At 72.4% G+C, this 772,498-nt stretch carries 668 protein-coding genes, 8 tRNA genes, 7 pseudogenes and 2 riboswitches (2 of these 685 running past the window's edge); of the genes and pseudogenes, 256 read left to right on the top strand and 427 right to left on the bottom strand.

Annotated features, from left to right (window positions below; genetic code table 11):
- Together MQV74_RS29675 and dapA are read right to left on the bottom strand one after the other, a co-directional pair.
- A protein-coding gene (locus MQV74_RS29675; protein WP_138962147.1) for a ribonuclease J crosses the window boundary here: on the bottom strand, positions 1–865 show its 5' portion. Its footprint begins 821 nt before the window's first position; only the first 865 of its 1,686 coding nucleotides appear in the window; it begins with the start codon at positions 863–865; the stop codon falls past the left edge of the window.
- Between the two features lie 129 nt (positions 866–994).
- Entirely contained in the window at positions 995–1,894 is a 900-nt protein-coding gene (dapA, locus tag MQV74_RS29670; protein ID WP_242724452.1) for a 4-hydroxy-tetrahydrodipicolinate synthase, read from the bottom strand.
- 427 nt (positions 1,895–2,321) lie between these two features.
- Here dapA and MQV74_RS29665 point away from each other — a divergent pair, with 427 nt between their 5' ends.
- Both MQV74_RS29665 and MQV74_RS29660 read left to right on the top strand, forming a co-directional pair.
- Positions 2,322–2,561, top strand: a complete 240-nt coding sequence (locus MQV74_RS29665; RefSeq protein WP_242724450.1) for a hypothetical protein — start codon at positions 2,322–2,324, stop codon at positions 2,559–2,561.
- 144 nt (positions 2,562–2,705) lie between these two features.
- The gene (locus MQV74_RS29660; protein ID WP_242724448.1) at positions 2,706–3,266 is read left to right on the top strand and encodes a PH domain-containing protein; all 561 of its coding nucleotides are present in this window, start codon (positions 2,706–2,708) and stop codon (positions 3,264–3,266) included.
- Positions 3,267–3,298: 32 nt separating this feature from the next.
- Here the strand turns inward: MQV74_RS29660 and MQV74_RS29655 are convergent, their stop codons facing one another.
- From MQV74_RS29655 to MQV74_RS29630, 6 genes are all read right to left on the bottom strand, one after another.
- Positions 3,299–3,751 carry a tetratricopeptide repeat protein gene (locus MQV74_RS29655; protein WP_138962143.1) on the bottom strand — a complete coding sequence of 151 codons (453 nt, stop codon included), beginning with the start codon at positions 3,749–3,751 and terminating at the stop codon, positions 3,299–3,301.
- 14 nt (positions 3,752–3,765) lie between these two features.
- Positions 3,766–4,518: a 4-hydroxy-tetrahydrodipicolinate reductase gene (gene dapB, locus MQV74_RS29650; protein ID WP_242724446.1), complete on the bottom strand. Its 753-nt coding sequence runs from the start codon at positions 4,516–4,518 to the stop codon at positions 3,766–3,768.
- 60 nt (positions 4,519–4,578) lie between these two features.
- Positions 4,579–5,958: a M16 family metallopeptidase gene (locus MQV74_RS29645; RefSeq protein ID WP_242724442.1), complete on the bottom strand. Its 1,380-nt coding sequence runs from the start codon at positions 5,956–5,958 to the stop codon at positions 4,579–4,581.
- Positions 5,955–8,183: a polyribonucleotide nucleotidyltransferase gene (locus tag MQV74_RS29640; protein ID WP_242724441.1), complete on the bottom strand. Its 2,229-nt coding sequence runs from the start codon at positions 8,181–8,183 to the stop codon at positions 5,955–5,957. Before MQV74_RS29640 ends, MQV74_RS29645 begins: the two co-directional genes overlap by 4 nt.
- Before the next feature lie 384 nt (positions 8,184–8,567).
- The gene (gene rpsO, locus MQV74_RS29635; protein WP_055568703.1) at positions 8,568–8,855 is read right to left on the bottom strand and encodes a 30S ribosomal protein S15; all 288 of its coding nucleotides are present in this window, start codon (positions 8,853–8,855) and stop codon (positions 8,568–8,570) included.
- A 291-nt stretch (positions 8,856–9,146) separates the two neighbouring features.
- Positions 9,147–10,790, bottom strand: coding sequence for an outer membrane protein assembly factor BamB family protein (locus MQV74_RS29630; protein ID WP_242724439.1), 1,644 nt, complete (start codon positions 10,788–10,790; stop codon positions 9,147–9,149).
- 208 nt (positions 10,791–10,998) lie between these two features.
- On the opposite strand from MQV74_RS29630, the gene MQV74_RS29625 reads away from it, so the two are divergent.
- From MQV74_RS29625 to MQV74_RS29590, 9 genes and pseudogenes are all read left to right on the top strand, one after another.
- Positions 10,999–11,844 (top strand): hypothetical protein, encoded by an 846-nt coding sequence (locus tag MQV74_RS29625; protein ID WP_242724437.1) that lies wholly within the window; start codon positions 10,999–11,001, stop codon positions 11,842–11,844.
- A gap of 111 nt (positions 11,845–11,955) precedes the next feature.
- On the top strand, positions 11,956–12,264 hold the full coding sequence (locus tag MQV74_RS29620) for a DUF397 domain-containing protein (protein WP_242724433.1): 309 nt from the start codon (positions 11,956–11,958) through the stop codon (positions 12,262–12,264).
- A 373-nt stretch (positions 12,265–12,637) separates the two neighbouring features.
- Positions 12,638–12,766, top strand: a pseudogene (locus tag MQV74_RS41530) (SCO5717 family growth-regulating ATPase); the annotation flags it as partial.
- 210 nt (positions 12,767–12,976) lie between these two features.
- Positions 12,977–15,739 carry a nucleotide-binding protein gene (locus MQV74_RS29615; RefSeq protein WP_441349359.1) on the top strand — a complete coding sequence of 921 codons (2,763 nt, stop codon included), beginning with the start codon at positions 12,977–12,979 and terminating at the stop codon, positions 15,737–15,739.
- Between the two features lie 377 nt (positions 15,740–16,116).
- Positions 16,117–17,973, top strand: a complete 1,857-nt coding sequence (locus MQV74_RS29610; protein ID WP_242724429.1) for an ABC transporter substrate-binding protein — start codon at positions 16,117–16,119, stop codon at positions 17,971–17,973.
- A gap of 41 nt (positions 17,974–18,014) precedes the next feature.
- Positions 18,015–19,109 carry an ABC transporter permease gene (locus tag MQV74_RS29605; RefSeq protein WP_242724428.1) on the top strand — a complete coding sequence of 365 codons (1,095 nt, stop codon included), beginning with the start codon at positions 18,015–18,017 and terminating at the stop codon, positions 19,107–19,109.
- On the top strand, positions 19,106–20,032 hold the full coding sequence (locus MQV74_RS29600) for an ABC transporter permease (RefSeq protein WP_242724426.1): 927 nt from the start codon (positions 19,106–19,108) through the stop codon (positions 20,030–20,032). Before MQV74_RS29605 ends, MQV74_RS29600 begins: the two co-directional genes overlap by 4 nt.
- Before the next feature lie 38 nt (positions 20,033–20,070).
- On the top strand, positions 20,071–21,105 hold the full coding sequence (locus tag MQV74_RS29595) for an ABC transporter ATP-binding protein (RefSeq protein WP_242729221.1): 1,035 nt from the start codon (positions 20,071–20,073) through the stop codon (positions 21,103–21,105).
- A 55-nt stretch (positions 21,106–21,160) separates the two neighbouring features.
- Positions 21,161–22,204 carry an ABC transporter ATP-binding protein gene (locus MQV74_RS29590; RefSeq protein ID WP_242724425.1) on the top strand — a complete coding sequence of 348 codons (1,044 nt, stop codon included), beginning with the start codon at positions 21,161–21,163 and terminating at the stop codon, positions 22,202–22,204.
- 24 nt (positions 22,205–22,228) lie between these two features.
- Here MQV74_RS29590 and MQV74_RS29585 read toward each other — a convergent pair whose 3' ends face one another.
- From MQV74_RS29585 to rimP, 9 genes are all read right to left on the bottom strand, one after another.
- Complete coding sequence (locus MQV74_RS29585; protein WP_242724422.1) at positions 22,229–23,188, bottom strand: bifunctional riboflavin kinase/FAD synthetase; 960 nt, start codon at positions 23,186–23,188, stop codon at positions 22,229–22,231.
- Positions 23,189–23,329: 141 nt separating this feature from the next.
- Positions 23,330–26,851 carry a trypsin-like peptidase domain-containing protein gene (locus tag MQV74_RS29580; protein ID WP_242724420.1) on the bottom strand — a complete coding sequence of 1,174 codons (3,522 nt, stop codon included), beginning with the start codon at positions 26,849–26,851 and terminating at the stop codon, positions 23,330–23,332.
- 295 nt (positions 26,852–27,146) lie between these two features.
- A complete protein-coding gene (gene truB, locus MQV74_RS29575; protein ID WP_242724418.1) occupies positions 27,147–28,055 on the bottom strand; it encodes a tRNA pseudouridine(55) synthase TruB in 909 nt (302 codons plus the stop codon).
- The gene (gene rbfA, locus MQV74_RS29570; protein WP_138962129.1) at positions 28,052–28,507 is read right to left on the bottom strand and encodes a 30S ribosome-binding factor RbfA; all 456 of its coding nucleotides are present in this window, start codon (positions 28,505–28,507) and stop codon (positions 28,052–28,054) included. The genes truB and rbfA overlap by 4 nt, the downstream gene beginning before the upstream one ends.
- A gap of 47 nt (positions 28,508–28,554) precedes the next feature.
- Complete coding sequence (locus MQV74_RS29565) at positions 28,555–28,851, bottom strand: DUF503 domain-containing protein (protein ID WP_138962128.1); 297 nt, start codon at positions 28,849–28,851, stop codon at positions 28,555–28,557.
- Between the two features lie 218 nt (positions 28,852–29,069).
- Entirely contained in the window at positions 29,070–32,177 is a 3,108-nt protein-coding gene (gene infB, locus MQV74_RS41220; RefSeq protein WP_242724414.1) for a translation initiation factor IF-2, read from the bottom strand.
- A 147-nt stretch (positions 32,178–32,324) separates the two neighbouring features.
- Positions 32,325–32,624: a YlxR family protein gene (locus MQV74_RS29555; protein ID WP_138962126.1), complete on the bottom strand. Its 300-nt coding sequence runs from the start codon at positions 32,622–32,624 to the stop codon at positions 32,325–32,327.
- 141 nt (positions 32,625–32,765) lie between these two features.
- Positions 32,766–33,764 (bottom strand): transcription termination factor NusA, encoded by a 999-nt coding sequence (nusA, locus tag MQV74_RS29550; protein ID WP_138962125.1) that lies wholly within the window; start codon positions 33,762–33,764, stop codon positions 32,766–32,768.
- Positions 33,765–33,766: 2 nt separating this feature from the next.
- Positions 33,767–34,276, bottom strand: coding sequence for a ribosome maturation factor RimP (gene rimP, locus MQV74_RS29545; RefSeq protein ID WP_242724412.1), 510 nt, complete (start codon positions 34,274–34,276; stop codon positions 33,767–33,769).
- A gap of 274 nt (positions 34,277–34,550) precedes the next feature.
- Between rimP and MQV74_RS29540 the strand changes: the two genes are divergently transcribed.
- From MQV74_RS29540 to MQV74_RS29530, 3 genes are all read left to right on the top strand, one after another.
- On the top strand, positions 34,551–35,084 hold the full coding sequence (locus tag MQV74_RS29540; protein WP_242724410.1) for a hypothetical protein: 534 nt from the start codon (positions 34,551–34,553) through the stop codon (positions 35,082–35,084).
- Positions 35,081–35,545, top strand: coding sequence for a ferritin-like domain-containing protein (locus MQV74_RS29535; RefSeq protein ID WP_242724408.1), 465 nt, complete (start codon positions 35,081–35,083; stop codon positions 35,543–35,545). The genes MQV74_RS29540 and MQV74_RS29535 overlap by 4 nt, the downstream gene beginning before the upstream one ends.
- A gap of 63 nt (positions 35,546–35,608) precedes the next feature.
- Positions 35,609–36,511, top strand: coding sequence for an aminoglycoside phosphotransferase family protein (locus MQV74_RS29530; RefSeq protein ID WP_242724407.1), 903 nt, complete (start codon positions 35,609–35,611; stop codon positions 36,509–36,511).
- An 86-nt stretch (positions 36,512–36,597) separates the two neighbouring features.
- Here MQV74_RS29530 and MQV74_RS29525 read toward each other — a convergent pair whose 3' ends face one another.
- From MQV74_RS29525 to MQV74_RS29475, 11 genes are all read right to left on the bottom strand, one after another.
- On the bottom strand, positions 36,598–38,292 hold the full coding sequence (locus MQV74_RS29525) for a proline--tRNA ligase (RefSeq protein ID WP_242724406.1): 1,695 nt from the start codon (positions 38,290–38,292) through the stop codon (positions 36,598–36,600).
- Between the two features lie 154 nt (positions 38,293–38,446).
- A complete protein-coding gene (locus MQV74_RS29520) occupies positions 38,447–38,995 on the bottom strand; it encodes a GNAT family N-acetyltransferase (RefSeq protein ID WP_242724405.1) in 549 nt (182 codons plus the stop codon).
- A 40-nt stretch (positions 38,996–39,035) separates the two neighbouring features.
- Positions 39,036–39,884: a GNAT family N-acetyltransferase gene (locus tag MQV74_RS29515; RefSeq protein ID WP_242724404.1), complete on the bottom strand. Its 849-nt coding sequence runs from the start codon at positions 39,882–39,884 to the stop codon at positions 39,036–39,038.
- A gap of 103 nt (positions 39,885–39,987) precedes the next feature.
- The gene (locus tag MQV74_RS29510; protein WP_242724402.1) at positions 39,988–41,772 is read right to left on the bottom strand and encodes an alpha-L-fucosidase; all 1,785 of its coding nucleotides are present in this window, start codon (positions 41,770–41,772) and stop codon (positions 39,988–39,990) included.
- A 937-nt stretch (positions 41,773–42,709) separates the two neighbouring features.
- Entirely contained in the window at positions 42,710–43,864 is a 1,155-nt protein-coding gene (gene ispG, locus MQV74_RS29505; protein WP_242724401.1) for a flavodoxin-dependent (E)-4-hydroxy-3-methylbut-2-enyl-diphosphate synthase, read from the bottom strand.
- A 219-nt stretch (positions 43,865–44,083) separates the two neighbouring features.
- A complete protein-coding gene (locus MQV74_RS29500) occupies positions 44,084–45,385 on the bottom strand; it encodes a M50 family metallopeptidase (RefSeq protein WP_242724400.1) in 1,302 nt (433 codons plus the stop codon).
- Positions 45,382–46,647 (bottom strand): 1-deoxy-D-xylulose-5-phosphate reductoisomerase, encoded by a 1,266-nt coding sequence (gene dxr, locus MQV74_RS29495; protein WP_242724399.1) that lies wholly within the window; start codon positions 46,645–46,647, stop codon positions 45,382–45,384. Before dxr ends, MQV74_RS29500 begins: the two co-directional genes overlap by 4 nt.
- Before the next feature lie 60 nt (positions 46,648–46,707).
- Complete coding sequence (locus MQV74_RS29490; protein WP_242724398.1) at positions 46,708–48,666, bottom strand: acyl-CoA dehydrogenase family protein; 1,959 nt, start codon at positions 48,664–48,666, stop codon at positions 46,708–46,710.
- Between the two features lie 206 nt (positions 48,667–48,872).
- Positions 48,873–50,318: an aldehyde dehydrogenase family protein gene (locus MQV74_RS29485; protein WP_242724396.1), complete on the bottom strand. Its 1,446-nt coding sequence runs from the start codon at positions 50,316–50,318 to the stop codon at positions 48,873–48,875.
- Between the two features lie 214 nt (positions 50,319–50,532).
- A complete protein-coding gene (locus tag MQV74_RS29480) occupies positions 50,533–52,107 on the bottom strand; it encodes a PucR family transcriptional regulator (protein WP_242724394.1) in 1,575 nt (524 codons plus the stop codon).
- 240 nt (positions 52,108–52,347) lie between these two features.
- Positions 52,348–54,489 carry an ATP-binding protein gene (locus MQV74_RS29475; protein ID WP_242724392.1) on the bottom strand — a complete coding sequence of 714 codons (2,142 nt, stop codon included), beginning with the start codon at positions 54,487–54,489 and terminating at the stop codon, positions 52,348–52,350.
- A 296-nt stretch (positions 54,490–54,785) separates the two neighbouring features.
- On the opposite strand from MQV74_RS29475, the gene gabT reads away from it, so the two are divergent.
- A complete protein-coding gene (gabT, locus tag MQV74_RS29470) occupies positions 54,786–56,120 on the top strand; it encodes a 4-aminobutyrate--2-oxoglutarate transaminase (protein WP_242724390.1) in 1,335 nt (444 codons plus the stop codon).
- 481 nt (positions 56,121–56,601) lie between these two features.
- Positions 56,602–57,201: a phosphatase PAP2 family protein gene (locus tag MQV74_RS29465; protein ID WP_308402327.1), complete on the top strand. Its 600-nt coding sequence runs from the start codon at positions 56,602–56,604 to the stop codon at positions 57,199–57,201.
- Here MQV74_RS29465 and MQV74_RS29460 read toward each other — a convergent pair.
- From MQV74_RS29460 to MQV74_RS29425, 8 genes are all read right to left on the bottom strand, one after another.
- Positions 57,155–58,300, bottom strand: coding sequence for a chitinase (locus MQV74_RS29460; protein WP_374120713.1), 1,146 nt, complete (start codon positions 58,298–58,300; stop codon positions 57,155–57,157). The two genes, MQV74_RS29465 and MQV74_RS29460, sit on opposite strands and share 47 nt — an antisense overlap.
- 96 nt (positions 58,301–58,396) lie before the next feature.
- Positions 58,397–58,924 carry a hypothetical protein gene (locus MQV74_RS29455; RefSeq protein ID WP_242724386.1) on the bottom strand — a complete coding sequence of 176 codons (528 nt, stop codon included), beginning with the start codon at positions 58,922–58,924 and terminating at the stop codon, positions 58,397–58,399.
- Between the two features lie 191 nt (positions 58,925–59,115).
- Positions 59,116–60,534 (bottom strand): NAD(P)/FAD-dependent oxidoreductase, encoded by a 1,419-nt coding sequence (locus MQV74_RS29450; RefSeq protein ID WP_242724378.1) that lies wholly within the window; start codon positions 60,532–60,534, stop codon positions 59,116–59,118.
- A 76-nt stretch (positions 60,535–60,610) separates the two neighbouring features.
- Positions 60,611–61,423: an ABC transporter permease gene (locus MQV74_RS29445; RefSeq protein WP_242724376.1), complete on the bottom strand. Its 813-nt coding sequence runs from the start codon at positions 61,421–61,423 to the stop codon at positions 60,611–60,613.
- Positions 61,423–62,349, bottom strand: coding sequence for an ABC transporter permease (locus MQV74_RS29440; protein WP_242724374.1), 927 nt, complete (start codon positions 62,347–62,349; stop codon positions 61,423–61,425). The genes MQV74_RS29445 and MQV74_RS29440 overlap by 1 nt, the downstream gene beginning before the upstream one ends.
- A complete protein-coding gene (locus tag MQV74_RS29435) occupies positions 62,346–63,491 on the bottom strand; it encodes an ABC transporter ATP-binding protein (RefSeq protein ID WP_242724373.1) in 1,146 nt (381 codons plus the stop codon). The genes MQV74_RS29440 and MQV74_RS29435 overlap by 4 nt, the downstream gene beginning before the upstream one ends.
- A 97-nt stretch (positions 63,492–63,588) precedes the next feature.
- On the bottom strand, positions 63,589–64,833 hold the full coding sequence (locus MQV74_RS29430) for an ABC transporter substrate-binding protein (protein WP_242724372.1): 1,245 nt from the start codon (positions 64,831–64,833) through the stop codon (positions 63,589–63,591).
- An 87-nt stretch (positions 64,834–64,920) separates the two neighbouring features.
- Entirely contained in the window at positions 64,921–66,447 is a 1,527-nt protein-coding gene (locus MQV74_RS29425) for a gamma-aminobutyraldehyde dehydrogenase (protein ID WP_242724371.1), read from the bottom strand.
- 206 nt (positions 66,448–66,653) lie between these two features.
- Between MQV74_RS29425 and MQV74_RS29420 the strand changes: the two genes are divergently transcribed.
- The 4 genes from MQV74_RS29420 to MQV74_RS29405 all read left to right on the top strand — a co-directional run bounded on the left by MQV74_RS29420 (position 66,654) and on the right by MQV74_RS29405 (position 70,017).
- Positions 66,654–67,265, top strand: coding sequence for an NADAR family protein (locus MQV74_RS29420; protein ID WP_242724370.1), 612 nt, complete (start codon positions 66,654–66,656; stop codon positions 67,263–67,265).
- Positions 67,266–67,432: 167 nt separating this feature from the next.
- Positions 67,433–68,482: an adenosine deaminase gene (locus MQV74_RS29415; RefSeq protein WP_242724369.1), complete on the top strand. Its 1,050-nt coding sequence runs from the start codon at positions 67,433–67,435 to the stop codon at positions 68,480–68,482.
- Between the two features lie 33 nt (positions 68,483–68,515).
- Positions 68,516–69,229 (top strand): glycerophosphodiester phosphodiesterase, encoded by a 714-nt coding sequence (locus tag MQV74_RS29410; RefSeq protein ID WP_242724360.1) that lies wholly within the window; start codon positions 68,516–68,518, stop codon positions 69,227–69,229.
- Positions 69,226–70,017, top strand: coding sequence for an SAM-dependent methyltransferase (locus MQV74_RS29405; protein ID WP_242724356.1), 792 nt, complete (start codon positions 69,226–69,228; stop codon positions 70,015–70,017). The genes MQV74_RS29410 and MQV74_RS29405 overlap by 4 nt, the downstream gene beginning before the upstream one ends.
- Positions 70,018–70,032: 15 nt before the next feature.
- Here MQV74_RS29405 and MQV74_RS29400 read toward each other — a convergent pair whose 3' ends face one another.
- Positions 70,033–70,674, bottom strand: a complete 642-nt coding sequence (locus MQV74_RS29400) for an NADPH-dependent F420 reductase (protein ID WP_242724353.1) — start codon at positions 70,672–70,674, stop codon at positions 70,033–70,035.
- Between the two features lie 50 nt (positions 70,675–70,724).
- On the opposite strand from MQV74_RS29400, the pseudogene MQV74_RS29395 reads away from it, so the two are divergent.
- Positions 70,725–70,874 (top strand): annotated as a pseudogene (locus MQV74_RS29395) (winged helix-turn-helix transcriptional regulator); the annotation flags it as partial.
- 91 nt (positions 70,875–70,965) lie between these two features.
- On the opposite strand, the gene MQV74_RS29390 reads toward MQV74_RS29395, so the two are convergent.
- Positions 70,966–71,712: an SDR family NAD(P)-dependent oxidoreductase gene (locus MQV74_RS29390; RefSeq protein ID WP_242724350.1), complete on the bottom strand. Its 747-nt coding sequence runs from the start codon at positions 71,710–71,712 to the stop codon at positions 70,966–70,968.
- A gap of 153 nt (positions 71,713–71,865) precedes the next feature.
- Between MQV74_RS29390 and MQV74_RS29385 the strand changes: the two genes are divergently transcribed.
- Entirely contained in the window at positions 71,866–72,477 is a 612-nt protein-coding gene (locus MQV74_RS29385; protein WP_242724342.1) for a TetR/AcrR family transcriptional regulator, read from the top strand.
- A gap of 24 nt (positions 72,478–72,501) precedes the next feature.
- Here the strand turns inward: MQV74_RS29385 and MQV74_RS29380 are convergent, their stop codons facing one another.
- Both MQV74_RS29380 and MQV74_RS29375 read right to left on the bottom strand, forming a co-directional pair.
- The gene (locus MQV74_RS29380) at positions 72,502–73,674 is read right to left on the bottom strand and encodes an ABC transporter substrate-binding protein (RefSeq protein ID WP_242724340.1); all 1,173 of its coding nucleotides are present in this window, start codon (positions 73,672–73,674) and stop codon (positions 72,502–72,504) included.
- Between the two features lie 102 nt (positions 73,675–73,776).
- The gene (locus tag MQV74_RS29375; protein WP_242724337.1) at positions 73,777–75,213 is read right to left on the bottom strand and encodes a gamma-aminobutyraldehyde dehydrogenase; all 1,437 of its coding nucleotides are present in this window, start codon (positions 75,211–75,213) and stop codon (positions 73,777–73,779) included.
- A 176-nt stretch (positions 75,214–75,389) separates the two neighbouring features.
- Here MQV74_RS29375 and MQV74_RS29370 point away from each other — a divergent pair, with 176 nt between their 5' ends.
- The 6 genes and pseudogenes from MQV74_RS29370 (at position 75,390) to MQV74_RS29340 (ending at position 81,337) form a co-directional block, all read left to right on the top strand.
- A complete protein-coding gene (locus MQV74_RS29370) occupies positions 75,390–75,926 on the top strand; it encodes an Lrp/AsnC family transcriptional regulator (protein WP_374120712.1) in 537 nt (178 codons plus the stop codon).
- Complete coding sequence (locus tag MQV74_RS29365) at positions 75,911–77,290, top strand: aspartate aminotransferase family protein (protein ID WP_242724317.1); 1,380 nt, start codon at positions 75,911–75,913, stop codon at positions 77,288–77,290. Before MQV74_RS29370 ends, MQV74_RS29365 begins: the two co-directional genes overlap by 16 nt.
- Before the next feature lie 171 nt (positions 77,291–77,461).
- Positions 77,462–78,196, top strand: a pseudogene (locus MQV74_RS29360) (ABC transporter ATP-binding protein); the annotation flags it as partial.
- A gap of 233 nt (positions 78,197–78,429) precedes the next feature.
- Positions 78,430–79,587, top strand: a complete 1,158-nt coding sequence (locus MQV74_RS29350) for a hypothetical protein (RefSeq protein WP_242724314.1) — start codon at positions 78,430–78,432, stop codon at positions 79,585–79,587.
- A 182-nt stretch (positions 79,588–79,769) separates the two neighbouring features.
- On the top strand, positions 79,770–80,174 hold the full coding sequence (locus MQV74_RS29345; RefSeq protein ID WP_242724311.1) for a VOC family protein: 405 nt from the start codon (positions 79,770–79,772) through the stop codon (positions 80,172–80,174).
- 38 nt (positions 80,175–80,212) lie between these two features.
- Positions 80,213–81,337, top strand: a complete 1,125-nt coding sequence (locus MQV74_RS29340) for an LOG family protein (RefSeq protein WP_242724309.1) — start codon at positions 80,213–80,215, stop codon at positions 81,335–81,337.
- Between the two features lie 135 nt (positions 81,338–81,472).
- Here MQV74_RS29340 and MQV74_RS29335 read toward each other — a convergent pair whose 3' ends face one another.
- The 10 genes from MQV74_RS29335 to rpsB form a co-directional block, all read right to left on the bottom strand.
- Complete coding sequence (locus MQV74_RS29335; RefSeq protein ID WP_242724306.1) at positions 81,473–82,252, bottom strand: maleylpyruvate isomerase family mycothiol-dependent enzyme; 780 nt, start codon at positions 82,250–82,252, stop codon at positions 81,473–81,475.
- 9 nt (positions 82,253–82,261) lie between these two features.
- A complete protein-coding gene (locus MQV74_RS29330) occupies positions 82,262–83,350 on the bottom strand; it encodes an ABC transporter ATP-binding protein (RefSeq protein WP_242724303.1) in 1,089 nt (362 codons plus the stop codon).
- Positions 83,350–85,047, bottom strand: coding sequence for an ABC transporter permease (locus MQV74_RS29325; RefSeq protein ID WP_374120802.1), 1,698 nt, complete (start codon positions 85,045–85,047; stop codon positions 83,350–83,352). Before MQV74_RS29325 ends, MQV74_RS29330 begins: the two co-directional genes overlap by 1 nt.
- The gene (locus MQV74_RS29320; RefSeq protein WP_242724297.1) at positions 85,023–86,111 is read right to left on the bottom strand and encodes a thiamine ABC transporter substrate-binding protein; all 1,089 of its coding nucleotides are present in this window, start codon (positions 86,109–86,111) and stop codon (positions 85,023–85,025) included. Before MQV74_RS29320 ends, MQV74_RS29325 begins: the two co-directional genes overlap by 25 nt.
- Positions 86,112–86,336: 225 nt before the next feature.
- Positions 86,337–87,443 (bottom strand): 23S rRNA (adenine(2503)-C(2))-methyltransferase RlmN, encoded by a 1,107-nt coding sequence (gene rlmN / locus MQV74_RS29315; protein WP_030675873.1) that lies wholly within the window; start codon positions 87,441–87,443, stop codon positions 86,337–86,339.
- A gap of 102 nt (positions 87,444–87,545) precedes the next feature.
- The gene (locus tag MQV74_RS29310; protein WP_242724295.1) at positions 87,546–88,688 is read right to left on the bottom strand and encodes a phosphatidate cytidylyltransferase; all 1,143 of its coding nucleotides are present in this window, start codon (positions 88,686–88,688) and stop codon (positions 87,546–87,548) included.
- Positions 88,689–88,745: 57 nt separating this feature from the next.
- Positions 88,746–89,303 carry a ribosome recycling factor gene (gene frr, locus MQV74_RS29305; protein WP_138962079.1) on the bottom strand — a complete coding sequence of 186 codons (558 nt, stop codon included), beginning with the start codon at positions 89,301–89,303 and terminating at the stop codon, positions 88,746–88,748.
- Positions 89,304–89,488: 185 nt separating this feature from the next.
- Complete coding sequence (pyrH, locus tag MQV74_RS29300; protein ID WP_374120711.1) at positions 89,489–90,283, bottom strand: UMP kinase; 795 nt, start codon at positions 90,281–90,283, stop codon at positions 89,489–89,491.
- Positions 90,284–90,481: 198 nt separating this feature from the next.
- On the bottom strand, positions 90,482–91,318 hold the full coding sequence (tsf, locus tag MQV74_RS29295; protein ID WP_242724273.1) for a translation elongation factor Ts: 837 nt from the start codon (positions 91,316–91,318) through the stop codon (positions 90,482–90,484).
- Positions 91,319–91,416: 98 nt separating this feature from the next.
- Entirely contained in the window at positions 91,417–92,316 is a 900-nt protein-coding gene (gene rpsB / locus MQV74_RS29290) for a 30S ribosomal protein S2 (RefSeq protein WP_242724263.1), read from the bottom strand.
- A gap of 269 nt (positions 92,317–92,585) precedes the next feature.
- Here rpsB and MQV74_RS29285 point away from each other — a divergent pair, with 269 nt between their 5' ends.
- On the top strand, positions 92,586–93,344 hold the full coding sequence (locus MQV74_RS29285; protein ID WP_374120710.1) for a murein hydrolase activator EnvC family protein: 759 nt from the start codon (positions 92,586–92,588) through the stop codon (positions 93,342–93,344).
- On the opposite strand, the gene MQV74_RS29280 is transcribed toward MQV74_RS29285, so the two are convergent.
- From MQV74_RS29280 to proS, 18 genes are all read right to left on the bottom strand, one after another.
- A complete protein-coding gene (locus MQV74_RS29280) occupies positions 93,298–93,855 on the bottom strand; it encodes a TetR/AcrR family transcriptional regulator (RefSeq protein WP_242729219.1) in 558 nt (185 codons plus the stop codon). The genes MQV74_RS29285 and MQV74_RS29280 overlap by 47 nt on opposite strands.
- 174 nt (positions 93,856–94,029) lie before the next feature.
- Positions 94,030–94,875 (bottom strand): RNA polymerase sigma factor WhiG, encoded by an 846-nt coding sequence (gene whiG / locus MQV74_RS29275; protein WP_138962076.1) that lies wholly within the window; start codon positions 94,873–94,875, stop codon positions 94,030–94,032.
- Positions 94,876–95,186: 311 nt separating this feature from the next.
- Entirely contained in the window at positions 95,187–96,368 is a 1,182-nt protein-coding gene (gene dprA / locus MQV74_RS29270) for a DNA-processing protein DprA (RefSeq protein WP_242729218.1), read from the bottom strand.
- Between the two features lie 191 nt (positions 96,369–96,559).
- On the bottom strand, positions 96,560–98,185 hold the full coding sequence (locus MQV74_RS29265) for a YifB family Mg chelatase-like AAA ATPase (protein ID WP_242724257.1): 1,626 nt from the start codon (positions 98,183–98,185) through the stop codon (positions 96,560–96,562).
- Positions 98,185–98,547 (bottom strand): YraN family protein, encoded by a 363-nt coding sequence (locus tag MQV74_RS29260; RefSeq protein ID WP_242724256.1) that lies wholly within the window; start codon positions 98,545–98,547, stop codon positions 98,185–98,187. The genes MQV74_RS29265 and MQV74_RS29260 overlap by 1 nt, the downstream gene beginning before the upstream one ends.
- A gap of 230 nt (positions 98,548–98,777) precedes the next feature.
- Positions 98,778–99,086 (bottom strand): DUF2469 domain-containing protein, encoded by a 309-nt coding sequence (locus MQV74_RS29255; RefSeq protein ID WP_003965949.1) that lies wholly within the window; start codon positions 99,084–99,086, stop codon positions 98,778–98,780.
- A 55-nt stretch (positions 99,087–99,141) separates the two neighbouring features.
- On the bottom strand, positions 99,142–99,651 hold the full coding sequence (locus tag MQV74_RS29250) for an NUDIX hydrolase (RefSeq protein WP_242724253.1): 510 nt from the start codon (positions 99,649–99,651) through the stop codon (positions 99,142–99,144).
- Entirely contained in the window at positions 99,641–100,387 is a 747-nt protein-coding gene (lepB, locus tag MQV74_RS29245; RefSeq protein ID WP_242724249.1) for a signal peptidase I, read from the bottom strand. Before lepB (MQV74_RS29245) ends, MQV74_RS29250 begins: the two co-directional genes overlap by 11 nt.
- A gap of 167 nt (positions 100,388–100,554) precedes the next feature.
- Positions 100,555–101,571, bottom strand: a complete 1,017-nt coding sequence (gene lepB / locus MQV74_RS29240) for a signal peptidase I (RefSeq protein WP_242724247.1) — start codon at positions 101,569–101,571, stop codon at positions 100,555–100,557.
- Complete coding sequence (lepB, locus tag MQV74_RS29235) at positions 101,456–102,538, bottom strand: signal peptidase I (RefSeq protein ID WP_242724241.1); 1,083 nt, start codon at positions 102,536–102,538, stop codon at positions 101,456–101,458. The genes lepB (MQV74_RS29240) and lepB (MQV74_RS29235) overlap by 116 nt, the downstream gene beginning before the upstream one ends.
- Positions 102,531–103,253 carry a signal peptidase I gene (lepB, locus tag MQV74_RS29230; protein ID WP_242724239.1) on the bottom strand — a complete coding sequence of 241 codons (723 nt, stop codon included), beginning with the start codon at positions 103,251–103,253 and terminating at the stop codon, positions 102,531–102,533. The genes lepB (MQV74_RS29235) and lepB (MQV74_RS29230) overlap by 8 nt, the downstream gene beginning before the upstream one ends.
- Before the next feature lie 45 nt (positions 103,254–103,298).
- Positions 103,299–103,649: a 50S ribosomal protein L19 gene (gene rplS, locus MQV74_RS29225; RefSeq protein WP_138962067.1), complete on the bottom strand. Its 351-nt coding sequence runs from the start codon at positions 103,647–103,649 to the stop codon at positions 103,299–103,301.
- A 179-nt stretch (positions 103,650–103,828) separates the two neighbouring features.
- The gene (gene trmD, locus MQV74_RS29220; protein ID WP_242724237.1) at positions 103,829–104,650 is read right to left on the bottom strand and encodes a tRNA (guanosine(37)-N1)-methyltransferase TrmD; all 822 of its coding nucleotides are present in this window, start codon (positions 104,648–104,650) and stop codon (positions 103,829–103,831) included.
- A complete protein-coding gene (gene rimM / locus MQV74_RS29215) occupies positions 104,650–105,273 on the bottom strand; it encodes a ribosome maturation factor RimM (RefSeq protein WP_242724229.1) in 624 nt (207 codons plus the stop codon). The genes trmD and rimM overlap by 1 nt, the downstream gene beginning before the upstream one ends.
- A 109-nt stretch (positions 105,274–105,382) precedes the next feature.
- Positions 105,383–105,622, bottom strand: a complete 240-nt coding sequence (locus tag MQV74_RS29210; RefSeq protein ID WP_138962065.1) for an RNA-binding protein — start codon at positions 105,620–105,622, stop codon at positions 105,383–105,385.
- A gap of 2 nt (positions 105,623–105,624) precedes the next feature.
- Positions 105,625–106,053 (bottom strand): 30S ribosomal protein S16, encoded by a 429-nt coding sequence (gene rpsP, locus MQV74_RS29205; protein ID WP_242724226.1) that lies wholly within the window; start codon positions 106,051–106,053, stop codon positions 105,625–105,627.
- A 370-nt stretch (positions 106,054–106,423) separates the two neighbouring features.
- Positions 106,424–107,056 carry a hypothetical protein gene (locus MQV74_RS29200; RefSeq protein ID WP_138962063.1) on the bottom strand — a complete coding sequence of 211 codons (633 nt, stop codon included), beginning with the start codon at positions 107,054–107,056 and terminating at the stop codon, positions 106,424–106,426.
- A 244-nt stretch (positions 107,057–107,300) separates the two neighbouring features.
- Positions 107,301–108,716 carry a proline--tRNA ligase gene (gene proS / locus MQV74_RS29195; protein ID WP_242724224.1) on the bottom strand — a complete coding sequence of 472 codons (1,416 nt, stop codon included), beginning with the start codon at positions 108,714–108,716 and terminating at the stop codon, positions 107,301–107,303.
- 214 nt (positions 108,717–108,930) lie between these two features.
- Here proS and MQV74_RS29190 point away from each other — a divergent pair, with 214 nt between their 5' ends.
- Positions 108,931–109,785 carry a class I SAM-dependent methyltransferase gene (locus MQV74_RS29190; RefSeq protein ID WP_242724221.1) on the top strand — a complete coding sequence of 285 codons (855 nt, stop codon included), beginning with the start codon at positions 108,931–108,933 and terminating at the stop codon, positions 109,783–109,785.
- A gap of 200 nt (positions 109,786–109,985) precedes the next feature.
- On the opposite strand, the gene ftsH is transcribed toward MQV74_RS29190, so the two are convergent.
- The 6 genes from ftsH to nsdA form a co-directional block, all read right to left on the bottom strand.
- Positions 109,986–111,917, bottom strand: a complete 1,932-nt coding sequence (gene ftsH, locus MQV74_RS29185) for an ATP-dependent zinc metalloprotease FtsH (protein WP_242724218.1) — start codon at positions 111,915–111,917, stop codon at positions 109,986–109,988.
- Between the two features lie 189 nt (positions 111,918–112,106).
- The gene (ffh, locus tag MQV74_RS29180) at positions 112,107–113,666 is read right to left on the bottom strand and encodes a signal recognition particle protein (protein WP_242724215.1); all 1,560 of its coding nucleotides are present in this window, start codon (positions 113,664–113,666) and stop codon (positions 112,107–112,109) included.
- 153 nt (positions 113,667–113,819) lie between these two features.
- Positions 113,820–116,270, bottom strand: a complete 2,451-nt coding sequence (locus MQV74_RS29175) for a [protein-PII] uridylyltransferase (RefSeq protein ID WP_242724213.1) — start codon at positions 116,268–116,270, stop codon at positions 113,820–113,822.
- An 86-nt stretch (positions 116,271–116,356) separates the two neighbouring features.
- Positions 116,357–116,695, bottom strand: coding sequence for a P-II family nitrogen regulator (locus tag MQV74_RS29170; protein WP_138962057.1), 339 nt, complete (start codon positions 116,693–116,695; stop codon positions 116,357–116,359).
- Positions 116,692–118,065 (bottom strand): ammonium transporter, encoded by a 1,374-nt coding sequence (locus MQV74_RS29165; protein ID WP_242724212.1) that lies wholly within the window; start codon positions 118,063–118,065, stop codon positions 116,692–116,694. Before MQV74_RS29165 ends, MQV74_RS29170 begins: the two co-directional genes overlap by 4 nt.
- A gap of 414 nt (positions 118,066–118,479) precedes the next feature.
- Complete coding sequence (nsdA, locus tag MQV74_RS29160) at positions 118,480–119,964, bottom strand: transcriptional repressor NsdA (RefSeq protein WP_242724210.1); 1,485 nt, start codon at positions 119,962–119,964, stop codon at positions 118,480–118,482.
- A gap of 509 nt (positions 119,965–120,473) precedes the next feature.
- Here nsdA and MQV74_RS29155 point away from each other — a divergent pair.
- Positions 120,474–121,256, top strand: coding sequence for a bifunctional DNA primase/polymerase (locus MQV74_RS29155; RefSeq protein ID WP_242724208.1), 783 nt, complete (start codon positions 120,474–120,476; stop codon positions 121,254–121,256).
- Between the two features lie 192 nt (positions 121,257–121,448).
- Here MQV74_RS29155 and ftsY read toward each other — a convergent pair whose 3' ends face one another.
- Positions 121,449–122,678, bottom strand: coding sequence for a signal recognition particle-docking protein FtsY (ftsY, locus tag MQV74_RS29150; protein ID WP_242724206.1), 1,230 nt, complete (start codon positions 122,676–122,678; stop codon positions 121,449–121,451).
- A 204-nt stretch (positions 122,679–122,882) separates the two neighbouring features.
- Here ftsY and MQV74_RS29145 point away from each other — a divergent pair, with 204 nt between their 5' ends.
- Together MQV74_RS29145 and MQV74_RS29140 are read left to right on the top strand one after the other, a co-directional pair.
- Entirely contained in the window at positions 122,883–124,343 is a 1,461-nt protein-coding gene (locus MQV74_RS29145) for a purine-cytosine permease family protein (protein ID WP_242724204.1), read from the top strand.
- 134 nt (positions 124,344–124,477) lie between these two features.
- Positions 124,478–125,506 carry an LLM class flavin-dependent oxidoreductase gene (locus tag MQV74_RS29140; protein ID WP_242724203.1) on the top strand — a complete coding sequence of 343 codons (1,029 nt, stop codon included), beginning with the start codon at positions 124,478–124,480 and terminating at the stop codon, positions 125,504–125,506.
- On the opposite strand, the gene MQV74_RS29135 is transcribed toward MQV74_RS29140, so the two are convergent.
- From MQV74_RS29135 to MQV74_RS29120, 4 genes are all read right to left on the bottom strand, one after another.
- The gene (locus tag MQV74_RS29135) at positions 125,503–126,930 is read right to left on the bottom strand and encodes a sugar porter family MFS transporter (protein WP_138962051.1); all 1,428 of its coding nucleotides are present in this window, start codon (positions 126,928–126,930) and stop codon (positions 125,503–125,505) included. The genes MQV74_RS29140 and MQV74_RS29135 overlap by 4 nt on opposite strands.
- Before the next feature lie 218 nt (positions 126,931–127,148).
- Complete coding sequence (smc, locus tag MQV74_RS29130; protein WP_242729217.1) at positions 127,149–130,709, bottom strand: chromosome segregation protein SMC; 3,561 nt, start codon at positions 130,707–130,709, stop codon at positions 127,149–127,151.
- Between the two features lie 394 nt (positions 130,710–131,103).
- A complete protein-coding gene (locus tag MQV74_RS29125) occupies positions 131,104–131,307 on the bottom strand; it encodes a hypothetical protein (protein WP_242724201.1) in 204 nt (67 codons plus the stop codon).
- A 394-nt stretch (positions 131,308–131,701) separates the two neighbouring features.
- On the bottom strand, positions 131,702–131,983 hold the full coding sequence (locus MQV74_RS29120) for an acylphosphatase (protein ID WP_242724198.1): 282 nt from the start codon (positions 131,981–131,983) through the stop codon (positions 131,702–131,704).
- 160 nt (positions 131,984–132,143) lie between these two features.
- Here MQV74_RS29120 and MQV74_RS29115 point away from each other — a divergent pair, with 160 nt between their 5' ends.
- Positions 132,144–133,157: a CAP domain-containing protein gene (locus tag MQV74_RS29115; protein WP_242724197.1), complete on the top strand. Its 1,014-nt coding sequence runs from the start codon at positions 132,144–132,146 to the stop codon at positions 133,155–133,157.
- Positions 133,158–133,224: 67 nt separating this feature from the next.
- Here the strand turns inward: MQV74_RS29115 and MQV74_RS29110 are convergent, their stop codons facing one another.
- Positions 133,225–133,815 carry a flavodoxin family protein gene (locus MQV74_RS29110; RefSeq protein ID WP_242724194.1) on the bottom strand — a complete coding sequence of 197 codons (591 nt, stop codon included), beginning with the start codon at positions 133,813–133,815 and terminating at the stop codon, positions 133,225–133,227.
- A 132-nt stretch (positions 133,816–133,947) separates the two neighbouring features.
- Between MQV74_RS29110 and MQV74_RS29105 the strand changes: the two genes are divergently transcribed.
- On the top strand, positions 133,948–134,361 hold the full coding sequence (locus tag MQV74_RS29105) for a winged helix-turn-helix transcriptional regulator (protein ID WP_242724191.1): 414 nt from the start codon (positions 133,948–133,950) through the stop codon (positions 134,359–134,361).
- Here MQV74_RS29105 and mutM read toward each other — a convergent pair.
- From mutM to MQV74_RS29060, 9 genes are all read right to left on the bottom strand, one after another.
- Positions 134,328–135,194 (bottom strand): bifunctional DNA-formamidopyrimidine glycosylase/DNA-(apurinic or apyrimidinic site) lyase, encoded by an 867-nt coding sequence (mutM, locus tag MQV74_RS29100; RefSeq protein ID WP_242724189.1) that lies wholly within the window; start codon positions 135,192–135,194, stop codon positions 134,328–134,330. The two genes, MQV74_RS29105 and mutM, sit on opposite strands and share 34 nt — an antisense overlap.
- A 132-nt stretch (positions 135,195–135,326) precedes the next feature.
- Positions 135,327–136,154 carry a ribonuclease III gene (gene rnc, locus MQV74_RS29095; protein ID WP_242724188.1) on the bottom strand — a complete coding sequence of 276 codons (828 nt, stop codon included), beginning with the start codon at positions 136,152–136,154 and terminating at the stop codon, positions 135,327–135,329.
- Between the two features lie 7 nt (positions 136,155–136,161).
- Entirely contained in the window at positions 136,162–136,335 is a 174-nt protein-coding gene (gene rpmF / locus MQV74_RS29090; protein ID WP_030676011.1) for a 50S ribosomal protein L32, read from the bottom strand.
- 2 nt (positions 136,336–136,337) lie between these two features.
- The gene (locus MQV74_RS29085; RefSeq protein ID WP_242724178.1) at positions 136,338–137,027 is read right to left on the bottom strand and encodes a YceD family protein; all 690 of its coding nucleotides are present in this window, start codon (positions 137,025–137,027) and stop codon (positions 136,338–136,340) included.
- Between the two features lie 150 nt (positions 137,028–137,177).
- On the bottom strand, positions 137,178–138,287 hold the full coding sequence (locus MQV74_RS29080; protein WP_242724175.1) for a cell division initiation protein: 1,110 nt from the start codon (positions 138,285–138,287) through the stop codon (positions 137,178–137,180).
- Positions 138,288–138,347: 60 nt separating this feature from the next.
- Positions 138,348–138,827 carry a pantetheine-phosphate adenylyltransferase gene (coaD, locus tag MQV74_RS29075; RefSeq protein ID WP_212767913.1) on the bottom strand — a complete coding sequence of 160 codons (480 nt, stop codon included), beginning with the start codon at positions 138,825–138,827 and terminating at the stop codon, positions 138,348–138,350.
- Positions 138,828–138,853: 26 nt separating this feature from the next.
- Positions 138,854–139,447: a 16S rRNA (guanine(966)-N(2))-methyltransferase RsmD gene (gene rsmD / locus MQV74_RS29070; protein WP_242724173.1), complete on the bottom strand. Its 594-nt coding sequence runs from the start codon at positions 139,445–139,447 to the stop codon at positions 138,854–138,856.
- 156 nt (positions 139,448–139,603) lie between these two features.
- Positions 139,604–141,823, bottom strand: a complete 2,220-nt coding sequence (recG, locus tag MQV74_RS29065) for an ATP-dependent DNA helicase RecG (protein ID WP_242724165.1) — start codon at positions 141,821–141,823, stop codon at positions 139,604–139,606.
- 116 nt (positions 141,824–141,939) lie between these two features.
- A complete protein-coding gene (locus MQV74_RS29060; protein ID WP_242724160.1) occupies positions 141,940–143,676 on the bottom strand; it encodes a DAK2 domain-containing protein in 1,737 nt (578 codons plus the stop codon).
- A gap of 258 nt (positions 143,677–143,934) precedes the next feature.
- Here MQV74_RS29060 and rpmB point away from each other — a divergent pair, with 258 nt between their 5' ends.
- The 3 genes from rpmB to MQV74_RS29045 all read left to right on the top strand — a co-directional run bounded on the left by rpmB (position 143,935) and on the right by MQV74_RS29045 (position 148,676).
- Positions 143,935–144,120: a 50S ribosomal protein L28 gene (gene rpmB / locus MQV74_RS29055; protein WP_030195073.1), complete on the top strand. Its 186-nt coding sequence runs from the start codon at positions 143,935–143,937 to the stop codon at positions 144,118–144,120.
- Positions 144,121–144,289: 169 nt separating this feature from the next.
- Positions 144,290–147,340 carry a BTAD domain-containing putative transcriptional regulator gene (locus tag MQV74_RS29050; protein ID WP_242724153.1) on the top strand — a complete coding sequence of 1,017 codons (3,051 nt, stop codon included), beginning with the start codon at positions 144,290–144,292 and terminating at the stop codon, positions 147,338–147,340.
- Between the two features lie 115 nt (positions 147,341–147,455).
- Positions 147,456–148,676 carry an FAD-dependent monooxygenase gene (locus MQV74_RS29045; protein WP_242724150.1) on the top strand — a complete coding sequence of 407 codons (1,221 nt, stop codon included), beginning with the start codon at positions 147,456–147,458 and terminating at the stop codon, positions 148,674–148,676.
- A gap of 10 nt (positions 148,677–148,686) precedes the next feature.
- On the opposite strand, the gene thiD is transcribed toward MQV74_RS29045, so the two are convergent.
- A complete protein-coding gene (gene thiD, locus MQV74_RS29040; protein WP_242724148.1) occupies positions 148,687–149,562 on the bottom strand; it encodes a bifunctional hydroxymethylpyrimidine kinase/phosphomethylpyrimidine kinase in 876 nt (291 codons plus the stop codon).
- The gene (locus MQV74_RS29035; protein ID WP_138962034.1) at positions 149,562–150,530 is read right to left on the bottom strand and encodes a thiamine-phosphate kinase; all 969 of its coding nucleotides are present in this window, start codon (positions 150,528–150,530) and stop codon (positions 149,562–149,564) included. The genes thiD and MQV74_RS29035 overlap by 1 nt, the downstream gene beginning before the upstream one ends.
- A gap of 206 nt (positions 150,531–150,736) precedes the next feature.
- Between MQV74_RS29035 and MQV74_RS29030 the strand changes: the two genes are divergently transcribed.
- On the top strand, positions 150,737–150,970 hold the full coding sequence (locus tag MQV74_RS29030; protein WP_016642988.1) for an Lrp/AsnC family transcriptional regulator: 234 nt from the start codon (positions 150,737–150,739) through the stop codon (positions 150,968–150,970).
- Positions 150,971–150,990: 20 nt separating this feature from the next.
- Complete coding sequence (locus MQV74_RS29025; RefSeq protein WP_242724145.1) at positions 150,991–151,476, top strand: DUF3515 domain-containing protein; 486 nt, start codon at positions 150,991–150,993, stop codon at positions 151,474–151,476.
- 72 nt (positions 151,477–151,548) lie between these two features.
- Here the strand turns inward: MQV74_RS29025 and MQV74_RS29020 are convergent, their stop codons facing one another.
- From MQV74_RS29020 to MQV74_RS29010, 3 genes are all read right to left on the bottom strand, one after another.
- The gene (locus MQV74_RS29020) at positions 151,549–152,727 is read right to left on the bottom strand and encodes a D-alanine--D-alanine ligase family protein (protein WP_242724143.1); all 1,179 of its coding nucleotides are present in this window, start codon (positions 152,725–152,727) and stop codon (positions 151,549–151,551) included.
- A 172-nt stretch (positions 152,728–152,899) separates the two neighbouring features.
- Positions 152,900–153,907, bottom strand: a complete 1,008-nt coding sequence (locus MQV74_RS29015) for an NAD(P)H-dependent glycerol-3-phosphate dehydrogenase (protein WP_242724136.1) — start codon at positions 153,905–153,907, stop codon at positions 152,900–152,902.
- Entirely contained in the window at positions 153,904–154,713 is an 810-nt protein-coding gene (locus tag MQV74_RS29010; RefSeq protein WP_242724130.1) for a lysophospholipid acyltransferase family protein, read from the bottom strand. Before MQV74_RS29010 ends, MQV74_RS29015 begins: the two co-directional genes overlap by 4 nt.
- A 208-nt stretch (positions 154,714–154,921) precedes the next feature.
- Here MQV74_RS29010 and cofC point away from each other — a divergent pair, with 208 nt between their 5' ends.
- Positions 154,922–155,557, top strand: coding sequence for a 2-phospho-L-lactate guanylyltransferase (cofC, locus tag MQV74_RS29005; RefSeq protein ID WP_242724116.1), 636 nt, complete (start codon positions 154,922–154,924; stop codon positions 155,555–155,557).
- Positions 155,558–155,571: 14 nt separating this feature from the next.
- Positions 155,572–155,775, top strand: coding sequence for a hypothetical protein (locus MQV74_RS29000; RefSeq protein WP_242724107.1), 204 nt, complete (start codon positions 155,572–155,574; stop codon positions 155,773–155,775).
- A gap of 107 nt (positions 155,776–155,882) precedes the next feature.
- On the opposite strand, the gene MQV74_RS28995 is transcribed toward MQV74_RS29000, so the two are convergent.
- The 4 genes from MQV74_RS28995 to leuC all read right to left on the bottom strand — a co-directional run bounded on the left by MQV74_RS28995 (position 155,883) and on the right by leuC (position 159,284).
- On the bottom strand, positions 155,883–156,590 hold the full coding sequence (locus MQV74_RS28995; protein ID WP_242724105.1) for an HU family DNA-binding protein: 708 nt from the start codon (positions 156,588–156,590) through the stop codon (positions 155,883–155,885).
- A gap of 162 nt (positions 156,591–156,752) precedes the next feature.
- Positions 156,753–156,989 (bottom strand): hypothetical protein, encoded by a 237-nt coding sequence (locus tag MQV74_RS28990; protein ID WP_138962026.1) that lies wholly within the window; start codon positions 156,987–156,989, stop codon positions 156,753–156,755.
- Positions 156,990–157,259: 270 nt separating this feature from the next.
- On the bottom strand, positions 157,260–157,853 hold the full coding sequence (gene leuD / locus MQV74_RS28985) for a 3-isopropylmalate dehydratase small subunit (protein ID WP_242724103.1): 594 nt from the start codon (positions 157,851–157,853) through the stop codon (positions 157,260–157,262).
- 6 nt (positions 157,854–157,859) lie between these two features.
- Positions 157,860–159,284: a 3-isopropylmalate dehydratase large subunit gene (gene leuC, locus MQV74_RS28980; RefSeq protein WP_242724101.1), complete on the bottom strand. Its 1,425-nt coding sequence runs from the start codon at positions 159,282–159,284 to the stop codon at positions 157,860–157,862.
- Positions 159,285–159,471: 187 nt separating this feature from the next.
- On the opposite strand from leuC, the gene ndgR reads away from it, so the two are divergent.
- Complete coding sequence (gene ndgR / locus MQV74_RS28975; RefSeq protein ID WP_138962023.1) at positions 159,472–160,188, top strand: IclR family transcriptional regulator NdgR; 717 nt, start codon at positions 159,472–159,474, stop codon at positions 160,186–160,188.
- 120 nt (positions 160,189–160,308) lie between these two features.
- On the opposite strand, the gene MQV74_RS28970 is transcribed toward ndgR, so the two are convergent.
- Positions 160,309–160,809, bottom strand: coding sequence for a DUF4188 domain-containing protein (locus tag MQV74_RS28970; protein ID WP_242724098.1), 501 nt, complete (start codon positions 160,807–160,809; stop codon positions 160,309–160,311).
- Positions 160,810–160,895: 86 nt separating this feature from the next.
- On the opposite strand from MQV74_RS28970, the gene MQV74_RS28965 reads away from it, so the two are divergent.
- Positions 160,896–161,540 (top strand): MerR family transcriptional regulator, encoded by a 645-nt coding sequence (locus MQV74_RS28965; RefSeq protein ID WP_242724096.1) that lies wholly within the window; start codon positions 160,896–160,898, stop codon positions 161,538–161,540.
- 90 nt (positions 161,541–161,630) lie between these two features.
- Here the strand turns inward: MQV74_RS28965 and MQV74_RS28960 are convergent.
- The 9 genes from MQV74_RS28960 to MQV74_RS28920 form a co-directional block, all read right to left on the bottom strand.
- Positions 161,631–161,703: transfer RNA gene (locus MQV74_RS28960), tRNA-Glu, on the bottom strand.
- A gap of 37 nt (positions 161,704–161,740) precedes the next feature.
- Positions 161,741–161,812, bottom strand: a tRNA-Gln gene (locus MQV74_RS28955).
- A 21-nt stretch (positions 161,813–161,833) separates the two neighbouring features.
- Positions 161,834–161,906, bottom strand: a tRNA-Glu gene (locus MQV74_RS28950).
- 62 nt (positions 161,907–161,968) lie between these two features.
- Positions 161,969–162,041 (bottom strand) — tRNA-Glu (locus MQV74_RS28945).
- A gap of 21 nt (positions 162,042–162,062) precedes the next feature.
- Positions 162,063–162,134: transfer RNA gene (locus MQV74_RS28940), tRNA-Gln, on the bottom strand.
- An 87-nt stretch (positions 162,135–162,221) separates the two neighbouring features.
- Positions 162,222–162,983 carry an HAD family hydrolase gene (locus MQV74_RS28935; protein ID WP_242724095.1) on the bottom strand — a complete coding sequence of 254 codons (762 nt, stop codon included), beginning with the start codon at positions 162,981–162,983 and terminating at the stop codon, positions 162,222–162,224.
- Positions 162,984–163,110: 127 nt separating this feature from the next.
- Complete coding sequence (gltX, locus tag MQV74_RS28930) at positions 163,111–164,589, bottom strand: glutamate--tRNA ligase (RefSeq protein ID WP_242724093.1); 1,479 nt, start codon at positions 164,587–164,589, stop codon at positions 163,111–163,113.
- Complete coding sequence (locus tag MQV74_RS28925; protein ID WP_138962018.1) at positions 164,582–165,358, bottom strand: fumarylacetoacetate hydrolase family protein; 777 nt, start codon at positions 165,356–165,358, stop codon at positions 164,582–164,584. The genes gltX and MQV74_RS28925 overlap by 8 nt, the downstream gene beginning before the upstream one ends.
- A gap of 156 nt (positions 165,359–165,514) precedes the next feature.
- Positions 165,515–165,685: a hypothetical protein gene (locus MQV74_RS28920; RefSeq protein ID WP_242724090.1), complete on the bottom strand. Its 171-nt coding sequence runs from the start codon at positions 165,683–165,685 to the stop codon at positions 165,515–165,517.
- 571 nt (positions 165,686–166,256) lie between these two features.
- Between MQV74_RS28920 and MQV74_RS28915 the strand changes: the two genes are divergently transcribed.
- From MQV74_RS28915 to MQV74_RS28880, 8 genes are all read left to right on the top strand, one after another.
- Positions 166,257–170,234 (top strand): sensor histidine kinase, encoded by a 3,978-nt coding sequence (locus tag MQV74_RS28915; protein WP_242724088.1) that lies wholly within the window; start codon positions 166,257–166,259, stop codon positions 170,232–170,234.
- Positions 170,235–170,243: 9 nt separating this feature from the next.
- On the top strand, positions 170,244–170,657 hold the full coding sequence (locus MQV74_RS28910; protein ID WP_030676095.1) for a roadblock/LC7 domain-containing protein: 414 nt from the start codon (positions 170,244–170,246) through the stop codon (positions 170,655–170,657).
- Between the two features lie 158 nt (positions 170,658–170,815).
- The gene (locus MQV74_RS28905) at positions 170,816–171,220 is read left to right on the top strand and encodes a DUF742 domain-containing protein (RefSeq protein WP_030676098.1); all 405 of its coding nucleotides are present in this window, start codon (positions 170,816–170,818) and stop codon (positions 171,218–171,220) included.
- Complete coding sequence (locus tag MQV74_RS28900; RefSeq protein ID WP_030676100.1) at positions 171,201–171,803, top strand: GTP-binding protein; 603 nt, start codon at positions 171,201–171,203, stop codon at positions 171,801–171,803. The genes MQV74_RS28905 and MQV74_RS28900 overlap by 20 nt, the downstream gene beginning before the upstream one ends.
- Before the next feature lie 341 nt (positions 171,804–172,144).
- Entirely contained in the window at positions 172,145–175,432 is a 3,288-nt protein-coding gene (locus MQV74_RS28895; protein ID WP_242724085.1) for a nitrate- and nitrite sensing domain-containing protein, read from the top strand.
- A 10-nt stretch (positions 175,433–175,442) separates the two neighbouring features.
- The gene (locus MQV74_RS28890; protein ID WP_030676106.1) at positions 175,443–175,856 is read left to right on the top strand and encodes a roadblock/LC7 domain-containing protein; all 414 of its coding nucleotides are present in this window, start codon (positions 175,443–175,445) and stop codon (positions 175,854–175,856) included.
- Between the two features lie 62 nt (positions 175,857–175,918).
- Positions 175,919–176,587 (top strand): DUF742 domain-containing protein, encoded by a 669-nt coding sequence (locus tag MQV74_RS28885; protein WP_242724083.1) that lies wholly within the window; start codon positions 175,919–175,921, stop codon positions 176,585–176,587.
- Positions 176,568–177,152, top strand: a complete 585-nt coding sequence (locus MQV74_RS28880; protein ID WP_030361923.1) for a GTP-binding protein — start codon at positions 176,568–176,570, stop codon at positions 177,150–177,152. The genes MQV74_RS28885 and MQV74_RS28880 overlap by 20 nt, the downstream gene beginning before the upstream one ends.
- Positions 177,153–177,238: 86 nt before the next feature.
- Here the strand turns inward: MQV74_RS28880 and MQV74_RS28875 are convergent, their stop codons facing one another.
- The 4 genes from MQV74_RS28875 to MQV74_RS28860 form a co-directional block, all read right to left on the bottom strand.
- Entirely contained in the window at positions 177,239–177,436 is a 198-nt protein-coding gene (locus MQV74_RS28875) for an acyl-CoA carboxylase subunit epsilon (RefSeq protein ID WP_242724081.1), read from the bottom strand.
- Between the two features lie 44 nt (positions 177,437–177,480).
- Positions 177,481–179,073, bottom strand: a complete 1,593-nt coding sequence (locus MQV74_RS28870; protein WP_242724077.1) for an acyl-CoA carboxylase subunit beta — start codon at positions 179,071–179,073, stop codon at positions 177,481–177,483.
- Positions 179,074–179,414: 341 nt separating this feature from the next.
- Positions 179,415–180,254 (bottom strand): DUF4097 family beta strand repeat-containing protein, encoded by an 840-nt coding sequence (locus MQV74_RS28865; RefSeq protein ID WP_242724075.1) that lies wholly within the window; start codon positions 180,252–180,254, stop codon positions 179,415–179,417.
- Positions 180,255–180,399: 145 nt separating this feature from the next.
- The gene (locus MQV74_RS28860; RefSeq protein ID WP_242724074.1) at positions 180,400–180,927 is read right to left on the bottom strand and encodes a toxin-antitoxin system HicB family antitoxin; all 528 of its coding nucleotides are present in this window, start codon (positions 180,925–180,927) and stop codon (positions 180,400–180,402) included.
- Positions 180,928–181,277: 350 nt separating this feature from the next.
- On the opposite strand from MQV74_RS28860, the gene MQV74_RS28855 reads away from it, so the two are divergent.
- Positions 181,278–181,889, top strand: a complete 612-nt coding sequence (locus tag MQV74_RS28855; protein WP_242724073.1) for a YceI family protein — start codon at positions 181,278–181,280, stop codon at positions 181,887–181,889.
- 82 nt (positions 181,890–181,971) lie between these two features.
- On the opposite strand, the gene MQV74_RS28850 is transcribed toward MQV74_RS28855, so the two are convergent.
- From MQV74_RS28850 to ureA, 9 genes are all read right to left on the bottom strand, one after another.
- The gene (locus MQV74_RS28850; RefSeq protein ID WP_242724072.1) at positions 181,972–183,300 is read right to left on the bottom strand and encodes a hypothetical protein; all 1,329 of its coding nucleotides are present in this window, start codon (positions 183,298–183,300) and stop codon (positions 181,972–181,974) included.
- A gap of 42 nt (positions 183,301–183,342) precedes the next feature.
- The gene (gene cimA, locus MQV74_RS28845) at positions 183,343–184,950 is read right to left on the bottom strand and encodes a citramalate synthase (RefSeq protein WP_242724069.1); all 1,608 of its coding nucleotides are present in this window, start codon (positions 184,948–184,950) and stop codon (positions 183,343–183,345) included.
- A 308-nt stretch (positions 184,951–185,258) separates the two neighbouring features.
- The gene (locus MQV74_RS28840) at positions 185,259–186,512 is read right to left on the bottom strand and encodes a TolB family protein (RefSeq protein ID WP_242724067.1); all 1,254 of its coding nucleotides are present in this window, start codon (positions 186,510–186,512) and stop codon (positions 185,259–185,261) included.
- Between the two features lie 168 nt (positions 186,513–186,680).
- Positions 186,681–187,775 (bottom strand): hypothetical protein, encoded by a 1,095-nt coding sequence (locus MQV74_RS28835; protein ID WP_242724065.1) that lies wholly within the window; start codon positions 187,773–187,775, stop codon positions 186,681–186,683.
- A 386-nt stretch (positions 187,776–188,161) separates the two neighbouring features.
- Positions 188,162–189,430 carry a TolB family protein gene (locus MQV74_RS28830; protein ID WP_242724063.1) on the bottom strand — a complete coding sequence of 423 codons (1,269 nt, stop codon included), beginning with the start codon at positions 189,428–189,430 and terminating at the stop codon, positions 188,162–188,164.
- A 116-nt stretch (positions 189,431–189,546) separates the two neighbouring features.
- Positions 189,547–190,104: a TetR/AcrR family transcriptional regulator gene (locus tag MQV74_RS28825; RefSeq protein ID WP_242729216.1), complete on the bottom strand. Its 558-nt coding sequence runs from the start codon at positions 190,102–190,104 to the stop codon at positions 189,547–189,549.
- Positions 190,105–190,191: 87 nt separating this feature from the next.
- Positions 190,192–191,217 (bottom strand): agmatine deiminase family protein, encoded by a 1,026-nt coding sequence (locus tag MQV74_RS28820; RefSeq protein WP_242724061.1) that lies wholly within the window; start codon positions 191,215–191,217, stop codon positions 190,192–190,194.
- A 24-nt stretch (positions 191,218–191,241) separates the two neighbouring features.
- Positions 191,242–192,930, bottom strand: coding sequence for an urease subunit alpha (locus MQV74_RS28815; protein ID WP_242724059.1), 1,689 nt, complete (start codon positions 192,928–192,930; stop codon positions 191,242–191,244).
- On the bottom strand, positions 192,927–193,622 hold the full coding sequence (gene ureA, locus MQV74_RS28810; RefSeq protein ID WP_242724057.1) for an urease subunit gamma: 696 nt from the start codon (positions 193,620–193,622) through the stop codon (positions 192,927–192,929). Before ureA ends, MQV74_RS28815 begins: the two co-directional genes overlap by 4 nt.
- Before the next feature lie 221 nt (positions 193,623–193,843).
- Between ureA and MQV74_RS28805 the strand changes: the two genes are divergently transcribed.
- The gene (locus tag MQV74_RS28805; protein ID WP_242724055.1) at positions 193,844–195,298 is read left to right on the top strand and encodes a cytosine permease; all 1,455 of its coding nucleotides are present in this window, start codon (positions 193,844–193,846) and stop codon (positions 195,296–195,298) included.
- A gap of 9 nt (positions 195,299–195,307) precedes the next feature.
- On the opposite strand, the gene MQV74_RS28800 is transcribed toward MQV74_RS28805, so the two are convergent.
- The gene (locus MQV74_RS28800) at positions 195,308–196,240 is read right to left on the bottom strand and encodes a zinc-binding dehydrogenase (RefSeq protein WP_242724054.1); all 933 of its coding nucleotides are present in this window, start codon (positions 196,238–196,240) and stop codon (positions 195,308–195,310) included.
- A 99-nt stretch (positions 196,241–196,339) separates the two neighbouring features.
- On the opposite strand from MQV74_RS28800, the gene MQV74_RS28795 reads away from it, so the two are divergent.
- The gene (locus MQV74_RS28795; protein WP_242724053.1) at positions 196,340–197,002 is read left to right on the top strand and encodes a TetR/AcrR family transcriptional regulator; all 663 of its coding nucleotides are present in this window, start codon (positions 196,340–196,342) and stop codon (positions 197,000–197,002) included.
- Positions 197,003–197,084: 82 nt separating this feature from the next.
- Here the strand turns inward: MQV74_RS28795 and MQV74_RS28790 are convergent, their stop codons facing one another.
- Together MQV74_RS28790 and MQV74_RS28785 are read right to left on the bottom strand one after the other, a co-directional pair.
- Positions 197,085–198,173, bottom strand: coding sequence for a branched-chain amino acid aminotransferase (locus MQV74_RS28790; protein WP_242724052.1), 1,089 nt, complete (start codon positions 198,171–198,173; stop codon positions 197,085–197,087).
- A gap of 281 nt (positions 198,174–198,454) precedes the next feature.
- The gene (locus MQV74_RS28785; protein ID WP_242724050.1) at positions 198,455–199,495 is read right to left on the bottom strand and encodes a 3-isopropylmalate dehydrogenase; all 1,041 of its coding nucleotides are present in this window, start codon (positions 199,493–199,495) and stop codon (positions 198,455–198,457) included.
- Positions 199,496–199,646: 151 nt separating this feature from the next.
- Between MQV74_RS28785 and MQV74_RS28780 the strand changes: the two genes are divergently transcribed.
- Positions 199,647–201,236 (top strand): purple acid phosphatase family protein, encoded by a 1,590-nt coding sequence (locus MQV74_RS28780; protein WP_242724047.1) that lies wholly within the window; start codon positions 199,647–199,649, stop codon positions 201,234–201,236.
- Between the two features lie 11 nt (positions 201,237–201,247).
- On the opposite strand, the gene MQV74_RS40895 is transcribed toward MQV74_RS28780, so the two are convergent.
- Positions 201,248–201,376, bottom strand: coding sequence for a hypothetical protein (locus MQV74_RS40895; protein ID WP_278194243.1), 129 nt, complete (start codon positions 201,374–201,376; stop codon positions 201,248–201,250).
- A gap of 187 nt (positions 201,377–201,563) precedes the next feature.
- Complete coding sequence (locus MQV74_RS28775) at positions 201,564–202,487, bottom strand: LysR family transcriptional regulator (protein ID WP_242724045.1); 924 nt, start codon at positions 202,485–202,487, stop codon at positions 201,564–201,566.
- 131 nt (positions 202,488–202,618) lie between these two features.
- Here MQV74_RS28775 and MQV74_RS28770 point away from each other — a divergent pair, with 131 nt between their 5' ends.
- Complete coding sequence (locus MQV74_RS28770) at positions 202,619–203,626, top strand: NADP-dependent oxidoreductase (RefSeq protein ID WP_242724043.1); 1,008 nt, start codon at positions 202,619–202,621, stop codon at positions 203,624–203,626.
- A gap of 48 nt (positions 203,627–203,674) precedes the next feature.
- Here MQV74_RS28770 and MQV74_RS28765 read toward each other — a convergent pair whose 3' ends face one another.
- Positions 203,675–204,235, bottom strand: coding sequence for a GNAT family N-acetyltransferase (locus MQV74_RS28765; protein ID WP_374120709.1), 561 nt, complete (start codon positions 204,233–204,235; stop codon positions 203,675–203,677).
- A gap of 52 nt (positions 204,236–204,287) precedes the next feature.
- Here MQV74_RS28765 and MQV74_RS28760 point away from each other — a divergent pair, with 52 nt between their 5' ends.
- The 4 genes from MQV74_RS28760 to MQV74_RS28745 all read left to right on the top strand — a co-directional run bounded on the left by MQV74_RS28760 (position 204,288) and on the right by MQV74_RS28745 (position 207,816).
- Positions 204,288–204,881, top strand: coding sequence for a CDP-alcohol phosphatidyltransferase family protein (locus tag MQV74_RS28760; protein WP_242724039.1), 594 nt, complete (start codon positions 204,288–204,290; stop codon positions 204,879–204,881).
- Entirely contained in the window at positions 204,878–205,741 is an 864-nt protein-coding gene (locus tag MQV74_RS28755; RefSeq protein ID WP_242724037.1) for a phosphatidate cytidylyltransferase, read from the top strand. Before MQV74_RS28760 ends, MQV74_RS28755 begins: the two co-directional genes overlap by 4 nt.
- 89 nt (positions 205,742–205,830) lie before the next feature.
- Positions 205,831–207,000, top strand: coding sequence for a lysophospholipid acyltransferase family protein (locus MQV74_RS28750; protein ID WP_308402387.1), 1,170 nt, complete (start codon positions 205,831–205,833; stop codon positions 206,998–207,000).
- A gap of 84 nt (positions 207,001–207,084) precedes the next feature.
- Positions 207,085–207,816, top strand: a complete 732-nt coding sequence (locus MQV74_RS28745) for a nitroreductase family protein (protein ID WP_242724033.1) — start codon at positions 207,085–207,087, stop codon at positions 207,814–207,816.
- Here MQV74_RS28745 and MQV74_RS28740 read toward each other — a convergent pair.
- On the bottom strand, positions 207,795–208,922 hold the full coding sequence (locus tag MQV74_RS28740) for an alkene reductase (protein ID WP_242724030.1): 1,128 nt from the start codon (positions 208,920–208,922) through the stop codon (positions 207,795–207,797). The genes MQV74_RS28745 and MQV74_RS28740 overlap by 22 nt on opposite strands.
- 203 nt (positions 208,923–209,125) lie before the next feature.
- On the opposite strand from MQV74_RS28740, the gene MQV74_RS28735 reads away from it, so the two are divergent.
- On the top strand, positions 209,126–210,001 hold the full coding sequence (locus MQV74_RS28735; RefSeq protein ID WP_242724027.1) for an alpha/beta fold hydrolase: 876 nt from the start codon (positions 209,126–209,128) through the stop codon (positions 209,999–210,001).
- A gap of 90 nt (positions 210,002–210,091) precedes the next feature.
- Here the strand turns inward: MQV74_RS28735 and pruA are convergent, their stop codons facing one another.
- Positions 210,092–211,723: an L-glutamate gamma-semialdehyde dehydrogenase gene (pruA, locus tag MQV74_RS28730; protein WP_242724026.1), complete on the bottom strand. Its 1,632-nt coding sequence runs from the start codon at positions 211,721–211,723 to the stop codon at positions 210,092–210,094.
- A gap of 54 nt (positions 211,724–211,777) precedes the next feature.
- Complete coding sequence (locus tag MQV74_RS28725; RefSeq protein WP_242724020.1) at positions 211,778–212,704, bottom strand: proline dehydrogenase family protein; 927 nt, start codon at positions 212,702–212,704, stop codon at positions 211,778–211,780.
- A 259-nt stretch (positions 212,705–212,963) separates the two neighbouring features.
- Here MQV74_RS28725 and MQV74_RS28720 point away from each other — a divergent pair, with 259 nt between their 5' ends.
- Positions 212,964–214,133, top strand: coding sequence for a PucR family transcriptional regulator (locus tag MQV74_RS28720; RefSeq protein WP_242724018.1), 1,170 nt, complete (start codon positions 212,964–212,966; stop codon positions 214,131–214,133).
- On the opposite strand, the gene MQV74_RS28715 is transcribed toward MQV74_RS28720, so the two are convergent.
- Positions 214,119–214,715 (bottom strand): TetR/AcrR family transcriptional regulator, encoded by a 597-nt coding sequence (locus MQV74_RS28715; RefSeq protein WP_242724016.1) that lies wholly within the window; start codon positions 214,713–214,715, stop codon positions 214,119–214,121. The two genes, MQV74_RS28720 and MQV74_RS28715, sit on opposite strands and share 15 nt — an antisense overlap.
- A gap of 97 nt (positions 214,716–214,812) precedes the next feature.
- Here MQV74_RS28715 and MQV74_RS28710 point away from each other — a divergent pair, with 97 nt between their 5' ends.
- Positions 214,813–216,315 carry an MFS transporter gene (locus MQV74_RS28710; protein WP_242724015.1) on the top strand — a complete coding sequence of 501 codons (1,503 nt, stop codon included), beginning with the start codon at positions 214,813–214,815 and terminating at the stop codon, positions 216,313–216,315.
- Between the two features lie 101 nt (positions 216,316–216,416).
- Here MQV74_RS28710 and serA read toward each other — a convergent pair whose 3' ends face one another.
- The 6 genes from serA to MQV74_RS28680 all read right to left on the bottom strand — a co-directional run bounded on the left by serA (position 216,417) and on the right by MQV74_RS28680 (position 226,893).
- Positions 216,417–218,021 carry a phosphoglycerate dehydrogenase gene (serA, locus tag MQV74_RS28705; protein ID WP_242724014.1) on the bottom strand — a complete coding sequence of 535 codons (1,605 nt, stop codon included), beginning with the start codon at positions 218,019–218,021 and terminating at the stop codon, positions 216,417–216,419.
- Positions 218,022–218,326: 305 nt separating this feature from the next.
- Positions 218,327–219,325 (bottom strand): ketol-acid reductoisomerase, encoded by a 999-nt coding sequence (gene ilvC / locus MQV74_RS28700; protein WP_242724009.1) that lies wholly within the window; start codon positions 219,323–219,325, stop codon positions 218,327–218,329.
- 86 nt (positions 219,326–219,411) lie between these two features.
- Complete coding sequence (gene ilvN / locus MQV74_RS28695) at positions 219,412–219,936, bottom strand: acetolactate synthase small subunit (protein ID WP_242724007.1); 525 nt, start codon at positions 219,934–219,936, stop codon at positions 219,412–219,414.
- Between the two features lie 45 nt (positions 219,937–219,981).
- Positions 219,982–221,844: an acetolactate synthase large subunit gene (locus tag MQV74_RS28690; RefSeq protein ID WP_172382208.1), complete on the bottom strand. Its 1,863-nt coding sequence runs from the start codon at positions 221,842–221,844 to the stop codon at positions 219,982–219,984.
- Positions 221,845–222,108: 264 nt separating this feature from the next.
- Complete coding sequence (locus MQV74_RS28685; RefSeq protein WP_242729215.1) at positions 222,109–225,174, bottom strand: putative bifunctional diguanylate cyclase/phosphodiesterase; 3,066 nt, start codon at positions 225,172–225,174, stop codon at positions 222,109–222,111.
- A 768-nt stretch (positions 225,175–225,942) separates the two neighbouring features.
- On the bottom strand, positions 225,943–226,893 hold the full coding sequence (locus MQV74_RS28680) for a 2-hydroxyacid dehydrogenase (protein WP_242724004.1): 951 nt from the start codon (positions 226,891–226,893) through the stop codon (positions 225,943–225,945).
- Between the two features lie 126 nt (positions 226,894–227,019).
- Between MQV74_RS28680 and MQV74_RS28675 the strand changes: the two genes are divergently transcribed.
- Entirely contained in the window at positions 227,020–228,012 is a 993-nt protein-coding gene (locus MQV74_RS28675) for an aldo/keto reductase (RefSeq protein WP_242724002.1), read from the top strand.
- Between the two features lie 410 nt (positions 228,013–228,422).
- A complete protein-coding gene (locus MQV74_RS28670) occupies positions 228,423–229,565 on the top strand; it encodes a PQQ-dependent sugar dehydrogenase (RefSeq protein ID WP_242724000.1) in 1,143 nt (380 codons plus the stop codon).
- 113 nt (positions 229,566–229,678) lie between these two features.
- On the opposite strand, the gene MQV74_RS28665 is transcribed toward MQV74_RS28670, so the two are convergent.
- The 11 genes from MQV74_RS28665 to gatC form a co-directional block, all read right to left on the bottom strand.
- Positions 229,679–229,999: a DUF6191 domain-containing protein gene (locus MQV74_RS28665; RefSeq protein WP_242723998.1), complete on the bottom strand. Its 321-nt coding sequence runs from the start codon at positions 229,997–229,999 to the stop codon at positions 229,679–229,681.
- A gap of 73 nt (positions 230,000–230,072) precedes the next feature.
- On the bottom strand, positions 230,073–233,153 hold the full coding sequence (locus MQV74_RS28660; RefSeq protein ID WP_242723997.1) for a helix-turn-helix transcriptional regulator: 3,081 nt from the start codon (positions 233,151–233,153) through the stop codon (positions 230,073–230,075).
- Between the two features lie 70 nt (positions 233,154–233,223).
- Positions 233,224–233,421 (bottom strand): hypothetical protein, encoded by a 198-nt coding sequence (locus MQV74_RS28655; RefSeq protein WP_242723995.1) that lies wholly within the window; start codon positions 233,419–233,421, stop codon positions 233,224–233,226.
- Positions 233,422–233,575: 154 nt separating this feature from the next.
- Complete coding sequence (locus MQV74_RS28650) at positions 233,576–234,184, bottom strand: hypothetical protein (protein ID WP_242723992.1); 609 nt, start codon at positions 234,182–234,184, stop codon at positions 233,576–233,578.
- A 35-nt stretch (positions 234,185–234,219) separates the two neighbouring features.
- Positions 234,220–234,777 (bottom strand): GNAT family N-acetyltransferase, encoded by a 558-nt coding sequence (locus MQV74_RS28645; protein WP_242723990.1) that lies wholly within the window; start codon positions 234,775–234,777, stop codon positions 234,220–234,222.
- A 26-nt stretch (positions 234,778–234,803) separates the two neighbouring features.
- The gene (locus MQV74_RS28640) at positions 234,804–237,023 is read right to left on the bottom strand and encodes an MMPL family transporter (protein WP_242723989.1); all 2,220 of its coding nucleotides are present in this window, start codon (positions 237,021–237,023) and stop codon (positions 234,804–234,806) included.
- A gap of 324 nt (positions 237,024–237,347) precedes the next feature.
- A complete protein-coding gene (locus tag MQV74_RS28635) occupies positions 237,348–239,432 on the bottom strand; it encodes a phosphocholine-specific phospholipase C (RefSeq protein WP_374120801.1) in 2,085 nt (694 codons plus the stop codon).
- Between the two features lie 225 nt (positions 239,433–239,657).
- Complete coding sequence (gene gatB / locus MQV74_RS28630; protein ID WP_308402325.1) at positions 239,658–241,175, bottom strand: Asp-tRNA(Asn)/Glu-tRNA(Gln) amidotransferase subunit GatB; 1,518 nt, start codon at positions 241,173–241,175, stop codon at positions 239,658–239,660.
- Between the two features lie 18 nt (positions 241,176–241,193).
- Complete coding sequence (locus tag MQV74_RS28625; protein ID WP_030676354.1) at positions 241,194–241,439, bottom strand: membrane protein; 246 nt, start codon at positions 241,437–241,439, stop codon at positions 241,194–241,196.
- Positions 241,436–242,929, bottom strand: coding sequence for an Asp-tRNA(Asn)/Glu-tRNA(Gln) amidotransferase subunit GatA (gene gatA, locus MQV74_RS28620; RefSeq protein ID WP_242723985.1), 1,494 nt, complete (start codon positions 242,927–242,929; stop codon positions 241,436–241,438). Before gatA ends, MQV74_RS28625 begins: the two co-directional genes overlap by 4 nt.
- Positions 242,930–242,935: 6 nt before the next feature.
- Entirely contained in the window at positions 242,936–243,232 is a 297-nt protein-coding gene (gene gatC / locus MQV74_RS28615; protein ID WP_016642027.1) for an Asp-tRNA(Asn)/Glu-tRNA(Gln) amidotransferase subunit GatC, read from the bottom strand.
- A gap of 425 nt (positions 243,233–243,657) precedes the next feature.
- Here gatC and MQV74_RS28610 point away from each other — a divergent pair, with 425 nt between their 5' ends.
- On the top strand, positions 243,658–244,995 hold the full coding sequence (locus MQV74_RS28610) for a glycosyltransferase 87 family protein (protein WP_242723983.1): 1,338 nt from the start codon (positions 243,658–243,660) through the stop codon (positions 244,993–244,995).
- Between the two features lie 21 nt (positions 244,996–245,016).
- Here MQV74_RS28610 and MQV74_RS28605 read toward each other — a convergent pair whose 3' ends face one another.
- The 5 genes from MQV74_RS28605 to MQV74_RS28585 all read right to left on the bottom strand — a co-directional run bounded on the left by MQV74_RS28605 (position 245,017) and on the right by MQV74_RS28585 (position 252,725).
- A complete protein-coding gene (locus tag MQV74_RS28605) occupies positions 245,017–247,098 on the bottom strand; it encodes a putative bifunctional diguanylate cyclase/phosphodiesterase (protein WP_138967117.1) in 2,082 nt (693 codons plus the stop codon).
- A gap of 979 nt (positions 247,099–248,077) precedes the next feature.
- A complete protein-coding gene (gene ligA / locus MQV74_RS28600) occupies positions 248,078–250,261 on the bottom strand; it encodes an NAD-dependent DNA ligase LigA (RefSeq protein WP_242723979.1) in 2,184 nt (727 codons plus the stop codon).
- Positions 250,262–250,302: 41 nt separating this feature from the next.
- Entirely contained in the window at positions 250,303–251,319 is a 1,017-nt protein-coding gene (locus tag MQV74_RS28595) for a methionine synthase (protein WP_308402324.1), read from the bottom strand.
- Positions 251,320–251,327: 8 nt separating this feature from the next.
- Positions 251,328–252,017 carry an SDR family oxidoreductase gene (locus tag MQV74_RS28590; protein ID WP_242723973.1) on the bottom strand — a complete coding sequence of 230 codons (690 nt, stop codon included), beginning with the start codon at positions 252,015–252,017 and terminating at the stop codon, positions 251,328–251,330.
- A 168-nt stretch (positions 252,018–252,185) separates the two neighbouring features.
- A complete protein-coding gene (locus MQV74_RS28585) occupies positions 252,186–252,725 on the bottom strand; it encodes a TIGR00730 family Rossman fold protein (protein WP_242723970.1) in 540 nt (179 codons plus the stop codon).
- A gap of 113 nt (positions 252,726–252,838) precedes the next feature.
- Between MQV74_RS28585 and MQV74_RS28580 the strand changes: the two genes are divergently transcribed.
- Positions 252,839–253,180 carry a DUF427 domain-containing protein gene (locus tag MQV74_RS28580; RefSeq protein WP_242723965.1) on the top strand — a complete coding sequence of 114 codons (342 nt, stop codon included), beginning with the start codon at positions 252,839–252,841 and terminating at the stop codon, positions 253,178–253,180.
- Here MQV74_RS28580 and MQV74_RS28575 read toward each other — a convergent pair.
- Positions 253,147–254,166 (bottom strand): GlxA family transcriptional regulator, encoded by a 1,020-nt coding sequence (locus tag MQV74_RS28575; RefSeq protein WP_242723964.1) that lies wholly within the window; start codon positions 254,164–254,166, stop codon positions 253,147–253,149. The genes MQV74_RS28580 and MQV74_RS28575 overlap by 34 nt on opposite strands.
- Positions 254,167–254,282: 116 nt before the next feature.
- On the opposite strand from MQV74_RS28575, the gene MQV74_RS28570 reads away from it, so the two are divergent.
- Complete coding sequence (locus tag MQV74_RS28570; protein WP_242723961.1) at positions 254,283–255,263, top strand: NADP-dependent oxidoreductase; 981 nt, start codon at positions 254,283–254,285, stop codon at positions 255,261–255,263.
- A gap of 68 nt (positions 255,264–255,331) precedes the next feature.
- Here the strand turns inward: MQV74_RS28570 and MQV74_RS28565 are convergent, their stop codons facing one another.
- The 3 genes from MQV74_RS28565 to mnmA all read right to left on the bottom strand — a co-directional run bounded on the left by MQV74_RS28565 (position 255,332) and on the right by mnmA (position 258,022).
- Positions 255,332–256,060: a hypothetical protein gene (locus tag MQV74_RS28565; RefSeq protein WP_242723959.1), complete on the bottom strand. Its 729-nt coding sequence runs from the start codon at positions 256,058–256,060 to the stop codon at positions 255,332–255,334.
- Positions 256,054–256,788, bottom strand: coding sequence for a hypothetical protein (locus tag MQV74_RS28560; RefSeq protein WP_242723958.1), 735 nt, complete (start codon positions 256,786–256,788; stop codon positions 256,054–256,056). The genes MQV74_RS28565 and MQV74_RS28560 overlap by 7 nt, the downstream gene beginning before the upstream one ends.
- A gap of 97 nt (positions 256,789–256,885) precedes the next feature.
- Positions 256,886–258,022: a tRNA 2-thiouridine(34) synthase MnmA gene (gene mnmA / locus MQV74_RS28555; protein WP_242723957.1), complete on the bottom strand. Its 1,137-nt coding sequence runs from the start codon at positions 258,020–258,022 to the stop codon at positions 256,886–256,888.
- A 61-nt stretch (positions 258,023–258,083) separates the two neighbouring features.
- Here mnmA and MQV74_RS28550 point away from each other — a divergent pair, with 61 nt between their 5' ends.
- The gene (locus tag MQV74_RS28550) at positions 258,084–258,827 is read left to right on the top strand and encodes an N-acetylmuramoyl-L-alanine amidase (protein ID WP_242723956.1); all 744 of its coding nucleotides are present in this window, start codon (positions 258,084–258,086) and stop codon (positions 258,825–258,827) included.
- On the opposite strand, the gene MQV74_RS28545 is transcribed toward MQV74_RS28550, so the two are convergent.
- From MQV74_RS28545 to MQV74_RS28535, 3 genes are all read right to left on the bottom strand, one after another.
- Positions 258,824–259,993 carry a cysteine desulfurase family protein gene (locus MQV74_RS28545; RefSeq protein WP_242723954.1) on the bottom strand — a complete coding sequence of 390 codons (1,170 nt, stop codon included), beginning with the start codon at positions 259,991–259,993 and terminating at the stop codon, positions 258,824–258,826. The genes MQV74_RS28550 and MQV74_RS28545 overlap by 4 nt on opposite strands.
- An 85-nt stretch (positions 259,994–260,078) precedes the next feature.
- The gene (locus MQV74_RS28540; RefSeq protein WP_242729212.1) at positions 260,079–260,297 is read right to left on the bottom strand and encodes a DUF4190 domain-containing protein; all 219 of its coding nucleotides are present in this window, start codon (positions 260,295–260,297) and stop codon (positions 260,079–260,081) included.
- Positions 260,298–260,500: 203 nt separating this feature from the next.
- Positions 260,501–260,653 carry a hypothetical protein gene (locus tag MQV74_RS28535; RefSeq protein WP_242723952.1) on the bottom strand — a complete coding sequence of 51 codons (153 nt, stop codon included), beginning with the start codon at positions 260,651–260,653 and terminating at the stop codon, positions 260,501–260,503.
- A gap of 109 nt (positions 260,654–260,762) precedes the next feature.
- Between MQV74_RS28535 and MQV74_RS28530 the strand changes: the two genes are divergently transcribed.
- Both MQV74_RS28530 and MQV74_RS28525 read left to right on the top strand, forming a co-directional pair.
- Positions 260,763–261,443 (top strand): TetR family transcriptional regulator, encoded by a 681-nt coding sequence (locus MQV74_RS28530; RefSeq protein ID WP_242723948.1) that lies wholly within the window; start codon positions 260,763–260,765, stop codon positions 261,441–261,443.
- A gap of 22 nt (positions 261,444–261,465) precedes the next feature.
- On the top strand, positions 261,466–262,332 hold the full coding sequence (locus tag MQV74_RS28525; protein ID WP_242723947.1) for an alpha/beta fold hydrolase: 867 nt from the start codon (positions 261,466–261,468) through the stop codon (positions 262,330–262,332).
- Here the strand turns inward: MQV74_RS28525 and MQV74_RS28520 are convergent.
- Positions 262,326–263,294: a helix-turn-helix transcriptional regulator gene (locus tag MQV74_RS28520; RefSeq protein ID WP_242723945.1), complete on the bottom strand. Its 969-nt coding sequence runs from the start codon at positions 263,292–263,294 to the stop codon at positions 262,326–262,328. The genes MQV74_RS28525 and MQV74_RS28520 overlap by 7 nt on opposite strands.
- Before the next feature lie 192 nt (positions 263,295–263,486).
- Here MQV74_RS28520 and MQV74_RS28515 point away from each other — a divergent pair, with 192 nt between their 5' ends.
- The 3 genes from MQV74_RS28515 to MQV74_RS28505 all read left to right on the top strand — a co-directional run bounded on the left by MQV74_RS28515 (position 263,487) and on the right by MQV74_RS28505 (position 266,119).
- On the top strand, positions 263,487–264,392 hold the full coding sequence (locus tag MQV74_RS28515; RefSeq protein WP_030676292.1) for a LysR family transcriptional regulator: 906 nt from the start codon (positions 263,487–263,489) through the stop codon (positions 264,390–264,392).
- Between the two features lie 105 nt (positions 264,393–264,497).
- A complete protein-coding gene (locus tag MQV74_RS28510) occupies positions 264,498–265,073 on the top strand; it encodes a cysteine dioxygenase family protein (RefSeq protein WP_242723941.1) in 576 nt (191 codons plus the stop codon).
- Positions 265,073–266,119 carry a YeiH family protein gene (locus MQV74_RS28505; protein WP_242723940.1) on the top strand — a complete coding sequence of 349 codons (1,047 nt, stop codon included), beginning with the start codon at positions 265,073–265,075 and terminating at the stop codon, positions 266,117–266,119. The genes MQV74_RS28510 and MQV74_RS28505 overlap by 1 nt, the downstream gene beginning before the upstream one ends.
- Positions 266,120–266,142: 23 nt before the next feature.
- Here the strand turns inward: MQV74_RS28505 and MQV74_RS28500 are convergent, their stop codons facing one another.
- The 10 genes from MQV74_RS28500 to MQV74_RS28455 form a co-directional block, all read right to left on the bottom strand.
- On the bottom strand, positions 266,143–267,003 hold the full coding sequence (locus tag MQV74_RS28500) for a thioesterase family protein (RefSeq protein WP_242723939.1): 861 nt from the start codon (positions 267,001–267,003) through the stop codon (positions 266,143–266,145).
- An 88-nt stretch (positions 267,004–267,091) separates the two neighbouring features.
- Positions 267,092–267,754, bottom strand: coding sequence for a trimeric intracellular cation channel family protein (locus MQV74_RS28495; protein ID WP_242723937.1), 663 nt, complete (start codon positions 267,752–267,754; stop codon positions 267,092–267,094).
- Positions 267,755–267,967: 213 nt separating this feature from the next.
- Entirely contained in the window at positions 267,968–269,323 is a 1,356-nt protein-coding gene (locus tag MQV74_RS28490) for a dipeptide ABC transporter ATP-binding protein (protein WP_242729211.1), read from the bottom strand.
- Positions 269,324–269,379: 56 nt separating this feature from the next.
- On the bottom strand, positions 269,380–270,477 hold the full coding sequence (locus MQV74_RS28485) for an ABC transporter ATP-binding protein (RefSeq protein WP_242723936.1): 1,098 nt from the start codon (positions 270,475–270,477) through the stop codon (positions 269,380–269,382).
- Entirely contained in the window at positions 270,474–271,475 is a 1,002-nt protein-coding gene (locus MQV74_RS28480) for an ABC transporter permease (RefSeq protein WP_138961940.1), read from the bottom strand. Before MQV74_RS28480 ends, MQV74_RS28485 begins: the two co-directional genes overlap by 4 nt.
- Before the next feature lie 162 nt (positions 271,476–271,637).
- The gene (locus MQV74_RS28475; protein WP_242723935.1) at positions 271,638–273,410 is read right to left on the bottom strand and encodes an ABC transporter substrate-binding protein; all 1,773 of its coding nucleotides are present in this window, start codon (positions 273,408–273,410) and stop codon (positions 271,638–271,640) included.
- Between the two features lie 100 nt (positions 273,411–273,510).
- Positions 273,511–274,515, bottom strand: a complete 1,005-nt coding sequence (locus tag MQV74_RS28470; RefSeq protein WP_138961938.1) for an ABC transporter permease — start codon at positions 274,513–274,515, stop codon at positions 273,511–273,513.
- 391 nt (positions 274,516–274,906) lie between these two features.
- Entirely contained in the window at positions 274,907–275,683 is a 777-nt protein-coding gene (locus tag MQV74_RS28465; RefSeq protein WP_242723934.1) for an enhanced serine sensitivity protein SseB C-terminal domain-containing protein, read from the bottom strand.
- Positions 275,684–275,907: 224 nt separating this feature from the next.
- On the bottom strand, positions 275,908–276,693 hold the full coding sequence (locus MQV74_RS28460; RefSeq protein ID WP_242723933.1) for an enhanced serine sensitivity protein SseB: 786 nt from the start codon (positions 276,691–276,693) through the stop codon (positions 275,908–275,910).
- 70 nt (positions 276,694–276,763) lie between these two features.
- Positions 276,764–277,528, bottom strand: coding sequence for an AAA family ATPase (locus MQV74_RS28455; protein ID WP_242723932.1), 765 nt, complete (start codon positions 277,526–277,528; stop codon positions 276,764–276,766).
- A 134-nt stretch (positions 277,529–277,662) separates the two neighbouring features.
- Positions 277,663–277,765: riboswitch (glycine riboswitch) on the top strand.
- A 175-nt stretch (positions 277,766–277,940) separates the two neighbouring features.
- Here MQV74_RS28455 and gcvT point away from each other — a divergent pair.
- The 4 genes from gcvT (at position 277,941) to MQV74_RS28435 (ending at position 282,459) form a co-directional block, all read left to right on the top strand.
- Positions 277,941–279,074, top strand: coding sequence for a glycine cleavage system aminomethyltransferase GcvT (gcvT, locus tag MQV74_RS28450; protein WP_242723929.1), 1,134 nt, complete (start codon positions 277,941–277,943; stop codon positions 279,072–279,074).
- A 154-nt stretch (positions 279,075–279,228) separates the two neighbouring features.
- A complete protein-coding gene (gcvH, locus tag MQV74_RS28445; RefSeq protein WP_242723927.1) occupies positions 279,229–279,606 on the top strand; it encodes a glycine cleavage system protein GcvH in 378 nt (125 codons plus the stop codon).
- Positions 279,607–279,631: 25 nt separating this feature from the next.
- On the top strand, positions 279,632–280,894 hold the full coding sequence (gene glyA / locus MQV74_RS28440) for a serine hydroxymethyltransferase (RefSeq protein WP_242723925.1): 1,263 nt from the start codon (positions 279,632–279,634) through the stop codon (positions 280,892–280,894).
- Positions 280,895–281,088: 194 nt separating this feature from the next.
- Entirely contained in the window at positions 281,089–282,459 is a 1,371-nt protein-coding gene (locus MQV74_RS28435) for an L-serine ammonia-lyase (RefSeq protein WP_242723922.1), read from the top strand.
- A 20-nt stretch (positions 282,460–282,479) separates the two neighbouring features.
- Here the strand turns inward: MQV74_RS28435 and MQV74_RS28430 are convergent, their stop codons facing one another.
- Complete coding sequence (locus tag MQV74_RS28430) at positions 282,480–283,355, bottom strand: phosphatidylinositol-specific phospholipase C (RefSeq protein ID WP_242723921.1); 876 nt, start codon at positions 283,353–283,355, stop codon at positions 282,480–282,482.
- 183 nt (positions 283,356–283,538) lie between these two features.
- On the opposite strand from MQV74_RS28430, the gene MQV74_RS28425 reads away from it, so the two are divergent.
- Positions 283,539–284,090: a glycoside hydrolase family 25 protein gene (locus tag MQV74_RS28425; protein WP_242723920.1), complete on the top strand. Its 552-nt coding sequence runs from the start codon at positions 283,539–283,541 to the stop codon at positions 284,088–284,090.
- Between the two features lie 147 nt (positions 284,091–284,237).
- Here MQV74_RS28425 and MQV74_RS28420 read toward each other — a convergent pair.
- A pseudogene (locus MQV74_RS28420) lies at positions 284,238–284,888 on the bottom strand (GNAT family N-acetyltransferase); the annotation flags it as partial.
- A gap of 81 nt (positions 284,889–284,969) precedes the next feature.
- Between MQV74_RS28420 and MQV74_RS28415 the strand changes: the two are divergent.
- The gene (locus MQV74_RS28415) at positions 284,970–285,185 is read left to right on the top strand and encodes an EF-hand domain-containing protein (RefSeq protein WP_242723917.1); all 216 of its coding nucleotides are present in this window, start codon (positions 284,970–284,972) and stop codon (positions 285,183–285,185) included.
- A 232-nt stretch (positions 285,186–285,417) separates the two neighbouring features.
- Here the strand turns inward: MQV74_RS28415 and leuA are convergent, their stop codons facing one another.
- Positions 285,418–287,163 carry a 2-isopropylmalate synthase gene (gene leuA, locus MQV74_RS28410; RefSeq protein ID WP_242729210.1) on the bottom strand — a complete coding sequence of 582 codons (1,746 nt, stop codon included), beginning with the start codon at positions 287,161–287,163 and terminating at the stop codon, positions 285,418–285,420.
- 115 nt (positions 287,164–287,278) lie between these two features.
- On the opposite strand from leuA, the gene MQV74_RS28405 reads away from it, so the two are divergent.
- Positions 287,279–287,980 carry a FadR/GntR family transcriptional regulator gene (locus MQV74_RS28405; RefSeq protein WP_242729209.1) on the top strand — a complete coding sequence of 234 codons (702 nt, stop codon included), beginning with the start codon at positions 287,279–287,281 and terminating at the stop codon, positions 287,978–287,980.
- On the opposite strand, the gene MQV74_RS28400 is transcribed toward MQV74_RS28405, so the two are convergent.
- The 6 genes from MQV74_RS28400 to MQV74_RS28375 form a co-directional block, all read right to left on the bottom strand.
- Positions 287,977–289,164, bottom strand: a complete 1,188-nt coding sequence (locus MQV74_RS28400) for a YncE family protein (RefSeq protein ID WP_242723916.1) — start codon at positions 289,162–289,164, stop codon at positions 287,977–287,979. The genes MQV74_RS28405 and MQV74_RS28400 overlap by 4 nt on opposite strands.
- Positions 289,164–289,925, bottom strand: coding sequence for a polysaccharide deacetylase family protein (locus MQV74_RS28395; protein ID WP_278194241.1), 762 nt, complete (start codon positions 289,923–289,925; stop codon positions 289,164–289,166). Before MQV74_RS28395 ends, MQV74_RS28400 begins: the two co-directional genes overlap by 1 nt.
- Before the next feature lie 367 nt (positions 289,926–290,292).
- The gene (locus tag MQV74_RS28390) at positions 290,293–290,796 is read right to left on the bottom strand and encodes an ATP-binding protein (protein WP_144321045.1); all 504 of its coding nucleotides are present in this window, start codon (positions 290,794–290,796) and stop codon (positions 290,293–290,295) included.
- 264 nt (positions 290,797–291,060) lie between these two features.
- On the bottom strand, positions 291,061–291,831 hold the full coding sequence (locus tag MQV74_RS28385) for an enoyl-CoA hydratase/isomerase family protein (RefSeq protein ID WP_242723913.1): 771 nt from the start codon (positions 291,829–291,831) through the stop codon (positions 291,061–291,063).
- Between the two features lie 89 nt (positions 291,832–291,920).
- Positions 291,921–293,162 carry a L,D-transpeptidase gene (locus MQV74_RS28380; protein ID WP_242723912.1) on the bottom strand — a complete coding sequence of 414 codons (1,242 nt, stop codon included), beginning with the start codon at positions 293,160–293,162 and terminating at the stop codon, positions 291,921–291,923.
- 177 nt (positions 293,163–293,339) lie between these two features.
- A complete protein-coding gene (locus MQV74_RS28375) occupies positions 293,340–294,563 on the bottom strand; it encodes a L,D-transpeptidase (protein ID WP_242723910.1) in 1,224 nt (407 codons plus the stop codon).
- A 208-nt stretch (positions 294,564–294,771) separates the two neighbouring features.
- Here MQV74_RS28375 and glgX point away from each other — a divergent pair, with 208 nt between their 5' ends.
- From glgX to MQV74_RS28335, 7 genes are all read left to right on the top strand, one after another.
- Entirely contained in the window at positions 294,772–297,102 is a 2,331-nt protein-coding gene (gene glgX / locus MQV74_RS28370) for a glycogen debranching protein GlgX (RefSeq protein WP_374120708.1), read from the top strand.
- Positions 297,103–297,163: 61 nt separating this feature from the next.
- The gene (locus tag MQV74_RS28365) at positions 297,164–298,117 is read left to right on the top strand and encodes a LysR family transcriptional regulator (protein WP_242723906.1); all 954 of its coding nucleotides are present in this window, start codon (positions 297,164–297,166) and stop codon (positions 298,115–298,117) included.
- A 197-nt stretch (positions 298,118–298,314) separates the two neighbouring features.
- The gene (locus tag MQV74_RS28360; RefSeq protein ID WP_242723903.1) at positions 298,315–299,700 is read left to right on the top strand and encodes a carbohydrate-binding protein; all 1,386 of its coding nucleotides are present in this window, start codon (positions 298,315–298,317) and stop codon (positions 299,698–299,700) included.
- Between the two features lie 428 nt (positions 299,701–300,128).
- Positions 300,129–301,901 (top strand): ABC transporter ATP-binding protein, encoded by a 1,773-nt coding sequence (locus MQV74_RS28350; protein WP_242723901.1) that lies wholly within the window; start codon positions 300,129–300,131, stop codon positions 301,899–301,901.
- Positions 301,874–303,712, top strand: a complete 1,839-nt coding sequence (locus tag MQV74_RS28345; RefSeq protein WP_441349345.1) for an ABC transporter ATP-binding protein — start codon at positions 301,874–301,876, stop codon at positions 303,710–303,712. The genes MQV74_RS28350 and MQV74_RS28345 overlap by 28 nt, the downstream gene beginning before the upstream one ends.
- A 408-nt stretch (positions 303,713–304,120) precedes the next feature.
- Positions 304,121–305,800, top strand: a complete 1,680-nt coding sequence (locus MQV74_RS28340; protein WP_242723882.1) for a M4 family metallopeptidase — start codon at positions 304,121–304,123, stop codon at positions 305,798–305,800.
- A gap of 287 nt (positions 305,801–306,087) precedes the next feature.
- On the top strand, positions 306,088–307,728 hold the full coding sequence (locus tag MQV74_RS28335) for a M4 family metallopeptidase (RefSeq protein WP_242723879.1): 1,641 nt from the start codon (positions 306,088–306,090) through the stop codon (positions 307,726–307,728).
- A gap of 61 nt (positions 307,729–307,789) precedes the next feature.
- Here MQV74_RS28335 and glgP read toward each other — a convergent pair whose 3' ends face one another.
- From glgP to MQV74_RS28310, 5 genes are all read right to left on the bottom strand, one after another.
- A complete protein-coding gene (gene glgP, locus MQV74_RS28330) occupies positions 307,790–310,432 on the bottom strand; it encodes an alpha-glucan family phosphorylase (protein ID WP_242723864.1) in 2,643 nt (880 codons plus the stop codon).
- A 124-nt stretch (positions 310,433–310,556) separates the two neighbouring features.
- Complete coding sequence (locus MQV74_RS28325; protein WP_242723860.1) at positions 310,557–312,950, bottom strand: protein kinase domain-containing protein; 2,394 nt, start codon at positions 312,948–312,950, stop codon at positions 310,557–310,559.
- Between the two features lie 71 nt (positions 312,951–313,021).
- Complete coding sequence (locus tag MQV74_RS28320; RefSeq protein ID WP_242723822.1) at positions 313,022–315,748, bottom strand: protein kinase domain-containing protein; 2,727 nt, start codon at positions 315,746–315,748, stop codon at positions 313,022–313,024.
- Between the two features lie 139 nt (positions 315,749–315,887).
- Positions 315,888–316,403: a hemerythrin domain-containing protein gene (locus MQV74_RS28315; protein ID WP_242723819.1), complete on the bottom strand. Its 516-nt coding sequence runs from the start codon at positions 316,401–316,403 to the stop codon at positions 315,888–315,890.
- Positions 316,404–316,812: 409 nt separating this feature from the next.
- The gene (locus MQV74_RS28310) at positions 316,813–317,307 is read right to left on the bottom strand and encodes a nuclear transport factor 2 family protein (protein ID WP_242723814.1); all 495 of its coding nucleotides are present in this window, start codon (positions 317,305–317,307) and stop codon (positions 316,813–316,815) included.
- Positions 317,308–317,937: 630 nt separating this feature from the next.
- Between MQV74_RS28310 and MQV74_RS28305 the strand changes: the two genes are divergently transcribed.
- From MQV74_RS28305 to glgB, 6 genes and pseudogenes are all read left to right on the top strand, one after another.
- On the top strand, positions 317,938–319,134 hold the full coding sequence (locus MQV74_RS28305; RefSeq protein WP_242723811.1) for a S8 family peptidase: 1,197 nt from the start codon (positions 317,938–317,940) through the stop codon (positions 319,132–319,134).
- A 309-nt stretch (positions 319,135–319,443) separates the two neighbouring features.
- Positions 319,444–320,613: a S8 family peptidase gene (locus MQV74_RS28300; RefSeq protein WP_242723797.1), complete on the top strand. Its 1,170-nt coding sequence runs from the start codon at positions 319,444–319,446 to the stop codon at positions 320,611–320,613.
- Positions 320,614–320,913: 300 nt separating this feature from the next.
- Positions 320,914–322,952: pseudogene (locus MQV74_RS28295) on the top strand (alpha-1,4-glucan--maltose-1-phosphate maltosyltransferase); the annotation flags it as partial.
- A 1-nt stretch (position 322,953) separates the two neighbouring features.
- A complete protein-coding gene (treS, locus tag MQV74_RS28290) occupies positions 322,954–324,681 on the top strand; it encodes a maltose alpha-D-glucosyltransferase (RefSeq protein ID WP_242723793.1) in 1,728 nt (575 codons plus the stop codon).
- 145 nt (positions 324,682–324,826) lie between these two features.
- Positions 324,827–326,257, top strand: a complete 1,431-nt coding sequence (locus MQV74_RS28285; RefSeq protein ID WP_242723778.1) for a maltokinase N-terminal cap-like domain-containing protein — start codon at positions 324,827–324,829, stop codon at positions 326,255–326,257.
- Positions 326,258–326,307: 50 nt separating this feature from the next.
- Complete coding sequence (glgB, locus tag MQV74_RS28280; RefSeq protein WP_242723768.1) at positions 326,308–328,746, top strand: 1,4-alpha-glucan branching enzyme; 2,439 nt, start codon at positions 326,308–326,310, stop codon at positions 328,744–328,746.
- Positions 328,747–328,843: 97 nt separating this feature from the next.
- On the opposite strand, the gene MQV74_RS28275 is transcribed toward glgB, so the two are convergent.
- From MQV74_RS28275 to MQV74_RS28245, 7 genes are all read right to left on the bottom strand, one after another.
- A complete protein-coding gene (locus MQV74_RS28275; RefSeq protein ID WP_242723762.1) occupies positions 328,844–331,096 on the bottom strand; it encodes a HelD family protein in 2,253 nt (750 codons plus the stop codon).
- Positions 331,097–331,284: 188 nt separating this feature from the next.
- Positions 331,285–331,629, bottom strand: coding sequence for a thioredoxin family protein (locus MQV74_RS28270; RefSeq protein WP_278194239.1), 345 nt, complete (start codon positions 331,627–331,629; stop codon positions 331,285–331,287).
- Positions 331,626–332,063, bottom strand: coding sequence for a MerR family transcriptional regulator (locus tag MQV74_RS28265; protein ID WP_242723732.1), 438 nt, complete (start codon positions 332,061–332,063; stop codon positions 331,626–331,628). Before MQV74_RS28265 ends, MQV74_RS28270 begins: the two co-directional genes overlap by 4 nt.
- A 57-nt stretch (positions 332,064–332,120) precedes the next feature.
- Positions 332,121–333,005 (bottom strand): NAD(P)-dependent oxidoreductase, encoded by an 885-nt coding sequence (locus tag MQV74_RS28260; RefSeq protein ID WP_242723730.1) that lies wholly within the window; start codon positions 333,003–333,005, stop codon positions 332,121–332,123.
- Between the two features lie 86 nt (positions 333,006–333,091).
- Positions 333,092–334,741, bottom strand: coding sequence for an AAA family ATPase (locus MQV74_RS28255; RefSeq protein WP_242723727.1), 1,650 nt, complete (start codon positions 334,739–334,741; stop codon positions 333,092–333,094).
- 91 nt (positions 334,742–334,832) lie between these two features.
- Complete coding sequence (locus tag MQV74_RS28250; RefSeq protein ID WP_242723714.1) at positions 334,833–337,250, bottom strand: NACHT domain-containing protein; 2,418 nt, start codon at positions 337,248–337,250, stop codon at positions 334,833–334,835.
- Positions 337,251–337,317: 67 nt separating this feature from the next.
- A complete protein-coding gene (locus tag MQV74_RS28245; protein ID WP_242723711.1) occupies positions 337,318–339,009 on the bottom strand; it encodes an MFS transporter in 1,692 nt (563 codons plus the stop codon).
- 151 nt (positions 339,010–339,160) lie between these two features.
- On the opposite strand from MQV74_RS28245, the gene MQV74_RS28240 reads away from it, so the two are divergent.
- A complete protein-coding gene (locus tag MQV74_RS28240; protein ID WP_242723708.1) occupies positions 339,161–339,826 on the top strand; it encodes a TetR/AcrR family transcriptional regulator in 666 nt (221 codons plus the stop codon).
- A gap of 108 nt (positions 339,827–339,934) precedes the next feature.
- On the opposite strand, the gene MQV74_RS28235 is transcribed toward MQV74_RS28240, so the two are convergent.
- Positions 339,935–340,378, bottom strand: a complete 444-nt coding sequence (locus MQV74_RS28235) for an ATP-binding protein (RefSeq protein WP_242723696.1) — start codon at positions 340,376–340,378, stop codon at positions 339,935–339,937.
- A 177-nt stretch (positions 340,379–340,555) separates the two neighbouring features.
- Here MQV74_RS28235 and MQV74_RS28230 point away from each other — a divergent pair, with 177 nt between their 5' ends.
- Positions 340,556–341,437 carry a helix-turn-helix domain-containing protein gene (locus MQV74_RS28230; protein ID WP_242723694.1) on the top strand — a complete coding sequence of 294 codons (882 nt, stop codon included), beginning with the start codon at positions 340,556–340,558 and terminating at the stop codon, positions 341,435–341,437.
- Positions 341,438–341,441: 4 nt separating this feature from the next.
- On the top strand, positions 341,442–341,636 hold the full coding sequence (locus MQV74_RS28225) for a DUF397 domain-containing protein (protein ID WP_242723669.1): 195 nt from the start codon (positions 341,442–341,444) through the stop codon (positions 341,634–341,636).
- Here MQV74_RS28225 and MQV74_RS28220 read toward each other — a convergent pair.
- Positions 341,607–341,831, bottom strand: coding sequence for a hypothetical protein (locus tag MQV74_RS28220; protein WP_242723653.1), 225 nt, complete (start codon positions 341,829–341,831; stop codon positions 341,607–341,609). The two genes, MQV74_RS28225 and MQV74_RS28220, sit on opposite strands and share 30 nt — an antisense overlap.
- A 95-nt stretch (positions 341,832–341,926) precedes the next feature.
- A complete protein-coding gene (locus MQV74_RS28215) occupies positions 341,927–343,366 on the bottom strand; it encodes a cation:dicarboxylate symporter family transporter (RefSeq protein WP_374120707.1) in 1,440 nt (479 codons plus the stop codon).
- A 206-nt stretch (positions 343,367–343,572) separates the two neighbouring features.
- Here MQV74_RS28215 and MQV74_RS28210 point away from each other — a divergent pair, with 206 nt between their 5' ends.
- The 6 genes from MQV74_RS28210 to MQV74_RS28185 all read left to right on the top strand — a co-directional run bounded on the left by MQV74_RS28210 (position 343,573) and on the right by MQV74_RS28185 (position 350,040).
- Positions 343,573–345,276, top strand: a complete 1,704-nt coding sequence (locus MQV74_RS28210) for a sensor histidine kinase (RefSeq protein ID WP_242723650.1) — start codon at positions 343,573–343,575, stop codon at positions 345,274–345,276.
- Positions 345,273–345,968, top strand: a complete 696-nt coding sequence (locus MQV74_RS28205; RefSeq protein ID WP_242723633.1) for a response regulator — start codon at positions 345,273–345,275, stop codon at positions 345,966–345,968. Before MQV74_RS28210 ends, MQV74_RS28205 begins: the two co-directional genes overlap by 4 nt.
- Positions 345,969–346,101: 133 nt before the next feature.
- A complete protein-coding gene (locus MQV74_RS28200) occupies positions 346,102–347,466 on the top strand; it encodes an extracellular solute-binding protein (RefSeq protein WP_242723631.1) in 1,365 nt (454 codons plus the stop codon).
- 98 nt (positions 347,467–347,564) lie between these two features.
- Complete coding sequence (locus tag MQV74_RS28195) at positions 347,565–348,371, top strand: carbohydrate ABC transporter permease (RefSeq protein ID WP_242729205.1); 807 nt, start codon at positions 347,565–347,567, stop codon at positions 348,369–348,371.
- Positions 348,371–349,201, top strand: coding sequence for a carbohydrate ABC transporter permease (locus MQV74_RS28190; RefSeq protein ID WP_242723550.1), 831 nt, complete (start codon positions 348,371–348,373; stop codon positions 349,199–349,201). Before MQV74_RS28195 ends, MQV74_RS28190 begins: the two co-directional genes overlap by 1 nt.
- A gap of 212 nt (positions 349,202–349,413) precedes the next feature.
- Positions 349,414–350,040: a helix-turn-helix domain-containing protein gene (locus tag MQV74_RS28185; protein ID WP_374120799.1), complete on the top strand. Its 627-nt coding sequence runs from the start codon at positions 349,414–349,416 to the stop codon at positions 350,038–350,040.
- Positions 350,041–350,135: 95 nt separating this feature from the next.
- Here MQV74_RS28185 and MQV74_RS28180 read toward each other — a convergent pair whose 3' ends face one another.
- Positions 350,136–351,161, bottom strand: a complete 1,026-nt coding sequence (locus tag MQV74_RS28180) for an ATP-dependent 6-phosphofructokinase (RefSeq protein WP_138961886.1) — start codon at positions 351,159–351,161, stop codon at positions 350,136–350,138.
- 199 nt (positions 351,162–351,360) lie between these two features.
- Here MQV74_RS28180 and pta point away from each other — a divergent pair, with 199 nt between their 5' ends.
- The 3 genes from pta (at position 351,361) to pyk (ending at position 356,173) form a co-directional block, all read left to right on the top strand.
- Positions 351,361–353,460 carry a phosphate acetyltransferase gene (gene pta / locus MQV74_RS28175; protein WP_242723510.1) on the top strand — a complete coding sequence of 700 codons (2,100 nt, stop codon included), beginning with the start codon at positions 351,361–351,363 and terminating at the stop codon, positions 353,458–353,460.
- On the top strand, positions 353,457–354,668 hold the full coding sequence (locus MQV74_RS28170) for an acetate kinase (protein ID WP_242723507.1): 1,212 nt from the start codon (positions 353,457–353,459) through the stop codon (positions 354,666–354,668). Before pta ends, MQV74_RS28170 begins: the two co-directional genes overlap by 4 nt.
- A 74-nt stretch (positions 354,669–354,742) precedes the next feature.
- Positions 354,743–356,173 carry a pyruvate kinase gene (gene pyk / locus MQV74_RS28165; protein ID WP_172382285.1) on the top strand — a complete coding sequence of 477 codons (1,431 nt, stop codon included), beginning with the start codon at positions 354,743–354,745 and terminating at the stop codon, positions 356,171–356,173.
- A 64-nt stretch (positions 356,174–356,237) separates the two neighbouring features.
- Here pyk and MQV74_RS28160 read toward each other — a convergent pair whose 3' ends face one another.
- The 4 genes from MQV74_RS28160 to MQV74_RS28145 form a co-directional block, all read right to left on the bottom strand.
- Complete coding sequence (locus tag MQV74_RS28160) at positions 356,238–357,578, bottom strand: hypothetical protein (protein ID WP_242723504.1); 1,341 nt, start codon at positions 357,576–357,578, stop codon at positions 356,238–356,240.
- Positions 357,579–357,657: 79 nt separating this feature from the next.
- Complete coding sequence (locus tag MQV74_RS28155; protein ID WP_242723480.1) at positions 357,658–358,233, bottom strand: DUF6114 domain-containing protein; 576 nt, start codon at positions 358,231–358,233, stop codon at positions 357,658–357,660.
- 209 nt (positions 358,234–358,442) lie between these two features.
- A complete protein-coding gene (locus MQV74_RS28150) occupies positions 358,443–359,069 on the bottom strand; it encodes a DUF6230 family protein (RefSeq protein ID WP_242723465.1) in 627 nt (208 codons plus the stop codon).
- Positions 359,070–359,773: 704 nt separating this feature from the next.
- Entirely contained in the window at positions 359,774–360,742 is a 969-nt protein-coding gene (locus MQV74_RS28145; RefSeq protein WP_242723439.1) for a tetratricopeptide repeat protein, read from the bottom strand.
- Positions 360,743–361,133: 391 nt separating this feature from the next.
- Here MQV74_RS28145 and MQV74_RS28140 point away from each other — a divergent pair, with 391 nt between their 5' ends.
- Positions 361,134–361,778: a TetR/AcrR family transcriptional regulator gene (locus MQV74_RS28140; protein WP_242723436.1), complete on the top strand. Its 645-nt coding sequence runs from the start codon at positions 361,134–361,136 to the stop codon at positions 361,776–361,778.
- Between the two features lie 167 nt (positions 361,779–361,945).
- Here MQV74_RS28140 and MQV74_RS28135 read toward each other — a convergent pair whose 3' ends face one another.
- Positions 361,946–362,953: a GDP-mannose 4,6-dehydratase gene (locus tag MQV74_RS28135; protein WP_374120706.1), complete on the bottom strand. Its 1,008-nt coding sequence runs from the start codon at positions 362,951–362,953 to the stop codon at positions 361,946–361,948.
- Positions 362,950–364,155, bottom strand: a complete 1,206-nt coding sequence (locus MQV74_RS28130) for a UDP-N-acetylglucosamine--N-acetylmuramyl-(pentapeptide) pyrophosphoryl-undecaprenol N-acetylglucosamine transferase (protein ID WP_242723424.1) — start codon at positions 364,153–364,155, stop codon at positions 362,950–362,952. The genes MQV74_RS28135 and MQV74_RS28130 overlap by 4 nt, the downstream gene beginning before the upstream one ends.
- Positions 364,156–364,219: 64 nt before the next feature.
- Here MQV74_RS28130 and MQV74_RS28125 point away from each other — a divergent pair, with 64 nt between their 5' ends.
- The 3 genes from MQV74_RS28125 (at position 364,220) to MQV74_RS28115 (ending at position 366,920) form a co-directional block, all read left to right on the top strand.
- Positions 364,220–364,972 (top strand): response regulator transcription factor, encoded by a 753-nt coding sequence (locus tag MQV74_RS28125; RefSeq protein ID WP_242723420.1) that lies wholly within the window; start codon positions 364,220–364,222, stop codon positions 364,970–364,972.
- Positions 364,969–366,381 carry a sensor histidine kinase gene (locus MQV74_RS28120; RefSeq protein ID WP_242723417.1) on the top strand — a complete coding sequence of 471 codons (1,413 nt, stop codon included), beginning with the start codon at positions 364,969–364,971 and terminating at the stop codon, positions 366,379–366,381. The genes MQV74_RS28125 and MQV74_RS28120 overlap by 4 nt, the downstream gene beginning before the upstream one ends.
- Positions 366,382–366,566: 185 nt before the next feature.
- Positions 366,567–366,920 (top strand): hypothetical protein, encoded by a 354-nt coding sequence (locus MQV74_RS28115; RefSeq protein WP_242723404.1) that lies wholly within the window; start codon positions 366,567–366,569, stop codon positions 366,918–366,920.
- A 75-nt stretch (positions 366,921–366,995) separates the two neighbouring features.
- On the opposite strand, the gene MQV74_RS28110 is transcribed toward MQV74_RS28115, so the two are convergent.
- The 3 genes from MQV74_RS28110 to MQV74_RS28100 are packed head-to-tail and all read right to left on the bottom strand — an operon-like array spanning position 366,996 to position 368,252.
- Positions 366,996–367,205: a DUF397 domain-containing protein gene (locus MQV74_RS28110; protein WP_242723390.1), complete on the bottom strand. Its 210-nt coding sequence runs from the start codon at positions 367,203–367,205 to the stop codon at positions 366,996–366,998.
- Between the two features lie 10 nt (positions 367,206–367,215).
- Positions 367,216–367,425, bottom strand: coding sequence for a DUF397 domain-containing protein (locus MQV74_RS28105; RefSeq protein WP_242723387.1), 210 nt, complete (start codon positions 367,423–367,425; stop codon positions 367,216–367,218).
- Entirely contained in the window at positions 367,422–368,252 is an 831-nt protein-coding gene (locus MQV74_RS28100; RefSeq protein ID WP_242723385.1) for a helix-turn-helix domain-containing protein, read from the bottom strand. The genes MQV74_RS28105 and MQV74_RS28100 overlap by 4 nt, the downstream gene beginning before the upstream one ends.
- A 93-nt stretch (positions 368,253–368,345) precedes the next feature.
- Here MQV74_RS28100 and MQV74_RS28095 point away from each other — a divergent pair, with 93 nt between their 5' ends.
- Positions 368,346–368,567 (top strand): hypothetical protein, encoded by a 222-nt coding sequence (locus tag MQV74_RS28095; RefSeq protein ID WP_242723382.1) that lies wholly within the window; start codon positions 368,346–368,348, stop codon positions 368,565–368,567.
- Positions 368,564–368,881: a hypothetical protein gene (locus MQV74_RS28090; RefSeq protein WP_242723361.1), complete on the top strand. Its 318-nt coding sequence runs from the start codon at positions 368,564–368,566 to the stop codon at positions 368,879–368,881. Before MQV74_RS28095 ends, MQV74_RS28090 begins: the two co-directional genes overlap by 4 nt.
- Here MQV74_RS28090 and MQV74_RS28085 read toward each other — a convergent pair.
- The 4 genes from MQV74_RS28085 to MQV74_RS28070 form a co-directional block, all read right to left on the bottom strand.
- Positions 368,878–370,578 (bottom strand): acyl-CoA mutase large subunit family protein, encoded by a 1,701-nt coding sequence (locus tag MQV74_RS28085; RefSeq protein ID WP_242723358.1) that lies wholly within the window; start codon positions 370,576–370,578, stop codon positions 368,878–368,880. The genes MQV74_RS28090 and MQV74_RS28085 overlap by 4 nt on opposite strands.
- A gap of 72 nt (positions 370,579–370,650) precedes the next feature.
- Positions 370,651–370,983 carry a DUF3817 domain-containing protein gene (locus MQV74_RS28080; RefSeq protein WP_171075864.1) on the bottom strand — a complete coding sequence of 111 codons (333 nt, stop codon included), beginning with the start codon at positions 370,981–370,983 and terminating at the stop codon, positions 370,651–370,653.
- Positions 370,984–371,049: 66 nt separating this feature from the next.
- Complete coding sequence (locus tag MQV74_RS28075) at positions 371,050–371,559, bottom strand: MarR family winged helix-turn-helix transcriptional regulator (RefSeq protein WP_138961873.1); 510 nt, start codon at positions 371,557–371,559, stop codon at positions 371,050–371,052.
- Positions 371,560–371,603: 44 nt separating this feature from the next.
- Complete coding sequence (locus tag MQV74_RS28070) at positions 371,604–372,902, bottom strand: MFS transporter (protein ID WP_242723355.1); 1,299 nt, start codon at positions 372,900–372,902, stop codon at positions 371,604–371,606.
- An 80-nt stretch (positions 372,903–372,982) separates the two neighbouring features.
- On the opposite strand from MQV74_RS28070, the gene MQV74_RS28065 reads away from it, so the two are divergent.
- The 3 genes from MQV74_RS28065 (at position 372,983) to MQV74_RS28055 (ending at position 375,939) form a co-directional block, all read left to right on the top strand.
- Positions 372,983–373,963 (top strand): ArsR/SmtB family transcription factor, encoded by a 981-nt coding sequence (locus MQV74_RS28065; RefSeq protein ID WP_242723352.1) that lies wholly within the window; start codon positions 372,983–372,985, stop codon positions 373,961–373,963.
- A 133-nt stretch (positions 373,964–374,096) separates the two neighbouring features.
- The gene (locus MQV74_RS28060; protein WP_242723328.1) at positions 374,097–375,131 is read left to right on the top strand and encodes a glycoside hydrolase family 6 protein; all 1,035 of its coding nucleotides are present in this window, start codon (positions 374,097–374,099) and stop codon (positions 375,129–375,131) included.
- Between the two features lie 55 nt (positions 375,132–375,186).
- Positions 375,187–375,939, top strand: coding sequence for a 2-phosphosulfolactate phosphatase (locus MQV74_RS28055; RefSeq protein ID WP_242723316.1), 753 nt, complete (start codon positions 375,187–375,189; stop codon positions 375,937–375,939).
- 18 nt (positions 375,940–375,957) lie between these two features.
- Here MQV74_RS28055 and MQV74_RS28050 read toward each other — a convergent pair whose 3' ends face one another.
- From MQV74_RS28050 to MQV74_RS28020, 7 genes are all read right to left on the bottom strand, one after another.
- Entirely contained in the window at positions 375,958–377,937 is a 1,980-nt protein-coding gene (locus MQV74_RS28050) for a kelch motif-containing protein (protein ID WP_242723304.1), read from the bottom strand.
- Positions 377,938–377,941: 4 nt separating this feature from the next.
- Complete coding sequence (locus MQV74_RS28045) at positions 377,942–379,717, bottom strand: glycosyltransferase family 2 protein (RefSeq protein ID WP_242723277.1); 1,776 nt, start codon at positions 379,715–379,717, stop codon at positions 377,942–377,944.
- Between the two features lie 280 nt (positions 379,718–379,997).
- Positions 379,998–380,627, bottom strand: coding sequence for a TetR/AcrR family transcriptional regulator (locus MQV74_RS28040; RefSeq protein ID WP_242723274.1), 630 nt, complete (start codon positions 380,625–380,627; stop codon positions 379,998–380,000).
- Positions 380,624–381,304, bottom strand: a complete 681-nt coding sequence (locus MQV74_RS28035) for a DUF4166 domain-containing protein (protein ID WP_242723258.1) — start codon at positions 381,302–381,304, stop codon at positions 380,624–380,626. The genes MQV74_RS28040 and MQV74_RS28035 overlap by 4 nt, the downstream gene beginning before the upstream one ends.
- A complete protein-coding gene (locus MQV74_RS28030) occupies positions 381,301–382,023 on the bottom strand; it encodes a hypothetical protein (RefSeq protein WP_242723255.1) in 723 nt (240 codons plus the stop codon). Before MQV74_RS28030 ends, MQV74_RS28035 begins: the two co-directional genes overlap by 4 nt.
- A gap of 183 nt (positions 382,024–382,206) precedes the next feature.
- The gene (locus tag MQV74_RS28025) at positions 382,207–382,503 is read right to left on the bottom strand and encodes an MTH1187 family thiamine-binding protein (protein ID WP_138961865.1); all 297 of its coding nucleotides are present in this window, start codon (positions 382,501–382,503) and stop codon (positions 382,207–382,209) included.
- On the bottom strand, positions 382,500–382,844 hold the full coding sequence (locus MQV74_RS28020; RefSeq protein WP_242723243.1) for a DUF3817 domain-containing protein: 345 nt from the start codon (positions 382,842–382,844) through the stop codon (positions 382,500–382,502). The genes MQV74_RS28025 and MQV74_RS28020 overlap by 4 nt, the downstream gene beginning before the upstream one ends.
- Positions 382,845–382,989: 145 nt before the next feature.
- Here MQV74_RS28020 and MQV74_RS28015 point away from each other — a divergent pair, with 145 nt between their 5' ends.
- The 4 genes from MQV74_RS28015 to MQV74_RS28000 all read left to right on the top strand — a co-directional run bounded on the left by MQV74_RS28015 (position 382,990) and on the right by MQV74_RS28000 (position 385,699).
- A complete protein-coding gene (locus MQV74_RS28015) occupies positions 382,990–383,628 on the top strand; it encodes an AIM24 family protein (RefSeq protein WP_242723229.1) in 639 nt (212 codons plus the stop codon).
- Between the two features lies 1 nt (position 383,629).
- Positions 383,630–384,280, top strand: a complete 651-nt coding sequence (locus MQV74_RS28010; RefSeq protein WP_242723226.1) for an AIM24 family protein — start codon at positions 383,630–383,632, stop codon at positions 384,278–384,280.
- Entirely contained in the window at positions 384,277–385,104 is an 828-nt protein-coding gene (locus MQV74_RS28005) for an AIM24 family protein (protein ID WP_242723223.1), read from the top strand. Before MQV74_RS28010 ends, MQV74_RS28005 begins: the two co-directional genes overlap by 4 nt.
- A 118-nt stretch (positions 385,105–385,222) precedes the next feature.
- Complete coding sequence (locus MQV74_RS28000) at positions 385,223–385,699, top strand: MarR family winged helix-turn-helix transcriptional regulator (RefSeq protein WP_138961861.1); 477 nt, start codon at positions 385,223–385,225, stop codon at positions 385,697–385,699.
- A 50-nt stretch (positions 385,700–385,749) separates the two neighbouring features.
- Here MQV74_RS28000 and MQV74_RS27995 read toward each other — a convergent pair whose 3' ends face one another.
- Both MQV74_RS27995 and MQV74_RS27990 read right to left on the bottom strand, forming a co-directional pair.
- Positions 385,750–387,354: a sensor histidine kinase gene (locus MQV74_RS27995; protein ID WP_242723220.1), complete on the bottom strand. Its 1,605-nt coding sequence runs from the start codon at positions 387,352–387,354 to the stop codon at positions 385,750–385,752.
- Positions 387,351–388,025, bottom strand: a complete 675-nt coding sequence (locus MQV74_RS27990; RefSeq protein WP_242723218.1) for a response regulator transcription factor — start codon at positions 388,023–388,025, stop codon at positions 387,351–387,353. The genes MQV74_RS27995 and MQV74_RS27990 overlap by 4 nt, the downstream gene beginning before the upstream one ends.
- Before the next feature lie 138 nt (positions 388,026–388,163).
- On the opposite strand from MQV74_RS27990, the gene MQV74_RS27985 reads away from it, so the two are divergent.
- On the top strand, positions 388,164–388,862 hold the full coding sequence (locus tag MQV74_RS27985) for a PepSY domain-containing protein (RefSeq protein WP_242723215.1): 699 nt from the start codon (positions 388,164–388,166) through the stop codon (positions 388,860–388,862).
- Between the two features lie 89 nt (positions 388,863–388,951).
- Here the strand turns inward: MQV74_RS27985 and meaB are convergent, their stop codons facing one another.
- Both meaB and MQV74_RS27975 read right to left on the bottom strand, forming a co-directional pair.
- Positions 388,952–389,908 (bottom strand): methylmalonyl Co-A mutase-associated GTPase MeaB, encoded by a 957-nt coding sequence (gene meaB / locus MQV74_RS27980; RefSeq protein ID WP_242723199.1) that lies wholly within the window; start codon positions 389,906–389,908, stop codon positions 388,952–388,954.
- A gap of 86 nt (positions 389,909–389,994) precedes the next feature.
- Positions 389,995–391,197: an acetyl-CoA C-acetyltransferase gene (locus MQV74_RS27975; protein ID WP_242723182.1), complete on the bottom strand. Its 1,203-nt coding sequence runs from the start codon at positions 391,195–391,197 to the stop codon at positions 389,995–389,997.
- A 148-nt stretch (positions 391,198–391,345) separates the two neighbouring features.
- Here MQV74_RS27975 and mce point away from each other — a divergent pair, with 148 nt between their 5' ends.
- From mce to MQV74_RS27940, 7 genes are all read left to right on the top strand, one after another.
- Positions 391,346–391,786, top strand: coding sequence for a methylmalonyl-CoA epimerase (gene mce / locus MQV74_RS27970; RefSeq protein WP_242723174.1), 441 nt, complete (start codon positions 391,346–391,348; stop codon positions 391,784–391,786).
- A gap of 249 nt (positions 391,787–392,035) precedes the next feature.
- Positions 392,036–396,019 carry a polarized growth protein Scy gene (gene scy / locus MQV74_RS27965; protein ID WP_242723172.1) on the top strand — a complete coding sequence of 1,328 codons (3,984 nt, stop codon included), beginning with the start codon at positions 392,036–392,038 and terminating at the stop codon, positions 396,017–396,019.
- Positions 396,020–396,202: 183 nt separating this feature from the next.
- Positions 396,203–397,138, top strand: coding sequence for a cellulose-binding protein (locus MQV74_RS27960; protein ID WP_030688363.1), 936 nt, complete (start codon positions 396,203–396,205; stop codon positions 397,136–397,138).
- Between the two features lie 123 nt (positions 397,139–397,261).
- Entirely contained in the window at positions 397,262–398,239 is a 978-nt protein-coding gene (locus tag MQV74_RS27955) for an ABC transporter ATP-binding protein (protein ID WP_242729203.1), read from the top strand.
- Between the two features lie 6 nt (positions 398,240–398,245).
- Entirely contained in the window at positions 398,246–399,016 is a 771-nt protein-coding gene (locus MQV74_RS27950) for an ABC transporter permease (protein ID WP_242723170.1), read from the top strand.
- A 148-nt stretch (positions 399,017–399,164) separates the two neighbouring features.
- Entirely contained in the window at positions 399,165–400,337 is a 1,173-nt protein-coding gene (locus tag MQV74_RS27945; RefSeq protein WP_242723168.1) for an ABC transporter ATP-binding protein, read from the top strand.
- Positions 400,338–400,525: 188 nt separating this feature from the next.
- Entirely contained in the window at positions 400,526–401,377 is an 852-nt protein-coding gene (locus tag MQV74_RS27940; protein WP_374120798.1) for an ABC transporter permease, read from the top strand.
- Positions 401,378–401,539: 162 nt separating this feature from the next.
- On the opposite strand, the gene MQV74_RS27935 is transcribed toward MQV74_RS27940, so the two are convergent.
- Positions 401,540–401,872, bottom strand: coding sequence for an ATP/GTP-binding protein (locus tag MQV74_RS27935; protein ID WP_242723159.1), 333 nt, complete (start codon positions 401,870–401,872; stop codon positions 401,540–401,542).
- Between the two features lie 212 nt (positions 401,873–402,084).
- Between MQV74_RS27935 and MQV74_RS27930 the strand changes: the two genes are divergently transcribed.
- Positions 402,085–403,134: an LLM class flavin-dependent oxidoreductase gene (locus MQV74_RS27930; protein ID WP_242723157.1), complete on the top strand. Its 1,050-nt coding sequence runs from the start codon at positions 402,085–402,087 to the stop codon at positions 403,132–403,134.
- Positions 403,135–403,444: 310 nt separating this feature from the next.
- Here MQV74_RS27930 and MQV74_RS27925 read toward each other — a convergent pair whose 3' ends face one another.
- A complete protein-coding gene (locus MQV74_RS27925) occupies positions 403,445–403,837 on the bottom strand; it encodes an SCO5389 family protein (RefSeq protein ID WP_030685118.1) in 393 nt (130 codons plus the stop codon).
- Between the two features lie 255 nt (positions 403,838–404,092).
- Here MQV74_RS27925 and nucS point away from each other — a divergent pair, with 255 nt between their 5' ends.
- Positions 404,093–404,764 carry an endonuclease NucS gene (gene nucS, locus MQV74_RS27920; protein WP_242723144.1) on the top strand — a complete coding sequence of 224 codons (672 nt, stop codon included), beginning with the start codon at positions 404,093–404,095 and terminating at the stop codon, positions 404,762–404,764.
- A 63-nt stretch (positions 404,765–404,827) separates the two neighbouring features.
- Here the strand turns inward: nucS and MQV74_RS27915 are convergent, their stop codons facing one another.
- The 4 genes from MQV74_RS27915 to MQV74_RS27900 all read right to left on the bottom strand — a co-directional run bounded on the left by MQV74_RS27915 (position 404,828) and on the right by MQV74_RS27900 (position 409,984).
- Entirely contained in the window at positions 404,828–407,536 is a 2,709-nt protein-coding gene (locus MQV74_RS27915) for an ATP-binding protein (protein ID WP_242723142.1), read from the bottom strand.
- A gap of 296 nt (positions 407,537–407,832) precedes the next feature.
- Positions 407,833–408,156: an STAS domain-containing protein gene (locus MQV74_RS27910; RefSeq protein WP_030361223.1), complete on the bottom strand. Its 324-nt coding sequence runs from the start codon at positions 408,154–408,156 to the stop codon at positions 407,833–407,835.
- A 172-nt stretch (positions 408,157–408,328) separates the two neighbouring features.
- The gene (locus MQV74_RS27905) at positions 408,329–409,177 is read right to left on the bottom strand and encodes a 3-hydroxyacyl-CoA dehydrogenase family protein (RefSeq protein WP_242723135.1); all 849 of its coding nucleotides are present in this window, start codon (positions 409,175–409,177) and stop codon (positions 408,329–408,331) included.
- 171 nt (positions 409,178–409,348) lie between these two features.
- Positions 409,349–409,984 carry a TetR/AcrR family transcriptional regulator gene (locus tag MQV74_RS27900; RefSeq protein WP_242723133.1) on the bottom strand — a complete coding sequence of 212 codons (636 nt, stop codon included), beginning with the start codon at positions 409,982–409,984 and terminating at the stop codon, positions 409,349–409,351.
- A gap of 84 nt (positions 409,985–410,068) precedes the next feature.
- Between MQV74_RS27900 and MQV74_RS27895 the strand changes: the two genes are divergently transcribed.
- From MQV74_RS27895 to MQV74_RS27885, 3 genes are all read left to right on the top strand, one after another.
- The gene (locus tag MQV74_RS27895) at positions 410,069–410,851 is read left to right on the top strand and encodes an ABC transporter ATP-binding protein (protein WP_242723131.1); all 783 of its coding nucleotides are present in this window, start codon (positions 410,069–410,071) and stop codon (positions 410,849–410,851) included.
- 72 nt (positions 410,852–410,923) lie between these two features.
- Positions 410,924–411,673, top strand: a complete 750-nt coding sequence (locus MQV74_RS27890; RefSeq protein ID WP_242723129.1) for an ABC transporter permease — start codon at positions 410,924–410,926, stop codon at positions 411,671–411,673.
- Between the two features lie 40 nt (positions 411,674–411,713).
- Positions 411,714–412,286, top strand: coding sequence for a cob(I)yrinic acid a,c-diamide adenosyltransferase (locus MQV74_RS27885; RefSeq protein ID WP_242723121.1), 573 nt, complete (start codon positions 411,714–411,716; stop codon positions 412,284–412,286).
- A gap of 30 nt (positions 412,287–412,316) precedes the next feature.
- On the opposite strand, the gene MQV74_RS27880 is transcribed toward MQV74_RS27885, so the two are convergent.
- Positions 412,317–412,895 carry a hypothetical protein gene (locus tag MQV74_RS27880; RefSeq protein WP_242723111.1) on the bottom strand — a complete coding sequence of 193 codons (579 nt, stop codon included), beginning with the start codon at positions 412,893–412,895 and terminating at the stop codon, positions 412,317–412,319.
- 170 nt (positions 412,896–413,065) lie between these two features.
- Here MQV74_RS27880 and MQV74_RS27875 point away from each other — a divergent pair, with 170 nt between their 5' ends.
- The 3 genes from MQV74_RS27875 to MQV74_RS27865 all read left to right on the top strand — a co-directional run bounded on the left by MQV74_RS27875 (position 413,066) and on the right by MQV74_RS27865 (position 416,982).
- On the top strand, positions 413,066–414,265 hold the full coding sequence (locus tag MQV74_RS27875; RefSeq protein ID WP_242723109.1) for a sensor histidine kinase: 1,200 nt from the start codon (positions 413,066–413,068) through the stop codon (positions 414,263–414,265).
- The gene (locus MQV74_RS27870; protein ID WP_242723094.1) at positions 414,262–414,909 is read left to right on the top strand and encodes a response regulator; all 648 of its coding nucleotides are present in this window, start codon (positions 414,262–414,264) and stop codon (positions 414,907–414,909) included. The genes MQV74_RS27875 and MQV74_RS27870 overlap by 4 nt, the downstream gene beginning before the upstream one ends.
- A 213-nt stretch (positions 414,910–415,122) precedes the next feature.
- The gene (locus tag MQV74_RS27865; protein WP_242723092.1) at positions 415,123–416,982 is read left to right on the top strand and encodes a glycoside hydrolase family 18 chitinase; all 1,860 of its coding nucleotides are present in this window, start codon (positions 415,123–415,125) and stop codon (positions 416,980–416,982) included.
- Positions 416,983–417,114: 132 nt separating this feature from the next.
- Here MQV74_RS27865 and MQV74_RS27855 read toward each other — a convergent pair whose 3' ends face one another.
- Positions 417,115–419,430, bottom strand: a complete 2,316-nt coding sequence (locus MQV74_RS27855) for an MMPL family transporter (protein WP_308402323.1) — start codon at positions 419,428–419,430, stop codon at positions 417,115–417,117.
- 243 nt (positions 419,431–419,673) lie between these two features.
- Between MQV74_RS27855 and MQV74_RS27850 the strand changes: the two genes are divergently transcribed.
- Together MQV74_RS27850 and MQV74_RS27845 are read left to right on the top strand one after the other, a co-directional pair.
- The gene (locus MQV74_RS27850) at positions 419,674–420,858 is read left to right on the top strand and encodes a sensor histidine kinase (protein ID WP_242723090.1); all 1,185 of its coding nucleotides are present in this window, start codon (positions 419,674–419,676) and stop codon (positions 420,856–420,858) included.
- On the top strand, positions 420,855–421,526 hold the full coding sequence (locus MQV74_RS27845) for a response regulator (RefSeq protein ID WP_242723082.1): 672 nt from the start codon (positions 420,855–420,857) through the stop codon (positions 421,524–421,526). The genes MQV74_RS27850 and MQV74_RS27845 overlap by 4 nt, the downstream gene beginning before the upstream one ends.
- Before the next feature lie 63 nt (positions 421,527–421,589).
- Here the strand turns inward: MQV74_RS27845 and MQV74_RS27840 are convergent, their stop codons facing one another.
- From MQV74_RS27840 to MQV74_RS27715, 26 genes are all read right to left on the bottom strand, one after another.
- Positions 421,590–422,048, bottom strand: coding sequence for a DUF2550 domain-containing protein (locus tag MQV74_RS27840; protein WP_138961836.1), 459 nt, complete (start codon positions 422,046–422,048; stop codon positions 421,590–421,592).
- A gap of 159 nt (positions 422,049–422,207) precedes the next feature.
- Complete coding sequence (locus MQV74_RS27835; RefSeq protein WP_242723080.1) at positions 422,208–422,582, bottom strand: F0F1 ATP synthase subunit epsilon; 375 nt, start codon at positions 422,580–422,582, stop codon at positions 422,208–422,210.
- Between the two features lie 131 nt (positions 422,583–422,713).
- Complete coding sequence (atpD, locus tag MQV74_RS27830) at positions 422,714–424,150, bottom strand: F0F1 ATP synthase subunit beta (RefSeq protein ID WP_242723078.1); 1,437 nt, start codon at positions 424,148–424,150, stop codon at positions 422,714–422,716.
- A complete protein-coding gene (locus MQV74_RS27825; protein ID WP_242723076.1) occupies positions 424,150–425,067 on the bottom strand; it encodes a F0F1 ATP synthase subunit gamma in 918 nt (305 codons plus the stop codon). Before MQV74_RS27825 ends, atpD begins: the two co-directional genes overlap by 1 nt.
- Before the next feature lie 20 nt (positions 425,068–425,087).
- Positions 425,088–426,680, bottom strand: a complete 1,593-nt coding sequence (atpA, locus tag MQV74_RS27820) for a F0F1 ATP synthase subunit alpha (protein ID WP_242723074.1) — start codon at positions 426,678–426,680, stop codon at positions 425,088–425,090.
- Positions 426,681–426,804: 124 nt separating this feature from the next.
- Positions 426,805–427,626 carry a F0F1 ATP synthase subunit delta gene (locus tag MQV74_RS27815; RefSeq protein WP_242723072.1) on the bottom strand — a complete coding sequence of 274 codons (822 nt, stop codon included), beginning with the start codon at positions 427,624–427,626 and terminating at the stop codon, positions 426,805–426,807.
- Positions 427,623–428,180 (bottom strand): F0F1 ATP synthase subunit B, encoded by a 558-nt coding sequence (locus MQV74_RS27810; protein WP_030685168.1) that lies wholly within the window; start codon positions 428,178–428,180, stop codon positions 427,623–427,625. The genes MQV74_RS27815 and MQV74_RS27810 overlap by 4 nt, the downstream gene beginning before the upstream one ends.
- 36 nt (positions 428,181–428,216) lie before the next feature.
- Positions 428,217–428,453: an ATP synthase F0 subunit C gene (gene atpE, locus MQV74_RS27805; protein WP_030685170.1), complete on the bottom strand. Its 237-nt coding sequence runs from the start codon at positions 428,451–428,453 to the stop codon at positions 428,217–428,219.
- 77 nt (positions 428,454–428,530) lie between these two features.
- Entirely contained in the window at positions 428,531–429,301 is a 771-nt protein-coding gene (gene atpB / locus MQV74_RS27800) for a F0F1 ATP synthase subunit A (RefSeq protein ID WP_172383826.1), read from the bottom strand.
- 276 nt (positions 429,302–429,577) lie between these two features.
- Positions 429,578–430,039 (bottom strand): hypothetical protein, encoded by a 462-nt coding sequence (locus tag MQV74_RS27795; RefSeq protein WP_138961829.1) that lies wholly within the window; start codon positions 430,037–430,039, stop codon positions 429,578–429,580.
- A gap of 261 nt (positions 430,040–430,300) precedes the next feature.
- Complete coding sequence (locus tag MQV74_RS27790) at positions 430,301–431,671, bottom strand: MraY family glycosyltransferase (RefSeq protein ID WP_242723070.1); 1,371 nt, start codon at positions 431,669–431,671, stop codon at positions 430,301–430,303.
- Positions 431,672–431,773: 102 nt separating this feature from the next.
- Complete coding sequence (gene glyA / locus MQV74_RS27785) at positions 431,774–433,048, bottom strand: serine hydroxymethyltransferase (protein ID WP_242723061.1); 1,275 nt, start codon at positions 433,046–433,048, stop codon at positions 431,774–431,776.
- Positions 433,049–433,121: 73 nt separating this feature from the next.
- A complete protein-coding gene (locus tag MQV74_RS27780; protein WP_278194238.1) occupies positions 433,122–433,820 on the bottom strand; it encodes an arsenate reductase/protein-tyrosine-phosphatase family protein in 699 nt (232 codons plus the stop codon).
- Positions 433,817–434,464 carry an L-threonylcarbamoyladenylate synthase gene (locus MQV74_RS27775; protein ID WP_138961826.1) on the bottom strand — a complete coding sequence of 216 codons (648 nt, stop codon included), beginning with the start codon at positions 434,462–434,464 and terminating at the stop codon, positions 433,817–433,819. The genes MQV74_RS27780 and MQV74_RS27775 overlap by 4 nt, the downstream gene beginning before the upstream one ends.
- Positions 434,465–434,571: 107 nt before the next feature.
- Positions 434,572–435,417 carry a peptide chain release factor N(5)-glutamine methyltransferase gene (prmC, locus tag MQV74_RS27770; protein ID WP_172383823.1) on the bottom strand — a complete coding sequence of 282 codons (846 nt, stop codon included), beginning with the start codon at positions 435,415–435,417 and terminating at the stop codon, positions 434,572–434,574.
- A 39-nt stretch (positions 435,418–435,456) separates the two neighbouring features.
- Positions 435,457–436,533 carry a peptide chain release factor 1 gene (prfA, locus tag MQV74_RS27765; protein ID WP_242723059.1) on the bottom strand — a complete coding sequence of 359 codons (1,077 nt, stop codon included), beginning with the start codon at positions 436,531–436,533 and terminating at the stop codon, positions 435,457–435,459.
- A 135-nt stretch (positions 436,534–436,668) separates the two neighbouring features.
- Complete coding sequence (gene rpmE / locus MQV74_RS27760; RefSeq protein WP_242723057.1) at positions 436,669–436,893, bottom strand: 50S ribosomal protein L31; 225 nt, start codon at positions 436,891–436,893, stop codon at positions 436,669–436,671.
- 171 nt (positions 436,894–437,064) lie between these two features.
- Positions 437,065–438,189, bottom strand: a complete 1,125-nt coding sequence (locus tag MQV74_RS27755; RefSeq protein ID WP_242723055.1) for an LCP family protein — start codon at positions 438,187–438,189, stop codon at positions 437,065–437,067.
- Positions 438,190–438,524: 335 nt separating this feature from the next.
- Entirely contained in the window at positions 438,525–440,570 is a 2,046-nt protein-coding gene (gene rho / locus MQV74_RS27750) for a transcription termination factor Rho (protein ID WP_242723053.1), read from the bottom strand.
- Between the two features lie 387 nt (positions 440,571–440,957).
- The gene (thrB, locus tag MQV74_RS27745) at positions 440,958–441,875 is read right to left on the bottom strand and encodes a homoserine kinase (RefSeq protein ID WP_138961820.1); all 918 of its coding nucleotides are present in this window, start codon (positions 441,873–441,875) and stop codon (positions 440,958–440,960) included.
- Between the two features lie 311 nt (positions 441,876–442,186).
- Complete coding sequence (gene thrC / locus MQV74_RS27740) at positions 442,187–443,245, bottom strand: threonine synthase (RefSeq protein WP_242723051.1); 1,059 nt, start codon at positions 443,243–443,245, stop codon at positions 442,187–442,189.
- 6 nt (positions 443,246–443,251) lie between these two features.
- Positions 443,252–444,541: a homoserine dehydrogenase gene (locus MQV74_RS27735; protein ID WP_242729200.1), complete on the bottom strand. Its 1,290-nt coding sequence runs from the start codon at positions 444,539–444,541 to the stop codon at positions 443,252–443,254.
- 141 nt (positions 444,542–444,682) lie between these two features.
- Positions 444,683–446,074 (bottom strand): diaminopimelate decarboxylase, encoded by a 1,392-nt coding sequence (gene lysA, locus MQV74_RS27730; protein WP_242723049.1) that lies wholly within the window; start codon positions 446,072–446,074, stop codon positions 444,683–444,685.
- Between the two features lie 22 nt (positions 446,075–446,096).
- The gene (gene nrtL, locus MQV74_RS27725; RefSeq protein WP_242723048.1) at positions 446,097–447,185 is read right to left on the bottom strand and encodes an ArgS-related anticodon-binding protein NrtL; all 1,089 of its coding nucleotides are present in this window, start codon (positions 447,183–447,185) and stop codon (positions 446,097–446,099) included.
- A gap of 184 nt (positions 447,186–447,369) precedes the next feature.
- A complete protein-coding gene (locus MQV74_RS27720) occupies positions 447,370–447,879 on the bottom strand; it encodes a response regulator (RefSeq protein WP_242723046.1) in 510 nt (169 codons plus the stop codon).
- A 36-nt stretch (positions 447,880–447,915) separates the two neighbouring features.
- The gene (locus MQV74_RS27715) at positions 447,916–448,563 is read right to left on the bottom strand and encodes a TetR/AcrR family transcriptional regulator (RefSeq protein ID WP_278195159.1); all 648 of its coding nucleotides are present in this window, start codon (positions 448,561–448,563) and stop codon (positions 447,916–447,918) included.
- A 596-nt stretch (positions 448,564–449,159) separates the two neighbouring features.
- Between MQV74_RS27715 and MQV74_RS27710 the strand changes: the two genes are divergently transcribed.
- Both MQV74_RS27710 and pcaB read left to right on the top strand, forming a co-directional pair.
- Positions 449,160–450,146: an isopenicillin N synthase family dioxygenase gene (locus tag MQV74_RS27710; protein WP_242723042.1), complete on the top strand. Its 987-nt coding sequence runs from the start codon at positions 449,160–449,162 to the stop codon at positions 450,144–450,146.
- A 186-nt stretch (positions 450,147–450,332) separates the two neighbouring features.
- Entirely contained in the window at positions 450,333–451,751 is a 1,419-nt protein-coding gene (pcaB, locus tag MQV74_RS27705; protein WP_242723040.1) for a 3-carboxy-cis,cis-muconate cycloisomerase, read from the top strand.
- 136 nt (positions 451,752–451,887) lie between these two features.
- Here the strand turns inward: pcaB and MQV74_RS27700 are convergent.
- Positions 451,888–451,959: transfer RNA gene (locus tag MQV74_RS27700), tRNA-Arg, on the bottom strand.
- Between the two features lie 114 nt (positions 451,960–452,073).
- Positions 452,074–452,892: an SAM-dependent methyltransferase gene (locus MQV74_RS27695; RefSeq protein WP_242723037.1), complete on the bottom strand. Its 819-nt coding sequence runs from the start codon at positions 452,890–452,892 to the stop codon at positions 452,074–452,076.
- Between the two features lie 257 nt (positions 452,893–453,149).
- On the opposite strand from MQV74_RS27695, the gene MQV74_RS27690 reads away from it, so the two are divergent.
- Complete coding sequence (locus MQV74_RS27690) at positions 453,150–453,944, top strand: class I SAM-dependent methyltransferase family protein (RefSeq protein WP_242723035.1); 795 nt, start codon at positions 453,150–453,152, stop codon at positions 453,942–453,944.
- A 35-nt stretch (positions 453,945–453,979) separates the two neighbouring features.
- Here the strand turns inward: MQV74_RS27690 and ku are convergent, their stop codons facing one another.
- The gene (gene ku, locus MQV74_RS27685) at positions 453,980–455,080 is read right to left on the bottom strand and encodes a non-homologous end joining protein Ku (RefSeq protein WP_242723033.1); all 1,101 of its coding nucleotides are present in this window, start codon (positions 455,078–455,080) and stop codon (positions 453,980–453,982) included.
- A 50-nt stretch (positions 455,081–455,130) separates the two neighbouring features.
- Between ku and ligD the strand changes: the two genes are divergently transcribed.
- Entirely contained in the window at positions 455,131–456,030 is a 900-nt protein-coding gene (ligD, locus tag MQV74_RS27680) for a non-homologous end-joining DNA ligase (RefSeq protein ID WP_242723006.1), read from the top strand.
- A 209-nt stretch (positions 456,031–456,239) separates the two neighbouring features.
- Here the strand turns inward: ligD and MQV74_RS27675 are convergent, their stop codons facing one another.
- Positions 456,240–457,043: a nuclease-related domain-containing protein gene (locus MQV74_RS27675; protein WP_242723003.1), complete on the bottom strand. Its 804-nt coding sequence runs from the start codon at positions 457,041–457,043 to the stop codon at positions 456,240–456,242.
- Positions 457,044–457,320: 277 nt separating this feature from the next.
- Here MQV74_RS27675 and MQV74_RS27670 point away from each other — a divergent pair, with 277 nt between their 5' ends.
- The 7 genes from MQV74_RS27670 (at position 457,321) to MQV74_RS27640 (ending at position 463,798) form a co-directional block, all read left to right on the top strand.
- Positions 457,321–457,599, top strand: coding sequence for a hypothetical protein (locus MQV74_RS27670; RefSeq protein ID WP_242723000.1), 279 nt, complete (start codon positions 457,321–457,323; stop codon positions 457,597–457,599).
- 51 nt (positions 457,600–457,650) lie between these two features.
- Positions 457,651–458,298 carry a class F sortase gene (locus MQV74_RS27665; protein ID WP_242722997.1) on the top strand — a complete coding sequence of 216 codons (648 nt, stop codon included), beginning with the start codon at positions 457,651–457,653 and terminating at the stop codon, positions 458,296–458,298.
- Between the two features lie 57 nt (positions 458,299–458,355).
- Positions 458,356–459,141 carry a hypothetical protein gene (locus MQV74_RS27660; protein ID WP_242722994.1) on the top strand — a complete coding sequence of 262 codons (786 nt, stop codon included), beginning with the start codon at positions 458,356–458,358 and terminating at the stop codon, positions 459,139–459,141.
- Positions 459,138–460,463 carry an ATP-binding protein gene (locus MQV74_RS27655; protein WP_242722991.1) on the top strand — a complete coding sequence of 442 codons (1,326 nt, stop codon included), beginning with the start codon at positions 459,138–459,140 and terminating at the stop codon, positions 460,461–460,463. Before MQV74_RS27660 ends, MQV74_RS27655 begins: the two co-directional genes overlap by 4 nt.
- Positions 460,464–460,572: 109 nt before the next feature.
- Positions 460,573–460,929: an SH3 domain-containing protein gene (locus MQV74_RS27650; protein WP_242722988.1), complete on the top strand. Its 357-nt coding sequence runs from the start codon at positions 460,573–460,575 to the stop codon at positions 460,927–460,929.
- A 62-nt stretch (positions 460,930–460,991) separates the two neighbouring features.
- Positions 460,992–462,344 carry an FtsW/RodA/SpoVE family cell cycle protein gene (locus MQV74_RS27645; RefSeq protein WP_242722973.1) on the top strand — a complete coding sequence of 451 codons (1,353 nt, stop codon included), beginning with the start codon at positions 460,992–460,994 and terminating at the stop codon, positions 462,342–462,344.
- The gene (locus MQV74_RS27640; protein ID WP_242722970.1) at positions 462,341–463,798 is read left to right on the top strand and encodes a penicillin-binding transpeptidase domain-containing protein; all 1,458 of its coding nucleotides are present in this window, start codon (positions 462,341–462,343) and stop codon (positions 463,796–463,798) included. Before MQV74_RS27645 ends, MQV74_RS27640 begins: the two co-directional genes overlap by 4 nt.
- 105 nt (positions 463,799–463,903) lie before the next feature.
- On the opposite strand, the gene MQV74_RS27635 is transcribed toward MQV74_RS27640, so the two are convergent.
- From MQV74_RS27635 to MQV74_RS27620, 4 genes are all read right to left on the bottom strand, one after another.
- Complete coding sequence (locus tag MQV74_RS27635; RefSeq protein ID WP_242722967.1) at positions 463,904–465,061, bottom strand: C40 family peptidase; 1,158 nt, start codon at positions 465,059–465,061, stop codon at positions 463,904–463,906.
- A 239-nt stretch (positions 465,062–465,300) separates the two neighbouring features.
- Positions 465,301–465,603, bottom strand: coding sequence for a hypothetical protein (locus tag MQV74_RS27630; protein ID WP_242722964.1), 303 nt, complete (start codon positions 465,601–465,603; stop codon positions 465,301–465,303).
- Positions 465,604–465,640: 37 nt separating this feature from the next.
- A complete protein-coding gene (locus MQV74_RS27625; protein ID WP_242722959.1) occupies positions 465,641–466,360 on the bottom strand; it encodes a TetR/AcrR family transcriptional regulator in 720 nt (239 codons plus the stop codon).
- 137 nt (positions 466,361–466,497) lie between these two features.
- Positions 466,498–467,436: an AurF N-oxygenase family protein gene (locus MQV74_RS27620; RefSeq protein ID WP_242722955.1), complete on the bottom strand. Its 939-nt coding sequence runs from the start codon at positions 467,434–467,436 to the stop codon at positions 466,498–466,500.
- A gap of 138 nt (positions 467,437–467,574) precedes the next feature.
- On the opposite strand from MQV74_RS27620, the pseudogene MQV74_RS27615 reads away from it, so the two are divergent.
- Positions 467,575–467,718, top strand: a pseudogene (locus tag MQV74_RS27615) (aminobenzoate oxygenase); the annotation flags it as partial.
- 65 nt (positions 467,719–467,783) lie between these two features.
- Here the strand turns inward: MQV74_RS27615 and MQV74_RS27610 are convergent.
- From MQV74_RS27610 to MQV74_RS27590, 5 genes are all read right to left on the bottom strand, one after another.
- Positions 467,784–469,019 carry a styrene monooxygenase/indole monooxygenase family protein gene (locus MQV74_RS27610; protein WP_242722953.1) on the bottom strand — a complete coding sequence of 412 codons (1,236 nt, stop codon included), beginning with the start codon at positions 469,017–469,019 and terminating at the stop codon, positions 467,784–467,786.
- A gap of 61 nt (positions 469,020–469,080) precedes the next feature.
- Positions 469,081–469,713, bottom strand: a complete 633-nt coding sequence (locus tag MQV74_RS27605) for a GTP-binding protein (RefSeq protein ID WP_242722950.1) — start codon at positions 469,711–469,713, stop codon at positions 469,081–469,083.
- The gene (locus tag MQV74_RS27600; protein ID WP_242722947.1) at positions 469,694–470,116 is read right to left on the bottom strand and encodes a DUF742 domain-containing protein; all 423 of its coding nucleotides are present in this window, start codon (positions 470,114–470,116) and stop codon (positions 469,694–469,696) included. Before MQV74_RS27600 ends, MQV74_RS27605 begins: the two co-directional genes overlap by 20 nt.
- Entirely contained in the window at positions 470,116–470,682 is a 567-nt protein-coding gene (locus MQV74_RS27595) for a roadblock/LC7 domain-containing protein (RefSeq protein WP_242722944.1), read from the bottom strand. Before MQV74_RS27595 ends, MQV74_RS27600 begins: the two co-directional genes overlap by 1 nt.
- An 8-nt stretch (positions 470,683–470,690) precedes the next feature.
- Positions 470,691–473,639 (bottom strand): sensor histidine kinase, encoded by a 2,949-nt coding sequence (locus tag MQV74_RS27590; protein ID WP_374120797.1) that lies wholly within the window; start codon positions 473,637–473,639, stop codon positions 470,691–470,693.
- A gap of 1,085 nt (positions 473,640–474,724) precedes the next feature.
- Here MQV74_RS27590 and MQV74_RS27585 point away from each other — a divergent pair.
- A complete protein-coding gene (locus MQV74_RS27585; RefSeq protein ID WP_242722941.1) occupies positions 474,725–475,570 on the top strand; it encodes a hypothetical protein in 846 nt (281 codons plus the stop codon).
- A 170-nt stretch (positions 475,571–475,740) separates the two neighbouring features.
- Here the strand turns inward: MQV74_RS27585 and MQV74_RS27580 are convergent, their stop codons facing one another.
- Complete coding sequence (locus MQV74_RS27580) at positions 475,741–476,235, bottom strand: MarR family winged helix-turn-helix transcriptional regulator (RefSeq protein WP_242722937.1); 495 nt, start codon at positions 476,233–476,235, stop codon at positions 475,741–475,743.
- 316 nt (positions 476,236–476,551) lie between these two features.
- Here MQV74_RS27580 and MQV74_RS27575 point away from each other — a divergent pair, with 316 nt between their 5' ends.
- Positions 476,552–477,391: a lysozyme gene (locus MQV74_RS27575; protein ID WP_242722934.1), complete on the top strand. Its 840-nt coding sequence runs from the start codon at positions 476,552–476,554 to the stop codon at positions 477,389–477,391.
- Between the two features lie 84 nt (positions 477,392–477,475).
- Here MQV74_RS27575 and lon read toward each other — a convergent pair whose 3' ends face one another.
- Positions 477,476–479,893, bottom strand: a complete 2,418-nt coding sequence (lon, locus tag MQV74_RS27570; protein ID WP_242722931.1) for an endopeptidase La — start codon at positions 479,891–479,893, stop codon at positions 477,476–477,478.
- A gap of 284 nt (positions 479,894–480,177) precedes the next feature.
- Between lon and MQV74_RS27565 the strand changes: the two genes are divergently transcribed.
- Complete coding sequence (locus tag MQV74_RS27565; RefSeq protein ID WP_242722905.1) at positions 480,178–480,843, top strand: GNAT family N-acetyltransferase; 666 nt, start codon at positions 480,178–480,180, stop codon at positions 480,841–480,843.
- Between the two features lie 456 nt (positions 480,844–481,299).
- On the opposite strand, the gene MQV74_RS27560 is transcribed toward MQV74_RS27565, so the two are convergent.
- The 3 genes from MQV74_RS27560 to MQV74_RS27550 form a co-directional block, all read right to left on the bottom strand.
- Positions 481,300–481,950 (bottom strand): DUF1048 domain-containing protein, encoded by a 651-nt coding sequence (locus MQV74_RS27560; RefSeq protein WP_242722902.1) that lies wholly within the window; start codon positions 481,948–481,950, stop codon positions 481,300–481,302.
- Positions 481,951–481,989: 39 nt separating this feature from the next.
- On the bottom strand, positions 481,990–482,340 hold the full coding sequence (locus tag MQV74_RS27555) for a PadR family transcriptional regulator (RefSeq protein WP_242722899.1): 351 nt from the start codon (positions 482,338–482,340) through the stop codon (positions 481,990–481,992).
- Between the two features lie 408 nt (positions 482,341–482,748).
- Positions 482,749–483,405 (bottom strand): rhomboid-like protein, encoded by a 657-nt coding sequence (locus tag MQV74_RS27550; RefSeq protein WP_374120796.1) that lies wholly within the window; start codon positions 483,403–483,405, stop codon positions 482,749–482,751.
- 791 nt (positions 483,406–484,196) lie between these two features.
- On the opposite strand from MQV74_RS27550, the gene MQV74_RS27545 reads away from it, so the two are divergent.
- The 6 genes from MQV74_RS27545 (at position 484,197) to erm (ending at position 492,588) form a co-directional block, all read left to right on the top strand.
- Positions 484,197–484,946, top strand: coding sequence for a spermidine synthase (locus MQV74_RS27545; protein WP_242722896.1), 750 nt, complete (start codon positions 484,197–484,199; stop codon positions 484,944–484,946).
- Between the two features lie 66 nt (positions 484,947–485,012).
- Positions 485,013–485,753: a response regulator transcription factor gene (locus MQV74_RS27540; protein WP_016641312.1), complete on the top strand. Its 741-nt coding sequence runs from the start codon at positions 485,013–485,015 to the stop codon at positions 485,751–485,753.
- A 167-nt stretch (positions 485,754–485,920) separates the two neighbouring features.
- Positions 485,921–486,991 carry a HAMP domain-containing sensor histidine kinase gene (locus MQV74_RS27535; protein ID WP_242729198.1) on the top strand — a complete coding sequence of 357 codons (1,071 nt, stop codon included), beginning with the start codon at positions 485,921–485,923 and terminating at the stop codon, positions 486,989–486,991.
- Between the two features lie 277 nt (positions 486,992–487,268).
- Positions 487,269–491,057: a multifunctional oxoglutarate decarboxylase/oxoglutarate dehydrogenase thiamine pyrophosphate-binding subunit/dihydrolipoyllysine-residue succinyltransferase subunit gene (locus MQV74_RS27530; protein ID WP_242722893.1), complete on the top strand. Its 3,789-nt coding sequence runs from the start codon at positions 487,269–487,271 to the stop codon at positions 491,055–491,057.
- Positions 491,058–491,176: 119 nt separating this feature from the next.
- The gene (locus MQV74_RS27525) at positions 491,177–491,359 is read left to right on the top strand and encodes a DUF6104 family protein (RefSeq protein ID WP_003961784.1); all 183 of its coding nucleotides are present in this window, start codon (positions 491,177–491,179) and stop codon (positions 491,357–491,359) included.
- A gap of 425 nt (positions 491,360–491,784) precedes the next feature.
- Positions 491,785–492,588: a 23S ribosomal RNA methyltransferase Erm gene (gene erm, locus MQV74_RS27520; RefSeq protein WP_242722876.1), complete on the top strand. Its 804-nt coding sequence runs from the start codon at positions 491,785–491,787 to the stop codon at positions 492,586–492,588.
- Here the strand turns inward: erm and MQV74_RS27515 are convergent.
- Complete coding sequence (locus MQV74_RS27515) at positions 492,562–493,491, bottom strand: TIGR03620 family F420-dependent LLM class oxidoreductase (RefSeq protein ID WP_242722874.1); 930 nt, start codon at positions 493,489–493,491, stop codon at positions 492,562–492,564. The two genes, erm and MQV74_RS27515, sit on opposite strands and share 27 nt — an antisense overlap.
- Before the next feature lie 104 nt (positions 493,492–493,595).
- Here MQV74_RS27515 and MQV74_RS27510 point away from each other — a divergent pair, with 104 nt between their 5' ends.
- Complete coding sequence (locus tag MQV74_RS27510) at positions 493,596–494,222, top strand: TetR/AcrR family transcriptional regulator (protein WP_242722872.1); 627 nt, start codon at positions 493,596–493,598, stop codon at positions 494,220–494,222.
- Positions 494,223–494,271: 49 nt separating this feature from the next.
- Here MQV74_RS27510 and MQV74_RS27505 read toward each other — a convergent pair whose 3' ends face one another.
- Positions 494,272–495,123 (bottom strand): hypothetical protein, encoded by an 852-nt coding sequence (locus MQV74_RS27505; protein ID WP_242722871.1) that lies wholly within the window; start codon positions 495,121–495,123, stop codon positions 494,272–494,274.
- A gap of 207 nt (positions 495,124–495,330) precedes the next feature.
- Here MQV74_RS27505 and MQV74_RS27500 point away from each other — a divergent pair, with 207 nt between their 5' ends.
- Positions 495,331–496,296 (top strand): DUF4097 family beta strand repeat-containing protein, encoded by a 966-nt coding sequence (locus tag MQV74_RS27500; protein WP_242722869.1) that lies wholly within the window; start codon positions 495,331–495,333, stop codon positions 496,294–496,296.
- A gap of 1 nt (position 496,297) precedes the next feature.
- Complete coding sequence (locus tag MQV74_RS27495; protein ID WP_242722867.1) at positions 496,298–497,521, top strand: PadR family transcriptional regulator; 1,224 nt, start codon at positions 496,298–496,300, stop codon at positions 497,519–497,521.
- Positions 497,522–497,898: 377 nt separating this feature from the next.
- Here the strand turns inward: MQV74_RS27495 and MQV74_RS27490 are convergent, their stop codons facing one another.
- The 4 genes from MQV74_RS27490 to MQV74_RS27475 all read right to left on the bottom strand — a co-directional run bounded on the left by MQV74_RS27490 (position 497,899) and on the right by MQV74_RS27475 (position 501,292).
- Positions 497,899–498,453, bottom strand: a complete 555-nt coding sequence (locus MQV74_RS27490) for a Clp protease N-terminal domain-containing protein (protein WP_242722864.1) — start codon at positions 498,451–498,453, stop codon at positions 497,899–497,901.
- On the bottom strand, positions 498,453–498,662 hold the full coding sequence (locus tag MQV74_RS27485) for a helix-turn-helix domain-containing protein (protein ID WP_030687611.1): 210 nt from the start codon (positions 498,660–498,662) through the stop codon (positions 498,453–498,455). Before MQV74_RS27485 ends, MQV74_RS27490 begins: the two co-directional genes overlap by 1 nt.
- A gap of 82 nt (positions 498,663–498,744) precedes the next feature.
- On the bottom strand, positions 498,745–499,707 hold the full coding sequence (locus MQV74_RS27480) for a zinc-binding dehydrogenase (RefSeq protein ID WP_138961753.1): 963 nt from the start codon (positions 499,705–499,707) through the stop codon (positions 498,745–498,747).
- Positions 499,708–500,071: 364 nt separating this feature from the next.
- Positions 500,072–501,292 carry an NAD(P)-dependent malic enzyme gene (locus MQV74_RS27475; protein ID WP_242722849.1) on the bottom strand — a complete coding sequence of 407 codons (1,221 nt, stop codon included), beginning with the start codon at positions 501,290–501,292 and terminating at the stop codon, positions 500,072–500,074.
- Between the two features lie 586 nt (positions 501,293–501,878).
- Here MQV74_RS27475 and MQV74_RS27470 point away from each other — a divergent pair.
- The 3 genes from MQV74_RS27470 (at position 501,879) to MQV74_RS27460 (ending at position 504,892) form a co-directional block, all read left to right on the top strand.
- Complete coding sequence (locus MQV74_RS27470) at positions 501,879–502,844, top strand: ABC transporter substrate-binding protein (protein WP_242722846.1); 966 nt, start codon at positions 501,879–501,881, stop codon at positions 502,842–502,844.
- Positions 502,845–503,186: 342 nt separating this feature from the next.
- Positions 503,187–504,131 carry an amino acid ABC transporter permease gene (locus MQV74_RS27465; protein WP_242722843.1) on the top strand — a complete coding sequence of 315 codons (945 nt, stop codon included), beginning with the start codon at positions 503,187–503,189 and terminating at the stop codon, positions 504,129–504,131.
- Entirely contained in the window at positions 504,131–504,892 is a 762-nt protein-coding gene (locus tag MQV74_RS27460) for an amino acid ABC transporter ATP-binding protein (RefSeq protein WP_278194235.1), read from the top strand. Before MQV74_RS27465 ends, MQV74_RS27460 begins: the two co-directional genes overlap by 1 nt.
- A 136-nt stretch (positions 504,893–505,028) precedes the next feature.
- On the opposite strand, the gene MQV74_RS27455 is transcribed toward MQV74_RS27460, so the two are convergent.
- A complete protein-coding gene (locus MQV74_RS27455) occupies positions 505,029–505,802 on the bottom strand; it encodes a class I SAM-dependent methyltransferase (RefSeq protein ID WP_242722840.1) in 774 nt (257 codons plus the stop codon).
- Between the two features lie 117 nt (positions 505,803–505,919).
- Here MQV74_RS27455 and MQV74_RS27450 point away from each other — a divergent pair, with 117 nt between their 5' ends.
- Positions 505,920–506,549 (top strand): CGNR zinc finger domain-containing protein, encoded by a 630-nt coding sequence (locus MQV74_RS27450; RefSeq protein ID WP_242722837.1) that lies wholly within the window; start codon positions 505,920–505,922, stop codon positions 506,547–506,549.
- Here the strand turns inward: MQV74_RS27450 and sodX are convergent.
- Entirely contained in the window at positions 506,453–506,914 is a 462-nt protein-coding gene (gene sodX, locus MQV74_RS27445) for a nickel-type superoxide dismutase maturation protease (RefSeq protein ID WP_138961747.1), read from the bottom strand. The two genes, MQV74_RS27450 and sodX, sit on opposite strands and share 97 nt — an antisense overlap.
- Positions 506,915–507,057: 143 nt before the next feature.
- Here sodX and sodN point away from each other — a divergent pair, with 143 nt between their 5' ends.
- Together sodN and MQV74_RS27435 are read left to right on the top strand one after the other, a co-directional pair.
- Entirely contained in the window at positions 507,058–507,453 is a 396-nt protein-coding gene (gene sodN / locus MQV74_RS27440; RefSeq protein WP_138961746.1) for a superoxide dismutase, Ni, read from the top strand.
- Between the two features lie 330 nt (positions 507,454–507,783).
- On the top strand, positions 507,784–509,787 hold the full coding sequence (locus MQV74_RS27435) for an elongation factor G (protein WP_242729196.1): 2,004 nt from the start codon (positions 507,784–507,786) through the stop codon (positions 509,785–509,787).
- A gap of 32 nt (positions 509,788–509,819) precedes the next feature.
- Here the strand turns inward: MQV74_RS27435 and MQV74_RS27430 are convergent, their stop codons facing one another.
- From MQV74_RS27430 to MQV74_RS27420, 3 genes are all read right to left on the bottom strand, one after another.
- Entirely contained in the window at positions 509,820–510,746 is a 927-nt protein-coding gene (locus MQV74_RS27430) for a sigma-70 family RNA polymerase sigma factor (protein ID WP_242722834.1), read from the bottom strand.
- Positions 510,747–511,032: 286 nt separating this feature from the next.
- Positions 511,033–511,695 (bottom strand): HAD-IA family hydrolase, encoded by a 663-nt coding sequence (locus tag MQV74_RS27425; RefSeq protein WP_374120705.1) that lies wholly within the window; start codon positions 511,693–511,695, stop codon positions 511,033–511,035.
- A 103-nt stretch (positions 511,696–511,798) separates the two neighbouring features.
- Positions 511,799–512,848 (bottom strand): EamA family transporter, encoded by a 1,050-nt coding sequence (locus MQV74_RS27420; protein WP_242722831.1) that lies wholly within the window; start codon positions 512,846–512,848, stop codon positions 511,799–511,801.
- A gap of 25 nt (positions 512,849–512,873) precedes the next feature.
- Between MQV74_RS27420 and MQV74_RS27415 the strand changes: the two genes are divergently transcribed.
- A complete protein-coding gene (locus MQV74_RS27415; protein WP_242722828.1) occupies positions 512,874–513,554 on the top strand; it encodes a CGNR zinc finger domain-containing protein in 681 nt (226 codons plus the stop codon).
- Positions 513,555–513,561: 7 nt separating this feature from the next.
- On the opposite strand, the gene MQV74_RS27410 is transcribed toward MQV74_RS27415, so the two are convergent.
- The 5 genes and pseudogenes from MQV74_RS27410 to MQV74_RS27390 all read right to left on the bottom strand — a co-directional run bounded on the left by MQV74_RS27410 (position 513,562) and on the right by MQV74_RS27390 (position 519,168).
- On the bottom strand, positions 513,562–514,536 hold the full coding sequence (locus MQV74_RS27410) for a hypothetical protein (protein WP_242722824.1): 975 nt from the start codon (positions 514,534–514,536) through the stop codon (positions 513,562–513,564).
- A 516-nt stretch (positions 514,537–515,052) separates the two neighbouring features.
- Positions 515,053–515,634: pseudogene (locus tag MQV74_RS27405) on the bottom strand (dihydrofolate reductase family protein); the annotation flags it as partial.
- 138 nt (positions 515,635–515,772) lie between these two features.
- A complete protein-coding gene (locus MQV74_RS27400; protein WP_242722821.1) occupies positions 515,773–516,378 on the bottom strand; it encodes a GNAT family N-acetyltransferase in 606 nt (201 codons plus the stop codon).
- Between the two features lie 177 nt (positions 516,379–516,555).
- On the bottom strand, positions 516,556–517,632 hold the full coding sequence (locus MQV74_RS27395) for a family 2 encapsulin nanocompartment cargo protein polyprenyl transferase (protein WP_242722818.1): 1,077 nt from the start codon (positions 517,630–517,632) through the stop codon (positions 516,556–516,558).
- 129 nt (positions 517,633–517,761) lie between these two features.
- Positions 517,762–519,168 carry a family 2B encapsulin nanocompartment shell protein gene (locus tag MQV74_RS27390; protein WP_242722815.1) on the bottom strand — a complete coding sequence of 469 codons (1,407 nt, stop codon included), beginning with the start codon at positions 519,166–519,168 and terminating at the stop codon, positions 517,762–517,764.
- A gap of 230 nt (positions 519,169–519,398) precedes the next feature.
- Between MQV74_RS27390 and MQV74_RS27385 the strand changes: the two genes are divergently transcribed.
- From MQV74_RS27385 to MQV74_RS27370, 4 genes are all read left to right on the top strand, one after another.
- The gene (locus MQV74_RS27385) at positions 519,399–521,996 is read left to right on the top strand and encodes a phosphatidylglycerol lysyltransferase domain-containing protein (RefSeq protein ID WP_242722812.1); all 2,598 of its coding nucleotides are present in this window, start codon (positions 519,399–519,401) and stop codon (positions 521,994–521,996) included.
- Between the two features lie 84 nt (positions 521,997–522,080).
- Positions 522,081–522,314, top strand: coding sequence for a hypothetical protein (locus MQV74_RS27380; protein ID WP_242722809.1), 234 nt, complete (start codon positions 522,081–522,083; stop codon positions 522,312–522,314).
- Positions 522,315–522,476: 162 nt separating this feature from the next.
- Positions 522,477–523,067, top strand: a complete 591-nt coding sequence (locus tag MQV74_RS27375; RefSeq protein WP_242722806.1) for an N-acetylmuramoyl-L-alanine amidase — start codon at positions 522,477–522,479, stop codon at positions 523,065–523,067.
- A gap of 31 nt (positions 523,068–523,098) precedes the next feature.
- Positions 523,099–524,034 carry a 1-aminocyclopropane-1-carboxylate deaminase/D-cysteine desulfhydrase gene (locus MQV74_RS27370; protein WP_242722792.1) on the top strand — a complete coding sequence of 312 codons (936 nt, stop codon included), beginning with the start codon at positions 523,099–523,101 and terminating at the stop codon, positions 524,032–524,034.
- Here the strand turns inward: MQV74_RS27370 and MQV74_RS27365 are convergent.
- Positions 524,013–525,611: a Na+/H+ antiporter gene (locus tag MQV74_RS27365; protein ID WP_242722789.1), complete on the bottom strand. Its 1,599-nt coding sequence runs from the start codon at positions 525,609–525,611 to the stop codon at positions 524,013–524,015. The two genes, MQV74_RS27370 and MQV74_RS27365, sit on opposite strands and share 22 nt — an antisense overlap.
- A gap of 45 nt (positions 525,612–525,656) precedes the next feature.
- On the opposite strand from MQV74_RS27365, the gene MQV74_RS27360 reads away from it, so the two are divergent.
- From MQV74_RS27360 to MQV74_RS27350, 3 genes are all read left to right on the top strand, one after another.
- Positions 525,657–525,917 (top strand): UBP-type zinc finger domain-containing protein, encoded by a 261-nt coding sequence (locus tag MQV74_RS27360; protein ID WP_242722787.1) that lies wholly within the window; start codon positions 525,657–525,659, stop codon positions 525,915–525,917.
- A 244-nt stretch (positions 525,918–526,161) separates the two neighbouring features.
- Entirely contained in the window at positions 526,162–526,575 is a 414-nt protein-coding gene (locus MQV74_RS27355) for an anti-sigma regulatory factor (RefSeq protein ID WP_138961726.1), read from the top strand.
- On the top strand, positions 526,572–527,753 hold the full coding sequence (locus tag MQV74_RS27350; RefSeq protein WP_374120704.1) for an RNA polymerase sigma factor SigF: 1,182 nt from the start codon (positions 526,572–526,574) through the stop codon (positions 527,751–527,753). The genes MQV74_RS27355 and MQV74_RS27350 overlap by 4 nt, the downstream gene beginning before the upstream one ends.
- A gap of 69 nt (positions 527,754–527,822) precedes the next feature.
- On the opposite strand, the gene MQV74_RS27345 is transcribed toward MQV74_RS27350, so the two are convergent.
- The gene (locus MQV74_RS27345) at positions 527,823–528,275 is read right to left on the bottom strand and encodes a hypothetical protein (protein ID WP_138961724.1); all 453 of its coding nucleotides are present in this window, start codon (positions 528,273–528,275) and stop codon (positions 527,823–527,825) included.
- A gap of 104 nt (positions 528,276–528,379) precedes the next feature.
- Here MQV74_RS27345 and MQV74_RS27340 point away from each other — a divergent pair, with 104 nt between their 5' ends.
- Complete coding sequence (locus MQV74_RS27340) at positions 528,380–529,348, top strand: diacylglycerol/lipid kinase family protein (protein ID WP_242722784.1); 969 nt, start codon at positions 528,380–528,382, stop codon at positions 529,346–529,348.
- A gap of 320 nt (positions 529,349–529,668) precedes the next feature.
- Positions 529,669–529,926 (top strand): WhiB family transcriptional regulator, encoded by a 258-nt coding sequence (locus tag MQV74_RS27335; protein WP_003992873.1) that lies wholly within the window; start codon positions 529,669–529,671, stop codon positions 529,924–529,926.
- Positions 529,927–530,176: 250 nt separating this feature from the next.
- Here MQV74_RS27335 and MQV74_RS27330 read toward each other — a convergent pair whose 3' ends face one another.
- Together MQV74_RS27330 and MQV74_RS27325 are read right to left on the bottom strand one after the other, a co-directional pair.
- Complete coding sequence (locus tag MQV74_RS27330; protein ID WP_242729193.1) at positions 530,177–531,643, bottom strand: PAS domain-containing sensor histidine kinase; 1,467 nt, start codon at positions 531,641–531,643, stop codon at positions 530,177–530,179.
- A 438-nt stretch (positions 531,644–532,081) separates the two neighbouring features.
- Positions 532,082–532,699: a TetR/AcrR family transcriptional regulator gene (locus tag MQV74_RS27325; RefSeq protein ID WP_242722781.1), complete on the bottom strand. Its 618-nt coding sequence runs from the start codon at positions 532,697–532,699 to the stop codon at positions 532,082–532,084.
- 95 nt (positions 532,700–532,794) lie between these two features.
- Between MQV74_RS27325 and MQV74_RS27320 the strand changes: the two genes are divergently transcribed.
- Positions 532,795–533,661, top strand: a complete 867-nt coding sequence (locus tag MQV74_RS27320) for an SDR family oxidoreductase (RefSeq protein ID WP_242722778.1) — start codon at positions 532,795–532,797, stop codon at positions 533,659–533,661.
- A gap of 72 nt (positions 533,662–533,733) precedes the next feature.
- Here MQV74_RS27320 and MQV74_RS27315 read toward each other — a convergent pair whose 3' ends face one another.
- Entirely contained in the window at positions 533,734–534,804 is a 1,071-nt protein-coding gene (locus tag MQV74_RS27315; protein WP_242722775.1) for an SIS domain-containing protein, read from the bottom strand.
- 494 nt (positions 534,805–535,298) lie between these two features.
- On the opposite strand from MQV74_RS27315, the gene nagB reads away from it, so the two are divergent.
- Positions 535,299–536,084 (top strand): glucosamine-6-phosphate deaminase, encoded by a 786-nt coding sequence (nagB, locus tag MQV74_RS27310; RefSeq protein WP_242722772.1) that lies wholly within the window; start codon positions 535,299–535,301, stop codon positions 536,082–536,084.
- Positions 536,085–536,173: 89 nt separating this feature from the next.
- On the opposite strand, the gene MQV74_RS27305 is transcribed toward nagB, so the two are convergent.
- From MQV74_RS27305 to MQV74_RS27290, 4 genes are all read right to left on the bottom strand, one after another.
- A complete protein-coding gene (locus tag MQV74_RS27305) occupies positions 536,174–537,667 on the bottom strand; it encodes a glycoside hydrolase family 3 protein (RefSeq protein ID WP_242722769.1) in 1,494 nt (497 codons plus the stop codon).
- 9 nt (positions 537,668–537,676) lie between these two features.
- Complete coding sequence (locus tag MQV74_RS27300; protein ID WP_242722766.1) at positions 537,677–538,507, bottom strand: carbohydrate ABC transporter permease; 831 nt, start codon at positions 538,505–538,507, stop codon at positions 537,677–537,679.
- Entirely contained in the window at positions 538,504–539,484 is a 981-nt protein-coding gene (locus MQV74_RS27295) for a carbohydrate ABC transporter permease (protein WP_242722763.1), read from the bottom strand. Before MQV74_RS27295 ends, MQV74_RS27300 begins: the two co-directional genes overlap by 4 nt.
- A gap of 106 nt (positions 539,485–539,590) precedes the next feature.
- On the bottom strand, positions 539,591–540,865 hold the full coding sequence (locus tag MQV74_RS27290; protein WP_242722760.1) for an extracellular solute-binding protein: 1,275 nt from the start codon (positions 540,863–540,865) through the stop codon (positions 539,591–539,593).
- A gap of 343 nt (positions 540,866–541,208) precedes the next feature.
- On the opposite strand from MQV74_RS27290, the gene MQV74_RS27285 reads away from it, so the two are divergent.
- The 8 genes from MQV74_RS27285 (at position 541,209) to MQV74_RS27250 (ending at position 551,400) form a co-directional block, all read left to right on the top strand.
- Positions 541,209–542,042: a GntR family transcriptional regulator gene (locus MQV74_RS27285; protein WP_242722756.1), complete on the top strand. Its 834-nt coding sequence runs from the start codon at positions 541,209–541,211 to the stop codon at positions 542,040–542,042.
- Between the two features lie 265 nt (positions 542,043–542,307).
- Complete coding sequence (locus MQV74_RS27280; RefSeq protein WP_242722753.1) at positions 542,308–544,449, top strand: carbon starvation CstA family protein; 2,142 nt, start codon at positions 542,308–542,310, stop codon at positions 544,447–544,449.
- A complete protein-coding gene (locus MQV74_RS27275) occupies positions 544,446–544,646 on the top strand; it encodes a YbdD/YjiX family protein (RefSeq protein WP_030683345.1) in 201 nt (66 codons plus the stop codon). The genes MQV74_RS27280 and MQV74_RS27275 overlap by 4 nt, the downstream gene beginning before the upstream one ends.
- A gap of 120 nt (positions 544,647–544,766) precedes the next feature.
- Positions 544,767–545,054, top strand: a complete 288-nt coding sequence (locus MQV74_RS27270; RefSeq protein ID WP_242722750.1) for a DUF3311 domain-containing protein — start codon at positions 544,767–544,769, stop codon at positions 545,052–545,054.
- A complete protein-coding gene (mctP, locus tag MQV74_RS27265; protein ID WP_242722747.1) occupies positions 545,051–546,670 on the top strand; it encodes a monocarboxylate uptake permease MctP in 1,620 nt (539 codons plus the stop codon). Before MQV74_RS27270 ends, mctP begins: the two co-directional genes overlap by 4 nt.
- A 68-nt stretch (positions 546,671–546,738) precedes the next feature.
- Positions 546,739–547,374: a hypothetical protein gene (locus tag MQV74_RS27260; protein WP_242722744.1), complete on the top strand. Its 636-nt coding sequence runs from the start codon at positions 546,739–546,741 to the stop codon at positions 547,372–547,374.
- Positions 547,375–547,706: 332 nt separating this feature from the next.
- Positions 547,707–547,805, top strand: a riboswitch (adenosylcobalamin-variant (AdoCbl-variant) riboswitch).
- Between the two features lie 146 nt (positions 547,806–547,951).
- Entirely contained in the window at positions 547,952–550,363 is a 2,412-nt protein-coding gene (locus MQV74_RS27255; protein ID WP_242722741.1) for a ribonucleoside-diphosphate reductase subunit alpha, read from the top strand.
- Complete coding sequence (locus MQV74_RS27250) at positions 550,363–551,400, top strand: ribonucleotide-diphosphate reductase subunit beta (RefSeq protein WP_242722738.1); 1,038 nt, start codon at positions 550,363–550,365, stop codon at positions 551,398–551,400. The genes MQV74_RS27255 and MQV74_RS27250 overlap by 1 nt, the downstream gene beginning before the upstream one ends.
- On the opposite strand, the gene MQV74_RS27245 is transcribed toward MQV74_RS27250, so the two are convergent.
- On the bottom strand, positions 551,313–551,543 hold the full coding sequence (locus tag MQV74_RS27245; protein ID WP_138961705.1) for a hypothetical protein: 231 nt from the start codon (positions 551,541–551,543) through the stop codon (positions 551,313–551,315). The two genes, MQV74_RS27250 and MQV74_RS27245, sit on opposite strands and share 88 nt — an antisense overlap.
- Before the next feature lie 93 nt (positions 551,544–551,636).
- Here MQV74_RS27245 and MQV74_RS27240 point away from each other — a divergent pair, with 93 nt between their 5' ends.
- On the top strand, positions 551,637–552,608 hold the full coding sequence (locus MQV74_RS27240) for a GlxA family transcriptional regulator (protein WP_242722735.1): 972 nt from the start codon (positions 551,637–551,639) through the stop codon (positions 552,606–552,608).
- Between the two features lie 53 nt (positions 552,609–552,661).
- Here the strand turns inward: MQV74_RS27240 and MQV74_RS27235 are convergent, their stop codons facing one another.
- From MQV74_RS27235 to MQV74_RS27190, 10 genes are all read right to left on the bottom strand, one after another.
- Positions 552,662–554,041 carry a bifunctional albaflavenone monooxygenase/terpene synthase gene (locus MQV74_RS27235; protein WP_242722732.1) on the bottom strand — a complete coding sequence of 460 codons (1,380 nt, stop codon included), beginning with the start codon at positions 554,039–554,041 and terminating at the stop codon, positions 552,662–552,664.
- Positions 554,038–555,150 (bottom strand): terpene synthase family protein, encoded by a 1,113-nt coding sequence (locus MQV74_RS27230; RefSeq protein WP_242722729.1) that lies wholly within the window; start codon positions 555,148–555,150, stop codon positions 554,038–554,040. The genes MQV74_RS27235 and MQV74_RS27230 overlap by 4 nt, the downstream gene beginning before the upstream one ends.
- A gap of 427 nt (positions 555,151–555,577) precedes the next feature.
- Complete coding sequence (def, locus tag MQV74_RS27225; RefSeq protein ID WP_242722726.1) at positions 555,578–556,228, bottom strand: peptide deformylase; 651 nt, start codon at positions 556,226–556,228, stop codon at positions 555,578–555,580.
- Positions 556,229–556,324: 96 nt separating this feature from the next.
- Entirely contained in the window at positions 556,325–557,305 is a 981-nt protein-coding gene (locus tag MQV74_RS27220; RefSeq protein WP_138961700.1) for a tetratricopeptide repeat protein, read from the bottom strand.
- Between the two features lie 271 nt (positions 557,306–557,576).
- A complete protein-coding gene (locus MQV74_RS27215; RefSeq protein ID WP_242722722.1) occupies positions 557,577–558,833 on the bottom strand; it encodes an HD-GYP domain-containing protein in 1,257 nt (418 codons plus the stop codon).
- Positions 558,830–560,281, bottom strand: a complete 1,452-nt coding sequence (locus MQV74_RS27210) for an HD-GYP domain-containing protein (protein ID WP_242722708.1) — start codon at positions 560,279–560,281, stop codon at positions 558,830–558,832. The genes MQV74_RS27215 and MQV74_RS27210 overlap by 4 nt, the downstream gene beginning before the upstream one ends.
- A gap of 217 nt (positions 560,282–560,498) precedes the next feature.
- Positions 560,499–560,798, bottom strand: coding sequence for a mycothiol system anti-sigma-R factor (gene rsrA, locus MQV74_RS27205; protein WP_030683322.1), 300 nt, complete (start codon positions 560,796–560,798; stop codon positions 560,499–560,501).
- A complete protein-coding gene (locus tag MQV74_RS27200) occupies positions 560,795–561,478 on the bottom strand; it encodes a sigma-70 family RNA polymerase sigma factor (protein WP_242722705.1) in 684 nt (227 codons plus the stop codon). Before MQV74_RS27200 ends, rsrA begins: the two co-directional genes overlap by 4 nt.
- A gap of 221 nt (positions 561,479–561,699) precedes the next feature.
- Positions 561,700–562,407, bottom strand: coding sequence for an alpha/beta hydrolase family protein (locus MQV74_RS27195; protein WP_242722702.1), 708 nt, complete (start codon positions 562,405–562,407; stop codon positions 561,700–561,702).
- A gap of 1 nt (position 562,408) precedes the next feature.
- Positions 562,409–563,224: an SOS response-associated peptidase gene (locus MQV74_RS27190; RefSeq protein ID WP_242722678.1), complete on the bottom strand. Its 816-nt coding sequence runs from the start codon at positions 563,222–563,224 to the stop codon at positions 562,409–562,411.
- A 49-nt stretch (positions 563,225–563,273) separates the two neighbouring features.
- Here MQV74_RS27190 and MQV74_RS27185 point away from each other — a divergent pair, with 49 nt between their 5' ends.
- From MQV74_RS27185 to MQV74_RS27170, 4 genes are all read left to right on the top strand, one after another.
- Positions 563,274–563,996, top strand: a complete 723-nt coding sequence (locus MQV74_RS27185; protein ID WP_242722675.1) for a M50 family metallopeptidase — start codon at positions 563,274–563,276, stop codon at positions 563,994–563,996.
- 214 nt (positions 563,997–564,210) lie between these two features.
- A complete protein-coding gene (aroA, locus tag MQV74_RS27180) occupies positions 564,211–565,551 on the top strand; it encodes a 3-phosphoshikimate 1-carboxyvinyltransferase (RefSeq protein ID WP_138961693.1) in 1,341 nt (446 codons plus the stop codon).
- Positions 565,552–565,567: 16 nt separating this feature from the next.
- Positions 565,568–566,578 (top strand): ribosome small subunit-dependent GTPase A, encoded by a 1,011-nt coding sequence (gene rsgA / locus MQV74_RS27175; protein ID WP_242722671.1) that lies wholly within the window; start codon positions 565,568–565,570, stop codon positions 566,576–566,578.
- 170 nt (positions 566,579–566,748) lie between these two features.
- Complete coding sequence (locus tag MQV74_RS27170; protein ID WP_242722668.1) at positions 566,749–567,072, top strand: DMT family transporter; 324 nt, start codon at positions 566,749–566,751, stop codon at positions 567,070–567,072.
- On the opposite strand, the gene MQV74_RS27165 is transcribed toward MQV74_RS27170, so the two are convergent.
- Positions 567,038–567,667, bottom strand: a complete 630-nt coding sequence (locus MQV74_RS27165; RefSeq protein WP_242722665.1) for a TetR/AcrR family transcriptional regulator — start codon at positions 567,665–567,667, stop codon at positions 567,038–567,040. The two genes, MQV74_RS27170 and MQV74_RS27165, sit on opposite strands and share 35 nt — an antisense overlap.
- 146 nt (positions 567,668–567,813) lie before the next feature.
- Here MQV74_RS27165 and hisN point away from each other — a divergent pair, with 146 nt between their 5' ends.
- Both hisN and MQV74_RS27155 read left to right on the top strand, forming a co-directional pair.
- Positions 567,814–568,611 carry a histidinol-phosphatase gene (hisN, locus tag MQV74_RS27160; protein WP_242722662.1) on the top strand — a complete coding sequence of 266 codons (798 nt, stop codon included), beginning with the start codon at positions 567,814–567,816 and terminating at the stop codon, positions 568,609–568,611.
- Positions 568,612–568,953: 342 nt separating this feature from the next.
- Complete coding sequence (locus MQV74_RS27155; RefSeq protein ID WP_242722620.1) at positions 568,954–569,367, top strand: CBS domain-containing protein; 414 nt, start codon at positions 568,954–568,956, stop codon at positions 569,365–569,367.
- Between the two features lie 100 nt (positions 569,368–569,467).
- Here the strand turns inward: MQV74_RS27155 and MQV74_RS27150 are convergent, their stop codons facing one another.
- The gene (locus MQV74_RS27150) at positions 569,468–570,919 is read right to left on the bottom strand and encodes a catalase (RefSeq protein WP_242722608.1); all 1,452 of its coding nucleotides are present in this window, start codon (positions 570,917–570,919) and stop codon (positions 569,468–569,470) included.
- Between the two features lie 143 nt (positions 570,920–571,062).
- On the opposite strand from MQV74_RS27150, the gene MQV74_RS27145 reads away from it, so the two are divergent.
- Positions 571,063–571,482 carry a Fur family transcriptional regulator gene (locus MQV74_RS27145; protein ID WP_242722605.1) on the top strand — a complete coding sequence of 140 codons (420 nt, stop codon included), beginning with the start codon at positions 571,063–571,065 and terminating at the stop codon, positions 571,480–571,482.
- A gap of 124 nt (positions 571,483–571,606) precedes the next feature.
- On the opposite strand, the gene MQV74_RS27140 is transcribed toward MQV74_RS27145, so the two are convergent.
- From MQV74_RS27140 to MQV74_RS27125, 4 genes are all read right to left on the bottom strand, one after another.
- Positions 571,607–571,680, bottom strand: a tRNA-Met gene (locus tag MQV74_RS27140).
- Between the two features lie 77 nt (positions 571,681–571,757).
- Positions 571,758–573,569: a tetratricopeptide repeat protein gene (locus MQV74_RS27135; RefSeq protein WP_242722602.1), complete on the bottom strand. Its 1,812-nt coding sequence runs from the start codon at positions 573,567–573,569 to the stop codon at positions 571,758–571,760.
- A 249-nt stretch (positions 573,570–573,818) separates the two neighbouring features.
- A tRNA-Met gene (locus MQV74_RS27130) sits at positions 573,819–573,892 on the bottom strand.
- Between the two features lie 80 nt (positions 573,893–573,972).
- Positions 573,973–576,912, bottom strand: coding sequence for a UPF0182 family membrane protein (locus MQV74_RS27125; protein WP_242729187.1), 2,940 nt, complete (start codon positions 576,910–576,912; stop codon positions 573,973–573,975).
- Between the two features lie 147 nt (positions 576,913–577,059).
- Between MQV74_RS27125 and MQV74_RS27120 the strand changes: the two genes are divergently transcribed.
- The gene (locus tag MQV74_RS27120) at positions 577,060–577,617 is read left to right on the top strand and encodes a PPA1309 family protein (protein ID WP_242722599.1); all 558 of its coding nucleotides are present in this window, start codon (positions 577,060–577,062) and stop codon (positions 577,615–577,617) included.
- 80 nt (positions 577,618–577,697) lie between these two features.
- Here the strand turns inward: MQV74_RS27120 and MQV74_RS27115 are convergent, their stop codons facing one another.
- The 4 genes from MQV74_RS27115 to MQV74_RS27100 all read right to left on the bottom strand — a co-directional run bounded on the left by MQV74_RS27115 (position 577,698) and on the right by MQV74_RS27100 (position 580,979).
- Complete coding sequence (locus MQV74_RS27115) at positions 577,698–578,792, bottom strand: YlbL family protein (RefSeq protein ID WP_242722596.1); 1,095 nt, start codon at positions 578,790–578,792, stop codon at positions 577,698–577,700.
- 107 nt (positions 578,793–578,899) lie between these two features.
- On the bottom strand, positions 578,900–579,079 hold the full coding sequence (locus MQV74_RS27110) for a hypothetical protein (RefSeq protein WP_030683279.1): 180 nt from the start codon (positions 579,077–579,079) through the stop codon (positions 578,900–578,902).
- Positions 579,080–579,251: 172 nt separating this feature from the next.
- Entirely contained in the window at positions 579,252–579,716 is a 465-nt protein-coding gene (locus MQV74_RS27105; protein ID WP_242722593.1) for a molybdenum cofactor biosynthesis protein MoaE, read from the bottom strand.
- A gap of 150 nt (positions 579,717–579,866) precedes the next feature.
- The gene (locus MQV74_RS27100) at positions 579,867–580,979 is read right to left on the bottom strand and encodes an SDR family oxidoreductase (RefSeq protein WP_172386510.1); all 1,113 of its coding nucleotides are present in this window, start codon (positions 580,977–580,979) and stop codon (positions 579,867–579,869) included.
- 190 nt (positions 580,980–581,169) lie between these two features.
- On the opposite strand from MQV74_RS27100, the gene MQV74_RS27095 reads away from it, so the two are divergent.
- Positions 581,170–582,633, top strand: coding sequence for a zinc-dependent metalloprotease (locus tag MQV74_RS27095; protein ID WP_172386509.1), 1,464 nt, complete (start codon positions 581,170–581,172; stop codon positions 582,631–582,633).
- The gene (locus MQV74_RS27090; RefSeq protein ID WP_242722577.1) at positions 582,630–583,160 is read left to right on the top strand and encodes an NUDIX hydrolase; all 531 of its coding nucleotides are present in this window, start codon (positions 582,630–582,632) and stop codon (positions 583,158–583,160) included. The genes MQV74_RS27095 and MQV74_RS27090 overlap by 4 nt, the downstream gene beginning before the upstream one ends.
- Positions 583,161–583,312: 152 nt before the next feature.
- Here MQV74_RS27090 and MQV74_RS27085 read toward each other — a convergent pair whose 3' ends face one another.
- The 4 genes from MQV74_RS27085 to MQV74_RS27070 form a co-directional block, all read right to left on the bottom strand.
- Positions 583,313–584,068 carry an AIM24 family protein gene (locus MQV74_RS27085; protein ID WP_242722574.1) on the bottom strand — a complete coding sequence of 252 codons (756 nt, stop codon included), beginning with the start codon at positions 584,066–584,068 and terminating at the stop codon, positions 583,313–583,315.
- Positions 584,069–584,082: 14 nt separating this feature from the next.
- Positions 584,083–584,766: an AIM24 family protein gene (locus MQV74_RS27080; protein ID WP_172386507.1), complete on the bottom strand. Its 684-nt coding sequence runs from the start codon at positions 584,764–584,766 to the stop codon at positions 584,083–584,085.
- 11 nt (positions 584,767–584,777) lie between these two features.
- Positions 584,778–586,541 carry a TerD family protein gene (locus tag MQV74_RS27075; RefSeq protein ID WP_242722572.1) on the bottom strand — a complete coding sequence of 588 codons (1,764 nt, stop codon included), beginning with the start codon at positions 586,539–586,541 and terminating at the stop codon, positions 584,778–584,780.
- Between the two features lie 141 nt (positions 586,542–586,682).
- Positions 586,683–587,276 (bottom strand): M48 metallopeptidase family protein, encoded by a 594-nt coding sequence (locus MQV74_RS27070; protein ID WP_242722569.1) that lies wholly within the window; start codon positions 587,274–587,276, stop codon positions 586,683–586,685.
- Between the two features lie 321 nt (positions 587,277–587,597).
- Between MQV74_RS27070 and MQV74_RS27065 the strand changes: the two genes are divergently transcribed.
- Both MQV74_RS27065 and MQV74_RS27060 read left to right on the top strand, forming a co-directional pair.
- Positions 587,598–588,743 carry a ThiF family adenylyltransferase gene (locus tag MQV74_RS27065; protein WP_242722566.1) on the top strand — a complete coding sequence of 382 codons (1,146 nt, stop codon included), beginning with the start codon at positions 587,598–587,600 and terminating at the stop codon, positions 588,741–588,743.
- 33 nt (positions 588,744–588,776) lie between these two features.
- Positions 588,777–590,174 carry an ABC1 kinase family protein gene (locus tag MQV74_RS27060; protein WP_242722563.1) on the top strand — a complete coding sequence of 466 codons (1,398 nt, stop codon included), beginning with the start codon at positions 588,777–588,779 and terminating at the stop codon, positions 590,172–590,174.
- A gap of 65 nt (positions 590,175–590,239) precedes the next feature.
- Here the strand turns inward: MQV74_RS27060 and MQV74_RS27055 are convergent, their stop codons facing one another.
- The 5 genes from MQV74_RS27055 to MQV74_RS27035 all read right to left on the bottom strand — a co-directional run bounded on the left by MQV74_RS27055 (position 590,240) and on the right by MQV74_RS27035 (position 594,128).
- Entirely contained in the window at positions 590,240–590,431 is a 192-nt protein-coding gene (locus MQV74_RS27055) for a hypothetical protein (protein ID WP_242722560.1), read from the bottom strand.
- 140 nt (positions 590,432–590,571) lie between these two features.
- Positions 590,572–590,895 (bottom strand): hypothetical protein, encoded by a 324-nt coding sequence (locus MQV74_RS27050; RefSeq protein ID WP_242722557.1) that lies wholly within the window; start codon positions 590,893–590,895, stop codon positions 590,572–590,574.
- Complete coding sequence (locus MQV74_RS27045; RefSeq protein WP_030359819.1) at positions 590,892–591,260, bottom strand: WhiB family transcriptional regulator; 369 nt, start codon at positions 591,258–591,260, stop codon at positions 590,892–590,894. The genes MQV74_RS27050 and MQV74_RS27045 overlap by 4 nt, the downstream gene beginning before the upstream one ends.
- Before the next feature lie 167 nt (positions 591,261–591,427).
- Positions 591,428–591,757: a hypothetical protein gene (locus MQV74_RS27040; RefSeq protein ID WP_138961670.1), complete on the bottom strand. Its 330-nt coding sequence runs from the start codon at positions 591,755–591,757 to the stop codon at positions 591,428–591,430.
- A 163-nt stretch (positions 591,758–591,920) separates the two neighbouring features.
- Positions 591,921–594,128, bottom strand: a complete 2,208-nt coding sequence (locus tag MQV74_RS27035) for an ATP-dependent DNA helicase UvrD2 (protein ID WP_242722554.1) — start codon at positions 594,126–594,128, stop codon at positions 591,921–591,923.
- Between the two features lie 306 nt (positions 594,129–594,434).
- Between MQV74_RS27035 and MQV74_RS27030 the strand changes: the two genes are divergently transcribed.
- Positions 594,435–594,674, top strand: a complete 240-nt coding sequence (locus MQV74_RS27030; RefSeq protein WP_138961668.1) for a mycoredoxin — start codon at positions 594,435–594,437, stop codon at positions 594,672–594,674.
- A gap of 17 nt (positions 594,675–594,691) precedes the next feature.
- On the opposite strand, the gene nudC is transcribed toward MQV74_RS27030, so the two are convergent.
- The 7 genes from nudC to MQV74_RS41405 all read right to left on the bottom strand — a co-directional run bounded on the left by nudC (position 594,692) and on the right by MQV74_RS41405 (position 606,401).
- The gene (nudC, locus tag MQV74_RS27025; protein ID WP_242722551.1) at positions 594,692–595,639 is read right to left on the bottom strand and encodes an NAD(+) diphosphatase; all 948 of its coding nucleotides are present in this window, start codon (positions 595,637–595,639) and stop codon (positions 594,692–594,694) included.
- A gap of 60 nt (positions 595,640–595,699) precedes the next feature.
- Positions 595,700–597,121: a dipeptidase gene (locus MQV74_RS27020; protein ID WP_242722548.1), complete on the bottom strand. Its 1,422-nt coding sequence runs from the start codon at positions 597,119–597,121 to the stop codon at positions 595,700–595,702.
- 10 nt (positions 597,122–597,131) lie between these two features.
- A complete protein-coding gene (locus MQV74_RS27015) occupies positions 597,132–600,941 on the bottom strand; it encodes a UvrD-helicase domain-containing protein (RefSeq protein WP_242722545.1) in 3,810 nt (1,269 codons plus the stop codon).
- 75 nt (positions 600,942–601,016) lie between these two features.
- Positions 601,017–601,712, bottom strand: a complete 696-nt coding sequence (locus tag MQV74_RS27010) for a hypothetical protein (RefSeq protein WP_242722542.1) — start codon at positions 601,710–601,712, stop codon at positions 601,017–601,019.
- A gap of 181 nt (positions 601,713–601,893) precedes the next feature.
- A complete protein-coding gene (locus MQV74_RS27005; RefSeq protein ID WP_242722539.1) occupies positions 601,894–605,436 on the bottom strand; it encodes an ATP-dependent helicase in 3,543 nt (1,180 codons plus the stop codon).
- A gap of 171 nt (positions 605,437–605,607) precedes the next feature.
- Positions 605,608–606,003, bottom strand: a complete 396-nt coding sequence (locus MQV74_RS27000) for an MGMT family protein (protein ID WP_278194228.1) — start codon at positions 606,001–606,003, stop codon at positions 605,608–605,610.
- Between the two features lie 251 nt (positions 606,004–606,254).
- Positions 606,255–606,401 (bottom strand): hypothetical protein, encoded by a 147-nt coding sequence (locus MQV74_RS41405; protein ID WP_374120703.1) that lies wholly within the window; start codon positions 606,399–606,401, stop codon positions 606,255–606,257.
- A gap of 234 nt (positions 606,402–606,635) precedes the next feature.
- Here MQV74_RS41405 and MQV74_RS26995 point away from each other — a divergent pair, with 234 nt between their 5' ends.
- The 3 genes from MQV74_RS26995 (at position 606,636) to MQV74_RS26985 (ending at position 612,526) form a co-directional block, all read left to right on the top strand.
- Entirely contained in the window at positions 606,636–609,164 is a 2,529-nt protein-coding gene (locus MQV74_RS26995) for a lysylphosphatidylglycerol synthase transmembrane domain-containing protein (protein ID WP_374120795.1), read from the top strand.
- 99 nt (positions 609,165–609,263) lie between these two features.
- A complete protein-coding gene (locus MQV74_RS26990) occupies positions 609,264–610,853 on the top strand; it encodes an alpha/beta hydrolase (protein ID WP_242722533.1) in 1,590 nt (529 codons plus the stop codon).
- An 86-nt stretch (positions 610,854–610,939) separates the two neighbouring features.
- On the top strand, positions 610,940–612,526 hold the full coding sequence (locus tag MQV74_RS26985; RefSeq protein WP_242722530.1) for an alpha/beta hydrolase: 1,587 nt from the start codon (positions 610,940–610,942) through the stop codon (positions 612,524–612,526).
- A gap of 70 nt (positions 612,527–612,596) precedes the next feature.
- Here the strand turns inward: MQV74_RS26985 and moeZ are convergent, their stop codons facing one another.
- The 12 genes from moeZ to MQV74_RS26930 all read right to left on the bottom strand — a co-directional run bounded on the left by moeZ (position 612,597) and on the right by MQV74_RS26930 (position 627,362).
- Entirely contained in the window at positions 612,597–613,775 is a 1,179-nt protein-coding gene (moeZ, locus tag MQV74_RS26980; RefSeq protein ID WP_138961660.1) for an adenylyltransferase/sulfurtransferase MoeZ, read from the bottom strand.
- 63 nt (positions 613,776–613,838) lie between these two features.
- The gene (locus MQV74_RS26975; RefSeq protein WP_242722527.1) at positions 613,839–614,651 is read right to left on the bottom strand and encodes a spherulation-specific family 4 protein; all 813 of its coding nucleotides are present in this window, start codon (positions 614,649–614,651) and stop codon (positions 613,839–613,841) included.
- Entirely contained in the window at positions 614,639–615,589 is a 951-nt protein-coding gene (locus MQV74_RS26970; protein WP_242722525.1) for an NAD-dependent epimerase/dehydratase family protein, read from the bottom strand. The genes MQV74_RS26975 and MQV74_RS26970 overlap by 13 nt, the downstream gene beginning before the upstream one ends.
- A gap of 336 nt (positions 615,590–615,925) precedes the next feature.
- Complete coding sequence (locus MQV74_RS26965) at positions 615,926–617,209, bottom strand: hypothetical protein (protein ID WP_242722523.1); 1,284 nt, start codon at positions 617,207–617,209, stop codon at positions 615,926–615,928.
- Positions 617,206–618,978, bottom strand: a complete 1,773-nt coding sequence (locus tag MQV74_RS26960) for a glycosyltransferase (RefSeq protein WP_242722521.1) — start codon at positions 618,976–618,978, stop codon at positions 617,206–617,208. The genes MQV74_RS26965 and MQV74_RS26960 overlap by 4 nt, the downstream gene beginning before the upstream one ends.
- 235 nt (positions 618,979–619,213) lie before the next feature.
- The gene (locus MQV74_RS26955) at positions 619,214–620,851 is read right to left on the bottom strand and encodes a dipeptide ABC transporter ATP-binding protein (protein ID WP_242722506.1); all 1,638 of its coding nucleotides are present in this window, start codon (positions 620,849–620,851) and stop codon (positions 619,214–619,216) included.
- Positions 620,848–621,855 (bottom strand): ABC transporter permease, encoded by a 1,008-nt coding sequence (locus MQV74_RS26950; RefSeq protein WP_242722503.1) that lies wholly within the window; start codon positions 621,853–621,855, stop codon positions 620,848–620,850. The genes MQV74_RS26955 and MQV74_RS26950 overlap by 4 nt, the downstream gene beginning before the upstream one ends.
- On the bottom strand, positions 621,852–622,856 hold the full coding sequence (locus tag MQV74_RS26945; protein WP_242722500.1) for an ABC transporter permease: 1,005 nt from the start codon (positions 622,854–622,856) through the stop codon (positions 621,852–621,854). The genes MQV74_RS26950 and MQV74_RS26945 overlap by 4 nt, the downstream gene beginning before the upstream one ends.
- Positions 622,857–622,876: 20 nt before the next feature.
- Complete coding sequence (locus tag MQV74_RS26940) at positions 622,877–624,601, bottom strand: ABC transporter substrate-binding protein (RefSeq protein WP_242722497.1); 1,725 nt, start codon at positions 624,599–624,601, stop codon at positions 622,877–622,879.
- Between the two features lie 202 nt (positions 624,602–624,803).
- Positions 624,804–624,896: an Ms4533A family Cys-rich leader peptide gene (locus MQV74_RS41400; protein ID WP_311775232.1), complete on the bottom strand. Its 93-nt coding sequence runs from the start codon at positions 624,894–624,896 to the stop codon at positions 624,804–624,806.
- A gap of 67 nt (positions 624,897–624,963) precedes the next feature.
- Positions 624,964–626,316, bottom strand: coding sequence for a DUF3152 domain-containing protein (locus tag MQV74_RS26935; RefSeq protein WP_242722495.1), 1,353 nt, complete (start codon positions 626,314–626,316; stop codon positions 624,964–624,966).
- 8 nt (positions 626,317–626,324) lie between these two features.
- Positions 626,325–627,362 (bottom strand): alpha/beta fold hydrolase, encoded by a 1,038-nt coding sequence (locus MQV74_RS26930; protein ID WP_242722492.1) that lies wholly within the window; start codon positions 627,360–627,362, stop codon positions 626,325–626,327.
- Between the two features lie 403 nt (positions 627,363–627,765).
- On the opposite strand from MQV74_RS26930, the gene MQV74_RS26925 reads away from it, so the two are divergent.
- From MQV74_RS26925 to MQV74_RS26910, 4 genes are all read left to right on the top strand, one after another.
- The gene (locus tag MQV74_RS26925; protein ID WP_242722489.1) at positions 627,766–627,984 is read left to right on the top strand and encodes a hypothetical protein; all 219 of its coding nucleotides are present in this window, start codon (positions 627,766–627,768) and stop codon (positions 627,982–627,984) included.
- A gap of 167 nt (positions 627,985–628,151) precedes the next feature.
- The gene (locus MQV74_RS26920) at positions 628,152–628,793 is read left to right on the top strand and encodes a TetR/AcrR family transcriptional regulator (protein WP_138961649.1); all 642 of its coding nucleotides are present in this window, start codon (positions 628,152–628,154) and stop codon (positions 628,791–628,793) included.
- A gap of 160 nt (positions 628,794–628,953) precedes the next feature.
- Positions 628,954–629,181, top strand: coding sequence for a DUF3107 domain-containing protein (locus MQV74_RS26915; RefSeq protein ID WP_242722486.1), 228 nt, complete (start codon positions 628,954–628,956; stop codon positions 629,179–629,181).
- A gap of 247 nt (positions 629,182–629,428) precedes the next feature.
- Positions 629,429–629,698 (top strand): hypothetical protein, encoded by a 270-nt coding sequence (locus MQV74_RS26910; RefSeq protein WP_242722484.1) that lies wholly within the window; start codon positions 629,429–629,431, stop codon positions 629,696–629,698.
- A gap of 66 nt (positions 629,699–629,764) precedes the next feature.
- Here the strand turns inward: MQV74_RS26910 and MQV74_RS26905 are convergent, their stop codons facing one another.
- Entirely contained in the window at positions 629,765–630,538 is a 774-nt protein-coding gene (locus tag MQV74_RS26905) for a ferritin-like fold-containing protein (protein WP_242722481.1), read from the bottom strand.
- Positions 630,539–630,959: 421 nt separating this feature from the next.
- Here MQV74_RS26905 and MQV74_RS26900 point away from each other — a divergent pair, with 421 nt between their 5' ends.
- Both MQV74_RS26900 and MQV74_RS26895 read left to right on the top strand, forming a co-directional pair.
- The gene (locus MQV74_RS26900) at positions 630,960–632,516 is read left to right on the top strand and encodes a DEAD/DEAH box helicase (RefSeq protein ID WP_374120794.1); all 1,557 of its coding nucleotides are present in this window, start codon (positions 630,960–630,962) and stop codon (positions 632,514–632,516) included.
- A 99-nt stretch (positions 632,517–632,615) separates the two neighbouring features.
- Positions 632,616–633,491: an alpha/beta fold hydrolase gene (locus MQV74_RS26895; RefSeq protein ID WP_242722478.1), complete on the top strand. Its 876-nt coding sequence runs from the start codon at positions 632,616–632,618 to the stop codon at positions 633,489–633,491.
- A gap of 10 nt (positions 633,492–633,501) precedes the next feature.
- Here MQV74_RS26895 and MQV74_RS26890 read toward each other — a convergent pair whose 3' ends face one another.
- Positions 633,502–634,416, bottom strand: a complete 915-nt coding sequence (locus MQV74_RS26890) for an NYN domain-containing protein (RefSeq protein ID WP_242722475.1) — start codon at positions 634,414–634,416, stop codon at positions 633,502–633,504.
- Between the two features lie 214 nt (positions 634,417–634,630).
- Here MQV74_RS26890 and MQV74_RS26885 point away from each other — a divergent pair, with 214 nt between their 5' ends.
- On the top strand, positions 634,631–634,783 hold the full coding sequence (locus MQV74_RS26885; protein ID WP_138961645.1) for a hypothetical protein: 153 nt from the start codon (positions 634,631–634,633) through the stop codon (positions 634,781–634,783).
- A gap of 103 nt (positions 634,784–634,886) precedes the next feature.
- Here the strand turns inward: MQV74_RS26885 and MQV74_RS26880 are convergent, their stop codons facing one another.
- The 4 genes from MQV74_RS26880 to MQV74_RS26865 form a co-directional block, all read right to left on the bottom strand.
- Entirely contained in the window at positions 634,887–635,489 is a 603-nt protein-coding gene (locus tag MQV74_RS26880; RefSeq protein ID WP_172386485.1) for a MarC family protein, read from the bottom strand.
- Positions 635,490–635,600: 111 nt separating this feature from the next.
- The gene (locus tag MQV74_RS26875) at positions 635,601–636,476 is read right to left on the bottom strand and encodes a PHP domain-containing protein (RefSeq protein ID WP_242722472.1); all 876 of its coding nucleotides are present in this window, start codon (positions 636,474–636,476) and stop codon (positions 635,601–635,603) included.
- Between the two features lie 205 nt (positions 636,477–636,681).
- The gene (locus MQV74_RS26870; protein WP_242722469.1) at positions 636,682–637,323 is read right to left on the bottom strand and encodes a DUF6758 family protein; all 642 of its coding nucleotides are present in this window, start codon (positions 637,321–637,323) and stop codon (positions 636,682–636,684) included.
- 287 nt (positions 637,324–637,610) lie between these two features.
- Positions 637,611–638,201 (bottom strand): suppressor of fused domain protein, encoded by a 591-nt coding sequence (locus MQV74_RS26865; RefSeq protein WP_242722466.1) that lies wholly within the window; start codon positions 638,199–638,201, stop codon positions 637,611–637,613.
- 503 nt (positions 638,202–638,704) lie between these two features.
- On the opposite strand from MQV74_RS26865, the gene MQV74_RS26860 reads away from it, so the two are divergent.
- Entirely contained in the window at positions 638,705–639,820 is a 1,116-nt protein-coding gene (locus tag MQV74_RS26860; protein ID WP_242722463.1) for a magnesium and cobalt transport protein CorA, read from the top strand.
- A 40-nt stretch (positions 639,821–639,860) separates the two neighbouring features.
- Positions 639,861–640,376, top strand: coding sequence for a hypothetical protein (locus MQV74_RS26855; RefSeq protein WP_242722460.1), 516 nt, complete (start codon positions 639,861–639,863; stop codon positions 640,374–640,376).
- A 7-nt stretch (positions 640,377–640,383) separates the two neighbouring features.
- Here MQV74_RS26855 and MQV74_RS26850 read toward each other — a convergent pair whose 3' ends face one another.
- Positions 640,384–641,145, bottom strand: coding sequence for a hypothetical protein (locus MQV74_RS26850; protein ID WP_242722457.1), 762 nt, complete (start codon positions 641,143–641,145; stop codon positions 640,384–640,386).
- A gap of 238 nt (positions 641,146–641,383) precedes the next feature.
- Between MQV74_RS26850 and MQV74_RS26845 the strand changes: the two genes are divergently transcribed.
- The 3 genes from MQV74_RS26845 to MQV74_RS26835 are packed head-to-tail and all read left to right on the top strand — an operon-like array spanning position 641,384 to position 644,422.
- Positions 641,384–642,658, top strand: a complete 1,275-nt coding sequence (locus MQV74_RS26845) for a magnesium transporter MgtE N-terminal domain-containing protein (RefSeq protein ID WP_138961637.1) — start codon at positions 641,384–641,386, stop codon at positions 642,656–642,658.
- Entirely contained in the window at positions 642,648–643,244 is a 597-nt protein-coding gene (locus MQV74_RS26840; RefSeq protein ID WP_242722454.1) for a DUF1003 domain-containing protein, read from the top strand. The genes MQV74_RS26845 and MQV74_RS26840 overlap by 11 nt, the downstream gene beginning before the upstream one ends.
- 44 nt (positions 643,245–643,288) lie before the next feature.
- Complete coding sequence (locus MQV74_RS26835; RefSeq protein WP_242722451.1) at positions 643,289–644,422, top strand: Mrp/NBP35 family ATP-binding protein; 1,134 nt, start codon at positions 643,289–643,291, stop codon at positions 644,420–644,422.
- 161 nt (positions 644,423–644,583) lie between these two features.
- Here MQV74_RS26835 and MQV74_RS26830 read toward each other — a convergent pair whose 3' ends face one another.
- From MQV74_RS26830 to sigE, 5 genes are all read right to left on the bottom strand, one after another.
- Positions 644,584–645,258 carry a hypothetical protein gene (locus MQV74_RS26830; protein ID WP_242722448.1) on the bottom strand — a complete coding sequence of 225 codons (675 nt, stop codon included), beginning with the start codon at positions 645,256–645,258 and terminating at the stop codon, positions 644,584–644,586.
- 207 nt (positions 645,259–645,465) lie between these two features.
- Positions 645,466–645,936 (bottom strand): sec-independent translocase, encoded by a 471-nt coding sequence (locus MQV74_RS26825; RefSeq protein WP_242722445.1) that lies wholly within the window; start codon positions 645,934–645,936, stop codon positions 645,466–645,468.
- Between the two features lie 119 nt (positions 645,937–646,055).
- Positions 646,056–647,687, bottom strand: a complete 1,632-nt coding sequence (locus MQV74_RS26820; protein ID WP_374120702.1) for a S1C family serine protease — start codon at positions 647,685–647,687, stop codon at positions 646,056–646,058.
- A gap of 405 nt (positions 647,688–648,092) precedes the next feature.
- Positions 648,093–649,082 carry an anti-sigma factor family protein gene (locus MQV74_RS26815; RefSeq protein ID WP_242722442.1) on the bottom strand — a complete coding sequence of 330 codons (990 nt, stop codon included), beginning with the start codon at positions 649,080–649,082 and terminating at the stop codon, positions 648,093–648,095.
- Positions 649,079–649,843 (bottom strand): RNA polymerase sigma factor SigE, encoded by a 765-nt coding sequence (gene sigE / locus MQV74_RS26810; RefSeq protein WP_171075849.1) that lies wholly within the window; start codon positions 649,841–649,843, stop codon positions 649,079–649,081. Before sigE ends, MQV74_RS26815 begins: the two co-directional genes overlap by 4 nt.
- 160 nt (positions 649,844–650,003) lie before the next feature.
- Between sigE and MQV74_RS26805 the strand changes: the two genes are divergently transcribed.
- Positions 650,004–650,702: an O-methyltransferase gene (locus tag MQV74_RS26805; protein ID WP_138961630.1), complete on the top strand. Its 699-nt coding sequence runs from the start codon at positions 650,004–650,006 to the stop codon at positions 650,700–650,702.
- Positions 650,703–650,856: 154 nt separating this feature from the next.
- Here the strand turns inward: MQV74_RS26805 and MQV74_RS26800 are convergent, their stop codons facing one another.
- Positions 650,857–651,024 carry a DUF3117 domain-containing protein gene (locus MQV74_RS26800; protein WP_003966491.1) on the bottom strand — a complete coding sequence of 56 codons (168 nt, stop codon included), beginning with the start codon at positions 651,022–651,024 and terminating at the stop codon, positions 650,857–650,859.
- Positions 651,025–651,366: 342 nt separating this feature from the next.
- Here MQV74_RS26800 and MQV74_RS26795 point away from each other — a divergent pair, with 342 nt between their 5' ends.
- Positions 651,367–652,167: an enoyl-CoA hydratase/isomerase family protein gene (locus MQV74_RS26795; protein WP_242722439.1), complete on the top strand. Its 801-nt coding sequence runs from the start codon at positions 651,367–651,369 to the stop codon at positions 652,165–652,167.
- Here the strand turns inward: MQV74_RS26795 and MQV74_RS26790 are convergent.
- Together MQV74_RS26790 and MQV74_RS26785 are read right to left on the bottom strand one after the other, a co-directional pair.
- Positions 652,164–652,757, bottom strand: a complete 594-nt coding sequence (locus MQV74_RS26790) for a DNA-3-methyladenine glycosylase I (RefSeq protein ID WP_242722436.1) — start codon at positions 652,755–652,757, stop codon at positions 652,164–652,166. The two genes, MQV74_RS26795 and MQV74_RS26790, sit on opposite strands and share 4 nt — an antisense overlap.
- Positions 652,754–653,203: a DivIVA domain-containing protein gene (locus MQV74_RS26785; RefSeq protein ID WP_242722434.1), complete on the bottom strand. Its 450-nt coding sequence runs from the start codon at positions 653,201–653,203 to the stop codon at positions 652,754–652,756. Before MQV74_RS26785 ends, MQV74_RS26790 begins: the two co-directional genes overlap by 4 nt.
- A gap of 160 nt (positions 653,204–653,363) precedes the next feature.
- Here MQV74_RS26785 and folP point away from each other — a divergent pair, with 160 nt between their 5' ends.
- A complete protein-coding gene (gene folP / locus MQV74_RS26780; RefSeq protein WP_242722431.1) occupies positions 653,364–654,224 on the top strand; it encodes a dihydropteroate synthase in 861 nt (286 codons plus the stop codon).
- Positions 654,225–654,289: 65 nt separating this feature from the next.
- Here folP and MQV74_RS26775 read toward each other — a convergent pair whose 3' ends face one another.
- Positions 654,290–655,042, bottom strand: a complete 753-nt coding sequence (locus tag MQV74_RS26775; protein ID WP_242722428.1) for a TIGR00730 family Rossman fold protein — start codon at positions 655,040–655,042, stop codon at positions 654,290–654,292.
- Positions 655,043–655,170: 128 nt separating this feature from the next.
- A complete protein-coding gene (gene dapE, locus MQV74_RS26770; RefSeq protein WP_242722425.1) occupies positions 655,171–656,262 on the bottom strand; it encodes a succinyl-diaminopimelate desuccinylase in 1,092 nt (363 codons plus the stop codon).
- A gap of 126 nt (positions 656,263–656,388) precedes the next feature.
- On the opposite strand from dapE, the gene MQV74_RS26765 reads away from it, so the two are divergent.
- Complete coding sequence (locus MQV74_RS26765) at positions 656,389–657,294, top strand: heavy metal transporter (protein WP_242722422.1); 906 nt, start codon at positions 656,389–656,391, stop codon at positions 657,292–657,294.
- A gap of 300 nt (positions 657,295–657,594) precedes the next feature.
- The gene (locus MQV74_RS26760) at positions 657,595–657,993 is read left to right on the top strand and encodes an ATP-binding protein (RefSeq protein ID WP_138961622.1); all 399 of its coding nucleotides are present in this window, start codon (positions 657,595–657,597) and stop codon (positions 657,991–657,993) included.
- A gap of 89 nt (positions 657,994–658,082) precedes the next feature.
- Here the strand turns inward: MQV74_RS26760 and MQV74_RS26755 are convergent, their stop codons facing one another.
- Together MQV74_RS26755 and fdxA are read right to left on the bottom strand one after the other, a co-directional pair.
- Positions 658,083–659,177: a bifunctional succinyldiaminopimelate transaminase/glutamate-prephenate aminotransferase gene (locus tag MQV74_RS26755; protein WP_242722419.1), complete on the bottom strand. Its 1,095-nt coding sequence runs from the start codon at positions 659,175–659,177 to the stop codon at positions 658,083–658,085.
- 98 nt (positions 659,178–659,275) lie between these two features.
- Entirely contained in the window at positions 659,276–659,596 is a 321-nt protein-coding gene (fdxA, locus tag MQV74_RS26750; RefSeq protein WP_138961620.1) for a ferredoxin, read from the bottom strand.
- A gap of 143 nt (positions 659,597–659,739) precedes the next feature.
- On the opposite strand from fdxA, the gene MQV74_RS26745 reads away from it, so the two are divergent.
- The 3 genes from MQV74_RS26745 (at position 659,740) to MQV74_RS26735 (ending at position 662,817) form a co-directional block, all read left to right on the top strand.
- Entirely contained in the window at positions 659,740–660,750 is a 1,011-nt protein-coding gene (locus MQV74_RS26745) for a GNAT family N-acetyltransferase (RefSeq protein ID WP_242722416.1), read from the top strand.
- Between the two features lie 252 nt (positions 660,751–661,002).
- Positions 661,003–661,857, top strand: a complete 855-nt coding sequence (locus tag MQV74_RS26740; RefSeq protein ID WP_242722413.1) for a transglutaminase-like domain-containing protein — start codon at positions 661,003–661,005, stop codon at positions 661,855–661,857.
- An 81-nt stretch (positions 661,858–661,938) separates the two neighbouring features.
- Positions 661,939–662,817 (top strand): transglutaminase-like domain-containing protein, encoded by an 879-nt coding sequence (locus MQV74_RS26735; protein ID WP_242722410.1) that lies wholly within the window; start codon positions 661,939–661,941, stop codon positions 662,815–662,817.
- An 18-nt stretch (positions 662,818–662,835) separates the two neighbouring features.
- Here MQV74_RS26735 and MQV74_RS26730 read toward each other — a convergent pair whose 3' ends face one another.
- From MQV74_RS26730 to MQV74_RS26695, 8 genes are all read right to left on the bottom strand, one after another.
- Complete coding sequence (locus MQV74_RS26730; protein ID WP_242722407.1) at positions 662,836–663,498, bottom strand: response regulator transcription factor; 663 nt, start codon at positions 663,496–663,498, stop codon at positions 662,836–662,838.
- Positions 663,495–664,736 carry a sensor histidine kinase gene (locus tag MQV74_RS26725; protein WP_374120701.1) on the bottom strand — a complete coding sequence of 414 codons (1,242 nt, stop codon included), beginning with the start codon at positions 664,734–664,736 and terminating at the stop codon, positions 663,495–663,497. Before MQV74_RS26725 ends, MQV74_RS26730 begins: the two co-directional genes overlap by 4 nt.
- The gene (locus MQV74_RS26720) at positions 664,733–665,458 is read right to left on the bottom strand and encodes an ABC transporter permease (protein ID WP_242729175.1); all 726 of its coding nucleotides are present in this window, start codon (positions 665,456–665,458) and stop codon (positions 664,733–664,735) included. The genes MQV74_RS26725 and MQV74_RS26720 overlap by 4 nt, the downstream gene beginning before the upstream one ends.
- Before the next feature lie 203 nt (positions 665,459–665,661).
- Positions 665,662–666,621: an ABC transporter ATP-binding protein gene (locus MQV74_RS26715; protein WP_242722404.1), complete on the bottom strand. Its 960-nt coding sequence runs from the start codon at positions 666,619–666,621 to the stop codon at positions 665,662–665,664.
- A gap of 173 nt (positions 666,622–666,794) precedes the next feature.
- Complete coding sequence (locus MQV74_RS26710) at positions 666,795–668,879, bottom strand: hypothetical protein (RefSeq protein ID WP_242722389.1); 2,085 nt, start codon at positions 668,877–668,879, stop codon at positions 666,795–666,797.
- A gap of 140 nt (positions 668,880–669,019) precedes the next feature.
- Entirely contained in the window at positions 669,020–669,415 is a 396-nt protein-coding gene (locus MQV74_RS26705) for a DUF6113 family protein (protein ID WP_242729173.1), read from the bottom strand.
- Positions 669,416–669,516: 101 nt separating this feature from the next.
- Positions 669,517–670,425 carry an N-acetyl-1-D-myo-inositol-2-amino-2-deoxy-alpha-D-glucopyranoside deacetylase gene (gene mshB, locus MQV74_RS26700; RefSeq protein ID WP_242722386.1) on the bottom strand — a complete coding sequence of 303 codons (909 nt, stop codon included), beginning with the start codon at positions 670,423–670,425 and terminating at the stop codon, positions 669,517–669,519.
- 104 nt (positions 670,426–670,529) lie between these two features.
- Positions 670,530–670,724, bottom strand: coding sequence for a hypothetical protein (locus MQV74_RS26695; RefSeq protein ID WP_138961611.1), 195 nt, complete (start codon positions 670,722–670,724; stop codon positions 670,530–670,532).
- Positions 670,725–670,893: 169 nt separating this feature from the next.
- On the opposite strand from MQV74_RS26695, the gene MQV74_RS26690 reads away from it, so the two are divergent.
- Positions 670,894–673,134 (top strand): S9 family peptidase, encoded by a 2,241-nt coding sequence (locus tag MQV74_RS26690; RefSeq protein WP_242722372.1) that lies wholly within the window; start codon positions 670,894–670,896, stop codon positions 673,132–673,134.
- A gap of 194 nt (positions 673,135–673,328) precedes the next feature.
- Here the strand turns inward: MQV74_RS26690 and MQV74_RS26685 are convergent, their stop codons facing one another.
- The 5 genes from MQV74_RS26685 to MQV74_RS26665 form a co-directional block, all read right to left on the bottom strand.
- Positions 673,329–674,351, bottom strand: a complete 1,023-nt coding sequence (locus MQV74_RS26685; RefSeq protein ID WP_242722369.1) for an ABC transporter ATP-binding protein — start codon at positions 674,349–674,351, stop codon at positions 673,329–673,331.
- Positions 674,344–675,396 carry an ABC transporter ATP-binding protein gene (locus tag MQV74_RS26680; RefSeq protein WP_242722366.1) on the bottom strand — a complete coding sequence of 351 codons (1,053 nt, stop codon included), beginning with the start codon at positions 675,394–675,396 and terminating at the stop codon, positions 674,344–674,346. The genes MQV74_RS26685 and MQV74_RS26680 overlap by 8 nt, the downstream gene beginning before the upstream one ends.
- 5 nt (positions 675,397–675,401) lie before the next feature.
- On the bottom strand, positions 675,402–676,367 hold the full coding sequence (locus MQV74_RS26675) for an ABC transporter permease (protein WP_242722363.1): 966 nt from the start codon (positions 676,365–676,367) through the stop codon (positions 675,402–675,404).
- Positions 676,360–677,283, bottom strand: coding sequence for an ABC transporter permease (locus MQV74_RS26670; RefSeq protein ID WP_242722360.1), 924 nt, complete (start codon positions 677,281–677,283; stop codon positions 676,360–676,362). The genes MQV74_RS26675 and MQV74_RS26670 overlap by 8 nt, the downstream gene beginning before the upstream one ends.
- Before the next feature lie 70 nt (positions 677,284–677,353).
- Positions 677,354–678,976: a peptide ABC transporter substrate-binding protein gene (locus MQV74_RS26665; RefSeq protein WP_242722357.1), complete on the bottom strand. Its 1,623-nt coding sequence runs from the start codon at positions 678,974–678,976 to the stop codon at positions 677,354–677,356.
- Positions 678,977–679,131: 155 nt separating this feature from the next.
- Here MQV74_RS26665 and MQV74_RS26660 point away from each other — a divergent pair, with 155 nt between their 5' ends.
- Positions 679,132–679,710 carry a Uma2 family endonuclease gene (locus tag MQV74_RS26660; protein WP_242722354.1) on the top strand — a complete coding sequence of 193 codons (579 nt, stop codon included), beginning with the start codon at positions 679,132–679,134 and terminating at the stop codon, positions 679,708–679,710.
- 114 nt (positions 679,711–679,824) lie between these two features.
- On the opposite strand, the gene MQV74_RS26655 is transcribed toward MQV74_RS26660, so the two are convergent.
- From MQV74_RS26655 to MQV74_RS26625, 7 genes are all read right to left on the bottom strand, one after another.
- Positions 679,825–680,979 carry an ABC transporter ATP-binding protein gene (locus MQV74_RS26655; protein ID WP_242722351.1) on the bottom strand — a complete coding sequence of 385 codons (1,155 nt, stop codon included), beginning with the start codon at positions 680,977–680,979 and terminating at the stop codon, positions 679,825–679,827.
- The gene (locus MQV74_RS26650; RefSeq protein WP_242722348.1) at positions 680,972–682,024 is read right to left on the bottom strand and encodes an ABC transporter ATP-binding protein; all 1,053 of its coding nucleotides are present in this window, start codon (positions 682,022–682,024) and stop codon (positions 680,972–680,974) included. Before MQV74_RS26650 ends, MQV74_RS26655 begins: the two co-directional genes overlap by 8 nt.
- Positions 682,025–682,035: 11 nt before the next feature.
- Positions 682,036–682,998 (bottom strand): ABC transporter permease, encoded by a 963-nt coding sequence (locus tag MQV74_RS26645; protein WP_242722345.1) that lies wholly within the window; start codon positions 682,996–682,998, stop codon positions 682,036–682,038.
- Entirely contained in the window at positions 682,991–683,917 is a 927-nt protein-coding gene (locus MQV74_RS26640; protein WP_242722342.1) for an ABC transporter permease, read from the bottom strand. The genes MQV74_RS26645 and MQV74_RS26640 overlap by 8 nt, the downstream gene beginning before the upstream one ends.
- An 80-nt stretch (positions 683,918–683,997) precedes the next feature.
- Entirely contained in the window at positions 683,998–685,629 is a 1,632-nt protein-coding gene (locus MQV74_RS26635; protein ID WP_242722339.1) for a peptide ABC transporter substrate-binding protein, read from the bottom strand.
- Between the two features lie 495 nt (positions 685,630–686,124).
- Positions 686,125–688,032: a translational GTPase TypA gene (gene typA / locus MQV74_RS26630; RefSeq protein WP_242722336.1), complete on the bottom strand. Its 1,908-nt coding sequence runs from the start codon at positions 688,030–688,032 to the stop codon at positions 686,125–686,127.
- 143 nt (positions 688,033–688,175) lie between these two features.
- Positions 688,176–690,503 carry an ABC transporter family substrate-binding protein gene (locus MQV74_RS26625; protein ID WP_242722333.1) on the bottom strand — a complete coding sequence of 776 codons (2,328 nt, stop codon included), beginning with the start codon at positions 690,501–690,503 and terminating at the stop codon, positions 688,176–688,178.
- 870 nt (positions 690,504–691,373) lie between these two features.
- Here MQV74_RS26625 and MQV74_RS26620 point away from each other — a divergent pair.
- The 5 genes from MQV74_RS26620 (at position 691,374) to MQV74_RS26600 (ending at position 696,849) form a co-directional block, all read left to right on the top strand.
- On the top strand, positions 691,374–691,700 hold the full coding sequence (locus MQV74_RS26620) for a hypothetical protein (protein WP_242722330.1): 327 nt from the start codon (positions 691,374–691,376) through the stop codon (positions 691,698–691,700).
- 77 nt (positions 691,701–691,777) lie between these two features.
- Entirely contained in the window at positions 691,778–692,611 is an 834-nt protein-coding gene (locus MQV74_RS26615) for a hypothetical protein (RefSeq protein ID WP_242722327.1), read from the top strand.
- Positions 692,612–692,645: 34 nt separating this feature from the next.
- Entirely contained in the window at positions 692,646–694,574 is a 1,929-nt protein-coding gene (locus tag MQV74_RS26610) for a fumarate reductase/succinate dehydrogenase flavoprotein subunit (RefSeq protein WP_242722324.1), read from the top strand.
- A complete protein-coding gene (locus MQV74_RS26605) occupies positions 694,571–695,359 on the top strand; it encodes a succinate dehydrogenase/fumarate reductase iron-sulfur subunit (RefSeq protein WP_242722321.1) in 789 nt (262 codons plus the stop codon). The genes MQV74_RS26610 and MQV74_RS26605 overlap by 4 nt, the downstream gene beginning before the upstream one ends.
- A 224-nt stretch (positions 695,360–695,583) precedes the next feature.
- Positions 695,584–696,849, top strand: coding sequence for an alpha/beta hydrolase family protein (locus MQV74_RS26600; protein WP_242722318.1), 1,266 nt, complete (start codon positions 695,584–695,586; stop codon positions 696,847–696,849).
- Positions 696,850–696,860: 11 nt separating this feature from the next.
- On the opposite strand, the gene MQV74_RS26595 is transcribed toward MQV74_RS26600, so the two are convergent.
- The gene (locus MQV74_RS26595) at positions 696,861–697,538 is read right to left on the bottom strand and encodes an SMI1/KNR4 family protein (RefSeq protein WP_242722315.1); all 678 of its coding nucleotides are present in this window, start codon (positions 697,536–697,538) and stop codon (positions 696,861–696,863) included.
- Positions 697,539–697,784: 246 nt separating this feature from the next.
- Between MQV74_RS26595 and MQV74_RS26590 the strand changes: the two genes are divergently transcribed.
- Positions 697,785–699,818: a TPM domain-containing protein gene (locus MQV74_RS26590; protein ID WP_242729171.1), complete on the top strand. Its 2,034-nt coding sequence runs from the start codon at positions 697,785–697,787 to the stop codon at positions 699,816–699,818.
- Positions 699,819–699,983: 165 nt separating this feature from the next.
- Positions 699,984–700,697, top strand: coding sequence for a PspA/IM30 family protein (locus MQV74_RS26585; protein ID WP_242722312.1), 714 nt, complete (start codon positions 699,984–699,986; stop codon positions 700,695–700,697).
- A 203-nt stretch (positions 700,698–700,900) separates the two neighbouring features.
- Here MQV74_RS26585 and MQV74_RS26580 read toward each other — a convergent pair whose 3' ends face one another.
- From MQV74_RS26580 to MQV74_RS26545, 8 genes are all read right to left on the bottom strand, one after another.
- Entirely contained in the window at positions 700,901–703,999 is a 3,099-nt protein-coding gene (locus tag MQV74_RS26580) for a SpoIIE family protein phosphatase (protein WP_374120698.1), read from the bottom strand.
- Positions 704,000–704,141: 142 nt separating this feature from the next.
- Complete coding sequence (locus tag MQV74_RS26575; RefSeq protein WP_242722306.1) at positions 704,142–704,594, bottom strand: ATP-binding protein; 453 nt, start codon at positions 704,592–704,594, stop codon at positions 704,142–704,144.
- 215 nt (positions 704,595–704,809) lie between these two features.
- Positions 704,810–705,214, bottom strand: coding sequence for a (deoxy)nucleoside triphosphate pyrophosphohydrolase (locus tag MQV74_RS26570; RefSeq protein WP_242722303.1), 405 nt, complete (start codon positions 705,212–705,214; stop codon positions 704,810–704,812).
- 24 nt (positions 705,215–705,238) lie between these two features.
- The gene (locus tag MQV74_RS26565; protein ID WP_030687960.1) at positions 705,239–705,421 is read right to left on the bottom strand and encodes an SPOR domain-containing protein; all 183 of its coding nucleotides are present in this window, start codon (positions 705,419–705,421) and stop codon (positions 705,239–705,241) included.
- A 428-nt stretch (positions 705,422–705,849) separates the two neighbouring features.
- Entirely contained in the window at positions 705,850–706,602 is a 753-nt protein-coding gene (locus tag MQV74_RS26560) for a GntR family transcriptional regulator (protein ID WP_138961590.1), read from the bottom strand.
- Between the two features lie 146 nt (positions 706,603–706,748).
- Positions 706,749–708,005, bottom strand: coding sequence for an alpha/beta hydrolase (locus MQV74_RS26555; RefSeq protein ID WP_242722300.1), 1,257 nt, complete (start codon positions 708,003–708,005; stop codon positions 706,749–706,751).
- A gap of 224 nt (positions 708,006–708,229) precedes the next feature.
- Positions 708,230–709,813: a S8 family peptidase gene (locus MQV74_RS26550; protein ID WP_242722297.1), complete on the bottom strand. Its 1,584-nt coding sequence runs from the start codon at positions 709,811–709,813 to the stop codon at positions 708,230–708,232.
- Positions 709,814–710,070: 257 nt separating this feature from the next.
- Complete coding sequence (locus tag MQV74_RS26545) at positions 710,071–710,577, bottom strand: MarR family winged helix-turn-helix transcriptional regulator (RefSeq protein WP_242722294.1); 507 nt, start codon at positions 710,575–710,577, stop codon at positions 710,071–710,073.
- 165 nt (positions 710,578–710,742) lie between these two features.
- Between MQV74_RS26545 and MQV74_RS26540 the strand changes: the two genes are divergently transcribed.
- Both MQV74_RS26540 and MQV74_RS26535 read left to right on the top strand, forming a co-directional pair.
- Positions 710,743–711,399 carry a malonic semialdehyde reductase gene (locus MQV74_RS26540; RefSeq protein WP_242722291.1) on the top strand — a complete coding sequence of 219 codons (657 nt, stop codon included), beginning with the start codon at positions 710,743–710,745 and terminating at the stop codon, positions 711,397–711,399.
- Between the two features lie 392 nt (positions 711,400–711,791).
- Positions 711,792–713,027 (top strand): MFS transporter, encoded by a 1,236-nt coding sequence (locus MQV74_RS26535; protein ID WP_242722286.1) that lies wholly within the window; start codon positions 711,792–711,794, stop codon positions 713,025–713,027.
- 54 nt (positions 713,028–713,081) lie between these two features.
- Here MQV74_RS26535 and MQV74_RS26530 read toward each other — a convergent pair whose 3' ends face one another.
- Positions 713,082–714,500 (bottom strand): amidase, encoded by a 1,419-nt coding sequence (locus tag MQV74_RS26530; RefSeq protein ID WP_242722283.1) that lies wholly within the window; start codon positions 714,498–714,500, stop codon positions 713,082–713,084.
- A 447-nt stretch (positions 714,501–714,947) separates the two neighbouring features.
- Between MQV74_RS26530 and MQV74_RS26525 the strand changes: the two genes are divergently transcribed.
- Complete coding sequence (locus tag MQV74_RS26525; protein WP_242722281.1) at positions 714,948–715,505, top strand: hypothetical protein; 558 nt, start codon at positions 714,948–714,950, stop codon at positions 715,503–715,505.
- 24 nt (positions 715,506–715,529) lie between these two features.
- Here the strand turns inward: MQV74_RS26525 and MQV74_RS40890 are convergent, their stop codons facing one another.
- Together MQV74_RS40890 and ychF are read right to left on the bottom strand one after the other, a co-directional pair.
- Complete coding sequence (locus tag MQV74_RS40890) at positions 715,530–715,655, bottom strand: hypothetical protein (protein ID WP_278194223.1); 126 nt, start codon at positions 715,653–715,655, stop codon at positions 715,530–715,532.
- A 17-nt stretch (positions 715,656–715,672) separates the two neighbouring features.
- Positions 715,673–716,761, bottom strand: coding sequence for a redox-regulated ATPase YchF (gene ychF, locus MQV74_RS26520; protein WP_242722278.1), 1,089 nt, complete (start codon positions 716,759–716,761; stop codon positions 715,673–715,675).
- 297 nt (positions 716,762–717,058) lie between these two features.
- On the opposite strand from ychF, the gene MQV74_RS26515 reads away from it, so the two are divergent.
- Positions 717,059–717,724, top strand: a complete 666-nt coding sequence (locus MQV74_RS26515; protein ID WP_242722263.1) for a DUF6542 domain-containing protein — start codon at positions 717,059–717,061, stop codon at positions 717,722–717,724.
- A gap of 60 nt (positions 717,725–717,784) precedes the next feature.
- On the opposite strand, the gene ppgK is transcribed toward MQV74_RS26515, so the two are convergent.
- Together ppgK and MQV74_RS26505 are read right to left on the bottom strand one after the other, a co-directional pair.
- Entirely contained in the window at positions 717,785–718,534 is a 750-nt protein-coding gene (ppgK, locus tag MQV74_RS26510) for a polyphosphate--glucose phosphotransferase (RefSeq protein WP_242722260.1), read from the bottom strand.
- A gap of 40 nt (positions 718,535–718,574) precedes the next feature.
- The gene (locus tag MQV74_RS26505) at positions 718,575–719,561 is read right to left on the bottom strand and encodes a 4-hydroxy-3-methylbut-2-enyl diphosphate reductase (RefSeq protein WP_242722257.1); all 987 of its coding nucleotides are present in this window, start codon (positions 719,559–719,561) and stop codon (positions 718,575–718,577) included.
- A 97-nt stretch (positions 719,562–719,658) separates the two neighbouring features.
- Here MQV74_RS26505 and MQV74_RS26500 point away from each other — a divergent pair, with 97 nt between their 5' ends.
- The 4 genes from MQV74_RS26500 to MQV74_RS26485 all read left to right on the top strand — a co-directional run bounded on the left by MQV74_RS26500 (position 719,659) and on the right by MQV74_RS26485 (position 723,623).
- Complete coding sequence (locus MQV74_RS26500; protein WP_242722254.1) at positions 719,659–721,086, top strand: APC family permease; 1,428 nt, start codon at positions 719,659–719,661, stop codon at positions 721,084–721,086.
- A gap of 149 nt (positions 721,087–721,235) precedes the next feature.
- Positions 721,236–722,444 (top strand): exodeoxyribonuclease VII large subunit, encoded by a 1,209-nt coding sequence (gene xseA, locus MQV74_RS26495; protein WP_242722199.1) that lies wholly within the window; start codon positions 721,236–721,238, stop codon positions 722,442–722,444.
- A gap of 9 nt (positions 722,445–722,453) precedes the next feature.
- Positions 722,454–722,678 carry an exodeoxyribonuclease VII small subunit gene (locus MQV74_RS26490; RefSeq protein ID WP_138961577.1) on the top strand — a complete coding sequence of 75 codons (225 nt, stop codon included), beginning with the start codon at positions 722,454–722,456 and terminating at the stop codon, positions 722,676–722,678.
- A 354-nt stretch (positions 722,679–723,032) separates the two neighbouring features.
- A complete protein-coding gene (locus MQV74_RS26485) occupies positions 723,033–723,623 on the top strand; it encodes a malonic semialdehyde reductase (protein ID WP_242722180.1) in 591 nt (196 codons plus the stop codon).
- 112 nt (positions 723,624–723,735) lie between these two features.
- On the opposite strand, the gene MQV74_RS26480 is transcribed toward MQV74_RS26485, so the two are convergent.
- Positions 723,736–724,284, bottom strand: a complete 549-nt coding sequence (locus MQV74_RS26480; protein ID WP_242722177.1) for a DUF4245 domain-containing protein — start codon at positions 724,282–724,284, stop codon at positions 723,736–723,738.
- A gap of 213 nt (positions 724,285–724,497) precedes the next feature.
- On the opposite strand from MQV74_RS26480, the gene glpX reads away from it, so the two are divergent.
- Positions 724,498–725,532: a class II fructose-bisphosphatase gene (gene glpX / locus MQV74_RS26475; RefSeq protein ID WP_242722174.1), complete on the top strand. Its 1,035-nt coding sequence runs from the start codon at positions 724,498–724,500 to the stop codon at positions 725,530–725,532.
- Between the two features lie 138 nt (positions 725,533–725,670).
- Here the strand turns inward: glpX and MQV74_RS26470 are convergent, their stop codons facing one another.
- Positions 725,671–726,087: a WhiB family transcriptional regulator gene (locus MQV74_RS26470; protein WP_374120697.1), complete on the bottom strand. Its 417-nt coding sequence runs from the start codon at positions 726,085–726,087 to the stop codon at positions 725,671–725,673.
- A gap of 181 nt (positions 726,088–726,268) precedes the next feature.
- Entirely contained in the window at positions 726,269–726,958 is a 690-nt protein-coding gene (locus MQV74_RS26465; RefSeq protein ID WP_242722155.1) for a DUF1707 SHOCT-like domain-containing protein, read from the bottom strand.
- 186 nt (positions 726,959–727,144) lie between these two features.
- Here MQV74_RS26465 and MQV74_RS26460 point away from each other — a divergent pair, with 186 nt between their 5' ends.
- Positions 727,145–728,809, top strand: a complete 1,665-nt coding sequence (locus MQV74_RS26460) for a fumarate hydratase (RefSeq protein WP_242722152.1) — start codon at positions 727,145–727,147, stop codon at positions 728,807–728,809.
- Positions 728,810–728,968: 159 nt separating this feature from the next.
- Here MQV74_RS26460 and MQV74_RS26455 read toward each other — a convergent pair whose 3' ends face one another.
- On the bottom strand, positions 728,969–730,522 hold the full coding sequence (locus MQV74_RS26455) for a ricin-type beta-trefoil lectin domain protein (protein ID WP_242722149.1): 1,554 nt from the start codon (positions 730,520–730,522) through the stop codon (positions 728,969–728,971).
- A gap of 152 nt (positions 730,523–730,674) precedes the next feature.
- On the opposite strand from MQV74_RS26455, the gene MQV74_RS26450 reads away from it, so the two are divergent.
- The 5 genes from MQV74_RS26450 (at position 730,675) to MQV74_RS26430 (ending at position 737,385) form a co-directional block, all read left to right on the top strand.
- Complete coding sequence (locus MQV74_RS26450; protein WP_242722146.1) at positions 730,675–732,087, top strand: class II fumarate hydratase; 1,413 nt, start codon at positions 730,675–730,677, stop codon at positions 732,085–732,087.
- Between the two features lie 44 nt (positions 732,088–732,131).
- Positions 732,132–732,818 carry a cytidylyl-2-hydroxypropylphosphonate hydrolase gene (fomD, locus tag MQV74_RS26445; protein ID WP_242722142.1) on the top strand — a complete coding sequence of 229 codons (687 nt, stop codon included), beginning with the start codon at positions 732,132–732,134 and terminating at the stop codon, positions 732,816–732,818.
- 116 nt (positions 732,819–732,934) lie between these two features.
- Positions 732,935–733,612, top strand: coding sequence for a class I SAM-dependent DNA methyltransferase (locus tag MQV74_RS26440; RefSeq protein WP_374120696.1), 678 nt, complete (start codon positions 732,935–732,937; stop codon positions 733,610–733,612).
- 56 nt (positions 733,613–733,668) lie between these two features.
- The gene (locus MQV74_RS26435) at positions 733,669–735,741 is read left to right on the top strand and encodes a SpoIIE family protein phosphatase (RefSeq protein ID WP_374120695.1); all 2,073 of its coding nucleotides are present in this window, start codon (positions 733,669–733,671) and stop codon (positions 735,739–735,741) included.
- A 171-nt stretch (positions 735,742–735,912) separates the two neighbouring features.
- Entirely contained in the window at positions 735,913–737,385 is a 1,473-nt protein-coding gene (locus MQV74_RS26430; protein WP_242722138.1) for a catalase, read from the top strand.
- Positions 737,386–737,464: 79 nt separating this feature from the next.
- Here MQV74_RS26430 and MQV74_RS26425 read toward each other — a convergent pair whose 3' ends face one another.
- The gene (locus MQV74_RS26425) at positions 737,465–739,924 is read right to left on the bottom strand and encodes a transglycosylase domain-containing protein (protein ID WP_242722135.1); all 2,460 of its coding nucleotides are present in this window, start codon (positions 739,922–739,924) and stop codon (positions 737,465–737,467) included.
- Between the two features lie 333 nt (positions 739,925–740,257).
- Between MQV74_RS26425 and MQV74_RS26420 the strand changes: the two genes are divergently transcribed.
- The 3 genes from MQV74_RS26420 to MQV74_RS26410 are packed head-to-tail and all read left to right on the top strand — an operon-like array spanning position 740,258 to position 743,909.
- On the top strand, positions 740,258–740,785 hold the full coding sequence (locus tag MQV74_RS26420) for a PadR family transcriptional regulator (RefSeq protein WP_030668264.1): 528 nt from the start codon (positions 740,258–740,260) through the stop codon (positions 740,783–740,785).
- Positions 740,782–741,468, top strand: coding sequence for an ABC transporter ATP-binding protein (locus MQV74_RS26415; RefSeq protein ID WP_242722120.1), 687 nt, complete (start codon positions 740,782–740,784; stop codon positions 741,466–741,468). The genes MQV74_RS26420 and MQV74_RS26415 overlap by 4 nt, the downstream gene beginning before the upstream one ends.
- The gene (locus tag MQV74_RS26410; RefSeq protein ID WP_374120694.1) at positions 741,465–743,909 is read left to right on the top strand and encodes an FtsX-like permease family protein; all 2,445 of its coding nucleotides are present in this window, start codon (positions 741,465–741,467) and stop codon (positions 743,907–743,909) included. Before MQV74_RS26415 ends, MQV74_RS26410 begins: the two co-directional genes overlap by 4 nt.
- Before the next feature lie 157 nt (positions 743,910–744,066).
- Here the strand turns inward: MQV74_RS26410 and MQV74_RS26405 are convergent, their stop codons facing one another.
- Positions 744,067–745,005 carry a LysR substrate-binding domain-containing protein gene (locus tag MQV74_RS26405; RefSeq protein ID WP_242722117.1) on the bottom strand — a complete coding sequence of 313 codons (939 nt, stop codon included), beginning with the start codon at positions 745,003–745,005 and terminating at the stop codon, positions 744,067–744,069.
- Between the two features lie 127 nt (positions 745,006–745,132).
- On the opposite strand from MQV74_RS26405, the gene MQV74_RS26400 reads away from it, so the two are divergent.
- A complete protein-coding gene (locus MQV74_RS26400) occupies positions 745,133–745,687 on the top strand; it encodes a peroxiredoxin (protein WP_138961561.1) in 555 nt (184 codons plus the stop codon).
- Positions 745,688–745,689: 2 nt separating this feature from the next.
- Entirely contained in the window at positions 745,690–746,220 is a 531-nt protein-coding gene (locus tag MQV74_RS26395; RefSeq protein WP_172383470.1) for an alkyl hydroperoxide reductase, read from the top strand.
- A 197-nt stretch (positions 746,221–746,417) separates the two neighbouring features.
- Here the strand turns inward: MQV74_RS26395 and MQV74_RS26390 are convergent, their stop codons facing one another.
- The 4 genes from MQV74_RS26390 to MQV74_RS26375 all read right to left on the bottom strand — a co-directional run bounded on the left by MQV74_RS26390 (position 746,418) and on the right by MQV74_RS26375 (position 751,801).
- On the bottom strand, positions 746,418–748,070 hold the full coding sequence (locus MQV74_RS26390) for an AI-2E family transporter (protein ID WP_374120693.1): 1,653 nt from the start codon (positions 748,068–748,070) through the stop codon (positions 746,418–746,420).
- A gap of 134 nt (positions 748,071–748,204) precedes the next feature.
- Positions 748,205–748,963, bottom strand: coding sequence for a transglycosylase SLT domain-containing protein (locus tag MQV74_RS26385; RefSeq protein WP_242722114.1), 759 nt, complete (start codon positions 748,961–748,963; stop codon positions 748,205–748,207).
- 456 nt (positions 748,964–749,419) lie between these two features.
- A complete protein-coding gene (locus tag MQV74_RS26380; RefSeq protein ID WP_242722111.1) occupies positions 749,420–750,742 on the bottom strand; it encodes a PhoH family protein in 1,323 nt (440 codons plus the stop codon).
- A gap of 297 nt (positions 750,743–751,039) precedes the next feature.
- Positions 751,040–751,801, bottom strand: a complete 762-nt coding sequence (locus MQV74_RS26375; protein ID WP_138961556.1) for an isoprenyl transferase — start codon at positions 751,799–751,801, stop codon at positions 751,040–751,042.
- A 579-nt stretch (positions 751,802–752,380) separates the two neighbouring features.
- Between MQV74_RS26375 and mgrA the strand changes: the two genes are divergently transcribed.
- Both mgrA and MQV74_RS26365 read left to right on the top strand, forming a co-directional pair.
- Positions 752,381–753,418, top strand: a complete 1,038-nt coding sequence (mgrA, locus tag MQV74_RS26370) for an L-glyceraldehyde 3-phosphate reductase (protein WP_242722108.1) — start codon at positions 752,381–752,383, stop codon at positions 753,416–753,418.
- Between the two features lie 323 nt (positions 753,419–753,741).
- Complete coding sequence (locus tag MQV74_RS26365) at positions 753,742–754,104, top strand: DUF192 domain-containing protein (protein ID WP_242722105.1); 363 nt, start codon at positions 753,742–753,744, stop codon at positions 754,102–754,104.
- Positions 754,105–754,357: 253 nt separating this feature from the next.
- Here the strand turns inward: MQV74_RS26365 and MQV74_RS26360 are convergent, their stop codons facing one another.
- From MQV74_RS26360 to MQV74_RS26275, 18 genes are all read right to left on the bottom strand, one after another.
- Positions 754,358–754,732, bottom strand: a complete 375-nt coding sequence (locus MQV74_RS26360) for a winged helix-turn-helix transcriptional regulator (RefSeq protein WP_242722102.1) — start codon at positions 754,730–754,732, stop codon at positions 754,358–754,360.
- Positions 754,733–754,801: 69 nt separating this feature from the next.
- On the bottom strand, positions 754,802–755,590 hold the full coding sequence (locus MQV74_RS26355) for a class I SAM-dependent methyltransferase (RefSeq protein ID WP_242722099.1): 789 nt from the start codon (positions 755,588–755,590) through the stop codon (positions 754,802–754,804).
- A gap of 39 nt (positions 755,591–755,629) precedes the next feature.
- Positions 755,630–757,048: a DUF6177 family protein gene (locus tag MQV74_RS26350; RefSeq protein WP_242722096.1), complete on the bottom strand. Its 1,419-nt coding sequence runs from the start codon at positions 757,046–757,048 to the stop codon at positions 755,630–755,632.
- Positions 757,045–761,139 (bottom strand): type VII secretion protein EccCb, encoded by a 4,095-nt coding sequence (eccCb, locus tag MQV74_RS26345; protein WP_242722093.1) that lies wholly within the window; start codon positions 761,137–761,139, stop codon positions 757,045–757,047. The genes MQV74_RS26350 and eccCb overlap by 4 nt, the downstream gene beginning before the upstream one ends.
- A gap of 27 nt (positions 761,140–761,166) precedes the next feature.
- Positions 761,167–762,366: a hypothetical protein gene (locus tag MQV74_RS26340; RefSeq protein WP_242722090.1), complete on the bottom strand. Its 1,200-nt coding sequence runs from the start codon at positions 762,364–762,366 to the stop codon at positions 761,167–761,169.
- Positions 762,367–762,379: 13 nt separating this feature from the next.
- Positions 762,380–763,696, bottom strand: a complete 1,317-nt coding sequence (gene eccD, locus MQV74_RS26335) for a type VII secretion integral membrane protein EccD (RefSeq protein ID WP_374120692.1) — start codon at positions 763,694–763,696, stop codon at positions 762,380–762,382.
- 67 nt (positions 763,697–763,763) lie between these two features.
- Positions 763,764–764,057 (bottom strand): hypothetical protein, encoded by a 294-nt coding sequence (locus MQV74_RS26330; protein ID WP_242722083.1) that lies wholly within the window; start codon positions 764,055–764,057, stop codon positions 763,764–763,766.
- 283 nt (positions 764,058–764,340) lie between these two features.
- On the bottom strand, positions 764,341–764,724 hold the full coding sequence (locus MQV74_RS26325; protein ID WP_242722080.1) for a toxin-antitoxin system YwqK family antitoxin: 384 nt from the start codon (positions 764,722–764,724) through the stop codon (positions 764,341–764,343).
- Positions 764,721–767,102, bottom strand: coding sequence for a YwqJ-related putative deaminase (locus MQV74_RS41215; RefSeq protein ID WP_242722077.1), 2,382 nt, complete (start codon positions 767,100–767,102; stop codon positions 764,721–764,723). The genes MQV74_RS26325 and MQV74_RS41215 overlap by 4 nt, the downstream gene beginning before the upstream one ends.
- Positions 767,099–767,512 carry a DUF6507 family protein gene (locus tag MQV74_RS26315; protein WP_242722074.1) on the bottom strand — a complete coding sequence of 138 codons (414 nt, stop codon included), beginning with the start codon at positions 767,510–767,512 and terminating at the stop codon, positions 767,099–767,101. Before MQV74_RS26315 ends, MQV74_RS41215 begins: the two co-directional genes overlap by 4 nt.
- Positions 767,513–767,562: 50 nt before the next feature.
- A complete protein-coding gene (locus tag MQV74_RS26310) occupies positions 767,563–767,874 on the bottom strand; it encodes a pore-forming ESAT-6 family protein (RefSeq protein WP_242722071.1) in 312 nt (103 codons plus the stop codon).
- Between the two features lie 82 nt (positions 767,875–767,956).
- Positions 767,957–768,286 carry a hypothetical protein gene (locus tag MQV74_RS26305; RefSeq protein ID WP_242722068.1) on the bottom strand — a complete coding sequence of 110 codons (330 nt, stop codon included), beginning with the start codon at positions 768,284–768,286 and terminating at the stop codon, positions 767,957–767,959.
- 300 nt (positions 768,287–768,586) lie between these two features.
- Entirely contained in the window at positions 768,587–769,186 is a 600-nt protein-coding gene (locus tag MQV74_RS26300; protein ID WP_242722065.1) for a GNAT family N-acetyltransferase, read from the bottom strand.
- Between the two features lie 139 nt (positions 769,187–769,325).
- Positions 769,326–769,943: an OmpA family protein gene (locus MQV74_RS26295; protein WP_242722062.1), complete on the bottom strand. Its 618-nt coding sequence runs from the start codon at positions 769,941–769,943 to the stop codon at positions 769,326–769,328.
- A 2-nt stretch (positions 769,944–769,945) separates the two neighbouring features.
- Positions 769,946–770,539 (bottom strand): hypothetical protein, encoded by a 594-nt coding sequence (locus tag MQV74_RS26290; protein WP_242722059.1) that lies wholly within the window; start codon positions 770,537–770,539, stop codon positions 769,946–769,948.
- Positions 770,540–770,571: 32 nt separating this feature from the next.
- A complete protein-coding gene (locus MQV74_RS26285) occupies positions 770,572–771,153 on the bottom strand; it encodes a pilus assembly protein TadG-related protein (protein WP_278195127.1) in 582 nt (193 codons plus the stop codon).
- 35 nt (positions 771,154–771,188) lie between these two features.
- Complete coding sequence (locus tag MQV74_RS26280; RefSeq protein WP_374120793.1) at positions 771,189–771,383, bottom strand: hypothetical protein; 195 nt, start codon at positions 771,381–771,383, stop codon at positions 771,189–771,191.
- Between the two features lie 275 nt (positions 771,384–771,658).
- A protein-coding gene (locus MQV74_RS26275; protein ID WP_242722056.1) for a DUF5936 domain-containing protein crosses the window boundary here: on the bottom strand, positions 771,659–772,498 show its 3' portion. Its footprint extends 51 nt past the window's final position; 840 of the gene's 891 nt are visible here — the last part of the coding sequence; the start codon falls outside the window, past its right edge; it ends in the stop codon at positions 771,659–771,661.

Below are 772,498 nucleotides of genomic sequence, written 5' to 3'. Positions count from 1 at the left end.
CCAGGCCCGGCGGTACCCGCAGATAGCCGAGGTCACGGGCGATGCCCATGTTCCGGACCATCGAGCGGCCGACGAAGGCGACCCGGCGGCCGTACTCGTGCGCCGCGTCCAGAATCTGCTGGATGCGGTGGACGTGGCTGGCGAAGCTCGCCACGATGATGCGCTTGCGGGCACCCGCGAAGACCTGCCGCAGGACGTTCGAGATCTCCCGCTCGGGCGGGACGAAGCCCGGGACCTCGGCGTTCGTCGAGTCGGAGAGGAGGAGGTCGATGCCCTCCTCGCTCAGTCGCGCGAACGCGTGCAGGTCCGTCAGGCGCCGGTCCAGCGGCAGCTGGTCCATCTTGAAGTCGCCCGTGTGCACGACCATGCCCGCGGGCGTGCGGATCGCGACCGCGAGGGCGTCCGGGATGGAGTGGTTGACCGCGACGAACTCGCAGTCGAAGGGGCCGAGACGCTCCCGGTCGCCCTCGGCGACCTCGAGCGTGTACGGGCGGATGCGGTGCTCCTGGAGCTTCGCCTCGATCAGGGCGAGGGTCAGCTTGGAGCCGATCAGCGGGATGTCCGGCTTCTCGCGCAGGAGGAAGGGGACACCGCCGATGTGGTCCTCGTGGCCATGCGTGAGGACGATGCCCTCGATGTCGTCGAGGCGGTCACGGATGGACGTGAAGTCCGGCAGGATCAGGTCGATTCCGGGCTGCTCCTCCTCGGGGAAGAGCACTCCGCAGTCGACGATCAGCAGACGCCCGTCGTACTCGAAGACCGTCATGTTCCGGCCGATCTCGCCGAGGCCGCCGAGCGGGGTGACCCGCAGACCGCCCTTCGGGAGCTTCGGCGGAGCGCCGAGTTCAGGATGCGGATGACTCAAAAGACTCTCCTCACCACGCGCGCCACGTACCTCCGGGGCACGTGGCGCGCGTGACGTTCGTGCAGTAGCAGTTGTGGGTGCAGGCACCTGGCCTGCGATGTGTTGCGTATTGAGTTGTGAAGTCTGTGTTTAGAGCTGTACCCCGCCGGCCGCAAGATCGATCTTGAGCTGGGCCGTCTCCTCCGGCGAGAGCTCCACGAGCGGCAGCCGCAGCGGTCCCGCGGGGCGTCCCTGCAGGGCGAGCGCCGCCTTGCTGGTGATCACTCCCTGCGTACGGAACATGCCCGTGAAGACCGGAAGGAGCTTCTGGTGGATCTCCGTGGCCTTCTGCACGTCGCCGTTGAGGTACGCCTCCAGCAGGGCGCGCAGCTCGGGCGTGACCACGTGGCCGACCACGGAGACGAAGCCGCACGCGCCGACCGAGAGGAGCGGCAGGTTGAGCATGTCGTCACCGGAGTACCAGGCGAGACCGGAGCGGGCGATCGCCCAGCCGGCTCGGCCGAGGTCACCCTTGGCGTCCTTGTTGGCGACGATACGCGGGTGCTCGGCGAGACGCACGATCGTCTCGGTGTTGATCGGTACGCCGCTGCGTCCCGGGATGTCGTACAGCATCACCGGCAGCTCGGTGGCGTCGGCGATCGCGGTGAAGTGCCGGTAGAGGCCTTCCTGCGGGGGCTTGTTGTAGTACGGGGTGACCGTCAGCAGGCCGTGGGCACCGGCGGCCTGGGCGGCGCGGGCCAGCTCGATGCTGTGGCGGGTGTCGTTGGTGCCGACGCCGGCGACGACGTGGGCGCGGTCGCCGACCGCTTCGAGGACGGCCCGTACGAGCTCGTTTTTCTCCGCGTCGCTGGTGGTCGGGGACTCGCCGGTGGTGCCGTTGACGATCAGGCCGTCGTTGCCTGCGTCCACCAGGTGGGCGGCGAGCTGCTGCGCGCCGTCGAGGTCGAGTGCGCCGTCCGCCCTGAAGGGCGTGACCATGGCGGTGAGGACCCGCCCGAAGGGGGTCTGCGGAGTCGAGGTCGGAGCCATGGGTAACACGCTACTCGCTGCTCAGCGCGGGGTCGCCCCTCGGGGGATGTGCTGGGTCTGACACTCAGGGAGCCCGGCACTGCCTGCTCGGGGGTTCAAGCAGTGCCGGGTCCGTTTGATCAGGCTAGATGAACTTCTAGAAAAGCCGCAATACGGACACTTCCGTCGGCTCATCCGTACATCTGTGCCGTGCCGGGCCGGATGTGCCCCGGTGCGGCGGCCGGGACGGCCGGGAGCGCGGCCGTCGAACTCGGCGTGCGTCGCGGGACGGTGACCGCTCCGGGGCGCAGTCCCGGCAATCGGCCGTGTGGTGATCCCTCATGACAATCTTCGGCGAATTTGCCGAAACTGGGCACCTTTTGGTCGATTCGAGCGTCTGTGTAGGTGACAGAGTTCCGTTCGAGACTCGTGAGGAGAAGCGCGCCCCATGTTCCGTCGGCGAGAGCCCGTCCCGTTCGCCTTCATCGCCGAAGCCGACAAGTTCCGCAGCAATGTCACTCCCCCACCCCGTGAGCGCGCCACGGCCGGTCAGCTCGTGGGCCGTACGCTCATCGGGCTCACCGTGGTCGCCGGTCTCGTGGGCTCCGTGCTCTTCGGCATGCCCGCGATGTCCGCCGACCAGTCGCCCGCCAAGACCCAGCAGTCCGAGGCCTCCGACGGCCGCTGACGGCCGCGTACGACACGGACGGGCGCCGAGGCACCCCCTTGGCCCCGTCGGGCACCCCCTTGGGCCCCCAACGCTGGTAGCAGGGGACACGGCTCGATAGCCTCACCGGGCACAACCCGTGCGTGGAGTGAGTGAGGACCAGCCGTGCCCCTGCCTTTCCTGACCGCGGACCGCGCTTTCGACGACGCGGGCAAGGACGCCGCGCTCCCGTTCGACGACCGCGACCACTGGCGGCGGCCCTACCGCCCGGGTCCCTGGCGCGTGGCCGCCGCCGCGGTCCTGCTGCTCCTCGCCTCGTTCGTCCTCGTGGCCGCCGTGATCATCGCCTTCGCGGGCGCCCTGCCGGGCGCGGGCATCTGCGTGGGCGTGGCCGTCCTCGTCATCTGCGCCGCCGTCCGGCTGCTGCGCGTGGGCACCTGGGTCAGCGCGCACGGCCTGCGGCACGTGACCTTCTTCCGCACCCGGACCGTGCCGTGGGCGCGGATCGCCTCCGTGCGCACCATTCAGCAGCCCGTGCGGTGGCTCGGCCTGCCCCGCACGGTGCAGGGACAGGCGCTGACGCTCGTCCGCCTCGACCGGCCCGCGGGCGAGCGGGCGACGCTGCTCACCGACCGCGGGGCGGACTTCCTCGCGCGCCGCACCGCCTTCGACCGGGCCGCCGACACCATCGAGGTGTGGGCCGACGAATACGGCCGTACGGCCTAGCCCGCGCGCGTACGGCATCCGGGCGCGGGCCCTCAGACGCTCAGCGGCCTGCCCTCGTGCAGGGCGATGGCCCGCTGCATGGCCTTGCGCGCGCGGGGGGTGTCCCGGGCGTCGTGGTAGGCGATGGCGAGGCGGAACCAGCAGCGCCAGTCGTCCGGGGTGTCCTCCGTCTCGGCCTTGCGCCGGGCGAAGACCTCGTCGGCCGAGTCGCGGTCGATGCGCCCGCTGGGCGTGCGCCTCAACTCGTCGACGGGCAGGCCGCCTTCGGCCTCCAGCTCGGCCGCGAGCCGGTTGGCCCGCTGGACGAAGCGCGTGTTCTGCCACAGGAACCACACGCCGATGACCGGCAGGACGAGCACCGCGACCCCGAAGGTCACGGTGAGCACGGTGCCGTGCTGTATGAGCAGCACGCCACGGCTGCCGACCAGGACGAAGTAGACGACCAGGACGGCGGCCGTGACGGCGTAGGTGATCTTTGCGCGCATGGCTTCGGCTCGGCTCAGTCCAGATCCAGGAAGTGTTCCAGGCCGAAGGTGAGGCCCGGAGTCTCCACCACCCGGCGGGCGCCCAGGAGGATGCCCGGCATGAAGCTGCTGTGGTGCAGCGAGTCGTGGCGGATCGTGAGGGTCTCGCCCTCGCCGCCGAGCAGGACCTCCTGGTGGGCGAGGAGGCCGTTCAGCCGCACCGCGTGCACGCGGACGCCGTCGACGTCCGCGCCGCGGGCGCCCTCGAGGGCGGTCTCCGTGGCGTCCGGCTGCGGGGCGCTGCCCGCCGCCCGGCGCGCCTCGGCGATGAGCTGGGCGGTGCGCGTGGCGGTCCCGCTGGGGGCGTCGGCCTTGTGCGGGTGGTGCAGCTCGACGACCTCGACGGAGTCGAAGTAGGGCGCCGCGAGCTGCGCGAACCTCATGGTGAGGACCGCGCCGATGGAGAAGTTCGGCGCGATCAGGACGCCGGTGCCCGGGGCGGCGTCCAGCCAGGTGCGCAGCTGCGCGAGGCGCTCGTCGGTCCAGCCCGTCGTACCGACGACGGCGTGGATGCCGTGCCGGACGCAGAAGTCGAGGTTGCCCATCACAGAACCGGGCGTGGTCAGCTCGACCGCGACCTGGGCGCCGGCCTCGACCAGCGCCTCCAGCTTGTCGCCGCGGCCGAGGGCCGCCACCAGTTCCATGTCGTCGGCCGCCTCGACGGCTCGTACGGCCTCGGAGCCGATCCGGCCCTTGGCGCCGATGACCGCCACGCGCAGCTTGCTCATCTGCCTGTTTCCTTAACCGAGTTATGAGTCGGACGGGGTCTTGGTCCGGGAGTCCCGGGCCTAGGCCACCGCTTCGTGCAGGCGGGCGGCCTGCTTGTCCTTCAGCGGGCCTATCGCGGAGAGCGACGGGCGCTGCCCCAGGATGTCGCGGGCCACCTCGCGCACCTCGTCCGGGGTGACCTCCGCGATCCTGGCCAGCATGTCGTCGACCGACATCTGCTCGCCCCAGCACAGCTCGCTCTTGCCGATGCGGTTCATGATCGCGCCGGTGTCCTCGAGGCCGAGGACCGTGGAGCCCGCCAGCTGGCCTATCGCCCGCCTGATCTCGTCGTCCGTCAGACCGTGCTCGGCGACGTGGTCGAGCTCGTCCCGGCAGATCTTGAGGACGTCGTGGACCTGGCTGGGGCGGCAGCCCGCGTACACGCCGAACAGTCCGGCGTCGGCGAACGCCGAGGTGTACGAGTACACGCTGTAGGCCAGGCCCCGCTTCTCGCGGACCTCCTGGAACAGGCGCGAGGACATGCCGCCGCCGAGCGCGGTGTTCAGCACGCCCATGGCCCAGCGGCGCTCGTCGGTGCGGGCCAGGCCCGGCATGCCGAGGATGACGTGGGCCTGCTCGGTCTTGCGGTCGATGACCTCGACCTGGCCCGTGGTGCGTACGCGGCGCACGCCCGCGCGCGGGGCGATGGGCGTGGCGTCGGTGCGCGTGAGGGCGCCCGCCTTGTCGAACGCGGCGCGGACCTGGCGGACGACCTTCTGGTGGTCCACGTTGCCCGCGGCGGCGACGACCAGGTGGGTGGGGTCGTAGTGCCGCTTGTAGAAGCGGCGGATGCGGTCCGCGGTGAGGGCGTTGATCGTGTCGACCGTGCCGAGGACCGGGCGGCCCAGGGGGGTGTCACCGAGCATCGTGTGCGCGAACAGGTCGTGCACGCAGTCGCCCGGGTCGTCCTCCGTCATCGCGATCTCTTCGAGGATGACGCCGCGCTCGGCGTCGACGTCCTCCTGGCGGATCTGCGAGCCGGTGAGCATGTCGCAGACCACGTCGATGGCCAGCGGCAGGTCGGTGTCGAGCACGCGCGCGTAGTAGCACGTGTACTCCTTGGCCGTGAAGGCGTTCATCTCCCCGCCGACGGCGTCGATCGCGGAGGAGATGTCCAGGGCGCTGCGCTTCCTGGTGCCCTTGAAGAGGAGGTGCTCCAGGTAGTGCGTCGCGCCGTTCAGGGACGGCGTCTCGTCGCGGGAGCCCACGTGGGCCCAGATGCCGAAGGTGGCCGAGCGGACCGACGGGAGGGTCTCGGTGACGACGCGCAGCCCTCCGGGGAGGGTGGTCTTACGGACCGTGCCGATGCCGTTGCTGCCCTTGATCAAGGTTTGGGTACGGGCGACGGCCCGCGCCTCCGAGGAGGTGCGGGCCGTCGCCTTGGAGCTACGGGACGTCACTTGGCGGCGTCGTCCTTCGTGTCCTCGGCCTTGTCGGCGTCGTCCTCGCCCTCGATCACGGGGATCAGGGAGAGCTTGCCGCGGGAGTCGATCTCGGCGATCTCGACCTGGACCTTCTGGCCCACGCCGAGGACGTCCTCGACGTTCTCCACGCGCTTGCCGCCGGCGAGCTTGCGGATCTGCGAGATGTGCAGCAGACCGTCCTTGCCCGGGAGCAGCGACACGAACGCGCCGAAGGTCGTCGTCTTCACGACGGTGCCCAGGTAGCGCTCGCCGACCTCCGGCATGGTCGGGTTGGCGATGCCGTTGATCGTGGCGCGGGCGGCCTCGGCGGCCGGGCCGTCGGCGGCACCGATGTAGATGGTGCCGTCGTCCTCGATCGTGATGTCGGCGCCGGTGTCCTCCTGGATCTGGTTGATCATCTTGCCCTTCGGGCCGATGACCTCACCGATCTTGTCCACCGGGATCTTGACGGTGATGATCCGCGGCGCGTTCGGGGACATCTCGTCCGGAACGTCGATCGCTTCCATCATCACGTCGAGGATGTGCAGGCGGGCGTCGCGGGCCTGCTTCAGGGCGGCGGCCAGGACGGAGGCCGGGATGCCGTCCAGCTTGGTGTCGAGCTGGAGGGCGGTCACGAACTCCTTGGTGCCGGCGACCTTGAAGTCCATGTCGCCGAAGGCGTCCTCCGCACCGAGGATGTCGGTGAGGGTGACGTAGTGCGTCTCGCCGTCGATCTCCTGGGAGATCAGACCCATGGCGATGCCGGCGACGGGGGCCTTCAGGGGCACACCGGCGTTCAGCAGCGACATGGTGGAGGCGCAGACGGAGCCCATGGACGTCGAGCCGTTGGACCCGAGGGCCTCGGAGACCTGACGGATCGCGTAGGGGAACTCCTCGCGCGTCGGGAGCACCGGCGTGAGGGCGCGCTCGGCGAGGGCGCCGTGGCCGATCTCGCGGCGCTTGGGGGAGCCGACGCGGCCGGTCTCGCCGGTGGAGTACGGCGGGAAGTTGTAGTTGTGCATGTAGCGCTTGCGCGTCACCGGGGAAAGCGTGTCGAGCTGCTGCTCCATCCGGAGCATGTTCAGCGTCGTCACGCCCAGGATCTGGGTCTCGCCGCGCTCGAACAGGGCGGAGCCGTGCACGCGCGGGATGGCCTCGACCTCGGCGGCCAGGGTGCGGATGTCGGTGACACCGCGGCCGTCGATGCGCTTCTTCTCCTTGATGACGCGCTCACGGACCAGGGACTTGGTCAGCGAGCGGTACGCGGCGGAGATCTCCTTCTCGCGGCCCTCGAACTCCGGGAGCAGCTTCTCGCCGGCCAGCGCCTTGACGCGGTCCAGCTCGGTCTCGCGCTCCTGCTTGCCCGCGATGGTCAGCGCCTGGGCGAGCTCGGGCTTGACGGCGGCCGTGAGGGCCTCGAGCACGTCGTCCTCGTAGTCGAGGAAGATCGGGAACTCACCGGTGGGCTTGGCGGCCTTGGCGGCGAGGTCCGACTGGGCCTTGCAGAGGACCTTGATGAAGGGCTTCGCGGCCTCGAGGCCGGCGGCCACGACCTCTTCGGTCGGCGCCTCGGCGCCGCCCTTGACGAGCTCGATGGTCTTCTCGGTGGCCTCGGCCTCGACCATCATGATCGCGACGTCGCCGTCCTCGAGGACGCGACCGGCGACGACCATGTCGAAGACGGCGTCCTCGAGCTCGGTGTGCGTCGGGAAGGCGACCCACTGGCCCTTGATGAGCGCCACGCGCGTGCCGCCGATCGGGCCCGAGAAGGGCAGGCCGGCGAGCTGCGTGGAGCAGGAGGCGGCGTTGATCGCGACCACGTCGTACAGGTGGTCGGGGTTGAGCGCCATGATCGTCTCGACGACCTGGATCTCGTTGCGCAGGCCCTTCTTGAAGGACGGGCGCAGCGGGCGGTCGATGAGGCGGCAGGTGAGGATGGCGTCCTCGGAGGGACGGCCCTCACGACGGAAGAAGGAACCGGGGATCTTCCCGGCCGCGTACATCCGCTCCTCGACGTCCACCGTCAGGGGGAAGAAGTCGAGCTGGTCCTTGGGCTTCTTGGACGCGGTGGTGGCCGAGAGGACCATCGTGTCGTCGTCCAGGTAGGCGACGGCGGAGCCGGCGGCCTGACGGGCCAGGCGGCCCGTCTCGAAGCGGATGGTGCGGGTGCCGAAGGTGCCGTTGTCGATGACGGCTTCGGCGTAGTGGGTCTCGTTCTCCACTAGCGGTTTCTCCGTTACGTATCGTCTTTTCACCCCTGGGCCCGTGTGGCCCGGGGTCCGCCCCTGCCCGTGTGGCGTGGGAGCGGTGCGGAGAAGCGCGCCGTGGGTGCGGGCCGGTCTTCGATCGAAGCCCCCGGGGACTCGTACTCGCGTATCCCGGAGACCACTACCGAGGACCGGCGGCGGCTGGGTGCGCCTCTCCTTATGTGGTTGTGCCCGTGGTCGTGCGGTGAGGCCCGCGCGGGCGCGCCGGGCCCCGCTTGCACGTCCGGGGCTGTGTCGGACGTCACCAGACTACAAAGCGTCGGTGACACCGCGCACGTACAGCAAAGGGAGCGGCCCCCTTCGAGTGCTTCGAGTGGGAACCGCTCCCTTCACGGCGTCTTACTTGGCGCCCGCCGCACCGCGGCGGATGCCGAGGCGCTCGACCAGGGCGCGGAAGCGCTGGATGTCCTTCTTGGCCAGGTACTGAAGCAGGCGGCGACGCTGGCCGACCAGGATCAGCAGACCACGACGGGAGTGGTGGTCGTGCTTGTGCGTCTTCAGGTGCTCGGTCAGGTCCGAGATGCGGCGGGAGAGCAGCGCGACCTGGACCTCGGGGGAGCCGGTGTCGCCCTCCTTCTGGCCGAACTCGGTCATGATCTGCTTCTTCGTGGCGGCGTCGAGCGACACGCGAACTCCTTGTGATGTCTTTGTTCGCCTCCGAGCGCCCCTGGTCTTCTTCTCAGGGGTGCTTCCGGTACTCGGGAGGCAGGGGGTCCACCCGGGAGAGGTGGGGTCCGCCTTGCGGCGGGATGCCGCGTCGCGCGGTCCACCGGCCGGGGGCCTGGGGATGTGCGCAGACAAGCGAGCGTTACACAGCGTACCAGCCTGGGCGTGTCGGCTCTCCGCGACCGGCGTGGGGGCGGTCCGGGGCCGGTCCCATGATGCGCTGCCGGGGGTCGCGCGCCAGGTTTCCGCCGGTCACGCCCCCTCGACGCCCAGGGCGCCGTAGGCCGCGCCCTCCCCGTCCTCGCCCCGCTCGGCGCGCAGCTCCTTGGGGGCGATGAAGACCCGGCCGCCCTCGACGAGCACGTCGGTCTCCCCCGGCTTCACGGGTCCGGCGGCATCCGGGACGCTGAACAGCAGGAACGGGGTCTCCCTGCCCGATTCCGGGTCCAGGCTCACGACGGCGTCCGGGGCGACTCCGTCGGCACTCCCCCGGAAGGCGAGGAGCTTGCCGCCGCTGAGCTCCAGCGGGTACATCGCACCGCGGCCCCGCGAGTCGAACCTGCGGACGACCTTGCCCGTCGCCAGATCGAACGAGACGATCCGGTTCACCTCGGGGTCCTTGGGCTTGGTCGCGAGGAACAGCCGGTCGCGCTCCGCCACGATCGCGTCGCAGGTCTCCACGGTCCCGAAGCGGGCCGTGAAGCAGTCGTCGATGTAGCGGCCCTCCGGCATGTCGACCGTGGACCGGTAGGCGCCGAGGTCGTCGAGGGCGAGCAGCTTGTCCACGCCGGAGCCCCTGACCGCGACGGCCACCACGGCGGGCTCGGACGACACGAGGTGCACGCTCTGCACGCCGCTGGCCACGTTGTACGTCCACAGCGGCTTGCCCGTCCGCGGGTCGAGGCGCTGGACGCGGTACGTACGGTCGGCGTCGGCGCCGCACCGGTGCAGGGCGAGCAGGACGTTCCCGCCGGCCAGGCCCGCGTTCTCGCACACCGAGGGGCGCGTGTTCCGCCAGAGCGGCCTCCCGGCCTTCATGTCGTACGCGACGGAGCCCCGGCCCCAGGCGACGGTGACCGTCCCGCGGGTCAGGGTCACGTTCGTGCTCGTCGGGGAGGCGTCCTCGGCGTCGGGGAGCGCGGCCTGCCAGAGCTTCTTGCCGGTGTCGAGGTCGACGAGGGCGAGCCGGGTGCACGGGCCCGGGGCGGGGGTGTCGGCGCGGTCCTTCTTGCCCTTGCCCTTCTTCTTGCCCTTGCCCTTCCCCTTGTCGTCGCTCTTCTTCTTGTCGTCCTTCTTGCTCCCCTTCTTCTTGTTCTTGCTCCCCTTCTTGTCGTCGTTCTTGCCGTCCTTCTTCTTGTCCTTGCCGTCGCTCTTCTTGTCGTCGTCCTCGGCGGGCTTCGGGGGCTCCTGGAAGAGGACGGCCGTGCGGCCGTCCGCGGTGACGTGCCGGGTGGTGCCGCAGACGGGTCCGCCCAGGTCGGTCGACCACACCTCCTTGGACGTCCCGAGCTCGAAGCCCTTGAGGGTGCCGCCCACGCCGCGCACGAGGGTCTTGTCCGTCGCCCAGGTGCCGGGGGCGCGCACGGAGGCGTCCCTGCCGAACCGCTTCTCGAACCCCTTCTCCCGGTAGTCGACGGCCAGGTGGCCCACGGGGGAGCTCGGGGCCGTCTCGACGGTGTTCCTGATGTCGTCCGGCGCCTGCTGGACGGCCTTCGCTCCCTGGTTCCCCGCCTCGCCGTCGTCGGCCGCGGCCCAGACCATCCAGCCGCCCGCGCACAGCACGAGGGCCAGGAGCCCGGCCAGGCCCGCGAGCAGGCGCGTGCGGCGCTGTTTGCGCGCGTTGTCCACGGCCAGGACGGACTGGGTGAACTGGGAACGGGGTGGGCCTTGGCTCACGCTGGGGCGCCTTTCTCCGGGTCGACCAAGAGGCGGGATGACACTGGGGCGCCGCACGTCAACTGGTCAGCGCCGAAGGCAGAGTACGGAAGGGCCGCGCGGCTCCGTACGCCGGTGTCCTCCTGCCGACCTCCCGCCGGTGGGGCGAGGGCCGTGGATACCTCCGGACTGGCGGGTTCCAGCACGGGCGTTGGGTACGTTGCCCACCATGTCCATACCGCCGCAGCAGCAGCCCGGCCCGCAGCAGCCGAATCCGTACCAGCAGAACCCCTACCTCCAGCAGCCGCCGGGCCCGGTGCCCCCGAGCCCCTACGCGCAGCCCCCGGCCCCGGCGGGGCAGCCGCCCGCGTTCCCGCCCCAGGGGCCGCCACCCGCGGCGAAGAGACCCGTGCCCCCTTGGGTGTGGGGCCTCGGCGGCGCGGTGGTCGCGTCGGCGGTCTGGGCGGGCGTGCTGTTCGCGGGCGGCACGCTCGGGGGCGGTGACGACGAGGCCGACCTCGCCGGGTACCACGTCCAGAAGAACCTCTGCGACGCCGTCACCATCGACGCCTTCAAGGAGCGCTACGAGTCGCGGCTCGGCAGCGATCCGAACAGCCACTACGCGTCCCGGCAGCAGGGCCTCGACGTCAACAACTGCAACTGGAGCCTCAAGGACAAGAACGCGAGCGCGAGCGACTACAGCAGCGTCTTCGTCAACAGCACGGCGCAGTGGCACAAGAAGAGCGAGCCGGAGGGGGAGTTCGCCTCCCTCTACAAGGGGTTCGAGGACCGGTCGCAAGGGGCGTACGCGTACGAGACGAAGTCCGTCGACGGCTTCGGGGACGAGGCCTTCCTCGTCGTGGAGAAGCGGTCCTCGACGGGCAGCAAGACGGGGCCCAAGGAGTTCGGCGGCATGACGCTGGCCGTGCGGGACGGCTGGTTCACCTTCGAGCTCCAGTGGAGTTGGTACGGGAGCAGTACGAGCGGCAGCTCCAAGGCGCCCTCCGAGCAGGAGGTCGAGAAGATGATCAAGTCGGACGCCCGGGACGCCCTGGCCGCGCTCAAGAAGTCGTGACCCCGCGGGCGGCCGCGCGGCCGTGACCGGTCGTATGCGCTCCGCGGGCGTCGGCCGCCAAGTAGGGTGTGCGCACAGCGCGTTCGTACGTCGGGAAGGGGCCGTTCCGCCATGGCCGAGGCACAGGACGAGGAAGTCAGGGCACGCAAGGAGCGCGAGAAGAACGAGCTCTACGCTCTCGACATCTCCGGAGTCGAATGGAAGAGCGCCCCCGGCACCGAGGCGCACGAGGAGCGGGTGGAGATCGCCCAGCTGCCGGACGGCGCGGTGGCGATGCGGTCGTCCCTCGCGCCCGAGACCGTGCTGCGGTACACGAAGGCCGAGTGGGACGCCTTCGTACTGGGCGCGCGGGACGGGGAGTTCGACCTGGAGCCCGCCCCGCACAACGGTGGCATGCCCGCGGCCGAGCCGACGGAGTGACGCGCGGGCCCGGCCGAGCGGCCGGGTGCGCCAGGAGCCCGCAGAGGGCGGAAGCGGTGAGTGCCGCTTCCGCCCTCTCGCCTTGTCCACAGGGGCTTTTCATGGCGTTTGGCGGTGTGCGACCGGTTTGCTCGTGATGGTGGGGAGTCGTTGACCCTCCTTGAGTGAGACGTGGCGTGAAGGACGTCGTTCCGGGGGCGGACTGGCCTGCCGTGCTCGTGCTGTTGGTGATTAGGCTGGGACGGGGCGCGACGTCAGAACCCGCGAGCGGGGCACACGCGTCCGTCCCACGGGGAGAGCCAGGCGGATCGGACGACAGGAACGGTCGCCCCCCATCACGGCATGAGCGTGCTCGAGCACACCAGGAGGCATTGTGAACAGCGATCGGGACAAGATCCGCGGCGGCTGGGACACACCCGTCGACGATCAGTCCGACGCGGAGTCCGCTGCCGAGACGACGGGCGAGTTCACCATCGACTACGCCCCGCCCGCCTGGTACACGCAGAACGCCTCCGACAGCAGCCAGGACACGTCGGCCGCGCCGCCGGTGTCCACGCCTCCTCCCTCTGGGGGTGAGGCGGTGGGGGCGGTCGGCTCCGACGCTGGTTCCGTTTCTGGTGCTGGTACGAGTGCTGGTCCTGGCGCTGGGGCTGGTGCTGGTGATTCCGGTGGTACGCCCGTCCCTGCGCCTGCGCCTGCTCCCATGACGGCCGTGCCCAAACTTCCCGTCGGCAGCGGTTTCCAGCGGGACTGGACCGTGCCGCCGCCTCCCACGACTCCGCCCGTCTCCGGCGGGGCCTCGGACTGGAGCGGGGCTGTCGCCGGTGCGGGTGCCGAGGGTGGCGACCTGGAGAGCGGGGCGACCATGCGGTTCTCCGCTGCCGCGCTGAAGCGGGAGATGGCCGAGCAGGGTGCCGCCCGGGCCGAGGACCGGGCCGCCGGTGAGGCAGAGGGCGCTGGAGCGACCGAGGCGGAGGGCGGTGCCGAAGGCGCGGCCGAGGTCGGGGAGCCTTCGGCTGCGGAGGGTGCAGGCGCGGAGGAGGTGGCCGCGGAGGGTGTGGTGCCGTCCGGCGACGCGACCGCCGGGGAGACGGCCGCAGAAGAGGCGGCCTCCGGCGGCTCGGGCTCCAGGGATGGGGCGTCCGAGGAGGTGGCTTCCGCTGGCACGAGGTCCGACGCCGCTGCTTCCCAGGGCTCGGCTTCCCTCGGCACGGTGCGCGGCGCTGCCGCTCCCCAGGCCCCAGCCCCCCTCGACACGGCCCCCGACGCTACGCCCCACGCCACGACCCGCCTCGGCACAGTGCCCGACACTGCCGCCCCCCAGGCCCCAGCCCCCCTCGACACGGCCCCCGACGCTACGCCCCACGCCACGACCCGCCTCGGCACGGTGCCCGACACTGCCGCCCCCCAGGCCCCAGCCCCCCTCGACACGGCCCCCGACGCAACGCCCCACGCCACGACCCGCCTCGGCACAGTGTCCGACGCCGCTCCTCATGCCACGGCTTCCGATGACTCCGTCAGCGGTGCGGCTCAGGCCGGGGCCGCCGGTGAGGCCGGGGGCGGGGAGAGCGCTGCCCCCGCGGCTGCCGTGGACGCGTTCCCCTCCGCCCCGCCGGTCGACGCGCCGTCCACCGAGGCTCCCCTCGACGCCCCGCCCTCCTTCGGCGCGGTCGCCGACACTCCGGCGCCCACCGGCCTGCCCGTCAACCTGCCGCCGCCCACCGGGGCCCCGATCGTCGCTCCGCCGCCCACGGGCGGGCCCGCCGCACCGGTCGAGGCCGTCATTCCCCCGGCGGCGCCGGAAGCCGTGCCTGCCGCCCCGGCCGAGGCCGTCGCTCCCCCGGCGGCGCCGGAAGCCGTGCCCGACGCCGCGCCGCCCGCGTGGAGTCCGCCGCCCGCGCCGCAGGGCGGGCTGCCGCCGCTGCCGCCCGCGTTCCAGCCCGCCGCACCGGCGGCCGCGCCGCAGTGGCCCGCGCAGCACCAGGTCGCGCCCGGTGGCGAGGCGCAGCCCCCGGCCGCGCCGCAGGCCCAGGCCCAGCCGCCCGTCGAGCCCCAGGCCCCCGCGCCCGTACCGCAGGCCTGGAACGCGCCCGCCGGGCCGGTCGCGCCCGCGCCTCAGGGCGGGTACGGCTTCCCCGCCCCGGCCGCGCCCGAGGCCGCCGCCGCACCGCAGCAGGCCTACGCCCATCCGGCCCCCGTGCCCCAGCAGGCCCAGCCGCCGCAGGCCGCCCCGCAGCCGCTCCCGCCCGCGCAGCCCCTGCCTCCCGTCCAGGCCGCGCAGGCACAGCAGCCCCAGCCGCAGGCCCCCGTCGACCCGCGGACCGGAACCGCCTGGCCGCAGCCCGTGCGGCACGATCAGCGCGAGCGCACCAACCCGGGGGCGCCGCTCGGGTACACCGCGGCCGTGGAGCTGTCCTCCGACCGGCTGCTCAACAACAAGAAGCAGAGGACCAAGAGCAGCCGCCCCGTCGGCGGCTCCCGGTTCCGGCTCGGCGGCAAGAAGGAGGAGGCCGAGCGGCAGCGCAAGCTGGAGCTGATCCGCACCCCGGTGCTCTCCTGCTACCGCATCGCCGTCATCAGCCTCAAGGGCGGCGTCGGCAAGACGACCACGACGACCGCGCTCGGCTCCACCCTCGCCAGCGAGCGGCAGGACAAGATCCTCGCCATCGACGCCAACCCGGACGCCGGCACGCTCGGGCGGCGCGTGCGGCGCGAGACCGGGGCGACCATCCGCGACCTCGTCCAGGCCATCCCGTACCTCAACTCGTACATGGACATCCGGCGCTTCACCTCGCAGGCGTCGTCCGGCCTGGAGATCATCGCCAACGACGTCGACCCCGCCGTGTCCACGACCTTCAACGACGAGGACTACCGGCGCGCCATCGACGTCCTCGGCAAGCAGTACCCGATCATCCTGACCGACTCGGGCACGGGGCTCCTCTACAGCGCGATGCGCGGGGTGCTCGACCTCGCCGACCAGCTCATCATCATCTCCACGCCGTCCGTGGACGGGGCGTCCAGCGCCTCCACGACGCTGGACTGGCTCTCCGCGCACGGGTACGCGGACCTGGTGCAGCGGTCCATCACGGTCATCTCCGGGGTGCGCGAGACCGGCAAGATGATCAAGGTGGAGGACATCGTGTCGCACTTCGAGACGCGCTGCCGGGGGGTGGTCGTGGTGCCCTTCGACGAGCACCTCGCCGCCGGGGCCGAAGTCGATCTCGACATGATGCGGCCGAAGGTGCGGGAGGCGTATTTCACGCTGGCCGCGATGGTGGGTGAGGACTTCACCCGGGCGCAGCAGGCACAGGGGCTGTGGACCTCGGACGGGAATCCGCCGCCGCGGGTGGCTCCGCCACTGCCGGGGCAGCAGGGGTATCCCGCGCCGGGGGCCCAGCCGTACGGGGGCGCCCCCGGGGGCTACCCCCAGCAGCCCCAGCCGGGGTCTGGGCCGGTGGCTCCGCCTCAGCAGTAGCTCTCGTTCCACCCCCTTCGGGCCCGTGCCGTCATTCGGTGCGGGCCCGCCCCATTTGGGCGCATGCCCAGTGGAACGGTGGCGCCGCATCAAGGCTGTGCCCACCCGTTCCGCCCTCGGGGCGAACCAGCTGCCCACAGCGGTACCACCCCCTGGCCTGGAAGGCTTCAGTGGTCTTGACCAATGCGGATGAAATCCCGGTCAACTCGTTATTTCCGCAGGCCACATGGGGTTCACCGGCCGTTGACGCGTGCAGACTGGCGCTGGTAGACACACAGCATCCAGCGGGCCCCTCCTTGATCGACCCCATGTGCACCAGTCGTACTCAGTCGTAACCAGCCATCCCTGCGCGAGCGATGACGCGAGGTCACCGACCCATGGACACACGAGATCAGCACGGCAGAACCAGCACGAGCCGCTCCCGGCTCCTCGTCGCGGGCGGCGCCCTCGCCGCCCTCGGCCTCACGGCCGGGCTCGCGACGCCGCTCAACCCGGCTCCGCAGCAGGCCCACGCCAAGGGCGGCAAGAAGACGCTCACCGTCGCGGTCGCGCAGAGCGTGGACTCGCTCAGCCCGTTCCTGGCCCAGCGGCTGCTCAGCACCAGCATCCACCGGCTGACGTACGAGTACCTGACGAACTACGACCCGAAGGACAACCACACCGTCCCGGGGTTCGCCACCGAGTGGAAGCCGTCGGCGGACAAGCTCACGTGGACGTACACCATCCGGTCCGACTCGAAGTGGTCGGACGGGAAGAAGGCGACCGCCGAGGACGCCGCCTGGACGTTCAACAAGATCATGTCCAAGGAGGGCACGGCCACCGCCAACTCCAACTTCGTCACCAACTTCAAGAAGGTGACGGCACCCTCCCCCACCCGGCTCGTCATCGAGCTGAAGAAGCCGCAGTCGACGATGGCGGCGCTCGACGTCCCCATCGTGCCCAAGCACGTCTGGGAGAAGGTCGACGACCTCTCCAAGTTCAACAACGACAAGGACTTCCCCGTCGTCGGGAACGGCCCCTTCGTCCTCTCCGACTTCAAGGTCGACCGGTACGTGCGGCTGAAGGCCAACAAGGACTTCTGGCGCGGGGCGCCGAAGTTCGACGAGCTGGTCTTCAAGACGTACAAGGACCAGGACGCTGCCGTCGCCGCGCTCAAGAAGGGCGAGGTGTCCTTCGTCGCCGGGCAGCCCGCGCTCACGCCCGCCCAGGCCAACGGCCTCAAGGGCGAGGCCGACATCAAGGTGAACAACGGCCCCGGGCGGCGCTTCTTCGCCATCGCCACCAATCCGGGGGCGCGGACCCGGGACGGGAAGAAGTTCGGCGACGGCCATCCCGCGCTGCTCGACAAGCGGGTGCGGCAGGCGCTGTTCCTGTCCGTCGACCGCAAGACGATCGTGGACAAGGTCTTCCAGGGCAACGCCGTCGAGGGCGCCGGATACATTCCGCCGCGCTTCTCCGAGTACGCCTGGCAGCCGTCCGCGGACCAGAAGCTCGCGTACGACCCGAAGCGGGCCGCGTCCCTCCTCGACAAGGCCGGGTACAAGAAGAACGGCGACGGCAAGCGCGTCGGCAAGGACGGCAAGCCCCTCGACTTCCGCATCCTCTGCCACGCCACCGACCCCAACGACAAGGCCGTCGGGAAGTACCTCAAGGAGTGGTGGGGCGACCTCGGCATCGGGCTCAAGGTGAACTGCCTCGACGACGTCTCCGTTCCCTGGTACGCCGGTGAGTACGACCTCGCCTTCGACGGCTGGTCGGTGAATCCGGACCCGGACTTCGTCCTCGGCATCCACACCTGCGCCGCGCTCCCCGAGAAGGCGAAGGAGAGCGCCGCCACCGACAACTTCATCTGCGACAAGAAGTTCGACGCACTGTACGAGAAGCAGCTCGCGGAGTACGACCCGGCCAAGCGCGCGGCGATCGTCCGGCAGATGCAGTCCTGGCTGTACGACTCGGGCTACATGAACGTGATGGCGTACCCGAACGCCGTCGAGGCCTACCGCACCGACCAGATCAAGTCCGTCACCACCATGCCGGAGGCCGCGGGCAACATTTACGGCCAGGACGGCTATTGGAGTTGGTGGTCGGCGACCCCGGCGAGTGGGGACGGCAATTCCGATGGGGGCGGCTCCACCGGTGTCATCATCGGTATCGCCGTCGCCGCGGCCGTGGTCGTGGGCGGCGGAGCCCTGATCGCCCTGCGCCGCCGCTCGACCGCAGAGGACCGCGAGTAACGGATGACGAAGAACCCCGCGCCCCACACAGCGAGCACCGCATGACCGCGGCAGACAACAGCGCGGCGGCGCTCCTCGCCGCCGAGGCAGAGGACGCGGCGTCCGGCGGTCCCGCCACACCGGCCGGCCGCCGGAGCCGCGGCCCCCGGGCCCGCAACACCACCGCCTATCTGACGTACGTCGCGGGCAAGCTCGGCGGCGCGCTCGTCTCGATGTTCGCCGTGCTCGTCACGAGCTTCTTCCTCTTCCGGCTCATCCCGGGCGACCCGGTGAAGCAGATGACCGGCGGGCGCCGCGTGTCGAGCGAGCAACTGGCCGCGATGCGAGCCGAGTTCGGCCTCGACGACCCGGTGTGGAAGCAGTTCACCGACTACTGCGGCAACGTCCTGACCGGGGACTTCGGCACGTCGTACCAGTTCCACGCCCCGGTCATGGACAAGATCACCGAGGCGCTCGGGCCGACGCTGTGGCTCACCGGGACGGCGTACGTCCTCTACACGCTCCTCGGCATCTGGCTCGGCACCCGCGCGGCGTGGCGCAACGGCCGCCTCGGGGACCGGTTCCACACCGGACTCGCCCTGACGCTGTACTCGGTGCCGTCGTTCTGGCTCGGCCTGCTGCTCATCATCACCTTCTCGGTGGGCGCGGGGCCGCTGCCCGGCCTCTTCCCGACCGGCGGCATGGAGAGCGGCGACGAGACCGGCGTCGCGTACGTGGTGGACGTGGCGCACCACATGATCCTGCCGGTGCTCACGCTCGTCGCCGTCGGGTACGCGCAGACGCTGCTCGTCATGCGCTCCTCGCTGCTCGACGAGATGGGCAGCGACTATCTGACGACCGCCCGCGCCAAGGGGCTCAGGGACGACCTGGTGCGCCGCCGCCACGCCGTGCCGAACGCGCTCCTGCCGACGGTCACGCTGATGTTCGTGAACCTGGGCACGGTGGTGGCGGGCGCGATCCTCGTCGAGACCGTCTTCTCCTGGCCGGGGCTCGGCAGCCTCTTCTACCAGGCGCTGAGCGTGCCCGACCTGCCCCTGGTGCAGGGCCTGTTCTTCGTCTTCGCCACCGCGGTGATCCTCATGAACACGGTCGCCGACGTGGTCTATCCGCTGCTCGACCCGAGGGTGGGACGATGACGACCGAGACCAGCGCCGCGCCGGCCCCGGCGCCCCACCCCCGGGCCCTCGCCCGGGCGCGCCGACGGCACTCCGCGGCCCGCTTCTGGCGCGAGTACCGCACGCACCGGGCGGGGCTCTTCGGCCTCGCCGTGCTCGTCCTGATCTCTCTCGCCGCGGTCTTCGCGCCGCTGCTCGTCGGCTCGGACGCGGACAGCGTCACCCGGGCCCCGGGCGACGCCATGGAGTCACCCAACGGCGAATTCCCGCTCGGCACCGACCAGTTCGGGCGCGACCTGCTCGCGCTCCTGGTGTACGGGGCGCGGATCTCCCTCACCATCGGGCTGCTCGCCGCGTTCCTCTCCGTGGCCATCGGCACGGTCGTGGGCATCACGGCGGGGCACTACCGCGGCTGGTACGGGACGGTCCTGATGCGCGTCACCGACTGGTTCCTCGTGATGCCCACGCTGGTGCTCGCGATCGCCCTGGCCGTCGTGATGTCCGGCTCCCTGAGCACGATCATCCTGGCCATCGGCGTCACGACCTGGCCCACGACGGCGCGTCTGGTGCGCGCGCAGACCCTGGCGGTCGAGTCCCGCCCCTACATCGAGCGGGCCCGCGCCCTCGGCGGCGGGCACACCCACATCATGCTCCGTCACGTGCTGCCGAACGTCATGCCGCTGGTGCTCGCGCAGACGACCCTCGTCATCTCGGGCGCCATCCTCACCGAGGCCACGCTCGCCTTCCTCGGCCTCGGCGACCCGACCGCGGTCTCCTGGGGCGGGCTGCTCCAGGACGCCCGCGAGGCGGGTGCCGTCAGCGCGGGCGACTGGTGGTACCTGGCGCCGCCCGGCATCGCGATCGCCGTGGTCGCGCTCGCGTTCACGCTGTGCGGGCGGGCCGTGGAGTCCGTGCTCAACCCCAGGCTGGGGGTGTCCCGTTGACCGCCGAACCAGAGGCATCCGTGACCACCGCGCACACCGTGACCGACCCCCCGGCCGCGGCCGGGCAGGACGCCGGGCAGCCCCTGCTCGACGTCAGGAACCTCGAAGTGACGTACGCGTCCGGGGCCGCCGCCGTGCGCGGGGTCGACCTGACCGTGGGCGCCGGGCAGAAGCTGGGCGTCGCGGGCGAGTCCGGCTGCGGCAAGTCCACGCTCGCCCTGGCCCTGCTGCGGCTGCTTCCGGCGGGGACGCGGGTGTCCGGGCAGGTGCTCCTCGACGGCGAGGACGTGCTCACCATGAAGTGGGGCCGGGTGCGCGCGGTCCGCTGGGCGGGCGCCTCCGTGGTCTTCCAGGGCGCCATGCACTCGCTGAACGCGGTGCACCGCATCGGCGATCAGATCGCCGAGCCGATCCTGCTGCACCGGAAGGCGACCCCCGCGGGCGCCAAGAAGAAGGCCCGTGAGCTGCTCGAACACGTGGGCCTTCCGGGCGCACGCGCGGACGCCTATCCGCACGAGCTGTCCGGCGGCCAGCGCCAGCGCGTGATGATCGCCATGGCGCTCGCCTGCGATCCGCGCCTGATCATCGCGGACGAGCCGACGACCGCCCTCGACGTGATGATCCAGGCGCAGATCCTGCGCCTGATCGAACAGCTCGTGGCCGAGCAGGACCTCGGCCTGATCATGATCAGCCACGATCTGGCGGTGCTCGCCGACACCTGCGACCGGCTCGCGGTGATGTACGCGGGCCGCGTCGTCGAGGAGGGCCCGGCCCGGGACGTGTACGAGCGGGCGCAGCACCCCTACGGCAAGGCCCTCTCGGCGGCCTTCCCGCGCGTCGGGGACCCCGGCTCGCGGTTCGCGCCGCGCGGCCTGCCCGGCGACCCGCCGGACCCCTCGGCGCTCCCGCCGGGCTGTACGTTCCATCCGCGCTGCCCGGTGGCCCTCGACTCCTGCGCCGATCAGGACCAGGCCCTCCGCGCCGCGGGCCCGGCCCACCGGGCCGCCTGTGTGCACGTGGGCTCCCAGGTCCCCGCCCAGCAGGCCCCCGCGGCCGTGGACGGGGCGCCGTGACCGGGCCGCGTACCCCGATCCGCCCGCCCTGGCCCCCGGCCGCGAGGAGACGCGCATGACCACCCACTCCCCCGCCACGCCGCCCGTGCCGTCGGCGGCAGCGGCGCCGCTGCTCGCGGCCGACGACCTGCACATCACGTTTCCCGGGCGGCACGGCGCGGATCCGGCGCGGGCCGTGGACGGCGTGGACCTCCACATCAGGCCGGGCGAGATCGTCGCGCTCGTCGGCGAGTCCGGCTGCGGCAAGACGACCCTCGCGCGCTCGCTGCTCGGCCTCGTGCCGCCCACCTCGGGCCGGGTCACGTTCGGCGGCAAGCCGCTCGGCCACCGCTCCCGCGCCCTGAAGGCGTACCGCAAGCGCGTCCAGCTGGTGCTCCAGGACCCGAGCGGGTCGCTCAACCCGCGGCACACGGTGTACGAAGCGGTCGCCGAGGGCCTGCGCATCCACCGGTACGCGGGGGACGAGCGGGCGGCCGTCGCCGAGGCCCTGTCACGGGCGGGGCTGCGCCCGCCGGAGCGGTTCTTCCTGCGCTACCCGCACGAGCTGTCCGGCGGCCAGCGCCAGCGCGTCGTCATCGCGGGCGCGCTGGTCCTGGAGCCCGAACTCATCGTCGCGGACGAGCCGGTGGCCTCCCTCGACGCGTCCGTGCGCGGCGAGATCCTCGCCCTGCTGCTCCGGCTGCGGGACGAGCTCGGCCTCTCCGCGCTCGTCGTGACCCACGACCTGGGCCTGGCGTGGAACATCGCCGACCGGGTGGCGGTGATGTACCTGGGCCGCATCGTCGAGACGGGCGCCGTGGAAGAGGTCCTGACGGCACCTCAGCACCCGTACACGAAGGCCCTGTTGTCGGTGCTGCCGGAGGCGGAGGGCGAGCCCGTGGTGCTCACCGGCGAGCCCCCGGACCCGTCCCGCGTCCCGTCGGGCTGCCGCTTCCACGTCCGCTGCCAGGTCCTCGCCGGCGGCGAGGCGGAGCGGGCGGGGGTGGCCCGGGACTGCCGTACGAAGGACCTGCCGGTCCTGTCAGGCGGGGGCGGCCCCCAAGTGGCCTGTCACTGGGCGACGGCGGCGCGGAACCCGGACAGCCCGTCCGACGACTGAGGACGGGCCGAGGGGCGTTCGGCCTCAGCCCCGGTCGGCCTCGTAGCCCTCGACGAGCGCCCGGGCCTGCTTGACGTCGTCACCGATGGCGACCAGCAGCGCCTCAATGGACTCGAACTTGGCCTGTCCCCGCACGAAGGCCAGGAAGTCCACGGCCACGTGCAGCCCGTACAAATCGAGGCCCACGCGGTCAATGGCGTAGGCCTCGACCGTGCGCTCCGTGCCGTCGAACTGCGGGTTCGTGCCGACGGAGATGGCCGCGGGCATGGCCTCTCCCTGCGCGTGCAGCCAGCCCGCGTACACGCCGTCGGCGGGGATCGCGGTGTGCGGCAGCGTCTCCACGTTGGCCGTGGGGAAGCCGAGCTCGCGGCCGCGCTGGGCGCCGCGGACGACCACGCCTTCCACGCGGTGCGGGCGGCCGAGGATCTCGTGGGCACCCGCGAGGTCGCCCTCGGCGATGAGGCGCCGGGTGAGCGTCGACGAGAACGGCTCGCCGCCGCCCGCCTCGCCGCTCACGTACAAGTCGACGACCTCGACCTCGTAGTCGTACGTCTCGCCGAGCTCGGCGAGGACCTCCACGTTGCCCGCGGCGCGGTGTCCGAAGCGGAAGTTGGGGCCTTCGACGACGGCCTTGGCGTGCAGCTTGTCGACGAGGACCTTCACCACGAAGTCGGCGGGCGACAGCTTCGAGAACTCGGTCGTGAACGGCAGGATGAGGACGGCGTCCACCCCGAGGCCGGCCATCAGCTCGGCGCGCCGGTGGTGGGGGGCGAGCAGCGGCGGGTGGCTGCCGGGGCGCACGACCTCGCTGGGGTGCGGGTCGAAGGTGACGACCACGGCGGGCACGCCGAGCTCGCGCGCGCGGGCCACCGCGCGGCCGATGATGAGCTGGTGACCGCGGTGCACGCCGTCGTAGGAACCAATGGTGACGACGCTGCGCCCCCAGTCCTGGGGAATGTCCTCCAAGCCACGCCAGCGCTGCACTGTCTTCGCTCCTCGCCGAACCCGTGTACGTCCCGTACGTGTGTACGTTCCCTTGCCGATTGCGCAGGTCTAAGAGTGCCATGCCGACACGGTGTCGCTCGCATCGGCCGGGGTGGTGGTGCTCACGCCGACTTGGGGAGCTCACGCCGACACGGGGACGGCGTCCGCGACCCCCTCCACGGTGCGGCGGGCGCTCGGGCCGATGAGGGCCGCCCAGTCCTGCGGGGCGTCCGCCATCCAGCGGGCGAGGCGCCCGGCGAACCCCGGCGCGCACCGCGCCAGGTCCACCAGGACGCGGTCGAAGCGGATCGCGCCCTCCGGCGTGCGGCCGAGCAGCAGGCCCGCGCGCTGCACCAGGTGCCGGTCCCGCTCGGCGTCGCCGCCGCGCTCGCCGACCGCGCGCAGCACGGCCTCGACGACGTCCGGGTCCCGCTCCTGGGCGAGCAGCAGGTCGAGCAGCTCGGCGCGCAGCGGCCGCGAGGCCTGGCCGCCGGGCGCCGCGAGGACCGGGGCGAGGGCGCGGCGCACCTCCGCGGCGCCGCTCCGCAGCAGCGCGGTGACCGTCGGGAACAGCACGGCCCGCACGCCGGGGCCCCGGTCGAGGAGCCGGTCGACGTAGGCGGCCACGGCCTCCGCGGACTCCGGGCACTGCTCCGCGTGGTCGCGCACCAGGGCGGCGACGCGGCGCGCCAGGGCGGGCGAGGTCACTCCCGCGAGGTCGCGCAGCAGGTCTCCGGCCGCCGTGCCGGGGCCGTGGAGACGGGCGCGGAACGCCGCGAGCACCGGATCGGGGTCGGTGGTCAGGGCCGCCGCCAGGGCGCTCCCCGGCAGCCACGGGTCGCCCGCCGCGAACGCCTTCAGGGCGGTGGGCAGATGCCGGGCGCGGGTCTGCGGGTCCCGTACGAGCAGGGCGAGCGCGGCGCCGTGCAGGGAGGCGTCCCCCGGGCGGGCGAGCAGCGCGTAGGCCGCGTACCGCAGCAGGGTGCGGTCGGCGTCGCCGGTGGCGTGCCGGGCGGTGCGCAGGCCCCAGACCACGGCGGCCACGCGGCGCGCCGCCCGGTCGTCGCGCGCCCAGCGGTCGACGGCGCGGCACACCGCCGAGGGCTCGTCCTCGGCGAGCGCGCCGAGGAGTTCGTCGGCGCGCGTGTGCGCGCAGTCGGCCAGGGCTTCGGTGAGGTCGTCGATGGCGCGGTGCCGGTGGGTGTGCAGCAGGGCCTGCGCGGCGGAGGCGACAGTGGCGTCCGGGGTGGCCCGCAGCGGGCTCTCGTCGGTGAACCAGCGCGTCAGGTGGCGCTGGACGGCGCCGGGGTCGGCGGCGAGGTGCTCGGCCACGGCGTCGAGGACGCGGTTCGCCGTGCCGGGCGGGCCGTCGTGGGGCACGACGGCCCGCAGGAGGTCGTAGCGGGTGGCGTCGGGCAGGGGCAGGGTCATCCAGAAGGCCGGGGGGAACCGCCGGTGCGCGGCGATCTCGCGGAGCACGTCCAGATAGGGGCTGGCGTCGGGGACGCGCAGGAGGACCTCGCCCAGGAGGTGCCTGGCCCACCAGGCGGCGTCCTGGGAGCTCTCCGGTGGCGCGGCGCCGCGGGCCGCCGTCGCGCCGAGCGCCTCGACGGCGGCGGCAAGGCGCGCCAGGCACACGGCCAGTTCCCCCGCGCCCCACTGCCGCTCGACGAGCAGCAGCGCTTCGAGCACGGGGCCGATCCGGTGCCGGGGCACCGGCAGGGAGCGGGTGGCGGGGGCCGGGCCCTCGGCGTGGCGGAACACCAGGGACGTCAGGGCGCCCTCCACGTCCAGATGGGTGCCCTGGAGCCAGTCGGCGACCTCTTCGTGCGCGAAGCGGTACCCGGTGCCCGCGGGGACCATGAGGCCTTCCGCGAGGACCGCGGAGGCCCAGCCGGTGCAGCCGTCGGGCCCCGGCAGGGCGCCCCACGGGAAGACCTCCTCGAACGCGGCCCGGTCGAGCTCCCCCTGCCCGGGCCCGAGGCACCGCCGCGCCGCCTCGTGGATCTGGCCCGCCACGCGCGCGGCGAGCCGGCGCACGGCCGTCCCGCGCAGCCCGTTCGCCGCGGCGAGGCGGACGGCGACGCGCAGGCTCATCAGGTCCAGATGGGCGGCGAGGATCTCCTCCCGGCCCGGCCGTCCGGGGGGCTCGCCGGGCAGCGCGGCCCGCACCTCGGAGAGCAGCCGCAGCGCGAGGGGGTGCCGGGCGTCGGCGGCGGCGAGGGCCGCGTCCGGGATGCCGTACCGCGCGCGGGCCCGGCGCGCCTGCGGCTCCGGCAGGTCCCCGAGCCGTACGCAGCCGGGCAGCGCGTCCCCGAGGGCGCCGGGGACGCCCGGGCCGGGGGCGCCCTCCGCCCCGGTGTGCAGCAGGGCGGCGGGGAAGTGCTCCCCGGCCCGCTCCCAGTACTCCGCGCGGCAGGCGACGACGAGCCGCGCCCCGGTGTCCCGCAGCCACCCGGCGGTGCCCGTGCTCCACTCGGCGAGGCGGTGGGCGAGGACGGGCGGCATCTCCTCGGGCCCGTCGAGCAGCAGGAGCAGGGGCCGTCCTGCGTCCCGGACGAGGCGTGCGACGCGGCCCGCGGAGATGTCCCCGAGCCCCTCGCCCGCCGCGCGGTTCTCGTCCGAGGCGGCGGTGATGCGCCCGGCCCGCTCCAGGGCGCGCCCCACCGCGTCGGCCACCGAGGTGTCGGCGTCGCGCAGGTCGGCGCCGCGCAGCCACAGGGTGGGCGCGGGCGCGCCGCCCCGGGCGCGGCGGGCGGCGAGCGCGGCCAGTTCCGTGGTCCGTCCGGTGCCGGGGTCGCCGACGAGCCCGAGGACGCGCGCGGGACCGCTGGTGAAGGCGGTGAACTCCCGTGCCGTGTCGGGCCGTTCGACCGGCTCGGGCCCGGGTGCGGCAGGGCTGTCGGAGCCCACGGACGTGGCGGTCAGCTGGAGCGCGCCCGCGAGGTTCAGATCGGGTCCGTAGGCGGGCACGGTGGCCGCGTTGCGGGCGAGGAGCTCGGCGAGGGGGCCGTCCGGGTCGGCGGCGGCCGCCTCCCGCAGCGGCACCGCGAAACCGGCGGCGCGGTGCGGGGCGTGCAGGGCGGTGGCGAGGACGGCGAGGACCGCGCCGGACGCGGCGTCCACGACGGGCCCGCCCGCGGCCCCGCCGCCGAGGCGCAGGGCGTCGGCGCCGTCCGTGCCGATGGCGAGCTCCATGGCGGCGTCCAGGACGTGGAAGCGGTCGGTCGCCGCATAGGTCACCGAGGCGGAGTCCAGGACCCGCGCCTGCCGCCAGCCGCCCGCGGCGATCCGTACGTACGCGCCCACCGGCACGGCCTCGCGCACGGTGACGGGCAGCGGCTTGAGGCCGAGGCCCTCGGTGCGCACCAGCGCGAGGTCGGCCCCGGGAAGGGCCGTCACGGCGTCGGCGGCCACGACGCAGGTGCGCTCGCCCGCCGCGTGCAGCACGATCCGGGCGAGGCCGTCGACGGCTTCGTGGCTGGTGATCACGGTGCCGAGCTCGTCGGCGGCGAACCCGGCGCCGCGCGGGCGCCCCGCCAGGTCGCAGATCCGCACCAGGGACCACCGGGGGCCGCCCCCCTCGACCGGCTCCGCGACCGCCCCGCTCCGGCCCCGGGCCCGGTCCCCGCCGCCCCGGGCCCGCGGGCCACGTCCCGCCATGCGCGCACCTCCCCGACCGCTTCCCGACCCCCGTTCCTCCGACCGTAGGTCGGCGGTGATCAGCGGGACAGAACGCGAGCCGAACGCGCCCCCTTCCGCTCCCGTGGTTCACTCCGAGCGCCTGCTCATAGGGGTGAAAGGCCGGGCGGGCGTGGATAGACCTTCCTTGGGGGGGATTGTGGAGCGGCGGACAGTCGTCCGCCGCTCCACAGCGCGCAAAGCCAAGTGCCGTCAGGCCCAGCGGACTTGAGCAGTGCTCAAAGCACTGCTCCCCGACAGACCCGAGCGACGGCCGTCAGACGAACACGGCGAGGCTCTTGGCCTTGCCGCGCGACTCCTCGGCCAGAACCACGAACTGCCCCTCGGGATCGAAGACGGCCACGGCCCCCGCACCCGCGTACTCCTCGGGCATCTCGATCCGCACGCCGTTGACGAGCAGCCGCGCCCGCTTGGCGTCCACGTCCCAGCGCGGGAAGGCCGCACCGGCCGCGTCCGCGACCGGCATCACCGTCAGCTCCTCCTGGAGCTGGTCGAGGGTCCGCGCCGAGTCCAGCTTGTACGGACCCACGCGGGTGCGGCGCAGCGCCGTGAGGTGCCCGCCGACGCCGAGGTCCGCGCCGATGTCCCGGGCGAGCGCCCGGATGTACGTACCGGAGGAGCAGACCACGGACACGACCAGGTCGAGCACGGGCGTGCGGTCCTCGGCGACCGCGTCGCGGACGTCGTACACCTGGAAGGAGGACACCGTCACCGGCCGGGCCGGGATCTCGAAGTCCTCGCCCTCGCGCGCCCGCTTGTACGAGCGCTTGCCGTCGATCTTGATGGCGCTGACCTTCGACGGCACCTGCATGATGTCGCCGGTGAGCTTGGCGACGGCCGCGTCGACGGCGTCCCGCTCGATGCCGGAGGCGTCCGTCGAGGACGTGATCTCGCCCTCGGCGTCGTCCGTGACGCTGGACTGGCCGAGCCGGATCGTGCCCAGGTACTCCTTCTCCGTCAGCGCCAGATGGCCGAGGAGCTTGGTGGCGCGCTCGACGCCGAGCACGAGGACGCCCGTGGCCATCGGGTCGAGGGTGCCCGCGTGGCCGACGCGGCGGGTCTTGGCGATGCCCCGCATCTTGGCGACCACGTCGTGCGAAGTGAAGCCGGACGGCTTGTCGACGATGACAAGTCCGTCCGGCGTAGTGGTGGTGCGCTTGGTCATGAGGCGGCGTCGCCGTCCGTTTCCTCGTCCTCGCCGGGCTTGCGGTACGGGTCCGCCTCACCGGCGAAATCGGCGCCCGCGGAGGCCTCGCGGACCTTCGCGTCCGAGGCGCGTGCCCGGTCGAGGAGGTCCTCGATGGCCCGCGCGTTGTCGGGCAGCGCGTCCGCCACGAAGGTCAGCGTCGGCGTGAACTTCACACCCGCCGCGCGCCCGACCTCGGAGCGGAGGACGCCCTTGGCGCTCTCCAGGCCCGCGGCCGCGGCCGCGCGCTCCTCGTCGTCGCCGTAGACCGTGTAGAAGACGGTCGCCTCCCGCAGGTCACCGGTGACCCGGGTGTCCGTGATGGTGACATGCGTGCCGAGCCGCGGGTCCTTGATCCCGCGCTGCAGCTTCTGGGCCACCACCTCTCGGATGAGGTCCGCCAGCCTCTTCGCCCGCGCGTTGTCGGCCACTGCTCCGTCTCCTTCTGTGCTGTGCTCGTCGCTGGTCGTTCAGGGAGTCATTCGTCGTCGTCACCGTGGAACCGCCGCCGTACCGACAGCAGCTCCACTTCGGGCCGGGCGGCGACGAGCCGTTCACACCGGTCCAGTACCTCGGTGAGGTGCGCCGCGTCCCCGGAGACCAGCGCGATGCCGATCTCACTCCTGCGGTGCAGTTCCTGATGGCCCACCTCGGCCGCGCTCACCGCGTACTTCCGCTGGAGTTCCGCCACGATCGGGCGGACGAGGGAGCGTTTCTCCTTCAGCGAATGTACGTCGCCGAGGAGCAGGTCGAAGGACAGAGTCCCCACAAACATGTGTGCCCGGATAACCCGCCGGTGCGGGATCGCGCCCTGCGCACGGTCGGCAGGGTCACCAGAACCGTACAACGAGCGGCGGTCCGGCTCGACGGGATTTCGCCCCCGCCGCAGGGGAACAGCCCGTCCGGCGTTTGAGGACGAGGCGCGAAGCGCCGAAAAGGGGTCGGGGGTCGCGCCGGGGCCAAGCCCCGGCGCAACCCCCGACCCTGCGAACGCTAAGCCCGCGGCTTCTCGCGCATCTCGTACGTCGCGATGACGTCGTCGACCTTGATGTCGTTGAAGTTGCCGAGGTTGATACCGCCCTCGAACCCTTCGCGGATCTCGGTGACGTCGTCCTTGAAGCGACGCAGACCGACGATGTTGAGCTCCTCCGCGATGACCTTGCCATCGCGCAGCAGTCGCGCCTTGGTGTTCCGCTTGACCTCGCCGGAGCGGATGAGCACACCCGCGATGTTGCCCAGCTTGGACGAGCGGAAGACCTCGCGGATCTCCGCCGTGCCGAGCTCGACCTCTTCGTACTCCGGCTTGAGCATGCCCTTGAGGGCCGCCTCGATCTCCTCGATGGCCTGGTAGATCACCGAGTAGTAGCGGACGTCGACGCCCTCGCGCTCCGCCATCTGCGCGGCACGGCCGGCCGCGCGGACGTTGAAGCCGATGACGATGGCGTCGGAGCCCATGGCCAGGTCGATGTCCGACTCGGTGACCGCACCCACGCCGCGGTGCAGCACGCGGATGTCGACCTCCTCGCCGACGTCCAGCTGGAGCAGGGAGGACTCCAGGGCCTCGACGGAACCAGAAGCGTCACCCTTGATGATGAGGTTGAGCTGCTGGATCTCGCCGGCCTTGAGCACCTTGTCCAGGTCCTCGAGCGAGACGCGGCGGACGCGCTTGGCGAACGCGGCGTTGCGCTCGCGGGCGGCGCGCTTCTCGGCGATCTGACGGGCCGTACGGTCCTCGTCGACCACCAGGAAGTTGTCGCCCGCGCCCGGGACGTTGGTGAGACCGAGGACGAGGACCGGGGTCGACGGACCCGCCTCTTCCACGTTCTCGCCCTTGTCGTCGAGCATCGCGCGGACACGGCCGTAGGCGTCACCGGCGACCATCGTGTCGCCGACGCGGAGGGTACCGCGCTGGACGAGGACGGTCGCGACGGCGCCGCGGCCCTTGTCCAGGTGGGCCTCGATCGCGATGCCCTGCGCGTCCTGCTCCGGGTTGGCCCGCAGGTCGAGCGAGGCGTCCGCGGTCAGGACCACGGCCTCGAGCAGGGAGTCGATGTGCAGACCCTGCTTGGCGGAGATGTCGACGAACATCGTGTCGCCGCCGTACTCCTCGGCCACCAGACCGAACTCGGTGAGCTGACCGCGCACCTTGGTCGGGTCGGCGCCCTCGACGTCGATCTTGTTGACCGCGACCACGATCGGCACGTCGGCCGCCTTGGCGTGGTTCAGCGCCTCGATCGTCTGGGGCATCACACCGTCGTTGGCCGCGACCACGAGGATCGCGATGTCGGTGGACTTCGCACCACGGGCACGCATGGCGGTGAACGCCTCGTGACCCGGGGTGTCGATGAAGGTGATCGCGCGCTCTTCGCCGTTGACCTCGGTCGCGACCTGGTAGGCACCGATGTGCTGGGTGATGCCACCGGCCTCGCCCGCGACGACGTTCGTCTTGCGGATGGCGTCGAGCAGGCGGGTCTTACCGTGGTCGACGTGACCCATGACGGTCACGACCGGCGGACGGGACATGAGCGCCTCTTCGCCGCCCTCGTCCTCGCCGAACTCGATGGAGAACGACTCGAGCAGCTCGCGGTCCTCCTCCTCGGGGCTGACGATCTGAACCGTGTAGTTCATCTCGTCGCCGAGGAGCTGCAGCGTCTCGTCGGAGACGGACTGCGTGGCCGTGACCATCTCGCCGAGGTTCATCATCACCGCGACGAGCGACGCCGGGTTGGCGTTGATCTTCTCGGCGAAGTCGGTGAGGGAGGCACCGCGCGACAGGCGAACGGTCTCGCCGTTGCCGCGAGGCAGCATCACGCCGCCGACCGACGGGGCCTGCATGGCCTCGTACTCCTGGCGCCTCTGCCGCTTCGACTTGCGACCGCGACGCGCGGGACCGCCGGGACGGCCGAAGGCGCCCTGCGTGCCACCACGGCCACCGGGACCACCCGGACGGCCACCGAAGCCGGGACGGCCGCCGAAGCCACCGCCGCCACCACCGGGACCACCCGGACGACCGCCGCCGCCACCGGGACCACCGGGACGACCGGCGAAGCCGCCGCCGCCACCACCGGGACCGCCGGGACGACCGGCGAAGCCGGGACGACCGCCGCCGCCACCGCCCGGACGGCCACCGCCGCCGGGACCGCGGCCGCCACCGGGGCCACCGCCGGGACGCGGGCCCGCAGCGGGACGCTGCGGCATCATGCCCGGGTTCGGACGGTTGCCGCCGGGGCCGCCGCCGGGACGCGGGGCCTGCGGACGGGGCATGCCGCCCGGGGTCGGGCGGGGACCGCCCTGGCCCTGCGGACGGGGAGCGCCGCCGGGACCGCCCTGGCCCTGCGGGCGCGGGGCGCCGCCGGGACCGCCCTGGCCGCCGCCGGGACGCGGGGCGCCGCCGGGACGGGGCGCCTGCGGGCGCGCCATGCCGGTGGAGCCGCCGGACGTGAAGGGGTTGTTGCCCGGACGCGGACCCGCGGGACGGGCACCGCCCGGACGCGGGGCGCCACCCTGGCCGCCGGGGCGCGGAGCGCCCTGACGGTCGCCGCCACGCTGACCCTGGCCGGGCGCCGGACGGGCGCCACCGGGCTTGGGGGCACCGGGACGGGCGCCACCGGGGCGCGGCGCGGCCGGAGCGCCGGAGGACGCGGCGGCCGGGCTCGGCGACGGCGGCGCGGTGAACTCGGGCGCGGCCGGAGCCGGAGCGGCCGGAGCCGCGGGCGCGGCGGGAGCCGCAGGCGCCGGCTTCGGCGCGGGCGGCTTCGGGCCCGGCGTCGGACGCGGACCCGGGGTCGCCGGGCCGGCCGGCGCGGGCTTGGCCGGGCTCTCCGCGGCCGCCGGACGCGGCGCGGGCTTGGGCGCGGCCGGACCCGGACGGGCGGCCTGCGCGGGGGACGGTGCCGCGGGCTTCGCGGCGGACTTGCGCGGGGCGGGCTTGCCGGAGCCGTTGCCCTGCTGCAGTGCGTCAGTCAGTTTGCGTACTACGGGCGCCTCGATCGTCGAGGACGCCGAACGTACGAATTCACCGAGTTCCTGGAGCTTGGCCATGACGACCTTGCTCTCAACTCCGAACTCCTTGGCGAGTTCGTATACCCGGACCTTAGCCACTTCGCTCCTTTTAGGTCCGGGTTACCGCCGGACCGTCGCTACTTCATGGGCGTACTCATCGCGTACTCATCGAGTGCTCATCGCAATCTCGACCTACTTCCAACTCGCGAGGTACCAGGACCGCACAGGGGCTCCGCGCGGCACGTCTTACGGTGTTGCCTGCTCGGCAACGGTCTCGGCCGCCTCGAGATTCCCGCGCAGCTCCGCCGTGTCGAGCGGTCCCTGGAGCCGGAAGGCCCGCGGGAACGCCCGGCGGCGGACCGCCAGGTCGAGACAGACCAGGGCGGGGTGTACATACGCACCCCGGCCGGGCAGCGTACCGCGTGGATCGGGGACACAGGTGCCCTCGATCGCCACGATCCGCAGCAGCTCGTCCTTGGCCGCTCGCTCCCGGCACCCCACACAGGTGCGCTCAGGGCATGCGCGGGCTTGCGTCCGGCCAGACACGCTTAAGTCTACCTCCCCGTACCGACCTCACCCCTTTGGGGCAAGAATCGAACGGCTGTTGTCTTGATCAGTAACGTGACCAGGGCGAGGGGGGCTCGCGCAACCGGATTTCCGGACCCGCGCGATCCTCCTTCGGGAAGGTCAGTTCCCGCCGTCCTGGCCCGGCTGCTCGGTGTCCGGACGGATGTCGATCCGCCAGCCGGTGAGCCGGGCGGCGAGGCGGGCGTTCTGGCCCTCCTTGCCGATGGCCAGCGACAGCTGGTAGTCCGGGACCGTCACCCGGGCGGAGCGGCCGGACAGGTCGACGATCTCGACCTTGCTGACCCGGGCCGGGGACAGCGCGTGCGCGACCATCTCCCCCGGGTCCTCCGACCAGTCGACGATGTCGATCTTCTCGCCGTTGAGCTCGCCCATCACATTGCGCACGCGGCTGCCCATCGGGCCGATGCAGGCGCCCTTGGCGTTGAGCCCGGAGCGGGTCGAGCGGACCGCGATCTTGGTGCGGTGCCCGGCCTCGCGCGCGATGGCGGCGATCTCCACGGAGCCGTCGGCGATCTCGGGGACCTCGAGCGCGAACAGCTTCTTGACCAGGTTCGGGTGCGTGCGCGAGAGCGTCACGGACGGGCCGCGCACGCCCTTGGCCACCCGGACGACATAGCTGCGCAGGCGCATGCCGTGCGGGTACTCCTCGCCCGGCACCTGCTCCTGCGCGGGCAGGATGGCCTCGAGCTTGCCGATGTCCACGAGCACGTTCTTGGGGTCGCGCCCCTGCTGCACCACACCGGTGACGATGTCACCCTCGCGCCCGGCGTACTCGCCGAGCGTCGCGTCGTCCTCCGCGTCGCGCAGCCGCTGCAGGATGACCTGCTTGGCGGTGGTGGCGGCGATCCGGCCGAAGTCGGACGGGGTGTCGTCGAACTCGCGGGCCTCCTGGCCCTCCTCGATGTCCTCCGGGTCCTCCTTCGCCCAGACCGTCACGTGCCCGGTCTCCCGGTCGAGCTTCACGCGCGCGTGGCGGCGGCTTCCCTCGGTGCGGTGGTAGGCGATGAGGAGGGCCGACTCGATCGCCTCGACCAGCAGGTCGAAGGAGATCTCCTTCTCCCGCACCAGGCCCCGCAGGGCACTCATGTCGATGTCCACGGCTACGCCTCCTCCTCTTCCTTCATGTTCTTGTCGTCCTTGCGGTTGAACTCGACTTCCACGCGCGCCTTGACGATGTCGCCGAAGGCCAGCCTGCGGGCGGTGGGCTTGCGCCCCTTCACGCCGGGCACCTCCAGGTCGACACCCTCGTCGTCCACCCCGATGACGCGCGCGACCAGCTCGGCGCCGTCGGCGGTCTGGATGCGGGCGAGGCGCCCGACGGCGCGCTCGTAGTGGCGCTGCTCCTTGAGCGGGCGCTCGGCGCCCGGGGAACCGACCTCCAGGGTGTACTCACCCTCGCCCATCGCGTCGGTCTCGTCGAGCTTCGCGGAGAGCGCACGGCTCACATCCGCGATGCGGTCCAGATCCACGCCGTCCTCGGAGTCGACGACGACTCGCAGCACCCGCTTGCGTCCGACCGAGGCCACTTCGATCTCTTCGAGATCCAGGTCCTGGGAGCTGACGAGCGGTTCCAGCAGTTCCCGCAGCCTCTCGCTCTGGGTGGTGCTCATCCGGGTGACTCCTCGGCCGCGTGTGCTGTTGTGGGATCGTCGCGTGTCTGGTCAAAGGGTATCCGGTCCGGGAGGGTGTTGCCGTCCACCGGGCCGGGTGCCCGCCCTCCGACTCCGTACGCGCGTACGAGACCGAGCCGGTCACGCGTGCGAGGAGGGCGCGCAGGTACGGTGATCACCGGGCCTCGGCCCGTTCTGTGCCGCCGCCACCGTTCGCCGTCCGAGGGACGCCCTGCCCCGCGCCCTCCCGGCCCGCCTCCCGAGGACGCCCGCCGTGCCGTCGTATCCCACCCTCTCGCGGTCCCGACCCGGGCCGCGCCGCAGAAGTCTGCTCGCCGGGACCGCCGGCGCCGTGCTGCTCACCGGCTGTTCGGACGCCGGGTCCGGCGAGGGCGACGGGCGCTCCGCCGACGCCGAGCGGCTGCGCGCCCGGGCGGCCCGCGACAGCGCCGCGCTGCTGGACCGCTACGACGCCGTGATCGCGGCCCACGCCCCCCTGTCCGCCCGGCTGCGGCCGCTGCGGGAGGAGGTGGCCCGGCACGCGAAGGCCTTCGGGGACGGCGGGCCGACACCCACCCCGGCCGCCACCCGGGCCCCGGAGCCGCCCGTGCCCGGCGACCGCAAGGACGCCCTGCGCCTGCTCGCGACGGCCGAGCGCGAGCTGGCCCGGCGGCGCGGCAAGCAGCTCCTGGACGCGCCGGGCGAGCTGGCCCGGCTGCTCGCGTCCGTCGCCGCGGCGGGCGCGGCACACGCGTACCTGCTGACGGAGAAGGGCGCCGAAGGCAACGGCGAGGGGGACGACAAGTGAGCGCGCGCAAGGACGAGTTGGCGGCGGTACAGGCGGCGCTGCGCGCCGAGCACGCGGCCGTGTACGGCTACGGGGTCGTCGGCGGCCGCGTCGGCGACGCCCGCCGGGCCGAGGCCCGCACCGCCTATGACGCGCACCGGGCGCGCCGCGACGAGCTGCGCCGCGCGGTGCGCGGGCTCGACGGCGACCCGGAGCCGTCGGCGGCCGCGTACGCGCTGCCGTTCCCGGTGCCGGACGCGGCGGCCGCCGTCCGGCTCGCGGCCGCCCTGGAGGAGCGGCTCGCCGGGGTGTACGCCGATCTGGTGCGGGCCGCCGAGGGGGACGCGCGGGCCGTCGCGGCCGAGGCGCTGCGGGAGGCGGCGGTCCGGGCGGCGCGCTGGCGCGGCGGGAGCGTAGCCTTCCCTGGGCTCGCCGAGCGGGCCGGCGGGTCCGGGGACCCGTCCGCGGCACCGCGGGCGTGATCCCGCCACCGCACACGCACCCCAGCGCCGCTGGGACCCGGCTGGGAAAGGAACACCTCGCGCATGGCTTTCGAACCGCCGCCGCGCCTCGTCCGCGCGCTCGGCGAGACGCCGGGCGACGCGGACACCGACGTCTGGCTGCGGAACCTCCCCGCGCGCACCGATGAGGCCGTCGCCGGGCTCGGCCTGACCGTCGAGCGGGTGCAGGTGCCCGGGGGCCGCAGCAGCCTCGTCGTGCTCGTGCGGCGGGCCGACGGGACCCCCGCCGTCCTGAAGCTGGTGCCGCCGCGCTCGCGGCCCGCCGGCGAGCGGGCCGCGCTCGCCCACTGGGCCGGGCTCGGGGCGGTGCGGCTGCTCGGCGCCGAGGCGGCGGCCGACGGCGCCCTGCTGCTCGAACGGCTCCAGCGGGACGTCTCCGTACGCTCCCTGCCCGAGGCCAAGTCCATGCTGGAGGCCGCGGGGACGCTGCGGCGGCTGTGGGTGGAGCCGCCCGCCGGGCACCGCTTCGAGACGGTCGCCGAGCGCACGGGGCGGCAGGCCGAGGCGATGCGGGCCCATCCGGACCCGGACGTGGCCCCGCTGGTGGACGCGGCCCTCACGGCGCGCGCGGAGCTGCTCGCGGACGCGCCGGAGGAGCGGCTGCTGCACGGCACCTTCCGGCAGAGCAAGGTGCTCGCGGCCGAGCGGGTGCCGTGGCTGGCCGTGGGGCCCGATCCGGTGGTGGGCGAGTGCGCGTTCGACCTGGCGCGGCTCGTGCGGGACCGGGTCGAGGACCTGATCGCGACCCCGTCCGGGGCGGCGGTGACGCGGCGGCGCGTCAAGCGGCTCGCCGAGTCCCTCGACGTGGACCAGGAGCGGCTGCGGGGATGGACGCTCTTCCGGGCCGTGGAGTCGGGCGTCCGGGCCCTGCGCGTGGGCCGCGCCCAGGACGCGGAGCTGCTCCTGGAGTTCGCGGACTGGCTGTAGCGCTCGCGGGGCGCACGACAACGCCGGACGGGCCGGAAGGTGCCGCTTCGCGGCAGTCTCCGGCCCGTCCGGCGTTCGCAGGCCCGTTACGCCGTGAGGCGGGCGATCGCGTCGGCGACGGAGAGCTCCTCGCGCTCGCCGGTGCGGCGGTCCTTGAGTTCCAGGACGCCCTCGGCGGAGCGGCGGCCCGCGACGAGGATCTTCGGGACGCCGATGAGCTCCGCGTCGGTGAACTTGACGCCGGGAGAGACCCCGGCGCGGTCGTCCACGATGACCCGCACCCCGGCGGCGTTCAGCTGCTCGGCGACGTCGAGCGCGAGCTCGGTCTGGACGGCCTTGCCCGCGGCCACGACGTGGACGTCGGCGGGCGCGATCTCCTTGGACCAGCACAGGCCCTGCTCGTCGGCGGTCTGCTCGACCAGCGCGGCGACGGCGCGCGAGACGCCGATGCCGTACGAGCCCATGGTCACGCGCACGGGCTTGCCGTTCTGGCCGAGCACGTCGAGCTGGAAGGTGTCGGCGTACTTGCGGCCGAGCTGGAAGATGTGGCCGATCTCGATGGCCCGGTCGAGCTTGAGCCCGGCGCCGCAGGCGGGGCAGGGGTCGCCCTCCTGGACCACGACGACGTCCAGGTACTGGTCGACCTCGAAGTCACGGCCGCAGACCACGTTCTTCGCGTGCGTGTCGGGCTTGTTGGCGCCGGTGATCCACGCCGTGCCGGGCGCGACGCGCGGGTCGGCGAGGTAGCGGACCTTCTCCAGGCCCTGCGGGCCGATGTAGCCGCGGACGAGGTCGTCGCGGCCCTCGAAGTCCTCGGCGGTGACCAGCTCGACCTCGGCGGGCGCGAGGTGCTCGGCGAGCTTGCCGAGGTCGACCTCGCGGTCGCCGGGCACGCCGACGGCGACGATCTCGCCGTCGACCTTGACGAGCAGGTTCTTGAGCGTCGCGGAGGCCGGGACGCCCAGGTGCTGGGCGAGGGTCTCGATCGTCGGCGTGTCGGGGGTGTCGAGGTCCTCGGCGGCGGGGTGCCCGGCGCCCTCGACCGACGTCAGGGCGAAGGTCACGGCCTCCGTGTTGGCCGCGTAGTCGCACGCCGGGCAGTCGACGAAGGTGTCCTCGCCGGCCGGGGCCGGGGCCAGGAACTCCTCCGACGCCGAGCCGCCCATCGCGCCGGAGACCGCGGAGACGATGCGGTAGTCGAGGCCGAGGCGCTCGAAGATGCGCTGGTAGGCGGCGCGGTGCAGGGCGTAGGCCTCGGCGAGGCCCTCGTCGCTGGTGTCGAAGGAGTACGAGTCCTTCATCTGGAACTCGCGGCCGCGCAGCACGCCCGCGCGCGGGCGTGCCTCGTCGCGGTACTTCGTCTGGATCTGGTAGAGGATCACCGGCAGGTCCTTGTAGGACGCGCACTGGTCCTTGACGACCTGGGTGAAGATCTCCTCGTGGGTGGGGCCGAGCAGATACTCGGAGCCCTTGCGGTCCTTGAGGCGGAACAGCAGGTCGCCGTACTCCTCGTAGCGGCCGCTCGCCTCGTACGGCTCCTTGGGCAGCAGGGCGGGCAGGAGGACCTCCTGGCCGCCGATGGCGTCCATCTCCTCGCGGACGACCCGGGCGACGTTCTCGTAGACCTTCTTGCCGAGCGGCAGCCAGGTCCAGATGCCGGCGGCGGTGCGGCGTACGTAACCGGCGCGGACCAGCAGCTTGTGGTTGAGCGTCTCGGCGTCCGCCGGGTCGTCGCGCAGTGTCTTGACCATCAACCGGGACATGCGCTGGACCTGGGCCATGATGAACTCCTGCGTTCTTCTGACGGGGGCGTCCGGTGCCGTGAATCGGCCTTCGGCCTCGTCCTCAAGCGCCGGACGGGCTGAATCCCCCCTGGCTGCTACCTAAAGATGATGGGCGCAGGTTATCCGGGGCACGGGCGCGGGCGGAAATCGGTCAGTGGGCCGATCGGCGCGCGAGCGGCAGCGGGGCGCCCATCACGGCGTACGGCTTGGGGGCGCTGGGGAACTGCACCTGGCGGGCCAGGTCCGTGTAGCCGAGGGAGCGGTACAGGCCCCGGGCCGGGCTCTCGGCGTCGATCGCGGAGAGGATCGAGCGGGGCTCGGTGGCGGTGTCCGTGATGCCGGTGATCAGGGTGCGGCCGATGCCCTGGTTCTGGTAGCCGGGCCGCACGTGCAGCTCGGTGATCACGAAGGAGTGGTCGAGCCAGCCGTCGGTGCGCCGGGCCCGCAGATAGGGCTCGACGACGGTGGACCACCAGTGGGCGCGGTCGTTGGGCATGCCGTAGACGAAGCCGACGAGCCGGCCGTCGCGGGTGGTGGCGCCGAGGGCCCGTGCGCCCGGGTAGGTGAGGTGCCGGAGCACGATCTGCCGCCGTACGGCCACCTCGTCGTCGCCGAGCCCGAAGGCGAGTGCCTGCACGCGCAGTGCCTCGTCCACCCGCGCGGCCAGGTCGAGGGGGCCGATCACGACGTCGTCAGTCATGCGGGAACCCTACTTCGCTGCCGTACGGGGCCGCGCTCGGTCAGAACAGCACGCTCATGAACGCGCCGACTTCCTCGAAGCCGACTTTGCGGTACGTCGCCCGGGCCGGGGTGTTGTAGTCGTTGACGTACAGGCTGACGACGGGGGCCACGTCCGCGAGGGCGTAGCGCAGGACGGCGGCCATGGCGGGGGCGGCGAGGCCGCGGCCGCGGTACTCGGGGGCCACCCACACGCCCTGCACCTGGCAGGCCCGGGGTGTCGCGGCGCCGATCTCGGCCTTGAACACGACCCGGCCGTCCCGGTCGACGCGGGCGAAGGAGCGGCCGGAGCCGACGAGTTCGGCGACCCGGGCCTGGTAGAGCAGGCCGCCGTCCCCGGCGAGCGGCGAGACGCCGACCTCTTCGGTGAACATCGCGACGCACGCCGGCATGATCGTCTCCATCTCGTCCTTGCGGACGCGACGGACGTACGGGTCGGGCGTGACGTCGTCGGGGAGCCGGTCGGTGACCATGAGCGGCTGCTGGGCGCGGACCTCGCGGGCGGGCCCCCAGGACGGTTCGAGGAGGCGCCACAGCCGGGCGGTGGGCTCGGCGGGGCCGACGATGGAGGAGCAGCGGCGGCCGGTCCTGCGGGCCCGGTCGGCGAAGGCGCGCACGGCGCGCGGGGTGGCGCAGATCGGCACGAGGTTGGCGCCCGCGTAGCAGAGGGACTCCAGCATGCCGTCGGCGTACCAGCCCCACATCTCACCGCCGAGGCGCCACGGGTCGAGGCCCGCGGCCTGCACCCGGGCCGCGACGAAGGCATTGGCGACCGGCTCGCGGTCGAGCACGGCGAGTGCGGCGTCCAGGTCACTCGGTTCGAGGACCCTGGTGGTGGTCTGGGTCAACACGGCGGGGCCTCACCATACGGTCTGCTGATCTCCGCACTGTACCTGGCGAGGTTCCGTGCCGCCGCCCGGTCGCCGGGGGCGGCCGGGCGGCGGGGCCCTTCGGTCAGCGGCGCCGCACGTGGTCGTGGCCGACCTGGATCTCGTCGATCTTGAGTCGCCGGTAGAAGTTCGGGGCGCCCGGAGCGCTCCAGGTGGTGGCCACGTCCAGCTTCAGATAGCGGGTCCGCAGTGCGTCGCCGAGGTCGACGAAGCGGATGCCCCGCGCGCTCTCCAGCTCGCCCGCGGCGACCCGGCGCCAGCGCTCGCCGTCGTCGCTGGCGGACACCGTGTAGTCCTTGATGCGGGCGGAGTCCTCGGGCCTGCCGAAGGTGGAGCGATTGTGGGTGGGAGACCACTCGCGCTGGTTGACGCCGAGGTACGCGGCCTTCTTGACGCGGCCGAGATCGAGCGTGAAGGAGGCGGGCAGGGCGCCTCCGTTGTCCGTGTACGTGGTGAAGTCGCCGTCGGTGAGCTGCGGTTGGCTCGCCTTGACGGAGCCGGTGGGGTACACGCCGTAGCGCTGCGGGGCCGTCTCGACCTTGAAGACGGTGTCGTAGGCGTCCCAGTCGTCGATCGAGCGGATGGTGAGGCTGCCGTCCCGCTGGCCGAACGGCAGGCGCTCGCCAGTGCGCAGGTCGGTGACCTCGGTGACGCGGTGGCCGTTGTCGCGGAGCGCGACCCGGTCGCCGCCGGTGGGCCGGGTGGTGACGTGGACGTACTGCGTGGCGGGCCGGGCGCGGCTGACGGTGACGTAGCCGTACGCGCCGTCGTTCCAGGCGCCGGGCTGCATGCCGCCGTGGGCGTAGCCGCCGCCGTCGACGCCGTGCAGGGACTCGCGGATCGGTGGCAGGTAGCCCTTCATGAAGTCGGTGAACTTCCGCTGCTGGGGCGGGAAGCGGCCGTCGACCATGGCTTGGAGGTCCATGAGGGACTTGATGGAGCTGCCCGCGTTGGCGACGTACCGGCCGACGTTGAGGCCCGTGTCGACGGGGCGGTCCTGGCCGTCGTACCACCAGGCGCCGGTGCTCGGCACCTTGTAGCAGGACTCGGTCAGGCGCGGCATGGGCGTCCAGATCGCCGACGGCTGGTCGTAGGGCGGGGTCATGCCGGTCTTCTGCTCGTGGGACACCATGTCCATGATCGGGGTGTCCTCGTTGTTGTTGCTCAGGGTCAGGTCCGGGCGTCGCTCGCGGATCTGCTCGTAGAGCTCGTGCTGCTCCCAGTACTCGTTGTCGTTGTCGATCCAGAAGCCCGACAGCTTCGGGTAGCCGTCCATGACCTCGAAGAAGTTGTCGTAGCTGAACTCGCCGAAGCCGGGGCGCGTGGTGAGGTCGACGTCGCGGCCCTTGTGGGCGGAGTACGCGGCCGAGTCGAGGGTCTCGACGCCCTGCTCGTCGTGCCACTTGGGGTCGTCGGTCATGTAGAGGATGGTGCGGACACCCTTCGCCGCGCCCGCCGCGATCAGTTCACCGAGGAAGTCGCGCCGCGTGGAGCAGGAGCCGGGGATCTTCGAGGGCCAGGGGCGGGCGTAGCCGAGGCGGGAGTGGAAGGTGGCGAGGACGAGGTAGCTCGCCCCCAGTTTCCTGGCCTCGTCCACCCAGTAGTCGGGCGTCCAGCCGCCGTCGGTGACGGCCTTCTCCCAGGCCGCGCAGTCGTCGTGCCGGGGGCTCGTGAACATGCCCCAGTGCAGGAAGAGCCCGGCGGTGGCGTCCCGCAGCGGCTGCTGGCGGGGCGGGTCGGCGACGGTGTCCCCCGGCCGGGCGGTGGAGCTGCCGCTCCCGGCGAACAGCAGCCCGCCGACGAGGGACAGGACGGCGGCCCACAGGGGCAGGGCGCCACGGCGTCTCATGGATGCACCTCGGTTCCGTGGTTCCGTTGACGAAGCGGCTGGGCGCCTCAGCACGGGGTCGCCCGGGCTGTCCGGTTGCCCGGGCCGCCCCCGCCTCATCGGATGAATCACCACCAGGGCTCTACGACGTTGCTGGGGTTCGGCCCGGCCACGTGCGAGGACACCGAGATGGGGGCACCTCCCCGACCGAGTCGCCCGAACAAGGTCCTGCGATACATCGGAGCTGTCAAGACAGTGCGCCCGGGGAATCACGAAGGCGCAGCTCAGACGCGACTCGGCCCCGGGGGCCGGGCCTACGGCCGCGCTGGGGCGGGGCTCGGCCGGGGGCTGCGCCGGGCGTGGGCCTGGCTGCCGCCTGCCGGGGGGCCGCCCGGCCGGGCCCTGTCTTGACGGCAGGGCGGCACCTGGCGCTGTGCCCACCCGTCCCGCCCTGCGGGACGATTGCCCACAGCGGGGCGGGCCGCGTTCCGCGCTACGGGAGGGCCCACCCGCCCGCCCCCACCCGGGCCGTGCGGGGGAAGCACCCACCGGGAGCGGAGCCGGGAAGCGCGAAGCGTCGGGGCCGGGCCCACGAAGCAGGGGTGTTACGGGTGGGCGGGCGGGAAAATCCGCCGCGGTAGCGGCGGGCACGACACGGACGGACAGCGCAACGCGTCGGGGCCGGGCTCGCGCAGCACGGGCGTCACGGGTGGGCGGGCGGGAGAAAACCCGCCGCGGTAGCGGCGGGCACGACACGGACGGACAGCGCAACGCGTCGGGGCCGGGCTCGCGCAGCACGGGCGTCACGGGTGGGCGGGCGGGAGACAACCCACCGCGGTAGCGGTGGGCGGCGGCACCCGCAGGAAGCGCAACGCGTCGGGCCCGGGCCCACGAAGCCCGGAAGGTACGGGTGGGCGGGAAGACCGGACCTGCGCCCCGCCGCCGCCGAGGCCCCGCCTCAGCTGATCGTGACCTCCGGCTCGCCCGAAGCGACCCCGTCCTTCTCCATCTGCTCCGCGATCTTCATCGCCTCTTCGATCAGCGTCTCCACGATCTTCGACTCGGGCACCGTCTTGATGACCTCACCCTTCACGAAGATCTGCCCCTTGCCATTGCCGGACGCCACCCCGAGATCAGCCTCACGCGCCTCACCCGGACCATTGACGACACAGCCCATCACCGCCACCCGCAGCGGCACCTCCATGCCCTCAAGCCCCGCGGTCACCTCGTCCGCCAGCTTGTACACATCCACCTGCGCCCGCCCGCACGACGGACACGACACGATCTCCAGACGCCGCTGCCGCAGGTTCAACGACTCCAGGATCTGGATGCCCACCTTGACCTCCTCCGCCGGAGGAGCCGACAGCGAAACCCGGATCGTGTCCCCGATCCCCTCCGACAACAGCGCACCGAACGCCACCGCCGACTTGATCGTGCCCTGGAACGCCGGACCCGCCTCCGTCACACCCAGATGCAGCGGATAGTCACACGCCGCAGCCAGCTGCCGGTAAGCGTTGACCATCACCACCGGATCGTTGTGCTTCACCGAGATCTTGATGTCCCGGAAACCGTGCTCCTCGAACAGCGAGGCCTCCCACAGCGCCGACTCCACCAACGCCTCCGGCGTGGCCTTGCCGTACTTCGCCAGCAGACGCTGGTCCAAAGAGCCCGCGTTCACCCCGATGCGGATCGGCGTACCGGCCTCGCCCGCGGCCTTCGCGATCTCCTTGACCTTGTCGTCGAACTGCTTGATGTTCCCCGGGTTCACCCGCACCGCCGCACACCCCGCGTCGATCGCCGCGAACACGTACTTCGGCTGGAAGTGAATGTCCGCGATCACCGGAATCTGGGACTTCCGCGCGATCACCGCCAACGCGTCCGCGTCATCCTGCGTAGGACACGCCACCCGCACGATCTGACAACCGGACGCCGTCAGCTCCGCGATCTGCTGAAGCGTCGCCCCGATGTCCGACGTACGCGTCGTCGTCATCGACTGCACCGACACCGGAGCGTCCCCGCCCACGGCCACCGAGCCGACCTGGATCTTGCGGCTGACCCTGCGGTCGGCCAGCTTGGTCGGAACGGACGGGATTCCGAGAGAAACGGCAGTCATCTGGCGTGCATCCCCAAGTGTGGATCAAGGTCCCGAGTTCGGCGGGCTCCGGGCTTCGCGGCATCGCGCTGCAACATCGCTTGTTCGCGGGTTCGAGATTACGGCACCCCACAGGCCCCAAGCACATCCCGCCCCGATGTCCACCCGTTGGCGGGCCGTACCGCACATACGAAGGCGGCCGGGCACACACGGTGCCCGGCCGCCTCAAACTCCGTACGGTCAGGAAATTCTGACCGGATTCACCACATCGGCGATCAGGACCAGAATGGTGAAGCAGATGAAGATCCCCGCCACCACATAGGCGACCGGCATCAGCTTCGCCACGTCGAACGGGCCGGGGTCCGGTCGCCGCAGGACCTTCGCCGCGTTCCGGCGCAGCGACTCCCACACCGCACCCGCGATGTGGCCGCCGTCCAGGGGCAGCAGCGGCAGCATGTTGAACAGGAACAGCGAGAGGTTGAAGCCGGCCAGCAGGAACAGCATCAGCGCGATCTGGTTCTGCGGCGGGATGTCCAGGGTGAACACCTCGCCGCCGACCCGGGCCGCGCCCACCACGCCCATCGGGGAGTCCTGCCCCCGCTCCCCGTCGCCGAAGGCCGCGTCCCACAGGTCCGGGATCTTGGAGGGCAGGGCGACGATCGACTCGACGCCGTTCTCCATCATGTTGCCCATGCGGTCGACGGACTCGCCGAAGGACTGCTGGACGATCCCGGAGGCGGGCGTGAAGCCGAGGAATCCGGCGTACACGTACTTGCCCTCGACGTAGCCGCCGTCGCCGTCCGTCTTGCTGACCTGGTTCTTGATCAGGTTGGCGTGCAGGTCGACGCGCTTGCCGTCCCGCTCGACGGTGATGGTGGCGGGGCCGATGGTCTCGCGGATCCGCGACTGGAGCGCGGACCAGTCGTCCACGTCCTTGCCCTGGAAGGCGACGATCTTGTCGCCCGCCTTGAGGCCCGCGGCCTTGGCGGGGGCGGGCTTGTCGCCCTTCTCGCACGTGGCGCGGTCCTGGCCGGCCTCGATGACGCAGTCGGAGACCTTGCCGACCGAGGTGGTCTGGGTGCTGATGCCGAAGGTCATCATCACGCCGAGGAAGATCACCACGGCCAGGATCAGGTTCATGAACGGCCCGGCGAACATGACGATCACGCGCTTCCACGGCTTGCGCGTGTAGAAGAGCCGGGACTCGTCACCGGGCTTGAGCTCCTCGAACGCCGCCGAGCGGGCGTCCTCGATCATGCCGCGCCAGGGCGAGGTGGACCGCGCCTCCAGCCTCCCGTCGGGTCCCGGCGGGAACATGCCGATCATGCGGATGTAGCCGCCGAGCGGGATGGCCTTGATGCCGTACTCGGTGTCGCCCTTCTTGCGGGAGAAGATCGTCGGGCCGAAGCCGACCATGTACTGCGGTACGCGGATGCCGAACATCTTCGCGGTCGACAGATGGCCGAGCTCGTGCCAGGCGATCGAGAAGAGCAGCCCGATCACGAAGACGACTATGCCGAGGATCATCATCAAGGTCGTCATGCACGAGCCTCCGCGGTCGTCTGGGTCGAAGCCGTCAGTTCCCGGGCCCGGGCCCGGGCCCAGGTCTCCGCTTCGAGGACGTCCGCCACGGTCAGCGAGGTTCCCGTCCGCGGCGTGCCGTGCTCGGCGACGACCCGGGTGACGGTCTCCATGATGCCGTTGAACGGCAGCGTGCCCGCCAGGAAGGCGTCCACGCACTCCTCGTTGGCGGCATTGAACACCGCCGGGGCCGTGCCCGCGAGCTCCCCGACGTGCCGGGCGAGCCCCACCGACGGGAACGCCTCGGTGTCCAGCGGGAAGAACTCCCAGGTGGAGGCCTTCGTCCAGTCAAACGCGGGCGCCGCGTCCGGCACCCGCTCGGGCCAGCCGACGCCGATCGCGATGGGCCCGCGCATGTCCGGCGGGGTCGCCTGGGCGAGCGTGGAGCCGTCGGTGAACTCGACCATGGAGTGCACGTACGACTGAGGGTGTACGACGACCTCGATGCGGTCGAAGGGGATGTCGTAGAGGAGGTGGGCCTCGATCACCTCCAGGCCCTTGTTCACCAGGGTCGCCGAGTTCACCGTGATCACCGGGCCCATCGCCCAGGTCGGGTGCGCGAGCGCCTCCTCGGGCGTGACGTCGGCGAGCTCGGCCTTCGTCCGGCCGCGGAAGGGGCCGCCGGACGCGGTGACGACGAGCTTGCGGACGTCGGCGCGGGTGCCCGCGGCGAGGGCCTGGAAGAGCGCGGCGTGCTCGGAGTCGACCGGGATGATCTGGCCGGGCTTGGCGAGCGCCTTGACCAGCGGGCCGCCGACGATCAGCGACTCCTTGTTGGCGAGCGCCAGCGTGCGGCCCGCCTCCAGGGCGGCGAGCGTGGGCGCGAGGCCGATGGAGCCGGTGATGCCGTTGAGGACCGTGTGGCAGGGCGAGGCGGCGAGCTGGGTGGCCGCGTCCGGGCCCGCCAGGATCTCGGGCAGCGGCTCCCCGGCCCCGTACTCCTCGCGCAGCGCCTCGCGGAGCGCGGGCACGACGTCCTCGCGGGCGACCGCGACGGCCCGCACCCGCAGGCGCCTGGCCTGCTCGGCGAGCAGCGCGACCCGGCCGCCCGCGGCGGACAGGGCCGTGACCCGGAAGCGGTCGGGATTGCGCAGCACGAGGTCGATCGCCTGCGTGCCGATCGACCCCGTGGAGCCGAGGACGACGATCTCCCGCGGCCCGGCGGCGGTGCCGGGGTCGAAGACGCGGTGCGGGTCGGCGAGGGGTGCGGGGCTTTCGCTCATGCCCACCATTGTGGCGTGTGCCCTCGCCGGGAGGTCCCAGGCCCGCCCCTTCCCCCGGCCTCAGCGGATCGGGCGGTGGACGTTCTCCCTCCGGCTCGCCCCGGGCGTCGCGTCGGCGATCCACGGACCGTCGTCGCTGGGGTCGATCACGCCCTGCTCCAGCCAGGTGTACGTACCGGCGAGCACGCCCTTGACGACCTTGCGGTCCAGGTCGTCGGTGTTGGTCCACAGACGCCCGAACAGCTCGTCGACGCGGATGCGGGACTGGCGGCAGAACGCGTCGGCCAGCTGGTACGCCTCGCGGCCGTGGTCCTCGGTGGTGCGCAGGAGGTCGGCGCGCACGCACGCCGCGCTCATCGCGAACAGCTCCGCGCCGATGTCGACGATCCGGCCGAGGAAGCCCTGCTTGGTCTCCATCCGGCCCTGCCAGCGCGACATCCCGTAGAACGTGGAGCGGGCCAGGCGCCGGGCCGCGCGCTCGACGTAGCGGAGGTGCCCGGACAGGTCGGGGTGCCCGGCCGGGGCGAAGTCGGCGTACGCGCGCGGGAGCTGGCCGGGTCCGGCGACGAGCCTGGGCAGCCAGCGGGCGTAGAAGGCCCCGGCCGCGGCTGTGGCCCTGGCCTTGTCGGACAGGGTCTTGTCCGGGTCGATCAGGTCGCCCGCCACCTTCAGATGGGCGTCGACGGCCTCGCGGGCGATCAGCAGGTGCATGATCTCCGTGGAGCCCTCGAAGATGCGGTTGATGCGCAGGTCGCGCAGGATCTGCTCGGCCGGTACGGCCCGCTCGCCGCGGGCCTTGAGGGACGCGGCGGTCTCGAAGCCGCGGCCGCCGCGGATCTGCACCAGCTCGTCGGCCATGAGGCAGGCCATCTCGGAGCCGTACAGCTTGGCGAGGGCGGCCTCGATGCGGATGTCGTTGCGGTCCTCGTCGGCCATCTGCGAGGACAGGTCGAGTACGGCTTCGAGGGCGAAGGTCGTGGCCGCGATGAAGGAGATCTTCGCGCCGACGGCCTCGTGGTGCGCGACGGGCTTGCCCCACTGCTCGCGGGCGCCCGTCCACTCGCGGGCGATCTTCAGGCACCACTTTCCCGCGCCCACGCACATCGCGGGCAGCGAGAGGCGCCCGGTGTTGAGGGTGGTCAGGGCGATCTTCAGGCCCGCGCCCTCCGGGCCGATGCGGTTCGCGGCGGGGACGCGGACCCGGTGGAAGCGGGTGACGCCGTTCTCCAGGCCGCGCAGGCCCATGAAGGCGTTGCGGTTCTCGACCGTGATCCCCTCGGACGCCGCCTCGACGACGAACGCGGTGATGCCGCCCTTGTGCCCCTCGGACCGGGGCACGCGCGCCATGACCACGAGGAGGTCCGCGACGACGCCGTTGGTCGTCCACAGCTTCACGCCGTCCAGGACGTAGTCGTCGCCGTCGGGCACGGCGGCCGTCGCGAGCCGCGCCGGGTCGGAGCCGACGTCCGGCTCGGTGAGCAGGAACGCGGAGATGTCGGTGCGGGCGCAGCGCGGCAGGAACGCGTCCTTCTGCTCCTGGGTGCCGAAGATCTTCAGCGGCTGCGGGACGCCGATCGACTGGTGCGCGGACAGCAGGGCGCCGAGCGCGGGGCAGACGGAGCCGACGAGCGCGAGGGCCTTGTTGTAGTACACCTGCGTCAGACCGAGGCCGCCGTACTTCGTGTCGATCTTCATGCCGAGCGCGCCGAGCTCCTTGAGGCCGTTGACGACCTCGTCCGGGATGAGCGCGTCCCGCTCGATGCGCTCCCCGTCGATCTCCGTCTCGCAGAAGTCGCGCAGCTTGGCCAGGAACTCCTCGCCGCGCTGGGCGTCCTGGGTGGCGGGCAGCGGGTGCGGGTGGATCAGGTCGAGGCGGAAGCGGCCGAGGAAGAGCTCCTTGGCGAAGCTGGGTTTGCGCCAGTCCTGCTCACGGGCTGCCTCGGCGACCTGGCGGGCCTCGCGTTCGGTGACCGAGGGCTTCGACGCGGGAGACGGGGGTGGGGTGGTTGGTGCGGTCATGAGGCTCACCTCGCCGCGAGTCGGGATCGTGGACCGATCATGAATCGGCGTAGAACCGGACGATGGTTACTCACCGGTGCTACTCGATCGTTGGTACCCGATTCCGCCCGTCCTCACCAGCCCTCGCGCAGCGAATGCACGGATACGGCCGGAGCCCCCCGCCGTGTGCGGGGGGGGCTCCGGCCGTATCCGTGTCGGTCGGTGCGCTACAGCGCCAGACCGGTGAGGACCAGGACGCGCTCGTACGTGTAGTCGTCCATGGCGTAGCGGACGCCCTCGCGGCCGACGCCGGACTGCTTCACGCCGCCGTACGGCATCTGGTCCGCGCGGTAGGAGGGGGCGTCGCCGATGACGACGCCGCCGACCTCCAGGGCGCGGTGGGCGCGGAAGGCCGTCTGGAGGTCGTGCGTGAACACGCCCGCCTGGAGGCCGTACTTGGAGTTGTTCACGGCGTCGAAGGCGGCCTGCTCGCCGTCCACCTTCGTGATCGTGAGCACCGGTCCGAAGACCTCCTCGTGAGCGAGGGTGACGTCGCCCGGCACGTCGGCGAGGACGGTCGGCGCGTACGTGGCGCCGTCGCGCTTGCCGCCGGTGAGCAGCGTGGCACCCGCCCGGACGGCCTCGTCGACCCAGGACTCCACCCGCTTGGCCGCGTCCTCGCTGACCAGCGGGCCGACGTCGGTCTTCGGGTCGGACGGGTCGCCGGTCACCTGGGCCTCGACGGCCTCGACGACCTTGGCCACGAGCCGGTCGTGGACGGCGGCGTCGGCGATGACCCGCTGCACGGAGATGCAGGACTGGCCGCCCTGGTAGTTGGAGAAGGTCGCGATGCGGCTCGCGGCCCAGTCCAGGTCCTCCTCGGCGGAGAAGTCGCCGAGCACGACCGCCGCGCCGTTGCCGCCGAGCTCCAGGGTGCAGTGCTTGCGCGGCACCGAGTCCATGATCTGGTAGCCGACCTTGTCGGAGCCCGTGAAGGAGATGACCGGGAGGCGCTCGTCCTGGACGAGGGCGGGCATCTTGTCGTTGGCGACCGGCAGCACCGACCAGGAGCCCGCGGGCAGGTCCGTCTCGGCGAGCAGCTCGCCGAGGATCAGACCGCTGAGCGGGGTCGCGGGGGCGGGCTTGAGGATGATCGGCGTACCGACCGCGATCGCCGGGGCGACCTTGTGGGCGCACAGGTTCAGCGGGAAGTTGAACGGCGCGATGCCGAGGACGACGCCCTTCGGGAAGCGGCGGGTGAGCGCGAGGCGGCCCTGGCCGCCCTGGTCGGTGTCCAGGCGCTGGGCCTCGCCGCCGTTGAAGCGGCGGGCCTCCTCGGCGGCGAAGCGGAACACCGAGATGGCGCGGCCGACCTCGCCGCGGGCCCACTTGACCGGCTTGCCGTTCTCGGCGGAGATCAGCTGCGCGATCTCCTCGGTGCGCTCGACGAGGCGCTCCGACACGTGGGCGAGGGCGGCGGCGCGGACGTGGGCCGGGGTGGCGGCGAACTCGTCGCGGACCGCGTAGGCCGCGGCGACGGCCTCCTCCACCTGGGCGTCGGTCGGGACGGCCGCCTTGCCGACGAGTCGCCCGTCCCACGGCGAGGTGACGTCGAGCGTGGTCTCACCGGTGGCCTGGCGACCGGCGACCCAGAAGGCGTGAATGGAAGTCATACGAATCCCGGCCCTTCGCGGAGGTTCGTCTTCAGCAGTACGGGGTCCACCGTAGGGGTGGAGGTTTCGACGGGGGCTTGTCCGAGTCGGCGTAGTGACGGCTGCCCGCGCACCGGATTGTCAGGGCTGCCCTCGCGGGGCGCCCCAGACCCGCCCCTTCCCGAACAAGGGGGCTGCGCCCCCTTGGACCCCCGCTCGTCGGCGCTGCGCAGGGCTAGTCCGCCGGTGTCGTCGCCTTCAGGGACAGCCACAGTTCCATCCGGACGTCCGGGTCGTCCAGGGAGCGGCCGAGGATCTCCTCGACCCGCCGCATGCGGTAGCGCAGCGTGTGCCGGTGCACGCCGAGGTCCGCGGCCGCCGCGTCCCACTGCCCGTGCCGCGACAGCCACGCCCGCAGCGAGGCGACCAGGTCCCCGCGCCCCGTCGCGTCGTGCTCGCGCAGCGCCCGCAGGAGCCCGTCCGCGAACGCCCGTACCGCCTCGTCCGCGAGCAGCGGAAGGACCGACCCCGCGGCCAGCTCCTCGTGCTCGACGAGGGCCTTGCCGCGCCGCCGCGCCACGGAGAGGGCCTGCTCGGCCTGTTTGTAGGCGGGGGCGGCCGCGACGGTCCCGGCGGGCGCGGAGAGCCCCATCAGGAGCCCGGGCCCGTCGGCCGGCTCGGGGCGCCCGACCTCGACCCGCGCCACGTGCTCGACGGCGGCGCGCTGCGCGGCCCCGCCGTCGGCGACGAGCAGCACGAGCCGCTCGCCGTACGGCACGACGAGGAGCGCCTCGCCGAAGCGCGCGGCCGCCGACTCGACGGCGTCGACGAGCCCCGCGGACCAGGCGCCCTCCTCCTCGGCGGCCGGGGGCGTCGCGGACTCGGCCACCACGAGCCGGAAGGGCGCGTCGAGCAGCTCGCCGTACAGGTCACCGGCGACGGCCAGCGCGTGGTCCGGCTCCCCGGCGAGCAGCATGCGCAGGACGGCGGAGCCGACGCGGGCCTCGGCGGCGTGCAGGGAGCGGGAGCGCTCGGTGGTGAGGGTGAGCAGGGCGATCGCGGAGTGCACGGCGTAGCGCTCGGCGGTGCCGAGGGTCGAGGCCGTGCCGACGGCGAGCGCGGCGCGCGGCCGCCGCCCGGTGCCGAGGGAGTGCAGTTCGACCCGGTCCTCGGCCCCGGCCACGACGAGGCTCGCGGGGGCGGTGCGCTCGCGCAGGCGCTCGACGTCCGGGGTGAGCCGGGCGGCGCGGCGGGCGGCCCACTCGGGCGCGGTGGCGACGACGGCCCCGGAGGCGTCGTACAGCGCGGCCCAGCCGTCGACCTGTCCGGCGAGCGCGCCGAGCAGCCCGTCGGGGCCGTCCCCGAGGGCCTGCCGGGTCAGCTCGCGCTGGGCGGCGAAGCCCGCGGTGACGGCGCGGTACTGGTCGGCGGCGATGGCGGCCGACACGGCCTTGCTGATGGCCAGGAAGGGGGTGCGGCGGGGCACCTCGATGAGCGGCAGGTCCTCCGCGGTGGCCGCGTCGACGAGGGCCTCGGGGATGTCGGGGTAGTTCACGCCGACGGCGAAGCCGAGGCCGACGACGCCGGCGCCCGCGAGCCGCTTCACGTACCGCCGCATCGCCTCGGGGTTCTCCGCGTCCAGCTGGAGGGCGGTGACGAGGAGCAGTTCGCCGCCCTCCATGTACGGCACGGGGTCGGCGAGCTCGCTGACGTGGGCCCAGCGCACGGGGGTGTCCAGGCGGTCCTCGCCGGCGCGCACGGTGAGCTTGAGCGCGGAGTGCTGGACGAGCGAGGCGAGCGTGGGGGGCATGGGACCTTCAGGTCGTACGACGGCGGGGGCGGGCGCCGGGGCGGCGGACCGCGTGCGGGTGGTGGGGCGGCGGTCGCGGCGGCGGACGGCGGTCACGTGGGCGCCCGGCGAGCGCACCGTGCGGCACGTGATCTCTTGGCCGCCGCGTATGACGGCTACCGTCGATTCTGCCTCACCGTACGGTCGCCACGGGCGCCCTGCCGGGTATATCCCCCGCCGAAACCCGGGGGCTCCGGCCCGTCAGCTCCGCAGGTCCACGAGGAGCGGCGGCGCGTGCTCCCCCCGTACGTCCGTCAGCGAAAGGACCGCGTGCCCCGGCGGCACCGCGTGGGCCAGCTCGGAGGCGGACCAGCGCTCGCGCTCGACCTGGCGGACGGTGACCGCGCGGGCGGTCGGCGCGCGTCCGGTGATCACGCGGCGCAGCACGTGCAGGACCTTGCCCGCGGGGGTCTCGGCGATGATCTGCCGGTCGGTGACGTCCCGTGCCTCGGTCCACTCCTTGCCCCAGACCTCCGCGAAGTCCTGCCCGTCCCAGGGGGTGAGCCCGGACAGGGCCATGCGGCAGCCGATGGCGCCGAGCAGCGGCGTGCGCAGCGGGCGCGGCACGTCGTCGAGGGTCCGCAGGGTCATGACGACCCCCGCGTTGGCCGACCTGAGCCGCTGGACGCGGCGGACCGCCTCGGGGGTGACCGTGCCGGTGGCGTCGTCGAGGACGAGGCAGGCGAAGAGCGAGCGGTCCTCGCGGGCGGCGGCGCTGGACGTGAACTGGGCGAGGACGAGCCGGGCGAGGATCCGCGAGGCGTCGGCGTGGCCGCGCTCGGGCAGGTCGATGCGGACCCGCACCGGGTGGTCGAGGGCGCGCAGCGAGAACGGGGTGCTCCGGCCCGAGGTGTCGAAGAAGGCGGCGAACGCGGGCCGGTCGAGCAGGGCGAGCCGGTCCGCGAGGGTGGCGCCGATGTCGCCCGGGTGCCCCGACTGCCGCGCGCGGGCGTCGAGGTCGCGCAGCATGACCTCGTGCCCGAGCTCCAGGAGCGCCTTGCGGAGGGCGTCGAGCGGCTCGGGGACGCCGTCGAGCAGGGCGCGCAGCTCGGGCACGGAGGGGAAGCGGCCGTTGACGGCCTGATACGGGCCGAGGAGCTGGGCGAGGACGGTCGTGGAGCGGCGGGTGTCGGCGCCCAGGTGCGGGTCGACGAGGTCGCCGACGAGCGCCTCGGCGAGCACGGCCGCGGCCTCGTCCGGGTCGGTGGCGCCGCCGTACAGGTCGAGGTCGTACTCGGACTCGGGCTGGCCGATGCGGACGACCACGTCGTAGTCGTCGCCGGGGCCGAGCCCCGCGCCCGCCGCGCCGACCACCACGACGGCGGCGCGCCCGGCGAGCGCCTGGAGACACAGGCCCTCGGCGATCGGCCAGACCACGCTGCCGGTCTTGCCGGAGCCCGCGGGGCCGACGGCGAGCAGCGAGGTGCCGATCAGCCCGGGGCCGACGGCGAGGCCCGCGCCCCGGTAGGCGTACGGGTTGCGCGGGTCGTCCACCGTGGTGCCGAGCCGCACCTGCGCGGTGGCGAGGTCGTGCCGGGCGGCCCGCGCGGGCAGGTCCCGGTCCCCGGAGGGGTGCGGGCAGGCGGCGGCGCCGTCGCGCACGACGGCGTCGGTGAACGCGGCGAGGGAGTTGTTCCCCGAGCGCACGGAGCGCCAGGCGCGGGCGATGCGGGCGGCGTCGATGTCCCGCATCAGCCCCGCGCGGGCGTCGGCGGCGAGCCGGTCGGCGGCGGCCCCCGCGCCTCCGGCCCGCAGCTTCGGCCACTGGGCGGGGTCCTCCTCGGGCGCGGGCTCGGCCTCCACCGGCGCCTTGGTGCGCAGGCGCGGGGCGACGAAACGGCGCCAGATCTCGTCCCAGCGGCCCACCTTGCCGACGCCGATCATGATGGCGAGCACGACGAGGAGGGTGTAGCCGTCCCAGACGAGGAGATTGACGAACTTGCTGTCGCTGTACCGCCAGGAATCCGGTGTGAAGAGCTCAAGCGGAACGATCCACCAGCTGCCCAGGTAGTTGTTGTTGAGCAGCGACCAGATCAGCCAGCCCACGAGGAACGCGATCCCCGCGCCCGTCAGGAGCTGCCGGGTCGGGATGACCTCGGGCTCCTGCTCGGGCCGGGACGTGTGCCCGAACCGCCAGATGCCGGGCGCCGCCTTCGGCCGGGGCGTGCGCAGCCAGGCGAGGAACTCCTCGCCCCGGGGCTGCGGCGGCGCGCCCGGCGCCCGCGCGGGCCGGGGCGGCGCGGCGGGAGCCGCCTCCCCCGTGGCGCCGCCGCGCGGCGGCGCCACGCGCGGCACCGGAGTGGCGTGCGTGCCGCGAGCGTCGTACGTGCCGTCGGAAGTCATGGCCCTTGCCCCCTGACCTGCCCTGTCATGGCCCTGTGTGCTGGTGCGCGGCTCAATCTAGTGCCCGTGTGCCGCCGTTGGGCCGCGCGCACGCCGATCACACCACGGGCCGGGCCCCGCGACGCCCGCCGCATGGCTATGTCCACCACGGACAACCGCCACGCCGAACCCCTCCCCCGTGGAGCATGCCCGCCGCCACCGCCCGCCCCTAACCTGCGGAGAAAGACCAAGAATGCGTCCGGAAAGCCGCTGTGCCCCGAGGACGTCCGCACGACCCACCACCCCCAGGAGCTCTCATGACCGCTATTCCCCAGGAGCGCCGCGTCGTCACCGCCATTCCCGGGCCGAAGTCCCAGGAGCTGCAGGCCCGCCGCACGGCCGTGGTGGCCGGTGGCGTGGGCTCGGTGCTGCCCGTGTTCACGGCCCGCGCGGGCGGCGGCATCATCGAGGACGTCGACGGCAACCGCCTGATCGACTTCGGCTCCGGCATCGCGGTGACCAGCGTCGGCGCCTCCGCCGAAGCCGTCGTGCGCCGCGCCTCCGCGCAGCTGGCGGACTTCACCCACACCTGTTTCATGGTCACCCCGTACGAGGGCTACGTGGCGGTGGCCGAGGCCCTCGCCGAGCTCACCCCGGGTGACCACGCCAAGAAGTCGGCCCTGTTCAACAGCGGCGCCGAGGCCGTCGAGAACGCCGTCAAGATCGCCCGCGCGTACACCAAGCGCCAGGCCGTCGTCGTCTTCGACCACGGCTACCACGGCCGCACGAACCTCACGATGGCCCTGACGGCGAAGAACATGCCGTACAAGCACGGCTTCGGCCCGTTCGCGCCCGAGGTCTACCGCGTGCCGGTGGCGTACGGCTACCGCTGGCCGACCGGTGCCGAGAACGCCGGGCCCGAGGCCGCCAAGCAGGCCATCGACATGATCAACAAGCAGGTCGGCGCCGACAACGTCGCCGCGATCATCATCGAGCCGGTGCTCGGCGAGGGCGGCTTCATCGAGCCCGCCAAGGGCTTCCTGCCGGAGATCGTGAAGTTCGCGGGCGACAACGGCATCGTCTTCGTCGCGGACGAGATCCAGTCCGGCTTCTGCCGCACCGGCCAGTGGTTCGCCTGCGAGGACGAGGGCATCGTCCCGGACCTGATCACGACGGCCAAGGGCATCGCGGGCGGCCTGCCGCTCGCCGCCGTCACCGGCCGCGCCGAGATCATGGACGCCGCGCACGCGGGCGGCCTCGGCGGCACCTACGGCGGCAACCCGGTGGCCTGCGCCGGCGCGCTCGGCGCCATCGAGACGATGAAGGAGCTCGACCTCAACGCCAAGGCGAAGGAGATCGAGTCCGTCATGAAGGCCCGGCTCTCCGCCATGGCCGAGAAGTTCGACATCATCGGCGACATCCGCGGCCGGGGCGCGATGATCGCGATCGAGCTGGTCAAGGACCGCGCGACGAAGGAGCCGAACCCGGAGGCGACCGGCGCCCTCGCCAAGGCCTGCCACGCCGAGGGCCTCCTCGTCCTGACCTGCGGCACCTACGGCAACGTCCTGCGCTTCCTGCCGCCGCTGGTGATCGGCGAGGACCTCCTGAACGAGGGTCTGGACATCATCGAGGCCGCGTTCGCGACGGTCTGACCGCCCCGGCGCGCACCCGCGCGCGCCGCGCCTGTCTGGACCTCTGGCGCCGGGGCCGTCCCACCGTGGGGGCGGCCCCGGTGCCGTTCGGGGCGCACCTCCTGACATGTGCGGATCTCGCCCGGTACACCGCTCGTGACCTGGGGTGACGGTCAGGGCCTGTGAAGAAGGTGTGGGAGCCCCATGGCGGGACGTGCTTCCGGCTGTCGGCCCCCGAGCTACTGACGTACGGTTTCTGCAGATGAGAGAAACACCCCGTTCACGGGAGACCGTGGGCGACACCAGGTCGGAGCCTCCCCAGCCCCGCCCTGGGCGTGCCTTCGCGCACACACCTGGAGCCATGCGCTCCGGAACTCCTCACCGATCGGATGGCCGCCCGCCCCAAACCCCCCGGGGCGCGCGGCAGCCCGGTCCTCTCGGCCGCCCCGGAACTACCCCCCCTGTTCCGGGGCGGCCGACCCTTTCCCTGCTCCTCCTCGCGGTGAGCGGCCTTCTCTTCGCCCTCCTCACCTGGCAGATCGCCACCGAAGGCCCCGTGCGCCGGCTCGACGAACGCCTCGGCCGCGCCCTCTCCGGCGCCCTGCTCCCCCGTCCCGTCGCCGAACTCTTCGCCGACCTGGGCAATGTCGCGGTCGCGCTGCCGGTGCTCGCCGCCGCCCTCGGGTACGCGGCGTGGCGCGGTTTCCGTGCCGGGGTGCGGCGCTGGTGGCTCGCGCCCCTGGTCGCGGCGCTCGCCATGGCCGCGGTGCCCGCTCTGGTCGTACCTCTGAAGGCCGCGGTCGACCGCGGCGCCCCGCCGGGCATGGACGGCACCGGCTACTACCCCTCCGGGCACACGGCGACCGCCACCGTCGCCTACGGCGCCGCCGCCCTGCTGCTCCTGCCCTTCCTGCGCGCCCCCCGCACCCTGACCGCGGTCTGCGTCCTGCTGAACCTGGCCGTGGGACTCGGCCTGGTCGTCCGCGGCTACCACTGGCCCGCGGACGTCCTGGCGAGCTGGCTGCTGTGCGGGGGGCTGCTCGGGGTCGTGTCGCTCAGCCGAAGTACGCGTCGAAGTTCTTCGAGAACTGCCAGTTGTTGAAGCGGTCCCAGTTGATGGACCAGGTCATCAGGCCGCGCAGCGCGGGCCACTTGCCGTGGGGCTTGTAGGAGCCGCAGTTGGTGTTCTTGGTGAGGCAGTCGAGGGCCTTGTTGACCTCGCCGGGCGGGACGTGGCCGTTGCCCGCCTGCGGGGACGCGGGCATGCCGATGGCGATCTTCTCCGGAGGCAGGGGAGGGAAGACGTTGGCCGTGTTGCCCTTGACCGGGAAGCCGGTGAGGAGCATGTCGGTCATGGCGATGTGGAAGTCGGCGCCGCCCATCTGGTGGTACTGGTTGTCGAGGCCCATGATCGGGCCGGAGTTGTAGTCCTGGACGTGCAGCAGGGTGAGGTCGTCGCGCAGGGCGTGGATGACCGGCAGATAGGAGCCCGCGCGCGGGTCGCCGCCCCACTGGCCGGGGCCGTAGAACTGGTAGCCGAGCTGCACGAAGAAGGTCTCGGGCGCCATGGTGAGGGTGAAGCCGGGGCCGTACTTGGCCTTCAGGGTCTTCACGGCGGAGATCAGGTTGACGATCACCGGGGTCTTGGGGTTCTTGAAGTCGCTGTCGCCCGCGTTGAGGGAGAGGGAGTGGCCCTCGAAGTCGATGTCCAGGCCGTCGAGTCCGTACTCGTCGATGATCGCCGACACGGAGGCGACGAACGTGTCGCGGGCCCGGGTGGTGGTGAGCTGGACCTGGCCGTTCTGCCCGCCGATGGAGATCAGGACCTTCTTGCCCTGGGCCTGCTTGGCCTTGACGGCGGCCTTGAACTCGTCCTTCGTCTCGACGTTCGGGCACTCGGTCTTGGGACAGAGGCCGAAGCGGATGTCGCCGGAGGTCGAGGAGGTCGGCTCCCCGAAGGCCAGGTCGATGATGTCCCAGCTGTCCGGGGTGTCGGCGAGGCGCGTATAGCCGGAGCCGTTGGCGAAGCTGGTGTGGAGGTAGCCGACGAGGGTGTGCGCGGGGAGGGCGTTGCTCTCCGCTGCCGCCTGCGGACTCTGGACCGCGAGCAGCCCGGCGACCGCGAGCACGAGCGCCCCCAAGGGGCGCGGGGAACTGCGCGACCAGCCACGACGGACCCGCGGGCGAGAAACGAGTGCCACAACTGCCTCCATGGGTGGGGGTGTTGGAGAGCAGGACACACTCAAGTTGGTCCAGACCAATGCTCTTGTCAAGTCCCTGTCACTCACCGGATGGGGTCACTCGGAGTCCGGCCCGTCCGGGGGGCGCGGCCCGTCCGGGTCGCCGGGTGCGCCCCAGGCGTCCCGTTCGGCCCGCGCGTCCCGCGCGATGTGCGCCGCGGCCTCGTGCATCGCGAGCTCCAGGAGCGCCGGATCGACCAGCGTGCCCGAGCCGTCCGGCGGGATCAGCCAGCGCACGGCACCCGTGGAACGCCCCGGGAAGGGCACGACGATCCAGGTGCCGCGGCCCGCGCCGCGCACCCCCGTGCCCACCCAGCGGGCCACCGTGCCCGGGGGCACGAAGAAACCCATCCGGGCGTCGCCGAAGTCGGCGAGCACCGGTCCCGGGCGGTCGACGACCCGCGTCAGCACGTCCAGCGTGGGATAGCCGAGCTCACCCGGCAGGATCAGTACGTCCCAGAGCCTGCCCGCCGGGAGCAGCGCGACCCCGAGGGGGTTGCGCTCCCACTCCCAGCGGCAGGCCTCCGGATCCGGTGCCACCGACACCAGCCACTCCACCGCCGATTTAGCGCCCGAACCGTTCATGGTCGGACCTCCCTGTCTTCGTGTGCCGTACGAATGCCTGACACGAGGGAGAGGGCTTCGGGGGCCGGGCGTTACGCGGATTCAGCTACTGACTGGTAGTGAAGCGTGTCACAGCACGGCGAGGGCGTACGCCGGTGGACAACGGCGGGCGGATGTCCACCCGCGCGCCGTCCGGGCGGCGGTGCGCGGGGTCAGCTGTCGAAGCCGAGCCCGAGCTTGTCCATCGTCCTGAGCCAGGCGTTGCGCCTGCCCCCGTTGGCGTCCGCGCGGGCCAGGGCCCACTTGGTCAGGGCCACCCCCGTCCAGGCGAACGGCTCGGGCGGGAACGGCAGCGGCTTGGAGCGGACCATCTCCAACTCGGTCCGCTCGGTGCGCTCGCCCGCGAGGAGGTCCAGCATCACGTCGGCGCCGAAGCGCGTGGCGCCGACGCCGAGGCCCGTGTATCCGGCGGCGTACGCGACCCGGCCGCCGTGCGCCGTGCCGAAGAACGCCGAGAAGCGCGAGCACGTGTCGATCGCCCCGCCCCACGCGTGGGTGAACCGCACCCCCTCCAGCTGCGGGAAGCAGGTGAAGAAGTGCCCGGCGAGCTTCGCGTACGTCTCGGGGCGGTGGTCGTACTCGGCGCGCACCTTGCCGCCGAAGGGGTAGATCGCGTCGTATCCGCCCCACAGGACGCGGTTGTCGGCGGACAGCCGGAAGTAGTGGAACTGGTTGGCCGCGTCGCCGAGGCCCTGGCGGTTCTTCCAGCCGATGGCGGCCAGCTGGTCCGGTGTGAGCGGCTCGGTCATGAGCGCGTAGTCGTACACCGGGACCGTGTACGCGCGCACCCGCTTGACCAGGGACGGGAAGACGTTCGTGCCGAGTGCGACATGGCGGGCGAAGACCCTGCCGTACGGGGTGCGGATCGCCATGCCCGCGCCGGCGGGGGCCAGGTCGAGGGCGGGCGTGTGCTCGTAGACGCGCACGCCGAGCTCGCGGCAGACGCGCTTGAGGCCCCAGGCGAGCTTCGCCGGGTGCAGCATGGCGACGCCGTCGCGGTCCCAGAAGCCGCCGAGGAAGGTCGGTGAGTCGACCTGGGAGCGCAGCTCGTCCGCGTCCAGCATCTCGGCGGAGCCGGTGAGGCCGCGCGCTGCCATCTCCTCGTACATCTCGTGGAGTTCGGCGAGCTGGTGCGGCTGGGTCGCGACGTCGATCTCGCCGGTGCGCTCGAAGTCGCAGTCGATGCCGTACCGCTCGACGGCCGCCTCGATCTCGTCGAGGTTGCGGGCGCCGAGCTCCTCGAGCCTGGCGATCTCGTCCGGCCAGCGGGCCAGGCCGTTGGGCACGCCGTGGGTGAGGGACGCGGCGCAGAAGCCGCCGTTGCGCCCGGAGGCGGCCCAGCCGATCTCGCGGCCCTCGACGAGGACGACGTCACGGCCGGGGTCGCGCTCCTTGGCGATCAGGGCGGTCCACAGACCGCTGTAGCCGCCGCCGACGACGAGCAGGTCGGCCCGCTCGTCGCCGACGAGCGCGGGTTCGGGTTCGGGTCGGTCCGGACCGTCCAGCCAGTACGGGGCCGGCTTGGCCTCGGCGAGGGACTTCGTCCAACGGTTCATGGCTGCAGGGGCCATGATTTCCACTCCCTTGAGAAACGCGTAGAGCTGCACAGAGCTGGTGGGAACCGCACGGGCACCGCTTTCCCTCAGGTCAGCGCGCCCGCTTCGTGCGGCGCTTTCCGATCAGCATTCCTGCCAGTACGAGAACGACGGCGATGAGGAACATCGCCGTGCCGATCACATTGATCTGAACGGGCGTACCCCGCTGCGCGGATCCCCAGACGAACATGGGGAAGGTCACAGTCGATCCGGCGTTGAAGTTCGTGATGATGAAATCGTCGAAGGACAGGGCGAAGGCGAGCAGCGCGCCCGCCGCGATGCCCGGCGCCGCGATCGGCAGCGTGACCCGCAGGAAGGTCTGCACGGGCCCGGCGTAGAGGTCCTGCGCGGCCTGTTCCAGGCGCGGGTCCATGGACATCACGCGCGCCTTCACCGCGGTCACCACGAAGCTCAGGCAGAACATGATGTGGGCTATCAGCACGGTCCAGAAGCCGAGCTGCGCGCCCATGTTCAGGAACAGCGTGAGCAGCGAGGCAGCCATGACGACCTCGGGCATCGCCATCGGCAGGAAGATCAGCGAGCTCACGGCGCCACGCGCCCGGAAGCGGTAGCGCACGAGCGCGAAGGCGATCATCGTGCCGAGCACGGTGGCGCCGAGGGTCGCCCAGAAAGCGATCTGCAGGCTGAGGGAGAGCGAGCCGCACATGTCGGCGACGCCGCACGGGTCCTGCCAGGCGTCCGTCGAGAACTCCTGCCAGGAGTAGTTGAAGCGGCCTTTCGGCTTGTTGAAGGAGAAGACCGTGACGACGACGTTGGGCAGCAGGAGATAGCCGAGCGTGAGGAGACCGCAGATGACGACGAGGTTCCGGCGCAGCAGCCGGCCGAATGCGACGAACGGGCCCATCAGACCAGATCCTCCGTTCCCGACTTGCGGATGTAGAACGTCACCATGATCAGAATGGCGGCCATCAGGATGAAGGAAAGGGCAGCCGCCGTCGGGTAATCCAGAATGCGCAGGAACTGCGTCTGGATGACGTTTCCGACCATGCGCGTATCGGTGGAGCCGAGCAGATCGGCGTTCACGTAGTCACCGGCGGACGGAATGAAGGTGAGCAGCGTCCCGGAGACGACACCCGGCATCGACAGCGGAAAGGTGACCTTGCGGAACGTCGTGGACGGCCGCGCGTAGAGGTCGCCCGCGGCCTCGTGGAGCCGGGGGTCGATGCGCTCCAGGGACGTGTAGAGCGGCAGGATCATGAACGGCAGGAAGTTGTACGTGAGTCCGCAGACCACCGCGAGCGGGGTGGCGAGGACGCGGTCGCCGTCGGTGACACCGAGCCAGCTGGTGACGTCCAGGACGTGCAGCGTGTTCAGGGCGCCGACGAGGGGCCCGCCGTCGGCGAGGATCGTCTTCCAGGCGAGCGTGCGGATGAGGAAGCTCGTGAAGAACGGCGCGATGACGAGCACCAGGATCAGATTGCGCCAGCGGCCCGCGCGGAACGCGATGAGGTACGCCAGCGGATAGCCGAGCAGCAGGCACAGGACCGTGGCGGCGCCCGCGTACAGGACCGAGCGCAGGAACTGCGGCCAGTAGTCGCCGAGCGCGTCCCAGTAGGTGGCGAAGTGCCAGGTGACCTTGTAGCCCTCTTCGAGGGAGCCGGTCTGCACGGACGTCGAGGCCTGGTAGACCAGCGGCAGGGCGAAGAAGACGATCAGCCACAGGATGCCGGGGAGCAGCAGCCAGTAGGGCACGAGGCGGCCGCGTCTGCGGGGCCGCGCGGGGGCGGGGGCCGGGGCGTCCTCGACGGGCGCCTTGACGGGGGCCGTCACGCGTCCTCCTCGACCTTCTCGACGCCCGCGTCGACGTCCTGCTCCGCGTCCAGGCCGAAGGTGTGGGCCGGGTTCCAGTGCAGGACGACGTCGGTGCCCGGGGTCAGCCGGGTGTCGCGCTCGATGTTCTGCGCGTACACCTCGAAGGCGGCACAGACCGGGCTTTCGATGACGTACTGCGTCGAGACTCCGATGAAACTGGAGGCGACGACGCGGCCGGTGATGCGGTTGCGGCCGTCGGGGACGGTGCCCGCGTCATCGGCGTGGCTGAGGGAGATCTTCTCGGGGCGGACCCCGACGAGGACCTTGCCGCCGGTGTTCGTCGCGGCGCCGCAGCGCGCCCTGGGCAGCAGCAGTTTGCCGTCGCCCGCCCTGAGGACCACGTCGTCGCCGCTGACCGAGTCGACCTCGGCCGCGATGAAGTTGGAGGTGCCGAGGAAGTTGGCGACGAAGGTGGTGCGCGGGTTCTCGTACAGCTCGGCGGGGGCGCCCTGCTGCTCGACGCGGCCGCCGTTCATCACGGCGACGGTGTCGGCCATCGTCATGGCCTCCTCCTGGTCGTGCGTGACGTGCACGAAGGTGATGCCGACCTCGGTCTGGATGCGCTTGAGCTCCAGCTGCATCTGGCGGCGCAGCTTCAGGTCGAGGGCGCCGAGCGGCTCGTCGAGGAGCAGCACCTTGGGGTGGTTGATGAGCGCGCGGGCCACCGCGACGCGCTGCTGCTGGCCACCGGAGAGCTGGTGCGGCTTCTTGCGGGCCTGCTCGCCGAGCTGGACGAGGTCGAGCATGTCGCCGACCTGCTTCTTCACCGACTTGATGCCGCGCCGGCGCAGGCCGAAGGCGACGTTCTCGAAGATGTCGAGGTGCGGGAAGAGCGCGTACGACTGGAAGACCGTGTTCACGGGCCGCTTGTAGGGCGGCAGCGCGGTGACGTCCTGCTCGCCCAGGCACACCGTGCCGCTGCTCGGCTCCTCCAGGCCCGCGATCATGCGGAGCGTGGTGGTCTTGCCGCAGCCGGACGCGCCGAGCAGGGCGTAGAACGAGCCCTGGGGCACGGTGAGGTCGAGCGGGTGGACGGCGGTGAAGGAGCCGTAGGTCTTGCTGATCCCGGTCAGGCGGACGTCGCCGCTGGCTTCGGTCATGAGTTCTTCCCAGGGGTGGTGAGCGGGTCGGGACGGCGGGGCCGTTGCGGGGCCCAGGGGGCCGTGGGCGAGTCCGGGGCGGGCCCGAGGGGCGGACTCAGGAGCCCGTGAGCCGGGCGAACTTCTCCTCGTACGCCGTCTCTTCCTTCGGCGTGAGCGCCCGGAAGGCATGGGACTTCGCCGCCATCTCCTTGTCGGGCAGGATCAGCGGGTTCCGGGCCGCCTTCGGGTCGATCTTGGCGAGCTCGTCGCGGACGCCGTCGACCGGGCACACGTAGTTGATGAACGCGGCGAGCCGGGCCGCGGGCTCCGGCTCGTAGTAGTAGTCGATGAGCCGCTCGGCGTTGCGCTTGTAGCGCGCCTTGTTGGGGACGAGGAGGTTGTCCGTGGAGACGATGTAGCCGCTGTCGGGGATGGCGAACTCGATGTCGGGGTTGGCCAGTTTGAGCTGGACGACGTCACCGGCCCAGGCCACGCACGCGGCGATGTCGCCCTTGTCGAGGTCGGCGGTGTAGTCGTTGCCGGTGAAGCGGCGGATCTGCCGTTTGTCGACGGCCTTCTGGAGGCGGGCGATCGCCGCGTCGTAGTCGTCGTCCTTGAAGGCGGCCGGATCCTTGCCCATGTCGAGCAGGGTCATGCCAACGGTGTCGCGCATCTCGGAGAGGAACCCGACGCGGCCCTTGAGCTTCGGCTCGTCCAGGAGCTGCGAGACGGAGGTGATCTCCTTCCCGTCGGTCGCCTTCTTGTTGTACGCGATGACGGCGGAGATGCCGGTCCAGGGGTAGGAGTACGCGCGTCCGGGGTCCCAGTCGGGCGAGCGGAACTGGGCGGACAGATTGGCGTAGGCGTGCGGCAGCTGGGCCGCGTCGAGCTTCTGCACCCAGCCGAAGCGGATCAGGCGGGCCGCGAGCCAGTCGGTGACGCAGATGAGGTCGCGGCCCGTGTCCTGGCCGGCGGCGAGCTGCGGCTTGACCTTGCCGAAGAACTCGTTGTTGTCGTTGATGTCCTCGGTGTACTTGACCGTGATGCCGGTGCGCTTGGTGAACGCGTCGAGGGTGGGCCGCCGCTTGTCGTCGTCCACGTCCATGTACTCGGTCCAGTTGGAGAAGTTCACGCGCTTCTCCTTCGCCGAGCGGTCCTCGGCGGCGATGCCGCCCGTGCCCTTGCCCGCGGCCGGGATGCCGCAGGCGCTCAGGGCGCCGAGCCCGCCCGCGGCGAGGGCGGCGCCGCCCGAGGCGCGAAGGAGGGAGCGGCGGGTGAGCGCGGCCCGGCCGCTGGTCAGGCCGCGCCGCAGGGCGGCCCGCTGGGCCGGGGAGAGGCTGTCCGGCTCGTACTGCTCCATGCGCTGGTCTGCCCTTTCGGGAGGGTCCCTTGCGGGAGGGTTGAGGGCGGGCGCCGCCCGGTCTCGCGGCGCCCCGGCCCGTGCTGGCTATCGGTCCCCGAAGATCGTGCGGTGCCAGTCCTTCCTGGCGACCGCGGTGTTGTCGAACATGACGTGCTTGATCTGCGTGTACTCCTCGAAGGAGTAGGCGGACATGTCCTTGCCGTAGCCGGAGGCCTTGTAGCCGCCGTGCGGCATCTCGCTGAGGATCGGGATGTGGTCGTTCACCCAGACGCACCCGGCCTTGATCTCGCGCGTGGCGCGGCCAGCGCGGAACACGTCGTGGGTCCAGGCGGACGCGGCGAGCCCGTAGGGCGTGTCGTTGGCGAGGCGGATGCCCTCGTCGTCGCTGTCGAAGGGCAGCACGACGAGGACGGGCCCGAAGATCTCCGCCTGGACGGCCTCGCTGTCCTGCGCGGCGCCGGTGATCAGCGTGGGCTTGTAGTAGGCGCCGGGGTGCTCGGGGGCCTCGCCGCCGGTGACCACGCGCGCGTAGCCGCGGGCCCGCTCCACGAAACCGGCGACGCGGTCGCGGTGGGCGTGCGAGATCAGCGGGCCCAGGTCGGTGGAGGGGTCGCAGGGGTCACCGAGCCGCACGGTCGCCATCAGGTCGGCGACCCCGGCGACGAAGGCCTCGTACAGCGGCCGCTGGACGTAGGCGCGGGTGGCGGCCGTGCAGTCCTGGCCGCTGTTGATCAGGGCGCCCGCGACGGCGCCGTGCACGGCGGACTCCAGGTCGGCGTCGTCGAACACGACGAAGGGCGCCTTGCCGCCGAGCTCCAGGTGGAGGCGCTTGACGGTGGTGGTGGCGACCTCCGCGACCCGCTTGCCGACGGCCGTGGAGCCGGTGAAGGAGGTCATGGCCACGTCCGGGTGGCCCACGAGCTGCTCACCGGCGTCGCGGCCCGCCCCGGTGACGACGTTGACCACCCCGTCCGGGATCCCGGCGGCGGTCGCCGCCCGCGCGAACATCAGCGAGGTCAGCGGCGTCAGCTCGGAGGGCTTGAGGACGATGGTGTTCCCGGCGGCGATGGCGGGGAGCACCTTCCAGGCGGCCATCTGGAGGGGGTAGTTCCAGGGCGCGATGGACCCCACCACGCCGATGGCCTCGCGGCGCACGTAGGAGGTGTGGTCGCCGCCGTCGTACTCCCCCGCGGACTGGCCCTGGAGGTGGCGGGCCGCGCCCGCGAAGAAGGCGGTGTTGTCGACGGTGCCCGGGACGTCGAACTCGCGGCTCAGCTTGATCGGCTTGCCGCACTGGAGGGTCTCCGCCCGGGCGAGGTCCTCGGCGCGGGCGGACAGCTCGGCGGCGAAGCGGTGCATCGCGTCGGAGCGCTCGCCGGGGCTCGTGCCCGCCCAGCCGGGGAACGCGGCGCGCGCGGCGGCCACGGCCGCGTCCACGTCCTCGGCGCCCGCCAGCTCGTAGCCGAGCACCTCCTCGCCCGTGGCCGGGTCCACGATCGCGTGGTGCCGTCCCGAGGTGCCGTGGGTGAGCCGCCCCGCGATGTACTGCGCGCCGTCCGCGAAGTGCTCCCGTGCCGGAAAGAACTCATCGCGCGCCTGGAATGTGTGCATGCCGCTCTCCTCCGCCGCCCGGCCTCAATGAGGGGGGTGGCGTCGTTCCAGATCGATTTGAGTGCCGATCCTGACAGAGGGTCGATAGTCCAACAAGTGATTCCGTAGTTGCCTTTTGGTTAAGCGACGGAATCTGTCGACCAGGTGTCGAGTCCCCCCGGAAAAGCCCGGACGTAATGTCCGTGGCGCGTGCCAGGGTGGCGTGCATGAGCGAGAACACGGGGGCGGACACGCGGTCCGGCAGGCCTTCGGCCACGCGTACCGGCACGGACGACATCAGGTCGGTGGCCGATCTGACCGCCGCGGTGCGGGCGGGACGCCGGGTGAAGTACGTGTACTTCTGGGGGCACACCCCGCGGCGCGACGGCGCCCTCGGCGCGAGCTGCTTCAGCCAGTGGTGGCCCTCGCCCTTCACCGCCGACGGGGTCGCGTACGCGACGGCGGAGCACTGGATGATGGCCGCCAAGGCCCGTCTTTTCGGCGACGGGGAGGCCGAGCGCGCGGCGCTCGCCGCCCGTACGCCCGCCGAGGCGAAGCGGGCGGGCCGGCTCGTGCGCGGCTTCGACCGGGCCGTGTGGGAGCGGGAGCGGTTCGCCGTCGTGACCGAGGGCAGCGAGCGGAAGTTCGCCTCCGACGCCGCGCTCCGGGCGTATCTGGTCGGCACCGGCGACCGCGTCCTGGTCGAGGCCAGCCCCGTCGACCCCGTCTGGGGCATCGGCCTGGCCGCCGACGACCCCCGGGCCGAGGACCCGGCCGCATGGCGCGGCACGAACCTGCTGGGCTTCGCCCTGATGGCCGCGCGGGCGCGCCTGCGCTGAGCGTGAGCGGTGCCCGCCGCCACCACGACGGGACTTTCCCGCCCACCCGTCACGCCCCGGCTCGACGGCCCGGCCCCGCCCCCGCGCCGCCGAGCGCGTGTCTACGATGACCCGGACCCCACGCGGGTCACCCGATCAGCCGATCAGCCTTGTTCCGGGGAGGAACCATGACCGAGACGACGACCACAGCCCGAGCTGAGAGCTTCATCGCGGGCCTGCCGAAGGCGGAGCTGCACGTCCACCACGTCGGCTCGGCCTCCCCCCGGATCGTCTCCGCGCTCGCCGCCCGCCACCCCGACTCCAAGGTGCCGGCGGACCCCGAGGCCCTCGCCGACTACTTCACGTTCACGGACTTCGCGCACTTCGTCGAGGTGTACCTGTCCGTCGTCGACCTCATCCGCACCCCCGAGGACGTCCACCTCCTCACCTACGAGGTGGCCCGCGAGCTCGCCCGGCAGAACGTGCGCTACGCCGAGCTGACCATCACCCCGTTCTCCTCCACCCGCCGCGGCATCGACGAGCGCGCCTTCATGGCCGCCATCGAGGAGGCCCGCAAGACGGCCGAGGCGGAGCTGAACGTCGTCCTGCGCTGGTGCTTCGACATCCCCGGCGAGGCGGGCCTCGTCTCGGCCGAGGAGACCGTGCGCCTCGCCACCACCGACGGCATCCGCCCCGAGGGCCTGGTCTCCTTCGGCCTCGGCGGCCCGGAGATCGGCGTGCCGCGCCCGCAGTTCAAGCCGTACTTCGACCGGGCCATCGCCGCGGGCCTGCGCTCCGTGCCGCACGCGGGCGAGACCACGGGCCCCGAGACGGTCTGGGACGCCCTGACGCATCTGCGCGCCGAGCGCATCGGCCACGGCACCAGCTCCGCCCGGGACCCCGAGCTGCTCGCGCACCTCGCGGAGCACCGCATCCCGCTGGAGGTCTGCCCGACGTCGAACATAGCGACGCGCGCGGTCACCACGCTCGACGAGCACCCCCTGAAGCAGTTCGTGGACGCCGGGGTCATCGTGACGATCAACTCCGACGACCCGCCGATGTTCGGCACGGACCTCAACACGGAGTACGGCGTCGCCGCCCGCCTCCTCGACCTCGACGAGCGCGGCATCGCGGCCCTCGCGAAGAACGCCGTGGAGGTGTCCTTCCTCGACGAGGCGGGCAAGCGCCGCATCAGCGAGGAGATCGACGCGTACACCGAGACGTGGCTGTCGCGCTGATCCCCGCACCACCCCCCGGGCCACAATGAACCCATGCGCACCCTGACTGCCGTGGCCCACCGAGGCGATCCCTACCGCGTCCGCGAGAACACCCTGCCGTCCCTGCGGTCGGCGTTCGACCGGGGCGCGGACGCGGTGGAGATCGACGTCCGCCTGACCGCCGACGGCGTCCCCGTGCTGCTGCACGACGACGCCCTCGACCGGCTGTGGGAGCACGACCGGCCCCTGGCCGTGCTCTCCGCCGCCGAGGTCCGGGGCGTCACCGGGGGCGGCGTACCCACGCTGGAGGAAGCGCTCAAGGAGACCGCGGGGCACCGCGTCCTCGTGGACCTTCCCGACCCGGCGCCGGACACGGTCCGCACGGTCGTCGGCGTCATCGGCGAGTGCGGCGCGGCGGACCGCGTGTACTACTGCGCGGGGCCCGCCGCGATGCTCGCGGTGCGGGCCGCGGACCCGGCGGCGGAGATCTCGCTGACGTGGAAGTCGCTCGCGCCGCCGCGCCCCGCCCTGCTCGCCGCGGTCACTCCGCGCTGGCTCAACTACCGCTTCGGCCTGGTGAGTCGGGAACTCGTCGACCACGTCCACGGGCAGGGCTACCTGATCTCCGCCTGGACTGCCGACACCCGTCGCACCATGCGTAAGCTCGTGTCCCACGGAGTGGACTCGATCACCACGAACCGCATGGACGCGCTCGCCACCGTGCTGGGGCGACGGAGCCAGGGGACGGGGAAGGAACCGCAGGCGTGACGGCAGACAGCACCGGCAGGATCCGCACGGACATCGCGCACAACGCCCGGGTGTGGAACTACTGGCTGGGCGGCAAGGACAACTACCAGGTGGACCGGGCGGTCGGCGAGCAGGTCACCGAGATGTTCCCCGGCATCGGCGAAGTGGCCCGCGCGGACCGGGCGTTCCTCGGCCGGGCGGTCGCCCACCTCGTGGGCGACCGGGGCGTCCGCCAGCTCCTCGACATCGGCACCGGCCTGCCCACCGGCGAGAACACCCACGAGGTCGCGCAGCGCCTGGCCCCGGACGCGCGCATCGTGTACGTCGACAACGACCCGATCGTGCTGACCCACGCCCACGCGCTGCTCACCAGCTCGCCCGAGGGCGTGACCACGTACATCGACCAGGACGCCCGCAACGCGCGCGAGATCGTCGCGGCCGCCGCCGCCACGCTCGACCTGACCCGCCCGATCGCCGTGCTGCTGCTCGGCATCCTCAACTTCATCCCGGACACGGACGACACGCGCCGGATCGTACGGACCCTCATGGACGCGGTGCCGTCGGGCAGTTACCTCGTCCTGACCCACCCCACCCTGGACGCCGACGTCGGCGGGGCGGGCAACCAGGCCGCGATGGACTTCTGGAACGAGAACGCCACACCGCCGATCACCGGCCGCACCCGCGCCGAGTTCCAGGCCTACTTCGAAGGTCTCGACCTCCTCGACCCGGGCATCGAGGCCTGCTCCCGCTGGCGCTGCCCCGAGGCCCCCGCGGTCCCCCAGTACGGCGCGGTGGCCCGCAAACCGTAGCCCGCCCCGGCCGCGTCAGCCCCCGGCCCGGCCGAACGGCGGCACGATCGCCCGCGCGTCCACGCCGCCGCCCACCCACAGCCCGATGAGCAGCGCCGCCGTCGACTCCACGAGCCCGGCCCGTCCGAGCCCGCCGGCGTCGTACGGCTCGCACCCGAGGTCGCGCACCAACTGCCGTACGACGTCCAGCGCTTCGGTGTCGTCGCCGCACACCGGCACCGCGAGCCGCTGCCCGTCGAAGACCGGCGGGGTCAGCCGCCAGACGCCCTCGTGGCACAGGTTGAACGCCTTGACCACGCGGGCATCGGGCGCGGCGGCCGCGAGCCGCTCGGCGGCGGCCGGGCCCCGCCCCGTGAGCAGGGTGAAGCCCTCCCCCACCGGGTTGCAGCAGTCCACGAGCACCCGCCCGCGCAAGGCGTCGGCGAGCCCGGTCACCACCTCCTCGCCCACCCCGTACGGCAGCGCGAACAGCACGGCCCCGTCGCCGAACTCCGCCGCGTCCCGCAGCGATCCGTGCCCGGCCGCCCCGATCCGCGCCGCGAGCCCGGCCGCCCGCGCCGCGTCCCGCCCGCCCACGAACACCTCGTGCCCCGCCCGCGCCCACTGCCCGCCGAGCGCGTCCGCCATGTTCCCCGTGCCGAGTACGCCGATCCGCATGTCTGCTCCTCCCCGTCGTCACGCCCCTGACCGGGGCACGGCACGACAGCAGGTCGTACCCCGGTTCCCTACCGCACGTGGAGTACGGCCTCACCGCCCTGGGCCGCACCCTGCTCCCGCCCATCGAGGCGTTCGGCGCCTGGGCCTTCGCCCACGGCGACGAGGTCCTGGCGGCCCAGGACCGGGCGGAGGCCTCGTAGCGGGGGGGCAGCGCCCCGAAGGGGCGCGGGGAACTGCGCGCCCAGCCCCCACGGGCCAGCAGACGAAAACCCGCCCGATCCAGCGAAGCGCCTACGCGTTGGTGCCGCCGTCCACCGTGAAGTCCGCCCCCGTGATCGACCGGCCCCCCGGCCCCACCAGGTGCGCCACCGTGGCCGCGATGTCGTCGGCCGCCGCGTAGCGGCCGAGGGCGGACAGGCCGCGCTGGAAGTCGGCGCTCTGGCCGTCGGCCGGGTTCATGTCGGTGTCCGTGGAGCCGGGGTTGACGAGGTTGACGGTGATCCCGCGCGGGCCGAGCTCGCGGGCGAGGGCCTTGGTGAAGCCGGTCAGGGCGGACTTGCTCATGGAGTAGAGGACGATGCCGGGGAACGGCGCGCGGCCCACGAGGTTGCTGCCGATGCTCACGATCCGCCCGCCCTCCGGCAGGTGCGCGAGCGCGGCCTGGGCACCGAGGAAGGCCGCGCGGGCGTGGATGGCCAGGGTACGGTCCAGCTCGTCCAGGGTGACCTCCGCCAACGGCCCGCTCGGGAAGACCCCCGCGTTGTTCACGAGGATGTCGAGGCGGCCGAGCTCGCGCGCCGCCCGCTCCACCGCCCCGGTGACCGCCGCCGCGTCCGCCGCGTCGGCCTGGACGGCCACCGCCCGCCGCCCGAGCGCCTCCACCTCGGCGACGACGGCCTCGGCCTTCGCCTTCCCCGCGGCGCTCACATAGGTGAACGCCACGTCGGCGCCGTCCCGCGCGAGCCGCTTGACGATCGCCGCCCCGATGCCCCGGCTGCCGCCCGTGACCAGCGCGGCCTTGCCCTGGAGGTCCGTCATTTTCTGCCCCGCATCCCTCGTGCACGAGGGCGGCACACATGGTCGCGCACCGCCCGCCGATTTCTGTGTCGATCGGCACAGAAACTTTCACACGGGCGTTCCACCACGTCAAGGCCTATATTTGTCAGTCACTACAGAAATGAGGTGGGGAGCGTGGCGGGACGCGGACGGCCCCGGGGCTTCGACCGGGAGACGGCCCTTCGCCGGGCCATGGAGGTGTTCTGGGAGCACGGGTACGAGGCGACGTCGATGACCGACCTCACCTCGGCCATGGGCATCGCCTCGCCCAGCCTGTACGCCGCGTTCGGCTCCAAGGAGCGGCTGTTCCAGGAGGCCGTGGAGCTGTACAGCACCACGGAGGGCTCGGCCATGGCGCGCGCGTTCGCCGAGGTCCCCACCGCGCGCGGCGCCGTCGAGGCAGTCCTGCGCGAGAACGCGCGCCTGTACACCGTCCCGGGCAGACCGGCCGGCTGCATGATCGTCCTTGCCGCCACCAACTGCTCACCGGCGAACGCCCCGGTGCGCGACCACCTGGCGACCTGGCGCAGGAGCGGCGCCGAGATGATGGCCGAGCGCCTGCGCCGCGGCGTCGAGGAGGGTGAACTCCCCGCCGCCACCGACACCGAGGCCGTGGCCGCCTTCTACACCACGGTCGTCCAGGGCATGTCCGTCCAGGCCCGCGACGGCGCGTCCCGCGCGACCCTGGACAAGACGGTGGACCGGGCGATGGCGGCCTGGGACGCGGTGCTCACGCCCGCCGCGTAGCCCACCCGGCCGCGGGGCGCCGGGCTACAACCCCACGAGGGAGTTCCACCGGCGGGCGAACTCCGTGCGTTCGTCGGACGTGATGTCCCGGGCGATGGCGAGGCGTCGGCGCATCGCGTCGTCGGGGAAGACCAGCGGGTCCTCGGCGAGGGCGGCCAGGTCCTTGTCCTTGGAGGAGGCCAGGACGTCGCGGGCGGCGGGCACGGGGCAGACGTAGTTGACCCAGGCGGCGAGCTCGGCCGCGACCTCGGGGTCGTAGTAGTGGTCGATCAGGCGCTCGGCGTTGGCCTTGTGACGGGCGAGGTTGGGGATCATCAGGGACTCGGCCCACAGCTCGGCGCCCTCCTCGGGGACGACGAACGCGATGTCGGGGTCGTCGGCCTGGAGCTGGATCACGTCGCCGCTGTAGGCCTGGCAGGCGAGGACGTCACCACTGGCGAGGTCCTTGATGTAGTCGTTGCCGGTGAAGCGGCGGACGTGGTGGCCGCGCACGCGCTTCTCCAGGCGGTCGCACATGCGGTGGAAGTCGTCCCCGGTCCACGTCCCGATGTCGACGCCGTCGCCCTGCATGAGCAGCGCGAACGCCTCGTCGAGCCCGGACAGGAGCGTCACCCGGCCCTTCAGGTCGTCGGCCCACAGGTCCGACACGTGCCGGATCTCGCGGCCGAGCCGCCGCTTGTTGTACGCGATGCCGGTGATGCCGGACTGCCAGGGCACGGAGTACCGGCGCCCCTCGTCGAAGTGCGGCGTGCGCAGGATCGGGTCGAGGTGCTCGGCCACGTTGGGCTGCCGGGACCGGTCCATCTCCTGCACCCAGCCCAGGCGCACGAAGCGCGCGCACATCCAGTCGCTGATGACGACGAGGTCCCTGCCGGTCTCCTGATGGTTCATCAGGGAGGGGCTGATCTTGCCGAAGAACTCGTCGTTGTCGTTGATCTCCTCGGTGTAGCGGACGTCGATGCCGGTCCGCTTCTCGAAGGCGTCGAGGGTGGGGCGCCTGGTCTTGTCCTCGTCGTCGGTGTCGATGTACAGGGGCCAGTTGGCGAACGTCAGCTTCTTCTCCCGGCCGGAGAGGTCCTTCGCGGCGCGGTCCGAGGCGTCGACGTACGCGGCGGGCACCCCGCAGCCCGCGAGGGCGCCGAGGACCCCGGCCGCGCCGATGCCCTTGAGGAACGTACGACGTGCGGCAACTGTCATGCCCCCACCCTCACTTCACGCACGAGGGGCGGGCAATGGACAAGGTGTCCACCGCCCGCCCCGAAGACGACTCAGAACGTCAGCCCCGCGCGGGGCCCGACGTCAGTCGAGCGACGTCATGACGTGCTTGACGCGGGTGTAGTCGTCGAAGCCGTAGGCGGAGAGGTCCTTGCCGTAGCCGGACTTCTTGAAGCCGCCGTGCGGCATCTCGGCGACCAGCGGGATGTGCGTGTTGATCCAGACGCAGCCGAAGTCGAGGACCTTGGACATGCGCATCGCGCGGGCGTGGTCCTTGGTCCACACCGAGGACGCCAGGGCGTACTCCACGCCGTTGGCGTAGGCGACGGCCTGGGCCTCGTCGGTGAAGGACTGGACGGTGATGACCGGGCCGAAGACCTCCTTCTGGATGATCTCGTCGTCCTGCTTGAGCCCGGAGACGACGGTCGGCGCGTAGAAGTAGCCCTTCTCGCCGACCCGGTGGCCGCCCGCCTCGACCTTGGCGTGCGCGGGCAGCCGGTCGATGAAGCCGGAGACCTGCGCCAGCTGGTTGGCGTTGTTCAGCGGGCCGTACAGCACGTCCTCGTCGTCGGGCAGGCCGGTCTTGGTGTCGGCGGCGGCCTTGGCGAGCGCGGTGACGAACTCGTCGTGGATGGACTCGTGGACGAGCACCCGGGTCGCGGCCGTACAGTCCTGGCCCGCGTTGAAGAAGCCCGCCACCGAGATGTCCTCGACGGCCTTGGCCAGGTCGGTGTCCTCGAAGACCACGACGGGCGCCTTGCCGCCGAGCTCCAGGTGGACGCGCTTGAGGTCCTTGGCGGCCGACTCGGCCACCTGCATGCCCGCGCGCACCGAGCCGGTGATGGAGGCCATCGCCGGGGTCGGGTGCTCGACCATCATGCGGCCGGTGTCGCGGTCGCCCGTGACCACGTTGAAGACGCCGGGCGGCACGACGGAGCCGATGATCTCGGCCATCAGGACGGTCGACGCCGGGGTGGTGTCCGAGGGCTTGAGGACGACCGTGTTGCCCGCGGCGAGCGCCGGGGCGAACTTCCACACAGCCATCATCATCGGGTAGTTCCACGGCGCGACCTGCGCGCAGACGCCGACCGGCTCGCGGCGGACGATGGAGGTCAGACCCTCCATGTACTCACCGGCGGCGCGGCCCTCCAGCATCCGGGCCGCGCCCGCGAAGAAGCGGATCTGGTCGACCATCGGCGGGATCTCTTCGGAGCGGGTGAGGCCGATCGGCTTGCCCGTGTTCTCGACCTCGGCGGCGATGAGTTCCTCGGCGCGCTCCTCGAAGGCGTCCGCGATCTTCAGCAGCGCCTTCTGCCGCTCGGCGGGCACGAGGTCGCGCCAGGCCGGGAAGGCGTCGGCGGCGGCCTTCATGGCCGCGTCGACGTCGGCCTGGCCGGACAGCGGCGCCACGGCGTACGCCTCACCGGTCGCCGGGTTGATCACCTCGGTGGTCCGTCCGTCGGCCGCGTCCCGGAATTCTCCGTTGATGTAGTTGCGCAGACGGCGCAGCTCGGTGCTCACTTCCGGCCCTCCAGTCAGTGTCCAGTGGATGAGACACCCACCCTAGTCCGTACACCGACGCTTTCAACATACCCAGCAGCCCAGGACTGCGAAATCCGCAAGACAGGAGTCACACAGCAACGAATTTCATTGATCCGGCCTTGCGTAACTGACGAGACCTCGTGCACAGTGAAGTCGTGGCCAGTCGAAGCACAGACCCCAGCAGCCCTCGCGAGGGGGCGACCACCCGCACCACCACCGGTGGCGGCCGCGGCCAGAGCGGAACACCCTCGGTCGACGCCGTCTCCCTGGCGATCATCGAACAGCTCCAGGAGGACGGCCGCAGGCCGTACGCCGCCATCGGCAAGGCCGTCGGCCTGTCCGAGGCGGCCGTGCGCCAGCGCGTCCAGAAGCTCCTGGACCAGGGCGTGATGCAGATCGTCGCCGTGACGGACCCGCTCACCGTGGGCTTCCGCCGCCAGGCGATGGTCGGGATCGACGTCGAGGGCGACGTGGACCCGGTCGCCGACGCCGTCGCCGCGATGCCGGAGGCGGAGTACGTGGTGATGACCGCGGGCTCGCACGACCTGCTCGTGGAAATCGTCTGCGAGGACGACGACCACCTGCTGGAGGTCATCAACAAGCGGATCCGCGCGCTCCCCGGCGTGCGCTCGACCGAGAGCTTCGTCTACCTCAAGCTGAAGAAGCAGACCTACATGTGGGGAACCCGATAGCCGTGAGCAAGGACCTCAGCAAAACCGCGTACGACCACCTGTGGATGCACTTCACGCGCATGTCGTCGTACGAGAACACGCCCGTGCCCACCATCGTGCGCGGTGAGGGCACCTACATCTACGACGACCAGGGCAAGAAGTACCTCGACGGTCTCGCGGGCCTGTTCGTGGTCCAGGCCGGGCACGGCCGCCGCGAGCTGGCCGAGGTCGCCGCCAAGCAGGCGGCCGACCTCGCCTTCTTCCCCATCTGGTCGTACGCCCACCCGAGCGCCGTCGAACTGGCCGAGCGCCTGGCCCACTACGCCCCGGGCGACCTGAACAAGGTCTTCTTCACCACCGGCGGCGGCGAGGCCGTCGAGACCGCCTGGAAGCTGGCGAAGCAGTACCACAAGCTCACCGGCAACCACACGAAGTACAAGGTCATCTCCCGCGCGGTCGCCTATCACGGCACTCCGCAGGGCGCCCTGTCCATCACCGGCCTGCCCGCCCTGAAGGCCCCCTTCGAGCCGCTCGTCCCGGGCGCGCACAAGGTGCCGAACACCAACATCTACCGCGCCCCGATCCACGGCGACGACCCGGAGGCCTTCGGCCGCTGGGCCGCCGACCAGATCGAGCAGGAGATCCTCTTCGAAGGCCCCGAGACCGTCGCCGCGGTCTTCCTGGAGCCGGTGCAGAACGCGGGCGGCTGCTTCCCGCCCCCGCCCGGCTACTTCCAGCGCGTGCGCGAGATCTGCGACAAGTACGACGTGCTGCTGGTCTCCGACGAGGTCATCTGCGCCTTCGGCCGCCTCGGCACGATGTTCGCCTGCGACAAGTTCGGCTACGTCCCCGACATCATCACCTGCGCCAAGGGCATGACCTCGGGCTACTCCCCGATCGGCGCGGCCATCGTCTCCGACCGCATCGCCGAGCCGTTCTACAAGGGCGACAACACCTTCCTGCACGGCTACACCTTCGGCGGCCACCCGGTCTCCGCGGCCGTCGGCCTCGCCAACCTCGACCTCTTCGAGCGCGAGGGCCTCAACCAGCACGTGCTCGACAACGAGGGCGCGTTCCTGACCACCCTCCAGAAGCTGCACGACCTGCCGATCGTCGGCGACGTCCGCGGCAACGGCTTCTTCTACGGCATCGAGCTGGTCAAGGACAAGGCCACCAAGGAGTCCTTCACGGACGAGGAGTCCGAGCGCGTGCTCTACGGCTTCGTCTCCAAGAAGCTCTTCGAGTACGGCCTGTACTGCCGCGCCGACGACCGCGGTGACCCCGTCATCCAGCTGTCGCCGCCGCTGATCTCGGACCAGTCCACGTTCGACGAGATCGAGGGCATCGTCCGCCAGGTCCTGACGGAGGCCTGGACCAAGATCTGACCCGGCACGACACCGGCCCGGGCGCACCCATCCGAGTGAGATGGGTGCGCCCGGGCCGCGTCCTTGTCCGGGGTCCCACCCTCACTACCTAGCGTGCCCAGTGACCGATCGGCCCAGCCTTCGTTCCCCCGTACGGGGGAGGCAATCTGATCTGAACCGAGGTGTACGCCCATGGTGGCCCCGCCGGACAACGACGTGCTGTGGGCTCGTGCCCTGCACGTCACGCTCAACGGCACTCCCGCACTCACCGGCGTCTCGCTCGGTGTCCGCGAGGGCGAGATCCTCGCCGTCGGCGGCCCGCGCGGCAGCGGCAAGACGACGCTCCTGCGCTGTCTGTCCGGCCAACTGCCGCCGCAGCGGGGCGAGGTCTGGTTCAACTCCACGCCCGTGCACACCATGGGCCCGCTGGTCCGCGAACGGCTGCGCCGCGACCGGTTCGGCTGGATCGACCCCGAGCCCTCGCTCGTCCCCGAGCTGACCGGCTGGGAGAACGCCGCGCTCGCGCTGCTCCTGCGCGGCGCCCCGCACCGCACCGCCAAGCGCGCGGCCCTGGAGTGGCTGGAGCGCCTCGACGCGGGCGACTGCGCCCGCAAGCGGCCGCACGCCCTCACCCGCGCCGAGTGCCAGCGCGTGGCCGTCGCCCGCGCCCTCGCCGCGGCCCCCGCCGTCCTCTTCGCGGACGAGCCCACCGCGCCGCTGCACAGCGCCGACCGCGCGCACGTCCTGCGCACCCTGACGACGGCCGCCCGCTCGCACGGCATCACCGTCGTCCTCGCCACCCACGACGCGGAGGTCGCCGCCCTCGCCGACCGCACGGTCGCCCTCCTCGACGGCCGACGCGTGCACACCCTGCGCCTGCCCGGCGACGAGCACCAGCCCGCCGCCGCTGCCGAGGGCGCCGGGGCCGGGGCGGCGCGCGGGGCCGCGGAGGGACCTGGCGGCTCCGGCGGGCCCGGCGCCTCGGGCGGGCCCGGCGCCTCAGCAGGCGGGCCCGGCGCCTCAGCAGGCGGGCCCGGCACCTCAGGCGGGCCGGGCGCCTCCGCGGACGGGGCCAAAGCCGCCGACCGGCCCGGTGCCGCCGCCGGTGGGCCAGGGGCCTCCGGGCGGCCCGGCGGATCCGACACGGAAGGCCGGGCCGCGTGCTCGCTCTCCGTCTAGCGCGCGGCGCCCACCCCCTGGTCCTGCTGCGCCGCCTGCTCGTCGCCGCCGCGGCGGCCGGGACCGGATTCCTGCTCCTGTGCGCCCTCGGCCACGCCCTGGGCCACCCCGGCTCCGGCGGCGCCGCGGCGCGCCTGGCCTGGTGCGCGCTGCCGCTCGCCGCCACCGGGTACTTCGCCGTCGCCGTGGCCCGTACCGACCCCGGCACCAAGCCGCGCCCCGGGCTCTCCTCGGTCGGCCTCGGCCCCGGGCGGCTGATGGTCATCTCGGCCATGACCACGGCGGTGGCCTGCACCCTCGGGTCCATGGTGGCGCTGCTGTTCTTCCTGCACCTGCGCGGTGACCTCACCGGCCTGCCGTTCGACGGCGCCGCCGCCGAACTCCTCGCCGCCGACCGGCCGTTGCCGCTCGCCGCCGCGCTCACCCTGCTCGCCCTCGCCCCGCTCGGCGCCTCCTGCGCGGTCGCGCTCACGCTGCGCCCGCGGCGCACGAAGCCCGGAGCGGAGCCGCCCGACCCCGACGCGCCGCCCCCGGCACCGGGCGGCCTGCCGTGGGGCGTGGCCCTGCTCGCGGCCGGGCTCGCCGTCGAGACGTACGCGAGCGGCGCCGACGCGGCACCGGGCCTGCGCATGCCCGGCGGCATCGACGGCAGCCCGGCCGGGGTGCTCACCGGGTGGGCGCTCACCGCGATCGGCCTCGCGCTCGCCGGGCCCGGCCTCACCCATCTGTGCGGACGCGTGCTCCAGGCGGTGCGGCCCGGGGCGCTCCGGCTGCTCGCGGGGCGCGTCCTGATGCGGGAGGCGCGGCGGATCGGCCAGCCCCTCGGCGTGGTGTGCGCGGTGGCCTCGGGCGCGTACGCGCTCACCACCCTGCACGCAGCGGGCGGCCGCGCGGACATCGGCCCGCTCACCACCCTCGGCGCGCTCCTTGTCGCGGGCTGCACGGTGCTCACTCTGGTCACCGCGGCGGCCGAGGCCCGCCGCGCCCGCGCCTCGACCCGGGCGGCGCTGGTCCGCCTCGGAGCGCCCGCGTCCCTGCTCCGGGGCTCCGCGGCCCTGCGCGCGGGCGTACTCGCGGCCGCGTTCGGCCCTCTGACCTGGCTGGTGGCACAGCTGTCGGCGATGCCGCTGACCGCTTGAGACACCGCCCCCCGAGGTCCTCCGACCCCGGGGAAAGGGCGGGCCGGGGGTGCTCACGCGAGGGCCCGTCCCGCCCGCTCGAAAAAACTTCCGCACCACCGATGAGTTCTCGCCCGGCCCCCCGTCTACCCCTCCGTAAGGCAGACCGCACCCACGCACCCCACCCGAGCGGGAGACACCTCATGCACCAGCAGATGATCTTCGTGAACCTGGCCGTGTCCGACGTCGACGCCTCCAAGAAGTTCTTCACGGAGCTCGGCTACACGATCAACCCCCAGTTCACGACGGACGACTGCGCCTACGTGGTGATCAGCGAAACCATCGGCGTGATGCTGCTCGGCACGGCGCGCTACCAGGACTTCACCACCAAGCAGATCGCGGACTCCACGAAGACCAGCGAGGTCCTGCTCTGTCTCAGCGCCCAGAGCCGCGCCGAGGTCGACGAGGTGGTCGACAAGGCCGTCGCGGCGGGCGGCACCGCGGGCCGCACCCAGGACTACGGCACCATGTACGGCCGCAGCTTCGACGACCTCGACGGCCACACCTGGGAAATCATGTGGATGGACCCGGCCCAGGTCGAGGGCTGACCCCACCGTCCCCGCTGCCGGGTGCCTAGCATGGGCGGATGCTCACCTCCGCAGCATCCGCCCCGCACCCCGGCGACCGCGAGATCGAGACGCTCGCCGCGTTCGACGAGGTCATCGCGGCACACGGCTCACTGGCCGGATACCGCGTCCAGGCAGTCGATCTGACGGACCGTACGGACGCGTTGCTGGCCGTGGACACCACGGACGCCGTCTTCCTGGGCTGCCCCATGCACGAGGAAGCGGCGGCGCGGGTCCGCGCCTCCGGCGCCCTGGTCTTCCCACCCGTGCCGGGGCTGCCCTTCGACCCCTACCTCGCCCGCCTCTACACACCGGGCGACTTGTTCGCGGGCCTCGCCGACGGCGGGTACGACGCGACGCCGGACGCCCGCGCGTACGCCTGGTTCCAGCGGACCAAGGCCGACGGCGACGTCTTCGCCTCGATGCTGCGGGCGGTCCACGACGACTCCGTCTCCGACGCGCTCGACGAACTCCTGCACGGCGCACGGGTCGTGGGCGTCATGGGCGGCCACGCGATGGGCCGCGGCACGGACGCGTACGCGGGCGCGGCCCGGCTCGGCCGCTCCCTCGCACGGGCCGGTCTCACGGTGGCGACGGGCGGCGGGCCCGGCGCGATGGAGGCCGCGAACCTCGGCGCGTACGCCGCCCCGTACGACGACACCATGCTCGACGAAGCCCTCGAACTCCTCGCCAAGGCACCGTCGTTCACTCCGTCGGTGACCGAGTGGGCCAAGGCCGCGTTCACCGTGCGCGAGCGGTGGCCGGACGGTGGGGCGTCTGTTGGCATCCCCACCTGGTTCTACGGCCACGAGCCGCCGAACGCGTTCGCCGCGCACCTCGCGAAGTACTTCGCCAACGCCACGCGCGAGGACGGGCTGCTCGCCCGCTCGAACGCGGGCGTCGTCTTCCTGCCCGGCGCCGCCGGCACGGTCCAGGAGATCTTCGACAACGCGACCCCCAACTACTACGAGTCCCGCGGCGAGCCCACCCCCATGATCCTGGTCGACCGCGCCCACTGGACCACCCGCCTCCCGGCCTGGCCCCTCCTCCAGGCCTTGGCGTCCGACCGCCCGATGGCGGGACGGATCGCACTGGTGGAAGACGCGGAGGCAGCGGCAGCGGCACTGGTGTCACTCGCACGTTGACGTTCCGCTGTGGGCAATCGTCCGCAGGGCGAGGGGGGCATCCCCTGCTCGAGCGAAGCCGAGAGCTTGGGGAAGGGTGGGCACAGCCCCCAGGTGCCGCCCAGCCGTTCAACAGGGCCTCAGCACAGCCGAGGCTCAGCCGAACGACGCCTTCGCCAGCCAGAACTCCAGCAACCCCCGGTCCCCAAGCACCTCGACCCGCCCGGAATCCAGCCCCCGCCGCCGATAGAACGCGAGCAGCACCTCGGTCAGAGGCCCCCGCAGTACGACATCCGCCCCAGCGCCCCCGCGCGTCCACGTGACCCCGTCCGGCCCGAGCGTAATGAGCCACTCAACCCCGGCGTCCAGCGCGCGCAGCCCCAGTGTCCGCCCCTCCCCCACCAGCTCCGCAGCCCGCGGATCCGCCTTCGCCAGCTGCACGAACCGCACGATGTCCAGCCACTCGTCGATGGCGTCGGCGGCCACGTCGGGCGCCACCTCGTACGGGGCGCCCACGGCGATCGCCGCGTCCGCCCGGTGGATCGCCACCTCGTGCGTCATGCGCCGCGCCCAGAACCCGGCGGTGGCCTCCCCCGCCCAGGACCACACGGGCGTATCGGCCTCGGCGCCCCGCAGCGTCGCGTCGAACATCTCCGCCGTCTCGGCCAGCCACGCGTCGAGCGCGGCCACGCCCCCGGCCTCGGGCCCGCCGAAACCGGGCACCCGCGCGTCGGGGATGTTCTCCGTGGCCCGGGTCCGCACGTGCAGCTCGACCAGGCGCACGGCACCGCCCGTGTGCCGTACGAGCCGGTCGAGGGTCCAGTCGGGGCAGGTGGGGACGGTCACCGACAGATCGGCGCCGTCCAGTGTCGTCCGCAGGCTCTCCAGCTGGGCGGCGACCTGGTCGCGGTAACGCTCGTACGGAAGGCTGGCCATGGGCCGAGCCTAGGCCGTCGCTCCCCGCCGCAGCACGACGATTTCCTCCACCGCGAAGCGCACGCCCACGCGTGCGCCCGGCTCCGGCGCGTCGCGCAGTCCGCACGCGGCCTCCAGACGGGGCGCGCCCTCGCCGTCGACCGGCTCCAGGCGCACGGCGACGTGCGTGCCCCGGAACGTCCGCCCCGTCACCACGCATGCGAGCCCGTCGTCCGCCCCCACGAGCCGCACTCCGGCGGGGCGTACGAGCAGTCGGCAGGGGCCGTCCGCCGTGCCGTCCGGCACGGGCACCTTGCCCCACACGGTCGCGGCGGCCGGTCCCGTGACCGTCGCGTCGACCACGTTGTCGAAGCCGAGGAAGCGTGCCACGAACTCGTCGGCGGGCCTGCGCCACACCTCAAGAGGCGTACCGGACTGGGCGATCCGGCCGTCCCGCATCACCACGACCCGGTCGGCGAGCGCGAACGCCTCGCCCTGGTCGTGCGTGACCGCGAGCACCGTCGTCCCCAACTCCTTGAACAGCTCCCGGAGTTCGGCGACCAGGCGCTCCCGGAGCGACCGGTCGAGCTGGCCGAGCGGCTCGTCGAGCATCAGCAGGTGCGGCCGGGGCGCGAGCGCCCGCGCGAGCGCGACCCGCTGCTGCTCGCCGCCCGACAGCGAGGCGACCGCCCGCTTCTGCGCCCCCGGCAGGCCCACCAGATCGAGGAGTTCCGCCACGCGCAGCGCCTGCTCGGCGCGCGGTACGCCGCGCATGCGCAGGCCGAAGGCCACGTTGCCCGCCACGTCGCGCTGCGGGAAGAGCTGGTGGTCCTGGAACATCAGGCCGACGCCCCGCTTGTGCGCGGGCACCCCGGTCTGGTCGCGGCCGCCGAGCACGACCCGTCCGGAGTCGAGCGCCTGGAGCCCGGCGACCGCCCGCAGCAGGGTGGACTTGCCGCTGCCGCTCGGCCCGAGCACGCACACGATCTCGTGCTCGGCGACGCCGAGGTCGACTCCATCGAGCGCGGTGTGCGCGGCCCGCGCGCCGAAGCGCACGGTGGCCTCGTCGAGCCTTAGCAGCGCGCCCGGCGCACGCCCCGCGGAGGCCGTGGCGGTCATCAGAACTCTCCCGTCGTACGGTCCGTGCGCAGCCGCTCCAGGAGCAGGAGCGACACCGCGCACACCACCATGAGAATCGTCGAAAGGGCCATGGCCTGCCCGTAGTTGAGGTCACCGGGGCGACCGAACAGGGTGGCCACCGCGACCGGCAGGGTCGGGTTGTCCGGCCGCGCGATGAACACCGTCGCGCCGAACTCGCCGAGCGACACCGCGAAGGCGAACCCGGCCGCGATGAGGAGCGCCCGGCGCACCAGCGGCAGGTCGACCTCCCGCCAGGCCCGCAGCGGCGAGGCCCCGAGCACGGCCGCCGCCTCGCGCAGCCGCTCGTCCACGGCGCGCAGCACGGGCAGCATCGTGCGGACCACGAACGGCACGCCCACCAGGGCCTGGGCGAGCGGCACCAGGAACCAGGACGCCCGCAGGTCGAGCGGCGGCTCGTCCAGGGCGATGAGGAAGCCGAAGCCGACCGTCACCGCGGACACGCCGAGCGGCAGCATCAGGAGCGCGTCGAAGCCGCGCACGAGGCGGCCCGCGCGCCGGGTCAGCGCGGTGGCCGCGAGCCCGCCGACGACCAGGGCGATGACGGTGGCCACGGCCGCGTACGTCAGGGAGTTCCCGATCGCCTCGACGGGCGGCACCAGGAAGGCCCCGCCCTCCGTCGAGGTCAGCTGCCGGTAGTACGCGAAGCCGTATCCCTGCGGGCCGTCGAGGGACCGCTGCACCAGGACGCCGAGCGGCAGCACGATCAGCACGGCCACGGTGAGCAGGACGAAGCCGAGCAGCCCCCACTGCCCGGCCCCGCGCGGCCTGCGCGCCGTCGTCGCGGCGTCCACGAGGCGGAGCGTGCTCTCGCGCCGGCGCACGGTCCAGGCGTGCACGGCCAGGACCCCGCCCACCGCCGCGAACTGCACGAGGGTGAGGACGGCGGCCGTCGGCAGGTCGAGCAGGTTGGCCGTCTGCCGGTAGATCTCCACTTCGAGCGTCGCGTACGTGGGTCCGCCGAGGATCTGCACGACACCGAAGGACGTGAACGTGAACAGGAAGACCATCAGCGCGGCGGCCGCCACGGCGGGCGCGAGCGCGGGCAGCGTCACCGTCCGCCACGCGCGCGTGCGCGAGGCCCCGAGCATCCGCGCGGCCTCCTCCTGGCGCGGGTCGAGCTGGGCCCACAGCCCGCCGACGGTGCGCACGACCACGGCGTAGTTGAAGAAGACGTGGGCGAGCAGGATCGCCCACACCGTGGTGTCCAGACGGACGCCCCACAGCTCGTCGAAGAGCCCGCCGCGCCCGATCAGCGCGAGGAAGGCGGTGCCCACGACGACGGTCGGAAGCACGAACGGCACGGTGACGACGGCCCGCAGCACCTGTTTGCCCCGGAAGTCGAAGCGCGCGAAGACATACGCGCCGGGGAGCGCGAACAGCAGGGTGAGCGCCGTCGACGCGAGCGCCTGCCAGGTGGTGAACCACAGCACGTGCTGGATGTCGGACTGCCCGAGCACGTCCGCGATCCGCCCGAACTGCCAGGCGCCGTCCACCTTCAGGCCGCGCGCGACGATCGCGGCGACCGGATAGGCGAAGAAGACGGCGAAGAACACGACGGGCAGGGCCATGAGCCCGAGCCGCGCCGCGCCTCCCCGCGAGGGCCGCCGGCCCGTGCGGGCCGGGGCCTTCGCTACTTCAGTACGAGCGAGGTCCACGACTTGACCCACGGCTCACGGTTGTCGGCGATCTTCTTGGGGGCCATGGTCCGGGGGTCGGCGACCTCGACGCCGTGCTCCTGGAAGAGCTTCGGCACCCGCGCACCCTCCCGCACGGGGTTCACGAACATCTGCAGCGGCATGTCGTCCTGGAACTCCTTGCCGGAGAGGAAGTCGAGCAGGGCCTTGCCGCCCTTGGCGTTCTCGGCGTTGCTGAGCAGGCCCGCGTACTCGATCTGCCGGAAGCAGGTGCCGGTCGCGACGCCGGTCGGGGCCTGCTTCGGCTGCGGCTTGGCGTACAGGACCTCGACGGGCGGCGAGGAGGCGTACGACACGACGAGCGGCCGGTCGCCCTTGGCCTTGCGGCCGCCCGCGGAGCCGGAGAACTCCTGGTTGTAGGCCTGGTCCCAGCCGTCGACGACCTTGACGCCGTTGTCCTTGAGCTTCTTCCAGTAGCCCTGCCAGCCGTCGTCGCCGTACGCGGCCGCGGTGCCGAGCAGGAAGCCGAGGCCGGGCGAGGACGTGGAGGCGTTCTCGGTGACCAGGAGGTTCTTGTACGCGGGCTTGACCAGGTCGGCGAAGGTCTTCGGCGGCGCGAGCTTCTTGTCGGCGAAGTACTTCTTGTCGTAGTTCACGCAGATGTCGCCGCTGTCGACGGGCGTCACGCGGCGCTCGCCCTTCGCGAGCCGGTACTCCGGCTTCACCAGGCCCGCGTCCTTGGCCTCGTACGGCTGGAAGAGGCCGTTGTCGAGGGCGCGCGAGAGCAGGGTGTTGTCGACGCCGAAGAAGACGTCGCCCTGGGGGTTGCCCTTGGTGAGGATCGCCTTGTTGACGGCCTGGCCCGCGTCGCCGTCCTTGAGGACGCGGACCTTGTACCCGGAACGCTTCTCGAAGTCCTTCAGGACGTCCTTGGAGACGTTGAAGGAGCCGTGGCTGACCAGCGTGACGTCCTTGGACCCCTGCGAGGAGCCGCCGGAGCCGCTGCCGGAGCCGCACGCGGAGACGGCGACGAGCCCGAGGCCCACCGCGACCGCGGTGAGTGTGGCCTTCTTGGTGGTGCTCACGTGAGTTCATTCCTCCTGGAGTGACCAGGAGAAGACGCGGCCCTGCCCGCGAACCGGGCGGTTCGCGGGCAGGGCGCAACAGCTTGAGTGGTGACCGAACTTCCTACCCGGAATGACCCGGGCGAGGTTCAGAGGGTCTGCGGCCGGCCTGTGTCAGGTGCCGCACTCTCAGCGCTGTGGCGCTCCCCTGTCGGAATATGCAGATGTTCCGGCCAGCGTACCGCGCTAGCGTTCGGCTGCCGCGAGCTGTCCACAGGCGCCGTCGATCTCCTGACCTCGGGTGTCGCGGACGGTCACGGGCACGCCGTGGGCGGCGATGGCCTCGACGAAGGCCTTCTCGTCCTCGGGGCGCGAGGCCGTCCACTTCGAGCCCGGCGTGGGGTTCAGCGGGATCAGGTTGACGTGCACCGGCTTGCCCTTGAGGAGGCGGCCGAGGCGGTCACCGCGCCAGGCGTGGTCGTTGATGTCGCGGATCAGGGCGTACTCGATGGAGAGCCGCCGCCCGGACTTCGCCGCGTACTCCCAGCCCGCGTCCAGGACCTCGCGGACCTTCCACCGGGTGTTCACCGGGACGAGGGTGTCGCGCAGCTCGTCGTCGGGCGCGTGCAGGGAGATCGCCAGGCGGCACTTGAAGCCCTCGTCGGCGAACCGGTGGATGGCGGGCACCAGGCCGACCGTCGAGACGGTGATGCCGCGCTGGGACAGGCCCACGCCGTCGGGCTCGGGGTCGGTGAGGCGGCGGATCGCGCCGACCACCCGGTTGTAGTTGGCCAGCGGCTCGCCCATGCCCATGAAGACGATGTTGCTCAGCCGCGCGGGGCCGCCCGGGATCTCGCCGTCGCGCAGGGCCCGCATGCCGTCCACGATCTGGTGCACGATCTCGGCCGTGGACAGGTTCCGGTCGAGGCCGGCCTGGCCCGTGGCGCAGAACGGGCAGTTCATGCCGCAGCCCGCCTGGGAGCTGATGCACATCGTCACCCGGTCGGGGTACCGCATGAGCACGGACTCGACGAGCGTGCCGTCGAAGAGGCGCCACAGGGTCTTGCGCGTGGTGTCGTCGTCACAGCTGATGTGCCGCACGACGCTCATCAGCTCGGGAAGCAGCGCCTCCTGCAGCTTGCCGCGGGCCCCGGCCGGGATGTCCGTCCACTGCTCGGGGTCGTGCGCGTACCGCGCGAAGTAGTGCTGCGAGAGCTGCTTGGCGCGGAACGGCTTCTCGCCGATGGTGGCGACGGCCTCCTTGCGCTCGGCGGGCGTGAGGTCGGCGAGATGCCGCGGCGGCTTCTTGGCTCCGCGCGGCGCGACGAAAGTGAGTTCTCCGGGCTTGGGCATGATGACTCCATTGTCCCAGAGATACGACAAGGGGCCCGCCGCCTGTGGACAACGGGCCCCTCACCTACGAATCAGCAGGTCAGCCGCTTTCGACTACCGAGGTCACCCGGACCCGACGAACACCACCAGCAGCAGCCACACCACCGGGGCCGTCGGCAGCAAGGAGTCGAGCCGGTCCATGATGCCGCCGTGGCCCGGCAGCAGCGTGCCCATGTCCTTGATGCCGAGGTCCCGCTTGATCATGGACTCGCCGAGGTCGCCGAGCGTCGCGCTCGCGGCCACCGCGAGGCCGATCAGGAGACCCTGCCACCACGTGCCGTCGTCGATCATGAAGTGCATGCACAGCGCGCCCGCCGCCATGGCGAAGGCCACTGCGCCGAGCAGGCCCTCCCGGGTCTTTCCGGGGCTGATGCGCGGCGCCAGCTTGTGCTTGCCGAACCGCCAGCCGACCGCGTACGCCCCGGTGTCGCTGACCACGGTCAGGATCAGGAAGGTGAGCACGCGTTGCGGGCCGTCGTCCGCGGTGAGCATCAGCGCCACGAAGGTGGCGAGGAAGGGCACGTAGAAGGCCGCGAAGACGCCCGCGGTGACGTCCTTGAGATAGCCATCCGGCGGCTCCGTCATACGCCAGACGAGTACCGCGAGCGCGGTCAGCGCCATCGCCACCCAGGCGCCCTCGGCACCGCGCACGTACCCGGCGACGACCATCGCCGCACCGCCCACGGCCAGCGGCACCAGCGGCGCCTTGATGGCCTTGCGCTCCTGCAGACGGGAGGTGAGCTCCCACAGTCCGACCACGACGGCGACCGCTATGACGCCGACGAAGACGGCCTTCTTGAAGAACAGCGACGCGAGGATGACGGCACCGAGGCCCACCCCGACCCCTATGGCCGCCCCGAGGTCGCGCCCCGCGCTCTTCTTCTGCGGTGCTGGGGCGGGCTGTGGTGCGCCGGTCATGGGCTCCTGCGGCTTCTGCGCGGGGTTCGAAGAGTGCGCCGCGTGCGCTGCGTGCGCGGTCTCGTCACGGAACAGGGGGCCGCTCGACTGAGCAGCCCCCCGGTCGTCGTCCTGGTGTCCGCCGCTCGCGGCTACGTCGGGAACGATGGGCATGGGCTGAGTCTCTGACGGATTCAGCGCGTGCGCATCGTGTGCGGGACCCACCGGGGCAGCACCCTGGACCGGTCCCTGGTCGGGCGCCCCCCAGTACCCGGCTCTGGACGGCGCCCCCCAGGAAGTGTCGTTCACGGAATCGGATTCCTCAGACCTAGATCAGACGTCGCTCGACTCGGCAGACCCCACGGGTCAGACCTCGAGCAGCTCGGATTCCTTGTGCTTGAGCAGCTCGTCGACCTGGGCGACGTACTTGGCGGTGAGGTCGTCGAGTTCCTTCTCGGCACGACGGCCCTCGTCCTCGCCGATGTCGCCGTCCTTGATCGCCTTGTCGAAGGCCTCCTTGGCCTTGCGACGGATCGAACGGATCGAGATCTTGGAGTCCTCGGCCTTGGTCTTGGCGACCTTGATGTACTCCTTGCGGCGGTCCTGGGTGAGCTCGGGGAACGTCACCCGGATGATGTTGCCGTCGTTGCTCGGGTTGACGCCGAGGTCGGAGTCGCGGATCGCCTGCTCGATGTTGCGCAGCGCGGTCTTGTCGAACGGCGTCACGACCGCCATGCGCGGCTCGGGCACCGAGAACGAGGCGAGCTGGTTGATCGGCGTCAGCGCGCCGTAGTAGTCGGCCACGATCTTGTTGAACATCGCCGGGTGCGCACGGCCCGTGCGGATCGCGGCGAAGTCCTCCTTGGCGACCACGACGGCCTTCTCCATCTTCTCCTCGGCCTCGAGGAGGGTCTCTTCGATCACCACTTGCTCCTGCGTGTCTTGAGTGGGCCCGGCTTCCATGGATCGGCCGGCTGCGTCGCGTCTCTTTCCTGCACGGTGTCCGACCGGCAGGGCTTTGTCCATCCCTCAGAGGCGCCTCGGAGCCCCGTGGAACCCCGGGGAGCCCCCGGAGCCCGGTGGGACCGTACGGGACGGACGTCCTCGGCTCAGGCCCGGGAGTCCTGGTCGCCGACGAGCGTGCCGATCTTCTCACCCTTGACCGCCCGCGCGATATTGCCCTCGGCGAGCAGCTCGAAGACCAGGATGGGCAGCTTGTTGTCCCGGCACAGCGTGATGGCGGTGGCGTCGGCGACCTTCAGGTCGCGGGTGATGACCTCGCCGTAGCCGAGGGAGTCGAACTTCACCGCGTCCGGGTTCTTCTTGGGGTCGGAGTCGTAGACCCCGTCGACGCCGTTCTTGCCCATGAGCAGGGCCTCGGCGTCGATCTCCAGAGCACGCTGGGCGGCGGTGGTGTCGGTGGAGAAGTACGGCATGCCCATGCCGGCGCCGAAGATCACGACGCGGCCCTTCTCCAGGTGGCGCACGGCGCGCAGCGGGATGTACGGCTCGGCGACCTGGCCCATGGTGATGGCGGTCTGGACGCGGCAGTCGATGCCTTCCTTCTCCAGGAAGTCCTGGAGGGCGAGGCAGTTCATGACCGTGCCGAGCATGCCCATGTAGTCGGAGCGGGCCCGGTCCATGCCGCGCTGCTGGAGCTCGGCGCCGCGGAAGAAGTTGCCACCGCCGATGACGATGGCGATCTGCGCGCCGTCCCGCACGACGGCCGCGATCTCGCGGGCGATGTTGTGCACCACGTCGGGGTCGACGCCGAGGCCGCCGCCCCCGGCGAACGCCTCACCGGAGAGCTTCAGCAGGAAGCGCCCGGCCACTTTGCCGTCGTCAGTCTTGGTGTCGGCCTTGGTCATGGAGTTCTCCTTGTGGTGCACATACGAAGAGGCCATTGCCGGTGGGGTGGTGTTCATCCCATGCTCGGCAATGGCCTCCTCGTCAGATCTTGCGGTCGTCCGTCGCGTACGAGGCGCACCGTCGCTCTCGGTACGGCCCTCGCGGTACGACGTCACGGCCGTCGCGCGCGCCGCTGCGCACGCGGGCGACCGCGGTAGACCCTAGCGGGGTCTACCGGCGATCGTGGTGCGGACTCAGATGCCGACCTTGATGCGCGAGAAGCGCTTCAGGGTGACACCGGCCTCCTGCAGGACCTTCTCGACGGACTTCTTGTTGTCGAGGGCGTAGGGCTGGCCCAGGAGGGTGGCGTCCTTGAAGAAGCCGTTGACGCGACCCTCAACGATCTTCGGGAGCGCGGCCTCCGGCTTGCCCTCGGCGCGGGTGGTCTCCTCGGCGACGCGACGCTCGGACTCGACGACCTCGGCCGGAACGTCCTCACGGGTGAGGTACTTCGGCGCGAAGGCGGCGATGTGCTGGGCGATGCCCCGGGCGACGTCGGCGTTCGGCTTGTCCAGCTCGACGAGGACACCGATCTGCGGGGGCAGGTCGGGCATCGTGCGGTGCATGTACGCCGAGACGAAGCCGTCGGAGAACTGCGCGAAGCGGTCCAGGACGATCTTCTCGCCGAGGTTGGCGTTGGCCTCGTCGACGAACGCCTGGACGGTCTTGCCGGCCTCGATCTCGGAGGCGAGCAGCGCCTCGATGTCGGCCGGGTTCGTCTTGGCGACGTGCGCGGCGATCGCGGCGGCGACGGCCTGGAACTTCTCGCCCTTGGCGACGAAGTCCGTCTCGCACTTCAGCTCGACGATGACACCGGTGGAGTTGTCGTCGGCGATCAGGGAGACGATCGCGCCGTTCTCGGCGGAGCGGCCCTCGCGCTTGGCGACGCCCTTCTGGCCCTTGATGCGCAGCGCCTCGACGGCCTTGTCGACGTTGCCGTCGGCCTCGTCGAGCGCCTTCTTGCAGTCCATCATGCCGGCGCCGGTGAGCTCGCGGAGCTTCTTGACGTCAGCGGCGGTGTAGTTCGCCATGATTCTCTGAAGTCTTTCTCGAAGTCGAAGATCTACGGGTGAACGGCGGGGGCCGCGCTCGTGGCGCGGGCCCCCGCCGTCAGCATCCGATGCTGAGGTCAGGCCTGCTCGGCGGCGTCCGCGGCCGGAGCCTCGGCAGCCTTCTCCTCGGCCTTGGGGGCCTCGGCGGCCTCCTCAGCCTTGGGGGCCTCGGTGTCAGCGGCCTTCTCGTCGGCCTTCTTCTCGCCCTCGAGCAGGTCGCGCTCCCACTCGGCGAGCGGCTCGCCCGCGGCCTTCTCGCCCGGCTTCGAGTCGCCGGTGGCCACGCCGGAGCGGGCGATGAGGCCCTCGGCGACGGCGTCGGCGATCACGCGGGTGAGCAGGGTGACGGAGCGGATCGCGTCGTCGTTGCCCGGGATCTTGTAGTCGACCTCGTCGGGGTCGCAGTTGGTGTCGAGGATCGCGACGACCGGGATGTTCAGCTTCCGGGCCTCGCCAACCGCGATGTGCTCCTTCTTGGTGTCCACGATCCAGACGGCGCTGGGCACCTTCTGCATCTCGCGGATACCGCCGAGGGTCTTCTCCAGCTTGGCCTTCTCGCGGGAGAGGACCAGCAGCTCCTTCTTGGTGAGGCCGGAGGCGGCCACGTCCTCGAAGTCGATGGCCTCAAGCTCCTTGAGGCGCTGCAGGCGCTTGTAGACGGTCGAGAAGTTGGTGAGCATGCCGCCCAGCCAGCGCTGGTTGACGTAGGGCATGCCGACGCGGGTGGCCTGCTCGGCGATGGCCTCCTGCGCCTGCTTCTTCGTACCCACGAACATGACCGTGCCGCCGTGGGCGACGGTCTCCTTGACGAACTCGTAGGCGCGGTCGATGTACGACAGCGACTGGAGCAGGTCGATGATGTAGATGCCGTTGCGCTCCGTGAAGATGAAGCGCTTCATCTTCGGGTTCCAACGACGGGTCTGGTGACCGAAGTGGACGCCGCTTTCCAGCAGCTCCCGCATCGTGACGACGGCCATGGCCGTACTCCTTGGTTTTCTCGGTTGTGTCCTGACGCCCTGCCGCGCGCCGTGCCACGCACTCGCGTGCGGGACCGAAAGGCGCTGACACCGGCGGCTCGGAGAGCCCGGTGCCGGGGCGTGCGAAGTCGACCCGGTGACCCGGATCGCCACATGAAGTGTACGGGACCCGCGAGGTGCCGGGTGACGCCGCTGTCCACAACCGGCTGGTAGTCCACAGTTCCCGGCCAAGATCCCTGCGGATCGCGGCGGCGCGGGACGGTTCTGGCATGTCACGTCTGCGACGCTTCCTGACCTCGGCCGTGCTCGTGCTCCTCGCCGCGCTGCCGCCCCCGGGCGCCCTGGCGGCCACCGACCCGGTGCCCGCCGCGGGCGGCGCCTGGCCGGTGGGCGCACGCCCCTGGATCGTCCGGGGCTGGGAGCCCCCGGCGACGGCGTACGGCCCCGGCCACCGGGGCGTGGACCTGGCCGCGCCCCCGGGCTCCCCCGTGCGGGCGGTGGCGCCGGGGCGGGTCGCCTACGCGGGCCGGGTGGCGGGCCGGGGCGTGCTCACGGTCGAGCTCGCGGACACGGGGGATCCGCCGCTGCGCACGACCTACGAGCCGGTACGGGCGTCGGTGCGCAAGGGTGCCGAGGTCTCCACCGGCGACCTCCTGGGCACGATCGAGGCCTCGGCCCGCTCCCACTGCCCCTTGGCCTGCCTGCACTGGGGCCTGCGCCGGGCCGAGGCGTATCTGAACCCCTTGGGCCTGCTGCCGCCGTGGCTGCTGGGCGGAGGGCCGTCACGCCTGCTGCCGCTGACGGGCACCGGGGCGCAGCCGCCGGTGTGGCCGTCCTGGCTGTGGGCGGCCGTGCCCCAGGGCGAGGGGCGTCTTCCCCGGCCGGGCGAGGCCGCGGTTCCGGGAAGGGGCGGGCACGGCCCACCGCCGCCGGGCGCCGCTGAGGCCAGGCCGGGTCTCGGCCGCCCGTCGGGCCCGGGGCTCAGCCCCGCACGCCCCGCAGGGCCATGGCCACCGCCGCCTCCGTGATGGCCTCGGGCTCCTCGGCCACACCGAGCTCGATGCGCCGCACCGCCGCGTCCACGACGCCCTGGAGCAGCATGGCCGCGAGCCGGGGCTCCTGATGCCCGAGGGCGTCGAGCGCCTCCACGATCATGGCCACCAGGCCCCCGTGCGCGGCCCGGATCTTCTCCCGCGCCCCGGCGTCCAGCTCGCTCGCGGAGATCGCGACCACGGCCCGGTGCCGCCGGTCCCCGACCAGCGCGAGCTGCTGGCGCACATAGGCCTCGACCTGCCCCTCGGGCGTCCCGGCCCGCTCCATCGCCGCCGAGACCTCCGCCGCCCAGACCGGGAAGTCGACCTCGCAGAGCTCTTCGACGACGGCCGCGCGGGAGCGGAAGTACTCGTAGACGGACGAGCGCGCGAGTCCCGTGCGCTCGGCCAGCGCGGGGAACGTCAGCGCCTCCGTCCCGCCCTCGGACAGCAGGGTGCGCGCGGCGTCCAGCAGGGCGCCGCGCTGCATCGACCGGTGCTCGGCCACAGAGGCCGCTCGAATCCTTGGCACGCCTCCACTTTACGGACGCGCCCCGCGCCAGGGGAGGCCGCCAGGCAGGCACTCTTCCTGGCCGCGAGGGCGCGGCGAGGCACACCCGAGGCGCGGACGGAGCGAGGGAGCGGTGGACAGCGCCGCCCAGGAAGGGACGATTCAGCTCGCTCAGCGACCGAAACTGGCCAGCTTCGCCCGCAACTGGAGGACCGACTTGGTATGGATCTGACTGACCCGGCTCTCGGTGACCCCGAGCACATTGCCGATCTCGGCCAGCGTGAGGCCCTCGTAGTAGTACAGCGTGACCACGGTCTTCTCGCGCTCCGGCAGCGTGTTGATGGCACGGGCGAGCAGCCGCCGCAGCTCGCGGTCCTCGGCGACCTCGACCGGGTTGTCGGCGGCGGTGTCCTCCAGGGTGTCCATGAGGCTCAGCCGGTCGCCGCCCTCGCCGCCGACGTGCAGCAGCTCCTCCAGGGCGACGACGTTGGCCAGCGACAACTGGCTGAACACCGCGTGCAGTTCTTCCACCTGGATGCCCATCTCGGCGGCCACCTCGCCCTCCGAGGGCGTGCGCCTGAGCCGGGCCTCCAGGGTCGCGTAGGCCCGCTCCACATTGCGCGCCTTCTGCCGCACCGACCGGGGGATCCAGTCGAGCGCCCGCAGCTCGTCGATCATGGCTCCGCGGATGCGGGTGATCGCGTACGTCTCGAACTTGATCGACCGCTCGATGTCGAACTTCTCGATCGCGTCGATGAGCCCGAAGACGCCGGAGGAGACGAAGTCGGCCTGCTCCACGTTGGACGGAAGGCCCACGCTGACGCGGCCCGCGACGTATTTCACGAGGGGTGAGTAGTGCAGGATCAGCTGCTCGCGCAGCCGCCCGTCGCCCGTCGACTTGTACGACCGCCACAGCTCGTCCAGCGACGAGGGCGCGGGAGGCCGCCGCTCCTGCTCGCCGCTACGGGCGGCTGGGGGAATGGCCGCCCGGTCGGACCCGGAGGTGTGCTGGGGCATGCGTCGCCTTGAGCCGTTCTGCCGTGGACCTGAGGGGTTGTCGGAACTGGTTCGGGTGGGGGTTTGCGTGAAGTGAATGAGGTTGTCCGTCTGATTGCCTGTCTGCACCGGATTCGTCGTGAGCGTAGCGTGACTGAAGTGTCGCGGTGAGCGAAGAGTATGGGATCGCGCGTACGCAGATACGTTCCGCTTTACGTCCGAGCGGTCTGCCGCCGTCGCTCTGCGTAATGGATCTAAGGCGCCAACTGCACCGTTTCCCAAGGCCGTCAGGTGGACGCCGCACCGTCATCCATCCGGCGGAATACGCACAGTCACGTATCACCCCCCTCGGGAAAGACCGACAGAAACGCCTGGCGTGTCAACTGCCAGTCGTCGCCCTGTCGTTCGACGAACCCCAGCGAGCGAAGTTCGTACAACCTGGCGACCGCGTCGTCCGCACTGGTGCCCGCACCCCGCGCCACGTCGGAGACCGCTGCCGCGCCGCGGGCGGGCAGTGCCGCGAGGACCCGGGCCGCACCGGGGGCGAGCAGGTCACGCGGCACGACGGGGCCGCGCCGCCGCGGGGCGAGCTCACCCATGTCCCCCACCAGCTCGGCGACTTCGGCGGCGTCGGTGACCAGGATCGCGTCCCCGCGCAGGAGTTCATGGACGCCCGCCGACAAGCCGCTGGTGGCGGGCCCCGGCACGCCCATCGTGAACCGCCCGAGGTCCCGCGCGGCCCGCGCCGTGACGAGCGCGCCGCTGCGATAGGCGGCCTCCACGACGACGGTGCCGCGGGTGAGGGCCGCGATCACCCGGTTCCGCAGGACGAATCTGCTGGGCGTCGGATGGTCGCCCGGCGGCAACTCCCCCACGACGAGGCCCTGTTCCGCGATCCTGCCGATCAACTGGGTGTGGCCGCGCGGATAGGGCCGGTCGACCCCGCACGCGAGCACCGCCACGGTGGCGCCGCCCGCACCCAGGGCTCCCCGATGGGCGGCGCCGTCCACGCCGTACGCACCGCCGGACACCACCACCCAGCCGCGCTCGGCGAGTCCCGCGCCGAGGCTCGCCGCCATGTGCGCTCCGTACTCCGTGCAGGCCCGCGCCCCCACGAGGGCCACCGAGCGCAGCGCCCAGATCCGCAGCGAGGGCCGCCCCCGCACCCAGAGCCCGACGGGCCGCGCGTCCCCCAGGTCGTCGAGCTGCGCCGGCCACTCCGCGTCCGCGGGCGCCACGAACCGCGCCCCTGCCGCGGCCGCTACCTCCAGGTCCCGCGCCGGCCGCACCCGCCCGGCGCGCGCCCGCAGCCCCTCCCAGCGCCGGGCGCTCACCCCGGGCAGCATCTCCTCGCCCTCCTCAAGGCGTCCCAGCACCGCCGCGGCGCCCCACTCGCGCAGCCACCACCCGCCCACGGGATCCCCCGGCTCGAGGACCCGTGTCAGGGCGACCCGGGCGAGCCACTCCTCGTCCGGCACGGGGCCCGGGCCCGGGGAAGGACCCTTGTCCGGCACAGGGCCCGGGCCCGGATCCGGGAAGGGACCCTTGTCCGGCACAGAGCCCGGGTCCGGGGAGGGGCCTGTGCCCGGGAGGGCGCCCCGGTGCGGGTCAGGCCCCGCAGGTGGCTCCCCCGGTCCCGCCGGGCCCGAGGGCGGGCCCGTCTCCACCCTCGGGACGGCCTCCCGACCGCTGCCCCGCTCCGCGCTCACGTCCGGGCCCCGACCACCATGGGCGCCCCGCGCGGCACCCCCGTGCGCAGCTGCAGCGCCAGGCCCACGTCGCCCTCGTCCGGGCGGTCGTGGCCCGCCAGGTCCGCGATGGTCCAGGCGACCCGCAGGACCCGGTCCAGGCCGCGCGCGGTCAGCAGGCCCCGCTCCAGGCTGTGCTCCGCCTCGGTCAGCGCGCCCGGCAGCGCGTGCCAGCGGGTGCGCAGCTCATGGCCGGGCACGTCGCTGTTCGTGCGCCACGGTGTGTCCTTAAACCGCTCGGCCGCCCGCTCACGGGCCGCTCGTACCCGCTCGGCCACCACGCGCGTGGTCTCGCCCCGTGCTCCCTGCGCCGTCAGCTCGGCGCGTGTCACGGGCTCCACCTCGACCCGCAGGTCGACCCGGTCGAGGAGCGGCCCGGAGAGCCGGGCCTGATAGCGGCGGACGCTGCTGGGCGAGCAGTCGCAGGCGTCACCGGTCAGGCTGAACCGGCCGCACGGGCACGGGTTCGCCGCGAGGAGCATGAGGAACCTCGACGGCAGCCGCACGACCCCGGCGCTCCGGGCGATCACGACGTGCCCGGACTCCAGCGGCTGCCGCAGGGCGTCGAGCGCGTGGGTGCTGAACTCCGGCGCCTCGTCCAGGAACAAGACGCCGCGGTGGGCCAGGGAGACCGCTCCGGGGCGGGCGATGCCCCGGCCACCGCCGACGAGGGACTGCATGGTCGAGGAGTGGTGCGGCGCGCAGAACGGGGGGATGTCCACGAGGGGCTTGCCCGGCGGCAGCATGCCCGCGACCGAGTGGACCGCCGTCACCTCCAGGGACTCCGCCCTGGTCAGCCTGGGCATGATGGTCGGCAGCCGCTCGGCGAGCATCGTCTTGCCCGCGCCCGGTGATCCGTGGAGGAAGACGTGGTGCCCGCCCGCGGCCGCCACCTCCATCGCCGTGCGCGCCGACAACTGGCCCACCACGTCCGCCAGGTCGTGCGCGTGGTCGTGGCCCTGCGCACCGACGCCGCCCACGTCCACACCGAGTCCGGCGCCCGGCAGGCTGAGCCCGGCCATCAGCCGGTCCGGTCGCCCGGAGTCGTCCGGCGCCTCGTCCGGCACGGGCTCGTCGGTGAGCACCGCGATCAGCTGGCGCAGGCTGCGCACGCCGAGGACGGAGACGCCGGGCACGAGCGCGGCCTCCGCCGCCGTGCACTCGGGGACGACCACCTGCTCGTACCCCGCGTCGGCGGCGGCGAGGACGGCGGGCAGTACGCCGCGCACCGGGCGCACCCGGCCGTCGAGGCCCAGTTCGCCGATCATCACGATGTCGGCGAGGACCCGTGGGTCGATGCGCTCCGATGCGCCGAGGACCGCGCAGGCCACCGCCAGGTCGAAGCCGCTGCCGCCCTTGGGCACGGACGCGGGGCTCAGGCCCACCGTGAGCTTCTTCTGGGGCCATTCGCCGCCCGAGTTGACGACGGCTGCCCTGACCCGGTCACGGCTCTCCGTGAGGCTCTTGTCGGGGAGTCCCACCAGCGTGAACGCCGCGACGCCCGGCTCCAGATCGGCCTGCACCTCGACGACGACGCCCTCCACCCCGACGAGGGCCACCGAGCACGTACGCGCGAATCCCATCAGGACACCCCCCGCACGTGCTCCACCACGGGTGCGCCGCGCTCGGGCAGCAGGACGCCGACCAGGTCGATCCGCACGCCGCCCGGTGGGGCTCCGCCGTGCTCCTGGACCCAGCGCTCGGCGAGCCCGCGAAGGCGCTCGGCCTTGGCGGGTGTCACCGCCGCCATCGGATGCTCGAAGGACACCGCCCTGCGGGTCTTCACCTCGCAGACCACCAGCACGTCGCCGTCGCGGGCGACGATGTCGATCTCTCCGGTCCTGCCTCCGCGCCAGTTGCGCTCCAGGACCTTCATTCCGGCTTCGGCGAGCCGCCGGGCGGCCAGTTGTTCGCCGTACTTGCCGAGTGCGCCTCGTGCGTTCATGTCGGCACCACCTCCGACATCAACGGTCGCGAGACGGGCCGCACGTTGTGGATCTTGGTGTGCTACCGACGGGTTGTGGACAACTTCGTCACCCACAAGGGGAGCCGCCCCCACAGAGGCGCACCAAGGGGGCAGCACCTACAGAGGGCCACACCAAGGGGGCAGCACACGCAGAGAGCCGAGCGCACCGGGCACCGTCACCGGCCACCCCGCCTCGCCCCGCCCCGGCATCAGCCGCCCGGCAGCTCCAGATCGCTCTTGTTGAGCTCCTCGATATTCACGTCCTTGAACGTGAGCACCCGTACCTGCTTGACGAAGCGGGCGGGTCTATACATGTCCCATACCCAGGCGTCCGCCATGGAGACCTCGAAGAACACCTCGCCCTGGACCGAGTGCACCTGCATCTCGTAGTCGTTCGTGAGGTAGAAACGCCGCTCGGTCTCGATCACGTATTTGAACAGACCGACGACATCTCGGTACTCCCGGTAGAGCTTCAGCTCCATCTCGGTCTCGTACTTCTCGAGGTCCTCGGCGCTCATGGCATGTTCCCCTTCAGCCGTGCGTCCCCCTATTGTGCGCCAGCCCCGGAGGCCTCTACACGATTTCCGTGTCCAGGGTCTCGGGCCGTTGCGGAGGACCCTCGTCGAGCAGCTTGCGCAGCAGCTCGGCGAGCCTGGTCGGATACACCGTCTCATGCGCCCGGGCCAGTTCCGGGCACGTCCACCAACGCGCTCCGGCGACGCTGCTCCGCTCCAGGTCGGTCAGGCCCGTCGCCCGGATCGCCGTCTGGGAGGTACGTCCCAGGTAGTACCACTCGTCCTGGTCCCAGCGCCGTCCGGCGAACGGGAAGGAGCACACGCGCCGCCACAGCACCGGGCCGAGCTCGACGTCCGTGATGCCGGTCTCCTCGGCGAGCTCCCGCAGCGCGGCCTGCTCGCGCGTCTCGTCGCCCTCCAGGCCGCCGCCCGGCGTGAACCACCAGTCGTCCGCCCGGTCGCCCGGCTCATGGCCGTGCAGCAGCAGGATCCGGTCCCGCTCGTCGAGCAGCACGACCCGGGCCACCTTCCGCAGCGGCCGCCCGGCCACCGCGTCCTCAGCCGACACCGGCGGTCTCCGTGACCCCGCTGCGGCCCCGGCCGCCCCGGCTCACCAGACGGGCGACGGGCCCGTACGCGGCCCCGCCGAGCACCAGCGCGGCACCGGCCACGACCGCCCCCACGAGGAGCCGCAGCGGGCCGGGCTCGGACGTGCCGCCCGGCAGGGCGTCGAAGCCGGTGGGGCGGTCGAGCATGCCGTCCAGCGGCCAGGCGACGGCGTCCACGCGGCCCTTCACGGCGCTGCGGGGCACGGAGCCGTTGCCGGCCTCCTCCAGGTGGGCGGTGGAGTCCAGGGAGCCGTTGCGCTCGTCGCCTAGCAGGAAGAGGCGCCCCTTGGGGACGGTGGTGGACGGTATGGCGCTGTCCATGCCCCGGGAGAGATACGGTTCTGCGATCTGCTTGCCGTTGACGGTCAACTTGCCGTCCGTGCAGCAGGCGACCTTGTCGCCGCCGATCCCGACGACCCGCTTGACCATGGGCAGGTTGCCCCAGGACTTCTGCCGGAAGACGACGACGTCACCACGGCGCACGTCGTCCCCGTCGATCCGCTGGGCGAGCACCCGGTCGCCCGCGCCGATGGTCGGCGTCATGGAGCCGGTGGGCACGGTGTACGGCTGGTAGAGGACGGCGCCCCAGACGAAGCCGCCGAGGAAGAGGACACAGCCGAGGGCCACGGCGACTCCCGACAGCACGCTGCCGAGCCGTCCGTGGCCCTCGTCCGTACGACGTGTCCTGCTGCTCATCCCAGTGCTCCCCCGGCTCGGAGACGGCCCCGCCGCCCCGCCCCGGGGGCGGACCGGCGTACGGGGCCGACGGGCGCGCTGACGGGACCGGACCACGGAAGATCGGCGATCTGGGACGGCAGACTACCCGGCGGTACCTCCGCCAGAAACCCTGGTGCCGCCGGGGATCAGGCGGAGCGGGCCGTGCGGCGGCGGCGCCACAGCACGAGCGGCACGGCGCCCGCGAGGCCGAGGGCGGCGGGTGCCGCGCTCATCGCCTGGCTGATGCCGGGCTGGTCGAAGGTGTCCGGGACCGGCAGCGTTCCCCAGCGGGTGGGGGGCCAGGCGATGACGAAGGCGCGGCCGACGACGTTGTCGACGGGGACGGCGCCGCCGCCGGGCTGGTTCTGGTGGTAGCGGGAGTCCAGCGAGTTCTGCCGGTGGTCACCCATGACCCAGATTTTGCCCTTGGGCACCGTGATCTTGAACTGGCCGCCCTGGTCGTCGTCGGTGCAGGGGGTGTTGCCGGGGTAGACGTACGGCTCGTTCAACGCCTTGCCGTTGACCTTCAGGGGGCCGGTGCCCTTGCACTCCACGGTGTCGCCGCCGACGCCGATGACGCGCTTGATGAGGTCCTTCTCGTCGGCGGACGGCATCAGGCCGATCCAGCCGAGCACCCGCTGCACGGCGTTCGGGTCGGGCGTGGGCTCGCCGTCCAGCCAGTGGCCGGGGTCCTTGAAGACGACGACCTCGCCGCGCTCGGGCTCGGAGCCGAACCACGGCGTCAGCTTGTCGACCAGGACCCGGTCGCCCTGCTGGAGCGTGTTCTGCATCGAGTCCGAGGGGATCGAGAAGGCCTGGACCAGGAAGGTCTTGATGATCAGGGCCAGGACCAGCGCGATGCCGATGAGGAGCGGCAGCTCCTTCCAGAAGGACTTGTGCTTCTTGCCCTTCGCCGGCTCGGGCGGCTTCGGCGGCTCGGCACCCGCCGCACCGGGCTGCTGCTCCGGCGTCCCGGGTGCGGCACCGGGGGGCGGGCCGGGCGTACCGGGCTCGCCCGGCGCTCCGGCGTTCCCCGGGGCCGGGGTGTCAGGAGCGGCGTTCACGCCGCCTGCCGGTGGCGCGGGCGCGGGCTCCCCGGAGTGCCGCGGCCGCTCCTCGGGCCCATCGTGTCCGGATCGTGCGCCGACCGCCACATCCCCCACATCCACTCCTCAGTCCGTGCCGCTGCCTGCCCCGTACGCGACGCAGGCCCACCACTCCCATAACGAGCGGGAGTTCCGCAGGGGTCGGGAGCCCGGTCATTCCATTGCGATCGCCGGGGGCCACCCTATGCGACGCACCTGTGGCCGTGTCCGACCCGTCGGGCGCGTCGGGCACCGACGCGTACGTATCGGGTTCCTCCAGTTTGCGCCAGTGGCCGAACGGCCAGGCGATGACGAGCGCGCGGCCGACGACCTCGTCCTCGGAGACGGTGCCGCTGAACTTCTCGTTGCGGTGGAAGCGGGAGTCGGCGGAGTCCGCGCGGTGGTCGCCCATGACGAACAGGCGCCCCTTGGGGACCTTCACTTTGAAGGCGAAGTCGGACGGTTTGTTGCCCGGGTGCAGATACGGCTCGTCGAGCGGGACGTCGTTGACGGTGACCTTGTCGTTCTTGTCACAGCACTTCACGGTGTCGCCGCCGACGCCCACGACGCGCTTGATCAGGTCGCGCTCGTCGTCGGACGGGAGCAGGCCGATGAAGGACAGGCCCTGTTTGACCTGCTTGACCACCACGGGGTCGTCCTGCTTCTTGCCCCGCTCCTCCTCCAGCCAGTTGCCGGGGTCCTTGAAGACGACGACGTCGCCGCGCTCGGGCTTGTTGCCGAACCACGGGGTGAGCTTGTCGACCAGGACGCGGTCCCCGACGCGGATCGTCTGCTCCATGGAGCCCGAGGGGATCACGAAGGCCTGCACCAGGAAGGTCTTGAGGACCAGCGCTATGAGCAGGGCGACGCCTATGAGGAGTGGTATCTCCTTGATCGCGGAGCGCTGTCTGCGGCGCTTGACCTTCTTGGCCAGTTTGCGCCGCTCGGCCCGGCCGGGCAGCACGGGGCCGCTGGTCGGGCGGGTGCCGGTGGGCAGGCCGGTGTCGTCCTGCTGGGGGGACTTCGCCCGGCCGCGGCTACCCATGGGCGCCGCCGGGTGCGGGCACGCGCGCGTACACGTCGGGGCGCTTCAGCGAGGTCCAGCGGCCGAGCGGCCAGGCGATCCAGTCGGCTCTGCCGATGACGTCGTCCACGGGGATCATGCCGCCGCCCGGGGACCCCAGGTGGTCGCGGGAGTCGCTGGAGTCGCTGCGGTGGTCGCCGAGGACGAAGATCCTGCCGTCGGGCACGACGACGTCGAAGGCCACCGTGGAGGGCTTGTCCCCCGGGAAGAGATAGGGCTCGTCGACCGGCTGGCCGTTCACCTTGATCCTCCCCCGCTTGTCGCAGCAGACCACCCGGTCACCGCCGACGCCCGCGACCCGCTTCACGTAGTCGGCGTCTCCGAAGTAGCCGCTGCCGTCGAAGACGACCGCGTCACCGCGCTGTGGCCCGGATCCGAAACGGTACGCCAACTTGTTGACGAGTATCCGGTCGCCGACCCGGAACGTGGGCTCCATGGAGCCGCTCGGGATCTCGTAGGGCTGCACCACGAAGGTGGTGACGAGCAGCAGGACGGCCACGCTGAACAGCGCGCCCAGGGTGAGGCGGCCGCCGGGCAGCCAGGCCACGAAGGACGCGAAAGCGGAGCGCGACCGCTCCTCCGTGCCCTCCGTGTCCGGTTCGCCCGCGCTCGCGGGGGTGGACTCGGGGGGTGTGGAGGAGCGGTCGCGCTCCGCGTCCTGTGCTTCGGTGTCCATCGGGGCCAGATGTTATCCGGCCCCGCTGTGGACCCGCGCCAGAGCTCAGCTCTCGCGCTTCTCCTTGATCTTCGCGGCCTTGCCGCGCAGGTCGCGCAGGTAGTACAGCTTGGCGCGACGCACGTCACCGCGGGTGAGGAGCTCGATCTTCTCGACGATCGGGGTGTGCACCGGGAAGGTGCGCTCGACGCCGACGGAGAAGGAGACCTTGCGGACCGTGAAGGTCTCGCGGACACCGGCGCCCTGGCGGCGGATGACTACGCCCTTGAACTGCTGCACACGGGAGCGGTTGCCCTCGATGACGCGGACGTGGACGTTGACGGTGTCACCCGGGCGGAAGGCCGGGATGTCGCTGCGCAGCGACGCGGAGTCGACGGAGTCGAGCAGGTGAGACATGATCGTCTGCTTCCTCGCTGATGCCACAGGTCATCAGCGGTATGTCGGGATGAGATTCGGGGTGCTTCCGTACGCGCGGGCGTTTCCGGGGAAACTCGCGGCACGAAGGCCGCTGGACGCGTCGGGCGGGCGTCGTGTCCCCCTGTGGCAGGGGCGCACGCTGGACGCACAGCAGCTGCTTATTCTTCCACGTCCTGGGCCTTGCGCCAAAATCGGCCGCCGGGCTCGGGCTCCCAGCCCAGGATGGAGAGCATCTCCCGGTCCTTCTTGTCGAAGGCGGAGGCATCGCAGCGCTCGATCAGGTCGGGCCGGTGGGCGGTGGTGCGGCGCAGCGCCTCGTCCCTGCGCCAGCGCGCGATCTTGCCGTGGTGGCCGCTGAGCAGGACGTCCGGGATGCCGCGGCCGCGCCACTCGGGGGGCTTGGTGTAGACGGGGCCCTCCAGGAGGTTGGCCATGGCCCCGGGGGCGAAGGAGTCGTCGCGGTGGGACTCGGCGTTGCCGAGCACGCCTGGCAGGAGCCGGGCCACGGCCTCGGTGACGACCAGGACGGCGGCTTCGCCGCCCGCGAGGACGTAGTCGCCGATGGAGACCTCGTAGACGGGCATCCGGGTCGCGTACTCGTCGATGACGCGGCGGTCGATGCCTTCGTAGCGCGCGGGCGTGAAGACCAGCCAGGGGCGCTCGGACAGCTCGACGGCGAGTTCCTGGGTGAAGGGGCGCCCGCTGGGCGTCGGGACGACCAGGGCGGGCTGTGAGCGGCCCGCCTCGTAGCCGTCGGCGAGGGCCTGGTCGAGGGCGTCGCCCCAGGGCTCGGTCTTCATGACCATGCCGGGGCCGCCGCCGTAGGGGGTGTCGTCGACCGTGTTGTGCCGGTCGTACGTCCACTCCCTGAGGTCGTGCACGTGCACGTCGAGGCTGCCGCGCGCGCGTGCCTTGCCGACGAGCGAGACGTTCAGGGGTTCCAGGTACTCGGGGAAGATCGTGACGACGTCGAGCCGCATCAGGCGTCGCCCTCGCTCCGGGTGTCCCGCACGGCCGCGGAGCGGTCCTGCGCATCCCCCTCAGAGGTGTCCCCCGGGGCGCTCTCGGCGTCCCTGCTGGAGGCGATCTCGGCGCGGTCGTCGATGAGGCCGGGCGGCGGGTCGATGACGGCCCGCTGCTCCTCCAGGTCGATCTCGGTGACGATGGACTCGACGAACGGGATCATCACCTCGCTGCCGTCGGGCCGCTCGACGATGAAGAGGTCCTGCGAGGGCAGGTGCGAGATCTCCGTGATCCGGCCGACCTCGGTGCCGTCCGTGGTGACGACGTCGAGGTCCATGAGCTGGTGGTCGTAGAACTCGTCCTCGTCCTCGGGCAGCTCTTCCGGGTCGACCTCGGCGATGAGGAGGGTGTTGCGCAGCGCCTCGGCGCCGGTGCGGTCGCTGACGCCCGCGAAGCGCAGCAGCAGCCGGCCGCTGTGCACCCGGCCGGTCTCGATGGTCAGCGGTCCCCGGGCGGCGGGGTCGGTGGCGAGCACGGCGCCGGGGCCGAGCCGCAGCTCCGGCTCGTCGGTGCGCACCTCGACGGTGACCTCGCCCTTGATGCCGTGGGCGCGGCCGATCCGCGCGACTACGAGCTGCACTGGTGTCTCTCCTGTCCCTACCTGCGACTGGGGCCGGGGCCCGGAACGAGCTCGGGCCGGGGAGGGCTCTGAAGCCCTCCCCGGCCCGAGCCGGTGCTACGTGCGGTTATCAGCGAACCTGATCCACGTCGACGAGGTCGACGCGGACACCACGGCCGCCGATGGCACCCACGACGGTGCGCAGGGCGCGTGCGGTGCGGCCGTTGCGGCCGATCACCTTGCCCAGGTCGTCCGGGTGGACCCGGACTTCGAGGACGCGCCCGCGGCGCAGGTTGCGCGAGGCGACCCGCACGTCGTCGGGGTTGTCGACGATGCCCTTCACGAGGTGCTCGAGAGCCTCCTCGAGCATGCTCAGGCCTCGGTCGACTCGGCGGAGTCGGCCTTGGCCTCGTCCGCCTTCTTGTCGGCCTTCTTGGCCTTCTGGGTGATGGCCTCACCCTTGGGCTCGTCCTCGGCGCTGACGGCCTCGAAGGACGGGCGCGCGGACTTGACCTCGGGCTGCAGCAGCGGCGCCGGGGCGGGCTCGCCCTTGAACTTCTGCCAGTCGCCGGTCTTCTTCAGGATGGCGAGAACGGGCTCGGTCGGCTGGGCGCCGACGGAGAGCCAGTACGCCACGCGGTCGGCGTTGACCTCGATGCGCGACGGGTTCTGCACCGGGTGGTACAGACCGATCTCCTCGATGGCCCGGCCGTCACGGCGGGTACGGGAGTCGGCGACGACGATGCGGTAGTGAGGCGAACGGATCTTGCCCAGACGCTTCAGCTTGATCTTGACTGCCACGGGAGTGGGTTCTCCTGGTTTGACGTGGGTGGGCACAACGAGATGCCGCGTGGGGTTGCGGTACCCGAGTGGCCCGATGGACGCGTCAGCCGGAGGAGAGAGGGGTCCTGTGCGGCTGTCGAGTACAGCTAGCCATTGTGCCACACGCCGGCATGGGCGCCCCCAGCCGACCGTGCCCCCGCCCTCGCCGGCCGGGGTGGGCCTTTCATCGCGCTGGCGCGATGATCCTCAAACGCCGGACGGGGCTGTTTCCAGCCCGTCCGGCGTTTGGGGACGAGGCCGAAGGCCGATTCGGGTGCCTCACGGGCAGGGGCACCCCCGGGGTACGGGGCCCACCCCGAGGGAAGGAGACCACCCCCTGCGCAGGGGGTCACCCCGCGCCCACGCCCACCACTTCCGGGATGCGGAAGGGCTTCCCGCAGCCGCCGCACATGATGGGGGCCTGGGCGAGCACCGACGGCACGACGCGGACGTTGCGCCCGCAGTCGCAGACGGCCTTCACGCGCACTCCGCCCCCGGAGGAGCCGTGCCGGGCGGCCGGGCCGCGGAAGGTGCGGGTGGTGTCCGCCGTGGTCGCGGCCGTGTGCGCCTTGAGGGCGCGCTGGAGCCGGTCCATCGTCGGGCGGTAGCGCTTCTTCGCCTCGGGGTTGAGCGTGACCAGGGAGAAGCCGCTGCTCGGATGCGGCTCCTCGGGATGGTCGAGGCCCATCTCCTCGGCGATCGCGAGGAATCTGCGGTTGTGGTAGCGGCCCGCGCGTGAAGTGTCGCGCACACCGCGGGCTGCGGCGATGCCGTGGACTGCTTCATGCAGCAGTCGCTCGAAGGAGAGCTCGGCGCCACAGGCGGACGACGACTCTCCGATCAGGGATTCGGGCGCGGCTAGGTCCGGCAGCTCGGGGTGGTGCCGCTGAATATCGGCCCACGCCTGTGCCAGCTCTGCGGCGAGAACAGGTGGTGTCGTGCTCACGTCGTGACAACGAGCCGAGGTGCCTCCGGGTTCCATTCCGGGGCATCTCAAATATTTTGCACTTACCCGTCAGTTGCCGTTGATGCGTCCGGACGAGGGCGGGTGCGCTGATCTGCGGAGAAGCCTCGCAGCTCGCATCAAGCCGGTACGTAGCGGCGCGTACGCCCCGGCGCTCGGGTCAACTCCGCGCGCCGGGGCGCCTGTTGCGCAGGACGCAAAGCGTCGCCCAGGAGAAGCCCCCGCAGGCGCCCTGAAGGCAGCCCGACCGGAACCCCAAGTCTCAATAGGCGCGCGCTACGAGGGCGACGTTACCGGGTGTCTCATCGGCGTCCGGCACCGCCCCGTCCCCCGTGACCAGACACCGTACGGTCACGCCGCGCTCGGCGAGCCGGGCCTCGCCGTCGGGGCCGAGCGCGGACCACGGAACGCGCGCCCAGCCGCCCGCCGACGCCACCTCCACGGCCTCGTCCACGCCGGTCACCTCGCTCGTACGGGACTCGCGGCGCTCCCGGGCCCGGGCCAGGAGCAGTTCCTGGTCCTCCTCCAGGACGGTGGGCAGCAGCGCGGCGAGGGCGTCGAGGGCCACGGGCTGCTTGCCGCCCGCGATGCGGCGCACGAGCATCGCGGTGCCGTTCGCCAGATCGCGCGGGCCGACCTCCACACGCACCGGCACCCCCTTGAGCTCCCAGTCGACCGCGCGGCGCCCGAACGGCACGTCCGTACGGTCGTCGACCTGGACGCGCACACCCGCCGCCGTCAACCGCTGGCCGACCTCACGGACCTTCGCGAGGACGGCCTCGTCGTCCTTCACGGCGAGCACGACGGCCTGCACGGGTGCGAGGCTCGGCGGCACGCACAGCCCGTCGTCGTCGCCGTGCATCATCACCAGGGCGCCCACCAGACGCGTCGTGGCGCCCCAGGAGGTCTGCCAGACGACATCCTGCGTGCCCTCCTTGGACAGGTACTGGGTCTGGAAGGCACGCGCGAAGTTCTGGCCCAGTTCGTGGCTGGTGCCGAGCTGGAGGGCCTTGCCGTCGCCCATCATCCCTTCGAGCGTGAGGGTGTTGATCGCCCCGGCGAAGCGCTCCTTGGCGGTCTTGCGGCCGAGCACGAAGTCCATCGCGAGGACGTCCCGCATGAAGGCCCCGTAGACGTCCCGGTGGATCCGGGCGGCGAAGTCCCGCGCGTCCTCGTACGTCGCGTGGGCGGTGTGCCCCTCCTGCCACAGGAACTCCGAGGTGCGCAGGAACAGCCGGGGGCGCAGCTCCCAGCGGACCACGTTGGCCCACTGGTTGATCAGCAGGGGCAGGTCGCGGTAGCTCTGCACCCACTTGGAGAAGTACTCGTTGACGATGGTCTCCGAGGTGGGCCGGACCACCACCGGCTCCTCCAGCTCCTTGCCGCCGCCGTGCGTGACGACGGCGAGCTCCGGGGCGAAGCCCTCGACGTGCTCGGCCTCCCGCGTCAGATACGACTGCGGGATGAGCAGCGGGAAGTACGCGTTCTGCGCGCCGACGCCCTTGATGCGCGCGTCCAGGTCCTGCTGCATCCGCTCCCACAGGCCGTAGCCGTACGGGCGGATGACCATGGTGCCGCGCACCGGGCCGTTGTCGGCCAGCTCCGCCTTGCTGATCAGGTCCTGGTACCAGCGGGGGAAGTCGTCCCCGCGGGGCGTGAGTACGGGTGCCTTTGCCATGGCGCGCATGGTACGTCCGAGCCGCCTGAAGGGTCCGGAATTATCGCTCCGCAGGGGCGCACGACGGGGGCACACAAGCATTGCCTGACAACCCCTGGACGCCACGGCGGAAGCGGAGTTCTCTGGCATACGGGGGAGAGCGAACGCACGTCTTGGGGGCGGACGCATCGTAAGGAATCAGCTGGACAACTCTCGGCGGATTGGGGCGCTTTCGATGACACCTACGCTCGTGCACCCACACCTCCCGCGCGCGGGTGCACCCCCACGTGTGGACCGGTGCGCACGCGCGCGTGACTGGGCGGAGATCCAGGAGAGGATGCTGGTCCCCCTCGTGGACGCGGTGTACCGACGACTCGAAGTGGGCGCGGGCACCCGCCTGCTCGACCTGGGCTGCGGCTCCGGGCTCGCCCTGCTGATGGCCGCCTCGCGCGGCGCGTCGGTGACCGGCGTCGAGCCATCGGCGCCCGAACGGCTCGCCCTGGCCCGCGAACGCCTCACGCCCGAGGGGCCGTTCGCCGCGCACGCCGGCACACGCCTCCTCCAGGGCTCCCCCGGGGACGCCGCCGCGCCGGACGTGCCCGCGTACACCCTGGTGACCGCGTTCCAGCCGATCGGGTGCACGGCGGGCGACGCCGACGACCTGTCGGCCCTGCTCGACGTCGCGGCGCCGCTCGCCGAGCGCGGCGCGCCGGTGGTCCTGGTGGGCTGGGGCCCGCCGGAGCGCTGCACGACCTCGTCGGTGCTGCGGGTGGCGACGAAGCTCGCCGACCCCCTGCGCGGTTCCGTCGGCTGGCGCGCCGCCTGCCGGGACGACCTGGAGGACGTCGCGCAGCGCGCGGGCCTCAGGCCCGACGGCTCGGGCCGCGTGGCCTGCCCCTTCGGCTACGCAGACATGGACAGCGCCGTCCGCGGACTCCTGTCCACGGGGCTGTTCGACGCGGCGGTCGGCGCGACGGACCAGGCGCAGGTCGACAAGGAGCTGACCGAGGCCCTCCACCCGCACCGGCGCCGCGACGGCACGATATGGATGCCGAACGTCTTCCGCTACCTCATCGCCCGAACGCCATAACCGTCATCTCCGTAGACATAGCCGTCATCCCCGTAGACCACGACTCGCCTCCGTGGACCACGACCTGTCTCCGTGGGCCACGACCCGTCTCCGTGGACCACGACCCGTCTCCGTAGGCCACGACCCGTCCTCGTACACCACGACCCGTATCTCCGTAGACCACGACTGGCCCGCACACCATCGCGGCTGCCCTCGCGGCCTCAACCGTCCTTCGTGAGGCGGGTGATCCCGGCCACCCGGTAGGCGTCCGCCTCCTCCAGGGTCTCGTTCTCCAGCAGGGCCTCGGCCAGGGCGTCCAATTGGCCGCGGTGGTCCCTCAGTTGACGGCAGGCACTCTCGTAGCACTCGTCCACGATGCGGCGCATCTCGCCGTCGATGGTGTCGAGGGTCTCCGGAGCGGCGGCGAGACCGTACGCCTGCTGGGCGTCGTTCGGCAGGGCGGAGAGCCGGCCGACGCGCTCGCTCATGCCCCAGCGGGCGACCATCCCGCGCGCGATGTTGGTGACCTGCTCCAGGTCGTTCTCGGCGCCCGTGGTGATGACCCCGTAGACGACGTGTTCGGCCGCCATGCCGCCGAGCGCGCCGATGATGCGGCCGCGCAGGTACTCCTCCGTGTACGCGTACTTGTCGGAGTCCGGAGTGGAGAGCGTGACGCCGAGGGCACGGCCGCGCGGCACGATGGTGATCTTGCGGACGGGGTCGGCGCCCGGCTGCAACATGCCGAGCAGGGCGTGCCCGCTCTCGTGGTAGGCCGTGCGGCGCCGCTCCTCGTCCGGCATGACCAGCGGCCGCTCGGCACCCAGCTGGACCTTCTCCAGGGCCTCGGAGAGGTCGGCCTGGGTGACGGCGGACTGCTTGCGCTTCACCGCGAGGAGAGCCGCCTCGTTGGCGAGGTTCGCCAGGTCCGCGCCGGTCATCCCCGGCGTGGTGCGGGCCACCTGGGCCAGGTCGACGCCGTCCGCCAGCGGGATCGCCCGCGTATGGATCTTGAGGATGGCCTCGCGGCCGCCCCGGTCGGGCGGCGAGACGTTCACGATCCGGTCGAAACGGCCGGGGCGGGTCAGGGCCGGGTCGAGGATGTCGGCCCGGTTCGTGGCCGCGATGACGATGACGCCCTCCGAGCCGGAGAAGCCGTCCATCTCGGTCAGGATCTGGTTGAGCGTCTGCTCGCGCTCGTCGTGGCCGCCCATGCCGCTGCCGCCGCCGCGCGCCCGCCCGATGGTGTCGATCTCGTCGATGAAGATGATCGCGGGCGCGACCTTGCGGGCCTCCGCGAACAGCTCGCGCACCCGCGAGGCGCCGACGCCCACGATCATCTCGATGAACTCGGAGGCCGACGCCGAGAAGAACGGCACCCCCGCCTCCCCCGCCACCGCCCGCGCGAGCAGCGTCTTGCCCGTGCCCGGCGGCCCGGCGAGCAACACGCCGCCGGGCATCCGGGCGCCCATCTTCCGGTACTCGTCGGGGTTGCGCAGGAAGTCGACGACGTCGTTCAGCTCGCCCTCGACCTCGTCGATGCCCGCGACGTCCTCGAACGTGGTGCGCTTCTTGCCCGGCTCCAGCTCCACCGGCTTCGGCGGCTGCTTGCGCCCGAGCATCCCGCCCGCACCCCCCATGCCGGACGCCATCCGCCGCGCGATGAAGATCCACAGCACCACCAGGAGCAGCATCGGCGCCAGCGAGATCAGCAGGTTCGACAGGAAGCTGCGCTCCTGCACCACCGGCTCGGCCGTCACCGTGACCTTGTTCTTGGTCAGGTCCTGCCACAGCTCGTCGTCCGCGAACGCGGGCCGCTGGGTCGTGAACTTCGTGTAGTTCCCGTCGCCGTCCGGGTCCTTCTGCTCCTTCTTGAGCTGCCCCTGGATCGCGTCGCCCTTGGAGTAGATCTTCGACACGTTGCCGTCGTCGACCTGCTTGCTGAATTCGGTGTACGAGATGGTCGGCTCGTCGCCGTCGTTGAAGAAGGAGAGGACGAGGTTGGCGATCAGGTACACGATCAGGGCCGTGAGGATGAGCCCGCCCCAGCCGCCCGGCATCTTCCGCTTGGGCGGCGGCGCGGGCGGCGGCTCCGGAGCGCCCTCGGAGCGCCAGGGCTGCTCGGGCTTCTGGCGCGGCGGCACGGGGTTGCTCATAAGCGGACGTTACGTCACAAAACAGCCACCGGCACCCGCGCCGTACGACGTCTGGGGCGCCCCCTCACACGAGGAAGCGCCCCAGATGTCGTACGCAATGAGCCACCCCGGGAGAACGGTCCCGGTCCGGCGAACCGCGGGCTCGCCCGGCGGCGACCAGGAACCGGTCCCCGCGCGGGCCGCCCGGACTCAGCCCATGAACTTCTTGAACTCGTCCGGCAGCTCGAAGTCCTTGCCGCCCTGCCCGGCCGGCAGGCCGAACGCGCCGCCCGCGGCGGCCTCCTCGGCCGCGGCCCGGCGCGCGGCGGCCTCGTCCTCCTGCTGCTTGCGCTTCATCGGGTTGCCCGAGCGCTGCTTGCCCTTGGCCTGCTTCTGCTTCTTCTTCTGCCGACCGGGGCCGCCGCCCATGCCCGGCATCCCGGGCATCCCCGGCATGCCGCCGCCCTGAGCCATGCGGGACATCATCTTGCGGGCCTCGAAGAACCGCTCGACCAGGCCCTTCACCGCGCTGACCTCGACGCCGGAGCCCTTGGCGATACGGGCGCGGCGCGAGCCGTTGATGATCGTCGGGTCCTGGCGCTCGCCCGGCGTCATCGACTTGATGATCGCGGCCGTGCGGTCGACGTCCCGCTCGTCCAGGTTGTTGATCTGGTCCTTGATCTGCCCCATGCCGGGCAGCATGCCGAGCAGCTTGCTGATGCTGCCCATCTTCCTGACCTGCTCCATCTGCGCCAGGAAGTCGTCGAGCGTGAAGTCCTGGCCCTTCTTGGAGGCCAGCTTCGAGGCCATCTTCTCGGCCTCTTGCTGCGAGAAGGTCTGCTCGGCCTTCTCGATCAGCGTGAGCATGTCGCCCATGCCGAGGATCCGGGACGCCATGCGGTCCGGGTGGAACGCGTCGAAGTCGTCCAGCTTCTCGCCGTTCGACGCGAACATGATCTGACGGCCGGTGACGTGCGCGATCGACAGGGCCGCACCACCACGGGCGTCGCCGTCGAGCTTGGAGAGCACCACGCCGTCGAAGCCGACGCCGTCGCGGAAGGCCTCGGCCGTGTTGACCGCGTCCTGACCGATCATGGCGTCGACGACGAACAGGACCTCGTCCGGGCTGACCGCGTCGCGGATGTCCGCGGCCTGCTGCATCAGCTCCTGGTCGATGCCGAGGCGACCGGCGGTGTCGACGATGACGACGTCGTGCACCTTGGTCTTCGCGTACTCGATGGAGTCCTTGGCGACCTGCACCGGGTCGCCCACGCCGTTGCCCGGCTGCGGGGCGTACACGGCGACGCCCGCGCGCTCGGCGACGACGCTCAGCTGGTTCACGGCGTTCGGACGCTGGAGGTCACAGGCCACGAGCAGCGGCGAGTGGCCCTGCGACTTCAGCCAGTGGCCGAGCTTTCCGGCGAGCGTGGTCTTACCGGCACCCTGGAGACCGGCGAGCATGATGACCGTCGGACCCTGCTTGGCGAACCGCAGGCGGCGGGTCTCGCCGCCGAGGATCGCGACCAGTTCCTCGTTGACGATCTTGATGACCTGCTGGGCGGGATTCAGGGCCTGCGAGACCTCGGCCCCGACCGCGCGCTCCTTGACCTGCTTGATGAAGGCACGGACGACGGGCAGCGCCACGTCGGCTTCCAGCAGGGCGATACGGATCTCGCGCGCCGTGACGTCGATGTCCGCCTCGGACAGCCTGCCCTTGCCCCGAAGGGTTTTGAAGGTGGCTGCGAGGCGATCGGAGAGAGTATCGAACACGGCGGAGTCGGTCCTCAGGGTCGGCGATGGTAAGCGTTGCACCCCAGGGTATCGGGCCCGGCAAGCCACGCGTCCCTGCCTGCCATCACTCGACGGACGCAGTGCCGTCGGGCGACGGACGCAGGCGGAGCCCGGAGCGGCACAAGGACCCCCTCAGCCCCGCAGCGCCCCCTCCACCCTCCGCGCCACCTCGACCGCCCGCTCCCCCGCCAGCGGCCCCCCGTCGGCCCCGGTCACGTAGAACGCGTCCACCGCGTTCGACCCGAGCGTCGACACGTGCGCGCTGCGCACCCGCACCCCGGCCGCCTCCAGGGCCAGCCCGATCCGGTGCAGCAGCCCAGGCGCGTCCTGGGCCCGGACCTCGATGACGGTGGCGCGCCGCGAGCCCGCCGACGCGACGGTGACGTGCGGCGGCGGGGCGGGCACCCCGCGCCGCCGGGGGTAGGCCGCGTCCCGTTCGGCGAGGCGCCCCGCGATGTCCAGGGAGCCGTCGAGGGCCCGTACGAGGTCGGCGCGGAGCCGGGCGGCCTGCGGCAGGGAGCCGTACTCGGCGGCCACCCGCCAGTCGAGCAGCAGCACCGAGCCCCCGACCTCCGCGGGCAGTTCCAGGACGCGCAGCTCGGCCGTGCGGACGGTCAGGCGGTGGGTGGCGAGCACCCCGGCGGCGGCCGCGAGGATCCCCGGCCGCTCCGGCACAGCGATGAGCAGCTCGACGCCGAGGCCTTCGGCGGGCCCGTCGGGGTCCGGCTCGGCCCGGGAGCGCAGCGACAGGACGGGCCCGCCGGTGCGGAACGCCTCCAGGGCGAGCCGCTCCTGCTCGGCCGACGCGGGCGGCTCGGCGCGCTGGAGCGGCTCGTTCCCGGCCAGGACCGCGTCGGCGCGGCGGACGAGGTCCGCGACCAGGGAGCCGCGCCAGGAGGACCAGGCGGCGGGCCCGGTGGCCAGGGCGTCGGCCTCGGTGAGCGCGTGCAGCAGCTCCAGGGTGCCCCGGGTGCCGACGGCCTCGGCCACCGTCTTCACGGTGGCGGGGTCGTCGAGGTCGCGCCGGGTCGCGGTCTCGACGAGCAGCAGATGGTGGCGGACGAGGCGGGCGAGCACGGCGGCGTCGCCCTTCCCGAAGCCGATGCGGGTCGCCACGTCACGGGCGATGATCTCCCCGGCGACGGAGTGGTCGCCGGGCCAGCCCTTGCCGATGTCGTGCAGGAGCCCGGCCATGAGCAGCAGGTCGGGCCGCCCCACGCGGCGGGTGAGCGCGGAGGCCCGTACGGCGGTCTCGACGAGGTGGCGGTCCACGGTCCAGGTGTGCACGGCGTTGCGCTGCGGCCTGCACCGCACCCGCTCCCAGTCCGGCAGGAGCCGGGTGATCAGGCCTTCCGCCTCCAGGGCCTCCCACACCTGGACGGTGGGGCGGCCGGCGCCGAGCAGGGTGACGAGCTGTTCGCGGGCCTCCGCGGGCCAGGGCGTCGGCAGCGGCCGGGCCGTGGCGGCGAGGCGGCGCACGGCGTGCAGGGAGAGCGGCAGTCCCGCCTGGGCGGCGGCCGCGGCGGCGCGCAGCGGGAGCACGGGGTCGCGCTCGGGGCGCGCGGCCCGGGCAAGGACGACCTCGCCGTCCTGCTCCACGACGCCCTCGGCGAGCGGTGAGCGCTCGGCCGCGGTGGTCCTCGCGCCGCCGAGCAGGCCGCGCAGCCGCGGCCGGGCCGCGCGTGACCTCAGGACGCGGGAGACCTCGCGCCAGGTGACGTCACCCGCGTAGGCGATGGTGCGGGCGGCCTCGTAGACCTGGCGCAGCAGCGTGTCGGCGTCGAGGAGGCCCAGTTCGGCGGCGACCTGGTCCTGCTCCTGGAGGGCGAGCCGGTCGGTGGCGCGGCCGGTGGTCAGATGCAGTGCGTCGCGTACGTCGAGCAGGGTGCGGCGCGCCGCGTCGAGGCCTTCGCGGGGCGCGTCGGCGAGCCAGGAGGCGGCGACGGCGCGCAGGGCGGTGGTGTCCCTCAGGCCGCCGCGCGCCTCCTTCAGGTCGGGTTCGAGGAGGTGGCTCAACTCGCCCTGGCGCTCGGCCCGTTCGTCGCACAGCTCGCGCAGCTCGGGGAGCCGCTTGGGCGCCTGGTTGCGCCAGTCGGCGAGGATCGTGGCGCGCAGGGCCGTGGTGAGGCCGAGGTCTCCCGCGACGTGCCGGGCGTCGAGGAGGCCGAGCTGGACCTTGAGGTCGTCGGCGGCCGTCCTGCGGGCCTCGGCGGGGGTGCGGACGGAGTGGTCGAGGGAGAGCCCGAGGTCCCAGACCGGGTACCAGATGCGGTCGGCGAGGGCCGCGAGGGCGCCGGGCTCGGCGCTGCCGTCGTGCAGGAGCAGCAGGTCGAGGTCGCTGCGCGGGGACAGTTCGCCGCGGCCGTAGCCGCCGACGGCGACGAGGGCGGCCCCGCGCGGCGCCGCGAGGTCGGCGGTGCCCGCGGCGAGGAGGCCGCCGAGCCAGCCGTCGGTCAGCTCGGCGAGCGCCGAACGGCGCGGCGGCCCGGACCGCGCCTCCTGGTGCAGGAGGCGCAGCCGGGCCGCCGCGTAACCGCTGGGTCCGGAGTCTTCGGTCTCGGGTCGTACGTCCACACTCGTCACCCGGCGGCTCCTGTTCTCCACGGTGTCCAGGGCGGTTACGGCACGGTCTCCACGGGCGCCGCCGACGAACGGCGCCCGTGGGGGGGTTACAGCGCGTCGGGGCCGCGTTCGCCGGTCCGGACGCGGACGGCGGTCTCGACGGGCAGCGTCCACACCTTGCCGTCGCCGATCTTGCCGGTGCGGGCGGCCTTCACGATGACGTCGACGAGCTGCTCGGCGTCGCCGTCCTCGACGAGGACCTCGATGCGGATCTTGGGGACGAGGTCGACGGTGTACTCCGCGCCGCGGTAGACCTCGGTGTGTCCGCGCTGGCGTCCGTAGCCGCTGGCCTCGGTGACGGTCAGGCCCTGGACGCCGAAGGCCTGGAGGGCTTCCTTGATCTCGTCGAGCCGGTGCGGCTTGACCACCGCGGTGATGAGCTTCATGCGTCCACCTTCTTGTTCTTCGGCTCCGCCGCGGAGGAGGCGGCGGTCTGCGACACCGGGCCCGGCACGGCGGCCGTGGTGCGCGGCGCCGTGCCGCCGCCCGCGCCGCTGAAGTCGTACGCCGTCTCGGCGTGCTGGACCTGGTCGATGCCGCTGACCTCCTCGTCCTCGCTGACGCGCATGCCGATCGTCTTGTCGATGAGGAGGGCGAGCACGGCGGAGGCGAGGAAGGAGTACGCGAGGACGGCGCCGACCCCCGCGGCCTGCTTGCCGAGCTGGTCGAGGTTACCGCCGTAGAAGAGGCCCTTGGCGTCGGACTGGCCGCCGCCGGTGGCGAAGAGGCCGACGAGGAGGGAGCCCGTGATGCCGCCGACGAGGTGGACGCCGACGACGTCGAGGGAGTCGTCGAAGCCGAACCTGAACTTCAGGCCGACGGCCATGGCGCACAGCAGTCCGGCCACGGCGCCGATGGCGATGGCGCCGAGCGGGGAGCAGGAACCGCCGGAAGGAGTGATGGCGACGAGGCCCGCGACGGCGCCGGAGGCGGCGCCGAGCGTGGTGAACGCGCCGTGCCGCAGCTTCTCGTAGACGAGCCAGGCGAGCATGGCGGCGGCGGTGGCGACCTGGGTGTTGAGGAACATCAGGGCGCCGACGCCGTCGTCGTTGCCGAGCCAGGACCCGGCGTTGAAGCCGAACCAGCCGAACCACAGCAGACCTGCGCCGAGCATCACGAGCGGCAGGCTGTGCGGGCGCATGGGGTCCTTCTTGAAGCCGACGCGCTTGCCGATGACGAGGATGACGCCGAGGGCCGCGGCGCCCGCGTTGATGTGCACGGCGGTGCCGCCCGCGAAGTCGATCACGCCGAGTTCGAAGGCCCAGCCGCCGGTGCCCCACACCCAGTGGGCGACGGGGAAGTACACGATCGTGGCCCACAGCGTGACGAACAGGGCCCAGGCGGTGAACTTCACGCGGTCCGCGAGGGCGCCGCTGATCAGGGCGGGCGTGATGATCGCGAACATGAGCTGGAAGACCGCGAAGACGTAGACGGGGACGGTGTAGCCGTCCCAGAGCTCGGTGAGGCCGATTCCGCTGAGCCCGACGTAGTCGGAGTCCCAGGCGATGAGGCTGCCGTGGTCGGTGCCGAAGGCGAGGGAGAAGCCGTAGAGCACCCACAGGAGGGTGACGATCCCCAGGCTGATGAAGCTCATCATCAGCATGTTCAGGGTGCTCTTGACGCGGACCATGCCTCCGTAGAAGAAGGCGAGACCCGGCGTCATGAGCATCACCAGGGCGGAGCAGATGAGCATGAACCCGGTGTTGGCGGCAGACAGCTCCGGGGCGTCTGCGGCAAGCCGGATGCCTGGGGGCATCGCAGTCTCCTCGTCGTCGGATGCGGCCCGTGCGGTCCGGCCCCTGCGGGGCGAGGACGGTGGACCGGTGATGCGGCACGAGGTTGGCGCAGCGCGGTTTCGGCCAGTGCCGCTCGATGTTTCACGGCAGTGACGAAGAGGTCGGGCGTGTTACGCGTGAATGAACTGCACGCCGGAACCGGGGGACGGAACGTACCCTCCCCGAACCCCAGCCATCAAGGGAGCAGCCCCCACGGCGAGCACCCCGGTCCGCGAGAGCGGCGCCGGTTCGGGCGCGAAAGCAGCCCGGCCGCGGCGCCATCCGGATGACCTGGCATGGGGGAGCCGAGTCGGGCTGTTCGGGATGGGCTGCCGCGGCCGGAGTCCTGGGGCGTCGGGCCGGGGGCCCTGGAGGGTCGGCGGGTCCTCGGACCGTCAGACGGCCTCCGCGGTTTCCGGCATCTCCTGGGCGAGCTGCTCGGTGAAGTGGACGACCTCCGGGACGTCGCCGAAGTCCCGCACGGCGTTGGCGACGGTCTTGCGCAGCCGGGTGTTGACCCGCTCGGAGCGGACCTTCTTGGCGATGTCCAGGGTGTCCCTGGCGAGGAGCATGCTCTGCTCCGGCTCCTTCTGGAGCAGGTGGACGGTGGCCATGCCGATCAGGTTCAGCGCGTACGACCGCTGGTGTTCGGGGTCCTTGCCGAAGAGCTCGACGGCGCGCTCCATGACGGGCTCGGAGAGGGAGGCGTAGGTCGGGCTGCGGCCCGCGACGTAGGCGAGGTCGCGGAAGGAGTGGGCGTTCTCGCCGTTGAGCTCGGCTTCGGAGAAGAAGCGGATCCAGTCCGGCTCGGGCTCGTCCCAGTCGTCGGCGTCGGTGAAGGTGTCCTCGGCCATGCGCACCGCCCGTTTACAGCGGCCCGGTTGGCCCATTCCGGCATACGCGCGGGCCTCCATCGCATACAGCATCGCCTGGGTGCGCGGGCTCGCGCAGTCGCGGCTGCCGTACTGGGCGAGGTGGATGAGCTCCAGGGCGTCGTCGGGGCGGCCGAGGTGGATCATCTGGCGGCTCATGCTGGAGAGGATGTACGAGCCCAGCGGCTTCTCGCCCGCTTCCTTGGCGGCGTGCAGGGCGAGGACGAAGTACTTCTGGGCGGTCGGCTGGAGCCCCACGTCATAGCTCATCCAGCCGGCGAGCTCGGCCAGTTCGCCGGCGACCTTGAACAGGCGCTTGGCGGTGGACTCGGGCTGGGGCTCCTGGAGCAGGTCGGTCACCTCGTGCAGCTGGCCGACGACGGCTTTGCGGCGCAGGCCGCCGCCGCACTGGGCGTCCCACTGGCGGAACATCACCGTGGTGGACTCCAGGAGGTCCATCTCCGGCTTGGAGAGACGGCCCGGGCGCCTGCCGGGGTACTGCTGGGGCTCGGGCTCCGCCACCACCTGGGCGGTGGAGGGGCCCGGCACCAGCCAGCGCTGCATGGGCTCGATCAGGGCGGGGCCCGCGGACAGGGCGAGCGAGGTGCCGAGGAAACCGCGCCGGGCGAGCATCAGGTCGCTGCGGCTGAACTCGCTGATGAGCGCGACCGTCTGCGGCCCGGTCCAGGGCAGGTCGACGCCGGAGACGGAGGGCGACTGGTGGGCGGCGCGCAGGCCGAGGTCCTCGACGGCGACGACGCAGCCGAAGCGCTCCGAGAACAGCTCGGAGAGGATGCGCGGAATGGGCTCGCGCGGATTCTCCCCGTCCAGCCAGCGCCGGACGCGGGAGGTGTCCGTGGAGATGTGATGAGCGCCCAACTGCCTGGCTCTGCGGTTCACTTGGCGCGCCAGCTCGCCCTTCGACCAGCCGCTGCGCACGAACCAGGAGCTGAGCATCTCGTTCGGGCGCTTCTCGGCGTTCGCACCGCCACCGCTACTGCCGCCCACTGGAACGCCCCCATCCCTCAAGACACTTGTACGCGGTCCTCGGTCAAGCCCTAACAGAATGCCGCGTGCCGCGGCCGCCCGTCCGGAGAATGTCACCCATCGAACGGGAAGCCGACTTGCCTCCGGCATACCCGCGAGCGCGCACTGCTCCCGACTCCATGCACTGAAAGTAATCCTACGATCACCCCTCCGGCGAGGGCGATCCCGGAAACGCCACCATTCGCCACCCCTTCGAATGAACTCCCGGACCGCCGCACGCGATTCACTTGACACAGAACAACCGAGAGTCGGCGGAACGGAGCACACAGGGGCGCGGGCCGCGGGGCACACCACCCCCGAATCCCCCGAGCGCCGCGAGCACGTGGCGGCGGAAGTCGGCGAAAGTCAGCGAAAGTCGGCTTGAGACGTCCAAACAGCGACGCCGGGCGACTCCCAAGACAGCTCAAGACAGAGAGTCACGATCTGATTCCGCCACGTAACCACGGCGCACTCGACCCGTTGGAGGGGGCATGGGCTTCACGATCGGCGGCATCCGGGGGACCAAAGAGCCCCGTTCCGGTGACCGCGGAACAAAGGATTCGGGACTCCCGGAGGCGAAGGACACGGGCGGCAATGACCGGGGCGCGGGCGACCGCGAGCCCGGCCGCGCGAAGGAGCCCAAGGAGCCGCGCGCCGCGTCGCGGCGGCGGGGCCGCGCCGCGTCCGACTGCACGGCGGTGGCGGAGTACACCGGCCTGTGGGGCTGGGCCGTGGTGCCCGGGGCGCGCGCCCAGGACGGCCGCTGCTCCTGCGGCGCCGCCGGGTGTCCGGCCCCCGGCGCACACCCCCTCGACTTCGCGCCGGAGGTTCCGGCGGGCGCCACGCTCGACGAAGTGACCGACGCCTGGGGGCAGTTCCCCGGGGCGGCCGTGATGCTGCCGGTGGGGCGCGCCTTCGACGTCATCGAGGTCGCGGAGACCGCCGGGCGCCGGGCCCTGGTGCGCCTGGAGCGGATGGGCCTGCCGCTCGGTCCGGTGGCGGCCACGCCCGACGGCCGCACGCACTTCCTGGTCGCGCCCGGCGCCGCCGCCGAACTCCCCCAGCTGCTCTACCGCATGGGCTGGGACGACGCGGCCCTCGACCTGCACGGCATCGGCCTCGGCGGCCACATCACCGCGCCGCCCTCCGACCGCGGCGGGCTCGGTCCGGTCCGCTGGCTGCGCGCCCCCGACCCGGACTCGGCGACGAGCCCCCCGCACGCCCGGCTCGTGCTCGGCACGCTGGCGTACGTGGCCCACCGCTCCCCGGCGTAAGTCCGCGGGACCGCATGCGGAAGGGCCCCGCTCCCCGGCTGCACCCCGGGAAGCGGGGCCCTTCCTCGCGTACGCGTGCGTCTACGGCAGTGTCCCGGGGGCGCCCCAAGGGGGCGCGGGGAACTGCGCGCCCAGCCACGACGCGGTCACAGATGGACGACGACACGGCGCGGCACCCGCCATGCGGAGCGCTCAGTCGCCGATGAGGGCATCGACGAACGCCTCGGGCTCGAAGGGCGCGAGGTCGTCCGCGCCCTCGCCCAGGCCCACCAGCTTGACCGGCACGCCCAGCTCGCGCTGGACGGCGACGACGATGCCGCCCTTGGCGGTGCCGTCGAGCTTGGTGAGGACGATGCCGGTGATGTCGACGACCTCGGCGAAGACCCGGGCCTGCACCAGGCCGTTCTGGCCGGTGGTGGCGTCCAGGACGAGCAGCACTTCGTCGAGCGGGGCGTGCTTCTCGACGACGCGCTTGACCTTGCCGAGCTCGTCCATCAGGCCGGTCTTGGTGTGCAGACGGCCCGCGGTGTCGATGAGCACGACGTCGGCGCCCTCGGCGATGCCCTCCTTGACGGCGTCGAAGGCGATGGAGGCCGGGTCGCCGCCCTCGGGTCCGCGCACGGTGCGGGCGCCGACGCGGTCGCCCCACGTCTGGAGCTGGTCGGCGGCGGCGGCGCGGAAGGTGTCGGCGGCGCCGAGGACGACCGAGCGGCCGTCTGCGACGAGGACGCGGGCGAGCTTGCCGGTGGTGGTGGTCTTGCCGGTGCCGTTCACGCCGACGACCATCACGATGCCCGGGGTCTCCAGGCCGGACTCGGTCTTCACGGCGCGGTCGAAGTCCGTGCCGACGAGCTGCAGGAGCTCCTCGCGCAGCAGGGTGCGCAGCTCCTGCGGGGTGCGGGTGCCGAGCACCTTCACGCGCTCGCGCAGCCGCTCGACGAGCTCCTGGGTGGGGGCGACGCCGACGTCGGCGGTGAGGAGCGTGTCCTCGATCTCCTCCCAGGTGTCCTCGTCGAGGTGCTCGCGGGAGAGCAGGGTCAGCAGGCCCTTGCCGAGCGCGTTCTGCGAGCGGGACAGGCGGGCGCGCAGCCGCACCAGGCGGCCCGCGGTGGGCTCCGGGGTCTCGATCTCCGGGGCTTCGGGGGCCTCGGGAGCCGGGGGCTCCTCGACCACGACGGGGGCGGACGCCGACGGCTCGGCGACCGGCAGGTCCACCTCCTCGATGGTGCGGCGCGGCTCGTCGCGCGGCGTCTCGGCCTCGTCGCCGACGTGCGGCTCGGCGGGGGGTGCGGTGATGGTGGGCGTGCTCGACGGGGCCTGGGACGGCGGCAGCTGCTTCTTCTTGCGGCTGCCGACGACGAGCCCGCCGATCGCGCCGACCACGACCACGGCGATGACTACAGCGAGGATGACGATTTCCATAACCCACCCAGTATCAGTCATGGCCCGCCAACGGGCCCCCCTTGTGGCTTCCTCCAAAAGACATAGGCCACTAGCCGGGATTACTCGGACTAAAGTACGATGGAAGAGGCTGCGTCAACGCGCGTAGAGTCCCATCCGAAGAAAACCCCCACCGGCTGCGACAACGTCGACGCAGGCCGAGCGAGAGGCACGGAACTCCCCCTCATGAGCACCACCGCCGAAACCGCCGAACACGAAGGCGCCCTGGAGACCAGGGGTCTGGAGCCGGTCCCCGACTCCGAACGCCACGGCAGGACCCGCGAGCTGTTCCCCACCTGGGTCGCCGCCAACATCAGCGTGCTGCTGCTCACCATGGGCGCGGGCCTCATCGTCTCGAACGGGCTGAACTTCTGGCAGGTCCTGATCGTCGCCCTCGTCTCGCCCGTCCTGAGTTACGGCCTGGTGGGCCTGGTCTCCATCGCGGGCAAGCGCGGCGGCTCGCCGGGCATGACGCTCTCGCGCGCGGTCTTCGGCCAGCGCGGCAACCTCTTCCCCGGCGCGCTGATCTGGGTCGCCCGCTGGGGCTGGGAGACGATCAACGCGGTCACGGGCGCGTACGCGATCCTCACCGTGCTCGACATCTGCTTCGGCGTGAAAGCGAACACGGCCCTGAAGGTCATCACCCTGCTCGCCTTCGTCGCCGCCACGTTCCTCATCTCGGGCCTCGGCCGCAAGGTGCTGCACGTGTGCAGCCAGTGGTCGACGTACCTCTTCGGCGCGTTCAGCGTCCTGGTGCTCGTCTACCTCCTGAAGAACACCGACTGGTCGCAGGTCTTCGACAAGCCCGCGGGCTCCACCGCGATGATGATCGCGGGCATCGGCACCATCGCCGCGGGCGGCATCAGCTGGGTCCCCACCGGCCCGGACTTCACCCGCTACCTGCCGCGCACGGCGCCGAGCAAGCCGCTGGTCGGCCACGCCGTCGGCGGTGCCGCGATCGTCGTCGTGCCGATGGTCCTGATGGGCGCCGTCATGGCCGTCTCCACACCGAGCCTGTCCTCCGCGCAGGACCCGGTCGCCTTCCTCGGCGACCTGCTGCCGACGTGGATCGCCGTGCCGTACCTGATCATGGCCCTGATCGGCATGCTCCTGATCAACTCGATGTCGATGTACTCGGCCGGCTTCACCGCGATGACCCTCGGCATCAAGGTCCCGCGCGCGTGGGCCGTCAGTGTGAACGCGATCATCAGCCTGATCTTCGGCTACCTCCTGATGAACGTGGCGACGAGCTTCATGGGCTCGTTCATCTCCTTCCTCACGCTGCTCGCCGTCGCCTTCTCCGCCTGGATCGGGGTCTTCGGCATCGACATGCTGCGCCGCAAGACGTACGACGGCGAAGGCCTGATGGACACCACGCGCACCAGCGTCTACTGGTACAAGGCGGGCTTCGCCTGGCAGGCGATGACCTCCTGGGCCGTCGCGCTCCTCGTGGGTCTGCTCTTCACCAAGGTCGACTGGTTCAGCGGCCCGCTCGCCACCTCCTGGGTCGGCCGCAACGGCCTGGGCTGGCTCGTGACGATCCTAGTCGCCGGGGCGCTGTACGCGCTCCTGCCGCGCCAGCCGCTCCCCGAGCGCGACGCGCAGGCCCCGGCCGCCGAGGCCGAGCCGGTCTCCGCCAAGGCGTGAGCCCGACGGGCCACCCGGGGCAGCGGCCCGACCGCTGTACGCCCCTGTTCATCTGACACTACGTCAGCTAGCGTCCCCCTTCGCCGCCCACAGCCCGCCACTGAGGCGGGCTCCGGTGAAGGGGGACGTTGCGCATGCCCGTCACAGTCGTCCGCTTCAACCTCGTCGACCCGGCGTCGCGGGAGCTCGGCGCGCGCTACCGGGCCGCCGTGGAGATGGCCGCCTACGCCGATGCCCGCGGGGTCACCACGGTCCAGACCGAGGAACACCACGGCGCGGCCGACAACTGGCTGCCCTCGCCCTTCGCCTTCGCGGGCGCGGTGTTCGGCGCCACCCGGCGCGTCCTCGTCACCGTCTCGGCCGCCATCGGCCCCCTGTACGACCCGCTGCGGCTCGCCGAGGACATCGCCGTGCTCGACCTGCTCAGCGGCGGCCGCCTGGTCACGGTGGCGGGCATCGGCTACCGGCCCGAGGAGTACGCGGCCCTCGGCGTCGACTTCGCGCGGCGCGGCGCGCTCCAGGACGAGCTCCTGGAGACCCTGCTGCGGGCCTGGACCGGCGAGGAGTTCACCTTCCGCGGGCGCAGGGTCCGCGTCACGCCGCGCCCCGGCACCCGGCCCCATCCGCTGCTCCTGGTGGGCGGCTCCTCGCGGGCGGCGGCGCGCCGCGCGGCCCGGCTCGGCCTGCCCTTCTTCCCGAGCGCGCACCTGCCGGAGCTCGACGCGTACTACCGGCACAAGCTCACGGAGTACGGCACCGAGGGCTGGACCACGATGCCCGCGGCGAAGACCCCGCTGCTGCACCTCGCCGAGGACCCGGACCGCGCCTGGGCGACGTACGGCGAGCACTTCCTGCACGAGGCGCGCGCCTACGCGTCCTGGCAGTCGGGCGGCGTCCGCTCGGTCGTGCGGTCGACGGCCACGACGGTCGGGGAGCTGCGCGCGGAGGGCGTGTACCGCATCCTCACGCCGGACGAGTGCGTGGCGCTCGCGGCGGGCGGCGCGCCGAGCCTCGTGCTGCATCCGCTGGTCGGCGGGATGCCGGTGGACGAGGGCTGGCGCGGCCTGCGCCTGTTCGGCGAACGCGTACTGCCCCGGCTCGAGGACGTCGGGTCCATGAGCCGGGGCAGCCTTCCGCAGGAGGAGGGGGCAGCGGGGTCTTAGCCCATCTCCTCCAGGGTCTTGCCCTTCGTCTCCTTGACGAACTTCAGGACGAAGGGGATCGAGAGGGCCGCGAAGGCGCCGTAGATGATGTACGAGCCGCTCAGGGACCATTCGGACATGCTCGGGAAGGTCTTGGTGATGGCGAAGTTGGCCAGCCACTGGGCGGAGGCGGCCACGCCGAGACCGGCGGCGCGGATGCGGTTGGGGAAGATCTCGCCGAGGAGCACCCAGACCACCACGCCCCAGGAGAAGGCGAAGAAGAGCACGAAGGCGTTGGCGGCGATGATCGCGACCAGGCCCTGCGCGTGCGGCAGCGAGACGTCGTCACCGGAGCCGCTGCGGTACGAGAACGCCCACGCCATCGTGAACAGGGCCGCCGCCATGCCGGCGGAGCCGATCAGGGCCAGCGGCTTGCGGCCGATGCGGTCGACCAGGACCATCGCGATCACCGTACCGACGATGTTCACGATCGAGGTCTCGAAGGAGTACAGGAACGAGCTGGACGGGTCCTTGCCGATCGACTGCCACAGCTGGTTCGAGTAGTAGAAGATCACGTTGATGCCGACGAGCTGCTGGAAGACCGAGAGCCCGATGCCGATCCAGATGATCGGCAGGAAGCCGCCCCGGCCGCCGAGCAGGTCCTTGAACGTGGACTTGTGCTCGCTGCGCATGCCCATGTTGATCTGCGCGATGCGCTGGTCCAGGTTGACGTCCTTGCCCTCGACGTCGGCGAGCACCTTGCGGGCCTCGGCGTCGCGGCCCACGGAGATCAAGAAGCGCGGCGACTCGGGGATCGCGAGGGACAGCAGGCCGTAGAGGACGGCAGGGACGACCATGACGCCGAGCATCCACTGCCAGGCCTCCAGGCCCGCGAGCTTGCCGCGCTGGTCGCCGTCGGCCATGTTCAGGATGCCCCAGTTGACCAGCTGCGACACGGCGATGCCGATGACGATGGCGGCCTGCTGGAAGGAGGCGAGACGGCCCCGATAGGCGGGCGGCGCGACCTCGGCGATGTAGGCCGGGCCGATCACGGAGGCCATGCCGATGCCGATGCCGCCGATGAGGCGCCACACGGTCAGGTCCCAGGCGGCGAAGGGCAGGGCCGAGCCGATGGCGCTGGCCGCGAACAGGACCGCGGCGATCTGCATGACGCGGATGCGGCCGATGCGGTCCGCGACCCGGCCGGCGACGGCGGCGCCGACGGCACAGCCGAGCAGTGCGGTCGCGATGATCCAGCCGAGCAGGTTGGCGTCCACGTCGAACCGGTGCTGAATGGCCACCGTGGCGCCGTTGATCACGGAACTGTCGTAACCGAAGAGGAATCCGCCCATCGCGGCTGCCGCCGTGATGAAGATGACATGGCCGAGATGGTCCGGGTGGGCCTCCCGGGCCCGTGGTGTCGGCGGCTGCGCTGTGCTGGTCACGTGTACTCCTCGGGCCACCGGCGTCGCTGCCGGGGTGGGGGCGAGCTCTTCAAGTGGCGCACAACTTCACGCCGCCCACCACCTGAAGGTAAGAACAACGTTGCAGACACTATGCCTTCAAGTTTCGAAGTCAATAGCTCATGGAGAACCAGTCGATCCAGCACTGGTCACAGTTTGACTTCAAGAGTTGAAGAAGAATGAAGTTGATCAAGAAAGGCTCAGCGGAGCCGCTGGCTGATCACCTTGGAGACGCCGTCGCCCTGCATCGAGACGCCGTACAGCGCGTCGGCGACCTCCATCGTGCGCTTCTGGTGCGTGATCACGATGAGCTGCGAGGCCTCCTGGAGCTCCTGCATGATGCGGATGAGCCGCTGGAGGTTGGTGTCGTCGAGCGCCGCCTCGACCTCGTCCATCACGTAGAACGGGCTGGGCCGCGCCTTGAAGATCGACACCAGGAGCGCCACCGCCGTCAGCGACCGCTCGCCGCCGGACAGCAGCGAGAGCCGCTTGACCTTCTTGCCGGGCGGACGGGCCTCGACGTCGACACCCGTGGCGAGCATGTTGTCGGGATCGGTCAGGATCAGCCGTCCCTCACCGCCCGGGAAGAGCCTGCTGAAGACGCCCTCGAACTCCCGGGCCGTGTCCCGGTAGGCCTCGGTGAAGACCTGCTCGACGCGCTCGTCGACCTCCTTCACCACCTGGAGGAGGTCGGCGCGGGTCTTCTTCAGGTCCTCCAGCTGCTCGGCGAGGAACTTGTGACGCTCCTCCAAAGCCGCGAATTCCTCAAGAGCGAGCGGATTGACCTTCCCCAGCTGCTGGTACGCCCGTTCGGCTGACTTCAGCCGCTTCTCCTGCTCGCCGCGGACGTACGGCCGCGGCTGGTTGCGCGGATGTCCGGGGTCCTCCGGCAGCTCCTCGCCCTCGGCGGGGGGCGAGGGCGGCACGAGCTGATCGGGCCCGTAGCCGGCCACGAGCCCCGCCGGTTCCACACCGAGCTCCTCCAGCGCCTTGGTCTCCAGCTGCTCGATCCGCAGCCGCTTCTCCGCGCCGAGTACCTCGCCCCGGTGAACCGAATCCGTCAGTTTGTCGAGCTCCGTCTTGAGGTCGCGCCCCTGGTTCCGCGCGGCGGCGAGGTCCCGCTCGCGCGCCTCCCTGGCCCGCTCGGCCGCCGCCCGCTCCTGATCGGCCCGGACCAGGGAGACCTCGACGTGCGCGAGCAGCTGCCGGGCGCCGGACGCGACGGCCCCGGCGACCGCCGCCTCGTGCCGCAGCCTGGCCCGGTGCCGCTCCGCACGCGCGCGTGCCTCGCGCTCGGCGCGGGCGGCCCGGTCGAGCGATTCGGCCCGCCCGGCGAGCCCCTTCACCCGCTCCTCGTGCGTACGGACCTGGAGGCGGGCCTCCATCTCGGTCTGACGGGCGTTGGCGCCGTCGGCCGCGAGGCGGTCCCGCACTCCGGTGTCCGGCTCCTCGTCCGCGGGCATCTCCTCGGCCACGGCCAGCCGCTCGGCCAGCTCCTCGGCCTCCCACCGCGCCTTCTCCAGGGCCTCCTGCGCCTTGGCGGCGGCCGCGGCGGACCGCTCGGCCTCACCGGCGGCGCCGCGCGCCTGGCCCGCGAGGCTGCCGAGCCGCTGCGCCACGGCGGACTTCTCCCGGTCGGCGGTGCGCCGCCGCTCGCCCAGCTCCTCGACGAGCGCGGCGCACTCCCGGCGCCGCTCGTCGGCGGCCCGCTGCTCCCGCGTCAACTCCTCGCACCGCACGCCGAGTTCGTCCAGCTCGGCGGCGGCCTCGGCCACCGAGGCCTGCACCTCGAGGAGGCTGGGCGCGCCCGCGGAGCCGCCCTGCGCGAAGTGCGCCCCGAGCAGGTCGCCCTCGGCGGTGACCGCGGTCAGCTCCGGGTGCGCGTACACCAGGTCCTCGGCGTCTTCGAGGGTGCCGACGACGACGATGCCGCGCAGCAGCCGCCGCACGGCGGGCAGCAGTTCGGCGGGGCCGCGCACGAGGTCGGCGGCGCGGGGCGGCCCGTCCCCCGCGGCCTCGGGGGCGGGCCCCTCGGTGTCGGCGGCCCCCGCGAGCAGCAGCGCGGCCCGGCCCGCGTCCTGCTTGCGCAGCAGGCGGATCGCTTCTGCAGCGGACGCCGGTGTCGTGACGGCGATGGCGTCGGCGGCCGCGCCGAACGCGGCCGCCACCGGCACCTCGAAGCCCGGCGCGACGGAGAGGAGTTCGGCCGCGGGGCCGAGCAGGCCCGCGAGCCGGTCCCGCGCGGCGAGCAGCGCGCCCGAGCCGTCCTTGCGGCGGAGCCCGAGCGCGAGCGCCTCGTGCCGGGCGGCGACGGCGGCCCGCTTCCGCTCGGCGGCGGTGGTCGCTTCCCGGGCCGCCGTCAGCGCGGCCTCGGCGTCGGCGAGGGCCCGGCGGGCCTCCTCGTGCCGCTCACCGAGCTCGGCGTCGCCCGCGTCGAGCCCGTCGACCTCGGCCTTGAGCTGCTCGTACTCCTCCTGCGCTGCGGTGGCCCGCTCCTGGGCCTCGTCGCGCGCCAGGGCGAGCCGGTCGATCTCGGCCTGGGCGGAAGCGGCCCGCGAGCGTGCCGCGTTGACCTGGCCGCCGAGCCGCGCGAGGCCTTCGCGCCGGTCGGCGATGGCCCGGGCCACGTCCTTCAGGCGCCGCTCCTCGGCGGCCAGGTCCCGCTCCAGGTCCGCCCGGTGCCCGACGGTGTCGTCGAGGGCGTGCTGCGCGGCCTCCAGGGCGGCCGCCAGCTCGGCCTCCTGCTCGCGGATGCGGGCGGCCTCGCGCTCCAGGTCCTCCGGGTCGCGGCCGCGCCGTTCCTCCGCGGGCGCGGAGGTGGCGCTGGTGACCCGGGCGTCGGCGAGCGATACGGTGCCGCGCACCCGCTCGGCCAGCTGCGACAGCTCGTACCAGGTCTGCTGGGCGCGCTGGAGGCGCGGCGTGAGCCGGCGGACCTCGTCCTCCAGCCGGGCCTCGCGCGTCAGGGCCGCCTTCAGCTCCGCCTCCGCGGCGTCCCTGCGGGCCTTGAGCGCGGCCTCGTCGGCGACCTCCGTGTTCAGGGCCTGGCGCAGGCCGACCAGGTCGTCGGCGAGCAGCCGGAGCCGGGCGTCGCGCAGATCCGCCTGGATGACGGCGGCGCGGCGCGCGACCGCGGCCTGCCGCCCGAGCGGCTTGAGCTGGCGGCGCAGCTCGTCGGTGAGGTCCTGCACCCGCGCGAGGTTGGCCTGCATCGCGTCCAGCTTCCGCAGCGCCTTCTCCTTGCGCTTGCGGTGCTTGAGGACGCCCGCGGCCTCCTCGATGAAGGCCCTGCGGCCCATGGGGTCGGCGTGCAGCACCGAGTCGAGTTGGCCCTGGCCGACGATGACGTGCATCTCGCGGCCGATGCCGGAGTCGGAGAGCAGCTCCTGGATGTCGAGCAGCCGGCAGGTGTCGCCGTTGATCTGGTACTCGCTGCCGCCGTTGCGGAACATGATCCGCGTGATCGTGACCTCGGCGTACTCGATGGGCAGCGCGCCGTCGGAGTTGTCGATGGTGAGGGAGACCTCGGCGCGGCCCAGCGGCGGGCGGCCGGTGGTGCCCGCGAAGATCACGTCCTCCATCTTGCCGCCGCGCAGCGACTTGGCGCCCTGCTCCCCCATGACCCAGCTCAGCGCGTCCACGACGTTGGACTTGCCGGAGCCGTTGGGTCCGACGACGCAGGTGATGCCCGGCTCGAACTTCAGTGTCGTGGCGGACGCGAAGGACTTGAAGCCGCGCAGGGTGAGGGCCTTGAGGTGCACGCCGCTGGACTCTACCTTTCGCCGGGAGTTCACCGAGGGAACGTACGAACCGTTTCACGGAGGAAGGTGCAGGGCACATCAGAGTTAAGAAATGGCCTCGCACCGGGGCAGGGACAGCCAAGTTCTGGTCACGGCTTGACCGTTCGGCGTCCCGCTCCCGGTCCCCCGCACGCACGGCGCGCCCAGTACGACACGGCGGACGACAAAAGAAGAAGGGACGCCGAAGCGTCCCTTGCAGATCTCTTGAAGCAGAGCTCTTGGGTCAAGCGGTTGATACGGGCATCTAGACCACGTCGCACCGGGCGCGCGGCCGCTCCGGCATTCCCGCGTGCGTGGCGATGCGCGGGAGTACGTCACGGGGACGCACGAGGTGCCGGGCCCGGGGTGGCGTGGGTCAGGTGAGCGCAGGCTCCGCCTGGGGTACGTCGATGCTCTCCAGGAGCGATTCGTGAGAAGCGGCGACCGTCAGCGCGTCGTTCTCCGCCTGAATCCTGACCAGCTCGGATTCCAGGTCCTGGACGCGCTGCTGGAGCCGTCGCATCTCGGCGAGAAGTCGCGGGTCGCTGCCGCCGACGTAACCGAGAAGCGCCTTTGCCATGATGGATGGTCCTCCACACTGAGTGACCGACCGAATCGGTGTGGGTCGTGAGGGAATCGCACCCGCGGTGCCTGGCACTCTTCTGTTCTTGCTGGGTCTTACTTGGCCGTTCTCACATGCCAAACAGCGAGGATGCGCGGGGCTTCCAGCGTCTCACCAAAAAGTTTGACGGTCAACACGATCACACCCCGTATTGACGGGCATCCCGGGGGCACACGGCGGTCGAATCCGCTGCGGCGCCTCTCCTTCGGGGCCCTGGGGGTGTGGAGATCATCCTTACCCGCGGAGCCTGTCACGGCAAGGGCTCGTTGGCAATCACCAGGCCTTTTTTGCCCCAGGGGGCCGTCGCGCCCCCAGCAGGACCGGCGTGCGCCGGCTCCCCCAGGGCGCGGCGTCAGCGAATCGCGAACGAGTCGTAACCGCCCCGCGGCGTGTCCCAGATCTCAGTCACACCGTCGACCCGGCCGGGAGTGTCGCCCCTCTCGAGCCAGTCCAGGAGCGCCTCGCACCCGGCGCGGGAGCCCTCGGCGACCACTTGTACGCGGCCGTCGTCGAGATTGAGAGCAAAACCACTCAGGCCGCCGATCTCCAGGGCCCTGGCCCGCGTGAACCAGCGGAATCCCACGCCTTGCACACGGCCGCGCACCCAGGCGGTGAGCCGGACTTCTTCGTTCATGAGGTGCACGCTAACCGGCCAATTGCACAGGGAGCACTTCGCCCCCTTGTGCCATCGCGTACAGTCGCGACTCGACGCGCCTCACCCGTACGGGCGAGTCACGTGGACCGTCAGGACGACGCCGGGGCACATGACCGGGCGTCTCGACGAAAGGCCAGACATGGGACGCCACCGACGCTCCGCCGCCGGCCGCGCCGCCACCGGCCGCGCCGATCACGCGAACCCGTCCGACTTCACCGAAAGCCCTGCTTCCCCCGATACCCCGGTGGGGCCGTTCCACACCCCCGGCCCCGACGCCACCTCGGGCACCGGGCCCCGGCCGCGCTCGCGCCGCCGCAAGGCCCGCGCGGCCACGCCGGTGCGCACCGGGCTCCTCGGGGTCTCCGCCGCCGTCGCCATGGGTGCCGTCGCGGTCGCCTCGGGGCTGCTGCCCGGCGGGGACACCTACACCTTCGGCGGGAGCGACGGCGCGGGCGCCATGAGCTCCGCCAGCTCCCCCTCCGGCCTGGACCCGCAGGGCGGCGACTCCGGCGCCGCCGAGCGCGGCCCGACGCCGACGCCCGGCACGGGCCGCGCCGAGGCCCCGGCCCCGACGCCCGCGCCGACCAGCGACAAGCCGTCCGCGAAGCCGTCGCAGAAGCCCACGGCCGAGCCGTCCAGGGGCGAGGAGCGCGGCGACACCGACCGGGCCGACCGCGACGAGGCCCCGGACGAGAAGACGAAGAAGCCCGCCCCGCCGCGCGCCGACGAGCCGAAGCCCACCCCGCCCGCACCCCGGCCCGAGCCGTCCACCGGGGACAGCTCCGCCGAGGCCCAGGTGCTCGCGCTGGTCAACGAGGAGCGCGCCAAGGTGGGCTGCCGCCCCGTGAGCGCGGACGGCAGGCTGGCCGCGCTGGCCGAGGGGTTCAGCGCGGACATGGCCGAGCGCGGCTTCTTCGCGCACACCGACCCGGACGGCGCGACCCCGTGGGACCGCGCCGAGAAGGCCGGGATCAAGGACCTCGGCGGGGAGAACATCGCCCGCGGCCAGGCCGACGCCCAGGCCGTGATGGACGCCTGGATGAACAGCCCGGGCCACCGGGCGAACATCCTCAACTGCGACTACAAGACCCTCGGCGTCGGCGCGCACTTCGCGCCGGGCGGCCCGTGGTGGACGCAGGACTTCGGCTTCTGAGCACCCGCGCCCCTCGTGGCCCGGGCCGCTGTGCCCCGGGCGGGCGGAGGCCCTGACGGGCGGAGGCTCAGGCCGCGACGGCCGCGCGGCCCGCGACGAAGGCGCGCGTGGTCTCCGTGACGCGGCGGCCGAGGTGCTCGGCCGTGGCGATGTCCGCCTTGTGCACGGCCTCCGGGCCCTCGTCCGAGTTCGTCTGGGCGGCGGCGCCCGAGAAGAAGCCGAGGCGGTTGAGGTCGTTCTCGGAGCCCGTGGAGGAGTTCCAGCCCGGGAACAGGCCGAGGTTCACCCAGTGCATGCCCTGCTGCGCGGCGAGCGTCTGGAAGTACTGGAGCGTGTGCAGCTTGTCACCGCTCTTGGACGCCGAGTTGGTGAAGCCCGCGGCGATCTTGTCCTGCCAGGCGCGGGTGAACCAGCGCTTGGAGGAGGCCTCCGCGAAGACGTGGAAGGCGCCCGACGCGGTGCCCATGTAGGTGGGCGAGCCGAAGACGATCGCGTCGGCGGCGTCCAGGAGCTCCCACTGGGCCTCGGTGATCTCGTCGACCTTGATCAGGTGCACGGTGGCACCGGCGTCGGCGGCACCGGCGCGCACGGCCTCGGCGACGACAGCGGTGTGGCCGAAGCCGGAGTGGTAGGCGATGGCGACGACGGGGCTGGTCATGGGGGTGCTCCTCGGGTGGGTGCGTTCGGGGACGACGGCGGCACCCAGGTGCTCACCGCTGCACCAAGGAAAGCACTAACTTCTAGTTAGCGCAATCTTCTGGCAAGCGCTGCATCCGAGTACGCTTGTGGTATGGACTCCACCGCACCCGCCGAGAAGGCCTCCGATCCGGATCTGGCGTACGACGTGTTCGCCCGGAACTGTCCCTCGCGGACCACGCTCGAACACGTGACGGGACGCTGGGGCGCGCTGACGCTCGGCGCGCTGCACGACAGCACGTTCCGGTTCAACGAACTGCGCCGCCGCGTCGACGGCGTGAGCGAGAAGATGCTGTCGCAGACGCTGCACGCCCTGGAGCGGGACGGCCTGGTGCACCGCGAGGCACAGCCCACCAACCCGCCGCGCGTGGACTACCGGCTCACCCCGCTCGGACGGCAGATTTCCGAGCGCCTGCTCGCGCTCATCCACTTCGTGGAGGGCGCCCAGGACGCCGTCGGCGAGGCCCAGCGGGCCTATGACAGCCGCGACGGCCTGGGCGGACGCTGACAGCGCGGGCAGAAGTAGCTGGAGCGGTTCATCCACGGCCGTCGGCGCATGAGCGTGCCGCACCGGCGGCACGGCTCGCCCTCGCGGCCGTAGGCGTCCAGGGACCGGTCGAAGTACCCCGACTCCCCGTTCACGTTCACATAGAGGCTGTCGAAGCTGGTGCCGCCGACGGCGAGCGCCGCGTTCATCACGTCCCGTACGTGGCCGAGGAGTTCCCACGTGCGCGGGCGGGTGAAGGTGGCGGTGGGGCGCTCGTAGTGCAGCCTGGCGCGCCAGAGCGCCTCGTCCGCGTAGATGTTGCCGACGCCGCTGATCAGCGACTGGTTCAGGAGCGCGCGCTTGATGGTCGTACGGCTGCGGCGCAGCGCCTCGTGGAAGACGTCGGCGTCGAACTGCTCGTCCAGCGGGTCGCGGGCGATGTGCGCGATGACGTCGGGCAGCCCGTCCGGGGCGGTGTCGTGCAGCGAGAGGCCGCCGAAGGTGCGCTGGTCGACGAAGCGCAGCTCCGTGCCCACGTCGTCGGCGAAGCGGACCCGGATCCTCAAGTGCTTCTCGTCCGGGGCCTCCCGGGTCTTCACGAGCAGCTGCCCGCTCATGCCCAGATGCGCGAGGACGGCACTGCCGGTGTCCTCGACGGGGAGCCAGAGATATTTGCCCCGGCGGCTCGGGGCGCCGATGCGCTGCCCCTTCAGGCGGTGCGCGAAGTCGTCAGCGCCCGCGATGTGCCGCCGGACGGCACGCGGGTGCAGCACCTCTACGTCGGCGACGGTCCGGTGCGCCACCCAGCGCGCGAGGCCCCGCCGCACGACCTCTACCTCGGGCAGCTCGGGCACGGCTCTCCTCGGGTGGGACGCGCTGATGGTTTTGGCAGCGTACCGCGCGGGCGCGGGGCCGCCGCCGCGGGATCCCACGACAGAGCGCACCCCCGCGGGACCGAGTCCTGCGGGGGTGCGCTGAGCCTGTGGTCAGGCGGTCGCGGCGCCCGGGGACGACGAGCCGTCGTCCTCGTCCGGCTTGCCGCTCTCGGCGGCCTTGGCACGCTCGTCCGCGGCCGAGCGGATCGCACGCCACGCGGATTCCGCGGCCTGCTGCTCCGCTTCCTTCTTGCTGCGGCCGGTGCCGGTGCCGTACGAGACGCCTCCGACGCGGGCGGCAGCAGTGAAGGTCTTCTCGTGATCCGGTCCGCTCTCCGAGACGAGGTACTCGGGCACGCCGAGGCTCTCCATCGCGGTGAGCTCCTGGAGGCTGGTCTTCCAGTCCAGGCCGGCTCCGAGGTTCGAGGACTTCTCGATCAGCGGGTCGAAGAGCCGGTGCACCAGCTCGCTCGCCGCGTCGAGGCCCTGATCCAGATAGACCGCGCCGATCACCGCTTCCAGGGTGTCGGCGAGGATGGAGGCCTTGTCCCGGCCGCCCGTGCCCTCTTCGCCCCGGCCGAGCCGGATGAAGGAGCCCAGGTCGAGCCCGCGGCCCACCTCCGCAAGCGCACGCGAGTTGACCACCGCGGCCCGCAACTTGGCCAGCTGGCCTTCGGGCAGGTCGGGGTGGGTGCGGTACAGCGTGTCCGTGACGACGAGGCCGAGCACGGAGTCCCCGAGGAACTCCAGACGCTCGTTCGTCGGCAGACCGCCGTTCTCGTACGCGTACGAGCGGTGGGTCAGCGCGCGCACCAGAAGGGCGGACTCGAGTCGGTACCCGAGCCGCCCTTCCAGAAGCGTGTGGGACGAGGCCGCGTTGTTGCTGTCTGCCATCTTGGCGTCTTCCGCCTTCTTAGGGCTAGACACAGCGCCTCTCACCAGCCGCTCAGACCTCGAGGACCTGGCGCTTGTTGTAGGTGCCGCAGCTCGGGCACGCGATGTGCTGCTGCTTCGGCTCCTGGCAACGCTCACACGAAACCAGGGGGGTGACCGCAGCCTTCCACTGCGACCGGCGGTGGCGCGTGTTGCTGCGCGACATCTTCCGCTTCGGAACAGCCACGGCTACTTCTCCTGCTTCTCGTCGGCGTGCGCTGATCGAGGCGCGCCGCCGCTCATCTCGTCCTTCTCGCCGCCCTTGATGGAATCGGCGAGTCCCTGCAGTGCCGCCCAACGGATGTCGACGGCATCGTGGTGGTGGTCCGGGTCGTCCGTGAGCCGCGCTCCGCATGCGGAGCACAGACCCTCACAGTCTTCCTGGCACACCGGCTGCATCGGCAGTGCGAGCACCACCGCATCACGCAGCACGGGCTCGAGGTCGAACATGCCGTCCTCGATGAAGAGCCTGTCCTCGTCTTCCTCGGCGTCGTCGGCCGGTTCCGCTGCGCGGCCCCGGTCGTCGGCGTCAGGGTACGAGAACATCTCCTGGAAGTCCGCGTCGAGCTCCAGCTCGAGCGGCTCCAGACACCTTACGCACTCCCCCTTGGCCGATGCACGGGCGGTGCCTGTGACAAGCACCCCTTCCATGACCGACTCCAGGCGGATCTCCAGCTCCACCGGAGCGCCCTCGGGCACTCCGACGACACCCTCGACACCGAACGGCGCCGGAGCACCGGGAGCGTCGATGGTGCGGGTCAGCCGCTGCATGGCACCGGGACGCCGACCCAGCTCGTGCGTGTCGAACACGAGGGGGTTGCGGTGGTCGAGGCGCGTACTCAGGGCTTTTCCTGCTTTCGAGATCCAGGGATGGGGCAAGGGGGCCACCACGCGGACGCCTCGGAACCGAGGCCTGAGCGGGCAGCGCTGATCGCGGACATAGCGCGACCGAAGAGCCAGGATACTGGACCATTCGCTCTCGGCCCAATCCGGCCCCGGCGAACCGGCCGGACCCGGGCGCGACGGGCCCTAGCGCCCCTGCTCGTACTGGCGCAGCTGCTCCGCGCTGATCATGGTGGTGTCGAAGAGGCTGGTCTCGTCGAGCACCGCGGGGGCCTGGCCCTGCTGGCCGTAGCCCTGCGCCTGCTGCGGGGCGTACTCCTGCCGCTGGTACGCGTACGGGTCCTGCGGATAGCCGTACGGATCCTGCTGGCCGTACGGCTGCTGGTAGGCGTACGGGTCCTGCCCGCCGTACTGGTCCTGGCGACCGTACTGACCCTGCTGGTCGTACGCGTACGGATCGGGCTGGTGGTCGGGGCGCGGCGGGGCGTACGGCTCCTGGGCGGGGACGCGGGGTGCGGAAGGGGCGCCCGAGGCCGCCGGTGCGCTCCCTGTGCGCGGGGGCTCGGGGGTCTCGGCGAGGTCCGCGAGGTAGTCGGCGTCGGAGGTGTGGCCCGTGCGCCCGGCGCGCTCGGCGTCGGCGTGCGCGCCGAGCTCGCTCAGCTCGTCGGCGGGGGCGCGGCCCTGGAGCTTCTGGCGGCCCCGGCCGACGGCCTCCAGGGTCTTGGCGAGGACCGCCTCGAAGGCGCCGAGCTTGGCGTCCACGTACGCGTCGGCGTCGCGGCGCAGCGTCTCCGGGTCGTGGCTGCGCTCGGGGGCGTCCTCGTCCGCGAAGCCGTGCTCGTCCAGGCCGGGGCCCGTGCCGAGCAGCTTCTCGCGGCCGCGGCCGACGGAGCCGAGGGTCTTGGTGAGGACGACCTCGAAGTTGGCGAGCTTGGAGTCCACGTAGTCGTCGGCCTCGGCGCGGATTTCCTCGGCGTCCCGGCGGGCCTCGGTGACGATGCGGTCGGCCTCGCCCTGGGAGCGGCGCGCGACCTCCGTGTCGGAGATCAGCGAGCCGCGCTCCGCGTGCGCGGACTCGATGATCCGGTCCGCCTCCTGCCGGGCCCGCTCGACGAGCTGCTCGCGGCCGCCGATCAGCTCCTGGGCCTGGGCGAGGGAGCCCGGCAGGGCCTGGCGCACCTCCTCCAGCAACGACAGGAGCTGCGCGCGGTTGACCACGCAGGAGGCCGACATGGGCATGGACTTGGCGCTGCCGACCGCCTCGGCGATCTCGTCGATCTTCTTCTGCACGTCCACCGCGGGCTCGCCACTCTCTACAGCTTGATGGGAGACGGACGGGACGACTGTAGCCGCTGATCAGCCCTTGGCGAGGCGCTTGTTGAGGGCTTCGAGCACGACCGGGGGAACGAGGTGCGCGATGTCCCCGCCCCAGGACGCGACCTCCTTGACGAGCGAGGAGGAGAGGAAGCTGTAGGCCGGGTTGGTGGGCACGAACAGCGTCTCGACGCCGGAGAGGCCGTTGTTCATCTGGGCCATCTGCAGCTCGTAGTCGAAGTCGCTGACCGCGCGCAGGCCCTTGACGATGGCCGGGATGTCACGCTCCTTGCAGAAGTCCACCAACAGGCCGTGGAACGACTCCACTTCCACGTTGCCGAACTCGCGGGTGACCTGACGGATCAGGTCGATGCGCTCCTCGATCTCGAAGAGGCCCTTCTTCGACATATTGATCATCACCGCGACGTGCACGACGTCGTACAGCTTGGAGGCGCGGGCGATGATGTCCAGGTGTCCATTGGTGATGGGGTCGAACGACCCCGGACAGACGGCGCGGCGCAACGGAAGTCCCTCGCTCTCCGGTCGGGTCATGGCGCGATTTCTTGTTCGTCGCACGTAGAGGCGGCGCGACCGTACCAAAACGTGCCTTCGCCGTAGCGACGGGACCTCAGCCCCTCGAAGCCGTCCGGCCAGTCGAAGACTCCGCCTCTCGTACTGCGTTCAACGGTGACGAGCGCGTCGTCCGCGAGCCAGCTTCCCGAGCGGAGTGTGAGCAGGATCTCCCGGAGATCGTCATCTCCCACGGCGTAGGGGGGGTCGAGGAACACCAGGTCATAGGGGGCGGTAGGGGTGCTTTCCCGGATGACTTGAGCGGCTTTGCCTGCTCGGACGTCGGCGCCGGGCAGGCCGATCGCCCGGACGTTCTCCCGGATCGTGCGCACCGCGCGGGCGTCGGTCTCGACGAGCAGGGCGTGCGCGGAGCCCCGGGACAGCGCCTCCAGGCCGACGGCGCCGGAGCCCGCGTAGAGGTCGAGGACGCGGGTGCCGTCGAGCGTGCCCAGGAGGGCCTGCCAGGTCGAGAACAGGCCTTCGCGGGCGCGGTCCGACGTGGGCCGGGTGCCGTTGCCCGGCGGAACGGAAAGGCGGCGCCCGCCGGCCGTACCGGCGATCACGCGGGTCATCTGGGTCTCTGCGTCCTTCGGCTGCGAGGGGAGCCCGGGGCGGGGCCCGGGAGCGGGCCCCGGAGCCGCTGGCGGGCTCCGCGGCGGAGCCCGGGGCGGGCCCTGTCCGGGGGCCCCGGGGTGGGGCCTGCCTTCACGATAGGTCGTATCGGCGCGTCACCCCTTGTCGAGGTACTGCTCGCGCTTCTCGTCCAGGAGGGCGTCGAGGGTCATGCGGAGCTCGGGCAGGTGCTCCAGGTCGGGGTCGCGGGAGACCACGGCGGTCGCCTCCTCGCGGGCCGCCGCGATGATCTCCTCGTCGTCGATGACGGCGAGCATCCGCAGCGACGACCGGACGCCGGACTGCGCCTGGCCGAGCACGTCGCCCTCCCGGCGCTGCTCCAGGTCGATGCGGGAGAGCTCGAAGCCGTCCAGGGTCGCCGCCACCGCGTTCAGCCGGGCGCGGGCCGGGGCGGCCTCCGGCATGTCGGTGACGAGCAGGCACAGGCCGGGGGCGGAGCCCCGGCCGACGCGGCCGCGGAGCTGGTGCAGCTGGGAGACGCCGAAGCGGTCGGCGTCCATGATCACCATCGCCGTCGCGTTCGGCACGTTCACCCCCACCTCGATCACCGTGGTGGCGACCAGGACGTGGGTCTCGCCCGCGGCGAAGCGGCGCATCACCGCGTCCTTGTCGTCGGGCTGCATGCGGCCGTGCAGGACCTCGACCCGCAGGCCCTGCAACGGGCCGCGGGCGAGCTGCTCCGCCACGTCGAGGACGGCGAGCGGCGGCCTCTTCTCGGCCTCCGCCGCCTCGTCCTCCGCGGACTTCTTCTTGCCCTTCTTCGCGCCCGCTTCCTTCTCGTCCTCGTCGTCGCCGATGCGGGGGCAGACCACGTACGCCTGGTGGCCGTTCTCCACCTCCTCGCGGACGCGCTCCCACGCACGGGCGAGGAAGTGCGGCTTGTCCTGCGCCGGGACGACATGGCTGGAGATCGGCGAGCGCCCGGCGGGCAGCTGGTCGAGCACGGAGGTCTCCAGGTCGCCGAAGACCGTCATCGCGACCGTGCGCGGGATGGGCGTGGCCGTCATCACCAGCAGGTGCGGGGGCTGCTTGCCCTTGCCGCGCAGGGCGTCGCGCTGCTCCACGCCGAAGCGGTGCTGCTCGTCGACCACGACCAGGCCCAGGTCGTGGAACTGCACCTTGTCCTCGATCAGCGCGTGCGTCCCGATGACGATCCCGGCCTCGCCGGTGACGAGGTCGAGCAGCGCCTGCCGCCGCGCGGCCGCGCCCATCGACCCGGTGAGCAGCGTGACCTTGGTGGCGTGCTCACAGCCCCCGAGCATGCCGCCCTCGGCCAGCTCCCCCAGCATCTCGGTGACCGACCGGTGGTGCTGCTGCGCGAGCACCTCCGTCGGCGCGAGCATCGCGGCCTGTCCCCCGGCGTCCACGACGGCGAGCATGGCGCGCAGGGCGACCATCGTCTTCCCCGAACCGACCTCTCCTTGAAGGAGGCGGTGCATCGGGTGTTCCGTGGCGAGGTCGGTGAAGATCTCGGTGGTGACGCGGCGCTGGCCGTCCGTGAGCTCGAAGGGGAGCTTGGCGTCGAAGGCGTCCAGGAGGCCGTCAGGGCGGGGGGTGCGGGCGACGGCGGGCAGCTGGGAGTCCGCGAAGCGGCGGCGGGCCAGGGCGACCTGGAGGACGAAGGCCTCGTCCCACTTCAGGCGGTCGCGGGCCGTCGCGACGTCCGCCTTCGCGTGCGGGCGGTGGATCTTGAGGAGGGCCTCGGGGAGCGGGATGAGGCCGCGGCCCTCGCGCAGGGCCGGCGGCAGCGGGTCCAGGGCCTCCCGGGCGCTCGGCAGCACCGCGTCGATCGACTTGGCGATCTTCCACGACTCCAGCTTCGCGGTGGCCGGGTAGATCGGGATGAGCGCGCCCGCCCAGGAGTCCACCGCCTCGGCGGCGGACTCGCCGTCGGCCCGCAGCAGCTCGTACGCGGGGTGGGCGAGCTGCATCTTGTGGTTGAAGACGGAGACCTTGCCCGCGAACATCGCGCGCGTGCCGGGGAGCAGGTCCTTGTGCGGCTTGTGGATGCCACGGCCGAAGAAGACCAGCTGGAGCTGGCCGCTGCCGTCCGTGATCGTCACCTCCAGGCGCTGGCCGCGCCCCGCGTTGAACTTCAGGACGCGGGCGCTCGCCACCTGGGCCACGACCGTGACGTGCTCGTCCAGCGGGAGGTCGGAGAGGCGGGTGAGCTCGCCCCGCTCGGCGTAGCGGCGGGGGTAGTGGTGCAGGAGGTCGCCCACCGTGTGCAGGTCGAGGTGCTCGGCCATGACCTTGGCGGTGGCTTGGCCGAGGGCGTTCTTCAGCGGTTCTTGGAGCGCGTGCACGAGATCCATTGCACACCACGCCACTGACATTCCGGGGCCGGGCCCGCAAACCCGGGCCCCGGTCGGCCCCGAGCCCCTCATCGCCGTGGGGCGGCCCCGAGCCCCTCATCGGCGGGGCCCCGGGGCTACTCCACGCCGATGAGGAGGAGGGCCGACTGCGGGCCGCCCCGGTACAGGACCGTGTCCACGGCCAGGTGGCCGTCGCGCACGTGCTTCTGGAGGCGCTCGGCCACGTCGTCCGGGACCTCCTCGCCCAGGACCAGCGTGACCATCTCGCCGCCCGCCGCCAGCATCCGGTCGAGGACGACCTCGGCCGTGGCCGGGACCTCCGCCCCGATGACCGCGACGTCGCCGTCGATGAGGCCGAGGACATCCCCGGCCTGGCAGATGCCCGCGGTCGTCCACGACTGGCGCTCGGCGACGGCCAGTTCCGCGTACCGGGTGGCACCGGCCGCCGCCGTCATCGCGACGACGTCCTCGTCGAAGCGCCGGTCCGGCTCGTGCACGGCGAGCGCCGCGATGCCCTGCACCGGGGAGCGGGTCGGGATCAGGGCGACGCGCACGCCTTCGGAGCGGGCCTGTTCGGCGGCCGCCGCCGCGGTGTGCCGCAGCTCGGCGTCGTTGGGCAGCAGCACCACCTCGCGCGCGTGGGCGCGGCGGACCGCCTGGACCAGCTCGCCGCTCGCGGGCGGCTCCCCCGCGCGCGCGGGCACGGTGGTCGCGCCCGCCTCCGCGTACAGGCCTCCCAGGCCCTGGCCGCGGACGACGGCCACGATGCCGCGCTGGGCACGCTCGCGCGGCGGCTGCGCGGCACGGACGGCGTGGGCGTCACCGAGGCCGAAGTGCGTGATGCGGATGCGGTACGGCCTGCCCGCCTCGACCCCCGCCTCGACGGCCGCGCCCGCGTCGTCCACGTGCACGTGGACGTTCCACAGCCCGTCGCCGCCGACAACGACGAGGGAGTCGCCGAGCGCGTCGAGCCGCGTCCGGAGCCGGGCGACGGCGTCGTCGTCCGCCTCCAGGAGGTAGATCACCTCGAAGGCGGGACCGGCGCCGGAGCCGACGCCTTCGGCGCACTCGGCGGCGGCCGGAGAAGCCGTGCCCTTGTCTACGCCCTCTACGCGCGCGTGGCCGTCCGTGCGCGGCCCGCCGTTGGCGGAGGTCCAGGTGTTCCAGGCGGCCGGGTTCCGGGCGCCCACGCGCTCCCCCGACAGGGCCCCGACGAGGGCTCCGAGCACCGCCACGAGCCCCCGGCCCCCGGCGTCCACGACGCCCGCGCGGCCGAGCACCGCCAGCTGGTCCGGCGTCGCGGCCAGGGCCGCGCGGGCGCCGTCGTAGGCCGCGCGGGCCACCGCGCCGCAGTCGTCCGCAGGCCGCCCGGCCCCGGCCGCCTCCGCCGCCGCCCTGGCGACCGTCAAAACCGTCCCCTCCACGGGGTGGGCGACCGCCTCGTACGCGGACTGGGCCGCGCGCCGCAGTGCCAGCGCCAGGCGCTCCCCGTCCGCGTGAGGTGCGTCACCCGTGGGGCCCGGCGCGCTCTCGTCGTCGGCCAGCACCTGCGCCATGCCCCGCAGCAGCTGCGCGAGGATCGTGCCCGAGTTGCCGCGGGCCCCGATCAGGGCCCCGTGCGCCAGTGCGCGCACGGCCTCGGCCCGGGTGGGCCCGGCGGGCTCCAGGCCCGTGAAGACGGCGTCGACCGCCCGGGTCGCCGACTCCATGGTCAAGTAGAGGTTGGTCCCGGTGTCCGCGTCCGCGACCGGATAGACGTTGATCGCGTCGATCTCCTCGCGGGCCTGCCCCAGCGCGTCCAGAGCCAGTGCGCTCCAGGCGCGGATCGCGACCGCGTCGAGGTTCTGCGGCAACTGTCGCCTCCTGGAGAGCGTCCGGAACGGCCGGTTCGGCGGGATGAGACGCAGCGTAGACCCGGTGCGGGAGGGGAGCGCGGGGCGGGCCCCGGGCGAGACATGGTAGTTTCGTTGTACCGAAGCAGTCGTTGTATGCTGCTCCGGTTGCCCGATACACATCGGGACATTCCCCTGGCACCGCCACCCAGATCATTCGCTCTGATCCCGGCATGCCGGGTTTAACCGTAAGTGCATCTGAAGTCTTTGGAGTGACCCGTGGCTGCCAACTGCGACGTCTGCGGCAAGGGGCCGGGCTTCGGCAACAACATCTCGCACTCGCACCGCCGTACGCCCCGTCGCTGGAACCCGAACATCCAGCGCGTGCGTGCCGTGGTCGGCGGGACGCCGAAGCGGCTCAATGCCTGCACCTCGTGCATCAAGGCCGGCAAGGTCTCGCGCTGACGCTAGTTCTGCGCGGCCACCTGGCCGGTTACCGGAAGGCCGGTCCCCTCGGGGGCCGGCTTTTTCGCGTGCCCGCACCACCACTGTGCGTACGTGCGCCCGTACCCTCCGCCCACGTCCTGTCGCCCCGCGCCCTCCTGGCCCTCCGCCGCCTGCCAAAATCCCGCCTATGCGGTTCGGCATCCTCGGCCCCCTCGACGCCCGCACCCCCGACGGCGACCCCGTCGACCCCGGCGGCCCGCGTCCCAGGGCCCTGCTCACCCTGCTCCTCCTGGACACGGGCCACACCGTGTCGGTGGAGCGCCTGACCGACGGCCTGTACGGCGAGCGGCCGCCCTCCGGCGCCGCGAACGCCCTCCAGTCCCAGGTGTCGCGACTCCGCAAGCGGCTGGGCGTGGACATCCGGGCGGGCGCCGGCGGCTACCGGCTCCTGGTCGACCCCGACGACGTCGACGCCCACCGCTTCGAGCGCCTCGCGCGCGTGGGCCGCGACGCCCTGGCCGCCGGGGATCCCGCGCGGGCCGCCGCGCTGCTGCGCGAGGCCCTCGGTCTGTGGCGGGGCTCGGCGCTCACCGACCTGCCCGGCGCACACGCATCCGGTACGCGCCTGGAAGAGCTGCGGCTGGCCGCCGTACAGGACCGGATCGACGCCGACCTGGCGACCGGCGGCGGCCCCGGCCTCGTACCGGAGCTGCGGGAGCTGCTCGCGGACCGGCCGCTGAGCGAGCGGCTGTACGGGCAGCTGATGCGGGCCCTGTCCGCGGACGGCAGGGCGGCCGAGGCGCTCGCGGTCTTCGAGGAGGCGCGCGGCGTCCTCGCGCGGGAGCTGGGCGCCGATCCGTCGGCGGACCTCGCCGCGCTCCACCGGGAGCTGCTGCGGGGCGCGGAGCCGTCGCGGCGGCCGAGCGTCCCGGCGCAGCTGACGCCGCTCGTGGGCCGCGCCGGGGAACTGGCCCGCATCCGCGATCTGCTCGCGGGGTCCCGCCTGGTGACGCTCACCGGACCGGGCGGCGCGGGCAAGACGCGGCTCGCGGTGGAGGCCGCCCGGGAGCGCGAGGACGCCGGGCCCGACAGCGTGTGTTTCGTGGAGCTGGCCCCGCTCGCCGACGGGTCGCGGGTGACGTGCGCCACGCTCGGCGCCCTCGGGGTGCGCGACGGCTTCCACGCGCGCGGGGGCGACGCGATGGAGCGGCTCGTGGCCGCCCTGGAGGGCCGCGAGCTGCTGCTGGTCCTGGACAACTGCGAGCACGTGGTCGACGACGCCGCCCGCGCCGTCGGGCTGCTGCTCGGCGCCTGCCCGGGCGTGCGGGTCCTGGCCACGAGCCAGGAGGCCCTCGGGATCACCGGCGAGGCGCTGTGCCAGGTGCCGCCGCTGGCCGCCGGACCCGCGGCCCGGCTGTTCCTGGAACGGGCCGCCGCCGTACGCCCGGACTTCGCACCGGCCGCGCCCGGCCAGGGGCACCCGCGGGCCGGCCTGATCGACTCCGTCTGCGCCGCCCTCGACGGGCTGCCGCTCGCCATCGAGCTGGCCGCGGCCCGGCTGCGCACCCTCACGCTCGACGAGCTGGCCGCGCGCCTGGACGACCGGTTCCGGCTCCTGTCGCGCGGGGACCGCACGAAGGCGCCGCGGCACCGGACGCTGCACGCGGTCGTCGAGTGGAGCTGGGAGCTGCTGGACGACGAGGAGCGGCAGCTCGCGCGGCGTCTGACGGTGTTCCCGGCCGGGGCGACGCTCGACGCGGTCGACGCGGTGTGCGGGGTGCCCCACTCCGAGGACCCGCTGGCCTCCCTGACGGAGAAGTCGTTCATCGAGGCGACCGGCGGGCGGTACCGGATGCTGGAGACCATCCGCGCGTACTGCGCCCGGCGGCTCGCCGAAGCGGGCGAGGAGGAGGCGCTGCGGGCCGCGCACGCCGCGTACTTCCTGCGGTTCGCGGAGGAGGGCGCGCCGCGCCTGCACGGCGGGGAGCAGGTGGTGTGGCTGGACCGCCTCGCCGCGGACCACGGCAACCTCGAAGCCGCGCTGCGCCACCTCGTGCGTACCGATCCGCGCGCGGGCCTTCGGCTGACGGCCGCCCTGTCCTGGTACTGGCGGCTGCGCGGGCCGTACGGGCAGCGGGTGCCGCCGGCGGCGCGGCTGCTCGCGGCCGTGGGTGACGTCGTACCGGACGGACTGGCGGAGGAGTACGCCCTGTGCCTGCTCGACACGCTCACGGGCGAGGGTGCGGACCCGGCGGAACCGGAGCGCCTCGCGCGCGTGGACGACATCCTGGCCTCGCTGCGGGAGCCGCTGCGGCGGCCCTTCCTGATCGTGCTCTGGTCGCTCGCGGGCGGGCCGCGGCGGGCGGCGGAGGACCGGGTCCGGGCGCAGCTCGGCCCGCACCCCTGGGGGCGGGCCCTGCTGGACTTCGGGCGCGGCTTCCAGAAGCAGTTGGCGGGCCGCCTCGGCGCCTCGGAGGCCGCCTTCGCGCGGGCTCTCGCGGCCTTCCGGGACACCGGTGACCGCTGGGGCATGGCCAACTGCCTGGACCCACTGGCGATGTACGCCGACTGGCGCGGCGAGCGGGAGCGCGCCCTCGCCCTGCTCGACGAAGGGCTCGTCCACGTACGGGAGCTCGCGGCCCCGGAGGAGACCGCCGACATGCTGCGCCAGCGCGCCACGGTCCTGCTGCACGACGGCGCCCTGGAGGAGGCCGCCGAGCACTTCCGGCTCTCCGGGGACCTCGCCGGCGCCGCCGGGGTGCGCGACAAGGTGGCGGCCTCACTGCGGGGCCTGGGGGACGTGGCCCGGCTGCGCGGTGAGCTCACGCGCGCGCGTGAGCTCTACGAAGAGGCTCTGGAGGCGTGCGCCGCGAACTGGTTCAGCGCGGCCGAGGCGGCACGGATCCTCGTCGGCCTCGGCCGCGCCGCGCTCGCCGAGTCCCGTGCGGACGAGGCCGCCGAGTGGTTCGAGCGGGCCCGCGTCCTCGCCCTGGGCAGCGCCGGAACCGGCTTCGACGAGCGGGCCGACGTCGCCGAGGCGCTTGCGGTCACCGCGGCGGGCCCCGAGGAGGCAGCCCGGCTCCTGGGCGCGGCCGCCGGTGTGCGGGGCACGCTGATCGCGGGCGACCCCGACGTGACCCCCGTAGAGCGCGAAGTGCGGGCACGGCTGTCCCCGGAGACGTACGAGAAGGCCTTCGAGCTGGGGCGGCGGGAGCCGACTGCGGCGCTGACGAGGTAACCGCCCGCCCCGGGCCAGTGGTCCGGGATGAGGCGGTCAGCCACGGCAAGCTCCTGGTAAGCCCCCGTCGGCCGATGGTCAGCCACCGGTAAGGCACCCCCTCGAAGCTCCTGCCATGACGAACACAGCACACTCCCCCGGGCCCCTCTCCCGCCTCTCCGTCCTCGTCTCCGGCGCGAGCGTGGCGGGCATGGCGCTCGCACTCCGGCTGGCCCGCTACGGCGCCCGCGTCACCGTCGTGGAGAAGGCGCCCGCGCTGCGCGGGGGCAGTTTCACGGTCGGCTTCCGGGGCCGCGCGCACCGCACCGTCCTGGAGCGCATGGGCATCTGGGACGACGTGCGCCGCCACCGGACGCACATGGGCCGCCGGACGGTCGTCGACGCCGACGACAAGGAGAAGGCGGATCTGCCCGCGTTCCTGATGAGCGGGGACGTGGAGATATACCGCGGCGCCCTCTTACAGATCGTGTACGAGCGGACGAAGGACCATGTCGAGTACGTCTTCGGGGACTCCGTCGCGCACCTCCAGGAGGACTTCGACGGCATCGACGTGACCTTCGACCGGGGTGCGCCGCGCCGCTTCGGCCTCCTCGTCGGCGCGGACGGCCTGCACTCCCCCACCCGCCGTCTCGTCTTCGGCGACGAGTCGCGCCATCTGTGTCACCTCGGGTACTACGCGGCGGGGTTCGCCATGCCCAACGTGCTGGGCCTGCACTGCTCGTCGCGGATCTGCAGCGTGCCCGGCCGCACGGTCGGCATCAGCAACCGCGACGGCAGCCCGGTGCGGGGCGACGCGTTCCTGCTGTTCCAGTCGCAGCAGCTCGCCTACGACCGCGACGACGTGGCGGGCCAGAAGGCGCTCCTCGCCGAGACGTTCGCGGACCTGCCCTGGAAGCACACGCGGCACGCCCTCGACGCCCTGGAGGACGCCGACGAGCTGTACTTCGACGCGATCGCCCGGATCCACGTCGACCGGCTGTCCCAGGGGCGCGTCGTGCTCCTGGGAGACGCCGGGCACGGCGCGACGACGGGTGGCACGGGCGCGGGGACGGCCCTGGTGTGCGCGTACGTCCTCGCGGGCGAGCTGGCGGCCGCGCACGGGAACCACGCCAGGGCCTTCGCGGCGTACGAGGCGGAGGTCCACGGCCGCACGAAGGGCGGTCAGAGGGTTTCGGGCAACCCGGGCCCGTTCCTCGCGCCGCCCACCGAGAACAGGATCCGCACCCGCAACCTGGCCTACCGGATGCTCGGCTCTCGCTTCCTCGCGGGCTTCTTCGAGCGCCTCACGGAGAGGGCCGCCGACGCGATCGAGCTCAAGGAGTACCCATCGGCATAGGAGACCCCGCCTACGACGAGCCCCGGTCCTCCGTGGTGAGCGGGCCGGTGCGGAAGCGCCAGCCGTGATCCACGGGGCCGATGCCGTCGCCGAGCGCGAACCCGGCGGCGATCGCCCCGGTGACGTACTCCTTGGCGGCCCGCGCGGCCTCGGGCACGGAGCGGCCCTGGGCGAGGTGGGCCGCGATGGCGCTGGCGAGGGTGCAGCCGGTGCCGTGCGTGTGGCGGTTGTCATGGCGCGCGGACCGCAGCCAGTGCTCCTCGGAGCCGTCGGTGAGCAGGTCCACGGCGTCCTGGCCGCCGGTCAGATGGCCGCCCTTGACGACCACCCACCGGGGCCCGTACGCGAGGAGGGCCGCGGCGGCCCGCCGCATGTCGTCCTCGGACTCGACGCGCAGGCCCGTGAGTTGCGCCACTTCGTCCAGGTTCGGCGTGGCGACCGTGGCGACGGGGAGCAGCTTCGTGCGCACGGAGTCCAGGGCGGAGGCGGCGAGCAGCGCGTCGCCGTGCTTGGAGACGCCGACGGGGTCGACGACGGCCGGGGCGTCGGTGCCCGCGAGCAACTCGGCGACCGCCTCGACCAGTTCGGCCGAGGCCAGCATGCCGGTCTTCACGGCCTGGACGCCGATGTCGTCGACGACGCTGCGGTACTGGGCGCGCACCGCCTCGACCGGCAGCTCCCAGGCTCCCTGGACGCCCAGGGAGTTCTGCGCGGTCACGGCGGTGAGCACGCTCATGCCGTGGGTGCCGAGCGCGAGCATGGTCTTCAGGTCGGCCTGGATCCCGGCCCCGCCGCCGGAGTCGGAGCCCGCGACGGTCAGCACCCGGGGCGGCGCGAGGCCCGGCCGCCCCGGCGACTCCCCCCGGGGCTCGCTCTGCGGCTCCATCAGTCGTGGCCCCCGTTGTCCCCGAAGTGGTCCCAGCCCTTGCTGGTCCACGGTGCGCCGTCCACGGTCACCTGCGGCATCGCCGAGGGGTTGAGGACCTCGCCGATGACCTTCCAGCGGGCGGGCAGCTTCACGTCGGAGGGGAACGTGGCGACGATCGCGTGGTCCTCGCCGCCGTTGAGCACCCACTGGAGCGGGTCGATGCCGACCGCCTGGGCGATGTCGTTCATCTGCGAGGGCACGTCCACGTCGCCGGAGCGGACGTCGATGCGCACCTTGCTGGCCTCGGCGATGTGGCCGAGGTCGGCGATCAGGCCGTCACTGACGTCCGTCATGGCGGTGGCGCCGAGCCCGGCGGCCGCGGGGCCCGCGTGGTACGGCGGTTCGGGCCTGCGGTGGGCCTCCACGAAGGCGCGCGGCGAGCGGAAGCCACGGGAGAGCACCGCGTGGCCCGCGGCGGACCAGCCGAGCCAGCCCGTGACGGCGACCGTGTCGCCGGGCTGCGCGCCCGCGCGCGTGACGGGTTCGTGGTTGCGCAGATCGCCGAGGGCCGTGATCGAGACGGTGATGGTGTCGCCGCGCACGACGTCGCCGCCGACCACGGCGGCGCCCGCCACCTGGCACTCGTCGCGCAGGCCGTCCATGAGCTCGGTGGGCCAGCTCGCGGGGAGTTCGGCGGGGACGACGAGGCCGAGCAGGATCGCGGTCGGCACGGCGCCCATGGCGGCGATGTCCGCGAGGTTCTGGGCGGCGGCCTTGCGGCCCACGTCGTACGCCGTGGACCAGTCGCGGCGGAAGTGCCGGCCCTCCAGGAGGATGTCGGTGCTCGCCACGACCCTGCGGTCCGGGGCGGCCACGACCGCGGCGTCGTCACCGGGGCCGAGGCGTACGGCCGGAGTGGAGGTGAGCCGCGAGGTGAGCTCCTTGATGAGCCCGAACTCCCCCAACTCGCCGACGGTGCCCTTCATGCGCGTGCTGCTCCTTCTGCCGCGGTCCGCTTGCGGTCGCGAGCCGTCCCTGTCGTCGGTACGGTCGACGTGACCGTCAACCTCTGTTGTCCGTCCGCCGTGATGTGCGCGGCGCGGCTCCCCCGGGTCTCCCCGTGACGAGCGGCGACGCGGTACCGTGGCGTCCCTTCTCCCCACATGATCCTCGTGGCCGCCCTGGAGGTTCCGTGGTACAGGCGTACATCCTGATCCAGACCGAGGTCGGCAAGGCGTCGACCGTCGCCGAGCTGATCGGCAAGATCCCGGGAGTGATCCAGGCCGAGGACGTGACCGGTCCCTACGATGTCATCGTGCGCGCCCAGGCGGACACGGTCGACGAACTCGGCCGCATGGTGGTCGCCAAGGTCCAGCAAGTGGACGGCATCACCCGCACCCTGACCTGCCCGGTCGTGCACTTGTAGCCCCCGTCTACCCTTGGCCGGTGAACGTTTCCCGCCGGCTCCGCCGCCCGCTCGGGCTGCCCGCCCTCGCACTGCTGATCGCATGCGCGGGCTGCTCCTCAACGGACGACGGGGGGACGGCCGCGGTTCCCTCGCCGGGCGCCGGGGTCACCGAGCTGTGCCGGAACTTGGACGAGCGACTGCCGCGCGCGGTGGACGGGCTCGACCGGCGTGACCCGAAGCCCGCGTCGCCGCTCACCGCGGGGTGGGGGGACCCGGCGATCATACTGCGCTGCGGGGTGCCGCGACCGGCGAAGATGAACGATCCCGAAGCCGACGGCGTGACCGTGAACGGCGTGGGCTGGCTGCTCGAGAAGCGGACGGACGGTTCGTTCCGCTTCACCACGACGCTGCGCAAGGCCTACGTCGAGGTGACCATCCCCGAGCAGCGGACGGGGGACGGCGTGAGCCCGCTCACGGACTTCGCCGTCCCCGTCAAGAAGTCGATCCCCGAGGGAATCGCGTAGCGAGGGCGCCCCGGTACGGGCACGGGCCCGGTACCGGAGCGCCCCGAAAGGGAGTCGCTCCTCTGCCGCGCGCTAGCGCAACCCCGTGGAGCGGCGCAGCGCCGCCTGGATCAGGCGGTCGACGAGCTCCGCGTAGGCGACGCCACTCTTCTCCCACATCTGCGGGTACATGGAGATCGGCGTGAAGCCGGGCATCGTGTTGATCTCGTTGATCACGAACCGGCCGTCCTCGGTGAGGAAGAAGTCGGCGCGCACCAGGCCCTCGCAGGAGGTGGCCTCGAAGGCCTCGACCGCGAGCCGCTGGACCTCCGCGGTCTCCTCGGGCGTCAGCGGGGCGGGCACGATGCCGGGCGTCGAGTCGATGTACTTCGCCTCGAAGTCGTAGTAGTCGTGCGTCTGGACCGGCGGGATCTCGGCGGGCACGCTGGCGCGCGGGCCGTCCTCGAACTCCAGGACGCCGCACTCGATCTCGCGGCCGCGGAGCAGCGCCTCCACGATGATCTTCGGGTCGTGGCGCTGGGCCTCCGCGATCGCCTCGTCGAGGCCTTCGAAGGACTCGACCTTGGTGATGCCGATCGAGGAGCCCGCGCGCGCGGGCTTGATGAACAGGGGCCAGCCGTGCTCGCCCGCGAAGTCCGCGATCCGCGCCCGGGCGGCCTTCTCGTCGCTCTCCCACTCGCGCGGCCGGATCACCAGGTACGGGCCGACGGGCAGGCCGAAGGAGGTGAAGACGCGCTTCATGTACTCCTTGTCCTGGCCCACGGCCGAGGCGAGCACGCCCGCGCCCACGTAGGGCACGCCGGACAGTTCGAGCAGGCCCTGGAGGGTGCCGTCCTCGCCGTAGGGGCCGTGCAGCATCGGGAAGACGACGTCCACCTCGCCGAGCGCCTTGGGCACGGAGCCGGGCTCGCTGTAGACGACCTCGCGGTTGCCGGGGTCCAGCGGAAGGACGACGCCGCCGTCGGCGGACTCGGCCAGGTCGGCGACGTTGGGCACCTTGCGGTCGGTGATGGCCATCCGCTCGGGCTCGTCGGCGGTCAGCGCCCAGCGGCCGTCCGTCGTGATGCCGATGGGGAGCACGTCGTACTTGCTGCGGTCGATGGCACGCAGGACGGCACCGGCGGTGACGACGGAGATGCCGTGCTCGGAGCTGCGGCCGCCGAACACGACGGCGACGCGCGGCTTCCGGGTCGGCTCGGCGCCCGGCTCGGGGCTCCGCTGAGGGCTCTGGGGGAGGTTCTCGCTGCTCATATCGCGTTGAGCGTACCCGCTGCCCCAGGCAACGTCAGCGCGCCGCCCACGAGCAGCGCCCCATAGGGCGCGGGCGGTCTCGACGTGCGGCTCCGCCGTGTGGGCGCGTCCGGCCCGAGGCGGCCCGGCGGCGGAAACGGACCGCGGGACCGGCGCCGCTCAGGCACAGCGCTCAGCGTTCCGGTTTGGCGCTGCGCGCCATCAGCTCCTTGAGCGCGACCATCGGCGGGGTGCCCTCGTGCACGATGCCCACGACGGTCTCCGTGATGGGCATGTCGACGCCGTGCCTGCGGGCCAGGTCGAGCACGGACTCGCAGGACTTGACGCCCTCGGCGGTCTGCTTGGTGACCGCGATGGTCTCCTCCAGGGTCATGCCCTTGCCGAGGTTGGTGCCGAAGGTGTGGTTGCGCGACAGGGGCGAGGAGCAGGTGGCCACCAGGTCGCCGAGGCCCGCGAGCCCGGCGAAGGTCAGCGGGTCCGCACCCATCGCGAGGCCGAGCCGGGTGGTCTCGGCGAGCCCGCGCGTGATGAGGGAGCCCTTGGTGTTGTCGCCGAGCCCCATGCCGTCGGCGATGCCCACGGCGAGACCGATGACGTTCTTCACGGCGCCGCCGAGCTCGCAGCCGACCACGTCGGTGTTGGTGTACGGCCGGAAGTACGGGGTGTGGCAGGCGGCCTGGAGCCGCTGGGCCACGGCTTCGTCGCGGCAGGCGACGACGGACGCGGCGGGCTGCCGGGCGGCGATCTCACGGGCGAGGTTCGGCCCCGTCACGACCGCGACGCGCTCGGCGGCGGCCTTGGTGACGTCCTCGATGACCTCGCTCATCCGCATGGCCGAGCCGAGTTCGACGCCCTTCATCAGGGAGACGAGGACGGTGTCGGGCGCGAGCAGCGGCGTCCAGGCGGCGAGGTTGTCGCGCAGCGTCTGCGAGGGCACGGCGAGCACGGTGAAGTCCGCGCCTTCGGCGGCCTCGGCGGGGTCGGTGGTGGCGCGCAGGTTCCGCGGCAGTTCGACGCCGGGGAGGTAGTCCGGGTTCGTGCGGGTGGAGTTGACCGCGTCGGCGAGTCCGGCGCGGCGGCCCCACAGGGTGACGTCGCAGCCCGCGTCGGCGAGGACCATGCCGAAGGCCGTCCCCCACGAGCCGGAGCCGAAGACGGCGGCCTTCAGGGATCGGGTCACTTGCTCTCCTCCGCGCTGCCCTGCTGTGAACTGCCCTGCTCCGTAAGGCCGCTGGGGCCCTGCCCGGTGTCGGCGCCCTGGGCCTTGCGCCGCTGCGCGATCCGCGCCTCGCGCGGGTCGTAGCGCTTCGGCGGGGCCTTCTCGCCGCGCAGCTCCTCCAGGAGGGCCGTGATGTCCGTCATGATGGCCTCCGTGGCCTCCTTCAGGAGGTCGGGGGTCATCTCCTTGTCGTAGAAGCGCGCCAGGTCCACCGGCTCGCCGACAAGGACCTGGTGCGTCTTGCGCGGCAGCAGCCTGGGCTTCTTGGCGTACGGCGGCAGGACGTGGTTGGCGCCCCACTGGGCGATGGGGACGACCGGGCGCTTCGTCTGGAGGGCCACGCGTGCGACACCGGTCTTGCCCGTCATGGGCCACAGGTCCGGGTCGCGGGTGAGGGTGCCTTCAGGGTAGAAGGCGACGCATTCGCCGCGCTCGACGGCGTCGATCGCGGCCCGGAAGGCGCTGAGCGCGTTGGTGGTCTCGCGGTAGACCGGGATCTGGCCCGTGCCGCGCATGACCGCGCCGACGAACCCCTTCTTGAAGAGGCCGTGCTTGGCGAGGAAACGCGGGACCCGCCCGGTGTTGTACTGAAAGTGGGCGTAGACCAACGGGTCCAGATACGAATTGTGGTTCACGGCGGTGATAAATCCGCCGTCGGCCGGGATGTTCTGCATTCCCCGCCAGTCCCGCTTGAACAGAACCAGCAGCGGCGGTTTACAGATCACGGCCGCCAGGCGGTACCAGAAGCCGATTCTGCGGCGGGACACTCGGACACCTTCCTCCATGAGCCTGGTCGGCCGCACAAGTGTCGCTCCAGGCTGCCGTCCTGTCGAGAACACCGTACGCCCACCCGTCCGCGGCCACCGCCTCCACGCCGCTCCGGCACCTCGCTGACCGGCCATTTCGTCGACCCCGGCCCCTGGCGCCGCGCTCCCGGCAGGCCACAATGGGCGCGACGCGAAGGACGGAGCGCCCGTGCACTGGACCCTGGTGATACCGCTCAAACCCCTGGCACGGGCCAAGAGCAGGCTCGCTCCCGCCGCGGGCGAGGGGCTGCGGCCCGCGCTCGCCCTGGCCTTCGCCGAGGACACGGTGGCGGCCGCGCTCGCCAGCGCCGCGGTCAGGGATGTGGTGGTCGTCACTGATGACGTCCGGGCGGGCCGTGAACTGGCCGCACTCGGCGCCCGCATCGCCCCCGACACTCCGGGAACGGGCCTGAACGCCGCCCTCGACCACGGCATCGCGGTGGTCCGCGCGGCCCGGCCCGATGCCCCCGTGGCGGCCCTGAACGCCGATCTGCCCGCCCTGCGCCCCGCCGAATTGACCCGCGCCCTCGACCGTGCCGCCGCTTTTCCCCGCGCGTTTCTCCCCGATGCCGCGGGAATCGGCACCACGCTCCTGTCCGCATCCCCCGGCACGGAATTGCGGCCCCTTTTCGGCCCGGATTCCCGGGCCCGGCACACGGCGTCGGGGGCCGTGGAACTGGCGCTCGCCGACGTGGATTCCGTACGCCAGGACGTGGACACCGGCGACGACCTGCGGGTCGCGCTCGCACTCGGCGTGGGCCCGCGCACGGCCGCGGCGGCGGCCGGGCTGCTCATCCCGGACTGAGTACGCTTCTGCTCATGCAGGCCACCGCGTACACGTACGACTCCGACACCCGCACCGGCAGCGTGCTGCTCGACGACGGCACTCCGGTGCCCTTCGACGCCCCGGCCTTCGACGCGGGCGGGCTGCGCCTGCTGCGCGCGGGGCAGCGGGTGCGGATCGAGGTGACCGGCGAGGGCGAGGCCCGCCGGATCACGCTGGTCACGCTCCAGACGTTCTGAGCCGCGGCCCGAAACGCCGCACTTCGTATACGTTCACCGCTGCGCACGCGCCGCGGGCCGGGCTCCCCAGCGGGAGCCCGGCCCGGCGCGTGAGTACCCCAGTGCCCTTAGCGCTTGCGGGCAGTGGTCTTCTTGGCGGTGGTCTTGCGCGCCGTGGACTTCTTGGCGGGCGCCTTCTTGGCCGTGGCCTTCTTGGCGGGGGCCTTCTTCGCCGCGGCCTTCTTGGCGGTGGTGGCCTTCTTGGCCGGGGCCGCCTTCTTCGCAGCCGTGGCGGCCTTCTTCGCCGGGGCCGCCTTCTTGGCGGTGGTGGCCTTCTTCGTGGCCGTCGCCTTCTTGGCCGTCGTGGCCTTCTTGGCCGTGGTGGCCTTCTTCGCGGCCGTCGCCTTCTTGGCCGTGGTGGTCTTCTTCGCCGCCGTGGCCTTCTTGGCGGTGGTGGCCTTCTTCGCGGCGGCCTTCTTGACCGTCGTACGGGTGGAAGTGCCACCCGAGAGGCTGCCCTTCGGCGCCTTCTTGACCGCGACGTCGTTCTTCGGGAGCTTCTTCGAGCCGCTCACCAGGTCCTTGAAGCCCTGACCCGCGCGGAAGCGCGGCACCGAGGTCTTCTTGACCCGCACGCGCTCCCCGGTCTGCGGGTTGCGGGCGTACCGGGCCGGGCGGTCGACCTTCTCGAACGAGCCGAAGCCGGTGACCGAAACCCGGTCTCCGCCGACCACGGCACGGACGATGGCGTCCAGAACCGCGTCCACGGCGTCGGCGGCCTGCTGACGGCCACCGACCTTGTCGGCAATCGCTTCTACGAGCTGCGCCTTGTTCACGTCTTCCCCTTCGGAGACATTGCCTGAAGCGAATGCGCCAGGCTTTTTCGCACGTTAGGCAGATATATACCGCAAATCAAACACGAAACGGGCTAATCACCCTTGTGCCGCAACGTTCTGGACTCTCGAGGAGTTCCTCGAAGGTCCGTTGAGGCTTGACGATCAGTCGTCTTCGGGGATTCGGCCCTCGTCGCCCTCGTCGAGGTACGCCATCAATCGCTCCAGACGCCTTGCCGCATCGGCGAGATCGTGTTTGGCCGCGGCCGTAATGACCAGCAGCTTCCGGGTCAGCGCCATCCGTACGCCCTCCGGGACTTGCAGTGCGCGCACTCGGGAGTGCGCTTCCTTCAGCCGGTCCGCGACGAGTCCGTAGAGCTCGAGTTGGTCGTCGCGTCCCATGCACCGATTGTGCCATCTGGGGCGAGTTGTCGCCTCCGCAGGGGGTAACTACCCCCGCCCGGCGCCTTCCTGAGGATACCCGCACCCACAGTGTGCAAGGGGATTTCCAGCCTCTTCTTCCCTTGGCTTCAAGGCAGTTGAGACCACCCGTTCAGGTCATCGGGGGTCAAAGGGGACCGGAAAGGGGCTGGACACGGATGTACCCCCAACCGTCCACGATTGGGGGTACATCGGTGGGTCGCGGCCCGCGCGGCCGCCGGCGAGGGGGCGTCAGACCCGCGCGGTGCTCGGCTTGTGGGTGGGGCGGAGGGCTTCGTAGGCCGCGATGTCCGCCTCGTTCTGGAGCGTGATGCTGATGTCGTCCAGGCCGTTGAGCAGGCGCCAGCGGGCGTTCTCGTCGAGCTCGAAGTCCGCCGTGACCCCGGGGGCCCGAACCTGGCGATCCCGCAGGTCAACGGTGATCTCGACCGCTGGATCCGCCTCCGTCAGGGCCCACAGGGCGTCCACGGTCTCCTGCTCCAGGACCACCGTGAGCAGCCCGTTCTTGAGCGAGTTGCCCCGGAAGATGTCGGCGAAGCGGGAGGAGATGACGGTCTTGAAGCCGTAGTTCTGGAGCGCCCAGACGGCGTGCTCGCGGGAGGATCCGGTGCCGAAGTCGGGGCCCGCGACCAGGACGGTGGCTCCCTGGCGCTCCGGCAGGTTGAGGACGAAGTCCTCACTCTTGCGCCAGGCCTCGAAGAGCCCGTCCTCGAAGCCGTCGCGGGTGACCTTCTTCAGCCAGTGGGCGGGGATGATCTGGTCGGTGTCCACATTGCTGCGGCGCAGCGGGACGGCCCGGCCGGTGTGGGTGGTGAAGGCTTCCATGGCTGATCAGACTCCGGCGGTCGCGGGGGTGTCGGTGAGGTCGGCGGGCGCGGCCAGGCGGCCGGTCACCGCGGTGGCGGCGGCCACCTGGGGCGACACCAGGTGGGTGCGGCCGCCCTTGCCCTGCCTGCCCTCGAAGTTGCGGTTGGAGGTGGAGGCGGAGCGCTCGCCGGGCGCGAGTTGGTCGGGGTTCATGCCCAGGCACATCGAGCAGCCCGCGTGCCGCCATTCGGCGCCCGCCGCGGTGAAGACCTTGTCCAGGCCCTCGTCGACGGCCTGCAGGGCGACCCGCACCGAGCCGGGCACGACCAGCATCCGTACGCCGTCGGCGACTTTGCGCCCCTCGATCACGGCGGCCGCCGAGCGCAGGTCCTCGATGCGCCCGTTGGTGCAGGAGCCTACGAAGACGGTGTCGACCTCGATGTCCCGCAGCCGCTGCCCGGCGCTCAACCCCATGTACTCCAGGGCCTTTTCGGCGGCGAGGCGCTCCGAAGCGTCCTCGTACGAAGCCGGGTCGGGGACGCTCGCGGACAGCGGCAGGCCCTGGCCCGGGTTGGTGCCCCAGGTGACGAACGGCGCCAGGGAGGCGGCGTCGACGCGGACCTCGGCGTCGAAGACGGCGTCGTCGTCGCTCCGCAGGGTCTTCCAGTACGCCACGGCGGCGTCCCAGTCCTCGCCCTGCGGGGCGTGGGCGCGGCCCTGGATGTAGGCGAAGGTCGTCTCGTCCGGGGCGATCATGCCGGCGCGGGCGCCCGCCTCGATGGACATGTTGCAGATGGTCATGCGGGCTTCCATCGACAGTTTCTCGATGGCGGAGCCGCGGTACTCGATGACGTAGCCCTGGCCGCCGCCGGTGCCGATCTTCGCGATGATGGCGAGGATGAGGTCCTTGGCCGTGACGCCCTCGGGCAGTTCGCCGTCGACGGTGATGGCCATCGTCTTGGGGCGCGCCATCGGCAGGGTCTGGGTGGCGAGCACGTGCTCGACCTGGGAGGTGCCGATGCCGAACGCGAGGGCGCCGAAGGCGCCGTGGGTGGAGGTGTGGGAGTCGCCGCAGACCACCGTGGTGCCGGGCTGGGTCAGGCCCAGCTGCGGTCCCACCACGTGGACGACGCCCTGCTCGACGTCGCCCAGCGGGTGCAGGCGCACCCCGAACTCGGCGCAGTTCTTGCGCAGGGTCTCCAGCTGGGCGCGCGAGACCGGGTCCGCGATGGGCTTGTCGATGTCGAGGGTGGGGGTGTTGTGGTCCTCGGTCGCGATGGTGAGGTCGAGCCGCCGCACCTTGCGGCCCGCCTGCCGCAGCCCGTCGAAGGCCTGGGGGCTGGTCACCTCGTGCAGCAGGTGCAGATCGATGAAGAGGAGGTCGGGCTCGCCTTCGGCGCGCCGGACGACGTGGTCGTCCCAGACCTTCTCCGCGAGTGTCCTACCCATCGCTTTCCCTCCGACCGGCGTCGTGCGCCGGCCCAACTAGAGAATGAGTTCGCCGCCGCCGGCCCCCTCTTCACGCATGCCGGACGTCGGTCGCGTATCCGTTGGTCGGCGGATCGCTCCTCCAGGGTGGCGGGTTCCTGGGAATTTTGAACTTGCGTTTCACAGAGTGAGACGCGAGTATCGTTTCATGGACAACTCTAGCGGCGTAGGCGTCCTGGACAAGGCAGCCCTTGTCCTGGGCGCTCTGGAGTCCGGTCCGGCCACCCTCGCGGGACTGGTCGCGGCCACCGGACTCGCACGACCCACGGCGCACCGGCTCGCCGTGGCTCTGGAACACCACCGGATGGTGGCGCGGGACATGCAGGGCCGGTTCATCCTCGGTCCGCGCCTGGCCGAGCTGGCCGCGGCGGCGGGCGAGGACCGGCTGCTCGCCACGGCGGGCCCGGTGCTCACGCATCTGCGCGACGTCACGGGCGAGAGCGCCCAGCTGTATCGCCGCCAGGGCGACATGCGCATCTGCGTGGCGGCGGCCGAGCGCCTCTCGGGCCTCAGGGACACCGTCCCGGTCGGCTCGACGCTCACCATGAAGGCGGGCTCGTCCGCGCAGATCCTGATGGCCTGGGAGGAGCCGGAGCGGCTGCACCGGGGCCTGCAGGGCGCGCGCTTCACGGCGACGGCCCTGTCCGGGGTGCGCCGCAGGGGCTGGGCCCAGTCGATCGGCGAGCGGGAGCCGGGCGTCGCCTCGGTGTCCGCGCCCGTGCGGGGCCCTTCGAACCGCGTGGTGGCCGCGGTCTCCGTCTCGGGCCCCATCGAGCGCCTGACCCGGCACCCGGGCCGCATGCACGCCCAGGCCGTCATCGACGCGGCCGGCCGCCTCTCCGAGGCCCTGCGCCGCACGAACTGAGCCGCGCGCGACCGTCGTACGACCTCAGGGAGAGGGCCCGCCCCAACGCCGCGGCGGGCCCTCTCCCCTTTTCCTGACGTCGTCAGCCGTTCAGCACTCCGTCAGCTCTTCCGCACGCCGTCAGCCCGACCGGTACGCGAGCCGGTCCTTCGCCTGCCGCCCGCGCCGCTCCACCGGGACCTGCCCGTGCGCCGCCGCGAGGCCGAAGGCGGGCATGTCCATATAGATCGCCTCGTACGCGCCCTCCGGCACGATGTACGTCTCGTGCCACAGGCCCACATGCCGGCGCGCCTTTCCCGCCCGCTCCTTGCGGTTGGCGATCGCCCAGGCCCTGTGGTGGAACATCCGCGGCGAGTGCGCGTACGCGTACAGCTGCTCCTTGGACTCCCAGTACTGGACGACGTAGTACGTCCGGGGCGACGCCGTGAGCAGGACGTGTCGCAGCAGCCCCTGGCTCTTGTCCCGGCCCAGCTCGCGCAGCATGCGGACCATCGCGAGGAACACGGGGCCCCAGTGGTGCACGGCCCAGAAGTGGTTGACGCGCATGCCGATCAGGAGGACCACCACCTCCCCCCGGGCATCAGCGGTGGTGCGTCCCGCGGTGACGGACCTGCCCGGCATGGCTCCCCCTGAGACCTGTTGGCGAGCGGCACTATCCGACCGGCTCATGCTTGGATAGTGCCACTACCCGATGGGAGGCGCAAGAGATGCGGCTGGCCGAGCTGAGCGAGCGCAGCGGTGTGTCCACCGCGACGATCAAGTACTACCTGCGCGAGGGCCTGTTGCCGCCCGGCCGTCAGGTCAACACGACGACGGCGGACTACGACGACGGGCATCTGCGCAGGCTGCGCCTGGTGCGGGCGCTCATCCAGGTGGGCCGGGTGCCGGTGGCGACCGCCAAGGAGGTCCTCGGGCACGTCGACGACGACTCCCTGGGGCGCACGATCCGCATGGGCGCGGCCCTGTGGGCGCTGCCGCAGGGCCCGGAGCCGGACGAGGCCGACCCGACCGTGACCGGGGCGCGCGCCGAGGTGGACCTGCTGCTGCGGCGGCTCGGCTGGGAGACCTCGCGGGAGCTCGCCGAGCTCTCCCCCGTGCACCGTTCCCTGGTCGCGGCGGTGGCGACGCTGAACCGCCTCGGTTACGCCTGGGACGCCGAACGCATGGCGCCGTACGCGGAGTTGATGCACGCGGCGGCGAAGCTGGATCTCGACTTCCTGGAGACGCACGGCTCGGAGGCGGAGCGGGTCGAGACGGCGGTGGCGGCGGCGGTCCTGTGCGAGCCGGTCCTGCGGGCGCTGCACCGGCTCGCGCAGGAGGAGGAGTCGGCGCGGCGGTACGGCATCGAGTAGGGCGGAGGGGCCGGGCGGAGCCGGGCTCCGGCCCTCGCGCCCCGGACACGCCGAAGGGCCCCCACCGTGGTGGAGGCCCTTCGGTCTCTGTACCCCCGACCGGATTCGAACCGGCGCTACCGCCTTGAGAGGGCGGCGTGCTAGGCCGCTACACAACGGGGGCGAGGATCTTGCAGACGTTGAACCGCCGCAGATCCGAGCTGGTCTACCAGGACTCGAACCTAGACTAACTGAACCAGAATCAGTCGTGCTGCCAATTACACCATAGACCAATGATGGTTTAGACCAGTTTGTACCCCCGACCGGATTCGAACCGGCGCTACCGCCTTGAGAGGGCGGCGTGCTAGGCCGCTACACAACGGGGGCCCTAGCGATCCTGCATCAAGGTCGGTGGGAGCTACCCATACCGTCCTCGCGGGAAGGATCTGTACCCCCGACCGGATTCGAACCGGCGCTACTGCCTTGAGAGGGCAGCGTGCTAGGCCGCTACACAACGGGGGCTTTGCAGATGAGCTCTGCGAGCTGGCCTACCTGGACTCGAACCAAGACTAACTGAACCAGAATCAGTCGTGCTGCCAATTACACCATAGGCCACTGGAACGCAACCCCCGGGAGGGGTTCTGTTCCGGTTGCGCTTTCCTGCCGGACCTTTCGGCCCTCTCGGGCGGCGCAGGAAGAACATTACCCGAAGGTGGACGGCGCTCCAAAACGGGTATCCGAGCGCAGCAGCGCGGGGAGCTCCGTGAGGCTCGTGATGCGGTGGACTCCCGACGGGCCGTCCCCCCGCGCGCCGTTGCGGTCGAGCCAGATGCCGAGCAGGCCCGCGTCGCGGGCGCCGCGCGCGTCGATGTCCGGCTCGTCGCCGACGTAGGCGATCTCCCCGGGGGCGAGGGCGAGCGCCTCGCACACCGCCCGGAAGGCCTCCGGGGCCGGTTTGGCGACGCCGAGGTCGGCGGCGCACAGGACGGTCTCGAAGCGGTCGCGCACGCCGAGCGCGCTGAGCTTGTACTCCTGCACGGAGAGCGCCGAGTTGGACAGGACCGCGTGGCGGTAGTCCCCGGCGAGGGCGTCCAGGGTGGGCACGGTGTCCGGGAAGAGGGCCCAGGCGGCCTCGTAGTGCCCCAGGTAGCGGCCGAACCAGGCGTCGGCCTCCGTGTCGTCGAGGGCGGCGCCGAGGAACTCGCGGACGCGGTCCCTGCGCTGCGCGTAGTACTCCACCTCGCCGGCGCCGAAGCGGGCCCAGTGCCGGTCCGTGACCTCCTTCCACAGGGCCAGGGCGCGATCGGCGCTGTCGTACCGGGCGAGGAGGCCCTCGGCGGCGAGGTGGGCCCGCATGCCCGCCAGATCGGCGGACGCGTAGTCGAAGAGGGTGTCGTCGACGTCCCAGACGACGGCCCTGACCGGTCCGGCGGCGCGCTGCGGCCCAACGGCGTTGATCGGCATGTTCCGAACGTACGCGAAAGGGCCCGGAAGCCGTGATGGCTTCCGGGCCCTTTCGTCCGGACCGTACGGGCCGTGCGCGCGGGCCGGCACGCGCCGTGCGCGCGCCGGTGCGCGGGATCACACGGCGTTACGCGCCGAGCTTCGCCAGCGCCGCGTCGATGCGGGCCAGGGCGCGGTCCTTGCCGAGGATCTCCAGGGACTCGAAGAGGGGCAGACCGACCGTGCGGCCGGTGACGGCGACGCGGACGGGGGCCTGGGCCTTGCCGAGCTTGAGGCCGTGCTCCTCACCGGCGGCCAGGACGGCCTCCTTGAGGGCCTCGGGGGACGACCAGTCGGCCGCCTCCAGCTTGGCGCGGGCGGTGCTCAGGAGCGCGTCGGAGCCCTCCTTCATGGCCTTGGTCCAGGAGGCCTCGTCGAAGACCGGCTCCGGCAGGAACAGGAAGTCGACGTTGTCCGTGATCTCCGAGAGGACCTTGAGCCGGGTCTGGGCGTGCGGGGCGATCGCCTCCCAGACGGCCGCGTCGAAGTCCTCGGGCGCCCAGGGGGCGTGCGGGGCGCGCAGCCACGGCTCGCAGGCCGCGGCGAACGCCTTCACGTCCAGCATGCGGATGTGGTCGGCGTTGATGGCCTCGGCCTTCTTCAGGTCGAAGCGGGCCGGGTTGGAGTTCACGTCGGCGAGGTCGAACTTCGCGACCATCTCGTCGATCGAGAAGACGTCCTGGTCGGCGGAGAAGGACCAGCCGAGCAGGGAGAGGTAGTTGAGCAGGCCCTCGGGCAGGAAGCCGCGCTCGCGGTAGAGGTTCAGGCTCGCCTGCGGGTCGCGCTTGGAGAGCTTCTTGTTGCCCTCGCCCATGACGTACGGCAGGTGGCCGAACTGCGGGATGGTCTTGGCGACGCCCAGCTCGATCAGCGCCTTGTAGAGCGCGATCTGGCGCGGCGTCGAGGAGAGCAGGTCCTCGCCGCGCAGGACGTGGGTGATCTCCATCAGGGCGTCGTCGACCGGATTGACCAGCGTGTACAGCGGGGCGCCGTTCGCGCGGACGATGCCGTAGTCGGTGACGTTCTCGGCCTGGACGGTGATCTCGCCGCGGACCAGGTCGGTGAAGGTGGTGGCCTCGTCCGGCATCCGGAAGCGGACGATGTGGCTGCGGCCCTCGGCCTCGTACGCCTGCTTCTGCTCGGCGCCGAGGTCGCGGCAGTGGCCGTCGTAGCCGGACGGCTTGCCCGCGGCGCGGGCGGCCTCGCGGCGGGCGTCCAGCTCCTCGGTGGTGCAGTAGCACGGGTAGGCGTGCCCGGCGGCGAGGAGCTTCTCGGCGACGTCCCGGTAGGTGTCCATGCGCTGCGACTGTCGGTACGGCGCGTGCGGGCCGCCGACCTCGGGGCCCTCGTCCCAGTCGAAGCCCAGCCAGCGCATGGAGTCCAGGAGCTGCTCGTACGACTCCTCGGAGTCGCGGGCGGCGTCCGTGTCCTCGATGCGGAAGACCAGGGTGCCCTCGTTGTGCCGGGCGTAGGCCCAGTTGAACAGGGCGGTGCGGACCAGGCCCACGTGCGGGTTGCCGGTCGGGGAGGGACAGAAACGTACGCGTACGTTCGTCGCGTTAGCCACGCTTGATCACCTTGTTGGTGAGAGTGCCGATGCCTTCGATGGTGACGGCGACCTCGTCGCCGACGTTGAGGGGGCCAACCCCCTCGGGGGTGCCGGTGAGGATGACGTCGCCGGGCAGCAGCGTCATGGCCTCGGAGATGTTCACGACCAGGTCCTCGATGGAGTGCACCATCTCGGAGGTGCGGCCGAGCTGGCGCTGCTGGCCGTTGACCGTGCACTGGATCGTGAGGTCGCTCGGGTCGAGCTCCGTCTCCACCCAGGGGCCGAGCGGGCAGGACGTGTCGAAGCCCTTGGCCCGGGCCCACTGCTTCTCGCGCTTCTGCACGTCGCGGGCGGTGACGTCGTTGGCACAGGTGTAGCCGAAGACGACGTCCTTGACGCGCTCGCGCGGGACCTCGCGGCACATGCGGCCGATGACGACGGCCAGCTCCGCCTCGTGGTGCAGTTCCTCGGAGAACGGCGGGTACTGGATGGCGTCGCCGGACCCGATCATCGAGGTGGCGGGCTTGAAGAAGGCGAACGGGGCCTCCGGCACCTCGTGGCCGAGCTCCTTGGCGTGCGCCGCGTAGTTCCGCCCGAAGGCCACGATCTTGTGGCCGATGACGGGGGCGAGGAGCCGGACCTTGCTGAGCGGGACCTTGACGCCGCTCAGCTCGAAGTCGCCGTACGGGCTGCCCTTGATGATGTCGACGACGAGCTCGTCCGGCTTGTCGCCCTCGACCGCGCCGAAGGCGACGTTTCCGTCGATGGAGAACCTGGCGATACGCACGTGGACGGTGCCCTTTGCTTGTGCGGGTGATCTGGGTGGGCCCAGTCTATGGGGCTTCGCCCCGCTTCCCCTTTTCGCCGCTTCGCGGCTCGTCCTCGATCGCCGGACGGGCTGCGTTCATGCCGGACGAGCTGTCCCTTCCGGAGGGCCGTACGGCTACGGGGCTTCCATGAGGATGGTGCGCTTCGGGTTGGCCGTCTGGGTGGGCAGGTCCACGGAGTGCTCCGGCCGCTCGGGGGCCGTCTGCAGGGCTTCGGCGTCCTCGAGGTGCGCGAGGGTGGTGCGGCGCGGGTTGGCTATGTTGCGGAACATCATCGTGGACTTCATCTGCTGTTCTGGCCCTGTCGATCGGGGCGCCGCCGAGTGGACGCCGATTGTCGGATTCCCCATCCCTGTAAAGCGTCAGGCTAAACATGCAATTCCCGCGCAATGTCGAGAAGAGGCCATGATCTTCGTGTGAGTTTGCTCACGAGGGCATGGATAAATGGGTCAATTCCGGCTGCCCATACGGCCCTTGAAATCGGACATTGCCCCCCTGAAGCTCTCATTCCGCTCCTGATCATGAAGACTGGGACACCGACTCCGGCCTCGCGGCTCGTACGGGAAAATCCGATTTGGGCGGATTGAGTTTCTACGTCTCGTGACGCGGTCCTCACGTGCTGTCACGGGGAGGCCGGCCTGGACCACGGGCCTTGTTGGAGATCCTGCACTGTGCTGGAATTCCCGGGACCGCCGCGGGATCGAACCGGCGCACAGGGGCGCAACGCAGCGCCGAGGGCGGCGGGAAGGGGGAGCAGCGCCGGTCTCACGACCACCATGGGGTGCCTGACGCCCCGAGACGCCGACACCGTCCCGCCGTCCACGCGGCAGGACGCCTGGTCCAGAGGTTGCGACGCTAGTGCAGGGACGTTTCAAGAGGGATGGCAGCGCTGCGGCGGAGCCGGAGCGCGGCGGAAGTGACCGCGGCTCCTCGGCCCAGCACGCCCAGAACCCCGCATCGGTACAGTCCGGCGACGGCCCCGGAGCCGCGCGTACGGGCGCGCCGGGCGGCGGTGCGCCCGCGGACGGGACAAAGGCGAAGGGCTCCAAGACACCCCCCGGTCCCGGCCCTCGAATAGCCCTGCGCAACTGGCGCATCTCGACCCGTCTGGTCTCGCTCCTCGCGCTCCCCGTCATCACGGCGACCTCGCTGGGCGCCCTGCGCATCAACTCGTCGATGGACGAGATCCAGCAGCTCGACAACATGAAGCTGCTGACCGATCTGACGGAGGACGCCACCCGCCTCGCCGTCGCGCTCCAGGAGGAGCGCGACCAGTCGGCGGGCCCGCTCTCGCACGGCGCCAGCGACACGGACTTCACCGTCAAGAGCGTGCGGGAGAAGACGGACCGCGCCTACAAGAACTTCCTGTCGGGCACCCAGAACGTCGACGACAGCGACGGCGACAAGGGCTTCCTCGGCATCCGGCAGAACACGGTCCAGATCACCCGGCAGCTGCAGAAGATCAAGGACGTCCGCCGGGACGCCTACCAGAAGAAGGTCCCGTCCTCGCAGACGGTCGACGGCTACAGCCAGCTGATCCAGCAGCTCCTCGCGCTCTCCGAGGACATGGCGCAGGCGACCAGCAACCCGGACATGATCCAGCGCACCCGCGCCCTGGCGGCCTTCTCCTCCGCCAAGGAGTTCGCGTCCGTCCAGCGGGCCGTCATCGCGGCCGCGCTCCCGGCGAACAACCGCGAGTTCGGCAAGCTCTCCGACCTCGACCGCCGCTACGCCCTCACCGCGCTGGAGAAGGAGACGGACGAACTCCAGTCCTTCAACCGGATCTACGTCGGCAACGGCGCGAAGCTGCTCGCCCCCATCAGCCGCGGCAACCAGACGATCCAGGGCGCCGACGCCTACGCCCAGCGCGTGCTCGAACAGCCGGACGGCATCAAGCTCCGCGGCAAGCGCTCCTACAAGGACTGGGTGGACGCCGACTCCACCAAGATCTCGGAGATGGGCAAGATCGAGCTGACGCTGCTCGACGAGATGGAGCAGAAGGCCCGCTCGCTGCGGAACGAGTCCGAGCAGCAGGCGATCCTCAACGGTGCGCTCATCCTGCTGGTGCTCGGCGTCTCGCTCGTCGGCGCCTTCGTCGTGGCCCGGTCCATGATCCGCTCGCTGCGCCGGCTCCAGGACACCGCCACCAAGGTCGCCCAGGACCGCCTGCCCGAGCTGGTCAAGCAGCTCTCCGAGTCCGACCCGCAGGACGTCGACACGTCCGTGGAGTCCGTCGGTGTGCACTCCCGGGACGAGATCGGCCAGGTGGCCGCGGCCTTCGACGACGTGCACCGCGAGGCCGTCCGCCTCGCCGCCGAGCAGGCCCTCCTGCGGGGCAACGTCAACGCGATGTTCACCAACCTCTCGCGCCGCTCCCAGGGCCTCATCCAGCGCCAGCTCTCGCTCATCTCCGAGCTGGAGTCCCGCGAGGCCGACCCGGACCAGCTGTCCTCGCTGTTCAAGCTCGACCACCTCGCGACCCGCATGCGCCGTAACGGCGAGAACCTCCTCGTGCTCGCCGGTGAGGAGCCCGGCCGCCGCTGGACGCGGCCCGTGCCGCTCGTCGACGTCCTCCGTGCCGCCGCCTCCGAGGTGGAGCAGTACGAGCGCATCGAGCTGTCCTCGGTGCCCGCCACCGACGTCGCGGGCCGCGTGGTCAACGACCTCGTGCACCTCCTCGCCGAGCTCCTTGAGAACGCGACCTCGTTCTCCTCGCCGCAGACCAAGGTCAAGGTGACCGGTCACGCGCTGCCCGACGGCCGCGTGCTCATCGAGATCCACGACACCGGCATCGGCCTCTCCCCCGAGGACCTCGCCGCGATCAACGAGCGGCTCGCGTCGCCGCCCACCGTGGACGTCTCCGTCTCCCGCCGCATGGGTCTGTTCGTGGTCGGCCGCCTCTCGCAGCGCCACGGCATCCGCATCCAGCTGCGGCCCTCGGACTCCGGCGGCACGACCGCGCTCGTCATGCTCCCCGTCGACGTCGCCCAGGGCGGCAAGAAGGGCCCGGGCCAGCCCGGCGCCCCGGCGCCGACCGGCGGTCCCGCCGCGGCCCAGGCCGCCGCGGGTGCCGCCGCCGCGCGCCGCGGTGGCGGTGTGGCGGCCGGTCTGAGCGGCGCGGCCCGCGCCCGCCAGAACAACCAGGTCGGCCCCGCCGCCGGTGCCCAGCGCGGCCAGGTCGCGGGCTCGGGCCCGCGGGCGGCGCTGCCCTCGCGCGGCAACGGCCAGGGCGCGCCCTCGGCCGGGTCCCCGGTGGCGCCGGGCGGCCTCGCGGGCGGTCCCGGTGCCTTCGGCCAGGGCCAGGGCGGCGGCCGCTCCGGGGCGGGCAGCATGCCGCAGCCTCCGGTGCCCCAGCAGCGTACGAACGACGCGGGTCAGGCCGCCGGGTCCGGCTCGGGCGCGGGCTCCGGCCCGGGTGAGCGGGACCGCAGGCCGCAGCTGCCGCCGCGCGGCGGACCGCGGGCCGAGCTGCCCGGCGGCAGCCCGCAGCAGCCCCGTGTGCCCAGCTGGAGCGACGAGAACGCGCAGCCGCAGGTCTCGCGCGAGCCCTTCGACGCTCCGCGCGGCCACGAGGAGCCCGAGTCCACCGGCCAGTTCGCACACCCCGCGGGCCTCGCCGACGACCTCCAGGGTCCTGGCTCGACCGCGCAGTTCGACCGCCCCGACTTCGACGGACCGCCGCCGGGCACGCAGGGCGACGCCCCGAGCGGCGCCACCGGCGAGTTCGTGCGCTCCGACGTCTTCGGCGGCCCCGCGGGCCAGGCCCCGCAGGCGCCCCAGACTCCGCAGGCGGGCCAGTCGCCGCACGCCACCGGTGAGTTCTCGGTGCCGCGGCCGCCCGCGCCCCGCCGCGAGCAGGCCCCGCGCGCCGATCTGGACCAGGGCGGGCAGCAGGCGCAGCGCCCCCAGGCCCAGCTTCCGCAGGCGCCCGAGCCGCAGCAGACCGAGCCGGAGGCCCTGCCGCCCGCGTCCGGTCCGCTGGACGGCCGTACGCCGCTGTACGACACGCTGGAGACCAACTGGTTCTCGCAGCAGGCGCAGGCGCAGGCCGAACAGCAGCAGCGGGCCCAGCAGGAACGTGCCGAGCAGGAGCGCCAGGCCCGTGCCGAGCAGGAGCGCCAGCAGGCCGAGCGCACCCGCCCGGCCGAGCAGGGCCACCGCCCCGAGCTGCCGCAGCGCGGCCAGGAGCCGGGGGGCCACCGCCCGGACGCCGGTGCGCCGCAGGCCCAGCAGTCCCAGCAGCTTCCGCAGCGCGGGGCCCGGCTCCCCCGCAGGGAGCCGCAGCTCCCGCAGCGCGAGCCGCAGCGGCCGCTCGACGGCACGCGTCCCCAGGGCGCCCGCCCGCAGGGCGCGCGTGCGCCGCAGCAGTCCCCCGGGACCCCGCCGCCCGCCCAGCGTCCGGGCGGCTTCCAGGCCCCGGGCCCGCAGGGGCAGCAGCACGCCCAGCCCGGCCAGAGCGGTAGCGGTCAGGGCGCCCCCCAGAACCAGCAGAACCAGCAGAACGCGCAGAACCAGCAGCACCCGAACAGCACCACCGGCAACACCGCTTGGCGCGCCACGCCGAACGACGAGCTGGGCCGCCAGGCCGAGCGCGTCCGGCAGCCCTCCGCGGGCGGCGTCACCACCTCCGGCCTCCCGCGCCGCGTGCCACGGGCGAACCTCGTGGCGGGCACCGCACAGCAGGCGCAGGACAGCTCGGGTCCGCAGGTCTCGCGCGCGCCCGACGACGTGCGCGGCCGGCTGACCAATCTCCGTCGGGGCATTCAGCAGGGTCGCCAGGCCGGTACCGGCCAGACCGGCAGTTTCCCTCGCCCCACTCACCAGCAGGAGCGTTAGTTGAGTCCGATGAGCCAGGCGGCACAGAACCTGAACTGGTTGATCACCAACTTCGTGGAGAACACCCCCGGGGTGTCCCACACGGTCGTGGTCTCCGCCGACGGCCTGCTTCTCGCGATGTCCGAGGGCTTCCCGCGCGACCGCGCCGACCAGCTCGCGGCCGTCGCCTCCGGCCTGACCTCCCTCACCGCCGGGGCCTCCCGGATCTTCGAGGGCGGGGCGGTCACGCAGACCGTCGTGGAGATGGAGCGCGGCTTCCTGTTCCTCATGTCCATCTCCGACGGCTCGTCCCTGGCGGTGCTCGCGCACCCGGAGTGCGACATCGGCCTCGTCGGGTACGAGATGGCGCTGCTCGTCGACCGTGCGGGCACCGTCCTCACCCCGGACCTGCGCGCCGAGCTCCAGGGCAGCCTGCTGCACTAGCCGGCGCGCGGGCCCGGCCCGCCGCAGCCCCCGGCCACCCCACAGGCCGGGGACGTCCGATCCGTACGCAACCACCCACCGTCCGGCCGCCACTCATGCCCCCACCAGGCTGACGTCAGACGGAACGCAGACGAACTGCTGTCCCGCCCGGAGGATCCATGAACCCGCCCACCGCCTCTCATGACCCGTACGGCGCCCAAGCCGGATACGGCTACGAGGGTGACCAGCCGCTGGTGCGCCCGTACGCGATGACCGGTGGCCGGACCAGGCCCCGCTACCAGCTCGCGATCGAGGCGCTGGTCAGCACCACGGCGGACCCGGCCCAGCTGATGGGGCTGCTCCCCGAGCACCAGCGGATCTGCCACCTGTGCCGTGAGGTCAAGTCGGTGGCCGAGGTGTCCGCGCTGCTCTCGATGCCCCTCGGCGTCGCCCGCATCCTGGTGGCCGACCTGGCCGAGGCCGGGCTCGTCGCGATCCACCAGCCCGGCGGTGACGAGAACACCGGTGGCCAGCCAGACGTGACTCTGCTCGAAAGGGTGCTCAGTGGACTTCGCAAGCTCTAGCGCGGGCGGCTTCGCGGACTCCGCCGCCGCAGGCCGGTCCACCACGTCGGCCAAGATCGTGGTGGCGGGCGGCTTCGGCGTGGGCAAGACCACGTTCGTCGGCGCGGTCTCGGAGATCAATCCGCTGCGCACCGAAGCGGTGATGACGTCCGCGTCAGCGGGTATTGACGACCTCACGCATACCGGTGACAAGACCACCACCACGGTGGCGATGGATTTCGGCCGCATCACCCTTGACCAGGATCTGATCCTGTATCTGTTCGGCACCCCGGGCCAGGACCGCTTCTGGTTCATGTGGGACGACCTGGTGCGCGGCGCGATCGGTGCCATCGTCCTGGTCGACACCCGGCGCCTGGCCGACTGTTTTCCCGCTGTGGACTACTTCGAGAACTCCGGACTGCCGTTCGTCATCGCCCTCAACGGCTTCGACGGCCAGCAGCCCTACACCCCGGACGAGGTCCGCGAAGCGCTGCAGCTCGGCCCGGACGCCCCCATCATCACGACGGATGCCCGACAGCGTGCGGAAGCAAAGAGTGGCCTGATCACGCTGGTCGAGCACGCGCTCATGGCACGACTCAAGTAGGCGGGATCATACGGAAGTTGCCGTAAATCGCACGGAACGATCTGTGTCCTTTGACACGGACGGCTGCCGTGTTCATAACGTTTCGACAGAGAATTCCGCCGACGCGGCCACACATCGCGGTCGGCCGGTATCACTGTGCTCACAAGAGCCCCGCCTTTTGGCGGGGCTCGCTCTTTATGACCGATTTATCTGAGGCTTGCACCACTCGGATCGCTTCGCTCCTACTGTTTGGAGGAGCACCACCTGACGTGCTGGAATGCGCTGAACTGCCCAGTAGCACGGGCCTTTGGAGACGACAGCGGCACCAGCGCGGGAGCCGCCGCCGAGAGGTTGTTGGTCGAGTGAGGCGAAGCAAGACGAGCCCCGCACCCCCGGAACGGGACACGCGGGGCAACTTCACCCCGCCCCCGCGAGCGGCGACGCCGTCGCCGTCCGCGGACGTACCCGGTGGCGAGCCACAGGCCGCCTCCGGCGGGCGGCTCTCGCCCCGGAACTGGCGCGTACCGACCCGCCTCAACGCGATCCTCCTCATACCCGTGCTCGTGGGTCTCGTCATGGGCGGCTTCCAGGTCAAGGGCGCCATCGACACCTGGGACGAGGCCCGCGACGCCGAGGCCACGGCCCGTCTGGTGCGCGCTTCGCTGGACTACGGCAACCGCCTCATCGAGGAGCGCGACGTCTCCGCCGCGCCCCTGCTGGGCGGCAAGAAGAACGACCCGGACGTGGCCAAGGCCCGCAAGGCCACCGACCGGGCCGCCGCCGTCTTCGCCGACGCCGCCGAGGACATGCCGAAGAAGGAGGGCCTGGAGCGCCGGCTCGCGACCTTCAAGAAGGTCGAGCCCAAGCTGGAGGGCCTGCGCCAGGCCGCGTACACCAGCAAGCTGCCCGGTGTGCGGACCGAAGAGGGCTACGTCGCCATCCAGCACCCGCTGATGGAGTTCGCCAACGAACTCGGCCTCGGCACCGGCAACATCACCTCCTACGGCCGCACCGTCTACGCGGTGTCCCTGGCCAAGGCCGCGCTCTCGCTGCAGCGCTCCATCGGCACCCACCTGCTGGAGAAGCCGGGCCCGACCCAGGGCGACTTCACCAAGCAGAAGGTCTCCTTCTCCTCGTACGCCTACCTCGAGCGCATCGCCATCGAGGAGTACACCGGCGGCGGCACGCCCTCGGACGTGCGGAAGCTGGAGGAGGCCAGGAAGCGGCTGATCGCCGACGCCGCGAAGCAGGCCGAGCAGAGCGCCGCCGAGGCGCGCGCCGCGGGCAAGAAGTACGTCCCGCCGCCGCAGGGCGAGAAGATGCTCGAACTCATCCTGAGCATGCCGGACACCCGGCCGAGCTCCCGGGTCGCCCTCGCGGGCAAGGGCGTCGACAGCAAGGTGCTGTGGGCGGCCACCACCGCCAAGTTCGGCGCGTACCGCACCATCGAGGCGGACCTCACCGACAAGGCCGTGAACGAGGCCTCCGGCATCGCCGACGACGCCAAGACCGACGCCTTCATCACCGGTGCCGCGGTCGTCGTCGCCCTGCTCGCCGCCTTCGTCCTCGCCGGGCTCATGGCCCGCCAGATGAGCCGCTCGATGCGCTCCCTGCGCACGGCCGCCTTCGGCATCGCCGAGCAGCGCCTGCCGATGCTGGTCGACCAGCTCTCGCGCACCGACCCGGGCCGCGTGGACACCCGCGTCCAGCCGATCCCGATCACCACCACGGACGAGATCGGCGAGGTCGCCCGCGCCTTCGACCAGGTGCACCGCGAGGCCGTCCGGCTCGCCTCCGAGCAGGCCCTGCTCCGCGGCAACATCAACGCGATCTTCACCAACCTCTCGCGCCGCAACCAGTCGCTGATCGAGGGCCAGCTGACCCTCATCACCGACCTGGAGAACAACGAGGCCGACCCGGACCAGCTGGAGAGCCTCTTCCGCCTGGACCACCTGGCGACCCGTATGCGGCGCAACGGCGAGAACCTCCTCGTCCTGTCCGGCGAGGAGCCGGGCCGCCGCTGGGACCAGCCGGTACCGCTCGTGGACGTGCTGCGCGCCGCCTCCTCCGAGGTGGAGCAGTACGAGCGCATCGAGCTGTCGGGCGTCCCGGAGGCCGAGATCCACGGCCTGGCCGTGACCGACCTCGTGCACCTGCTCGCCGAGCTCCTGGAGAACGCCACCACGTTCTCCTCGCCGCAGACCAAGGTCAGGGTCACCGCGACCCGTCTCCCCGACGGCCGCGTGATGGTCGAGATCCACGACAAGGGCATCGGCCTGACCGCCGAGGACTTCGCGGACATCAACCACCGGCTCGCCAACCCGCCGACCGTGGACGCCGCGATCTCGCAGCGCATGGGCCTGTTCGTGGTCGGCCGCCTGTCGGACCGGCACGGCATCCGGGTCCAGCTGCGCCCCTCGGGCGAGCAGGCGGGCACCACCTCGCTCGTCATGCTCCCGGAGATCATCACGCACGGTGGCGGCGGCGAACTCCACCCGCAGGACAACGAGTTCACGGTCTCCTCGATCATCCCCGAGCAGCAGGCACAGGCGGCCGAGCCGCTGCGCACGGCCGCCGAGCTGGGCTTCGACGACACCGCCTACCACGGCGAGGGCGCCGAGGGGCAGGGCGGCCAGCTCGACCCGGTCGGCCGTTCCCTGCTCCGCGAGGAGCGCCGCGCGGCCCTGGAGGCACAGGCCCAGTCCGGCCGCCCGCCGTACCCCGAAGAGACACAAGGTGGCCAGGAGGCGTACGAGCAGCCCCAGGCGTACCAGGACCAGGGCGCGTACGAGACGCCCCGGACCGGTTACGAGGAGCAGTACGACCCCCAGCAGGCGTACGACGGCGCGCAGGCGTCCGGCTACGACCAGGGTCAGGGCGGCTACGACACCGGCTACGACGGACAGCCGACGTACGACCAGGGCCCGTCCGCGCAACCCGCACAGGCCGGGTACGACGACGCGTACTACACGACGCAGGACGGCTACCCGGACGGCGCGTATGCGGAGCCCGGCCAGGGCGGCCACGAGGCCGTCGCGGGTGGCAAGGAGGAGCCCTTCGCCACCTACCCAGCCCGTTCCCACCAGGACGACTGGCCGCTGCGTGACAGCTACCAGGAGCCCTACCAGGGCGCGTACGCTCCCGAAGCGGAATCGGCTCCGGCGGCTGCCGCGGCCGAGCCCGAGCACGTAGGCTTCGACCGTCCGGGACCTGCCCAGACGCCCCCCTCGGCCGGTCACGAGCTGACCGGCGCGGGCCTGCCGCGCCGGGGCAGCACCGCGGCGAACGGCAACGGAAGCGCCCCCGCCGCGCAGGACGAGGAGGGCCGCGAGGGCGAGAGCCCGAACGGTGAGCCGGACAGCTGGCGCACGGCCAACGACGAGCGCTGGCACCGCGCCGAGCAGCTGCGGGAGCCCAAGGCGGGCGGGGTCACCCCGTCCGGTCTTCCGCGGCGGGTGCCCAAGGCCAACCTGGTCGAGGGCACGGCCGAGCAGACCCCGCAGGGCGGCCCCCAGGTCTCCCGCGACCCCGAGGAAGTACGCGGCAGGCTGAGCAACCTGCGCCGCGGCGTCCAGCGGGGCCGCAGCGCGGGCAGTGACACGAATGGCCAGGGCTTCAGCCCTGATAGCACCTACAACCAGGAGCGTTAGTGTGAGCCCGATGAGCCAGGCGGCGCAGAACCTGAACTGGTTGATCACCAACTTCGTGGAGAACACCCCCGGGGTGTCCCACACCGTGGTGGTCTCCGCCGACGGACTCCTTCTGGCGATGTCCGAAGGTTTCCCGCGCGACCGAGCCGATCAGCTCGCCGCGGTCGCGTCGGGTCTCACCTCCCTCACGGCCGGGGCCTCCCGGATCTTCGAGGGCGGCTCGGTGACCCAGACCGTTGTGGAGATGGAGCGAGGATTTCTCTTCATCATGTCCATCTCCGACGGGTCCTCCCTTGCCGTACTCGCCCACCCAGAAGCGGACATCGGCCTCATTGGGTACGAGATGGCACTTCTCGTCGACCGCGCCGGGACCGTCCTCACTCCGGACCTGCGCGCGGAGCTTCAGGGGAGCTTGCTCAACTAACAGACAGACGGTGCGTATTCGCGTCCCGGGGCCGTAAGGTTTCGGGACGCGGCTCCACAGCGATGGCGCCGGGCACAGTTTCGGAGGAGGAGTACGTGGCTGCAACACCCCCAGACGGTTCGTCTTCGGCCAACTGGCCTTCGGGCCGTGGCCAGGGCCAGGGTGACGGTTCGCAGAACCGGTACGACTTCCCCTCCGCGCCCAGCCACCGCCGCAAGCCGCAGTACCGGCAGCCCGGCCCGTACGGCCAGCCCGCTCCGGGCGCGTACGAACAGCCGGGGCCGTACCAGCAGCCCGCCCCGGGCGCGTACGACCAGCAGCGGCCGTACGCGCCGCGCATCCAGCCCGCGCCGTCGCAGCGCCGCTCCCCGGAGCCGGCGCCCGTGGCCAGCAACCCGCTGGTGCGTCCGTACGCCATGACCGGCGGCCGCACCAGGCCGCGGTACCAGCTCGCCATCGAGGCGCTGGTGCACACCACCGCACAACCGCATCAGTTGCAGGGCCAGTTGCCCGAGCATCAGCGCATCTGCAACCTGTGCCGCGAGATCAAGTCGGTCGCCGAGATCTCGGCACTGCTCTCCATCCCCCTCGGCGTAGCCCGGATCCTCGTCGCCGACCTGGCGGAGGCCGGTCTCGTCGCCATCCATCAGCCCGGCGGGGACGAGTCCGCCGGCGGTCAGCCAGACGTGACACTGCTCGAAAGGGTGCTCAGTGGACTTCGCAAGCTCTAGCGGAGGAGCAACAGCCCGCTCCACCACCAGCGCGAAAATCGTGGTGGCGGGCGGCTTCGGTGTGGGCAAGACCACATTCGTCGGGGCCGTCTCGGAGATCAACCCGCTGCGCACCGAAGCCGTGATGACGTCCGCGTCGGCAGGCATCGACGACCTGACGCACACCGGCGACAAGACGACCACGACGGTCGCCATGGACTTCGGCCGCATCACGCTCGACCAGGATCTGATCCTGTATCTCTTCGGCACCCCGGGCCAGGACCGCTTCTGGTTCATGTGGGACGACCTGGTGCGCGGCGCCATCGGAGCGGTCGTCCTGGTCGACACGAGGCGGCTCGCCGACTGCTTCCCCGCCGTCGACTACTTCGAGAACTCCGGGCTGCCCTTCGTCATCGCCCTCAACGGCTTCGACGGGCACCAGCCGTACACCCCGGACGAGGTCCGCGAGGCCCTGCAGATCGGCCCGGACACTCCCATCATCACCACGGACGCGCGCCACCGCGCCGACGCGAAGTCCGCGCTGATCACCCTGGTCGAGCACGCCCTGATGGCCCGTCTCCGCTAGGCCCCCGCACTGACGCCCGTGGGCCCCGTACTCGAACGAGTACGGGGCCCACGGGCTTCTGTGTTCCAAAAGGCGAGCGGCGGGGCTCAGCCCTGCCAGCTGTGCGGGGCGCGGAAGCCCGGCGTGCGCTCCAGGCGGCGCCACCCGGCCTTGTCGCGGCCGAAGCCCACGGAGGGCACCGCGGCAGCCTTGCCGGCGGCCCGGGCCAGCAGGATCGCCGTGAGGGCGGCGACCTCTTCGGGCTCGGCGTGGCCCTTCTCGACGCGGATGTCGGGAGTAGTCATGTGCGGCGTTCTCCTTGTGGGAAAGCGAAGGGGGCGGCGCGGCGCTACTGCGGCGGATTGCCGTGCTTGCGCGACGGCAGATCGGCGTGCTTGTTGCGCAGCATCGCGAGCGAGTTGATCAGCACGGACCGGGTCTCGGCCGGGTCGATCACGTCGTCGACGAGCCCGCGCTCGGCGGCGTAGTACGGGTGCATCAGCTCGGCCTTGTACTCCTTGACCATGCGGGCGCGCATGGCCTCGGGGTCCTCGGCGGCGGCGATCTGGCGGCGGAAGATGACGTTGGCCGCGCCCTCGGCGCCCATGACCGCGATCTCGTTCGTCGGCCAGGCGTAGGTGAGGTCGGCGCCGATGGACTGGCTGTCCATCACGATGTACGCGCCGCCGTACGCCTTGCGCAGGATGAGGGAGATGCGGGGCACGGTCGCGTTGCAGTACGCGTACAGGAGCTTCGCGCCGTGGCGGATGATGCCGCCGTGCTCCTGGTCGACGCCGGGCAGGAAGCCGGGCACGTCGAGCAGGGTGACGATCGGGATGTTGAAGGCGTCGCACATCTGGACGAAGCGCGCGGCCTTTTCGGAGGCCTCGATGTCGAGGACGCCCGCGAGGGTCTGCGGCTGGTTGGCCACGATGCCGACGACCTGGCCGTCGAGGCGGGCCAGGGCACAGATGATGTTGCGCGCCCAGCGCTCGTGGACCTCCAGGTAGTCGCCGTCGTCGACGAGCTCCTCGATGACCTTCGTCATGTCGTACGGCCGGTTCCCGTCGGCGGGGACGAGGTCGAGCAGCACGTCGGAGCGGCGGTCGGCCGGGTCGTCGCAGGCGGCGACGGGCGGGTTCTCGCGGTTGTTCTGCGGGAGCATCGCGATGAGGTAGCGCACCTCGGCGAGGCAGGTCTCCTCGTCGTCGTACGCGAAGTGGCAGACGCCGGAGGTCTCGGCGTGCACGTCGGCGCCGCCCAGGCCGTTCTGGGAGATCTCCTCGCCGGTCACCGCGCGGACCACGTCGGGCCCGGTGATGAACATCTGCGAGGTGTCGCGGACCATGAAGACGAAGTCGGTGAGGGCGGGGCTGTACGCCGCGCCGCCCGCGCACGGGCCGAGCATCACGCTGATCTGCGGGATGACGCCGGAGGCCTTGGTGTTGCGCTGGAAGATGCCGCCGTAGCCCGCGAGGGCGGAGACGCCCTCCTGGATGCGGGCGCCCGCGCCGTCGTTGAGGGAGACCAGCGGCGCGCCCGCCGCGATGGCCATGTCCATGATCTTGTGGATCTTCGTGGCGTGCGCCTCGCCGAGGGCGCCACCGAAGATCCGGAAGTCGTGGGCGTACACGAAGACCGTGCGGCCCTCGACGGTGCCCCAGCCGGTGATGACGCCGTCGGTGTAGGGCTTCTTCGTCTCCAGGCCGAAGCCGGTCGCCCGGTGCCGGCGCAGCTGCTCGACCTCCTGGAACGAACCCTCGTCGAGGAGAAGCGCGATCCGCTCGCGTGCCGTCAGCTTGCCCTTGGCGTGCTGGGCCTCGGTCGCCTTCTCGCTCGGTCCCGCCAGGGCCTGCGCGCGGATCCCGGCCAATTCGGCCACTCGGCCCCGCGCGTCGGTGGGCTCACCCGCTGAAGATCCAGCTTCGTCCAAAACGGTCATGCTCTCGACCTTACGAAGTACACGCGCGAAAACGGACCGTCGGCTCTGAACAGTCTCGGGACCGTTTTCCTGGCACCCCCGGACAGAAGTTCTGTGCGGTGCAGGCGAAGCCACTGTTCAGGGCCCCATCCGGCTGTAGGGATTCCACAAGGCCACCAATGAGACTCGGATCACATTTCAGCCCCGGAATGAGTGATTCCGGGCGGAGCCCTCACGTCCGGCGCGGGGTGGCACGGGCGGCCGGAGCAGGGCGGAATTAGCAGGGGCCGACAATTCCCCACCGCGATTCCAGCCAGCGAGGGGCGGGCCGGGCGGCCCGGCCCCGGGCCGCCCCGCGGGCCTCAGGCGCGGTGGATCACGATGTCGCCGAGGCCCGTGCGCGCGCGCACCTTCACCGTCTCCCCGGAGTCGCCCGGGCCCGCCGACGAGCCGAGCGACTGGCGCACGGAGCCGTACTTGGTCTGGACGTCGAGCCAGGCGGCGGTGCCCTCGCTGATGCCGATGTCGACCCGGCCGGTGCCGGTCTCCAGGACGGCGGTGCCGCGCGTCACCTCGCCGATCTCGATGGCGCCGGTCGCGGTCCTCGCGGTGACGTCGGCGCGGGCGCGGGCCACGACGATGGCCCCGTTGGCGGAGCGGACCCGCAGCTCGCCGGCGACCTCGCCGATCTCGGTCGATCCGTTGGAGTTCTTGACGACGGCCGCGCCGCCGATCGTGCCGAGCCGCACCTCGCCGGAGGCCGTGGTGACGTCGGCCGGGCCGTCCGTCCGGTCCACGTAGACCCGGCCGTGTCCGGTGTCGAGGCGCACCGAGGCCGCCCGGACGACCCGGATCTCGCCCATGGACGTCTTGACCTCGCACTCGCCGAGGCGGCCCTCGACGGTGCAGTCGGCCATGGAGGTGGTGACGTGCACGTGCGAGCCCTCGGGCAGCACGACCTCCACGTCGACCGAGGAGCCCCTGCCGAAGAGGGAGCGCTCCTTGGGGCCCTTCACCAGGAGCCTGCCGGTGGCGTACTCCACCCGGGTCCGCTCGGCGGCGCGGACGTCGGCGGCGCGCGTCTCGCTGGTCGGGCGCACGTCGACGACGGTCTCGGCGCGGTCGCCCGCGATGATCCGCACCGTCCCGCTCTCGATGGTCACTGAGGCGTTGATGGGCTTGGCGGTGTCGAAGGTTGGCATGGCTGTCCTCGTCGTCGTGGTCCCGGTCCTGCTCATGGTGGAGTCCGCCGCCGTACGGGAGCGCCCCCGCGGGGGCGCCGCGCCGTCCCGGCGGAGCGCCTGGGGCCTGTCCGACGGGTCGGTGCGGCGGCCCGTCGGACAGGCCCTAGCGGGCCCAGCCGGTGAAGCTGTTCCCCACGCCCTCGCCGCGGGCGGGGGGCTGCGGGCTCTCGCTGGGCCGGAGGGCCTCGGCGACGGTGCGGACCAGCCAGGCGTTGACCGACAGGCTCTCGGCGGCGGCGGCCTCCTCGGCCTGGGACTTGAGGTGCATCGGCAGCCGGAGGTTGATGCGGGCGGTGCCGCCCTCCTCGGCCTCGGGCGCGGGCGCGGGGGCGGGGGCGGAGCGCGTCACGGGCGCCTCCATGACCGGCGCCTCGAACGCGTCGGCCAGGGGCGGCGGCGTCACCACGAAGTCCGGGTCACCCCCGCGCAGGCGCACGTCGACCGAGCCGGGGGCGAGGTCTCGGGTAACCTCGTCCATGGCCGCGGACAGCACGTTCAGCAACGTGAGCCGGGTGGCCGACTCGAGCGGGGCGATCAGACGCTCGGCGACCGCGCGAGCCTCCTCACCACCGGCCTCGGCGGCGACCGCGAGCTCCTGACGGAGTTGGTCGACATACGGCGTGAGATTCATGGCGTCACTATGGCACCACAATGGCGCCATGGCAAGTTCCTAGCGCACCCCGCACCCCGGATTCCCGCACCCTCAGCAGGTCGGGCCGCCCCTTTCGCCATCACCGCCCCTCTCGCCCCAGCGCGACGAACGCCCCGCCGGCCCCGCCGGGCGCCACCCCCTTCCCCTTCCGTGGCGCCACACATGGCACCACTCCCCCACGCGCCCACACCTGGCGTAATCAAGCCACCACGCAACGATCACGGTTGAACATTGAACCGATCAGCGCTAGAGTCAATGTTGTTGAACATTAAACCGCTCATGGTTGCGTCTCCCCCGTGGTCCGCAGCCCGCCCCCCAAGGAGCACGTCATGGGACTCTTCGGCCGCAAGAACGACAACGCCACGCCCGCCGCCGCGCCCGCCGCCGTCAGCCCTGAACTCGCCGCGGTGACCGGCGACTACGAGCTGGACCCGGCGCACAGCAGCATCGGCTTCGTCGCCCGGCACGCGATGGTCACGAACGTCAAGGGTTCCTTCCTCGACTTCAGCGGCTCGCTGCACCTCGACGGCAGTGACCCGGCCGAGTCGACTGCCGCCATCGACGTGACGATGGACAGCATCGACACCGGCAACGCGGACCGCGACGGGCACCTCAAGAGCGCGGACTTCTTCAAGACCGAGGAGTTTCCGCAGATGACCTTCCGCTCCACCAAGGCCGAGGCGCTCGGCGGCGACGACTACCGCGTCACCGGCGACCTGACCATCCTCGGCACCACCCGGCCGCTCACCATCGACCTGGAGTTCAACGGCGCGGCCACCGACCCGTTCGGCAACCAGCGTGTCGGCTTCGAGGGCAAGGCCGAGCTGCTGCGCTCGGAGTGGGGCCTGACGTGGAACGCGGCCCTGGAGACGGGCGGCGTGCTGGTCTCCGACAAGATCAAGCTCACCTTCGACATCTCGGCGATCAAGAGCGCCTCGTAAGGCCCCGTGCGAGGCGGGCGGGCGGCCTTCGCCGCCCCCGCCGCCTGGAACCCGCCGCCCAGAACCCGCCGCCCCCGCCGTCCTAGAACCCGCCGCCGAAGTCCCCGCCCCCGCCGAAGTCTCCGCCGCCCCCGAAATCCCCGCCGCCGAAGTCGCCCGCGTCGAAGTCCGCGCCCGTGACGTCGCCGCCGTCGGCCGCCGGGATGCCCGCCGACGCGGCGTACGCCGGGGACGACAGGGCCGAGCCGAGCAGGGTGCCGACGAGGAGGCCGGGGAGCAGGCCGCCGCCGAAGTAGCCGCCCGCCCAGGGGCCGTAGGCCGGGCCCGCCTCCCAGTAGGGGCGGCGGTCGCCGGTGTCGGTGGTGACCGTGCGGGTCATGGGCTCCTCGCCGTCGGCGAGGCGCACCGCGTCGGCCGCGCACACCGGCACCTCGCGGGGCGCACCGCCCGCGGGGGTCCACTCGGCGTCCTTCACGGAGGGGCCGTGCCGGGGGTCGAAGAAGCACGGCGGCCGCCGCTCGGGCAGCGTGCGGCCCTCGCGGCGCGCGGCGAGCAGGGCGAGCGAGAAGCGGCCGTCCTCCAGGGCCTGGGTGACCGCCCTGACCTGCTCGGGCCGCTCGGCCGCTGCCATGAAGGACTTCGCCTTCTCGTACGCGTCCAGCGCCCGCTCGTAGTCGGCGCGCATGGCGTCGTCGGCGCCGGCCTCCGCGGGGTGGAAGTCGAGCCGGTCCAGCTCCTCGCCGAAGGCGGTGATGTCCTCGTCGACGACGACGCGCAGCTTCTCCAGGGCCGCGCGCTCCTCCTCGGCGCGCTTGCGGCGGCGGCTGCGGGCCACCGCGTAGGCGCCCGCCCCGCCCGCGACGACCACCGCGCCGACGCCGATCAGCGCCCCGACGGGCGCGCCGTCGTCGTCGCCCGTGGCGCCCCAGGAGGCGGGCGCGCTGCCCGACGTCTGGGTGACGGCCCGGTCCACGAAGTCGTTGAGCTGCTGTTTCACGGGCTCGCCCCGGACGAGCGTGGTCAGGTTCCGCACGGCGTTGCCCGCCAGGGCCGCGCTGTCGGCCCTGGCGTCGAAGGCGTCGCCGAGGCGGATCGCGTACACGCCCGTGACTCCCGTCGCCGTCCGCAGGTTCCGGAACAGGTCCTGCTTCGGGAACGACTCCGGGAGCACGGCGACGAAGACCGGCTTGTCGGCCTTCTTGATCTTGTCGGCGAGGGCGTCGGCGTCGGCGCGGGAGAGCTGGGACGCCGCCGCCCCGTCGACGTACACCGGGTTCTCGCGCAAGGCGTCGGCCACCGTCGTGACGTCCGTGGCGGCCCGGGCCGCGGGCGCGAGCGTGGCGCCCAGGGCCAGGAGCAGTCCGGACAGGATGACGGTCAGCCGCGACGCCGCCTGCCTGGTGGGCCTCATACTTCACGCTAACCCAGGCCGGGCGCGAACGTGCCCCCTCGGCTACTCGACGGGCTCGACCCCGGCTCTGAGCAGGCCGTACGTCACCGCGTCCTCCAGCGCCTGCCAGGACGCGGCGATCACGTTGTCCGCGACGCCGACGGTCGACCACTCGCCGTCGCCGTCCGTGGTGGAGATGAGCACGCGGGTGGTGGAGGACGTGCCGTGCTTGCCCTCCAGGATGCGGACCTTGTAGTCCACCAGCTCCAGCTTGGCCAGCTCCGGGTACATCCGCTCCAGGCCGACGCGCAGGGCACGGTCGAGGGCGTTGACGGGGCCGTTGCCCTCCGCCGTCGCCACGATGCGCTCGCCCTTGGCCCACACCTTCACGGTGGCCTCGTTGGCGTGCGAGCCGTCGGGCCGGTCCTCGACGATCGCGCGCCAGGACTCGGTGCGGAAGTAGCGCCGCGCGCGCCCCTCGGCCTCCGCCCGCAGCAGCAGTTCGAAGGAGGCGTCGGCCGCCTCGTACGTGTAGCCCTTGAGCTCGCGCTCCTTGACGCGCTCCACGACGCGGCCGACCAGTTCGCGGTCGCCGCCGAGGTCGACGCCCAGCTCCCTGCCCTTGAGCTCGATGGAGGCGCGGCCCGCCATGTCGGAGACCAGCATGCGGATGCGGTTGCCGACGAGCTCGGGGTCGATGTGCTGGTAGAGGTCCGGGTCGACCTTGATCGCGGAGGCGTGCAGGCCCGCCTTGTGCGCGAAGGCCGAGACGCCGACGTAGGGCTGGTGGGTGGCCGGGGTGAGGTTCACGACCTCGGCGATGGCGTGCGAGACCCGGGTCATCTCGCGCAACGCGCCCTCGGGCAGGACCTGTTTGCCGTACTTCAGCTCCAGGGCGGCGACGACCGGGAAGAGGTTGGCGTTGCCGACGCGCTCGCCGTAGCCGTTGGCGGTGCACTGGACGTGGGTGGCGCCCGCGTCGACGGCGGCGAGGGTGTTGGCGACCGCGCAGCCGGTGTCGTCCTGGGCGTGGATGCCGAGCCGGGCGCCGGTGTCGGCGAGGACGGTGGCGACGACGGCCTGCACCTGGGCGGGGAGCATGCCGCCGTTGGTGTCGCACAGGACCACGACGTCCGCGCCCGCCTCGTGCGCGGCCCGCACGACCGCCTTCGCGTACTCGGGGTTGGCGCGGTAGCCGTCGAAGAAGTGCTCGCAGTCGACGAAGACGCGACGGCCCTGCTCGCGCAGGTGGGAGACGGTGTCGCGGACCATCTCCACGTTCTCGTCGAGCGTGGTGCGCAGGGCGAGTTCGACGTGCCGGTCGTGTGCCTTGGCGACCAGCGTGATCACTGGGGCGCCAGCGTCGAGGAGCGCCTTGACCTGCGGGTCCTCGGCGGCTCTGGCGCCCGCGCGACGGGTGGCGCCGAAGGCGACGAGCTGCGCGTTCTTGAAGGTGATCTCTTCCTTGGCGCGGGCGAAGAACTCGGTGTCGCGCGGGTTGGCGCCGGGCCAGCCGCCCTCGATGAAGCCCACGCCGAAGTCGTCCAGATGCCGGGCGATGGTCAGCTTGTCCGCGACGGTCAGATTGATGCCCTCGCGCTGCGCGCCGTCGCGCAGCGTGGTGTCGAACACGTGGAACGAATCGTCGGGGCTGCTGGTTTCCGTCGTCATCTCTCTGGCTCCTGTGTCGGATCTCGGTCTACCGGATGACCGGCTCCACCACCCTCATGATCCCCCGCGCCCTGTTCCTCCGGCTGGGGTGGGCCGGAAAACGAAAAGACCCCTCGCGGGTGCGAGAGGTCTGCGCGCGGGTCGAGGACGGTGCCGCCCCGTACGGTCGTACGGGCGCGGTCACTGCGGACCGGCGCGCCTGCTGCCCATAATCACGGCGGTAAGCACGGGGCCAGCCTGCCACACGCCGTGCCGTGCCTGAACGGTCGTCTCACCATGCGGGCGACCGTTCGGGCGCGGCGCCGCCGTCAGCCGAGGTAGCGCACGAACGCGTCGTAGCCGTCGTTCGTGTCGCCCCGCAGCAGGCCCGCGTCCGCCGACAGGAAGGCGACGCGCTTGCCGTTCGCCGAGATCGCGCCCGGGGCCGCCTTGGCCGACGCGGTGCCGCCGGTGGCGTCGGGGGTGACGAGGGCGGTCCTGCCGGTCTTCAGGTCCCGCAGGTGGACGGGCCATTCGGTGCCGTACTGGCTGCCGGGCTCCTTCACCTCCGTCGTGTAGGTGAGGCGGCGGCCGTCGGCACTGATGGCGGGGGCGCGGGTGTAGGCCGCGCCGGGGCCGCCCTGGGTGCCGTGGACGCGCTGGTTCCTTCCGGTCGCGAGGTCGTGGACGAAGACGTTCCAGGCCTTGTCGTCGTCGTTCGGCACGAGGTGGGTGTCGCGGGACTCGAAGACGACCTTGCGGCCGTCACCGCTGAGGGACGGTTCGAGGGACTCCTTCTCCGTCGTGGAGCCGTCGTGGGAGCGGTCGACCTGCGTCAGGCGCCCGGTGGTGCGGTCGCGCAGCCAGACGTCGCTCCAGTCGTCGCCCCGCGGGCCGTTGGTGTAGTTGTGCGCGTAGACCACCTTGCGGCCGTCGTCGCTGACCGTCGGGGTGTGCGCGGAGCGCGGCTCCCAGCCGGGGTTGGGGTGGCTGATCCGCTCCGTGGTCTTCTTCTCGCGGTCGCGCAGGAACACGACCTGGCCGTCGGAGCCCTCGCGCTGCCGGGTGTCGAAGACGGCGTAGCGGGCGTCCGGGGTGAGGGCGACGGTGCCCGCGCCCTTGCCGTCGAAGCCGTTCGGCAGCTCCACGTCGAGGCGCTGGAACTTCTTCGTCCTGCGGTCGTAGAGGCGGACGTCGGACGCGCCGTAGTCGTCGGCCGGGGCGGTGATGACGGCGACGTAGCGGCCGTCGCCGCTGAGCGCGGGGCTGCGCAGCTGGCGGCCCGGGAGGGCGACGCGCTCCGTCCGCCCCGTGGCGAGCGTGCGGACGAACACGTCGGAGCGGCCGCCCGTGTCCCCGGCCACCAGGTCGCTCGCCTCCGAGTCGAAGGCGACGACCTTGCCGTCGCGGCTGATCACCGCGGCCGAGGCGGCCGCGTTGCCCGCCGTGCCGCCGGGCGTGACGCTCACGCCGACCGTGCGGGGCGCGGCGGGCGCCGCGGAGGCCGCGGGCAGGGCGGTCGCCGTGACCGCCGCGACGACGGCCGCGGCGGCCAGGGCGGCGCGCTGGGTGCTGTGGCGCATGGTTCGGTTCCCCCGTGTGGTGAGTGGTGCGGATCCGGCAGGCCTTGCCGCCGGTGTCGGTAAGGACTGCCGTACGGGCACTGATGGTTGCCGACACGACTGTTCGCCCCGGGGGCGCGCGGGGGCACGTCCGACACGCCGTTCACGTCCCCCTCACCGGATCGGGCGTCAGCGGACGCGGCGCACGAACACGTCGGACGTGCCGTTGGTGTCACCCGGCACCAGGTCGGAGGCCGTCGACGTGAAGACGGCCGCGCGGCCGCCGGAGGTCACGGTGACCGCACCGGCGCGGGTCTCGCCCGGGGCGAGCGCCGTGCGGCGGCCCGTGCGGACGTCGAGCAGGACGAGCCGCCCGCCGCCGGTGCCCTCCTGGGGGAGGACGGCGTACCGCGCGTCCCTGCTCGCGGACCGCGCGGGCGCGTCGGCGACCTGCCGGGCCGTGCCCCCGCGCACGTCGTACGCGTACGTCCTGCCTTCGGCGGCGAACAGGACGCGGCGGCCGTCCCCGCTGATCCGGACGAACTCCGCGTCGCTGTCCCCGAGTCCCCCGTCGGCCCGCGCGGTGGTGCCGGTGGCGCGGTCCTCGACGAAGACGTCGCCGCCCTCGGGCCCGGAGCCCCTCTTCTGGTAGGCCACGAACCTGCCGTCCGCGCTGAGCGAGGCGGCGCCGAAGCGGGTGGTGGTGGCGTCGCCCTCGATCCGTTCGGCGGTGCCGGTGGCCATGTCCCGTACGTACACGTACCGGTCGGTCACGAAGCGGTCGTCGCCGGAGGTGTAGAGGACGTACCGGCCGTCGGGCGTGATGTCCTGGATCCGGGCGGCCGACGCCACGGGGGTGCTCTCGCCCGTCGTCAGGTCGTCGACGCGGGCCGACGGGCCTTTGGTGCCCTCGGTGTAGCCGACGTAGCGGCCGTCGCCGCTGAGCACGGGCGGGCCCCAGTCGAATCCGCCGCCGTTCGCGATCCGGGTGAGCCTGCCGGTGCGCCGGTCCTTCACGGCGAGGCACACGTACGTCTGCTGCTCGCAGCCCGGGAACTCCGGGGACAGCGACGTCTTCGTGGAGAACGCCACGTACCGTCCGTCGTCGCTGATGGCCGCGTGCTGCGACGCCCGCTCCAGCTGCGCCCCGTCGCTCGCCGTGCTCACGCGCTCGGTGAGCGGCCCGCCCGGCCGTGCGTCGGCCGACGCTGCCGACGGCGTGGTCGCGCCGAGGGCGGCGGCGAGTGCCACCGCCGCCAGGCCGCGTGTGGTGCGTGGGCGCATGGTGCGTTCCCCTCGGGTCGGTCGGGTCATCGGGTGTGGCGTACGAAGACGTCGGCCTCGCCGTTGGTGTCGCCCGGGACGAGGTCGGGCGCCGCCGAACCGAACGCGACCGCGCGGCCCCTGGCGGCGAGCTGTAGAGGTGGCCGCCGCCGAGGTCGATGCCGGTCAGGGCGCCGGTGGCCAGGTCCTTGACCTTCAGGCAGGGCAGGAAGGGCGGCGCTCAGCAGGGTCGTCGTGGGGCGGTGTCTCACCGGGTTCTCCCAAGCGGTCTTGTGGAAGCGCGGTGCGGTTCGGCAGCGCCCCGAAGGGGCGCGGGGAACTGCGCGACCAGCCACGACGGTCCCGCAGGCGGTTGACGGCCCGTCGCGGCAATTCCAGCGAAGCGCTCAGCGCGGCGTGCGGACGAACACGTCCGGGACGCCGTTGGTGTCGCCCGGCACGAAGTTCTCGTCGTCGAAGCCGGTGAAGACGACGGTCCGTGCGCGGGCGTCCATGCGGGCGTCCACGGCGTTGGCGGGCCTGCCGTCCTTGTCCGGTGACGCCAGGGCGTCGGCGCCCGTGCGCAGGTCGCGGACGAACTCGGCGTCGTCGGTGGTGAGGACCGGCCAGGTGTCGAGCAGCAGCTTCGAGCCGTGGGCGGAGACCCCGTCGACGGACAGCACGCCCTGGGGGCCGGGCAGGACCGCGTCGACGCGGGTGACCTTGCCGGTGCGCAGGTCGCGGACGAACGGGTTGACGCTGTCGTTGGGGTCCGTGCCCGGGACGAGGTTGGAGGCGCCGGAGGTGAAGGCGAGCGTGGTGCCGTCCGCGCTGAGCAGCGGGCCGGTGGCGGCGCCGTCCGCGGGGCTGCCGTCGTGGGTGGTGTCGGCCTGGGTCTCGCCGCCGGTGTCGCGGTCGTGGACGTAGACGTCGGACCAGTCGCCGCGCGGCGGGGTGCCGCGCACGGCCTGGTAGGCCACCCTCCGGCCGTCGGCACTGATCGTCGGGGCGCGGAAGCCGCGGAACTCCTCGTCCCCGTCGACGGGGAAGCTGACGCGCTCGGTGCGCTGTGCGCGCAGGTCGCGCACGTAGACGGCCTGGGCCCCGGTGGTGGTGAAGTCGGTGTCGTCGACGGTGAAGGCGACGGTGCGGCCGTCGGCGGAGAGCGCGGGCGCGTAGCCGTTCTCGAACGGCATCGGCAGGTCGACGTCGGCGCGCTCGGTCGTGCCCGTACGCAGGTCACGGACGACCACGGCGGTCGTCTCGCCGTCCTGCGCGGTGTAGGCGAGGTAGCGGCCGTCTCCGCTGAGGGCCGGTGCGGCGAGCTCGCCGCCGGGGTCCGCGATCCGCTGGGTCCTGCCGTGGCGCAGGTCCCGTACGAACAGGTCCGCCCGGTCGTTGGTGTCGCCGCGCACGAGGTTGCTCGCCTGCGAGGTGAAGGCGGCGACGCGGCCGTCGGCGCTCACGACCGGGGTGGCGGAGGGGCCGTTCGCCGCGCCTCCGTCGACGGCGGCGCTGAGCAGGCGCGTGCTCCCGGCGGACCCCGCCGGTGCCGACGGTGCCGGTGCGGCGACGGCCGCGGGCAGGGCCGCGGCCGCGAGCAGGAGGGCCAGGGCGCTCCCGCAGGCCGCGCGTCCGGCCGCGCAGCGTCTCTTCTTCCGCCGGTCTGTGGCCATGCGTTCCCCCCGGAAGGCAGGGGCCCCCGGCCCGGTGCCAAGGGCCCATCGGGGATGCAAGCGCACGCCGGGCGCGGGGGTCAATCAGCCGTAACGCGTACAACCTGGACGGGGCGTCAAGCGTCCGCGACCGGCCCCGCGCCCAGCGTCTGCTCGGTGAACTCCCGCGCGTGGTCGAGAACTTGGGGCCGGTCCGTGCCGCGCAGGCCGATCGCCAGATGGATGCTCAGGCCGTCGAGGAGCGCCCGCAGGCGGGTGGCGACCCGGTCGGGGTCGACGGCGCGGAACTCGCCGCGCGAGACGCCCTCGGCGAGCAGCGCCACGAGGTCGCGGTGCCAGGCGCCCTCGATGGCGGCCTGCCGGTCGCGGCCGCCCGCGTCGGCGTTGAGCGAGCGGTTCCACACCTCCAGCCAGAGCGTCCAGTGCGGATCGCGGTGGCCCTGGGGCACGTACAGGTCGACGTAGGCGTCCAGGCGCGCGCGGGCCGGGACGTCCTGGGCGAGCAGCTGCCGCCGCCGGGCGCCGAGCCGTCCCTCGCTCCACTCCAGGGTGCGCAGCAGCAGTTCGTCCTTGGAGCCGAAGTAGTAGAGGAGGTGGCCGCTGCTCATGCCGACCTCGCGGCCGAGCGCGGCCATGGTGAGCTTCTCCAGGCCGCGCTCGGCGATCATCTCCATGGCCGCGGCGAGGACGTCCTCGCGCGGGGGCGCGTTCCTGCGCGCGCTGCGCGAGGGGCTCGCTCCGTCCACGTGGTGCTCCTGCCGCTAGATCCTTGGCTGCTGCTGGGTGACGCAGTGAATGCCGCCGCCTCCGGCAAAGATCGTACGGGCGTCGACGAGCGTGACCGTGCGGCGCGGGAAGAGGCGGCGGAAGATGCCTGCGGCGAGCTCGTCGCGCGGGTCGTCGAAGCCGCACAGGACGACGCCGTCGTTGCACAGGTAGTGGTTGATATACGAGTAGTCGACCCAGCCCTCGTCGTCGGCGAGGACGGTGGGCGCGGGCACCTCGACGACCTCCAGGGCGCGGCCGCGGGCGTCGGTCCGCCCGCGCAGCAGGCCCGCGACCTCCTTGCTGACCTCGAAGTCGGGGTGGGCCGGGTCCTGCTGGCTGTGCACGAGGACGACGCCGGGCGCGGCGAAGGCGGCGACGATGTCCACGTGGCCGAGGGTGCCGAAGCCGTGGCCGGGGTAGTCGGCGGTGAGGCCGCGCGGCAGCCAGAGGGCCTTGGTGGTGCCGAGGCGGGCGTGGACCTCGGCCTCGACCTGCTCCCTGGTCCAGCCGGGGTTGCGCTCGGGGCCGAGCTGCACGGTCTCGGTGAGCAGGACGGTGCCCTCGCCGTCGACGTGGATGCCGCCGCCCTCGTTGACGAGCGGGGAGGCGTGCACGGGGGTGCCCGCGAGGTCCGCGACGTGCCGGGCGATCTTCGCGTCGTGCTCCCAGGCGGCCCACTCCTGGGCGCCCCAGCCGTTGAACACCCAGTCGACGGCGGCGAGGCCGCCGGTGGCGGTGTCGCGCACGAAGGTGGGGCCGATGTCCCGCATCCAGGCGTCGTCGAGCTCCCGCTCGACGAGGTCCACGTCCGGGCCGAGGAGCGCGCGGGCGGACGCGCTCTGGCCGGGGCCGCACACCAGGGTGACGGGCTCGAAGCGGCGTACGGCGCGGGCGACGGCGGCCCAGGCCCGGCGTGCCGCGTCCAGGTCCGCGGGGTCCTGGAAGGTGGTGTTGGGCCCGGGCCAGGCCATCCAGGTGCGGTCGTGCGGGGCCCACTCCGGGGGCATGTACAGCGTCATAGGGGGTCCTTGGCGGTGGGGGGCTCAGAGGAAGTACAGGCGGTTGAGGGAGACCGAGTCGGCGGGCTCGGAGCGCAGCGGGTCGCCGTCGAGGGTGACGAGGCCGGTGCGCTGGTCCACGTCGACGGCGCCCGTACGGGAGTTCAGGCGCAGGTCGGCGGGGCCGATGCCGCGGGTGCCGCGCACGGCGACGCGGCGGCGGCGCGTGGGCATGAGGTCGTTGCCCTGGTCCACCGCGGCCTGGGCGACGAAGGCGACGGAGAGGTCGGCGGCGGTCGCGCCGTACGCCCCGAACTGCGGGCCGAGGACGAGGGGTTCGCAGGTGTCGGTCGCGGCGTTCGGGTCGCCGACGACGCCGTAGGCGGGGAATCCGGCCTTCAGCACGAGCTGCGGCTTGGCGCCGAAGAACTCGGGCCGCCACAGCACGACGTCGGCGAGCTTGCCGGTCTCGATCGAGCCGACCTCGTGGGCGAGGCCGTGCGCGATGGCGGGGTTGAGGGTGAGCTTGGCGATGTAGCGCAGGACGCGCGCGTTGTCGTCGCCGGGGCCGTCGCCTTCCATGGGGCCGAGCTCGGCCTTCATCTTCCCGGCCATGGCGAAGGTGCGGCGCACGGTCTCGCCCGCGCGGCCCATGCCCTGGGCGTCGGACGAGGTGATGCCGATGGCGCCGAGGTCGTGCAGGACGTCCTCGGCCCCCATGGTTCCGGCGCGGATGCGGTCACGGGCCATGGCGGCGTCGCCGGGCAGGTCGGTCTTCAGGTCGTGGACGGAGACGATCATCCCGTAGTGCTCGGCCACGGCGTCGCGGCCGAAGGGCAGGGTGGGGTTGGTGGAGGACCCGATGACGTTCGGCACCCCCGCCATCTTCAGGACGTTCGGTACGTGGCCGCCGCCGCACCCCTCGATGTGGAAGGCGTGGATGGTGCGCCCCTGAAGGACCTTGAGGGTGTCCTCGACCGACAGGCACTCGTTCAGGCCGTCGCTGTGCAGGGCGACCTGGACGTCGTGCTCCTCGGCGACGCGCAGCGCGGTGTCGAGGGCGCGGGTGTGGGCGCCCATGTCCTCGTGCACCTTGAAGCCGGACGCCCCGCCCTCGGCGAGCGCCTCCACCAGCGGCGCCGGGTCCGAGGACGAACCCCGGGCCAGGAAGCCGATGTTGACGGGCCAGGCGTCGAAGGCGTTGAAGGCGTGCCGCAGCGCCCACGGCGAGTTGACGCCCACGCCCCACACCGGCCCGAACTCCTGGCCGATGACCGTGGTGACGCCGGACGCGAGGGAGGCCTCCATGATGCGCGGCGAAAGGAGGTGGACGTGGGTGTCCACGGCCCCGGCGGTGGCGATGAGCCCCTCGCCGGACACGATGGACGTACCGGTGCCGACGACGACGTCCACGCCGTCGAGGGTGTCGGGGTTCCCGGCCCGGCCGATCGCGGCGATCCGGCCCTCCCGGATCCCGATGGACACCTTCCTGATGCCCTGGACCGCGTCGATGACGAGGACGTTGCTGATCACGACGTCGCACGTGTCGCGGACGGCGGCGGCCTTGAGGTGCAGTCCGTCGCGGGCGGTCTTGCCGAATCCGGCGAGGAACTCGTCGCCGTACCGCTGCGCGTCGGACTCGACGCGGACGGTCAGGCCGGAGTCGCCGAGCCGGACCCGGTCCCCGGCGCGGGGGCCGTGCGTGGCGGCGTACGCGTACGGGTCGATGCTCATGCGGTCGCTCCCAGGTAGCCGCAGGCGGCGGCCCGGCGCAGGGCCTCCTGCTTCGCGCCCGGCGCGTCGAGGGCGCCGTCGACCAGGCCGGCGAAGCCGATCGCGACGCGGTCGCCGCCGATCGGCAGGAGCCCGACCTCGACGCGCTCGCCGGGCCCGAAGCGCACGGAGGACCCGGCCGGGACGGCGAGCCGCATGCCGTACGCGGCGGCGCGGTCGAAGTCGAGCCGGGGGTTGGCCTCGAAGAAGTGGAAGTGCGAGGTCACCGAGACGGGGACGGTGGCGGTGTTGCGCACGGAGAGCTCCACGACCGGCGCGGGGTCGGCGTGCGCGGGCCCCGGAAGCAGGGCCCCCGGCGCCCGGTCGCCCGCGCCCTCGCCGTCCCCTTCGCCGTCGATCGGCCGGGACACCACGGCGAGCCGGGAGCCGTCGTCGAAGACGGCCTCCACGTGCACCTCGGTCACCACGTCCGCGACGCCGGGGAGCACGTCGTCCGGGCCGAGCACGGCCCTGGCCCGCTCGACGGCCTCGGCGAGCCGGGCGCCGTCGCGTGCCGCCTCGCACACGGTGTCGGCGATGAGCGCGGTCGCCTCGGGCACGTTGAGCCGCAGCCCGCGCGCCCTGCGGGCCCGGGCGAGTTCGGCCGCGCCGAAGAGCAGCAGCCGGTCGCGTTCGGTCGGGGTCAGTCGCACGCCGCACACCTCACTTCCGGGTGGCACCCGCGCCCCGCATGGGCGCGAGCACATTTGAACGCCACTCTAAGCAAAGATTTGAGAACGCGGAAGCACGACCCATTGACCTCGCTGTGCGGCATACCCCACATTGAACGCCACTCAAATACACCGCCCACCCATCCGTTCTCGTCGAGGCCTCCGTCGAGCCCTCCGTCGAGCGACAGCGTCAGGGGCCCTTCATGCCGATCGAACAGCGCGGAGTCGACACCGTCCCCGAGGAGGAACGCACCAGCGGCCCCCAGGACGTGGTCACGATCCTGCTCGGCTCCAACCTCTGCCTCGGGGTGATCGTCTTCGGCTGGCTGCCGGTGTCGTTCGGCCTCGACTGGTGGCAGTCCGTGACGGCGGTGGTCGCGGGCACGCTCGTCGGCACCGCCCTGACCGCGCCCCTCGCCCTGGTCTCGCTGCGCACCGGCACGAACCTGTCCACATCCTCCGGCGCCCAGTTCGGCGTCCGGGGCCGGCTCGTCGGCTCGGTGGTCGGCCTGCTGCTCTCGCTCGGCTACACCGCGCTGACCCTGTGGATCGGCGGCGACGTGATGGTGGGCACCCTGCACCGGCTGTGCGGGCTGCCCGCCGGCGGGCTCACCTACACCGTCGTCTACGCGCTGCTCGCGGCGGCCACGGTCGGCGGGGCCGTGTACGGCTACCAGGTGCTGCTGCGCCTGTCGCGCGTGCTCGCCGTCGGCATGACCGCGCTCCTCGCCCTCGGCGTCGCGGCCTACGCACCCGACTTCACCACGGCCGCGGTGCCCGCAGCGGGCGGCTACGCGCTCGGCTCCTTCTGGCCGACCTGGACCCTCGCCCTGGTCGCCGCGGGCCTGTCCGGACCGATCGCCTTCATCACCCTGCTCGGCGACTACACCCGGTACGTGTCCCCCGCCCGGCACTCCTCGGGACCGGTCCTGCGGGCGACCTGCCTGGGCCTGGTCGCGGGGCTCCTGGTCCCGCAGCTCTTCGGCACCTTCACCGCGTACGCGGCGCGGGCGGCGCTCGACTACGCCGGGCCGCTGGTCGCCGCGGCGCCCGGCTGGTACCTGGTCCCGCTGCTGCTCGCCGCCTGTGCCGGGTCCGTCGGCAACGCGGGCCTGATGCTGTACTCGATGGGGCTCGACCTGGACGCGATCGTGCCGCGGGCGTCACGGGCGCGGGCCACGTACGCCGTGGCGGCCCTCGCCACGGGGTGCGTGTTCGCCGGGCACTTCGCCTGGGCCGCGCAGGACGCGATGACGTCGTTCGTCCTGCTGCTCACGGCCATCGGGACGCCCTGGGCCGTCATCACGCTCATCGGCTTCGCGCGCTGTCGCGGCGTGTACGACCCGGACGCCCTCCAGGTCTTCAACCGCCGCGCGCGGGGCGGGATCTACTGGTTCCGGGGCGGCTGGCACCCGGGGGCCACGGCCGCGTGGGCGCTCGGCGCGACGGTGGGCCTGCTCTCGGTGTCCCTGCCCTCCTACGAAGGGCCGCTGCTGGCCCTGACGGGCGGGGTCGACGTGAGCTTCCTGCTGTCGGGGGTGGTGGGAGGCGCCGCCTACGCGGTGTGCCCCCGGCCCGCCCCTTCCCGGACCGAGGGGACTCCCCACACCCTCGCGGATCAGCCCGCGGCCTCGCCCTCGAACGCCGGACGGGCCTGAGGATCAGGCTCACGCCAGGTCCAGGACCGCCTTGCCGTGCAGGCGCCGCTCGCGCAGGTCCTCCGCCGCCCGGGCCGCCTCGGTCCAGGGGCCCCGCCACGCCACCCCGGCGTCGAGCGCGCCGGAGGCCACGCGGTCGGCCAGCCAGGCCAGGTCCCGCCCCAGCGGGGCGCCGCCGCCCAGCAGGAAGAAGCTGACGACCGCCCGGTCGTGCCGCCCCAGGTTTCCGTACAGCGCCCCGTACGGGAAGTGCTCGCCGTCGCCGCCCGCGTGCCCCACGGACACCAGCGTCCCCCCGGCCGCCAGCGTGCCGTACGCGGCGACCAGCTGCCGCCCGCCCACCAGGTCCACCACGCCGTCCACGTCAGGACCGGCGTCGGCGGGGTCGGCGAGGACCTCGTGCGCGCCGAGCTCCCGCAGCCGCTCCCCGTGCGCCCGCGGGTTCCCCGTCGTGGCCACGACGTGCGCGCCGCCCTGCCGGGCGAGCTGCACCGCGTACCGCCCGACGCCGCCCGACGCCCCGGTGACCAGGACGCGCCGCCCGAGCAGGGGCCCAATCCGGTGCAGGGCCCGCAGCGCGCTGGCCCCGGCGACGGGCACCGTGCTGACGGCGCCGAGGTCCGCGCCCTCGGGCACGACGCCGAGCAACCCGGTGTCCACCGCCCGCAGTTCGGCCCATCCCCCGGCCTCCCCCACCGTCACCACCGAGGTGCCCGCCGCGGGCCCCGAGCCGTCGGCGGCCGCCCGCTCCACGTACCCGGCCGCGTCCCAGCCGGGCACGGCGCCCGGCTCCGCGCCGGGCACGACCTCGGTGACCTCTCCGTAGTTCAGGGAGGTCGCGGTCACCCGGACCAGGGCCTGGTGGGCGGCGGGCTCGGGGTCGGGGGCGGTACCGAGACGCAGCCCGGCGGGGGCGGAAGGGTCGACGAGCAGAGCGCGCACGAGGGCACCTCTTTCCAGTACGGGAGTGCGACGCGGCCATAGTGCCACTGAGTGGCATAAGCCATCAAGGGGCATTGGCTACCCGACTACACTCCCGTCATGGACACCGCCCGGGCCGACGCCCCCCTCTCCCTGCGCGAGCGCAAGAAGCTCCGCACCCGGCAGGCGCTCGTCGACACGGCCCTGGAGCTGTTCACGGAGCGCGGCTTCGACCACGTCACGCTCGACGAGCTGTGCGAGGCCGTCGAGGTGTCCAAGCGGACCTTCTTCCGCACCTTCACCAGCAAGGAGGACGTGGCGACGGCACCGCTCCACGATCTGTGGACGGTGTTCCTCGACGAGCTGGACGGGGCCGGGCCCGACGGCGGTCCGCTGAGCGAGCTCCTGCGCGACGCGCTGCTCGCCGCCCTCGGCCGGATGCCCGGCGAACCGTGGGCGCACCGCGCGCTGCTCAGCCGCCGTCTCGCCGCCCACAACCCGTCGATGGACGCCCACGGCCTCGCCTTCTGCGACCGCACCGGGCGGGCCGCCCTGGACCTGGTCGTCCGCCGGTTCGACCTCGGCGGCGCCGGGCACGAGCCGGACCTGCTCCGCGCGCACCTGGCCATCGACCTGCTGGTGGCCGCCTGGCACCGCGGCCTGGAGGCCTGGACGGCCGAGCCGGGCACGCCCGACCGCGCCGGTCTCGCCGCCGCCTTCCGCCGCGCCTGGGCGGCCCTGCCCGAGAGCCTGACGCTCACCGCGGGCCCCAAGTCGGCCTAGGCCGGGAGCCCGGACGCACCGAGGGCCGGACCCGGCAGGGGTGCCGGGTCCGGCCCTCGGGGCGGACGGGTCAGGGGGAGGCTCAGCCCAGGCGGTGCATCCAGCCGTGCTGGTCCTCGCGCACGCCGCGCTGGATGTCGAGCAGCGCCTCGCGGAGCCTCATGGTGACCTCACCGGGCCGGCCCTCGCTCTGCGTCCACTCGCCGCGCTGCGCCTTGACGGTGCCGACGGGCGTGATCACGGCGGCCGTGCCGCAGGCGAAGACCTCCGTGAGCGTGCCGTTCTCCGTGTCGGCCTGCCACTGGTCGATGGAGACGCGGGCCTCCTCGGAGGTGTAGCCGAGGTCGCGGGCGACACTCAGGAGGGAGTCGCGGGTGATGCCCTCCAGGATGGAGCCGGAGAGCGCCGGGGTCACGATCTTGTCCCCGTACACGAAGTACAGGTTCATGCCGCCCAGTTCCTCGACCCACTTGTGCTCGACGGCGTCGAGGTAGGCGACCTGGTCGCAGCCCTTCGCGGCGGCCTCGGCCTGGGCGAGCAGCGACGCGGCGTAGTTGCCGCCGGTCTTGGCGTCGCCCATGCCGCCGGGGACGGCGCGCACGCGGTCCTCGGAGAGCCAGATGGAGACGGGCTTGACGCCGCCGGGGAAGTAGGCGCCCGCCGGGGAGGCGATGACCACGAAGAGGTACTCGTTGGCGGGCTTCACGCCGAGGCCCACCTCGGTCGCGATCATGAAGGGGCGCAGATAGAGGGACTCCTCGCCGCCGTGGCCCGGCACCCAGTCGATGTCCTGGCGCACGAGGGCGTCGCAGGCCTCGATGAAGGTCTCGACGGGCAGCTCCGGCATGGCGAGGCGGCGCGCGGAGGACTGGAAGCGGCGGGCGTTGGCCTCGGGGCGGAACAGGGCGACCGAGCCGTCGGGCTGGCGGTAGGCCTTCATGCCCTCGAAGATCTCCTGCGCGTAGTGCAGGACGTTCGTCGCCGGGTCGAGCGAGAGCGGGCCGTAGGGCACCAGCTGGCCGTCGTGCCAGCCGCGGCCCTCGGTCCAGCGGATCGTCACCATGTGGTCGGTGAAGTGGCGGCCGAACCCGGGGTTGGCAAGCACCGCCTCGCGCTCCGCGGCCTGGGCCGGGGTCGAGGAGGGCTTCAGCTCGATCGTGGGCGTCGTCATGGTTGCGTGTCCTTCACCGGTTTCGTGTGTGACGGACCGCGCTCACTCAAGCCGTACGCGCGTGGTGCTCACGTCGTACGGGTGTGCGCCACTTCGCGGCCCCACGTCCGATTATCGCTCGTGGGGTTCCGTGGACGAAACGGCGGGATCTGCGGCCCCTGGGATCCGATGGTGACACCCGGCGCCCGGTTACGAGAAGCCGCCGGGTGTCCACGGGGACCCGGCGGCTTCAAGGGAGCCTCACGGAGGCCTGGGGGAAGGGCGGACGCCCTGCCGACGGATCAGCCCGCCACCCGTACGGCGAGCGCGTCGCCGATCTCGTCGGTGCTGCGGGCGGAGGTCCCGCGGGCGCCGAGGTCGGCGGAGACGGCCTCCTCGACCCGGGCCGCCTCGGCCTCGTACCCGAGGTGGCGCAGGAGCAGGGCGACGGAGAGCACGGTGGCGCTGGGGTCGGCCTTGCCCTGGCCCGCGATGTCGGGCGCCGAGCCGTGCACCGGCTCGAACATCGAAGGGAAGGCGCGGGCGGGGTTGATGTTGCCGGAGGCGGCGACGCCGATGCCGCCGGAGACGGCCGCGGCGAGGTCGGTGATGATGTCGCCGAAGAGGTTGTCGGTGACGATCACGTCGAAGCGCTCGGGCTGGGTGACGAGGTAGATCGTCGCCGCGTCCACGTGCATGTACTCGGTGGTGACGTCCGGGAACTCGGCGGCCACCCGGTTGAAGACGTTCGTCCACAGGTGACCGGCGAAGGCCAGCACGTTGTTCTTGTGGATCAGCGCGAGCTTCTTGCGCGGCCGGGCCTGGGCGCGGGCGAAGGCGTCGCGCACCACGCGCTCCACGCCGAAGGCCGTGTTGACGGACACCTCGGTGGCGACCTCGTGCTCGGTGCCCTGGCGGATGGTGCCGCCGTTGCCCGTGTAGGGGCCCTCGGTGCCTTCGCGGACGACGACGAAGTCGATCTCGGGCTGCCCGGCGAGCGGGGTGGCGACGCCCGGCAGGAGCTTGCTCGGGCGCAGGTTCACATGGTGGTCGAAGGCGAAGCGGAGCTTGAGCAGGAAGCCGCGCTCCAGGACGCCGGAGGGGACGGACGGGTCGCCGATGGCGCCGAGCAGGATCGCGTCGTGCTGCTTCAGGCCGGCGAGGTCGGCGTCGGTGAGGGTCTCCCCGGTGGCGTGGTAGCGCCGGGCACCGAAGTCGTACTCCTTGGTCTCCAGCTTCACATCCTGCGGGAGGACGGCGTTGAGGACCTTGAGCCCCTGGGCCACGACTTCCGGGCCGATCCCATCTCCGGGGATCACTGCGAGATTGATGCTGCGAGACATGTCGGCACCCTACCGTTCGTCCCATCCAATGACACGGCACGTCCGGGATGTGGACACCCCGGGTCCCTCCGCACGTGCGCCACCACACGGACATGCTCTCTTCACCCGCGGGTCGGGCGGGAGTTGGGCGTCGCTGGGAAGTTCCCAGGTCATGGACACCCCCAACGTCGGCATTCCCGAGCCGCTCGCGCGGCGGCTGAGCATGGCCGAGCAGCACGCGTACCTGCGCGGAAAGCTCTCCCGGCGCAAGGTGCTCGCCGGTTCCTTCGCGACCGCGGGCGCCGCGGGCGGCCTCGGTCTGCTCGCGGGCAGTTCGGGCAGCGCGTACGCGGGGCGCCCGGCGGGGGCGCAGCCGCTCGCGGCGCCGCCCGCGCCGGTGCGGGTGGACGGCAGACACGTCGCGCCCTTCGGCCGCCACCTGGCCTTCGGGGCCGAGCCGAGGACGCAGATGCGGATCTCCTGGCAGGTGCCGTTCGCCGTCGGGAACCCGTACGTGCGCGTGGGCCTGAAGCCCTGGGAGCTCGACCGCAAGATCCCCGCGGAGGTGCGGGACCTGCGCACGCCCTCGCTGTCGAAGAAGCTGCCCGAGGTCGAGCAGTACTACCTGCACGCGGCGCTCGACCGCCTCGAACCGGGCACCACGTACTACTACGGCGTCGGCCACGACGGCTTCGACCCGGCATCGCCGGGGCACGCCGGCACGGTCGGCACGTTCCGCACCGCCCCGGCGCGGCCGGAGAGCTTCGTCTTCACGGCCTTCGGCGACCAGGGCGTGAGCTATCACGCCCTGGCCAACGACCAGTTGATCCTGGGGCAGAACCCGTCGTTCCATCTGCACGCCGGGGACATCTGCTACGCGGACACCACCGGGCACGGCAAGGACACGGACACGTACGACGCCCGCGTCTGGGACACCTTCCTCGCACAGACGGAGTCGGTGGCGAAGTCCGTGCCGTGGATGGTGACGACCGGCAACCACGACATGGAGGCCTGGTACACGCCGAACGGCTACGGCGGCCAGTCGGCCCGCTGGTCGCTGCCCGAGAACGGCTTCGACCCCAAGGGTGCGCCCGGCGTCTACTCCTTCCACTACGGCAACGTCGGCGTGGTGGCGCTCGACGCCAACGACGTGTCGTACGAGATACCCGCCAACAAGGGCTATTCGGACGGCAGGCAGACCGCGTGGCTCGACCGGCGCCTGGGCGAGCTGCGCGCACACGACGACGTCGACTTCGTCGTCGTCTTCTTCCACCACTGCGCGTACTCGACGGCGACGCACGGCTCCGACGGCGGGGTGCGCGACGCCTGGCTGCCGCTGTTCACCAAGCACCAGGTGGACCTGGTCGTCAACGGCCACAACCACGTGTACGAACGGACCGACGCCATCAGGGGCGGCGAGGTCGGCAGGCCCGTGCCCATCGGCGCGACGACGGATCCGACGCGCGACGGCATCGTGTACGTCACCGCGGGCGGCGCGGGCAAGGACCTCTACAGCTTCCCGGCCGGGGTGAAGGACAGCTACGAGGGCCACGTGAAGGACCGGGACGCGGTCCCCACCTTCCACTGGACGAAGCTGCGGCTGCCCGACCCCGACACGGTGGAGTGGTCACGCGTGCGCTACACCGGCTTCTCGTTCCTCGCGGTGGAGGTGACGGCCGGGGCGCGACCGAGGCTGACGGTCTCCGCGCTCGCCGAGAGCGGCGAGCGCGTCGACCACTTCGAGATCGAGCGCGGGAGGTAGCGCGGGGCGGCTCAGTGCCCGGTGGCGCCGCCGTTGTCCCTGCGGTCGAGGGCCCGCTGGAGGGCGGCGGCGGCGTTCTTGCGCTCGGCGTCGCTGGTGCGGAGGCTGCGGCGGACTCGTCGGACGGTCGTCTCGGCCATGGGTGTTCGACTCCTTCGGTCCAGGCATCCGGAGAACGGGGGATGCGCAGGGTTACGAGACGCCGGAAAGGGCGGGGAGCGGGGCCGCAGGGTTCGCCTGCGCGGGGCCGGGCTCACATCCGCCGTTCGCTTGATCGAGCGAGACGTTCGGCTCCTACAAAGCTAAGACAGCTTCCGCTTTCTGTCTCTACAAATACTCGGGCTTCCTACTATTTGAGACGGCCGCCTCCGCGGCGACCGCTCTCAGCTCCCGGATCAGCGCTCTGACCACGTGCGTCGCGGCCAGTTCGGGCGTGGTGACGTAGCCCACGGAGCGGGTCGGGCGGCCCGGCCCGAGGTCGGTGACCGTCACGCTCGGCGGCGCTCCCGTCAGCGACAGGGCGGGCATGACCGCCATGGCGTGCCCGGCGCTCACCATCGCGAGGACCGCGCCGTCGTCCTCGGTCCGCGTGGTGGCCCGCGGCAGCCAGTCCTGCCGCGCCCACCAGTCGCGGGTGTACGAGGTGCAGTTCTCCGCCCAGTCCACGAGCGGCAGCGAGCGCGGGTCCGGATGCCCGGCCGGGTGCACGAACGCGTAGGGCTCCTCCACGAGGACGTCGCCGACGAGCCCCCGCGGCACCGGCGAGGTCGTGCCGAGGGTGGCGATGCCGAGGTCCGCGCGGCCGTCGGCGACCTCACCGGCGGTGCCGCGCCCCAGCTCCCGCACGACGCGGACCTCGGGCTCGACGCCGGGGTGGCGGGCGCGCAGGCCCGCGAGCGCGGCCGGGAGCAGATGCAGGGCGGCGCTGCGGAACGCGGCGACGCGCAGCGGCCCGGTGACGGCGTCCCGGCCCTCGTCGGCGGCGCCGCGCGCCTCGGCGGCGAGGGTCTCCAGGAGCCGCAGCACGCGCCGGGCATGGGCGACGGCGCGCTCGCCCGCCGGGGTCGGCGCGGCGCCCCCGCGGCCGCGTTCGAAGAGCACGGCGCCGATCTTCTTCTCCGTGCCGCGCACCGAGTGCGAGACGGCCGACTGGGTCAGGCCGAGGGCCGCGGCGGCGCCGGAGAAGCTGCGGGCCTGCTCGACGGCCACGATGATCCGCAGCTCGTGCGGGGCGAGGTCATGTCCGGCCATCGGTTCCCACTCGTCCTTCCGGCCCGCGAGGGGCGTTTCACCTGCGGCTATGAGGAGCTCTCATGGCGCGTCGCGTTCCATGAGCCGAACCCTCTGCCGCGCGCCCGCATTCCCGCCGTACGTTTCCGCACATGACCAGCGACACGGCCCTGACCGTCCACCAGACCGCCCGCCCGCACGGCTTCCCCACCCCCGCGCACTTCGCGTTCGTGGAGTCGGCGCCGCCCGGGCCCGTGCCCGGCTCGGCGCTCGTGGAGAACCTCTACTGGTCGGTGGATCCGTACCACCGCGAGATGATGGACGGCGACTTCGCGCTCGACGCGCCGCTGGAGGGCCGCACCCTCGGGCGGGTGATCGCCTCGCGCGAGCCGTCCCTGCCGGAGGGAGCGATCGTCTTCCACCGCAAGGGCTGGCGCACGCACGCGGTGGTCACGCCGCAGGAGGCCCGCGTCCTGCCGGACTTCGACGGGGTGCCGCTCTCCGCGCATCTGAGCATCCTGGGCGGCACCGGTCTGACCGCGTACGTGGGCCTGACCCGGATCACGCCGGTGCGCGCGGGCGACGACCTGTTCGTGTCGGCCGCGGCGGGCGGCGTCGGCACGGCCACCGGGCGGCTCGCACGGCTCCTCGGCGCGGGCCGGATCGTCGGCAGCGCGGGCTCGGCGGCGAAGGTCGCCTACCTCAAGGAGCACGTCGGCTACGACGAGGCCTTCGACTACCACGACGGCCCCGCCGCGGAACTGCTCGCGAAGGCGGCGCCCGACGGCGTGGACCTCTACGTCGACAACGTCGGCGGCGAGCAGCTGGAGGCGGCGATCGAGGGCCTGCGCGACCGCGGCCGCATCCTGCGCGTCGGCACGGTCGCGCAGTACAACAGCACCCGGGCCCTGGCCGCGCCCCGCAACCTCTCCGAGATCGTGGAGAAGAGCCTGCGCATGGAGGGCTTCCTCGTGCGCGACTACTACGACGTGCAGGAGGAGTTGTACGAGTTCGTCGTCCCCCGGCTGCGCGACGGCCGGATCGGCCTCGACGAGACGGTGGTGGACGGCTTCGACCGGATCGTCGACGCCTTCCTGGGGATGCTGCGGGGCGACAACGTGGGGAAGATGATCGTGCGGGCCACGGGGGCACCGGCCTAGCCGGGCCCTGCGGGCCGGCGGGGCGTGCGGACCGGCGGGGCGTGCGCCCTAGAAGACGTCTCCGTCGCGCCAGTCGATGAGCAGCGCGTGCGCCGGGTCGAGGTCCGCGCCCCAGATCATGGGCGCGTCCTCGTCGGGCATCTCCTCCACGCCCCGCGGGCCGAGGGTGCCGACCAGACCGGTCCAGGTCTGCCAGCCGTGCGCGCGGTACAGCTTCTCGCCCTCCTCGGACGGCGAGAGCACGCCCAGGTCGTAGGCCCGCTCGACGACGTCCTCCAGGGCGCCCATGACCTGCCCGCCGAGCCCCTGCCGCTGGCTGTCCGGGCGGGTGGCGACGGCTTCCACATAACCCACGCGCAGCGAACGGCCGTTGTGCAGGACGCGCCGCTGGACGACGGAGCCGTGCGCGAGCAGCTCCCCCTCGGCGTCGTGGACGAGGGCGTGCACACCGCCGAGGCCGTGGTCCCAGTCCTCGTCGGAGAAGTCCCCGTCGAAGGCGCGGTCCATGAGGGCACGGGCGGCCGCGAGCTCGGTGGGCGTGAGGTCGGCGGTGTGCGCCGTGCGCAGGGTGGTCACAGTGGTCACGCGCTCACGGTACTCAGGCGGCATCTGAGTACGCATCCCGATTTGCGCGAGCCCGGGCGGCGGCAGAGTCGACGGCATGAACGGTTCCTCCGGCCTCGGCCTGTACGCCCTCAAGCCCTGGTACGCCCGCAAGTTGTCGGGCGTGCGCGGCGCGCTGGCCCGCCGCGCGGTCTCGCCGGACGCGCTGACGGCGGCGGGCGTGGTGTGCGCCGCGGGCGCGGCAGCGGCCCTCGCGTGGCTGCCCGCGCCGCTGGCCGCGCTCCCGGTGGCGGCGCTGCTCGCGGCCCGCCTGGCGTGCGCGAACCTGGACGGCGCGCTCGCCCGGGACACCGGCCGTACGACGCGCCGCGGCGCCCTGCTCAACGAACTCGGCGACAGGGCCGCTGACTTGGTGATGCTCGCGGGCTTCCTGCCCCTGGCGCCGCTGTGGCTGGTGGCGACGGCTGCCCTGGCCGCGACGCTCCCGTCCTGGGTGTCCCTCGCGGGCGCGGCGGCGGGCGCCGGGCGCCTGAACGGCGGCCCGGTGGGCAAGACGGAGCGCTGCGCCCTCGTCGTGGTGGCCGCCGCGTCCGCCTGGGCGACACCCGTGCTCGTGGTGATCGCCGCGGGCTCCGTGCTGACAGCGGCCGTCCGGTGCGGGCGCCTGTGGGGGGAGTTGGGCACCCGATGAGCGTCGCGTTCCTGGCGGGCGAGACGGCCGCGCGGGCCGTGCCGGTGGTGGCCGGGGCGCTCGGCGCGGGCGGCGTCGCCGTCGCCGCGCTGCCGTCCCGGCTGCGGATGCGGGCCGAGCTGCGCAGGCGCTGGCGGACCTGGGCGCTCGCGGCGCCGCTGTTCCTCGGCGCGCTCTGGGCGGGCAGGGCGGGCGCGTTCGCCCTGGCGGCCGGGCTCGGCGCGGTCGCCGTGGCGGAGTACGCCCGCATGGCCCACCTGGCGCGCGGCGAGCGGGCGGTGCTCGGCGTCGCGGCGGTCCTGCTCCCGGCGGCGGCGTGGCTGGCGCCCGGCGCCCTCGACCTCCGCGCGGCCGCGGCCCTGCTGATCGTGTCGGCCCTGCCCGCGCTCCTGACAGGGGACACCGAGCACGGCTTCACGCGGGCGTGCCGCACGCTCTTCGGCGTGCTCTGGATCCCGGTCTCGCTGACCGGACTGGTCCTCCTGGACGGCACGGCGGTGGCGGTGGGCGTGGCGGTGGCCTTCGGCGACGTCGGCGCGTGGTGCGCGGGCACGGCCCTGGGCCGCGCGGGCCCGCTGGCCCGCCCCCTCTCCCCGCTGTCCCCCCGCAAGACGTGGGCCGGTGTCCTGGGCACCGCGGCGGCGACGGCCCTGGCCCTGGCGGCGGTCGGCGCCCTCACGGTCACGCTGTGGGCGGCGGTCCTGGCGGGCTGCGTCCTGGGCGACCTCCTGGAGTCCATGGTGAAGCGCGAGGCGGGCGTCAAGGACGCGGGCACCTGGCTCCCCGGCTTCGGCGGCCTCCTGGACCGCGTGGACTCCTTGCTCCTGGCCCTGCTCCTGACGATGGCGGTGGGACTGTGAAGTCGAGGAGCGGGCTCAGCAAGCCCGTCCGGCGTTCGAGGACGAGGCCGAAGGCCGATGAACGGGCGCCCGGGGGCACCGGCCCCCGCATCGGGAGGGGGCGGGCCTGGGGCGCCCCCGCGAGGGCTGCCCTGTGGCGCACCCTCCTCACCCTCACCGGCGGCATCACCCGCAAGGGCACCCTGCCGGAGGGCGGCTGCGTGGTCGTGGCCAACCACTCCTCGCACGCCGACACCGCGGCCCTGCTCGCGGCCCTCGACGCGCGCCACTCCCCCACCATCGCCGCGGCCGCCGACTACTGGTTCGCCTCGCCCTGGCGGCGCCGCGTCTGCGCCCGCCTGGCCGCGGGCTTTCCCGTGCGCCGCACGGGCGGCGGCATGGAGGACCTGCTTGCCAGGGCGGACGCGCTGCGCGCGGGCCACGCGGTGGCGCTGTTCCCGGAGGGCACCCGCGCCCGCCGGGGCGAGCTCGGCACGTTCCACAAGGGAGCCCTGGTCCTGGCCAGGGAGGCGGACGTGCCGGTCGTCCCCGTGGGCATCGCGGGCACGGACCGCCTGCTCCCGAAGCACGGCAGGCTGCGCCCGTCCCTGGTGCGCGTGACGATCGGCGAGCCGCTGCCGCCGACGGTGACGGCCGAGGAGGCGCGCGCGGCGGTGGCCGAGCTGCAGCGGCGCACGGCCGCCGAGCCGCTGCGGGACTCCCGCGTCCGTGCGCGGGTCGCGGCGGCGGTCGGCTCCCGCTGGGGCCTGCCGCTGGCGTTCGCGTGGGCGTGCGCGGAGGCGCTGAGCTGGCCGCTGATGCCGGAGCTGTTCCTCGCGATCGCGTGCGTGGCCCTGCCCCGCAGGTCCCTGAAGCTGGCCCTGACGGCGCTGGGCGGCAGCCTCACCGGCGGCCTCCTCGCCCTGCAACTGGCCGCGTCCGGCGTGCAGGTGCCGCACCCCCTCACCACCGACCGGATGCGCGCGGAAGTACGCCAGGAGCTGGCGGCCGAGGGCGCGGCGGCGGTCCGCCACCAGCCGTGGAACGGCGTCCCGTTCAAGGTGTACGCGGCCGAGGCGGGCCGCGCGGAAGTCTCGGCCCCCGACTGGCTGGCCCGGGCGGCGCTCTCGCGCGGCTCGCGCACCCTCACCGTGGGCCTGGGCTTCGGCGCCTTCGGCTTCCTCGCGCATCGGCTCCGCCGCCACTACGGCGCCTATCTGGCCCTGCTGGGCGGCGGGTTCGCGACGGGCCTCGGCCTGATCGTGGCGGGCTGGAGCTGACGGCCCCCGTCGGACGGGCACGACGGACACATTGCGTTGGTACGCACCATGGCGCGCCGCGGCCCCCGGTCCCAGAATCTAGGCATGCCTGATACCGAACAGCACGAGCCGGAGACCGGACACCCCGCCGAGCGCTGGACGCCCATCCACGGGCAGTCGTACCGCTCCGTGCCGTACCGTCCCGCCCGCATGCCCGCGGCCGAATCCCTCACGCACGCGGCCGAGTTGAGGCAGCGGATGCAGCAGCGGCGCACGGTGCGGCAGTTCTCGTCGGACCCGGTGCCGCCGCAGGTCGTCCGGGACGCCGTCGCGTGCGCGGCGACCGCGCCGTCGGGCGCGCACCAGCAGCCGTGGACGTTCGTCCTCGTCCAGGACCCCGAGGTGCGCCGCCGCATCCGCGAGGCCGCCGAGCACGAGGAGCGGATCTCGTACGACGGGCGGCTCGGCGAGGAGTGGCTGGCCGCGCTGCGCCCGCTGGGCACCGACGAGGTGAAGCCGCACCTGACGGACGCGCCCGCCCTGATCGTCGTGTTCCAGCAGCGCTACTGGCTGGGCGAGGACGGCACCAAGCACAAGCACTACTACGTCGACGAGTCGGTCGGCATCGCGGTCGGCATGCTCCTCTCCGCGCTGCACCTGTCGGGGCTGGCCGCGCTCATCCACACGCCGAGCCCCATGCGGTTCCTGTCCGAGGTGCTCGGGCGGCCGGAGAACGAGAAGGCGTTCGCGGTGATACCCGTCGGCTACCCGGCGCCGGACTGCCAGGTGCCGGATCTGGTGCGCAAGTCCCTCGATCAGGTGCTCGTGGAGGTCTGAAGCACGCGGGCCTCCCCCGCTTCCGGGGCGCCCAGGAAGGGGTAGTCGGTGTACCCCTCGGGGCCGCTCGTGTACAGGTGCGCCGCGTCGAAGTCGTTCAGCGGCGCGCCCACGGCGAAGCGGTGCGGCAGGTCCGGGGTGGTGAGGAACGCCCTGCCGTAGGAGACGAGGTCGGCGCGGCCGTCGGCGATGACGGCCTCGCCCGCCTCCTTCGTCGTCGGGTCGCCGTTCTCGCCGACGTTGGCGATGAGGGTGCCGCTCCAGTGCGGGCGCAGCTCGGCCAGGGCCGGGTAGCGGTCGTTGTCGGTGAGGTGCAGATAGGCGAGGCCGAGGCCGTCGAGCTCGTCGAGGAGGGCGCGGTAGACGGGCCCGGGGTCGGCCTCCTCCATGCCGAACTGCGGGTTGCCCGGGGAGAGCCGCAGGCCGAGCCGCTCGGCTCCGATGGCGTCGGCGACCGCGCGGACCACCTCCACCGCGAACCGGATGCGGTTCTCGACCGATCCCCTGCCGTACGCGTCGTCGCGGAGGTTGGTGTTGTCCGCGAGGAACTGGTGGATCAAGTAGCTGTTGGCGCCGTGCAGTTCGACGCCGTCGAAGCCCGCTGCGACGGCGTTGCGGGCGGCGGCCACGTGGTCGTCGACGGCGGTGCGGATGTCGTCGGGGGTCATCACGCGCGGGGTCACCGGCTCGGCCTTGCCGCCGTCGCGCACGTGCACCAGCTCGGGCGAGACCACGGCCGACGGGGCGGCGGGCGCGTCGCCGTCGATGCGGGACAGCGGGTGGCCGTGCCGGCCGCCGTGCATGAGCTGGGCGTAGATCCGCCCGCCCGCGGCGTGCACGGCGTCGGTGACCCGCCGCCAGCCCGCGACGTGGGCCGCCGTCTCCAGGCCGGGGATGCGCCAGCCGCTCTGGCCGCGGCTGCTGGGCCAGATGCCCTCGGTGACGATGAGCCCGGCGCTCGCCCGCTGGGCGTAGTAGTCGGCGACGATCGGCTGCGGAGTGCCGTCCTCCTCGCCGCGGAAGCGGGTCATGGGGGCCATGACCATGCGGTTGGGCAGGTGGCCGAAGGGGGCGGAGTACGGGGTGAGAAGCGTGTGCTGCGTCATGCCGGAACGGTAGAAGCTGACACAGGTGTCAGATTCAAGTCCGGTTTCAAGTCCGGTTTCATGCCCGGCTTCACATCCGGCTTCACGTGCGGGTGCGAGCCCCACCTTCCATCTAACTCTTAAAACTCTCTTGACTGGTTAGAGGTGCGCGTGGTCCACTCGTCTCGCGCCAACCACCAAAGACTTCATGAGGGGTTAGAGGGATGAGTACCCAGGTCCACTACCGCACCACCACCGTCCGCGGGCACGAGGTCTTCTACCGCGAGGCGGGGCCCGCCGACGCCCCCGTGCTGCTCCTGCTGCACGGCTTCCCGTCCAGCTCGCACATGTTCCGGGACCTCATCCCGCGGCTCGCCCACCGCTACCGCGTCATCGCCCCCGACCACATCGGCTTCGGGCGCTCGGCGGCGCCCGCCGCCGACGCCTTCCCGTACACCTTCGCCGAACTGGCCGACGTCACCGCCGAGTTCACCGAGCGGATCGGCCTGACCCGGTTCGCGCTGTACGTCCAGGACTACGGCGCGCCGATCGGCCTGCGCCTCGCGCTCGCCCACCCCGGGCGGGTCACGGCGATCGTCACGCAGAACGGCAACGCGTACGAGGAGGGCCTCGGCGCCGAGGCCTGGGCGCCGGTGTTCGCGTACATCGAGGATCCGAACGAGGAGACAGCCGCGGCCGTGCGGGAGATCCGCTCCCCCGAGGGCATCAAGTGGCAGTACACGCACGGCGTTCCCGAGCGCTACCGCGACCTGATCAGCCCGGACGCGTGGGAGCGCGACACCGCGGACATGGCGCGCGCGGGCCAGGACGCCGTCCAGCTCGCCCTGATGGGCGACTACGGCAGCAACATCGCGCTGTACCCGGACTTCCAGGCGTACTTCCGCGAGAGCGGGGTGCCGGTGCTCGCGGTGTGGGGCGCGCACGACGAGATCTTCGTGCGCGACGGCGCCACCGCCTTCCAGCGGGACCTGCCCGACGCCGAGGTGCACCTGCTGCCCGCGGGGCACTTCGCCCTGGAGACGCACGCCGGGCAGATCGCCGGGCTGATCGAGGACTTCCTCGGCCGCCGGGCGCGCTGAGCGGGGCGGGGTGGGGCGGGTGCGGGTACGACACCGCCCCCGGCTGGGGTGGGGCCCGAGCCGGGGGCGGTGATCAAGAGGGGGCCGAGGTCAGCCCATGTGCGGGTAGCCGTAGTCGGTCGGCGCGACCAGGGTCTCCTTGATGGCGCGGGTCAGGGTCCAGCGCATCAGGTTCTGCGGGGCGCCCGCCTTGTCGTTGGTGCCGGAGGCACGGCCGCCGCCGAAGGGCTGCTGGCCGACGACGGCGCCGGTCGACTTGTCGTTGATGTAGAAGTTGCCCGCGGCGTAGCGGAGCTTCTCCATCGTGTACGCGGCCGCGGCGCGGTCCTTGGAGATGACCGAGCCGGTGAGCGCGTAGGCCGACACCGACTCCATCTGGGTCAGCATCTCGTCGTACTTCTCGTCGTCGTAGACGTACACGGCCAGGAACGGGCCGAAGTACTCGTCCTTGAAGACCTCGTTGGCCGGGTCGGTGCACTCGACGACGGTCGGGCGCACGAAGTAGCCCTCGGAGTCGTCGTAGCTGCCGCCCGCGACGATCGTGCAGGTCTCGTCGGCCTTGGCCCGGTCGATCGCCGCCTTGTTCTTGGCGAACGCGCGGTCGTCGATGACGGCGCCGATGAAGTTCGACAGATCGGTGACGTCACCCATCTTGATGCCGTCGACCTCGGCCGCGAACTCCTCCTTGAACCCGTCGTTCCAGATGGAGGCCGGGATGTAGGCGCGCGAGGTGGCCGAGCACTTCTGGCCCTGGAACTCGAAGGAGCCGCGGGTCAGCGCGGTCTTCAGGACGGCGCGGTCGGCGCTGGGGTGCGCCACCACGAAGTCCTTGCCGCCCGTCTCGCCCACGATGCGCGGGTAGGAGCGGTACTTCTCGATGTTCGTGCCGACCGTCTTCCACAGGTGCTGGAAGGTGCGGGTCGAGCCGGTGAAGTGGATGCCCGCCAGGTCCGGGTGGTGCAGGGCCACCTCGGAGACGGCGATGCCGTCGCCGGTCACCAGGTTGATGACGCCCTTGGGCAGGCCCGCCTCCTCCAGGAGCTGCATGAGCAGCACGGCGGCGTGCGTCTGCGTCGGGGACGGCTTCCACACGACCACGTTGCCCATCAGGGCCGGGGCGGTCGGCAGGTTGCCCGCGATGGCCGTGAAGTTGAACGGCGTGATCGCGTAGACGAAGCCCTCCAGCGGGCGGTGGTCCAGACGGTTCCACACGCCGGTGGAGTTCGCCGGGGGCTGCTCGGCGAGCAGGTCACGGGCGTACTTCACGTTGAAGCGCCAGAAGTCGACGAGCTCGCAGGGGGTGTCGATCTCGGCCTGCTGGGCGGTCTTGGACTGGCCGAGCATGGTGGAGGCGGCCAGCGTCTCGCGCCACGTCGTGGACAGCAGCTCGGCGGCGCGCAGGATGATCGCGGCGCGGTCGTCGAAGGACATGGCGCGCCAGGCCGGGGCGGCGGCCAGCGCGGCGTCGACGGCGTCCTGCGCGTCCTGCTGCGTGGCGCCGCGGCCGGTGCCGATGACGGCCTTGTGGTTGTGCGGCTGGACGACCTGGAAGGGCTCGCCGCCGCCGAGGCGCTTCACACCGCCGATGGTCATCGGCAGCTCGATCGGGTTCTCGGACAGCTCCTTGAGCTTGACCTCGAGCCGGGCGCGCTCCGGGGAACCCGGGGCGTAGCCGTGTACCGGCTCGTTGACCGGGGCGGGGACCTGGGTCACAGCGTCCATGAGTTCCTTGGCTCCTTTGTGTGCGGGGGCTCTGTACGGGAGGGTGCGGGCGGCTCAGCCCTTGGTGAGGATGGAACGGCCGAAGAACAGCAGGTTCGCCGGCTTCTCCGCGAGGCGGCGCATGAAGTAGCCGTACCAGTCGGTGCCGTAGGCGGTGTAGACGCGCATCCGGTGGCCCTCCGCCGCGAGCCGCAGGTGCTCCTCGCTGCGGATGCCGTACAGCATCTGGAATTCGTACTCGTCCAGTTTGCGCCCGGCGCGCCGGGCCAGCTCCTGGGTGATGGCTATCAGCCGCGGGTCGTGGGACCCGATCATCGGGTACCCCTTGCCGTTCATCAGGATCTTCAGGATGCGGACGTACGCCTTGTCGATCTCCGCCTTGTCCTGGTACGCGACCTCGACGGGCTCCTTGTACGCCCCCTTCACGATGCGCACGCGGCTGCCGTTCTCGGCCAGGCGGCGGGCGTCGTCCTCGGTGCGGAAGAGGTACGCCTGGATGACGCAGCCGGTCTGCGGGAAGTCCTTCCGCAGCTCCTCGTGGATGGCGAACATCGAGTCGAGCGTCGTGTGGTCCTCGGCGTCGAGGGTCACGGTGGTGCCGATGGCGGCGGCGGCCTCGACGACCGGGCGGACGTTGGCGAGGGCCAGCTCGTGGCCGCCCTCCAGCGCTTGGCCGAACATGGAGAGCTTCACGGACATCTCGGCCTTCTCGCCGAAGCCGAGGTCCTTGAGGCGGTCGATGAGCTCCAGGTAGGCGTCGCGCGCGGCGTGGGACTGCTCGACGGTGGTGATGTCCTCACCGACGACGTCCAGCGTGACCTCCAGGCCCTTGCCGACGGCGTCCTCGACGATCGGGACGACCTGGTCGACGGTCTCGCCGGCGATGAAGCGGTCGACGACCTGCTTGGTGCCCGGCGCCGCCGACACAAGACGGCGCATCTTGTCACTGCGCGACGCGGCAAGGATCACGGGAGCCAGCACGGGGCACCTCCACGGGAGTACGAACGAAGCCGCACCGACGTCATTTTTGCGACAAAACTGGTACGGCACGGAGAACCACCGTGAAACCTAAGGATCCCTCCGATCCTGTGCCATCGACACCTGTCACGCATCCGTGGGCTGGATCTCAGACAGATGTCTGAGCCGGGCCCCGGACTGCGCGAGAATGGCTTCCGAAAGCATTGACGGCGAGGGATCCGGGTAGGCGCGACAGCCCGCACGGAGCGAAGGAAGGGCACGGGTGAAGGGCGACTATCAGGAACTGGTCGACGAGATCTCGGCCCTCCTCGGCGCGCCCGCGACCCTGGAGAACCGCGACTTCGAGCTGATCGCCTTCGGCGCGCACGACGGCGGCGACGGCTTCGAGGCGGCCGACCTCGACCCGGTCCGCACCCGCTCGATCCTCACCCGCCGCTCCACGGCGGCGGTCCGCACCTGGTTCGAGAGCTTCGGCATCACGCGCGCCACCGCGCCGGTCCGCATCCCGCCGACCCCGGAGGCGGGCGTGCACCGCGGCCGCATCTGCCTTCCGGTACGCCACCGGGGTTACGCCCTCGGCTATGTGTGGCTGCTCGACGACGAGCCCGGTCCCTCGGACGCGCGGCTCGGCGCCGCCATGGAGGTGGCCGCCCGCATCGGCGCGCTGCTCGCCGACGAGGCCCAGGCGGGCGCCGACCTGACCCGCGAGTTCCGGTCGGTCCTGACGGCGGAGCGCGGCTGGCAGCGGGACATGGCGGTGGCCGCGCTGCGCACGGCGCTCGGGCCGCGCGGCGAGGGCCTGCACGCGGTGGTGTGCGTGGCGCCCTGGCCCGCGGCGGGCCCCGAGGACGCGCCCGCGCTGCGGACCGTGCCGGGGGCGACGGCCCTGTGCACGGTGCCGTGGCTCACGGCGGGCGCCGTGGGGCAGTCGCTCGCCGTGATGGTGCGGCTGCGCTCGGCGGACGCCCTGACCCCCGCGATCACGACGGCCTCCCGGCTCGCGGAGGCCGCGGGCGGCGGCGCGACGGCCGGGGTCGCGGGCGCCCGGCACGGCCTTGAGGACCTGGGCGCGGCCTGGGCGGAGGCCTCGGCGGCGGCCCGCGCGGCGCTCGCCGAGCCGCGCTTCGGGCCGCTCGCCCGCTGGTCGGACATCGGCCCCTACCGCCTGCTCACCGCGCTGCCCGCGGAGGCCGCGCAGGACGCGGTGGCCCGCGCGCTGCTGACCCCCGCGCACCGCGAACTGGCCCGCACCGCCGAGGTGTTCCTCGACTGCGCGGGCCAGGCGGGCCGCGCGGCGGCGGAGCTGGGCATCCACCGCCAGACGCTCTACTACCGGCTCTCGCGCGTGGAGCAGCTCACGAAGCTGGACCTGGACGAGGGCGAGGACCGGCTGCTCCTGCACATGACCCTGAAGGCGTCACGGCTGCGGTAGCCGCTCGGCCCCGGCGGCCCTCGCCGCGATCCGCCGCAGCCCCTCAGCGAGCTGGGCGGCCGTGGTGGCCGAGCCCGGGTCGAAGAGCCACTGGACCATGAGGCCGTTGAGCAGCGTGGTGTAGAGCCGCCCCTCGGCGTCCACGACGTCCTGCGGCAGGGCGTCCTCGTCGAGGTCGAGGAAGAGCGCGGCGAGGCCCGCGCGCCCCTGCTCCTGGGCCTTGACCATGATGTCCCGCACCCCGGCGAGCCGCTCGCCCTGCGTGACGAACTCCAGGGTCAGCATCCAGATCCCGCGTGCCTGCGGGAACGACTGGACGACGTTCCCCCACACCTTCTCGAACCGCTCGATCGAGCCGCCCGCCCCGGCGTCCTCCGGCGGCGCCCCGAAGCCGTCGCCGAGCTCCTCGATGAGCGAGATGTAGGCCTCGGCGAGCAGCGCGTCCTTCGAGCCGTAGTGATAGCCGATCGACGCGAGATTCGTGCCCGACTCCTTGACGACGTCGCGGGCCGTCGTGCGCACGAAGCCCTTCTCCAGCAGGCAGCGCCTGGCCCCTGCGAGCAGATCCTCACGGTGTCCCATGCGCGCACCCTACGTCCGCCCCAGACGACCGTACAAGACAAGCGTCTTATACATTCGTTCTAGACAAGCGTCTAAGACGCCCGTACAGTCCTGCCCCATGACCACGACAACCACGCCGCCGCCCTCCCCCGCCGCCGAGCGCGCGGGCCGCAGGGAATGGACCGCCCTGGCCGTCCTGATGCTGCCGCTGCTGCTCGTGTCGATGGACGTGTCGGTCCTCTACTTCGCGGTCCCCGCGATGAACGCCGACCTGGAGCCCAGCGGCACCCAGCAGCTGTGGATCTTCGACATCTACGCGTTCGTGCTCGCGGGCCTGCTGATGACCATGGGCTCGCTCGGCGACCGCATCGGCCGCCGCAAGCTCCTGCTGATGGGGGCGGCCGCCTTCGGCGCGGCGTCCCTCGCCGCCGCCCACGCCACCTCGCCCGGCATGCTCATCGCCGCCCGCGCGGCCCTCGGCATCGGCGGCGCGACCCTGATGCCGTCCACGATGGCGCTCGTCCGCACGATGTTCCGCGACCCCGAGCAGCGCGCCAAGGCGATCGGCATCTGGTCCGGCGTCATGGTCGGCGGGGTCGCCCTCGGCTCGGTCCTCAGCGGCGTCCTGGTCGAGTTCTTCTGGTGGGGCTCGGTGTTCCTGGTCAACCTGCCCGCGATGGTGCTGCTCCTGCTCCTCGCGCCCGCCCTCATCCCCGAGTCGAAGGACCCGCGCCCGGGCCGCTTCGACTTCGCCGGCGTGCCGCTCTCGATGGCCGCGGTGCTGCCCCTCGTCTACGGCCTCAAGGAGCTGCCGTCGGAAGGCGTGCGGTGGCCGTACGTCGCGTCGCTCGCGGTCGGCGCCCTCTTCGCCGTGCTCTTCGTACGCCGTCAGCTCACGGCGTCCGCGCCGCTGATCTCCCCCGCCCTGTTCCGCGGCGGCCGGGGCTTCGGCGCCGCCGTCGCGCTGAACCTCATCTCGTCCTTCGCGATGCTGGGCTCGGCGTACTTCACGACGCAGTACCTCCAGTCGGTGCTCGGCAAGAGCGCCCTGGAGGCCGCCCTGTGGGCGCTGCTCCCCTCGGTCCTCATCGGCTTCGCCGCGCCCCTCGCCACGGCGGCGGTGCGCGGGGGCGTGGCCAGGGCCCGGGTCGTCGCGGGCGGCTTCGTCCTCTCCGCCTGCGGCTACGGCCTGCTGTTCCTCGCCGGTACGGACGCGATGTGGACGGTGCTCGCCGGGGCCGGGGTGCTCGCCTGCGGGGCGGTGGTCGTGGGCTCCCAGCTGACGGACCTGGCGCTCGGCGCGGCCCCCGCGGAGAAGGCGGGCGCGGCCTCCTCCCTCCTGGAGACGGGCCAGGAGTTCGGCGGCGCCCTCGGGATGGCGGTCCTGGGCTCCATCGGCTCGGCGGTGTTCCGCCACGAGATGCCGGACACGGCTCCGGGCGCGGCCCGCGAGACCCTGGGCGGCGCGGTGGCGGTCGCCTCGGACCTGCCGCCCGCGGCGGCGGACGCCCTGACCGAGGCGGCCCGCGCCGCCTTCACCAGCGGCATGCACATCGCGGCCGCGGCGGGTGCCCTCGTCCTGCTCGCGGCGGCGGCCCTGGCGGCGAAGGCGCTGCGCTGAGCGGAGCACAGGCGAACGCCGGACGGGCTGGAGGAGTTCCAGCCCGTCCGGCGTTTGAGGACGAGGCCGCAGGCCGATCACCCGCGGCGGGCCATGCGGCCCTAGTCGGCCAAATTCACCGAACGGGCCGACGTGGCGCCGATCTCGGCGGCGACCTCCGCGAGCACTGCGGGCGGCACGGTGTCGTCCACGGTGAGGACGGCCAGCGCCTCCCCGCCCACGTCAGCGCGGGCGACCTGCATCCCGGCGATGTTGATCCCGGCCTCCCCGAGGACGCGCCCGACGGTGCCCACGACACCCGGCCGGTCCGCGTACCGCAGCACGGCCATGTGGTCGGCGAGCGCCAGGTCCACGTCGTACTCGCCGACCGCGACGATCTTCTGGTGGTTCTTGGGACCGGCGAGCGTGCCGGACACCGCGACCTCCTCGCCGTCGCCGAGCGTGCCGCGCACGGTGACCACGTTCCGGTGGTCCGGCGACTCGGAGGAGGTGGTGAGCCGCACCTCGACGCCGCGCTCCTGGGCGAACAGCGGCGCGTTCACGTACGAGACGGTCTCGTCGACCACGTCCTCGAACACGCCCTTGAGGGCGGACAGTTCGAGCACCTTCACGTCGTGCTGGGTGATCTCGCCGTACACCTCGACGTCGAGCCGCACCGCGACCTCGCCCGCGAGGGCGGTGAAGATCCGGCCGAGCTTCTCCGCGAGGGGCAGGCCGGGGCGCACGTCCTCGGCGATGACACCGCCCTGGACGTTGACCGCGTCGGGGACCAACTCGCCCGCGAGCGCGAGGCGTACGGACTTGGCGACCGAGATGCCCGCCTTCTCCTGGGCCTCGTCGGTGGACGCGCCGAGGTGCGGGGTGCACACGACCTGGTCGAGCTCGAACAGCGGGGAGTCGGTGCACGGCTCCTTCGCGTACACGTCGAGGCCCGCGCCCGCGACGCGGCCCTCCTTGAGCGCCGAGTACAGCGCCTCCTCGTCGACGATGCCGCCGCGGGCGGCGTTGACGATGCGCACCGCGGGCTTGACCTTGTGCAGCGCCTCGTCACCGATGAGACCCACGGTCTCGGGCGTCTTCGGCAGGTGCACGGTGATGAAGTCGGAGACTTCGAGCAGCTCGTCGAGCGAGAGCACCTTCACGCCCATCTGCGCGGCGCGCGCGGGCTGCACGTACGGGTCGTAGGCGACGACCTTCATGCCGAACGCGGACATCCGCTGGGCCACGAGCGCGCCGATGCGGCCGAGGCCGACGACGCCGAGGGTCTTCTCGGCCAGCTCGACACCGGTGTACTTGGAGCGCTTCCACTCGCCGTTCTTCAGTGCCGTGTTGGCCTGCGGGATGTTGCGGGCGGTGGCGAGGATCAGACCGCAGGCCAGCTCGGCGGCGGTCACGATGTTCGAGGTGGGCGCGTTCACCACCATGACGCCGGCCTTGGTGGCGGCGGAGACGTCGACGTTGTCGAGGCCGACGCCCGCGCGGGCGACGACCCGCAGCTTGCGGGCGGCGGCGATGGCCTCGGCGTCGACCTTGGTCGCGGAGCGGACCAGGATGGCGTCGACGTCGGCGATGGCGGGCAGCAGTTCCGCGCGGTCCGCGCCGTTGCAGCGCCGGATCTCGAAGTCCGGGCCCAGGGCTTCGACGGTCGCGGGCGACAGCTCTTCAGCGATGAGTACGACCGGTTTGCCGTTGGCAGCAGTGCTCACGTGAGTCCTCACAAGTCCAATGCGGACGGCCGTCCCGACGGCCGCAGGCGGTGGAGGTGGCTCCGCGTGGAAGACGCACGACGCTGTGGGCCTGACGCGAATGTGGTTTGCAGTGTAGTGGCGGGTGCGGGGGCCTTATGCGCCTGACTGGAAGGATCACCCGGACGAGGCTGGACACCGAGGACAACCACGGAGGGCAAGATTCAGCCCCTCCGGCGATTGAGGAGCGGGGTCCGGGGCGGAGCCCCGTGTCCTCACGCCTGCGGGGGCCGGGGCGATGCGCCCCGGCCCCTCAGGCATACGCCCTACTCGTCGTCGTTGACCCAGGACATGAGCTTGCGCAGCTCCTTGCCGGTGGTCTCCAGGAGGTGGTCCTGGTCCTGCTGCTTGTACTCGTTGTACTTCTTCAGGCCGCCGTGGTACTCGTCCATCCACTGCCGGGCGAACGTGCCGTCCTGGATCTCGGCGAGGACCTTCTTCATCTCGGCCTTGGTGGCGTCCGTGATGATGCGCGGGCCCGTGACGTAGTCGCCCCACTCGGCGGTCTCGGAGACCGACCAGCGCATCTTCTCCAGGCCGCCCTCGTACATGAGGTCGACGATCAGCTTCAGCTCGTGCAGGCACTCGAAGTAGGCGATCTCCGGCTGGTAGCCCGCCTCGACGAGGGTCTCGAAGCCCGCCTTGACCAGCGCGGCGGTGCCGCCGCAGAGCACGGCCTGCTCACCGAACAGGTCGGTCTCGGTCTCCTCGGTGAAGGTCGTCTTGATGACGCCCGCGCGGGTGCCACCGATGCCCTTGGCGTACGACAGGGCGAGCTCGAAGCCCTTGCCGGTGGCGTCCTGCTCGACGGCCGCGATGCACGGGACGCCGCGGCCCTCCTCGTACTGACGGCGCACCAGGTGGCCCGGGCCCTTGGGGGCGACCATGCAGACGTCGACGCCCGCCGGGGGCTTGATGAAGCCGAAGCGGATGTTCAGGCCGTGGCCGAAGAACAGCGCGTCGCCCTCCTTGAGGTGCGGGGCGATGGACTCCTCGTAGACCTGGGCCTGGATGGGGTCCGGGACCAGGACCATGATGACGTCGGCCTCTTCGGAGGCCTCGGCGGGCGTGACCACGCGCAGGCCCTGCTCCTCGGCCTTGGCCTTCGACTTGGAGCCCTCGTGCAGACCGACCCGGACGTCCACACCGGAGTCGCGCAGCGAAAGGGCGTGGGCGTGTCCCTGGCTGCCGTAACCGATGACCGCGACCTTGCGGCCCTGGATGATGGACAGGTCGGCGTCGGCGTCGTAGAACAGCTCGGCCACTGGGAAACTCCTCTGTGTGCTGATGTTGCGTCCCACCGTACGGCGGGCTCGGACAGGAAGGTCGGGGGGTTCCGGAATGCGGAACGTCAGGCGGTGCGGTCGAGGGCACGCAGGCTGCGGTCCGTGATCGAGCGCGAGCCGCGGCCGATCGCGATGGTGCCGGACTGCACCAGCTCCTTGATGCCGAAGGGTTCGAGCATCTTGAGCATGGCCTCCAGCTTGTCGCTCGACCCGGTGGCCTCGATGGTCACGGCCTCGGGCGAGACGTCCACGGTCTTGGCGCGGAACAGCTGGACGATCTCGACGATCTGGGAGCGGGTCTCGTTGTCGGCGCGCACCTTCACGAGGACGAGTTCGCGCTGAACGGCCGAGCCCGGCTCCAGTTCGACGATCTTCAGGACGTTCACCAGCTTGTTGAGCTGCTTCGTGACCTGTTCGAGCGGCAGGTCCTCGACGTTCACGACAATGGTGATGCGTGAGATGTCGGGGTGCTCGGTGACGCCGACGGCAAGGGAGTCGATGTTGAAGCCGCGGCGGGAAAAGAGGGCGGCGATCCTGGCCAGGATGCCGGGGGTGTTCTCCACCAGGACGGAGAGCGTGTGCTTCGACATGGGAGTCATGGTTCTCGTGCCTCTGCCTCGGGTTCCGTTGAGCCGTCAGTCGTCTTCGCCGTCGCCGAAGTCGGGGCGCACGCCCCGGGCGGCCATGACCTCGTCGTTCGAGGTGCCCGCCGCGACCATCGGCCAGACCTGGGCGTCCTCGTGGACGATGAAGTCGATGACGACGGGCCGGTCGTTGATGGCGTTGGCCTCTTCGATGGCCTTGTCGAGGTCGGCCGGGTCCTCACAGCGGATCGCGTAGCAGCCCATCGCCTCGGACAGCTTGACGAAGTCCGGGACGCGGGTGCCGGCGCTCGGCTGCTTGCCGTCCGCGTCCGGTCCGCTGTGCAGGACGGTGTTGGAGTAGCGCTGGTTGTAGAACAGCGTCTGCCACTGGCGGACCATCCCGAGGGCGCCGTTGTTGATGATGGCGACCTTGATCGGGATGTTGTTCAGGGCGCAGGTGGTGAGTTCCTGGTTGGTCATCTGGAAGCAGCCGTCGCCGTCGATCGCCCAGACGGTCTTGTCGGGGCGGCCCGCCTTGGCGCCCATCGCGGCCGGGACGGCGTAGCCCATCGTCCCGGCGCCGCCGGAGTTGAGCCAGGTCGCGGGCTGCTCGTACTGGATGAAGTGCGCGGCCCACATCTGGTGCTGGCCGACGCCCGCGGCGAAGACCGTGCCCTCGGGGGCCAGCTGGCCGATGCGCTCGATGACCTGCTGCGGCGAGAGCTGGCCGTTGTCGGGGTGGTCGTAGCCGAGCGGGTAGGTCTCGCGCCAGCGGTTCAGATCGGCCCACCAGGCGGTGTAGTCGCCGGTGTGGCCCGCGGTGTGCTCGGCCTGCAGGGCCTGGACGAGGTCGGCGATGACCTCGCGGGCGTCGCCGACGATCGGCACGTCGGCGGCGCGGTTCTTGCCGATCTCGGCCGGGTCGATGTCGGCGTGCACGACCTTCGCGTGCGGCGCGAAGCTGTCCAGCTTGCCGGTGACGCGGTCGTCGAAGCGGGCACCGAGGGCGACGATCAGGTCGGCCTTCTGCAGCGCGGTGACGGCGGTGACCGCACCGTGCATGCCCGGCATCCCCACGTGCAGCGGGTGGCTGTCGGGGAACGCGCCGAGCGCCATCAGGGTGGTGGTGACGGGCGCGCCGGTGAGCTCGGCGAGGACCTTCAGCTCGGCGGTGGCGCCGGCCTTGATGACGCCGCCGCCGACGTACAGGACGGGGCGCTTCGCGGCGGTGATGAGCTTGGCCGCCTCGCGGATCTGCTTGGCGTGCGGCTTGGTCACCGGGCGGTAGCCGGGCAGCTCCTGCTGCGGCGGCCAGGAGAACGTGGTGCGCGCCTGGAGGGCGTCCTTGGCGATGTCGACGAGGACGGGGCCCGGGCGGCCCGTGGAGGCGATGTGGAAGGCCTCCGCGATCGTGCGCGGGATGTCCTCGGCCTTGGTGACCAGGAAGTTGTGCTTGGTGATCGGCATGGTGATGCCGACGATGTCCGCTTCCTGGAAGGCGTCGGTGCCGATGGCCTTGGAGGAGACCTGCCCGGTGATGGCGACGAGCGGCACCGAGTCCATGTGGGCGTCGGCGATGGGCGTGACCAGGTTGGTGGCACCGGGGCCGGAGGTGGCCATGCAGACGCCGACCCTGCCGGTGGCCTGGGCGTAGCCGGTGGCCGCGTGGCCCGCGCCCTGCTCGTGGCGGACGAGGATGTGACGGACGCGCGTGGAGTCCATCATCGGGTCGTACGCCGGGAGGATCGCGCCTCCGGGAATGCCGAATACGGTGTCGGCCCCGACTTCCTCGAGCGAACGGATCAGGGACTGCGCACCCGTGACGTGCTCGACGGGCGCGGACTGCTGCTGTCCAGAGGATCGGGGCCGCGGCTGCGGATGGCTGGCCCCGGTGGCCTGCTCGGTCATCGGCATTCTCTTCTCGATGCTGAGGGTTTTCGCTGAGGTTCCGCCCCGACGTCGGGCGGAGATTTAGCGGGGTTTTTGCCTGGGTTTGGCAGTGCTGGTGCAACAAAAAACCCCTCGTGCCGTGGGGCAAGCGAGGGGAGCGCGCCGGGTGCGGTCGCTGGGTTTCTCCGGTGTCAGGAACCGGACTTCCCAGCTTCAGCCGACGCGCTTTCCAAGTACGAGAATTCGGGTGCGCATGGCACTGACCCTCCCCCCGGCGCGCCACACCTGTCAAGTAGGTGGGACGGGCGTCTCAGCATGTGAGCGGCCGAACGGGGTGGTCCCCGCCACCGCCCCGGCCGCGTAGGCCGCGCCCGCGCCGCCGAAGGCGGCCGGGGGCGCCACGCCGCCCACGCACACCGGCTCCACGGGGCCGCGCGGCACCGGGTACTCCCCCATGGCGAGCGCCCGGCGCAGCCGGTACTCGTCGAGCGGGCCGGAGAACGCCATGCCCTGGCCGTGGGTGCAGCCCATCGCGCGCAGCGCCACGACCTGCTCGGGGTGGTCCACGCCGTCGGCGACGGAGTCGAGGCCGAGGTCGGTGGCGATGCGCAGGAGACCGGCCGTGATCTTGTGCAGGCGGGCGGACTCCACGACGCCCTCGACGAGCCCGCGGTCCAGCTTCAGCACGTCGACGGGGAGGCGCCGCAGGGCCGTGATCGCCGCGCAGCCGCTGCCGAAGCCGTCGAGCGCCACGCGGACGCCGAGCCGCCGCAGGGAGGTGAGGCGGCGCTCCAGCTCGTCCAGGGAGACCCGCGGGTCGCTGTCCGCGAGCTCGATGACGAGCGCGCCGGAGGGCAGCCCGTGCCGGGTGAGCAGGGCCTCCAGGGAGCCGAGCGGCAGGGAGCGGTCGACCAGACGGCGCGCGCCGATCCGCACGGAGACCGGCATCGCGTGCCCGGCGATGCCGCGCTCCGCGGCCTGCTCGACGGCCTCCTGGAGCAGCCAGCGGCCCAGCTCGGCGGTGCGGTCGCCGTCCTCGGCGGTGCGCAGGAACTCGGCGGGCGTGAACAGGATGCCCTGGGCCGAGCGCCACCGCGCCTGGGCGGCGACCGAGGTGATCCGGCCGCTGTCGAGGGCCACCACGGGCTGGTGCAGGAGCGCGAACTCGCCCTCGTGCAGCGCGCTGCGCAGGCGCGTGGCGAGCTCGGCCTTGCGGGCGACGTCGGCCTGCATCTGGGGGGCGTACAGCTCCACGCGGCCCTTGCCCGCGGCCTTCGCGCGGTACATCGCCAGGTCGGCGTTGCGCAGCAGCTCGCCCGCGCCGACGCCCGGCTCGGCGAAGGCGACGCCGATGGACGCGGCGACCCGGACATCGTTGCCGCCGATGTCGTAGGGCTGCGAGAGTCTGAGCCGCAGCCGGTCGGCGAGCTCCATGATGTGCTTCTCGCGGGCGGCCTGGTCGCGGGTGCCGTCGCCGACGATGAGGGCGGCGAACTCGTCGCCGCCGAGGCGCGAGGCGGTGTCCGACGCGCGGACGGCTTCCTGGAGGCGCTGGGCGGCCATCACGAGGAGTTCGTCGCCCGCCTGGTGGCCGATGGTGTCGTTGACGGCCTTGAAGCCGTCGAGGTCGATGAAGAGCACGGCCGTGCCTCGGTCGGTGACTCTGCGACCGCCGAGCGCTTGCGCGACTCGGCGGGTGAAAAGAGCCCGGTTGGGCAGGTCGGTGAGCGGATCGTGCTCGGCGTTGTGCTGCAACTGCGCCTGGAGGCGCACCCTTTCGGTCACGTCCCGGCTGTTGAAGATGAGACCGCCGTGGTGGCGGTTGACGGTGGACTCCACGTTCAGCCATTCACCGCTGCCGGACTTGAAGCGGCATTCGATCCGCGTCGTGGGCTCCTCCACGGGGTTGGCGGCGAGGAAGCGGCGCACCTCGTGGACCACGCGGCCGAGGTCCTCGGGGTGCATGAGCGTGGCCAGCTCCGAGCCGACGAGGTCGTCGGCCTCGCGGCCGTAGACCCCGGCGGCGGCCGGGCTGACGTAGCGCAGGATGCCGCTCGGGGCGGCGATCATGATGACGTCGCTGGACCCCTGCACCAGGGAGCGGAAGTGGTTCTCCTTCTGGGCCAGTTCCTGGGTCAGCGTGATGTTGTCGAGCAGCATGATGCCCTGGCGCACGACGAGCGCGAGGACGACGGTGCCCGCGGTGAAGAGCACGACCTCGTCGACGCTGCGCCCGTTCAGGACGTTGTAGAGGATCCCGAGCGTGCAGACCGCGGCGGCCAGGTACGGCGTGAGGGCGGCGAGCGAACCGGCGATGGGCCGCGTCGTCGCGTACCGTCCGTCGTCGCCCCGCTCGTGGTCGCGGGGATCGCGCCCCTCATGGGGAGCGAGCCCGCCCCGCGGATCGCGCACGTCCCGCGGATCGCGTACGTCGTGGAAGTCGCGGGCGCCCCGCACGTCGTGGAAGTCGCGGACTCCTCGTACGTCGTGCACGCCCGCGATGCGCGTCCTGCCGTACGGGCGGTGGGCCGCGCGCGGGGGCTCCGGGTCGACGCGTCCCGGCCGGGGTGTCGCCCACGGGGCGTACGCGAGGAGCAGGGAGCCCGCGAACCAGCCCGCGTCGAGCAGTTGGCCGGAGCGGTAACTGGCGTGCAGCAGCGGCGAGGTGAACAGGGCGTCGCACATCACGGTCAGCGCGAGGGCCCCGATGGCGGTGTTCACGGCGGTGCGGTTCGCCGACGAGCGCCTGAAGTGCAGCGCCAGGACCATGCTGACGAGGGCGATGTCCAGGAGCGGATACGCGAGCGACAGCGCGGCGTGCGCGACGCCGGGCCCGTCGAACTGCGCGGTGTGCGCGAGGGCGAGGCTCCAGGAGAGCGTGAGCAGCGAGCCGCCGATGAGCCACGCGTCGAGCCCGAGGCACACCCATCCGGCCTTGGTGACCGGGCGCTTGGCGAGCACGAGCAGCCCGATGATGGCGGGCGGCGCGAAGCAGAGGAAGAACAGGTCCGCGAAGCCGCGCTCGGGCACGGGCTGCCGCAGGACGACCTCGTGCCATCCCCACACCGCGTTTCCGCAGGCCGCCATCGCGGAGGAGAGCGCGAACAGCAGCCACGCGGGTCGAAAGCGGCTGCGCCGGGTGCGGGAGTAGAAGAAGCAGGACACGGCGGCGGCCGCCGCGGCGGCGCTGAGGCCGAAGTCGCCCATGATGAGCGCGAGCCGGTCCGAGCCCCAGCCGAGGGCGGACCCGGTCGCATAGCCGCCGCAGACCAGCAGCAGGAAGACCTGGGAGAGCAGGCCCGTGCCGCCGCTCGGCGCCGGGCGGCGGGCCATGGGCGCGCCCGGCGAGGCCATGGGGGCGCCGAGGCCGCCCTCCAGGACGGACGCGGAGGCCGTCTGCCCGCTCACCGGGCCACCCCGCTGCGCGCGCCGGTGCCACGGCCACGGGGGCCGCGCCCACGCGCCGCGCGCGGGAGGCCCTTCGCGGCACCACGGGTTCCACCCGGCGCCGGGGCGGAGCAGCCCGGTCCCGTCGACGGGACAGGCGGGGTACAGGGGCCCTGCCGCTGTCCGCCGGAGGGCGCCGGATCCGTGGACCGGCGGCCGCTCGTCCGCCCTGATGGCTGCCATGCGCCGACCTCCGACCGCTGTGGACGGCGCCTGGCGGCGCGGTGCGGGTGCCGGTGCCGCCGGGCGCGGTGCCGACGGCCGCGAGCCGGTGTACGCGAGAGTCGCGGGCGGTGGTCCCGCCGCTTCGGATCGTTCGCCCATAGGCCGTGCATCGCCCGTCGCCCCCCTCGCAGTCTCGGTACTCGATCCCCGGCGCCGAACGGTGCACGGCGCAGCCCCTGTCGGGACGATACACCAGCCTCGTCACTCAGGGACAGGTCTGCTCTACGCTGCGTGACTACGCTCGTCAATATGGACACGCGGCGCACACGAGTGAGTGCGGAGCGTGCATAGAAGGCGCAACGCCGGTTCCAGGCGGTCACGGTGCGCCGGATATCGACCGATCCTGACCGACTTGTGAAGCCGCCGCAGGCCGGAGGGCCGCGCTCCAAAGCCCTGAATATTGGGATTGCGACGGGTTACGACACCCTTGGGCTCACGAGGTCATCGGGGTCACGAGGTCGTCAGAACGACGTGGGACAGCGGCTCCCCGGTGACGTACCGCCGCAGCTGGGCGGTCAACAGGCGCCGGGCGCGCGGCGCGAACGCGGACGACGAACCGCCCACGTGCGGGCTGATCAGCACCCCCGGACTCCGCCACAGCGGGTGACCCGCGGGCAGCGGCTCGGGGTCGGTGACGTCCAGGGCCGCGGTGAGGCGGCCGCTCTCCAGCTCGGGGAGCAGGGCCTTGGTGTCGACCACCGGGCCGCGGGCCACGTTCACGAGCAGCGCGCCGTCCTTCATCCGTGCCAGGAAGTCGGCGTCCACCAGGCCGCGGGTGGCCTCCGTGAGGGGCGTGGACAGCACCACGACGTCCGCTTCGGGAAGCAGTCGGGGCAGTTCGCCGAGCGAGTGCACCAAACCGCGCGCCGTGGTGCGCTCGGTGCGCGCGACGCGCGCCACCCGCGCACACTCAAACGGCGCGAGCCGGTCCTCGATCGCGGAGCCGATCGACCCGTAGCCGACGATGAGAACGGACTTGTCGGCGAGCGCCGGATAGAACCCCGAGCGCCACTCCTGTGTCCGCTGCCCCTCCACGAACCGCGGAACACCCCGCAGGGAGGCGAGGATCAGGGTCAGCGCGAGCTCGGCCGTGCTGGCCTCGTGCACGCCGCGCGCGTTGCACAGCTGGACACCGGGCCGCAGGAACCTCAGACCGGGCTCCAGGGCGTCGATGCCCGCCGTCAGCGTCTGTACGACCCGAAGCGATGCCATGGCGGCCATCGGGGGCACCACGATGTCGGTGCTCTTCATGTACGGCACTACGTAGAACGCGCAGTCGGCCGGATCGGCGGGGTAGTCCGGACCGCCGTCCCAGTAGCGGTACGTCAGACCGGCCTCGGACGCGGCGGGCAGACCCTCGACGTCGGTCTCTTCGAACGGCAGCCATACGTCAGTTGTCATGGTCAGGAGGCTAATGCGAACAGGGCGCACGCCGCGTGCCGGGACGCAGAGGTTACGTTTGGTGCCGCCCAGACGGAAGATCGCAGACAGTCGAGGGATCGCGGGACAGCGGGAGGGTTCGACCAGGTGGAGCGCAGGACGATCGGCGCCGGGGCGCTCGGGGTGGGCGCCGTCGGACTCGGCTGCATGCCGATGAGCTGGGCGTACTCCGGCTCGCGACAGCGCGGTGACGCCTCGATGCGGACCGTGCACGCGGCGCTCGACCACGGCACGACGCTCCTCGACACCGCTGACATGTACGGCCCGTTCACCAACGAACTGCTCGTCGGCCGGGTCCTCAAGGAGCGGCGCGGCGAGGCCTTCGTGTCGACGAAGTGCGGGCTGCTCGTGGGCGACCAGCACATCGTCGCCAACGGCCGCCCCGGCTATGTGAAGCGCGCCTGCGACGCGTCGCTGCGACGGCTCCAGACCGACACCATCGACCTCTACCAGCTGCACCGCGCCGACCCCGAGGTGCCGATCGAGGAGACCTGGGGCGCGATGGCCGACCTGGTCACGGCCGGGAAGGTGCGGGCGCTCGGCCTGTGCGCGGTCGGGGCGCGGGCCCGGCGGCGGTCCGGCGCGGGGATGCACGACACCACGATCCGCCAGCTCGAACGGGTCCAGCAGGTCTTCCCCGTGACCGCGGTGGAGGCCGAGCTGTCGCTGTGGTCGCCCGAGGCCCTCGACGCGCTGCTCCCGTGGTGCGCGGTGCGGGGCGTGGGCTTCCTGGCCGCGATGCCGCTGGGCAACGGCTTCCTCACGGGCACGCTGACGCCGGGTCAGGGCTTCGAGCGGGACGACCTGCGCGCCCGGCACCCGCGCTTCACCGCCGAGATGATGGCCGCCAACCAGCCCCTGGTGGTGGGCCTGCGCCGGGTCGCGGCCCGCCACGACGCGACGCCCGCGCAGGCGGCCCTCGCGTGGGTCCTCGCGCAGGGCGCCCAGGTGGTGCCCATCCCCGGCGCGAAACGGGACCGCTGGGCCCGGGAGAACGCGGGGGCCGCGCGACTCCGCCTCTCGCCCCGGGACCTGGCCGACCTGGCAGCCCTCCCCCCGGCCCAGGGCTCCTGGGACTGAGCCCACCTGGCCCCTGCCGGGGGCTCTTCCCCAAGCCCGCCCCTTCCCGAAACCGGGGGCTGCCGCCGTTGGCCACGCCGCCTGATCGGCGCTCCGCGCCTCGTCCTCAAACGCCGGACGGGCTGGATGACTGCCGGTGCGCACCGGATCTCGTCTGCGGGCCGGACTGATCCGCGGTCCGCAGACGAGACGCGGCCCGCACCGGGAACTTTCAGCCCGTCCGGCGTTTGAGGACGAGCGCGCAGCGCGATGAGCGGGGTCCAGGGGCGGCCAGCCCCTGGTTTCGGGAAGGGGCGGGCTCGGGGAGCCCCCGGCAGGGTCGTGGGAACCCGTGGGGCTCGGGCGGTGTATGAACAGGAGAAGCGCCGCGCCGAAGGGATCCCACCGTGCCGAGTCCTCAACGTTTCGCCGTGACAGCCACCTTGGCCACCACCCTCCTCCTGGCCACCGCATGCTCGTCGGACGACGACGGCACCCCGGACGGCGGCAAGCGCACCGACCCCAGCGCCTCCCGGTCGCACGACGGCGCGACACCACCGCCCGAGAAGGGCTCGGCCGAGGTCACCAAGACCCTGGCCACGGGCCTGAAGTCCCCATGGGGCCTTGCCGCGCTCCCCGGCGGCGACCTGCTCGTCTCGTCGCGCGACGAGGGCACGATCACCCACGTCGACGGCACCTCCGGCAAGAAGACCGAGGTCGGCACGGTGCCCGGCGTGGACCCCGGCGGCGAGGGCGGCCTCATGGGCCTCGCCCTCTCCCCGACCTACGCCTCGGACCACTTCGTGTACGCGTACTTCACGACGGCCTCCGACAACCGCGTGGCCCGGATGCTGTACGACGAGGCGAAGCCCGCCGGCCAGCGCCTGGGAGCCCCCGACACGATCTTCAAGGGCATCCCCAAGGGCATGATCCACAACGGCGGCCGGATCGCCTTCGGCCCCGACAAACTGTTGTACGTGGGCACGGGAGAGACGGGCGACACCGGCCTCGCCCAGGACAAGAAGTCCCTCGGCGGCAAGATCCTCCGCCTGACCCCGGAGGGCGAGCCGGCCCCGGGCAACCCCTTCGAGAACTCCCCGGTGTTCTCGTACGGCCACCGGAACGTGCAGGGTCTCGCCTGGGACGAGCGGAAGCGCCTGTGGGCCTCGGAGTTCGGCCAGGACACCTGGGACGAGCTGAACGAGATCAAGGCGGGGGACAACTACGGCTGGCCCGAGGTGGAGGGCAAGGGCGACGAAGTCGACGAAGGCCCCGGGGGCTTCCACGCCCCGGTGGCCCAGTGGAAGACGTCCGAGGCCTCCCCCAGCGGCGTTGCCTATGCCGAGGGCTCGGTCTGGATGGCAGGGCTGCGCGGCCAGCGGCTGTGGCGTATCCCGGTGCGCGGGGCGGACGGGGAGCCGAAGACGGAGGCGTTCCTCACCGAGGAGCACGGCAGACTGCGCACGGTGCTCGCGGCGGGCGGCGACAAGCTCTGGCTGGTGACGAGCGAGACGGATTCACGGGGCACCCCGGAGAAGGGGGACGACAAGATCCTGGAGGTGCGGGTGAAGTAGCGGGGGAAGGCGCAGCCAGGACCGGAGGCGAACCGGAGGCACGCCCGGGCGGCAAGCGAAACCGGGGCCCGAGCCGGAGCTGAGCCGCAGCGGAGCCGGAGCCGGGCTCGGGCTCAGGCGGCGGGCGGGGCCTCGTCGGGGGCCGGATCCGAGGCTGGGGCGCGCGCAGGGGCCGGGGCCGAAGCGGGGGGCGGAGCCGAAGCCGGGGGCGGAGCCGAAGCCTGGGGCGGAGCGGTGCTGGAATCGGGGTCCGGGCGGGGCTCCTCCGTACCCTGTGGGGGCACGCGGACGACCACCTTGCCGGAGGACAGGTCTATGGGCCCCCGGCCCGGGTCCCCGTCGTCCACGTCGACGCGCGACAGCTCAAGGCGCTTCTTCTCGTCGTCGGTGTGTTTGCGCCCGGGAGCGAAGAGCTGCTCGAACACGTTGAACACGGTGCCTCCCGAAGGCTGACGGCGGTCCTGTCCCCCAGGGTAAGCGAGCGCCCGGGAAGCGGGCCGGGGCCGGTCACCCGGCGGCCACGGCCTCCTCGTCCGCGGTGAAGAGGCGGAGCCGGTGCGCGAGGGCCGCCGCCTCGCCGCGGCCCGCGACGCCCAGCTTGGCGAGGATGTTGGAGACGTGGACGCTCGCCGTCTTCGGGGAGATGAAGAGCTCCTCGGCGATCTGGCGGTTGCTGCGTCCCGCGGCGACCAGGCGCAGCACACCGCGCTCGCGGGTGGTCAGACCGAGCTCCTCGGCGGGGTCGGCCGGGGTGGCGGCCGCCGCTCCGGACAGGGAGAGCCGGGCCCGCTGGGCGAGGTGCGTGACGGCCTCGACGAGGGGGCGGGCGCTGAGGTGCTCGGCCACCGCGGCCGCCTGCCGCAGGAGTTCGGCGGCCCGGTCCCGGTCGGTGTCGCCGGTGGCGGCGGTCCTGCCGCCCGGGGCCCCGGCCGTGAGCAGCGCCTCCGCGAGGCGGTGGCGGACGCGGGCGAGATCGTAGGGCCGCTCCAGCGGGGCGATCGCGGTGAGGACCTCCAGCCAGTCGTCGGCGCTCGCGCGGCCCTCGGCGCGCAGGAGTTCGGCGCGGACCCAGCGTTCGTACGCCTGCCAGACGGGCACGCGGGCGGCCAGGGTCTTCATGGTGGTGCGGATCAGGTTCAGGTGCTCGTCGCGGCCCGGCGCGGCGATCGCGAGGCCGCGGGCGTCCGCCTCGGCGGTGGCGGCGGCGAGGAGCAGCGGCCAGCCGTACCGCTGGGTGCCGGGCGGCAGGCCGTCGGCGGCGGCCTGGAGGAGCTCGGCGCGGGCGTCGAGGATGCGGCCCTCGCCCGCGGCGATGCCGAGGGCGATGCGGGCCAGGGGCAGGGTGTTCTGCGGTATGGAGTCGTGCGTGCCGAAGTGGCGGCGGGCCTCGGCGTGCTGGTGGGCCGCCTCGGCCATGTCGCCGCGGGCGAGCGCGAAGTGGGCGAGGCGCACTCCGGCGCCGCCGCGCGGCTTGGCGCTCAGGACGGCGCGGCTCGCCGAGTCGACGGCGTCGTCCCAGTGGCCGAGCGAGTAGAGGGACTCGGAGCGGTTGGCCCACATCCAGGCCTCGGACTCGCGCAGGCCGTACCGCTGGGCGTGCTGGATGCCCTCGTCGAGGAGGGCGAGGGACTCGCGGTGGCGGCCGATGCCTTCGAGGACGGAGGGCAGGTTGATGTAGCAGCGGCAGAGCACACCGACGATCTCCTCGGCGGTGACCCGGTCCCTGACGGCGTACATCTCGGTGAGCCCGCCGTCGATGTCGCCGGTGTCGACGATCAGGCCGCCCAGGGTGAGCCGGGCGTTCAGCTCGATCTCGTGGGCGCCGACCATGCGGGCGTACTCGACGGCCCGCTCGGCGGCGGCGAGGCTGTCGGGGCCCGGCTGGTGCAGCATCTGCCAGCCCGCGACCAGGGCGAACACCTCGGCGTGCACCTCCGACGGCGGATGGCCGCTGAGGAGCTCCTGCGCGGTGGCGAGTTCCTTCCAGCCGTCGCCGCGGGCGAGGCTCTGCGTCAGACGGGAGCGCTGCACCCAGAACCAGGCGGAGCGCAGCGGGTCCTGCTCCTCCTCCAGGAGGCGCAGGGCACGCTTGGTGATCTTCAGGGCGCGTTCGCGTTCGCCGCACAGGCGGCCCGCGACGGCGGCCTCGGCCATCAGGTCCAGATAGCGCAGCGGCATGGCGGCGGGGTCGCAGCCGCAGGGCGGATAGACCTCGGTGTAGTCGACGGGGCGCAGCAGCGCGCGCACGTCGTCGGGGGCCGCGTCCCACAGCTCCATCGCGCGCTCCAGGAGGCGCAGTTGCTCGGCGTAGGCGTGCCGTCGGCGGGCCTCGACGGAGGCGTTGAGGACGGCGGGCAGCGCCTTCGCGGCGTCGTGGGCGTGGTACCAGTAGCTGGCGAGGCGGGTGGTGCGCTGGTCGGCGGCGACCAGCGCCGGGTCGGCCTCCAGGACCGTGGCGAAGCGGCGGTTGATGCGGGAGCGCTCACCGGGCAGCAGGTCGTCGCCGACGGCCTCGCGCACCAGGGAGTGCCGGAAGCGGTAGCCGTCGCCGCCGGGCGAGGCGAGCAGGATGTTGGCGCCGACGGCGGCCCGCAGCGCGTCGATCAGGTCGTCCTCGGCGAGGTCGGCGACCGCGGCGAGCAGGTCGTACTCGACGGTCGAGCCGCCCTCGGCGACGATCCGCGCCACCTTCTGGGCGTCGTCGGGCAGGTCCTCGACGCGGACGAGGAGCAGGTCGCGCAGCGAGTCGGTGAGGGCGGCGCAGGTGCCGCCGTGGGAGGCGACGGCGAGTTCCTCGACGAAGAAGGCGTTGCCGTCGGAGCGCTCGAAGACGTCGTCGACCAGCTTGGGGGTGGGCTCGGCGGCGAGGATCCCGGCCATCTGGCGGGCCACTTCGTCCCGGCTGAAGCGGGCGAGTTCGACGCGGCGGACCGTGCGGAGCCGGTCCAGCTCGGCGAGCAGCGGGCGCAGCGGGTGACGGCGGTGGATGTCGTCGGCGCGGTAGCTGGCGAGGACGACGAGGTGGCCGCTGCGCAGCGTGCGGAACAGATACGAGAGCAGGTGGCGGGTGGAGGCGTCCGCCCAGTGCAGGTCCTCCAGGACGAGGACGACGGTCCGGTCGGCGGCCACGTGCTCCAGGAGGCGGGCGGTGAGCTCGAAGAGTCGCGCCATGGCCTCCTCGCCTGCCCTGCCGCCGGAGGACTGCGGGCCCTTGGCGCCTTCGCACAACTCCGGAAGCAGCCGCGCCAGTTCCTCCTCCTGGCCCGCGGCGGCCGCCGCGAACTCGGCGGGCAGCTGCTCGCGCACGATGCGCAGGGCCGCGGAGAAGGGGGCGAAGGGCAGTCCGTCGGCGCCGATCTCGACACAGCCGCCGACCGCCACGAGCGCGCCCGCGGCGACGGCCGCGGCCTCGAACTCCTCCAGGAGCCGGGTCTTGCCGACGCCCGCCTCGCCGCCGAGCAGCAGCGCCTGCGGCTCGCCCGCGGCGGGTTCGGCGGCACGGGCGAGCGCGTCGTTCAGGACGCGCAGTTCGTCGGCTCGGCCGACGAAGACGGGGCTGACGGACTTGGTCTCCACAGCGGTGAGCATCGCACAGAGCTGCGGTTTTGTGGGAGTGGGTTTCGCTGTGCGCGACATGGGCGGGTGGGCCGGGGCCCGGTCAGGCGGCCCGGGTGAAGCGGTCGGCCTTGCGGGCGGTGCCGGTGCGGTCCGCCGCGAGACGGGCCTCGGCGGCTTCCCGGCCGAGCACCCGGCGGCGGGGCTTGGCGGCCTTGAGCGCCTCCCGTACGAGGCGGTGGTGGGCGGCTTCCTGGGCGAGCTCGGCGGCGCGGAACTGGTGGATCTCGTAGTCGAACATCTTCTTTTCCCCCTGGGTGGTGGTGTCTCGCTCTCTGCGATGACTCCACTTTCGTTTCCCAGGGGGGTGCGGCACATCGGGAAGGTTCCGCATCTTCCCGGGGCGGGGGGCCTTAGGTGTGAGGGGGCGCCTTATCCCCGGCCCCGCGAGGGCCCTAGCTCGTCGACGGCAGGCCCAGGAGCAGGTCCGTGTACTTGGCCACGGCCAGGATCAGGCCGAGGGCGCCGAGGGCGACGCCCGCCCAGGCGACCGACTTGATCCAGGGGGCCTGGACGCGGTCGGGGGCGCCGAAGGCCGGGCGGAGCAGGGCGGCGGCGCCGACCACCAGGGCGGCGAGGGCGAACGCGCCCGCCACCAGGGCCGTCGTCTTCCAGGAGTCGCCGTAGACCTCCTGGACCTGGCGGGCCACCCCCGCGCCCTGGGAGGTGTTGAGCTGGCCGATCAGGGACTCGCGGGCCGAGGCGACCGTGCCGAGCCACCCTCCGGAGAGGCCGATCAGGCCGAGCGCGGCGGCGACGAGGGCGGCCGCCCCCTGCCCGACGCCCGACGGCGCGGCGGCGGGTTCGTCCTCGGCGAGCACGTCCTGAGGCTCATCGGCCTCAGGCTCGTCGGCCTCGGGCTCACCGGCCTCGGGCTCACCGGCCTCGGCAAGGGCCTTAGAGGGCTCCGGGGTCTGAGGTACCTCCTTAGGCGCCTCGTCCGACGCTGCCGTCTCGTCCGTCGCTACCGTCTCGTCCGTCTCGTTGGCGCTCTTCGTTCCCATGCTCCGCACCGTACGGACGGAGTCTGAGAAGCCCCTTAACGCGCGGTGCGGGCCGCCCGCCACTCGGGCGCGAGCACCGACCAGACCTCCATGTCGTGGCGGATGCCCTGCCAGGGGAAGCTCTCCCGCAGCACGCCGTCGCGGATCAGGCCGAGCCGCTTGGCCACGGCCTTGCTGGGGTCGTTGCGGGAGGAGACGAGCCACTCCACGCGGTGGATGCCGCGCTGGTCGACGGCCCAGTCGATGAGGACGCGGGCGGCGGTGGTGATGAGGCCGCGGCCGGTGGCGGAAGGTTCGAGCCAGACGCCGACCTCGCAGGAGTCGGTCTCGGCGTCGAAGATCCGGAAGAAGACACCGCCGACGAGCGTGCCGTCCAGCCAGATGCCGTACATCCGGCCGGTGTCCGCGGCCTGCTTGTCCGCGTACCGCTGGAGGACTCCGCGGGCGGAGTCCAGGTCCGTGACCTTGGCGGTCATCGGCACCCAGGGGCTGGCGAACTCCCGGGCCCGGTCGACGTGTTCCAGGAACTCCTCGGCGTTCCACGGCTCCAGGGGCCGCAGTTCGGCCCCCTCCCCCACGGGTATGGCGAGCATCCGGCTCTCCCTCGGCGGTCCTGCGGCTAGCGCTTCTCCAGCGGTGCGTACGCGATCTCGTCGCGCGCGCGGTGCCCGGGGATCCTCGCACGTGTGCGGCGCTCGGGCACCTCAATACTGATCCGCGGCAGCCAGCGGTCCAGGCTGCGCGGCAGCCACCAATTGGCCCCGCCGAGCAGGTGCATGAGGGCGGGCACGAGCAGCGTGCGCAGCACGAACGCGTCGAGCGCGACGGCCGCCGCGAGGGCGATGCCGAACATCGCGATCACCCGGTCCCCGCTGAGCACGAAGGCGAGGAACACCGAGATCATGATGACGGCCGCGGAGTTGATGACGCGGCTGGTCTCGGCGAGGCCGACGCGGACGGCCACGCGGTTGTCGCCGGTCTCCAGCCACTCCTCGTACATCCGGCTGACCAGGAAGACCTGGTAGTCCATGGAGAGGCCGAAGAGGACCGAGACCATGATGACGGGCAGGAAGGGCTCGATGGGGCCCGCGCGTCCCAGGCCCATCAGTTCGCTGCCCCAGCCCCACTGGAAGACCGCGACCACGACGCCGAAGGCGGCGGCGACCGCCGCGACGTTCATGACGGCGGCCTTCAGCGGTATGCCGACCGAGCGGAAGGCGAGGAGCAGGAGGACGCAGCCCAGGCCGATGACGACGCCCACGAACAGCGGCAGCTTGCCGACGATGATCTCCGCGAAGTCGTCGTAGCCCGCCGTGACACCGCCGACGTGGAGGTCGAGGGAGGTGTCGGCCTCGGCCCGCGGCAGGACCTCGCCGCGGAGCCGGTCGACGAGGTCGCTGGTGGCCTTCGACTGGGGTGCGGAGTCCGGTACGACGGTGAGGAAGGCCGCGTCACCGCCGTCGGCGTAGGTCACGGGGCTCACGGAGGCGACGCCCGGGGTGGACTCCAGGGTCGCGCCGAGGTTGTCCAGGGCGAGCCGGTCGGGGGCGCCGCGGACGTCCGTGACGAGGGTGAGCGGGCCGTTCACGCCGGGGCCGAAGCCGTCGGCGAGCAGGTCGTAGGCCTGCCGCGTGGTGGCCGCCGCGGGGTTGTTGCCCTGGTCGGAGGTGCCGAGGCGGAGCGAGAGCGTCGGCACGGCGAGTACCGCCATGACCACGACCGCGAGGGCGCCGAGCAGCTTGGGGTGGCGCTCCACGAACGCCGACCAGCGGGCGGCGAGCCCGGTGGGCACCTCCGGCTCGGGCCCGCGCTCGGCGAGCCTGCGCCGCTCGCGGCGGCTGAGGGCGCGCGGCCCTGTGAACGAGAGCAGCGCGGGCAGCAGCGTCACGGAGGCGGCGACCGTGAGGACGACGGTCAGGGAGGCGGCGATGGCGACGCCGTTGAGGAAGCTCAGGCGCAGGATCAGCATGCCGAGCAGCGCGATGCAGACGGTGGCGCCCGCGAAGACGACGGCGCGGCCGGTGGTGGCGACGGCCCGCTCCGCGGCCTCGGCGACCGGCAGGCCGCGTTTGAGGCCCTTGCGGTGGCGCGTGACGATGAACAGGGCGTAGTCGATGCCGACGCCAAGGCCGATCAGGGTGCCGAGCATGGGTGCGAAGTCGGCGACCGACATGACGTGGCCGAGCAGCACTATGCCCGCGTACGCCGTGCCGACGGAGACGACCGCCGTGGCGATGGGCAGGGCCGAGGCGGCGAGCGAGCCGAAGGCGAGGAACAGCACGACGGCGGCGACGGCCACGCCGACGATCTCGGCGCTCTTGGCGCTCTTGGTCTCCGTGAGGCCGATGGCGCCGCCGCCGAGGGCCACGTCCAGGCCCTTGGTCTCGGCGGCCTCCGCCGTCTCGACGACGGCGCGCGCCTCGCCGGGGGCGATGGATTCCAGCTGGTCGCGGAAGGTGACCGTGGCGTACGCGGTGTGGCCGTCCGCGCTGATCCGGTCGGCGCCGCGCTCGGTGTAGGGGCTGGTGACGGAGGCCACGCCCGGCAGCTCGGCGATCTCGTCGAGCGTCTCGGTCATCGTCTGCTCGACGGCGGCGGCCCGCACGGACTGGTCGCCGCCGGTGTGCCAGACGACGGTGTTGCTGTCGCCGCCGAGGCTCGGGAAGCCGTCCTTGAGGAGCTGGCTCGCGCGGTTGGACTCGGTGCCGGGCACTTCGTAGTCGTTGGAGTACGCCGATCCGACAGCGGCGGCAGCGGTCGCCGTGCCGCCGAGTGCGAGGAGCCAGAGCAGTACGGCGACGAGGCGGTGCTGGACGCACCACCGGGCGAGTGCTGCCACGGACTGGCTCCCTGAGTGACTCGTGGATCCTCGTCGGGGCAGCCGGGAAGCATCGGAATTGACCCGAAAAGAACACGTCTACTGCTTGAAGTACTACATGATCGGCATGGACGGATAAAGATCATGTGGCCGCTTGTGCGGCGACATGACCGGGATGGGCCATGCGGGAGCCACTCTGACAGCCACCGGAGATCCTTAGTCCGTTTCGTGTCCAGCCTCACAACAGCTCAGGGAAGTCCGCCCGGGCGCCGGCGGCGCAGCCGACACGCGGGGGCACACGGGCCACACCCGTATGCCCCCGCACCACGCGTACCGGCCCGTCGGTCAGCCCGAGACGCTGGCGCGGCCGTTCTCGATGTGGCCCATCAGCCGCCGCCGGAAGGCCTTGTCGCCCGCTGCCGTCACCTCGACGTCGTACCAGCCGCGCTCGTCCGACGTCCGCCAGGCGACGGTGCGGCTGCTGCCCGGCCGCACGCGCACGGTCCGGGTGCGCCGCCGGACCTCGTCCGCGTCCACGTAGCCGAGCGGCCTGACGGTGAAGACCAGCGGCTCCTTGCCCCGGTTGGCGACGGTGAGGTGCAGCTCGCGCCGGGTGATCGCCGAGGAGAGCGCGGCGACGCCGTCCTTGCCGCCCGCGAACTCGCGGCGGAACCCGTTCGGCCCGGTGACCGTGAAGCGGTAGGCGTCCCCGCGCAGCGGCACGGACCAGCGGCCCTCGTGGCGGACGTCCTGGTGCTGCGGTGTCGGGAACTCCCCGGCGTACGGGTACAGCGCGAAGTGCGCGCTGCGCCGGCCGCCGTTGCGCAGCCGCACCGAGAGCGTGCCGTCCTTGGCGGCCCTGGCGTCGGCGTCCGGCTGGTACGGCAGCGGGCGGGCCCGGCGCACGCCCGGCTCCTGGCGGGGCATCGACTGCTGGACGGGCGGCTGCGGCTGCCAGCGGCCGCTGAACGGCGGGATCGCGCCGGGCTGCTCCACCTCCGGCTGCCGGTGGCCGCGGTCGAAGTCGAAGGCGCCGGTCAGATCGCCGGTGACCCGGCGGCGCCAGGCGCTGATGTTGGGCTCGCGCACCCCGGTCCAGCGCTCCAGGAAGCGCACCACGGAGGTGTGGTCGAAGACCTCGGAGGACACGTACCCGCCGACGCTCCAGGGCGACACGACGAGCATCGGCACGCGGGCGCCGAGCCCGGTCGGCAGGCCCTGCCAGCGCTCCTCGGCGCCGTCGGGGTCGTCGGTGCCGGGCACGGGCGGCGGCACGTGGTCGAAGAAGCCGTCGTTCTCGTCGTAGTTGATGAACACGGCGGTGCGCCGCCACACCTCCGGGTGCGAGGCGAGCGCGTCCAGGACCTTGTAGACGATGGTGGCGCTGTGGATCGGCGAGGAGACCGAAGGGTGCTCGGAGTCGACGGCGGACGGCACCAGGTAGCTGACCTTCGCCAGCTTGCCCCGGGCGACGTCCCGCGCGAAGGTCTCGGCGAGCTTGCCGGTCGGCACCCGCCTGAGGCCCCGCTCGAAGAGCGACCGCTCGCGCCGGGTCAGCGACCGCACGCCGTCGTCGAGCGCGGCGAGCAGCCGGGCCCGCTCCGTCTCGTCCTTGGCGTCGCGGACCTTGGCGTAGAAGGCCTCCATGAAGGTGAATTCCGTCTTGGCGAGCGCCTTGCGGGCGATGGCCTTGAAGGTGGTGAAGAACTCGATCTGGTTGTCGGTGAAGTTCTCCCACTCGGTGTACGTCTGCCAGCTCACACCCGCCTTCTCCAGGCGCTCGGCGTACGTCCCCCAGTCGTAGCCGGGGTGCTTGCCCTCGTCGTACGCGTCGTTGTCGACGGCCCGCTTGCCGGACGCCTCGAAGCCCGTCTTGCCGCTCCACAGGTGGTTGCGGTTGGGGCTGGTGGAGGTGTGGATGGACGAGTGGTAGGCGTCGCAGACCGTGAAGGTGTCGGCGAGCTCGTAGTGCAGCGGGATGTCCTGGCGCGTGTAGTACGCCATCGTGGCGGCGGTCTTGGCCGTCACCCAGCCGTCCATCCAGCCGTCGTGCCAGGCCTTGGCACCGCCGCTCCAGGAGTGGTCGAGGGCGCCGATGTACTGGAGGTCCTTCTTCTGCGTGGCGGCGGCCTCGCGCACCGGGAACGGCAGCACGGACCGTCCGGCGCCGGGCTGCTCGAACACGCTCTTGCCGCTGGGGAGTTGGACGGCGTTGCGGTCGCCGAAGCCGCGGACGCCGCGCAGGGAGCCGAAGTAGTGGTCGAAGGAGCGGTTCTCCTGCATCAGGACGACCACGTGCTCGATGGCGTCGAGCCCGCCCTTCGGCGGCTCCTTCGCGAGCGCCTCCTGAAGGGACGGCGGCAGGAAGGACCCGACCGTGGCGGCGCCGAGCGCGCCGCCGCCCACTGCCATCAACCGTCTGCGCGAAATCTCCGCTGCCACGCCCAACCTCCAGTCGACACCCAATGGTTGTCCGGTGATCCATTGGTCTGCTGAGCTGGGACGGTAGTGACTCTCGATGGCAGGGGGAAGGCTGTTGACCAAAGTCGCGGTGAACGTCGGCGCTTTGCCGCCGCCTTCGGGTCCCGCGTACGCGAAGGGGCGCCGCACCCGGTCCGGATGCGGCGCCCCTGCCGTGCGCGAAAAGCGCGGGTGTCAGCCCTCGACGCCCAGCTTCTCCAGGATGAGCTCCTTGACGCGGGCCGCGTCGGCCTGGCCACGGGTGGCCTTCATGACCGCGCCGACCAGCGCCCCGGCCGCGGCCACCTTGCCGCCGCGGATCTTGTCCGCGACGCCCGGGTTGCCCGCGATGGCCTCCTCGACGGCCGCCGTCAGGGCGCCGTCGTCCGAGACGACCTTCAGGCCGCGCTTCTCGACGACCTGGTCGGGGTCGCCCTCGCCCTTGAGCACGCCGTCGATGACCTGACGGGCCAGCTTGTCGTTCAGGTCACCGGAGGCGACCAGCTCGCTCACCCGGGCGACCTGCTCCGGCGTGATGGGCAGCGCGCCGAGCTCGACGCCCTGCTCGTTCGCGTTGCGCGCGAGCTCGCCCATCCACCACTTGCGGGCGGACACCGCGTCCGCGCCCGCGTTGATGGTGGCGACGATCGGGCCGATCGCACCGGCGTTGAGGATCGCCTGCATGTCGTGGGCGGAGACGCCCCACTCCTCGCGCAGCCGGTTGCGCTGCGCGAGCGGAAGCTCCGGCAGCTCGGCACGGAGCGCCTCGACCCACTCGCGGGACGGGGCGACCGGCACCAGGTCGGGCTCCGGGAAGTAGCGGTAGTCCTCCGCCTCCTCCTTCACCCGGCCCGACGTGGTGGAGCCGTCGTCCTCGTGGAAGTGCCGGGTCTCCTGGACGATCGTGCCGCCGGAGGAGAGCACGGCCGCGTGCCGCTGGATCTCGAAGCGCGCGGCGCGCTCCACGGACCGCAGCGAGTTCACGTTCTTCGTCTCGGAGCGGGTGCCGAACTTCTCCCGGCCGTGCGGGCGCAGCGAGAGGTTCACGTCGCAGCGCATCTGGCCCTGCTCCATGCGCGCCTCGGAGACGCCGAGCGCCTTGATGAGCTCGCGCAGCTCGGCGACGTACGCCTTGGCGACCTCGGGGGCGCGCGCCCCGGCACCGACGATCGGCTTGGTGACGATCTCGATGAGCGGGATGCCCGCGCGGTTGTAGTCGAGCAGGGAGTGGGACGCGCCGTGGATGCGGCCCGTGGCGCCGCCGACGTGCGTCGACTTGCCGGTGTCCTCCTCCATGTGGGCGCGCTCGATCTCCACGCGGAAGACCTCGCCGTCCTCCAGCTGGACGTCCAGATAGCCGTTGAAGGCGATCGGCTCGTCGTACTGGGAGGTCTGGAAGTTCTTCGGCATGTCCGGATAGAAGTAGTTCTTCCGGGCGAAGCGGCACCACTCGGCGATCTCGCAGTGCAGCGCCAGACCGATCTTGATCGCGGACTCGACGCCGACGGCGTTGACCACGGGCAGCGCACCGGGCAGGCCGAGGCAGGTCGGGCAGGTCTGCGAGTTGGCGTCCTGCTTGAGCTCGGTGGAGCAGCCGCAGAACATCTTCGTCTTGGTGCCGAGCTCGACGTGGACCTCGAGGCCCATGACGGGGTCGTACGACGCGAGCGCGTCCTCGTACGGCACCAGGTCGGGGGTGGTCGTGACAGTCACGGTGTTGGAACTTCCCTCTCAGCCGAGCAGAACGTCGTCGTCACCGATGCGCTTGAGCTCGCGCACCAGGATGGCGATGCCGGTGACGATGGCGGCCGCGGAGACGACGGCGTCGACGAGCTGCAGCGCGTCGTGCTCGGCACGGGCCTTCTTGACCTGCTTGAGCGTGCTGAGCGCACCGAAGGCGGTGGTGCCGATGGACAGATACGTGCCGGTCCTGGACTTCTTGAAGCCCTTGGCCTTGGCCAGCGTCTTGTTGCTCACAGCGACGGTGCCTCCTCAAGCAGCGGGTGGCCCCACCTTTCCACGAAGGCGGCCTCGACGGCTGCCCCCACCTTGTACAGGCGGTCGTCCTTCATGGCGGGAGCGATGATCTGCAGACCGACCGGAAGGCCGTCCTCCGGCGCGAGGCCGCAGGGCAGCGACATGGCGGCGTTGCCCGCCAGGTTGGTCGGGATGGTGCACAGGTCGGCCAGGTACATCGCCATCGGGTCGTCGGCGCGCTCGCCGATCGGGAAGGCGGTGGTCGGCGTGGTCGGCGACACGATGACGTCGACCTGCTCGAAGGCCTTCTCGAAGTCCCGCGTGATCAGCGTGCGGACCTTCTGCGCGGAGCCGTAGTACGCGTCGTAGTAGCCGGAGCTGAGCGCGTACGTGCCGAGCATGACGCGGCGCTTGACCTCGTCGCCGAAGCCGGCCTCGCGGGTCAGCGCGGTGACGTCCTCGGCGGACTTGGTGCCGTCGTCACCGACGCGCAGGCCGTAGCGCATGGCGTCGAAGCGCGCGAGGTTCGAGGAGCACTCGGACGGCGCGATCAGGTAGTACGCCGACAGGCCCAGGTCGAAGGACGGGCAGTCCAGCTCGACGACGGTGGCGCCGAGCGACTTCAGCAGCTCGACGGACTCGTTGAAGCGCTGGACGACACCGGCCTGGTAGCCCTCGCCGGAGAACTGCTTGACGACGCCGACGCGCATGCCCGCCACCGAGCCGTTGCGCGCGGCCTCGACGACTGCGGGGACCGGGGCGTCGATGGAGGTGGAGTCGAGCGGGTCGTGCCCGGCGATGGCCTCGTGCAGCAGCGCCGCGTCGAGGACGGTGCGGGCGCAGGGGCCACCCTGGTCCAGGGAGCTGGAGAAGGCCACCATGCCGTAGCGCGAGACGCCGCCGTACGTCGGCTTGACGCCGACCGTGCCGGTGACGGCCGCGGGCTGGCGGATGGAGCCGCCGGTGTCCGTGCCGATGGCGAGCGGGGCCTCGTACGCGGCGAGGGCCGCGCTGGAGCCGCCGCCGGAGCCGCCGGGGATCCGGGTCAGGTCCCACGGGTTGCCGGTCGGTCCGTACGCGCTGTTCTCGGTGGAGGACCCCATGGCGAACTCGTCCATGTTGGTCTTGCCGAGGATGACGACGCCGGCTTCCTTGAGCCGCTTCGTCACGGTGGCGTCGTACGGCGGGATCCACCCTTCGAGGATCTTCGAACCGACGGTCGTCGGAACGCCCTCGGTGGTGAAGATGTCCTTGAGCGCGAGCGGCACGCCGGCCAGCGGGCCGAGCTTCTCGCCCCTGGCGCGCTTCTCGTCCACGGCGCGGGCCTGCGCGAGCGCGCCCTCGCGGTCGACGTGCAGGAAGGCGTGCACCTTCTCGTCGACGGCCTCGATGCGGGCCAGGTGGGCCTCGGTGACCTCGACCGCGGTGAGCTCGCCGGAGGCGATCTTCTCGGCGATCCCGGCGGCGGTGAGCTTGATGATGTCCGTCATGTTCGGTTAGTCCTCCCCCAGGATCTGCGGCACCTTGAAACGCTGCTGCTCCTGGGCCGGGGCGCCCGAGAGCGCCTGCTCGGGGGTGAGCGACGGACGGACCTCGTCCGCGCGCATGACGTTCGTCAGCGGCAGCGGGTGGGAGGTCGGCGGTACGTCTTGGTCGGCGACCTCCGAGACGCGGGCGACCGCGCCGATGATGTCGTCGAGCTGTCCGGCGAAGTGGTCGAGCTCTTCGTCCTTCAACTCCAGACGTGCAAGGCGGGCGAGGTGTGCGACCTCCTCGCGCGTGATGCCAGGCATGCAGCGATCCTCTGGGGTGAGCGTGATGGATGTGGACCCAATCCTATGGGGCGCGCACAGCTGACCGCGAAACGCTTTCCTCTCGCGGGGGCGCGCTCGACGGACAAGGCCCAGGGCTACCGCCCCGGACCGGGCGTCGCTCCGCGGGTTCTTCCCCACCCGCCCGCCCCTTTCTTGCGCTGGCGCGCTTGTCCTCAAACGCCGGACGGGCTGAAGACCCACGGCCCGCAGCGGAGACTTTCAGCCCGTCCGGCGTTTGAGGACGAGGCGCGCAGCGCCGGAAAGGCGGGGGCCCGGGGGCGGCAGCCCCCGGTTCGGGAAGGGGCGGGCCTGGGGCGCCCCGCGGGGGATGTCGCGGTACGACAATTGGGCGGCCCCGGTGCGCTGCGCCCCCGCCCGCCCCCGGGCAGCGCAGCATGCGCGGCATGCGCATGCAATTCCCCGGGGCGAGAGGCCCCTGGCCAGGCCCGGTGGCACTCGGAGCCGGGGCCCTCGCCCTGGCCCTGTCGCTCACCGCGTGGTGGACCCTGATCAACGACCCGACGTACGCGTCGCACCGCACCCCCGCGGACCTCAGCGTCTATCTGGACGCGGCGACCGCCCCGGAGCACGAGCTGTACGGCGGGAGGTTCGGCGTCCACTCCCTGCCGTACCTCTATCCGCCCGTCGCCCTCCTCCCCTTCCGCGCCCTGAGCGATCTGGACCTGACCGTCGCCGCCCGGCTGATGGCGGGCCTCTCCCTCGCGGCGATGGCGCTCTCGGCCTGGGCCGCGGCCCGCATGGCGGGGCGGCGCCCGGGCCCGGCCACCGCCGGGTGCGCGCTCGCGGTGTGCGGCCTCGCGCTGTGGACGGAGCCGGTGCTGCAGAACCTGGACTTCGGGCAGGTCAACCTGATCCTGCTCGCCCTCGTCCTCACCGATCTGGCCACGCCCGACCGCCGCCCGTGGAAGGGCGTGGGCATCGGCGTCGCGGCGGGCCTGAAGCTCACCCCGGGCCTGTTCGTGGTGTATCTGCTGCTCACCCGCCGGTACCGGGCCGCGGGCGTGGCCGCTGCCGTCTTCGCCGGGACGGTCGCGGCGGGCTGGTGGGCGCTGCCCCAGGCGTCGGCGGACTTCTGGGGCGGGGCGTTCGCGGGCAGCGCGGGCGGCCGCGAGTATCTGGCGAACCAGTCCCTGAACGGCCTCTTCGTCCGCTTCGGCCTCGGCGCCGACGGCGTCGGCGGGCCCGTGTGGGGCGCGGTGTGCGGGGTATTCGCCGTGGCGGGCCTCGGCGCGGCGGCGCGGGCCTCGCGGCGGGGCCGGGAGCTGGTCGCGGTGTGCGTGGTGGGCGCCCTGATGCTGGTCTGCTCGCCGCTGTCGTGGACCCATCACTGGGTGTGGATCGTCCCCGGCTTCGTCCTGGCGGCGGACGCGGCGCTGCGGCGGCGCACGGCGTCGGCGTGGCTGTGGACGGCTGGCCTGTTCGCGCTGTTCGCGGCGTGGCCGATCCGTATCGATGGCTTCGGCACCTGGGACCCGTCCCGCCCGCTCCTGCCGTACGGCCTGCTCTGGTACGTGCCGCACTGGCAGCGCGAGCTCCAGTGGGATCCGTTCCACGTGGTGGTGGGCAACGCGTACGTGTGGCTGGGTGTCGGCTTCGTGGTGTGGGCCGCCGTGGCGTTCCGGCTGCGGTCGGTCCGGCCCGTCCCGGGCGGGCGGACGCGCCGCGAAGCGGTGGTGGCCCCGGCGGGTCCGGTCCGTGAGGACGAGCGCGCGGCGCGCTGAACGCGGCCCGCGCCCGCCGGGTCACTGCACCGCGCGGCTGGGCGACGGCGGCGCCGGGTCGGGTGCGGCGGGCCCGGGCGCCGGGTCGACGGGCCGGTGCGTGGCGCCCTCGCCGCGGGCGCGCAGCCAGGCCGTGGTCTCGCTGGGCGGCATCGCCGCGGCGACGAGCCACCCCTGCACCGCGTCGCAGCCGAGGTCCCGCAGGCGCTCCCAGGTCTCGTCGTCCTCGACGCCCTCGGCGACGACGAGCAGCCCCAGCGAGTGGGCGAGGTCGACGGTGCAGCGCACGATCTCGGCGTCCTCGGTGTCGACGGCGAGCCGCGCCACGAAGGAGCGGTCGATCTTCAGCTCGCTCACCGGCAGGCGGCGCAGGTGCACGAGGGAGGAGTACCCGGTGCCGAAGTCGTCGAGGGACATCTTCACGCCGTGCCCGGTGAGCCCGGCGAGGGTGTCCGCGGCGCGCTGCGGGTCCTCCAGGAGCACGTGTTCCGTTATCTCCAGCTGGAGCGCGCCCGCGGGCACCCCGTGGCGGGCCAGGCGCGCGGCGACGGCGCCCGCGAAGCCGGGGGTGTGCACGTCGCGCGGGGACACGTTCACCGCGACGGGCACGTTGAGCCCCTGGGAGCGCCATCGGGCGACCTGGGCGAGGGCCGACTCCAGGACGTACTCGGTCAGGTGCGGCATGAGGCCCGACGACTCGGCGATGGCGATGAACTCGTCCGGCGGCACCTTGCCGCGCTCGGGGTGCACCCAGCGCACCAGCGCCTCCAGGCCCGCCACCTCGCCGTCGAAGCGGACCTTCGGCTGGTAGTGCAGCTCCACGTCGCCCGCGTCGAGGGCGCGGCGCAGATCGCCCAACAGGCCCAGGCGGTCGGGGGTGTTGGAGTCGCGCTTGGACTCGTACACCTCCACGCCCGTACGGTCCCGCTTGGCCTGGTACATCGCGACGTCGGCGCGGCGCAGCAGGCCCTCCGCGTCGAGCGCGTGGTCGGGGAAGACGGCGAGTCCGGCGCTGGCCTCCAGGACCAGGGTGAGGCCGTCGAGGTCCAGCGGGGAGCCGAGCGCGCCGACGAGCTGGCGGGCGACGCGCTGCGCGGACGTGGTGGAGTCGGCGACGGGCAGCAGCACCGCGAACTCGTCGCCGCCGAGCCGGGCCGCCTCCGCGCCGCGCGGCAGCGCGAGCCGCAGGCGGTCGGCGATCTGGAGCAGCAGCCGGTCGCCCGCGAGGTGCCCGAGGGTGTCGTTGACCGACCGGAAGCGGTCCATGTCGATCAGCATCAGGGCGGAGCGGGCGCCGATGCGCTCCGCGTCGTCCAGGGCCGTCCAGGTCCGCTCCAGGAGCCACTGCCGGTTGGGAAGGCCGGTGAGCGGGTCGCGCAGCTGCTCCTCCGCTCTGGCGCGGGCGATCCACAGCGTGGAGTCGAGCGCGACGAGCGGGATCGTGAACAGCGGCAGGAGCAGCGGGAGCGACATCGCGACGACGCAGATCAGCGGGGCGATGCCGAGCAGGGCCACGCCGAGCAGGCCCTGGCGGACCAGCGCGGTGCGGGTGACGGTGGGCAGCGCGCCGGTGCGCGGGGCGTGCACGTACCAGAGCAGGACGCGGGTGACGGCCAGGTACGCGACGGCGACGAGGCCCACCTCGGGGGCCGTGTACAGGTCCCAACTCTCGGGATTCCAGGGCGCGTCGGCGGCCGGTGCGGTGCCGAAAGCGGCCAGCGTGAGGGCGCCCGCGCCGATGCCCAGGATGTCGACGGCGCCGTGCAGCACGCCCTGGCGCCAGCGGTGGCGGCGCGCGACCCCGACGAGGACGACGACGGTGAGGCTGACCATGCCCGCGGGCATCCAGCCGTACAGCAGCAGGACCGCGACGGTGAGCGCGCCGCCGGAGCCGGTGCCGCCCCACCAGCGGTCGCGGCCGAGCGCGACGAGGTGGCCGACGATGAGGCCGGTCAGGACGGCGAGCGACCAGCCGACCGTGCCGGAGGGGAACAGCGGGTGGCCGCCGGTGAAGGCGTGGAAGAAGCCGGTGCCGAGGACGATCGCGGCGGCCGCGACGACGGCCATGGGCAGCAGCTGCCAGCCGCGGCCGTCCTGCTCCATGCCGTCCAGGCCGTCGATGCCGTCCAGGCCGTCCGGCTGGTCCACGGCCCGCTCGTGCGCGCCGCGCCCGCCGCGCCACCGTCCGCGCCGGCCGGCCGTGCTTCCCCGCGCGGCGCCGGACCCGCCCGCGGCCGCGCTCACCGCGCCCCGCACACCGGAAGCACCGGCGGCGGGCCCGCCTGCCGCGGTCCGCGCTCCCGGGGCGCCCGCGCCCGTCGCACCGCGCACGGCGGGCGCGCCGCTCGCGCCACCCGCCACGTCCCGCACGGGGGAAGGGCCCGCGGCACCACCGGCCGCACTCCGCCGCGCGTCTTCGGCACTAGCCGTCACACCAGCCTCCGCCGGGCCTGACGTTCCTCGACCTCCGCCGCCCCGCCCGGGCGCGTCCCGCCCGCCTGCTTCCGGTCCCTCACCAACTGCCGTACCCCGAATGGCCGTTACTCCCCCCTGTACGGCACCAGCTGGGCCGGAAAAGCCCGTTACGCAGCCGGGAGACGACCCCCAGGCCGCTGGAGCGCCGTCGTCGAGGAGGGTGCCGCCGTGGGTCCACGCCCGTTCCCTGGGACGGATCTCGGGGGCCTGGGCAGGCCGTTCGGCCCGCTCGTCGGTGTCGGCGTGGGCGCCCGCGGCCGACCGGGCGGCGCGGCGGCACCGCCACCCGCCGAGCCCGCGCCGCAGGCGCGACCGCAGCCATGAGTCCGGGGCGACGCTCTCGGTCGGTTCCATTCCCGTCCCTCTCACAGCCGGCGGTGCCCACGCCACGCGGACTCACGTCCTGACAGCCGCGTCCGAAAACCCTTCCCCCGGCTCTCCACGACACGAGCAGGGGACACCCCGCCCGCATGCGGGGCACGGCAGGCGCACACCTCAACAGTAGGCCGCAGAAGGCTTCCACGGGCAGCGGTCGTCTACGGTTGCCCGAATGCGACCCGGCCACCCGTATGCATCTGGTATGCGCTGAACGGGTGGCCTTCAACCGCTATTCTTCGGTCGGAAGCGCGGCTTCCCGGGCGGCGTCCGCCCCTTGTTCCAGCAGGACCGCGAAGCCGTCCTCATCGAGTACGGGAACCTTCACTTGCATGGCCTTGTCGTACTTCGAGCCGGGGTTGTCCCCCACCACGACGAATCCGGTCTTCTTTGAAACGGAACCGGTGACTTTGGCTCCGCGGCTCTGGAGCGCCTCTTTCGCGCCATCCCGCGTGTAGTTCTGCAGCGTTCCGGTGACGACGACGGTGAGGCCTTCGAGGGGGCGCGGGCCCTCGTCCTCGCCGCCGCCCTCCTCCTCCATGCGGACGCCCGCGGCCCGCCACTTGCGGATGATCTCCTGGTGCCAGCCCTCGGCGAACCACTCCTTGAGCGAGGCGGCGATGGTCGGGCCGACACCCTCGACGGCGGCCAGCTCCTCCTCCGTGGCCTGCTCGATGCGGTCGATGGAGCGGAACTCGCGGGCGAGCGCCTCGGCGGCCACCGGGCCCACGTGGCGGATGGACAGGCCGGTGAGGATCCGGGCCAGCGGACGCTCCTTGGCGGCCTGGATGTTCTCCAGCATGGCGAGGGTGTTCTTCTTCGGCTCGCCCTTCTGGTTGGCGAAGAAGGTCACGACCTTCTCCTCGCCCGTCTTCGGGTCCCGCTTGGGCAGGCCCGAGTCCTGGTCGAGGACGTGCGACTTGATGGGGAGCAGCTCCTCGACCTTCAGGTCGAAGATGTCGCCCTCGTCGAGGATCGGGGGCGTCGCGGGCTCCAGGGGGCGGGTGAGCGCGGCGGCGGCCACATAGCCGAAGTTCTCGATGTCCAGGCACTTGCGGCCCGCCAGGTAGAAGAGGCGCTCGCGCAGCTGGGCGGGGCAGGTCTGGCCGTTCGGGCAGCGGAGGTCGATGTCGCCCTCCTTCATGGCCCGCAGGGCCGTGCCGCACTCGGGGCACTCGGTGGGCATGACGAACTCGCGCTCGCTGCCGTCGCGCAGGTCGACGACGGGGCCGAGGATCTCCGGGATGACGTCGCCCGCCTTGCGGATCACGACCGTGTCGCCGATGAAGACGCCCTTGGCCTTGACCACGTCCTGGTTGTGCAGCGTGGCGAACTCGACCTCCGAGCCCGCGACGGTGACGGGCTCGACCTGGGCGTAGGGCGTGACGCGGCCCGTGCGGCCGACGCCGACCCTGATGTCGATCAGCTTGGTGTTGACCTCCTCCGGCGCGTACTTCCACGCGATGGCCCAGCGCGGGGCGCGCGAGGTGGAGCCGAGGCGGCCCTGGAGCGGGATCTCGTCGAGCTTGACGACGACGCCGTCGATCTCGTGCTCCACGGAGTGGCGGTTCTCCCCGAAGTACGTGATGAACTCGCGTACGCCGTCGAGGCCTTCGACGACCTTGTTGTGCCGGGCGGTGGGCAGGCCCCACTCGCGCAGCAGGGCGTACGCCTGCGAGAGGCGGTCGATGTCGAGGCCCTCGCGGGCGCCGATGCCGTGCACCACCATGTGCAGCGGGCGCGTGGCGGTGACGCGGGGGTCCTTCTGGCGCAGCGAACCCGCCGCCGCGTTGCGCGGGTTGGCGAAGGGCTTGTCGCCCGCCGCGACCAGGCGGGCGTTGAGCTCCTGGAACTTCTCCATGGGGAAGAAGACCTCGCCGCGGATCTCCACGAACGCCGGGACGCTGTCTCCCTGGAGGCGGTCGGGGATGTCGGCGATGGTGCGCACGTTCGGCGTGATGTCCTCGCCGGTGCGGCCGTCGCCGCGGGTGGCGGCGCGGGTGAGCCTGCCCTGCTCGTACGTCAGGTTGACCGCGAGGCCGTCGACCTTCAGCTCGCACAGCAGGTGGTAGTCCGGGGAGCCGACGTCCTTGGCCACGCGGTCGGCCCAGGCGGCCAGCTCCTCGTCGTCGAAGGCGTTGTCCAGGGAGAGCATGCGCTCGCGGTGCTCGACGGAGGCGAAGTCCGTCTCGTACGCACCGGCGACCTTCTGGGTCGGCGAGTCCGGTGTGCGCAGCTCCGGGTGCTGCTCCTCCAGGGCTTCCAGCGAGCGCAGGAGCTTGTCGAACTCGGCGTCGCTGATGACCGGCTGGTCCTTCACGTAGTACCGGAAGCGGTGCTCCTCGATCCGCTCGGCCAGCTGGGCGTGCTGCTCGCGCGCCTGCGCAGGCACCGCGCCTTCCTGTTCGACAGCCACCGTCTCGTCCTCCCGTTACCTTCAGACCCAGTTGCTCAGCGTTACTCAGGAGAGTCCGCGAGCGATCTCGCTGCCCGCACACAGTGCGCGAGCGCCGCCCGGGCATATGCGGGCGAAGCACCCGCGAGACCGCACGACGGCGTGACCGTGACCGACTCCGCGAGCGACCCCGGATTCAGCCCCAGCCTGCGCCAGAACGTCCTGACACCCATGACGCTACCGGCAGGGTCTGACAATGGGCCGTCCGTGCCCGGCACGACACCGGCGAACAGCTTCGTCCCGGCCTCGACGGCCTCGCCCAGGACCTCGTCGTCACGCTCGGTGAGGAGCGAGAAGTCGAACGACAGGCCGTGCGCGCCCGCCCTGCGCAGCAGCGCGAAGGGCACGTCGGGCGCGCAGGAGTGCACGACGACCGGTCCTTCGTGCACGGCCATGACCTCGCGCAGGGCGCTCTCCACGACCTGGCGGTCCGCGGCGCGGTGGGTGCGGTACTCGCTGGCGGTCTTGATCCGGCCGCGCAGTACGGCGGTCAGCGACGGCTCGTCGAGCTGGAGCACGAGCCGGGCGCCCGGCACCCGCTTGCGCACCTGCGCGAGGTGGGCGCGCAGGCCCTCGGCGAGGGACCCGGCCAGGTCCCGGCAGGCGCCGGGATCGGAGACCATCGCCTCGCCGTTCTTCAGCTCCAGGGCGGCGGCGAGCGTCCAGGGGCCGACCACCTGGACCTTCAGGGGACCTTCGTAGCCCTGGGTGAACTCCTCCAGGGCGTCGAGGTCCTCGCCGAGCCAGGACACCGCGCGCCGCGTGTCCCGTCCCGGCCGGTCGCCGACCCGCCAGCCGCTGGGCTCCACGCGTGCGTAGAGCTCGACGAGCAGCCCCGCGGTACGGCCGATCATGTCGGCGCCGGGGCCGCGCGCGGGCAGCTCCGGCAGGTGCGGAATGCCCTGCTCGGGGGTCTCGAAGGTGCCGGTGACGGTCTTCGCGGCCTCCCGGGCGTCGCCGCCGGGCATCGAGCCGACGCCGGTGGCCGGTCCCAGGGTCCAGGTGTCCTCGGTGCTCACCGCCGTGCTCACCGTCCGGGCCGCACCGTCAGGTCGTTGACCTCCGCGTCGCGCGGCAGGTCGAGGGCCATCAGGATCGTCGTCGCCACGGACTCGGGGTCGATCCACCGCGCGGCGTCGTACTCCTTGCCCTCCTGCTGGTGCACCTTGACCTGCATCGGGCTCGCGGTGCGGCCGGGGTACACGGAGGTGACGCGGACGCCGTTGCCGTGCTCCTCCTGGCGCAGGGAGTCCGCGAGGGCCTTCAGGCCGTGCTTGGAGGCGGCGTACGCGGACCACTCGGCGCCCGCGTGCAGTCCCGCGCCGGAGTTCACGAAGAGCACGTGCCCCTGGGAGACGCGGAGTTGGGGCAGGAAGTGCCGGGTCAGCTCGGCGGGCGCGATCAGGTTCACGTTCAGCTGGTGGCGCCAGGCCTTGGGGGTGAGGTCGCCGACCGGGCCGAGGTCGACGACGCCCGCGATGTGGAGCAGGGAGTCCACGCGGTCGGGGAGCGTCTGGTGGGAGAAGGCCCAGGAGAGCTTGTCCGGGTCGTTCAGGTCGCCGACGAGGGTGCTCGCGCCCGGGAACTCGGCGGCGAGCTCCTTGGCGCGGCCCGCGTCGCGCGCGTGCAGCACGAGGTCGTCCCCGCGCGCGTGGAGACGGCGGGCCACTGCGGCCCCGATGCCGGAGCCCGCCCCGGTGATCACATGAGTTGCCATGCGCTTATGGTCGCATTCCGGCCGCGCGCTCCCGGATGCGAGCCGGGGCGGGGCGCCCGGCGGCGGGGCGCGGCGGGCGGCCGTGAGCGAGCCGGTGGCAGCGGGCCGCTCCCGCCGGGCCCGGGTGCCCGTGTGCGCCTTCCGCGCCGTCCCGGGACCCCCGGCGCCTCAGCGCACTCCCACCGACTCCTCCAGGTACGCCAGGGCGCCCACCGGCTCCTCCGCGAAGAAGACCAGGTCGGTCAGCGGCACCGGCAGGAAGCCCTCGTCCTCCATGCGGCGGAACTGCTCCCGCAACCCGTCGTAGAACCCCGCCGTGTTGAGCAGCACGACCGGCTTGGTGGTGCGGCCGTGCTTCTTCAGCTCCAGGATCTCGGTGGCCTCGTCGAGGGTGCCGGTGCCGCCGACCATGACGACGACCGCGTCGGCCTTCTCCAGGAGGAGCGCCTTGCGCTCGGCGAGGTCCCTGGCTATCACCATGTCGTCGACGCCGGTCCTGACCTTGGCGGCGAGGAAGTCCACCGACACGCCGGTGAGCCGCCCGCCCGCCTCGTGCACGCCGTCCGCCACGACCTTCATCAGGCCCGTGTCGGAGCCGCCCCACACCAGGGTGTGGCCGCCCTTGCCGAGCAGCTCGGCGAACTGGCGGGCGGGGCGGGTGTAGGTCTCGGGCAGGTCGGCGGCGGAGAGGAAGACGCAGATGTTCATGCGCCCTACCGTACGGTCCGCCACGGGCGCCCCGGGGGCGGCGGAAGAAGTCCGCCGCCCCGCGTGCTGTACGAGGCGGCCCCGGCACAGACGAGGCGACCCCGGCGAAAGGGATGACCGTGACCGCAGGACATCGCATCACCATCGAGCAGGGCACCCAGCACGTGCGCGTGGAGCACGACGGACAGGTCGTGGCGGAGAGCAAGCGCCCCCTGGTGCTGCGCGAGACGGGCTGTCCGGTGCGCTACTACCTGCCGCCGCAGGACGTGCGGACCGATCTGCTCACGCCGTCCGGCACGCACACGTACTGCCCGTTCAAGGGCACGGCCTCCTACTGGTCGCTGCCCGGCGGCGAGGACCAGGTGTGGGCGTATCCGGAGCCCAAGGCCGAGGTGGCCGAGATCAAGGACCACCTGTGCTTCTACGCGACCGAGGAGGTGGCGAAGGCCTCCTGAGGGACGGCCGCGAACGTCCTGCGGTACGCCGCCGGTGACACGCCGAGCACGGACCGCATGTGCTGGCGCAGGGAGTTGGCGGTGCCGAAGCCCGCGCGGTGGGCCACCAGGTCGATGGACAGGTCGCTGCTCTCCAGGAGGTGGCGTGCCACCTCGATGCGCTGGGCCGTGAGCCAGCGGCCCGGCGTGGTGCCCACCTCGTCGCGGAACCGGCGCGTGAACGTGCGCAGGCTCATGCGGGCGTGGTCCGCCATCTCGCCGAGCGTCAGCGGCTCCTGGAGGCGTTCGAGCGCCCACGCGCGCGTGGGCGCCGTGGTGGCGACCGTCGGCTCCGGGACGGGCCGTTCGATGTACTGCGCCTGCCCGCCGTCGCGCCACGGCGGGACCACGCAGCGCCGGGCCACGTGGTTGGCGACGGCACTGCCGTGGTCGCGGCGCACCAGGTGCAGACAGAGGTCCACCCCGGCGGCGACGCCCGCGGAGGTGAGGATGTCGCCGTCGTCCACGAACAGCACGTCCTCGTCGAGCCGCACGCGCGGGAACGCGCGCCGGAACTGCTCGGCGACCTGCCAGTGCGTGGTCGCGGGCCGCCCGTCCAGGAGACCGGCGGCCGCGAGGACGAACGAGGCGCTGCAGAACGACACCAGGCGCGTGCCCGGGCGCACCCGGTCGAGCGCGGCGGCCAGCGGCGCGGAGAGGCCGTCGGTGGCCGACGCCCCCTCGCGAGGGGGGATGGGCGGGATCACCACGGTGTCGGCGTCGTCGAGCGCCTCGGGGCCGTGCTCGACGACCACGGAGAAGCCCGCGTCGGTCCGCACCGGGCGCCCGTCCACCGTGCACACCACGACCTCGTACAGCGGCCGTCCCGCCGCGTCCTCCGCGTTGCCGAAGACGCGTGAGGGAATGCCCAGCTCGAAGGCGTAGACGTCGTCCAGGGCGAGGACGGCGACGCGGTGGGGGCGGCCGGGTGCGGTGAACGAGCTCATGGCCAGATCCTGTCACATGATGGCCAGACTGCCAGCACTACGCCGGGCCGCCGGGCCGCACGCTGGTGAGCGTTCGCCGGACATCCGGTGACCGTTCACCGCAAAGGACAAGATCAATGAGTTCGCCCAGCGTCCACCCGATCCGCCCGACCCGACCGACCATGCGTGCCGTCAGCCCGCGCGCGTGGGGCGCCCCCGACGTCCTGGTCCCCGTGGAGGTGGACCGCCCGGAGCCCGGTCTCACCGAGATCCTGGTCAAGGTGCACGCGGCGGGCGTGAACCCCGTCGACTGGAAGACCCGCGCCACGGGCGCGTTCGGCACCTGGGGCGACACGCCGATCCTCGGCTACGACGTCTCGGGGACCGTCGAGGCCGTGGGCCCCGGAGTGACCCTCTTCGCACCCGGTGACGAGGTGTTCGGCATGCCGCGCTTCCCGGAGCAGGCGGGCGGCTACGCCGAGTACGTGACGGCGCCCGCGCGCCGCTTCGCGCGCAAGCCCGCCGCCGTCGACCACGTCCAGGCGGCCGCCCTGCCGCTGGCCGCGCTGACCGCCTGGCAGGGCCTGATCGAGACGGCGGGCCTGCGCGCCGGGCAGCGGGTCCTGATCCACGCGGCCGCGGGCGGCGTGGGCCACCTGGCCGTGCAGATCGCCAAGGCGCACGGCGCGTACGTCATCGGCACGGCACGCGCCGACAAGCACGCCTTCCTGCGGGGCCTGGGCGCGGACGAGCTGATCGACTACACGGCGACGGACTTCGCGGCGGCGGTGCGGGACGTGGACGTCGTCCTGGACGGCGTCGGCGGCGAGTACGGCCCCCGGTCGCTGCCCGTGCTGCGCCGGGGCGGCCACCTGGTCACTCTCCCCGACCCGGGCGGGCTCCCCGACGCCGCGCGCGCCGAGGCCCTCGGCGTGCACACCGGCTGGACGATCGTCGAGCCCGACCGCCACGGCATGCTGGAGATCGCCCGCCTGGTGGAGGAGGGCGCGCTGCGCGCGGAGATCGACAAGGTGCTCCCCCTGGAGAGCGCGGCCGAGGCACACGCCTACGGGGAGCGCGGCCGCACCCAGGGCAAGATCGTGCTCCAGGTGGTCTGAGGGCCACGGCCGGCGAAAGGGGGGGGCCAGGGGCCATTGCCCCGGCCCCCCTTCAGGCGCTCAGCGGCTCAGCAGGGCCGCGACGAGGGGCCGTCGTAGCGTGCCCAGAGCGCCCGCCAGTCGCGGTCGTACAGGACCATGTTGGCGTCCGCCTGGAGCCGCAGCCACGCCCCCCGGCTGCCGCACCCGCTCGTCCCCAGGGACCACAGGGGCCTGCCCTGCCCGTCGTAGGCGACGACGTTGCCGTCCCGCTGCATCCACAGCGACACGTTCCAGCCACGGGTGTTGGTCTCCCAGAGCGGCTCGTAGAACGCGAAGACGTGGTTGTAGAGGACGATGTTGCCGTCGTCCTGGACCCACAGCTCGTACCAGCGCGACGCCTCGACGTTGACGGCGATGTACTTGTCCCGCGTCAGGCACTCACCGGGCTTGAGGTAGTCGTGGTAGCCCCAGCCCTGCGGCGGCGTGGAGCAGCCGGAGTCGGGGAAGGCCAGCGGCTTCACCGCGCCCTTGGAGCGCACCGGCCCCGAGAGGAGCCCCTTCTTCCTGGCCTCCTGGAGCGTAGGCAGACCCTTGAGGGGTGCCGACGGCAGCGTGGGGACCTTGTCGCCCTTCTTCGGCCGGACGGACTTCGGAGGGACCGGGTGGGACGCCGTGGGCGCGCTCGCCCGTGCGGCGTCGGGGCGCGGCTCGGCCGTGGCGGCGGGAGCCAGGGCGCCCAGGGCGAGGACGGCGGCGAGCGCCGTGGTGATCAGGGTGGTGCGGCGGTTCATGGAGGTGTCGGCTTTCGTCAGCACGGGCGGGTGGAGGGGCCGTTGAAGCGCGCCCAGAGCGGGCCCCAGTTGCGGTCGTACAGGACCAGGTTGGCGTCGGACTGCACCCGCAGCCACGCTCCCCAGTCGCCGCAGCCGTGCGTCCCCAGGTGCCACAGCGGGTTGCCCTGCGCGTCGTAGACGACGACGTTGCCGTCGCGCTGCATCCACAGCGACACGTTCCAGCCACGGGTGTTGGTCTGCCAGACGGGCTTGTACCACGTGTCGTTCTTGTAGAGGACGACGTTGCCGTCGTCCTGGACCCACAGCTCGTACCACATCAGCGTGTGGATGTACGCGGCGATGTACTTGCCGGGGGTGAGGCACTCGCCGGGCTTGAGGTAGTCGTGGTAGCCCGAGCCCTGCGGCGGTTCGGAGCAGTTCGCTTCGGGGAAGGACCGCAGCTTCACCCCGCCCCGGGACTTGACCGGCCCCGCGATGAGGCCCTTCTTCTTGGCCTCCTGGAGCGTGGGCAGGCCCTTGAGGGGTGCCGACGGCAGCGTGGGGACCTTGTTGCTGCCCTTCTTGGGCTGGACGGACTTCGGGGGTCCCGGGTGGGACGCCATGGACGGGGTCGCCCGCGGGGCGTCCGGGCGCGGCTGGGCCACGGCTCCGGTCGCCAGCGTACCGAGGGCGACGGTGACGGCGAGCGCCGCGGTGAAGAGGGACGCTCCGCGTCTGGCGGCGCGCGCCGGGGTTCTGCTGGGGATCATGCGGCCATGCCACCGCACGGCGATCCACAGCCGATCAATGCGCGCTAAACGGGAAGCCCCCGGGGGCCGCCGGGGGCGTGTCGCGGGCCCCGCGGGGTCAGACGGCCGCCGCGGCCCGGTGGGTCGTGGCGATGGTCGCCGAGCCGACCACGCGCGTGCCGTCGTACAGGACGATCGCCTGGCCGGGGGCGACGCCGCGGACCGGCTCGGTGAAGGAGACCCGCAGCTCGCCGTCGGACGTCAGCTCCGCCGTGACGGGCGTCTCGTCGCCGTGGGCGCGCAGCTGGGCGGTGTACGCGCCCGCTCCGGAGGGGGCCGTGCCGCACCAGCGGGGCTTGAGGGCCGTGAGGGCGGTCACGTCGAGGGCGGCGGCGGGGCCGACCGTCACCGTGTTGTTCACCGGCGAGATGTCCAGGACGTAGCGCGGCTTGCCGTCGGGGGCGGGGGTGCCGATCCTGAGGCCCTTGCGCTGGCCGATGGTGAAGCCGAAGGCGCCCTCGTGGGTGCCGAGCACGGCCCCGGACTCGTCGACGATGTCGCCCTCCGCCTTGCCGAGGCGGGAGGCGAGGAAGCCCTGGGTGTCGCCGTCGGCGATGAAGCAGATGTCGTGGGAGTCCGGCTTCTTGGCGACCGCGAGGCCGCGGCGCTCGGCCTCCGCGCGGATCTCGTCCTTGGTGGTGACCGTGTCGCCGAGCGGGAACAGGGCGTGCGCGAGCTGCCGGTCGTCCAGGACGCCGAGGACGTAACTCTGGTCCTTGGCCATGTCGGAGGCGCGGTGCAGCTCGCGGGTGCCGTCCTCGCGGACGATCACCTGCGCGTAGTGGCCGGTGCAGACCGCGTCGAAGCCGAGGGCGAGGGCCTTGTCCAGGAGCGCGGCGAACTTGATCTTCTCGTTGCAGCGCAGGCACGGGTTGGGCGTACGCCCCGCCTCGTACTCGGCGATGAAGTCCTCGACCACGTCCTCGCGGAACCGCTCGGCGAGGTCCCACACGTAGAACGGGATGCCGATGACGTCCGCGGCGCGGCGCGCGTCACGGGAGTCCTCGATGGTGCAGCACCCGCGCGCGCCGGTCCGGAACGACTGCGGGTTCGCCGAGAGCGCCAGGTGCACTCCGGTCACGTCGTGCCCGGCTTCGGCGGCGCGGGCGGCGGCGACGGCGGAGTCCACACCGCCGGACATGGCGGCGAGGACACGGAGCGGGCGGCTGGTGCGCTGCGGGGTCTGCGAAGTCATAGCCCTAACAGGGTACGGGGCGGCGGGAACCTCTCGCCCGTGCGTATCCGTTCACGATCACATGGGGGACGTGAGCGAGACGAAGGACGAGAGCGCCGAGGGCACGGAGCCGCCGCCCGGGCCCCGGCGCGGGTCGACCCGGCGCGCGCTGCTCGTCGGCGGCGCCGCGGCGGGCGTCGGCGCGGCCTTCCTGGCCCGCGACGAGCTGGGCCGCCTGTGGTGGCGCCTGCCCGGGGTCGTGAAGAAGCGCAGGGAGGGCGAGGTGGACGCGCCCGGCGCGCAGTGGATAGCGGCCTCCAGCGCGAACTGGCGGCGCGCCGACCGCCCCTCGGACTACACGATCGACCGCGTGGTGATCCACGTGGTGCAGGGCGGGTACGCCTCTGCGCTGAGGGTCTTCAAGGACCCCGGCCACGGCGCCGCCGCGCACTACGTGATCCGCAAGGACGGCCACGTCGCCCAGATGATCCGCGAGCTCGACGTGGCCTACCACGCGGGCAACAGGGACATGAACGAGCGCAGTGTGGGCATCGAGCACGAGGGCTTCGTCGACAAGAAGGCGTCGTTCACCGCCGCCATGTACGCGTCCTCGGCGCGGCTCACCGCCGGAATCTGCGAGCGGTACGACATCCCGGTGGACCGGAAGCACATCATCGGCCACGTGGAGGTCGAGGGCACGGACCACACCGACCCGGGCCCGCACTGGGACTGGGACCGGTATCTGCGCCTGGTGCGCGCGGCCCGCGAGGCCCCGCGAAGACGGCCGGGGGCGGACCGGACCCAGGGCAGGTCGGACAGGCCCTAGCTCAGGCCCGCCGACCGCGCCCGCTCCACCGCCGGGCCGATCGCCGCCGCCACCGCGTCCACGTCCGCCTTCGTCGACGTGTGGCCGAGCGAGAAGCGCAGCGTCCCGCGCGCCAGGTCGGGGTCGGTGCCGGTGGCGAGCAGGACGTGGCTGGGCTGGGCGACGCCCGCGGTGCAGGCCGAGCCGGTCGAGCACTCGATGCCCTGCGCGTCCAGGAGCAGCAGGAGCGAGTCGCCCTCGCAGCCGGGGAAGGTGAAGTGGGCGTTGGCGGGCAGCCGGCCCGCGGGGTCCGGGTCCCCGCCGAGGACGGCGTCGGGCACGGCGGCGCGGACGGCGTCGACCAGGTCGTCGCGGAGCGCCCCGACCTCGCGGGCGAACCACTCGCGGCGCTCGGCGGCGAGCCGCCCGGCCACGGCGAAGGCGGCGACCGCGGGCACGTCGAGCGTGCCGGAGCGCACGTGCCGCTCCTGGCCGCCGCCGTGCAGCACGGGCACGGGGCTGTAGGCGCGTCCGAGCAGCAGGGCGCCGATGCCGTAGGGGCCGCCGATCTTGTGGCCGGAGACGGTCATCGCGGCGAGCCCGGAGGCGCCGAAGTCGACGGGCACCTGGCCGAAGGCCTGGACGGCGTCGGCGTGCAGCGGCACGTCGAACTCGGCGCAGACGTCGGCCAGTTCGCGCACCGGCTGGAGGGTGCCGATCTCGTTGTTGGCCCACATGACGGTGGCGAGGGCGACGCTGCCGGGATCGCGCGCGATGGCCTCGCGCAGCGCCTCGGGGTGCACGCGCCCGTGCGCGTCGACGGGGAGGTACTCGACGGTGGCGCCCTCGTGCTCCCCGAGCCAGTCGACGGCGTCGAGGACGGCGTGGTGCTCGACGGGGCTGGCGAGGACGCGGGTGCGGGCCGGGTCGGCGGCGCGGCGCGCCCAGTACAGGCCCTTCACCGCGAGGTTGTCAGCCTCCGTGCCGCCGGAGGTGAACACCACCTCGCTGGGGCGGGCGCCGAGCGCGTCGGCGAGGGCCTCGCGGGACTCCTCGACGGTGCGCCGCGCCCGGCGGCCGGCCGCGTGCAGCGAGGAGGCGTTACCGGTGACGGCGAGCTGCGCGGTCAGCGCCGCGATCGCCTCCGGAAGCATGGGCGTGGTCGCGGCGTGGTCGAGGTAGGCCATGGTGGGCACGATTCTACGAGCCGCGCCCGGGCGCCCGGACCCCGGTGGCCCCTGCCCGGCCGGGATCCGCCGTGCTCGGGCCGGGTCAGCCCGCCAGGCTCCAGGAGACCGTGCCGTCCAGGGAGACGAGCGTGGCGAGAACCACGAGGTCGGCGACGCCGAGCCCAAGCCCGAGCAGGGCGCGGCCGCGCCGGGCGGTACCTCGCCACAGCGCGACGCAGGCGAGCGCGATCGCGACGGGGCCGAGCACGATGTTCAGGACGAGCAGGCCGAGCAGCCCGAGGACGAAGGAGGCGACGGCCATGCCGTCGGTGTCCCGGCGCCCGACGGGCCGCGCGCCGGACGGCTCGGCGTTCGCCTCCGCGAAGGCGTCGTCGGACGGGTCCGCCGCAGGCTCCTCGTACGGCTTCGCGGACGGCTTCAGCGCGGTGAGTTGCATGGTGTGCGACTCCTCAGGGTGAGGCGGATGTCGTACGGGGCAGAGGACGGGGGACGGGGCGCACCGCGTCAGCGCGGGCGCGCGCGGCGCTCGCGCACCGCGAAGACCACGAGCCACAGCCCGATGACCGTGGCCAGGACGAGCGTGACGGACAGCGGGACGTGCGCCACGGTGCCCATGGCGACGCCGAGCAGCAGGAGTGCGGCGACGAGGAACAGCATGAGTACGCCTCTCTTCGGTGAACGCTTGTGGTTACAACTGTTCACTGACTTCTGAGTCTACTCGCCCCTCGGCTTCCGAAACTGGGAGAACAGTTGTTAACTGCATGGCATGAGTCACACCCTCGGCGACCGGCCCGTCGGCACCCGGCAGGCCCAGAAGCAGAAGACCCGGCAGGCCCTCCTGGACGCCGCCCTGCGCCTGCTGGAGGAGCAGAGCCTGTCCAGCCTGGGCCTGCGCGAGGTCACCCGCGCCGTGGGCGTGGCGCCCACCGCCTTCTACCGGCACTTCCGCGACACCGCCGACCTGGGCGTGGCACTCGTCGAGGAGGCCCTGGGCAGCCTGCACACGACGCTCGCGGCGATGCTCGCGGCCACCGGCGACGGTGAGGAACGCATCGCGGGCGCCGTCGAGTTGATCGCCTCCTACGTACGCGCGTACCCCGCGCACGTGCGCTTCATCGCGCGGGAGCGGCACGGCGGCGTACGGGCCGTACGCGAGGCCATCGGCGACCAGCTCGCGCTGTTCGCGCGGGAGGTGGCGGACCGGTTCGCCGAGGAGTCGGAGGCCGCGGGCTGGAGCGGGGACGACCTCCTGATGCTCGCGCGGACATACGTGGACCACATGGTGATGACGGCCTCCGCGCTCCTGGAGACCGACGACGAGGGCGAGGTCACCGACACGGCCCGCAGCCAGCTGCGCCTGGTGGGCCTCGGCCGCCGCCACTGGCTCGACGCACCGGCGGAGGGCGCCCGAGCGGGTGCGCCCCCGCACACCTCGACACGCCGGTAAGGGGCAACTAGCCTCGACACCCATGACGAACACGCACGCCGACTGGGCGCTCGACCGGACCTTCGCCTCCTCGTCCGGCGCCGTCCGCTGGGCCGCGCTCGGGCCCGAGGACGCGAGCCCCGTCGTCCTCGTCCACGGCACGCCCTTCTCCTCGTACGTGTGGCGGGGCGTCGCCCGGGCCCTCGCGCGCGACCACCGCGTGCACGTGTGGGACCTGCCCGGGTACGGCGCCTCGGAGATGCGTGCCGGGCAGGACGTGTCGCTCGCCGCGCAGGGCCGCGTCCTCACCGAACTGCTCACCCACTGGGGCCTGGACGGCGAGCGGCGCCCGGCCGTCGTCGCCCACGACTTCGGCGGCTGCGTCGCGCTGCGCGCCCACCTCCTGCACGGCGCCCGCTACGCCCGGCTCGCCCTCGTCGACCCGGTGGCGCTCGCGCCCTGGGGCTCGCCCACGTACCGGCTGCTCGGCGCGCACGCCGAGGTGTTCGGGCAGCTGCCGCCCGCGCTGCACGAGGCCGTTGTGCGGGAGTACGTCGGCTCCGCGAGCCACCGCGGGCTGCACCCGGCCGTCCTGGACCGGCTCGTCGCGCCCTGGTGCACCGAGGCGGGCAGGCCCGCGTTCTACCGGCAGATCGAGCAGAACGACCAGCGCTTCACCGACGAGATCCAGGGCCGGTACGGCGAGGTGGAGCCGCCCGTGCTCATCTGCTGGGGCACCGAGGACACCTGGATCCCGGTGGCGCGCGGGCACGAGCTCGCCGGGCTCGTGCCGGGCGCCGAGCTGCGCCTCGTCGAGGGCGCGGGACATCTCGTACAGGAGGACGCGCCGGCGGAACTCACCGGGGAGCTCGGTCGTTTCCTGGGTGCGGGCCTCTCCGGAGCTCACTGACGGTAGAGGTCAGTGACGGCCGCGGCGGCCCGCGCCAAGTCCTCGCGCACCTCCGGGGGTGACACGACCTCCACGGAGGCGGCGAAGGGCAGCAGCATGCGGGCCGCGCCCACCGCCTCCAGCGTGAGCACGACGGTGACCCACTCCCCCGCGCCGTCGTCCTCGGCCACCCGCGTGAGCGTGCCGACCTGGAGTCGAAGGAACTGCTCGTAGCGCTCGCGGCGCACCCGCACGGTCACCTCGACGCCGCCCGCGCGCCGCTCCACCCGCCGCTTCAGCTCCTCCCAGACGTGCGCGAGTTCCACGCCCGCCCGGCGCCTGACCGGCTCGTCCGTCAGCCGCGCCGCGCGCACCCGGTCGGCGCGGAACAGCCGCGGCCTGCCGCCCCGGTCGGCCACCAGGTACCAGACGCCCGCCTTGGACACCAGGCCGTACGGATCGAGGGTGTACGCCCGCGGCTCGCTCGCGCCGCTGTGCCGGTAGCGCACCCGCAGCCGCCGGTCCGCGAGGACGGCGTCCTGGAGCACCCCCAGGTGGTCCACGGGCAGGCCGGCGCCCGGTCCGCGGGTCCAGCGCTCGGCGTCCACCAGGATGCGGCGGCTCGTCAGCTCGGCGGCGGGCCGGTGCGGTTCGGGCAGCGCCGCCATCACCTTGCGCAGGGCCGAGCCGAGCGCGGCGTCCAGGCCGAGCGCCGCGTGCGCGCCCCCCGCCGCGAGCAGGAACAGCGCGCGGGACTCGTCGGCGGTCAGCCCCGTGACGTCCGTGCGGTAGCCGGGCAGCAGGGCGATGCCGCCGTGCCGCCCGCGCTCGGCGTACACCGGGACGCCGGAGGCGGACAGCGCGTCGACGTCGCGGTAGATGGTGCGGACGGACACCTCCAGGCGCTCGGCGAGCTCGGGCGCGGACACGCGCCCCCGGGTCTGGAGCAGCAGCAGGATCGACAGGAGCCGGTCGGACTTCACGGGCACAAGGATCGCGCAGCCCCCGCCGGGAACCCGCGCGCGGCCCCGCGTCCACGGCGCCCCTGACGCCCCGGGCCGCACGCCCCACACGCCCCCGGTCCGCCGCGCGCCCCACCCGGGTCCCGCGCGCCGGATCCAAAAGCGACGGGAAACACTCCTCAGGTCTTCCCAAATCCTGCTTATGATTCGGGGGTGTTCGACTCCCGGCACATCAGGTCCTTCCACGAAGTGGTCCGCACCGGCTCGTACTCGGCGGCGGCCCGCTCGCTCGGCTATACGCAGCCCGCGATCACCCAGCAGATGAAGGCGCTCGAACGGTCCGTGGGCACGGTCCTGTTCACCCGCGTCGGCCGCCGCATGCGTCTGACCGAGGCGGGCGAAGCGCTGTCCCGGCACGCGGGAGTCATCCTCGGCAACATCGACGCCGCCCAGCAGCAGATGAACGCGATCACGCGCCTGCGCACCGGCCGCGTCCGGCTCTGCGCGTTCCCGAGCGCCACCGCCACGCTGATACCGGAGGCCCTCGCCCGGCTCGCCCGCGGCCACCGCGGCATCCGCGTCGAGCTCCAGGAGTACGAGCCGCCGGAGTCGCTCCAGCGCCTCGTGCACGGCGACGCCGACATCACGCTGGCCTTCACCTACCCCGGCCTGCGCGAGGACGTGCCGGACGAGGTCGTCGAAGTACCGCTGATGGAGGACCAGTTGACGGTCCTGCTGCCGACCGGGCACCCGCTGGCCAGGCGCCGCTCGGTGCGCCTGGCCGATCTGTCCGACGAGCGCTGGATCGCCGGGTGCCTGCGCTGCCGGGCCAACTTCCTGCACGAGTGCGCCGAGCAGGGCTTCGCGCCCGACATCGCCTTCACCACCGACGACAACCTGGTCATCCAGAGCCTCGTCTCCGAGGGGCTCGGCATCGCCATGATGCCGGGGCTCGTCCTCAACTTCCTGTGCCACCGCTCCGTCACGGGCCGCCCGCTGGACCCGGCGTCGCGGCGACAGGTGTCCGCGTACGTCCTGCGCGAGCACCTGAGGATCCCCGCGACGGCGCTCGTCCTGGACGAGCTGAAGGCGGTCGCGGCGAACCGGATGGGCTGCTGACCCCCGGAATCCGGCCACCGGCCCCGCCATCCATAAGCATTTTTTAACCCAACGCGAAGAAACTGTCGTTGGACGTGATGGATGGTGCGGGTCGACGCTGCGAGTATGACCACCCCCACCGCGCACCACGCTCCGCCCGCCCGCACCACCGAGCGGACCGACGCGCTCGTCGCCGACATCCGCGAGGCCGTCGGCCGCGGTCTGCCGCCGGACCTGACCGCCTACCTCGTCGGCGAGCGGCTCGCGCCGCACCTCGGCGCGGACGGCCTGCTCACCGACGAGCAGTGCGAGGGCGACCCCGACCGCTACCGGCAGCACCTCCTGCACGCCGAGGCCGACGGCAGCTTCTCCGTCGTCGCGCTCGTCTGGATGCCCGGCCAGCGCACGTCCGTGCACGACCACGTCTCCTGGTGCGTGACCGGGGTGCACGAGGGCGAGGAGCACGAGCGGCGCTACCGGCTCGTGCCCGCGGCCGGGCCCGGCACGTCCGCGCGGCTCATCGCCACCGAGGACGTCGTCAACCCCACCGGCGCGGTGTGCGGCTTCGCGCCCCCCGGTGACATCCACCGGGTGTGGAACGCGGGCGCGGGGCGCGCGATATCCCTGCACGTCTACGGCGCCGACATCTCCCGGCTCGGCACCAGCGTGCGGCGGGTGTACGACCTCCCGGCCGACCGCTGATGGCGCTGCTCGGGCAGCGCCCGGCGAAGCCCGCGCCCCCCGCCGCCGGGCCAGGGGCCGGGCCCGGCCCCTGGCCGGGGCTCGCCCTCGCCGCGGCCGCGGTGGCGCTCGCCTGGCTGACGCACCGGCTGCTGCCCGGTGTGCCGATGCTGACCGTCGCCATCGTGCTCGGCCTGGCCGCCGCGCACGTACCCGGTACGCGGACGTGGGTGCGCGGGCCCGCCAAGGCCGGGCTCACCTTCGCGGCGAAGCGCCTGATGCGGGTGGGCGTGGTGCTCCTCGGCCTGAAGCTCAGCCTCGACGACGTGCTCGGCGTGGGCTGGCAGACCGTCGCGATGGTGCTCGTGACGGTGGCGGCCACGTTCTTCGGCACCTGGTGGCTCGGCCGGCGGCTCGGGCTCCCCGGCGACCAGCCCCTGCTGATCGCCACCGGCTACTCGATCTGCGGTGCCTCCGCGATCGGCGCGGTCGGCGACGTGTCCAAGAGCGAGGAGCGGGACACCGCCGTGTCCGTGGCCGTCGTCACGCTGTGCGGCACGCTCGCGATCGCCGTGCTGCCGCTGCTCCAGGGGCCCTTGGGGCTCACCGACGCGGAGTTCGGGCGGTGGGTGGGGGCCAGCGTGCACGACGTGGGGCAGGTGGTGGCGACCGCGCAGACCGCGGGGGGTGACGCGCTCGGCGAGGGCGTGCTCGTCAAGCTGATGCGGGTGGCCGTGCTCGCGCCGCTCGTCGCGGCGGTCGCGGTCTCCGTACGGGCCCGGGGCGCGGCCGCGCCCGGCGAGCGGCGGCCCGCGGTGGTGCCGCTCTTCGTCGCAGGGTTCCTGCTGATGGTGGGCCTGCGCAGTACGGACCTGCTGTCCGGGTCCGCCCTCGACGCGGCCGGGCTCACCCAGGAGCTCCTCCTCGGGGCGGCGCTCTTCGGGCTCGGCAGCGCGGTGGACCTGCGGTCGCTGGCCCGTACGGGGGGCCGGGTGGCCCTGGTGGGGCTGTGCGCGTGGGTGGTGGTCGCGGGGGTCTCCTACGCGGGGGTCTGCCTGACGGCGTGAGCCCCTGCCCGGGGCCGGGCCCCTCAGAGGCGGGCCCTGGCCAGTTGGCGGGACTGGGCCACCAGGCGGTCGGCCGTGTCCCAGACCTCGGCGTCCTCCTCCAGGAAGCCCCCGGCCAGGTTGCGCGTGGTGATGGAGACCCGCAGCGGCCCCGGCGCGGGCCTGGCCCGGATGTGCGCGGTCAGCTCGATGGTCGGCACCCAGCCGGAGAGCCCCAGCTCGAACGCCGTCGGCGGCAGCGCGTCCACCGCGAGGAGCAGCGACAGGGGATCCGGGTCGCGCCCGTCCGCGAGGCCGAACCAGCCGCGCATCTCGCCCTTGCCGGAGGGCGCGCCGAGCGCCCACCCGAGCGTCGCCGGGTCGAGCTTCAGCCAGAGCCGGTCCGCGATCGCGGAGCTGCCGGGCACCGCCCCGCGGTCCGGCGCGTCGTCGGGCCCGAAGCACTGCTCGACGGGCGGCAGGTCCGGCGGCAGCGCGGAGGTGCGCACGTCGTCGGGGAGCGCGTCGAGGTCGCCGTACGAGGCGACGACGCGCAGCCGCTCCACCTCGCGCCCACCTTCCTCCTGGTAGAGGGAGGCCTGACCGGTGGACAGGCCGCGCCCGGCGCGCACGACCTGCGTACGGACGACGGCGGGCCCCGGCTCGGACGCCGTCAGATAGTGCGCGGAGACCGTGAACGGGTCGGAGTGCGGCAGGGCGTGCGCGAGCGCGCGGCCGACGAGCGCGAGGAGGTAGCCGCCGTTGACGGCGCTGATGATGGTCCAGCCCGCCGAGAGCTCGGTGTCGTAGACGCCGGGTGCGCGCGCGAAGACCTCGGTGTCGCGGTCGAACTCGCTGTTGCCGATCGTCGCGCGCGGCGCGGGCGCCGCAGCTGTTTCCGCCATGGCGACAACGTACAACACGAAACTACTAAGCGGTAGCTTTTTGATGTTTCCCACCGCCGCGCGCGGCCGCGGGGCCCGGGCACCGGCCTCAGGCGCCGTCCTCCGCCGCCGAGGACCGCCGGTTCCAGGCCCGCGGCGCCCGCCAGTGGTAGCGCATCGCGAGCAGCCGGAGGACGAACGCCGTGACGATCGCGAGCCCGGTCGTGAAGCCGTTCAGGGCGTCGTAGCGCAGGCACAGGGCGACGATCGCCGCGCCCACGATCGCCGGCACCGCGTACAGGTCGCGGTCCCAGCGCACCAGGGACGGCACCTCGTTGGCGACGATGTCGCGCAGGACGCCGCCGCCCACCGCGGTGGCGAGGCCGAGGGCCGCGGACGCGGTGAGGCCGAGGCCGTAGTCGTACGCCTTGGCCGTCCCGGTGACGCAGAACAGGCCGAGGCCCGCCGCGTCGAAGACGTTCACGGCGAGCTGGGTGCGTTCGACCTCCGGGTGCAGGAAGAACACGAGCAGCGCGGCGAGCAGCGGGGTGAGGAAGTAGCCGAGGTCCGTGAACGCGGCGGGTGGCACCGCGCCGATCACCAGGTCCCGGAAGAGCCCGCCGCCGAGCGCGGTGACCTCGGCGAGGACGGCGATGCCGAAGACGTCGAAGTTCTTGCGGACGGCGAGGAGCGCGCCGGAGATCGCGAAGACGAAGATTCCGGCGATGTCCAGGGCGTGCTGGACGGAGGGGCTGAACAAATCGTGAAGCACGAGCCATTCTCACCCGTCGGGTGAGCTCCACTCACCGGGCCGCGCCCGGGGCCCCTCTCCCGCCGGGGCCCGCCCCCCTCCGCAGGACCATCGCGCCGGCGCGCTCGTCCTCAATCGCCGGACGGGCTCAAACCGTCGCCGTCGCTCTCCTCCAAGGCGACGCCCGCCCGCCCCGTGTGGGGGCGGGCGGGCGGGGGGACTCAGCGCGGTGGATCACTCCGGGTCCGCTGCCTTCTCGGGCGCGGGGGCCTCCGTCGCGGCCTCGGCTTCCTGCGAAGGCGCGGCCGCGCCTTCAGCCTTGGCCTTGGCCTCGGGCTTGGACACGGGCTCGGGCTCGGGCTTGGACACGGGCTCGGGCTCGGGCTTGGACACGGGCTCGGGCTCGGGCTTGGACACGGGCTCGGGCTCGGGCTTGGACACGGGCTCGGGCTCGGGCTTGGACACGGGCTCGGCCTCCGCCTCGTCCGCGGCCGTCGTGACCGTCACCACGTCGATCGCCTCCCGGGCCACCGAGAGGAGCTTCGTGTCCTCGGGTGCCTGGTCGTCCGCGTTCTCCGGGTGGTGGCAGGCCACCTGGTGGCCGGGCTCCAGGGAGAGCAGCGGCGGCTCCTTGACCGCGCAGATCTCCGTCGCCTTCCAGCAGCGCGTGTGGAAGCGGCAGCCGGTGGGCGGGTCGATCGGCGAGGGCACGTCGCCGCGGAGCAGGATGCGCTCGCTCTTGACACCGCGCCGCTTGGGGTCCGGCACCGGCACCGCGGAGAGCAGCGCCTTGGTGTACGGGTGCATCGGCTTGGTGTAGAGGTCCTTGCGGTCCGCGAGCTCGACCATCTTGCCGAGGTACATCACCGCGATCCGGTCGGACACGTGCCGGATGACCGACAGGTCGTGCGCGATGATCACATAGGTGAGCCCGAGCTCGTCCTGGAGGTCGTCGAGGAGGTTGACCACCTGCGCCTGGATGGAGACGTCGAGCGCGGAGACGGGCTCGTCGGCCACCACCAGCTTCGGCTTGAGCGCGAGCGCGCGGGCGATGCCGATGCGCTGGCGCTGGCCGCCGGAGAACTCGTGCGGATAGCGGTTGTAGTGCTCCGGGTTCAGGCCGACGCGCTCCAGCATCTCCTGGACGGTCTTCTTGATGCCGCCCTCGGGCTTGACGCCCTGGAGCTTGAACGGCGCGCCCACGATCGTGCCGATGGTGTGGCGCGGGTTCAGCGAGGAGTACGGGTCCTGGAAGATCATCTGGACGTCGCGGCGCAGCGGGCGCATCCGCGCGGTGCCCAGGTGCGTGATGTCCACGCCCTCGAACTCCACCCGCCCGCTGGTCGGTTCGAGCAGCCGGGTGATGAGCCGGCCCATGGTCGACTTGCCGCAGCCGGACTCGCCGACGACGCCGAGGGTCTCGCCGGACCGCACGTCGAAGGTGAGGCCGTCCACGGCCTGCACGGCCGCGACCTGGCGCTGGAGCAGCCCCTTCTTGATGGGGAAGTGCTTGACCAGGCCCTCGACCTTGAGCAGCGTCTCCGCGGACTGCGCCGTCGACGACTTCTTCGTCTGCTCCGGGATCGTCATCTGTTCGGCTTTCTCCGTCACTGCGGCGTCGTCCCGCGCCGCGTCACGTTTCTCGGTCACAGCTTCGGCGCAATCTCTTCGGTCCAGATCCGGGTGCGCTCCTCGCGCGACATGTGGCAGGCCGAGAAGTGGCCGGCGCCGACCTCGGTCAGTTCGGGGCGCTCCGTCCGCGTGATGTTGTCCTTGGGCACGTCGGCGTAGGGGCACCGCGGGTTGAAGGCGCAGCCGCTCGGCAGGTTGATGAGGCTGGGCGGGGAGCCCTTGACCGGGATGAGGCGCTCGGTCTCCTCGCGGTCGATGCGCGGCATCGAGCCGAGCAGGCCCCAGGTGTAGGGGTGCTGGGGCTCGTAGAAGACCTCCTGGGCCGAGCCGCGCTCGACGCAGCGGCCGCCGTACATCACGAGGAGTTCGTCGGCCATCTCCGCCACGACGCCCAGGTCGTGGGTGATCATGATGACCGCGGAGCCGAACTCCTTCTGCAGGTCCCGGATCAGGTCCAGGATCTGCGCCTGGACCGTCACGTCGAGCGCCGTCGTGGGCTCGTCGGCGATCAGCAGCTCCGGGTTGTTGACCAGGGCCATCGCGATCATCGCGCGCTGGCGCATGCCGCCGGAGAACTCGTGCGGGTAGGAGTCCACCCGCTTGTCCGGCTGCGGGATGCCGACGCGGTCGAGCATCTCGATGGCGCGCTTGCGGGCGACCTTCTTGTCGACGTCGTGGTGGACCCGGTACGCCTCGGTGATCTGCTTGCCGATGGAGTAGTACGGGTGCAGCGCGGACAGCGGGTCCTGGAAGATCATCGCCATCTCGCGGCCGCGCAGCTTGCGCACCTGGTCCGGCGGCGCGCTGAGCAGCTCGGTGCCGTTCAGCCAGATCTCGCCGGACAGCTGCGGCTTGCGGCGGCCGTACTGCCCGGCCGTGTGCAGACCGAGGATGCCGAGCGAGGTCACGGACTTGCCGGACCCGGACTCGCCGACGATGCCGAGGGTGCGGCCCTTCTCCAGGGAGAAGGTCAGGCCGTCGACGGACTTCACCAGGCCGTCGTCGGTGGGGAAGTGCACCTTGAGGTCGCGGACCTCGAGGAAGGCGGTGGGGGCCGCGGAGCCGGTGGTGGGCTCGCCCACCGCGGCGCCGCTCTTGCTCAGTTCGGTCATCCCAGCCTCACTCGCGGGTCAATGACGGCGTACAGAAGGTCCACGACGAGGTTGGCGACGGCGATGGCGAGGGCCGCGCACAGGGTGACGCCGAGGATCACGGGCAGGTCCTTGCTGCTGATGGCCCTGACCGCTTCGAGGCCGAGGCCCGGAAGGTTGAAGGTGGACTCGGTGAGCACGGCGCCGCCCATGAGGACGCCGAGGTCGAGTCCGAAGACGGTGAGGATCGGCGTCATCGCGGAGCGCAGGGCGTGTCTGCGGATGACGACGGACTCGCCGAGGCCCTTGGCGCGCGCGGTGCGGATGTAGTCCTCGCCGAGGACTTCCATCATGGTGGCGCGGGTGAGGCGCGCGTACATCGCGGCGTTGAGGAAGGCGAGCACGATCCACGGCAGGATCAGCGTCTGGAACCAGACGTCGATGCTGTCGTCCGTCGAGAGGCTGTCGGCGATCTTCACCCAGCCCAGGTTGTGGACGAAGATGCCCATCGCGACCATGCCGGTGAAGAAGACGGGCAGCGAGACGCCGCCGAGGGCGGTGGTCATCGCGGCGCGGTCCCAGATGGTGCCCCGCTTGAGCGCGGAGACCACACCGGTGGCGACACCGGCGGCGAGCCACAGCACACAGGCGCCGGCGGCGAGCGCGCCGGTCACGGGCAGGGCGTCCTTGAGGGTCTCCCAGACGGGCGCCTCGGTGCGGAAGGAGTAGCCGAAGCAGGGCGCCGGGCAGTGCGTGACGTCACTGCCGTTGGCGTAGTCCCGGCCCATCGGGATGCCCTTGATGAAGTCCCAGAACTGGACGATCAGCGGGTCGTCGAGACCCAGCTTGGTCCGGATGCCGGCGAGCTGCTCGGCTCCGGCCTGCTTGCCGGCGAAGAGGACGGCGATGTCCTGTCCAGCCCACTTGGGCAGCATGAAGAAGACGGTGAAGGTCGCGAGCAGTACGACCAGCACCATGATGATGACGGCGATCAGGCGCCGGATGAGGTAAGCAAGCACTGTGCGCGGCCCGGCGGTGGTTCCGCGGCCCCCTCGTGAGGGGTGCGGGACCACCGCCCGGGGCCATCACCTGCCCTTCGGACTGGCGGATATCGGCGGCGTTGTGACGGTTGATCAACTACGGGTGCCACGGCGGGGGCTGCCCGCCGTGGCGGTGGGGCGCTACTTGCTGCTGACGCCGAGCGAGACGTAGTCGTACCGGCCGTTGTAGGCGTCGGACATGTAGGCGTTGGTCAGCCGCGGTCCGCGCCAGGTGATGTTCTTCTCGTACAGGAAGGGCATCCAGTCGGCCTGGTCGAGGATGCGCTTGTCGAGCTGCTTGTAGATCTCACCGGCCTTGACCGCGTCGGTCTCGGCGATCGCCTTGTCGAAGAGCCCGTCGATCTTCTTGTCCTTGATCTGCGACTCGTTGTAGTTGCCGTTCTCGACCAGGTAGCGCGAGTCGAACAGCGGCTGCGCGTAGCCCTGGCCGGACGGGAAGTCGGGGCCCCAGCCGGACATCTGCATGCTGTAGCCGCGCTTCTTCACCACGGAGGGCGAACCGGTGATGCTGGCGGAGTCGGCGCCGTCGAGGGACTCGACGTCGATGTTGATGTTCGCCTTCTTCAGCTGGGCCTGCAGCGCCTCGGCGGCGTCGACCTCACCCGGGTTGTTGTTGCGGGCGGTGAGCTTGGCGCTGAAGCCGTTCGGCTTGTCGCACTGCTTGAGCTCGTCCTTGGCCTTGGCCAGGTCCGGCTTGCCCTTGCGCTCCAGGACGCCGTAGGGGTCGTAGTCGCTGTAGCCCGGGATCGCCTTGGGGAAGGTGCTGTTGGCGATGTCACCGGCGGCGAGCTTGCCGCCGCGGGTCTGCTGGAGGCTCGCGAAGTCCGTGGCGTAGAAGACGGCCTTGCGGCAGTGGACGTTGTCGAACGGCTTCGCCGTGTGGATCAGGGCGACGTAGCGCACGAAGGACGTGTGCATGTTGTCGACGCTGTCGCGGTGCTTCTGGACGGCGGTGACGCGGCCCGACTGGGTCATGCCGGTGCCGTTGAGGTCGACGTCGTAGTCGCCGGCCATCAGACGCTTGTCGTTCTCCTCCAGGTTGGCGGAGATGGTGACGTCGATCTTGTCCGGGAGCGCCGGGCGGATCGGGTCCGAGGCCTTCTTCCACTTGTCGTTGCGCACGAGCACGATCTTCTTGCCGGGCTTGTACGTGTCGAACTTGTACGGGCCCGAGGAGAACGGCCGCGAGGTGTACTTCGCCTTGGTGTCCTTCGCCGCCTTCACCGGGGAGCCGGAGGGCATCGCGAGGAACTGCTCGAAGTCACCGTTGCGCTTGGGCAGCTTGAAGATGATGGTCTTGTCGTTCGGCGTCTGGATCGCCTTCAGACCGAGCTTGTCCGCGGACTTGTCCTTGTACGGACCCGGGTACTCGCCCTTGGGGTCGAGCGCCTGGCGCAGATAGCCGGGGCCACCGGTGATGGTGTCCTTGGCCCAGATGCGCTCGATGCCGTACTTGATGTCCTTGGAGGTCAGCGGCGAGCCGTCCTCCCAGGTGAGGCCGTCGCGCAGCTCGTACGTGTAGGTCTTGCCGTCGGCCGAGATCTTCGCCGTGGACTTGGCGAGGTCCGGCACCAGCTTCGTGCCCGCCTTGCCCGGCTTGGTGTCGTACGACACCAGCTGGCGCGTGTAGAAGCGCATGAAGTCCCAGGACATGCCGTAGTACGCGCGCTGCGGGTCGGCGGAGTCGAGGTCCTGCTTCCCGACCATGCGCAGGGTGCCACCGGTCTTCTTGGACGCCTTGGCGACGTTGTTCAGGGCGGCGTTGTAGCCGGCTCCCTTGCCGTCGCCGTCACCGTCACCGTCGCCGCTGCCGCAGGCCGTGGTGGTCACCAGGGCCGCGACGACGAGGGCCGCGCCCGCGGCGAGCCGCCTTTTCGGGGGAAGTGTGGGCATTTTCTCGCAACCTTCCGATTCGCGGTCCCTGGCTTATCGCTGCCGAAGAACCATGGAAAGAGCCACCTGACCAGCGGCAGGGGCAAGTCAGTCGGGTCTGCTAGCGGGTTCCCTTGGGGTCGAGCGCGTCGCGCAGACCGTCCCCGAAGAGGTTGAAGGCGAGCACCGTGATGAAGATCGTCACGCCCGGGAAGACCATGAACATGGGGTCGTGCTCGTACGTTTCGAGGGCGTCGCGCAGCATGCCTCCCCAGGAGGCGGTCGGCGGCTTGACACCCGCGCCCAGGAAGCTGAGGGCGGCCTCCGTGAGGATGTTCGTGGGGATCATCAGCGTGGCGTAGACGGTGATGGGGGCCACGAGGTTCGGCAGGAGTTCGCGGAAGAGGATGTGGCGCCGGCCGCCGCCGAGGCTCTTGGCGGCCTCCACGTACTCGCGCTCCCTGAGCGAGAGCGTCTGGCCGCGCACGATGCGCCCGATGTACGGCCAGCCGAAGAAGCCGATGACCAGGACGAGGATCGAGACGCGCACGCTCGTCCCCTGGAGCCCCAGGAAGTCGTCGGGAAGGACCGAGACCAGGGAGATGATGAAGAGCAGCTGCGGGAAGGAGAGCAGCACGTCCATCACGCGGCTGATCAGGGCGTCGATCCAGCCGCCGAAGTAGCCCGCGATGATCCCGAAGAGGGTGCCGAGGACCACGGCGACGATCGCGGCGAGGAAGGCCACGAGCAGCGAGATGCGTGCTCCGTAGACGATCCGGCTGAACACGTCGCGGCCCTTGTTGGGCTCGACTCCGAAGAGGTAGTCGCTGCTCACGCCGCCGAACGAGCCCGTGGGCAGGTTCGTCAGCGGGTCCAGCTTCTCCTGGTGGAAGTCGTTCGGCGGGTGTCCGAGCAGGCCGACGATCAGGGGCGCGAACACCGCCACGAGGACCAGGAGGACCACCGTGATGCCGCCCGCGAGGGCGACCTTGTCGCGCTTCAGCCGGTTCCAGGCGATCTGGGTGAGGGACCGCCCCTCGACCTTCTTCCCCCCTGCACCAGCTGCGGGGGCGACTTCCTCCGTGGGTTTCGCGTCCGCAGGTGTGTCATGCAATGGCGCCGTCATCGTGGCAGGGACCCCTCTCAACCGGCGGTGACCGGCCCGCACTTGCCGCTGTAGCGACGTGATCAGTCCGTCGTACACAGGGGCGAAGGCCCCTTGGAGCGGGAGTCTTCAACGGGGTCGTGATCTGTTACCAGACTTGTCGGGGAATGGATGCGCAACCGTGATGCTGATCGAGGTGTTCCGTTATCCGGACGTCATTGAACGCCGGGCGAACACGGGGCAGTTGGGGGCACAGGAACCACACGCGTCCATACGTGCACTCCTGCCCCAGAAGGGGACATCGCGCACGTCGGTGCTGATCAGCTCGCCGACGGCAAACGGAATCCAGCCACTGTCCTGTTCGCCGCGATGGGCGCGCAGCGGGATTGCTACGCCTTTCGTACGAGATGTCTCAGTACTGTGCGGGATAGCCGTATCCGCCCGCGGCGGGAGCGGGAGCCCCCTGAGCGTCGCGGTCGTAGAACGGCCGGGCGTTGGCGCGCAGCCACAGCGCCACCGGGTCGTGCGGGTCGGCCATCGCGACGGTCGACACGGGCAGGCCCTCGGGGACGGCGCCGATGGACTGCTGCATCATCGCGCGCACCGAGTCGACGGACGCGGGCGAGGTGTCGTACACGTCCAGGCCGATGGCCAGATAGGGCGCGCCGAGCACCGGCTGCACCCAGGCGCGGCGCAGCGCGCGGACGGCGGGGGTCCGGTGCGCGTTCTGGGTCAACAGCGCGTAGAACTGCGGGAGTTCGATGGTCGGGTCGGTCAGCCGCAGCGGGCCCGCGGGCTGGGTGGCGAGGCCGCCCGCGATGCGCCGCAGATCGAGCCAGGGGATGCCGACGCCGCCGCCCGGGGCGTGCGGATTGAGCCACAGGCCGTAGTGGTCCGGGTACAGCGCGCGGGCCACGTCGAGGCCGCCGACCACTTCGTAGCCACGGTTCCAGCCGCTGGCGGAGAGCTCCTGGGCGGAGGTCACGCACGGCGCGTAGCCGTACCCCTCCACCTCCATGTTGCCGTACTGGGCGTCGGGGGATCCGGCCTGGCCGTGCCAGAGCAGCATCCACACCTTGCCGTCGGCGAGGGCGTGCAGGAGCGCCTCGTACGCGTCATAGCGCCCCGGCGTCACCTGGCGCAGCATGTGCTCGACCTGTCCGGCCGCAGCGGTGCCCGACGCGCTCACCCTAACCGCCCCTTCGCGACGTGCCCTGCGCGGTCGTTGCGCCGACCGCGTCACCGGGCACCAGCTTAAGCGGGGCGTGGCGACTTAGCGCTTGAACAGCTTTGCCGTGCTGTGCCGTGCTCTGCCGTCCGGCGACTGCGGGCCTCGTTGTGGCTGGTCGCGCAGTTCCCCGCGCCCCTTCGGGGCGCTGTCCCCCGGGGTGCTGACCCCTCGGGGCGCTCCCCCTAGCCCGCGGTGAAGAACGGGCGGAGGCGGGCCCTCATCCAGTCGCCCACCGGATCCTGGGCCACGTCCAGGAGGACCAGGTTGACCGGCCAGGGCACCGGGGTGCGGCCGAGGGCCCGGCCGAGGGCCGCCATGGGCAGTTCCCGGGCGTCGCCCTCCCAGGAGGACAGCTCGACGCCGATGAACAGGGTGGGGGCCTCGTCCTCGACGGTGGCGAGACAGCGCCGCGCGCTGAGCACCGCGCCCGTCGCCTCGAACTCCTGCGCCGCGGCGGACAGGAAGTCCACCGGGTCGTCCTGCCAGTCCGGCTCGAAGAGCCGCACCCGGCCGCCGCTCGCGGGCCCGTCCAGCTCCGTGCGACCCACCTGGCACAGCGCGGCCACCGCGGCGGGCGGCAGCGGCACCGCCACCGTGCCCTCCGGGTTGAGCGCGATGCCGAGCTCCGGCGCCAGGCCGCGCGCGAACTCCACCGCGGGCGCCACCGTGCAGCTCATCCGCCCCCCGGTGACCTGCTGGAACTCCTGCTCCGAGGTGAAGACGGGCACGTACGCCTGCCCGTGGAGCTCCAGCGTCGGCAGGTCGAGCGTGCCGCTCTCGGGCCCGCCCCCGTTCGGCAGCGGGATCCACAGCCTGCTGCGGCCCAGCACCTCGACCATGCGTGCGCCGGTCTCCTCGGACGGCGGCGCGCCGAGCGAGGCGGCGAGCACCTCCTCCAGTTCGTTGGCGGGCCAGCCGCCGTAGGGATGGGCGTGCGCCTGTGCCGGTACGTCCCCCGGAAAGTCCATCTGTCTCGACCTCTGCTCTGCGTGCTGTCTGCGGCCCGACCCTAACGCCGCCGGGCCCGCGCGCCCCGCCCTACCCGCCCCGGCCCTCGAAGCCCAGCGCGCGCAGCGCCCCCGCCGCCTCCCGGTCGAGCAGCACCGCCGAGCCGCAGCCGCGCGGAAGGCTCCCGCTCTCGGCGGCCCGGACCAGGCGGCCGACCGTCCTGCGGTGGCGCGCGAAGGCGTACCGGGAGACCCCGCGCCCCCGGGCGCGCTGGCCGTCCAGGGCCACGGGGGCGGGCACGTCGAGCAGCAGCAGGTGCAGCGTGGCCCCGCGCCGGGCCGCCGCACGGGCGAGCCAGCGGCGCACCCACGGCTGGGTGCCGCAGTCGTGGACGACGACGCCGGTGCCCGCGCGCAGCGTCCGGCGCAGGTGGGCGTAGTGCGCGAGGCGGACCAGGGGGCGGTAGAGCGCGTACGGGATCCGGCGCGGCACCCGGGCCGCCCAGCGGTCGCGGGTGTCCTGGGAGTCCACGCGCGGGCCCGCCACGGCGCGCCGCATCAGCGTGGACTTGCCGCTGCCGGGCAGCCCGGAGACCACCACGACGTCCCCCGCGGCGAACACCAGGCGGTGCGGGCCGTGCCCGGAGCGGCCCCTGAGGTCGCGCACGACGGCCCGGCGGGAACCGGCGACGGCCTCCCGCGCGGGCGGCGCGGGGGCGCCCGGCTGCGGGGGCAGGGCGGCGCCCGCGCCGGGCAGCACCGCCCCCGCCCTGGGCAGCGAGACACCCGTGGTCGTCGCGTAAGCACTGCTCCTGCGCACCGTGATCGGCCTCCCCATGCTCGTCACGTCACTCATCCCCAGTACTTCTCCGTGGTATGTAAAGAGAAGGTAATGCCCTACGAAGACGACACCGGGGGACTCCCTGGTTGCGGCTGTTGTGAAGCGGGGGCGCGTGCAATGATGTGCGCGCCAACTCCATACCGGCCGCTTGAATCCGCGCGGGAGAGTCCCCGGTGACGCAGGAGCGTCGTGGGGCGCCGAAGGAGCAAGTTCCTCCCTTGAATCTCTCAGGCCCCGTACCGCGCGGGCGAGGCACATCTGAAAAGCGAGCCACTCCCCCGACGAGCGCGTCCAGCTCGGCCCGCGGGACGGCTCCACCCAAGGTGCAAGTCATGCTCCGTCATACGCACGGGGCGTGGTGAACCTCTCAGGTTTATGACAGATGGGGAGGACAGACCTCGCCCGTCATGCCCTGGAGCCAGTACTGATGAGTCAGACCGCACGCGCCCCACGTCAGACCGCCCTCGACGCCCTGCACCGTTCGCTGGGCGCCACGATGACCGACTTCGCGGGCTGGGACATGCCGCTGCGGTACGGCAGCGAGCGCGACGAGCACAACGCCGTGCGCACCAAGGCCGGCCTCTTCGACCTCTCCCACATGGGCGAGATCACCGTCACCGGCGCCCAGGCCGTGGACCTGCTGAACTTCGCGCTCGTCGGCAACATCGGCTCCGTCTCCGTGGGCCGCGCCCGGTACACCATGATCTGCCGGCAGGACGGCGGCATCCTGGACGACCTGATCGTCTACCGCCTGGCCGAGACCGAGTACATGGTCGTGGCCAACGCCTCCAACGCCCAGACCGTCCTGGACGCCCTCACCGAGCGCGCCGCCGGGTTCGACGCCGAGGTCCGCGACGACCGCGACGCCTACGCCCTGATCGCGGTGCAGGGCCCGGAGTCCCCCGGCATCCTGAAGTCCCTCACGGACGCCGACCTGGACGGCCTGAAGTACTACGCGGGCCTGCCGGGCACCGTGGCGGGCGTGCCCGCCCTGATCGCCCGCACCGGCTACACCGGCGAGGACGGCTTCGAGCTGTTCGTGCAGCCGCAGCACGCCGAGAAGCTCTGGCGGGCGCTCACGGACGCAGGTACCCCCGTCGGGCTCGTGCCATGCGGTCTGTCCTGCCGCGACACGCTCCGCCTGGAGGCGGGCATGCCGCTGTACGGCAACGAGCTGACGACGTCGCTCACCCCCTTCGACGCGGGCCTCGGCCGGGTCGTGAAGTTCGACAAGACGACGCACGCCGACGACTTCGTGGGGCACGACGCCCTGAAGGCCGCCGCCGAGCGCGCCGAGAGCGCGCCCCCGCGCAAGCTCGTCGGGCTGGTCGCCGAGGGCCGCAGGGTGCCGCGCGCGGGCATGGACGTGGTGGCGAACGGCGAGGTCATCGGCCAGATCACCTCCGGCGCCCCGTCGCCGACGCTCGGCAAGCCGATCGCGATGGCGTATGTGGACCCGGCCCACGCCGAGGCGGGCACGGCGGGCGTGGGCGTGGACGTCCGCGGCACCCACGAGCCCTACGAGGTCGTGGCGCTGCCGTTCTACAAGCGGCAGAAGTGACGCACGGCCCGCGCCGGACCTGATCCCACGGTGATCCCGCGGGCGCGCCGGAGTCCGGTCCGTCCGCCGGTGCCCCGTCCGTCCCGTCTCACTCCGTAAGACTGCACATCCCCGCGTTCATCAGCACACGCCCGCGTACAGGAGAATTCACGCCATGAGCAACCCCCAGCAGCTGCGTTACAGCAAGGAGCACGAGTGGCTGTCGGCCACCGAGGACGGTGTGGCGACGGTCGGCATCACCGAGTTCGCGGCCAACGCGCTCGGCGACGTCGTCTTCGCCCAGCTCCCGGCGGTCGGCGACACGGTCGCCGCGGGTGAGACCTGCGGTGAGCTGGAGTCGACGAAGTCGGTCAGCGACCTGTACTCGCCGGTTTCGGGTGAGGTCGTCGAGGCCAACCAGGACGTTGTGGACGACCCGTCCCTGGTGAACTCGGCCCCCTTCGAGGGCGGCTGGCTGTTCAAGGTGCGCGTCGCCGAGGAGCCGGGCGACCTGCTCTCCGCCGACGAGTACACCGAGTTCGCAGGCAGCTGACCCCGGCGTAAGGACTGATCTTCCGATGTCGCTTCTGAACACCCCTCTCCACGAGCTCGACCCGGACGTGGCCGCGGCCGTCGACGCCGAGCTGAACCGCCAGCAGTCCACCCTGGAAATGATCGCCTCGGAGAACTTCGCTCCGGTCGCCGTCATGGAGGCCCAGGGCACGGTCCTCACCAACAAGTACGCCGAGGGCTACCCCGGCCGCCGCTACTACGGCGGCTGCGAGCACGTCGACGTGGCCGAGCAGATCGCGATCGACCGGGTCAAGGAGCTGTTCGGCGCCGAGTACGCGAACGTCCAGCCGCACTCCGGCGCCTCCGCCAACCAGGCCGCCCTCTTCGCCATCGCCAAGCCCGGCGACACGATCCTCGGCCTGGACCTGGCGCACGGCGGCCACCTCACCCACGGCATGCGCCTGAACTTCTCCGGCAAGCAGTTCAACGTGGTCCCGTACCACGTGGACGAGGCCGGTCTGGTCGACATGGCCGAGGTCGAGCGCCTGGCCAAGGAGAACAGCCCCAAGGTGATCATCGCGGGCTGGTCCGCCTACCCGCGTCAGCTCGACTTCGCCGAGTTCCGCCGGATCGCCGACGAGGTCGGCGCGTACCTGTGGGTCGACATGGCGCACTTCGCCGGTCTCGTCGCCGCGGGCCTGCACCCGAACCCGGTGCCGTTCGCGGACGTGGTGACCTCCACCACGCACAAGACGCTCGGCGGCCCGCGCGGCGGCATCATCCTGGCCCGCAACAAGGACTTCGCGAAGAAGCTGAACTCCGCGGTCTTCCCCGGCTTCCAGGGCGGCCCCCTGGAGCACGTGATCGCGGCCAAGGCCGTCTCCTTCAAGGTCGCGGCCTCCGAGGAGTTCAAGGAGCGCCAGCAGCGCACCCTGGACGGCGCCCGCATCCTGGCCGAGCGCCTGGTCCAGGACGACGCCAAGGCCGTCGGCGTGGACGTCCTGTCCGGCGGCACGGACGTGCACCTGGTCCTGGTCGACCTGCGCAACAGCGAGCTGGACGGCCAGCAGGCCGAGGACCGCCTGCACGAGGTCGGCATCACGGTCAACCGCAACGCCGTCCCGAACGACCCGCGCCCGCCTATGGTCACCTCGGGCCTGCGCATCGGCACCCCGGCCCTGGCCACCCGCGGCTTCGACGCCGACGACTTCCGCGAGGTCGCCGACGTCATCGCGGAGGCGCTGAAGCCCGGCTTCGACGCCGAGTCCCTGCGGGGCCGGGTGTCCGCTCTGGCCGCGAAGCACCCGCTGTACCCCGGCCTGAAGTAGTTTCGTACGCTTTTCTTGGTACGGACTTCCGGGGCACCGCGCACACTGGACATGAGGACGGTGGGCGCGGTGCCCCGCACCGCGTGCCCGACCAGCAGACCCGCAAGCCCGTGAAAGCCCGCCGAGCCCGCGCAGCACCGCCCTCGCACGACCGGCAGACAACGGCGTCTACCACCCACCATTGGAGTTCTCTCGTGGCCATCTCGGTCTTCGACCTGTTCTCGATCGGCATCGGCCCGTCCAGCTCCCACACGGTCGGCCCGATGCGCGCGGCGCGCATGTTCGCCCGCCGCCTCAAGAACGAGGGCCTGCTGGCCCACACCACGGCCATACGCGCCGAGCTGTACGGCTCCCTCGGCGCCACCGGCCACGGCCACGGCACGCCCAAGGCCGTCCTCCTCGGCCTGGAGGGCGAGTCCCCGCGCACGGTGAACGTGGAGACGGCCGACGACCGCGTCGAGGAGATCAAGACCTCCCGCAGGCTGAACGTCCTCGGCATGCACGAGATCGACTTCGACTTCGACGAGGACCTGGTCCTGCACCGCCGCAAGGCGCTGCCGTACCACGCGAACGGCATGACGATCTTCGCGTACGACCGCGAAGGCGCCCTCGTCCTGGAGAAGACCTACTACTCGGTAGGCGGCGGCTTCGTCGTCGACGAGGCGGCCGTCGAGGGCCAGAGCCCGATCGTGCCCGACGACACGGTCCTGAAGTACCCCTTCCGCACCGGTGACGAGCTGCTCCGCCTCTCCGCCGAGACGGGCCTGTCCATCTCCGCGATGATGCTGGAGAACGAGAAGGCCTGGCGCACCGAGGAGGAGATCCGCGAGGGTCTGCTCGACATCTGGCGCGTCATGCAGGCCTGCGTCTCGCGCGGCATGTCCCGCGAGGGCATCCTGCCCGGCGGCCTGAAGGTCCGCCGCCGCGCCGCCCACTCCGCCCGCCAGCTGCGCGCCGAGGGCGACCCGCAGGCCCGCGCGATGGAGTGGATCACGCTGTACGCGATGGCGGTGAACGAGGAGAACGCCGCGGGCGGCCGCGTCGTGACCGCCCCGACGAACGGCGCCGCGGGCATCATCCCGGCCGTCCTGCACTACTACATGAACTTCGTGCCCGGCGCCGACGAGGAGGGCGTGGTCCGCTTCCTCCTGGCCGCCGGCGCCATCGGCATGCTCTTCAAGGAGAACGCGTCGATCTCCGGCGCCGAGGTCGGCTGCCAGGGCGAGGTCGGCTCCGCCTGCTCGATGGCGGCGGGCGCCCTCGCCGAGGTCCTCGGCGGCTCCCCGGAGCAGGTGGAGAACGCCGCCGAGATCGGCATGGAGCACAACCTCGGCCTGACCTGCGACCCGGTCGGCGGCCTCGTCCAGATCCCGTGCATCGAGCGCAACGGCATGGCCGCGGTGAAGGCCGTCACCGCCGCCCGCATGGCCATGCGCGGCGACGGCTCCCACAAGGTGTCCCTCGACAAGGTCATCAAGACCATGAAGGAGACCGGCGCCGACATGAGCGTGAAGTACAAGGAGACCGCGCGCGGCGGCCTCGCGGTGAACATCATCGAGTGCTGAGCCGGAGCCCCTTCCGGGGCTCAGTTGTGGGCGATGAGTGACTCCACCAGGCCGGCGCGGGTGTTCGGGTAGTCCATCGGGACGATCCCGAGCCCGCGCCAGGCCCGCCCTTCCGCGCTCTCCAGGAGCGTGTGCACCTTCGGGTTCAGGGTGTCGGAGTTCCAGCGCGGCGGCAGCCCGGCCGCCGTGCTCACGAAGTTGACGTACTGCCTGCCGGGCTGGGCCACCGCCTTGCGGAAGTGCGCCTCGACCTTCGGGTACTTCGCCCCCGGGGCGGCGTTCCAGTCGTCCTGGAGGTCGAAGGTCCCGGTGTCGCCCCACCGGATGCCGCCCGGCAGGCCGCCGTTGTCGGCGATGAGGACGACGCGGCCGCGCACGTCGCCAAGGCGCGGCCAGGCCTGCCCGATGTGGAACAGGGAGCGCCACCCCCGCCGGTCCAGATAGTCCTCGAAGACCGCCCGGAACGCGCTGTCGCTCTCCTCCGAATACTCCTGCTTGACCCGCATGAGGACGGTCTCCCCCGGCTGGGCGGCGAGGAAGTCCCGGCAGGCGCCGAGCACGTCGTCGAAGTTCAGGTTCTGGTAGAACGCCGCGTGGTGGATGGTGAAGGAGCCCTCGAAGGCCCGGCACCGGATGTCCAGGAACCGTATGCCGGAGGCCAGTTGCTGCCCGAGCGTGGTGTTCTGGCACTCCACCCACCAGCCGCCGAAGCGGGCCCCGGAGTCGTGCGTACCGGGAATCGTGAGGCGCTGGAGGGGAGTCGAGGAGTCGATCCCCGCCAGCCAGTCGCGGCCGTCGAGGGGGCGGGCGACGGCCCGCGCCGCGGACGTACCGACGAGGGCGGCGGAGGCGGTGGCACCGGCGGCGGCGAGGAAGGTGCGACGGCTGAGGGCCATGTGGGTTCCCGTGGGGGTGGGGGGCGTGGGAAAGGCCCTCAGTATGGATGGGAACGCCTGTAGGGGGGAACGGTCAATCCACAGTCAGCAGTTCACGTTTCACCGACCGCCGGGGCGAACCCCCCACCCCCCGTTCCCCGGCCGCGACCCGCTTCCCTCCTCCCCCACCTCCGGAGGCCATCCATGCTGCGCGGCATCGACGTCAGTTCCCACCAGTCGTCCTTCTCGACCGACGGCGTCTCCTTCGTCATCGTCAAGGCCACCGAGGGCCGCTCCTACATCAACCCGCGCCTGTCGGCCCAGACGGAGCGTGCCCGTGACGCCGACTGCGTCCTCGGCTTCTACCACTTCCTGTGGCCCGGCAACATCACGGCCCAGGCGGAGTACTTCGTGGCCAAGGCCCCGGAGCGGGCGGGCGACTTCCTGGCCGTCGACTGGGAGTGGACGGGCGACCACACGGCGGCGACGAACGCGGAGAAGGACCGCTTCATCAAGGAGGTGAAGCGGCTCCGCCCGAACCTGCGGACGGTCCTGTACACCAACCGCGACTTCTGGCTGAACCGGGACACGACGTCGTACGCGGGCGACGGCCTGTGGATCGCCGACTACGTGACGGCGGGCAAGCCCCGCATCCGCGCCGACTGGCGCATCCACCAGTACACGTCGACGCCCCTGGACAAGAACGTGGCGGACTTCCCCGACAAGGACGCCATGCGGGACTGGGCCACGCCGTAGCCGGGCCCCGCACGCCCGTCGCTACGGCCGCACCACGATCTTGCCGGTGTGAGTGGCGGACTCCATCAGACGGTGGGCCCGCGGCATCCGGTCCAGACCGTCGAAGACCTCGGCGACCTCGGCGACCTCGGCGACCTCGGGCCGGAGGGTGAACAACGCCTCCGCGCCCACGGGGCGGAACCCCGCCGCCTGGAAGGCCCGGACGCTGCGGGCGTTGCCCGGGGCCTGCTGGGCCCACACCGTGGCGCCGCCCGGCACGAGGGCCCGGGCGGCCGAGGCGAGGGCCCGCCCGAGGCCCCGGTGGCGTGCCGACTCGTCGACCTCCACGGACACCTCCCAGCGCCCCGCGACCCCGCGCCCGAGGACGACGACGCCGCCCGCGCCGGAGGCCCACACCCGTACGTCGTCGCGCCGCTTGAGGGCCCGGGCCACGCGGGGGTGGTCGGGGTCGTCGAGGGCGCGCAGGCCGAGGGCCGGGTCCGGCGGCCCGGACACGGCGGACGCCACGGTGACCAGGTCGATGGTGTCGACCGCGAGGCCGGTCCGCTGCCCGAAGGCGGTGAGGAAGCCCGGGTTCATCGTCGCGGCCAGCGGATCGCAGCCGGTCCCCGCCACGGCGGCGCGTACCCACTCCGGGTCCTCGTCGGTGAAGACGACGGTGTGGGCCGTGAACGACATGACCCCGGCGTCACGCGGCGACGGCTGCGGCACGACGGTGGTGGAGCCGTCGGGGGCGGGGAACTCCCCGCGCGCGGCGGCGGTGAGGACGGCGCCGAGTGACGCCGGTGCGCTGGCCATGGCCGTACTCCTTGCAATCGTCACCCGGACCGGCCGTTACCCTAACCCCCGTCAGTAGGACACGAAGAAGGGGCGGACCCGGTGGCGGACATCGAGGAAGCACGCAAGCAGTTCGACCGGTTCGACGCGGACGGCGACGGCTACATCACGGCGGCGGAGTACAAGACCGCCATGGCACAGATGGGGGACTGGAACGTCACCGAGTCGGTGGCCGAGGCCATCATCAAGTCCAAGGACCAGAACGGCGACAAGCTGCTCTCCTTCGACGAGTTCTGGGCCAGCCTGAACAAGGCGTGAGCAGACCTCGCACCACCGGACGGGCCAGGACTCTCCTGGCCCGTCCGACGTTTCACGCCCCGTGCCCACGGCCCCGCACGGACCACCGCCCCGCGCGCCGCTCCACCCGCACCGGGTGGTCGAAGCACGCGCTGATCAGCTCCGTACGCGCGCAGAAGCGGAGTCAGGCCGTCCGCTTGTAGGGCGGCGCCCTCCGCCCGCGGGGCGGCGAGCGTGCCCGGGCCGGTCGCCGTCATGCCGTCGTCGCCGCGGGATCCTGCGACGGCCGGAGCTCCAGGCCGCGGTTCACCGCCGACACCACGGCCTGCACCGACGCGGTGAGCAGCGAGGTGTCCACGCCCGCGCCCCAGACGTCGGCCCCGCCGACGCGGCAGCGCGCGTAGGCCGCCGCCTCGCTGGTGCCGCCCGCGGCGAGGGCGTGTTCGCTGTAGTCGAGGATGTCGACGGCGACGCCCGCCGCGCCGAGCGCGGCCACGAAGGCCGACAGCGGACCGTTGCCGACGCCCTCGAAGTCCCCGGGGCGGCCGTGCGCTTCGAGGGTGCACACGCAGCGGTGCAGGCCGTCGGGTGAGGTGTCCGCGGTCCAGGACAGGACCGCCACCGCGCCGCCGGAGCCCGCCCGGCCCGGGGCGAGGTACGTGGTGCGGAACAGCTCGTACAGCTCGTCCGGGCCGGCCTCCCGGCCGCTGCCGTCGGTCGCCTCCTGCACCACGCGGGCCATGTCGGGCCGCATCCCCGCGGGCAGGTCGAGCCCGTGGTGCGTCCGCAGCAGATACGCGGTGCCGCCCTTGCCCGACTGGGAGTTGACCCGGATCACGGCCTCGTACGAGCGCCCGACGTCGGCCGGGTCGATCGGCAGGTACGGCACGCTCCAGGGCGCGGCGCCCGGCTCGACGCCGAGCTCCGCGGCCCGCTCGGCGTGGTGGGCCAGGCCCTTGGCGATGGCGTCCTGGTGGGTGCCGGAGAACGCGGTGTGCACGAGGTCGCCCGCGTACGGGTGGCGCGGGTGCACGGGAAGTCGGTTGCAGTGCTCGGCGACCTCGCGGACGGCGTCGACGTCGGACAGGTCCAGCATCGGGTCGACGCCCTGCGCGTACAGGTTGAGCGCGAGCGTCACGAGGTCGACGTTGCCGGTGCGCTCGCCGTTGCCGAACAGACAGCCCTCGACGCGCTGTGCCCCGGCGAGCAGCGCGAGTTCGGCACAGGCGACGCCGGTGCCGCGGTCGTTGTGCGGGTGCACGGACAGGATGACGCTGTCGCGCCGGGCCAGGTGGCGGTGCATGTACTCGATCTGGTCGGCGTACACGTTCGGCGTGGCTATCTCGACGGTCGCCGGGAGGTTGTGCGTGACGGGCCGGTCGGGGCTCGCGTCCCACAGCTCGGTGAGGGAGTCGCACAGCTGAAGGACGTAGTCGGGCTCGGTGAGGTTGAAGGTCTCCGGTGCGAACTGGAAGCGGATGTCAGCTCCGGGGCGCGCCTGCGCGAGACGGGCCATGCGGGTGGCGGCCGCCAGGGCGGTGGCGGAGACGGCGGCGCGGTCCCGGCCGAGCACCACCTCGCGCCACACCGGCGAGGTGGCGATGTACAGGTGGACCACGGCCCGCGGCAGCCCCTCGACGGCCTCGAAGGTGCGGTCGATGAGCTCGGGGCGGGCCGGGGTGAAGACGACGGGTGTGACGTCGTCCGGTACGGCTCCGGAGCGCACGAGCTCCACCAGGTGCCGGACGAAGTCGAAGTCCGCCCGGCTCGCCGACGGATAGCCGACCTCGATCTCCTTGAACCCCATGGACACCAGCAGGTCGAAGAAGCGGCGCTTGCGCACGGTGTCCATCGGCTCGGCCAGGGCCTGGTTGCCGTCGCGCAGGTCGACGGGGACCCAGAGGGGGGCGTGGGTGAGCCTGGCCGAGGGCCAGCTCCGGTCCTCCGGGCGCGGGACGTCGACCCGGTCTTCGTACGGGAGATAGCGGTGCGCGGGCATGGAGCTGGGGCGCTGCGGATTCCAGGGGTACGAGATCACGCCGCCACCCTAGACAGACCTCAGGTCCTCAGACAAGTACTCCTCAGACAAGTACACTCACGGGGTGACCTCTCGCATGCCGCGCCCGGCCCTCGGCGCCCTCCGCCCCAGCCCCCTCGTCGAACAGGCCACGGAGCGGCTGCGCGACCAGATCACCGGGGGCGGCTGGCCGGTCGGCGCGAAGCTTCCCGGGGAGACGACCCTCGCCAAGGAGCTGGGCGTCGGCCGCTCCACGGTCCGCGAGGCGCTGCGCGCGCTGGCCGGGGCGGGGCTCGTCCAGGCACGGCAGGGCGCCGGGGTCTTCGTGACCGCCACCGAGCCGGTCGAGGACTGGCCGACGCGGCTGCGGGCGGCCGCGATCGGCGACGTGTACGAGGTGCGGGCGCTCGTGGAGGTGCAGGCCGCCCGGCTCGCGGCCGCCCGCCGCACGCCCGAGGACGTCACGGCGCTGCGGGCCGCGCTCGCGGCGCGCCGGGCGGCGGCGGGCGGCGGCGACGCCGCGTTCATCGACGCCGACATCGCGTTGCACGCCGCCGTGGTGGGGGCCGCGCACAACCCCGTCCTCACCGATCTGTTCGCCCAGTTCGTGCCCGCGCTGCGGCAGGGGCTCATCGATCTGCTCGACCTCATCGACGTGCGCCGGGAGGAGGCCGATCACGGGGACGAGGCCCATGCCGCGCTCGTGCGGGCGGTCGTGGACGGGGACGGGGAGGCCGCGGAGCGCCTGGCCCGGGCGGAGCTCGACGTGACGCTGGGGCGGCTGGTCGGCCGGGGCTAGCGGAAGATGCCGGTGTGCCCGAGGGAGTAGCGGCCCGGCTGCGGGTACACCGCCAGGCCGTGGGGGCCCCCGCCCACGGGGATGCGGGCCACCTGGACGCCGGTGCGGGTGTCGATGGCGTAGACCTCCGAGTCGTAGCGGCCGGAGAGCCACAGCGTGTGGCCGTCGGCCGAGACGCCGCCCATGTCCGGGCTCCCGCCGTCCGGCAGGCGCCACTTCTTGGTGAGCCCGTCCCGGCGGAAGTCGAAGACGGAGACCGTGCCCTCGCCCCGGTTCGACACGTACATCTCGCGGGAGTCGCGGCTGACGTACAGGCCGTGGCAGCCCTTGCCGGTGGGCAGCAGCTTCGGCTTGCCGAAGGTGTCGCCGTCGAGGACCCACATGCCGTCGGCCATCATGTCGGCGACGTAGAACTTCTTGCCGTCGGGGGACATCTTCACGTCCTGCGGCATGGCCCCGTCGAAGGGCAGCTTCTGCTGGCCGACGACCTTCATCCGCTCGGTGTCGACCTTCAACAGCTCGCCGCTGAACTCGCAGGAGACGATGAAGTAGCGGCCGTCGAGGGAGAAGTCGGCGTGGTTGACGCCGTAGCAGCTGACCGGGACGGTCTTCTTCCGCTCCATGGTGTGCGGGTCGCGGAAGACCAGCTCGCGGTCGAGGGACGCCATGACGACGGCGTACTTGCCGTTGGGCGTGAAGTAGAGGTTGTACGGGTCGTGGACCTCGACCGGCTTGCCCGCGTCGCCGGTCCTGGGGTCGATGGGCGTGAGGGTGTGGCCGCGGTTGTTGTTGACCCAGAGCGTCTTCATGTCCCAGGACGGGACGACGTGCTGGGGCTGGACGCCGACGGGGATCGTGTCGATGACCTTGTACGTCGCCGGGTCGATGACGGAGACCGTGTTGGAGTTGGTGTTGGGGACGTACACGCGGGACGGGAAGTCCTTGACCACCGGGGAGAGCCTGTTCGGGCGGTCGGCGGCGTAGACGTCCTTGGGGTCGAGGACGGGCGGCATCCCGGGCAGGCCCTTGACCTGCTTCGGCTCGGCGGGCTTGACGGGCGCCTTCGTCGCGAGGGCCTTGTTCTCGCGGCCCCCGCGCTCGGTGCCGCAGCCCGCGAGGGCGGTGAGGACGGCCGCGCTCGCGAGCAGGGCGGCGGCGCGCGTGGCCAGAGTCAGGTTTCGCATCAGGTGAGCAGCTCCGTGGTCGTGACCGCGCGCAGGCCGCGGCGGTGGAGGTCGTCCAGGACGGCGGGGAGCGCGGCGACCGTGTCCGCGTACCCGAAGTGCAGGCTCACCACGGAGCCCGCACGGACCTCGGCGGCGACCTTGCGGGTGACGGCCGGGGCGCCGGGCGAGGTGAAGTCGAGGGAGTCGACGTCGTAGGAGAGGACGTGCGGATAGCCCGCGCGCCGGGCCAGGCGGACGACGAGCGGCGTCGCGCGCTCGGCCCGCGAGGGGCGGAACCAGCTGCCGATGTCGCCGGTGAGGCGGCGCAGGCGGTCCGCGCAGCCGGTGATCTCGGCGTAGGCCTCGGCTTCGGGGAGGCTGTTGACGGCGCGGTGGTTCAGGGTGTGGTTGCCCAGGTCGTGGCCGCCGTCGAGGACGCGCCTGGCCAGGGCGGGGTGCTCGTCGAGCCAGGTGCCGACGGCGAGGACGGTGACGCGGGCGCCCGCCCGCTCGGCCTCGCCGAGCAGCGCGCGGGCGGTGGCCGGGTCGCCCTGGCCGTGGAAGGTGAGCGCGACCTCGCGCCGCCCGCGCGGGCTGTGCGCGATCTGCACGGGCAGGCCGGGGAAGGCGCGGGGGCCCGGCGCGGGCCCCCGGTGCGGCGTCCGCGGGGGGCGTGGCTCGCGGTCCCCCGCCGTGGCGCAGCCCGCGAGGGGGGCGAGGGCGAGCCCAGTGCCGATGCGCAGCGCGCCGCGCCGGTCGGTCGAAGTCACGCGACCCATTTATAGGGCGGCGGCCCCTGAAAGCCGCTGATCGACATGAGGAACGGTCCGGACCAAGAGGTTCCGCTGAGGCTCGCGATGACCCCTCACAGGCGCCGTTTAGCCATCGTTTACAAGGTGAGTGCTCTATCTCACCAAGGATTCACCTCTAAACTGTCAGCGTATGTCCGTGAATGACCGAATGGGGACTTTTGGATCGGAGGCCCCCGTCTGCCATAGTCGACGAAGCGACCCTCTTTGACCCGAGCTACGTCGCCTTACGGGCTGCGGACCACACCCACACCGGTCCCGGCCCCGCTCGAAGGCCCCCGACAGCGCCGCTACCCACGGCCCCGGGGGCTTTCGCGCACCCGGACGCGCGCGACCGCTAGCGGTCGGTGACGCGCATCTCGAACCACGTCGTCTTGCCGCGCGGCAGCAGGTCCACGCCCCAGCGGTCGGCGAGCTTGTCGACGAGGAACAGACCGCGGCCGCTGATGTCGAGCTCGTGGACGGGCATCAGACACGGCAGGCCGCGCGAGGGGTCGCGGACCTCGACCCGGATCCAGCCGCGCCGCCGGTGCGTACGCAGCCCGAAGACGCGGGCGCCGGTGTGCCGCACGGCGTTGCCGACGAGCTCCGACACGAGGAGCACGACGTCCTCGGTGAGCTTGGGCGACAGGCCCCAGTGGCGCAGGACGACGACCTGGGCGAGACGGCGGGCGATGGCGGCGGACTCGGGGCGGGACGGGAGCTGCACCTCGGCGTCGGTGGGGTTGCCGAACAACTCCAGTGCCTTCAGGGCGTGTTCGTCCTCCACCGCCGGAGACCAGCGCGCCGCGGTGGCGCCCGCGCGCCGCCGCGACTGTTCAAAGCCCTCCTGCCCCGCCATGCCCCCCATCATGGCCGCCCCCGGCCCCCATTGGGGCCGTTCCGGCGGAATGAGCCCCCCGGAAGCTTCCGTTCCAGGGGGCGGGCACGTCATATGCCATGGGCAGTTAGAGGTCCGACACAGCCCTCCTGACCTGCGATGACTGCTCGCTCACAGGAGATCACAGAGCGCCTCGAACGCGGCGGACTTAAGGCTCTCTTAAGCCTGTGATAATCCGCCCCTTCGGGGGAAACTTTGGCTGACGGAACCTCAACTGGCCGGATCTCAGAGGAACTTAGCCTTACCTGGCCCGTCCTCCACGAAGCTGCGCATGCCGCGCTCGCGGTCCTCGGTCGCGAAGAGCCCCGCGAACCAGGTGCGCTCCACGGCGAGCCCGGTGTCGATGTCCGCCTCCAGGCCCTGGTCGACGGCCTCCTTCGCGGCGCGCAGCGCGAGCGCCGGGCCGCGGGCGAGCCGCGCCGCCCACGCGTGGGCCTCGGTGTACACGTCGGCGGCGGGCACCACCCGGTCCACCAGGCCGATGGCGAGGGCCTCGTCGGCCTTGACCTGGCGGCCGGTGAAGATGAGGTCCTTGGCCTTGGACGGGCCGATCAGGCGCGGCAGGCGCTGGGTGCCGCCGGCGCCCGGGATCAGGCCGAGCAGGATCTCCGGCTGGCCGAGCTTGGCGTTGTCGCCCGCGATGCGGAAGTCCGCGCAGAGCGCGAGCTCGCAGCCGCCGCCGAGGGCGTAGCCGGTGACGGCGGCGACGACGGGCTTGGGGATGCGGGCGACCGCGGTGAAGGCGTCCTGCAGGGCCCGGGAGCGCAGCACCATGGCCCGGTGGTCCATGTTCTGCATCTCCTTGATGTCCGCGCCCGCCGCGAACACCTTCTCGCCGCCGTAGATCACGACGGCCCGCACGTCGTCCCGGTCGGTGGCCTCCGCCGCGAGGTCCTTCAGGCGGTCCTGGAGCTCGACGTCCAGGGCGTTCATGGGCGGGCGGTCGAGGCGGATCGTACCGACGCCCTCGGCGACTTCGAGATGCACAGATGTCATGACGGGCACGTTAGCGGGCGTTAGCGCAGAAGGGCCCGGTGCACTTGGTCACACTGTGCACCGGGCCCTTCGAGGAGTACGCGGGGGCGCTACGCCTTCCACTTGTCCCAGGACATGTTCCAGCCGTTGTAGCCGTTGTCCGGGGCGATGACCTTGTCGTTGGAGTTCTTGACGACCACCACGTCGCCGACCATGGAGCGGTCGAAGAACCAGGCCGCGGAGACGTTCTTGTCGTAGCCGCCGCGCACGTCGCGCAGGCCGATGCAGCCGTGCGAAGCGTTGTAGTTGCCGAAGGCGCCGCCGCCCCAGTAGTTGCCGTGGATGAAGGTGCCGGAGGTGGACAGGCGCTGGGCGTGCGGCACGTCCTTGATGTCGTACTCGCCGCCGTAGCCGACGGTCTCGCCGTTCATGCGCGTGACCTTGAGGCGCTCGCTGATGACCAGCTGGCCGTTCCACGTCTCGTACCCGGGCTTGCCCGTGGTGACGGGGATCTTCTTGATGACCTTGCCGTCGCGCTTGACGGTCATCTGCTTGGTCTTGACGTCGACGACGGAGACCTGGCTGCGGCCGATCTCGAAGCGGAGCGTCTTGACCTGCTTGCCGTAGACGCCCGGGCGGCCCTCGACGCCGTCCAGGTTCATCCGGACGGTGACCTTGGTGCCCGGCTTCCAGTACTTCTCGGGGCGGAAGTCCAGGCGGTCGTTGCCGAACCAGTGGCCCTCGACCGGCACCGACGGCTCGGTCTTGATGTCGATCGCCTTCTCGACGGCGTCCGGCGCGGTGATGCCGCGCGTGAAGCGCACCGAGAACGGCATGCCGACGCCGACCTTCGTGCCGTCCTCCGGCGCGAACTGGCCGACGAAGGTGTTCTTCGGCACGAGCGTCGTGAACGACGAGTCCTTGGCCGCGACACGGCCGTCGGAGTCCTTGGCGATCGCGTGGACCTTGTACTTGGTGCCGGAGGCGAGGTGCCGCTCGGGGGACCATTTCGCGCCATTCGCGACGATCTTCCCGGGCACCGGCTTGCCCTTGGGGTCCTTGACGGTGACCTCGGTCAGCTTGCCCTTGGCGGCCGATATCCGCAGCGCCCCGTCGGTCGCCACGGCGTTCGCGCCGTCCTTGGGGGCGATGGTCACGACGGCCCGGGACGGCTTGTCCGGGTCCGCCTTGTCCTTGCCGCCACCCCCGTCCCCCGAGTCCGAGCCGCCCCCGCACGCGGCCACGAGCAGCAGCGTCGCCCCCGACACCACCGCGGTCAGTCCCCTGGCGCCCCGCCGCCCCGCGCGCTTTCGCGCATGGGCCGACGCCCCCGATATCGGTCGCCCGTTCACGATGTTTCTCCCCTCGCACGGCCCCGACAGGCCCGCACTCATCCGTTGCCGCGCGACCGGGAAAGACCATCCGTCTCGCGCACTGCGCCAGATAACCACACGGCCCGCACCGATGACTCCCCGCCAAATGTCACCGTTCCGTTCCAACTACGACCTTCGTGCGGGCCGGTGGTGGCATCAGCGGCTGGAGCGCTCCTTCTTGTCCCCCTTGGTGGACTTATGTGCCTGTCCTGACTTCTTCCCGGTCCGCCATTCCTCCCAATCCATGTTCCAGCCCCCGAGGCCGTTGTCAGGAGCCACTTTCTTGTCATGGCTGTTGACGACCTCGACGACGTCGCCGATGAGGCTGCGGTCGAAGAACCAGCCCGCCGGGGTCCTGGAGCTGCCGCCCTTCACATCGCGCAGGCCCACACAGCCGTGGCTGACGTTGCTGTTCCCCGGCGCGTTCGGCGCCCAGTAGTTGCCGTGCAGGAAGGTCCCCGAGGTGGTCAGGCGCATGGCGTGCGGCACGTCCGGGATGTCGTACTCCCCGCCGAAGCCGACCGTGCGGCTGTTCATGCGGGTCACCTCCAGCATCTCGGTGATCACCATCTTGCCGTTGTACGTCGTCGTCTTCGGGGCGCCCGCGGTGATCGGGACGGTGGTGACCGGCTCCCCGTCGCGGCGCACCCGCATGGTGTGCGCGGCGGCGTCCACGAGGCTGACCTGGCTGCGGCCGACGGTGAAGGAGAAGGACTTCTCCTGCAGGCCGTAGACGCCGGGCGCGGCCTCGACGTCGCGCAGCCGCAGGCCCACGGTGACCTTGGTGCCGGGCTTCCAGTAGTGCTCGGGGCGGAAGTCGACACGGGTGCTGCCGAACCAGTGCGGGCGGATCTCCACGGCGGGCTCGGCCGTGACGCGGATGGCGCGCTGCACGGCGGCGCGGTCGGTGATCTCGCGGTTGAACTCCAGGGAGACGATCATGCCGGTGCCGACCGTGGCGCGGTGCTCCGGCGTGACGTACCCGATGAACCGCTCCTCGGGGACGTACGTGGTGAACGTGGTGTGGCGCGCGGAGCGGCGGCCGTGGCCGTCGAGCGCGACGGCGTCCACGGTGTACTTGGCGGCGAGCGCCAGCTTCTCCTCCCCGCCCCGCGCCAGGGGGCGCCAGCTCATGCCGTCGGCGGACATGCGGCCCTTCACCTCGGTCTCCTGGGCGTCCTGGGACCGGACGACGCGCACCGACTCCAGGCGTCCGTCCGGCACCTCCACCTTCAGCTGCCTCTCGGGCCGCACGCCCTTCTTGCCGTCGCCGGGCGTGACCCGGATCGCGTCGGCGGGCGAGCGGGGGCGGCCGAGCACCCCGTCGAGCGCCGTACCGGAGCAGCCCGATGCCGCGAGCACCAGTCCCGTCCATGCCACCGCGAGCCTCAGCGCGGTCCGTGCGCGCCGAGCGCGCCTCGTTGCCTGTCTCACGTCGGGCCCAACGAGGCTGCCCCGCCCCGGGAAACGTGAGTGCGACGCGCCCACTGGGCAGAACAGGGGGAAGGACGTCGGCCGGGGAGCCGCGGCCGGGACGCCGCATGCCCCGACCGCACGCCGACGGGGCCGAGCCGCGGGAGGCTGACAGGTGTCGAGTGCACCCGAGCAGGGGGCAGTCAAGGGGGCGCGTGCCGTGGACCGGGTCAGGCCCGGCGGCGCGGCGGCCGAGCGCAACGGCGGGCGCGGCGGCAAGGTCCGCCCCGCCCCCACGCGCCCGGTGTGGCCGGGGGCGCCGACGCCGCTCGGCGCCCGCTTCCGGGTGGGCCCGGACGGGGTGGCGGGCACGAACTTCGCGCTGTGGGCGGGCGGCGCCGAGGCCGTGGACCTGTGCCTGTTCGACGCGGACGGCACGGAGACGCGCTGCCCGCTCACCGAGCTGACGCACGAGATCTGGCACGGCTTCGTGCCCGGCGCGCTCCCCGGGCAGCGCTACGGCTACCGCGTGCACGGCCGCTGGGACCCCTGGACCGGCGCCCGCTTCAACCCGGCGAAGCTGCTCCTCGACCCGTACGCGCGCGCGGTCGACGCGGGTCCCGGGCAGGACTACGGATCGCTGCCGCCGGAGGTGTACGGCCACGTGCGGGACTGGCCGCAGCAGCACGTGGCGGACACCGTGCGCGACGACCGGGACTCGGCGCCCTTCGTGCCGAAGGGCGTCGTCGTGCACGACGACGCGGCGGACGACGAGTGGGCCGACGACCGCCGCCCCAAGACCCCGTGGGCCGACTCCGTCATCTACGAACTGCACGTGCGCGGCTTCACCATGCGCCACCCGGACGTGCCCGAGCCGCTGCGCGGCACGTACGCGGGGCTCGCGCACCCGGCGGCCATAGACCACCTCGTACGCCTCGGCGTGACGGCGGTCGAGCTGCTCCCGGTGCACCAGTTCGCACACGAGGACCATCTGCTGCGGCGGGGCCTGCGCAACTACTGGGGGTACAACTCGATCGGCTACTTCGCCCCGCACGCGGCGTACGCGGCGTCCGGCACCACCGGGCAGCAGGTCGGGGAGTTCCGGCGGATGGTGCGGGCACTGCACGAGGCCGGGATCGAGGTGATCCTCGACGTCGTCTACAACCACACGGCGGAGGCCGGGGAGATGGGCCCGACGCTCTCGTTGAAGGGCGTCGACAACCACGCCTACTACCACCTCCAGCAGGACGCCCGGCGGTACGCCGACTACACGGGCTGCGGCAACACCCTGCACGTGGTGCGCCCGCAGGTCCTCCGGCTCATCACGGACTCGCTGCGCTACTGGGTGAGCGAGATGGGCGTGGACGGCTTCCGCTTCGACCTGGCGGCGGCCCTCGCGCGCTCCTTCCACGACGTCGACATGCTCTCGCCGTTCCTCGCGGTGATCGCGCAGGACCCGGTGCTGCGGCGGGTGAAGCTGATCGCCGAGCCGTGGGACGTGGGCTCGGGCGGCTACCAGGTGGGGGCGTTCCCGCCGCTGTGGACCGAGTGGAACGACCGCTACCGGGACGCGGTGCGGGACTTCTGGCGGGGCGCCCTGCCGGACGTGCGGGACCTGGGCTACCGCCTGTCCGGGTCGAGCGACCTGTACGCGTGGGGCGGGCGGCGCCCGTACGCGTCGGTGAACTTCGTGACCGCCCACGACGGCTTCACGCTCCGGGACCTGGTGAGCTACGGGCGCAAGCACAACGAGGCCAACGGCGAGGGCAACCGGGACGGCGCGGACGACAACCGCGCGTGGAACTGCGGCGCCGAGGGCGAGACCGACGACCCCGAGGTCCTCGCCCTGCGCCGGCGCCAGCTGCGCAACCTGCTGACCACGCTGCTGCTGTCCACCGGGGTGCCGATGCTGGTCGCGGGCGACGAGATGGGCCGCACGCAGGGCGGCAACAACAACGCGTACTGCCAGGACAACGAGATCAGCTGGGTGGACTGGGGGCTGCGCGACGACCCCGGCTGGGGCGGCCTGCTCGCGCTCGCCCGGCGTCTGATCGCGCTGCGCCACCGGCACCCGGTGCTCCGGCGCCGCGCCTTCTTCTCCGGGCGCGCCCACTCGGCGGACGGCCTGCGGGACCTGGCGTGGTTCACGGCCCGCGGCACGGAGATGACGGAGGCCGACTGGTACGCGCCCGCCGCGACGCTCGGCATGTATCTGTCGGGGCGCGACATACCGGGCCGGGACGCGCGCGGCGCGCAGGTGACCGACGACAGCTTCCTGGCGGTCCTGCACGGCGCCGACCGGGCGGTGGGCTTCCACCTGCCGGGGCCGCCGTGGGCCGACGCGTACGAGGTCGTGGTCGACACCGCGTGCGAGGAGCAGCGGGAGGCGCCGGGGACGCTGCTCGCCGCGGGGACGGAGGTGACCGTGGAGGCACGGTCGGCGCTGCTGCTCAGGGCGGTGCCCGCTCCCGGGGCCCCCGGGGCTCCCGGGAGCGAGGTGCCGTGACGGTGATTCAGGTCCGTACCAAAGTATTGCCCCAGGCCCGGAGGCCGACGAAGCTCACCGCATGGACCTGGAGTTGCGGCACCTGAAGACGATCCGGGCGATCGCCGACGCGGGCAGCCTGACGAAGGCGGCCACGGCGCTCGGCCTCGCTCAGCCCGCGCTCAGCGCCCAGCTGAAACGAATCGAACGGGCCCTGGGGGGCGCGCTGTTCGAGCGCGGCAGGTCCGGGGTGCGGCCGACTCCGCTCGGCGAGTTCGTGCTCGCCCGCGCCCGGATCGTGCTGCCCGCCGTCAGCGAACTCCAGGAGGAGGCCGAGCGGTTCACGCGCGGCTGGCAGGACCGGCGCGGCTTCCGGCTCGGCGGCACCCACGGGCCGCTGCTCGGCGGCCTGGTCGACCGGCTCGCCGCCGCGCACCCCGAGCAGTCCGTGTCCACGTACACCTCCTGGTCGGAGCGGGAGATCGCGGCGCAGGTCGCCGACGGGCGGCTCGACTTCGCGCTCGTCGGCACGTGCGGGGCGGCAGCGCCGCCGGAGCGCGAGCGGCTCGTGTGGCGCGAGGTGGCGCGGGACCCGGTGTTCGTCATGCTCGCCACGGAGCACCGGCTCGCCGGGGAGCCGCAGATCGAGCTCGGGGACCTCGCGGCCGAGGCGTGGACGGACGTGCCGGGCGACGGGTGCTTCGGGGACTGCTTCACCGCCGCGTGCGCGCGGGCGGGGTTCACGCCGTCGTCCGTGTACGAGACCGACACCGCGTCGTGCGTGCATCTGGTACAGGTGGGGCGGGCGGTGGGGCTGTGCCGCGCAACGTTTCCGCCGACGGGCGGGATCGTGACCAGGCCCCTCGCGGGCACGCCCCTGTACTGGCGGCATCTGCTGGGGTGGCACCCCGAGACGTACGCGCACGACACCGCTGCGGGGGTGTTCGCGCACGCGCGGGCCGCGCACGCGGAGGCGGCCGCCCGCAGCGAGAGCTACTCGGCGTGGCTGGCGTCGCCCGGGGCGGACGTGGGCTAGGGGACCGGCGTGTCGTCCACGGGGTGGAGGGGGTGAACGGCTGGTGGCGGGGGCCATAACACGGGACCAGGGGGGTAACTGGCATCTACTGAGCGGCTGTTGAGACTTCTACGGTATGGGCGACCGGAGAGAGGGCGGATCCCGCTTCCCCGCTCTACGGATCCCCCCCTCCCCGATGACACACCGAGGAGACCCCCATGCAGTTCAGAGATGCCTCCCCGTTCATCAGGAAATGTACCGACCGCCGCGGCCTCGCCGCGGCCGGCGCCGCGTTCGTGGCCGCAGGCGCCCTCGTCTTCGCCGGGATCCCCGGATCCGCCCACGCCGACTCCCCGTCCCCCGCCGACACCGCCGCCGTGGCCAAGACGTCGCCCGCGGTGCTCAAGGCCATGCAGCGCGACCTCGGCCTCACCCCCACGCAGGCCGAGGCGCGCCTCGTCAACGAGGCGGAGGCGGGCGCCGTCGCGGGCTCGCTGCGCAACGCACTCGGCCGTGACTTCGCGGGCGCCTGGGTCCAGGGCGCCACCTCGGGCACGCTCACGGTCGCGACCACCGACCGCAAGGACGTGCCCGCCATCACGGCCAAGGGCGCGCGGGCCCGGGTCGTCGACCACACCGTGGCCCGGCTCGACGCGGCCAAGGCCGCGCTCGACCGGGCCGCGAAGAAGACGAAGACGCTGGACGCCCCGGTCTGGTACGTCGACGTCAGGACCAACGCGGTCGTCGTGGACGCCGTGCGGACCGCCGCCGCCCACCGGCTCGTGGCCGCCGCGGGCGTGGACCGCGACCTGGTGCGCGTGGTGCGGACCAAGGACCGGCCGCGGCCGCTGTACGACCTCGTCGGCGGCGACGCGTACTACATGGGCGGCCGCTGCTCGGTCGGGTTCCCGATCACGCAGGGGTCCACGCAGGGCTTCGCCACGGCGGGCCACTGCGGCCGCGTGGGCACGGCCACGCAGGGCTACAACCGGGTCGCCCAGGGCACCTTCCGCGGCTCGATCTTCCCGGGCCGCGACATGGCGTGGGTGGCCGCGAACTCACAGTGGACGTCGACCCCGTACGTCAAGGGCCAGGGCGGCACGCGCGTGGGTGTCGCGGGCTCGACGCAGTCGCCGGTGGGTGCCTCCATCTGCCGCTCCGGGTCGACCACCGGATGGCACTGCGGCACGATCTCGCAGCACAACACCAGCGTCACCTACCCCGAGGGCACCATCAGCGGCGTGACCCGTACGACGGTCTGCGCCGAGCCCGGCGACTCCGGCGGCTCGTACATCTCCGGCAGCCAGGCGCAGGGCGTCACTTCGGGCGGCTCGGGCAACTGCAGCTCCGGCGGCACGACGTTCCACCAGCCGATCAATCCGCTCCTTCAGCAGTTCCAGCTGACGCTGAAGACCACGGGCGGCGAGGACCCGGGGCCAGGACCCGGCCCCGGTGACCCGAGCGGCAGCTGGGCGGCGGGCTCCGTCTACGCGGCCGGTGACACGGTCACGTACGGCGGCGAGACCTTCCGCTGCCTCCAGCCGCACCAGGCACAGGAGGGCTGGGAGCCCCCGAACACCCCCGCGTTGTGGGAGCGCGGGTAAGGACCCAGGGCTGAGCGGGCCGCGCCCCGGGGGGTGCGCGGTCCGCGAGGGCCGGATTCCGGTCTCGGCTGGACCACTGCGCCACGGGGGGTCAGCCGAGGATGCCGCGGCGTACCCCTCCGATACGGCCGCGGCCCGGTCCTGACGTCCAACTTGCCGTACGCATGGGTGAGATGGGTCTTGGCCGAGGCGTCGACGGTGGCTGGTCCACCGGCGGCGCCACGGTGGGACGTGCCCCCGGCGACGAGTGCGAGCCCTTCCCGTTCGCGGGAGCTCGGCATCTCGTCGCCGGGGGCACGTACATGTCGGCGGACCGGCGTTCCCGCAGCTCACAAGGGTGAGGGCCGAGGTCCTAGGACCAGCGGAGGACGGCGTACGGGACGAAACTCAGTGGGCGCTGTCAGTGGTGAAACGTAGGCTCACCCCTGATGTCCACCTCACTCGAATCCGCCGGAGGCGGCCGGTCGGCCGTCCGGACGCTCACGCGCCTGTGGCCGTACGTCCGCCCTGTCCGAAAGCGCCTGTTCTGGGCCGCTCTTGTCGCCGTCGTGGCCTCCTGTATGAGCCTGGTCTTCCCGCTCGTCCTGAAGTGGATGGTGGACGGCCCGGTGGCCGACGGGGACACCTCGGGGGTCTGGCTCGGGGCGCTGCTCCTGCTCGGCCTCGGCGTCGCGGAGGCGCTGCTCTTCGGCTTCCGGCGGTGGCTGGTGGCGCGGCCGCTCGCGGGGGTCGAGGCGTCGATGCGGGCGGACCTGTTCCAGCACCTCCAGCGGATGCCGGTGGCCTTCCACGACCGCTGGGCCTCGGGCCAGCTGCTCTCGCGCGGCACGACGGACCTGATGCTGATCCGCCTCTTCCTCGCCTTCCCCCTGACCTTCATGGTGGTGAACGGCGCGACGATCCTGGTCGGCGTGGCCCTCCTCCTCGCCCAGGACTGGACGCTCGGCCTGGTGCTCCTCGCCCCTGTGGTGCCGCTGGTGGTCGTCGTGTCGTACTTCGAGGCGCGGTTCGCCGACGTGGCGCGGCGCGCGCAGGACCAGGTGGGCGATCTGACGACGGTCGTCGAGGAGAGCGTGCTCGGCATCCGCATCATCAAGGGCTTCGGACGCCACCGCAGCCAGGCACGGGCGTTCCGCGACCTGTCGCGGACCCTGCGCGGCACGGAGCTGGCCAAGGCCCGGCTGCTCGCCGCGATCTGGGGCGTCATCACGACGCTGCCGGAGCTGGCCATCGGGGCGGCGCTCGTGCTCGGCTCCGTGCAGGTCGCCGACGGCGACCTGTCGGCGGGCACCCTGGTGGCGTTCCTGTCGACGGCGCTCGCGCTGCGCTGGCCGGTGGAGTCGATGGGCTTCCTGCTCGCGATGAGCCAGGAGGCGGCGACGGCCACGGAGCGGTACTTCGAAGTGCTCGACGCGGAGCCCGAGTCCGACGCGGACGCCGTCGCCAAGAGCGCGCCGGAGGCCGCCGACGGCATGCGCTTCGAAGGGGTCTCCTTCCGCTATCCGGATGCGGACGACGACACTCCACCGGTCCTGTCCCACATCGATCTGCACGTCCGCACGGGCGAGACGATGGCCCTGGTGGGTGCCACCGGCAGCGGCAAGACCACGCTCACCGCCCTCGTGCCCCGGCTGCACGACGTCAGCGGCGGCCGCATCACGCTCGACGGCCAGGACATCGCGGCCCTGCCCCGGCAGCGGGTGCGGGAGCTGGTGTCGGTGGCCTTCGAGGAGCCCACCCTGTTCTCGGCGTCCGTCGGCGAGAACGTCCTCATGGGGGCCGGCCCCGGCGCCGGGGAGCGCGACCTCGGCCACGCCCTGTCGGTCGCGCAGGCCGACTTCGTGCACGCGCTGCCGCAGGGCGCCGACACCCAGGTCGGCGAGCAGGGCCTGAGCCTGTCCGGTGGCCAGCGGCAGCGGCTCGCGCTGGCCCGCGCGGTCGTGGGGCGGCCGAGGTTCCTGGTCCTCGACGACCCGCTGTCGGCGCTCGACGTCCACACCGAGGCGCTGGTCGAGGCGGCGCTGCGGCGCGTCCTGAAGGACACCACCGCCCTGGTGGTGGCCCACCGCCCGTCGACGGTGCTGCTCGCGGACCGCGTCGCCCTGCTCTCCGGCGGCCGCATAGCCGCCGTGGGCACCCATCAGGAACTGCTGCGGGACAACACCGAGTACGCGTGGCTGATGTCGGGGGGATCCCAGTGAGTACGCGAGGACCGGACGACTTCGACCAGGACACGCTGCCCGCGCCGCCCGGCGCGACCGGGCGGCTGCTGCGGTCGCTGCTCGCGCCGCGGCGCGGCCGGGTCACGCTGGCCGCCGTGCTGCTGCTCCTGCAGCAGGCCGCCGTCCAGGCGGGCCCGTTGCTCGTGGCGTACGCCATCGACTCGGCCGTGCCCGCCGTGCGCGAGGACGACTACGGCCCGCTGATCGCCGTCGGCGTCGGCTACGGCCTGTCCGCTGCGCTCTCCGGCGTCCTCCAGTACGCCTTCATCCTGGCCTCGGCGCGGGTGAACCAGGACGTGCTGCTCGATCTGCGCGGGCGGATCTTCCGGCACGCGCAGGCCCTCAGCGTGGACTTCCACGAGCGGTACACGTCCGGGCGGCTCATCTCCCGGTCCACGACGGACGTCGAGTCGCTGCGCGAGCTGCTCAGCGAGGGCCTCCAGGAACTGCTCACGGTCGTCCTGTCCTTCGTCTACATCGCGGGGCTGCTGCTCTGGCTCGACCTCGGCCTCGGCGCGGTCGCGGCGGCCTCGTTCGTGCCGCTGTACCTGCTGATCCGGCTCTTCCAGCGCCGCGCGGCCAAGGTGTACCGGGTCCGCTCCACGGCGATCGCCGCCGTGATCGTGAAGTTCACGGAGACGATGAACGGCATCCGGCCGGTGCGGGCCTTCCGGCGCGAGCGGGCCAACGACGAGCGGTTCGCCGCCCTGAACCGGGAGCACGAGCGCGTGAACGGCGACGCGCTCCTGGAGATGGCCCGGTACGTGGTGGGCTCACGGCTCGTCGCCAACACCTCGGTGGCCGGAATCGTCCTGTGGGGCGCCTACCGCGTCGCCGAGGGGACGCTCGCCCTCGGCGTCCTCGCGGCGGCCGTGCTGTATCTGCGGCGCCTGTACGACCCGATCGACCGGCTCGGGATGTTCCTCAACTCCTACCAGTCGGCCGCGGCGTCCCTGGAGAAGATCGCGGGGCTGCTCGCGCAGACGCCGACCGTGCCGGAGCCGGAGCAGTCGGCGGCGCGCCCGCTGCCGGGCCTGGCCTCCGAGCACCCGGGCCGCACGGTCGTGTTCGACGGCGTGCGGTTCGCGTACCGGACGGGCGGCGAGGTCCTGCCGCGCTTCGACCTCACGCTGCCCGCCGGGCAGACCGTCGCCGTCGTCGGCTCCACGGGCGCGGGCAAGTCCACGCTCGCCAAGCTCCTCGCCCGGTTCTACGACCCCACCGAGGGCCAGGTCCTGCTCGACGGCGTCGACCTGCGCGAGCTCGCGACGGCCGACCTCAGACGCGGCGTCGTGATGGTCACCCAGGAGGCGTTCCTGTTCTCCGGCACGGTCGCGGAGAACATCGCGATCGGCCGCCCGGAAGCCACCCGCGAGGAGATCGAACGCGCCGCGAAGGCGATCGGCGCCCACGACTTCATCGCGGCCCTGCCCGACGGCTACGACACGGACGTGCGCAAGCGGGGCGGCCGCATCTCGGCCGGGCAGCGCCAGCTCGTGGCGTTCGCCCGCGCACTGCTCGCGGACCCGGCGGTACTGATCCTCGACGAGGCCACCAGCTCCCTGGACATCCCCGGGGAGCGGGCCGTGCAGCGGGCGATGGACACGGTCCTGCGCGGTCGCACGGCGGTGGTGATCGCCCACCGCCTGTCCACGGTGGAGATCGCCGACCGCGTCCTGGTCATGGAGCACGGCCGCGTCGTCGAGGACGGCACCCCCGCCGAACTCATCGCGTCCACGGGCCCCTTCGCCCAACTCCACAAGGCCTGGCGAGAGAGCGTAGTGAGCTGACCCCAGCCGGTGAGAGGGCGCGCCCGGCACAGGCGCGCCCCGAAGGGGCGCGGGGCTGTGCCGATGTGCGGCTCCGCCGCGTGGGCGCGCCCAGCCACCGACAACCGGCAAGGGGACGGCCGAGGGCCACCCCCCGTTGCGCCGCATAACGGACGCCCGAACCCCCGCACCGGACGTATTCCAGCCAAAGTACGCCAACTGAATGACATGTACCTGTCTCGAATGGCACTCTTCCCCTCACCAGTCGCACAGGAGCTCACGCACCGGCGGCTCCCGCGCGCGGCGCGTCCCCCCAAGCGGCGCGGCGTGCGCCAGGCACCACGTACTGCCCTGCTCTGCCCGGCCGGTCACCCGCCGCCGGGTCGCCACAGGCCACGCACCCCCGTGGCCGCGCAGAAGGAGTCCGTGTTGAGCACATCCCCCACATCCCGCAGAACCCCCTCCCACCGGCGTGCCACCGCCATCGGCGCGTTCGTCGCCGCCGCCGCCCTGCTCGGCGTGACCGTCCAGGCCACCACCGCGTCGGCCGACCAGGCGTCCGCCGGCACCAAGGCCAACGCCGGTGCCATGCCGCAGCAGCTCTCCCCGTCGCAGCGGGCCGAGCTGATCCGCGCGGCGGACGCCTCGACCGCCGCCACCGCCGAGCGCATCGGCCTCGGCGCGAAGGAGAAGCTGGTCGTCCGCGACGTCATCAAGGACCGCGACGGCACCACGCACACCCGCTACGAGCGCACCTACGCCGGGCTGCCCGTCCTCGGCGGCGACCTCGTCGTCGCCACCGCAGAGTCGGGTGCGGTCAAGGACGTCAACCGCGCCTCGAAGGCCCGCCTCACGGGGCTTCGCACGAGCGCCGACGTCAAGGCGGCGAGCGCCGAGAAGCAGGCCCTCGGCGTCTCCAAGGCGGACGGCTCCACCAAGCTCAAGGCGTCCCAGAAGCCGCGCAAGGTCATCTGGCTGGCGGACGCCAAGGGCGGCGCCCCGAAGCTCGCCTACGAGACGGTGGTCGGCGGCTTCCAGAAGGACGGCACGCCGAACGAGCTGCACGTGGTGACCGACGCCAGGACCGGCAAGAAGCTCGGCGAGTGGCAGGGCGTCCACGAGGGCACCGGCAACACGCAGTACAGCGGCCAGGTCCAGCTCACCACGCAGCAGTCGGGCTCGCAGTACACGCTCACCGACACCGCGCGCGGCAACCACAAGACGACCAACCTCAACCGCGGCACGTCCGGCACCGGCACCCTGTTCTCCGGCCCCGACGACATCTGGGGCAACGGCCAGGCCTCCAACGCCGAGACCGCGGGCGCGGACGCCCACTACGGCGCGGCCCTGACCTGGGACTACTACAAGAACGTGCACGGCCGCAACGGCATCAAGAACGACGGCCGCGGCGCCACCTCACGCGTGCACTACGGCAACAACTACGTCAACGCGTTCTGGCAGGACTCCTGCTTCTGCATGACGTACGGCGACGGCTCGGGCAACGCCAAGCCGCTCACGTCCATCGACGTGGCCGCCCACGAGATGACCCACGGCGTCACCTCCGCGACCGGCAACATGACGTACAGCCGCGAGCCCGGCGGCCTGAACGAGGCGACCAGCGACATCTTCGCGGCCGCCGTCGAGTTCAACGCCAAGAACCCCTCGGACGTCGGCGACTACCTGGTCGGCGAGAAGATCGACATCCGCGGCAACGGCACCCCGCTGCGCTACATGGACAAGCCCTCCAAGGACGGCTCGTCGCTGGACAACTGGCGCAGCACCGCCGGGAACGTGGACGTCCACTACTCCTCCGGCATCGCCAACCACTTCTTCTACCTGCTGAGCGAAGGCAGCGGCAAGAAGGTCATCAACGGCGTTTCGTACGACTCGCCGACGTATGACAACAAGCCTGTGACCGGAATCGGCATCGACAAGGCCGCCAAGATCTGGTTCAGGGCACTCACCACGAAGTTCACCACGACCACCAACTACGCGGCGGCGCGCACCGGCACGCTGGCCGCCGCCGGCGAGCTCTACGGCACGTCGAGCGCCGAGTACACCGCGGTCGCCAACGCCTGGGCGGCCGTCAACGTCGGCGCACGCCCCTAGCCGACGCGGTCGGCGCCGCTCCGGGGAGCCCGGAACCGCCAACCCCCCGGGGCGGCGCCGCAGTTCACCGCGGGAACGGAACCGGCGGTCCGTTCACACGGTGTTCGCATGACGGACCTTGACCATCGGCCAACGGACGCAATCTGGCCAACATTCAGTCAAGGTCCTGACATGTACCTGGCTCAAATGGCACGCTGCTCACGCACGGCACACCAGTTCATCCGCACAGCACCAGTTCGGCCCGGGTGGTCCCCCATGCCATCCGGGCCTTCACACAAGGAGCATGCGTGACCCCCCACATAACGAAGCGTTCCACTCTGGCCATCGCCACCGCCGTCGCCGCCGGAGCGCTGCTCACCGCCGGAATGACCACCGGCGCCTCCGCACAGCCCGACACCGCCAGAGCCGCCGCCCCGGCCCCCGCCGCCGCGCCGGCCACGCTCTCCGCCACCGCCCGCGCCGACCTGCTGCAGGGCGCCGAGGACAAGGCCGCGGCCACCGCCGACCGCATCGGCCTCGGCGCGAAGGAGAAGCTGGTCGTCCGCGACGTCGTCAAGGACCGCGACGGCACCACGCACACCCGCTACGAGCGCACCTACGCCGGACTCCCCGTCCTCGGCGGCGACCTCGTCGTCCACACCGCGAAGGACGGCTCGGTCAAGGGCGTCAGCAAGGCGGCCAAGGCCACCATCAAGGTCGCGTCGACCGACGCGAAGCTGGCCCCGAAGTCCGTGGCCGCCTCCGCCAAGTCGACGGCCGCCAAGACCGGCGACACCGCGAAGGCCGACCCGCGCGCGCCGCGCAAGGTCGTCTGGGCCGCCGAGGGCACGCCCACGCTCGCCTACGAGACCGTCGTCACCGGCGTGCAGAAGGACGGCACGCCGAGCGAGCTGCACGTCATCACCGACGCGGCCACCGGCAAGAAGCTGTACCAGTACCAGGCCATCGAGACCGGCACCGGCAACAGCCAGTACAGCGGCAAGGTCACGGTCGGCTCCGTCAAGAGCGGCAGCACCTTCCAGCTGACCGACTCCGGGCGCGGCAACCACAAGACGTACGACCTGAACCACGGCTCCAGCGGCGGCAAGCTCTACACCGACGCCGACGACGTCTGGGGCACCGGCAAGCCCTCCAACACCCAGACCGCCGCCGTCGACGCCGCCTACGGCGCGGGCCTCACCTGGGACTACTACAAGAACGTGCACGGCCGCAGCGGCATCAAGGGCGACGGCAAGGGCGCCACGTCCCGCGTGCACTACGGCAACGCCTACGTCAACGCGTTCTGGCAGGACTCCTGCTTCTGCATGACGTACGGCGACGGCGAGGGCAACGCCAAGCCCCTCACCTCCATCGACGTGGCCGCCCACGAGATGACCCACGGCGTCACCTCGGCCACCGGCAACATGGAGTACAGCGGTGAGTCCGGCGGCCTGAACGAGGCCACCAGCGACATCTTCGCCGCGGCCGTCGAGTTCAAGGCCAACAACGGCCTGGACAAGGGCGACTACCTCGTCGGCGAGAAGATCGACATCAACGGCGACGGCACCCCGCTGCGCTACATGGACAAGCCCTCCAAGGACGGCTCGTCGCTCGACTACTGGAGCAGCAACGCCGGCAACGTCGACGTCCACTACTCCTCCGGCATCGCCAACCACTTCTTCTACCTGCTGAGCGAGGGCAGCGGCAAGAAGACGATCAACGGTGTGGCGTACGACAGTCCGACCAAGGACGGCTCCAAGGTCACCGGCATCGGGCGCGACAAGGCCGAGAAGATCTGGTTCAAGGCCCTGACGACGTACTTCACGTCCACGACGGACTACGCGCAGGCCCGCAAGGACACGGTGAAGGCCGCGGGCGACCTGTACGGCGCGAACTCCGCCGAGGCGAAGGCCGTTGCCGCCGCCTGGACCGGTGTGAACGTCAAGTAACCCTCTGAGCCGGGCGGCACCCGGGGAGACCCCCTGGGTGCCGCCCGCACCATTTTCGCCGCTAGCGCATCAGGACCCCGGCCTCTCCCCCGGTCACCTCCGAAGGCACCGCCACCAGGCCGAGTTCCGCGCCGTTCGCCAGGAGGCGGTGGGACGGCAGGATGCGGACCGTGTAGCCGAAGGGGCCGGTGCGGTCCAGCGCCAGGGGGCCCTCGTACAGCAGGCGGCCCTCGCCGTCGGGGGTGCCGGTGGGCTTCAGCGGCACCGGGGTGGCGTCGGCGATGTGGTCCTCGGGGTCGACGCGGCCCGCGATGGCCTGCACCTCGACGTCGTCGCAGGACAGCTCGCCCAGCCGGACGCGCACCCGCAGCGCGAGGGTCGCGCCGAGCTCCGCGGTGGTGCCCACGGCCGTGGCCTCGACGTGGTCGACGGCGACACCCGGCCAGGCCGCGCGGACGCGGTTCTTCCACGCGGCGAACCCGGTGGCGGTGGCCGCGTCGAGCACGCGGTGGGAGCGCGCGGCGGGCACGTACAGGCGCTCCACGTACTCGCGCACCATGCGCCCGGCGAGGACCTTGGGGCCGAGCCGGGTCAGGGTCCGCCGCACCATCTCGATCCAGCGGTCGGGCAGGCCGTCGGGCCCGTTCTCGTAGAAGCGGGGGGTGACCCGCCGCTCCAGGAGGTCGTACAGGGCGGCCGCCTCCAGGTCGTCGCGGCGGTGGTCGTCGGTGGCCGAGCCGTCGGCGGTGGGGATCGCCCAGCCGAAGTCCGGCTCGAACCACTCGTCCCACCAGCCGTCCAGGACCGACAGGTTGAGGCAGCCGTTGAGCGCGGCCTTCATGCCGGAGGTGCCGCAGGCCTCCAGGGGGCGCAGCGGGTTGTTCAGCCACACGTCGCAGCCCGCGTACAGCTTCTGCGCCATCGCCATGCCGTAGTCGGGCAGGAAGACGACGCGGTGGCGCACCCGCGGGTCGTCGGTGAAGCGCACCAGGTCCTGGATGAGCCGCTTGCCGCCGTCGTCGGCCGGGTGTGCCTTGCCCGCGACGACGATCTGCACCGGCCGCTCGGGGCGCGTGAGCAGTTCCAGGAGCCGGTCCTGGTCGCGCAGCATCAGCGTCAGCCGCTTGTACGAGGGGACGCGCCGGGCGAAGCCGATGGTGAGGACGTCGGGGTCGAGGACCTCGTCGATCCAGCCGAGCTCGGCGGTGGCGGCGCCGCGCTGCCGCCAGGACACGTGCAGCCGGCGGCGCACCTCGTCCACGAGCTGGGCGCGCAGCACGCGGCGCAGCTGCCAGATGTCGGCGTCCTGGATGTCGGCGACGGCGTCCCAGCGCTCGGAGCCGCCGACGGACAGGGCGTGGTCGGTGCGGCGCGCGCCGATCTGCCGGGCGCCGAGCCCGAGCACCTCGGGGGCCACCCAGGTGGGCGCGTGCACGCCGTTGGTGACGGAGGTGATCGGCACCTCCTCGGGGTCGAAGCCGGGCCACAGGCCCTGGAACATCTCCCGGCTGACCTTGCCGTGCAGCGTGGAGACGCCGTTGGCGCCGCGGGCCAGGCGCAGCCCCATCACGGCCATGTTGAACACGTTGGCGTCGCCGCCCGGATACGTCTCCATGCCCAGACGCAGTATCAACTCGACGTCGATGCCCGGCAGTTCGGCGTCGGGACCGAAGTGGTGGGCCACCAGCTCACGGTCGAAGCGGTCGATTCCGGCGGGCACCGGCGTGTGGGTGGTGAAGACGGTGCCGCCGCGCACCGACTCCAGGGCGCCCTCGAAGGCGAGCCCGCCCTGGACCAGCTCGTGGACGCGCTCCAGGCCGAGGAAGCCCGCGTGGCCCTCGTTGGTGTGGAAGACCTCGGGTGCGGGGTGCCCGGTGAGGCGGCAGTAGGTGCGCACGGCCCGGACGCCGCCGATGCCGAGCAGCATCTCCTGGAGCAGCCGGTGCTCGCTGCCGCCGCCGTAGAGCCGGTCGGTGACCTCGCGGGCGCCGGGGTCGTTCTCCTCGACGTCGGAGTCCAGCATCAACAGCGGCACGCGGCCGACCTGCGCCTGCCAGACGTGGGCGCGCAGGGCCCGGCCGCCGGGCAGCGCGAGGCGCACCAGGGCGGGGGCGCCGTCGGGCTCCCGCAGCAGGGTCAGGGGCAGCTCGTTCGGGTCGAGCAGGGGGTAGTGCTCCTGCTGCCAGCCGTCGCGGGTGAGGGACTGCCGGAAGTAGCCGTGCCGGTAGAGCAGTCCGACGCCGATGAGGGGCACGCCGAGGTCGCTGGCCGCCTTCAGATGGTCGCCCGCGAGGATGCCGAGGCCTCCGGAGTACTGCGGCAGGGCGGCCGTGACGCCGAACTCCGGCGAGAAGTAGGCGACGGCCGCGGGCAGGTCGGATCCGGGCGGGTCGGGCGGCTCGGCCTGCCGCTCCTGGTACCAGCGGCGCCCGGTGACGTACTCGCGCAGGTCCTCGGCGCTCTCGCCGAGGCGCCGCAGGAAGTCCTCGTCGGCGGCGAGCTCGGCGAGGCGGGCCGCGGGCACGGAGCCGAGCAGACGCACGGGGTCGCCGCCCGAGGCCTCCCACAGGGCCGGGTCGACGTCGCGGAAGAGGTCACGGGTCCCGGTGTGCCAGGACCAGCGCAGATTGCGGGCGAGTTCGCTGAGCGGGGCGAGGGCGGCGGGCAGGACGGGACGTACGGTGATGCGACGGATGGCTTTCACGGCGGCACCTCTGTCGGAGGACGTACGTGACCCAACGACGGTAGGGGGTCGGGCCGCCCCGCCACCACGGGGCCGCGAACTCGCCCGGGACAAAGGCAAGTCGTGGCCGCCGCGGGGGCGGGGGTCAGGGCGCGTTCCCGGAGACGACCTTCCCCTCCGCGGTCGTGGCGAAGACGGCGCCGCCGGCGTAGAGCGGATGCCCGAACGTGGCGAAGGGATCCGTGCCCCCCGTGGGCCCCGCCTTCGGGATCTCCTTGGTGCGCAGGGTGTCGACGTCGCCGTCGAGGCGCAGTCCGCGGATCTCGTACGCGCCCACGGACAGCACCCGGTCGCCTGCGAGCGCCAGCGTGACCAGGTCGTTCGGGGCGCCGTAGCGCCAGCGGCGGTTGCCGGTGGACCAGTCGTAGGCGCTCAGCTCGTGCTCGATGACGGCGTCCGGGTCGGGGTTGTCGCTCGCCACGACGAGCACGTCCGCCGGGCCGAGCACCGGGCGCGGACCGGAGGGGCGCACGCCGGGCGCGAGGACGCGCCGGACGCGCAGGGTCACGGGGTCGAGCTCGCGCACGCCCGCGCGCCCCTGGCTCCAGCACACCAGCGACGACGGGCCGCGCAGCATCAGGTCGTCGCAGGGCACGGACGCGGTGCGGGCGGTGCCGCCGGTCCGCGCGTCCAGGCGGACGACGCCGCCCTTCTCCAGGGCCGTGAACACCCGCCCGCCGTCGACGACCAGCGGCCCCGCCGTCTTGGGCAGCGGCTTCGACCGCCACAGCTCGCGGCCGTCGGACGCGGCACGGGCCCGGACGACGCCGGTGCCGGGCGCGTCGCCCGGAGCGCCGCCGCCGAGGCGGAACTCGACGGCGTAGACGACGTCCTTCGCGTACGCGAGCCCGATGACCCCCGAGCCCGTGGGCGCCGCCTCGCGCCAGCGTTCCGTGCCGGACGCCACGTCGACCTTGGTGACGCCGAGTTCGCTCGGTACGTAGACGGCGCGGCCGGTGGGGTCGGCCTCGGGCGGCACCGCCTGGACGCCGGTCAGTTCGTCGGCGCGGCCGGAGAAGCCACGCGTCGTCCACCGGTGGCGCCCGTTGGCCGCGTCGAAGCCCGCGGCCGCGCCCTTGCCGTCGCGGCACACCAGGGTGGCGTCGGCCAGGACGCAGCCGTCGCCCCGGTCGTCCAGGCCCGCGGGGCGCGCCACGGACCACGGCTTCCAGCCCTCGGGCCGGGCGGCGGCGCGCAGGCCGCCGGGGTCGTGGTCGCCGGTGCGGCGCGCGTTGCCGTACTCGGACACCACGACCGGGCCCCGCTTGCCGCCGCCGGACGGACCGGCCGGGGAGCCGGAGGCGTTCGGCCCGCCGGAGGCACCGGCTTCGCGGCCGCCGCCGTCGCCTCCACCGCCTCCGTCTCCGCCGCCTCCCGGCAGGAGTACGGCGGCGAGCGTCACGGCGGACACGGTCAGCGCGGCGGCGGCGATCCACACCCACCGGCGGCGCGCGGGCCCGGACGCCGGGGAGCCGGGGAGGCGCGCGGGAGCGGCCGGCGGGGCCTGCGGCGCGGGGGCGGGGGCGCGGCCCGCCCCCGCGCCGCCTCCGGTCACCGTGTCGGCCGCCGCGAACTCCCCCTCCACCGCTGCCCGTTCGCACCGCTCCACGGCCTCGCGGTGCTCGGCGAACAGGGACAGGACCTCGGTGGGCCAGGGCACCGCCGCCGACGGCCCCGCGAGGCGGGCCGCCAGCTCCGCGGCGGTCGGGCGGTCCTCGGGCGCGGGCGCCAGACAGGCCGCCACGGTCTCCCGGAGGCCGTCGTCCCGCGGCACCCCGGACAGATCGGCGTCGCCCTGGGTGATGCGGAAGATGACGGAGGCGATCTCCTGGTCGTCGAAGGGGCCGCGCCCGCTCGCCGCGTACGCGAGGACGGCCCCGAGGGCGAACACGTCGGACGCGGGCACCACCGCGTGGCTGCCCAGGAGCTGTTCGGGCGCCAGATAGCCGGGCGTGCCCACGATCATGCCCGCGGCGGTGAGCGCCGTCGCGTCGAAGGCCTGCGCGATGCCGAAGTCGATGAGCCGCGGCCCGTCCGGGGCGAGCAGGACGTTGCCGGGTTTGAGGTCGCGGTGCAGGACCTGGGCGAGGTGCACGGTGCCGAGGGCCTGCGCGAGCCGGGCGCCGAGCGCGCGCACCGCACCGACGGGCAGCGGGCCGCAGCGCCGCACGGTCTGCCCGAGGGCGGGCCCGGCCACGTACTCCGTGGCGAGCCAGGGCACCTCGGCGTCCGCGTCGCCGTCCAGGAGCGCGGCGGTGCCGGGCCCGGACACGGCCCGGGCGGCGGCTATCTCCCGGCGGAAGCGGACCCGGAACTCGTGGTCGATGTCGAGGTCGGAGCGCACCGTCTTCACGGCGACGAGCGGCGTGCCCGGCCCGGACCGCGCGAGGAAGACCTCCCCCATGCCGCCCGCGCCGATGCGGGCGAGCAGCCGGTACGGGCCGACGTGGCGCGGCGGCCCGGTCAGCGGTGCGAGCACGGGGTCTCCTCGGGGTCGGGGCTGGGGAACGGGGGCGGCCCGGCCGGGCGGCTCCCCGGACGAGGCGGTGCTCAGGAGGGGATGCGGACGGAGACGACCGTGCCCTGGTCGTACACGATGGTCGCGACCCCGCCGAGCGGCAGGACCGTCGGCGCCCGCAGCTGGTCGGCGATGACCGTGCCGGGGTCGCTGCTCCGCTTCGGCGCGCGGTTGCCCGGCGCGCCCGGCACCCGCAGGGTGCGCACCGCGCCGGACGCGGTGAGCGGCACCGTGCGCAGGGTGGTGTTGTCGGCGACGAGCGCGCGGTCGCCGATGAGCAGCGGCGCCGAGGAGATCATCCGCGGGACCCGGTCCTCGGCGACGGTCAGGGGCTCCTTGCGGGTGATCCGGCCCTTCGCCGTCTCGGCGACGAGGAGCCTCGCCCCTTCCGTGTCGTAGGCGAGGGCGCTGCCGGGTCCCACGGCGGTGACGACAACGTCCGGCGGCACCGTTCCGTCCGGCCTCACCTTCGGGGCCTTGAAGGCGAACGCGCCCTCGGTGGCCAGGGTTTCCGCGTCGAGCCGGGTCACGCGGGTGCCCGTCGCCTCGGTGGCGTCGGCGAAGTCGGAGGCGCCGGTCACCACGGCCTGGCACAGGATCTGCTCGCCCACGGCCATCACGCCGCCGCACGAGCCGTCGTAGGCCTTGCCGCGGCGGGCGCCCGTCCTGGCGTCGAGGGCGACCAGGCCCTGTTCGGCCCAGGCGTAGACCCGGCCGTGCCGGGCGACCTCCGCGCCGTACATGCCGTTCTGCTCGGCGCCGGACAGCTCGTCGGTGCTGAGCGGCGCGGTCCACCGGGGCGCGCCGCCGCCCAGCGGGTACACGAGGAGCGTCGCTCCCTCGGGGCCGCCGTCGGCGTACGGCTTGGCCTCGGCGGTGACCAGGAGCAGGCCGTCGCCGAGCAGGGCGCGGGTGAAGTACCTGCCCTCCGGCGGGCGCGCGGACCAGCGCACGGCGCCGGACGCGGAGTCGCGCACCTGGAGGCGCCCCTCGCGGGCGATGACGGAGGTCCCGCCGCGCACGACGGGGGCCAGGCGGTCGCCCTGCATGAACAGCTTCCCGCTCGGGCTCAGATAGGCCTCGCTCCCGGCGCCCCCCGCGCTCCCCGCGCGGCCGTCCGAGGTCCACAGGCGCTTGCCGTCCGCCGCGCCGACGGCTTCGTACGTGCCGTCGGTGAGCAGGCAGACGACGGCGCGGGTGTCGGCGGCGCAGTTCATCGGCGCGTGCGAGAAGGAGCCGCGCCACGGCTTCCAGCCCTTGGGGCGCTGCTGCGGGTACTGCGGGACCAGGCCGCTGCGGTCGTCGGTGCCCTCCTTGTCCACGCCCGCGGCGGCGATCAGCCGGGCGGGCGGCAGGGTGCTGGACGGGGCGGCGCCGGGGCGGGCCGCGCCGCCCTTCGCCCCGTCGTCGCCGTCGCCGCCGGAGTCGGGGCCGAGCAGGGCGAGCAGGGCCCCGGCGGCGCCCCCGGCCACGGCGACGGCGGCGATGACGGCGAACGCGGTACGGCGGCCGCGCCGCCGGGGCACGTCCGGCGCGGCGGCCGCCGAGGGCGCGGCGGCGCCCATGGTGGGCAGCTCGTGGGCGGCCGGGGCGCCGGGCGCGGCCGGGGTGTTCGCCGGGGTGTTCAGGGCGGTGGGCGTCCACGTGGGCGTGGGCTCCCCGCGCGGCACCCCGGCGGACTCCTCGCCGGACTCCCCGCCGGGCGGCGCGGCGGGCGGCGCGGCGGGCGGCGCGGCGGGCGGCGCGGCGGGCGCAGCGGGCAGGGGCAGCAGCGGCCGCCCGGCGGCGCAGAGTTGCTCGACGTCGCGCCGCGCCTCGGCGATGGCCGCCGCGACGGGCGCGGGCCACGCGAAGCCGGGGCCGTCCGTCCCAGCGAGGCCCGCGAGGCGCCCGGCGAGCTCCTCGGGGCCCGGCCGCGCGGCCGCGTCCACGTCCAGGCAGGCGGCGAGGACGTCACGCAACTCCTCGGGCACGGCGTCGAGTCCGGCCTCGGCGCGCGACACCCGGTACAGGACGGCGGCCACGGGCCCGTCGCCGAACGGGTCGCGCCCCACGGCCGCGTACACGAGGACGGAGGCGAGGCAGAAGACGTCGGACGCGGCCACCACGTGCCGTCCGCCCGCGACGTGTTCGGGCGACATGAAGCCGGGGGTGCCGACGAGCAGCCCGGTGGCGGTCATCGTGGTCGCCCCGGGTGTGCGGGCGACGCCGAAGTCGATGAGCTTCGGCCCGTCCGGGCCGATGAGGACGTTGGCGGGCTTCAGGTCGCGGTGCAGCGCCCCGGCGGCGTGCACGGCGGCCAGGGCCCGGGCCACGGCGGTGCCGAGCGCGGCGACGGCGGGCACGGGCAGCGGGCCGTGCCGCCGCACCGCCTCGGCGAGGGTGGGCCCGGCCACGTACTCCGTGGCGAGCCAGGGCTGTTCGGCGTCGGCGTCGCCGTCGACGAGCCGGGCGACGTACGGGCTGGTGACGGAGCGGGCGACGGCGATCTCGCGGCGGAAGCGGGCCCGGAAGGCGGGCTCTTCCGCGAGGTCCCGCCGGACGGCCTTGACGGCGACGAGCTCGTCCGGGTCGTAGGAGGCGCCGGGGCCGCCGGGGGCAGCGGAGTCCGGGCCCGCGGCGAGGCCCGGGGCCGCGGCGGAGCCCGCGGCCCCGGGGGCGTCCTGCGGCACGCCCAGGAACACCTCACCCATGCCGCCCGCGCCGAGCCGGGCGACGATCTCGTACGGACCCGTCCGGCGCGGGGAGGTGTCCCTCAACTGACCGATCATTCCGCCCCGTCCCCCTGTGCCCCTGCTGCCCGGTCGCTGTCGCATCCGTGCGCGGCACGGGCGGTCGCACCGCCGTCACCTCACGAAACGCCCCGGCAGATTACTCGGTTCACCGGGGCACCGGCAGTCAGGAGGGCGGACCGGGCGGGAACGGCACGTCCGTGAGGACCGGCACGACCCAGCTCTCCTCGTGGTCCAGGTGGGCGGTGAGGAGCCGCGCCAGGGTGTCGAACTCCGTGAGGAACGCCTCGGGATCGGCGGTCGTGACGTCGTCGAGGAGCGCGAGGAGGCGTTCCTTGACGCGGGCCATCTCGCGGTGCTCGGCGCCGAGCCGGGCGAGGGGTTCGCGCAGGTGGGGGTGGTGTTCCACGACGCCGGGGAAGACGTGCTCGTCCTCGGCGGTGTGGTGGAAGGTGAGCGCGTCGCAGAACTCCAGGCAGCGCTGGCGGATCTGCAGGCCGAGGCCGGGCGCGGGCGGTGTGCCGGGGCCCTGGTGGGCGGCGCGGTCGGCGAGGTGCGCCGCGGCCTCGGCCCGGAGGTGGCCGAGCTGCTCGCGCAGCCAGTCGTGGACCTCAAGAAGCTTGTCGGCGAGGGTGCGGACCTCGCGGGGGCGCGGGGTGCCGGTGGGCGTGGGCGTGGACATGCGGAAGTGATCTCCAGACAGGGTGGCGCGTCCGCGCGTGCGTGACGGAACTGACGGACGCGGTGCAGAGAAGAAAGGGGGAAGGGGGCGCGCGGGCGCACCGGGGCCCGGAAACGAGCGCGGGTACGCGGTCGCGACCACGTCGAATGCCGTGCCGCGCCGGGTACGCCGTTTCCTCGGATACGGCGCTGCGCCGGGTACGCGGCTACGTCAGCCGCAGCGCGGCGACGCGATGCTGAGTGAACGCAAGGTCATGTCCCTTGGTGAAGGTGCTCGCCCGGTCCTGGGCCCGCCCACTGCTCTTCGGCCCAGGCCACGCGGCACGCGCACCATTACAGACACCGGTCCCGCGCCCTGTCAACGCGGGACCGGTGTGCCGTGCGGCACGCGGCGGAAGGCGTCCGCGCGCTCAGCGGCAGGCCGCCGCGATCGCCGCCGTGTCCCAGTAGAACGGCCGCACCTCGCGGATCCTGCCCTCCTCCACGGTGATGGCCTGGAGGATCGGGAAGGCGATGGCGCGGCCGGTGGCCCGGGCGCGGGCGCGGATGTCGCTGTGCACGCAGACCGTCCGGCGCGCTCCGGTGCCGCCCTCCGCGAGGAACTCCTGCCGCACGATGTCGAACTCCGCCCAGGTGTCGGCCATCGCGAGGAAGAACCGCTCCAGGCCCTCGTGCCCCCGCCAGGTGCCGCCGTACGGCAGGCCGTCCGCCTGGTGCAGGACGACGTCGGGCGCGAAGTGGGGCGCGAGCGGGGCGAAGGAGGCGCGGCCGGGACCGCCCGCGGCCAGATAGCGGGTCTCGGCTGCGTACATGGCGCTCAGCACGGAGCGGGCGTCGGCGGGTGCCGCGGTGGAGGGCGCGGTGGGTGCCGCGACGGCGGGCGTGGTGGGTGGCGTGGTGGTCATGGGGCGAGGGTGCCCCGTGGTCGCGCCGCGCGCTGGCGGTCCTCGGACACGCACTTCGAACACACACCTGGGCCGGGCACCTCGGCCGGGCACCTCGGAGGTGCCTCTCGGCCGGGCACCTCGGAGGTGCCTCTCGGCCGGGCACCTCGGAGGTGCCTCTCGGCCGGGCACCTCGGAGGTGCCTCTCGGCCGGGCACCTCGGAGGTGCCTCTCGGCCGGGCACCTCGGAGGTCTCCCTCGGCCAGGTACGTCGCCACGCGCCTCGGCCCGGCCCGAGGCGTCCGCGCCCCGGTGCGTGGGTCCACGTGCCCGTGGGTGGGTCGGCACCCGCCCGCCCCCGGCCGGATTCCGGACTCCGGCCAGGGCGGGGCGGGTTGCCGCCCTGGGCCCTCACTGATCATCGGGGAGACGAAAAACCCAAGTCAATCCTCGGATTTACTACCATGCCCCCAAGACTCAGCTTGGGTTGAGCCGTAACCAGCCAAACCTAGGGCGATATGACCGATTCCGCCCCGCTATCCGGCTTGTAGCGGATCAGCCGCACACGAGACGCTGCCCAGCACGCCTGCGCCCGACGCAGTGCGCACAGGGCGTCGTCACCAGCCGTTTCCAGGGGAGGGAACGCACCACATGGACATGCACCACTCCAGAGCGCGACGCAGGGCGGGGGCCGTAGCGGCCGTCGCCGCGGTGGGCCTGCTGGCCGCCGTGACCCCGCCGTCGCACGCCGCGTCCGACGCCGGCGGCGAAGGCCCCAGCAGCACGTACATCGTGACGCTCGAACCGGGCACGAAGTCCACGTCCGGCGCGGGCAAGAGCGTCGCCGAGAAGTACGACGCGCGCATCCAGCACACCTACAGCGCGGCGCTCAACGGCTATGCCGTGCGCGCCACCGCCGCCGAGGCGCGCGAGCTCGCGGCCGACCCGTCGGTCACCGGTGTCGTCGCCGACCGGAAGGTCCACGTGGACCTGGGGGCACGGGCCGCGGCCCGGCAGCCGAACCCGCCGTCGTGGGGCCTGGACCGCATCGACCAGAAGAGCCTGCCGCTCGACAAGTCCTACACCGCGCCGCGGTCCAAGGGCGCGGGCGTCACCGTCTACGTCCTCGACACCGGCGTGCGCACCTCGCACAAGGACTTCGGCGGACGGGCCCGCTCCGGCTGGGACTTCATCGGCAACGACTCCGTCGCCCAGGACGCCCACGGACACGGCACGCACGTGGCCGGAACCGTCGCCGGCACGAAGTACGGCGTCGCCAAGAAGGCCAAGATCGTGGCCGTGCGCGTGCTCGACGCGGAGGGCGGCGGCACCCTCGGCGGCATCATCGCGGGCGTCGACTGGGTGACGAGGAACGCGCGGGGGCCCGCCGTCGCCAACATGAGCATCGGCACGCCGGCCTTCGCCCCGCTGGACGCGGCGGTGCGCAAGTCCATCGCGTCCGGCGTCACCTACTCGGTGGCGGCGGGCAACGAGAGCGAGTCCGCGACGCGCTCCTCGCCCGCCCGGGTCAAGGAGGCCCTGACGGTCGGGGCGTCCGACCGGCGCGACAAGCGCCCCTCGTTCTCCAACTACGGCTCGCGCCTGGACCTGTTCGCCCCGGGCGTGGCGATCAAGTCCGCGTCCAACGCGAGCAACACGGCCACGGCGACGTACTCCGGTACGTCGATGGCGGCGCCGCACGTCGCCGGTGCGGCCGCGCTGTACCTCGCCGACCACCGCACGGCCAAGCCCGCCAAGGTCGGCAAGTGGCTCACCGACCGCTCGGCCAAGAACAAGCTGTCGGGCATCGGCGGGGGCTCGCCGAACCGACTGCTCCAAGTTAAGTAGCCCCGACCGGCGGCCCCCGGCAGGAATCCTCACCCCCTGCCGGGGGTCGGGGTCGTAACTCTGCGCGACCCGGCACCCAAGCCTCCCCTTGGCCCTCGGCCGCCCCTCCGCGCTTTCGCTCAAGTTGCACGTGTACGCCTACGGCAGGGCTCGGCGTGTACCCGAACCGAGACATCCCCCTGCTCGTACAGGCTTGTTGTGCTTCACCCGGACAGTCCACGCTTCAGGGACTCGCGACCTGACGCGGCCCGGACACACGGCCGCTGCCCAGGGGAGGGAAGGTCGCGTCCAAGGGGAGGGAACCAGCACATGCAGTCGTCACACACGCGTCGTATACGACGGGTTTCGGCCGTCACGGTCGTCGCTCTCGTCGGCGGCTTCGCCGCCGTCGCCCCGTCGTCGCAGGCCGCGCCCGACACCGCCGAGCACGGCTACGTCGTGACCCTGAAGTCGGACACCCGCGCGGCGTCCGCGGAGGGCAGGGACATCGCGGACGAGTACGGCGTGAAGATCAGCCGCACCTACCGCTCGGCGCTCAACGGCTTCGCCGTCAAGGCCAGCGCCGCCGAGGCCCAGCGGCTCGCCGCCGACCCGTCGGTCAGCGCGGTCAGCCCGGACGTCACGCTCCACACGGACGCGCGCCAGGTCAACCCGCCGTCCTGGGGCGAGGACCGCATCGACCAGGCCAAGCTGCCGCTCGACCGGACGTTCCGCTACCCGAACTCGGCGGGCGCGGGCGTCACCGTCTACGTCATCGACACCGGCGTACGCACCACGCACAGCGAGTTCGGCGGGCGCGCCCGCTCCGGCTTCGACTTCGTCGACAACGACCCGATCGCCGAGGACGGCAACGGCCACGGCACGCACGTGGCCGGGACCATCGCCGGCACGAAGTACGGCGTCGCCAAGAAGGCCAAGGTCGTGGGCGTGCGCGTGCTCAACAACCAGGGCTCCGGCACGCTGTCCGGCGTCATCGCGGGCATCGACTTCGTGACCCGCAACGCCCGCAAGCCCGCCGTGGCGAACATGAGCCTCGGCGGCTCCACCAACGCCCAGCTCGACCAGGCCGTGCGCAACTCCATCAGGTCCGGCGTGACGTACTCCGTCGCCGCCGGCAACTCGGGCCAGCCCGCGAGCGGCACCTCGCCCGCGCGCGTCGCCGAGGCGCTCACGATCGGGGCCACCGACCGCGGCGACACCAGGCCCGCGTTCTCCAACTACGGCCTGAGCGTGGACATGTTCGCGCCCGGCGTGGCCATCAAGTCGGCGGGCATCGCCAACGACAACGCCACCGCGACGCTCTCCGGCACGTCGATGGCGGCGCCGCACGTCGCCGGGGCCGCGGCCCTGTACCTCGCCGACCGGCGCAGCGCGCCGCCGTCCGAGGTGATGCGGATGCTCGTCAACCGCACCGCGAAGAACCGGCTCATCAACGTGGGCCCCGGCTCGCCCAACCGACTGCTCCAGGTCAAGTCGTGACCGTCGCGTAGTCGGCGTCGCACACCGCCGCACCGTGACCCCCGGCAGGCGCACCCCGCCTGCCGGGGGTCCGTCGTTTCCGCGCTGGGGCGGCCGGGTCGCCCGGTCTTCCTGTGACCGGTCTTGTGCATGCCGTTACGCGCGAGTAGTTAACAAAGCGCCGGATTGCCCACCCGAGAAGCGTGGGAAGGCTCCACCGGTACGCGCGTGCACACGTCCGCCGCGTCGGACGCGCACGCGCACCCGCGGAACCCCTCCACAGCCGGAATCCGCCCACGCGCACGCGGAACAGGAGCGGTCATGCCCGAACCCCGCAAGGACGTAGAGGAGTTCACCTCCGTGCCGGTCACCGGAAGGATCCCCATCCTCGCCGTCGAGCCCGTGGTGCTCGGCGGCCGACGCCCCGCCAAGGCCGTCGTCGGCGAGACGTTCCAGGTCAGCGCCACCGTCTTCCGCGAAGGCCACGACGCGGTCGCCGCGAACGTGGTGCTGCGGGACCCGGCCGGGCGCGCGGGCCCCTGGACCCCGATGCGCGAGCTGGCGCCGGGCACCGACCGCTGGGGCGCCGACGTCACGCCCGACGCGCACGGCGACTGGACGTTCGCCGTGCAGGCGTGGAGCGACCCGGTGGCGACCTGGCGGCACCACGCGGAGATCAAGATACCCGCGGGCATCGACACGGGCCTGGTCCTCCTGGAGGGCTCCCGGCTCTACGAGCGCGCCGCCGCCGGGGCGCCCCCCGAACTGCGCGGGCCCCTGCGGGCCGCCGTCGAGGCGCTGCGCGACACCGCACGCGCGCCCTCCGCCCGCCTCGCCGGGGCACTGACCCCCCAGGCGGACGCCGTGCTCGCCGCCCATCCGCTGCGCGAACTCATCACCACCACCTCCGAGTTCCCCCTGCGGGTGGACCGCGAGCGGGCGCTCTTCGGCTCCTGGTACGAGTTCTTCCCCCGCTCGGAGGGCGCGGTGGTCCGCCCGGGCGAGCCACCCGTGTCCGGGACGTTCCGCACGGCCGCGCGGCGGCTCCCGGCGATCGCCGACATGGGCTTCGACATCGTCTATCTGCCGCCCGTGCACCCCATCGGCACGACCTTCCGCAAGGGCGCGAACAACTCCCTGTCGGCCGGGCCGCACGACGTCGGCGTGCCCTGGGGCATCGGCTCCCCCGAGGGCGGCCACGACGCCGTGCACCCGGACCTGGGCACGCTCGACGACTTCGACGCGTTCGTGCGCGAGGCGGGCCGCCTGGGCCTTGAGGTCGCCCTGGACTTCGCCCTCCAGTGCTCGCCCGACCACCCGTGGGTGGAGAAGCACCCCGACTGGTTCGCCCACCGCGCGGACGGCTCCATCGCGTACGCGGAGAACCCGCCGAAGAAGTACCAGGACATCTACCCCCTCCACTTCGACCGGGACAGGGCGGGCATCACCGCCGAGACGATCCGGCTGCTGCGCTTCTGGATGGGGCACGGCGTGCGCGTCTTCCGCGTGGACAATCCGCACACCAAGCCCGTCGCGTTCTGGGAGGAGGTCCTCGCCGACATCCACCGCACGGATCCGGACGTCCTCTTCCTCGCCGAGGCGTTCACGCGGCCCGCGATGCTGCGGACCCTCGCCGCGATCGGCTTCCACCAGTCGTACACGTACTTCACCTGGCGCAACGACAAGAGCGAACTCACCGACTACCTGATGGAGCTGTCCACCGAGACCGCGCACTACCTGCGGCCCAACTTCTTCGTGAACACGCCGGACATCCTGCACGCCTACCTCCAGAACGGCGGGCCGCCCGCCTTCGCGGTGCGCGCCGTGCTCGCCGCCACGCTGTCCCCCACCTGGGGCGTGTACAGCGGCTTCGAGCTGTACGAGAACACTCCGCTGCGCCCCGGCAGCGAGGAGTACCTACACTCGGAGAAGTACGAGCTGCGCCCGCGCGACTGGGCCGCGGCCGAGCGCGAGGGCCGCAGCCTCGCGCCCCTCATCACCCGGCTCAACGCGGCACGGCGCGCCAACGCGGCCCTCGCCCGGCTGCGCGGCCTGCACTTCCACGAGGCGGACAACGACGCGGTGCTCGCGTACTCCAAGACCGTGCGGCACCCCGGCGGCTCGAACACGGTTCTGGTGGTCGTGAACCTCGACCCCCACCACACCCAGGAAGCCACGGTCTCGTTGAACATGCCACAGCTCGGCCTCGACTGGCACGAGTCCGTGCCGGTGCGCGACGAGCTCACCGGCGAGACCTACCACTGGGGCAGGGCCAACTACGTGCGCCTGGATCCGGGCGTCACGCCCGCGCACGTACTCGTCCTGCGACCGTCCTACCGCTGATCGGAGGGTCACCCACACATGATCGTCAACGAGCCCGTCCCGGACACCTTCGAGGACACTCCCGCGAAGGACCGCGATCCGGAGTGGTTCAAGCGCGCCGTCTTCTACGAGGTCCTGGTCCGCTCCTTCCAGGACAGCAACGGCGACGGCATCGGAGACCTCAAGGGCCTCACCGCCAAGCTCGACTACCTCCAGTGGCTGGGCGTCGACTGCCTGTGGCTGCCGCCGTTCTTCAAATCGCCGCTGCGCGACGGCGGTTACGACGTCTCGGACTACACGGCGGTGCTGCCCGAGTTCGGCGACCTCGCGGACTTCGTGGAGTTCGTGGACTGCGCCCACCAGCGGGGCATGCGCGTGATCATCGACTTCGTGATGAACCACACCAGCGACCAGCACCCGTGGTTCCAGGCCTCGCGCAACGACCCCGAGGGCCCCTACGGCGACTACTACGTCTGGGCGGACGACGACAAGCAGTACCAGGACGCCCGGATCATCTTCGTCGACACCGAGGCCTCCAACTGGACCTTCGACCCGGTGCGCAAGCAGTACTACTGGCACCGCTTCTTCTCCCACCAGCCGGACCTCAACTTCGAGAACCCGGCCGTGCAGGAGGAGATCATCTCCGCCCTCAGGTTCTGGCTCGACCTCGGCATCGACGGCTTCCGCCTCGACGCGGTGCCGTACCTGTACGCGGAGGAGGGCACCAACTGCGAGAACCTCCCCCGCACCCACCACCTCCTCAAGCGGGTGCGCGCCGAGATCGACGCGCACTACCCGGACACCGTGCTCCTCGCCGAGGCCAACCAGTGGCCCGAGGACGTCGTGGACTACTTCGGCGACTTCGAGCACGGCGGCGACGAGTGCCACATGGCGTTCCACTTCCCGGTGATGCCGCGCATCTTCATGGCCGTCCGCCGCGAGTCGCGCTACCCCGTCTCGGAGATCCTCGCCAAGACCCCGCGCATCCCCTCCGGCTGTCAGTGGGGCATCTTCCTGCGCAACCACGACGAGCTGACCCTGGAGATGGTCACCGACGAGGAGCGCGACTACATGTACGCGGAGTACGCCAAGGACCCGCGCATGCGCGCCAACATCGGCATCCGCCGCCGCCTGGCGCCCCTCCTCGACAACGACCGCAACCAGATCGAGCTGTTCACCGCGCTGCTGCTGTCCCTGCCCGGCTCGCCGATCCTCTACTACGGCGACGAGATCGGCATGGGCGACAACATCTGGCTCGGCGACCGCGACGCGGTGCGCACCCCCATGCAGTGGACACCCGACCGCAACGCGGGCTTCTCGTCCTGCGACCCCGGCCGCCTCTACCTGCCCACGATCATGGATCCGGTCTACGGCTACCAGGTCGCGAACGTCGAGGCGTCCATGTCCTCGCCGTCCTCGCTCCTGCACTGGACCCGCCGGATGATCGAGATCCGCAAGCAGAACCCGGCGTTCGGCCTCGGCTCGTACACCGAACTGCCCTCGTCGAATCCGGCCGTTCTCGCCTTCCTGCGGGAGGCGCCGTCCACCGCCGCCGACGGCGGGGACGGCGACGACCTCGTCCTGTGCGTGCACAACTTCTCCCGCTTCGCCCAGCCGACCGAGCTCGATCTGCGGGTCTTCAACGGCCGCCATCCGGTCGAGCTGATCGGCGGGGTGCGCTTTCCGGCCATCGGCGAACTGCCGTACCTGCTCACCCTGGCGGGGCACGGCTTCTACTGGTTCCGGCTGCGCGAGGACCCGGCGTAAGGTCGCCGTGACAGTGCTGTGAACCCGCCCGCGGCAGGCGTGAGGCACGCCGCACCGGGCACTCGCCCACGGCACGCCCTTGCCCGGCACCCCCGGCACCTCCCCTTGACACCCCCCGTCGAGGGCGCGGAAAGGACACGACGCCATGTCGGAAGCCGCCACCCGCCCCAGTGCCCACGCCGGCGCGCTGATCGCGTCGCTCGACCCGCTGCTGCGCGGCTGGCTGCCGCGCCAGCGGTGGTTCGCGGGCAAGGGCCGTCCCGTCACGGGCTTCGAGCTGGTGTCGGCGGTGGAACTCCTGCCGCCGGGGGCGGACATCGGCCTCCTCCACCTGCTGATCCGGGTGCGCCAGCCGCTGCTCGCGGGCCCGGACACGGCGGCCGACCACGAGCTGCCCGCCGACTGCTACCAGCTCCTGATAGGGGTGCGGGCCGAGCTGCCGCCGCCGCTCGCGCCCGCGCTCATCGGCCACGTCACCGAGGGCGCCCTCGCGGGCCTGACCGTGTACGAGGCGCTGCTCGACCCGCGCCTGACCGGGCTGCTCCTGGAGCGCCTGCGGATGCCGGGGCGGCTCGGCGTGCTGCGCTTCGCGCGCGCCGAGCACAGCGACATACCGCCCGCGCTCGCCCCGCGCACGTGCAGCGTCGAGCAGTCCAACTCCTCGCTCGTGTACGGCGACGCATTCATCCTGAAGCTGTTCCGCCGGGTGGTGCCCGGCGTCAACCCCGACCTGGAACTGCCGCTCGCCCTGGCCCGGCAGGGCTGCGCCCGCGTGCCCGCGCCCGCCGCCTGGCTGACGGCCGAGGGCGCCGACGAGCCGCTGGTGCTCGGCGTCCTCCAGCCCTATGTGCGCGGCGCGGGCGACGGCTGGGAGCTGGCCCTGAAGGCCCTGGCCAAGGGCGAGGACTTCGGCGCCGAGGCCCGGGCCCTCGGCCGCGCCACCGCCGAGGTGCACGCGGCCCTCGCCACGGCCCTGCCCACCGTCTCGCTCGGCCGCGCCCAGGTGGACCTGCTCGCCCGGGGCATGACGGAGCGCCTGGAGGCGGCCGCCCGCGCGGTGCCCGCCCTGCGCCCGTACGAGCCCGCGCTGCGCACCGCGTACCAGGCGCTCGCCGACCTCGGCACGCACAGCGGCACCGCGTGGACGGCCCAGCGCGTCCACGGCGACCTGCACCTGGGCCAGTGCCTGCGGGCGCCGTCCGGCACCTGGTCCCTCATCGACTTCGAGGGCGAGCCCGCGCGGCCGCTCGCCGAGCGCCGCATGCCGCAGCCCGCGGTCCGCGACGTCGCGGGCATGCTGCGCTCCTTCGACTACGCCGCCCGCTCCTTCCGCCCCTGGTCACCCCGCTGGGCGGACGCCTGCCGGGCCGCGTACTGCACCGGCTACGCCGACGTCTCGGGCCGCGACCCGCGCACCGAGCCGGTGCTCCTGCGCGCCCACGAGACCGACAAGGCGGTCTACGAAGCGGTGTACGAGGCCCGCCACCGCCCCGACTGGCTGCCGGTCCCGCTGGCCGCCCTCGACCAGCTCGCCGCGGACGCCGCGGGCCCGCGCCGCTCCGGCGACGTCCGCTGACCCCCGATCGCCACGCCCTTCGCCCGCCCTTCGGACAGGAGGCCGCCTCCGTGACCCGCCGTCCCCCCTCCTCCGCCCCGCAGAACGAACCAGAACCGGAGGTCACGCCCCCGCGCAAGCCGGCCGCCAAGCGGGCCAAGCCGTCGAAGACGCCCCAGGCGGCGAAGCCCGCCCGGCCGAAGAAGACGGCCGCCGCGAAGGCGAAGTCCCCGGCGAAGGCGCCGGCGCAGACCGTGGCGCCGACCCCGGAGAAGCCCTCGCGGGCACCGGAACCCCCGTCCCCCTCGGACCCACCGGCCCCCTCGCCCGTGCCCGAGGCCGACCGCGTCCGGCTCCTGACCGGCACGCACCACGACCCGCACGGGGTGCTCGGCGCGCACGCCGTGCCCGGCGGGGTGGCGTTCCGCGCCCTGCGGCCGTACGCGCGCGCCGTGACCGCCGTCGTCGGGGACCTGCGCGCCGAGCTGCTCGACGACGGCGACGGCTTCTTCTCGGCCGTGCTCCCGCTGCGCGACGTCCCCGAGGACTACCGCCTGGACATCGCGTACGACGAGTCGCGGTGGGACACCCCCGACGCGTACCGGTTCCTGCCCGCGCTCGGCGAGTTCGACCTGCATCTGATCGGCGAGGGGCGGCACGAGCAGCTGTGGGAGGCGCTCGGGGCGCACCCGATGACGCACCAGGGCGTCATCGGCACCCGCTTCACGGTGTGGGCGCCGAACGCGCTCGGCGTGCGCGTCGTCGGGAACTTCAACTACTGGGACGGCACCGGCTTCCCGATGCGGTCGCTCGGCGGCAGCGGCGTGTGGGAGCTGTTCGTGCCCTCGGTCGGCGAGGGCGAGCTGTACAAGTTCCAGATCACCCGGCCCGACGGCAGCATGACCTTCCGCGCCGACCCGCTGGCCCGCCGCACGGAGGCGCCCCCGGCGAACTCCTCCGTCGTGCACACCTCGCACCACGTGTGGCGGGACGAGGAGTGGCTGCGCCGCCGCCAGGAGGCGCCCGTGCACCGGGCGCCGTTCTCCGTGTACGAGGTGCACCTGCCGTCCTGGCGCCCGGGCCTCACCTACCGCCAGCTGGCCGAGCAGCTCCCCGCCTACGTCGGCGACCTGGGCTTCACGCACGTGGAGCTGATGCCGGTCGCCGAACACCCCTTCGGCGGGTCCTGGGGCTACCAGGTCACCGGCTTCTACGCGCCGACGGCCCGGCTCGGCACCCCCGACGACTTCAAGTACCTGGTGGACGCGTTGCACCGGGCCGGGATCGGCGTGCTCATGGACTGGGTGCCCGCGCACTTCCCGCGCGACGACTGGGCGCTCGCGGAGTTCGACGGGCGGCCGCTGTACGAGCACGAGGACCCGGCGCGGGCGGCCCACCCCGACTGGGGCACCCTCGAATTCGACTACGGCCGGGCGGAGGTGCGCAACTTCCTGGTGGCCAACGCCAGTTACTGGTGCGAGGAGTTCCACATCGACGGCCTGCGCGTGGACGCCGTCGCCTCCATGCTGTACCTGGACTACTCGCGCGAGCACGGCCAGTGGACGCCGAACGTGCACGGCGGCCGCGAGAACCTGGACGCGGTGGCCTTCCTCCAGGAGATGAACGCCACCGTGTACCGCCGCTCGCCGGGCGTGGTCACCATCGCCGAGGAGTCCACGGCGTGGGACGGCGTGACCCGCGCGACCCACCACATCGGCCCCGGCGGCTTCGGCGGCCTCGGCTTCGGCCTGAAGTGGAACATGGGCTGGATGCACGACTCGCTGGGCTACATGACGAAGGACCCCGTCCACCGCAAGTACCACCACCACGAGATGACGTTCTCGATGGTGTACGCGTACAGCGAGAACTACGTGCTGCCCATCTCGCACGACGAGGTCGTGCACGGCAAGCGGTCCCTGGTGTCGAAGATGCCCGGCGACTGGTGGCGGCAGCGGGCGAACCATCGGGCCTACCTGGGCTTCATGTGGGCCCACCCCGGCAAGCAGCTCCTCTTCATGGGGCAGGAGTTCGCGCAGGGCGCGGAGTGGTCGGAGAGCCACGGCCCCGACTGGTGGCTGCTCGATCCCGCGTACGGGGCGGAGGCGGACCACCGGGGCGTACGGGACCTGGTCCGCGACCTCAACACCCGCTACCGGGCCGAGCCCGCCCTCTGGCAGCGGGACACCGAGCCGGGCGGCTTCGCCTGGGTGCTCGGCGACGCCGCCGAGGACAACGTCTTCGCCTTCCTGAGGTACGGGACCGAGGGCACCTCCCCCCTGCTCTGCGTCTCCAACTTCTCCCCCGTGGTCCGGCACGCGTACCGGATCGGGGTGCCGGACGGCGTCACCGCGTGGGTGGAGGTCCTGAACACCGACGCGGAGGCGTACGGCGGCACCCACACCCTCAACCCCGACCCCCTGAAACCCACCCCCGACCCGGCCCACAGCCACCCCGCCTCCCTGCTCCTCTCCCTCCCGCCCCTGACCACGGTCTGGCTCCGCCCGGCCTGAACGGCGTCAGCGAGACGTCAGCGGGACGACGAGGCGACCGGGATGGCCGGCTCCGTCCCGCTACGAGCCCGGCCGGGGCAAGGAGCGGGACGCGGGGTCAGCCGGCGGTGAGGCCCGGGGGCAGGGTGTCCGGCAGGTCCGTCGTGTGGAGCAGGGCCAGGCGCTGGGTGGGGCGGGTCAGGGCCACGTACAGGTCGCTGACGTCGAAGCGGGACGGCTCGACCACGAACACCGTGTCGAATTCGAGGCCCTTGGCCTGCCGGGGGTCGATGAGGACGAGGGGCCGGGTGAGGTCGGGCACCTCCCCCGCGGTCACGCCGGGCAGCTTCAGGGCGAGCTCCTCGTGGAGGTCACGGGGAGCGATGACCGCGAGCCGCCCCTCGGCGGGGGCCGCCGCGACGGCCTCCGCGACGGCGGCCGCGAGCTCGCCGTCGGGCACGCGCCGCGCCCAGGGCTCCGCTCCGGTGGCCCGGACGGACCGGGGCGGCTCGAAGCCGGACCGCCCGGCCCTGCGGGGGACCTCCGCCGCGAGGGCCATGATCTCCGCGGGGGTGCGGTAGTTGACGCCGAGCCGCGCGAACTCCCACCGGTCCTCGACGAAGGGCGCGAGGATGTCCGCCCAGGAGCCGACGCCCCCGGCCTCCGCCGTCTGCGCGGGGTCGCCGACGAGCGTCATGGACCGCGTCGGGGAGCGCCGCATGAGCAGCCGCCAGGCCATCGCGGACAGCTCCTGCGCCTCGTCGACGACGATGTGTCCGAACGCCCAGGTCCGGTCGGCGGCGGCCCGCTCGGCCGCGCTGCGGTGGTCGGCCTCCTCGTGCCGCTCGGCCATCCGCTCGGCGTCGATGATGTCGTGCGCGAGCAGGACCTCGGCGTCCTCCTCGTCCTTGTCCTCGAACTCGTACGTACGGGACGCGTACGACACGTCGAGCACGCCCTGCGCGTAGGCGACCTGCCGCTGCCGCTCCGCCTCCGCGCGGGCCCGGGCCGCGCTGTCGTCCTTGCCGAGCAGCTCGGCGGCCTCGTCGAGCAGGGGGACGTCGGCGGGCGTCCAGGGTGCGCCGGGGGCCCGGCGCACGGCGGCGGCGTCCGCGACGGACAGGTGGACGGGCTCCTGTAGATAGTCGGTGACGAACCGCTGCGGGGTGAGCGCGGGCCACAGCTCCTCGATCGCCGCGTGCACCTCGGCGCTGGCCGCGATGCCCTTGCCGAGCTGGGCGATGTCGTCGGGCCCGAGGAAGTTGGGCCCGCCGTACGGGTCGTGGCCGATGCGCTCGGCGAGCTGCGCGGTGAGCGCGTCGATGATGTGGAAGGCGAACGTGGGCCGCGCGAGGTTGTGCGGCAGGTCGGCCTCGCGGGCCGCGGCGCGCGCCTCGTAGGCGATCTCCCAGTCCAGGACGAGGTCGCCGTCGTCGTGCTCGACGATCAGCGGCGCCCCGGGCTCGGGCAGCCGCTGGCGGTCCTCAAGCGCCCTCTTGAGCACGTCGGCCATGGCGGCGCGGCCCTTGACCTCGGCCGCGGCGGGCGTGTCCGTGCCGGTCGCCGTGACGCCCGGGAACAGTTCGCCGAGCGAGGCGAGCAGCACCCCGGTCTCGCCGAGCGCGGGCAGCACGTCGCTGATGTAGCCGAGGAAGGCCGGGTTGGGCCCGACGATCAGGACGGCGCGCTTGGCGAGCAGCTCCCGGTGCGCGTACAGCAGGTACGCGGCGCGGTGCAGGGCGACGACGGTCTTGCCGGTGCCGGGGCCGCCCTCGACGACCAGGACGCCCCGGTGCGGGGCGCGGATGATGCGGTCCTGCTCCGCCTGGATGGTCTGCACGATGTCCTGCATGCGGCCGGTGCGCGCGGAGCCGAGCGCGGCGAGCAGCACCTCGTCGGCGTCGGCGCTCTCGTGCCCGGTGCGCGTGGCGTCGTCGAGGTCGAGGATCTCGTCGTGCAGGCCGGTGACCTCGCGGCCCCGGGTGGTGATGTGCCGCCGTCTGCGCAGCCCCATCGGGGTGTGCCCGGTGGCGAGGTAGAAGGGGCGCGCGACGTCCGCGCGCCAGTCGATGACGAGCGGCGTGCGCTCCGTGTCGGAGGCGCGGATGCCGATCCGCCCGATGTGGTGGTCGCGGCCGTCGCGGAACGCGAGCCGCCCGAAGCACAGCCCGTTCTCGCTGGAGTCGAGCGCGGCGAGCAGCCCGGACCGCTCGGCCACCAGTACGTCGCGCTCCAGGCGCGCCTGCAGGCCGTTGCCGACCTGCTGGAGCGACGCGCTCACGGCGGACTCGGCCTCCGCGCGCAGCGCGTCGAGGCGCGCGTACAGCCCGGAGACGAATTGCTGCTCTTCCCGCAATTCCTCGGTTGACAATTCAGCCCCTCGCCAGATACAGTGCCGTTATACAGATTCCCGCAGTACTCGTGCGCCCAAATGCGCAGGGTAATGCGAAAGAATCCACTATACGCAGAGAAAAGCCCCGGACGTCAATGACGCCCGGGGCTTTTCTCCTGTTCAGGCACCGACTTCGGCAGGTCGGCCGCGTCCGGCCGCCGCGGGGCTCAGAGCACGCCCGCCCCCGTCAGTTCCGCCACCAGCTTCCGCTTCGCCCGGGCCCCGACGGACTGCCACACCGGCTCGCCGTCGCGGAACACCATCAGCGTCGGCGTGGACAGCACGCCATAAGCGACCGTCGTCTCCGGATTGCGGTCCACGTCGATCCGCACCACCTTCAAACGCTCCGCCTCCTCCGCGGCCAGCGCGCCGAGCACCGGCGTCAGCTGCCGGCACGGCCCGCACCACTCGGCCGTGAACTGCACGAGCACCGGCCGCTCGCCGCTCAGCACCTCGCATCCGAAATCGCCGTCCGTCACCTCGGCCACGCCTTCGGTCCGCACACCGCTCATGTCCGTCCACCCCTCACGTCGCTCAGTTCGCACCGCGGCTCCGGACCGCCCGGAGCCTCCGCGTCGGCGGCCAGTTCCGCCAGCGCGCGCTCGGCCCGCGCCAGCTGCGCGCCGACCTGCGCGCGCACCGCGCCCAACGCGTCGATCAGGGCGTCGAGCTCGGCCAGCTTGTCGCGGTACACCGCGACCGACGCCGGACAGGAGTCCCCCGCCGGGTGCCCGGACCGCAGGCACTCCACGAACGGCCGGGTCTCCTCCAGGTCGAAGCCGAAGTCCTGGAGCGTCCTGATCTGCTCCAGGAGCCGGACGTCGGCCTCGTCGTAGGTGCGGTGGCCGTGGCCGTCGCGCCGCGCGGGCAGCAGCCCGCGCGACTCGTAGTACCGCAGGGCCCGCGTGGTCGTTCCCACGCGGGACGCCAGTTCGCCGATGCGCATGCCGCGACCGTAACCCTTGACGTCGGCGTCAAGGCCAGCCCCCGCGACCGGAGGGCCTCAGGGCTTGCGGACCGCCTCCACCGTGGCCGTCCAGTTGTCGGCGCCGTGGCCGAGGTCGACGCCGCGCCGGGCCACCGCGTTCACGGCGCGCAGCACCGAGACGTCGAGGCCGCGGCGCTCGGCGGCGTGCACGACGTGGTCGATGCCCGCCACCTCCATCGCGAGGTTCGCCTCCGCGCCCGGATAGCTGCCGGCGTCGATCTGCTCCGCCATGCCGTCCACGAGGGAGGTGACGAGACCTGCGTTGGCCTTGATGAAGGGCGCGACCGCGGCGGCCGGGACGCCGTCCGCCGCCGCCAGCGCGAAGGCGTGCACGACGCCGGACATCGCGGTCCAGAAGTAGTCGAGCAGCGACAGGTCGTAGACGGCGGCGAGGCCGTGGTCCGCGCCGACGTACGTCGTGTGCCCGCCGAGCGCCTTGAGCGTCTGCTCGTGCTGGTCGTACGCGGCGCGCGGGCCCGCGTGGAAGAGCAGCGCGTCCGGCGTGCCGATGACGGGCGTGGGCACCATCACCGCGCCGTCCAGATAGTCGATGCCCGCCGCGGCGGCCCAGGCGGCGGCTTCGCGGGCGCGCTCCGGGGTGTCGGAGGTGAGGTTCACCAGGGTGCGCCCGGCGAGGTCGGCGGCGAGGGGTTCGAGGACGGCCGCCGAGGCGTCGTAGTCGACGACGCACACGACGACCAGGTCGCTCGCGCGCACGGCATCGGCGGCGCTCGCCGCGCGGACGGCGCCCCGGGCGACGAGGTCCTCGCCCTTGCCCGCGGAGCGGTTCCAGACGGTCGTCGGGTGGCCGGCGTCGAGGAAGGCACCGGCGAGGGCCCGGCCCATGGCGCCGAGGCCGATGACGGTGACGGGGGTCTTGGGGTGGGTGTCGTTCTGCATGCCTCCATGCTTGGTGAGTACGGAGGGCACCACAAGTACCGACTATTTTGTGCGGTACTCACCAATTGGTAAGCATGGATGGCGTGTCAGCGCAGCGGGCGGTACGACGCCCTGGTGAAGTATCCGCCGCCGTTGTCGCCGAGGCGCCCGGGGCCGGGGAGGCGGTCGGGCAGGTCCCCGGCGCCGAGACCGGGGCCGCCGCCGGGGCCGTCGTCGTCCCCGTACCCGCCGCCGTGTCCGTCGTCGCCGTCGTCCTCCTCGCCGTCCTCGTCGTCCTCGTCGTCGCCCGGTACGCCGAGCAGGCGGCGCGTCAACAGGTCGCGGTCCGAGAGGAGTTCGTCCAGGGCGGTGCGGACGTCGCTCACCTCCGTGCGCGGCGCGTCACGCTCGGCGGCGATGAGGACCGCGCGCCGGACGAGCTCCTTGGTGAAGGACGCCGTGGTGCCCGCCATGCGCTCGACGATCTCCTCGGCGACCTCGTCGTCCAGGCCGAGCCCGCCGCCGTACAGGGCGAGGAGCCTGCGGCGGCCCTCCGCGTCGGGCAGCGGGATCTCCACCGCGAGGTCGACGCGGCCGGGGCGCTGCACGAGGGCGGGCTCCAGGAGGTCGGCGCGGTTGGTGGTGAGCAGGAAGGCCACGTCGGCGTCGTCGCCGAGGCCGTCCATCTCGTTCAGGACCTGGAAGAGCAGGGGCTGTTCGCCGTCCCCGTAGTCCCGGGCCTCGGCGATCAGGTCGCAGTCCTCCAGGACGACGAGGGCGGGCTGGAGCATGCGGGCGAGCGCGCAGGCCGGGCCGATCGCCCTGATCGTGACGCCGGAGAGCAGGACGACGGTGAAGTCGGGCATGCCGGAGAGCAGATACCGGACGGTGTGGGTCTTGCCCGTTCCCGGCGGCCCGTACAGGAGCAGGCCGCGCCGCAGGTGCTGGCCCGCGGCGAGCAGCCGCTCGCGCTGCCGGGCCACGCCCACGACGTGCCGCTCGACGCGGTCGAGGAGCCCGTCGGGCAGGACGATGCCCTCGCGGTCCAGGTCCGGACGCCGGTGGAAGCGGAACGGGCCGAGCCCGTCGCTGAAGTCGCCGCCCTCGAAGGACAGGACCTGGCCCCGCAGCACGTTGAGCTCGCGCACCAGGCCGTCGATCCCGGCGAGCAGCCGCTTGGCGGTGTCGCGGTCCTCCGCGAGGACTTCGAGCTGGACCTTGTCGTTGCCGTACTCGTCGCTCGGGCCGCGCAGGAGCACGACGCAGCGCTCCTCGCGGCCGTCCTCGGCGCGCTCGGTGCCGAGGTAGAACCCGAAGGACACACAAGCGAGTTCGGCGTCCGGGGAGACGGGCAGGTGCGCGTAGTCGACGGCGCCGATCACGAACCTGTCGTAGCGGCTCGCGGATTCGAGGATCTCGGAGAGCGTGTAGTGACCGCGCTGGTCGGCGCCGGTCATGCCGATCAGTTCGTACGCGCGCGACTCGGCGGCGAACCAGCGCTCCAGGGCGAGGTGCACGTTCGGATGGTCGTAGGGCGCGTAGGCGGCCTTCACCACCGGGGTCCGGCCCGGCTCGACGCCGAGGTGGGCGCGCAGGCGCGCGGTGAGGTCGCGCTCGCCGCCGCGCTCGGCGCGCGGGCGCCGCGCCACGGCCTCGACGAACTTCGTGAACAGCTCGCTGACCCGCTCCAGCTCGGCCTGTTCGCTTCCCGGCGCGCCCTCGTCGCCGGGGCCGCTGGAGACGATCCGTGTGGTCATGGGTGAACTCCCCCGTCGCGCCACGGCCGCTGGTCGGGCGGCCCGGTGATGCTCAGCGTGGCCGCGCCCGTTCGCCGCCGTCAACGCGATTTCAGGGGCGGAGGGCGCGGGGGTTGCGTACCAGCCACGCGTGCAGCTCGCTGTGGCGGAACTGGTAGTCGCCGCCGACGATGCGCAGGAGTCCGGCGTGGTACGCCCAGGTGGTGAAGGCGTCGGTGCGTGGCGGGACGCGGCCCAGGAGCGCAGCGGCGAGCCACAGCAGCAGGACGTCGAGCAGAACGCCCGCGCTCACCGCCACCCAGATCACGGCCACGCCGACGACACCGGCGAACCCGAGGAGGCCCTCCCCCGCCACGCCCACCGCGTACGGGACGACCACCATGGCGAGCCACCCGGGCAGCCGCAGCACGCGCCCGGCGCGCCGCACCCCGCGCCAGGTCCGCGCCGCCGAGCCCGACCCGAGGAACAGACAGCCGAAGACGTAGTAGGCGACGAACCCCACCGCGGCGCCGCCCCACGGCCCGCCGCCGGGCCCGATGCTCTCGGGCACCGTCGCCACCAGGTACATGCCGACCCCCGTTGCGAGGGCGAAGCCCGTGGCGCCGGTCGAGTCCACCAGGAAGGCTCCGACGGTCCAGAAGCCGATGAAGGAGACCATGAGCACCGGCAGGGTGTGGACCTCTTCCGTCATCAACCCCATCGCCCAGGCCATCGAGGGCAGCAGCACGCACCCCGCGAGGCTCCCGCCGTCCGTGTGGGCGACCGTGTTCTCGCTCCCCGCGAGGGCCAGGCAGGCGCCGAAGCAGGCGGCGGCGCCCGCCACGTACGACGTGGGCTCGGGGACCCACGCCAGCCAGCCCGCGACCGGGCTCGCGGCACCGACGACGAGCAGGACCGGCAGCAGGAGGGCCCAGGACGCTATCTCCCCCCACAGCGCGGTGAACTGCCAAAGACGTCGGCCCAGGCTCAGGCGGGAGCCGCGCACCCGCTCCGGCGGTGCGAAGGTCAGCGCGTCGGTCACCGCCGCCACGAACAGGGCTCCGGCGAGCGCTCCCACCACCCCGGCCACCACCGTGGACGCCACGACGCCGTGCACGTGGTCCCACCAGCGGGCGGGGAAGAGCCCTTCCGCGGACCGCCCCCACACGAGCGCCGCCCCGAGCACCAGCGTCATGACCGCGCCCCCGAGCACCCGCGCCGACGCCACCCCGAGCGCCTCGCCGATCGACGAGAGCTTCCCTTCCTCCCCGGCCATGTGGTGCAGCCACTGGTGCACGCGGGCGGGCTCGTACTCCGCCTGACGGCCCCAGGGCGACTCCGTCGCGACGACCCGCTGCCGGGCCTGGCGCGCCGCCGCGTTCGCGGCCCGCGTGGCCGCCGGGATGTAGTGGGCCAGGAGGTGCTCGCGGACCTCGTCCGCCGTCGCGAGGTGCGCCAGGGGCTGGGCCTGGCCCTGGGCGGCCTCCCCGTACACGGCGTACGCGAGCCCCAGGTAGAAGGGCGAGCTGAGCGACTGGGCCACGGCCTCGCCCGCGCCGTCGAGCAGCGCGTCCAGCGGCGAGCCCCGGCCGTCGGACCGCTTCTCGACGTAGGAGCGGGCCTCGTCGACGTCGACGCCCGCGATGCGCAGCAGCGCCGACTGCCGCAGCCAGGCGTAGCGCTCGGACAGCTCCGTGTAGCGCTGGGCGCGGCAGGTCAGCACGACGGGCGCGCTGCCGTCCACGGACTCGTAGGCGTTCAGCTCGTCCAGGGCCCGCTGCGCGCGGCCCGGCTCCGGCCCGGTGACGTCCGCGTCCATCTCGTCGAGACCGTCGAGTACGGGGATGACGAGGCGGCGCGCGACGAGGTCCGCGGCGGTGCGCTCGCGCAGGCCGTACACCTTCACCAGGCTGTCCGTCAGCCAGCGTTCGAAGCCGCCCACGGTCCGCCAGCGGCCCCACCAGCGCCGGCGGCTGCGCGGTGCGGGCAGGTCCCCGATGGCCAGCCGCACGGGCACCGCGTCGGCGGGCCCGCGCGCGGCGAGCAGCCGGACCACGAGGTGCACGGCGAAGACCGTCTTCCCCGCGCCGGGCGCCCCGGTGACGACCAGGCGGCCCGGCGCGGCGCAGTACCAGGCCGCCACGTCGGAGAGCCGCTGCGGCCCCGGCGGTTCGGCGCCGCCCTGCCGGGGTGTCACCTCGACGCGCAGGTCGATCAGGTGGGCGCCGCCGCCGAGCATGTGCGCGCGCTCGGCGACCTCGATCTCGCGCACCGCCCCGGCGAGGGAGTCGAGCGCGGCGGCGCGGGCGTCCGTCGCCTGCTGGAGGCGGAGCGCGCTGAGGCTGACGGCCGCGCCGACGAGGATGCCCAGGATGCCGACGGGAAGCCCCAACACCCCGGAGACGTCCTGGGGTTGGAGCCCTCCGCGGGCCACGGACAGGCCCGCCCAGACGCAGCCCGCGAGCAGGACCACGACGCCGCCGCCGAGCAGCAGGCGGATGCCCGCGGGACCGGGCCTTCCCGTTTCCATGGGTCAGCATGATGGCAAGGCGCTGATCGCCGGGCCACCGGTTCGACGAGGTCGCGCGGCCCCGGTGTCAGGGCTGTGACACGGGTTCCTTCGCGGTGTCGGGCGCGGTCGCGGCCGCGTCGCGTGCGGGCTCCTTGGGCGTCTGGCGCTTCCTCGGCAGGAGGACGGCCACGATCAGCGTGCCGACGCCGAGGACGACCGCGCCGATCAGGCTGGTGTGGGCCACCGCGTCGGAGAACGAGGTGCCCACGGCGTGCTTCATCTGCTCGGCCCCCTGGGCGAGTTCGGCGGCCTGGGCCTTCAGTTCGGCGGCCTTCCGCGGGGAGCTCGTGCCCGCGGCCTGCTCGCCGAGGCGCCGCGCCTGCTGCCCGATCGCCTGGGCGACGCCGCCGCCCGCGCCGACGGAGTCCTGGGCCTGCGCCAGGGCGGACGCCGGGAGCTTGCTGCCCGCCGTCTCGTCGGCGAGGGCGTCGGCGTACGAGGTGCCGAGGACCGAGCCGAGGACGGCGATGCCGAGGGAGCCGCCCAGTTCGAGCGAGGTGTCGTTGACGGCGCCGCCGACGCCGAGCTCCGACTCGGGGAAGGCGCCCATGATGGCGTCCGTGCAGGGCGAGACCGCGAGCCCCATCGACAGGCCGAGCACGATCAGGGGCAGCACGAAGTCCCCGTACGTGGAGGCCGCGTCGGTGGCCGTGAGCAGGGCCATGGCCGTGGTGCCGCCGACCATGCCCGCGGTGACCATCACCTTCGCGCCGAGCCTCGGCGTGAGGAAGCCGGTGAGCGCGGAGCCGACGAAGACCGCGCCCGCGAGCGGCAGCATGCGCACGCCCGTCTCCAGCGGGTCGTACTCCAGGACGAACTGGAGGTGCTGGGTGAGGAAGTAGAAGGCGCCGAAGGCGGCCACGAAGAACAGGGCCACGGCGAGGTTGGAGCCGCTGAAGCCGCGCCGGGCGAACTTGCGGACGTCCAGGACGGGGCGCGGGTGGCGCAGCTCCCAGCCGACGAAGACGACGAGCCCGACGGCGGCGACCACGGCGGCGCTGACGGCACCGGCGCCCCAGCCGAAGCCGGGCCCCTCGATGATCATGTAGATGAGCGCGCCGATCCAGACGACGGAAAGGAGCCCGCCCACGTAGTCGATGCGCCCCGCCGCCGAGGACTTCGACGGCGGTACGAGGACGAAGGCCCCGGCGATCGCGACGGCCGCCACGGGGACGTCGATGAGGAAGGTCGACGCCCAGCCGTAGTCCCGCAGGAGCACGCCCGCGATCAGCGGGCCCGCGGCGATGGCGATGCCGGAGGTGGCCGCCCAGAGTGTGATCGCCTTGGCCCGCTCCTCGCGCGGGAACGTCGAGGCGAGCAGCGAGAGCGTCGCGGGCATGATCATCGCCGCGCCCACGCCCATCACGCCGCGGGCGACGATGACGGCCGTCGAGCTGTCGGCGAGCGCGCCCGCCGCCGCGCCCGCGCTGAGCACGAGCAGCCCGAGCACGAGCGCGCCACGCCGGCTGTACTTGTCGCCGATGGCACCGAAGAGCAGCATCAGGGCGGCGTACGGAACGGTGTACGCGTCGATGACCCATTGCAGGTCGGAGCTGCTGAGGTCGAGGTCGCGGGTCATGTCGGGCGCCGCCACCGTCAGCGCGGTGTTCGCCATGACGGCGATCAGCAGGCTCAGACACAGGACGAGCAGCGCCCACCAGCGGCGGGCGTAGGGCCGGTCCATCCGCTCCACCGGCTCATTGATCAACAAAGGCATCGGGGTCCCTCTCGGAGTACGTCGTACGGGTACGCGGAACACAGGAGCTTGCACACCACTGTGCATTTGCACTCCACTGTGCAATGTAGTGGACGGGCAGCCTTCTTGCACAGCGGTGTGCAAGTACGTGGATCGGCGGCACAATGGCGCCATGAGCCGTACGAAGCCGACGCCGCCGCGCGGCGGGTCCGCCGGGGCCGCGAGCGCCGCCGCGGCCCGCGCCGACGCCAACCGCCGCCGCATCCTCGACGTCGCCCACGCCGAGCTGACCCGCGACCCCGACGCGTCCATGGACCAGATCGCCCGGGGCGCCGGGGTGGTGCGCCGCACGGTCTACGGCCACTTCCCGAGCCGCGACGCGCTGGTCACCGCCCTCCTCGACGAGGCCGTCGAAGCGGTGATGGCCGCGCACTCCGCCGCCTACGCGAACGCCGACGACCCGGCCCGCGCCGTCGCCGCCGCGATGCTCGGCGTCTGGCGCGTCACCGACCGCTACCGCCTGCTGCTCTCGCTGGCCCAGCGCGCGGTGACCATGGACGGCATCCGCGAACGCCTGGCCCCCATGAACGCGGCGGGCGCCGCGATGTTCCAACGCGCCCTGGACGAGGGCCGGTTCACCACCACGGTGCCGCCGCGCGCCCTGGTCTACGTCCTGGAGAGCATCGTCTTCGGCCTGATGGAGGCGGTGAACGACGGCGCGATCGACTCGGCCGAGGCGGGCCGCGCCGCCCCGATCACGTTCCTGACAGCGGCGGGCCTACCCCTCAAGGAGGCCACGGCCCTGGTGAACGAGCTGGCCTCGGCACAGGCCGACTGACTCCTGCCGCCGGGGCCAGAAGACGGCCACCGCGTGTCGAACGCTTCCGCAAGGACTCGGCGGCCTTGGGCAGACCGAAGGTGACAACTTCCCGCTGGAACGAACGTTCTATCTGGTGGGCGGCAGCAGCGCGCGGACTGTCTTGCCCTGCCCCGGGCGCGGGAACCAGCCCACCTTCTGGGCAAGTTGGCGTACGACGAGCAGGCCACGGCCGCCCTCTCCCTGCGGCGCCGCAGGGGCTCCGCCGTCGAAGCCGGGGAAGTCCGTCACCGGGTCCGACACGTCGACGAGCAGGCCGCCGTTCGCCGTGACGGCGAGCCGCAGCCACAGGTGGTGACCCGTGACGCGCCCGTGCCGGGCGGCGTTGGCGACCAGTTCGGAGACGACGAGTACGGCGTCGTCGGCGTCGCCCCGCCATTGCCATGCGGCAAGCCGCCGCCGCGCACCCTTTCGGGCGAGGGCTGCGGCCGCCGGGGTCATGGGGTAGCTAGTGGACCAGGCGTGCGTCAGCTGGGCCGACGGTGGGGGTGGAAGTTCCGTGGGGTTTGTCATGGAGCTACGGTCCCGAGCTTGCGCGTTCGACTTCAATCGAAAGCCGCCTGATTAATCAGCGGGCCGCGAATTGGACTATGCCTGGTTCCGCACAAACGGATGCGCGCCACGTATACGTCCTGCCACACTCTGCACGCGAAGCCACATGACACGTACGGCAGCACACAGGTGGTGCACATGGCAGCGAAGCGCGGGCGCACCGTTCAGCGGCTGGAACTCGGGCTACAGCTGAGGCAATTGCGCGAGAACTGTGGACTAGGAGACCGAGGAGGCGGCTTCACTCGCAGACAGGCGGCTCAGGGACTGCGCATCTCCGAGGCATCCCTGCAACGCATCGAGAACGGTGATCTGAACTTCCGCAATGTGGGCGACCTGCGCAAGCTCCTCGACAAGTACGGCGTCACCGATGAGGACGTCATCGAGGCACTGATCAGTCTCAACCGTGAGTCGTCCCGGCAGGATTGGCTGACCCAGTACCGCGGGCTCATGCCCGCGGGAATGCCCGGCTTCGTCGGCCTGGAACCCGAGGCCCGCAGCATGAAGGCGTACCACCCCACGCTCGTCTACGGGCTCTTGCAAACGGAAGGCTATGCACGGGCCATTCACGAGGTAGAGAAGCCCATTGAGGAGACCACCTCCGAACTCATCCGGAGCAGTGTGGCGTTGCGGATGAAGCGCCAGGAGATCCTGACCCGCGAGAACCCCGTCCGGCTCCACGTGGTCCTCGGCGAGGCCGCCCTGCGCTACCCCGTCGGAGGCGCCGACGTCATGCGCGAGCAGTACGCGAAAATCGCTGAGCTGGCGGCTTGGAGCCATGTCACGATTCAAGTGCTGCCGTTCCGAACGGGCTATCGATCCGCGAGCGACTTCGCACTCCTTCAACTCGGCGAACAGCTGCCCCCGCGAGTACAGATCGACAACGCCTGGGGAGCCGTCTCCACCTCGGACAAGCCACGCGAGGTGGACCGCTTCACCCGTCGGTTCGACGCCATGGTCGCCTCGGCCTTGCCGCCGGAGGACACCGCCGAATTCGTGCACCGACTAGACAGAGAGCTGTAGGCCGATGACCACGCATCGCAGGAGCACCTGGTTCAAGTCGTCGTACAGCGGCGGCACCGGCAACAACTGCATAGAGGTCGCCGACCTCACCGGCCAGGTCGGCATACGCGACTCCAAGAACCCCCAAGGCCCCGCCCTGCTGCTCGGGCGTCCCGCCTGGAAGGCATTCCTAGCGGGGCTCGCCCCCGGCGTGGGGTGAGCGCGGGCGGTGCAGCCGGGCCGGGAGGTCGTCCCACTGCGGGCCCAGGCGGTAGTGGGCGGTGTGCACGCAGTCGGGGCACACGTACTGCGTGCACCAGCCGCCGCCTCGGCAGCGGACCTCGCCCACGGGTATCGGGGCGGTGGTCCAGTGGCCGCAGACGCCGAGCACTCGGTCCGGGAGAGCGGTACGCATGAGGGTGGTCAGCTCCTCTGAAGTCGTATCGCCAGCCCCCGGACCGCCGGGGTCCGGGGGCTGGCGCGCATCACCTGGGGGGACTGCCGCGGGGGCTAGGCCTGCACCGGCGCCTTCTCCAGCGGCACCTGCTCGGGCACGGCCTCCGCCGCCGGAGGCGCCCCGTGTTCGTCGTCGACCAGCGTGCGCTCGTCGAAGGGCAGCTTGCCGTCGAGGACGAGGGCGACCCGCTCCCGGTCGACCTCCTTGGTCCACGTACCGATGAGGAGCGTGGCCACCGCGTTGCCCGCGAAGTTGGTCAGCGCTCGGGCCTCGCTCATGAAGCGGTCGACGCCGATGATGAGGCCGACGCCGTCGACGAGGCCGGGCTTGTGGGACTGGAGGCCGCTGGCGAGGACGGCGATGCCGGAGCCGGAGACGCCCGCGGCGCCCTTGGACGCGATCATCATGAACAGCAGAAGCGAGATCTGCTCCCCGACGCCCAGCGGCTGGTCCATCGCGTCGGCGATGAAGAGCGAGGCCATGGTCAGATAGATCATCGTGCCGTCGAGGTTGAAGGAGTAGCCGGTCGGCACGGTGATGCCGACGACGGGGCGGCTCACGCCCAGGTGCTCCATCTTCGCGATGAGCCGCGGCAGCGCGGACTCCGAGGACGACGTGGAGAGGATGAGCAGGAACTCCCGGCCCAGATACCTCAGCAGCTTGAAGAGGTTGACCCCGGTGACCAGGCGCAGCAGCGTGCCGAGCACGAGCACGATGAAGAGCGCGCAGGTGACGTAGAAGCCGATCATGATGGTGGCCAGCGCCTTGAGCGCGTCCGTGCCGGTCTCGCCGATGACGGCGGCCATCGCGCCGAACGCGCCGATGGGCGCGGCCCACATGATCATGCCGAGGATGCGGAAGACCAGCTTCTGGATGTGCCCCACGCCGCGGAGGATCGGCTCGCCCGTGCGGCCCATGGCCTGGAGGGCGAAGCCGACGAGGAGCGCGACGAGCAGCGTCTGGAGGACCTCGCCCTGGGTGAAGGCGGAGACCATCGTCTTCGGGATGATGCCGAGCGCGAAGTCGACGAGGCCCTTGTCCGCCTCGTCGGCCGCGTCGTGGCCCGCGGCCTTGTCCGACGAGGTCAGGTCCATGCCGGAGCCGGGGTGCAGGATGTTGCCGACGAGCAGGCCGATGGCCAGGGCGACCACGGACATGGCCACGAAGTAGGCGAGCGCGAGCCCGCCGACCTTGCCGACCTTCGCGGCCTGGCGGACCGAGCCCACTCCGAGCACGATCGTGCAGAAGATGATCGGCGAGATCATCATCTTGATCAGGTTCACGAAGCCGGTGCCCAGGGGCTTGAGCTCCTTGGCGAAGTCCGGCGCGGCGAAACCGACCGCGATGCCGATGAGCACGGCCGCGATGACGGCGATGTAGAGGTAGTGGGTGCGGTCCCGCTTCGCGCGGGGCGCGGGCGGGGTGCCCGTCCCCGCCGCGGGTGGTGCCGCTCCGGTCCCGGCGGCGCCCGCCGCCGTCCTGTCCTCTGCCACGGTTGCCTCCTTGGGCGACTACGACCACTGTGTCCTCGCGAGTCGTGCGGCTCACGTCCTGGCGATTCCGGGTGACTATCTCCCGGAGTGTGAGGGCGGTCACCCTTGCGTTCATTGAGTTCGCGCCGCCGTTCCTTATGTCCTCATGAACGTTCCTCGTGGACATTCCTTTAGGTCAGGCGCGTGCGGCGAGGCAGACTTGCACCATGCCCCAGGCCTCCCGACCGCCCCGCCGACCGCGGGCTCCGCGCGCCCCGCGCAGCCTCGCCGGTCAGCTCTTCGCCATGCAGGTGGTCCTGGTGGCGGTGGTGGTCGCGGGCTGCGCCCTGTTCACGTACCTCAGTGACCGGCACCAGGCGGAGGAGGCGGCCCGGCGCCAGGCCACGGCGGCGGCGCGCGCGGTCGCGGACGCGCCGTCCGTGCGCGAGGCGATCCGCGGGGAGGACCCGTCCCGCGCGCTCCAGCCGTACGCGTCGAAGGTCCAGCGGGACACGGGTGTCGCCTTCGTGACGATCATGGACCGGCGCGGCATCCGCTGGACCCACCCCGACCCGGCCCGCATCGGGCAGCGCTTCCTCGGCCACACGGCGGAGGCGCTGCGCGGGCAGACCTTCACCGAGACGTACACCGGCACCCTCGGGGCCTCCGTGCGCGTGGTCACGCCCATCCACGACGGCGGCCGGATCGTCGGCCTGGTCAGCGCGGGCATCACCATCGACGAGATCACCGCGAAGGCGCGCGGCCAGCTCGTGGCGCTGGTCGGCGTCGCGGCCGCGGCCCTGGTGCTCGGCGCCGTCGGTACGTACGTCATCAACGCGCGCCTTCGCCGCAGCACCCACGGGATGAACGCGGCCGAGCTGAGCCGCATGCACGACTACCACGAGGCCGCCCTGCACGCCGTGCGCGAGGGCCTGCTCATGCTCGACGGGCGGCGGCGCGTGGCGCTCATCAACGACGCCGCGCGCGAGCTGCTCGGCGCGGACGAGGGCGTCGTCGGCGCCTACGTCACCGACCTGGGCCTGCCCGCGCCGCTCACCGGTGCGCTGCTCGACGCGGCGCCGCGCGTGGACGAGGTGCATCTGACGGCGGACCGCGTCCTCGTCGTGAACACCTCGCCGGTCTCCGGCGGCGACCGCAAGGGCACCGTGGTCACCCTCCGCGACCACACCGAGCTCCAGGCCCTCACCGGCGAGCTGACCTCCGAGCGCGGCTTCACCCGCGCGCTGCGCTCCCAGGCCCACGAGGCCGCGAACCGGCTGCACACCGTGGTGTCCCTGATCGAACTGGGCCGCGCCGACGAGGCGGTGGAGTTCGCCACGGCCGAGCTGGAGCTGGCCCAGGCCCTCACCGACCAGGTCGTCGCGGCCGTCAACGAGCCGGTGCTCGCGGCGCTGCTCCTCGGCAAGGCCGCCCAGGCCAACGAGCGCGGCGTCGAGCTGGTCATCTCGGACGACACCAGCGTCGACGACGGCGAGCTGCCGCGCACGCCCGCCGCGCGCGACCTCGTCACCATCCTCGGCAACCTCATCGACAACGCCGTCGACGCGGCGCAGGGCTCCCCGTCCGCCCGCGTCACGGTGACCGTCCTCGCCCGGCCCGACACCCTGCTGCTCCGCGTCGCGGACACCGGCCCCGGCATCCCCGAGGCCCACCGCGAGGCCGTCTTCACCCGGGGCTGGTCCACCAAGTCGCCCGACGGCCGGGGCCTCGGCCTCTCCCTGGCCCACCAGGCGGCCACGCGCAACGGCGGGACGCTCACGGTGGCGGAATCCCCCGCGGGCGGCGCGGAGTTCACGGCGACGCTGCCGCTCACCTCGCCACCGGGCCGCACGGCCGCGCGCCCTGAAGCCGGGCCGCTTCCCGAAGCCGGGCCGCACTCCGACGCCGCCTCGGAAGGGGCCCAGAGATGACCGAGCCCGCGCCCGCCCCCATCCGCGTCCTCGTCGTCGAGGACGACCCCGTCGCCGCCGACGCCCACGTCCTGTACGTCAACCGGGTGCCGGGCTTCGAGGCCACCGCGACCGCCCACACCGCCGCCGAGGCGCGCCGCGCGCTCGACCGGGGGCCCGTCGACCTGATCCTCCTCGACCTGAACCTGCCCGACGGCCACGGCCTGGCCCTGGCCCGCAGCCTGCGCGCCGCCGGGCACAAGGCGGACGTCATCGCCGTCACCTCCGCCCGCGACCTGACCGTCGTCCGCGAAGGCGTCTCCCTCGGCGTCATCCAGTACGTCCTGAAGCCCTTCACCTTCGCCACCCTGCGCGACCGGCTCACCCGCTACGCCGAGTTCCGCAGCGCGGCGGGCGAGGCCACCGGGCAGGACGAGGTCGACCGCGCCCTCGCGACGCTGCGCGCCCCGGCGCCCGCCACCCTGCCCAAGGGCCTCAGCGGGCCCACTCTGGAGCGCGTCACCCGCACCCTGCGCGACGCCCCGCCCGAGGGCCTGACCGCCGCGGCCGCCGCCGACCTCACGGGCCTCTCCCGCATCACGGCCCGCCGCTACCTGGAGCACCTGGTCGACACGGGCCGCGCGGCCCGCAACCCCCAGTACGGCCAGGTGGGCCGCCCGGAACTGGTCTACCGCTGGCTGCAGCCGTCCTGAGGGGCCCGGGCGCCGCACACGGGCCCGCCACGCCGCTGCACGGGCATTGACCTTGCTTCCAGCAAGCGCTTACGTTCACCGGGCGGCGGCCGTGCGCGGCAGGCAGTGCGGCCGCGCCGGACCGTAGGAGGTCGTGCCCGTGCGCCCCACCGCTTCCGCTCCTCTCCTCCTCGCGACCGTCCTGGCCGCCGGTGCCCTCACCGCGTGCGGCGGCGGCTCCGGTGACGACCCGGACACCGTGAAGGTGTCGTACAAGCAGTCCATGGACAACCAGATCCGGGTGATGGACGACTACCTGGAGGCCATGAAGAAGCAGTTCGAGAAGGCGCATCCGGGCAAGAAGGTGAAGCTGGTGCCGATCAAGGCGCCGGACGCCGAGTACTACACGAAGGTGCAGCAGATGCTGCGCTCCCCGAAGACCGCGCCCGACCTCGTCTACGAGGACACCTTCCTCATCAACTCCGACATCACCAGCGGGTACTTGAGACCCCTCGACCCGTATCTGGAGAAGTGGAAGGAGTGGCCGAAGTTCATCGACACGGCCAAGGCCGCGGCGCGGGCGGAGGACGGCAAGACGTACGGCGTGCCGGACGGGACGGACACGCGCGGGCTGTGGTTCAGCAGGGACATCTTCAAGAAGGCGGGCCTGCCGCAGGACTGGCGGCCGAAGAACTGGGACGAGGTCCTGGACGCCGCCCGCACCGTCAAGGAGAAGGTGCCCGGCGTCGTCCCGCTGAACGTGTACACCGGCAAGCCCGGCGGCGAGACCTCCTCCATGCAGGGGCTGGAAATGCTCCTGTACGGGACGGGCAAGGACCCGGTGTACGACCCGAAGGCGAAGAAGTGGGTCGTGGGCAGCAAGGGCTTCAAGGACGCCCTCACGTTCGTCGAGACCGTGTACAAGGAGAAGCTCGGCCCGGACGTCGAGGACGCGCTCGACCCGAACATGGCCACGCGCGTGCGCGGCGAGTTCCTGCCCAAGGGCAAGCTCGCCATCAACCTCGACGGCTCCTGGCTGCCGCAGGACTGGCTGAAGGGCTCCGGGCACGAATGGCCCGAGTGGTCGAAGGAGTTGGGCCTCGCGGCCATGCCCACGCAAGGAGGGCAGGCGCCCGGCAAGGTCAGCATGTCCGGCGGCTGGACCTGGGCCGTCCCGGCGAAGGCGGACAACCCCGACCTGGCGTTCCAGTTCATCGAGACGATGCAGACGAAGGAGAACGCGAAGCGGTGGTACATCGCCAACTCCGGGATCTCCGTACGCGAGGACGTCGCGCAGGACCCCGAGTACGTGAAGGCGCAGCCCGGCATCCGCTTCTTCACCGACCTGGTCGCCGCCACCCACTACCGGCCCGCCTACCCCGCGTACCCGAAGGTCTCCACGGCGATGCAGGAGGCCATGGAGAAGGTCACCACCGGTGACGACTCCGTGGAGGACGCAGCGAGCGGCTACGACGACGAGGTCAGGTCGGCCACGGACGGCAAGGTGATCGAGAGGTGAAGGCCCTGGCGACGGCCGCGCGCGAGGCCCCGCCGCACCGCCGGCGCCTCGCCCGCTCCCTGGGCCGCGCCCTGCCGGTCTCGCCCGCAGTCGTCCTGATGGCGCTGTTCCTCGCGGGCCCCATCGGCTACTGCGCGTACATCGCCTTCACCGACCTCCAGCTGACCGGCCAGGCGCACGAGAGCTTCGTCGGCTTCGAGAACTTCCGCACCGCCTTCGGCGACGAGGACTTCCTCAACGCGGTGTGGCTGACGCTCGTCTTCACGTTCCTGTCCTCGGTCCTCGGCCAGAACACCCTCGGCCTGGCGCTCGCCGTCCTGATGCGGCGGGCCTCCAAGCCGGTGCGCACCGTCACGGGGGCCGTCGTCGTCACGGCGTGGGTGCTGCCCGAGGTCGTCGCGGGCTTCCTCCTGTACGCCTTCTTCCGCCGCGACGGCACCCTCAACGCGGTCCTCGACGTCCTTCATCTGCCGTCCCAGAACTGGCTGTTCACCCTGCCGATCCTGGCGGTGTCGTTCGCCAACATGTGGCGCGGCACGGCCTTCTCGATGCTGGTCTACTCGGCGGCGCTGAGCGAGATCCCACGCGAGGTCACCGAGGCCGCGGAGGTCGACGGCGCGGGCGGCTGGCGCCGGATGTGGCACATCACGCTGCCGATGATCCGCCGCTCCATCGGCACGAACCTGATGCTCAACACCCTCCAGACGCTGTCCGTCTTCGGGCTGATCTGGGTGATGACGCGCGGCGGCCCCGGCAACCGCAGCCAGACGCTGCCGCTGTTCATGTACGAGCAGGCCTTCCAGAAGAGCATGATCGGGTACGGCACGGCGGTGGCCCTGCTGCTGCTCCTCGTGGGGTCCCTGTTCTCCCTGGTCTACATGCGCCTGCTGCGCACGGAGGTCTGATGTCCGCACGCCGCGCCCGCAGCCGCCGCCTCGCCGCCGACATCGGTCTGCTGACGGTGGCGGCGGCCTTCGCCGTGCCGCTCGCCTGGGTGCTGCTCTCCGCCGTCGACCCCAAGGCCGACGTGGGCGTGAAGAGCCCGGACGGCTTCACGCTCGACAACTTCGACGCCGTCCTCACCGACGAGATCACCTTCACGCCGATGCTGAACAGCCTGCTGCTGTGCGGCGGCGGCACGCTCCTGACGGTGGTGAGCGCCGCCCTCGCGGCCTACCCCCTGTCGCGCTACTCCTCCCGCCTCAACCGGCCGTTCATGCTGACCATCCTGTTCGCGACGAGCCTGCCCATCACCGCAATCATGGTCCCGGTGTACGCGCTGTTCGTCCGCGTCGACCTCATCGACACCCTCCAGGGCACGATCTTCTTCTTCGCCGCGTCCCAACTGCCGTTCGCCATCTGGCTGATGAAGAACTTCATGGACGGCGTGCCCAAGGAGCTGGAGGAGGCCGCCTGGACGGACGGCGCCTCGCCGCTGCAGTCCCTGATCCGCATCGTGCTGCCCCTGATGGGGCCGGGCGTCGCCGTCGTGACCGTCTTCTCCTTCGTCCTGATGTGGGGCAACTTCTTCGTCCCGTTCATGCTGCTGCTCTCCCCCGACCAGATGCCCGCGGCGGTCAGCATCAACGACTTCTTCGGCAGCAAGGGCGCCATCGTCTACGGCCAGCTCGCGGCGTTCTCGCTCATCTACTCGACGCCGGTGATCCTGCTGTACGTCCTGATCGCCCGGCGCCTGGGAGGAGGCTTCGCCCTGGGCGGCGCGGTGAAGGGCTGAGCCCCGCACCCCGCACCCCGCACCCCGCACCCGGCGCGCGGGAGCCCGCGGAGGGCGCCCCGTCGGATGTGGCTTCGTCCGAGCCACAGCCTCGTAGGAACGCACCGTAGTCGCCCGACTCCGGTGCCCCTACCGTGTGCCCCGTGCAAGCAAGGCAGCCCCCACCGCTCTTCGACTTCCCCGCCGCGCGCCGGCTGCGCGAGGCGCTGGGCATGGCGCCCGGGCACGTCGCCCACGACATGCGGGCCAGCTACGGCCTCACCCATGTCACCGCCGACACCGTCAGCGCGTGGGAGCGGGGCCTCGCCACGCCGAACGCGGCCGAACTCGCCGCGCTCGCGGCCACCTTGTGGTGCTCGCCCGGCGAACTGATGGGCGCCGCGCGGACGCTGCGGGAGCACCGCCTGGCGCGCGCCCTCGCCCCGGAGGACGTGGCGCGCGGCGCGGGTGTGGAGCTCCAGGCCTATCTGCGGATGGAGGAGACCGACCAGTGGCGCGGCAGCGACCGGCAGTCCGCCGCCCTCGCGCGCACGCTCCGGCTCTCGCTGCCGGACTTCATCGCGGTCACCGGCCGCTCCGAGCAGCTCGCGGAGCTGCTGCGCAGCGCGGTGACGACCCGCTGGCAGGGGTACGTACGCCCGGTCAGCAAGCTCCTCGCCCTCGACAAGCGCACCGTGGAGGGACCGCTGCGGCGGCTGCACGAGGAGTACCAGTCGCGGATGGTCCGCACGCTGAGCTGGGGCGGCGGCTCGGGCGCGGACGCCTCGGGGCACGCGGGCCGCGACTTCCTGGACCGGGTCCTCGACCACTTCTGGCCCCTGGTCCCGGGCCCGTCCTGAGACGGCCCCGGGACGGGAGCCGAGGGCGGCGGCGCAATCTGTTTCCGCTCTGGATAGAACGTTCTAGAAAGTCGGACAACAGATACCAGGAAGCCCTAGAAGACGGACTCGGCCTCGTCCATCCGGTCCTTCGGGACCGTCTTGAGCTCCGTCACGGCCTCGGCGAGCGGCACCATCTCGATGTCCGTGCCGCGCAGCGCGGTCATGCGGCCGTAGTCACCGCGGTGCACGGCCTCCACGGCGTGCCAGCCGAAGCGGGTGGCGAGGACGCGGTCGTACGCGGTGGGCGTGCCGCCGCGCTGGACGTGGCCGAGGATGACCGGCTTGGCCTCCTTGCCGAGCCGCTTCTCCAGTTCGTAGGCGAGGGCCGTGCCGATGCCCTGGAAGCGCTCGTGGCCGAACTGGTCGATGGCGCCCTTGCCGTAGTCCATGGTGCCGTCGGCGGGGTGCGCGCCCTCGGCGACGCAGATCACCGCGAACTTCTTGCCGCGCGCGAACCGCTCCTCGACCATCTTGACCAGGTCGGCCGGGTCGAAGGGCCGCTCGGGCAGGCAGATGCCGTGGGCGCCGCCCGCCATGCCGGACTCCAGCGCGATCCAGCCCGCGTGCCGCCCCATGACCTCGACGACCATCACGCGCTGGTGGGACTCGGCGGTGGTCTTCAGCCGGTCCATGGCCTCGGTGGCCACGCCGACGGCCGTGTCGAAGCCGAAGGTGCGGTCCGTGGAGGAGATGTCGTTGTCGATGGTCTTGGGCACGCCGACGACCGGCACCCCGGCCTCGTGGAGCATCTTCGCCGCGGTCAGCGTGCCCTCGCCGCCGATCGGGATGAGCGCGTCGAAGCCGCTCTTCTCGATCAGGTCCTTGGCGTTGTCGCAGGCGGCGCGGAAGCGGGCGCGCTCCAGACGGGAGGAGCCGAGGATCGTTCCACCGCGGGAGAGGATGCCGCTCACCGCGTTCAGGTCCAGGGTCCGGTAGCGCCCGTCGAGCAGACCCGCGTAGCCGTCCTCGAAGCCGATGACCTCGTCGCCGTAGTTGGTGACCGCTCGGTGCACGACCGACCGGATCACTGCGTTGAGGCCCGGGCAGTCGCCGCCCGCGGTGAGAATTCCGATACGCATCGCGCTGTGTCTCCTGCTCGCTGTTGCTTCGTGTGAGCCGGTCCGATTGTTCCACGGCGCTCGGCCAGCCTGCGACTTAGCCAGACGCAGAGGTATTGTCAAGAGGGCACGACCAACAATATCGGGTGTTTTTCCGGCGCTGCCGGAGCTGCCCTCCCCCTCCTCACCAGGGAAGACCGAGAAGAAACGGAGAGCACGCGTGACGCGCAGCGTGTACGTGACCGGGATCGACCGGGGCGACGGCCGTCAGGTCGTCGAGCTGGGAGTCATGGAACTCCTGACCCGCCAGGTGGACCGCGTGGGCGTCTTCCGCCCGCTCGTCCACGACGGACCGGACCGGCTGTTCGAGCTCCTGCGCGCCCGCTACCGGCTCTCGCAGGACCCGGCGTCCGTGTACGGCATGGACTACCACGAGGCCTCCGCGCTCCAGGCCGAGAAGGGCACCGACGAGCTGGTCTCCCAGCTCGTCGACCGCTTCCACGAGGTCGCGCGCGCGTACGACGTGGTCCTGGTCCTCGGCACCGACTTCGCCGCCACCCAGCTCCCCGACGAGCTGTCGCTCAACGCCCGGCTCGCGAACGAGTTCGGCGCCTCCGTCCTCGGCGTCGTCGGCGGCAAGAACCAGACCGCCGAGTCGGTGCGCGCCGAGACCCGCAACGCCTACCGCGCCTACGAGGCCCTGGGCTGCGACGTCCTCGCGATGGTCACCAACCGCGTGGCCCCCGCCGACCGCGCCGAGATCCAGGAGCGCCTCGCCGCGAGCCTGCCGGTGCCCTGCTACGTACTGCCCGACGAGCCCGCCCTGGCCGCGCCGACCGTCGCGCAGATCACCCACGCGCTCGGCGGCCGGGTCCTCCTCGGCGACGACTCGGGCCTGGCCCGGGACGCCCTCGACTTCGTCTTCGGCGGCGCGATGCTGCCGACCTTCCTGAACGCCCTGACCCCGGGCTGCATGGTCGTCACCCCCGGCGACCGCGCCGACCTGGTCGTCGGCGCGCTCGCCGCGCACAGCGCGGGCACCCCGCCGATAGCGGGCGTCCTGCTCACCCTGAACGAGCAGCCGGGCCCGGAGATCCTGCGCCTGGCCGACCGGCTCGCGCCCGGCACGCCCGTGATCGCCGTCGCCGGGGGCTCCTTCCCGACGGCGGGCGAGCTGTTCGCCCTGGAGGGCAAGCTGAACGCGGCGACGCCGCGCAAGGCGGAGACCGCCCTCGGCGTCTTCGAGCGGCACATCGACACCGCCGAGCTCCTGGCCCGCCTGGCGGTGTCCGGCAGCGACCGCGTCACGCCGATGATGTTCGAGCACAAGCTCCTGGAGCGGGCCCGCGCCGACCGGCGCCGCGTCGTCCTTCCCGAGGGCACCGAGGAGCGCGTGCTGCGCGCCGCCGACGTCCTGCTGCGCCGCGGCGTCTGCGACCTGACGCTGCTCGGCCCCGCGGAGACCATCCGCAAGAAGGCCGCCGACCTCGGCGTGGACCTCGCGGACTCCCAGCTCGTGGACCCGCAGACCTCCGAGCTGCGCCAGGGCTTCGCCGAGGAGTACGCGCGCCTGCGCGCCCACAAGGGCGTGACCGTGGAGCTGGCGTACGACGTCGTGGCCGACGTGAACTACTTCGGCACGCTGATGGTGCAGGGCGGCCTCGCCGACGGCATGGTGTCCGGCTCCGTGCACTCCACGGCCGCGACCATCCGCCCCGCCTTCGAGATCATCAAGACCAAGCCGGACGCGTCGATCGTGTCGTCGGTGTTCTTCATGTGCCTGGCCGACAAGGTCCTCGTGTACGGCGACTGCGCGGTCAACCCCGACCCGAACGCCACGCAGCTCGCGGACATCGCCGTCCAGTCGGCGGGCACGGCCGCGCAGTTCGGCGTCGAGCCGCGCATCGCGATGCTGTCGTACTCCACCGGCACCTCCGGCTCGGGCGCCGACGTCGACAAGGTCCGCGAGGCCACCGAGCTGGTCCGCGGCCAGCGCCCGGACCTGAGGATCGAGGGCCCGATCCAGTACGACGCCGCCGTCGAGCCGTCGGTGGCCGCCACCAAGCTGCCCGGCTCCACCGTCGCGGGCCAGGCCAGCGTCCTGGTCTTCCCGGACCTGAACACCGGCAACAACACCTACAAGGCCGTGCAGCGCTCGGCCGGCGCGATCGCCGTCGGCCCGGTGCTCCAGGGCCTGCGCAAGCCGGTCAACGACCTGTCCCGCGGCGCGCTCGTCCAGGACATCGTGAACACCGTCGCCATCACGGCCATCCAGGCCCAGACCCCCACCCAGTCCCCCACCGAGAAGGCCCCCCAGTGAGCTCCACCCGAGTCCTCGTCCTCAATTCCGGCTCGTCGTCGGTCAAGTACCAGCTGCTCGACATGGCGGACTCGACCCGGCTCGCGATGGGCCTCGTCGAGCGCATCGGCGAGGAGACCTCGCGGCTCAAGCACACCCCGCTGACGGGTGGTGGCGCCGAGCGCGAGCGCACCGGGCCGATCGCCGACCACGAGGCCGCGCTGAAGGCCGTCGCCGAGGAGCTGGCGGCGGACGGGCTCGGCCTGGACTCGCCCGAGCTGGCCGCGATCGGCCACCGGGTCGTGCACGGCGGCCTGAAGTTCACCGAGCCCACGGTCATCGACGACGCGGTGCTCGCCGAGATCGAGCGCCTGGTGCCGGTGGCCCCGCTGCACAACCCCGCCAACATCACCGGCATCCGCACGGCCCAGGCGCTCCGTCCCGACCTGCCCCAGGTCGCGGTCTTCGACACCGCCTTCCACACGACGATGCCGGAGTCGGCCGCCCGCTACGCGATGGACGTGGCCACGGCCGACGCGCACCGCGTGCGCCGGTACGGCTTCCACGGCACCTCGCACGCGTACGTGTCGCGGGCGACCGCGGAGCTGCTCGGCAAGGCCCCCGAGGACGTCAACGTCATCGTGCTGCACCTCGGCAACGGCGCCTCCGCGTCCGCCGTGCGCGGCGGCCGGTGCGTGGACACCTCCATGGGCCTGACGCCTTTGGAGGGGCTCGTGATGGGTACGCGCTCCGGAGACATGGATCCCGCCGTGATCTTCCACCTGGCGCGGGTCGGCGGCCTTTCCATCGACGAAATCGACACGCTCCTCAACAAGAAGAGCGGCCTTATCGGCCTGTGCGGCGACAACGACATGCGGGAGATCCGCCGCCGGATCGACGAGGGCGACGAAGAGGCGCGGCTCGCCTTCGACATCTACATTCACCGGCTGAAGAAGTACATCGGCGCCTATTACGCGGTTCTCGGCACGGTGGACGCCATCGCCTTCACGGCGGGCGTCGGCGAGAACGCGGCGCCGGTGCGCGAGGCCGCCGTGGCGGGCCTGGAGGAGCTGGGCCTCGCGGTGGACGGCGACCTCAACGCGGTGCGCGGCGACGAGCCCCGGCTGATCTCCCCGGAGTACGCCCGGGTGAAGGTCGCGGTCGTGCCGACCGACGAAGAACTGGAAATCGCCACGCAGACTTATGCACTGGCAGGAAAGAACAGCTGAGCACCCCCGCGCCCATTTGTATCTTCCGCCAGACGGAATATTCCGTAGCGAAACAAACCGATAGGATCGCCCTCATGCGCCGTTCCAAAATCGTCTGCACCCTGGGTCCCGCCGTCGACTCCGAGGACCAGCTCGTCTCGCTGATCGAGGCCGGCATGAACGTGGCCCGCTTCAACTTCAGCCACGGCACGCACGCCGAGCACCAGGGGCGGTACGACCGCGTCCGGGCCGCGGCGGAGCGCACCGGCCGCGCCATCGGCGTCCTCGCCGACCTCCAGGGCCCGAAGATCCGCCTGGAGACCTTCGCCGAGGGCCCCGTCGAGCTGGTGCGCGGTGACGAGTTCACCATCACCACCGAGGACGTGCCCGGCGACAAGTCGATCTGCGGGACGACGTACAAGGGCCTGCCCGGCGACGTCACCAAGGGCGACCAGGTCCTCATCAACGACGGCAACGTCGAGCTGAAGGTCGTCGAGATCGACGGCCCGCGCGTCAAGACGATCGTCGTCGAGGGCGGCGTCATCTCGGACCACAAGGGCATCAACCTGCCCGGCGCGGCCGTGAACGTCCCCGCGCTCTCCGAGAAGGACATCGACGACCTGCGCTTCGCCCTGAAGATGGGCTGCGACATGGTCGCCCTGTCCTTCGTGCGCGACGCCGACGACGTGAAGGACGTCCACAAGGTGATGGACGAGGAGGGCCGTCGGGTCCCCGTCATCGCCAAGGTGGAGAAGCCGCAGGCCGTCGAGAACATGGCGGACGTCGTGGCGGCGTTCGACGGCGTCATGGTCGCGCGCGGCGACCTGGCCGTCGAGTACCCGCTGGAGAAGGTCCCGATGGTGCAGAAGCGCCTCGTGGAGATGTGCCGCCGCAACGCCAAGCCGGTGATCGTCGCGACCCAGATGATGGAGTCGATGATCACCAACTCCCGCCCCACGCGCGCCGAGGCGTCCGACGTCGCCAACGCGATCCTGGACGGCGCGGACGCGGTCATGCTGTCGGCCGAGTCCAGCGTGGGCGCGTACCCGATCGAGACGGTCAAGACCATGTCGAAGATCGTCACGGCGGCGGAGGAGGAGCTCCTCTCCAAGGGCCTGCAGCCGCTGGTGCCCGGCAAGAAGCCGCGGACGCAGGGCGGTTCGGTGGCCCGTGCCGCCTGCGAGATCGCGGACTTCCTCAACGGCAAGGCCCTTGTGGCCTTCACCAAGTCCGGTGACACCGCCCGTCGGCTGTCCCGCTACCGCGCGGCCCAGCCGATCCTGGCCTTCACCACGGACCAGGAGACCCGCAACCAGCTCGCGCTGAGCTGGGGCGTGGAGTCCTTCGTCGTCCCGCACGTCGACAACACCGACGCCATGGTCGAGCTCGTGGACGCCGAGCTGCTCAAGCTCAAGCGCTACAACGAGGGCGACACCATGGTCATCACCGCGGGCTCGCCCCCCGGCGTCCCCGGCACCACGAACATGGTCCGGGTGCACCACCTGGGCAACGGCTGCCGCGACTGACGTCGTCCGACCGTACGAGGAGGGCACCCCCGGCCGGGGGTGCCCTCCTCGCGTTCCGGGCGGTTCAGTCGGTGATCGACTGGTGCAGGCCGGGGATGGTGAGGTCGCCGCCGAACTGGCCCGCCTGCTGGACCTTCACGTCGGTGAAATAGATCAGCGGCAGGTTCAGGGGCGGCGGGTGCTCCGGGTCGAAGGTGACCGGGAGCAGGCCGAACAGATTGCCCGAGATGCGCTCGGTGTACATCGTCGTGTCGCCGTTGCGGATCGTGGACAGGGAGCCCTTGGCGGCCTGGACGTGGTACTTCTTGCCGCCCGGCCCTTCGACGATCTGGTGCAGGTCCCCGATCTCCGTGCCGCCGCTGATGACGTACTTCAGCGCCTGCTTGGTCTGGCCGTTGGGCATCTTCAGGTTCACGACGCCCTGGTAGTCGGCCCCCTTGAGCAGCAGGGAACTGGCCTCCAGGTACCACGGCTGGTTCGGGATCGGCGCGGGCGACTGCTCGTCGTCGCCGTCCACCTTCTTCTCCACGACGCACGGGAACGGCTTCTTGCCGTTCTCGTCCGGGGCCATGGGGTCCTTCGACTCCTCCGGGTCGGCCTCGCCCTTCTTGCCGTCGGCGTCGTCGGCCTTGTCCTTGTCGTCGGCCTTGTCCTTGGCCTTGTCGTCGGCCTCGTTCCCGGCTCGGTCCTTGGCCTTGTCGACCTCGTCCTCGGCCTTGTCCCGGGCGTCCTCGGCGGCGTCCTTCGCCTTGTCGGCGGTGTCCTCGACGGGCTCGGTGGCCCTGCCGCCCCGGCTGCCGTCGCCCTTGACCTCCCGGGCGCCCTTGTCGCCGCCGTCGTCCTTGCCCTGCGGGGACTCCTTCTCCGGCCTGTCCGGGGTCAGAAGGTCCTTGAGGGCGTCGCCGACACCCAGCGGGTCCAGGGGGTTGGCGGGCTTGGACGGCTCCGACTCCGGGGCCTCGGTGTCGTCGTCGGCCTTGTCGGCCCCGTCCCCCTTGTCCGCACCGGCGGACGGTGACGGCTCCCCCCTCTCGGGAGTCTCCGCGGACGGCGAAGGCGACGGCTTGTCCGCGTCGCCCTTCTCGTCGTGCTTCTTCTTGGCGTCCTCGGCCCGCTTCCGCGCGTCCTCGGCCTGCTTCTTGCGCGCGGCCTCGCGCACGGCCTTCTCCGCGGCGGCCTTGGCGGCGGCGTCCTTCCCGGCCTTCTCCGCCTTCTCCGCCTTCTCCGCGTTCTCGGCGTCCTTGGACGGCTCGTCGGGGGCCGTCACGCACGGCCCGTCCTGGAAGGGGTTCTCGGGCGCACCGGGCTTCGCCTGTGCAAGCTGCGGCGTCAGCCCCATCCCCATGAGGACGGCGGTGGGCATGGCCGCGAGGGCGATCGCCTTGCCGACGGGTACACGAGTCAACAGCGGCTTCCTGGGGGCCGCGTGGCGCGGCCCCGTTCTCACACGGGACGTGACCGCATCGGTCCCGCGGCGCACCTCGTCAGTCGGCACGGTGCCTCCCGTTCGTCCCGTTGCTCGGGCTCGTTCCTGACAAGTCGTCGGTCGTGCCGCCCGCCCCGGGCGCCGCCCCGGGCGCGGCCCCCGCCGCCGTCTGCGGGACGCCACCTGCGAAGCCCCCGGTGCCCGGCGCCTTCGCGCGCCGTCTCACGGGCTTCTGTGGCTTCTCGTGCACCCAGGACACGCCGAGCGCGCCGCCGACCAGGGCGAGCATGAAGCCCATGACGAAGCCACCGAAGTTGGACACCACCAGGGAGACCAGGGCGAGCAGGATCGCCGCGACGCCCGCGAACACGCGGGACTGCGGCTGGAACCACATGGTCAGGCCGAGCACGACCAACAGCACGCCGATGATCAGCGATCCGGCCCCGGCGGTGGTCGCCATCCGGATGGTCAGCGTGCCGAGCGTGAGGTTCGCGTACGGGAAGTACATGATCGGGATGCCGCCGAGCAGGGTCAGCAGGCCACCCCAGAACGGGCGTCGGCCGCGCCACCCTCGGAAACCCCGACGCATCCGGCCAAGCTTGCTGCCAAGGCCCACTTGCGCTTCGGCGCTCATGTCGTACAGCTCCTCGGGTATGGCGTTTGGTTCTGTGTGTCGGATGCGGGCACGGGGACCGCAGCTCGAAGAGGTGCGGCGCCCCCGCGCCCGGCCGTTCGGCGCAACGGGTGCGACTCAGACAGCACGTGCCTCGGCCGTGGTCTCCACTGCGGCTCGGTGAAGCGAAGCGGATGAGTGGGACTGGGGAGACCGAGGCGGCAACTGCCTCAGTAGCACTCGTGCTTGCCCTTCTTGACCGACATGTGCAGGCCCGAGAGCTTGAAGGTACCGGCGCTGGTGGCCCACGCGCGCTGCTCCACGTCGGTGAAGAGCACCTCTTCGGCCTGCTGCGCGAACGAGTCCGGAACGTACTGCTTCTTGGGCTTGTCCTGCGGGTTCGGGCCGGGGCCCTTCGTCGTGCGGTCGATCGACACGCCGATGTCGACGTTGGTGAACGTCGCGTTGGCGCGCAGGTCGTCGGCGTCGATGAAGAGCTTCTTGGCCAGGACGGGATCGCCCCCGCCACCGGCCTTGAGCGTCATCGACACATTGCCGAACAACGGCACCGGGACGACCACGGACTGGCACAGCTTGGTGATCTCCGCCGAGTCCATGCCGACGACGGCGACCGGGTGTTTGCCCGAGTTGCCGACGTCCATCGCCCCGTACTGGACGAATCCCTTGCCCTTGAGTTCCTTGGCGGTCACCTTGAACTGCTGACCGGACACACTGAACGATGCCGCGAGCGCACCCTGTGAGAGGGCCACGCCTATCGCGGCCGTCGCCGCGACGCTCGGCACCATGACCACGGCGAACCGCTTCCATCTGGTTCCGCCACGAGCCACGGACTCCATGACTTTCCTCCTTCTCGGACGTACATCTCCGTCCCACTGGTCCCGAGGGGTCGGTCAGCGGAGCGGGGATGGGAGAAGTGCTACGTCCTCGGTCAGGAGAGCGCCCGTGTCGCCAGGCACGCAGCGCGCCTGGGGCACCGGCGATCGCCCCCGAGCGACAACCACTGGTCGCGCCTGACTCATCACGCACAACCCTGCCGGGACAGGCCCTGCCGCAGCCAAGGGCAGAGACCCCCCTGTCCCAGACCGGCGACGGCGCCGCCGGCCTACTCGGTGGGGACCCAGAAAACCCGTCTCCCGACTGGCCGTCGGGCTGCGGGCAATGGACCGAGCGTGGCCGATCGTGGTGCATTCTCGGCGCCCGCACAAGGGGGTTCATTACTCGCCGGTAACGGTCGGATAACCGAAGCCTGACGGCCTGGCGTCGATCAGCGACACACGGTGGTTTCAACAGACCGGAATGATCCGGATATTGACGAACAGAAGTGGACAGAATTCCACCTCGGACTTACTCCAAGTAACAGTGGCCGCGTTTGCCAAGATTTGGCAAAACGCGGCCACTGTGGCACTGCGGGAACTGACTTTTCACTTGGACACCACGAGCCCCGGCCCTAAGTGACCGGTCAGCGGACGGATCGCCGGGCAGGCCGGGGCAAATCCGGCGGAATACCGGACTCCGGGCACCTCGGCGCCCGGAGCGCGGCTCAGAAGAGCACGCGGGCGAGCGCCGTGCGCGCCGCCGTCACGCGCGGGTCGTCCGCGCCCACCACCTCGAAGAGTTCGAGCAGCCGCACCCGGGCGGCGTCCCGCTCCTCGCCCGCCGTGCGCCGGACCGTCTCGACGAGCCGCCCGAAGGCGTCCTCGACGTGCCCGCCGACCAGGTCGAGGTCGGCCGCCGCGATCTGCGCGCGGGCGTCGCCCGGCTTCTCGGCGGCGTCCTTGCGGACGGCCGCCGGGTCCATGTCCTGGACGCGGAGCAGGAGTTGGGCCTGGGCGAGGCCGAGCTTGGCCTCGGTGTTGGCGGGGTCGTCGCTCAGCACGTTCTCGTACGCCCGGACGGCGCCGCCCAAGTCGCCCGCGTCCAGGGCCTGGACGGCGGCCGCGAGCGCGGCGTCGTGCGGCCCCGCGGGGGCGGGTGCGGGCTGCGCGTCCTCGGAGGCGTCCGCGTCGACGGTCAGACCGGTGAGCCCGAAGCGCTCCTCCGCGACCTGGACCAGCTGGTCCAGGGTCTGGCGGATCTGCGCCTCGGGGGCCGCGCCCTGGAACAGCGGCAGGGCCTGGCCCGCGACCACCGCGAACACCGCGGGGATGCCCTGCACGCCGAACTGCTGCATCAGCATCTGGTTCGCGTCGACGTCGATCTTCGCGAGCAGGAAGCGGCCGTTGTACTCCGCCGTCAGCCGCTCGAGGAGCGGGCTGAGCTGCTTGCACGGCTCGCACCACTCGGCCCAGAAGTCGATGACGACGGGCACTTCGGTGGACCGCTGCAGTACGTCGCGCTCGAAACCCGCCTCGTCGACGTCGATGACGAGACTCGCGGGGGTGACGGCCCCGCCGCCGCCGTGCCGCGCTGCTTCGGCGCGCGCCTGCTCCGCCTTCGCCTTGGCCTCCTGGGCCGCCTTCACCGCGGCGAGGTCGACGACTCCGCTCATGGACATGTTCCGTGGCTGCATGAGTACATCCTCCCCCAAGCCGTACGGGAACCGCGCCCGCCCGTCTTCCGCCACCGCGCTTCCGGAGAAGTCGCTCCGCCGCCTCACCCGCTCGCGGTCCCCCGCCGGATTGCGGGGCCGACCGGAGGGACCGGGGCGCAGGTCCCGAGGAGGACCGTTCGTACCGTGTGTCGCGCGGGGTCCCCACCCCGCGCTCGTGGTTGCCGCCCTGGGGCGGTAGAGGTTCGCTCGCAGCGCCTCGCCGCCGGACGTGGCCGTACGGCCTCCGTGCGCGGCTTTCGCTACGGGTCGTAGCGTAACTGGATCCGTTCCGGCCCGGCACGGGGGCCCGAGTGATCTCCCTCACTCGCGGTTGGCCGCCGTGGCCGTACTGACCGGTATGGTCGCGGGCATGCAGAGCCGCAGTACACCGTCCGCACGCTCCGGAGGCCGCCCGCGCAGCGCCGAGGCGGACGCCGCCATCCTCGAAGCGACCCGCGAGGCCCTGGTCGACCTCGGCTGGACGAAGCTGACCCTCGGGGACGTGGCGACGCGGGCCGGGGTCGCCAAGACGACCCTCTACCGGCGCTGGGCGGGCAAGAGCGAGCTGGTCGTGGACGCGGTGGCGGAGCTCTTCGACGCGCTCGAACTGCCGGACAGCGGCAGCCTCGCCACGGACATCGAGAGCGTGGTCCTGCAGTTCGCGGCGCTGCTCGGGCGGCCCGAGACGAAGACGGCCCTGATGGCGGTGGTCGCGGAGTCCACGACGGACGCCCCGTTGCGGGAACGGGTCCGGGGCTCCATCGTCGAGCGGCAGAAGCGGCTCGTGCTCGAAGGGAGGCAGCGGGCGCAGGCCCGGGGCGAGTTGCCCGTCGAGCCCGACGCGACGGCTGCCGCGCGCACCGCCGATCTCATCTTCGACGTCATCGCCGGGGCCGTGGTGCACCGGGCGCTGGTCAGCGCGGAGCCGGTCGATCCCGCCTGGGCCCACCGCTTCACCCTCCTCCTCCTGGGCGGCCTCTCCGCGACGTCTGGCCGGGGCCCTGACACGCCCTAGCCCACGGCCCGGCCCTCACCCCCCGCTCAAAGCACCGCGCTACCGCGCTTGTCCTCAATCGCCGGACGGGCTGGATCGGTCCGCCGGGCCGGTCGCTGGGGCAGGTACCGGGGGGGGAGCGGGTGAGAGAGGACCCGCCCGGTGGCGGTGAGGGCAGGGGGCCGGGGTCAGACCTGGTAGCGGGACGGGGCGAAGAGGGAGAGGTTGGCCTCGACCCAGGCCGAGGTGTGGCGGAGGCCGTCCTTGAGGGAGACCTCCGGCGTCCAGTCGGCCCACTCCCGGGCCCGGGAGTTGTCGGAGACGAGCCGCTCCACCTCGCTCCCGGCGGGCCGAAGCCGCGCGGGATCGACCACGACCCGAGCCGCACGCCCGCTCGCAGCGATCAGCGCGTCGGCCAGCTCCCCGATGGAGATCTCCCGCCCGACCCCGAGATTCACCACGTGCCCCAGCGCCCGCTCGCTCTCGGCGACGGCGAGGAACCCGCGCGCGGTGTCGGTCACGTACGTGAAGTCACGCGTCGGCGTGAGCGAGCCGAGCTTGATCTCCCGCGCCCCGGAGTGCAGTTGGGCGAGGATCGTGGGGATCACGGCCCGGGCGGACTGCCGCGGACCGTAGGTGTTGAAGGGCCGCACGACGGCCACCGGCAGCTCGAAGGCGTGCCAGTGCGAGAGCACCGCCATATCGGCGCCGATCTTCGAGGCGGAGTACGGGGACTGCGGCTGCAGCGGGTGGCTCTCGCTGATCGGCACCGCCCGCGCGGTCCCGTACACCTCGCTCGTGGACGTGTGGACGAGCCGCCGCACCGCGTGCCTGCGGCAGGCCTCCGCGACGTTCTCGGTGCCGACGACGTTCGTCTGCACGTAGGCGCCGGGAGAGTCGTACGAGTACGGGATGCCGATGAGGGCCGCCAGGTGGAAGACGGTGTCGCAGCCGGCGACGGCGTCGGACACGCGCCCCGGGTCGCGGACGTCACCGGCGAGGAACTCGACCCTCGGGTCGCCGAGCAGGTGTGCCAGGTTCCCCTTCTCCCCGTACGGCTTGTAGTGCACGAAGGCGCGGACGCGCGCGCCGCGCTCCAGGAGCAGGTCGACGAGGGTGGAGCCGATGAAGCCCTCGGCGCCGGTGACGAGGACGGTGCGGTCGCTCCAGTCGAAGGAAGGCATAGGCGTGGTCATGCGGCGTTCTCCCAGTGGGTGGAGGGGTGGTGGGTGGGTCCCGCCCCGTGGGCGAGATCGAGGACGCGCGCCGCGAGCAGGTCGGCGGCGCGGGCGTGCGGCCCCGGCTCCGCGGCGCCGCTCATCGCGGCGAGCCGTGCCGGGGAGTCGAGGAGCGGCCCGACGAGCGCGGCGAGCCGGTCGGCGGTCACCTCGGCGTCGGGCAGGAGGAGGCCCGCACCCGCGTCGGACAGGACGCGCGCGTTGTGGGTCTGGTGGTCGCCGGGCGCGTGCGGATAGGGCACGAGGACGGCGGGCACCCCGGTGCTGGCCAGCTCGGCGACGGTCGCGGAACCCGCGCGGCACACCACCAGGTCGGCGGCGGCGTACGCGAGGTCCATCCGGTCCAGATAGGGCACGGCGCGGGCCACGGCGTCACCGCCGTCGTACGTGAGCCGCGCCCGCGCCTCGTCGAGCGCGGCGGGCCCGGTCTTGATCAGCAGATGGACGTCGCCGCGGTGCCGCCACCGGGCGGCGAGCCCGAGCGCGGCCTCGGTGAGGCGGGCCGCCCCCAGGCTGCCGCCGTTGAAGAGGAGCAGCCGCGCCCCGTCCGGCACCCCGAGCGCGCGGCGGGCCTCGGCGCGCAGCGCGGTCCGGTCCAGGCGGGCCAGGGCGTCGGCGATGGGCATGCCGGTGGTGTGGGCGCGGTGGCCGCCGGGCAGGTGCGCGCGGCTGCCGTCGAAGGCGACGGCGATGTGCGGGGTGAGGCGCGCGGCGAAGCGGTTGGCCCGGCCGGGGACGGCGTTGGACTCGTGGATGAGGCTGGGCAGGCCCGCCATCCGGGCGCCGACGATGACGGGGGCGCTGGGGTAGCCGCCCATGCCGACGGCGACGTGGGCGCCCTGTTCGCGCAGGATGGCCCGGCACTGGGCGCCGGACTTCAGGAGGGCCGCGGGCAGCAGGTAGCGCTTGGCTCCGAGCGCGGGGTCGAAGGGGATCATGTCGACGGTGTGCAGGCGGTATCCGGCCTCGGGAATGAGCCGGGTCTCCAGGCCCCGCTCGGTGCCCACGAACGAGACCACGGCGCCCGGCACGGCCCGGCGCAGGGCGTCGGCGAGGGCGAGGCCGGGGTAGATGTGCCCGCCGGTGCCGCCCGCGCCGATCACGACGGACAGGGGACCGGGCGGCCTTGGCACGGTGCCGGAAGTGACGGTTGGCTTCATACCGACTCACCGTCCACGCCCGCTCTAAGAGGGTTTTAAGAGCCGCGTTTGGCACCTTTGGTGCATGAACGAGATCAGGCAGAGAGCGGGCGCGGGACGGCCGGGGTCCGCGCCCCGCGGCCCGGCGGCCAAGGTGCTCGTCGTCGACGACGACCCCGAGGTGCGGGCCGCCGTGGAGGACGCGCTCACCGTCGAGGGCTTCTCGGTCCGCGGGGCCGGGGACGGCCAGCAGGCGCTGACCGCCGTGGCCCGGTGGGAGCCGGGCCTGGTGGTGCTCGACGTGATGATGCCCGTCATGGACGGGCTCGCCGTCTGCCGTCAGCTGCGGGCGGCGGGCGACCGCACCCCGGTCCTTGTCCTGACCGCCCTGGACGCGGTGAGCGACCGGGTCGACGGGCTCGACGCGGGCGCCGACGACTACCTGGTCAAGCCCTTCGCCCTGGACGAGCTGACGGCCCGGGTGCGCGCGCTGCTCCGCCGCGCCGGGTCGGACGCGGGCGAGCCCGGCGCCGACGGCGACGAGCTGACGTACGGGGACCTGACCCTGGACCCGCGCACCCGCACCGGTCTGCGCGGCGGGCGCCGCGTCGAGTTCAGCCGCACGGAGGCCACGCTGCTCGAACTCCTGCTGCGCAACGCGGGCCAGGTGCTCCCCCGCGAGCTGATCCACGAGGCGGTGTGGGGCCGGGACTTCGGCCCCGACTCCAACTCCCTCGCGGTGTACGTCGGTTATCTGCGCCGCAAGCTGGAGTCCGGCGGCGAGGCGCGGCTCGTGCACACCGTGCACGGCGTGGGCTACCGGCTCGGTTCACCGTGAGCGCGCCCGGAGGCGGCCGCCGCCGCGCCCTGGGTGCCCGCTGGCGGCGGCGCCGTCCGCTGCGCACCCGCCTCGCGGTGGCGGCGTCCGCCGCGGTGGCGCTGGTCGCGATCTGCGTCTGCACGGCGTCGTTCTTCGTGCTCCGCTACAAGCTCTACCAGCAGCTCGACCAGAACCTCGCCCAGTCGGCGACGCTGGCCGCGCAACAGCACCGCTCCGAGGAGCAGGGCTACGGCGTCCTCGCGGGTGAGTGCCGCTTCCTGGGCGCCCCGGCCTGCGCGCAGGTCGTCCCCGCCACCGCGGCCGACGACCCGAAGAAGCCGTACCTGCTGCCCGTGAACCGCTCCACGCGCCAGGTCGCGGCGGGCGAACTCGCCCCCTACTACTCGAACTTCACCCTCCCCGGCGGCAAGCCGGGGCGCATGTTCACCACCACCTACGGCAAGGGCGCGGCCGTCCAGGTGGCGCTGCGCGCGGACATCGCCGAGCGCGGGGTGCGGCAGACGGCCGCGATCCTGTCGGTGGTGGGCGGCGCGGGCATCCTCCTGTCCGCGCTCGGCGGCTACTGGGTCTCCCGTACGGGGCTCGCGCCCGTCGGGCGGCTCACGGCGACGGCGGAGCGCATCGCTGCGACCCGCGACGCCCGGCACCGCATCGAGCTGCCGCCAGGGCCGCCCGGCGGACGCGGCGAGGACGAGGTGACGCGGCTCGCCACGGCCTTCAACACCATGCTCGGCGAGCTGGAGGAATCGGTCGCGGCCCGCCGCCGCCTCGTCGCCGACGCCTCGCACGAGCTGCGTACGCCGCTGACGTCGTTGCGTACGAACGCCGAGCTCCTCGCCCGCGCCGACCGCCTGACGGCGGAGCAGCGCGACCGGGCGTCGGCCGCGCTCGGCCGTCAGCTGCGCGAGGTCACCGGCCTGGTCAACGACCTGATCGAGCTGGCCCGCGACGAGGAGCCGCAGCCGCTCCTGGAGGAGGTACGGGTCGCCGCGCTGGCCGAGCACGTCGTGAACGCGGCGCGCGAGCACTGGCCCGCGATCGTCTTCACGTACGACGTCTCCCCCGACGCGGCCGGAATGACCCTGCCCGGCGTGCCCGCCCGCCTCGCCCGCCTGGTCACCAACCTCCTGGACAACGCGGCGAAGTTCAGCCCCGCCGGGGCGGTGGTGGAGGTCGCCCTCAGCACGGCCGCCCTGACCGTCCGCGACCACGGTCCCGGCATCGCGCCGGAGGACCTGCCGCACGTCTTCGACCGCTTCTACCGCGCCGAGCGAGCCCGGGCGCTGCCCGGCTCCGGCCTGGGCCTGGCCATGGCGCGCCAGATCGCCCGGGCCCACGGCGCGGAACTGACGGCGGAACAGGCGCCCGGCGGGGGCGCGCTGTTCCGTCTGGCGTGGCTGTCGTGAAGGTCGTGCCGCAGGAGGCGTGTGAGCCAGCGTGCGCGGGGTGAGAGCCTCCCCTTGCTCCTCGCGCGCCCCCTCGTTCGCCCCCGGGCGCCTTTGTGTCGCGGTCCGCGGAGGCAGGTTTCCGGTCATCCTCATTTCCGGACGGTTGGCCTCCGGTCGACTGCCGTCAATCGAGGGAAGTCCCCATGCGTCTTCGTCATACCCTCGGCGCCGCCCTCGGCGCCCTGGCCCTCGCCGTGACCATCCCCACCACATCGGCGCACGCGACCACCGGCTTCTTCTACTACAAGTACGGCACCCCGGGTAATCCGAACACGGCGCAGGTCGACGGCGAGGACATCCCCGAAAGCCATTGCTACAACGTCCCCGAGGTCGAGGGGACGCTCCTGAACGCCTGGGCACCCGAGAACCACACCGATCTCCAGATCTGGGTATACCCGTTCGCGGAGTGCAGCGGCTTGAAGACGGTCATCCCGCCGGGCAACACGCCCAACAACCTGATCCTGTTCAGGTCGTACTACGTCGTCACCGACGGCTGAGATGCGCGTCGCCGCCCCGGTACCAGCCCCGCCCAGGCCGGTACCGGGGCGGCCCCGTGCCTGACGGCGCAGCTGTCAGACGGCGCCGAAGCGGCCGCCCTTCACACCGCCCACGAAGTCGGCGAACGCGCGAGCGGTGAGGGCCAGGGCGGGGCCGTCCGGACGCTTGGAGTCGCGTACGGGGACTATGCCGTGGGCGGCGCTGAGGTTAACGGCGACCTCTATGCACTGGCCGCCGTTGCCGCTGTAGGAGGACGCGAACCAGCGCGGGGATGCGGTAGTCACGAGGTGCCCCTCAGACTGTGCCGAACCGACCGGCCTTCAAACCGTTCACGAAGGACGCAAACGCGTCGGCGCGGACGTCCACGACAGGGCCGTCCGGACGCTTGGAGTCACGGACGGGGACTATGCCGCGGGCGGCGAGGAGGTTGGCGGCGATCTCGATGCACTGACCGCCGTTGTTGCTGTACGAGGACGTGAACCAGAGGGGGGTTTCAGTCGTCACGAGATGCCCTTTCGTAACTGGTTGAGCATGGCCACAGATGCCGCCTGAGATGGGGCTTCGGCCTGCATTTGATGGTAGGCCGTCAACAGCGGTAGAACGAATGTGCTGTCCCGTTCCAGATGGCCTCGCTGGGCGGATTCGGCGTACGACATGAGCGAGCGGTCCGGCAGGGTCAGCAGGGTTACCGGCAGATCGAACGGGCGGCGGGCTCCCATGTCGAACGGCACAACCTGAAGCACTGTGTTCGGCAGCTCGGCGAACTCAAGCAGCCGGTCCAACTGCGCAGCCATGACGGCGGGTTCGCCGATGGGGCGACGGATGGAGCTCTCGTCCAGCATCGCGAAGATCAACGGCGGTGGGGTCCGGACGAGGGCGGCTTGCCGCTCGGCCACGAGCGTGACCCGCTCCTCCGCCTGCTCGCTGGAGATCGCTCCCCGCTTGAGGGCGCCCTCCGCGAGCACCGTCGCGTACTCCGGCGTCTGAAGCAAGCCGGGCATGACACCCACCTCGTATAGCCGGATCTCCGCAGCCTCCGCCTCGTGGTCCACGAACTGCGGAAAGCCCTCCAGCAGGCCCGCGTTCCGCACCACGCGCCACGCGCGCTCGAACGCCTCCTCGGCGCCGAAGGCCACATCCGCACGGCGCGCCAGGCGCAAGGTTGGCGCTTTTCGTCCAGTTTCGATTGACGAGAGGTGCGTACTGGAATACCCCATGCGCTCGGCAAGCTCGTCCTGGGTCCAGCCTCGCTCCTCGCGCCAACTGCGTAAACGCGCCCCGAAGGCGGCCTTGGGCGAGCTATCAGGGTCCAGCTCCTTGCGGTTGACCAACTTTCCCTCCCCGGCGTCCACGTTGAATGGTTCTCCCAACGTAGGCCACGCTGAAGCCCCTTGGTAGTGGATTCGCTACGGAGAGGTACGAACATGGCCGACACCCCGACCCCCGGCACCCTCGTCCTGGACATCTCACGCGACCTGCTCGGCGAGTTCCGGGGCGAGTGGTGCGGACTCTGGTCCCTGCGCCCGGTCACCGGCGGACGAGAGTGGACCGTCGCCCCGGAGAACACCCAACCACCCACCCCCGCACAGCAGTTGAGGGCGCGTACCGCGAAGGCGAACGCCCGCAGCCGGGGCGAGCTGCTGTGACCGCGCAGCACCCCACGGCGGCCCCGAGGAGCCGGGCGCACCGGCCCGCGGTGTTCAGCACAGCGGCGGGCATCCGCCCCGGCACCGTGGTCTTCGACCGGACGTACGACATGCCCGGCACCGTGCGGGAGGTCGACGGCGCGTTCGTCGTCCTGGACCGCCCGACGGGCATGACGTGGCGGGCCCACTACCGGCACCTGCGCCGGGCCACGGACTGGGAGCGCCGCCAGCTCCCCGCCCTGGCCCGGCTGCACGCGCAACGCCTGCGCGGAACCGATTCGCCCGGCCCCGGCGCCCTCGGGCGGGAGGGCTAGAAGCCCGCGGGCTCCGTGTACACGCCCCACTCGTCGCGCAGGACCCCGCAGATCTCCCCGAGGGTGGCCTCGGCGCGGACGGCGTCCAGCATGGGGGCGATCATGTTGGACCCGTCGCGGGCGGCGGCGAGCATGGCGTCGAGGCAGGCCCGCACCCGGGCGTCGTCCCGCGCGGCCTTCCGCGAGGCGAGCAGCTTCACCTGCTCCCGCTCGACCTCGTGGCTGACGCGCAGGATCTCCAGGTCGCCGGTCACGGAGCCGTGGGCGACGTTGACGCCGACGACCCGCTTGTCGCCCTTCTCCAGGGACTGCTGGTACTGGAAGGCGGACTCGGCGATCTCGCCGGTGAACCAGCCGTCCTCGATGCCGCGCAGGATGCCGGAGGTGATGGGCCCGATGGGGTGCTGCCCGTCGGGGTGCGCCCGGCGCCCCCGCTCCTTGATCTGCTCGAAGATCTTCTCAGCGTCGGCCTCGATGCGGTCGGTGAGCTGCTCCACGTACCAGGAGCCGCCCAGCGGGTCCGCTACGTTGGCGACGCCGGTCTCCTCCATCAGGACCTGCTGGGTGCGCAGCGCGATCTCCGCGGCCTGCTCGCTGGGCAGCGCGAGGGTCTCGTCCAGGGCGTTGGTGTGCAGGGAGTTGGTGCCGCCGAGCACGGCGGCGAGGGCCTCGACGGCCGTGCGCACGACGTTGTTGTACGGCTGCTGGGCCGTCAGGGAGACGCCCGCCGTCTGGGTGTGGAAGCGCAGCCACTGGGCCTTGTCGGTCCTGGCGCCGTACACCTCCTTCATCCAGCGGGCCCAGATCCGGCGCGCGGCGCGGAACTTGGCGATCTCCTCGAAGAAGTCGACGTGGGCGTCGAAGAAGAAGGAGAGCCCCGGCGCGAAGACGTCCACGTCCAGGCCGCGGCTGAGCCCCAGCTCCACGTACCCGAAGCCGTCGGCCAGCGTGTACGCCAGCTCCTGCGCGGCCGTCGCGCCCGCCTCGCGGATGTGGTAGCCGGAGACGGAGAGGGGCTTGTACGCGGGGATCTCGCGGGCGCAGTGCTCCATGAGGTCGCCGATGAGGCGCAGGTGGGGCTCGGGCTCGAAGAGCCACTCCTTCTGCGCGATGTACTCCTTGAAGATGTCGGTCTGGAGCGTGCCGTTCAGCACGCCCGGATCGACGCCCTGGCGCTCGGCGGCGACCAGGTACATGCAGAAGGCGGGGACGGCGGGTCCTGAGATCGTCATCGACGTCGTGACGTCGCCGAGGGGGATGTCCTTGAACAGGACCTCCATGTCGGCGGCCGAGTCGATGGCGACGCCGCAGTGGCCGACCTCGCCGAGGGAGCGCGGGTCGTCGGAGTCGCGGCCCATCAGCGTCGGCATGTCGAAGGCGACGGAGAGGCCGCCGCCGCCCGCGGCGAGGATCATCTTGTACCGCTCGTTCGTCTGCTCGGCGTTGCCGAAGCCGGCGAACTGGCGGATCGTCCAGGTGCGGCCCCGGTACCCCGTGGGATAGAGGCCGCGCGTGAAGGGATATTCGCCCGGCCATCCGATCCGTTCGAAGCCCTCGTACGCGTCTCCGGGCCGGGGCCCGTAGGCAGGCTCGACCGGGTCACCGGAGAGCGTCGTGAAATCGGCGTCGCGCTTCTTCGCGGCGTCGTACCGGGCCTGCCAGCGACGGCGGCCCTCCTCGATGGCGTGAGCGTCCATGCCTCCAATTTACTTGGACGTCCTAGTAAATGTCGATGGCTGACCGCCACGGGACGCCCCGTGGCGGTGCGGTTACGCCTTGGCGATGACGGGCGACGCGTCGGTGAGCAGCGGCTCCACCTCGCGCACGACCTTGCGCTCGACGAAGAACGCCGCCGTCGGGATGGTGCCGGACACCAGGATCCACAGCAGCTTGCCGAACGGCCACTTCGCCTTGGAGCCCAGGTCGAAGGCGAAGATCAGATAGATGATGTAGAGGACGCCGTGGACCTGCGAGACGACGAGCGTCAGGTCCTCGCCCTTCTCGAAGCCGTACTTCGCCACCATGCAGGCGCAGAGGATGAGGAGCATGACGGCGGTGACGTAGGCCATCACCCGGTAGCGGGTCAGCACGCTTCGTTTCATGGCTATGAGCGTAACCGTCCGGTTTACGCGATCTTCGGGCGCCCTACGGGGCGCCGGGCCCGCCGCTCACTCGTCCGCGAAGTCCTGCGCGGCCACCCGCAGCGGCCGCAGCATCGCGAAGATCTCGCCGCACTCCTCGGCGTCGTACACGCCGAGGCCGAAGTCCATGGCCATCAGCTCGCGGGTGGCCTCGTCGACGACCTCGCGGCCCTTGTCGGTGATGGAGGCGAGGGTGCCGCGGCCGTCCTTGGGGTTCGGGCGCTTGTCGACCAGGCCGGAGCGGACCAGGCGGTCGACGGTGTTGGTGACCGAGGTGGGGTGCACCATGAGGCGCTCGCCGATCTTGGACATCGGCAGCTCGCCCGCCTTGGAGAAGGAGAGCAGCACCAGGGCCTCGTAGCGCGCGAAGGTCAGTCCGTACGGCTTGACGACCGCGTCGACCTCGGCCAGCAGGATCTGCTGGGCGCGCATGATGGAGGTGATCGCGCCCATGGCGGGCACGGACCCCCAGCGCTGCTTCCAGAGTTCGTCGGCGCGGGCGATCGGATCGAAGGGGAGACTGAGCGGCTTCGGCACAGCGTCGACCTTAGCCGCCGGGCCCAGGGCGGTCAGCCCCAGTCTCACGATTCGGCAGCGCGTTCGCTTTTCGGGGCGCGTGCGCCGGTCAGAGGGCGCGCGGGAGCCGCTGGCGTACGCGGCGCGGTGACGCGGACCTCCCGCGCCAGGGCCGCGCAGCAGACCGTGCCGAGCGCGGCGAAGGCCGCGACCACCGTGCTCACCGCGAAGAACTCGGCGGCCAGGCCCGCCAGCGCCATGCCGACGCCCTGGAGCGTCATCAGACCGGCCGTGTGCACGGTCATGGCGCGGCCGCGCAGCCCGGGCGGCACCGCGTCCACGAACCAGCGGTCGAGCCCGAGCGTGTACGCCGCCCCCGCCCCGGCGAGCACGAGCACCGGCACGGCCAGGCCGAGGCCGGGCGCGGCCCCGTAGGCGAGCAGCGGCAGCAGCGTGGTGGCCGCGAGCGGCAGCGTGATCCGGGCCCGGGCGCGGGCGGAGAGCGCGGCCCCCGCGTACAGCTCGCCCGCGATGGTGCCGACGGGCATCGCGCACATCAGCAGGCCCACCCCGGCGGAGCCGGTGCCGATCTGCTCGGCGTAGGGGGCGGCGAGCGCCTCCGGGGCGACGGCGAACATCGGCGGCGCCCACAGCAGCAGCACCAGTGCGCGAAGGCGCCGGTCGCCGAGGACGTGGCGGGCCCCGGCCAGGGAGTACGTCACTAGGGCGGTGCCGCCGTGCGCGGGCCCCGAGCGCGCGGGGCGCCGCCGCGTCCCGCAGCGCAGCAGGAGCGCGGAGGCGAGGAACGTGCCGACGGTGATCGCCAGGGCTCCGCGCGACGGGACGAAGGCGAGCAGGACGCCGCCGAGCCCGAAGCCGACGAGCACGGCGCTCTGCGACACCATCCGCAGCAGCGAGCGCCCGAGCACGAACACCTCGCCGTCGCCGAGGATGTCGGTGAGCGTCGCCATCCGCGTGCCGTTGAAGACGGGCGCGACGGCGGCGATCGCGCAGCGCAGGGCGAGCAGGCCCGCCACCGGTGTCGCGGGCAGCGCCATCAGCACGGCGCACCCCGCGCACAGCAGGTCGCAGCCGACCAGGACGCGCCGGGGCGGATACCGGTCGGCGACCCCGGCCAGCAGCGCGCCGCCGACCAGGTAGGGCAGCATGCCGAGCGCGAAGGCGAGCGCGCTGAGCAGGGGCGATCCGGTGAGGTCGTAGACGAGGACGGTCAGCGCGATCTCACTGACGACCACGCCGAGCAGGGACAGGGCGTGGGCGGCGAAGACGGCCCGGAACTCGCGGACGGCGAAGACGCGCCGGTAGCCGCCCGCGTCGGCGGGCGCAGGGGCTTGCTGGGACATGCGCTCACCCTGGCCGGGCCCGAGAGCGCGCCCTAGAGTTTCGGCTCCGGCCGAATCCGGGGGCCGGGCGAGGAGGCCGGATGCCCTTCCAGCTGCACTTCGGCGAGGCCGACCCGCTGCGCTGCCGCTTCGCCGTGTCGCCGCTGTGGGAGACCCAGGAGGCGGTGCGCACCCTCAAGCGGCCCGAGCGGCACGGCTACCACTCACGCTGGCTGCGGCAGTCGCGCGCGGCGGCCGAGCGGCTCGACCTGGCGGCCGTCTGGCTCCTGATGCCCCCGCGCGGGCACAGCCCGGACTTCCTCGGACCGCCGCCGCTCGGCCCCGCGGCCGCGTTCGACGAGGAGATCGCGGCGGTGCGGGCGGCCGACCCCGAGGCCGCGCGCGCCGACATGGCCCGGGCGCTCGCGGACACGCCGGGCGCCGCCGGGAGCCCGCTCGGCCGCCGTCTGCTCGCCGAACCCGCGCGTGCCGTACGGGAGTTGGCGGACGCCCTGGAGGCGGCCTGGCACGCCCTGGTCGAGCCGCACTGGCCGCGTCTGCGCGCGCTCCTGGAGGCCGACGTGACGTACCACTCGCGGCGGCTCGCCGAGGTCGGCCTCGAAGCGCTCCTGCCCGAGCTCGACCGGCGGCTCGCCTGGGACGCGGGGACGCTGACGGCCCAGTGGCGCGGCCGCCACGCACGGCACCTGGACGGGCGGGGCCTGGTGCTCATGCCGAGCGTGTTCAGCTGGCCGGACGTGATCAGCGGCTACGACCCCCCGTGGCAGCCGACCCTGGTCTACCCGGCCCGCGGGATCGCGGGCCTGTGGACGGCCCCCGCGGAGCGCACCCCCGAGCCCCTGGCCCGGCTCCTGGGCCGCAACCGCGCCGCCGTCCTCACCGCGCTCGCCGAGCCCGCCACCACCTCCGCGCTCGCCCACCGGCTCGGCCTCGCCCCGTCGTCGGTGTCCGCGCACCTGTCCGCGCTGCGCGGGGCGGGCCTGCTCCTGTCGCGCCGGTACGGCCATCAGGTCCTGTACGAGCGCACGCCGCTCGGCATCGCGCTCGCCCTGGGCGGCTGACGCGCCGCGTGTCCCACGGGCGGCTGACGCCCGGCGCCGTCGGCGGTGTCGCACCCCCGACCGATTAATCCCCTATGCCACGATTGCCGCGCACCCACCCGTACGTCACGTCACCGTCGCCCTAGGGGGCTGGATGCACCGGCTGCTCCGTACGTTCACGGCACTCACGGCCGTCGCCGCCTTCGGGCTCGCGGCGGGGTGCTCGTCCGGGCCGGGCTCCGGCGACTCCGGCGGCTCCGGCGGCTCCGGCAAGAAGGAGGCCGCGCCCCCCACGGGCGCGAAGGCCGCGTCGCACTCCTTCTGGGTGGACCCGCAGAGCGCGGCCGCCCGGCAGGTGCGCGCGTGGGCGGAGGAGGGCCGCACCCGGGACGCCGAGGCGCTCAAGCGGATCGCCGAGCAGCCGATGGCGGTGTGGCCCGCGGGCGACGACCCGGCCCCGGACATCCGCGAGGCCACCGCGGGCGCCGCCCGGGAGGGGCGCACGGCCGTGCTCGTGGCGTACAACATCCCGCACCGCGACTGCGGGCAGCACTCCGCGGGCGGCGCGCCCGACGCCGGGTACTACCGGCAGTGGCTCGGCTCCTTCGCCGCCGCCATCGGGGACAGCCCGGCCCTGGTGATCCTGGAGCCGGACGCGATCCCGCACATCGTGGACGGCTGCACGCCGGGCCAGTACCACGAGGAGCGCTACCAGCTGCTCTCCGAGGCGATCCAGCGGCTCAAGCGGCAGCCGCGCGTCAAGGTCTACCTGGACGCGGGCAACCCCGGCTGGATCGCCGACGCCCGCAAGCTGACGCAGCCGCTGCGGCAGGCCGGCGTCGACGCGGCCGACGGCGTCTCGCTCAACGTCTCCAACTTCCAGAGCGACGAGACCACCAAGGCCTACGGCCGCACGCTGTCCGGGGCGATCGGCGGCAAGCACTTCGTCATGGACACCAGCCGCAACGGCCGGGGCCCGCTCGCGGGCGACCGCCAGGACGCCTGGTGCAACCCGCCGGGCCGCGGCCTCGGCACCCCGCCCACCGACAGGACCGGCGACCCGCTGCTCGACGCCTATCTGTGGATCAAGCGGCCCGGCGACTCCGACGGCCCGTGCCGGGGCGGCCCCGCGGCCGGGCAGTGGTGGCCCGACTACGCGCTCGGACTCGTCCGCAACGCGAAGGCGTAGCCCTCCCGCTGATCACTCTGGCCAAAGCGCCCCGGGGCTGGCAGCCTCGGGGCACATGCGCGAGGACTTGTCGCAAGCGGGCTACGGCATTCGGTTCGAGTGGGGCCCGGCCGGGGCGAAGCAGCTGGCACCGGCCGTGTCCTACCTGGTGGTCGTCGACGTGCTGTCCTTCACCACGTCGGTGTCGGTCGCGGTGGAGGCCGGGGCGCGGGTCTTCCCCTACGCGTGGCGGGACGAGAGCGCCACGGCGTTCGCCCGGCAGCTGGACGCAAGGCTGGCGGTCGGGCGGCGCGCGGTCACCGCGGCAACGCCGTGGTCGCTGTCCCCCGCGGCCCTGCGGCGCGCCCCGTTCACCGAGCGCCTGGTGCTTCCGTCCCCGGGCGGTTCGGCGATCGCCGCCGCCGCGGGCGGCGCGGACGTGGCCGCCGGTTCGCTGCGCAACGGCTCCGCCGTGGGGCGCTGGCTCGCCGGGCAGGGCCTCGGCACCGCCGAGCGGCCCGTCGGGGTGATCGCGGCGGGCGAGCGGTGGCCCGACGGCACCCTGCGGCCCGCCGTCGAGGACCTGCTCGGCGCGGGCGCCGTGATCGCGGCCCTGCGCGAGCACGGCGGCACCGGCCTCTCGCCGGAGGCCGCCGCGGCCGTGGCCGCGTTCGCCTCGGCCGTGGACGTCGGGGCGGCCGTCGCGGCCAGCTCCTCGGGCCGGGAGCTGGCCGACGACGGCTTCGCCGACGACGTGGCCGTCGCCACGGAGCTCAACGCGAGCACCCAGGTCCCCGTCCTGCGGCACGGGGCCTTCGTCCCCGCGTGAACCGCCCCGGGACGGGCGTTACTTGACGTGCACCCACTTGGCCTCGGACGAGGCCCCGTCCGCGTCCGTCACGAACAGCATGTACCAGCCGGGCGGCACGAGCGCCGCGTCACCGCGCGGCACCTCCACCGTCACCGAGCCCTTGCCCTTCGTCAGGCCGAGCGCGATGGAGCGCTGCTCGACGTCCGTGGTGTGCGTGACCGCGCTCGGACGCATGAGCCGGGCCGAGGCGAGCTTCTCGGGGTGCGGCGTGCGGAAGGTGGCCCGGCCGTCCGCGGGCAAGGTCTCGGGGCCCTCGCCGAGGACGGGGCGGTCCTTGCCCGCCTTGTGCAGCGTGGGCGGGGTGAAGATCTCCATGCGCTGCTCGAAGTGGCCCAGCTTGGTGTTCTGTTCGTTGTCGAAGAGCGGGTCGGAGCCGAAGGTGGCCACGCGCCCGTCGGGGAGCAGCAGCGCCTCGGAGTGGTAGTTGCGGCCCACCGTGGGCTCGGCCGCGGTGCGGAAGGCGCCGCGCCCGGCGTCGGCCTTGGGGTCGTAGAACTGCGCCTTGAGGATGTTGCTGCCGCTGCGGCCGCGGTAGTCGGACGAGCCGTTGGTGGTGAACACGGAGTCGTCCGGCATGATCACGCTGTTCAGATAGCGGGTGCCCTGCGGCAGCCGCGGCCCGGTCCTGAAGGAGGGGCTGTCCTCCTTCAGGTCGATCACGGCCGTGCGGCGCGTGGCCTTGTCCGACTCGCCGACGCCGCCCCCGCCGAGGATCATCACCTTCTGGTCCTGGGCGGGCGGAAGCAGCACGGACGCGGACGTCTCGGTCTGGTCGAGGTCGGTGAGCCCCGGCACCTTGGTGAAGGTGTTGGTCTCCAGGTCCCACAGGCCCGGCTTGCGCCCCTTGGTCGCGGGCCCGTACCCGGCGTTGGACGCGGGGTAGAAGAGCTTGCCGCCCTTGGTGAGGAACAGCGCCGGATAGCTCGGGAAGTAACGCTTGGGCCCGTCGGTCCACTTCTTGGTCTTCGGGTCGTAGATCTCGTTGTCACCGGGGTCGATGACGCCCACGTCGTCGAGCCCGGACACCGCGAGGACCCGGCCGTCGTCGAGGCCCACGAGCGTCGGGTACCAGCGCGCCTTGTCCATCGGCTCCACGGCCACGTACCGCTCGGCCACCGGGTCGAACTCGTACGCCGCCTTGATGCCCTGGAAGTCCTGCTTGTCCATGGTGAGCTTCTCGGCGATGCCGTACGTGTTGTCGGCCTCCTTGCCGGTGAGGCCCTCGATCTCGTACTGCGCGGCCTTCTCGGTGACCGCCTCCTTGCCGTCCTGCGCGGCCTCCACGAAGACCCGGGCCTCGCTCGCGGTGACCTTCGTCTTCCAGGGCTGCATCACCCCGGACTTGGAGTACGTGATCTGGAAGTCGCGCTTGGCCTTGGGGACTTCGACGTCGAACTTGCTGACGTACTCGACCCCCGACGGCGAGCGGAACCTGGTGCCCTTCTTCAGGACGACCGCCTTGTCCGGGTTCTCGTTCTTCACGCGCATGCCGCCGCCCGCGCGCTCCACCTCGCCGTCGAGCAGTTCGTACCGGGCGGTGCCTCCGGCGACGAGCAGCCGTCCGTCGGGCAGCTGGGCGTGCCCGGCGCAGAAGAAGTCCACCGGGGTCGGCACCTTCTTGAAGGTGTTCTTCTTCGGGTCCCACAGGATTGTGTCGAAGGACCCGGCGTCGAATTTCTTCTGCTCGTTTCCGGAGCCCGCGACGATCAGCACCTTGCCGGTGTGCAGGAGCGCCGCGTGAATGGCGTTCGTACGGAACTCCTCGGGAATGCCGATCTGCTGCCACGACCCGTACTTCTTCTTGTAGCCGGGCCGGGAGATCTTGTACGCGTGGTACTTCTCCTCGGCGAAGGAGACCGCGGCGGGGGCGTTGAGGCCGATGAGCAGCGCGCCCGCGCCGGCGCCGAACGCGATCTTCTTGGAACGCTGGGAGAGCTTCGTGAGGCGCAGGGCCATGGCGTCAGTTACCTCCAGTGGTCGTGCCGGTGGCGAAGGCGGGCTCCGGCTCGCCGTCGGTGCCGCGCTCCGCGAGCCGCTGCCGCGCCGCCTTGCGGGCCCGGCGCTCCCTGACCGCGGTGACGCCCCACACCGTCACCGGCGCGAGCGAGATGGCCATGGCGAGCACGGCCCAGGTGCGCATCGCCACATGGGTGTGGCCGAGGACGAACGAGGCGACGAGCGAACTGGCGAGCACCGCGGCCCAGAACAGATGGATGCGGAAGGTCAGCAGCCGGTCGGACGTGGCGCCGCAGCCCTTGGGCGTGACGACGAAGCGGCTCGGGCGGCGCAGCAGCGCGGCGCCGAGCGACTTGGCGTAGATGGGTGCGGAGAGCGCGGACATGGCCATGCCCGCGAGGCCGCCCGAGCCCGCGGGTTCGTGCGGCGAGACGTTGTGCCGCCGGTTCCAGAGGTAGAGGCCGATCTGGAGGGCCGCGGCGTCGCTGTAGAGCATGAGCCACACGGACGCGGCGACCTGCGTGCCCGAGGCCCCGAACCACAGGAACAGGACGCAACTGAGGATGCCCAGGAGCCAGTTGACGGCCGTCATCGGGTAGTAGACGAGCATCAGGGTGTACGAGAACAGCCGCCCGGGCGGCATCGTGAACGGCGCCTTCCAGTACTGCTTGAACAGCGTCTCGTAGGTGCCGCGCGACCAGCGCATCTGCTGGGTGAAGAAGTCCGTCCAGGACGCCGGGCCCTCGCCGACGGCGAGCACGTCCGGGGTGTACACGGACCGCCAGTGCCGCCGGGTCTCGGGGTTGCGGTGCCGGTGCAGCTCGAAGCCGGTGGCCATGTCCTCGGTGATGGAGTCGTAGAGGCCGCCGACCTGCCGCAGGGCGGCGATCCGCACCACGTTGTTGGTGCCGACGAACATGGGCGCCCGGTAGCGGTTCCCGGCCCGCTGGATCAGCGCGTGGAACAGGAACTGCTGCGACTCGGCGGCCTTGGTGACGGGCGAGACGTAGTTGCCGTACACCTGCGGGCCGACGACGAACGCGACGTCCGGGTCCCGGAAGAAGCCCATCATCCGCTCCAGGAAGTTCGGCAGCGGGACGTGGTCGGTGTCGACGGAGGCGAAGAAGTCGTAGGCGTCGCCGTGCATCGCGAGCCAGGCGTTGTAGTTCCCGTGCTTGGTGCGGGTCTTGTGCGGGCCCTTCTTGCGGTTCCACTCCGGGACGCCGCTGCGGGTGAAGTGCCGCACGCCGAGCTCCGCGCACAGGGCCTTCGCCTCGTCGTCGTCGCCCTCGTCGAGCAGCCACACGTCGAGCGGTCCCGTGTGGTGTATCCGCACGGCGCCCTCCAGCGTGGCGCGGACCATGGGCAGCGGCTCCTTGCCCGGCACGTACGTCGTCAGGAACGCGACGCGGGTGCCCGGCTCGGGCACGACCGGCACGGGGTCGCGGGCCACCATCGTCGCGTGTGCGATCGACACGACGTTGACCAGCATGAACAGCTCGATGAGCCCGATCGCGACGAGCATCGTCACATCGAGGCCGACCAGCCAGCGGTCGCCGCCCTCGCGCTCGGTCCAGTGCGTGGGCCAGACGAGGTACACCAGCAGCACGCCGGTGAGCAGCGGGGCGAGCGTCATCAGCAGGACGGCGCGTATTCGGCGGGGCTCGCCGGCGAGGAGCGACCTGTACTGGACCCGGTAGCCGTGGCGGCCCTCCTCGGGCTGCGTGAGCGGTCCGGCCAGCCGGCTGTGGGTGTCGTAGTCGTAGCCCTCCGGCCGCACAGCGCCCTCCTCTGGTCATCAAATGAGCCGATAACCAAACAAAAAGGGACTTTCGGCGGCGTGTCGAACCGGGCGCGGCTGCCCGGGTGGTGTTTCCTGCCCTCCGGCCCTTTCCCACTGTGGGCACGGAGCCCCACCCGCTGTGGGCGCCGAGCCCCACCCGCTGTGGGCAATCGTCCCGCAGGGCGAGTGGGGCATCCCCTGCTCGAGCGAAGCCGAGAGCTTGGGGAAGGGTGGGCACAGCACACAGGCGCCGAGCAACCGTCAACGAGGCCCCACGTCAGCGCGCAGCCCGCCGCAGGCGATGCCGCACGGCCCGCTGGGCCACAGGCCCCAGGTCATCGAGGGCCGCGACCAAGGCACCAAGGTCCTCCAGGGCGTCAAGCGCCCGCCCCGCCCCCTCCGCGTCCACCCCTTCGTACAGCTCGATCCCCACGAACGACGCCGCCACCGCCCGCGCGAGCCCCACCGCGTCCACGAACCCGCCGAGCGGCGAGGCCCCGAGCACCCGCACGAGGACCTTCTCGACCTCCGCGACCCAGAGCGAGAGCCCCGCCGCCGTCGCCGCCGCGAGCCGCGGCTGGGTCTGCGCCCCGGCGAGCAGCTGCCCGAGCACGGCCACGGACCCCGCGGCCCGCTCCTCCTCGTGCATCCGCCGCCCGAACTCCAGGAGCTCCCCGAGCGTGGAGATCGCGGCGAGAGCGTCCCGGTAGCGGGCGACCCGCTGCTCCGTGCCGTACCGGCAGGCTTCCGAGAGCAGCTCGTCGACGGACCCGAAGTGGTAGAAGACGAGCGCCTGGTTCACCCCGGCGGCAGCCGCCACGCTGCGCGCGGACGTCTTGGCGATGCCCTGCTCGGTGAGCGTGCGCAGCGCCCCTTCGAGCAGCTTCTCGCGGGTCTCCGCGCTCACGCGCGCACCTCCTCGCGCACGGGCCGCAGGCCGGGCCGCACACCGCACTCCCGCACGTCCCGGTACGCGGCCCGGAACCGGCCCTCGTACCCGAACAGCGGCCCCACGTACCGGTTGGCGACCCGGACCCGGATGCGGAAGCACCCGGCGGCGTCGTCGTACGACTCGCGCACCTCGGCGTCGCCGCCGACGAGGTCCGGCACGCGGACGTCCACCGGCCCCTCCCGGAACCGGTGCTCTCCGGAGCGGATGACGAGCGAGCCGTCCGGCTCGGCCGTGAGGTGCAGGTCGCTGGCGAGGTGCTGGTGCGTGCCGAGGTAGTCGAGCACGCGGTCGCCCTCGGGGGCGAGGACCATCTGGGCGTCGAAGCGCCGGGCCCGCCCGGGGAAGTGGAAGGTGCGCACGAAGCTCACCGTCTCACGGCCGAAGGTGTCGGCGTACGGCACGTTCTCGATGGTGAACGGGACGTTCCTGCCGGTGCGCGGGACGAGGATGTGCCGGGTCGCGCCGACCGCGAGGAACGGCTTCACGAAGCCGCGGCCGTGCCAGATCCGGTCCATCACGCCGTAGCCGACGCAGGCCTCGCCGCTGTCGAGCCCGACGGAGAACCGCCGCTGGAGCTGGGGGTGCAGCCGCTCGAAGCCGGCGCCGAGGACGGTACGGAAGATCGAGGTCATGCGGGCTTCTCCTGCGGGTCGAGGGGCGCGGCGGCGGACAGGCGGCCGAGGACGCGGGGCGCCCGGGTGCGCCGCGGGGGCCTGCGCAGACAGCGCCGCGCGGCGGGCGTGCCGGGCAGCGGCGGCACCAGGAGCGCCACCAGGGCGGCGCCGAGCGCGGCCACCGGCCCGCCGTACAGCCCCGCCACGGCCACGGCCAGGCCGCGCGCCCCGGTGTCGGCGGCCGCGTGCGCGAGGGCGCGCTCCGGGGTGATGCCGCGCTCCAGCCAGAGCCGGAGCCGGTCGAACGACCACGCCGTGGCCCAGCCCATGAGCGGGCGGAAGAGCAGCCGGTCGGCGAGCGCGCCGGGGCGGCCCCAGCGCGGCCGGTAGTCGTAGCCCGTGAGGAAGCGGACGCCGTCGGCGGTGGGCACGTAGCGCCAGTAGCCGCTGCCCTCGGCGAGCAGTGAGAGCGGATGCGGCGAGGCGAACCGGAGTGCCGAGGTCCGGGTGCCGTCGGGCCTGCGCTTCTCGCCCGCGCTGACGCCGGTCCCGGCGACGGTGAGGAAGGGCAGCACGCGCGTGGCGTACCGGAAGTGCTGTGGTTCGCCCTCCCTGGCGGGCAGGTAGTCGATCTCCGTGAACCGGAGGTCCCACCGCTGGTGCGCGGCGGGCTCCTGGGTGTGCGCCCACAGGTCGTCGATGTCGGCGCGGATCAACGCTTCGATGTACAGGCTCACTGGAAACCCCCACGTCAGCACGGTTTGAGCGACCGCTTTGAGCAGTCGCTCAACTACGGCTGTCGCAACGTAGCAGGCATTTGAGCGGTCGCTCAACTCCTCCGGGATGGCGGGTGAGACAGCGAAAGGCCCCCGCCGGTGCTCGGCGGGGGCCTTTCGGAAGCGTGGCGTGAGCCCTGGCGGTCAGCCCTGGGAGAGGTGCCGCTCCACGGTCTCGACCTTGGAGGTCAGGCCGTCGGTCACACCGGGGCGGACGTCGGCCTTGAGGACGAGGGAGACGCGGGGGGCGCGGGCCTCGACCGCGGCGACGGCGCGCTTGACCACGTCCATCACCTCGTCCCACTCCCCCTCGACGGAGGTGAACATCGCGTCGGTGCGGTTCGGCAGACCCGACTCGCGCACCACGCGGACGGCGTCGGCGACGTACTCCCCCACGTCCTCGCCGACGCCGAGCGGCGTCACGGAGAAGGCGACGATCACGCGTTCACGACCCCCTCGCGGCGGGCGCGCGAGGCGATGACCGCGGCCTCGGCCTCACGCTTGAGCTTGCGGTCGGCGAAGAAGCCTCCCGTCGGCAGGACGGAGAGGACGAAGTACAGGGCGGCCGTCTTCAGGCTCCACTTGGTGCGGTTCCAGGCGTCGGCCCAGAACAGCACGTAGAGCAGGAAGAGCACGCCGTGGATCATGCCCATCGCCGGCACGGCATTGAAGTCCGTGGTCCGCTTGAGCACCGAGCAGACGATCAGGAGGAGGAAGGACACGGCCTCCGGAATGGAGATCAGACGGAGGCGGCGGAGTGCGGAAGCGGTGTTGATGTCCACGAGTCACCTTCGGGGGCGGGGGTCGACGTCGATCTTGTGAACGGATGCACAAGCGCCCCCCATTGTGGCATCAGGGATCTACCCGGGTGCGTTCAGGGTCGGAAGCCCTGTCGCCGCCCACCGCGCTGCGGATACCTTCGCTGTCGTGGCTACGTTCCGAGTGCAGGGCAGCAGAGTGCTCGCCGTCGACATGACAGGCGACTCGGTCAAGGCGAAGAACGGTTCGATGGTCGCCTATGACGGCACGATGAACTTCAAGAAACTGACGGGGGGCGGCGAAGGCATCCGAGGCATGGTCACCCGTCGTCTGACCAACGAGCAGATGACGGTGATGGAGGTGAAGGGCCACGGCACGTGCTGGTTCGCCGACCGCGCGGCGGAGATCAGCCTGGTCGCCCTCCAGGGCGAGAAGCTGTACGTGGAGGCCAGCAATCTGCTGTGCACGGACGCGGGCCTGCGCACCGGCACCACGTTCACGGGCCTGCGCGGCGCCAGCCAGGGGAACGGAGTCTTCACGACGACCGTGGAGGGCACCGGCCAGGCGGCGATCATCTCGGACGGCCCGGCGGTCGTCCTGCGCGTGACGAAGCAGTACCCGCTCCATGTCGACCCGGGCGCCTATGTGGCGCACCAGGGCAATCTCAAGCAGAGCTTCCAGTCCGGCGTCACCTTCCGCCATCTGTTCGGCGAGGGCGGCGGCGAGGCCTTCCAAATCCGCTTCGAGGGCGAGGGCCTGGTGTACGTCCAGCCCAGCGAGCGCGAAACGATCGCGGGAGACGTGTGACATGCCGTTCCGTGAAGTCACTCCGAAGATGGTCGAGGCGACCGTGCAGCCGGGCGTGAAGCTGTTCAGCCAGCGCGGCGCGATGCTCGCCTACAAGGGAGACGTCTCCTTCACCCCGAACCTCACCGGCGGCCAGGGCGGCCTGATGTCCATGATCGGGCGCCGCCTCGCCGACGAGGACGTCCCGCTGATGACCGTCGAGGGCAGCGGCACCGTCATGTTCGGGCACGGCGGCCACCACGTCCACGTGATCACCCTGACCGGCGACACGCTGTACGTGGAGTCGGACCGCCTGCTCGCCTTCGACGGCACCCTCCAGCAGGGCACCGTCTTCCTCGGCTCGCAGGGCGGCGTGATGGGCATGGTGCGCGGCCAGATCTCGGGCCAGGGCCTGTTCACCACGTCCCTCAAGGGCCAGGGGGCAGTCGCCGTGATGGCCCACGGCGGCGTCGTCGAGCTGCCCATCACCCCCCAGCGCCCGGTCCACGTGGACCCGCAGTCCTATGTGGCGCACCACGGTGACGTACGCAACAAGCTGTCCACGGCCCTCAGTTGGCGCGACATGGTGGGCCGCGGCTCCGGCGAGGCGTTCCAGCTGGAGCTCAGCGGCAACGGCGTGGTGTACGTCCAAGGTTCGGAGGAGAAGCTGTGAGCACGCCCGTGATCTTCGACCCGGCGACGCTACCGAGCGATGACAACGTCAACGCGTACACCTTCTGTGTGGAACTGCGCGGCAGCCAGTGGTTCCTGCAGAAGGGCAAGATGATCGCCTACTACGGGCGCATCGATTTCAACGGCATCGGCCACGGCCGCCTCGACCGCCTCCTGCGCACGTCCTTCCACTCCCCGCTGCACGCGAGCGACTGGGTGGTGGCCGAGGGCGAGGGCAAGATGCTGCTCGCCGACCGCGCCTTCGACGCGAACTCGTACGACCTCGAGGACGGCAACCTGACGATCCGCGCGGGGAACCTCCTCGCTTTTCAGCCAAGTCTCTCGCTGAAGCAGTCCATCGTCCCGGGCTTTCTGACCCTGATCGGCACGGGCAAGTTCGTGGCGGTCTCCAGCGGTCCCGTGGTGTTCATGGAGCCGCCGATCCGCGTGGATCCGCAGGCCCTCGTCGGCTGGGCGGACTGCCCGTCCCCCTGCCACCACTACGACCACGGGTACATGACGGGGGTGCTCGGCGGCCTGCGCGCACTGACCGGCATCGGCGGCACATCGGGCGAGGAGCACCAGTTCGAGTTCGTGGGCGCGGGCACGGTCCTGCTCCAGTCCTCGGAGTCCCTGATGGACGGCGTCGACACCGGCGCGCTCCCGCAGCAGGCCGGGGTGCCGGGTGCGGCGGGCACCGGCGGCGGCTCGGGCGGACACGGCTCCTCCGGCCAGGGCGGCCAACATGGCCAACGTGGACAGCAGCCGCTCGGACCGCGCCTTCCCGGACAACTAGGCAGCCTCCAGCGTCGCTTCGGCCTGTGAGCGGTAGTCTGCGGAGTGTGACGGCGAACGCCTGTGCCCCTCGGCCTACCGGGGGGTGCGAGCCGTGTCACACCCCTTCACTCGTTCATCATTCAACTTCTTAGGTAGAATCGATTCCATGGAGACCGAGACGGCCCCGCAGTGGCTGACCAACGAGGAACAGTGCGCCTGGCGCACCCACGTGGAGGTCAACAGGATGCTGACGTACCAGCTGGAGAAGGATCTCCAGCCGTTCAACCTGACCATGAACGACTACGACATCCTCGTACATCTCTCCGAGTCCGAAGACCTGCGCATGCGCATGAGCGACCTCGCGACCGCCACCCTGCAGTCCAAGAGCCGCCTGTCGCACCAGATCACACGCATGGAGAACGCGGGCCTGGTCCGGCGCGAGAACTGCGAGTCCGACCGACGCGGCCTGTTCACCGTGCTCACCGACGAGGGCATGGAGACGATGAAGCGCGTCGCACCGCACCACGTGTCGTCCGTGCGCCAGCACTTCGTCGACCTCATCTCGCCGGAGGCCCTGGGCGATCTGCACAAGGCCCTGACACCGATCGCGGAGCACCTGCGCGGTCTGCGCGGCAAGCCGTGACGCTGCCGCTGCGTTTGGGCGGATCCAAGGGGGCTCGGCTCGTGTGTCGCTCAGTGCCGGTGGTCTTCGGCTGAGCGCGCAGTTCCCCGCGCCCCTTCTGGGCGCACTTGCGGCAGGCGCAGGACGAACCGGGCGCCGCCTCCAGGGGCCTCGTCGACCGTGAGGGTGCCGCCGTGCCGCGCGGCCACGTCGCGGGCGATGGCGAGACCGAGGCCCGCACCGCCCTCGTCCCGGCTGCGCGCGTCATCCAGACGCACGAACCGCTCGAAGATCCGCTCGCGCTCCGCCGCCGGCACCCCGTTCCCGTCGTCGGCCACCTCCAGGACCGCCCAGGCCCCTTCGGTCCGGGTGGTGACCGTGATCCGCGCCGTGGCGTGCCGCTGGGCGTTGGTCACCAGATTGCCGAGGACGCGGGACAACTGCCCACGGGATCCGGCCACTTCGACGCTCTCCAGCGCCGTCGTGACCGGGACGCGGTCCGCCGGGCGCTGCGACAACTCCTCCCGGGCCAGGGCCGCGAGCTCCACCCGGCCCTGCCCCGGCTTCTCCCCGGCGTCCAGCCGGGCGAGCAGCAGCAGGTCGGCGGCCAGCTCCTGGAGCCGCACGGTGTCCTCGACGGCGCCCGCCACGTCCAGCAACTCCGGGTGAGCGGCGCCCACTTCGAGCTGGGTGCGCAGCGAGGCGATGGGGCTGCGCAGCTCGTGCGAGGCGTCGGCGACGAAGCGGCGCTGCCGCTCCACGGAGGCCTGGAGGGCGGCGAGCGTCTCGTTGGTGGTGCGGGCCAGGCGCGCGATCTCGTCGTGCGTGTCCGGCTCGGGCACCCGCCGCGCCAGGTCCTCGGACGCGGTGATGGCGGCCATCTCCCCGCGGATCGCGTCGACGGGCCGCAGGGCGCGGCGGGTGACCAGCCAGGTCACCGCCGCGATCACGGCCAGGAGCACGGGGAAGCCGATCAGCATCGCGGTCAGCGCGGTGGTGACGGCGTTCCGTTCGGTGGTCAACGGGGCACCCGCGTCGACGGTCAGCTCACCCTTCGACTCCGTGTTCACGCGGACGGCGGCGAAACGGTACTCCGTCGTCTCGCCGTCGACGGTCGCGGAGCGCTCGGTGATGCGGGTCTCGTCGTCGATCTCACCGGGCTTGAGGGAGTCGTCGTCGGAACCGTCGTCCGAGCCGTCGTCGGAGTCCTCAGCGCCGTTCGCCCTCTCGGCGGCGTCCTCGGCGGCGTCTTCCTTGTCCTCCGCGGCGTCGTCCAGGTCATCCGAGTCGTCCGGGTCGTCCGGGTCGTCGGAGTCCCCGGAGCCGGGCGCGGTGGACGGGGTCTTCGGCTCGGGGCGCACGTCCCTGACGCGCTCGCCGGACAGCCGCTCCAGCTCCTCGGTGTGCGCGACGACCCGGCCGTCCTCGTTCAGGACCCGTACGGGATTGTCGTCGTCGGACAGGTCGAGCTTGTCGTACGACAGGCCCGTGGCCAGCTCGGACGCCACCTTCCGGGCGGCGGACTCGGCCTGCGCGTCGGTCTGGTCGACGAGGCTGGACCGGAGCGCGAGCAGCACGGCGGCGCCCGCGACGACCAGGGCCAGGGCCACGACGACCGTCGCCCCCGCGGTCGCGCGGGCACGCACCGAGGCGAAGGGGCGGAAGCGGCGGCTCATCGCGGGGCCTCCAGGCGGTAGCCGGCGCCGCGGACCGTCTTGATCAGCGGTGCGCCCAGTTTGCGGCGCAGCGTGCTCACGTACACCTCGACGATGTTCGGATCGCCCTCGTACGCGAAGTCCCAGACGTGCTCCAGGATCTCCGCCTTGGACACCACCTGGCCCGCGCGCAGCACCAGCTGCTCCAGGACGGCGAACTCCTTCGCCGTCAGGGCGACCTCGGTGCTCCCGGCCTCCCCCTCGCGGACGACGCGGCGCGCGGCCGTGTCGATCCGCAGCTCGCCGATCCGGTGCACCGGCGACGGGGCCGCGGCGCGGCGGCGCAGCAGCGCCTTCACGCGGGCGACCAGGACGACGTAGCTGAAGGGCTTGGTGAGGTAGTCATCGGCGCCCGTGTCCAGGCCCTCGGCCTCGTCGTACTCGCCGTCCTTGGCGGTCAGCATCAGGATCGGTACGTCGTTGCCCGCGGCCCGCAGGGTGGAGCAGACCCGGTAGCCGTTCATGCCCGGCAGCATGATGTCCAGGATGACCAGGTCGTACGGGCCTTCCGTGGCGCGGTGCAGACCGTCGACGCCGTCGTGGACGACGTCGACGGCGTAGCCCTCGGCGGTCAGGCCCTTGGCCAGGGACAGGGCCAGACGCTTCTCGTCCTCGACGATCAACAGACGCATGCCCTCAGGATGCCGGAGCCCGGCTGAAGAAATCTTCAGGTGTCTTCAGGAGGGCTTCAGGAACGTTCAGGCAGCGTGTTTCCCATCGGAACGGACGGCCCCGGTACGACGGGGCCAGCCACTCGGGAGGAAACCCTCATGAAGCGCAACATCGTCATCGCCACCGTCGCGGCCGCCGCACTCATCGGCGGCGGGACGGCCACGACCTTCGCGCTCAGCGGCGACGGCGAGAGCTCCTCGGCCTCGTCGGCGCAGAAGTCGAGCGTCCAGCTGAAGGACGACGGCGGGGTGCGGGGCACGGAGCTCCGGGGCGACGACCGTTACGACGACGACGCGGACGACAGGGACGACCGGGGCGACAGGGACGACCGGGGCGAGGACGCTCGCGACGCCGCCGAGGCCAAGGCCGCCAAGGTGAGCGCCGCCGACGCGATCGCCGCCGCGCTCAAGTCCGCGAGCGGCACCGCCGTCTCCGCCGACCTGGACTCCGACGACGGCGGCCTGGTCTGGGACGTCGACGTCCTCGGCAAGGACGGCTCCACCTGGCACAGCGTGCACGTCGACCCCGGTACGGGTGACGTGCTCGGCTCCCACACCGAGAACGACGCCGAGGACGGGTCCGAGGCGCGCGCCGCCCTGAAGGGCTCCTCGGTCTCCGCGGCCGACGCGGCGAAGGCCGCCGCCGCCAAGGGCACGGTGACGTCGGTCGACCTTGAGGACGAGGCCGGCGGCAAGGGTGCCTGGGAGGTCGAGACGGTCTCCGCCAAGGGCGCCGAGACCCACTGGCTCGTGGACCTCGGCTCCGCCGAGGTCACCCCCGGCCCCCTGGACGACTGACCCCCGGTGCGGAGCCCCGCGCCCCCCCACCACCCCGCCGTCCCCCGCGGCGGGGTTCCTCACGCTCAAGCAGGAGTCCGGCCGCGGGCCTAGCCCGCCGTCAGGCCCTCCACCAGGGAGTCCGCGGCCGCGTACGGGTCGAGGTCGCCTGCCACGATCCGCTCCGCGAGCGCGCCGAGGCGCACGTCCCCGTGCAGGTCCGCGATCCGCTCCCGCAGCGCCGTGACGGCGATCGTCTCGATCTCACGGGCCGCCCGCGCGACCCGCCGCGACGTGAGGACCCCCCGCTCCTCCATCCACGCCCGGTGCTTCTCCAGCGCCTCGACGACCTCGTCGGTCCCCTCGCCGCGCGCGGCGACGGTCTTGACGATGGGCGGCCGCCAGTCCCCCGGCGTGCGCGCCTCCCCGAGGCCCAGCATGTGGTTGAGCTCGCGCGCGGTCGCGTCCGCGCCGTCGCGGTCGGCCTTGTTGACCACGTACACGTCGCCGATCTCCAGGATCCCGGCCTTCGCGGCCTGGATGCCGTCGCCCATCCCGGGCGCGAGGAGGACCACGGAGGTGTCGGCCTGCGAGGCGATCTCGACCTCGGACTGCCCGACGCCGACCGTCTCGACGAGGACCACGTCGCAGCCCGCGGCGTCGAGCACCCGGATGGCCTGGGGCGCCGCCCAGGCGAGCCCGCCCAGATGCCCCCGGGTCGCCATGGAGCGGATGTAGACGCCGGGGTCGGACGCGTGCTCGGACATGCGGACGCGGTCGCCGAGCAGCGCGCCGCCGGAGAACGGCGACGAGGGGTCGACGGCGAGGACCCCCACCCGCTTCCCGGCCCGCCGGTACGCGCTCACCAGCGCGGAGGTCGACGTGGACTTGCCGACGCCCGGCGACCCGGTCAGGCCCACGACGTACGCGTGCCCGGCCAGCGGCGCGAGGGCCGCCATCACTTCGCGCAGCTGCGGCGACGCCCCCTCCACCAGCGAGATCAGCCGGGCCACGGCCCGTGGCCTGCCCTCGCGGGCCTGCGCCACCAGGGAGGGGACGTCTTGCATTGCGGCTCCGTTCCGTACGTACGTCTCCGAAGACACGAAGGGGATGCGAAAGGGATACGACGAGGACGCGCCGGGGCGCGCGGGCCTCAGCTCTTGGAGACCTTCAGGATGAGCGCGTCGCCCTGCCCGCCGCCGCCGCACAGCGCGGCCGCGCCGACCCCGCCGCCGCGCCGCTTGAGCTCCAGGGCCAGGTGCAGGACCAGCCGCGCGCCGGACATCCCGATCGGGTGACCCAGGGCAATGGCGCCGCCGTTGACGTTCACCTTTTCCGTGGACACCCCGAGGTCCTTCATTGACTGGACCGCGACGGCCGCGAACGCCTCGTTGATCTCGATGAGGTCGAGGTCGTCGACGCCCAGGCCCTCCTTCTTCAGGGCGTGCAGGATCGCGTTGGACGGCTGGGACTGCAGGGAGTTGTCCGGCCCGGCCACGTTGCCGTGTGCCCCGATCTCGGCGATCCACGCGAGGCCGAGCTCCTCGGCCTTGGCCTTGCTCATGACGACGACGGCCGCGGCGCCGTCGGAGATCTGCGAGGCGGTGCCCGCCGTGATCGTGCCGTCCTTGCCGAAGGCGGGGCGCAGCTTGCCGAGCGTCTCGACGGTGGTCTCGGCCCGGATGCCCTCGTCCTTGGCGACGAGCACCGGGTCGCCCTTGCGCTGCGGCACCTCGACGGGCGTGATCTCGGCGTCGAACACGCCGTTCTTCTGGGCGGCGGCCGCGCGCTGGTGCGACAGGGCGCCGATCTCGTCCTGCTCGGGGCGCCGGATGCCGAGGCGCGTGTTGTGCTTCTCGGTCGACTCGCCCATGGCGATGGCCTCGAAGGGGTCGGTGAGCCCGTCGTGCGCCATCGCGTCGAGCATCTCGATCGCGCCGTACTTGTGGCCCTCGCGCGACTTGGGGAGCAGGTGCGGGGCGTTGGTCATCGACTCCTGGCCGCCCGCGACCACGATGTCGAACTCACCGGCGCGGATCAGCTGGTCCGCGAGCGCGATGGCGTCGAGGCCGGAGAGGCACACCTTGTTCACGGTGAGTGCCGGGACGTTCATGGGGATGCCCGCCTTGACCGCGGCCTGGCGCGCCGGGATCTGTCCCGCCCCGGCCTGCAGGACCTGGCCCATGATCACGTACTGCACCTGGTCACCGCCGATGCCCGCCCGGTCGAGGGCCGCCTTGATCGCGAATCCGCCCAGGTCGGCGCCGGTGAAGGACTTGAGTGAGCCGAGCAGTCGCCCCATGGGCGTCCGCGCGCCCGCGACGATCACTGAGGTGGTTCCGGTCGTTCCAGACATGTGGCACGGCCCCTTCCAGCTGGCGAGCTGAGGAGATGTGAACGAGGGTTTACTCGAATGTACTGAGCGGTACGGCGCCCGTCACCGGGAGGCGAGTGTGATCGCGCGCACGTTGCGTAATCACGGCCGCAGGCGCTGCACTTGAACCATGCTGACGCGAATTGATCACATCGGGATCGCCTGCAAGGACCTCGACGCGACGGTCGAGTTCTACCGCGCGACGTACGGCTTCGAGGTGTTCCACACCGAGGTCAACGAGGAACAGGGGGTGCGCGAGGCCATGCTGAAGATCAACGAGACCTCGGACGGCGGCGCCTCCTACCTCCAGCTCCTGGAGCCGATCCGGGAGGACTCGGCGGTCGGCAAGTGGCTGGCCAAGAACGGCGAGGGCGTGCACCACATCGCCTTCGGCACCGCGGACGTCGACGGCGACGCGGAGGCCATCCGCGACAAGGGCGTGCGCGTGCTGTACGAGCAGCCGCGCACCGGTTCGATGGGATCGCGCATCACCTTCCTGCACCCCAAGGACTGCCACGGCGTCCTCACCGAACTCGTCACGTCCGCGCCCGCCGAACAGCCGGAGCACTGACCTCCCGTTACTCGGGGCCGGTAGGGTTAGTGGCGGCCGTCCGAACCTTGGGCGGTCGCTTGCCGGGGTCCGGGTTTCGGGGGACGAGCGTCGGGGCAGCAGCCCAAGCTCCGCTGTTGATCTGACACCATTCCTCGGGGGCCTCGTTCGCGGGACGGGCGAGGCTCGTACGTCTAAGACTTGCGACCAGGAGTGGGGCGTCCCCTGCTCGAGCGCAGCCGAGAGCTCGGGGAAGGATGGGACCGCGCAGTGCGGGGCTACGAGAGCCAGGACAGCCGACGACCGGCTGAGGCCGACCATCTCTCACGGTTCGAAGCCGAGATGGACCGGCTGAAGACCGACCGGGAGAAGGCCGTTCAGCACGCCGAGGACCTCGGCTACCAGGTCGAGGTGTTGCGCGCCAAGCTGCACGAGGCGCGCCGCAACCTCGCGTCCCGCCCTGCCTACGACAGCGCGGACATGGGCTATCAGGCCGAGCAGCTGCTGCGGAACGCCCAGATCCAGGCCGAGCAGCTGCGCGCCGACGCCGAGCGCGAGCTGCGCGAGGCCCGCGCCCAGACGCAGCGCATCCTCCAGGAGCACGCCGAGCAGCAGGCCCGGCTCCAGGCCGAGCTGCACACGGAGGCCGTCTCCCGGCGCCAGCAGCTCGACCAGGAGCTGAACGAACGCCGCCAGACCGTCGAGTCCCACGTCAACGAGAACGTGGCGTGGGCCGAGCAGCTGCGCGCCCGCAGCGAGCAGCAGGCCCGCCGACTCCTCGACGAGTCCCGCGCCGAGGCCGACCAGGCGCTCGCCGCCGCCCGCGCCGAGACCGAGCGGCTCGCCGAGGCCGGGCGGCAGCGCCTCGCCGCGGACGCCGAGAGCGCCCGCGCGGAGGCCGAAGCGCTCCTGCGCCGGGCCCGCACCGACGCCGAGCGCCTGCTGAACGCCGCGTCGACGCAGGCCCAGGAGGCCGCCGACCACGCGGAGGCGCTGCGCTCGTCCACCGCGGCCGAGTCCGACCAGGCACGCCGCCAGGCCACCGAGCTGAGCCGGGCCGCCGAGCAGCGCATGGCCGACGCCGAGGCCGCCCTGCGCGAGGCGCGCGCCGAGTCGGACAAGCTCGTCGCCGGGGCCAAGGAGGCCGCGGCCAAGCAGCTCGCCGCCGCCGAGGCCGCGGGCGAGCAGCGCACGCGGACGGCCAAGGAGCAGGTCGCCCGCCTCGTCGGCGAGGCCACGAAGGAGGCCGAGGCCGCCAAGGCGGAGGCCGAGCAGAAGCTGGCGGACGCCGCGGCCGAGGCCGAGAAGCTGATCGCGGATGCCGCCGAGAAGGCCCGCTCGATCACCGCCGAGGAGACCGCGTCCGAGATCGCGAAGGCCGCGCGGACCGCCGAGGAGGTCCTGACCAAGGCCTCCGAGGAGGCGACCGCGACCACGCGCGCCGCCGCCGAGGAGGCCGAGCGGCACCGCGCCGAGGCCGAGGCCGAGGCGGACCGCCTGCGCAGCGAGGCGCACGACATCGCCGAGCAGCTCAAGGGCGCGGCGAAGGACGACACCAAGGAGTACCGCGCCAAGACCGTCGAGCTCCAGGAGGAGGCACGCCGGCTGCGCGGCGAGGCCGAGCAGCTGCGGGCCGACGCGGTCGCCGAGGGCGAGAAGATCCGCGGCGAGGCGCGGCGCGAGGCCGTCCAGCAGATCGAGGAGGCGGCCCGGTCCGCCGAGGAGCTGCTGACCAAGGCCAAGACGGACGCGGCCGAGGCCCGTCAGTCCGCGGCCACCGAGGCCGAGCGGGTCCGCTCCGAGGCCGTCGAGCGCGCCACGTCGCTTCGCCAGCAGGCCGAGGAGACCCTGGAGCGCACCCGCGCGGAGGCCGAGCGGCACCGCACGGAGGTCGACGAACAGGCCGAGGCCGTCAAGGCCGAGGCGGAGACGGTCGCGCGGGAGCTGCGCGAGGAGGCCGAGCGCGCCGTCGCGGCCCGCACGGCCGAGGCCGAGGCGGAGCTGACCCGGCTGCGGGCGGAGGCCGACGACAAGCTCACCGCGGCCGAGCGGACGCTGACCGAGGCGCGCGCGGACGCCGAGCTGATGCGGCGCGAGGCCGCCGAGGAGACCGAGCGGCAGCGCACGGAGGCCGCCGAGCGCGTCCGCACCCTCCAGTCGCAGGCCGAGGCCGAGGCCGAGCGGCTGCGCGACGAGGCCGCGGCGGACGCCTCGCAGGCGCGCGCCGAGGGCGAGAACGTCGCGGTGCGCCTGCGCTCCGAGGCCGCCGCCGAGGCGGAGCGCCTCAGGACGGAGGCGCAGGAGACCGCGGACCGGGTGCGCGCGGAGGCGGCGGCCGCCGCCGAGCGCGTCGCCGCCGAGGCCGCCGAGGCCCTCGCGGCCGCGCAGGAGGAGGCGGCCCGGCGCCGCCGCGAGGCCGAGGAGACGCTCGGCGGCGCGCGTGCGGAGGCCGACCAGGAGCGGGAGCGGGCCCGCGAGCAGAGCGAGGAGCTGCTCGCCGCGGCGCGCAAGCGCGTGGAGGAGGCCGACGCCGAGGCGCACCGCCTGGCCGAGGAGGCCGAGGCGCGCGCCACGGAGCTGGTGTCGGCCGCCGAGCAGCAGGCCCAGTCCGTACGGGACTCCGTGGCCGGTCTGCACGAGCAGGCCCAGGAGGAGATCACGGGCCTGCGCTCGGCCGCCGAGCACGCGGCGGAGCGCACCCGCACCGAGGCGCAGGAGGAGGCGGACCGCGTCCGCGCCGACGCGTACGCCGAGCGGGAGCGCGCCGGTGAGGACGCGAGCCGTACGCGGCGGGAGTCCGCCGAGGCGGCGGAGGCCGCCAAGGCGCTCGCCGAGCACACCGTCGCGGAGGCGATCGCCGAGTCCGACCGGATGCGCTCCGACGCCGCCGAGCACGCCCAGCGGGTGCGCACGGAGGCCTCCGACACCATCGCGCAGGCCGACCAGGACGCCGCCCGCACCCGCGCCGACGCCCGCGAGGACGCCAACCGCATCCGCGGTGACGCCGCGAACCAGGCGGACACGCTGATCGGTGAGGCCCGCAGCGAGGCCGAGCGCCTCACCACCGAGACGGCCGCCGAGGCCGAGCGCGTGCGCACCGAGGCGATCGCCGAGGCCGAGCGGCTCACCACGGAGACGGCCGCCGAGGCGGAGCGCGTGCGCGCGGAGTCCGTCGCCGCCGCCGAGCGCCTCACCGCGGAGACCGCCACCGAGGCGGAGCGCGTGCGCGCCGAGGCGGTGGCCGCGGCCGAGCGGCTGATCTCGGACGCGACCGGCGACGCCGAGCGGCTGCGCGCCGAGGCGGCCGAGACCGTGGGCTCCGCACAGCAGCACGCCGAGCGCATCCGCGCGGAGTCGGAGCGCGTCAAGCAGGAGGCGCTGGCCGAGGCCGAGCGGACGCTGAGCGAGGCGCGCGCGGAGGCCGAGCGCACCCTGGACGAGGCACGCCAGGCCGCCAACAAGCGGCGTACGGAAGCCGCGGAGCAGGTCGACACGCTCATCACCGAGGCCACGTCCGAGGCCGAGAAGCTGACCGCGGACGCCCAGGAGAAGGCGCTCAAGGCGACGACGGACGCCGAGACGCAGGCGGACACGATGGTCGGCGCGGCCCGCAAGGAGGCCGAGCGGATCGTCGCCGAGGCCACGGTCGAGGGCAACACGCTGGTGGAGAAGTCGCGTACGGACGCCGACGAGCTGCTCGTCGGCGCGCGCCGGGACGCCACCGCGATAAGGGAGCGCTCCGAGGAGCACCGCAGCCGCGTCACGACGGAGATCGAGGAGCTGCACGAGCGGGCCAGGCGCGAGTCGGCCGAGGCCATGAAGTCGGCGGGCGAGCGCTGCGACGCCCTGGTGAAGGCCGCCGAGGAGCAGCTGGCCGAGGCGAAGGCGAAGTCCGAGGAGCTGGTGTCGGACGCCAACTCCGAGGCGAGCAAGGTGCGCATCGCGGCGGTGAAGAAGGCCGAGGGGCTGCTGAAGGAGGCCGAGCAGAAGAAGGCCGAGCTGGTGCGCGAGGGCGAGCGGATCCACGCCGAGGCGCGGGCCGAGGCCGAGCGCACGGTCGACGAGGGCAAGCGCGAACTGGAGGTCCTCGTCCGGCGTCGCGCGGACATCAATGCGGAGATCTCCCGTGTCCAGGACGTGCTCGAGGCGTTGGAATCGTTTGAGGCCCCACAGGGCGGCGGCAAGGACGCGGGCGTCAAGGCGGGGGCCGCAGCGGGGGCTACACGTTCGGGTGGCAAGCAGTCAGAGGGCTAGCCACGGAGGCCTTTCCGTGCTGGGCCGGGACCTTCGGCCCTGTCGCTGGCAAGCGCTCTGCCGGTTAGCCACTCAAAAGGGGTGTCATTCTCCAGATCAAACGGGCATACGCTCGATGACACGCCGCAACGCCCCCTAGGATTCCCTCTATCACCTCACCCGGTCTCATTCGACAGGAACCCCATGAGCGACACTTCCCCCTACGGCTTCGAGCTTGTGCGGCGTGGGTACGACCGCGCTCAGGTGGACGAACGTATCTCCAAGCTCGTCTCCGACCGAGACTCCGCTCTCACCCGAATCACTGCTCTGGAAAAGCGCATCGAGGAACTCCACCTCGAAACGCAGAACGCCCAGGCCCAGGTCGCCGACGCCGAGCCGTCGTACGCCGGGCTCGGGGCCCGCGTCGAGAAGATCCTGCGCCTCGCCGAGGAAGAGGCGAAGGACCTGCGCGAGGAGGCCCGGCGCGCGGCCGAACAGCACCGCGAGCTCGCCGAGTCGGCCGCCCAGCAGGTGCGCAACGACGCCGAGTCGTTCGCCGCCGAGCGCAAGGCGAAGGCCGAGGACGAGGGCGTCCGCATCGTCGAGAAGGCCAAGGGCGAGGCGAACGCGCTGCGTGCCGAGGCGCAGAAGGACGCGCAGTCCAAGCGCGAGGAGGCGGACGCCCTCTTCGAGGAGACCCGCGCCAAGGCCGCCCAGGCCGCCGCCGACTTCGAGACGAACCTCGCCAAGCGGCGCGACCAGTCCGAGCGCGACCTGGCCTCGCGCCAGGCCAAGGCCGAGAAGCGCCTCGCGGAGATCGAGCACCGCGCGGAGCAGCTGCGCCTGGAGGCCGAGAAGCTGCGCACCGACGCCGAGCGCCGCGCCCGCCAGACGGTGGAGACCGCGCAGCGCCAGGCCGAGGACATCGTCGCGGACGCGAACGCCAAGGCGGACCGCATCCGCAGCGAGTCCGAGCGCGAGCTCGCGGCGCTCACCAACCGCCGCGACTCCATCAACGCCCAGCTGACGAACGTCCGCGAGATGCTCGCGACGCTCACCGGTGCCGCCGTGGCCGCGGCGAGCACGCCCACCGAGGACGAGCCGATCTCGCGGGGGGTTCCGGCACAGCAGAGCCGCTGACGCGGATAAGAGCAACCACGGGGTGAACGCGACGGAGCCCCCTGCCACCTCGAGTGGCAGGGGGCTCCGTCCCGTTTTAGCGTGTCGACATGATCGGGTTCCGTGCGTGATCGAGGTGGCGGCGTGATCGAGCTCGAAGGGCTGACCAAGCGGTACGGCGAGAAGGTGGCGGTCAACAACCTCACCTTCACCGTCAGACCGGGTCTCGTCACGGGCTTCCTCGGGCCCAACGGCGCGGGCAAGTCCACGACCATGCGGATGATGCTGGGCCTCGACAACCCCACCGCGGGCGACGTGCGCATCGACGGCAAGCACTACGCGCAGCTGAAGGACCCGCTCACCTACATCGGCGCGCTCCTGGACGCCAAGGCCATGCACGGCGGCCGCAGCGCCTTCAACCACCTGCTGTGTCTGGCGCAGTCCAACGGCATCCCGCGCTCGCGCGTCCACGAGGTCCTGGACACCGTGGGCCTCACGGCCGTGGCCAGGAAGAAGGCCAAGGGCTTCTCGCTCGGCATGGGCCAGCGGCTCGGCATCGCGGGCGCGCTGCTCGGCGACCCCGAGATCCTGATGTTCGACGAGCCGGTCAACGGCCTCGACCCCGAGGGCATCCACTGGATCCGGAACCTGATGAAGTCCCTCGCCGCCCAGGGCCGCACGGTCTTCGTCTCCTCGCACCTGATGAGCGAGATGGCGCTCACCGCCGAGCACCTCGTCGTCATCGGCCAGGGCCGCCTCCTCGCCGACACCTCGATGGCGGACTTCATCCGCGACAACTCCCGGTCGTACGTACGTCTGCGCTCACCCCAGCGCGAACGCCTCCTCGACGTGCTGCACGAGGCCGGGATCACCACCGTCGAGGCGGGCAACGGCACCCTCGAAGTGGACGGCGCGAGCTCCGAGCAGCTCGGCGAACTGGCCGCCCAGCACCATCTCGTACTCCATGAACTCAGCCCCCAGCAGGCCTCGTTGGAGGAGGCCTTCATGCAGCTCACCGCGGAGTCGGTGGAGTACCACGCGCACGCCGACCACCAAGGAACCCCGGCGCCCGGCGGCCCCGGCTGGGGCGAGGGCTGGCAGCCGCGCCCGAAGGGAGAGTGACCCCGCATGGCAGCGACGCAGGTCCTGAAGTCCGAGTGGACCAAGATCCGCTCGGTGGCGTCGACCGTGTGGACGCTGAGCCTCTCGGTCGTCGTCACGATCGCCCTCGGCATGCTCATCAGCGCCCTGTCCAAGAACGACTTCGACAACCTCAGCCGCGACGACAAGCTCACCTTCGACCCGACCTTCATCAGCTTCGCCGGGATGTCGCTCGGCCAGCTCGCCATGATCGTCTTCGGTGTCCTCGTGGTCTCCAACGAGTACAGCACCGGCATGATCCGCACCTCGCTCGCGGCGGTCCCGCAGCGCGCCACGTTCCTCTTCAGCAAGGTCGCGGTGGCGGCGCTGCTCGCCTTCGCCGTCGGCATCGCCACCAGCTTCCTCGCCTTCTTCACCGGGCAGGCGATGCTCGGTGAGCACCGGGCCCACCTGGGGGATCCCGGGGTGCTGCGCGCCGTCATCGGCGGCGGCCTCTACATGACGCTCATCGCGATGTTCTCCATGGGCGTGGCCGCCATGCTGCGCAGCCCGATGCTCTCCCTCGGCATCCTGATGCCGTTCTTCTTCCTGATCTCCAGCATCCTCGGCAACGTGTCCGCCACGAAGAAGGTCGGCCGCTTCCTGCCCGACCAGGCCGGCAGCAAGATCATGCAGGTCAAGTCCCCCTTCGACGACGACACCCCCTACGGCCCCTGGGGCGGCCTCGGCATCATGCTCGCGTGGACGGCGGCGGCCCTGCTGGGCGGCTACGCCCTCCTCAAGCGGCGGGACGCGTGACCTGACCGGCGAGGGCCCGGGGGTGAGGTGCCCCCGTGCGGTTGTCGTTTTACTCGCTCTTGGCCGGAACCGTCAGTCCACAGATATCCTCCTAACCCTTACGGGGGCGTGTGCCCCGACGTCCTGAACCATTCGATGGGTGCGGAGAATGATCGAGGCAGTCGGCCTGACGAAGCGCTACGGCGCCAAGACAGCCGTATACAACCTTTCCTTCCAGGTACGGCCCGGCACCGTGACCGGCTTCCTGGGCCCGAACGGCTCCGGCAAGTCGACGACGATGCGCATGATCCTCGGCCTCGACGCGCCCTCGGCGGGGCAGGTGACGATCGGCGGCTACCCGTACCGCAAGCTGCCGAACGCGCCCCGCCAGGTCGGCGCCCTCCTCGACGCGAAGGCGGTGCACGGCGGCCGGCACGCCCGCAACCACCTGCTCTGCCTCGCGCAGCTCTCCGGCATTCCGGCCCGCCGGGTGGACGAGGTGCTCGGCGTGGTCGGCCTGCAGGACGTGGCCAGGAAGCGCTCCAAGGGCTTCTCGCTCGGCATGGGCCAGCGCCTGGGCATCGCCGCCGCGCTGCTCGGCGACCCGCAGGTGCTGCTCTTCGACGAGCCGGTCAACGGCCTCGACCCCGAGGGCATCCTCTGGGTGCGCAACCTGATGAAGTCGCTCGCCGCCGAGGGCCGTACGGTCTTCGTCTCCTCGCACCTGATGAGCGAGATGGCGCTGACCGCCGAGCACCTCATCGTGATCGGCCGCGGCCAGCTGCTCGCCGACATGAGCGTCACGGACTTCATCTCGGCGAACTCCGCCGACTTCGCCCGGGTCCGCACCCCGGACACCGACCCGCAGCAGCGCGAGAAGCTGTCGGGCGCGCTCACCGAGGCCGGCGGCCAGGTGCTGCCCGAGCCGGACGGCGCGCTGCGCGTCACGGGTCTGCCGCTGCCCCGCATCAGCGACCTCGCGCACCAGTCGGACGTCCGCCTGTGGGAGCTGTCTCCGCACCAGGCCTCCCTGGAGGAGGCGTACATGCGCATGACGCAGGGCGCCGTGGACTACCGCTCGACGATCGACCAGCGCACGGGCCTCCAGGAGCAGCTGCCGCCCGGCGCGCAGCCGCAGCCGCCGATGCCGATGCCGGGACAGGGCCAGCCGGGCTGGTACGCCCCGCCGCCGCCCCAGCAGGGCGGCCAGCCCTTCGCGATGCCGCAGGGCGCGCCCGGCGTACCGCCCGCGCCCGCGGGCGCGCAGCCGAACCCGTACGCCGCCCCGCAGGCCCCCGCCTCCCCCGAGATGACCAAGCGCGACAGCGAGGAAGCCCGATGACCACGCCTGAGACTCCGCAGCAGCCGCAGGCGCAGCCGCCCCAGCAGCCCCCGGCCCCGCAGCAGGCCCCGGCCGTCCCGCAGGCCGCGACCGTCCCGCAGGCCCCCGCACCGCAGCAGGCCCCGGCCCCGCAGCCCGTGGCCGTCGCGACCGCCCCGCAGCCGCCGCACGGCGCCCCGCCGCACGGCATGACGCCGATGGCCCCGGCCCCCGCCGCGCCCGCGCCGCCCTCCGCCTGGCAGCAGGCGATGAACAACGCGTACACCTCGCCGATCCCGATCAAGAAGACCAACCTCGGCCACGCCCTCAGCTCGGAGTGGACGAAGATCAAGTCGGTCCGCTCCACGATGTGGACGCTCGGCGTCTTCCTGCTCCTGGTCATCGGCATCGGCCTGCTCGCGGTCGCGCAGACGGACGACGCCGACTACGTGGACGTGCCGTTCACCATCCCGGCGTTCTTCGGCCTGATCCTCGGCCAGATCTGCCTGATCACCCTGGGCGTCCTGGTCACCTCGTCCGAGTACGGCACGGGCATGATCCGTACGACGTTCACCGCGTCGCCGCAGCGCTCCCGGGTGCTCGCGGCGAAGGCCCTGGTCTTCTTCGTGCTCGCCTTCGTCGTCGCGGCGGGCTCCATCTTCTTCGTCGGCCTGGTGGCCTCGGGCGCGCACAGCGGCCCGGGCGTCGGCGAGGTCTCGTGGATCGACACGGTCTTCAAGGGCGGTCTGTACGTCTCGCTGCTCGGCGTGCTCGCGCTCGCCGTCGGCTCGATGCTGCGCCACTCCGCCGGTGCGATCACCACGATGCTCGGCCTGGTCCTTGTCCCCGCGATCATGCCGGCGTTCCTCGGCATCTGGGACAGCACCCGGACGCTCGGCGAGAAGACGGAGAAGTACAACGCCATCAGCTCGCTCGCCGAGATCTTCAAGATCGACTCCAGCCTCGAGGGCGGTGGCGGCGGGCAGCTGCTGCTGCTCGTCATCGTCACGGCGGGTGCGCTCGCGGGCGCCTTCGCCCTCCTGGAGAAGCGCGACGTCTGACGCGTACCCGCGTCCACGGCACGGCGCCCCGGCCCTCACGGCCGGGGCGCCGTGCCGTTTCCACGAACGGCCGGAACCGTGCGGCGGCCGGGGCACGTACACGCCCGCCCGCACCGGACCCGCGGGCGGACGACGGGCGTCGCGCCGAGGCCGGTGGAGCGCTCAGTACCGCGGCGCGTTCCGCGACCGGCGCTCCTTCACGCCGCGCCGGTCCTTCGCGCTCCAGCACCCGGTGTGCCAGTGCCGCCGCTCGTCCACGCCCGAGTACGCGGGCCACGCGACCACGTGCGCGAGGCCGGACGGGATCTCCTGGTCACAGCCCGGGCACCGGTACGTCTTGCCCGCCGCGCTCGCCCCCGCGACCCGGCGCACCCTCCAGTCCTCGCCCTGCCAGTCCTCGCTGTGCTCGAAACCGCCGTAGCGCCCGGACGGCTCCGCGTCCGGGCCCGGCGTGGACTCTCCGGCGCCCTTGGGGCGGTTGCGACGCGGCGACACGGGACACCTCACGGGTTGCGCAGGGGGCGGGGCCTGTCCAGCCTACGCGCCGCGGGACCGGGTACGTGTCCTTCACCAAGCCCCCCGAACCCGCCCGGGGCCACGGAGAAAATCTGCCAATCTGCCCGCCAAGCCGTGCCCTTGGCACGTGTCATGCGTTGTTGCCGGTGGGAGGGAGTGCCCGCGTCGGCGCCAAGGAGGCAGGAAGTTCGATGCGCTTAGGAAGCTTTGTGCTGGCCGCTCAGTTCCCCGGCCAGGGCCATGGGGAGGCACTGCACCGCGCGGTGCGCTCCGCGGAGATGGCCGAGGAGGCGGGCCTCGACAGCGTCTGGCTCGCCGAGCACCACTTCGTGCCGTACGGCACGTGTCCGTCCGCGATCACCCTCGCGGCCCTGCTCCTCGGCCGGACCCGGCGCCTGCGCGTCGGCACCGCCGTGACCGTGCTGCCCACCGCTCATCCGGTGGCGCTCGGCGAGCAGGCCGCGCTGCTGCACCTCACCACCGGCGGCCGCTTCACGCTCGGCGTGGGGCGCGGCGGCCCCTGGGTCGACCTGGAGGTCTTCGGCTCCGGACTCGACGCGTACGAACAGGGGTTCCCGGAGTCGCTCGACCTGCTGCTCCGCTGGCTGAGCGGTGAGCCGCGGGTCGGCGGCCCCGGCGGCCGCTTCGACTTCCGTGACGTCGCCGTGGTCCCGCGGCTCCCGCGCGCCGTCGCGTCCGCAGGCGTACCGGACCCGCCGCGCGCCCCCGAGATCGTCGTGGCCTGCACCTCGCCGTCGAGCGTCCGCCTCGCCGCGGCCCGCGGGCTGCCGATGCTGCTCGGCATGCACGTGGGCGACGAGGAGAAGGCCGAAATGGTGGCGCTGTGGAACCGGCACGCGCGTGCCGCCGGGCACACGCCGGACGAGGTCGCGGCCGCCGCCCACGTCTCGGCGGGTGTCGTCCAGGTCGCCGACCACCGCGTGGAGGCCGCCGAGATCCTCAAGAAGGCGATGCCCGGCTGGCTGCGCCAGGGCCTTGAGGCCCACGTCACGGTGGACGGCCGGGTCCGCGCCATGCGCGACCCGCTCGCCTACACGGAACTGCTGTGCGCCATCCATCCGGTGGGCACGCCCCAGGTGTGCGTCGACCGCATCACCGCCACCGCGGAACGCACGGGCATCACCCGCTTCGCACTCCTCGTGGAGGGCTCGGGCGAACTGACCAGCACCGAGGAGAACATCCGCCGCCTGGGCGCCGAGGTCCTCCCCCACCTACCGTAACCACCCCGACCGAGAGCGCCCCGAACGAGAGCGCCCCGAAGGGGCGCGGGGAACGGCGCGCCAAGCCAGAACGAACCCGCAGACGAAGAGGAAGCCCAACCCACCGAGAGCCCCACCGGTTCAAGGCCCCCCCGGCTGGAAGCGCCCCGAAGGGGCGCGGGGAACTGCGCGCCAAGCCCCCACCGGCCGCAGACGAAGAGGAAGCCCAACCCACCGAGAGCCCCACCGGTCCAAGGCGCCCCCGCCAGCGAAAGGTACTGCCGCTCCGGTACTGAAACACCTCCCGCGTACGGAGCGGCAGCAACAGTCTTCAGCAGTCCCGCAGTTCGGGCGACTGGTTCAGCAGCTGGCCGCGGATCGAAGTGAACTTGGCCAGCCTGTCGTCCGCCGAGGCGTCCAGGGGGAACACCGCCACCCGGTGGCAGTTCTGGAACGCCAGACGTACCCCGAAGTGGCGCTGCAGGGCGCCGCGGATCGCGTCACTCGCGAGCGCGCGCAGCAGCTGGCCGCGCGCCTGCTCGTCCGGCGGCGGCGTCTGGTTGTCGGCGAACTCACCGCCGTCGACCTTGAGCTGGGCCACCAGGGAGCTGATCATCTCCCATGCGTAAGGCAGGGAGGTCCGGACGCAGTCGACGAAGGCAGCTTCGTCGACCTCGCCTCGCTCGGCCTGTTCCAACAGTGCCGGTGAGACGTCGAGCGACATGGGTTCTCCTCTCGCACCCCCGAGCAACAGGGGCTTACGGGCAGGGAAGGAGTCCGCATACGCAGCGTGCACGCGTGACGACCTCCTGCTTATACGGTAGGCAACGCCCGTGGAGGGCACCAGGAGATTGGGCGGATAACTGGCCAGGTTCGAACGGGTCCATCGCCGGACAAGTGGTGCGGCCCACAGCCCTCGCGCGGGCGCGGGGGCGCGCGATTCGCAGGACCGTCCCGCTGTCGAGTAGCGTTGCCGACCATGCGTCTCGTCATCGCCCGCTGCTCCGTGGACTACGCGGGCCGGCTCACCGCCCACCTCCCGTCGGCCCCCCGCCTGATCCTCGTCAAGGCGGACGGCAGCGTCTCCATCCACGCTGACGACCGGGCCTACAAGCCCCTCAACTGGATGTCGCCGCCGTGCACCCTGAAGGAGGGCGCGGGCGACGAGTCCCATCTGTGGACCGTCACCAACAAGGCGGGCGAGAAGCTCATCATCACCATGGAGGAAGTTCTGCACGACTCCACGCACGAACTGGGCGTGGATCCCGGCCTCATCAAGGACGGCGTGGAAGCACACCTTCAGGAGCTGCTCGCCGATCGGATCGAGACACTCGGCGAGGGTTACTCGCTGATCCGCCGCGAGTACATGACGGCGATCGGGCCCGTCGACATCCTGTGCCGCGACGCCGACGGCGGGACCGTCGCCGTCGAGATCAAGCGCCGCGGCGAGATCGACGGCGTGGAGCAACTCACCCGCTATCTGGAGCTGCTGAACCGCGACCCGCACCTCGCGCCGGTCAAGGGCGTCTTCGCCGCCCAGGAGATCAAGCCGCAGGCCCGCGTCCTGGCCACGGACCGGGGCATCAGCTGCGCCGTCCTCGACTACGACGCGCTGCGCGGCATCGAGGACGACAAGCTGCGCCTGTTCTGACGTCCACCGCTGTACGGAAGAGGGGGCGGACCCGGCCGGGTCCGCCCCCTCTTCCGTGCGCGCTCAGGCGGTCGACGGGCCCGGGTCGGAGGCCGAGCTGAAGCTGCTCGCCGGGGCCGAGGACGTCACCGGGCCGCTCGCCGAGTTCGAGGTGTTCGGCGAGGACGGCGCCGTCGGGGGCTGCGACGTGGGCGGCTGCGACGTCGGGGGCTGCGTGGTCGGCGGCCTGGACGTCGGGGGGCGGGACGTCGGCGGGCGCGTGGTCGGCGGCCTGGACGTGGGCGGCCGCGTCGTCGGCGGGTCGGTGGGCCGGTCCGACGGCTTGCCGCTGGGCTTGCCGGAGGGGCTCTTCGTCCCCTCGCCGTCGCCGCCGGTGTGCGACGGAGCGCCGCTGCCGCCGCGCGGCGTCGGGTCGTCGGAGGTGCCCGGTACGCCGTCCCCGCCCGGGTCGGCTGGGCGGTGCGAGGAGCCGTCGCCCGGCTTGTCGGCGCCCATGCCGTCGCCGTCGTCGTCCGCGCTCGCGGACTGGTCGGTACGGACCTTGTGGCGCGGCCCGCCGTCGTCGCTGTCGGAGGTCGCGCCGAGCGTCACCACCGTGCCGAGCACGGCGACGAGCAGGGCGCCCGCCCCGGCCGCGACCAGGTTGCGGCGCGTGCCGCGCAGGATGGCGCGGCGGGTGGGCGCGGGCCCGGGAAGCGGCGCGGGCCCCGGCGCGGCCTGCCGCGTGACCACGGTCTCCGCCTCGTCCGGCGAGGCGGTCGGCGCGGGCGGCAGGGGCGGCACGGCCGGCACGAAGGCGGCGGGCACCCCGCCGGGCGGCGAAGCGGACTCCTCGGACCGGGCGTCCGGCACCTCCTCGCCCGCCGCGGTCCGGCCCCCGGGCAGCACCCCGCCGGAGCGGTCGGCGACCAGGGCGAGGGCCCGGCGGCCCGCGATCATGCCGCGCTTGTCGGCGAGGGCGCCGCGCAGGCCGATGGAGGCCTCCAGTTCGGCGCGGGCCCGGTCGAGCCGCCCGCCGCAGAGCGCGAGGACGCCCAACTCATGGTGGAAGTAGGCCTCTTCGGCCACCTCACCGGCGGTGCGGGAGGCTTCCTGGCCCGCGCGCAGGGCCCGCTCCCAGGCGCCCCAGTCGAGCCCGGCGGCGAAGGCGGGCGCGGCGGTGCGGGCGAGCAGCACGGCGGCGGACGGCTCGTCGGCGACGGCGCCCGGGGCGGCGGGCGCCCCGCCGCGGACCGTGACGAGGGCGGTGAGCGCCGCGAGCACCGTGTCCGCCTCGGCGGCGACGCGCTCGGCGGCGACCGAGGGGTGCCCGCACCACCAGGCGTAGTGCTGGGCGGCGGACTGCGCGTGCGCGGCGGCGTCGTCGGCGTATCCGGCGCTCTCCAGCTGGACACGGACTCCGGCGGCGAGCCGGTGGTGCCCGCCGGCCGGGGTCACGAGGGCGCAGTCGACGAGCTCGGCGAGGGCCGCGTCGGCGTGGGTGTCGCCGACGAGCGCGGGCAGGTGGGCCGGGTGCGGCAGCTCCCCGCCGAGCGCGACGGCGAACCGCAGCGCGGCGCGCGCGGACGGGCTGAGCCGGGAGGCGAGCAGGGCCGCGGGCGCGGCGGCGTCGGCGAGCGAGGGCAGGGGCACGTCGTCCCCGGGTGCCGCCGCGTCCGGGGCGTCGTACGCGGCGAAGTCCTGGAAGGCGGCGGGGTCGGCGCGCAGCCGGTCGCGCTGCCGCAGCAGGGCCCCGGCCTGCACGAAGCGCAGCGGCAGGCCCTCGGACTCGAACCGCAGGTCGCCCGCCCAGTCGGCCTCGTCGTCGGTGAGGACGCGGCCGACGGCGCGCTCCAGGAGCTCCAGGGCGGCGCCGCGGCCGAGGCCGCCGAGGAAGACCTCTTCGAGGTGCGACTCGGCGGCGGGCGCGGCGACGTCGGGGGTCGCGGCGACGAGGAAGGCGCACTCGGGGGTGGCGTCGAGGAGCTCTTCGAGCGCGGTGCCGCCGAACTCCAGGTCGTCGAGGACCACGACGGCGCCTATCTCGCCGACGAGTTCGGTGAGCAGGGCGCGGTCGGGGCGGTACTGCCGGGTGTCGTGGACGGCGGCGCACAGGTCGTACAGGAGGTCCGTCGGCGTCCGGTGGTAGCCGGAGAGGCGGACCACGCCGTCGGGGGCGAGGTCCGCGCAGTCCTCGGCGACGGCGTCGAGCAGCGCGGTGCGCCCGGAGCCCGCGGGTCCGGTCAGGCGCACGGAGCGGCCGCGGGCGAGCAGCCGCACCAGGCGCTCGCGCTCCTCCTGGCGTTCGAGCAGCGGGGTGCGGGTCCTGGCGGGGCCCGCGGGCACGGGCGGCAGGGCGGCCCTGCGGCGTTCGGCGCGCTCGGCGGCGGTGTACTTGCGGGGGCGGTCGGGGTGCTCGCCGGGCGGGCAGGGTTCTATCTCGCTGCCGTCTATGGGGTTGACGGTGAGCAGGAAGTCGCCGGAGAAGAGCTGGACGGCGCGCACGGGCGCGGGTGCGGGGGTGCCGAGGCCGGGTGTGCCGGGCCCGTGCGCGCTCGCGGGGCCCGTCGAGGCGTCGTGCCGCGGCGGGTGGTTCTCCCGCGCCGCGCCGCTGTCGTGGGCCTCGGGCGCGTCGGCGTCGTAGCCGTCGCGGCCTTCGTAGCCGTCGGGGCCCTCGTAGCCGGGGCCTCCGTAGCTGTCGCGGCCCTCGTGTCCGTCGTGGCCTTCGTGGTCGTCACGGCCGACGTAGTCGTCGCGGCCGTGCTCCTCCGGTCCCCGGTTCGTCGGGTCCATGGTCCAAGCCCCCCAGATGCGTCGTGTGCGAAGCCCCCTCCGGCCTTGGGCACACCGCGCTGTCGCTACTGGTCCGGTGCCCCCGTGTGGGTTCGTCAATCGTCGGGCGGACCGAACCCTAAACCGTCTTCAGTATCTCCGCGGAGGGCGGGGTACCGCCCCGCCCGAGACGTCACAGTCTCGTGAGGATTGCGCGAGTGATGCCGTCCCGCACCGCTCGCGCCGCTTGTCCGCGTGTCCCGTACGAGGGCGACGTGTCGCGTACGGGAACGACGGTCACGCGCGAGGGCCGCGTGTCACACGCGAGGAAGCGATTCGACGCCGATGCCGCCCTCGATGGCGAGGATGCGGTGCAGTCGGGTGGCGACGAGCAGGCGCTGCATCTGCGGGGGCACGCCGCGCAGGACGAGCCTGCGTCCGCACCGCCCGGCGCGCCGGTGCGCGCCCATGATGACGCCGAGTCCCGTGGCGTCCCACGAGTCGAGTTCGGACAGGTCGAGCACCAGGTCACCGGCTCCGTCGTCGACGGCCGAGTGCAGGACCGTACGGGCGTCCGCCGCGCTGCGTACGTCGAGGCGTCCCCCGACGACCAGCTGGGCCTGGTCGCCCCTGATGTGCATATGCGCTCCCCGAGAGTGCCGTGTCGTGTGTGACGCCCGTGCCGCGGGACGTCTGCGTATGTCACAGCAACTGACTGTCACGTGGGTGAGGAAGTTGCCGTCTGTAAGCGAACCGATACCGAAATCACTCCGAGGGGTGACCCTCGGAGTGACAGCACGTCCGTGTTCGTGCTCAGTGCTTGTAGAAGCCCTGCCCGCTCTTGCGGCCGATGTCACCGGCGTCAACCATCCGGCGCATCAGCTCGGGGGCGGCGAACTTCTCGTCCTGCGACTCGGTGTAGATGTTGTCGGTGGCGTGCAGCAGGATGTCGACGCCGGTGAGGTCCGCGGTGGCGAGCGGGCCCATGGCGTGGCCGAAGCCGAGCTTGCAGGCGATGTCGATGTCCTCGGCGGTCGCGACGCCCGACTCGTAGAGCTTGGCGGCCTCGACGACGAGGGCGGAGATGAGGCGGGTGGTCACGAAGCCCGCGACGTCGCGGTTGACGACGATGCAGGTCTTGCCGACGGACTCGGCGAACTCGCGGGTGGTGGCGAGGGTTTCGTCGCTGGTCTTGTGGCCGCGGACGAGCTCGCACAGCTGCATCATGGGCACCGGCGAGAAGAAGTGGGCGCCGACGACCCGCTCGGGCCGCTCGGTGACGGCCGCGATCTTGGTGATCGGGATGGCGGAGGTGTTGGAGGCGAGCACGGCCTCGTCCCGCACGAGCTTGTCGAGCGTGCGGAAGATCTCGTGCTTGACCTCCAGCTTCTCGAAGACGGCCTCGACGACGACGTCCGCGTCGGCGACGGCGTCCAGGTCGGTGGTGGTCGTGATGCGGCCAAGCGCGGACTCAGCGGTCCCGGCGTCCAATTTGCCCTTGCTCACGAACTTCTCGTACGAGGCCTTGATGCCGTCGGTGCCCCGGGTCAGCGCCTCGTCGGTGACGTCGCGCAGGACCACGTCCCAGCCCGCCTGGGCGGAGACCTGGGCGATGCCGGACCCCATGAGTCCGGCTCCGATGACGGCGAGCTTTCGTGCCACGTTACGACTCCCCTTGCCTGGCGTATGACGGAGCGCTTACACGCTGTTTACGTATCGCTCTCCAGCGGACACTAGCGCTCGTGAGGTGCCGTGGGGCGGTGAAGAGACGCACGCCACGTGCGGTTTGACGGACATCACACCGGGGCGGGCCGCGCGGGGGGCCGCGGAGGGTCAGGAGGCCTCGCGGACGGCGTAGTTGAGGACCCGTTCGCCGAGGAGGTCCTCCATCTCGTCGATGAGGACGAGCGCCTCGCGGGAGACCTCGCAGGGGTCGCGGCGCTCGACCATCTCGGCGCCGATCCAGGCCAGGACACCGGCGTGCAGCCAGTGCAGCTGGCCCGCGACGAGGTCGGGCAGATGGCCGCCGGGACCCGCCTCCGCGCGCAGGGTGCCCTCCAGGTCGCGCAGGCTCTCCTGCTGGAAGGCCCAGAGCCGCGAGCGCAGGGCGGGCGAGTCGGTGATGACCCGCATGAAGTCGGCGTAGCCCGCGAAGAGTCCGACGGCGGGCGAGACGCCCTCGACGAGTCCGCGCAGCTCGCGCAGGACGGCGTCGGCGGCGGACTCGCCGGTGCGGCGGCCGCGCACCCAGCGCGAGAGCCGGTCGGCCATGTCCGCGCCCCGGTCGAGGAAGAGGTCCTCCTTGGCCGGGAAGTAGTTGTAGACGGTGTTGACGGAGACGTCCGCCGCCTCGGCGACGTCGGCGACGGTCACGGCGGCGAAGCCCCGCTCCAGGAAGAGCCCGGTGGCGATGTCCGAGATCCGCTGCTTGGTCTGCCGCTTCTTGCGCTCCCTGAGTCCCTCTGCCATGTCCTCATCCTAGGCACCGTTCTGGGGGTCCATGAAAAATTGGTGGCATTGCAAAATTACAGTGACTCTGTTTTTGTGGTCTCCATGGCAATCATCAGTACGGCCGGGCTCGCCCGGACCTTCGCCGCCAAGGGCGGTCCCGTGGAGGCCGTGCGCGGCATCGACCTGACCGTCGAGCCCGGCGAGATCCTCGGCTTCCTGGGGCCGAACGGCGCGGGCAAGACCACCACCCTGCGGATGCTCACCACGCTCCTGCCGCCCACCGGCGGCGCCGCCACCGTCGCGGGCCACGACCTGCTGCGGGACCCGGCGGGCGTGCGCGCGAGGATCGGGTACGTGGCCCAGTCCGGCGGCGTCGACCCACAGGAGACCGTGCGCGACGAGCTCGTCCTCCAGGGGCGGCTCTACCACCTGTCGAAGCCCGAAGCGGCCGCCCGCGCGACGGAGTTGGCGGCCGACCTCGGCCTCACCGAGCTGCTCGGCCGCAGGACCGCCGCGCTCTCCGGCGGCCAGCGGCGCAGGCTCGACCTCGCGCTCGGGCTCGTCCACCGGCCCGCCGTGCTGTTCCTCGACGAGCCGACCACGGGGCTCGACCCGGCGAGCCGCGCCGACCTGTGGAAGCTGGTGCGCCGGCTGCGCGCCGAGCACGGCACCACGGTCTTCCTCACCACGCACTACCTGGACGAGGCCGACGCCCTCGCGGACCGGATCGTCGTGGTGGACCGGGGCGTGGTCGTCGCCGAGGGCACCCCGGCCGCGCTCAAGGAGCGCCACGCGGGCTCGCCCGACGCCACGCTCCAGGACGCGTTCCTCGCCATCACCGGGCGCGGCCCGGCCCCGGTGGACACCGCGCCGGTCGCGGTCTGAGCCAGGCCCCTCCGCCGGGCCCGCCGCCCCCCTCCCCTCCCCGTACTCCCCCGTCGAACCCCGGATGCCGCCATGCTTCTGCACGACACCGCGCTGCTGTTCCGGCGCTACGCCCGCCAGACCCTGAACTCCCGCTTCCAGATGCTCTTCGGGGTGCTGATGCCCCTGCTGTACCTGCTGTTCTTCGGCCCGCTCCTCACCGATCTGCCGCTGGCCGCCGACGGTGACTCCTGGCAGGTGCTCGTGCCGGGCCTGCTGCTTCAACTCAGCCTGTTCGGCGCCTCGTTCAGCGGCTTCGCGCTCATCCTGGAGAACAGCTGGGGCGTGGTCGAGCGGATGCGCGTAACACCGGCCAGCAGGCTCGCGCTGCTGCTCGGGCGGCTCCTGCGGGACGCCGCGCTCTTCGTCTTCCAGGCGGTGCTGCTCGTCCTCGCCGCCCTGGTGATGGGGTTGCGGGCGCCGCTCGCCGGGATCCTGATCGGCTTCGCGTTCGTGGCCCTGCTGACCGTCGCGCTCGCCGCCCTGTCGTACGCCCTTGCCCTCAAGGTCCGCACCCCGCAGGAGTTCGGCCCGACGGTCAACGGCCTCGCCATGCCGTCCATGCTGCTCTCCGGCCTGATGCTGCCGATGACGCTCGGCCCCGGCTGGCTGGACGTGCTCTCGCACTTCACGCCGTTCCGCTACCTCGTGGACGCGGTCCGCGACGCGTACGTCGGCGACTACGCGAGCGCGCACATGCTGTACGGCGTCCTGGTCGCCGTCGGCTTCGTGCTCGCCGCCGTGACGGTCGGCACCCGGGTCGTCCGCTCCGCCGGGTCCTAGCGCCCGCCCGGCCGGTGGCGGGCTCACCTACCCTGGCCGCATGGTCAATCTGACGCGCATCTACACCCGTACCGGCGACCGGGGCACCACCGCCCTCGGTGACATGAGCAGGACCGCCAAGACCGACCTGCGGATCTCCGCCTACGCCGACGCGAACGAGGCCAACGCGGTCATCGGCACGGCCATCGCGCTCGGCGGCCTCGACGCGGAGGTCGTGGCGGTCCTCACCCGGGTCCAGAACGACCTCTTCGACGTGGGCGCCGATCTGTGCACCCCCGTCGTCGAGGACCCGGAGTACCCGCCGCTGCGCGTCGAGCAGGGTTACGTCGACAAGCTGGAGGCGGACTGCGACCGCTTCAACGAGGACCTGGAGAAGCTGCGCAGCTTCATCCTGCCGGGCGGCACGCCGGGCGCGGCGCTCCTGCACCAGGCGTGCACGGTGGTGCGGCGGGCCGAGCGCTCCACGTGGGCCGCCCTCGAAGCGCACGGCGCGACGATGAACGCGCTGACCGCCACCTATCTCAACCGCCTCTCCGACCTCCTGTTCATCCTCGCGAGGACGGCGAACAAGGAGGTCGGGGACGTGCTGTGGGTGCCGGGCGGCGAGCGCTGAGCGCTTTGCCGGACCTACCGCGCCGGGCCGTCAGGCCTTGGTGAGGGGCCGGTCGGCGTCCTGCTCCCCAGGGCCGGGCGCCGGGACCCGCTTCGGGAAGAGGGTGTAGCTGCCCGCGATGATCAGGTTGATGCCGATGACCCAGAGCATCTTCTGCTGCCACGCCCGCAGCGACCCGGTCTCGCCGTCGGAGCCGACGTACCAGATGGCGCCCTGGAGCAGGGCCATGGCGATCACCGCGGCGAGCACCCAGCGGGCGGCGGACTTCCACTCGTGCAGCGCGCGCGGCCACCCGTACTTCGGCTTGACCGGCTTGGGGCCGCCCGCGAAGCGGTGGGCGACGCGGACGTCCACCCACTTGACTGTGTAGTGGCCGAGCGCGACCGAGTAGCCGATGTAGACGGCGGCCAGGCCGTGCTTCCAGTCCGGCTCGGCGCCGTTCTTCAGGTCGATCGCCGTGACGACGAACAGGACGACCTCCAGGAGCGGCTCGCAGAGCAGCACCGCGACACTGGCGCGGGGCATCTTCGCCCAGTACCGCAGGGCGAGGCCTCCGGCGAGCAACACCCAGAAGCCCACTTCACACAGGATGATCAGAGTGACGATCACGGCTCGTTCCTCCTGGAGGCGCTGTTCTTCCTTGTCACCTCTCCAGGCTCCCGGCCGCACGCCCCGCGATCGTCGTCGTCAGTGACGAAGTGTGGGTGCATCCTTCGATGTACCCGGGCCTCACCCGGCATAGGGAGGCCGGGGCGCCGCGGGCCGTGTTGGATGGAGCCATGCCGCTGCCGCTCCCCCGCCCCGACGCCGTCGACGTGCGCATCGCCGTCGTCAGTCTGGTCAGCGGCGTCGCGCTGTGGGCGCTGGGGCTGCACATGCAAATAGACCGGCCCCTCAGCTACGGGTGGACGCTGGTGCCGCTGTTCGTCATGGCGGGCCTGGAGCTGCTGCGCCGGACGGCGCCGCAGACCGCCCTGGCCTGCGGCACCCTCGCGCTGATCGCCGACCAGTTCACCCCGGGCAATCTGGCGACGGTCGTGATGTTCACCGACCTGGTGTACGCGGCCGTCCTGTACGGCACCCCGGCCGCGGCCCGGCGCATCCCGATCACCACGGGGCTGATCACCGTGGCGATGACGATCGGCTTCCTGGCCTGGTTCCGGGATGCGGAGGCGCTGCTCATCGGCGCCGTCACCGCTCTGGTGTCGTTCGCACCCGCGACGACCGGCGTCCTGGTACGCAGCCATCGGGAGGCCGCCGAGATGGCCCGGCTGCGCGCCGAGCAGACCGCGCTGCTCGCCGAGATGGACCGCACCCAGGCGGTGACCGCCGAGCGCGCCCGGATGGCCCGCGAGCTGCACGACATGGTCGCCAACCACCTGTCGGCCATCGCCATCCACTCCACGGCCGCGCTGTCCCTCGACGACCCGCGGACCACCCGGGACGCCCTCACCGTCATCCGGGAGAACAGCGTCGAGGGCCTCTCGGAGATGCGCCGCCTCATCGGCATCCTGCGGGACTCCAGCGGAGACCTGGAACCGGTGGCGGCGCCCACCCTGGACGGGCTCCGCTCCCTGGTCGAGAACGCGCGCGCCAACGGCCTGGACGTCACCCTCGACGACACCCGCGCCCCGGGCGCCGAAACCCCGCCCGCCCCGGTCGGTCTCGCCGCGTACCGCATCGTGCAGGAGTCGCTGACCAACGTGCTCAAGCACGCGGCCCCCGGACCGGTCACCGTGACCCTCACCCAGCCGCAGGGCGCCCTGTGCGTGCTGGTCACGAGCCCGTACGGGGACACGCCGGGGCCGCGCGCGCCCGGCTCCGGCGCCGGGCTCGTCGGCATGCAGGAACGCGCCGCGCTGCTCGGCGGCACGTTCGCGGCGGGCCCGGAGGCGGACCCGGACGCGCCCGCGGGCAAGGTGTGGCGGGTGGCCGCCCGGCTGCCCGTGGACCCCGCAGACCAAGAGGTGACCGAATGATCCGTGTCCTCGTCGCCGAGGACCAGTCCGCCGTGCGGGCGGGCCTCGTCCTAATCCTGCGCAGCGCGCCCGACATCGAGGTCGTCGGCGAGGCCGCGGACGGCGAGCAGGCCGTGGCGCTCGCCCGCGAGCTGCGGCCCGACCTCGTCCTGATGGACGTGCAGATGCCGCGTCTTGACGGCGTGTCGGCCACGCGCCAGGTGGTCGCCGAGCGGCTGGCCGACGTGCTCGTCCTGACGACGTTCGACCTGGACGAGTACGTCTTCGGGGCCCTGCGCGCGGGCGCGTCGGGCTTCCTCCTGAAGAACACGGAGGCGAGGGCGCTGCTCGACGCGGTGCGCACGGTCGCGCGCGGCGAGGGCCTGATCGCGCCCGCCGTCACCCGGCGGCTGATCGCCGAGTTCGCCGCGCCCCGCCCGGTGCGCTCCGCGAACGCGCCCGACCCGGCGGTCCTCGACGCCCTGACGCCGCGCGAGCGCGAGGTCCTGTCCTGTCTGGGCGAGGGCATGTCCAACGCGGAGATCGCCCGCCGCCTCAGCATGGCGGAGGGCACGGTGAAGACGCATGTGAGCCGCCTGCTCGGCAAGCTGGAGCTGCGCAGCCGGGTGCAGGCCGCCGTGCTCGCCCAGGAGCTGGGAGTCTGATCGCCCTTCGGCCCCGCCCGGACCCGCCGGGCGGGGCCATCCGTCCCAACTGCCCGATTTCGGCCAGTGGTTGAACCCCTTGACCGTTGGTCCAGACCTTTCTATTCTCGCCGCACTGCGGTGGGCACAGAACGTGCACAACGTGCTCATGGGCGTCGCAGGGTTCCACCAGTTCCATCACTCCCAGCGAGGAACTACCCCCAGGAGCACACCTTGCGCGTCAAACTCAGGTCCAGACACCGGCTGACGGCGGGGCTCACCACCCTGCTGCTCCCCTTCGCCACCCTGGTCGCCCTCGGCGGCTCCGCCCAGGCGTCCCCCGCGGCCGCGCCGAAGGCGGCCGCCGCCGGGGCCACCGCCACGTACCAGAAGACCCAGGACTGGGGCGCCGGCTTCGAGGGCAAGTGGACGATCAAGAACACCGGCACCGCCTCGATCAGCGGCTGGACCGTCGAGTGGGACTTCCCCGCCGGAACCCGCGTCACCTCCGGCTGGGACGCGACCATCACCAACTCCGCCGACCACTGGACCGCCAAGAACCTCGGCTGGAACGGGACGCTCGCCCCCGGCGCCTCGGTCTCCTTCGGCTTCAACGGCAGCGGCAGCGGCAACCCCTCCGGCTGCAAGCTGAACGGCGAGAGCTGCGACGGCGGCGGCCAGCCCGGCGACGCCCCGCCCTCGGCCCCCGGCACCCCGACCGCCTCCGGCGTCACCGACACCTCGGTGAAGCTGGACTGGAAGGCCGCCACCGACGACAAGGGCGTCAAGAACTACGACGTGCTGCGCGACGGCTCCAAGGTCGCCACCGTCACCGGCACCGCGTACACCGACTCCGGCCTGACCAAAGGCACCGACTACTCCTACAGCGTGCAGGCCCGTGACACCGCCGACCAGACGGGACCGGTCAGCGCCTCGGTGAAGGTCCGCACCACCGGCGGCGGCCCCGACCCCGACCCGGGCGCCAAGGTGAAGCTCGGCTACTTCACCAACTGGGGCATCTACCAGCGCAACTACAACGTCAAGGACATCGTGACCTCCGGCTCCGCCGAGAAGATCACACACATCAACTACGCCTTCGGCAACGTCCAGGGCGGCAAGTGCACGATCGGCGACTCCTACGCGGACTACGACAAGGCCGTCCCGGCCAACCTGTCGGTGGACGGGGTCGGCGACACCTGGGACCAGCCGCTGCGCGGCAACTTCAACCAGCTGCGCAAGCTCAAGGCCAAGTACCCGCACATCAAGGTGCTGTGGTCGTTCGGCGGCTGGACCTGGTCCGGCGGCTTCACCGACGCCATGAAGAACCCGGCGGCGTTCGCCGACTCCTGCTACAAGCTGGTCGAGGACCCGCGCTGGGCCGACGTCTTCGACGGCATCGACCTGGACTGGGAGTACCCCAACGCGTGCGGCCTGAGCTGTGACACCTCGGGCCCGGCCGTGATGAAGACGATGATGCAGGCCTTCCGCGCCAAGTTCGGCGCGGGCAACCTCGTCACCGCCGCCATCACCGCCGACGCCTCGCCCGGCGGCAAGATCGACTCCGCCGACTACGGCGGCGCCGCCGAGTACGCCGACTGGTACAACGTGATGACGTACGACTTCTTCGGCGCCTGGGACGCCAAGGGCCCCACGGCCCCGCACTCCCCGCTCACCGACTACCCGGGCATCCCCAAGGCGGGCTTCAACTCGGCCGCGGCGATCGCCAAGCTCAAGGCCAAGGGCGTACCGGCCAAGAAGCTCCTGCTCGGCATCGGCTTCTACGGCCGCGGCTGGACCGGCGTCACGCAGAAGGAGCCGGGCGGCACCGCCACCGGACCCGCCCAGGGCTCGTACGAACAGGGCATCGAGGACTACAAGGTCCTCAAGAACTCCTGCCCCTCCAACGGCACCGTGGCGGGCACGGCCTACGCCCACTGCGGCACCAACTGGTGGTCGTACGACACCCCGGCGACCATCCGGGCCAAGATGGCCTGGGCCAAGGAGCAGTCCCTGGGCGGCGCCTTCTTCTGGGAGTTCAGCGGCGACACCGCCAATGGCGAGCTGGTGAACGCCATCCACGAGGGCCTGAAGTAACCCTCCCCCGAGGACCCGAGGCACCCCCTCGGCGACCCCGGCCGTGCTCCGCCCCCTGACACGGCCGGGGCCATGACGAAGCCGGGGAGGCGGGAACGCCCCCCGCCTCCCCGGCTTCTTCGCGCCCGCCCGTCAGCGACGGGCCTGCGAGCCGTACTCCGAGCCGTACTCCGATCCGTACGGCGAGCCGTACCCCTGCTGCTGGTAGGGCCCCGTGTACGCGCCGTACTCCGCGGGCGCGGGCGCCTGGTGACCGTGACCGCCGCGGCCCCCGTGCCCGCCGCCGGACCCGCGGCCCGAGCGCGAGGGCCACCACGTCGCCCGGCCGAGCATCGCCACCACCGCGGGCACCAGGACGATCGAGAGCACCAGCGACGACAGGCCGATGCCGAGCGCGGTGACGAGACCGATCTCCTGGGTGGCCGGGGACGGGTTCACTGCCAGGCTCGCGAAGGAGCCCGCGAGGACGACACCGGCCGTGACGATGGCCGGGGCCGTGTGCCGCACCGCGGCCGCCACCGCCTGCCGCGCCGAGCCCGGCCGGCCCATCTCCTCCCGGATGCGGTCGCTGATCAGGATGTTGTAGTCGGTGCCGAGGGCGACGACGAACAGGAACAGCACGAGCGGGAGCGTGAAGGACACACCCGGCCGGTCGAGGAGGTGCTGGAACACCAGGACGCCGGACCCGAGCGTCGCCGTGAAGCCGAGCCCGATGGCGAGCATGAGCACCAGCGGCGCGAGCAGGCTGCGCAACAGGGCCACCAGGATCAGGGCGATCAGCGCGGCGGCCACGGGGAAGACCACCTTGAGGTCCTTCGACACGGCCTCGGAGATGTCGGAGAAGATCGCGGCCTGGCCCGACACATGGGCCTCGGTGCCGGGCGGCGCCGCCTTGGCGACGACCGGCCGCACCTCGTCGGAGACGACGTCACGGGCCCGCTGCGACTGCACGTCCACGGACAAGTAGAAGTCCACCTTCGCGGCCGTGTGCTCCTTGTTGACCACCGGCTGCGCCACGCGGCCGACGCCCTTGACGGCCTTCAGGTCCTTGGTGAGGCCTTCGAGCCCCGCCCGGTCGATCCTGACCTTCTTCGCCCCGTCGCCGTCGGCCGCCACGTACACGGTGTGCGGGCTGTCCACGCCGCCGGGCAGCGCCTTGGAAATCTCCTTGGCCGTCACCGCCGCGGGAGTGTCGTCCGGGCCCGGGTCCGTGCCGTAGTCCATCTTCATGCCGAGCACGCCCGCGCTCAGCGCGACCAGGAGGCCGACGCTGGCGGCCATGAAGAGGAACGGGCGCCGGGCGACGCGCTCCCCGAGCCGCGCGCTCATCCCGGGGCGCGGCTCCTTGCGCAGCGCCCGCGACGGCCAGAACATCTTGCGCCCGGACACCGCGAGCAGCGCGGGCATGAAGGTGAGGCTGGCGACGAGCATCACCAGGACGCACACCGCGATGGCCGGGCCGAGCACCTTGAACTGCCCGAAGCTCGCGATGCCCAGGGTGGCGAACGCGGCCACGATGGTGAGCGCCGCCGACGCGATGGCCGCGCCGACCCGGCCCGCGCACTCCCCCGCGACGTCCCGGGGGCGTGCCGCCGGATCGGCCCGCAGCAGCTCGCGGAACCGGAACAGCAGGAACAGGAAGTAGTCGATGCCGATGCCGAGGAGCACCACGGTGATCAGCGACGGCGTCGACGGATCCAGCTTGAAGTCGAACAGCAGGGCCGTGCCGACCACCGCGCCGGTCGCGGCGCCACCGATGATGACCACGGCGAGCAGCGGCAGGATGGCAGCGAGGACACTGCGGAAGGCCAGCACGTTCAGGAGCACGATCAGCCCGACGGTGAGCAGCCCGACCAGCTTCTCGGTGTCCTCCTGGTCCTCCGCCGTGTCGGCGAGGTCCGCGATCCCGCCGGTGTACCCGGAGCGCAGGTCCGCCCGGCCGAACGCCTTCTCCGCGTGCTCGCGGAAGTCGCGGAAGACCTCCTGGAGCGCGGGGTCGTTCTGGTTGCCCTTGAGCGAGACGGAGACCAGGCGGAACGATTTGTCCGGCGCGTCGGCCAGCGGCCTGACGACCGGCGTCTGGGAGTGGTCCGTCATCATGAACGACGGCACGTCGTCGGGATTGGCCATCTTCAGGCGCTGCTTGCCGAGCCCGGCCGCGATCCTGTCGATGCGCGCACTGTCGCCCGCGGCGAGCTTGCGCCCGTCCTCACGGGCGACGAGCACCGTGACGGCGTTGCCGTCGGGCTTGGCCCCGAACTCGTCCTCGGCGATCTTCAGGGCGGCCGCAGAGTCGTAGGACTTCGGCAGGAAGCCCGCGATGTCGGGCTCGGTGACGCTGTTCAGCTTGGCCTGGCCGACCAGGGTCAGTCCGAGGCCGACCAGTGTCCAGAGCAGGATGAACTTCCAGGCATGGCGTGTGGTGCACGCCGTCAGGGATCTGATCACGGTTCCGGTTCCTCCGGCAGGTGGGGTGGAGCCCGGTCCCACCGGGCCCTTCCAGAAGACCACCGGCAGCCCCGCGATCACCTCGACCGCTGCGACGAAACCGCCCCGGGACCAGGGCCACGGCCCCCGGGCCCGACCAGGACCCTGCTCCTAGCCGCGCACTCCGCCCCGAGGATGACGCCCCCGCCGATCCCGCAGACTGGAATGGACACACACATTCCCCCGGCAAGGAGTCAGTACGGCATGCTCGCGCGCAGCCACCCGCCACGTCCCGGCACCTGGAGGCCGAGCCGCCGGGACGTCCAGGTGGCGCTCGGTGCCGCGGTCCTCGACCTCACCGCCTACACGCTGAACGTGGGCACCAACGGCGTGAACTGGAGCGCGGGCGTACTCGCGCTCCACTTCCTGTTCCCCGTCCTCCTGGTCTGGCACCGGCGCCACCCCCTGACCGCCCTGGCCTGCGTCCTCGTCAACCTGACCGTCATCAGCTGCTTCGCCGCCAACGCGTACGGCCTGTCCATCTCCCTCGTCGTCGCCCTGTTCTCCGTGGCCCTGGAACGGCCGCCGCGCGTCGCGGTGGCCGCGGGCGCCGTGACCCTCGTCGCGCTCCAGGTGCCCGGCATCGGCGAGGACGAGGAGCTGGTGCGGGCGCTGATCGCGGACGTGGTCGGCCTCGGCATGGCGGTCGTCGTCGGCTTCGCCGCCCGCCAGTGGCAGCGGCAGCTCGCCGCCCACCGCGAACTGCTCGCCGCGGGCGCGGTCGCGGCCGAGCGACGCCGCATCGCCCGCGAGCTGCACGACGTCGTCGCGCACCACATCACCGCCATGCAGCTGATGGCAGGCGGCGCGCGCAAGGTGGTCCAGCACGACGTGGCCCTGGCCCAGGACGCCCTGAAGTCCCTGGAGGACTCCGGCCGCCTGGCGCTCAGCGAGATGCGGCAGCTCCTGGACGTCCTGCGCACCGACGAGGACACCGAGGGCGGCCCGGCCGCGCCCCAGCCGGACGTCGACGACCTCCCCCGGGTGGTCGCCGAGTCGCGCCAGGCGGGGGTGGACACCGAGCTGCTCGTCGACGGCGTGCGCCAGGAGCTCGCCCCCACCCTCGGCCTCACCGTGTTCCGGATCGTCCAGGAAGCCCTCACCAACATCCGCAAGCACGCGATCGGCGCCCACGCCACGGTGCGCCTCGACTACGGGCCCGAGCTGCTCACCGTCGAGATCCGCAACGACGGCTCCGGCACCACCACCACCGCGCGCAAGGGCCGTGCCGGACACGGCCTCGTCGGCATGCGCGAACGCGTGGCCCTGCACGGCGGCACCCTGGAGACCGGGCCCCGGCCCGAAGGCGGCTTCCGGGTCCTTGCGACACTGCCCCTGCCCGCCGGTGAGCAGGCCCCCACGTCCCACGAGAGAGCGACGGTCCGTTGACAGCGTCCGACAGCCCCCTGACCGTCCTGATAGCCGACGACCAGCCGCTGGTCCGCAGGGGCATCGCGCTCATCTTCCACGCCGATCCCGGCGTGCGCGTCGTCGGCGAGGCCGGGGACGGCCGCGAGGCCGTGGACCTGGCGCTCCGGCTCCGCCCCGACGTGGTCCTCATGGACATCCGCATGCCCCGCCTCGACGGCGTCGAGGCCACCGCGGCCCTCGCCACCGAGCTTCCGGACTGCCGCGTCCTCGCCCTGAGCACCTTCGACATGGACGAGTACGTGGTCGGCGCGCTCCGCGCGGGCGCCGCGGGCTTCCTGCCCAAGGACGTCTCGCCCGAGGAGCTGGTGGCCGCCGTCCACACCGTGAGCCGCGGCGAGGCGGCCGTGGCCCCGCGGCTGCTCACCCGGCTGATCTCGGCGTACGTCACCACGCCCGCGCCCCGGGCGGCCCAGCGCGTCCGCCCCGACCTCACGTCCCGGGAGACGGACGTCTGGACCCTCATGGCCAGGGGCTACGACAACACGGAGATAGCCGAGGCGCTCCGGATCAGCCCCTCCACGGTCAAGAACCACGTCACCGCCGTCTTCGCCAAACTGGGCGCCCGCGACCGCGCCCAGGCGGTCATAGCGGCCTACGAGTCGGGCCTGATCACAGCGGGCCAGTAACCCGCGCCTCGTCCAGCCCCTGGTTTCGGGAAGGGGCGGGATCGGGGAATCCCCCGGCAGGGCCTACGCCACGTTCACCCGTTGACCGGGGGGCGCCGCCTCCAGCCACGCCAGAAAGCCGGTCAGCGCGTCCTCGCTCATCGCGAGCTCAAGGCGCACACCCCGGTGCAGACAGCCGAGCACCACCGCGTCGGAGAGCAGCGCGAGCTCCTCCTCGCCGTCGGGCGCGCGCCGGTCCACGACCTCGATCGCCGACCGTTCGAGGACGCGCCGCGGCCTGGGAGCGTAGGAGAAGACACGGAACCATTCGATCCGGTCCCCGTTGTAGCGGGCCACCCCGTAGCCCCAGCCCTTGCCGGAGGTGTCGGGGGCCTCGTCGGGAGCGGGCGCGTGCCAGCGCAGGCTGCAGTCGAAGGTGCCGCCGGACCGCTGGATGAGTCTGCGGCGCAGGCCGAAGACGAAGAGCCCCAGCAACACCAGCGCGATCAACGCAAGTCCGCACACGAGCAGAACGAGGATCATCGGCACCGACCTCCTCGCCTCACTACAGTCTCAACACGACTTCCCGAAACGGACCGAACTACCGCACCCGAAAAAGCACCCGCATTGCCGCAGCCGCGACCCGGTCCGGAAGGTTCCGGACCCGGCCGCGGCTGAGTCACGTTACGCCGCGCGCTGGGGTCAGCGCGCCGCCACCGCACGCAGTCGGGCGTCGGCGCGCCGCTCGGCGGAGGCGTCGGCCTCCGACTTGGCACGCTCGAGCGCCCGCTCCGCACGCTGGACGTCGATCTCGTCGGACAGCTCGGCGATCTCGGCGAGCAGCGACAGCTTGTTGTCCGCGAACGAGATGAATCCGCCGTGCACGGCGGCGACGACGGTGCCCCCGTCACTCGTACGCATGGTCACCGGGCCCGACTCCAGCACACCGAGCAGCGGCTGGTGACCGGGCATGACGCCGATGTCGCCGGACGTGGTGCGCGCGACGACCAGGGTGGCCTCGCCGGACCAGACACTGCGGTCCGCGGCGACCAGCTCGACATGCAGCTCAGCAGCCAAAGGTGGCTCCTCGGGTCACCACCCGGCGGTTCAGCCGGGTGTTGGGTCAAATTCTACGTGGCGTGCGGGGAGGGGCGGGACGCGGTCCCCGCGAGGGCCGTGCCCGCCCCTCCCCCGAGAGTCACCGGGACTCAGGAGACGCCGAGCTCCTTGGCGTTGGCCTTGAGGTCCTCGAGGCCACCGCACATGAAGAACGCCTGCTCGGGGAAGTGGTCGTACTCGCCGTCGCAGATCGCGTTGAAGGCCGCGATCGACTCGTCGAGGGGCACGTCCGAACCGTCGACGCCGGTGAACTGCTTGGCGACGTGGGTGTTCTGGGACAGGAAGCGCTCCACGCGACGGGCGCGGGAGACGACCAGCTTGTCCTCCTCGCCGAGCTCGTCGATGCCGAGGATGGCGATCATGTCCTGGAGGTCCTTGTACTTCTGCAGGATGTTCTTGACCCGCATGGCGGTGTCGTAGTGGTCCTGCGCGATGTACCGCGGGTCCAGGATGCGGGACGTGGAGTCCAGCGGGTCCACGGCCGGGTAGATGCCCTTCTCCGAGATCGGACGGGAGAGCACCGTCGTCGCGTCGAGGTGGGCGAACGTGGTGGCCGGGGCCGGGTCGGTCAGGTCGTCCGCGGGGACGTAGATCGCCTGCATCGAGGTGATCGAGTGACCACGGGTCGACGTGATGCGCTCCTGGAGGAGACCCATCTCGTCGGCCAGGTTCGGCTGGTAACCCACGGCCGACGGCATGCGGCCGAGCAGCGTGGAGACCTCGGAACCGGCCTGGGTGAAGCGGAAGATGTTGTCGATGAAGAACAGCACGTCCTGCTTCTGCACATCGCGGAAGTACTCCGCCATGGTCAGACCGGCGAGGGCCACGCGCAGACGGGTGCCCGGGGGCTCGTCCATCTGGCCGAAGACGAGGGCGGTCTTGTCGATGACGCCCGAGTCCGACATCTCCTCGATGAGGTCGTTGCCCTCACGGGTGCGCTCGCCGACACCGGCGAACACGGAGACACCGTCGTGGTTGTTGGCGACGCGGTAGATCATCTCCTGGATGAGCACCGTCTTGCCGACGCCGGCGCCGCCGAACAGACCGATCTTTCCACCCTTGACGTACGGGGTGAGGAGGTCGATGACCTTGACGCCGGTCTCGAACATCTCGGTCTTCGACTCGAGCTCGTCGAAGTTCGGGGCCTTGCGGTGGATGCCCCAGCGCTCGCCCGTGTACTGCTCGTCGACGTTCAGCACCTCACCGAGGGTGTTGAACACCTTGCCCTTGGTGAAGTCACCGACGGGCACCGTGATGGAGGCACCGGTGTCCGTGACCGCGGCCTGGCGGACCAGACCGTCGGTGGGCTGCATCGAGATGGCGCGGACGAGGCCGTCACCGAGGTGCTGGGCGACCTCGAGCGTCAGCGTCTTCTTCTCGCCGTCCTTGGCCGGGTCGGCCACCTCGACGTGAAGGGCGTTGTAGATGTCCGGCATGGCGTCGACGGGGAACTCCACGTCGACGACCGGGCCGATGACCCGGGCGACGCGGCCCGTGGCCGTCGCGGTCTCAACAGTGGTCGTCATTACTTGTCACTCCCCGCGTTCGCGTCGGCCAGGGCGCTGGCGCCACCGACGATCTCGCTGATTTCCTGGGTGATTTCGGCCTGGCGGGCCGCGTTGGCAAGCCGGGACAGATTCTGGATCAGGTCCCCGGCGTTGTCGGTCGCCGACTTCATCGCGCGGCGCGTGGCGGCGTGCTTGGAGGCAGCCGACTGCAGCAGCGCGTTGTAGATGCGGCTCTCGACGTAGCGCGGAAGGAGGGCGTCGAGGACGTCCTCCGCCGACGGCTCGAAGTCGTACAGCGGAAGGATCTCGCTCTTCGCGTCCGACTCCTCCGCCACCGTGTCGAGGCTGAGCGGCAGCAGGCGGCCGTGCACCGCCGTCTGCGTCGTCATCGAGACGAACTCGGTGTAGACGATGTGGAGCTCGTCCACGCCGCCCTCGGCCGTGTCCTTCTCGATGGCCTCGATCAGCGGGGCCGCGACCGTCTTGGCGTCCGCGTACTCGGGCTGGTCGGTGAAGCCGGTCCACTGCTTCGCGATCTTGTGCTCGCGGAAGTTGTAGTAGGCCACACCGCGGCGGCCGACGATGTAGGTGTCGACCTCCTTGCCCTCGGCCTCAAGGCGCGCGGTCAGCTGCTGCGCGGCCTTGATGGAGTTGGAGTTGAAGGCGCCGGCCAGACCGCGGTCGCTGGTCAGGAGCAGCACGGCGGCACGTGTCGCCGTCTCCGCCTCCGTCGTCAGCGGGTGCTGGGTGTTCGAACCGGTACCGACAGCCGTGACCGCGCGGGTGAGCTCGGTCGCGTACGGCGTGGAGGCCGCCACCTTGCGCTGCGCCTTGACGACGCGCGAGGCGGCGATCATCTCCATCGCCTTGGTGATCTTCTTGGTCGCCGTGACGGATTTGATGCGACGCTTGTAGACCCGGAGCTGGGCTCCCATGAGTCAGGTCCCTTCCGTCGTCACTTGCCGGCAGCGGCAGGAGCGTCCTCGCCGAGAAGCTTGCCGTCCGAGGTCTCGAACTGCTTCTTGAACTCGGCCACGGCGTCACCGATCGCGGTGATCGTGTCGTCGGACATCTTGGCGCCCTCCTTGATGGAGGTGAGCAGGCCCTGCTCCTTGCGGTGCAGGTAGTCCAGGAGCTCGCGCTCGAAGCGACGGATGTCGGCGACGGGCACATCGTCCATCTTGCCGGTGGTGCCGGCCCAGATCGAGATGACCTGGTCCTCGGTGGCCATCGGCTGGTACTGGGCCTGCTTGAGCAGCTCGACCATGCGCTGGCCGCGCTCCAGCTGCGCCTTCGACGCGGCGTCCAGGTCGGAACCGAAGGCGGCGAACGCCTCCAGCTCACGGAACTGGGCGAGGTCCACGCGGAGTCGGCCGGAGACCTGACGGATCGCCTTGTGCTGCGCGGAACCACCGACTCGGGAGACGGAGATACCGACGTTCAGGGCGGGGCGCTGACCGGCGTTGAAGAGGTCCGACTCCAGGAAGCACTGGCCGTCGGTGATGGAGATGACGTTGGTCGGGATGAACGCCGACACGTCGTTCGCCTTGGTCTCGACGATCGGCAGACCGGTCATCGAGCCCTTGCCCATCTCGTCCGAGAGCTTCGCGCAGCGCTCGAGCAGACGGGAGTGCAGGTAGAAGACGTCACCCGGGTAGGCCTCGCGCCCCGGCGGACGGCGGAGCAGCAGGGACACGGCGCGGTAGGCGTCGGCCTGCTTCGAGAGGTCGTCGAAGATGATGAGGACGTGCTTGCCCTCGTACATCCACTGCTGGCCGATGGCCGAACCGGTGTAGGGGGCCAGGTACTTGAAGCCCGCCGGGTCGGACGCCGGGGCGGCGACGATGGTCGTGTACTCCAGCGCGCCGGCCTCTTCGAGGGCACCACGCACGGAGGCGATGGTCGAGCCCTTCTGACCGATGGCGACGTAGATGCAGCGGACCTGCTTGTTCACGTCGCCCGAGCGCCAGTTGTCGCGCTGGTTGATGATCGTGTCGACGGCCAGGGCGGTCTTGCCGGTCTGGCGGTCACCAATGATCAGCTGACGCTGGCCACGGCCGATCGGGGTCATCGCGTCGACGGCCTTGTAGCCCGTCTCCATCGGCTCGTGCACCGACTTGCGCTCCATGACCGTGGGGGCCTGCAGCTCAAGGGCACGACGTCCGCTGGTCTCGATCTCGCCGAGGCCGTCGATCGGGTGGCCGAGCGGGTCGACGACGCGGCCGAGGTAGCCCTCGCCCACCGCGACCGACAGGACCTCGCCGGTGCGCTGCACCGACTGGCCCTCCTCGATGCCGCTGAACTCACCGAGAACGATCGAACCGATCTCGCGCTCTTCCAGGTTCAGCGCGAGACCGAGCGTGCCGTCCTCGAACTTCAGCAGTTCGTTGGCCATGGCCGAGGGCAGGCCCTCGACCTTCGCGATGCCATCGCCGGCCAGGGTGACCGTACCGACCTCCTCGCGCGAGGCCGCGTCCGGCTTGTACGCCTGGACAAAGTTCTCCAGCGCGTCCCGGATCTCCTCCGGCCGGATCGTGAGCTCCGCCATCTGGGTTCCCTGCTCTCCTTGTTGGGCCCGAAGTTTCACTTGGGGGGGATGGGGACTCCCCCCAGGAAGAGGTGAATCCTCTGCACGGCCCAACTCGGGCCGTTCGGTCTTGCTTGTTGAGTTGCTAGCCCGCCATGCGGCGGTGCGCGTCCTCGATGCGGTCCGCGATGGAGCCGTTGATGACTTCGTCGCCCACCTGCACCCGGATCCCGCCCAGGACCTCGGGGTCCACGTCGAGGTTCAGGTGCATCTGACGCCCGTAGATCTTGGCGAGCGCCGCGCCGAGCCGCTGCTTCTGCGGGTCCGACAGCGGAACGGCCGACGTGACGACGGCGACCATGCGCTCCCGGCGGTCCGCGGCCAGCTTGGCGAGGGACTCGAGTCCCGACTCCAGGCTACGTCCACGGGGCGCGGTCACAAGGCGCTCGACGAGACGCTCCGTGGTCGCTGCCGCCTTGCCACCGAGCAGGCCGCGCAGCAGCCCGCTCTTGGCCGTGGCGGTGGCGGCGCGGTCGGTCAGGGCCGCTCGCAGCTCGGTGCTGGAGGCGACGATCCGGCCGAAGCGGAACAGCTCGTCCTCGACCGTGTCCAGCGCGCCGGACTTCTGCGCGGCGGTCAGGTCGGCGACGTCCGCCAGCTCCTCCAGGGCGTCCACCAGGTCGCGCGAGGCGGACCAGCGGGAGCGGACCATTCCGGCCACCAGGTCAGCGGTCTCGCCGCCGACCTTGCCGCCGAGCAGGCGCCCGGCCAGCTCGGCCTTGGCCTCGCCGGACTGCGCCGGGTCGGTCAGGACCCGACGCAGCGAGACCTCCCGGTCGAGCAGCGCGGTGACGGCGGCCAGCTCGTCCGCGAGGTGCCCCGCGTCCACTGCGGTGTTGTCCGTCAGCGCGTCGAGGCGCTCGCGCGCGGCGGCAAGCGCCTCGCGGCTCGCTCCATGCGCTGTCATCGAGTCGCCTCGGCCTTCGTCGCCTTCTCGTCGAGCTCGTCGAGGAAGCGGTCGATGGTGCGGCTCTGGCGGGCGTGGTCCTCGAGGGACTCACCGACGAGCTTGCCGGCCAGTTCGGTGGCCAGCTGGCCCACGTCCTGACGCAGCGCCTGCGCGGCGGCCTTGCGGTCGGCCTCGATCTGGGAGTGACCGGCGGCGACGATCTCCTCGCGCTGCCGCTGGCCCTCGGCCCGCATCTCGGCGATGAGCTGGGCGCCCTGCTCCTGCGCCTCCTGGCGCAGTCGCGCGGCCTCGTGCCTGGCCTCGGCGAGCTGAGCCTTGTACTGCTCCAGCACGCTCTGGGCCTCGGTCTGGGCGGCCTCGGCCTTCTCGATACCGCCTTCGATCGCCTCCCGGCGCTCTTCCAGAACCTTGTTGATGTTCGGGAGGAGCTTCTTCCAGAAGAAGAAGAAAACGATGGCGAAGGCAATGGCGCCGACAAGCAGCTCGGGGCCCGGAGGAATAAGCGGGTTCTGCTTCTCCTCGGCCGCCAGCTGAACCAGGTTGGCGATCACATCAGTGCCTTTCGTCGAAAATGTGTCGGTTAGTAATTACTGACCGAACACGAACGGCATAACGATGCCGATGAGGGCGAGCGCCTCACAGAAGGCGAAGCCCAGGATCTGGTTGGCACGGATCAGACCGGCGGCCTCGGGCTGACGGGCCAGGGCCTCGGTGCCCTTGCCGAAGACGATGCCGACGCCGATGCCGGGGCCGATCGCGGAGAGGCCGTAGCCGATCGAACCGAGGGAACCGGAAACACCTGCGGCGAGCTCAACAGCGGACATGCTGTCTCTTCCTTCTCTTTCATGGGCCGGTGGGGGTTGGCCACCGGGCGATCTGGGGGTTTACGAGGCGGGTGGTGTCAGTGGTGCTCGGCGACAGCGCCCTGGATGTAGGTGCAGGCGAGGAGCACGAAGACGTACGCCTGGACGGCCTGCACGAAGAGTTCGAAGCAGATCATGGCGACCGTCATCACGAAGGAGACGCCGGCGGCCGGGATCATCCAGCTGTTCAGCAGGTACCAGGAGGCGACGGTGAACATCACCAGCATCAGGTGACCGGCGAACATGTTGGCGAAGAGTCGCACGGAGTGCGTGAAGGGACGCACAAGGAGGTTCGAGAAGAACTCGATGAACGACACCAGCCACTTGATCGGGCCGAGCGAGTTGTCGTAGCCGGTGATGTTCTTCCAACCACCCACGAAGCCGTGGCGCTTGAAGGTCAGCGGCACCCAGATCAGGTACGTGATGAGCGCGAGCACGACCGGGTACGCGAACACCGACGAGACCGGGAACTGCGAGAGCGGCACCACGGACCAGATGTTCATGATCCAGATGAAGAAGAACATCGAGACCATGAGGGGGACGTACTTCTCGCCCTCCTTCTTGCCGAGGGTCTCGTAGACGATCCCGCGGCGGACGAAGTCGTAACCCGCCTCGCCGATCATCTGGAGCTTGCCCGGCACGACCTTGGCCTTGCCGAAGGCGGCGTAGAAGAAGGTGATGACGACCAGGGTCGTGATCAGGGCGAGCAGCATCACCTTGTTGAACTCGAACCCACCGACCTCGAAGATCGGCTTGAAGAGGAACGAGTGCAGGCCCGGGGCCGGGAAGCCACAGCCGTTGTCGGACATGATCCGACAGCTCCAGTCAAAGGCGAGCTCAGTTTGTTCAGCACTCACCGCGGGCTCCTTCGGCGTGAAGCATGGGTACGGCAACCTCGTTGTCGAGTCGGCGCGGCACGCGGCCGCGGATCGGCACCGGACTGGTGTTTCGGAAGTGTGAGCGGCGGTCAGGCATCGAGCCTCGCGATGGTGCAGGCGTCAGCTCAGATGCCCGCGCCTGCAGTGCCGCAGTTGGCACCGGACGATAGCAGCATCTCGAACGGGCATTTATCCCGGCCCTACCTCTCACGTCTCCGACCCCGGCTTCTCCGGCTTGTCGCTCTTCTGGGAGGCGGCAACCGAGGAAGGTTCGGGTTCGGGTTCGACGTAGAGGATCTTGGCCTTCATGTGCGCGCGAGCCTGCGACGCCATCCAGGCGACGGTGGCGATGACGAGAGCGAGCGCGAAGGACTTCGGGTTGAACGCGGTGGTGTCCTTGAACAGACCCACGAAGATGAGAAGCAACAGCAGCTGGGCGACGTAGAGCATCATGCCCATCGCCTGGAAGAGCTGCGGAAGCGATTTTGCCGTCCGCTGCAGGACGAACAGGCCGAGCCCCATGAAGGCGATGACCACAGCCGTGCCGATGACGGCGCCGAGCGCCCCCTTGCCGCCCGCGACCACACCACTGACCACGGCGGTGATCGCACCGACGGCGGCAGTGGGGACGGCGGACTGCAGGAGAGTCCGGGTGTCTTGAGACGGCATGGCGGCAACTCCGCTTACTGATGGGGGCAGGGTGTCGTCATGGACGAGCGTAGACCCGGTCCGAGCGGGGTCCTCGGGCCAATGGACCGTCGCACTACGGTCCTTCGGCTCTGTCGCCGGGTCTCGTGAACCGTATCACAAACTATTTGATGAGGTCTTTACCTGTCTGGTGTGCTCGCTGTCACACATGAGAAGCAATCCGCGCGTCTGTGCATTCGGTCCGTCACTTTGTCTGCTAAAGGGCCGCTTTGCCGGTCGGCGTCAACGTGACGACCCCGCCTTGCGCCGGTCCAGGAAGCGCGGGCGGGTGCCGAGCGCGGTCGCTCCGTTGACGCCCGCGCCGACGGCCGGCCGGTCTTCGGAGGCCTCCCCCGGCCCGTCCGTCCCGTCCGCCCCGCACGCCTCCGCCGGGGCGGCCCCGTCGGCGCGCTCAGTGGCCGCTGTACCGGCCGGGGAGGAGCGCCTGCTCCGGTACCTCGGCGGCACGAAGTTCTCCGCCCAGCGGGGCGCGTGCGGGGTGAAGCGGGGCAGCAGGAGCAGCACCAGGCCCACGGCGCTGAGGGCGACGATCAGGAGCAGGATCCACATGTTCGTCGAGTGGACCGAGTAGGCGACGGTGCCGAAGGCGATGAGGGCCGACCAGAAGTACATGATCAGCACCGCGCGGCTGTGCGAGTGCCCGACGTCCAGGAGCCGGTGGTGCAGATGGCCCCGGTCGGCGGCGAACGGCGACTGTCCCTTCCAGGTGCGGCGGGCGATGGCCAGGACCAGGTCGCCGAACGGGATCGCGATGATCGTCAGCGGCATCAGGAGCGGGATGAAGACCGGGAGCATCGCGTGCGTGGCGTCGCGGGCGCTGCCGCCGAGGTTCAGCTTCATGGCGTCCGGGTCGACCTGCCCGGTGATGGAGATGGCACCGGCGGCGAGCACGAGCCCGATGAGCATGGAGCCCGAGTCGCCCATGAAGATCCTGGCCGGGTGCATGTTGTGCGGCAGGAAGCCGAGGCACATGCCCATCAGGATGGCCGCGAAGAGGGTCGCGGGGGCGGCGGCCTCGATGCCGTAGCCGTACCAGATGCGGTACGCGTACATGAAGAACGCGGTGGCGGCGATGCACACCATGCCCGCGGCGAGGCCGTCCAGGCCGTCGACGAAGTTCACGGCGTTGATGGTGATGACGACGAGGGCGACCGTCAGGAGGGTGCCCTGCCACTGGGTCAGCGAGAGCGTGCCGTAGCCCGGGATGGGCAGCCACAGGATCGTCAGGCCCTGCACGACCATGACGCCCGCGGCGATCATCTGGCCGCCGAGCTTGATCAGCGCGTCGATCTCGAACTTGTCGTCCAGGACGCCGATGAGCCAGATCAGGGCGGCGCCGGACAGCAGCGCGCGCGGCTCGTTCGACTTCGTGAACACCTCGTTGAGGTTGGGCAGGTGGTCGGCCACCAGGAGGCCCGCGCACAGGCCGAAGAACATCGCGATACCGCCGAGCCGGGGCGTCGGCTCCCGGTGCACGTCGCGCGCGCGGATCTCCGGCATGGCACCGGCCACGATCGCGAACTTCCGCACCGGGCCGGTCAGCAGATAGGTCACCGCGGCCGTGATGCAGAGCGTCAGCAGATATTCACGCACGGGCTTCCCCACAGGTATCGCTGGCCATCTCAGCACCACACCCTAGCTTCGCGCGCATAAGGTTGGGCACTTCCGGGTAGCGACGATCGTTGCACAACTCCGCTACAGCGCCGTGGTCCCGCCGCTTCCCCGGCCCGGATAGGGGGGAAACCGGGCCGTGAGGTCCCCGACCGCCGCCCTGACGTCGTCCTCCTCCCGGACGGCCGCCGCGAACAGCGCGGCGACGCGTGCCATCTCCGCCTCCCGCATCCCCTGTGTGGTGACGGCCGCCGTGCCCAGGCGCAGTCCGCGGCCGTCGCCGTGGGGCAGCGCGCAGGTGTCCAGAACCAGACCCGCCGCGGCGAGGCGGCCCCGGGCCGCCCGGGCGTCCACGCCGTGCGGGGCGGGGTCGGCGAGCACCAGGTGGGTGTCCGTGCCCCCGGTGCTGACGGCGAACCCCTCCCCTGCCAGGGCCTCGGCCAACACCCTTGCGTTCGCCACGACTTGATGGGCGTACGCGGTGAAGGCGGGGGTCGCCGCCTCGCCGAAGGCCACCGCCTTGGCGGCGATGGTGTGCATCTGCGCGCCGCCCTGGGTGAACGGGAACACCGCCCGGTCGATGCGCTCGGCGAGGCCCGCGCCGCACAGGATCAAGCCACCGCGGGGGCCGCGGAGCACCTTGTGGGTGGTGGCGCACACGACGTCCGCGTACGGCACCGGGCTGGGCGCCGCGCCGCCCGCGACCAGGCCGATGGGGTGGGCGGCATCGGCGATCAGATGGGCGCCCACGTCGTCGGCGACCTCGCGGAACGCGGCGTAGTCGATGTGGCGCGGATAGGCGATGGAGCCGCACACGACGGCCTTCGGGCGGTGCTCGCGGGCCAGGGCGCGCACCTGCGCGTAGTCGATGAGACCGGTCTCCGGGTCGAGGCCGTACCCGACGAAGTCGAACCACCTGCCCGAGAAGTTCGAGGGCGAGCCGTGGGTGAGATGTCCTCCGTACGGGAGACCCATCGCGAGGACGGTGTCCCCCGGGCGCAGGAGTGCGGCATAGGCGGCGAGGACGGCGGACGAGCCCGAGTGCGCCTGCACGTTGGCGTGCTCGGCGCCGAAGAGGGCCTTGGCACGGTCCACGGCGAGGCGCTCCGCGACGTCCACGAACTCGCAGCCGCCGTGGTGGCGGGCGCCGGGGTAGCCCTCGGCGTACTTGTTCGCGAGCGGGGAGCCCAGGGCCGTCAGGACGGCCTCGGAGGTGAAGTTCTCGGCGGCGATGAGCTGGAGCGAGGCGGACTGCCGGGCCGTCTCGCCGAGCAGGACCTCGGCGAGCTCGGGGTCCTGGCGGCGCAGCGCGGCGTACGCCGCCGGGGCGGCGGGGCGCCTTGGGCTGGCCGTCGTCATCTCTCCAATGTAGGCGCGCCCGGAGCGATGTGCGCGGCGGTGCCCTCGCGGGTGCGCCCCGGGCCCGGCGGGGCTACGCCTGGCGGACGCCCGTCAGGGCTGTGACCACCGGGTCCAGGGCCTGCTGGATCTCGCCGCCGACGGAGCGGAAGAAGGGCAGGGGCGCGCCGTAGGGGTCGTAGACCTCGTCGGCCTCCACGCTGGGGGCGAGCAGCCACCCGCGCAGCGCGGCCGCGGCCCGCACCAGGGCGCGGGCCCGCTCGACCACGCCGTCGGCCCCCTCCGGGTCCGGCAGCGTCGCGGGGTCTATGGCCCGCACGAGCCGGGTGAACTCCTTCAGGGTGAAGGTCCGCAGCCCGGCCGAGTGCCCCATGGAGATGACCTGCGCCCGGTGGTCCCGGGTCGCGGTGAGGACGAGGTCGGCCCGGATGACGTGGTCGTCGAGGAGCTCGCGGCCCACGAAGCCGGTGGCGTCCGCCCCGAAGTCGGCGAGGACCGTCTCGGCGTGGGTCTCCATGGGCGCGCCCTCGTGACCCCAGGTGCCCGCGCTCTCCACGATGAGCCCACCGGTGCCGGGGTCGCCGAGCCGGTCGGCGAGGGCATGCCGGGTGAGCCGCTCGGTGATCGGCGAGCGGCAGACGTTGCCGGTGCTGACGTGGAGGATGCGGAAGGTGCCGGGGGCCTTGAGGGACCGGAGGCCCCCCTCGTCCCCGGCGGGGTCCGGGAAGCCCGGGAGGCCCGCTATGCCACGCCCCGTCTCAGGGGCTGTCAATTGGCCACCTCGAGGTCGGGTACGACCTTGCGGAGCTCGTCCGCGTCGAGCGCTCCGGCGCGCAGCAGGACCGGGACCTTGCCGGTGACGTCCACGATGGAGGAGGGGACGATGCCGGGGGTGGGGCCGCCGTCCAGGTAGACCGAGATGGAGTCGCCCAGCATCTCCTGGGCGGCGTCGCAGTCCTCGGGCGCGGGGTGTCCGGTGAGGTTCGCCGAGGACACCGCCATGGGGCCGACCTCGGTGAGGAGCTCGATCGCGACGGGGTGCAGCGGCATGCGGATGGCGACGGTGCCGCGGGTGTCCCCCAGGTCCCACTGGAGCGAGGGCTGCTGCTTGGCGACGAGGGTGAGGGCCCCGGGCCAGAAGGCGTCGACGAGCTCCCAGGCGGACTCGGAGAAGTCCGTGACGAGGCCGTGGAGGGTGTTCGGGGAGCCGATGAGGACGGGCGTCGGCATGTTCCGCCCGCGCCCCTTGGCGTCGAGGAGGTCGGCGACGGCTTCCGGGCTGAAGGCGTCCGCGCCCACGCCGTACACCGTGTCCGTCGGCAGCACCACCAGTTCGCCGCGGCGGACGGCGGACGCGGCCTCGCGCAGACCGGTCGTACGGTCGGTCGCGTCGTTGGTGTCGTATCGCCGTGCCATCTAGCGGGCCTCCTCGTACACGTACTGGTCCACGTACTCGTCGTGCTCGTACGCGTCCGGCGCGTCGGCACCGGTCGCGTACATCGTCTTCTTCGTCGCCGCCGTGCTCACGGCAGCGCCTTGCGGGCGGTCGCGAACCGCGGCCGGTTGTTCAGGTCGGGGTGGTCGGCCGCGTCGGCCCAGCCACGCTCCTCGGTGAAGATCCACGGCACCAGACCGCCCTGGGTGTCGGCGTGCTCCACGACGACGACTCCGCCCGGCCGCAGCAGCCGGTGCGCGGTGCGCTCGATGCCGCGGATCAGGTCGAGGCCGTCCTCGCCGGAGAACAGGGCGAGTTCGGGATCGTAGTCCCGGGCCTCGGGCGCAACGTACTCCCACTCCGTGAGCGGGATGTACGGGGGGTTGGAGACGACGAGGTCGACCTGGCCGTCGAGCTCCGGCAGGGCCGTGCGCGCGTCACCCGCGTGCAGGGTGACGCGGGAGCCCTCGACGTTCTTGCGGGTCCAGTTCAGGGCGTCCTCGGACAGCTCCACGGCGTGCACGCGCGAGCGCGGCACCTCCTGGGCGAGGGCGAGGGCGATGGCACCGCTGCCGGTGCACAGGTCGACGATGAGCGGCTCGACGACGTCCATCGCGCGGACCGCGTCTATGGCCCAGCCGACGACCGACTCGGTCTCCGGGCGCGGGACGAAGACGCCGGGGCCGACCTGGAGCTCCAGATAGCGGAAGAACGCGCGGCCCGTGATGTGCTGGAGCGGCTCGCGGGCCTCGCGGCGGGCGATCGCCTCCCAGTAGCGGGCGTCGAAGTCCGCGTCCTTGACGGAGTGCAGCTCGCCCCGTTTCACCCCGTGCACGAAGGCGGCGAGCTCCTCCGCGTCGTTGCGCGGCGAGGGCACGCCGGCGTCGGCCAGCCGCTGGGTGGCCTGGGCCACTTCCGCTAGCAGCAGGTTCACGCTGGTCCTCCGGGACGGTCGTACGACGGGGTGGTGGGCTTAGGCGGCGGCGAGCTTGGCGGCGGAGTCGGCGTCGACACAGGCCTGGATGACCGCGTCGAGCTCGCCGTCGAGGACCTGGTCCAAGTTGTACGCCTTGAAGCCCACGCGGTGGTCGGAGATGCGGTTTTCCGGGAAGTTGTACGTACGGATCTTCTCGGAGCGGTCGACGGTGCGGACCTGGCTGCGGCGGGCGTCCGCGGCCTCCTTCTCCGCCTCTTCCTGGGCCGCCGCGAGCAGCCTGGAGCGCAGGATGCGCAGGGCCTGCTCCTTGTTCTGGAGCTGGCTCTTCTCGTTCTGGCAGGAGGCGACGACACCGGTCGGGATGTGCGTGATGCGCACGGCCGAGTCGGTGGTGTTGACGGACTGGCCGCCGGGGCCCGAGGAGCGGTAGACGTCGATGCGCAGGTCGTTCATGTTGATCTCGACGTCGACCTCCTCCGCCTCGGGCGTGACGAGCACGCCGGCCGCGGAGGTGTGGATGCGGCCCTGCGACTCGGTCGCGGGCACGCGCTGCACGCGGTGCACGCCGCCCTCGTACTTCAGCCTGGCCCAGACGCCCTGGCCGGGCTCGGTGGCGCCGTTGCCGCCCTTGGTCTTCACGGCGACCTGGACGTCCTTGTAGCCGCCGAGCTCGGACTCGGTGGAGTCGATGATCTCGGTCTTCCAGCCGACGCGCTCGGCGTACCGCAGGTACATGCGCAGCAGGTCGCCCGCGAACAGGGCCGACTCGTCGCCGCCCGCGCCCGCCTTGATCTCCAGGATGACGTCCTTGTCGTCGCTGGGGTCCCGGGGCACGAGGAGCAGCCGCAGCTTCTCGGTGACCGCCTCGCGGCTCTCGGTGAGGTCCTTGACCTCGGCGGCGAAGTCGGGGTCCTCGGCCGCCAGCTCACGCGCGGTGTCGATGTCGTCACCGAGCTGCTTCCAGGTCCGGTACGTGGCGACGATCGGGGTCAGCTCGGCGTAGCGCTTGTTGAGCTTGCGCGCGTTGGCCTGGTCGGCGTGGACCGACGGGTCGGCGAGCTTCTGCTCCAGATCGGCGTGCTCGCCGATCAGTTCCTCGACCGCCTCGAACATCTCGGGCTCCTGGGTTCTTCGGTACGCGAGCGGGGCTCGCGCAGGGCTGCGTGGCTGCTTCTGCGACAGACGGCAAACGCCGGTCCCGGCCACCCCCGCGAACGAGGGCGGCCGGAGACCGGCGCAGGTGGCTCGCTACTTGTTGGCGGAGCCGGCAGCCTTGCCGAAGCGGGCCTCGAAGCGGGCCACACGGCCACCGGTGTCGAGGATCTTCTGCTTGCCCGTGTAGAACGGGTGGCACTCGGAGCAGACCTCGGCACGGATGGTGCCGCCGGAGATCGTGCTACGGGTGGTGAACGACGCGCCACAGGTGCAGCTGACCTGCGTCTCGACGTACTCGGGGTGGATGTCGCGCTTCAAGGTGTCTCCTAGTTTCGGGAGGGCTCCGGGTCGCAAGCGCGGGATGCGGGTGCGTGAACCGGGGCCGACGGACCAGTTTGCCAGGACCGGCCGCATCTGCCCAAACCGGGGTGGGCCCGGAAGTATTCCCGGAGGCATCGCGCAGGCCGGTCCGCCGGTCGTCCGACGGGCTTATTCGCTGGTCACGACCTTGCCAGCGGCGCCCTTGTCGCCCGCGGACTTGTCGGTGGCCGACTTCGGGATCGCCTTGTCCGCCCTGAGGGCGTCCCAGACCTGCCGGTCGGCCTCTTCGAGCGGAATGACGCGGTTGCGGTCGGCCGGGTCGTACTGGACGGGCAGCGTGACCATCTTCATGTCGCCCGAGCCGATGCCCTTGAGGCCGTTCGCGAAGCTCGCGAGGTCCTTGACCGTGTCCAGGTCGGAATCGGTGGTGACGGCGCTGGTCGAGGCGTCCGCGAGGTCCCAGAGCTTCTTCGGGTTGCCGAACAGGTCGATGTCCTTGACCTGGTTGATCAGCGCCTTGATGAAGGCCTGCTGGAGCTGGATGCGGCCGAGGTCACTGCCGTCGCCCACGCCGTGCCGGGTGCGGACGAGACCGAGGGCCTGCTCGCCGTTGAGCTTGTGGTCGCCCGCGGGCAGGTCGAGGTGGCTGTCCTTGTCCTTGATCGCCTGCTTGGTGGCGATCTCCACGCCGCCGAGGGTGTCGATGAGCTTCTTGAAGCCCGTGAAATCGACCTCGACGTAGTGGTCCATGCGGATGCCGGACATCTTCTCGACGGTCTTGACCGCGCAGGCCGGGCCTCCCACCTCGTACGCCGTGTTGAACATCTGGCGCTCGCCGCCCGGGTCGGTCTTGCCGTCGCCGTCCTTGACGGCGCACTCGGGCCGGGTGATGAGGGTGTCGCGGGGGATGGAGACCACGCTGGCCTTCTTGTGGCCCTTGTAGACGTGGACGATCATCGCGGTGTCCGAGCGGGCCGCGCCCTCGTCCTTGCCGTACTTGCCGTTGTCGCCGGAGCGCGAGTCGGAGCCGAGGACGAGGATGTCCTGGGAGCCGTTGTCGACGTCCAGGGGGCGGTCGGTGCCGAGCGCGGCGTTGATGTCGACGCCCTTGATGTTGCCGTTGAGCTTGAAGTAGACGTAGCCGAGGCCGGTGCCGCCGAGGACCACCACGCCCGCGGCGGTCCAGGCGGATATGACGAGGGCCTTCTTGCGCGTGCTGCGCGGTTTGCGGCGCCGGCCGCGCTTGCCGCGGTGCTTCGGCTTCGCGTCGGCGGACCTGCTCTCGTCGGTCATGCGCTCCTCAGTCCTCGTCTGTTCGGCTACCCCCTGCTTTCAGGGTCAGGCGCGGCTTGTCGTCACTTGTCAGACGAGAAAACCGATTGAAGGGTTGCACGACACCCTGTGTACGCCCCGGGGTCCGGTCGCTACGGAATGTGTGCGGCGCCTAGTACTTTCGGCCCCCCACCTGCACTTTCGCGCCAGACGACGCTACCGCCCGTGATCGTGAGAATCTCTTAGACGTGTGGCCAAGGTCTCTCACGCGGGATCTTGGAAGCCGGAAGGGGCCGGTCCCGCCGTAAGGCGGGACCGGCCCCTTCCCATCACCCTGCTGAAGGCGACCGCGCCGGTCAGTCGTTGCCGTTGCCCGGCGCCGGGGTCGTCTTCTGGATCTGGAGCAGGAACTCGGCGTTCGACTTCGTCTGCTTCATCTTGTCCAGGAGCAGCTCGATGGCCTGCTGCTGGTCGAGCGCGTGCAGCACCCGGCGCAGCTTCCAGGTGATGGCCAGCTCGTCGCTGCCGAGCAGGATCTCTTCCTTGCGGGTGCTGGACGCGTCCACGTCCACCGCCGGGAAGATGCGCTTGTCGGAGAGCTTCCGGTCGAGCTTGAGCTCCATGTTGCCGGTGCCCTTGAACTCCTCGAAGATCACCTCGTCCATCCGCGAGCCGGTCTCGACCAGCGCGGTGGCCAGGATGGTCAGCGAGCCGCCGTCCTCGATGTTGCGGGCGGCACCGAAGAAGCGCTTCGGCGGGTACAGGGCGGTCGAGTCGACACCACCGGACAGGATGCGGCCGGAGGCCGGGGCGGCGAGGTTGTACGCACGGCCCAGACGCGTGATCGAGTCGAGCAGGACGACGACGTCGTGACCCAGCTCCACCAGTCGCTTGGCGCGCTCGATGGCGAGCTCGGCGACCGTGGTGTGGTCCTCGGCAGGGCGGTCGAAGGTCGAGGAGATGACCTCGCCCTTCACCGACCGCTGCATGTCGGTGACCTCTTCCGGACGCTCGTCGACGAGGACGACCATCAGGTGGCACTCGGGGCTGTTGTGCGTGATCGCGTTGGCGATCGCCTGCATGATCATGGTCTTGCCGGTCTTCGGCGGGGCCACGATCAGACCGCGCTGGCCCTTGCCGATGGGCGAGACGAGGTCGATGATGCGGGTGGTCAGCACGCCCGGGTCGGTCTCCAGACGGAGCCGGTCCTGCGGGTAAAGGGGCGTCAGCTTGTTGAACTCCGGCCGCCCGCGGCCGTGTTCGGGCGCCATGCCGTTGACCGAGTCCAGACGCACCAGGGCGTTGAACTTCTCGCGGCGCTCGCCGTCCTTGGGCTGGCGCACCGCACCGGTGACGTGGTCACCCTTGCGCAGGCCGTTCTTGCGGACCTGGGCGAGGGAGACGTACACGTCGTTGGGACCGGGGAGGTAGCCCGACGTACGGATGAACGCGTAGTTGTCGAGGATGTCCAGGATGCCCGCGACCGGGATCAGGACGTCGTCCTCGGACACCTGCGGCTCGCCCGCGAAGTCCTCGCGGCCACGACGGCCACGACGGTCGCGGTAACGGCCGCGCCGTCCGCGGCGGCCGCCGTCGTCGTCGAAGTCGTCCTGCTCCTTGCGGTCCTGACGGTCCTGGCGGCCGCCCTGGTCCTTGCGGTTGCCGCCCTGCTGGTCGTCGCCCTTGTTGCCACGGCGGTCGCCGCGGTCACCGCGGTCCTGGCGGTCACCGCGGTCGCCCCGCTCGCCGCGGTCACGGTCGCGGCCACGGCCCTGGCGGTCGCGGCGGCCCTGGCGGCCCTCGCCCTGCTGGTCGTCGCCCTTGTCGGCGCGGTCGCCGCGGTCGGACTTCGCCTCGGCCTGCTCGGCCCGGGGGGCCTCGGCCTTCGTCTCGCCCTGGCCCTTGGCCTCGGCGGAGACGGTCTCGGGGCTGCCTGCCTCGGCGGTGACGCGGCGGCGGCCGCGGCCCGGCTTGTCGTCGCTCGCCGGCTGGCCGGGGATGTCGATCTGCTGCTGGGCCGGGGCCTTGGCCTGCTCGGCCGGAGCGTCGTCGGACTTGGCGGCCTTCTCGGCGGCCTCGCCGGTGCGCGCCTTGGAGGTGGCGCGGCGCTTCGGCTTGGCCGGGGCCTCCGCCGTGTCGGCGCCCGCGGCGGCCTTGGCCGGGGCTCCCCCCGCGGCCTGCGCCTCCTTGATGACCTCGATCAGCTGGCTCTTGCGCATCCGCGCGGTGCCCTTGATTCCGAGGCCCGATGCGACCTGCTGCAGTTCCGCCAGCACCATGCCCTCGAGGCCGGTGCCGCGGCGCCGCCGGGACCCGGCCGAAGCACCGGTGGCAGGCGCCGCAGAGGCGTCCGTGGCGGGCGTGTCGGCAGTCACGCCCATCAGATCGGTGGTGTCGCTCACGAAGGGTCCTTCCCTGGAGCGGACGTCGGCCTGTCTGGCTCGGCGACCGGTTGTGCTGTCCGGCGGTCCTTGGTGTGTGGACCGTGCCGGGGCGGTGGTCCGCCAACGCGGCGGAAGAGTTCACAGATGTGGCGCTTCCCGATGCCGGGCCACTGAGGTGCGGTGGTCACTCGGCTCGGTCACGCCGGTTCCGGAGCGTGCTCGGCACCGCTCAGTGCGAAGCACAGAGCAGTTTGGGAGGCTCCCGGAAGGATGGATGTCCCGGACGGGGACACAAAGCACCTCGCCATGGTGGGGTCGGGTGCAGACTTGAGGTTAACACTACCGGATCCAACAAACATTCCCCCTCTCCAAATCCGGACACCCCGAGTGCGCTGTCCTCCCGGGTCAGGGAGCCAGCGGCAGCACACTCGCGCCCGCCGGGTCGAGTGCCAGGCGGTTCGCCGCCCAGCCCTCGCCCGCCAGGCGTGCGACCTTGTCGGCCGCACTGTCGTCGACCAGCGCGAGGACCGTGGGTCCCGCGCCGGAGATCACCGCGGGTACGCCGTCGGCGCGCAGGCTCTCCACCAGGGCGGCGCTCTCCGGCATGGCCGGGGCGCGGTACTCCTGGTGCAGGCGGTCCTCGGTGGCGGGCAGCAGCAGCTCGGGGCGCCTGGTCAGGGCCTCGACGAGCAGGGCCGCCCGGCCCGCGTTGACGGCCGCGTCCACGTGCGGGACGGTGCGCGGCAGCAGTCCGCGGGCGGTTTCGGTGAGCACGGGCTTCCCGGGTACGAAAACCACCGGAACGATGGAATCGACGGGGTCCATCCTGATGGCACGGGCCGCGGAGCCGTCCATCCAGGAGGCCGTGAAGCCGCCGAGCAGGCAGGCCGCGACGTTGTCGGGGTGGCCTTCGATCTCGGTGGCCAGCTCCAGGAGCGCGGCGTCGTCGAGACGGGCCTCGCCGCCTATGGTCACCGCGCGCGCGGCGACGATCCCGGCGCAGATCGCGGCGGACGAGGAGCCGAGGCCGCGCCCGTGCGGGATGCGGTTGGCACAGACGACCTCCAGGCCGCGCGGCTGCCCGCCGAGCAGGTCGAAGGCGGTGCGCAGGGAGCGTACGAGCAGGTGCGACTCGTCGCGCGGGAGGGTGTCGCTGCCCTCGCCTGCGATGTCGACGTGCAGGCCGGAGTCGGCGACGCGTACGACCACGTCGTCGTAGAGCCCCAGCGACAGGCCGAGGGCGTCGAAGCCCGGGCCGAGGTTGGCGCTGGTGGCGGGGACGCGCACCCTGACGGCGGCGGCGCGGAACGCGGGACCGGCCATCGCTCGATGACTCTCCTTGAGCTCTGTTGTCTGGAGGACTTGCCGCCGCGACGGGCCTCGACCGGCTTCGACCGGCCTCGACCTGTGACGGACGGCAGCACCCGAAGGCCGCTTCGGCGAGCGGCACCGCGGCATATGCGGCGGGGCGGGTTCGCTACAGCCTATCGAAGGAAGGTTCTGTGGCGACATAGGGCGCACAGGAGGCGCACGATGCGTGTCGCGAGCCCCCTGTGCACCCCCTGTGGGGAGTTGAGGGGTTTGCCCCGGGCTGAGTCCGGCGTTCCGCCGGGGTCGCCGCCCGGGGCGCGGTGTTACGCCAGGCCCAGGCGCTCCGCGGCGGCCGCCGCGTCCACCGGGACGGTGACCGGCTGCGGGGCGCCCGCGACCGCCCAGTCCGGGTCCTTCAGGCCGTTGCCGGTGACCGTGCAGACGATGCGCTGGCCCTTGTCGACCTTGCCCTGCTCCGCGGCCTTCAGCAGACCGGCGACGGACGCGGCGGACGCGGGCTCGACGAAGACGCCCTCCTGGGAGGCCAACAGCTTGTAGGCGCGCAGGATCTCACGGTCCGTCACCTCGTCGATGAAGCCGCCCGACTCGTCGCGCGCGGCGAGCGCGTGCTGCCACGACGCGGGGTTGCCGATGCGAATCGCGGTGGCGATCGTCGAGGGGTCCTTGACGATCTCGCCGCGCACGATGGGCGCCGAGCCGGAGGCCTGGAAGCCCCACATGCGCGGGGTGCTCGTGGCCACCTGGTCGGCGGCGTACTCCTTGTAGCCCTTCCAGTAGGCCGTGATGTTGCCCGCGTTGCCGACCGGCAGGACGTGGATGTCCGGGGCGGTGCCCAGGGCGTCCACGATCTCGAACGAGGCGGTCTTCTGGCCCTCGATGCGGTACGGGTTGACCGAGTTGACCAGGGCCACCGGGTAGTTCTCGGACAGGCCGCGGGCCAGATTCAGACAGTCGTCGAAGTTGCCGTCGACCTGGAGGATCTTCGAGCCGTAGACGAGCGCCTGGCCCATCTTGCCCAGGGCGATCTTGCCCTGCGGCACCAGGACCGCGCAGACCATGCCCGCGCGGACGGCGTAGGCGGCGGCCGACGCCGAGGTGTTGCCGGTGGAGGCGCAGATGACGGCCTTGGCGCCGTCCTCCTTGGCCTTGGTGATCGCCATGGTCATGCCGCGGTCCTTGAAGGACCCCGTCGGGTTCGCGCCCTCGACCTTGAGGTGGACCTCACAGCCGGTGCGCTCGGAGAGCACCTGTGCGGGCACGAGCGGCGTGCCGCCCTCACGGAGCGTCACGACCGGCGTGGTGTCGGAGACGGGGAGACGGTCCCGGTACTCCTCGATGATTCCGCGCCACTGGTGGGTCATTGCTGCTTACTCCCCTTCAACCCGCATGATGCTGGCGACACCACGCACGGTGTCGAGATTGCGCAGCGCCTCGACGGTGCCGCTGAGGGCGGCGTCGGGCGCGCGGTGCGTGACGACGACGAGGGAGGCCTCGCCGTCCTTGACCGTCTGGCGGACGGTGTCGATGGAGACACCGTGCTCGGCGAAGACCGTGGCCACCTGGGCGAGCACGCCCGGCTTGTCGGCCACGTCGAGGCTGATGTGGAACCGCGTGACGACCTCGCCCATGGAGCTCACGGGCAGCTGGGTGTAGGCGGAGTCACCGGGTCCGGTGGATTCGCCGAGCTTGTTGCGGCACACGGCGACCAGGTCGCCGAGGACGGCGGACGCGGTCGGCGCGCCGCCCGCGCCGGGGCCGTAGAACATGAGCTGGCCGGCGGCCTCGGCCTCCACGAAGACCGCGTTGTACGCCTCGCGGACGCTCGCCAGCGGATGGCTGAGCGGAATCATCGCGGGGTGCACGCGGGCGGTGACGGAGCCGCCGTCGGCGGCCCGCTCGCAGATGGCGAGCAGCTTGATGGTGCAGCCCATGCGCTTCGCGGACGCGAAGTCGGCCGCGGTGACCTCGGTCATCCCCTCACGGTGGACGTCGTCGAGGCGCACCCGGGTGTGGAAGGCGATGCCGGCGAGGATCGCGGCCTTGGCGGCGGCGTCGAAGCCCTCGACGTCGGCGGTCGGGTCGGCCTCCGCGTACCCGAGGGCGGTGGCCTCGTCCAGGGCTTCCTGGTAGCCCGCGCCCGTGGTGTCCATCTTGTCGAGGATGAAGTTGGTCGTGCCGTTCACGATGCCGAGGACGCGGTTGACCTTGTCACCGGCGAGCGACTCGCGCAGCGGCCTGATCAGCGGGATCGCGCCCGCGACGGCCGCCTCGTAGTAGAGGTCGCGCCCGTGCTGCTCGGCGGCGGCGTGCAGGGCCGCGCCGTCCTGGGCGATGAGCGCCTTGTTCGCCGAGACCACGGAGGCGCCGTGCTCGAAGGCGGTGGTGATGAGGGTGCGGGCGGGCTCGATGCCGCCGATGACCTCGACGACGACGTCGATGTCCCCGCGTTTGACGAGCGCGGTGGCGTCCGTCGTCACGAGCGCCGGGTCGATGCCCTCACGCACCTTGGAGGGGCGCCGGACGGCGACCCCGGCGAGCTCCACCGGGGCGCCGATCCTGGCTGTGAGGTCGTCGGCGTGCGTCGTCATGATGCGCGCCACCTCTGAGCCGACGACCCCACAGCCCAGCAGCGCCACCTTCAGCGGACGCGTACGCATCATCCGACCTCGTTTCCTTCTCCAAGTACGGTGGGTCCAGTCTCACCCACCGGAACGGTGTTTCTGACCAAAGTCCGGATCGTGAGACATCCATTTCACGTACCGGTTGTATCGGGTCCGCCTTTCACCGGCGGGGACGACTCACCCGACGTCGAGTCGCATCAGGTCGTCCTCCGTCTCCCGGCGCACGATCACACGGCCCGCGCCGTCCGCCACGGCGACGACCGGCGGGCGCGGCGCGTGGTTGTAGTTGCTGGCCATGGAGCGGCAGTAGGCGCCGGTCGCGGGGACGGCGATGAGGTCGCCGGGCGCGAGGTCGGCGGGCAGGAAGGCGTCGCGGACGACGATGTCGCCGCTCTCGCAGTGCTTGCCGACGACGCGGACGAGCATCGGCTCGGCGTCGGAGGAGCGGGACACGAGCGCGACGCTGTACTCGGCGTCGTAGAGCGCGGTGCGGATGTTGTCGGACATGCCGCCGTCGACGGAGACGTACGTCCGCAGGCCCTCGAGGGGCTTGATGGTGCCGACCTCGTACAGCGTGAAGGCGGTCGGGCCGACGACGGCGCGGCCCGGCTCGACGGAGAGCCGGGGCACGCGCAGGCCCGCCCGCTCGCACTCGCGGGTGACGATCTCGCGCAGGGCGGTGGCGATCTCGTGCGGCTCGCGCGGGTCGTCGGCCGGGGTGTAGGCGATGCCGAGGCCGCCGCCGAGGTCGATCTCGGGGAGTTCGACGCCGTGCTCGTCGCGGATGTCCTTCAGCAGGCCCACGACGCGGTGGGCGGCCACCTCGAAGCCGGACGTGTCGAAGATCTGCGAGCCGATGTGGCTGTGGATGCCGATGAGGTCGAGCCCGTCGAGCTTGAGGGCGCGCCGCACGGCCTCGGCGGCCTGTCCCCCGGCCAGCGGGATGCCGAACTTCTGGTCCTCGTGGGCGGTGGCGATGAACTCGTGCGTATGGGCCTCGACGCCCACGGTCACGCGGATCTGCACGCGCTGGCGGACGCCCAGGCCGTCGGCGATGTGGGCGACCCGCACGATCTCCTGGAAGGAGTCGAGCACGATGCGGCCGACGCCGGCGCGGACGGCTCGCTCGATCTCCGCGGCGCTCTTGTTGTTGCCGTGGAAGGCGATGCGGTCGGCGGGCATGCCCGCGTCCAGGGCGGTGGCCAGCTCGATGCCGGAGCACACGTCCAGGTTGAGTCCCTCCTCGTGCAGCCACCGGACGACGGCGCGGGAGAGGAAGGCCTTGCCCGCGTAGAACACGTCGGCGTCGGGCCCGAAGGCGTCGCGCCAGGCCTGGCAGCGGGCGCGGAAGTCGGCCTCGTCGAGGACGTAGGCGGGGGTGCCGAACTCCTCGGCGAGCCGGAGGACGTCGGTGCCGCCCACGCTGACGACGCCGTCGGCTCCGCGGGTGACGGTCTTCGACCAGACCTTGGGGTCGAGGGCGTTGAGGTCGGTGGGCGGCGGGGAGTAGTGGCCCTCGGGCAGGACGTCTCCGTGCCGGGGTCCTGCGGGGTGGGCGGAACGGCTCATGGCTCTTTCGACTCTTCTCGTCTCACAGGTACGCGGGCGCGCTGATGCCGAGCAGGGACAGGCCGCCGGCGAGCACCGTCCCGGCGGCTTCGGCGAGCGCCAGCCGGGCGCGGTGGGCGGCCGAGGGTTTCTCGTCACCGAGCGGCAGCACGGTGTGGGCCCGCGCCAGGAAGGCGTCAGCGGTACGGACGAGGTGCCGGGCGAGCCGGTCGGGCGCGCGGTGGCGGGCGGCGGCGGCGAGGACGGCGGGGTGGTCGCCGAGGGCGCCGAGCAGCGAGTGTCCGTCGTCCTCGGCTGCTTGCGCCACCGCATTTCCCGCGTCGCGGGCGTCGCGGACGTCACCGGGGGCGGCGGTGAAGCCGAGCTGTGCGGCGTTGCGGGTGAGGGCGCGGGCACGGGAGTGGGCGTACCGGACGCGGAACAGGGGGTTGGTCTCGCGCTGGGCGAGGTGGTCGTCGCCGGTGTGGGGGTGGTCGTGGGGGGCGGGCAGGAGCAGGGCCCAGCGGGCGGCGTCGCGGCCGAGGCGCAGCGGGTCCGGCTCGGCCGGGGCTGGGACCGGGCGGAGGGTGGGCAGCGGGGCCGGGGGGTGGCCGTGTGCGTCCACGCGTACGCCGAGGAGCTCGGTCCAGACGGGGTCGGGGGCCGCGTCGCAGGTGACGCGGACGAGGGCGCCCTGGGAGCGCAGGATGCGGCGTGCGCTGTCGGCGACGACGGCGGCGCGGAGCTCGTGCGGGATGTGCAGTTGGACGATCTCCCCGGTGTCCGGGGTGATGTGGCCGTACCGCTCGCCGCGGGCGAGGATCTCGGCGACGAGCCGGGTGCCGGGGTCGCCGTCGAGGGTGATGCTGAGGAAGCCGGGCCCGGTGACGTCGGCGCGGGCGATGCCGGGCTCGGCGGCGAGGCGCGTGGAGATGATCTCGGCGACGCGGCGCGGGGGCGCGCCCGCTTCCCGGGCGATCCGCAGGGCGAGGTTGCTGGCGTAGTCGCCTCGGCCGCCGGGGCGCGGCCGCTCCACGTGCGCCCGCTCGGGCACGGTGGCGCTGAGCTCTCCGGCGTCCACGGCGGCGCGCAGGGCGCGCAGCACGGTGCGGGAGAGCTCGACGGGTGTCACGGGACAAGGGTAGGGGAGACGGGGGGTCACTGGCGTGCGCGGGGGCGCGGGCCCTGGTGCTTGCGCCGTGACCGTTTCCGGGGGCTCGGCCGGGAGGGGCGGGGCTCGGGGGGCGCGGCGCGGTGGAGGGGCCCCGGGCGGGCCGGGAGGCCGGTCAGCCCCTGGGGAGGGGCCGGGGGCCGGGTCAGGGGTGGCCCGCCCGCTCCGGGCCGGTGCCGGGGCAGCGGGTGCCGAGGGGGGTGTCGCCGCGGTCACCGCGGTCGCCGCGGGCCATCAACTGGCGTACGACGCTGACGAGTTCCGCGGGCTCGAAGGGCTTGGCCATGAACGCGTCGACGCCGACCTCCAGGCCCGCCTCCACCTCGTACTGCGTACAGGCGCTGACCACGACGAGGGGCACGTCCTGGGTGCGCGGGTCGGCGCGCAGCCGGGCGGCGGTGCGCAGGCCGTCGAGGCGGGGCATGACCACGTCCAGGGTCACGACGTCGGGCCGGACCTGATGCACGACGTCCAGGCACTCGGCACCGTCGGCCGCGGTCACGACCTCGAAGCCCTCCAGCTCGAGATTGACCCTGATCAGTTGCCGGATGACCTTGTTGTCGTCCACAACAAGCACACGGCCGGGCACGCCTGGCACAACTCGAGAGTAGGTCGACACCCGCCGTCGCGTCCGGGTTTTCCCTACTTCCGCCACTTGCGAGGGAGCCTCGCCGGCCCCGCGGGACCGCTGTCAGCTCCGGGTCTGCGCCTCGATCCCGTCGAGCAGGAAGGCGAGGCCGAGGGCGAAGTTGGCGTCCCAGTCGTCGTCGGAGATGTACTGGTTCGCGGCGACCGTCGGGTACTGCTCGCGGCGGCTCTCCAGGTACTCCTGGCCCATCCGGGCCTCCTCCGTGGAAAGGCGCAGACTCGACTGCGTGGCGGTGGCACCCATCACGTGGTTGTACAGCGCCCACGTCGCCGCGTTGAGCCGCTTCTCCGTGAGGCCGGCGCGCACCAGGGCGGACTGCAGGAACTCCATCCAGGTCAGGAAGTTGGGCCCGATCAGGGGCCGTTGCCGGGCGGGTCCGGTGGCCACCCAGGGGTGCCGCAGCATGGCCTGCCGCCAGTCGCCGACCAGGGTGGCGATGTCCTGCCGGGGGTCGTCGCCGTGCCGGTCGGGGACCGGCGTCTCGCCGAAGACCGCGTCGACGGCGAGGTCGATGACGTCGCCCTTCGTCTTCACGTGCCAGTACAGGGTGGTGGCACCGGCCTGGAGCCGCTCGGCGAGGCGGCGCATCGTCAGGCGCTCCATCCCCTCCTCGTCCAGGAGGTCGACGGCCGCCCGGACGATGCGGGCCCGGGTGAGCGGCGGTTCCCCCTTGTCCCGCGGGGGTCGCAGCCAGACGTTGCCGACTCCGGAGCGTCCCGCGCCTCCCGCGCCGGGCCGGCCGGACTCGCCGGGCCGGCGTGGCTCGCCGGGTTGGCGTGGCTCGCCGGGTTGGCGTGGCTCGCCGGGTTGGCGTGGCTCGCCGGGTTGGCTCTTCGTGCGTTCTTCGCCTGCGATGACACTCACCTCCACAGTCACGCGGCTCACTACGGGCGCGGCGCGCGTCGCCGAGTGTTCGCGGGCTGAGTCTTCCACGGCGGGAGGGCCGGTCCGGGGCCGGGCCGCTCCTGCTGCCGCGGATTTTTTTCGCCTCCTCAACTCCCCTGCTCACACGGGCAGTTGACGTCTCCGCAGCGCGGTTTCCGGCGGGGCCCGGTGGGCGGAGCTGTAGTACAGTCACGGCCCACTGGACCAATGTTCTAGTCACCCGACCACTGTGCGAGTTGATGTGACAGACATGAAGCGAGAGACACCCGCGCCAGCGCCCCGGCCCACGCGACCCGTCCGGCCCACGCAGTACGAAACCCACCCCCGGCCACCCCGTGCACACACCCGCACAGAGTCGATGCGAGCCGTACGCACCCGAACCCGAACAGGAGTGGAACCGCATGCAGGATGACCAAGTAGCCGCGGCCGCCGACGGTTTCGTCCCCGTCATCGACCTGTCCGTCAGGGACACCGCTCGGGGGCGCGCCGCCGTCGCCGCGGCGATCGACCGGGCGTGCAGGAGCTCCGGCTTCTTCGTCGTGGTCGGTCACGGCGTGCCCCGGACGCTCATCGACCGCATGTTCACGGTGACCGGCTCCTTCTTCGCCCTCCCCCGGGAGGAGAAGGAGCTGGTCGCCCACCGGCCCGGGGTCTCGGGCTTCCGGCGCTCGGGCGGGTCGACCGCCCGGAGCCTGGGCCAGGAGTCGCCGCCCGACCTGTGCGAGGCCTTCGCCGCGCACGCGACGGGCGAGCTGGACGAGGAGGAGCGGGGCAGGCTCGGCGACGAGTGGGCGACCTGGACGCTGGCCAACGTCTGGCCCGCGAACCCGCCCGGCTTCAAGGAGGTGTGGCAGGGCTACCTGGCGGCCATGGCCGATCTCGCGGCGGACCTGATGCGGCTCTTCGCCCGCGCGCTCGACCTGGACGAGGAGTTCTTCGCGGACAAGTTCGACCGCCACGGCTCGTCCATCGCCGTCAACTACTACCCGCCGCAGCTGGAGCCCCCGCTGCCCGGCCAGCTCCGCCGCGGCCCGCACACCGACTTCGGCAGCCTCACCATCCTTCACCAGGAGGCCGACCGCAGCGGCCTCCAGGTCCTGCGGAACGGGAACACCTGGCGCGACGTCCCGCCGGTCCCGGGCGGCTTCGTCGTCAACATCGGTGACCTCATGAGCCTGTGGACCGGCGGGCGTTGGGTCTCGACCATGCACCGCGTGGTCAACCCGCAGGACGGGGACACCTCGTCCCGGCTCACCATCCCGTTCTTCTACCTCCCCAACCACGACGCCACGATCGAACCACTGCGCGCGGGCGGGGGCGGCACACCTGTGATCGCCGGGGAGTGGATGTCGAACAAGATCCGCAAGATGTTCGCCGGGACGTCGTAGCGACGGTTCGCCGGGACGTCGTGACAACGGTTCGCCGGGACGTCGTGACAACGGGAGCGGCCGGGCGTTGTCAGCCCTCCGCCACCGCCGTCAGGATCGAACCGTGTTCTGGGAGGAGAGGGGACTCAGTGTGAACGCGACCGTGCACGGGCCGACGGCGCAGCGGGAGTACACCGGGGGCGACGCATGAACGCGCCCCGGGATCCCGAGCACCGGCAGGCCGCTGCGGTGGACTGCGCCGAGGCCGCCGATCCGTACGCCGTGGACGCCGGGCTCCTCTCCCCCGTGCGCGCCGGAACGCCCGTGGAGCGGGCGGTGTCCGACCTGGCCTGGCTACAGGCCATGCTGGACGCCGAGGCCGCGCTGGCCCGCGCGCAGGCCGCGGTCGGCGTGGTGCCGCCCGGGGCGGCGCGGGCCATCACCGAGGCCGCACGGGCCGACCTGCTCGACCTGCGGGCGCTCGCGGTGCACGCGCGCGAGAGCGGCAACCCGGTGGTGGGCCTGGTCCGCGCGCTGACCGGCGCGGTGGCGGCGGTGGACCCGGAGGCCGCCGAGTACGTCCACCGGGGCTCGACGAGCCAGGACGTCTTCGACACCGCGGCGATGCTGGTGGCCAAGGGCGCGCTCGGGCTGGTGCGGGCGGACCTGGGGCGTGTCGGGCGGGCCCTGGCCGGGCTCGCCCGCACCCACCGCGACACGGTCGTCGCGGGGCGCACCCTGGGGCAGCACGCCGTGCCCACGACGTTCGGGCTCAAGGCGGCCGGGTGGCGGGAGCTGGTGCTCGCCGCGGACGCTCGCGTGGCGGCCGTACTGGATGCCCTGCCGGTCTCGCTCGGCGGCGCGGCGGGCACGTTGGCGGGGTACGGCGCCGACGCCGAACGCCTGGTGAGGGCGTTCGCCGCCGAGACGGGGCTGCGGGCGCCGGTGCTGCCCTGGCACACGCTGCGGACGCCGATCGCCGACCTGGGCGCCGCGCTCGCGCACACCGCCGGGGCCCTGGGCAAGCTGGCGGTGGACGTGCAGTCGCTGAGCCGTACCGAGGTCGGGGAGGTCGGCGAGCCGCACGTGCCGGGGCGCGGCGGCTCCTCGGCGATGCCGCAGAAGCGCAACCCGGTTCTCACCACCCTGATCCGCAGCGCGGCACTCCAAGTCCCTTCCCTGGCCCATGTCCTGACGCAGTGCCTGCTCTCCGAGGACGAGCGTTCGGCCGGGGCGTGGCACGCGGAGTGGCAGCCGCTGCGCGAGTGCCTGCGCCTGACGGGCGGCGCCGCGCACACCGCGGTGGAACTCACGGAGGGCCTCGTCGTCCACCCGGCCCGCATGCGCGCGAACCTCGCCCTCACCGGCGGCCGACTCGTCGCCGAACGCCTCGTCGCGGAACTGACCCCCCTCCTGGGCAGAGCGGCCGCGCGAGACCTCCTGACCACCACCACAGAGGCCGCGACCCGGGACGGCCGCCCCTTGTCCACCCACCTCGCGGAGGCCCCGGCCCTCACCGGCCGGGTCACGCGGGAGGAACTGGACCGCTGGTGCGATCCGGCGGGGTACGTGGGAGCGGCGGAGGCACTGGCGGAGGGAGCGCTCGCACCCCGGGAGCACCGCTGAGGCTCTGCGCACGGTGAGGCGTCCCCCGGGAGCAGACACCCACACGGAAGGCCTGCGACCGCCACCTGCACATACGCGAAGACCCCGCCCTCAGCGAATTCGCTGGTGGCGGGGTCTACAGGCACCTCATACAGGGTGCCCCCGGCAGGATTCGAACCTGCGCACACGGCTCCGGAGGCCGTTGCTCTATCCCCTGAGCTACGGGGGCGTGTCGGTCGCGGTGTTCGCGGCGACGGGTAGAACCCTACCAGCTCTTCGGTGGTCCTCAGGAATGGGTTTGCGGGCGGCGCCCGGGGGGCCGGGGCGGGCGCCGCTTCGCAGGTCAGGGCTTGCGGGCCACGCCGGCGTAGGCGTCGACCTCCGTGGTGGTGTCGGTGGTGGGTTCGGGGCGCCAGCGGGTGACCTGGGCGACGCCGGGGTCGGCCAGGGTGAGGCCGTCGAAGAAGCCGGTGATCTCCTCGACGCTGCGGACGTAGTACGGGATCGCGCCGCTCTCGTTGTAGGCGTTCGACGCCGCGATCATGCCCTCGCTGGTGGCGGTGGAGTCGCTGATCACCAGGTAGCTGCCGGAGGGGAGGCCGGCCATCACGCGGCTGACCAGGTCGCGGGCCTGGTCGTAGGACGCGACGTGGCCCAGGGTGTTCAGGATCATCAGCGCGACCGGCTGGGAGAGGTCCAGGGTCTTGGCGGCCTCGGTGAGGATCGCCTCCGGCTCGTACATGTTGGCGTCGATGTACGCCGTCTCGCCCTCGGGCGTGCTGGTGAGCAGGGCCCGGGCGTGGGCGAGGACCAGCGGGTCGTTGTCCACGTACACGATGCGGGAGTCGGGGGCGACGCGCTGGGCGACCTCGTGGGTGTTGTCGGCGGTCGGGAGGCCCGTGCCGATGTCGAGGAACTGGCGGACGCCCTGCTCCCCCGCCAGGTGGCGGACCGCGCGGCCGAGGAAGAGGCGGCTGGTGCGGGCCACGTCGACGAGGCCGGGGAAGATCTCCTTGATCTGGTCGCCGAGCTCGCGGTCCTTCTCGTAGTTGTCCTTGCCGCCCACGAAGTAGTTCCAGAAGCGTGCCGAGTGGGGCTTGCTCGTGTCGATCCGGGCGCGTATTTCCGCGGACGAGTCGAGTCTGGGGTCGGAGCCGGTCACGGGGGACCTCCTGCGGTGCGTGGGCCTGTCGATCGCTTGCCGATCGATCGATGTCGATCGATGCTGCGGCACATCCTCACATCGTTGCCGGTCGCATCAATTGAATCGTGGATCAAAATCGTGGATCAAGGTAGCAACTGTGCCGTGAGCTGCCGTCGTTGCCTTCCCCCCGTCCGCCGCGCCCAGCGGCCTACTCAGGGCCGTCCGAGTAGGCGTACGGATGTCCTGCGCGCGGCGCGGCCGGGACGCTTGCGGGCATGACGAAACCTCTGCGGAACCTCAAGTGGGCGGTGCTCCGGGGCCTGTTGCGCACGGTCGGGCAGACCTCCGCGGGCATCCGCATCGGCTACCGGCACGGCTTCGACAGCGGCACGATGCTCGACTACGTGTACGTGAACCGGGCGCGCGGCGCGCTCGGCGTCGGCCGCCTCGTCGACCGCGTCTACCTGGACGCCGTCGGCTGGCGCGCCATCCGCGCCCGCCGGGACCTCCTCCAGCGCGTGCTGCGCGAGCAGGTCGAACGGCGCCCCGGCCGCCCGGTCCGCGTACTCGACGTGGCCGCGGGGCCCGGCCGCTACCTGCACGACCTGGCCGCGGCCTACGGGCCCGAGCGGGTGCGGGTGGTCTGCCGCGACCTCGCGGAGGCCGGGCTGCGCCAGGGCGAGTCGCTGGCGCGGGCCCGCGGGCTGACGAACGTCTCGTACGAGACCGGGGACGCCTTCGACCCCGAGCCGCCGCGGGCCGGGGCGCCGGACGTCATCGTGGTCTCCGGCCTGTACGAGCTGCTGCTCGATGACGACACCGTCCGTACGTCCCTCAAGCGGCTGCGCGGGCTGCTCGCCCCGGGCGGCGTCCTCGTCTGCACCACCCAGACCCGCCACCCCCAGCTGGACTTCATCGCGAACGTGCTGCCCAACCGGGAGGGGCGGCTGTGGATCATGAAGTGCCGCAACGCGGCCCTCACGGAGGGCTGGGCCCGGGAGGCGGGGTTCGAGAACGTACGGAGCCGCCGGGAGGAGGTGGGGCTCTTCGCCGTGACCGTGTGCGAATAGGCCCCGCGGCCCCGGGCGACCCGCTGAGCGGCGGTCTACGAAGCCCGGCGCTTGGCCGACGTCTTCCTGGCCGTGGCCGTCTTCTTCGTCGATGCCTTCGTCGATGCCTTCGCCGGCGCCTTCGTCGGCGCCTTCTTCGCGGTGGTGGCGGTGGATTTGGCCGTGGACTTCGTCGCGGACCCGGCGGTCGTCGGCTTCTTCGCGGCGGTCTTCGCCGTGGACTTCTTCGGGGCCGCCGCCGTGGTCTTCTTCGCGGTCGTCGACTTCTTGCCGCCCACCTGCTTGGGGGTCGTACGCGCGGAGCGGCGCGTCGGCAGCTCGGTGACCTCGGCCTCCTTGCCGCCGTCCGCCTCGCCGCGGGCCGTGCGGGCGGCGCGGACGCTGTTCTCCAGGGCGGCCATCAGGTCGATGACCTTGCCGCCGCCCGGCTCGGCCGCGGGCTCGGGGGCGGCGGTCGTACCGCCCTCGACCTTGGCGGCGATCATCTCCTCCACGGCGGTGCGGTAGTCGTCGTGGAGCGAGTCGAGGTCGACCTCGCCGAGGGTGTCCATGAGGGCGTCCGCGAGGTCGAGTTCGGCGTCGCGGACCGTGACGCTCGCGTCCGGGGCGACGCTGTCGGTGGCGCGGATCTCGTCCGGCCAGAGCAGGCCGTGCATGGCGATCACGTCGTCGACGACGCGCAGCATGCCGAGCCGTTCGCGGCCGCGCAGCGCGAACTTGGCGATGGCCACGCGGTCGCTGCGCTTGAGCGCCTCGCGCAGCAGGGTGTACGGCTTGGCGGCGGGCACTCCGTTGGCCGACAGGTAGTACGCCGTGTCCATCTGGAGCGGGTCGATGCGGTCCGCCGGTACGAACGAGACGATCTCGATGGTCTTCGCGGTCGGGATCGGCAGCGAGGCGAGGTCGTCCTCGGTGATCGGGATGACCGAGCCGTCGGCGTCCTCGTACCCCTTGCCGATCTCGGCGGTCGGGACCTCGCGGTCCTCCAGCTCGCAGACCTTGCGGTAGCGGATGCGGCCGCCGTCCTCGGTGTGGATCTGACGGAAGGAGATCGAGTGGCTCTCCGTGGCGTTCACCAGCTTGATCGGGATGCTGACCAGGCCGAAGGAGATGGCGCCGTTCCATATGGAGCGCATGCGGTGCACCTTTCGCCACGTTTTGCCGTGATTCGTGGGATTCTCATCGTATGACGCCCATCACGGAGGTGGAGGGGCGACGGCTCGCGCTCAGCAACCTCGACAAGGTGCTGTACCCGGCGAGCGGCTTCACGAAGGGTGAGGTCCTGCACTACTACGCGACCGCCGCGGACGTGCTGCTCCCCGAGCTGCGCGACCGGCCGGTGTCGTTCCTCCGCTTCCCGGACGGGCCCGACGGGCAGCGCTTCTTCACCAAGAACGTGCTGCCCGGTACGCCCGCCTGGGTGCGGACGGCCGAGGTGCCGCGGTCCGAAGGGCCCGCGCGGCAGATCCTCGTCCAGGACCTGCCGACGCTGATGTGGGCGGCGAACCTGGTGACCGAGTTCCACACACCGCAGTGGCGGGCGGACGCGCCGGGGCTCGCGGACCGGCTCGTGCTCGACCTCGACCCCGGGCCGCCCGCGACCGTGGCGGAGGCGTGCGAGGTGGCGCTGTGGCTACGGGAGCGGCTGGTCGCCGATGGGTTCTCGGTGTACGTGAAGACGTCGGGGAGCAAGGGACTGCACCTGGTCGCGCCGCTGGTGCCGGTCGCGTCCGCGCGGGTCTCCGCGTACGCGAAGGAGCTGGCGGTGGAGGCGGAGCGGGCGCTGCCGGCGCTCGTGGTGCATCGGATGACGCGGAGTCTGCGGGCGGGGAAGGTGTTCGTGGACTTCAGCCAGAACGCGGCGGCGAAGACGACGGCGACGGCGTACACGGTGCGGGCGCGGGGGGAGCCCACGGTGTCGGCGCCGCTGGCCTGGGGGGAAGTGGAGCGCGGGGGCGTCGGGGACGCGGCGCCGCTGGTCTTCCGGGCGCCGGACATGGCTGCGCGGCTGGGGCGGGTGGGTGACCTGTTCGCCGGGCTGCGGGACCCCGCGCGGGCGGCGGGGCTTCCCGGGGGCGGGGCCTGAGCCGGGGCCCGGCCGACCTGCGCCCTGAGCTGCAAGGTTGCTCGGCACCTAGGCTGTGCCCACCCTTCCCCAAGCTCTCGGCTTCGCTCGAGCAGGGGATGCCCCACTCGCCCTGCGGGACGATTGCCCACAGGGGTGGAGGGAAAGCGGCCCCCCCACCCCCCGCAGGGCGGGCCCGCCCGCCACCCCCGGCCGGGAGGCCCCGGGCCCTAGACCCGGTGCCAGACGTGGCGGTCGCGGGCCAGTGCGTGCAGCGCCTCCACATCCGCCGGCTTGAGCACGCCCCCCGCCCGCGCCAGCCCCGGCAGGTCCGCCTCGGTCAGCACGTGGACCTCGCGCGGCTCCGCGGTGGCCTCGACGGAGACCGCGCCGACGGGCACGAGGACGGCCCGGACCTCGGCGGTGAGGGCGAAGGAGGCGCGCGCGGCGTCGGCGCGCAGCTCCCGCAGGAGCGGGGCGGGCCGGGCGCGGCCGACCGCCACCAGGGGGTCGGTGACGCGCACCCGCTGCCGCCGCGCGGGCACCGCGTGGACGCAGAAGAGCCCCCCGGGGCCGATCAGGAGGTGGTGGATGCGGGCGCCGCCGGGCAGGCCGACGGAGTGCAGCGTGTGCCAGCCCACGGCGTCGAGCCGGTCGAGGGCCTCGCCGACGGCGACCTCGGCGGCGAGGGCCCGGCTCCGCGGGTCGGAGCGCAGCTTGCGGGCCGAGGGCGGATCGCGTTCGAGCTGGACGCGCAGCGCCTCGCCGGGCCGGTTCGGGGCGAGGTCGTCGTCGGGGTGGAGGGAGAGCCTGGCCAGCTCGGCGGGGGTGGGCACGGGGGGCGGCCCGACCGCGACGTTCCCGGTGAGGAAGGGGGCGAGGACGTGCAGGACGTCCTCCTCCTCGGCCGCGCTGAGCAGGTTCACACGGGCGGTCTCACGGTCGTACCAGGCCACGTTCCTGCCGTCCGCCCGGCACACGTAGAGCCGCTCCTGACCGTGCCGGAACGCCGGTACGACACGCAGTCCGCTCATCCCCATCACCCCACCGACCATGGGAACAGCCCGGACGCGCCCGCGGCAAGAAGCTGACGGGGCCGCACGGAAGTTCATGCCTGTTCGCCCGGGGTTCGCCCCGCTGGGCCCGGTCCGTGCGCCCTGCTCCTCGTGTCCCGTAACGGCACTGCCCGCACAGCTATGGCGCGCTGTTACACACTCGCCGAACCGCCGCAACGGCGGCCGCCTAGCGTCGTAGCCGTCATCGCACCCGCCGGGCCCCGGGCCCCCGCCGCACGAGCGCAAGGAACGTACCGTGAGCCATCCCCGCCGCCGCACCGCCGCCCTCCGGACCGCCGCCGTCGCCGCGCTCGCGGGCGGCGCGCTCCTCGCCCCCGCCACCGGCGCGTTCGCCGCCGAGCCCGCCCCCTCGGTCTCCCGCACCACCGCGCCGAAGGGCGGCGTCCGCGCGGGCACCGAGGGGCTGCGCGACAGCGGGAACCCCGCGTTCCTCGCGGCGGGCGGCGCCATGGCCGCCGCCGGTGCCGCGGGCCTCGGCTTCGCGATGCTGCGCCGCGGCCGTACCGACGGCTGATCCGGGCCGCCCCCCCTTCTCGACGACTCCCCCGCAAGACCAGGAGCGCCCATGACCACGCAGCCCCAGGAAGACGCCGCCGCCCCCGCCCGCCGCCGCACGGGACGCATCGCCGCGGCCGCCGCCCTCACCGCCGCCGTCGGCGTCGGGCTCATCGCCTGCGGCCAGGGCGGCCGGACCGCCGCCGCACCCGATGTGACCGTGAAGAACGCGGCGACCGCGCAGGCCAGACAGGCCCCGGCACCCCTGAAGGAGTCGAAGCCGACCGGCCTGCGGATTCCGGCAGCCGGTGTCGACGCCTCGCAGATGCTGGACCTCGGCATCGGCGCGGACGGCGAGCTGGAGGTGCCGCCGGTCACGAAGGCGGAGGTCCCGGGCTGGTGGACGGGCGGCGTCACGCCCGGCCAGAAGGGCGCGGCCGTGCTCGTCGCGCACTACGACACCGTGAACGGCCCGGCGCTGATGCGGAACGTGGCCCGGGTGAAGGTCGGCGACGCCATCATGGTGCCGCGCGCGGACGGCAGCACGGCGAGGTTCCGGGTGCGCGAGATCCAGCAGGTCGACAAGAAAGACTTTCCAACCCATAAGGTGTACGGGACGACCGACCGGCCGGAGCTGCGCCTGCTGACGTGCGGCGGCCCGATCAGGAACGGACACCGCGCCGACAACATCATTCTCTACGCCGACCTCGTGCGGTGACCAGGCTCCCCCGGCTCCTGGCCCCGCGCGCCTCGCCCCCGTCCTTGGCCCGCAGGAGTGCCGTTGAACCGCAGCAGCCGCCGCAGCGCGCTCGCCGCAGCAGCCGTCGCGCTGCTGGCGGGCGCGTTCGCCGCGGGCTGCGGCGACCCGGGCGACCTGCGCAGCTCGGGCGCGACCCCCACGGCCGTCGGCCCCACCCGGCTCTGGCCCGACCTGCCGCCCGCGTCCTCGCCGATCGGTGACTACGGCACGGCGGACACCGAGGAGGTCAAGGGCGTGCGGGTGCCCGGCGGCGACCTCCACAAGGTGAGTCCCGTCGCCATCGTGAAGGCGCAGGCGGCCGCGCACCCCGACGACTACAGCGGCCCGTCCGCGCTCTACAAGGAGACCGCGGACGCCCTGAAGAACTGCGGCAAGAAGGACAGGGAGTGCCCGGTCCTCAAGGCGTACTACCGCGACTTCACCGGTGACGGGAAGGACGACATGGTCATCGGCATCCGCATGCCCGAGGAGCAGCTGGCCATCCGTGTCTACGCGATGGACAAGGGCCATCTGACGCAGATCATGGGCACGTCCGACGCCGTGCTCGGCGTGGAGCTCGCCGGACGCGACCTGGTGCTCCGCGCGGCCTCCGACATCCCCGGCTACGAGTACCGCACGGCCTGGTCCTGGGACCGCCACCAGCGGGCGATGCTGCCGACCCGGGACGAGTTCCTGCGCTCCTCCGACGCGCCGCGGCCCAAGGGCGCGCGCAGCCCGGCACCCGAGATGACCGAGATCCCCGCCGAGGAGGCCCCGGCCCCCGGCCCGAGCTCCGGCGAGCACCCGGACGCGGGCGAATGACCGGCCCGAACGGGCCGCGCCGCCCCCGGCTCCCGCTGCGCCTGCCCGCCTGGACGGCGACCCTGACGTGGAAGGCCGCGGTCTTCATCGCCGTGATGTGCTGCGCCCTCGCGGCCCTGCTCGGCGTGCTCGTGCACGTGGCGGTGACGAACCAGACCGTGGGCCAGGCCCGCGAGCGCGCCCTGTCCCGGCTCGACGACGCCACCAAGCAGTACGAGGCGGGCGGCCGCCTCGGCCCGGGTGCGGGCATCGACCCGCCGGGCCTGCCGGGCCGTCTGCGCGACCTCGCCGTGGACGGACAGCGCGGCACGATGGTCGGCGACCACGACCGGACGCCCACGGTGTGGGCGGCGGGGCCCGCGGACGGCGGCCGGGCGATCGCCGTGGAGGTCGACTACGCCCAGGGCGCCCGCACCATCGACGGCCTCGACCGGGCGATCCTGGGCTCGTCCGTCCTCGCGATCGGCGCGACCCTGCTGGTCGGGGCGTTCGCGGTGACGCGCGTGACGCGGCGCCTGCATCTGACGGCCCGGGTCGCGCGCCGCATCAGCGCGGGTGACCTGGACGCGCGCGTGCACGACCCGCGCACCCACGACCCCGGCCGCCACCAGGACGAGGTGGCCACGGTCTCCGGGGCCCTGGACACCATGGCCTCCTCGCTCCAGGGCAAGCTCCTGAGCGAGCAGCGGTTCACCGCGGACGTGGCGCACGAGCTGCGCACCCCGCTGACCGGTCTGCACGCGGCGGCCGAGCTGCTGCCGCCGGGCCGCCCGACCGAGCTGGTCAGGGACCGGGTGGCCGCCCTGCGCACGCTCACCGAGGACCTCCTGGAGATCTCCCGGCTCGACACGCGCAACGAACGCGTGGACCTGGACGCGGTGCGGCTCGCTCCACTGGCGGAGCGCGTGCTGCGCGACCCGGGCGCCTCGGGCGCCGAGGTGGAACTGATCGTCGTACGCGACCTCGTGGTGGAGAGCGACGGGCGGCGCCTGGAGCGGGTGCTCGGCAACCTCGTGGCGAACGCCGTCAAGCACGGGGCGCCGCCGGTGTCCCTGACCGTGGACGGGCCGGTGATCACCGTGCGGGACCACGGCCCCGGCTTCCCCGACTACCTGGTGGAACACGGCCCGCAGCGCTTCCGCACCGAGGGCACCACCAAGGGCCACGGCCTCGGCCTGACCATCGCGCTCGGCCAGGCGCGGGTGGTCGGCGCGACCCTGACCTTCACCAATGTGGAGCAAGGGACGGGAGCGGTCGCCACGCTCACGCTGCCGGGCGCCGAGCGGCTCTCCGGGGACGAGCAGGACGAAGTCCGGGCCTGACGGGGACGTCTGACCGTACGTGACCCTTTTGCGGTGGCCGGATGTCGCTCTTAGCGTGAATCGCGGCCTATGGACCGGCCGTCCACCCCACTCCCCCGAGGAGACCCTCATGGCCCTGCGCCCCCGCTCCCTCGCCGTCCGCGTCGGCATAGCCGTCGCCGGCGGCGCGCTCGCCGCCAGCACGCTGGCCACCGCCCCGGCCCTCGCCGCCGAGGGCAACGAGCACCCCCGCAGCTACCAGGGCAAGGTCACCGCCAAGCCCGGGCTGCTCCTGCGCGACCGGCCCACGCGGGGCAGCAAGGTCGTCCGGTACGAGCCGTACGGCAAGATCGTGCACATCTTCTGCAAGACGCGCGGCGAGCACATCCAGGGCAACGACCGCTGGTACCTCCTCACCGACGGCACGTGGGCCTGGGGCGCCGCGCACTACATCGCCAACATCGGGCCCGCCCCGCGCTGGTGCTGAGCCACCGGAGTCCAGGCGGGGCATAACCGGACATTAAGCCCGGAGCTTGCTACGTTCCGGGCATGGAGGTCCGCGTCCCGCGGCGCCGGGGCACCGAACTCGCCCTGATCGTCGTCGCCGTCCTGCTCTCGGTCTACGGCTACTGCGACGTGGGCCTGGCCAGGACCGGCTCCGTCCCGCCCGGCGCCGCCGGCTACGGCGCCGGGCTCGGCGTGCTCGCGCTCCTCGCCCATCTGGCGGTGCGGCTGCGCGCCCCGTACGCCGACCCGCTGCTCCTGCCGATCGCCGTGCTCCTCAACGGCCTGGGGCTCGTCCTCATCTACCGGCTCGACCTGGAGACGCCCGGCGACCGGGCCGCGCCGACGCAGCTCGTCTGGTCCACCATCGGCGTCGGCCTGTGCGTCGCGGTCGTGGTCCTGCTGCGCGACCACCGGCTGCTGCGGCGCTACGCGTACCTCTCCGTCGTCGCGGCGCTCGTGCTGATGATCGTGCCGATCTTCTTCCCGGCCGTGAACGGCGCCCGCATCTGGATCCGGGTCGGCGGATTCTCCATCCAGCCGGGCGAGTTCGCGAAGATCCTGTTCGCGGTGTTCTTCGCCAGCTACCTCGCGGCCAACCGCACCGCCCTCGCCACCACGGGCCGCACCCTGTGGAAGTTCGTCCAGCTCCCCACCGGACGCGTGCTCGGCCCGGTCGTGGCGATCTGGCTGCTGAGCGTCGGCGTCCTGGTCCTGGAGCGGGACCTGGGGACCTCGCTGCTCTTCTTCGGGCTCTTCGTGGTCCTGCTGTACGTCGCCACGGGCCGCACCGGCTGGATCGCCGTCGGCCTGCTCCTCGCGGCGGCGGGCGCCTACGCGGTCGGCTCGCTCGAACCGCACGTGCACAGCCGCGTCGCGGACTGGCTGCACCCCTTCGCCTCCATCGAGGCGGGGCAGGGCCCCAACCAACTCGCCCAGTCGCTCTTCGCGTTCGCGGCGGGCGGGCTGCTCGGCACCGGGCTCGGGCTCGGCCACTCCATCCTCATCGGCTTCGCCGCGAAGTCCGACTTCATCCTGGCCACGGCGGGCGAGGAGCTGGGCCTCGCCGGGCTCGCGGCGATCTTCCTGCTCTACGCGCTGCTCGTGGAGCGCGGCTACCGCGCCGGGCTCGCGCTGCGCGACCCCTTCGGGCGGCTCCTGGCCGTCGGGCTCGCCTCGATCGTGGCGCTCCAGGTGTTCGTGATCGCGGGCGGCGTGACCGGTCTCATCCCGCTGACCGGCATGGCGATGCCGTTCCTCGCACAGGGCGGCTCGTCCGTCGTCACCAACTGGATCATCGTGGCGCTGCTCATCCGGCTGAGCGACTCGGCCCGCGCCCACGCCCCGGCCGGCGAGGAGCCCGCCGGGGCCCGGCCGCAGCAGGAGGCGTCCCCGTGACCCGGTACATCCGCCACGCCGCGGCGTTCTGTCTGCTGCTGCTCGTGGCGCTCCTCGTGAACGCCACCCGCGTGCAGGTCTTCGACGCCGAGAGGTACGACGACAACCCCGCCAACCGCCGCCGGGCCATCGAGCGTTTCGCCGTGCCCCGCGGCGACATCCTGGTGGACGGCCGCCCGGTCACCGGCTCCAAGGACACCCACGAGCAGCTGCGCCACGAGCGGACGTACACGAACGGCCCGCTGTACGCGCCGGTGACGGGCTTCGCCTCGCAGGTGTACGGCACGACGTTCCTGGAACACGCCGAGGACTCGGTGCTCTCCGGCACCGACCCGATGCTCGCGCCGCTGCCCCTGTGGCACGACCTCACCCGGTCGCGGAGCCCCGGCGGCGACGTCGTCACCACCGTCAGGGCCGCGGTGCAGCGGGCCGCCCACGCCGGGCTCGACGGCAAGAAGGGCGCCGTGGCCGCGCTGGAACCGGCCACCGGCAGGATCCTCGCGCTGGTGTCCACGCCGTCGTACGACCCCGAGCGGCTCTCCGGGACGAGCCGCTCGGTGGCGGACTCCTGGGCCCGGCTCAACGGCGACCCCGACAAGCCGATGCTGAACCGCGCGCTGCGCCAGACGTATCCGCCCGGCTCGACGTTCAAGGTGGTCACGGCGGCGGCCGCGCTCGACGCGGGCGAGATCACCGACCTGGACGCGCCGACGAAGTCCCCCGACCCGTACACGCTCCCCGGGACCTCCACGCGCCTCTCGAACGAGGTCACCGGCTGCACCGACGCGAGCCTGCGCTACGCCTTCCGGTGGTCGTGCAACACCGTGTTCGCCAAGCTGGGCGCCGACACGGGGCTCGACGCGCTGGTGGAGACGGCGGGGAAGTTCGGCTTCAACGACCCGGGGATCAAGGTGCCGTCGTCGGTGGCCGCCAGCACCTTCGACACGTCGATGGACCGGGCGCAGCTCGCGCTCTCGGCCATCGGCCAGTACGACACCCGGGCCACGCCGCTGCAGATGGCGATGGTGGCGGCGGCCGTCGCCAACGGCGGCTTCGTCAAGGCGCCGCACCTCGTGGAGCGGACCACCACCGGGTCCGGGACCACGGTGGACACGACGGCCACGCGCACGCTCCACCAGGCCATGGGGCCCGGCACGGCGCTGCGCCTTCGGGAGCTGATGACGGAGGTCGTCGAGCAGGGCACCGGCACGAACGCGGCGATCCCCGGTGTGACCGTGGGCGGCAAGACCGGCACCGCGCAGCACGGGCTCGGCAACTCCGGTACGCCGTACGCCTGGTTCATCTCCTGGGCGCAGAAGCCGGGGGACGGGGAGCCGTCGGTGGCGGTGGCGGTGGTCGTCGAGGACGCGGCCGCGTCCCGCGCGGACATCAGCGGTGGGGGGAGCGCCGCCCCCGTCGCCCGGGCGGTGATGGAGGCCGCGCTCTCCGGCTGAGGGCTCTGCTTCCGCCTGTCATCTGCGGGTGCGTTGTGGCTGGTCGCGCCCGCGCGGCGGAGCCGCACATGACACAGCCCCGCGCCCCCTATGGGGCCGTGCCGCTCAGGGCAGGTCCTCGCTCAGCCCCGTATCCGCGCCCGCACGGGCCCCCGCGGGCAAGCGCGGCGGGCGGTAGTCGGACACCGGTGTTGCGCCCCTGTCGGGGCGGACCGCGCCGAGCAGGGGGTTCGCCGCGAGCGGGGAGACCTTCACCTTCGCCCCGGGCCGGGGCGCGTGCACCACGAGCCCGTCGCCGAGGTAGAGCCCGACGTGCGTGGCCTTGGGGAAGTAGACGACCAGGTCGCCGGGGCGCAGCTGCCGCAGCGGCACCCGGGGCAGGCGCGCCCACTGCTCCTGACTGGTCCGCGGGATCTCCCGCCCGCCCGCGCCCCACGCCCGCTGCGTGAGCCCGGAGCAGTCGAACGTGGCGGGCCCCTCCGCGCCCCACTCGTACGGCTTGCCGATCTGTGCGACGGCGTACCGCACGGCCCGCTCCCCCCGGGCCGAAGGGGCCCGCCGGACGCCGGGCGCGCCGAGCGCCCCGGACGCGACGAGCTCGCGCTGGGCGGCGTCCGCGCCGGTGCGCTCGGCCCGGCCGACCGCGGCGAGCTCCTCGGTGCTGAGCGAGGCGAGCAGCTCCTCGACCTCGCGCAGCCGCGTCCGGACGCCGTCGCGGGCCCGCTCCTGGCGCCGGGCGAGGGACTCCTGCGCGGCCAGGGCGCGCTGGGCGGCGCGGGCGAGGGCGTCGGCCCGCTTCTCGCCGTCGGCGAGGCGGGCGACGGCCGCGGCCCGGTCGGCGGCGGCCCGGCGCAGCACGTGGCGCTGGTCGAGGGCGCCCCGCGGGCTGCGGGCGAGCAGCAGCCGGACGTAGGAGGAGATCTCCACGCTGTTGTTCTGGTACTGCTGACGGGCCAGGCGGCCCGCGGCGCCGCGGCCGTCGCGCGCGGCGGCCCGTGCCGCACCGAGGCGGCGGTCGAGGTCGGCGACCTTGCGGCGCTGCTCCTTGAGCTTCTCGTCGGTGGCGTTGTACGTCTCGGTGGACTCCTCGGCCTGGCGGTACAGGCGCTGGAGGTCCGTCAGGAGGGTGGCCACGGAGCGCTCGCCCGGGGCGGGGGCGGGCCTGGGGGCGGCGTGGGCCGGTGGCAGCGCGGGGAGGGGCGTCGTCACCAGCGCGGAGAGCGCGGAGCCCGCGCAGGCCCAGCGCAGCAGCCTTCCTGACACGTCATCACCTCCGGTGCGCGACGGGCCTTCCGGCGCGCACCGCGAGCATCCGGCCGCCGGGCGGGGCCCGCCTCCCGGCGGTGGGCGGTTGGCGCAACGAGGTCACTCGTCCTTGGGGCGCGCGGCGCGTCCAGTTGCACGCGGTCGACGGCGGTGCCGCGGCGAGATCAAGCCCGTCCGGCGCTTGAGGACGAGCGCGCAGCGCGCTGGCGGGCAGCGCGCTGGCGGGCCACCGGGGCTCAGCCGCTCCCCTGCCCGGCCGGAGGGCCCGGTTTGGACCAGGGCCACTTCAGGTCGCGCAGGCGGCCGCCGCGGGGGTCCGCGTCGGGCGCGTACTCGTACCGCCAGCCCGCGTGCAGCCCGAACCGCTTCGCGGACTCGGCGGCCACCCGGCGGTAGACGAGCACCGTGGGCTCGCCCCCCGCGTCGTCCGGCACCGGGACCCGGTACACCTTCGGCGGATGACCGGTCGGCCCGAGCAGGACCGGGAGCACGCGGCCGTCCAGCGGGCCGCCCACGAAGGGGGTGTCTTCACTCTTCACCGGCCCAGTGTCCGTCACCCCGGCCCCCGGGCGCCCGTCACACCAGGTGCGCGGCCTCCGCGACCACCGGCAGGATCCGCCGGACCAGCTCGCCCACCGGCCCCTCGGGGCTCTCCAGGGCGAGGGCGCGGCGCACCACGTCGGCGGTCTGCGGATCCCGCCCGGCGGTGGCCGCGACCTGGGCCACGAACTGCTCGACGAGCAGCTCCCGCAGCTCGTCGAGCGGCGGCCGCTTGTCCTCGTCGAGCCAGATCAGGGAGGCCGCCTCCACCGCGGTGACCCACATCCGCACGGTGGTGCGCAGCCGCGGTCCGGCCGGTTCGGCGAGGTCCATGTGGGCGAGGATGTGCGTGACGGCGGAGCGCCGGACCTCGTCCACGATGGCGGTCGTCCGGGAGGTCTCCACCACGCTGCCGCCCTGGAGCAGCGCACTGAACCCGGCGTCGTGCTCGTCCACGAACGCCAGGTACCGGTCGACGGCCCGGGACAGGCGCTGGGTGAGCGGCCCGTCCTGGGGCTCGGCGAAGCACTGCTGGAGGTCGTCGGCGGCCGACCGCAGCGCGGCCTCGTACAACTGCTGTTTGCCGCCCGGGAAGTAGCGGTAGACGAGGGGGCGCGAGACGCCCGCGGCCTCCGCCACGTCGTCGAGCGAGACCTCTTCGGGCGCGCGGTGCGCGAACAGCGAGAGGGCGGCGTCGAGCAGCTGGCTCCGCCGCGCCTCGACGCTGAGGCGTCGGTACGCACGGGTAGTGGTCATGCCCCGCAGGGTAACCGGGTTGTCGTACCAATGGGCCTTCCGTCACCTGCGGGTTCGTCGTGGCCGGTCGCGCCGGCGCGGCGGAGCCGCACACCGACACGGCCCCGCGCCCCTTCGGGCGCTGCCCCGCGGCGCGCTCAGGCGAGCAGCCCCGACGACCGCCACAGCCTGCGGCCCACCCCGCGCAGGACCCCGATGTCGTCGAGGAAGTCGGTGAGGCGCTTCGCCCCGCTCTGCATGACCTCGCGGCGGTGGCCGCTCGCCTTGACCTGGGCGAGGGCTTCGCGGCGGTCGAGGCCCACGTCCGTGTAGACCTGCGGGTTGACGAAGGCGATGGAGAAGACGCGGGCGGCCTCGCCGGAGCTGATCCGGGTCAGTTCGCGCTCCCAGCGCGGGGCGGTGACCATCTGGCGGCGCAGCTCCTCGCGCGCGTAGCGGACGTGCCGGGCCTCCTCCACGACGTGGATGCGGGTCACGCCGCGCACCAGGGTCTGCACGCGCTCGTCCGGGAACGTCAGGCGCTGCATCCAGTCGAGGATCTCCTCGCCGAGCAGCGTGCAGGCGAACGAACCGGGCGTGGTCGAGACGGTCTTCAGGACGCGGGCGAGGTTGTGGTTGAGCCGCGTCACGGGGTACGTGGGCGCGTTGCCCTTCTGGATCATGCGGGCGAACATCATCGAGTGGCGGCACTCGTCGGCTATCTCGGTGAGCGCGTACCGCACGTGCGCGCTGGTCACGGACTTGTCGTAGATGTGCCGTACGAGCAGCTGCATCAGGATGATCTCGAACCAGATGCCGAGCGAGGCGAGCGAGGCCGCCTCGTGCCGGGCGAGGTCGAAGCGCTGCTCCTCGGACATCCGCTTCCACATCGGGGTGTCGTAGAGCGAGACGAGCTCCGGCGGCCAGAACCACTTGCCGTCCTCGACGGGGGCGTCCCAGTCGATCTCCCGGTCCGGGTCGAAGGAGTGCTTGGCGGAGGACTCCAGGAGCCGGACGGCCACTTGCTCGCGGTCCTTGAGCAGGCCGAGCGCGTCCCGCAGAACGGTGAGCTCGCCGTCTTCGGTCACGGTCGTCATGAGGTCTCCTGCTCTTCGGGGTGCTGTCTGAGGTGCCTGAGGCGGGTTACCCGCGGTCACCTCTTATAAGACTGCTTGTCAGCAAGACCGTCAATCCCTTGTGCGTAACTTGTTGACCCCTCGTCCACCAGCGTCGAGGTCCTGGAGACGGGCGACGCGAACCTGGACCTGCTGATGGCCCAGGACGAGGAGATCGCGGAGGAACTCGACGCCGGACGCTTCACCGCTGAGGAGCGGCAAAGGGAGGCCGAGGTGGGGGCCACGGTCGCCGGAGGGGCCGCGAACAGCCCCTCCGGCGTTTGCGGAGCGGGGGTCTCGGGGACGGAGCCCCCGGACCGGGAAGGGACTTACGCCCCGGCCACCTCGGCCAGGTACGCCTCCGCGCGCGCGGCCTCGTAGAAGTACCCCTCGAAGTCCGCCGGATCGTTGAAGCCGTTGGCGAAGCGGTCGGCCACGGGCTTGAGCTCGCCCGCCGCCCCGAGGAGGCCGATGACGTGCTCAGGCGGCGGCGCCAGCATCGCGTTGGTCCACTTCGTGACGTGCCGCGCGGTCTCCCAGTACCGCTCGAACGCGGCCTCCATCCAGGCCTCGTCGAAGGGCCGGTCCCCGTGCTCCACGATGGACGTCAGGTACGACGCCGCGCACTTGGAGGCGGAGTTGGATCCCTGCCCGGTGATCGGGTCGTTCGCGACGACCACGTCGGCGACGCCGAGGACGAGGCCGCCGGAGGGCAGCCGCCCGACGGGCTTGCGCACGGTGGGGGCGTACCGCCCGGCCAGCGTGCCGCCCGCGTCGGTCAGCTCGGCCTTCGTGGCGCGCGCGTACTCCCAGGGCAGGAACTTCTCCAGGAGTTGCAGGGTGAGGGCGAGGTGCTCGCCGGGGTCCTTCACGCCCTGGAAGACGTCGAGCGGGCCGCCCGGAACGCCCTCCCAGAAGAGGATGTCCGCCCGTCCGGACGTGGTGAGCGTCGGCATCACGAACAGCTCGCCGACCCCCGGCACGAGGTTGCAGCGGACCGCGTCGAACTCGGGGTGCTCCGGGCGCGGCCCGAGGCCGTGGACGTAGGCGACGGCGAGCGCCCGCTGCGGCGCGGCGTACGGCGACCGCCGCGGGTCGCGCTCGAACATCGACACCAGCTCGCCCTTGCCCGCCGAGACCAGGACCAGGTCGTAGGCGCGCGAGAAGTAGTCGAGGTCGCCGACGGCCGCGCCGTGGATGACGAGCTGGCCGCCGCGCTGGGCGAACGTCTCCATCCACCCGGCCATCTTCACGCGCTGGTCGACGGATTGCGCGTGGCCGTCGAGCCGTCCCACCCAGTCGATGACGCGGGCGGAGTCGGGCCCGGCGACGGAGACGCCGACGCCCTCGATGTCCGGGGCCTGTGACTCCCAGAAGTTCAGCCCCAGATCGCGCTCGTGCTGGAGCGCGGTGGCGAACATGCACTGCGTCGACATGACCCGGCCCGAACGGATCTCGTCCGCCGTGCGGTTGGACATCAGCGTGACCTCGTACCCCCCTGACTGGAGTCCGAGCGCGAGCTGGAGACCGGACTGACCGGCTCCGACGATGAGTATCTTGCGCATGCGGGTCCTTCCCTACCTCATGGAACGCGGCGGGCGCACGGGCGCGGGCACGCCCGAGCCGTCACTCGGGCGTTTCGTCCAGCGCGTGGCCCACCAGGGCGAGCAGCGATTCGATCACGGAGGGCCGCTGCCGCGCGTCCATGATCAGCACGGGTATCCGGTCGGCCACGGTGAGCGCCTCGCGGACGTCCTCCGCCTCGTAGCGCTCGGTGCCCTCGAAGTGGTTGACCGCCACGACGTACGGAATCCCGCAGCTCTCGAAGTAGTCGAGCGCGGCGAAGCAGTCGGTGAGCCTGCGGGTGTCGGCGAGGACGACCGCGCCGATCGCGCCGCGCACCAGGTCGTCCCACATGAACCAGAAGCGCTGCTGCCCCGGCGTGCCGAACAGGTACAGGACGAGGTCGTCGGCCAGCGTGATGCGCCCGAAGTCCATGGCGACCGTGGTCGTGGTCTTGCCCGGGGTCGCGCTCAGATCGTCGGTGTCGGCGCTGGCCTGCGTCATCAGCGCCTCCGTCCGCAGGGGCGTGATCTCGGAGACGGCCGAGACGAGCGTCGTCTTGCCGACGCCGAAGCCGCCCGCGACCACGATCTTCGTGGCGATCGGCGCGCGCGTGCGGTCCAGCTGCCAGTCCTGTACGGCCTCTTCGCCGTCGAGGAGTTCCTGGACCCGGGTCTCAGATGCCGCGGAGCCCATGCAACACCCTTTCCAGCAGCGCGCGGTCCGGCCGCCCCGGGCCGTGGCCCGTCCCGTACACGCGGATCCTTCCCTGGTCGGCGAGGTCGCTGAGCAGAACGCGGACCACGCCGAGCGGTATCTTCAGCAGCGCCGAGATCTCCGCGACCGTACGCATCCGGCGGCAGAGCTCCACGATCGCGAGGAGCTCCGGCATCACCCGGGCGCTCAGGGAGTCGCCCCGCCCCAGCTCGCGCCGCTCCTCGGCCGCTTCGAGCGCGGGCTGCGCGGCCACGAACGTCTCGACGAGCAGGACGTGCCCGAACCGGGTGCGGCCGCCGGTGAGCGAGTACGGCCGGACCCGGGCGGGCTTCCGGTCGGCGCCGCGCACCGGCAGGCGGGGCGCCGCCGCGCCCGCGCCCATCAGACGCTCTCCAGCGACTGCCGCAGCTCGCTGCGGAGTTCGGGCGTCAGGACGTGCCCGGCCCGGCCGACGAACAGCGCCATGTGGTACGCCACGACCGTCATGTCGCAGTCGGGCGTCGCGTGCACCCCGAGCAGCGAGCCGTCGCTGATCGCCATCACGAAGAGGCTGCCCTCGGCCATGGCGACGACGGTCTGCTTGACCGATCCGCCGTCCATGAGCTGCGCCGCGCCGAGGGTGAGGCTGCCGAGCCCGGACACGATGGTGGCGAGGTCCGCGCTCGACCCCCGGGGCCCGGTGGGGCGGTGGGCGGGGCGGCGCTCGGCGTTGCGGGCGGGGTCGGAGGACAGCAGCAGGAGGCCGTCGGACGAGACGACGGCGACCGAGAGGATGCCGGTGACCTCCTCGACGAGGTTGGTCAGGAGCCAGTGCAGATTGCGGGCCTCGCTGCTCAGGCCGTGCACGGTGGGCCCGGCCTGCGCGGGCCCTGCGGCCCCGTCGGGCCGTCCGGGTTCCGTGGACTCCTCGGGTTTCGTGGTCTGGGCGGAAGAACCGGGCGTGCGCATGGGCGCAGTCAACTGCTTGCCTCCTCGACTGGGTCCCCCGGAACATCTGCGGTCTCTGCTGTGCCTGTGTCCTTCGCCGCGCCTCGGGGCCCGGCCGTGCCCCGGCCGCGGGCCGCCTCCCCGGCGAGCTCCGCCGCCACGTCGCGCCGCCCGCTCCTGGCGCCCCGCTGGAACCCCCCGAGCCTGCGCCGCAGTTCCTCGGCGTCGACACCGGTGGGGCGCGGCCGGGGCGTGAGTCCCCCGGCGATCGGGCTGACCTTCGGGGTCCGCTTGGGCAGGCCCTTGGCGGTGAAGACCTGGGGCGCGTCCGTGGGCGGGGTGTCCGCCTCGGGCTCGACGCGGCCGGGGTGCGCCGGGGTCGGCGCTTCCTGCTCGGGGCGGGCCGGTGGTTCGGCGGGCACCTCGTCGGCGGGCCGCGCGGGCGCCGACGGCTCCTGGGGCCGGTCGGGGTGGTCGGTCCCGAAGGTCGGTGCCAGGAGTTCCAGGGTGGTCTCGGCGGCCGCGATCAGGGGGTCCGGCTGGAGCGCCGGCTGGAGCTCCGGCTGGAGGTCCCGCTCCCCCGCGCGCGTCGGCAGCTCGTGGGAGTCGGCCTCCGCCTCGGAACCGGGCGGGGCCGCGGGCGGTTCCCCGCCCCGGGCGGCGGGCACGGCGACGGGCCCGGTGGCGGCCTGGGTCGGGGCCGACGGCACGGCGTTCGGCTGCGCGGCGGCATCCGGCAGAGCGGCGTTCGGCTGCGCGGCGGCACCCGGCAGAGCGGGCGGTTCGGGCGCCGGGGCCACGGCGGCGGGCGGCTCGGTGAGTATGCCGTCGGGCAGCACCACGACGGCGGCCACGCCGCCCTGCTTCTGCTCGCGCAGCCGCACCCGCGCCCCGTGCCGGGCCGCGAGCCGGGCCACCACGTACAGGCCGAGCCCGAGCGCGTCGCCGCTCTCGTGCTCGTACGCGTCCTCGGGGGAGAACGCGGCGTACTCGGCGAGCCGCGCGTTCAGCTCCCGCAGCCGCTCCACGCTCGCGCCGATGCCGTCGTCCTGTACGGAGAGCATCACCTCGCCGTTCTCCAGGAGCCAGCCGGACACCTCGACGGAGGAGTCGGGCGGCGAGAACGACGTCGCGTTCTCCAGGAGCTCCGCCACCAGGTGGCTGATGTCGTCCGCGGCGAACCCGGCGATGTGCGCGTGCGACGGCAGCGTGGCGATGCGGACGCGCTCGTACCGCTCGATCTCGCTGACCGCGGCGCGCACGACGTCGACGAGCGGCACCGGGCCCGCGTGCTGATGGCCGTGGTCGGCGCCCGCGAGGACGAGGAGGTTCTCGCTGTGGCGCCGCGTGACGGTGGCGAGGTGGTCGAGCTTGAACAGGGTGGCGAGCCGGTCGGGGTCCTGCTCGCGCTCCTCCAGGTTCTCGATGACGGCGAGCTGGCGCTCGACGAGGCCGAGCGTGCGCAGCGCGAGGTTCACGAACGTGCCCTGGATGCCGCGCCGCACCCGGTCCAGGTGCGTGGCGGCCTCGGCGAGTTCGGCGCGCAGCGCGTCGCGCTCGTCGGCCATCGCCTGGCGGGCGTCGGCCATCGTCTGGCGCCGCCCGATGAGGTGCTTGCGGTCGGCTTCGAGCGTACCGAGGCGCTCCTGGACAGCGACGGCGTGGCTGTGCAGCGCGTTGACGGACCGGACGACGGCAGCGAACTCGTCGTCACGGCCGGTGAACCGCACCGGCTCCGCCGTCGCGGGCGCCGCCGCCACCCGGGCCGCGCCGAGGCGGAGCACGGCGAGCGGCCGGGTGAGCGAGCGGGCCGTCGCCATGGCGACGCCGACGGCGAGGAGCAGCAGCGCTCCCACGAGCGCCACCCTGATCTCCAGGGCGGTGACATCGTCGTCACGCAGCTCGGCGAGGCTCTTCGTACGGTCGGCGGCGAGCGCGTTCTCGGCGCCGCGCATGGCCTCGATGCGGGCGGAGAGGGCGGCGTTGACCTTGTCCCGGTCGAGGCGCTGGTCGGCGGCGGACAGCTCGCGCTCGTCGGTGAGCCGGCCCAGGTACTGCTCTGCGGTGGTCACCTCGGAGCCGGTGACCGTCGACTCGTAGGTGGCGCGGGCCTTGCCGGGCGCGGCGCCCTGGAAGTCGGCGAGCGCGGCGAGCTCGCGGACGTGGGCCTGCTGGGCCGCGGTGCTGAGGTCGTCGCGCTGCCCGGTCCCGGCGTCCGACGAGTCGGCCCCGGAGGTGGGCAGGCCGGTGACCGGGTCGACGGTGGACCCTGTGGCCGCCGGGCGGGGCACGGACAGGGCGGCGAGGAGCAGGCCGCGGGTGGCGCCCGCCTGGTCGACGGCGTGGTCGAGGTCGGCGAGCGCGTAGGCGCCGGAGCCCGCGCGCGGCGGCAGCTTCTCGGCCAGTTCGCGGGTGAGGGCGTGGAGTTCGTCGATGGCCTTCGCGTACGCCTTGTGGGCGTCGAGGGCACTGCTCCTGCCGGTGAGCGCGGAGCGCCGCACGGTGGCGAGCTCCGCGAGGTCCCGGCGGAGCCCGGCCGTGACGGAACTGTTGGTGTTCGCGTCGGCGGCGGCCTCCCGCAGCTCCTCGATCCGCCGGTCCACGCGGGCGCTGCGGCTCTCGGACAGGCCCTTGCCGTCCGGGCGCCCGGCGGCGATGTAGGCGGTGACCTCGTCGCGCTCGTCGGCCAGCGAGTGGCTGAGCGTGATGGCCTGCTGGGTGAGCTCGGACAGCGTGACGAGGCTCTGCGAGTCGTTGAGGTCCCCGGAGGCGGCGATGATCGCGGGCGCCCCGGCCCCGGCCACGGCGGCGGCGACCACGGCGACGGCCACGATGAGCCGGTTGCGGACCCGGGCCTTGGGGGCCCGGGGGGTGGCTTCGTCGGCACCCGGCTGCGCGACTGCGGCCTGGACGGCACCTGGCTGCGGGGCGGGGGCCTGCGGGTCCTTCGGCTGGGCGGCAGCGGCCTGCTGCGGCACCGGCTGGTCCGGCCCGGGCGTCGGCTCGGCGGACGCCGGGGTGCCGGTGGCGGGCTGGGGGGTGGCGTGCTGGGGGGTGGCGTGCTGGGGCCTGGGCGAGGCGCCGGTCGGGCGCTGGGCACCGGTCGGGGGCTCGCTGCGGGCGTGGCCGCCGGTCGGGGGCTCGCTGCGGGCGTGGCCGCCGGTGGCGTGCTGGCTGCGGGGCGCAGCGTCGGACGGGTGCTCGGCGTCCGCGGACGTGCTGGTGGCGGGCCGCAGCGCGGGCGAGACGCCGGTCGGGGACTGGCCGCCGGTCAGGGGCTGGGCGCCGCTCAGGGACTGGGCACCGGTCGGGCGCTCGGGGCGGGCCTGGCCGCCGGTGGCGTGCTGGCTGCGGGGCGCAGCGTCGGACGGGCTCTCGGCGTTCGCAGAGGTGTTGGTGGCGCGCTGCGGCGTGGGCGAGGCGTCGCTCGGGAGGTCGGTGTCCGCCGGAGTGCCGGTGCCGCGTCGGGCTCTGGGCGAAGTCTCGCCCGGGCGCTCGGTGCGGGCGGGGGGCTCCGCCCGGTCCGTACGGGGCGCGGCCTCCGCGGACGCGTCGGCGGGGTTCTCCGCGCGGCCCTCGCGCCCCGCGGCGGCGGTGCCCTGGCCGGAGGGAGGGGTCGCGGCGCCCGGTCTGGCCCTTCCCGGGGCCTTCTGGCTGCCTTCGCGCCGAGGCCGCATCTCTTGCACCGGAGCTCGCATTCCTGTTTTCGTCTGCCCTAGGGCCCGGGTGACGATCCGTCAACGCGAGCGCTCCCGGCACGGACCCTGACCTTGCCAGACGATTCCAGTGCCGGTGCGCGGCAGTCTCGCATCGTCTGCCTGGCCACCTGAAGGAGTGAACATCGACTGGGAGTTGGCGAGCAAGTCACGCTGCGTGTCGCGCGGGCCGCGCGCGGTGCGCCGGTTGGACGTCCGTGGACGGCTTTGGCAGGATGCGCCGCCACACCCTTCGGAGCCGTCGATTCCGGCCGATTTCCCCTGCCCTGGCCACCGCCGCCGGGCCGCCCCTGCGTCGGCGTGCGCCCTCCGGCCGGGCCCCGGCGGGCCTCGGGCAGACTGACCCGATGCGCATCGAACTGGCCACCGAACCCGGCGACCCCGACCGTCCCAACGAGGACTACGCCTCGGTCGCGCTGCCCGCGTCCGGACAGGGCGGATCACTGGTCCTGCTCGACGGCGTGACGCCCCCGGCCGAGGACGTCGGCTGTCTGCATTCCGTCCCCTGGTTCACCGCGCGCCTCGGCGGCGCACTGGGCGAACTGTCCGTTTCACGACCGGATCTGACGCTCCCTGAGATTCTCGCGACGGCCGTCTCGCGCACCGCGGACACCCACCGTGACACCTGTGACCTTTCTCACCCGCGCACCCCGCAGGCGACGGTGGTCCTCGCCCGCTGGGACGCCGAGCGCGTCTCGTACCTCGTCCTGTCCGACTCGGCGCTGCTCCTCGCGGGGCCCGGCGGCGTGGTGGACGCGGTCCTCGACCGGCGCCTGGACGAGCTCCCGGCCGCCGTGCGCGCACTGCGCGACGCCGTACGGGCGCTGCCACGCGGCTCCGCCGAACGGCGGGCGCTCGGCGGTGAGTACGCGGCCGCCGTCGAGGCGCTGCGGAACGCGGAGGGCGGCTTCCACACCGCCGCCGCCGACCCCGCCGTCGCCGCCCTCGCGGTCACCGGCGAGCTGCCCCGCTCCGCCGTCACGGCCCTCGCCGCGCTCACGGACGGGGCCGGGCGCTGGGTCGAGACGTTCCGCGAGGGCGGCTGGGCCGACTGCTTCGCGCTGCTGCGCAAGGACGGCCCGCGGGGACTCGTCGAGCGCGTACGCGAGTTGGAGACGGCGGACCCGGACGGCACGGCGTTCCCACGCGGAAAGCGACACGACGACGCGGCCGTGGTGTACGCGGAGCTGTAGCCACGGCGTCGGCACGCCCGCCCGTACGGGCACGGTCGCGCCGGGTCATGTACCCACGCGCGAGGCGGAATTGCGCCAGCGGGACTACGTGAAGGGGAAGGGGACGCCAGTCCGAAGCGGGCCCGGAGCGCGGCTTCAGCGGGCCCGGAGCGCGACCGGAGCGCGGCCGTCTAGAACTCGGCCCGCGCGTTGAGCTGCCGGAGCAGCCGGGCCAGCTCGGCCACCTCGGCCCGGTCCCACCCGGCGAGCTGCCGCACGTACCGCTCACGCCGCCCGCGGCGCACCGTGCGGAACCGGTCCCGGCCCTCCTCCGTGAGCCGCACGAGCCAGGCCCTGCCGTCCGCGGGGTCCGGTTCCCGCGTGACCAGGCCGAGCTGCTCCAGGGCCCGCAGCTGACGGCTCATGGTGGCCTTGCCGACGCCGATGAAGGCGGCCAGGTCCGTGGCGCGCCGCGGCCCGGACTCGTCCAGGAAGGCGAGCAGCCCGTACGCGGCCGGTTCGAGATCCGGGTGGACCTGGCGGGCCATCTCGCCGGACGAGGCCCGGGCGCGACGGAGCAGCAGCGTCAGCTCCCGCTCCAGGGCGAGGAACTCGTGGTCCACACCACCGCCCACCGCCGTCCCGTCCCCGACCGAACCCCCGCCGTGGTGCGTGTCCTCACGCATGTCAGCACCCCTGCCGCACTTTCCCGATCCTGAAAGTTTTCGCCAGCCGCAGCCATCGCCGCAGCTCGCCCAGTATTTCGCAGGCGTAGACCAACGGCGGCCACGAGAGCCCCTTCCCTCCCGTTGTCTACGTGCGTAGCTTCATTAGTGACATGTTCACACCAGTAGCCTCGTGCCACGGGTACCAGTGGCACAGACTGTTCAGCGACATGTCGACAGGTCCCCCCACCGAGCCCGTCCGCCGTACCGGCGAAGCGCCACACCTTCGGCCACGCCCGCGCCGAACGGGCTCCACGAGGCCTTTCGGAGGCACGCCATGCCCGTGCACAGATCCCGTACGACCCGCCGCGGACATCCCGTCGCGGGCGTTCTCCTCGCCGTCCTGTCCGCCCTCGCGCTCCTCGTCGCCCTGCCCGGCGCCGCGCAGTCCGCCGACGGTGACGACATCCCGCCGCGCGGCAGCGCCCGCATGGGCCAGGGCGTCATCGAACACGACGGCCAGGGCGGCAGGCCGAGCGGCGGCGACGCCGCCCAGACGGAGGGCGTCGACGTCAGCAGCCACCAGGGCAACGTCAACTGGCAGGCCCTGTGGGACAGCGGCGTCCGATGGGCCTACGTGAAGGCGACGGAGTCCACCTCCTACCGCAATCCGTACTTCGCGCAGCAGTACAACGGCTCGTACAACGTCGGCATGATCCGCGGCGCCTACCACTTCGCCACCCCCGACACCTCCAGCGGCGCCGCCCAGGCCAACTACTTCGTCGACAACGGCGGCGGCTGGTCCCGCGACGGCAGGACCCTGCCCGGCGCCCTCGACATCGAGTGGAACCCCTACGGCGCCGCCTGCTTCGGCAAGTCCCAGAGCGGTATGGTCAGTTGGATCCAGGACTTCCTGAACACCTACCGGGCCCGCACCGGCCGCGACGCCGTGATCTACACGGCCACCACCTGGTGGAAGCAGTGCACGGGCAACTACGGCGGCTTCGCCTCCGCCCACCCGCTGTGGATCGCGCGCTACAACACCAGCCCCGGCGAACTCCCCGCCGGCTGGGGCTTCCACACCATGTGGCAGTACACGTCCTCCGGCCCGATCGTCGGCGACCACGACAAGTTCAACGGCGCCTACGACCGCGTCCAGGCCCTGGCCAACGGCTGACCGTCCGGCCCCGCCCCTGAGAAGCGGGTGCGGCAAGGTCCGGGGCCCTCACAGCCCCGGACCTTCACCGCCCCGCCGCGCCCGTCACGCCGCGGCGGGAACCTTCACCTCGGCCGGCGCCAGCGCCAGGTCGAGCACCTGCCGGACGTCCGTCACCGCGTGCACGTCGAGCTTCTCCAGGACCTCGGCGGGGACGTCGTCCAGGTCCGGCTCGTTCCGCTTCGGGATGATCACCGTGGTGATCCCGGCGCGGTGGGCCGCGAGCAGCTTCTGCTTGACGCCGCCGATCGGCAGCACCCGCCCTGTCAGCGACACCTCACCGGTCATCGCCACGTCCGTGCGCACCAGACGTCCGCTGAGCAGCGACGCGAGCGCCGTCGTCATCGTGATGCCCGCGCTCGGCCCGTCCTTGGGCACCGCGCCGGCCGGGAAGTGGATGTGCGCGCCCCGGTCCTTCAGATCGCCGACGGGCAGCTCCAGCTCGGCGCCGTGGGAGCGCAGGAAGGACAGCGCGATCTGCGCGGACTCCTTCATCACGTCACCCAGCTGTCCGGTGAGCGTCAGACCGGCCGCACCCGTCTCCGGGTCGGCGAGCGAGGCCTCGACGAACAGCACGTCGCCGCCCGCCCCGGTGACCGCGAGCCCCGTGGCCACGCCGGGCACCGCGGTGCGCCGCTCGGCCGGGTCCTGCGCCGACTCCGGAACGTGGTGCGGTCGCCCGATCAGACCGCGCAGCTCCTCCGCGCCGACCGTGAAGGGCAGCTCCCGCTCGCCCAGCTCGTGCTGCGCCGCGACCTTCCGGAGCAGCCGGGCGATGGAACGCTCCAGATTGCGCACCCCCGCCTCGCGCGTGTACTCCCCGGCGAGCTTGCGCAGCGCGCTCTCGTCGACCGTCACCTCACCCTCGGCGAGTCCGGCCCGGTCGAGCTGGCGGGGCACCAGGTGGTCCCGGCCGATGACGACCTTCTCGTCCTCGGTGTAACCGTCGAGGCGGACCAGCTCCATGCGGTCGAGCAGGGCCTCGGGGATGGCCTCCAGGACATTGGCCGTGGCCAAGAAGACCACGTCGCTCAGGTCCAGCTCCACTTCCAGGTAGTGGTCACGGAAGGTGTGGTTCTGCGCCGGGTCGAGCACTTCGAGGAGCGCGGCCGCCGGGTCGCCCCGGAAGTCCGAGCCCACCTTGTCGATCTCGTCAAGGAGCACCACCGGGTTCATCGAACCGGCCTCCTTGATGGCCCGCACGATCCGCCCCGGCAGGGCGCCCACATAGGTGCGCCGGTGGCCGCGGATCTCCGCCTCGTCCCGCACACCGCCGAGCGCGACCCGCACGAACTTGCGCCCCATGGCGTGCGCCACCGACTCCCCGAGCGAGGTCTTGCCGACGCCGGGCGGCCCGACCAGCGCGAGCACCGCGCCGCCGCGCCGCCCGCCGATCACGCCCATGCCGCGGTCGGTGCGCCGCTTGCGCACCGCCAGGTACTCGGTGATCCGCTCCTTCACGTCCTCCAGCCCCGCGTGCTCGGCGTCCAGGACCTCCTGCGCGCCCTTGATGTCGTACGCGTCCTCGGTCCGCTCGGTCCACGGCAGCTCAAGGACCGTGTCCAGCCAGGTGCGGATCCAGGAGCCCTCGGGAGACTGGTCGCTCGTGCGCTCCAGCTTCTCGACCTCCTTCAGGGCTGCTTCCCGCACGTGCTCGGGCAGGTCGGCGGCCTCGACCCGGGCGCGGTAGTCGTCGGACTCCTCCTCGCCCTCCTGGCCGTTCAGCTCGCGCAGCTCCTTGCGCACCGCCTCCAGCTGACGCCTCAGCAGAAACTCGCGCTGCTGCTTGTCCACGCCCTCCTGGACGTCCTTGGCGATCGACTCGGCGACGTCCTGCTCGGCCAGGTGCTCGCGCAGCTGCTCGGTGGCGAGCTTCAAACGGACCGTCGGGTCCTCGGTCTCCAGGAGCTTGACCTTCTGCTCAGTGGTGAGGAAGGGCGAGTATCCGGAGTTGTCCGCGAGCGCCGAGACGTCCTCGATCTGCTGCACGCGGTCGACGACCTGCCAGGCCCCGCGCTTCTTCAGCCAGCTCGTGGCCAGCGCCTTGTACTCCTTGACCAGTTCTGCCGTGGCTCCGGGCAGCGGGTCCGGCACGGTCTCCTCGACCTGCGCGCCCTCCACCCACAGCGCGGCGCCGGGGCCGGTGGTGCCCGCGCCGATGCGCACCCGGGCCCGCCCGCGGATCAGCGCACCGGGGTCACCGTCCGACAGGCGGCCCACCTGCTCGACGGTGCCGAGCACACCGGTGCCCGCGTACGTCCCGTCGATGCGCGGAACAAGCAGCACCTTCGGCTTGCTGCTACTCCCACTGGACCTCGCGGCGGCCTGTGCGGCCTCCACCGCGGCTCGTACGTCGGCGTCGGACAGGTCGAACGGCACCACCATGCCGGGCAGCACGACCTCGTCGTCGAGCGGCAGCACGGGCAGAGCGAGCGATGTGTTAGCCGTGGACTCAGCAGCCATGATCTCCCCTTCGGCATTCAAGTTGAGCTATACCGACTCAATGCTTGTGAGTCCCTGATTGTTCCCAGGGGTTTGTTCGCTGTGAGCGATCACCTCTGCCGCCACAGCGACGCGACTCAGTAACTTTCACCTAGCCAGTTCAACCATTACTCGTTATGGCTGCACCTCTTGACTGTCCATTACATGGCCAGTCGACGTTGGGAGACGTACGGATGGAAGCAACGGGGGCTACGACGGCCACGGAGGCCACAGCGACCTTGGGGGCCATAGAGGCCTTGGAGGTCATGGGAGCGAACGAGGCGGTGCGTGCTTGGGTCGACGGCTGGGTCGTCTCCCGCGGCGCGGCTCCCCCGGCGGTGGAGCCATGGGGCTACACGATCGACGTCGGCCTGGCCAGGCATCCGTCCCGGCACGTCTTCGGCTCGCCGCAGGGCGGTGTACAGGAGGCCGACGTGCGCAAGGTCGCGGCGTCGGTGTCGGGTGCGGACATCTGGCTGAAGGTCTTCGCCGAGCCGTCGCGGGTGACGCCGTGGCTCGGCCCGGAGTGGTGGGTCGATCCGGAGGAGGGCTACCTGATGACGGTGCCCCTGTCCCCGGTTGCCCCGGATCGCCTGGTGGCACCGGAGGGTTACCGGCTGCGCACGTGGACGCGGGGCGGTGTCGTACGGACGATGGTGACCGCGGCTGATGGTTCTTGGGCGGCGCGCGGCCAGATGGCACCGACGGGCCGCACGGCGGTCGCCGACCAGATCGAGACCTCGCCGGAGCACCGCCGCCGCGGCCTGGGCAGCCTGGTCATGCGCACGCTTCAGGCTGCCGCGGCCGAGCAGGGCTGCGAGGTCGGCGTCCTGGCCGGGACCGTGGAGGGACGAGCCTTGTACGAGGCGCTCGGCTGGCGGGTGGTGGCTTCGCTGACGAGCGCCCGCCGCAAGGGGCCGGACGAGTCTTGAGTGGCGGTGGGGCGTTGGCTGGGTGCGGTGGGCTGGTGACGGGTGGGCTAGTGATGGGCGGGGCGGGCTGGTGACTGCCGGGGTCGCCTGGCGTGGCGGCCTCGGCCCAGCAGTGGCGGTGGGGCGTTGATGGGCGCCACGGGCTGCTGACTGCCGGGGTCGCCTCGCGTGGCGGCCTCGGCCCAGCTGCCCCGCGCTTCACCTCAGTGATCGTCTTACCTGCCGCGTGGGTCGCTGCCTGCCACTGGGGCATCCGTCGCCCGGCTCTTCGGCGGCCGTCGGCCTCGGCCGTCGCAGGCACCGGCCGTCGCAGGCACTGGCCGCCATGGACGTTGGCCGTCCCGACAGCCTCCGGCCCGACCTGTCGGCCGGTGTCCCGCCCCGGCCGCCCGCCGGTCCGCCACCCGCCAGCCCACCCCCTCGTACATGGCCGCCCCCTCGGTGGCGCCGGTCCCCTCAGCCCTCCGAAGGCTCGCTCTTTCTCGCGCGGATGTCCTTGATGGCGTACGGCAGGCCGGGCAGAAGGAACAGCAGCGTGCCCCACAGCGGCAGGTGGAAGAGCGGGTCATCACCTATGAGCCAGCCGGTGAGCGCCGCTACGGGCAACACGGCCAGGCCGATGAGGATCCAGCCTCTGAAGCCGAGGTTCCCTCGCCGCATTTCCCAGGTCACGGTGCCTGCTGCCAGCGCTCCGTAGAAGGCGATCCGGGGCGCTTCTATCGACAGGGTCAGGGTCCGGTCGATGAGGTGGGTGAGCAGCAGCAGGGAGCCGACGACGAAGGGGATCAGGGCACCCATGCGCAGGACGCGCAGCGGCAGGGGCGTGTGCGCGCGAGCCCAGGAGGCGGCGAACGCCTTCACGTCGGGCCCCACCACGTCCTGCGGGGTGCGGCCCGCGGCGGCGGCCTCCTCCAGGTGGTGGGAGAACTCGCCGAGCATTTCGCGCAGGGAGGCGTCGTCGATTCCGCGGTACTCCCAGTTGCTCCGGCAGATCGCCAGGACGCGCTCGCGGGTGAGGCCGGTGTCGCCGATTGCGGCTGCGCCGGTCGCCGTGGCGTTGGCCGTCGCTGCGTCGGCCGCCGCTTCGTTCTTCGTTCCGTACGTCATGGCTTCGTCCCCCATTGCGTGCTGTGTCGTGCGTCCTGGTCACGTCCCCAAGGTGCTGGAGACCGCGCCCGTGAAGGCGGTCCAGGTGGTGCGGCCGCTGGTCAGCTCGGCCGCGCCCGCCTCGGTGAGGCGGTAGTACTTGCGCGGCGCCCCGCCCGCTGCGGACGGAGCGCGATAGGAATCGACCAGGCCGGCCCGCTCCATGCGCGCGAGCAGGGGATAGATGCTCCCCTCGCTCACCAGGTCGAGGCCGCTCTCGGTCAGGGCTTCCACGAACTCATAGCCATACCGAGGCCGCTCCGCGATGAGTGCGAGCAGGCACAGATCGAGCACCCCGCGCAGCAGCTGGCTACGGCGCTGGTCGTGCGACGCGGACAGCTCCTTTGTCATGCGGTACAAGATAGTCGCGCATTGCCTTGCGCCGCAAGAGTCCCGCGAACATTGATTTCTGACGCCATCACAGATTTCAGGTGCCGCGGCCGGGGCCGCACCACAGCCAAGGCCAGGGCCACGGCCGCCAGGGCCGCCACCGCCGAAGCCACCGGCCGGTCGGCAGCGCAGCCCCGGCTCAAGCCCAGGCCACACCCAGCCCAAGGCCGCCACCAGAGCCGAGCGCGCCGCCGGAGCCAAGACCGGAACACAAGCCGGGCCCGGCGTCAGCGCCTACGCTTCCGCCGGGCCCGAACCCCACCGCCAAGCCCCGCCCCAGCTCCAGACACCGGGCACCGGGCACCGGGCACCGGGCACAAGACTCCAGACATCCGGCCACGGCCCAGGGCGCCGAGCCCCGGCGAACCCCTAAGCCGCAGCCCGCCCCACACCGCCCCGCAGCAGCGGCCACGTCGCCACGCCCACCGTGAGGGCGAGCAGATGACCCCAGTTCGTCATCGGGTCGGTGAACGCGATGAGGTCCTCGACGAGCATCCAGCCGAAGCCCGCCAGGACCGCCCAGCGCAGCCACGGCGCGAGGACGCCCGCGAGGGCGCCGACGCTCGCGGCGACGCCGAAGCTGATGCCGTAGTCGAGCCGGTGCAGCGACGTGCCGGGCAGGTGGCCGACGAGGACGGAGAGCCCCACCGGGATTTCCGTGGCCAGCGTCGCGACGACGTGCCCGAGCACGAAGACGGCCGCGGCGCGCAACGCGCCCACGCGCCGTTCGAGCGCGGTGAGGACGAACAGGAACCCGATGGCGTACGGCGACGTGATGCCGCCCGCGATCCACAGCGCGCTGGCGACGAGGACGAACACGGGCCGGTCCGCCAAATGGGCGACATCCGTGCTCGACCCCTGATGCATCGAGGAGATCACCGACGGGTCGGCGTGCTCGGCGACCACCGAGGTGACGAGGAGGACGACCGCATAGCAGAAGGTGAAGGGCGTACCCGTGGGAGTCGGCAGCAGCCGCCAGGGCCGCAGCCCGCGGATCCCAGCCAGCGTGGCGGCGCCGAGGGACACAGGCGCGGCAGGCACGGTCACCGAAGCGACAGGGTCGGGGCCCGGCCCAGCCACAGCCAGACCGGCCCCGGCCGGACCGGCCGAAGCGGAGCCCGCCCCGAGCGAACCGGAACCCAATCCGGAGCCCAATCCGGCACCAGCACCGGCACCAGAGCCGACCGCGGCGCCAGCCCCGGCCCCGCCCCCGGAAGCCACCCCCTCAAGACCACCCACCGCCCCCGCGAGCGTCCCGGCCGCGACCACCCGCCGCTGCCGCGGCATCGCGTCCAGCACGCCCTCGCGGGGTATCCCGTCCAGCAGGTCCCCGCCGGACGCCCCGCCCAGCACGTCTCCGCCGCCGGCCGCCTCGGGCCCGCCCGGGCCGGAAGCCCCGGAGCCCCGACCGGAAGCCGCACCGGCTCCCCCGCCAGACCCCGTAGAACCCGTAGAACCCATAGACCCCACAGGCCCCGAAGAACCCGCAGAAGCACCCTCGCCAGTACCCACAGAGGTGCCCACGCCAGAAATGGTCCGGTTCACGCTGAGGCGCTCCCTCCGTCACGGAACTTCACTAGGAACTTCCTACGCGACTGCATCACGAATCGATCACGTTCACTACATCACGAATCGATCACGTTCACGCTTCACCGATCGTCCCCGCGCTGTCTATGACCGACGCCACGTGCGACGCGATTCACAGGAACCCACAGCAACCCGACGTCATTCCGCGGCGTCCCGCACGGGCCCGTCGAGGCCCTCCGGGGCGCTCAAATTGCCTGGAGCCGGCGGGACGGGGACAGCAGGATGAGGGGATGCGCACTCCGTACCGCCCCGATCCCCCCGTGGTCCTCGACAGGCGCGACGGCCCCTACGGCGAAGTCGTGCTGCGGCGCCACGGGGACCTGCTCCAGATCATCGCCAACGGCACGTTCCTCATGGACACCTCGGACGGCCGCTCCGAGCGCCTCCTGGTCGACGCCGCGTACGACGCGCTGGACGGGCGCCCGCGGCCCAGCGTGCTCATCGGCGGCCTGGGCGTCGGCTTCTCGCTCGCCTACGCGGCCGCGGACCCCCGCTGGGGCCGCATCACGGTGGTGGAGCGGGAGCAGGCCGTCATCGACTGGCATCGGGACGGACCGCTCGGGGAGCTCTCGGAGCAGGCGCTCGCCGACCCGCGCACGGAGATCCTGCACACCGATCTGATCGCATATGTCAGGGGCGCATTCGCAAGCGTCAACGAACCGGAATCCCCGCGTTCCGTCGCACCCAGGACCGCGGGCGACACGGCCCCCGCCACGTACGACGCCCTCTGTCTGGACATCGACAACGGACCCGACTGGACCGTCACCCAGGGCAACGAGAGCCTCTACTCCCCCACCGGTCTCGCCGCCTGTCACACCCGTCTCAACCCCGGCGGCGTCCTGGCCGTATGGTCCGCGCAGCCGTCACCCGCTTTCGACTCCGCTTTGCGGAATGCCGGATTCCATCACGTACGTACGGAAGAGATCGCCGTTGCCCGGGGCGTACCGGACGTGGTCCATCTCGCGACAAGGGCTGCGTAGCCGAGGTGCCTCCGCGCCCCGTACTCTGCTGACCGGACACCAAGCGATCACGTCAGGGGCGGGGCGATGGAGCAGACACACACCTCCCACAACAGCGCCACGGCGGCGATGCCAGGAGCACAGCGCCGGGTCCTCGTGGTCGAGGACGACCCGACGATCGTGGACGCCATCGCCGCCCGTCTGCGCGCCGAGGGTTTCGTCGTGCAAACGGCGGCGGACGGCCCGGCGGCGGTGGACACCGCCCAGGCCTGGCAGCCCGATCTACTGATCCTCGACATCATGCTGCCGGGCTTCGACGGCCTGGAGGTCTGCCGCCGCGTGCAGGCCCAGCGCCCCGTACCGGTGCTGATGCTGACGGCACGGGACGACGAGACGGACATGCTCGTCGGGCTCGGCGTCGGGGCGGACGACTACATGACCAAACCCTTCTCCATGCGCGAACTGGCCGCACGCGTTCACGTGCTGCTGCGCCGCGTGGAGCGGGCCGCGCTGGCCGCGACGACGCCGCGCAGCGGCATCCTCCGGCTCGGCGAGCTGGAGATCGACCACGCGCAGCGGCGGGTGCGGGTGCGCAGCGAGGACGTGCACCTGACACCCACGGAGTTCGACCTCCTGGTGTGTCTGGCCAACACCCCGCGCGCGGTGCTCTCGCGCGAGCAGCTGCTCGCCGAGGTGTGGGACTGGGCGGACGCCTCCGGCACGCGCACGGTCGACAGCCACATCAAGGCGCTGCGGCGCAAGATCGGCGCGGAGCGCATCCGTACGGTTCACGGCGTCGGGTACGCCCTGGAGACCCCGACGCCATGACCGCGGACCCCGGCGCCGCCGACGGCCCGCCCCCCGGCGCCCTGAGCGGCACGACGCCCCAGCGCGCCGGGAGCGGTACGACGGCGCACGGCGCCGTGCGGGGTACGGCGGGCGGCACCCCGGGCATGGGTCTGAGGTGGCGCTGCGACCGGGGTGGAGGTGGGGGGATGAGCGGTCCCTTCGGCGGGCTCAGGCCGTTCTCCATCAAGACCAAGCTCGGGACGCTGGTCGTCGTCTCGGTGTTCATCACCACCGGGCTGCTGATGGTGGCCATGAAGACCGAGACCGAGCTGCGCTTCATCACGGTCTTCTCGGTGATCGCCACCCTGCTGATCACGCAGTTCGTGGCCCACGGCCTCACCGCGCCGCTGGACGAGATGAACTCGGTGGCCCGCGCGGTCTCGCACGGCGACTACACGCGCCGCGTGCGGGGCGCCGACCGGCGCGACGAGCTCGGCGACGTGGCCACGACGATCAACCGCATGGCCGACGACCTGGAGGCCCAGGACCAGCAGCGCAAGGAGCTCGTCGCCAACGTCTCGCACGAGCTGCGCACCCCCATCGCGGCCCTGCGGGCCGTCCTGGAGAACGTCGTCGACGGGGTCTCGGCCGCCGACCCGGAGACGATGCGCACGGCCCTGAAGCAGACGGAGCGCCTGGGCCGCCTGGTGGACACCCTCCTCGACCTCTCCCGCCTGGACAACGGGGTCGTTCCGCTCAAAGCGCGCCGCTTCGAAGTGTGGCCCTATCTGTCGGGGGTCCTGAAGGAGGCCAATATGGTCGCCTCCGCGCGCAAAGGGATGTCATCCGGCTCCGGCAGTCACACCCGTACGGACGTCCATCTGCACCTGGACGTGTCGCCTCCGGAGCTGACGGCGCACGCCGACGCCGAGCGGCTGCACCAGGTGGTCGCCAACCTGATCGACAACGCCGTGAAGCACAGCCCTCCGCACGGCCGCGTCACGGTCCGGGCCCGGCGCGGCCCCTATCCGGAATCGCTGGACCTGGAGGTCCTCGACGAGGGCCCCGGGATCCCCGAGTCGGAGTGGCACCGGGTCTTCGAGCGCTTCAACCGGGGCGCGCACGCCGGCGCCCCGCCCGGCGGCGACGGCGGCACCGGCCTCGGCCTCGCCATCGCCCGCTGGGCCGTCGATCTTCACGGCGGTCACATCGGGGTGGCCGAATCGGCTCGCGGCTGCCGGATCCAGGTCAGCCTTCCGGGCCTGCTCGAAGACTGAAGTTGACGTAAGGTTCGAAGTGGAAGCGAGTCACGGGCGCGCAGGTCACGCGCCGGACGGGCCGCAACCGCGTGTCGACGTGCCCAAGGGGTCTCCACGCGGGGCAGCGCCGTAGGCAAACCTCGCTAGTTTCCCGCCATTTACCGCCCCGAAACTCGCAATCCAGTGTGACTTACGCGACGGATGACCGGCCCGGCCTGCACCTGACGTCGATGGAGGCGTAGCCTTTATTTCCGCTGTCCATCACCTTGTGAAGCGGAAGAGGGCGGTTGCCGCCGTGTCGCCACAGTCCCCCAGTAACTCGAGCACTTCGACCGACCAAGAAGCGCAGGGCAAGAACCCTGCTGCCGCGTTCGGTCCCAATGAGTGGCTCGTCGACGAGATCTATCAGCAGTACCTCCAGGACCCGAATTCGGTCGACCGTGCCTGGTGGGACTTCTTCGCCGACTACAAGCCAGGGGTAGGCGCGTCCGTCGCGGCCGCTCCGGCCAAGCCGGCGGGTGACGCGGCCGCGGGGGCCGCGCCCACCACGTCCCCCGCCCCGGCCCCGGCCCCGGCCGCGCCCGCCGCGAAGCCCGCCGCCGCGCCGGCCGCGCCCGCCGCGAAGGCTCCGGCCCCCGCCGCCAAGCCCGCCGCCGCGGCGAAGCCCGCAGCCGCGAAGCCCGCGGCCAAGGCCGCGCCCGCGACGGAGGCGCCCGCCGGTCCCGAGTTCGTGACCCTGCGCGGCCCCTCGGCCGCCGTGGCGAAGAACATGAACGCCTCCCTGGAGGTGCCCACGGCCACGTCCGTGCGCGCGGTCCCGGTGAAGCTGCTGTTCGACAACCGCATCGTCATCAACAACCACCTCAAGCGCGCCCGCGGCGGGAAGATCTCCTTCACGCACCTCATCGGGTACGCGATGGTGCAGGCCATCAAGGCCATGCCGTCGATGAACCACTCCTTCGTGGAGAAGGACGGCAAGCCGACGCTGGTCAAGCCGGAGCACATCAACTTCGGCCTCGCCATCGACCTGGTGAAGCCCAACGGCGACCGCCAGCTGGTCGTCGCGGGCATCAAGAAGGCCGAGACCCTGAACTTCTTCGAGTTCTGGCAGGCCTACGAGGACATCGTCCGGCGCGCCCGCGACGGCAAGCTCGGCATGGACGACTTCACCGGCGTCACGGTCTCCCTGACCAACCCCGGCGGCCTCGGCACCGTCCACTCCGTGCCGCGCCTCATGCCCGGCCAGTCGGTCATCATGGGCGTCGGCTCCATGGACTACCCGGCCGAGTTCCAGGGCACCTCCCAGGACACCCTGAACAAGCTGGGCATCTCCAAGGTCATGACCCTGACCTCGACGTACGACCACCGGGTCATCCAGGGCGCCGCCTCCGGCGAGTTCCTGCGGATCGTCGCGAACCTCCTCCTCGGCGACGGCGGCTTCTACGACGAGATCTTCGAGGCGCTGCGCATCCCGTACGAGCCGGTCCGCTGGCTCAAGGACATCGACGCCTCGCACGACGACGACGTCACGAAGGCCGCCCGGGTCTTCGAGCTGATCCACTCCTACCGCGTCCGCGGCCACGTCATGGCCGACACGGACCCGCTGGAGTACAAGCAGCGCAAGCACCCGGACCTGGACATCACCGAGCACGGCCTGACGCTCTGGGACCTGGAGCGCGAGTTCGCCGTCGGCGGCTTCGCCGGCAAGTCGATGATGAAGCTCCGCGACATCCTCGGCGTCCTGCGCGACTCGTACTGCCGCACCACCGGCATCGAGTTCATGCACATCCAGGACCCGAAGCAGCGCAAGTGGCTCCAGGACCGCATCGAGCGCCCGCACGCCAAGCCGGAGCGCGAGGAGCAGCTGCGCATCCTGCGCCGGCTGAACGCGGCGGAGGCGTTCGAGACCTTCCTGCAGACGAAGTACGTCGGCCAGAAGCGCTTCTCCCTGGAGGGCGGCGAGTCCGTCATCCCGCTGCTCGACGCGGTCATCGACTCCGCGGCCGAGTCGCGCCTGGACGAGGTCGTCATCGGCATGGCCCACCGCGGCCGTCTGAACGTGCTCGCGAACATCGTCGGCAAGTCGTACGCGCAGATCTTCCGCGAGTTCGAGGGCAACCTCGACCCGAAGTCGATGCACGGCTCCGGTGACGTGAAGTACCACCTGGGCGCCGAGGGCACCTTCACGGGCCTGGACGGCGAGCAGATCAAGGTCTCCCTGGTCGCCAACCCCTCGCACCTGGAGGCGGTCGACCCGGTCCTGGAGGGCGTCGCCCGCGCCAAGCAGGACATCATCAACAAGGGGGGCACGGACTTCACCGTCCTGCCGGTCGCCCTCCACGGAGACGCGGCCTTCGCGGGCCAGGGCGTGGTCGCCGAGACGCTCAACATGTCGCAGCTGCGCGGCTACCGCACGGGCGGCACGGTCCACATCGTCATCAACAACCAGGTCGGCTTCACGGCCCCGCCGGAGTCCGCGCGCTCGTCGATGTACTCCACCGACGTGGCCCGCATGATCGAGGCGCCGATCTTCCACGTGAACGGCGACGACCCGGAGGCCGTGGTCCGCGTGGCCCGCCTGGCCTTCGAGTTCCGGCAGGCGTTCAACAAGGACGTGGTCATCGACCTGATCTGCTACCGCCGCCGCGGGCACAACGAGACCGACAACCCGTCGTTCACGAACCCGCAGATGTACAGCCTGATCGACAAGAAGCGCTCGGTGCGCAAGCTCTACACCGAGTCCCTGATCGGTCGCGGCGACATCACCCTGGAAGAGGCCGAGCAGGCCCTCCAGGACTTCCAGGGCCAGCTGGAGAAGGTCTTCACGGAGGTCCGCGAGGCCACCACGACCCCGGCCCCGGCCGAGGTCCCGGCCCCGCAGACCGAGTTCCCCGTGGCCGTGGACACCGCGGTCTCCCAGGAGATCGTCAAGCGGATCGCCGAGTCCCAGGTCAACATCCCCGACCGGATCACCGTGCACCCGCGCCTGATGCCGCAGCTGCAGCGCCGTGCGGCCATGGTCGAGGACGGCACGATCGACTGGGGCATGGGCGAGACCCTCGCCATCGGCTCCCTGCTGATGGAGGGCACCCCGGTCCGCCTCGCGGGCCAGGACTCCCGCCGCGGCACCTTCGGCCAGCGGCACGGCGTCCTCGTGGACCAGACGACCGGCGAGGACTACACGCCGCTCCAGTACCTCTCCGAGGACCAGGCCCGCTACAACGTCTACGACTCGCTCCTGTCCGAGTACGCGGCGATGGGCTTCGAGTACGGCTACTCGCTGGCCCGTCCCGAGTCGCTCGTCATGTGGGAAGCGCAGTTCGGCGACTTCGTGAACGGCGCGCAGACCGTGGTGGACGAGTTCATCTCGTCGGCCGAGCAGAAGTGGGCGCAGACGTCCGGCGTCACGCTCCTCCTGCCGCACGGCTACGAGGGCCAGGGCCCCGACCACTCGTCGGCACGCCCGGAGCGGTTCCTCCAGCTCTGCGCCCAGAACAACATGACGGTCGCGATGCCGACGCTCCCGTCGAACTACTTCCACCTCCTGCGGTGGCAGGTGCACAACCCGCACCACAAGCCGCTGGTGGTCTTCACACCGAAGTCGATGCTGCGCCTCAAGGCCGCCGCGTCGAAGACGGAAGAGTTCACGACGGGCGGCTTCCGCCCCGTCATCGGCGACGCGTCGGTGGACCCGGCCGCGGTCCGCAAGGTCGTCTTCTGCGCCGGCAAGTTCTACTACGACCTTGAGGCCGAGCGGCAGAAGCGCGGCGCGACGGACGTCGCGATCATCCGCATCGAGCGCCTGTACCCGCTGGCGGGTGCCGAGCTCCAGGCGGAGATCGCCAAGCACCCGAACGCCGAGAAGTACCTGTGGGCCCAGGAGGAGCCGGCGAACCAGGGCGCGTGGCCGTTCATCGCCCTCAACCTGATCGACCACCTGGACCTGGCGGTCGGCGCCGACATCCCGCACGGCGAGCGCCTGCGCCGCATCTCGCGGCCGCACGGCTCCGCCCCGGCGGTCGGCTCCGCCAAGCGGCACCAGGCCGAGCAGGAGCAGCTGGTGCGCGAGGTGTTCGAGGCCTAGGCCCCGGCACGGTCGTACGGAAGGTGGGCCCGGCCCCGAGTTCTCGGACTCGGGGCCGGGCCCACCGGCGTCGCGGCCTACGATGAACGGGCACATCCCGTCTCGTCAGGAGCATGACTTTGTACTTCACCGACCGTGGCATCGAGGAGCTGGAGAAGCGGCGCGGCGAGGAGGAGGTCACCTTCGAGTGGCTGGCCGAGCAGCTCCGCACGTTCGTGGACCTCAACCCGGACTTCGAGGTGCCGGTGGAGCGCCTGGCGACGTGGCTGGCGCGCCTCGACGACGAGGACGAGGACGAGTAGGGGTCCCGGCTCGGCAGCGCCCCGAAGGGGCGCGGGGCTGTGCCGATATGCGGCTCCGCCGCGCGAGCGCGACCGGCCAGCGCCCCCGAAGGGGTGCGGGGAACTGCGCGACCAGCCACGACGAACCGGCAGGCAACCAACGGCCCGGCGCCCCAGGGGCTGCCCCGGCACCCCGGCCGGCCCCGAAATTCGTTTGCCGCCCGCCCCGCGGGCGGCCTACCGTGCGCGGCATGTGTGGAATCGCAGCCAGTGCCGCCTGCGCGGTGACGAGGTACCGCCGCCCGTAGCGGCGGTCGGACTCTCCCGCGCCACCGGACGCCTCGCGTCCCGGTGACCATCAGGAACGGAACGCTCCGCCGCTTCAGCGCGTCAGCGCCGAGCGGCACCTCGTGCTGCCCGGCTCACCTCGAAGCCGCGGAGTCCCAGTGCGCACGCACCGCACCACCACCCCCTCGTACCACCACGGCCGCCATGAGCTCGGCCAGAACTTCCTCACCGACCGGGCCACGATCGACGCCTTCGTGGGCCTCGTATCCCGCACCCGGGGGCCGATCGTCGAGATCGGCACGGGCGACGGCGCCCTCACGCTGCCCCTCCAGGAGCTCGGCCGGAGCCTGACGGGCATCGAGATCGACGCCCGTCGCGCCGCGCGCCTGGAGCGCCGCACGAACCGCTCGACGACGATCGTCACCGCCGACTTCCTGCGCTACGCGATGCCGTCGACGCCCCACGTCCTGGTCGGGAACCTGCCCTTCCACGAGACGACGCCGATGCTCCGCCGCATCCTGCGCGCACCGGCCTGGACGGATGCCGTCCTGCTGGTCCAGTGGGAGGTCGCGCGCCGCCGGGCGGGCGTCGGCGGGGCCACGCTGATGACGGCCCAGTGGTGGCCCTGGTACGCGTTCACGCTCGCGCGGCGGGTCCCCGCCGGGGCGTTCCGGCCGCGCCCGAACGTGGACGGCGGCCTGCTGACGATCGCCCGCCGCGACCGCGCGCTCGTGGACCGCGCGGCCCTGAAGGCCTACCAGGACCTGGTGCACCGCGTCTTCACCGGCCGGGGCCGGGGCCTGCCCCGGATCATCGCCACCGCCTGCCCGGAGCTCCCCCGGCGCGGCGTGAAGGAGTGGCTCGACCGCCACGGCATCGGCCCGGCGCGGCTGCCCAAGGACCTCACCGCGGGGCAGTGGGCGGAGCTGTACGCCCTAGGGGCGGGCGGACACCGCCGTTAGCACCGGCGCGAGCTCGCGCCACTCGCGCAGCGGGAACGCCCCGTCGGCCGTCAGGACCTGGATGCACACGTGGTCCGCCCCGGCGTCCAGGTGTTCCCGTACGCGCGCGTGGAGCACGTCGGCATCTCCGTAGGCGACGATCGCGTCGACGAGCCTGCGGCTCGGGCCGCCCGGCGGCAGGTCGTCGTCGCCGAAACCGAGCCGCCGCAGGCTCGCCACCTGATGCGGCACGCGCGCGTACCCGGCGACGTGCTCCTCGGCCACGGCCCGCGCTCGTGCCCGGTCCGGGTCGAGGACGACGGCCTGCTCCACGGCGAGGAAGGCGTCCGGCCCGAGGGCCGCGCGGGCGCTCGCGGTGTGCTCCACGGGCACGAAGTACGTGTGCGCTCCCCCGGTGCGCTCCGCCGCGAGCCCCAGCATCTTCGGGCCCAGCGCGGCGAGGAGCCGGTGGGGAGCGGGATCCGGCACCGGCCCGTGCGCGGGCGCCGCGTCCATGGCGTTCAGATAGGCCCTCATGGTCGTCACCGCCCTCCCGCGCGCGGGGACGCGATAGCCGTCCACTTCGATGACGGTGCCGTCGACCCGGTGTCCGCCGAGCCCGAGGACGTACCGCCCGGGGAAGGCCTCCCCGAGCGTGCGCTCGGCGTTGGCCATGGCGAGCGGCTCGCGGTAGGCGATGTTGGCGATCCCGGAGGCGACCGGAAGGTGCCGCGTGGCGGAGAGCAGCAGCCAGGCCTGCCCCACCGTGTCGCGGCCGAACGCCTCCCCGTACCAGAGGGCCCCGTAGCCCAGTTCCTCGATCTCGGCGGCCGCCTCGCGCACCCGTCCGGCGGGCTGCCCCTCGAAGGCGAAGGTCCAGACACCGACCCGCCCGAGCCCGTCCGTTCCGCGGAGTCCTCGCACGTCGACACCTCCCACTCATACCGGAGAACCTCTCCGGATAGCTGTGGAGGTACGATACGGAGAAGTTCTCCGGACAGCTACCCCGACCCCTCTGGAACGCAGAGATGACCGAGTCCTCAGGGCAGGCACCAGCCCTCCAGGCCGTCGCCCCGGCCCACGGCCGCGCCCCGCGCGCGGACGCCGTCCGCAATCGCGAGCGCATCGTCGCCGCCGCGCGGGAGGCCTTCGCCGAAGCGGGACCCGAGGCGTCCCTGAACGACATCGCCCGCCGCGCGGGCGTCGGACCCGGCACGCTGTACCGCAACTTCTCCGGACGTCCCGAACTGCTGGCGGCCGTCCTGAAGGACCGCATCGACACCCTGTGCGGCCGCGCGGACGACCTCCTGACGGCGGACTCCGCCTACGACGCCCTCGTGGAGTGGCTGCACGCGTTCGTCGTCCACGCGCGCGTGAACCACGGCCTCGGCGGCGCTCTGCTGGTCGAGCAGCTGGAGGAGTCGGGCGCCCTGGGCATCGACTGCCACCAGCGCGTCCACGACGCCGTGGCGGCACTCCTCACCCGCGCTCAGCGAGAGGGCGCGGCACGCCCCGATCTGAGCCCCTCCGACCTACTGCACCTGGTCGTCGGCATCGCCCTGTCGACGGCACGCACGGACGAGCGGACGCCCGAGGACCCGCAGCGCCCGGACCGGCTCCTCGGCCTGGTCCTCGACGCGGTACGGACACGCTGACGGGCGGTGCCGACCCGCTGAAGGCGCGCGAAGGCCGGGCCGGGCGCCGCTAGTCCCGCTCCCGCGCCCGGTCGTAGGCGAACCCCAGCACCCCGTGCACCACGAGGACGAGGCCCGCCACCGCCCAGCCGCCACCGCCGCGCCGCCGCAGGGACCAGGCGAGGAGCGGAACGCCCGCCGCGAGCTGGGCACCCGCGAGGGCCCTCGCCCGCGGCCCGCGCAGCCAGGGGCCCAGCGGGCCGCTCTCCACCGCGTCGAGCTCGGCGCGCACCGCGTCGCGCCAGCCCGACCACTCGACGTGCCGTACGCCGTCCAGGACGCGGGCCACTTCCCGTAGCCGGTCGGCCGACTCGCCCGGGCTCAGGCCGGGCGGCAGATCGACCCCCACGCGCGTGAGGACCGCGATGAGGCCGCGCATCCGGGCCCGCGCGTCGGCCTCCGAGTCGGGGCGGGTCAGCGTGTCCAGGGCCTGCATGTCGAGCACCGGGTCAAGGCCGAGCCGGGCGGCGAACGTCCGCATCGCCTCGTCCTCGCCGACCGGGGTGCCGTTCGCCAGCCACACATAGCCGACCGTCCGCCTGAAGCCCGCCGCGAGCGTGCAGCCGGAGCGGTCGGCGTCCCACCACAGCGCGAGAACCGGCCACGGCGAGCCGACGGCGAGCGCGGTCGCCCACCCGGCGAGCACACTGTCGACCGGCTCGCCACCCTCCAGCCACGGCTTGCCCTCGGGCACGAGCACGCTCCACTCCGGGCCCGCGGACGCGAGCAGCATCCGCTCGCGCAGCAGTTGGGCGACCGTCTCCACGGAGTCCGGCCGGGCCCGGCAGAGCAGCAGCGCACCGGGAGAGGAGGCGGCGTCGGCGGGGTCCGTCGCGCGGGCGGGGGTCGACTCGGAGGACATGGCCCCACGCTAGGACAAACCATGCCGTTTGGCGCTCGGGCCTGCGGCGTCCGATACCGCCGAAGCACCGGGCGGCACCGCTGAATGGTGACCTCCGGTTTCCGGCGAAGAAGTACATCTTGACTTTCCGTATCCGCGATATATCGTGTCTAGTCAAGGATGCGATATGGCGCGTTGTGTCCGAGCCGCCCCAGGAGGTCAGTCACCATGCCGAAGTGGTCCGTCGATGAGCCCAGGAAGCTGACGTTCGACGCGCCGGTGAGGCGCCTGCGCGTCCGCGTCGTGAACGGCACGGTGAACGTGGTGGGCACGAGCGACGACACCGGAAGGCTCGAGGTGTCCGAGATCTCGGGTCCCCCGCTCGCCGTGACGCACTCCGGCGGCACGCTGTCCGTCGTGTACGAGGACCTGCCCTGGAAGGGCCTCCTGGGCTGGCTCACCCCCAAGGGCGCGCGCCGCAGCGCGGTGGTGTCGCTGGCCGTCCCGGCCGGGACCCAGGTCGAGGTGGGCGTGGTCGGCGCGGGCGCGGTGGTCACCGGGATCGAGGGCCGGGCGGAGGTGCGGAGCATCTCGGGCGACTCCACCCTGGTCGGCCTGACCGGGCCGGTCCGGGCCGAGACGGTCTCGGGCGCCGTCGAGACCCAGGGCATCACCGGGGAGCTGCGGTTCAACTCGGTCTCGGGCGACCTGACGGTCGTCGACGGAGCGGGGTCCTCCGTTCGGGCCGAATCGGTGAGCGGCTCGATGATCCTGGATCTGGACCCGGTCGGCGGCCCTGCCGACGTCGGACTCAGCAGCGTCTCGGGCGAGATCGCCATCCGGCTGCCCCACCCGGGACACGCGGACGTGGAGGCGGACACCACGAGCGGCTCGGTCTCCAGCGACTTCGAGGACCTCAGGATCACCGGCCACTGGGGCACGAAGAAGATCACCGGCAGGCTCGGATCCGGCCGCGGCCAGCTCAAGGCGACGACGGTCTCCGGCTCGATCGCGCTTCTGCGCAGGCCGGCGGTAGAGGAAGATCGGTACGAGACCGACGAGCCCCCGCGGAATGCCGCCCCGACGGACGCCCCGCCCTCGGCTCCCCCGGCCGACGCCGGGCCCGAGACCCCGACCGGCACCCCGGAGGCGGACACCGCCGCCGACGCCCCGACCGACAAGAAGGTGCTCTGAGATGCCCCCCGTGTTCGCCCACGGCCGTCTGCGCCTGTATCTGCTCAAGCTCCTGGACGAGGCCCCGCGCCACGGCTATGAGGTGATCCGCCTCCTCGAAGAGCGCTTCCAGGGGCTGTACGCGCCCTCGGCGGGCACCGTCTACCCCCGCCTGGCCAAGCTGGAGGCGGAGGGCCTGGTCACCCACACCACGGAGGGCGGCAGGAAGGTCTACTCGATCACGGATGCGGGCCGCGCCGAGCTCGCCAGCCGCAGCGGTGAGCTGGCCGATCTGGAGCTGGAGATCCGCGAGTCGGTCGCCGAGCTGGCCGCCGAGATCCGCGACGGCGTGCAGGGCGCGGCGGGCGAGCTGCGGCGCGAGATGCGGGCGGCGGCCCAGCAGGCCCGGACGGCGGGCAGGTCCGGCGCGGGCCACTCGGGCCTCGGTGACCTCTTCGACGGCGCCTGGACGGACAGCGAGGGCTGGCGCCAGGCGAAGGAGGAGGTCCGCCGCGCCCGGCAGGAGTGGAAGGAGCAGGCGCGGCGCGCGAAGGACGAGAGCCGCCGGGCCCGCGAGGAGGCCCAGCGGGCCCGCCGCCAGGCCAAGGACGCGCGGGAGCAGGCCCACGAGGAGGCGCGGGAGGAGTGGCAGCGCATGGCCCAGCGGGTGCAGGACCACGTGCAGGAGCACTTCGCGCGCGGCGACTGGCCCACCGGGGTGCGGGAAGGGCTCGCCGAGCTGGCCAAGGAGGTCGGCGACTTCGGCAGGGAGTTCGGCAAGGACTTCGTGGACTTCGGCTTCGGCGACCCGGAGGGCAAGCGCGCCAAGGCCCCCCGGCACGACGAGGCACCCGGCCAGGACACCGCGTCCGAGCCTGGCAGGACCTCTGACACGAGCAAGACCTCCGAGCCGGGCAAGCCCTCCGGCACGACCAAGGCGTCAGGGCGAGAAGGGGCGCCCGGGGACGAGGCCGCAGAGCACGCCAAGGCGTCCGCGCCGGGCCCCGTGTTCACGCCGCCGCAGGCCCAGGTGCCGGTGGAGTATCTGCCGGACTGGGCCCAGGAGGAGGCGACGGGCGCGGACCCCGCGCGCGACCTGGAGCGGCTCCTCGACCGCTTCCGCGACGACGTCCGTGACGCGGCCCGCGACCACGGGGTCTCCCCGGACCAGCTCCGCGAGGCCCGCCGCCACCTCTCGGAAGCGGCGGCCCACGTCACGGCGATACTGCGGATGCCCAAGCCCTGACGGGCGCCCCGGGCGGCGGGCCCGGCCCGGGAGCGCCCGGGGCACCCGGCGCACCCAGGCCACTCGGCGCACCGGGGCCTGCCGAGTCCACGCCCGGGGCCGCACCACGGGCCCGCGCCGCCGCACCACGGACCCGCGTTGCCGCGCCACGGGCCCGCGCTGCCGGGAGCACTCGGGGGCACCCGGGGTCCGGGGCCCGTCGAGCCCGCGCCCCGGACCACACCACCGGACCCTCGCCGCCGAGCCACGCCTCCGGCCCGCGCGCCCGACCACACCACGGAGTCGCCCTCCAGGACCCCGGCCCCCGGCCACGCCGCCGAGCCACACCTCCAGGCCACGCCACCGACCCGCACCTCAGGACTGCGCCCCGCCCACCCCTACGTCAGCACCCGGTCCAACGCCTCACGCGTCACGCCCCGGTCGCCGAGGACCTCCGCCACGATGCCCGGGCGGGTCGTGAGGGCGAGCAGGATGTGCTCGTCGCCGATGGTGCGCTGTCGTCGCTCGGTGGCGATCCGCAGGGCCCGTACCAGCGTGTCCTTGGCCTCCCGTCCGAAGGGGCGGTGGCCGAACCAGGAACCGATCCCTTTGCGCCCCCGCCCCGTCCCGGCGCCCGCCAGGACGCCCGCCCCATGGGTCTCCTCGACACGGGCGACGATCTCGTCGACGTCGACGCCGAGCCCGGCGAGCGCCTCGGTGTCCGCCTGGGTGAGCCCGCCACGGCGGCGGGCATCGGCCAACGCCTCGGCGATCTCCTCACGCCGCCGGTCGGCCCCCAGCGCCGCCAGGGCGAAGGAGCCGCGGCTGCCCTGCAGGTCGAGCAAGGCCAGCAAGAGATGACCGGCGTCGACGGTGTCGGCGCCCGCCCGCTCGGCGTGCTCGCCCGCGCCCGTCACCACGGCCCGGGCACTTCTCGTGAATCGCTCGAACATCACTGCCTCCCGTACTTCTTGTGCACGGCCTGCCTGCTCACGCCGAGTTCGGCGGCGATCTCCTGCCACGACCAGCCCTGTTGGCGGGCGCTGCGCACCTGAACTGCTTCGAGCTGCTCCACGAGACGCCGCAGCGCGGTGACGGCGCGCAGCCCGACCCGGGGATCGCGGTCGCCCGCGCGCTCGGCGAGATCCGTTGCTTCGGTCATAGGTGTCAACGTAGGTTGACACCCCTCTTCATGTCAACCCTGGTTGACATGAAGAGGGGTGAGCGGGGAGGCTCCGGGACGCTCAGACCGTCAGTACGATCTTGCCGAACTGGTCACCCGCCTCCAGGCGCGCGAAGCCCTCCCGGGCGCGGTCCAGCGGCAGGACCTCGTCGATGACGGGCCGCACGCCGGTGTTCGCGCAGAACGCGAGCAGGTCTTCGAGTTCGTCCTTCGTGCCCATCGTGGAGCCGACGATGCGCAGCTCCAGGAAGAAGACCCGGGTCAGCTCGGCGTGCGAGGGGCGGTCGCCGCTGGTGGCGCCGGAGATCACCAGGGTGCCGCCGGGGCGGAGCGACTTGATCGAGTGCGACCAGGTGGCCGCGCCGACCGTCTCGATGACCGCGTCGACCCGCTGCGGCAGCCGCGCGCCCGCGGGCAGCGCCTCCACCGCGCCCAGCTCCACGGCCCGCTTGCGCTTGGCCTCGTCGCGGCTGGTGGCGAAGACCTTGAGGCCCGCCGCCCGGCCGAGCACGATCGCGGCGGTCGCGACGCCGCCGCCCGCGCCCTGGACGAGGACCGAGTCGCCGGGACGTACGCCCGCGTTGGTGAACAGCATGCGGTAGGCGGTGAGCCAGGCCGTGGGCAGGCAGGCGGCCTCGGCGAAGGAGAGCCCCGCGGGCTTGGGCAGGACGTTCCAGGTGGGCACGGAGACCTGCTCGGCGAAGGTGCCCTGGTACTTCTCGGTGAGGATGGTGCGGCGCTCGTGCGGGCCGACGCCGTGGCCGGACTGGCCGATGACGGAGTGCAGGACGACGTCGTTGCCGTCCTCGTCGGTCCCGGCCGCGTCACAGCCGAGGATCATCGGAAGCTTGTCCTGGTCGAGGCCGACCCCGCGCAGGGACCACAGGTCGTGGTGGTTGAGGGAGGCGGCCTTGACGTTCACGGTGGACCAGCCGGGGCGGGGCTCGGGGGCGGGTCGGTCACCCAGCTCAAGGCCGTTGAGGGGGTGCGTGGAGTCGATGCGGGCGGCGTAGGCAGCGAACATGGCGCCGACCGTAGTCCGGCCCCTGGACCTTGGGAACGGCCCACGGGTGTGACCCACACCGCGCCCGCCCGGACCGCGGCCCGCCCCGGGCCCCGCCCCGCGCCTCTGGCCCCCAGGCCACGCCGCGGCCGCCCGAGTCCGCGCCGGGCCTCCGGCCCCCACGCCACACCCCGGCCACCTGAGTCCGCGACAGCCGCACCCCGCCCAGGGACCGCACCCGCGGCCCCGAAGCCCGGAACTCGCGGCCCGGAACCCGCAGCCAGAAAGCCCGAAGTCCGAAGCCCGGAACCCGCGGCCCGCACCCCGGAACCCGCAGCCGGACAACGCAAGGCCCCACCCCGCCCGGCGAGGTGGGGCCAAGGCGTCAGCGCCGGGCGACCCCTTCGGCCCGGGCCGCCGCGGCGACCGCCGCCGTGACCGCGGGGGCCACCCGCTCGTCGAACGGAGAGGGGATCACGTACGCGGCGGAGAGTTCGTCCCCGACCACGTCGGCCAGCGCGTCGGCGGCCGCGATCTTCATGCCCTCGGTGATGCGGGAGGCCCGCACCTGGAGCGCGCCCGCGAAGATGCCGGGGAAGGCGAGGACGTTGTTGATCTGGTTCGGGTAGTCCGAACGGCCCGTCGCCACCACGGCGGCGTACTTGTGCGCGATGTCCGGGTGCACCTCGGGGTTCGGGTTGGCCATGGCGAACACGAACGAGTTCGGCGCCATCGAGGCCACCGCGACCTCGGGGACCGTACCGCCGGACACGCCGATGAACACGTCCGCACCGGCGAGCGCGCTCTCCAGGGAACCGCTCAGGCCCGCCTTGTTCGTGAGCTCCGCGAGCTCCCGCTTGACCGGGGTGAGGTCGTCACGGTCCCGGCTGACGATGCCCTTGCGGTCCGCGACCGCGACGTCGCCGAGCCCGGCTTCGAGGAGGAACTTCGCGATGGCGACACCCGCCGCGCCCGCGCCCGAGATCACGGCGCGCAGGTCGCCGAGCGTCCGGTCGGTGAGCCGCGCCGCGTTGCGCAGCGCGGCGAGGGTGACGACCGCCGTGCCGTGCTGGTCGTCGTGGAAGACCGGGATGTCGAGCCGCTCCTGGAGGCGCCGCTCGATCTCGAAGCAGCGCGGCGCGGAGATGTCCTCCAGGTTCACCCCGCCGAAGGAGGGGGCGAGCCGCACCACGGTCTCGATGATCTCGTCCGTGTCGGTGGTGCCGAGGGCGATCGGCACGGCGTCGACGCCGCCGAACTGCTTGAAGAGGATGGCCTTGCCCTCCATCACCGGAAGGGAGGCCTCCGCCCCGATGTCCCCGAGGCCGAGAACGGCCGTGCCGTCGGTGACGACGGCGACGACGTTCGACTTCCAGGTGTAGTCGTGGACGAGCTCCGGCTGTTCCGCGATGGCGCTGCACACCTTCGCCACGCCGGGCGTGTACGCGAGGGACAGGTCGTCCTTGTTCCGCACCGGGACGGTTGCCTGCACGGCCATCTTGCCGCCGCGATGCAGGGCGAAGGCCGGATCGAAGGGCTCTTCGGCGCCTTCGTGACCGGTACTCGTACCGCTGTCGCTGCGAGGATTGACGATCTCCGCTGCCACTGTGTCTGACCCCTTAAGTGTTCATGGTTGAGGGTGGACCACTTCCTGGTGGAGAAGTGGGGCGGGAACCGCGTCCGCGCTGAGGCCCCGGGCCTGGCGGCCCGCGACCCTCCGCCTGTCGGCGAAGCGGTACGGGAGGTACGTAACGGACGCGCGGGCGCGCCGCACACGCGCCCTGGCCCCGGATGAGGGGTGTAACCGTCTTTTCTACCGGATGCCTCCCGCCGCCGACGAGCCATATCTGTCGCAGCCCCATGTGAACGGCGGGTTTCCGGCCCGGGACGGGCACGCGGAGGCCGGGGATTCATCCCTAAATGAGACAAAGGTCCGTTCGGCGGGTCCGCATAGCGAGATTGGGTGGTTATCCCGTGGTTGCCACCGCTTCGCCCCACCACGTCAATGAGCAAGGCGTACCGGCCCGTTGTGGTCGCCGGATCACCCGTTATCCGATTTTGACATCTCCGGCCCCCAGAATCGGACGGTCCGAATGGCAAGATGCACCATCACACGAGGTCGCGACGCCCGAAGGTGTGTGCACGACCCCATGTCAGACCCATGGCTACTCCCCATCCGCCGGAGGACCCCTATGACCGCAAGCACCACTTGTCGCACGACCGCCGCGAAGTCCGCGAAGTCCCGGATCGTCGCTGTCGGCGCGATCGCGGTCGCCGGCTCGCTGCTCCTGACGGGATGCGGCGACCAGCGGGACAACAAGAAGGGCGACGGCGGCAAGAAGGTCGTCGACGCGCCGCTGTCCGACATGCTCCCCACGAGCATCCGCAACAAGGGCGTCATCAAGGTCGGCTCCGACATCGCCTACCCGCCGGTCGAGTTCAAGGACAAGAACGGCGACACGGTCGGCATCGACCCCGACATCGCCGAGGCCATGGGCAAGCAGCTCGGCGTGGAGTTCCAGTTCGACAACGGAACCTTCGACACGCTCCTCGGCGGTCTGCGCTCCAAGCGGTACGACATCGCGATGTCGGCGATGACGGACACCAAGAACCGCCAGGAGGGCGTCGACGAGGAGACCGGCAAGAAGGTCGGCAAGGGCGTCGACTTCGTCGACTACTTCATCGCGGGCGTCTCGATCTACACCAAGAAGGGCGAGGACCAGGGCATCAAGACCTGGTCCGACCTCTGCGGCAAGAAGATCGTGGTCCAGCGCGGCACCGTCTCGCACGACATGGCCAAGGCCGAGTCGAAGAAGTGCAAGGGCGGCAAGAAGATCTCCATCGAGTCCTTCGACAACGACCAGCAGGCCCAGACCCGGCTGCGCTCGGGCGGCGCGGACGCGGGCTCCTCGGACTTCCCGGTCGCGGCGTACGCGGTGAAGACCTCCGGCGGCGGCAAGGACTTCCAGCTCGTGGGCGAGCAGGTGGAAGCGGCCCCGTACGGCATCGCGATCTCCAAGGACAACACCAAGCTGCGCGAGGCGATCAAGGCCGCGCTCGGCGCGATCATCGCGAACGGCCAGTACGAGAAGATCATCAAGGAGTGGGGCGTCGAGGCCGGCGCGGTCAAGGAAGCCAAGGTCAACGGCGGCAAGTGAGCGGCGCCTGACCGCCCGCCGCGGCCCGTCGAAGGCCGTGGCCCCCGCGGCAGGCCCCCGTCGGGCCCGTGACCACCGGTCGCCGGGCCCGAGCCACCGCAAGACCGACGCAAGCCACCGGAAGGCCGCGGGCGGGCCCCGCAACCACCGGCACGCCACCGGCGGAACCCCGGCCTTCGGCGGCCGCGCTGCCGCCGAAGGCCCGCGCCGGGCCGAAGCCGCGGCAGGCCCGCGGCCACCCAAGGCCCGCGGCCACCGGAAGGCGGAAGCCACCCAAGGCCCGCGGCAGGCACGCGCCCTGCCGCACCCCTCGTCACACCTCGTCGCTGAAAGGCACCACCCGTGACAACGGACATCACCAAGTCGGGCTCACCCGGCCCCCAGGACGAGCCGCCACGCTCCACGCCGGAGGCCATCAAGGCCGTCCCGGTGCGGCACTACGGCCGCTACGTGGCCGGCGTGCTCGCCCTCGGCGTACTCTGCGCGATCATCTACGCCTTCTCCCAGGGCGACATCAACTGGGACGCCATCCCCGACAACTTCTTCGACGAGCGCATCCTCAAGGGTGTCCGCGAGACCCTGATCCTCACGGTCCTCTCGATGCTCATCGGCGTCGTGGGCGGTGTGCTCCTGTCGGTGATGCGCCTGTCGAAGAACCCGGTGACCTCGTCGATCGCGTGGTTCTACATCTGGTTCTTCCGGGGCACGCCGGTCCTGGTCCAGCTCTTCGTCTGGTTCAACCTGGGCTTCGTCTTCGAGTACATCAACCTCGGGCCGATCTACCAGGACGAGTGGTCGGACTTCATGACGCCGTTCCTGACGGCGCTGCTGGGCCTCGGTCTGAACGAGGCCGCGTACATGGCGGAGATCTGCCGCGCCGGTCTGCTCTCGGTCGACGAGGGCCAGACGGAGGCCTCGCAGGCGCTCGGCATGAGCCACGGCAAGACGCTGCGACGCATCATCATCCCCCAGGCGATGCGCGTGATCGTGCCGCCGACGGGCAACGAGGTCATCAACATGCTGAAGACGACCTCCCTCGTGGCGGCCGTCCAGTACTACGAGCTCCTGCGCTACGCCCAGGACATCGGCACCTCGTCGGGCGCCACCGTCGAAGCCCTGCTCCTCGCCGCCACCTGGTACCTGATCATGACGTCGATCCTCAGCGTCGGCCAGTTCTACCTGGAGCGGTACTACGCGCGCGGCTCCTCGCGCAGCCTGCCGGACACCCCCTGGCAGAAGATCAAGGCGAACATGGTGTCGCTGGGCAACCGTTCGGGAGTGCGCTGATGACCGCCATGGTGAAGGCCGAGAACGTCCACAAGTCGTTCGGCCACGTAGAGGTTCTCAAGGGCATCGACCTGGAGGTCAAGTCCGGCGAGGTGTTCTGCCTCATCGGCCCCTCCGGCTCCGGCAAGTCGACCTTCCTGCGCTGCATCAACCACCTGGAGAAGGTCAACGCCGGCCGTCTCTACGTCGACGGGGAGCTGGTCGGCTACCGGCAGAAGGGCGACAAGCTGTACGAGCTCAAGGACAGCGAAGTCGCCATGAAGCGCCGGGACATCGGCATGGTCTTCCAGCGCTTCAACCTCTTCCCGCACATGACGGCCCTGGAGAACGTCATGGAGGCGCCGATCCAGGTCAAGGGCCAGTCCAAGGCGACGGCGCGGGAGCGCGCGGGGCAGCTCCTGGAGCGGGTCGGGCTCGCCGACAAGGCGAAGAACTACCCCTCGCAGCTGTCCGGCGGCCAGCAGCAGCGCGTGGCCATCGCCCGCGCCCTGGCGATGGACCCGAAGCTGATGCTGTTCGACGAGCCGACGTCGGCGCTCGACCCGGAGCTCGTCGGTGACGTGCTCGACGTGATGCGCGACCTCGCCGAGTCCGGCATGACGATGGTCGTCGTCACGCACGAGATGGGCTTCGCGCGCGAGGTCGGTGACAGCCTCGTCTTCATGGACGGCGGTGTGGTGGTCGAGTCCGGGAACCCGAGGGACGTCCTGACGGATCCGCAGCACGAGCGGACGAAGTCGTTCCTGTCGAAGGTGCTGTAGGCGCTGTAGCCCCCGCGGGGTGCCTCCTGTAGGTGCTGTAGCCCTCGCGGGGTGCCTCAGGGACCTCGAAACCGCGGAAGGGGCGGTCCGGATCCCCAGATCCGGGCCGCCCCTTCCTGCCGAGCGCGCGACGTCCCTACTTCAGCCCCAGGACCATCGCGTCCGACGGCGACGACCACACCGTGCGGGCCTCCGCGAAGCCCGCCTCACGCAGGGTGCGGGCGTGCCACTCGGCGGGCGGGGTGTCGCCGTCCGCGTGCTCGCCGTAGATCTCGAAGCGCTTGGCCGTGGGCCCCGCGAGCACCGGGTCCTGCGCGGCGATCGCCCACCAGTCGGCCCAGTCGAGGACGCCCGCGGCCCGGGCCTCGGCCTGACGCGCGTGGCGCTGCTCGCGGTCGGCGGCGTTGAGGCGCGGCGTCGTCGGGTCGGGCATGTGGTCGGCGTTGAGGAAGACGCCGCCGTCGCGGACGAGCCCGCCGAGCCGGTGGTACAGCGCGGCCAGCGGTTCGCTGAACAGCCAGTGCAGGGCGGTGGCGGTGAGCACGGCGTCGTAGGAGTCGTGCGGCAGCTGCGCGGCCCAGTCCGGGTCCTTCAGGTCCGCGGTCACGAAGGTGACCCGGTCGTCACCCGCGAAGGTGCCCTCGGCGATGGCGAGCAGGGCCGGGTCGAGGTCGACGCCGACGCTGGTGGCCCCGGGGAACCTGGCCAGGAGCCGGGCCGTGATGGTGCCCGTGCCGCACGCGAGGTCCAGGACGCGGGGCTCGCGGCCGACCAGGGCCTCGACCATGTCGAGCATGACGCGGAACCGCTCCTCGCGGTCCGGCATGTACCACTCCTGCTGCCGGTCCCAGCTGTCCTGCCAGGCACGCCAGTCGGTTCCGAATCCCGTACCGCTAGCCGTTTCCGTCACCGGAAGCCCTCCGTCCCGTACTACCCTCGATTAACCTCGACAGGTAACACCCGCGATCGAACATCGACTGTTACCACGCCCGCAGACGAAGATAGCCCGCCCCGGTAAGGACTACAAGTGGAACTGGCCTATTACTCGGACTACGCCCTGCGTCTGGTCAACACCGAGGAGCCGGAGCGCAACAGGGACACGCTGACGTCGGTCGAGGCGGTCCGCGAGCTGTTCGGGGCCAACCAGCAGGCGGCCCGGCGCGCCACGGACTCGGACGTGACGCGCTTCCGCTCGGTGCGGGCACGGCTCAGGTCGGTCTTCGAGGCGGCGGACGGCGGCGACGAGACCCTCGCCGTGGACCTGCTGAACTCCCTGCTCCTGGAGTTCCCGGTGAGCCCGCAGATCTCCGGCCACGACTACCGCGACGACGACGGCCGTCCGCTGTGGCACATGCACCTGGCCGACCACCCGTCGAACGCCACCGCCGGGTACGCGGCGATCGCGGCCATGGGCCTCGCCTTCCACCTCACCGAGCACGGCGTGGACCGGCTCGGCCTGTGCGAGGCGGCGCCGTGCCGCAACGCCTATCTGGACACCTCGACCAACCGCTCCCGGCGCTACTGCTCCGACCGCTGCGCGACCCGCGCGAACGTGGCGGCCTACCGCGCGCGCAAGCGCCTGGAGAGCGAGCGGTCGGCGAGCACGGGACGCACCGCGGAGAAGGTCCAGGAGACCAGCGCCGTCAGCGAGAGCTGACGCCGCCCCAGCGCCTCACGCTCCTCGCGGAACCTGCCGAGCGGCCGGAAGCGCCCCCGCACCCGGGCGAGCACCAGGTCCTCCGGCACCACTCCGTAGACGTTGCTGTCGCCGCCCGTGTTGTACGGGTTGTCGCCGAGCACCCACCAGCCGCCGTCCCGCCGCTCGACCGCGCGCTTGACCACCAACAGGTCCTGCTGCAGCGGATGCCGCAGGATCACCACGTCGCCGGGCCGCACCCGCGCGCCGTGCTGCACCAGCATCCAGTCCCCCGGATTCAGCGTGGGCACCATCGACGGTCCGTCGACCTCGATCAACTGGAACGGCACGCGTGTCTCCCGCCCGTCTGCCGTCATTTCCGGCATCAGACAACCTCCCGGTCCCATCCTCCACCAGTTCCAGTGTGACCCTGGACTTTTGTCCTAAGCCCATGGGGGCACTCGCGAAAACGCGTCTCTCACGGAGTAATGTCCCACCTGAGAAGACGATCACGAGGAAGGACAGCTGAATGCTTTCCCGCCTGTTTGCCCCCAAGGTCAAGGCCAGCGCCCACTGTGACCTGCCTTGCGGCGTGTACGACCCCGCCCAGGCCCGCATCGAGGCGGAGTCGGTCAAGGCCGTTCAGGAGAAGATGGCCGCGAACGACGACGCGCACTTCCAGGCCCGCGCCACGGTCATCAAGGAACAGCGCGCCGAGCTCGCCAAGCACCACGTCTCGGTGCTGTGGAGCGACTACTTCAAGCCGCCGCACTTCGAGAAGTACCCGCAGCTGCACGTGCTGGTCAACGACACCCTGAAGGCCCTGTCGGCCGCCAAGGCGTCGACGGACCCGAAGACCGGCGAGAAGGCCCTCGAGCTCATCGCCGAAATCGACCGCATCTTCTGGGAGACCAAGAAGGCCTGATCCCAGGGCGGTTCACACCGTGGAGGGGCCCGGCCGGAGCGATCCGGCCGGGCCCCTTCGCCATGCCGCGGCCCGGCTGCCCAGCCTCTCGGCAACCCGATCGATGACCCGGCCAGCGGCACGCTCGGCGTCCCCTTCAACGGCCCGGCCCGCGGCCGCCGAAATCGGTTGCCCTTTCGTCGCGCCCCCTGTTGCACTGGTCGTGTCCCGCCCGCAGCTCCCCGACCAGGAGACCCCAGATGCGCCAGACGTCCATGTCCCGCCGGAAAGGAATCGCCCCCCATCACGAGGACATGACGCCCTGTGCCGTCGCACACCCCTTCACCCCTTCTGAACTTGGGAATCCTGGCGCACGTAGACGCCGGTAAGACCAGCCTGACCGAGCGGCTCCTGCACGCCGCCGGTGTCGTCGACGAGCTCGGCAGCGTCGACGACGGCAGCACGCTCACCGACTCGCTCGCCCTGGAGCGGCGGCGCGGGATCACCATCAAGTCCGCCGTCGTGTCGTTCGCGCTCGACGACGTCACGGTCAACCTCATCGACACGCCCGGCCACCCCGACTTCATCGCCGAGGTGGAGCGCGTCCTGAGCGTGCTCGACGGCGCGGTGCTCGTCGTGTCGGCCGTCGAGGGCGTCCAGCCGCAGACCCGCGTGCTCATGCGCACGCTGCGGCGGCTCGCCCTCCCCACGCTCGTCTTCGTCAACAAGGTCGACCGCCGGGGTGCCGACATCGAGCGCGTACTGGCCGAGATCGGCCGGAAACTGACCCCGGCCGCCGTCGCCCTGGGCACGGTGCACTCCCCCGGTACGCGGGGCGCGCGAGCCGTGCGGCACGCGCCCGGGGACGCCCGCTTCCGCGCCCGCCTCGCCGAGTCGCTCGCCGAGCGGGACGACGCGCTGCTCGCCGCGTACGTCGCGGACGACCACGCCGCCCTCACGTACGCGCGGCTGCGCGCGGCCCTGGCGGAGCAGACGCGGCGGGCCGAGGCGCACCCGGTGCTCTTCGGCTCGGCCATCACGGGCACCGGCCTCGACGCGCTGACCGACGCCGTCAAGGAGCTGCTGCCCCGGGCCACCGGCAGCCCCGAGGGGCCGCTCGCGGGCACCGTCTTCAAGGTCGAGCGGGGCACCGCCGGCGAGAAGGTGGCGTACGCGCGCCTGTACTCCGGCACGCTGCGGGTGCGCGACCGGGTCCCCTTCGGGGGCCGCGCGGAGCCCGGGAAGGTCACCGCGGTCGGCGTCTTCGAGCAGGGCGCGGCCGTGCGCCGCGAGGCCGCCGTCGCCGGGCAGATCGCCCGGGTGTGGGGGCTCGGCGACGTACGGATCGGGGATGTGCTCGGCGAGGTGCGCGCCGTACCGGAACGGCACGCGCCGCGGCGGCACTTCGCGCCGCCCACCCTCGAAACCGTCGTCGAGCCGCGCCGCCCGGGCGACCGGGGCGCGCTGCACACCGCGCTCACCCGGCTCGCCGAGCAGGACCCGCTGATCGGCCTGCGCCAGGACCCGCTGCGCCAGGAGGTCTCCGTGTCGCTGTACGGCGAGGTCCAGAAGGAGGTCATCGAGACCACGCTCACCGAGGAGTTCGGCGTCGGCGTCGACTTCCGCGCGACCACGGCGCTGTGCGTGGAGCGGGTCGTCGGGACCGGCGCGCACGTCGAGGTCATCGACACGGCCCCCAACCCCTTCCTCGCCACGGTGGGGCTGCGCGTGGAGCCCGCGCCGCCGGGGTCGGGGGTGGCGTTCCGGCTCGGTGTCGAGCTGGGCTCGATGCCGTACGCGTTCTTCGCGGCGGTCGAGGAGACCGTACGGGAGACGCTGCGGCAGGGCGTGCGCGGCTGGGAGGTCTCCGACTGCCTCGTCACCCTGACGCGCTCCGGGTACTGGCCGCGCCAGAGCCACGCGCACGCGGTCTTCGACAAGAACATGTCGAGCACGGCCGGGGACTTCCGCCGGCTGACGCCGCTCGTCCTCATGGCCGCGCTGCGGGCGGCGGGCACGCGGGTGCACGAGCCGGTGCACCGGTTCCGGCTGACCGTGCCCGCCGATGTGTTCGGCACCCTGCTGCCCGTGCTCGGGCGGATCGGCGCGGTGCCGCACGCCCCGGCGGTGCACGGCTCGGCGTACGTGCTCGACGGCGTGGTCCCGGCCGCGCGCGTGCACGAGCTGGAGCAGCTCCTGCCCGGACTCACCCGCGGTGAGGGCGAGATGGAGTCCGCCTTCGAGCGCTACGAGCCGGTGCGCGGGGCACCGCCGGAGCGCCCGCGCACGGACCACAACCCCCTGGACCGGAAGGAGTACGTGCAGCGGGTCACGCGGCGCACCCAGGCTGGCTGACGCCGTCCCCCGGGGCCGGGGGACGGCTCCCGTCAGTCCGTGGCCTCCCCGGTGACGGCCGTGACCGTGGCGGGGTCCAGGAGGGCGGCGAGGCGGTCGTGGTCCGCCAGGATGTTGATCTCGACGATCCGGCCATCGCGGACGGTGAACTCGCCGACGGAGAACGGCTTGCCGTCCACCACCGACATCTGGCCCACCCTGCCGTTGACGAGCACCAGATGCGTGGCGAGCGCGACGGTGGCGAACGAACGCGCCCCCGCCACCACCGCCTGGGCACCTCGCACCAGGCGCGACAGGCCCGCGACCTCGCCGCCGTCGGCCCGCAGCACCACGTCCGGGTCCAGGAGTTCGAGCAGCGCGTCGAAGTCGCCGCCGCGCGCCGCCGCGAGGAACGCCTCGACGACCTCGCGCTGCTTGGCCCGGTCCGGGTCCGGCACCGGCGCCGCGTCGCGCACCCGGCGGCGGGCCCGGCTCGCCAACTGCCGGGTCGCGGCCGGGGCCCGCTCCACGATGGGCGCGATGTCCTCGAACGGCACGGCGAACATGTCGTGCAACACGAACGCCAGGCGCTCGGCCGGACTGAGCGTGTCAAGGACGACGAGCAGCGCGAGCCCGACCGAGTCGGTGAGCAGCGCCTCCTCTTCGGGGTCGACCGTCTCGCGGCGCCCCGGAAGCGCGCTGACCTGCGGGTCCGGCACATAGGTGTCGGGCACGTCGAGCGACTGCTCACCGCGCTGCTGGCGGGCGCGCAACAGGTCCAGGCAGACGCGGCCCACGACCGTCGTCAGCCAGCCGCCCAGGTTCTGCACGGCGTCGCTGTCGGTGCGGCTGAGCTTGAGCCAGGTCTCCTGGACGGCGTCCTCGGCCTCGCTCAGGGAGCCCAGCATGCGGTACGCGACCGCCTTCAGGTGGGGCCGGTGCTCCTCGAAGCGCTCCGCCAGGAGATCTCTTCCGTCCATCTGTCACATTCCTTCGTCGCGATCCGTCAAAGCAGTGACACACCGAGAACGGCGGTGCGTCACCCGCCGCGCGGCGGCGCCGACCAGAAGATCACGAAGCGGTACGTCCACGGTATCGATCCCCGCCCGAATGTGACATGGCCCTGCGTGTGATGTGGAGGACAGACAGATGAACGCGCGTATGCCGCACCAGGACCGGAGAACCGGACGGCCCTGCTCCGGCGGACGGGCCCGGTGACGGGGCCGCCGCGGGTGGCGGCGGGCGACACGGGGTGGGGCGGCCGGGTCAGCCGAGCAGGGGTGCGAGGGCCGCCCGCAGGTCGTCCGGCCCGCGGTACAGCACGCCCTTCATCCCGAGCGCGGTGGCCGCGGCCACGTTCTCCTCGCGGTCGTCCACGAACAGGCAGCGCGTGACGGCGGCTCCGACGCGTTCGGCGGCCAGTTCGTAGATCCGCCGGTCGGGTTTGGCCAGGCCGAGCGCGGCGCTGCCGACGACGTCGTCCACCAGGGCGGTCAGGCCGAGCCGCGCCAGGTCGTCGTCCAGCCAGGGCGTGGCGTTGGTGACGATCGACACCGGTACGTGGGCGCGGGCCCTGCTCAGCAGGTCCACGACCGTCCGGTCGGCCCAGAACGCCGACTCGGCCAGCGCGAGCCCCAGTTCGCGGCCGTGCGCCGCGTCGAATCCCCGGCGTTCGGCGAGCCCGGCGGCGATCGCCGCCACCCACTCGTCCTTGCCGATCCGGCCGAGCATCAGCGGCAGATCGGTCTCGGGCGCGAAGGCGATCTCGGCGGTGGCTCCCTCGGGCAGCCCGGCCGCGCGCTCCAGCTCCGCGAGGCGGGACATGTCGTAGAAGCGGATGACGCCGTCGAGATCGGTGAGCACGGCGTCGAAGGGGCGGGGGCGCGCGGGGTCGGCCGGGCGGATGAGGCCTGCCTGGGTGTCGGTCACCGGATGAGGCCTTCGAGTCGGGTCATGCGCCCATCATGCACACGGCCCCCACCGACCGGTGAGCCCGCGTGCGCGATGACCCGTCCCCTCGGCCGCCCCGGCCTCACTCCTGAGCACCACGGCCTTCGCTCCTGCCGGAGCGGCCTCCGGTCCCGGTGGCGCGGCCCTCGCTCTTGGCCGGGCGACGTCCGGCCTCGGCGCGGCCCTCGCCCGTCGCGGCACGGCCTCCGGCCTCGGTGGTGCGGCCCTCACTCTTGGCGGGGCGGCCTCCGACTTTGGTGGCGCGGCCCTCGCCCCTGGTCGTGCGGCCCCCGTCCCCCGACCACACCGCCCACGCGCAGGCCACCACCACGAGCGCCACCGCCCCGCACTGCCGGGCGTTCAGCCGCTCCCCGAGGGCGGCGAAGCCGACGGCCGCGCCCGCCGCGGGGCCGAGGGCCAGCAGGACGCCGAAGGCGCGGACATCGATGCGACGCAGCGCGAGCAGGTCCAGCGAGTACGGGATCAGGGACGACAGGAGCGCGACGAGGAGACCGGTGGCGAGGACGCCCGGGTGCCGGGCGACAGCCGCGCCGTCGCTGAACACGGCGACCGGCACAAGCAGCAGCGCACCCACCGCCAGCGCCACCGTGAGCCCTGACCAGTCCGGGAAGAGCCGCCCCACGCGCCGGTTGAGCACCACGTACGCGGCCCGGCAGCCCGCGGCGAGCGCGCCGAGCGCGAGCCCCGCGACCGGCAGCGCCCCGCCCGGCACCGCGAGCAGCAGCACGCCCACGAGGGCGAGGAGCCCCGCGCACAGCTGGGCCGGGCCGCGCGAGAGCGCCAGGGCGAGCAGGAGCGGCCCGAGCAGTTCGAGGGTGGCGGCGACCCCGAGCGGCAGCTTCCCGATGGCCTGGAAGTACACCGTGTTCATGGCGGCGAGCACCACGCCGAGCCCCATGGCGGCCCACCACCGCTCGGCCGTGAACCGTCGGGGCCGGGGCCGCACCACGCACCCCAGCACGAGGGCCGCGAACCCGAGCCGCATGCCCGCGAGGGCGGTCGGGCTCACCTGCCCGTACGCGGCCTTGGCGACCGCCGCGCCCGCCTGGAGGCTGACCACCTGCGCGAGCACCAGGCCGAGGGCGCCGCGCGCGGCGCGAGTGTTCCCCATGGGCCCAGCGTGATGTCATGCCCTTATGCACTTCAACCATTACGGAGGCGAGGCCGCACTGCTCGCCGCGGACCTGGTGAACGCGTATGCGGGCCCGGACGACGCAGGCCCGAGCGGCGCGGACCTGGGCAACGCGGGCCTGGGCGACGCAGGCCTGGGCGACGCAGGCCCGGACGACGCAGGCCTGGGTGGCGCGGCCCCGGGCGACGCAAGCCCCGGCGACACGGCGCCGAAAAGCGCAGACCCCGGCGCCGCGGCGGCGGCTGACGACCCGTCCGCCCTGCTCGCCGCGCACAGCGTCGTGGAGCACGCGCTCAGCCCCGCGCAGCGGCGGGACCTCCGTGCCTGGGCCCGCCGCCTCGCCGACTGCTTCGGCCCGCAGGGCCTCGCGGAGCGCTGCGCCCGCCTCAACCGGCTCCTCGAAGAGGCGTCGAGCCGCCCGTACATCGCCCTGCACGACGGCACCCCGCACTTCCACTACAGCGCGCCCGGCGCCGACCCCGCGGCCCACGTCCGCGCCCTGACCGCGGCCGGGCTCGCGTACATCGTGTGCCACGCGGACGCGCGCCGCCTGGGCCGCTGCGCCCGCGCGGGCTGCGGCCGCGCCTTCGTGGACACCTCGCGCGCGGGCCGCCGCGCGTACTGCTCGGTGCGGTGTGCCAACAACGACGCGGTGGCCAGACACAGGGCGCGCCGCCCACGGTGACCGGCCGCTAGGCGAGTGCCCTCCGCACCGCCGCCCGCACCCGCTCCAGGTCGGCACGGACCTCGTCGTACGACGCCTTGTGCCGGGATATGTCGTACCGCTGCTTCTCGGCGGCCACGGTCCACCACACGCCCGCCGTGTTGTGCTCGCGCTTGCACTCGATGTCGGCGACGGCCGTGTCGCGCTCCCGGGGCGTGCGCCCGGTCCGCCCGTCGTCGCCCCGCCGCCAGGCCTTGTCCCGGAAGGCGGCTTCCGGGCTGGCGTAGCGGGAGAAGCCCTTGTCCTCGACGCAGGCGGCCCAGACGTCGAGGGCGCGCCGCATCCGGCGGTCCTTGGCGACGGCCTTGTCGAGGGCCGTGCGGCGCTTCGTGACGTACCAGGTCATGCGCGGCTCGTCCTTGACGTCGGCCCTCAGCTGCCGCGTGCCGCGCTGGGAGCAGCCGCCGCTCGGCACCTCGCGGCCGTTGACCTTGAAACCGCCGCCGCTCGGGCCCTTGCCCACGCCGTGCAGCACCGCGTACTCGTCCTGGGTGACCAGGCGCCCCTTCGAGAGACGCCGCTCGCGGTACTCCTTCAGGGCGTCGCCGTCCACGCCGTACCCCACGCGCCGGGCCCGGTCCAGGTCGAGCGAGCCGGTGAGCGTGGTCGAGATGATCGCCGCGACGGCGACGCTGCCCAGGGTGGCGTCGCGCTCGCGCCAGTGCAGGGGGAAGTCGGCGAAGCCGTAGGACTTCATGCAGACCTGGGTGAGGCGCAGGGTGGCGGCCTCCTGCCGGTCGTAGTCCCGCCGACTGAACTCGTAGCGGTCCAGCGGCAGCTCCGGAAGGTCGCGCTCCGAGTCGACCTCGGGTGCTCCGGACAGCCGCGCGCCACGGGCCGACGTGCCGGACCCGTCCCGGCCGTCGCCTCCGCCCCCGCACCCGGCGAGGGTCACCACCGCCACGAGCGCGGCGGCCCACCACTTCCCCCACGTGACCTTCATGCTCAAGACCGTATCGGCGACCACTGACAATCGGCCGTCCACGCAGGTCAGTTGGGGGTGGAGCGCCTAACTGCGGATCGATCCGGCGGTCCCACCGGACTCCCCGGGCGCCGAGGGATCAGGCGCCGGGGTCCGGTTCCGTCTCCACGACCGACTTGGCGTCGGCCTCGGCGGGGCCGGGCGCCCGGGGTCGCGCCTTCTGCGGGGGAGTGCCCCGCCGCCTGCTCTTGTGGCCGCGTCGGCCCCGGTCCTCGGGTTGCTCCTCGGTGACGCACGCGTCACACGCGGGGTTGTGGCACGGGGCCGGACCCCAGACGGGGACGAAGACCCCGAGCACTTTGCGCCGCTTGACGGCCGTGCCGACCTGCCGTCCACAGCTGGGGCAAGCGTGCTCACCCTCGGGACGGGGGACGGACCGGCTCCCATCAGTGCCCATAAGGCCAGGATATGGCGATTTACGAGGGCCGCACAGCCTGAGAGGCCCTGCTTGCGGCTGGAGGGGCACCCGTCCGCGGGCCGCCGCGCGTAGTTCCGTACGACGACTCCGTTGCCGAAGACCCGGGACGAGGTCAGCGCGAAGCCGCTGACGGCGGACTCCACGCCCGCGAACATCGGCATGCCGGAGCCGAGCAGCACCGGATACGTCTTCAGGACGAGCTCGTCGATCTCGTCGCGCAGCACGCCCGCGAGCTGCGCGCCTCCGCACAGCCAGACGTCGAGGTCGCTGTCCTCCGCCTTGAGTTCGCGGACCTTGCCGATGAGGTCATCGGCGATGACCTGCACGTTCGGGTCGGGCGCCGTGCCCAGGCTGCGCGAGGCGACGTACTCGCGCAGATGCGCGTACGGGCTGGGGATGCCCTCGTCCAGGCCGACCTGGTAGGTGTTCATGCCCTGGATGACGGTGTCGAACTTCCGGTTCGGCACTCCGTCGAAGCCGAGGATGCGACGTCCGGCGACGGAGATCGTCTCCGGGTACTCCGTCTTCAGGAACTCCAGGAACTCCTCGTCCACGTACGCCATGTAGGAGTTGGCGTCTCCGCTCGGGTCACCGATGAAACCGTCGATCGAGACGGCGACGAAGTAAGTGAGCTTGCGCAAGCCGGAACCTTTCCGAGACGGCGGGTGAGCGCTCACGGAGGGCCGCTTCCGCCATCCTCCCTGAGCTACTTCATTCATGGTGCTTCACCCGCAGTGGTTTCAAGGGGTGGCGGAACCCGGACAGAGAGCTCCGTCGGTTCAGGATGCCTTCGGCTCGCGCCACATGGGCCACATCGTGGGCCCGTCCGGGAGGTCGAGCGCCTCCCCCAAATCGGTGAAGCCGAGGCGCAGATACAGCGCGCGGCTGCGCGGGTTGCTCGCCTCCAGGTACGCGTGCAGCCCGTCGCGGTCGCACCGTTCGAGCACGGAGGCGACGAGCGCCGTGCCGAGTCCCTGTCCCTGCCGGTCGGGCCGCACGGCGATCATGTGCAGATACTGGTGCGGCCGGTCGGTCGGATGGATGTCGGACGTCAACTGGCCGATCACCTCCACCCGTTCGTTCGCCGGGTCGACGGCCTCCCGGAGCTGCGCGGGCCCGTCCTCGGGCGCGCCGTCCCCGTGCCCCGCGCCCGCGGGAACCGACCACCACAGCGCCACCGCCGAGCCGTCCTCGGCGATGTCCACGTACCCCTCCGCGAACGCGAGATCGAGGAAGGCGCTCATCAGCGCGCCGTGCCTGCTCCGCCGACGCTCCTCGTCCGGGAACAGCCAGCTGCTCACCGGGTCCCGGTGGAACGACTCGTTCATCAGCCGGACGACGTCCGCCCGGTCACGCTCGACCGCTCTCCGTATCGCCACTCCCACGACCCCGCCCCTTCACCGTCAACTCCGCCCCCCGTGCTGCCGGTTGCAGCCTAAGTGATCGTTCCGTACGCGGCGACGCGGTGGTACGGCGGTCCGAACGCCCGGCGGGCGGGGCCGCGGGCCGCATGGCGCGGCACGACGGTCCCCACCCACCGGGCACCCCCCTCGGGCCGGTCGTCAGTGGGATCGGCGGGTGACGAACTCCGCGAGCGTCAGCAGACCCCCGGCCCGCTCGGGGTCCGGGACCGCGCGGGCGACCTCCTGCAGCGCCCGGGACATCCGGTCGGCGGCCTGCGCCTGGGCCCAGTCCCGCCCTCCGGCGCCCTCGACCGCGCGGGCCATCCGGTCCAGGTCTCCCGTCCGCGCCCGCCGGCCGTACAGCGCGGCCAGAGCGGCGCCGTCCGGGGTGCCGGAGGCGAGTGCGGCGACCACCGGCAGCGACTTCCTGCGGGCCGCGGGGTCCGCCCACACGGGCCTGCCCGTCCGGGCGGGATCCCCCCAGATCCCGATCACGTCGTCGATGAGCCGGAAGGCGAGCCCGGCCTGCCTCCCGAACCCGTCCAGGGCATCGGCGGTCTCCACGCTCGCGCCCGCGTACACGGCCCCGATCGCGCAGGCGCAGCCGAGGAGCGCCCCGGTCCTGGCCTCGGCCAGGGCGAGGCACTCGGCGAGCGAGACCTCCCCGGGGGCGCGCCGCTCCAGGGCGCAGTCCGCCTGCTGCCCGGCGCACAGCTCCACGACGCAGGCGGCCAGGCGGGCGGCCGCCACCGGGGCCCCCGGGTGGGGGTCCTCGGCGAGCAGCCGCTGCGCCAGGGCCTGGAGCGCGTCCCCCGCGAGGACCGCGTCGGCGTCGCCGAACACGGTCCACACGGTGGGGCGGTGTCTGCGGGTGACGCCCCGGTCCATGACGTCGTCGTGCAGCAGCGTGAAGTGGTGGGTCAACTCCACGGCTGCCGCCGCCCGGACGGCCGTACGCGGATCGCCGCCGAGCGCCCGCACCGCGGCCAGGACGAGCGCGGGCCGGACGGCCTTGCCCGCGTCACCCGTCGCGGGCGTGCCGTCCGCGCGCTCCCAGCCGAAGTGGTAGAGCGCGACGCGGCGCATCGAACCGGGCAGCGACTCCACGGCACGGCGCAGCTCCGGTTCGACGCACCCGCGGGCCACGGCGAGGATGTCCGCCGCCTCGCCCCCTTCCGGAGGGCCGGGGCCCCGGGGTGCCCGCACGCGTTCCGTCACGTCCGTGGTGTCCGTCATGGACCTACTCCGGCGTGGAGGCGGACGGTGGCCGGTCCTTGGTCTCCGGGCGCGTGCAGGACGGGTGCGCCCGGCGTCGCTGCAAGGGACACGGGCGGCGGCCCTGTCGCCGCGGGCAGGGGCGGCGGGTCACCTCCAGCGGCCGATCTCGACGTTCTCCAGGATGCCGAGGGCGTCCGGGACCAGGACGGCCGCCGAGTAGTACGTCGAGACCAGGTAGGAGATGATCGCCTGCTCGCTGATGCCCATGAAGCGCACGGACAGGCTCGGCTCGATCTCGTCCGGGATGCCCGCCTGGTGCAGCCCGATGACGCCCTGCTCGTCCTCGCCCGTACGCATGCAGATGATCGAGGAGGTACGGGCCTCGGTCACCGGGATCTTGTTGCACGGGAAGATCGGCACGCCGCGCCAGGTGGGGATGCGGTGCCCGGACATGTCGATGGTCTCCGGGACGAGTCCGCGCTTGTTGCACTCGCGGCCGAACGCGGCGATCGCGCGGGGGTGGGCGAGGAACAGCTTCGATCCCCGCCTGCGGCTGAGCAGTTCGTCCAGGTCGTCCGGGCTGGGTACGCCGTCGTGCGGCTGGATCCGCTGGTCGTACTCGCAGTTGTTGAGCAGCCCGAACTCGCGGTTGTTGATGAGCTCGTGCTCCTGGCGCTCCTTCAGCGCCTCCACGGTGAGGCGCAGCTGCTCCTCGGTCTGGTTCATCGGCTGGTTGTAGAGGTCCGCCACGCGCGTGTGGATGCGCAGGACCGTCTGGGCGACGCTCAGTTCGTACTCGCGCGGCCGCGCCTCGTAGTCCACGTAGGTGCCGGGCAGGACGGCCTCGCCGACGTGACCGGAGGAGAGGTCGATGGCCGCCTCGCCGTACGTGTTGGTGCGCTGCGACGGGATGGACCGCACCTCCTGGAGGTGGGTGCCCAGGGCGTCGGAGCGCTCCGCGACCTGCTCCAGGTCCTGGCGCGGAAGCACGAGGACCGTGCACGCGGTCACCGCGCGGACGGTGTACTCCCAGATGGACTCCGCATCGATCAGCGCATGGTCACCGAAGTAGGCACCGTCGGCAAGGGTGGCGAGGACCGTGTCGTCGCCATAGGGGCCGGTGCCGATCTGCTCGACCCGGCCGTGGGCCAGCAGGAACACCTCCTCCGCCTGACTGCCGAAGGACGCGAGCACCGAACCGGCCTCGAACTCCCGCTGCTGGCAGCGCTGTGCCAGCTCCGCGAGCACGTCCTGGTCCTCGAAGTCCCGCAGCACCGGCAACTCACCGAGCTCGGCCGGGATGACCTCGACCCGGTCCCCGGTCTTGATGAACGTGACCCGGCCGTCACCGACCGAGTAACTCGTCCTTCGGTTCACTCGGTACGTGCCGCCCTGCACCTGGACCCAGGGCAGCATCCGCAGCAGCCAGCGCGAGCTGATCTCCTGCATCTGCGGCGCGGACTTGGTGGTGGTGGCCAGATTCCGCGCGGCAGAAGTGCCGAGACTCTGCTGCGGCCTGCCTTCGTCCGTACGGATCTCTTCGCCTACCGACATGGACAATGCCCTCCCGATCCAGTAATGGCGTGCGTTCGTCAGCCTTTCAGCGCGGTGAGTACGAGCGCCATTACACAAACGAGCGGGAATGGATCGGGGTGGACGGGGCACGCTGCCGTTTACCAGGCGCGATCCTTCGTACGTTCGTCCAAGGTCGGTGTCGGGGCGCGCGTCACCCGTTCGGCTCAGCCCCGGATGTGCCCGCGGCGGCCTCCTGATGCGCTCGGTGAATGAGCACCCCCGAGGGCCCGGCGGGCGCCGCCGCCACGGAGCCGGCGCCGCGGCCGCCGCTCGCGCCGCCGGGCGAGCGGGGGCCCCTGCGCTGGTTGCGCGCCGCCGAACGCGCCTTCGCGCCGGTGAGCCACGCACCCGTGACGGTGTTCCTCGTCGTGGCCCTGTGGGCCGTCGGTCTGTTCACCGGCAGCCTCGGCGGAGGGCCCGCCGACAGACTGCTTTCCGACGTCGGCGTGGGCGTGCCCGCGCTTGCCGAGGGCCGCTGGTGGACGCCCCTCACCTCGATCCTGTGGTGCTCGGGAATCGGCAACTACGTGGGGTCCACGCTGCTGTTGCTGCTGATCGGCCCGGCCGCCGAAGTCCGTTTGGGCTCCGTGCGCACCGCCGTGCTCCTCGTCGTCGGCCAGGTGCTCGGCTCGCTGCTCGGCACCGGCGCGATCAAGGTCGGCGAGCTGGCGGGCGACGACTGGCCGACCGCGCTCGCCCAGGAGCTCACCGCGACACCGGGCATCGCGGCCTGCGCGGTGGGCGCCTTCCTGAGCTTCCGGCTCAGCGCCCTGTGGCGGCGCAGGCTCCAGCTCGCGCTGATCGTGTTCCCGCTGATGCTCGCCCTCTACGTAGGACACCTCCAGGACGTGCTGCGGTTCTCGGGCACGGTCGTGGGCCTCGCCCTGGGCGCGCTCGCGCACCGGGACGCGCACCGGCTGCGCGTACCCCACGCCTCGCACACCGAGGGCCGCGTCCTGGTGGCCCTCGCCGTCGCGGCCTCGGCCCTCGGCCCCCTGATCGCCACCCTCTACAGGGACGCGCTCGGCCCCTTCGACGTGCTCGACCTGTACGTCTCCGGAGGGCCTGACCCGCAGGAGATCGCCGACGCCTGCGCCGGGCCCGGCCCCGACTGCGACCGCGTGCGCGCCCAGGACCACTTCTACGGCTCTCCGGCGATGCTCATGGGCGTCGCCATCCCCCTGCTGCTCCTCGTCCTCGCCGAAGGGCTGCGCCGCGGGCTGCGGCCCGCCTGGCGGATCGCGGTGGCCGCGCACCTGGTGTGGCTCGGCCTCATGGCGTACCTCCTGAGCGACATCACCGCGCACCCCGGCCACTACGTCCTCGAAGGGAGCGACGCCGCCGACCGGAAGGCGGCGATGGTCCAGGCAGTGGCCGAGCAGGCGCTGCTCCCCCTGTTCGTGCTGGTGCTGCTCTTCGGGACGCGCCGACGCTTCGACCAGCACCTCGGCCGGGCCGCCGTGACGACGCTGACCGGGGTCATCGGCGGGACGCTGCTGCTCTGCTGCGCCGCCTACGTAGGCGTCGGCTACGCGGCGCGCGACCAGTTCACCCCGGACGCCACCTTCGGGCGGCTCGTCGCGGGACTGCCGGCGCAGTTCCTGCCGCCCAGCTACGAACCGCTGTTCTTCAGGGGCAGCTCCCCGGTGCCGGTCGGCGGCACGGCGCTGTCCCTGTACGAGTACTGCGGCGTCGCCTTCTGGGTGGCCGCCCTGGCCGCCCTCTTCGTGGCGTTCCGGCGGCCTTCGGTACGCCACGACGCGGGAGCGGCGGCACGCGCGCGTGCCCTGCTCACCACTCAGGGCGGTGGCACGTTGTCGTACCTGGCGATGTGGGACGGCAACGACTACTGGTTCACCGACGACGGCAGGGCCGCGATCGCCTACCGGGTGCGGTCCACGGTCGCGCTCACCACGGGTGACCCGTTCGGCGTACCCTCCGCGCGCGGGGACGCGGTCGAGGGGTTCGCCGCCTTCTGCGACGAGCACGGCCTGACCCCGTGCTTCTACAGCGTCACGGCCGCCACCAAGGCCCGCACGGACGCGTTCGGCTGGAGCGCGGTGCAGGTCGCCGAGGACACCGTCGTACGCCTGCCGGACCTCACGTTCACGGGGAAGAAGTGGCAGGACGTGCGCACCGCCCTGAACAAGGCCAAGAAGCAGGGCATCACCGCCGAGTGGCACGTCTTCCCCGAGGCGCCCCTGGACCTCACGGACCAGATCCGCTCGATCTCCGAGGAGTGGGTCGCCGACAAGGGGCTGCCGGAGATGGGCTTCACGCTCGGCGGCCTCGCCGAACTCGACGATCCGCACGTGCGCTGTCTCCTGGCGCTCGACGAGCACCGCACGGTGCACGGCGTGACGAGCTGGATGCCCGTCCATGGAGCAAACGGGGCACACGATTCAGGCCAACCCGTGGGATGGACCCTTGACTTCATGCGGAGGCGGTCGGACGGGTTCCGGGGTGTGATGGAGTTCTTGATCGCGTCCGCCGCACTGGGGTTCCAGGAGGAAGGAGCCCAGTTCCTGAGCCTGTCGGGCGCTCCGCTCGCCCGCGCCGACGCCGCGGAGCCCACCGCCGCGCTGCAACGGCTCCTCGACCACGCGGGCCGCTCCCTGGAGCCCGTATACGGCTTCCGCTCCCTGCTCCACTTCAAGGCCAAGTTCCAGCCCGAGTACCACCCGCTGTACCTGTGCTACCCCGATCCCGCGGCGCTCCCGAGCATCACGCGCGCGATCGGCAAGGCATATCTGCCGCACCTGTCGGCAGCCCAAGGAGTCCGTCTGATGCGCAAGCTGGCCGCGTAGGGCGGTGGGAGGGGAACTGCAAGATCCGCGCGCTCGTTGCACCACACGTACGCAGCGAGCGCACCAACCGTCAGGAGAAAGCACATGGCAGGCTTCCTGGACCGCGCAAGAGAACAGGTGCAGCAGGGGCTCAACCAAGGCAAGCAGAAGATCGACGAGGTCCAGGCCCAGCGCGCGGGCAACGACCTCCTGAAGCAGCTCGGCGCGGCGTACTACGCGGAGCGCCGCGGCAGCGGCACCCCCGACGCCACCCAGCAGGCCCTCACGGCCCTGGAGGCCCATATCGCGACCCACGGCGACGGCTTCCTGCGCGCCTGATCGTCTTCCGCGTAGAGCGGCGTCTCCGTAGCTGACCGAATCAGCTCGCACAGTGGCCCGAACAGCCGTCGAACAGGTAGTTCGGGCCTCTGCTGTTCGGTACAAGCTGCGTACGAGGCGGACCGCGACGGGCGGCCGTCGCGTTCCCCGAAGGAGGCGGCCATGGCCACACCCATGTCCGCGAACAGATTCCTGGACGCACTGCGCGACGAAGGCGTCACGGTCGTCGAGGTCGGCGACTGGCGCACGCACAACCGCAACCACAAGGGCCCCTGGGGCCCGGTGCACGGCGTGATGATCCACCACACGGTGACGTCCGGCGCCGAGAAGACCGTACGGATCTGCCGCGAGGGCTACGAGGGCCTGCCGGGCCCCCTGTGCCACGGCGTCATCACCAAGGACGGCACCGTCCACCTCATCGGCTACGGCCGCGCCAACCACGCGGGACTCGGCGACGACGACGTGCTGCGCGCCGTCATCGCCGAGAAGGCCCTGCCCCCGGACAACGAGGCCAACACGGACGGCAACCGCCACTTCTACGGCTTCGAGTGCGAGAACCTCGGCGACGGCGAGGACCCCTGGCCGGAGGCCCAGCTGGACGCCGTCGAGAGGGTCTCCGCGGCGATCTGCCGCCACCACGAGTGGACGGCCCGCTCGGTCATCGGACACCTGGAGTGGCAGCCGGGAAAGATAGACCCCAAGGGCTTCACGATGGACGCGATGCGGGCGCGTATCCACGAGCGCCTGAAGTAACCCCGAGAAGAGGCAGAGGGACAATGGCGGGGTGCCGCCCACCCCGCCCGCCCTCGCACCCCGGCTGCCCACCCCCCTCCAGCCGGTCACCGACCCCCGCTTCGCCGCGCACGGCGTCCGCCTCCTCCTCAAGCGCGACGACCGGATCCACCCGGCCCTGCCGGGCAACAAGTACCGCAAGCTCGTCCTGAACCTGGAGCGGGCGCGGACGGCGGGCCACGACACCCTGCTGACGTTCGGCGGGGCCTACTCCAACCATCTGCGGGCCACGGCCGCCGCGGGCCGGCTGCTCGGCTTCGCCACTGTCGGCGTCGTCCGCGGCGAGGAGCTGGCTGGCCGCCCCCTCAACGCGTCACTCGCCCAGTGCGCGGCCGACGGCATGCGGCTGCACTTCGTCGACAGGTCGACGTACCGACGCAAGCACGAGCCCACTGTCCTGGCCGCCCTCCAGCGCGCGACCACCACGCAGGAGGCGTACGTCATCCCCGAAGGCGGCAGCAACGCCCTCGCCGTGCACGGCTGCGCGGCTCTGGGCGCGGAGCTGCGCGGGCACACGGACGTCGCGGCCGTGGCCTGCGGCACCGGCGGCACCCTCGCGGGCCTGGCTGCGGGCCTCGCCCCGGGGCAGCGCGCCCTCGGCATACCCGTCCTCAAGGGCGGCTTCCTGGGCGAGGAGATACGGCGGCTCCAGGACGCCGCCCTCGGCTCCCCCACATCCAACTGGAGCCTCGACGAGCGCTTCCACTGCGGCGGCTACGCCCGGGTCACCGACCCCCTCACCGCCTTCGCCGACGACTTCGAGGACCGGCACGGCCTCCCCGTGGAGCGCGTCTACGTGGCCAAGCTCCTGTACGCGCTGACCGCCCTCTCCGAAGAGGGCGCCTTCGCCCCCGGGACCACGGTCACGGCCGTCGTCACCGGCACGCCGCCCGCGCCGGGCCCGGCTCACTCCTCGACCTCCCGATAGGCCGCGGCCTCCTCCAGGTCCAGCTTGCGCAGCAGCGTCCGCAACAGCTCGTCGTCGATGCGCCGCTCGTCCCGCAGCCGCACGAACACCTCGCGCTCGGCCGCGATGGCCTCGCGCGCGAGCCTGCGGTAGGTGTCGTCCGCGGTCTCGCCCGTCACGGGGTTGGGCGGGCCGAGCCGCTCCCACACGGAGTTGCGGCGCCGCTCCAGAACCGTGCGCAGACGGTCCTGGAGGGGCCCTGGGAGGCGGTTGCGCTCATCCGCCACCAGTTCGTCCAGACGGGCCTCCGCGGCCTGTGAGGCGGCGTTCTGCGCCTGCGCCTCGGCGAGCGTCTGCGCCCGCGCGTCGGGCCCGGGCAGCCGCAGCACCCGGATCAGCCACGGCAGCGAGAGCCCCTGCACGACGAGCGTGCCGATGACGGTGGTGAAGGTCAGGAAGAGCACGAGGTTGCGGGCGGGGAAGGGCTCGCCGTCGTCCATGACGAGCGGGATGGAGAACGCGATCGCCAGCGACACGACACCGCGCATCCCGGCCCAGCTGACGACCAGCGGCCGCCGCCAGTCCGTCTCGCTCTCGCGCTCCCTGATCCGCGGCGACACCAGGCGCGGCAGGTACGTCGCCGGATAGGACCAGGCGAAGCGCACCACCACCACGAGGACGAAGACCCCCAGGGCGTACCAGACGGCCTGCCCCACGCTGTACTCCCCGAGGTCCCTGAGGACGATCGGGAGCTGGAGGCCGATGAGCGCGAACACCGCCGACTCCAGGAGGAAGCCGACGACCCGCCACACCGCGGCCTCCTGGAGCCGCGTCTCGAAGTCGACCTGCCAGGAGCGGTGCCCCAAGTAGAGGGCCACCACGACCACGGCGAGCACTCCGGAGGCGTGCACCTGCTCCGCGACGGCGTACGCCACGAAGGGGATGAGCAGCGACAGCGTGTTCTGCAGGAGCGCTTCCTTCAGGTGGGTGCGCAGCCAGTGGATCGGCACCATCAGAAGGAGGCCGACGCCGACGCCGCCCACCGCGGCCACCAGGAACTCCTGGATGCCGCCCGCCCAGCTCGCGCCCTCGCCGACGGCCGCCGCGAGCGCCACCTTGTAGGCGGTGATCGCGGTCGCGTCGTTCACCAGGGACTCGCCCTGGAGGATCGTGGTGATGCGTGAGGGCAGCCCCACCCGCCGCGCGATCGCGGTGGCGGCGACGGCGTCCGGCGGCGCGATCACCGCCCCGAGGACGAGCGCGGCGGTCAGCGGAAGATCGGGGATCAGCAGGTACGCGAGCCACCCGACGACGACCGTTGCGAACAGAACGTAACCGACGGACAGCAGCGCCACGGGCCGCACGTTGGCCCGCAGGTCCAGATACGAGCTCTCCAGGGCGGCCGTGTGCAACAGCGGCGGCAGCACGAGAGGCAGCACGATGTGCGGATCGAGGTGGTAGTCCGGCACCCCGGGCAGATAGGCCGCGATCAGCCCGACGCCCACCAGGAGGAGCGGCGCGGGCACCGGGGTGCGGCGCGCCGCACCGGCTACGGCGGCGCTCGCCGCGATCAACGCCACCAGTGGCAGTACGTCCATGGCAAGGCCCTCCGCCGTCCGCTCGCCCGTCGTAACCTGGCCATCATGAACGAGTGTCCGCACGTCAGCGCGCTGCCCCTCCCCGAACCCGAGCCGCTGGGCGAAACCTGCCCGGAGTGCCTCGCGGCCGGCAGCCACCCCGTGCAACTGCGGCTGTGCCTGACGTGCGGGCACGTGGGGTGCTGCGACTCCTCCCCCTTCCAGCACGCGACGGCGCACTTCAAGGAGACCGGTCACCCCGTGATGCGGTCCTTCGAGCCGGGTGAAAGCTGGCGTTGGTGCTTTGTCGACGGTTCGATCGTCTGAGGCCTGGGTACGTCAACCCGACGCTCGTTCTTTCCAATTGGGCCCGCGTAACCCCTAGCCACTGTCCGTACCCGTAGGCTTACTATGAGTGACAGCAACGGGGCGGGGTCCCCGGGACACGGAACTGAGCAGCGCGGTAGCGTCACCGCTGAAAGACGAGGTGCGTTACCCGAGTGACGCAGTCCGGGCCGCCGGAGAGCGGCCCCGGAGCCCCGAAAGTGCTTGTACCACCTTGGAGGTGAGGGTGTCCCAGATCGCAGGCGAGCCCGGGAATCAGGACTTCGTAGAGGTCCGCCTTCCGGCTGCGGGTGCCTACCTGTCGGTGCTGCGTACGGCCACGGCCGGCCTCGCGGCGCGCTTGGACTTCACCCTGGACGAGATCGAGGACCTCCGCATCGCGGTCGACGAGGCCTGCGCGATCCTGCTCCAGCAGGCCGTGCCCGGCTCCGTGCTCAGCTGCGTCTTCCGGCTCGTCGACGACTCGTTGGAGGTGACCGTGTCGGCCCCCACCACCGACGGCCGCGCTCCGGAGCGGGACACCTTCGCCTGGACTGTGCTCTCGGCCCTCGCGGGCAAGGTCGACTCCTCGGTCGGCGACGACAAAACCGTTTCGATCAGCCTCTACAAACAACGCGGCGCGGGACCCGGGCCGGCGTGAGGAACGGGGACGGGCCGGTGCGGGACGAAGAGCGCGGAACACCCGGCAAACACGGCACCCACGGCCTGCCCGGCCGCGGCAGGGGCGGTACGCGCCCGGTCGCGGGGCGCGGCGGTCCCGCGGAGCCGGGGCCTGCCCCCGGAGGCATCCCCGAGCAGCAGGCGAGGCCCCACCCGCAGGACCCGGAGCAGTCGGGTCCGCTGACGGTGGCCGAGAAGACAGCGTTGCCGGATGAGGCAGAGCCGACCGCCGAGGACGGGCTCGACGGGCCGTCCGGCCCGGGCGGGGGGCGAAAGGACCGAGTAGGCGCCGCACGCAGGGGGTCCCCCCGGGCGTCCAGCACTGGGGGCGCGACCCCAGAAGGGCGGCGGCTGGTGACGGGCGGGACGATGAGCGAGCACGAGCAGCACAGCCGGCACGATCCACACGACCGCAGCGGCGCGCGGGCGATGTTCGTGGAGCTGCGCGAGCTGACGGACGGCAGCCCGGAGTACGCGGAGCTGCGCAACCGGCTGGTCCGCATGCACCTGCCGCTCGTGGAGCACCTGGCCCGCCGCTTCCGCAACCGCGGTGAACCCCTGGACGACCTGACGCAGGTCGCCACGATCGGCCTGATCAAGTCCGTGGACCGCTTCGACCCGGACCGGGGCGTCGAGTTCTCGACGTACGCGACGCCGACGGTCGTCGGCGAGATCAAGCGCCACTTCCGCGACAAGGGCTGGGCGGTGCGCGTCCCGCGGCGGCTGCAGGAGCTGCGCCTGGCCCTGACGACGGCGACCGCCGAGCTCTCCCAGCTGCACGGCCGCTCCCCCACCGTGCACGAGCTGGCCGAGAAGCTGGCGATCTCCGAGGAGGAGGTCCTGGAGGGCCTGGAGTCGGCCAACGCGTACTCCACGCTGTCCCTGGACGTCCCGGACACGGACGACGAGTCCCCGGCCGTCGCGGACACCCTCGGCGCCGAGGACGAGGCCCTGGAGGGCGTCGAGTACCGCGAGTCCCTCAAGCCGCTCCTGGAGGACCTGCCGCCCCGGGAGAAGCGGATCCTGCTCCTGCGCTTCTTCGGCAACATGACGCAGTCGCAGATCGCCCAGGAGGTCGGCATCTCCCAGATGCACGTCTCCCGGCTGCTCGCCCGCACACTGGCTCAGCTGCGGGAGAAGCTCCTCGTGGAGGAGTGACCTTCCCCGCGCGCGGGGACGCGCCGCACGCGGGGGCCGCGGCTCACCGCCCCGGCGAGGGGGCCGCGGCTACTTTCCGTCTTCCTGTACGGAGCCGGGCCCGCCGATGCCCAGCGCCTCGGTCGCCGCGGGGTTCACGAGAAGGACGAGCGTGGCGATCGCGATCGCCGCGAGCGCGATACCGCCGGGGATCATCGCGCTGTCGGCCTGCAGCAGCTGCCAGGCCACCGGCAGCGCCATGATCTGCGTGATGATCGCGGGCCCCCGGGCCCACCGGCGCAGCCGCAGCAGGCCGCGCGCGGCGATCAGCGGCAGCAGCGCGAGGACGATCAGCGTGACCCCGCCGGTCGTGGCCTGCCGCGGGTTGTCGGGATCGCCCGCAAGGCCCATCACGAGCATGTACGCACCGCCGACGACGAGGGCGAGGCCCTCCAGCGCGGCGAGCGCCGCGGCGGCCGTCAGGCGCCCGGGACGCGGCCCTGTTTCCGGGGCTTCGGGGGTGGTCTTCGGCTCAGTGCTCACGCATCGAGGGTAGCCGCGGGCGGCGCCGAGGCGGGCACCGTGGGTGAGGCCCGGGCGAGACCTCGGTCTGGGCCGGGTAAAGACCGCTAGGTAGTCTGCTGCGCATGCGTGCTCTCCTCGTGGTCAATCCGGCGGCTACTACCACCAGTGCGCGCACGCGTGACGTACTGATCCACGCGCTGGCGAGCGAGATGAAGCTGGAAGCGGTGACTACGGAGTACCGCGGTCACGCCCGCGACCTCGGTCGGCAGGCGGCGGAGAGCGAGGACATCGAGCTGGTCGTCGCCCTCGGCGGCGACGGCACCGTCAACGAAGTCGTCAACGGCCTCCTGCACAACGGCCCCTCTCCGGAGGACCTGCCCCGCCTGGCCGTCGTCCCCGGGGGCTCGACCAATGTGTTCGCGCGCGCCCTGGGGCTGCCGAACGACGCCGTGGAGGCGACCGGCGCCATCCTGGACGCACTGCGTGAGGGAAGCGAACGGACGGTGAGCCTCGGCCGGGTCTCGGGCACTCCGGGGACCGAGGACGAAGCGGTCCCGGCGCGCTGGTTCACCTTCGCGGCCGGGCTCGGCTTCGACGCGGGCGTGGTCGGCCGCGTCGAACAGCACCGCGAGCGAGGCAAGAAATCGACGCACGCCCTTTACGTGCGCCAGGTGGTACGCCAGTTCCTCGGCGAGAGTGACCGCCGACACGGGGCGATCACCCTGGAGCGGGCGGGCGAGGAGCCGGTGACAGACCTCGTGATGTCCATAGTCTGCAACACCTCCCCCTGGTCCTACCTGGGCAATCGCCCTCTGTACGCCTCCCCGAAGGCGTCGTTCGACACCGGTCTCGACGTCCTCGGACTGAAGCGCCTTTCGACCGCTTCGGTGGCCCGTTACGGCACCCAGCTGCTGCGCTCGACCCCCGAGCGGGGACCGCACGGGAAGAACGCGGTCTCGCTGCACGACCTGACGGACTTCACCTTGCATTCGAAGGCGCCTCTGCCCCTCCAGATGGACGGCGACCACCTGGGGCTGCGGACCAGCGTGACGTTCACAGGCGTACGCCGCGCACTGCGTGTGATTGTGTGAGTGGAAGGGCCTAAAGTCCTTTCACTCGAACGTTTAGGCCAGGATCCACCCCATGGAAGTACGGCTGTGACCCAGTCGACACTAAGGAATCAAAAAAAACTTTCCGGAAGGGGTTGTATCCGCCGCCGAGGTTTGCGAATCTCTAGGTGGCGATCGGGACGGCCCGCAACACCGGCCTCTACAGACCGCCAGAACCCCTCCTCTCACCACAAGGTCCACACCAGGCAACTGGGAGTCGGCCCTTCCCGCGCGGAGGGATTCGTGAAAGCGTTCACATTCACAAGCACCCTGCATGTAAGACCCAAGGAGAGGTAGCAGCCATGGACTGGCGTCACAACGCCGTTTGCCGCGAGGAAGACCCCGAGCTGTTCTTCCCCATCGGCAACACCGGTCCTGCGCTGCTGCAGATCGAGGAAGCCAAGGCCGTCTGCCGTCGCTGCCCTGTCATTGAGCAGTGCCTGCAGTGGGCGCTCGAGTCCGGCCAGGACTCCGGCGTCTGGGGTGGCCTCAGCGAGGACGAGCGCCGCGCGATGAAGCGCCGCGCCGCCCGCAACCGGGCGCGCCAGGCCAGCGCCTGACGCCCACGCCCCACGAGCCTGAGCCCGGCGGCGCGTACAGCGCGTACGCAACCCCCGCCCCCGAGCCGCAGCCGCGCAGCACCCCCGGTGCGCATCGCAACGTGAACGAGAAGCCCCGGACCCACACGGTCCGGGGCTTCTCGCTGTGCGCGCGGGCCGGGACTCCCGCCGCGCGCGGTGCCGGCTTCCGCGGCGGCACTCGTTCTGCGGCGTGGCGGCCGCCAAGGGGCTTTGACGACGGGCCCCGGCGTCACTTGTCGGCGCGTACCGGAATGTCCAGGACGACGCGCGTACCACGCTCCGGGGCGCGCACCATGTCGAACGTGCCGCCCAGTTCGCCCTCGACAAGGGTGCGGACGATTTGCAGACCGAGATTGCCCGCGCGATGCGGATCGAAGCCGTCCGGCAGGCCGACGCCGTCGTCCTGGACGGTGATCAGCAGGCGGGCCTCTTTGGTGGTGCCGCCGCGCACCGCGGACACCTCGACGGCGCCGGTGTCGCCCTCGCGGAATCCGTGCTCCAGGGCGTTCTGCAGGACCTCGGTGAGGACCATCGACAGCGGAGTGGCGACCTCGGCGTCGAGGATGCCGAAGCGTCCCGTGCGGCGGCCCGTCACCTTGCCGGGCGAGATCTCCGCGACCATCGCGAGGACGCGGTCGGCGATGTCGTCGAACTCCACGCGCTCGTCCAGGTTCTGCGAGAGCGTCTCGTGGACGATGGCGATGGAGCCCACGCGGCGGACCGCTTCTTCGAGCGCCTCGCGGCCCGAGACGGAGTCGATGCGGCGCGCCTGGAGGCGCAGCAGGGCCGCGACCGTCTGGAGGTTGTTCTTCACCCGGTGGTGGATCTCCCGGATGGTGGCGTCCTTGGTGATCAACTCGCGCTCGCGGCGGCGCAGTTCGGTGACGTCCCGCAGGAGCACGAGCGAACCGATGCGCGGGCCCTTGGGCTTGAGCGGGATGGCGCGCAGCTGGATCACGCCGTCGCCGCCCTCGATCTCGAACTCGCGGGGCGCCCAGCCGCTGGCGAGCTTGATCAGCGCCTCGTCCACCGGCCCCCGGGACGGGGCGAGTTCGGCGGTCGCCTTGCCGAGGTGATGGCCCACGAGGTCGGCGGCGAGACCGAGGCGGTGGTACGCCGACAGGCCGTTCGGCGACGCGTACTGCACGATGCCGTCCGCGTCGAGGCGGATCAGACCGTCCCCCACGCGCGGGGAGGCGTCCATGTCGACCTGCTGGTCGGGGAACGGGAAGGAGCCCGCCGCGATCATCTGCGCCAGGTCGGAGGCCGACTGGAGGTAGGTGAGCTCCAGGCGTGAAGGGGTCCGCACCGTCAGCAGGTTGGTGTTGCGGGCGATGACCCCGAGGACGCGCCCTTCCCTGCGTACGGGGATGGACTCGACCCGCACGGGGACCTCCTCCCGCCACTCCGGGTCGCCCTCGCGCACGATGCGGCCCTCGTCGAGGGCGGCGTCCAGGAGCGGGCGGCGGCCGCGCGGGACGAGGTGGCCGACCATGTCGTCCTGGTAGGAGGTGGGGCCGGTGTTGGGCCGCATCTGCGCCACGGAGACATAGCGGGTGCCGTCGCGCGTGGGGACCCACAGGACGAGGTCGGCGAAGGACAGGTCGGAGAGCAGCTGCCACTCCGAGACCAGCAGGTGCAGCCACTCGAGGTCGGAGTCGCCGAGGGCTGTGTGCTGACGTACGAGGTCGTTCATGGAGGGCACGTGTGCGAGCGTACCTGGCGGTCCGGGCGGGGGCCGGGGTCCGCTCCCCCGCGCGCGGGGGCGGCAGGCGCCCCGACGGGCCGCGGCGCCAGGGCGGGACCCTCAACCCGTCCCCAACACCGCAGCCCTGTGGTGCATCGACAGCCGGACTGTGCGGTATCGGCCGCCGATTCGGGAGAAGCCGACGCGGTCAGGGCAGAGAGCGCCGGATCCTCGGTCCGCTCTCCTGTGCGGGGAGGGCGGAGCTTATACCCCGCATTGTGGACTAGACCATTCTCGTCTGTCTACGTACGGGGAGATGTTTGTTGCCGTGCCGCGCGCGGGGGCCCGGGACACGCCGTCCGGCATGCGGCACCCACCGGCTCAGCGCGTGGAACCCACCGGCTCAGCGCGCGGGGCCCGACGGCTCAGCGCGTAGAGCCCGACGGCTCAGCGCGTGGACGTCACCGGCTCGGGCGCCGGCCAGGCCCGCATCGCCAGCTCCGCGACGGCCTCCAGCTCCTCGCGGGTGGCGCCGTCCCTCGACTGCTGGGACAGGCCCTGCAGAACGGCGCCCACATAGCGGGCGAGCGCCGCCGCGTCCGTGTCCCGGGGCAGCTCGCCGCTCGCGACGGCCGCCTTGATGCGGCCCTCGAACGAGGCGACGTTCGCGTTGCGCCGGTCGCGCAGGGTCTGCTCGACCTCGGGCGTCGCGCAGTTGACCGCGGCGTGGATGACGAGGCAGCCGTGCGGATGGCTTGGGTCCGTGTACTCCGCGGCCGCCTCGCGCAGCATGCGCTCGACGCCGGCGCGGGCGGTCGGCTCCTCGTCCAGGGCTCGGGCGCCGAAGGCCCCGTACGAGACGGCGTAGCGCTGGAGGACCTCGGCGAACAGGGTCCGCTTGTCGCCGAAGGCCGCGTAGAGGCTGGGCGCGCCGATGCCGAGCTCGCGGGTCAGGTCGGACACGGACGTCGTCTCGTACCCCTGTTCCCAGAACGTGCGCAGGGCCTTCTCCAGGGCCGTCTCACGGTCGAAGGAGCGGGGCCTGCCTCGCTGTTTCGTCGCCATGGGAAAAATTCTATAGCGGGCGCTAGAAAAGAGGGAGGGAGATCGGGTACGGTCTTTGTGTAGCGACCGCTAGAGAAAGAGGGGGGCGCCTGGTCATGGGTGCGCTGAAGGGGAACGAGACGGGAACGGCTCTCGGGGAGACGGCGCCGGGGGCGAGCGGGCCGACGGGCACACCAGCGGGCACACCGACGGGCACACCGGCGGCGGGACGACTCGCGGGAAGGACCGCGCTCGTCACGGGCGGCAGCCGGGGCATCGGGCGGGGGATCGCCGAGCGGCTCGGCCGGGACGGCGCCCGCGTCGCCGTGCACTACGGCAGCAACGCGGCGGCCGCGAAGGACACGGTGGCGGCGATCGAGCGGGCGGGCGGCTCGGCGTTCGCCATCGGCGCGCAGCTGGGGGCACCGGGAGACGCCCAGGCGCTGTGGTCGGCGTTCGACGCCCACGCGGACGGCCTCGACATCCTGGTGAACAACGCGGGGATCGGCACGTCGCGCCCCTTCGCGGACACCGACGAGGCGGAGTTCGACCGGCTCTTCGCGGTGAACGCCAAGGCGCCGTACTTCATCACACAGCTCGGCACGGAGCGCCTGCGCGACGGCGGCCGGATCATCAACATCTCGTCCGGCCTCTCCCGCGCCGCCGTCATGCCGGACATCATGACCTACGCGATGACGAAGGGCGCCCTGGACGTCTTCACCCGGAACCTGTCGAAGGTCCTCGGCCCCCGGGGCATCACGGTGAACTCGGTCGCCCCGGGCGTCGTGGACACGGACGTCAACGCCGCCTGGCTGCGCGGCGAGGAGAACAAGGAGGCGTGGGCGGGCGCGGCGGCGCTGTCCGCCCTCGGCAAGGTCGGCACCGTGGAGGACATAGCCGACGTGGTCGCCTTCCTCGCCTCGCCGGACGGCCGCTGGGTGACGGGCGAGTGGCTCGACGCCACGGGGGGCTCGCTGGCCTGAGCGGCTCCGGCTCCAGCTCAAGCCGCGGTCCCGGCCTCGGCCTCGGTCTCGGTCTCAGCGGGGCCCGGGCAGTCAGCGGGTCTCCGTCACCTTCGCCAGTGCCCTGGGCGCGTCGGGGTCCTGGCCGCGGGCGATGGTGACCTCGTAGGCGAGGAGTTGCAGGGGGATGATCTCCAGGATCGGCTGAAGCTCCTCGGCCACGTCCTCCGTCGGCAGGACGAATCCGGCGGACGCCTGCTCGACCTGGGCCTTGGGGCCGATGACCACCAGGTCGGCACCGCGGCCGCGCAGCCGGTCGAGGACGGGCTGGAGCGCCTCCCCTCCCCTGCCGTCGGTCACCACCGCGATGACCGGTGAGATGTTGTCGACCATGGCGAGGGGGCCGTGCAGGAGGTCGGCGCCGGAATAGGCGAGGGCGGGGATGTAGCTGGTCTCCATCAGTTTCAGGGCGGCTTCCTTGGCTGTGGGGTAGCCGTAGCCGCGAGAGGTGATCACCATGCGTTCGGCGAAGCGGTAGCGCGCGGCCAGGGTGCGGATCTCCTCCTGGCGCGCCAGGAGGTCCGCGGCGAGGCCGGGCAGGGCACTGGCCTGGCCGCCGTCGCTCCCGCGCAGGCCCTCGACGAAGAGGTACAGGGCGAGCAGGGACGCCGTGTAGGTCTTCGTTGCCGGGAGGGCCTTCTCCGGGCCCGCGAGGATGTCGATGTGGTGCTCGGAGACGGCTGCCAGGGGCGAGTCCGGGTTGTTGGTCACGGCGAGGGTGACGGCGCCGGCCTCGCGGGCGGCCTGGGTGGAGGCCACCAGGTCCGGGGATCCGCCCGACTGGCTCACGGTGATGACGAGGACGTCCCGGAGGTCGGGCTTGGCGCTGTAGGCCGTGGTGGTGGACATGGAGGTCAGCCCGCAGGGCAGGCCGAGGCGGACTTCGAGGAGGTACTTGGCGTAGAGCGCGGCGTGGTCGGAGGTGCCGCGGGCCGTGAGCAGCACGAAGCGGGGGCGCTTCGCCGCGACCTCTTCGGCGGTCCGGCGGATCCCGGGAGCGCCGACGTCGAGGATGCGCCGCAGCACGTCGGGCTGCTCGGCCATCTCCCGGGACATGATGCGGCCCGGCTGCTCGCTGTACGGGGAGGAGGGGGTCACGGTCATGCGTACCACTCTGCTCGCTCCCGGCCGGGAGCGCTCCTTGTTCGGGAGGCTCGGGCAGGTGCCGTGGGGGCGGGCGGGCTTCGGTGGGCTTGGCGCGACTTCCTCGGGCCCAGGGACTCAGCCCCGGGAGGCTCGGGCAGGTGCCGTGGGGGCGGGCGGCTTCGGTGGGCTTGGCGCGGCTTCCTCGGGCCCAGGGGCCCAGCCCGGGGAGGCTCGGGCAGGTGCCCTGGGGCCGAGCGGGCCCGGACGAGCTTCGGTGGGCTTGGGGTGCGGCGCCCCCCGGCACGGCCCACTTCCGACGCCCCGCCTTCGGCCCGGGCCGAAGGCGCCCCCGTCCTCGGCCCGGGCCGCCTTCGAAAGGGTGCCCCCGTTCGCCAGGCGTGGCGGATGGGGAGCCGGAAGCATGGGTGTGAGAGGGCTGCGCTCCCTGGGGGCAGCTCTGCTAGATTGGTCTATACCACACCGTCCCCCTTCTCCAGATCGGCAGGCCCAGCGTGGAAGTTGTCATCGTCCCGGACGCCAAGGCAGGCGGCGAGCTCATCGCGGAGGCCATGGCCGCCCTGGTGCGCCGCAAGCCTGACGCCCTGCTCGGTGTCGCCACCGGCTCGACCCCGCTGCCCATCTACGAGGCCCTGGCCGCCAAGGTCCGCGGCGGTGCCGTGGACGTGGCGCGGGCGCGGATCTGCCAGCTCGACGAGTACGTCGGGCTTCCGGTCGGGCACCCGGAGTCGTACCGCTCGGTGGTGCTCCGGGAGGTCGTCGAGCCGCTCGGTCTGAGCGAGTCGGCCTTCATGGGTCCTGACGGCAGCGCCGAGGACGTCCAGGGCGCCTGCGAGGCGTACGACCGCGCTCTCGCCGAGGCGGGCGGGGTGGACCTCCAGCTGCTCGGGATCGGCACGGACGGGCACATCGGGTTCAACGAGCCCTGCTCGTCGCTGGCCTCGCGGACGCGGATCAAGACCCTGACCGAGCAGACCCGCGTGGACAACGCGCGGTTCTTCGACGGGGACATCGACCAGGTCCCGCACCACGTCATCACGCAGGGCATCGGCACGATCCTGGAGGCGCGGCACCTGGTGCTGCTCGCGACGGGCGAGGGCAAGGCCGACGCCGTGGCGGCCACGGTCGAGGGGCCGGTGGCGTCCATCGTGCCCGCGTCGGCGCTGCAGCTGCACCCGCACGCGACGGTCGTGGTGGACGAGGCCGCGGCGTCCAAGCTGAAGCTGGCGGAGTACTTCCGGCACACGTACGCCAACAAGCCCGCGTGGCAGGGGCTCTAGGCCTCGGGCCCGGACACGCGTAAGGCGCCGGCCGCCCCACTCGGTGGGGCGGCCGGCGCCTTCGTCTCTGCTGGCCCTCGGCCCCCGGGCTATGCGCCGGTGATCGTTTCCGCTGCCGCGATGCCGCAGACGCGGGCCGCGCCGTGGGTGGCGATGTGCAGGGCGCCCGTGGGCTTGGCCTGCGGGACGCCCATCTCGACCACGACGGTGTCGGGGCGAGCGGCGAGCAGGTGGTCCACGGCGGCGGTCATCCACGGGTGGCGGTGGGCGTCGCGGACGACGGCGACGATGCGCCGGTCCCCCGCGGCGGCCAGGGCCTCGCGGCCCGCGTCGGCACCGGTGAAGGAGCCGGTCTCGGTGCCGGGCAGACGGCGGCCGAGTTCGGCGGCGACGCCCCACGGGGTCTCGTCGCCGACCGCGATGTTGGCCACCGGCGTGAAGGCCGCGACGTAGGGGGCGCTGGTCAGCGGGCCCGCGTAGGTCTCGCTGTGGGTGACCGTCAGGGCGCGGCGGGCCGCGCGCAGGCCGATCTCGGTGTCGGGCACGCCCCCCGAACGCCCGGCCGTGCCCGACACCGAGGTCCAGTGCGCGAGCGCCCGGACGCGGGCGGCCGCGTCGGCGAGCCGCTCCTCGGGCAGCTCGCCCGTGCGCACGGCCGCCACGAGGGCGTCGCGCAGACGGCGTACGGTCAGCTCGTCGTGGAGGCCGCCGCCGACGCAGATGGCGTCGCAACCGGCGGCGATGGCGAGGACGGTGCCGCGTTCGATGCCGTACGTCGAGGAGATGGCCTGCATCTCGATGCCGTCGGTGACGATCAGGCCGTCGAAGCCGAGCTCGCCGCGGAGCAGGTCGGTGAGGATGCGCCGGGAGAGCGTCGCCGGGTACTCGGCGTCGAGCGCCGGGACGCTGATGTGGGCGCTCATCACGGCCTGTGTGCCCGCGGCGATGGCGGCCCGGAAGGGGGCGAGTTCGCGGGCGTTCAGGACGTCCGCGTCGACGCCGATGTGCGGCACGGCGTGGTGGGAGTCGACGGCGGTGTCGCCGTGGCCCGGGAAGTGCTTGGCGCAGGCGGCGACGCCGGAGGACTGCAGGCCCTCGATGTACGCGGCGGTGTGCCGGGCCACCAGGTCGGGGTCCGCGCCGAAGGAGCGCACGCCGATGACCGGGTTGTCGGGGTCGGAGTTGACGTCCGCGGACGGCGCCCAGTTGAAGGTGACGCCGCACTCGGCGAGGCGACGGCCCAGCTCGGCGGCGACGCCCCGGGTGAGCGCGATGTCGTCCACCGCGCCGAGGGCGTGGTTGCCGGGGAAGGACGAGCCGGTGCGTACCTCGAGGCGGGTGACGTCACCGCTCTCCTCGTCGATGGCGACGATGAGGTCCTCGCGCTCGGCGCGCAGCTGGGCGGTGAGCGCGGCCAGCTGCTCGGGCGTCTCGACGTTGCGGCCGAACAGGCCCACGGCGGCCAGGCCCTCGCCGATGTGGCGGAGCAGCCAGTCGGGGGCGGTGGTGCCGCCGAAGCCGGGCTGGAGGACGGTGAGGGCGTCACGCGTCAGGGCGTCCGGCGTGGATGCGGTAGAGCTCATGAGTGTGCGTTATCCCTTCACGGCACCGTCGGTGAGACCGGCGACGGCGCGCCGCTGGAGGAAGACGAAGAGGAGCAGGATCGGGATGGCGAAGATCGAGGACGCGGCCATGGTGGCACCCCAGTCGTCGCCGTAGACGGTCTGGAAGCTCGACAGCCACGTCGGCAGCGTCTTGGACTCCGGGTCCTTGTTGACCAGGAGGGCGATGGGGAACTCGTTCCAGGCGGTGATGAAGCCGAAGAGCGAGGTGGACATCAGGCCGGGGGCGAGCAGCGGCAGGATGACGCGCCGGAAGGCCTGCATGCGGGTGCAGCCGTCGACCATCGCCGACTCCTCCAGCTCCTTGGGCACGGCGGCGACGAAGCCGCGCAGCGTGAGGATCGTGAAGGGCAGGATCATCACCATGTAGAAGAGCGTCAGCGGCACCAGGCTGTTCAGCATCTCGGCGTCGCGCACGATCATGTAGATCGAGATGACCATGACTTCCCAGGGCGCCATCTGGGCCAGCATGAAGCCGATGATGAAGCCCCGGCGGCCCTTGAACCGCATGCGGGCGAGCGCGAAGGCCGACAGCAGGGCGATGGCGAGGGAGAAGACCACCGCGAGGACGGTGACGGTCACCGAGTTCCTGACCATCTGCCAGAAGTGGTCGGCGTCGACGGCCGTCTTGAAGTGCTCGAAGGTGAAGTCGAAGGGGATCCAGACCGGGTCCTCGCTGATGATGTCGCCGGTGGGCTTGAAGGCCGTGGCGAACATCCAGTAGACGGGGAAGACCAGGCCGATGAAGAGGACGACGGCGACGACGTTGGGCCAGGTGCGGCCGAACCAGGAGCGCTTCACGCGTCCTCCTCTTGCTTGAGCACGATGCGCAGGTGGTACGCGGTCAGGAAGAGCATGATGATGATCGTCAGCATGGCGATGGCGGAGCCCATGCCGTAGTGCTGGTTGCCCGAGCCCTCGATGTAGGCGTACACGGGCAGGATCTCCGTGAGCCGGTCGGGGCCGCCCCCGTTGATGGTGTAGACCTGCACGAGGGCCTTGAAGACCCAGATGACCTCGAGGAACGTCGTGGCGTAGAGGAAGGGCCGCAGGAACGGCAGGGTCACCGAGGTGAACTGCTTCCAGGCGCCCGCGCCGTCGAGCGACGCGGCCTCGTAGAGCTCCTTGGGGATGGTCGTGGTGGCGGCGTACAGGTTGATCGCCACGAAGGGGATCGACATCCACACGATCAGCGTGATGATCACGAAGAAGGTGGAGTACTGGCCGCCGAACCAGTCGTAGTCGGCCATGGAGCTGAAGCCGATCTTGGCGAGCACCCAGTTGACGACGCCGAAGCGCTGCGCGAACAGCCACTGGTAGACGACGGTGCCCGCGACGACGGGCATGGCCCAGGCGAGGACGAGGCCGAACAGGAGCAGCCGTCGCATCTTGGTGCCGAGCTTGGCGAGCAGCAGTCCGATCAGGGTGCCGAGCGCCATGATGAGGACGACGTTGACGGCGGTGAAGACGATCGACCGCCCGGTGACGCGCCAGAAGTCCTCGCTCTTGAGGACCTCCTTGTAGTTGTCGATGCCGTTCCACTCGGTGAGATGCAGGATGACCTGTCTCATGTTGAGGTTCTGGAACGACAGGATCCCGTTGTTCACCAGCGGCCAGCCGAGGAACAGCAGGGTCGCCACGAGCGCGGGAAGCAGCAGCAGATAGGGCGCGAGGGCCCCGGCCCTGGCCCGGGGCGTGCGCGGGGCCCCGGTGCGCCCGCCGCCCGACTTCACTACCTCCGGCGGGCCGGAGGGCGGCCGTTCGGTCTGTACGGTCATGCTCGCCATCTCTCTCATCGGCACGTCACACAGGAATGCGCCGGGGGCGGCGAGGTGGGGGCCGCGGGCACGACCCTGGTGTCACCGCCCCCGGCGGGGCGCTTCCTTACTGCTTCTGCGCCAGGCGCTTGTTGAACTCGCCCTCGACCTTCTTCGCGGCGTCGGCGGGCGATTCGCCGTTCATGACCGCGGTCAGGTAGCTCTTGATCGGGTTGGGCTCGTTCTCCACGGCGGCCCACTCCGGGATCAGCGGGGTGATGCCACCGCCGGCGGCGGCCGGAGCCATGGCCTCGGCGGCCGGGTTGCCCTTGAGGTTGGACTCCAGGGCCTGCTTGTTCGGGATCACGCCGCCTTCCTTGGCGAGCGCGCCCTCGAACTTGTCGGACAGGGCGATCTTCAGGAACTCCTTGGCGAGCTCCTGCTTCTTGCTGGTGGCGGCGACGGCGAGGTTGGAGCCGCCGAGGAAGACGCCCTCGGGCTTGTCGGCCGCGGCGCCCGGGATCGTGAAGTAACCGATGTCCTTCTCGATCTTCTTGTTGGCCTTGATGGCCGTGGCGGCCTCCCAGCTCATGCCGATGAAGGCGCCGGTCTTGCCCTTGGCGAAGACCTCGGCCTGCTGCGGGGTCGCCTCGTCCTTGTTCTTCGGCGCCTTGGACAGGGCCTGGAACTTCTTGTAGGTCTCCGCGGCCTTGGCGACCTTCGGGTCGGCCAGGTTGGAGACGTACTTGTCGCCGTCCTTCTTGACCAGCTCGCCGCCCTCGCCGATGACGAGGCCCACGAAGTGGTACCAGTTCTGGCCCGGCAGGTAGATCGGCTCCGCGTCGGTCTTGTCGCCGATCTTCTTCAGGTCGGCGTAGAACTCGTCACGGGTCTTGGGCGTCTTCTTGATGCCCGCGTCGGCCCAGACCTTCTTGTTGTAGAGCACGACGCGGTTCAGCACGAACCACGGGGCGGCGTACTGCTTGCCGTCGACGACCGTGGACTTGTTGATCGAGTCGGTCCAGTCGGCGCCGAGGGACTTCTTGAGGTCGCTCAGGTCGGCGAGGCCGCCGGACTTGGCGTAGGCGGCCGTCTGGGTGTTGCCGATCTCGAAGACGTCCGGCGGGTTCTCCTCGGAGAGGGCGGCGGTCAGCTTCTGCTGGATGCCGTTCCAGTCCTGGACCTCGAGCTTGAGCTTGGCGCCCGTCTTCTTCTCGAAGGCCGCCTTGACGTCCTTCGTCCAGCCGTCCGGCGTCGAGCCGTCCATGGCCCAGAGCGTCAGCGTCTCGCCCTTGAAGCCGTCGGCCCCGGAGCCCTTGTCGTCCTTGTCGTCGCTGCCGCAGGCCGCGATCGAGACCAACATGCCCGCGACACCGATAGCCGCTATGAGCTTGCGCTTCACGTCATCCTCCTTTGGATGCCACCCAGCCAACCCCCCACCCGCAGCGACCAAGAGGACCGAAAGACTGCCCGTGGGACTGGACCTGGTCTTTAATGGTGTAGACCAGTACGGGGGAGCTTGGCCTAGACCTTTTGGGGTGTCAAGGGTGTATAAGAAGGGCAGTCGGCTCCGTTATCGGACCGACACCTGAGCGGCACGGCTCACCCCTCACGGCTTCGCTCGAACAGGGGTGACCCCCCTGGCCCGGACCGTGCCACGATGTGAGCCGCGACAGACGGAGGAGCCGGTGACGGCAGCAGCACAGGAGCCGGTGAGAGCAGCGCAGGAACGGGGAAGGCGGAGCATGGGCACAGAGGCGGGCAGTACCCGGGCCGAGGTCGGCACCTCGACGTCGGCATCCACGAGCACGGCCGCTCCCCTCCCGGTGGCGGGCGACGGCTCCGGCCCCGGCAAGTCCGTGCGCCCGGCCCGCGTACCCAAGTACTACCGCCTGAAGCGGCACTTGCTGGACATGACCGAGACCCTGCCGCCGGGCACCCCGGTGCCGCCCGAGCGCACGCTCGCCGCCGAGTTCGACACCTCGCGCACGACGGTGCGCCAGGCCCTGCAGGAGCTGGTCGTCGAGGGCCGTCTGGAGCGCATCCAGGGCAAGGGCACGTTCGTGGCCAAGCCGAAGGTGTCGCAGGCGCTCCAACTCACCTCGTACACCGAGGACATGAAGGCCCAGGGTCTGGAGCCGACCTCTCAGCTCCTGGACATCGGGTACATCACCGCCGACGACACCCTCGCCGGTCTCCTGGACATCGCCGCCGGTGGGCGGGTCCTGCGCATCGAGCGCCTGCGGCTCGCCAGCGGCGAGCCGATGGCCATCGAGACCACGCACCTGTCCGCGAAGCGCTTCCCGGCGCTCAGACGCTCGCTGGTGAAGTACACCTCGCTCTACACGGCGCTCGCCGAGGTCTACGACGTGCACCTCGCCGAGGCCGAGGAGACCATCGAGACCTCCCTCGCGACCCCGCGCGAGGCGGGCCTGCTCGGCACCGACGTGGGCCTTCCGATGCTGATGCTGTCGCGGCACTCCGTGGACGGCGGCGGGCAGCCGGTGGAGTGGGTGCGCTCGGTGTACCGGGGCGACCGGTACAAGTTCGTGGCCCGGCTCAAGCGGCCGCAGGACTGAGGCGGCACCAGCACCACCGGGCCGGGGCACGGAAGCGGGTCGCGCCCCGGCCGCACCGCGATGCGCCCCGCCCGCCGGGCCCGGGGCCCCGGCCCCAGCGCATTCCGCCCGGCCCGGGGCCGCGGCCCCACCGCGTTCCGCCCGGCCCGCCACGCCCCGCGCCCCGGGCCGCACCGCGTTTCACCCTGTCCACCCCATGGCGCAGATCACTTTCCTGCCCTACCGTCCTCCCGTCACCGCAGACACGCGACCGGGAGGACGGCCCGTGCGCACAGCGACCCCCAAGACCCTAGTCATCTGGAGCCTCGTCGCGCTGGTCGGCGCCGCGGGCTGGACCGTGCTCGCGCTCTCCCGGGACGAGGAGGTGTCGGCCGCCTGGATGGTGGCCGCCGCCCTCGGCTCGTACGCCATCGCCTACCGCTTCTACGCGAAGTTCATCGCGCACAAGGTCCTGCGCGTCGACAAGCGCAGGGCCACCCCCGCCGAACGGCTCGACAACGGCATCGACTTCCACCCGACCGACCGGCGCGTCCTGCTCGGCCACCACTTCGCGGCGATCGCGGGCGCGGGGCCCCTCGTGGGGCCCGTGCTCGCCGCCCAGATGGGGTACTTGCCCGGCACCATCTGGATCATCGCGGGGGTGATCTTCGCGGGGGCCGTGCAGGACATGGTGGTCCTGTTCTTCTCCACCCGCCGCGACGGCAAGTCGCTCGGTCAGATGGCGCGGGACGAGATCGGCCCGTTCGGCGGGGCCGCGGCGCTGCTCGCCACCTTCGCCATCATGATCATCCTGCTCGGCGTGCTCGCGCTCGTGATCGTGAACGCGCTCGCCGATTCGCCCTGGGGCACCTTCTCGATCGCGATGACGATCCCGATCGCCCTGTTCATGGGCTTCTACCTGCGGATCCTGCGGCCGGGCCGGGTCAGCGAGGTCTCGTTCATCGGCATCGGCCTGCTGCTGCTCGCGCTCGTCGCGGGCCGCTGGGTGGCGGAGTCCTCCTGGGCGGAGGCCTTCACCCTCGCCCCGTCGACGCTGGTGGTCTGGCTGGTGGCGTACGGCTTCATCGCCTCGATCCTGCCGGTGTGGATGCTGCTCGCGCCGCGCGACTACCTGTCCACGTTCATGAAGATCGGCACGATCGTGCTGCTCGCGCTCGGCGTGGTCCTCACGCTGCCGACGCTGAAGATGGACCCGGTCACCGACTTCGCCTCGCGCGGCGACGGGCCGGTCTTCGCGGGCTCGCTCTTCCCGTTCGTGTTCATCACGATCGCGTGCGGCGCGCTCTCCGGCTTCCACGCCCTGATCTCCTCCGGTACGACGCCGAAGATGATCCAGAAGGAGACCCAGGTCCGGATGATCGGCTACGGCTCCATGCTGATGGAGTCGTCCGTGGCGGTCATGGCCCTGGTCGCGGCGAGCATCATCGACCCGGGCCTGTACTTCGCGATGAACGCGCCCGCGGGCGTGGTCGGCGACACCGTCCAGGAGGCGTCCCGGGCGGTGGCGAACTTCGGGTACACCATCTCCCCCGAGGACCTGGCCCGGGCCGCCGAGAACGTCGAGGAGAGCTCGCTGCTCTCGCGCACGGGCGGCGCGCCCACCCTCGCGATCGGCGTCTCGGAGATCTTCTCCAAGGTCACCGGGGACTCGCTGCGGGCGTTCTGGTACCACTTCGCGATCATGTTTGAGGCGCTGTTCATCCTCACCGCGCTCGACGCGGGCACGCGCGTGGGCCGGTTCATGCTCCAGGACATGCTGGGCAACATCTACAAGCCCTTCAAGAACGTCAGTTGGAAGCCCGGCCTGGTGCTGACCAGCGCCGTCGTGACCGGCCTGTGGGGCTACTTCCTCTGGGTCGGCGTGCACGAGCCGCTCGGCGGCATCAACCAGCTCTTCCCGATCTTCGGCATCGCCAACCAGCTGCTCGCCGCCGTCGCCCTCGCCGTGTGCACCACGCTCCTGGTGAAGTCCGGGCGGCTCAAGTGGGCCTGGATCACCGGGGTCCCCCTGGTCTGGGACGCGACGGTGACGCTCACGGCGAGCTGGCAGAAGGTGTTCTCCGACGACCCGCGCGTGGGCTTCTTCAAGCAGCGCTCGGTCTACCAGGACGCCATCGACGACGGCAAGGTCCTGCCGCCCGCCAAGACCATGGACGACATGCACACCGTCGTCACCAACTCCACGGTGGACGGCGTCCTTTCGGCGGCCCTCGCGATCCTCGTCGTGATCGTGCTCGTGGACGCGGCCCGCGTCTGCGTCCGGCACGTCCGCGACCCGCTGTCCTCGCGCCTGAGCGAGGCGCCGTTCGTGGAGTCGAGGACCGTCGCGCCCGCCGGGCTCGTCGCCACGAAGGAGGAGAAGGCGGAGCTGGTCGCCTACGAACGCGCGCAGGCGGGCCCCTCGTGACCGGGCCGCTGCGCCGCGCGCTGCGCGCCGTCCGCTGGTACGTACGGGAGTTGACGGACGAGTCCGCGTACGAGCGGTACGTGGCGCACGTCCGCAAGGAGCATCCGGCCGCGGCGGTGCCGACCCGGCGGGCGTTCGAGCGTATGCGGACGGACCGCCAGGAGTCGGACCCGCGGCAGGGCTTCCGCTGCTGCTGAGCGCCCCGACGACCCTTCTGTGGCTCGTCCGTTATACGGACAGGGGTTCCGTAGGCCAAGACCGTCGCTTAGATTTCCCGCACGTTAAACACGGGATAAGTGAGCGAACGGAGCCGCGGTATGCCAGATGCGCCTGAAGTGCCGGTTGCGCCTGAAGTGAGACAGCCGGTGGTCACGCCGGTCCGCGTGGTCGTCGCCCTCTGTCTCGCGGCGCCCTTCGTGGCCATGCTCTGGGTGAGCTCCTACGCGAAGGCCGACCCGGCCTTCATCGGCATCCCGTTCTTCTACTGGTACCAGATGCTGTGGGTGCTGATCTCGACCGCGCTCACGATGATCGCCTACCAGCTGTGGCAGCGCGACCAGCGCGCCCGCAAGGCCGCCCGCGGCCAGGGGGGTGCGCGCTCATGAACGACGGCGTGAACGGCGTCGCGCTCGCCGTCTTCATCTTCTTCTTCCTCGCGGTCACCGTCATGGGCTTCCTCGCCGCCCGCTGGCGCCGGGCCGAGAGCGACAGCCTCGACGAATGGGGCCTCGGCGGCCGGTCGTTCGGCACCTGGGTGACGTGGTTCCTGCTCGGCGGCGACCTCTACACGGCGTACACCTTCGTGGCCGTGCCCGCGGCGATCTACGCGGCCGGCGCCGCCGGCTTCTTCGCGGTGCCGTACACCATCCTCGTCTATCCGCTGATCTTCACCTTCCTGCCCCGGCTCTGGTCGGTCTCGCACAAGCACGGCTATGTGACCACGTCCGACTTCGTGCGCGGGCGCTTCGGCTCCAAGGGGCTCTCGCTCGCGGTGGCCGTCACCGGCATCCTCGCGACGATGCCCTACATCGCGCTCCAACTCGTCGGCATCCAGGCCGTCCTGGACGTGATGGGCGTCGGCGGCGGCGACGACACCAACTGGTTCGTCAAGGACCTGCCGCTGCTCATCGCCTTCGGCGTGCTCGCCGCGTACACCTACTCCTCGGGCCTCAGGGCCCCGGCGCTGATCGCGTTCGTGAAGGACACCCTGATCTACATCGTGATCGTGGTGGCCATCATCTACATCCCGATCAAACTGGGCGGGTTCGACGACGTCTTCCACGCGGCGAGCGAGAAGTTCTCGGCGACCAACGAGGCGACCGGCAAGCCCGTCGGCGCGCTCGTGCCCGGGGACGCGGGGACCTGGACGTACGCGACCCTGGCCCTCGGCTCGGCGCTCGCGCTCTTCATGTACCCGCACTCGATCACCGCGACGCTGTCCTCGCGCAGCCGGGACGTGATCCGCCGCAACACCACCATCCTGCCGCTGTACTCGCTGATGCTGGGCCTGCTCGCGCTGCTCGGCTTCATGGCGATCGCGGCCGGGGTGAAGGTCGACAACGGGCAGCTGGCGATCCCGCAGCTGTTCGAGGACATGTTCCCCGACTGGTTCACCGGGGTGGCCTTCGCGGCCATCGGCATCGGCGCGCTCGTGCCCGCCGCCATCATGTCCATCGCGGCCGCGAACCTCTTCACCCGCAACATCTACAAGGACTTCCTCAAGCCCGACGCGACGCCCGAGCAGGAGACCAAGGTCTCCAAGCTGGTCTCGCTCCTGGTGAAGGTGGGCGCCCTCGCCTTCGTGCTCACCATGGACAAGACCGTCGCCATCAACTTCCAGCTCCTGGGCGGCATCTGGATCCTGCAGACCATGCCCGCGCTCGTCGGCGGCCTGTTCACGCGGTGGTTCCACCGGTGGGCGCTGCTCGCCGGCTGGGCGGTCGGCATGATCTACGGCACGGTGGCCGCCTACGGCGTCGCCTCGCCCACGCAGAAGCACTTCGGCGGGTCCTCCAAGGAGATCCCTGGCATCGGCGAGATCGGCTACATCGGTCTGACGGCGTTCGTCCTGAACGTGGTCGTGACGGTCGTCCTCACCTTCGCCCTGAAGGCGTTCAAGGCCCCCGAGGGCGTCGACGAGACCTCCCCCGAGGACTACACGGCGGACGCCGGTGACCGGGGCGTGGCCGTCGAGCTGCCCAAGGTGGGGGCGGGCCACTGAGCCGTGGCGGTACGGAGCGACAGGGCCGGGCGGGGCGCGGCGGCGGACGCATGCGAAAGGATGTGCGCATGAGACGTTCCCGCCGCCTCCTCCCGGCCCTGCTCCTCGCGCCGCTCGCCCTCACCGGCTGCGGCTCGGACAGCCTCGACAGCGCGGCACCGCCGGACCGCGCCGAGCTGAAGGCCCGCGCCGAGGCGGCGCAGACCGTCGTGGAACACGTCTACGTGACGGAGGCCGACGGCTTCGAGCTGGCCCGGCAGTCGGTGGGCGTGATCGGCGACTACGGCTTCCAGTCCACCTACGTACGGGACGAGGGCGGCGCACAGCTCACACTCTCCGTCGACCGGGGCACCGTCACCGACGGGAACTGCCGCACGGTCCGGCCCGTCGCCACGCGCTGCGAGAAGGACGGCAAGGGCTGGTACCGCCTGACGGGCTCCCGGCACGAGTACGTCCGCACGGAGAACGGGCTGCGCGTCCAGCTCTCCGCCGACCGCGACGCGGTGAGCCGCGAGGTGCTGCGCGCCGCCGCCGAGGCCGCCCACCGCGCCGACGACCGCGAACTCGACGCGACCCTGCCCGAGACGGCCGACCCCGAGGGCCTGCCCACGGACGGCGGCGACACGGGCCGCCCCGTGGAGCGCGGGGACCTGCCGCCGAACGGCGACGGCGCGCCGCAGGACCCGCCGGGCGCGGGCGGCTGACCCACCGGACGCGGGCGGCCGATCCGCCGAACGCGGGCTGGCGGTCCGCCGAACGCGGGCTGGCGGTCCGCCGAACGCGGGCGGGCGGTCCACCGGCGCACCGCCCGCGCCGGGCCCCGCGCGGGCCCTCCCTGCCTCGCGCCGGGCCCCGCGCCAGGCCCTCCCCACCCCGCTCCAGGCCCGGTTTCCGGCCCCCGGTCTGCCCTTTCTCCCCGGCGAGTTGACGCTCCGACGTGCTCCCGAGCGACCACACCCCGTGAGGGAACGGTCACCTCCGACACAACATCTAGGGGCGCCACCGAAACCCGGCACAAGATGTATGCTCGTCCTCGCTGTCGCCGCAGGGGAATCCGGTGGAAGTCCGGAACTGTCCCGCAACGGTGTACGTGTGCGCATTTGCGTACCCACAAAGTCCGAGGACCTGCCGACAGCGCACCCGTGCCGCCCGGCCCGGGTGCAGACGTCCGGGCCTCGTGGACATGGGCTGGTGGACGCGGCGTACGTACCGCCTCGCGCGGTCGCGCCCGTGTGCCCTCGCCCGCCTCGATGCCCAGAGCCGAGCGAGGGAGAGCACCACGTGACCATCGCGCCCGCCGAGCCCGCGTCAGCGCAGGCCGAAGCCGGTCAGCAGCACGCCGAGCAGTCCGCCCCGTCCACCGACGGGCCCGGCGCCGCCCTGCTGCGCACCCTGACCGACCTCACCGCCGACCTTCCCGACGCCGACCCCGGACGCGTCGCCGCGGCCGCGCTGCGCGGCCGCTCGGCGAAGGCCGACGAGGCGGAGTTGCGGGAGCTCGCCACCGAGGCGGCCGCCGGGCTCATCTCCGAGGACCCCGCGTACTCCCGGCTCGCCGCCCGGCTCCTGACGATCGGCATCCGCGAGGAAGCCGCCTCGCAGGGCGTCACGTCGTTCTCCGAGTCCGTCACGGTCGGCCACCGCGAGGGCCTGATCGCCGACCGCACCGCCGACTTCGCGGCCCTGCACGGCACCCGTCTGGACGGCCTCGTGGAGGCCGCGCTCGCCGACGGCGCCGACCGCCGCTTCGGCTACTTCGGCCTGCGCACGCTGCACAGCCGCTATCTGCTGCGCCACCCGATCACCCGCAAGGTCATCGAGACCCCGCAGCACTTCATGCTGCGCGTGGCCACCGGTCTCGCCGAGGACGACTCCGCGCGCGCCCTCGACGAGGTCGCCGCCCTGTACGGCCTGATGAGCCGCCTCGACTACCTGCCTTCGTCGCCGACGCTCTTCAACTCCGGCACCCGTCACCCGCAGATGTCGAGCTGCTACCTGCTCGACTCGCCGCTCGACGAGCTGGACTCGATCTACGACCGCTACCACCAGGTGGCGCGCCTGTCGAAGCACGCGGGCGGCATCGGCCTGTCGTACTCCCGCATCCGCTCGCGCGGTTCGCTGATCCGCGGTACGAACGGCCACTCCAACGGCATCGTGCCGTTCCTGAAGACGCTCGACGCCTCCGTCGCCGCCGTGAACCAGGGCGGCCGCCGCAAGGGCGCCGCCGCCGTCTACCTGGAGACCTGGCACTCCGACATCGAGGAGTTCCTGGAGCTGCGGGACAACACCGGCGAGGACGCCCGGCGCACCCACAACCTGAACCTGGCGCACTGGATCCCGGACGAGTTCATGCGCCGGGTCGCCGCCGACCAGGAGTGGTCGCTGTTCTCCCCCGCCGACGTGCCCGAGCTCGTCGACCTGTGGGGCGAGGAGTTCGACACGGCATACCGCGCGGCCGAGGCCGAGGGCCTGGCGCAGAAGACCATGCCCGCCCGCGATCTGTACGGCCGCATGATGCGCACCCTCGCGCAGACCGGCAACGGCTGGATGACCTTCAAGGACACCTCCAACCGCACCGCCAACCAGACCGCCGAGCCCGGCCACACCGTGCACTCCTCCAACCTGTGCACGGAGATCCTGGAGGTCACGGACGACGGCGAGACGGCCGTGTGCAACCTCGGCTCGGTGAACCTCGGTGCCTTCGTGGCCGACGGGGACATCGACTGGGAGCGCCTCGACGCCACCGTCCGCACCGCCGTGACGTTCCTCGACCGCGTCGTCGACATCAACTTCTACCCGACCGAGCAGGCCGGGAACTCCAACGCCAAGTGGCGCCCGGTGGGCCTCGGCGCCATGGGCCTGCAGGACGTCTTCTTCCAGCTGCGGCTGCCCTTCGACTCGGCCGAGGCCAAGGCCCTTTCCACGCGGATCGCCGAGCGGATCATGCTCGCCGCGTACGAGGCGTCCGCGGACCTCGCCGAGCGCCACGGGCCGCTGCCCGCCTGGGAGAAGACCCGCACGGCCCGCGGCGTCCTGCACCCCGACCACTACGAGACGGAGCGGGCCTGGCCCGAGCGCTGGGAGGCCCTGCGGACGCGCATCGGCAAGGTCGGCATGCGCAACTCGCTGCTCCTCGCCATCGCCCCGACGGCCACCATCGCGTCCATCGCGGGCGTCTACGAGTGCATCGAGCCGCAGGTCTCCAACCTCTTCAAGCGCGAGACGCTGTCCGGCGAGTTCCTCCAGGTGAACTCCTACCTGGTGCAGGACCTCAAGGAGCTCGGCGTCTGGGACGCGCAGACCCGTGAGGCGCTGCGTGAGTCCAACGGTTCGGTGCAGGGCTTCACCTGGGTGCCCGCCGACGTGCGGAACCTGTACCGCACGGCCTGGGAGATCCCGCAGCGCGGCCTGATCGACATGGCCGCCGCGCGCACGCCGTACCTCGACCAGTCGCAGTCCCTGAACCTGTTCCTGGAGACGCCGACCATCGGCAAGCTCTCCTCGATGTACGCCTACGCCTGGCAGCAGGGCCTCAAGACCACGTACTACCTGCGCTCGCGCCCCGCGACGCGCATCGCCCGCGCCGCCGGGGGCTCCGCCGCCGCGGCCGCCCCCGTCCCCCAGCAGGTGACCGACCCCGAGGCGATCGCCTGCTCCCTGGAAAACCCCGAGTCCTGCGAGGCCTGCCAGTAATGTCCCAGTCGGAAATGCACACCACCTCGACGGGCGAGAAGAACCTGCTCGACCCGGGCTTCGAGCTGACGCTCCGTCCGATGCGCTACCCGGACTTCTACGAGCGCTACCGGGACGCGATCAAGAACACCTGGACCGTGGAGGAGGTCGACCTCCACTCGGACGTGGCCGACCTCGCCAAGCTGACGCCCGAGGAGCAGCACCTGATCGGCCGCCTGGTCGCGTTCTTCGCGACCGGCGACTCGATCGTGGCGAACAACCTCGTGCTCACCCTCTACAAGCACATCAACTCCCCCGAGGCGCGGCTCTACCTGAGCCGGCAGCTGTTCGAGGAGGCCGTGCACGTCCAGTTCTACCTGACGCTGCTCGACACCTATCTGCCCGACCCGGAGGACCGCGCCGCCGCCTTCGCGGCCGTGGAGAACATCCCCTCCATCCGCGAGAAGGCCGAGTTCTGCTTCAAGTGGATGGACTCGGTGGAGAAGCTGGACCGCCTGGAGTCCAAGGCCGACCGCCGCCGCTTCCTGCTCAACCTGATCTGCTTCGCGGCGTGCATCGAGGGCCTGTTCTTCTACGGCGCCTTCGCCTACGTCTACTGGCTGCGCAGCCGCGGTCTGCTGCACGGCCTCGCGACCGGCACCAACTGGGTGTTCCGCGACGAGACGATGCACATGTCCTTCGCCTTCGAGGTCGTGGACACCGTCCGCAAGGAGGAGCCGGAGCTGTTCGACGACCAGCTCCAGCAGCAGGTCACGGACATGCTGAAGGAGGCGGTCGACGCCGAGCTGCAGTTCGCGCGCGACCTGTGCGGTGAGGGCCTGCCCGGCATGAACACCGAGTCGATGCGCGAGTACCTGGAGTGTGTCGCCGACCAGCGCCTGGCCCGCCTGGGCTTCGCGCCGGTGTACGGCTCCGAGAACCCGTTCTCGTTCATGGAGCTCCAGGGCGTTCAGGAGCTGACCAACTTCTTCGAGCGGCGCCCGTCCGCGTACCAGGTCGCCGTGGAGGGCTCGGTCTCCTTCGACGACGAGTTCTGATCCCGCGGCCCGGGCCCGCGCTCGGCCTCCCGCAGCTCCCGGTCGATCCGGCGGTCGTGGGCGTGGCCGATCAATGACGGCAGGGCCATGAGCAGGAAGACCCCGAGGACGGCCAGTGTGTCGAGTGCGTCGTGTGCGTTCATGACGACCACTCTCGCGCCGGCCGTCCTCCGGCGTGAGTGGCAGGACTGCCGCACACCCTCGATTTCCTGCCAGCGGCACGGCACACTGTCCTCATGTTGAGGAACGTGGCCGCCGTCGCCCTCGACGGCGTGCATCCCTTCGAACTCGGCGTCGTGTCCGAGGTGTTCGGCCTCGACCGCAGCGACGAGGGCCTTCCGGTCTACGACTTCGCGCTCGTGTCGGCCGAGGGCCCCACGCTCTCCACGCACGCCGGCTTCACCATCTCCACGCCGCACGGCCTGGACCGCCTCGAAGAGGCCGATCTCATCACCGTCCCCGCGGGCGACTCCTATGTGACGCGGGACTTCCCGCCCGCGCTGCTCGACGCCCTGCGCCGCGCCACCGAGCGCGGCACCCGGGTGCTCAGCGTCTGCACCGGCGCCTTCGTGCTCGCGGCGGCCGGGCTCCTGGACGGGCGGCGCTGCGCGGTGCACTGGCGCCACGCCGACCAGCTCATGCGCCGCTACCCGCGGGCCGTGGTAGAACCGGACGTGCTGTACGTCGACGAGGACCCGGTGATCACCTCCGCGGGCACCGCCGCGGGCATCGACGCCGCCCTGCACCTGGTCCGCAGGGAGAACGGCGCGGAGGTCGCCAACGCCATCGCCCGCCGCATGATCGTGCCGCCGCACCGCGACGGCGGCCAGGCCCAGTACATCGAGCGCCCGCTGCCGCGCGGCCGCTGCGACACCGTCGGCGAGGTCCTGGCCTGGATGGAGCGCCACCTCGACCAGGAACTCGCCGTCGACCGGCTCGCCGCCCGCGCCCACATGTCGCCGCGCACCTTCGCGCGCCGCTTCCAGCAGGAGACCGGCACCACGCCGTACCGCTGGCTGCTGCGCCAACGCCTGCTGCGTGCCCAGGAGTTGCTGGAGGCGACGGACGAGACCGTGGACACGGTCGCGTGGCGCTCCGGCTTCCCGAACGCGGCCGCGCTGCGCCACCAGTTCGTCCGCGTGCTCGGCACCACGCCGAACGCGTACCGGCGTACGTTCCGCGGGCCCGGGGCCGAACCGGCGGCCTGACGCGCGTGCCCGCACCGGCCCGGGAGCCGGTGCGGGCACGCGGTGCGCCGGTGTCAGCGCGCCGAGGCGCGCAGCACCAGATCCCGCGGATGCAGCGTGATGCCGACCTTCGTGCGCGTGTCGGTCCGCGCCACCGGGTCGAGCCGCCACGTGGCGGCGATCGTGGCCAGGATGACGGTGAGTTCCACCAGGCTGAAGTGATCGCCGGGGCACTTACGGTTGCCCACGCCGAACGGCATCATGGCGAACTCCGGTACGTCCGCGGCGCGTTCCGGATTCCACCGGTCCGGGTCGAACTCCAGATGCCGCTCGAAGGAACGCGGATCGCGCTGCATCGCGTACACGCTGTACACGATGTCCGCGTCGGCCGGAATGCGATAGCCGCCGAGGGTGGTCTCGGCCACGGACCGCCGCGTGAAAATCCAGGCGGCCGGTCGTATACGCATCGCCTCCGTGACGACATTGCGCGTGTGCCGCAGCTCACCGAGATCGGCGAAGGCGACCGGACGCCCTCCCGTGACGGAATTTACCTCTTCAACCAACCGCCTTTCGTGCTGCGGGTGTTCGGTGAGCAGATGGAAGACCCATGCCAGTGTCGAGGCGACATTCTCGGCGCCCGCCACGACGAGCGAGACGACGTGGTCATGGATCTCCTGGTCCGTCAGCGGCCGCCCCGATTCGTCGCGGGCGGCGAGCAATACGGCCAGCAAGTCCTCTTCCGTGCCGTTTCCGCAGCGGCGGCGTTCGGCGATGATCTCGTCGACGAGCGCGTGCAGATCGGCGAGGGCGCGCTCGAAGCGCCGGTTGGCGGGCGTCGGCACGCGGTACAGCGGCCCGACGGAAAGCACCATGCGGCGGTACAGGCCTTCGAAGACGGTGTGCAGCGACTCGCAGATGCGGTCCGCCTTCTCGCCGATCGAGTCGACTTCCAGGAGCGAGCGGGAGACGACGCGCACGGCGGTGCGGAACATCTCCGCGCTGATGTCCACCGTCTCGCCGTCACTCCAGCGCGCCGCCGTCGCCTGGGCCTCCTGCTCCATCACGCGCGCGTAGTCGGCGATGCGCTCGGGCCGGAACGCGGGCTGCATCATGCGCCGCTGGCGCCGGTGCAGCGGGCCGTTACTGGTCGCCACGCCCTTGCCGAGAAGCACCTCCAGGGTGTCCCAGAGCGGCCCGCCGACGACGTACTCCGGACTCTTGAGGAGGGCGCCGACGAGGTCCGGGGCGCACACCGCGTACGCCGTTTTGGGCCCTAGTCGGATCCGGACGAGATCGCCGTGGTCCCGCAGGTCGGCGAGGAAGCCGAGCGGGTCGCGCACCAGGTTCCAGGCGTGGCCGAGAAGTGGCGCTCCACCGGAGACCAGCGGCGGCGTGTTCAGCCGCTGCGAACCGGCCGGTGCGGGTATGGCGGACGCTGCGGATTCGACGGTCATTCCTGGCCTCCTGCCAGTTCGGGGCCTGCCAATTCGCATTCCGGGAACTCGGGTCCCGGAGTGTCGGACACGTACGGCGGCAAGGACCGGTCGTCCCAGTTGTCGACGCGATATCTGCCGGATTCGTGGTGGAACCAGTAGACGGAACTGAACCAGTTCCGCATATTGAAGACGCAGGAATGCAGCGCGGCACTCGCCTTCCTGCCCGCCGCGCTGCCGTCGATCAATTCATCCGCCAGACCCAGTACTTCCGGTTCCACTGCGAGAAAATCAGTTACACAGTCACTGACGCGCCGGTGCACTTCCGCCACCGCCTGCTGCAACGAAAGACCTTCGTGGTGGATGAGGGAAATTCCGAGGTTGTGCACCTCGTCTCCGGCCAATTCCTTCGGCAGCGAGCAGAGGTCGTTGTACCAGGCGGAGAAATCCTGGGTCGCGAGTGCCGCCGCGCGATAGGCGGGGTGTTTCCGCACCGCGTCCGGCAGTTCCTGGCGCGCGGTGGGTTCGAGCAGGTCGATCCAGACCCAGTGCGCGAAGGTGAGCCGACGCAGCTCGATGTACGCCTCGACGCTCGGCACCGTCCCGGTGCGGCGGTTGCCGAACTCGTGGTCGTAGGCGTCGATCACCGGGTGGAAGTGCCGGGCGAAGCGCGCGTTCCACCGCGGCCCGAGGTGCGCGTACAGCCTCAGGACGCAGTCTGCGAACCCAGCGACCAGGGGGTCCTTGTGGTGCAGCTGGGCGTGCGGGTCCTGGAGTGTCTCGTGCAGGCCCGCGCACAGGCGGCGCCAGCCCGCGGTCCTGCCGTGCACCGCGTCCCGGTCGTGCCGGTCGTCCCAGCCGAAGAACCACGAGCTGAGGTCCGCGATGGCGGCGAGCAGTGCATCGGGGGCGCCGATGTAGTACCCGGCCACCAAGTCCGTGTAGCACAGGCTGTCGGCATATGCCGCGACCTTGTCCGGGGGCATGAGGCGCTTTTCCAGGAGCCACGCCCGGGACTTCTCCTGAAGCTTTGGCCAATACGGATGCAGATGCCGGGGAAACTCCGACTCCACCACCGGAAGGGCCAGTGCGGGCGGCACCGATACCGCCTGTCGAACTGGTGAGTGCATCGACTCGGACGGCTTCCGCCGTTGCCTCGGGACGCGTTCCGCTGCATATGCCGGAACGCGTGCCGGGGCACGTGTCGCCCAGTCCGACTGTGAAGTGCTGTGTGAGGAAGCAGGCACGAACAAACCCCTCTCGACCGCGCTGAGGCCCACGCCCCTCTTGCCGTGCCGGGCGCGCGCCGTTGCGTATCCCCGCGCTTTCCATTCAGCACCACAACTGACCGTTCAGGGAACACATTTGCGCCATTCACTACCCCAGCGTGCCGAGAACATCCCCTTACGTGACTGAATCTGGATCACGTGCGGCTGATCGTGGGCTAGTCCTGTCCGGTTCTGAGCGGGTACACCAACGGCCCCTGGTCAGTGGGGTACTCCCGACCAGGGGCCGCTGTCGTCACGCGCTCACCGCGCGCCTCAGCCGTGGCGCAGTTCAGTCATTCGGCACCACGGGGTAGCGCGGCGTGCCCTCCGACATCTGCCGCAGCGCGTCCTTGCGCTCCCGCTTGGAGAGGCGGTCGATGTACAGATACCCGTACAGGTGGTCCGTCTCGTGCTGGAGGCAGCGGGCGAAGTAGCCCGTGCCGCGCACCTTGATGGGGTTGCCCTTCTCGTCCTGACCGGTCACGACCGCGTAGTCGGGGCGGGCGAGGGGCGCGTACGCCGTCGGCACGGACAGGCAGCCCTCGCCCGAGTCGTCCAGGCGGCGGAGCTCCGCGGGCAGCTCCTGCAGGACCGGGTTGCAGACGACGCCCACGTGCCGCACGCCCTCGTCGTCCATGCAGTCGTACACGAACACCTTCAGGTCGACGCCGACCTGGTTGGCGGCGACGCCGACGCCCTGGGCGACGCGCTGGCTCGCGAACATGTCGTCGACCAGCTTCGCGAGCTCGTCGTCGAAGGCCGTGACGTCCTTGCACTCCTTGTGCAGCACCGGGTTGCCGACGACCGTGATGGGCCGGGACGTGCCGCGCTCGCGGTAAGCCGTCTCCCGCTCCTCGCAGTCCTGCGTGTCGATGACGAAGCCCTCGTCGTCGACCGGGAGCACTCCGTCCGCGTAACTCTGCTCAGTGTCCTGCGCCATGTCCGCCGTATGCCTTCTTCCTGGGTCCGTGTACTGCCCGTACAGGGTACGGGCAGCTCCCCGTCGGGGCACCGGCCTCCGGCACTCGTCAGGGGGCTAGCAGACCTCTTCGAGGTCGCGCCAGGCCCGGGAGTCCGGGCTGTCGGCGACCCAGCCGTCGAGCAGGCCGCGCACGAGCCCCGCGGGGGCGGCGAGGCCGCACTCCCGCTCGGGGACCCACAGCGCTCCCGGGCTGCGGTGGCCGAGCGGCCCGGGGTGCCCCGGCTCGCTGTGGTCGTGCGGGTCCAGGTGCTCCCCGTCGCCCTCGTCGCTGGGCATCCGCGACTCCGAGCACATCCGGCAGAGCAGCCGCACGGACGACGACCAGTCCTCGGCGGCGAACCCGGCGTCGGCGGCGAGCTTCTCCAGGGCGTCCCGGTCCTCCTCGGTCGCGGCCTCCAGGAGGACGACCCAGGTGGGCACGGGCGACGGCGCCCACAGCTCGATCTCGTCGAAGACGGGGTAGGCGTGCCCGGCGGCCGTGGTCCGCTCCCCGTGCGGCACCCCGTCGTGCAGCACGACCTCGCCCCAGCGCCGCCCCGAGGACGGCAGCGGAATGGAGAGCACCTCCATGCGGGCCGGGTCCAGCCTGCGGCCCCAGACGACCTCCGCCTCGCCCTCCGGGGAGAGCCGCACGGCCGCGCTGCCCAGGTCCATCCCGGCGGGCTCGCCCGTCGCGGCGACCCCGCCGGGCACCTTGAGGCCGTACGCCTGCCAGGCCCGGCGCGCCAGCGGCCAGTCCTGCAGAGCGGTCGCCGCGATGCCCACGTTCCACCAGTCGGGGGCGCCCGCCGAGCGGTCGAGCAGCGCCACGGCCCGCAGGCCCGCGGCCCGCGCCTGCTCCCAGTCGTGCCGGAACTTGTGCAGCAGCGCGAGGTTGAACCAGGACTCCGAAAGCCAGGGTTCGAGATCGGCGGCGCGCGTCAGGAGCGCGCCCGCGTCCTCGTAGCGACCGTCGCCGATGAGCGTGAACGCCCTGTCGGTGGCCTGCCGCCAGGAGGCGGAGGGCCGGTGCCGTCCCTTGCCGAAGATCCTCACGATTCCCGCCTGCCAGCTCTTGTCGGGATGTCCCCGCCGCCGCGCTGCCGCGCGGCCCCGCTTCTCTTTCGCATCCAACCACGTACGGTCGGACGGCCGCTCATTACCCATGGGTTACCCAGCGGGGCCCGAGGTCAGACGACCCGTCCCCGGCGCCTTCACGGGGCGGCCGGGACCCGCCTCCCGCCGCTTCGGCGACGCCGCGGCCGGACCCCCCGATCGTGTCAGGGGCCGTGCCGGTCCTGGGCGGGACACCCGTGCCCCGAGCACGCTAACGGGCCCGGCGGGGCGCCCCCGCCAGAGCCCGGGCCAAGGCCTCGACCACCTCTGTCTGGTACTCGCGCCCGGTCCCGAGCCGCAGCCGCTCCAGGGCGGCCAGTGGTCCTTGAGGCCCGTGTTCCCGTGCCATCTCGTCGTATGCGTTCGCGGTCCGCACGATACGGGCGGTGAGCGGCTGCTCGCGGTACGGATCCGCCTGGCGCTCCACGACGACGGCGACGTCCGCGGCCACCCCGGTCTGCCGGACCACGGCCCCGCCGAGCAGGGCGATGCGCCGCTGCTCGGTGGCGGGCAGGCGGGCGGTGGCGCCCGCGGGCACGGGGTCGACCAGGGAGAGCTGCCCGATGTCGTGCATCAGGGCCGCGTACTCAAGGACGGTGAGGTCCGCCCCGGAGAGCCCCAGCTCACGGCCCATGGCCCGGCTGAGGTCCGCGACGCGCCTGGCGTGCCCCGCGGGGGTGTACCCGGCGATCTCGGTGGCGCGGGCCAGCGAGGCGATGGTCTGCCGGTAGGTGGCCCGCACGGCGGCGTAGCGGCGGACGGCCAGCTGGGTGAGCAGCAGCGGGCAGCTGAACACCGGCAGCGCCCACAGCCCCGCCACGGCGACGGCGAGCGCCATCACGGCCCCCGTGGCGCACACGGCGGAGCCGATGCCGGGCATGCGCCGCAGCTCGTCGCGGAGCAGCGGCCCGAACGGCCATCCCCGGCGGGCGTGCGCCAGGGCCGCCGCGAGCACGGCGTCGCACAGCGCGGTGAGCGCGAGCAGGGCGACGACCACGGCGGCGTACCAGCTGCCGTAGCCCGCCAAGTCCTCCAGGCGGCCCGAGTTGTACAGCGGCTGGAAGCACACGGCGGCGAAGGCGACGGTGAGCACGCGCCGGGCCAGGGCGTCGGGCGCGGGCCCGCGGCCGAGCGCGACGTGCGGCACGGCGCCGACGAGCCCCGCCGCCACGACCACGGCGACCACCTGGAGGACCCCGTGGTGGGTCGCCCGCCCGCCGCTCTCCCCCAGCAGGGCGTACGCCAGCGCGCCCGCGGCCCCCAGGGGCGCGGGCTCCCGCTCGCCGCCGCTCCCCCACCGGGCCAGCTCGCCCACGGCGATGAGCGCCCCGAAGGCGAGGGCGATCCCGGGCTCCTCGACGCCGCGCCAGAGCGTGGCGCCGAGCGCGGCGAGCGCGGTGAGGAGGGCGGCGCCGCGGAGCACGGCGGCCACCGCGGCGGCGAGCCGCCCCGCGGGCTCGTGCGTCACCGGGCGGCCGGGCCGCGGGCCGCGGGGGCGCCGGACACCACACCGCCGACCGGGTCCGGCACGCCCGGCTCCACCGGCAGGCCCGACTCGCGCGGCTCACGTGCCTCGCCCGACTCGCGCGGCTCACGTGGCCCACGAGGCTCGCGCGTCTCGCCCGGCTCGCCCGGCTCGCCCGGTGAAGCGTTTCCGCCGTCCCCGGCCGTGACCTCCGCGTCCCATCCGCACCGGTCGAGGGCCCGTGCGAGGGCGCCGACCATGGCCGGGTCGAACTGGGCCCCGGCGCATCTGCGCAGTTCGGCGACGGCGGCCTCGACCGGCCGGGCCCGGCGGTAGGAGCGCGAGGAGGTCATGGCGTCGAAGGCGTCGGCGACGGCCACTACCCGGGCGCACTCCGGGATTTGACGGCCCGCCAGGCCGTAGGGGTAGCCGCTGCCGTCGATGCGCTCGTGGTGGTGCAGGATCGCCGCCCTGGCCTCCCCGAGGAAGCCGATGCCGCGCACCATCTCGTGGCCGTACTCGGGGTGCAGCTCGATCACGCGCCGCTCCTGCGGGGTCAGCGGGCCCTCCTTGCGCAGCAGCCGGGTGGGGACGCCGAGCTTGCCCACGTCGTGCAGGATCCCGGCGAAGCGGAGCAGCTCCACGCGCCGGTCGTCCATGCCCAGCTCGCGGGCGATCAGCACGGAGGCGCGGCCGACCCGCTCGCTGTGGCCCCGGGTGTAGCGGTCCTTGATGTCGACGGCCTGCACGAGCGCGCGGATGGTGGCCTGGTGGGCGGCGCGCTCGCGGTGGTACTGGGCGAACACCCAGCACGAGACGCCCATCGGGAGCAGCACGAGCAGCGCGGCCAGCGGGCCGTACCGGCTGGTCCAGAGGACGGCCATCATCAGCCCGGCGAGGCCGTGCACGGCGACGGGCGCGAGCGAGCCCGGGAGCAGTCCGCGCCAGGCGTGCCGCGGCGGCACCCGCTCCGCCGCCACCAGGATGCCGCCGTCGAGGGTGGCGACGACCGCGGCGAAGCAGAGCACGGCGAGCGCCGCGGGCAGCAGCACGGCGGGGAAGTCGGGCGGCGCCGAGGCCGCGTCGGGGCCGCCGAACGCGGCGTACGTCCACCCCGCGGCCCAGGCGGCGAGGGCCGCCTTGGCGGCCCGCCAGAGGCGGCGCAGCCCTCGGGGGCGCCGGGGGACGCGAGCGAGCAGGGCGCCGGGAACGGCGACGAGGGCGGCCGCCGCGGGCGGCAGCAGGAACACCGCGGCGAGCAGCACCGGGTAGAAGGCGGGCACGGCGGGGCCGCCGCGGACGACGGTGCGCTCCCCGCCCGCGTGCAGCAGGGCGAGCAGCCCGACGACGGTCCATGGCGTGCCGGGGCCGAACGCGGGCGCCGCGCAGACGGCCCCGCCGAGCGCGGCGCACAGGACGTAGCCTCGGGCCCACACCGGCACCGACCGCATAGGGGTTCTCCTCCCGATCCAGGTCGGGAGAGTAGAACGGGCCCCGACCGCCTCGGCGGCCGCGGGCGCGAATTAGCACCTTCGAGTGAGAAACCCCAGAAGAAACAGAGAGAAACGTTCAACTAGCGGGTGAACAACGGCCCTTCGGGGGGCCGGGGGCACCACCGCTACAGGAACCGGGCGCCTCAAGGACCGGGCGCCTCGGGAACCCGGCGCCTCAGGAACCGGGCGCCAGATCCACGCCGTCGTCCGGAACGGCCTGCCCGGAGCGGATCAGGTCGATCCGGCCCATGACCTTCGCCCGCAGGTCGGCGGGTACGTCGTCCTGGCCGCAGCAGCGCTTGACGAGCTTCTTCACCGCCTGTTCGAGGCCGTACTTCTCCAGGCACGGAGAGCACTCCTCGAAGTGCGTCTCGAACTTGGTGCAGTCGCTGTCCGGCATCTCCCGGTCCAGGAACTCATAGAGGTGGTCCAGGACCTCACTGCAGTCAGTCTCGTGCGGCTCTCCGCAGCTCATGAGCCCGAGCCTTTCGCTTCGTTCGAGTCTCCGGCACCGGCCGGGACCAGGCCGCGGTCACGCGCGTAGTCCTCGAGCATGCCGCGGAGTTGGCGGCGGCCCCGGTGAAGACGGGACATCACCGTACCGATGGGTGTACCCATGATGTCCGCGATCTCCTTGTACGCAAAGCCCTCCACGTCCGCCAGATACACGGCGATGCGGAATTCCTCCGGGATCGCCTGGAGCGCGTTCTTCACGTCGGAGTCCGGCAGGTGGTCGAGCGCCTGCGACTCGGCCGAGCGCAGTCCGGTGGACATGTGCGACTCGGCGCGCGCCAGCTGCCAGTCCTCGATCTCCTCGGCGGCGCTGCGCTGGGGCTCGCGCTGCTTCTTGCGGTACGAGTTGATGAACGTGTTCGTGAGGATGCGGTACAGCCAGGCCTTGAGGTTGGTGCCCTCGCGGAACTGGTGGAACGACGCGTACGCCTTCGCGTAGGTCTCCTGGACCAGGTCCTCCGCGTCCGCGGGATTCCGGGTCATGCGGAGCGCCGCCGAGTACATCTGGTCGAGGAACATCAGCGCGTCCCGCTCGAAGCGGGCCGTGCGCTCCGCGGCCGTCTCGGAAACCTCATCGGGACGCTCCGGCTGCTCGGAGTGACCGTGCTCAGTGCCTGCGTCGGTCCCAGTGACCGGACCCACCTCCTCCAACGACGTGGTGGGGCCGTAGCCGGTCCCACTGGTTTCGGAGGATAGACGACGACCCGCTTTGCCCGCCGCTCGAATAGGGGCCGCCTTGGGCGCGCTCAGCACGCTCCACTCCAGGTCAGAGGACTTGGAACGGTTCGGGCAGATGGTCGATCCCATGCGGGCGGCCCCCTCTTCTACGAACACTGTTTGCGGTCTGTTCGCGACAACAGAGGTCACGCGCTCAACATTCCCGAAGCGTCCGTCCAGGCGACGACGGCGTCCGTGATCCGCTTCACAGCCTCCTCCTGGCCGATGTCCGCCCGCTTGGGCACGGCGAAGGAGTGGTCGCCGAAGGGGATCTCGACGAGGTCGTACGCCCACCCGTCCCCCGCCGCCGTCGTACCGTCGCGCCGCGCGCGGTCCCCCTCGCCGCGGGGGAACTCGGCGGGCTTGCCGAAGGGGTCGTTGCCGCCCTGCACCACGAGCGTCGGCACCCCCGCGCCGAGCAGCTCGTCGGCGCGGGACTTCTCCGGCCTGCCCGGCGGGTGCAGCGGGAAGCTCAGCGCGAGCACGGCGGCGGCGCCGAGCTCGACGGCCGTGCGGCAGGCCACGCGGGCCCCGGCGCTGCGACCGCCCGCGATCACCGGCAGACCGGGCTCGGCGAGGGCGGGCCACAGGCCGCGCCAGGCGGTGTCGAGCGTCTTCGGCGCGGGCGCCACCTTCTTGCCCGCCACGCGCCAGGGCTGCTCCACCAGGGCGACGGTCACGCCGTGCGCGGGCAGGGCGGCGGCGATGGCCTGGAGGTCGCGGGCCTCGATGCCGCCGCCCGCGCCGTGGCCGACGGCCAGGACGGCCCGGGCCCGCTCGGCGGGGTGCCAGGTGATCCGGGCGGTCCCGGCGTCGGTCTCGACGACTTCGCTGTGGGTCTCACTGTGCGTCACGTCAGAAGAGTGTGCCCTCTTCGGGACCGTCCAGTTCCTTCAGCAGCTCCGGACCGTTGTTGCGGACGTTGCTGACGGCCGTCGAGACGGGAAAGGCGCGCATGAGCCCGGCGGGCGGCGGCTCCAGGAGGGGGCGCACATCCTCCACGTCGGTGCGCGCCGGATCGAGCCAGGCGTCCCAGCGGTCGGGCGTGAGCATCAGCGGCATGCGCGGGTGGATGTCCGCGAGCGAGCCGGGCCCGCCCTCCGGGGCGACGCCGAGCGGGGTGGTCTCCGCCTCTGTGGTGATCACCGAGCAGGTCACCCACCAGGCGAGCGGGTGCTCGTCGGGCAGCGTGCGGTCCCGCCAGAACTCGTACAGGCCCGCCATCGCGAACACCGAGCCGTCGGCGGGCAGCACGAAGTACGGCTGCTTGCGGGGCCGCTTCTTCTTGCCCTCGACCTCCAGCTCGCGCTCGGCGGCCGCGGTCACCCACTCGTAATAGCCGTCGGCCGGCAGGATGCAGCGCCGCGCGGCGAAGGCCCGTCGGTAGGAGGGCTTCTCGTGCACCGTCTCCGCGCGCGCGTTGATCATCCGGGCGCCGCCCTCCGGCGTCTTGGCCCAGGACGGTACGAGTCCCCACTTCAGCTTGCGCAGCTGGCGAACCGGAGCCTTGTCCGCGGCGTCTTTCAGGGGACGGTCGAGGACGGCGTAGACCTCTTTCGTGGGAGCGACGTTGTAGTCCGCCTCCAGGGCCTCTTCCGGCTCCCACTTCTCGATCTCAAAGATTCCTGCGAGATCCTCGGGCCTACGACTCGATGCATACCGTCCGCACATACGTGCAACACTGCCACGCCGCGGCACACGACAGGGAGCCAACCGAGCAATGCACACCACCGCTTCCGCCAGCCTGAGCGACCTCTGGGACCGCGTCTTCGGCACGCAGTCCGCGCCCGAGCAGTGGCTGGTGATCGCCACCGGCGTCGTCGCGCTCGCCGCCGTCCTCCCGCACGGCGTCTGGCGCGTGGCCCGCAACGCCATCACCATCGCCCACGAGGGCGGCCACGGCCTGGTCGCCCTGCTCACCGGGCGCCGCCTGGACGGCATCCGGCTGCACTCCGACACCAGCGGCCTGACCGTCAGCCGCGGCAAGCCCTCGGGCCTCGGCATGATCCTCACCGCCGCCGCGGGCTACACCGCTCCCCCGCTGCTCGGCCTCGGCGGCGCGGCCCTCCTCTCCCAGGGGCACATCACGGCCTTCCTGTGGATCGCCACGGCCCTGCTCGCCGCGATGCTGGTGATGATCCGCAACGCGTACGGCGCGCTCACGATGGTCCTGGCGGGCGGCGCCTTCCTGGTCGTCTCCTGGCTGGCGAGCACCGACGTGCAGGCCGCCTTCGCGTACGCGGTGGTGTGGTTCCTGCTCCTGGGCGGCGTGCGGCCCGCCTTCGAGCTCCAGGCCAAGCGGCGGCACGGGGGCGCCGGGGACTCCGACGCGGACCAGCTGGCCCGGCTGACGCACGTCCCGGCGGGCCTGTGGCTGTTCCTGTTCCACGCCGTGTCGCTGTGCTCGCTGATAGGCGGCGGGCGTTGGCTGCTCACCGTGTGACCGGGTGTTCGAGCCCTGTACGGCATGTGCACTGCGGCAACCGGAGCGCCCCGAAGGGGCGCGGGGAACTGCGCGACCAGCCACGACGGCCCCGCAGACGACCGACATCCCAGCACGGCAATCCGGCGAAGCGCTCGGCGCTTCGCGGTTTCGCCTGGATTTCGCCACTTTTGATCAAGATCTGTGGTCGTCGCCAACCACTAAAGTGAGGGGCATGACCGTGAACCCGACGCACACCGCCCTCTGGCCCGCCCCGCACGCGAGCGGAGCCGTCGCCGCGACGGTCCACGTGCCGGGCTCCAAGTCGGTCACCAACCGCGCCCTCGTCCTGGCCGCCCTCGCCGCCGAGCCCGGCTGGCTGCGCCGTCCGCTGCGCTCCCGCGACACCCTCCTCATGGCGGGCGCCCTGCGCGCCATGGGCGTCGGCATCGAGGAGACGGTCTCGTCCAGCTCCACCGCCGCGGGAGGCCCGGACGCCTCCGGCGAGGCCTGGCGCGTCATCCCGTCGGGCCTGCACGGCCCGGTCACGGTCGACGTGGGCAACGCGGGCACGGTGATGCGCTTCTTGCCGCCCGTCGCGGCCCTCGCCGACGGCCCGATCCGCTTCGACGGCGACCCCCGTTCCTACGAGCGCCCGCTGCACGGCGTGATCGACGCACTGCGCGCCCTCGGCGCCCGCGTCGACGACGACGGCCGCGGCGCGCTGCCCCTGACGGTGCACGGCGGCGGCGCCCTGGACGGCGGCCAGGTCGAGATCGACGCCTCCTCGTCATCGCAGTTCGTGAGCGCGCTGCTGCTCTCGGGCCCGCGCTTCAACCAGGGCGTGGAGGTGCGGCACGTGGGCAGCACCCTGCCGTCCATGCCGCACATCCGCATGACCGTCGACATGCTGCGCTCCGCGGGCGCCCAGGTCGACACCCCCGAGGCGGGCGGCGAGCCGAACGTCTGGCGGGTCACGCCGGGCGCCCTGCTCGGCCGCGACCTGACGATCGAGCCCGACCTCTCCAACGCCCAGCCGTTCCTGGCGGCGGCCCTGATCACCGGCGGCCGCGTGACCATCCCCGACTGGCCGACGCGCACCACCCAGCCCGGGGACGCGCTGCGGCAGCTGTTCACCGAGATGGGCGGCTCCTGCGAGCTGACCGAGCACGGCCTGACGTTCACCGGCTCCGGCTCGGTGCACGGCATCGACGCCGACCTCAGCGAGGTCGGCGAGCTGACCCCGGGCATCGCCGCCGTCGCGGCCCTCGCCGACTCCCCGTCCACGCTGCGCGGCGTCGCCCATCTGCGGCTGCACGAGACGGACCGGCTCGCCGCGCTCACCAAGGAGATCAACGAGCTGGGCGGTGACGTCACCGAGACCGCCGACGGCCTGCACATCCGCCCGCGCAAGCTGCACGGCGGCATCTTCCACACCTACGACGACCACCGCATGGCCACGGCGGGCGCGATCATCGGCCTCGCCGTGCCGGGCGTACAGATCGAGAACGTCGCGACGACGGCGAAGACGCTGCCCGACTTCCCCGACCTGTGGACCGGGATGCTCGGGAACTGACGGGCGGACTGGAACCATGCGCCGCTACGGCAAGCACACCGACGAGGACGACGTCCGGGTCCGCCCCAACCGCAAGGGCAACCGTCCCCGTACGAACATCCGCCCCAAGCACGAGGACGCGGCCGACGGAATGGTCCTCACCGTCGACCGCGGCCGGCTGACCTGTCTGGTCGACGACCGGATCGTGGTCGCGATGAAGGCCCGCGAGCTGGGCCGCAAGGCCGCGGTGGTCGGCGACCAGGTGGCCCTCGTGGGCGACCTGTCCGGCGACAAGGACACCCTCGCCCGCATCGTCCGCATCGCGGAGCGCACCTCGGTGCTGCGGCGCACGGCGGACGACGACGACCCGTTCGAGCGCGTGGCCGTCGCCAACGCCGACCAGCTCGCCATCGTCACCGCGCTCGCCGACCCCGAGCCGCGCCCGCGCCTGATCGACCGCTGTCTGGTCGCCGCGTACGACGGCGGGCTCACCCCGCTCCTCGTCATGACGAAGTCCGACCTCGCCCCGCCGGACAAGCTCCTGGAGCTGTACGGCGACCTGGACATCCCGTACGTCGTGACGAGCCGCGAGGAGCTGGAGAGCGGCGCGGCGGTGGCCCGCGTGCGCGCCGAACTCGACGGCAAGATCACGGCGTTCGTCGGGCACTCCGGCGTCGGCAAGACCACCCTCGTGAACGCGCTGGTCCCCGAGGAGCGGCGGCGCAGCACCGGCCATGTGAACGCGGTGACCGGCCGCGGCCGCCACACCACCACGTCCGCGCTCGCCCTGCCCCTGGCGGGCAGCGAGGGCTGGGTCATCGACACCCCGGGCGTGCGCTCCTTCGGCCTGCACCACGTGGACCCCTCGCGCGTCATCCACGCCTTCCCCGACCTGGAGCCCGGCACCGAGAACTGCCCGCGCGCGTGCAGCCACGACGAGCCCGACTGCGCGCTCGACGCGTGGGTGGCCGAGGGCCACGCGGACCCGGCGCGGCTCTACTCGCTGCGCCGGCTGCTCGCCACCCGGGAGCGGCGCGAGGGCGACTGACCGCGCGGGGGCCCGCCCTCCGGCGGACCGGATCTCCCCCGGGTGACCCGACCTTCGCGTTGTTTACGCCCGCGCCGCTTCGGTAAGTGCATAATCGCACCAAGATTGTTCCAAGCTTTGGCGAAGCAGTCACGGAACGTACGGGTCGTACGGATGCGGGAGGCACAACCATGGCGTGGCTGCTGGTCATCGTCGCCGGGATCCTCGAGACGGGCTTCGCGGTCTGCCTGAAGCTGTCGCACGGCTTCACCCGCATCTGGCCCACCATCGCCTTCGCCTGTTTCGCGCTCGGCAGCTTCGGCCTGCTCACGCTGGCCCTGAAGAAGCTGGACGTGGGCCCGGCGTACGCGGTGTGGACGGGGATCGGCGCCGCGGGCACGGCCGTCTACGGCATGATCTTCCTCGGCGACCTGGTCTCCACCCTCAAGATCGTCTCGATCTGCCTGGTGATCGCGGGCGTCATCGGCCTCCAGCTGTCGGGCTCGGCCCACTGAGGCTGCGCAGCACGACCCGCCTGACCAGCTGGACCGAGTCCTCGTCCCGGCCGCCGGGCGCCACCACGTAGGACAGCGCGACGCGCACCGCGCTCTCGCAGGCCCGCGCCAGCTCCTCCGTCTCCGAGGGGCGGCCCCGCTCGGTCAGCGCGGCCATCGCCCGGTCGCGCACCTGGACGAGCAGCTCGGCCGGGCTCGGCACGCCCGCGTCCGCGCGGCGCTGCGCGGGCACCGGCGAGCTGGACACCACGGCCCGGCTCGGCGCGGGCAGGCGCTCGCTCCAGAAGCCGGTGAGCACCGCCCGCACCAGGGCGTTGTCGCGGGCGGCGCCGATCGTCCACGCGCTCACCGCGGCCAGCCGGTCCACGGGGTCGCGGGCCTGCGCGAGCGCCCGCTCCACCCCCCGCAGATACGTGTCGGTCTCGCGCCGGAGCAGGGCCCGCGCGAGGCCGTCCTTACTGCCGAACTCGTTGTACAGGGTCTGCCGGGACACCCCGGCGACCGCCGCCACGTCGACCATCCGCACACCGGCCCACGGCCTGCGGGCCAGTGCGGTGTACGCCGCGTCGAGCAGTGATTCCCGCGCTGCAGGCATCGTCGCCTCCCGCTGCCCAGGGCCGGGCGGCCCGTGCGGTTCTGCTGGCCAGGTTTGACGCGCCACGAGGCACTGTCAAGGGGTACGGCGGGCGCCGCCCGATACGCGCTGTGGCTCGCGCGAAACGAGATCGATACTGTTCACCCATGCCCGACTATCACGATGATCTGCGCCTCGCCCACGTCCTCGCGGACGCCGCCGACGCCGCGACGATGGGCCGGTTCAAGGCCCTCGACCTCCGGGTGGAGACCAAGCCGGACATGACGCCGGTCAGCGAGGCCGACAAGGCCGCCGAGGAGCTGATCCGCGGGCAGCTCCAGCGCGCGCGGCCGCGGGACGCGATCCTCGGCGAGGAGTACGGCATCGAGGGCACGGGCCCGCGCCGCTGGGTCATCGACCCGATCGACGGCACGAAGAACTACGTCCGCGGCGTGCCGGTCTGGGCCACGCTCATCTCCCTGATGGAGGCGGGCGAGGGGGGCTACCAGCCGGTGGTCGGCGTCGTCTCCGCGCCCGCGCTCGGCCGTCGTTGGTGGGCCGCGAAGGGCGGCGGCGCGTACACCGGCCGCAGCCTGTCGTCCGCGACCCGGCTGCGGGTCTCCGAGGTGGCCGGGCTCCAGGACGCGTCCTTCGCGTACTCCTCGCTCAGCGGCTGGGAGGAGCGGGGGCGCCTGAACTCCTTCCTCGACCTCACGCGCGCCTGCTGGCGCACGCGTGCGTACGGCGACTTCTGGCCGTACATGATGGTCGCCGAGGGCTCGATCGACTTCTGCGCGGAGCCGGAGCTGTCCCTGTGGGACATGGCGGCGAACGCGATCGTGGTGACGGAGGCGGGCGGCCGCTTCACCGGCCTCGACGGCACCCCCGGCCCGCACAGCGGCAACGCGGCGGCGTCGAACGGGCTGCTCCACGACGAGATGCTGGCCTATCTGAACCGGCCGTAGAGCGGAGCCCGGCCGACGCCCGAGCGCCGGACCGGCCGCCCGCGGGGCACCGGACCGACGGCGCCGGGGCACCGGACCTGACGGCACCAGGGCACCGGACCGGCCGGTGCCGGGGCACTGGACCGGCCGCCCGCGAGGGCGGGTCCCGGTCGACGCCGGAATCGAGCCCGGGGCCGCGCGCCCCCGAACTGGGCGCACCCGCCCCCTTGTTGGCATTCCGTTTCGCTGCGACTCTGAGAGTCCCCCCGCTTGTGAACTTGTGAATCCTTTCTCTTGGCAATGCGGTTCCCCACTCCAGGCATGCCGAGGGCAAAGGGCTCCCCAAGGAGGTGGCTCAAGCCCATGCTCGTCCGTGACGCCATGAGCACATTGGTCCTCACCATCGGCCCCGCGCACACCCTCCGTCAGGCGGCCCGGCTGATGTCGGCGCGCCGCGTCGGCGCGGCCGTCGTCCTCGACCCCGACACCTGCGGCCTCGGCATCCTGACCGAGCGCGACGTGCTCAACTCCCTCGGCCGCGGCCAGAACCCGGACTTCGAGACCGCGAGCGCGCACACGACGACCTCCGTCGTCTACGCGGGCCCCGCCTGGACCCTGGAGGACGCCGCCGACGCCATGACCCACGGCGGCTTCCGGCACCTCGTCGTGCTCGACCACGACGAGCCGGTGGGCATCGTCTCCGTGCGCGACATCATCCGCTGCTGGGCGCCGGGCCGTCGCCGCCCCGCCCCGGTGGCCGAGTTCACGGCCACCTGAGCACCGCCCCGGGCACCACCCGCGGCACCACCCGGACACGGCGAACGGGCCGGACCCCCGAGGGGGCCCGGCCCGTCACCTACGGCAAGGGCTTGGGTTCTTAGCCGCGCAGGGCCTGGACCGCGGCCTCCAGGCGCTTGCCGAAGTCTTCGTCCGCCCGGCGGAAGTTGTCGATGGCGCGCTCGGCGATGTCGGCGCGCGAGACGCCCGCGATGTTGCCCGCGAGGTTCCCGATCAGCCGCTCCTTCTCGTCCTCGGCCATCAGGCGGTACAGGTTGCCCGCCTGGACGAAGTCGTCGTCCTCGGCGTGCACGGGCGTCACGTGGTTGCCGGTGTTCCCGGTGACGGCGGTCGGCTCCCACAGCGGCCGGCCGGTCTGGGCCGGGCCCCCGAAGGAATTCGGCTCGTAGTTCTTGGCGCCCTTGTGGCGGCCGTCGTACAGATAGCCGTCACGGCTGTAGGAGCGGGCCTCCGTGGCGTGCGGGCGGTTCACCGGCAGGTGGTCGGCGTTGATGCCGACGCGGTAGCGGTGGGCGTCGGCGTACGCGAACAGCCGGCCCTGGAGCATCTTGTCCGGCGACGGGCCGATGCCGGGGACGAAGTGCGCGGGCGAGAAGATCGCCTGCTCGACCTCGGCGAAGACGTTCTCCGGGTTGCGGTTGAGCTCCAGCTTGCCGATCTCGACCGGCGGGTAGTCCTCGTGCGGCCACACCTTGGTGAGGTCGAACGGGTTGAAGCGGTAGGTCGCGGCGTCGGCCGCGGGCATGATCTGGACCTGCACGGTCCAGGTCGGGAACTCGCCGCGCTCGATGGACTCGCGCAGGTCGCGCTGGTGCGAGTCGGGGTCCTTGCCCGCGAGCACCTCCGCCTCCTGGGCGGTCAGGTTCTTGATGCCCTGGTCGGTCTTGAAGTGGTACTTGACCCAGAAGACCTCGCCCGCCTCGTTGCTCCACTGGAAGGTGTGCGAGCCGAAGCCGTCCATGTGGCGGTACGACGCCGGGATGCCGCGGTCACCGAACAGCCAGGTCACCTGGTGGGTGGTCTCCGGGCTGAGCCCCCAGAAGTCCCAGACGTTGTCGGCCTCCTGCGAGCCCGTGTACGGGTCGCGCTTCTGCGTGTGGATGAAGTCGGGGAACTTGATGGCGTCCCGGATGAAGAAGACCGGGGTGTTGTTGCCGACGAGGTCGTAGTTGCCCTCCTCGGTGTAGAACTTCAGCGAGAAGCCGCGCGGGTCACGCACCGCGTCGGCCGCGCCGAGGTTGCCCGCGACCGTGGAGAAGCGCAGGAAGACCTCGGTCTCCTTGCCGATCTCGGAGAGGAACGCGGCGCGCGTGTACGGGGTGACGTCCGCCGTCACCTTGAACGTGCCGTAGGCACCCGCGCCCCGCGCGTGCACCACGCGCTCCGGGATCCGCTCGCGGTTGAAGTGCGCCAGCTTCTCCAGGAGGTGCTGGTCCTGGAGCAGCATGGGACCGCCGACGCCCGCGGTCTCGCTGTTCTGGTTGTCGGCGACCGGCGCTCCGGCCTCGGTGGTGAGGTGTCCCTGCGTCACGTGCGCCTCCTGCGTCATTACTGCAAGTCCTGTCCCTTGGCGTTTGCCGAACTCGATCCTACGATAGACATTGTCTAAGTCAAGTGGCCTTCCAAAGTCACACTCAGTCGGGACCTAGGTCCCCTGCCTGTTAGGCTGGATTCATGAGCGACCTGTTGGAACGACTGCGCGGACGCGGCTGGCGGATGACCGCACAGCGGCGCGTCGTGGCCGAGGTCCTCGATGGGGACCACGTGCATCTGACGGCGGACGAGGTGCATGCCCGTGCCGTCACGAAGCTGCCGGAGATCTCCCGGGCGACCGTCTACAACACCCTGGGCGAGCTGGTCTCGCTCGGCGAGATCCTTGAGGTCAGCACGGACCGCAGAGCCAAGCGGTACGACCCGAACGCGCACCGGCCGCACCAGCACCTGGTGTGCTCCCAGTGCGGCGCGATCCGTGACGTCCACCCGACGGGCAATCCGCTCTCGGTCCTCCCCGACTCCGAGCGCTTCGGCTTCACGATCTCCGACGTGGAGGTCACGTATCGGGGCGTGTGCCCTTCGTGCGCGACGAGCGCCTGAGCGGACGACGTATGTAAGGCCCGGACGCCATGGCGTCCGGGCCTTACATACGCCCCCTGGGGCGCGGAAACACGGAAACACCGAAGGCCCGGAACCTGATCGGTTCCGGGCCTTCGGCCTCTAGTAGCGGGGACAGGATTTGAACCTGCGACCTCTGGGTTATGAGCCCAGCGAGCTACCGAGCTGCTCCACCCCGCGTCGGTGAACCCAACAGTACGCCACGCCTACGACCAGCGCAAATCCCGTCCCCTGGGGGCGTAGGGCGCTCCGGTGCCCTACGCCGACAGCTCCTGCCGCAGCGCCTCCCCGAGCCGCCCCGCCCGCTCCGCCACCTCCGCCGGCCCGAGCTCCACCGCCCGCGAGGCCCACCGCTGCCCCTCCGCGAGCTGCCCCCGGCGTGCGTACAGCAGGGCGAGCCGCAGCGCGGCCCGGCCGTGCCCGGCGTCCGCGGCGCGCGTCCACCACAGCGCGGCCTCCGGCTCACTGCCCTCGCGGGCGAGGAGCAGGCCCAGGTTGAACGCGCCGTTGCGGCTCCCGGCCTCCGCCGCGAGGCGGTACCACCGCGCGGCCTCGACCACGTCGCCGCGCCCGGCGGCGAGCATCCCGACCCGCACCTGGGCCCGCCGGTGCCCCTGCTGGGCCGCGCGCTCGTACCACTCCTCGCACTCCGACTTGCGCGCCGCGGGCTCCCCGAGCGCGGGCGCGGCCGCGGCCGGGCGGCGCGCGTCGAGCACCGTGCCGAGGCGGTACGCGGCCTCCGCGCTGCCGCCGCCCGCGGCGCACCGCAGGTGCCGCTCGGCCTCCCGCTCGTCGCCGTCGCGCAGGCGTGCCGTGCCGACCTGGAGCGCGGCGTCGGTGTGCCCCGCGGCCGCGGCCCGCTCGTACCAGCGCAGCGCCGCCGTGTCGTCGCCCCGGCTCGCGTACAGGATCCCGAGGTTGAACGCGGCGTCCACGCTGCCGGCCTCGGCGGCCTTGGAGAACCACGGCTCGGCGCCGAGGGCGTCGCCGCCCTGGAGCAGCAGCACGGCGAGCGCGTTCGCCGCCTCGCGGTGTCCGGCGTAGGCGGCGCGGCGGTACCACTGGTCGGCCTGCGCGGTGCGCTTCTGCTCGGCGCACAGCAGGCCCAGGTTGTACGCGCCGTTCACGTCGCCCGCGTCGAGCGCCGCGCGGTACCAGCGCTCGGCGGTCTGGGTCTCGCCGCGCTCGGCGTGCAGCGCGCCCAGGGCGTTGGCCGCGTTGCCGTCGCCGTCCTGGGCGGCCTTGAGCCACCACACGGCGGCGTTCGTCTCGTCGCCCGCGTCGCGCAGCAGGAAGCCGAGGGCGCAGGCGGCCTTGGCCTCGCCGTCCTTGGCGGAGGTCAGGTACCAGCGCCCGGCCTCCTTGAGCTCGCCGCGCTTCTCCAGGATGGCGCCGAGGTGCAGCGCGGCACGGCGGTGGCCGCGCGCGGCGGCCTGGCGGTACCACTGCTCGGCCTCGGCGAGCGGCGAGCGGCCCGCGTCGGGGCGGGCGCCGACCTCGCCGGGCGGCTCCTGCTCGGCACGCCGGTCGAGGGCGCGCGCCAGCCGGTAGGCCGCCTCGCGGTGCCCGCGCTCGGCGGCGGTGCGCATCCAGCGCTCCGCGCCGACGTCGCCCCGGTGCTCCAGGAGGTCGGCGAGCGCGTACGCGCCGAGGGTGTGGCCCTGTTCTGCGGACTGGCGCAGCCAGTACTCGGCCGCGGGCTCGTCGCCGCGCTCGCGGTGGTGCCTGCCGAGCGCGTGGGCCGCGGCGGCCGAGCCCGCGACGGCGGCGATCCGCCACCATCCGGCGGCCTCCTCGACATAGCCGCGCTGGTGCAGGAGGACACCCAGGTTGTTGGCCGCGGCGCGGTCACCGGCGGCGGTCGCCGCGCGCAGCAAGGACTCGGCGCCGTCGAGATCACCGCGGCGCAGCAGCAGGCTTCCCAGGACGCTCATCGCGTCCACGTCCCCGGCCTCGGCCGCGACCCGGTGCTGCATCTCTTCCGCGGCGGCCCCCGGATCGTCCCGGTCGGCCGACGGCACAAAACGCCCAGTCTCCAACAGAGTTGCCTTGTCCCCCATAACGTCCATCGTCGCACCACCTGCAACCTGGGTACACCTGGTATACCGCAGCCAGTGAGGTCACTTCAGCGTTTTGTCGACATGCCCACAGAGAGATAAGTGAAACACAGCTTCCCTCAACTCCCCCCGCCCGGACCACTCTTCGCACGAACCCCACATCACTGGCATGGGACACCGGCATGAACGCATCACGGAGGGGGCGCGCCGGGCATGACGAAGGCCCGGATCCTGTGACAGGATCCGGGCCTTCGTCGCGAGTAGCGGGGACAGGATTTGAACCTGCGACCTCTGGGTTATGAGCCCAGCGAGCTACCGAGCTGCTCCACCCCGCGCCGTTGTGTACGTCACCGTATCACGGCGCGGGGTGGGTGCCGCGCGCTGTCCGCGCGCCCCGGGCGTCCCCGGTGAGCGGCTATCCGCCGTCGCCCCCGCCCTTGTCGCCCTTCCCGTCCTTGTCGCCCTTCTTCGCCTGGTCGGACTGGGCGTCCTCGGCGCGCTCCAGGGCCTCCTGGAGCTTGGCCTGGGCCTTGCCGTAGGCCTCCCAGTCGTCGTCCTTGAGGGCCTCCTTGCCTTCGTCGATCGCCTTCTGGGCGTCGTCGATGGCCTTCTGGAGGTCGGGGTTGTCCGACGTCGGCGGCTTCTCCTTGTCGGGCTTCTCCTTGTCGCCGCTGCCCGGTTTGTCCGGCGGCTCGACGGGAGTCGCCCCTTCGGTTCCGAAGACCACGTTGAGCGCCTTGTCCAGGGTGCTCTCGAAGGCGATCTTGTCTCCATAGGTGACGAGGACGCGCTTCAGGAGTGGGTACTTGAGCCCACCGCCCTTGACGTAGACGGGCTCCACGTAGAGCAGGCCGCCGTCCAGGGGCACGGTCAGGAGATTGCCGTAGTCGACTTCGGAGTCGCCGCCCTTGAGGAGTCTGATCTGCTCCGCGATGTCCTTGTCGGAGTTGAACTGACTCTGGACGAGCTTCGGACCGTCGACCGTTCTGTCGGTCGGCATCTTCAAGATCTGCATCTTGCCGTAGTCCGGTGAGCCCGCGTCCGCGTTGACCGCCATGAAGGCGCTCAGGTTGTTCCGCTTGTTGGGCACGAAGGTCGTCGTCAGCGAGAAGTCCTGCTTCTTGCCGCCGGGCATCTTCATGCTCAGGTAGTACGGCGGGACGGCGCTGGACGTCTGGTTCGTCGGGTCGCTCGGGACCTCCCACACCTCGCTGCCGCTGAGGAACGTGTCGGCGTCCTTCACGTGGTAGCGGGTGAGCAGCTCGCGCTGGACCTTGAACAGGTCCTGCGGGTAGCGCAGGTGGTCCATCAGGGCCGGCGAGATCTCGCTCTTGTCCTTGACGGTGCCCGGGAACGCCTTGCGCCACGTCTTCAGAATGGGGTCCTTGGTGTCCCACTCGTACAACTTGACGTCACCGCTGTACGCGTCGACGGTCGCCTTCACCGAGTTGCGGATGTAGTTGACCTGGTTCTGCTGGGCGACCACCTGGCGCTGGTTGTTCCGCGCCGTCAGGGAGTCGGCCGTGGTGTCGCCGAGCGTGGTGCGCGACGCGTACGGATAGCCGTTCGTCGTCGTGTAGGCGTCGACGATCCACTGGATCTTGCCGTCGACCACCGCCGGGTAGGCGTCGCCGTCGATCGTCAGCCAGGGAGCCACCGCCTCGACGCGCTCCTTGGGCGTGCGGTTGTACAGGATCCGCGAGCCCTCGCCGATCGCGCCCGAGTACAGCATCTGGGGCTCGCCGAACGACACCGCGTACGCGGCCCTGTTCAGCGGGTTGGAGAGGTTGACGCCGCTCTTGCCCTTGTAGCTGGTCGTCTTCTCGCCGCTGTCGTCCGAGTAGTCGATCTCCTTCTGCGGACCGCCGACGATCGAGTACTGAGTGGTCTTCTCGCCGTAGTAGATGCGCTGCTGGTACCGCGGCAGGCTGCCCTTGGAGGGCAGGTCGGACTCGGTGAAGACCGGCTCGCCCGACCCCTTCGCCTCCGTGCCCTTGGCCGCGACGACGCCGTAGCCGTGGGTGTAGCGGAAGTGGTCGTTGATCCAGTTGTTCTTCTGGACGCCGTCCAGGTCCAGCTCGCGCAGGCCGATGACGGTGTCCTGCTCCTTGCCGTCCTTGTCCTTGTAGCGGTCGACGTCCAGGTTCGACGGGAAGCCGTAGTAGGCCTTCATCTGCTGGAGCTGCTGGAAGGTCGGCGAGACGATGTTCGGGTCGAGCAGGCGGAAGCTGGCGGCGTCGGCCGCGGCGGTGCGCAGCTTCGACGTGTCCTTGGTGGTGCTCACGCCCGGGTACTTCTTCACATCGGTGCCGCCGATGTCGTACGCCTCGCGCGTCGCTTCCAGGTTCTTCTCGACGTACGGGGCTTCCTTCGCCTGCTCGTTCGGCTGGACCTGGAACTTCTGGACGATGGCCGGGTACAGGCCGCCGATCAGGATCGCGGAGAGCACCATCAGGCCGAAGCCGATGACCGGCAGCTGCCAGGTGCGCCGCCACAGCGTGGCGAAGAACAGCAGCGCGCAGATGACGGCGATGCAGAACAGGATCGTCTTCGCCGGCAGATAGGCGTTGGCGTCGACGTACCTCAGGCCCGTCCAGTTGTCGGTCGCCTTGAAGTCACTGGACTTCACCGCGAGGCCGTACCGGTCGAGCCAGTACGCGACGGCCTTGAGGGCCACGAAGATGCCGATCAGCACCGAGAGGTGCCCGGTCGCCGCGGCCGTGGCCCGGCCGCCGGGGCTGGTGATGCGCAGGCCGCCGTACAGGTAGTGCGTGAGGGCGGCGGCGATCACCGAGAGGACCGTGGCCGCGAAGCCGAAGCCGAGCAGGAAGCGGTACCAGGGCAGGTCGAAGGCGAAGAAGGAGACGTCCAGGTGGAACTGGGGGTCCTTCTGGCCGAACGGCACGCCGTTGACCCACATCAGCCAGGTGCGCCACTGGCCCGCGGCGGAGGCGCCCGCGATGAGGCCGACGAGCGCGGTGATCCCGATGAGGAGCCACTTCTTGAACGGCGCGATCGCCATGCGGTACCGGTCGAGGCTCTGCTGCTCCATCGACATGGCGCTCAGCGGCGGGCGCAGCCGGTGCGCCAGCCAGATGTTCACCCCGACCGCGGCCGCCATGAGGAGGCCGAAGACGAAGAACAGGCCGATCTTGGTCGACAGGGTCGTCGTGAAGACCGATGAGTAGCCGACCGAGCGGAACCAGAGCCAGTCCGTCCAGAACCCCGCGAACATGACGAACGCCATGGCCAGCACGGCCAGGACGCCGAGCGTCAAAAGCAGGGTCCGGACACGACGGGACGGTCGGCCCACTCTGATCCGTGGCCCCGTCGGGCCTCCGCCGCGGTCCGGCATCTGGAAAGCCAAGGTGCGCACCTCGAAGTTCGCTGTAGCTGTGGCTGTGGCTGAATCGGGCCCCGCGATCGTAGAGCCCACTGATGCAACTTACCGACGCTTTACTCAGTTCCCGTTCCGGGGTCTGAACCAGGCAGGATATTGGGCATGCCCAACGTTTCCCCCTCCGGCCCTCCGATGGCCGCGAGCCCGCTCACCCGCGCCGTGCTCGAAATCGACGAGTACGTCGCGAGCCTCGGCTGGGATCAGCCCGCCCGTCTCTTCGCCCTGGTGGACACCGCGCGACTGCGCACCCAGGAGCCCGGCCTCGCCGACCGCCTCGGCCTCCCCGACGACGGCTCGGCCGCGCCGCTCACCCCCATCGAGCAGGAGGAGCTGCCCGCCGGGGCCGCGCTCGACGAGTTCCTCGGCACCATCGCCTGGCCCGACTCCGTCGCGGGCTGCGCCCTCACCGTGGAGCGCCTGATGCTCCCGCCGTCCGCGGAGGCGTCCGTTCCGCAGCATCTGAGCGAGAAGCAGCTCGCCGCGTGGGTGGCGAAGCACCCCGAACGCCAGGAAGTCCGCATGACGGTCGCGGTGCTGCGCGACGGCGCGCGCGACTCGGCCCTGCGGCTGCGCGAGAAGGACTCCGCCACGGAGGTCCTGACCGGCTCCGACCTGGTGCCGGGCCTCGCGGACGCGCTGTCCGCCACGTTCGCGGAGTAGCCGCTCCGCGGGCGCTCCACAGCATCTGACCGAGTACGTGGCCGGGGCCGACCGCCCCGGCCGCGGCCGTTTCCGTGCGCTCAGCCCTTGGTGCACTGCGGCAGACCGGCGGTGTCTCCCTTGCGGATCTTGTCGAGGGACTTCACCGCGTCGTCGATGGTGTCGACCTTGACCAGCGTGAGCCCGTCGGGGACGTCCTTCGCGGCGGTCGCGCAGTTGTCCTTGGGCGTGAGGAAGTACTCCGCGCCCTTGTCGCGCGCGCCCACGGTCTTCATCTCGATGCCGCCGATCGGGCCGACCTTGCCGTCGTCGTCGATCGTGCCGGTGCCCGCGACGAACTTGCCGCCCGTGAGGTCACCCGGCGTGATCTTGTCGACGATCCCGAGCGCGAACATCAGGCCCGCGCTGGGCCCGCCCACGTCGGCGAGCTTGATGTCGATGGTGAACGGGAAGGTGTGGTCGGTCCCGGCCTGGATGCCGACGATCGCCCGGGCCTTGCCCTCGTCGTCGGACTTGTCCGTGGTGATCTTGATGTCCTCGGTCTTGGCCGGCACCTTGCCCGCCTTCTCGGCGGCGGCCGCCTCCTTGACCGGTACGACGGTGAACGTGACGGCCTCGCCGGGCTTGTGCCGGGTGACGAGCTTCGCGACGTCCGTGGTCTTCTTGACGGCCGTGCCGTCCACGCTCCTGATGACGTCGCCCGCGTGCAGCCGGCCCTCGGCCGGGCTGTCCTTGAAGACGCTGCCCACGACCACCTGGGACTTCACCGGGATGTCCAGTTCCTTGAGGGCGGCGACCTTCGCGCTCTCCTGGGACTGGCTGAACTCCTCGGCGTTCTCCCGGGTCGACTCCTGCTCGGTCTTGCCGTCCGGGTACAGCGTCTCGTGGGGCACGACGATGTTGTCGTGCGAGAGCCAGCCGTAGACGGCCTCGGCGAGGTTCATCTTGTAGTCGGCGCTGGTGACCCGGACCGTCGTCATGTTCAGGTGACCGGTCGTCGGGTACGTCTTGCGGCCCGAGATCTGGAGTACCGGCTCGCCGTCGTGGTCACCCAGGGTGTTCACCGTCGGCCCGGGGGACATCTCCGAGTACGGCACTTTGATGAGCACTCCCGCGCAGAGCAGCGCGATGAGCATCAGGGTGGAGGCGAGCAGCGTCGCCGTGCGGCGTGGCATGGAACGACAGTACGGGACGGTCCTGTGAGGGCACCCCCGGGGCCGGTCCGTACGGGCCGGGCGGGCAGGCCGCTGGGCGGTCCCCCGGGCGTCGCGGGGACCGCGGATCAGACGGCGTCGGTACCCGAGTGGGTCTTCTCCATCGCCTTGCGGAACGCCGCGTAGCCGTTCAGCTCGCTGATGTCGCCGGTCTTCCCGCTCTCGCGGTTGCGATGGGCCAAAAGGGCCCACAGACCGGCGCCGACCGCCGCCAGAAGTGGAATGAGCAACCAGGCAAGTGATGCCATGTCGACCTCCCGACCCCATGAGCGACCACAACTGACTGATCAGCAGATTAACCCGCCGCTCCGACAACGCTCACGGCAGGGGTCCGGTTACGCAACCGGAGTTCCGCGGACGCACCACCCGCGGGGTCCCCTACGCGGAGTCCCCTAAGCGGGCCGGCCCATCGGACAGGCCCTAGCAGGCGCCGACCCACTCCTCCTGGCCGTCGGAGAACGTCTGGTGCTTCCAGATGGGCACCTCGTGCTTGAGGTCGTCGATCAGCTTGCGGCAGGCCGCGAAGGCCTCGGCCCGGTGCGGGCAGGAGACGGCGACGACGACCGCGAGGTCACCGACGGTGAGGGCGCCGACGCGGTGCACGGCGGCCAGGGCGCGCACGGGAAAGTCCGCGACGACCTTCTCCGCCACCCGCCGCAGCTCGGCCTCGGCGGTGGGGTGACTGGAGTACGCGAGCGCGTCCACGTCGGCGCCCCCGTCGTGGTTGCGCACCGTCCCGACGAACAGGGCCGTGCCGCCCGCGGCGTCGTCACCGACGGCCCGGAAGACCTCGTCCAGCGACAGCGGCGTGTCCCGGACGGCCAGCAGCCGGATCGGCTCGTCGGCGGCCTGCTCACCCGGGTGATCGATCGGAGTACGTGCCATGGGGCCATGGTGCCGCACGCGACGGACCCGACGGAATAGCGCTATCCCCCAGGCACCGCTCGCCCCGCTTGGCCGTCCCTACGACCCGGCACGGGGCCCTTGGAGGGGGGCTCAGGGCCGCGGAAGGGCCGTCAGGGCCCCCGGGGGCCCTCAGAGCCGCCGCCGCGCCTTCCGGGCCCGCCGCACCAGGGCGGCGGTACCCAGCAGGGCCACGGTGGCGCCCGCGGCCCCCGCCGCCGTCGCGTCCTTGCGCCCGAGCCGCCGCCCCGCCACGGTCCGCCGCCCCGCGACCTCCTCGAGCAGCTCGGCGAGGACCTCCTCGTTGGTCCACTGCGGCCGCCACCCCGCGTCGTGCAGCCGGCTCCCGCTGACGACCCAGGGGTACATCGTGTACGCCAGGTCACCGGCCGGGGACGGCGTCAGCCCGATGCGGTGCAGTCGCGCGGCCGCCCCGAGGGCGACGGCGGACGGCAGCTCCATGCGCCGGATCCCGCTGAGCTCCTCGACCTCCTCCTGCTCCAGCCACCCGTCGCAGCCGACGGCCAGCTCGCCCTCGACCTTCTCCAGGACGGCGTACTCCAGGGCGCTGCACAGGTCCTCGACGTGGCAGAACTGCCACGCGGGCCGGGACCCGGCGACGACGAGCAGCCGGGGCGACTCGAAGTAGCGGGTCAGCGCGGTGTCGGTGCCGCCGACGAGCACGGCGGGCCGCACCACGGTGACGTTCAGGCCGGGATGCGCCCGGGGCGCGCGCCGGGCGAGGCGCTCGATCTCCAGGAGGTCGCCGACGCCGGTGGCCTCCGCGGTCGCCCGCAATTCGGCGTCTTCGGAGAGGGGCAGTTCGTTCTCGGCGAGCGCTCCGTAGACCATCGCCGAGGTGCACAGGACGACCCGGTGCACCCCCGCGGCGGCGGCCGCCGTCAGAACGGTCTGCGTACCCCGTACGTTGTACGCGGTACGGGCCGCCCCGTCGGTCTCCAGGTCGAGGTCGAGCGCGAGGTGCACGACGACGTCCACGCCGCGCAGTTTCTCGGCGATCGCGGGGTCGCGGACGTCCAGGATGTGCCACTGGGCCGCCGCGCACTCGCCGCGCCGCTCGTCGATGGCCACGACCTGCTTGATCTCGTCGGACTCTGCCAGGCGCTCGGTCAGCAGCGCGCCGACGCCCGCCGCGGCGCCGGTCACGGCGACGACAGGCCCGCGTACGGGGGCCGGGGTCGAAGGGTTTCGCGCTGCGCGAACCTGCGGATCTGGGGAACTCACCGGGCGTCTCCAGCGGTTGTCTTCAGTACGTATGCGAATGACGCGTACGTACCAGGTGGCATCCATCCTGCCGCAGCCCCCGAGGCGGCGAAGCACCGAGGCCCGATCCCGTCGCGGTGTCTACGCTGGGTGGTGTTGTCGGGCAGCCGCCGCCGGACCCATCCGGTGGCCTTACGAGCCGAGGAAACCCGTGAGTGACACCCCATTCGGATTCGGCCTTCCGCCGGAGGAGCCGGAGGACGGCGACGAGGGCAAGAAGAAGGACACCCCCGGAGGGGGACAGGGTTCCGGTGGCCCCGGGAACCCGTTCGGCTTCGGTGTGCCCGGTCTGGGCGGCCCCGGCGGCGGGGACAACCCGTTCGCCGCGATGTTCGGGTCCATGAACCCCAGCGACCTGGGCGCCGCCTTCCAGCAGCTCGGCCAGATGCTGTCGTACGAGGGCGGTCCTGTGAACTGGGACATGGCCAAGGACATCGCCCGCCAGACCGTCGCCCAGGGCACGGCGGACGGCACCAAGGACGCCAGCGTCGGGCCCGCCGAGCGGACCGCCGTCGAGGAGGCCGTGCGCCTGGCCGACCTCTGGCTGGACGACGCCACCTCCCTGCCGTCCGGCTCCGGCACCGCCGTGGCCTGGAGCCGCGCCGAGTGGGTCGAGGCGACCCTGCCGGCGTGGAAGGAGCTCGTCGACCCCGTCGCCGAGCGCGTCGGCGTGGCCATGGGCGACGTCCTGCCCGAGGAGATGCAGGCCATGGCGGGCCCGCTGATCGGCATGATGCGCTCCATGGGCGGCGCCATGTTCGGCCAGCAGATCGGCCAGGCCGTGGGCGTGCTCGCGGGCGAGGTCGTGGGCTCCACGGACGTCGGCCTGCCCCTCGGCCCGGCGGGCCGCGCGGCCCTCCTGCCGGTGAACGTGACCGCGTTCGGCAAGGACCTCAGCGTCCCGATGGACGAGGTGCGGCTGTATCTGGCCCTGCGCGAGGCCGCCCACCAGCGGCTCTTCGCGCACGTGCCGTGGCTGCGCTCGCACCTGTTCGGCGCGGTCGAGGGCTACGCCCGCGGGATCAAGGTCGACACGAGCAAGCTGGAAGACGTCGTCGGCCAGTTCGACCCGCAGAACCCGGAGCAGCTTCAGGAAGCCCTCCAGCAGGGCATGTTCCAGCCGGAGGACTCCCCCGAGCAGAAGGCCGCCCTGGCCCGCCTGGAGACGGCCCTGGCGCTCGTCGAGGGCTGGGTGGACGCGGTCGTGCACGCGGCGGCCAAGCCGCGCCTGTCGTCGGCCGACGCGCTGCGTGAGACGCTGCGCCGCCGCCGTGCCACCGGCGGGCCCGCGGAGCAGACGTTCGCGACGCTCATCGGCCTGGAGCTGCGCCCGCGCCGCCTGCGGGACGCCTCGCGCCTGTGGGCCTCGCTCACGGACGCGCGCGGTGTCGACGGCCGTGACGGCCTGTGGGCGCACCCGGACATGCTCCCGACGGCGTCCGACCTGGACGACCCGGACGGCTTCGTGCACCGCGAGCAGCTGGACTTCTCCGAGCTGGACAAGATGCTCGGCGAGGCGGCGCATGGCAGCGCCTCCGGCAAGCCGGACCTCACCAAGGGCGACGACTCCGCCGAGGGCGGCTCCCCCGAGGGCAAGGACGACGACGGCAAGTGACTCTGCGCGACGACGCGGTACTCGTCCTGAAGGCGTACGAGCACCAGGAGGAGCTGCGGCAGTACTACGTGGACCATCTGTCGGCCCACCCGGACGACGGCATGTGGAAGGCCTGCACGGACGGCCATGTGACGGCCAGCGCGCTGGTCGTCGACCCGCCCCGCGGGCGCGTGCTGCTCACGCTGCACAAGAAGCTGGGCATGTGGCTCCAGATGGGCGGCCACTGCGAGCCGGACGACCGCACCCTCGCGGAGGCGGCGCTGCGCGAGGCCACCGAGGAGTCCGGCGTGCAGGGCCTGAGCCTGCTACCGGGCGGCCCGGTGCGCCTGGACCGCCATCCGATCCCGGGCCCCTGCACCCAGCACCTGGACGTGCAGTACGCCGCCCTGGCACCGCCCGGCGCGGTGGAGGCGATCAGCGACGAGTCCCTGGACCTGCGCTGGTTCGCGTACGACGAGGTGGCGGACGTGGCCGACACGTCCGTCGTCCGGCTCGTGGAGGCCACGCGGGAGCGCCTGCCGGTGTGACGGCCTCCTGAGAGGCGGCATGGGTAAGGGGCGGTCGCCATGGCGACCGCCCCTTACCCATAGAGGTCGGAACCCATAGAGGTCGGAACCCATAGAGGTCGGAACCCATAGAGGTCGGAACCCATAGAGGTCGGAGCCCAGAGGGGCCGGGCTCAGTTCCAGACGTTGCTCTGGTTCTGCCCCCGGGCGCCCTGCTGGCCCATGCCGAACTGGGCGCGTGCCCCCTGGCCGATCTGGGCGTGCTGCGGCGGCAGCAGCTCGCTGGGCTGCACGAGCGCGTAGCCCTGCCCCATGAAGCTGAGCTCCCAGCCCTCGCCGGTGTTGCCGCGGCGCCGCCACACGCCCGAGGAGTGCGTCTGCGCCTGCATCTGCACCCGCAGCCCACTGGACCAGGCGACGATCGCGTCCGCGTCGGCGTTGACGTACCGGTCCGGGGTGACCTGCAACATCAGCGGCTGCCCGGAGGTCATCAGGGCGACCATGCCGCGCCCGGTGATGTTCAGCTGGTACTTGCCGGAGCCGGAGATCCCGTACTGGCTGTCCACCGCGATCACCTGGTGGGACAGCGAGGAGTCCATGGCGAGGACGTAGGAGCTGTCCACCGTGAGGCCGTCCTGCTCCACGTCCACGACGTGGATGTACTGGGCGAGGTTCGCGAAGTAGACGGTGCCCTGGCCGTGGCAGCGCATCAGGTCCAGGCCCTCGCCCGTGTGCGCCCGGGCCCGCCGCTGCCCGCCGGACTGGAACTCGGCGTCGAATTCGATGAGCCCCTGGTAGGCGACCATGGCGCCCTTGCGGGCGAGCACGTCGTCGTGGCCCTCCAGGGCGACGCGCAGCAGCTGCGGGTTCTGGACGGTGTAGCGCTCCTGGGACTGCTGCTCGGAGTGCGCGAAAAGCGAGCTCTGCATGGTGGTGCTCCCCCTCAGCTCCGGATCCGGAGGCGGTCGGTGCTGTCCTCACTGGGCTGTACGACGACGATGCCCTCCCCGGAGAAGCCCATCTGGTAGGCCTCGCCGCTGCCGCGCCCGATCAGGGAACCGGCCTTGAAGCTGCGCTTGCCCTTCACCTTCAGGTTCGGCGACCAGGCGATCAGGGCGTCGGGGTCCACGTACGTCTCGTCCTCGCCGCGGCCGCAGTCGACGACGATGGGCGTGCCGCGCGAGGTCAGCGCCACCCAACCCTGCCCGGAGACCTTGATGTTCCACAGGCCCTGGCCCGCGAACTTCGCGAGGCCCTTGACCCGCTCGACGCCCCACTGGAGGCTCGCGTCGAAGGCGAGGAGGTTGGTGCCGTTCACCGAGAGCGAGTCGCCCGCCAGGTTGATGACGACGACGTCCGCCCCGTAGTCGGCGAGGTACAGCAGGCCGTCTCCGGAGCACTTCATCAGGGGCGCGCCCTCGCCGGTGATCCAGTCGCGGGCGATCTGGCGGACGGCGGGCGGGTTCGGCTCGTACTGCACGAACCCTTCGTAAGCGACCATCGACCCCACGCGCGCGAAGAGGTCGTTTCCGGTCTGCATGGCCACCTTGAGCATGTGGTGGCCGTGGTTCTCCATGCGGGCGGCCACCGGGGCCGGGGCGAAGCCCGCGAGCTGGTGCTGGTTCATGACGGGCTCCCTCAGACCTCGTACGGCTGGACGACGATGAAGTTGCCGGGCGCGCCGCGGAACTGGAGGTTCACGCTCTCCCCCGTGGCGCCCGCGGAGGCGTTCGCCCGCAGCCTGACCTGGCTGGACACGATCGCCTGTGCGGCGGCCGACCAGGCGACGACGGCGTGGCAGTCGGCGAAGGTGGTCGGGGTCACCGGCAGCACGACGGGCATGCCGTGCGTCTTCACGACGACGGTGCCGCTCCCCTGGAACTGCATGACGAACAGCGCGCCCCCGGGGATGCCGTGCCCCTCGATGCGGCGCACCTCGTGCTGTAGGGACTCGTCGAAGGCGAGGACGTTCTCCGCGGAGACGCAGATGGCGTCCCCCTGGAGCTCGATGGGGTGCAGATGGGTGCCCTCTTCGGCGAGGAAGACCTGGCCGCGGCCCGTACAGCGCATCAGCTGCATCTCCTGGCCGGTGGCGTTGCCCACGACGCGGCCCGCGAAGCCCGCGCCCTTGTAACTGAACTCGACCTTGCCCTGGTAGAGCACCATGCTGCCCTGCCGGGCGAGCACGGGCTGGCCGCCGACGTTCAGGTCGATGCGGACCAGCTTCTCGTTCTGCTGCGTCCAGCGCTGGCCCGTGCCCGCCTCGCGGTACTTCTGCAGCGCGGCGGCCACACCGGCGCCCTGCGGGGCCGCTCCCGGGGCGCCCTGCGCGAAGGGTGGCGGGGCCTGGCCGGGCACCGGCGCCGGGGGCTGCTGGCCGTAGCCGGGCGGCGGAGGCGCGGCGGGCTGGCCGTAGCCCGGAGGCGGCGGTGCGGACGGCTGGCCGTAGCCGGGCGGCAGGGGTGCCGAGGGCTGCTGGCCGTACGGCGCCGGGGACTGGGGCGGCGCGGGGGCCGGGGGCGGCACCGGGGCGCCCGGCTGGCCCAGCGGGGCCACGATGGTCTGCGCGGAGTGCACCGACGGGGTGGGCGGGACCGGCGTGGACGGCACGGGCGCGGGAGGGACCTGTGCGGGCGGGACCTGTGCGGGCGGGACCTGTGCGGGCGGGGGCGTCACGTTCACCGGGGGCGGGGTGTGCGGCACGGGCGCCGGGGCGGGGACCGGAGCGGGCGCCGGAGCCACCGGGGCGGGGGCCGCCGGGGCGGGGGCCGCCGGGGCCGGAGCCGCGAAGGCGGGCGGCGGCGTGGCGCCGCCGGGCGGTGCGAAACCGGGCACCTGGGCCTGGGCCTGCGGCTCGGGCGCCGCGGGCTCCTCCTCGGCGACCTCGCCGCCGAAGTTCCGCAGCAGCGCGTCCAGGCCGCCGTCGAAGCCCTGCCCGATCGCGGCGAACCGCCACACGTCCTTCAGGTAGAAGTCGCCGAGCATCAGCGCCCGCTCGGTGGAGAACTCCGAGCCGTCGAAGGCGTACCGGGCCACCTCTTCGCCGCCCGCCACGATCCGGATGTAGCCGGAGGCGAGCTGGGACATCTGCCCGGCACCATCGATCGCAGCAGTGAACGACAGCTTCTGGATCTGCGGCGGGATCCGGTCGAGGGTGATGCGGAAGGACTCGTTGTCACCGGCCTGCGCGCCCAGGAGCTGCAGCGACTCCTCCGGGGACTTCGGCTGGTTGAAGAAGATGAAGTAGCGGTCGTCGGACAGCCGCTCGTCCGCGTCGAGGCCGAAGCAGCTGATGTCGAAGGTCAGCCCGGGGGCAGCGATGTGCACGCCGACGTACAGGTCGGTCCCCGCGGTGAGGTCACTGATCTTGGCCTTATGGCCGCGTTGGAATTCCCTGGGCATACGTAACGACCGTCCCCCATCCCGATGGTGAATGCGTCGCGCCAGGCTAACCGCAAAGTCCGACAACGGACGAAGCCGGTACAGACCCGGTACACAACCACCGAGGGGTGTCCCGTCCGCCCTGCCGCGCCGAGACGCCGGTCACTCCTCCCGGGCGGCGGGCAGGTGCGGCAGCCGGTCCGCGGCCGCCACTCCTTCGAGGTAGCCGCGGGCGCGCTCCGTGCGCGGATAGGCCTCCAGGAGCTGCCAGAAACGCGGCCCGTGCCCCGGGACCAGCAGATGCGCGAGCTCGTGGACCAGGACGTAGTCGACCACGTACTCGGGCATGCCCTGCAACCGGTGCGACAGGCGGATGCTGCCCTCCGAGGGCGTGCACGAGCCCCACCGGGTGTTCTGATTCGTCACCCAGCGCACGGACGTGGGACGCGCCCTGCCGTCGAAGAACTGCTCCGAGAGCCGCCGCGCCCGCTCGGCGAGCTCACTGTCGCCGAGAACCCGCTTGCTCTCCTGCGCGGCCAGTTTGTCCAGCATGACGGTCACCCAACGCTGCTCCTCCGCCTCGGACATCCGGGCGGGGATGAGGACGACCGTGCGGTCCCCCTCGCGGTACGCCGAGACCGTTCTGCGTCGGCGGGCGCTCCGTCGCACCTCGACCGCGGTCGCCGCCGGGCCGGACGACGGCGGGCTGGTCGCGCTGCGCTGTGGACTTCCGCGGTGCAGTGGGTCGGCGGGCACGCCTTGACGTTACCCGTTCGGCAAGCGGGAAGTCCCGCCTCCGGGACGGTTCGGTATCGATCCCCTCCCCGTGCGCTCGATCAGCTCGATTAGTACGACAAACACTCGCCGCCTGTGGACAACCTCGAGCACGCTCCGGCCCGGACGGGCATGCTGACCGTCGAACGGCAACGTCTCGCCACACGATTCGTACACCCGGCAGGTGCTGCACGACGCACGACGACACCGGACGCAGACGAACCAAACGGCACGACTCGGCACGACTCGGCACGACTCAGCTCGGCTCGGCATGACACGGCTCGGCATGACACGGGGGAACGCATGCATCCGATCCTCAAGCCCGCGCTCCGACGCGGCTGGCGCGATCTCAACACCGTCCAGTTCGGGGTGACACCCGCCCACGCCCGAGTTCTCGGCCCCGTGGACACCGCGACGGGCAGCTTCCTCACACTCCTCGACGGCACTCGGGGCCTGCCGCTGCTGCGCGCGGAAGCCACGAGAATGGGCCTGCCGGACGGACACGTGGACGCGCTGCTCCAGCGCCTGGACCACGCCGGTCTGCTCGACGACGCCACGGGCGGCGGCCCGGCAGCCGAGGCCCTGCGCGCCCGTCCGGACACCATGGACCGGCTGCGCCCGGACCTGGCCGCCCTGTCGGCCGTCACCCCTCGCCCCCACGACTCCATCCGCAAACTGGCCGCCCGCCGGGCCACCCGTGTGCGCGTGCAGGGCACCGGCCGCGTGGGCGCGGTCGTGGCGTCGGTCCTGTCCGGCGCGGGCGTCGGCCAGGTGGACGTGCGGGACGGAGGGTGCGTCGAACCCTGGGACATCGCTCCCGGCGGGCTGCCCGCCGACTCCGTCGGCCAGCGCAGGGACGCGGCGGCCCGCCGGGCCGCGCGCCAAGCCGCGCCGGGCCGCCCGCCACGGCACCCCGAGGACAGATCCGACGGCGAGCACCCTCTGTCCCTGGTCCTGCTCACCCCGCGCGACGGCCTCGACGCCTACGCCCCTGCCCCGTCCGGAGCAGAAGCACTGCTCGCCGCCGGAACTCCGCACCTGTACGCGGGCGTGATCGAGGGCACGGGCGTGGTCGGCCCCCTGGTGCTGCCGGGAGCGAGCGCCTGCGCGGGCTGCCTCGCCCTGACCGAGACGGACCGCGACCCCGCCTGGCCGCGCATGCTGGCACAGTGGCACTCGGGACACCGGCGCCAGGTGCCCGCCTGCGACCTGGCCCTGTCCACCACCGTGGCCGGCCTCGCGGCGGCACACGCACTGGCCTTCCTGGACGGCGCGGCACCCTCCCTCACGGGAGTCCGCTGGCTGACGGCGGCACCGCGCTACGCCTGGCGCGCCCAGCGCGTACCGGCGCACGCCACTTGCCCGTGTGGGGCGAGTGAGCGCGTTAAGGGGGAGGACACGGCCGTGGATCGAGAGCCACACGGGACAATGACCGGTGTCACCGCCTGAGAGGGCGCGGCTGTCTGGGACTTGGAGGGGCGCATGTCTGATCTTCCCCGGAAGGCGGTTACCCGTACCGCCAAACTGGCCGCGCTGCCGCTCGGCTTCGCGGGCCGCGCGACCTGGGGGCTCGGCAAGAGAATCGGCGGCAAGTCGGCGGAAATCGTGGGCCGTGAGCTGCAACAACGCACGGCGGAGCAGCTGTTCAAGGTGCTCGGCGAGCTGAAGGGCGGGGCGATGAAGTTCGGGCAGGCCATGTCCGTCTTCGAATCGGCCCTGCCGGAGGAGGTCGCCGGTCCCTACCGCGCGGCCCTGACGAAACTCCAGGAAGCCGCGCCGCCGATGCCGACCCGCACCGTGCACACCGTGCTCGAGGAGCGGCTCGGCGAGGACTGGCGGGAGCTGTTCCTGGAGTTCGAGGACAAGCCCGCTGCGGCCGCCTCGATCGGCCAGGTGCACCGGGCCGTGTGGGCGGACGGCCGCGACGTCGCGGTGAAGGTCCAGTACCCGGGAGCGGGCGAAGCGCTGCTCTCGGACCTGAACCAACTGGGTCGCTTCGCCCGCGTCCTTGGCCCGCTGATCCCCGGCATGGACATCAAGCCCCTCATCGCGGAGCTGCGCGACCGCGTCTCCGAGGAGCTGGACTACGGCCTGGAGGCACAGGCCCAGCGCGCCCACGCCGAGGAGTTCGCGGACGACCCCGACGTGGTCGTGCCCGACGTGGTCCACCAGAGCGAGCAGGTCCTGGTGACGGAGTGGATCGACGGCGTGCCGCTGGCCGACGTGATCACCGACGGCTCACAGGAGGAGCGGGATCGGGCGGGCCAGCTCCTCGCCCGCTTCCTGTTCTCAGGACCGGCCCGAACCGGCCTGCTGCACGCCGACCCGCACCCCGGGAACTTCCGTCTGCTGCCGGGCGAGAAGGGCGAATGGCGGCTCGGCGTCCTGGACTTCGGCACGGTGGACCGGCTGCCCGGCGGACTGCCCCCGACGATCGGCCGCTCCCTGCGGATGACGGTCGAGGGCCAGGCCGACGCGGTCTACGAGATGCTGTGCGAAGAAGGCTTCGTCAAGGATTCCGTCGACCTGGAGCCGGAAGCGGTCCTCGACTATCTGCTGCCGATCATCGAACCCGCCCTCGCGGACGAGTTCACCTTCACCCGCGGCTGGATGCGCAGCCAGGCGACACGCGTGGCCGATCCCCGCTCCCCCGCCCACCAGTTGGGCAAACGGCTGAACCTCCCGCCGTCGTACCTGCTGATACACCGCGTGACGCTCAGCACCATCGGCGTCCTGTGCCAGCTGGGCGCGACCGTACGCATGCGGGACGAGCTGGAGGAGTGGGTCCCCGGATTCCTGCCGGACGACGGACCGGCGGAGCAGGAGGAGCAGCACGACCCGAGCGGCGGCCAGCTGGACGACGCGGCGGCTGAGGCATGACCTGACGCGGGGGTGGGGGGTGGGGAGGGGGCGGGGGGGAGGGGGAAGCCCCCCCGAGGCGTCGGTCACCACCAGGCCGAGTCGAGTCTCCCCTCAATGGCCCGGATGTTGTCCCGCGCACAGATGTCGCAGAAGTAGTGGCGGACGCCGTTCTCCACGGAGCAGGTCCAGGTGGGGGGCCGGCCGTCGGCGGCCGTGCCGCAGCGGGAGCACACGAAATTCTCGGTGTCCGCAGGTTGAGAAGGCTGCTGGTCCACTCGGCGACCTTATCGCCGTCGCCGGGTGATCGGCGGGCACAACGCACCTCGGGGGCCGGTCCGTTCGGACCGGCCCCCCGGCCCCCGCTGGGTTCGCCGGGAAGCTCGCCGGAGCTTCCGGTTGCCGTGTGGCGGCGGATCTACTGCATGACCGCCATGGCGAGCGCGCGGCGGGCGCGCAGCGAGGCGCGCTCGGCGCGGCGCTGCATGCGGCGGGCCGCGATCAGGCGGACGGCCGGGCGTTGCTGCTCGGCCTCACGCAGTCGCTCGTGCATATGCGCACGGGCCATGGCTTCTGGGATGAGTTGCATCTCTCGGGTCCTGTTCTGGCGCGAGCGGGTCGCGCCGGTGGGAGTGAAGTCTGGGGTCGCGGAGCCGGTGGGCTCACTCGCGGGTGCCTTCATCGGGGCCTGCTTCTTCGGGTCGTGCGTCAGGGGGCGATCGATCGTTCCGGCGGTGCTCATGCCACTACCGGGTTCTTCCGCGGACGGCCACGCGGGCGCTTGCGGGCTACGACGACGCCCTGGACGAACAGCTCACCGCCCCAGACACCCCACGGCTCACGCCGCTCCTTGGCGCCGGCGAGGCAGGCTTCCATCAGCGGGCAGGTGCGGCAGAGCGACTTGGCGTACTCGACGTCGGCCGGGGACTCCGCGAAGAAGACCTCGGGGTCGTAGGCGCGGCAGGGGACGGGTACGCCGAGGTTCTCGATGGCGTCGTCGAGCGCGGTGAGCGCGGTGAGGGGAGTCAAGGTCGGGTCCTCCGTGGGTGCGGGCGGGGGGAGCGTGTCTGAAGGCGGTACGGACGGGGCGTGCGCTTCGAGTTGCACGGGGTGTTCTTCCTCGTCTGGTCGTTCCGGCCGGGGTCGGCCGGTTGGCGGCTGGTACCGGGTCTTGCTGTGGCCCCTTCGGTCTGTCTCCCTGTTTCGGGGAAAACAGAAGGGCCGCGGATCCCGGGTGGGGTTCCGCGGCCCTGAAGGCGCCGGTCTGATCGAGATCAGACTGGATCACTCCAGGGTTCGAGCCCACGGAAGGCCCACATCGTGTGGTGCTGCGTCGTCTGCTTCCGGAATCCGGCACCGGCCGCCGCGAAGGCATAGGCCTGCGCCTGTGCCGCCGCTACTGCTGCTTCCGGTGCCTGGGTCGGTCGCTCATTGCCTTCACGGATCTGGAGACCCATGGCAGGCAGGGAGGCACCCGGACGAGCGGCGGCGTTGCCGACGGACAGACCGGTGCTCTGGTGCGAGAAGCCGAGCAGGCAGGAGGCGACGACCGAGCGATCGGTCATTTTGGCGGTGCTGATGAAGCTCTCGTTGATGCTGATCACTGGATTCGCCTCCTCTCGGCGTCTAGGGGATCGGCCGGGGCCGATCCTTCGGACTGACAAGTACAGCACGGAACCGGGGCTCCGGAGAAGCCCGCCGTTTCCGTGTTAAGAACCTATGGGGATTGCTGGCGCATGCGCAAACTATTTTTTCGACGAGTTTGAATCAGTTCGCCTCGCCACCGTCGGTAACCTCCTGACCTGCGCAAATGGCCAGGACGTCGGCTCCGTAGGTGCGTACCTTGCGCTGGCCGACGCCGGGGATGCGGGCGAGCTCGCCCTCCTCCTCGGGCACGGACTCGGCGATGGCGATCAAGGTTTTGTCCGTGAAGAGGCAGAACGGGGGCTGTCCGATGCGTCGCGCGTGCCCCGCGCGCCACTCCCACAGGCGTTCGTAGAGTCCTTCGTCCATGTCGGACGGGCAGTCCTCGCACCGCATGAGTTTCATCTCACCGGCGTCGGTGAGGGTGCGGCCGCAGACGCGGCAGCGGGCCGGGGTGCGGCTGGTGCGGCGGCGGGCTCGGGGGCCGCCGGGTTCGGTGCCGCCGCCCGTGCCGCGCTCGATGCCGCCCGTGCCGCCCGCCGCGCGCGCCCCGGCGGTCGTGCCCGAGCCGGGGCGCAGTCCGTCGAGGAAGCGGGTGGCTCTGCGGTTGGGGCGCCCGCCCGGGGAGCGGGACACCGCCCAGGACAGAGAGAGGTGGGCCCGGGCGCGGGTCACGCCGACGTAGAGGAGGCGGCGCTCCTCCTCGACCTGTTCGTCGGTCTTGGCGTAGGTGATCGGCATCATGCCTTCGGCGAGGCCGACCAGGAAGACGGCGTCCCACTCCAGGCCCTTGGCGGCGTGCAGGGAGGCGAGGGTGACGCCTTCGACGGTGGGGGCGTGCTGGGCGGCGGCGCGCTCGTCCAGCTCGGCCACGAGGTCGGCGAGGGTCGCGGTGGGGTTGGCGCGGGCGAAGTCCTCGGCGAGGCGCACGAGGGCGGCCAGGGACTCCCAGCGGTCGCGGACGGCGCCGGAGCCCGCGGGGGGTTCGGTGGTCCAGCCCTTGGTGGAGAGGACGGCGCGGACCTGGGAGGGCAGGTCGACGACGTCGTCGAGGAGGACGTCGTTGCCGCCGAAGCGGGCGGCGCCGCGCAGGGCCGCGCCGGCTTCGCGGACCTCGGTGCGTTCGAAGAAGCGCTCGGCGCCGCGGAGCTGGTAGGGGATGCCCGCGTCGGCGAGGGCCTGTTCGTAGATCTCCGACTGGGAGTTCGTGCGGAACAGGACGGCGATCTCGCTGGCGGGGACGCCGTCGGTCATGAGGGCGCGGATGCGGCGGGCGGCGCCTTCGGCTTCGGCGGGTTCGTCCGCGTACTCCGTGTAGACGGGGTCCGCGGCGGGTTCGCGCTGGGAGACGAGTTCCAGGCGGTGGTCGGCGGCGCGGCCGTGGGCCTGGGCGAGGAGGCCGTTGGCGAGGCGGACGACCTGGGGGGTGGAGCGGTAGTCCCGGACGAGTTTGACGACGGTTGCGCCGGGGTGGCGGGTGCGGAAGTCGAGGAGGTGGTCGGGGGTGGCGCCGGTGAAGGAGTAGATGGTCTGGCTGGCGTCGCCGACGACGCAGAGGCTGTCGCGCTCGCCGAGCCACAGTTCCAGGAGGCGCTGCTGGAGCGGGCTGACGTCCTGGTACTCGTCGACGACGAAGTGCTGGTACTGGGAGCGGACCTGTTCGGCGATGTCGTGGCGGTCCTGGAGGATGCCGACGGCCAGGAGCAGGACGTCTTCGAAGTCGATGACGGAGCGGTCTCGCTTGAGGTCTTCGTAGGCCGCGTAGAGCTGGGAGATCTCGGCGGGGTCGCGGGGGGTTTCGCGGCCCGCTCTGGCGGCCGCGGCGGCGTAGTCCGCGGGGACGGTCTGGGTGACCTTGGACCATTCGATCTCGCCGGTCGCGTCCCGCAGTTCGTTGCGGTCGAGGCGGATGCGGCAGGCGGTGGCGGCGTCGGCGACGAGTTGGATCTTGCGTTCCACGAGTCGGGGCAGGGAGCCGCCGACGGCCTTGGGCCAGAAGTACTGGAGCTGGCGCAGGGCGGCGGAGTGGAAGGTGCGGGCCTGGACGCCTTGGGCGCCGAGCTGGCGCAGTCGGCCGCGCATCTCGCCCGCGGCGCGGTTGGTGAAGGTGACGGCGAGCACGCTGGCGGGCTGGAGGATGCCCGCGCGCACTCCGTAGGCGATGCGGTGGGTGATGGCGCGGGTCTTGCCCGTGCCCGCGCCCGCGAGCACGCAGACCGGCCCGTGCAGGGCCGTGGCGACCTCGCGCTGCTCGGGGTCGAGCCCGTCGAGCACCGCGTCGGCCGAGTCCGGGACCCGCGGGAAGAGGGTGGAGTGCGTTGCTGCTGTCACCCTTCAATGCTGCCAGTTCCTGTGGGGCGCGTGAGCGGGGTTATCCACAGGGTGGCGGTCGCAGTCGTATTAATCCGGGGGCGCGGCTGGGTGTCGGTTGGTCCCGGAGGCCTCTTCTGGTGCCGGGGTGCCGGCTCTGGCAGGAGGGGCGTGGGCGTGTGCTCTGGCAGGGGCGGCGTGGGTGTGTGCTCTGGCGGGAGGGGCGTGGGTGTGGGAATGGCGGCGGGGTCGCGTACGTTCGACTGGGTGCGACGACGCACCACGAAGTGCGATGACGCACCCCGAGCCGTGAAGGAGCGCGAAGACATGCCGGGCACCGTGACGATGTACAGCACCACCTGGTGCGGCTACTGCCGCAGGCTGAAGGGCCAGATGGACCGCGAGGGCATCGCGTACACCGAGGTCAACATCGAGCAGGACCCGGAGTCCGCCGCGTTCGTCGAGAAGGCGAACGGGGGGAACCAGACGGTTCCCACCGTTCTCTTCCCGGACGGTTCGACGCTGACGAACCCCTCGCTGGCGCAGGTGAAGCAGAAGCTCGCCTAGGTCCCCAGGGGGCCGGGTCAGGCCGCCGCGCCGGGGCGCGGCAGGGACTCGCCGTACCAGAGTTCGATCAGGCGGGCCGCGATCGAGATGCCGTAGGGAGGCAGGACCTCCCCGGACTCGAACGCGGCCCGCAGGTCGTCGCGGGAGAACCAGCGGGCTTCGTGGATCTCTTCGCCGTCGACGTTGATCTCCGAGGAGGTGGCCTGGGCCATGAAGCCGAGCATGAGGCTGGACGGGAACGGCCAGGGCTGGCTGGTGACGTACTCGACGTCGCCGACGGTGACGCCGGCTTCTTCCCAGACCTCGCGGCGTACGGACTGCTCGATGGACTCGCCGGGCTCCACGAAGCCCGCGAGCGTGGAGAAGCGGCCTTCGGGCCAGTGGACCTGGCGGCCGAGGAGGGCGCGGTCCTTGTCGTCCGTCACGAGCATGATCACGGCGGGGTCGGTGCGCGGGTAGTGCTCGGCGCCGCAGGCCTGGCAGCGGCGGATGTGGCCGGCGGCTGCGATGACGGTGCGTTCGCCGCAGCGCGAGCAGAAGCGGTGCATGCGCTGCCAGTTCTCCAGGGCGACGGCGTGCACCATCAGGCCCGCGTCGCGGGGCGACAGGAGCAGGCCCGCCTCGCGCAGTCCGGCGGCGCGTGCGGAGGCGTCCATGCGGCCGGGCAGGGAGTCCTTCTGGAGGGCGAAGTAGCTCACGCCGTCGTCGTCGGTGCCCAGGAAGTAGCGGTGGGCTTCGGTGAGGGGCGCTTCGAAGCTGGGGGTCATCACCAGTTCGGTGCGGCCGTCGGGGGTCTCGTCGATGAGGACCTGGCCGCCGGAGACCACGAAGACGCGTGTCGAGGGGTGGCTCCACGCGGCGGCGAGCCAGGCCTCGTCGAGGCGGTGGTGGGCCGCGCGGTCGATGCCGCTCGGCGCGGTGAGCGAGACGGGGCGGTCTGCGGCGCGGTCGGTCCAGGTGGTCACTGGTGCTTCCAACTCCCCCGGTGGAATGGGTGGTTCAGCGAGCAGGTGTCTTCGGTGTGCTCAGTGTGCATCGCGCCAGTGCTCCGCGAGGTCGCCCCAGAGGTAGGCGGTGGTCTCGACGCCCTTGAGGAGCAGGTCGAGCTCGACCTTCTCGTTCGGCGCGTGCCAGCCGTCCGAGGGGATGGAGATGCCGAGGAAGAGCACGGGCGCCCCGAGGACGTCCTGGAGGTCGGCTGCGGGGCCTGAGCCGCCTTCGCGCGTGAAGAGGATCTCCTGCTCGAAGGCGCGGCCCATGGCGCGGGCCACGGACTGCAGGGCGGGGTGGTCGAGCGGGGTCAGGCAGGGGCGGGTGGCGGCGCCGAAGGTGATGGTGTGGCGGATGCCCGCGGGCAGCTGGTCGGCGACCCATGTGCGGACGGCGTCTTCCACGTGGTCGGGGTCCTGGCCCGCGACCAGGCGGAAGGAGAGCTTCAGCAGGGCGCTCGACGGGATGATCGTCTTGCCGCCCGCGCCCTGGTAGCCGCCTCCGATGCCGTTGACCTCGGCGGTGGGGCGGGCCCAGACGCGCTCCAGGGTGGTGTGTCCCGCCTCTCCGTGGGGGGCGTGCGACTTGGCGGTGCGCAGCCACTCGGCCTCGTCGAAGGGCAGTGCGGCGAAGAGCTGCCGTTCGCGGTCGGTGAGCTCGATGATGCCGTCGTAGAAGCCCGGTACGGCTACGCGCGCGTGTTCGTCGTGCAGTGCGGCGACGAGGCGGGCCGCGGCGGTGGCCGGGTTGGGTACGGCGCCGCCGAAGGAGCCGGAGTGGATGTCCTGGTCGGGGCCGTACAGCTCGATCTCGCAGTCGGCGAGGCCGCGCATGCCGGTGCAGACGGTCGGGGTGTCCTTGGACCACATGCCGGTGTCGGAGACGACGACGGCGTCGGCGGCCAGGCGGTCGCGGTGGCGCTCGATCAGGTCGCGGAAGTGCGCGGAGCCGGACTCCTCCTCGCCCTCGACGATCAGTTTGAGGTTCACGGCGGGGGCGGTGCGGCCCGTGACGGCGAGGTGGGCGCGGACGCCGAGGGTGTGGAAGAAGACCTGGCCCTTGTCGTCGGCGGCACCGCGCGCGTAGAGGCGGTTTTCGCGGATGACGGGCTCGAAGGGGTCGGTGTCCCAGCCGTCCTCGCGGGCGGCGGGCTGCACGTCGTGGTGGCCGTAGACGAGGACGGTGGGTGCCTGCGGGTCTCCGGAGGGCCATTCGGCGAAGACGGCCGGGGCTCCGGCTGTCTCCCAGACCTCGGCGGTCGGGAAGCCGGTGTCCTTCAGCCGGGCGGCGAGCCAGTCGGCGCTGCGGCGCACGTCGTCGGCGTGCTCGGGCTGCGCCGACACGGACGGGATGCGCAGCCACTCGGCGAGGTCGTCGAGGAAGGCGGCACGGTGGTCGTCGACGTACTCGCGTACGGCGCTGACGACGCTGTCAGCTTGGTCGGCGGACTTACTCATGGTCACGAGCCTATCGGCCCACGGGAGCGGTCCTGTCCGGTGGCCGGTCGGCTTCGGGGCCGCCGCCCTCGTCGGCGGCCCCGCGGTCGGCCTGGTCCTCGTTGTGGCCCTCGTCCCCGTCCTCGCCGAGCAGGAGCCGTTCCAGCTCGGCCCGGCCGGGCAGGTGGCGCGGGCGTACGACGTCGCCGCTGCGGACGTACAGGAACGCGGCGGTCACGGACTCCAGGGGTACGCCGTGCTGCTCGGCCCAGGCCAGGCGGTACACGGCGAGCTGGAGCGGGTCGGCGTCCTGGGTGCGGCTGGTCTTCCAGTCGAGGATCTCGTACGTGGTGTCGGTGCCGTCGCCCTGTTTGTAGACGGCGTCGATGCGGCCGCGGATGAGGCGGCCGCCGAGGGTGAGCTGGACGGGGGCTTCGGCGCGGTAGGGCGTGCGGTGGGCGTACTCGGTGCGCTCGAAGGCTTCCTTGAGGGCCTCCAGGTCGCGTTCGTCGGCGATGTCGGCCTCTCCGGGGGCGCCGCCGGGCAGTTCGTCCGGGCCGAGCATGGGCAGGCGCAGCTCTTCGAAGCGGGCTTCCACCCAGGCGTGGAAGCGGGTGCCCCGCCGGGTCGCGGGCTGGGGGGGCCGGGGCATGGGCCGCGCGAGCTCTTGGGCGAGGCCGTCGGGGTCGGCGGCCAGGCGCAGCACCTGGGAGGCGGTGAGCGAGGCGGGCAGGGGCACGTCGCGCACGCCTTCGCGGGCGCGCAGGAGCTCGTCGGCGAGGGCGTCCAGGTCGCGGTCCCAGGAGGCGAGCGTGCGGAGCTCCTCCGGGGTGAGGGGGTCCTCCGGGGTGAGGGGGTCCTCCGGGGTGAGGGGGTCCTCCGGGGTGAGGGGGTCCTCCGGGGTGAGGGGGTCCTCGGGTGCGGTGGCGTGCGGCTCGCGTGCGTGCGGGATGACGGGGTCCGGGGTCGGGGGCGTGGGGCGGTGGCTGCTCCAGGAGTCCCAGTCGGAGGGGTCCTCGGGCTCGGGCGGGGGGCGCCCGTCGCCGTACGGGGTCTTGCCGAAGCCGTCGCCTTCGTAGGGCTCGCCGTCGCCCTCGTTGGGCTCGCCGTCGCCCTCGTTGGGCTCGCCGTCGCCCTCGTTGGGCTCGCCGTCGCCCTCGTTGGGCTCGCCGTTGTCTACATACGGCTCGTCGTTGTCTACGTACGGCTCGCCGTTGTCTTCGGGGAACGCGTCCTCTTCGTAGAACTCGTCGTCCTCCGGGGGCGGCGGCCATTCCGGGTCCGCTGCCGGGTGGGGCTCCTGGTGGTCGCGGGGCGTGCCCGTCCTGAGGCGGTCCAGGTGGGCCTGGACGGTGTCCGCGGCGGCGCGGCGGCGGGCCAGGGAGGCGGGGTCGAGCGGGAGCGGCCAGGCGTGGTCGGCGGCGGCCTCGCGGAGGGCGGGGTTCTCCTCGCCGTCCTGCGGCTTGTCGGCCCAGGCTTCGATCTCGCCGTGTCCGGCGGCGCAGTGGTCGTACAGCGCCGTCAGGAAGTCGGACGGGCCGCGCGGCTTCTTCTGGGTGGGGCCCCACCAGTGGCCGGAGCCGAGGAGGAGGCTGCGGGGGCGCGTGAACGTCACGTAGCCGAGGCGGAGCTCTTCGGTGTGCTGGTGGTCCTTCATGGCGGCGTGGAAGGCCTTGAGGCCCTTGGCGTCCCAGGTGTCGACGTCGGGCAGGGTGTCGGCGTCGCCGCGCAGGGCGTGCGGGACGACCTTGGCCTGCGCGGTCCACTTCTCGCGGCCCTGGGCGCTCGGGAAGGTGCCGGTGACGAGGCCGGGGACGGCGACGACGTCCCACTCCAGGCCCTTGGACTTGTGGGCGGTGAGCACCTTGACTGTGTTCTCGCCGCCGGGCAGGGCGTTGTCGAGGCCCTTCTCGTACTGCGCGGCGGTGCGCAGGAAGCCGAGGAAGGCGAGCAGGGAGGCCGCCGGGTCGTGGGCGGCGAAGGACGCGGCGACGTCCAGGAAGTTGGACAGGGTCTCGCGGCGGCGGGCGGCCAGGGCGTGCGGGGACGCGGACAGCTCGACTTCCAGGCCGGTGACGGCGAGGACGCGGTGCAGGACGTCCATCAGCGGGTCGGCGAGGGAGCGGCGCAGGTCGCGCAGTTCGGCGGCGAGGTGGGCGAACCGTACGCGCGCCTCCGCGGAGAAGGGCAGGCCGTCGTCTTCGGAGGTGCCGATCGGCGACTCCAGGAAGGTGTCGAGCGCGTCGGCGAGCGATATCACTTCGGAGGGGTCGACGCCTTCCACGGCCTGGGCGAGGCGGCGGTCGGCGGCTTCGGGGTCGTCGGGTCCGCCGGGCGCCGGGTGGCCGTGCCGGACGAGGAGGCGGGCGCGGCGGCCGAGGAGGGCGAGGTCGCGGGCGCCGACGCGCCAGCGGGGGCCGGTGAGGAGCCGCACCAGGGAGGCGTTGGCGCCGGGGTCCTGGAGGACCTCGCAGACCGCGACGAGGTCGGCGACTTCGGGGAGGTGCAGGAGTCCGGAGAGGCCGACGACCTCGACGGGTACGTCGCGGGCGACGAGGGCGCCCTGGATGTCGGCGAAGTCGGTGGCCGTGCGGCACAGGACGGCGATCTCGCCGGGGGCGGTGCCGGTGCGGACGAGGTGGGCGAGGGAGTCGGCGATCCAGTCGATCTCTTCGGCGTGGGTGCGCAGGAGCGCGCACCGGACGGTGCCGTCGCGCTCGGCGCCGGGGGCGGGCCGCAGGGCCTCCACGCCCGCGTGGCGGGCGCGCAGCGGGGCGGCCAGGCCGTTGGCGAGGTCGAGGAGGCGGCCGCCGCTGCGGCGGTTCTCGCTCAGCGCGTGGCGGGTGGCGGGGCGGCCGTCGGCGTGGGCGAAGTGGTGCGGGAAGTCGTCGAGGTTGGCGACGGAGGCGCCGCGCCAGCCGTAGATCGCCTGGCAGGGGTCGCCGACCGCGGTGACGGGGTGGCCGGTGCCGCCGCCGAAGAGGCCCGCGAGGAGGATGCGCTGGGCCACGGACGTGTCCTGGTACTCGTCGAGCAGGACGACGCGGAACTCGTCGCGCAGGATCGTGCCGACGTCCGCGCGGGTGCGGGCGAGCGTCGCGGAGTGGGCGATCTGGTCGCCGAAGTCGAGCAGGTCGCGGGCGCGCTTGGCGTCGCGGTAGCGCTCGACGAGGCCGGTGAGCTCGGTGCGGGCGGCCGCGGCTTCGGGGACCTTGCGGAGGTCGCCGTTGGTGAGCTTGGCGCCTGCCAGGGTGCGCAGCAGATCGGTGTCGTACGCGCGCAGCCGGGCGGGGTCCACGAGGTGCTCGGAGAGCTCGCCGTCGAGGGCCAGGAGGTCGCTGACGAGGTCGGGGAAGGAGCGGGTGAGCGCCGGGTAGGGGCCGGGGGCCTCGCGGAGCACGCGCGCGGCGAGCTGGAAGCGGGTGGCGTCGGCGAGGAGCCGGGAGGTGGGCTCCAGGCCGATGCGCAGGCCGTGGTCGGTCAGCAGGCGCCCGGCGAAGGCGTGGTACGTGGAGATGACCGGCTCGCCCGGGGCGTCGTCGGGGTCGGCCGGGTCCGGGTCGGTGACGCCCGCCTTGACGAGGGCCTGGCGGACGCGGTCGGCGAGCTCGCCCGCCGCCTTGTTGGTGAACGTCAGGCCGAGGACCTGCTCGGGGGCGACCTGGCCGGTGCCGACCAGCCACACCACGCGCGCGGCCATCACCGTCGTCTTGCCCGACCCGGCTCCGGCCACGATCACCTGCGGGGCGGGCGGCGCGGTGATGCAGGCCGTCTGCTCCGGGGTGAACGGGATGCCGAGGAGCTCTTTGAGCTCGTCGGGGTCGGTGAGGCGGGAAGGCACGTGAGAAAGGCTAGCGGCGGCCACTGACAAACAGGGTGGATCGGGTTGTCAGGGGCCGCCGCGCGGCACTGTGGCTCAGAGGCCCGCCAGTTCCTTCTGGTCGACGACCTCGTCGGCCGCCGGGGCCTTGACGTCGACGGGCTTGCCGTAGTCGCTAAAGGTCGCCGTGCCCTTTTCGTCACCGTTGTTGGTGACCTTCAGGAAGTACGGCTTGCCGTCCATGGCGACGTAGAAGGTGGTGGTCTCCTTGCCCTTCTTCTTGATGAGGACGGCGGCCGTCTTGCCGTCGACATCGGCGTCGTCGACGCGCTTGAGGCCCTTGAGCTTGTCGCTCTTGAACATGTTGTCCAGGTTGCAGGCGCCGCCTTCTCGGGAGCTGGGCGACTTCACCCAGCGGCCCTTGACCCGCCCGGCGATGGTGGCACCGGCGCTCGCCTTCCAGAACTTCTCGTCGGCCTTCACGTAGGAGGCCTTGTTGACGTAGAGCAGCTCGGAGTGGCCCGTCTTGCCCGAGTCGACCGTGGCCTTGCAGTCGCCGCCCTTGGCGATGGAGAACGCGGCGGTGGTCTGGTCGCCGTCCTCCTTGACCTCGCTCTTCATCGTGAAGGAGCCGGCGTTCTTGGAGGCGTTGGACGCCTTCTTGGCGATCTTGTCGGCGCTCATCCCCTCGAAGGGGTCCTTGTCGCCGCTGTCGCCGCCGCAGCCCGTGACGCCGATGACGGCGGCGGCGCAGGCGGCTGCCGCTGCCAGGAGCTTCCGGTTGGCTGCCATGTGTGACTCTCCTCAGGACGGTGCACGCGGCGGGTGCGGGAGGCCCCGCGCCGCGTACACGGTTCAGCTTTACGGAGACCTTAGATGGCCTGTGCGAGTGCTATGAGCGCGGGTGGCGGAAGGTGACGTTGGCCACCGCGGGACGGGGCACAGGCCACCACCAGAGGGGCGGCGGCAGCCGTCACTCCACGACCTGGCGGCCCTCCGGGAGGGCGCTGCAGGAGGTGCGGAAGGCGCAGTGGGTGCAGTGCTGGCCCGTTGCGGGCGTGAAGCGTTCGTCCAGGACCTTGCCCGCGGCTGTGGCCAGGAGGTCGCCTACCCAGTCGCCGCCGTCGCCGCCGTCGCTGTTGTCGCTGTTGTCGCTGTTGTCCAGGGGCTGCTGTGCCTGGACCTTCGGCAGGGTGTCGCCGCCGTCCTTCTTGGCGGCGCCCTGGCGCAGGTGCACGAGTTCCGCGCCGCCCGCCTCGGGGCGCGTGCCGCCGAAGGCGTCGTCAGCCGCGCCTTCGCGGACCGCGAGCTGGTAGACGGCCAGCTGGGGATGGCGGGCGACGTCGGCGGCGCTGGGGGCCTGTTTGCCGGTCTTGAAGTCGACTACGTAGGCGCGGCCGTCCCCGTCGCGTTCGACGCGGTCCATGGAGCCGCGTACGCGCACTTCGTAGGGGCCCGCTTCCAGGGTCACGTCGAAGCCGTGTTCGCTGGCTACGGGGGTGCGGCCCGCGTGGGCGCCGCTGACGTGCCACTGGAGGAACCGTTCGAGCGCTACGCGCGCGTGCTCTTTCTCCTGGTCGGACTTCCAGGGGGCGTCGAAGGCGAGGGCGTCCCACACCGATTCGAGGCGTTCCATGAGGACGTCGAGGTCGGCGGGCGTGTGCCCGGAGGCGACCTCGTCGGCCAGGACGTGGACGACGTTGCCGAAGCCCTGGGCGGCGGTCGCGGGCGCGTCCGCCTTCACCTCGCGGCCCAGGAACCACTGCAGGGCGCAGGTGTTGGCGAGCTGGTCCAGGGCGCTGCCGGAGAGGGTGATCGGCTTGTCGCGGTCCCGGAGGGGCGCTGTGCTGGCTGTCGGCTCGTGCATGCCCCACCAGCGGGAGGGGTGCGCGGACGGCACGAGGGGGCGGCCGTCGGTGTCGGCGAGCCCGGCGAGACGGGCCAGGCGGCGGGCCGCGGCCTCGCGCAGGGCGTCCGACGCGTGCGGGTCGACGGTCGTGGCGCGCAACTCCGCGACCAGGGCGGAGACCGACAGCGGGCGGCGCGGGCGGCCCGTGACGTCCTTGGGTTCGACGCCGAGTTCGGTGAGGAAGCGGGACGGCTGGTCGCCGTCGTCGGCGGGGGCCTTGACGGCGGTGACGACCAGGCGTTCACGCGCGCGTGTGGCGGCGACGTAGAACAGGCGGCGCTCTTCGGAGAGCAGTGCTCCGGGGGTGAGGGGGTCGGCAATGCCGTCGCGCCCGATGCGGTCGGCCTCCAGAAGGGAGCCGCGGCGGCGCAGGTCGGGCCAGAGCCCCTCCTGGACGCCCGCGACGACGACGAGGCGCCACTGCAGGCCCTTGGAGCGGTGTGCCGTCATGAGGCGTACGGCGTCGGGGCGCACGGCGCGGCGGGTGAGCGTGTCGGCGGCGATGTCCTGGGCCTCGATCTCCTCCAGGAAGTTCAGGGCGCCCCGGCCGCCGGTGCGCTCCTCGGCGCGGGCCGCGGTGGCGAACAGGGCGCACACCGCGTCGAGGTCGCGGTCGGCGTTGCGGCCCGCCGCGCCGCCGCGCCGGGCGGCACGCTCCAGGCGGCGCGGCCAGGGGGTGCCGTCCCACAGCTCCCACAGCGCCTGCTCGGCGGTGCCGCCGCCCGCGAGGCACGCGCGGGCCCGGCCGATGAGCTCGCCGAGGCGCTGGGCGCCCTTCGCGTACGAGGGGTCGTGCGCGACGAGCCGCTCCGGCTCGGCGAGGGCGCGGGCGAGCAGTTCGTCGGAGGGCGGCGGCAGGTGGTTGCCCGCGGCACGCTCCTCCTCGCGCAGGGCGCGGCCGAGGCGGCGCAGGTCGGCGGCGTCCATGCCCGCGAGCGGGGAGGTGAGCAGGGCGAGGGCGGTCTCGGTGCCGAGCCAGGCGGGGGCGACCTGAGGGGCGGCCGGGCCGTCGTCCCCGGCGCCCTCTGGGCGCGCCTGGCCCTCGGTCTCCTGGGGGGCCGAAGGCACTCCTTGGGGGCGCGAAGGCACCCCTTGGGGACCCGAAGACATCCCCTGGGGGCCCGAGGACACCCCCTCGCTGCCCGGGCGCACCTCCCCCGGGCGTGCCCGAGTACCCGTCTCGCCCTCCCCCGGACGCCCCTGGTCCTCCGCCGTGGCCACCGCCCGCAAGGCCGTCAGGAGCGCCGTCACGGCCGGTTCGTGGCGCAGGGGGATGTCGTCGCCGTCTATGTCCAGGGGGACGCCGGCGGCGGTGAGGGCGCGGCGGAAGGAGGGCAGGGTGCGGGCGCCCGCGCGCACGAGTACGGCCATCTCGCTCCAAGGGACGCCGTCCTCCAGGTGCGCGCGGCGCAGGACGTCCGCGATGTTGTCGATCTCCGTACCGGCCGTGGGGAAGGTGAGGACGTCCACACGCCCGCCGTCCCTGACGGCGGCGAGGTCGCGGTGGGCGCGCACCTTCTCGGCGGGCAGCCGGGTCAGGGGCATGCGCCGGGCGAGGAGCCGGGTGGCCGCGAGGAGTCCGGCGCCGGAGCGGCGGGACGTCGTCAGGACCTCGACGGGCGCCGGGGTGCCGTCCGCGCGCGGGAAGTCGGACGGGAACCGGAGGATGCCGTTCACATCGGCGCCCCGGAAGGTGTAGATCGACTGGTCGGGGTCTCCGAAGGCCACGAGGTCGCGGCCGCCGCCGGCGAGGGCGTGCAGCAGGCGCACCTGGGAGGGGTCGGTGTCCTGGTACTCGTCCACGAACACGGCGTCGTACTGCGCGACGAGGGCCCGCGCCACCTCGGGCCGGTGGGCGAGCAGCACCGCGCGGTGCACCAGTTCGGCGTAGTCGAGCACTCCTTGGAGGTCGAGGACGTCGAGGTACTCGGCGAGGAACGCGGCCGCGGCGCCCCAGTCGGGGCGCCCGCTGCGGCGCGCGAAGGCGTCGAGGGCGTCGGGTCCGAGGCCCAGCTCGCGGCTGCGGGCGAGGACGGCGCGGACCTCGTCGGCGAAGCCGCGCGTGGTCAGACAGGCGCGCAGTTCGTCCGGCCAGCGGACCCGGGCCAGGCCTTCCTCGCCGAGGCCGAGCTGCCCGGCGAGGAGCTCGCGGACGGCGACGTCCTGCTCGGGTCCGGAGAGCAGGCGCAGCGGTTCGACGAACAGGTCGGCGTCCTGGTGGGCGCGGACCAGGGCGTAGCAGAAGGAGTGGAAGGTGGTGGCCTGCGGGGCGTCGGCGGCGCCTGTCCGGTGGGCCATGCGGTCGCGCAGCTCCACCGCGGCCTTGCGGCTGAAGGTGAGCACCAGGACGCGCTCGGGGTCGGTGCCCTTGGCCACGCGCGCGGCGACCGACTCGACCAGGGTCGTGGTCTTGCCGGTGCCTGGACCTGCGAGAACGAGGAGCGGGCCGCCGTCGTGGTCAACCACGACGCGCTGGCGTGCGTCCAGTTCAGGGGGGTCCGCGGCGACCGGCGGGGTACGCACCAGTCGGTAGGCGCCCGTGGCCCCCTGCCGTACCTGCTGGTACGAGAGGTGCCGCGCGTGCCGTGCGGAGGAAGTGGAGCTCACGTGGGTCGCCGGTCCTGGTGGGTGTTCTGATCGAGATGTGGCCGTGAGGCGGCCACGGGGTGAGGGTGCATGCGTGCTGTCGACGCTACGCCAGTGGCCGTGTGGGACGTGTGGCTTCCCCCGTACGGGCCACCAGCGGCCCACCACCGCGTGCCCGGATGCCGGAAGCTGTCAGATGTGACCTTCCGGAGCCTGCGGCCGCTCGCCCGGGCCGCCGGCGGCCGCCCCGCCGTCCCAGCGCGCCCGGCGCATGTCGATGCGCGGCACGTGTCCCTGCGTCGCCCGGCCCGCCTGCCGCAGGGGCGTGCCCTCCGCGCGGTAGGCCTCCAGGGCGCGCAGTTCGTGGCCGGGCAGCAGGGCGCCGTCGGCGCGGACCACGCGCCACCACGGCACCGCGCCTCCGTAGAGGGCCATCACCCGGCCGACCTGGCGGGGGCCGCCCTCCTCCAGCCATTCGGCGACGTCTCCGTACGTCATCACCCGGCCCGGGGGAATCATTTCCGCCACTTCCAGGACGCGTTCCGCGTACTCCGGGAGCTCCGGTACCGCTCCGCTCTCCTCGCTCATCCGGACCATCCTGCCCCATGCCACCGACACGGTGACCGGTCGGGCACGGAGCGTGCGGAGGCGTGTACGACTAGGTCCGATGTGGCAAATCGTGACCGTTTCGCGCCCCCGGATTGCCCCCTGATGCCCCCCGTTGTCGGCGGGGCATGCCACCATCATGCGGGCGGTGACTGGTGATACGAGATCAAGAAGAGGCGACGGAGCAGCAGAGCGTGCATTCCGACAAGACGGCTGGCACCTCCGCGGACACGTCACGTCCCGGTACCGGTGAGGCCGTCGGCGAGGCCGGGGACGGCCGGGAATCGCGGGCCCTGGCCCGCGCCGAGCAGCCGTCCGATCCCACGCAAGCACGCCCCACGGAACCGAGCTCCGCCAAGCCGCGCCCCACGGAACAGCACCCCTCCGAACCGAGCTCCGCCAAGCCGCACCCCTCCGAGCCCAGCCCCGCCGAACCGCGTCCCACGGCGTCCCGCCCCGCCGGGCCGCCCCCCGCGGACGCCGCGCCCGCACAGGCCGCGGCCCCGGCGGAGGTGCCCGGCTTCGACACCGACTGCTCCGACGACTCCTACGCCGAGCGCGTGGAGGGCGACGAGCCGCTGCTCCCCGCGCGCGTGCACCGCCCCTCCGACCTGATGCGGCTGCTCATCGGCATGCTGGCGATCGCCGTGCTCCTTGCGATCTCCGCGTTCGCGCACGGCACGACGTCCGGCCTGGAGCAGGACATCAACGCGGGCACCGGGGAGCCGCCGGACCTGCTGATGAAGCTGGCGGGCCTGACCGCGAGCATCGGCGTCCTGCTCGTGCCCGTGGCGTTCGCGATCGAGCGGCTGATCAAGCGGGACGGGCTGCGCATCGCCGACGGCGTCCTGGCGGCAGTCCTGGCGCACGGCGTGACCCTGGCCACCGACCTGTGGGTCGCCAGAGGAGCCCCCGAGTCCATCCAGGACGCCCTGACACAGCCCTCGCCCGGCGACGTGCACGCGCTGACCGACCCGGTGCACGGCTATCTCGCCCCGGTCATCGCGTACATGACGGCCGTGGGGATGGCGCGCCGCCCGCGGTGGCGCGTCGTCCTGCTCGTGGTGCTGCTTCTCGAAGCGTTCACGATGCTCGTGTCGGGCAACACGACACCGTTCTCGATCATCCTGACGGTCCTGATCGGCTGGACCGTCGCCTACGGCACGCTGTACGCGGTCGGCTCGCCGAACGTGCAGCCCACCGGGCAGACGCTGCTCGCCGGCCTGCGGCACGTCGGCTTCCGCCCGGTGAGCGCCGCCCGCGAGGACTCCGGGGACAGCACCGACCAGGGGGACCGCGGCCGGCGCTACTTCGTCACGCTGGAGGACGGGCCACCGCTCGACGTCACGGTCATCGACCGCGAGCAGCAGGCACAGGGCTTCTTCTACCGGGTCTGGCGCCGCCTCACCCTGCGCAGCATCACCACCCGGCGCAGCCTCCAGTCGCTGCGCCAGGCGCTGGAGCAGGAGGCCCTCCTCGCGTACGCGGCGATCGCGGCGGGCGCCAACGCGCCGAAGCTGATCGCCACCTCCGAGCTCGGCCCGGACGCGGTGATCCTCGTCTACGAGCACACGGGCGGGCGGACCCTGGACTCGCTGCCCGACGCGGCGCTCACCGACGAGCTGCTGCGCGAGACCTGGCGGCAGGTGCGGGCGCTCCAGTCGCGACGGATCGCGCACCGCAGGCTCGCCGGGGACGCCATCCTGGTGGATCGTTCCGGCAGGGTGATCCTGACGGATCTGCGCGGCGGCGAGATCGCGGCCGGTGACCTGGTGCTGCGGATGGACATCGCGCAGCTGCTCACCGCCTTCGGGCTGCGCGTCGGCGCGGAGCGCGCGGTCGCCTCCGCCGTCGAGGTGCTCGGGCCCGACGCCGTGGCCGACTGTCTGCCGCTGCTCCAGCCGATCGCCCTGACACGCTCCACGCGCGCGACGCTGCGCAAGCGGGCCCGCGAGCGCGCCCAGCGCGAGCGCGACGCCGTCCTGGAAGCGTCCCAGCGGGCCAAGGTGGCGCGCGGCGAGGACGAGCCGGAGGAGCAGGCCCCGGACTCGGCGGCGGCCCGCAAGTCGCTGCGCGCGGAGAAGCAGGCCGAGAAACAGGCCATAGACGAGGCCCTGGAGCAGGCCCGCGAGGAGGACCTGCTCACCCAGATCCGCCACCAGGTGCTGCTGATCCGGCCGACAGCACCCGTGGAGCCCGCGCAGCTGGAGCGGATCAGGCCGCGCACGCTGATCAGCTTCATCGCCGGTGCCATCGGCGCGTACTTCCTGCTCTCGCAGCTCACCCACGTCGACTTCGGCACGATCGTCGGAGAGGCCGAGTGGGGCTGGGTCGCCGCGGCCGTGGCGTTCTCGGCGCTGAGCTACTTCGCGGCGGCGATGAGCCTGCTGGGCTTCGTGCCGGAGCGGGTGCCGTTCCTGCGGGCGGTGGCCGCGCAGGTCGCCGGGTCGTTCGTGAAGATCGTGGCGCCCGCGGCGGTCGGCGGCGTCGCGCTGAACACCCGGTTCCTCCAGCGGTCCGGGGTACGCTCCGGGCTCGCGGTGGCGAGCGTCGGCGCCTCGCAGCTGTTCGGACTCGGCTCGCACATCCTGCTGCTGCTCGTCTTCGGCTATCTGACGGGCACCGAGAAGACGCCGTCGCTGACACCGTCGCGCACGGTCATCGCGGGCCTGTTGTCGGTGGCGGTGCTCGTCCTGGTGGTGACCGCCATCCCGTTCCTGCGGAAGATCGTCGTCACGCGCGTGAGGTCGCTGTTCGCGGGGGTCGTGCCGCGCATGCTGGACGTCCTGCAGCGCCCGCAGAAACTGCTCACCGGCATCGGCGGAATGCTGCTCCTGACGTTCTTCTTCGTGCTGTGCCTGGACGCGTCCGTCCGGGCGTTCGCCAGCGAGGAGATGGGCACCCTCAGCCTGGCCAGCGTCGCCGTGGTCTTCCTCGCGGGCAACGCGCTCGGCTCGGCCGCGCCCACGCCCGGCGGCATCGGCGCGGTCGAGGCGACGCTCACGCTCGGCCTCGTCGCCGTGGGCGTGCCCAAGGACGTGGCCGCCCCGGCCGTGCTGCTGTACCGGCTGCTCACGCTGTGGCTCCCGGTGCTCCCCGGATGGCTGTTCTTCAACCACCTGACCCGCAAGGGCCAGCTGTAGCGCGCCGCCGCCCCGGCCGCGTACGCCCGTGAGGCGGCCGGGTCACCCGCACGGCTCGTGCCCCGAGCGCCCCGCCCTGCTCGCCCGCAGGATGGAGCCATGCCCAAGCTCCCGCCGCGCGCCAGGGCCCTGGCCGCCACCGCCGTCCTGCTGTCCACCGCGCTCGCGGCCTGCGGTGACGGGGCCTCGGACAGCGCCGACGCGGCCGACGAGGCCCGGCCGGACCAGAAGCTCAGCTGGAAGGACTGTCCGGCGCCGTCCGCGGCCGAGGGCGGCGGCGGGGCCCCGTCGCCGCTGCCCGGCGGCGCGCGGTGGCAGTGCGCCACCATGAAGGCCCCGCTGGACTGGGACGAGCCCGAGGGCGACACGATCGGCATCGCGCTCATCCGCGCCCGGGCCAGTGGCGCCGAGGACGAGCGCGTCGGCTCGCTCGTCTTCAACTTCGGCGGCCCCGGCGGCTCGGGCGTCACCACGCTGCCCGCGTTCGGCGCCGACTACGCGAAGCTGCGCACCCGCTACGACCTGGTGAGCTTCGATCCGCGCGGCGTCGGCCGCAGCGACGGCGTGCGGTGCGAGGACGACGAACAGCTCGACGCGTACTTCCAGCAGGACGCGACGCCCGACGACGAGGCCGAACGCAAGGAGTTCATCGACAACGTCAAGGACTTCAACGGGGCGTGCGAGGAGAACTCCGGCAAGGTGCTCCCCCATGTGCGCACCACCGACGTGGCCCGCGACATGGACCTGATGCGCCAGGTGCTCGGCGACAAGAAGCTGCACTACTTCGGCATCTCCTACGGCACCGAACTCGGCGGCGTCTACGCCCACTTGTTCCCCAAGAACGTGGGCCGTGCCGTGTTCGACGCGGTCGTCGACCCCACCGAGACGGCCGAACAGGGCTCCCTCGGGCAGGCCAAGGGCTTCCAGCTCGCCCTCGACAACTTCGCGAAGGACTGCGTCTCCCAGAAGGACGACTGCCCCGTCGGCGACACAGAGGACGACGTCAAGGGCCGTATCGCCACGCTCCTGAAGGACCTGGACGCCAAGCCGCTGCCCGGCCTCCCGCCGCGCCGCCTCACCCAGACCGCGGCCACCAACGGCATCGTGCAGGCCCTGTACTCCCAGGACTTCTGGCCCTACCTCACCGAGGGGTTGGAGGAGGCGTACGACGGAGACGGCCGGATCCTCATGCTCCTGTCCGACTCGATGAACGGGCGCAACGAGGACGGCGAGTACAGCAACCTGTCGGCCGCGAACGTCGCCATCAACTGCGCCGACGACAAGCCCCGGTACACGACGGCCGACGTCGAGGCGAAGCTCCCCCGCTTCCGGGCGGCCTCGCCGCTGTTCGGCGACTACCTGGCGTGGGGCATGCTCGGCTGCACCGACTGGGCCGTGCCCGGCCAGGCCGACCACCCGGACGTCAGCGCCTCCGGAGCGGCGCCGATCCTCGTCATCGGCAACACCGGGGACCCCGCGACTCCGTACGAGGGCGCCCGCAAGATGGTCGACGCGCTCGGCGAGGGCGTGGGCGTCGAGCTGACGTACAAGGGCCAGGGGCATGGCGCGTACGACAGCGGGGACAGCTGCGTGCGGGGCGCCGTGGACGGCTACCTCCTGAAGGGCACGGTGCCGACGTCGGGCACGGTCTGCGGCACGGGCAAGGCGGCGGTCCCGTCCGGCACTTGAGGGGCGTGCGGCCGAGGGCGTGCCGGGGCGCTGTCAGTGGCCCCGCCTAGGATGGCCGGACGTTCTTTCGAGGGGGGAAGCGAGACATGCCGCGTTTCGTACGGTCGGCGGCCCTGGCCACCGCGGCGACCCTGGTGGCCGCGCTCGCCGTGGGCTGCACCGGCTCGTCCGACGAGGGCGGCAAGGGCAGCGGCAGCAGCGGTGAGCGTCCCGCGGCCCAGGGCGCCGACCCGGAGCCGCGGCCGGACCCGTCGTCCACGCTGCCCGCGGCCGTGGTCTCGCAGCGGCTCGACTGGGGCGCGTGCAAGGGCTCGGGCAAGGACGCCCCGCCCGGCGGCGAGTGGCGGTGCGCGACCCTCAAGGTCCCGCTGGACTACGCGAAGCCGGAGGGCGAGACCATCGGCATCGCCCTGATCCGCGCCGCGTCCACCGCCAAGAAGCGCGGCGACCGCATCGGTTCGCTTCTGTTCAACTTCGGCGGTCCCGGCGGCTCGGGCGTCTCCATGCTCCCGGCGTTCGCGAGTGCCTACGGCGACCTGCGCGAGCGGTACGACCTGGTGAGCTTCGACCCGCGCGGCGTCGCGGGCAGCGAGGGCGTGCGCTGCCGCAGCGACCGGCGGACCCAGGCGGCGGAGAAGACGGACCCCACGCCGGACACCCGGGCCGAGGAGAAGGCGTATCTGGCCGACGCGGCCGCGTTCGGCGCGGGCTGCGCGCGGGCCGCGCAGAAGCTCCTGCCGCACGTCTCGACGGCCGACGCGGCCCGCGACATGGACGTCATCCGGCAGGTCCTCGGTGACGAGAAGCTGCACTACTTCGGCATCTCGTACGGCACCGAACTGGGCGGCACGTACGCCCACTTGTTCCCGAAGAAGGTGGGCCGCCTCACCCTCGACGCGGTCGTCGACCCGACGGCGGGCGCGGTGGGCCACGCGCGGAACCAGGCCCGGGGCTTCCAGCGGGCCCTGGAGAACTACCTCAGGTCCTCCGGCGAGGCCCCCGCCACCGGCACGCGGAAGACAGCCGAGCTGCTGCGCCGCGTGGACGCGAAGCCGCTGCGGACGTCCACGCCCGGCCGCAGGCTCACCGAGGCCCTCGCGACGACGGGCATCACGGTCGCGCTGTACAGCCGGCAGACCTGGCCGGTGCTCACCGACGCCCTGGAGAAGGCCGAGAAGGGCGACGGCTCGGGACTCCTGGAGCTGGCCGACACGTACAACGACCGGGACGCGTCCGGCGCGTACGGCACCCAGAGCCACTCTCAGCGCGCGATCGCCTGCCGGGACGCCAAGGAGCGGCCGACGGCGGCCGACGCCAAGGCGCGGCTCGCCGAATTCCGGGAGATATCACCGGTGTTCGGCGGCTTCATGGCCTGGGACACGGCGGGCTGGTGCCACGACTGGCCGGTGGCCGGTCTGCAGGACACGCCCGAGGTGAGCGCTCCCGGCGCCGCCCCGATCCTGGTCGTCGGCACCACCGGCGACCCGGCGACGCCGTACGAGGGCGCCCGGAAGATGGCGGACGAGCTGGGCGAGGGCGTCGGCGTCCAGCTGACGTGGAAGGGCGAGGGCCACGGGGCGTACGGCAACGGCAGCGACTGCGTCGACGGCACGGTCAACGACTATCTGCTCAAGGGCGAGGTCCCGCGCGACGGCAAGGTCTGCGCGCCATGACGAACGGCCCCCGGGTGGCAGTCACCCGGGGGCCGCTGGGGCCGAGGCGGCGGGCCTTGCGGCCCGGCGTCTAGTAGACCGGCTTCTCGGGCTCGATCTGGTTCACCCAGCCGATCACGCCGCCGCCGACGTGCACGGCGTCCGCGAAGCCCGCGGACTTCAGGACGGCGAGGACCTCCGCACTGCGGACGCCCGTCTTGCAGTGCAGGACGATCTTCTTGTCCTGCGGCAGGCCCTGCAGGGCGGTGCCCATGAGGAACTCGTTCTTCGGGATCAGCTTGGCGCCCGGGATCGAGACGATCTCGTACTCGTTCGGCTCGCGGACGTCGATGATCTCGATCTTCTCGTCGGCGTCGATCCACTCCTTGAGCTGCTTGGGAGTGATCGTCGAACCGGCGGCCGCCTCCTGGGCCTCTTCGGACACGACGCCGCAGAAGGCCTCGTAGTCGATGAGCTCGGTGACGGTGGGGTTCTCGCCGCAGACCGCGCAGTCGGGGTCCTTGCGGACCTTGACCTGGCGGTACTGCATCTCCAGGGCGTCGTAGATCATCAGGCGGCCGACGAGCGGCTCGCCGATGCCCGCGAGGAGCTTGATGGCCTCGTTGACCTGGATGGAGCCGATGGACGCGCAGAGCACGCCGAGCACGCCGCCCTCGGCGCAGGACGGGACCATGCCGGGGGGCGGGGGCTCCGGGTAGAGGCAGCGGTAGCAGGGGCCGTGCTCGGACCAGAACACCGAGGCCTGGCCGTCGAAGCGGTAGATGGAGCCCCAGACGTACGGCTTGTTGAGGAGCACGCAGGCGTCGTTGACCAGGTAGCGGGTCGCGAAGTTGTCGGTGCCGTCGACGATCAGGTCGTACTGGCTGAAGATGTCCATCACGTTGTCGGCTTCGAGCCGCTGCTCGTGCAGGACCACGTTCACGTACGGGTTGATGCCGAGGACGCTGTCGCGGGCCGACTCGGCCTTGGAACGGCCGATGTCGGACTGGCTGTGGATGATCTGGCGCTGCAGGTTCGACTCGTCGACCTCGTCGAACTCCACGATGCCGAGGGTGCCGACACCGGCCGCCGCGAGGTACATCAGCGCCGGTGACCCGAGGCCGCCGGCGCCCACACAGAGCACCTTGGCGTTCTTCAGCCGCTTCTGCCCGTCCATCCCGACATCCGGGATGATCAGGTGGCGGGAGTACCTGCGGACCTCGTCGACGGTGAGCTCAGATGCTGGCTCGACCAGGGGTGGCAGCGACACGGAGACTCCGTTGGTCGGATATGCGGAACGGTTGTTCTCTCCGTAACACTGCCACGGCCTTCTTCATTCCGAGACACCTGGTCCGATGCGCGAGACGATCTCGTCCCAGTAACCGGGCAGGGCCTCCCAGGGGTCGCCGCCCGCGCCGCTGCCGCCGCCGTCCGTGCGGTCGGTGAAGTAGATCGTCGAGGCGCCCTGCCAGCGGGCGACGCGCAGCGCCTCGTCGAGGTGGCCGCGCGGTACGCCGTGCACGAGGTGGCAGAAGCACTCGGGCGGGTAGTCGGCGGTCCACTCGGCGACCTGGGACCAGCGGTAGTCGCTCCAGGGGCCGCTGAACGTCACCAACTGGTCGGCGCTCTCGATGTATCCGGGGTACGGGTGGGTGCCGTGCCCGAACACGACGTGGGCCCTGCCGAGGAGCGCGCGCAGGGTGGTGACGGTGCGCCGGACCTCGGGCAGCGCCGCGCGTTCCGTGGGGCAGCGGGCGAGGTAGAAGCCGTCGACGAGGTACCAGTCGAGGTAGCGGTGGGCGTCGGAGACGAGTTCGCCGAAGCTCCGGGCGCCGTACGCCGCGTCGAGGTGGCCGAGGACCCGGACGCCCGCGTTGCGCAGTCGTCCCGCGGCGTCGAGGCAGTGCGGGTCGGGCCGGTCGCCCGGGCCGCCCGCGACGTTCAGGACGACCCAGTGCAAGGAGTCGTGGGACCGGGTGAGTTCGGCCCACTCGGCGGCGGCGAGCAGCGGGTGGGCGGTGCCGGGGACGCCGAAGCCGACGCGCAGGGCGGTCCGCGGGCCGAGGGCCGTCGTGCCCGTGGGGCGCGGTCCGCGGCCCGGCCGGGGGGTGGGGCCGGGGCGCGGTGTGCGGCCTAGATGCGGCATGCGGCCTCCATCCAGATGTCGGCGAGCGACTCTTCGAGGTTGATGCGCGGCCGCCAGCCGAGCCGGTCGCGCGCGGTGCGCACGTCGGCCTGCTGCCAGCTGCCGCAGCCGTCCGGGTAGGGGTAGGCGGCGGGCGCGGCGTGCTCGGCGTCGACCCGCGGGTGGAGGCCGGGCCTGCCGGGTGGCTGGTCGAGTTCGTGCAGGGCGCCGCCGTAGCCGGCGACGCGGGCGAGCACGGCGGCGGCGTCGCGCAGCCGCACGGCGCGCCCGGAGCCGATGTTGACGATGCCCTGGGCGGCGGAGAGCGAGGCGGCGTGCACGGCCCGCGCGATGTCGCGGACGTCGATGAAGTCGCGCTGGACGCCGAGCCCGCCGAGCTTCAGCTCGCCGTCGCCGGACTGCATGGCGCGGCGCATGGCCTCGGCGAGGCGGCCGAGCGGCGATCCGGCCGGGGTGCCGGGGCCCGCGGGCGAGAACACCCGCAGGACCACGGCGTCCAGGCCGGAGCCGAGGACGAGTTCGGTGGCGGCCAGCTTGCTGACGCCGTAGGGGCCGCCGGGGCGCGGCACGGCGTCCTCGGCGGTGGACGAGCCGGGCTGGCTCGGGCCGTACTCGGCGCCGCAGCCGAGCTGCACCAGGCGGGCGCCGCAGCCGCTGCGGCGCAGGGCCTCGCAGATGGTGGCGACGGCGACGGTGTTGTGCCGAGTCAGCTCGCGGGCGCCGCCGCGGGTGGCGCCCGCGCAGTTGATGACGACGCCCGGGTGTACGGCGTCCAGGAAGCGGGTGAGCGCGCCGGGGCTGCCGCTGGCGAGGTCGAACCGTACGTCCGAGTCGTCCCCGCGGCCGAGCGCGGTGAGCTGGACCGCGGGGTCGGCGAGCAGCCGGTCGGCGACGAACCGGCCGAGGTATCCGTTGGCTCCGATCAGCAACACCCTCATCGGGCGCCTCCGGGGACGGACGCTCGGATGCTGGGCCTTGTCATCTGTGTTTCTCCTTCAGGGTGGTGCCGGCTGTCTCGGGTAACGGATGGACCGGCGCGGCCCGCCGCGACCGGGGCCCGCGCCGCCGGGGCCCGCACCGGGGCCGCGGGGGCGGGGGTCCGGGCCGTTCGGGGGCGGGATGGTCGGGGGGTGCGCCACGGGGGTGCTGACGCCGCGGGCCCTGGAGGAGCGGGCGCCGGAGCCGCGGGACGTGGAGCCCCGGACGCCGGAGCGACGGGCCCTGGAGGAGCCGCGGGCCCTGGAGTCGCGAGCCCTGAGGGGCGGCGCACGCGTTCATGCCGTGCCCCCGCAGGCGTGCGCGGAGGCGCGGCCGAGCACGCGGACCGCGCGGGCCAGCAGGAGCGCGGCCCCCGCCCCGCAGACGGCGGCGGGCGCGCCCCAGGCCAGGGCCGCGGTCTCCACCGGCGTGGTGAGGAAGCCGCAGCCCGGAAGGCGGGCGGCCCACGCGAGGGCCAGGGCCGCCGCCCCGGTCGCGCCGACCGCGGCGTACACGAGGGCGGGCGCGCGCGTGGAGCCGTGCGCCGCGAGGAGGCGGCCGAGCCACAGCAGCGCGGCCAGCGCCCCGGCGCCCAGGCACGGGGTCACACCGCCCGTGCCCGCGGCGCCGACGAGGTCGAGCGCGGCGTCGGCTCCGGCCAGCACCAGGCCCACCGCGGTCGCGTAGAGCGCGAACACGCCGAGCAGGAGGGGGCGTACGGACGCGGCGAAGTCGGCGAGCCCCCGGCTCCTGCCGAGCCGCCTGCGGGCCCGCACCGTGAAGAGCCGTGCGCACGCCGTGCCGGGCGCGACGGCGGCGGCGAGCCCGAGGGCGGCGAGGGCCGAGGGCTCCGGGGGCAGGGCCGCCCCGCCCGGCGCGGCGGCGCGCAGCAGCCCCTCGCCGAACAGGGCGTACGCGAGCAGCCAGCACGTCCACGCGCGCGTGGCCGACGCGGCGGGGCGCGGGGTGCGCAGCGGGCCGTGGCGCAGGGCGACGCGGGCCGTGGCGGCGAGGGCGAGCGCGCCGCCCAGGCCCACCGCGAGGCGCACGCCCCCCGTGGTGAGGGCGAGCCCGGCGACGGTGAGGGCGCACACCGCGCCGGGCAGCAGTGCGAACGCGGGCCAGGCGGCGTGGACTTCGGGGGCGGTGCCCGCCGGTCGGCCGGCGCCGCCGTCCCCCGGAGTGTCGAGGGCGTCCCACTCGTCGCTGTCGCGCGGCACGCGCGCGTACATCTCCTCGGCGAGGGCGAACACGTCGCGGTGGCGGAACCGCGCGGCCGTGCGGTCGGTGACGCCGTGCGCCTCCAGGCCCGCCGCGATCTCCAGCGGGTCGACGGCCCGTTCGCAGAGCTCGCGGTGCCGGTGGAGCAGCGCCTTGACGGGGTCACCGGTACCGCGCCGGGGGGGCCGTGCGCCCCGGCTCGGGGCGTCGAGGCCCCGGCTCCGGGCGTCCGCCTCACGGCTCGGGGCGAAGGCGCCGCCGCCCGGGGACTCCGCGCCCCCGCCGGGGCCGGTCGCGCTGCCCCACAGTGCCGCCGTGCCACGCCGCTGCGCCGCGGCCGCCGCGTCACGTCCCGTCACGACGCCACCTCCCCCAGGTGTCCCCGCAGGCCGTAGCGGGTGGCCCAGCTGGGGGCGGTGGTCGCGGCGGGGCCGAGGGGGGCGGGCCTGCCGAGGGGGGCCGCGCCCGCGAGGCGGCCGCCGACGGCCCAGCGGCCCGGCACGGACGCCTCGGCCGGGTGGGCGAACGGCACCGGTTCGCCCGCCTCGTTCACGGTCTCGCGGCGTACCGGGCAGTGCGAGACGATCTCCAGGTAAATGCCGTGAAATGCCGCGATGTTCTGCTCGACGGTGAAGAGTTCGAGCGCCCGGGCCCGCGCCGCCGCACCGAGGCGCGCGCGGCGCTCGGGGTCGCGCAGCAGCTGCACGCACGCCTGCGCGAGCGCCCGGGGGTTGCGGGGCGGCACCACGAGGCCCGTGCCGCCGATGACCTCGACCACCGCGCCGACGTCCGTCGAGACCGTGGCGCGGCCGCAGAGCATGGCCTCGATGAGGCTGATGGGGAAGCCCTCGACGACGCTCGACAGGACGACCACGCCACCCCCGGCGTAGGCGTCGGCGAGGTCCGGCGCCTCGGGGCTGCCGATCTCCTCGAAGGAGACGGGGTTGGCGCCGACCGCGTGCGCGTCCTCGGCCTCGTCGGGGAACAGCTGCGCGGCGAGCGCCCGGCAGTGGGCGAGGTACGCCGCGGCCCGGTCCCCGTCGGCGAGGGCGCCGACGATCCGCAGGCGCGCCCCGGGCTCTTCCTTGCGGACCTCGGCGAAGGCGTGCAGGAGGGAGATCAGGTCCTTGGCGGGCTCGACCCGGCCGACCCACAGGAGCGTGTGCGGCTCGCCGGGCTCCTCGCGCTCGCCGACCTCGGCGAAGCGGTCGGCCTCCAGGCCGGGGTAGACCGTGCGCAGCTTGGCGCGGTCGGCGCCGCACCGCTCCTGCCAGCGGCGGGCGTGCGCGTTGCCGGGGGTGATGACGGTGGCCTCGCGGTAGGTCTCGGCGGCGAGCCTGCCGTGGAAGGAGGCGAGCAGCGCCCGCGCGGGTGTGCTCGGCGTGCTCTCTCCGGCGGCGCCCGCGCCCGCCAGGTAGTGCGCCCGCAGCCGTACGCCGTACTCGGTGACGAGCAGGGGTACGCCCGCGAAGTGCCGGGCGAGCAGGCCGGGCAGCGCGGCGGCGCCGCCCGCCGTGGCGTGGCAGAGGTCGACGGCGCCGAGCGTGTCGTCGTCGTACCAGTCGAGGGAGAGCGGGCGCAGGGTCCGCTCCAGGTCGGCCGCGACGGTGAGCAGGTCGGGCACGCGGGCGGCGCGGGCGGCCCGGTGCGCGCCGGGCGCGCGGCAGGCGCTCTCCAGGGCGCGTACGGCGCCCTCGGAGCGCAGGGCCCCGGCGAGCCCGCCGGTGTCGCGGGCGAGTTCGGCGAGGCCGTAGAGGCCGCTGCCGAAACGGTCCGCCAACTCGTCGGACGCGCCCGGTACCTCGTCCGACGTGCCCGTCGTCCCGTCGGACGCGCCCGCCATCCCCGCGGCGAGCTCCGTGAAGCACTCGGCGAAGCGCCGGCCCGCGCGGCGCCGCCCCCACAGCACCGACCGTCCGGAGGCCTCGCCCCACAGCGCGGCGCTGCGCACCCGGCGGACCTGCGGGGGCAGGTCGACCCAGCCCAGCGCCTCCTGGCGGGCGCTGCGGCTCAGCGCGTAGACGTCGAACTCGTGCCGCCCGAGCCCGCGCACGAGCCGGTCGCACCAGAGCCTGGCCTCACCGCCCACATACGGATAACCACTCTCCGTAAGCAGTCCAATGCGCACGCGTGCACCCCCGATCTGCCCTATGGGGAGCCGCCGTTGGCCCGGCGGCTCGCAGCGGGACGAACGTATGCGGACATGCCGGTGGCGCGACGGACGGTTGTCCATCGCGCCACCAAAAGGGGTGAAGAGCAGTAACTTTCCCGCGCCGGTAGCGTTCCGTCGCGCTATAGAAGCCTCATAGGGCGACGAAAGGCGTCATGCGGGGCTCGTGGGAGCCCTTCTCGCTCACGCGGAGTCATGCCACGGCCAATTCCTCCGGGGCCGGTCCTGACCGGGCGCCGCGGGCCGCGCGCCGTTCGGCGGCGAGCGCGGGATCGAGGGCGGGCACGGCCGCGAGGAGGTCCTTCGTGTACGGGTCCCGGGGCGCGCCGTAGACCTCGTCCACGGAGCCGTACTCGACGAGCTTGCCGCGTCGCATCACCGCGACCCGGTCGCTGACCTGGCGCACCACCGCGAGGTCGTGCGCGACGAAGACGAGGGCGAGCCCCAGCTCCCGCTGGAGCTCCGCGAGCAGCGCGGTGACCTGGGCCTGCGTGGTCACGTCGAGCGCCGAGACCGGCTCGTCGCAGACGATGAGCCGGGGCTCGGCGGCGAGCGCCCGCGCGATGCCGACGCGCTGGCGCTGGCCGCCGCTGAACTCGTGCGGGTAGCGGTCGTAGTGCGCCGGATCGAGGCCGACGCGCTCCATCAGGTCCCGTACGCGGGCGCGGATCGCGGCCTCGTCGCGGTCGCCCCGCGCGCGCAGCGGATCGGCGACGGACTCGCCCACCGAGCGGCGCGGGTTGAGCGAGGAGACGGGGTCCTGGAACACCATCTGCACGCCCGGCACGGGGCCCGCGCCCCGCTTCTCGACGCCGCCGAAGCTCAGCCGTCCCGAGGTGGGCTCCAGGAGCCCCACGAGCATCCGGCCCAGCGTGGTCTTGCCGCTGCCGCTCTCGCCGACGACGCCGAGGGTCTCGCCGCGCCGCACGGTCAGCGACACGTCGTCGACGGCGACGAAGGCGCCCTTGCCGCGCCCGAACTCGCGCCGCAGCCCCTGGGCCTCGACGACGACGTCGCCGAGGTCGCCGGAGCGCGGCTCCCGTACGGAGTCGACGCGCGGCACGGCGCTCAGGAGCTGCTGGGTGTACGCCTGGCGGGGCGCGGCGAGGACGTCGGTGACGCCGCCGCGCTCCACGACGCGCCCGTGCCGCATGACGAGCACGTCGTCCACGCTCTCGGCGGCCACGCCCACGTCGTGGGTGACCAGGAGCAGGCCCATGCCGCTCTCCGCGCGCAGCTCGTGCAGCAGGTCGAGGATCTGTGCCTGCACCGTCACGTCGAGGGCGGTGGTCGGCTCGTCGGCGATGAGCAGCTCGGGCTCGCAGGCGAGGGCCATGGCGATCAGGGTGCGCTGGCGCATGCCGCCGCTGAACTCGTGCGGGCGCGAGCGCGCCCGCCGCGCGGCGTCGGCGATGCCGACGCGGCCGAGGACGTCGACGGCACGCGCGCGTGCCGCGCGGCGCGAGGCCCCGGAGTGGGCGCGGTACACCTCGGCGATCTGGTCGCCGACGGCGTAGTACGGGTCGAGCGAGGACAGCGGGTCCTGGAAGACCATCGCGGCGATCCCGCCGCGCAGCCGCCGCAGTTCGCGGTCACCGGCCCCGGTGACGTCGACGCCGCCGACGCGCACGGCGCCGGTGACGCGCGCCCCGGTGTCCCGGTGCAGGCCGAGCAGCGCGGAGGCGACGGTGGACTTGCCGGAGCCCGACTCGCCGACGAGGGCGAGGGCGGCGCCGCGCGCCAGCGTGAAGGAGACGTCGTCCACGGCCTGTACGTCGCCGAAGCCGACGCTCAGGCCGTCCACGTGTACGAGCTGGTCGTCGAGGCTCATGCGAGCACCACCCGTCGGTCGGCCACCGCGTACAGCACGTCCGCGACGGCGTTGGCGAGGACCACGAAGAAGCCGGTGATGAGGACCATGCCGACGACCACCGGCAGGTCGACGACCCGGACGGCCTGCACGAGTTCGCGGCCGAGCCCGGGCAGGCCGAACAGCGTCTCGGTGAGCAGGGCGCCGCCGAACATGGTCCCGAAGTCATTGGCGGTCAGCGCGATCACGGGCGCGAGGGCGCCGCGCAGGGCGTGCCGCCCGACGAGGGAGCGCTCGCTGATCCCGTACGCGCGGAAGGTGCGCACATGGTCCTCGGCGAGCGTCTCCAGCATCGCGGACCGGGTCAGGCGCGCGTACTTGGCGGACTCGATGAGGGCGAGCGACACCCACGGCAGGAGCAGGTTCCACGCCCACTGCTGCGGATCCTCGGTGAAGGGCACGTACTGCGGGAACGGCAGCCATTGGAGCTGGCCGCAGACCAGGACCATCAGGAGCAGGCCGATGACGAACACAGGGGTCGCCGTGCCCGCGAGCGTGACGGCGGTCAGGATCCGCTCGGTGGGGCGGCCGCGCCGCCACGCCGACAGGACGCCGGTGCCGACGCCGAGGATCAGCCACAGGACCATCGCGCCGAGCGCGAGCGAGCCCGTGACCGGCACCTTGTTCAGGATCAGATCGGTGACCTGCTGGTCGGTCTGGTACGACAGGCCGAGGCAGGGCGCGTCGCAGTGCAGCACGCCGGTGCCGGTCGAGTAGTCGTGGCCGACGAAGAGGCCGCGCAGGAACTCGAAGTACCGCGCGTACATCGGGTCGTCGAGCTTGAGCTGCTCGGAGACCTGCTGGACCTGGGCGGGCGAGCAGCGCGGGCCGCAGGTGATCTGTGCGACGTCGCCGGGGGCGACGTAGAAGACGGCGTAGATGACGACGGACAGGGCGAAGAGCGTGACGACGGCGCCGAGGGCGCGCCGCACGATGAAGCCGGTGAATCCGGAGCCCGGGCTCACGACTGCGCCCCCTTCCTGGCCCGCTTCGCGCCCACCCGCAGCCGCGAGGCCGCGCGCGGGTCGAGGGCCGTGCGCACGCCGTCGCCGAGGACGGTCAGGGCGAGCACGGTCACGAACAGGACGCCCGCGGGCAGCAGCAGGTACTGCGGTGCCGCCTCGTACCAGACGTCGGCGGAGGTGAGCATCTGGCCCCAGGACGCGGTGGGCGGCTTGACCCCGACGCCGAGGAAGGAGAGGGCCGCCTCCACGGTGATGTTGGTGGGGACGAGCAGCGCGGAGTACGTGATGACGGGCGCGGCGAGCGCGGGCAGCAGCTCGCGGCGGGCGATGCGCACCCCGCCCCAGCCGCTGAGGCGGGCCGCGGCGACGTGGTCGAGCTCCTTGAGCGAGATGGTCTGGGCGCGCACGATCTTCGCCATGCCGCCCCAGCCGACCACGCCGACGACGAGCGCGACGAGCACGGGCCGCGGGAAGCCGCTGGGCACGACGGCGAGGAGGCCGAGCGCGAGGACCATCAGGGGCAGCGCCACCATGACGTCGGTGGCGCGGCTGAGGGCGAGGTCGACCCAGCGATTGCCGAGCCCGCTGGCGAGCCCGACGGCGATGCCGAGCGTGACCTGGAGCAGGGTCGCGATCAGCGCGACGCCGAGGGACACCCGGGCCCCGTACACCAGGCGGGCGAACAGGTCGCGGCCGGTCTGCGGCTCGACGCCGAGCCAGTGCTCGGCGCTCATGCCGCCGAAGGAGCCGACGGGCACGCCGCCGCGCGCGGAGTCGATGAGCTCCGGGTGGTACGTGGTGGGGTCCTGGCCCTCCAGGGCGGTGAGCAGGGGCGCGGCGAGCGCGACCAGGACGAGCAGGGCGACGATCGCGCCCGCGACGAGGGCGGCGCGCCGCGTGCGCAGCCGCCGCCAGAACTGACGGGCTCCGGAGGAGCCGGGAGCGGACGCCGTGGCGGCGTCCGCTCCCCCGCTCTCCGAGGCCAACAGGGCCTCACTCATGACAGATCTACCGACGGGCCCTACTTGACCGCGACCTGGGAGATGTCGAGGACGCCCGTCCAGTCGCTGATCACGACGTTCTTGATGTCCTTGCCGTACAGGCGCTTGTAGACCGGGTGGAACAGCGGCACGTTGACGGCCTTCTCGCCGATCTTCTTGTCGAGCGCGCCCCAGCGCTCGGCGGCCGCGGCGTGGTCCGTCAGCTTGTTGATCTCGTCGATCTCCTTGTTGACGGCCTTGTCGTTCAGGAAGGAGGAGTTGAAGTTGTAGCCGTCCTTGACGATCTGGCGGCCGTCGAAGATCGGGGCGAGGAAGGGGCCGCCGGAGGGCCAGTCGGCGCCCCAGTGGGCGAGGAAGAGGCCCGGCTCGTCCTCGGCGTCGTGGACCTTGTCCTCGTAGTCGTTGTCCTCCAGGCCCTGGAGCTTGACGGTGATGCCGGCCTTCTTCAGGGAGTCCTGGAGGGCGGTGGCGATCTCCGGGCTGGTCTCGAAGTTCTTGGTGTTGGAATGCGTGAGCGTGATGGTCAGGCCGTCCTTGTAGCCGGCCTCCTTCAGGAGCTCCTTGGCCTTCTTCGGGTTTCCGCTGTCGCCCGCCGGGAAGTGGTCGAACTTCTGGTAGCCGAAGGACTCCTGGTTGGGCAGGAAGGTCGTCGCGGGCTCGGCGAGGGAGGAGCCGCCCGCGGCGTTGATGACCGAGGAGCGGTCGACGGCGTAGGCGACGGCCTGGCGGACCTTCGGGTTGTCGAAGGGCTTCTTCTTCGGGTTGAAGGCCAGGTAGTTGGTGTAGCCGAAGTGGCCGGTGCCGACCTGCGAGGCCAGCTTCTTGTCGCCGGTGACCTTGGCGAGCTCGGCCGGGCCGAGGTTGGTGTCGGTGGTGACGGCGGCGGCGTCGGCGCCCTGGCTCGCGGAGAGGCGCTGGTTGATGACGGACGAGTTGAAGCCGGAGCGGACGTCGATCTCGTCCGGGTAGGCCTTGCGCTCGTCGTCGGTCTTCGCCGACCAGTGCGGGTTGCGCTCCAGCTGGAGCCGCTCGCCGCCGTTCGTGTTCTTGACGACCTTGTACGGGCCCGAGGAGATCGGGTGCTCCTCGTACTTGGTGCCCTTGTCCTTGGCCTTCGGCACGGGCGCGAACGACGTCTGCGTGGCCACGTAGTCGAAGTCGCCGACGGGCTTGTTCAGGTGGAAGACGATGGTGCGCTCGTCCGGCGTCTCGACCGAGTCGAGGCCCTTCTTGTCCTTGTAGGGGCCCTCGTACGTGGCGCCGCCGATGAGCCAGTCCCGCAGGAAGGGCGCGCCGCCGGACAGTTCGGCCGCGAAGGAGCGCTCGATGCCGTACTTGATGTCCTTGGTCGTGATCGGCGTGCCGTCCTCGAACTTGAGGCCCGTCTTCAGGGTGTACGTCCACACCGTGGCGTTCTTGCTCGGCTTGCCGAGGCTCTCGGCGAGGTCGGGGACGACCTTCGCGCCCTCGGCCCCGTCCTCGCGGTTGCGCGTGGTCAGGGTGCGGAAGACCAGGCTCGGCACGTTGCCGCCGCCGGAGGTGTAGAGGCGGGCGGGGTCGAAGGTCTTCTGGGGATCGCGGTTGAGGACGGTGAGCGTGCCGCCCTTCTTGGCCTTGCCGTCGCCCCCGGCGTCGTTGCCGTCGTCAGGTCCGCAGGCGGCGGCGCCCGCGGCCAGGACGACCAGGGTGGCGGATGCCGCTGCCACGCGGCGGGATATGACGGACTTCTGACGACGCAGACGCATCGGAGTGCCTCTCGGAAAGCTGAGGAGATGAAGGGGAGCGGAGGAAAGCGCGGGAGCCCGCCCCGGGGCACGTACGTCCAGAACCATCTGTCCAGGATGCGGACACCTGACCACATCGTGGGCCGCGTACGGAGCGCGCCCCACAGGGGCACGGAACGCGGTGAAGGAGGAAGAAAGCGCGACGCACTCGCCGGGGCGGGCGTCAGCGACAGTGAATATCGGCCACGCAGAGCGCGGTCACGCCGAACAGCGCCAGCTCAAGGGCGGCGCTCGGGGAGGCGTGACGGGTCGACATGCGGAGAAATATGGACGATGCCGCGCGGAATGTCAACGCGACGTCTCACCTGTCGAGCCGAGCGGTCTCACCCCTTGGGAAACACCCAGGGGTTGGGCTTGCAGTGGATCCCGTCGTGGTCGAGGAACTTGGTCTGCTGCTGCATGACGGGCGCGAGTTCGCCGTCGCGCCGGCAGTCCACATGGCCGTGGCCGAGCCGGTGGCCGACCTCGTGGTTGATCAGCATCTGGCGATAGGGGTGGATGCGGTCGCCGTAGGTCTTGGCCCCCTGGGCCCACCGATAAGCGTTGATCATGATGCGGTCGGTGGACGCCGAGTCGCACGACACGTTCTGCTGGAGCGTTTCGAGACCGGACTTCGCACACCACTTCGCGGTGGTCACCGGGCTCGCCAGGGTGATGACGAAGTCCGGCTTCCCGGAGGAGATCCGCTCGAAGGTGCGGGCCCCGCCGTGGGCCCAGCTCCGGCTGTCGTTCAGGGTCTTCTGCACGGCCTGCGCGAACAGGGCGCCGTCCAGGCCCATGCCCTTCTCGACGTCGACGCGGTACCGGAACTTCTGCCCCTTGCCGGGCGCCTTGTCGAACCCGGGCATCGCCGCGAACTGCCCCGAAGCGGCGAGCTTCGCGTCCAGCGGGTACTTCTTGCCCATCTTCGTGTCGTACGACTCCGGGGTCGCGGAGTCGGTCGGCGCGGGCCGGTTGTCCGAGCGCGACGCGGAGCCGCGGGCGTCCCGGTCGTCACCCGCGCCGTGGTCGGCGGCCCGCGTGTCAGAGCCCGAGCCCTTGCCGTCGTCGGTGACCTGAGCGGCCACCACGATGGCGAGGGCCAGGGTCACGGTCGCGGCGGCGGCACCGATGACGGTGCGGCTGCTGAGCCGCCCGCCCGACGGGGTCCCGCCGTCGGCCGCGGCGCCCGGGGAGCCGCCGGTGCCGTCGCCGTCGTCACCGGCGTCGGTCTCCCAGGCGGTCACGGACGCGTACGGGTCGCGGGGCGCGGGGCGCCGCACGGGCTTGGCACCCGCCGCGAACACGTCCGCGCCCTCGAAGCCGTCCGGGGCACCGAGGGCGTCGAAGGCCGCGACGTCCTCCCGTCTCGGCCCCGGCACCCGCGGCGACCGCGGCGCGCTGGTTGTGGCCTGCGCCGCGGCGCCGCCGACCGGGCCCCAGCCGCCCCCGGGCTCGCGCTGCTCGGGATGCCCGCCGCGCACGTGCGGGACGCCACGGGGCGGGGTGACCCGCGGCGCGCCGTGCGCGGGGGTGCCGTGCACCGGCGTCACCTGGGGCGTGCCGTGCGCGGGGGTGTCACCGCGCCGGCGGCGGCCGCCGCTGGTCCCGGGCTCGGTCGCCTGGGACTCGGGTATGCCAGGGGTGCTGCTGGTGTCTGTTGTGTCGGCCGGGGTCCGGCGGCTATGACGTCCCACGCGGCGTGTCAGCTCCTCGTACCCGAAGTACCCGGCTCGCGGCAGTCGTCGTTCACGCCGCCACCCTTGCGCACCTCACGAGGATCCCTCAACTCACCGGCATCAGCCACGAGTTCACGGATCGCGGTGGCCACCGCGTCCGGAAACTCCATCATCGCCACGTGCCCGGCGTCGGGCAGCGTGAGCAGCCGCGAACCGCGGAAGGCCGCCGCGGCCCGGCGCGCCATGCGGTACGACACGAGCCGGTCCCTGCCCCCGTACACGAGCAGCGTCGGCGCCAGCACCCGCTCGGCCTGCCGCCACAGGCCGTGCTGGCCACCGAGCGTGTACGCGTTCACGATGCCGCGGGCCGAGCGGGCCATGGCGTCCCAGAAGTAGGGGTGCGCGAGCCGGCGCTCCATGTCGCGCACGGCCGCCGCGAACGCCTCCGGCGAGACCTTGGCCGGATCGCCGTAGCAGAGCCCCATGACGCTGCGCACCCGCTGCGCCGGTGTCCACTCCTTGGTCAGCCGGGTGAACAGGCCCGCCACCCCGGGCAGCGCGAGCAGGCCCGTGGGCACGGCGGTGCGCTGCACCCGCAGCTCGGGCAGGGCGGGCGAGACCAGGGTGAGGGTGCGCACGAGGTCGGGGCGGACCGCGGCGACGCGGGTGGTGACGGCGCCGCCCAGGGAGTTGCCCACCAGGTGGACGGGGCCGCGTCCGCGGGCGTCCAGATGGCGGATGACCGCGCGCGCGTGCCCGGTGACCGAGTAGTCCCCGTCGTCCGGGGGCGGCGAGTCGCCGAAGCCCGGCAGGTCGAGGGCCTCGCCGTCCACGACGTCCTGAAGGAGCGGCATCAGGGCCGACCAGTTCCGCGAGGAGCCGCCGAGCCCGTGCACGTACAGCGCGGGCGGCAGATCCGTGTCCGCCGCGGCCCGGCGGCGCACCGAGAGCGTCAGGCCGGGCAGCGTGACCGAGTCCATGCGCTCGCCCTCCGCGACACCGACGGCGCCCGGCTTGGGGGCGACGGTGGCGGCCAGCACGTCCGGCAACTCGGTCGAAGACATGCGGGCAATGTTACGAGACGATCACGCGTTGGATCGCGTGTTCGGGGTCACAGGTGCCGTTTGGATCGCGTAACAGATCACGCGGGACCGGGCGAGAGATCGCGGAGCGCCCCGATCGGGTGTTCCCTGGGGACATGGGGAACTCGCCGGGAAGAGGCCCGCGAACAGGGCACTCGCACCCCGGAACGTCCCGCACGGAGGAGACCGGCGGCGCCGGGGAAGAACGCGCCCGGGACGGACCGGAACCACCCGAAGACCCAGCCCCCGAGCCTCCGGGACGCCAAAGACATACGAGAGACACCGAGGTACACCAAGAGGCACCGAGAGACACCTCAGACGTCAAAGACACGGCAGACACCGAAGACACCGAAGACACCGGCAAGAGATCCGAGGAGTCCCCATCATGACCGTTGACCCCAGCGACCCGGACACGTTCGAGGCCGAGGAGGCCGCGGACGGCTACGACGAGGAGACGCCCGAGGCCGACGCCGCCGAGCAGCACACCGACCTGGCACCGCGGCACGACGGCTCCCTGGAGGACGTCGACCCCGGCGCCGCCAACGTGGCCGACGTCGCCGAGCAGGCCCGCGTGGTCGACCTGGACGAGGACGACTACCGCTGAGCGGGGGCGCGCGCTCGCGCAGCTGCCCGTGTTTGCCCTGCTACGCACCGCTTCCATGGGTGCCCGGTCCGTGAAATTCTGCGCTCGCACCGCGCACATCGCAGTTACCGAAAAGTACGATGGCGGCGCGGCGCACACCGCAACTAAGGACGATTCTGGGAGGCGGCGTGACAGCCATCGAGCAGACAGAGGCGGCACGCCCGCGGGGCACTCGCCTGCCGCGCCGTGCCCGACGCAACCAACTCCTCGGCGCGGCCCAGGAGGTCTTCGTCGCCCAGGGGTACCACTCGGCGGCGATGGACGACATCGCCGAGCGGGCAGGTGTCAGCAAGCCGGTGCTCTACCAGCACTTCCCCGGCAAGCTCGACCTCTACCTGGCCCTGCTCGACCAGCACTGCGACAACCTGCTGCAGGCGGTGCGCGCGGCCCTGGCCTCGACGACCGACAACAAGCAGCGCGTCGCGGCGACGATGGACGCCTACTTCGGGTACGTGGAGGACGACGGCGGGGCCTTCCGGCTCGTCTTCGAGTCGGACCTCACCAACGAGCCCGCGGTCCGCGAGCGCGTCGACAAGGTGACGCTCCAGTGCGCGGAGGCGATCTGCGAGGTCATCGTGGAGGACACCGGCCTGCCCGAGGCCGAGTCGATGCTCCTTGCCTCCGGGCTCGGCGGCCTCGCCCAGGTCGTCGCGCGCTCCTGGCTGCACAGCGACGGCGGCGTCTCGCGCGAGAAGGCGGTCCAGCTGCTCACCTCGCTCGCCTGGCGCGGCATCGCGGGCTTCCCGCTGCACGGCGCCGAGGGCCACTGAGCGGGCCGACAGGCCCTTCGCTCCCTGCCCGTCCTTCCTCCCGGCGCGTGTTCGCTCCTGGCGTGCGCGGCCGGAGCCGTCACCGTCGCCTCACCGGGCTAATCTGTGCAGGTACGGCGCGGGCGGCCGCGCACATCACTGACCGTCGGAGGGACAAAGCGTGGAGGTCAAGATCGGCGTGCAGCACGCGCCGCGCGAGATCGTTCTGGAGAGCGGTCAGAGCGCCGAGGAGGTCGAGAACGCGGTCTCCGAGGCCCTGACGGGCAAGGCCCCGCTGCTGAGCCTGACGGACGACCACGGCCGTAAGGTCCTGGTCCCCGCCGACCGCCTCGCGTACGTGGAGATCGGCGAGCCGGCCCAGCGCAAGGTGGGCTTCGGCACGCTGTAGCACGCGGACGGCGCGCGCCGCAGCGGCGCGCACGAGAGCGGCCCGGTGGTTCACCCACCGGGCCGCTCTCGTGTGTTCACCCGCTGTTCACCCGGTGTACGGGAGGCAGTGGCGAGCTCCGGACATGGATGGGATGGAGGGTTGCGTTCCGACGGCCGGGGGTAGGACCGGCTAGGACCGTTTTGCCCCCATGATCCGTCCGCGGTCGTCCGCGACCGCACCCGACCACGAGGGAGGCACCCCCATCGTGATCCTGGAAGCTCTCGGCTCCGCGCTGCTCGGCCTGGCCCTCGCCTGGGCGACGGCCCGCCGGCTCGGCCACCGCCTGCCGTCCCGCACGCTCGTCCTCGCGACCGGCGCGGGCGGGGCGCTCATGGGCGCGTTCATCGCGCACACGGCGCTCGGCCCCGGCCGCTCGGCCATGACACTGGCGGGTGCCGTGATCGTCGCGGCCGCGCTGCTGTCCCTGCTGCTCCGCCCTGACCGCCGCCTGCGCCGTCGCCAGCTCACGGCGTAGGCCGCCGCGCGCGGCCCGGACGCGGGTCCGGGCCGCTCGGCTCCGGGCCGGGGCCCGGGCCAGGACTCAGGCCGCCAGGCCCAGCGCGGCCATCCGCTTGGTGTGCGCCTCGGTGATCCGCGAGAACATCCGCCCGACCTCGGCGAGGTCGAAGCCGTCCGCGACGCCCCCGACCAGCATGGTCGAGAGCGCGTCCCGGTCGGCCACCACGCGCTGCGACTGCGAGAGCGCCTCGCCCATCAGCCGCCGCGCCCACAGCGCGAGCCGCCCGCCGACGCGCGGGTCCGCGTCGATCGCGGCGCGCACCTTCTCCACGGCGAAGCTCGCGTGCCCGGTGTCGTCGAGGACGCCCAGGACGAGCCCGCGCGTGTCGACGTCGAGCCGGGCCGCGACCTCGCGGTAGAAGTCACTGGCGATGGAGTCGCCGACGTACGCCTTGACCAGGCCCTCCAGCCAGTCGGACGGCGCCGTCTGCCGGTGGAAGCCGTCGAGCGCGGCGACGAAGGGCTCCATGGCCCCGGTCGGCTCCTCGCCGACCGCGGCGAGCCGGTCCCGCAACTGCTCGAAGTGGTGGAACTCGGCGGACGCCATCTTCGCCAGCTCCGCCTTGTCGGCCAGCGTCGGCGCCAGCTTGGCGTCCTCCGCGAGCCGCTCGAACGCCGCGAGCTCTCCGTAGGCGAGCGCGCCGAGCAGGTCCACGACCGCGGCGCGGTACTGGGGGTCGGCGGAAGCTTTCGCCCAGTCCTGGGCGGCCACCCCGGTGGGGGTTCCGGCGGCCCCGGCGTCGGCTGCGTCCTTCGCGGGCTGAGCTGCGTTGTCAGGCGTCTCCATGAAGCGCACAATAGCCCGCCCGTCCCGTGGCGTAAGGCCCTGGTCAGCCACTGTGACGACAACGACGTACCGCCGCCGAGGGGGCGCGCGCCGGGCCCGCGGGAGCGCCGGTGCGAGCCGGGTGACACAAATCGCCGGACACTCATGCGAGATTCCGGGGTACAGTGGTAATGCGCCCGCCGAATATTCGACGGGCCGTATGAATGAGGATGCCCGGTCGGTGGCCCGATCGGCTCCGACCAGACAGCCCTCCAGGGCGTACGCACAGTGCGTACGGCATGCGGAGGGACCCTCAGCGGTGTGAGCGCTCGAGCGTCGGCAGTGGTCCCGTGCCACCTGGCCCGCCCGGTTCGTTCCACAGGCGGCCGGTAGTCCCCGACACGGTCACGACCCCCAGCGTTCGCCTCGCGCCGCGTCTCACAGAAGAGGCATTGCCCTGACTACCACTTTCCGGGATCTCGGGATCCTCCCCGAGACAGCCGAGGCCCTTGAGGCCGTCGGCATCGTGAACCCCTTCCCCATCCAGGAGATGACGCTCCCCGTCGCGCTCTCCGGCACCGACGTCATCGGCCAGGCCAAGACCGGCACCGGCAAGACGCTCGGCTTCGGCCTTCCGATCCTCGAGCGCGTCGTCGTCCCCGCCGACGTCGAGGCGGGCCGCGGCACGCCCGACGACCTGACGCAGGCCCCGCAGGCGCTCGTCGTCGTCCCCACCCGCGAGCTGTGCACGCAGGTCACCAACGACCTCCTGACCGCCGGCAAGGCGCGCAACGTCCGCGTCCTCGCCATATACGGCGGCCGCGCCTACGAGCCGCAGGTCGAGGCCCTGAAGAAGGGCGTCGACGTGGTCGTCGGCACCCCCGGCCGCCTGCTCGACCTCGCGGGGCAGCGCAAGCTGAACCTGAAGCACGTCAAGTGCCTCGTCCTCGACGAGGCCGACGAGATGCTCGACCTGGGCTTCCTGCCCGACGTCGAGAAGATCATCAACCTGCTGCCGGTGAAGCGCCAGACGATGCTCTTCTCCGCGACCATGCCGGGCGCCGTCATCGGCCTCGCCCGCCGCTACATGTCGCAGCCCACGCACATCCGCGCCACCGCGCCGGACGACCAGGGCGCGACCGTGGCGAACATCGCGCAGCACGTGTACCGCGCGCACTCCATGGACAAGCCCGAGATGGTGTCCCGCATCCTCCAGGCCGACGGCCGTGGCCTCGCCATGATCTTCTGCCGGACGAAGCGCACGGCCGCGGACATCGCCGAGCAGCTGGAGCGGCGCGGCTTCGCCTCCGGCGCGGTCCACGGCGACCTCGGCCAGGGCGCCCGCGAGCAGGCCCTGCGCGCCTTCCGCAACGGCAAGGTCGACGTGCTCGTGTGCACCGACGTCGCCGCCCGCGGCATCGACGTCGAGGGCGTCACGCACGTCATCAACTACCAGTCCCCCGAGGACGAGAAGACGTATCTGCACCGCATCGGCCGCACCGGCCGCGCGGGCGCCAAGGGCATCGCGATCACGCTGGTCGACTGGGACGACATCCCGCGCTGGCAGCTGATCAACAAGGCGCTGGAGCTGGACTTCAACGACCCGGTCGAGACGTACTCCAGCTCCCCGCACCTGTACGAGGAGCTCGACATCCCCGTCGGCACGAAGGGTGTCCTGCCGCGCGCCGAGCGCACCCGGGCGGGCCTCGACGCCGAGGAGATCGAGGACCTCGGCGAGTCGTCCGCCCGCGGGGGCGCCAAGGGCCGGTCCCGTGGCCGCTCCCGGACCACCGCCGCCGCGGAGGAGCCCGCCGAGCGCCAGGAGCGTACGCCGCGCCGGCGCCGCCGCACCCGCGCGGGCGCCCCGGTGTCCGCCGCGGAGGCCGCCGCTGCCGCCGAGGCTCCGGCCGCCGCCGAGGCCCCTGCCGCGGAGTCGGAGTCGGCTCCGCGCACGCCCCGCCGACGCCGCCGCACCCGCGCGGGCAAGGCCTCCGACGCCGCGGAGTAGCCGCCCGTCACCCCTGGGAAAGCCCGCCGCACCCGCGGCGGGCTTTCTGTCTTCCTCCCCACGGCGCCGAGCCGCCGGGCACCCGTTAACGTACGTCGCATGAGTAGGCCCCCCACCTTCACCCCGCCCCCCGGCACCCGGGCCCGGGTGCTGGAGACCGGGCGCGGGGAGTTCGCCGTCCTGGATGCCGCGCCCGCCCGACCGACCGGCGAGGTCAAGGGGTCCGCGTTGCTCCTGCCCGGGTTCACCGGCAGCAAGGAGGACTTCATCGCGCTGCTCCGGCCGCTGGCCGACGCGGGCTACCGCGCCGTGGCCGTGGACGGACGCGGACAGTACGAGTCCGAAGGACCGGACGACGAATCCGCCTACTCCCTGAGCGAGTTGGCCCGCGACGCACTCGCCCAGGCCGCCGCGCTCGACGACCCGCCCGGCACTCCCCTGCACCTCGTCGGGCACTCCCTGGGCGGCCTGATCGCCCGCACGGCCGCGCTGGCCGCCCCCGCGGGCACCTTCGCCTCGCTCACGCTCATGTCATCGGGCCCCGGCCGCATCGCACCGTCCCAGCGCGCCCGCGCCACCCTGCTCACGGACGCCCTCGCGGCGCACTCGATGGCCACGGTGTGGGAGGCGATGCGGGCCATGGACCCGCCGGAGGACGCCGAGGTGAACGGCGGCGCGGACAGCGACGCCCTGCGCGCCCGCTGGCTGCGCAACAACCCGGCCCAGCTGATCGCCACCGGCAGACAGCTGTGCGTCGAGCCGGACCGCGTGACCGAGCTCGCCGCCCTGGCGCTGCCCGTGCACGTGCTGTCCGGGGAGCGGGACGACACCTGGCCGGTGCCGCTCCTGGACGACATGGCCGAGCGCCTCGGCGCGGACCGGACGGTCATCACGGGTGCCGACCACTCCCCCAACACCGACCGGCCCGGGGCGACGGCCACCGCGCTCGTCTCCTTCTGGGACCGGACCCGCTGAGTCCGGCGCCTCAGTAACACTTCTGGAGGTGCTCCCAGAAGCCGTCCCGCAGCACCCGCCGCAGGTCGGACTGGCCCCGCAGCGAGTAGTCGAGCAGCCGCTCCGCCTCGACGAGGAGCTCCTGGTCGACCGAGCCGGGCAGATAGGGGTGGCCGGGGAGCAGCCCCACGAGGGCTTCGCGGCCCCGCGCCGACAGCCACTTCGCGGAGATCTGCGCGCCGACGAAGCGCACGTCGTCCCGGGAGGGCCGGGAGGCCGCCATCGGGCCCTCGTACGGCAGGGCGGAGCGGCGGCTGATGTACGGCTTGAAGAAGTCGGCGTCGAAGGTGCGCTGGCTGTCGACCTCCCACAGCAGCGGCTCCGCCTGGTTGCGCCCGTCGGGGGCCTCGATGCCCCACAGGTGGACGCGGGCGCCGTAGCCCTGCGCGGCCTCGACGGCCGACACCAGGTCCTCGTCGCCGCCGATGAGCGCGGCGTCGCTGATGGCCCGGTGCCGGGCCAGGGACTCCAGGTCGCTGCGGATCAGCGAATCGACGCCTTTCTGCTGGTTGTTGGCGTTGAGGTTGCCGAGCCTGACCTTGACGTCGGGCAGTTCGGCGATGGACTGCTGCTCACTGGTGTGGATGCGCCGCCGGGCGCCGTCGTACCAGTACACGCGCAGCAGCCTGCTGTCGGCGAAGATCGTGCGCGCCTTGTCGATGAGCGCGTCGATGAGCCCCTCGGCGTCCAGGTCGAAGGCGCGCCGGTCCTCGGTGCCCACGGCGAGGCGTCCCGCGGCGGCGTACAGATATCCGGCGTCGACGAAGATCGCGTGGGTGGACGGAGTCTTCGCCACCTCGGCGAGCATGCGCTCAAGGAGCCCGTTGGCGCGCGCCAGCAGGGCGTTGACCTCGACGGTCTCGTGGGTGGTCTCGTCCGTGTCCATACGGAACACATTGTCGCGTCCGTCACACAGGGGGCACAACCAGTGTTTGTTGCGCAACGAACACAACCAGCCGCGAAACGGGGCGGCAACACGACGTTCATTAGCCTCTCAAAAAATTTCCTTAGCGTAGGGAATGTTTGAGGCGGGAAACTCGTTGGACCCGTATGTAACCGCAGTTCTCCTCAGGAGGATCACCAGACGAAGGGAGAAGCCCATGCGCTTCGAAATCATGCGACTCGACGACGTCGACGGCACCGCTGTGGACACCACCGTCGTGGACGCCGCCTCCGTCAATCGGATCGTGCAGCAGGCGGCCGCCATCGGCCAGCGCCTCTACATCCGCCCGGCCGACACCACGGCCTCGTAACGCCGCACGTCCCCACCCATCACGCTCCAGAGCCCTGTACGACACCGGATCACGCCGGTGACGTACAGGGCTCTGTTCGTGGGTGCGCGGTGCGCGCGGGGCGTCAGCCGCCCCGGATGATCTGGGTGACGCCGTTGACGATCTGCTGGACCGCGATCGCCGACAGCATCATGCCCGCGAGGCGCGTCACCAGGACGACGCCGCCGTCCTTGATGACCCGGATGATCAGCAGCGAGAAGCGCATCGCCAGGAACAGCACCACGTGGATGGCGAGGATCGCCGCCCACACCGAGACCTGCTCCATGCCGCTGGCGTGCTGGACGGCCAGGATCACCTGGACGATCGCGCCGGGCCCGGCGAGCAGCGGCATGCCCAGCGGGACGAGCGCGACGTTGACGTCCTTGGTCTGCTGGGGCTCGTCGGTCTTGCCGGTGAGCAGGTCGAGCGCGACGAGCAGCAGGAGCAGGCCGCCCGCGATCATCAGGGCCTGCGTCGACACGTGCAGATAGTCGAGGATCTGCTGGCCGATGACACCGAACAGAGCGATGACCCCGAAGGCCACACAGACGGCCTGGAAGGCCATCTTCTTCTGCACCTTGGCGGGGCGGCCCGCGGTCAGGGCAAGGAAGATCGGCGTGATCCCGGGGGGATCCATGATGACAAAAAGGGTGAGGAAGAGAGATCCGAAAACGGCGACGTCGAACACGGTGATGGCCTTGCAGAGAGTCGTACGAGGTGAGGGAGGTGGGGCGGTGGCCGCGCACGGCGCGGCGGGGCCGCGGCCCCGGACAGACGTGGCGGACGGCGGACGCGCCCGCTAGGCGGACAGGTCTCCGCCCGCGCCCGGCACCGGGAAGGCCCCGGTGGCGCGGCGCGTGATCTCGCCGTAGATCTCGGGGTCGGTGGTGTACTCACCGAGCGAGACGGTCTTGCGGCTGCCGTGGTAGTCACTGGAGCCGGTCACGAGCAGGCCGAGGTCGGCGGCGAGGCCGCGCAGGCGCGGACCCGCCTCGGGGGCGTACGCCAGCTGCTCGGGGTGGTCGACCTCGATGCCGTCGAGACCGGCTGCGGCCAGCTCGGCTATCGCGGACTCCGGGACGATCCTGCCGCGCTGGGCGGCGGCCGGGTGGGCGAGGACGGTGACGCCGCCCGCGGCCTTGACCAGGCGGATCGCCTCGAACGGGTCGAGCTCGGTCTTCTCCGCGTACGCGCGCCCGCCGTCGGCGAGCCACTCGGGCGTGAAGGCGTCCGAGACACTGGCGACGACGCCGAGCTCCACGAGGGCCTCGGCGACGTGCGGGCGGCCCACGGAGCCGTCGCCCGCGATCCGCTCGACCTGCTCCCAGGTCACGGGGACGCCGAGCTCCTGGAGCTTGCGGACCATGGTCCGCGCGCGCGGCACCCGGTCGTCGCGCACCAGCTCGCGCGCCCGCGCGAGCTCCGGCTCGTCCGGGTCGAAGAGGTACGCCAGCATGTGCAGGCCCACGCCGTCGAGGCGGCAGGACAGCTCGGCGCCGGTGACGAGGGTCAGGCCGGGCGGCAGCGCGGCGATGGCCTCGGCGTGGCCGCGCGTGCTGTCGTGATCGGTCAGGGCGACGACGTCGAGCCCCGCGGCGGCGGCGTTGCGCACCAGCTCGGCCGGGGTGTCCGTGCCGTCGGAAGCGGTGGAGTGGGTGTGCAGGTCGATGCGCACGTGCTGGCTCCACGCTTTTCGGGACGGACGGGGACGCTTAAGGGTAACGGTCCCGGCCGGGTGGCCCCCAGTCCCGCCCCTTCACCGAACCAGGGGCTGCCGCCCCTGGCACCCGGCCCCTGTCGGCGCTCCGCGCCTCGTCCTCGAACGCCGGACGGGCCGTTCCCGGAAGGGGCGGGACCGGGGCGCCCCCGCGAGGGCGCTCCTACGGCGTCAGCAGGCGCGGCGACAGCGCTCCGCAGGGCAGCAGTTCGACCTCCGCCCCCGCGTCCCGCAGGTCCGTGAGCACCAGCTCGTCGTACATCAGGAGCCCCGACTGCTCGGGCCACGCGACCGCCCACAGCCACAGGCCGCACGCCTCGCCCGCGAACACCGCGCGGTCCTCCGGCGTGCCCGTCACGTGCCACATGGGCGTCGGGCGCCCGGCGGCGAGGACCTTGGCGGCGGGCGGCTTGCCGACGTTCATGCCGGGGCCGGGGTCGGGGCCGTCGATGCCCGCGTAGCGCGCGCCGAGGCCGACGCCCAACTCCTCGGCGACCAGGATGAGTTCACCGCCACCACCGAGCGGGGCGGGCCCCGAACAGGCCACGGCGGTGGCCCGGCCGCCGCTGCGGTCGTCGCCCGCGCAGGCCACCCCGGTGAAGAGCCAGCCGACGGGCAGCGGCCAGGGCATCCACACCGGCACCTGCGCACGGTGCACCACGACGCTGAGCGCCTCGACGCTGGGCGGGATCACGGGCTGCAGCGGATGCACGGTGCCGTGCACGTCACACTGCCAGGAGTCGGCAAAGAGGCCGGGAGCCCTGACCCGGCCACCACACTTCGGGCAACTGGGTTCGCCCCTCATAGCGCCCCACGGTCCTCCCCGGTGGACGCCGCGTCAAGGACGATCACCCGTCCGGAGTGCGCCCGCACGGCGCGGGCGCCGGGAGGGGCCAGCGAGGGGCCCGGCCGCGCGGGACCGCGTACGTCTTCGGTCCGGGGTGACGTAGGCGTACGGCGGTGGGGGCAGGGGCGCCGATGGTCCAGGGCCGGGGAGACGTACGGCCCAGGAGAGCGAGTGCACCGGGCGCGGGCGCGTAGACGCACCCGCGCCCGGACGCACGGTCCGTTCAGTCCCGCCTCAGGCCGGCCTCAGTCCAGGGCGACGCCCGCGCGCAGCGGATCGCGCAGGTCCGTGCCCTTGCTCAGCCAGCGCTCCTGGAGGGCCTGCGCGCCGTGCACCCGCTTCCAGGCCGCCTCGTTCGGCGTCATCGGGAGCAGCGGCAGGAACCGTACGGGCTCCATCGGCTCGTCCAGCTCCAGATCCGCCACCAGGCCGCCGGGCTCGGCGACGAGGACCGAGGTGAAGGGCGCGCCCGGCCACAGCGGCTCGCCCACGTCCAGCGAGCTGCCGGGAGCCACCACGACGCCTTCGACCTGGGGTGAGGCGGCGAGCACGGCCAGCGGCCTGAGCACCTTGTCGGTGTCGGCGACGCCGCCCCGCACGGACAGGATCAGCTCCGCGCGCGGGCCCTTCACCGGGTCGGCGAGGACGGCCGTGGGGTCGGCCATCGGCTGGGCGGACATGCCGAGGGTGGCGTACCGCACGACCCCCGTGCTTTCGGCCGGAAAACGCAGCACCTCGACGCGGTCCGTACCGAGGAACGTCACCGCCGCGCGCGCGTCCGGTTCGCCCAGGCCGTCGCGCAACCGGGCCTCGACCAGAGCAAGAACATCAGCCATGCCGTGAGCATAGAACTCGTCAGTGATGGGTAAAGGTCGGGGTTTGGCGCACCGGTCGGCTGATACTGTTGGCTGCTGGCCCGGGCGGCACGCAGAAGCGTCGCTCTCAAGCCCGGACCTCAGGGCCCTCGGGCCCGAACTCGACGGACGGCGCCCGCGTGCGCCTGGGAACTCCCCTACGGGGGACCGGCCGGAGGAGGTGGGGCTGCAGTGGATCGAAGTCGACCGTGCAGTACCACTCGCTCTTCCGCCCGCTGACCTCCCGCAGCAACGACGCTGCGGCCGTGCGCCCGGCACTTCACGAACCCCTCGGCCCCGACCGGCCTGTGCCCCGCACGACGGAAGAGCACCGCGTTTCACCTGATCTGCATCAGTAGCGTTGCTGCCTCCGCGACGGTGCGGTGCTCCCCGCTTTGTGGACGTGCCTCCCAGCACAGCCGGACGTCCCCATTCCGGGCAGTTCCACCCGCCGCAGGCGGCCCTTTCGTCGAAGGAGCCTGCCCATGTCGATGATCCGTGACCTGCGTGCCGCGGTCCGTCCCTCCCTGCGCAAGGACAGCGGCGCCTACAGCTCGTACGACGCGACCCGCGACCCCCGCGTCGCGTCCGCCGTCGTCGACTGCGCCGTCTACCGCGACGGCCGCCGCGTGTCCTGCGACGAGACCCTCACCCCGCACGAGGCGATGCTCCAGGTCCGCCGCGACGGCGGCTTCGCCTGGATCGGCCTGCACGAGCCGACGGAGGCCGAATTCGCGGGCATCGCCGCCGAGTTCGGGCTGCACCCGCTGGCCGTCGAGGACGCCGTCCACGCCCACCAGCGGCCCAAGCTGGAGCGCTACGACGACACGCTGTTCACGGTCTTCAAGACCATCCACTACGTGGAGCACGCCGAGCTGACCGCCACCAGCGAGGTCGTCGAGACCGGCGAGGTCATGTGCTTCACCGGCCGGGACTTCTTCATCACCGTCCGGCACGGCGGCCACGGCTCGCTGCGCACGCTGCGCCGCCGCCTCCAGGACGAGCCCGAACTGCTCGCCAAGGGCCCGTCGGCGGTCCTGCACACCATCGCCGACCACGTCGTCGACGGCTATCTGGCGGTCGCCGACGCGATGCAGGTCGACATCGACGACGTCGAGAACGAGGTCTTCGCGGCCACCGGCAAGGGCGGCTCGCGCGGCGTCGACGCCGGGCGGATCTACCAGCTCAAGCGCGAGGTCCTGGAGTTCAAGCGGGCCGTGCAGCCGCTGCTGCGCCCGATGCAGCTGCTCAGCGAGCGCCCCATGCGGCTCGTCGACCCCGACATCCAGAAGTACTTCCGCGACGTCGCCGACCACCTCGCCCGCGTCCAGGAGCAGGTGCTCGGCTTCGACGAGCTGCTCAACTCGATCCTCCAGGCCAACCTCGCGCAGGCCGCCGTCGCGCAGAACGAGGACATGCGCAAGATCACGTCCTGGGCGGCCATCATCGCCGTCCCCACGGCCGTGTGCGGCGTCTACGGCATGAACTTCGACCACATGCCCGAACTCCACTGGCGCTACGGCTACCCGATGGTGCTCGGCCTGATCGCCGGTGTCTGCTACACGATCCACCGCACGCTGAAGCGCAACGGCTGGCTGTGAGCGGGGCCCCGGCCGCGGGCCCGCTGGCTAAGCTGCCGTCATGACCGCTGACACCCTGTTCGGGCGCGCCCTGATCGAAGAGGCCACCAAGAAGTCCGGCCTGATCTGGGTGCGCGGCGCGGGTCCCGCCCGCGCCCTGTGGCACGTCTGGCTCGACGGCGCGGCGCACCTCGTGGGCGACGGCCCCGGCGAGCAGCCCCTGCCGCACCTCGCCGACGGCGCCGCCGCCGAGGTGACCGTGCGCAGCAAGGACAAGGGCGGCCGCCTCCTGTCCTGGACGGCCACGGTCACGGAGCTCGCGCCGCGCACCGAGGAGTGGGAGGCGGCGGTCGCCGAGCTGAAGGGCAAGCGCCTGAACGCCCCCGACGGCGAGCGGGTCGTCGAGCGCTGGGCGGCCGAGTGCCGCGTGCTGCGCCTCACGCCGCGCGAGGCGGACCTGGAGCCGCCCGGCGGCTCGCTGGCGGCCCCGCCCCTGCCGACGCCCGCGACGACCCGCGCGCCCATGCCGGAGGGGCTGCCGAAGCTGCTCCTGGGCCGACGGAGGAAGCGCCGCTGAGCGGCGGCTACGACGTGGGCAGCTGCTTGCCGTAGTCCACCGTCTCGTTCAGGCCCGGCTCCTTCAGCGGCACGGCCTGGTTCCACTCGCTGAGCCGCAGCGTGCCCGCGCCGCCCGCGCGCCGCAGGGTCAGCGGGTACGGCTTGCCGTCGAGGGACACCTCCAGGCTGCCGCCCGCGCCCTCGTCACCGCTGATCCTGATGTAGCGCTTGGTGCCGGAGCCGCCGCGCTCCCCCTTGGCCAGCGTGCCGTGCAGCGCGAGGGTGCCGTCGAGCAGCACGTCCTTGTCGGTGAACCCGCTGAGCCTGCGGTAGGCCGGGTCGCCCTGGGGCACCTTCACGTACTTGCCGTCGAGCTTGGCCGCCGCCGAGCTGTCCGCGCCCGAGGAGCCGCCGCCCTCGCCCTGGTGCGCCCAGAAGGCCGAGTCCGCCTTCAGGAAGAGGTTCTCGCCGACGCGAAGCAGCTCGAACGTCTGGCCCTTGGACGTCACCGTGCCCGTCCCGCCGTTGGCCGTGAGCCGCATGTCGAGCTTGTACGTGTGCCCCTTGGTGACCACGCTGCCGGACAGACGCACGGCGGGTGCCGCCTCGGCGGCCTGCCGGGCCTTGCTCTGGATCCTGGCCGCGGAGAGCTTGCCGACGCCGTTCGTGCCCTGGTCCGGGTCCTGTCCGCCACCGCCGCACGCCGTCAGCCCCGCACCGCCCACCACGAGCCCCGCACACACCGCGCCAAGGAGCGCGGACCTTCGGAATCGGGGAGCCGGTCGCATCGCAGTCACAGGTGGGGCTGCCTCTCGTGCGGACGTCGTCTACGGCCACGGCCGTACGCCTGGACGGCCTGGCGTACCGCAGCGTACCGGTGTCTCCCACGCCTCTCGGAGCCAGTCCGTCCGGACCGCTCACCAGGGCATATGCGCGGGGTACGGGCTAGCCTGAACCCCGTATCACCGGCATAGGGCACATACCGCCGAAACGGTTCCCTGACGCACCCCGAGAAAGGCGCGGCACATGGCAGGAGGCGCGCCCCGGATCTTCGTCTCGCACCTGTCCGGCACCGCGGTCTTCGACCCGAACGGCGACCAGGTGGGCCGCGTGCGCGACCTCGTCGTCATGCTCCGCGTCGGCAGGAGGCCGCCCCGGCTGCTCGGCCTGGTCGTCGAACTCGCGACCCGTCGGCGCATCTTCCTGCCCATGACCCGGGTGACCGGCATCGAGTCCGGCGAGGTCATCAGCACCGGCGTCCTGAACGTGCGCCGCTTCGAGCAGCGCCCCACCGAGCGCCTCGTCCTCGGCGAGATGCTCGACCGGCGCGTGCGCCTGGTGGAGACCGGCGAGGAGGTCACCGTCCTCGACGTGTCCGTGCGCCAGCTCCCGGCCCGCCGCGACTGGGAGGTCGACCGGGTCTTCGTCCGCAAGGGCAAGGAGGGCGCCTTCCGGCGCAAGGGCGAGACGCTGACCGTCGACTGGTCCGCCGTGGACGGCTTCTCCCTGGAGGAGCACGGGCAGGGCGCCGAGAACCTGCTCGCCACCTTCGAGCAGCTGCGCCCCGCCGACCTCGCCAACGTCCTGCACCACCTCTCCGCCAAGCGCCGCGCCGAGGTGGCCGCCGCCCTCGACGACGACCGGCTCGCCGACGTCCTCGAAGAGCTCCCGGAGGACGACCAGATCGAGATCCTCGGCAAGCTCAAGGAGGAGCGCGCCGCCGACGTCCTGGAGGCCATGGACCCGGACGACGCCGCCGACCTGCTCGCCGAGCTCCCCGAGGACGACAAGGAACGCCTGCTGACCCTGATGCAGCCGGACGACGCGGCCGACGTACGGCGCCTGATGGCGTACGAGGAGCGCACGGCGGGCGGTCTGATGACGACCGAGCCGATCGTGCTGCGCCCGGACGCCACGGTGGCCGACGCCCTCGCCCGGGTGCGGCAGGAGGACCTCTCGCCCGCCCTCGCCGCGCAGGTGTACGTGTGCCGCCCGCCGGACGAGACCCCGACCGGCAAGTACCTGGGCACCGTGCACTTCCAGCGGCTCCTGCGCGACCCGCCCTACACGCTGGTCGGCTCGATCCTCGACGACGATCTGCGGCCCCTCTCGCCGGAGGACCAGCTGCCGGTCGTCGCGGGCTTCTTCGCCGCGTACGACATGGTGGCGGCGCCCGTGGTCGACGAGGGCGGCGCGCTCCTCGGGGCCGTCACCGTCGACGACGTACTCGACCACATGCTGCCCGAGGACTGGCGCGAGACGGAGTTCCACCTCCAGGAGGAGGCCGGCCATGGCGCGTGAACGGCAGGGACGCGCCGGCGGGCGCGAGCGCGAGGCGCGCGAGGAGCGGCGCGAGCCCCGGCCGGAGAACCGGCCCCGGTTCCGCCTCGACCAGCCCCGCGCGCGGCGCCGCAAACTCCTTCCGGACTACGACCCGGAGGCCTTCGGGCGGCTCTCGGAGCGGATCGCGCGCTTCCTGGGCACCGGCCGGTTCATCGTCTGGATGACGGTCGTCATCATCATGTGGGTGGTCTGGAACGTCTCCGCCCCCGAAAGCCTGCGCTTCGACAACTACCCCTTCATCTTCCTGACCCTGATGCTCTCGCTCCAGGCGTCCTACGCGGCCCCGCTGATCCTGCTCGCGCAGAACCGCCAGGACGACCGCGACCGCGTCACTCACGAGCAGGACCGCAGGCAGAACGAGCGCTCCATCGCCGACACCGAGTACCTGACGCGGGAGCTGGCCTCGCTGCGCATGGGCCTCGGCGAGGTCGCCACCCGCGACTGGCTCCGCTCCGAACTCCAGGACCTGGTCAAGGAGCTGGAGGAGCAGCGTTCGGTATTCCCGCCCGACGCCGCCCGGGCACGTGACGTAGGCGACCGCTGACGGGCCTTCCGAACCCCCCTACCGGGAGCCGTACCATCGAGTACATGGTTACGGAAGACGCGGTGCGCGAAGCGCTGGCGACGGTGAACGACCCCGAGATCCAGCGGCCCATCACCGAACTGGGGATGGTCAAGTCCGTGGAGATCGGCGCGGATGGCGCGGTCGCGGTCGCCGTGTATCTGACGGTCTCCGGCTGCCCGATGCGGGACACGATCACGAAGAACGTGACGGACGCCGTCGCCCGCGTCGAGGGCGTCACGCGGGTCGACGTGGCCCTCGACGTGATGAGCGACGAGCAGCGCAAGGAGCTCGCGACGGCGCTGCGCGGCGGCCAGGCCGAGCGCGAGGTGCCCTTCGCCAAGCCCGGCTCCCTGACCCGGGTGTACGCGGTCGCCTCCGGCAAGGGCGGCGTCGGCAAGTCGTCCGTGACGGTGAACCTCGCGGCGGCGATGGCCGCCGACGGCCTCAAGGTCGGCGTGGTCGACGCCGACATCTACGGCCACTCGGTGCCGCGCATGCTCGGCGCGGACGGCCGCCCCACCCAGGTCGAGAACATGATCATGCCGCCGTCCGCGAACGGCGTGAAGGTCATCTCCATCGGCATGTTCACGCCGGGCAACGCGCCGGTGGTGTGGCGCGGCCCGATGCTGCACCGCGCGCTCCAGCAGTTCCTCGCGGACGTCTTCTGGGGCGATCTGGACGTGCTCCTGATGGACCTGCCGCCGGGCACCGGCGACATCGCGATCTCCGTCGCCCAGCTGGTGCCGAACGCCGAGATCCTGGTCGTCACCACACCTCAGCAGGCGGCGGCCGAGGTCGCCGAGCGCGCGGGCTCCATCGCCGTCCAGACCCACCAGAAGATCGTCGGCGTGGTCGAGAACATGTCCGGGCTTCCCTGCCCGCACTGCGGCGAGATGGTCGACGTCTTCGGCACGGGCGGCGGCCAGCGGGTCGCCCAGGGCCTCACGAAGACGACCGGCGCGACGGTGCCGGTGCTCGGCTCCATCCCCATCGACGTGCGCCTGCGCGAGGGCGGCGACGAGGGCAGGCCGGTGGTCCTCTCCGACCCCGAGTCCCCGGCGGGCAGCGCGCTGCGCACGATCGCGGGCAAGCTCGGCGGCCGCCAGCGCGGCCTGTCCGGCATGTCCCTGGGCATCACGCCCCGCAACAAGTTCTGACCCGAAGCCCGGGGAACGGCGGGGTGTCGAGCCTGGGGAACGGCGGAATATCAAGCCCGTCCGGCGTGTGAGGACGAGGCCGAAGGCCGATAGTGGTTCCCGCGGCTGGGGGGCGCCGTCACTCATGACGGCGCCCCCCACCTGCGTACCTGTCCGGAGGACTACTTCGCGTAGGCCGCGATGTCCTTGACCACCGAGAACCCGAGGCCGTACGCGCTCATCCCGCGCCCGTACGCCCCCAGATGCACCCCCTCCTGGGTGGACCCGGCGAGCACCCAGCCGTACTCGGACTCCCGGTAGTGGAACGAGGTCGGGACCCCGTCCACCGGCAGGGAGAGGGACGACCAGTCGGAGCCGTCGAGGTCGTCCGCGAGGACCCACGCCGTCTCCGTCTGCTGGTCCAGCCAGTCGTCCCGCAGGCTGTGGTCCATCTGCCCGGGCCAGGTGTAGGACAGCAGCCCGACCCCGGCGAGCCAGGCCGCGGAGGACACCGAGGTGGCCTCCAGGACGCCCGTGCCGTCGGCGCTGCGCCGCACCGGGTTGGCGGCGACGGTCACCACGACCGCGAACCGCTCCCTGTCCCCGTTGCCGAGGCCGCCGTCGGCGCGGACCGAGGGCTCGTCGCCGTGGCCGATCGAACCGTGCTCCACGGCGCCGTCCGCCGCGGTGCCGACCTGCATCAGCCAGCGCGGTCCCGTGAAGGCCTCGTCCAGGCCGTACCAGGGGAAGGGCGCCAGCAGGTAGCCGTCGACCGTACGCCGGGCGGAGGGCACCGCTTGCGACGCGGCACCGTCCGCGGCTGACGCCTGAGCGCCTACCCGACTTGTCGTCTCCATGTACCCGGCCGCCTCCTCGCTGTCGTCGGTCCGGAGCGGCCCGCCCCCCTCGGGCGTCCTCACGCCGGACAACAAGGCAGGATAGCCACACCGATTCCGGAAGCCGCCGAAGGAGTCGGCGGACGGGTGGCCGGAAGGCCACGAAAGCGGGCACCGCGGCGCACCGGACGGCGCACGCGTGGCGCCGGATGGCGCACGCGGGTGCGCTCAGGTCGCGTCGGCGTCGAAGGGCGGGTGGTCGTCGGCCGCGGGCTTGGCGGGGCGCTTCTCCATGTCGATCCGGCCGCTGCCGTTCGCCGAGGTCGTGGACGTGCCGGAGCGGCTCGCGCCGTCCGCGCGGTCCTCGGCGTCGCTCTCGCGCCCGTGCACGGAGTCGGCCACTTCGGCCATTTCCTTGCGCAGGTCGAAGCCGTTGCGGATTTCCTTGAGCCCGAGGTCGTCCCGCTCCATCTGCTTGCGGATGAACTTCTTCGGATTCAGGTCGTCGAACTCGAAGTCCTTGAACTCCGGTCCGAGTTCGTCCCGTATGTCCTGCTTCGCACTGTCCGAGAACTGGCGGATCTTGCGGATGGTCCGGGACGCGTCCTGAATGAACTTGGGCAGCTTGTCCGGGCCGAAGATGAGTACAGCGAGGATGACCAGCGTCACTATCTCGAATACGCCGATGTCGTTGAACACCCTGAGCTCCTTGCCGTCCGGACCCGCTCTACGGTACCCGTCGCTGCTGTACGTCCGGTAGCCGCCGGGCGTCGACGACGTCAACAGCGGCAAGTGCGTGCCGGGAGCGCGCTCCCGGCTCAGTCGCCACTGGCGCTGCCGAGGACCAGCGTCACGGTGCGCTCGTCACCGCCCCGCTCGAGGGTCAGCTCCAGGCGGTCGCCGGGCCGGTGCGCGCGGACCTTGACGATCAGCTCGTCGCCGGAGTGCACCGGCCGGCCGTCGACCTCGGTGATCACGTCGCCCGGCCGGAGCCCGGCCTTGGCGCCGGGGCCGCCGCGGGTGACGGCGGGGCCGCCGTTCTGGCTCTTGTTCGCGATGCGCGCGCCGTCGCCCGTGAACCGCTTGTCGATGGTGACGCCGATCACCGGGTGCGTGGCCCGGCCGGTGTTGATCAGCTCCTCGGCGACCCGCTTGCCCTGGTTGATCGGGATGGCGAAGCCGAGCCCGATGGAACCGGCCTGTCCGCCCTCGGACTCCGAGCCGCCGTCGGCGGAGCGGATGGCGCTGTTGATGCCGATGACGCGGGCCTTGGAGTCGACGAGCGGCCCGCCGGAGTTGCCGGGGTTGATGGGCGCGTCGGTCTGGAGGGCGTTGACGTACGAGACGTCGCTTCCGTCGCCCTTCTCGCCGCCCGCCGTGATGGGCCGCTCCTTGGCGCTGATGATCCCGGAAGTGACGGTGTTGGCCAGGTCGAAGGGGGCGCCGATGGCGACCACGGGGTCACCGACCTGCACGTTCTCGGAGTTGCCGAGGGGCAGGGGCTTCAGGCCGCGGACGCGGGTGACCTTCACGACGGCCAGGTCGTATCCGCTGTCCCTGCCGATGACCTTCGCGCGCGCGGTCTCGCCGCCGCTGAAGGTCACGGATATCTCGCCGCCCGTTCCCGCCGGTTCCACGACGTGGTTGTTGGTGAGGATGTGACCCTTGCCGTCGAGGACGAATCCGGTGCCGGTGCCGGCCCCGTCGTCGCCGCGCACGTGCAGCGTGACGACGCCGGGCAGGGCGCTCGCGGCGATCCCCGCCACGCTGCCCTTGGGCCGGGTGTGGGACTCCGCGCCCGCCTGCGGCAGCTCCACGCCACCGCCGCCGATGCCGCCCTCACGCTCCAGATACGCCCCCACGGCGCCGCCGATGCCGCCCGCGACGAGCGCGATGAGCGCGGCCCCGGCCACCAGCGCCCGCCGCCCGCGCCTGCGCCGCTGCGCCCGCGTCTCGACGGCGGCACCGGTCTGCTGCAGGGGCGCGACGCTCCAGGGGTCGTAGCGCTGCCAGGGGGTGGGGGCGTCGGGGGCCGGGGCCGTGCCGTAGGCCGGGGCGGCTCCGGGAACGGGGGCCGCGGGCGCTGCGGGCGCGGGGGTGCCGTGGGCCGGGGTCGTGCCCGGGTGCTGCACGGGCGGGGCGGGGGCCCAGGGGCCGGGCCCGCCGTACGGCGGGGTGCCATAGGGGTCGGGCTCGTGCAGGGGCTTGGGACGGTCGGCTGCGGTGTGGGGCGCCGGCGGGGCGGCCGGTGTCGCTGGGGCGGACGCTGCGGGTGTGGCCGCCTGGCCGGGGTGGCTGTCGGCCACTGAGGCGGTGTGCGAGCCGGGGGCTGCGGGAGCCGCCGCCGGGGCGAGCGTCACCGCCGGGGCGGGTGTGGTCTCCGGGGCGGGCGTCACCGCCGGGGCAGGCGTCACCGCGAGGGCCGGTGTGGTCTCTGGGGCGGGAGTCACCGCCGGGGTGGGAGCTGTCTCCGGGGCGGGTGTCACCGCCGGGGCAGGCGTCACCGCGAGGGCCGGTGTGGTCTCCGCGGCGGGAGTCACCACCGGGGTGGGCGCTGGCTCCGGGGCGGGTGTCGGCGACGCGTGGCCGGGGCGGGTCTCAGGCGCCGGAGGGTCCGAGAGCCCGGCAGCCGGGTCGCCCGCGGAGGCCGGGGGCCCGGCCAGGGTGTCAGGGGCCGGGGGCTGGGCCTCGGCCGCACGGGGAGCGGCCTCCCCGCGTGGCCCAGTGCCAACGTCTCCGCTCGGCCCAGTACCCACGACCTCGTCCATGCTCTCCCCACAACTGCCCCACGGCGGACGCCGATTCCGTGCCCGTCGGGCACACCGGGGAATTCAACCAGGTCCGCGCGCCGGACGTCAGTGGATCTCGGCCGTGCCCCGTCGCTGGGCGAGGCCGGGGGGCGGCGTCGCACGGGGCGCCGGGTCCGCCGCCGCGTTCAGCGTGAGTCCGCCGACGGGGACACCCGGTCTCTCCGGATCGTCCGGGGCGGCGGCGCGCACCAGGGGCGACATGACCCCGGCACCGGCGAGCAGCGGTGCCGTGAGGTGCTGGGGCGTCGGTGTGGACGGCCCGGGCGCGCCGGACAGGAGCGGCACCGCGGCCGTGGTCGGTGCGGGCGCCTGGGGCCGCTGCCCCTGGGCGGAGAAGGGACTGGTGCCCCGGCGGCGCGTCGACTCGGGGACGCCGGTGGCGGGCGCGGGCTGCGAGCGCGGCGGCGAGGCGTTGCTGTTCGTCCCCGCGCCGCCCGCGCGCTGGTCGGCGGAGCCGAGCGGAGCGCTCACCGTGACCCCGCCGAGCGCTATCGCGGCGAGGGACACGGCTCCGGCGGCCGCGAAGGCGAACCGGCGCCCGCGCCAGCCGGACCGCTCGGCCTCGGTCCTGCCGACGGCGTGTATGCGGAAGCCGCGCTGCTCGCTGGGGAGCACCGCCGCGTGGGCGCCCGAGGGCGCGTACTCGACGAGGGGGTCGGGGCGCGGGCCGCCGACGGAGAACACACCGCCGCGGGGCAGGCCCGTCGTGCCGGACGAGCCGGTGGCGAAGCCGTCGTCGACGGGGGTGCGCGGGCCGCCCTGGCCCTCGATGTCGTCCAGGCTCATGCCCGGGAGGTTCTGCAGACGGGCGAGGAAGCTCTCGCTGGGCGGCGGGGCCGCCGTCTGCGCGAACACGCTCTTGAGCCGCCGCTGGGCGTCGGCTTCCGTCTTGCACGTAGGACAGGTGGCCAGATGGGCGAGCACTCGCTCGCGCGCGTCATGACCGAGCTCACCGTCGACCAGCGCGGCGAGCCGGTCCCCCAGGTGCTGCTCGGCGAAATGCCGCTCGGCAGGATTGGACCGTGATCCACTCACGCGGTCGCGCCCCCTCCTCCCAGCGCCACGGCACCGGTGACCGCGAGCGAACGGCGCTCGGCGCGGGCCTCGGGCGACCGGTGCTGGAGCGCCTTGCGGAGCTGGGAGCGGCCACGGTGGATACGGCTGCGGACCGTACCGAGCTTGACGCCCAGGGTGGCGGCGATCTCCTCGTACGAAAGGCCCTCGATGTCGCAGAGGACGACGGCGGCGCGGAACTCGGGCGCGAGGGTGTCGAGCGCCTGCTGGACGTCCGCGTCGAAATGCGTGTCGTTGAACACCTGCTGGGGGGACGGCTCGCGGCTCGGGAGGCGCTCTGCGGCGTCGTCCCCCAGGGCGTCGAACCGGATGCGCTGCTTGCGGCGCACCATGTCCAGGAAGAGGTTCGTGGTGATGCGGTGCAGCCAGCCCTCGAAGGTGCCGGGCGTGTACGTCGACAGGGAGCGGAAGACGCGGACGAAGACTTCCTGCGTGAGGTCCTCGGCGTCGTGCTGGTTGCCCGTCAGGCGGTAGGCGAGGCGGTAGACGCGGCCGCTGTGGGTGCTGACGATCTCCTCCCAGGTGGGGGGAGTCCACGCCTGGGCATCCGCGTCAGCGGCAAAGGTCGCGGTCTGAGCGGAGTTAGCGCGGTCAGCGGTGTCGGTCACGGATTTCGGCCTACCCGCCAACCTGAGAAAACGCCGGAGCGCTCCTCCCTGATCCGCGGACTCGGCCGCACCTCCCCTGTCGGCTCTGGTGGTGTCCAGTGGAGCCCCTACCATAACCACCTCGCCCGTTAGCTCCGGATAAGCGTTTTTACCTAGATTTGCCTCTTGGGTGTTCGGAACGGCCCTTTCGAGCGTGCCTTGATCCATCCGATTCCCCCGTCGGCTGCCGCCGGACTGCCCCGGTCGGTCTCACACCTGACTAACGCGCGGTCCCATCTGCGGGTTCCCGGGCCCAACGGATACAGTCACCGCCAGGCAACCACGGGGACAGGAGAGGGCCATTAGCGGCAACCGGCAGACGAGCTGGGCGTTCGCCGACGCCTTTGTCGCCGAGGACGAGGCGCTGCTCTGGGCCCGCGACCGCGCGCGGGACGCGGGGCTGCGCTCCGTGTCGCCCGGCACCGGCGCCGCGCTGCGGCTGCTCGCCGCCACCGTGGACGCCAAGGCCGTCGCCGAGATCGGCACGGGCACGGGGGTCTCCGGCATCCATCTGCTGCACGGCATGCGCCCCGACGGGGTGCTGACCACCGTGGACCCGGAGCCCGAGCGCCAGCAGTTCGCCCGGATGGCGTTCCGGGCCGCGGGCTTCGCCGGGAACCGCGCCCGCTTCATCCCGGGCCGCGCCCTGGACGTCCTGCCGCGCCTCGCCGACGGCGGCTACGACCTCGTCTTCTGTGACGGCGATCGGCTCGAGTGCCTCGACTACCTCGCTGAATCGTTGCGCCTGCTGCGCCCCGGGGGCCTCGTCTGTTTCGAGGGCGTGTTCTTCGACGGCCGCACCGTCGACTCCGGACCCCAGCCCATAGAGGTACTGCGGCTGCGGGAGCTGCTCCGCGCGGTGCGCGAGAGCCAGGACCTCGTGCCGTCGATCCTGCCGGTGGGCGACGGCTTGCTGTGCGCGGTCAAACGCTAGGACGCCGCCGTGCCGACGGGGCCGTCAGCGGTCAGCGGGCGGGGCGCGTCAAACTCCCGTATGTCTTCGGGCCGCCCGGCGATCTTCCGCACACAGCACTGCCCCGGCTCGTCGTACGATGCCGGGGCAGTGGAAAAGTGTGGGCGATTGCGCGTCAGCCGACGACCTTCTTCAGGGCGTCGCCGAGTGCGTCGGCCTCATCCGGGGTCAGTTCGACGACAAGTCGACCGCCGCCTTCGAGCGGAACGCGCATGACGATGCCCCGCCCCTCCTTGGTCACCTCGAGCGGGCCGTCGCCCGTCCGCGGCTTCATGGCCGCCATGCTCGTTCCCCTTCCTGAAACCAGCTTGTCGCAGCCGACAACCCAGGTGTCACCGGCATCGAACACATTGCTTCCAGGTCATTATCCCGCATGGCGGGACCCGATGACCAACATCGGTCGGCATCGCTTGCGCAACGCACGCCCGCAAAACCACTCAATTCGGCGATGTGACTGCAATACTTCGCCGCCCCAGGCGCTTCTTCCGCCTCTTGTTCTTTGACGCAGGTCACATCTCCGACGGCGTACCGGTGGCCGATGATCTAGGTCATGCTGGGCGCACCGAGACCCAGGGACACACACCCACAGGACCACCCACACAGGACCAGCGGAGGGGACCCCACCATGGCCGACACCGTGCTCTACGAAGTGAGTGACGGGCTCGCGACGATCACGCTGAACCGCCCTGAGGCGATGAACGCGATGAACACCGAGGCGAAGGTGGCCCTCCGGGACGCGGCGCGCGCGGCGGCGGCCGACCCGGAGGTGCGCGCGGTGCTGCTCACCGCGACCGGCCGCGCCTTCTGCGTGGGCCAGGACCTCAAGGAGCACATCGGGGTGCTGCAGGAGTCGCGCGCGTCGGGCTCCGGGCAGACCATGAGCACGGTGCGCGAGCACTACAACCCGATCGTGCGAGCGCTGACCGGCATGGCCAAGCCGGTCGTGGCGGGCGTCAACGGCGTCGCGGCCGGCGCGGGCCTCGGCTTCGCCCTCGCCGCCGACTACCGCGTGGTCGCGGACACCGCGTCGTTCACCACCTCCTTCGCCGGGGTCGCGCTGACCGCCGACTCGGGCGTGTCCTGGACGCTGTCCCGGCTCGTCGGCCAGAGCCGCGCCGCCGACCTGCTGCTCTTCCCGCGCAGCATCAAGGCGCAGGAGGCGCTCGACCTGGGCATCGCGAACAAGGTGGTCCCGGCGGACGCGCTCGCCGACGAGGCGCGCGCGGTGGCCCGGGCGCTGGCCGAGGGCCCGACCCTGGCGTACGGGGCGATCAAGGAGTCCCTCGCGTACGCCGCCGGGCACTCCCTGGACGAGACGCTGGACAAGGAGGACGAGCTGCAGACGAAGGCGGGTGCCTCCGAGGACCACGCCATCGCCGTGCAGGCCTTCCTCGACAAGGCGGCGCCCCGCTATCTGGGCCGCTAGCCGCCCGAGCGGCCCGCCTCGCGGGCCACGCAGTCCGCGAGGTGGTCGTTCACCAGGCCGCAGGCCTGCATCAGGGCGTAGGCCGTGGTGGGACCGATGAAGCGCAGGCCGCGCTTCTTCAGGTCCTTGGCCAGGGCCGCGGAGGCGTCCGTGACCGCGGGCACGTCGGCAAGCGTCCGCGGCGCCGGGCGATCGGCGGCGTCCGGCGCGAACGACCAGATCAGGCGGTCGAGCTCGCCTTCGGGCCAGTCGGCGAGCACGCGCGCGTTGGCGAGGGTCGCGTCCACCTTCGCGCGGTTGCGGATGATGCCCTCGTCGGCCAGGAGGCGCTCGCGGTCGGCGGCCGTGAACTCCGCGACCGCGGCGATCTTGAAGCCGGAGAAGGCCGCGCGGAAGCCCTCACGGCGCCGCAGGATCGTGATCCACGACAGGCCCGACTGGAAGGCCTCCAGGCAGAGGCGCTCGAACAGCGCGTCGTCGCCGTGGACGGGGCGGCCCCACTCCTCGTCGTGGTACGCCACGTAGTCCTCGGTGGACAGGCCCCAGGGGCAGCGCAGGGCGCCGTCCGGGCCGGGGATCGCGTCGCTCATCGGTCGTCCTCCGGTCGCTCGGCCCGGGGTGCCGCCGGGTCGTCCTCGCCGTCCGGGGCGCGGTCGCTCGGGCCGCGCTCCTCCGGGTCCGGGCCGCCGGGTCCCGCGTACGTCGTGAAGAGGCCGGGGCCGCCGACCGCGGTGGCCTGGGCGCCCGCGAGGGCCGTCTCCAGCTCCGCGATGCGGGCGTCCCGCTCGGCCAGCTCCGCGCCGAGGCGGTCCAGCGCCTCGTCGACGTCCACCATGCGGTAGCCGCGGACGGTCATGGGGAAGCGGACCGCCTCCACGTCGGCCCGGCGCAGCGGGCGGTCCGGCGGCAGCGGGTCCGCGAAGCGCTCCGGCGGCACGTCCGGCAGCGCGCCGCCCTCGGAGCCGCCGAGGACGGCCAGCGTCACCGCGGCGACCACCACCACGAGGGCGACGACCAGGAACAGGAACATGACCATCTGTGCGGGTCCCCACGCTCGGATGCCGACCGCGGCCGGTCGGCACGGAACTGTCTGGCTGATGTCTGGCTCCGATCGTGCCACGTGCCTCTGACAGTTAAGGTCACAGGCGGCGACGGCCACGCGGTCGGCCGCGTAACGAAAGGGAGGCGCACAGCGGATGCTCAAGCTGGGCAGGCGCGTGTTCGAGGCGCATGAGCCGGTCATCATGGCGATCGTGAACCGGACCCCGGACTCCTTCTACGACCAGGGCGCCACGTTCCGTGACGAACCCGCGCTCGCGCGCGTGGAGCAGGCCGTGGCCGAGGGTGCCGCCATCATCGACATCGGCGGCGTCAAGGCCGGTCCCGGCGAGGAGGTGACCGCCGAGGAGGAGGCCCGCAGGACCGTCGGGTTCGTCGCCGAGGTGCGACGGCGCTTCCCCGACGTCGTGATCAGCGTCGACACCTGGCGGCACGAGGTCGGCGAGGCGGTGTGCGACGTCGGCGCCGATCTGCTCAACGACGCGTGGGGCGGGGTCGACCCCAAGCTCGCGGAGGTCGCCGCGCGGTACGGCGTGGGGCTCGTGTGCACCCACGCGGGCGGCGCTCAGCCGCGGACCCGGCCGCACCGGATGGAGTACGAGGACGTCGTGGCCGACATCCTGCGCGTGACCGTCGGACTCGCCGAGCGGGCCGTGGAGTTGGGGGTCCCCCGGGAGTCCGTGCTCATCGACCCCGGGCACGACTTCGGGAAGAACACGCGGCACTCCCTGGAGGCGACGCGACGGCTCGGGGAGATGGTGGACACCGGGTGGCCCGTGCTGGTGTCCCTGTCCAACAAGGACTTCGTCGGGGAGACCCTCGACCGGCCGCTCAAGGAGCGGGTGGTGGGGACCCTGGCCACGACCGCGGTGTCCGCGTGGCTCGGGGCACAGGTGTACCGGGTGCACGAGGTGGCCGAGACGCGGCAGGTCGTCGACATGGTCGCCACGATCGCGGGGCACAGGCCTCCGGCGGTCGCCCGGCGGGGCCTGGCGTAGCCGCTCCGCCGCCCCGGGCGCCGGACGGGCCGCGCGTGCCCGTCCGGCGCCCGAGCCGCCGAGGGCTAGCGGCCGACTTCCTTCGTCACCAGGCTGACCGCCTCGTCCACGTCGTCCGTCACGTGGAACAGGAGCAGGTCGTGCTCCGAGGCCTTGCCCTGGGCCACGACCGTGTCGCGGAGCCAGTCGACGAGGCCGCCCCAGTAGGCGGAGCCGAAGAGGACGATGGGGAAGCGGGTCACCTTGCGGGTCTGGACGAGGGTGAGCGCCTCGAAGAGCTCGTCGAGGGTGCCGAGCCCGCCGGGCAGGACCACGAAGCCCTGCGCGTACTTCACGAACATCGTCTTGCGGACGAAGAAGTAGCGGAAGTTGACGCCGATGTCGACGTGCGGGTTGAGCCCCTGCTCGAAGGGCAGCTCGATGCCGAGCCCGACGGAGACGCCCTTCGCCTCGCGGGCCCCCTTGTTGGCGGCCTCCATCGCCCCCGGGCCGCCGCCGGTGATCACGGCGAAGCCCGCTTCCACGAGGGCCTTGCCGATGCGGACCCCCGCCTCGTACTCGGCGCTGTCGGGGCGGGTGCGGGCCGAGCCGAAGACGCTGATCGCGCTCGGGAGTTCGGCCAGGGCACCGAAGCCCTCGACGAACTCGGACTGGATGCGCATCACCCGCCAGGGGTCGGTGTGCACCCACGCCGAGTCGCCGCCCTCGGTGTCGAGGAGCCGCTGGTCGGTGGTGCCGGGCGTGATCTGTTCACGGCGCCGCACCACCGGCCCCAGGTGCTGTTCCTCCGGCGGACCCTGAGCTTCCGGACTGCCCATGAACATCCCCTTCCACTGACGGTCGCGGCGGGCCGGGTGGCCCCTGCCGCGCCCCACTCACTCGTTGTGCCACTTCAGCGTAGGTCTACGGGCGTTACGCGCGGCGTAATTCCACAAGGCGGCCGGGGTCAGGAGGTGAGCCAGGCGCGCAGCCGGGCCTCCGCCTCGGGGATCAAGGAGGCCTTGACCCGCTCGTCCACCTTGTGGGCGAGGAGCGGCTCACCGGGGCTGTAGTTGACGGCCGGCACGCCGAGGGCGCTGAAGCGGGCCACGTCGGTCCAGCCGTACTTGGGCCGGGCCTCGGCGCCGACGGCCGCGAGGAAGGCCTGCGCCGAGGGGTGCGTGAGGCCGGGGCGCGCACCCCCCGTGTGGTCGTCGACGACGAACTCGTCGATCCCGCAGTCGGCGAAGTAGTCGCGGACGAAGGCCTCTGCCTCCTCGGGCGTGCGGTCGGGCGCGTAGCGGAAGTTCACGACCACCGTGCAGGCGTCGGGGATGACGTTGGTCGCGACGCCGCCCTCGATGCCGACCGCGTTGAGGCCCTCGTGGTACTGGAGGCCGTCGACGACCGGCTGGCGCGCCTCGTACGCGGCCAGCTTCGCGAGGATCGGGGCGGCCGCGTGGATGGCGTTGGAGCCCATCCACGCGCGCGCGGAGTGCGCCCGCTCCCCCGTCGTCTTCAGGTGGACCCTCAGCGTGCCCTGGCAGCCGCCCTCGACCTGGTTGTTCGTGGGCTCCAGGAGCACCGCGAAGTCGCCCGCGAGCCAGTCGGGGTGGGCCTCGGCGACGTGCCCCAGGCCGTTGAGGTGCGCGGCGACCTCTTCGTTGTCGTAGAACACGAAGGTGAGGTCGCGGTTGGGCTCGGGCACGGTCTGGGCGATGCGCAGCTGGACCGCGACACCGGACTTCATGTCGCAGGTGCCGCAGCCCCACAGCACGCCGTCCTCGTCCAGGCGCGAGGGCACGTTCCCGGCGATCGGGACCGTGTCGATGTGACCGGCCAGGACGACGCGCTCGGCGCGGCCCAGGTTCGTGCGGGCCACGACGTTGTTGCCGTGCCGGTCGACCGTCAGGTGCGGCAGGGCGCGCAGCGCGGTCTCGATGGCGTCCGCGAGCGCCTTCTCCTGGCCGCTGGGGGACGGGAAGTCGACGAGCGCGGCCGTCAGCGCGGCGGCGTCCATGGTGAGGTCGAGCGGCGGCTGCGCCGGGGTCTGATCCATGGCCTCGACCCTAACTCTCCGCCGCGGATCGCCTCCCGTGCCGTCCCGCCGCCCGGCGCCACGCCCGAACCGTCCCTCTCCGTGCCCGGGTCGGCACTGTCAGTCCGCTCCAGTACCTTGGTGCGCGTGTCCGAGCCGTCCCTCCTCGTCCGGCGCGGCCGCCTCCCGCGCGCCGGGGCGGCCCTCGCCGCGCTGCTCGCCGTGGTGGCCTATGTCGTGGTTCAGTACGTTTCCGGAAGCCGTTCCGACCCCCGGTGCACGGTCGTGTCGGGCAACGGCGACGGGGCGACGTACGAGATGAACGCGGAGCAGGCCGTCAACGCCGCGACCATCGCGGTCGTCGGCACCCGGCGCGGCATGCCCGAGCGCGCGGTGACGATCGCCCTCGCGACGGCCCTCCAGGAGTCCGGCCTGCGCAACATCCGCCACGGCGACCGGGATTCGCTCGGCCTGTTCCAGCAGCGCCCCTCGCAGGGCTGGGGCTCCCGGCGGCAGATCATGGACCCGGTGTACGCGTCGGTGCGGTTCTACGACCACCTCAAGGACGTGCCGGGCTATTCGCGCCTGCCCCTGACGGTCGCCGCGCAGCGCGTGCAGCGCAGCGGCTTCCCGCAGGCGTACGCGAAGCACGAGCCGGACGCCGCGCTGCTGGCCGCCGCGCTCACCGGGCGCACCCCGGCGACGCTCAGCTGCCAGGGCCTGCCGGGCATCGATCCGGGCGGCCCGCGGGAGGTGCGGCGGGCGCTCGCGCGGGACTTCGGGCGGGGCGTGCTGCCCGAAGGCACGCCCGCGCGCGGGCGCGTGGTGAGCGTCCCCGTCACCGAGGCGACCGCCGCCTCACCGGAAAGCGGCACTCCGCAACGCGGCTGGGAGCTGGCGCACTGGGCCGTGGCCAACGCGACGGCACTGCACATCGAGCGGGTCGCCTACGGGGACCGGGAGTGGAACGCCGGGGATTCCGGTGATTCCGGGGACATGTGGCGCACGACCGGCGCGCGGACGCGTGAAGTCCGAATCGTCGCTGGGCAGTAGTGCGGAAGGGTCCCTCGAATGAGGGACGGCGATTGCTGCACGGAGACGCCCGGCAGGCCCTTTCGAACAGTTGCGGCAGCCCCCTCAAATTCCTTGAGAACAAGGGGTGTTGAGCGGTCTTGACAGCATTTCCACGAATGGCGTTTGCCCGAATTTATCCGCAGCCGATAATGCGACGCATTGCCAACTCTTTACGTTGGCCCACCGCAACCTTCGCGAGCTTCGAGCGGTAGTCACTGCGTCAAGCGCCGGAGATCCTCCGGTCGGACACCTCACCGTCCTCTCCCGCTAAGGAGCATCATGTCCCTCCCCCTGACCCGCCGGATCGCCCGTGCCGCGCTGCTCGTCGCCGCGGCGGCGCCCGTGGTCGGTGCGGCCGGCTCCGCGAGCGCCGCCGACCTGCCGGACACGTCGAAGCTGGGCGGGCTCAGCGCCGTCGACCCGAGCAGCCTGGGCGACACGGTCGACGGTGCGACGCAGAAGGCCAGTGGCGTCGCGACGGAGGCCGGGAGCAAGGCCGTCAAGAAGGGCGTGCCGACCGCTGGCAAGGCGGTGGGCAAGGGCGCGAAGACGACGACGCCTGCCGCGAAGGGGGCCGCGGATGACGTGGCCGAGGGCGCGGGCGAGGTTCTCGGGGACGCGACGGGCAAGGGGCTGCCGACCGAGCAGCTGCCGGTGAAGAGCCTGCCCCTGGGCTGACCCTCCGGGGCCGAGCACGCGCAAAGGGGTGCGGGGAGCCGCTCGGCTCCCCGCACCCCTTTGCGTTGCCGGTGCGGCACCGTCGCGGGCTACCCCAGCCGGGCCACCGCTGCCGCCACGCGTTCGTCCGTCGCCGTCATGGCCACGCGGACGAAGCGGGCGCCCGCCTCGCCGTAGAAGTCGCCGGGGGCCACCAGGATGCCGAGGGAGGCGAGGTGGGCGACCGTGTCCCAGCAGGACTCGTCGCGGGTGGCCCACAGGTACAGGCTCGCCTCGCTGTGCTCGATGCGGAAGCCGTGCCGGACCAGGGCCTCGCGCAGGGCCGTGCGGCGGGCCGCGTAGCGCTCGCGCTGCTCGTGGACGTGGGCGTCGTCCCCGAGGGCCGCGATCACCGCGGCCTGCGTCGGAGCGGACGTCATCATTCCGCCGTGCTTGCGGATCTGCAGGAGGTCGCCGAGCACGGCGGCGTCCCCGGCGACGAACGCCGCGCGGTAGCCCGCGAGGTTCGAGCGCTTGGAGAGGGAGTGGACCGCCACGATGCCCTCGTACGAGCCGCCGCAGACGTCCGGGTGCAGGACCGACGTCGGGTCGGCCTCCCAGCCGAGCTCCAGATAGCACTCGTCGCTGACCAGCAGGACGCCGTGCTCGCGCGCCCAGGCCACGACCCGGGTCAGCTCGTCCTTTGACAGGACACGACCGGTCGGGTTGGAGGGCGAGTTGAGCCACAGCAGCCCGAGGTCCGTCGGGTCGAGCTCCAGCGGGTCCTCGTACGTGACGTACTCCGCGCGGGCCAGGCGCGCGCCGACCTCGTACGTCGGGTAGGCCAGGCGCGGATGGGCGACCTTGGCGCCGGGGCCGAGGCCGAGCTGGGTGGGGAGCCAGGCGACGAGCTCCTTGGAGCCGACGATCGGCAGCACGTTGTGGTGGGTCAGATCGCGGGCGCCGAGGCGCCGGGCGCACCAGCCGGTGATCGCGTCGCGCAGTTCGGGCGTGCCCCACACCGTGGGATAGCCGGGCGAGTCGGCGGCCGCGACGAGCGCCTTCTGGATCAGCTCGGGCACCGGGTCGACGGGGGTGCCGACCGACAGGTCGACGATGCCGTCCGGGTGGGCCGCCGCCGTCTCCTTGTACGGTTCGAGCTTGTCCCAGGGGAACGTGGGAAGACGGTCCGAGACTGCTGACACGAGATGCGCTCCAGGCGGTGCGTGGGTCTTGTACAAACGCCCCGGCCCCGTACAGCGGACGTGGCCGTACGGGACCGGGGCGGCGCTCGAGCGGCCGCTTACTGGTTCTGCGGCGGCAGGCCTGCGACGAAGGGGTGGTCGCGCTCGATCAGGCCGAGCTTGCTGGCGCCACCGGGCGAGCCGAGCTCGTCGAAGAACTCGACGTTCGCCTTGTAGTAGTCCTTCCACTCCTCAGGAGTGTCGTCCTCGTAGAAGATCGCCTCGACCGGGCAGACCGGTTCGCAGGCTCCACAGTCGACGCATTCGTCCGGGTGGATGTACAAGGAGCGGTTGCCCTCGTAAATGCAGTCGACCGGGCACTCCTCGATGCACGCCTTGTCCTTGACGTCGACACAAGGCTGCGCGATGACGTAGGTCACGCTGTCGTTCCTCCTCGATACGGGCGCTGGCGGGCCGTCCTCAGGCTCCGCTCGCCTGGCGCGCGGGAGCGCGGCGTCGTCGATGCCCGCACCTAGTATCTCCGTTCCCGGGCAAGATCCGAACAGGAGGGGCGTACAGAGCTGTGGAATTCACTGCGGGCGGACGGCTCGAGGTCCGCATCACCCCTTCTGACGTGGGTAAACGCGTATCGGTTCGACGTGTGAGCGAGGCGGACGCCCCGGGCTCCCGGTTCACCGACACGGTGGGCGTTCTCACATCGTGGAACGACGGTGTGTTGGTGATCACACGCAAGAGTGGCGAGGCTGTCCGGATTGCGCAGAGTGCCCTGGTAGCGGGGAAGGTCGTGCCGGCCGCGCCCGCGCGCCGCCGGGGACCCGCCGCGACGTACGAGGAGCTGGCGCGGGCGGGGGCGCGCTCCTGGCGGCCGGTGGAGAGCGAGCGCCTCGGCGCGTGGACGCTGCGGGCCGCCGCCGGATTCACCCGACGGGCCAACTCCGTGCTGCCGCTCGGCGATCCGGGCCGTCCCCTCGACGACGCGCTGGCGTACGTGCGCAGTTGGTACGCGGACCGCGCCCTGCCCGCGTACGTGCAGGCCGCGACCGGCGTCGACGACGCGCAGGAACGGCTCTGCGCGGAGCTCGAACGGCGCGGCTGGGCGCGGGAGGTGACCACGCTGGTCCTGACCGGCGCGCTCGCCCCGGTCGGGGACCTGCCCGTGGACACCGGGCGGGTGACGCTGTCGCGCGGCGTCGACGCGGCGTGGCTGCGGCGGTACGGGCGGGCCGGGGCGGCGGGACCACATGTGGTCGAGGTACTGACGAGCGGCCCCTCGGTGTGGTTCGCTTCCGTGCCCGGCGACGAGGGCGTGCCGGCGGCGATCGGGCGGTGCGTGGTCGACGGCCGGTGGGCGGGATTCATGGCGGTGGAGGTGGACCCCGCGGCGCGGCGGCGGGGCCTGGCCACGGCCGTGATGACGGCGCTCGCGCGGCGGGCGCTCGACGAGGGGGCGTCGGCCGCGTGGCTCCAGGTCGAGGAGGACAACGGCGGTGCGCGGGCGCTGTACGACGGGATGGGATTCTCCGTCCACCACCGTTACCACCACTACAGGCAGCCCGAGCGACCGGAGGCGTGAGCGACGGCGGAGGGCCCGAGCGGCCGCGCCCGGGCGGCAGGACACCCCGGACCGGGCGCGACGGCCTTCCGGCCCCGCACGGACGGCGTCGTACGCGCTCGACCGGCGTACACGTACGACCGGCGTACACGTACGACCGGCGTACACGTACGACCGGCGTACGCGTACGACGAAGACAGCACGGGAAGCAGCACCCCGGCACCACCCCTCGGCCCGGCCGGACGGGCCCACACAGAAACGACAGAGGCACGGATGCGCGCACAGCCCGCGAAGTCCAGTGAATGGCGGCGCAGATTCGCCGACGAGGCCAGGTCCGAGCGGCCCGACCTGTCCCTGCTGTGCCTGCTGCTGAGCGGGGAGGCGGACCCGGAGCTCGACGACGCGGGCATCGTGGCGGCGCAGATCGAGCTGGACACGCTCGCCGGGCAGCTCCCCTACCGGCCGGGCGGAGCGCGCGCGTGGGCCGCCGCGATGTCCGAGCTGCTCGGGGGGCGGCACGGCTTCCACGGCACCGCGACGGACTACCAGCGCCTGGAGTCCTCGCTCCTGCACGAGGTGCTGCGGCACAAGCGGGGCCTGCCGATCCTGTTGTCCGTGGTGTGGATAGAGGTGGCCCGGCGTGCGGGCGCCCCGGTGTACGGCGTCGCGCTGCCCGGCCACTTCGTGGTGGGCTTCGGCAGCCCGGACGAGTACGGCGCGACGGAGCAGGTCCTCGCCGACCCGTTCAACGGCGGGCGGCTGCTGAGCCGCGAGGACGCGGAGCAGCTGGTCGCGCAGACCACGGGCGGCAAGCTCAACTCCTCGCTCCTGACGGCCGCGGCCCCGCTGAACATCATGCTGCGCATCCTCAACAACATCCGGGCCTGGGCCGCGGCCCGCTCCGAGCGCTCCCACGTGGCGCTGTGGGCCCTGGAACTGTCGCTCCTGCTGCCCTCGCACCCGGCGCGGCTGCGCTACGAGCGGGCCCAGCTGCTCGTCGAGCGCGGCGACTTCCTGGAGGGGGCGCGGGGGCTCGACGAGTACGCCGAGGTCGTCGAGTCGATCGAGCCCACGACGGCGGAGCGGGTCCGGCTCCAGGCGCGGGCGGCCCGGGCGAAGCTCAACTGAGGCCTCGCGGCGCGCCCCACCGGGTCCGGTCCGGCCGCTGAGGACCCGGTTGGGGAGGCCTCGGTCGGGCACCACCGTCGTATGCGTGCATGGCGTCGAGCCTTCGCGGTGGAGGCCAGGGCCGAGCGGCCCGACCTCGCGTTGCTGTGCCTGCTGATCGCCACGGAGGCGGACCCCGCGCTCGACGGGGCGGGCATGGCGGCAGCGCGGCGCCAGCTCGACCTGCTCGCGCGGCTGCTTCCGCCGAGCCCGGGCGGGCCCCGCGCCTGGGCCGCCGCGCTCGCCGAACTCCTTGGCGGGCGCTTCGGGTTCGGCGGCCGGCCCGGTGACTACCAGCGCCTGGAGTCGGCCCTCCTGCACCGCGTCCTGCGGCGCAGGAGCGGCCTGCCGATCCTGCTGTCCGTGCTGTGGATCGAGGTGGCCCGGCGGGCGGGCGCCCCGGTGTACGGCGTCGCGCTGCCCGGCCACTTCGTGGTCGCCTTCGGCAGCCCGGACGCCTGCCCGGGCGAGGGCTGCGGCGCGTACGACTCCTGCGGCGGCCAGGGCGGGTGCGAGGAGCGCGTGCTCGCCGACCCGTTCGGCGGAGGGCGTCTACTGAGCTGTACGGAGGTGCGGCTGCTGGTCGCGGGCGCCACCGGGGCGCCGCCGGAACCGGCGATGCTACGGCCCGCCGACCCGCGCGAGATCGTCCTGCGCGTCCTGAACAACATCCGCGCCTGGGCCGCGGCCCGGCCCGAGCGCTCCGACGTCGCCCTGTGGGCCGTGGAGCTCGCGCTGCTGCTTCCCGGGCCCGCGGACGGGCTGCACCACGACCGGGCCCAGCTCCTGGTCCAGCGCGGCGACTTCCGCACCGGCGCCGCCGAACTGGAGACCTACGCCGACGCCCTCGCCCCGCGCGACGCGGCGGCGGCCGAGCGGGTGCGGCGCCAGGCGCGGGCGGCCCGGGCGCGGCTCAACTGAGCCCGGCCGGGCGGCGGGTCACAGCCAGCCCTTGTCCCGGGCGACCCGCACGGCCTCGGCGCGGTTGCGCGCGGCGAGCTTCTGGATGGCCGTCGACAGGTAGTTGCGGACCGTGCCCTGGGACAGGTGGAGGGCGGCGGCGAGTTCGGCGTTGGTGGAGCCGTCGGCGGCGGCGCGCAGGACCTCCCGCTCGCGGTCGGTCAGCGGGTTGGCGCCCTCGGCGAGGGCGGCGGCGGCCAGCGTGGGGTCGATGACGCGCTCGCCCGCGAGGACGCGGCGCACGGCGTCGGCGAGCTGGGCCGCGGGCGCGTCCTTCACCAGGAAGGCCACGGCCCCGGCCTCCATGGCGCTGCGCAGATAGCCGGGGCGGCCGAAGGTGGTGAGGACGACGACCTTCACCCCGGGCAGGGCCGCGCGCAGCTCCGCCGCCGCCTCGATGCCGGTGCGGCCCGGCATCTCGATGTCGAGGAGCGCCACGTCGACGGGGTGGGCGCGCGCGGCGGGGAGCACCTCGTCGCCGCGCGCCACCTGCGCCACGACCTCGATGTCCGGTTCCAGGCCGAGCAGCGCCGCCAGGGCCTCGCGGACCATGGACTGGTCCTCGGCGAGCAGCACCCGGACGGGGCCGTCCGCGGGGGCGTGGTCCTCGCCGGGGTCTGCGGGGGTGTGCGTGCCGGTCATGCGGGTGATCCTAGAGCGGACGCCGCGGCCGCCCCGGCCGGGTCCGCCGCCAGCGGCACGCGCGCGGCGAGCCGGAAGCCGCGGCCCCCGCGCCCGCCGCCCGAGCCCACCTCCAGGACGCCGCCGACGGCCTCCAGGCGCTCGGTGAGACCGGTCAGGCCGTTGCCGTGGCCGGTGCCCGCCGTGAGGCCCACGCCGTCGTCCTCCACGGCCAGTTCGAGCACCGGGCCCGCGAGGGTCTGGCGGCGGGTGAGCGTGACCGCGCAGCGGCTCGCCCCGCTGTGCCGTACGACGTTCGTCACGGCCTCGCGCAGCGCCCAGGCGAGCGCGGCCTCCTGCTCCTCGTCGGGCCCCTGCGGGCCCTCGGGCACCTCCAGGGGGACGGCGGCCTCGACGCCCGCGGCGGTCAGCGCGGTGCGCGCCCCGGCGAGCTGGCCGGGCAGGGTGAGCCTGCGGTAGCCGGTGACCGCCTCGCGGACGTCCACCAGGGCCTGGCGGCTGACCTGCTCGATGTCGGCGACCTGCTGGGCGGCCCGGTCCGGGTGGTCGGGCAGCATCCGCCCGGCCAGCTCGCTCTTCAGCGTGATCAGCGACAGCGAGTGGCCGAGCAGGTCGTGCAGGTCGCGGGCCAGGCGCAGGCGCTCCTCGTTCGCGGCGAGCTGGGCGACCGTGGCGCGGGCCTGGCGGAGCTGGACGGTCGTACGGATCAGATGGCGCACCCCGGTCATCGCGAAGCCGACGAGGAAGGTCGTCACGCCGAGGCCGGTGATCAGGTCCGCCGCGCCCACGCCCTGCGCGTACACGCCGATCGCCAGCATCGCGCCGGTGACGGCCGGGATCGCCCAGAGGGCCTGGCCCATCGGCAGGACCGCGCCCGCGGACACCGCGACGTACACCCACAGGCCGAGCCAGGCGGAGTCCATCCAGGCCGAGAGGGCGGCCGCGAGGAGCACGAGGGCCCCGTAGGTGACGTACACCCAGCGCCAGCTGAGCACCCGCGTCGTGTACCGGAAGACCAGGGTGAGGTAGCAGCCGACGAACGCGGCCAGGCCGAGCGAGCCGAGGACCGTGGCCGCCGTGGAGCGGCCGCCGTCGGCCAGGTCCTTCACCGGTGCCGCCATGAAGACCAGCCAGATGCCGATCCAGGCGGCCTTGGTGCGGGCCGCGCGGCGGTCCGTGGCGGGCCGCCCGAAGCTGTGCAGGGGGTGGCGGCGTTCCAGGTCCAGTGGTTCGTTCACGCCTTCAGTGTGTCCTTCCGGTACAGCCAGGCCGCGCCCGTGGCGAAGGCCGCGAAGTACGCGACGAGCAGGACGACGTCCTTGGCGTGCGGGGCGCCGCCCAGCTCGATGGCGCGGCCGAGCGCCGCGTACGCGTGCGTGGGCAGCCACTCGCCGAGGGTCTGGAGCCAGTGCGGGAAGGTCGTGGAGGGCATCCACAGGCCGCCGAGGACCGAGAGGGTGAAGTACAGGATCATCGCGATCGGACGGGCCGTGTCGCTGGTGGCGAGGTAGCCGACGGCCACGCCGAGCGCGGCGAAGCACAGGCTGCCCGCCCAGATCGCGCCGGTCAGGGCCAGCCACTGCCAGGCGTCCAGACGGACGTCCTTGACGGCGGCCCCGGCCACGAAGACCACGAGGATCGAGGGCAGGCTGACGACCGCGGCGCTGGCGGTCTTGGCGAGCACGTAGCCGCGGCCGGGCAGGCTGGTCAGGCGCAGCTGGCGCACCCAGCCGCTCTCGCGCTCCTTGGCGATGACCTCGCTGTTGCCCATCAGGACGGCGGTGAGCGCCCCGAAGGAGGCCATGGACACCATCAGGTACGCGGGCACGCTCAGGCCGCCGCTGCCGGGCATCGTGGCGTCGGAGTCCTGGCCGCCCGCGGTGATCAGGAAGAGCAGCGCCGGGAAGAGCACGGAGAAGAACAGGAACTTCCGGTTGCGCAGGGAGCGCTTGATCTCCAGCTTGACGAGGGCCGCGGAGGAGAAGCCCGCCGCGCCCCGCCGGACGCCCGCCCGTGCCGTCGTCGTGTGCGTCGCTTCCGTCGTGTGCGTCGCCGTGGTCACGTCGGTCTCCGTGCTCGTGTCGGTGTGCGGGGTGGTGGAGGCGCGCGGAGTGGTACCGGTGCGCGGGGTGATGGAGGTGCGCGGAGTGGCGGAGGTGCCGGTCATGCCGTCTTCGCCTCCTCGGCCGCGGTGATCGCGACGAAGGCCTGCTCCAGGCCGAGGCCCGCGACCTCCAGGTTGCGGGGGTAGACGCCGAGGCCGTACAGCGCGTGCACGGTGGCGTCGGCGTCGGTGGACTGCAGCCGGACCGTGCGGCCGGACACGTCGAGCGCGCTGACGTGCGGCAGGCGGCGCAGCTCGGCGGTCAGCTCGGCGCCCCGCGCGGCCAGCTCCACCAGGTCGAAGCTGACCTTGCGGGCGCCCGCCCGTGCCTTGATCTCGGCGGCGGTGCCGTCGGCGAGGAGGCGGCCGCGGTGCAGCACCAGGACGCGGTCCGCGATCGCGTCGGCCTCCTCCAGGTAGTGCGTGGCGAAGAGGACCGCGCGGCCCCGGTCGGCCTGCTCCCGCATGGTCGCCCAGAACGCCTGGCGGGCGCTGACGTCCATGCCGGTGGTCGGCTCGTCGAGGACGATCAGGTCGTTGGGCCCGGCGGTCGCGAGCGCGAACCGGACGCGCTGCTCCTGGCCGCCGGAGAGCCGGTTGACCTTGCGGTCGGCGATCTGGGTGATGCCCGCGTGCGCGAGGACGTCGTTCACGCGGTACGGCCGCGGGTGCAACGCGCAGGCGAGGCGGACCAGTTCGCGCACCGAGACCTCGTCCATGAGGCCGCCGCTCTGCAGCATCGCCCCGACGCGGCCCGCGGTGATCGCCTCGCGCGGTCCGGTGCCGAACACGCTGACGGTGCCGCTGTCCGGGCGGCGCAGGCCGAGGAGCAGGTCGAGCGTGGAGGACTTGCCCGCGCCGTTCGGCCCGAGCAGCGCCACCGTCTCACCGGGCCGCAGGTCGAGGCTCAGGCCGTCGACGGCCCGTACGTCGCCGTAGGACTTGGTCACCGATTCGAACCGCACGGCACTCACCGAGGGCTCCGCGGGGCCCGCCGCGGTGGTCACTGTCGTCGTCATGTGCACCATCGTCGCTGGTCAGAGCGGTACGACGGCAGTGTCGGGTGTGGTGACATCCGCATGACAGATGTCATGCGGACGAGCTGACCGAGGGCTGCGGGCACCCACGCGGGCAGACGAAGGCGCCGGGCGGGACCAGTGACTGGTCCCGCCCGGCGCCGGTGCGGCAGCGGCTAGCTCGCGTTGGTCTCGATCACGCCGATCCGCTCCGCGGGCGTCTTGCCGCGCAGCGCCTTGCCCATGGCCTGGGCGACGTCCGTCGGCTGGACCGGCGTCTTCTCGCCGTTGCCGCGCTGGATCAGGACGCCGTCGAAGGTGCTGCCGTAGAGGGCCTTGAGCGCCTTGAGGTCGTACGTCTCGACGAGCTTGCCGTCCACGACCTTCACGCCGAGGATCTGCGGCAGCGACCGCGCGGGGCCGAGCGGGATGCCACCGCCGGCGCCCGCCTTGATCGTGACGTTGGCGGACATGGCGGGCTTGGCGAACTCCCGCATGAACCGGTCGACCTCGGCGTCGGAGACCGTCGGCTTGCGGTTCGTGACGGGCACCGCCACGCTGCCCGCGCTGCCGGTCTCGACCTGCTTCTTGTACGCCTCCGCGACCGCGCCCGAGGCCTTCTCCGCGTCGATGCCCTTGCCCGCCCTGCCGTGGACCGCGACGGCCTTGCCGGGCACGAACTTGACCGTGCCCTCCTTGGCGGTGCCGGAGCCGGCGCCCGTGGCGCGCTCCAGGGCGGCCGCCAGCTTCTCCTCGTCGACGGGCATCTCCGGCTCGACGACGCGCTCGCCGCCGAACAGGCCGCCGATCACCGACACGGGGTTGTAGTCGCTGCCCGCGGCGGAGCGGACCGTGGCCTGGCTGTCGAGGGTGAGCCCGGCCTGGTCCGGCTTGAGGGTGAGCGTGTCGCCGCCGACCGTCAGCTTGAGCGGCTTGTTGACGCGCTCGCCGAGCGCCGCGTCGAGCTTCTTGACGGCCTCGTCGCGGGTGCCGCCGCCGATGTCGACGCCGAGGACCGTGGTGCCCTTGGGTACGTCGGCGTGGTTCATCAGGAGGCCCGCGCCGTACGCGCCGCAGCCGATGACCACGACGAGCCCGGCGAGCATGACCAGCTTGCTGCGGCCCTTCTTCTTCGCCTTCTTGGCCGCCGGGGCGGCCGGGGCCTTCTGCTGCGCGGGCTCGGGCAGCTTGGGCGGCGTGTGCGGCAGCGGCCCGTCGGGGGCGCCGGGCGCGAACGGCCCGTTCTGGGCGGGCGGGACGACCGGGATGCCGCTGTTGAGCGTGTCACCGGAGACGTTTCCTCCCGGCACTCCGGGCGCTCCGGGGACGCCCGTCCCACCCGGACCCCCGGGGACGCCGGCGGCGGGCGGCCGGATGCCGCCGGGGCCGCCCGCGCCGGGCACGGGCTTCTGCGGCGTGAGGATCGCGGTGTCGTCGCTGAGGCGGCCGGGGCCGCCGGGGCCGCCGGGACCTGCGGGGCCGCCCGCGAACGGGTCGGTGCCGGTCCCGTAGGGGTCGGGCCCCGCCGCGTACGGGTCGGGCTCGGCCGCGGGCTCCGGCGTCAGCATCGGGCCGTCCCCGGTCACCGGTCCCCCGGTGGGCCCGGCGGGCCGGTCGTCGCCGGGGAAGTACGGGAGGTCGTCGCGCCGCGGCTCCCCGCCGGAGCCGAGCGGTCCGGCCGCCACGGCGGCGGACACGTCGTAGCCACCCGTGCCGGAGTCACCCGAACCGGTGCCCGAAGAGGGAGCAGGGCTCGCCGGAGTGGACGGACCCTTGGCCGGGGTCTTGCGCGGTGCGAACCAGTCGCTCGCGGGCTCCCCGCCCTCATCGCCGGAAGCGGAACCTCCGGTGGGCCCCGCGGACGCCTGCGGAGCCGCGCCGCCGTTCAGGGCCCCGCCGGGGGCGGGGGCGGGCGCGCCGGGGCCGGGCAGCGCCGAGGCGGCACCCGTACCGGAGCCGGTGTCGTCCGGGGCGTGGGGTTCCGTGCCTCTGTCACCGTCGGCGTCCCCGACCGGCGTGCGCATCACGACGGGCGGGATGGGCCGCGATCCGGGGATGTTGATCCGGATCCGGGTGGTCAGCGTGGTCTCGGTCTTCGGTTCGCCGGACCGCCGGTCGCCGGGCCCCAGCCCGGCGCCGTCCGCTGCGCCGTCCGGGCCGGCGCCCTGAGCGGGCGATCCGTACGGCGGCGTCCCCGACGGATACGCGGCTCCCGCGCGCCCGTGGGGACCGGAGGACGAACTGTCAGTTTCACGACTCAAGGCAGGTTCTCCTGGTTGGCTCCGCCGCCCGTCTCGACCACTCGGGCGGCTCGGCGGCGCGCACCACCATACTGGCCGCCGTCGGCAGGCATCCCGTGACCGGCGTCAAACCCCTGCCGGGGACGGGCTCAAGTGGTACGTCACTTGCCAAGTCGGGCGTCGGACGCGCCTGGTTGCGGCCGCTGTCCGAGCGTGGCACACATCACAGCCACGCCCATGCCGCCGAGCAGGAAGACGTACGACCCGAGCCCGGCGCCGAACACGAAGTCGCCCTCCGGGCGGGTCGCCGTGAGCAGCATGACGGCGGCGAGCCACCCTCCGGCGGGCGCGAGGGCCCCGGCTCTGGTGCCGGTGGCGGTGGCGCCGCCGTAGAAGGCACCGGCGGCTCCGGCGAGCGCGAGCAGCAAACCGCCCGGGAACCAGCCCTGTTGGACGAGCGCCCCCGCGACCCCGACGAACGCGCCGAGCAGGAAGAGCGCGACGTACGCCACCAGGCGTGCGGCGTTCAGCGGCTGGGCGAGGAAGCTGCCGGGCACGGCGGCGGCCGCCGCGCCGGAGCCCGCGGCCGGGGACGGCTTCGCGGCCTTGGCGGACGGCTTCGCGGCCTTGGCCGACGACGAGGCCTTGGATCGCGTACTCACTGGTCCGCCCCTTCCGTGCCGAGCCCGGCGAACAGGTCGGTCTCGCGCGCGCCGGGCGCCGCCCCCGACTCGCCCCGTACGAGCTCGTAGTACTCGGTGTCGAAGATGGGCTGGGCCAGGCCGTTCGACAGGGCGAACAGCGGCTCGCTCACGTCGATCTGCGTGGCGTGGGCCCGCATGGCCGCGGCCTTGGCGGCGGCGAAGGCGGGCCCGCCGGTCTCCGCGGTGATCCGCTCGTCGTCCGTCACGCCGGGCACGTCGGCCAGGGAGGCGACGGCCGTGAAGGGCGTGCCGGGGAGAGCGTCCGGGAGGCCTCTGAAGCGCTCCTCGACCACCGAGCGCGGCGCGCGGTTCCAGTAGACCTTGGCGATCGCGTGCGGCGCGCCCAGGTCGGTGCGGAAGCCGGGCTCGCCCGCCAGGTCCGCGGCGCGCATGGCGACGCGGTGGGCCTGGATGTGGTCGGGGTGGCCGTAGCCGCCGTCGGGGTCGTAGGTGACGAGCACCTGCGGCCGCACCTCGCGGATCACCGCGACGAGGTGCGCGGCGGCCTCGTCCGGGTCGGCGGCCCAGAAGGCGCCGGGGCGGTGGTTCTGTTCGAGGCCCATCATCCCGGAGTCGCGGTAGCGCCCCGCGCCGCCGAGGAAGCGGTGGTCGCCGACGCCGAGCTCCTTCATCGCGGCGGCCAGCTCACCGACGCGGTACGCGCCGAGCGCGTCCTCGCGGTCGGGGGCGAGGTGCGCGAGCTCCGGCGGGATGACCTCGCCCTCCTCGCCGAGCGTGCAGGTCACCAACGTGACACGGGCACCGGCGGCCGCGTACGCGGCCATCGTCGCGCCGTTGTTGATCGACTCGTCGTCGGGGTGCGCGTGCACGAGCAGCAGGCGCCGGGCGGGCAGTTCCGTCATGGGAACAGCCTACGAGCCCGGCGCACCCGCCCGGCGCGCAAGCCGCACGTCCGCTCCTGTCGCGCCGGTTCCACCGGCGGGACAGGGGCGGCGGTGACGCTTGTCTACGGGTCGATGTCCTCGAGCACGCCCGCCAGGTTCGTCGACAGCTCGTCGATGGTCGGCGCCACGGACGAACTGGCCAGGTAGAACCCGAGCAGGACGCAGACGATCGCGTGGATCGTCTTGAGCCCCTGCTTCCGCACCAACATGACCACGATGATGGCCAGCAACAGCACCACCGAGACCGACAGCACCACGCCGGTTCACCTCCCACTTCCCCGAGCCTCACCCCTGCCTCGCCGGCGGAGTCCTCCACCCGTGCCAGCAAGGTCCTACCCACCACGCGCTACGGATCATAACTATCCGTGGAATCACATGAGTCGGAGCACCGAAACACAGGGGGCGCATCCCACTTAGGCTCGGGGGATGACCACCCAGAACCCCGAGACCGCCGAGAATTCCGAGACGCCCGAGCACGCCGGTACTCCGCCCGGCGCCGCGGCGCCGGAGCGCACGGACCCCTCCGACACCGCGGCGCGGCAGCCGTCCTTCCCGCGCCTGCACGCCCGTACGCAGCGCTTCTCCCTCGGGACGCCGCGCGCGTTCACCGTCGCGCCCGACGGCTCCCGCGTCGTCTTCCTGCGCTCCGCGTCCGGCACGGACCGGGCGAACCAGCTGTGGGTCCTCGACCTCGCCACGGACGGGTCCCCCGTGGAGCGCGTGGCCGCCGACCCGCAGGCCCTGCTCGGCGGGTCCGCGGAGCAGCTCTCCGCGGCCGAGCGGGCGCGCCGCGAGCGCAGCCGCGAGGGCGGCGCCGGGATCGTCGGGTACGCCACGGATGCGGCGGCCGAGCTGGCGGCGTTCGCCCTCTCGGGCCGCCTCTTCGCCGCGGAGCTGCGCGCGGGCACCGCGCGCGAGCTGCCCGCGCCCGCCCCGGTGATCGACCCGCGCCCCTCGCCGGACGGGCGGCACATCGCGTACGTGGCCGGGGGCGCGCTGCGCGTCACGGCTGCCGACGGCGGCGCGGACCGGGCCCTCGCGGAGCCCGACGGCGACGGGGCGGGCACGGTGACGTACGGGCTCGCGGAGTTCATCGCGGCCGAGGAGATGCAGCGCTTCCGGGGCTTCTGGTGGTCGCCGGAGTCCGACCGGCTCCTGGTCGCGCGGGTCGACGACGCCCCGGTGCGGCGCTGGTGGATCGCCGACCCCGCGCACCCGGAGCGGGAGCCGGAGCAGGTCGCCTACCCCGCGGCGGGCACGCCCAACGCGGAGGTGCGGCTCTTCGTGATCGGCCTCGACGGCACCCGCACGGAGGTCGTCTGGGACCGCGGGCGCTATCCGTACCTGGCCCGCGTGCACTGGTCGGCGAGCGGTGCGCCGCTGCTGCTCGTGCAGGCCCGCGACCAGCGCAGCGCGCTGTATCTGGCCGTGGACCCCGACACCGGGACGACGCGGATGGTGCACGCCGACGAGGACGACGACTGGCTCGAACTGTTCCCCGGTGTCCCCTGCTGGTCGCCCAGCGGGCAGCTCGTGCGGATCGCCGACGAGGGCGGCGCGCGCGTCCTCGCGGTCGGCGAGCGGCCGTTGACGGGGCCGCAGCTGCACGTCCGCGCCGTGCTCGACGTGACCGACGACTCGGTCCTGGTCTCGGCTTCCGCGGGCGAGGCCGCCACCGACCCGGCCCTCGGCGAGGTGCACGTCTACCGCGTCAACGAACTCGGCGTGGAGCGGGTCTCGCAGGAGCCCGGGGTGCACTCGGCGGTGCGGGCGGGCGACGTCACCGTGCTGGTTTCGGCCACGCTCGACCACGCCGGCTCACGGGTCCGCGTCCTGCGCGAGGGCAAGCAGGTGGCCACCGTCGTCTCACACGCGCAGCAGCCGGGGCTCATCCCGCGCGTGACGCTCACCGAAGGGGGCGCACGGCGGATTCCGTGCGCCGTCCTGCTTCCGACGGGGTACGACCCCTCCTCCGGAGTACGGCTTCCCGTCCTCATGGATCCGTACGGCGGGCCGCACGCCCAGCGGGTGCTCAGCTCGCGGAACGTCTTCCTGACCTCGCAGTGGTTCGCCGACCAGGGCTTCGCGGTCGTCGTCGCCGACGGGCGCGGTACGCCGGGGCGCTCGCCCGCCTGGGAGAAGGCCGTCAAGGGCGATCTGACCCGCACCCTCGACGACCAGGTGGAGGCCCTGCACGCCCTCGCCGAGCGCTTCCCGCTCGACCTGGACCGCGTCGCCATCCGCGGCTGGTCCTTCGGCGGCTACCTCTCGGCGATGGCGGTCCTGCGCCGCCCCGACGTCTTCCACGCGGCGGTGGCCGGGGCGCCGGTGACGGACCTGCGCCTGTACGACACGCACTACCAGGAGCGCTACCTCGGCGACCCGGGCACCTCGCCCGAGGCCTACCGCACCAGCTCCCTCGTCGCCGACGACGGGCTCGTCGACCCCGCCGAGCCGCACCGGCCGATGCTCGTCATCCACGGCCTCGCCGACGACAACGTGGTCGTCGCGCACGCGCTGCGGCTCTCCTCCGCGCTGCTCGCGGCCGGGCGCCCGCACGAGGTGCTGCCCCTCTCCGGGGTCACGCACATGACGCCCCAGGAGCAGGTCGCGGAGAACCTCCTGCTGCTCCAGGTCGACTTCCTGAAGCGCTCCCTCGGCCTGTAGGCCGTGACGACCGGCCGGGGCCACATGGCATGCCCCGGCCGGTCCAACGGCACCCGCACGGCCGTACGCCCCCAGCCTGGCGCGCTCTCTTTACCTCCTGGGGTCACCCACGTTGCCGCCCTGTTACCGCCCACGTGGGGCGCCGAGGAGCGGGGGTCTGGGGGCGGAGCCCCCAGGACCGGGACGGGGCGGGCCTACGGCACCACGTGTTTCTCCTCCGCGAAGTGGCAGGCCGAGTCATGCGCGGCCGGCCCCGTGGCCAGGCGGAACTCCGCGGGGACGGCGAGCGCCGGGACCTCCAGGGCGCAGCGCTCCCGGGCCTTCCAGCAGCGCGTGCGGAACCGGCACCCCGAGGGCGGGTTCGCGGGCGAGGGCACGTCCCCGCTGAGGATGACGCGCTCGCGGTGCTCCCGGGCCCGCGGATCGGGCACGGGCACGGCGGAGAGCAGCGCCTGCGTATAGGGGTGCGTCGGATGCTCGTAGATCTCCGCGTCCGTGCCGACCTCGACGATCCGCCCCAGGTACATGACCCCGACCCGGTCGGAGATGTGCCGCACGATCGACAGGTCGTGGGCGATGAAGACGTAGGAGAGCTCGAACTCGCTCTGCAGCCGCTCCAGGAGGTTCACGACCTGCGCCTGCACGGAGACGTCGAGCGCGGAGACGGGCTCGTCGGCGACGATGACCTCCGGGCGGAGGGCGAGCCCGCGCGCGATGCCGATGCGCTGGCGCTGTCCGCCGGAGAACTGGTGGGGGTAGCGGTTGATGTACTCGGGGTTGAGCCCGACCACGTCGAGGAGGTCCTGGACCTTCTTGCGGCGCGAGCCCTTCGGCGCGACCTCCGGATGGATCTCGTAGGGCTCGCCGATGATGTCGCCGACGGTCATGCGGGGGTTCAGGGACGTGTAGGGGTCCTGGAACACCATCTGGATGTTCCGGCGGACGGCCTTCAGGGCCCGGCCCGAGAGCCCGGCGATGTCCTCGCCCTTGAAGCGGATCTCCCCCGCCGTCGGCCGCTCCAGATTGACGAGCATCTTGGCGACGGTGGACTTCCCGCAGCCGGACTCCCCCACGATGCCGAGGGTTTCGCCGCGCCGCAGGTCGAAGTCCACGCCGTCGACGGCCTTGACGGCACCGACCTGCTTCTTCAGCACGATCCCCCGGGTGAGCGGGTAGTGCTTGACGAGTCCGCGTACTTCCAGAATGGGCTCAGCCACGGAGGCACTCCTTCCAGAAGTGGCAGGCGCTGCGCCGCTCCCCCACGAGCCCCTCGTACGTGACCGGGGCGAGCGGCGGTTCGTCGGTGCGGCACACGTCCTGGGCCATGGGGCAGCGCGGGTTGAAGGCGCAGCCGGGCGGGATGTTCGTGAGGTTGGGCGGCAGGCCCTTGATGGCGTAGAGGTCCTGGCCCTTCTGGTCGAGGCGCGGGATCGAGTCGAGGAGGCCGCGCGTGTAGGGGTGCGCGGGCGCCTTGTAGATCTCGTGGACGGGGGCCTTCTCGACGATGCGGCCCGCGTACATGACGGCGATGGTGTCGGCGACGTCGGCGACCACGCCCAGGTCGTGGGTGATGAGGATCAGGCCCATGTTCAGCTCGCGCTGAAGCTCCGCGAGGAGGTCCATCACCTGGGCCTGGACGGTGACGTCGAGGGCGGTCGTCGGCTCGTCGGCGATGATCAGCGCAGGTTCGAGGGCCATCGCCATGGCGATCATGATGCGCTGGCGCATGCCGCCGCTGAACTGGTGCGGATACTGCCCGACGCGCTCCCTGGCGGCGGGGATGCGCACGCGGTCCATCAGCTCGACGGCCTTGGCGCGGGCGTCCTTGCGGGACATGCCCCGGTGGACGACGAACATCTCGCCGAGCTGGTCGCCGACGCTGAGCACGGGGTTCAGGGAGCTGAGCGCGTCCTGGAAGATCATGGCCATGCCCGCGCCGCGCACCTTGCGCCGCTCATCCTCCTTGAGCTTCAGCAGGTCCCGGCCCTGGAAGAGGATCTCGCCGCCGCTGATGCGGCCGGGCGGCATGTCGAGGATGCCCATGATCGCCTGCGCGGTCACGGACTTGCCGGAGCCCGACTCGCCGAGCACGGCGAGCGTCTCGCCCGCCGCGACGGCGTAGTCGACGCCGTTGACGGCCTTGGCCACACCCTCGCGGGTGCGGAACTCCACGTGCAGGTCGCGCACTTCGAGCAGCTTGGCCGGTGGGGCGGCCGCCGCAGACGCGGCCGCTGCGGACTCCGGGGGTGCCGTGGGTGCCATGGCGCCTACCTCAGCTTCGGGTCGAGGGCGTCGCGCACCGCGTCGCCGAGCATGATGAACGCGAGCACGGTGACGGCGAGGGCCCCGGCGGGCCACAGCAGCATGTGCGGGGCGTTGCGGACGTAGGCGGACGCCGCCGAGATGTCGATGCCCCAGCTGACCGTCGGCGGCTTCAGACCGACGCCCAGGTACGAGAGCGTGGCCTCCAGGGCGATGTACGTACCGAGCGCGATGGTGGCGACGACGATGACCGGCGCGACCGCGTTGGGCGCGATGTGGCGCAGCAGCATCCGCGTGTTGGAGGCGCCGAGGGCGCGGGCCGCCTGGACGTAGTCGTTCTGCTTGGCGGTGATCACCGAGCCGCGGGCGATGCGGGAGATCTGCGGCCAGCCGAGCAGCACCATGAAGCCGATGACGGGCCAGACGGTGCTGGAGGTGACCACGGACAGCAGCACGAGACCGCCGAGCACCACCGGGATGGCGAAGAAGATGTCGGTGATGCGGGAGAGGACCGCGTCCCACGCGCCGCCGAAGAACCCGGCGAGGCCGCCGAGCACGCTGCCGAGGAACGCCACGCCGAGGGTGGCGCACACGCCGACGGTGACCGAGGCGCGGGCCCCGTAGACGGTCCTGGTGTAGACGTCGCAGCCCTGGCCGTCGAAGCCGAAGGGGTGTCCCGGCGAGGAGCTCTTCTGGGCGTTGGCCAGATCGCAGTCCAGCGGGTCACCGGAGGCGATCGCGGAGGGCCACAGGGAGATGAAGACGAGGAAGAGGATGATCAGGCCCGAGACGATGAAGACGGGGTTGCGGCGCAGGTCGTGCCAGGCGTCGGACCACAGGCTGCGCACGGGCGCGGTGGGCCCGCCCGGGCCGCCGGGGGCGAGCGTCGTCGCCTCGCTGGCGGCGAGGTCCATCGCGCCGCCCGCGCCGGTCCCCGCGATGGCGCCTTCGGGCTCCTGGGGTTCAGGCATAGCGGATCCTCGGGTCGAGTACGGCGTACAGGAGGTCGACGATGAGGTTGGCGACCAGGAAGACGAGGACGAGCACGGTCACGAAGCCGACGACGGTCTGGGTGCTCTGCCGCAGGATGCCCTGGTAGAGCTGGAAGCCGACGCCGTGGATGTTGAAGATGCGCTCGGTGACGATCGCGCCGCCCATGAGCGCGCCCACGTCGGTGCCGATGAACGTGACGACGGGGATGAGGGAGTTGCGCAGCAGGTGCCGCAGGACGACGCGGCGCCGGGGCAGGCCCTTGGCGACGGCGGTGCGGACGTAGTCGGCGCGGCGGTTCTCGGCGATGGACGTCCGGGTGAGGCGGGTGACGTAGGCGAGCGAGACGGAGGCGAGCACGAGCCCCGGCACGATCAGCTCGTCCACGGTCGCCTCGGACGACACCGACGGTTTGATCACGCCCCACTCCACGCCGAGCAGCAGCTGGAGCAGCAGACCGGTGACGAACGTCGGCACCGAGATCACGACCAGGGTGAGGATCAGCACCGTGGTGTCGATGGGCCTGCCGCGCCGCAGGCCGGTCAGCACGCCCAGGCTGATGCCGATGACGATCTCGAAGACGATGGCGACGAGCGTGAGCCGGACGGTGACGGGGAACGCGGTCCCCATCAGCTCGGTGACCTTCTGCCCGTTGAAGGCGGTGCCGAAGTCGCCGGTGAAGACGTTGCCCATGTAGGTCACGTACTGCTGCCAGACGGGCTTATCGAGGCCGAACTCCTTCTTCAGCTGGGCGGCCGTCGCGGGGTCGCACTTGCGGTCGCCGCACAGGCCCGCGATGGGGTCGCCCATCACGTTCACCATCAGGAAGATCAGCAGGGTGGCGCCGAAGAAGACCGGGATCATCTGCAGCAGGCGCCGGATCACATATCGCCCCATGGGCTGGCTCCGGAGGTAGGGGGAGCGGCCGCCCCGGTGTCCTGGGGACCGGACGGCCGCTCCGCGCGGCTCAGTTGACCTTGATCTCCGCGTACACGGGCACGCTGAACTGGTTCAGCGACACGTCCGAGACCCGGTCCGAGTAGCCGGCGCTGCCGTTCTGGTACCAGAGCGGGATCGCCGCCATGTCCTTGGCGAGCACCTTCTCCGCGTCCTGGAAGGTGGAGACGGCCTTGCCGGTGTCGGTCTCGGCGTTGGCCTTGTCGACGAGCTCGTCGAACTCCTTGCTGTTGTACTTGCCGTCGTTGGACGGGGCGTCGGTGTAGTACACCGGCTGGAGGAAGTTCTGGATCAGCGGGTAGTCCATCTGCCAGCCCGCGCGCCAGGCGCCGTCGAGCTTCTGCTGCGAGGCCTGGCTGCGGAAGTCGGCGAAGGTGCCGATGGAGTTGCCGACGCAGGACCTGTTGTTGCCCAGGGCCTTGTTGATGGAGTTGCACACGGCGTCGACCCACTCCTTGTGGGAGCCGGTGTCCGCGTTGTACGAGATCTTCAGGGTGCCGCCGGGGATGCCGCCGCCCTCCTCGACGAGCTTCTTGGCCTGCGCGGCGTCGTACTCGCAGGCGTCGCCGCAGACGCTGTCGCTGTAGCCGCCGTCCTCGCCGAGCACGGGCGAGGTCCAGTCCTTGGCGGGCGTCCGCGTCTTCTGGAAGATCGTCTCGGTGATCTGCTCGCGGTTGATGGCCATGGAGAGGCCCTTGCGGACCTTCTCCATCCCGGGCTTGTTCCACTTGCTGTCGTAGAGGGCGAAGGACAGCGTCTGGATGATGCCGGCGGGAGTGTTGATGTAGCGGTCGCCGAGGTCGTTCTTCACGTTCCTGAGCTGGGCTGCCGGCACGTCGTCGACGAGGTCGAGGTTCCCGGCCATCAGGTCGTTGTAGGCGATGTTGTTGTCGGTGTAGACCTTGAGGTCCACGCCGCCGTTCTGCGCCTTGTCGTCGCCGCTGTAGTCGTCCCACTTCCTGAGCTCCATCTTGGAGCCCTTCTGGTACGACTTGATGCTGTACGGGCCGTTGCCGACGGGCTTGGCGAGCCAGGCCGCGCGGTCGTCGAAGAAGGCCTTGGGCAGGGGCGCGAAGGCCGGGTAGCCGAGGGTCTCGGGCCAGGTGGAGAACTTCTGCGAGAGCTTGACGGTGAAGGTCCGCGCGTCGACGACCTTCAGGCCGGACAGGGTGTCCGCGCTCGGGTCGCCCTTCTCCGGGTGGACCTTGTCGTAGCCCTCGATGTAGCCGAAGAAGTAGGAGCCCTTCTGGTTGTTCTTGAGGTGGGCCCCGTAGTTCCAGGCGTCCACGAACGACTTCGAGGTGACGGCCTCGCCGTTGCTGAACTTCCACCCGTCCTTGACCTTGACGGTGTAGGTCTGCGAGTCCTTCGTCTCGATGGACTCCGCGACCATGTCCTTGGCCTCGCCGGTCTTCGGGTCGTACCGCTTGAGGCCCCGGAAGATCATGTCGAGGACCTTGCCGCCCTGCACCTCGTTGGTGTTGGCGGGCTCCAGCGGGTTCTGCGGATCGCCCCAGGAGGAGCCCACCACCCCGGAGCCGTCGCCGCCGCCGCTCCCACCACCACAGGCTGTCGCCGCGAGCGCGACCGCCGCCGCACAAGCGGCCCACTTGGCGTGCGTGGCTCCACGCATGAACTGCCTCCTCGCCTCCGCCGCGCGCCTGCCGCGCGCACTATCGCCAATATCGCGTTATAGGGCGCAAGCAGCACATTTAGCCCGGCCGTATGAGGGAGGAGGCCCTCCGGATGTACGTACGCCACGCCCGGAGGCCTCGCTACGCTGCCTTTATGGACTACGCCAAGATGCGCGCGATCGCCGAGGAGCTGGGCGCCTACGCCGAGCGCCTCGAAGGGACGTGGAGCGTCGAGATCGGCCCCTCGGGTCCGATACTGGCCATGATGTGCCCGTCGAAGCGCCATGAGGGCACGGTCCGCCGCGTCTGCCAGCAATTGGACGCACAGCTCCCCGCCACCCACCCCGGCTACATCTGCGCGAACGGCCCCGAGATCGAGCACCCGTCCCTCGGCCGCATGCGACGCCCGGACGCCGTGGTGATCCCGGAGGCGGTGCTCGACGAGGACGGTCTCGCCGTGGACGCCACGCAGGTCCTCGCCGCCATCGAGATCGTGTCACCGTCCAACCCCGAGAACGACTACAACGCGAAGCTCAGCGAGTATCCGGCCATGGGCATCGAGCACTATCTGATCGTCGACCCCAGGAAGGGCACCATCGAAGTGCACACCGAGCCGTGCGGGAACGGCTACCGAAAGAAGGAGCCCTACATCTACGGCGACCGGGTTTCCCTGGGGCCGTGGGCCCTGGACACCTCGGACTTCCGCCGCTATGCCAGGCCCGGGCAGGGCTGAGTCACCGGTCACAGGGGCCGGGCGCCGTAGGGCGGGCTGCCGCGCGGCCCCCCGCACACGCGTGTGCCCCGCCGGGCTCAGGGCCCGGCGGGGCACAGGGACGGGGGCGCGGTGCTAGGCCGCGTGCACCACGTCCTTCTCCTCCGCGAAGTGGCACGCCGACTCGTGGGCGGCCGGGGTGTCCGCGTCCTTGAAGCGCTCGGGGATCGCGAGCAGCGGGATCTCCTCGGCGCACTTGTCCTGCGCCTTCCAGCAGCGGGTGCGGAAGCGGCAGCCCGAGGGCGGGTTGGCCGGGGACGGGACGTCACCGGTGAGGATGATGCGCTCGCGGCCCTCGCGGGCCTCCGGGTCGGGGACCGGGACGGCCGAGAGGAGCGCCTGCGTGTACGGGTGCGTCGGGTGGTCGTAGATCTGCTCGTCGGAGCCGATCTCGGCCATCTTGCCGAGGTACATCACGCCCACGCGGTCCGAGATGTGCCGGACGATCGACAGGTCGTGCGCGATGAAGACGTAGGACAGGTTGAACTCGTCCTGGAGCTTCTCCATCAGGTTGATGACCTGGGCCTGGACGGACACGTCCAGGGCCGAGACCGGCTCGTCGCAGATGATGATCTCGGGGTTGAGGGCCAGGCCGCGGGCGATGCCGATGCGCTGGCGCTGACCGCCCGAGAACTGGTGCGGGTAGCGGTTGATGTACTCGGGGTTGAGCCCGACAACGTCCAGGAGCTCCTGGACCCGGCGGCGGCGGTCGCCCTTCGGCGCCACCTCGGGGTGGATCTCGAAGGGCTCCCCGATGATGTCGCCCACCGTCATGCGCGGGTTGAGCGAGGTGTACGGGTCCTGGAACACCATCTGGATGTTGCGGCGCACGGCCTTCAGGGCGCGGCCGGACAGCTTGGTGATGTCCTGGCCCTTGTAGAAGACCTCGCCCGCGGTGGCCCGCTCCAGGGTCATGAGCAGCTTCGCGACCGTGGACTTGCCGCAGCCGGACTCGCCCACGATGCCGAGCGTCTCGCCCTGGTAGAGGTCGAAGGAGATGCCGTCGACCGCCTTCACCGCGCCGATCTGGCGCTTGATGAGGATGCCCTGGGTCAGCGGGAAGTGCTTCACCAGATTGCGGACCTGGAGGATCGGCTCGCCGCGCTCGACGGGGGCCTCGATGGCCGCGACGGCCTCCTCGGGCGTCGCCGCGTCGACCGTTTCGACCTCGGTGACGTTCGGCGTGGCGTCGGTGACGTCCGGGGCGTCCTTCTTGAGGTTCTCAGCCATGGATCGTCTCCTTCCAGAAGTGGCACGCGCTGCCGCGGCCGACGAGCTCCCCGCCGTCCCGCTCCGTGACCGGGGCGAGCCCCGGGATCTCGGTGCGGCAGATGTCCTGCGCCTTCGGGCAGCGCGGGTTGAACGCGCAACCCGAGGGGATCTTCAGGAGGTTGGGCGGCAGCCCCTTGATCGCGTACAGCTCCTGGCCCTTCTGGTCCAGGCGCGGGATCGAGTCCAGCAGACCTCGCGTGTACGGGTGCGCGGGGCGCTTGTACAGCTCGTGCACCGGTGCCGTCTCCACGATCCGGCCCGCGTACATGACGGCGATCTTGTCCGCCACGTCCGCGACCACGCCGAGGTCGTGGGTGATCAGGATCAGGCCCATATTGTACTCGCGCTGCAGCTCCGCGAGCAGGTCCATGACCTGCGCCTGGACCGTCACGTCGAGGGCCGTGGTGGGCTCGTCGGCGATGATCAGGTCCGGCTCCAGGGCGAGCGCCATCGCGATCATGATGCGCTGGCGCATACCGCCCGAGAACTGGTGCGGGTAGTCGTCCACCCGCTCCTTGGCGGCCGGGATCTTGACCTTGTCCATCAGCTCGACGGCCTTGGCCTTGGCTTCCTTGCGGCTGGCGCCCTGGTGCACCCGGAACATCTCGCCGAGCTGGTAGCCCACGCTGAGCACCGGGTTCAGGGAGCTGAGCGCGTCCTGGAAGATCATCGCGATCTTGCGGCCGCGGATCTTCCGGCGCTCCTCGTTGGACATCTTCAGCATGTCCTGGCCGCGGAAGAGGACCTCGCCCTGCGGAATGCGACCCGGCGGCATGTCGAGGATGCCCATGATCGCCTGCGCGGTCACGGACTTGCCGGAGCCCGACTCGCCGAGCACGGCGAGCGTCTCGCCGGCCTCGACGGTGTAGTTGACGCCGTTGACGGCCTTGGCCACACCCTCGCGGGTGTGGAACTCGACGTGCAGGTCCCTGACTTCGAGGAGCGGCGCGGTCTCGCCGCTCCGCGGGGCGGGCACGTCCGCCTGCTTTTCGATGGTGGTCACGTACGCCTCCCTCAGCGCAGCTTGGGGTCGAGGGCGTCGCGTACGGCGTCGCCCAGCATGATGAACGCCAGGACGGTCAGGCTCAGCATGCCGGCCGGGAAGAACAGCATGTACGGGTTGTTGCGGAGCTGCTTGGCGGCGTCGGAGATGTCGCTGCCCCACGAGATCGCGTCGTCCGAGAGGCCCATGCCGAGGAAGGAGAGGGTCGCCTCGGCCGTGATGTAACCGCCCAGGGCGATCGTGGCGACGACGATCACGGGTGCGGCCGCGTTCGGCAGGATGTGCCGGATCAGGATGCGCCAGGTGCTCGCGCCGAGCGCTCTGGCGGCCACCACGTAGTCGGAGTGTTTGGTGGTGATCACCGAACCGCGCATGACACGGGTGATCTGGGTCCAGCCGAGCAGGGCGAGCGCGCCCACCACGGTCCACACCGTCCGGTCGGTCACGGCGTTCATCACGACCATGGTGCCGAGCAGGAACGGAATGCCGAAGAACACGTCGGTGAGCCGGGAGATGATCGCGTCCCAGATGCCGCCGAAGTACCCCGCGAGCATGCCGAGGACGGACCCGACGATCGACACCGCGAGGGTGACGAGAATGCCGACGGTGATGGAGTTGCGGGCACCGAAGAGGACACGCGCGTAGATGGAGCGGCCCTGGGTGTCGTAGCCGAACCACTCCGCCTGGAAGAAGTGCGTGTAGCTCGGCTTCTCCTGGAAGTGGTTGCGCAGATCGCCCTTGTTCGGGTCGGCGCTCGTGAACCAGCCCGGGAAGATCGCGATGGCCACGAGCAACAGGATGAGCACGGCCGATATCACGAAGAACGGGTTGCGGCGCAGATCCCGCCAGGCGTCGGCGGCAAGCGAGCGGGGCTTGCCGGGCGCCGGGCCCGCGGCCTCGGCGACCGTCGCCGGGATGTCGGTCGCGACGTCCGGCGTCCCGTCCGTACTACTGGTCTTGATGGTCTCAGGCATAACGGATCCTCGGGTCCAGGACCGCGTAGAGCAGGTCGACGATCAGGCTCGCGGCCAGGTAGACGAGCACCAGGATGGTCACGGTGCCGACGATGACCTGGCCCTCACGGCGTGCGAGCGCGTCGTACAGGGTGTTCCCGACGCCCGGCACGTTGAAAATGCCTTCGGTGACGACCGCGCCGCCCATCAGGGTGCCGATGTCGGTGCCGAGGAAGGTCACGACCGGGATCAGCGAGTTGCGCAGCAGGTGGCGCGTCATGATCCGGCTCTTGGGCAGGCCCTTGGCGACGGCGGTGCGGATGTAGTCGGCGCGCAGGTTCTCCGCGATGCTCGTACGCGTCAGACGCGCGACGTACGCGAGCGAGAGCGAGCCGAGCACGAGCGCCGGAAGGATCAACTGTGTGATGTCCGTGGCGTCCTGGACCGTTGGCTCGGTCCATTTCAGCTGGAGTCCGAACACCGTCTGCACGATGTAGCCGAGCACGAACACCGGAACCGAGATCACGAGCAGCGTGAAGACCAGGATCAGGTTGTCCACGACACGGCCGCGGCGCACGCCCGCGAGCATGCCGAGGGCGATGCCGAGGACCATCTCGATGCCGAAGGCCAGCAGGGCGAGCCGCACCGTGACGGGGAACGCCTGACTGAGGATGTCGCCGACCGGCCGGCCACCGATGTTGGTGCCCAGGTCACCGACGGCCAGGTTCTTCATGTAGTGCAGATACTGCTGCCAGAGCGGGAGGTCGAGACCGCGCTGGTGGCGAATGGCCTCCATCTGCGCCGGGTCCGGCGGCTTGTCCCCCCACAGCGCCCGTACCGGGTCGCCGGGAAGCACATTGACCATCAAGAAAATGAGAAGAGTGGTCCCAATGAAGACCGGGATCATCTGGAGCAGTCGCCGCGCGACGTAGCGCCCCATGGAAGCCTCCGTCCTGTGCGAAGCCGCCCGTGGTGCCGACCGGGATCACCGGTCGGCACCACGGGCTGAGCCCTCGCGAACTACTTCTTGTACACCTGGACTTCAGTGAAGATCGGGCTCGCTTGCTGGTCGAACTTCACACCAGAGACGTTGGTGGAGTAGCCGGTCTGGAACTTGCCGTACCAGAGCGGGATGGAGGGGAAGCTGTTCTGCAGGCTGCGCTCGGCCTCGTTGTAGAGGTCCGCGGACTTCTCGATGGTCGGGGCCTTGTCGGCCTTCGCCGTCAGCTTGTCGAAGTCCTTGTTCGAGTAACCGCTCTGGTTGCCGCCGACGCCGGTGCCGTAGAGGTCGCGCAGGAAGTTGCCGTTGAACGGGTAGTCGAGGACCCAGCCGGAGCGGTACATCGACTTGACCTTCTTGGCGTCACGCGTCTGCGTGTCGGCCTGGAAGTCGGTCTTCGGGTCACCGACGCAGTTCACGCCGGTCGACTGCTTGATGCTGTTGCAGACGGCCGTGACCCAGCCCTTGTGCGGCTGGTCGGCGTTGTACTGGATGGAGACCTTGTTGTCCGGGACGCCGCCGCCGGCCTTGATGAGGTCCTTGGCCTTCTTGGCGTCGAACTTGCAGTACTCGCCACAGGCGCCGGCCTTGTAGCCGATGACGTCCTTGGCGACCCAGCCGGTGGCGGCCTCACGGGTGTTGTTGAGGACCGTCTTGATGATGGTGTCGCGGTCGATCGCCATCGACAGGCCCTGGAGGACCTTGACGTCGATGTTCTTCCACTGCTTGGTGTAGCGGGCGAACGCGATCGTCTGGATCATCGAGAAGTCCTGGTTGATCGCGCGATCACCCAGGTCTTCCTGGTAGTTGGCGAGCTCGCCTTCCGGCACGATGGCCATGGAGTCGACGTTGTTCGACACCAGGTCCTTGTACGCGCCGTCGGAGGAGGCGTAGTTCTTGAAGGTGACGCCACCGTTCTTGGCCTTGTTCGGGCCCTGGTAGCCGTCGTAGCGGGTGACCTTGATGGACTTCTTGTGGTCCCAGCTGGCGAACTTGTACGGACCGTTGCCGACCGGCTTCTCGCCGTAGCCCTTCGGGTCCTTGAAGAAGCCCGAGGGCAGCGGGGAGAAGACCTCGTAGCCCAGCTTGTACGCGTAGTACGGGATGCCCGAGGTCAGCGTGATCGTGAACTCGTTCTCGCCCTTGACCTTCAGACCCGACATCTTGTCGGTCTTCGGCTTGCCCTTCTCGGGGTGGACGTCGGTGTAACCCGCGATGTCCGCGAACCAAGAGCTGTTGGTCTGGTTGTTCGGCGTGTGCGCCGCCCAGTTCCAGGCCTTGACGTACGACTCCGCGGTGACCGCCTCGCCGTTGTGGAACTTCCACCCCGGCTTGAGCTTGACCGTCCAGGTCTTGTTGTCCTTGGACGGCGTCACCGACTCCGCGTTCATGTTGACCAGCTTGCCGGTGCCCGGCGTGTAGTCGACGAGACCGGTGAACAGCGTGTGGATGACGTCGCTTCCGTACGCCTCCTTGGTGTTCGCCGGCTGAAGCGGGTTCTGCGGCTCGCCACTCGCGTAGACGAAGGTGCCGTTCTTGTCGATCGCCCGGTTCTTGTTGTCACTGCCGCTGTCGCCGCCACCACAGGCCGTCGCGGCAAGGGCGATAACAACCGCGCCCCCAACCCACTTGGCGCTCTTGGCACCACGCATGGGGTTCCTCCTCATGAGTCCACTTGTTCGCTACAAGAGGGGGTACGTCAAACAGCGCCGACACCCCTGCCGACGAAGATCGAGTACCCCAGTGTGCTCGTGAGTCGGCGCTCCCCACAGCGCGTGACCCATTGACCCGAGCTATACGCGGTCAACTATTAGCCATGAGGTACGGCCCGACCACACCCTTTTGGTCTCGGTTCAATCACACCTGGCACGTACAACTTCCAAAATCCGGACAAACCGATCCCAGATAGATGGTTGCGAAACGGACGTGTTACCCATCTAACGGTCAAGAGAGTCCGTATAGCGGACAGATCGTGGGGAAAAACCGGTTGCCGCGCGGCTGCTGAGGAGCCCTCGCGGGGACGCTCCGTAGCGGCACGCTATCGCTCCCCGGATACGCCGGAGGCCGGTTCCTCCCCCACCGGTGGGTGGGGGAGGAACCGGCCTCCACGTCAGTCCTGCGGCGCGGCGGGGCCGCGCCGGGAGTGACTAGCCGTGCTTGGCGCGCGACGCCGCGCGGGCGCGCTCACGCTGGTCCAGGTTCACCTTGCGGATGCGGACCGCCTCCGGGGTCACCTCGACGCACTCGTCGTCGCGGCAGAACTCCAGGGACTGCTCCAGGGAGAGCTTGCGCGGGGGCACCACGTTCTCGGTGTTGTCCGCGGAAGCCGCACGCATGTTGGTGAGCTTCTTCTCCTTGGTGATGTTCACGTCCATGTCGTCGGAGCGCGAGTTCTCACCGACGATCATGCCCTCGTACACCTCGGTGCCGGGCTCGGTGAACAGCACACCGCGCTCCTGGAGGTTGATCATCGCGAACGGGGTGACCGCGCCCGCGCGGTCGGCGACCAGCGAGCCGTTGTTACGGGTCTGGAGCTGGCCGAACCACGGCTCGTGGCCCTCGTGGATGGAGTGCGCGATGCCCGTACCACGGGTGTTCGTCAGGAACTCCGTACGGAAGCCGATGAGGCCGCGGGACGGGACGACGAACTCCATGCGCACCCAGCCGGAGCCGTGGTTGGACATGTTGTCCATGCGGCCCTTGCGGACGCCCATGAGCTGCGTGACGGCGCCCATGTGCTCCTCGGGCACGTCGATGGTCATGCGCTCGACCGGCTCGTGCGTCTTGCCGTCGATCTCCTGGGTGACCACCTGGGGCTTGCCGATGGTCAGCTCGAAGCCCTCGCGGCGCATCTGCTCGACCAGGATGGCGAGCGCCAGCTCGCCGCGGCCCTGCACCTCCCAGGCGTCCGGGCGTCCCGTCTCCAGGACACGCAGCGAGACGTTACCGATCAGCTCGCGGTCCAGACGGTCCTTGACCTGGCGGGCGGTGACCTTGCGGTCCTTGACGGCGGACTTGGCGTCCGCGCCCTTGCCGGTGCCGCCGCGGCCGACCAGCGGCGAGGTGTTCGTACCGATCGTCATGGAGATCGCGGGCTCGTCGACCGTGATCAGCGGGAGCGCGATCGGGTTCTCCGGGTCCGCGAGGGTCTCGCCGATCATGATCTCGGGGATGCCCGCGACGGCGCAGATGTCACCGGGGCCGGCCTTCTCGGCGGGCTTGCGGGTGAGGGCCTCGGTCATCATCAGCTCGGTGATGCGCACGTTGGCCATCGAGCCGTCGCGCTTGATCCAGGCGACGGTCTGGCCCTTGCGCAGCTCGCCCTGCTCGACGCGGAGCAGCGCGATGCGGCCGAGGAAGTTGTCGGCGTCCAGGTTGGTGACGTGGGCCTGGAGCGGGGCCGACTCGTCGTACTCGGGGGCCGGGACGTGCTCCAGGAGCGTCGAGAAGAACGGCTCCAGGTTGGTGCTGTCCGCGGGGACGGTGCCGTCCTCCGGCTTGGTCAGCGAGGCCACGCCGTCACGGCCGCAGGCGTAGACGATCGGGAACTCGATCTGGTCCTCGTCGGCGTCCAGGTCGAGGAAGAGGTCGTACGTCTCGTTGACGACCTCGTCGATGCGGGAGTCCGGGCGGTCCGTCTTGTTGATGCAGAGGATCACCGGCAGCCGCTGCTGGAGGGCCTTGCGGAGCACGAAGCGGGTCTGCGGCAGCGGACCCTCGGAGGCGTCGACCAGAAGGACGACCGCGTCCACCATCGACAGACCGCGCTCGACCTCGCCACCGAAGTCGGCGTGGCCGGGGGTGTCGATGATGTTGATCGTGATCGGGTCGCCACCGTCCTTCGGGTGGTACTTGACCGCGGTGTTCTTGGCCAGGATCGTGATGCCCTTCTCACGCTCCAGGTCGTTGCTGTCCATCATGCGGTCGTCGAGGGACTCTGCGGCGTGCGCGGCAAAGGCGCCCGCCTGCTTGAGCATGGCGTCGACGATGGTCGTCTTGCCGTGGTCGACGTGGGCGACGATGGCGACGTTACGAATGTCGTGGCGCGTGGGCATGCGAGGTGCGCTTCTCCCGGGAAGAGTGGAAGGCTGCGCGTACTTTTCTCTTTTGGTACGCGCGCCCTGCCGGGCAGACACACGCCACGGCCTTACCCCATTCTACGCGGCCCCGCCGGAACCGGCCCGGCGGGGCCCCTGCCTCAGCCCCGGGACGGGCTCTCGGCGGGCTTGGCACCGGGCTTCCGGTAGCCCATGTCCTCGTAGAGCGGGGTCGCGAAGCCGAAGGCCCCGGCGTTGGCGAGGTTCGGCCGGGCCGCCACCAGTTGGGGGCGCTGGTAGAGGGGGATGGAGCCCGCCGCCGCCCAGATGCGGGCGTCGGCCTTCTTCACCAGGGAGCGCATCTCGCCCTCGTCGAGCTCGGCGAGGGCCTGGTCGAAGAGCTGGTCGATGTGGTCGGTGCCGACGCGGGTGTAGTTCTGTTCGACGTTGAGGGAGCCGTCCGCGGCGGGCACCGGCTTGGCGAAGATCGGCCGGGCGTCGGTGGCGGGGAAGGCGGACGCGGGCCAGGAGTACAGGGCCAGGTCGTACTGTCCGGACGCGATGTGGTCCTTGAAGTAGCTCTCGTCCGCGACCTTCGCGATCTCCGTACGGACGCCGATGCGCTCCAGCATCCGGGAGATGCGGTCGGCGACGCCGCGCAGCGCCTGCGAGCCGTCGCCGGACGGCAGGACGAAGCGGAGCGTGAGCGGCTTGCCGTCCTTGGCCAGGGGCCCGCCCGCCCCCTTGCCCGCCTTAGGGGCGGCGGTGCCCTTGGGGGCGTAGGCGCCCGGGGCGCCGCCCCTGGCGTGCTTCTCCGTGTGCTTCTCGGCGTGCTTGCGCGCGTGCTTCTTGGCCGGGGCGCCCGGGTCCTTGCGCTGCTCCTTGTCGGCGTCGCGGCGCGCGGTGAGGGCGTCGGCCTGGCGGGCCAGAACGGCCTGCTGGAACGCGGCCGCGGGGGCGGGCGCGAGGACCGAGGTGCCGGAGTCGCCGGGCTTCTGGTCGTCCTCGCCGACGATGTACGTGCCGTCGTCGGCGTCCTCGTCGCGGGCGTCCGCCTCGCTCCCGGCCGCGTTCTCCTTCTTGTCCTCGTCCTTCTTCTTGATCTTCTCCTGGAGAGGGCCGCCGGGCGTCCAGCCCGCGTCGGCGAGCAGCGCCCGCGCCTCGGCGGTGTCCTGGTCGCCGAGCGCCCCGCTGTTGTCCGCGTACGCGTCCTGCCCGGCCAGGGCCAGATGGCTGCCGACCGGGGTCGCGGGCAGGCCGAGCGGCTTCAGAACCGTTTCCGCGAGCTCGGTGCGGTTCAGGGCGCGGGCGACCGCGCGGCGGACCCGGTCGTCGGCCAGGGGGCCCTCGGCGCCGTTGAGGGCGAGCTGGGTGTAGGCGGGTTCGAGGGACTTGCGGACCGTGTAGCCGCGCAGGCCCGCCTGCTCGTCGGCGTACCGCGCGACGGCCTTGTCCGTCCGCTCGCGCGCCTCCTGCTCGACCGCGGCGGCCTCCTCGTCCGTGCCGTGGGCGACCGCCCAGGAGCGCAGGGCGTCGGCGGGGGTGCGCCGGGCGCCGGGGCCGTGCGCGAGCGGGCCCCGGTCGCCCTGGTCGCGGGCGGCCAGGGCGATCCGGCCCGCCTCGTCGGCGTCCACGTCGGCCAGGTCGACCTTGCCCGCGGCCAGCGCGGCGGCGCGGCGCTCGCGCGGCACCTCGCGCAGGACGAGCGCGTCGAGCTTGGCGGGGCTGCCCCACCAGCGCGGGCTGCGCCGGAGCGTGACCTCGTGCGCGCCCCGGTCGACGTCCTTGAGGGCGAAGGGGCCCGCGGTGACCTTCAGCCGGGTGCGCGCGCCGTCGTTGAAGGAGTCGGGGGTGCCCATGACCTCCTTCGGGTACAGCGGCGAGAACAGCGAGCGCCAGTCCGCGTACGGCTGTGCGAAGGTGACGCGCACCTCCAGGTTGTTGGCGCCGCGCTCGATCTTCTCGATGCGGTCGTAGCCCGCGTTGCGGGCCGTCCAGTACGCGCTGTCCTTGCCGGACAGGGCCCGCCACTGGGCGGCGAAGTCGTCCGCGCCGATCTCCCGGCCGTCGCTCCACACCGCCTGCTGGTTCAGCTTGTAGAGCACGACCTGCTTGGGCTCGCGCTCGACGACCTTCGCGGTCTCCAGGAAGTCCGGGTTGCGCTGCACGCGGCCCTGCGCGTCGAGGCGGAACAGGGAGGGCAGGACGGCGCCCGCCACCCGGGACGTGGCGTCGTCCGCGTCCGACTGGAAGGTGTTGAAGGTCTCCGGCAGCGCGTCGACGGCCCACTTCACGGTGCCGCCGTCGGCCACCAGATCCCGGGCGGCAGGCGCGACGTCCTGGGCCGCCGCGGGGGTGCTCGTCTCGTCGTCCGCGCCGCACCCCGCGAGGGCGGGCAGCGCGAGGACTCCCGCGGCGAGGAACACGGCCGATCGGGCCGTGGCCTTCGGGCGGACCGGTCGCTGCGGCCTGGCGCGGTCGTGGGGCATGACGGGTACCTCCGGGGCTGGCCCGGCCGCGATCCGCCCTGCCGGGCGGGGGTGGGAGGGGGCCGGGGCTGATGACGTGGTGCCGTTCGTGGTCCGGGTGGGGGCTCGCAGCGCCGTTCCGCGGTGCCCTGGGGGCGGTGTCCCCCCGGGGGGGGCCTTGGGGGCGGTGCCCCTGGAGACGGTGCCTTCGGGCGATGCCCCCGGAGGCAGTGCCTTCGGGCGGTGCCCCTGGGGCGGTGCCTTCAGGGCGCGGCGCCTTCGGGCGGTGTCCTTGCGGAGCGGTGCCCTTGTGGGGCGGTGTCCTTGGCGGTGGTGCTCGGGGTGCCGTTTCCATGGGTATGCGCGGATGGCGGCGCTACGGGCGAAATATGGAGTTGATCACATGTATCACCCCCACTGAACGCGACGGCTTCCAGCGAAGCCCTCCGACACGACGGCCCTCCCCCCAGAACCCACCCATGCGGCCCAACGCCCCTCTCCCCCGCGCCGGGGCCGGCAGACGGCGGGGCCGGCGGACGGCGGGACCGGCGGACGAGCGGGATCTCGGCCCGTCCGGCGCTTGAGGACGAGCGCGTCAGCGCGATGAGGAGAACGACCGGGAGGACGGGGAAAACAAGCCCGTCCGGCGCTTGAGGACGAGGCCGGAGGCCGGTGCGGGAACGGGCGGAAGGGCCCGGCCCGGCCCCCGCGGAAGGAGAGCCGGAGCGCGGCCCCACCGGGGCCGCCGGGGCGCGCTCCGGCGGACATGAGCCACCCCGCCCCCTTCCCGGGCCCAATCACGACAGATCCCTTCCCAAGCCGGGATGTGAGGCGCGACACTCGCAGGCGCATGAGCGTTTACGACCGCACCCCTTGAAGTGAGGGCAAGTCATGGCTCTGCAAGACGACCTGACGGCCATTCAGCGCTGTGTCGACGACCTCGTCCGCACGGTCGGCCGGATCGAGCGGCAGGCCGAGGCGGACGCGGCGGGCGTCGACTTCCGCCGGGTCCGCATGGACACCGACCACCTGCGCGAGAGCGTCGCGCTGCTGCGCGCGGCCGTGGCCCCCGCATCCCCGACCGGCCATCAGACCCAGGCGCCCCCGCCCCCCGCGCGGCCCGCGATGGTCCCCGTACCGGACACCCCGTACGACAGCTCCCTGTGGACGGACTCCGACGACGAGGGCCTGGGCGCCCGCTACCGCCGCGCGCCCTAGCCCGGCCCCGGCCCGCCCCCGGCCCCCCGGGCCCGCGCCCGTCGTAACCCACCCGTCGACGAAGGAGTGGAGCCTCGTTGGCAACTGGCACCGAACCCCATCTGAACAAGGGCACGGCCCCCGGCGGCGTACGGCACGGCACGCGCGCCGCGATCGCCGCTGCCCATCTGCGGACGGACCGCTGGTGGCTCCAGCCCGCCGCGACCGCCGCCGGACTGTTCGCCTTCGTCGTGTACTCGACGTGGCGGGCGTTCGCGAATTCCGACTACTACGCGGCGCCGTACGTCTCGCCGTTCTACTCGCCGTGCGTCGCGGACAATTGCAAGCCGATGAAGAACGGCCCGAACTGGGAGATCTTCGGCAGCTGGTGGGGCCTGTCCCCCGCCCTGCTCATCCTCATCTTCCCGCTGGGCTTCCGGCTCACCTGCTACTACTACCGCAAGGCCTACTACCGCGGATTCTGGGCGTCCCCGCCCGCCTGCGCGGTCGCCGAGCCGCACGCCAAGTACACCGGTGAGACGCGTTTCCCGCTGATCCTGCAGAACATCCACCGGTACTTCTTCTACGCCGCCGTGCCGGTCGCGGGCATTCTCACGTACGACACCGTGCTCGCCTTCCGCGACGAGCACTACGAGTGGGGCCACATGGGCCTCGGCACGCTCGTGTTCCTGGTGAACATCGTGCTGATCTGGGCGTACACGCTCTCCTGCCACTCGTGCCGGCACGTCGTCGGCGGAAAGCTCAAGCACTTCTCCAAGCATCCGGTGCGCTATCGGCTGTGGCAGTGGGTGGGCTGGCTGAACGGCCGTCACATGCTGCTCGCCTGGGCGTCGTTGATCAGCGTCGCGCTCGCCGACTTCTATGTGTATCTGATCGCCTCCGGCACGTTCGACGATCCGGCACTGTTCTGACGACGAAAACGAAAGACGAAATAGGGGCGTTCTGATGTCTCAAGTGGAGCGGCAGCAGTGGGATGTCGTCGTCGTGGGCGCCGGCGGTGCGGGCCTGAGGGCCGCGATCGAGGCCCGTGAGCAGGGCGCGCGCACGGCGGTGATCTGCAAGTCGCTGTTCGGCAAGGCGCATACGGTGATGGCCGAGGGCGGCATCGCGGCCGCCATGGCGAACGTGAATTCCGGCGACAACTGGCAGGTGCACTTCCGTGACACCCTGCGCGGCGGAAAGTTCCTCAACCAGTGGCGGATGGCCGAACTGCACGCGCGCGAGGCACCCGACCGGGTGTGGGAACTGGAGACCTGGGGCGCGCTCTTCGACCGCACCAAGGACGGCCGGATCTCACAGCGGAACTTCGGCGGCCACGAATACCCCCGGCTCGCCCACGTCGGCGACCGTACGGGTCTCGAACTGATCCGCACCCTCCAGCAGAAGATCGTGGCCCTCCAGCAGGAGGACGAGAAGGAATTCGGCGACTACGAAGCCCGGCTGAAGGTCTTCCAGGAGTGCACGGTCACGCGCGTACTCAAAGAGGGCGACCGGGTCAGCGGTGCCTTCTGCTACGAGCGGGAGAGCGGACGGTTCTTCGTCATCGAGGCGCCCAGCGTCGTGCTCGCCACCGGCGGCATCGGCAAGTCCTTCAAGGTGACGTCGAATTCGTGGGAGTACACGGGCGACGGGCACGCCCTCGCACTGCTCGCGGGCGCCCCGCTGCTGAACATGGAATTCGTCCAGTTCCACCCGACGGGAATGGTGTGGCCGCCGTCGGTGAAAGGCATCCTCGTCACCGAGTCCGTACGCGGCGACGGCGGCGTCCTGCGGAACTCCGAGGGCAAGCGGTTCATGTTCGACTACGTCCCGGACGTCTTCAAGGAGAAGTACGCGGAGTCCGAGGAGGAGGGCGACCGCTGGTACGAGGACCCGGACCACAACCGCCGACCGCCCGAGCTGCTGCCCCGGGACGAGGTGGCGCGGGCCATCAACTCCGAGGTGAAGGCGGGGCGCGGCTCGCCGCACGGCGGGGTGTTCCTGGACGTGTCGACGCGGATGCCCGCCGAGGTGATCCGGCGCCGGCTCCCCTCGATGTACCACCAGTTCAAGGAGCTGGCGGACGTCGACATCACCGCGGAGGCGATGGAGGTCGGCCCGACCTGCCACTACGTGATGGGGGGCATCGCGGTCGACTCCGACACGGCGGCGGCGCGCGGGGTGCCGGGCCTGTTCGCGGCCGGTGAGGTCGCGGGCGGCATGCACGGCTCCAACCGGCTCGGCGGTAACTCCCTGTCCGACCTGCTCGTGTTCGGCCGCCGCGCCGGACTGCACGCGGCGCGGTACGCGGACGAGCTGGCCGCGCGCCCCGTGGTGGACGAGCCGCAGCTGGACACGGCGGCGGCGGAGGCCCTGCGTCCGTTCAGCGCGGAGGGCCCCGCGGACGGGGCGCCCCCGGAGAACCCGTACACGCTCCACCAGGAGCTCCAGCAGACCATGAACGACCTGGTCGGCATCATCCGTCGCGCGGGCGAGATGGAGCAGGCCCTGGAGAAGCTCGCCGACCTCCGGGTGCGGGCGCGGCGGGCCGGGGTCGAGGGGCACCGGCAGTTCAACCCGGGCTGGCACCTGGCGCTCGACCTCAGGAACATGCTGCTCGTCAGCGAGTGCGTGGCACGCGCGGCCCTGGAGCGCACCGAGAGCCGCGGCGGGCACACCCGCGAGGACCACCCCGGGATGAACCGCGAGTGGCGCCGCGTGAACCTGCTCTGCCGCCTCGCCGACCCGACCGGCGGCCTCGCGGCAACCGACCCGGTGCGCGGCCAGATCGACCTCGACCGCGTCACGACCGATCCCATCCGCCCCGACCTGCTCGCTCTCTTCGAGAAGGAGGAGCTGGTCAAGTACCTGGCCGAAGAGGAGCTCTACGAGTGAGCACAGCTGCATCGTCCACGGCGTACGACGCGCGCTTCAGGGTCTGGCGCGGCGACACCGGCGGGGGCGGCCTCGAGGACTTCACGGTCGAGGTCAACGACGGCGAGGTGGTCCTCGACATCATCCACCGCCTCCAGGCCACCCAGGCGCCGGACCTCGCGGTGCGCTGGAACTGCAAGGCGGGCAAGTGCGGTTCCTGCTCGGCGGAGATCAACGGCCGGCCGCGCCTGATGTGCATGACCCGGATGTCGGTCTTCTCGCGCGAGGAGACCATCACCGTCACGCCCCTGCGGGCGTTCCCCGTGGTCCGCGACCTGGTGACCGACGTGGGCTTCAACTACACCAAGGCGCGCGAGGTGCCCGCCTTCGTGCCGCCGCCCGGCGTGGGCCCCGGCGAGTACCGCATGATGCAGGAGGACGTGGACCGCTCCCAGGAGTTCCGCAAGTGCATCGAGTGCTTCCTGTGCCAGGACACCTGCCACGTGGTGCGTGACCACGAGGAGAACAAGGCGGCGTTCGCCGGGCCGCGCTTCCTGATGCGGGTCGCGGAGCTGGACATGCACCCGCTGGACGCCGCGGCGGACACGGGCCTCGACCGCAAGGCGACCGCCCAGGAGGAGCACGGGCTCGGCTACTGCAACATCACCAAGTGCTGTACGGAGGTCTGCCCCGAGGGCATCCGCATCACGGACAACGCGCTGATTCCCCTGAAGGAGCGGGCGGTGGACCGCAAGTACGATCCGCTGGTCTGGCTGGGGAACAAGATCCGGCGGCGAGGGGAGTAGGCGCCGCTCGCACGAGGGCGGACGGGAGTCGGGGGCTGCCGGGTCCTGCCGGGCGCGGGCTGGGTCCTGCCGGGTGCGGGCTGGGTCCTGCCGGGTGCGGGCCGGGGCCAACGTGGGCGGACCAGGGCCGACGTGGGCGGACCAGAGTTGTGGGGGTAATCCCCCAGGCAAGTCTCGTGATCTCCCCCATGGTTCCGGCGTGGGCGCGCGGCCAGCATGGAGGCATGGACATTCGCACGGCGCGGAGCGCGCGCTCGATGAAGGTGCTGGCGGCCGCGGGGCTCGCGGCGGCGGTGACGCTGGGGGCCGGGGCCACCGCCCCGGCCTTCGCACGGGGGACGGAGAGCGCGGTGCGCGCACAGCCCGAGGAGGGGGTGCGCCCCGTGCTGCCCGCCCCGACCGGCCCCCACCCCGTCGGCACGGTGACGTCCCGCCTCGTCGACCACTCCCGGCACGACCCCTGGGTCACCTCGCAGCCGTATCGGGAGCTGATGGTGAGCGTCTGGTACCCGGCGCGGAAGACCGGCGGCAGCCCCGCCCCGGCGCCATATATGGCGCCGGGCGCGGCCGAGCGGTGGGACGCCGCCGCCCCGCACGGCATAGCGAAGGGCGCCGTCGACTGGTCGGGCATGCGCACCCACGCGCGTCAGTCCGCCCCGGTGGACGACCGCGGCGGCCGGCGCCCGGTGCTGCTCTATTCCGCGGGGGCCAACGACCCGCGGACCTGGGGCACCTCCCTGGTCGAGGAGATGGCGAGCCGCGGCTATGTGGTCATCACCGTCGACCACACCTATGAGGCGCCGGGCGTGCAGTTCCCCGACGGTTCGGTCAAGGGCGACAAGCCCCTGCGGGACGCCCTCGCCAAGGTGACGGACGACCAGTCGCTGTCCCGGCTCCTGAAGAAGGTCCTGGACACCCGGGTCGCCGACGACAAGTTCGTCCTCGACCGGCTCGGCGCCCTGCCGCACGGCCTGTCCCGGGTGATCGACCGCGGCCGCGTCGGCATGGTCGGCCAGTCCGCAGGCGGAATCGCCGCCGCCGAGACGATGTACGAGGACAAGCGCGTCAAGGCCGCCGTCAACCTCGACGGCACCATGGAACTCAACGGCGAGCCCAAGGGCACGAACCTCACCCCGGTAGCCCGGCACGGCGTCGACCGCCCGCTGCTCCTCATGGGCCGCGACGGCAGCGACCACACCACCGAGCCCTCATGGGGCGCCTTCTGGTCCCACACCCCGGGCTGGAAGCGGGACTTCACCGTCCGCGGCTCCCAGCACCAGACCTATACGGACCTGGCGTCCGTGCTGCCCCAGACGGAAGCCTCCCGAGCCGTCATCGAGAAGAACATAGGCACCGTCGACCCGAAGCGGGCCGTCACCGCCCAGCGCGCCTATGTGGCGTCGTTCTTCGACCGCTGGCTGCGCGACCAGGACAACCACCTCCTGGACGGCCCGTCGCCCCAGTTCCCGGAGGTGCGCCACGTCCCGTAGCGGCGGGCGAGCTACGTCGTCCCGTAGCGGCGGGGGCGGCCCTCGGCCGCCGTCCGCTCCGCGTGCGCCAGCCACGACAGATACCACTGGGCGAAGGTGACCCGGGGCTTGTCCTGCCGCGTCAGGGGCTGCACGCCCTCGCCGACGGCCCGCACGTCGTCCCACAGGGTGCCGCGCTCCGGGCCCGTCATCGCGAGGAGGGTGTAGTAGCCACAGCCCTGGTGGCCGAGGTGGAGGGTGCCGTCGGTCAGGGAGTCGTGGAGCACGTCATGGCGCGCCTCCCAGGCCGCGTAGTCACGGCTCAGGGCCTCCACGTCGGCGTAGTCGTCGGCACACGGCTGCTCGGCCTCATGCCCGGCCAGTTCGTCGGTGCCCTCCGGGCGGAACGGAAGCGCGCAGGCACCGGAGTCCGGCTCGTCGTCCGGCCCCGGCGCCCTGCGGGTGAAGAGGCCGTAATCCGGGCCCGCGCCACCCGCGCCGACCTGGCGGAGGAAGTCGCGGTACTCCCCCGGGAGGACCACACCCAGGTGCTGCTCGACGGCCCGTACCTCGGGCTCCGAGAGGACGGGCTCAAGACGGAAGCCGTGGCCGTGCTCGCCGAGCCAGTCCGCGCCGAACACCTCACGCCAGTGCGGCGCCTCCCGCACCGCGAGCACCCGCTCCCGCACGCCCGCCCAGACCCCGTCCACCGCCAGGCCCCCCTCAGTTTGATCACTTCCACCGTACGAGAGGCCGTCGGCCCCCGGTCGCGAGGCCTCGGGGACCGCCCTACGCTGCCAGATGTGACGTCGTTCCCGTCGTCCTGGCGGTCCGCGCTGTCTGCGCCCGCTGTGCCGTCCCCGCCGTCCGCGAGGGCGCGCACCGCCGCGCGGGCCACGGCGGCCGTGCTCCTTCTCTGGTGCGAGCTGCCGGGGGCGGTGCCCTCGGCGTATGCGATGCCTGCCGAGGCCGCCGTGGCCGGTGCCCGGGCGGTGCCCGCCGACGACCCCGTGCGCCTGGACCGCGACGGCCAGATCACCGACAGGACGGGCGCGCTCGGAGACCGGCGAGCCGCCGTGGCCGGCGCGCTCGACCGGCTCTACGACGACCGGAAGATCCAGCTCTTCGTGACCTACGTCCGGGACTTCTCCGGACGGTCCGCACGCGACTGGGCGGACACCACGGCCGAACGCAACGGCCTGGGGACGGACGACGTGCTGCTGGCCGTGGCCACCCACGACCGGCAGTACGCGTACTCGGCCGAGCAGGGTTCGCGGTTCAGCGAGGCGCAGCTCAGGGATGTCGCCGCGACCGCCGTCGAGCCCGCCCTGCGGCAGCACGACTGGGCGGGGGCGGCGATCGGCGCGGCCCAGGGGTACGCGGCCGTGCTCGCCGGGCAGCCCGTGCCCCGGCCCGCGATCACCCCCGGTGAGGCGGATCCGGGCGGCGGGGGTGCGGGTGATGACGGGGTGGCGGGTGACTTGGTGCTGCCCGTGGTCGCGGTCGGCGTGGCGGGCACGTTCGCGGCGGTCGCCTACCGGCGGCGCAGGCGGAGGTTCACCACGCGGACGACGCCCGGCGGCCGGGGTGAGGCACAGCGGCTCACCCCCCTGCCCGAGCTGGACGCGCACGCCGGGCGGCTGCTCGTCGAGACCGATGACGCGGTGCGCACCAGCACCGAGGAACTGGGCTTCGCCACCGCGCAGTTCGGCGAGGAGGCGGCACGGCCGTTCGCGGCGGCGGTGGCGTATGCGGGCGAGGAGCTGACGGCGGCGTTCCGGCTGCGGCAGCGGCTCGACGACGCGTATCCGGAGGACGACGCGACGCGGCGGCGGATGCTCGACGAGATCGTGGCGCGCTGCACGGAGGCGGGGCGACGGCTCGACGCGGAAGCTGCGGCGTTCGACGAGCTGCGTTCCCTGGAGCGCACCGCGCCCAGCGCCCTGGAGCACGCCGAGACCGTGCTCCGGCAGGTCAACGCGCGGGCTCTGGAGGCGGAGACGACACTCAAGGAGCTGCGGGCGGCCTATGCGCCGACGGCGAGCGAGGCGGTCGTCGGGAGCGTGGCACAGGCCAAGGACCGGCTCGCGTTCGCCGCGAGCCAGTTGGATCAGGCCCGTGCGGCCGTCGGCAGCGCAGACAACGGCACGGCCGCCGTGCATCTGCGCGCGGCGGAGGGAGCCGTCGACCAGGCGGGCACGTTCGTGGACGGCGTGGCCCGGGTCGCCGGTGAACTGGCCGAGGCCGACCGGCGGTTGCCGGGCGCGCTCAGCGAGGCCCGGGCCGACCTCGCCGACGCACGCGGCCTCCTGGAGGGCGCGGACGCGGGCATGCCGACCGCTGATCTGCGCGGCAGGATCGCGCGGGCCGAGTCCGTCGTGGCGGAGGTGGGGCGCGCGCTGTCGGCGGGGGCGTACGACCCGGTCGACGCGCTGCGCCGCGTCGAGGAGGCCGACGCGGCGCTCGACCACGCCCTGGCCGGGGCGCGGCAGCGCACGAGCGAGGACGACCGGGCCCGGACGCTCCTCGACCAGGCGCTGCTCACCGCGCGCAGCGCCGTCGCCGCCGCCCGGGACCAGGTGACGACGCACCGGGGCGCGGTGGGCCCGGAGGCCCGGACCCGGCTCGCGGAGGCGGAGCGCCACCTGGAGCGGGCCGAAGCCCCCGGCGGCACCGCCCCCGCCGCCGCGCTCGCCGAGGCGCAGCGGGCCGACTCCCTGGCGCGGCAGGCCCTGGCGCTCGCCGAGCGGGACGTCCGCGCCTACGGCAATCCGTACGGCGGGGGCTTCGGCGCGGGCGGCCGGGGCGGCGGCATGGGCGGTGCCGTCATCGGCGGGATCGTCCTCGGGGAGGTCCTCGGCGGGCTGGGGCGCGGGTCCGCAAGGGGCGGGTCCGCAGGGGGCGGGGGCGGAGGCTTCGGGGGCGGTGGGCCCGGGACGTTCGGCGGGAGCGGGACGCGGGGGCGGATGGGGGGCGGTGGCCGGTTCTGAGCGCGGACCGGCGCCCTCCCCCGGCCCTGAGCCAGGGCCCTCAGCCACGGCCCTCAGCCACGGCCCTCAGCCAAGTCCTCGTACCACGACCTCGTACCACGACCTCGTAGCCACACCTAGTGCCCATCGCCCAGTGCCAACGCCTCGTACAAGGAGAGCGACGACATGACCAAGCAGACGATCCTCGGGCGTGTGACCCAGCTGGCGAAGGCCAATGTGCATGCCCTCCTCGACCAGGCCGAGGACCCGCAGAAGATGCTGGACCAGCTGATCCGCGAGTACACGGACAACATCAGGGAGGCCGAGCAGGCCGTCGCGGCCACCATCGGTGACCTGCGGCTCATGGAGCAGGATCACGAGGAGGACCAGAAGGCGGCCGTCGAGTGGGGCGCGAAGGCGCTGGCCGCGAGCCGGAAGGCGGACGCGCTGCGGATGGCGGACGGCGCCGTCGAGGCCGACCGGTTCGACGGCCTGGCGAAGGTCGCCCTGGGGCGGCAGCTGCGCGCGGAGAAGGAGGCCAAGGAGGCCGAGCCGACGATCGCCGCGCAGAGCGACGTGGTCGCGCGGCTCAAGGACGGCCTCGACTCGATGAAGATCAAGCTGACGGAGCTCCAGTCGAAGCGGAACGAGTTGGTGGCCCGGGCCAAGGCCGCGCAGGCGCGGAACCGGATGGCCGACGCCGCCGGGAGCCTGGACGTGCTCGACCCGACGAGCGAGCTGAGCCGGTTCGAGGAGAAGGTGCGCAGGGAGGAGGCGCGGGCGCTCGGCCGCGAGGAGCTGGCCGCGTCGTCGCTCGACGCGCAGTTCGAGCAGCTGGAGAGCCTGAGCGACGAGGCGGAGGTCGAGGCCCGGCTCGCCGCGCTCAAGGCCACCACCTGAGCGCTCCGCTGGATCCGCCGTGCCATGCCGTCGTTCGCCCGCGGGTTCGTCGAGGCTGGTCGCGCAGTTCCCCGCGCCCCTTCGGGGCGCTTCCACCATGCAGCGGACTTCATCATGCCCGCTTGGCACGCCGGTTCACCCCACCCACGCGGCGCCCGGGCGAAACCCGCGCAGCCCCCACGCGAAGCCCGCGCGAGGCCCCGTCAGAACAGGCTCATCAACGCCTCCGCCGCATCCATCGGCGGCGTGTTCCCGTCCGGCAGCGCCAGTTCGAACCAGACCGTCTTGCCGCGCGGGGTGCGCCGTGAGCCCCAGGCCGCGCTCAGCAGGCCGACGAGCTGGAGGCCGCGCCCGCCCTCGTCGGTGTCGCGGGCGCGGCGGCGGCGCGGCTGGACCAGGCCCGCGTCCCACACCTCGCACACCAGGGTGCGGTCGAGGAGCAGCCGGAGCCGGATCTCGCCCTCGCCGTACCGCAGGGCGTTGGTGACGAGTTCGCTGACGAGGAGCTCGGCGGTGTCGACGAGCGCGTCGAGGCCCCACTCCCGCAGGCGCGCGCACGCCAGCTCGCGGGCGTGGCCCACCGAGCGCGGCTCGCGCGGCAGCGTCCAGTCGCCGACGTGCTCGGCGGGCAGCCCCTGGACGCGCGCCATGAGCAGCGCGATGTCGTCCTCGCCGTGGTGGGTGTCCAGGGCGCTGAGGACGTGGTCGCAGATGTCCTCCAGGGCCTGCTCGGGGTCGGTGAGGGCGCTGACGAACGCGTTCAGGCCCTCGTCGAGCGGGTGGTCGCGGGACTCGACGAGGCCGTCCGTGTAGAGGGCGAGCAGGGCGCCCTCGGGCAGGTCGACCTCGACCTCCTCGAAGGGTTCGCCACCGACGCCGAGCGGCATGCCGGGCGGTACGTCGAGCATGAGCGCGCTCTCGCCGGGTTCGACGAGGACGGGCGGCAGATGGCCCGCGTTGGCGATGGTGACGCGCCGGGTGACGGCGTCGTACACGGCGTACACGCAGGTGGCGAGGTACACCTCGGCGAGGTCGTCGGTGTCGCGGGCGCCCCGGGCCGTGGTGCGCCGGGGGCCGGAGGGGTTGCCGAGGCCGCGGGCGATCTCGTCGAGCGCGGCGAGCACCTCGGCGGGTTCCAGGTCGAGCAGGGCCAGGGTCCGCACGGCGGAGCGCAGTTCGCCCATGGTGACGGCGGCGCGCAGGCCGCGGCCCATGACGTCGCCGACGACGAGGGCGGTGCGGTGGCCGGGCAGCTCGATGACGTCGAACCAGTCGCCGCCGACCTCGGTGGCCGCGTTGCCCGGCAGATAGCGGCAGGCGATGTCGAGCCCGGCCGCCTCCGGGTCGCCGGGCGGCAGCAGGGAGCGCTGGAGGATCAGGGCGCGCTCGTGTTCGCGGCGGTAGAGGCGGGCGTTGTCGATGCAGACGGCGGCGCGCGCGGCGAGCTCACCGGCGAGCGCGCGATCGCGTTCGCCGAAGGGCTCGCTGCCCTTCGTACGGGAGAACTGGGCGAGGCCCACGACGGTGTCGTGGGCGACCATCGGGACGGCCAGCGTGGACTGGATGAGGCCGCCGGTCAGCCGGGTCGGCCCGCAGTCGTCACCGGCCGCGATGAGGCGCGCCCGGGCGGTGCGCAGCGCGTCGGCGCAGGACGAGGTGAACGGGAAGCGGTGCACGGAGCCGACGTCGATGGGGCCCGTGCCCTCGGGGAAGGGCGCGTCGGCCACGGCGCTGGCGAAGGCGACGCGGCGCAGCTCGGCGCTGCCGTCGGCGAGCCCCGGCGGTGTCTCGTCGCCGTCGAGGAGGCCTTGGTAGAGGTCGACGGAGGCCAGGTCGCAGAAGCCGGGGACGGCGACGTCGAGGAGTTCGCGGGCGGTGGTCTCCAGGTCGAGGGAGTTGCCGATGCGGGCGCCCGCCTCGTTCAGTAGGGCGAGGTTGCGGCGGGCGTGGGCGGCCTCGCGGGCGGCGACGTGGCGGCTGGTGACGTCGTTGCCGAGGCCCGCGATGCCGATGGGGCGGCCGGAACCGCTGTGCACGCGGTAGAGGTTGACCGACCAGTGGCGGCGCTCGCTGCTGCCGGGGGCGGGCCCGACGATCTGCATGTCGTTGACGGCCTCGCCGGTCTCCAGGACGCGGCGCAGGGCGGCCTGCATGCGGTCGGCCTCGTTGCGCGGCAGGTAGTCGTGGACGGTGCGGCCGCGGTGGTCCTCGGCGGTGCCGCCGAAGACGGCCGCGAAGCGGCGGTTGGCGCGCCGCACCTTGAGGTCCGTGCCGAACAGGACGAACCCGAAGGGAGATTGGCCGAAGAGGGCCTGGGAGGAGGCGAGGTCGGACTCGATCTGCTGGAGTGCCCGGACGTCGACGACGAGACACACGGCGGACCGCTCGCCGTCCGCCGTCCTGGCGGGCATGACATAGACCTCGGCGACGCCCTCACGAACGGCGCCGCCCTCGCGAACGGAGCCACCCTCACGAACGGGCGCGGCGGACGCGGCCGGAGACGCGCTCGCGGGCCCGGCCGACTCCGGGAGGCGGAAGGGGACCGATCCCGTCCACTCCCGGCCGTCGAGGATCTCCGCCATCTTGCGGTGGCCGCGTGGCCGCAGCTCCCGCGGGACGAACGCCTCGATCGGGTCCTTGCCGACAGCGTCCCGCGCGGGCACGCCGAACAGCCGCTCGGCCCGGCCGCTCCACTGGTCGACCAGGCCGTCCGGGCCGATCGAGAAGGACGCCACCTTGATGTAGTCGTAGAGGGAGCCGGGAGGGCTGTTCTGCCAGATGATGTCGCCCCGCGTGAGGGGCTGGTCCTCGACGCGCGGCCGTGCGCGGCCCGCGGCGTGGTGACGCGCGTCGACGGCGTCCGAGTCCCCGGCTACGCCATGCGCCGCACCGGTACCTACCGTCCCGGACGCGCCGCGCCCTACGCCACGGCCCTCGTCGGGCCGCGCGCCGCCGCCCGTGCCCCGCACCGGCAGGTCGCCGCCCGTGCCCTTCGCGGGTACGTCTCCCGGGGCACCCGGGGCCCGGTCCGCTCCGCCGTCAGCGCGCTCGGGTCCGGCCGCGCCCGCGGGGCCGCGGCCGTGACCGGCCGTCGCGCCGACGGGGCCGTGGTCCGCGCCGCCACCTGCGGTGGTACGCGCACCGTCGCCCGCGCTCGACGCCGCGGTCCCGACCGGGCCTCCGGCCGCCGACGAGGCTGCCCGCCCCGCCCGCGCCGTCGGCCGCGTCGAACCCGTCGCCTTCGCTGGTATCTCGCTCACGCGAACCGTCCCCTCCAGCTCACCGCATCCGGCACCGGTCACCGAATGTGGCTGCCCGCAGTATCCAGCACTACGGGGCCGTGCCACACGCCGTTCACGATCACGGCACGCACTTACCGCTTTTTGGCCCGTGACCGCCTTGCGTCCGGCCCGTGCATTTGTACGTACCGGCGCTCTCTGTCTTCTAACCGGGCAGCGCCAGCTCGAACCACACCGTCTTCCCCGCCGTTCCCGTGCGTCCCGGGCGGGTGCCCCAGCGGCTCGACGACCTGGCCACCAGCTGGATTCCCCGGCCGCCCTCGTCGTCGGGCGCGGCGACGCGCTCGCGCGGCGGGTCGGGCACGGGGTCGGAGACCTCGACGAGGAGGGTGCCCAGCGGGCCCTCGGGGCGGACGAGTCGGACGACGATGGGCCCCGACGCGTACCGCAGGGAATTGGTCACCAGCTCGCTGACGAGCAGGACGGCGACGTCGCCCAGAGGGGCGAGGTTCCAGTCGCCCAGCTGCTTGCGGACGACGGCGCGGGCCGTACGGACGGCGCCCGGGTCCGCGGGAAAGTCCCACTCGGCGCAGTCGCCTTCGGTGTCGAGCACGCCGATCACTTCCCAGTCGAGCGACGGATCCATGTCCGGTTTCATGGGGTTAATGGGCACATACCCGATATCCCGGTGGGATTACCGTGTTCAAGGTGGCACTGTGGCACGAACGGCGTACGAGAAGCAGAACCTCACCTTGACGAACCTCGCGCGCCCCCTGGCGCCCCGCGCCGCACAGAGGCGCGCCGGGCCCCCTTCCGCCACGCCGGGGCCGCGCCCGGGGAAGGGCATGGACGGGGAGAGGAGCCTCGGCGGAGCTACCGTTCGCCCCGGTCCGCGAGGCCGAGCGCCTGGACGGCCGGCACGTCCCCCGCCAGCCACTCCACCGTCCACAGCTCGTCGGGCTCCAGCCAGCGCAGCGCGTCGTGGTCCTGGAGCGGCCGCGGCTCCCCCGCGAGCAGACGGGCCCGCCACACCCGCATCACATAGCCGCGCCCGAGCGGGAACTCCCCCGGGACGCGGTCGACGACCTCCGCCTCGACGCCCAGCTCCTCCTTGAGCTCGCGCACCAGCGCGTCCTCGTCGCGCTCACCGGGTTCCACTTTGCCGCCCGGCAGCTCCCAGCGCCCGGCCAGTTCCTCGGGCGCGCTGCGGCGCGCGGCCAGAAGGCGGCGCTCACCGTCGTACAGCGCGGCGCCGACCACCACGATCCGCTCAGTCATGCGCCGGAGCCTACGCCCGCGACGTCACCGTCCGCCGTTCTGGTTCAGCCGCTCGATCCAGTACAGCTGCTTGTGCCCGCGGTCGTCCAGGCTGTCGGCGATCTTCTGGGCCTCGGCCTTGGTCGCGTACCTTCCGACGCGGTAGCGGTTGCCGTTGTCGTCTTGCCGTATCACGAGCCAGGGAAGTATGACCGTCCCGTCGTTCATGCCGTCCCTCCGCTCCCCACCCCCGGCGCACCCCACGCCTCGATCAGTAAGGAAACCGCATTCCGCATATGCCCGAGCTTACGCCCGACCTTTACGCAGCGGATACGACTTTGCACAAAGAGATACGCAATCGGCCAGCGCGCAGGGGGCGCACCCTCATGGATGCGCCCCCTGTGTCGGCCACAACCGGCCGCGACGAGCCCTAACTCTCCCCCCTTTACGACCCGTTGACCCAGGCGCCCCGTCTCCGTGCGCCCCGCCCACCGGGGCGCACGACGTTCGCGCGAGAACGGGCCAGGCGGTACCCGGCCAAGGCGTGCGCGTGGCCAACGAGTAACGGGCCAGGGCGGGTCGGCCCGCGAGAAAGGCCAGATTCCAGCGTCGGCGGACGCCCGCCGGAGGACCGGGAACGCGCGCCGGACGGGCCGTCAGCGGACGGGCAGGTGGTACGCGACGCGGTACCGGTCGGCGGGCACCACGATGTCGGCGGTCTCCACGGGGCGGCCCGATGCGTAGTACGTGCGCTGGACGACGAGGACGACGTGACCGGGCACCCCGCCGAGCGCGAGCAGTTCCTCGGCGAGGCCGGGGCGGGCGCCGACCTCCTCGGCCACGTTGTCCACGACCACGTCGATGGCGGCCATGCGGTCGACGACGCCGCAGCCGCCGAGGGGCCCCTCCTCCGGGAGCATCACGGGGGTGCGGCCGGTGACGGCGAGCGGCTCCCAGGAGGTGGAGAGCATCATCGCCTCGCCCGCGTCCCGGAAGACGTACTTGGTGCACATCACGCGGTCGCCCACGCGGATGCCGAGCCGCTCGGCGACGGCGCCGGTCGCCTCGGCCTGCTCGCTGCGGGACTCCCAGGTGCCGCGGGTGCCGTCGGCGGCCTGCTCCTGACGGAAGGGCGAGGAGGTGCCGGGGCCGCGGAACCCCGTGCGCGCGATGCGGCGCGGGACGGGGCGCTCGCGCACATAGGTGCCGGAGCCGGAGCGCCCCTCGACCAGGCCCTCGGCCATGAGGACCTTGCGGGCCTCCAGGGCGACCGTGTCCGAGACGCCGTACTCCTCGCGGATCCTGGCCTGCGAGGGGAGCCGGGTGTGCGGAGGCAGCGAACCGTCGGCGATCTTCTTGCGGAGATCACCCGCGACGCGCAGATAGGCCGGCTGCTCACCGAAAGTCACTGGCCACTCCCATCAGGTTGACAGACAGCAACAGCGTGGCAACCGTGGGTTGTTGGCCGCAACCCTAGGCCAAGGAATCACCCGAAGTGATGATTTCCCGGTCCGCGGGGCTTTACGCAGCGCCTTTCCAGCGCTATATCCCTCAACTATCCGTGATTCCCGGTCAGTTGACGCTCATGCGTCCGGCCGGTGACACCGCCGGAGCGGGGCGACCGGCCCGCGATCCCGTCCAGGAAGCGCCCCAGCGCGGCCCGCGCGACCTGGCTCGCCCACCCGCCCCAGTTGACGTCGAAGCAGTGGTCGGCCCAGGGCAGTTCGACGTAGGTCGCGGGGGCCCCGGCGGCGGCGAGGCGTCGGGCCAGGTCACGCGCCTGCGCCACCGGCACGGCCCGGTCCGCGCCGCCGTGCAGGAGCAGCGTGGGCGGCACCCGGTGGTGGACGAGCCGCGCGGGCGAGCCGAGCCGGTAGCGCTCGGCCGCACCGGCCGCCGAACCGCCCATCAGGCGCGGCATCAGCGGATCGGCCCGCAGCACGGTCCGTTCGATGAGGCGCCGCATGTCCGTGGGCCCGTACAGCGAGACCACTCCGGCCACGGGACGGTCACGCATCGCGCATGCCGACCGCGTGTGGCGCTCACTCTTCGTACCCGCCGCACGCTGTGCGCCCGGTGTGTGCGAGGAGGGCGCCCGCGCGTAGGCGGCGGCGAGCGCCAGGTTGCCACCGGCGGAACTGCCCGCGAGGACCAGGCGCTCGGGGTCCACTCCGTAGGTGCGCGCGTGCCGCCGCACCCAGCGCACCGCGCACCGTACGTCACGGATCTGGTCGAGCTGGGTGACGCGCGGCGCGAGGCGGTAGTCGATGTCGAAGACCGACCAGCCGCGCGCGTTGAGCCAGCGGTTCCAGCGGGGCGACTGGCTGCGGTGGCCCTTGTTCCAGCCGCCGCCGTGCACCCAGACCACGGCGGGCCGCCGCACCGCGGGCCGCGCGGGCGGCGTCCACAGGTCGAGCCGGACGCGCTCGCCGCCGGGGCGCGCGTAGGTGATGCCGCGCCCCCGGGCCGGTGTCTTGGCGTAGTTGACGCCGCCGCTCACGTACGTGCCGAGGTCCAGCGTCGCACCGTGGCGCTCGGCGGTGCGGTATGCCGCCGCGTACGGCATCACCCCGTACACCAGGGCGGCGAACGCGGTGAGGGCGGCGGCCCCCGCCCACCACGGGCACCGCCGCGCCGCGCACACGGCGGCCGCGAGCCCGAGGAGCGCGGGCGGCACGAGGACGAGGCTCCAGGAGGTGACCGCGACGGCGACGGCCACGAGGGCGGGGACGCGGGGCAGTGGTGCGGCGACGAGCACGGCGAGCGCGGCGTTGAGCAGGCAGAGGACGGCCAGGAGCCCGCGGATGACCACCCCACAGAACTATCACAGAAGCAGACAAAAGGCCCTTAGGGTCACCTTCCCGGCCGACCCGCGCGCCCCACCGCCCCACCGCCTCGCCGACCCAGCACCCGGAACGCACCTCGCCCCCGCGGGCGCCCGGAAAGGACCCGGGAACCGCACCACGGGGGCGAGGCTACTGCTCATGTCACTGACTCACGTCACTGGCCCATGTCACCGCTACGGGCCGGTGGGGCTCAGAACTGCAGGCCCCAGCTGTCCAGGGTGCCCTCGTCCTGGTTCGCGTTGTCGGTCACCCGGAGCTTCCAGGTGCCGTTGGCGGTCTCGGAGGAGGCGTTGACCGTGTACGCGGTGTTGATGTCGTCCGAACTGCCGCCCACGCCGAAGTCCTTGAGGACGTACGCCGTGGTGTCGGGAGCCACGAGCTCGATCTTCAGGTCACCGACGTACGTGTGCTTGATGGCGACCGGCACGCTCAGCGTCGACGGGGCGTTGCCCGGGACGCCGGAGACCGTGATCGGGGACTCCACGGAGGAGTTGTCGGTGATGGAGAAGTCCGCGCCGTTCTCGAACTTCGGTCCCGGCGGGTTGGTGCCGCCCCCGCCCACGTACAGCAGGCGGTTGGGCGAGCCGGTGCCGGGGCTGCCGACGACGTTCGGCGTTGCCGCGCTGACCAGGGCCTGGGAGACCTGGGCCGGGGTCGCCGCGGGGTTCTCGGCGACGTACAGGGCGGCGGCGCCCGCGACGTGCGGCGAGGCCATCGACGTGCCGGAGATGGTGTTGGTCGCCGTGTCGTTGGTGTTCCACGTCGACGTGATGCTGGAGCCGGGCGCGAACAGGTCCAGGACGGTGCCGAAGTTGGAGTAGCTGGCCTTGGCGTCGGTGTTGGTGGTGGCGCCGACGGTGATGGCCTCGGTGACGCGTGCGGGCGAGCGGGTCGAGGCGTTGGTGGTCTCGTTGCCCGCCGCGACGGCGTAGGTGATGCCCGCCGCGATGGAGTTGCGCACGGCCGTGTCGAGCGCGCTGTCGGCCGGGCCGCCGAGGCTCATGTTGGCGACGGCGGGCTTGACGGCGTTCTTGGTCACCCAGTCGATGCCCGCGACGACCTGGGCGGTGGTGCCGGAGCCCTGGTTGTTGAGCACGCGGACACCGACGATCTTCGCCTTCTTGGCGACGCCGTGCGCGGTGCCGCCGACGGTGCCGGCGACGTGCGTGCCGTGGCCGTGGCCGTCCTGCGCGACGTTGTCGTTGTCGACGGCGTCGTAGCCGTCGGCGGCACGGCCGCCGAAGTCCTGGTGGCTCTTCCGGACGCCGGTGTCGATGATGTAGACGGTGGCGCCCTCACCGGCCTTGTCCGGATACGTGTACTTCTGATCGAGGGGGAGGTTGCGCTGGTCGATGCGGTCCAAGCCCCACGACGGCGGGTTGGGCTGGGTCCCTGCGACCTTGTAGGTGCGGTTCTGCACGACGGAGGTGACGGCCGGGTCGGCGGCGAGCTTCTTCGCCTCCGCCTCCGAGGCATGGACCTCGTAGCCGTTGAGCACCTTCTTGTACGTCCGCTCGATCTCCGCGCCGTGCTTCGTCGCCAGGGCGCGGCCCTTGGCCGAATCCGCCTTCGCGGCGTCCTCGTCGAGCGTGACGATGTAGCTGTTCGCGACGGAGCCGGGGGCGCCCGCGTACTGGATCCTGCCTTCCGCGCCGCTCGGCTGCGCGGCCGCCGGGAGAGCGGACACGACGCCCAGGGCGACCGCCGTGGCGGCGGTCAGTGCGAGAGGGCCTGCACCTGTCAGTCTTCGTCGACTGTGACGCGTCACTGCCATCTGAGGGGTCCTCCTCGATCGGTGGTGCGCCTGTGGGGGATGCGACAGGGGCATGACAATGCAGTGGCGGCATGTCTACGCCGAGTTGATCAGTGGTCAACTCTCTGTCGCCGTCGAAAGGTTGTCGGATCCCCAAGGGACGCACAAGGGTGGCGTTCGGACGTAACACGATCGCCATGTGCGGGTCATGGCCGAAAGGTGCCGCCGGGCGGGCCCGCGAAGGCCCGCCCGCCCGTCGGCGCGCACCCCTTGGCCGACTACGTGATCGACGTGTCGCCGTGCAGCTCCAGGAACTTGCGGAGCAGCTCACCCGCGCGCAGGACCTCGTCGCGGTCGAGGCCGTCGAGGAGCCGGTCGTAGTTCTCCAGGTGCTCGACCATGAGTGTGTCCGTGAGTTCCTTGCCGCGCTCGGTGAGCTGAATCCTGACGGTCCGGCGGTCGGTGGCGTCCCGGACGCGCTGGACCAGACCTTTGGCCTCCATGCGGTCGATGCGGTTGGTGATCGCACCCGAGGTCACCATGGCGGCCTTGAGGAAGGCGCCCGCGGTCAGGGCGTACGGCGGCCCGGAGCGGCGCAGCGTGGTGAGGACGTCGAACTCGCCGGTCTCCACCCCGTGCCGGGCGTGGAACGCCTTCGCCTCCCGGTCGAGCAGCCGGTGCATGCGCTGCACCCTGGCGATCAACTGCACCGGCCACAGGGCGTCGGTCAGCTCGGGCCGCTCCTTCTCCCACTGCCCGACGATCGCGTCCACGGCGTCACTCATGCGGACCCACTCTCCTTCGCTTCTGCTCTCTCAACGGACGACTTCTCAATGTTAAGACACTTGACGCTGAACGAACCCGCGTGCTTTTATCTCAACGTTGAAACTCTCACTGCTCAGAAGACGAGCACGAAGAGAACGAACGCGAAGAGAATGAAGGAGCACCCGATGTCCGCCGTCGCCCAGCCCGCCCCCGCCGCCCACGCCCAGCCCGCGCTCGCCGCCCACGCCCGGGCCGCGCTCGCCCTCGCCCCCCACGCCCAGGACCTGCTCTTCCGCGAGGCCCGCACCGCCAACACCTTCACCGACGAGCCGGTCACCGACGAGCAGGTCCAGGCCGTCTACGACCTGATCAAGTACGGCCCGACCGCGTTCAACCAGTCGCCGCTGCGCGTGGTGCTCGTCCGCACCCCGCAGGGGCGCGAGCGGCTCCTGACGCACATGGACGAGGGCAACCGCGCCAAGACCGCCACCGCCCCGCTCGTCGCGATCCTCGCCACGGACCACGAGTTCCACGAGGAGATGCCGCGCCTGGTGCCGCACGCGCCCGACGCCGGCCGCACGTACTTCTCCGAGCGCGCGGTGCGCGAGCGGTCCGCCCTGCTCAACGGGACCCTCCAGGCCGCGTACTTCATCGTCGGCGTACGCGCCGCGGGGCTCGCCGCCGGGCCGATGACCGGGTACGACGCGGCGGGCCTGCGCGCGGAGTTCCTGGACGACGACCACGAGCCGCTGATGGTCGTCAACATCGGCAGGCCCGGCCCGGACGCCTGGTTCCCGCGCTCGCCCCGCCTGCCGTACGACGACGTCGTCACGACGGTCTGACCCGACGCTCCGACACCACGGTCCGGCTCGACCTGGCCTCGACACCACGGCCCGACCCGGCCTCGACACGACGACCACGGTCCGGCTCGACCTGGCCTGACCTCGCCACGACGGCCCGACCCGGCCTCGGCACAACAGCCCGACCCGACGGTCCGACCCGGCCTCGACACGACGACCACGGTCCGGCTCGACCTGGCCTGGCCTCGACACCACGGCCCGACCCGGCCTCGGCACAACAGCCCGACCCGGCGCCGACAGCACGGCCCGACCCGAGGGTCCGACACCACGGTCGACCCGGCCTCGGCACAACAGCCCGACCCGACGGTCCGGTACCGCGTCGTCACGACGGTCCGGCACCGGCCGCCGCACACCATTCGCTTCAGGGGGTTCCCATGTCCACCGTCACCGCCCTCGGCAAGGCCGCCCCGCGCCCCGCCGCCAAGGCCACCGCACCGGCCCGCTCCGGCCAGGTCCCCATCGGCTGGCTGGCGCTGCTCGCCGCGCCCGTCGCCGCCGGGGCCAACGCGCCGGTGCTCATCCTGCCGGACATGGCACGCTCCCTCGGCGTCGCCACGGCCACGGCGACCTGGCTGGTCACCGCCTTCGCCTGGGCCATGGCGGCGGGCACCCCGCTGCTCGCCGGACTCCTGCGCCGCCGCGGCCTGGCCCCGGTGCTGCGGCTGAGCACGGCCCTCGTCCTCGGCGGCACCGCGCTCGTCACCGCCGCGCCCTGGCTGCCCGTGGCCCTGGCCGGCCGCGCCGCGCAGTCCCTCGGCGGCGCGGGCCTGGTCGCCATCGCGATGAACCTCGCGGGCAACGCCCGCCGCATGGGCGTGATCAGCTCCGGCTTCGGCATCCTCGGCGCCGCCGGGCCGCTGCTCGGCGCGACGCTCACCGACGCCGTGTCGTGGCGGCTCGCACTCGCGGTCTCGGCGGTCGCGGTCGTCGCCGTACCGGCGGTCGCCCGCTACGCCGGACAGACACCGCCCGCCCAGGGCCGCTTCGACGCCCGCGGCGCCGCGCTCCTCATCGCGCTCGCCACGACCCTGATCCTGCTGCCGACCGCGCCGCTGCCCGCGCTCGGGGGCGCCCTGGTCGCCGTGGTGCTCCTCGCCGCGCACGTCCGCCGCCGCCCCGAGGGCTTCGTCCCGGCCCGCCTCCTGCGCTCCCCGCTCTTCGTGACCTCCGCGGTGCTCGGCGCGGCCCTGTCCACCTCGTACTTCACGCTCCTGTTCACCGTGCCGCGGCTGCTCCAGGACCGTGCGGGCTGGACCACCGGCACCATCGGCACCGGCCAGCTGGTCACCCTGCTCATCGCGTCGGCCGCGTCCTGGCTGCTCGCCGCGGGCTCGGTCCGCATGGGGCGCGCGGCGGTGCGCACGGTCCTGATCACCGTGGGCGTGACGGCGGCCGTCACCGCGGCCTTCGCCACCTCGGGCGCCCTGCTCCTGCTGGCCGCGGGCGCGGCGGCCTTCGCCGCGACGGGCGCCAACGCGACGCTCTCCGTGCAGGCCGCCTCGGCCACCACGGACGCCCAGCGCCCCACCGCGATCGGCCTGTTCGCCCTCAGCTACCAGCTCGGCGGCGCCTTCGGCCCCGGCCTCGCCACCCTGCTCGTCCTCGGCTAGCCCCCGCACGCGCCGCGGCCCCCGCCCCCTTCCGGGCGGGGGCCGCGCCCCTGTTCACAGCGCGGGCCGCCGACGCCCCCACCCCGTCGCGGCCTCGAAGGCCGCCCCCACCTCCAGGACGGCCCGCTCGGCCCGGGGCGGCCCCACGATCTGGATCCCGACCGGAAGCCCGGCCTGGGTGAACCCGGCGGGCACGGCGAGAGCGGGCCCGCCGAGCAGCGACACGTACGACGCCGACCGCATCCAGTCGACGTACGTCTCCTGCGCCTGCCCGTCCACGACCCGCGGGTACTCCCACTCCACCGGGAACGGCGCGACCTGGCTCACGGGCGCGAGCAGCACGTCGTACCGCTCGAAGAACCCGGCGGCCGCGCGCAGGATGCGGGTGTGCCCGGCCGTGGCCGCCGCGAGGTCGGCGCCGGTCAGCTTCCGGCCCTCCTCGATGTTCCACACCACGCTCGCCTTGAGCAGCTCGCGGTGCTCGTCGAGGAGCGGCCCCGGCCCCAGCAGGAAGGCCAGCGCACGCAGCGTACGGAAGACGGCGTCGGCCCCGTCCAGGTCCGGGCAGTCCTCCTCGACCCGCCAGCCAAGGGCCTCGAACACCGCGCCCTGCCGGTCCAGTACGTCCCGTACGTCGGACTCGACCGGCACCCGGCCGCCCAGGTCCGGCGCCCACGCGACCCGCAGTCCCCGGGTGTCGCCCTCCAGCGGCGCCCGGAACGAGGCGGCGGGCGGGGTGTCGAGCGACAGCGGGCAGCGCGGATCCGGCCCGGCGATGACGGACAGCAGCAGCGCCACGTCGGCGACCGTACGCCCCATGGGCCCCGGCACGGTCAGGCTGTCCCACGCGTTCGCCGCCGGGTACGACGGCACGCGGCCCGGTGTCGGCCGCAGCCCCACGACGTTGCAGAAGGAGGCCGGGTTGCGCAGCGAGCCGCCCATGTCGCTGCCGTCCGCGAGCGGCTGGAGCCCCGCCGCGAGCGCGGCCGCCGCTCCGCCGCTGCTGCCGCCCGCGGAGCGTCCGAGGTCATAGGGGTTGCGCGTCACGCCGAACACGGCGTTGAAGGTGTGCGACCCGGCCCCGAACTCCGGCACGTTGGTCTTGCCGAAGCCCACGGCCCCCGCCGCCCGCATCCGCGCCACGACCAGCTCGTCCTCGTCCGGCACCCACTCGGCGAACACCCTCGACCCCAGCGTGGTCCGCGTCCCCCGCGTCAGATGCGTGTCCTTGAACGCCACCGGCAACCCGTGCAACGGCCCCACGTCCGCACCCCCGGCCAGCCGCTCATCCGCCAGCCCGGCCGCCGCGAGCGCCCTCTCACCCTCCACGGAGACCACGGCATTCACCCCGGGATTCACCCGCTCCACCCGCCCCAGATGCGCCCCCACCACCTCCCGAGCGGACACCTCCCCCACCCGCACCATCCGCGCGAGCTCCACCGCGTCCAGGAAACAGAGATCGTCGTCACCCATACCGCACCACGGTGGGCACGAGGGGCCGGGGCGTCAACAGGGCACCGCCCCGGGCATGCACGATGGACGAACCTCGGGTTCAGACGCTGCAACAGAACGAACAGCCCAAGGCCCTGATCTACGGAATGCCGACGAGCAACGGTCTCATCCAGCATGCCCCGGCGTCGCAGGAATCCATCCACCACATTGCGGCGCGGCGATATACGGCATGCTCGAAGTCGGCTCGCCCAGGACCAGCTTGTTCGCTACCACCCAGAACAGCGTGCTTGCCTGCGGCACCTCTCTACACAGAGGGGTGGATGACACACCGCTGCCCCGACACCCCTAAGGGGCAAATTTCACCATCATGGACAATCCGCCCTCCTTGAGGTCTTGGATTCACTCCCCAACCGTCACTTCTCCCATATGGCCCCCAAAAGCCTATCCACACATGTAACTTCTTGCGCCATGAGCAGAATGAGCTTCAAGCCGGACGGCCGCTCCTTGGTTGAATTTTGGAATTGGGCTGGACGAACCGGGCGAATGAAGCCCTCCACGGCCGGCGTCTACAGGACGGCCTGCAGGGCTGTCCTCTCCTCGCTCGGTGCACAGTGGGAGAGCTACGACCTCACAGAACTGAACGTCGAATCTGCGATCCATAACTTCCGAAGGGCGAACGCATCTAGGTATGACGCCCGGACGCTCGATAAATACGGCTCGAACTTCCGCAAGTCCGTACCGTCTCTTATGGAATTCCTGAAGGACCCGGAAAATTGGGAGGCACCTGCCCAGCCACGGCAACGTCCCACGTCAACGAATGCCCCTCACCGCACACCCAGGCCCGGGCCACGGGTCGAGCCACAGGTCAGGGAAAAGCCGACGGCGACAACGTCCTTCGAAATCTCTGTTCCCAGCGGCCGAAAAGCTGGCATCACTTTGCCGCCCGGCCTCACTCCGGAGGATGTGGACTTCATGGGTACCGTGTTTCCAGCACACTTGCAGTACTACATGAAGAAGGGCGATTGAGGGGGCTCTCTCCATCGTCACGCCTCAACGCTCGGCCGCCCAAGTCTGCGCCAGGAACCCGGGGCCCATCCGGTACCGGCACGCCGAAGGGATCGCCTCCGCGAAGAAGCGATCCCTTCTGACCTGCATGTTCGCCAGGTCAGTCAGCATGGAGCCAATGGAACGGATCAGACGTTGAAGCGGAACTCCACCACATCCCCGTCCTGCATCACATACTCCTTGCCCTCCATGCGGGCCTTGCCCGCGGCGCGGGCGTCGGCCACCGAGCCCGTTTCGACCAGGTCGGCGAAGGAGATGACCTCGGCCTTGATGAAGCCCTTCTGGAAGTCGGTGTGGATGACACCGGCCGCCTCGGGGGCCGTGGCGCCCTTCTTGATGGTCCAGGCGCGGGATTCCTTGGGGCCTGCCGTCAGGTAGGTCTGGAGGCCGAGGGTGTCGAAGCCGACGCGGGCGAGGGTGGCGAGGCCGGGCTCCTCGGCGCCGACGGACTGGAGGAGCTCCAGGGCGTCGTCCTCGTCCAGCTCGGCGAGGTCGGCCTCCAGCTTGGCGTTGAGGAAGATCGCCTCGGCGGGGGCGACCAGGGCGCGCTGCTCGGCCTTGAAGGCGTCGTCGGTCAGCTCGTCCTCGTCGACGTTGAAGACGTAGAGGAAGGGCTTGGTGGTGAGGAGGTGCAGGTCGTGCAGGAGTTCCTCGTTGCCCGAGCCCTGGACGATGCCCGCGGAGAAGAGCGTGTCGCCCTTCTCCAGGATCTCCTTGGCCTCCTCGACGGCCTTGACCTTCGGCGCGATGTCCTTCTTGATGCGCGACTCCTTCTGGAGGCGCGGCAGGACCTTCTCGATCGTCTGGAGGTCGGCGAGGATCAGCTCGGTGTTGATCGTCTCGATGTCGTCTTTGGGCGAGACCTTGCCGTCGACGTGGACGACGTTCTCGTCCGCGAAGGCGCGGATGACCTGGCAGATCGCGTCGGACTCGCGGATGTTCGCCAGGAACTTGTTGCCCAGGCCCTCGCCCTCGCTGGCGCCGCGCACGATGCCGGCGATGTCCACGAAGTCGACGGTCGCCGGGAGGACCTTCTGGGAGCCGAAGATCTCGGCGAGCTTGTCCAGGCGGGTGTCGGGGACACCGACCACGCCCACGTTCGGCTCGATCGTCGCGAACGGGTAGTTGGCCGCAAGGACGTCGTTCTTGGTCAGGGCGTTGAACAGGGTCGACTTGCCGACGTTGGGCAGACCGACGATTCCGATCGTGAGCGACACGTTGCGACTTCCCGTACGTGAGGAGTGGGGTCTTGGCTGGGGCTGTGCGAGGGCCGCGCGGGCGGACCGCTGGGTCGGCCGCTGCGCTCGCCGTCCCCGTCGCCCGGGGGCTCCGTCCGGGGCCCGCGGTGGTCCCTCACCGGCCCCGCACTGCCCGGGGCACGATCCACCAGTCTACGGTGTGCAGGGCCCCGTGCCCCGCCCGCGTACCGCCTCAGCGTCGAACGCCGGACCAAGCTCGGCCAAAACGCGTGTCCCAGTCCCGGTTCCGCCCCCGGGCCGACCTAGGTTGGTGCGGTGGAGCAACACAGGACCCGTCCCCCGCGCGCCAGGCCGCGCCCCGCCGCGCCCCTGCCCGGGCAGGGCAGCCCCACGGAGTCGGCGACGGTCTACCGGGCCGCCTCCCGGCCTCCCGGCGCCTCGTCCCCGCTCGCCCGGATCCTGCGCAGGAACCCGGTGTACCGGGCCCTGAGCCGGATGCCGCTGTACCGCAAGCTGCGCCGGATGCCGAACCCGCGCCTCACCGGGCTCGGCAGCGGCCTGTTCGCGGCCGTCGTCATGCTGCTGTTCGCGTGCCTGCTGCGGCTGCTCTTCGGCAGCTCGGTGGTCGCGTACGGAGTGCTGTTCCTGCCGGTCAGCGCGCTCACCGCGCTGTGGGTGCGGCCCGCGGACCTGGTCACCGCGCCCGTCGTCGTGCCGATCGCCTTCGCGGCCGGGGTGCTGCCCATCGCCGAGGGCACCGGCGGCTTCGGCGGCCACGTCATGGGCCTGCTCACCTCACTGGCCCTGCACGCGGGCTGGCTGTACGGCGGCACGCTGGTCGCCGGGGTGATCGTGACCGTACGCAAGCTGCGCCTGATGGGGCGCCGCCGGGCCCAGCGCAAGGAGCAGCGCCCGCCGCGCCCGGGCGGCCGCGCCCCACGGCCCGCCGAGCGGGACAGGATCAGCCCGTCCGGCGTGTGAGGACGGACGCGCGGTGCGGTGAAGGCCCGCGCGACGCCGCGCCGACACATCGGACAGGCCCTAGTCCCCGGCGGCGGCCTTCGCGGCCATGGCCGCCCCCACGATCCCGGCGTTGTTCTGCAGCTTCGCCGGGATCAGCTCGGCCCGGACGCCCTCGATCAGGGGCAGGAACTTGTGGGCCTTGCGGCTGACGCCGCCGCCGATGATGAACGCCTCGGGCGAGAACAGCATCTCCACGTGCGCCAGGTACTTCTGCACGCGGCGGGCCCAGTGCTCCCAGGTCAGGTCCTCGTCCTCGCGGGCCTTGGAGGAGGCGCGCTTCTCCGCGTCGTGGCCGTGCAGCTCCAGATGGCCGAGCTCCGTGTTCGGCACGAGGCGGCCGCCGGTGAAGACGGCGCTGCCGATGCCCGTGCCGAGGGTGAGCACGATGACCGTGCCGGTCCGGCCGCGGCCCGCGCCGAAGTGCATCTCGGCGACGCCCGCCGCGTCCGCGTCGTTCAGAACGGTGACCGGGACGCCGCCGAGCCGGTCGGCGATCAGGCCGCGGATGTCCGTGCCGATCCAGCTCTTGTCCACGTTCGCCGCCGTGCGGGCCGTGCCGTCGGTGATGACACCGGGGAAGGTGGCACCGACCGGGCCCGACCAGCCGAAGTGCTCGACGACCTCGCACACGCGCGCCACCACGCCCTCGGGCGTGGCCGGGTGCGGCGTCAGGACCTTGTGCCGCTCCCGCGCCAGGTCTCCGCGGTCCAGGTCCACGGGAGCGCCCTTGATCCCGGATCCGCCGATGTCCACACCGAAGATCTGCATGGCCCCACCGTACGACGACGGACCGACAGTGACGCGGTGGTCACTTCTTCCCGGACAGCTCCGCGGCCTCGGTGCGCAGGTCGCGGCGGAGCTCCTTGGGCAGCGAGAACGTGATCGACTCGTCGGCCGTCTTCACCGTCTCCACGTCCGCGTACCCGCGCTCGGCCAGCCACTCGATGACGCCGTCCACCAGGACGTCCGGGACGGACGCGCCCGAGGTGAGGCCGACCGTGGTCACGCCCTCCAGCCAGGCCTCGTCGATCTCGCCCGCGTTGTCCACCAGGTACGAGGCGGGCACGCCCGCCTCCAGGGCGACCTCGACCATGCGGATCGAGTTCGAGGAGTTCTTGGAGCCGACGACGATGACGAGGTCCGCGTCCTCGGCGAGCTTCTTGACCGCCGTCTGGCGGTTCTGCGTGGCGTAGCAGATGTCGTCGCTGGGCGGCGAGAGCAGGTTCGGGAACTTGCTCTTCAGAGCGCCGACCGTCTCCATCGTCTCGTCGACGGAGAGCGTGGTCTGGGAGAGCCAGACGACCCGGTCCGGGTCGCGGACCTCGACGTTCGCCACGTCGTCCGGGCCGTCGACCAGTGTGATGTGGTCGGGGGCCTCGCCGGAGGTGCCGATGACTTCCTCGTGCCCCTCGTGGCCGATCAGGAGGATGTCGAAGTCCTCCTTGGCGAACCGGACCGCTTCCTTGTGGACCTTGGTGACCAGCGGGCAGGTCGCGTCGATCGTGGCGAGCTTCCGCTCGGCGGCCTCCTCGTGCACGGTCGGCGCGACGCCGTGCGCGGAGAACATCACGATGGACCCCTCGGGCACCTCGTCCACCTGGTCGACGAAGATCGCGCCCTTCTTCTCCAGGGTCTGCACGACGTACTTGTTGTGGACGATCTCGTGGCGGACGTAGATCGGGGCCCCGTACTGCTCCAGGGCCTTCTCGACGGCGATCACGGCACGGTCCACGCCCGCGCAGTAGCCACGGGGAGCGGCGAGCAGGACACGGCGGGAGCCAGGCGTTGCAGTCATAGGCCCATCGTAAGGCCGCGTACGAGAGGTCAAAGATCGCCTGTGTGGGGAGACTGGGAGCCAAGTGTGCGATCAGCGTCAGGCACCCGGAGGCACGATGTCCGCCCACCACACGAATGCGCACCCGCCGTCCGACGGGGACCGAGGGTCCGCCACGACCGGGACCGCGACCGGGACCGGGACCGAGGGTGAGGGCCTGCGGCGCAGCCTGGGCTTCCGCGACCTCGTCGTCTACGGACTCCTCTTCATCGCCCCCATGGCGCCCGTCGGCGTCTTCGGCACCCTGGACGCCAAGTCGCACGGCGCGGTGGCGCTGGTGTACGTCGTGGCGACGGTCGCCATGGCGTTCACCGCCTTCAGCTACGCGCAGATGGTGCGGGTGGTGCCCCAGGCGGGCTCGGTCTTCGCGTACGCGCGCGTGGGCCTCGGCAACGGCGCGGGATTCATCGCGGGCTGGATGGCGATGCTGGACTACCTGCTGATCCCGGCCGTCGCGTACCTCTTCTCCGGGATCGCCATGCACGAGCTGGTGCCGGAGGTGTCCCGGTGGGTGTGGACGGCGATCGCGGTGGTCGTGACGACCGCCCTGAACCTGTGGGGCGTACGTCCCGCCGCGCGGGTCGGCTTCGCGGTCCTCGCCATGGAGATCGTGGTCCTGGTGGTCTTCGTGGTGTCCGCGATCGTGGTCCTCGCGCGCGACGGCGCGGAGCGGGGCTGGCTCTCGCCCCTTTCGGGCGACGGTACGCAGGGGGCGTTCGCCCTCTCCGCGGTGGTGGGCGCGGTGTCCGTGGCGGTCCTGTCCTACCTGGGCTTCGACGCGATCGCCTCGTTCGCGGAGGAGGTCACCGGGGGCTCGGCGAAGGTGGCGCGGGCGGTCCTGTTCTGTCTGGCCCTGACGGGTGTCCTGTTCGTCGCGCAGACCTATCTGGTGGCCCTGTTGACCCCGGTGTCCTCCGCCGACCTGGCCGCGCACCCCAATGACCAGGGTTCCGCCTTCTACTCGGCCGTGGAGGCCTCCGTCGGCTCCTGGCTGCACGACCTGGTGGCGGTGAGCAAGGCCATCGGCGCGGCCTTCGCGGCGCTCGCCGGGCAGGCCGCGGCGGGCCGGCTGCTCTTCGCGATGAGCCGGGGGCGGCGCCTGCCCCGGCTCCTGTCCCGTACGGAGTCCGGCACTCCGCGGGTGGCCCTGCTGTGCGCGGCGACGGTGACCATGGCCGCGGCGGTGTGGGCCGCACGCCGCGACGACGGCATGGACCACTTGGTCTCGGTCGTCGACATCGGCGCCCTGACGGCCTTCGCCCTGCTGCACGCGAGCGTGGTGGGCTGGTTCGTGGTGCGGCGCCAGGGAGGCCCGGTGAGCTGGTGGCGGCACCTCCTCGTGCCGGTCCTGGGCGCGGCGATCGTCATCGCGGTCATCAAGGAGGCGTCGGGCACGGCCCAGGTGGTGGGCGGGATCTGGCTGGTGGTGGGGCTCGTGGTGCTGGCGGTGCAGGGCACCCGGAGGGGCGCGCCGGACGCGGGGTAGCGCCGCGGAGCGGCGGGGACACGGCCCGTGCCGACAAGGCCGGGAAGACACGGACAGGCGGGTGGGCGAGCACGCCGCGGAGCGGCGAAGGACCCCGGCCCGTCGCGGAGCGGCGGCACTGTCAGCCGTGGCGGCTAGTCTCGGGCGTCATGGGTCTCAATACGTCCGCCGACACCCCCCTCCCCGTGGGCGAGGTGTCGCGCCTCATCGGCGGCTGGATCGACCGGCTCGGCGCCGTGTGGGTCGAGGGGCAGATCACTCAGCTGTCCCGGCGCCCCGGCGCGGGCGTGGTCTTCCTGACGCTGCGCGACCCGTCGCACGACATCTCGGTGAGCGTCACGTGCTACCGCCAGGTGTTCGACGCGGTCGCGGACGTCGTCTCGGAGGGCGCCCGCGTCGTCGTCCACGCCAAGCCGGAGTGGTACGCGCCGCGCGGTCAGCTGTCCCTGCGGGCGGCGGAGATAAGGCCGGTCGGGGTCGGCGAGCTGCTCGCCCGGCTTGAGCAGCTGAAGAAGACGCTCGCCGGGGAGGGCCTGTTCGCCGCCGACCGCAAGCGGCCGCTGCCGTTCCTGCCGCAGCTGATCGGCCTGGTCTGCGGCCGCGCGTCGGCCGCCGAGCGCGACGTCCTGGAGAACGCCAGGCACCGCTGGCCCGCCGTCCGCTTCGAGGTGCGCAACGTGGCGGTGCAGGGCGTGCACGCGGTGCCGCAGGTGGTGCAGGCCGTCAAGGAGCTCGACGAGCTCGCCGAGGTCGACGTGATCATCGTGGCGCGCGGCGGCGGCAGCGTGGAGGACCTCCTGCCGTTCTCGGACGAGCAGCTGGTGCGGACGGTCGCCGCGTGCCGTACGCCGGTCGTGTCGGCGATCGGCCACGAGCCGGACAACCCCCTCCTCGACCACGTGGCGGACCTGCGCGCCTCGACGCCGACCGACGCCGCGAAGAAGGTCGTACCGGACGTCGGCGAGGAGCTGGAGCGGGTCGCGTTCCTGCGGGAGCGGGCCCGGCGCAGCGTGGTGGCGTTCCTGGAGCGCGAGGAGCGGGGCCTCGCGCACGCCCTCGCCCGGCCCTGCATGGAGCAGCCGCACCGCATGGTCGAGGAGCGCGAGGAGCAGGTCACGGCGTATGTGGACCGGGCCCGGCGCACGCTCGGGCACCTCCTGGACCGCGCGGACTCGGAGCTGACCCACACGCACGCGCGCGTGGTGGCGCTCTCCCCCAAGGCCACGCTCCAGCGGGGGTACGCGGTGCTGCAGAAGCAGGACGGCGCGGTCGTCCGGGCGGCGGACGAGGTGACGGACGGCGAAGCGCTGCGCGCGCGGGTCGCCGAAGGCGATTTCCCCGTACGGGTCGACATCTAGGGTGGGCGCATGACCAGCAAGACGGACGAAGCCGCCGGGACGGCGGGCGCGCTCGGCTACGAGCAGGCGCGGGACGAGCTCATCGAGGTGGTGCGCCGCCTGGAGGCCGGGGGCACCTCCCTGGAGGAGTCCCTCGCCCTGTGGGAGCGGGGCGAGGAGCTGGCGGCGGTGTGCCGGCGCTGGCTGGAGGGCGCCCGGGCCCGGCTGGACGCCGCGCTGGCCGAAGAGGACTGAGCGGCCCGGCCGCCCGCCCGAGAGGCCCGGCCTCCCTCCCGAGGGGGCAGGCGCCCGGCCCCACGGCCCAAGGCTCCGGCCCCCGGCTCCCGGGGGCGGAAGAGGACCGAGGCCCCCCTCCCGGCCTCGCGATCCACGGGGCCCCGCCGGGCCCCGGCCGAAGAGGGTCGGCGCCCCGCGCCGACGCCCGGCCCCGGGGAGCCGCCCCACCCCGCCCCGAATGTTGCGTAGCTCACCCCGCCCCTACTTTAGTTGAAGGTTGAACCTCACTGGAGTAAGGTCATCCTCACGTCCCCGCCCCTGACGTACGGCCCCCCGTACGACGACGCATTGAGATTGAGAAGGCTGACTCAGATGTCCCTCGTTCTTGACCCCGCCGCCCAGGACCTGCTCTTCCGCGAGGCCCGCACCGCCAACACCTTCACCGACGAGCCCGTCACCGACGAGCAGATCCAGGCCATCTACGACCTGGTCAAGTACGGCCCGACCGCGTTCAACCAGTCGCCGCTGCGCGTGACCCTGGTGCGTACGCCGGAGGCCCGTGAGCGGCTCGTGCAGCACATGGCCGAGGGCAACCGCCCCAAGACCCTGACGGCCCCGCTCGTCGCGATCCTGTCGGCGGACAACGAGTTCCACGAGGAGCTGCCGCACCTCTTCCCGCACTTCCCGCAGGCCAAGGACGTCTTCTTCGCCGAGCGCCCCGCCCGTGAGCAGGCCGCGGGCCTGAACGCCGCGCTGCAGGCCGCGTACTTCATCGTCGGCATCCGCGCCGCGGGCCTCGCCGCGGGCCCGATGACCGGGCTCGACTTCGCGGGCGTGCAGAAGGAGTTCCTGGACGACGACCACACCCCGCTGATGGTCATCAACATCGGCAAGCCGGGCGAGGACGCCTGGTTCCCGCGCTCCCCGCGCCTGGAGTTCGACCAGGTCATCAAGACCGTCTGAGCGACTCCCCGCGCGCACGGCACTCCCGTGGCGCACGCCAGAGGCCCCCGGCACCGTGCCGGGGGCCTCTGGCGTCGAAGAGGAGAATCGGGTTACGGAAGCACGCGGGAGGTCAGCCCGCCTTCACCGGCTCCACCGGCGTCCGCTTCATCTCCAGGGACTCCACCATCGTCGACAGCTGGTCGAACGAGGCCGTGCCGAGCACCACGGTCGTGGCGCCCTTGTCCCGCAGCACGAGCGCGTCGTAGCGCGTGCCCTTGTAGCGCTGCCACGTCTTGCCCGCGATCTTCTCCGTCGCGTCCGTCTTCCGGGCCTGCTGCGTGGCCTCGTCGATGAACTCGGACGGCTTGCCGGTGGACTGCTTGATGGCCACGTACTCGCCGGCCGGGTCGAGGAAGCCCAGGTGCCACTTGTCGTGGGCCGCGCCGTTGTACCGGACGGAGGTGGGCTTCCAGGACTCGGGCAGGCCCTTGGGGGCCGCCACCGGGTACGGCGCCGCCCGCCGGGCCGTCAGGAGTTCGACGCGGTAGTCGACCCGCTCGACCGGGTCCGTGGACTCGTCGTGGGGGATGAAGACGTAGATCGCCGCTACGACGAGGCCGATGACGGCCAACGAGAGCAGCATGTTGCGCACGGTCTGCTTGCCAGTTCTGCCTGCCACGCCCCCATCGTCGCAGGTCCCCGGCGGGGCTCTCGCACGCCCCCTCCCCTGCCGCCGGTCCGCTCATGCGTGGGGCCCTCTGCTCACTTTGTCGACCTGCGGATAGAGTCGAGGCATCACCCTCATCCGGCCGCCCGCCCGTCTCCCACCACCACCCTTCCAGGGACGCCCTTCGGGCGGAGTTTTTATTCCGTATCAGAAAGGTGCGCCTCGATGACCGAGCATCACCATTTGCCCTCCGAATTGGAGGTCTCCCCGGAGGCCCCCGACCGCAACCTCGCCCTGGAGCTGGTCCGGGTCACCGAGGCCGCCGCCATGGCCGCGGGCCGCTGGGTCGGCCGCGGCGACAAGAACGGCGCGGACGGCGCGGCCGTGCGGGCCATGCGGACCCTCGTCCACACCGTCTCGATGAACGGCGTCGTCGTCATCGGCGAGGGCGAGAAGGACGAGGCGCCGATGCTCTTCAACGGCGAGCGCATCGGCGACGGCACCGGCGCCGAGGTCGACATCGCCGTCGACCCGATCGACGGCACCACGCTCACTGCCAAGGGCATGCCGAACGCGATCGCCGTGCTCGCCGCCGCCGACCGCGGCACCATGTTCGACCCGTCCGCCGTCTTCTACATGGACAAGCTGGTCACCGGCCCCGAGGCCGCCGACTACGTGGACATCAACGCCCCGGTGTCGGTGAACATCCGCCGCGTCGCCAAGGCCAAGAAGTCCTCCCCCGAGGACGTCACGGTCGTCATCCTGGACCGGCCCCGGCACGAGGGCATCGTCAAGGAGATCCGCGAGACCGGCGCGCGCATCAAGTTCATTTCGGACGGCGACGTGGCCGGTTCGGTCATGGCCGTGCGCGAGGGCACCGGCGTCGACCTGCTCATGGGCGTCGGCGGCACCCCCGAGGGCATCATCAGCGCCTGCGCCATCAAGTGCCTGGGCGGCGTCATCCAGGGCAAGCTGTGGCCCAAGGACGACGAGGAGAGGCAGCGCGCGCTCGACGCGGGCCACGACCTGGACCGCACGCTCACCACGAACGACCTGGTCAGCGGCGAGAACGTGTTCTTCGTCGCGACCGGCATCACCGACGGCGAGCTGCTGCGCGGCGTGCGCTACGGCGCCGAGATGGCCTCGACCCAGTCCCTGGTCATGCGCTCCAAGTCCGGCACGATCCGGAAGATCGACTCCGATCACCGCCTGGCGAAGCTGCGCGCCTACAGCGCGATCGACTTCGAGCGGGCGAAGTAGACCCACCGGGCGCGGCAGCCGGCCGCGCGCAGACGACGGGGGCGCTCCGTGCGGGGAGCGCCCCCGTTGTCGTACGTGCCCGTACGTGCCTGCTGCCGTACGTGCCCCGAGTCCCGGCCCTGGCCGGGGATGCGGGTGCTAGCCCGCGGCCGCGACCGGGCCGGTCGCCGCGCGGGCCGCCTTCTTGAGCTCCAGGTCGCGCCGGCGGCGCCGGGCGAGGACCACGCGGCGCTCGGCGGCGGTCAGGCCGCCCCACACGCCGTACGGCTCCGGCTGCAGCAGGGCGTGCTCGCGGCACTCCACCATCACCGGACAGCGCGCGCAGACCCGCTTCGCGGCCTCCTCGCGGGAGAGGCGCGCGGCGGTGGGCTCCTTGGACGGGGCGAAGAAGAGACCGGCCTCGTCGCGGCGGCAGACGGCATCGGAGTGCCATGGGTTGTCCTGGTCCCGCTCCCGCACTGGCACCTTTCCCCACGCACTCGGCTGCGCTCGTGCAGGGGAGGCCCCATCGGTCGGGGTGGCGACCTGCAGGGACTGATGCGTCGGTTGCAGCACGGTCTACTCCTGACGACGGCTTCGCGAGCGAGAGACGATGCCCGAAGCTCTACCCGCTGTGTGCGGGCCTATGCACTGTGTCCCGGTGCACGGAAGTTCCGGTTCCTGATACCGAGTTCGCCTGGCCGAAACATGCCGTCGCCGTGGCGCCGCCGGACGCGCGGGGCGTACGGCGGCGCGCTCAGCCCTGCAGGCGCTTGCGCAGCAAGCCGCGCAGGTCGCGAATGAGCTTGCCGCGCCGGGGACGGGCCGTGAGGTCGCCGAAGACGGCGAGGCCCTCCACGAAGACCACCGGAGCGTCACGGTCCGCGGAGGCGAGGGTGTCCACTTCGAAGGTGCCGAAGACGGCGGTGCCGCGGCCGCGCAGCGACACGTTCTCCGGGACGCGGACCTTGACGTCACCGAAGAGGGCGAAGCCCCTGACGACGACCTGCCGGTGCTGGAACACCGCCTCGCTGAGGTCGACGACCACGTCGCCGAAGACGGCGTACGCGTGCGTGCGGCGGCCGGGGCTCCAGCGGCCCCTGCGGACCACGTCGCTGAAGACCCCGTACAGCGTGTCGTCGGCGCTCTCGGGGATCGCGCCGGGCGAGGGGCGCGCGGGGACCTCCGTGAACGACGCGCCGCCGCCGGGCCCTTCGGGATCGGGCAGGTCCGCGAGCTGGGGCTCGATCTCGGCGAGGGTCTTCGCCGCATAGACGCGGTCGAGCCGCTCGCTGTGCTCCTGCGGGTCGATGCGGCCCGTGGCGAGCGCGTCCGCGAGGACCTCGGCGGCCCGCTCCCGGTCGGCGTCCGAGGCCCTGAGGTGCGGCGTCGCCGTGCGTGACGGCGCCTCGGCCGGAGGTGTCGAAGAGCGCTTCTCTAGGTCCACGGCCCCAGACTACCCAGACGCGATAGATCGCGACTACCCCCTGTCGGCCCGTCTCCGTCCCGCGCGGGCCCGCGCCCAAGTGAGCCTTACCTCACCAGCACCCCGCTCCCCACCCGTTCTACGCTGGACGGGTGCCGCCAATGGAGGCGAGCGCCGCGCTGTCTGCCAAGTGAGGAATTGGGCGTCATGCCAGAGTTTGCGTACTCCGATCTGCTCCCGCTGGGAGAGGACACCACCCCGTACCGGCTGGTGACCTCCGAGGGTGTCTCCACCTTCGAGGCCGACGGGCGCACCTTCCTCAAGGTCGAGCCGGAGGCGCTGCGCAAGCTGGCCGAGGAGGCCATCCACGACATCCAGCACTTCCTGCGGCCCGCGCACCTGGCCCAGCTGCGCCGGATCGTCGACGACCCCGAGGCCTCGGCCAACGACAAGTTCGTCGCCCTGGACCTGCTGAAGAACGCGAACATCGCGGCCGCGGGCGTGCTGCCCATGTGCCAGGACACCGGCACCGCCATCGTCATGGGCAAGCGCGGGCAGAACGTGCTCACGCAGGGCGGCGACGAGGAGGCCCTGAGCCGCGGCGTCTACGACGCGTACAAGAACCTGAACCTGCGCTACTCGCAGATGGCTCCGCTCACCATGTGGGAGGAGAAGAACACCGGCTCCAACCTGCCCGCGCAGATCGAGCTTTACGCGACCGACGGCGGCGCGTACAAGTTCCTGGTCATGGCGAAGGGCGGCGGCTCCGCCAACAAGTCGTTCCTCTACCAGGAGACGAAGGCCGTCCTCAACGAGGCCTCGATGATGAAGTTCCTGGAAGAGAAGATCCGGTCGCTCGGCACGGCCGCCTGCCCGCCGTACCACCTGGCGATCGTCGTCGGCGGCACGAGCGCCGAGTACGCCCTGAAGACCGCCAAGTACGCCTCCGCGCACTACCTGGACGAGCTGCCCGACGAGGGCTCGGTCCTCGGCCACGGCTTCCGGGACAAGGACCTGGAGGAGAAGGTCTTCGAGCTGACGCAGAAGATCGGCATCGGCGCGCAGTTCGGCGGCAAGTACTTCTGCCACGACGTGCGCGTGGTGCGCCTGCCCCGGCACGGCGCCTCCTGCCCCGTCGCGATCGCCGTGTCCTGCTCGGCCGACCGCCAGGCCCTCGCGAAGATCACCGCCGAGGGCGTCTTCCTGGAGCAGCTGGAGACGGACCCGGCGCGCTTCCTGCCGGAGACCGAGGACGCCCACCTGGACGAGGGCGAGGTCGTGAAGATCGACCTGAACCAGCCCATGGACGCGATCCTCGCCGAGCTGACCAAGTACCCGGTCAAGACCCGGCTCTCGCTGACCGGCCCGCTGGTCGTGGCCCGCGACATCGCGCACGCCAAGATCAAGGAGCGGCTCGACGCGGGCGAGGAGATGCCGCAGTACCTGAAGGACCACCCGGTGTACTACGCGGGTCCGGCGAAGACCCCCGAGGGCTACGCCTCCGGCTCCTTCGGGCCGACCACGGCCGGGCGCATGGACTCCTACGTCGAGCAGTTCCAGGCGGCGGGCGGCTCGAAGGTCATGCTGGCCAAGGGCAACCGCTCGCAGCAGGTCACCGACGCCTGCGGCACGCACGGCGGCTTCTACCTGGGCTCGATCGGCGGGCCCGCCGCGCGGCTCGCGCAGGACTGCATCAAGAAGGTCGAGGTCGTCGAGTACGAGGAGCTCGGCATGGAGGCCGTCTGGAAGATCGAGGTGGAGGACTTCCCCGCGTTCGTCGTCGTCGACGACAAGGGCAACGACTTCTTCCAGAACCCGGCCCCCGAGCCGACGTTCACATCGATTCCGGTACGGGGGCCGGGGCTGGCGTAGCGCTGCGGGCGGCGGGGAGAACGGTTTTCGCCCCCGCCGCCCCTGCCCGTCCCGTAAAGGGGCTCCGCCCCTTACACCCCGCAGGGAAAGCGCCCCGCAGGAGGAGCGCCCGTAGGGGCGCGGGGAACTGCGCGACCAGCCCCTACGGATCCGCAGACGTTACGCGAACCGCTGGCTCGCAGCCCCCGTGCACTTCTGGAGCCTCAGGGGCTCCTTGGCGCCCGCGAGGGTCAGGCAGAGCCCGGTCGCCGCGGCCGGGCGCAGGGTCGCGGACTGGCGGACGAACTTCTGGTTGGTGCCGCCGTGGCAGTTCCAGAGGGTGACGGCGGCACCCTCCTTGTAGGCGCCCTCGGGCACGTCCACGCAGCGGTCGTGCGTCAGGCCGGTGCGCAGGGCCTGCTGTTCGGTGTCGTACCACCAGGTCTGGTTGCGGTTGCCTGTGCAGTCCCAGCCCTGGACCTTGGTGCCGTTGCGGCTGGTGGAGGCGTCGACGTCGAGGCAGGAGCCGGTGGCCTCGTTCTTCAGGGGCCCGAACGCGTCGTCCCAGCCGCCCTTGTGGAGCTTGGCGCTGCCCGTGCTCGCCGGGTCGGCGCAGCCGCCTTCGTCCCAGCCGGAGTCGTACAGCTGGGTCAGGCAGGACGCGAAGGCGGCGTGACCCCGGGCGTTGGGGTGGAAGGACTGGCGCACCGAGTTGGAGTCCGGCGGGAAGGGGTTGGACAGCTCGACGTACAGGCCCCGCGCCCAGGTGTCCTCCGTGCAGACCTCGTGGCCGTGGAAGAGGCGGGAGTTGTCGAGGTAGGTGGCCCCGGCGCTCCGCGCGGCCCGGCGCATGCCGCGCTCGAAGGCGGGCACGGCCTCGTCGCGGCCCCACTGGGTGTCGGAGTCGTAGCCGAGGCCGCCGCAGGCCAGCTTGCCCGGGAAGTTCGGGTTGTCGCGGAAGTCGGGGCCGATCGGGCTCGGATAGCCCATGACGACCAGCTTGTAGTCGGTGCCGGAGTACCCGGCCTGGCTCATGACGGTGCGCAGGTCGCGGACCGTCTGCTCGACCTTGGGCACGAGCGCGTCGACGCGGGCCTGCCAGCCGCCCGCGTACTTGGGTGCGCACGGGCCCTGGAGCGTGAGGTAGCGGGTCACGCAGTCGGTCATGACGGGCGCGAACTGGAGGTCGTCGTTCGCGCCGATGACCAGCATGATCGCCTTGATCCTGGTGTTGCGGGCCTTGATGGCGAGGTTGTCGCTCTGCACCAGCTCGTCGGCGTACTGCCGCTGCCCGCCGATGCGGACGTTCGCGGTCGTCGCCCCCGAGCAGGCGACGTTGTACGTGACGTCGACGGGGATGCCCGTGCGGTGGACGGCGGCGTCCGGCGAGCGGTGGCACCAGTTGTCCGGGCCGTCCGTGCCCGGCTCGTAGCGGCCGATGCCCTCGCCGCTGATCTCGCTGTCCCCGAGCGAGATCAGGCCGGTCCTGCGCTCGGCGAGCGGGCGCTCGGCCGCGTCTCCGTAGAGCTTGGTGGCCTCGGCCGCACGGATCTTCTCCAGGTCCTGCGGCAGCGGCACGGCCGTTCTCGCGGGGCCGCCGGGCCCCGCGGGCGCGGCGTGGGCGGGTGCGGCCGCCAGGGCGCCGCCGAGCAGGGCCGCCAGGGCCGTGGCGGCGGTGACCGTGGCTCGCAGGCGGCCCGCGCCGCCGTGTCCGACGCGTGTCGTGCGCTTCATTGCGCCTCCCCGGTTTGCTGTTACCCAGGGTTTTTACTGGTGGGTAGGAGTCTTGGGAATACTCCGAACAAGACAAGAGCTCAACTTTCCGAGGCAGTTGCCCGGCCTTTGCGGCACTTGCGGGCGATACGGAACGGAAGGACAGTCGGACCATGAGCGGCGGCGCGGACAGCAACGGCAGCGGCGAGTACCGGATCGAGCACGACTCCATGGGCGAGGTACGGGTCCCCGCGGGCGCCAAGTGGCGCGCCCAGACCCAGCGCGCCGTGGAGAACTTCCCGATCTCCGGACAGCGCATCGAGCGGGCGCACATCGCCGCGCTCGCCGAGATCAAGGCGGCGGCGGCGCAGGTCAACGCGCGGCTCGGCGTGCTCGACCAGGACGTCGCCGACGCCATCGCGGACGCGGCCCGCGAGGTCGCCGAGGGCCGCTGGGACGACCACTTCCCCGTCGACGTCTTCCAGACCGGCTCCGGCACCTCGTCCAACATGAACACGAACGAGGTCCTCGCCACGCTCGCCACCGAGCGGCTCGGCCGCGACGTGCACCCGAACGACCACGTCAACGCCTCGCAGTCGTCCAACGACGTCTTCCCCTCCTCGATCCACATCGCCGCCACGGCCGCCGTCACCGGCGAGCTGATCCCGGCCCTGGAACACCTGGCCGCCGCCCTGGAGCGCAAGGCCGCGGAGTTCGCCGACGTCGTCAAGTCCGGGCGTACGCATCTGATGGACGCCACGCCCGTCACTCTTGGGCAGGAATTCGGCGGCTACGCGGCGCAGGTGCGCTACGGCGTCGAGCGGCTGCGGTCCTCCCTGCCGCGCCTGGCCGAACTGCCGCTCGGCGGAACCGCCGTGGGCACCGGCATCAACACGCCGCCCGGCTTCTCCGCCGCCGTCATCGCCGAGGTCGCGCGGTCCACGGGGCTGCCGCTCACCGAGGCCCGCGACCACTTCGAGGCACAGGGCGCGCGCGACGGCGTCGTCGAGACCAGCGGCCAGCTGCGCACCATCGCCGTCGGCCTCACGAAGATCTCGAACGACCTGCGGTGGATGGCGTCCGGGCCGCGCACCGGGCTCGCCGAGATCAGCCTGCCCGACCTCCAGCCCGGCTCCTCGATCATGCCCGGCAAGGTCAACCCCGTGATCCCCGAGGCCGTCCTGATGGTGGCCGCGCAGGTGACGGGTAACGACGCGACCGTGGCCACCGCCGGGGCCGCGGGCAACTTCGAGCTGAACGTGATGCTGCCGGTCATCGCGAAGAACGTCCTCGAGTCGGTGCGGCTGCTCGCCAACGCGTCGCGGCTGCTCGCCGACCGGACGGTCGACGGGGTGGTCGCGCACCGGGAGCGGGCGCGGGAGTACGCCGAGTCCTCGCCGTCCGTGGTCACTCCGCTGAACAAGTACATCGGGTACGAGGAGGCGGCGAAGGTGGCGAAGCGAGCCCTTGCCGAGCGGCGGACCATCCGCGAGGTCGTCCTCGACGCCGGCTACGTCGACCGCGGCGCCCTCACCCTGGAACAACTGGACGAGGCCCTGGACGTCCTGCGCATGACCCACCCGTAGGGAGCCCCCGGCAGGGCCCGGGCGGCGGCGCCTAGTATCTGTTCATGACAGACGACCGCGACGGAAGCACGGCACCGGTGAGCGCCAAGCACTGGGCGCCAGGGACCCCCATCCTGTGGCGCTACCGCGCCAACGGCGGTGACGGGATCCACATCTGCCGGCCCGTCACCGTCGTGGAGGACAGCGCGGACCTGCTGGCCGTCTGGCTGGCGCCGGGCACGGAGTGCGTGCGGCCCGTGCTCGCCGACGGCACCGCCGTGCACGAGGAGCCCCTGGCCACCCGGTACACCAAGCCGCGCACGACCCGCCGCGGCCACTGGTTCGGCACCGGCGTCCTGAAGCTGGCCCGGCCGGACGAGCCCTGGTCGGTGTGGCTGTTCTGGGAGCCGGGCTGGCGGTTCAAGAACTGGTACGTGAACCTGGAGGAGCCCCGCACCCGCTGGTCCGGCGGCGTGGACTCCGAGGACCACTTCCTCGACCTCTCCGTGCTCCCGGACCGCACCTGGCGCTGGCACGACGAGGACGAGTTCGAGCAGGCCCGGCGCGCGGGCCTGATGGACGACGGGCGGGCGGCGGCGGTCCGCCGGGCGGGCCGCGAGGCCGTGGCGGCGATCGAGGCGTGGGGTGCGCCCTTCGCGGACGGCTGGGAGCGGTGGCGGCCGGACGCGGGCTGGCGCATTCCCGCCCTGCCGGGTGACTGGGACCGCACGCCCGCGCATGTCTCGTCATGAGACCCTTGATGCGCCCCCGTGGTTCAAACGTAGGATCGTCCTCCGCAAGGGCGCACAGCAGCAACTCTTGGTGCCCCCGCGCGGCCTGACAGGATGTCATCGAGGAGCGGCTGAACGTGAGCGAGGAATACGGAGCGCGTGGCGGCCGCGACCGCACGGGCCAGGCCGCGGCGTTCGACGCCATCGGCGCGGCGTACGACGTCGCGTTCCCCCACAAGGAGGGACAGCTCGCGGCGGGGAAGCGGCTGGTCGCCGAACTTCCTCCCGGGTCCAGGGTCTTGGACGTGGGCTGCGGCACCGGGCTGCCCACGGCCCGTCAGCTCACCGACGCGGGGCACACCGTGCTCGGTGTCGACCTGTCAGCCGGAATGCTGGACCTCGCGCGCGGGAACGTACCCCCGCCCGCGGCCGAGTTCCGCCGTCTGGACCTCGCCGACCTGCGGATCGACGGCGAAGGGCCGGGCGCTGTGGGGCAGTTCGACGGGATTGCCTGTTTCTTCGCGCTGTTGATGCTGCCCCGGGAGGAGATACCGTCTGCTCTTCGGCTGCTGCGGTCCTTGCTCAGGCCCGGTGGTCTGCTCGCGCTGTCCATGGTCGAGGCCGACCTGGACGACGCGGCGATTCCGTTCCTGGGGCACGTGATCCGGGTATCCGGTTACCTGCGGGACGAACTGCGGCAGGTCGTGCGGGACGCCGGTTTCGACATCGCCCACGAGGAGTCGTACGCGTACGCCCCGGCGAGCACCGACGCACCACCTGAGCACCAGTTATTCCTGCACTGCCGGCGCGGCTGAGCAACGCTTGGACGGCGCGCGCGGCGCGCAGCCCCGGACGGACGGATTCAAAACGCGTGACGGAGCACCTCAGCCCCTACGAGGGCCGCAAGGCACCAGTGGCCCGGCCCCCCGCCCCCGCGGATCCCCGCGGGGCGCTGCTGCGTACCCCGGAGCCGGAGGTGCGCGGCTCCGCGGGGGTGAACGCCATGCCCGCGCAGGCACGTACGGGTGAGCAGGACGCGGGCAGCGAACACGCCCAGTCGTCGACGGCGGGCGCGTTCGGCCCCGGCGGCCACCGGCCCCGGCCCGCCCCCGAGGGCGTTCCCGGCCAGTCGCACACCGGCGTCGGCGAGACCCGCCCCGCCGCCGAGCTCGCGTCCGCCGCGGTCCCCGGCCCGCCCGGGGGCGCCGAGCGCCGCTCGGGGCGGCCGCGCCCGCCGGGCCCGGCCGCGATGCGGCGCGACGGCGACCGGCTGCGCTTCGTGGGCGCGGCGACCCGGCGCATCGCCCGCGGCATCGACCTCGACGAGATCGTGATGGGCCTGTGCCGGGCCACGGTCCCGACGTTCTCGGACGCGATCCTGGTCTATCTGCGCGACCCCCTGCCGGTCGGCGACGAGCGCCCCACCGGGCCGCTGCTGCTGCGCCTGCGCCGCACCGACCGCATCCCGGAGGACCAGGACACCGACGGCGGCACGCTGCCCGCGCTCCAGGTGCAGTCCGACCTGTCGACGGCCGCCGAGCTGTGCGAGGTCCGCGTGGGCAGCGCGCTCGCGGAGGTGCTTCGCGGGGTGCGCCCCGTCTTCGCGGACTCCGCGCAGGCGCTCGGCGCGCTGCCGGAGCTGCTCGGCGAGGGCCGGGCGGTGCCGGGCGGGCAGCGGGCGATCCTGGCGCCGCTGCGGGGGCGGCGGCGGGTGATCGGCGCCGCGGTGTTCCTGCGCCGCCCGGACCGGCACGCCTTCGAGGCCGACGACCTGCTCGTGGCCGCCCAGCTGGCCACGCACAGCGCCCTGGGCATCGACAAGGCGGTCCTGTACGGCCGTGAGGCGTACATCGCGGACGAGTTGCAGCGCACGATGCTGCCCGAGACCCTGCCGCGCGCCACCGGCGTGCGGCTCGCCTCGCGCTACCTCCCGGCCGCCGAGACCGCCCGCGTCGGCGGCGACTGGTACGACGCGATCCCGCTGCCCGGCAGCCGCGTGGCGCTCGTCGTCGGCGACGTCATGGGGCACTCGATGACGTCCGCCGCGATCATGGGCCAGCTGCGCACCACCGCGCAGACCCTCGCCGGGCTCGACCTGCCGCCCCAGGAGGTCCTGCACCACCTGGACGAGCAGGCCCAGCGGCTCGGCTCGGACCGCATGGCGACCTGCCTGTACGCGGTCTACGACCCGGTCTCGCACCGCATCACCATCGCCAACGCGGGCCACCCCCCGCCCGTCCTGCTGCATCTGGGCGGGCGCGCGGAGGTCCTTCGCGTGCCCCCGGGCGCACCCATCGGCGTCGGCGGCGTGGACTTCGAGGCCGTCGAGCTGGACGCCCCGGCGGGCGCCACACTGCTCCTGTACACGGACGGGCTCGTGGAGTCCCGCCTGCGCGACGTGTGGACCGGCATAGAGCAGCTGCGCGAGCGGCTCGCCGCCACGGCCCAGCTGACCGGGCCCGACCACCCGCCGCCCCTGGAGGCGCTCTGCGACGAGGTGCTCGACATGCTCGGGCCCGGCGACCGCGACGACGACATCGCGCTGCTCGCCGCCCGCTTCGACGGGATCGCGCCCAGCGACGTGGCGTACTGGTTCCTGGAACCGGAGGACGCCACGCCGTCGCGCGCCCGCAGGCTCGCCCGCAGCGCCCTGGAGCGCTGGGGTCTGACCGACCTGAACGACGCGGTGGAGCTGCTCGTCAGCGAGGTCGTCACGAACGCCGTGCGGTACGCCACGCGCCCGATCACGCTGCGGCTGCTGCGGACCGACGTCCTGCGCTGCGAGGTCGGCGACGACGTGCCGCAGCTGCCCCGGCTGCGGCAGGCGCGCGCCACGGACGAGGGCGGCCGGGGCCTGTACCTGGTCAACAAGCTGGCGCGGCGCTGGGGTGCCACGCGGCTGAGCACGGGAAAGGTGGTCTGGTTCGAGCTGAACCAGACATGAGCCGGGCCTGAGCGGGAACCCGGACCCGGTCGCCGCCAGGTCCGGCCCCGGGCTCGGCCCTGCCCTGCCCGGTCCGGCCAAAAAGTTGCCGACGCCTTGTCGGCGTCGTTGACTGGCGTGGTGACCGAAGCGACCTGACCCCCCTCTCCCCTCTCCGATGGGAGGACGCTCGTGAGCGAGGCGCCCCGAAAGGTCCCCTCCACCACCGATAACGCCGGCGTTCCGGTCGAGAGCGACGAGCACTCGCTGACCGTCGACGCGAACGGCCCGATCCTGCTCCAGGACCACTATCTGATCGAGAAGATGGCCCAGTTCAACCGCGAACGGGTGCCCGAGCGCGTGGTGCACGCCAAGGGCTCGGGCGCGTACGGCACCTTCGAGGTCACCAACGACGTCAGCCAGTTCACCAAGGCCGATCTGTTCCAGCCGGGCAGGCGCACGCAGATGCTGGCCCGCTTCTCCACCGTGGCGGGCGAGCAGGGCTCCCCCGACACCTGGCGCGACCCGCGCGGCTTCGCGCTGAAGTTCTACACGGAGCACGGCAACTACGACCTGGTGGGCAACAACACCCCCGTGTTCTTCGTGCGCGACCCGCAGAAGTTCCAGGACTTCATCCGCTCGCAGAAGCGCACCCTCGACAGCGCGGTGCGCGACCACGACATGCAGTGGGACTTCTGGACCCTGTCGCCGGAGTCCGCGCACATGGTCACCTGGCTCATGGGCGACCGCGGCATCCCGAAGACGTACCGCCACATGAACGGCTACTCGTCGCACACCTATATGTGGATCAACGGCGGCGGCGAGAAGTTCTGGGTGAAGTACCACCTCAAGACCGACCAGGGCATCGACTTCCTCTCCCAGGACGAGGCGGACGACCTCGCGGGCAAGGACGGCGACCTGCACCGCCGCGATCTGTTCACGTCGATCGCGCGCGGCGACCACCCGAGCTGGACGGTCAAGGTCCAGGTCATGCCGTTCGACGACGCGCCGGACTACCGCTTCAACCCGTTCGACCTGACGAAGGTGTGGCCGCACGGCGACTACCCGCTCATCGAGGTCGGCCGGATGACCCTGAACGAGAACCCCGAGGATTTCTTCGTCCACATCGAGCAGGCCGCGTTCGAGCCGTCCAGCATGGTGCCGGGCATCGGTCCGTCCCCGGACAAGATGCTGCTCGGCCGCCTGTTCGCGTACCCGGACACACACCGCTACCGCATCGGCCCCAACTACCAGCAGCTGCCGCCGAACCGCCCGCGCTCCGGCGTCCGCTCGTACGCGAAGGACGGCCCGATGCGCTACGAGCCTGCGAACGTCGCGCGCCCGTACGCGCCCAACTCGTACGGCGGCCCGGCCGCCCCCGTCCAGGAGTCCGTGGACCCGGCGGGCTGGCGGACCGCGGGCGAGATGGTGCGCGAGGCGTACAAGCCGCACCGCGAGGACGACGACTTCGGGCAGCCCGGCACGATGGTGCGCGAGGTGCTCGACGACGCGGCGCGCGAGCGCCTGGTGTCGAACATCAGCGGGCATCTGCTCGACGGCGTCTCCCGGCCGGTCCTGGACCGGGCGCTGCGCTACTGGCGCAGCGTGGACAAGGACCTCGGCGACAAGGTCGCGGCGCGGGTCCACGGCGCGGGAGCGAGCTGACCCGGAGCGCGGGAACAAGCTGACCGGATGCGGAAGGTACCCGGAACCGTGTGGTTCCGGGCACCTTCCGTGTCCGCTGCTACTCGTCCGAGCGCGACGATCTGTCGGCCCGCCGGTCGTCCGGGTCGTCCGGGATCCCGAAGGTGGGCGACGTCGGCGTCGTCGGCGGGGTCGTCGGCGGCTTCGTCGTCGGCTCCGTGGGCGGCGGGGTCGTCGGCGGCTTCGTCGTCGGCGGCTTCGTCGTCGGGGGCTTCGTCGACGGCGGCCTGGTGCTCGGCTTGTCCTTCTCGTCCGGCTCGCTGGGCCGCGTCGCCGGGGTCCGCGGGGCCTGCGTGGTCGGGTCGGGCGGCGGCGCGACGGCGGCACCCATGTCGGTGTCCAGCTTGAACTTGGTGCGCGAGCCGGTCGCCTCGAAGGTGTACGCCGCCCATATCTCGGCCGGGAAGCTGCCGCCGTCGACGCGGGGCTTGCCGCCCGCGCCGCGCATGGACACCTGGGTGCCCCGCTTGACCTCGCCGTCGTCCTTGGGCTGCTCGCCGAACAGGCCGACCGAGGTGACCAGCTTCGGCGTGTAGCCCACGAACCAGGCCGACTTGTTGTCGTCGGACGTACCGGTCTTGCCCGCGACCTGCTGGCCCTTGCGGGTGGGCGCGTCCCGCACGGACGTGCGGGCGGTGCCGTCGTCGACCACGCCGGTGAGCACCGACGTCACCGAGTCGGCCGCGCCCCGGCTGATGACCTGGTCGCCGATCGCGTCCGGCAGGTCCACGGTCCGGTCCCGGTGCTCGACGGACTTCACGAGCCGCGGGGTGACCAGCTTCCCGTGGTTGTCGAGCGTCGCGTAGGCACCGGCCATCTCCAGGGGGCTCGCGCCCATCGTGCCGAGCGTCTGCGCGGGCACGGCGGGCAGGCCCTTGGTGCTCATGCCGAGCTTGCCCGCGACCTCCAGGACCTGGTCCATCTTCACGTCCACGCCCATCTGCGCGAACACGGAGTTGACGGACTTGTTCATCGCGGTCTGCACGGTGACGGGGCCGTACGAGCGGTCGTCCTCGTTCGGCGGCGCGAAGGCGATGTCGCTGCCCTTGACGGGGCGCTCGCTGCGGCCGCTGTAGATCGTGTTCGCCGTGATCGGATCGCCGTCCTGGGTGGTGGCGCCCTTCTCCAGGGCGGCGGCGAGTATCAGCGGCTTGAAGGTGGAGGCGGGCTGGTAGTCGGTACGGGTCGCGTTGTTCCTGAAGTGCTTCAGGTAGTCGCTGCCGCCGTACATCGCGACGATCGCGCCGGTCTTCGGGTTCACGGACACCGCGCCCGCCTGCACGCGCGCGTCGGCCTTGCTCTTCTTCGGGTCGAGGCGGTCGTCGAGCTTGCGCTCGACGGCCTTCTCCAGGGCGCGCTGCTTCTTGCGGTCGATGTTCAGCGTGATGGTGTAGCCGCCCGCCTTGAGCTGCGCCTCGGCCTCGGACTTGGTGTAGCCCTGCTCCACCAGCTGCCGCTGGACGATCTCGTTGGCGAACTGCACCAGATAGCCGGTCTGCCCCTTCATGCCGGGCGCGACCTTCGGCGCGTGCGGGTAGGGGAACTTCAGGCCGTCGCGCTCGCCGGAGTCGAGCCAGCCCTCCCCGACCATGTTGTTCAGTACGTAGTTCCAGCGCTCCTTGACCAGCTTCTTGGCGGTGGGAGTCGCGGTGGCCCAGTCGTAGGAGCTCGGCGCCTGGAGCAGGGCCGCGAGGTAGGCGCCCTGCGAGACGTTCAGCTTCGCGGCGTCGACGCCGTAGTAGGCCTGTGCGGCGGCCTGGATGCCGTACGCGCCGCGGCCGTAGTAGCTGGTGTTGATGTAGCCCGCGAGGATGTCGTCCTTGCTCTTCTCGCGGTCCACCTTCAGCGAGATGACCAGCTCTTTGAGCTTGCGCGTGACGGTCTGTTCCTGCGACAGGTAGTAGTTCTTGACGTACTGCTGGGTGATCGTCGAGCCACCCTGCTTGCCCTTGCCGGAGAGTGTGTTGATCACGCCGCGCGCGGTGCCCTTGAAGTCGATGCCCGTGTCCTTGTAGAAGGACTTGTTCTCGGCGGCGACGAAGGTGCGCTGCACCTCCTTGGGGATCTTCTCAAGGTCGACGATCTCGCGGTTGACCTCGCCGTCGCGGTACAGGACCTCGCCGTCGCTGTACTTGATGATGTTGCTCTGCTTCTTCGCCAGGGCGTTGCCCTTGGGGATGTCCACCACCAGGTAGAGCACGACGAAGCCGAGCATGCCGAGCAGGATGAAGCCGAAGAAATAGCCGAGGAGCTTCTTCCAGGTGAAGAAGCGGCGGATGCCGGTGCGCTTGGGCTTGGACTTGCCGCCGCGCGGGCGCCGCGCCGGGGTGCCGCCGCCGGAGTCGCCGGAGTCGCCGGAGCCTGAGCCGGGCCCGCTGCCCTCCGGTGCGCCCTCGGCGGGGCTCGTACCGGCGTCGGCGGGCGTGCCGCCGGGCGGGCGGCCGCGCGCTGCCCGGCGCGCATCGCGCTGCCGCGCTTTTCGCTCTTCCGCTCGGCCCATGACTGTCGTCGCTCCGCTTCTTCGTCGTATCCGTCTCGTGCCGCTCGTACGCCGCGTACGTCACGTACTGCTCGCACGGGTCAGGTCAGCTCACGAAGCTAACACCGCACCCGAGGACAAAAGGCGCCCAATCCGGTCTTTTCCGGACGTGACAATGAGCACCCGTGCCAGGGGAACCCTTGCCACTCCACCGGAATCGACTCCTCGGAAGCGCGGACGGTTGCCTCCCTTTTCTGCCGGAGTGGTCACACCCGCCGACCCCGGGCCACCCCCGCCCCGGCTACACACTCGACGTATACACACCACGTATACGTGGTGTGTATAGTGCTCCGCATGTCCATCGGTCACACCCTCCTCGGCCTGCTGGAGTCCGGCCCGCGCCACGGCTACGACCTCAAGCGCGCCTTCGACGAGAAGTTCGGGCACGACAAGCCGCTGCACTACGGCCAGGTCTACTCGACCATGTCGCGCCTGCTGAAGAACGGCCTCGTCGAGGTCGACGGCATAGAGGCGGGCGACGGCCCCGAGCGCAAGCGCTACGCCATCACCGAGGCGGGCATCACCGATGTCCAGCGGTGGCTCGCGACGCCGGAGAAGCCGGAGCCGTACCTCCAGTCGACGCTCTACACCAAGGTCGTCCTCGCACTGCTCACGCACCGGGACGCCGCCGACATCCTCGACACCCAGCGGTCCGAGCACCTGCGCATGATGCGCATCCTCACCGACCGCAAGCGCAAGGGCGATCTCGCCGACCAGCTGATCTGCGACCACGCCCTGTTCCACCTCGAAGCCGACCTGCGCTGGCTCGAACTGACAAGTGCGCGCCTCGGCAGGCTCGCCAAGGAGGTGCTCCCCGCATGACCCCCGCCGGTTCCCTGCTCACCGCGCACGGGCTGCGCAAGGCCTACGGGCCCACGACCGCGCTCGACGACGCCGCGTTCTCCATACATCCCGGCGAGGTCGTCGCCGTCATGGGCCCCTCCGGCTCCGGCAAGTCCACGCTCCTGCACTGCCTCGCCGGAATCGTGCGTCCCGACGCGGGCGAAATCTCGTACCACGGCCGCTCATTGACGTCGATGACGGACACCGCACTGAGCGCGCTGCGGCGCAGCGAGTTCGGCTTCGTCTTCCAGTTCGGGCAGCTCGTCCCGGAGCTCACCTGCGTCGAGAACGTGGCGCTCCCGCTGCGGCTCAACGGCGCGAAGCGCAAGGACGCCGAGCGCACCGCCCTGAGCTGGATGGAGCGCCTGGAGGTCGACGACGTGCGCGCCAAGCGGCCCGGCGAGGTCTCCGGCGGCCAGGGCCAGCGCGTCGCCGTGGCCCGCGCGCTCGCCACCAGCCCGCGCGTGATCTTCGCCGACGAGCCCACCGGCGCGCTCGACTCGCTCAACGGCGAGCGCGTGATGGAGCTGCTCACCGACGCCGCCCGGTCCACCAACGCCGCCGTCGTCCTGGTCACGCACGAGACCCGCGTCGCCGCGTACTCCGACCGCGAGATCGTCGTCCGCGACGGCAAGTCCCGGGACATGGAGCGCCTCGTATGAGTACGACGCGGACCAAGCCGGCCGTGGCCGAGACGCCCGCCGCCGCCCCGCACCCCGGCCCCACCGGCGTCCGCGCCTGGGTCCGCGACCTGGCCATGGGCCTGCGCTTCGCAGTCGGCGGCGGCCGGCAGGGCTGGACCCGCACGATCCTCACCGCCGTCGGCGTGGGCCTCGGCGTGGCACTGCTGCTCGGCGCCGCGTCCGTCCCGGACATGCTGAACAAGCGCGACGCCCGCTCCACGGCGCGCACCCCGCTCACCGAGATGAACGGCAAGCAGGTCGAGCCCGGCGACACGACGGTCCTGTCCATCAACGTGAGCACGGACTTCCGCAACTCCGAGATCACCGGGCGCATGCTGCGCGCGGACGGCGCCCACCCGGTGCTCCCGCCCGGCCTCGACGCCCTGCCCAAACCCGGCGAAGTGGTCGTCTCGCCCGCCCTGCGGGACCTGATGAACAGCTCCGGCGGCACCCTCCTCAAGGAGCGCTTCAGCCAGTACCGCCAGGCGGGCACCATCGGCGACGCGGGCCTGATGCACCCCAAGGAGCTGTACTACTACATCGGCTCCGACACCCTGACCAAGGCCGACGGCGCCTACCGCACGCCGTCCTTCGGCTACAAGGAGGCCGCCGAGCCGCTCGACCCGCTCCTGGTCGTCCTCATCGTCCTGATCTGCGTCGTGCTGCTCACCCCGGTGCTCATCTTCATCGGCACCGCGGTCCGCTTCGGCGGTGAGCGCCGCGACCAGCGGCTCGCCGCGCTGCGCCTGGTCGGCGCCGACCGCCGTGCGGTGCGGCGGATCGCGGCGGGCGAGGCCCTGTGCGGGGCACTCCTCGGGCTCGTCGCGGGCGCCGTGTTCTTCCTGCTCGCCCGGCAGCTCGTCGGCATGGTCGACATCTGGAAGGTCAGCGCCTTCCCCTCCGACATGGTGCCGCTGCCCGGGCTCACCGCGCTGATCCTCGTGGCCGTGCCCGTCTCCGCGGTGCTCGTCACCCTGGTGTCGCTGCGCTCGGTCGCCATCGAGCCGCTGGGCGTCGTCCGCAGCTCGGCGCCGCGCAAGCGCCGCCTGTGGTGGCGGCTGCTGCTCCCGGTCCTGGGCCTGGGGATCCTGCTCGGCCAGGAGCGCATCTCGAGCGAGTCCACCACGGCCGACGTGCACGTCTACGTCATCGCCGTCGGCGCGACCCTCGCCCTGGTGGGTCTCGCCACGCTGCTGCCCTGGCTCGTCGAGGCCACCGTGGCCAAGCTGCGCGGCGGGCCCGTGCCCTGGCAGCTGGCCACCCGCCGACTGCAGTTGAGCAGCGGCACGGCGGCCCGCGCGGTCAGCGGCATCACCGTCGCGGTGGCGGGCGCGGTCGCCCTGCAGATGCTCTTCGCGTCCATGCACGACGACTTCAACACCGTCACGGACAACGACCCGCGCCGCGCCCAGCTCAGCGTGAGCTCGTCGCAGGCCAGCGGCGCGCTCGCCCAGCGCATGATCGACGACTTCCGCGCCACCAAGGGCGTCAAGAACGTCATGGGCAGCGTCTCGTCGTACGTCGTCAGGCCCGGAAAGCTGCCGAAGGGCCAGGAGTCCGACGGCTACCGGCCCACCACGGAGCTGCGCGTCGGCACCTGCGAGACGCTGCGCGAACTGGCCCACGTCAAGTCCTGCACCAACGGCGACACGTTCATCGTGCGCTCCGGGGACCGCGAGATGACCGCGCAGGTCGACATGGTGGCCCGCCCCGGCAAGCCGATCGACCTCAACCCCGACTCCTGGTACAGGTACGACGGCAAGCCGCGCGGCAAGCACTCCCCGTGGACGCTGCCGAAGTCGACGCGCACCGTGCAGGCCAGGCCCGACCCGGTGGGCGACGAGTACTACGGCGTCTTCGCGACGCCGCGCGCCCTCGACGTGGACCGCATGGCCGACGCCTCGACCAACGCCATGGTCCAGGTCGACCGGAGCGTGCCGGACGCCGAGGAGTACGTGCGCAACGCCGCGGCCCGCATGGACCCGCTGGTGCGCGTGGGGACCATCGAGATGATGGAACGCGACTCGCAGTACGCGTCCGTCCAGAAGGGCCTGCAGGCCGGGGCCATCGCCACCATGATGCTGATCGCCGCGTCCATGCTGGTGTCGATGCTGGAGCAACTGCGCGAGCGCAAGCGCCTGCTCGCGGCCCTGACCGCCTTCGGCACCCGCCGCACCTCGATGGGCTGGTCGGTCCTGTGGCAGACCGCCATCCCCGTGGCCCTCGGCCTCGCCCTCGCCGTCGTCGGCGGCCTGGCCCTCGGCGCCGTGATGTGCCGCATGATCGCCAAGCAGGTCACGGACTGGCTGGTGTTCATCCCGCTGGCGGGCGCGGGCGCGGTCCTGGTGGCCGTCGTGACGGCCCTGAGCCTGCCGCCGCTGTGGCGGATGATGCGGCCGGACGGCTTGCGCACGGAGTGACGTACGTACGTCATCTGGGGCGGGAGTGACGAACTCCCGCCCCAGGCGCACGAGCGCCCGAAGGGGCGCGGGACTGTGTCCATACACGGCTCCGCCGCGCGGGCGCGCTCAGCCCCGGTCAGCGGCAAGCTGACAGACCACCCCCACCACAGCGGCGCTAAAGCACCCGCACCGGCAGCGGCCGCAGTGCCCCCCGCAGCGCCTCGGCCAGCTCCGCGTACTCCGCGGCCCGGGCCGCGCCCGAGCGCATCGCGAGCGCGACGCGCCGCGTGGGCGCGGGGTCGGCGAAGTACCCGGTGAGCAACTGGCTGCTGCGGCTGGTCTCGACGCGCACGGCGGTCCGCGGAAGGAGCGTCACGCCGAGCCCGCCGGCCACGAGCTGCACCAGGGTGGAGAGCCCGGCGGCGGTCGTGGTGACGGGCGCGTCGGCGCGGCCCGCCTCACGGCAGATGTCCAGGGCCTGGTCGCGCAGGCAGTGGCCCTCGTCGAGGAGCAGCAGGTTCAGCTCCCGCAGCGCCTCGCGGGGGATCCCCTCGCGGCCGCCGAGCCAGTGGTCGAGCGGGGTGACCAGGACGAAGTCCTCGTCGAACAGGGGCAGTTCGGTGACGCCGGGCACCCCGAGCGGCACCGCGAGGAGCAGCAGGTCCAGGCGCCCCGCGGCCAGACCTTCGAGGAGCGACGAGGTCTGCTCCTCGTGCACCTGGAGATCCAGGTCCGGATACTTCTCGTGGACGAGGGCGATCACCGTCGGCAGCAGATACGGGGCCACGGTCGGGATCACGCCGAGCCGGAGCGCGCCCGTGAACGGCGCCTTCACGGCGTCCGCCTCCTCCAGGAGCGCCTCGACCTCGCCGAGGACGGCCTTGGCGCGCACGGCGAGCCGCTCCCCGGCCGGGGAGAGCAGCACCTTGCGGGTGGTCCGCTCCAGGAGCTGGACACCCAGTGCCTCCTCCAGGGCGGAGACGGCGCCGGACAGCGCGGGCTGGCTCATCCCGATCGCCGCGGCGGCGTCCCGGAAGTGCAGATGCTCGGCGACGGCGGCGAAGGCGCGCAGCTGCGCCAGGCTGGGCTGCTTGCCCCTATGTACGGCAGCCACTGATAGCCACCTCCAATCAACGCGACCCAGTGTAGCTATTTCCCTAATCAATGCACCCTGTGCCACGATCGATGAAGTCCAACCCCTCGGAAGCCTCGACCAGGGTTTCCCGCTGCAAGGAGAGCGCGTGCTCACTGTCGGTGACAAGTTCCCCGAGTTCGACCTGACTGCCTGTGTCTCGCTGGAGAAGGGCAAGGAGTTCGAGCAGATCAACCACAAGACCTACGAGGGCAAGTGGAAGATCGTCTTCGCGTGGCCCAAGGACTTCACCTTCGTGTGCCCGACCGAGATCGCCGCCTTCGGCAAGCTGAACGACGAGTTCGCCGACCGTGACGCCCAGGTCCTCGGCTTCTCCGGCGACTCCGAGTTCGTGCACCACGCCTGGCGCAAGGACCACGACGACCTGCGTGACCTGCCCTTCCCGATGCTGGCCGACTCCAAGCACGAGCTCATGCGCGCGCTCGGCATCGAGGGCGAGGACGGCTTCGCGCAGCGCGCCGTCTTCATCGTCGACCAGAACAACGAGATCCAGTTCACGATGGTGACCGCCGGTTCCGTCGGCCGTAACCCCAAGGAGGTCCTGCGGGTCCTCGACGCTCTCCAGACGGACGAGCTGTGCCCCTGCAACTGGAGCAAGGGCGAGGACACCCTGGACGCGGTCGCGCTCCTGGCCGGTGAGTGAGCATGGCCCTCGATGAGCTGAAGGCCGCCGTCCCGGACTACGCCAAGGACCTGAAGCTGAACCTCGGCTCGGTCATCGGCAACTCCGACCTGCCCAAGCAGCAGCTGTGGGGCACGGTGCTCGCCTGCGCGATCGCCTCCCGCTCCGCGCAGGTGCTGCGCGAGTTGGAGCCCGAGGCGAAGGCGAACCTCTCGCCGGAGGCGTACACCGCGGCCAAGTCCGCGGCCGCCATCATGGCGATGAACAACGTCTTCTACCGCACGCGCCACCTGCTCTCCGACCCGGAGTACGGGACGCTGCGCGCGGGCCTGCGGATGAACGTCATCGGCAACCCGGGCGTGGAGAAGGTCGACTTCGAGCTCTGGTCGCTCGCGGTCTCCGCGATCAACGGCTGCGGCATGTGCCTCGACTCGCACGAGCAGGTGCTGCGCAAGGCCGGTGTGGACCGCGAGACGATCCAGGAGGCCTTCAAGATCGCTTCCGTGATCCAGGCCGTCGGCGTCACGCTGGAGTCCGAGGCGCACCTGGCCTAGCGGCTGCGGTGACGCTGCGCCGGGCCGTCGGTCGCCTGCTGGTCCACCGTGGCTGGTCGCGCAGTTTCCCGCGCCCCTTCGGGGCGCTGTCGAAGGGCCCCGCTCGTACCTACGAGCGGGGCCCTTCGGCGTACCGGCAGAGAATCAAGCCCGTCCGGCGTTTGAGGACGAGCGCGTCAGCGCGATGGGGTGGACGGTCAGCCAGAGGAGGGGCGGGTGGGCGGGGAGGGAAGCTGCTCCGGCGCAGGGGCGGTGTCCGCCACCGCTTCGGCCTGGCGCAGGGCCAGTTCCCGGGAGTAGGCACGCAAGTGCCCGACCACCGTGTTCGTCACGGCGACGAGCGGCACGGCCACCACCGCTCCCCCGATCCCGGCCACCATCCCGCCCGCGGCCACGGAGAGCACCACGGCCAGCGGATGCACCCGCACCGCGCGGCCGAGGATGAACGGCTGCAGGATGTGCCCCTCGATCTGCTGCACCGCGAGGACCACCACGAGCGACATCACGGCCGTGAACACGCCCTGCGTGACCAGCGCGACGACGACCGCGAGCGCGCCCGAGATCACCGCGCCCACCAGCGGGATGAACGCGAACAGGAAGATGAAGACGGCCAGCGGCACCGCCATCGGCACGCCCAGGAAGTAGATCCCGAGCCCGATGAAGACCGCGTCGATGAGGGCCACTATCACCGTGCCCCGCACATACGCGGTCAGCGTGCGCCACGCCTGCGGCCCCGCCCCCGCGACGCCGGGCCGGGCCGCGGCGGGCACGAGCCTCAGGAACCACTTCCAGATGCGCGGGCCGTCGTACAGCAGGAAGAGCGTGGAGAACACCGCGAGGAGGATGCCGGTCAGGGCCTCCATGATGACGGTGACGCCTTCGAGGCTCGCGGAGGTGATCTCCTCGGAGTTCGCGCCCACCGCCTCGCGCAGGCTCTTCGCGATGTCGTTGATCTGGTCCTCGGTGACGTGGAAGGGGCTGTTGAGCAGCCACTTGCGCAGGTCCTCGATGCCGTCCTGGATCTGGCTGGAGAGCGTGTCGACGTTCTCCATGACCTGCCAGACCACGAACCAGCCCACAAGGCCCATGATCACGAAGCCGAGTACGGCGGTGACCATCGTGGCGAGCCCGCGCGGCAGGCCGAGCCTGCTGAGCCGGGCCACGGTCGGCTGCAGCAGCGCCGTGATGAGCAGCGCGGCGACGAAGGCGAACACCACGAGCTGGACCGCGCTGATGACCTTCATCAGGACCCAGACGGTGCCCGCGAGCACGAGCAGTCGCCATCCGGCCTCGGCGGCGACCCGCATGCCCCACGGCACGGCGGCCACGGGGTCGGGCCGCGCCGCGATGGCGGGGGCGTAGGCGGGCGGCGCGGGCACGTGGTCCGCGGCCGCGTCCGCGTCGGACGGCTCCTCGTCCCGGCCCTCGGCGTCGGCGCGCGCGTCGGCGGCGTGCCGCACCATGTCGGCGTACCGCTTGCGCAGCGACAGCTTGGGGCCCGCCGGGGCGGGCTCCCCGGTGGGGGCGGTGTCCGCGGGGGCGGGGCGCGCGGCGGGCGCGGAGTCGTCCGCGCGCGCGTGCGTGCCGTCGGGTGTGGCGTCCTCGGCGACTTCGGGGCCGGAGCGCTCAGCGGTCACCCCACGGGCGGAGACACCGGACACGGCAGACGCATCAGGCGTACGAGACGCATCGGATATGGCGGACGCGTCGGACGGCTCGTCCGGTCCGGCCGTGGCCGGCTCCGGTTCGGGGGTGTCCGGGGCGTCCTGGGCACGGCCCGTGTCCAGGCGTTCACCCAGCCTGGTCAGGCCCGCGCCGACGCGTCGGCGCCACCCTGGAACTCGCGACATGATCCGTCCTCTTCCCCCCGCTCATTCCCCACCGGAGCCCCGGTCGTACCCGCTGGGGCGTTCGAACCGACCGTACATGGCGAAGCCCCCCACCGTAGGACGATGAGGGGCTGCGCCAGGTTGAGCGTGATCGCTCAGTACCAGTTGTTCGCCTGCCAGAAGCTCCAGGCTCCGCACGGGCTGCCGTAGCGGTCGTTCATGTAGTTGAGGCCCCACTTGATCTGCGTGGCCGGATTGGTGCGCCAGTCGGCACCCGCCGAGGACATCTTGGTGCCGGGCAGCGCCTGGACGAGGCCGTAGGCGCCGGAGGAGGCGTTGGTGGCGCGGTAGTTCCACGTGGACTCGTGGTTCACGATGTTGCTGAAGCACTGGAACTGGCCCGCGGGGACCATCTGCCGGGCCATCGCCTGGACCTGGGCCACCGTGTAGGAGCTCTGCGGGGCGAAGTCGGAGGCGTCGCGCGAGGAGGAGCGGCTCGCCTTGTTCTCCAGGCGCTCCTTCTCCTGCTGCTTCTTCTTCTCCGCGGCTTCCTTGGCGGCTGCCTTCTTGTCCGCTTCCGCCTGCTTCGCGGCCTTCTGCTTGGCCACGGCGTTCTTGGCGGCCTGGACGCGGGCGGCCTCAGCGGCGGACTTCTTCGCGGCCGAGTCGGCGGCCATCGCCTGGGCGTCGGCCTGCTGCGCCACCGAAGTGGTCTGCACCTGGGCCTGCTCGCCGGCGGGGATGTCTGCGAGGAGAGTCGAGTCGCTGGCCGTCGCCTCGAGGTCGTTCGAGTTCGAGGACGGGGTGTTGCCCGAGGCAACGCCCACGACGGCGCCGACGGTGGTGACCGCGGTGGCCGACGCCACTGCGAATCCCCGGACCGAAATCCGGCTCACACGGTTTCCTTCCAGCATCGCCCGCATAGGTGACCTCGCGGACGCAATCGTGCCCCTGGCGCTGGCCTCCGCTTGCTGATCGGTCACGGGAGGCGCGGGCCCGGTGGACAACTCCCTTGACGGGAGCGCCGCGTGGTGCTCGGGCGGCATACGGCGACCACTATGAAGTTCTGTTGTTCCGTACCGCTGGGGGTACAGGAGTGCCGTATGCGGGGCCTGACAGGACCCAGACTCTGCCGTAGCGGGATGCCGGGAGGCAATTCCGAGTTGCGTGGGAAAGCTCACATCCCGTTTGTCCCAGCAGTTTTACGGAAACACAGACGCACGGGGCCGAGGCCCCACTAGGCTCTCTCGCTCCTCCGATCGCGGCCAACCGCCGCCGCCCCAGGGGCAATTGACCTCACCTCAGCCGTGAACCACAAAAATCCCCCGTTCCACTCGGAACGGGGGATTTTCGCGCTTCGGACGAAACGGTCAGACCTGAGTGTCCTCCAGCATCTCCGTCACCAGGGCCGCGATCTGCGAGCGCTCCGAGCGCGTGAGCGTCACATGGGCGAAGAGCGGATGCCCCTTCAGCTTCTCGATGACGGCGACCACTCCGTCGTACCGCCCGACCCGGAGGTTGTCGCGCTGGGCGACGTCATGGGTGAGGACGACGCGTGAGTTCGCCCCGATCCGGGACAGGACCGTCAGGAGGACGTTCCGCTCCAGGGACTGGGCCTCGTCCACGATGACGAAGGCGTCGTGGAGGGAGCGGCCCCGGATGTGCGTGAGCGGCAGGACCTCCAGCATGCCCCGCGCCGACACCTCCTCGATGACCTCCTTGCCCGCGACCGAGCCGAGCGTGTCGAAGACGGCCTGCGCCCAGGGCCCCATCTTCTCGGCCTCGGTGCCGGGCAGATAGCCGAGCTCCTGCCCGCCCACCGCGTACAGCGGCCGGAAGACCATCACCTTCTGGTGCTGGCGCCGCTCCAGGACGGCCTCCAGGCCCGCGCACAGGGCGAGGGCCGACTTTCCGGTGCCCGCGCGGCCGCCCATCGAGACGATGCCGACGTCCGGGTCGAGGAGCAGGTCGAGCGCGACCCGCTGCTCGGCGCTGCGGCCCTTGAGGCCGAAGGCCTCGCGGTCGCCCCGGACCAGGCGGACGTTGCCCTCGGCCGTGACCCTGCCGAGCGCCTTGCCGCGCTCGGACTGGATGGTCAGGCCGGTGTGCACGGGCAGCTCGGACGCCTCGGGGACGTACAGCGTCTCCGACTCGTAGAGGAGGTCGACCTGCTCACCGGAGAGGGTCAGTTCGGACATGCCGGTCCAGCCGGAGGAGTCCGTGATGGCGAGCTCCGCGCGGTACTCCTCGGCGAGGAGACCGACGGAGGACGCCTTGATCCGCAGTGGCAGGTCCTTCGAGACGACGGTGACGTCGTATCCCTCGGCCTGGAGGTTGCGGGCCACGGCGAGGATCCGCGAGTCGTTGTCGCCCAGGCGGTAACCGGCCGGGAGCACGCCGGGATCGGAGTGGTTGAGCTCGACGCGCAGCGTCCCGCCCAGGCTGCCGATCGGGATGGGCGCGTCCAGGCGCCCGTACCGGATGCGGAAGTCGTCGAGCAGGCGCAGGGCCTGCCGGGCGAAGTAGCCGAGTTCGGGATGGTGGCGCTTGGCCTCTAGCTCCGTCACTACGACGATCGGCAGCACCACTTCGTGCTCGTCGAAACGCGCGAGCGCGTTCGGGTCGGCGAGCAGGACGCTGGTGTCGAGAACATAGGTGCGCCGGCCTTGCTGGCGCTTCGTGCTGGTCACCACGGAAGGACGTACCCCCTCGGATGAGGTCGGGGAGCGACGGAGGGAACTGGGCCGGTGTGCGGCCCCCATGCGCGGGCCGGGCACCGGCCCTCCGTGTCGTCCGCGCTCACCGCGCGGTCGTCCTTGCGCAAAGGGCCTCCCGGGCGGACGGCCCCGTGCCGCCCGCTGAGATACGGCGCCCGTGAATCGGACGCCGACCTGGAAGGCTTATTCCCTCGAACAAGCGCAGCCATGCCATGGCATATGACGGCGCGTTGGTTAACTCCCGGTTACCGAGTCCTCAGTCCACCCGGTTCGTCATCCACCGTAACGGCGGTGGCGCGCGGCGTAATCACGCAGCGCACGCAGGAAGTCCACCTTCCGGAACGCCGGCCAGAAGACTTCGCAGAAGTAGTACTCGGAGTGAGCGGACTGCCAGAGCATGAAGCCGGAGAGGCGCTGTTCACCACTCGTCCGGATCACCAGGTCGGGGTCCGGCTGGCCGCTGGTGTAGAGGTGCTTGGAGATCTGTTCGACGTCGACGCTGTCGGCGACGTCCTCGATGGAGGTGCCGCGCTCGGCGTGGTCGAGCAGCAGGGAGCGGACGGCGTCGGCGATCTCCTGGCGGCCGCCGTAGCCGACGGCGACGTTGACGAGTATCCCCGTGTTGGTGTCGGTGGCCTGCTCGGCCTCCTTCAGGACCCGCTGGGTGCGGCCCGGCAGCAGGTCGAGGGTGCCCACGTGGTGCACGCGCCAGCGGCCGTCGGCCGCGAGGCTGCGGACCGTCTCCTCGATGATGCCGACGAGCGGGACGAGCTCCTCGTCGGGACGGTCGAGGTTGTCCGTGGACAGCATCCACAGCGTGACGACCTCGACGTCGGTCTCGGCGCACCAGCCGAGGAACTCCTCGATCTTGTACGCGCCCGCCTGGTGGCCCTGCGCGGTGGTGCCGCCGGAGGCCTTCGCCCAGCGGCGGTTGCCGTCGAGGATGACGCCGATGTGCTTGGGCACCTGCGCGTGGTCGAGGCGGCCCTCCACCCGGTGTGCGTACAGCCGGTACACCAGGTCGCGCAAGCTCACGAGATTCCACCTCTCACGAAAGACGGCCGCTGCCCCGGGGGCCGACCGGCCGGGGGGCCCTGGGGGCCCGACGGCAGCCCCCGAAGCCGAAAGGGTACCGCTGCGCGGGCGGTCCCTCGGCCCGGGTGCCGTTACGGACGGGAGAAAGAGGGGTAAGAGGCGCACCGGCCCGCCCTCCCCCACGCCCGCGTGAAGGCGGGCGCGAGGGAGGGGGGTTGGGACACACGGGACGCCCACCAGGCCCGCCCCGGCGCACATGAACGAACACACGGGTCGCCCCGCCAGGCCCGCCCGGCGCGCACGGACGAAGGCGCGGGACGCCCCCACAAGCCCGTCCGGCGTTTGAGGACGAGGCCGCAGGCCGAAGATCAAGCCCGTCCGGCGTTTGAGGACGAGGCCGCAGGCCGATACCGGCCGGGCGGCGGCCAAGCCCACAAGCGGCCAAGCCCACAGGCGGCCAAGCCCACAAGCGGCCAAGCCCACAGGCGGCCAGGCCCACAGGCGGCCGGGCCAGGCCCGGGGTGAAGGCCCGGGCCCCACAGCCCGCCCGAGCCAAACGCAGTGGCGTAGCTTCGTTCCATGAACGACATCTCCCCCTACGCCGCCGCCCCCGGCCGCTACGACACGATGGAGTACCGCCGCACCGGCAGGAGCGGCCTGCGGCTCCCGGCGGTCTCGCTCGGCCTCTGGCACAACTTCGGCGACGACCGCACGCTCGACTCCCAGCGCGCGATCCTGCGCCGCGCCTTCGACCTGGGCGTCACCCACTTCGACCTGGCGAACAACTACGGCCCGCCGCCCGGCAGCGCGGAGCTGAACTTCGGCAAGCTCTTCGCCCAGGACTTCGCCCCCTACCGGGACGAGCTGATCGTCTCGACCAAGGCGGGCTATCTGATGCACCCCGGCCCGTACGGCGAGTGGGGTTCCCGCAAGTACCTGCTGTCCTCGCTCGACGCCTCGCTGCGGCGCATGGGCCTGGACCACGTCGACGTCTTCTACTCGCACCGCTTCGACCCGGACACCCCGCTGGAGGAGACCATGGGCGCCCTCGCGTCCGCGGTCCAGCAGGGCAAGGCGCTGTACGTCGGCGTCTCCTCGTACACCAGCGAGCAGACCGCCGAGGCCGCGCGGCTGCTGCGCGAGATGGGAGTCCGTCCGCTCATCCACCAGCCCTCGTACTCGATGATCAACCGCTGGACCGAGGACGACGGCCTGCTCGACACCCTGGAGTCGGAGGGCATGGGCTGCATCTCCTTCGTGCCGCTCGCGCAGGGCCTGCTGACCGACAAGTACCTGAAGGGCATCCCCGAGGGCTCGCGCGCGACCCAGGGCAAGTCGCTCGACCCCGGGCTCCTCAGCGACGAGGTCGTACGCCGCCTCAATGGCCTGAACGACATCGCGGCGCGGCGCGGCCAGTCGCTCGCGCAACTGGCGCTGAACTGGGTGCTCCGGGACGAGCGCATGACGTCGGCGCTCATCGGCGCGTCCAGCGTGCGGCAGCTGGAGGAGAACGTGGCGGCCCTGTCCGGGCCGAAGCTCACGGAGGCGGAGCTCCAGGAGATCGACACCTTCGCGGTGTCGACGCCGGGGACGAACATCTGGGCCGGTCGGAGCTGACGGCGCGGTCCGGCGCGCGGCCCCGCGCCCGGCCTCACGGCCGTGGCGCGGGCGGCCGCCGCGCGGCCAAAAGAAACGGGCCGGTCCGTGGGGGGGGAGACGGACCGGCCCGAGGGGGGGTTTCCACCATAACCCTTCGTAAGTGCTTCGCGGTGCATCGGCGTGCCACAACTACTCTCCGAAACCGCCCGGCGACTGCTTGGCCCCCATTCCCCACCGGTTTCCGGCCCTCGCGGCGGGATCCGACCGGCGGAGGCGGTAGCTCCGACGGGTGACGCGCGTGCGGGGCGCGCGCTTGACGCGCCGGGCGCTAGCGTCGCGCCATGGCGACGTTGACGGTGCCCGGCTCCGGGAGCCCCTTCGCGGTCCCCCTGGAGGTGGCGCGCTCGCCCCGCGCGCGGCGGCGCGGGCTGCTCGGCCGCAACGGCCTCCGGGGCGCCCTGCTGCTGCCGCGTACGAGCGCGGTGCACACGCTGGGGATGCGGTTCGCGGTGGACGTGGCGTACCTGGACCGGAGGTCTCGTGTGCTCGCGGTGCGGACGATGCGGCCCGGCCGGGTGGGCCTGCCCCGGCTCCGGGCCCGGCGCGTGCTTGAGGCGGAGGCCGGAGCGATGGCGGGGTGGGGGGTCCGCAGGGGCGTGCGCCTGGTGGTGGACCTGGACGGACCGGCGCGGAACGGCGCCTAGGAGCACGGTGGGGCGCTCGCCCTCGGACAGAGCGCGCACGAGGCCGCGCAGCCCCCTCCACTGCGCGGCACCCGCCCCGCGCAGCTTTGCGCACGCGAATTAGCGTTGGTCTGAACTTACGTGAGTCCGGCGATCGAATCGAGCCGGTGTGCAGAACAATCGATAACAATGTTGAATCGACGGCTGCGGCGCACCGGAGTCGCCCCGAATTGCCCGAATTGCCGTATGGGGCACCGGGCTTCGGGGCCGGGCTTCAGGCGCCGCGCGCGACCGCGGCGGCGGCCTTGGCCTCCTGGTTGGCGACCAGGTGCGCCATGTTCGCGTCGCCCCACAGACCGAGCGGCTCCAGGGCCCGGTTCAGGGACTGGCCGAGGTCGGTGAGGGAGTACTCCACCTTGGGCGGCACCTCTCGGTAGACCTCGCGGTGCACGATGCCGTCCGTCTCCATCTCCCGCAGCTGCTGGATCAGCATCTTCTCGCTGACACCGGGGACGTGCCGCCGCAGTTCCCCGAACCGCAGGGTGCCCCCCGCGTACAGCGCCCACAGGATCAGGGGCTTCCACTTGCCGCCCACGACGTCCACGGCCGCGTCCAGACCGCACGCGTACGGTCCCTTGCCCTTCGCCATGCGCCAACTCCTCGTCCGGGTACGGCCACTGCCTCACTTACCGGATCGACAGTACCGCCGCAGGGCGGGTCAGCGCTTGCGCGCGTCGAAGAGGTGCCGGGTGCTGTGGGCCACGAACGGTCCTTCCTCCCGGATCAGCTCGTGCAGCTCGCGCAGGCGCGGCCGGTACGCGTCGACGGTGAACCCGGGCACCATCCACACCACCTTCCGCAGGAAGTGGACGACGGCCCCGACGTCGAAGAACTCCATCCGCAGCCGCTCGGCGCGCAGCGACACCACGTCGAGCCCGGCGGCCTCGGCCGCGGCCCGCTCGCCCTCGGGGTCGCGGGCGTTCCTGACCGCCGCGGGCTGCTCCCCCAGGAAGTACTCGACGAGCTCGAACACGCTGCTCGGGCCCACGTGCTGGGCGAAGTACGTCCCGCCGGGCCGCAGCACCCGCGCGATCTCGGCGAAGTGCGGCGTGACCGGATGCCTGCTCGTGACCAGGTCGAAGGCGCCGTCGGCGAACGGCAGCGGTGCGTCCTCGGCCGAGGCCACGACGACCGCGCCGCGCGGGTGAAGGAGCGCCGTCGCCTTCGCCACGTTCGGCGCCCACCCCTCCGTGGCCACGGCGACCGCGGGCAGCGAGGGCGCGGACGCCAGCACCTCCCCACCCCCCGTCTGCACATCGAGCGCGGCCTCCGCCCTCCCCAGCCGCTCCCCCATGGCCCGCGCATATCCCCACGAGGGCCGCGCCTCGGTGGCCCGGCCCTGGAACCAGGAGAAGTCCCAGCCTTGGGTGGGGGCGGCTTCGGCCTCGGCGACCAGGTCGTCGAACGTACGGGAACCGGTGGGCGCGCTGTGACGGGAGGTGCTCATGCTCCGATGCTCTCAAGCACGGCTCCGCCCTGCCAGGAATTACGTACGGGCCGCCGAGAGGTGCCGGGTGAGCCGGTCGACATCGGCCCAGGCGGCGGGGTCCGCGCCGTCGCCGAAGCGGTAGTGCAGCGCGGGCTCGGCCGCGGGCCCGAACGCGGTGGGCCAGAGCGGCAGCGGCGGGCGGCGGGCGTGGGCGACGCCGACCGCACGGACGTCGGCGGCGCCCAGGGTGAAGGAGACGGGTGCGGGCGGGTGCTCCAGCTGGGCGGGGGCCGTGAGGTCGGCGCGGGCCGGGTGCAGCGTGACGAGCAGGGAGCGCAGACCGTGCCGGGCCACGAGCGCCTCGGCGAGCGGCTCGATCGCGTCCAGGGGCGCCGGTGTGCCGGCGGCGAGCCCGAGGGCGAGGGTGACCTCCTGGGCGAGGCCGGTGCTCGTGCGCTGGACGCGGAGGGTGGCGAGCGCGGGCCGGTCCGGGTGGCCGACGGCGAGCAGATGGCTGGGGTCCGGTGCGCGGTCGCGGGCCAGCGCGGTCAACTGCCGGGGCGACCAGGGCAGGTTGATGGGCTCGGCGGTGCCCCACCCCGCGGGGGCGGCGCCGGTGAGGTGCCGCCAGGCCGCCTCCAGGCCGCGGCCCAGGACGAGGTCGGGCGCCGGGGCGTGGTGGGTGCGGAAGGAGACGGTGAGCTGCCGCTCGGCGGTGGACCCGGTCGGCCTGAAGGCCTTCGCCACGGCGGGGCCGCCGTCCTGGTCGAGGGCGGGGGCGAAGGTGCCGTCCTGCCAGCGCAGCACGGCTCCGGACAGGCCGTCGTAGTAGCCGTCGTCGGGGTCCTGGACCACCCAGCGGTTCGGCGGGCCGGTGAGGGCCGTGCGCAGGGGCAGGCTCAGGCGGGCGTGCGGGGGCGTGACGATGTGCAGGGCGCGGCCGGAGGCGACGGTGGCGCGCAGCACGTCGGAGAGCCACGCGGTCAGCGCGACGACGGGCCGGTCGACGATGACGACGGCCGTGGAATCGGTGAGCACGTCGACAGCGGGCAGGGCGCCCTCGGGGGCCGGAGTGGCCGTGATCCCGCCGTCGTCGGGGGTGTCGACCACCCGTACGGTGGTGGCGCCCGGGGGCCAGCAGGTGCCGCCGAGCAGCAGCGTGAGACGGCCGCAGAACGACCCGGCGAGGTCCTCGGCCTCCGGTACCGCCGTCGACGCGCGGGCCTCGGTCCACCAGAACGGCACCTCGGGCACGGCCACCCGGGAGCCGAGGAGGCGCTCGGCCTCGCCCGGGGTGTGGACGATGACGGGTGCCTCGACCGACACCAGCCGTCGGCCCGTCGGCGTGCACAGATGGATGACCGCGTCGTCGGCACTCGTGGTCACGCCCAGGTCCGGTCCGCCCGCGTGGAGTCCGGCCAGGAGGGCCATCGGGTCGGGCATCTCGGGCGTCAGGGCGATGACGTCCTTGGTCACGGCGTCTCCTCGGCGGAGGTGTGCGGGGTCAGGGCCGTCTGGATGAGCCGGGGGCGGTGCCCGCGGCGGATGAGGGTGCCCCGGCCGGGGGGTTGCGGGGAGGGGTGGACCCCGGGGAAGAGCTGGCCTTCGCCGCGGTCGCCGGTCATCAGCAGGGAGGTGGCGCCGGTCTCGCGCAGGGCGGTCAGGAAGGGCTCGTACAGGGCGCGGGAGGCCCCGGCGGCGCGTCGGGCCACGACGAAGTGCAGGCCGATGTCCTGGGCCGAGGAGACATAGGGGAGGAAGGGCGCCAGGGGCTGCTGGCCCGCGGTGGTGAGGATGTCGTAGTCGTCGACGAGGATGACGATGCGCGGGCCGGTGAAGGCGGGGTCGCCGGTGTCGGGCAGGTCGGGGTCCGCGGTGTCCGGGAGGCGCTTGTCGAGCTCGCCCGCGATGCCGGTGGCGAGCGCGGCCGCGAGCTTGGCGTTGTGGGCGTAGCCGCCGCGGTAGGGCTCGGGGACGTGGCCGCGCAGGCCGCGGCGGGGGTCGAAGACGCCGAACACGACCTCCTTGTCCCCGTACCGCGCGATGAGCTGCCGGGTGATGAGCTTCAGCAGGTTGGTCTTGCCGCACTCGTTGTCGCCCAGGACCAGCAGGTGCTGGTCGCGGTCGAAGAGGTCGAGGCGGACGGGGCCGAGGGTGTCCTGGTCGACGCCGATCGGCAGGCGGTCCGGCTCGGCGGTGGGCGGGGGCAGCTGCGCGGCGGACAGGCCGAGCGGCAGCACGCGGACGGGGGCGGCGGGTTCGCCGTGCCAGGTGGCCGCGACCGTGCGGGCCGAGGCCTCCAGGGCGGCGGCGAGGTCGCTCGTCCCGGTGCCGCCGTCGGTGCGGGGCAGCGCGGTCTGCGCGAAGAGCTTGCCGTCGGTCAGGGCCCGGCCGGGGGTGCCCGCCGTGACCGTCTCCGCGAGCTTGCGGTCGACCGTGGAGTCGGTGGGGTCGTTGAGGCGCAGCTCGACGCGTGTGCCGAACAGGGACTGGGTGGCGATGCGGACGTCGTTCCAGCGCAGCATGCCCGCGACGACGTGGATGCCGTAGCCGCCGCCGCGCCTGAGCAGCTCGGCGACGGCCTCGTCGAGGTCGTCGAACTCCTCGCGCAGCGCGCCGAACCCGTCGACGAGCAGGACGAGGTCCGTGGAGCCGAGCTCGGGCAGCGCCCCCTCGGCGCGCATCCGCCGCAGCTGGTCCAGGGAGTCGATGCCGTGCTCGCGGAACAGCTCCTCGCGCAGGGCGAGCTGGGCGGTCATCTCGGCGACGGTACGGGCGAGGCGCTCGCGGTCGGCGCGGGACGCGACGCCCCCGACGTGCGGCAGGCCCGCCAGCGCCGTGAGCCCGCCGCCGACCAGGTCGAGGCCGTACACGGCGACCTCGGCGGGGGTGTGGGTGAGGGCGAGCGCGAGCGTCAGCGTGCGCAGCAGCGTGGTCTTGCCGGACTGCGGGCCGCCGATGACGGCCACGTGGCCGCCCGCGACGTTCAGGTCGAGCGTCCACAGCCCCTGCCACTGCTCGGCCGGGTCGTCCAGGACGCCGAGCGGCACGCACAGGTGTCCGCCGGACCGGGTGAGGTGCAGACCGCGCTCGGAGACGCCGAGCGGTCCGGCCGCGGCGTCCAGGGCGACGGCGTCGGGCAGCGGCGGCAGCCAGATGCGGCGCACGGGCGGGGCGGCGGTGGCGAGCTGGTCGACCATCGTGGACATGACGGTGGGGCCGGTCTCCCGCTCACGCCCGCCGTCCTCCCGCGGGGCGCCCCCGTCCCGCGCGGGCGCGTTGAAGGCGGAGTAGACCCAGGCGCGGGGCCGCTCGTCGGCGGCGTCCGGCAGGGCGGGGCCGCGCCGGGCCCCGGACACGTACCCGGCCTTGAAGCGCGTGTACGTGGACGTGTCCACCTTCAGATAGCCGAAGCCGGGCAGCGGCGGCAGCTGGAAGGCGTCCACCGTGTCCAGGACGGTCCGCGACTCGTCCGCGGAGAACGTACGCAGCCCGAGACGGTAGGACAGATACGTCTCCAGGCCCTTGAGCTTGCCGCTCTCGATGCGCTGGCTCGCCAGCAGCAGATGGACGCCGATCGACCGCCCGATGCGGCCGATGGACAGGAAGAGGTCGATGAAGTCCGGCTTGGCGGTGATGAGTTCGCCGAACTCGTCGATGACCACGAACAGGTGCGGCAGCGGCTCCAGGCCCCGGCCCGGCTCCTTCGCGCGCAGCGCGGCGTAGTGCCCGATGTCGGCGACGTTGCCCGCGTCCTTCAGGACCCGCTGACGGCGCTTGACCTCACCGGCGAGGCTGGTGTGGACGCGCTCGACGAGGTCGGCCTGGTTCTCCAGGTTCGTGATCACTCCGGCGACGTGCGGCAGGCCGGTGAACGGGGCGAAGGTCGCGCCGCCCTTGTAGTCGACGAGGACCATCGCCAGGTCCTCGGGCGCGTGCGTGGCCGTCAGGGCGAGGACGAGCGTGCGCAGCAGCTCGCTCTTGCCCGACCCGGTGGCCCCCACGCACAGCCCGTGCGGCCCCATCCCGAGCTCGGCGGACTCCTTCAGGTCGAGCAGCACCGGCTCGTGCCGGTCGTCGAGACCGATGGGCACGCGCAGGAAGTCCCGCTCCCCGCGGGGCGCCCACAGCTCACCGAGGTCCAGCTCGGCGGGGTCCCCGACCCCGAGCAGGGCGGGAAAGCCGACCGGGCCGGAGACGGGGGTGCCTTCGGCGGCGGATTCGGGGGTGAGGCGGAGGGGGGCGAGGAGCCGGGCGAGGCCTTCGGCGCCCGCGGCACTCACCTCGTCGGCGAGGCCGTGGGCGGCGGGGCCCTGGCCGGGCGGCGGGGAGACGGCGGAGGCGTGGGGCGCGGACGCGTGGACAGGGGCGGGGCGGACAGCGGTGGCGTGGGCGGCGGACGCCTCGGGGAGGCGCAGGTCCTCGACCCCGACGTGGTCCCCGTCGACGGTGACGCGCACGCTGACCTCGTCCGGCTCGTGCACCTGCTCCTGGAGGAGATGCAGCACCGTGACGCCCATCTCCGAGAGCCCCACGGCCGCGTCCGGGCGCGGCAGTTCGGCCGCCGTCCCGCCGTACTCGTCGCTGACCACGAGCATCCGGTCGCTCATGCGCAGCGCCCGCCGGTCCGAGAGTCCGCGCCGCACCTCGGCGGCGTAGGCGGCCCGGCGCCGCAGGTCACCCGCGCACAGCTCGGCCAGCCGGTCGAGGTCGGGGGCCATGCGCCGGGCGGCGACCGGCTCCGGGCCCTCGGCAGCGTCCTCGGCCAAGGTGTGGGGCAGCCACTTGACCCACTCCCAGTCGTCGAGCCGCTCGCCCGGGACCGCGAACGCGAGCGCCACGTCGTCCGGGGCGTGCGTCACGGCCGTCTGCACGAGCAGGGCGCGGGCCACGCGCAGTACGCCGTCCCGGTCACCGATCACGCTCACGTTGCCCGCCCGGTCGAGGGGCACGGTCAGCGGGAAGTCCGGCGCCACGGTGAACCGCGCCTGCAGGGCGCGCGCTTCGTTGAGCATGAACGGATCGGGTGGCGTCAGCACGCCGCTCCCGCTGTTCTGTCCGATCACGATGTCCTGCGCGGGGACGTCACCGGTGCCGACGCGCACGTCCAGGAAGTCGGCGTCGGCGCGGCGGCGCTCCCACAGCCGCGCCGGGTCGCGCACGAGGTCGTACAGGGCCTGTGGCGGCGGATTCAGCAGCCGGGCCCGCTGCCGCGACTCCCGCTCGGCGGCACCGAGTCCGTGCCGCTGCTCCTCCACGTACTCCAGATACCGCTCGCGCTGCGTACGCCGTGTGCGCTGGGCCTTGCCGCGCTGCGACAGGAACAGGGCGACGGCGCCGAGCAGCGCGAACACGAGCACCACCGCGCCGAGCGCGGCGAACTGGCTGGAGCGGATCACGGTCATCATCACGACCGAGCCCATGACTCCGGCCATGGGCAGCAGGGCGGTGGCGGCGTTGCCGAGCTTGCCTTCGGGCAGGTTCGGGGGTGGTTCGATGACGTGCTGGACGGCGGACGCCGGGGGCCGCGTGGAGCGCGCCGGACGGTGAACGAGGCGGTGGGTCATCGCGTACTCCGGTGGGTCATCGCGCGCTCACCGCACCCTGACGGCTCGGTGCATCGCCTCGGCTGCGAGGCGGGCGGCCGAGTCCCGGGTGGCCTCGGCGAGCCGCTCGACGCGGATCGGACCGCCGGCCGCCAGATGACGGTCGTAACCGAGCGGTACGACGGTGACGCCGGTCTCGCGCAGGTGCGCGGCGGCGGCCTTGGGATCGAGCGCCGCGTCGGGGGTGGCGGCGGTGAGGGCGACCACGGTCGTGGCGAGCGCGGAGTGGGGAAGCCGGGCCAGCCAGTCCAGGACGAGCCGGGTCCCGTTCACGCCCTCGGCGGTCATCGGCGCGACGACCACGCGCGCGTGCGCGGTGTCCATGGCGGTGCGGGCGACTTCGCCGGGGAGTGTCTCGCAGTCCACCACGGTCACCGCGAAGTAGCGGCGCAGGGCCAGCGTGACCGTCCGGTACGTCGCCACGTCGAGCGGGGCGCCGACCCGCCCGTGGCTCGCGGGCAGCAGCCAGCCGCCGTCGCTCACCGGCACCAGGTATCCGGTCACGTCGGTGAGCCCCATGGCGGGCTTCAGGACCCGGGCGAGATCGGCGCAGGCCCAGCGGATCGAGTCGGCCCCCATCCGCACCGGAAGGGTGCCGAGCGCGGCGTCCGCTTCCAGCGTGAGCACGGGGTCGTGCCGGTAGTGGTTGAAGGTGCGGCCGAGCAGCGCCGCCACGGTGGTCTTGCCGACCCCGCCCCGGATGGACGTCACCGCGATCACGCGCCCGGTGGTGACGGGCTGCTGCACCTCCTGGGCACGGCGTGTCTCCTCCGCGACGTCCCGCGAGGCGGAACTGGTGAGCTTACGCAGCGTCCGGCCGGTGCGGCGCAGAGCGGTGTCACCGTGCGCGGGCGCGCCGAGGGCAAGGGCCAGGCGGGGGTCGAGGGTGGGGGTGGAATCGGGGCTCGGCGCGGGGGCCGCGGGGCGCGGGGCAGGGTGGGACTCGGTGCCGGGGCGCGGGGCGGGGTGAGGCCCGTCGGCGTGCCGCGAGGTGGGCAGGGGCTGGTCGGTGGAGGGCGGGGCAGATCGGTCCTCGGCGGCGCGGCGCGGCGAAGCGTGCGGTTGGCCGGTGCGGCGCGGGTCGGGCGCGGGCTCCTCGGCGGGGCGAGAGGCCGCGTCCGTGGCCGCCGGGCTGCCCGGCCTCAGCTCGCGCAGCACATCGCGCTGCCAGTCCCGGCCCTGTGCCATGTCTCCCCCGCCCTCACGCGAAGGTGTCGAGCAGACGCCCGTACACACCGAACACACCGAGCAGCAGCGGCACGAGCGCGATCACGCCCAGCGACTCCAGCACGTCCCCGGACCTCCGCAGCCGCACCCGCACGTGTTCGGCGGGCCGGACGGCGAGCACGAGCAGCGGAGCGACGGCGAGCACGACGAGCAGGGTGAGCGGTCCCGCCGCGCCGGAGTGCCCGAGCCACATCCACACCAGCCGCACCACCACGGTCGCCCCGGCCACCAGCAGCGCGACGACCTCGGCGGTCAGGGGGAAGGCACGGGCCCGCAGGGCGAGGACCGTCGCCGTGGCGACGGCGAGCAGCACGGGCCACACCGTTTCGACGCGCAGCGCCAGTACGGCGCCCGCGGCGGCGGACACCGCGCAGACGAGGGTCGCGAGCGCGAGTCCGCGGTGCGTGGCGGCCAGGGCTGTGCCGACCTGGTAGCGGCTCACGGAGACGCCGCCCGACCGCCGGTCGTCGAGGCCGGACAGCCCGGAAGCCATCAGGGCGAGGCGGGGCAGTACGCCGAGGGCGACCACCGAGAGCACGGCCAGTACGGCTCCGACGCGTGCCGCGCCGTCGCCTTCGACGCTCTGCGCGGCGAGGGCCACCTCCCATGCGGCGGTGCCCCCGACGAGCGCGCCGCCGCCGACCAGTCCGCCCCGCCCGAGCGGCGTGAACGATCCGAACAGCAGCAGCGTGACGGCGAGAGCCCCGCAGACACCGGCGAGCCTCGCCGCCCCGTCCCACTCGTTCGCGTCGGCCGCCGTCCACGCGCCCAGCACTCCCAGCGCCCCCGCGGTGGCGAGCAGTCCGGCGGCGAGGGCGACCCGCCGGGCGCGCCCGAGCAGCGCGCCGCCGAGCGCGGCCGCCGCGGCCACCACGACGAGGGCCGCCGCCACGCGCCCGGCGGCAAACTCGCCCCGGGCCAGGAGCCCCGCGAGCAGCGCCCACCCTGCCACCGCGACCCCGCACACCACGCTCCGGGCCCGCGGGTCCCAGCGCCACCGCCGTACGTCCACGTCACCGGCAGCCTCATCGGTGACGTCGTGCACCACCGGCGCCGAGGGGGCGTCCTCGGCCCGGACCAGCCGCAGCACGGCTCCGTCGGCGATGCCGGCGGACTCCAACGTGCCGTCCAGCGCGAGGGCCGAACCGTCCATGGTCACGAGATGCCGAAGCTCGGGCCGCTCCCCGGCCTGATCGCCGAGCAGCCGCATCACCTCGGGCAGCAGCAGCCCGACCGGCTCCTGAGAAGGCAGTACGAGATCGACCCGCCGACGCTCCCCCACCAAGGTCACGCGGCTCAAAGCAACTTGACCCCGGCTACGGCTCAATGCCCCCGCAGATATCACAAGTTCGAACCTATCACCGAGAAGACGGCGCCACGGAGGGCATTTCAGACACGCCGGACGACGAAGACCGGGGCACGGAACGGGAAACCCCGGGCTTCTCTTTCAACACCCGCTCCGAAACAAAGGACCAGCCGACGCATCCAGCACACAACACAGCGCCGATGACGATCCCGCCGAACACCTTCCCAAGCCGCTCGTCCCACCCACGCCGCTGCCGCTCACCCCCGAACACCACGGCATCCCGAAGCCGCCGCCGCCGAACAGCCACGGACTCCAGAAGCTGACTGTCGTAGTCCTGCGCCGCCATCTCCCCTCCCTTACCCCTTTTGCGTGCTCACCGCCTCAGCCGTGGCAGCAGCCACTTACAGGGGGACACATCGCTCACCATGCATCGGCGGACCGCGCTACAAGGATTGTCTCGTGTGTTTCCCTCTCCGGCCTTGGACCGATAAGTGATATCAGCCGCGCGCGAGTTGAGAACACGCACCTGAGTACCCGGCTGTTGAGCAGCTCCTCCAGTTACCCCCGCCGTCTCACGCGGAGCGCCCGCTTCGTCGAGTACCGCGAGATCGACAGCTCAACCCTCGCCTTCATGTCAGCTGGTCGCCCCCGAGGCGCCAGCTCCTTGTCGGCTGGCCGCTTTCATCCCATGTGAACTCTTCACGCAAGGTCAAGCCGTCCTGATCGAACAGCCTTCGTGTCGCCAGTACGCCGTTGGGATGCCACTCCTTGAACTCTCCGCAAGGAAGCCCCATCCGCACCGTCCCCTCGGAGCGGAGAGTCCCGTCCTCATACCACTCACGCGAGGCGCCGTTCTGCAGTCCATCGGTATAGCTGTCCAAGCTGATCAAGATGCCCCCGAGGTGTTCCTCCACATCTCCAGTGAAGGGAACTCCGCGGTAAAGCAGACGCTGTCCGGCATCCATGTCCACTTCGGGGTCATCGATGTCGATTCGGTTAGCACGGTTCGTCATGGGATCCAGTTTTCATCACTCGGGGGGAAGCCTGTGAACCGCCCATGGCTGCTGGGCACCCCTTGGAGCATATGGTTACAGTTCGCACAGAACGGAGCAGGTCGCCCTGGATTACCTGTTGTCTTGTTCAGCAAGAACGGGAAGTCCACGGACGCTCGCATCTCGGCCAGGGCGGACTCCCCATCCGGCAAGCCTTGCTTTCGCCGTTCCCAGAGTAGTTCGTTGGCTGCTTTGACCTCCGCATGTCCCAAAGGGTGGTCGTTGTGGGGCGGCGGGTCCCCGATGGAGTCAAAGCGCGATGCCAGAGTCGGATGGAGCTTGTCGGTCGGGATGGTGGCATGAGCCTTACCGTTGATGCCCTCGATGACCTTTCCTGTGCGCAGGTCGATCACAGCCCCCACACAAGCGCCCGTCTGCTTGCGAGAGAAGCTGCCGGCTTCCTTCGCCGCACGGTACGCCGCACCGCGTTCACGAGCGAGATTGTCCAGGTAATCAGTGACCGGCTGCCCGTCGACATGCGTGATGATTCCATCTGCGCGTTCAACTCGCGCGTCACCAATGTGATCCAAGAGCTTCTCACCCGGACCTGGGGGTGGCAGGGGATGAGCGTCCCGATCGCGCGAGTCGGGCAGGTCACGGCTTCCGCCTTCCTCCCCGCCGTCTGAATGGCGATCGCCATGGGAGCCCTCATCAGCCGCTGAAGAACGGTCATGGCCACCGGGGGAGGTCTCGCCACGATGGCCATCGACACCCCCATTGCCTCCGTCAGTACTGCGCCCGCCACTATTTGACGGCTCATGACTGGCAGAGGGACCGCGGCCTGCGTCGTGACCGCCGCCTCCAGGCATGTGGCGGCCGGCACCCCCGGAGGCATCACGAGCCATGCCGCCGTTCGGCGCATTGTCGCCCGTCCGGCCAGCGGCTTCCGCCATCCCATCACCTGCCCGTGCCCCAATCGGCTCAGGCTGACGGTCAGAAGCCCGCAGAACGGATGGCTCTTCACGCTTGGCTCCGGCAACACGCTCCGCGGCAGCGGGTTCTCGCGGTCCTGCTCCCTCCTTCTTCATGTCCCCCAGGGCGTTGCCGTGCTCATCGAAAATGACCCCGTCCCGCCCCATATAGAGGGTGTTGCCCTTGTTGTCGGCATACACGCGGGCGTTGTCCGGTACCGCCGCAGGTCTTGGTGGCGTCGGCGCTCCCTCGTCGACGAGGTGGTAGGAGCCGACCGGGGCGTCGAGCCGGGGGGCCGTGCGGGCGTTACGGAGAGGGGCCAGCAGGTCGCCGACCTTGGAGACCGTGAAGGTGACGCCCTTCGCCGCGTACGTGAAGGGATCCACCGCCCGGCCCACCTTGCTGGCGGCCGAGAGCGTCTTCGCCGCCGCGCCGCCCTTGGCCGCGGTGCCGGCACCGCGGGTCGCCAGGATCGTGAGCGCGTTGAAGCCGACGAGGCCCGCGGCGCGTGCCGGGTTCTTGCTCCACTCGTCGTACGCGATCAGGCCCTTGCCGGTGTCGACCACGGCCCGGCGCGAGTCCCGTAACCAGGCGGGCAGTTGGTCGTCCTTGGCGAGCCAGAAGACACCGGCCGCGGGGCCGATGCTGAGGGTCAGCCCGGTGGCGAGCTTGCCCAGGTTGGTCCACGCCTCCCCGGCCGCGCCCCAGCCGCCCTCGCCCTGGCCCACCAGCGTCAGGAGCGCCCCGGCCGCCCCGCCCAGGCCGTCGACGAAGAAGCCCTTGCCGACGTCCTTCGCCTTGTGGAGCAGCCAGTCGACGCCGTCGCGGTCCTTCTCGACCGTGCTACCCCAGGGGAACTCCTCGGCCTGGTCGAGCACTTCGTCGGTGTAGCCGTACGTGTCGCAGCTGCTGGTGCCGTCGCTGCTGGGCCGCAGCTGCACGCCACCGACCAGCCCAGTGATCTTGTTGTGGCAGTCGATCTCAGCCGCGTGGAAGGCCTGGGTGGCGGCCTTGACCTCCTCGACCAGCCGGTTGTTGTGGTCGCGCTTGTCGTCGTCCTTGCGCCAGTCGTCGTCGGTGGAGACCTCGTCGATGTAGAAGGCGCTGGCCTCGGTCTGGAGCTGCTTGAGCTTCTTCGCGATCGGCCGTACGTCGGTCGCGTACGTGCTCAGCGCCTGCGCGACCTTCTCCAGGTCGTCGGCGAACGCGTCCGTCTTCGTCCTCACCGGCTTCGTCGAGGCGAACAACTGCTCGGCCTCAGGGGCTTCGTAGAACGCCGAGAGCCCCTGGAAGTCGGCGTGCACGTCCCCGCCCGCGTCCCGGAACCGCGACGCCTCGCTGCGCAGGTCCGAAACGTCCAGCTCCAACTGCTCCAGGTCGCCGGTGAACTGCGGGATCGCGTTGGGGTCGATCGGCTCGTTGCTCACCTCTTGCCGTCCCCACCACCGCCGTTGGCGCCGGGCATGTCGGGCACGATGCCGTTGATGGCGTCGCGGTTCCGGCTCGCGGCCATCTTCAGATCGCCCTCCACGTACTCCTTCGTGGCCAGGTGCGCGCCGAGCAGGGAGCTCGCGGCGCGCCGCGAGATGTACTCCAGGTCGTCGTTCCACCGCCGGGCGAACACGCCGAGGGCGGAGGCCACCGGGCCCTGCTTCCCGCCCTGACCGGGCCGCCCGTCCCCCTCGTGCCCGCCCTCGGCGATCGTGCCCGCCGAAGCCGCCGCGCTCGGCAGCGTCTTCTGCATCTCGCCACCGGCCTTCACCATGCGCTCGGCCGATTCACCGGCCCGCCGCAGCACGCCGCCGACTCCGCCTGGCTTGATGTCCCAAGCCGTCACCACACGCCCCCTAGATCCCCGTCATCCCGCCACACGGTGCCGTGCTGTGATCAGCCGATGTTGTTGACCGCGGCCCGCGCGCGCGACAGCGTCGTCTGGGCCGTGCCGTCGTTCTCCTCCAGCGTCGAGCGCACGAGGCGGATGATCTCGCGTACCTCGTTGGCGGCCTTGTTCCAGCGGACTTCCTTGCCGTGGTACTCGTCCGAGACGCCGTCGGCCTGGTAGTCGGCCATCGCCGCCTTCACCGCGCGGTCGCGGTCGCCGAGGACCCGCTCCAGCTGGCCGATGACGACGTGCAGCCCGCCCTGCACATCGGCGGACGCGCCGGTGTCGTACGAACGCCGGTCCTGGTTTCCCGCCATGACTCACAACTCCCCGCGACGAACAGACGAAACAATGGAATGTGGAAGGACGGGCCCTCGCCGGCCCGCGTGCGGCTCCCGCTCAGCCGGAGAAGCGCGCCGCCTGGAAATTGGCCGCGCCCATGTTCCGCTGCGCGTTGTCGGACTGCTCCTGCGTGCCGGTCGAGAACGCCTCGTCCATGCCTGCCTGGCCGCCCAGGATCGACTGGAGCGAGCCGTTCAGCGCCGCCGTGATCTCGTCCGCGCGGAGCTTGAAGGAGTCGAACGTCGCCTTGCCCGCTCCGTTGAACTTGCCCTCCAGCGGCTCCGCGGCCGACACCAGCGCGCGGATCAGCGCGCCCAGGTCGTCGCTCGACCCGGAGGTGTTCTTGCCGAGGACGGCCAGTGTCGTCTCGCCCATGTCGAACTTCATGCGCCCAACCCCCGCTTCAGCCTGATCACGCTGCGCTCATGCCACATAGCTCATCGAACATACTTCCCGACAATGCATTGCAGGCGCAACGCAGTTGTAGGGCCCATGGCGCGATCCCGCCACTCGCCGGTCCGCGTCCTCGTCGCGTCGGCGCTGGCGCCACCGCCGTCTCCCCTTTCACCACGAGCTCGGGGGTGCGTCCCCCGTACGGGCACTATGGCCAAAAGTGTGCGCCGAGCGAACGGGGCGTGGCCGATCGGGACACCGGCTTGTTTGCTGCCGCGTCGGATGCGCGCGCCCTCAGGGCACGCGCCGCAGCATGCACCACGTGCGCGGGCCGCCGCCCGGCAAGGTGACGTCGGCGGTGACCTCGAAGCCGAGGCGTTCGTAGAAGCGGACGTTGGTCTCGGCGGAGGTCTCCAGGAACGCCGGTACGCCGTCCCGTTCCGCCGCCTCGATACCGGGGCGCAGGACCGCCCGGCCCAGGCCCGCGCCCTGCCGGTCGGGGTCGACTCCGACCGTCCCCAGGAACCACACCGCTTCCGTGGGCCGGTGCGGGCCCAGCGCCGCCTCGGCCTCCTCGTACGCCTGCGCGCGGTCTCCGGCCAGCTCCGCGAAGCGGGGGGCCAGTTCGGCGAAGACTCCCCCCGCGTCCGCCGTCGCCGGTGTGGTCCACGCGGCCACCGCCGCGCCGCCCTCGGCGACCCACACCCGCCCGTGCGCCAGGCCGATCCGCGTCAGGAACAGCTCCTGGAGGCCCTCCACCCGGCGTATGTGGTCGTCGGCGGCCACCGTGTGCCGGGTCCAGGGGTAGTCGGCGAAGGCCCGGCCCAGGGTGCGGACCGCCCGGGGCACGTCGTGGGCGGTCGCAGGGCGCACGGTGGCGTCGTACTCGGGCACCTCGTTCTCCTGTCGGTCGTTTACGCATGTACGTACGAGGAGAACGATCGTGGGCCCCTCTATGTCCCCGGAGTGCCCGGTGTCCGGAGTCCGGTGTTCAGTGCCCGGTGCTCGGTGTCCCGTGTCCGTTTCCGGAGGCTCATGCTCCGCGCGGGAACGAGATCTCCACCCGGCGGTTCTTCTTCCGCCCCTCCTCCGCGCCGTTGTCCGCGATCGGATAGTCCTCGCTGTAGCCGCGTACGGAGTACGTGACCTGGGGGCCGAGGAAGCCGGCCAGGCGGTCGTGGACGGCTTCCGCGCGGTCCTTGGAGAGCTTCTTGCCGTGGGCGTACGAGCCGAGGTTGTCCGTGAAGCCGAAGACCCGGACGTCGGTGGCCTTCTGGGCCTTCGCCTCGTCGGCGATGGCCTCGATACGGGCGTTCGCCTCGGGGTTGAGCTTCGCGCTGTCCTTGGGGAAGAGGACCTCCGCCTGCAGCGCGAACTTCACGTCCGTGTTCGTGTCCTCCCGGCGCTCCTCACCGCCGAGGTCCTCGACGACGGACTTGATGTCGAGGACCTTGGCGGGCGCGAGCGTCGCCCCGTCGGCGAGCTTCAGACCGGGGCTGTTGGAGTCGACCTCGGGGGGTGGGGAGGTGGTGGAGGAGCCGGGGGGGGTGCTGGGGTCGTCGTCGGCCCGGGCTTCGGGGACAAGGAGGGTGAGTGCCGCGACGATGACCGCAGCCGTCGCCGTGGCCGTCCTTCGGGGGCGGGGGGTCATGGTCACTCGCCCTCGGAGATCTCGATGGGCGCGGGAGGCATCGCTCCGACCTGGAAGCTGACCTTGGACGTCTCTTCCGGCGGGGCGGGAAATTGAGCGAACCAGTCGACTGTCTGGCCTGATTCGATTCCGCCCTCGAATTTGGTGCAGAGGCACCGGCCACTGGTGTCCCTCAGTACCAGGTACTTCTTCTTTCCCTTGCTGTCGACGAGGCTCGCACCCGCGATGGAGCCGCCGTTCTTACGCAACTCCTGTTCGTCACCCCGCCATTCACCGCCGGTCCACAGACCGTCGGACGCGTTGGTCACCTTCCCCGAAACCGTGACGAAACCTCCGGCGTCCCGTTCGGCCGCGTTGATCACCAAGGTGACGCCGTCGCCTTTGGCTTCTGCGAGGGCCTGCCCCTCGGTCGGCGTTTCCGATTTCCCTCCACCCTCGTCACCTTTGTCGGCGGCCGGGGCAGAGGAACCCGGCTTGTCCGACTTGGAACCCCCGTCGTCACCGCCGCCGCAGCCGGCGACCGTGAGGACCAGCCCAGTCGTGATCGCCACCGCGGTCAATGTCCTGCGGGTCGTCATGGTGCGCCGAAGCTTCATGTCAGCGGCTTCCTTTTCCCAGTCGTCACTTGTCACTTGGCCAGATGCACGGAGAACAGGTCTGCGGCGTCCGGCAAGTCGTCCAGGTCGAAGTCGTCCGGATCGATCTCTATGGGGGGCTCTCCGTCGCAGGAGAACCTCACCGAATCCGCCGGATCGTCCGAGGGATCGGCATCGCATCGAGGCTTGATGATGGCGATCGCCTCCGCCTTGGCGTGCTGCGACTCCGTGCCAGGGATGATCGAGTCGCCCACGGTGTAGTCCGTGGTGACCTGGGCCCAGTAGCCCAGATAGCCATCCACTTCTCGGGGATCGAACCCTGTGACCGTGGAGTCGTTCTTGGCCGCGAGGGCATCGGCAGCCGCCTGGGGGCCGCCGTCACCTGTCGGGAACTCCGCGCCGTCGAGCCAATCGAGCCACTCGCCTTCCTCGCCGGAGCCGATCGCTTCGACAAGCTCTTCGAGCAAGTCGTCCCGTGCGGCTTGAGCACCTGCCAGTGCGGCGGCGTCGGCAGCCGACTGCGCACCGTTGCGCGCCGAAGCCGCCTGGGCGAAGGCGAAGAACGCGAGAGCGGCGAAGAGCAGAATCGCCGTCAGCCAAATGTAGATCGGCAGAGTCTGGCCTCGGTCACCCCGGATCAGGCCGGGCGTCAGCCGATGACGTCCCCGACCGCTTCGCCGATGGCCTTGGAAATCTTGCTGTCGAGAGCCAAGCCGTCGATCAGGGTGTAGATCCCGGCGATCAGAATCATCAGCCCGGCATACTCCACGAACCCCGCTCCCCGGTCTCCCTCGCTCCCCCGGGCCCGGCTCAGCCGCGAAGACACTGTCAGCGTCCACTTCACCCATGCCTCCAGTACGCGTTCCTTCAGCACGACGGACGACCTTTCTCTCCCACTGGAAACGGACCTCGCGCTCGATTGGCGCAACGTACGCCACAACACGTGCCCGTCGGGAGCGCTTGCGCAACCCCTTCCCGGGACCGCACACGAGTTGGCGTGTTTCTCTCGTTCTACCGCTCGCTCGCGTCGGCATCATCCCGTGCCCTCCCGCGCCGGTCCGCCGCCTCCGGGCGACTGTCCCACACCGGATTGCACGGGCGAAGAAGCTTTCACGAACATCACCGCCCCAGAATCGAGCCGAAGTCCGAACCCGAACCCAGGAACATGCCCGCCCCGATCAGGATCATCGTCGCCGGAAGCATGAACACCAGCGTCACCAGCGTGGCCTTGGGGATGGTCTTCGCGGCTCGGCGGCGGGAGTTCTGGGCGTCCGTGCGGCGCATGTCCGTGGCGAGTTGGATCAGGGTCTCGGCGATGGGGGAACCGAGTTCCTCGCCCTGCTGGAGGGCGGAGACGAACTGGGCGACCTGCTCGGAGGAGTTGCGGCGGCGCAGTTCGTCGAAGGCCTGGCGGCGGCTGACTCCCATGTCCATCTGGCGCAGGGTGATGCGGAGTTCGTCCGCCCACGGACCCTCGTACTTCTCGGCGACGCGGTCGAGGGCCTGGCGGAAGCCGAGCCCCGCCGAGACGACGACGGCGAGGACGTCGAGGAAGTCGGGCAGGGTGCGGTCGATGACCTCGCGGCGTTCGCGGACGGCCTGCCAGATGAGGGCGTCGGCGGCCATCGCGCCGAAGGCGAACGTCATGACGGCGAACAGCGGCTGGCCGTTGGTGAGGAAGATCAGGCCGAGGACGAGGCCGAAGGCGCCGTACACCGCGCGGCGGGCGGCGTAGCGGTCGATGGTGAGGCCGCCGGGGTTGCCCGCCATGTCGATCCGGCGGCGCTTGGCCGCGACCCGCTTCGGGCCCATCAGCCGCAGGACCAGGGGCGCGAACCGCATGCCCAGGCGGTCCACGGCCCCGCCCGCCACCGAGACGCGCGTCGCGCCGACCTCCAGGGCGACCGCCAGGTCGGGCGGCAGCTTCGCCTCCGCGCGGTACATCCGGACGCCCTGGAA

The organism is Streptomyces sp. AN091965 (assembly GCF_022698285.1).
Classification (GTDB): domain Bacteria; phylum Actinomycetota; class Actinomycetes; order Streptomycetales; family Streptomycetaceae; genus Streptomyces.
The sequence above is the reverse complement of the archived record's forward strand: the minus strand, read 5'-3'. Positions and strand labels throughout refer to the sequence as shown.

Coding starts and splice junctions, on each gene's coding strand:
- MQV74_RS26680 (WP_242722366.1), bottom strand. CDS start 675,396: ATGGCACCCACGGCACCCCCGGAGTCCGCAGCGGCCGCGTCTGCGGCG.
- MQV74_RS27795 (WP_138961829.1), bottom strand. CDS start 430,039: ATGCCGTCTCAAGACACCCGGACTCTCCTGCAGTCCGCCGTCCCCACT.
- MQV74_RS26645 (WP_242722345.1), bottom strand. CDS start 682,998: ATGCCTGAGACCATCAAGACCAGTAGTACGGACGGGACGCCGGACGTC.
- pyrH (WP_374120711.1), bottom strand. CDS start 90,283: ATGGCCTCTTCGTATGTGCACCACAAGGAGAACTCCATGACCAAGGCC.
- MQV74_RS27365 (WP_242722789.1), bottom strand. CDS start 525,611: ATGGACGTACTGCCACTGGTGGCGTTGATCGCGGCGAGCGCCGCCGTA.
- MQV74_RS26985 (WP_242722530.1), top strand. CDS start 610,940: ATGCCGCGTTTCGTACGGTCGGCGGCCCTGGCCACCGCGGCGACCCTG.
- ndgR (WP_138962023.1), top strand. CDS start 159,472: ATGGACAACTCTAGCGGCGTAGGCGTCCTGGACAAGGCAGCCCTTGTC.
- MQV74_RS26385 (WP_242722114.1), bottom strand. CDS start 748,963: ATGCTGGAAGGAAACCGTGTGAGCCGGATTTCGGTCCGGGGATTCGCA.
- MQV74_RS27960 (WP_030688363.1), top strand. CDS start 396,203: ATGAGCGACACTTCCCCCTACGGCTTCGAGCTTGTGCGGCGTGGGTAC.
- MQV74_RS28225 (WP_242723669.1), top strand. CDS start 341,442: ATGACCACGCATCGCAGGAGCACCTGGTTCAAGTCGTCGTACAGCGGC.
- MQV74_RS26800 (WP_003966491.1), bottom strand. CDS start 651,024: ATGGCGGCCATGAAGCCGCGGACGGGCGACGGCCCGCTCGAGGTGACC.
- MQV74_RS26450 (WP_242722146.1), top strand. CDS start 730,675: ATGAGCGGCGGCGCGGACAGCAACGGCAGCGGCGAGTACCGGATCGAG.
- MQV74_RS27380 (WP_242722809.1), top strand. CDS start 522,081: ATGGCAGGCTTCCTGGACCGCGCAAGAGAACAGGTGCAGCAGGGGCTC.
- hisN (WP_242722662.1), top strand. CDS start 567,814: ATGCCCGACTATCACGATGATCTGCGCCTCGCCCACGTCCTCGCGGAC.
- MQV74_RS26830 (WP_242722448.1), bottom strand. CDS start 645,258: ATGGAGACGACAAGTCGGGTAGGCGCTCAGGCGTCAGCCGCGGACGGT.
- MQV74_RS29165 (WP_242724212.1), bottom strand. CDS start 118,065: ATGCCCCCAGGCATCCGGCTTGCCGCAGACGCCCCGGAGCTGTCTGCC.
- MQV74_RS26525 (WP_242722281.1), top strand. CDS start 714,948: ATGAGCAGAATGAGCTTCAAGCCGGACGGCCGCTCCTTGGTTGAATTT.
- MQV74_RS26600 (WP_242722318.1), top strand. CDS start 695,584: ATGGACATTCGCACGGCGCGGAGCGCGCGCTCGATGAAGGTGCTGGCG.
- MQV74_RS27990 (WP_242723218.1), bottom strand. CDS start 388,025: ATGCGTCTGTTGATCGTCGAGGACGAGAAGCGTCTGGCCCTGTCCCTG.
- MQV74_RS27170 (WP_242722668.1), top strand. CDS start 566,749: ATGGCGTGGCTGCTGGTCATCGTCGCCGGGATCCTCGAGACGGGCTTC.
- MQV74_RS29120 (WP_242724198.1), bottom strand. CDS start 131,983: ATGAACGAAGAAGTCCGGCTCACCGCCTGGGTGCGCGGCCGTGTGCAA.
- sodX (WP_138961747.1), bottom strand. CDS start 506,914: ATGCCGGAAATGACGGCAGACGGGCGGGAGACACGCGTGCCGTTCCAG.
- MQV74_RS28790 (WP_242724052.1), bottom strand. CDS start 198,173: ATGACGACGCCCACGATCGAGCTGAAGCCCTCCTCGACCCCGGCCCAG.
- MQV74_RS26925 (WP_242722489.1), top strand. CDS start 627,766: ATGACCGTTGACCCCAGCGACCCGGACACGTTCGAGGCCGAGGAGGCC.
- MQV74_RS29665 (WP_242724450.1), top strand. CDS start 2,322: ATGTTCCGTCGGCGAGAGCCCGTCCCGTTCGCCTTCATCGCCGAAGCC.
- MQV74_RS28605 (WP_138967117.1), bottom strand. CDS start 247,098: ATGGAGCAGGACGGCCGCGGCTGGCAGCTGCTGCCCATGGCCGTCGTC.
- recG (WP_242724165.1), bottom strand. CDS start 141,823: ATGGATCTCGTGCACGCGCTCCAAGAACCGCTGAAGAACGCCCTCGGC.
- MQV74_RS28460 (WP_242723933.1), bottom strand. CDS start 276,693: ATGGACTTTCCGGGGGACGTACCGGCACAGGCGCACGCCCATCCCTAC.
- MQV74_RS27505 (WP_242722871.1), bottom strand. CDS start 495,123: ATGTCCTCCGAGTCGACCCCCGCCCGCGCGACGGACCCCGCCGACGCC.
- MQV74_RS29530 (WP_242724407.1), top strand. CDS start 35,609: ATGGCTTTCGAACCGCCGCCGCGCCTCGTCCGCGCGCTCGGCGAGACG.
- MQV74_RS29450 (WP_242724378.1), bottom strand. CDS start 60,534: ATGGCCCCTGCAGCCATGAACCGTTGGACGAAGTCCCTCGCCGAGGCC.
- MQV74_RS28525 (WP_242723947.1), top strand. CDS start 261,466: ATGACGAACACGCACGCCGACTGGGCGCTCGACCGGACCTTCGCCTCC.
- MQV74_RS29610 (WP_242724429.1), top strand. CDS start 16,117: ATGGACACACGAGATCAGCACGGCAGAACCAGCACGAGCCGCTCCCGG.
- MQV74_RS28155 (WP_242723480.1), bottom strand. CDS start 358,233: ATGAGCGCCGAAGCGCAAGTGGGCCTTGGCAGCAAGCTTGGCCGGATG.
- MQV74_RS28735 (WP_242724027.1), top strand. CDS start 209,126: ATGAGTACCCAGGTCCACTACCGCACCACCACCGTCCGCGGGCACGAG.
- ftsH (WP_242724218.1), bottom strand. CDS start 111,917: ATGAGCAACCCCGTGCCGCCGCGCCAGAAGCCCGAGCAGCCCTGGCGC.
- MQV74_RS27390 (WP_242722815.1), bottom strand. CDS start 519,168: ATGTCGGTAGGCGAAGAGATCCGTACGGACGAAGGCAGGCCGCAGCAG.
- MQV74_RS26365 (WP_242722105.1), top strand. CDS start 753,742: ATGGCGACGTTGACGGTGCCCGGCTCCGGGAGCCCCTTCGCGGTCCCC.
- MQV74_RS27080 (WP_172386507.1), bottom strand. CDS start 584,766: ATGAACCAGCACCAGCTCGCGGGCTTCGCCCCGGCCCCGGTGGCCGCC.
- MQV74_RS27020 (WP_242722548.1), bottom strand. CDS start 597,121: ATGAGTAAGTCCGCCGACCAAGCTGACAGCGTCGTCAGCGCCGTACGC.
- MQV74_RS27945 (WP_242723168.1), top strand. CDS start 399,165: ATGATCGAGGCAGTCGGCCTGACGAAGCGCTACGGCGCCAAGACAGCC.
- pcaB (WP_242723040.1), top strand. CDS start 450,333: ATGAACGCGCCCCGGGATCCCGAGCACCGGCAGGCCGCTGCGGTGGAC.
- MQV74_RS28240 (WP_242723708.1), top strand. CDS start 339,161: ATGAGCCGTACGAAGCCGACGCCGCCGCGCGGCGGGTCCGCCGGGGCC.
- MQV74_RS28680 (WP_242724004.1), bottom strand. CDS start 226,893: ATGACAACTGACGTATGGCTGCCGTTCGAAGAGACCGACGTCGAGGGT.
- ftsY (WP_242724206.1), bottom strand. CDS start 122,678: ATGGAAATCGTCATCCTCGCTGTAGTCATCGCCGTGGTCGTGGTCGGC.
- MQV74_RS29260 (WP_242724256.1), bottom strand. CDS start 98,547: ATGAACGCACGAGGCGCACTCGGCAAGTACGGCGAACAACTGGCCGCC.
- MQV74_RS27050 (WP_242722557.1), bottom strand. CDS start 590,895: ATGAGCACCGCCGGAACGATCGATCGCCCCCTGACGCACGACCCGAAG.
- MQV74_RS27560 (WP_242722902.1), bottom strand. CDS start 481,950: ATGACGTACGGAACGAAGAACGAAGCGGCGGCCGACGCAGCGACGGCC.
- MQV74_RS26590 (WP_242729171.1), top strand. CDS start 697,785: ATGCCTGCCGAGGCCGCCGTGGCCGGTGCCCGGGCGGTGCCCGCCGAC.
- MQV74_RS29480 (WP_242724394.1), bottom strand. CDS start 52,107: ATGCCCCCCACGCTCGCCTCGCTCGTCCAGCACTCCGCGCTCAAGCTC.
- MQV74_RS27270 (WP_242722750.1), top strand. CDS start 544,767: ATGCCAGATGCGCCTGAAGTGCCGGTTGCGCCTGAAGTGAGACAGCCG.
- MQV74_RS26390 (WP_374120693.1), bottom strand. CDS start 748,070: ATGTCGCGAGTTCCAGGGTGGCGCCGACGCGTCGGCGCGGGCCTGACC.
- MQV74_RS28910 (WP_030676095.1), top strand. CDS start 170,244: ATGAGCCAGGCGGCACAGAACCTGAACTGGTTGATCACCAACTTCGTG.
- glpX (WP_242722174.1), top strand. CDS start 724,498: ATGACCGAGCATCACCATTTGCCCTCCGAATTGGAGGTCTCCCCGGAG.
- MQV74_RS27230 (WP_242722729.1), bottom strand. CDS start 555,150: ATGCACTCACCAGTTCGACAGGCGGTATCGGTGCCGCCCGCACTGGCC.
- MQV74_RS26500 (WP_242722254.1), top strand. CDS start 719,659: ATGTCCGCCCACCACACGAATGCGCACCCGCCGTCCGACGGGGACCGA.
- MQV74_RS26970 (WP_242722525.1), bottom strand. CDS start 615,589: ATGAGGGTGTTGCTGATCGGAGCCAACGGATACCTCGGCCGGTTCGTC.
- MQV74_RS27755 (WP_242723055.1), bottom strand. CDS start 438,189: ATGACCGACGAGAGCAGGTCCGCCGACGCGAAGCCGAAGCACCGCGGC.
- lepB (WP_242724249.1), bottom strand. CDS start 100,387: ATGAGCAGCAGGACACGTCGTACGGACGAGGGCCACGGACGGCTCGGC.
- MQV74_RS28035 (WP_242723258.1), bottom strand. CDS start 381,304: ATGACCTCGATCTTCCGTACCGTCCTCGGCGCCGGCTTCGAGCGGCTG.
- dxr (WP_242724399.1), bottom strand. CDS start 46,647: ATGAGCGAAAGCCCCGCACCCCTCGCCGACCCGCACCGCGTCTTCGAC.
- MQV74_RS27645 (WP_242722973.1), top strand. CDS start 460,992: ATGGAGGTCCGCGTCCCGCGGCGCCGGGGCACCGAACTCGCCCTGATC.
- MQV74_RS27875 (WP_242723109.1), top strand. CDS start 413,066: ATGCCGCTGCCGCTCCCCCGCCCCGACGCCGTCGACGTGCGCATCGCC.
- MQV74_RS26395 (WP_172383470.1), top strand. CDS start 745,690: ATGGCCCTCGATGAGCTGAAGGCCGCCGTCCCGGACTACGCCAAGGAC.
- tsf (WP_242724273.1), bottom strand. CDS start 91,318: ATGGCGAACTACACCGCCGCTGACGTCAAGAAGCTCCGCGAGCTCACC.
- MQV74_RS26975 (WP_242722527.1), bottom strand. CDS start 614,651: ATGCCGCATCTAGGCCGCACACCGCGCCCCGGCCCCACCCCCCGGCCG.
- leuC (WP_242724101.1), bottom strand. CDS start 159,284: ATGGGTAGGACACTCGCGGAGAAGGTCTGGGACGACCACGTCGTCCGG.
- MQV74_RS28770 (WP_242724043.1), top strand. CDS start 202,619: ATGACCAGCGACACGGCCCTGACCGTCCACCAGACCGCCCGCCCGCAC.
- MQV74_RS28285 (WP_242723778.1), top strand. CDS start 324,827: ATGTCGGAAGCCGCCACCCGCCCCAGTGCCCACGCCGGCGCGCTGATC.
- MQV74_RS28430 (WP_242723921.1), bottom strand. CDS start 283,355: ATGGCCCTCAGCCGTCGCACCTTCCTCGCCGCCGCCGGTGCCACCGCC.
- MQV74_RS27915 (WP_242723142.1), bottom strand. CDS start 407,536: ATGGACCCGACGAACCGGGGACCGGAGGAGCACGGCCGCGACGACTAC.
- MQV74_RS28935 (WP_242724095.1), bottom strand. CDS start 162,983: ATGCCGATCAACGCCGTTGGGCCGCAGCGCGCCGCCGGACCGGTCAGG.
- MQV74_RS28180 (WP_138961886.1), bottom strand. CDS start 351,161: ATGCGTATCGGAATTCTCACCGCGGGCGGCGACTGCCCGGGCCTCAAC.
- MQV74_RS27930 (WP_242723157.1), top strand. CDS start 402,085: ATGCGCTTAGGAAGCTTTGTGCTGGCCGCTCAGTTCCCCGGCCAGGGC.
- MQV74_RS26840 (WP_242722454.1), top strand. CDS start 642,648: ATGGCGCGTGAACGGCAGGGACGCGCCGGCGGGCGCGAGCGCGAGGCG.
- MQV74_RS26585 (WP_242722312.1), top strand. CDS start 699,984: ATGACCAAGCAGACGATCCTCGGGCGTGTGACCCAGCTGGCGAAGGCC.
- MQV74_RS28815 (WP_242724059.1), bottom strand. CDS start 192,930: ATGAGCATCGACCCGTACGCGTACGCCGCCACGCACGGCCCCCGCGCC.
- MQV74_RS27285 (WP_242722756.1), top strand. CDS start 541,209: ATGGGCACAGAGGCGGGCAGTACCCGGGCCGAGGTCGGCACCTCGACG.
- MQV74_RS28645 (WP_242723990.1), bottom strand. CDS start 234,777: ATGCTCGCCATACCCGTGGGGGAGGGGGCCGAACTGCGGCCCCTGGAG.
- MQV74_RS28905 (WP_030676098.1), top strand. CDS start 170,816: ATGAACCCGCCCACCGCCTCTCATGACCCGTACGGCGCCCAAGCCGGA.
- MQV74_RS26420 (WP_030668264.1), top strand. CDS start 740,258: ATGTCCATCGGTCACACCCTCCTCGGCCTGCTGGAGTCCGGCCCGCGC.
- MQV74_RS26845 (WP_138961637.1), top strand. CDS start 641,384: ATGGCAGGAGGCGCGCCCCGGATCTTCGTCTCGCACCTGTCCGGCACC.
- MQV74_RS27330 (WP_242729193.1), bottom strand. CDS start 531,643: ATGAACGACCTCGTACGTCAGCACACAGCCCTCGGCGACTCCGACCTC.
- MQV74_RS28840 (WP_242724067.1), bottom strand. CDS start 186,512: ATGCGCCACAGCACCCAGCGCGCCGCCCTGGCCGCCGCGGCCGTCGTC.
- mshB (WP_242722386.1), bottom strand. CDS start 670,425: ATGACGGAACTGCCCGCCCGGCGCCTGCTGCTCGTGCACGCGCACCCC.
- MQV74_RS26565 (WP_030687960.1), bottom strand. CDS start 705,421: ATGAACGACGGGACGGTCATACTTCCCTGGCTCGTGATACGGCAAGAC.
- MQV74_RS29110 (WP_242724194.1), bottom strand. CDS start 133,815: ATGACCAGCCCCGTCGTCGCCATCGCCTACCACTCCGGCTTCGGCCAC.
- MQV74_RS28000 (WP_138961861.1), top strand. CDS start 385,223: ATGGAGACCGAGACGGCCCCGCAGTGGCTGACCAACGAGGAACAGTGC.
- MQV74_RS27620 (WP_242722955.1), bottom strand. CDS start 467,436: ATGACGACCGTGACCGAAGACGGCGAGCTCACCGTTCTGCGGGACGCG.
- MQV74_RS28535 (WP_242723952.1), bottom strand. CDS start 260,653: ATGCTGTTCCTCGTCGCCGCACTCCTGCTGCTCGGCGTCGCCATGGGC.
- MQV74_RS27410 (WP_242722824.1), bottom strand. CDS start 514,536: ATGAAGGTCACGTGGGGGAAGTGGTGGGCCGCCGCGCTCGTGGCGGTG.
- MQV74_RS29525 (WP_242724406.1), bottom strand. CDS start 38,292: ATGGCCCAGGTCCAGCGCATGTCCCGGTTGATGGTCAAGACACTGCGC.
- nucS (WP_242723144.1), top strand. CDS start 404,093: ATGCGTCTCGTCATCGCCCGCTGCTCCGTGGACTACGCGGGCCGGCTC.
- MQV74_RS28220 (WP_242723653.1), bottom strand. CDS start 341,831: ATGCGTACCGCTCTCCCGGACCGAGTGCTCGGCGTCTGCGGCCACTGG.
- rsgA (WP_242722671.1), top strand. CDS start 565,568: ATGCGCCGCTACGGCAAGCACACCGACGAGGACGACGTCCGGGTCCGC.
- MQV74_RS28405 (WP_242729209.1), top strand. CDS start 287,279: ATGCCGCGCCCGGCCCTCGGCGCCCTCCGCCCCAGCCCCCTCGTCGAA.
- MQV74_RS28885 (WP_242724083.1), top strand. CDS start 175,919: ATGGCGCCGGGCACAGTTTCGGAGGAGGAGTACGTGGCTGCAACACCC.
- thrB (WP_138961820.1), bottom strand. CDS start 441,875: ATGGCCGGTCCCGCGTTCCGCGCCGCCGCCGTCAGGGTGCGCGTCCCC.
- MQV74_RS27650 (WP_242722988.1), top strand. CDS start 460,573: ATGGCCCTGCGCCCCCGCTCCCTCGCCGTCCGCGTCGGCATAGCCGTC.
- leuA (WP_242729210.1), bottom strand. CDS start 287,163: ATGCCCGCGCACCGCTATCTCCCGTACGAAGACCGGGTCGACGTCCCG.
- sodN (WP_138961746.1), top strand. CDS start 507,058: ATGCTTTCCCGCCTGTTTGCCCCCAAGGTCAAGGCCAGCGCCCACTGT.
- MQV74_RS26735 (WP_242722410.1), top strand. CDS start 661,939: ATGCGTGCATGGCGTCGAGCCTTCGCGGTGGAGGCCAGGGCCGAGCGG.
- MQV74_RS27320 (WP_242722778.1), top strand. CDS start 532,795: ATGGGTGCGCTGAAGGGGAACGAGACGGGAACGGCTCTCGGGGAGACG.
- MQV74_RS26865 (WP_242722466.1), bottom strand. CDS start 638,201: ATGGCTGATGTTCTTGCTCTGGTCGAGGCCCGGTTGCGCGACGGCCTG.
- MQV74_RS26570 (WP_242722303.1), bottom strand. CDS start 705,214: ATGACTGAGCGGATCGTGGTGGTCGGCGCCGCGCTGTACGACGGTGAG.
- MQV74_RS29380 (WP_242724340.1), bottom strand. CDS start 73,674: ATGACAGTTGCCGCACGTCGTACGTTCCTCAAGGGCATCGGCGCGGCC.
- MQV74_RS28210 (WP_242723650.1), top strand. CDS start 343,573: ATGCCCCAGGCCTCCCGACCGCCCCGCCGACCGCGGGCTCCGCGCGCC.
- MQV74_RS28385 (WP_242723913.1), bottom strand. CDS start 291,831: ATGACATCTGTGCATCTCGAAGTCGCCGAGGGCGTCGGTACGATCCGC.
- MQV74_RS28390 (WP_144321045.1), bottom strand. CDS start 290,796: ATGGCGGGGCAGGAGGGCTTTGAACAGTCGCGGCGGCGCGCGGGCGCC.
- MQV74_RS29590 (WP_242724425.1), top strand. CDS start 21,161: ATGACCACCCACTCCCCCGCCACGCCGCCCGTGCCGTCGGCGGCAGCG.
- MQV74_RS26855 (WP_242722460.1), top strand. CDS start 639,861: ATGACCGCTGACACCCTGTTCGGGCGCGCCCTGATCGAAGAGGCCACC.
- MQV74_RS29115 (WP_242724197.1), top strand. CDS start 132,144: ATGGGACGCCACCGACGCTCCGCCGCCGGCCGCGCCGCCACCGGCCGC.
- MQV74_RS27240 (WP_242722735.1), top strand. CDS start 551,637: ATGTTGAGGAACGTGGCCGCCGTCGCCCTCGACGGCGTGCATCCCTTC.
- MQV74_RS28550 (WP_242723956.1), top strand. CDS start 258,084: ATGGGGGACGTGAGCGAGACGAAGGACGAGAGCGCCGAGGGCACGGAG.
- MQV74_RS26990 (WP_242722533.1), top strand. CDS start 609,264: ATGCCCAAGCTCCCGCCGCGCGCCAGGGCCCTGGCCGCCACCGCCGTC.
- MQV74_RS26890 (WP_242722475.1), bottom strand. CDS start 634,416: ATGGACACGGACGAGACCACCCACGAGACCGTCGAGGTCAACGCCCTG.
- MQV74_RS27460 (WP_278194235.1), top strand. CDS start 504,131: ATGACCGCCATGGTGAAGGCCGAGAACGTCCACAAGTCGTTCGGCCAC.
- rsmD (WP_242724173.1), bottom strand. CDS start 139,447: ATGACCCGCGTGATCGCCGGTACGGCCGGCGGGCGCCGCCTTTCCGTT.
- MQV74_RS29580 (WP_242724420.1), bottom strand. CDS start 26,851: ATGGCGGGACGTGGCCCGCGGGCCCGGGGCGGCGGGGACCGGGCCCGG.
- MQV74_RS28860 (WP_242724074.1), bottom strand. CDS start 180,927: ATGAATCTCACGCCGTATGTCGACCAACTCCGTCAGGAGCTCGCGGTC.
- MQV74_RS29210 (WP_138962065.1), bottom strand. CDS start 105,622: ATGCTCGAGGAGGCTCTCGAGCACCTCGTGAAGGGCATCGTCGACAAC.
- MQV74_RS28135 (WP_374120706.1), bottom strand. CDS start 362,953: ATGACCACGCCTATGCCTTCCTTCGACTGGAGCGACCGCACCGTCCTC.
- MQV74_RS27605 (WP_242722950.1), bottom strand. CDS start 469,713: ATGGGCTCCGCGGCATCTGAGACCCGGGTCCAGGAACTCCTCGACGGC.
- MQV74_RS27600 (WP_242722947.1), bottom strand. CDS start 470,116: ATGGGCGCGGGCGCGGCGGCGCCCCGCCTGCCGGTGCGCGGCGCCGAC.
- MQV74_RS27085 (WP_242722574.1), bottom strand. CDS start 584,068: ATGCAGAGCTCGCTTTTCGCGCACTCCGAGCAGCAGTCCCAGGAGCGC.
- MQV74_RS28865 (WP_242724075.1), bottom strand. CDS start 180,254: ATGCCAACCTTCGACACCGCCAAGCCCATCAACGCCTCAGTGACCATC.
- xseA (WP_242722199.1), top strand. CDS start 721,236: ATGGGTCTCAATACGTCCGCCGACACCCCCCTCCCCGTGGGCGAGGTG.
- MQV74_RS28145 (WP_242723439.1), bottom strand. CDS start 360,742: ATGCAGCCACGGAACATGTCCATGAGCGGAGTCGTCGACCTCGCCGCG.
- MQV74_RS28650 (WP_242723992.1), bottom strand. CDS start 234,184: ATGGGAACGAAGAGCGCCAACGAGACGGACGAGACGGTAGCGACGGAC.
- rimP (WP_242724412.1), bottom strand. CDS start 34,276: ATGAGCACCACCCAGAGCGAGAGGCTGCGGGAACTGCTGGAACCGCTC.
- mgrA (WP_242722108.1), top strand. CDS start 752,381: ATGAACGACATCTCCCCCTACGCCGCCGCCCCCGGCCGCTACGACACG.
- MQV74_RS26305 (WP_242722068.1), bottom strand. CDS start 768,286: ATGAAGTTCGACATGGGCGAGACGACACTGGCCGTCCTCGGCAAGAAC.
- MQV74_RS27665 (WP_242722997.1), top strand. CDS start 457,651: ATGACCACGCAGCCCCAGGAAGACGCCGCCGCCCCCGCCCGCCGCCGC.
- MQV74_RS28490 (WP_242729211.1), bottom strand. CDS start 269,323: ATGACGATCCCGGAGCAGACGAAGAAGTCGTCGACGGCGCAGTCCGCG.
- rplS (WP_138962067.1), bottom strand. CDS start 103,649: ATGTCTCACCTGCTCGACTCCGTCGACTCCGCGTCGCTGCGCAGCGAC.
- MQV74_RS27305 (WP_242722769.1), bottom strand. CDS start 537,667: ATGAGCTCTACCGCATCCACGCCGGACGCCCTGACGCGTGACGCCCTC.
- MQV74_RS26895 (WP_242722478.1), top strand. CDS start 632,616: ATGAGTAGGCCCCCCACCTTCACCCCGCCCCCCGGCACCCGGGCCCGG.
- MQV74_RS29425 (WP_242724371.1), bottom strand. CDS start 66,447: ATGCACACATTCCAGGCGCGCGATGAGTTCTTTCCGGCACGGGAGCAC.
- MQV74_RS27325 (WP_242722781.1), bottom strand. CDS start 532,699: ATGGCGACGAAACAGCGAGGCAGGCCCCGCTCCTTCGACCGTGAGACG.
- proS (WP_242724224.1), bottom strand. CDS start 108,716: ATGGCAAAGGCACCCGTACTCACGCCCCGCGGGGACGACTTCCCCCGC.
- MQV74_RS28685 (WP_242729215.1), bottom strand. CDS start 225,174: ATGGCCTCGCCGGGCGCGCCCATGGCCCGCCGCCCGGCGCCGAGCGGC.
- MQV74_RS29335 (WP_242724306.1), bottom strand. CDS start 82,252: ATGGCCAGCCTTCCGTACGAGCGTTACCGCGACCAGGTCGCCGCCCAG.
- MQV74_RS28745 (WP_242724033.1), top strand. CDS start 207,085: ATGCCTGATACCGAACAGCACGAGCCGGAGACCGGACACCCCGCCGAG.
- sigE (WP_171075849.1), bottom strand. CDS start 649,843: ATGGTAGGGGCTCCACTGGACACCACCAGAGCCGACAGGGGAGGTGCG.
- MQV74_RS26715 (WP_242722404.1), bottom strand. CDS start 666,621: ATGACGACGACAGTGACCACCGCGGCGGGCCCCGCGGAGCCCTCGGTG.
- MQV74_RS27010 (WP_242722542.1), bottom strand. CDS start 601,712: ATGGCAGCCAACCGGAAGCTCCTGGCAGCGGCAGCCGCCTGCGCCGCC.
- ku (WP_242723033.1), bottom strand. CDS start 455,080: ATGCGCTCCATATGGAACGGCGCCATCTCCTTCGGCCTGGTCAGCATC.
- MQV74_RS26955 (WP_242722506.1), bottom strand. CDS start 620,851: ATGAGCCTCGACGACCAGCTCGTACACGTGGACGGCCTGAGCGTCGGC.
- MQV74_RS29620 (WP_242724433.1), top strand. CDS start 11,956: ATGGCCGAGGCACAGGACGAGGAAGTCAGGGCACGCAAGGAGCGCGAG.
- MQV74_RS27555 (WP_242722899.1), bottom strand. CDS start 482,340: ATGACAAAGGAGCTGTCCGCGTCGCACGACCAGCGCCGTAGCCAGCTG.
- MQV74_RS27900 (WP_242723133.1), bottom strand. CDS start 409,984: ATGGCAGAGGGACTCAGGGAGCGCAAGAAGCGGCAGACCAAGCAGCGG.
- leuD (WP_242724103.1), bottom strand. CDS start 157,853: ATGGAAGCCTTCACCACCCACACCGGCCGGGCCGTCCCGCTGCGCCGC.
- MQV74_RS28065 (WP_242723352.1), top strand. CDS start 372,983: ATGCCCTTCCAGCTGCACTTCGGCGAGGCCGACCCGCTGCGCTGCCGC.
- MQV74_RS28545 (WP_242723954.1), bottom strand. CDS start 259,993: ATGGCCTACCTCGACCACGCCGCGACCACGCCCATGCTTCCGGAGGCG.
- MQV74_RS26535 (WP_242722286.1), top strand. CDS start 711,792: ATGTCCACCGTCACCGCCCTCGGCAAGGCCGCCCCGCGCCCCGCCGCC.
- MQV74_RS29170 (WP_138962057.1), bottom strand. CDS start 116,695: ATGAAGCTCATCACCGCGGTGGTCAAGCCGCACCGGCTCGACGAGATC.
- MQV74_RS26290 (WP_242722059.1), bottom strand. CDS start 770,539: ATGAAGCTTCGGCGCACCATGACGACCCGCAGGACATTGACCGCGGTG.
- MQV74_RS26740 (WP_242722413.1), top strand. CDS start 661,003: ATGCGCGCACAGCCCGCGAAGTCCAGTGAATGGCGGCGCAGATTCGCC.
- pyk (WP_172382285.1), top strand. CDS start 354,743: ATGCGCCGTTCCAAAATCGTCTGCACCCTGGGTCCCGCCGTCGACTCC.
- MQV74_RS28830 (WP_242724063.1), bottom strand. CDS start 189,430: ATGGCCACAGACCGGCGGAAGAAGAGACGCTGCGCGGCCGGACGCGCG.
- MQV74_RS28805 (WP_242724055.1), top strand. CDS start 193,844: ATGCCGATCGAACAGCGCGGAGTCGACACCGTCCCCGAGGAGGAACGC.
- MQV74_RS28575 (WP_242723964.1), bottom strand. CDS start 254,166: ATGAGCTCGTTCACCGCACCCGGCCGCCCCCACCGCGTCGCCGTCCTC.
- MQV74_RS26675 (WP_242722363.1), bottom strand. CDS start 676,367: ATGCCTGAACCCCAGGAGCCCGAAGGCGCCATCGCGGGGACCGGCGCG.
- MQV74_RS28070 (WP_242723355.1), bottom strand. CDS start 372,902: ATGTCCCAGCAAGCCCCTGCGCCCGCCGACGCGGGCGGCTACCGGCGC.
- MQV74_RS27065 (WP_242722566.1), top strand. CDS start 587,598: ATGCATCCGATCCTCAAGCCCGCGCTCCGACGCGGCTGGCGCGATCTC.
- MQV74_RS27890 (WP_242723129.1), top strand. CDS start 410,924: ATGCTTCTGCACGACACCGCGCTGCTGTTCCGGCGCTACGCCCGCCAG.
- MQV74_RS28250 (WP_242723714.1), bottom strand. CDS start 337,250: ATGGAAACGGGAAGGCCCGGTCCCGCGGGCATCCGCCTGCTGCTCGGC.
- MQV74_RS28660 (WP_242723997.1), bottom strand. CDS start 233,153: ATGCTCACCGCTGTGGAGACCAAGTCCGTCAGCCCCGTCTTCGTCGGC.
- MQV74_RS28085 (WP_242723358.1), bottom strand. CDS start 370,578: ATGGACGCTCACGCCATCGAGGAGGGCCGCCGTCGCTGGCAGGCCCGG.
- MQV74_RS27885 (WP_242723121.1), top strand. CDS start 411,714: ATGGTCAATCTGACGCGCATCTACACCCGTACCGGCGACCGGGGCACC.
- MQV74_RS28455 (WP_242723932.1), bottom strand. CDS start 277,528: ATGAGTGACGTGACGAGCATGGGGAGGCCGATCACGGTGCGCAGGAGC.
- MQV74_RS29400 (WP_242724353.1), bottom strand. CDS start 70,674: ATGCGGATCGGCGTACTCGGCACGGGGAACATGGCGGACGCGCTCGGC.
- ispG (WP_242724401.1), bottom strand. CDS start 43,864: ATGACTGCCGTTTCTCTCGGAATCCCGTCCGTTCCGACCAAGCTGGCC.
- MQV74_RS28570 (WP_242723961.1), top strand. CDS start 254,283: ATGAGTTCGCCCAGCGTCCACCCGATCCGCCCGACCCGACCGACCATG.
- MQV74_RS26330 (WP_242722083.1), bottom strand. CDS start 764,057: ATGGCGGCGCAGGACTACGACAGTCAGCTTCTGGAGTCCGTGGCTGTT.
- MQV74_RS28235 (WP_242723696.1), bottom strand. CDS start 340,378: ATGACAAACCCCACGGAACTTCCACCCCCACCGTCGGCCCAGCTGACG.
- MQV74_RS28245 (WP_242723711.1), bottom strand. CDS start 339,009: ATGCCTTTGTTGATCAATGAGCCGGTGGAGCGGATGGACCGGCCCTAC.
- MQV74_RS26885 (WP_138961645.1), top strand. CDS start 634,631: ATGCGCTTCGAAATCATGCGACTCGACGACGTCGACGGCACCGCTGTG.
- MQV74_RS26775 (WP_242722428.1), bottom strand. CDS start 655,042: ATGGGCAGTCCGGAAGCTCAGGGTCCGCCGGAGGAACAGCACCTGGGG.
- MQV74_RS29105 (WP_242724191.1), top strand. CDS start 133,948: ATGGACTCCACCGCACCCGCCGAGAAGGCCTCCGATCCGGATCTGGCG.
- MQV74_RS28870 (WP_242724077.1), bottom strand. CDS start 179,073: ATGACCGTTTTGGACGAAGCTGGATCTTCAGCGGGTGAGCCCACCGAC.
- MQV74_RS26545 (WP_242722294.1), bottom strand. CDS start 710,577: ATGAGTGACGCCGTGGACGCGATCGTCGGGCAGTGGGAGAAGGAGCGG.
- MQV74_RS27735 (WP_242729200.1), bottom strand. CDS start 444,541: ATGCGTACGCGTCCGCTGAAGGTGGCGCTGCTGGGCTGTGGGGTCGTC.
- MQV74_RS26425 (WP_242722135.1), bottom strand. CDS start 739,924: ATGGGCCGAGCGGAAGAGCGAAAAGCGCGGCAGCGCGATGCGCGCCGG.
- MQV74_RS27155 (WP_242722620.1), top strand. CDS start 568,954: ATGCTCGTCCGTGACGCCATGAGCACATTGGTCCTCACCATCGGCCCC.
- MQV74_RS28315 (WP_242723819.1), bottom strand. CDS start 316,403: ATGTCCACGCCCACGCCCACCGGCACCCCGCGCCCCCGCGAGGTCCGC.
- MQV74_RS26610 (WP_242722324.1), top strand. CDS start 692,646: ATGTCTCAAGTGGAGCGGCAGCAGTGGGATGTCGTCGTCGTGGGCGCC.
- MQV74_RS28580 (WP_242723965.1), top strand. CDS start 252,839: ATGACCGTGACCGCAGGACATCGCATCACCATCGAGCAGGGCACCCAG.
- MQV74_RS28825 (WP_242729216.1), bottom strand. CDS start 190,104: ATGGAGATGATCGCCGAGCGCGGCCTGGAGAAGCTCACCATGGCCGCG.
- MQV74_RS28185 (WP_374120799.1), top strand. CDS start 349,414: ATGGCGCCCGGGCACGTCGCCCACGACATGCGGGCCAGCTACGGCCTC.
- ilvN (WP_242724007.1), bottom strand. CDS start 219,936: ATGTCGAAGCACACGCTCTCCGTCCTGGTGGAGAACACCCCCGGCATC.
- MQV74_RS29140 (WP_242724203.1), top strand. CDS start 124,478: ATGCCCGTCACAGTCGTCCGCTTCAACCTCGTCGACCCGGCGTCGCGG.
- MQV74_RS26635 (WP_242722339.1), bottom strand. CDS start 685,629: ATGCGTGGTGCCAAGAGCGCCAAGTGGGTTGGGGGCGCGGTTGTTATC.
- MQV74_RS26835 (WP_242722451.1), top strand. CDS start 643,289: ATGGTTACGGAAGACGCGGTGCGCGAAGCGCTGGCGACGGTGAACGAC.
- MQV74_RS27485 (WP_030687611.1), bottom strand. CDS start 498,662: ATGACCGAAGCAACGGATCTCGCCGAGCGCGCGGGCGACCGCGATCCC.
- MQV74_RS27840 (WP_138961836.1), bottom strand. CDS start 422,048: ATGATCCTCGTTCTGCTCGTGTGCGGACTTGCGTTGATCGCGCTGGTG.
- MQV74_RS28055 (WP_242723316.1), top strand. CDS start 375,187: ATGCGCGAGGACTTGTCGCAAGCGGGCTACGGCATTCGGTTCGAGTGG.
- MQV74_RS28130 (WP_242723424.1), bottom strand. CDS start 364,155: ATGAAGCCAACCGTCACTTCCGGCACCGTGCCAAGGCCGCCCGGTCCC.
- cimA (WP_242724069.1), bottom strand. CDS start 184,950: ATGACGACGGAAACCAGCAGCCCCGACGATTCGTTCCACGTGTTCGAC.
- gabT (WP_242724390.1), top strand. CDS start 54,786: ATGACCGCTATTCCCCAGGAGCGCCGCGTCGTCACCGCCATTCCCGGG.
- MQV74_RS27060 (WP_242722563.1), top strand. CDS start 588,777: ATGTCTGATCTTCCCCGGAAGGCGGTTACCCGTACCGCCAAACTGGCC.
- MQV74_RS29565 (WP_138962128.1), bottom strand. CDS start 28,851: ATGTTTGTGGGGACTCTGTCCTTCGACCTGCTCCTCGGCGACGTACAT.
- MQV74_RS29035 (WP_138962034.1), bottom strand. CDS start 150,530: ATGAAGGGCACCGTCGGCGAGTTGGGGGAGTTCGGGCTCATCAAGGAG.
- MQV74_RS27690 (WP_242723035.1), top strand. CDS start 453,150: ATGACGAAACCTCTGCGGAACCTCAAGTGGGCGGTGCTCCGGGGCCTG.
- truB (WP_242724418.1), bottom strand. CDS start 28,055: ATGACCAAGCGCACCACCACTACGCCGGACGGACTTGTCATCGTCGAC.
- MQV74_RS27925 (WP_030685118.1), bottom strand. CDS start 403,837: ATGTCGCTCGACGTCTCACCGGCACTGTTGGAACAGGCCGAGCGAGGC.
- MQV74_RS26790 (WP_242722436.1), bottom strand. CDS start 652,757: ATGAGCGACGCGATCCCCGGCCCGGACGGCGCCCTGCGCTGCCCCTGG.
- MQV74_RS28530 (WP_242723948.1), top strand. CDS start 260,763: ATGAGTCACACCCTCGGCGACCGGCCCGTCGGCACCCGGCAGGCCCAG.
- MQV74_RS28990 (WP_138962026.1), bottom strand. CDS start 156,989: ATGGGACGCGACGACCAACTCGAGCTCTACGGACTCGTCGCGGACCGG.
- MQV74_RS27430 (WP_242722834.1), bottom strand. CDS start 510,746: ATGGACGGAAGAGATCTCCTGGCGGAGCGCTTCGAGGAGCACCGGCCC.
- MQV74_RS26995 (WP_374120795.1), top strand. CDS start 606,636: ATGCGGCTGCTCATCGGCATGCTGGCGATCGCCGTGCTCCTTGCGATC.
- MQV74_RS26795 (WP_242722439.1), top strand. CDS start 651,367: ATGGCCGACACCGTGCTCTACGAAGTGAGTGACGGGCTCGCGACGATC.
- MQV74_RS28850 (WP_242724072.1), bottom strand. CDS start 183,300: ATGAGGCCCACCAGGCAGGCGGCGTCGCGGCTGACCGTCATCCTGTCC.
- MQV74_RS26455 (WP_242722149.1), bottom strand. CDS start 730,522: ATGAAGCGCACGACACGCGTCGGACACGGCGGCGCGGGCCGCCTGCGA.
- MQV74_RS26410 (WP_374120694.1), top strand. CDS start 741,465: ATGAGTACGACGCGGACCAAGCCGGCCGTGGCCGAGACGCCCGCCGCC.
- MQV74_RS28350 (WP_242723901.1), top strand. CDS start 300,129: ATGTCCACCTCACTCGAATCCGCCGGAGGCGGCCGGTCGGCCGTCCGG.
- MQV74_RS26860 (WP_242722463.1), top strand. CDS start 638,705: ATGTCGATGATCCGTGACCTGCGTGCCGCGGTCCGTCCCTCCCTGCGC.
- atpE (WP_030685170.1), bottom strand. CDS start 428,453: ATGTCCGCTGTTGAGCTCGCCGCAGGTGTTTCCGGTTCCCTCGGTTCG.
- MQV74_RS28305 (WP_242723811.1), top strand. CDS start 317,938: ATGGACATGCACCACTCCAGAGCGCGACGCAGGGCGGGGGCCGTAGCG.
- MQV74_RS26785 (WP_242722434.1), bottom strand. CDS start 653,203: ATGGTCATGTTCCTGTTCCTGGTCGTCGCCCTCGTGGTGGTGGTCGCC.
- MQV74_RS29340 (WP_242724309.1), top strand. CDS start 80,213: ATGCTCACCTCCGCAGCATCCGCCCCGCACCCCGGCGACCGCGAGATC.
- MQV74_RS29410 (WP_242724360.1), top strand. CDS start 68,516: ATGCGCACCCTGACTGCCGTGGCCCACCGAGGCGATCCCTACCGCGTC.
- MQV74_RS28080 (WP_171075864.1), bottom strand. CDS start 370,983: ATGAAACGAAGCGTGCTGACCCGCTACCGGGTGATGGCCTACGTCACC.
- MQV74_RS26940 (WP_242722497.1), bottom strand. CDS start 624,601: ATGCGTCTGCGTCGTCAGAAGTCCGTCATATCCCGCCGCGTGGCAGCG.
- MQV74_RS28655 (WP_242723995.1), bottom strand. CDS start 233,421: ATGTTCGACTACGAGATCCACCAGTTCCGCGCCGCCGAGCTCGCCCAG.
- MQV74_RS29020 (WP_242724143.1), bottom strand. CDS start 152,727: ATGAGCAGCGAGAACCTCCCCCAGAGCCCTCAGCGGAGCCCCGAGCCG.
- MQV74_RS28785 (WP_242724050.1), bottom strand. CDS start 199,495: ATGTCTCGCAGCATCAATCTCGCAGTGATCCCCGGAGATGGGATCGGC.
- MQV74_RS26325 (WP_242722080.1), bottom strand. CDS start 764,724: ATGACGAACCGTGCTAACCGAATCGACATCGATGACCCCGAAGTGGAC.
- MQV74_RS28890 (WP_030676106.1), top strand. CDS start 175,443: ATGAGCCAGGCGGCGCAGAACCTGAACTGGTTGATCACCAACTTCGTG.
- MQV74_RS27030 (WP_138961668.1), top strand. CDS start 594,435: ATGCCGGGCACCGTGACGATGTACAGCACCACCTGGTGCGGCTACTGC.
- MQV74_RS28150 (WP_242723465.1), bottom strand. CDS start 359,069: ATGGAGTCCGTGGCTCGTGGCGGAACCAGATGGAAGCGGTTCGCCGTG.
- rpsB (WP_242724263.1), bottom strand. CDS start 92,316: ATGGCCGTCGTCACGATGCGGGAGCTGCTGGAAAGCGGCGTCCACTTC.
- MQV74_RS27775 (WP_138961826.1), bottom strand. CDS start 434,464: ATGGCACGGCGATACGACACCAACGACGCGACCGACCGTACGACCGGT.
- prfA (WP_242723059.1), bottom strand. CDS start 436,533: ATGTTCGAGGCGGTCGAGGAACTGATCGGCGAGCACGCCGATCTGGAG.
- MQV74_RS26655 (WP_242722351.1), bottom strand. CDS start 680,979: ATGGCTGAGAACCTCAAGAAGGACGCCCCGGACGTCACCGACGCCACG.
- MQV74_RS29485 (WP_242724396.1), bottom strand. CDS start 50,318: ATGACTTCCATTCACGCCTTCTGGGTCGCCGGTCGCCAGGCCACCGGT.
- MQV74_RS28255 (WP_242723727.1), bottom strand. CDS start 334,741: ATGACCACACGGATCGTCTCCAGCGGCCCCGGCGACGAGGGCGCGCCG.
- MQV74_RS29190 (WP_242724221.1), top strand. CDS start 108,931: ATGACACCTACGCTCGTGCACCCACACCTCCCGCGCGCGGGTGCACCC.
- MQV74_RS27125 (WP_242729187.1), bottom strand. CDS start 576,912: ATGCCGGACCGCGGCGGAGGCCCGACGGGGCCACGGATCAGAGTGGGC.
- thrC (WP_242723051.1), bottom strand. CDS start 443,245: ATGACCCACCAGTGGCGCGGAATCATCGAGGAGTACCGGGACCGTCTC.
- MQV74_RS29520 (WP_242724405.1), bottom strand. CDS start 38,995: ATGACTGACGACGTCGTGATCGGCCCCCTCGACCTGGCCGCGCGGGTG.
- MQV74_RS28835 (WP_242724065.1), bottom strand. CDS start 187,775: ATGCGCCCACGCACCACACGCGGCCTGGCGGCGGTGGCACTCGCCGCC.
- MQV74_RS29390 (WP_242724350.1), bottom strand. CDS start 71,712: ATGACGGACCTCCAGGGCAAGGCCGCGCTGGTCACGGGCGGCAGCCGG.
- MQV74_RS27595 (WP_242722944.1), bottom strand. CDS start 470,682: ATGCGCACGCCCGGTTCTTCCGCCCAGACCACGAAACCCGAGGAGTCC.
- MQV74_RS29430 (WP_242724372.1), bottom strand. CDS start 64,833: ATGGAGCAGTACGAGCCGGACAGCCTCTCCCCGGCCCAGCGGGCCGCC.
- rlmN (WP_030675873.1), bottom strand. CDS start 87,443: ATGCCCAAGCCCGGAGAACTCACTTTCGTCGCGCCGCGCGGAGCCAAG.
- MQV74_RS28760 (WP_242724039.1), top strand. CDS start 204,288: ATGAACGGTTCCTCCGGCCTCGGCCTGTACGCCCTCAAGCCCTGGTAC.
- MQV74_RS28820 (WP_242724061.1), bottom strand. CDS start 191,217: ATGACGCTGTACATGCCCCCGGAGTGGGCCCCGCACGACCGCACCTGG.
- ligD (WP_242723006.1), top strand. CDS start 455,131: ATGACGCCCATCACGGAGGTGGAGGGGCGACGGCTCGCGCTCAGCAAC.
- MQV74_RS28855 (WP_242724073.1), top strand. CDS start 181,278: ATGGGACTCTTCGGCCGCAAGAACGACAACGCCACGCCCGCCGCCGCG.
- MQV74_RS27510 (WP_242722872.1), top strand. CDS start 493,596: ATGACCGAGTCCTCAGGGCAGGCACCAGCCCTCCAGGCCGTCGCCCCG.
- typA (WP_242722336.1), bottom strand. CDS start 688,032: ATGCCCACGCGCCACGACATTCGTAACGTCGCCATCGTCGCCCACGTC.
- MQV74_RS28500 (WP_242723939.1), bottom strand. CDS start 267,003: ATGGCGGAAACAGCTGCGGCGCCCGCGCCGCGCGCGACGATCGGCAAC.
- MQV74_RS27115 (WP_242722596.1), bottom strand. CDS start 578,792: ATGCCACGCCGCACGGCGACGCTGCTCGCCTCCACCCTGATGCTCATC.
- MQV74_RS27850 (WP_242723090.1), top strand. CDS start 419,674: ATGCTCGCGCGCAGCCACCCGCCACGTCCCGGCACCTGGAGGCCGAGC.
- MQV74_RS26690 (WP_242722372.1), top strand. CDS start 670,894: ATGACCACCCAGAACCCCGAGACCGCCGAGAATTCCGAGACGCCCGAG.
- gatC (WP_016642027.1), bottom strand. CDS start 243,232: ATGCCTGGCATCACGCGCGAGGAGGTCGCACACCTCGCCCGCCTTGCA.
- MQV74_RS27540 (WP_016641312.1), top strand. CDS start 485,013: ATGGAGCAGACACACACCTCCCACAACAGCGCCACGGCGGCGATGCCA.
- MQV74_RS28610 (WP_242723983.1), top strand. CDS start 243,658: ATGCGCATGCAATTCCCCGGGGCGAGAGGCCCCTGGCCAGGCCCGGTG.
- MQV74_RS27545 (WP_242722896.1), top strand. CDS start 484,197: ATGCGCACTCCGTACCGCCCCGATCCCCCCGTGGTCCTCGACAGGCGC.
- mce (WP_242723174.1), top strand. CDS start 391,346: ATGCTGACGCGAATTGATCACATCGGGATCGCCTGCAAGGACCTCGAC.
- MQV74_RS26460 (WP_242722152.1), top strand. CDS start 727,145: ATGCCAGAGTTTGCGTACTCCGATCTGCTCCCGCTGGGAGAGGACACC.
- MQV74_RS26870 (WP_242722469.1), bottom strand. CDS start 637,323: ATGAGGGGCGAACCCAGTTGCCCGAAGTGTGGTGGCCGGGTCAGGGCT.
- glyA (WP_242723061.1), bottom strand. CDS start 433,048: ATGACGACGGCCAGCCCAAGGCGCCCCGCCGCCCCGGCGGCGTACGCC.
- gatA (WP_242723985.1), bottom strand. CDS start 242,929: ATGACGGACATCATCAAGCTCACCGCCGCCGGGATCGCCGAGAAGATC.
- MQV74_RS27135 (WP_242722602.1), bottom strand. CDS start 573,569: ATGGACGTTATGGGGGACAAGGCAACTCTGTTGGAGACTGGGCGTTTT.
- MQV74_RS27120 (WP_242722599.1), top strand. CDS start 577,060: ATGCCCAACGTTTCCCCCTCCGGCCCTCCGATGGCCGCGAGCCCGCTC.
- meaB (WP_242723199.1), bottom strand. CDS start 389,908: ATGCAAGACGTCCCCTCCCTGGTGGCGCAGGCCCGCGAGGGCAGGCCA.
- MQV74_RS26575 (WP_242722306.1), bottom strand. CDS start 704,594: ATGAAACCGGACATGGATCCGTCGCTCGACTGGGAAGTGATCGGCGTG.
- MQV74_RS26660 (WP_242722354.1), top strand. CDS start 679,132: ATGGACTACGCCAAGATGCGCGCGATCGCCGAGGAGCTGGGCGCCTAC.
- mctP (WP_242722747.1), top strand. CDS start 545,051: ATGAACGACGGCGTGAACGGCGTCGCGCTCGCCGTCTTCATCTTCTTC.
- MQV74_RS27625 (WP_242722959.1), bottom strand. CDS start 466,360: ATGACCACTACCCGTGCGTACCGACGCCTCAGCGTCGAGGCGCGGCGG.
- atpD (WP_242723078.1), bottom strand. CDS start 424,150: ATGACGACCACTGTTGAGACCGCGACGGCCACGGGCCGCGTCGCCCGG.
- MQV74_RS29510 (WP_242724402.1), bottom strand. CDS start 41,772: ATGAGACGCCGTGGCGCCCTGCCCCTGTGGGCCGCCGTCCTGTCCCTC.
- MQV74_RS27500 (WP_242722869.1), top strand. CDS start 495,331: ATGCCGAAGTGGTCCGTCGATGAGCCCAGGAAGCTGACGTTCGACGCG.
- MQV74_RS28310 (WP_242723814.1), bottom strand. CDS start 317,307: ATGACCACCACGCCACCCACCACGCCCGCCGTCGCGGCACCCACCGCG.
- eccCb (WP_242722093.1), bottom strand. CDS start 761,139: ATGACCCACCGCCTCGTTCACCGTCCGGCGCGCTCCACGCGGCCCCCG.
- MQV74_RS27610 (WP_242722953.1), bottom strand. CDS start 469,019: ATGCGCAAGATACTCATCGTCGGAGCCGGTCAGTCCGGTCTCCAGCTC.
- MQV74_RS27825 (WP_242723076.1), bottom strand. CDS start 425,067: ATGGGAGCCCAGCTCCGGGTCTACAAGCGTCGCATCAAATCCGTCACG.
- MQV74_RS27165 (WP_242722665.1), bottom strand. CDS start 567,667: ATGCCTGCAGCGCGGGAATCACTGCTCGACGCGGCGTACACCGCACTG.
- MQV74_RS27295 (WP_242722763.1), bottom strand. CDS start 539,484: ATGACCGTACAGACCGAACGGCCGCCCTCCGGCCCGCCGGAGGTAGTG.
- MQV74_RS27420 (WP_242722831.1), bottom strand. CDS start 512,848: ATGGGGAACACTCGCGCCGCGCGCGGCGCCCTCGGCCTGGTGCTCGCG.
- MQV74_RS28300 (WP_242723797.1), top strand. CDS start 319,444: ATGCAGTCGTCACACACGCGTCGTATACGACGGGTTTCGGCCGTCACG.
- MQV74_RS27490 (WP_242722864.1), bottom strand. CDS start 498,453: ATGTTCGAGCGATTCACGAGAAGTGCCCGGGCCGTGGTGACGGGCGCG.
- MQV74_RS28485 (WP_242723936.1), bottom strand. CDS start 270,477: ATGACCGAACTGAGCAAGAGCGGCGCCGCGGTGGGCGAGCCCACCACC.
- MQV74_RS26415 (WP_242722120.1), top strand. CDS start 740,782: ATGACCCCCGCCGGTTCCCTGCTCACCGCGCACGGGCTGCGCAAGGCC.
- atpB (WP_172383826.1), bottom strand. CDS start 429,301: ATGTCCGACAACGGCTGTGGCTTCCCGGCCCCGGGCCTGCACTCGTTC.
- MQV74_RS27075 (WP_242722572.1), bottom strand. CDS start 586,541: ATGCCCAGGGAATTCCAACGCGGCCATAAGGCCAAGATCAGTGACCTC.
- folP (WP_242722431.1), top strand. CDS start 653,364: ATGCTCAAGCTGGGCAGGCGCGTGTTCGAGGCGCATGAGCCGGTCATC.
- MQV74_RS26625 (WP_242722333.1), bottom strand. CDS start 690,503: ATGCCCCACGACCGCGCCAGGCCGCAGCGACCGGTCCGCCCGAAGGCC.
- MQV74_RS27870 (WP_242723094.1), top strand. CDS start 414,262: ATGATCCGTGTCCTCGTCGCCGAGGACCAGTCCGCCGTGCGGGCGGGC.
- MQV74_RS28425 (WP_242723920.1), top strand. CDS start 283,539: ATGCTGCGCGGCATCGACGTCAGTTCCCACCAGTCGTCCTTCTCGACC.
- dapB (WP_242724446.1), bottom strand. CDS start 4,518: ATGAGCAAGCTGCGCGTGGCGGTCATCGGCGCCAAGGGCCGGATCGGC.
- MQV74_RS28140 (WP_242723436.1), top strand. CDS start 361,134: ATGCAGAGCCGCAGTACACCGTCCGCACGCTCCGGAGGCCGCCCGCGC.
- lepB (WP_242724241.1), bottom strand. CDS start 102,538: ATGGGTAGCCGCGGCCGGGCGAAGTCCCCCCAGCAGGACGACACCGGC.
- MQV74_RS28505 (WP_242723940.1), top strand. CDS start 265,073: ATGGCGCTGCTCGGGCAGCGCCCGGCGAAGCCCGCGCCCCCCGCCGCC.
- MQV74_RS28710 (WP_242724015.1), top strand. CDS start 214,813: ATGACCACGACAACCACGCCGCCGCCCTCCCCCGCCGCCGAGCGCGCG.
- MQV74_RS26355 (WP_242722099.1), bottom strand. CDS start 755,590: ATGAGCACCTCCCGTCACAGCGCGCCCACCGGTTCCCGTACGTTCGAC.
- MQV74_RS28400 (WP_242723916.1), bottom strand. CDS start 289,164: ATGCGAAACCTGACTCTGGCCACGCGCGCCGCCGCCCTGCTCGCGAGC.
- MQV74_RS27105 (WP_242722593.1), bottom strand. CDS start 579,716: ATGGCACGTACTCCGATCGATCACCCGGGTGAGCAGGCCGCCGACGAG.
- MQV74_RS28270 (WP_278194239.1), bottom strand. CDS start 331,629: ATGAGCGGTGTGCGGACCGAAGGCGTGGCCGAGGTGACGGACGGCGAT.
- MQV74_RS26730 (WP_242722407.1), bottom strand. CDS start 663,498: ATGACCGGCACGCACACCCCCGCAGACCCCGGCGAGGACCACGCCCCC.
- MQV74_RS27145 (WP_242722605.1), top strand. CDS start 571,063: ATGAGCGACCTGTTGGAACGACTGCGCGGACGCGGCTGGCGGATGACC.
- MQV74_RS28510 (WP_242723941.1), top strand. CDS start 264,498: ATGACCACCCCCACCGCGCACCACGCTCCGCCCGCCCGCACCACCGAG.
- MQV74_RS27950 (WP_242723170.1), top strand. CDS start 398,246: ATGGCAGCGACGCAGGTCCTGAAGTCCGAGTGGACCAAGATCCGCTCG.
- MQV74_RS29155 (WP_242724208.1), top strand. CDS start 120,474: ATGGGCTTCACGATCGGCGGCATCCGGGGGACCAAAGAGCCCCGTTCC.
- MQV74_RS27385 (WP_242722812.1), top strand. CDS start 519,399: ATGAGCACCCCCGAGGGCCCGGCGGGCGCCGCCGCCACGGAGCCGGCG.
- MQV74_RS27250 (WP_242722738.1), top strand. CDS start 550,363: ATGTCCCAGTCGGAAATGCACACCACCTCGACGGGCGAGAAGAACCTG.
- MQV74_RS28590 (WP_242723973.1), bottom strand. CDS start 252,017: ATGGCAACTCATGTGATCACCGGGGCGGGCTCCGGCATCGGGGCCGCA.
- gcvT (WP_242723929.1), top strand. CDS start 277,941: ATGAGTCAGACCGCACGCGCCCCACGTCAGACCGCCCTCGACGCCCTG.
- MQV74_RS26360 (WP_242722102.1), bottom strand. CDS start 754,732: ATGGCGAAGGGCAAGGGACCGTACGCGTGCGGTCTGGACGCGGCCGTG.
- MQV74_RS40895 (WP_278194243.1), bottom strand. CDS start 201,376: ATGGCCGAGACGACCGTCCGACGAGTCCGCCGCAGCCTCCGCACCAGC.
- MQV74_RS27975 (WP_242723182.1), bottom strand. CDS start 391,197: ATGTCTGGAACGACCGGAACCACCTCAGTGATCGTCGCGGGCGCGCGG.
- MQV74_RS29600 (WP_242724426.1), top strand. CDS start 19,106: ATGACGACCGAGACCAGCGCCGCGCCGGCCCCGGCGCCCCACCCCCGG.
- MQV74_RS26540 (WP_242722291.1), top strand. CDS start 710,743: ATGTCCGCCGTCGCCCAGCCCGCCCCCGCCGCCCACGCCCAGCCCGCG.
- MQV74_RS28365 (WP_242723906.1), top strand. CDS start 297,164: ATGGACCTGGAGTTGCGGCACCTGAAGACGATCCGGGCGATCGCCGAC.
- MQV74_RS28740 (WP_242724030.1), bottom strand. CDS start 208,922: ATGACGCAGCACACGCTTCTCACCCCGTACTCCGCCCCCTTCGGCCAC.
- MQV74_RS28470 (WP_138961938.1), bottom strand. CDS start 274,515: ATGACGGCGCCATTGCATGACACACCTGCGGACGCGAAACCCACGGAG.
- MQV74_RS26550 (WP_242722297.1), bottom strand. CDS start 709,813: ATGGCAGTGACGCGTCACAGTCGACGAAGACTGACAGGTGCAGGCCCT.
- MQV74_RS27655 (WP_242722991.1), top strand. CDS start 459,138: ATGACCGGCCCGAACGGGCCGCGCCGCCCCCGGCTCCCGCTGCGCCTG.
- MQV74_RS29125 (WP_242724201.1), bottom strand. CDS start 131,307: ATGGCAAAGGCGCTTCTCGGTTACGTCGGCGGCAGCGACCCGCGACTT.
- MQV74_RS29145 (WP_242724204.1), top strand. CDS start 122,883: ATGAGCACCACCGCCGAAACCGCCGAACACGAAGGCGCCCTGGAGACC.
- atpA (WP_242723074.1), bottom strand. CDS start 426,680: ATGGCGGAGCTCACGATCCGGCCGGAGGAGATCCGGGACGCGCTGGAG.
- MQV74_RS28765 (WP_374120709.1), bottom strand. CDS start 204,235: ATGCCGCCTGAGTACCGTGAGCGCGTGACCACTGTGACCACCCTGCGC.
- aroA (WP_138961693.1), top strand. CDS start 564,211: ATGACCGTGAACCCGACGCACACCGCCCTCTGGCCCGCCCCGCACGCG.
- MQV74_RS28780 (WP_242724047.1), top strand. CDS start 199,647: ATGGACACCCCCAACGTCGGCATTCCCGAGCCGCTCGCGCGGCGGCTG.
- MQV74_RS27985 (WP_242723215.1), top strand. CDS start 388,164: ATGAAGCGCAACATCGTCATCGCCACCGTCGCGGCCGCCGCACTCATC.
- MQV74_RS28190 (WP_242723550.1), top strand. CDS start 348,371: ATGTCCGCACGCCGCGCCCGCAGCCGCCGCCTCGCCGCCGACATCGGT.
- MQV74_RS27940 (WP_374120798.1), top strand. CDS start 400,526: ATGACGCCGATGGCCCCGGCCCCCGCCGCGCCCGCGCCGCCCTCCGCC.
- MQV74_RS28230 (WP_242723694.1), top strand. CDS start 340,556: ATGGCAGCGAAGCGCGGGCGCACCGTTCAGCGGCTGGAACTCGGGCTA.
- MQV74_RS27565 (WP_242722905.1), top strand. CDS start 480,178: ATGGGAGCGAACGAGGCGGTGCGTGCTTGGGTCGACGGCTGGGTCGTC.
- treS (WP_242723793.1), top strand. CDS start 322,954: ATGATCGTCAACGAGCCCGTCCCGGACACCTTCGAGGACACTCCCGCG.
- MQV74_RS26485 (WP_242722180.1), top strand. CDS start 723,033: ATGTCCCTCGTTCTTGACCCCGCCGCCCAGGACCTGCTCTTCCGCGAG.
- MQV74_RS27185 (WP_242722675.1), top strand. CDS start 563,274: ATGCACACCACCGCTTCCGCCAGCCTGAGCGACCTCTGGGACCGCGTC.
- MQV74_RS28260 (WP_242723730.1), bottom strand. CDS start 333,005: ATGCAGAACGACACCCACCCCAAGACCCCCGTCACCGTCATCGGCCTC.
- def (WP_242722726.1), bottom strand. CDS start 556,228: ATGGCGCAGGACACTGAGCAGAGTTACGCGGACGGAGTGCTCCCGGTC.
- MQV74_RS28205 (WP_242723633.1), top strand. CDS start 345,273: ATGACCGAGCCCGCGCCCGCCCCCATCCGCGTCCTCGTCGTCGAGGAC.
- MQV74_RS27395 (WP_242722818.1), bottom strand. CDS start 517,632: ATGACGGACACCACGGACGTGACGGAACGCGTGCGGGCACCCCGGGGC.
- MQV74_RS27360 (WP_242722787.1), top strand. CDS start 525,657: ATGAACGAGTGTCCGCACGTCAGCGCGCTGCCCCTCCCCGAACCCGAG.
- MQV74_RS27110 (WP_030683279.1), bottom strand. CDS start 579,079: ATGGCATCACTTGCCTGGTTGCTCATTCCACTTCTGGCGGCGGTCGGC.
- MQV74_RS29200 (WP_138962063.1), bottom strand. CDS start 107,056: ATGGAACCCGGAGGCACCTCGGCTCGTTGTCACGACGTGAGCACGACA.
- rsrA (WP_030683322.1), bottom strand. CDS start 560,798: ATGAGCTGCGGAGAGCCGCACGAGACTGACTGCAGTGAGGTCCTGGAC.
- MQV74_RS26505 (WP_242722257.1), bottom strand. CDS start 719,561: ATGACTGCAACGCCTGGCTCCCGCCGTGTCCTGCTCGCCGCTCCCCGT.
- MQV74_RS29255 (WP_003965949.1), bottom strand. CDS start 99,086: ATGAGCGCCGAGGACCTCGAGAAGTACGAGACCGAGATGGAGCTGAAG.
- MQV74_RS29050 (WP_242724153.1), top strand. CDS start 144,290: ATGCGGTTCGGCATCCTCGGCCCCCTCGACGCCCGCACCCCCGACGGC.
- fomD (WP_242722142.1), top strand. CDS start 732,132: ATGACAGACGACCGCGACGGAAGCACGGCACCGGTGAGCGCCAAGCAC.
- MQV74_RS28265 (WP_242723732.1), bottom strand. CDS start 332,063: ATGCGCATCGGCGAACTGGCGTCCCGCGTGGGAACGACCACGCGGGCC.
- MQV74_RS26930 (WP_242722492.1), bottom strand. CDS start 627,362: ATGTCTTCGACCGAGTTGCCGGACGTGCTGGCCGCCACCGTCGCCCCC.
- MQV74_RS28965 (WP_242724096.1), top strand. CDS start 160,896: ATGCGGCTGGCCGAGCTGAGCGAGCGCAGCGGTGTGTCCACCGCGACG.
- MQV74_RS27415 (WP_242722828.1), top strand. CDS start 512,874: ATGCACTTCAACCATTACGGAGGCGAGGCCGCACTGCTCGCCGCGGAC.
- lepB (WP_242724239.1), bottom strand. CDS start 103,253: ATGGACACCGAAGCACAGGACGCGGAGCGCGACCGCTCCTCCACACCC.
- MQV74_RS27245 (WP_138961705.1), bottom strand. CDS start 551,543: ATGAACGCACACGACGCACTCGACACACTGGCCGTCCTCGGGGTCTTC.
- MQV74_RS29415 (WP_242724369.1), top strand. CDS start 67,433: ATGACCGAGACGACGACCACAGCCCGAGCTGAGAGCTTCATCGCGGGC.
- MQV74_RS29475 (WP_242724392.1), bottom strand. CDS start 54,489: ATGACTTCCGACGGCACGTACGACGCTCGCGGCACGCACGCCACTCCG.
- MQV74_RS27210 (WP_242722708.1), bottom strand. CDS start 560,281: ATGCGGTCGGTGCCGGTGTGGGCCCGAGGCTACGTCCTGTGCGCCGCG.
- MQV74_RS27000 (WP_278194228.1), bottom strand. CDS start 606,003: ATGAGCGAGGAGAGCGGAGCGGTACCGGAGCTCCCGGAGTACGCGGAA.
- MQV74_RS27190 (WP_242722678.1), bottom strand. CDS start 563,224: ATGTGCGGACGGTATGCATCGAGTCGTAGGCCCGAGGATCTCGCAGGA.
- MQV74_RS28875 (WP_242724081.1), bottom strand. CDS start 177,436: ATGACTACTCCCGACATCCGCGTCGAGAAGGGCCACGCCGAGCCCGAA.
- MQV74_RS28115 (WP_242723404.1), top strand. CDS start 366,567: ATGCGTCTTCGTCATACCCTCGGCGCCGCCCTCGGCGCCCTGGCCCTC.
- MQV74_RS29265 (WP_242724257.1), bottom strand. CDS start 98,185: ATGGGATTCGCGCGTACGTGCTCGGTGGCCCTCGTCGGGGTGGAGGGC.
- MQV74_RS27375 (WP_242722806.1), top strand. CDS start 522,477: ATGGCCACACCCATGTCCGCGAACAGATTCCTGGACGCACTGCGCGAC.
- MQV74_RS26295 (WP_242722062.1), bottom strand. CDS start 769,943: ATGACCCCCCGCCCCCGAAGGACGGCCACGGCGACGGCTGCGGTCATC.
- MQV74_RS26530 (WP_242722283.1), bottom strand. CDS start 714,500: ATGGGTGACGACGATCTCTGTTTCCTGGACGCGGTGGAGCTCGCGCGG.
- MQV74_RS26945 (WP_242722500.1), bottom strand. CDS start 622,856: ATGAGTGAGGCCCTGTTGGCCTCGGAGAGCGGGGGAGCGGACGCCGCC.
- MQV74_RS28715 (WP_242724016.1), bottom strand. CDS start 214,715: ATGGGACACCGTGAGGATCTGCTCGCAGGGGCCAGGCGCTGCCTGCTG.
- MQV74_RS29345 (WP_242724311.1), top strand. CDS start 79,770: ATGCACCAGCAGATGATCTTCGTGAACCTGGCCGTGTCCGACGTCGAC.
- MQV74_RS28920 (WP_242724090.1), bottom strand. CDS start 165,685: ATGAAGTCCACGATGATGTTCCGCAACATAGCCAACCCGCGCCGCACC.
- MQV74_RS40890 (WP_278194223.1), bottom strand. CDS start 715,655: ATGCTGACTGACCTGGCGAACATGCAGGTCAGAAGGGATCGCTTCTTC.
- MQV74_RS29435 (WP_242724373.1), bottom strand. CDS start 63,491: ATGACCGAAGCCAGCGGCGACGTCCGCCTGACCGGGATCAGCAAGACC.
- whiG (WP_138962076.1), bottom strand. CDS start 94,875: ATGCCCCAGCACACCTCCGGGTCCGACCGGGCGGCCATTCCCCCAGCC.
- MQV74_RS28795 (WP_242724053.1), top strand. CDS start 196,340: ATGGACACCGCCCGGGCCGACGCCCCCCTCTCCCTGCGCGAGCGCAAG.
- MQV74_RS29420 (WP_242724370.1), top strand. CDS start 66,654: ATGAGCGAGAACACGGGGGCGGACACGCGGTCCGGCAGGCCTTCGGCC.
- MQV74_RS26490 (WP_138961577.1), top strand. CDS start 722,454: ATGACCAGCAAGACGGACGAAGCCGCCGGGACGGCGGGCGCGCTCGGC.
- MQV74_RS28060 (WP_242723328.1), top strand. CDS start 374,097: ATGCACCGGCTGCTCCGTACGTTCACGGCACTCACGGCCGTCGCCGCC.
- MQV74_RS27260 (WP_242722744.1), top strand. CDS start 546,739: ATGAGACGTTCCCGCCGCCTCCTCCCGGCCCTGCTCCTCGCGCCGCTC.
- MQV74_RS29000 (WP_242724107.1), top strand. CDS start 155,572: ATGCAGGCCACCGCGTACACGTACGACTCCGACACCCGCACCGGCAGC.
- MQV74_RS29605 (WP_242724428.1), top strand. CDS start 18,015: ATGACCGCGGCAGACAACAGCGCGGCGGCGCTCCTCGCCGCCGAGGCA.
- MQV74_RS28560 (WP_242723958.1), bottom strand. CDS start 256,788: ATGATCCCCAGCAGAACCCCGGCGCGCGCCGCCAGACGCGGAGCGTCC.
- MQV74_RS28585 (WP_242723970.1), bottom strand. CDS start 252,725: ATGAACATCTGCGTCTTCCTCTCCGCCGCCGACCTGCCCGAGACCTAC.
- MQV74_RS26340 (WP_242722090.1), bottom strand. CDS start 762,366: ATGGCACAGGGCCGGGACTGGCAGCGCGATGTGCTGCGCGAGCTGAGG.
- lon (WP_242722931.1), bottom strand. CDS start 479,893: ATGGCTGCTGAGTCCACGGCTAACACATCGCTCGCTCTGCCCGTGCTG.
- lysA (WP_242723049.1), bottom strand. CDS start 446,074: ATGAGCCGTTCCGCCCACCCCGCAGGACCCCGGCACGGAGACGTCCTG.
- MQV74_RS27470 (WP_242722846.1), top strand. CDS start 501,879: ATGACCGCAAGCACCACTTGTCGCACGACCGCCGCGAAGTCCGCGAAG.
- MQV74_RS27995 (WP_242723220.1), bottom strand. CDS start 387,354: ATGAGCCGCCGCTTCCGCCCCTTCGCCTCGGTGCGTGCCCGCGCGACC.
- ppgK (WP_242722260.1), bottom strand. CDS start 718,534: ATGCAGATCTTCGGTGTGGACATCGGCGGATCCGGGATCAAGGGCGCT.
- MQV74_RS29490 (WP_242724398.1), bottom strand. CDS start 48,666: ATGACCGCACCAACCACCCCACCCCCGTCTCCCGCGTCGAAGCCCTCG.
- MQV74_RS29500 (WP_242724400.1), bottom strand. CDS start 45,385: ATGACGACCTTGATGATGATCCTCGGCATAGTCGTCTTCGTGATCGGG.
- MQV74_RS26665 (WP_242722357.1), bottom strand. CDS start 678,976: ATGCGTGGAGCCACGCACGCCAAGTGGGCCGCTTGTGCGGCGGCGGTC.
- MQV74_RS28755 (WP_242724037.1), top strand. CDS start 204,878: ATGAGCGTCGCGTTCCTGGCGGGCGAGACGGCCGCGCGGGCCGTGCCG.
- MQV74_RS26310 (WP_242722071.1), bottom strand. CDS start 767,874: ATGGCGGGAAACCAGGACCGGCGTTCGTACGACACCGGCGCGTCCGCC.
- MQV74_RS27710 (WP_242723042.1), top strand. CDS start 449,160: ATGCAGGATGACCAAGTAGCCGCGGCCGCCGACGGTTTCGTCCCCGTC.
- thiD (WP_242724148.1), bottom strand. CDS start 149,562: ATGGAGCCGCAGAGCGAGCCCCGGGGGGAGTCGCCGGGGCGGCCGGGC.
- MQV74_RS29045 (WP_242724150.1), top strand. CDS start 147,456: ATGACGAACACAGCACACTCCCCCGGGCCCCTCTCCCGCCTCTCCGTC.
- MQV74_RS28775 (WP_242724045.1), bottom strand. CDS start 202,487: ATGGCCGGACATGACCTCGCCCCGCACGAGCTGCGGATCATCGTGGCC.
- gcvH (WP_242723927.1), top strand. CDS start 279,229: ATGAGCAACCCCCAGCAGCTGCGTTACAGCAAGGAGCACGAGTGGCTG.
- MQV74_RS29445 (WP_242724376.1), bottom strand. CDS start 61,423: ATGGGCCCGTTCGTCGCATTCGGCCGGCTGCTGCGCCGGAACCTCGTC.
- MQV74_RS28095 (WP_242723382.1), top strand. CDS start 368,346: ATGGCCGACACCCCGACCCCCGGCACCCTCGTCCTGGACATCTCACGC.
- MQV74_RS27575 (WP_242722934.1), top strand. CDS start 476,552: ATGCCCGTGCACAGATCCCGTACGACCCGCCGCGGACATCCCGTCGCG.
- mnmA (WP_242723957.1), bottom strand. CDS start 258,022: ATGACTTCGCAGACCCCGCAGCGCACCAGCCGCCCGCTCCGTGTCCTC.
- glyA (WP_242723925.1), top strand. CDS start 279,632: ATGTCGCTTCTGAACACCCCTCTCCACGAGCTCGACCCGGACGTGGCC.
- MQV74_RS27815 (WP_242723072.1), bottom strand. CDS start 427,626: ATGACAGCGCATGGAGCGAGCCGCGAGGCGCTTGCCGCCGCGCGCGAG.
- dapE (WP_242722425.1), bottom strand. CDS start 656,262: ATGGATCAGACCCCGGCGCAGCCGCCGCTCGACCTCACCATGGACGCC.
- MQV74_RS27910 (WP_030361223.1), bottom strand. CDS start 408,156: ATGCACATCAGGGGCGACCAGGCCCAGCTGGTCGTCGGGGGACGCCTC.
- MQV74_RS27495 (WP_242722867.1), top strand. CDS start 496,298: ATGCCCCCCGTGTTCGCCCACGGCCGTCTGCGCCTGTATCTGCTCAAG.
- MQV74_RS27235 (WP_242722732.1), bottom strand. CDS start 554,041: ATGACCGTCGAATCCGCAGCGTCCGCCATACCCGCACCGGCCGGTTCG.
- pruA (WP_242724026.1), bottom strand. CDS start 211,723: ATGGACGCTGTGACCCAGGTCCCCGCCCCGGTCAACGAGCCGGTACAC.
- MQV74_RS26850 (WP_242722457.1), bottom strand. CDS start 641,145: ATGCGACCGGCTCCCCGATTCCGAAGGTCCGCGCTCCTTGGCGCGGTG.
- MQV74_RS26640 (WP_242722342.1), bottom strand. CDS start 683,917: ATGGGGCGCTACGTCGCGCGGCGACTGCTCCAGATGATCCCGGTCTTC.
- MQV74_RS41400 (WP_311775232.1), bottom strand. CDS start 624,896: ATGTCGACCCGTCACGCCTCCCCGAGCGCCGCCCTTGAGCTGGCGCTG.
- MQV74_RS28010 (WP_242723226.1), top strand. CDS start 383,630: ATGCCGTTCCGTGAAGTCACTCCGAAGATGGTCGAGGCGACCGTGCAG.
- MQV74_RS28125 (WP_242723420.1), top strand. CDS start 364,220: ATGAACGAGATCAGGCAGAGAGCGGGCGCGGGACGGCCGGGGTCCGCG.
- MQV74_RS28395 (WP_278194241.1), bottom strand. CDS start 289,925: ATGGGTCGCGTGACTTCGACCGACCGGCGCGGCGCGCTGCGCATCGGC.
- dapA (WP_242724452.1), bottom strand. CDS start 1,894: ATGGCTCCGACCTCGACTCCGCAGACCCCCTTCGGGCGGGTCCTCACC.
- MQV74_RS28195 (WP_242729205.1), top strand. CDS start 347,565: ATGGCGCTGTTCCTCGCGGGCCCCATCGGCTACTGCGCGTACATCGCC.
- MQV74_RS26620 (WP_242722330.1), top strand. CDS start 691,374: ATGGCTCTGCAAGACGACCTGACGGCCATTCAGCGCTGTGTCGACGAC.
- MQV74_RS28690 (WP_172382208.1), bottom strand. CDS start 221,844: ATGCCGATGACCGAGCAGGCCACCGGGGCCAGCCATCCGCAGCCGCGG.
- MQV74_RS27675 (WP_242723003.1), bottom strand. CDS start 457,043: ATGAGCGGACTGCGTGTCGTACCGGCGTTCCGGCACGGTCAGGAGCGG.
- MQV74_RS27585 (WP_242722941.1), top strand. CDS start 474,725: ATGCGCATCGAACTGGCCACCGAACCCGGCGACCCCGACCGTCCCAAC.
- MQV74_RS27335 (WP_003992873.1), top strand. CDS start 529,669: ATGGACTGGCGTCACAACGCCGTTTGCCGCGAGGAAGACCCCGAGCTG.
- MQV74_RS27340 (WP_242722784.1), top strand. CDS start 528,380: ATGCGTGCTCTCCTCGTGGTCAATCCGGCGGCTACTACCACCAGTGCG.
- MQV74_RS28360 (WP_242723903.1), top strand. CDS start 298,315: ATGCAGTTCAGAGATGCCTCCCCGTTCATCAGGAAATGTACCGACCGC.
- MQV74_RS29455 (WP_242724386.1), bottom strand. CDS start 58,924: ATGAACGGTTCGGGCGCTAAATCGGCGGTGGAGTGGCTGGTGTCGGTG.
- MQV74_RS27895 (WP_242723131.1), top strand. CDS start 410,069: ATGGCAATCATCAGTACGGCCGGGCTCGCCCGGACCTTCGCCGCCAAG.
- MQV74_RS27480 (WP_138961753.1), bottom strand. CDS start 499,707: ATGTTCGCTGCCTACGCCGCCCGCATCGACTCCACGCACCCCCTCAAC.
- MQV74_RS29655 (WP_138962143.1), bottom strand. CDS start 3,751: ATGCGCGCAAAGATCACCTACGCCGTCACGGCCGCCGTCCTGGTCGTC.
- MQV74_RS27580 (WP_242722937.1), bottom strand. CDS start 476,235: ATGCGTGAGGACACGCACCACGGCGGGGGTTCGGTCGGGGACGGGACG.
- MQV74_RS26670 (WP_242722360.1), bottom strand. CDS start 677,283: ATGGGGCGATATGTGATCCGGCGCCTGCTGCAGATGATCCCGGTCTTC.
- MQV74_RS28050 (WP_242723304.1), bottom strand. CDS start 377,937: ATGGCCCTGCGCCTCACGAAGCTCTCCCAGCGTTCCAAGAAGATCGCG.
- MQV74_RS27315 (WP_242722775.1), bottom strand. CDS start 534,804: ATGACCGTGACCCCCTCCTCCCCGTACAGCGAGCAGCCGGGCCGCATC.
- MQV74_RS29285 (WP_374120710.1), top strand. CDS start 92,586: ATGTCACGTCTGCGACGCTTCCTGACCTCGGCCGTGCTCGTGCTCCTC.
- MQV74_RS29625 (WP_242724437.1), top strand. CDS start 10,999: ATGTCCATACCGCCGCAGCAGCAGCCCGGCCCGCAGCAGCCGAATCCG.
- MQV74_RS28970 (WP_242724098.1), bottom strand. CDS start 160,809: ATGCCGGGCAGGTCCGTCACCGCGGGACGCACCACCGCTGATGCCCGG.
- MQV74_RS28475 (WP_242723935.1), bottom strand. CDS start 273,410: ATGCCCACACTTCCCCCGAAAAGGCGGCTCGCCGCGGGCGCGGCCCTC.
- MQV74_RS26760 (WP_138961622.1), top strand. CDS start 657,595: ATGTCCCTCCCCCTGACCCGCCGGATCGCCCGTGCCGCGCTGCTCGTC.
- MQV74_RS28540 (WP_242729212.1), bottom strand. CDS start 260,297: ATGGCCGTCGCCTCCTTCGTCCTCGGGCTGCTCGGCCTGCTCGTCCTG.
- MQV74_RS29330 (WP_242724303.1), bottom strand. CDS start 83,350: ATGACCGCCACGGCCTCCGCGGGGCGTGCGCCGGGCGCGCTGCTAAGG.
- trmD (WP_242724237.1), bottom strand. CDS start 104,650: ATGCGGCTCGACGTCGTCACGATCTTCCCCGAGTACCTGGAACCCCTG.
- MQV74_RS27535 (WP_242729198.1), top strand. CDS start 485,921: ATGAGCGGTCCCTTCGGCGGGCTCAGGCCGTTCTCCATCAAGACCAAG.